The sequence below is a fragment of the Vibrio sp. SBT000027 genome (genome assembly GCF_963894355.1).
Classification (GTDB): domain Bacteria; phylum Pseudomonadota; class Gammaproteobacteria; order Enterobacterales; family Vibrionaceae; genus Vibrio; species Vibrio splendidus.
This window is the reverse complement of sequence record NZ_CAWQGD010000001.1, coordinates 980,415-1,903,160: the sequence shown is the minus strand read 5'-3', so window position 1 is coordinate 1,903,160 and position 922,746 is coordinate 980,415. Positions and strand designations below refer to the sequence as shown.

The window sequence follows — 922,746 nt, the reverse complement described above, 5'->3', positions numbered from 1 at the left end:
TACAACGAGCTTTCGGCATTCTTCGATTTGCGCTTTGGTTGCGTTTTTAACGGCTAGCTCAGTGATAGCAATTTCCATTACTTCACGTGCTTTAAATATTTGCTTAGCTTCATCCACTGTCGGTGCAGCAATCATTGCACCTCGGTTTGGACGGATCACCACAACTTGTTCTAAAGAGAGACGCAGCAAGGCACGACGGATGATGGTGCGGCTAACGCTAAAGATTTCTGCTAAGGCTTCTTCGCTTAATTTGGTGGCTGGTGGCAGCCTTTGTTCTAGTATCGCGTCGAAGATATGGCAGTAAACAACATCGTCTTGAGTCTGGCCTGTTACTTTCGTTTTTACACCTTTGGAGACAGAGTTTTTGAGAACTGTCATAGAGATAAGGACCCTTGTTTAGTCGAGTTGGGTTGGTCGAGAATAATTCATGAGTATTACTCTATATTGTATACATTTATCTATACAATGCCACCGGATGAAAGTGCGATGCACGCTTATTTGTTAATGACTTATAACATTTTGTTTGCAGGTAACTGTGTGCAATCTTTAGCTTTAAGCCATTTTTAATTCAACTAAACTCGATTATCACCGCAGCTGTAGGCAACGATTTGGCTGATTTCGCTCAAGCTACGACCTGACTGTTGTTGCCATTCGTTGAAGGCTTTACCCGCTGCCAGTTGTGCTCGCTTGGTATTACGACCGCTATCAACCACGTCTGTGCTGCGTAGGTGTGCTTCAACATCTGATGACAAGATGAAGGTGTCTTTACCCATTTGGCGCAGCGTGTAGGCACCAGTATTACCACCTAATCGCTTGCCGTGTTTTTTCAGGTAATCCCACAGCTCGGTGATACGCTCTGATGGCCAGTCGGCAACCATTTGCGAGAATGAATCGGCTTCACGCTTGGCATTGTGAATCATGGTGGCATTGGCAGGGATGGTCATCACTTTGGTGAGGTGGCGAATAATACGCGGGTCTTGTGCTTTCTGTTCCCACATTTCATTCGGCAGCATCAGCATTTTTTCGATATTGAATTCAAAGAACACTTCTTCAAATTGCGGCCATTTCTTTCTCACTACATTCCATGAAATACCACATTGGAATACCTTTTCGGTAAAGGCGGCCAGCCAGCGATCGTCGGTGATCTGCGATAGCTCGGCTTGGGAAAGGGGCGCGCGAACAATCTTTTCGAGCTCGGCAGCTCCACCTTTACGGTGAGCCGCACGTTGATAAATAGTGTCGAATTTTTCTTGGGTCATTGGAGGTTCCAAATTACATCTGTGTATCTTGAGTGTGTAGCTAATGCTTAATGATATGGGGTCAAATTTGGCAATTAAAACAAGTCTGTTAACTAAAACCAGTCTGACAATTAAAACAAATTAGCTGAGCTTTAATTCCATTTGATACAGGGGCCACGTTTTGCCATTGAACTCTTTTACGCTCGGCTCTTTGTCGACCACCTGAAAGCCGGCTTTGTCGTAGCAGCGTTTTGCGCCGTGGTTTTGCTTAAATACCGCTAAGGTGATGGTGGTGACATCTGGTATTTGTTTCGCCTCCTCTAAGGCCGTTTCAAGCATCGATTGCCCAAGCCCTTTACCACGTTGGCTTGGGTGAATCGCGACTCGGCAGAAGCGAAGTTCATTGTCTGACATACGCTGAAATTCCATAAAGCCAAGTAAGTCATTACTTTTGGTGTCTGAGTTCGGTTCAGGTAATGAATGAGTTTCAGAGAAGGTATATAACTCGACATGTGGCTCTTGAGAACGTTCGATGATTGAAGCCGCTTCTAACGGCCAACCAAATGTTCTCCCTCCCCATAGAACGTAGTCTTCTAAGGATGTAAACCAAGTGACGATCTCTTCGGCGTCGGATGCTTTAAAGCGGTTTATTTCCATATCCTTCTCTCTCCCTAATCGCGTGTCTCTTTTTTAATCCGTTAAACTTCTGCGCCCAACTGATCAAGAAAACCACGCATGTAGTCGGTGCGCTTGTTGGCTTCTAACTTGGCGGATTCTGTATTCATGGTTTCAGCTAGCTTGAACAGCTTCACGTAGAAATGGTCGACGCTGTAATGCTTGTCATCCAAGTCACGATGTTCAGCGAATGGGTCTTGGTGGTTATAGAGCTCGGCGTTAAAACTCTGACCCACATACAGGCAACGTGCAATGCCAATTGCGCCGAGAGAGTCTAGGCGATCCGCATCTTGGACGACTTGAGCTTCCAAGGTTTCTGGTGTGATGTTGGCACTGTAACTGTGAGTGACAATGGCGTGATGGATCTCATCAAGGTAGGACGCAGGATATTCGATAGATTTGAGGAAAGAGATGGCCTTGTCTGCTGCCATTTGTGAGCTTTGAGCGCGGTCTGGGTGGTTCTTTGGAAAGGTGAAGCAATCATGAAGGTAAGCGGCGGGCACCACGACTTCAAGCTTAGCTTGTTCTTGAGTACATAAAGCCTTGGCGGTTTTGACTACGCGCTTAATATGGCTGATATCGTGCGCTGCATCTTGTGTCATCTCTTGCTTTGCAAAATCAAGCAGTTGGCTTTCAAATTTTTCTATCACGCGTCCCTTTCTCCATTATCAATATTGCTTCTCGATTTCCATCGTTTCACATTGACTTTAACAGTTTCAAGCGCGAGTTTTTATCTTTTATAAAAGGAATACCCACAAAAAAACCGACTCTGTGAGTCGGCTTAATAGAAAGGTTATTCTGTGTTGATTAAAGCGTTATCAACGGTAATCAGAGCTTATGCAGCGGCTTGTTGAAGCTGCGCTAACACATGATGCAGAGAAGGGCTGATGGTGTGTCCAAGCGCTTTTACTTCGTCACATGGTTCTACTAAATCAGGGATCTGGAAGCTGATCATGTTGGCTGCCATTGATGCGCGAATACCGTTGTTTGAGTCTTCAAACGCTAGGCAGGCTTCAGGGGCAACACCTAGGCGTTCTGCCGCTAGCAGGTAGATCTCGGGGTGAGGCTTACCATTGGTGACTTCACAGCCTGTGCTTAGTGAGGTGAAGTAAGAATCTAGGCCAGCCAGCTCAAGCTTCTTTTTCGCGATATCAAGCTGAGTGGAGGTCGCCACCGCGATTGGAATGTCGTTTGATTTCAGCCACTCAAGAAGCTCAATCACGCCGTCTTTTACTGGGATAGCTTGGTGCTTAACAATCGCACTGTAGCGTGTGCGCCATTCGTTGTTCAGCGCTGGGTAATCTAGCCCTTCACCGTAGCCATTTCTAAAAATCTGTTCGATGGTTTTTGCGTTACAGCCAATGATGCCTAGGTAAACATCCTGCAAAAACGGAACACCTTGCGCGTGACATGCTTCTTCAAAAACCTGCATACAAAGTCGCTCGGTGTCGAGCAGCAGTCCATCCATATCAAAAATAGCAGCTTGAAAATTCATATCCGTGGTTCTTTATGTGTTGTCGTCGTGAGGGCGAGTATTTTGACATAGTGCCTGGAGATAGGCGAGTCAGTGTTCAGTAAGAATATGACGAATTGTCTCGGTAATATGCTTCTAGATGAAGCGAAACCTGATTAACTTGCGTTGGAATAATATCGTTCAGTTATGAGTCTGATGTTTGATAGGTCATGCGGTTCTAACAGACACAAGAATGGTTATCATACATAACAAATCTCGGTTGAGTGCCTAGCTTCCTATTACAATTCATAAACTTACAGACGTGTTAGCGTGACCATAATCTTATAAAAAACAATTTGCGGAAGCCTGCAATCATAGTGTGACCAAGTAATAAGTAAAAGGCTGAACTAAAGGACAAAATATAATTAGTCCACATTTTTAGCAAGGTTGCTTATGTTGTATTTTGAGTTTCTATTTTTATTAGTCGTACTTTATATCGGGTCTCGGTATGGCGGTATTGGCTTAGGTGTTGTTTCTGGGATTGGCTTGGTTATCGAGGTGTTTGTCTTCAAGATGCCACCAACGTCTCCACCTGTCACCGTAATGCTGATCATCCTCGCTGTTGTTACCTGTGCTTCGATCCTCGAAGCGGCTGGTGGCTTGAAATACATGCTTCAAGTGGCGGAAAGGGTGCTAAGAAAGAACCCGAAACGCGTTACCTTGATTGCACCGTTCGTGACTTACTCGATGACATTCTTATTGGGTACTGGCCACGCGGTTTACTCAATTATGCCAATCATCGGCGATGTTGCGTTGAAGAATGGTATTCGTCCTGAGCGCCCAATGGCGGCTGCGTCTGTTGCCTCTCAACTGGCGATTACTGCATCTCCAATTTCTGCTGCTGTGGTTTATTACCTCGCACAACTTTCTGATATCCAACACTCTATTACTCTGCTTTCTATTCTGTTGGTGACGGTTCCTGCAACCTTGTTCGGCACTCTTTTGCTTTCTCTGTATAGCTTGAAACGTGGTAAAGAACTGAACGACGATCCTGAATACCAAGCTCGTCTAAAAGATCCAGAGTGGAAAAAGCGCATTGAAAGCACCACTGCGACCTCTTTGGATGAAGTACTGCCAACTTCGGCTCGTAATGCGGTATTGATTTTCCTATTGTCGATTGTCGTGATTGTTATCGTGGCGATGGTGCCTGAGATCAGAACCATCGTAGACGGCGACAAGCCAATCAAGATGTCGGTGATCATCCAAATGATGATGCTCTGTTTCGGCGGTATCATCTTGCTGGCAACTAAAACTGACCCACGTGATGTGCCAAACGGCGTGGTATTCAAATCGGGTATGGTGGCAGCGATTGCTATCTTTGGTATCGCATGGATGTCGGATACTTACTTCCAATACGCAATGCCTCAGTTCAAATCTGGCATCGTAGAAATGGTGACTAACTACCCATGGACGTTTGCGCTAGCGCTATTCATCGTATCAGTTGTGGTGAATTCTCAAGCCGCTACTGCACGTATGATGCTACCGGTTGGCCTCGGCTTAGGATTAGACCCAGCACTGCTTATCGGTTTGATGCCAGCGGTTTACGGATACTTCTTCATCCCTAACTACCCATCAGATATCGCAACGGTTAACTTCGATGTCTCTGGCACCACCAAGATTGGTAAGTGGTACTTCAACCACTCATTCATGTCGGTTGGTTTAATCGGTGTAGTAGGCGCATGTTGCTTAGGCTACGCACTGGCACAGATTTTTATCGCTTAATGAATTAGCTTTCTTTGAGATAGCTAGACAACAAACAAAAACAGCGCCTGAATTGGCGCTGTTTTTGTTTAATCTGTCTTGGGAATTAGCTTTGATACGAGCTCTTAAGCAGTATTAGCGAGCCTCAAAAGCCAAAGACTGAATCGCTTCTTCTATCGTTAGGAAGTGGATCTTCATCAGGCACACTTCAGCTTTCTGGAACTCGTGGTTTCGAATCAGTTTGGTCACGCTTTCAGTCGAATAGTGTTCAGTTCGTTTCGCTAGAGACAGTTGATTTGAGCTCGATTGAAGCGAGTAACTGTCGCCCTCTGAATCGATGAGGTAATCCTCTTCGCCCAAGATCATGTCTGAGCATTCTGCTCGAAATTCGTGTTCGGATGCGACGTAAATAAGCTCATCGTCACCGTCGAGTTTTACCAAAGATGGCCAACTGATCATTACTGCCCTTTCTATGTGCTGCTTACTGCTTTTAATAGTGGTGACGACAAGCAATTATGTAAAAGTTATCGTCATCTGCTTTATACACTAATCGATTCTTGTCATCGATTCGTCTTGACCAAAATCCAGACAGGTTGCCGACTAGTGGCTCCGGCTTTCCAATCCCTTCAAAGGGCGTTCTTTTGGCAGCTTCAATCAACTTATTTAGTTTCTTGAGCGTTTTCTTGTCTTGGGTTTGCCAGTATAGGTAATCTTCCCAAGTATTATCTGTAAATACAATCTTTCGATCATTCGTCATTATTCAATTCTCGAACGGTTGTATTTCCGGCTTCGAGTTGAGCAATGGATTCAGCTAATCTTTCAGCGTTTTTAGGCGAGCTCATTAGGTACAAGGTTTCTTGCATTGAATTAAAATGATCAAGAGACATTACCACGGCATCTTCTGAATCTCGTCTGGTTATTACCGTAACATCAGAATCGTCTACCACTCTATCGAGCACAGACTTAAGGCTATTTCTTGCCTCAGTAAAAGAAACAATATTCATCACTTATTTACCCTGTTGTTTTTGGATATGTTTAATCTTTCAATATACACAGAATAGTTAATCATTCATGAATTAACTATTGTACATGTTATCTCAGAGATTACACATGATCAACTTATGGTACATGTCACTCACTGTAAATCTGCAGAGTGTTACTGACTCAAAATGCTATTTACTTAAAGATCGGCCCAACGGCGCGAAGTAACCTTGCAGCGCTTGATAAATCTCTTTGCGATGCGTGAGGTCTGGATACAGAGGGTACATATCTGGTTTGGTTGTGCCGTCGACTAGGTAAGCGTTTTCGATATCAGAACAGGATTCAATCACTGACTCAAAGGCACGCGCCATCATTTCTGTGGGTAGTGAGAAGTAGCGGGCAGACATCGCTTTGTCGGCAATAACACTGCGAGCCACGTAATCGTGTTTGTCCAAGTTATTGTCGCTAAGCAATGTGGCGTCAAACACAGACATCAAACTTTCGTTTAATGGATGAGGTCGCACCTTTCTATCGTGTAACCAACAGTCACTGGCGAACAAGATGTGTTTTCGAGGGCCTGAGGTGTCGCCAATCTCAAACGCCTTTTCGGCAATGTAGTGGTCAAATGCATGCCAGAACTCGTGAGCGAGTGCACCAGCACCAGCGTTCTTGGCGAGGGCTAATTCTCGTTGGTTCGGTGCGTAGTGTGCTTGTACGCCTTTTCTGCCGCCACTGCCGAACGCTAAGCCTAATGTGCCGCGAAGGCCAATCGCTTCTGGTGGCAAAGCCAAGATGTAAGCCAAGTCTGCTAACGAGTCGAATATCAGATTTGCAGCGAGCTCCTTCTCTTCTTTCGTTACCCAAGCGCCCACACGAATGCTGCCCATACCGAAGGTCTGTTTGATGTCCATGAATGACACCTGATCGCCATGTCGGTAGTCTGGGCCTTTGCGCGTTTTGTATTTAAAGTGGGTTAACTTCAAAGGGGTCCTTGGAAATATATGTAGTTTAGCGCTGTTGTGTGGTGCATAGGGTTAAGTTGGGAAAGTTAGCACCTTTGTGAGTAAATTACCGAACAAAATGAGTTAGATTGTGTTCGAAAGCTTCCCATGAGGTTGGGCTACCTTCGTGGGTCAGTGGAAACAGCGACTTATTTGGTTTGGCATAGCTTAAACGATGTAACCTCTGCGTGACATGATAGCTGTCTAGCCCAGAAATAGTGACTAAATCTAACGCTTCTAAATCTAGGTAGCCGTCCGGCATCACAGCACGTTTTGGCGCGTGAACCGTAACAACTTCACCAATCAACATTTGAGTTTGGTTACTTTCAATTGTGATTTGTTCTTTGAAAGCCAAGCCTATTTTCAGAGGACTCTCCAAGACAAACGGAGCAGGGAACACATCATCATAATAGGACGTGAGACCGACCGCGTTAAACTCTGAGATTGATTTAGGATAACGAGCGGAAGTTTGATGGGCTTTTTGAACAAAGCCCGCACCGATGCTGTTGATGGTGAAGTGTTTAGTTTCCAGGATGTTCTCTAATGTATGACGGCGACTTTCTGCTGGTCGGACGATGAAGCCAAACAAGGGGGGATTTGATCCTAGGTGAACCACAGAACTCACCACAGCAAGATTTTCTAGCCCTTGTTTATCGCAGGTGCCAATAAGGTTGGCGCTTTTGAACCCCGATAAGGAGTTAATTAAACGAGCGCGCTCACGTTGATCCATTGCTTGGATATCTTGTCTTGAAAGGGTCATTTCCTTCATATTTTCTCTTCTTCTCACTTTTGTTTCGACGACTTGTTCACCAACCAACTCATATTTACGCAGAAGCATCCTCTATCGATCAGCAGAGTGGTTGGTTTGGTCGTGGGCAGCCTGTCTCTTTTATCTCTGCTACTGCACAACGGGCGAGATCATTTGCATAGATTTACGTATGTTGACGTCGCTTTACATCACAGGAGCTAAAGTAATGATGTCGTCTTTATGAGTGTTAAAAAATGAAATCAGTCCGCAATATCATCTGGGCAATGATTGCCACAATGTCAGCCTTTTGGTTTGCGATGGAACCGCAACTCTTCGCTTCAAACAACATATTTGAATGGCGCTCTGCCATGATTCAGTACTCGGGTATGTTGTCTCTGATGTTAATGTCCATCACCATGATCTTGGCGATGCGTTTGCCTATGGTTGAGAATTGGCTCAACGGTATGGATAAAGCGTATCGAGTCCACAAATGGCTAGGTATAGGCGGCGTTGCAATGGGTGTGACACACTGGTTGTGGTACCAGATTCCCAAGTGGCTAGTGATGTCTGAAGTGTTGGCTAAGCCTGTTCGTTATGATGGTTCAGGCCCTGCAAGAACTTTGTCTGGTTGGGAAGCATGGGTCAATGGACTCCACGGCTTTGCTGAAAACATTGGAGAGTGGGGCTTTTACCTATTACTCGTTTTACTGGTGGCGTCGTTGTGGGCGGCTGTGAAATACAAACCGTTTAAATTGTCACATCGTTTTATGTCGGTCGCGTATCTATTGATCGCTTTTCACTCAATATTACTTCTCAAACATGCCTATTGGGGCGAACCAATTTACTACCTAACAGTGGGATTTGCTTTGGTTGGGTCTGTTGCGGCGATCTACAGTTTGTTGGGTTTTGTAGGGCGTCGTAATCGTCACTCTACTTCTGTCGTTTCCACTCGCTACTTTCCCAAAGCTGAAGTGATGGAGTTAGTGTTAAAGACAAGTACATCATGGCGAGGACACAAAGCAGGGCAGTTTGCGTACTTACGCTTTGGTAATGAAGACCCGCATCCGTTTACTATTGTTTCAGGTAGCGAAGATTCAGAACTGCGTTTCTTGATTAAAGAGTTGGGTGATTTTACTAATGGGTTAGTTGAGCGAGTAAAGGCGGGCGATGCGGTTACGGTGGAAGGGCCTTATGGTCGACTTGAGTTTGACCTAAACAAGCCACAGATTTGGATTGCTGGTGGTGTCGGAATAGCGTCGTTTTTTGCAACGCTTGAAGCGCTCAAAACAGAGAAAACTCATCCTCGAATTGAACTGTTTTACTGTACTCGCGGTGTCGATGAGCATTTAGTCGATGAATTATGGCACCTTGCGCATCAAGTCGGTGTGAAGCTGAACGTAATAGATACCTTGCACTCTCCGCGATTAAACGCAGAGAGAATCGCGAGTCAATGTGGTGATCTAAATGTTTATGAGTTGTATTTTTGTGGGCCAGAGTTGTTCTCAACCTCGCTTAAAAAAGAACTCGATACGTACAAGTTCAATGTTGACCAAAATTATCACGAAGAGCTGTTTGTGATGCGTTAAAAAGGCCTAATGAGGTATCAATAGCGTCAAGTTTGGCTCTTCGTTGCGAGGTTAAGGCAGCGGTTGGATTTGGTGTTATTGATACTTAACGACAAGCTCTAATTAAAAAGGCAAAAGTTACTCAATTTTTTATTGCAGCGGTTTGCTATTGAGCGATACCATGTACGGCTGTTTTATTGGTAAAGATTGCAAAATGTCAGATGAAAAGCTCGCGCTAGAGTGGATGCGTCAACAAGCGCATAGAATTGATCCATATGTTATAAATCCATCATTTGATGAATGCGTTGAGTTGCTTGAGCCTGCCTTTAAGAAGGGCAAGAGTGTCGCGCAGCTAAAATATCTATTATCAGAAGCGGATCGCCGAGCTGGCGCTGCCGAGCGTAAACACGCCGCTTTAAAGTTCGCCAAAGAAAAAAGCCCAAAGGCAGGCCAAAACCTTCGCCTTCAAAGCAAGCTTCAACAAGTTCAGTTGGCATTAAAGTTAGCGACGGGCGATAACAACATGACCATATCGCAGTTCTGTTCTGAGTATGATGTCAGTAAGCGAGACGGCAACGAAGCGTGGAATGAAAAGCTGGTTGAGCAGAATAATAAGAAGTGATTTTTTCGATGTCTTATGCTGTTTCACTGAGGCCCGATAAGATTTACTTGCTCGTGAAAGTTTGTTTATAAAGTCATTTCAAACCCTACCAATAAATATTGTTCCACTGTATTTCAAAAGCCTGAAAAGCATCTTTTCTTCTCAGGCTTTGCGAACAGCTAGTCACTCACCTTTTCCGTCTTAACCGTAAACCACAGCTAAAAGTATCGATGAGCGAATATCAGATATTAAGGTCGAATGTTATTGAAGCTGACCTTCTGCGTTCCATCTCCAAGTTTCTCCAACTTAACTACGTCTCCTTGATAGTAATACGGTTCCATTGGCATATTGCTGTTGATCGGTCTTGCGTAGTGCAATACAGCCAGTTTAGCGTCAACTTGCTGAGCATATAAATAGCCAATCAGCGCATGTTCAAATTGGTGATAGCCATTGCCCCAATGGAAAGCTTTAGTACGCTTAGGATCAAGCCCAACACCACCGTATTTGTGGTCGACCCATACATCATGAAAGGTCGGTAGGGTGTATTGCAGGACGTCTTTCATTGAACCATCGACCAGCGAAACCGTCATGGCCGCTTGATCAAGCTCAGCCCACTCCCATGATGACGCCCACTGACTGTGTGGTCTGCTTTGCCAGCCCGTGATATCTTGCCCTTGCCACATTTTCTGAAGTCGCTCACCAAAGTAGTTAGATACATTGGCAAAGTCTTTCTGATATTGCGCCTGATCCAGAGTGTGTTTCATGCCGTCTAAACCAAACTCCGACCAATCGGAATTATCTAATGCATGACCGGTTAGATAGGTCATCCAATATGCTTTGATGGTGTGCCCAAAATCGTTGTGATTGGCATTCGGCATCATCGCAGCTTTATCGTGAATAGCCCCGTAGAAGCGTTGTTCATCTTCAGAATGGTATTGGTCAATCATGGCTTGCGTGAGCCAGTTTAAGTCATCAAGCCATTTTGATTTGATGGGCTCTTTGAGCAGAGGAGCGACTAATAACAGGTAGCCGTTTATTTGATCAAGTTGCGCGACCAGTTCGCGTCGTTTTGCACTGCCATCTTCACCGTCAGCAAGTACCCAAGCAAGACCACTGTTGTCGCCAAGTCGATATTTATCAAAGATAAAAGCTTGTTGGGCGATGAGTGCTTGTTCTACCTTTTTGTCTTGGGTCAGGTAGTAGTACATTGCGAGTCCAACCAGCGCGTACGCTTGATCTTGAGAGGTACGCTGCTGCCAATTATGACCTGCTTTGCCCTCTTTTGTGTAGCCAATAAAGCCACCATTTTTCTTATCTTCTAGTTTATCAATGATGTAGTAGGCGCCTTGTTTGGCAAGCGCTAAAGCCTGCTTGTCTCCGGTAAGATGGTAGAGCACGCCATAGGCATAAGTTTGGCGTGATTTCATGCGCGTGAACTCTTTGCCGAAGTGGGGAGTGATCCAGCCTCTGTCTAATTCAGGACACACATCAGAAACATCGAGCAAGGTACCGTCATCACAACGAAACGTCGGGAAGTTGCCTATCGGTTCTCCCTGAGCACTAGGCATTAGCCAGTAAGGTGCCAGCCCTTCAGAGGCATGATTGATCCAGTCTTCTCCAGAGGGAAGGGTGACATTGGCAGATACAGCGAAACTGGCCACGCTGAGTAATGCGATAGTTGCTCGTAACATGATGTTTATCTTAATGATTTGAGTTTCGTTGAATATAAACAATCACATCTGCACATTGTGATTAGGCGATCACAATCGATCAAATTATTGTGGTTTAAATAAAGGCTCACAGACTAGTGAGCCTTGAAAGGGTGTTTTGTATTTTATACAGGCTTCCCCGCCTCATCTTCTTCAACCACATCGGTTTCTAAGCTTGCCTCTGCCAGCCATTTTTGTATTGATGGGCTGTTAAGCACACGTTGTTGATACTGCGAGGCTTTCTTTGAAAGCTGGATGCCATAGGTTTCTACACGTAAAGCCACAGGTGCAAACATCGCATCGGCAATCGACCATTCACCAAACAACCATCCTTCAGGGTATTGTTCCATTTGTGCTGACCATATTGCATCGATACGAGCGATGTCTTTCAAGGCGCCTTCACTGAGTTTTAGCTTTCGTTGTGCGCGGCAGTTCATCGGCATTTCATTTCTGACGGCAAAAAATCCAGAGTGCATCTCGGCGGAAATTGCTCGGGCATGGGCGCGTTCTTTCACTGAACTGGGCCATGCTACGTCGTTCAAGTGAGCGTCGTTAACGTATTCGAGAATGGCCAATGAATCCCACACAGCAACGTCACCGTCAACTAGGGTTGGAACCTTGGCCGTTGGCGTCACTTTCGCCAGAGTGTCGTAAAAATCGGAGGTGAATAGCTTGAGCTTGATGACTTCCGCATTCAGGTTGTAGTTGTCGAATATTAGCCATGCGCGCAGTGACCAAGTTGAGTAGTTCTGGTTTCCAATATAAAGCTGCATCGTTGCTTCCTTGCGTTTAGTGGGTATGTACTGAGCCTAGGGGCATGCATTTGAGCTTAGGGGATTGTATTGCGGCGTACTAACGGATAATTTTGATGCAATACATTAATAAAAACGATAGGTGGTGATTTCAATATGGATATTGATGCTTTGCGAGGTTTTCTCGCGTTTGTGGAAACCAGTAGTTTCACACGTGCAGCGAAACAGATAAATCGCACCCAATCGGCATTCAGTGCTCAGATGCGTAAGTTGGAAGAAGAACTCAACGTCACTCTTTTCCAAAAAGAAGGGCGTAACTTAATACTCACTGAAGCAGGCTTAGCGCTGCGTTCTCATGCCGAACAGTTGGTCGCGCTCCACAATACAGCCCTCAAGCAAGTAAAGCGTTACGAAGACAAACAACCTCTGCGACTCGGCTGCCCTGAAGACTACAACGACACTATTCTGCCAAAAGTGATTCGCCTATTGCAGAAAGCAGAACCCACCTGTTCTATTCAAGTATTTAGCCTGCCAAGCATTACGCTCAGAGAGTGGTTGGATGATGGCAGACTCGATGCGGCGATTGTCACCCGAGCGCCCGACAGCGAAGAGGGTTATTGGCTTACACATGATGTGGGTGTTTGGATTAGCAGCTCTGATTATGTGTTTGATGAGTCTAAACCAGTCCCATTAGCCTTGTTTCAGACCGATTGTAAGTACCACGCAGCGGCAGTTAATGGCTTAACCAAGCAGGGCACGCCTTATCAGTTATTGGCGTGCAGTAATACCGCTTCGGCGCAGCGATCAATCGTTAAAGCCGGATTAGCCATTGGTGCGATGGGTAAGCTCAGCGTGACTCCGGATTTGAAAATACTTGAAGATATGCCGCCACTGCCTTCGGTCGATATTGTGTTGATCCTAGCGAGCAAGCACCACCCAGTATTGGATAAAGAGGTGCTCAATCAACTCGTCGAGTTGGATTCCAATTAGATTTTTGCTCGGAGATGGTAACGTTGAGTGCGGAACTAAAATAGATAGGCCGAAAACACTGCGTTTCTCGGCCTTATTTTTATGGAAGACTGAACGTGAGTTAAGAGAGCTTAAACTTACTCAATTCTCCGTGTAAATCTCCAGCTTTTACGGTCAGCTCATTACTGATTGCTACTGATGATGTCATGGTGTCCATCACTTCCACTGCGGTGTCATTGATGATCACTACATTGCGGTTAATCTCTTCTGACACTGAGCTTTGTTCTTCGGCAGCCGAAGCAATTTGATTGTTCATGTCGTTAATCACTTCAATTGCTTGGTTGATTTCAGACAAGGCGAGGTGTGCAGCTTGAGTTTCGCCTTTGGTATCGTTCGCTTGCTTCTGGCTTTGCTCCATCAATATCACGATAGATTGAGTCTCTTGCTCTAGGCGAGCCAGCATCGAGCGAATCTCTTCTGTCGAGCCTTGAGTGCGATTTGCGAGGTTACGTACTTCATCTGCCACGACAGCAAAGCCTCGTCCTGCTTCACCCGCACGTGCAGCCTCAATCGCAGCGTTAAGCGCTAGTAGGTTTGTTTGTTCTGCAATACCACCAATCTCGCTCAAGATACCTTGAATAGCGGTGCTCGAATCGACTAGGTTCTGTGTTTGTTGCTGCGCATCGTTAACCTGCACAGCCAAGCTGTCTACAGCGCTGGCGGCATTGTCCATGCGTGTCATGCCATTGAGACTGTTGCTTTGCACTTGGCTTGCTGCCGCTGCTGCTTGAACCGCTGAACTTGCCACTTCTTGCGCAGTTGCACTCATTTCATTGATCGCGGTTGCAAGTGAGTTCACCTCGTTAACCTGAGAGTTCAACTGGTCACGTGAAACTTCAGCACGAGCTTGGCCTTCTGTTGCGTTTTTATCCACTTGGTCGGCCGTTACCATCACGGTAAGTAGCATCTCTTGCATGCGAGATAGGAAGGTATTGAACCAGTGTGCAAGCTGAGCAGTTTCATCTTTTCCTTTCACTTCAATGCGGTAAGTTAAGTCACCTTCGCCTTGTGCTGCATCTTTAAAGCGCTCCACTAAATTGTTCAGCACCTTGCCCAGAGAATTGGCAATGAATGCCATTGAGACAATACCTAGAATAGCTGCGATGATCCCCGCCCACACACCTTTTTCAAGTGCTTTTGAATTCTGTGCATCACTCCATTGCGTGTAACCGTCGACGCTTTTTGTAAGGTGACTACTGGGAACCGACACCATGACTACCCATGGCGCATCACTCGTATCAATGGCTGTTATTGCGTACTCATCGCCGCCGAAATTAACAAGCCCTGCACCTTCTCGCTTAGCGATAGATTGAATTGTCGACCATTCGGATTCCAATTCAGAAGAGACTCTTTTACCCACCATGTTTCCAGCTCGGCTGTTGGCGAGAGTTATGCCTTTCCATGATGTAATAAGGATTTTTCCTTCGCCATCAAACAAGTTACGTGCAAGCAATTCGCTTTGGCTTTGAAGCTCAAACAAAGACAAATCAAAACCAATTGAGCCAATGATTTTTCCATCTTGTTTGATTGGTTGGCTGATGGTGGTGATGAGCTCTTGCTTACCGCGAACTGGATAGAAATAGGGTTCCATCACAAATGTCTTACCGGTTTGGTATGGCATTAAGTGCCAGTCATCTTTGCGCTCACCATTGCTGTTGAGTTCGGTATTGCTGAAGCTCTCCATTGCGACGGCATCAAAGCTGTTCTGATCATTTGGAGAGAAGAAAGGCGCAAGGTAGCCCTGACTGTTAAAGCCTAATTCGGTGTCCAAGCTGATCTCGTTATTCAGATCGGTTTGTTGTGGCCAAGTCTTGTGCTCCCACACCATGTAGCCAGCAAATACAGCTTTGTTTTGTGCTTCCAAGGCGGCAGTAAACTGTTTAACGATAAGGTCTGCGCTTGCGTTGGTTTCTGAACTTAATTCGATAATGGATCGTGCTTGCTTAAGGTTTGCTAGTACAGGATCAAGTTGGTTAGCAATGTTCAAACCTTGTTGAATGGCTGTGTTTTGCAAATCTGTCGTTGTGGCGTCTGTCAGCTGCGTCTTTACTTTTTCAGTGACTTGTTCGTTCACATCGGTAAAGGCGCTGGTGGTCATGCCCATTGCGATCAACAGAGTGAAAGCCATTGCTCCACCTGCACTCACCGCAATTCGCGTACGTATACTGTTAAACATATGATCCCTATAGCCAAATATTGGTAATTTCCCCGAGATTTTAAACAAGATAAGTGAATGGAAAATTCAAAATAATGAACACAAAAAGAATAGGGAGATCCAAATTATAAATAGGATTGCATAACGTGTAGTTTTGGCTTTGGTCGCAACGTTTAGAGGAAGATGAAAATTAACATTTAGCAATCGCTAACCTTCTGTATTTATTAGTTTTCGTGATAATTAGGACAGCTTGATGTTTTCCTAAGGCTGCGATTCAGCTTTTCTAGTTTGTGACCGTGTGTCGATTACTCATTATATGACAACGGTCACAATTAATTTTATTAAACCTAATGAATTACCACTCTTTTTATAAGTGATTTGAAGAGGGGGGACACGTTGTATTAGCTCGCCCGTGTCGATTTACTTTGCTTCTTTGACGGCCTGACATGGCGAGCCAAAATACGACTTCGTTCTTGTTTCACTTCCGTCAGCTTTCTCCACGACCATAAACGCCCCCGCGCTTCTTTGGCACTAGTGTCGAGATCGACGACCGGATTAAGGTAAGGGGAATCTGGTTTGAGCTCATGCATTATCATTTCCATAGGCGTCATCTTCCAAGGCTCAAACAGAAGTGGGGTGGGTATGTCTGAAAGTTCTGGTACCCATTTACGGATGAAGTCTCCATCAGAGTCATGCTCTTGGGCTTGCTTGGTCGGATTGTAAATTCGGATGGTGTTGATTCCTGTTACCCCTGCTTGCATTTGAAACTGTGGGTAATGAATACCGGGTTCAAAATCGAGGAACAGCTGTGCTAAGTGAGTGACACCATCACGCCAGTCCATGTTCATATGATGAGTGAGAAAGCTCACCAACATAGAGCGCATACGGAAATTAATATAACCCGTGTGATGCAGGCAGCGCATACAGGCATCGACCAATGGCACGCCCGTTAACCCCATCTTCCATGCCTGTAAACGTGCTGGATCTTTTACCGTTTCATTCTGCAATAGCGTCTCGTAGGCGTGGTTGATGCAGCGAAACTCCATCTCGCATTCCGATTCAAACTTCTGCATGAAATGACAGTGCCAGTGAAGCCTTGAAGAGAGAGCAATCAAGCTGCGACGAAATCCTGCGACTTGCCAGCGCCCCAATAGGTGTTGATACACTTCGCGCAGAGATATGTTACCCCAAGCCAAATACGGGGACAGGCGAGTGCAAGCGTGTCGTGAGGCTTCTGGGCTTGAGATACTGCGGTAGTAATCGCGACCTCTGCGCTCAAAGAAGTCGTGCAGAGTTGCCCATGCCAGTGCGCTGCCGCCCGTTTGTATGCCGTTACTTTTGGTTAACCATGCTTCCGGAGGCTCGCCTGCCAATTCAAGCTCTTCAGCATCAAGGGTGTGCAGTGATTCTGTGGTCAACTTGCTTTCGGCTATGGGAGCACGCATCACACTGTTCCAGTGCTTGTCCCAACCGATTCGATCTTTCGACCCTCTAACCACAGCGCCCTGTGCGAACTCTTGCCAATGGATGTTGTGATCTCTAAGCCAAGTAGAAAGTTGTATGTCACGCTCAAAGGTGCAATTTAAGCCTATCTCTTGGTGGGAGAATACATTTTGGATGTGATAACGAGATTGGATCGCTTCGAAGCAGTCCATAGCACTGCCATAAAGTATTGAAACCTCATGTCCATACTCTTTCAACGACTGGTTTATGCATTGCAGTGATTGCCAAACAAATCGCCAATGTCGCTCAGAATAATGGGCATTGTTTAGCAGCATAGGTTCGAAAATGTAGAGCAATATCGTTGGGTGTTTATCTGATAAAGCGTGTCGTAAAGGTGCGTGGTCGGTGAGTCTTAAATCGCGCTTTAGCCACACTATGTTGATTGTTTGCATCTGAGCCCTCGTTCGTTTGAAGCACTACGAGTTAGAGGGCAAAATGTCTCACTGGAAGTGAATTTAATTATTGATAACGAAAGGGCTAGCCAAGAACGCTTGTGGCTTTACTGAAGAATCCCCAAGCTTTTCAGTTTTCGATAAATGGTATTACGGCTAATGCCCAGTATTCGTGAAGTCTTGCTGATGTTGCCTTGGTTGGCTTGATAGGTTTGCAGCAAGGTTTCTTCAACGGTACTTCTTAAATCGTTACTCGCTGTACCTTTGATGGCATTAGGAGTCATTAGCTGATGCTGATTATCGTGTGCTAATGACGTGAGATGTTGAGCAAGGTGGCTTGGCACATGTTCTAAGGTGAGCTGTGGTTCATCACTCGCCAGTAAAGCCGCGACCTTGAGTAGATTATCTAATTCGCGAATATTGCCCGGCCAAGAATAGGCGCACAGTAAGCTCATCAAGTGAGGGCAGATTGTTTGTTCGTCTTCGGCGTATTTACGATGAATGTGCTCGATTAAGGCGTGTTTGTCTTGTCGGTGTTGTAAACTCGGCAAGGTGAAGGCTAAGCCGTTTAAGCGGTAATACAAATCTTGTCTAAATTCTCCAGTTGCGACTAACTGTTCTAGGTTTTTATGAGTGGCGGCGATGATCTGACAATCGACTTGGTAGCTCTGATTTGAACCCACGGGCACCACGGATTTGTCTTGCAGAACATGCAGCAATCGACACTGAGCCTCTAACGGCATATCGGCTATTTCATCCAAAAATAGAATGCCTTTGTCTGCTTGGCGGATCTTACCTTGAAAACCTTTGTGGCTTGCGCCAGTAAAAGCGCCCGGCGCGTAACCAAACAGCTCAGATTCGATAAGATCTTTCGGCAGCGCCCCACAGTTTACCGCCACTAAAGGCGACGATTTCCGCTGGCTTTGCTTGTGTAATGCTTTAACAAATTCGCCTTTTCCAACGCCCGTTTCTCCTAAGATTAATAGGCTGATCCCTTTATCGATAACCTTATTAGCTTGCTGCCAAGCGTGTTCTATCTTTTGTTCGCCATGGTGCAGATCACACGATGCTGAAATGGAGCGCGTGCGTTTGGTGGTTGTTTGTTTGAGGTGTTGTTTCTCAAACACAAAGGGCGTGTCTAATGAGGTTCGGTTGAAGAGGGTATCTATGCATTCGCCGACGATCGAGGTTTGATCCAGCAGTTGAGATGCGACTTGATTGTGCGCCACTACCTCACCAGCCTCATTGGCTATAACTATCCCTTGCCAACCACTGTGTAATAAAGATTTCTCGCACGCGAGATCGATTCGAGTGGTGCCTTGTGGGATGTGACTCAGTAGCTGATTCTCAACGAGTTGAACCATATTTTGAACCAGCAATTGGACGGAACTGTCGTGTTGTTGCTGCTCACTGGTGATGTCCAATATGCCAACCATTTGCCCTTGATGATCAAACACCGGGCTTGCTGAACAGCTGATAAATCGATGCTGGTGGATGAAGTGTTGTTCGCCAATGATGGATACTGGCTTGGCTTCAACAATGGCGGTGCCAATCGCGTTGGTGCCTTTCAGTTGCTCCTGCCAACAGGCTCCAGAGCTGAGTGCAATTGATGTCAGCTTCTCCTTAAACCGCTCCTGTCCCCAACTCGCCAGAATCACCCCTTCAATATCAGTCAGAATCAAACGACTGTCGGTACGAGCAAACATCTGATTAAACAAAGGCAGCGCATTGCGTTCGACGATGTGGATCAAGTCAGCCGATTGATGACGTCGCTGCTTAAGAATCGATTGAGGCAGGCGAATGTCTTCGGGAAGTCGTCTCTGTTTTAGACCCGCTTCTGTGCTGCGGTGCCAAGAAGACGAAAGCCAATCTGAGGTGTTTGCTTGTTGAAGGTGCATGACTGTTCCATGTCGTAACAGTGAGGGTGTACCAATTTGGAACAGTTGAACACTGGAGTGGTTTCCATACGTCCGTTCAATGCCAACTCACTTTGGGTTGTAAACGTTTGGTAATCATAGTTTTACAATTTATTAACAACAAGTTTTGAAGTTCTGGCGTGTGATTTGCGTTGTTACTGTTGTGAAGAAAACACGAAGTATCAGTGTTTTAAACAGAAAGCATAAACATGGGCGTCTTGTCATGAGTTCTTTTCTCAAGGGGAGCCGCCACAAAAATAAGACAGCTCTAGCTCAATAACGAAGAACAAATCGAAGAAGGATCTAACTATGATTTACGCACAGCCGGGTAGTGACAACGCAGTGGTGAACTTTAAAGCGCAATACGATAACTTTATCGGTGGCGAGTGGGTGAAGCCTGTCAGCGGCGAGTATTTTGATAACACTTCCCCAGTGAATGGTCAGGTATATTGCCAAGTGGCACGCTCAACAGAGGCGGATATCAGCTTGGCACTCGATGCCGCGCATGCCGCTCGTGCTAGTTGGGCTGCGACGAGCGTTACTGAACGTTCGAACATTCTACTTAAAATTGCTGACCGCATTGAAGCGAACCTTGAAGAAATCGCGGTCGCTGAAACATGGGAAAACGGCAAGCCTGTGCGAGAAACCTTAGCGGCAGATATTCCTTTGGTTGTCGATCACTTCCGTTATTTCGCGGGCTGTATTCGAGCGCAAGAAGGCAGCGCAGCTGAGCTAGATTCAAACACCGCAAGTTATCACTTCCCAGAACCTATTGGTGTGGTGGGGCAGATCATTCCTTGGAACTTCCCGATTTTAATGGCGGCTTGGAAATTGGCACCTGCACTGGCTGCGGGCTGTTGTGTGGTGATGAAGCCAGCCGAGCAAACACCGACATCGATCCTAGTGATGATGGAGAAGATCGCCGATCTTCTGCCTGCTGGCGTGGTCAACATCGTGAATGGTTTTGGTAGCGAAGCGGGTCAAGCGTTAGCAACCAGCGATCGCTTAGCGAAGTTGGCGTTTACTGGTTCAACAGAGGTCGGCCACCACATCTTGAAATGTGCCGCAGAAAGCTTGATTCCATCAACGGTTGAGCTTGGCGGTAAGTCTCCAAATATCTACTTCCCAGATATCTTTAATCATGAAGACGAATACCTAGATAAGTGTGTCGAAGGCATGTTGCTTGCGTTCTTCAACCAAGGTGAAGTGTGTACCTGTCCATCACGTGTGCTGATCCATGAATCGGTGTACGACAAGTTCATCGCCAAGGTGGTCGAGCGTGCTCAAACTATTAAACAAGGTAACCCGTTAGATACCGATACTCAGGTGGGTGCACAAGCTTCTAAAGAGCAGTTTGATAAGATCTTGAGCTACCTAGAAATCGGTCGTCAAGAAGGTGCGAAAGTGCTAACAGGTGGTGAAATTGCGCAGCAACCAGATGATCTCGGCAACGGTTACTACATTCAGCCAACCATGCTGGAAGGGCACAACAAGATGCGTGTATTCCAAGAAGAGATCTTCGGCCCTGTTATCGCGGTAACGACGTTTAAAGATGAAGCAGAAGCGCTAGAGATCGCCAATGACACCGAGTATGGCTTGGGTGCAGGCGTATGGACGCGTGATGCAAACCTAGCGTATCGCATGGGTCGTAACATTGAAGCGGGGCGTATTTGGGTGAACTGTTACCACGCTTATCCAGCACATGCCGCGTTCGGTGGTTATAAGAAATCAGGCATTGGTCGTGAGACACATAAAATGATGCTCGATCACTACCAAAATACTAAGAACCTGCTGATCAGCTATGATACTAATCCGTTGGGCTTCTTTTAATACAGGTTCGTTTTAAAAGTATGAGAATGAATCATAGGTACAAAGAATAACTAACAACGCAGTCGGCTTAATTAAGAACAAAAGCTAGAAACCAAAGCGCCCAATTCAATTGAGTTGGGCGTTTTTATATCTGAAGCACTCTAGCTTTTCGAAAAGAAGATCTCGGGCTTGTGTACCGGGCCATAGTTGCCCTCTAGCTGAGTGAGTTCCAAACCTTGCTTTCCTATCAGAGTACCGACCAATTGGCGGTTAAACGGGTAGCTGTCGGGGTTGTTAATATACTCTTCAACATCAATCCATTTGGCTTCTGCAATTTCATCAGTGTCTTGAATCGCGATATCTTGAGTTTGAGCGATAAGGTGACAAATAAAGTAGAGGTTTGATTTACCGAATTGATACGGGTGTCTTGTCGCCATGCCAACCACAGAAACGAACGTTGCCTCGATACCGGTTTCTTCCAAGGTTTCCCGAACAACCGATTCTTCAATGCCTTCACCCAACTCAATATGGCCGCCAGGTAACTTGTAGCCTGTCATACCATGCTCTTTGATCATCAGCACTTGGTTGTGTTCGTTGGTGATCAATGCGCCAGCACCTAAGGTGTGGGTAGGGATGAAAGGCACAAATTCGACAATCTCGGATTTGTGGATCAGCGTAATCTCGTCTTCTAGACAGTTGTGAAACACAAAGCCAAGCTCAATCGCCACCGGAATAAGGTGCGAAAGTGAAATAGGCAAACTAATCCAAATAATGCCTTTGTTGTTCTGCTTTGAAAATTCGGTGATCTCGCTGAGTTCGGCATTGAATGAGTCAGCATCGTGAGGGGCTGTTGCTGGGTCGATGATAATGCCGTTAAATTTGTCGAGCGTAAATTCCACGAGTGATCCTTTATTATTTTTGATTTATTGGGAGTCGAGCATAGGTGGAGCTTATCTTATCTCAAGAGCTTATAAAACCTGCTCTGCTTGTAGCATTTTTAAGAGCACGGCAGTGGTGGGTAAAAAGTGAGGGAGAGTGTAAAGCGGGCGGCTTGGAACAAAAATTGCGCTAGAAACAAAAAACTGCGCTTGGAAGCCAAAGCGCAGTCTGAAGATAAATCTTATCTAAGGTTTACTCTAACGAATATAGTTTGCATCAACACTTACGTACCAGTGCTGAAGCTTGCCGTCAGATTTTTTGATCCACAAGTCGTTGGTGTAGCTCTCGATCTTACCGTTAACGGTTAAATTGAACGTGTTCTCGTCGAATTCGCCAAGCTTCACGAACTGGTCCGTGGTAATCAGGAACGGTTCCATGTCGTCTACGCCAACTACATCTGAAATCACATAGTAGTGGTAAGTCAGTGGCTTGCTCGCATCATTCGGGTTGCTGCGGTACGCCACAAGCTTGAATGGTTCCGTTAATGGAACGTCGAGCGTTTGCTTGTCCATGGTCGCTGGAATCGGGATAAACAGCCAAGCGGTAAACAGACCGCTCAATAAAACCATCAGGAAGAAAAGAGTCTTAATTGCTTTCATAGCAACCTTCAAAATAGGTGATGTTGAAGGCGCTATGGTAACAGGTTTGATTTGCTGATTGTAAGAGTATGAATAAGTGAACGCGACACCTGTCTGTTAGGAAATTTGAACGAATTGATACACTGTTCATAAGTCATTATCTACACTAGTGCGAGTGACCTTGCGACAGGTTGATCATCACAACACCAGCCGCAACGAATAACATGCCGATCCACACCATGGTATCGAGGTGCTGGCGGTAAACAAACGTAGAAATCAGGCTCACGGTTACGATAGCTAAACCTGCCCACAAAGAGTGAACCACACCAACTGGCATCCCTTTCATAGCTTGGCTCAAAAATAGAAATGCCGCCAAGTGTCCTGAAATCACCAATAAAGCAGGGATAGGTTTAGACAAGCTGAAGCCGTCGGTTGCTTTAAGTGCTACGTGAGAAAGTGCTTCCGCCATCACGCCCATCATTAAGAAAAACCAGATCATAGTCGTACCTTTTAGTTGTATTGTTTTTGTTGGTATAGCGGGGTGCTTGAAAGTGTGAATCGTTGTTGCTGCTATTAAGTAACAGCGGGCTTGCCCAAACAGCAGGCACAAAAAAGCCCACACCTCACGCTTTTGCAAGGTGTGGGCTAAATCGGTGTGACTACTTGTTTAGGTAAGCAGCGTGGAACTCAATATGCTCATCAATAAAGCTAGAGATGAAGAAGTAGCTATGGTCGTAACCTGGCTGCATACGTAGCTCTAAATCGGCATTGGTTACCTTAGCTGCTTCGACTAATTGTTCAGGCTTAAGTTGCTCAATCAGGAAGTTATCCGCTTCGCCTTGGTCGACCAACATTGGCAGTTTAGTGCCTTTGCTTTTTAGAAGCTCAGAAGCGTCGTACTGTTTCCACTCTTCAATATCTAAGCCTAGGTATTGGTTGAAAGCTTTTTGTCCCCAAGGGCATTGCATTGGGTTGGTGATTGGGCTGAATGCAGAGATAGAACGGTAGCTATCTTCGTTTTTAATGCCAATCGTTAGGGCACCATGTCCGCCCATGCTGTGACCAGAAATTGATTTCACTGATGTCACTGGGAAGAAAGACTCAATCAGCGCTGGTAGCTCTGTTACCACGTAATCGTACATTTGGTAATGGCTGTCCCATGGCGCTTGAGTAGCATTCACGTAGAAGCCTGCGCCTTGGCCTAAGTCGTAGTTTTCATCGTCGGCAACACCTTCGCCACGCGGGCTGGTGTCTGGTGCAACAATCGCAATGCCTTGCTCAGCCGCGGCTTTGAATGCGCCGGCTTTTTGCATGAAGTTTTCATCGGTACAGGTTAAGCCTGATAACCAATACAAAACAGGAACTGGGTTTTCTTTGCTTGCGTTAGGTGGCAAGAAAATCGCAAAACGCATGTTGCAGTCAAGCGTTGCAGAAAAGTGGGTGTATTGTTTGTGCCAACCACCAGCAACCTTTGCTTGGCTAATGTTTTCGATTGTCATTTATTGTGCTCCGTTAGGTTGATGGTTTGGGAGTAAATTTGTCTGTATTACTTAAAGTTTCACCACCCACCGGGCAGGAGGTGGTGAAGACAGTTTCGCTCTGATGTTTAAGTCAGAACTGTGGTCTCGACACCTAAGTATCGAGACCAAGGGGGATTATTTATCCATGTGTAGAACAGTACGGATAGATTCACCTTTGTGCATTAGGTCGAATGCTTCGTTAACATCTTGCAGACCCATAGTGTGAGTGATGAACTCTTGAAGACCAAACTCACCCGCCATGTAACGGTTTACGATTTCTGGAAGCTCAGAGCGGCCTTTAACACCACCGAAAGCAGAACCACGCCATACACGACCAGTTACTAGTTGGAATGGACGAGTTGCGATCTCTTGGCCTGCACCTGCAACACCAATGATGACTGATTCGCCCCAACCTTTGTGACAGCACTCAAGCGCTTGACGCATCACGTTTACGTTACCGATACACTCGAAAGAGTACTCAACACCGCCGTCTGTCATCTCAACGATAACGTCTTGGATTGGCTTGTCGAATTTAGTCGGGTTGATGCAGTCAGTCGCGCCAAGCTGTTTTGCTAGCTCGAATTTGCTCTCGTTGATATCAACACCGATGATGCGGTTAGCACCAGCCATGCGAGCACCAATGATTGCAGAAAGACCGATACCGCCTAGGCCGAATACAGCAACGTTGTCGCCTTTTTCAACTTTAGCTGTGTTCAGTACCGCGCCCATACCAGTTGTTACACCACAACCTAGAAGACAAACTTCTTCAAGTGGTGCTTCTTTGCTTACTTTCGCTAGCGAGATTTCTGGAAGTACTGTGTACTCAGAGAAAGTAGAGCAACCCATGTAATGGAAAATTGTTTCGCCATTAATAGAGAAGCGGCTTGTACCGTCTGGCATTAGGCCTTTACCTTGCGTTTCACGAACGGCTTGGCATAGGTTAGTTTTACCAGATTTACAGAATTTACATTCGCCACATTCAGCTGTGTAAAGTGGAATCACGTGGTCGCCAATCTCAACACTTGTAACGCCTTCGCCGATCATCTCAACGATACCGCCACCTTCGTGACCAAGAATTGAAGGGAAGATACCTTCTGGATCGTCACCTGATAATGTGAATGCGTCAGTGTGACAAACACCAGTAGCAACGATGCGAACTAGAACCTCACCAGCTTTAGGAAGTTGTACATCAACTTCTTCCATTTTTAGTGGCTCGCCAGCTGCCCATGCAACCATTGCTTTTGATTTGATATGAGTTTGACCAGGTTTAATTTCGATTGTCATTGGATGTTTCCTATATATGTCAGTACAGCGGATAACCGTGCAATTAAATTCAACCCGTTAAGCGTAGTTGAGCTTAATTGTTTCCGCTCTCTCGTTTTGTTGGAGCTAGTATAGGTGTGAGTGCATGCTTTGATAATCCCCTTAAATAGAAAATGATTATTACGTATTTGTAATAATGGGTGTATTAAGAAGAATTCTGAAAGGAGGGTTAGTTACTCAGAAAATCTAAGGACACTGTAAACAGGAACTATGTAGGTAAGACATTTATTAGAAACAAATGGGACGTAAGCTTTCCGCCTATTTTCTCGTTGTAGACTCAAACATGCTTTTATCTCTCCCACCTCCAGTGATGCTTTCACTCGCCATCGTGCTTGAAGTTGTCGCCACTTCTCTATTACCTAAAACGCAGCAATTTACTTCTTTACCGGCCACTGCCGCGGTATTGGCGAGCTACGGCTGTGCTTTTTATCTGTTGTCTCTCACAGTGCAAACCATGTCTTTGGGTGTGGCGTATGCGATTTGGTGTGGGGCAGGGATAGTGCTGGTCGCAGCACTGTCTTGGCTGATCTACGGGCAAAAGCTCGATATCTTCGCGATCATCGGCATTGTTTTGATTCTTGCAGGTGTGGTGATTATCAACCTGTTTTCGACGTCGGTGAGTCATTAGGTTACTTTAGGTTATCCCCCCCCCCCAAAAAAAAAAGTTCTTTGCAGCAAGGCTATTTATAACTTAGAGGGGGTACGTTTGCCTGACTAAAAGTTATCCGAATTTACCAAACCTTTAAGCTTTGCCACATGTAACGGGACAACGATGCCTCCCAACCGAATTACGCATTAGCAGTGCCTAGAAGCCTCATAATCTCCTTATGCTAGTACGAATTATTCGTATTAACTATTTGCCAAAATGTCAATAGTTAATACTTAGATTGCAGACATTTGTTGTTTCGCAAACCCCCTACAATGATAGTGATAATGGTTATCATTAGTTTTTGTTAAATATGGAGTTTTCAATAATGAAAATCACAAATGTCTTTGCTGCATCGATACTCATGCTTTCATCAACATCTCTCCTTGCTCAGGAGTACCCACTTGGTCAGCCTGTGATTAAAAATGGGATGGAAATACAAGGAGTTTACCTTCAGCCTATCACCATGGGGGCGGAAGGTATGGGAAATATGCATAGCCTCTCTGCAAAAGCGTCAGATGTGCATTTAGAAGCCGATATTCATGCTGTTGAAGATAACCCAAATGGCTTTGCTGAAGGTGACTGGATGCCTTATTTAACAATCAAGTATGCAGTGGATAAGCTTGGAGATGATAAGGCACAACAAACAGGTGAATTCATGCCGATGGTTGCAAGTGACGGGCCTCATTATGGTAAAAACATCAAACTAGATGGTAATGGTAAATACAAAGTCACCTTTACCATTTACCCACCTTCTTACAACAAGAAAGTTTCATTTGGGCGTCACATCGACAAAGAAACAGGGGTAGCTCCGTGGTTTAAACCATTCGATGTGTCATGGGAGTTCAACTATACCGGTGTTGGCCGAAAAGGCAGTTACTAAAGCGTATAGGTTCTACTGGGAGCTTAGACTCCCTTTTACACATTTAAGGCATTGATAATAGACATGATGAACAAACCTTATTCTATCTCCCTACTTCTTCTTTTGATACTACCCTTTTACGCTGCCGCTGCAGAGAAATTCACTGTCGAGTTGACAATAAACAACGGGGTTTTCACTCCTCAGGTTCTAAATGTACCAACAAAGAAAATTATCCGCATAAAGATTTCAAACATAGGTGAGCAGCCTGCCGAGTTTGAAAGTACTCAATTGCGCAAAGAGAAAGTATTAGCGCCAGGGGCAAGCTCCGTTGTCGTTATCGTGCCATTGAGGGAAGGAGAGTATAGTTTTTTTGATGACTTTCATCTTGATCTTCCAAAAGGAAAAATAATTGCAAGTGAGGAGGTAGAGTAATGGGACAAGTCACCTTTGTTATTTGGCGCGAAAGTATAGAAGCTCTACTCCTTATTAGTATTATTTATGCTTGGCTTAAACAACATATAGATGGTCGACATGGGCTTAAATATTTATGGGGTGGTGTTGCCATTGGTTGCATAGCATCTGTCGTGCTAGCTTTACTGATTTACGGGGTGTTTAACATCTTAGACGATACAGGCCAATCTCTTTTTATGGTCATTATGGAAATTGCAGCCTGCCTGTTAATAGTCCAAATGGTTTATTGGATGAGTCGCCATGGTAAGTCATTAAAATCAGACATAGAGACAGGTTTAACGACACAAACCCAAAGGAAGAACTGGTGGGGAGTGACTTTCATCGTTGCGATTGCAATCGCACGAGAAGGTAGTGAGGTTGTTGTGTTTTTATCTAGCTTTATCATGGCATTAAACAAAAGTAATGCCGTTTATTTCTTCATTTCAGTATTCGGCGGAATTGCTATTGCTGCATTTACCGTGTATTTATTTTCACTATTCAAACGCTTTATTCCATGGCGTATATTTTTCAACTTAACAGGAGTGATCTTACTTTTTCTAGCCATTTCATTACTGTTAAAGGGCATGGAAGAAGGCATTAATTTATTAATTGAATACGATTATTCCGTACCAGACTTCTTGTACTTACCTGCATGGGATACCACTAATATCATTGATGATTCAGGTTTATTCGGAAATTTACTGTCCTCTTTCTTTGCTTATCGTTCACAACCTATTTGGCTAAGTGTTGTTACCTTTATGATTTTTTGGATCTCAATGGCATGGATTTTCTTGAGTGGGGGAAAGTATGCGCAACAGAACTAGAATAGTTATAGATACCTTCTGTCTATTTCTTTTTTTTGTTTCAAGCTCAAACCTTGAGGCCAAAGCATTACGCTCGCCAGTTCAAATAGGTGATGAGGTGATTATCGCAAAGGGAGATATACCAACACCTGATAAGTATAAACCCGCTACGGAAGCATTCATATTTTACGTCACTGAAAATATTGAACAAATAATAGAGCTGCTTAATAAATTAAAAAAATCTTTAGTTGACGGTAACCTCAAAGATGCACAAGGTTATTATGTAAAGGCGCACCAACATTACGAAATGATACGTCCTATTATTGACCTATTCGGAAATACAGATCGCATTATTAATTCGCGAGCCGATTATTTTTTACAAGGTGTCACTGATTACCGTTTTAAAGGCTTTCATCTCGTTGAATATATGCTTTTCGAAACTAAAGACAAGGCAGCAGCATTGGGTGCCGTAGGTGAACTAAACATGTATATCAAAGACCTCAAACAACGCGTTGAGCAAGAGCATATTGATATCCCAAAGTTAGTTCAATCATCTGCCGACTATATTGAAATGGTCATCGAAGTAAAATTGAGTGGTCAAGAGAATATATACAGCCACTCTGATCTTACAGATATTGCAGCAAACATGGCGGGTTCAAAAAAAATCATTGAAGAACTGAAACCATTTATTTCACCAGAAACGCTAAAACCAATACTTGAAAATTATCAGCAGATCAATCAAATCATTGGCCATTACATGATGGAACAAGGTAGCTTTAAGCCATATGGCCAACTTACCAATCATGATAGAGAAAAGCTTTATTCCCTGCTATCAGATCAAGCTTATTTATTGGCAAGACTAAGATCTAATTTAAACGTAGATGTTTACTACAAATATCCAGGTGGAAAATCATGAGCGATAAAACACGTTCCCTTAAATTTAGTTCCCCTCGCCGTCAAATTTTGAAATCACTCGCATATGGAAGTGCTGCACTTTCTCTGCCAGCATTGGCAGTGAAAACATCGGATTCGTCTCATGATTATGGTAAGACCATAAACTACAAAGGCACTCATCAAGCCGGTGTTATCACCAAGGAGCCAAAAGATGCGATATTTATTGCTTTTGATGTGACTGCTGAAACACTCACAGCACTTGAAACCGTTTTAAAAATATTGACACAACGGATCGCTTATTTAACCCAAAATCACGAATTACCAGCCGATACAAATGACAAACTACCACCAAAAGAATCAGGGATCTTAGGACGTTCACTTAAACCCGACTCACTAACGATCACAGTTGCGTTAGGAGCTACGTTATTTGATACACGCTTTGGACTAACTGCCTATAAACCTAAGCATCTAGAAACGATGACAAGCTTCCCTAACGATCGACTTGATCCTCGTTGGTGCGGTGGGGATATCACATTACAAATATGCGCTGACAGCCCTGAAAGTGTCATTTATGCCGTCAGAGATATCATTCAACACACTAATAAATACCTTTCTCCTCGATGGAAAATTGATGGCTTTTTACCTTATCGAGACTTGGACAATAAATCGACAGCAATTAATTTATTTGGCTTCAAAGATGGCACAGGTAATGCGTCTGCTGACGATAAAGAACTCATTGATGAGTTAGTATGGATTACAGATAAAGATATGCCATGGTGTATAGGAGGCTCCTATCAAGCAATACGTTTGATCCGGTTTAATCTTGAGTTTTGGGATAGAACCCCATTAGAAGATCAAGAAAATAATTTTGGACGTCATAAGACTAGCGGTGCCCCGATAGGGATGAAGCATGAGAATGATTCACCAAAATTTGATAAAGATCCTCATGGTGACCGAATTTTATTTGATTCACACATGCGCCGCGCTGAACCTCGAGACCCTGAGCGTCATACTGCAAAGCTGCGTAGGCGAAGTTATAGCTACTCGTTGGGCTTGACCAGTGCTAGTGCACTTGATATGGGATTAATATTTGTATCATTCCAGAAAAACCTTAAGACTGGTTTTATTGATGCCCAAAAAAGACTCAATGGTGAGCCATTAGAGCGCTATATTAAGCCTTTTGGAGGCGGCTATTATTTTGTATTACCAGGAATAGACGATAATCAAACATATTTAGCGAGTAATTTAATAAGGTTAGCCAAAGGGTAGCTAATCTTATCTCGTTCAGGAGTGTAAAGTCCAAAGCTGGGCTTGTTGCAAAAGTGGATGACTTTCCCTTAACAAGCCTAACGGATTATCAACCTTTACCTGTCTATCTTTGAGCTTTTGTCAAATGTGACGAATCGATCAGCGCTTAATCCCAAGAGCTGTACATGCCAGATAAAGTCAAGGTCGATCAGTTTTTTGAGCTGGTGGATACATTCAGTACTCGAGTACTTGGCGAGCAGTTGCAGTTTATCAATTAGACTTTAAGCACCAAGTCCTCTCACATCATCCAAATCTAAAGAGAATAGCTTTTGTTGTTAAGTTCAAAATACACTCAACCTAACCTTCCTCACACCCCAACACAGCCACAAATGCATCCAAATACTTCTCTATAGTTAAATCCGCAGAAACGGGTGGTAGTTCTACGGTAATGCATGGCAGGTTTCTTTCTTGGCACCATGTGCCGAATGAGCCTGGGGTTTCGTAATCCACGTCTTCGACGAGCGGTAGGTTGAACTGCTTGCTTAGCCAAGTGGCAAGTTCCGATTGGGTTGGGTCGTCGACCATGGCGAGTGGTTCGTGGAAAGAGATGACGAACTTGGGTTTGCGCTGCTCAATGAGGTTGATGAGTGACTGCACTTCAGGTTCAAGTTGGTTGGCTTGTCCCGTTTTCACTTTTACGTCTCTGACCGGTGTGTGAGAACTCCAGCGATAGACAGTGCCGTTTTCTGTCCAATTTTGCGTTGGGAAGGCGCGGTTTAAATCGACTTGATTGGCGTTAGCGCGAGTGCCTAACTGATTGCCGTCTGGGTTCATCGACAGAATCACATCGTGTCGTAAATTGGCGGCTGACAAGCTTCTCAGGGCGCAAGACAAACCTGCGATAGAAGCGGTTTCATCACCGTGTGTGCCTGCTAAAACCAGCCCACGAGATTCGCTTTCTATTTGCGCGGGGAAATAGAGCAAAGGCGCACCCAATACTGATTTTCCATATGACAGCGGCTTTATTGAAAACGCAGCTCTTTCCGTTCTTGGAATTAAACTCACCTTAATCTCCTGATTGATCAAGTACTATCAAGTATTCACTATTGGCTATATTAATCATTAACTAAGTCCATTAGATGAACCCCTTTAAATAAACCATAGCGTCAAAACTCGTCAACCGTCGCATTGTTAATTTTATTACTTGCTTCAAAGATAGGCTAGGAGAGCAAACAAACATGGATTTTAAAAAACATTCAACGGCTTTACTCATTTCATCTTTATTGACCCCTTTTATATCAGTGACTGCCGTTGCTGAAACCTTACCTGCTGGTGTTTCACTGGCAAAAGACCAGCACTTAGTTCGCGCCAATGATGCGGAAGCAGCGACACTCGATCCGGCAAAGGCAGAAGGCTTGCCTGAAATGCACATTTTACGAGACCTATTTGAAGGTTTAGTGATTCAAGATCGCGATGGCAACATCACTCCAGGTGTTGCGGAATCTTGGGAAACCGAAGACAACCAGACGTTTGTATTCCATCTGCGTAAAGACGCAAAATGGTCGAATGGCGATCCGGTGACGGCCGATAATTTCGTGTACGCGATAAGACGCGCGGTCGACCCGAAACTGGCTTCGCCAAACGTGTGGTATCTAAAGCTCACCAGAATCAACAACATTGCTGACGTGGCAGAAGGTAAGAAGCCCGTTGAAGATCTAGGTGTCTCAGCCGTTGATAAACACACGGTGAAGTTCGAGCTCGATAGCAAGGTGCCTTACTTTGTGGCGATGACAGGCCATACATCGATGATGCCCGTTCATAAGGCAACGCTAGAAAACAGCGATAAGCCGTGGAGTGACCCTAAGCAGTTTGTCGGTAATGGTGCGTTTGTATTGGACGAGTGGGTGATTAACGAACGCATCGAACTGAAGAAGAATCCTAACTATTGGGACAGTTCAGATACCAATCTAACCCAAGTGACTTACATTCCGTTCGAAAATCAAAACGCTTCGATTAACCGTTATGCGGTGGGCGAGGTGGATATCACGTCTGATGTGCCGACACACATGGCGCAGCAGCTTAAAACTAAATACCAAGATGCGTTTACCGCGGTGCCTCTGCTGTGTACTTACTACTACGCATTCAATACCACGCGACCTCCATTCGATGACGCGCGAGTACGTAAAGCGGTGTCTTATTCGATGATGCGTGACGTTATCACCAATGGTGTCACTCAGGTGGGTAACCTACCGGCTTATACCTTTGCTCATGAGTACACGGCAGGCTTTGATGCGACTCAGCCTGAATACAGCACATGGACTCAAAAGGAGCGCGACCAAAAGGCGAAAGAGCTGTTGAAAGAAGCGGGCTACGATGCAGCTAATCCATTGGATTTCAAGTTGCTCTACAACACCAGTGAGTCGAACAAGTCGATTGCAGTGGCGATCGCTTCCATGCTGAAAGGCAACCTAGGCGCGCAAGTTGAGCTGGAAAACCAAGAGTGGAAGTCTTACCTAGTATCACGTCGCCAAGGTGATTTTGACGTGATGCGTGCTTCTTGGTGTGGTGATTATAATGAAGCATCGACCTTCTTGAGCTTATTGCGCTCTGAGTCTTCGGGTAACTTTGCGCGTTACAATAACGACAACTACGACGCTGCAATGGACAGCGCATTGGCCGCAACCAGCGAACAAGATCGCCAAGGTTTCTATGACCAAGCGGAACAGTTACTGGCTGAAGATATGCCTATCGCCCCCATCTATTACTACATGCAGGCTCGCCTAGTGCGACCAAGTGTCGGTGGTTTTGCTAAGAACAACGTTGAAGGGCGCATCTATTCTAAGGATCTTTATATCAAAGAATAGATAAGCCTGATGCGAGCTCTGATATGACGAAGCGAAGGCATTACGTATAAAAATAGAAATAAGAAATAGAAGAAAAGGGACGTTGATCATAAATATCTGATCAATGTCCCTTCGTCATTAATCTGTAACGGTAACCGCAAAAAACTGAAACCTGATTGAAGTATTTTTCACTTTTATTTCAATCAGGTGAAGCCATGTTACCCCCTCTACGCGCCCTTGTTGCGTTCGAAGCTGTTGCTCGTCTTGGTTCCATTGGCGCGGCTGCCCGAGAGCTTTGTGTCACGCAAGCGGCGGTTAGCCAACAGCTCAAAAGTTTAGAAACCTTCCTCGATACCACCTTGTTTGAACGCAGCTCTAAAGGCGCAAAGCTGACGTCAGCTGCTCAGCATTATCAACCGATTGTGGCAGGTTCACTTGCTCACCTTAAATTGCAGACTCAGATCTTGTTCGGTGAAAAAGAAACCGACGTGTTGAGCCTGCGCGTAAACCACACCTTTTGTCATAACTGGCTGTTACCTCGACTGCCAGCCTTCTATAAGAAATACCCTTTTATCAGGCTCGATATTCAGCTGGTGGACTGGCCATCAACCAACCCTTGTCAGAATGTCGATATCGAGCTGACCAACGGCAAGGTCGAAAGCGAAGACACCCATAGCGAGCGACTGTTTCAAGAACATTGGCAGTTAGTTTGCAGCCCTCAATTCAAATCCGAGCATCAAGAATTACTCAGCAAGCATGACTTTGCTGCTCTGCCGACGGTTCAGGTCAAAGGCTACCGAGAGAACTGGCTGCAATGGCTCGGCCATAACCAATTCGAGATGACATTACCTAAGGTTCTGCTCGAAGTGAGTAACTCTTTACATGCCTTAGAAGCGGTTAAGCACGGTATTGGAATGTTGCTGGTGCGTTCGCTCGCGGTGTCTGAATTGCTCAAGAAAGAAGACCTTGTGTTGGCAAACGAATCCTCGATGCCTGCCGAATCTGCCCACTATCTGATTACCAAACACAGTCGCAGCGCCAAGGTGAATTTCTTCTGCGATTGGCTCTATCACCAAATGGAAGACGGTGAACTGGAGTAAAGATTTTCTTATGGATAGCCATAAAAAAAATGAAGGGCGCTCTTACTAACCTGTCATAAAAAACACTTAGTTTAACCGCATACAAATAAGGACGAGGTCACCATGAGTGCTTTCTCACAACCAATGAAAAACCGCTTAAAGGTACTATTATTTACCGCACCGTTGTTGGTGCCACTGTTTACTTTTTGGCTCGTACCATTTGGTTATTCAATTTATATCAGCTTCACCGATTGGGATTACATCTCGCCAGATTATTCGTTCATCGGTTTAGAAAATTACGAGTATATGGTTGAGGACTACGAGTTCATTCAAGCGGTGCTCAACACGTTTTGGTTCTCGGTCGGTGTGGTGATTCCCACCATCATTCTTGGGCTTGTGTTTGCCATGTTGCTGCACAAAAACTTCAAGGGCAGCCAGTTTTATCGTGCAGTGATCTTCTCCCCTTGGATCACGCCAACGGTCGCGGTGTCGATTGTTTGGTCTTGGGTGTTCGAGACGAAGTCAGGCTTGGCCAACCACTTATTAGAGTCGGCAGGGTTTAGCGCAATTCCATGGTTAGAGAACGGAAACACAGCCTTGATTGCGGTGATTATCGTGACGGTTTGGCAGGCGATTGGTTGGACGATGCTGTTTTACATCAGTGCGCTCAACAAGATTCCTGAGTCTCTGTACGAAGCGTCTTTGATTGATGGTTGCAGCAGCTTAACGCGCTTTTTGAAGATAACGCTGCCGCTGATTTCACCAACTACGTTCTTCTTGGTGGTGGTCAACATTATTACGGCAATGCAGGCGTTCGATCAGTTTCAGATCTTAACGCAAGGCGGCCCAGGCGGTGAGACTCGTACCTTGTTGTACTTGTTCTACCAACAAGCATTTGAGCGTTACGAAATGGGGCCTGCGGCCGCGACATCGTTAGTGATATTCCTGATTACTGGATTGTTGGCACTTATTAATACCTACATCGGCAAGCGCTGGGTGTACTACTAGTCGATTTTTGAAAGGACAGAATTATGACCACGCAAGTATTGGATGCCAATCAAGTCTTAACTCAAAGAGCGGCTGAACCTAAAGTCAAAGCTCAAACGAAAGCGACCAAATCAGAGGTTGTGTCAAAGAAAAGCTCAGTGGATCGCCGTTCGTTTATCGCACTGGCTAAGCACCTTTTCTTAGCGACCTGCGGAACCATCATGGTATTCCCGTTCCTATGGATGCTGTCTGGTTCACTGAAAAGCAACGATGAGATCTTTGCTAACCCGCTGGACTTGATTCCAGAGCAGTTTCGTTGGGAAACGTTTGTCGAAACCTTTCACAGTGCGCCGTTTGGCTTGTACATCTTCAACAGTTTTAGTGTGGCTTTGTTCACGACCCTGTTGGTGATTGTGAACTCGGCGATGTTTGCATACGCATTAACGCAGCTGAAGTTTCGCTCGAAGACGGTGCTCTATTTTATCGTGATGGGCTGTTACATGCTGCCGGGCGCAGTGACTTACATCCCGTCTTACATCACCTTGGCAAAACTGGGTTTGTTGGATTCACACATGGGCTTAGTGGCGTCGAACGCGGCGTCAGTTTTCGGTGTGTTTTATCTACGCCAAGTGTTTATCAAGGTGCATCCGTCGCTGATTGAAGCGGCACGAATTGATGGTGCAGGTGAGCTCAAAATCTTATGGGCAATCATCTTACCGCAATGCCGAGCAGCAGTCGCAACACTGTTCCTCATCACTTTTATTACCAATTACAACAGCTACATGTGGCCGAGTCTGGTTATCACCACTCAGGATCTTAACCTGATTGCGACCGGGATTCGTCACTACTTTATTGCCGAAGGTAACTATGGATTGAACTGGTCGCAAATCATGGCGGCGAGCACCATTGCAGTATTGCCTTTGTTAATTCTATTCGTCATTTGTCAAAAGACGATTCTTTCAGGTATCGCCGATAACGGCGTAAAAGAGTAAACGGAAATGAAATTAAAAACTCTCGCACTAGTGTGTGCTGGCGCAGCAAGCGCGTCTATGTTCTCTAGCAGTGTTCTTGCCGCAACCGAAGTTAACTTTTGGTATTCCGGTGGTACTAAGCCACAGCAAATGATGACTAAGCTCATCGAAGAGTTCAACGCGAGCCAAGATGAGTATGTGGTGAAGCCAGCATTGCAAGGCAACTACACGGAAACCTACCAGAAGCTGCAAGCAGGTCTTGCGTCTAGAACAGCCCCTGAACTTGTGCTGTTAGATTCAGGTCGTGCGGAAGCAATGCACGGACGTGGTTTGAGTCGCGACTTAACGGCTTTCATGGATGAAGAGTTTAACTTCTCTGATTTCATTGGCGCGTTTAAAGACCAAGTGACGGCAGACGACGGCACCATCATCGGCTTACCTGCTTACGGTACGACTCAAGTGTTTTACTACAACAAGCAGGTATTGGCAGATAACGGCTTTACCGAGCAAGACTTAAACACATGGCAAGGCGTGGCTAAGGTCGCGGAGAAAGTTACCCAACGTGACGACAAAGGCAACGTGACCTTCTATGGCTGGGAGCCAATGTGGGGTCAAGACAACATGATTGACGCGGCTTTCTCTAACGGCGCGAAGATCATCAGTGATGATGGCAAAACAGTGCTAATTGACTCAGCTGAATGGGTTGAAGTGTGGGACACCTTCCGTAAGTGGATCCACGATGATCAAATCATGCGTATTCACTACGGCGGTCAAGGTTGGGAATATTGGTACAAAACCATCGATGACGTCATGAAAGACAACGCGTTGGGTTACACAGGTTCATCGGGTGACCAAGGTGATTTGGACTTCACTAAGCTTTCAGCAACCACACAGCCAGGTTGGGGATCAAACCCTTCTGCGCCACAAGCGGGTGCGCTGGTTTACGTGATGCCAAAAGGCACAGACGAAGCAGCAGCAAAAGGTGCGTTCGAATTCGTTGAGTTCTACACCAATGCGAAGAACACGGCGGCATGGTCAATGTTCACGGGTTACATCCCAGTGCGTAACAGCGTTTCTGAAGTACCAGAATACCAAGCGTTCACTAAAGATAACCCGCAAGCTCTGATTCCTTTGAAGCAAGCGAACACGGCGACCAAAGACTTCCTAGACCCTACTAACGGTAAGATCATGGACGCTCTGAAAGTGGCAGCGGATCAGATTCAAATCCAAAACGTGCCTGCTGACAAAGCGCTGAAACAAGCGGCTAAGAAAGCGCAACGTGCACTAGACCGAACGAATCGTTCTTAATCTGTAAAGTGGATTAACACTATCTTTGCATGCATAAAGGCCCATCTATTCGGGTGGGCCTCTTTTGACCCAGTCCTTCAATTAGGACGAATTTGGTGAAGACAATGACCCAATTTCAAGGTGAGCTGCCGTTTGGCAGAGTGCGTATCCCCTTTGATGTGCCAGCAGGTTCTCACAGCGTAGTGATTACTGGTACGACGGTGAAAAAAGGATTTTTGTACGCAGCGGCCTACGATGCCAACCAAGCATTTCGTGGCAAGGTGTTGTTTGAAAAAGCGCACAAGTCACTCACTATTCAACCGCAAAACTCTGGTCTAGGCGCGATTGACGGCGCGACTCCATCGGGCGAATGGTTCTTGGAACTTTATAACCTTGAAGGTGAGTTTCGCACTGAGCGCGCGATGCAGTATCAAGTGGATGTGCTTTGCTCTGATGACTTAGTTATTCATTCTAATGAGCTAGGTACTGACGGAATTGAGAGTGAGCTAGAACTGAACCCAACAGTCACAACGGATCACGATATCGAGTTTGATTACAGCCACATGTTGAGCTCTGATTCTCGTTGGTATCGTGGCGATTTACACGCTCACACTCAGCTTTCTGATGGTCACAATACCTTGGTCGCAGCGAAAGGTATTGTTGAATCACAAGGGCTCGATTTCTTCTTTTTCACCGAGCACAACATCTGCCAACCTAAGCTGCCTGTATCAAATCAATGCTTATTCTTACCTGCGCTAGAAGTCACGACCGATCTCGGGCACTTCAATGTGCATGGCCCGGTTAAGTCTTTAGACCTTAGAGACGTTGAACACAGCAGCCAAGCGACCATGGAAGCGGGATTGAGTTTAGCTAAAAGTGGACACAGTTCCCTTGGCATTAATCACCCGATGATGAAGCCGTGGCATTGGCATTACGATCAAGTGGATCTCAGCCAAGTGTCTACGTTTGAAGTGTGCTGCGACCCAACGTGGTCGACCTCGCCAAAAGCGACCGAAGAGGCGTTATTAGTTCTCAATGAAATGTGGAATTGTGGCCAACGCATTACGGCGATTGGCGGCAGTGATTCACACCTTGAACCCCATGAACGCAATCCAAAATCGGATGAGCCTTCTATTTACGGTGACCCATCGACCTTCGTTTACAGCCATGGTTTGAGTGGCGAAGGCATCTTGTCTGGTTTGCGTAACGGACAAGTGTATTTAGAGCGCCGTTGCGGTTTGAAGTTTGATATCAACCTGGGTGACTTGCTTCCGGGTAATGATTCTCAAGGGCAGGCACTTAGTTATCGTATCGCAGTCACTGATTCAGAAAACCCTTACTACGCTGAGTGCGTGGTGGATGGCGAGATTGTCGATCGAATCGCTTTGAGTGATGAACTGCAAAGTATCCATATTGAGGAAGGGTACCGTTGGTGTCGAGTCGATATTCGTCGTGGGGAGCTTTCTTCAGCATTAATGAACACTACTCAACCTTCATCTAACGAGCATGAATTTGAAGGCTGCATCAATGCCGTATTCGACTGCAAACAACCAGAATTTAACCAACCCCTAGTGCGTACTTGGGGAGAACTAATGGAGCGAATGAGTCGTGATGAAATTTAAGGCGATGTTATTTGATAAAGACGGCACATTGTTAGAGTTCCACAAGATGTGGCTTAACGTTTCTCGTGGTGCTTGTGAGCGTGTGAAATCTTACAGTGACCAGCATCAAGGTAATCAAACTGTCACAGCTGCTGAGCTACTCTTGGCCATCGGTGTTGAAGGTGATGTGGTTGATAACTATGGGCTATTAGCCTCAAACCCGGTGGAAGATACTGCAACAGCGTGGTTCAACATGCTGCAACCGAATGTCTCGCTCGCTGAGTTTACTAAGGTGACCAAAGCAGCGTTCAACGACGAAGTTGAAGAGAACCCAAGCTGGATTGAAGCCTTACCGGGTGTGACCGAAAAACTTGGCCTGTTTAAGCAGCAAGGCATGATTTTAGGCATCGCGACCGCAGATACCAAAGACTCAACCATCTACACGCTAGAGCAATCTGGTTTGAGCGAGATGTTCGATTATGTTGGGTATTCCGATGGTGATATCGAACCTAAGCCAGCGCCCGCACTACTTAACGCATTCTGTGAAAAATGCGGCATTGAGCCACATGAAGTGATCATGTTTGGTGACACGGTTTCGGATATGGAATTTGGTCGCAATGCTGGCGCAAGCAATGTTGGCGTGCTGACAGGTACTGCTCAACACAGCGAGTTAGAGCCAGTAGCGGATCTGGTTATCGCATCGGTTGCCCATTTTGAGCTCAATCAACTGCAAGAACGTGGCTAAAACGTTTAACGACAGATTCCAAAGATAGTATTTAACGAATTGATTTAAGGACAGGTTATGGCTGAAGTCACACTGAGAGGGGTAGAGAAAATCTACCCAAATGGTTTTAAGGCCGTGCACGGTGTCGATCTGAATATTCGCGAAGGTGAGTTCATGGTGTTTGTTGGGCCGTCTGGCTGCGCAAAATCTACGACACTTCGTATGATCGCAGGTCTTGAAGATATCTCAGAAGGCGATGTCTACATTGGCGATAAGCGTGTAAACGAATTGCCACCTAAAGATCGCGGCATCTCTATGGTGTTTCAGAACTACGCGCTTTATCCGCACATGTCGGTGTATGAAAATATGGCTTTTGGCCTTAAGCAACAGAAGCTGCCAAAGCATGAAATCAATGAGCGAATTGAAGATGCAGCCAAGACTCTCGATATCGAACACCTGCTAAATAACAAGCCGGGCGAAATGTCGGGTGGTCAAAGGCAACGTGTGGCTCTAGGCCGTGCGATGGTTCGTAAGCCAGATGTGTTCTTGTTTGACGAGCCTTTGTCTAACTTGGATGCCAAGCTGCGTGTTTCGACTCGTGTCAGCATTGCTCAGTTGCACAATAACCTGAAGCAAGAAGGGCAGAACGCCACCATGATCTACGTGACACACGATCAGGTGGAAGCCATGACTCTTGGCGATCGTATCTGTGTATTAAATCAAGGTGAGATCATGCAGGTCGATACGCCAATGAACCTTTATCAATACCCTGCAAACAAGTTTGTCGCAGGCTTTATTGGTTCGCCAGCAATGAATCTTCTCAAGGTAAGGCTGGATGAGATTGATGGTGTGATGAACGTGGTCTCTGAAAGTGGGACTCGTTGGACACTGCCACAAGACAAGCAGATTATCGCTCGTGAAAAGATGGGTGAGTGGGTATGGTTTGGTGTTCGTCCAGAGCACATTCAACTGGCGAATCACGATGCGCCGCTGGCGGAAGTGAATACTCAAACGCACAGGCTTGATGTGGTTGAGTCGATGGGTAATGAGCTGTATCTCTACTTTAAACTCGGTGCAGATAAGCTGGTGGCTCGCGTGCCTTTTGATGCTGACCGAATGGCGGAAAGTGGGCAAGAGACAATGCTTCATTTCAATACCTCACAATGTCATTTGTTTGACCTAGAGACAGAAGAAGTTCTAACTGAATAAGTCGATGTGTCGAATAGTCAAAACAAAGAAATCCCCGCTCAGATGAGAGTGGGGATTTTTCTTAGGGGGAGTATCAACAGGAACTCGGGCCTGTGCTCGAGGCTTTTTTGTTGGAGATAGCTGAACGATCTTGAGGGTTAGCACCATTTAATGGCTCGGAATCGCAATCCTTTTTTCTAGCCAACGAACCGCTTGCGATACCACTAAAATAAGAACAAGGTACTCCAAAACCAGAAACGTATAGATCTCTAAAGGTAAATATTCGTTCACCACCAGCTCATTGGCTCGCCTTGTTAAATCACTCAAACCAATCACACTCACTAGCGAGCTCATCTTGAGGATATAAATAAACTGATTGCCCAAGGGCGGCAGTATTTGACGGAATGCCTGCGGTAGGATAACCAATCGCATTTTTTGCCAATAGGTCAATCCCACGGATTCGGCCGCTTCATGTTGCCCACGATTAATCGCTTGAATCCCCCCACGGAACACTTCCGCCATAAAGGCGCTCTCGGCAATGGTCAATGCGATTACCCCTGCCCAGAAGTGGTTCAAAGAGACATCGAGTAATGTCGGCATTCCGTAATACACCCACAATAGCAATACCAGCACAGGGATAGAACGAATCACCTCTACGTAAAGTCGATTAATTCCCTTGAGTACTGGTGAGCTTGAAAGCGCAGGAAAGGCGACCAATAGACCGAGAGCCATGGCAAAAAACATACTCAACAACGAAACCTGAATAGTCTCGCTAAAACCAGCCATCAAAAACTGAATATTAGTTCGTCCCTGCTCCGTCGACGGGTCGAGTACATACCATCCCCATTGATAATCTGAACATCCTGTCAGAAACAGCAGAGAAACTAGCGATAAGTGACGATAGTTCACATTTACTCCCAAAAACTCCATTTGTTATTGCCATGTTAACAACCAAATCTGTTTAATGGTTAATAATTAAAAATAATATCTACATTCATCACTTAGAAATCAGCATTCTTTAAAGGAATAAAAAATGAAAAAAAGCTTAATCGCATTAGGAATGTGCCTGCTTGCTTTTACACAAATCGCACATGCCCAAAGTCGTTTGCAGGAGATACTGGATGCGGGAGTTCTTCGCGTTGGTACAACGGGGGATTGGAACCCAATGACAATGAAGGATCCTGCAACCAACAGCTACCGCGGCTTTGATATCGATGTCACGACTGAGTTGGCTAAAGACCTAGGCGTAAAAGTGGAATACGTCGCAACAGACTGGAAAACCTTGGTGAATGGCATCACGGCCAACAAATACGACGTGACTGGCAGCGCATCGCTCAACATGTCTCGAGCAAAAGTCGCTGGGTACAGCCAACCTTACTTCTATCTGGCTTTTGTCCCTGTCGTGCAAAAGAAAGACATAGAGAAGTTCTCCGATTGGAGTGACTTTGACAAAGCAGAAATCAAAGTTGCCGCCACGCTCGGCACAGTACAAGAAAAAATGGTGAAGGACTTCTTCCCATCGGCACAACACATCGTGATTGAAGCGCCGGCACGGGATTTCCAAGAGCTTTTAGCTCGCCGCGCTGATGTCTCCGTGACTTCAAACGTAGAGGCTGCAACCTTAGTAGAGAAGTTTAAACAACTCGCGATTGTTCCGGTGAAAGAACCACGTAAACCAACTCCAATTGCGATGCTACTACCACAAGATGATCAAGTTTGGATTAACTACATTAATCACTGGGTTGAACTGAAAAAGACGCAAGGTTTCTTTAAGCAAACCGCTGAGAAGTGGGGACTGAAGAGCATGTAGCACCACGATTCACTCATCAACCAGAGCCGCGATTAGCGGCTCTTTTTCATCAACAAGCACTTAAGATATTTCAGCCCACACGCGCCGAAACGTAACCTCATCTATAAAACCCTAAACAAATTATTCAGGCTCTCCGATTTATTCTGAAAAAGATAAAAAATCGGAGAATAACGATGAATGAAATAACACGATTATCAGCAGTTGTTGCGCTTGCCCTAAGCAGTGGGTATGCGATATCTCGTCTGACATGAGTTAAAAGGTAAATCTGTGATATTACAAAGTAACATAACGTTTTGACATCTCAGTCACGGAATTATTTTTATGGTGAAGATAGAGAGAAAATTCAGTTTGAACAGAAACTATACTGACTGATTAAATTGATTCTAGATTGATGAAAAGAACATCAAAGCGATATTTAAGAAGAAAATAGAGCCCTTAGGGGGAAGGGCTCTTGAGTTAGGAGCTTGCTTTAATTTGGGTTACGCGACCACTAACGTCGCTGCTTTTTTCATTGCCTCTTTGGTTGAACACTCAATCACGTTCGCATTGGCGAAGCGGTGAGCGTCTTTCACTTGAATATCGTGTGCCAAAATAACCAGTCTCGCGTTAGCTACATCTAGGTCGCTGATGCGGTTCTGAATACCGTTTTGACCTTGAGTTTCTACCTTAATCTTAAGGCCTGCTGCTAAGCCTGCTTTCTCTAGTGCTTTCGCTGCCATGAAGGTGTGTGCAACACCAGAAGGGCAACATGTTACAGCTACGATGTCGTACTCGCCTTCGCCTGCTACAGGTGCTGCTTGAGCTTGTACTGGCGCTTCAACCATGTCTTCTTCTGTTTCTACCGCGACTGGTTTCCAGAAGCCAACGATAACCGCTGTTGTCAGTGAACCTAGCGCAATACCTACAACGTACATTGGAATGTTGCTTGATACCGGCGCAGTGATTAGGCCGCCCCACGGTGCGTGTAGTAGAACATCTGTCATGAAGCCAAACACACAACCCACGATACCACCGGCGACGATTGAAGGAAGTACGCGCATTGGGTCGTTCGCTGCGAATGGGATAGCGCCTTCAGAGATACCGATAGAACCCATGATTGCTGCTGCTTTACCTGCTTCTTGCTCTTGTTTAGAGAACTTGTTTTTGAATAGGAACGTCGCCAATGCCATACCTAGAGGTGGTGTACAAATCGCGATGCCTACGCCGCCCATTAGCCATGGTTGTGTGTCTACTTGAGTTTGAGCAAATAGCGTTGCTACTTTGTTGATAGGGCCGCCCATATCAAACGCCGTCATACCACCAAGAATTGTGCCCAGAACCATCTTAGACGCGCCAGCCATTGAAGCTAGGAACTCGTTCATTGAAGACATGAACAGTTTGATTGGTTCACCGATACCCCACAGTACGATACCTGCAGAGATTAACGTGCCTAGAAGCGGGTAGATGAAGTAAGCACCTAGCGCGGTCATGTTTGCAGAAAGTGGGATCTTCTTAAGTTGGAATACCACGCCACCGGCGATAAAGCCTGCCACGATACAGCCAAGGAAACCGCCGCCCATGTCAGCCATGATGCCAGAAGAGATCATCGCAGGTGCAAGTGCTGGTTTGTCTGCAATAGAGTAACCAATAAAGCCGCCGAGAATGATTGGGAAAAGAACAAGGCCTTTGATACCGATATTAGAGATGTCTGCCAGCAAACCGTCGGCTGGAACCGCACCTTTGCCTGATGCCATGACCGCTAAAGCCAACAGAACACCACCGGCTACGATGAAAGGTAGCATGTGTGAGGTTCCGAAAAGCAGATGGCCTTTCATGGTACTAAGGATTTTTTTATAGTCGCTACTACTATTTTTATTGCTAGTATTGGTAGCTTGATTTGCTAGGGTGCTCATAATTGTCTACGCCTTATGAATTAATTAAAATATTAAGGATTTGATGTTCATCTTTTGCGTTATGGATATTCTGGATAAATTCATCGCTGAATTTTCCAAACAGTTCTTGTAGTACATAAATATGATGGTCAGCACCGTTGTCTGGTGAGGCAATCATAAAAAACACGGTTGGGTTGATGCCGTCTTCATCGCCATACTCAATGCCTTCGCGCTTAACACCGACAGCGATTGCCGGCTCAGTGACAGCCTTGCTTTTTGAGTGTGGGTAAGCGATACCGTCCATCGAGGTAATGCTTTGAGATTCACGAATTTCGATGTCGGCCAAGAAGGCTTCTTTATTACTGATTCGGTTGTTCTCAAATAACATGCTTGCCAATTCTTCAAACAGTTCTTTTTTATTATTCGCTTGAAGGTTGTTATTAATTAAGTTGACGTTAGTTAGCTGTGTGATCATTTATTAACTCATTCACTATTGAAGTTCTTGAATTAAAATTAATGGATTAACCCGATTCGCGAAATAGCAAATAAAAGCCCTTCACTGTACATTTGTATCCAGCAAAATTAAGTGTGATTTGCATCATTAATGCAGTGTGAGATGGGTCATATTTGATGGCGCATTTGATTAGGTTTTTGACACGCCGAGCGACCTCCTCAGAAAAAAATGCCCCGCATAAGCAGGGCAGTAAGACTTTGTACTGAGTTCTAAGGGAGCTAGCTGTAAGCACGCGCCACGCGTCCAACGCAATCCAGTTTGTAACTCTCAGCGTAAGCGGGAATGAACACCGATTGGCCTTTCTCAATTACGCAGGTTTCACCGCATTGATGAGTGAGTACCATGGACTCGTCGAGTGGTAGTAGGATCTCGGCGCCTTCGGTAGTGATCTGTCGTTGATGTGAGTTCTGCACGATAGAGAACTTAAAATCCTCGACTGGAATTTGGTATTCCATCACATCACCTTGCTCAATAGGGCTGAGCAGTAATCTATCGGCAGGCTTTTCATTGAATTGAGTACAAGAGACTAATTCATTGATATCCATGTACTTAGGCGTCAACCCTGCGCGGAGTACGTTGTCTGAATTCGCCATCACTTCTAAGCCCGTGCCTTTGATGTAAGCGTGGGGTGTCTCGGCATCCAGATACATGGCTTGTCCCGGCTTTAGCGTGATCACGTTTAACAACAGTGGAGCAAACAAGCCTACATCCCCCGGATATTGCTGTTCCAACTCTGAAATCAACTGAAACACGGGTGCATCAGAAAGCTTGGCCTTCATCAGCAATATGGTCAGCGCCATGCCTTTTTGTTCACCTTGCAACGACAATAAGCTCGCGAAAAAGCTGGCTAACCCATTAGGCGTTTGGTCGCCCGCGAGATCGTTGACCATAGAGTTTAGCTCTGGAATATCAAGGTAATGGAAGTGCTCAAGGATCTCGCTGATAGATCTAAAACCATTCATAGCGGTGTAGTCGGTTAGGGCATACACCAGTTCTGGCTTGTGATTGGGATCCTTGTAGTTGCGGTTGCCAGCTGTCATCGGAATGCCTTGCTGCTCTTCAAGCGCATAGCCAGATTCCGCTTGTTGCTTGTTTGGGTGAACTTGAACCGAGAGCGCTTTCTCAGCCGCTAATACCTTGAAAAGGTAAGGCAGTTCGCCAAAGCGACTTGCGACTTTCTCACTTAAAAATAGGTTTAGGTTCTTAGAAATCAAGCTCGACAATGTGGTCTGTTGCCCGTTTTCAGTGACCATTGAGCAACCATTCGGGTGAGCCCCCATCCATATCTCAGCTTGTGGCTCACCAGATTGGTTATCAATACCAAACAGTTGGCTGAACGAAGAAGGGCTACCCCATGCGTAGTTTTGAATCACGTTGGTCATAGGGTAGAAAAAGCGTTGTACGAACGAGTCGTTCGCTAAAGAAAAATCAGACATCGAAATCACCATGAAGGGAAACATGGCTTGAGCTCTATTCGACTTACTAATTAGTAAAAAACTAGCAACTAAAATTACTCGTTGCTAAAAGTATTAGTTACTAAAAACAGTAGGTTCGAAGGGCTCAAGCCATTGGAGTTGAAATGGCTTAAGCCGCTGCTGCTATTAGCTTGGCTTTGCGTAGATTTTTAAGCGCGATACATGTAACCGCCGTCACACCCGCACCAGACGCCATGCACAGCAGCGCCAGCATTGGGTAGTTCATTGCGCCGAGCAGAGCGACCACTGGACCACCGTGAGCAACACTGTTGGTAATACCAAACGAGAACGCCAAAACCGCTGCAGTCATTGAACCCAGTACGTTGGCAGGGATAACCGACATCGGGTCTTGAGCCGCGAAAGGAATCGCACCTTCAGAGATACCCACCAAGCCCATCGCACCTGCTGCTTTACCTGCTTCAATTTCAGAAGATTCGAACAGGTCGAACTTGCGGCCAAGTCTGGTTGCGATAGCCATACCCAGTGGAGCCACAGGAATAGCACACGCCATCGCACCCATGAATTGAGTTTGACCGCTGGCGATCATGCCGACCGAGAAAAGGAACGCCACCTTGTTGAATGGACCGCCCATATCGAAACCAGCCATACCACCAAGGACGATGCCAAGCAGAACCACGTTGCCTGTACTCATGCTGGTTAGCAGTGCTGTAAGAGCATCCATCAGCCCAGCGATAGGTGCGCCGATAACAAAAATGAACAGACCTGCGATGAACAAAGAGCCAGTGATCGGAGCGATCATGATAGGCACAAGCGGTTGAACGAATTTGTGGTAGTTAAACGAGGTAATCCATTTAACGAAGTAGCCTACTAATAGGCCAGCGATGATTGCACCAATGAAGCCTGTACCCGCGTCAGCGCCATAGAAAGAGCCGTTGTTAGCAATCCAACCACCGATAAGGCCAGGGGTTAGGGCAGGGCGGTCAGCAATCGCGTAAGCAATGTAGCCAGCCAAGATTGGGATCATCAATGTGAAGGCAACCACACCGACTTCTAGAATTTGGTTCCACATGCTGCCAGCAGGAATCGCCATGCCAGACTCGCTTGGCTCGCCGCCAATAGCCAGTGCAAGCGCAATCAAAAGGCCGCCCGTCACCACGAATGGGATCATGTGTGATACGCCATTCATCAAGTAACGGTAAAGGTCTGAACGTGCTTGTGAGGCTTTCTCTGCAACAGATTGGTTGGTAGGTGCTTGTTCTGCTTGATAGCTTGACGCGTTGAGTGCTTGCTTAATCAAGCCTTGCGCATCTTTGATTGGTGCTTTTACGTTGGTGCTGATAACGCGTTTTCCGGCAAAGCGAGCCATGTCGACCTGTTTGTCACAAGCGACCACAATCGCATCTGCGCGTTCGATCTCTTCTTGAGTCGGGCTGTTCTTTACACCAATAGAACCGTTGGTTTCGACCTTGATGTCGTAACTAAGAGCCGCCGCGCCTTTCTCTAGCGCTTCGGCTGCTAAATACGTGTGTGCAACGCCAGCTGGGCAGCCTGTCACGCCAATGATGAAGCCTTGTTTCTCTACGTTGGTTTCCGTTTCTGACGGCTCAGGTTTGGTAAGCAGTAGTTCTAATGCTTGTTGTTCAGATTGAGCATTCATGAAGCTTTCGATAAAGCCTTCTTCAATCAGTTTTGAAGAAAGCTCTGCCAATACTTCTATGTGGTGATTGTCGCCGCCATCAGGAGAGGCAATCATGAAAAATAGCTTTGATGGCTGACCATCATCTGCGCCGTACTCGATACCCTGTTGATGGACACCGACAACAACCGCGGGTTTGATCACCGCGCTGCTTTTGGCGTGAGGCAGAGCAATACCTTCTTCAAACCCGGTATTACCTTGTTCTTCACGAGCTTTAATGTCGGCAAGAAACTGTGCTTTGTCTGAGATTCTGCCTTGTGCGTAAAGCACGTCTATTAGCTCTTTAAATACGTCTTCTTTTGAATTAGCGCTAAGCGAAAGCTTAATCAAATCTTGATTGATCAATGTCGTGATCATAATGAACCCCTACTCTGTTTTTATTTTGTTAGAGGTATTCTGGAATCTACGGCTTGCCTTCTGTAGTGAAGAAAAAATGCATTTACTGGATGATTAATGCGTTATAAGTGGAGTGTGATTTTGATCGGTCGAGTGGTCGTTTTTAGGATGGTGTTGACAGACTTTAAGATGTATTGAGGCTTTTATTTATAAGGGCTGTAGCGTATTTGTTTATCATGCTGGGAACGTGCTATGTCAGTTTCTCTACTGGAGATTTATTTCTACGACTGGATTTTTGTAACCTAGATCTCAAATTGTGATTTTGCTCAATAGCGCTATGTTTCAGTTACAGGTATATCTATTCCGGTAGCCTTATTGCTGCTTATAAGAGTTCGAATAATGATATTTCATGACTTAATCTCGTCGGTGTTAAATGAGCGAGAACCGTTTCATAACATCTGGTTTGCTGGAGATTTCCACACACCTTCCGCTTGTAGCTATCAGGTGAATTTTCCACGTTTAGAGTTGGTGTTAGACGGAGAGTATGTCAATGAAATGGAGAGTCATGATCGCAAGATCACTAACGTTATTGCCAAAGCCGGAGACGCGATTTTCATCCCGCCCAACTGCTGGAATAAACCCAATTGGGATACTGACTGCTCAGTGTTGAGCATGTTGTTTGGTCGTCGCCAGCTTGGCTTGAGTTTGGTGAGTAAGCGCAAAGGGGAAGAGAGCTTTTACGATATCCAAAAGCACAGTATTCAGACTCGATCAGGGTTTGCGATTGATAATATCTTGGAGGCGCTTAGCTCGCTAGCGAGGGAGAGCAACAAGCAGCCGATGGATGAGTTATTGCTGCAAGCTCTACTGCAATACAGTAAAATCATGCTGGAAGCGCCCGTAGAAAAATCTCATAGCCGAGTACAGGATGTGTATCAAGGGATTTGTATCTACATTCAAGAGAACTTCCACCGCCAAATCACCCGAGACAGCATTGCCTCGCGCTTTAGTATTTCATCCAATCACTTGTCGCGAATGTTCCGTCAACAAGGCCACATGACGCTAGCAGAGTACATTACCCGCGTGCGGGTCGATCGCGCTAAGTTTATGCTTAAGAAGTACAACTTCAAACTCAATGAAGTGGCACTACGTTGTGGCTTTAAAGATGTGAACTACTTCTGCCGCGTGTTTAAGAATCGCACCGGAAGAACGCCGACCGAATATCGTGGTTCAATCTAATATCCCTTCAAATTACCTTTTCTGACCAGAGCTTATACGACCGAAATTTGTATGACTAGATCACCACAGTGGACTCTGTGGTGTGGTGAGCAATTTGCTTTGTGTTCTCCTTTGCCGTTTATTTCTACACCTTATTTCCCAACCTTATCTTTAGGCACGATTTCTATTTATCCCGTTTCACTAAATAACCCCCAATTAATAACATTAAGGGTTCGCTTTGCGAGTTGCTTATTATTTTTCGTTGCCTCTTTATTGAATTAAACGTGTGAGAGTTGATGTATTAATGCGATGCATTTAATGAATGCCAAGTAAATTGAAAACCACTTATCGAGACGATAAAGTCTTGTTATTGTTGTCCAGATTACAGATTGAAATGTTTTTAAGTTATTGATTTTAAATGTTTACTTTTCTTCGGCTTGTTCTTTGTTTACTAACGTGTAATTCATGCCTCGAAATCAAATATTCAGGTTTATACGCCCCATCACAACCTTGACTTATAATACTACAAATTAAAAATTCAATAGATAATATGCTCTTCAGATATTCATCATAAAGAAGACTTATACATGGAACTCAATACTCTGATCGTAGGAATTTATTTCCTTTTCCTTATCGCAATAGGTTGGATGTTTAGAACGTTCACCAGTACAACCAGTGACTATTTCCGCGGGGGCGGCAACATGCTTTGGTGGATGGTTGGCGCAACTGCGTTTATGACTCAGTTCAGTGCTTGGACCTTCACTGGCGCAGCGGGTAAAGCGTATGCCGATGGTATGGCTGTCGCGGTTATCTTCTTAGCGAACGCATTTGGTTACCTGATGAACTACCTGTACTTCGCTCCGAAATTCCGTCAACTACGCGTGGTAACGCCAATTGATGCGATTCGTATGCGTTTTGGTAGCTTCAACGAGCAAGTGTTTACTTGGTCTGGCATGCCGAACAGTATTGTTTCTGCAGGTATCTGGCTTAACGGCTTGGCGATTATCGCATCGGGTATATTTGGGTTCGATATGACAACCACCATCGTTCTAACTGGTCTTGTTGTACTAGTGATGTCGGTAACGGGCGGTTCATGGGCGGTTATCGCGTCTGACTTCATGCAGATGGTTATCATCATGGCAGTAACCGTAACATGTGCTGCTGTGGCTATCGTGCAAGGTGGCGGCGTTACTGAAATCATCAACGATTTCCCTGTAGCAGAAGGCGCATCATTTGTTTCTGGTAACAACCTGAACTATGTAAGCATCTTCGGAATCTGGGCATTCTTCATCTTCTTCAAGCAGTTCAGTATCACCAACAATATGTTGAACTCTTACCGTTATCTAGCGGCAAAAGACTCTAAGAACGCGAAGAAAGCGGCGCTGTTGGCGTGTATTCTGATGACAATTGGTCCAATCATTTGGTTCATGCCACCTTGGTTCGTAGCAGGACAAGGCGTTGACCTTGCAGCACACTATCCAGATGCAGGTTCTAAAGCAGGCGACTTCGCTTACCTTTACTTCGTAGAGCAATACATGCCAGCGGGTATGGTGGGGCTTCTAATCGCAGCGATGTTCGCAGCAACCATGTCTTCTATGGACTCAGGCTTAAACCGTAACTCTGGTATCTTTGTAATCAACTTCTACCAGCCGATTCTTCGTCCAAACGCGACAGAGAAAGAGTTGATGGTTGTGTCTAAGTTGATGTCTTCGGTTTTCGGCGTCGCTATCATCCTTATCGCACTGTTTATTAACTCACTGAAAGGCTTGAGTCTGTTCGACACCATGATGTACGTCGGTGCATTAATCGGTTTCCCAATGACGATTCCAGCATTCTGTGGCTTCTTCATTAAGAAGACTCCGGACTGGGCAGGTTGGGGCACGTTAGTGGTTGGCGCGATTGTGTCTTACATCGTAGGCTTCGTGATTACCGCTGAAATGCTACAAAATTGGTTCAACCTAGAGCCGCTAACAGGTCGTGAATGGTCTGATTTGAAAGTAGCGGTAGGCCTGATTGCTCACTTAACGTTTACAGGCGGCTTCTTTATTCTTTCGACTTTGTTCTACAAACCGCTAGAAGCGTCTCGTCAGAAAGATGTTGATACTTTCTTCACTAACCTTGCGACACCTTTGGTTTCTGAATCAACAGCACAGAAGAAACTGGATAACAAACAACGTCACATGCTGGGTTCATTGATCGCAGTGTCTGGTGTAGCTGTGATGGCGATGTTTGCTCTACCAAACCCATTCTGGGGAAGAATGATGTTCGTACTGTGTGGCGGTATTGTGTTTATCGTTGGTCTACTGTTAGTGAAAGCTGTAGACGACTCGGTTGAGGATGCGAAACAAGCGAAAAAAACAGCTTAAGTAACTAAACCTACAAGATAAGCCATTTAGAATAGAACGGCTGAGCGTAATTGCTCAGCCGTTTTTTATTGTGTGAGCAATTGGGATTATAACCAATGGAGTGAGTAACTTAGCTGATTAAGAAATTGAACTTAAAAGGGTGAGATGAATTAAATCAGACGTGAAGAGATATACATCAGAAGAGCTTGCAGGTCGACACTGCTTCGAGTCTTTTGCAGACGCTCATTGACCTGATCGTGAAGCAGGTTTCGAGTTAGGTTGGTCGCCGCCACAATGTGCTCTCGCTGTGGCTTGGTTGGCAATACCAAAGCAATAGCAACGTGCACTTCGCCAATACGTGATGCCCAGTCAATCGGGTCGTCACTGACGATAACCGCAATCGAGAGATCTTGAGTCGATTCAAACATCACATGCGGCAGTGCGATACCTGGTGACACGCACGTTGAAGAGCGTTCCTCCCGCTTAATAAATGCCAGAATCAACTCATCCGGATCTTCCGGATACACTAGGTGGGCGAGCCCTTTTAAGCACTCAAATTTGGTCAGTTGAGTTTGCGCCTTAGCGTGGTGCCATTTGATGTCACAAGGCGGGCATATTTGTGGCATTCGCTGGATTAAATCTTTAGAGAATTCATGGTTTACTTGCGAGCCAACCATATCGTAATGCTCGGCAATGACGTCTTTGAGAACGAAACAGGCCAGCTCCGCATCAATACCAACCGCGGTTATCTGACACAAATCACCACGAAGTAAACCTACTTGCAGCATCGCGACGGATTTGGAGAGATCAGCGGTTCGATTTTGAGTGATGTTGATAATGCGGATGTTGCTTTTGAATTTCTTCGCTAAGCGAGTCAGCGGCTGCGCGACATGTGAGTTCGCGGCAGGATCGTTAACGAAGAAGGTGATCTGGTATTCGTTCATGAAAAGTTTAAGTTCGACAATGCTTAATAAAGACTTTATCGACACTCAACAATACCTCTTCCATGGGAATGAATAAGGTTTTAGCTGGGTCAAATCGGCTTGGTTGTTCGATGTCGATATCAGAGACGATCAACACTTTGTCTGCGAGGGTAATATCTTGGGCGGTCAGTAAGTTTTCAATACCCATAGCGCCTTGCGTCTCAACCTTGATTGAAACGTTGAACTTAGGGGCTGTTTTATTTAGAGCATCAGCTGCCATATAGGTGTGCGCAATGCCTGTAGGGCACGCAGTTACCGCTACAATTCTCATTATTATTCTCGGCTTAATCTCGTCCCTGTTACGTTACATAAGCTACCTTTCAGAAGCTATTTTGCAAAAGCTATCTTGCGTGGGAAATCCAGTATGGAAAGCTCGCATAAGGGAGGGGCGATATTGTTATGGGTTCTGTGGATTTTATGGATTGGCGTTTTTTATTCCAAGGTGAAAGTCACACTCTGAGTTCTTGGTTACAATAATCCAGTTAATGCACCTTTCGTCCTATATATTGAGTGCCTTCACACCGTTAATCTTTTCATCTTATTAACCTTATCACTTACGTAATTACTTCAGTCTGAAATCAGGCGAGGCAGAGCAGCATATGGATATCACCAACATTATCGAGCCCGAGATCATCTGCTTAGATTTACAAGCCGACTCAAAACAGGCGGTATTTGAAGAGCTTGTTGAACTGCTCGACCGTGCCGGTAAGCTCTCCAATAAACGTGAATTCCTTGACGACATCTGGAAGCGTGAAGCCATCGGTAATACAGGCTTTGACGATGGTATTGCGATTCCACACGCGAAAAGTACAGCTGTAGCTAAACCAGCTGTGGCGGTAGGTATCAGCAGGTCTGGTATCGATTATGGCGCAGACGGCGGCGAACTGTCGGATGTGTTCTTTATGCTCGCTTCCCCAGACAACAACGACGACCACCATATCGAGGTGCTAGCTCAGATTTCGACCAGACTTATCGAAGATGGCTTTGTTACAAAATTAAAGGCTGTTGAGTCGGTAGAGGAAGCTCAAGAGTTGTTTCTCGAAGCTAATTCTGAATCGTTCGATAGTTACGCCTCAAGCCATCATGAAGTGTATGTCGAGCCGCTCAGCCCTTGGGCTCAATCTCTTAATCGCCTCAAAGAACACCTGCTGTACGGCACGTCACACATGATCCCATTCGTGGTTGCGGGTGGGGTTCTGTTGTCTCTGTCGGTAATGATGTCGGGTCATGGCGCAGTGCCTGAGAGCGGTGTTCTGGCTGACATTGCACAGATGGGCATCGCGGGGTTAACCCTGTTTACTGCGGTACTCGGTGGTTACATCGCGTATTCGATGGCTGACAAACCGGGTTTAGCGCCCGGAATGATCGGCTCTTGGGTCGCGGTCAATCAATACAACACCGGTTTCCTTGGTGCGATCGTGGTCGGCTTTTTCGCGGGCTTTGTGGTTAATCTACTCAAGAAGATCAAACTGCCAGACAGCATGATCTCGCTGAGCTCAATCTTCATCTATCCACTAGTCGGTACCTTTGTTACCTGTGGGGCTGTGATGTGGGTGATTGGTTCTCCTATTGCCCAAGTGATGCTAGAGATGAACCAAATGCTGACTGGCATGGCAGGTTCAGGAAAAATGGTGCTCGGTAGTATTTTAGGCGCGATGACAGCCTTTGATATGGGTGGCCCAATCAACAAGGTCGCTACACTGTTTGCACAAACGCAGGTGAATACCCAACCTTGGCTGATGGGCGGCGTCGGGATAGCAATTTGTACGCCACCATTGGGTATGGCATTGGCGACTTTCATATCACCGAAGAAGTTTAAACGAGACGAACGTGAAGCGGGTAAAGCGGCGGGGATCATGGGAATGATCGGCATCAGTGAAGGTGCGATTCCCTTTGCAGCCGCCGATCCTGCGCGCGTTCTGCCTGCTGTTGTTGCTGGTGGCGTAGTTGGTAACGTGGTCGGCTTTATGTTCCATGTAGTGAACCATGCACCATGGGGCGGCTGGATTGTGCTGCCGGTGGTGGATGGCAAGATTGGCTATATCGTCGGCACGCTCGCAGGGGCTCTAACGACGGCTCTGATTGTGATACTGCTGAAAAAGAACGTGGTCGAAGGCGAAGCGAATTCTAATCAGTTCACGGGTGGCTCGGTAACGGAAGAGGGGCAAGCGGATGTATTGGCGATCACTTCTTGTCCATCTGGAGTTGCCCACACTTTCTTAGCCGCTAAGTCTTTGGAAAAGGCGGCGCATCATCTTGGGGTTCGGATTAAAGTCGAAACACAAGGTGCCAACGGAATAGGCAATCGCATTACTCATAAAGACATTGAAAGGGCGAGATTGGTGATCTTTGCTCACGACGTGGCGATTAAAGAAGTAGAACGCTTTGCGAACGTGAAAACCTTAGATGTCAGTACTAAGGAAGCGATGCTTAATGCGCAAGCGTTGATCATGAGAAAGGTGTAATCCTTAAACCGCAAAGTTTATCATCTATAAAGTTAACTAGATCAAAACTAAAAAGACTCCGCTCAGGCCGGTTAAGGTGAAAGTGGAGTCTTTTTGTATCGCTTTCTAATGTATAAGCTCAGCCCTTAAAAAGGGTGGTACTTAAATACGTCTTCAACCATTGAGTTGAGCAAATCGATATCGTCACAGGTTTTGGCGTAGGTACGCAGGCCTGCGATCTGAACCTGAACATGTCGAGCAAGTTGCGTCGGCTCGCGCTCTGTACTGATCTCACCCAGTTCTTGCGCTTCTGTAATCAACTTGGCGAACTCACCTTCCATGATCTTGAGTGATTTCTTCGCTTCTGCTAATAGCTCTGCGTGTTCACCAGTCAGTTCTGCGACCGTTTTAGCCAGCATACACATGCCATTTGGCGAACTTTGTTTTGATTCGACAACGGCACGTTTTACAAAGTTTTCCAGCGCTTTGATAGGCGATTCGGTTTCACTGCGGAAGCGGTTCAGGTTGAGGATGCCAAGTTCGGTATAGCGAGCAAGCGTCTCTTTAAACAAACCTTCTTTGCTGCCGAACGTCGCGTAGATGCTGCCCGGACGCATATCAATCACGTCTTGCAGGTTACGCATAGAAGTCGCATGAAAGCCCTTTTCCCAATACAGGTTCGTTGCTTTATCTACTACATCTTGTCTATCGAACTTCGCAGTCTTGGCCATAACATCTACTTCATTAATCTGAACATATGTTCAATATTTTATGCTGAACGCCCGTTCTAGTAAAGAAGAGCCAGCAAGAAAGTAAGCCGCTTGGTTTAGTTATTTGCTAAGTATTTGAAATGAAGTGGTCACCTTGTCGCTATAAGGCTGTAATTTACGCGTCGACTACTTCTACGGTTTTATGTTGCGCGCCGTAATAGGTGCCTTCATCGATGGTATACATCAAGGTTTCTTGGCACTCTGGGCAATCGAATTCTTCATTCGGTTCGATAGCGGCTTCTTCTACCCATTCCCATCCGATATGTTCTTCGCAAGCGGGGCATTCCATAAAATATCTCTCATTCGTTGTCGCATATTTATTGCGAATCTCTACTTTAACAACTCGGCATTATACATATTTAGTTAACAAGGAATAGACAGTTAATTGGCGAAGAATAGGGAGTTGGTTAGCGGTGAATTAATAGCTAGCGAGTGTTGAATCTATAGTTATTTCTAAATATACAGCTGTCTCTGAGCACATAATTGGTGCGGTTCTACCCCTTTTGGATAGTAAGAAAAATGTCAATTTTCAGTCGCTTACGTCAATAATATGTTGTTGCACATTTTTTTCGTTCACTAAAGTTGCATAGCTAACAGTTTTATCGATAAACCAATGTATTTTATAAGGTTAAATGTTACTTTCACCGCCTACCGATCTGCGTGGCACGGTAATTGAACTGCATTGATTAAGTTGAATAATTATACGATCACCATTGAGGCGCATTCGCTAGAAATGTGCCTAGTGAGATGACCGAGAAAGATTTGTTAGCTGCTAGGGAAATAAAAATGAATTTAACCGATATGTCTTTTAAGCAAAAAATCATCGCTTTGCTTACTTTACCGATCTTAGGGTTTTTATGGCTTAGTGTTTCTGCGATATCCAAAGGCGTAGAAACCACCAGTGAAATGTCTTCATTGAATCAACTGACACGCTTGTCGGTTGTATACAGTGAATTGGTGCATGAGTTGCAGAAAGAGCGCGGAATGACGGCTGGTTTTATCGGCTCACAGGGTACTAAGTTTGTTAGTGAGCTACGAGCACAAAGAACCAGTGCGGATAACAGACGCAATCAGAGAACCGAATACTGGCAGTCTGCAGAAATCGACTTGCCGCAGATCTCTCGTCTGAATACTGAAATCAGCCAAAGCCTCAATCAAATTACTTCAATTCGTAATCGCGTCGATTCTCAGTCGATCCCGCTTTCTGAAGCTTTGGGTTACTACACCAAACTTAACGCAAAGCTACTTAGCGTATCAGCCTTGATCGCTGAGCTAAGTTCTGACGCCACCATCACGACTGAAACCATCGCTTATTATAACTTCCTTCAAGGTAAAGAGCGTGCGGGTATCGAACGTGCGGTCCTCAATAACACTTTTTCTAAAAATGAGTTTGGCCCGGGTATGCTGGTTAAATTCATCTCTTTGGTGACCGAGCAAAATACCTATTTCTCGAACTTTGAAGTACTGGGTAACCCAGACAATGTTCGCTTTTTTGAACAACAATTGAATGACCGCTCGGTCGCGGAAGTCGAGAAGCTTCGTGATGTGGCTGAATCGAAAATGAGCGGATTTGATGTCGACCCTGTGTACTGGTTCGCGCAATCAACGGCGCGCATTGTTCAGCTGAAAAAGACAGAGAACGAACTGGCAGACTCTCTTATTGCATTGACTGATCAGAAAACTCAGCAAGCTCAATCAGCAATGATGGGCAGTATCACGATGTTTGTTGTGATCACCCTGTTTGCGACCTTTATTAGCTTTAAAGCCATTACAGATTTAACAACTCGAGTTAAAGATCTAACGCGTGTACTTTCTAAAGTCCGTCATGACAATGATCTAACCGTTCGTGCGACTTACGAAGGTAACAGCGAATTGGGTCAAATTTCGTCATCGCTTAATGAAACACTAGAGAAGTTCTCTGGGGTTATTGATAGCTTGTCTCAATCTAGCCTAACACTCGCTTCAGCAGCCGAAGAGACAGCGCAAACTTGCCAATACAACTCTAATACTTTGGTTGAGCAGCAAGACCAAATCGGCTTGATTGCAACAGCGACAGAAGAGCTTTCGGCAACGGTGAGCGAAGTTGCGGCTAAAACACAGCAAACAGCAAGTTCAGCTAAACTGGCTGACGAACAATCACAAGCAGGCTTGAGCACGGTTCAGCACTCTTACCAATCGATTGAGACCTTGGCTTCTGAGATTAACGGCCTCGCTGAAAAAATCACTCATCTACACGAAAGTAGCAATAACATTAACAGCGTGATTGATGTGATTAAGTCGGTTGCTGACCAAACCAACTTACTCGCACTAAACGCGGCGATCGAAGCGGCTCGTGCGGGTGAACAAGGTCGTGGCTTTGCCGTCGTTGCCGATGAAGTTCGTACTCTGGCGCAGCGCACTCAAGAATCCACCTTGGAAATTGAAGGCTTCATTAGCTCTCTCCAATCAGACGTGCAAACTGCGTTTAACGTGATTGATAACAGCAAGAAGATGTCTTCAAGAGCGGTTGAAGATTCACGAGGGGTAGAGCAGACACTGCAAGATATTTCAGGTGCTGTGAGCGAAATATTCAGCATGACAGAGCAGATCGCAACTGCGACCGAAGAGCAAGCGGTCGTCACTCAGGATATCGCTCAGAACGTTGTGGCGGTAGAGCAGAAGTCGACAGAATCTACGACGGGTGCAACGCAAATTGCTGCGACAGCCAAAGAGCAAGCTGAACTGGCAACATCACTGAAAGAGCTTTCGAATACGTTTAAGAGTTAACATTCATGAGTTAGAAGTTTTCCATCTTATATAAAAATGTCCCGCCTAGTGCGGTACATTTTTTTAAGAGTTGAAACGACCAGTAGAGTCGCTTAGAGCTCGAATAGTACATCTGTGCGAATAATGTATTTCGTCCCAGAAAGTATCGGCGCAGAACCGTGAATACAATGGGCGGGGTGCGTACCGTGAGGAAAACAAAGCACGCTGCCGCTTGGTGTTCTAACCGATTCTATATTCGCGTTCTCCTGATGATGCCCTTGACGACGAGCAGGCTTACTCGGGTCATTACGGTTAACCATAAATTGGGTTTCGCCACCAACGAAGTCATCACTCAATAGAATCAAGAAGGTATACATGCTCCAACGGTCACCATACGCGTCATCGACTAGCTGTTCATTCACCACCTGACTGCCAGGCCATGATCCATCGGTGTGCATCTTAAAGAAATCCCCTTCATCGTAACGATAAAAGCGGAAACGACCGTTAATACCCAGAGGCTTCACATCAGCAAAGTGGCCGTATTTATCAACGAAATGATCTTGGCAGCGCTTCCAAATAACGTCGAGAGTTTCAGTATCTGCGATCAAGTTGAGATTCTGATTGTGGCGAACTTCTCTTGGTAGAGACACGGCCGCATCTTCCGTAAAGCCAAGTTGATTGGCTTCATCCAGTATGCGCTGAACTTCTTCGGGAAGCAGCACGTCTCGCAACTGGAAAGCACCGGGAACCTTGTCTACTTCAACGCGTGATACCGCGTTAACGTTTTTATCAAGTGCAAATGGGTTTGCAGATTTTGGTGCCCAAACAGGAAGGTCACTGCGCTGGGTACCGGACTCGCGTCGGACGACATAAAAATTTTCATTGCTATTCATCATCAACCTCTATCTTGAAACCACTTTTACTTGTGCAAACTGACGGTGCCCGTCAACCGAGCCGTGGTAACCAAGGCCACTCTGTTTCGCACCAACCCATGGAGCATCACCACTGCCGCCTTGTCCTTGATTAATGCCAACCATGCCAGCATCAAGTTCATCAGCAACGTCATTGACGCCTTGGTTTCCGAACACCACGGCACCCAATCCATACTCGCTGTCATTAGCGCGCTCAATGGCATCATCAATGTTTGAGTAACGACTGATCGCGACAACTGGACCGAAAGTCTCTTCTGTTTCCAGTTTCATTTCTGCTGTCATTCCGGTGATTACTGTAGGGCGGATATAACGCTCAGGTTGCTCAGAACTGCCTAAAAGGAAAGTCGCTCCTTTCTGTTGCGCGTCTTCTAGCTGTTCGACAATCTTGCGATGTTGTGTGGCATTAATGATTGGTCCGATATTGGCGTTCGGCATATCCCACGGGCCAATCTGGTACATGTTGGCGATCTCGGTGACACGTTGTTCAAATTTTTCAGCGATACGATCATCAACATAGATACGTTCAATCGAAGTACACATTTGCCCTGAGTTCTCAAAGCTGCCTGCGACGGCAAAGCGAGCGGCCTGTTCCAGGTTGGCATCACGCATCACAATCATTGGGTCTTTGCCACCTAGCTCCATGACCAATCGTTTTACCTTGTTCGCGGCACGTCGCATGATGTCTTGGCCTGTTGCTTTTGAGCCAGTGAACGCGATCATTTGGATGTCGCCTTCGACTAATGCTTTGCCTGTTTCACCATCACCTTGCATCACGGTCAAGACATTCTCTGGTAAGTGCTTTTGCAGTTCACCAAAGAATGCTTCAGCGATGAGAGGGGTCTCTTCTGAAGGTTTTAGAATCACGCTATTGCCCGCGACCAGTGCTGGCACAATGAGGTTGTTTGCCATCATCACCGGGTAGTTCCAAGGAGATATAACTCCGACAACACCTAGTGGACGGTATTGAAGTTCTGTTGAGCCGGATAATTTTCGAGTGTTGAGTGCACGCTGAGCATCTTCTGCATAGTGCTGACCCATGTAGATCGCACCGGTTGCTTCTCCGGTCGCGCGACGAATGTCTTTACCCATTTCACGAGCAAGTAACTGTGAGAGGGACTCTTCGTACTTATCAAGTTGTTGATAGGCTTTGATAATGGTCAGCACTCGCTCGTTCATCGAAAGTTTGCGCCATGCTTTTTGTGCTGCTTTTGCTTTGTGGATGGTTTGAGTTACTTCTTCAGCCGAAGTGTGGTTTACCTCGCCAAGGAGTTCACTGTTACTTGGGTCAAAGGATTGAATGGACTTGCTCATGTTTGTCGGCTCCGCTGCATTTTTAGTATCGGCATCATTATTATTGAATAGCGCGATAACTAGATATCTAAAAATCTCGATATGTTGATTTTTAAAAATGATATTCGTCATAAAGGATGGCGTGATTCCATCCAGTTTTCATCTTGCTATCTAACTGCTGTTCTGTTGATTTTTGTTCTTTTCAACTACAGGGAATCAGACAGCGCTTTCAGGAATTTCTCGATGTATTCGTCATTACGCTTGTAGTAAGTCCACGAGCCAATGCGTTTTGATGTTACTAACTTCGCACGCTGCAGGTTCGAGAGGTAAGAAGAAACGGTAGATTGAGATAAGCCACTCTTCTCCTGAATAATGCTAACGCATACCCCCTCAACATCGGTATCAACGAGTTGTTTCTCTAAGTTAAAGTGCTCTTGAGGCGACTTAAGCCAATGAAGAATATCTCTGCGTACAGGGTTGTTGATGGATTTTAAAATTTCGTTCACGTCTGACATGGTGTTTGACTGCTATTTCCGATTTAAGTGAAATATACCCTTGAAACTAAGATATCGCAATATGTCGATATCTATTTTCGGTGTCTGCCAATCTGGCGTTACGGTGTCTGCCAATCCGACGTTGCGGGATCTGAGTATCGATTTGTTTTGGTAAAGCTTGTTCGCTATTAACTAATGAACAATCCCCAAGTTACTCGCTCAAAGCAAAGTAACTTAGGGATAAGGCTCAATTTTAGGCGTCTACTGACATCTCTATAAGCGTATCTTTCTGGTTTAACTTTGAGACTAAAGCGCTTGTCCGTTAACCGACAATTTCACATCAATGTTGCCACGAACCGCGTTTGAGTAAGGGCAAACTTGGTGCGCCGTTTTCACAAGCGTAACAGCTTGTTCTTGCTCTAGATCCAGTTGAATCGATAGAGCAACAGTTAAAGCAAAGCCACCGTTTTCATTTGGTCCAATACCGACTGTTGCAGTGGTTGGCGCCGATGCGATTTTAATTTTCATCTCTTTCGCAACGTGAAGTAGAGCATTTGAGAAACACGCAGAGTAGCCCGCAGCAAACAGTTGCTCAGGGTTGGTCGCTTCACCTGTACCACCCATCTCTTTAGGGTAGCTCAACGCCACTGAAAGCAGGTTGTCATCAGTAGAAACTTGGCCGTTACGACCTGCCATTGCTGTTGCAGAAGTTGTGTAGAGTGTTGTCATTGTTCTAGTCCTTAATTATGATTTTGTGCAATTAAATTGTGTGCAACTTAATTTTAAAGCTAGCTTAATTGATAAAATTTGAGCGCGCAAGTATATTGTGCACAATTTAAATTATTGGTGAGGCGATCATGAGCGACCAAGATGACTATCTAAAGCTGGATAATCAGGTGTGTTTCGCGCTGTATAGTGCATCGAATGCAATGAGTAGAGCGTATCAACCTTTGCTGAAAGCACTTGATCTTACTTACTTGCAATACATTGTGATGATGGTGCTTTGGGAAGAAAAAGAGATAAATGTCAAAGCGCTAGGCGCAAAAACGCATTTAGATTCTGGTACATTGACGCCACTACTCAAGCGTTTGGAAGTGAAAGGTTACGTGCTTAGAACTCGCAGTATTGAAGATGAGCGAGTTCGAGTTATCACGTTGACACCTGCAGGGGTAGAGCTCAAAGAGCAAGCGCAGACCGTTCCGGTTGAAATGCTGTGTCTTTCTAAGATGAATGAAGATGAGCTTAAATCGCTAAAAGACCAGTGTGAGCAATTGCTTGGTAACTTAACCAAGTGAGAAAGCCCTTTTAGCTCTCGGTAATGATAATAAGAAAGCGAAAAAGCCCGTTAGTCCTACTGTTAATTAGTTGCGATTGCTAATTCGAGTAAGGTTAACGGGCTTTTTGTATCTGCCGTCGTTCAAATGGCAGCAGATAGTGTATTCAATTGGGATTTATCCCATAAACCAAGATACGAAAATTAAAGCACCAAAGCCGAATGTTGCCATTAGTGCCGTGTCGCCACCGGCTGCAGTATAGCTGCCTTCGGTTTGTAGGTGAGGGAAGTCAGGTCTACGAACCTTAACCACCATTGCAAGTGGTCCCCAGATAGCTAGGAACACCAATACCATCCCTGCGTAATCCAGCATGCTGACAAACTGGCTAGCGAACAGCTCTGCTAATGCCAAAGGTAAGATGAAGGTCAACGCATAAGCCAACGCTTTGTTGTTGGTGACGGCATCTTTGTTTTGGTCGTAAAGCGCCATCGACACGCCGAGGAAAGAAGTCACCAAGGCTAAAGCAGAGAACAGAGCAATCACCACTTTCAACCAAGCAGATTGGCCGCTGAACGCAGAGATCAACTCAGATATATTGTGGAACTGACTGATCGTGTCTGTGCCAAGATTGCCAATAATTGCGAATAACCAAGTTAGGTAGCAAATTAATGGAATCACTGAACCAAGCAGAATCATATTGCGGATCTGTTTTTGAGTCGCTTCTCGGTTGTAGATAACCAGTGACGGTATCACCACCATAGAGGCAAAACTGGTAAAGATAACCGCGCTGTATTGCACCACATCATTAGCGGTGTATTTGCTGGTTTGAGTCAGGTAATCAAGACGAATGTTACTAAACAAAGAGGCAATAACAATAAGCAGCATCACCACCATCATGATGAATAAACCACGATTTAATTTGTCGATATACGACTTACCCGCCACCACAATCACACCCATTAATAGGCTGAAAATGGTATAGGCAACCGATGTAGACACATCGACGCCAACGTCGAGCAGCAGCTTGTGAATAATGTCACCGACACCCAAGATATAAGCGATCAGCATGCATACCAGCAACAGGTAAAAGAGTGCATTGATAAAGTGTTTACCTTTACTGCCAAGCGTTAAGTAAGCAACGCTGCTCATGCCACTGTTGTCTTTCGTTTTTGTACACGCTTCCGCTAGTAGAAGCGCAGAGTAGGTGGTGCCGATAAAGATAAGTAGCATCAGTACTGAGCTGATCATGAAACCAAATTGAGCCAATACCATCGGAATGGCCAGCATGCCTGCACCTAATGCAGTCCCTGAAAGGATTAGGGAACTGCCGAATAATTTCATATTCAAGAAAACAACCTCGAAGTATCCAAATAATTTTTAGTTGGATTGTAAATATTTGTTGCCAAGACTAACAAATTACTCAGTAAAGTTAGGGGTTAATTTCTAATAAATTTTGAATTTTTCTAAAAAAGTTACGAAGCAATTTGCGAAGAGTATGGTTGGGTGAATTAGGTGTTCGGCAGGTGAATTGTTTTAGCCTTTTGATAACCTTTGTAAATTAATCGACGTTCAATAACTCGCACTGCACCTCTGATTAAGACATGCCTTTATTTCAGAAAAACTCAGTCCAAATCTTGCTTATCTAGTGAATCTCTGTCGGATTTTTATATCTAGCACAGCTCATTTGATGAGCTCCAGTCAATATACTTCTTAGGAGAGCGTGGGGGTTTGTCGTAAATGGAAAGATCTGTTGTCGTAGATGCCACTCGGTAGTTTTGCATTTCGCTCTTATTATCCTCACATCAATTATGTGGGGGTGTTATGTATCGTTTTCTATTTTGTAGTTTCGCACTTGTGCTTTTGTATCCAACGGCCATTGATCTGTACTTGGTTGGGTTACCTCAAATCGCCGCGGACTTAAATGCCTCTGAGGCTCAGCTCCATGCCGCGTTTTCTATCTATCTGGCCGGTATGGCAACGACTATGTTGTTCGCGGGTAAATTTGCCGATAGCGTAGGGAGGAAGCCCGTCGCCATTTTCGGTGCAATTGTTTTTACTCTCTCGTCGACGTTGGGCGGGGTTGTGAGCAGTGCTGAGCCGTTTCTTATCGTGCGTTTTTTCCAAGGTGTTGGTGCTGGATCTTGTTATGTGGTGGCGTTCGCCATCTTACGAGATGTCTTAGATGATAAAAGGCGTGCCAAGGTGCTGTCGATGTTAAATGGCATAACTTGCATCGTTCCGGTACTCGCGCCTGTGATTGGTCATCTAATCATGACTGTTTACCCATGGCCGAGTTTGTTCACGACCATGGCGGGCATGGGTGTAGTGGTGTGCTTATTGTCTGTGTTGGTGCTAAAAGAGACTAAGCTCAACATCAAAGATAATGGGTTAGCCAAAGCCTCTTTCTCTGAGAAATCGCGCTTACCTGAGAAACCTGTAACCCTTCGTTCGACTTCAATCGAAACGTTTAAAGAGCCGTTGTTTATTAGCCGAGTGATCATGACTAGTTTCGGCGTGACCACAATTCTCACTTATGTGAATGTCTCTCCACTGTTGATTATGACAGAGCTTGGCTTCGATAGAGGTCAGTACTCTTACACCATGGCATTAACCGCCTTGGTGAGCATGTTGGTGTCATTTTCAGCCCCATTTGCATTGAATGTGTTTAAGCAGAAAAGCTTAATGCTGACCTCTCAAACTTGCTTCATTGTGGCTGCTATTTTGTTAATAGCCTCGATGGATGGTGGATTAGGACATTACGTGACATTAATAGGCTTCGCTTTCGTGTGTGGCGGATTCTCGTTAGGCTTTGGTGTCGCGATGAGCCAAGCATTGAGCAGTTATTCGCAGCGGGCAGGTGTGGCTAGTTCGATTCTTGGCGTTTCTCAAATATGTACGTCGGCATTGTTTATCTGGTTTATGGGCATTATTGGACTAAGTGCATTGAATATGTTGGCATTTATACTAGCTGTTGGTGGAGTTATCAGTATTGCTCTAATACTATGGTTAGGTCCCTCTCAAGTTAAAAGTGATTATGAAGAAGCCACTAGCCCGTCTTGATCTGAACCTGTTGTTTACTCTGCAATTGCTTCTGCAGGAGCAGAGTGTTTCAAAAGCTGCGAAAAAGCTGAACGTCACGCCTTCTACGGTGAGTAAATCACTCACCAAGCTTAGAGATTGGTTTGATGATCCTTTGTTTGTGAAAACGCCAAGGGGATTAACGCCAACGCCACTTGCACTGAGCATGGTAAAAGATCTTCAAGACTGGCTGCAGATTGGAAGCCAAATACTGACGACTCGTGGTGACGAAGCGCCAAAAGATGTGCGTTTGAATCTAGAGGCGGAGTCTCCTTTATCTCTGATCATGCTTAACGAGTTGACGCAAAGCGTGTCTCAACGTTACCCCAACGCGAAAATCAAAATGCGAAACTGGGACTACGATTCGATAGATTCCATCGTACGTGGCGAATCGGATATTGGATTTTCAGGGAGAGAAAGCCATCCGCGTTCGAAAGAATCCCTAGACTCACTACCTTATTTCATCGACTTCGAGGTTCTGTTTCACGACTTGCCGGTTGTGTATTTGAGAAAAGATCATCCGGCCTTGAAAGAGGAGTGGAATCTAGAGGCTTTCCTTAAATACCCCCACATCAATATTGTGTGGGAGAAAAGTGAAACATGGGCGCTAGATGAAGTGCTTACTGACCTACAACTAGACCGAAATATCGTACTGACTTTAGCTGGTTTTGAGCAATCGTTATTTATGACCGCTCAATCAAACCACACCATGACTACCGTTGCGCCGAATTACTGTCGACGTTACGTTGAACAACTCCACCCCAATCTTACTTGTCTACCCATCCCTTTAGATGAAGAAAATGTCAAAAAGCTGCTGATCCCGTTCACCATGATTTGGCACAAACGCAATGCCTACAATCCGATCGTTCTATGGTTAAAAGACACGCTCAGAGAGCTTTACCAATTTGAAGGGAAAAGTGTCTAACCTTGTGATGAGATTAGATGTTCTGAAGGCTTGTGCCATTAGCATCGATCGTTGATTGAAATAAGAATGCAGACTTATAAGCGAGCCCGCCAGTTGATGCCTGGCGGGTTTTCTATTTTTAATCATGTGGTTAGGGTTGGCCCCTCAAAATAAAATCGGTTTTTCTTAATTGTTGATTCGATAAATAGACTGAAATTGAACGAATGTTCAAAATAATAGTTGAACGATCGTTCTAATTTGATCTATATTGTTGTCACACCAACGGAGAATAATGATTAATTGCTCCGTGATTGAATAACTTTAGAATCATAAATTGATAGGGATAAAACAATGAGCAACTTCAAAATTCATTCAGTAGAATCAGCGCCAGAGCAAAGCCAACCTATTCTTGAAGGTGCTAAAAAGCAAATGGGCAGAGTACCGGGCTTATTTGGTGTATTGGCTGAATCTCCAAACACACTTAAGGCTTACACTCAGCTTCACCAGGCGTTTAGTGACTCATCTTTCAATGCTGAAGAGCTAACGGTTGTTTGGCAAACCATTAACGTTGAACACGAATGCCACTACTGTGTTCCTGCACACACTGGCATTGCACATTCAATGAAGGTTGATCCTGTAATCACCGAAGCACTTCGTAATCGCACGGCTCTACCTACTGAAAAGCTGCAAGCACTGCATGACTTTACGCTGAGCATGGTACGCAACCGCGGCAATGTACCTGAAAGTGAAATGGCCGCATTTTTCGAAGCGGGCTATGGTCAGCAACAGGTGTTAGAAGTGATTCTTGGCTTGTCTCAGAAAGTAATCAGCAACTACGTAAACCGCGTTGCCAAAACGCCAGTAGACAAAGTATTTGAACAGTTCGCTTGGCAAGGTTAATTACCGTTAACCAAATAAAAACCTGATAATGATGAAAGCCCCACTCAGTTGAGTGGGGCTGTGTTGTTTTGGTCTTGATGGTAATTAGAAAGGTAACCTAACGTACGTGCTTAGCGATAATCTTGGCTAGTGTCACAACCCCTTCTTTCCACTCTTTGCTCTCTTCAATATTGGCGACAGTGAAGCGCAAGCAGTGTTTATATTGGTCATTCGTCCCAAACACAGTACCGGGTAAAATCCCTAACTTGTGCTTTAAACAATCTTGGTAGACGGCATAACTATCGACCGACTCAGGCAATGTTATCCAGTTTAAAAAAGAGCCTTCTGGCTTTGATAAATGATAACGCCCTTCAAGATGAGGATAGCTATCCAATGCTTGTATTAACAAGCTTTGAAACTGCTTTTGGTTGGTTTGGTAGAGTCGTTTCATTTTCGAAAGGTGACTGCGGTATTTTCCTGTTGTGAGGAATTGCCCCACAGCGGATTGCATCAGGTTTGAGCTGCCCATGTTGTCGCATAAAAGGTACTTTTCGACCAAAGGTTGGTAGCGCCCCGACAATAACCAACCGATTCGCAAGCGTGAGTCTAAGGTTTTAGACAGTGAGTTGACGTAGATGACTCTATCTTGGTCATCAAGCTCTTTGAGGCTAGCGATTGGTGTATCGAACGCCAAGCTACCGAACACATCGTCTTCGATAATTGGTAAAGATCCGGTGATCTCCAGTAATGCTTTTCGATTCGCCAATGGCATTCTTGATCCGGTTGGGTTAGTAAAGTTTGGCGTTAGCAGTAAGGTTTTCACTTTCCATTTTTCCAACGAACTTTGTAGTGATGGGATATCAATACCGTGGCTAACGCTGCTTGGGATTTCAAGGGCTTGCAAGCCAAGTGATTCAAGTAAAAGTAGATTACCGAAATAACAGGGCGACTCGACCGCCACGATGTCACCGGGCTTGGTGAGCGCACGTAGTGCCAAACTGATCGCCTGTTGAGCGCCATGAGTAATCGCAATCTCTTTCGATCCCGCAGGCACACCAAGATCATGGGTGATCTTTAACAATTGCTTTACTAATTGCTCGTCGCCGGGAGGTAATTGGTAATACCCAGGCAATTGAGTTTGTAATCGACTGTGGCGACCAATCTCGGCATACAAGCTACGAATCGCAGGGTTGTTGATGTTCGGGTGCGCAGAACCTGCCAACAGTTTCAGGCGACCTTTCGGGCGAGAGAGTACAGATTTGGTGACAGATAAGAGGTCCACTTTTTGAGGTTGGCTTGGTGCATCCCAGCTGGTGGTGTTCGGTGTTTTCACGCGATAGCCAGATTTAGGTACTGAATAAACCCAGCCTGTCGCTTCGAGTTCTTGATAGGCGCGAATCACGGTATTTTTACTCACGCCAAGCTGTTTGCTTAGTTGACGGATTGAGGGAAGGCGATCGTCTGGATGAAAGAGTCCCTTATCGATCTGAGCCTTAATATGTTGTTCGGTAGCAAGATATTTATTGCCGCTGAGTTCTGCTTCCACGTTTTTCTCCCTCGTTGCCACTCTTAATCTGTAACCATTTAAAGTGTTATATCTGTATCTTTATTAGTTATCTGTACCCAACTAAGGTAACAGCATTGATGAAGAGTTGACCAGAGGTTTGTAATGCTGATTAAAATGATTCCGTTTGTGTTTGTAATATTGTGGTCGTCAGGCTTTGTTGGCGCACGTCTTGGTGTTGAATATGCCGAACCCGCAACGTTACTCTCACTGAGGATGGTGGCCAACGTGGCGCTGTTCTTGGTTTTGATTGCAATCCTTAAGCGTCGTATCCCTCGTGGTCGCGCATTCTTCCATGCTTGTGTGGTCGGCATCTTGATTCATGGTTTCTACCTTGGTGGCACCTATCTGGCGATTGATATGGGTATGCCTGCCGGGTTGAGTTCTTTACTGGTTGGTTTACAACCGATTCTTACCGCATTGATTATGATCAGCTGTACTTCACAGCGTTTTAATTTTGCACAGTGGCTGGGATTAGCGCTCGGTTTTGCGGGTATTAGCTTGGTGTTGATGGGCAATATTGAATGGCAGTCAGACGACCAAAAAGGACTGGCAACGTTATTGTGTTTGGTTTCTTTGGTTGGTATTACCTGCGGCACTCTGTATCAGAAGCGTTTCTGTCAGGGGACAGATATGGTCGGCGGCGCGATGGTGCAATACTTGGCTTCTGCTGCGTTGTTTCTACCGTTCGCAATGCGTTACGAAACGATGCAAGTGAACTGGACTGTAGAATTCACGCTAACGCTGATTTGGCTGGTGGTTGTTCTGTCTTGTGTTGCCATCCTTTTGCTGCTTTACATGGTAGAGCACGGTGCATCTTCAAGTGTGGCGTCGGTGTTTTACTTGGTGCCACCGACGACAGCAATTCAAGCCTGGCTTATCTTTGGTGAGTCGTTCGATATCTACGGCGCAATGGGCTTCGCCTTGTCTGCCGCCGCGGTTTATTTGGTGGTGAAAAAGCCGGAATGGATTAAGGCTCGCAGGCGAACAGCGTTAGAGCGGTAAGCGCATTTCCTCAACATTAACTGGGTTTAAAGTCGAGTGATAGAAACAAAAAAGAGCCTGAATATTCAGGCTCTTTCTGTATCAAATATTGGCTAGCGACTATTGATTAGCGCTGCATTAAACAAGCGTAAGCCGTTGTAAACGGTGCTTCTTGGTATTGCTTAAGGCCAGTTTCTTTGAACTTCATCATAAGAGGGTTGCGCTTAAGGCTCTCCTTGATGTCAGCAGGTGATACAACCGTTACGTCTAGGCCGTCGATCAGTTGAATTGCTGCTTCTAGTTTGAAACCAAAGCCACCGCCAGCAAATTTGCCTTTAGTTTGGCGTTGACGAATCACAACTTTGTCTACTTGGTAATCTTCCATTAACTTTGCAAAAGAGAATTGAAAGTCTTTCATATTCTGCGTGTCGTTTGCGTCGCTAATCGCAACCTTTGAAACTCGGCAATCAGGGATATTAAATACACCATCTGACAGAGAAAGAAGACAGATGACAGCATCGTTACCTTTGATTTCAACACCACAAATTTTCATGTTCATACCTATTTACTTTTGAGCCGTACATTATGGTGCTATTTCCATTACTTCTCCAGTATTTGAGCATGTCTGTGGTAAATAAGTGCAAAAACGTCTTTGGCTCTACTTTTTAAAGTTGACCTTTGGTTGAATAATAGACAGTCGATTCAGGGGTAACGTTTGCTATGCGACTAGGTTCACAAACTTTTAGCTAGCTTTTATATTGATACTGTATATTATGCGCGCGTCCCTATTTACTGTGTGGTTATTAACCCCCTTATGAGTATCAACAACCTATCTATTAAGAGTAAAATTGCGATTCCACTAATGGTGATCGTGATTGTTTTCTCGACTGTTACTGTGCTTAATGTCATTAGATCTAATGCTCAGGCTGCGATCAACCATGAGCTGAATAATGTGGTTCAGCCCGTGTTAGACAATTTGGAAGATGGGTATCGTGACATTTACCAAGTTATCGCTTCTGCTCAAGGTCTATTACTCGCGAAAGACCAAGCGGCGATTGAGTACCAAAAATTTGAATTTAAAGACAATGCTTACAAAGCGGTTCCTCGTTTTGAAAGTGTGGAAACTTTATATGCAGCGGGCGTGCTAGATCCTTCTTCTCGCGGTGAGTTGTCAAAGCTTGTGAACGCGATGAGCAAGTGGGTGGCGCTGCATGAGCCAATGTTTGCAGACCCTGCCAGCGCATACCAATACAACATCAATTACTCGCCAGCATTAGACGCTGAGTTTGCAATCATTCGTGTTCAGCTTCGTGATATCAGAACCCTGATTGAACAGAAGCAGAAAGAGCTTCGTCAGCAAGCTGCTGACTCTATCGAATCAAGTAAGTTGATCATTGAAGTGGGTATGGCGGTCGCTGTTTTCGCTGCGCTTTTTGCGATGTGGTTATCTAACCGTTTTATCGTCCAACCAATCCAGAACGTAGAGAAAGCGATGAATGAGATCGCATCGGGCGACGGTAACTTGTCTCAACGCATGAAGGTTGAAGGCAACGACGAAATTGCTCGCTTAAGCTCCGCATTTAACCAGTTTGTTGGCAAGATCCATGTAACCGTGGAACAAGTTATTCTCACATCGAACGCAGTACGTGGCGAGATGGAAAACATCAAATCACTCACGCAAAGTGTTGCTGAGTTTTCTTCAAATCAGCAGCGAGAAAGTGAAGTGGTAGCTGCGGCGGTTCATGAAATGCAAGCAACTAGCGAAGTGGTCAGTTGTAATGCACTGGATGCCGCAACTGCAAGTAACGTTGCCAATCATGAAGTGGAATCGGCTGATACGACGCTGGGTTTAACCGTGACTTCTATTGAACGCCTTGCGCAAGATATCGAGAACGCGGGTGGCGTGGTTCAAGAGCTGGATACCGATGTGAAGAACATTGCTTCAATTCTTGGCGTGATCAAAGGCATTGCAGAGCAAACCAACCTGCTTGCATTGAATGCGGCAATTGAAGCCGCTCGTGCCGGTGAGCAAGGCCGTGGTTTTGCCGTAGTCGCAGATGAAGTAAGAGCGTTGGCGAGTAAAACCCAGGACAGCACTGGCGAAATCCAATCAATGATTGAACGCTTAGAAGTAGGCGCTAAACACGCGGTTGGTGTGATGACTGAAAGCAAAGTGAGTGGCGAGAAAACCATTGTTCAGGCAGGAACGGCGGCGTCTTCACTGAGTGAGATTCGTAACTCAATCGGCAAGATGAATGACATGAACACACAAATCGCGACGGCAGCTTCTCAGCAGTCTCAAGTGTCTGAAGAAGTGAACAAGAATGTTCAACGCATCGCAGAAAGCACCCTGCAAATGGTTGAAATGGCGAGCAGCGCTGAGAATGCTTGCATGGCATTGGCCGAACAGTGTGAAGCGCTTGATAGCCTTGTGTCTCAGTTTGAGGTTTAATCTTCAAAGATAAGCAGATAAGCAGATAAGCAGATAAACATGATCTGATAATGGTTGTTTGCTCTGGCTCCCACTGACTATAGCTGAACGACAAAAAAGCCCGCATTCTATGAGTGCGGGCTTTCTTTTTGACTAGGCGATCAGTTTTTTGACTACGTGATCAGTTTTTAGACCTGATCAATCATTCGGTGCTAGCTGCTGCGACCGTCTTTGTATGTGTAACGGTAGTCGACTTTTACGTTCGCTTGGTAATGAATGTGACCGCTCATGTTAGTGATTTTCTTCACTTCCATATTCGCGTCATCAATCTTGAACGAATCGTATTTGGTTGTCTGTTGGAACTGTGGCAGTTCTCTTGAAAGCTCAAAAGGTGTTTTTGCGCTTAACTCATCCATAAGGTTTGTGCCTGCATCGTATGCTTCCGCTTCAGTAACAAATGTATCAGACTTTAGCGTTGTTTCTTGAATCGTTGTTTTAGTTGCTGCAAACGCTGTGGTGCTGAGAACAAGAGTTGATGCAAGTATGATTAATTTTTTCATAGGATTACCTTACTTTGTTGGAATACCTGTGTTCCGGTACAGAACCAACATACCAATGAAGTGGTAAGATGAGTGTCAGGAGAAAAGCCGATTTTGTTAGTATTAGGTAAGGAATATGGAGAAATGTCAGGTGTTGGTTGTATTGATTTTGAACGATTGTAGATGTAGACCATTTATGAACAGCGCATATCAAGCAAGGTGACACTGATATCTATCTTCAATACACTGTCTGGGTAACCATCGTTCAGCATAAGGTAAAAACATGGCCAATTGGGAAGGGGTAAGTGAGTTTGTTGCAGTGGCAGAGCGTGAAAGCTTTACCGGTGCGGCGCAGAAGCTCGCTACGTCGGTGGCTCAAATCAGTCGTAGAGTAGCAAATCTCGAAGAACGACTCGCGGTGAAACTGCTCAATCGAACGACGCGTAAGGTGTCTCTAACAGAGGCCGGGCAACTCTATTATCAGCAGTGTAAGTTGCTGGTTGAAGGCTTAGAAATTGCTGAGCTTGCGGTCACGCAGATGCAATCCACACCAAAAGGCTTACTGAAAGTCACTGCGCCTGTGACTTATGGTGAACGCCAACTCGCTCCAATACTTCATCAATTTTTAAAGCTCCATCCGCAGGTAGAACTTGAGCTGATACTGACCAATCAAAAGCTCGATCTCATCGATTCTGGTGTTGATGTGGCGATTCGTCTTGGCCGCTTAGAAGATTCAAGCTTGGTCGCAAAGAAGTTATCGCAGCGACAGCTTTATGTATGTGCAAGCCCTGAATACATTGAACGCTATGGTGAGCCGCATACGCTCTCTGAATTGAGTCACCATCAATGTTTGGTCGGTGGCTTTGAACATTGGCGATTCAAAGAGAATAAACGCCCTCGCTCGGTTCGTGTTAATGGACGAATTAGGTGTAACAGTGGCCTAGCCTTATTGGATGCCGCTAAACAGAGCATTGGCTTGGTTCAACTGCCAGAATATTACGTGAGTGAAGATCTAGAGTCGGGAGAGTTGGTCGAAGTGCTATCCGATTATCGAGACGACAAAGAAGGGATATGGGCGCTTTATCCTCAGAACCGTAACCTGTCTTCAAAGGTTCGCTTGCTGGTGGACTTCCTGTCTGAGCAATTGGATTAGTTCTATGACCCAAAGCCACAACAATTCAAAGGGTCAAGCCGAGCTGATCCTTAGCGTGTTCGACACCCTTGAGCAGCACTATGGCTATTTTGATTGGTGGCAAAGGGAAGACCCTTACGAGATAGTTTTGGGCGCTATTCTGGTTCAAAACACCAACTGGAAGAACGCAGAGAAAGCGCTCACCAACCTAGGCGATAAGTGCGATCCAAGCTCAGTAGCCGAGATGGGTCTTGAGGATCTTGCCCAAAAGATTCGTTCGAGTGGCTACTACAATCAAAAAGCCATTAAGTTGAAGGCTGTGACTGAGTGGTTTTCGAAGTACCAATACGATATGTCTGTGGTGCGAGAACAGGACAAAAATCAGCTCCGAAAAGAGCTATTGGAAGTCAAAGGAATCGGCGGTGAAACGGCTGACGCGATTCTGGTGTATGCGATAGGTAAACCATCTTTTGTGATTGATGCGTACGCAAGAAGGATCTTCACTCGCAATGGGCTCGATGTGCCTAAATCGTATGAAAAATTTCGAACCTTGATGGAAAGCGTGATCCCTCTAGATACTAAAAAGTACGGCCACTATCATGGTTTGCTAGTCGAACATGGTCAGCAGTTTTGTAACCCTAAGCCCAAGTGTGAACATTGTCCTCTGAATCAAAGTTGTGTTGAGGCTGAATTTGGGTCTTAGAGCGGTGCAATATGCTCCCTTACATCAATACCCCATCTAATTAAAAACGGGCTTCAGAGTAGAGATTCTGAAGCCCGTTCATATTTAGTGTAAAAGTCTTAACGTTAAGTAGCGCTTACTTGCTATTTATAAGTAGCGTTTACTTACTATTTAATAGACCGTAAATGTCCTAGACCGTGAAGCGATCAACCAAGTGGTACAGCTCATTTGCGCGGCTGTTGAGGTTTTGGCTCCCCGCACGGTTTTGATTCGCTAATGATGCTGATTGTGAGCTTTGATCGGAAATCACCACAATGCGTTGAGATATCTCTTGGCCAACAATGTTTTGCTGCTCTGTCGCGGTAGCAATCAATGAGTTCATGTCCATGATCGTATCAATCGACTCTTGGATTTTCGCCAGTGCTGCGGCTGCGGCATTCGCTTCTTCCACCGTTTGAGCACTTTTATTTTGGCTCGAATCCATTGCTTTTACGGCAGCATCTGACGCGGCTTTTAGCTGCTGAATCATTTTATGGATGTCGCCAGTGCTTTCTTGAGTTCGGCTTGCCAGTTTACGAACCTCGTCCGCAACCACTGCAAATCCACGCCCTTGCTCACCTGCACGAGCGGCTTCAATTGCTGCATTCAGTGCTAATAAGTTTGTTTGTTCGGCAATATCTTGAATGACCGTCAGTGACGACGAAATGTTTTGTACATCACCCTCTAATCTAGATACCACAGTGTTGGCTTCGGATACTTCGCTAGCAAGGCCAGCAACAGAGTTGGCAGCAGCGTTCACTATTTGTTGAGCTTCTTTGGCATTACCCTCTGCAAGCTTCGCTGAGTCAGCCGCCTGGCTTGCGTTACTGGAGATTTCTTGTGCTGTTGTTGTCATTTCGGTCATTGCTGTTGCAACTTGTTCAGTCTCTTCACGCTGACCAGTGGCAATTTCATCAACCTGAGCGGCGCGAGAAGACATACTGCTGGTTTCAGCGACGACTTGCTGGCCAACATCACTCACGCTGCGGATGATGGTTTGTAGGCTAGCAACGAAGGCGTTGAAGTTCTCGCTGAGCTTAGTGAACTCAGGGGCTTTGAATTTTTCCATTCGAGCGGTTAAATCGGCCTCGCCACTTGCAAAGGCACTAATTGAACGGTCGAACTGCTCAAGAGGTTGCATGATGGTGCGGTTCACTGCAACAGCGAAAACGGCTACCACTAGGGCAATCAATCCGCAGAAAATCGCGATAGCAGTCAGGGAACTTTGTAGCGCGACATTCGAACTTTCTTTCATCTCGGCAATAACAGCGTCGATGTCATCGGTGTAGAATCCAGTACCAAGCATTAAGTCCCATTGCGGAACAAATACTGAGTAGCTAAGTTTTGGTAACGCGACAGATTGGCCCGGTTTCGGGAAATAGTAAGTCGTAAATTCACCCAGTTTTGAGTTCTTGATCAGGTCTCGGATTAGGTAATTACCTTGCTTGTCTTGAAGGTCATAGTAGTTTTTACCAATACCATCGTTACTTTGCCCAACCACAACTCGGACACCTTTAGAGTCGTAACCAAAAATATAGCCCGATTCGCCATATTCTAGGGTTTTCAATGTTGGTAAAGCCTCTTCTAGTGTTGCCCCTTTATCTAAAAATGGGCTGATCGAAGAGTAGGCCATTTGCAGGTACGCTTTGAGTTCCTTTTCTTTCATCGCCATCATATTGCTACGCGTCGATTCTACTTGCTGTGCGGTTAGCTCGGTGCTCTTCATATACGTCACGCTCATCATGCCAATTGCCATTAGTAGCAAAGGAATGAAAGAGAGAATATAAAGGCGGTTTTTGATGGTTAGGGTCATTTCACGCTTCCTGTGTGATTTTCTCATACAATTTTCAACACATTATTAATGTGGTTTCAAAATGTAAATGGGCTTGTTGTCTAATTGTTACCCTAGAATATTTTTGTTTGATAAACATGATGGCGGTTAAGTTTTTAATGTGAGAAGCCTTGCAATTAAAGGCTTAAGAGCGAAAAAGCGAGTTTGTATCGATGCTTTTGAATTCGACGTTGTTTTGGTAGAATGCGGCCCTTTGTAGCACCTTGCTATGTTTATTCGTTAAGTGAGAAATATTCATGAACAAAAGCCATGTGATTATTGGTTTAACTAACCCAAAGAGCCCGACGAATGTTGGCGCTGTTATGCGTGCGGCTGGTTGTTACCAAGTCGACGAAGTTAAATACACAGGGCAACGCTACGAAAAAGCCGCTAAATTCCATACTGATACCAAGAGCGCAGCGCGCACGATCCCGCTTACAGCCGCTGAGTCATTTTTAGATAATCTTGACGCGGAAACTCAGATTGTGTGTGTAGAACTAGCAGAAGGTGCGACACCACTGCCTCGTTTTAAACACCCTGAAAATGCTATCTATATCTTTGGCCCTGAAGATGGCTCAATTTCTCAAGATGTTGCGGATAGAGCTGATCACGTTGTGTATGTACCAACGGTTGGCTGTATGAACTTGGCTGCGACAGTGAATGTGCTGCTTTATGATCGCCTTGCAAAGTCAGATGAAATGGATGAGAGCAACGAGCTTATTAAAAAGAGCCGTGATAATCGTAATCATCTATTAATCAAAGAAAAGTAACTATTTACTTCTAGTAAAAGTAACGATCTGCTTCTAGTGTTATCTATCCCGTAAGCAATCGGATATTATCTTTGGTTCATCATTAGATAATTGAAGGGTTAGATAACACCATGGAAGACAAGCAATTACTTGCCGCGCTGCAACAACACCCTGTCCTCGATCTGTATCAGTTATTCCAAGAAGTTGGTCAAAATAGCTCTCTATACGCACTATTAGAGAGGTTATCTTCCCTTAAAGAACACCACCAACTGAGTACTCGTCTTAGCCCTTTTAAGCCACACATCGAAGGGTTACTGGCTCAATTTGATGGCACTACACCGGATAGTGATATCCTCAAGGCAGTTGCTCTTCAGTCTGAGATTCAACAACGAGGCCACAGCATGAGCCGTTACATCATGACATCAGACAATCACCGTCATTTTTCTCCAAATGCAGACCTAGTGATGTTTGGTGATTCGATCACCGAGTGGGCCCCGTGGGCGGATATTTTCCGCGATGTCTCAATGGTCAATCGTGGCCTAGCAGGAGATACCACAACAGGCATGTTGCGCCGCATTGATACCACGTTGAATGTGAAACCAAAGCTTGTATGTTTTATGGCAGGGGTAAACGATTTAGCTCAGGGTTATGATGTCGAATATATCTACCAGAACTACATTGATATGCTTAAGGTGTGGCAAGAAAACGATATTCGAATCTTGGTGCAATCAACGCTTTATGTTGGCTCTAAACTGCAAGGTTTGAACCCTTCAGTGGAACTGCTCAATAGCAAGATAAGCGAGTACTGTTCTCAGCAAGGCATTGCGTTCTTAGATGTGAATTCTGTATTGTCACCTAATCAGCTTTTGTCGAATGAGTACTCATGTGATGATTTGCATTTGAATGCCAAGGCTTACCAAGTTTGGGCTGAGGTACTTCAACCTACGGTAGCTGAGCTACTAAAATAGACCCACGCAAAAAGCCAAAAAGCTAGCTAGACCGTTAACTAGCTTAGCTAATACAAGAAAAGCCAAACCCTAGATTTGTTTCGCGAACCATAAGGACATCAATGTGAACCTAAGACAGTTGGAAGTCTTTTACGCCATCATGCAAACCGGAACCGTATCTGGAGCCGCGCGCAGCTTGCATGTGTCGCAACCTAATGTGACTCGTATTCTGGCGCACACTGAGCAACAACTCGGGTTTGGTTTATTTGAAAGAGTTAAAGGGCGTTTAGTACCAACGGTTGAAGCGAAAACTTTGTTACCGGAAGCGGAGAAGGTCTACCAACAACTGGGTCAATTTCGTTCTTTGACCAACAAAGTGAAGCAAGGCCATCAGCATTTACGTATTGGTGCGCCGCCGATTCTGGCGACCAAATTGCTGACGCCAGTGATCGCCCAAATGTCTCGTGAGCAAGAACTCTCTTTTGAATTACTGACAGCCAACCGTGACGAACTGTGTGCTGGGCTATTAAAGCATGAGCTTGATATTGCTATCGCGTTCGGCGATGAAGCACCGCCTGCGATATTAAGTGAAACGCTATTAACCGAATCACTCAAGGTTTTGGTTCCATCCAATACGGTTGAGCAGTTACCGGCAGAATTAACGCTAAATGATCTTATCAATTATCCGCTGCCAATCATCGGGCTTGATGGCCGCGATCCATTAGGCCTCCTGTTACATCAAAGCCTTATTGCACGCGATGAGCATTATCACCATCCGATATCGGTACGTGGATATAGCGCGGCGGCGGAACTGGTGAAGCACCAAGCGGGGTTTGCGATTGTGGATCCGTGGACGGCAGAGCAATATCAAAATGACGACTCGGTTTGCGTGCTTTCACTGCAGCCGGATATCCCATTTTCGGTATCGACGCTTTGTGCAGAGCACACCCCTCAGTCGATTTCCGTTAAACAATTTATCGCTTCATTGAAGAGCCATACCCACCCTATAACTTAAGGTTATAGGCTCGCCATAAATAGGTATTCGGCAGCTATCTCATTCCTAATTAAAGTAAATCCATACAAGGACTTATTAATTAGGAATGCTCATGTCTATCGCTCAACCTTACCTTCTTTTTCTTGGGGATGTTACTGACCCACTTGCCGCAAAAACAGCCCGTGGTATTCATCAATGGCGCCCAGAAATCTGCCTAGGTCAGCTTCGTTTAACAGACGATACCGTTTCACTTGGCTTAACGGACATGACCTTGCAAGAGGCGCAAGCGCAGGGGGCGAAAACGCTAGTGATTGGCACCGCAAACCCAGGTGGTGTTATTCCTGACTCTTGGCAGCCAACCATAATGGAAGCTGCAGAAATGGGATATGAGATTGCATCTGGCATGCACCAACGATTGAGTGAATTTTCACCGCTTGCTGACATGCAGCAACAAGGATTGACTAAGCTTCATGATGTACGCCATTTTGATGGTTCTCTAAAGGTTGGTAACGGTAAGCCTCGTCAGGGTAAGCGCCTGCTTACTGTCGGAACAGATTGCTCAGTAGGCAAAATGTTCTCGGCATTAGCGATTGAAAAATCGCTTAAACAAGCGGGAACATCTGCTCAGTTTAAAGCGACAGGGCAGACCGGTATCTTGATTGAAGGTAGCGGTATTTCGATTGATGCTGTGGTTGCGGATTTTATTTCCGGCGCGGTTGAAGCTATTAGCCCCGATTTTACCGACCACGAGTGGGACATCATTGAAGGGCAGGGTTCTTTGTTCAACCCTTCGTTTGCAGGCGTGAGTTTGGGGTTATTACATGGCGCACAAGCCGATGCTTTGGTGTTGTGCCATGAAGTCGGGCGACCACATATTCGTAACCTTCCTCATGCTCAATTGCCAAGCATAGAACAGACGATTGAAGCCAACTTACAAGCGGCACGACTGACGAATCCAGATGTTAAATTGGTTGGCATCTGCTTGAACACGTCGGCAATTAGCATTGAAGACGCTGAGACATTATGCCAAGAATGGACCACACTCTATCAAGTGCCCGTGACGGACCCTGTGCGTTTTGGTGTACAACACATTACTGATCATTTGCGACATTCACTTTAACGACTTCATCATTTCTACGTTTCCATTTGTTAAAGCGAACATCAACCGAGTGAAATTATGAAGATTACAGCAGAACCCATTACTATCGCGATGCAAACGGCTTTTCGCATCTCTCGTGGCAGCCGAACTGAGTGTCACGTTGTTCGTGTTTATATTGAACATGATGGCAAACAAGCTCAGGGAGAGTGCACGCCTTACCCACGATACGGCGAGTCATCGGAGTCTGTGTTAGCGCAAATCCAACAAGCGTCTAGTGCTCTTGAAGGTATGTTTGAGCGAGGCGTTACCGATCCGGCAGAGCTAAGAGAGCATCTTCAGTCTTTATTGACCGGAGGGGCAGCGCGAAATGCGGTCGATTGTGCGCTTTGGGAGCTTGAAGCCAAACAACATGACCAGGTATTCCCAAATAGCCTGTTTGAGTTACCGAATCAAATCGTGACAGCAATGACCGTCTCGATTGGCACTCCAGAAGCGATGGCGACTCAGGCTCGAGACTATGTCGCAAATGGAGCGAAACTCTTAAAAGTGAAGCTTGATGGAGAGCAAGTGATAGAGCGTGTTCGCGCGGTACGAGAAGCTGCGGCAGATGTTCAGATTGTACTGGATGCCAATGAAGCGTGGACGGGGCTGAATCTCGAAGAGTTGTTTAATCAACTAACAGAGTTTGATATTGCGATGATCGAACAACCTCTTCCACAGCAGCACGATGCGTCACTGGCACACATCAAGCACCCGATCCCACTGTGTGCTGATGAAAGCTGTCATACCACTTCACAGCTCTCATCGCTGTTGGGTAAGTATGAAATGGTCAACATCAAACTCGATAAAACGGGCGGTTTGACTGAAGCATTGGTTCTTGCAGAAGAAGCCCAAAGGCTAGGGTTTACGCCGATGTCTGGTTGTATGCTCGGAACTTCTTTGGCGATGCGTGCAGCTTTGCCTATCGCCGTTCAATCTGAAATTGTCGACCTTGATGGCCCAGTCTTACTTGGCCAAGACGTTTCTCCTGCGCTGACTTATCGCGATGGGATGATTATTCTCTAAGCTCGTTGATCCTCGGTTAGTCGATGGACATGACATAAATGAAATCGCATGAGTGAAAGCCTGTGCGATTTTTTAGATCTCTTGTCCTTAACTTGTTAAATAATCGAAAGTTTTTACTGCTTGATTGAGCGCGCTATTCGTATAATTTACGGGCGTATTGATAAAGTAATCACGTTTCTGTCGGTGCGGTCACTTTCTATTATCGCAAAACAGGCAGCTCAAGCTTTATAAAACAATTGTTATGATATCTTATGTGAAATGTTAATGATTACTCTTCATTTAATAGCTTCACTAAAGCTATTCGATGCAAACCTAAGTAAGGCTCACACCCTAACTGATTGAATCATTGACAGTTCCTGTTGATTATTTGATGAGAAGAAGGTGGGGCGAGTGAGTAGTCATGTCTCCGAGGTTGTAGAAAATAAGGATAGTTTCGAGCGCCCGTTCTCGATCAAAATTCCACGTCGTAAGTGGTTTGGTTGGAAAGGTATTGAGCTGCGCTTGGTACTTGCGTTAGCCATGCTATCGATGACCACTATCTTCCTCTCGGTTGTCTCCAGCTTTACCTTCGATGATTTAAACCAACGTCTTGTTGAGCTAAAGGAGAGTGAAATCCCGGCCTTAGATAATGCCGCACGCCTAAATGATATGGTGCGAGTGATTATCACAACATCTTCTCAGCTCAGTGACGCTGAATCGAATTTAGAGCGCAAACAGGCGATGCTAAAAATCGAAGACGCTATTTCTGTAATGAATAGCGTTATGGTTCAGTTCCCGGACTATCACGCCTATTTTAAAGATCTTATCGCCCAAGTTAATAACAGCCTTAGCTTGTTGTATCAAAGTGAAATTGAGTCAGAACAGCTCAACCAAGAGCTTCGTAATTTGCTCGAAGGTTTTTACCCTCTATTGCAGCAAGCCAGTGATTCACTTGATAACTTGCCAGAGTCTGCCAAAGCTCAAATCCAGTACACACAGCTCAAGTCTCTGCTTTATTACCAATTAGGCTTGGTCGAAAAGTTGTATAACGACTCCAGTTTTAATGAACTGGATTACACCAGTTTGCGATTAGAGCAGGTAGGGGAAGAGTGGTGGAAGCTTTGGGTCAGTGGTGATTTAAGAAGTGATTTTCCTCAATTAGATCATCAACTCACGGTGATTTATAACCTTGCCTCAAGCGATAGCAGCTTGTATGGGATGAAAAACAAAGCGCTCGATCATCTTTATCAAGAGCAATATTTCCTGCAAAACAGCCGTGAGCATTTGAACCAATTAACCGTGCAGATCGAAAGCAACACCAGCAAGGTGAATAGCAATATTGACCAATCGATTCAGCAGGCGCAGCAATCTTTGCAATCTAACCAGCGTCTCTCTCTTTTTCTTTCTCTATTTAGCGTGTTGGCTGCCGCTGCTATTTCATGGTTCTACGTGCGTAAGAGCATTTTGGAAAGACTTTTACAGCTTAAAGACAACATGTTTGCGATTTCTACCGGCCATTTAGATACCGAAGTGTCCATTCGTGGCAAAGACGAAGTGACGCAAATGGCCAAGTACCTAAAGGTATTCCAAACTACGGCCAAAGTCGTTAAGCAAACTAACCGAAAATTAGAAGCTGAAGTGGAAGAGCGAACCCTAGCCGAAGCTAAACTTCGAGTGACTCAAGATGAGTTGATTCAAGCCGGAAAACTGGCTGCATTGGGACAACTCAGTGTTGGGATAACGCACGAGATTAATCAACCTCTGACGGCTGTGAATAGTCACGTTCGAAGCGCTCAGCTCTGGCTCGGTAAAAATAGACCAGACAGAGCACAAGAGAATCTTAAAAAGATCGAAGCCCTGCTAGAAAAGGTGGCTGCGATAACTCGTCACTTAAAAGCCTTCTCACGTAAGAGCGATGGCAAGATTGATAACGTAGAACTGGAGAAGGTGATTGGTGATGCGATTGATCTGTTTGAAACCAGACAGAGCCCTGTATCGATTCAGTATTCGCCCCAAAGCTACCAGATGGTTCGAGCCAACAGCATACGCTTGGAACAAGTACTGGTGAACCTCATCAGTAATGCTCTGGATGCCATTGAGCATAAAGAGCAGCCTCAACTTAGTATTGCTACGCAAGAGCTTTCGAACACCATGCAGATTTTGGTCAAGGACAACGGACTGGGCATACCTGAAGAAGATATCCCGTATTTGTTTGACCCATTTTATTCTAGCAAAACAACAGGTAAGGGGCTCGGGCTCGGCTTGTCTATCGCATACAACATAATAAAAGATTTTGGCGGCTCGATTCACGTGGAATCGGTTGAACACCAAGGCACCACCTTTATCGTCACTCTACCAAAAGGCACAGGTTCATGATTTCAGAAAAACACATAGTTCTTATCGACGATGAAATAGATGTCGTCGAAGCCGTGAGCGAAATGTTAGAGCTAGAAGGGTTTAGTGTCACCACCTTCACTGATCCCAACCTTGGCCTAAAGTCGCTTAAAGCGAACAGTCAGTCGGTTGTGTTGTGTGACGTGCGCATGCCGAAAGTGGACGGTTTGACGTTGTTGAGCTCAATCCAACACCGTGCCCCGAATGTGCCCGTTTTATTGATGAGTGGTCATGGCGATATCCCAATGGCGATCGAAGCGATGAAGTTGGGCGCTTTCGACTTCCTAGAAAAACCGCTTAATTCGAGTGAGCTGGTGGAGAAGCTTGATTTGGCGATTACCCAGTGTCAGCACAGCTGCCCGTCAACCTCGGATGGTGATGAGCAAGAGGAGCTACCGATTGAATCTGTGGTTATTGGCCAATCAAAAGCGATGGATACGATACGTAAGCAAGTGCTCGCTTTGGCGCATACCGGCGTCGATACCATCATCAACGGAGAAACGGGAACGGGCAAAGAGGTGATAGCTCAAGCTCTGCATCAATTCAGTCGTCGTAAGACTAAGCCATTTGTTGCGATTAACTGTGGTGGCATGACTGAGAGCATTATCGAAAGTGAGTTGTTTGGCCATGAAGCGGGTTCGTTTACCAGCGCGAACAAGAAGCGCATTGGCAAAATAGAACAAGCCAATGGCGGCACTCTGTTTCTCGATGAAATTGAGAGTATGCCGATTGCGGTACAAATAAAACTGCTGCGCGTGATTCAAGAGCGAATGATTGAGCGTGTTGGTGGTAATGAGTTGATACCTGTCGACATCGTCGTGGTCGCAGCCAGTAAAGCCGATCTCGTGAGCTTGAGTGAGTCTGGGGAATTCAGAGCCGATCTCTTCTATCGATTGAACATTGCGAGCTTAAACCTTCCGGCACTGCGCCAACGAAAAGAAGACATTCAGGTGCTGTTTCGCCATTTTGTGATTCAAGCGAGCCACAAATATAAGACGCGCCCATCAACGATTTACCCTGAGCAGATACAGCAGCTATGTCGGCATGAATGGCCGGGTAACGTTCGTGAACTACGTAATGTCGCTGATCGATTTGTGTTGGGCATCGTCGGTGATGGCTTCGATCTTCAATCGCCAATTTGTGAAGCGTCCGGAGAAGATTTCGCCTTTGAAAAGCAGATGGAGCAGTACGAAAGGAATGTACTGACGGAAGCGCTAATAGAAAGCGCAGGCAACATTAACGAGGTATCAAGTAAGCTGAATTTACCGCGTAAAACCCTTTATCGAAAAATGAAGAAACACCAATTGGATAAAGAGAGTTTCAAAGCTTAATTCGTTCAGGTGTTTGTTAAATGGAAAACCAAAAGAAAAAGCAAAACGAAAGCCAAAAGCAAAACCAAAGCCAAAAGAAAAAGCACAAGACAACAATGACCCATTTGGTTTTTAGTCGAATGGCTAACTGTTTCAAGTGATTGTAATAAAAGCGCTTTAACATTTGGCACAAAGCGTGCAATCCCTACATTGTGGCGTCAGCCCACATGAGGTTATTCGATGTTGAGTCAAAAAACATATGACAGCTATCTATATATGACAGCTATCCAACACCGAATGATCGAATAAAGGACATTAGAAAAATAATTGCTTGTTGCAAGGAGATACAAACATGAAGCAAATACTGAAAGGTTCGATTGCTCTGATATTAGGCATGAGTTCAATAACGGCATGGGCCGCTGCAGAACCAGCAAACTTAGGACCTCGTCCCCTCTTTTTAGTCAACAATATGGATGAGAGCCCTTTGAAAACTAAGCTGTTGAGTTGCAGCGAAGGACCTTTTCATCGTAGTGATTTTTCTATTGGGCATCGCGGAGCTGCGATGCAGTTTCCTGAGCACACTAAGGAATCTTATTTAGCGGCGATTCAAATGGGCGCAGGCGTTGTCGAATGTGATGTCACTTTCACCAAAGATAAGGCGTTGGTATGCCGTCACTCGCAAAGTGATCTACACACGACGACCGATGTATTAGCACACCCAGATCTTGCTAAGAAGTGCTCAACCCCGTTTACACCAGCAAACCCCGCGACAGGTGAAGATGCTCAGGTTGAGTGCCGTACTTCTGATTTCACGCTGGCTGAGTTTAAGACGCTCAAAGGTAAAATGGATGGTGCGAACCCAAAAGCCACCACGGTTGAAGAGTACATGAACGGGACTCCAGGTTGGAGAACCGATCTTTACAGTCAAAGTGGGACACTGATGACACACGCAGAAAGTGCAGCACTGTTTAAAGAGCACGGCGTGAAGGTCACTCCTGAATTGAAATCAGCAGCGGTAGATATGCCTTTCAATGGATTTAGCCAAGAGATGTATGCGCAGAAGTTGGTGGATGAACTGAAAGAAGCGGGTTTCAAGCCTTCTGAGACTTACCTACAGTCATTCAACTTGGATGATGTGAAGTACTGGATCAAAGCAGCACCGAAGTTCGGCAAACAAGCGGTTTATCTTGATGACCGTGTTTACGAACAAGCGGACTTTGTCGCGTCTGTTGAAAACATGAAAGAGCTACACGATGCGGGTGTGAATATCATCGCACCACCTCTGTTTGCTTTGGTTGAACTTGATAAGAACAACGAATTAGTGGCGTCTAACTACGCGAAACTGGCTAAGGGTGCAGACCTCGACATTATCGCATGGACACTGGAACGTTCTGGCCCGCTAGCGCAAGGCGGTGGTTGGTATTACAAGAGCGTGAAAGATGGCATCAACAATGATGGCGATATGATGAAAATGCTTGATGTGTTGGCACAAGATGTTGGTGTGATGGGCGTATTCAGCGATTGGCCTGCAACGGTAACTTATTACGCTAACTGCATGGACAGCGATGCATAGGCGATTCTGAGAGCTCTGTTACGTCGCTAATTATAGCGTTTGTATAGAGAGCGCTTAGCCAAAGAATAATAAGAGAAAAAGCAGTGAACCAAAGAGCCTTCGGGCTCTTTTTTTACCACTGAAATTGGTGGGACAGAAATGACCCAAATGATGGGTTTTAAGTTGGACACGAATGACTCAAAAGATCTTGGTTAGTTTGAGGTTGTTTGTAAGCTGTTGAAATTTAGTAAATAAAAATATGGCACGAAGGCTGCAGTAGCTAAGGTGACTTTCAACAATAAGTAAAAGTAAGGTTTGAATATGAAAATCAGTGTTAAAGGACTGTTAATCGCTAGCTCATTACTGCTTCCTTCAATGGCTATGGCAAGCGACTGCTCTAGCCGTGGTGTGTTAGACGATCGATACTGTGATGAAAACCAAGATTTGGTGGCCGACTCACCAAAGAACCCAGATGAGTGGAATGACCCAAGTACGCTTGTGTTTACTTACACGCCAGTAGAAGACCCTGCGCTGTACAAAGATGCGTTTGCGGATTTCCAAGCTCACCTAAGTAAAATCACGGGTAAGCGAGTGATTTACTACACAGTTCACTCGAACTCTGCACAAGTAGAAGCGATGCGTTCTGGTCGACTGCACGTTGCAGGTTTTTCTACGGGCCCAACAGGCTACGCAGTTAACTTAGCAGGTTACGTTCCAATTGCGGTGAAGGGCGATGAGTCTGGCTTCCAAGGCTACAACCTAATCACGATTGTGCGTAAAGACAGCGGCATTAACAAAATGTCTGATCTGAAAGGCAAAAAGGTTGCACACACTTCTGCATCTTCCAATTCTGGCAACCTAGCTCCACGTGCGTTATTCCCAGCGAAAGGTTTAGTGCCAGATGAAGATTACAAAGTGCTTTACTCAGGTAAGCATGACCAATCGATTCTAGGTGTCTTCAATGGAGATTATGACGCAGCACCTGTGGCATCGGACGTGTACGATCGTATGGTAGCAGCAGGTCGTGTTGACGATTCTGAACTGAAGATCATCTACCGTAGCCCACGTTTCCCAACGTCTGCGTTTGGCTATGCTTACAACCTAAAACCAGAGCTAGTTGAGAAGATCAACGAGGCTTTCTTTAGTTACCGCTTTACACCAGAAATGAGCGCATCGTTTAAAGGTGCTGATCGTTTCTCTCCTATCAGCTACAAAGAAGAGTGGGATGTGATTCGTGATATCGCTCATGCGACAGGTACGGCTTACACCAAAACTGGTCTGAAAAAGTTAGCTGAGAAAGATGCGGCTAAACGTGCAAAGAAAAAAGCCGCTGAGCTAGCAAAACAAGCAAACAACGGCTAGTTCTTAGTTCTGTTGAAAGGCTAAGTTTTAGAAAGACTTAGCCCTTTAAAAACACCTACTCCAACTAAATATCTATGCCCTCGCGGGTAGGGCATAGATCATTCGAAAATTCGCACAAGGAAATGCAGTATGGCCGTAGCAAGCTATGAAGGAATAAAGATAAACAACCTTTTCCACGAATACGTGGCAGGCAAGCCAATCCTTAAAGGCATTAATATTGATATCGATGAGCCAGGTATCATCGCGATCATTGGTCCATCTGGTACCGGTAAAAGTACGCTTCTGCGCTGTATCAACCGACTCAACGATCCAAGCCAAGGTGAGATCATATTTGATGGCGCAGACCTGACTCAATTAAAAGGTCAAGCGCTACGTAAACAGCGTCGACACATCGGCATGGTGTTTCAAGAATATAACCTAGTGGAACGTTTAACGGTTATCGAGAACGTGTTGAGTGGCCGTTTGGGTTACATGACCGCTTGGAATGCATGGCGTCGTAACTACTCTGCGCAAGACCTAGCAAAAGCGTTTGAGTTACTTGAATTTGTTGGCCTGCAAGACTTTGCTAACCAACGTGCCGACAGTTTATCGGGCGGCCAAAGACAGCGTGTCGGTATCGCTCGCGCAGTAATGCAAGACCCATATATCTTATTGGCGGATGAACCGACTTCATCACTCGACCCGAAAACCGCGGTTGAGATCATGGAGTTGATGGAGACATTCGCAGAACAGAAAAACATCCCAGTGTTGGTGAATATCCACGATGTGAACTTAGCCAAGCGTTATGCCAAGCGCATCATCGGCATGTGTAACGGTAAAGTGCATTATGACGGTAGCCCTGAAGGGATTTCAGAAGAAGATCTAAAAATCATTTACGGGGGTGAGTCATGGCTGGATTAACCCCAAGTTCATCGCCAAGCGTACCGTCAAACCAGTCGCCAGCGAAGCATGAAAACCCGTTCAAAACCTCATGGACTAACCGAGCAATCATCGCTGCAATCATTGGCTACCTGTTTTACAGCTTTGCGACGTTAGGACTGACTTTTGATCGTTTGGTCATCGGTTTTGGTGAAAGTGAGCGGTTACTATCAAGAATGTTTCCGCCTGATTTTTCGCGTACTAGCTTACTGCTGAGTGGATTAGCGGAAAGCTTACAAATTGCGATTATCTCAAGCTTCTTTGGCATCGTTATTTCATTGTTTCTGGGCTTGTTAGCTGCGAGAAATATGATGCCTTCAATCGTATCGACGCCAATACGTTGTTTCATCGCACTATGTCGCTCTTTTCACCCGGTGATCATCGCAATCCTATTTGTGAAAGCGGTGGGCTTCGGTGCCCTTGCTGGGATCCTGACTTTGGTCTTCGCATCGATTGGTTTTATTGCCAAGCTTTTTGCAGAAGCGATTGAAGAGATCTCTTTTAAACCGGTTGAAGCGATTAAAGCAACCGGTGCCAGTTTTATCAGCGTCATTTTGTATGCGGTAATGCCTCAAGTATTTACTCGTTTTATTGGCTTTGCTAGTTACCAGTTGGATTCAAATCTACGTAACTCAACCATGGTTGGCATTGTGGGTGCGGGCGGCCTTGGCGGCACGTTATTTTCGGCATTCCAACGTTTTGACTACGACTTTGTCGCCGCTATTTTGATCACCATCATCGCATTGATTCTTGTGGGTGAATTTCTTTCCAACATTGTTAGGAGAATCTTCTGATGACAACTGCATCTATCGAAAAAGAGTGGCAGCGTTTTACACCCAACGAACGCGTGGCTCGATTTGCCGTTTACCTGAGCTTAGTGTGTGCGATTGTTTGGTCTTGGCAGACGGTTGAAGTGATTCCTGAGTTCCTATACGACGCGCCAGCGCAGTTTGCTGACATGTTCGAGCGTATGGTGCCAGTGGACTACGCTTTCTATCCTGAATCAATCCACGCAGCGATGATTGAAACACTGCACATTGCGACGTTAGGTACCTTGTTTACCTTGATATTTGCGATTCCATTGGCGTTGTTGAACGCGCCAAATATCACACCTAATAAAGCGCTGAACTGGGTGGCTCAATTCTTTCTGGTGTCTTCACGTTCTGTGAACTCATTGGTTTGGGCTTTGTTGTTTATCGCACTATTTGGCCCCGGTGTTCTCGCAGGCATTATGGCAATTGCCATTCGCAGTATCGGCTTTGTAGGGAAGCTGTTAGCGGAAGCGATTGCCGAAGTGAACATGGGGCCTATCGAAGCTCTGCGCGCAACTGGCGCTTCTTGGATGAGCATCTTGCTTAAAGGGTATTGGCCACAAGTGATGCCCGCATTCTATTCCATCGTATTGTTCCGCTGGGACATCAATGTGCGCGAATCTGCGGTATTGGGGTTAGTGGGCGCTGGTGGTATTGGCGTGGTGCTAAACGATGCGCAGAACCTTTTTGAGTGGCAAAAAGTTTCGATGGTATTAGTGAGTATCTTCGCAGTGGTTATCGTTGCAGAAGCCGTAGTGATCCACATCCGTAACAAACTCATATAAACATATAGTGCAATGCAGCGTGTTTTGTGTGATGTGTCAAAGTTAAGAGCTTATCTAGCATTTTGAAGCTCAAACGACCCTAGGTACTTCGGTCTACCTAGCGGTCGTTTTTTTATGTCTATTGAGTGACCTAAGACCTTGTTAGAAGTAGAAGGGCGTGACTCGTTTTTAAGTGTCTAGCTTTTAACTGCCAGCAGCGCATCCACAAATTCTGCAAACCCATAGCCACCTGGCTGCGACATCACCTTACTTGGATGATGATCTAACTTATCCCAATAATGCTTAATGTTTGCCACGCCAACGGTGAGTGGTAGTGATTCGAACATCTGTTGATCGTTCATTGAATCGCCGACATAGCAGGCTTGATTGTGGATTTGCTCAAGCGATAAGCCTTTATTAGTAAGGATACGGTGCACGGCGTTTTTCTTTGAGTGTTCGCCATACCAAGCATTGATATGAATCGAACTTGCCGTCGCGTGTGCGCCTAAAGCGTGTATTCTTTCGAGTACCGCTTGAACAGTTTCAGGATCAACAGGCTTACGGTTTTGGCCGATATCAATCGCGACCTCACACAAGCGGTAAGATTGATCCAAAGTTAGCGATAGGTCGGGGTAACTCAACAAGATCGCTTCAACTTCTTGTTTTAGCTTAGCTTGGTTCTGACGCACTTGTTCTAAAGGTGTTTCAGATGAGAGTTGTAATGCACCATCTTGCTTCTCTAGTAAGAAGGCGCCGTTCTCTCCAAGCACGGCATCGACAGGCCAAAGCTGTGCAATATGGTCACACCAACCAGCACAGGCTCCCGTTACTGCGACCACTTTGATTCCATTGTCTCTCAGCTTTTGTAACGCAATCAGGGTTTCTGGAGGGAGTGAACCTTGCCAAGTGAGCGTGTCATCGACGTCGGTTAATACCCAGTTGATGTGTTGCCAGTCATTACCTAGTTGGTGTTCCATCCTCAAACTCACTTATTCGGGTTTATTGTGTTGCGTGGAGTGCTCAGTTCGTCGTAAAGCGTCTTTCACTCAGTGTTACTAAGTGTCGTTAACTAATGCTTAACCGTGTTTAGAAAACACAATGTTTAGCAAAATCACCGGCTTCATTGGCAGTCCAGTCGCCTTTCGGCTTTTCTTTCATATCTGTACACCAAGCTTCACTGCCCACTTCTGTACAAGCCATCAGTTGAGTCGCTAGAAATAGAATTAGCGCGATTTTTTTCATAATAAACATTCCTTTATTCTCTAAATCTCTGCTTATAACTGTACCAAATACGACTAGAGATTGTTATAGCAGCCAGTGACATAAGTTTGCTAAAAACGATATAGAGTTGGACTTGGTTCTAAGATGGGAAGTGAAGGGGTTAGGCCGTCGCGATAGTCAAAATCAAAGTAATAGATTGATAAAGAGATTGAGGGCGAGATCGAAAAAGCCAGCAACATGTGCTGGCTTTGAAATTCTTGTGCGCTTCTATTTGTTAGTGCGCTTTAACTACTTGTCGAGTTATACCAGTTTCATCTCTTGGATGATGTCCGAAGCGATTTCTGGCTTCGTGCTCGTTGGTTTCTCGTGTAGGTCTGCTTTCAATTGTCCCTTACGGTTACTTAGGCCTGCTTCAAGTTTCTTGAGTGCTGCAGCGATAGCTGGGTACATAACATCGTCTGTAGATTTTGCTGTTACTCGTACACCTTCGTAGTTGGTGAATACTTCTACCTGATGTTGACCGTGTTCTTTAGTAATGATGATGTCGCAACTGATCAGTGATGGGAAATGGTTCGATATCTTCTCGAATTTACTTTCGATGTCTTTGCGTGACTCGTCGTTAATTGATACGTGATGTGTTTGAACATTTATTTTCATAAATCATACCTTTCCAATGACTGTGTCATTTAAACGTAGCAAACATCGGTGAGTTTAACCAACTGCGAAATAGCACATGTGTGATTCACTTCAGTGTTATCAAATAATCTCCCATTACTCCCTTGAAAGTCCGGTGAACTGGTCGCATATTATGTTTCGTGAATTTCAAACGTGTTTAAAAATCCCTCACCTTTGAAGTATTACTCCAATTCACTCTTTCAACTTAGTTTTTATCGCCCTAATCACGCATCACTCCAAATACTTATTCTAGTCTGCTTTTATAAATCCACCTCCATTTTAGTGAACAAAACATACTTGCTCTGTCGATATCACAATTACTGATATAAAGAACAATGAGATATTGAGATGAGTTTTGGTGCGGGATACTCTAACAGCCATCTTCTATTAGGATCCGTTATCATGAAAATGCCTGTTAAATTCGCTGTAATCGCAGCTTCCCTTTCTTTCGCTTTTAATGCCTTTGCTACCCCTGTTGAGTTTCAGAAAATTCCAGAGATCATGCAGCAATTTGAAACGGCAGAACTGTACGTTAAGAAGTCGGTCACCTTAGGTCGTTTACCAGCCGAGTCTGAAATTGGCATTGATTTCCCGACCTATGTTTCAGACGGTGAGGGCGGTTACAGCATCGAGACAAATAACGTAATGACAGATTCTGTTGTTATCGCAAGCATGCCGAAAGCGATTGTGGATGATGTTTTCAACCAATGGCTAGTACCTAAAGAGACATGGATCAGTAGCTACGGATCTTTGCCAACCTCAACCACTGAATTTAAGCCCTTTAAGCGTATTAAAACCATTAAAGCGATTAAGATCGATGCTGAAATGCTTGAGCTGTTAGGCAGTGAAGATGGCAACACGGCGATGATCAAAGTGAGCTGGGATGAGAAGGGAATGAAGGTCTATAAGGATGGTTACTTAGCGGATTATGAGTACGGGATTGCCCCTCATGAGATGCAAGAAAACTATGAGCTAGCGCCTAAGTAATTCAGTTCAATGTAAGAAATCGCCTAGTTTTTGCTAGGCGCTTTTTTAAAACCCACCAAAACATGACGAAACTCACACTTTTCTGACAATTTACCGCTCGTTGTGTTAGCATGCGCGGCTTGTCTTTGTAATTGATAAAAAACATATTACTCAGCGGATTTCTTTGTCTATCTGCCCGTAATGACCTCATTCAGTTTGGCCTGACTTGGCTGAACATCTGCATTTTGCTCGGACGCAAAGAGAGTAGTACTCACTACTTCACTATGTACATTTGAGAGCACCATCTATCAAAGGCCTTTTTGAAACAGCCTAAATTAGCGCGAACTTAGTTCTGCGTGAAGGGTTTCGTTTTTCCAAAAATCCCTCTCGGCGGCTAAGTACTCCTTAGTTGCTGACAAGTAAGGAGTCTATATGACGACTACGGTATCTACGTCCGTACCTACATCTCAAGCTGGTAACACAGCGCCGACAGAGAAAGAAGTAAACCACCCGTTTCTCTCTTTGGTTATCATGGTGATTGTTGCTGCAATCGCAACTTACTTCATCCCTGCTGGTGAGTTTGAACGAGTGGTCATGAATGGCCGCACGGTTATCGACCCAGACAGTTACACACTATTAGCCAGTAACCCAACAACATTAGCCTCTTTTTTCGAATCATTTTTTAAAGGCTTCAAATCCGCTTCTGGTGTGATGGGTGTTGTGGTATTCGTTGGTGGTGCTTTCGGCATTATCAAACACATGGGTTTGTTAGACGCATCTGTCGTTGCGCTAACCACTAAGCTAAAGAAGCAAGGCTTGTACGTGATTGCACCTGTGATCATGACTGCGATCTTCTTCAACGTCACCTTCACCGGTATGCGTGAGCTTGATGTCATTTTTATCTCTTTGATGATCCCTATCTGTATTAAACTTGGCTATGACGCGATAACGGCACTTGGTGTTGTTTTACTGGCAAGTTGTGCTGGTTTTGCCGCTGCGCTAGCTAACCCATTCTTCACAGGTATCGCACACACTATTGCTGAACTGCCTATGTATTCAGGCATGTGGTACCGCTTTATTGTTGGCATGTTCATGTTGCTAACGGGTGCTTGGTATGTACTTAACTACGCGCGCAAAGTTAAGCAAGATCCAACCAAAGGTTTGTTGCATGGTACGGGTTACCACTACGAATCTAGCGTTGAAGCGAAAACACTGACTTCTCGTGAAAAGCTTGCGGGCATCGCATTCTTGGGCGTATTCGCATACATGATCTTCGGCACTTTGACGATGGATTTCGGCTTTACCGAGATTGCGGGTGCATTTGTGGCAATGGCGATCATTCCAGGTTTGGTTGCCGGTTTATCTCCGAACAAGATTTGTGAGTATTGGACTAAAGGTGTTAGCGATGTATTGGTGGCAGTACTGATCATCTTCTTCGCGCGCTCAGTGTTGACCATTATGGAAGATGCGAAGATTGTTGATTCTATTATCTTTTATCTTGCACAGATCATTTCTGGTAGCTCTAAACTCGTGGCAGCAGCAGGGATCTATTTCTCGCAGGCTGCGATCAACTTATTCATTCCGTCTGGCAGTGGCCAAGCTGTGATCACTATGCCAATCATCATTCCATTGGCAGATATTGGTCAAGTGACTCGTCAAGTAGCAGCACTTGCTTCTCAACTGGGTGATGGTATTTCTAACTATATTTACCCAACTAATGGTGGCTTGTTAGCGGTATTGGCTATTGCAAAAGTGCCTTACACTAAGTGGGTTCGTTTCTTCTTACCGCTGTTCTTGTTCTGGTCAGTGGGCGCTTTGATTTCAGTTGTGATTGCTCAAATGATTGAGCTAGGGCCTTTCTAAGGGTTTCTGTTTAATCGAATGCATGGACAGTTAAGGCTTAACTGAGGCCGTGTGAATGAATAGAAGGCAGCGAATTCGCTGCCTTTTTTTGTTTAAAGAAAAGCTATTCTAACGTCAAAGATTATTCTTCAAATTGGTAAGAAGAGGGCACCACAATGACGCCTTTTTTCGATATATGAAAGCGTTTAGCGTCGGCAAGTCTATCAATGCCGATTTGGGTTCCATCTGGCACTTTTACGTTTTTATCGATGATGCAGTTCTGAATGTGGCAGTTTCGCCCAATCTCGACGTCTTCAAACAGAATACTATCAATCACAATCGCGGCATTGCTGACTTTGACCTTAGGGAAGAAGATAGAGTTTTGCGCCGAACCCCCTTCAATCACTACGCCATTCGCGATCATCGAGTTTATGAATATCCCTTGGTTTCCTTCTACAGAAGCAATGGTTCGCGCTGGTGGAAGTTGCGGATCATAGGTGCGAATCGCCCAATCTGGTTGGTATAAATCGATAGGTGAGGCTGGCTTCAACAGATCCATATTGGATTGGTAATATGAGTCGATAGTACCCACATCTCTCCAGTACGCATCTTGGGTCACTCGGCCTTCTTCATCACCAAACTTGTGCGCGTAAACACTGTTGTTGCCGACCAATTTAGGAATGATGTCTTTACCAAAATCGTGGCTTGAGTTCGGGTCTTCGGCATCCGCCAGTAGCGCTTGTGTTAACACCTCTTTATCAAAAACGTAAATACCCATTGAAGCCATGCTTCGAGTCGGCCTACCGGGTACACATGCTGGGTAACGTGGCTTTTCGGTAAAGTTATTGATCTCGAGAGATTCGTCTATCTCCATCACACCAAACTCTTTGGCTTCATCAATTGAAACTTCCATGCACGCCACGGTTAGATCGGCCTCGTTCTTTTTGTGTTGCTTGAGCATTGGCGCGTAATCCATGCGATAGATATGGTCGCCTGATAACACCACCACATGCTTAGCTTCACTACGAGAAAGCAGATACAAGTTTTGATAAATCGCATCGGCTGTGCCGCTATACCAGCTATCACCGGTTCGCATTTGTGGGGGAACATTGGTGATGTATTCGCCGAGCTCGGGGTTAAGCACCGACCAACCATCCCTTAAATGTTTTTGCAAAGAGTGAGATTTGTACTGAGTCAGCACTAGAATTTGGCGAAGCCCAGAATGCAGGCAGTTCGCGAGTGTGAAATCGATGATTCGATATTTGCCACCAAAGGGCACTGCAGGTTTTGCACGGTTATCGGTGAGGGGAGAAAGCCGAGAGCCAACACCGCCGGCCAGAACGATTGTTAGAGTGTCTTGCATGGTCAGAACCTCAATGTATTTATGATTATGAACATAGACTTGCAAGCACTAAGCCAAATGTAACTCATTGAATATTAAACGAGGTGAGATTGATTCTTGTAGATCTGCACCAAATTGATGCGTACGAGATATTGGCTTGCTCTATTTTGATCCGAAGAGATCTGGGCAAAGTGAGGGGGTGAATTAACAAGATGACGCACGGGAAAGTTGCATTACAAAACTGTCAATAAAATGAAGGAATAAAGTGATCAGGTCGATATAAATTTATACAAATAATCATAACCTTTCACAAATTGATTTCCATCAATAAAGTAGGGTTATTATATGCTACCTTGCACGCAAAATAAGAAATGATTACTCATTCACCAATAAAAATTAAGCCCTCAAAAGGAAATTATAATGAAAAAAACAGTATGTGGTATTGCGGTTATTGCGGCTCTTATGTCAACCAATGTTCTTGCTCATAAAGAAGGTGATTTCATCATCCGTGCAGGTGCAGCAACGGTATCTCCAAACGACAGCAGCGGCGCAGTGCTTAACAATCCAGACCTAGAGTTTTCAGTAGATTCAGATACTCAACTAGGCCTTACTTTCGGCTACATGTTCACTGACAACATCAGTTTTGAAGTACTAGCGGCGAGCCCTTTCTCTCACAATATTTCTGTTAATGGCCTAGGTAAAGTTGCTGACACCAAGCACCTTCCACCAACGTTTATGGTTCAGTACTACTTCGGTCAAGCGAACAGTGACTTCCGTCCTTATGTAGGTGCGGGTATCAACTACACGGTATTTTTCGATGAAAGTTTGAATGGCACGGGTAAAAGTGCAGGCTTAAGTGACCTATCTCTTGACGATTCTTGGGGCTTGGCGGCTAACATCGGTATTGATTACATGATCAATGAAGATTGGTTCTTAAATGCGTCAGTTTGGTATGCAGATATTGGTACAACAGCTAAGTACAAACAAACAGTGGGTGGAACAACAACACAATACTCAACAGATGTTGATATCGACCCATGGGTATTCATGATCGGTGGTGGTTACAACTTCTAAGCCATTTAATCAGTTTATTAAAGGCGCTCAAGCACCAGCCAGCTTGGGCGCTTTTTTTTGCTTGCTTGTTAATGAAATGCTCACTCCAACTTATTGTTGTTATGGGTAAAGAAAACTGATTGTTGTCATTTATTGTTAATAAAAGAGAAAGATAAGTGTCATAACAGCCCTCTATGATCGCGTTTCAAATCATGGAGGATATATGAATCGTAAATTTAATAAGCTGACACTATTATTGCCTATTGCGGTAAGTTCTGCTCTGGTTGGGTGTTCTCAGTCAACTTCAACGACTGCAGCATCATCTCAAAGATCACTTGATGCTTTTAGCCTTCAATGCCAATCCATCCAACAACCGAGCAAGACAGATGCTGAGGTAACCGGAATCAGCCTAGTTGGTCGTTCAATTGCCGATGCCCCGTTTGATACTTCAGCAGCCGAAATCGTCAGCTACGATTCATGTACCGATAAGCTTTATGTTGTGAACGCTCAAGCACAAAAAGTCGATGTGTTATCGATGAACTCTGACAGCTCACCAGCATCTGAGGGCTCTATCGACCTTCAATCAGCGGCTGCAGCTTCTGGTATTGATATTGGTGCCGCGAACAGTGTGTCGACTCATCAAGGATTAGTTGCTGTCGCGATTGAAAATGCTGACAAGCAACAAAACGGCATCATTGCACTTTATCGTTCAGACACGTTAGAGCTGATCACTACTTATACGGCTGGTGCATTACCGGACATGGTGAGCTTCTCGAAAGATGGTCGCTACATTGCCTCTGCAAATGAAGGTGAGCCGAATGCGGATTACAGCATTGACCCTGAAGGTTCAGTAACGCTGGTGGATTTAACCAATGGCCCTTTGCAAGCGAAAGTCACGCAGATCGATTTCAAGGCGTTCAATCAAGGTCAGCCTCGCCATGCAGAGCTGACCGACAAGGTTCGAATCTCCGCTCCTAATGCAACTGTTGCTCAAGATCTAGAACCTGAATATCTAACGTTTGCTGATAACGGAAAACTCTACGTAGCCCTTCAAGAGAACAACGCTTTGGCAGCGATTGATGTGGCGAGTGCACAAGTCGATGCAATTCTGGGATTAGGCGGCAAGCCTTGGGATAAAGCTAAGCTAGATGCGTCAAACAAAGACAAAAACATCGGTAATCTCCAAAGCTACGCAATGTTAGAAGGCCTTTACATGCCAGACAGCATCACTAGCTACAGCGTTGATGGTAATACCTACATTGTGACTGCGAATGAAGGTGATGGTCGTGAGTATGGCATCAAAACCACGCAAGAAATGTGTGACGAGAAAGGTTTTGAGTGGGATGGTGATGACTATAAAGGCACCGAAAACTACACAACAGAAAAAGACTTTTGTATCGCTTATGTCGATGAAGTGCGTGGCAAGAAGTTAGACGTTGATGCTAACCACCCATTGGCTGGTGCATTGAAAGACAATAATCAATTGGCTCGCCTTAAGGTGATTAAGCCACAAGGGACACTTGCCGCCGACCAAAAGGTTCAAGCATTCGGTAGCCGCTCATTCTCTATCTGGGATGAGTCGGGTGAGTTAGTGTTTGATAGTGGCGATGATTTTGCTCGAATCGTACTTGAGCAAGATCCTGCAAACTTCAACAGCACCAATGATAACAACCAAAGTGGTGACGATCGCAGTGATGATAAAGGGATTGAACCTGAAGCCATCGAAGTGGCTGAGATCAACGGTAAGCACTATGCATTTATTGGACTTGAGCGCCAAGGTGGCATCATGGTTTACGACGTAACACAGCCTAAAAACGCAAGTTTCATCAGCTACTTGAACAATCGCGACTTTACTCAGCCAGTGTGCACTAAGGTTGATGAAGACGGTGATTGCGACAACGAGACTTACAACGCTAAAGCGGGTGATTTAGGCCCTGAATCAATTAAGTATTTCACACGTTCAGGTAACCACTTTATCGCTGTCGGCAATGAAGTAAGTGGTAGCACATCAGTTTACCGCGTTGAGTTTTAATCACGCTTCTTACTAGCAATTAGATTGAATCAAAACAAAAGCGCCACTACTGAATAAGTAGTGGCGCTTTTTAGTTCATCGCTTGTTTAGTAGCGATAGCAAAGGCCTATGGCTGTTGCTTAGTTGGTGCTAGAGCAATCTCACGGATACATACGTTCTGTGGTTGTTGGTAAGCGAATGATACTGCGCGAGCAATATCGTCAGCTGCCAATACGCCGCCCATGTCTTCTTTCCAAGAATCGTAACCGTCTTTGATCTCTTGAGATGTTGTGTGAGACAGAAGTTCAGTCTCTACAGCACCCGGTGCGATAGTGGTAACACGAACATTTGAAGCAGCAACTTCTTCACGAACGTTCTCAGAAATCGCGTGTACTGCGAATTTAGTACCACAGTAAGCAGCATGGCTTGGGAAAGTTTTCTTACCCGCGATAGAGCTGATGTTGATGATAGTGCCTGTATTGCGTTCCATCATCGGAGCAAGTACAGATTGCATGCCGTTTAGAAGACCAATTACGTTCACGTCGAACATTGTCTTCCACTCTTGTGCGTCTTGAGTATCGATTTGACCAAGAAGCATCGCGCCAGCGTTGTTGATAAGCGCATCTACAGGACCAAACTTCTCTTCACCTTGTGCGATAGCTGCATCAAAAGATGCTTTGTCTGTTACGTCTACTTTCACTGATAGTGAGTTTGGTAGGTTCAACGCTTCAAGGCGGTCAACACGACGAGCTAAAAGTAGAAGAGGGTGACCTTCATCGCTTAGACGACGAGCGATTGCTTCACCAATACCAGAGCTTGCACCTGTAATTACGATTAGTTTTTTCATTTTATTTCCTCTGTACTTTTATTGCGTCGGTTGGCTACGACGTGTTGTTTAAGTGCATTCGAATCAAGTGCTTGTTGCCTTGCTTCGTTGCGATGGAGGTATATTAAGGAAAATAGCATTGTTGATATATAGCGCTTTACTTGAAACACTGTTGCTGTGGTGCAACAATGAACATGTGCTCTCTATTACTTCATCATCTTAAAATCTCACAACTAAGCTGGCGACCATGCTCAATCAAATTAACCTGTCTGATATTCGTTCTTTCGTGCTTATCGCTCGTTTAGGTAACTTCACTAAAGCAGCGGAGGAGCTTGATGTGTCGCGCTCCCACGTATCACGCCAAGTGAGTAGCCTGGAAAAACAGATGGGTGTGACCCTGTTTATTCGCACCACTCGAACCTTGAGGCTGACGCACGCAGGGCAAGATCTGTACGCGAGATGTGAACAAGCCTTAGATAATATAGACCAAGCCTTGATTGCTGCGGTGGACGATGTCGAAGAGGTGCGCGGCGATATAAAAGTAAACTGTGTTGGCGGTTATCTGGGCGAGGTGATCATCGCGGATCTGGTCAATGAGTTCATGCAACTCTACCCAGACATCAGCATCAGTCTTGATTTCAGTAGTAACCGAGTCGACTTGATTGAAGACGCGTTTGATATCGCTTTTCGTATGGGGAGTCTTGAAGATGCGGGCTTTATCGCTAGAAAGCTATTGGATATTGAAATGGGAACACTCGCGAGCCCTGAGTATTTCGCTCGTAAAGGAAAGCCAAGTCATCCTAAAGATCTGATCCACCATGACTGCTTAACGGGATCGGTGCGTAAGTGGAGTTTTCAAGCACTGGACGATACTAAGAAAACAGTCGATGTGCATGTGACGGGCAGACTGCAATGTAAAAATGGGCGAGTGTTGGTGCAGGGCGCGAAATCGGGCAACGGAATTATTCGTGTTCCAACCATCTATTGCTTACAAGAACTGAACGACGGGCAATTGCTGCAAGTGTTTGAAGAATGGGTGGTGCCTAAGGTCGACTTTTCAGCGATCTACCATCGAGACCGCTATCAACCGAGCCGAATTCGAACCTTTATTGATTTTGTGAAAGGCCGTTTTGAGCAAATGCCAGTCAGCTAAATGGCGCGTGCTACCTTCCTCCTTCTTTTGGCAATAGTTGGACTGGCTTGGGCTTACATCTCGTCGATTTCGTTTTGTAGGTTTTCCAGCTGGTCTAGAATCAACAAGAACTTCTCGCCGAACGGCGTCACTTGGTATTCAACTCTTGGTGGCAGTTCGTTGAACATCTGCTTATCTAAAATCCCAAACTCCACATTTCGCTTCAAGCATTCATTCAATACCTTGGTCGATAACCCTTCGACCGAGCGCACCATTTCACCGGGACGATTAATGCCATTTGCCAGTAATTGGTAAACCGTTAGCGACCATTTACAGCCGTAGATGGTTTCTACCATGCGAGCTGAGCGCTCTGGTGCTGATTTTCTTGAAAAAAAGTTTTCCTGATTTTTCATAAAGATGTACCAATAAGTACCTACCTAACCGATTTGTACTTACTATTCATAGTGTTAGTTCAAAGCCTAAGATTACCACGTTCACATGACTTAGGAGATAACAAAATGAACTTCACTAAAAATGGTATTGCAGTAGTAATCGGTGGCACAAGTGGTATGGGCTTTGAAACAGCGAAGCAGTTAGTCGCTCAAAACATCCATGTGTTGGTTGTCGGCAATAACCCAACTAAGTTAGATAAAGCGGTGTCAGAACTTCAATCACTAGGCCACGCTTCTGGTTGGCAAGCTAACCTTTATAATGATGCGAGTGTGTCTCGCCTTATTGCACATTTAGAGTCGCTCGAAGAAGGTATTGGTTACCTTGTTAATGCTGCAGGTTACTTCAACCCTAAAGCGTTTATTGAGCACCAAGAATCTGATTACGAGCAATACATGCAGCTTAATAAAGCAACCTTCTTCATTACTCAAGCGATAAGCAAGTTGATGATCAAGAACGGCGGCGGCAGTGTGGTTAACGTTGGTTCTATGTGGGGTAAGCAAGCAATCAAAGCGACGCCATCTTCTGCCTATTCAATGGCTAAAGCTGGCCTGCACGCGTTAACACAACACATGGCAATGGAACTGGCTGAGCATAACATTCGTGTGAATGCGGTTTCCCCGGCTGTGGTTAAAACGCCGATTTACGAATCTTTCATTAAGCCGGAAGAAGTGGATCAAGCGTTAGAAGGTTTCAACGCATTCCATCCGATTGGTCGAGTTGGTTTGCCGAAAGACATCGCCAATAGCATCTCTTTCTTACTGTCAGACAGTGCTGATTGGGTCACGGGTGCAATCTGGGATGTTGATGGCGGTGTGATTGCTGGCCGCAATTAATTAGGCTTCTTTTTAGGTGGCTGTCGCGTAGGCAAATAGCAGCGAGATGGCCTCCTTGATGAGTATTCGCGTAGAATAGAAACGAGAAAGACAACAATAATAATTAAAACGATAACAAGAGTAAGGTCGCCATTATGTTCAACATGGACTTTTCAAAGAGACTGGTTATAGAAACCGAGACATTAGATTGGATTGCAAGCCCTGCTAAAGGGGTGTGGCGTAAGCCGCTTGAAAGAGAAGATAAAGAATCAGGTCACACGACCAGCGTGGTGAAGTACGATCCTGAATCTTCGTTTTCTGAGCACCCGCATCCGCAAGGCGAAGAAATCTTCGTGTTAGACGGTGTTTTCTCTGATGAAACTGGAGATTTCCCTGCCGGTACTTATATCCGTAATCCCCCGGGCAGTGCGCATTCTCCATCAAGCAAAAATGGCTGCACGATCTTGGTGAAGCTCAACCAGTTTGATGCGAGAGACTTAACTCAAGTTCGCATTAATACTCTAGAAACAGAGTGGCTTCCGGGTATTGGTGGTTTACAAGTGATGCCACTGCATGAATTCGAGCACGAGCATGTCGCTTTAGTGAAGTGGCCTGTTGGCGAACGTTTTCAGCCGCACCGTCACTTTGGTGGTGAAGAGATCTTTGTGTTGTCAGGCACTTTTAAAGATGAACATGGCGAGTATCCAAAACACACATGGATGCGTAGCCCTCATATGAGCGAGCATTTCCCTTATGTGGAAGAAGAGACGGTTATCCTAGTGAAAACGGGTCACCTGCCATTGGATTAAAGGAATGCTCAATATAAAGATGAGAAAGCCGCATTGTTTTGAACAAGCGGCTTTTTTAGTTTTTATATATGAGCTGACTAGTAAGCGACACCAATACGTTGGCGTGGGAACTTGCCAGCTTCTAGTTCATCAATCATCGCGATAGCGTAGTCGCTGACGGATATTTTGCTGTTGCCATCTTCGTCAGTGAGCAGTTGATCACCACCTGTGCGGTAGGTTGATAGCTTATCGCCCGGGAAGATTTCCGCAGCAGGGCTAACGAATGTCCAGTTAACCTTGTCATTAGATTGTTTGAACACTTCAAGGGCTTCTCCTTGTGCTAGCGCTTCGTTTTTGTAGTCCGCAGGGAAGTCAGGAACGGTAACTAACGGTACGTTTGGCGCCACTTCTAATGAGCCTGCACCTCCTACCCAAAGTAGACGTTCGATGCCAATGCTTGGCAATGTATCAAGCAACTTAGCTGCTGTGTTTTTTACGATGTCGTGATTGCCTAGAGCGCGTCCACCAATCGAAGCAATTACCGCATCAACGCCTGAGAAAGCGGTCGCTAGGCTTGCCGCTTCCTCTTGTAAATCAAATGAACGAATTTCAACATCGCTGATTTCTACGCGGCTTGCATCTCTTACAACAGCAACAACTTCGTGTCCGCGAGATTGAGCTTCTTGAGCGATGTGACTACCAATCCAACCTGATGCGCCTAATACTGCAATTTTCATAATGTCTCTCCAATTATCTAATTTATTGAGTCTGTTTCTCGACAGCCATTGCAGTCTAATAGCTCACTAGGTTGCAATAAATATCGTAAAATGATGTAGATTGTATCTATACAGTTATCTAATAGGCTTGGTTAAGTCGGTAAGGGAGAGTGTGATGGACAGGTTGACGGCGATGCGTAGCTTTGTTGAAGTCGCAAATTGCGCCAGTTTTACTCAAGCAGCAGAGCATTTGGACATGAGCCGTTTACAGGTTTCACGGCATGTTCAAGAGATCGAAGGGTGGTTAAAGCAGAGGCTATTACACAGAACGACTCGTAAGGTAAGTTTGACGACAGCGGGGGAGATTGCGTTACAACGTTGCGAAAAAATACTCCATGAAACGGCGGAGCTAGAAGTCACTGCACTTAATCAAACCGATGCTCTTTCAGGTGTGATTCGCATAGCTGCACCCATTGGTTTGACTCAGCACATGTTGTTGGGTGTGGTTGAACAGTTCACAGAGCTTCATCCCAGTATCACAGTAGAGCTATTTGCTTCTGACCATTTTGCTCAGCTGGTGGATGATAGAATCGATATTGCGCTGCGCTATACCGATCAACCTGACGATAGTTTGATTGCTCGAAAGCTAATGGAAATTGATTCGGTGGTGTGTGCCTCACAAGGCTACCTAGACAAACACGGTGAACCTAAAACGGTTGAAGCACTCCGACAACACAATTGTTTTCGTCATTTGAGTGTCTCTAAGTGGGATTTTGTTAAGGATAACCAACATTATTCGGTTGAAGTGTCGGGGACTATTAAGGCCAACGATGTTGGGGTGTTAGCTCGCGCCGCACAGCATGGCAAAGGGGTTGTTCGATTACCTTGTGATTTAGCGAATCCGTTGATAGCAGAAGGGAAGCTGAAACGAATTTTGGATGATTTTGTTTCACCGAGTAGTGTGCTTTGGGCGGTGTACTTGTCCCGTAGTTATCAGCTGCCTGTTGTTCGTCAGTTCATTGATTTTGCAGCAGAAGCTTGGTCTAGCGATATCAAATCTGGAGACGTTTAAGCTTACATCGCTCATAACTTGTCTCGTCCTAAAATAGAACCAAATAAATATATAAGCCCATAAATACAAAAATCCGATATCAAAGGTGATATCGGATTTGAACTCAATAATTCAGAGTTCCAGCACGCTCTCCTCTCACGAAGTCTTTATATGTAATGATGTACGGATAATCGGGTGTTTATCGCCTTATCGTTGATGCTAGGTAAAGGCTGATACAAGCTTTTGGTAATGTCTGATAATACTTGGTCGTAGACTTGCGATACCACAGTAGAGATATCACTGGTTAACTCGTACATGCTATCTGCTGGTTGGGTCGCTTCAGTGCTTGATGCGATCTCGGTAAGTGCATGCATCGCACGTGTACAAATGGGTGACCCACTGCTGATAGGGCAGATAATCGATAATTGGTTGAGTTTACGATGTGTCTGAGATGCGTAGAATTTGAATCTCGCATACTCTTCAGGTTTTTCCATATCAGGTATGCACATTCTCAGCTTGGTCAAGATCTCCATGCAGTCTAAGATCTGTTGCCAATTCATGTGGTATTCACTACTCATGTCTTCTCGCTCAGACTGGATCAGCCAGATGATCATCACTTCATCCATCAAGAACATGCTGTGGCGAATTGTTTTGCCATGAATCGATTGGTTACGCACCAAGCTGCGGTTTTGCCAGTCGCTGTGCATGGCAATGAGCTTAAGGTGATAGATGCGATACATAGGGCGACTATCAAACGACACATGGGATTGGAGCAATTCAGAGACCTCAAGTATGTTGTCGTAAATCTCGTTCACTTTACGAATCGAGTCGCTAGACAATTTATACGCCAGAGCGAAATGCGTTGCAGCGCGATGTTTACGTGATAACAGCAATAGCTCTCGAAGCAAAACTAAGGTTTCGAATCGGTGTGATAGCGCTGTTTCTCTCTTCCTTGAGAAATGATACAGGGCGGAAAGTACTAATAGGGATAAACCCACTGAAATAACTACAAACATATTCTACTCCTAATATCTGTATACCTACTTAGTGGTAGTGCAGACGCCGTGCCAAAATATATAATTGTTATATTTCAATTGCTTATGTTTTTTCTCTATTTATGGATGTTCAATAATGGTGCATGACTTCACCATTCGAGTGAATTTTTCTCATATTTTGCAGGACTTTTTGAGAGGTTACGCTTTTCTTGTGATTAGGCTGGGGAGGTTTCGATAGGTAGGGACACTTCGGCGATCAATCTCTAGCTCGTCTCAAAATACGGAAATTAAAAAGGCCTAATTCTTTAATGCTATTAACTAGAAACAGCATTAAAGAATTAGGCCTTTCAATATTTATTAGCGATCCAATTATCGCCAGCGCTGGACACTGACGATTAAGCGTTATGCAAGCTTAAGGTCGAACTCAGTGCGGTACATAACCATATCTTCAATGGTCAGTACTGGCATGTTGTGCATTTTACCGAAAGCAACGATCTCTGGCGCTTTTGCCATCGTGCCATCTGGGTTGGTTACTTCACACAGTACACCGGCAGATTGAAGACCAGCCATTTGCATAAGATCCACTGTACCTTCTGTGTGGCCGCGACGAGCAAGTACACCACCTTTACGAGCACGCAATGGGAATACGTGGCCAGGGCGAGCAAGGTCAGTAGGCTTAGCTGTTGGATTTGCAGCTGTCTTGATCGTTGTTACACGGTCAGCGGCAGAAACACCTGTTGTTACACCAACTTTCGCTTCGATAGTTACGGTAAACGCAGTTTGGTTTGCGCTGTTGTTATCAACAACCATAGGTGGAAGTTCAAGTTGGTTCGCTTGCTCGTCAGTTAGACACAGACACACAATGCCGCTGCATTCGCGGATCATAAGCGCCATTTGAGCATTCGTCAGGTGTTCTACTGAGTAGATGATGTCGCCTTCGTTCTCACGATCTTCATCGTCAAGTAGAAGTACGCCACGACCTTCGCGCAGAGCTTGCAGTGCGTTTTCAACGCGAGTGATTGGTTCGCCAAATTCGGCAAGTAGTGAAGACTGATTCATGGTTAAACTCCTAAAATATCACCAGAATCAGGGCTGTATGAGGGATCTCAACCGAGCACAACAAAGCCTACTCATTACAAGTAACTTGTACCAATCGTAGTAAACAACTGGTCATTCTAGCTGGTTAAAACCCTTGATAACGGCGTTAGAATTTTTGACCGTAGAATAACTACTTATCGAAAAATTTTGCCTTGTTCTCAAGCGTTTTTCCTGCGCTATCTCTGATCATTTATTTACTGTGATTGGTATTAGCTCATTATGGTTTTATCCAAAACGAAATGCACCCGCCTAAGTTGGAGGTACGAACCCAACTCACGCGGGTACGCTTTTCCAACTTAAACGAGTGTGTTTTCATTCTCTCTCATCCGGACTATGACCGTCGGCTCTGGCATCTCACCAGATCTGCTGACCTCGACGAATCGAGCGCTCGCGGGCTTATCTTTAGATTTTGCTAAGGACATACCGCCGGTGGGGAATTTCGCCCCGCCCTGAGAATAAAAATTAATAATCTGTTTTGCTTTTGAAAGCAGACCAGATGGTAATCCTTTCAATAGTGGATTTAAAGGACTGACAGCAAAGTTTTTAAGATTCTGGCCTTATAATCCGGTAAGTGTTCACTTTATCAGCAGAACGCGTCCGGTAGTCTATTAGTGGGATGATGCCTTTGTCTCGTTTGGTTTCAGTGATTTTTGCTATCTCTATGAACATAAATGGATGTTGTACATTATTGGTGCTGGCGTGGCTGTTCACCGAATCAATACTCAAGAGGTCCATTAATCGAATATTGTTACACCATGACGGCTGACTGACCGTTTTGACATAAAATTGATATTGACGATGCTAAGCTGCGATAGCATCCGACCACTTTATCTAAAAGATCTTAGCCATGACTTCTCTGTTCTCTAACAAATCCAAAGGCTTATTACTGCTCGTTCTAAGTTTGTATTCCCTCATACCCTTTTTGATCTTTGGATCTGACTTCGACCTTGGAAGTGCTGTTTTGCCTTTCTATGGAGCCTTCATAACGTTTGTGACTTACTCTGCGGGCAATCAAGGATTCTTGGTAACGCTAGCGATTTTGTCTTTAGTATTGTTCACGATGAAGTTTTCCAAAGCTAAGTTAGTCAGTCTTTGTCTGCAGCTCGGCTTGTTGTTGGTGCTTAGCTTTGCAGCGAAAACCTTCTTAAAGCATTCCACTGAGAGCCCTCGTCCTTATTCTGAGTATTTGGTGACGCAGGAAGTGGTTGATATGCCAGAAGTGTTTTACGAATTACCATTGGTTGAAAAGAATGCTGCGATTGAGTCTGTACAAGATAAGGTGAGCGAGTGGCGAACGCGTCACTGGTTGGGTGAAACTGACTACTCTTTCCCATCTGGACATATGATTTTCGTCAGTGTGTGTTTGGCGTTCTTTGGTGGTCTTCTCCTAGAGGCGAAACGCTTTTATCTAGTCGGCAGCTTGCTGGTTTGGGCTGGTGGCGTTGCTTATAGTCGTGTTTGGCTTGGCATGCATCGACCAGAAGACTTAGCCGGATCTATTGCCTTTGCGGGTTTGATCTATTTATTGGTGCCGCTTATCTCAGAGCAAAAAATAGAACGCTATTTACCTGCATTTTTGAAACAGACTTCTTAGGGCGCCTTCCTCACTGTAAAAGAAGGGCTCAGACGTAGCAGTACGTAATAAACGTTATTGATTGAGCCCTAGCTCTGCTTGTTTCTTTTTGGTTAGACCTAAGGACACAATTCGGTGTGACTCAGTGAGGTAGTATCTCAGCTCCTCATCCCTTTCTGGCGTGCTTTCAAACAGCTGAATCCATTTCATACCACGCGAAGCAAAGTAGGGAGCAGGTTTATAACCGGGTTCCTCTTTCAGAAAATCGAAGTTCTGATCGGATGCCTTGAAGATAAACGCAGGCTCATCTTTCGGTCCCCAACCACCAATCGCAAACACCTTGCCACCCATTTTCCAAACGTGCGAGTTATTCCACTGCATAACATAACTGGTTGCAGGCAGTGACTCGCAGAATGCATTGAATTCGTCGTAAGTCATAGAGCGTCCTTTTATCTATTGGGAGTTTGAACTGTGTTGGTTTTCTAAGATGTCTTTTTCGGTCTTTATCGCCAATAACTAGCCAGCTAAACCCTGCCAGATTGCCGTAAAGCCACTGAGAGAACATAGCAGTAATGAACCAATGCGTATCTTCTCTTTAGGGATGCTTTGTGTCGTCATTAACGCCACTTTGTAACCCAACCAAGCAGCAGGCAGCAAAGGTATAGTGATGATCAAGTGGTGTAGCGTGAAGAAGCCAATTGGGATCTGTACAACCAACGAAATGATCGAACTAAACACGAAAAACGCAGAAAGGTTACCACGAAGCTGATTGGCATCTTGGTGTTGGAGTAGCAGTGCCATCGGTGGGCCACCAATACCAGAACTGGTGCCAAAGAACCCAGAGAAGAATCCTGCAATACCCATCTTGATTGGGGTTGGTTCGAGTCTGAATGGCAGTAGGCTAACAATCACGGCAAATACCACCAATAAGCCTAACCATAATGACAACACGCTCGTTGAAACCATCACCAATAATGCTCCGCCTGCCAATGAGCCCGGAATGCGGCCCAGCAATGCGATTTTTAACCCGCCAATAGAAATGTTTGCACGGTGTTTAAAGGCGTTGAATAAAGAGATAAACAGGCCAACCAAGCAGATAGGCGCAGGTACATAGTCTGGTGAAACCAAAAACAGCAGTGGGGCTGCAACAATGGCCAAACCAAAGCCGATTGCGGTTTGCACAAATGAGCCAGCAAAAATGAGTGCCATTGCGATAAGGACAGTCTGATCTATGTATTCCATAAGCCTGCGGATTAGTTTTAAAGGAGCGAGTGGATACTATAAATTAAAACGAAAAGGATAGTCTTATTATTCAGTGAGGTTTATGCAAATATCGACCGTTTTAATTGGTGAAATAGTGACTAACAAAAAAGCGAGTGAGTATATCAGGATGTTTCCCTTCAATACTCACTCGCTTTATTGGAACGACTTGTTGTTTACGCTAGTGGGGGAGTCAGCGTTAAACGTTAAGCCATTGCCAATTTCAGTCGCTCAATCGGCTTGTCATTGATTGGTAAATGGATAAGCGCTGCCGCAAATGCAAGTACCACGGTTGACCACCAGATTGGCTCGTAAGAACCGTAGTAATCGTAAATACGACCGCCAACCCAAGCGCCTAAGAAGCTACCCACTTGGTGAGTAAAGAACACCAAACCGTACAACGTTGATAGGTAACGGGCACCGAAGATCTGACGAACTAAGCCAGACGTTAGCGGAACTGTACCCAACCAACAGAATCCAATTGCCGCGCCGAAGATAGCCGCAGTTGACTCAGTCACAGGCAGAGTAACAAACGCACCGATAACCACAGTACGCACTAAGTACAGTGCCGACATTACATGGCGTTTGCTGAACTTGTCGCCCATTACACCCCAGAAGTAAGACCCGAAGATGTTGAAGATGCCAACGTAAGCCAGTGCCATCGCAGCGCTACTCGCCGGTAGGTCTTTGTCTGCTAGGTAGCTAGGTAAGTGCGTTGCGATAAACATTACATGGAAACCACACACGAAGAAGCCCGCGTGAATCAACCAGTAACCTTTGTGAGCAAACGCTTCAGATAGTGCTTCTTTGAGTGTTTGGTTCTCTTCAGCTTGCGCTTGTTTGTTTGAGGCTGCTTTAGGCGCTCGCATAAACAGGGCAAAAGAGATCATGAAACAACAAAGCACGCCAAATACTTGCATTGCACTCTGCCAATCGAATTCGTTCAACATGTATTGTGCGCCTGGAATCACCGCGAACATACCAAATGAACCTGCTGCTGTGGTTAAACCAAATGCCTTAGCTGCGTGCTCTGCAGGTACTACTTTTGCTACGGCACCTAATACGATCACATAGCTCGTCGCACTTAACCCAAGGCCAACGAGCGCGCCTAGTGAAACGTAAAGCATGCTTGATTCGGTAGAAATAGAGGTAAGAAGCAAACCCAAACTGTAAGCACATGCGCCAGCAATAATGATGCGTCTTGCTCCCCATTTGTCAGCAGCCATACCAACAAAAGGTTGGAACACGCCAAACAATAGGTTTTGTAGCGCAATCGCGAAGCTGAAAAACTCGCGACCCGTCCCGAAATGCTCTGAAATTGGCATCATGAAAATGCCGAATGATTGTCTGATCCCTAGACTGATAATAAGTGTGCCTATCCCTAGCCATACCAGTAAAGGAAAACGGAAAATGCTCATTCTAATACTCTTAAATTAATGGTGGTGATGTGGGTGGTCTTGCGCTGACATGTGTTGGTCAGTCATCTCATGGTGATGTTCGTGCCCAGAATGCTCATGAGATGACTGCTGGTGGCATCCACTGCTCACGGCATGCTGAGCCAAGAGATCAATCAATGGCTGACTGTGATGCACAATAACCAAACTAATGACGAGAAATAGCGTCATTCTGGCCAGTTGGGCAAAAAGAGATTGTGAAAACATAAGGTGTTTACATGCGCTCAATGTTGTAAGAAGTCGCGCATCATAATGACGAGTAGGGTATGTATCAAATGACCTTTTGTGATTTGGTCTATGCGTTTTATGCATAGATTTAAGCATCGCTAGAATCAGGGCGAAACGTGACCAATAAATAGGAAAACTCGAAGTTTACTGGTTAATAGATAGAAGTATGTAATTAAGAATGAAATTCCAAATGCAAGATCGTAACTGTCTGTTTAATTGAAGATTTCACAAAACTGTAAAAACTAATATACAAACTAATCACTAATCAACATTGGCCATTCACTCGACTTATCTGTCAAACATCGTAAATTTGGGCATAAATCGTTTCAAAACTACTGAAACGCGACGTTAAAAGATTCAGGGAGAGTCATTCACATGGATAAAGATCATAACCTTCGCGAAAACTTACTGGCACTGATCTTAGGTAGCGCACTGGTTTCACTCGGCGTTATCTTTTTCAACCAAGTCGGTTTGCTCACCGGAGGCACGGCTGGTCTAGCGATCTTCATTACCAAAGTAACAGACCTAAGCTTTGGCCAAGTGTTCTTCGCACTTAACTTACCTTTCTATATTTTGTCGGTCGCTCGTATGGGCTGGCGCTTCACCATCAATACGTTTATCGCTGTTTCGATTGTTTCGTTCGCCGTAGATCACTTGTATCACGTGATTCAGATTGCCGAAATTCATGCATTGTATGCAGCGTTAATTGGTGGTGGCTTGATTGGTACCGGCATGTTGGTGATTTTCCGTCATAAGATGAGCTTAGGTGGCTTCAACATTCTGGCGTTGTTCTTACAAGAACGTTTTGGAATTCGTGCGGGCAAGGTTCAGATGGCACTAGATTGTACGATTGTTGTGCTTTCTCTGTTCATTGTTGATGTGTCATTGGTTCTCCTGTCTGTGCTTGGTGCGATAGTCACCAACTTGATTCTAGCAATGAATCATAAACCGGGGCGCTATCAACCTGTGGTAAAAGCGGAAGCAGCATAGTTCGGTTCGCTCAAGCACTAGATTCGCTTAAGCACTCGATTCGCATAAACAAAGCGTGATTTGCAGATTATGAAAACAACAAAGCCAGCATCAATTGCTGGCTTTGTTCTATTGAAATAACGGATTCGATGTAACGATTAACACTTGCCGCAGCTGGCGTTCGGCTTAAGCTCGCAATCAATCACATTGCCTTGTTGATCAAGGGACAGGTTACAGCACTCTTCAAACAAGTTCTTAAGATCCCCGCGGCTTTTCTGAACACGAGACTTAACGGTTGAGTAGCTGATGTTTTGAGCCTCTGCGATCTCTTTTTGGCTTTGGCCTTTGATATCGACAGCAAGCAGTAGCGATGAACTTTGTTCTGGCAGTGCCTGAATAAAAGGTTCAATACACAATGAGAGCTTCTGCTTAAATTCAGAGTCGTGGTCTAAATCGGTAAACCACAGATCTTCAGCATCAATTTGGCTATCACGTTGTTGGCGTGCATGTTTACGGTAGAAGTCGATAATGGTGTTGTTGGCTAACTGGAACAGCCAAGCCTTAACACTGCTCGCATCTTGTACCTTGTCTAAGTTCTGATAGGTCTTAATCAAGATATCTTGGAGCAAGTCGTCTACATCCGCAGAATTGTTGACCTTTGAATGCAGGAATGACTTTAATGCTTGCTGATACTCGGCCCAGACTTGTTCGAGCTTTAAAGGTGCCTTATTCAAAGGTGCCCCGTTCAAAGGTGCATCAGTTGCACTGTTCATTCACGCAACACTCGTCTTGTAAGAAATCAATCACGCCTTCTAGGCACTCATACTCCGCCACGCAGAATAGAGTTCTTCCTTCTCGTCTTTGGCTGATTAGACCCGCAGACGCCAAGCTTGATATGTGGTGAGACAAGGTAGAACCGGGAATGCCTAGCTCTTCTTGTAGGCCGCCAACTGCAATGCCTTGATAGCCAGCTTTAACGACACTCTTATAAATGGTTAGGCGAATAGGGTGCCCCAACTCTTTAAGTGCTTTCGCAACGACTTCTAAGTTCATATTAACTCCTCAAGATTTAATTTCGATGTTAGTCGAAATGTATGTCGAATTCAAATTTAAAAACGGTGGCTGTGTAAGTCATTGAAAAAATGTGTTTTAGAAAATCATTTCGATTTTTATCGAAATAAAGCTTGATCTGGAGCTGTTTATTTCTATAATTCGAGAATATTCGAATTAAGGGTTGGTTACTTTTCTCATAGAGCCCGACCTTCAATCCAGTTTGGAGTTAATTATGAGCAATGAAATGTTAACAATGCTAAAAGACGCACTTGATATGTTCGCTTTCTTAGCAGTAGAGCTAATTATCCTTTTCTTAGCGATCAGCTACATTGTTGGGATTCTTCAAGAGTTCCTTACACCAGAAAAGATTCAATCTATCCTGAGCTCACGTAATGGTAAGGGTTATGTAGTAGCAGCACTACTGGGTGCAATTACACCTTTCTGTTCATGTTCGACCATTCCTTTCTTAAAAGGATTGCTGCGTGCAAGAGCGGGTTTCGGTCCAATGATGGTGTTCCTATTCGGTAGCCCACTATTGAACCCAGTGATCATTGGTTTGTTCGTGATTACCTTCGGCTGGCAAGTTGCTGTGTTCTACTTCCTAGTAGCTATGACGGTATCTGTAGTGGCTGGTTACGCACTTGAGAAGCTTGGCTTTGAGCGTTACGTAAAACCTGAAGCTTATGAATCAACAGGTTCTGCTTCAAGCTGTGGCACTAGCTGTGGTGATTCTGCTCCTATGAAAGCAGCGCCTGCGAAGGCAGAGTCTTCATGTGGAACAAGCGCATGTGGTGAACCTGCACCAGTAATGGCGAAAGAGACATCTTGCTGCGATTCTAAAAAAGAAGAACCACAAGTCACTGTTTCATGCTGCTCAACGGATGGAAGTGCAACGGCTGAAATCGTAGAGAAGAAAGAGCCTAGCCGTTGGATGAGAATTTGGTTCTCAACTTGGAAAGACTTCAAACAAGTTTTCCCTTACCTAATGATGGGTATCGCGATTGGTTCATTCATCTACGGCTTCATTCCTACAGACCTAATTGCACAGTACGCTGGTGAAGGTATGTGGTATGCGATTCCAGTAGCAGCCGTGATTGGTATTCCACTGTACATTCGTGCTGAAGCGGTAATCCCACTAAGTGCAGCTCTAGTACAGAAAGGCATGGCGTTGGGTTCAGTAATGGCATTAATCATTGGTAGTGCAGGTGCAAGTTTAACGGAAGTTATCCTGCTTAAATCAATCTTCAAGAACCAAATGATTGCAGCATTCCTATTCGTTATCCTAAGCATGGCGATGGGTGCAGGCTTCCTATACAGCTTCATCTTTGGTTAATCAGGTCTGATTCCGAGATAACACCATTGATACCAAACACCATTGATACCAATAGATAGATAATAAAAAAGAGCTCACATAGTTGAGCTCTTTTTTTGTTTAACAAACCATACGTATTAGACTGGGTTTGGCAGCGCAGCCGAAGTTCCGTATGCAGCGAAAGCATTGGTGGCTAACACATCACAGTGATGACGGTTAATGGCATCGCCGTAATTGTTAGTGATTCCGGGGAACTGAAAGCGATACATTGGAATCCCATAGCGACGCTCTCTCTGCTGACCGATTCTATCTTTGCTTGTCCATAACACTCGGTTCTTTGCTGTGTAAGTCATGCCGTGCATTTTATTGAAGTGATCTTCATTACTGCGCATTTGCTCGTATAACTCGATGATGCGCTGCCTAGAAAAGTTCAAAGTCGAGTTCGCCTTAAGTTGCGTTCCCCAACCCGTTAATACCTTTTCCATGAAATCACGGGTAACGAGCCCGGGGCTAGTAAGTAACCCCGCACCTTTACTTCCGCCTGAGGTATTCGCATTCCCTACCAAAGTACCGTGTCGGCCTGGCATGTAGGTTGTGTAATATTTAGTGGAAGGGGACAAGCGTGGCATTCTCGCTTTGAAAGCCAATGAGCGTTCGTCTTCGGCAAAAACACATACGATCTGTTTGACGTTTTTGCCCAGTAATTTGTAATCCTTGAATGCGTTCATCCCACCGGGAACGGGGTCACACGCAAAGATGTTGACTGGAATATGGCTTAGCTTGGGATCTTTGAGCATGCGGTTCGCCAATTCAAAGCAACTGACACCGCCGCGGCTCCAACCCACGATGTTAACTTGGCTAATGGGTTTAGTTTGGCGTTCAATCGCAATGTTCTGTTGGCGAGCGGCAATCCCTTGTTTTAAGTCTGCAGCTAGAGCTTGTGAATCTTTCAACCAATCTTGATATTTCTGATTGGTTGCGAAAGGCCAAGCGGATTTTTCTGGGCGAGATTCGCTAAGCAGTCCTTTTGCTCTCTTCATGTAGTTATTTTTATCTTGTTGGCTTCCACGCAAGATATTCAGTACATGACGCATGTTGCTGTCGATGCCTTTGCCCAGCAATGTTCCCTTAACTCCAGAATACGTGTCGTCCTTACCTTGCTTCAACCACTCGTTCTGATTCCCACTGCCAACGCCATCCACTTGAATGTAGTCAATCATGTCTCTGCCCGTTGCATTCTTCGCTAGCGTCGAAATCAATTCGCCAGAAACATAGTTTTTGTGATTGTTGTCTTCTGAGTTTGAGCCTGTACCACAGAAGAATACGGTTAATACGCTCATCCTTTGCCTTTAACACGATTAATTAAGATTGGAATCAGTATAGAAGTGATATGAGAAATTTATAAGATTGAATGAGTTAGAGAGAGGCATTGCTCCGAGGTTTAATGCAACAAAGCTGAAAATAGCGAAATGATTACAGGTCACTATGTAGTAAAGAGAGGATTGTCATGTGAAGGATAAGCAATAAAAAACCCAACGGAAGGCTGGGTTTTAAGGGATATCGCTTAATAAGTGGTGGCGGAGAATTAGAAGTCTCTTAGATCAAGCTCATTGTTGATCAGCACAACACACTGAGAAGCAAACAGCATGTTTGGACCTAAGCTGATTTTCTCTGTCCCTAAACGCTTCAAGCTGTTGTAGCTTTTCTTCGGCATAGGGATATGGTCAGTTAGAAGGAAACATGGGTTTTCCGCAATCTCTGCATCACGGATAAAGTCGCCTTTCTTATCCATCATGTACAGCTGGTGGTCTTCGGCCAGTTCTTTGACCAACTTTTCAAAGCTCATCGTACGAACAGTGATGCCCGGTTCTACCTGACGTGTCTGTTCTTTTGTCATGCCTTGAGAAGCGTCAACCGCTCTTACTACCGCAGATAACAGTGCAGATTCATGAAAGCCACCAATGTTGGTGATTTCATTTGAATCGAATGTAATGGTACGAGAAAAGTCTTTAGTACTTTCTAGCACAAGGTGCACGGTGACATTCTCACGGTGAGATTGAGCAACGAAGATCGTGTTCATCAGAGTATGAGCCAGAATCTCAGTATGAGCGTCTTGCCCAACACCTTCTAAGATAAGTTTGCTCTCTGTAGGGGCTGCGCGAGCGCGTAATACAAATGAACGCATGGAATGTACCTTGTCAGTATGTGATAAAGCGAAACAGACTTTATCAGCATGAATTGATGAATAACTGAAAATTATGGCGGTATGTAACTCTTTTCTATTAATGAAGTCAAATGGAGTTATGTATAGTACTGATCGGAATAACTCTACGTATTAAATAGAGAGTGACCACATTACAAGATGGTAAAGGTTGAAGCGAAGCAAGGTTTACATAGATAGTATGCGCAAATTATTAGGTGACTTACATAAGGAAGTAGTCGATGAAGTTACAGAAGATAAATAAAGAAGAATATAGAAAGAAGATGAACCTACTGTTGGTTTCATTGGTTGGGTCACTCGCCTTGTTTGCCATTGTATTCGGTAGCATTCTGATTGAACTTTTTGGTTCAGTTGGATCCGTTACTGGGGAAGCGACTGGTAATTTCCATTTGAATGTACTTGGCGTGATTTTATCAGTCGCACTGAATGCCTTTATCGCGAGCCGTGTGAAAGGGCATGATTATTTTAAGGAAGCGCTTTATGTGTGGAACCTTAAACAAACTCACAATCAAATCTATCGTAAGCTCAAGCGTATTCAACCGAAAGCTGAGCAAGGTGATCGAGAAGCATTAACTATCCTTTACTTCTATTACACTACGCAAAAACAGGTATACGACCTAGATAACAATACATTGACGATAAAAACGGTTCAGCAATCGCTAGATAACATAGTTGAGCTAAGTGAAAAGTGGAGTATCGAACTGGATATAGAGGCATTTTCGAAAGATCTAGTCGCAAAATTCTAAGTTATATGCTCTTGATTGTATGAGCTTTAACCTGTGAAAGAGGGTTTTGACGTAAAAGTAGCCGCTTAAGCAACTTTTTTGAATTTTTATTAAAATAGGGGTTGCCATGTTTTCGATGATCTCTATAATGCCGCCTCACTGACACGGCAGACGCTACAAGGCTTCAGCGGTAATCAGTAAGACGGAAAGTTCGAAAGAAATTAATTTTAAAAAGTGTTTGACACTTAAGATTAAATCGCTAGAATTCACGTCCGCTTTCAAAGGTTTCTTTGTAAAAAGAAAGTTTCGATAAGCAAAGCTCTTTAACAATTTAAACCTATCAATCTGTGTGGGCACTCGTTGATGAATATCAAAACGTTTTATCTTTCCTTTTTATAAAGAGAAGTAAAACAGATTCCTCGGAATCAACTTTGGTTTCAATGAACTGAGTGACCAATTCAATTTGGTACAGCCTTGAGCTGTTTGATTTCACTTTTTAAAGTGAAAGCCAAAAAGAGCACAGTCAATTCATTATCTTTCTGTTGGAAAGATAATAGCTTTAAAATTACTTTTTGTAGTTTTGAAGTCAGTATTCATTGAGCCGACAAAATCTTAAATTGAAGAGTTTGATCATGGCTCAGATTGAACGCTGGCGGCAGGCCTAACACATGCAAGTCGAGCGGAAACGACAACATTGAATCTTCGGAGGATTTGTTGGGCGTCGAGCGGCGGACGGGTGAGTAATGCCTAGGAAATTGCCTTGATGTGGGGGATAACCATTGGAAACGATGGCTAATACCGCATAATGCCTACGGGCCAAAGAGGGGGATCTTCGGACCTCTCGCGTCAAGATATGCCTAGGTGGGATTAGCTAGTTGGTGAGGTAATGGCTCACCAAGGCGACGATCCCTAGCTGGTCTGAGAGGATGATCAGCCACACTGGAACTGAGACACGGTCCAGACTCCTACGGGAGGCAGCAGTGGGGAATATTGCACAATGGGCGAAAGCCTGATGCAGCCATGCCGCGTGTATGAAGAAGGCCTTCGGGTTGTAAAGTACTTTCAGTTGTGAGGAAGGGGGTAACGTTAATAGCGTTATCTCTTGACGTTAGCAACAGAAGAAGCACCGGCTAACTCCGTGCCAGCAGCCGCGGTAATACGGAGGGTGCGAGCGTTAATCGGAATTACTGGGCGTAAAGCGCATGCAGGTGGTTCATTAAGTCAGATGTGAAAGCCCGGGGCTCAACCTCGGAACTGCATTTGAAACTGGTGAACTAGAGTGCTGTAGAGGGGGGTAGAATTTCAGGTGTAGCGGTGAAATGCGTAGAGATCTGAAGGAATACCAGTGGCGAAGGCGGCCCCCTGGACAGACACTGACACTCAGATGCGAAAGCGTGGGGAGCAAACAGGATTAGATACCCTGGTAGTCCACGCCGTAAACGATGTCTACTTGGAGGTTGTGGCCTTGAGCCGTGGCTTTCGGAGCTAACGCGTTAAGTAGACCGCCTGGGGAGTACGGTCGCAAGATTAAAACTCAAATGAATTGACGGGGGCCCGCACAAGCGGTGGAGCATGTGGTTTAATTCGATGCAACGCGAAGAACCTTACCTACTCTTGACATCCAGAGAAGCCAGCGGAGACGCAGGTGTGCCTTCGGGAGCTCTGAGACAGGTGCTGCATGGCTGTCGTCAGCTCGTGTTGTGAAATGTTGGGTTAAGTCCCGCAACGAGCGCAACCCTTATCCTTGTTTGCCAGCGAGTAATGTCGGGAACTCCAGGGAGACTGCCGGTGATAAACCGGAGGAAGGTGGGGACGACGTCAAGTCATCATGGCCCTTACGAGTAGGGCTACACACGTGCTACAATGGCGCATACAGAGGGCAGCAAGCTAGCGATAGTGAGCGAATCCCAAAAAGTGCGTCGTAGTCCGGATTGGAGTCTGCAACTCGACTCCATGAAGTCGGAATCGCTAGTAATCGTGAATCAGAATGTCACGGTGAATACGTTCCCGGGCCTTGTACACACCGCCCGTCACACCATGGGAGTGGGCTGCAAAAGAAGTGGGTAGTTTAACCTTTCGGGGAGGACGCTCACCACTTTGTGGTTCATGACTGGGGTGAAGTCGTAACAAGGTAGCCCTAGGGGAACCTGGGGCTGGATCACCTCCTTATACGAAGATAGTCACGATGAGTGTCCACACAGATTGATTAGGTTTAGAAAGAAAAAGAGATGAAGAACTCCCAAGGTTCTTCAAAGTTTGTTTCTGCTTTTAAAGTAGCGATGAACTGCAGTGTCCCGTTCGTCTAGAGGCCTAGGACACCGCCCTTTCACGGCGGTAACAGGGGTTCGACTCCCCTACGGGATACCACTTCCTTCAAGAAGTAAAAAGGGTCGTTAGCTCAGTTGGTAGAGCAGTTGACTTTTAATCAATTGGTCGCAGGTTCGAATCCTGCACGACCCACCATTTCCTCCCAAGGAAATAAAATTTGGGGCGATTAGCTCAGTTGGGAGAGCACCTGCCTTACAAGCAGGGGGTCACTGGTTCGAGCCCGGTATCGCCCACCATTTCCTCCCAAGGAAATAAAAATATGGGGCTATAGCTCAGCTGGGAGAGCGCCTGCCTTGCACGCAGGAGGTCTGCGGTTCGATCCCGCATAGCTCCACCATTCTTTTTTCCATGAAGAATGGCTTTTATTTTCACTTTTTAAAAGTGAAGACAAAAGAACATCATGGGCGATTAGCTCAGTTGGGAGAGCACCTGCCTTACAAGCAGGGGGTCACTGGTTCGAGCCCGGTATCGCCCACCATCTTTAAATATTCTTTGATGACAAAAGTCTGATGAGAGTATTTAAAAATGGTTTTGAAAGTTTAAAACTTGAAAAACTCTTGCTCTTTAACAATTTGGAAAGCTGACTGATTTGATTACTTACGAGTAATTCAAATCAAATTTAAAAGTTCTCAATGTTTATCTGCTCTTATTTATTAAGAACGGTATAAACACAACAAACACATTCAAGTGTCTTGTATTCGAATCAATGTTTACATTGATTCACAATTGAGTCCGGCAAACAGTTATCAAGAATTAACCCTTCTTGATGACAACCAAAAACCTTGGTTAGTTGCCATACGCTTATTTGTCTTCACTTTTTAAAGTGAAAGCAAATAGAAACCCTTTCGGGTTGTATGGTTAAGTGACTAAGCGTACACGGTGGATGCCTTGGCAGTCAGAGGCGATGAAAGGCGTAATAACTTGCGATAAGCCCAGATTAGGTAGTAATAACCTTTTGAGTCTGGGATTCCTGAATGGGGAAACCCACTTGCATAAGCAAGTATCCTGTTGTGAATACATAGCAACAGGAGGCAAACCGGGGGAACTGAAACATCTAAGTACCCCGAGGAAGAGAAATCAACCGAGATTCCGAAAGTAGCGGCGAGCGAAATTGGATTAGCCCTTAAGCTTTTAATGAGACAGATGAAGGCTCTGGAAAGTGCCGCAACAAAGGGTGATAGCCCCGTAATCGACATCTCATAATCAGTGAAAACGAGTAGGGCGGGACACGTGATATCCTGTCTGAATATGGGGGGACCATCCTCCAAGGCTAAATACTACTGACTGACCGATAGTGAACCAGTACCGTGAGGGAAAGGCGAAAAGAACCCCTGTGAGGGGAGTGAAATAGAACCTGAAACCGTGTACGTACAAGCAGTAGGAGCACCTTCGTGGTGTGACTGCGTACCTTTTGTATAATGGGTCAGCGACTTAATTTTAGTAGCAAGGTTAACCGTTTAGGGGAGCCGTAGGGAAACCGAGTCTTAACTGGGCGTACAGTTGCTAGGATTAGACCCGAAACCAGGTGATCTAGCCATGGGCAGGTTGAAGGTTGAGTAACATCAACTGGAGGACCGAACCGACTAATGTTGAAAAATTAGCGGATGACTTGTGGCTAGGGGTGAAAGGCCAATCAAACCTGGAGATAGCTGGTTCTCCCCGAAAGCTATTTAGGTAGCGCCTCGGACGAATACTACTGGGGGTAGAGCACTGTTAAGGCTAGGGGGTCATCCCGACTTACCAACCCTTTGCAAACTCCGAATACCAGTAAGTACTATCCGGGAGACACACGGCGGGTGCTAACGTCCGTCGTGGAGAGGGAAACAACCCAGACCGCCAGCTAAGGTCCCAAAGTATAGCTAAGTGGGAAACGATGTGGGAAGGCTCAGACAGCCAGGATGTTGGCTTAGAAGCAGCCATCATTTAAAGAAAGCGTAATAGCTCACTGGTCGAGTCGGCCTGCGCGGAAGATGTAACGGGGCTAAGCTATACACCGAAGCTGCGGCTACATACCTTAGGGTATGTGGGGTAGGGGAGCGTTCTGTAAGCCGTTGAAGGTGGTCTGTAAGGGCTGCTGGAGGTATCAGAAGTGCGAATGCTGACATGAGTAACGATAAAGGGAGTGAAAAACTCCCTCGCCGGAAGACCAAGGGTTCCTGTCCAACGTTAATCGGGGCAGGGTAAGTCGACTCCTAAGGCGAGGCCGAAAGGCGTAGTCGATGGGAAACGGGTTAATATTCCCGTACTTCTTACAATTGCGATGGGGGGACGGAGAAGGCTAGGTGGGCCTGGCGACGGTTGTCCAGGTTCAAGTATGTAGGCGGAAAGTTTAGGTAAATCCGGACTTTCATTAACGCTGAGATACGATGTCGAGCTACTACGGTAGTGAAGTCATTGATGCCATGCTTCCAGGAAAAGCCTCTAAGCTTCAGATTGTAAGGAATCGTACCCCAAACCGACACAGGTGGTCGGGTAGAGAATACCAAGGCGCTTGAGAGAACTCGGGTGAAGGAACTAGGCAAAATGGTACCGTAACTTCGGGAGAAGGTACGCTCTTATCAGTGAAGTCCCTTGCGGATGGAGCAGACGAGAGTCGCAGATACCAGGTGGCTGCAACTGTTTATTAAAAACACAGCACTGTGCAAAATCGTAAGATGACGTATACGGTGTGACGCCTGCCCGGTGCCGGAAGGTTAATTGATGGGGTTAGTCTTCGGACGAAGCTCTTGATCGAAGCCCCGGTAAACGGCGGCCGTAACTATAACGGTCCTAAGGTAGCGAAATTCCTTGTCGGGTAAGTTCCGACCTGCACGAATGGCGTAATGATGGCCACGCTGTCTCCACCCGAGACTCAGTGAAATTGAAATCGCTGTGAAGATGCAGTGTACCCGCGGCTAGACGGAAAGACCCCGTGAACCTTTACTACAGCTTGGCACTGAACATTGAACCTACATGTGTAGGATAGGTGGGAGACTATGAAATTGCGTCGCTAGATGTGATGGAGTCGTCCTTGAAATACCACCCTTGTAGTTTTGATGTTCTAACGTCGGTCCCTGAATCGGGATTACGGACAGTGCCTGGTGGGTAGTTTGACTGGGGCGGTCTCCTCCCAAAGAGTAACGGAGGAGCACGAAGGTGGGCTAAACACGGTTGGACATCGTGTGGTTAGTGCAATGGCATAAGCCCGCTTGACTGCGAGAATGACAATTCGAGCAGGTGCGAAAGCAGGTCATAGTGATCCGGTGGTTCTGAATGGAAGGGCCATCGCTCAACGGATAAAAGGTACTCCGGGGATAACAGGCTGATACCGCCCAAGAGTTCATATCGACGGCGGTGTTTGGCACCTCGATGTCGGCTCATCACATCCTGGGGCTGAAGTCGGTCCCAAGGGTATGGCTGTTCGCCATTTAAAGTGGTACGCGAGCTGGGTTTAGAACGTCGTGAGACAGTTCGGTCCCTATCTGCCGTGGGCGTTGGAAAATTGAAAGGGGCTGCTCCTAGTACGAGAGGACCGGAGTGGACGAACCTCTGGTGTTCGGGTTGTCATGCCAATGGCATTGCCCGGTAGCTAAGTTCGGAATCGATAACCGCTGAAAGCATCTAAGCGGGAAGCGAGCCTTGAGATGAGTTTTCCCTGGCACTATAAGTGTCCTAAAGGGTTGTCGTAGACTACGACGTTGATAGGCAGGGTGTGTAAGTGCTGCGAGGCATTGAGCTAACCTGTACTAATTGCCCGTGAGGCTTAACCATACAACACCCAAGGGGTTTTGTGGACTCAATAGAAATACTAAACGCTTGAATGAGTTTGAAGAGAAATAACTTTTAGATAAGCTTTCCGAATTTTAAAATTTGCTTGGCGACCATAGCATTGTGGACCCACCTGATTCCATGCCGAACTCAGAAGTGAAACACAATAGCGCCGATGGTAGTGTGGGGTTTCCCCATGTGAGAGTAGGACATTGCCAGGCTTTAAATATCGTTACCTGTGTATACATGTAACAACATCTACAGTGCACTAATCTGTTGATGACAATTTGTTGGAGGGATGGCTGAGTGGTCGAAAGCACCGGTCTTGAAAACCGGCAACCGTTAATAGCGGTTCTAGGGTTCAAATCCCTATCCCTCCACCACCTTGATACGGAAACGGGAACTGAGAAATCGGTTCCCGTTTTTGTTTTTGATACGCAATTAAGAAGTACGATTTTCTTTCCTCGTATCCTCAATTTCTTTTTTTCGTTCCATTCCACCTTAATATCAGTGATTAGGCTCTTAAGTAACCAATTCGCGTTACTATCAGTTGATTCTCTTAAGCACTTACTTAGCTTAGTACAAAATAACTGAGCTTGAGCCTCTCCGAATTTCATTATTGGGAGCTCTTTTGAATTTTTAGAAAGCTTCACGACTGCATTTTTCACTTCTAGAACTTCTTTTTCCTGTTTCTTGATAAAATCGGAAACTGATGAAAACTGCACTTCAGTGGGTTCGTTGTAGAATTTTTGTATAAACTTATGTAATTTGTCTTCCTCAATCTTGAGCTTACGAGTAAGCCTTGTGAGCTCATTTGCATCTTTCGCAAAACACTCTGAATACCTTTTTCTCAAGTCCTTACTAATACCCATAATGTTCTTTGGCGTGAATACCTCAGCAAATATCTTATCTAACACAATACATTCAATTTTGTCTTTTGGAATCGGTTTAAAGCCACATAGGCTTTTACCCTTTCTAATTTTTTTGCCACAATCGTAGTATTTGTAACTCCCAGATTTTCCAGTCATCATAACCAGTTTTGAACCACATTTTGGACACTTTAAAATTCCTGAAAGAAGGTATTTAGTGTTCCATGCTGCGAGCTCCCGGTTCTTAAGCTCTCTTTGTTTCAAACCCTTCTTGACTGTGTTAAATAGCTCCTCATCGATTATAGGAGGAACTGGGACTACAATTGGCTCTTTCTCTTCATACTTTGAGGTTTTTCCATATATATATTGGCCTATGTAAATAGGATTATTTAAAAGCTTCCCAATTGCGTTTTTATTCCAAAGTTTCATTCGGTTGGTTATTTTTAGTTCATTGAGCTTGTTTGCGATTTTCTTGACCCCCATTGGCTGATTCGAAATATCCCCCTTTGCCCAATGGAATATCTGTTTCACGTACTCAGCTTCACTATCATCGACAACTAACTTTTTTCTCTGTTTATCATTAGTCTTTCCAGCATTGATGGATTTATATCCGAACGGTACTGTTCCTCCTGTGAAGAAGCCTTTTCTTGCAGTATCGTAGAGGCGGTCTGTCACTGTCTTGCCGTTTAGTGCACTCTGATGTTCGTTCACGGAGCCTAAGATATTGAATAGTAAAGTGGTCGTTGAGTCCCAATCTATCAGATTATCTGCTATTGATTTCAGCTCCACATCAAATCGTTTAAATATGCCGATCAATCTTACCTGCTCTTCTACTCTTCTTGTCAGTCTTGATAGGTTGTAAACCACAACTGCATCAATTACTTTTTCATGCTGATTCTCACTCTGTATAAATTGGAGCATCCCCTCAAAACTAGGCCTTCTTTTTCCACTATAGGCACTGTAACCTGCATCTTCGTAGTAGTTTACAATTTCATACCCCTGTTCTTTGCACCACTTATCTATATGGTACTTTTGTCCATCCAGTGAGTCTCCTTTTTCTACTTGTGATTCTGAGGAAACTCTAATATAAGCGACGCATTTCATTTCTTAGCTCCCTTTTTGATTTTAGGAAATTGTGAAATAGAGTGGACAAAGATTTTATTAAATTCTCGTTCCTCTAAACATAGAATGATGTTTTTTAACTTAGACTCTAGATCTTTAGATAATTTTAATTTTACGTTTAGGTTATTGCTCATAGTTCTTATCCTATATGCTATCGAACGGTACGAATACAAGAACAAAGTTAGCACACTAATAATTATTATGTATTTACATGTTTACTTGTAGATATAAGTATCAAGTAACTTAGGCGGTGTAAAATATCACTCACCCTCTCAATTCATAAACTTAAAAAAAATCAATCGGTTTTTTAGGTATATACATTGTTTTTTTATGAAAAAAAGATATTAAAAAAACATGAAAAACTTAATTTAAAAAAACTAACTTTACCATTAGGAATTGATAATAAATTTTATTTTGTTATCGAGCGCGCTGAAGTCTTATAATTTTTATACGAATAAAACAAAAGTAAACAGGGTGTATTTTCTGTAACTCAGTGATTAAATTAAAATAAAATCATATATCTTAAAAAACTAAAAAAAACACCCATCATATTTTTTTAGGTTAATTATCGAAAGTAAACAAGTAGGCAAGGATTTTTCCGGAATATCTACTATAAATCAAACACTTGCAAGCGATCGGACTTAGGGTTAGGATTGTTGACTTCACAGGTGGAATGTATCTTTAATAATCGTTTTGGAAGGTAAGTGTGGGAAATGAATTGCCCCATTTTGGGGGCGTCGATAGTATGGAAAAAGAAATTGATGTTGAATCAGTTCTGTTAAAATCAAAGAATGATAAGAGGTGCTTTGAAAGTAAAATAGAATTTTTGATGGATTGCTTTGATTTGAAATCAATTGAAGAGATTAACTTTTGGAATGCTATTCAGTCGACTGAGTTTGAAAGAATTGAAGATGAATTATTAAGGGATAATTCTTCAAAATGTATTCCTGACATCAATAGTCGATATTATGCTCTTGAAAGTAAAATTTATATTAGACCGAAACTTGAGATAGATAAGGTAACAAATGAGCGTTGGCTCTTTAAATTAGTGCCTGACTATAAACTATCCTCTCTTATGAGTCGCTGGGAAAGAGATAACGAAAATAAAACACTAGAGATAAGACAACCATCACAACAAGTAGAAACAAACATGTTAATAGATTTTTATAGGAATGAACTAAAAGAGGTGGTTTATATAATTAATGGAGCTGTTGAACTTTTAAAATGGTTACATTGTTGGGGTGGCAAAGCCTTCATACTTGAAGACCTATTCGAAGATGAAACTTTCCACTTATTGTTTGGCAGTTTCGAATGTGAGAAGTAGGACTTAAGCGTATTTGACTCAACTCTCATACTGAGCCCTAATTTAGGTTGGGGCTTTCTTTTTACTTTTTAGTAACCAAACACCCTCATATTAAATTAAAAATTAGGTAGTTAGATGAAAAAAACACCACCAAACCTAAAAGCATTTAGATTCAACGGAATTCCATTTCTAGTAGTTGACCCGAGTACGCTACCTGTTGATGAGTTGGCGGCATTAGATAGATACATGCGTGGTAAAACCGTCAGCCATCCCATCTATATCTACATACAGGATTGGGATGAGTTTTGCGGTGCTGTTGAGCGAGGTGATATCACTATTTAATATAACCAAGTTTTGATTGTCAGTTAACAATCTGATTGGATTACATTTACTAATTAATGTTAATACCAACCATCTTTAAGGTAGTTTGGTAACAAATGACTGGCGAGATAGTTATCGATGAAGTGAGGTAGGTATGTTTAGAGCGGCTAGATTTGAGAACGTTACTCAGACGCTCCAACATTATGCAGATGAGCTTGATGTTGCGATCACAAGAGCACTTGCAATTTTTGCTGGCATTGAACAATACAGAGCAAATAGGGACGGGACATTTTTATATGTGCCTAACAATGGTAGTTCTACAACAACCATTACCCCTGAGCAATTTAAGGATGCATTCCTTGAGAGCATGGGTGCTATCACAATTTATGAATACGAGAAGCCGAAGGGCAGAACCCTTAAACTTAACGACGTTTGGTTAGATGACCCAATTGGTAGTGCCGGAATCGATATATTAGATGTGAACGTTTTGACGGAAAAACAGAGATCGGAAGTTATGGCTATCTTCTCACCGTTCATTGGTGTCATTTACCCCCAACATGTAGCTAAAGTCTATTCAAAGAGTGATATTTCGAAAATCTATAAACAGATCACTAGGACAAAGCTTGGTAGAGACGAAATGGCATCAAGAAAGTATCGTTCGCTGTCACTTGGTGAGTCATGGTCGCTCAGTAAGCCACAAGAGACCATCTGGACATATCTAACTCTTGAACTTCGAAAGTGGGCACTCAGTGATGGCTACGATTATTTTTGCTATGTGAACAAACACGAAAAGGATGGTTCAATGTGCTATGTAGCGTTATCTGATAACACATTCGGAAAGCCAATTGCGAGGTACCGATTTGATCACGAGCGTTATAGCGACCTACCAGCAAGTACATTAATCACGCGAACAAAAGAGTTGGCATTAAAGGGGGGATCTAGTGTTCAAATTGATGATTTCATCTGGTGCGGGCAACACCCTTCTGACTATTGGGCTAAAGAGTCCTGTTGGTAGGGTAACTTCGACTCTGGTAAATGGTTGCGACACTAGAAGTGATCCGAGAAGGCATAGCGCTCTATGGAGCGTAGCTCGGGATCATCCAACAATGGTTTAAAGTGCAAATCGGCCTGAAGTACTTGTGCCCAACTTTGTTCTAACTCTTTGAGTGATCTGCACCGTTAATGCTGGACTCAAAATTAAGTGATTTTCCATAATTTTAGTTATTCATATTTTGTTAACCTGAGTTTGCCCTAGTCAAACTATACGGTTGAGCTGATAAATTAGTATTTCTGTTATTAGGCGACGACTTGTAATCTAGGCCCCCTTCATATGGCATAACTTATTGATTATCAGTTGAGCCAATATAAAAAAGTCTGCATTATTTAGAAATGAAAGACGACAGTTTGTCGGCTAATAAGGGGGAATGTGTTTTGGCGGGTATAGGAGCTTGAAAAAATGACAAGAAAAGAAACTCGTTTGAAGCGAAAGAAAATGGCCCGAGTACACCTAAGAAGCAAACAAGCGAGATTAGCAAGGCTAAGGTCTAGGTTGATTCCACGAGTTCGACATATTGATGACTTTAACAAAGAAACGTTTGAAAGTTATTACGCACGCTGGCATAAGTCTTTAAAAAACATACCTGTGTGCGTGGTTGAACAATGGGCTTATGAGCATAATAATGAGTTTATTGAATATTGGTCAAAGTTGTTGCCTCGTAAGTGGAAGTTTCATTTAAAAGACTTAACAACAGAGCAAGTTATGAGTATTCAAATGCTTGAGCGAAATCGTAAAAATTACGAAAACGCAGGGCTTCTCTGTATTGAACAAGCATACGCTCGAACTAGGCTTTCAAACTACATGTTTGAAAATTTCACATTTCCCAGATCTATCATCGTTTTTGGGAAGAATGAAGATTTGATTCATCCAAGGAGTTACGGGGAGGTTGCTTTTGACCATGATTTTCACCTTGCAGAGGGACACACACGGCTAGGTATGTTCAGAGCTATGTATTCAAGAAGTTTGAATTTCATTGAAAAGCATGATGTTTGGGTCATCGAAACAAACACATAACAAGGCGCTTAAGTCTCTAATACTGTAGTACAAGCGGTAAGAGGTGCGACTACGGCAGCTTCTATGCTTACACCAACTGAGCAAATCTGCTCAAAATGTGATTTGGTTGCTGCTTGTTTAGCCGCTGGCATTGCGTTCTAGGCGTTAAAGTAATGTATAGAAGCGTTTAAGATAGATTCTCAATGCTCGGCATTATCATTTTATTTTAGTGCTTACAGCACAATAGGTTAGTGGTAATATTGCTCATTACTTAACGCGGCTACATGGTGTTCATTAGTGAATTCAAAGTGAGGCATGATGACAAAAGAGTATGAGATGTTCAACCAGCATCAACAAGACGTTAGGGCTCGGGCTGACTCACTAGGTAAAGCTGTATTTGTTCTTTCCGGTGGGGCTTTAACTGTATCAATTGGTATATTTCTCAAAAGTGACCGCTTACCTTTAACTGATAGTGCTTTAATAGTGATAAGGTATTCATGGTGGTTGTTATTTGCCGCGATAGTGTTTGGCGTAGTTATGCTAGCAACTATTATTGTTCGAGATTATCGGTTTGGTGAGCGTTGGCGTAAGGTTTTAGACAAAGTCCCAAATATTGATGCATCTGGTAAACCAGCGAAATTAGAAGTACTTATTGTGGTTTTAGGTGTGCTTGGAATTATTGCGTTCATATTAGGCATGTTTGGGCTGGCATTTGTAGCAACCGAAACGGTAATGGGGTTCCACGCCTAACAAGGGTTAAAGATTTCAAGGTACTTTTTCTAATCTGGCGAAAGTCGTATAGAGCGATAAAATTAACACGCTTTTGTCCTACTAAAATTGTCCATTTTTATATCACTATTAGCTGTTAACCCCCGTGATGTATGACGGTAGTAAATTCGACTAACTAGCAACAAACTGCTCACCTCAGCTTACGAAGTTGGTGCATTACACTTGGCAAATAACAACAAAGTTAAATCACGCAACAAAAACCGCATGACACATCTAATTAGTTTGAAAATTCACTTCATTGCATATGAATGTTGAGGTATTATCCGCTCGAACAGTAGGGCTATAAGCACGTGAAAATTGTAGGAAATGTATCATAACCACCTTATACTGTGTTTATATACAGATAACACCTAAGGGAGTTACTTATGTCTAACATATTCAAATTTTGGCTTACGATGTGTTCTCTGGTCTTAACTCTTACTGTTTATTTGGTCAAAGAAAACATTCTTGTAAATTCAATAGCTAAATACATACCTTGGGAAAATCTAAGCTCTTTTGTTGAATTTTTACCTAAGTTTGTATCATTTTTATGCTATTTCTTGGTCGTCATATTGTTTACTTGGATAGGCTTGTTACTTACTCGTTTTTTAGGTGACGAGAATATTCCCTCAACTGATGTTAAATCGATTGAGCCAGCTAACGATACGTTCTTACCGAGTTATCTTGGATATTTCTTTGTTGCGCTTAGCATCAGTGACTTTGATACATTCATCTATGTTTTTGGTTTGATATTTATCTTTGTTTTCTTTTCAAAAATATCTTACTTCAACCCAATATTTCTGCTGTTCAAGTTAAAATTCTTTTACGTGACTAATGGCTCCGGAACCAAAATTGTTCTTATCACTAGAAAGGATCTTAAAGAACCGAATGATGTGGTTTTCGATCAACTCAAACGTATTAACAACTATACATTTATTTCTAGGGAGAAATAATGACACACCTTCTTGCATATACTGGCCCTAGGCTCGGAGGTTTACACAAAATCCTATCTACTGATAGTACCGTGTTTGAAGTTCCGAATCTGGAATCCACTTTCGAATATTCACCTTCGACAACTTTAGATGTTGGCGAGTGGTTTGTAATTGAAAACTTCACGGATTGCGATTACAAGAATGATTTTGTAAGTAAATCGATCCCTATCAATACAACTTCATTGAATCAACTCCCTGTAGATAAGTATGCAAAGATTACTTACTTATGTAGTGAACAAGGACAATATAAGTTGTTTCAAAAGTTTGTTTCGTCTCAATTTATAAACAAACGTTGGTTTGAAATCGACGAACCTAGCTTGAAAACTGACTCTAAGATCATTTCATTTTCTGATTCTCCTGACGCTGTTTTCTGCTCTATAGAAAACAAGCTCTATTTTAGAGATATTGCTAAAGCTAAAGCGATATTTAAGGGTATAGAAGCATTGTATAGGGAGGCTACCACTGAAGAAGTAGAATCCTTCCTACAAAAAGACTTTATTGACGTTGCACCAGAATACAACGCAGATTCAGTTAAGGTGCCTAACCGGAAGCGTATCGCTCTTATAATGGATCAAATAAGTGAGTATACAACGGAAGATAAAACGGCGCTTTTTAGCTATATCAACACGTATATTCCTACGATGGAAGCCGTTGACGGTAAGCTCAGGATTTCTTCAGAAGAAGACTTAAAACACGTACTTTTTGGAATTGACGAACGCTATTACACAACTGACCGCAGCCGTACACAACGTATTGCGAACTCTATTGTAGATCTATCAACCACACAAAACTAAAGCATGAGAGGGTTATTATCATAACCCTCTCATTTACCAAGACTTCATTAGAAAATCACTTCTAACATGCTTAACTCTCTTCTGGTTGATTAGCTCCCACCATACAAAACACACCTTACATCAACATTACACATATTTAGCGGTGGTAATATCGATAAAATAGTATGTTGGCAATATAGGAACAGTATGGAACAGCGTGTACATAGAATTGTATTTGGCTACTACTCAGAAACTTGGTTGTATCAGGTAAACACTAAAGAACAACTTAAACCAATGTCTTTAGCGGTTACTCCAGAAGAGTTTTCACAAGAGATGAGACGTAAAGTTTACTGCCCTGAATGTGCTACCCCTCTGACTAGGACGCCTGCTGATAGTAGTATCTCAACAAATAGTATTACCGCACATTTTAGGCACGGTAGTTCAAAAAGATATCCGGAAAGCAAAAACTGTAACTTACGTATTAAGACTCCTGATGGTCTTAAATACGTTAATGAAGAAGATGTCAAAAAGGCTATCGAGGCAAAAAATCTCATAGTTGTAAGTGGTTGGAAGCAAGAACCGCCAACTCTAGATGATGACCTGCGGGAAGATGGTGAGTATACCAAAACTGCAATTGAGGACGAATTAGGACCTGAAACATTAGTCCCAATTGGAAGGCACAATGGACAAGAGTATTCGGCTCCTTCTCATATTTCAACTGTAATGGCTTTATGTAAGGACTTTCCCAGCAATCTTAATAAAGGGTTCTATTTCCCAAACTCACAATACCCAATGCTACTGTCTGACCAATTGTATCCAACTAGAAAGATTTCCGATGATCTTCCTAGTAAAGAAACCTTATTTTTTGGAGTTATTTCAGAGTACCGTCGCCTCAGCTTTCGTCACGTTGTAGAAGTTCGTTCTGGTGACTATACATTTAAGCTGTATACAAAGCCTGAATACAATGAAAGAAAAAATCTAGATGCGACTTCTGTAGGCCGATACATATTGTTTTCAACTAAGCCTTATTGGGAGTCTAAACAAAGTATTGTTGCAGCGAAGCTCTATCATTGGGGGGCCTATAGTGTTTTACCTCGAAAGTACGATTCTTTAATTAGACAGTTGGAAGCTTAACAATTTCTCAAAGGGTCAGTATATAGTCTATATACCTATAAATTTTTAGATGTTGAGAATCAGAAGGAAAATTAAATGGTGCATTCAGTAACACATATCACGTGTAAATTTTGTTTTAACAATTATTACGGGGTCTTAAATGACCTTTTCCAAGTAGGGCAAGAATACGCCACGACATGTCCTAAATGTAGTCAACAGAACTTCATTCGCAATCATGAAGTCCCTACAGGTACATTAAATGGACAAATCCCTGAAAATTCAGTCATGGTTATGCATGTAAAGGTTCTTTGATAAAAACAACAACCAGTTAAACCCGATTTACAACCATGTTATCGTATTAAGTAAGTCGAACTCAGTGAGTCCGGCTTATTTCTCCTTGATATGATAAAAAGGAGGACTGGTTAATCCAACAAGGCGTTTCTCGTTCCAGTCGCAGCCACTTTATTAATAAGAGTTATATCCTGTTATCTATTAATGGTTAAACTTTTAGTACACTCCATAAAAATCATACTATTGTAGTTCTACTTATTTATGTTAGCTATGGCTCTAGCTAAGTTAAGTAGATATGTAGAAGCCTTAACCTTTTGCCATTCTCATAAGTTTTTACACTCGGGCTGTATCGGATTTCTACCATCCCAACCCGTGACGGTTCTTACAGTTTTAAAGCACAGTTCAACAGGAGATCCAATCGCTTAGTACAACGAGTTCTGTTGTGACGAAGTGCGATCCCATAGGCGGTGCTCATTAGATCGCGGAATGCTTCTTCTATTTGCATTCGCGTGGCGTACGGGTTGGTAATTTGTACTTTATTTAAGATATGTCTAGGGGTATTGGTCGCGAGTAACCACGGCTTGTTGTTCTTCACTTTTGATAGAGACAAATCGCGTTTGGATCTAGATATCGCTTCACAGATAGCCTCCGCGTTTTTGGCATCGTTCTTGTCATTTTGTCGATATGGAAAAACGAATTTGGACGCCATAATTTTCGGGTTATGACCGAGTTTCAATAGCTCTCTCGCCCAGTGGAGTACTCCAGAGCACGCCTCCATACCGATGAGGCTGGGCGGCAACTTAGCAAATGTGTCTAAGAGTTTGTTTCTTTTGACAGTTTTGTGTAGGACGCACTTGCCATATGCATCAACGCCGTGAATACTGAACACATTCTTGGTGAGGTCAACGGCAATAGTTTGAATGGTGGACATAGTAACCTCTAGTTCTTCAGCGTGTATTAAGTAAGTATGACGCGCAGAGTCTCAGGTAGAGGTAGTCCATATCATTCGTTAGGGCTATTCGTAGTAATAAAGGTAAATTATGTCTCGAAAATTATATAAATATGTTGGTCCAGATATCCTAGATATTGCATTTAGTGAGTCTGATTATTGTGGCTTTAAGTTTTCATATCCGAAAGATTACAATGATCCATATGAGCTATTTCTAACCATTGATTACGAAGATAACTCAGATGTAGTTGCGTTTTATAATGAGATCGTTCAAGAAATTCCGCAGTATCCAACTACATGTTTTTCTAAATCACCAATAGTTACTCCTATGTGGGCTCATTACGCGCATAACTCTAAGGGTTTTATTATCGAAGTTGATGAGGCGAAATTAGAGTCATCTGTTGAAGGTGTAAGAATTGATGATGTTGTGTATCAAGACACCCCACGCGAAGAACTTAAAGGAACATTACAAACGGCAATGTTCCGTGGCAAACCTAGAGATATAATGTTTTTGCGTAATGGCGTTTGTAATGCAGCTTACTTTACTAAAAAGGAATGCTGGAGTTACGAGTTAGAGCGTCGAGTTGTTGTTTCAGATAGTGATATAAAAGATGTTGCTGGAAATATGATTCTACATATACCTATTGACTGCATCACTGCAATAATCGCAGGGCCACGAACTAAACCTGAATTCCTTGTCAAAGGGGAAGAGTGGAGTAATGAGGTCGACGCTGATTTCTTCCTCGCGAAAGTGGGGAAAAGTGTTTCAGAGCCATATTTCTTAAACCTTCAAAATGAAACATTCTGTTTCGATGGTGCCTCAATAATTCAATCGGTGTCAGCATGTGCAAATTGTTATGAGCCGACAGAGCAGTTCCGAGAGGAGTGCTCATGGTGTTCTATTAGCGAGGATCAAGAGCATATTGCAGCTGCTAATAATCCTCTGAGGGCCTTAGCTGATATAGGTGCTTTAGATTCATATGTTGATCGTTTTAATGCTGTTGGGCGTAAATAGCCCTAACAAAGCCATCAATGTGACCACCAACGCTTGGCATTCTAAGTTTGAATTGGCTGTGCTGTTTCCGGTGGTCCATTATACGTTACTGGCGTATTATGGCGAGGGTTAGGCGTATAGGAGACTTTACGATATCAATCATAAGGTTATAATACCGTTCCAATCCATAAAACGTTAACAATCACATGGCAGAAAATTTAGCTCCTAACAATTCAGTAAGTGACATACCCGAGAGGAAGATTTCAGATAATCCAGTTTTACTTGCAATTGGGGGGTTGGGATCTATAGCTTCGATAGTCGGTTTACTTGCCCCACTCCGTTTATTTGACTTGTTTAAAGAGAGCATCTCTATTCAGTTTGGAGCGGTAGTTCTAGTGGCGTCAGTGTTCCTAAGTATTCTATACCTTGTTCTGTTGCAAAGTAATAAAGCTCACCATGAATACTATGCCAATCTTGAAAAGAAAGTTAACGATCTGAAAAATGAAAATAAAGTGTTAGTGGAAAGTAATGACGATCTCTCCAAATACCCTAAAATGCTAAAGGCAGAATCGGACAAAGTTTTAGTTTTAACTAGTAGAAATAAAGAACTTAATAACAAGCTGGAAGACTATGAAAGCCTAGAGTGTGTAATACTAGGTATTTTAAAATCAGGAAAGCCATATAGTTTCAGAGCGCTGCGACACGAGATAGATGATAGTTTCAGCGACCAGTATATTCAAATTGCCTTGAGTGGTTTAGGCGACAAAATAACTGCTACAAATCCTAAGAGTTCATCGTCAGAGTACATAATCAACAACGCCAGATAAACCGTTTAAGTGTTAAACATATTTCCCCTAATCTGAGAGAAGTGTTTTAAAGCAACAGACCTAACTCATTTTTGTCCAGAGGCTTCATAGACCTGAAGTTTTACTCATGGCACTTTTCTAAAAGGTGCCAGCTAGCTCAGATCTGCCCCAAAGTTTGTCTGCCCCCACGAAATCACCGCCCCGTAAGTATTACATTAGCCCCAATTAATCTAATCCATACTTTGGGAAACTTTCCGTATAAGAGCCCGAAACTCTTTGTCGATTCACACAATAGGCTGATACGTGTTGAGTGTAGTAGCGAATGGTAGCAACATGGCCAGAGTGAAAACGGAACAGCTCTGTAGATAAAGCATTAAATTTTAAAGGTAATTATGGGAAATAAAATCATTCAAATAAATTTATCTAATGATGAGTCACTATGGCGATATATGGATATTGCAAAATACTTATCGCTCTTAAGCAGCAAATCGCTCTGGTTAGCTAGACCTGATACATTTAAAGACCAGAGAGAAGGTAGCTTCCCTGAGTCAATGAAAAATGAACTTGATATAATCTATGCTGCATTGTCTAAACGGCCTGATTTTACGGGTAATCACCTAGTGAATAACACTGAAGAGTTTCAGAGTTATTTGAAGCTAAATACATTCATTAGCTGCTGGCACAGATCAATCGAAGAAAGCATGATTATGTGGGAAATTTATGGTAGAGAAAGCAACTCTATAGCGATCAAAACTAAAGTAGATAGATTAAAAAGCTCATTTGACAAAGATGAAACATATAGAAATTTTGCAATAGAGATTGCGCTTGATAGCGTAACTTACACTAACTCAACAAGCACTCAATCAGAACAGAGCTATAGGCAACCCTATTTTATAAAAAGAGAGCACTTTGCGTTTGAAAGAGAAGCCAGACTTTATATCCGATCCAAAGAGCAATATTCAAGTAACAACTCCCCAAGCGGATATCCATTACAAGTTGATTTGAGCACACTTATTGAATGCGTATATGTTCACCCCGACGCTGATGATTGGTTCCTAAGTGCAGTAGATAGTGCAACTCATAAATACCTACCAGAAGTAGCTGTAAAAAGAGGTACTTGTGGTAATACACGTTAATGTAGTGGATGACTGGTTCTGGCCTGCCGATTAGAGGTTTTGCTATATCTCAGATAATCCGTTAAGTGTTAATTTAGTAAAATCTTTAAGATGCCTTTGTCAAGAGGCTTACTGTAGCTGAATTTTTACCCTTGGCATTTTCTAGTTCGAAGATGCCCCATTATGGGCTAGAATTTTTACTCATTCACACCCTGTTCATGGACTTCGCAATACTAAAGGTTATCCATTCTTCTCATGCTGTTCGCTGTGAACCCCGAGATGTAATACGGGGTGAAAGTCTTAAATTTTGACAGTGTTCATGAATACCAATGTTACTCAACTAATCACCTATAAGGTGATGTACACTAACTGCTCAATAACAAATATCATCAACGGAATCAGTAAAATGAATCAATTATTACCAAACGTAGTAGAAATTAAAACAATAGAAAACGGTCGAAACAATGAAGTAAACACTCATCTTGAGCTGGGGTGGAAACTACTTAATATAGCAAACCTTGAAAAATATGAACTCAACTATATTACTGGAGATGATGAAAAAGTCAGCTATGAGTCTTTTACTCTTGGTTGGATTAGCGGGAACGGTGAAGTTGTTCACCCAAACTAAATGTATTTGATGTTAGTTTACCACTTGTACAGTTTGAGCTTATTGATTGGAACATTTGTTCGACAAAATTAGTGCCTCAAGGAGACAGAGGCACTATGTGGAACTTACTATTGCCAAATAGGAGCTGATGCAGAGTCGTAGAACTCAATCTGAATTTTCTAGTATTAGCCATTGTCTCTTTATTTGCTTCAGATTTTTCATTACCAAAGATACTGATAAACACTTTATCAACGCCACTTTCTACCTCGAAAGTGCCCTATTACGTGTTACGGCAGGTCTATGTACCATTTCTACACAATGCTCTTTGACTGAATTTATCTAATACATTTACTATGAAACAATACGTTTATCAGCTTAGTAGCAAATTTAAATGGCACACATATCTCTAAACGAAATCTACCAACACAAACTAAATTTTCTTATCGGTTCAGGAGCATCGAGTGGACTATTTCCTACTTTATGGCTCCCTATTAAAGATCATGATAACCCAGAGAAAGAAGAAACAATTGAAACGCTCGCAACTAAGCTAGTTAAGCATGGGGAAAAGTATAAGCATCATCATGCTTTACTGTTCATGTACTACTACAAGAATATTATCGAGCCAGTGTGTAAGTTTCAGCTAAGTGAAGTAACTAAAATACATAAAGATTGCAAAGTTGAAGAGTGCGAAACATGTAAAAAAGACGAGCGCAGAATAGAGGCAATCAAAAATTATGAGATCTTCATTGACTCTATTGTAAGGCTCCTACAGCAAAAGAACGACTTTCAAAGGCGTTGTAACCTTTTCACCACGAACTATGATGGTTGTGTTCCATTAGTAGCTGACAAACTGATTAAAGAAGGCAATCTTGAATTCTGCATCAATGACGGTTCAAGTGGCTTTTTCGAAAAAACTCTATCAGCACGCAACTTCAATAATTACGTGTGTCAATCAGGTGTGTTTGGGCGAAACTCATCTGATATTCCACAAATCAATTTCATCAATCTGCATGGTTCAGCTTATTGGCGAAAAGCAGACGACATCACTATCAAAGTAGATTACAACACCCTTGATACTGCGGTAGTAATTCCAGAAGATGCACGTGACAGCCTTGCACAGTTAAGTGCTGTTCTTAATGATGAAACCAAAACAACGAAAGATCTACTAAACCTTAACGTTGAACTTAAAGAAGAAGATAGATCTGCATTTTGGGGTTCTTACGACAGGCTTCCTATCGTAAACCCTACCAAGTGGAAGTTTCATGAAACTGTCTTTGAGGAGCATTATTATCAAATGCTTCGTTTACTCAGCTATAGCTTAGAAGAGCAAAACTCAGTTTTAATTAGCTTTGCTTTTTCGTTCGCTGACGAGCACATCCGCAACTTGATTAAACGTTCATTATCTAACTACAAACTACAAGTATTCATTTGCTGCTTTGACAAAAAAGAGCATGAAACTATGAATGGCTATTTTAGTGGTTACAAAAACGTCACACTAATAAAGTATGACGATGAAAGATTAGATTTCACTATGTTTAACGAAGAAGTATTCAATGCTGACTTACTTAGGGATATTGAGTAATGAGTATTAACGTCGGTGAAGTCATTGCGGTTCGTGGCACTCAAGTCACTCTGCGCATCTATGATGAATCAAGCTTAGAAACTATGTTTCACGATGGGAAGAAGTACAAGGGCGTTTCGATACGTGAATATATTGGTATTAAGCGTGGCTTTTGTCTCATTGTGTGTATCGTTGAAGGTGAATATCTGGATGAGAAGCGATTTGAACTAGAAGACAACAAAATTCAATATATCCGCAAGGTAGAGGCCAAGCCCATCGGATACTTTGAGCAGAGTAAATTTAAAGATGGCATTAAATTAATGCCGATGATCAAAGACAAAGCTTACCTGCTCAACGAGAGCCAAGTGGTCAGCGTTTTTAGTCAGGGAACAGATGGAACATTCAATATTGGAAAAATGTTGAAAGAGGAACTACCTGTATCACTTCCTTGGAACAAGGTTTTTAATAGCCATGTTGGTATCTTCGGCAACACTGGTAGTGGTAAGTCCAACACGCTTACTAGGCTGTATGCTGAACTATTCTCAAATTTTGAAGAAAAGTTGAAAGGTAAAAGTCAGTTTCTCTTGATTGATTTCAATGGTGAGTATACTGGTAACCAACTTATCCAGAATCCTGAAAACAAGAAGTCATTCAACTTAAGCACTGGTAAAAAAACTGGTGATAATTTGCCATTGTCAAGCGCTCAGATTTGGAATACGGAAATCTTAGCTCTGTTATTTCAAGCAACGGCGAACACGCAAACGCCATTCCTCAATCGTGTCCTTGAGAAAAGAAAAGCTCAGCAAGGAGATGCCGATAAATTTAAAGACCATGTAATTGGGACGTTCTATACGTGTCTAGTGAACTTGGCGAACAATAAAGAGTGTTTGATTCAACTTAAAGTGATTGCAGAGCATCTAAAACATACTCAACTCATTGATAAATTATCAAAGTTTGATTGGTTCGATAAAGATGTAAACAAAGCTCAGTATGTAATTAAATCGGCACCGTATTGGGAGTTTTTTGGTTCAAGAGAGGGGTTTGATAAGAATCTTAGGCCGATTTTAGATAGGTTAGATACGACCAAAATCGACGCTTTTGATGAGTTGATTGTACGGATAAATGTTCAAATACTCAGAGACCTTTCGTATGAAAAGATACAACTTGAGCATATCCAGCCTCTTCTACGAAGAGTTGAAAGTGCAGTAAATGACTTGCGAAAAATATTTAACGTAAAAGAACATGTCGGTGACGACTTCAAGCTTTTGAACGTGGTGTCATTAAGAGGTTGTAACCAATCAACGAAGAAAATTGTGCCTTTGCTATTAGCGAAAATGTTCTATCAGGAACACAGAGATAATGTTGGTACTTCTGTTAAAAATACGCTGCATTTCATTATTGATGAAGCGCATAATATTTTGTCTCAACAGTCAAATCGCGAGCATGAAAGCTGGAAAGATTACAGGTTAGAGATGTTCGAAGAGATCATCAAAGAGGGACGTAAGTTTGGTATGTTTCTGACATTATCAAGTCAGAGACCTGCAGACATATCACCAACGATAATGTCTCAGCTTCACAATTTCTTTATCCATAGACTTGTGAATGACAAGGATTTGTTCCTGATAGACAACACAATCAGTACTTTAGATCGAATGTCTAAAAGCTTGATACCAAACCTATCCAAAGGAGCATGTGTTGTAACTGGCACGGCGTTCGATTTGCCAATTGTCATGCAGGTTGATTACATCGAGAACAAAGAAAGCCGCCCCGATAGTGATGATGTTGATCTTGCCGTATTGTGGGGAGTTGTTGATAAAGAAGAATAATACAGTTAAGTCATCGCTTATGAGCCCAAAAGAGAGACACTATGAGGTGCTCTTCTTTTTTCTCAGGGGTCTCGTAATCTAATCCGGTTGGGTTTTAACCTATGAAATTTTCGGCCTCAAAATTGTCCTAAACTATTTCGGTACAGAGACTAGCCAGAAACTAGGAAGAAATCCTCCCTAGTTGCCTAAATCATCTTTCTCATTGAGTTTTAGGTTAAAGCCCATTCATAGTGAATTGCATGAGTTCATTTGTGTGGTTTTATGATGATATCCATATAAAAAATATTGAATATCCAATAAAATGATTTTTTTGGATTCAAACTTTAGACAGTAATGGCAAAAACTAACTTCAATGATCATGACTTTGTAGTACCTGAGTTTATCTGCGTACTTAATTCTTGGCTAAACCGTTGTAGAGAGGCTCGTGATGGTCACTACAAAAGAGCGGAGACCCTCTTTGACCGTGCACAGTTTCTGGGGTATGTGCTCATATACTCAACTGTTTTTGTCACAGTGTTCTCGTTTTTTTCACTCAATACTCCAGAAGTACTTTTTTGGGGTATCACTAAGCAACATATAGTGGTGCTAGTTGGTTGCATCGCGGCAGTTATTTCTGGATTAGTTACGCAAGCTAGATACGGTGAGAGAGCTGAAATTCATCGGTCATCAGGTGCTCGTTACGCAAATCTAGCGCGGACAATAGAAGCTCTTCAGATAAAAATTAATACAGGGCTGATCGATAAGAGTGATATTGAGGACCAGTCTAGTTCGATCATTTTAGAGTGGAATAATTTGTCAGAGGATTCATTATTAACGCCACACAATGAAAGTAAGTCGAAGCTAATGTTTCACGGGTTGTTTGCATTCATTTTTGCTGTGATATTTTTTGTTGTAGCCGTTTAATTCTAACTTTAAACCGCTGTTCAAATTTTTAAATACCCGACAATTCACACTAGATCTGTTAAGAAAAATCTATTGATAACTTAACTTTTAGCTCAAGCCCCCTTTAATTGAGCGCTTACTTTTAATACCTATTTAGTGATGGAGAATTTTGATGACAACTTTAGTTATCATCGGTAATGGTTTTGATATTTGGAATCGTTTACCCACTAGTTATTGGGATTTTTACGACCAATATAACCGTAGTTTGGAAGAGCATACTCAGTACTTTGATGACTTCTGCTGCGAAGATGCTGAATGGAGTAACTTTGAAGAATCTTTAGGTTCTTTTAATCAAGGTAGCTTTCACGATAATGCTGCTTTGCAGCCATCGTTAGAAGAGATGGCTGACAACCATGCTCTTCTCTATGAATTCGAGGATGAGATAACAAACAAGAGAGAAGAGTTAGTTGGTGACATAACGAAAGCATTTAACGCGTGGATTAGTGCAGTTGATGTTAATTCAGCAACAAAATTAATTGAACTACGAAGTGATTTTAAATTCTTAAGTTTCAACTATACAACAACATTACAAGACGTATACGGGATACCTGATGAAAACATCTTGCATATACATGGAAGAGTACGCAGCAATATAATTTTTGGTCATGGCCGAGGAGTTGCGTCACCTAGTATTGATTTAGAACCCGACGAACCATGGTTTGAAGAATCTCAGAGAGGTTTGTCTTCAGTATCTGAAGTCTTTCATAAACCAGTTGACGAAATCTTAGAGCATAATAGATGTCAACTAGAGGGTTATGGTGATGTAACGGATATCGTAGTGATCGGTCATTCTATCAACGATATCGATATACCGTACTTTCAATGCATTTTAAATGCTTACCCTGATGCAGAATGGAAAAATTATAATTACGAGAATTGGGATGAAGGAATCGACGCAGTTTCAAATACCCACATAAACTTGATAGAGGCAGGGGTTCCCGAGGAAAAACTGACATCAAGCTCTTCTGAACTACTTAGCACAATTTATCCTGCTCCTTAATGCAGGTACAATGGCAGTAGTCATGCTGTTTGTGAATGATTGATTTATTTATCAATCACTTATAATCTATCGACGTAACTAAGTCTCTAGGTTTCGTGAAAATTATTAAGTACCTACAGACTCAAGTAACGAAGATTTATTCACTGCCTCAGATCGAGTTTAGTTGTGTAAACCACGAGTCCCAATATAGACCTCTCCAAATGTTTCTATGCCAGTAGCAGAGCAACTCACATGAACAATTTCGGTGTTTATGTTAAACTCAACTAAGATGCTAACAGGTGAGTAGAGTTGGGTATGGCGGACTTATATAGCAAATCTGCTGAACTGATGAAGTCAATAAAAGATCGACGAAATCAAATTGAATTCCAGCCATTATCGACTGATTACAATTATCAATTCGACCAAACTGGTGCCGACTCATTCACTATCAGCCAACGATACCTGCGGTTAGCAAACTCAGAAAATGGAGTAGTGAGCTGCCAAGGCTTTTACTATAACGGAGGTTGCTACACATACGACCCTCCGCAGTTCCATGACCTCAGGCAAGCTCTCGTTAAGCAAGGGTACATTTCTCTAAGCACATCAGAACAACTCGCTTATGACGTTGTTATAGTGCCATTTTTATTAAATGGCAGGCGGTTAAATGTTGGCGATAAGTTTAAGTCTGCCGTCTGGCATGCCAATTGATCTGCTCCATAAAAACTGAATGCTAGACTAAACGACTGTCCCATACATTTAGTAATTCGTGAAGTACTAATCTAGAAAAACACTGACACGTTAATGTCCTGAATCTTCATTGTCTGAATTTTTACCCGTGGCGTTTTTTGGTTATAAAGAAACCAAAATGTTTTGGTGCGCATGTCTGTGTACAATTGAGTTCATATAAACCCCTAACAGTTTAACTGTTGCCTGATTAAAGTGAAAGATCCAGTCGTCGCAGGATATCCAACAACTCATACATCCTCTCAAAATGTGCTGAGGCGAGATTGAACTTGATTTTAGCTTTTTCAGTTGGAGTTATTTCTCTTCGTACATAGGGCTCTCACCATATGGTTAAATTAGATACTCCAATGCAGGACCGAGGAAAAAATTGATGCATACCTTGTCAAGAAGGCATAAAGTGTTCGACTTAATATATTTAATGAAGAAGTAATTGGGGTTTTCGATTAAGTCCAAAAGTTAGTGCTTTTTCTTGGAGCTTAAAATTAGTTTATATAAGGAATCTTAACGGTTTATGGCGATGACTTTGAGAAAGCGTGATGAAAAACTAGTTGAACTAGGTGATTTAATTAACGAAGACCCTAGAGCCACTCTTATTCAATTACGTAGTTTTGCTGAAGAGGCAACGAAATGCCTATATGAAATATATGACTTACGAACACCTCTGAGAGGAGGCTTTCTTGAGCTACTTACACAGAATTCGTTTATTGATAAAACTGAAGCGCAACTGCGTGATCAGCTTCACTTTCTGCGTATAGAAGGGAACCGCGTTATACACGGTGATTGTAGGGCCAGCCATATGACGGCTTTAGCGGCTTTACGAACTGCCTATTCTCTATCACAATACATAGCCATTTGTGATGGAAAAATTTCGGTACCTAAAAAAGAACTGTATTCAAATGCACCAATTCTAGACCAACGAGATACTGTTAATAGGATAGGTGAGAAGAACGTTAATATATTATTCAATATCTTGGAGTCGAGTCGTGACTTAAATAGTATCTTCACCAAACTACCAGTTTCATTGATTCTCGATGACAAAAAATTGTACAGAGCCTCAGAACTTGCCAATCTAGAGTTAGCTCAGGAGTTGGGTAGTATTACATTCAAATCAGATTCCCAGTATATTCATGATTTACGATCATTGCACCATACAGAGTATCAGTCCGAGTTAGAGGAACTTGGAGTAGTTTCTTCTCTTGTGTTGAGTACTACACTAATCGCTTTATATGAACTTGAATCAGTTACAAATGAGCTAAATTTGCCTTCTTATCAAGAAGGCGAGAGCGGGGTTATTTGGGCGCTTAAAGAAGCGAGAGAAGGCAGTATCTATACTGAGTTTGTAGCTTATGCAGTGCAGACTGTCGGTGATGAAAGCATTAAAATACTAATTGAAAATGGCATTTACGATGCGGTAAAAATGGGCATTGGAGCTGCATTCGTATCCTTACCTAAATTGGTATTTAAAACACTCAAAGAAAGGTCAAAACAAGATCAAGGAAAGAACGTTAGAGCAAACGGTCCATATCCGTATTCTTACGAAGAAAGCTATGAAGTATCAAATAAATGGAAGTATTAACTTGTGTTCCAGTAAAAGTGAGCTTTGGGGCTGCTGTAAGCATTGTAATTGATATCGAGGAACTTTTTGGCCCCTAGATTGCCCCATCTTTATCCGCTTGAGTGTATGTATGCTTCTTTTTCACAAGTGCGTAACACCAGTCAGAAGCATACATATTTTAAATTTGGACTAGAAGGTTGGATTGTGTGATTTTTAAATTTTTTGTTTTAAATCAATTTATTAACACCAAGAATTCCCAGTTCCCGTTACCATCCCATTCGCCCCACCACCATTGAAAAGCCCGCTGAGAAATCAGCGGGCTTTTTTCTTATCTGTTTCAAATCATTATGTATCATCCAAATATTTACACACGCACTTAATTCACCCACGGATACTGTCAGAGTTTCCTAAATCATCTCATTAGGCTGTTTGCTAACAAGGTTAATGAAGTTCTTGAATAAGTAAAATTGAGCTGATATCTGCCTACACAGTGTTAAATAAGGGATAACTTGATGTGCGGAGAAGGTTACTTACTAAGTAAACTTTATGCTATTCAGAATCTTCTGTATCAGTTGTTCGCTTAGTCGATTTTTCTTACCTTAAACTCACTCGTTAACACTGAGTCATACTCCTTTCCTATGTACTCGGTATTGAAGATACTTTTATGTTGCTCTGTCTGTTCTGAATCTATTCCTATCCATTGCGCAAATGTGTCTGAAAAGTCTCTCAAATTATATTTGACCGAATGTGTTTTTGTTTCTTGAGTATCGTCACTCATTGTTACAAACGGCACTTCTACTGCCTGCCTTGAAAAGTGTGATCCAGTGCCGTGAATCAAATATGGGGGGGCATTTACAGACGTTAGGCCATGGTCAGAAAAATAAATGATTTTATATGTTTTATCATGCATTGTGAGTAGATCTCTAAGCTTTTCTATAAAAGCAACGCCATAAGCCACTGATTTTGAATAGCATACTAGGTACTTGTTATCTGAGGGTTTTAGTGAAACTTCCCCATCAAATCTCTTACAAAAGTCATAGTGTGACCCCATAGTATGAATGAAAATGACTTTCGGTTTTTTAGTTTCTTCACGAATCGCCTTGATCACTTCTGGTAGGAGAATGTTATCGGGTTCAGCTTTATCATAAGACGTATTCTTATAATATTGGTAATGTGCCCTACTCGCGATTGCGGATACCTGTGTCTCGTATTGCCCGATCTTAGCTTGATTTGATATCCAATAAGTTTTCATTCCAGCATCATTAGCAAGATCTATCACATTTAAGTTTTTATCATGCCTGTTTACATCTAGGCTCTTTGATAATATTCGAGGGACTGAGAAATATGTAACAACGGATGGGGAAATAACACCATTAAATATGGCTGCTCCTTTTATCTTTCCATTCTCTTCGTTATACGATGGGAAGTGATTTTTAATAACAGATTCACCAATATTTACGATGTAAATATCCTTTAATACATTATTTGTATGAACATTCTCCCATTTTGAAGAGATTACTGATTTTCCCCCTTCGAGAAGAGACAGTTCATAATATAAAGAAATAGGTTTAATAACTGTAATTAACCCTAAAAAACTAAACCACACTTCATGATGGATTGTTTTTGAGTATTCTTCATTGAGGTATGTCGTCTTTTTATTATCATGTAAGCTATAAGATTTGGTGATTAATATGCTGGAAAATAATATCAACATAATTAATGAAAATGGCTTACCAACCTTTCCTAAGGTAATGTGAAATGATAAAAAAAGTAGAATGGAAAATATAATAATCTTTACATATGTTATGACGCTAATGCTTTTTATATGTTCAAGAGCTTCACCTCGATTAGACTCTAAAACCGACCCTAAGACACCTAAGTCTAAGCTTAGAGAGTTTAATCTTAAGTAGAAATCAAAAGTCATTATTACCGTGAGAAGAAGAAATACAAATCTATTACCGACAAATGCTATTATAGTTGCTATACATAACATGTTTAAACTCAATATTGACAGGGTAAACCACACATTATCATCAGCCCCAGTTCTCAACAGGTAAAATGTCATGATACTTAAAGGAATCAGAGTCTTAATATCAATATTTTGTCTAGTTCTCATATGTTTTTGGGTAGCTTTTGTTATCGGCCCTTCGATGAGTGTAGTCATTGATGTATGGAGAGGCAATGTAAAGGCATACCCAAATGAACATAATAACATACCTAATATTATCGGTAATTCTGGTGGTTTGATCGCACATGCCGGTGGGGGAATCAACGGATTAAAATATACAAACTCGTTAGAAGCGATGGAGCAATCAATTGAACATGGATTTAAGATGGTAGAGTTAGATCTACTTATCTCATCGGATGGAAGAATTGTTGCTGTTCATGATTGGAAGACTTTTCACGAAATGACAAATTCTAATAATACTGGGTCTATTAGTTCTAAAGAATTTGAATCAAAGATAATTTATGATAAATATAAAACATTAAATATATCTACAGCTATTGATATTCTAGATAAAAATGACGTGGTGTTAGTTACGGATAAAATAAAAAATCTCGTCTTGCTTTCAAAATATATAATAGATAAAGATAAATCTATTATCGAAGTATTCAGTATAGATAAATATAATGAAGCAATAGATTTAGGTTTTAATAATGTCGCATTAAATATAGATCTAAATACACCATTTATTCTTGATTGGATTGATTTAAATAAAATTAAGGCTGTGACGTATCGGGGTGATAACCTTGGCTCGCTTGGGAGTGAGTATAAGAAGGCGATAGAACTAAGCAACATGGGGGTTTCTTCCATGATCTATTCGACAAATGATTTAGACTTGGATGGTATTAAAGCTTCTGGAATCGGAAATTTTGCGTTATATGTCGACTTTGTTCTTCCATCAGATGAACTATAAGATTGTAGCTTATCTAAAAAGCAGAGCTCAATCGCTCTGCTTTGATGTCGAATTAAATGTTCTTTAGAGATTGCTTGGTTGATGAGCTCCCGAATTGCCTATTTGGCTAGCTTAGCCTCGACTTGCCCAAGTGCTCGTTGGTACATAAACCATGCACAGGTACCGGCAAGTACATTGCCTACCATTGCGCCCCAGAACAAGCCTTCAATACCAGCAAGTAGCGAACCTACCCACAAGCAAGGCAAGAAGAAGGCGAATAGACGCAACGCTGAAATTGTCAAGGCGGTGTAAGACTTGCCCAGAGCGTTCGAGACAGAAACCATCAGCATACAGATTCCCAATGGCCCTAAGCTAATAGGCACGATCAGTAGGTGATAGTTTAAAATCGTTGAGACTTCACTTTCACTGGTCATTAGGTTTGCTAGTCCGCCTGAAAACAGCCAAGTCACTAGCGCTATCACCAACTGGAAACCCAATACGAACATTACTGCAATCTTAACGAGCTTACGTATGTTTTCGAGGTTGTTCTCTCCCAACATTCGGCCAATCATCGGAGGCATCGACATCGTTAGCGCTAGAACAGCGACAATCGAGAAGAATTCAAAACGCGAACCCAGCGCCCAAGCTGCAACGGCAGCGGTACCATAGCCAGCAAGCAGCTTAGTGGCGAACATTGATGAAACAGGTGGCAGTAGTTGACTGATCATCGCAGGCCCCATGATGTTTCCAATAGAGCGAACACTTTTGCCGATATCAAGATCGTGCCAGTCGAATGTCATCCAATGCTTCTTCGTCACCTTAGGAGCAACGATAAAGATACCCGCACCAAACGCTAAGATGGTCGCAATGGCGGCTCCATTGATGCCCATGTCGAGAGTAAAGATGAAAATCGGGTCCAATATCAAGTTGATGATACTGGTCGCGATCATCATTGAACCGGGCAGCATAGTATTACCGTTGGCACGACATACACTGTAGAAGAAGTAGAGAAGCGCCCCTGTCCAAGAGCTGACTAGCCAATAGATCCAGTAAGAATCAATGATTGGTAATACCGTCGGTGGCGCATCCAATAATTGTAAAATTGGCCCACGCAGCAGATAGATGATGACGGAGAAAAGCGCGACACTCACACTGCCCATCGCAATCACTAATCCACCAAGCTGCTTAGCGTAGCGCGTTTCATTAGCGCCAATGGCTCTCGCGATCACAGCTGTTGTCGCAATCCCTAGCCCGACCTGAATGCCGATTATGATCATCTGAATTGGCAGTGTGAAACCTTGAACTGCGAGCGGTAGCACGCCCAGTTGGCCAATAAAAGCACTGTCTACAAGCTGGAAGCTCATTAGGGAAAGTACCCCAAATAGCATTGGCCATGTCATTGTATAGAGTTGTCGGCCAAGAGAAGGCGAGGGAGTTGCGGTAGTAGAATTCATAACACTCTTATCGGTCTTGAAGTTAGGCTTGTTGTGATGACAAACCTCTCAATGAAGAATTGCGTAAAGGATAACGTAAGGTCAGCTCGATACCAATAAATGTTCCCCGATCTAAACATATTACCTTTGCTTCTTCCCAGTAGGTTCGGTGCATTCGGCACTGTGACTTTATGGAAGTACCTCTCAAACCTTATTTATTTTATAGGCTTATCTAAATTGGCTAATGTAATTATCAAATCCATAAACTAATATCGTTGGAGTGAAAAGGAATTGCGAGTCAGCAAGCACAGTTTTAAATGCATATTTGAGAGGGAGCCAAAATATGCCAGGGACAGAAGAAATACAGATCAGCCAAGAACAAGTGAGAAAGAATAAAGCCAAGGTCTTGGCGAAGATAAACCAGCAAGGGATTATGTCGCAAGGATTCCGATTGGTGAATGTTCAAGACTATAATCAAAGGTTACAGGCGCTCAGACAGAAAGTAGAAAATTTTGATTATCTGAACGCAGCGAACAAACAGCAAGACCAAGTGATACTCGATATCATGACTGAGAAAGAAAAAATTCATGACTACTTGGATCAAACATCGAGTCAGAAATTAGCTAGCGGCAACCTAGATTTTGGTTCTCGAAACCAAGTCGCCAATGCAACACTTAAGAAGAAACAACTTTTCATGATGTTTATGGAAACCGTAGAAGCGCAAGAGGCGTTAAAAGAATACGCGGTTAAAGTGGCTTCGGTGTGTAATGGAACCGTCAAACAGCCTCCGGGTGCTTACCTTGGGGTTAAAGACTTCCACGGTGCGTTAGATAAGATCACCAACCGTAAACGGCACTATGACATTGGCGATCTCAAAGACGCCGCACGTATGACAATCGTGTTTGAAACCTCACAAGATATGATCGCAGCGAAATCCATCATTGCGCTATCGACAGAATTTGACAAATTGAAACACCATCAATCAGCAATGAAAGATCGCTATGGCACCAGTAAAGGCAAAAACGCAAAGTACAACTGTGGTGCGACTGAAGCTGGATACAAAGATATAAAATTCTTTCTAGAGATGGAGAATGGACATATTGGTGAGCTTCAACTGAACACGAAAAATATGATGGTTGCGAAAAAGAACGGGCACATCATTTACGATATTCTTCGTGACGGTGGCACACTGGATAAGCCATTCACCATTACAAACTCAGAAGTGCTGGCGAAGGTCTCTCGTAATATGAATGAGAAGTGGTTCAACTTTATGAATACCCGAGTACCGAAAGCAAAGGAAGACATTGCTAAGGTACAAGCGATTGTTAACCGTCTTAATCAAAACCTCGCGAATGGAGTTAACTCATTACTCGTGAATTTAGATGATATAAAGACATTATCCAGTGTTAGCCTGTGTATATATGCGCAAGGTGATAATGCACGAGCTTTGCTCGAGTAAACGTAAAAAAAGCCAGTCGCAATGACTGGCTTTGTTGACTCTACTTTTCGGTGTTTCTATTTGAGTGGCTAAGCGTTACTTATTCGCAACGTTACCTAGCTTCAACCAGGTATCGATAACCGTATCTGGGTTTAGTGAAACAGAGCTGATGCCTTGTTCCATTAACCACTCGGCTAGGTCGTCATGGTCAGATGGGCCTTGGCCACAAATACCGACGTACTTACCCGCTTTCGCTGCTGCATCGATAGCCATTTTCAGCATCGCTTTAACTGCAGGATTACGCTCGTCAAATAAGTGCGCAACATCGCCTGAATCTCGGTCTAGGCCAAGTGTCAGCTGTGTCATGTCGTTTGAACCGATAGAGAAACCATCGAAGTACTTCAAGAACTCATCAGCCAATATCGCATTCGATGGTAGCTCACACATCATGATGACTTTCAGACCTTGGTCGCCACGACGTAGGTTAAACTTAGCCAGAATATCGATAACCGATGCCGCTTCGCTTGGAGTACGAACGAATGGGATCATGATTTCAACGTTCTTTAGTCCCATCTCGTTACGAACACGTTTTAGTGCTTGAGTTTCAAGCTCGAAACAGTCTTCAAATACTGGAGAGATGTAACGAGATGCACCACGGAAGCCCAGCATTGGGTTCTCTTCATGTGGTTCAAACGTTTTACCGCCAACAAGGTTGCTGTACTCGTTCGACTTGAAGTCAGACATACGTACGATCACACGCTTAGGCCAGAATGCAGAAGCGATGGTCGCAATGCCTTCTGTTAGCTTGCTTACGTAGAAATCGATAGGATCTTTGTAGCCACGGATGCGTTGGTTGATTTCTGCTTTGATCTCATCCGTTTGCTCATCGAAGTTCAGCAGAGCTTTAGGGTGAATACCGATCATCTTGTTGATGATGAATTCAAGGCGAGCAAGGCCAACACCTTCGTTCGGGATTTGAGCAAAGTCGAAGGCACGATCTGGGTTACCTACGTTCATCATGACTTTGGTTGGCAGCATTGGTAGCTCATCAACCTCAGAACGTTTGATTTCAAAGTCGAGTTCGCCGTTGTAAACGTAGCCCGTTTCACCTTCTGAACATGACACTGTTACGATGTCGCCATCATTTAGGCTACTTGTCGCGGTACCACAGCCTACAATGGCTGGAATGCCGAGCTCACGCGCAATGATTGCAGCGTGACAGGTACGGCCGCCACGATTAGTCACAATCGCAGACGCTTTCTTCATCACAGGTTCCCAGTCTGGGTCTGTCATGTCGGTTACCAGTACGTCGCCTTCTTGAACCAGTGACATTTGGTCTAGAGAATCAACCAAGCGAACAGGGCCAGAGCCGATACGTTGACCGATAGCACGGCCTTCAACCAAGACATCCGCCTTGTTGTTTAGCTCGTAACGCTCGATAACGTTTTGGTCACTTTGAGAACATACGGTTTCAGGACGCGCTTGAACGATGTAAAGCTTGCCGTCGATGCCATCTTTTGCCCACTCAATGTCCATCGGACGTTGGTAGTGCTTCTCGATGATCATCGCTTGTTTCGCTAGTTCTTTGATCTCTTCATCGTTCAGTGAGAACTCGTTACGCTCTTGAGTATCGGTATCGATGATATCAACCTGCTTGCCGATCTCTTGGTTGGTTGAGTAGATCATCTTGATCAACTTAGAACCAAATGTCTTTTTAACAACTGGGTAGTGACCCGCTTCTAGCATTGGCTTGTGAACGTAGAATTCATCAGGGTTCACAGCGCCTTGTACGACCATTTCACCTAGACCCCAAGAAGAGGTGATGAATACCACTTGGTCGAAGCCTGACTCAGTATCAAGCGTGAACATAACACCTGAAGAAGCTTTGTCTGAGCGAACCATACGCTGGATGCCCGCAGACAATGAAATGCCACGGTGATCAAAGCCTTGGTGTACTCGGTAAGAGATAGCACGGTCGTTAAACAGTGAAGCGAACACGTGTTTAGTCGCTTCGATAACCGCATCGATCCCTTTCACGTTAAGGAAGGTTTCTTGTTGGCCTGCAAAAGAAGCATCTGGAAGGTCTTCAGCTGTTGCCGATGAACGAACCGCTACAGACAATTCTTCGTTGCCTTCAATCAGTTCGCGGTAGTTATCACGGATGTCTTGCTCTAGTGATTCTGGGAAGGGTGCGTCTAGAACCCATTGTCGAATCGTTGCACCTGTCTTCCGCAGTGCGTCAACGTCTTCAACATCAAGTTCATCAAGGAGTTGGTGAATGCGCTCATCAAGACCTTTGTAGTCAAGAAAGTTATTAAACGCATAAGATGTGGTAGCAAAACCATTAGGTACTGATACGCCAGCGTTGGCTAGGTTAGAAACCATCTCGCCAAGTGAAGCATTTTTACCGCCGACTTTGTCGACATCTTCCATGGAAAGGCCATTGAACCATAGGGTGTTATTTTGCATTTATTTCTCCAGAAACATAGCAAGCATTGTAGGGATTTAAAGGCAAACGATTACGTATCAGTTTAAAAAAATGTAAATTATTTTCTAAAGCTGTGGGGGACGTAATAGTCAGCAGGGTTTCGTTATATATATTATGGTTCCCATCCTACTCAAAATAATTTTAAACATTAAATAAAAAATGCAAATTGATATCCAAAGTCGTGATGTATTCTATGTTTCTGATGGAACGGCCATAACATGTGAGACTTTAGGGCATGTTGTTCTAGGTCAATTCCCATTCGAAGCTAATGAAAAAACCTTCCCGTTTGTCGAAAGTGAGGACAAACTTTCTGATTTATTAAAAGAGATCGAAATTTCGTATCGTGATACGGGCAACCACCCGTTAGTCTTTTTTTCGATTGTGATTCCAGACATCAAGCAGAAGCTCTTGGAGGCACCAGCGCATTGTTATGACGTGCTAGAGAGTATTGTGCAGAAAGTGCAAGACGATACCCAAATGGCCCCGGTGCCTAAGCTGCAGCGCTCTCGTAGTGTTAATAAAGATTCAGTGAAGTACTTCGACCGTATTGCTGCGATTGAATACACGTTGGCTCATGATGATGGCATCACGCTGAAAGGGCTTGAAGATGCGGATATCATCCTATTGGGTGTGTCTCGAAGCGGTAAGACACCGACAAGCTTGTATATGGCGATGCAGTTTGGCTTGCGCGTAGCGAACTATCCGTTCATTCATGATGACTTGGCGCGCTTGAAGCTGTTACCCGAATTTGAGATCTACCGACACAAGCTGTTTGGTTTAACCATTGATGCGGAAAGGTTGACTGAAATCCGAGAGAACCGTTTAGCCGGCAGTGAATACGCGAGTGATTCGCAATGCTTGTATGAGTTGCAAACGGTAGAGTCGATGTTTCGCCGAGAAGCGATACCTTACATCAACACGTCATCGCTATCGGTTGAAGAAATTTCAACGCGAATCTTGGAGCGAACAGGGTTGAGAAGGCGTTTGTTGTAGAAAAAATAATTGAGTCATAAGGATCGAAGCTCGTACGGACAATGGTTCGGGGAGCTTCGATTTTTCGTTTAGGCTCGTTGCTAACGACTAACGACTAACGACTAACCACTTAGCAAATTAGGAAATTAGCGAAGAAGCTTGATGCCTAACGTTTTACTCTGTTTTTCTAACCAACGCTCAAGTGCTGGTGGCCATGTGATGCTTGGTTCAACACAGAAGCCACGAAGCATTGAGAAATAGAGTGCTTGATCAACTAAAGGTAGCGATGATTCACCATTCTCTAGATCCAATAGAAGCTCTGCATCTTTCAGTAATGGGTTAATCAGTTGAACGTATTGTGGGGTCTTTTCTAAGAGCTCTTCAAAGTTAAAACCTTCGGTCTCTTTACTTGCACGCCAAGCCTCTTTGGCTCCAGCAGAGCGATATTCAGCCAAGTCGAGGTTCCACCAACGTGGGCGTCCGATCTGTTGAGTAAGAGGGAAAGCGCGGCTTTGAAAAAGCACAGCCTGCTCAGATGGCTCACGTTTCTCGTCACTTGATTTCAAATCCATGAAGTAAACAATGATGTCTCGGCTTTCAGCCATAATAGAACCGTCGTTTTTCTGTAGGACTGGCACCATCTTCTTACCGATCAGATCGATAAGGGTTTGGGCATCATCATAATCCACAGAAACAAGTTCGATGTTCAAGCCTAAAGATTGAGCGATGTAGGCAACTCTTGCACAGAAAGGACAGTGGTCGTAAATGTAAAGCTTCATAGCTTCCCTCATTCAGGGTCATTATTAGTATAAGATGATGCTAATGTACCAGAAACTTTCGCAGACAATAAGCCTTTGTTAACAAGAACTATTCACTGCGATTGAGTGCTCGACGATATCAAGATAACGATGAGAATAAGTACCTAGTGTAGAAACTCGTTGCCTAATTCTATTGTTAGTTGGATGCCGTTTTATTGTAACGAGTAAGCGAATGGGAAAGCTGGTGGGTAAATAACGGGCACAAAAAAGGCTCTGGCGGCTCACTCTAATGCAGAAGAGTGAAGTCAGCCAAAGCCTCAATGTTGTTACCTTTAGCAGAGTGACTACTAAAAGAGCAGAGTGGTTAAACTATGCTTTTTTAAGGTCTTGTGCTGGGTAAGTAAGCGTCATTGCGCCTTCTACCGTTGTAACGTGAACGTAGCCACCACCAGCACTTAGGCCAGTCACTACCATTTCACCAAGCTCAACACCTTTTGTTGCTACAACGCGATCGTCAACTGAAAACACTTTACACACCTTCAATAAATTAAATAAATACGATAGATATCGAACGCGGATTTAAACAGATGGCACCCCAATCGACTAATCCGGTTATTTGTCGTAAAGATTAAATTTAGTTATGCATAAAACAGTATTTCTTAAAAATCAGCTTGTTAACTCATTCAGCGATGTTATTTGTCTGCCGGATAAGCGACACCAACTTGTTGGCGCATCTCTGTAATTAACTTAGCAACAGTTAAAGCGCGCTGTTGGGCTTGCGCTTGAGTTTCTTGATCGCCACCAATGCAGTCTGCGAAGGCTTGCGCCTCGTAACACATTGAATTTTCGCTTTGCGCTTGGGTTAGACTCTCAACACTACCATCGCGGTAGCGGATCTTAACGTCAGTACATTCAGCGATGTGATCGATGATGATCGCTCCTAGTTCACCTTGGATCTCACTTGGCGTATAAGAATCACTGACTTTGGAGTGCGCAAGGGTCACATCAAACTCAGGGTATTGGAAGATCGCACAGCCATGTGCGTCCACGCCTGAATCAAGTAGCTTTGCGGAAGCCTGTGCATTTTCAGGTTTGCCAAATAACGCGACTGTCGCGGCAACACAGTAGAAGCCAATATCGATCAATGAGCCGTTAGAAAAAGCTGGGTTGAAGGTGTTTGGGTTCTCGCCATTTAGGTATTTTTGGTAGCGCGATGAATACTGGCAGTAGTTGATGTGTGCCTTATGTACCTTGCCAATCTTTTCTAAACCAAGTTGAATTTGCTTAAAGTTCGGCAGAAACTGAGATTTGTACGCCTCAAACATCACCACACCGTTCTTCTGAGCGACCTCAAACATTCGGGTTGCTTCATCAATATTCGATGCGACAGGCTTTTCACAGATGACATGTTTGCCGTGCTCCATCATGAAGATGGACTGTTCGCAATGGAGTGAATTCGGTGAAGCGATGTATACGGCTTCAACCGTTTTGTCATTGGCCAATGCGTCGAGTGAGTTATACGTCGTTTCAATGTCAAACTCTTGGGCGAACTGTGCCGCGCTGTCTAGATTTCGAGAGTAAACAGCAGCAAGTTGCATCGATTGAGATTCGTGAGCAGCTTGAACAAACTTTTGTGTAATCCAATTCGTTCCAATTACAGCAAACTTAATCATATAGGTGTCCAATAGTTAGTGTATTGATTCTGCAGAGATAGTAGCACTCAACGGCTGGCAATGTGCCTGAGATTTACGGAACAATTTCCCTAAACATAGAGCCTAATATTAATAATCAGCCTTCACAAAACGTCTGGGTTGACCAGTACAACGGTGCACAACGAAGTCATTTTTGCTAAGGTATTAGTGAATTCAAATAAGGTAATGATATGCAAATCCGGACTGCCAAGGTCACTGATATAAGCTCGATCTTAGAGCTCTCAGAGCAGATAAATCGTCAACATCATCTTGGTGCCCCAATGGTATTTGCGCCACCTTCGTTGGGTTTTACTGACAGTGAAGAGTACTGGTTAGGGTTGATGATCGATCCTGTAGGGGCTTTCTTCGTTGCCGTTAATGAGCAGCAAGTGGTTGGCTTCTTAGCCGGGAAGGTGACACAGAACAAAGGGGTGAGCTTTATTCAGCCGCATAAGGTGGCAAGAGTGAATACGATTGTGGTTAACGATCAAGTTCAAAGCCAAGGTGTCGGTCGAGCTTTAATGAAGTCATTCAATCAGTGGGCTCAAGCGAGCGGTGCTATCGAGCTTAGGTTAGAAGTGATGGAGTTCAACCAGCAAGCTCAGGGTTTTTATGAGTCGTTAGGGATGGAAACTCAATCTCGAACCATGTCCATGCGTTTTGAGGAGATTTAAGGGTGCGTTTGATTTGGCCTTTATCATTGTGCTTACTCTTTTTTACTTCGCTCGCTTATGCGGAGAAGCTCGTCGTCGAAAAAATTGTGTCTGATGCGACTGCTATCGAAACCATTGTATTCGAGTCAGCACCTTCTCATTCTAATCGCACACCTACGTCATCGGTCACCTCGAATTCAAAGCATGTCATTGTTTTGGACGATGCTCTTGAAGGGGACTCTCAACAAAAGGTCGCCCAGCTTTCTCAACGCTCTTCATTAGGCCAACCTCAAAGTTCCTCTCAAGAGTTTTACACTCTATCTGACGAGTCTTCTGGCATAGACCCGTTATTGCAAGTGGTCACCTTAGTTAAAGTCGACAAATCTAAACGTAGAATGTATCTGCTCAAAGGGGAGGAAGTGGTTCAGGAATTTCGTATTGCGCTAGGTAAACAACCGAAAGGGCATAAGCGTTTTGAAGGGGACAACCGAACGCCAGAAGGGAAGTACCAGCTCGACTATATTATGGAAGAATCGGACTTCTACCGCTCGGTGCATATCAACTACCCGCAATCATCAGATATGCAGTGGGCACAAAAAAATGATGTTGATCCTGGGGGCAATATCAAGATTCACGGAATCAAGAATGGTGAGCGTCGTTCACCTAGTTTTATACAAAGCTTCGATTGGACGGATGGTTGTATTGCGTTAACCAATCAAGATATGGATGAGTTCATTCAACTCGTAAAAATGGGTACCCCTATCCATATTGAATGGTAGCTATCGGTACCCAATTTCCCTGAACAATTCTCGAAAACAACTCTCAAAAACAATTGCCGAAATCAGCGCTAGAGCCAGTTACAGTAAGACTCGACCTGCACTGAAGATAGCAATCACAATGAGCAGTGCAATCGTGACTGGCTTGAACTTCGCCCCACCAAACCTCTCAAACAATTTCGAACCGACATAGCCACCAAACATGCTGCTTGGTAAGAGTGCTAGAGTAAGCCAGACCACATCACGATCGACTAACCCTGCGATAGAAGCCGTAACAAAGGCGCTGGAATCAGCTAGTACAAAGAACGCAATCAGGCCTGCTCTGGCAATGTGTGGTGCGACAGGACTTGCTAATGCATGCGTGCCAACCGGAGGGCCAGACATGGAAGCTGCGCCATTCATTATCCCCGCAAGGCTGCCTAGAATATAGGGAGCAAATCTAGGTTCGCTTTTGTATTGGAACCCTTTGTAGATCATGATTGCTGACGCAAAAATGAAGGCACTGATGATCAAGATGATCGTGTCTTGGCTAACGGATTTGAGCAACAGCAAGCCGACGGGCGTGAAGGCCAAACAAGGGATAAATACCTTTGAAACCCATCGCCAATTTACGTGATGTTTAACCTTCGGCAGCAATTGGATATTACCTAACAGGTCGATCAGCATGAAAACAGGAACCAGTTCGATAACAGGTACGAATAACGCACTCAATGGCAATGCCACTAAGGTGAAGCCAAAACCTGAGAAGCCACGAACAATAGCGGCGAAAATGAAGATTGCACCCAAAATTGGGAAGGTTGGACTAAAAATGAGATCCATAAATCAAGTAACCAATGAAGCTGTCTAATAAGGCGAGCTAGTGAAACCAAGTGAGTAGCGGAATGTACTCCTACTCACTTGTGTTTGCTACCTAATTTTCAGGTTTTTCAGGGTTAATTTTAAAGTCTCTCGGGGGGTACTTTTTCGGTATTTACGAGGTCAATTTATAGGGTTGAATTGATTCGGAAAATCAGTAAATACAGCATCTACTTTTGAGAGAAATTTGAAGCGAGACGGATCATTGACGGTGTAGCACCATGCTTGAATGTTCGCTTCGTTGAGTGTGTCAAGATCGCTCTGATCAACGTGTTCATAGTTCATATGACAGCTGAACGCTTTGACCTCATTGATGAGCATAAGATCATCTTGAGTCAGTTGCTCTGTGATTACTCCCACTCGATATCTCGGTAAATGATGAGCCATTTCAGCAACCACCTTATGGCTGAAGCTCGAAAGTAAGACCTTATCGGTGTCTAGATTTGAGCGAATCAACTCGTCGTGCAGCAAATCAACGACATAAGGGGCTTGATGTCGGCTGTCGACTTTGATTTCGAGGTTGACGCTAAGATCATGCTGCTCAACAAGTGTGAGTAACTCTTCCAACGTCAGTATTTTTTCTCCAGCGAACTGCTCAGACTTCCAACGGCCAAAATCGAGCTGACGCAGTTCAGCAAGGGTGTGTTCATCAACTCGACCCTTGCCATCGCTGCAGCGCTCAAGCGTGTGATCGTGACAAACGACCAGTTGGTCATCCTGAGTGGGCTGAATATCAACTTCAATCCATTTCAAGCCGAGTTTAGCCGCTTGTTCAATGCTTGCTTTGGTATTTTCTGGGTGAGTACCTGCGACACCCCGATGACCTACGATGATAGACGACATAATTAATCCTTCTTAAAGACGCACCGTAAAAACGCATTAAATATCAGTGTACTCGATTAAGCTAGAGCCGTCGTTAAGCTTGTCGCATCTTCGTGTGACTCCTGTGATGTGAAGTTATTTGGGTGAATGCGTTTGCCATGATTGTCAAAAATATGCAGGTTGGATTTATCGATTCTTAGCCCTAGGAGGACGGCTTGGCACAGTGTCGTTTCGGGTGTTACTGCAATGAAGGGCTGCTCGTTCACCAGACCATGAACCAGTTGATTTGGACCCAAAGGCTCAATCACACTGATACGCAGTTCAAGAGGCAAGGTATTCATCATCAATTCTGAACCAATTTCAGAGTGCTCTGGACGAATACCAAGTGTGATGGCTGTATTTTTTACGTGGGCGTATTCGGGCAAGTACATTTGCTGGTCGCCAATCTCAAGGTAGCCGTCGTCGAGTGTTGCTGGTAAGAAATTCATCGCTGGGCTGCCAATGAAGCTTGCCACAAAGGTACTGGCTGGCTGGTGGTAGACCTCTCTTGGAGTCCCGACTTGCTCTATTTTACCGTTGTTGAGTACCACAATTCTGTCAGCCAGCGTCATGGCTTCAACTTGATCATGAGTGACGTAAACACTGGTCACGCCAAGCTCGCGTTGCAGCTTTTTGATTTCTAACCTCATGTGGGCACGCAGCGAGGCATCTAGGTTAGACAGAGGTTCGTCAAACAGGAACAGTTGTGGATCGCGAACGATCGCTCGTCCCATAGCAACACGTTGACGTTGACCCCCCGAAAGCTTGGCTGGCTTGCGGTCTAGGTATTCTTCGATTTTCAGCGTTTTGGCGACTTTCTCAATTTTCTCTTCAATAAGGTGCTGACTAACACCTCGGTTCTTTAAGCCATAAGCTAGGTTTTTGTAAACCGACATGTGCGGGTAGAGCGCGTAATTCTGGAAGACCATCGCGATATCACGCAGGGCAGGTTTCTCTGTATCAACCCGACGACCACCTAAGTGTATCTCACCGGCAGAGATGCTTTCTAAACCCGCAATGGAACGTAAAATAGAAGACTTGCCACAACCAGAAGGACCCACCAAGACAAGGAACTCACCCTCATCGATGTCAAGAGAGACTCCTTTGACGGCTTGATGGCCATTTTCATACGTCTTGACCAAGTTTTTGATACCCAACATGGTGGGAGCTTTACGCGTACGATCGTGAGTGGCTTGGTTGTGCGCTAGCGTCTGCTTTAGGTTTGGCATCGGGGTGTCCTCTGTATTTTTGTGGATAGCTTGGTGAGAAGGCAGGTGAGATGTCTTGTACTCATTGAGAGATTGAATGCGGTTATTGTTCATTTGAGTTGTGTCGTTATTATTTTTCACTTTCTACTAGCCCTTTTACAAACCAACGCTGAAATACAACCACCACTAGTACGGGTGGCAACATGGCTAAAATCACCATGGCGAAAGCATAGTCATAGCGCGGTAAACTGGTTTCATTGATATTATTGAGTACTTGTTTGATGCCCATCACGATGGTGTTGTAGCCTTCGTCGGTAGTCATCATGATTGGCCACAGGTATTGGTTCCAACCCACCACAAACATGATGATGAAGATCGCGGCGATCATGGTTTTAGAAAGAGGCAGCAAGATATCGACAAAGAATCGAAATGGGCCTGCATTATCTAGTTGAGCTGCTTCTAACAATTCATCGGGGATGGTTTTGAAGAATTGCCTGAAAAAGAAGGTCGCGGTGGCTGATGCGATCAAAGGCAGAATCAACCCTGTATAGCTATTAAGAAGACCAAGCCCAGCGACAACTTCATAGGAAGGGATAATACGAACCTCTAATGGCAGTAACAGCGTCACGAAGATCAGCCAAAACCACGCCGTGGCGTAAGGGAGTCTAAAGTAGACCAAAGCAAACGCCGCCATCATCGAAATGATGATCTTACCGATCGCAAAACCTAGCCCCATGATCATCGAGTTGGTGATCATTTTACTGGCGGTGACTTCGCCACTAAAGCCCATGCTTTTGTTCCAAGCTTCGCTATAAATGGCCGTAAAGTTATCGCCCGGTAGCCATTGCAGACCTTCGCTGACAATGGTGTTTGGGTTATGCGTCGAGCTAGCGAAGATGAGCCAGATAGGGACCAACATAAACAGCATCCCAGCAATTAAAATTAGGTGGTCAGAGACCTTATTACTTTTCATAAATAACTCCTGTCGCGTTAAATCCTAGCGAGGATGGGCTAGTAATGGACACGCTTTTCTACAACGCGAAACTGGATAAATGTAAGAGTGAGGACCAATAGCAACAACACAACAGACTGTGCAGAGCTGCCGCCTAAATCTGCGCCAACAAACCCGTCTCGATACACCTTGTACACCAACGAAGTTGTACCGCCACCTGGACCGCCATTGGTCATGGTGTCTATCACCCCAAAGGTTTCAAAGAAGGAGTAGGTGAGGTTGATGACCAACAGAAAGAAGCCAGTAGGGGCGAGTAGTGGGAAAGTGATGGTCCAGAAACGTTTCGAGTCACTGATACAATCCAACATCGCTGCTTCTTTTACTGCGTAAGAGATCGATTGAAGCCCCGCCAGAAAGTAGATGAAATTCACCGAAACTTGTTTCCACACGGACACCAAAATCAGAGCAAACGTGGCATCAACAGGATCGGTTTGGAAGCTGAAGTCCCAACCCACAACGGCAAATAACTCGGTAAATACACCAATGTGCGGGTTAAACAAGAAAGCGCCGATAACGCCTGCTATCGCGGGTGCAACCGCATAAACCCAAGTGAGTGTGACTTTGTATACGCCTTGTCCGTGAATGATGTTGTCGGCTTTCACGGCAAGCAGCAGAGCCAAGGCAAGTGATAAGAAAGAGACCACAATCGCGAACATCAAAGTAAAGCCAATCGAGTTCAGGTACTCGCTCGATTCGAATAGCATTTGGTAATTCTCAAACCAGACGAATATAGATGAGGTGCCCCAAGGGTCTTCTAGCATGAAGGACAGGTAAACCGCCTTTGCTGCTGGGTAGATAAAGAAAATGGCAATGATGAGGATCTGAGGCGCCAAAAATAGGTAAGGCAGCGGAGAGTGAAAGAATTGCTGACGTCGTTCCACAGGGTAATCCCTAAAAATAGTTACAGTGGCCACTATTAGATTAGTGACCGTTACCACTAGCGCGATATCAAGGCATGCATCCAGTTGAGTTATCGTTGTTGGAGCAAGAAATGGCGCTAATGAAGAACCTCCTCACGCCTTGCCATTACGTTTTTAATAACGCAGTGACAAGTGGTGAGGAGCAATGAACGGCTTTTGGTGTGTTAAGCCTTCAGTTCAGTTATCTGCTCTAGCTAAAAAGCAGAATTAGTTCATGGTTCGAGCGAAGCGTTTCAGTAGTTTGCTGCTCTCATCTTCGACCTTGTCTAGGCTGTTCTCGACACTAGAGCGGCCTGCGAAGATGTTATCGAACTCACGGTGCATCACTTCACGGATCTGCGGGTAATAACCTAGGCGGTAGCCTTTAGTCCACTCGCCCGATTTAAGGCTTAGCTGCTTTACGCCCACTTCCGCGTCTGGCTGTTCTTTGTAGTAACCAGACTCTTTCGCTAGTTCATATGCAGCAGTCGTTACAGGCACATAGCCAGTGGTTTTGTGCCAGTAAACCTGAGTTTCAGGCTTAGTCAGGTAGTCAAAGAATGCAGCCACACCTTTGTCTTGTTGTTGGTCATGGCCATTGAGTGCAAACAGAGCAGCACCACCAATGAAGGTTAAGCCAGCATCTGGGTTAACCGATTTCCAGTATGGAAGGTAAGTTGTGCCTAGCTCGAAAGGTACGCGGTTACGTAAACCACCGAATGAACCTGAAGAGCCCATCCACATTGCCACTTCTTGGCGCTCGAAAGGCGTTTGGTTTGCATCCCAATCGCTGCCGTAATACTTGTAGTAACCTAGATCTGACCACTCTTTCATCTTGCTAACGTGCATCATCATGTCTTTGGTGTTGAACATGATTTTAGTGGATAGGCCGTCGTAGCCGTTGTTCTGGTCAGAGACTGGCAGGTTATGGCGAGACTTGAAGTTCTCGAACATGATCCACGGCGTTAGAGATTGAGAAAACGCAATGTGGCCTTCTGCTTTCAATTTCTTGGCCACCACTTCTAACTCTTCATAAGTCTTAGGCGCGTCGGCACCTACTTCCGCTAGAAGGTCTTTGTTGTAGTAGAGAACTGGTGTCGAACTGTTGAAAGGCATACCAATCATCTTGCCTTGGCTGTCTGCATAGAAGTTACGAACGCCCGCTAGGTAGTCGTTCGAATTAAAGTTGTAGCCAGACTCAACCAGAATATCCTGTACCGGTTTGGCGACGCCTTTAGCGTTCATGATGGTTGCAGCACCGGCATCGAAGACTTGTAGAATGTTAGGAGCTTCGCCTGCTCGATATGCTGCGATACCCGCTGTTAAGGTCTCTGTGTATGAACCTTTATAGATTGGCGTGATCTTGTAATCATCTTGTGACGCATTAAAATCAGTCGCAATTTTATTGACGGTTTCTCCAAGTTGGCCGCCCATTGCGTGCCACCAAGTGACTTGAGTCGTTGCGAACGCTGGCATTGCCGCTGTTGCGGAAAGAACGCCTGCCAAAATTAGCTTATTCATCTTCGTTTCCTTTTGGATGAAATCGATATCGAGGTATTGGATTAGAGTGTTAACGAGACGGTAGGGGTGTCGTTTGAAGCTATCTTGAACAGGCCATATTTCACTTACGTGGCTAAACCGTTTCACTGATATGAAAGATTCGTTTCGATTTTATTTAAGAGAAAAGTTATTGATGGTTTTGATGTTGAACATGTTTGGTTTTTAAGACGTTTTATTGGACAACTGTTGTTCAATAAAAAAGCCTCTCGATGGAGAGGCTTAGAAGAAGGTTCGATGTGGATACCGTTTTAGTGCGCGATGTCCAATTGGTTGTCTTTCACACCGTTAATACGGAACCAACCAGCGATACTGAATCGCTCTGTGTTGGTTGGCAGTACCTCGTGTGGGAACTGTTCAGACAAGAATACCAACAGTCGACCACCCTTTGGTGGAATGGTCGCGATGTGATTGTCTTTTAAATCGTAAACCACGAGCTCCCCTGCGTCTTCCTCAGACCATTCGTCATTCATGTAGAATACTGTGGTCAGGCGGCGGTTTTCGTTGCCTTTGAAGCAGTCTAAGTGCTTCTGGTAAAAGTCACCTTTTTCATATTTTGCAAAGTGCGCTTCGTATTCGAACAGACCTAAAAAGAAAGCTTGGTTTGCCTCTAAACGAATTTGTTCCATTTTGTCTAGGAACAGAGATGCTGGTTCGCCCATATCACGGCGTACCCACTGAATTTTGTCACTACGAATCGCTGCTTCTCGTGCTACGTCATCGTTACGGCCGATCCTAGCCTTTTTCCAGTTCTCTGGAATGCAATCCCTCAATGCCACTACTTCCTCGTGAGTTAAGAAGTCATCCCAAACAAAGTAACCTTGGGTAGAAAGAGCATCGATAAGTTGGTTCATGTATAGCACTCAGACAATAAATTAGAGGCGCATATATAGTCCGAATAACTGAGGTCACCAAATCACATGTTTTGTCGTTACGATAAATGGTGTTGGCAGCTTGAATCGCAAGGCCTATAGAGCAAGGTTTACGGCAATGCGGGCATTCGATAATGCTGAAAATTATCGGATGAAATTGATGCTCATCTTTGGAATCTGTTCCCATTCTTCTGAGTTGAATTGGATTTGAGTAACATTGGTTTTGAGTAACGTTGGATTTGAGTAATTTAGTGAATACCAATAGAAATCTTGATTCGAGTTCTCTATCCGGTTTTAGATTGTTGTTAACAAAATGATCACAATTGAAGTTGGATTTGCTATTGTATAGGTCTGACCAGTTGTTTTATCACAAGGAACGGTTTTGCAACTTCATACCATCAAAGGCTATATCCAAGACATGTATCTCGTAGAGTACCCTGACAGGTTGTTGTTACTTGATGGTGCGTGCCGAGCGGATATTCCCCACCTTAAAGTTTTCATTGAAGATGATCTTGGCCGTGAATTTAGCGACCTACACACAGTGGTTGTGACGCACATGCATCCAGATCACGCAGGAGCAGCACACAAACTCAGAAAGCTCACGAATTGTAATTTGGTTGCAGCAAATCGAGATAAGGATTGGTACCACGGCATCGATGGCATATTGATGCATTTGACCGATTTGGCATTAGCACGGTGGATGGCGAACCGATTGGGCAAGCCCAAAGCAAATCTGTGGTATTCAAGAAAGTTGAAGCCGGATTACAAGCTGTCGGATGGTGATAGCATTCCTGGCTTTGATGATTGGTTGGTTCTGGAAACGCCAGGCCATACCGATAGAGATCTCTCTGTCTATTGCCCATCACACAGCGTTGCTTATGTGGCGGACTTGATGGTCGAGGTCAAAAAGAAGCTGATTCCGCCTTTCCCAATTTTTCATCCCAATAAGTATCGAGAGTCGGTATCTCGTATCTATGAAATGCAGCTCGACACTTTGCTGGTGGCGCATGGGGGACAAGTGAACTTGAGTGAGCAAGCGTTTGAACATCTGCTGATGAGTGCGCCAAGAAGGCCAGTGACACATTGGCGAGTGACTAAAATCAAACTCAAAGGTTTGGTAAAATCTGTTTGGCGGTTTGGGTTTAAAGATAAGAAAAATCGCCATAAATAATAAAGGCCAGTCTCAAAGACTGGCCTTTATTAATACGCGTTGTTGACTCACTATTTGAGCTGTGGAGCAGTTCAATCAGTGAGAAATTAGAAATTCGCCCGCTGGGTCAACAATCACTTTGTCACTCATGCCTTGACGGCCAAGCAGCATCATATAAGTCATATCTTGACGGTTGCTCAGTGTGATATCGATGGGCCATTCCTGACCACCGATTTTTAGCATGGTTTCAATCACACAACGGTGTTCAACTTCGCCGTTCGATGATTTGATTCTTTTACTTGTTTTCAGCTTCGCCTTGCAGCGCACTGTTTCTTCTAAGTGGTAAACGTCTGGGTGAAGATCGAACTCAACGAAGTTTTCACCATCTGTTTTTACACATAGTAGATTGTCTACGTGTAGAGAAGAGGTTTGAGCTCCTGTATCAACACGCGTATGTAGCCCAGTTATCCCTAACTCTGGTAAGCAAAGTGCTTCTGTATTCCCTATGATCATTTTATTGTTCATGTTTTTTCCAATCATGAGTAAACGGCGTTTAATCAGCCTTTGCCACGAGTACGGTTAGCGTTTGGTTTTGCATTTTTCTCGATAAATCCGAAAATCATGTCTGCTACATCTTTACCTGTCGCTTTCTCGATACCTTCTAGGCCTGGAGAAGAGTTCACTTCCATTACAACAGGGCCATTCTTAGATTGTAGAATATCGACACCACATAGGTTTAATCCCATGATTTTAGCTGCATTGATCGCTGTAGCGCGCTCTTCTTTGGTTAGTTTAACCAATTGAGCTGTACCGCCACGGTGCAGGTTAGAGCGGAATTCACCCTCACCAGCTTGGCGTTTCATTGCTGCAATAACCTTGTTACCCACAACAAAACAACGAATGTCTGCGCCATTAGCTTCTTCAATGAACTCTTGAACCAAGATGTTCGCTTTTAGGCCCATGAATGCTTCGATAACGCTTTCAGCTGCTTTGTTTGTTTCTGCTAGAACCACGCCGATACCTTGAGTACCTTCAAGAAGCTTGATAACCAGTGGCGCGCCACCTACGTTTTTGATCAAGTCTTGAATCTTGTCTGGGCGGCTAGCGAAACCAGTTTTTGGTAAGCCAATACCTTTACGAGACAACAGCTGTAGTGAGCGCAGTTTGTCGCGAGAACGACTGATTGCTACTGACTCATTGATACAAAAAGTGCCCATCATTTCGAATTGGCGAACAACCGCAGTGCCGTAAAAGGTAATGGAAGCGCCAATACGTGGAATAACAGCATCGTATTGAGGTAGCTCTTCACCCATGTAGCGAATCTTCGGATTGTTACTCGCGATATCTATATCACAGTGCAGCGTGTCGATAACATCGACCTGGTGACCACGAGCTTCTCCAGCCGCTTTTAAGCGAGAAGTAGAGTATAGGTTTTCGTTGCGAGAAAGAATTGCGATACGCATGGCGTTTCCTTAGTTAATACCTGATTGGTAACTGCAAATAAATGAGTTGTTAGCTGAGCTTTCAGTTTTTCTGAGGCTCTTTGCTTGCTTCGGGGCGAACCTTAAGGCTTTTCGTTTAACTAAGAAAACGAATTAAATTTGTCGAGTCGACAACGGAAATTTATCGAATGTGTGAGCGATTGGTACAACTAGGTTGAGAGGGAGTTTGGAATGGAAAAGCGAGTTGAGACCTAACTCATATTGGGGGTAGGAGCCTATTAGGTTGTACTCAACTCGCGTTAACTCGGTGCTTAAAAGTGTACTAATAACGCCAGTTACATAGCTCTATAAGTGTTCGTAGTGCTTCTCTTTCGAGCTTGCTACAGGTGCTTTTTAGCTTATTAAGATAGTATTTTCTCATGATGATTACTTCTCTTGTATTAGGCTTTGGTGGGAGCTCAAAGTTCCTTGTTGACCCATTAATTATGGTTACTTAATAGGAAGTAATAAACAGATGGGTTTTTACTAAGTTGTTCCTGTTTTTGTCTTTTATCGCTACTTTTTGACTGATGTGTTTTATAATGGGCTTAATCAGGAAGGGTTGTTTCTAAAAAGGTTCATTATTTGTCTGATCTAAACATGATGCGTTACTACACAAGGCTGGATTCGTTTGAGCCTAACATCTCACATTCGGTGACTTTGACTGAGGTGGCAGACAAGCTGTTCACCAGTTTACGCCATGCACGAACCTTACTCGGCAAGATGCATCAGGCTGAATGGGTGGTGTGGGAGCCAAAAGTTGGCAGGAATCAACGTTCTAACCTGACATTGCGCTTTAGCAATCAAAAACTGACTCAACATGTTGCCAGCAAGCTGATAGAGCAGGGCAAGTACGAAAAAGCGCTCTCACTTTTAGACAATGACCGCGCTGTATTTGGTTCTCTCCTTCAAGAAACCTCTGGCGCGACGATGCGTGAAGGATTGCTTCACGTTCAATTGACCTATAAGCGTAAGTTTGAAGACCTGTTCCCACATCATATTCACCGCAGTAGCGAACGCTTTTTGATCAGGCAAGTGTTCAGTTGCTTAGTCACTTGTAATGGTAAGGGCGAGTTGAAGCCTGAACTGGCGCACCATTGGGAATATGATGCTGAAAAGTTGGTTTGGACTTTCTATTTGCGCCCCGGCCTAACCTTTCACGATGGGCAACCCGTCGATGCTAAACAACTCGTTTCGTTGTTTTCAGCCTTGCAAACCTTACCTTTCTATCAGACAGAGCTAGCCCATGTCGCTTCGGTTTACAGTGAGCAGCCATTGAGGATCAGCTTCCAACTCACCAAAGCAGATACTGGTTTTGCTGGTTTACTTGCTGGGGTTAAGTATTCGATTCAACCCGCAGCGCAAGTAACTGGTGAACCGTCTCCATTAAACTCGGTGTCACATGCTGTTATTGGAACGGGTCCATTTAAAGTGGTTGAGACCAATAATGAACGGATCAAGCTCGCGGCATTTGAGCTCTATTATGGTTGTCGCTCTTTGACTGATGAGGTGACCATCTGGCAGTTTGAAGAGTCGATGACGGGCAGTGCTCGATTCGATGACAGCCAAATGCAAGTCTCGTCTTATGAAGATTCTTCTTGTTTCCATCAGTTAGGGAAAAGCGATACGGAGCTTGTTTCAGCAGACACAGATGGCCTTCGTAGCCGAGTCGAGGATGGATGCCTGTTTATCCTATTTAATCAGAATTCAGCTGCAACTCCGCTTAATAATGAGCAGCGAAAATACCTTTCAGAACTGACCAACCCACAAGCGATTTTATCTCAGTTGGAAAAAAATAAGGGTTTGTTCAGTGTCTCTTTAGCTCAAAACATACTGCCAAGTTGGCAAAAATTATATCGAACGCCTTCGAAAGAAGCACAATTACCGAAAAAGATGAGTATTGCAGTTTATGACTATTATGCGTTGTACCGATGTGCCATCTGCGTTTCAGACATATTGAAACGATATGGTGTGGAAGTTGAGGTGAACACCTACAGTTTTCGAGAATTGGCGCAGCTCTCTCAGAGTGGTGAGTTAAAGGAGGATCTGGTGTTGTGTAACCTGAATCTCGATGATAATGCCCCGTCTTCGCTGTTTTCGTGGATGATGAATGATCCTGTTTTGCACTCTGCTTTGGGAGAGGTGAACAGTGATTGGCTCAAGCAGCGCTTGGATAGTCATAAAGCATCCGTTGAACTGCCTAATTACTTGGCAGAATTGGAGCCCGTTGCATCCACGTTGATTTCTGATTATTGGCTAGTGCCTATGTTCCATCACCTACAAACAGTTCGTTTCCAAGGCATTTTGAAAAACGTGGCCATCACAAACTGGGGATGGCCAGACTTCAAGAATGTATGGTCTGCTGATTAACCTTTCTTACTAACTAAATAACTAAGTTAGCTCGTTTTCAAAGTCGGTTTTTCCAAAATCGACTTTGGCACGCTCACGTCTAGATAAATGAGAACTTACACTCATTGGTTTACTTTGTCATTTTAATATGTACACTAGTAAGTGTAGTTTTTGCGTTGGGATAGACCCAATGATTAAAGAGATATCAATGAAAAAATATCTATTACCGATTTTAGGAGTACTTGCCGTGGTCGCTATCGTAAGCACAGGTTCACAATCAAACGACAATCTAGATAAGCTTCCAAAGAAGTTTGTAAACAGTGAGCTGGAATACAAATCGGGTATGTCTGATATTTTTTCAATCTTGAAAGCATACGTGACTGTGGAAAGAAACGAGCCCGTGCCGCGCGCTGCATTGCCTTTGATTCCAATGACAGCTGAGCAATTGATCGAAGAACAAGACGACGTTGCTTACCGCTTAGGTCACTCCAGTGTGATGATGAAACTGGATGGCAAGTTAGTGATGACTGACCCTGTGTTCAGTGATCGTGCATCACCCGTGCAATGGATGGGGCCAAAGCGTTTTCATCCAACACCAATTACGCTGCAAGAGCTACCCGATATTGATGTGGTGGTGATCAGTCACGATCATTATGACCATTTAGACAAAGGTGCCGTTAAGGTGCTCGCCGACAAAGTGGGGACGTTCTTAGTGCCATTAAGAGTGGGCGCACTATTGGAAAAGTGGGGCGTGGATAAAGAGAAGATCATCGAATTGAACTGGTGGGAATCGGCAACGGCCTCAGACATTGAGTTCACGTTAACGCCGACACAGCACTTCTCTGGACGTGGCTTGCTTGATCGTGACCAAACACTGTGGGGTAGCTGGGTTATTAACGCTTCAGACAAGAAAGTCTTCTTTAGCGGTGATTCTGGTTACTTCAGCGGCTTTAAAGAGATTGGTGAGCGCTATGGGCCGTTTGATTTAACCATGGTTGAAACGGGCGCGTATAACTCTCTTTGGGCGGATATTCATATGTTCCCAGAGCAGAGCGTTCAGGCCCACATTGACCTGCAAGGTAAGGTGATGATGCCAATCCACAACAGTACCTTCGACCTCTCTATGCACGATTGGCAAGACCCAATGGAACAAGCTCTGGCGATTAGCAAAGAGCGAGATGTGCAAATGGTAAGCCCCGTGATGGGTGAACGTTTGGTGATCTCAGAGCCCGTACCTGTTCAGGCATGGTGGAAACTGGCATCGAATAATTAGAACGGACATCTAATTAACACTCTCATCTAAGTTAGAAGTAGTCATGCTGCTAATCTATATAAAGCCAGTTGATAAAAAAACGCCACCGATCATTCGATTCGGTGGCGTTTTTTCGTTTTATTTTGAAGATCAGCTTTCTAAGTTCTGCGCCATTTTCTTCGCAATTTTTCTGAATTGTTCTAACTCGTCTTCGGCCATGCCTTTGGTCATTCTCTTCAGCATGTCTCGATCGATATCCGAGACCTTACTCATGATCTCTTGACCCTTATCAGTCAGAACCAATAACTGGCTGCGCTTGTCTTCCGGGTTCGGAGACTTCTTCACAAGTTCCTGATTGATCAAGGCATTAATGAGCCGAGTGACCTGTGCTTTATCACGATCTAGGAAGTGTGCGATATCGATAGCGGTACATGGAGACTTCTTGGTAATGATCTTCATGACACGAATGTTCATAGGTGCGATCTCTGAGTCTAAGCTCTCAATCTGTTCGCTCATTTGACGTTTCAAAGAGTGCACTAAACGAAAGATAGACTCTAGCGATGTGTTATCAGACATAAACGATCCTTAGAAATGTAGTTGACATTGTCAACTACTGTATTTATAGTTGACATTATCAACTTAATTGTTCGTAAATTCAAGACAGGAAATAGATATGACGATTCAAGCAACTCTAACGCCAACTCTTCCTGAGCAAAAAGGCACACCGGTTTTATACAAAATTTTGGTCATGATGAGCTTAATGCTAACGATTGGCGGCAGTTTAACGGCCGTGATGACTTACATGAATGTCGGATTCGGTGAGGCATTTATTGGCAACTGGCTTTCTTCATTAGCCCTTGTTGTCGTGATCATGATGCCAATGGGCGCGGTGATGATGGCTTTAGTCACCAAAGCCGTTGCTAGAGTGTTCACAACTTATGGCGAGAAAGTACGCAACCTGATCGTGGGACTGATCATGGCTTTTATCATGGAGTCCATCATGGCATTTGTAACAGCTGTAAATAATATTGGATTTTCGGATACATCGGCGTTTACCAGTGGATGGTTTAATGGATTTATTGCCGCGCTTCCTGTTGGCCTTACGATCATGGTCGTAATGTCGATGACGGTTAAACCTAAGCTTGAACGATTCATGAAGAGCTAGCCAAAACATTTCACAGCATTGTAGGAGATCCACATGAAAGCATTTACAGGTAAACACAATAACTACCGCATCACTATTGAAGAAGTGAGCGTTAAAGAAGACCGTGAACTTCAAACCATGCAGTTTGAAATTGAAGACAGAGAAAACATGTTCGCGATTGTTGAGAAGATCAAACAAGACAGCGGCTTAGACGAGCAATCTGCAGCGCGACTCGGGGTGAGCATCCGCTTACTTGGCCCAATGATGATGCAAGATAGAAAGCACCCTCTGTTTGTTGATTTCATGCCTCACTTCAGAAACTTCATGCAGAATCTGAAGAAGACATTGAAAGGGCAGTAAAGCCTAATCATCAGTAATACATCGAAAAGCCAGTAACCAACTTACTGGCTTTACTTACATTTAAATCAAAATAGTTTCAGTTGTTTGCGTCTAGAATATGCGAAAATTGAGGACTAAATTTTCGGTGTTGCACCGTTGTTTAATTGTCTATTCAAGCTTTAAGAAATCCGATATTATACTGGTCATAAAACTAAAGGTGGTATTATATGACAAATGTATTTAAGCAAGCAGCTGAAGAACTGTTGAGTCGTCGCGTTGCAGGCACCAAAGCACCAAGATTGGACGAACAGTACCGTCCGAATAACTTGGAAGATGCGCTAAAGATCCAATCATCAATGATCGATTTGAAAAGCGATAAAGTCGGTGGTTGGAAGTGTTTGCTTCCTTTAGCTGAAGACAAGTTCATTGTTGCGCCTATCTTTTCGGGTAGTGTTCAACAAGGCGAGGTTTGCGAACTGTTTGCTGACAACGACGTAGTACGTGTTGAGCCTGAAATTGCATTTACTCTTGCTAAGAGCTTGCCTGCAAGCCAAGAAGGTTACAGCGAAGAGCAAATCAACGAAGCGATTGGCTCTTGCCATATGGCACTTGAGTTAATGCAATCTCGTTTTGCGGATGACAGCGGCGCTGAGTTCTATGAAAAGCTTGCTGATGGCCTAGTGAACCAAGGTCTGTTCATTGGCCCTGAGATTGACCGCGAAAAAGCGTTCACTTCTGCTGAGATCAACATTGAAGTGACCCAAGGCGAACAAGTTCAAGCATTCGATGGTAAGCACCCAAATACATTACCGCCAAGCCCAATCTATTGGCTGATTAACTACATGACTCGTCGTGGTGTTGATTTCCAAGCGGGTGAAGCCATTATCACGGGCTCTTACTGCGGTATCGTAGAAATGGGATTCGATAAGCCAACGACCTTCCACTACGAAGGCATTGGTGAATACCAAGTGACGTTCAAGCAAAAACGCTAACTTAGCAAAAGCGTTAAGTAAGCAAAAAGCTAGCTTCTGCGTAAATGCTATCTGTTCTCGAAAAGCAATCTGCTCTCAAAAGGCTATTTACTGATGAGTAAATAGCCTTTTTTATTACGTGATGCTCAATAGGGTTCTTATTACTTTGCATTAAATTAGGCGTTTAGACGTCTAGACGTTGACAACCTCTAAGTGTGACATTAGTCTGCTCATCTTCCTGTTCTATTGCGTTGATGTTCCATGTCCAATTCAAAAAATTCTAATGCGGTAATTGCCCCTTCGGCAGTTGCGCTTATCCCTCTGATCGTGTTCCTATCGTTGTTTATTGGCGTAGGTACGTACTTGTCACTGCAAGGCGTCGATTTTGCTTTCTATCAGCTTCCAGCTCCAATTGCAGCTTTGCCTGCTGTGATGTTGGCGTTGTTGCTAAGCAAAGATAAATTGAACCGTGCGATCGAACAGTTCTTAGGTGGAGTAGGTCACAAAGACATTATCGCAATGTGTATGATCTACCTATTGGCGGGTGCTTTTGCGGCTGTGGCTAAAGCGTCTGGTGGCGTGGACGCGACGGTAAACCTAGGTCTATCGGCGATTCCGACAAGCATGATCCTGCCGGGCATCTTCCTTATTTCTGCTTTCATTGCGACCGCAATGGGCACATCTATGGGTACTATCGCTGCGGTTGCCCCTGTAGCACTAGGCATTGCTGACTCAGCTGGCATGAGTATTCCTCTGACAGCAGGTGTTGTTTTGAGTGGTGCGATGTTTGGTGACAACCTTTCTATCATCTCTGATACCACCATTGCCGCGACACGCTCGCAAGGCTGTGAGATGAGAGACAAGTTTAAAGAGAACATCCGCATTGCACTGCCTGCTGCTCTTATCGCGATTGTTATCTTTGCTTTCAACAGCACGGCAACTCAAGTGCCTGAAACGGGCCCAATCGAGTGGCTAAAAGTACTGCCGTACATCACTATCCTGATTCTTGCGGTATCGGGCATGAATGTATTCGTCGTGCTGACAATTGGTATCTTGCTGGCGGGTGGTGTGAGCCTAGGTTCTGTTGAGAACTACGGTATGACGGATTACGCTCAAGATATCTATGCAGGCTTCGGCAACATGCAGGAGATTTTCTTACTGTCGATGCTGATTGGTGGTTTGAGTGAGCTGATGCGTCGTCAAGGTGGATTGGCGTTTCTGACTAACTTGGTAAGTGGTGTGATTCGTGCGTTTGGCTCTTCACACTCTAAGCAAGCGAATGGCCGTGCGAGTGAGCTAGGTATTGCTGGCTTGGTGTCTATGGTGAACCTATGTACGGCAAACAACACAGTAGCGATTATTGTGTCTGGTAGTGTGGCTCGCCAATTGGCGGAAGAGAACAATGTGTCTCCACGTCGTTCTGCAAGCTTGTTGGATATCTTCTCTTGTGTGATTCAAGGCGTATTGCCTTACGGTGCGCAGGTATTGCTATTAGGTTCGGTATTTAACCTATCGCCTTTGGATATTGTAGCCAACTCGTACTACTGTTTTGCTCTTGCAATCGTGGCTGTGGTTGCTGTGTTTATCAAACACCCGGCACGCCAAGTGGCTAACGCTTAGTTGTAATTGTCCAAACTCAGTCGTAACTGGCTTTGATAAGAAGGCTCCTTAATAGGAGCCTTTTTTGTGTTTGTAATGAACAGACTGAAAATTTGGGCTTACTTGTTAAAGAAGACTTTCAAGCTCACTGGCCGTTGCGACATTACAGTAACCAAAGCTCAGTGCAGCCATGAATGCGGCATGAACATGCGCTGCTGGAACCTTAACGCCATTGAACTCCATGTCTAAGGTTGTGCAAGCATCATGCGCTACGTGGCATTCGTAGCCTAAATCGGTAGCTGCACGAGTCACAGCATCGATACACATGTGGCTCATTGCGCCAACGATGATCAGCTTTTCAACGCCTTGCTCTTTTAGCACTTTGTTCAGTTTGGTGTCTCTAAAGCTATTGATTTGATGCTTTACTATGACTGGTTCACCGTCTAGCGGAGTCACGCTGCTGTGGATTTGAGCACCGTCTGATTCTGGTAAGAAGAACGGAGCATCAACCGTCGGAAACTCATGACGTACATGAACCACAGGAAGTTGCTTGTCTCTGAAAGCGGATAATAACTGTGCACCTTTTTCGGCTGCTTTCTCTGTTTCAGACAGCGACCATTTTGCACCTTCGTATGAAGGGAAATAGTCATTTTGAAAGTCGATAAGTAGTAGTGCAGTGTTCTTCATATTCTATACCTTTGTATTTAGTGTGTTGCGGTGTAGGGGTATTATGAATACTCTGTAGTTTTTATCGCACGTCAAAAATGACAGACTCTATGGCAATAGTGACAAAATCAGTTGTGGTCGAAATCATCGACTACCCAGGCTCTCTGCAAAGTGCCGTGTTTGGCGTGAAAGAGTTTCTGCAGATGGCAAATTCTCTTGAACCTTCGGCTGAGAAGACTCAATTCAACGTTCAGATCCAAGCACATGACAGTGTTAGCGTGTCGAACGCCGATATCATTATACTCCCACCGAATTTAGATGGTTGTTACTATCTAGAGCCGAGTGACACCTTTCTTGAGTACCTGATTGAGTCTCACCAAAGGGGGGCGATACTTTGCTCAGCTTGTGCAGGCGTGTTCATTTTGGCAAAAACAGGTTTGTTAGAAGGGCGAACCGTGACCACGCACTGGCAAGCGCAGCAGAAGTTTACGGAGCTTTACCCACAGATCGCAGTCGATATCGACAAAATCTTGATTGATGATGCGGATGTGATGACCGCTGGTGGTTTGATGTCGTGGATGGATCTCGCTTTGTTTATCCTGACCAAATACACAACGCCGACCAACACTCGTAATCTAGGTAAATATTTGGTGCTTGATACGGGGTTGAGAGAGCAACGTTACTATCAGAGTTTTGTGCCGAACTTTGCTCACGGCAATGACAAGATTGTATCGGTGCAGCGTTTTATTCAGAAGCATCATCATCTCCCTTTGTCGCTTGATCAATTGGCAGAAGAAGCCTTCATGACACGAAGAACCTTTATTCGTCAATTTACCAAGGCGACCAGTTTTACGCCTATCAATTATATCCAACACGTGCGTATTCAAAGTGCATGTGAGTTATTGGAAAGCTCCCACAAACCGGTAGAACAGATCAGCTACCTAGTGGGCTATGAGGACGTGAACAGCTTCCGAAAAGTCTTCATGAAAATCATCGGTTTAACACCATCAAGATTTCGTTCTAGATTTCTTTCTGAGGAATGATTTACCATAGATTGATATTCAATACTTATCACTCGCACTGATTCAATGGTTCACTTACTGAATATGTGACGTGATATTGAAATGATCTTTTCTCGAACATAAATGGAATTTTGATGCTCGCTATTCCCTTGCCATTTGTTGCTGCTCTTTTGTTATTTATCACGGCCGTTTTGCTTCTATATCGTTACCCACAAACAAGTCAAAAACCATTTTGGTTTATCATGTTGTGTGCATTGATGATTACTGTCGTTGGGCTACGTTGGACGTTTGATATTGCACTGTTCCGTTTCTTACAACCGGTTCTAGGGGCAAGTGTACCGGTGGCTGCATGGCTCTGCTTTGCGGGAGCTCATCGAAGTAAACCTTTGTCTCTTTTGCATTGCTTAGGCCCAGTCGTTGTTCTGGTTGGCTCCTTTTCTTATTCGTATATTTGGGATGGAACGATTGATCTATTGTTGATCTCGCTATATCTCAGCTATGGCTGCTTGTTGTTGAAATCATCGTTTAACTTCCCAGAGCACGTCAGGCTGAGTGATGTATCGAATGTTTTGTATGCTGAGCGTACGGCAGGTATAGCCTTATTGTTTTCGGCTCTCGTGGATAGCATTATTTCGTATGATATTTTGCTGCTTAACGCACAACACACCGACTTAATTCTGTCTATTGGTTACCTAGTTCTTATTCCCGCAATTGTTGGGGCTGTAGTCGTTGTGAGTACTAGCACGGCACCAATTCAGGAACAAAACCAACAGCAGAGTGAACTGACAACGTCAAACCATTATCCTGAAGCAATTGATGTATCTCCGGCATCGTCGACAAGCTTAAAAGTGGATGAAGAAGTCACGCAGATCGTCGTTAAGTTTGATGCGTTAATGAAGGATCATCAGGTGTTCAAAGATCCAGATTTGTCCCTGAATCGAGTGGCGAGAAAGCTAGGTATCCCAGCTCGAAAAATATCGTCTGCGGTTAATCAAACTCACCACCAGAACATTTCAAAGGTGATTAACGCCTATCGAATTGAGCACGCTAAGACTCTCCTGATGCAAAGTGATGAAGCGATAACTGACATCTTCCTTAGTTCAGGCTTTCAGACCAAGTCCAATTTCAATCGCGAGTTTTCAAGGATAACTGGGCAAACTCCGAGTGAGTATCGAAGTTCGCCGCAAGTGTTAGATTGAGTGTGTTTACTTTTCAGTTTATCAATTCAGAAAGCTAATGATGTCGTTTAAGATCAATTGATGTAGCTGGTCGCGTGATGTACCAACGCCATCTTTACAAATAATGCCATCGCCTGGCACTTCTTCTTCAAGCATCGGTACTGTCCCAGGTTTGCAGGTTTGAATGAAGCTGAAATGGGTAGCGCTTTCATAGACCTTATAACGTCTTAAATTAAGAGGCATGAGCTCAGCAATGTAGCCAGACTCTAATGCTTGAGGTAGGTCCCCAATATCAATCCCAGCCGCCAATATTAAGGTTGGCACTGTAATGTCATTTAAGTTGCCGACTGAGAAGCTGCGAGCAAGCCCCAGATCAAGGCTAACTACACGTCGAATTCGAGGGTCTGAAAGGTTTTTATTGCTTGGTTCTGAGGGTTGGACTTGTGATAGCCCTAATTCATCAGACAGCCCACAGGTACGCGGGTTAGGGTATATAAGACACTCGGCTTCAAAGGTCGCTCTATCTATTTTCGCTCCTGCCAATTGCATCACTGTCCAGCCTCCTAACGAGTGTCCGATTGCAGCGATATTGTTGGCGTTAACAGCTTGCTTCCATTGAACTTCGCTTAACAGGTAATCGATGGTTCGAGTGATATCTCGCGGCCTTTCCCACCACTTGGCGGCTTGCTCTGGAGATTGGTCGAAAGAGGTGGTTCCCGGATGGTCAGTGGCCGCTACGATGTAGCCACGACTCGCAAGTTCGGTCGCCAACCAGTTTTGGTTTCGCCAGTTTCCTCGGTATCCGTGTGATAGAAGTACTACTGGAAAAGTGCCTGATTGAATCTCAGCATCTTTGATGACTTGCGTACCGATGAATGCTGGGTTATCGCCAATCAAGGTTGTGTCTGATACATCTTGTGTGGGATACCAAATGGCAGTGTTTAGCGGGCGATTAGGATCGTCAGTTAAGGTGACTTGAGTGAATCCGACACCGGAAGCGATGGATGAAGCGCAAAGGAAAAGTAGGGATGTGAACAGTAAATGTATCCATTTCATGGTTTAACTCCAATTGAGGTGATTGGAGCCAATATGCGCTAAAGCCAGTGAGGGCGAGACCTCAAACACGATCGAGGACGCCTTAAATCGTGTTTGAGTACAAATTTAGCTATTTTGGATGTGCCTAATTCAGCTTATTAGTCACGAACTCTTTGTTTCTGACCATCAGCCACATCAGGCCGCCTAGCGTACCGACGGATAATTGAATAAAGCCTAGGTTTTCAATCAGTGACTCTGGGCGTATTGAAACCAACACCATGCCAAGCGAGCCACAAATCATGCTGAAGAACTGTATCAGTGCGACGGCAGAGCCCGTGTCATGATCTTGTTGGTTCAACATCAAGTTGGTGCCCGGTACTCGCATGATGATCGCCATTAATGTCGCTGGTGCTGCGATGAACATGAAGAACCAAGGGGACAGGTCGCCAATAGTTAGGGTGAAGATTCCCGCAAGCGCTAATAAAGCAAAACATCCTGAGATGACCTTTTGAACCGGCATTCGGTAGGACAACTTCATGTAAATTGTTGGACCAAATGAGGCGCACAATGCATTGAATGCGAACGCGTAACTAAACTGTTGTTCGGTCAATCCAAAGTGATCGATGTAGATATAAGAACCCGCCGCAAGAAAGCCCATCAACGCCATCGGTATGATAGAGAAAATGACCAGCAGCTTGACGAACGAGCGGTTTTTCATGACCACGCCCATTCTTCCCCATGAGCGGAATATAGAACCTTGGTATTTGTTTTCGAGTGTTTCTCGGTAGCAGCAAGCTAATACTGACGCAAATGCACCAAAAATGGCGAGCGTGACAAACATCATTCGCCAAGAAGCAATTTTCAGTAGAAAGGCACCAAATACAGGCGCAACCATTGGCGCGATGATCACCAGTGACATGATAGTCGCCATGATCTTTTCACGTTCTCGGCCGTCATAAAGATCTTTGACAATGGCGGTAGCGATAACGGTGATAGCACTGCCAGCAAAGGCTTGGAATACACGAGCGCCAATTAACTGTTCGATGCTATTGGTCATCGCGCACAGTATGCTCGCGACCATATAGCCCGCTAATCCAATTAATAGGATCGGCTTACGACCAAATTTTTCGCTGAGCGGCCCCCAGAACAAAAGACCGATGGCGTAAGTAACGAAGTAGCTGCTCAGGGTCAGGTTGACCATTGATCTGTCGGTATTAAACACCTCGACCATCTGCGGAAGTGCAGGTAAGTAAAGGTCGATGGTCAATGGAGGGAAAGCACTTATTATGACGAGAAAAAATAGCATACCGGTCTTTCCCAGTACTGGTTGTGGTCTCTTCAAGGTGGCTCTCCGTTGTCCAAGATAGGTTTCTAATTGATGTGATATTGATATACAGAAGGCTAAGGTACGTTAGACAAGAAGGATAGAGTCGTTCGAGAATATAGTGAAAGTATCGATGAGCTTATCTCTATGAGTTCGAATCTACGAAGTCGGTCTGCATACTGAATTGTATTACAAAACATTATTACTTTTATAGCTAACGAGTTCAATCAGTTAGTAGCAGGGTAGCTTGTAATCGCCTACGACACATTGTAATGATTATCGAGTTGGCTTGTTATCTTTTCTTTGGGCGCTTTTCGACTAAACCGTTACGCTCTAAACCACGTCGAACGCTGCTGCATAGTTTACCAAAGCGGCGCAGTTCTTCGAAGTTGGGGCCTTGGCCAATGGAAATACTGTGCTCCCAGTACATCAACTCATTGTCGACCATCTCTAGTAGCTTCTTAGAGCAACCCGAGCAGTTTCCTTTTGGCCCACAGATAAACGTCTCCGATTCGTAAAGTGGGAGTTCGTTTTTAACTTCTTCAATTAAGCTTAGCATTGCCAAATTTAGATTAGGCTTTTTGGTTGCTAGTGGTTTCAAGCTTGGTGCTTGCGCAGTTATCAAAGAAGAAGTTTGTGTGTTGTGGTGTAAATTCAAAGCAGCTGATGACATATCAAAGGCCTCAAGGAGAGAAGAAGGAGGGCATGCTACTCTTCACAACAAAGTGAATCTTGATGTAGTGCAATAAGCGTTGAGATATACCCAAAAGAGGTAAGAGCCACAAGCGGTGTGACTCCTTTTAAAGCTCGGTACTAATGAGAGATTTTAGAATTCAACGTCGAACTGGAATTCCATCCACTCTTTGGTGACTGGGTGGTGCAGTGCAAGTCTTTCTGCGTGTAGGTGCAGTCGGTCGGCTTTATTTCCATATAGGCCATCACCCACGATAGGCATGTTAAGCCCTTCTTGGTGTGAACAGTGAACACGTAACTGGTGTGTACGGCCTGTTTTAGGGTGCAGGTAAACCTTAGTGGTTTGCTCGTTTCGCTCAATCACTTCCCATTTGGTTTCTGCAGGCTTGCCGTGTTCGAAGCAAACAATCTGACGAGGGCGGTCATACAAGTCGCCACGCAATGGCAGTCGAATATAGCCTTCATCTTGTTCTAGCACACCTTCAATCATTGCGACATATCGCTTCTCAACTTCACGAGTAATGAACTGCTTCTGTAAGCTTTTGTTCGCACGTCGTGTTAAAGCAAATATCAGAATGCCAGAGGTCGCCATATCCAAACGGTGGATAACAAATGGCCCTTCAACATCTTGGTGCATTTCTTGAACGCGTGTGTAAGCCGAATCTTTGATGGTTTTACCCGGTACGGATAGAAAACCTGCTGGTTTGTGTACCACAACGATGTGATCGTCTTGGAACAGGATATCGAGGTCTTTGCCTTCAGCTGGGTTTTCTAGCAATGGGTTGGGATCGACTTCTAAGCCTTTCATCATGTGACCTAAAATCGGTACACACTTACTTTGGCAAGACGCGTAGTATTTCTTGTGTTTACGGATTTCCGATTTCGGTGATCGACCCCACCAAAATTCGGCCAGTGCCAATGGTGTGTAACCTTTTAAATACGCGTATTGCAAAAGCTTGGGTGCGGCACACTCGCCAGAACCTGCTGGTGGTATCTTGTTTGGCGTGTCTTCAAAGATTTGGTTCAGATCCTCAATGTTTCCTTCCGCATTCTGGAAAGCGTATTGTGAAAACAGTTTGTGCTGAAGCTGATGAGAAAGGAGTGCTCTTTGCTCTTTGAGTTCAGCTAATTGATTAGTGAACACATCAACTTTGATTTGTAACTCGTTTAGGATCTGTTCCCAGTTGAGCTTTAGGTACTTCTGCTGGTTCTTGTCAGCAACACTGGCCTTGTTAAGCTCATTATTCAGTTGTTCGAAGGCTTGTTCATCAAGGTTTTTTTTACCTTGTTCGCGTCGTTCTTTACGTGTTTTTCGGCCTTCTATAATCAACAAACGTTGCGCTTCGATCTCCTGTTCTGCCTGTGCTTTCTGTTGTGCTAACTGTTCACACAATTCAAGGTATTCAGCGTTTGCTTGCAGCGCTTTAAATTTCGCATTTACAGCCATCATGTCGGCTGTGTCTTGATGGAAAAAGCTATCGCTGCTCAACATGTCGAATACGGGCGGCACAAAGTGAGGCAGTAGGTTTTGGTCTGCGATTTTTCCAGAGAAAGCAGAGAAGTAACCCAATTCACCTTCTGGGCTTTTCACCAGTAACACACCAAACATTTTGCCGCGACCAGCGTCAGAATCTAGTCCGAAGTCATGCTGCCAGTCGGTTTGTGTTTCTAGATATTGTTGAAGCTGATGAGAGGCTATTTCACACAGTGGGTGCGGTTCGTAGTAGAACGGGAATGTGAAACGCTCAGGCAATGAATATGACTCGATCGGCTGTTGAAAACGAGTGAAGCAATGCTCAGGAGTATGGCTGTTTTCTGAGTCGTGCGTTGGTTTTGATGAGTGCATAGTCGTATTAATACTTATATCGTGGTGATAAATGGTTGTGAGTCTACTGTGTATGTTTAAAGGCTTTAAACACAGTACAAGGCGGCGATTCTACTCTTTATCGAAATACGCCTCAAATAAGAAATGGTTCTATTACAGGATAGCTAAGCGAGATGGTTAACACTGACCCCATGAGTTATGGCTTGAACTTCATTAATTGATGAGTAACTTCTCGTTTCTAATCAGAGAAGGTAACTTAACAAGTGAAGGGTGGTAGCCTTGCCGCCCTCTTATTCAACCTAAGGTAACGTGATGATTCCACTCAATACTTCGATTGTATCCGGTGTCGCTATTTCAGAGATCGACGGACAAATGAAAATGCTACTAATGAAGCGTGTGAAGGGCGAGTTTTGGTGCCATGTCGCGGGCTCGATTGAAGCGGGAGAAACAGGCTGGCAGGCTATCGTGCGCGAGTTTGAAGAAGAGACCCAAATTAAAGTGGAAGCTTTGTATAACGCGCAGTTTCTGGAGCAGTTTTACGAGGCGTACGTTAATGTAATTCAGCTAATCCCGGTCTTTGCAGTGCTATGCCCACCCAACCAAGCGATTGAACTGAATGACGAACATACAGAGTACTGCTGGTGCAATTTAGAAGAGGCAAAAGCGTTGGCACCATTCCCTAACCAACATGCCGTCTACGATCATATTTGGTCATACTTTGTCGGTAAGCCAGTCAATCCGCTTTATCGAGTCAAATTGAGCTAGCGTTGGCTGTTTAAGAGCTAAGATTTACCAAGATATGGGGTTAGAAAAGCACTCACTTGCGCTTGGCATAACCCCACATCCACCTTCACGCCGTGCGATTCAAGGATCGCAACACCACGACCATTATTGCGAGGGTCTGGGTCTAGCATCGCTACTACCACGTGTTTTACACCTGCTTTAACCAATGTATTGGCGCAAGCGGGTGTTCTGCCAACAAATGAACATGGCTCTAAAGTTACGTAAGCGGTAACCCCTTCCATTTCTCCGTCCAATCCGTCGTCATAGCTGTTGAGCGCTTCGACCTCGGCGTGGTTTCCGCCGACTTTTTGCGTGTATCCAACAGACACCACCTTATCGTTCTTCACCAAAATACAACCCACAGGCGGGTTTGGTTGGCAATCAGGTAAGGCTTGGCGCGAAGCTTCGAGTGCTTGCAGCATGTATTGTTGGTTCATGGTCGTTACTCAGTATGACGAGAGAGCGTAGCAGCTAGTCGCCACGCGCGGTTGATGAGTTGGTTAGTTACTAACTAACTTAATAAGCTAATAAGCTAATAAGCTAATAAGTTAACAAGTGGGGCATGTTCGATCTGATTGGGTTTTTAGTCAATGGTTTTAGCTTTTGAGTTTGACCGCTAGTTAACTGTGACTAATCGTTAACTTGGACCACTGGGTCAGCCAGTTCTTGGATTGTACTCTTTGATCAAAGATATCTCGGTTACGCTTTGGGTTGGGTGTGATTTGCAAATCAAACAAACTCACTAAACCAAAAGACGAAATACATTCGATGTCTCCATTGATGCTTTGCTTTACGGCGACGGCGGTCTCTTTCTCCGGCCAATAACTCATTGCATCCAATGAGCTTTGGTAAGGTTCATCCCCATTTCTAGTGTGCATGTTGGCTTGATTGCGAACTTGCCAATTCAATTCAGGTAACCGTTGTTTAAGCTGAGCCTCGTATCGAAGATCCGATTCGTAAGAGGTATCAATGGGATCAAAGTAGATCACATCAATATCATTGAGTGGAGTCGGGGAGGCACAACAATGTAGTTGATCCCAAACGAGGTTTCTCACAAAGCCCGCAGCAACATAGCACTGCGGTAAATCCAGCTGAGCGACACAGTCTAAAACCTGCATTCGTAAGGGATCTTGTTTGATCAACGTGACGATACTGTTGGCTAGCGGATGTATCATTATGATGTTGGAACATCGGTGACTTGATAATGACGAGTCACATTCTTGGAGACTTCACCCCATTCAGACGCTTTTACTCGCTGTTGGTGCGCTTCGAATGCTTCTCGGCTAGTGAATTCTTCATACACTTCAAAGCGATTAGGTTGAAGCGTGCTCTGACTGACTCGAAACACGATACAACCAGGTTCTTCCAGTGTCAGTTCTTTGTGTACAACCAAGGCTTGTGTGACGGCTTTTAGGTCGTTGTCTGGCACTAGAATATGCCCTTGCAGAATTACTTTACTCATAATTACGTCCATTTAATTTTGTCCACTACGGCTTTTTTCTATAAAAAGCTCTACCCGTTACAAACATAATCCCATTTTGATGTTGTGACGTATAGGCTAATGTGGCGATTAATTATTCACATCTAACACAGGTTGGGTTACGCTGTAACTTTATAGATAAGGTGAGTAATAAAAGATAAGATGCTGGAACTAAATCCGCGTTGGTCCGGTCTATTAAGTACGTATCATTGAACTGTATTGATACTGAAATGAATTTGTCATCTGAGAGAACTAACCTTAATTTTGAAGAGCGGCTCATAGGATTGAATTGAGCCATAGTTGATAGCTAGGTCATACTTTGATGTAAATGGTACTCAAAACTCTATAAATTTTGTGATTTGTATCATTGATCTGGACATCAAACACCGTTAGATTCGAATGGTTGGCAATAAAAATAGCTCATGAAGAGCAGTTAAAGAAAAGGAAATATCCCTTATGAAAAAAATGAGAAGAGCACAACTTCATCGCGTTCGCATCCAATACTGGAAAGACACGGCGAAAGAAGCTTCAAAGAAATAAGCTTTAAATCGTAAAGCTTTAAGATAAAAAAGCTGAAAAGCTTAATCAAATGTAAAACGCAACAAATCGATTTCATTAGTACTCTCAAGGACCTTCATCTGGTCGGCGACTAAAGAAATCATCCTCCAAAGAGCTGACAGGCATTAACAACAATGCATTCAATGTCAGCTCATTAATACCTCCTCTTAGATTCTCTTGTTGCTTCACTCTGTTACTCCTAACTAAAACCCCTCTGTCCCTTTGTTCTTGTTACCCACTCTGTATTCGCAAAGTCGTGATCAAAAAAAGCTCCCGATTTCTCAGAAGCTTTGATTTAGATTTTGATATCTGATGTGGTTACCTGCTCGGGAGAGATAACACCAACGTCAGGAGCGAATGCGTTAACGTTGGAAGAGCGTCTTCAAACTGACATCATCGGTTCGGTTCAGCTTTAGGCTCAGCAGATAGCCACCAACACCGATCAGTGCGTAAATACCTAGAGATAAAATCGGCGCTTCTGCAATCGCACTTAATGGGTTGCTTGCTATGAGCACATTCATTGGCAATGATGCGATGAGAGATAGGAAGTCATTGATGCCATAGAACCCAAAAACGGCGACAGAGAGGAACTTAATCGCATAGCTTGAGATGAAAATGACAAGTAATGGAGAGTTCACCAGCTGTGAAATCGCCAGAGTAACCGTTGCTAACGGCAGCAGAACTAACGCAATTAACATCATTCGTCCAAAGAACACCAACCAATTGCTCAGCACATAAAGCAGTGATTGCTGCTCTACTATTAATGCCAATTGTTGTTCGCTTGAAACGTTCAGTACCCAAAACAAGAAGTCAGCGAATAGAACTAATAGCGCGCAGATAGCCGGAATAACCACTAGACCGAAGCCTAGCTTCACGCCATGAGTCATGGCATTGGATACTGGCATACTTCTCCAAAACATCGAACTGCCTTCTTGGCGCTCTTTACGCAGCGTTTTAGGGATATATAGCGTCGACAGGATCAGTGAAATAAGGCCCGCGCCAAAGTAGATCACTGAGTTGAGATCTTGTGCGAACTCTCTGTGGATGTCGCTCACGTCACCGTTCACTTGCATTTCAAAGAAAAACTCATGTTGTGCTGCGCCATTAAAGAACAGACCAACGAACAGTAAGAAACCACATAACGCGACAAACAGAGGCAATCGAGTGTTAACTTTGTGCTCGATGAGTTCTTTTTCTAGCATGTAAAAACTTGGATGCATTATGCCTTCTCCATCTGTGTTGCAAGGAATAGATCTGCGAGACCAACGTTATAGATGTTACCCAGTGATTCAACCTGCGCTTTGTATTGACCTTCCAATAACCACTTAGTAGTGCCTAGCCCTGATTGTGAGGTCAGTGGGTTGAGTTTCTGAATCTCGCTTGAATGGTTGTTTGCGACTTCAATAATGAAATAGTCGCTCTCGATGTCTTCCATGCTTTTTTGCAGGACACAATGACCTTGCTTCAAAATCAGTACATCCGTTAATAGGTGTTCAATTTCTGAAACCTCATGGCTTGCAATGATCATGGCGCGTTCGCCGTCGTGGAACCATTCTAGTAGGTGGCGATAAAAAGTATCGCGGTACAGCAAGTCTAAGCCCAATGTAGGCTCATCTAAGATCAACACTTGAGTGTCAGTCGCGATGATGATCGCAAGGTGAAGTTGTACTTTCATCCCTTTAGAAAGCTGCTTGATAGTAGAAGACAACTTAATGTTGGTGCTGCTTAACGTCTGTTCTGCTTTTTGCTTGTTGAAGCTAGGGTGCACACCTTGTGTGTATCGAAGCAGTTGTTTAACCGTCATCCACTCTGGTAACACGTTAACATCTGAGATGTACGACAAGTGCTGCATGAGCTCCGCGTGCTGGTGGATAGGGTGGTAGCCGTTTACTTCAATCTCACCTTGATAGTTGTGTCCACCAAGCAGTGATTTGATCAGAGTCGATTTACCCGCGCCATTGTGGCCAAGCAGACCAAGTACTTGACCTGGCTTTAACTCAAAGCTGATGTTTTCGACACCCACTTGATTTGAATAGGTTTTGGTTACGTTTTTCACGGAAAGTAACGTACTCATGACTTGTCCTTTATATGTTGTGCTAGCTGTTTCACGAGTTCTTCGACACTCATATCAATGATGCCTAGCGTCTCAGCGATGGCTGGGATCTGTGTGTTGATGAATGATTGGTGTGCAGACTCTTTCAATTTTTGAAGTGCCCCTTCGGCCACATACATGCCTTGGCCGCGTTTTTTCTCTACCAAGTCTTCATCCACCAGTAACTGATAGCTTTTCATGACAGTAAGGTGGTTGATCTTGAGATCGGCAGCAACCGCACGCACAGAGGGTAATGCTTGTTGCTCTAACCAAACACCTTGAAGAATTTGGTCACTGATCTTTGAGGCAAGTTGCCTAAAAATCGGTTGGTCGTCTTTCCATTCGGTCATAATCAAAACTGCATGGTGATATACATGTGTATAACACTAACCTTTTTATTCGAATTGGCAAGGGTTTTATGAAAATAGATCGGATATTTTTAAGTTTGGATAAAGCATGTTTGGCGGGGAGGGTACTTGAAGCCTACGTCCTTGTGGGCTCTCAAGCAGCTGTATGAGCGATGATTATTTGAATAGGAAATGGTTGCTCGTCAAGATTTCTAGTAGGGGGGCCTATTGCTCCTCTGAATCATTGGGCCGGCTATACAGATAGCCTTGATGTAAGTTGTAGCCTAGCTGACACAAGATATATTGCTGCCTGCGCGTCTCGACACCTTCATAAATCATCGTGATATTTGATAAGCGTCCAATCTCAGAGATATTAAGCAATACACCCTGATGGTGCTCTCCTGACTCGATATCTTTAACAAAGCAACGATCCAGTTTTAGATAGGCCGGAGAGATAACATTGATGATTTCGATGTTGTTATTGCCCGTACCAAAGTCATCCAGAGCGATAGTGATACCAAGTTTTTTGATATCCTTAATGTTATCGATAACCTCACATCCATAGCCAATGTTCGAATATTCAGTAATCTCGACGACAAATTCATTCGCTTCCATCGCGGCCAAATGCTCTCTGAGCCTTGCGAAGTTCGACCCCACCAAAGCGCTCGGACACACGTTGACACCATAGATCTCATGGCTGTTGTGTAATTTGGCTTTTCTGACCGTCTCGATGAGCAAGATAGTGTGAAAGGTGAGTAAATTGGTGCGTCTCATGGTGTTGATGAAGCTTAAAACGCCAACGTTACGCACACGAGATAACAACTCGTAATACAGGACGCTGTTGTCTTCGGTGTTGATGATGGGCTCTTCTTCAAAGGAGATGTGTTTCCAACGAAACAGGTAGATCATAAAGCCCAGAATATAGGAGCGATAAAGCAGTGTGGCGAGAATCAGAGAAAGCGCAGTCCACAGTACGACAATATCGTCACTGTAAAAGGTAATGGTTGCGCCGGTTGGCAGTGGTGTTTGATAGATAGCTTTACTTTCTTCACCAAGGTTCAGAATGTAATAACCATTCTTCTGGATCGAGACCGAGTCGACTAACAGAGGCAATAGTGAGTTTTTGTATCGAGCTTCAATAGAGCGTGTAGAAATACGCACCGTAAGGTCAATGTCATGCTTAGTGTCTGCGAAACGTGAATAAGCGAAATCGGCACTATCGTAAAAGTCATCAACTTGATCAAGGTCTACCATTTTCGATCGTGTTTTGGAGATATAACATGAACCATAAGACGTAGTCATGATGACAGAATCTAGGTTGAGCGAATGCCTTAATGAGTGCACAGCCCCTTGGTTATCGCAACCATAGAGCATGATTTCTTCAGCAATATGTTTGGTGTTTTCGCTGTATTCATCTGCAATCTTCGTCGTATAAAGGATTTGGAAAAAGTAGACAACGAAGAGGAAAAATGAAGAGATGGTGAACACGGTTATCAGAGCCTTAATCAGTTCTCTATGATAGGTGTTGAACATCATTTTCAACATTTCTATCTGACTGGGCTTGAATTGATTGATGTCGTACTTTGGTGCGACGCAGTTTGTAGAGCTCTTATCGAGATCGATAAAGTAACCCACCTTATAAAGGTTAGAGATAAGTTCGCTATTATTATCTATCTTTGCTTTTTTACATAAGTTTCGATACTTCTTTCTTATTGAGGCGATGATGTTTTTTAATGCATACAAACTAAACTCTTCATCAAAATGTAATTTAAAAGACTCCTCAACATCTCGTGCAGATTGAGGGTTAGATATTGATGAGTGCTCAATAAGGTATTTGAATACAAAACTCTCTTTACTATTAAGACTTTCCTCTGATATCTTATTGCTGTTGTTCTTGATGTATATTTTTTCTTCATTGTAGATCAGTTGCAAGCTCTCATTATTGTTGTTTATATTGAAAGAACAGTGCATGGCTCAACTCCTAAGCGACAGTTATTATATTTATGTGATTGATGTGTATTGGCTGGGATTTTCATTCAACCTAAGAGTCCTTTCCAAATAATATAACCAAAATGTCACCATTTTCTCTTAAGATGTTGATACTAATCGCAGAATTTGGGCTTGAATGAAAGGTTATGGAGATGTTCATCCAAAAGTTGAATTTATAAATGAAAGCCAATGATTTACAAGGGATAAAGGGGATTTATCCATTTGTTTTGGTATTTATCCATTTCACCGCTTCTATGTGGAAGGTTTAGCTACTGGATTTAGAGGTTTCTAATGTAGCTTTTGATGGTATTCATTCGGTTTATTGATGTGTGAGATTTATCAGAATTTTTCAGGATAAACTTAGATTATGTCAACTTATGTAATGTTAATATAATTTAATTGAGACATGATTTTAGTAATTTAATTATATGACTAGATGATGGAATTGATAATATTGTATTTTGAGTTTGCTTTATTTGTATTCTTACGTCTTATTAAATAATGAAAATTTTAGGTGGGAAGTTTTAGATAGCACGAGGATGATATTTTATTTATATATTTATACCTATCTATTTACGAAAGGTGTTTAACCAAAACACTGTTGATATCTATATCAGACATGCACCTATGTAGATCTTTACAGGCTAATTATAAAAAATAAGATATGAATTAAGTTCATGTTATAACGTAAACAGCACTTAAAGATGTAAGTAGCAACAACTTAACCCTATTCGTATTATTTTTGAACAAATTTATCGTAACCACATGATATTCAAAGAGCTGTCTCGATGGCTTAGCTCTAACTTCTGAATGAGTAAAATCGTTGAGTATTTAACATGCGCCATCAAGTACGACGATTTGAGGTTCTTTTTCTGGTTGATAGAGTACCTGACAAAAGTCACCTTCAGGTGAATAGGTGTAGTTATCTGCGTCAAAAGAGATAGCAGCTACTCTTTCGGCATTGCTGCCAGGATCGACTTCTTTGTTGATCACGTGAAGCTCTGTTCTGTCGATATTGAGCAGTCTTCTTAGTGAATCCACATAAGCTATTGGGTAACCATGACAGACGTAGTAGGTTTCAATTTCCGTTTTTTCTACATAGTTGCACTCTCCCTCAACGCCAGCAATCGCAGACTTGGCGTAGATCATATCGATACCGGTACGTAGGTTACCCGCTACGTCGTGTATTTTACTCGCACGGGCGCTTCCTTGAACGTTTAAGAACTTGGCCATAGCCGTGGCAGACAGGATAGCCAAAATTAAGACAGCGATGATAAGTTCTAAGAGAGTGAAGCCGTTTTGTCTTCTCATATTTACCGATTATTTGATCTGATTTAGGGGCTGCATGAGGGTAATCTAAATACCAAAGCCATTACAGAAGGTAGGTATATCTGTTATATGGCTTATAGGTTGATTTTTATCAATAATTACATAATAAACAATGCTTTAACTTCGGTTTGTCGTTGTTGGCCGCAATGTAAGCATACGTAAGCGTTGATGCGGGTATCACTCTCTGGACTACGAAGTGTTCAAAAACTCTAACTTATTGATAAATAAGTTTTTAAATGTCTATTAATCGACCCGTTAAAAATTGTCTTTCGACTTCATTTGACGGGATGGGCTTACTAAACAAGAACCCTTGAAGATACTGGTATCCACAATCGATCAAGAACGCTTTTTGCGTTTCGGTCTCGACGCCTTCAGCAACTACTTTTAGCCCCAGTTTGTCGCAGATAGCATGGGTGGCTTGGACTATTGCTTTGCTCCCTTTGTGCGAACCATGGACAAAACTTTTATCGAGTTTAACAGTGCTAATTGGCAAGTCATGCAACATTGAGAGCGAGGAGTACCCTGTACCAAAGTCGTCAAGGTGAAGTTCTACGCCCAATTTTGATATATCACTTAATGCTTGTCTGACTTCACCATGCTTGAAGATCATCGAAGACTCGGTGATTTCAAGGGCAACGCTTTGAGGCTGGATATTGTAGAAGTTCAGCATTGCCGATAGCTGTTCGGCAAAGGTAGCGTGCATCTGAATGCTCGAGATATTGATGCTCATCATCAACTCATGATCAAACTCTCGTTGCCACATCGATAACTGTTTGAGTGCGGAATTGAGAACCCATTTTCCGAGAGGAACTATTTGCCCACTTTCCTCCGCTAAGGTAATAAATTCGTCAGGAGCGATGTCACCAAGTTCTTCGTCCGACCATCGAAGTAAGGCTTCAAATCCTTTCACCTTGTCGCTGTTAGTGTTCATTATCGGTTGGTAATGAAGGTTGAGGTCGTCGTTCTCTAAGGCATGCGTGAGTCGATGACGGATCTCTACCTTGCGGTGAAGGGTTTGTGCTAAGCAAGGTGTAAAAGTTTGAAATCGATTTCGTCCATTTGCTTTGGCCATATGCATCGCCATACCCGCTTGCTTGAGCAGGGACTCTTGATCGACGGCATTATCAGGGAAATGAGCAGTACCGATGCTGCAACCAACAGACAAGGTGCCAATTCCTCTGATGTGGAAACTCTTGTTCAAGGCTTCAATAATACGCGAGCAGAGCAGCGGGATATTGTGATTTCGACAGGCGTGGGCAATCACAATGAATTCGTCGCCACCAAATCGACCGATCATGCACGTCTCGTCGACGAGGTGTTTAAGACGTTCGCCAACCTGCTTAAGTAGTTGGTCACCGACACTGTGTCCATAAGTATCATTGACCAATTTGAAGCCATCAAGGTCGACAAACATCAACTCAAAGGGCGAGCGATAGGCAATACTGGTTTCTAGAAGGTTGGTGATCCCACGGCGATTATAAAGCTCAGTTAAACAGTCGTGCTCTGCGTTGTATCTGGCTTTGATCAGTTTCTCTTTTTGTTTAGTTGTACAGGTGAGGTTTAACAGAAGCTCGCTTTTATCAAATAGCCATTTTCCTTGAACGTCAAAATGATGGGTTTTGTTATCTATTTCGCAGCTGACTTCTTCTAAAATCTCGCGGCCTTTACGCGCAGCAAACAACCATTGTGCTGCTGTCTCTTCACTTGAAACGAAGTCGGATAGAGTGCTAAACGGTGAGCCATAGTTTTGAAAGAATGCGGAGTTAGCACTCACTACGTTTCCTGAGTTATCAAATAGAAGGGAGAGATTTGCGCCATCAGAGCAAGCTAAGTCGTGCTTTAGGCTGCCTTCTTCGGCAATGACTTGTACCAACATTCCAGTTCGACCGTCGGGCAATGGGATCCCAGAAAATAGGCATAATGCACGTTTGGAAATGTAGTTTGGCGTGAAGTTCCACCATGTTTTGATGCTTTCGTTACGTAGAAATTGTCTTTGGTATTCTTCCAGTGTTGCTTCTATCGCTTTTGACATCTCGACACTAAAGTCACGTGATGTCAGCTCAAACATCGACTCAGACTCCCAGAGGGGGAGGGCGTTACTATTTGCCCAAGTTATTCTTTTATTATCAATGTCATATATCCAAATAGGACACTTGAGGTGCTCGAAAGGTTGATAATTGGTCATCATATTGAACTCGGTGAACTGATGTGTTGGTCGAACAGTGCCTACCGAGATCATGCATTCAGTAGGCGCTTATCAAATTGAATTCTGGTCTTCAACAGTCGTTAAAAAGCCGTGTTGAAGAAGAAAAAGGTGCTACAGAAAGGAGTGCACTATAGAACCCACAGTTGAAGGCCATCTTTTGACGAATGTTATTTTTGGCGCGACCTGAATGTTTATCCAAGAAATGACCTGCGCTTGAATCGAATTCACTATTTCTTGTTTATTGCTATCAGCTAATAACTGCGTTGAAAATAAAGCGGTGCTGGTCAGTAACAGTGAAAGCGGTTTATTCATCTTAAAGTGGACCCTGTGAGGTAGTGGTGATTAGCAAATGCTGGATCGAATTATCAATTTCATCAATATTACTTGAAGAAGATATTGCTTAATAGCGCCTGCCGAGGCCTTGAAAATGTAAAACACTGGCTGGTGGGTAACGTAATCGATTTCCTTCGACTGTCGAACGCTAGAGTCGGATTTTAAACCTCTAAATATGTCATTTGTCAGTGATATTAACCGCCAAGTCATTACTATTTGGAGGGTTGATTTGATTGGGTTTTGTAAATGCCTTAAATGTAAGTGTGAGTAAGAAAATAAAGCAAACGTAAGCGTTGTATGGGCAATTAAAACACCGTGAATATCGAGTTATTGATGGCCAACCTTCATAAACCAAGGCGTACTGGCGGTTAAGCACTGCGTTTTGTAAACGTGTATGTACAAAAGTGATTACAATGTTTTGCGTACGGTAAAATTGAGGCTCGAATCACAACATTGATGATATATGAGCAGTATATATACTGCCCTCGCTTTTAATAAATACTGGTGATAGTAATGTCGAAAACCAAAGTGCTCATTGTCGAAGATGACCAAGAGATAGCTCGTTTAACTACGCTTTATCTAGAAGCTGAAGGCTACGATGTTAGCGTTGTTCATGAAGGGAATTTAGCACTTGAAGCGATCCGCAGTATTGAACCTGATTTAGTGCTGTTGGACTTGATGCTTCCGGGCATGAGTGGCGCTCAAATTTGTCGTCAGGCTCGTGAGTTTTACAATGGAATAATTTTAGTGTTGACCGCCTCAGCAGATGAAATGAGTGAGGTAAGCTTATTTAAGTTTGGCGCGGATGATTACGTTGCAAAGCCTATTCGTGGCCATGCCTTGTTGGCGCGAATTGAAGCGTTATTACGTCGAGCTGCTCCTATTGCTATCGCGCCGGAAAAGACGGCTGAAAAGCAATGCGATATTGTGATCAACAATATTGCTCAAAGTGCCACTCTGTATGGGCAAAATCTTAAGCTTACTTCTGCTGAGTTTGAAATCTTAAACCTTCTTGTGAATAACATCTGTCAAGTCGTGACTCGAGACCAGTGCTGTCAGTTGTTTCGAGGAATTGACTATTCGTTTAACGACCGCTCGATTGATATGCGAGTGTCTGGTTTACGCCGGAAGCTACGTATTCACGCAAAAGACAAGCAGTTGATCCGTACGGTTCGCAATAAGGGGTACATGTTGGTTGCGTAAGTTCATTGCTACGAAACTTCGCTCGGTTTCGATGTTTGCTCGTTTATACCTTGGGATTGTGACTGGGATGTCGGCAACGATATTCTTGTTTTTGAACCTTGGTGAAGGGCACATGCGACGCACCGAGATCGAAACGTTCCTTAACGATGGCATTTACTTTGCTGAGCAGTATGTTCGCCAACACCATCAGGAAAACTCGCTATATAAAGAGCTCGATAGAACAGGCTACCAACAATTTTATATCTTCAATTTACGCCTGTTGAAAAATTGGTCGGGAGAAGCGCCTTGTCAACGATGTGAGTTATATACGACCTTGAACGGTGTACCGATATACCTCAGTGACAACAATCTCTATTCGGCGGTGTTTCAGTTGCCAAATTCAGAATCTAGCTTTGCGTTCAGTGAGGTAGGGGACTTCTTCTCTCCTGAGATTGAATGGTATGAGGATTCAGAAAGGCACTTTTTGTTAGGGCTGTTACTGGCTGTTATTGTGGCGATTGGCGCAAGTGTTTACTTACCTGTGAGGCGTTTTCAAGAAAGAATAGAGCTATTGGTTGAGAAGCAAAAGCAATTTGGTAAGGGGAAGCTCAGTACTCGATCTGACTTGGACGACATCCACCCCGTTTCTGATTTGGCCAGAAGCTTTAACTTCATGGCTGAAGAGATAGAGAGCAAAGTAAAACAAAGCCATATCTTTGCGCAAGCTATCCCTCATGAGGTACGTACTCCGTTGAGTCGTATTCAGCTGGCGACCGATATTTTGAGAAGGGGAGCCCCCGAGAAGCAGCAGGTTCTTTTCGATGATATTGATACCTACATTGAGGATATCAACGAGCTCACCTCAGAAATTATCATGCTGTCGAAATTGAATGTCATGGATAACTCTTTCTTTGAACTGGTAAAAGTAAGAGCGAACTTACTTGAATATTGTTTAGACCGGATTCGTTACTCCGAACTGGATAACGTGATCTTCGAATCAAATGTAACGCAAGATTGCGCCATTAAATGCGACTGCTCGATGGCGCGTTTGGTGTTTGATAACATTCTTAAGAATGCAGGCAATTACACGCAAGACAAAGTATGGATGACTCTGGATGAGAACTCAGAAAATTGGCTGGTTCTCATTGAAGATAATGGTTCTGGAATTCCAGAAGATAGGCGTGACGAAGTATTCCTTCCGTTTTCTCGCTTGGACTCTAGCAGAACCTCAACCACCGGTGGTTTGGGTTTAGGCCTCGCGATTGCAATTTCAGCGGCTAAAAAGCTTTCTTGGGATATCAAAATCGACGACAGCAACCATGGTGGAGCTAAGTTCAGTATCGTGATTCCTAAGACCGTATAACTGGGCGCTCTGAGAGCTACTTAGGTTCTAGGTTCGTAAAATAACAAAGCCACGGTTGAATACCGTGGCTTTTTAGTATGCTCATTTACATAATAGTGACTGCTTAGGCTTAGAGCTTAGATCGATGAAGTCCATAAATGGCGTGGTCTACGATGCGGCCATTCAAGTTCTCATTACGAGTTATAATACCTTCTAACGTGAAATGTAAGCGCTCACAAACTTTACGGCTGCTCATGTTCTCAGTGGCAGCTGATATTTCAATCTTTTCCATATCTAACTCATTGAAAGCAATATCAATCAGTTTTTCGACCACACGGGTGACTATTCCTTTACCTTGGTATGATTCAGACAGCCAGTAGCCTATCGTGACTTTCTGTTTGTTGTGGTCAATGGTGTTGAAGCTACAGTTACCGACGATATTGTCTTTATACACAATCGCACATGTCATGCTTTGGCCTTCCGCATAATCGTGTAGCGAGCGCTGGATGAAGATCCTAAAGTCTTGCTCGGTTTTACAATGTGGCGGCCACACGAGCCATTGGCTTAGGTACTCATTCTGACTTTGTGAGATTTCCGCATAGTGAGAAGCGAAACTCTCTTCAACCAATGCGATGGATAGTTCATCATCGATAATCGTTTTAAACATGTCTTTCCTTTTCTTTTAGCTGATGATTTAGTGATTTTTGGTCGGCAGACTATAATGTCGCATGATTTTCAATATGCAACCACTTGTAGCACGGATTTTTCGTGATACGTTAGTTCTATCACGAAACTCATTAAACCTTACAATAGTTGTGTATATAATCATTAGCTATGCATTAGTATTAGCAGCCTAAATATATAAAAACTATAAAAATGCTAGGCTTAAATAATGATTCAACATTGCCAAGAGGTAACCGTAGACCTGAGAAAGGCTCTATTTGGGATTGCTAAGGCGCTTGATAACGTCGGTTTCGAAAGCAAAAACCATGGACAGAGGGTCGGTTATATCGCGTATCGATGTGCACTGAGTGTCGGATGGGAAGAAGAGCAGGCGCAACTTGCGTTTTCATTGGGGTTAATTCACGACTGTGGCGTATCGCAAATTGATGAGCAGCTCAGCTTAACTTCTGGGTTTGTGCCCGACTCGAGCTATCACCATTGTCAAAAGGGCTACCAAATCTTAAAAGAGTGCCCAGTTCTTTCTATATTCGCTAAGCCGGTTCTTTATCATCATACCCCGTGGGTTGAGTTAAAGGCTATTCATATCAGCGAGTTAGAAAAAGAACTGGCCGCCATCGTGATGCTTGCCGACAGAGTCGATTATCTATACGGGATAACTTCTTCTGATCGTTATGGAAACTTAACACCAGATGGCAAAGCGAGCATTATCGAACGTTTGACTGAACAAGCGGATGAGATGTTCGAAACCAACCTTGTACAACACATGTGTGAGTTGGTCGATCTGGATGATTTTTGGTTCTCGATGGAAATCCCTTACATCGAGAATATGAGGGATAACTTTGAGCCTGTGCCATTCTTCTCTCAACAAATGTCGCTGGATGAAACCGTGGCCTTTGCCGAGTTTATCGCCAATGTTGTTGATACCAAAAGTTCGTTTACTTTTAAGCACTCGTTGAAGGTCGGGCAGCTTTCTGAATATCTCGCCAAGCAGTTGGGTTATTCATACACCACTCAGCGTAAACTCTACCTAGCTGGTCTAGTTCATGACATCGGTAAACTGCAAACACCTAATGACATTCTTCATAAGCCAGATTTGCTGACCGAAGAGGAGTATTGCTGCATCAAACGCCACGCAACGGACACTCGATTCGCACTGCAAGAGCTGTTTAGTTCTCCTCAGGTATGCCAATGGGCATCCAATCATCATGAAAGGTTAGATGGATCAGGTTACCCAATGGGTAAAACGGCGGAAGAGCTGGATCAACCGAGTCGGATCGTCGCTGTGGTAGATGTGTTCCAAGCATTATCTCAGTCACGTCCGTATCGTGCTGGTATGACGTTAGAACAGACGATGGCTATTTTGAGAGACCATGTTGAAAACTATAAGTTGGATAGAGAAGTGTTTGAATGTCTTGAAAAACACGCACAGTACTGTTTCGAGTTATCAACTGATAAAAGAATGTACGCGTTTTAACGCTAGTGAATGGTTTCGAAGTGTGATGCCTTCACTCATACTCGATGAGAAATGACCAATCACCAGAAATAGAAAAGCGATAGCCGAGGCTATCGCTTTTTAATGGGGGCATATCAGGATCTTTAGATCTAAATTAGTATCGTTTTAAGATCTCGATGATCGCTTGCTCTGTTTCCGCTGCGATAATGGCATCAATGTCATCATCATTTTGGAACAACTCTGATAGCGCCATAATAGTATGGATATGGCTATCTGAGTCCATCGCTGCCAGAGTGATTGAAAGGTAAACGTCACCGTTGTCTTCCGACTCTAAATCAACACCCTTCTTGAACACCGTCACTTGCAGAGATGCTTCGTTCACACCATCTTCAGGACGAGCATGAGGCATCGCAATCTTTGGTGCTAGAACATAGTACGCGCCAATGTCCTTGTGCTTTTGTTTGATAGCTTCAACATAGCTTGCTTCAATTTTGTTGCTTGCTAGCAGTGTTGAACAGGTTAAATCAATCGCAGCATCAACCGTTAAGTTCTCTTCAGAGTTGATGATAACGCCTTGGTCACCGATTAAATCGAATAGGCTCATGAAACAATCCACCCTAGAATCAGGCCAACAACACCGAAGTCAAAGTCAGCAAACGTTGTTGCTTCAAGACCCAGGCCACCCAGTACAGGAAGTAGCAGCATCGGTAGGAAAGAGATACATAGGCCTTGCGTGAATGAACCTAGAATTGCGCCACGTAAACCGCCGGTTGCGTTACCGTAAACGCCTGCCGCACCACCTACGAAGAAGTGTGGAACCACGCCCGCTACAATGATTGTCCAACCAAGTGCACCTTGTACTGCCATTGCTAGTAGACCAGCAGCAAAAGAACAAAGGAAACCGATAAGTACCGCGTTTGGCGCTACAGGGAATACCATTGGGCAATCTAGAGCAGGTTTTGCGCCCGGTACTAGCTTGTCAGAAATACCTTTAAATGCAGGAACGATTTCAGCAATTAGCATCTTCACACCTTGCAATACGATGTAAACACCACCGGCAAAGATTAGAGATTGCATGAAGGTAAACACAACCCAGTTTTGACCGCTTGATACTGTTTCTACAAACTCGCCGCCCGCAATAATAGACGCAAGCATGAAGAAGATTGCCATTGTTGTTGCTACGGCTACTGGCGTATCACGCAGGAACATTAAGCTTTTAGGAACTTGGATGTCTTCTGTTGATTTTGATGTGTCACCGAATTTGCTACCAATGAAGCCAGACACGATGTAAGACAGTGTCGAGAAGTGACCGATAGCCAGTTGATCAGTACCCATTACTTTTTCAGTGTACTTTTGGCCTAGTGCTGGCATCACAACCATTAATGTACCGACAATGATAGAGCCGATTGCGACTAGAGCAGTGCCTTCAATGTTTGCTGTAGACAGAATTACCGCTACTAGCATAGACATGAACATTGTGTGGTGACCCGTTAAGAAAATATATTTTAAAGGAGTAATGCGAGCCAATAAAATATTCACAACGAATGCGAAGAACATAATTAGAGCCATTTCATAACCGAATGCTTCTTGTGCTAATGCAACAATTGCTTCGTTATTTGGAATAACACCACTTACGCCGAATGCTTCAGTAAATACAACTGAGAAGTTATTTAGTGCGCCAACAAGAGCGCCAGCACCAAAACCTAAAATTAGGAAACCCATTACGGTTTTAATTGTGCCTTTTAGAATAGTAGAAATATCAGCTTTTTGTGCAACAAGGCCAATGAAAGCAATTAAGCCTACCATGATTGCTGGCTCTTTTAATAAGCCGAGCATGAATTCGAAAAAGTTTTGCATAATTTTGACCTTACATGAAAGTTTTTAGTTGTTCTTCGATTGATGCTTTGTCAAAAATATTTTTAAGGCTGATGATGTTCTCTTTTCCACCGTCTTTCAGTTGGTTAGCAACGTCTGTTGCCGCGACCCAAATATCCGCATTGCTTGATGCTGCAGAAGATAGATCTTCGTGATCAATCTCTGCTTCGAAACCGATTTTTTTAGCCACTTCTTTCACTGCCATTTCCATCATTAGTGAAGTACCAAGGCCGTTACCGCAAACTACAAGAATCTTTTTCATAATATTTGTCTCAATTGGATTTTAGGGGTTGAGAAACTGCGTTCTCTTATTGTGTGAGAGCATAATAATGGAAATATTCAGATTTCAATAAGATCTCCATCACAAAGCTAAAATGAGATTGTGATGGAGATCTCGTTGATTTATGTTAAAGATCCAGAGTGAGACTTTGATCAAATTTAACTTTTCACTCGAATATGCAACGTATCTAATTGAGAAAGGCAGGAGTAAATGTATTTATTTTTCGGAAGACAAATATTTAGAGGATTTGTGAAATAAAATAGATAACTAATCGTATCGACCGTAATCGGTAAGCATTTTCTTAAGCATACTATTGACGTCTTTGGTCTTTTTATTTCTTTTTGTTAATTGACTGAGAGAGGTTGGTTTTGGAGCCTCAGTTTTATCATTCTCAACATCTTCGACCTTATCTTTCATTTTTTGTACAGCGGGTAATAACATTCGAATTTCTTCGTTATTAGTATTGGTTAGTACCACAATATTTTCAGATTCAACTTGGGTAATGGTCAATATTCCATGCTTAACGGATTCAACCTTTTCACCAATCATAATCGATTCAGGTGCGACAGAGCGATCAGTTAACTGACCTGTACGTAATTTCGCCGCACTGATAGCGCGGATATTTCCGGTGTTTTCAAACGCGACAATAACAGTATAGGTATTATAATATTCAACTACTGTCACATAGCCATGTCTATTTGTTTTGAATTTAGCTCCATTGTTCATGTCGTGCGGAGCTTCCATTTTCTTCAAGTGTTTCCTCTCTTAGTCTCGATGGCTGTTATATCTAATCAGCTCTATTAGTATTTTATAGATAATTATTTGGTGAGATCACACAAAGTATATACGCATCTAAACTTAAGATGAATCTTGAAGTATTGGGAAATGAGGCAGAGCACAGAAAAGTAGTAAGAATCACACAGAATTAACCGAGTGATTACGCTCATACGTTTAAAGGCTTAACATTACAAATTCAACTTCATACAGGTTGTTTACAGTTTTTATGCACACAAATGACGATAAACACAGCGTTTTGTTTAATCCTTGACCGCGCGATCGTTTGCGTCAAAAAATGTGATGAAAGTCTCACTTAACTGTTTATACTTCTTTTCCGGTTTTAAGCCGGTGCTTAGCCAATACAAGCCGTCACATGGATATGTGAATGACCCCACGGACCGGACCAGCTACGTTCCACTGCTTGTATAAGGTGATTTTTACATGAACAACTCGTTGTTACAGTCGCTAACGTTGTTAGCTCCTTCATCGCGTAGCGTTTTGCTTGCGGTTCTTTGTCCTATTCCTTTGATGTCATTCGTTTGGCTCATGTTCACTCTTTAAGGATTACTAGGACACATTATGAATATTCTATTTGGTCTTGTCGGTGTTATTGCACTGATTGCTTGCGCATGTCTGCTATCTGAGAGTCGCTCTTCTATTAACTGGAAAACGGTCTCTCGTGCACTATTACTTCAAATCGGCTTCGCTGCTTTGGTGTTGTATTTCCCTTGGGGACAACTGGCGTTAACAAGCCTAAGCAATGGCGTTTCGAGCTTGCTTGGTTTTGCAGACGTTGGTATCGCTTTCCTATTTGGTGATCTGGCTACTGAAGGTTTCATTTTCGCGATTCGCGTACTTCCAATCATTATCTTCTTCAGTGCTTTGATCTCTGCGCTTTATTACTTAGGCGTTATGCAGAAAGTGATTCAAGTTCTTGGTGGAGCGGTGCAAAAACTGCTGGGTACCAGTAAAGCTGAATCTCTAGTTGCAACAGGTAATATCTTCCTTTCTCAGGGTGAGTCTCCTCTTCTTATTCGTCCCTTTTTAAAGTCTATGACTCGTTCTGAACTGTTTGCTGTAATGGCGGGCGGCATGGCGTCAGTGGCCGGCAGTGTGCTGGGTGGCTATGCAGGATTAGGTGTTGAGCTTAAATACCTTATTGCAGCAAGCTTCATGGCGGCTCCGGGCAGCCTATTGATGGCGAAGATCATTGTTCCTGAGCGTAGTACTCCGAGTGACTACGACCACATTGAGCTAGATAAAGCTGACCAAAGCAACGTGATCGATGCATTGGCAAGTGGCGCAATGAACGGTATGAAGGTGGCGGTAGCTGTCGGTACTATGTTGGTTGCATTCGTGAGTGTGATTGCAATGGTCAACACAGGTTTAGAAAGTCTAGGCGAAATGTTCGGTTTTGCGGGCATTACCCTGCAAGCTATCTTCGGTTACCTATTCTCGCCTCTTGCATGGTTAATTGGTATCCCGAGTGATGAAGTATTAATGGCGGGTTCTTACATCGGTCAGAAGATCGTAATGAACGAGTTTGTTGCTTTCATCGACTTCGTTGAGAACAAAGCTCTGCTGTCTGAACATAGCCAAGTCATTGTGACTTTTGCTCTATGTGGCTTTGCTAACATTGGTTCTATCGCGATTCAATTAGGTTCGATTGGTGTTATGGCACCAGAGCGTCGTGCAGAAGTGGCAAACTTAGGTTTGAAAGCGGTAGCGGCTGGTACGTTAGCAAACCTAATGAGTGCATGTTTAGCGGGTATCTTCATCCTGCTTTAAGCTAGATTAAGTTAAAGTAGCTAGATTCAATAAAAGCGCTTAAATTTAGTAAAAGCGGGTATCTTACTTACGGAGTTTACGTAAGAAGGGTATCCGCTTTTTTGTGCCTGCTGGTTAGGTTGATTCAGATTCAAACCACCACTTTCATTACTCTGTCATGTATAAGGCTCACTCGGAAGAGTAATAGAGCAAGCCTGTTTTATCCGATATACTTGAATATCATCAGGTTGCGATTAATATCGTTCGGTTTCGGCTAAGAACATTCGATTTCGATTAAGAATAATGGCAACCAAGTCCAATTAATCAAGGGTCTTCCCATGAATATGCGCGTTCTCATCGGTCTTATCACTGCCTTTATCGGCTTGTTTGCGATGGTTTATCTTATTGCTGGTGGTACTCAGTTCCCTATCTCTCAGTGGCCGCAAGAGGCTTACCACGGTTTAGTCTTCAGCATCGTATGGGGCACTGGTGTAGCCGCATCGGTGGGGCATTTCTTCTCGGCATTGGTGTTTGTGACTATTGCAGTGGTTTGCTATGCGATTGGTTATAAGATCGGTGGGCTCTTTTCTAGCAAGTCAGAAGCATAAAACAGAAGTTTAAACGTACACTTTTTGCATTTTCTTTTAGAGTTAACGTTCGCCTTAACCCTCCCTTAACCTCCAGCTCGTTATCTTGTCTCCATTCTTACAGGAGACAAGAAGATGAAATTGAATCTTCCTTTAAAACATTCCCTTATTTCACTTGCTCTAATCGGGTTGATCGGTTGCACGACAACCAGTCAGGCTGATTTTGTTTCGTTAGCAGAGCAAAGCACTAGCCAGACACAGCAGAGCTTGCTTTCAGAGCTGATCCAACAGGCTTCTAGTGATCAAACGTCTACTAAACAAGATCTAGACGCTGAGAATCTACAACTCACCGATTTAGTGAATGCGCCGGAGCTCGATCTCTATATCGAGCGCGCTCTGCAGAACAGTCCAAGCCTTCAACAAAGTATCACAGCACTCAAAATTGCCTATGCACAGCAAGGTGTGACGTCTGGCGACCGCTTACCAACCGTCGATGCGAGTTTTTCTGGTCAAGCTGACGAAGGCACTAACGGCTCAAGCACCACTGAAACCTATACCACAGATGTCACGGTTGGTTGGGAACTCGATCTATGGCAGAAGCTGGCAGACACAAACAACGCCGCTTTGAAAGATATTGCGACGTCTCAGGCTAACCTTCAGGGCGCTCAAGATCTTTTGGTCGCGAGTGTGATGAGAGGTTGGCTTGATATCAGTTTGAAGCAACAGCTTGTCGATATCGAATCGCAACGTTTGGTGATTCTAGAAAACAATGAAGAACTCGTTTTAGAACGTTATCGCGCAGGGCTAGGTAGCCTTGAAGATCTAGATAATGCAAAAACGAGCAGCGCATCGACTCAAGCAACCTTAGCTGATTACCGTGAGCAGCTTGCACAAAGTCGACGTGAGTTGGTTTTGTTAACAGGGCAATGGAGTGGGGAGTCTGATGAAGCATCTCTTGCTGAGCTCGGTTCATTCCCAACCATCATTAATCCGCTAGAAAACATGCCGACACAAGATCTAGCAGGTCGTCCCGATCTTCAAGCGGCTTTCTTTAATATCGAAGCAGATACTCTGCGCGCTGACGCGGCGTATAAAGCGATGCTGCCGTCGATCAGCTTATCTGCAAGCCTAACTGATATGGCGGATTCTCCGAGCGAAGCGCTGCTTACCGGGCCTTTGTGGAGTGCGCTTGGCCAAGTGTCAGCACCACTGTTTCAAGGTGGCAAGCTAAAAGCACAGGCAGAAATTGCAGATCTAACCACAGAAACCAGTTACTGGGCTTACCAAGAAACACTGCTTAGTGCGGTGAATGAAGTGGAAAACGCGATGGGTCAAGAGTCGTCATTAACGCTTCAACAGCAACACCTAACGAACGCTTTGGTGAGCGCACAACGCAGCTTCACCAGTTATGAAGAGAAATACCGTCAGGGTTTGGTCGACATTTTTGATTTACTTACTGTTCAGCAACAAACCTATGACCTTGAAGCGCAGCTAACACAAACCATCTATAACCGTCTCGTAAACCGAATTGATTTAGGCCTAGCTCTGGGCTTAGGAGTATCTTCATGAAACTGAACACCATCACAATTGCAATCACCCTTGTTGCTGGTTCAAGCATTTTTGCTGCCCTCGCTTACAACGGTTCACAAACAGAGCCTACTCCTCAAAAGACGAATGAATTAACGGTTTCAGAGTCTCAAGTCATGGTTGCTGAAACTAAGTCTATTGGGACTAAGTATATTGGAGCTAAGTCTGTTGAAACGACCACCTTAGCATCCTCGCAACAACAGCAAGTGTCTGTCGTACTCGCCACTCTCGGAGACTACCAAGCGGAAGTGGTAGGCTACGGAGAAGCGAAGTCGCGCTATGAGTTGATGTTTTCAACAGAAGTTAGTGGCCGAGTAGAAGCAATCAGCTCGCAGTTTGAAACCGGGCAAGTGATTGGCCAAGGTGACGTGATCGCCAATATCGATTCGACCAGCTATCAACAAGCGGTAACCCAAGCCAAGGCGAATGTGGCTCAAGCTCAATTGGATTTATTGGAAGAACAGAGACAAGGCGAACAAGCTAAGTCTGAATGGCAACGATCTGGTTTGTCTGGCGAGCCGGATTCACCTTTGGTGTTGCGTGAACCACAACTGGCACAAGTAACCGCTGCCTTAGAGAACGCCAAGCTTGAATTGGTGAAGGCTGAGCAAGACCTCGAAAAAACAACCTTGGTTGCCCCTTTTGATTCGTTGGTCGTGAGCCGTGATGTTCAACCGGGAAGCTACGCACAAACGGGCGCTCAGATAGCCACGTTATACAGCGTTGATGAGGTTGAGGTTTCTGTTCATTTGTCTGAAAGCCAATGGTTGAGCTTACCCAACAGCGATAACTCGCAATTGAAAGAGCAGCCGTGGCCAGTGACTCTGTCGAGTTCTGATGGTCAATACCAGTGGCAAGGCTATGTCGAGCGAGTTGAGCAGCACTTACAACAAGACACGCGTCAACGTTCGTTGATCGTGAAGGTCGATAACCCTTTGGAGCAAGATAAAGATCTTTATCCAGGCACATTCGTACAAGCAACGATCTCGGGTAAGCAATTAAACCAATTATGGGAGCTTCCAGCCTCAGCACTTTCGCAGCAGGGTGACCTGTGGTTTGTAGACGACAACGGTCTGCTTTCTAAATCAAACGCGAATGTTGAGTTTGAAAAGGGCGGTTTGATTTACATCGACCCAACCAAACTGAGCAACTCTACCGAGCTAAATAGCCTTACAGAATCAAATAGTGACAGTGTGCAAGTGGTCAAGCGTCCATTAAGCAGCTTTAAATCAGGCATGGTTGTGCTGGCTAAGGCGGAGGGTTAGTTATGTCTAACGAGCTGAAACCTAATAACCAAGTGCACTGTGATCACCAAGTGCACAGTAACCAGACGTCGAGTAAGTCACATACTGGCGTAATCACGTGGTTTGCTAACAACTCTGTGGCAGCGAACTTACTGTTAGTGGGCGTGATCATCATTGGTGTGTTGTCGCTTAACACGTTACGTAAAGAAGCATTCCCGAGCCTAGAACCCGATGTTGTCACTGTTTCAGTGACTTATGACAGTGGTGACCCTGTTCAGGCGGAAGAAGGCCTTGCGATTAAGATTGAAGATGCGTTAGAAACCGTACCGGGCATTAAGCGTATTACGTCAACTTCCGACGCGAATGGCAGTCACGTTTCTATTGAAAAAACGAGTACCTATGACCTTGATACCCTGTTAACCGACGTTAAAACTAAGGTTGATGCGATCAATAACCTGCCTGCAGGCGCTGACAATCCTGTGATTGATAAGGCTCGCATGCAAGATCATGCTTTATGGGTGCAGCTCTATGGTGACGCAGACCGAGCAACGTTGCAGAGTTTAGCAGAGCAGCTTAAGTCGGACTTACTGAGCCAATCGGCGATTCGTGATTTGGAAATCAAAGCCAAAGCCGATCCTATGATCTCGGTTGAGGTTGATGAGAACAAGCTCCAAGCTTATGGATTAACACTGACTGACGTTTCTGAAGCGATCAATGCGGAATCTTCTGCAGCTATCTCGACCAGCCTTCGCAATGGTGAAAAAACGGTTCGTTTGAAGGTATCTGAACAGGCGTACGAACTGCAAGATTTCAACGCGATTCCGGTGATGACGACCACTGATGGCACTCAAATTACATTGGGTGACATTGCTAACGTTGAAGACATGTTTGCCGATGACACCTTCATGCTTTCTCGTTACAACCAACAGAATGCGATGGCGATTCAGATCGTGATGGATGAATATGGAGACGTCGTCAGCATCGTTGAACAGGCTCAACAAGTGGTGGATCGCTGGGAAAACAGCAACATGCTGCCTAATGATGTCGAGATTGAAACTTGGTACGACAAAAGCACCATGATCAAAGACCGCTTGAGCCTGTTAGTGAAGAACGCGCTCACCGGTATCGCTTTGGTATTCATCGTGTTAGCGGTGTTTCTCAACGTGCGTGTCGCTTTCTGGGTAGCTGCGGGCTTACCGTTCGTATTCTTTGGCACCATGTTCTTCATGACAGATACCTTTATGGGGTTAACCATCAATGAAATGACCACCTTTGGTTTCATTATGGCGCTCGGGATAGTGGTCGATGATGCGGTGGTGGTCGGGGAAAGTATCTACTCCACCCGCAAGGAAGAAGGCGACTCGATCGGCAGTACCATTCGAGGCACCATGAAGGTGGCATCACCGACTATATTTGGTGTGTTGACGACGGTTGTTGCCTTCTTAGCGCTAGCTAACGTTGAAGGTAAAATGGGTCAGATTTACGCTCAGTTCGGCACGGTCGTGACTATCTGTTTGTTGCTGTCTTTGGTTGAGTCTAAGTTCATCCTGCCATCACACCTCGCGCACATTAATACCAAGCGCAGCGACAAAAAGGGGCTGTGGGCTCGTGTTCAACATGCTGCCGATACAGGACTAGGTTGGTTTAATCAGCGCATCTATTGCCCTGTGATTGAATGGGCGCTGAAACTGCGTTATGCCGTGGTGATGGTTTTCTTGTCGCTACTAATATTAGTAGCAGGACTACCAATGACTGGCGCGGTTCGTGTGGCGTTTTTCCCAGATATGCCGGGCGACACCGTGACTGCTGATATGTCGATGCAAAACGACGCGAGCTTTGGTCAAACACAACAAAACTTATTAGTGCTTGAAGCGGCGGCAACACAAACAGATGAAACTCTGAGAGCGCAATACGGTGCTCAAGATGAAGCATCGGAACTGCTGAGCCTTCAGGTTATCGCCGATGCTGATGATTCTGGCCAAGTTAAAATTGAATTAGATAGCGACAGTGTCTACACATCGAACGAGTTTGCAGATGCGTGGCAAGAGACAGTGGGCACGATGGAAGGGGTTAAGAAGCTCAAAATCTTGTCTAAAATGGAGATGGTCGACAACTTCAAAGTCGAGCTAAAAGCGTGGAATGAAGAATCAGTTTCGGCGGCGGGCAATGAGTTCTTGACCAAGCTTCAAGCTATTGACGGTGTGAGTGGCATTGATCATAACTTGGATCTGGGTGAGCCTCAGTATCGTTTCGAATTAACACAGCAAGGTCGCGCGTTGGGGTTTGATACTGCAAGCCTTTCGCAACAAGTACTGCAAGCGTTTGGTGGTGACATTGTTCAGCAATTCCAACGTGGTAAAGATGAGGTGAAAGTCCGTGTTCGTTATCCTGAATCGGATCGTCAAACCATTGCGGATATCAAACAATCGAGCGTGAGAACCAACGACGGTACCGTGGTGCCTTTGAGCACAGTCGCTAAAGTATATTCTGATTACCAAGTATCAGAGATCACGCGCATTGATAGCCAACGTGCTGTGTACATCAGTGCAGTATTGGACAAAGAGGTGGTTGCGCCTGCTGAGCTTGTTCATCAGTTGCAAGACACATTAGTACCCGATTTAGAAGCGCAATATCCGGGGCTAACGGTCGACTTTGCTGGCGAAACGGAAGAGCAAGAAGAAACCGCGAGTTCAATGATGAGCATGTTTGTACTCGCCATGATTGCTATCTACACGCTGCTTGCTATCCCGCTGAAGTCTTATATTCAGCCTGTGATCATTATGACAGCGATTCCATTTGGTATTGTTGGGGCAATCTTAGGGCACTGGTGGAATGACTTAACAATCAGTATCCTATCGCTAAACGGTATTCTAGCGTTGAGCGGTGTGGTAGTGAATGACAGTTTGTTGTTGGTTTCTCGTTTTAACGAGCTTATCAAAGAGCAGGGCAAGTCGGTTCACGATGCGATTGTTGAAGCGTGTTCTGGTCGACTAAGAGCCGTGTTACTCACATCGGTCACCACGTTCGCAGGTTTGACGCCACTATTAAGTGAAACGTCTCTGCAGGCTCAATTCCTGATCCCAGCAGCGGCGGCACTAGGTTACGGCATTTTGTTTGCGACGTTTATTACACTAATTCTGACGCCTGCATTGTTAATGATTCAGTGTGAGATTAAGTCTCTGATCCTTAAAGTCACAAATCGAGTCAAAGGCGTTGAACAAACGGCTTAACAATGGCTAAGCTAATGATGATATTTAACGGGTGGATGCCGAGTTAGTCTCAGCAGCACCTGTTTAGGTTCATTACAGTCAAAGATCCATAGGCTAAGGCATTTCAGAACCGCGCATTACCAGCCACAATATAACTAAAATAGAGGTCGTCATGATGGCAGAATCCGTCACCAATAAACTCACAGATAAGCTTCAATTGCTTTTGGTTGAAGACGACCTTGATTTAGCCACTGCTGTTATTGATTACCTCGATTTAGAAGACATCCAGTGTGATCATGCCGCAAATGGTTTAGCTGGACTCCACCTTATTGAAACCAATCGTTACGATGCGGTGATCCTCGATCTCAACTTGCCCAAAATGAACGGCTTGCAGGTGTGTGAGAATCTCAGAGTACAGGGTATTGATACCCCCGTTTTGATGCTGACCGCACGTGATACGCTTGATGATAAGCTGACTGGCTTTTCAAAAGGGGCTGATGATTATTTGGTGAAGCCTTTTGCAATGGAAGAGTTGATTGTTCGAGCGCAAGTTTTAGCGAAGCGACGCAGTGGTCAGGTTAGCCGCTTATCGGTGAGCGATCTCGAGATCGATCTTAAACAGCATCAAGCTTATCGTGCGAACTCACCTCTCAAGCTTTCCCCAACTGCGCTCAAAATCTTAGAAGTTTTGATGCGATCTAGTCCTAATCCTGTTTCACGAGAGACGATCATGCAGGGCGTGTGGGGCGACGAACAACCAGACAGTAACAGCTTGAAAGTACACATCTTTAATTTGCGTAAACAAGTGGATGCAGAACAAGACAATAAGCTACTGCATACTATTGCGGGCAAAGGTTTTGCGATTAAGGAGTTACGACAAGAATGAAGATCAGACCAAGTTTAAGGATCTACGTCTTATTGGCGATTCTGGTCACTGGTGTGACGACGATTCTGGTTCTTTCTGCATTGAGCGTAAATTACTTTGTGTCTGGGATGGATATCGCTATGCGTGGCTCTATGATTGCCCAAGCGCAACAAGATGCGGTGAGGCCGGGCAAGCCTATGACCAATCAAGAATTTACGGTGGCGACCCAATGGAGCGACTTGCCACAAAGTATTCAGAACAACCTTAACCAGAACGAACTGCAATTCAACCGCATGACCAAAATGATCATTGGCAAATCTATATTCTCACCTCCCGAGAAAGGCTATTTCGCCATGAAGGTAATGAAAGGTGATGAGGTTCGTTATGTTTCTGCGGTGTTTACGCAAAGGCATGACCAATTTATGAAAGATGACGGGCTTCCGCACTTTGTGATGATTTTATTGACCGCATTGGGTGCGATTGTATTGTTTTTCGTTATCTTGGTTTTGGTGTTACGTAAGGTGGCATCGCCTGTTGAGCAGCTAAAGAACTGGGCCAAATTGTTAGATAAAGATAACCTCAATGAACCTACACCAGATTTTCACTTCAGTGAACTAAACACCTTGGCTCACATCATTCGTGATAGTTTGAGTTCAGTTCAAAACAGCTTAGAACGAGAGCAGAAATTTTTGGGTTACGCGAGCCACGAATTACGTACCCCTATTGCTGTCACAAGAACCAACAGTGAACTGCTAGAGAAGCTGATTCAAAAGGGTAAGAGCCCAGAAAAGCAGCTTGAAGTGATAGACCGAATTAAGCGCGCGGGTTTCACCATGACAGACCTGACAGAAACTTTGTTGTGGCTCACCCGACAACAAGACAAAGACCTGCCTCTGGAAAACCTACATCTTGGCGAACTGTCGCAACAGATTACCCACGATTTAACCTATCTATTGAATGGTAAAGCGGTGGTTGTGAATCTTGAAAGCGACGACACACAATGCCAGTTACCAGTTGGACTAACCCGAATCGTGCTGACCAATTTGATTCGCAATGCTTTCCAGCACACAGGAAGCGGTACCGTGGATATCGTTCAAGTGGGTTCAAAAGTCACCATTGTTAACAACAACACTGATGGCACGGCAGAAGACAATCATTTGGGCTTTGGTCTAGGGTTAGAGCTCACTGAAAAGCTGCTTGCGCAATATCAATGGCAGTACCATAACCAAGAGCTGGCTGGTGGCCGTGAAGTGTGGGTGGATTTCTCGTAATGCACTGGCGTGATCGTTTTAAGGTGTATTGGTATCACCGAAAACAGACTAACCGCTCGAATGGCGATAAGGCCAAAGCTCTAGGTTGGACTAGTGAAGAGAGTCAATTGTGTCGTTTTGAAGTGATCGCTCGTTCGGCTGATTTCGAAAAGAAGCGTGTTTTAGATTTGGGTTGCGGCTATGGCGAGCTGTTTGAACTGCTCGATAGCATCTATCGAATTCAATCTTACACCGGTGTTGACCAACATGCAGGCTTTCTAAAAAAGGCTAAGCAGAACTACACAGAAGATCGTTGTCAGTTTTTGTCGGGTGACATGAGCAAAATGAACCTTGAGGCGCATGACATTGTTATCGCCAGTGGTTCACTGAACTACATCTCTCGTGATTCTGACTATCTGACAAACATGATTACTCGTATGTATGAATTGGCGAATCAGACGGTGATTTTTAATCTTCTCAACTCAAGCCAATATCCTTCACGTAATACCTTGATGAGTTATCACCCTCAAGGTGTCTATCGTTTCTGTAAAACGCTCTGTGATGATGTCTCTTTAATAGAGGGCTACGCAGAAGGGGATTTCACGATAGTGATGAACAAAGCAGTGTCAGGGGCTTGATGTCGTCTTTGTTTTTATCTTTACGCAGGTTTTGATATTAACAACTTTTAATACGAGTACTGACGTAGCAAACAGTAAAAAGCCGCAGGCCTTGAAAGGTATGCGGCTTTTTGGGTTCTATGACCAACCTAAGTATCTAAGACCAGCCTAGGTATGCTGCTAGTTCTTCGGTGGTTGGTTTTTAATGAGTCCGTAGGGGATGTTAGTAAACACCTTAGGGTTGCCTTCATAGGTCGGCGCTTCATTCACTTGCTGCCAATCGAGTAGCATGATTGCTAGCACGTTGCGGTGTTCACCATACTCAAGATCAAAATCACCAGTGATAGAAGGGATCATGCCTTGTTTCTCATCGATAGAAGCTTGAATCGCGAGCCGAGTTTTCTCGACAACTGGGTCATCTTCTAAACCTGCCAGTAAGAAGGTTAATCCAACCTCAGCAATCACATCTTCTTTCGCACGCAGCAGAATCGTATCGATGTTTTCTCTGAAGTAATCGTAGATCCATTGATGATCTTGCTCGCTCACTTGATGCTGATAGTACTCGGAATCGCCAAAGATGACGTGTGTCATGCCGTAGAGTTTGTTGCCAAATTGCTGACTTGAAAGCTTCTTATCTTCATCGTCTGGGTACGCTTTTTTGAAGGTGTCGACAAACTCATCAACGACATCTTGTTCACCTAATTGGCGCAGCCAGTAGACCTGATTGGCGAGTTGAGCCGCCCACGCTTTCACCATGTCTTCGTTGGTCACGTATCGTGAGAAGTCATAGCGACGAATGATTTCGCGCAGCTTAGCATCGTTCTTGTGCTCTAAACCGTATTCATTAGCACGAGCCATTGAGCCAAGAAGATCAACACCAAGGTAGAGATATTCCGGCATGTGCTTGGTGATGTTGTAACGTCGAACACTGCGCTCATCGTTATCGCCAACATAAGAAGCAACGCGCTTCTCTGAGTAGAGTACGATTTGTTCCATGGTTTGAACGTCATTAGACAGGGTGCTGAGCTTACTTGCCACTCGTGCCATGTCACTCCATACCGCAGCAGAATACTTATCGTCTAATGTTTGGCGATACATGCGCAGCCCGTAATGACCTTCTTTGAATGCAGGCAGAGTGTAAAGCTGGCTTTCGTAGGTCGTACGAATGAGGTCTGCAGATTGTTTGAAAGATTGTTCATGAGAGTTGAGAGAATCTGCTTGGGTTTGAATACTCGGTACATTTGTCGCCAGAGCGTTCTCTTGTGCGTGAACAGCGACCGTAACTGAGGCTGATAGTAATGTGCACAGTGTAATCGTTTTGAGCTTCATGTCGTGAGGTACCAAGCTGATTAATAGTCTATGTAAAATAACATCGATGAATCCTTTAATGTAAGGTTTGAGTCAATACAATGTAAGCTTTATAAGGTTCACTAACCCTTTTTGATTAATCAATTAGTATAACCAACAGACCTGAAGTGATGAATGGCACAATATTTGATAGATACTAGACGCTAGTATAGATTTTTAGTGACTTAGCGGCATACTGGAGCAATAAGCCAGAAATGAGCCGTTATAAGGCAGTATATAGAACAAAAGTGTTAGAGGTTCGTAAATGCCAAGTGGTTCTAGCAAGCAGTGGTCTGCTAAGGTTGTATCTTTTCTCTTTTTCCTTGCGATAGTGAGCGCGATTGAGTTCTTTCACGCCAAGCAATTAACTTTTCTTAAAAATGAATCGTATTCAGAGGGAAAAAAACAATTATCCATTATTCGTTCTCGGATTGAAGCCGCGATCGTGTCAGATATGTATATCCTCAACAATTTCTCGACCTTAGTGACCATCAACCCTGATGGCGAGGTGAAAAATTGGGACAAGATTGCTGAGAATATCATTCAAGATGGCTTCCATATTCGACTTATTGGGCTCGCCAAAGACGACATTCTAAACTTTGTTTACCCTATGGAAGGCAATGAGCAGATTCTTGGTATTAATTATCGCGATTATCCCAATCAATGGGAGTCTGTTGAGATAGCCCGTAATCTCGGTAACACTTTTATTGCTGGGCCTTTTGAATTGTTTCAAGGTGGTCAAGCCCTCATTACGCGAACTCCGATCTTTCGAGACCCACCTTTTAATCAAGACTATTGGGGTGTATCCAGTGCTGTTATTGGCTTAGATGAGCTGTTTGAAGATGTCGGAATTGGGAAAATCGAGAACAAGTACGAACTCGCAATTCGCGGTGCCAACAGTTCGGGTAAAGATGGCCCTGTTTTTTATGGCACCCAGGATGTGTTCGATAATGCGTTTGCCACCGAGCAGGTGAGCTTTCCTTACGGTGGTTGGTACCTTGCTCTCTCCGGTAGTGAGCATGTATTGATGGACGTGCCTTGGTATCGAGTTCAAGCGGTAAGGCTGGTGGGCTACTCCATAATGTTAGTGCTAGCGATTGCCTTTATGACTATTTATCGCCTGTATCTAATTGCTGATAGCCGTTCTATGCATGATGAGCTCACGATGTTACCGAATCGTCGATACTTCATGTACAGCCTCAAGCAGGCATTTAAAACCACTCAAAAGCAGAGAGCGAGAACCTTTGCGGTTGTCAATATCGATCTGGATGGGTTTAAAGCGATCAACGACACGTTTGGTCATGCGGCCGGCGATCAGGTGTTAGTTGAATGTGCCAAGCGTATAAAGAGTGAGTTGCGCGGTTCAGACATCGTGGCAAGGATAGGAGGCGATGAGTTTTTAGTTTTATTGCCACGCATCATCGATGATCAACATGTATCGTCGATTGTGGCTAAACTTCGTAAGGTGATATGTACGACACCAGTGGTCTATGAGACTGACTCAATTTATCTGCGAATCAGTGTTGGTTGGGTTATTCATAACAATAACTACGATGATGTCGATGCACTCTTGAAAGCGGCTGATGAAAAAATGTACGAACAGAAGCGACAAGTTATGTAGGTTGAATTGGAGCTGTGATTAGAATTTAGTTGCTGAATGTGGGGAAAAGCCTCAGAATACCGCGCTTTGCTCCTTATCAATCCAATTGATGAGCGAAAGCTGTAGCAACGACTTCTTTCTGCGCGTTGCTCATACTAAATGTTATTCAACTGAGAAAATAATCTATGAGTTTTACCTCCCTGGGCCTTTCTGAACCGATCCTTAAAGCTATTGAAGCACAAGGTTACGATAAGCCATCACCAATACAAGAGAAAGCCGTACCTGCTGTCCTAACGGGCAAAGATGTTATGGCCGCTGCTCAAACAGGTACAGGTAAAACTGCAGGCTTCACGCTACCTATTCTTGAAATGTTGTCAAAAGGCCCTCGCGTACGTCAGAACCAAGTACGTGCGCTAGTGCTAACACCAACCCGTGAGCTTGCTGCGCAAGTGAATGGCAGCGTAGTGAAGTACGGTATTAACTTACCTCTTACTTCTACGGTGGTGTTTGGTGGTGTGAAAATTAACCCTCAGATGCAAAAACTGCGTAAAGGTAGTGATGTACTGGTAGCAACACCGGGTCGTCTACTTGACCTATACAACCAAAATGCTGTGCGTTTTGATCAACTAGAAATTCTAGTGCTAGATGAAGCTGACCGCATGCTAGACATGGGCTTCATTCGCGATATCCGTAAGATCTTGGCTTTTCTACCTAAGAAGCGCCAGAACCTATTGTTCTCAGCGACGTTCTCTGATGATATTCGTGGCTTGGCGAAAGGCTTAGTCAACAACCCAGTTGAAATCTCGGTAAGCCCTGCAAACTCAACGGCACCAACTGTTGAGCAAAGCATCTACCCAGTAGATAAAAAGAAAAAAAGCGCAATGCTAGCGAAGCTCATCAAAGATAATGATTGGCGACAAGTGCTTGTGTTTAGCAAAACGAAACATGGCGCAAACAAGCTTTCACACTTCCTTGACGAGCAAGGCATCTCAGCGGCTCCTATTCATGGTAACAAGAGCCAAGGCGCGCGTACTAAAGCCCTAGAGAACTTCAAAACGGGTAAGGTACGAGTATTGGTGGCGACTGATATCGCAGCGCGTGGTATCGATATTCCGCAACTGCCTCAAGTAGTGAATTTCGACCTTCCAAACGTATCAGAAGATTACGTTCACCGTATTGGTCGTACTGGCCGTGCTGGTGAAGTGGGTAAGGCAATTTCATTGGTTTGTGCTGATGAAGTAGGTGAACTGTTTGGTATCGAGCGCCTTATTCAGCAAGTGCTTGAGCGCCGTGAACTTGAAGGTTTTGCACCTGTAAACAAGTTGCCAGAATCTCGTTTGGATTCGCGTCCGATTAAGCCTAAGAAGCCGAAAAAGACGCGTGAACACTCTGATGGTCAACGTTCTGGTGAGAATGCTCGCGGGCACAAACCAGCAGGTAAGAACAAGCGTCATGTTTCTGGTTCAGGTTCTGCTCCTAAGCGTAAGCCTAATGCGAACAAGCCGAACTCAGGCAACAAAGCTTCTGACAGCAACTCAACAGTTGCGGGTGATGACAAATCTTTAAGAAATAATGGCAGTAACTATAAGCGTGGTAATGCGGCAAACAAGCCTTCTACGAATAGTTCTGGTAAGCCTGCTGGTGCAGGTAAACCTAAGAAGTCTGGTTTCGGTGGCGGTAATGGCTCGAGCAAACCAGCAGGTAATAAGCCTACAGGTAACAAGCCTTCACCATCTAGAAGCCGTTCTAAGCCTGCACCTCAGAAATAGTAGCTCTTTGGTAGACCAAAAGGTTGATAAGGTAGCTTTGTAGCGGTTCAGCAACGAGAATTACTTTTTAAGAAGGTTCTCGTTTATTAGCGAATTTCTGCAATTTAACTCGAATAAGCGCGAATATTGAATTTCAATGTTCGCGTTTTTTTATGGGTATTATTTGGGGAATTAGAAGTGATTTCTTGGCCGTAAAAACGACTGAATCAAGAAGAAATACGCTATTGAGAGGAAAGGTAATGATTCGTTAATGATTTATTAATAACAACATAATCACTAGCGTTTTTGTGGATCTTTGCAATTTGCAATTCCAGTTTGCAAAACAAGCAGGGATTTACGGCCAATACGTGTTCAGATGCTTAGTAAATACGTGCTTTAAAAGTTGGCACGTATGCTGCATTAGTAATGGTGACCCTTCTTAAGCCGAGGGTCACCTAGCCAACTGACGTTGTTAGTGAACCCATATTGTTCACACAAAATATATGACCAATCACCTTTATTGTGGTTGGTTTTTTTTTGCCTGAATTTTGAGTTCTACTTGTTGGTTTTACTTTTTTACTCACCACACTTCGAGTAACAGCTTGGTTGGCGAGGGCACTCTCCACCTCTGGAGCAGATAAGCCTAGCCTCTGTCTCAATCCCACGTTCAATCCAATTTATATTTAGAATCTTGGCTATTGTCGTGAGATCTTTCTTGATGTTACGTGGGATTACCACAGAGCCACCATTGTTGACGCATGACGCCTTAAGCTGCTCTGCAATATCTCTTGAATTACCGCCTTGAGCATCAATCGCTGGGTTTAAGTCTATACCAGCACACAACACACGATTGTTACCCGCAGGATCCGTCATATTGATGGATTCACAGCAATAGATTCTTGGCTCATCTCCTACATTTAAAATGGAGATCTGAGCTGAGCTACCCGCCCGAGGTTCTGATAATCGACGGAACACTGCCCAATGTTGACATGGGTCGGCGACCGTTCTCATATTCCCCCAAGGCAGTGGAATCCCGTTCCCGCGGTATACCGCCTTGAGTTTCCCCGGCCCATAAGCATCAAAGTAGTGCCAGTGAGGGTAGGGCGATACTACCGTCATTCTACGCATCGCAACAGAGGGGGAAACCCCCGCTCTCTTATGAACGTCTATTTCGTAACCAGTGCGGTCAAGCAGCTGTCTAAACGGGACTTTAGGGCACAGAAGTGCTCCTGCAAAGAAACTGGATTCAAAGTCTCGCCACGCTTGCAGAATGTCTTGAGAGTTCAGCTGTGAAGAGCCTGAAATCTGGTTGTCATCCCATGTGTTGTTGTTACCGACCGACAACACACTCTTTAACCCTTCTTTGCTATGCAGAATGCAATGGCCGATATAAACCGAGAGATCGTATTTCAGACGAGTGGGGTACTCTTTGAGAATTTCGTTTAAAAAGATCGTACCGGGAGGCTCAAAGAATGAAGTAACCAGTTGCTTGGCATTGATTCCTAGCTCATCAACCACGTCCTGCGGCGTGCGCGTAACCCAGCGGATGTTAATACCAAGGGTTCTAGCGATGTCTATAAGGTCTTCTACGCTCAGGTTAAGACGTTTTAGGCCAACCTCTTCTGCGGCGCGCTCAAGGTCAGGAAAGTGGTTCTGGTTGCTTTCTTGGTGTGCCCTAATCAAGAGGTGAGCAAACTGACGGCCAGAGATCCCCGTTTGTGACAGCATTTCAGGAATCGCAATCTGCAGGATGTCGTTGGAGAAAAGAAAGCTAGGCTCGAGTGCCATGCCACTTATCCCACCACGATTCCCTTTGTCAGGTGCAATGGCTTGTTGTTCTGATTCGTCGTCGAGGAACCACGTTGGGGTCTTCTGAAAAACCTGCGCAATCACTTCCAGCATGTCGATGCTTGGCACACGCTTTCCACGTTCAATCATTGAAAGGTAAGAAACGGAAGGTGCGTATTCTGGGTTGATTCGAATACAACGCGCAGACAGATCTTCCATCGTTAAATGGTTACGTTTTCTTAGGTTACGTATTTTCGTACCTAGGAAATGAGACTGACGAACTAAACTTTTTGACAAGGCCATATTTGTAAAATTCACATTGTAAAATTTTTGTTGTGAAATTGTATGTAAAAAAGCGCTAATCTACAAACTAAGCAATTCACAAAATGACAAATAAGTTAAACGTTAGTTTGGAATAATTGCTCTAGGACACATTTTTGCTGTAGAAATCGGTGGTTATCACCGGGCTAGTCAAGAGGGAAAGACTATGAATATGCTTACATTCGATAAAACAGAAATCCAAAAACAATCAAAACCATTTATCGCTGAAGCTGTCTTTGCCGTGGAGACAATCAGTGCCAACCAGCAAACAGAGAAGCAAGTGAAAGCAAAACAGCTGCTTGACCGACTGTTCCCACTAGAGAATGGTTCACATCAAGACGTAACCAGCTACGTAGTTGATTACCGCCATATCATGGCTTACTTTAAAGATGGTCAGCACAGCGGCCTAAAGCACCCTAAACAGTTTGTAGCGTACATGGGTGAGAAGAATGACCCAGACTCTATCTTGTTCCGAGATGGCAGTGGCAGTCACTTAGAAGTGATGTTTGGATGTCATAAAGGGACGGGGTGTATTGAATTGGTAGAGATCGATGATATTCAGTTAGAATCATGCACCACGTTCGGTCAATCGCCAGTGGAAGCAACGACCACAATGCGCGAAGAGACCATTGCAGCAATGCGCCACTGGATCAGTTTGATTCAAGGTGATGCAAAGGGCAAACCAAAGGCATGCAGCGAAGATAAAGAGTTTAGAGCAAAGAGTGGTGAAGATTACTGTCTGAATTACTGCTACCAACTTTAGTCGCATGAGATAAGGTTTGGAACGCTGAAGGGTTTGAACCCAGTAAGTACTAAGCCGATATACATAGCCAACGAAAAAGCCCCAAAGATTAACGTACTAGTTAGTCTTTGGGGCTTTTTGTTGTTCTTTTTTAAATGTATATCAGTTCGCGTTCACGGGTTCTTATTGAGCAGAACCAGCTGTGAAACCTTAAAGAGGCATGACTCGGTTGCGGCCAAGTGATTTCGCTTCGTAAAGTAGCTTATCAGCTCGTTCGATCAGTGATTGCGCCGACTCACCGGGCTCAAGTTCAGCGACACCAAACGATGCGGTGATACTGCCGACTTGTTGACCACTGCGACGATCTTTAATAGACAGCTTTTCTAGAGAGCGTCGATTAGTATCAGCGAGCTGACGAGCAATACGCAAAGACTTGTTTGGCACGATGAGTGCGAACTCTTCACCACCAAACCGATACGCAGAAATACCTTCACGGCAACTTAACTTCAGCTTGCGAGCTATCCCTTTAAGAACCATATCGCCAAACAAGTGGCCATAGGTGTCATTGAAATTTTTAAAATGATCGATGTCGAGAAGAATCAAACACAAAGATTCTTTTGCTTCACACAAGGTTTCTATATCACGGTCGAAAGAGCGACGGTTATAGAGTGTCGTTGTACTGTCAAAGAGCGCATCTTTCTGCACTTCTACAAGTTGGGTTTTAAGCTTGGAAATTTCTGATGTAGCAGAGTGCAGCTGAGAATTCAGAAACTGAGTAGAATGACGAATATGACGAGACTCAGAAACCAACTGGCGAACCAACGACATGACTTCGTCGATCGATAAACTTTCATTATCAACACGAGCCAAATCCTCGAAGCTTTGATCGATCATGTCGGAGAAAGCTGAGGTATCGGTGAGAGTATCATTCATTGAATTCGAAACTTCAGAAACTAACAGTTCTAGGTTAGCGCGAAGATCGTTGATATTGGTTTCAGATTTGCTCGCAACGTAATTGTTGTAAAGCTGCTCACCAACGGCTGGAGGACAAATGCCGTAGTGTTCTAAAACACCATCCATGTCTTTAGTTAGCTGTGGGATAGCATTATCGACATAGGTGTACCAAAGTGCGTAATTTGCAGGTGTGGTAGACACTCTGTTCTTCATCATAAGAGGTACCGCTTTTTTTAGATTAGCGGTGGATTTCTGGAATTCGTCTTTTTTCATTATTTTTACTGCAGATACCAAACTAACTCAAGCCACTTGTGGACAAGGTTAGCGGATTTCGCAGGTCTTTGCTTTAAAAATTATATGATTAATAGATGAGGATTGGATAAATAACTCATTTTTATTATGAATATCGATTGCGTATTCATAAATGGTGTCTAATGGATTGTTCTTTAACCATATTTTTGGTTATTCACTATGGAACATAAGTTGAGTTTTGTATTAAAACCTTAGTTCGGGAGAGCACTGTGATCTCAGAATCGATTGGAGAAGCAACTCGATTGAAGAAGTGACCCAGAAATTTGAATCGAGAGAGGGAAAGGATGAAAATATTTATGAGCAGATACAAAAAAGCGCCGATAAAAATCAGCGCTTTAAAATTCTTTTTAGCTAAAAGCTAATTATTGAGCAACAACGTTTGCTGCTTGTAGGCCTTTTTGACCGTTTTCAACTTCGAAAGAAACCTTTTGGCCTTCTTTCAGAGTTTTGAAACCTTCTGAAGCGATTGCACGGAAGTGTACGAATACGTCAGCACCGCCGTTGTCTTGAGAAATGAAACCGAAACCTTTCTCTTCGTTAAACCATTTTACAGTGCCAGTATTTGTGTTAGACATAATTTGTCCCTTATTCATAAATTTTCTAAATTGTTGATTGCATTACTGCAATGCGCTGATAATTGAATTATTTAATGTTGCTAAGAAATAAGGAAAAACTACTTACAAAAACGGGTAACGATTTTACATGTCATTTTTTACTATTCATCTAACTTAAATAACTCCGGCTAACAGAGCGAGTGCATGTTAACACAGTCTTTCCGGTTGTACACTCATTGATTGAGAAATCAGCGAGTTTTTTTGTCATGTTGTGCTCGTTAACAAAACCACCTGAAATAGCTGATAGTTTTATAAAATCACACGCCATGACAAAGTAAAAAGGAAGCCTAAGCCTCCCTTTCATCATTAGTATAGACGATATTATCGTTTGAAGTTGATATCTTCAGTTTTATCTAAATTAATTTTTGTTTTCGCTGGTTGAGTCTCTGCGATTACCTTGCCGTGGCGGATAGAGTACTGCACTGGTACTTGGCGGCGCACGGCATCAAAGCCATCGTCAGCAGGAAGAATTAGCAGGCTTCCTGGCTTACCTTCTTCAATACCGTAGTTGTCTTGGATGTTCAATGTACGAGCTGAGTTCTTGCTGATTAAATCAAGAGAGGTGTTGATTTGGTCGTAGCCCATAACTTGTGTTACGTGCAGTCCCATGTGCAGAACTTGAAGCATATTCGCTGTACCCAGCGGGTACCATGGGTCAAACACATCATCATGGCCGAAACACACATTGATATTAGCCGCTAGCATCTCTTTAACACGAGTCACACCACGACGTTTCGGGTAGTCGTCGAAACGGCCTTGTAAGTGGATGTTCACTAACGGGTTTGCCACGAAGTTAATGCCAGACATCTTTAATAGACGGAATAGGCGAGATGCGTAAGCACCATTGTAAGACCCCATTGCTGTAGTATGGCTTGCCGTTACCTTATCACCCATGTCGAATTTATGAGCAAGGGCTGCCAGTGTTTCAACGAAGCGAGATTGCTCATCATCGATTTCATCACAGTGAACGTCGATCAAGCAGTCGTACTTGCGTGCAAGCTCGAACGCATAGTGCAGAGATTCAATACCGTACTCACGAGTGAATTCGAAGTGAGGGATAGCACCAATAACGTCAGCGCCGATCTTCACAGCTTCTTCAAGCAATTCTTTGCCGTTAGGGTATGAAAGAATGCCTTCCTGAGGGAATGCAACGATCTGGATGTCGACCCACTCTTTCATCTCTTCACGAACTTCAACCATCGCTCGTAATGCAACTAACGTCGGATCTGATACATCAACGTGAGTACGCACGTGTTGAACACCGTTAGCAATCTGCCATTTCAGTGTTTGTTTCGCACGAGACTTTACGTCTTCAATTGATAACAATTCTTTACGCTCAGCCCAACGCTCAATACCTTCAAACAAAGTACCAGAGATGTTCCAGTTAGGTTCGCCAGCCGTTTGCGTAGTATCTAGGTGAATATGCGGTTCACAGAAAGGAGAAACTGCAATGCCACCTTCAGCATCAAGGATGTCACCTTGATGATTGACTGGTGCGTCATTATCGAGAATGCGAGAAAATTGACCATTTTCAATCAGGATTTGTTTCAAGCCGTCTTGGTCTTGAAGCTTCGCGTTCTTGATTAATAAGGTTGTCATAGTGTGTCCTTAAGCGGCCTGAGATTTCAGAGCGTTTTTATTCAATAGAGGGTTAAGTACGAGGTAACTGATTGCACCACCAAACACGGCATTCAAAGGAACGATGCCAGGAAGGAAGTGACCGGCGGCTACGCCTGTTGCTACCGCGATAATGCCAGCCCAGTTAACGGTTTGGAACTCTGCTTTTGCAAAATCTTTGTAACGTTTACGGTTCGCAAAGAAGTCGGCGATGATTACGCCACCAATGGGTGGAATTGCCAGCGAAAGGAAGGTTAACCAGCCGACGAAGTTGTTGTACAACCAAAGCGCGAAAATCGTACCTACGATACCGTTAATGATAGACATTGTAGTACTTGAGCGACCTGTGATGTTAGATAAACCAAGACCTGACGCATAAAGTGCGTTTTCATTGGTTGTCCAGATGTTCAAGCCTAGAACGATGATGGCTGGAAGAAGTAGTCCTTGCGCAATCATCACATCTGAAATGTCAGAGAGACCCGTCGCTGCTGCACCTGCCGCGCCAAAGATAAACATCAGTGAGTTACCGATGAAGAATGCGACCATGGTAATTAACACTGCGCTTGCTGGCTTTTTACCAAAGCGAACGAAATCGGCAGTTAAAGTACCTGCACTCACGAATGAACCGACAACCATTGCTAACGCCATTGAGAAGTCCATTGGTGTCTCCGGCTCAATCAGTTGTAGCTGTTCTAGCCCGCCAACACTGTCTACCGCAGTCAGTACTGAGTAACCACCCAGAATTGCAATGGCAGGAACCGCAATCGCTGAAAGCACCATGAGTGCTTTAATACCGAAGTACACCGTACCCGTCATCAACAAGCCTGATATAACAATCAAGGTGTTGGTATCAATGCCCGTGGCTTTCTGCACCGGAATGGCAAACATTGCCACGCCCACACCAAACCAACCGACTTGTGTACCACCAAGTAAAGCAGAAGGAAGCCATGAGCCTTTAGTACCGAAAGAGAAACGAGCAAGGAGGTGAGTAGAGAGGCCAGTAGATGAGCCGATGTAGCCAAGAAAAGAAGTGTAAATACCGAGGATTAGGTTACCGATGAGTACGGCGAGGAAGAAATCGTTGAATGAAAGACCTGTCCCGAGTGAACCACCTGTCCACATACTTGCAGAGAAGAAAGTGAGTCCAAGCATTACCATGGTGAGTGAAGCGACTCCTTTCCTAGCCGATGTAGGAACCGGCCCAAGACTGTAGTTATTATCAGCAGCCATTTTTTACCTCCGCAAATGATCAAAATTAAATTTAACGGTCGCCGTATTGCAGGCAAACGTGCGCATTATGGTGATATAAATCACGTAGTCAATGCTAATTTTGTCAATAAAAGCGGTATGGAATCAGTTATTGAACTAAAAGCAATATAAAACATAAGGTTATGTTTTGTTTTTTTTTAATTAAAATAAATAGAAAACGTTTTCTATAACGCATCAGGTATCTGTTGTTCATAGTTGGCTATGAATGTTGATTATCATATTTATGAATGGGTGTCTGTATATTGGGCGGGCGATGTTTCTTAAATGACAGGCAAAAAAATGGCCAATCGCAATATTCGCAATTGGCCTATATATATCGTGAACAACAAAGGTTCACTAACAACGTCAGTTGGCTAGGTGACCCTCGGCTTAAGAAGGGTCAATGTATACATTGCAGTTAGTGTGCCAACTTTTAAAACGATGTAAAATGGGTGTTTTATAGCAATTTGGTGCGTATTTAAGCTAATTTTTCGCGTTTTAAAATTATAAATTCGCAAAACAAAAATGCATTATGCAAGTGTGGATGGGTTGTCTAAGCTGTGTAATAGGAACTATTTTGTATTTTATGCCGACAGCTAGTACTAACTCGTCTTTGTTCTTCCCCAAAAAAAAGCCAGCATGCTTTAAGGGCATACTGGCTTTGTATTGATTTACTTGTTACTTAAGTTAGATTGAGTAAAAGAAGTACAACTGAGATTTCATTCGAATGATAATCCCGCGTATTACGTCTAGGAAGCCCATAAAGCCAATTGGCTTCTCACCGCTTACCCAAGCTAGTCCAACGGAGCCGACAGGAATATCGTAACCTTCCGTTTCGTCAATTTTTAAGCGGACAAAGTGGTGTTTGTTTTGGAGGTTTCTGCCTGTGGTAACGCGAACCTGTTCATCAATACCTAATAAGCTAGCTTGTGCCTCACCCGTCGCTTCAACAATGCCCTCTACGGTTGCAGAGAATATTTTTCCCGGGTATACCGCGGTCGAAAATTCTGCTGGTTGACCCACCTTAACATTGCGAATCGCTTGGTGATTGACTCGCATCAATACGTACTTCTCTTCGGTATACATCTGGATACGAGGCATCATTGAAACGCGTTGACCCTCACGAAGGATAAAGTTCGTTACAAAGCCGTCAGTCGGTGCCGTGACTTTGGTACTGTTCAAGTCCCATTGTGCTTGTGCCAATGTTGCTTTTGCTGAATCGACCTCAGTCTGCTTCTTGCTTACATTGGTTTCAGCCTTGTGGATGTTTAATTTCGCATTCTCGGCATCGACTTCTTTCTTGCTAAGCTGAGATTCCAATGTCGTAACGTTATACGTCGCTAAGTCTACCTTTGCTGTTTGTTGGTCGATGTCAGTTTCTGTAATCGTATGTTCTACAACACTGTTTTGTTTCTGGTAACGGTCAAGGGTCTTAGATTGCAACACTAGATCTGTCTTTGCTGACTCTATCTGTGCAATAGATGTTTTGATGTCTTCTAGCGCCGACTGATAGCTAATTTTAGCAATGCTGACTTCTTGGCGAGCGGTATCTAAAGCGACTTTTGTTGACTCAAGTTGAACGCCTGCTTTGTCTCTCGCAATCACATATTTAGTGTCATCAATTTCGTAAAGAAGTTGCCCTTCAACCACATCTTGGTTTGGGCTGATGTGAACCTTTGTGGTTTTTCCTGTGACCGCAGTTGAGTCCGGGCGTAATTGAATATGTGGAGACTGAACAACCGATCCTCCAGATAGGTCCATCGGAGTAAAGTTGATTAACCCAACCCATACGAACATCAACCAAGATGTACCACCTAAGTAAGCAAACGCTTTGGTGCCTTTATTCCAAGGCATACCGACCAGTCTCAGTAAATAAATGAACAGTGCCCAAATAGCTAAACCTTCTAACATACTGGGTTCTCCTCATTTTTATCATTTTGTTCCGGCGGTACATCAGACTTTGGCGGCGCTTTCCAGGTGTCTCTCAGATTGATGATGGCTTTTTCCATATCAACAAAGGCCAAGATGACGGCGAGTACCCATACCCAGTGCCAGATAAAACCAATCCAAGTTAATGCGGTGATCAAACCGAGTTGTTGGTGCTCTTTGCTGTGAGCTTTATTGATTGGTAATTCATGCACACGCCAGAACCCGTAACATGCAGCAGCGATAGTTCCGATTAATACAACGCCTGCTACAACGTGTAGAGCGGTATCGGCGCCGGTGCCGACAAATGGGACACTCACTAAACTCATTGATAAACCCTAGGTTAAATTGAGCACAGAGTGTGATTGATATCAGATTTAGAGGTTGAAAATTTACCAATTACTTTAATAATAATGTCAATATGATTTGATCTGTAATAATGACTTCTAAGTATGGTAGCTAATGAACAATTGTAACTTCTTAAGAGCATTGGGAATTCTGGGTATTTACCAACACGCAACGACTAATAAGTTCGTGAATGTAGAGCAATTAGGTATCCCCAAGTCGGTATTTAACAACCCGATGAGCCTTATTCCCGTTGGCGAAGTGGACAAATGGTATGGCTTGCTTGAACAGCAAACAGGCGATTCTGATATTATCTTGAAGCTTGCTGATAGGGTGGATATTGAAAGGCTAGGTCCTCTCTCGAACTGGTTTTTCTCTGGACACGATCTGGCTTCTTCTATTCGTCGAGTTAACATTGGCCTGCACTGTTTGCAGTCTGGTGCTTTTCTCTATGGCGCTCAAGTCGGTAAACTCATCAAGTGGTGTTACGACAACCCGGCGTACTCTGAGACTGGTAAAGTTCATGACTCGATTCGAGTCGCCATCTTTATGATGAAGATATTGAGACGATACTTGGGAGATGATTTTACCCCTGCAGCAGTATCTATCGCTGGTTATCGCGAAAATACGCAACTTTATCAGGAGTACTTTGGGTGCAATATTCAGTGGGGCCAACCACGGACTGAGATTTGGATACCGAGTCACTTGAGGTTGTCGATCAACCAATCACCGTCTGTCGGCAAGATGAGTTTGGCGATGAACTTCCATGACTTAGACAATTATCTCAACATGCCCGACGCCGAGGATGAGCATAAAGTGACTTATGAGATGATCAATTATAGTCGCCATTTCGGCCTGCCAACGCTGCATAAAGTTTCCAGTCTACTCGGGCTCTCTGAACAGCAGTTCCAACGACGATTACACAAATTGGGTGTTAACTTTTCTACCATCATGGGATACGCGTTAAGTAACGTGGCGGTGGAGCTATTGTTGTATTCAGTGCCAGTGGAAGAAGTGGCGACGAGGTTAGGTTATACCAACGTCGCGAGCTTTAATCGGATGTTTAAGAAACATCGAGGTTTGACACCCAAGCAATATGTTGAGCGCCTAAAAACCGGCCTGTAACTATGCAGAGCTAACTTATGGTTCGTTTATGGATCAGGCTGGACAAGTAAACCACAGCCCAAACACTTAAAATAAAAGGGGCGGTGAGTGGCAGTAGTGACAGTTCATGAAAACCAAGTGTAACAAGGCAGCTCAAAAGAATGCCTAATAGGATTAACGGCCAAGGGATTCGCGGATAGAGCACAAGAGCTAAAGTAGCAAGGATGGCGTTGTACCCGTAAAGACCCTGCTCAATTAGCGCGCCAGAAGCACCGATCATCTTACTAAAAATGGTGCTAATTATTACTGCTAGCACAACCCAAATGGCATGCTTTAGGTTGTTAAGTGCGATGGCAACCAAGATAACGAGCCCCGACAATGCATTTTCGATGAAACTGACTTGGCTTATTCCCTTTAACAACGGGATAACCACTGTCGGCAGGTTGAACCATGAGTTAGCCTCAATACTGATGAGTGGTATCAATGCGGAGCTGGATAGAGAAAATGCCGATAGATCCAAGGTTGATTGGATAGCATAAATCAGCCAAGAGGTGAGGATAAAGGCGCTAGTGTAACCGCGATATTTCTCAAAAATGAATACGACGTGGGCAATGGAGACTGTGAGTAATGCGCCTAACACAGTCACTAGAACCAATAACGGTGTGACACCAAAAAAGTTACCGATAAATAAACCAATTAAAGCCCCATTTAACGCATACATACCACTATCAATATCGTAAGCTGCCTTGTTGGTGTTGGTGTTGGTGTTGGTGTTGGTGTTGGTGTTGGTGTTGGTGTTGGTGTTGGTGTTGGTGTTGGTGTACATATAGCCATAGAAGGCTAATGCATAGCTGCAACTGGCGCCAAGCAAAGTAAGAAAAGCCAGTGCAAGTGACTCAATAGAAATGGCAAGTAATAGCAGAAGCGACGTCATAACAGACGGTGTGAAATAGACTTGCCCAATGCCATTGAGCAAGCCTTGAAATGGTTGAATATCCTTATTCGTTCTCATCGTCTGATTACATTATTATGTCATGTTAAATTTTTGTAATTCAGATTGTATACAATTTTATTAAGTTGACCATCTTTGTGTATCAATTCTGATACCAGCGCTCACCATAGGCTTGTTGGTAATCTGGTGTTTCAATGATGCCTTCTTGCTCTGGAACCGTTTCTAATGGCCCTACGACCGTTCGATAAGGCAATACGCCAGCCCAAACTGGGATATCCATATCAGCTTTATCATCATTCACCCCATGTTTACCAATCTTCACGGAGGCTTCCGTTAAAGGGATCGCTAACAACTCGGTTGCGGTGAGTTCTTTTTCATTACTGAGCCTGACTTCATCGGTTCTGCCCGGCGCGATTTGCTCAATAAAGATATTTAACAAGCGATCCTTTTCTTGGTTGTCATCGATGACTGAAAATGATCCCAATACCACAGCAGAACGATAATGCGCGCTGTGATGAAATGCCGAACGAGCCAATACCCAACCATCGAACAAAGTGAACGTTAAACAGGTGGGCTCTCCCTTTTTTAACCCTTTTAGTAAGCGACTGTTTTTAGCCCCATGAATGTAGACCATATCATCGACTCGCCACGCGAGCATCGGGATAACCATTGGCCCTTGTTCACCCTGCAATGCAATGTGTGCGATTAAGCTCTCATCAATAATTTGGTGCAGTTTCTCTTGTTCAAATACGGCTTTGTGAGCCCCTTTTTTAATCGTGGTTCTTTTCGTGTTAGATAACATAATCGCTCCTTAATCATTGCCTTTTGATTAATGTAGCGATTAACTGGTCTATTAAATAGAGCCACTTTTAAACACTATTTGGATCCAGTTATGCAGCCTATTGATGTCGGTGATCTACAGTTAGACGAACAACACGACACGCGCCAAACCGCCTTGTTTCACGCGATCAGAGAAAAGATCGTTCACGATTTATGGAGTAAGGGCAGTAAGTTACCTTCAACACGTAAGTTGGCCGTTGAGTTATCGGTGAGTCGAAACACGGTGATCTACGCGTACGAACAACTGGTTACCGAAGGTTATATCGAGAGTAAGCAAGGTTCAGGGTTTTATGTGTCGGTTGAACAGCCCGAGCACTTCCTAAGTTTGTCTCAGTCAAACAGTGTTCAGGGTATACAGGTTAAGCGCGTAATAAGTAAGTCGAGTGCAAACATAGAGACACCTAACGACATTAACCGCAGCTTTGCCCCTGGAGTTCCTGACTTAGATGCATTCCCTTTTGCGAAATGGCAGAGGCTGCTGCAACGTCACTCTACACGTCAGAGCATTGCGGGCAATCAAGAGGTTCAGGGAAGCTTGGCCTTGAGAGAAGCGTTGAGCGGGTATCTTGCGAGTAGTCGCTCGGTTAATTGTAGTGCTGATAGAATCATCATCACCGCTGGTGCGCAGCAAGCCATCTCAATCGGATTAATGGCGACGTTAGCGATGGGCGACAAAATCCTTGTGGAAGAGCCGGGCTATCGACAAGTGCATAAAATTATCGATCTATTGAGACTAGAGCTAGACGGTGTGAGTGTGCGTGAAAAGGTTGGGTTAGATATTGAAAAAGTGCTCTCCAGTAACGCCAAGGCATTGTATGTCACGCCGAGTAACCAATACCCAATGGGCACGACCCTCAATACTGATCAACGCCTTAAACTGATTGATTGGGCTAATAAACATCAGTCATGGATCATTGAAGATGACTACGACAGTGAGTTCCAGTTTGCTCATCGTCCCTATACAAGCATGCAAGGCTTGGCGGGTAAGTTAGGGTTCGATGATCGCATCATCTATGTCGGCTCTCTGAGTAAGGTGATGTTCAATGGCCTCCGATTAGGTTATTTAGTAGTGCCAGAACGTCTGGTGGCGAAGTGTCTTGAGATTAAAGACGCGCTCACCGGAGACACGGCGTCTCATACACAAGAAGCTTTGGCGGATTTTGTTCGCGAAGGCGATTTATTGCGTCATATTAGAAAGATGCGTCGTTCATACAAACTCAAGCATGAAGCGATGATAGAAGCGATTAAAAGTGAGTTTCATGGCGATCTTGAAGTGATTAGCCAAGCGGCAGGGCTACATGTGACCGTGAAGTGGTATCAAGGCATATCTGAACATGAGTGGAGTCGTAGAGCAGAGCTTGAAAATATCATCATTCGTCCTTTTGACTTTTATGAATATGGATCAAGTGATGCTCGTGATTGGAATGGGGCGGTGTTGGGGTTTGGAAATATTCGTTTGGCTGAGATAAAGCCGAAGATCAAACAGATCGCTCGGCTTTTTTATCAGTAACGGCGGTGATGCTATTTATAATTTATCGACAAGCTACAACTTGTCGATAGAAACAGTTTTACCTTTACCTAGCCACTTACGCCAAGGGAGTGACAATGTCACAAAAATAGTGACGGCATAGAGCATCGACCAGCTTAAACAGATAAACACCAAGGTACAGATGACCAGTGAGAGTATGGCGGTGTATCTAGATGCGCCAGTCAGTAATCGGCAAGCCGCTAACATTGCAAGCAGATAAACCAGAACGAAAATACCGTTGGCGAGTTTAAGAAAGAATTCGAGATCGAGATTAGACAACTCACCAATCACACAAGAGATAAGCGCGACAAAGCCAATTGCTAAGGTTGGGTAAAGTGGCACACCACGGCTATTGAGTTGAGCCATTCTACTTTCAGGACTGTGTTGGCGAGCCTGAGCCCAAATCATACGAGACAAGCTTTGTGTGTAAAGGTTTAGGCTAGCAAAACAAGCAAAGAAACCCAGCACACTGATGACGGTTTTGAAGCCATTACCAAACAGTTGTTCTGTTACCCACGGGATGGATGCAGCATCAAATTCAGGTGAACCATAAGCGCCTAGCTTGATAATAACCACCGAGCAAGCCCAGTACACTATGCCCGCAACGAAACACCCTGCAATGATTGCGATGGGAAAGTCACGCTGTGGATTTTTAAATTCTTCTCCCATGTGAGCAAAGGCTTCTATTCCGACAAAGCACCAAAACATCACCGCTAAGGCTGCGCCAATCGACCACATCGAATCGGACGTCATGGTCGGAACTGCGATGTCAGCTGCTGTGATGTCGGCTTTCCAAACAAAGGCGCTAACCAAGGCGAAAATCGACAAGGCAATCACCGTTTGTAAGCGGCCAGAAGACTTACTGCCCATCAAATTGACAGCAATAAGCAGAGCGACGGTAAAGGACTGAGCGCCAAGTGGCGTGTCGAGTGGCGCTGGCAATAGTTGTTGTGCAAAACCTCCAGCCAATGCAATGGCAGCCGGAATACCGACAGGAATAACACTCACAAACAACCAAGCTACGCTGGTTTCTAATCGCTCACTGAATGCCTGACGCACAAAATAGGCCGTGCCACCTGCATTGGGGTAGCGTTTTCCTAGTGCGGCAAAGGTTAGTGCAATCGGGCAAATAGCGATAAACAGGATTAACCACGCGAGTAGTGACAACTGTCCTGCAATGCCTGCTGCGATCGCAGGGATCATAAATAATCCAGTGCCTAGCAAGGTAGTCGAGAGTTGTCCGATTCCTGAAATAAGCGTGATTTCTTGTTTGAGTTGTGTCATTCGCTCTCCTAGCTATTGGCTTATCATATCGGCCTTCTTGTGCCTGTTTTCTGATGTTTGGGTGATGCTATGAATGAGAGCATACATTGTCGACATCAATAATACAGCTAGCGAAACGTCTTAAGACACCGTCAATTTAACGGTTTTAACTTGATTAAGCGTGAAAGTGTCGGCTGTCATAATGGCTGTTATAAGTAGGAAAGTTGTGTCAAATTAGGCGTTATAAATAGAACAATAAATGGAAAGAATCAGAAGCATGGATAAATTTGAACGCCAAATTTTGGATATTCTCAAAACCAATGCACGATGCTCAGTGAGCGATATCGCCCGAGATGTCAGTCTCTCGCGTTCGGCGGTGAATGCCAGAATCAAGAAACTGGAAAGCGACAAAGTGATTACGGGTTATTGTGCTCAAGTGGCAGAGCCCAACCAAACGAAGAATGTGTGCGCCTACATCTTGTTGAAGTTCGACATGTCGAGCAGCGACCATAGTTGTGAGTCTTACGCGACACGAATCCAGAGTATTGATGAGGTGCAATGGTGCCACTCTATTAGCGGTGAGACCGATATGATGCTTTATGTTGAAGTTGAAAGCATGGATCGTTTGAACCAAATCCGCGACCAGCTGCAAAGCTATCCAGAGCTTCGACACCTCATGACTCATACTGTCTTGACGGAATTTTTTAACAAACAGAATGCGACGGTGCATTCATGTTAGGCAATATCAACTTAAACCTACTGCGCTCTCTGCATGTGCTTCTCGAAGAGTGTCATGTCAGTCGAACAGCTCAGCGTTTGCACATCACGCAGTCGGCGGTGAGCCGTCAACTGGCTCAGCTTAGAGATCTATGTGGCGATCCTTTACTGGTTCGTGATGGCAACAAACTGGTTCCGACTAACCGTGCTTTGTTGCTCAAAGGCAAACTCGATGACTTGCTTGGAGAGTTCGATCACCTTTTAGACGATAAACCCTTTGAACCGCAAGACTGGCAGGGTGAACTGGTATTGTCTTCGAGTGACTATGTGGCTCAGTATATTCTTCCTGTTATTGTTGCAGAGGTGTCCGCCGAAGCCCCGAACATTAATTTGGCTTTCCGCTTGTGGCAGCCAAATTACCTTGAAGCTCTGAACGAGTCGGGTATTCATTTGGCTTCCAGTATGTTTCCCACAAAGCCTGAACATGTCTCAAGCATTAAGCTTGGTGAAGATAAATCGGTGTGTTTGATGCGCAAGTCGCACCCATTAGCCCACCAATCGGCTTTGAGTGCAGAAGATATCGTCAGCTACTCTCACATCAAAGTGACAGGTGGCGGAGATAAAGACAGCTACGCGGACATAGCATTGAAGAAAAAAGGGCTTAAACGAAGAGTGGCTCTGCAGGTTCCGTTCTTTTCATCCGCTGGAACCGTATTAATGCAAGACGACTATCTGATGATAGTGCCTGAACATATCGCCTATAACCTAGGTCGGCACCTCGATACTGCCTATTTTTCTTTGCCATTTGATACGGAAATGCACACCTATTGGTTAATGTGGCACCCCAAGTATGACAACGACTCTGCCCACAAATGGGCGCGAGAAAAGGCATTCCAAGCGATGCAGAAGTCGAGTTACAATATCAGTATGACTTGAAGTCATAGGTGTAATGATAATCTTTGATTTCAAATAATACCTCCTGCGAATTATTGTAAGTGCTAAGTATTGAGTATTAAGCAAAGAGCGTTCCGCTGGGCGCTTTGTTTTACTAGGAATGGAATGATGACAGTAACAATTTGGTTTTCTCTATTAGCGATTTGCTTGTTGGGTGCAATGTCTCCGGGCCCAAGCTTGGCGATGATTGCAAAACACAGTCTGGCTGGTGGCCGCATGAACGGGCTTATCGCGGCTTGGTCTCACGCCGTAGGCATCGGTATTTATGCGTTCGCAACCATTGTTGGTTTAGCCGTTGTACTTGAGCAATCACCCATGTTGTTCAAAGCCATTAGTTTAGCGGGTGCAGCGTATCTGCTTTATCTCGGCGTGAATGCGTTGCGTTCGAAAGGTGGTGTTGCCGCGAAATTGGAAGCGGGTGAGCAGATGAGTTACATGCAGTCTGCTCGCGAGGCTTTCTTGATCTCTATCTTGAGCCCAAAAATCGCGCTGTTCTTCATCGCTCTGTTTAGCCAATTTGTTGCGTTAGGTAATGAACTGACCAATCAAGTGATTATCGTCTCAACACCGCTACTTGTAGACGGTTTATGGTACACATTTATAACCTTGGTGCTGTCTAGCCCTTTGATTGTTGAACGTATTCGTTCGAAAGCGCAGTTGATTGACCGATTGTCAGGTGTGGTGTTGATTCTGCTTGCTGTGCGTGTGGTGTGGATGATTTAGTCATCACTAGACCTTAAGATCTAAAACGGCTCACAAGAGATTATCTTGTGAGCCGTTTTTGTTTCTACTTATCTAAACGCTAAACGCTAAACGCTAAACGCTAAACGCTAACAGTTAACAGCTAAAAGAAGTTAGCCTGCTGAGTTTAGAACCGAGTCTAATTCTTTCATTGAGTCAGCAAAGTAAGGGTTATAGGTCAAACGTGCATGGTTTTTTCCATCTTCACGATATCCCCATGCTGAGTACCAAACTTCACTTGTCGCGTTGCACTGTTCTTCAAAACCTTCCTCTTGACCATTGGAGCAGATCTTCTCGCTACCATTGATTCCGTAATACGGATTGCTTGGCGAGAACAGTAAACCCATGTGAGAACCGTTCGAGATGCGTTGTTCCGGGAGTTTCATGCTGTACTGAACCGCTCGCGGATCATCGAGTGTCGTCTCACCTTGCCAGATCAACACATTGTTTGGGTTGGGCATCGATTCAGTAAACGCTTGTTGAACGAAACTGGTGTCAATCACGCTGTCGCCTTCACTCATCATAATAAACACCGGTTTATCGAAGTGCTTATCTTGTAAGTCATCACGAACGACTTCTGATGTCTCGTAGTAAACCGAGGCACCGTTCATTGGCAATGAGTTGTAACGCAACACGTTGTCTTCAGGATCTTGATCAGCCCAAGTGAAAAAGTAGCTTGCGAGCCCCGCGTATTGAACGGCAGACGAGCTTGGTTGAAACGCAGGAGAGAACAGCAGTAATCCGGAGATCTTTGGATCGTTCATCGCTTGCGAAGTGACGAGATTTGCGCCTGTTGAATAGCCGCCAAGCCACACAGAATCATACTCTTGCTCAAGCAACTTGGTATGGTGAGCGACCACACCTTGCCAATCATCTAAGCTCGGTTGCATTAGGTCACCCACACGACTACCGTGACCCGGAAGCAATACCGTTCTCACTAAGTAACCTTGCTCAGCCAAATGGGTAGCGATGTCTTTAAACGAATAGGGTGAATCACCTAATCCATGGACCAATAACACTGCCTTGCCGTTTGGTGAGGCTGGTTTGTATTCAGTCGGGGAGTTCAGTTGAATCTCAAGCTGCTTGTCTTTTGTCATGAACACGCGGTTTTTCAGCAGCCAATCTTGGGTGTCATTGACGTAGGCATCAAAGTTGTCTTGCTGATAGCTAGGCAAGTCTGGAGATGTTTCGTAAGCGGGTATAGTTGTCTCGTTGGAACAACCAACGAGACTTAAAGTCGTTAAGGCGAGCAGCGTTAGAATGGTATTTCTATGCATTTTTTAATGTTGTCTCTGTTGTGCTTTCACTGTGTTTGAAACTTAAGTTTAGATTACTTTTTGCTTGAAAGGTCTTCGTATTCACCTTCAATAACACCGGCATCATTGGTTGATGACTGACGAGTGTTCATATGAGCTGCGAAACCTTGTTTCTTCATTTGATTCTGAATGCGTTTGCCAGTGATTAAAGCTGCAATAGCTAAAGGAATAGCAAGGATCAAGCTTGTGAATAACGCCAATAGGCCAGTAAACAACGCAACAATCGTAACTAATATATTTTTCATATTCATTCCTCTTTTTCTATGTTGTTACTATATCGCTTCTATTCTGAACGAAACATGAACACCACCAAATAATTCTAGAGAGTCACTATGACACAGGTGTGTGTGGATTGAGAGTTTATATGTAGTCATAATCACGCACTAAAATAAGGGAATAAAGGCAAGATCAATAAAATCAATGAGTTAAAAGTTGGCACGGTTGATGCTCTATAGGGTTTGGAATAAGTCACTGTAAGCAAAGTACTTACAGTTAACTAAAATATTACTGGAGCCCTTATGTTCTGTATTCAATGTGAACAAACAATTCAAACCCCAACCGTAAAAGGCTGTTCTTTCGCACAAGGTATGTGTGGTAAAACATCGGAAGTATCCGACCTTCAAGACGTGTTGGTGCATTCTCTTCAAGGTGTTTCTTTCTGGGCCAATTTAGGCCGCGCTTGCGATGTTATTGATACTGAAATTGACGAATGGGCACCAAAAGCGTTCTTCGCAACACTGACTAACGTTAACTTCGACCCTGCTCGTATTATCGAGTTCGCACAACAATCTCACGAGTTTAAGCAGCGTTTAGAGCAACAGGTACGTGCGGCTGCTACGTTGATCGGTTTTGAAATCCCAGCACTTTCGGCTGCTGCGCAATTCGATCTTCCAACCGATTCTTCAGAGCTATTGGCGCTTGCCCCTCAAGCTGCGGTAAACCGTGGTCACGACTCTCAACATGAAGATGTGATTGGTCTTCGCCTTCTTTGCCTATACGGTCTAAAAGGTGCGGCAGCCTACATGGAGCACGCGCGTGTTCTTGGTCAAACTGACAATGCTATTTTTGCTGAATACCACGAAATCATGGCTTTCTTAGGTACTGACCCATCTGACCTAAAACAACTGCTAGATACGTCTATGCAGATCGGCTTGATGAACTACAAAGTCATGGAAATGCTGGATAAAGGTGAGACAGATACATTTGGTCACCCTCAACCAACAACCGTGAACGTGAAGACTAAGAAAGGCCACTGTATTCTTGTTTCTGGTCACGACTTACATGATCTAGAAAAAATCCTTCAACAAACGGAAGGCAAGGGCATCAATGTTTACACTAACGGTGAGATGCTACCTGCACACGGTTACCCTGAACTGAACAAGTACCCACACCTTGCGGGTAACTACGGCAGCGCTTGGCAGAACCAGCAAAAAGAATTCGCTAACTTCCCTGGTGCCATCGTAATGACATCTAACTGCCTGCTTAACCCTGATGTAGGTTCTTACGCAGACCGTCTATTTACGCGTAGCATCGTAGGCTGGCCGGGTGTTGATCACCTTGAAGGCGACGATTTCAGCGCAGTAATCGACTGTGCTCTTGCGCAAGAAGGCTTCAAACACGATGAGATCGAGCAAATGATCACTGTCGGTTTTGGTCGTAACGCACTGATGGAAGCGGCTCCGGCGGTTATCGAGCAAGTAAAAGAAGGCAACATCAAACACTTCTTCCTAGTCGGTGGTTGTGACGGTGACAAATCTGAACGTAGCTACTACACAGACTTTACAGCTCAAGCGCCAGAAGATTCAGTAATCCTGACACTTGCATGTGGTAAATTCCGTTTCAACAAAAACCAATTCGGCGACATTAACGGTATCCCACGTCTGTTAGATGTTGGCCAATGTAACGATGCTTACTCTGCGATTCAACTTGCTATCGCACTGTCTCAAGAGTTTGATTGTGGTATCAACGAACTTCCGTTAACGCTGGTTCTATCTTGGTTCGAGCAAAAAGCGATCGTTATCTTGCTTACTCTGTTCGCTCTTGGTGTGAAAGGTATTTACACAGGCCCAACAGCGCCAGCTTTCCTAACAGAAAACCTATTAAAGATTATGCAAGACGAGTTCGATATGCGTTCTATCTCAACGCCAGAGCAAGATCTTAAAACAATCTTAGCGGCTTAATTTAAGCCAGCTCTAAGCCCCGTTGTTGTGACGTTTTTCTAAAACAGACGACGGCGGGGCTTTTTCGATTTAAATCTTTAGTCATTTAATCATCTAGTCATTAGCAAGGTACACGAACTATGTATGCATGGTCGGATAGCGATTCAATCAATTTAGTGTGTTTAAAGAAATGGCACGAGACGCCAGATACGGTCAGCTTTGAGCTTGGCAGCGTTCCACAAGACTTACATTTCAACTTTAAGCCGGGGCAATTTATTACTCTGGGTTTGGATATGCCGGCGAAAACGGATTACCGTGCTTATTCTGTAGCGTCTTGTCCTGAAGATAACCGCCTGAAGCTGACGGTAAAGCGTGTGGAAGGTGGTTTGGTTTCGAACTTTATTGTTGATGAACTTGATGAAGGTGATGAGGTTTCTGTATTGAAGCCTGCTGGTGCGTTTAACTGTATTGATTGCATGCCAACGGCGACAAAGAAAGTAACGCTAGTGAGCGCGGGTTGCGGTATCACTCCGGTGATGGCGATGGCGAAGTATTGGTTGGCTCAAGGCAGTGATGTTGAAATCGATTTTGTTCACATGGCACGTAATCGACGTGAGACTATCTACTTTGAAGAGCTCAACCAACTCGATGAGACACACGCTAACTTTAACCTTAAGTTGCTTCTGAAAGACAGTGAAGGAACAACTGCTCCCCAAGGTCGTCTAGATAAGAACTGGTTGGTAACACTCAGCCCAGATATCTTAGACAGAACCGTTTACTTGTGTGGGCCGGTTAGCTTTATGCAAGACATAGAGAACTACCTGAAAGAACTTGAGTTCAACATGGATAACTTCTACCAAGAAAGTTTTACTCCCGCGACTCAAAGTAATAATTCACTAGCCAATAGCAATACAGCTTCAGAAGAATCACAAGCAGAAGCGTCTGCAGATTCAAATGGTGCCGTTAAGGTGTTTGTTCCTGCATTTGGCGCAGAGGTAGAAGCGGAGGCGGGCACACCACTCGCTGATTCATTAGAGAAAGCTGGTGTTCCAATTATCATCGCTTGTCGTAGTGGGATTTGTGGTTCGTGTAAGTGTAAAGTAACCAAAGGTTCGGTGGAATCAAGCAGCCAAGAAACATTGACGCCTGAACAGATTGAACAAGGTTATGTACTCGCGTGTTCGAGTTCGATTCAGTCAGATGTTGAGATTGAGTTGTAACAGATGTGAAGTGAAGCTTTCCAAGAGTGACGAGGATAAAGTTCTTGTCATAGCGATAAAAGTTAGCTTGCCAGATGTAAAAAGGCCACTTAGATCAGATAGAGAGAGCAGATCTAAGTGGCAACCTTCCTGTTTATACGGGGGAGTAAAACAAGAAGGGTTGCAAAGCCCATTACAGACCTCGCAGATATAATTATTATGTTGTGGAGCTGGTTACCTAAAACTGTTTATAGAATCTAAGGAAGTAATAGAATCTAAGCATTTTACAGGCTCTAAGCAGTTTATACTTCAGGGTAAGTCTTGTAGCGCACACCCATCATCTGTTCCATACAGTGAACAACCTGACAGCTGTAGCCAAACTCGTTGTCGTACCAAATATACAGAACAGCACGGTTGTCTTGTGCGATAGTCGCAACACCGTCAACCACACCAGGGTGGCGAGAGCCAACCAAGTCCGTCGATACAATCTCAGTCGAATCTGTGTAATCAATTTGTGCAGACAGAGAAGAAGACAGCGCCATTTCACGTAGGTACTCGTTCAATTCTTCTTTGTTTGTGCCTTTCTCAAGGTTTAGGTTTGCTACTGCCATTGAAACATTTGGCGTAGGTACGCGAATCGCATTACCTGTTAGCTTACCTTCCATTTCTGGCATCGCTTTTGATACCGCTTTAGCAGCACCAGTCGATGTCAGAACCATGTTCAATGATGCAGCACGACCACGACGATCGCCTGAGTGGAAGTTATCGATTAGGTTTTGGTCATTTGTAAATGAGTGAACCGTTTCAATGTGACCAGACAGTACACCGAATTTATCGTGAACCGCTTTCAATACTGGCGTGATTGCGTTTGTCGTGCAGCTTGCAGCAGAGATGATCGTGTCTTCTGGTTGAATGACATTCTCGTTCACACCAAATACTACGTTCTTGATGTCGCCTTTGCCTGGCGCAGTCAGTAGTACTTTCTTCGCACCGTTACATGCAACGTGTTGGCTCAGGCCTTCAGCGTCACGCCATACGCCTGTGTTATCAACCACAAGTGCATTTTCAATACCGTAAGTCGTGTAATCCACTTCTTCTGGCTTGTTTGCGTAGATAACTTGAATGAAGTTGCCGTTTACGATGATTGCTTTACGTTCTTGGTCAACTACGATACTGCCGTTGAACTGGCCGTGAACAGAGTCACGACGAAGTAGGCTAGCACGTTTTTCTAGGTCGCCGTCTTTGCCACCACGTACAACGATTGCACGTAAACGAAGTGGGTAACCTGGGCCACTTTTCTCGATCAATAGACGAGTTAGCAGTCGGCCAATACGACCAAAACCGTACAATACAACGTCACGAGGTTCTGTCATTGCATCGCCTTGAAGCGATTCTACAAGTGCAGTTTGTAGAAAATCATCCAACCCGTGAGTGTCTTCGCGATCTTGCCAGAATGCATGGGCAAGGCGACCAACATCAATACGACATGGAGACAAGTCCATAGAGAGAAGGTGTTGAATGATTGGTTGAGTCTGTTCTGCTGTAAGAGGAGAACCAGTGTAACGTTTTGCGATACGGTGAGCTTTGATGATGTCGATAGTTGTCGCGTTAACCAGGGTCTTGCCGAAGAGGATAACTTCTACGCCTTTTTGACGGTATAACTGACCTAAAGTTGGAGCGATGGATTCAGCAATAGTTTGACTAGTTTGCCAGTCTAGGAGGTGCTTTTCGGGACTCATCTTTACTCGGGACCTTTCACGTTAAGTTTCTGCATTCATGGCGGTTGTAGGGAAGCCAATCAGCATAGGGGATTTGAGGCATCAGGCTGTGGTCTTTATTGCCACTTAAATGTGCTTGATATGCCTTGTGTGCAACTTGTAATTTTTATGTGGCAGGATTGTAAGGTACGACGGGTTATTCTGCTAGGAAAAATAAATGCAGACAAATTATCTGTAAGTTGGCTTTATATTAGCCATAAATCAAGTTTTTAGTGTCGATAAAGACTATTGACTTTAACAATCTGTAGCACTTATTTTTCGCCAAAAAATACTCAAATCAAAATATTATATGTAATAGAAGTCATAGTGATCATTAAAGATGTGATCGTTAGCTCAAGTTACACGCAAACAGTAAACGATAAATAAGGTGATTAATGCGTTTTCTTGTTCGACCTTTGAATACGCCGAATTCGAGTGCGAAAAGTGCATGACGCAAACGTTTGGATCTCACAAATTTCACTTAACTTCGGTGTTTGTTGGTTTATAGAGTCATTACTCCCAACCTTGTGGAGCCGAGAAGCGTGGCCGTTTGCTTATTATGCGAGTGATAATAACTGGACAAAGCTTGCTTCGTTAAATTTCACTTGTTCATACCTCGTTTGTATACAGCTCTCTCATCTATACTCCTCCTGTTTAAACATCTTGTGTCTAGAGCTCGCGTGTTCAAAGCATATTTGTTTTAAGTCTATCTGTTTAAGTAACAGCCCCCCTTTAAAGCCTAAACATGGAGGTAAGTTGATCATAATTTACCGTTCTGGGCTCAGAGTATCGTTTGTTCATATCCAATTTGATCAATAAGTCCTGTTAATGTCCTATTCTTAACTTGGGCTAGGTAAAATTACTTTCGGGAAGGGAGTCGTTATAAAAATGATAAACATGTCAATTAGATGGCGTCTTATATTTCTTTCCACGGTTTCTGTATTCATCATGTTTGGTTTTACAGTCAATGAAGTGCTCAAGAACGATAAGAAGATGAATCACCTTGAAACAACTCGTATTAAGGTTGAAGCGCTTCAATCTTTTAATACCGTTTCAAGCGATGCTTATCGATGGTTGGTTCTGTCTAATGACTCTCCAGAGAAAGAGCTGCTGCTTTTAAAGCTGCAAGCTGATTTAGCTAGACTCGCTCAGTACGAGAAACAGCTTCGACAGTTCGACAGCAATTGGACTGTTGAACCACAGTTGGTTGAGCTTAAGAGTGTGTTAGCGAAACTCGCTCGCGTAACCTCCAGTATGAACAATGACGCATCACAAATTACGGACAACAACACGCAACTGACAGAGCAGGCCTTCGACTTGCTAAAAGGCGTGTTAATGGAGCTATCTGAGTATCGCATTAACATCGTGGACGAAAAGATCAGTCAAGCTGACGCGATGTTTATCAATCTTACTCACTACGTGTTTTGGACTCAGCGAGAAGCGTGGTTGAGCTACCGCTTGTATCGTTCTCCAGAGCTGATAGATCAATATTTATTGAGTTATGTTGGTGCTTTAGAAAGGCAGCAGCAGTTATTAGATACGTTTTTCCGTTCTGGAAGCCGTTCGCCTGAAATTAGAAAGCTATTAAGTACGTTTTCTAAAGATGATCTTCAAAACCGTTTTACAGCTCGAATCCTCAAAGGTGATTTCTCGTCGCCTGAAATATATGAACATGTGGAAGGTTTAGAACGAAAGAAGCTAGCGATTTCAAAGGCAGTGGGTGCTTACACGAAGCAATTACAGTTTGATCTGACCAAAAATATAGCGCTGCAAAAAAGGCAAACCTTAGTTATGACATTGCTTATTCTTGTCGTTTCAGGTGTGTTGTTGTGGCTCGGTGTTGCGACATCTCTTCGCTTAAATCGAAACCTATCGATTATTTTGAAAGGGGTGTCTGAATGCGCGGATAGCTACGGCAAGCCCAAGGTCATTCATATTCAAGGCAACGATGAACTTGCCGAGTTCACTGAAACTTTGAATCGAGTGATGGAGCGCAACTATCAACATAACAAAGAGTTAGTAGAAGCAAAGGAAGATGCAATTTCGGCTAACAAGGCCAAGAGCGCATTTTTAGCCAATATGTCCCATGAGATACGTACACCACTCAACGGGATTATTGGGATGGCTGAGATCTTATCTCAAAGCCAACTGAGCGCGAATCAACAAGAAGTGTTAGGAGACATCGAATCGTCTTCTCACTCATTACTGGTTCTGCTTAATGACATTCTTGACCTCTCCAAAATCGAGTCGGGCAACTTAATGCTGTCGCCACACAATGCTGATCTGAGAGAGGCGGTTTACGACTCAGTAAGTGTGATTTTATCCAAAGCGATAAGTAAAGATATCGAACTCGACATCAATATCGATTCCCAAACCCCACCGCAGCTGTTTTTCGATGAGTACCGTGTGAGACAAGTACTGACCAATTTACTGTCTAATGCCATCAAATTTACGTCAAAGGGCACGATTACGACGGACATTGCATACAGACCTATGTCTTTGGGTAGAGGCAAGCTGGAATGCAGTGTGTCTGATACTGGAATTGGGATTGAGCCAGAGAAGCTAGAGTCCATATTTGAACCTTTCACTCAAGAAGATGGCAGCATTACTCGCCAATTCGGTGGGACAGGGTTAGGCCTTGCGATTTGTCGACAGCTTGTTGATTTGATGGGGGGGTACATTACCGCGCGTTCAGTGAAAGGAGAGGGCTCAACGTTCACTTTTTGTTTGTATGTCGACACTGTCGAAACTCATGTTCAAACCTTCGACAACCTAAGCCGTGCGACTATTATCTCGAATTCTTTCAATTACCTAGATCAACTGGTCAAAGAGTGTGAACGCTTAAATGTTCGACCTAATGTTGTGTCATCCATTTCGGATCTTGATGAAAACCTGAAAGAAAGTGACTTCATACTTTATTGTCATACGCTGCATCACTCCATGGATAAAGATCTTGCGACGCTGAAGGCGTTATACCCTTTGGCTCGCGTTATCGTGTGTCAGCATCATCTCTTTAAAACCAATCTAATCACAGAAACGGTTCACTCAACTCATACATTGCCATTCTTGGGTCGACGATTCTTAAACAGCTTACAATCGCTTGATGTTGGTGAAGAACAAGCGCCGACGGTGGAAGCAAAAGATGAAGAGGTTCGCTCTCTGAATCGACGTATTCTGATTGTTGAAGATAACCTAATGAATCAGAAGATAGCGAGCTTCTTCCTTGAGCAAGCGGGTTATGAATATTTGATTGCCAGTAATGGCCAAGAAGCGGTGGATGTCATCACTCAAGGCGCTCAGTTTGATGCCATCTTAATGGACTGCATGATGCCTGTTATGGATGGTATAACGGCGACCCGTGCGATTCGACAGTGGGAGACTGACCAACAAGCCGCACCATTACCTATCATTGCTTTAACCGCCAGTGTTTTGGAAGAAGACATCAAAGATTGCTTTGAAGCAGGCATGAATGCCTATTTGCCGAAACCTTATAAATCCCACCAACTGTATGACCTGTTCAGTAGCCTTGATATTGTCTAACTGGCTCATTATCAAGGTTAGCACTGTGCGATTTAGCGAACTTCTAACCCAAGGTTGTATTGCGCAAGGCAGCGACCGACATAACTAATCTTTAGTAATGCAGCCACTAAGATCGTGCTGATGTGTGCGACAATTTGAATTGGCAGTGAGAAGTGATCGGCCATCGGATAAGCAACAATAATACTGAGTAGCATAAGCAAGGCGGTGGTTGCTAGACTGAAGTTTGAAACAGAAAGTAGCGTTTGAAAGCGTTGAGTCATCGTCTTCATATTGAATTCCTAATTGCTATTAATAATTATGATACTCGTTATCAATAGCAATTAGCGTTCCAGTTTTATTTTAATCATTAAATCAATTGGTTAAAGTGTCCTGTTAATTATATGAGTCATAATGACTTCAATGGCTGTCGTGTCTTTATGACTCCGTCGGGTTATTACCACTGTCTGAATCCGCAAGTATCGATGTGGAATCGAACACCAGAATACAACCCCAGCCCAACGTTATTTTTTTGCCCAAATTCAGCATGAACCTTTTTAAGTTTCACGTGTAGATCTTCGCGAGTAATATCATTCGCAGGAACTAAGTCTAAGGCGCAGAATTCCAAGTGTTTACTTCGCAGTGCGCCGCCAGCTTGTTGATTGTAGATATTGGTTCGCTCTCCGGACACAGGGATAACAACGCCAATTTCAGGCTCAATATATTGTTGTATGTACTTAAGGGTATTGATCATGTTTGGCACATGTTTCTTATTGGGAAGGGTGAACAGGGTCGTATTGCTCATTGCCCAGTCTGTCCCTTGAAGTAGCACTAGGTGCAAAGGCATGCTTTGCGTAATGCCCGCTTCTTTGAGCTGTTGCCCAATCTCTCTTACTTTGTCTTCTGCGTGATTCAGCAGCATCCAGCCTCGAAATGCCGAACGAGTAGGAACCTTGTAGCCATGAACATCCACCACGAGGTCGTCGTAGGTGATTTCAGTTTCTTCGGTATACAGTCTTTCAAATTCTTCAGGATAGGGTTGAGTTGTTGATATCGCTAAGGTAATCAGAATACTTGCGTACATAGGTCACTCCGTTGCTTACGTTCACCTAGTTAGTTAGTTAGTTTTACAGTTGCTCAGTTTTACGTTCGCTTAAGTATAGACGTTAGAATTTGGGCATAAAAAAACCCACTACTAAGAGTGGGTTACTAACATTGTTGCAAGTAAATTCGCTAGGTTAGATTACTTCTTACCTTGAGTTTGCTTGTCTTCTTCTGTTAGTTCACGAATGCGGCGGCTGATGTCGCGACGAGCTTTAGAGATCTCTGCACTCTTGATGATGTGATCATCAACGCGGTCTTCGTAGTCAGCTTTCATGTTTTTGATAATGCCTAAGATCTCGTCGTGAGTCATCTCTGGCTTGATGTAATCAAGTAGGTTATCAAGAAGGTCGACACGCTTGCGGTTGTCGCGAACTTTCTTTTCGTTGTCTAAAAGTTCACGCTTAAGTTTGTTCTTACGTCGTGCTTGGTTAACAATTTCAAATACGCTGCTCATAGATTCCTTTTCCTAATCGTCAAATACGTTGTCTGGTTCTGATTAAAGCACATCAGTTAGTGTTGTAACAGTCTTTAGATCAAAGCAAAAGTAAGGTTGTATAATTATTCGGCACTCTCGCTAAAGTGCGATTGTTTTTATCTAACTGTTCAAGTTAGTATCCAGTATAGACACGGCATTGATACGAAATGTGAAATGAATCAACAACAACTGGAAACAGAAGATTTGGGCGACGATGTCACTGAACCTTCGGCAGAGCAAAACAAGCTTCGTGATGCGTATGTACAAGAACGTACTTATTTGGAAGTCGTGGAAATAGAGCTAAATCGTTCTAAGATCATAATGATTGATGAACAAGGCAGAAAGAAACGAGTACCTATTTTGTCTGAGCATTAGCCATTACTGGCTGCATTGTTAAATGTTGAGATGGAATTATCAAAATAATAAAAAGGAAAAACGATGAACACAGTACTTTCCCCAATTGAAGCGAGAATTATCGGTTGCTTGATCGAGAAAGAAGTCACTACCCCGGATCATTACCCGTTAACGTTAAACAGCTTAACGACTGCATGTAACCAAAAGAGTAACCGTGAGCCCGTTCTCTCTCTGTCTGAGTCGGACGTTTTAGATGCGGTTGATGGTTTGATAGCTCGCCGCATGGTGAGTGATGAGAGCAGCTTCAATAGCCGTGTTAATAAGTATCAGCATCGTTTCTGTAATACTGAGTTTGGGGATTTGCAATTTACAGAGCAAGAACGCGCAATCATCTGCTGTATGCTGCTTCGCGGGGCGCAAACTCCTGGCGAACTGCGTACTCGTACTGGTCGTCTTGCTAATTTTAGTGATGTGAAAGAGCTTGAAGCGACACTCGATAAATTAGCCGTAAGAGAAGCGGGTGCTTTAGTCGTGAAGCTACCACGTGAAGCGGGTAAACGTGAATCACGCTACCAGCACTTATTGAGTGGTGAAGTGGATGTTGAAGCGTTTGCGACGGCATCGGTAAGTGCGGTTGCACCCTCTGCGACAAGCGAAAAGTTTGAAGAGCTTGAATCAGAAGTCGCAAGCCTACGTGAAGAAGTGGCAGAGCTTAAGGCTCTGGTTGAATCACTGCTTTAGATGTCTGAGTCTGATAAAAATGCGGATTGGGTCGTGTACTTAATCCGCAATCGTCACAATGCCCTTTATTGTGGCGTGACGAATAATTTAGAACGTCGATTTGAACAACATCAAACGGGTAAAGGTGCCAAAGCTTTAAAAGGTAAAGGCCCACTTAAGCTAGTTTGGAGTTTTGGTGTTGGATCAAAAAGTGAGGCGTTGAAAACCGAATACGCGATCAAACAACTACCAAAATCTCGCAAAGAAAAATTGGTATCACTCAAACTAATTATTGAGTGGCAACAAGACAGAATTCAATATATCGAAGTCTCATAATTCATAGCTAAAATGTTTGTTATTGATTAAATCTTAATAATGTAATGGACTATAATAAATAAATAAATATAAGTCTATGAATTTTAACGGTAATTACTCTTGCTGTGAATGGGCTTAAATCATCATTGAACTCGTTGTTCTTAATCTCCATTCTAAATTAACATATTGCTCATTTAGAATGTCGTTCTAATTAGTGTTAGACGCTATCATTTATCATCGTTGTCCTACATAATATCTTTCAGCCATACAAAGAGATGGTGTCATGCTAGGTTAAAAAATGAGCCAAAGTAGCTCATATAAAACGAGAAAAATATGAAACGTTTACTGATGTTGTTAGGACTTGCCGTATTTTCTGCGTCCGCTCTCTCCCATGGTACTCATGTCCTCAATGGGTACTGGGAATACCAAGATTATCTTTCCAAGTTTCCAGAGCAAAAAGCACTGACCGATAAAATGGTTGAAGCTGTGCAAAATCACCCTGTGCCATTGAGACGAGCTCAGAATGAGCCTATTACGATCTCAGTGGTGTATCCGGGTCAACAGATCTCCGACTACTGGGTTCGTAACATTCAAGCTTTTGAGAAACGCCTCGATAAGTTGAGAATTAACTATCAAATAAATCAGGTGTTTACCCGGGTTAATGCCGATCTCACGCAAACAAGCATTTCATTGCAAGAAGCGATAGAGAACAAAACGGATTACTTGATTTTTACATTAGACACGACGCGCCACCGCAAGTTTATTGAGCACGTGTTGAGCTCTACTGACACCAAACTCATTCTGCAAAACATCACAACACCAGTGCGTGCTTGGGCTGATAGACAGCCGTTCATGTATGTGGGGTTTGATCATGCGACAGGCAGTTTAAAATTGGCGAATTACTTTAAAGAAGTGAGCAAACCAGACAGCAAATATTCTGTGTTATATCGCTCAGAGGGCTACATCAGTGATGCTCGTGGAGATACCTTTATCCATGATGTGAACACCGATACGAACTTTGATCTTAAGTCTTCGTTTTACACGAAATCAGACAAAGAGAGTGGTTACCAAGCGGCTAAAATCAGCATTGCGAACGATAAGGACCTAGACTTTATCTATGCATGTGCAACCGATGTCGCTCTGGGCGCTGCGGAAGCCATTCGTGAATCTGGTCGAGATATCTTAGTTAATGGCTGGGGAGGCGGATCCGCTGAACTGGAAGCCATTGCAAAGGGCGATTTAGATGTCACAGTCATGCGTATGAATGATGATACCGGTATCGCTATGGCAGAGGCGATCAAGTGGGACCTGGCCGGATTGGAAGTTCCTACGGTTTACTCTGGTGAGTTTGAAGTTGTGACCAAAGATGATTCACCAGAACGTATTTCAGAACTTAAGCAGCGAGCATTTAGGTACTCAGGTCAATAATGAAGAAAAGCTACGCCAGTACACCTAGGAACACCTTAGCTAAACTCATTACACGTATCATTATTTTAGTGATAGGCGTGATGGCACTTGGCGTACTTATTCATAATTATGAAACCAGCAGTAATATCGTAAAGCAAGAGACGAATCGAACGGTCCAGCAAACCTCTAGCTTGATCCAAAATATGTTTGATTACCGTTTGTCGGTGCTGCAAATCCATCAAGACAGTAGCTCACATAGTGAAACACTCAGAGCGTATTTTGATACCCACAATGAAGAGGCTCTGAGTTATTTCTTTTTTGGTGTTGACCAAAGAGAGCCGGATCATGCGCCGGATCTTCGCTTTGTTTCTACTCATGACGGTCTGGCCTGGGAAGATGGCAACGGTCAGTTTTATGGATTGGATGAGTCCAACCTAAAACATATCTCTGATGAGGTTTCATTTAGTAGTAACTGGCATTTCATTAAAGTGATAACCGATATTGGTAAGCGTCATTTGTTGGCTCGCCGAACCCCTATTGTGGATAACAAAACAGGGGAGGTTCTTGGTCAGCTCTATATCGCGATCGTACTTGATAACAATTTCTCTCTGGCTGAGTCTATTCAGAAGGGCAGCAACTGCGAAAATATTGTTATCGAAGCGCACGGTACACCGGTTACGTCGACATTCAGTGGCGATGAAAGTTACACAATAACGGACATCCTCAACTACAAAATGTACGAGCAACTGCCTCGTCATTTCGTTACCATCGCGACCATTAAGATCAATGCCGTTGAAACGCCCCTTACCATTCGAGCTGTCCAAAAGAACACTAACTTCATTGCGTTAGAAGAGAACTATGAGCGTGCGATCATTGTTGTGATTGTGGTGATCATATTGATGTCTTTCTTTGCGAGAGCTTGGATTCAAAGAAAGGTGGCGGCTGAACTCGATAAGTTGATGGACTTTACTCGCTCAGCAAGTGACGGCGAAGAGTACAACAAGTTCGATGGCTCCAACATTTTCGAGTTTCATCATATTGGTTGCACCCTTGAGGATACTTTTGAACGTTTATCTGAACAGAACCAAAAATTCCAAGATCTCTTTAACTTTGCTCATTCACCTATCTTGGTTTGGTCTGATAAAGGTGACTTAATTCAGATGAACCCCGCTGCTCGTATGGCGCTATTTGACGCCGATGATAACTACGGAGCAGTGGCTCAAGAGTTTGAGCATCGCATGCTACCGAATATCCATATGGTGGTTCAAGGTTCAAAGCTGACGGGCATTAACGTTCCCATTGGTGAAAAGGTGTTTCGTTGGAACATGTCTGCAATTCGCGTTGAACACGGCATTACCGGTGTGGTGGTACAAGGCCAAGACATTACTAAGCTCATTGAAGCCGAGAGGCAGGCTGATCGAGCAAGAGAAGAAGCTGAGCACCTTGCGAATGTGCGGGCAGATTTCCTCGCAAAGATGAGCCATGAGATTCGTACACCGCTTAACGGTATTCTTGGTGTTTCTCAATTACTGAAGCGCTCTATACACAGTGAAGATAACTGTGAACAGGTGGATGTACTTTGTAATAGTGCGGAACATTTGCTGGCGGTACTTAACGATATTTTGGACTTCTCAAAGATAGAGCAGGGGCAGTTCAATATTCAAAAGAAAGACTTCCGCTTAGGGGAACTGGTTAATACATTAGATAGTATCTATCGTCCGCTTTGTGGCGATAAATCGATCGCATTTACTATTGTGAATCACTTGGTTGATGACATTGAAATAAACACCGACCAAGTGCGCCTGAATCAAATCATGTTTAACTTGGTGAGTAACGCTCTTAAGTTCACTCACCAAGGCGGTATTTCCGTTAGTTTTGAGCTCGAGAGTATCTTTAACTCTGATCACGCCAGCTTAATCGTGCGAGTGAAAGATTCCGGAATTGGTATTGATGAAAGTAAAATTGATGCTGTTTTTGAACCCTTTGTTCAAGCCGAAGAAACCACGACTCGTGAATATGGTGGGACAGGGTTGGGCCTAACGATTGTAAAAAATCTGGTCGATATGCTGGAAGGGGACATTCAAGTCCGCAGTGAGATAAACCAAGGTTCGGAGTTCATTATAGAAATTCCAGTGGAAGTGCACTCTAAGCCGCTATTGGACATGAAGCAACAAGCCGATATCGAACCAGAGGCGTTGTTTAGTCGATCTTTGAACGTATTGCTGGTGGAAGACAATCACACCAACGCCTTTATTGCGCAGGCTTTCTGTAAAAAATATGGCATGGTAGTTACTTGGGCAAAAGATGGCTTAGAAGCGCTAGAAATGGCTAAGGCGACAACCTATGATCTTATTTTGATGGATAACCAACTTCCCAATCTTGGTGGCGTTGAAACTACTCAGCAACTTAGGAACGATATTGGCGTTACAGCCCCGATTTATGCGTGTACCGCTGATGCTCAAGCGTCGACAAGAGACAGCTTTATGGCTGCTGGGGCTAATTACGTGATTGTAAAACCCATTAAAGAAGAGTCGCTACACCAAGCATTTGTTCATTTTAAAAACTCACATTGGGATGTAACGAACTACTGATCTAAACCTTTGAAAGTGCGATAGAACAAGTGTTGTGAATAAACTTTACTTGAACACGCATTTATACAAAGCCGGCAACAAAGGCTTGCTCCAGCAGCAGCGTTTTTAACTCGTCACTCATATCTAGGTGTTCAGGGAACTGAATGCCTAACAGCCAACCTTGGCCTTGTCTTTTTTTGCTCACTACGTTGTAGACCTGTTCGCTATCTAAGTACTCACTTAAGACAGAGTTTACTTGTATCTTCCAACCGACATCGATATCGGATTGCTGGGTAATATAGACGCCACAGCCTGAGACTGAAAAATCGACCAGAGTGGCATCTAATGACAAAGTATCAAAGGTAACTTCACAGCTGAGTCGTACCTTATATCTTTCGTGTTCACGGATAGGCTTGGTCGCAAAGCTTGAAGGCGGACGAAGGAAAATAAGGTGTGCTGGCGAGGTGATATGAGCCAGTACGTTGGTTTTAAACGCGACAATGTGTCCAAGTTCGGTGTCGGTGATGGCACGAACAATAATATCCACGTTGATGAGTTTTCTGAGCGTCAGTGCTTCTGTCGCTTTTTGTGACAGCTCAAGGACAAGGTATTGTTCTTCTTTGTGTCCGATATAGAGTGTAGTGATCTGGATCGAGTCGTCTGGGCCAAATTCTAATACACCTGCTGTTTTTGTACCGGGTTTGAGGTATCTAAACAGTTCTAAGTTTTTATCTTTATGCATATTCGTTACTGAACAATGTTAATCGTCTGATAAAATAATATAACGTCCTGATAAAACTATGTCATTAGTTTCATTGAGGTAATTTGCAGTATTCGTTCAAAAAGTGAATCGCTGTCCCAAGTAAACAACGGCTTACTCTTGTCGTAAAACAAGATACACTGCTGACAGATATATACTTGATGGAGAAATAGTAAATGGAACTGGAAACCTTATTAAATACTCTGGCTGAAACCCCAGAAAGCGTGCAATTTGAAGATACAATGCAAGTGATCGAAGCTCACTATGTTTTTGCGGAGAGTGAATTTCGCAATGGTGAAGTGGTGAATACCGCAGGGCAGAATAATGGTTCGTGTAAGATTTTTGCTTTTGGTTTAGAGCAAGGTTTATCTGCGGAGCAAACACTTGCTTGTTTTGGTCAATTTTATCGTAACGACGTGCTAGGTTTTCCAGAGAACACCGACCATCAAAATATTCGTAACTTCATGGTTCATGGTTGGAACGGTATACAGTTTTCTCAGCCTGCGTTGGTTGCAAAAACGAAGTAGACACTAACCAAATAAAGCTCAGTATTTTGAAGCGAGAAACAACCTCTCGCTTTTTTGTCTATGTTGAACCGGTACGTAACCTGCGGAATAGGTTCTAAACTACTTAACAGGTTCTAAACTACTGTACAGGTAACCTACTGAATAGGCAGTTCAGACAAGCACTTACGGCACAGACATACTCCAGCCTTTGGAATATCGCTAGTATCACGCTTTTCTAGTTCAAAACACCAACACGTCTCTTTACCCGCACTGATATCGCATTGAGCTGGCTCATTACACTGCGGACATTGGTGAGTCGAACTTGCACCAGTAAGATTATCCATAACCGACGTTTGCTCTTCTTCAGATAAGCCTTTCCAGCCTATAATTTCATCCATTGTTCGAAAGCAGCCACTGCACATTCCGCCATTATTTTTACAAGCCGCTCGGCAAGGTGTTTTCATTTATCTAACCTGTGATTGATTTGGGCTGAAATGTAGCATATTTGTTTGCCTATTAAGAGCCGTTAGGCTAAGAAATTACTCAGTTAAATTTAGAAATGACCTCGTAATTTTTAGGCTTTTCATGTAGCATCTTGCCCCTTTTGTTGAGTGGGGGATATTATGTTTATTGGATTTGATTATGGAACAGCGAACTGTTCTGTCGCGGCAATGGTTGATGGAAAACCAAGCCTGTTACCGCTAGAAGGTAACAACCACTATATTCCCTCAACCGTGTTTGCGCCTACTCGTGAGAGTGTTTCCGAACATCTATTTCGCCATTTGAATATCAAACCGAGTGATGCGGTTGGTGAGCAAGTGTTACGACGTGCTATTGCTTTGAATCGAGAAGAGAGTATCGATTTGGTGCCAGAAGATATGGCGTTTGGTCAGGCGGCGTTGGATCTTTACTTAGAAGACCCTCGCGATGTTTATTACGTAAAATCCCCTAAGTCTTTTCTTGGCGCAAGCGGGTTGCATGATGTTCAGGTGAGTTTCTTCGAAGATTTAGTGTGCGCCATGATGGCAAATATTAAACACCAAGCAGAACTCACGACTCAAGAGCAGATCAAACAAGCTGTTGTCGGTCGACCAATTAACTTCCACGGTCGAGGTGGTGAAGAAGCAAACCGACAAGCTGAAGACATACTCTCACGCGCAGCTAAGCGTGCAGGCTTCCTTGATATCGCTTTTCAATTTGAACCAGTAGCCGCAGGCCTTGATTACGAAAGTACCCTGACTGAAAACCAAACGGTATTGGTTGTGGATATTGGCGGTGGTACCACCGATTGCTCATTGTTAGAAATGGGGCCAACTTGGTCGGGTAAAGCGGACCGAACCCAGAGCTTGTTAGCTCACAGCGGGCAAAGGGTAGGGGGTAATGACCTTGATATCTACCTTGCCTTCAAGCAGCTGATGTCACCTTTCGGTATGGGCAGCAAAGGAATTTCGGGTATCGATATGCCGCTGACTCAATTCTGGAATCCAATTGCAATCAATAATGTCGAAGCTCAAAAGAACTTCTATTCTCGCGAAAACCTAGCGGCCTTGAAGTTACTTCGTAAAGAAGCTTCAGACCCTCAAAAGCTAGAGCGTTTGATGAGGGTTTATCATGACACTCTAGGCTATAGCATTGTACGCAGAGCGGAAGAAGCCAAGATTGCACTAGCAGAATCTTCTCAATATCGAGCCGCGATTAATGTTGCTTCTGAATTGGTCGAAGTGGACATTTCCGTTGAGCAGATGGTGGAAGCTATTGAATCGCCAAAGTCTAAGATGATTGAGTTGGTTAAAGAAGCCATGCAACAAGGCCAGAAAAAGCCAGACGTAATTTACATGACGGGTGGTTCAGCTCGTTCACCTATACTTCGTGAAGCAGTACAACAAGCAGTGCCAAACGTACCTATCGTGAGTGGTAATTACTTCGGTTCAGTAACCTCAGGTTTAGCTCGTTGGGCTGAGGTTTGCTTCAAATAAGAGTCCAATGATGAGTTATGAAGGGCAACCAGTCGCTGATTGGTTGCCCTTTTTTTGTGTTTTCTCTAGTGAAATTTTAATTGAGCGATTTTTTCTAGCTTAAATCGAGAATTGTTTCACAAAGCTAAATATTTCAACCCACTTCATCATGTTACAAAATGTTTCAATGTCGAGGGTGTATCTCTCGATGGTCTGATGAGTGATTTCGCGATTTGATTTTTAATGCTTATTTGTTGACTATAAAATCAAAAATAGCCGAAGATTTTGTCTCAAAAGATAAAAAAGATCACCAGTGGGTGTCTATTTATCTTGTTGTTTTAAGTTGATTTTTTTCTTTTTATAGTGCGATTTTTTTTATTTTATATATTTTAATGCAACTTTTTTGTCATTCGTATATTAGTGTTTGCCTACTTGTTAAATGCAGGTAACAACTTCTCCGTAAGCACGAGGTTGTTAGTGAATAACTCACCCAGTTACATAATGGATATGACAATGAATAAGAAACTTTTAGCGCTAGCAATTTCTGGTGCAGTATTTGGTACACAGGCAGTTGCTGTAGAACTTTACAACGAAGACGGCACAACATTCTCTGTTGGTGGTCACGTATCAGTTGCAGTTGGCGACGTAAACAGTGGCGATCGTCTTAATGAAGACGACATCGGTGTTGAGTCTGTATCTCCACGTATCAACTTCGGTGCAACTCACGATCTTGGCAACGGCTTCACTGCAGATGCTAAAGGTGAATGGGCGCTAAACATGCTTGACGGTGGTGATGAGTCATTCACAACTCGTCTTGGCTACGTTGGTCTTTCTCACGACGATTACGGTCGTGCAGCAGTTGGTACTCAATGGGCACCTTATTACAACGTTGCTGGCGTAGCAGATATGCCAATCGCATTCGCGAATGACTTCATCTACGAAGATCACGGTAACCTAGGTACTGGTCGTGGTGAAGAGATGGTGAGCTACGGTAACGCTATCGATTTCGGTAACGCAGGTTCTCTAAGCGCAGCTGTTGCATGGCAAGGTCGTAAGGCAGACAAAATTTCAGCTACAGAAACAAACGAGTACGGAAACCGTGGCCAAATTGCTTTGAACTACGCTATTGCTGACTTCACAGCAAACTATGCTTTCAACAGCGGTGATGTTAATTACTCTGGTGTTTCTGGGTCAAAAACAGCTGATTCTCACGTATTAAGTGCAACTTACGGTTCATACGGCGCTGAAGGTCTTTACCTTGCTGGTGTATACGCAATGAACGGTTACATGAACTCATACAAAGGCGATGTTCTTGAAGAGACTGTAGCGATTGAATTACTAGCTTCTTACGCTCTTTCTAACAGCCTGAACTTAAGCGTTAACTACGAAGCAGTAGAAGACGACAAAATGAGTGAGACTGTGTACAGCACAACTGCTTTACAAGCTGAATACAACTTCACATCTCAGTTCGTAGGCTTTGCTGGTTACCAATTTGATCTACAGGGTTCTGGCTCTACTTACAAAGAAAAAGCTGATGACCAGTGGCTACTTGGTGCTCGTTACTACCTATAAGTCGCAGACTAATTTAGCATAGTGTTTACTCCTTAAACTTACCTTTTAGGATACTGTCCTAGACACCATGCTAAGCCCTCTCAAGCCTTTTGGTTTGAGAGGGCTTCTTTCGTATAAATGCTCTTCAAATTTAACGCCCTCCTTTAGTTTCATTTCCTCTAATTTATGTAAGCCGATGACTCTATTTCTGGTGGGTCGGTCGAGATATACACCTAAAAGTATTCAAATCAATGAATTGAGCTCAAGATCAGAATTTAGAGATCGGTAATCATCTTGTCGAAGACTCTCATTTTATGATGCGCTAAACTCTGCTCTCTAAAATAGTTCAGGGATAAACTATGAGCAGCGTTGTAGATCAGAAACAATTGATGAATTCGAAACGAACAGCAACCCCAACAAAAGTACTGTGTGTTGGGCGTAACTATGTCGATCACATTGAAGAACTTAACAATGCGATCCCTGACTCTATGGTGGTTTTCAATAAGCCAAGCACCAGCGTTACTTCCTCTCTATCTTCTTTTCATCAAGAAGCGCTGCACTACGAAGCAGAAATCTGTTTTATTGTTGAAAACGGTGAATACTCTGCTGTGGGATTCGGCTTAGACCTTACTAAGCGTGAATTGCAAAGCAGTTTAAAAGCCAAAGGTTTACCTTGGGAGCGTGCCAAAGCCTTTGATGGTTCCGCTGTCTTTAGTCGCTTTGTTCCCGTTGATAATTTTGATCTCTCTGACTTAAACCTAGAATTATTTATTAACTGTGTCCGCGTTCAAAAGGGTCACGTTGAGCAGATGCTGTATTCTCCACAAACTATCCTAGAAGAGCTCTCTTCTTACACGACTTTGCTTGATGGCGATGTTGTAATGACAGGTACCCCCAAAGGTGTTGGTGAAGTGCATCGAGGTGATATTTTCCTTGGTCGCCTAAAGTGTGGCGAAACCACATTAATTGAGATCGAGTGGGTAGCAAGTTAAGTAGTCTTTTCTATTTGGTTAATAAATTTGCTTTATTGTTCATTGATGGTATTTAATTCGAATATTTTACTATCTTACAACTAATTGCATCTGGAAGGGTGTTGGTAATTGATATAAAATCCGCCTCCGTTTTTATCAATACTGAAACCCATGATCGACTTAGCCATCCTACCTGTTTACCTGACTGCCGTTGTTGCACTTCTCCTTTTGCCTGGCCCTGATATGTTACTCATCGCGAGCTCAAGTATGAGCTATGGCCGCAAGGTTGGTGTGTTTGCAAGTTTGGGTAACGCGACTTCTGGAATTATCCTGACAGTATTGGCAGCAATGGGTGTTTCAGCATTGATTGCGATGAGTCCAGTGGCTTTAAAAGCCCTTCATCTGTTAGGCGGTACCTACTTATTAAAAATGGGGTGGGATTGTCTTCGAACAGAGCAGGGCAATGCGCCTGAGTTAAGCGACAACTTTGCTGCAAAAGCCTACTATCAACGAGCATTGATTAGTAACCTGCTTAACCCTAAAGCGTTGGTTTTCTTTGTGATGTTCTTACCACAGTTTGTGTCGACGAATATTGAAGCGACTTCTGGTGAGCAGATGCTCGTTCTGGGTTTATTGTTGAATGTTCTCGGCTTAACGTTCAACTTTTTGCTAGTGGCTTTAGTGGGTACGATTGGTAAGTCTCTGGTAGAAAACGCGAAATTTCGCACCTATCAACAGAAAGTGATGGGAGGAGTCTTCATCGTGTTGGCTATCTGGATGTTGTCTTCTTTCTTTACTTCGTAGACGAATCAACTCGAACATCTTCTCGCGGTTAGCCGCTGAGAAAAAAATGGACGCTTAGAGCGTCCATTTTTTATATTTAACCGTTACATGCTGAACATGTTAACTGCTATGAGTTCAACTCTTGTTGATGCTGTTCAATCAGTTTATTCATGTCTTCTTCACCGCGTAGGCGAGTGTCTTCGTAGGTTTCTGTCCCTTCGAACTTTGTTACCGTCTCATAATAAACCTTAACTTTTGGTTCTGTGCCTGAAGGTCGGACGATAATGCGTGTGCCATCTTCTAGGTGATAGATGAGAACATCACTTGAAGGCAGGTTAATCGCTTCAGTATTGCCACCAATGACGAAGCGCAAAGAAGACTGCAGATCTTCAATCACAGAGATAGCAACACCGTTTATTGCTTTAGGTTGTGCCGCTCTGAGTTTAGAACCAATCGATGGTGAATCCGGGTCAAGAGCAATACTTCGCTGCGCGTTGGTATGAACACCATGTTCAAATGAAATTTGAGCTAGAAGATCCCAAACCGTTCGGCCTTGAGATTTCAACTCCTCAACTAATTGAGCAAACACAACGATAGCAGACAACCCATCTTTATCTCGTACCTGAGTGCCGATTGTGTAGCCAAGGGCTTCTTCATAGGCGAACAAGAACTCGTTCTGCTCATCTTCCAATTGCATGCCAATATTTGCCAGCCATTTAAAGCCCGTCAGCGTTTGGAAGTAAGTCGCACCATGGGACTGAGCCACTTTTTCAAGCAGAGTTGAAGAGACGATACTGTTACCAACTAACTGGTTTTTGGTATGCGGCTTTGAGAGTAAATAATGCGCGAATAGCACGCCGACTTGATCGCCCGTTAGCATTTTATAGGAAGCATCATCAGTTCTAGCTGTATCGTCAGTTCTAACCGCAACGGCAAATCGGTCTGCATCTGGATCATTGGCGCAAGCGATGTCGGCATCGACACTTTTTGCTAAGTTAACCACGAGATCCATTGCCCCTTTTTCTTCTGGATTCGGGAAGTTCACGGTTGGGAAGTTGCCATCAGGCTCTCTTTGTTCGGCCACACTGAAGACTTTGTGGAATCCAGCATCGTGAAGAAGATCTTCCGCCATTTTTGCTCCCACCCCATGCATTGCCGTGTAGGTGATGGTGGTATTCGCCGATTCGATCTCTTTACTCACGTATGGGCTCTGATTGATCGCAGCACGGTACGTTTGATAATAACCCTCAGTTAACCACACCAGTTTACCTTGTGTTTCGGCATCACTTAGGCTCATTAATGGGATTGGCTTGGTTGAAGCGACATCGATTTCGCTGGCAATACCTGCATCGTGAGGGGGAATGATTTGAGCGCCATTCTCCCAGTATACTTTGAACCCATTGTATTCCGGCGGGTTGTGGCTCGCCGTAACAACAACAGCGGCAGCCGCATTGAAATGCTCAATACCAAAAGCAACGATAGGTGTTGCAGCGACATCGGAGGTTAGGTACACCTTAATGCCCAAAGCGGTGAGCACAGAAGCCGTATCAATTGCGAATTGCTTTGAATCTAAACGGCCGTCATAACCGACGACCACACCACGGATGGTCGCATTAGCGACATGTTCGATTAAGTAATGGCCAAGGCCTGTCGCCGTTTCTTGTATCACCAAGCGGTTCATTCTATTTGGACCGCATCCTACTTTGCCTCTTAACCCTGCGGTTCCGAATTCTAATCGTTGAGTAAAGCGGTCTTCTAGTTCGTCGTGCATTCCCTCATCAATGAGGTGTTGAAGCTCTTCACGAGTTCTTGGGTCTGGGTCTCTCGCTAACCAGTTCATTGCATCTTGCATAATCACTAAACCTTTTAATGTCGGTATGACTTACTGTTGATTTAATTTAAGTGATATTGATTATCATTTCCATGAAAGCAATCGTAAAACTCAATATAAAATAATTTATAACGGCGAGGGCGCGTGGATTAAGCCACTCTCAATAATTGACTGTTTAATAAGTAAACTTACCTTGAACAATTGGATATCACTAACTAGCCTTTTACATAAATATAACAAAATTTAACAAATTCGCCGTTTTTGAATCTTTCATGGAAACTTCCAACGCTTATGAGCCGTATTAGATCTTAGGTTGAGACGAGGTCAGCAGCCCGTTTACAGGCTAGTTCCATGTGAGTTGTAGATTGAGATTCAGCCTTTCATGTGCAGCTGGAACAACAATGAATGTTGTTCAGCTCGCAACGACATTTAGGTCGCAAGTATCCAATTAGGAAGGATAAGGAGAGATCTTTTGAAAAGATTACTGGTAAGGCTAGGGTGGCTTTTGAAAAGTTTTGTTGTGGTTTTGGTATCGCCTTTGGTGCATGCCAGCACTGAATACAACATGACTCAAGGTGTCACTGAGATCAGCGGTAAGGTATACGAACTTCATATGCTGATCTTCTACATCTGCTGTGCGATTGCTTTTGTTGTTTTTGGTGTGATGTTTTATTCAATTCTGAGACACCGAAAGTCGAAGGGGGCGGTTGCTGCTCATTTTCACGAAAGTACGAAAGTCGAAATCCTTTGGACCATCATCCCTATTATTATCCTCATCGCTATGGCCATACCTGCGACCAAGACCTTGATTGCGATGGAAGACACCTCTCAATCAGAACTCACAATCAAAATTACTGGCTCGCAATGGAAGTGGCACTACAGCTACTTTGGCGAAGATGTTGAGTTTTTCAGCCTTTTAGCGACCAGCGATAAAGAGATTGAAGGCATTGAAGTGAAAGGCGCGCATTACCTGTTGGAGGTTGATAAGCCGCTGGTACTGCCTATCAATCGTAAAGTCCGCTTTTTGATGACTTCCGATGATGTTATTCATTCATGGTGGGTCCCAGCATTTGCCGTTAAGAAAGATACCATTCCGGGCTTTATCAATGAAGCTTGGACAAAGATAGATGAGCCCGGTGTTTATCGAGGCCAGTGTGCTGAGTTATGTGGTCGTGCTCATGGCTTCATGCCGATAGTGGTACAGGCTATGGAGGAAAACGAGTTTGATGCATGGTTAGCGGACCAGAAAGAATTGGCGATAACCGCACAACAAGCCGCGCAAGATGCATTAGATGCGTCACTTTCTTTGGCTGAGCTCAATACTATTGGCGAAGAGGTATATAAAACTCGTTGTGCAGTTTGTCACCAAGTGAATGGCGAAGGTATTCCCGGAGCATTTCCTGCCATCAAAGGAAGCCCTATTGCGCTTGGCGATGTGGGTGTTCATATCGACACCATTGTTTATGGTCGTGGCGGAACGGCGATGCAGGCGTTTGATAATCAGTTAACCGAGAAAGAGATCGCAGCGGTAGTGACTTACCAACGAAACGCTTGGGGTAATGATACGGGCGATATTGTTCAGGCTTCAGATGTGAACGCTTATAAAGCCAAGCAAGAAGGCGGAGGCCAAGCAGCTGACGAACAAGGTTCAATGGACGAAACGCAAGGTTCAACGGATCAAGCACCAAACGATGCTAAGGAGCAGTTATGAGTTCACCAATCAATAAGCCGGTGAAATCGGCTCCAGCAGAAGACCAAGCATTGAGCCATTCTGCGGAAGGTACGCTGGGCAATGATGATTTGCCTGTTGACGATCACGACTCACATGCGGCACCTAAAGGCTGGGCTCGTTGGCTTTACTCAACCAATCATAAAGACATCGGTACACTTTACCTGTGGTTCAGCTTCGCGATGTTCTTAACGGGTGGTGCCATGGCAATGGTGATCCGTGCGGAGCTATTCCAACCCGGGTTACAACTTGTTGAGCCAGATTTCTTCAATCAGATGACTACAGTCCATGGTTTAATCATGGTATTCGGTGCCGTGATGCCAGCATTTACGGGCTTGGCTAACTGGATGATCCCGATGATGATCGGAGCTCCAGATATGGCGTTGCCGAGAATGAATAACCTCAGTTTCTGGATCTTGCCTTTTGCGTTTCTAATCTTGATCGGATCTTTGTTTACTGAGGGAGGTGGGCCGAGTTTTGGTTGGACATTTTATGCGCCACTCTCGACAACTTATGGCCCAGACAGTACGGCATTGTTTGTGTTCTCAGTTCATATTATGGGGATCAGTTCGATCATGGGGGCGATTAACGTCATCGTAACCATAGTGAACATGCGCGCGCCGGGCATGACTTGGTTCAAGCTGCCGATGTTCGTATGGACATGGTTAATTACCGCTTTCTTACTGATAGCCGTGATGCCCGTGCTCGCGGGGGCGGTGACCATGGTGCTGACCGACAAATACTTTGGGACGAGCTTCTTTGATGCCGCAGGTGGTGGGGACCCGGTGATGTTCCAGCACATATTCTGGTTCTTTGGACACCCCGAAGTGTACATCATGATCTTGCCGTCTTTTGGTATTGTCTCAGCCATCATTCCAGCATTCAGTGGCAAGCGCCTGTTTGGTTATCATTCTATGGTGTACGCGACTTGTAGTATCGCATTGCTGTCATTCTTGGTTTGGGCGCACCACATGTTCACCACGGGTATGCCAGTATTTGCCGAATTGTTCTTCATGTATTGCACCATGCTGATTGCGGTGCCGACCGGTGTGAAAGTCTTCAACTGGGTGGCGACCATGTGGCGCGGGGCTTTGACCTTTGAGACGCCAATGCTGTTTGCGATTGCCTTCATTGTTCTGTTTACGATAGGTGGGTTATCCGGATTGATGCTCGCTATCGTGCCTGCTGATTTCCAATACCACGATACTTATTTTGTTGTGGCTCACTTCCATTATGTTCTGGTAACGGGTGCTGTGTTCTCAATTATGGCCGCCGCCTATTACTGGCTGCCTAAGTGGACAGGGCATATGTACGATCACAAGCTCAGTCTGTGGCATTTCTGGACGTCGGTAATTTCTGTCAATGTACTGTTCTTCCCAATGCACTTTTTGGGGTTGGCGGGCATGCCGCGTCGTATTCCTGATTACGCGATTCAGTTCGCCGACGTTAACCAAGTGGTATCGATTGGTGGTTTTGCCTTTGGGTTGTCTCAGCTGATTTTCTTATGGCTGGCTATTAAGTGCGTAAGAGGGGGAGAGCCTGCTCCAAGCAAGCCTTGGGATAGAGCTGAAGGTCTTGAATGGACAGTACCAAGCCCTGCGCCTCACCACACCTTTACTCATCCACCTAAAGTGGATTAGAGGGCAGACCCATGAGTGATAAGCAAAGCGACCCCAATCAAGATAAAAAACAACTAAAGCGCCTGTCCAATAAGCGATCGACTAAAAAGCTGACGGGCTACTTGGTGTTGAGTGTAGTTGCGATGTTTGGCTTCGGTTTCGCTTTGGTGCCGCTCTACGATGTGATGTGTGAGGCTTTAGGGATCAATGGCAAAACTAATACCGTTTCAGCGGTGCAACCTCAGGGAATGCAGCCCGACTATTCTCGTACGGTTCGCGTTGAATTCATGTCCCACATCAAGCCAGATATGCCATGGCAGTTTTCGCCTGAGGTTCGAGTGTTAGAGGTTCATCCTGGAGAAGTGGTTCAAACTAACTACATAGCTAAAAACCTATCCGGAGCCTCATTAGTTGGCCAAGCAGTACCGTCGGTTTCTCCAGGTATGGGGGCAACTTACTTCAATAAAATGGAATGCTTTTGCTTTAATCAGCAGCCATTGGACGGGCACAAGAGCGCAGAAATGGGTTTGATATTTTACATTGAGCCAGATATTCCAGAATCGATACATACGCTTACGCTCTCTTATACGCTGTTTAACATCACGAGTCAGGTGAATGTAGAGGCAAGTAAGCCTGAAGTGACCACATCAACATTGAGCACACTCGCAAGTAACTAGGGATTTACAGAACCAGTATCAACATAAGGAGTTGAGCGATGAGTTCTAAAAAGGAAGTTTATTTCGTTCCACATCAAAGCCACTGGCCATTGGTGGGTGCCGTCGCACTATTTTTGGTCGCGGTTGGCGCGGGCTTGACGGTGCAAAATATGGGCACCGACGCTGCTGGCGGCGTGTTTGGAAAAGCAGTTCTGTTAGTCGGATTTTGTGTGTTGCTTTACATGCTCGCAGGATGGTTTAGTAATGTGATCACGGAATCATTAAGTGGCGTTTATTCTGAGCAAATATCCCGCTCCTTTAGGCAAGGCATGAGTTGGTTCATCTTCTCTGAGATCATGTTCTTCGGCGCTTTCTTTGGCGCGCTTTTCTATGCTCGAATGATTTCTGTCCCTTGGATTGGTGGGGCGGGCAACAATGCTATGACCCATGAAGTGTTGTGGCCGATGTTTCAATCAATGTGGCCGTTAACGACGACACCTGATGGCGTGACGACAGAAGCGATGTCTTGGCAAGGTATCCCGCTTAAGAACACCATTATCCTGCTGCTTTCCTCTGTGACGCTGCACATGGCACATATTAGTCTTGAACAAAATAAGCGTATGGCTTTGATCGTGTGGCTAGAGATAACCATTGTTCTGGCAGGCTTCTTCCTGTTCTTCCAAGTTGAAGAGTACCTTCATGCTTATCAAGAGATGGGACTGACACTTCAATCCGGTATCTATGGCAATACCTTCTTCTTATTGACCGGATTCCATGGTTTGCATGTCTGTTTGGGAACGATTTTTTTGATTGTGTTGCTGGCAAGGGTTGCGAAAGACCACTTCACTCCGAAAGACCACTTTGCGTTCCAAGCGGGCAGTTGGTATTGGCACTTTGTTGATGTGGTTTGGTTAGGCCTGTTTGTATTTGTTTATGTGCTTTAACTGCTGAGCCTATAGGGGATTAATAGGGGCGAGGGTTGGGAGTTATCACTCCTGATCCCAAAGCAAGTAATAAAAGTAGTACGACAACGGCTGACCACATGACTCGACGACCCAAGAAGTGACTGAGTCTTTTTCCATTGTGTTTACCTGAGGCGATTTGGATTAGACCTTTCATCAAATTGAAAGCGATAAAAAACAGCAAAGCGACCAATACAATTTTAAACAACAACACAAAGGTAGATGACGCCATAGTGATAACTCCAAACCGATTGATTGATGATGAACACAAGTTCCGCAGTAAAGGTTTTTGGATAGCGGTTGTTTTAACTGTGGTTTCAGTCGGCATTTTAATCAAGTTGGGTTTGTGGCAGTTAGAGCGTGGTAACGAGAAATTGCGTTATGAACAACAGCTATCAGAAAGAGCGCAGCAATCGCCTAGGCCATTGGATGCGGTTATCTCTGAATTGAAGGGCTCGCGTACACAAGCGCAAGGCTCATCTGAACTGCCGTCTTTAAATGGTTTGAGAGTTGACGTGGAGCTGGAAACACCCAGTGGTTTAGTGGTTTTGTTAGACAACCAGATTAACCAAGGAACGGTAGGCTATGTGATTTACATGTTGGGTGAGGTTCGCTTTAAAGATGAAAACAATTCCTTAGTGGCTGAAAAGCAGTTACTGATCGATCTGGGGTTCGTTGCGGCAAGTAATGACAGAAGAGAGCTTCCACAACTAGGAAACATAACACTACCAACCAATATGTCAGGGCGTTTGTACACTCGTTCAGTGAATCCTCTAAGTCATGAGTTGGGTTTAGAAAACACAACGCCTAAAAGAATTCAAAACATCAACATAACAGCGTTATCAGAGTACACAGGACAAGACGTTTTACCCTTTGTCTTCCAACCGCAAAGCTTAGAATCGTGGCCTTATGAGTTGTTATGGCGACCGACGGCAATGAAATCTGAGAAGCACTTCGGTTACTCATTTCAATGGTTTGTAATGGCAGCGGTACTTTTGTTTTTGATGTTGTTAATTGGCTATCGGTACCTAAAAGCGACACCTATCACGGAGAACAACGATGGATAAGTCTCAAGCACAAGTGAACAGGGAAAGTACCGAGGCAAACATGGCTGAGCTCAGAAGCCGTCGTATTAAGGGACGCTTGGTATTAATCGGACTCGTTTTAATTTTCGCTTTGCCTGCGATTATCGCCAAAACAGTGTTGGATCAGAATTGGTATACGTCAGGTGTCACTAACTCAGGCGAATTGGTAGAACCAAGAATTACACTAGCGGATTTCGGCGTAACGGTACCCATGGCTGGAGAGGGTTGGGTTGTGGGTTATATCGCTCCCACAGAGTGTGAAAGCTTATGCGAACAACAACTCCATTATTTGAATCAAAGTTACTTGGCGTTAGGGAAAAACAAAGAGCGAGTGACCGCCGTTGTTTTCGTCTCAGAAGGTAACTCGTTGTCGGGTTCGCTCAACAAGCCTGATTTATCTTTGTTAGCTGGCGGTGATCAATTAAGTACCGAGTTTTCGCCGGCTTCCATTGTCATTATTGACCCACTCGGACAATTGGTTATGGAATACAAAAGCGTTTCTGATCCTTCGCAGCTAGTCAGCCAATCTAAAGGCATGATTCATGATCTAAGAAAGCTGCTTAAGCTGTCACGAGTTGGGTAGTTAATCAGCTTAAGTTGATAAGCTTGAGTTGATGAGCTTGAGTTAATGATCTTGAGTTAATGAGCTTTAGCATATTGCGTTAATGCTGAGTGTTGTTAGCGAAAAGGGAATAAGTATAGGGAGATAAACGATGCAGAATAAAGCCCCTGATTTGCTCATGCACATGATGAGATTAACTATCTTGTTAACCCTTACCGTGATTGTGCTCGGCGCTTATACCCGTTTGTCTGATGCTGGCCTTGGCTGTCCTGATTGGCCTGGGTGTTATGGAAAGATCACCGTTCCCTCGAATACCCAAGCCGTTAATCAAGCCAATCTACAATTTCCAGAACGAGCTCTCGAAGCAGACAAAGCTTGGATAGAGATGATCCATCGCTACTTTGCAGGAACATTAGGGCTGCTTATCTTTGTCGTTGTTGCTTGGTGTATTAAAAAGAATATAACAGCTGCTGGTCTTCCGTTACTTATCTCTGCAACCGTGATATTTCAGGCTTTGCTTGGAATGTGGACGGTGACTCTCAAGTTGATGCCCGTTGTGGTTATGGCGCATTTGATGGGGGGCTTCACGTTGTTGTCACTGCTGTGTCTGCTCTACTGTCGTTTGTCTCAATTCCAAAGCCGTTTTGGTGAGGCTACCTATTCTTCACCACTTAAAGTCTCGGCACTATTCGGATTACTCATTGTGGTTGGGCAGATACTGCTTGGTGGTTGGACATCGTCGAACTATGCCGCGTTGGTGTGTACACAGTTACCCATATGTGAAGGTAACTGGATGAGCTATCTCGACTTCAAAAATGCGTTTGATTTTGCTCAACACGGCCATGATAACTATGAGTTTGGTGTGTTGGAATATCCCGCAAGGCTCACCATCCATGTCATGCACAGGTTCGGGGCTATTTTGGCGACGTTAACGGTGCTGATGATCGTGTACCAGCTATGGAAATTTGGCCAAGTGCCTCACCAAAAGCTGAGCGTGATTGTCGCATTAGTATTGTTTACTCAAATCAGCCTTGGGATCAGTAACGTATGGTTTCATTTACCCATTTCAGTTGCGGTTTTGCATAACCTAGTCGCGGCGATGTTACTCATCAGCATGGTTGTGACCAATTTTGTGGTCTGGCAACGCAAACCGAGTGAGAGCTTGGTGAAGAACAGTGTATTACAAGGAGGTAATCATGGTCAGTAGAGCATCAACACAAAATGGAGTGGCGGTTCAAGACGTAGCCTCAAGTCCTAAGATAGCAATCAGCAATGATATCGCTTTAAGCAATGAAATGGCGGAAAAAAACAAGGCTGTTTGGAAGGTCTATTTAACACTGACCAAGCCTAAAGTGGTGGCTTTGATGCTGCTAACTGCATTGGTTGGAATGTGTTTGGCTGTGCCGAATGGATTGCCTTTACAGCAAACTGTGTTCGGGATGATTGGGATAGGGCTGATGGCAGGTTCGGCGGCTGCATTCAACCACTTGATCGATAAAAAGATCGACGGCCAGATGACTCGAACAAATCGACGACCTTTACCATCCGGTGAACTGAGTAGTGCGCGCGTGTTCAGCTTTGCCGCGGGTATCGGCTTACTTGGGTTCGCTACGTTAGTAGTGTGGGTCAATCAACTCACCGCTTGGTTAACCTTTGCAAGCTTATTGGGTTACGCAGTGATTTATACCATGTACTTAAAACGAGCGACGCCGCAAAACATTGTGATTGCGGGGATCGCAGGCGCAATGCCACCGCTACTGGGCTGGACGGCCGTTACCAATGAGTTGCACTCAAATGCTTGGTTGTTGGTGATGATCATCTTTATTTGGACGCCTCCGCACTTCTGGGCGTTGGCAATTCATCGTCGTGATGAATATGCCAAAGTGAATATCCCCATGCTGCCTGTGACCCACGGAATCGAATACACTAAGACTTCTATTTTGCTCTATACCTTGTTGTTGAGCATCGTGTGTATATTGCCGGTGTTGGTCGGCATGAGTAGTTGGATATATCTAAGCGCTTCATTGGTGTTAAACGGCGGGTTTGTTTATCACGCTTGGGTACTTAAGTATCGTGATGAGCCTAATATGGCGATGAAGACCTTTAAGTTCTCCATCTATCATCTCATGATCTTGTTTGTTGCTCTGTTGGCAGACCACTATCTACTTTGACAACTGGCGTTTCTACTTTTAATGAACAAGAAAACGGATGCTTTGGGCATCCGTTTTTGTTTGGTTGATGACTAAAACTCACCCAATACAAAGTAAGTATCTAGCGAGTACTTAGTCCACTTTGTTCCAAGCACTTTGCCAGTGTGAACCGACACCTGGTTCGTACTGAGTTGCTGTTGGAGCCCATTGAACACAGTAGCCAGAGTATGGGAACTCTTTACACTGATAAACGCCACCATCGCTGCTCAGAACCTTTGTTCCTGCTGTGTAAGACTCAATGCTTTCTGGGAACACGAAGTCGTAGTCGCCTGCTGGTGGCGGTGTTTGCTCGTCCATTAGGTGGAAATCAAGCGTGTTCTGATCCACTAAGTTACCTTGGTCATCTTTCGTCACAACCACAAGCATGTGGTGGCCAGCTTCAGACTTAGAAAGAGTCAGTTGAACACCTTCAACTTGTCCGTCTGTTAACTCAGACTTCTGAGATGCAAGTGCTTCACGGTGATGGTTGTACACGGTAAGTTCAGCTTGAATATCGCCTGTTGCCGCTAGCATGAGGTCAAGCTGAGTAGGTTGGCTCTCATCGATAATGTACTCTGATTCTAAACCCGTTACTTCTAGCTCATGCTCGGGTTCTGGAGTATCAATCTTGTAGCCGATTTCAACACTGTTAAAGCCAGAGCCTGCTTTTAGATAAACAGGGTTCGTGCCGTAAACGGGTGCGAAATCGCCTTGGTCGTTCAATTGGCCTGCTTTGATTTGCGTCTGCTCTTGATTGACCTTAGAGGCAAGTGCGTAAGACCAGTTATTGGCTTTGCCTTGCTCAGAACTTTCAATCACAAGCTCAGTGCTGTATGAAGCGTTCTCACCAGATTGGTCGAATACACGTGTATGAACAGCGTCACCAACATTCAGGTCTTGTGTCGGGTTGATTTGACCGCCTTGATCCCAATCCGGGATGATAGGGCCGTCGCCATCAAACTTCACATCGATAACGTTGTAGAAAGCCGCAGCAGTGTCACCTACATCCCATACGGCAAGGATCACTTGATAACCTTCGCGTTCTGGCACATTACACAAGTGACTTACTTGCATCGGTGGTTGTTCCATGTTGCCTTCAACAACACAGAATGGCGTTAAGTCAAAAGAGCTGCGTGCCAACGGCTGGTTTGGATTCCAGTCTGGTTGAGTAATGTAGTATTTCCAATCGCGAGTTTTGTGATTAGCTGTGAACGTCCACTCGAAGTATTGAGAACCAGACTTGATAGGGCGTTTAACCCAGCGGTCTGCCTTTTGCTCGTCTAGCGCTGCTGCTAAAGAAGATTGCGCACTGGCGATTTTTCCATCAGCAGGGCCGATTTCAGGGAAGCCTTCAGGGCCTTCCACACTTTGTGGCTCATATTGGATACCACCACAGTTGGTGTTTTTTTGTTGTGTATCACTCGCAGGGAACTTACATAGGGCAACACGGCTCTCAGCTACGCCATTGTTGTATGCCGAGACATAACCGTGACCGAAGCTTGCTCCACTTACGCTAAGTAGCGATAGTGCGATGAGCGATTTTTTTGGGAGTTGTTTCATTATTTGTCCTTACTGTATTTGGCCGACAAAAAAGAGAACACTCCAGCATGCATTGACACTTAAATCCTATTAAGTGGCGGCCCCGCTATCATAGACAGAATAATTGTCGACAGACCGGTGGCTTTGCGTCCTATTCTTTCAAATAGTTTGCCAGAAGTGCGTTTGAGCAACCGAAATGTAGCCAACCAGTTTTATAAATGCGAATCAATAGATTGAAATGTGGAATGCCAATCTCGAACTTTTAATTCTTAATACAAATTAACTTGCTATATGCTTAGTTCGCTAACGTATAAATTATTGATATAAATGAAGAAAGTATTTGCTCTAATCGCTTTTGTGAATGTTTTTCGATTGTGATGTTTTGTTCCGCACGACAATTGCGCGCATATCAAAACCAAACCTTTGGTTTCCACTAACCAAACCCTGACATGCTATGTATGAAAAGCCGGACAATTGATTGGTATGAATTATATAAAGGAGTCGGTATGGAATTCACAGAACTAGATAGAGACGCGTTATATCAAACGTGGATGTCACAAAAATCGAGAATGCGTATTACGCAGATGGAGTTTTCAAAAAAGCTTGGAATGAACCAGCTTGATTTCTCTAGAGTGCTAAGAGGCGAGACGCCATTAACGATGTCTTTCGTTAGTCACTTTTGTCGTTTACTTCATTTAGAGCCTAGGAATGTGTTTCCTTCACTTAAAGAAGGTAATGAGTCAGGGCCAAAAGTGGTCTACCTGAAAAGTAGAATGAGCGTTGATGGTGAGATCCAAAATGCTTATATCGAAGGAAATCAGGTAATCGTAGAGTATGCACACACCGTTCAGCATGATTAATTTTAAAGCTAGCTCTGAGTTTTAACTCCCCTTTTCTACAAACTTTTCATATAAGGTATGACTTACTCAATTAAATTCCTTAATTTTAACTAAGTGCGTCATGAAACCTCTAAAAGTCTTTTTGCTTGTTGCAACCAGCATCTTCTTGTTTGGTTGTGCAGGCGGCCCAATTAAAACCGCAACTAAATTCACCAGTTATAAAGATTTTCAGCCAGTCCCTGATGGAGGCGTTGACCTAGTTTGGGCAAGGATTGGGCTACGTGATGCGCAGCGACTGAGCTCCAAGTTAGACGACTATGATTCTGTGATGATCGACCGTGAAACGGGTAATAAAGACTTTTCAACCATGATTGACTCGCTTGATGATGCCAAAGGTGCGATCAACTATTGGGTTGAACGTTTAGGTGATACTCTACAGAATATTGATGATGCTTAGAAAGAGCCTGTAATGCTAGAGAAAGAGAACCTGATTAAACTTGCTAGAATGCAAATGCCATTTGGTAAATACGCTGGTCGTACGTTGATTGACTTGCCTGAAGAATATTTGCTGTGGTTCGACAAAAAAGGGTTCCCCTCTGGTGAGCTAGGTGACTTATTAAAACTGTGCCTTGCTCTGAAAATTGAAGGGCTTGATAGCGTTGTCAAACCATTGAAAAGAATGTAGTTGAATAGAGAGCTTGCGTTAATCACGTGAGCTTTTTTTGTTTTCAAGTGCTACACAATGCTACATGTATGCTGAAGCTTGAAGAATAGCTGCTCTATTGTCTTCCTTGAAATTACGCAATCGATAGTGTGTAAATAATGCTATACAGGGTGTTTCTAATATAAAACACAAAAAAAATTGCGTTTATTTTCAATTAGTGATTGAAACTAGAGTTTTTACTAGTTAAGTTACAAGGAACAAGAAGATTAGTGCTGAAAGAAAGTTACGTGAGACAACGTACATTCAGCTCAAGGATAGAAAAAAGGAAGAAGTAAGCAATGTTCCAGACTGATGATGTAAGAATTAACAAAGTAAAAGAGTTATTACCACCTGTTGCTGTTTTAGAAAAGTTTCCAGCGACAGAAGTTGCTTCTTCTACAACCTTTGAAAGCCGCAAAGCGATCCACAATATTTTAGAAGAAAGCGACGACCGCTTGCTTGTTATTGTTGGCCCATGTTCTATTCATGATACAGAAGCTGCTCTTGAGTACGGCAAGCGTTTGAAAGTGTTGCGCGACGAACTTGGCGATAACCTTGAAATCGTAATGCGTGTTTACTTTGAAAAGCCACGTACAACCGTTGGTTGGAAAGGTCTAATCAATGACCCGTACATGAACGACACGTTCAAGCTAAATGATGGTCTTCGTCTTGGACGTAAGCTACTGCTTGACCTAACTGATATGGGAATGCCAACGGCAAGTGAATTCCTAGATATGATCACGCCTCAATACGTTGCTGACTTAATCAGCTGGGGCGCAATTGGCGCACGTACGACAGAATCTCAGGTTCACCGTGAACTGGCTTCTGGCCTATCTTGCCCAGTTGGCTTTAAGAATGGTACGGATGGCAACATCAAGATCGCAACAGACGCTATTCGTTCGGCAAGCGCTTCGCACCACTTCTTATCTGTAACTAAGTACGGACACTCAGCAATTATTGAAACAGTGGGTAACCCTGACTGTCATATCATTTTACGTGGCGGTAAAGAGCCAAACTACAGCGCTGAGCATGTAGGTAAAATCAAAGAAGAACTAGCTGCGTCAGGCCTTCCACAAAAGGTAATGATTGACTTCAGCCACGCAAACAGCTCTAAGCAGTTTAAGCGTCAAATGAATGTGTCTGATGACGTTAGTGCTCAAATCTCAGACGGTGACAAAGCTATCTTTGGTGTGATGATTGAATCTCACCTTGTTGAAGGTCGCCAAGATCTTGTTGATGGTAAAGCTGCAACTTACGGCCAATCTGTTACTGATGCATGTATTGGTTGGGCAGATACTGAAACAGTACTTCGCCAGTTGGCAGACGCTGTTGAAGCTCGTCGCAACAAATAGACTAATTACAGCCAGCAACTAAGCTACTGAAAATTCAAAGCCCTTATTAGCAATCGCTAGTAAGGGCTTTTTTGTGGTTCTTAGTTGTAAGCGGAAAGTGCCTTGTACTCTTAAATGAGAAAAGACAGTAACTCGTCGACTTTAAGTGACAGTAAAGTTCTATCTTGCTTGGTTTCCACGTTGAGGCGTATCAACGGCTCTGTATTGGACTTTCTTAAGTTGAAGCGCCATGTGCCCATATTCATGCTGAGCCCGTCTGTGTGATCGATCTCAACGGCATCAACTTGATAGTGCGACAACACATAAGCCATGACTTGTTCTGGGTCTGAAACCCTACGATTGATCTCTCCTGAAGAGGGAAATCTATCCATACTCGAATTGGTCAATTGGTGAAGAGATTGTTGAGTTTTCGACATCAGTTCGATAACAAGCAGCCAAGGAATCATTCCTGAATCGCAATACCCAAAGTCACGGAAATAATGGTGCGCACTCATTTCACCACCGTACACAGCGTTTAATTCTCGCATCTTCTCTTTGATGAGCGCATGCCCAGCTTTGACTGCAACAGCCTTCCCACCAAGCTTATTGGCGACTTCAATCGTGTTCCATGTCATACGCATATCGTGCAACACAGTCGAGTTAGGTTCTTTTAACAAGAAGGCTTCAGCGAGCAACCCGACAATATAGTAACCCTCAATGTAATTGCCTTTTTCATCGAAGAAAAAGCAGCGATCAAAATCACCATCCCACGCAATCCCTAGATCGGCCGTATGTTCTAACACAGCATTTCGAGTCGCTATTTGGTTTTCTATAATCAATGGATTGGGAATGCCATTAGGAAAATATCCGTCAGGGGCATGGTGAACCTTGATGAAAGTGATTGGAACATTGAGTTTATTGAAACGCTCCTCTAAAGCATCAATGACATGTCCGGCAACACCGTTTCCTGCGTTAACCACAATCTTCATTGGTGAAAGTTTAGAAGGTGTTATATAGGAGAGTAGGTGGTCTACATAAGGGGCGAGAATACTAGTTGATATGCAGGAGTTATTTGATTGAACATGAACGATCGGCAAATCGGCGTTCAGCTCTTGATACAGTTCTTTAATGCGTCGTTTGATTTTATCTAACCCACTGTTTTTACTGATGGGGCTAGCGTAAGCACCGACCAGTTTCATTCCGTTGTAATTGATTGGGTTATGGCTGGCTGTGATTTGTATTCCGCCAATCGCTTTTAGGTGACGAGTCGCAAAGTAGACTTCTTCAGTGCCAGTCATCCCAAGATCAATGACGCTTATCCCGGACTCGATTAAGCCTGCAGTAATGGCTTCTTGCAGTGACAAAGACGTTTCACGGTTATCTCGACCAATAACGACTGGATGCCATGCACTTGGAGTCTTGGCATTTCCTGATAGGAGATATTCACCAAACGCCTTTCCAAGCAGATAGGCAAACGGCTCATTGATTTGGCTACCAATAATGCCGCGAATGTCGTTGTTCTTAAAGCAGCTAAGATCTAATGTTGGTTTCATTTGATTGAAGCCGCTTCTATTTCGATTTTTTGTTCTGAGACGAAGAAGCTTGTTCGCTTCGAACATCTCGCCCATAGCTGTCTTGATATCGAATGATATCGTCTTCACTTAAATGGCTGCCAGTTTGAACTTCAATCATTTCAAGAGGTGTCTTGCCAGGGTTCTCTAGGCAGTGGATGTGACCTAAAGGGATGTAAGTCGATTGATCTTCTTCGACGAGATAGGTTTTCTCATCGTTGGTCACTTTCGCAGTGCCAGCTACTACTACCCAATGTTCCGCTCTATGATGATGCATCTGAAGTGAAAGCTGATGACCCGCTTTTACGGTGATACGCTTAACTTTGTCTCGCTTTCCTAAATCAATCACATCGTATTTACCCCAAGGTCTAAATACCTCACGGTGATGAATATGCTCTGTTCTACCTGCTTGACTTAGTTGGCTAACAATCGATTTAACACCCTGAACCTTGTCTTTATCTGCGACTAATATAGCGTCTTTGGTCTCGACAATAATCAGGTTATCGACACCTACAGTAGCAACTAGCTTGTTTTCAGCATGGATGTAGTTGTGTTGAGAGTCGACGGTTAACACATCACCTTCAATGACGTTGTTATGCTCATCTTTGTCGCTTACATCCCAGATAGCAGACCATGAGCCAATATCATTCCAACCGACATCCATCGGGATCACAGCTGAGTGCGAGGTTTTCTCCATCACGGCATAATCGATGGAATCACTCGGACTGCTTTTGAATGCTTCGGCATCTATACGGATAAAGTCGAGGTCGGTATTTTGCTTTGCAAGAGCGAGTTTACAAGCCGCTAATATCTCGGGGTGGTGTTCGGTGAGTTCTTCAAGATAGCGTGATGCCTTAAACATGAACATGCCACTGTTCCATAGGTACTGTTCTGAGCGAATGTATGCTTCTGCGGTTGCTTTATCGGGCTTTTCTACAAAGCACTCAATGTCGTAAGCATAATGGGTTGGTTGGTCTGTAGTGTTGGTTTCTAGTTGTAGGCTAGAGATAAGAGGTTGCCCTTGTTTGATGTAGCCATAGCCAGTCTCTGGAGCATTTGGGGTTATACCGAATGTCACCAGTTTTCCTTGTTTTGCGTACTCAACACCACGGTTAATCGATTGTTGGAATTCAGAGGTTTTAGCGATGTGATGGTCGGCAGCAAGCACTAATAAGATTGGGTCAGCCGCTTCTCCTTTAGAGTCATGAGACTTGGTCAAGGCTTGCAAGGCTGCAAGTGCGATGGCTGGCGCAGTATTTCTACCAACAGGTTCTAACAGAATGCCACTGTGCAGTACGTTAGCTGAGCGAATTTGTTCAGCAGCGATAAAACGATGCTCTTCATTGCAGATGATGAATGGCGCATCGCAGCTGCTATCCGTTAGGCGTGCGTCGATACCTTGCAGGCGTTGAAGTGTTTGCTGAAGCATCGACTGTTCGCCAGCAATATTCAGGAATTGCTTAGGATAGAGCTCTCGAGACAGTGGCCAGAGGCGGCTTCCAGAGCCGCCAGCTAGGATGACAGGTAAAATCATAGAGTGGTAATTGTGTGCATTAGAATACTGCCATCATATTACCACGCTTCACGCTTATTATTTATCGATAACCAAGAAGGATGTTGACTATCGATGACCTTCCGTAGGGGAGTTCAACATATCTTTGGGATCGCTAACATTCTGATTATCACCTAGGCTTTGAACGCTGTTATGACCTTGAACATTAGAAAAGTCTTGAGGGTCAATCTTGAGTGTCTGTGTTGGGAACGCGATGTCTGCATTGTGTTTATGAATAATCGCCAGAACCTGTAACAGAACGCCTTGCTTCACCTTGTGGTACCTGATCCAGTTGACCGTTTTTGTGAAGGTGTAGATAAAGAAGTTCAGTGTTGATGGCCCAAATTTGTCAAAGTTAACGATCAACGTTTGTTTGGCATCAATATCTGGGTGGGTCTCGAGCATGGTTCTTACATCATCAACAATGAGCGCCAATTTGTCTGCATCTTGATAACGAAGACCAAAAGTTTCATTGATTCTACGATTCAACATTCTCGATGGGTTCTCTACCACAATACTACTGAACACCGAATTTGGAACGTACAAAGGACGCTTGTCAAAAGTGCGGATAATCGTCATGCGCCAGCCAATGCGTTCGACAGTACCTTCGATTTGACGATCGGGAGAGCGTATCCAATCACCGACTTTAAAAGGGCGGTCGAAGTAAATCATCATGCCGCCAAAGAAATTCGACAGTAGATCTTTAGCGGCTAAACCGACGATTAAACCACCGACACCACCAAAGGTAAGCAAACCCGATAGGCTCAGCCCAAACGCCTGCATGATGGTCAGGCCGCCCATCACCATAAAGAACAAGCGAGCAACTTTCGCGATAGCCTGAACGGTGGTTTCGTCTCTGGTTTTCTGTTCTAAGACATACTCTTCAGAGTTACTGATCATTCGCAGCGTAAACCAAACAAACGTAGATATGATCAGTATGTGTTTGAGTGTTCTTAGCCAGTTGATTTCATTACCAAACTGGTCTTGAAGAATCAAGCCAACAGACACGGTAGCAGGCCAGCACCAAAGCAACGTACTGACAGGTGTTTTTAAGGCCTCTAGCAGTAGGTCATCCCAATGAAATTGGGTTTTTTTGACCAAGATTTCCAGGCGATTATGGACAATTCGCCAAGCGACCCAAGCGAAAAAGCTCGCAATAGTGATGAACAGGACGCTATTTGCCCAATCGCTATGGCTCTGGTTGATGTAGGTTTGTACTTGGGTTATGAATTCATTCATTGTGTGTACTGCCGCAGAAATTATGGGTTAGAAATTAGCAGAAATCACTTTTGTTCTCTACCTTTATAAATCAATCGATTAGCTGACAATTGTATCTCTATATGGATATATAGTCGTTTTTTTGTATGAAGACAATTTTGTTATTTGTTTTCGATGCTACGTAGCTTTGTAAGTGGAGTAATAAATGAGTGACAAACAATATGCAGTTATCGGCTTAGGGCGTTTTGGGTTATCTGTATGCAAAGAGCTACAAAGTTCAGGGGCGCAGGTGCTCGCTGTCGATATTGATGAAGAGCGAGTGAAAGAAGCGGCCAATTTTGTTTCACAAGCGATTGTTGCGAACTGCACGAGCGAAGAGACAGTTAAAGAATTAAGGTTGGACGATTACGACATGGTGATGGTGTCGATTGGCTCTGATGTTAACTCCAGTATTCTAACGACGCTAGTGGTAAAAGAATCAGGCGCAAAAGCCGTTTGGGTGAAGGCGAACGATAAGTTTCACGGCAAGATCCTTTCTAAGATTGGTGCCGATCATATCATCATGCCCGAGCGAGACATGGGTATTCGCGTTGCGCGTAAAATGTTGGATAGACGTGTTCTTGAGTTTATCGACCTTGGCAGCGGTTTAGCGATGACGGAAATTGTTATTGGTTCTAATTTTTTGGGTAAGAAACTTGGTGACCTTAAGCTGTGCAAAGAAAATGGTGTTGAGGTACTTGGTTTCAAGCGAGGCCCGAACCTAACTAAAGCACCTGAACTGGATGTGAGTTTAGAAATTGGGGATGTGGTGATCATCGCTGGGCCGAAAGAGACCTTATCTAGAAAGCTACGCAATTGGTAACTGGCAATCGGAAATAAGGTAACAGTATGAATTCGTTGAAACGAAAAGGTACTTTCTACACACTTAAGAGTGATAAAAAGCCACGTAAAGGCTCTGAACCTAAGATTATCCTTACGAGCTTCTTAGGCGTACTTATCCCTTCTGCAATATTGTTGACCCTACCCGTGTTCTCTGTGACAGGTCTAAGCTTTACGGATGCACTGTTTACCGCCACGTCGGCGATCAGTGTGACAGGCTTAGGTGTTGTTGATACCGGTCAGCATTTCACCTTGGCTGGCAAAATCTTACTGATGTTCTTGATGCAAGTCGGCGGGTTAGGGCAAATGACCCTTTCTGCGGTGCTGCTCTATATGTTTGGTGTTCGGCTAAGTTTGAAACAGCAAGCATTAGCGAAAGAAGCATTGGGGCAAGATCGTAAGATTAACCTCAGGAAGTTAGTGAAGAAGATCATCATTTTTGCATTGGTGGCGGAATTTATAGGTTTCGTATTGCTCTGTTTTCGTTGGGTTCCTGAAATGGGATGGGCAACAGGGAGCTTTTACGCGTTATTTCACGCGATTTCCGCATTCAATAACGCAGGGTTTGCGTTGTTCTCAGACAGTATGGTGAGCTTTGTTGACGATCCACTGGTGATCTTTACCTTAGCAGGCTTGTTCATTTTCGGCGGATTAGGTTTTACTGTCGTGGGCGACCTATCGACTAACTGGCGGAAAGGCTTCCAACATCTGCACTTACACACCAAGATTATGCTAACGGCGACACCGACGTTATTGTTGGTGGGCACGGTGATGTTTTGGTTATTGGAGAGAAATAACTCAGCGACGATGGAGGGCTTGTCGACACAAGGGCAGTGGCTGGCGGCGTTTTTTCAGTCAGCGAGTGCTCGTACTGCTGGTTTTAACAGTGTGGATTTGTCTCAATATACGCAACCTGCATTGTTGGTGATGATAGTACTGATGTTGATTGGTGCTGGTTCAACTTCCACTGGTGGTGGGATTAAAGTATCGACCTTTGCGGTTGCATTTGTTGCGACTTGGACATTCCTACGTCAGAAAAAGCATGTCGTGATGTTTAAACGTACTGTGACCTGGCAAGCGGTAACAAAGTCATTGGCCATTATTGTGGTAAGTGGGGCGCTATTAACCACTGCAATGTTTTTGTTAATGCTTACTGAGCAGGCCGCGTTTGACCGAGTGATGTTTGAGGTGATTTCAGCCTTTGCAACGGTTGGCTTAACAGCTGGCTTAACCGCAAACTTAACTGAACTAGGGAAATACATCATGATTGTGGTAATGGTGATTGGACGAATCGGACCTTTGACTTTGGCTTACATGTTAGCTCGCCCTGAGCCTTCGTTGTTGAAATACCCTGAAGATACGGTGCTAACGGGTTAATAAGGTTAACAGGCTAAGGTTAACCCTTCTTGTTAGTGCGTTAGAAAAACAAAGCCAGCGAATATGCTGGCTTTGTTTTTTAGAGGTTTATAGTAAGTTTCTGAGTTCTTAGCCTTCGAACATTTCAATATATTCTTCGTAGCCTTCGTCTGCCAGTTTATCCGCTGGGATAAAGCGCATTGCGGCTGAGTTCATGCAGTAACGTAACCCCGTTGGTTTTGGACCATCTTTAAATACATGTCCTAGGTGAGAATCACCAAACTTACTGCGAACCTCAGTTCTTGGGTAAAGCAGCTTGTAGTCAGTAGTCGTTACAACATAAGCCTCGCTGATTGGCTGTGTAAAGCTCGGCCAACCTGTACCTGATTTGTATTTGTCTTTTGAAGAGAATAAAGGCTCACCCGTTACGATATCAACGTAAATACCTTCCTGCTTGTTGTCCCAGTACTTATTATCAAACGGGCGCTCTGTTGCGTCGTCTTGTGTGACATCGTATTGCAGTGAAGTTAGAGAAGCTTTGATCTCTGCATCAGACGGCTTGCTGTATGTCTTAGCATTGGCTGTCGCATTCTTACCATCGATGATCTGACGGATCGTTTGCGGGTTTTCTTTTCTATCATCGCCGAAGACTTTATCTAGGTACTGATCACGACCAGAAGCGTAGCGGTAGTAGTTATAGCGAACCTTGCTCTTCTTGTAATAATCTTGGTGGTAATCTTCTGCTGGCCAGAATTTCTCAAACTTAATCAGTTCTGTTTTTAGTGGTTCACCAAAGATCTGAGCTTTGTCGATCTCCATCATGAAGTTTTGAGCGACGTCTTTCTGTTCTTGGTTATGATAGAAAATAGCAGGTCGATATTGTGGACCTCTATCTACGAAAGAGCCTTTGTCGTCGGTTGGGTCGATGTGTTGGAAGAATTGGTCAAGCACCTGTTCATAGCTGACCACATCAGGGTTATAGGTCACATTGATTACTTCGATGTGGCCAGATTTACCCGATGAAACTTGTTTGTAGGTTGGGTTTTCTGATTCACCACCAGAATACCCAGAGATAACGTCTGTCACGCCTGTCAGTTTTTCTAGATCGGATTCTGTACACCAAAAACAACCACCAGCCAGTGTCGCGATTTCAGTTTTACCTGAATTAGCCGTTTTATCCATTGTATTGGCAGTGCCAGTCTGGCTTACAAACAGCGAAATCAGTGGTAGTGCAACCACGAGTGATACCAATATTTTAGATAATTTATTCATAGATACCTCATCTTGACGTTTTTCTCATTCGATTTTGAATGTACGAATAGAGACAGGTTTTAGATGGAAAAAATTACACTATTCATGAAAAAAATATCTCAAATAGAAAATCTTGCTCATAAATGCTGCCAGTAGTAGGGTGTAGGCATTGATATAAAATACCAAATAATGATGACGTTTTCGTACATCTAAGGAACAGCATGCAAGCAGAAGTTAAATGGGTCGAAGGCTTTAAATTCCTAGGTCAATCTCAATCAGGTCACTCTGTCGTGATGGATGGAAGTGGTGGTGCAACTGCGCCAAGCCCGATGGAAATGGTGTTAATGGCGGCTGGTGGTTGTAGCTCTGTTGATGTGGTTGATGGTTTGAAATCTGCTGACCAAAACATCACAGGTTGTAATGCAAAACTTGAAACAACACGCCGTGAAACCGCACCAAAAATCTTTACCGTTATTAATATTCATTTTGAAGTAACGGGTGACAACCTTGATCCTGAGCTTGTTGCTAAAGTCTGTGCGGATTCATTAGAGAAATACTGTTCAGTATGTCTGATGCTAGGTGCAGGCGTAGAGATGACTCATAGTTGGGAAATCGTCTAGTCTTCTGATTGTACAGCTTGGCGGTAGGCTAATCTTTACGGCTTACGGCTTACGGCTTACGGCTTATCGCTTGCGGTTTATAGGCATAGCCAGATAAAGAAAAGGGCGGAGCACTTTAAAGTGCTCCGCCCTTATTATTTTAACTAAGGTAGAGTGCTGTTATTCAGCAGCTTCTACGATAACTTCTTCAACTTTGACTTCTTCTTGGTATTCAAAACCAGGGATCGTTGCGTCAACACGACGGTTTTGAGCACGACCTTCAGCTGTAGCGTTTGATGCAATTGGATTCTCTTCGCCTTCACCTGAAGCTGTAATACGGTCTGCTTCAATGCCTTGCTCTTCGATGTATGCGGCTACAGCAGCAGCACGTTTCTTAGAGATCATAAGGTTATACTCAGCTGCACCTGTTGAGTCTGTGTGACCAACAACAGTTACTGAAGACTGAGGGTGAGCTTTTAGTACTTCAACTAATGGCATTAGCGCAATTTTACCATCTGTAGATAGTTCAGTGCTGTTAGTTGCGAACATTTCTTGAGAGTAGCTTTCTGTTTGCGCTTTAGTTACAACGACAGCCATCTTCTCTTCAACGACAACTGCAGGCTCTGTGATTGGCTCAGATGGCGCTTGAGTCACTGCTACTGCAGAAGCTGTTGCAGCCGCCGCTGATGCTGTTGTGTTGCCAGTACCGAAGTTGTAGCTAACACCGACTGATAGTAGGTTCGAGTTCAGGTCTTGAACGTAGTTGTCGTCGAAATCATCAAAATATTGGTATTCAACACGAACTGCCCAATCAGAAGAAAGCTGCTTCTCTAGACCGATGCCAGCAGAAAGAACAACGTCATCTTCGCCACCGTGTGAAATGTAAGCAGGACCTGCTTTAAAGAATACGTCGAATTCTTGTTGTACTGCTAGGCGGTACATTGGAGTCAATGAGATGGCAATGATTGGGTCGCTGAATTGGCTTGTAGTACCATTTTTTGTAAAACTAGTTTTGTAGTCTCCAAGGAAATCAGAGCTTAATTCAATACCAAACTTGTCTGAGAAGTTATAGCCAGAGTAAATACCTGCGCCGATTGCATCATCATCACACTTCGTACCGTCAACACACGCACTGTCTAACCAGCCCATGCCCACTTTTGCACCCACATAAGTGGTTGCAGCGATAGATGGAGCCGAAGCCAATCCCGAAGCAGCGATGACAGCACACATGATTTTTGACAGTCTTTTCATAATCTTATCCTTGGGTTTATTTTTTATTTTTGTCTGAACCTGCTTATAAAAGATAACTTACTGGTTTACGACACTGCTAAAGTAAGTAAATCAAGGCGTTGGCTCAGGTTGAAACGATTTAGAATTCATTGACGTATTGTTAATCTGATTGCGTATTGGAGTCAATGAAATTGTTAAAAATTATATATTTAAGGTGCTATTTACTGATTTGTTTGTCAATTAAATGTTGTCTTAAATGTTGGAAAACAAAGAAACCTCGTATCACGGTTAGTTGATACGAGGTTTTAAGTTTTATTCTGACGAATTATTAGGTTACATAATTGGATTTGCTTGAATTATGGACGATCACCCTCAAGCAATCGCTTTTCAATATCTGCAATCACTCCAGGTAAATCTGCAATAGTATCGATTAGGTAGTGTGGGTTTGATTTGTTTAGCTTAACGCTTGCTTTTTCACGTGCAGCTGCAAGTGTTGTCTCGTCTGCATCTAAATATTCTTGGTATGTTAAGCCTGCTTCGTTCCCCGATAATACAAGTCCAACGGTCCACATGCCTGCGTTGTGACCTTCATCGATCCCCGGTGCTGCGTCGTCTACTTTTACACACGCAGCAACGCTAGTTACACCTAGGTCGATTACGTTTTTCAGTGCCATAAATGGAGCAGGGCGACCACCTTGAGGTAAGTCATCGGTCGCTACCACGTTATCTGGTCGGTAACCGTAATCTGCAGCAGCAGGAATTAAAACATCCATCACTTCACGTGGGTAACCTGAACAAGACCCGATCTTCACATTCTTCTCTTTTAGGTTATTGACCACTTCTATCGCATTCAAAATAGGTGCTGCGTGATCGGCTACTTTCGCTTTTTGAAGAGGCATGAATGCCGCGTAGATCGCGTCAACGTCTTCACTTGTCATCGAGCGTCCGAACTGAGCCTTCCAACGAGCGTCAACAGCTGGAATTCGACCCACTGCTTGGATGTGGTCCCATTTGCCGATCCCCATAGGTTCACGCGCTTCTGCTAAGTCGATATCAAAGTCGAAACCTTGTCTGAATGCTTCAACGAAAATACTGGTTGGAGCAAATGATCCAAAATCAACGATAGTGCCAGCCCAGTCAAAGATAACCGCTTGGATAGGTGATGTTGTGTTCATAGTCGTGTCCTATTTCTGTTCTCTCCCAGCTCAAGTTGTTCTGGGAGATGAATGATTGTTTTAGGTTTTAGGTTATTGGTTGCTTTAAATTGTTGCCTCAAGACATGCTTTAAATTGTTGCCTCAAGACATGCTTTAAAAGGTGGTTTAAAGGTATTCAAAGTCTTTGCAGACTTTTGCTATCGCTTTTTCGAATACAGACAGAGCGACTTCTAGTTCGTTGCGGCTGATGATCAATGGTGGGCTTAACTGAATCACATTACCTTGTGACACCTTGAAACTCAGGCCTTCGTTTAGACATTGGTAAAGCACGGCTTCCGCTTCATCGAAAGCTCGGGTTTTGGTGATATGATCGGTGACCAATTCCACCCCCCAAAGCAGGCCGATGCCGCGAATGTCACCAATGACTGGGTACTCCTCTTTCATTTGAAGCAGTTGTTCACGCACGAATGCGCTGTCCGCTTGTACTTTTTCAAGTAGGTTTTCTTGCTCTATCACTTCCATGGTGGCGAGTGCTGCCGCGCAACCAATTGGGCTTTTTTCGTGGGTGTAGTGACCAAGAGATACTTGCGCTGCCGTGTTGTATTTGTCTTTAGTGATCATGGCTGCGATTGGTACTAAGCCGCCGCCAAAACCTTTACCGATACAAAGAATGTCAGGTTCGATATCAAAAGCTTGGTGAGTGAACCATTCGCCACTGCGACCCATACCGTTTGGAATATCGTCGATGATCAACATGACGTTATGCTTATCGCAGATCTCACGGATGCGCTTCCAGTAAGCTTTGCTTGGTACTTGAACGTCTGTGTTACGCACTGCTTCGGCAATGAAGGCACCAATGCCACCTTCTTTTTCAATCACGTACTCTAGGTAATCCGCATAATGCACATCACATGCGGTCTCGTTCGCATCGCCGGAGTTTTGCCCGCGAAGCGATAAAGAGTCTCTAAGCGGAAAAGCACCACGATAGGAAACCGCTGGTGGAATACGTTCTACGCCAGCCATTAATGGCCCCATGCCTTCGCGGAAACAAGCTTCGCCACCCACTGAAATTGCATCGAGTGACGCGCCATGGAATGAATCCCACAATGACACTACTTTGAAATTGTTGGTGACATGTCGAGCAAGTTTTAGCGCCATGCCGATCACTGATGTGCCACCGGGAGCAAACAACACGCGATTCAAATCACCACCGCAGATCTGTGTGAGTTTTTCAGCGCACTGAACGGCCGTCTCATTGGTGAAGCGACGTGGTGAAAATGGCAACGACGCCATTTGCTGATTCACTTTATTAATAATATGTGGGTGGCCATAACCAAGCTGATGAACATTGTTACCGTGAAAGTCCATGTACTTTTTGCCCGTCGCATCTTGAATGTAGATGCCTTCAGCGGCTGTAAGTGTGTCTAGGCAAGGCGTTGACATCGCTTGATGAAGAAACACGTCTGAGTCACGTTTTAACATCGCTTGAGTTGCATCATCGTTTAGCGACTCGTTCCATTTTTCGCGTGCTGGCGTGGTGTTCACATCGCCTTCGCTTCGAAAGTGTGTGGCCTTTAGAATCGGCTCTTGATTGGTCGTCGTCATTATTTGATGTCCCAGTACATAGCGTTTTTCACCGCGCCAATTAGGTCTTCAATGTCTGACGGGTAAACTTCACCGATGTTACCGATACGGAAGCAGTCTGCGTTTGAAACCTTGCCCGGATAAATCACAAATCTTTGCTCTTTCAAACGGTCATAGAACTCCTTGAATTGGTAATCGCTATGAGTTGGAGAATAGAAAGAAGTAATGATAGGTGAATGAAGATCATCATTAAGCAGTGGCTCAAAGCCAAGAGAGCGCATACCTGCAACCAATGTAGTTTGGTTGGTTTGGTAACGATTATGACGAGCTTCGATGCCACCTTCTTGCTCCAATTCAAGTAGAGCTTGGTAGAAAGCACGCACTGTATGAGTTGGAGAGGTGAAACGCCATTTACCATGGTTGCTTTCCATGCAGTGCCATTGGTCAAACAGGTCAAGGCTTAATGAACGAGCTTGGCCTTTGCATTTTTCCAGTTCCGATTGCTTCGCAATAACAAAGCCGAATCCAGGTACACCTTGAATGCATTTGTTTGCCGAGCTGATCATGTAATCGATACCTAAGTCAGCAATATCCATAGGGATGCCACCAAAACTCGACATCGCATCTAGAATGACGGTTTTGTTGTGCTGTTTTGCCAATTTGGCGATGTCTTCGATTGGATTCAACATACCCGTAGTGGTCTCACAGTGCACTATCGCAACGTGAGTAATGTCTGAATCCATAGCCAATGCCGTTTCCATTTCGTTCAAGTCAGGCTGTGATGTTTCACCTGGGGAAACGACATGGCATGGAATGTTTAAATATTCTGCGATTTGAGCAATCCGAGCACCATACGCGCCGTTATCAACAACAAGAAGCTTGCCGCTTTTAGAGATAACGCTACCGATTGTTGCTTCAACTGAAGCGGTGCCGCTACCTTGCATCAGTACGCTCGTGTAACCCGTTTGCTTAGTCGCCAAAGTCACAAGCTTGCTACGTATCACTTCAACAACGTCTTTGTTGTATTCATCATCCCAAGTACACCAGTCTTTTAGCATCGCTTGACGAACAGTTTCAGAAGTAGATAGAGGACCCGGTGTCAGAAGTAAGTATTCGTTTCTCATGTTCAATTCTCGTGATTTTCATTTTGGACTATACCAGTATTTACAGTTACTTTAACAACCAATTTAAACGGTCGTAAATAGCCCAGACGTTATTTTCACAAAAGCTTCATATTCAAATTTGTCACTTGTGTTGAGAAATTTTCCGATCTTGAAACTGCCATTTTTTGTTCATTTAACCGTCATAAAAGTCGATTAGGTTAATACTCGTTATCTGGTACATACCAATATTGAGATTGTGTGCTAACAACCTAAATGAATTTATGGACATAGAAGCCTCTTGATGGGGCTTCTAGCTTCTAACCTTGGCATCGGGCCTGACTGGAGAAAATGATGAAAAACCGTTTTATGAAAGGATCACTTGCAGCGTTAGTAACTCTACTCGCTGGTAATGCTTATGCAGCACAGGAAGTGACGGTTTACACCGCTTTTGAAACTGACATTTTAGCGAAATACAAGAACGCATTTGAAAGTGAAAACCCAGACATCAACATCAAGTGGGTACGTGATTCAACTGGGATCATGACGGCAAAATTATTGGCCGAAAAAAACAACCCGCGTGCAGAGGTAGTTTGGGGACTTGCTGGTTCTTCAATGGCACTGCTTAAAGAAGAGGGCATCCTGAAACCTTATACGCCTCAAGGTGTAGAAGCATTACGCGCTAACCTTAACGACCCACAGTCTACTCAAGCTTGGTACGGTAATGATGCATTCTTCAATGCAGTTTGTTTCAACGAAGTGGTCGCTAAGCAATTGAACCTACCGGCACCTAAGTCTTGGGATGACCTAACGAAACCTATCTACAAGGGCCACATTGCGATGCCAAACCCAGCATCTTCTGGTACGGGCTACATGCAGGTTTCGGCTTGGTTACAAAACATGGGTGAAGACCAAGGTTGGAACTACATGCAAAAGCTAGACCAAAATATTGCTCACTACACGCACTCAGGTTCTAAGCCATGTGTTCAAGCCGGTATGGGTGAAGTCGCTATCGGTATTTCTATGGCGAGCCGTGGCGCTAAGCTGAAAACTCAAGGCGCTCCACTTTCAGTTATTACGCCTGAAGGCATCGGCTGGGAATCTGAAGCGGTAGGCCTTGTTAAGCCTTCTGATGCAGCACAACGTGTTATCGATTGGTCTATTTCTAAAGCGGCAAATGAGCTTTACATCGAAATGTACCCAGTTGTTGGTCACCAAGATGTGACAGGCAAAGCAGAGAACTTCCCTAATGTAGAAAAGAACATGGCAAAAATGGACTTCGCTCGCATGGGCAGCGAACGTGCTGATGTTCTTAAAACATGGTCTGAGAAGTTTGATGCTAAATCAGAGCCAAAATCTTAATCTGCTGAGCTAGTTAGTTATTGGCTACTTAGTTAATTATCTACTGAGCTTATTAGATTACAGAGTTTATTCGACACATGGTTTATTAGACACGTAGTCCATTAGGTATGCAGCTCATTAGAAGTTAGAAATCAGTAAAGGAAGGCTTCGGTCTTCCTTTTTTAGTTTTACGCCTTTAGGTTTTAAGTAAGGTACAACAAATGACAAAGCACTACTCATATTGGTTCAAGCAAGCGTTGGAACAAGAGTTTGGCAACATCAATGCGGGGTTAGATTCGGCTAAGCCGATCCAAAAAGACGTCAACTGTGATATCGCCATTGTTGGCGGTGGCTATACGGGTTTATGGACGGCGATTTTAATCAAACAACAGCAACCCGAAAAACATGTTGTCGTGATTGAAAAAGGCCTATGTGGTAGCGGTGCTTCTGGTGCGAACGGCGGTTGCATGCTGACGTGGTCAACTAAGTATCCGACGCTGAAAAAGCTCTACGGAAAAGAACAAGCGAAATGGTTGGTTAAGGAATCTGAAAAGGTTATATACGAGATCGAAGCCTTCTGTAACGAACACAAGATTGACGCGCATCTATATCGAAGCGGTACTTACTACACGGCGACCAATGAAGCGCAAAAGGGTGGAATGGAACCTGTTGTGAATGAGTTGGTCAAGCAAGGCATAAATAGTTGGAAGAAGTGCGACAATTCTTTGGCTGATAAAGCGGGATCTGATCGCCACATTGAGGGTTACTACTCAGAAGCTGCGGGTAGTGTGCAGCCAGCGTTATTGGCGAGAGGCTTACGCCGCGTCGCTCTCGAACTGGGTGTCGAAATTTACGAAAATACAGAGATGACTTCTCTTGATTACGGCTCACCAGTTCGCGTCCAAACTAAGGGGGGGACGATAACTTCCGATAAAGTGATCTTAGCGCTTAATGCATGGATGCTCGATCACTTTAAAGAGTTCAAACGCAGCATCGTGGTTGTTTCTTCAGATATGGTGGTGACCAAGCCTATTCCTGAAAAGCTCAAGCAGTTTGGTCCAGAGAAAGGGGCAGCGGTGGTAGATTCGCGTATCTTTGTCCACTATTACCGAGATACCCAGGACGGACGACTCATGTTGGGCAAAGGCGGTAATAAGTTCTCGTTTGCCAATCAAGTTGAAAGCATGTTTAACCAAACGACCAACTACCTGCCGATTCTCAATCAATCGTTTCAAAAACTGTTCCCTAAATTGGAACAAAGTGAATTCGATTACAATTGGTCTGGAGGCTCAGATCGTTCGGTCACCGGATTGCCATTTTTCGGTAACCTAAAAGGCCAAAGCAACATCTATTATGGGCTTGGTTATTCAGGCAATGGCGTTGCTCAAACCCGTATGGGCGGAAAAATTTTGTCTTCAATGGTGTTAGGAGATGATAACGAATGGACACGTAGTGGCTTAACTAGCGGTCCACGAGGCTATTTCCCACCAGAGCCATTTCGTTGGGTTGGAGCAATGATGGTTAGAGATGCAGTTCGAAGAAAAGAGAACGCGGAAGATTCTGGTAACACGCCATTGTGGCTGGATAAACAGTTATCCAAACTCGCAGGTGCGGCGGGCAAAGCCGACAAGGTTGAATCATAGATTAATCTAGCGTTTAAATTAGAAGTTTACATTTAGGCTCTCAGTGACTTTTTGGTTCGTCATTGAGGGCTTTCAACGTTGAACTAACTTTTAAAGCTGAACAAATAGCAATCTTTAATGCTTATTATATCTGCAATATAACTGTCATTTAGCTTCTATAAATTTGTCACTCAACTGCAATATTCTCAGTTTAAATTTGGTATATACCATATAGAGAGTGCTGTAGTATGAGCAACCAAACTTATTTGAATATTGAAAACGTTGTAAAGCAATTTGGCCAATTTACAGCGTTAAAAGACATCTCCCTATCGATAGATAAAGGCGAGTTCGTCTGTTTTCTTGGCCCGTCCGGCTGTGGAAAAACCACCTTATTACGTGCGATTGCAGGTCTAGACTTGCCAACTTCAGGTTCTATTGAGCAGAACGGTAATGATACGACCTTCTTGCCACCAGAAAAGCGCGACTTTGGCATCGTGTTCCAATCTTACGCTTTGTTTCCAAATCTCACTGTGGAAGAAAACATTGCGATTGGTCTAAAAAACCAAGGCATGTCGACCAAAGAAGCCCTTGAGACGGTTGAGTCTTGGTTAGAGACTATCGGCTTACCAACGTCTGGTCAGAAATACCCAAATCAGTTATCTGGTGGACAACAGCAGCGTGTTGCTCTGGCTCGCGCATTAGCGTTGTCTCCAGGCTTGTTGCTACTCGATGAACCGCTTTCTGCGTTGGATGCGAAGGTAAGAACACATCTGCGTGACGAGATCTGCCAACTGCAACGCAAGCTGGGCATCACCACTATTATGGTGACGCACGACCAAGATGAAGCCTTAACGATGGCTGACCGAATTGTGGTGATGAACCATGGTGTCATTGAGCAAGTAGGTGCCCCACAAGAGATCTACCAAAAACCAGTCAGTCGTTTTGTGGCTGAGTTTGTTGGCAGCATGAACTTCATTCAAGCTTCTGTCGCAGCGCAAGGCAAGATACGTATTGCTGAGTCAATGCTGCCGTTACCTAGCTTAGATAACCTCACGCCAAAACTTGGTGATGTTTTCGATATTGCCGTTCGTCCAGAGCAAATCCAGTTTGTGGATCGTTTTAGTGAGTCATTACCCGTGAGAATCGTATCAAGCGAATTCTTAGGGGCGTTTTATCGTGTTGAGTGTCAATTGCAACATGACTCCACGGCGAAAGAGATCATCGTTGATGTATCAGTCAAAGAGTTCAATCGATTGAAGCTGCGTCGCAGTGATATTCGTTATGTGGCGTTTGACCAAGAAGGCCTGAGAGCTTACCCATCGAAAAGCCTGCAAGTGATGAAAGACGAGGCGGCGTAAATAATCATGGAATCGACTCAAATGATGCAATCTAAGCTGCTAATTCAACGACGAGTACAGCCTTTTCTTGCTCGATTAAGTAAAGACAACGTAATCCTATTTGGGCTGTTGGCCTTTTTATCTGTGTTCATGACGCTGTTTATCCTGATGCCACTGTGGGCAATGTTGAAAAAGAGTGTTCAGAACGCAGATGGCGAATTTGTAGGATTACAGAATTTCGCAACGTATTTTGCTTCTCAAAGCCTTTGGCAATCGGTAGGCAATACGTTCACGCTTGGGTTGTTAGTGACCGTTGTCGTGGGAGTATTAGCGTTTGGCTATGCCTATGCTTTGACTCGTTCATGCATGCCTTTTAAGGTGCTTTTTCAAGTGCTAGGTTCAGCGCCTATTCTGGCTCCTTCATTGCTTCCAGCGATCAGTTTGATCTTCTTATTTGGCAACCAAGGTATCGCCAAAGAAGTATTAGGGGGAAATTCGGTTTATGGCTTGATTGGTATATCACTCGGCTTAATATTTTGGACTTTTCCACACGCCTTGATGATTCTGACTACCTCGTTAAGAACCTCTGATGCTCGTCTGTATGAGGCGGCACGTGCACTCAATACTTCATCATTAAAAACCTTTTTCATGGTGACGCTACCTGAGGCAAAGTATGGTTTGATCAGCACTCTGATCGTTGTATTTACGCTGGTGGTTTGTGATTTTGGTGTACCAAAGGTGATCGGTGGTAGCTACAACGTTCTGTCTACCGATATCTTTAAGCAGGTAGTAGGGCAACAGAATTTCTCTATGGGCGCGGTGACTAGCATCCTATTGCTATTGCCTGCGTTGCTTGCGTTTACCGTTGACCGCTGGGTTCAAAAGAAACAAAAGAGCTTGTTTGATACTCGCTCCGTCGCTTACCAACCAGAGCCAAACACTCTACGTGATGGCGTGTGTTTACTCTATTGCACCGTAATTTCAGTGGCTGTTGTTATCGTGCTAGGCATGGCGATATACGGATCTATGGTCACTTTCTGGCCTTGGAATAAAACGCTAACGCTAAATAACTATAACTTCGCAGAGATGAGTACTTATGGTTGGACGCCATTTTTCAACTCTTTAACCCTCGGCGCTTGGACTGCGATTATCGGTACCGTATTGATTTTCTTAGGCGCGTACTGCATTGAGAAGGGCAGAGCATTTGGTCCTGTTCGTCAAGCAATGCAGATGCTCAGTGTGGTACCGATGGCCGTTCCGGGTATGGTGTTGGGTTTGGGGTATATCTTCTACTTTAATGATTTGAGTAACCCACTCAACTTCTTATATGGCACGATGGCGTTCTTGGTGATTAATACGGTGGTTCACTACTACACAGTCGGCCACATGACAGCGTTAACCGCATTAAAACAGCTGCCTGAGGAAATAGAAGCGACGGCGGCTTCGGTTAACCTACCGCAATACAAGCTGTTCTTTAAAGTGACGGTGCCGGTTTGTTTGCCTGCGATTTTAGATATTGCGACATACCTGTTTATTAATGCACTTACCACGACATCTGCGGTAGTATTCTTGTATTCTACCGATACGATACCTGCGTCAGTTTCAGTACTGAATATGGATGATGCGGGACAAACGGGTGCAGCAGCTGCCATGGCGGTGATGATCATGATATCGGCAGCGAGCGCGAAGTTGATTCATATGTTAATCAACAAGTTATTCGAGAAGCGTACCCAAGCTTGGCGTAAACGCTAGCGAACCATTTTATATTGCAGTTGGCCAAGGAGTGGCTGACGACAAGAACAAGAATAAAAGGAAATGAAGTGCAGTACGTAAAAATCAAAGATGTTGTCGTAGAGCAGATAGAGTCGGGGATGTTAACACCACGACAGAAGCTGCCTGCGGAGCGAAAACTGGCTGAATCGTTTGATACAACACGAGTTACGTTACGTGAAGCCTTGTCTTCACTTGAAGCGGAAGGACGAATTTATCGAGAAGACCGACGTGGTTGGTTTATCTCTCCTGCGCCACTGCGCTACGATCCAACACAAACGCTGAACTTCACTAATATGGCTTTGTCGCAGAATCGTAAGCCAAAAACAGAATTAGTGGCGGCGAAAGGCATGTTAGCAACCAAGGAAGCAACTAGGCTTCTTGAGCTGCAACCTTTTTCGGATGTTTATCGAGTAGACAGAGTTCGTTATCTTGAAGACAGACCCGTTGTGTATGTGACCAACTACATTCGACCTGAGCTGTTCCCTAATTTGCTTGATTATGACTTGTCTAAATCGTTGACGGACATTTACCGTGAGCACTTTGGCGTGGTGTATCAGAAGATCCGTTACCGAGTGAGCACAACGTCTTTGCTTGGCGAAACCGCGCAAGCCCTGCGTGCGACTTCTGGTTCTCCGGCTATGGTGGTTGAGCGTGTTAATTACAATCAAGACGGTGATTTGATTGATTGCGATATTGAATATTGGCGTCATGACGCGATCAGTATCGAGTCAATCGCGCAGCTAGAGCGTTAGTCTGTCAATTTGAACGTTAGTTACAGCTAGAACACGCATCGTACTGGCACCTGCAATTCTGTAGGGCTGTCGAAATGAAACGATCCAAGGTCTCTTATTCGGAGGCCTTTTTTATCAGCTGTTTTCAGCGACTGTTCTTATCAGTTATCAATTTAGGAATGAAATGGAATTCTCTGCCATCATCATCGTGATCATTTCGGCTTTGCTTCACGCGGGTTGGAACGTTCTAGGTAAATCTAATCAAGGCTCGGGCTCGTCTTTCTTCTTAGCCTCTGGCTTTGCCGCTGCCGCGATATTGACGCCTTACTTGATCTGGTATGTTCACAGTGTTGGACTGTCAAATATCTTACTTCCATTTTGGCAACTGGTTTTCTTGAGCGGGATTTGCCAAATCATCTATTTGATCGGCTTGGGGGCAGCCTATAAACAGGCTGATATCGGCGTGATTTACCCAATGGCACGAGCACTGCCTGTGTTGATGGTGGGTTTAGGCACGGTGTTGATAGGCTATGAGCTGTCACCTAATCAATGGTTTGGCTTCACCTTGATTACCTTGGGTTGTTTGTTTGTACCACTTAAGCAGTTTTCAGATCTTAGGTTAAAAGCGTATCTCAACCTTGGCGTACTGTGGGCGTTAATCGCGGCCATTGGTACCACGGGCTATTCCATTATTGATAAAGAAGCGCTTCTGTTACTCGATCCTTTGAGCACACCAGTTATAACTAACAAGCACACCGCGATTTTCTACCTAGGCATTCAGTTTTGGGCGATTGTGATTCCGCTGAGTGTTTGGTTATTCGTAACCAACCAAAGAATCGAGTTTACTAATGCGTGGATACTACGTAAGAAAGCCACAGTGGCCGGCATCATGATGGCTTCGACTTATGGCTTGGTGCTGTTTGCGATGACCATGACTGAGAACGTCAGCTTGGTTGTCGCTCTTAGGCAAGTAAGCATCATCTTCGGCGTAGTGATGGGGATCTACTTTTTAAAGGAAAAGTGGTACGCCACTCGCGGTGTAGGCGTCGTTTTTATCATTGCAGGTTTAGTTATCTCACTGACTTAAAAAGAAATTAAATCCTACCTCCAACCTATAATGTGACTTTTTAGTCACATTTTTCTTATTGATAGCAAACGTTTTACTAATGTTAAAGATGTGATCCTTCTCATAGACAAGGTTGTAAAGTTACCGGTAACATCCATCTCAACGTTACCGGTAACATATAATAACAAGCCGGACTCTGTGAAACTCATAAGGATACCCAAATGAAAGCTCTGACTAAAACGCTGATTGCCGCTTCCCTCACTGGTCTATTTGCTACTTCAGCAATGGCTGCAGACTTTAAACTTAAGATTCAATCTTCAGATCCATCTGGTGATTTGAACTTCAAGGTTCAGCAGAAGTGGGCCGAGCGCGTAGAAACGATGTCTAACGGACGTATCGATATCGATCTACTTCCTGTTGGTGCTGTGGTTAAGCACACAGAAACGCTAGGCGCGATCAAAATGGGCATCCTAGATGGTCACATCACAGCAACAGGTTACTTCTCTGGTAAAGATCCAGCTTTTGGTCTTATCGGTAACATGGTTGGTGCATGGTCAGACACAACACAGCTGCTTCAGTACATGAACTACGGAGGTGGTAATGAGCTAATGACTGAACTGTACAAGCCTTACGGTGTTCAGTTCGTTGGTGCTTCAACAACCGGCGTTGAATCATTCATTTCTAAAAAGCCAATCGACGGTGTAGCGGATCTTAAAGGTCTTAAACTGCGTGCGCCTGAAGGCCTAGTACAACAAGTATTTGCAGCCGCGGGTGCGACTCCAGTAAACCTGCCAGGTTCTGAAGTATTTACTGGCCTAAGCAAAGGCGTAATTGATGCAGCGGACTACACGGTATTCTCTACCAACCAAAAAGCGGGCATGAACGACATTGCAACACATCCAGTTCAACCGGGTTTCCATTCACTACCGCTTATCGATATCTCTATTTCTCAGAAGAAATGGGACAAGATGCCAGCTGATCTACAAACAATGCTGCAAACATCAGTGCGTGACTTCTCTTACGACATGACGACTCAGCTGAAAATGGCTGACCAAGCGGCACTGAAAGAAGCTCAAGCGAACCCAGAAATCACTATCCATGATTGGTCTCAAGAAGAGCGTAAGAAGTTCCGTGAAATCGCGAAAGGCCAATGGAAAGTATTTGCAGAGCGTTCTGATAACGCAGGGAAAGTTTACACCTCAGTGACTGTGTTCCTAGAAGAAAACGGCTTACTGTAATTTAAACTTAGTTTACTGACGGGGGAGGGCATTGCTCTCCCGTATTCTCCCAGGAAATTTGGCCCATGACAGACAAAACTCCCCATGCCCCAGCTGAAAACGACGAGCAACCAAGAAATGCGCTTGATCGTTTTGTTATAAAGTTCAGTAATCTCGTGAGCTGGTTTTTTATCTTTACTGTATTGATTTCATTTTATGAAGTTGTGATGCGTTACGCATTCGATGCCCCGACCACATGGGTACATGAAACAGCTTCTTTCATCGGTGGTTCTTTATTCATTATTGGTGGCATCTACGCGTTTGCTGCGAATAAGCATGTACGTGTGGTTCTTATCTACGATTCAGTGTCTAACCAAGCACGTAAATATCTTAATCTTGTTCACCACATTGTGGGTTTGGCCTTTGCAGGCATGCTCGCTTATGCAGCTTACTTCACTGCGGAAGAAGCGTGGTTTGCACCATGGGGTGAATTCCGCCTTGAAACATCAGGTTCAGTGTTAAACGCGCCTTATCCTGCGCTGCTGAAAGGCCTGATTTTTGTCGTTTTGTGTGTTCTTGTTGTCCAGTTTGTATTGCACCTAATCCAAGAGTTGATGGGTCTAAGGAAGAATGACGATGTTTGATTTATCTTCTATTGGTATCGCATGGGGCAGCTTGCTCATGCTGGTTATGATGATTGGCTTGCTACTGACCGGTATGCAGCTAGCGTTCGTAACAGGCTTTGTCGCAATTTTCTTCACTCTATGTTGGTTTGGTCCTGATGCCCTGCCTTTGATCGCAAGCCGTACCTACAGTTTTGCTTCTGGTTATGTGTTCCTCGCGGTACCGATGTTTGTATTGATGGCCGCTTTACTAGACCGTTCGGGCATTGCTCGCGATTTGTTTGATGCAATGAAATCTGTCGGCCGTAAGGTTCGTGGTGGTGTGGCAGTACAAACCTTATTAGTCGCGGTTCTATTGGCTTCGATGTCAGGCGTTATCGGTGGTGAAACGGTACTACTGGGTATTCTCGCACTGCCACAAATGCTTCGTTTAGGTTATGACCGTAAGCTTGCTATCGGTACAACCTGTGCAGGTGGCGCACTAGGCACTATGCTTCCACCGAGTATCGTACTTATCATTTACGGTATGACAGCGAGTGTATCGATTGGAGACCTGTTCAAAGCGTCTTTCTTGCCAGCGTTTATCCTTGCGGGCTGTTACATCGGCTACGTATTGATTCGCTGTAAGCTGAATCCTTCTCTGGCTCCTCTTCCTAGTGATGATGAGACAGAAGAAGATATCGCAAATCAGCCAAGCTACTTCAAGGCTCTGTTCTTCCCACTGCTTTCTGTAGCAACAGTTCTAGGTAGTATCTACACGGGTATCGCTTCAGTAACAGAAGCGTCTGCATTGGGTGTGGTTGGTATCATGATCAGTGCTCTTATCCGTGGTGAGTTGAATTTCAGCATGTTGAAAGAGAGTGCCATCGCAACTATGCGTACCTGCGGCATGATCATGTGGATTGGTATCGGTGCTAGTGCATTGGTTGGTATTTACAACCTGATGGGCGGTATTGATTTTGTTGAGGAAACCATCCTTGCGCTCAGTGGCGGTAACGCGACAGTAACGCTATTAATCATGATGGCTATCTTACTGGTTCTAGGCATGTTCCTTGACTGGGTAGGTGTGGCACTTCTAACAATGCCAATCTTCGTACCAATCATCACTGGCCTTGGGTTCGACCCAGTATGGTTCGGCGTTGTGTTCTGTCTAAACATGCAGGTGTCGTTCTTGTCACCACCATTTGGTCCAGCGGCTTTCTACCTGAAATCGGTCGCACCAAAAGACATCAGCTTAGGTGAGATTTTCTCTTCACTACTGCCGTTCATTGCACTTCAAGTATTGGTGCTGGCACTGGTTATTATCTTCCCACAGCTCGCGCTTTGGTGGCAATAACAGCGAAGGTCCCAGAGCGAGTTTAACGTTCAGGAACCTATCAACAGCAACACAAGTTTAACTATTAGATTCGATTGTCAGCCCCTGTTTTGGTTGGGGCTTAGGGAAGGCTTGCCTTATGAAAAGCAAAAAAATACTCGTGATGGGCGTATCTGGATGCGGGAAAAGCCTGATTGGTAGCCGTATCGCACAGGCTTTAGATCTTCAATTCTTTGATGGCGATGACTTCCATCCGCAAAGCAACGTAGAAAAAATGCGTCAAGGTATTCCGCTGACTGACGAAGATCGTCAAGGATGGCTAGAAACACTGAATAAGCAATATATCGAACAGCCAAGTGCTGTGATTGCTTGTTCTGCATTGAAACCTCAATATCGCGACATTCTACGAAAGAATAATGAAGGTTTAGTTATCGTGTACCTACAGGGTAGCTTCGACACCATTTGGAACCGCCATAAAGCGCGCGAGAACCATTACTTCAATGGTCAAGAAATGTTGAAAAGCCAGTTCGCAACCTTGGTTGAACCGAATGAAGCCGATGCGTTGTTTGTTGATATCTCACAAGATGTCGAACAGGTAGTAGAAAGTGCACTCAAACAAATTAAGCAGATAGGCTAAACCATGACTCAGTTAAAAAACGACATTGCGATGATTGGTTTAGGCGTTATGGGCAAAAGCCTTGCACTCAACTTACTGGATAACGGCTTTAACGTTGCTGGCTTTGATTTGAATACAGACAACATTGAGCGCGCTAGTTCAGAAGCAAAGCTGCTTAATGAATTGTTTACTGGTAAAGGTCAGTTCACACAAGGGACTAGCCTTGAGCATGTGCTGCAAGGGCTCGCGAAACCGCGTGTAATCGCTTTGTCCGTTCCTGCAGGAAAACCTGTCGATATCGTAGTGAGTAATTTGCTAGAAGCCGGTTTAGAGAGCGATGATATTGTTATCGATACAGGCAACAGCCTTTGGACAGATACCGAAGCACGCGAAGTGAGCTACAAAGGCAAGCTTCGTTTCTTCAGCACTGCTGTTTCTGGTGGGGAAGAAGGCGCTCGCGTTGGCCCGGCGCTCATGGCGAGTGGCGACCAATCGGCTTGGCAATATGTGAAACCGATGTGGGAAGCGATTGCTGCAAAAGTGGATGCTAATGGGCTACCGGTTGCTCAGTTTGAAGCGGGTGAAGCGTGCGCGGCGTATGTTGGTCCTTCAGGCTCTGGGCATTACGTTAAGATGGTTCACAATGGCATTGAATACGCCGACATGCAGCTTATCTGCGAAGTGTATCAGTTCATGCGTGATGTGCTTGATATGCCAGCTCAAGAGATTGGACAAGTCTTTGAGCAATGGAACAACGGTGTACTTAATAGTTACCTGATGGAAATCAGTGCCGATATTCTTCAACAAGAAGATGTTGTAACGGGTAAGCCGTTCGTTGAGGTTGTGCTTGATAAAGCAGGGCAGAAAGGTACGGGTTTGTGGACGGCAGTTAACAGCCTTCAAGAAGGGTGTCCTACCCCAACCCTTGCTCAAGCGGTTTATGCACGTGCGATGAGCGGTCAAAAATCACAACGTATTCAAGGGAGCAAACTGCTAAAAGGCAATGTTGCCGATGCGAGTCAGTTGGATAAAACAGAGGTTATTTCTGAGCTTCATGATGCTTTGTATTGCGCCAAGTTGTCTGTTTATGCGCAAGGTTTTGATTTGTTGAAAACAGCGTCAGATAAAGAGGAGTGGAATCTCGACTTTACTCAGATAGCTAAGATCTGGCGAGCAGGTTGTATTATTCGTGCAGCATTCTTACAAGGTATAACATCGGCTTATCAACAAAATGGTGAGCTGGCGAACCTGTTGTTTGACGAGGTTTTCATCAAACAAGTGGAAGAGCGTGAGCTTGCTTGGCGTATCGCCGTTGCTAACTCAGCTTTGTATGGTGTGCCGATGCCGGGGATCAGTTCAGCATTAAGCTACTTTGATTCTCTGCGCTGTGAAGTGTTACCAGCGAATCTATTGCAAGCGCAACGTGACTATTTTGGCTCACATACCTATTCACGAGTCGATAGAGATGAAGCTGAAAAGTTTCACGTGACTTGGAGTCAGTCTCCGAGAACTGAAGTAAAAGTAAACGCTTAAACAATCAATAACGCCCTCAACAAGAGGGCGTTTGTAATTTTGACGCTGTATCAACATTTTACTAAATTAGGCTTCAAATTCCACGTCAGTCGGATACACTGTTACCAGTAACATAACTCAAAAATAATAATTACTAATTATGTCGAATAAGAAAAAACGTCCAACATTACAAGATGTTGCCAACTTAGTTGGTGTCACCAAAATGACCGTCAGTCGCTGCCTGAGAGACTCTTCTCAAGTATCAGAAGCACTGCGAGATAAGATCAGCGCTGCAGTAGACGAGCTAGGTTATATCCCTAACCGCGCACCAGACATTCTTTCCAACGCAAAAAGCAATGCGATTGGTGTTTTGGTCCCCTCGTTAACCAACCAAGTTTTTGCTGAAGTTATTCGTGGTATTGAGCAAGTCACCGCGCCTGCGGGTTACCAAACCATGATTGCCCACTATGGCTATAGCCCAGAACTGGAAGAGCAGAGCATCGCTTCGCTGCTTTCTTACAACGTTGATGCGATTATCCTTTCAGAAAACGTGCACACTGATAGAGCGCGTAAAATGCTGCAGACTGTTTCTATCCCAGTGATTGAAATTATGGATTCGGTGTCTCCCCGTATTGAACAAGCGGTTGGCTTTGATAACTTCGAAGCGGCAAGAGCAATGACCAAAACCATGCTCGACCGGGGGCGAACCAATATTGCTTACTTAGCGGCTCGTATGGATGAACGTACGCGCTTAAAAATGGCCGGTTATGAACATGCGATGCAAGAAGCCGACAAAACGCCAGTAACGCTGCAAACGGAAGACGCTTCCTCGTTTACTCTTGGTGCAAAACTGATTGGTGAGTTACTTGAGAAACACCCTGAAGTGAATGGCATTTTCTGTACTAACGATGATTTGGCCATTGGTGCTTTTTACGAGTGTGTACGACGTGGTATTCAGGTACCAGAGCAGATGGCGATTGCAGGTTTCCACGGACACGACATCACAGTGGCGATGACGCCGCGTTTAGCGACTGTCGTAACACCTAGGGAGCAGATCGGTAAAGTCGCAGCACAGCAAGTTGTAGCGCGTTTGCAAGGTAACAATGAATGGGTGGCAAAGCTGGATCTTGGTTATGAGATTGAAGTGGGTGAGAGTATCTAATCTTACACTTCGGCTTTGATCTTCATCGGATTCAAACTAAAACGCCCTTAACGATATGAATGAACTTCGCTAAGGGCGTTTTCTATTTATCTAGCAAAAAGATGTATGTAGTAACAGGTTTAACCTGCTAAAGCTTGATCATCTTGTTGCTTTAATACTTTGTGACCATCCTCAGTGACGCCACGCTTCCAATAACTACTGATGTAAATGTTCTCTTTCGCGACTTCTTTTTCGTTGCGGAAGTACTGTCTTAGTTCGCGCATGCTTTCAAATTCACACGCCGTCCAAATCGAAACCTGCCCCTCTAACCATTCTGTGTTGCGAACTGTTTGTGAAAGTGTTTCTTCAGTTTCATCTTCAATTAACCAAGTGACTTTTATACCTTGAGGTACTTCAAGTGTTTGCTTGTCTGCTACTGAATTGATCTGAATGACAGCGTGGCCTGCTGCGTGTTCCGGAAGCGTTTTTACTTTGGCAGAGAGCGCAGGTAGCGACGTCATATCTGCCACCAAGAAGAACCAATCCGATTCTAGATTCAGCCCTTGAATTAATCCAGGACCTGCCACTGAAACCGTGTCACCTACTTCTGCGTTCATTGCCCATCTTGCAGCAAAGCCACATTGCAGATCTGTGGTGATGTGGCGTACGAAATCAACCTCAATCCACTTTTCGACAGGGTTGTACTGACGAATGGTGTAAGTGCGCATGGTTGGGCGCTCACCTTCGTTCAGTTGACTTAAATCTGTGGTGCCGAGTGGCGAGAACAAAAGCTTGATGTAGCCGCCGGCACATTCGGTTGGGTACTTACTTAATCCTTCACCGCTAAGCGTTATACGCTGCATATTCGGTGTAATGGTTGAGGTTTGAGTAACGGTTAATGTGATAGGGCTAGGCTTGCTCATATAAGGCTCTCTTAGATTTTGATTTCCACATCATAATCCTGAACAAGAAAACACTCAATACTAATAATTATCATTTACTTTTATTTACACAAGCGCAACGTAACTTGAACCCGATATCAATAGAAACAAAAATATCGACAAAAAAAGCCCTTTAGAAAACTAAAGGGCTTGGTGTATTGGAACTGTTTAACGTGAGCAGAATTAGCTGTTTGCTTGCTCTAGTTCGATAGTTTCTTCAGCGGCTTTCGCTGCTTCTAGCATCTTACGAATAATGAACGATGCAGCCATTGCGATACCAACCATTACTACCGCTAGGATAGTTAATAGTTGGAAGTAATCACCGTAAACCGTTTGAACGATCTCTTGTGTGATCTCTTGGCCTTTCTCAAGTGCAATAGACGTTGAGAATACAGCACCAACAATGCCTGATAGTGCGATTGCGACAGAGAATAAGCTTACTGAGAAGTTCTCGATGTGCTTAGGTGCAACAGACAGAATGAATGCAACAACCATAGAACCAACAATAACCTCACCAAATGCTAGGAAGAAGTGGATTGCTAAGAACACTTCAGGGCGAATCAGAATATCTTCACCAACGGTTGTTACTGCCATCGTTAAGATACCGAAAGCGATCGCTGTCAGAATGAAAGAGAAACCTACTTTGGTTGCGGTAGAGAAATGAATGTTTTTCTTTTCTAGTTTAGAGAAGATGCCCGTAATGATAGGGCCTGCAACCATACACCAAAGTGGGTTCATTGCCATCGACGCTTCAGGTGCTACAGGGATGAAACCGAATAGATCGCCACGCATTGTGTTGATTGCAACCATTGTCATCGACGTCATCATTTGGCCGTAGTACACGAAGAAACATGTCGTCAGGAATGTGATGATTAAGATCGTACCCATCTTCAGCATGTCTGACTTCTTCGATTTCATCATCAAAGAGACAAAGTAGATGATCGCTGCACCACCAATTGCGTATACGATATTCTGGCCGATATCCATGTTAGAAAACATGAAGAATACCAAACCAATCATTGCAGCAGAAAGGCCAAGGAATGCAGCCCAATGTTTAGTACTTACTGGTTTTTGGTCGATTTCAGCACTTGCTTCAACAAGGCCTTTGCGAACAAAGAGCATCATCAGAAGTGCAGCACCTGCTAGAGCAGCCGAAAGAAGGAAGCCACCGTGGAAACCAACAACAAGCACTAGCATCGGGAACAAGTACTGGCCTAAAAGCGCACCAATATTGTTGACTGAGTAGTTGATAGGGTAGCAGTTTTCGAAATCTTCCTGAGTTTTGAACGTGCGTTTGTAAAGACTTGGGTAAGAAGGGGACATCAAACCACGCGCATAACTCGCTAAAGCAATACCACATAATGCCATTGGAACATTGGTCGCCGCGGCACCGAGTACCAGTAGAGCATAACCACTTGCGAACCCTAGAAAGGCAATGGTCAACGATCGGTATGCGCCTAAGAATTTGTCGGCGATGAAGCCACCTGCAATAGCAAATAGCGGTCCGATTGCAGAGAAAGCACCAACAACCATCATTGTGTCGGCTTCATTGTAGTTAAGATCTTCAAGGAAGAAACGAGTCAAGATCACCATGACGCCATAGAACGAAAGTCCAAACATCATTTGGCAGAACATCATTGATTTGTTTAATCTATTCCACATTATTTTATTCTCACATTAGTATTAAGATGTAGTGTAATAACCTAATTATAATACCATCACTAGCAATACATAAAATGAAACATGCATCCCAAACAGAACTTTACTCGATATACCTTTTCTTATGAGTGCATTGATATTTCTCATGAATGAAATTTGCAATGTTAGATTTTGATAATGGATGCATAACTGTGAGAAATTTAACTACCTTCATTTGTGGCTAAGTAATGAACGGATAAAGGAAAAGTTAACATTGGTCATCTATAAAATGTTCAAGTGAGTATCACTTTCAATTGGCTGTTGGATTTTGGCCAATAAAAAAGCCAGCTTGGTGGCTGGCTTTTGTTTGGATATCGAAAACTAAGTTTACAATAACGGTTCTGAGTGAGGCGATTTCTCGTCGTGCGAGTCAACGATGTATTGCGTTTCAACTATTCTCTGTATCTCGACTATTCATCGCATCTAGCTAGTCACCGCATTTAACTGGTCACCGCATCTAACTGGTCACCGCATTTAATTGGTCACCGCAACTTACTATTCACACGGTGGCGCCATGTGGATCACCGCTAAACCACCTAAAGACGTTTCACGGTACTTCTTGTTCATGTCTTTACCTGTTTGGTACATGGTTGCGATAACCTTGTCTAACGAGATAAGACACTTGCTGGTGCGTTTTAGAGCCATACGTGATGCGTTGATGGCTTTCATTGCACCCATTGCGTTACGCTCGATACATGGCACCTGAACAAGCCCGCCGATCGGATCGCATGTCATGCCTAGAGAGTGCTCCATTGCGATTTCAGCTGCGATACAGATTTGCTCGTTGCTGCCACCGCGCAAAGCGGTTAAGCCAGCAGCAGCCATTGATGAAGATACGCCAACCTCACCCTGACAACCTACTTCTGCTCCAGAAATTGAAGCATTGGTTTTGTATAGGATGCCGATAGCGCCAGAGACTGCCAAGAAGTCTTTCAGCTGCTTGGTGTCTAGCTCTTTAATGAAACGATGGTAGTACATTAATACTGCAGGAATAACGCCAGCCGCACCATTCGTTGGAGATGTTACCACTTGGCCACCCGCTGCGTTTTCTTCACTTACAGCAAAGGCAAACAGGTTAATCCAATCCATGATCTCCATTGGATCGTTTTCAATCGAAGCATTCGCTTCCAACTTTTTCAGAAGAGCAGGCGCTCGACGGGTGACTTCTAGTCCGCCATCAAGAATACCTTCGGTGTCAAAGCCACGCTGCATGCACAGAGACATCACCTTCCAAATTTGGTCAGCTTTTTGGTCAATCACGTCCATGTCTTGGAAAGACACTTCATTACGCAGGATTAAGCCACCAAGGCTAAGCCCTTGTTGTTCTGACAATTCAAGCAATTGGTCGGCAGAAGTAAAAGGGAACTCGACTTGTGTTTCTGCTTCTTGCTTGCCGTTTTGTAGCTCATCAGCGGTTGCGATAAAGCCACCACCAATCGAGTAGTACGTTTCCATATCTAGAAGACTACCGCTTGCGTCAAAGGCAGAGATGGTCATGCCATTTTCATGAAGCGGAAGATTAGTTTTATGGAAGAGTAGGTCGCTTTCTACATCGAAGTGAATTTCATGGTTACCGCTAACCAGTAGAGATTTATCTTCAATCGCTTTACGCATTGCTTGGTTAGCACTGGTAATCTTAATAGTGTCGGGGCGGTTACCGAGCAAACCTAACAAAGTTGCTCTGTCTGTGTGGTGACCAATACCCGTCAATGATAACGAGCCGTATAAGTCGATTTGAATACGCTTCACTTGCTTAAGCTGAGCGTCAATTTTTTGGGTAAAGTTAAACCCAGCGATCATTGGTCCATTTGTGTGGGAGCTGGACGGGCCAACCCCAATTTTGTAGATATCAAAAATAGACAGCATAGTAACTTCCTGTGAAGACGGTTCGATGAACGAACTCTGGTTAAAGTATATCTTTTGTTAACCTCACTTCTTTGAGTGAGCGTATTCTTTCAATGAGATTAGTGTTAACAAGCGTGTAGTTCGATGAAATACAAGACCGTGCTATTTTTGCTCTATATAGCTGCACGTTGATTCTTGTGTACCTTAAGATGTAGCTATCAATAGTGAGCATTATTGCGAGCTACATATAGGAATTTAAAAATACTTTTGTTAAGAACTATTGTATACATAATTCACTCCATCTAATCACTAAAACGAGACTTGAACATAAAATGAGCATTAATCACCTCCTTATTGTGCTAGGTAAGCGACTTAATGGGAATAAATTGACTGATGAAGGCATCAGTCGAGTTGATGCTTTGGTGGAGTATCTGGCGGGGCCTTTGGCAGAAGAGTCTATTCAGAAAACGGGTGTTGCATTTTGTGGTGGGGTGACAAAAGGGCAAACCACCTCTGAAGCGGATGCAATGCACCAGTATTTTCGAATTCTGGAAAGCCAGCGAGAATATCCGTTTTCCTTGGGGGCGATTTTGCTTGAGCAGAACTCGACAAATACGGTTGAGAACATTCAGAACTTAGCTTCAGAGATGATTGAAAGTGAACTGTTTACCCGTGGGCAGAGTGTGAAGGTGACGTTCGTTTCGAATGACTACCATTTACAACGTATTTTCGAGATCCAATCATTAATGGACGAACAAGGCTTGCTTAAGGTTTTGGTCGAGAAGTGCTCTGCACTTGGGGTGGAACTACAAATCGGTCCTCAGCTAGAAGCTCATGTTGCGGTTCCATATCCTCATCAAAATACTCAAGGGCAATTGTTTCTGTTGATGGATGTGCTGACAACCTATCGAGTTTATCTTGAAGGTGTTTCTGCGGGGACATTCAAGCGAGATTTGGAGTTGGTTAGGAGGGAGCCTGAAAGACTGTCGTTGGAGGCACTGATAGCTGTAAAGGCGTTAGGAGAGGGGGTGCCTCATTTTGACATCGTCGACAGCTTACTCCCAGTATTGGAGCGCTGTATCCAGCAGACTTCCGTGGGTACCGACATAAAAAAAGTCAGGGAATACCTAGCTCTACTAGATACTAACCTGACTTTATTGAATCGTTATTTAGACCCGGAATCGGATCACACACATCGCTGGTGGCGATAGATGTTTATTTCTTTCTCGTGATGCCAATAACGGTCTTTAAGCTCGCAAACGCAATCAGGCAGTAAGCCAAAAGTTCAGTGCCTTCTTCGGCGATGTTCTTAACCACGCGAACATAATCATCGCCCATAACATTGTGCCAAAAGCTGCCCATGCCAAATAGACGAGAGAACACCAACAGTAGCATTACGCCAGTAACGAGTAAGTTCATGTGTGGGGAAGCAAGAATAAGCGCAAGCTGATCAATGGTTCTTTTACCATTCTTAATCGCATAGAAAATTGCACTGCCAGCAACCAATAGGGCAGGGACAACCCATGCACCATGTACGATCTTGTCGAACCAAAAATCCATTTCACGAATGAACAACACTGCGAAGAATGCGCTGATAAGAAGAGCTGCGTGCTTAACTTCGTGCTTCTCTCTTGCTAAATAAGCAAAAGAGCCAGACGTCACGATAAGCAGTAACTGTTGCAGCATTTCGGTCGCCGAGATCTCACCAACATTGCCATTCAACAATACAAAATCAATTCGAAGCGCAAGGTTTGCGACAATGCCTATCGCTAAAACAACGAGAGCAGTTTGGCATCGTTTGTAGATCACTTGAGATGTCGACTGGGAAAGGGTGAACTCTGGCAGTTCAAACGACATTGGAGTTTGTTCATTGGTTTTAGGTTGGCTTTTCATAGTAATTCAATGTGTAAATATTTGTAACGGGCAGGCATTCTATCGGCCTAGGTTAGGCTAATGTCAGAGCCATGTCAGAAATAAAACAGCGTTCAATTGGTGTGTGTATACGGTAAACCGCTGCCTTATGGCAGGCAGTTTACGTAACATAATTGAATTTTTAGGGGGAGGGTTTTAAAGCGTTGATATTGGAAACTTGTAATAGAAGTTATTACTTTTCAGTTTCTTGCTCATGGTTATTGCGGTAGTACTCCCATTGCTCGATACGTTCACCGTCATCAAACACACAATAAGTGGTGCGTTGATTGTTTTCAGTTACGGTTTCTAATTCACCATCTTGTTGAACACAATAAACCGCGGCTGGGTTAGCGACTGAAACACGTTGGCCTTCGCTATATTCTGCATAGTCGTTTGCACAACCGCCCAACACAACGGCACATACAGCCATCAAACCAATTTTCTTCATGTCTATCTCCTACGTGATAACTCTATAATCGAATGCGTTAAGTTCTACAGAACCAAATGAGAAGCTCTATGAAATTAGTATATTTTAGATTTCAGAAAAGGTTGTCCTAATTTGGTCAAGATATTGAAATAGGTTGATATTTCGCTATTTTTAAGTGCTTTTTGAGTGTTTGATCAGGCTGACATAGCTGATGTTATAAAAGGAACGGCCTCCGTCAATAAGGCGCTACTTGATGGTTGTTTTGACTCGATAGCTGTGGGCGAACAGCGATCAAAAGCAGAGGGTATGTGTTCTAGTGGGGGACGGAGAACCTCGAATCTATTGATGATTATGATATGATGCCGCCAAATTCAGTAGAGCAGTCAGAATCATGAGACACCTAAAAACAACCATCCACCCTGATATCGACCATCTAGACAATAAAACGGTCTATAAGCGCAACGCTGCCCGTGCCATTGTGTTAGATGGTGAAGACATTCTGATGCTGTATACAGAGCGTTATCACGACTACACCATTCCTGGTGGTGGTTTGGATGAAGGGGAAGATGTGATCGCAGGTATGGTTCGTGAACTCGAAGAAGAGACTGGCGCGAAGAATATCCATAGCATCAAGCCGTTTGGTATTTTTGAAGAGTTCCGTCCTTGGTATAAAGACGATGCGGATATGATGCATATGATCTCTTACTGCTACTCATGCAAAATTGATCGTGAGCTGGGTGAAACGGCTTACGAAGATTATGAAGTGAAAAACGGGATGAAGCCGGTGTGGATGAATATCCATGAAGCGATCGCTCACAACGAAAAGACCATGGCTGAGAGCTCTAAGAAGGGTATGAGCATTGAACGTGAAACCTTTTTGTTACATCTCATCGCAAAAGAAATGCTGTAACCCTTTTAATAAATCGAGACTGTTTAAAAGTAGAATATTTTTAAACAGTCTTGCTAACCATGAACGAACAATAATACCTACCCCTTTACTTGACCAAACACATCGTAGTTTGAGTTTTAAGCAAAACGCCTCTAGCCCTTAAACAGCTTATCCGGTTTCCAAACAGCATAGAACGTTGATGTATCTAACAGACTTTCAAATTGATTCTTATTTTGAAGAACAGACCGTTTTATCCTGACTGTAATTTGGAATTAGATTAATAAGTCTTATTTTTCAATGTAATAAGATTATTTTTAAATGGTTAGAAACTTGGCTTCTCTTTTGCTTCTTTGTATTAAGCAGCTCGCTTTATCGGCACTAAAACAATAAACAAAGATGTGGATTGTTTTGGGTTAACTGAGACGTTTCTTTAATTTGCCGTTCAGAGTTTACGTACTTTTCAAGGAAATCGCAGAAGCGAAGAAGAAGTCGAGGTTTACTATGAAATACAAACAAGTTATTTGTCTGTTGACGGCAGTAGTCAATGTCCCTATCTACGCAACGACGGTGGATTTGGACTTTTCAAACCATATAGAGTCAACTAATGGGAGTAGTAGCTGGGCGGGACCGACGTACGATGGGGTGTCAATGCACTTTCTGAATGTCGGAACACATGATGGAAAAACAATCGATGCCAAAGTGTCTAGTAGTGTGTTTGGTGATGCGACATTTTTGTTTCATGCTCCTAACTACAAAGTTGGCGCGACGCAGCCCTCAGGAGATATTGGTTTTCTTTACCAAACTAACTCTGCGGGCTCGGCAGGCTTAATCTATACCTTTGAATTTTATGATGGCACGGATGGTCTCTCCGGAACCTTCTCAGTACCTTATACACTTCCTGAGTTTGACATGATTGGTTATGACATAGATGGAGAACCCTCACAGTCTGAACAAGTACGAGTCTTTAAAAGCGAAGGTTTTTTCAGCTATCAACTTGGTAGTGCGAGTGCAAGTTTGACGGCAGAAGAGAGTGCCGATGGGACTTCAGTCTTATTCACTGGTCCTGGTACAAACTACTCTGAAACAGACACTTCAGGAGCGGTTAAATTCACCTACAAAAACACTTCTATCGTCACACTTCAGTTTGAAACGGTTACCACGAGTACTGGACCGAACCCTATATTTTCGGCATTTGATGGTAACTGGGAGCTATCCGGTTTTACAACTCCCATCGAAAGCTCAGACGAATCTGATTTTGGTGATGCGCCTGATAGCTATGGAACATTACAGGCGAGCAACGGTGCTGAGCATGCGATTTCTTCCACGCTGTACTTAGGCGCTAGTATTGATGCCGATACTGATGGCCAACCTGGCGCATCATCAAACGGCGATGATTTGGATGTTGGCGGAAATGATGATGACGGTATTGCATTGCTGACGAACCTTGAAATAGGCCTAGACAGTTTAATTAACGTCAATGTTGTGGGGAGTGGTTATCTGCAAGCCTGGGCTGACTGGGATATGAATGGGTCTTTTGAGGATGATGAGCAGATATTGAAGAACCATTCTGTTGTCGATGGAAGCCAAGTTGTCCCTATTCGAGTGGATGATTATGCTACCGTTGGTGGAGTACAAACTCGATTCCGTTTAGCGAGTAGCCCTAACATTCCAAATGACGGTTATGTTGGTGATGGTGAAGTAGAAGACTACGTGTTCAACGTTACGGATCCTGGCACAACGGTTCAACATTCGAATTACTATACAGCGGCCTTCGAAGATAATTGGCCAGAAGTTGGTGACTTTGACTTAAATGACGTCGTGGTTTACTACCGCACTACCATTTTAAGTAAAGATGACGCAGTGCTTCGAATGGATATTACGGGAACCATAATGGCCTACGGTGCTTCTTATGGTAATGGACTAGGATGGAAGCTTGATGGCTTCGATGAGTCAGATGTTGATCTTCAAACGGCTCGAGTGCAAAAGAATGGCGCGACTCGAGTAAATATCTCGCCGTTTACAGGTGAGGACAAAAATGTTGCATCGCCAGGAGGAGACCTCGTTGTTGTCGCTTCGTTGAACCTAAAAAATGATCTTCCGATTCACGGTGAGTGCATGTTCCACCGCACTAATCCTTCTTGTAGCCCGACGTTAGAAGCTGACCAAATGACGTTCAGCATTTCTCTACCGTTTGCTTCTGGAAGCGAGCCGACAGTGAGTTCACTGATGCCATTAAGTGGCTTCGACCCATTCATCTTTGGTGCGGGAGCTGGTTATTACCACGGTGACAGTTTCTCTACATCTCCGGGTAAAGATTTAGAAATCCATACCGCAGACTTACCACCAACGTCTCGTGGCACGTTAGTGAGTGATTTCTATGGCATCGCGCAAGACGATTCAGACCCATCTAGTGATAAATACTATCGAACTACGCAAAATATGCCTTGGGGTATCTTAATTTCATCTCCTTGGAATCATCCATCAGAGTACATCGATATCAGTGAGGCATACCCAGACTTTGCTGAATGGGCGACCTCAGGAGGTTCTTCAAAACCAACCTGGTACTTGGACCCTAACGCCAACAAAACTTGGTCTACTGAAGATTAATCAAGGAGGATTTATGAATACAACTAAACTAATGCTGAGTAGTGTAACTTTGGTCTTTCTTACTGCTTGTGGCGGAGGTGGTGGTGGCGGCTCAACCACTTCAACGCCAAGTTCAGTAGCCCCTCCAAGTAGCGCTCCTGCTGGGGTCAGCAACGCGGTTACCTCTAGCGTTACACCTGTACAACAAGCGCTGAAATCAGTAGAGCTATCCGTACCGGAAGGTTTTGACTTCTCTACCGAAAGAGAGGTTGTTGTGAGCGTTGACGTAGCAAGTTCACAAAGCTCTCGAGGCTTTATGAGTATCTACACTGATTTTAATGGTGAGGTTGTCGATTACACCTCACAAGTGTTGAGAACACCGATAAATGAGGACATTGATTTTTCTACGACACTGCTTCTTCCTAATCATGTCGATAGAGTTTGGGTAGAGGTATGGTATCCATCAGCGATGGGAAGTGAAGTGAAGCGTTTAGTGGATATTGAAAACGGGCAGGTAGACGTTATTCTTTAAAGCGAATTTTTCATATAATCAGATATTTGCCGCCATTTTTGGCGGCAAAGTTGTTTCTAGCAATGCTAAAATGTAATAGCGGTAATCAATCATTGAATATGGTTGATATTGTCAACTAAGTGTTTTTGATGTATCTTTACCTCAGTGATGACCCTATCTAGCTTAGATGCCCGGTCATATCGCTAGTTCTCGCTGTGAGCCTGCCCTAAACAAAGAATACTATGAATAAAAGACAGTTTATTGCCCATTATCTGCGCATGAATCGCACCTCGTACTTACTGGCGATTGTGTTCATTTTTCTCGTCAACTGGTTACAAGTAGAGATCCCTCGTTACATCCAATTGGCGATAGATTTGATTGATGACGCTTCTTCAACTGGCCATCAGCAGCTGCAAAGCTATGTTTGGATTGTAGTCGGCATGTCTGTCGCCATGGTGGTGGTGAGAATTCTGTCTCGTATCTATGCGCTTAATCCGGGGCGAATTACTGAAGCAGCACTCAAAAGTACACTTCTACAAAAGCTGAATCGCTTACCAAGCAGCTTTCATGAACGTTTTGCTTCAGGTCGATTGATCTCAATTATCAATAACGACCTTAGTGGTATCCGACTGCTGTTTGGTGTCGGCTTCTTGCAGTTCTTCAATGCGTTGCTTGCGTTGTCGCTGACGCCTCTTTACATGTGGCGCATATCGCCAGAACTCACACTGTATTCGATCATTCCTATCTCAATCGCTTTTGTGATTTTCCGTGTGGGCTTCAAGCGTATGAAAACACTGCATTTGGAGCACATGAAACGTCTACAAAACTTGTCTGCTCAGCTAATGAGTTACCTGTCTGGGATTGATTTGATTAAGAGCCAGCAGATGTCACCTTGGGTGAAAACCGAAACTGAAAAGCTTAACCAGTTATTGCTTGAGTGCCGCCTTAAAATTACACGTATTCAAGTCTTCTTTATGCCGGTACTCGACTACGCCAATGACCTGATGAAAATCATCATTCTTGGGCTTGGTGGCTACATGTTAATGAGACAAGAGCTAACCCTCGGTGAGATTACTGCTTTCCTAACTTACTCGGTTTTACTGGCTATGCCATTGATGCAGCTTGGCAGAATCGCGACCATTTATCAGCGTGGCATGGTAGGTATTCAGAGTGCACAGACTATTCTTAATGCCAAAGTTCCCGAGCTTGATGAAGATAAACTCACTGAGTTAGATGTTGAATCGCTGAAGGGAAAAACGTTTTCCGTTCGCAACCTCAGCTTCAGCTATTCAGGTGAAGACCGTCTGATTCTTGATGACATCAGCTTTGATATTCCAGTTGGTAAGAAAGTGGGTGTGCTAGGTGGAATCGGAGCGGGTAAAACGACATTAGTGAACTGCTTGAACCATCATTTGGATGTACCAGAAAGTTCGGTTTTTCTTGGCGAAAGAGATGTCACTAGCTTCTCACGCAGTGACTTGCGCCGTTACGTGAAAACCGTGACTCAAGACCCTTTCCTGTTTTCAGCAACCGTCGAGGACAATATCCGCTTTGGCAGCTTAGATACTGACTTGGCAAAGAGTCAGGTTGATGAAGTGCTGGATCTCAGCCAGTTGGCGAGTGACGTTACTCGTTTTGAGCATGGTGACCAAACCTTAGTCGGTGAGAAAGGGATCATGCTGTCAGGCGGTCAGAAGCAGCGTTTAAGCATTGCTCGCGCTTTATTACAACCCACCGATCTGATCATCATGGACAACGTTCTATCGGCCGTCGACTATGAAACAGAACGAAAGATCTTGGAAGGCTTGTTTAAGCGCTTGGAAAATCAATCAGTACTTGTGGTTTCACACCGTGTTAATGCCCTTGAATATATGGATGAAATCATCGTGTTGAACGAAGGTAAGGTGATCGCGAAGGGCGACCACGCGACGTTATTGAAAACGTGCGATTACTATTACGATACATGGCAGTTACAGCAGAATGAAACGGAGGCAGCAGCATGTTAAAAGGTGTTGATCTCAAGTACCTCAAGCACTTTTTTAAGTTTGCTAAGAAATACAAACGCTCTGCGATTCTGGGCATCGCTATGCTTCCGCTCTCTGTCATTACAAGCTTATTGTTTCCTTGGCTGATCATTCAAGTGATTGATGTACATCTGAGCCATGGGGATATGGATGGACTGCTCGAGTACGTCTTCTATCTAGTCGCAGTTCTGGTGGCGAGTTATGTGGTGGATACTATCTATTCATATAACCTGCGTAAAACGGGTCAATATACGATAACCGACATGCGTTCAGTGTTGTTTGCTCGCGTGCTTAAACTGCCACGTAGCTATTTTGATAACACACCGATTGGCGTAACACTTTCACGATTAACCAGTGACTTGGAAACCATCGGCGAGACATTTGTTCAGTCGGTTGTAGGTCTAGTTAAAGACAGCATCAATACCATTGCTCTGTTGGTGATGATGTTCTTCATTGACTGGCAGTTAACGATGATTGTGTTGATTATCATGCCGCCAGTGATGTATTTGACGGTGTATGTGAGAAACCGACTTCGCGCTTTGTATAAGGTGACTCGTTCTTCGCTCGCTCGCGGTATTGGCTTTTTACAAGAAGTATTATTTGGTATGAAAACCGTTCAGATGTATCGAGCGGAAGAGCAAGTCGAACAACGCTACCAAGGCTATACCGATGAGTTTCTGAGAGCACAGAAGAAGATCAATAAATACGATGCGATTTTGTTTTCGTTTATCTCTGGCATCACCTCAATCACTATCGCAATTATGATCTGGTACGGTTCAGAGCAAGTCATTGAAGGTGCGTTGACATTGGGTGTGCTGATCGCGTTCATCAACACCTTAGAGAAAGTGTTTGTTCCGATCCGTGACTTTACTTCGCAGATTGCTTCGATTCAGAGTTCATTTGCAGCGTTTGACCATATTGAAGAGCTGTTTGTTGAGCCGACTGAAGAGGAAGGACGCAACCTGCTGCCATCTAACAAGGTAGAGAAACAGCTCGAACATTTTGTGAGCTTAGAGTTTAAGAACGTGAGCTTCCGTTACAAAGACGACTCTCCCTATGTTCTAAAGAATGTCTCGTTTGTATTGGAGAAAGGGCATCAAATCGCGCTTGTCGGTTCGACGGGGTCGGGCAAGTCGACGATTCTGCGTCTGATCTCTAAAACCTACCAAGACTATGAAGGCAGCATTTTGTTGAATGGAATAGAGCTGTCGCAGATCTCTAGTGAAGACTCTGCTCATTTGTTCTCAATGATGATGCAAGACGTACATTTATTTGAAGAGACAATCCAATTCAATATCGCGCTGGGTAAAACGCATCTATCTAGAACTGAGGTTGAACAGGCGGCGCGCTATGTTTATGCCGATAAGTTTATTGAACAATTGCCACAAGGTTATGACTTCCACTTGGAAAAGAACGGCTCCAATTTGTCGGTAGGGCAAACGCAGCTTATTTCGTTTGCTAGAGCGGTTGCACAAGGTGGACAACTGATGATGCTTGATGAGGCGACCAGCTCGGTAGATTCAATAACTGAAGACCTGATTCAAAAAGCGATGCAGCGTCTGTTTAAGGAAAAAACCGTGATTGCGATTGCACACCGTTTGAGTACAGTACGTCACTCGGATACGATTCTGGTATTGGAACAGGGTGAAATTGTTGAGCAAGGTAATCATCAACAGCTAGTCGCACATAATGGAATTTACGCCGGGTTATTGAAGGAATCGATTGTCGAAACGGGCGATTCTCAAGTTACGGTAGCTTGATTGCCTCAAATCGGCTGTTGCTTTCGATGAGACGAACTGGTCTTGTCTATGCTTCTCCAGTTTCTATTGTTTTCTAATATTCCCAATAGGTTAGGGAAATTAAACATATTTTTCGATTATTAATATGTTATGATCTCCCTACTACTAAAGGGGTGTCTTCGGGCATCGGGATGTATGCGAGCAAAACGTAAGTGCTCGTGTCAGTCACTTTCTGGCGAATATGGAATCGAAGATGTTGTTGGAAGAAGTTGTAGAAATTATCGAATTAACCGACTCAGACCATTTATCTCAAGCAATGGAACTGTTTAACGAGCATGGTTTTGTTGATGCTGAGTCTTTACCTTTTATGAATGTTGTTTTTGAAACAGCACCGGATCACCTTGCGAAGAAATTGTCGCAGATTGGTTTTAAAGGTTTAGTGCAAGTCGAAAAGAATGAAGATGCATCGGGCTTCACCATTATTGATGCTGACCGTGTTCTGCTGAAAGACTCTGCTTAACTGCAAGACTTTGCTTAGCTACAAGACTCAGCTTAACTGTAAGATTCTTCTTAATGACAAGAATAAGATTCAGCTTAATGAAAAGACTCTATCCAGTTCAGTAACACCCGTTATGATTATTTGAGGTTAACACAGTGACAACAGCAACCGTTTCATCAACAGAGCAACACATTTCCAATGAACATGCGCTTTTAGGTGCATCGTTATTAGCGTCTCAAAAAGTTGAGTTGGCTCTGTTCAGTGTTATCTCTAAATTAGTTAAAGCACTGCCAAAGGAACAACAGCAGCCACTAGGCTTGGATTTGGATACCTTTTTAAGGGAAAAGCCAAGTGAGCAAGCCTCTACGCTGAGCCTATACGAACAGACATTTGGTGAGCAACTTCCTTTAAAGACAAATGAAATCAGCGATTTTATTTATCACCGAAACTTGGTAACTCGTGGCTTTTGGCGTGTGACTGGGGCTGATGTTAAAGGCGGTGAGAAGCTAGCGAACCCAGAGCTTTATTTAAAAGAGTTCTTGGCCAAGTGTGAATACTGGCAAGTGATGCTTGATACCCAAACCAAGTAATCAAATTGAAATAAGAAAGCCATAGCGAGCATGCTATGGCTTTTTTGTTTGTGTAAACCATGCTGTATTTTTTAAAGCAGATGATTACCTCGAATACTGAGAACATCACTTATATTACTTAAATATCCCTCCAAAATTTAAAGCATCATCTTCAATACATAGTTCCTAGAGACAAAGTGGTGTTTAAGTGCAGCACAAACATGAAGAACAACTAAACAGGCTAGGGCAATACAACTGGCACGATGTAAATAGAAAAAGAAGCCGTTGATTGCAGGGTCGGTAATTGGGTTATTCACGCTAACCAACCAGAATAACGAATAAGGTTCTTTCAGCATTAAATAACCGGTGCTGAAAACCATAAACATCACTAGATACATCAGGGAGTGAGCAAGTTTAGCAACGCATTTTTGCCCTTCAGGTACAGACAGTGGCATGGTTGGCGATGACCGGAAGTAACTCCAGACATAACGAACCACGAATAATGGCGTCGCAATGGTCGCCAATGACATGTTGAGCACTGACAGAAAAGAAAACAGTTCTGGATGACTGGTGACATAGTGCATCACATACCCTGCGATTGTTGCATAGATGATGACAGATGCCATGACCCAGTGCAGCACCCGGCTCATTAAATCGTATCGTGGATTGTTCAAATTAACCTCGCTCTGATCGTTATTAATATAAGATTCATCTCGATGCAATAAATCAACTCTTGGTATATTCGCATCGCGAATTAATTATATAGAACAGTATTACGCGGTATTTTTATAATTTAGAAATTAATGATGTTGCTTCAGGTGTTTTATAATTATCAATGATATTTTAGAGTGTTAATTCCAATATGGACATAGCAAACTTGTCGACTTCCTAGCTTGTATGCCTATTACGAGATACAGTTAGTCTAAAGATAAATATATAAGGAATGTATAATGCTTCGAATCTTATTGATTGCAGTTATCTCGGTGTTCAGCACGATGAGTTTTGCAAGCGAAGAGGTTAAGTACTCGGAACAAGAGTATTTGGATAGACCGCTGATGGAACGCTATATCTTGGATGAGTTGAAGCAGCTTCGAATGGAACAGCAGGATCTTGAAAGACGCTTGACCATTCAGATGACTGACCGGGAACTGACTGTGGCAGACAAGTCTCTGAATTACGCCAATGTAACCGTAACCTACTTCTTCTACATTATTGCCGGTGTTGCCTCCCTAATTGCACTGGTGGGTTGGCAATCACTGAAAGATCTCAAACACACCACCAAGGAAATGGCTGACCAGCGACTTAATTCGATTGCTCAAGACTATGAGAAGAAGTTTAACCTTCTTGAAAGGGATCTTAAGCGTAAGACTCGAATCATCTCAGAGAACAACCGAGAAATCGAAATCATCAATGAGATTCACAACTTGTGGTTGAGGGCTCAGAATGTTCAAACTGCCGAGCAAAAAATTGAAATCTACGATGAGATCTTAAAAGTCCGCCCTGGTGATTTAGAGGCGCTCACTTACAAAGCTGATGCCGCAATGGACATGCAGGAATACCACTGGGCGATGAGCTTATGTAATCGCGTGTTGGAAGTGGACGATCAAAACGCTCACGCCTTGTACCAACGTGCTTGTGCTTACGCAAGGTTAGGTGCTGAAGGCCAAGCGATCGATGACTTAGAGCGTTCTATTGAAGCGAGTGGTTCAATGAGAGAGTTGCTAGCTGAAGAGCCAGACTTTGAGATGCTGCGCGGCTTAGATCGTTTTGAAGCGCTTTGTGAAGAGTAATGTCATTTAAGGTGGTGGGCTTCACACGCCCACCATATTTTGGCAACTTTTGTGGAACGGTTTCTTACATTACGTTTATTTTTTTGAATTAATTGTTATGTTATAACACTTGCCAAGTTCCTTGTTATAACCGCTAAGTATTTTATGAAGTTCCTCCCTATTGGCCTGATCGTTATCGCTATCAGTGCATTCTCGCTTTCCGTTTTGCTCCATTTTCAATCCGAAGCACCAGAAGAAATCTCAATCAAAATAACACCTTATCAAGGTTCTCAACCGAATGATGAGGGATCCATTGAATCGCAAGCGACTCCCAACTCTTTGGTTAAGGTCCATTATTTTGTTAAAGTTGGCGATACGCTAAGCAACATCTTTTCGTCATGGAAACTGCCTTATGAGACAGTTCAAAAAGTGATGGAAGCGGATCTTGAGTCTTTGAAGCTCGATACAATAAAGCCCGGCGATCACCTAGAGTTGCTTTTGGATAGTGACTCTAAACAACTCGTAGAGCTGATTTTCCATGAAAGTCTCGTAGAGCAAGCTGTCTTCACTAAAAATGATGACGGAAGCTTTAATTACCAATTTCATGAAATGCCTAGTGAATGGAAAGAAAAGCTCTATACGGGCACCGTTCATGGCAGTTTTTCAACGTCAGCATACAAAGCGGGATTAACAACCGCCCAGATCGCCAATATTACTCGAACGTTGAGAGACAAGATTAACTTCTCAAAGCAGTTAAGAGCGGGCGATGAGTTTAATGTGTTGGTCAATGAGCAATACACAGGCGACCATCTAACAGGAAAAACAGAGATCCAAGGCATATCGATTAGGTTACGAGGTAAGGAAGTGGCCGCGTTTCTTGCTCCAGATGGACGCTTCTACGACAGAGAGGGTAACAGCCTTGAGCAAGCGTTCAATCGCTACCCAATAGACAAACAATTCCGAAGAATTACTTCGCCATTTAACCCGTACCGTAAGCACCCAGTGACCGGACGTATATCTCCGCATAATGGTACTGACTTCGCAACACCCGTAGGGTCGCCAGTTTATTCAACCGGTGACGGTCGAGTTATTGCTATTCGTAACCACCCGTATGCGGGGAAATACATAGTGATTGAACATAACAGTGTTTACAAAACTCGCTATCTGCATTTGAGCCGATTCTTGGTTAAGAAGGGGCAACAGGTTAAGCGTGGGCAGAAAATTGCGTTGTCAGGCACGACTGGTCGCGTAACCGGGCCGCATTTGCATTTTGAAGTACTGGTGCGTGGAAGAGCTGTGGATTCGATGAAAGCGAACTTACCTTTAGCGAGTTCTATCTTACCTGAAAATAAAGGTGCATTCTTGGCGAGAGTTGCCTCGTTTGATGACATGCTCTCCGGGCAAAAGGTTGCACGAGTAACATCAAGCTAAGTATCAGCTTATAACCGTTCTAACCCTCTGGCGGCTAATCATCAAAGGGTTGGAACGAGTTTTCATTAGGCTGCCTGATTGCTCAATAGCTTAATAGCTTAATAGCTCAATAGCTTAATAGATTAGGTGCTCAACATCTTATGTGCCCAAGTGATCATGTGTTGAGATCTTAAGTGACCAAGCGATTGAGCGACTAGGCGATTAAGCGACGACAACCGCCGTGCCGCTCGCTGATACCATCAACATGCCATTACCCGTCCCTAATACTTCATAATCTATATCGACACCTACCACCGCGTTGGCACCCGCTTCAATCGCTTTTTGCTCCAACTCTTTGAATGCGTAGTTGCGTGCTTTTTCTAATTCTTTCTCGTAGGTGCCAGAACGTCCACCCACAAAGTCACGAATTCCTGAAAACATATCTTTGAAAACGTTCACCCCTAGAATGGCTTCTCCGGCGATAACCCCTTTGTAATCGACAATGCGTTTGCCTTCAACAGATTGAGTGGTGGTAATAATCATAATGGCCTCTTGTAAGCTTGCTGAGTTGTTACTCGTTTATTGATTGATAGTTTGGTCTTGTTCTTGAATGTCATCGTTTAGTGTTGTCTCTGAGCGTGTGAATTCATGCCTCAACCATGTTCTCAGTTTTAGCACACTTTCTTGTTTTAATTTGTTTTTTGGGCAAACAAAATAGAAATCTTGGTGTGGGTTCGCGACGGGTTCGCCCAGCTCTACTAGCATCCCATGGCTGATGTCATCTTTCACAAACAAGCGATGCGTTACCAACACACCTAATGAACGAATTGCAGCTTGCACGGCTTGAATCGAGACATCGAACGTCAAGTTACTGTGGAACGTCGGCATTGGTATTTGGTAATGATCACACCACACCTGCCAGTCATGCTGTCGCCTTGGGTTAAAGGCACCAATGGTTGGGTTTTGTTTCACCAGTTGTTCAACGCTTAACCCCATTTGGTTTTTCAATAGTGCAGGGCTGCACACCAATACAAGATCATCGTCACCGAGCTTTTCGCTGTAATATCTGTCCCACTCGTTAGGTTTGCCATGTACGAGGGCAATATCGACACCTTCTTGTTCGATATCGAAAGGGCCTGTTAATGTCGAAATACGGATATCAAGAGAGGGAGCAAATGCTTGGAATTCGGGGACTCGAGGGATCCACCAGTGCATCGCGAGTGAGTTCACCATATTGAGAGTGATACGGTGATCGTTAGGTGTTCTGGCAAGCTCTTCGGTCGCCTCTATCACTTGCTCAAGTGCGGGAGCAACTTTGCGGTAATAACGCTTACCTGCGGCATTAAGAACAACACGACGGCCGACTCGTTGAAACAAAGGCTTGTTGACCAGTTGTTCTAACGACTTTATGGATTGGCTTACCGCGGAGTGACTGACGTACAGCACCCGCGCGGCGTCGGTCATGCTGCCTGTTTCGGCAACAGCAATGAAAGCATAAACGGATTTAAGCGGAACGAGTTTTTTCATTGGTAAGTTTTCCTTACAGTTATGGTTAATATTACTCGCTATTTTTCATCACGTCACGCTTCTAAAATAGGTGTCATAGGAGGTGATAATTATGTCTGATATTACCAAGGCGACGACTTTCATGTTGTTGTCGACGTTCAGTTTGTCTTTGAGTGGCTTGATGGCCAAGTATCTATCTGAAGTGATGCCAGTCTCGTTACTCAGTTTTGTGCGTTTTTTGTTACCGAGTCTGTTCTTATTCTTATTCTTGATGTTTTACAAAATAACGAAACCTTCACTCGATATGTGGAAACCTTTAGTGATGCGAGCGATCTTTATGGTGGCGTGTCAGTGGTGTTTCCTTACTTCACTACAAACCTTAACGCTGGTTGAAGGTGTGGTGTTATTCAGTACGGGTCCGTTGTTTATTCCATTGTTAGAAAAATTAATATTCGGAACCAAGATTCATACAACGACTATCGCATGTTTAGCAATTACATTTTTCGGCGTAGTGATGATGGCAGGGGATTGGTCGCAGTTTGAGTTTGGTTCGGAGTTCTTTAGACCTGCACTATTGCTTGGACTTCTAGCGGGTGTGTTTAATTCTGGCTCGCAAGTGAGTCTGTACCGAGCATCTAAAACCAGCCTGACACCAGCAGAGCTTAACGCATGGACCTTTTTAGTCGCGGCAATACTCGTTATACCTATGCTAGTGTTTACTTCTGTTTCTGCTGTACCAGATGTACTTAAGGGGGATAGTGTGTATGGAGCTTTAACGACTTTGCTATCGTTTGATGACTTACGTTGGATTGGACTTGGTGCATTTGGACTCGCACTGTTTACCATCAATACTCAAATCTTCCGCTCCAAGGCTTATAAGCTTGCAGATAGTGGCTCCCAGTTGGCACCACTGATTTTTACTAACATGCTGTTTAGCGCCTTATGGCAGGGTTTGTTCTTTGATGATGTGTTTTCTACTCAGCAGATGATTGGCATTAATCTGATTGTTGTGGCGAGTATCACCAACACGCTATTAGCAAAGAGACACAGCAAAGCAAAAGCCAAGCAAACACCGCGAGTCACAGTGACTGTAGCTACGGTAACGACTGTAGTGGACGTTGCGGTGTTGGATTCTGCGGCTAAAAGCTAATCATTGGCCTTATAGGCTATAGGCTATAGGCTAAAGACTAAAGATTAAAGATTAAAGACTAAAGACTAAAGACTAAATGGTTAGCTCAAACTTAAAACAATGAGCGTATGTACTCTTTGACTCGGTCGATGTGTTCGTTTGGTTCAATCTCGCAACGCTGTTTAGTCTCTAGGAATCGCTCAGCGTATTTGTCGTAGATTTTGTTTTCTAAGAACAGCAAATACAGCTTGGGATCGATATGACCGCTGGTGGCCATGTCGGTCATGATGTTGAGTGATTCGCTTAGGAGTTTGCCTTTCTTATACGGGCGATCACTAGAGGTGAGCGCTTCAAAGACATCAGCAATGGCCATCGCTCTGGACGGTAGAGGTAATTGGTCTTCGCTTAAGCCTCTTGGGTAGCCCTTACCGTCGATACGCTCGTGGTGTCCGCTGGCGATATCCGGGATATTCTGGAGGTAAGACGGATAAGGCAGTTTGTTAAGCATGGTGAAGGTTTGAATAATATGATCGTTGATCATGAAACGTTCTTCATCGTTTAACGTGCCACGACGAACTTTCAAGTTGTGCAGTTCACCTTGGTTGTATTTGACCTCTCCTGGCTTAAGCACAAACGCTTCTTGCCATACATCAGCAGGGCTAAAGCCATTGTCCCACGGTATTTTATGCTCAGGCTTATCGGCAAGTAGCGGTTCCATCACCGGTAGTATTTGGTCTTTTCTTGCTGGCTCAGCTTCACTCTTCTTTGTCGTGTCTTGTTGTTCATTGAATCTCTCTTTTTCAGACCAAGATAACCCTAGCTGATCGTCGAGTGTTCGTTTCCATTGGCGCTTGGCTATTCGGTCTAAGCGTTCTAGTTGTTCGTCCGTCATCGACTCTCCACCAAGGTTACATTCAGCAACAAAGGCAAATTCTTCATCCAATTCTGACAAGCTTTGTTCGAGGATCTTAAGCTGATCCTCTTGAAGCGCTCCGTTCGCTATAGCTTTCCAGTAGTCGGTTTCAGCCTGTTGTTTTAACAGTTCGAAACGCATTCGCACTTCGTGGATTCGGTCGTAAATGGTTTCAAGTTTTGTTGCCTTGTCTACGACATACTCGGGTGTGGTTACCTTGCCGCAGTCATGAAGCCAAGCGGCGAGCATTAACTCTTCCCACTGTTTACTATCCAATGAGAATTGCGGGTAATAACGGGCATCATCAATGGTTGCTTGAGTTAGCCATTTGGTGAGCTCAGGCACTCGTTGACAATGCCCGCCCGTATAAGGTGACTTGGTATCAATCGCCGATGCAATCAACTCGATAAAGGCATTAAGCATGTCTTTCTGTTGCTGCATTTGGTCAATGTTATCTTTGGCTATTTCCGCAAAGCTGAGCAGTTCTCGTAAGAAGGCGTGCTTGTCTGCCTGCATCTTGGTAATCGGTCTTTCATAGCCAATTGCGACGATACCCACCAACAGCTTCTCACGGTTTAATAGTGGAAACAGGTACAGATCTGAATTGAAGATCGAATCTTGGTAATAGTTGAGAACATTGTCTTCTCGGTTTAAGTGGATTGTTTCTCCAGATTTAAGCTGGCACAGCAACCAAGGGGTGTGCTTGATGAAGTCATTGATGTCGGCCTTAAAGGGAAGAATAGCGAGGTTCGCGGCCGTATCAAACACATCTTTCTCTTTTGATTGAGTGAAGAGGACGATGGTTTCTGCTTTGGTAATTAAATAGCTTTGATGAGCAATATTTTTGGCTAATATCGAAAACTCCTGATTACCTGCCGTGTCTCGAAGTAGCGTAATAAGATCATGAAGCGTGTGTTCCATCAGCTCAATTGAGTGGGCGAGGTTAGCCACTTCTTGAATCATGCTTTTGGGATAATGAGTTCGCCTGAAGTCAAATCGTGCGATGTTGTCGGTGAGTTGCATCAGTGTATTGAGTGGCTGAGACAGTCTATTAGCAACAAACCATACGATAGCGAAGCAGATGAACAGCATCCCAATCGCGACGGCGACTTGCTTGTCACGCATCGAGATAAGATCAGAGAGCAACTCATTGTGTGGCGTAGCCTCTGCCAAATATAAAGTGACATTCTGAGTGAGCTCAACAGGCGTTAGCGTTAATGCCCAAGTGTTTAAGTTGTACTCAACGTTTTTTAGGTTGAGGTTTAATTTCTCCTCGTCGGAGATAAGTGGTGCTATGACGGATGCTTTCAATGCTTCCATCTGTTCACGTTTGGGCACATTAAAGAAGCTTTGGTCTTGCTCACTGCCAGAGAGTTTCCCTGTCGTTTGGTTATTCGTTTTCTCAGTTTTACTTGTGTCGTTAGGCTGGGAGGTAAGCTTGGGAATCGATAGATCAAGTTGATGTTGGCCGAGAAGATTGAAATGTTGATCGAATAGAGCGAGTCGGGTTTGTGGAGAGTAGGCCAATTCACTGATCTGGGAAGAGAGAGATTTCAACGTGAAGTCGGCACCAACGACATGCTTGCCATCCAAAGAACGTCTAGAAAGCGTGATGCCATTGGTTTGCAGGAAATAGAACAGGTAGGGCTCAGAGAGTTGTATTGAGCCGTCAGGCTTTGCGTTACGAAACCAAGGTCGAGTCGTGGGGTTGAACTTACTCTCGGCTTGTCGGGTACTGATCACTTGGTGTGCGCCATCGAGAAAGGTAATAAAGTTTTCACCATCTAGATTGGTGCTGCTGACCATCATGGTCGCTTTGGCGGGAGCGTTGTTGTCGGCTCTCTGTTTAATGGAACTCAGAGGGCGAAAGATTCGGAAATTGCCATCTTCAGAGCCATAGAACAGAGCGACTAAATTGGTATTTTGTTTGAAGATGATATCGACCGAAGCAAGCCAAGATTCTTTTTCGACGGAGGAGGTTTGATGAGCAACAAACGGGCTCACTGCCATCACGTTTAAGGTTGTGATGACTGGGGCAATAGCTTGTTTAAATACCGATTCCAGCTTATCGCGATGTTCATTACTGACTTCGCGCACGGTGCCTAAAAGCAGTTCTTGAGAGTGCCGATAACTTATCGAAATCAGTACGGTACCGACAAGAGTGGTCAAAATTAAGAAAAGGCTAGTGATGTGGATACTCAGCGGATATCGTCTTCTTCTCATCTAACACTCCAGTTTGTAGACTGGTTTAAGTATTGACGAACTTGGGTAGGTTGCAAAAAATTGGCGTAATTACCGAGTATGTTCGATTTTACTTAGATAAGAAAAGCGTTAGTGTCGTCTGGTTAGCCACGTATTATCGTGCTGTGTAAATGAACTCACAAGAAACCCTTATGTTTAGGTGCTAATTGTCACTTTCAGCTGATAAACTGGTCGAATTGTTGCCATTAAGCACTCCTTTTCAGAAAAAGGTGCAGGCACTCCTTTCCAGACAGAGACTCTGAGTTACTTTCTGAAAAACGTTTTTTGACCAAGCGAAGAGAGCATTGATTCATGGAACTAAAAGTAGATACCCACACCCACACATACGCAAGTGGCCATGCTTACAGCACGCTGATCGAAAACGCGAAATCGGCGAAGCAAAACGGTTTAGCCATGTTTTGTACTACTGATCATTCAGAATCAATGCCGGGCGCGCCACACTATTGGTTCTTCAGCAATCAGCGTGTGCTCCCTCGTTTTATTGAAGATGTCGCAATTATTCGAGGTGTTGAGTCAAACATCATGAACACACAGGGTGAAATCGACATTCATCCGAGTGTGGATAAGAACCTGGATTGGGTGATCGCGAGTTTTCATGAGCCAGTATTTCGCCCATCGGATGTCGCTACCCATACAGAAGCATTGTTGAATGTGATTAAAGGTGGTCGAATTGATGCACTTGGTCACTTAGGAAACCCAAATTTTGATTTCGATTTTGAAGCTGTGATTCAATGTGCGGCGGAACATAACGTTGCGATTGAAATCAACAACACCACACTCAAAGGCAATAGCCGAGTTGGCAGTGTTGACCGCTGTTATGAGATTGCAAGAATAGCGAAAGAGAAGGGTGCGTTTATTACCACAGGTAGCGATGCGCATTTCTGCGTAGATGTCGGTGGCTTGGACTTAGTCGCTGCATTGTTAGATAAAGTAGGTGTGGATTCGAATAAAGTGGTCACTCATTCGCCACAGCAGTTTTTGGCATTTTTAGCATTGCGTGGCCGCCAATCTATTGCTGAATTTTCGGTATTTGAGTGATGGAATGTCCGTTACTTTATACTTTTTAGTCATTGGTTAGCTAGCTAGTTTGCATTTCGACACAATCAATTTTTGTGCCCGACGGATTTTTGTATACACTAGCCGAAAATAATAAAGTCGAAGTGCCACAACAACGATGGCGCTATCTTCAAAGACATCGCTTCACCTGGAGAAACAATGAAAACTCGCTCAATCCTTTTATCTGGCTTAATCGCTGCTTCGCTATTGTCTGGCAACGCTTTTGCTAATGTTGACCTTAAGAAAAACATGCAAGAAATGAAGCTTGCGTTCAAACAAGCGGCAGAAGCTCAAAACATTGAAGAGATGCAAAAGCCTATCGTACGTATCGACACGCTAGTTGCTGAGCTCAAAACGGGTGTTTACCCAATTGAGAAAGAAGAACACTTCATGGAAGGTTTCAAAAAGATCAGTGCATCGATTGATAGCATTGAGAAGAAGCTAGACCAAGGTGAATTTGAATCTGCACAGCAAGAGCTTCGTACTATCGATGGCCTTCGTGAAGAGTATCACGAGAAGCGTAATCCAAGCATTTGGAGCAAGATCTTCGGTTAATCTGCTAATCAATTGAGTTTGCTAGATACGTAACAAAGAGCAAAACCTCAAGATTCGATTTCTAAAACGCTGCCTTACATTATTCTTATCAAGAAGGTGTAAGGCGGCGTTTTTTATTGTCTTTTTTATAAACAGTTTGTTATGTAGAGTTTCGCCACATTTTCTTGGCTCTTTCGTTGTAACCAGTTATTAACTAAAAAGAGTGTGCGTTAGCTTCAATTTTTTAACCTGATGTTAATCTTTACGTTTACCTATATAACAAGTGCCTCATAATAAGGGGAATTTATAAAGATTAGGAATAATGCGCCGAACCTCGTTCAATTTCTCCATATTACTCGCTACAGCATTAAGCTGGGTGCTAGTGACGTTAATGCCTGTTATCAATGCTCATGGTAATAGTGCGGGAGTATGGGCGTCGTTATGTACGGTCAACGGCTTTGAACTGGTTCAAATTGAAGAAGGCGAGCCCAATACTCACAAAGGAAAGCCGTGTCCCTTTAGCCATTTTTCCACGTTTCATCAAGACGAACTTCCAACTACACTACTGACGACTCGACTGAGTTCTATTGTCTCAGACAGCTACGCTTTTTTGGCTCTAAGCGAACGCTACACGAGACAAGCCCCGCGCGGCCCTCCCTTTGGTATTGCTTAAACCTAACCCACTAAAATAATTAAAAATAAAGTATTAAGTAAAGTTAAACATGCTCAGATTACTTTCTGATTTTTCAGAAGGTATGTTTGCGTGTGTCAAAGGAAATAATAATGTTGAGAAATGAATCTCAAACCCCTGCGAAAGCACAAGCGACTTCGCAGTCTACAAGCAGTGCAACAACCGGTTCGGAAACCAATATAAAAAGCAAAGACCGCAATAAAACTCTCAACTTCCTCACTTGGCGCTGGCACTTCTATGCCGGGCTATTCGTTATCCCGTTTATGCTAATGCTGAGCATTACAGGCTTGGTCATGCTGTTTGATGATGAAATCGAATTGGCTTTCCACCACGAAGCCATAGAGATTGTTGCATCGGGCGACCCTATTAAGGTTTCACAACAGTTAACTGCAGTGCAGAATCAATACCCACAAGGTACGGTGACACAGTTTGTACCGAGTAAAGTCCCTGATCTTGCGAACCGATTTTCTGTATCACTTGAAGATGGTACTTCCGTTTTCGCCACGGTGAATCAATACACTGGCGAAGTGGTCGGAGAAATTCCACGCAGCGATAGCCTGTACCAACTCGCGAATGACATCCACGGCACTTTGTTGATTGGTGATTGGGGTGATTACCTAATTGAAGTCGCAATCAGCTTATCGATTTTGCTTCTTATCAGTGGCATCTACTTATGGCTACCAAGAGATAACGCGAGCCGCGCTGGTTTTCTTAAGCTTCGATTTGGTTCAGGAACGCGTATTTTAATGCGTGATCTGCATGCGAACATCGGTGGAACACTGTCATTCATTCTTCTGTTATTTATTCTATCGGGATTATCATGGACTGGCTTTTGGGGCGGTAAGCTAGTGCAAGCATGGAGTACGTTTCCTGCTCAAATGTGGGACGACATTCCCCTGTCTAATGAAACGCATGCTTCTTTAAATCATGGCTCTGAAGAGGAAATGCCTTGGAACCTAGAGCAAACGCCACTGCCTTTGTCTCAAGATAAGCCAGCAGAACACGTCCACCAAGTAGAAGAAGCGTCTGAAGCTCATGACCATTCTAAGATGGATGAAGACCACTCTCAGCATGTGTTGTCAGCTAGCAGCTTCGAGATTGATGACGTTATTGAAAAGGCACACTTACTTGGCTTTACGCAATATAAAGTCAATTTCCCGCGTTCAGAAACGGGTGTTTATACCGTGGCCGCCAGTACTATGGGAGGCGATATCATCGACCCAACCCAAGATCGCACAACTCACCTCGACCAATATTCAGGGCGCATTCTAGGAGAGGTGACGTGGCAAGATTACAATTTATTCGCCAAAACCTTAGCCGTCGGTATTTCTCTGCACCAAGGTGACATCAGCATCATCAACAAGCTTCTAAACGCGTTGTTCTGCATTGCGTTTGTCGTTGTGTCGGTGACTGGTGGAGTCATGTGGTGGATGCGCAGACCTTCAGGCCAAAGGAAGTTGGGAACGCCACCGAAGTTTGGTGATGCAGGCTTATGGAAAGCAGGCTTGGTGACTGTGGTTGTTATTTCGGTACTGTTTCCACTCGCGGGTGCAACGATTGTGACTGCAATGCTAATGGATTGGTTACTGTTTTCACGCGTTGAGAAATTCAAGACGGCCTTGAGTTAATTGACACGTAAACGGGCTTTCTCGACTTGAGAAAGTCCGTTTTATTAATCAGATGAGCACTTCTTCTATGAGGAAGACTTTAGACTTGGTACAGCTCTAGATTTGATAAAGCTTTAGATCTGATAAAGTTCTAGCGGTAGGCCGTCTGGGTCTGCGAAAAACGTAAATGATTTCCCCGTAAATTCATCAACTCGAATCGGTTCGACTTCAATGCCTTGTTCTTCCAAATAGCTTTTGGCATGTTGAACGTCATCAACACAAAAAGCCAAATGTCTCAGCCCTTGAGCTTCCGGAAAGCTTGGTCTTTCAGGCGCATCAGGGAAGCTGAATAATTCTATTTGAGCGCCATTAGGCAGTGCTAAATCAAGTTTGTACGACTGGCGCGCTTCACGATAATTCTCAGCAATCACTTCAAGCTTTAAAACTTCCGTATAAAAGCGTTTAGAAACTTCGTAGTCCGAGCAAATAATGGCGGCGTGGTGTATTCCTTTCAGCATCAGTTTATTTCTCCTGCCAATTTGTCACCCAAGTGCTCCATCGCGTAATCAATGAATACACGCAGTCGAGCGGGCATGTACTTGGTTTGAGCAAACTGCATCGCGATAGCGCCATGGTAATTACTCTTGATGGTCCAATCTTCCAATACTTGAACTACAGAACCTTCAGCTAATGCATCTTGAATCACGAAGTCATGAAAAATACCCACACCAAGCCCTTCTTTCACACCTTTGAGTCGCATCTGAGAGTGGTTCACAGCGTAGCGTCCGCTGACGGGGACTGTGTAAAACTCATCATCTTTAAGAAAGTCCCAAATGTGGTCTTTATCTGTTTCTGCAAGGTATAAGCAGTCGTGCTCAGAAAGCTCGGTAGGGTGGTGAGGAATTCCTTTGGCATCTAGATAGTCGGGGCTCGCACATAACACGAGGTTCGTTTTTCCGAGTTCTTTCAATACCAAACTCTCGTCTGGCTTATCGGTAAGGCGAAACGCAATGTCTATGCCTTGGCGCAATATGTCGATGTCGCCATCAGCCGCCCTTAGCTTGAGTTGAATCTCTGGATACTGATTTAAGAATGGAACAACGAAAGGCTGCAATACCGAGTTCAAGAAGGCTTCTGGTGCCGCTACTGTAATAGAGCCTGCAGGTTCAGTATGGTCAGAGGTAGACAGCTCAACCGCTTGTTGCGCCGCATTAATCATGACCACGCTTTGGTCGTATACCAACTGGCCTGCTTGCGTGATGATCAATGTACGAGTGGTACGTTCAAACAGCTTTACTGAGAGTGCTTTTTCTAGACGTGTGATCAATTTACTCAACGCTGAAGGAGTCACGCCTAGCTGCTTTGCTGCGGCGGTAAAGCTACCTTCATTCACAACTAAGATAAACGAGGCGAGATCGGGAAGTAGGGCGATGAGTTTTGGGTTAATCATAAGTATCCAGTTAGACTGATTTCAACGGTGGCCATGATCTTGATTGTGAGTGATTTCTTCTGATTTGTGAATCAATTTCATTAATTGATACGCGCAATAGTAGTCGTGATGGAAGCCGTTCTTTTGTTGTTCCTATTTCATATTACTCAGTTATTCAGATCTCAAGTCAATATGGCGATTCCGTTGCTTCAAATTGGTTGTTAGATGCTTTTGTTATATGAATGTAAATACTTGTGATTGCTTGTTAAATTTCATTTAAACGGTGTTAGTATCCTCCCAACTTGTGCTGAATCGAATCAGCCATATTTCATCGTTCGAAGAGAGCTTTCAACTTCAACTTCGAGTTCGGAAGAGCAAAAACATAATCAGAGGTAAGTATTTTGCAACGTACTGATATCACCCCAACGCAATCTCCCGCGTTAGCCGCGTTAATTAATAACGATTATGAGCTTAATTTCCAAGAGTTTATGGACCAAATACAGCTGGCGAATAAACCCATGTCTCTGGCTTCCATTCGGTTCATATTGGATAACATCGAGCTGAGTAAAGAAGAGATCAAGTCGTTGGCGAGTTTTGATAAAGAAACATACTGTCGACAAAGGCTTTTCAAAAATGACCACTGTGAAGTTTTAATTTTGAGCTGGCTTAACGGGCAAAGAAGTAAAATACACGATCATTTGAATACGTCTTGTGGCGTAAAGGTTCTACATGGGCAAGCAACGGAAACCCTGTTTGAAACGGCGGCTAATGGTCATATTTTTGCTTCTCAGTCGACTCATTTCCAAGAGGGCAGTGTGACCGTTAGTAAAGATAATGATATCCATCAGATATCGAATCTACAGGCTGGAGATGAACCGCTCATTACGTTACATGTGTATTCGCCCCCTTTAAGCCAATTCCACCTCTATCAGCTAGAGAGCGGTAAGCCGGAGCTGCTCGACATACAACAAGAGTGCTGGGCCTACGAGATTTAAAGTGCGTTAAACGGAGACAACTTTCTACTTAAATGGTCATGATAAGGCTAAAAGGAGGCGTAGAAAGTCTGTTGTTTAATTTTGCTTTAACGCTATGCATTATAAAATTTTATACTATTTATGAACTTCGCATATCCACGGTAGTCATAGGGCTCACAAATATAAAATAATGAGCTGGATAAATTATGACTAAACGTGGGTTAGTGTCTGTGGCATGTGCCACGCTGCTAGGTGGAGGTGCGTATTTCTATTTTCAAACTTCAACACCTCCTGAAGCCTTTCCAACCCTAACGGTTGCCACGGGGACGATCGAAAAGCAGGCGGTTGCGGTGGGGTATATCGTTCCCGCTCACTCTGTGTCTATCAAATCTCAAATCGACGGGATCGTTGGTGAAATCTATGCCGGTGTTGGTGAGTACGTAACGCAAGGTCAGCCGCTTATTAAGGTTCGCCCTAACCCTACCCCGAAAGCGTTGACCGATGCCTCGACCGAATTGATGCGAAGTGAGGCGAACATTGAGTCAGCAAAACAACAACTCGCTAATCTGCAGAGTTTGGTCGAACAAGAAATCATTCCTAAGAACTACGACGAATATGTGACTGCACGTTCCAATGTGAAATCAGCACAGGCTGACGTTATGCAAAAACGTCAGAACCTAGAATTGATTCAAAGCGGGGAGTCGACAATTGGTAACTCTCGCCTAACCTCAACCATTTACGCTCCGATAGACGGTACGGTGTTGAATCGAAAAGTCGAGGTAGGAGAACCGATTATTTCTACTGAATCGAGCCAAGCGGCAACAGAAATGATGTCATTGGCCGATATGAACAGCCTGATTTTTAAGGGCAGTGTTAGTGAGCATGATGCAGCCCAACTTACTCCGGGGATGCCAGTAACACTGACCGTTGCACCTTACCCAAGTATCGAAATAGAAGGGGTACTGACTAAGATTGCGATTCAGTCTGAAAGTCTTAACGCAACAGCTGATAGTAGTTCGGGCAAAAGTTTTGATAACGGTTTTGAAGTCGAAGTTGGCGAGCTCAAAATACCTCAAGACGTCCGATTACGTTCAGGGTTCTCATCATCTGCTCAGATAATTCTAGTTAAATCAGAAAATGTACTCACTCTACCAGAGCGCGCACTTCAATTTGAAGGCGATAGCCCTAACGTATTAATTCCAGACAGCTCAGAACAAGGCTTCCACAAACAAGCGGTAAAACTGGGCCTATCCGATGGCATCAATGTCGAAGTCATCGAAGGTGTGGAGTTAGACGAAGCCGTCATTGACAATAGTATGATGGGGGCATCACATGGTTAAGCCAGCGCTGTTTAGTTGTTCACAGCGATTAGATAAACCTCTGTTACCTCGTAAATCGCCCCTGTTGAGTATAGGCAGTTTGCTATTAGCAACTGTACTTAGTTGTCCTTCATATGCCATTTCTATTGAACAAGCATGGCAGCGAGCCAAACAGACGGATCCTGATTACGAGAAAGCCCGAATTGGTGTTCAACTCGGTGAGAGTTCGGTGGATTTAAGTCGCAGCTCTTTATTACCCGCTTTAAGCGCGAGCGCTTCAACAGACTGGAGCGAAGACCGCAGTAGTTCAAATCGTTATGGTGCAGAGCTGTCTCAGGTTATTTGGGACAGTAGCCTTTGGTCTGAATTAGATAAAGCACAATCAGATTATCTGAAATCCCAACTGGAATTGGCTCAAGCACATAATGATTTGGCGGCTAAGTTACTTCTGGTTTATCTCGATATAGGCAGCGCCCAAGGTAACTTACAGCTCACCAATAGTAAGTTAGAGGAAGGCAGCAAGCTGCTAAAAATCTTCGAAAAGCGCTATCTAGCAGGCAAAGTGAAATCGATTGATGTGGAAGAGATGCGTGCTAATCAGTTGTCTGACAAAGCCAATATTCTGCGAGCAAAGGCAGGGTTAGAAAGTAAAAAGTCAGAGCTGGAAGCGCTGATAAACCAAGCTCCTGATTCAGTAGATCAAATTCGTACTGAGAACTTGGTTGAGCCTCCTATGCTGGTGGCCTCTCAGCAGCAGTGGCTTGAGTTAGCGAGAAATAATAGCCCTGAATTACTGGTTGCCATAAAAGGCGTTGAAGCGCGTGAGCTAGACAAAAAGTCCGCCCAAGGAGGTTATTATCCAACAGTTAAAGGGCAAGTGGGCTATAACGACAGTGATCGGTTGGACAACGGTGAGTTTAACGCGGGTTTAACTCTTAGTGTTCCTATTGATTTAAATGGTTCAACACGCGCCAAAGTGGATCAAACTTCGCTTAACTTGTTGACGGCTAAGCAGGATTTACGAAAGGTTGAAATAGACATCAAGAAGCGAATTGATCAGAACTTTACTCAAGTGAAACTCAACTGGGAACGAGTGTTAATGGCGCATGATGTTGTAGCGTCTCGCGCAGAGGTGTTGAGTAGCAAAGAAAAGTTATACGACGCGGGTTTCCTAGAAGCCTCAGATGTTATCAATGCACATAACAGCTTATTTGATTCAAGGTTCCTTCTACAGACCAACTTATATGATTATTGGCGTCAGAGAATTGGCCTACTACAGACAACCGGTAAATTAGATGATGAAGCGATGGCGCTGATATCTAAGGCGTTACACCATGGTTAATCTTTTTCTTCAGACTTGGCAAACGTTGTTGGCGCATCGGATGAAAAGTGCCTTGGCTATTATTGCAATTTCATGGGGCGTACTGTCTGTTGTTGTTTTAATGGCGCTAGGGGAAGGCTTCTATCGTTATCAAACGAAGTCTTTCTCATTTTTGGTCAATGATACTCAGGTTGTATTTCCCTCTAGTACGAGTAAACCTTGGCAGGGCTTGCCCTCAAGGCGTGAAATAAACCTTGAACAAGATAAAATTGAGCTGATCCAGCAGGCTGGTTTTGTTAAAGAGGCGTCTGCTGTTTACCTTAAATGGGATACCAGCGTGACGAACACTCAAGGGCATGATATTGGCAGTATGGTGAGTGGTGTTGCTCCCTCTTATTTTCCTATCTCACAAAATAAGTTGCAGCCTGGTTCACGAAATATTTCGGTGACGGATATGGAAAACCACACACGGGTGGTTGTATTGGGTGATCGAATTGCTCAAATGGGCGGAGTCGACATTGGCGATCATATTAAGATAAACGGTATTCCATTCTACGTAATGGGTGTGATGGTCGATAATGAAGGAGGGATCTCTTTCGGTGAGAGTCGACGAGTTTTTGTGCCCCAAACTACTTATCTTGATCTCTGGAAAGATAAGCCATGGCAACTGCTATTAAAGCCTGTAGAAACCATGGATTCCGCATCGTTTAGACGTAACATTGTTAATTTTTTTGCTAAACAGATGCACTTTGACCCTACTGATAAAGATGCGGTCTATCTGCCCGACTTTAGTGAGGGTGGAGACGTGATTACCGGTATTTTTCGTGGTATCCAAATATTCCTGACGACCAGTGGCGCTATGACTATGGCGGTTGGCGCTTTGGGTGTGGCTAATATCATGTTTCTCTCTGTTACGGAAAGAACTCGAGAAATTGGCGTTCGGCTGGCGATTGGTGCAACACAGGGTTCCATCATGTCTCAGTTTATTATTGAGGGGCTTATCTTAGTTACCTTAGGATCCATCGTGGGATTAATGGCGTCCTTAGGTACGGTTTATTTGCTTGGCTCGATGGCGTTACCTGAATGGATTGGATCACCTGTTATCACGTTAAGCTCGATTGGAATGGCGTTAACGGTGACACTGATTTTGGCGTTCTTAGCCTCTTACTTTCCTGCAAAACGGGCGTCTCGTCTAACTCCTGTTGACGCACTCAGTGCGAGGGCTTAATCATGCTATTACCGATGAGACAAATCTTTCAGGAAATGTCTGCAGAAAAGCTACGACTTGGGCTCACGATTCTGGCTGTTGCGTGGGCAACCTTGTGTATTTCAGCGATGCTATCGGTGGGAGAAGGCATTAGGCAAGGCGTGCTTAAAACGGCACAAAATGGCAATGGTAATTTGATTTATCTATCAGGGGGGATGGCTACGGTTGATTATGGATCTTTTCATCAGGGCAAGCCGCTGACTCTAACAGTAGAAGATACGAAAGTTGTAGAGGCTCTGCCTAACATCAAAGCTGCGGTGCCGACAGCTGTGTGGGATGAATCACTTACTGTTGGGGAGCGAGGGTCTTGGAAAAAAGCGTTAGCCGTAACGACTGAATTTCAATCGGTGACGAATCTCAAGACACGACCTGGAGGGCGTTGGTTTAATCCTCTAGATCAAAAGCAACAACGCAAAGTTATCGTGTTGGGTTACCTTTTAGCGGCCGATTTGTTTAACCCTAATGAAAGCTTTAGCTGGTTTGCTACTGTCAAATTAGAGGTCAATCCCGTGGGGAAAACAGTAAAAATTGGCAGCCAAGAGTTTACGGTGATTGGTGTACTAGAGAAAAACAGTGCCAAGGTTGAACAGGGAGATAGCATCAATTATTCGAGCTTTGTTCCTTTCTCTACATGGCAGCGTTTTAATATCAACGGAGATATCAGTGGTATCAACGTTCAACCTCATCATGGTGTCGACAGAGTCAAACTTGCAGATACGATTCGTCAGGTTATTGCGCGTAAACATGGTGCCAGTGTCAGTGATGAGCAGGTCGTTCAGGTTGAGGATATGTTTCTCAAACAAAAAACGATGCAACAATTCTTAGTTGGTCTTCAGGGGTTCCTTGGTGTGATTGGTTTTATCACTTTGGCAGTGGCGGGCATAGGTATTGCTAACGTGATGTATGCAACGGTGAAACGATCCACACGAGATATTGGCGTGAGAATGGCGGTCGGTGCTACTCCAGGGATGATTCGCATGCATTATCTGGCTCAGTCATTGATGACTATGATGATGGGCGGTTTATTGGGCTTAGTAATCACTTATACACTGATTGCTGTAATTCGCTCTTTAGAGCTTGAAGGCAACATGTTTTATGAGCGTCTTGGTAAACCTGTGCCTGAGCTTTCATGGTTGGTTGTCACCATTGTTGTTTTGACGCTGGTGGTTATTGGTGTCGCTGCGGCTTGGCTTCCGGCTAATCGTGCGGCGAAAGTGACTCCGATGGAGGCACTACAAAGTGAATGATGAGATCAAAGACAGCGGAGAAACCATGTTTAACAAATTCTTAGTGGAACTCTCAAATATCGGTAAACACTACTCAAACGGTGATACTGAAATACGTGCATTAGACGGTGTCGATCTCTCGATTGAGAAGGGAGAGTTTTTGTCTATTTTAGGCCCGTCAGGATCCGGTAAATCAACGCTGATGAATATGCTTGGTTGCCTTGATAAGCCGACGGAAGGGGAGTATCAACTGGATGGAAAAAATGTTGCTGCGTTGAGTGCCAATGAGCTTGCAGGTATTCGGAATCAAAAAATTGGTTTTGTATTCCAGAGTTTTAATTTACTTGAGTATGCATCTGCATTGGACAATGTTGCTCTGCCTCTCGTGTACTCAGGGATCAAAGCCAAAGAGCGTCGTAAGCGTGCGGCGGTATTACTTGAACAAGTAGGGTTGGGCGATCGACTTGACCATAAACCGAATCAGCTGTCTGGTGGTCAGAAACAGCGTGTCGCTATTGCTAGAGCTTTGGTTAATGATCCTCAGATTATATTAGCTGATGAGCCAACAGGGGCTCTGGATTCCAAGTCTGGCGCTGAGATAGAGGCTTTGTTTAATCAGCTTCATGCTGAGGGTCGAACATTGATTATCGTGACGCACGATAACTCGCTGGCTGAACGAACTAAGCGCATAGTGACGATCAAGGACGGTAAAGTATTGTCTGATCGCCAAGGGTTACATTGCTCAACCTAGAACCTAGAACCTAGCAGCTTTCGCTTAGAGCCACTTCCTCACGAAGTGGCTTTTTTCTTAAGTGTTTAACACTGATCTTGTACGGACGATATTGAGTGAACTACACTGATAAAAAAGCTAGGTAAGTAACAGATGAATAAAGAAAATTTCCCTATAGAGTTAAAACGACTTCGTGAATCAAGCTCTATTTCACAGGAAGAATTTGCAGAGTTGCTTTCCAACTCTCATAGAGCGTTTTTTGGTGTCAATCAGGTGATGGTCAGTCAGTGGGAAAGGGCAAAGACGCTGCCTAGTTTTGTTCGTCGCCTTGGTATCGCGAGTTTCTTTCAGGTCGACTATGATTTTTCGGTAGAAGAAATGGTGCAAGTCAAAGCCGCAACAAAGAATATGGAACGTCCGTCTAATGCCGATATTGGCTACGACTATGAGGTCACAAGCGTAGAGTCATACAACATGGGTTTGCTTCCTGCGAAAAGGCTTAAGTCGATTCAAGGGATGCACCTCAAAACTTATGGCAAAGACTTTATCGAGGTTGCTCAGTATCTCGGCGTGAAAAAAGACGATATGCAGGTGCTTTGCTTCTTGTTCGAGGGAGTCATTATTGGTCATGTGGTTTACGATGGCCTCAGTAAGATGCTTTGCAGTGTTGGCGCGGTTAGCATCGTGATTCGACGCAAGATCTTCGATTACATGGCAGATAATTTGGCAGGCATTGAATTTCGCTTTCCGACTCTTGATCCTGCTATGTGCCAGTTCCTGTATGACCTTTATTTAGAACCTTATATGAGCAAGCTCGGCATGCCGTTTTTCAAGGCTGATATAAAGAAACTAGTGAATAATCCGTTCTCTCAAAACATCCAAAACAAACACGATATCTACTTCAAGTATATTCGATATCACGACCTTAAGCAGAAGAAAAAAAGCGTCGAGTTTGTCTTAAGCTAACGTTACTTAAGCTCCAACTATCTACATGACGAATCTAAGATCAGTTAAAGGCAGTGGCTTTGAGTATAGAAAGCCTTGATAGCTGTCAAAACCTAGCTGGTGGATTAGTTGACGTGTATCTGTGTCTTCAACGCCTTCCGCAACGGTTTCGATTCCAGACTCTTTGCAGTACGCCAGAGTGCGCTTAACCAAGTCGGAGCTTGCTGGCTCAATACTGTTCACAATCGATTTATCGAACTTCACTTCATCGACATTAAGGCTCATCACCTTATTCATATCTGAATGGCCAATGCCAAAGTCGTCGATTGATATTTTAATGCCGAGAGATTGAAAGCGTTTAATCTGCTCACAAAGTTGGTCATCGAACTGATCATTTTCGCTGAGTTCAAAAGTAAGCTGCTTTGCTTTGAACGAGGTGTTCCAAAGCAATTCACGAACTTTCTGCACGTTATCAGGGTTCGCCAGTACTTTCTTACTGATGTTCACGGCTAAGTTTAGATGAACAGAAAGCGATTTGACCTCCGTTAGAGATTGCTCAAGCACACTAAAGAAGATTTCTTCTTCATAACCCAATGCAAACGCACGTTCGATAAACACGCCCGGAGAGAAAATCCCTTCTTCTGGAATATCTAAACGAAACAGCGCTTCAACCCCAGTCACTTTCTCGACACTAGGCTGAACCTTTGGCTGATAAAAGCAGGTGTGCCAGTCATTCTTGAAAGCTTCTTGTATGGTGTTGTCAGATAGGGTCATTTGCTTGGTTTCTCTTCTCATCGTGTTTCATTTGTATAGCGGCGTTGCTGGTGAGCATTCTGAGAGAAGCGGGCATTCATCACTATATCGTTCTGAGATGAAAAATTTATATTCGATATGAAAGCGAAATTAGACACGAACGGAAGGGGATTTGACGTTAAAAAGAACAGGTAAGAAGCGTTTATGTGCCCTGCGTCACTGGGATGAACTATTATTAGTGCCTGTGATTCATTAATGTTTTTCCAACTAAAGGGATAATCGAGAAGGGGATGTTCAACTAGAATAGGGGTATAAGTTTTACAGTGTAAATGATCGAATTGAAATCGTTTACATCCCCTACATAATGCGGCGCACGATGCTGCTGAATAATAATTAGGAAGGAATAGACAATGTCTTCTGCATTTTACCAACAGATTCAAACTCAAATCGAAGAAGTTAAAGAAGAAGGTCTTTACAAGTCTGAGCGCATTATCACTTCTGCACAAAAAGCAGCGGTTTCTATCTCGACTGGTGAAGAAGTACTAAACTTCTGTGCAAACAACTACTTAGGTCTTGCTAACCACCCAGCTCTTATCGAAGCAGCTAAAGATGGTATGGATCAGCACGGTTTTGGCATGGCTTCAGTACGTTTCATTTGTGGTACTCAAGACTCTCACAAAGAACTAGAGCAAAAGCTATCTACGTTCCTTGGTAAAGAAGACACTATCCTTTACACATCTTGCTTTGATGCAAACGCTGGCCTATTCGAAACGATTCTAGGCAAAGAAGACGCAATCATTTCTGATGCTCTAAACCACGCATCTATCATTGATGGTGTTCGTCTGTGTAAAGCAATGCGCTTCCGTTACTCGAACAACAACATGGAAGAGCTAGAGCAACAACTTATCGCAGCTAAAGAAGCGGGCGCTCGTCACACACTAATCGTAACTGACGGCGTGTTCTCTATGGACGGCGTAGTGGCTAACCTTCCTGCTATCTGTGACCTTGCTGACAAGTACGGCGCACTAGTTATGGTTGATGACTCTCACGCAGTAGGCTTCATGGGTGAAAACGGCGCGGGTACTCACGAGTTCCACAACGTTGTTGACCGTATCGACATCATCACAGGTACGCTTGGTAAAGCAATGGGTGGCGCTTCAGGCGGTTACACTTCTGGTAAGAAAGAAGTAATCGACTGGTTACGTCAGCGTTCTCGTCCATACCTATTCTCTAACTCTGTTGCACCAGCAATCGTATCTGCGTCTATCCGTGTTCTAGATCTTCTTGCGGAATCAGGCGACCTACGCACTCAACTATGGGAAAACTCTGCTCACTTCCGTACTCGCATGGAAGCAGCTGGTTTCACTATGGGCGGTGCTGACCACGCAATCATCCCAATCATGCTGGGTGATGCAAAAGTAGCGGCTGAATTCGCAGAGCGCGCACTAGAGAAAGGCATCTACGTTGTAGGCTTCTCTTTCCCTGTAGTACCAAAAGGCCAAGCTCGTATCCGTACGCAAATGTCTGCTGCACACTCTCGTGAGCAACTGGATCGCGCAATTGATGCGTTCATCCAAGTTGGTAAAGACATGGCTATCATCTAATTTTAAAGGGGTGCCTTTGCATCCTTTGATTAGATAGAACAACACCCAATAGAACATATAGATTTTTGATTCTCGCCTTACTGTTAGGCGAGATGAACTGGATAACATTATGAAAATTAAAGCACTTTCTAAGCTTAAGCCTGAAGAAGGCATCTGGATGACCGAGGTTGAAAAACCTGAAATGGGTCATAATGATCTTCTTATCCGTATTAAGAAAACCGCAATTTGTGGTACTGACGTACATATCTACAACTGGGATGAGTGGTCACAAAACACAATCCCAGTACCTATGGTAGTAGGTCACGAATACGTGGGTGAAGTTGTTGGCATTGGCCAAGAAGTTCGTGGTTTTGAAATCGGCGACCGTGTATCTGGCGAAGGTCACATCACATGTGGTCACTGTCGTAACTGTCGTGGCGGCCGTACTCACCTTTGTCGTAACACTACAGGTGTTGGTGTTAACCGCACTGGTGCGTTCTCTGAGTTCCTTGTGATCCCAGCGTTCAACGCATTTAAGATCCCTGCAGAAATCTCTGACGATCTGGCATCAATCTTTGACCCGTTTGGTAACGCAGTACACACAGCGCTTTCTTTCGACCTAGTAGGCGAAGACGTGCTAATCACTGGTGCTGGTCCAATCGGTATCATGGCTGCTGCTGTTGCTAAGCACGTTGGTGCTCGTCACGTTGTAATCACTGACGTAAACGAATATCGCCTAGACCTTGCTCGTCAAATGGGTGTAACTCGCGCAGTAAACGTAATGGAAGAGAAGCTTGAAGACGTAATGTCTGATCTTGGCATGACTGAAGGCTTCGATGTAGGCCTAGAAATGTCTGGTAACCCATCTGCGTTCAACAGCATGCTGACTAACATGAACCACGGCGGTAAGATCTCTCTACTAGGTATTCCACCATCAGACATGGCAGTAGATTGGAACCAAGTAATCTTTAAAGGCTTGGTTATCAAAGGTATCTACGGCCGTGAGATGTTCGAAACTTGGTACAAGATGGCTTCACTAATCCAGTCTGGCCTAGATCTAACACCAATCATTACTCACCACTACAAAGTGGATGACTTCCAGAAAGGCTTCGACATGATGCGCTCTGGTATGTCTGGTAAAGTAATCCTTGATTGGGAATAAGCTAAAGGAGTAAACACTCCCTCGCTTCCTGATTATTTGAAAATGCCCCAAAGAGATTTGGGGCATTTTTGTATTTAAGCTCTCTCTTCTCAACTAAATTACCTCTGTCACTTAATGGCTATTTTCTCTTTCGGTAATCTCTAAAATACTCAATAAGCAGTTACATCTTATTGTTTTATTATTGAAGAGAGGGCTCATGGCTTGTAAACCACTTGCACTGATAATAACTGGAATATTATTAACGCCGAATTTTGCGAACGCTGATGCAGAAAGCAATCAAACAGCAGAACAGGCAGCAAAGGAACTTGCAAACCCAAACACAGCTTACGCTAGCCTTAATTTAAAGCTTCAGTATTCAGGTGGGTACGATGGTGGAGGGGATGCTTTCGCGACTGTATTACAGCCGACATTGCCGTTTCCAATGGATAATGGCGACAAAGTCATCTTCCGCCCGGCTATCTCTTATGTTCAGAATGACTTCAATGTGGACACGTCGACAAGTTCCCAACATATGGACCAGTCAGGCGTTACTGACATCTCATTTGATTTAGCTTATGCGCCTAAAATGGAAGGCGGTACTATTGTCGCTTTCGGTCTCTTTGCTTCTTTGCCTACAGGTAGTAATGACTTAACGGCTGATCAATTTGCTGTCGGGCCAGAGTTTATGGTCGGGAAGGCGAGTAGTGAGCGAGTTGTAGGTATGTTCCCAAACCACTTGTATGGTGTTTCTGGAGACGGAGCCGACCATTCTGATACTCGAATCAACAAGACATCGACACAAGTTTTTTGGGTAGAGATCTTAGGTGGAGGTTGGACGGTAGGCTCTGCGCCGAAATTCTCGTATGACTGGAATAAGGATCAGGCGGAAATTCCGTTGAATATAAGCGTAAGCAAGACAACTGTGTTGAATGGACGTCCTTGGAAGTTTGGCATTGAAGCGAACTATTATATTGAGAAAGATGAAAAGACACGTCCGGACTTTATGCTGAGCTTCAATATCAGTCCTGTGGTGGAAAATAAGCTGGCGTCTTTGTTTGATTAATCTCAGTGCGGAAGAGCAGAAATAAAAAAGGCAGAACGATCATCGTTCTGCCTTTCTGTTTTTGGGCTAGTAAGCTTCGATTAACCCGCCGCAGCCTGCATGATGAGGCCACAGATGTAGGCACCGTATGTGCCTAGAGCGTAACCAAGTACCGCCATTAGGATACCTACCGGAGCTAATGCTGGGTGGAACGCTGCAGCTACGATAGGAGCCGATGCTGCGCCGCCAACGTTAGCTTGGCTACCGACAGCCATGAAGAACAGTGGTGCACGGATAAGCTTCGCCATCACAATCATTAGAATGGCATGGATAGTTAGCCATGTGATACCAATGAAGAAGTAGCCTGGGTTGTCTAAGATAGCCGTCACATCCATTTGCATACCGATGGTTGCAACTAGGATGTATATGAACGCTGAACCTACCTTTGATGCGCCACTGTGTTCAAGACTGCGTGTTGATTTGAAGCATGAAGCGATGAGCGCGAACGTCGTTACCATTACGATCAACCAGAAGAAACCCGATGTAAGGCTGTATTTCGCGAGTTCTGGAGCGTTGGTCGAAATCCAAGGTGCGATTAGGTCACTGAATAAGTGAGCTAGGCCGGTAAGACCGAACGCAATTCCCGTGATCTTCATTAAATCTGTTGTGGTTGTTGGGCGAGCGTTCTCTTCTTGGTATTTAGAAACCGTCTCTTTTAGCTCTTCAATAGATGAAGTATCTGCTTTCAACCATGCATCAATCTTCTTCTGACGACCTGCCATGATAAGTAACACGGCCATCCAAATGTTCGCACAGATAACATCAACCGTAATCATTGCAGAGAATAATTGGTCATCAACCTCGAACACTTCTTTCATTGCTGCTTGGTTTGCACCGCCGCCGATCCAAGAACCAGCAACGGTTGTTAGGCCGCGCCATACGTCGCCAGATACAAGGTCAGGGTTAATTTGGTCGATGATCAAGATAGCCAGCGGGCCACCGATGATAATGCCGACAGTACCGGTTAGGAACATGATGACGGCTTTTGAACCAAGGCCAAAGATTTTACGTAGGTCTGCTGAGATGATCAGTAGAACGAGTGCGCTTGGTAATAGGTAGCGACTTGCAACGAAGTATAACTTAGAGTTTGATGCGTCGATGATGCCTAAACTGTTCAGTAGAGAAGGAACAAAGTAACAGAGCAATAGACCCGGAACGAACGAGTAGAATTTTTTCAGTGCGCTATTTTGGCTACTTTCCGTGATAAAAACACCGCCAAGAATAACAGCTAACATGCCCATTATTACAGCATCATTAGTAATCATTATTATATCTCCTTTAAGGTGAGCGCAAAGGTCTCACTTTTTGAATTGCAGGACTATACCGATAACCGCTATTCGTTACAAATTGTAACGATAGACATGTTTTGAAATGTTTATGTTAATTTTAACGGGTTGAATTTGTGAATGCAGTGCGCTACTTATTTGCATGGTGAATGGTTGGGTTGGGGCTTGTGCGGCGTATTTAGATATATGCAATGTAACTCAAGCCTTAGAGGGTGGTCGCTATGAATTGGGGCGATGATTGAATGACTTAAATGAGTGCATATATAGCCATGTTTATGGTGTGGTTTATGCGAGGTTGGAATGTTTCAATAATGTAAAAAGTGAATTCACTTTTGCCATGTGGTCAGAAATTAAAAATTTTAGCTAGATCACATAAATCTTTCGGATTACGAGTTCTAGCATCCGCTACTCATGCTCATTTGACGTTTTGTAGGGGTTCAATGAAAGAAAAAGCGGCCTAAATAGCCGCTTTTGATGGTTGCCTAGTATGGTTATCTAGCGCCGTTATTTAGAGTTCTGCTTAGGACTCTTCTTCCTCAAAGCCATCAGCATAGCCTTTCGGTGGCGGTGTCCAACCTCGTTCAGATCGAGAGTGCTTGTCTGAACGGTCTTTTTTCATATCTTCTTTCATTGCTTCTTCAAGGTGAATGAAGATTTGTCGGTAGTTGTTGTCGTAGCGCGGGTTCTCTTCCGCTTCAGACCAAGCTTGGTAGAGCTTTTCAGACTTACGGCTTTCAACACGTTGATACGTCGATTTCTGTTGTTCAACGAAGAATGGGTGATGACCCAAAGAGCGCAAGGCTTCAGCGCCCATTTCAAGAGCTGAATGGTAGGTCTCTGATTCCACAAAGTCTGCACCCGCTTCTCTTAAGCGGTAGCTATGACCACGGTCGAATGCACGCGCTAAGACTTTCACTTTAGGGTAGTTGTGTTTAACGTATTTGACCAATTCAACACTTGAGTCTTGGTTGTCGATAGCCACAACCAACATCGCGGCTTCTTCGATACCAGCGGTATGCAATAAGTCATGACGAGTCGCATCACCAAAGTAAGATTTGATGTTGATTGAACGTAGCAAGTCGACTTGATTAGCTTGATGATCCAAAACCACAGTATTGACGTCATTTGATACCAATAAGCGGTTAACAATCTGACCGAATCGGCCAATACCAGCAATGATCACCGTACCTTTCTCTTCGATGGTATCTTCTTCGCGATCGTTAGACTTTTGCTCGTAACGAGGAAGTATCACTTTATCAAATAGAATGAATAACCCTGGCGTTAGGAACATTGAAAGTGCAACAACCAGCGACAGTGTTTGAACAATATCGGCTGGCAGTACATGGTTTTGGGATGAGAAGCTCAGTAGGACAAAACCGAATTCACCGGCTTGCGCCAAGCTCAATGTAAACAGCCAACGGTCACTGTTTTTGATTTTGAAGATTAACGCCAACGTAAATAACACCAAGGCTTTGAGTAGCATAACGCCAAGAGTGAGGCCAATGATCAAACCAAAGTCGTTGAATAGGACATCAAAGTTGATGCCTGCACCTACGGTAATAAAGAACAAGCCAAGTAGTAGCCCTTTAAACGGGTCGATATTAGACTCAAGTTCGTGGCGGAATTCACTGTTCGCCAATACCACACCCGCAAGGAAGGTACCCAAAGCCGGTGATAGGCCGACTAGGCTCATTAGTGCAGCAATACCAATTACCAACATCAGTGCGGTTGCAGTAAAGATTTCACGCAGACCTGAGCTTGCAACAAAGCGGAACAGTGGACGACTCAAGAAGTGCCCGCCGACAACAACAATCGCAATAGATGCCGTGATCACAAGGCCATAAGCCCAACCGGGTAGGCCCGCAACGAGACTTAACTCTTCATGATGATCAGAAGCAGAAGCGACCGCGCTTTGTGCAGCTTCAATTAATTCTGGCAACGCTAATAGAGGAATAAACGCCAACATAGGGATGACGGCAATATCTTGGAAAAGCAGAACAGAGAAAGCGTTCTTGCCACCTTCAGTTTTGGACAACCCTTTTTCATTGAAAGTTTGTAGAACAATCGCGGTTGATGACAGTGCGAAGATCAAACCGATGGTGAGTGCTATCGTCCAAGGCTGCCCAAAGAACAGAGCAATGCCCATGACTATCGCGGTCGTGCCGCCAACTTGCAGACCACCCAGTCCCATAAGGCGGTTTCTCATTGCCCAAAGCATCTTAGGCTCAAGTTCAAGCCCGACTAAGAACAGCATCATAACCACGCCGAATTCGGCAAAGTGTTGAATGGTTGTCGTCTCTTCGCCAACTAAACCAATAATTGGGCCAATCACAACACCTGCAATGAGGTAACCAAGCACAGAACCAAGACCAAGCCTCTTGGCGATAGGGACCGCGATGACTGCGGCAAGCAAATAGATAAATGCTTGTAGAAAATATCCTGTCATGATTTAACCTCTGCTCATCAGTTCATCAACGTAATGGTTTAGCTTTTCAGCCTTGCTTGCCTTTTTAAAGTCGACTTCGCCCGCAACAAAAGCCTCTAAAAGCGTTTTATAGCTGTTTACGTGATCTTGAATTCGGCCTTCTTCCAACGCAGTACGTGAACCAAATAAAGCCAATGGAGCCAAGTAGTTCATGCCGCACAAAGATGCTGTTTGTTCGATTGGGTGAAGCAGTTCACGTATGGTGAAGTGGTTATAGCCATCAGTTTGATAAGCATCTTTCTTGCCACCAGCGGTGATACTGCATAACAAGCTTTTACCTTGCAGTTCATTACCGTCGGTGCCATAAGCAAAGCCATATTCGAGAACAAGGTCTTGCCATTCTTTAAGAATCGCGGGTGTTGAGTACCAATATAGTGGGAACTGAAAAATGATGATGTCATGGTCCAACAGGCGTTTCTGTTCACGGTCGATATTGATCTTGAAGGTTGGGTACTCAGCATAGAGGTCGACACAGGTAACCCCGTTAATGCGTTTGGCTTGTTCAAATAAGGGTTTGTTAGCTTCAGAGCGATGCTGAGAAGGGTGGGCGAATAGCACCAAAACTCGATTTTTCGACATATAGCCCTCTTTGTCCATTAACGAATAATATTTATTGGAATTATAGTTATACAATAATAGAAGAATGGTTGAACAACAACGAATTAGCCCATACTTATCTATTTAGATGCGTGTGTTTTTAGGTACTTAATTATATAAAACATCCGTCAATTTGAGTATTTCCGGCACAAGCCGCCGATGACTGAGTAAAACTAATTATTCACGAATAGTAAAAGCGAATATGGGCATTTTATGTCACCGTTGGTGGGTAACGTAAATAATCCAATAACCCTACATAGAACGATAATGAATAAAGGAAAAACTATGAGCATGGACTTGCGTCAACAATGTGATTTGTTGCTTTCCGGTCACCTAGAACCGACTCCAGCACAAACATTCGCTCAGATGGCTGAATGGTGTGAGACACACAATGTGAGCCATGATAGCTACGGCGATGGTGAGTTTATCGAGAGCTTCGAAAACAAAGTCGCGGAACTGCTAGGTTATGAAGCGGCTGTATTTGTGATTACCGGCACCATGAATCAACCCACAGCATTAGAAATTGCGTGCCAAGAGAAAAGAAACCCTGTAGTGGCGATGCATGAATCGAGTCATATTATGCGTCATGAACGCCAAGGGTATCAGCTCCAAAATCGCTTCAATGTACTTCCAGTAGGCAACGTATTTCGCACTTGGAATGTTGATGACTTAAAGGCGTGGCCTGATGAGATTGCAGCCGCTCTATATGAATTACCCATGCGTGAAATCGGCGGCCAATTACCAGAATGGGATGAGCTTGAAGCGATCAAGCAGTACTGCAAAGAACAATCAATTCACCTTCATATGGATGGTGCGCGTTTGTGGGAATGCGGCGCGTATTACCAAAAACCATACAGCGAAATTGCTAAGGGTTTTGATAGTGCCTATGTTTCGCTTTATAAGGGGCTGAACGGCCTCGGTGGTTCATTGTTACTGGGTGATAAAGCCTTTGTGGCGAAAGCATCTGCGTGGATGAAGCGTCAAGGCGGCAATGTTTATCACCGAACGCCTTATGTGGTTTCAGCGGCAATGCAGTTTGATGAGCGATTAGAGTTGATGCCATCACTGTTTGAGCGAACAAAACAGATCTACCAAATCTTACTCGATTATCCTCAGTTCACGGTTAACCCGCAGCAACCGCAGGTCAACATGCTTCATCTTTATTTACCTGTGAGTTACGAAGACGGCATTATTGTGAGAGATAACATCGCGAAGAAACACAAGATTTGGATAGGAAACCCAGCGATCAGTGAGTTGCCAAACCAATGTAAGATTGAATGGTATGTAGGGGATAACCTACTAAATTTGCCTGATCATGAGCTGATAGACATTCTAGATTTTATTAGCGAAGAGCTGATTTGATTAACGAAGAGCTGATTTGATCACGGAAGAGTTGAGTTGATTACAGAAGAGCTGACTGAAGAAGAACTGATCTAATTAGAACTGAAATGGATACAGGAAAGGGTTCTTATATCCATTTATATAGCCAGGATGTCCGGCTCTGTTACATATACTGGTTGATGTACACGTCGACTAAGAACATGAACACTGGGACTGTGCTGAGAAGTCCGAAGAAGACGATTGGCACCCAGTTTTTCATTTTCTTTTTAGGTTGCTCAGTGTTGTTCATAAATTCGGCCTTCAATTAGTTGTTGTAGCTATTGTAGCTGTTTAGCTTTGTGGTACTAAAAATCTAAGAGCATGGTATCAAATAAAATCGATGAGCCCTATGCGGATTTGGCGTTTCGTGGCGTGTATCAATCACATAAAATGTAAGTGATTCATAAACGGTTCATAAAGGTTCAACAATAATGAACCTATTAGAACAAGTATTGCCTTACTCGGCATATGAAATAAACAGTATTACAAGATTTGGAGAATACAGAATGAAAACAATAGGAAACATCATTTGGTTTCTGTTCGGTGGCGTATTTATGGGACTAGCTTGGTGGTTCTTCGGACTGCTCGCATTCCTTACCATCGTTGGTATTCCATGGGGTAGAGCGTGTTTTGTTATGGGTAACTTCTCATTCTTCCCATTTGGTCAGGAAGCGATTTCGCGTGACGAGCTTACCAATGAAATGGACATCGGTACGAGCCCGCTAGGCGTGATTGGTAACGTGATTTGGTTCTTATTTGCGGGTATCTGGCTAGCAATCGGTCACATCATGTCAGCTGTGGCGTGTTTCATTACCATCATTGGTATTCCGTTCGCGATTCAACACCTTAAGCTCGCGGTTATCTCGCTGGCGCCAATCGGTAAGACGGTTGTCGATAAACGTGAAGCAGAAGCGGCGCGAGTAAGAAATTACAAAGGTTAAGATTGCAGTCTACGCCTTGATCGAACTGAAAAAGCACATCGTATGATGTGCTTTTTTTGTGCCTCTGTTCTTATCTCTCGATGCTTATATCTCAAACACTAACTAGGCGTTGTTGAGCTAGATACTGTTGAGCTAGATACTGTAGAACTATACGTTGTTGAACTCAACATTATTGAGCTACACATTGTTGAACAGGACTTCAAGCCGAAGGGTGATGTTGGCTTCTTCGGTATGTTTCTCATGGGGTTCTCGTTCCCATTGATAACGAGGGATGAGTTCGTAGAACAGCCACTCTTTCCATACGTTTTGTCGGTAGGTAACCGAAACCTGAGCGTATTCGTAATGATTATGAGGCTCATCCGTTGCATTAATTGTAGCGCTATATTGAAGTGCTTGGTCTTGAGCAAGGTAGTGATACAAGGTTAATCCCGTACCATAGTTCCAACCTTTGAGATCGTCGTTGTACCCTGCAAAGCTTGACCATCGAGCCAAGAAATCATCACTTAAAGAAAGATCAAAATCGACGTCAGTGATCTCGCCAGTTTCTTGTTTTTCTTGATATACCCGCTGGGTTAGTCTGAATACCACATCGGTTGTGAGAGGGTAGGTAAAACGATAGCGAGCTTCAATACGCGGTCGTAATGTCGCCTTAATATTAAAGCTGCTATAACCTTTGGCATAAGCGTCGTAACGCAGACCTAACGCACTGTCCAATTCATCTGAATCATTCGGGAAAAAATCCAAGAACTCTTCATCGCTGACAGACTCGTAGATCAACTTTAGGCGTTTACTCACAAAAGGAAGATGCAGACGCGCCTTGAGTTTTGTTGAGTAGTCGACATCGCCACCTTCCGAGTAAATAAAATCGTTATACCAACGGACGGACGTTCCAGCTCTGGCATCTTCGGTAATGCGGTCATCAACAAAAAAACTATCAAACCACAGAGCGGGTTGGCAAAATTTACTGTTCAGGAAATGGTAAGCTTTTTCGACAGGGGCGTCTTCTAACGGCTGACTGTGGCACTCATTTTGCTCCTCTGCTTGAGCGGAGTATGCAAGAAGTGATGCTAATAATGAGGTGCTAGCTATCTTACGACTCAATGGAACCTGTTTGTCATTCTATATATCAATAGTTTAACTATAACTAAGCGATTGCAACAATGCGACTTTTTCGTGATTAGTGATTAGTGATTAGTGATTAGTGATTAGCGGCTAGTGGAGAAGGAAAAGATTTGAAAGGCATGGGACAGAAAAGAGAAAACGGGCTCAGAAGGTGAGCCCGTTTGTGTTAGCTATAAGAAGTGACTTGTATCTAGATTACATTGCCGCTTCGAAGATTGCTGAGATCTCTTCGTGTGTCGCCTGTTTAGGGTTAGTGAAACCACAAGCATCTTTCAGTGCATTGTCAGACAGCGTTGGGATGTCTTCTAGCTTCGCACCAAGTTGCGCGATACCTGTTGGGATGTTCACGTCGTTTGCAAGTTGAACAATCGCGTTGATCGCCGCTTCTGCGCCTTGTTCTGCAGTCATGCCTTCAACATTCACACCCATTGCTTTTGCAACATCACGTAGACGCTCAGGACAAACTTGTGCGTTGTAGCGTTGAACGTGTGGAAGCAAGATAGCGTTACATACACCGTGTGGAAGGTCGTAGAAACCGCCTAGTTGGTGCGCCATTGCGTGAACGTAACCTAGTGAAGCGTTGTTGAAAGCCATACCCGCCATAAACTGCGCGTAAGCCATTTGCTCACGAGCTTCAATGTCTTCGCCGTGCGCTACCGCTGTTCTTAGGTGTGCTTGCACAAGCTCGATTGCTTTAATTGCTACAGCGTCTGTAATTGGCGTTGCTGCGATAGAAACATAAGCTTCGATTGCGTGCGTTAACGCGTCCATGCCTGTTGCAGCAGTTAGTGATGCAGGTTTAGCAAGCATCAACTCAGGATCGTTTACTGAGATTAGTGGTGTTGTGTGCTTATCCACAATAGCCATCTTGATGTGGCGAGCTTCATCAGTAATGATGCAGAAGCGCGTCATTTCAGATGCAGTACCAGCCGTGGTGTTAATAGCAATCAGTGGCATCATTGGCTTTTCAGATTGGTCTACGCCTTCGTAATCAGCAATCTTGCCGCCGTTAGAAGCAACCAGAGCGATACCTTTTGCACAGTCATGTGGAGAACCGCCACCTAGAGAAACAACAAAATCACAATTGTTGTCAGTCAGCAATTCAAGGCCATCATTCACGTTAGTAATGGTTGGGTTTGGTTGAGTACCGTCGAATATAACTGCGTCTACGCCACGCTGGCTAAGAAGATCTTGTACCTGCTTAACTACGCCAATTTGATTCAGGATCTTATCAGTAACGATCAGACCTTTTTTGAATCCTTGAGACTGAATGCTATCAGCAGCATCTTTCAAACAGCCAGTACCCATGAAGTTGATTGTAGGGATGTAAAATGCAGTAGACATTGGAAAACTCCGTTAATTATGATTTTTAATTTCCTACATGTTGTCGGCATTCAAGTGGTTGACCATTGATCTGGAACAACTTTGATCCCGAACTACCACTTTGTGGCTAGTCGTTGTGATAGGGCTCATATAGCAATCGTTTTCATGGATTTTGGCTGTGTTCTTTGTCAGTAATGGATAGTGATAAATTGATTCAACTAAGGGCAGAATGGTGCTCTATAACAATGAAAAGTAAGCTTTTTCATTGAAAGCTGCTCTAGTTAGGCTTGTGTCGACTTTTTATCTGAGTCGTCACTGCATTCAATTTGAGGTTCTTGTGACTCTTCAGAATCAAGCGTGTCTTCTGGCTCCTCGTCATAGTATTTGACAAGAAAAGGGGTGAGCATGACAGATGACGGTAAAAAGTGCTTCATAGTACCTCCCGGTACCTAAGTGTATTTCTTGTATGGTATTGGTTTAATATGTGGCAAAATTTGCGATACATCATGACTTGTGGCTTGTTTTCTATAAATTATTAGATTTATATACAGGCTCACAAAATTGAGGGTAAAGTGATGCTCCGCCCTTTGAGGCAACGATAAAAACAACGACAAAAACAGTGCATGCACTGCTCAACAGCGCGAATAATAGGAAATAAAATGAAGTACGATTGGATATTCTTTGATGCAGATGAAACTTTGTTCCATTTTGATGCTTATCAAGGAATGAAGTTGATGTTTTCTCGCTTTGGTGTGGATTTCAGCGAGCAAGATTATTCGGCTTATCAAAAGGTTAACTTACCACTTTGGGTCGATTACCAAGATGGTCGCATTACCGCAGACCAACTGAAACATACGCGCTTCGAAAGCTGGGCTGAAAAGCTTGAAACAACAACCGCTGCTTTAAACAGTGCATTTTTAACGGCGATGGCGGACATCTGTTCTTTGTTACCGGGTGCGCAAGAGTTGATGGAGTCTTTAAAAGGCAAAGTGAACATGGGCATCATTACTAACGGTTTTACAGAGCTTCAGTCTATCCGTTTAGAGCGTACAGGAATGACGGATTACTTTGATCACGTGATTATTTCTGAAGAGGTTGGGGTAGCCAAACCGGATGCGGAAATTTTTGAGCATGCACACAAGCTGATTGGATTGCCATCAAAGCAAAGAGTATTGATGGTTGGGGACAACCCACACTCTGATATTTTAGGTGGCTTGGATTTTGGTATTGAGACCTGTTGGTTGAATAGCCAAGAGAAAGCGACGCCAGCAGGAATTAACCCTCATTATCAGGTTAAGTCTCTGGCTGACCTGCAAGCACTTTTGTTGGCATAACTGCTAACTGCTAACTGCTTTTAGATTTTTGAGTAAATGATTGATAGCCGAGTACAGTTATGTGCTCGGCTACTTATTTTTACCTACTGCAAGTTATCGATAGTGGTACTTAAGCCTATCTTTGTTTTAAGCTCGCTTTGATTACCTAATTACAATAAAAAGAAGGAAAAGGCGTGCTGAAATCTCATCGTTATAGCTGCTACGGCATTATCGCCATTTTACTATGGAGCTGTTTGATTGCTCTGTCTCGTAGTGTCTCAGAACAGCTAGGTCCAATTGGTGGTGCTGCCAGCCTTTACACGGTGAGTGCACTGTTGTTGGTCTGTGTTATGGGTTTACCAAAGTTGTCACGCTTTTCTAAGTCTTACTTGCTGATTGGCGGCGCCTTGTTCGTTTGTTATGAGATTTTCCTGGCTCTGGCTTTGGGAATGGCGAACAGCCGACATCAAGCGATAGAGATGGCAGTAATTAACTACCTGTGGCCGGCACTGACGGTGTTGTTTGCGGTGTTGCTGAGCGACAAGAAGATTAACTGGTTGGTTTATCCAAGTATCTTTTTGGCATTCTTCGGTGTGGCTTGGAGTATCAGTGGTGATCAAGGTCTATCTGTTGATCAAATTGCTGCAAACATTGCGACTAATCCTAAAACTTATTCTATGGCGTTTTTTGGTGCGATTATTTGGGCTGTTTACTGCAACTACACACAGCGAGTTGCTAAAGGACAGAATGCGATTGTGCTTTTCTTTATCGCTACGGCGATCACTCTGTGGATCAAATACGCATTGAGTGATGAAACAGGCATGGTAATGACAACGAGTGCGGTGATTGATTTGGCGTTAGCTGGCGCTTGTATGGGAGCAGGCTATGCGCTTTGGAATACGGCAATTCTGGGTGGTAATATGGTATTTCTTGCGACCATGTCGTATTTTACGCCAATCTTCGCAACCGTACTCTCTTCGTTGATTTTAGGCTTGTCGTTGACCATGACGTTTTGGCAGGGCGTTTGTATGGTAACCGTTGGTTCACTCGCTTGCTGGTGGGTAACAAGAGAAAAGCCGACGGCAAAGGCGTCGGCTTCTAAAAAGGCTCAATCTCACTCTTAATCTGAGTTTATGTTCTCGGGTGAGGTGTGTCCTCGTTTACTGTGGAAAACTTAACTCGCAACATTGAGATTCAATTGAAGCTCATAAGGCATCTTAGATAGGCGTCGCTTAAGCTGGCGGCGCGTTCGTTCAATATCATCGACCGCAATGGCTTGTTGGTCGTTGGTATGAATATCAACGTTAATTCTTAGTTCTGGGCCAACCTTAGTCACACCCATCAGCTCCAAATCTTGATCCGCTTCTTTGTCTACCGCGACAACGTTCTTATCTACCGCGTCACAAATATCTTTGTTTGCCGACATCATAAGCAGTTCGCGCATTGCTTCACGTAACATGTCGAAAGGCACTTTGATGAAGTAGAAAGACATCAGCAACATCATCATTGGGTCGGCATACACCGCGTATTCTGCAAGTGGAGAAAAGGTAATTAACCAAGCTGCTACGAAACCAGCCGTTACTGCCACACTCAGTAGCGTATCCATCTGCCACTGCTTAGACTCTGCTTGAATCAGACCTGAAGAAATACGCTTGCTCTTGTTAGCGATGTACCACCAAGCATAACCACAACCCAACACGTTGAAAATACCAAATAGAGTCGCGATAGAAGCATCAACTTCACGACCACCCGTCATCAACGCACCAATCGCAGAGTAAAGTGAATAGCTAACCACTAGCAGAATCACAATGGCTTTAATCGCAATCACAATTGGTTCAATGATGGCTCGACCAAACGGGAACTCCCTATCTGATGGGCGATTAATGTATTTCGATGCAGCTAGTGACAATAAAGTTAGCAGTAAGCTGATAAGAGAATAGACACCGTCAAATACTATGACCAGAGAGCCAACGAGAAGACCCAACACCAATCCGCCAACTGCGAAGCCTGATGCTAAAAGGGCTGAGAACAATAGTACTCGATTTTCGTTTTGGCTTTTCCTGTCACACATAAAATTTTCCAGATGTTTTTGATAACTTCATTGTTCTAATATTGAGCTAACTTTACAAACTTTATCTGATGATGTTTATATGTCAGTAACTAATTTTATATTCAAGTTGTTATTATTCAATCACTTATTGTCAGTATTCGGTGTCAGTAAAATTGACGTTGAGTGTTTCTTGGGGATGGTGTGCAACTGAAATAGGATCGTTTATGATTAATAAAACACATTAGTCGCTAGGGGCTCATTGATTTCCTAGACTCTGCTGAGGCTGAGGCTGAGACTGAGAGCACGGATTGGAATGGACAAGGAATGGATCGATATGAAGTTTGACGATATCAGTGATAACGAATTGTGGGTGATTGCTAACCCGATCATGGATAACTTGATGGACGGTTCAACTAAGGTTGATCATGCTCAGCACTGTCGAGACTTTACCCAAAGGATGAAAGACATTGTTACGCCGGAATATTTAGAAAAGGTATGTCACCATTATCAACACAGCAATGGCTTTTTTGCTGAACGAAAGCAGGTCGCACTATTTAGACGCTCAGATTCTATCGCCTTTGTGTGGAAGCAAGCGTATACCATTGCGAAAGGCGAGTTTGTGGCTGAAATGGTGTTGGTTGAAGAAGACGGACGCTATTTAGTTGATCACGTGATGGTCTTTTAAAGAGAGGGCTTTCTATTTGTTAGATGATTTTAAGTGTCGAGATAGAACATTATCTGACACTTTAAAAATCAAACAAGTAATCGCTGATCTGATCCGCTAACCAATTCATACCTGGGTGTTCAGCCATCCCTGCCGCGGTAAACATACAGTAGTCTTCTTGAGTCAGGCCATAAGTGTGCTTGATCACCGCTAGCTCTTGTTCACGCAATAAATGGCGAATCAATGGCTCTGGCATTACGCCCCACGCCTCTTCACGCAAAATTGTATCCAACATGAAGTCAAAGCTAGAGAAGCCAATATAACGGCGAGAGAAGGGCTCAAGCTCAGGGTTATCCTTCTCATTGAGATAAACCATGGTCGCTTGCATCGAATTCCTCAATACTTCATCCGACACTCGTCGCATCGCACTCAGATCATGTCCTTTCTTACACACAGACATCATTCGAATCTTACCAAGTGGATTGTAGATAATTCTTGGGTCATCGACACGTTCGTAATCGACGCCAAATGCGAAGTCGACTTGCTGAGTTTCAACCAAGTTAGCTAAGTCGCCGCTTGACGCGAGAACAAAGTTGAATGAGGTAGAAGGGTACTTGTTATTTAAGGCGTGAGATAAATCCTGCCACATTCCATCGGGTAGAGAGTCATCTCGTGCAATCCAAATTTCCGCGTTAAATTCGCCTGAAACATGCAAGCAGGTCTGTTTAATACGCGCTGCTGTCACCAACAAGCCTTCGCAATCTTTGTAAATGGCTTTGCCCGCTTCAGAAAGTTCAACGTGGTTTCCGCTGCGTACGAACAGCTCGACATCTAACTCTTTTTCCAAGGCTTTAATCGACATGCTGAGTTTGGTTCGGTTGCATTCTAGCTGGCGTGCAGCTTCAGACACTGATCCTAAATCAGCAACGGAACAAAAGGCTTGGACTTGAGAAAGGTTCATTTCATTTCCATATTGAGCGGGGGTCGGTGCATATTATCTGAATATTGTGCTGACTATCTTAGAAATAGTCCATCTTTGCATGATAACTCTATGACGAATTGACTAATTTGGTTTATTCTGGGGAAGTTCCGAACCTACAAGAAGTAAAGATGGAGGCCATGATGGCGAAACAATGGGACGAGTACGCCGTTGATTGGGATAAAGATCCCGCAACCGCAGTATTCGCACAGTCCGTATTTGACCAGTTAACACCGCTCGTTGATTTAAACGGAACCCGTGTCCTTGATTTTGGTTGTGGTACAGGATTACTCAGCCAGAAAATATCTCCTTTAGCAAAAGAGATCATCGCACTAGATATCTCTGAAGGGATGATTGAAGAGTTAGATAAGAAAGAGTTACCCAATGTTGAACCGGTTGTTGATCTTTTATCGCGCGGGCTTGCAGCGCAGCATCCAGCATTCAGAAACCAGTTTGACCTAGTGGTAGCCTCTTCGGTGTGTGGTTTTATCCCGAACCTACAAGACACAGTCAGTCTGATTTACACGCTGCTTGAAAACGACGGCACGTTTGTACACTGGGATTGGTACTTAGAGAACGACAGCGAAGACTACGGTGTAAGCCAACAGCGCTCAGAGAATGTATTGAGTGCAGCTGGCTTTGCAGTGGTTGAAGTATCAACGCCGTTCTCGATCAACACTCCACAAGGAGAGTTAAAGGTATTGATGGGTGTTGGACGCAAACAAGTGCTTCCTCATCTGTAATCGTGTGTATGCCTAGAGCTAGCCTCGGTAATGCTCATCTAAAATAACGAAACCCACATCAACGATCTTAAGGTCAGTTATGTGGGTTTTCTATTTTTAGTCGTTTGTGTTTCAAACAGGCGAGCCAGTGAGTACTTTTCAATATCTTCAGTATCACTATCACTATCAACGCCAACACTGGCTTCTTTCTTCCCATTTCGCTTATAGATAAGCTAATTTCCGGCAATTAACAAATTACTCATTTCCATTTTGGAAATATAGTCTTGCATACATTTCATTAGTGGAAATGTAACAGTGAGATATAAAATAAGCCCATAATAATATTAAGGGTTTCATCATGAGCCACCAATCTGCTTCTCCACAACTTTCAGAGCAACAACAACGCTTTAGCAATATCATTTCAGATGCCCACCTGTCTCCAAAGCAGAAGTCGAGTTATCTTGCCTTAGAAGCTGAAGCAAGCTTGCCGTACATGCCGGTAAGCAACGAAGTAGAGCAAGCCCTACAACAAGGTGTGCTATGTGACATGTTTGAAGGGCATGCACCATTTAAGCCGCGCTATGTACTTCCAGACTATTCTAAATACTTACATCAAGGCTCAAAGTATTTAGAGCTTAGCGCGGCCACTAATTTCGATGAAGCATTGAACATGCTTACCATCCTTTACCACCATGTTCCGTCTGTGACATCAATTCCGGTATACCTAGGTCAGTTGGATGATGTACTGATGCCATTTGTTGGCGACTTGACGGATGAGCAGGTATATCAAAAGCTTAAGTTGTTCTGGATTATGCTGGACCGCACACTGCCAGATGCCTTTATGCATGTGAATATCGGCCCGACCGACAACATTGTGTGCCGTACGATTTTGCGCGTAGACGCTGAACTGAAGCAGATTGCACCAAACCTAACCTTTATGTACGACCCTGCTGTGACACCTGATGATCTACTTCGTCATGCGGCAAGCAATATCTGTGAGTGCAGTAAACCACATATCGCAAACTATCCAGCGCATGCCGAGGCTTACGGTGACAAGCGTTTTGGTATTGTGAGCTGCTATAACTCTTTGCCTTTAGCGGGCGGTTCAAACACCTTGGTGCGTATGAACCTAAAGCAAGTGGCGTTGAAGTCTGAGGACAGTGCTGATTTCTTACAACAAGTATTGCCGAATTACAGCGACATCATGATCGAACTGATGAACGCACGTAGCCGCTTCTTGCATGAAGAGTCTAATTTTTTTGACGGCTTCCTGACCAAAGAAGGTCTTATCGAAGAAGACCGCTTTGCGCCAATGTTTGGTATTTATGGCATGGCGGAAGCAGTCAACATCTTGATGGAGAAAGAGGGCCAAGCAGGGCGCTATGGTCACGATGAACAGGCGAATCAACTCGGTCACCGTATCTCTGAAAAGCTGGCTGAGATCGTCGAAAGTTCTGAAGTGAAATATGGGCTGGAAGGTAAGGCTCTGTTGCACGCTCAAGGCGGTATTAGTTTAGATGAAGATGTGACTCCGGGTGTCCGTATTCCTTATGGCACCGAACCGGATCCTGTCTCTTACGTTCGTGCTACCGCGGGTCATCATAAGTTCTACACCTCGGGTATCAGTGACATTCTGACCATCGACGAAACAGTGAAATCAAATCCTGAAGCGATGTTTAACCTGTGTAAAGGCGCGATTCAGGCGGGTTACCGTGAGTTCACAGCTAACGTTGCATCAAACGATTTGGTTCGTGTGACGGGTTACATGGTCAAACTGTCTGATATTGCGAAATACGATGAGCAAGGCTCACGTACTAATACCACCTTCTTAGGTGCTGAAGCCGCGAAGAACACGGGTATATTAGAGCGTAAACCACGTGTAGCGAGCTTAGAGATGTCGCCGACATACGAATAGCTTTAACGTGCGTGCGTGCGTTATGTGTGTGATGCGTTTCGACTACGAACAATGTGAATTATGAAAATTTCTGATCTAACAACTCAAATGGCTAGGGTTAAAAATAATAAGACAGAAAAACAAGCGAAGGTCAGCCGTGTGCTGACCTTTTCTTGTGTTGACGGCCCGGGAAACCGCTTGGTGCTGTTTCTTCAGGGCTGCAACTTTGACTGCATTACTTGTCACAACCCACACACAATTAACCACTGTAACCATTGTGGAGACTGCGTTAGCGGCTGCCCAAGCAGTGCTTTAAGCATGATTGATGGCAAAGTGAATTGGGACCCAGTAGCCTGCACCAACTGCGATCAATGCATTGATGTCTGCGATCATAAGTCGAGCCCGAAAATCACCACAATGGCAGTCTCTGAGGTGCTTGAACTCGTCAGGCATAACCAATTTTTCTTAAGCGGAATCACTATCTCAGGTGGCGAGGCGACCATGCAGTTGCCGTTTATCATTGAGCTATTTCAAGCGATTAAAAGTGATCCGCAGCTAGCGCACCTTACGTGCTTTATTGATAGTAATGGTTCGCTGCCACTGCAAGGTTGGGACAAGGTGTTGCCTTATCTTGATGGCGCGATGATTGACCTAAAATCATGGCAATCGGAAACACATCAATGGTTAGTGGGCAGAGGAAATCATCGGGTGTTTGAAACCATCAATTATCTTGTAGGCAAAGGAAAGCTGTATGAAGTTAGGTTGCTGCATATTCCGAATAAAAGCGATCTTGAAGATGAAATTGAACAAGTGGGGCGTTACTTGAAGACGCTACCAAATGATGTTCGAATTCGACTGAATGCGTTTCAGCATCATGGTGTGATTGGTGAAGCGTTAGATTGGCCTAAATGCACCGAACAACAGATGCAGAGCTTTCACGACAAGCTTTACACGATCGTTCAAAGGGCAATGCAAACGCCCGAGGTTTATACCTAATATTTTCGGTCATCAATGACGAAAAGAGTTAGGCTTCTAAAAACAAGTCACACAACCACTTGATCGCTTGATCATTCATGTTGGGCTTGTTCCATACCAAGCTATACGCCACCTTACCGTAATCAAAAGGCAAGGGCTTGCTCACTAAGCCCTGAGCTTGCTTAGCATGTTCAGCCCACTGTTTAGAGCAAGTGAACAGGAAAGGCGTGTGGTGACACAGTACAGCCGCTGCACCGAAGTCCGCGACCGATATTGCCATATCTCTTGGCTTATGACATTGAACTAAGTTTTGCTCAAAGTAAGGCTGAGACAGTTCGTTATCTAAAATCCCAATGTGCTTGTAATCTAAGTAGCCTTCAATCGTCAGCTCTTGCTGAGCAAGAGGGTGGTCTGCGCCCATCAAACAAACCATTTCGTCTGGAAGAATCGTTTCCCAAACCAGCTCCTTATTATCGGTCGGTGGCTGGGAAATATCATGGGGCAATAAGATCAAATTGATCTTACCGCTGAGCAAAGCATCAAAACCCAGCTGTTGCTTTGAATAGATGTTGAGTTTGGCTTTTGGTGCGAGTTCAGTGGTAATTTTGCTGAGCTTTGATGCGAATACTTCAAAGGTACTTTCGCGCATCGAAAGTGAAAAGCTGCCTTGGTATTCTTGAGGGGTAAAACTCTTCTGGTGAAGCAGTCCGTTCATGCTTGAAAGAATCGCGTGAACGGTCGGAGCTATCTGCAAGGCAAATGGCGTCGGGATCAGCTTGGTGCCATCTCGATAGAACAGTTCGTCATTAAGAATGTCACGCAGTTGAGACAAGGTTTTGCTCACACTCGAAGGGCTTACACAAAGTTGTTCTGAGGTTTGAGTAACGCTGTGGGTGTTCAGCATAATATGAAGCGCAGTGAGGTGCTTAAGGCTCACTCTAGATAGGTGTAAGTAATCCATTTATGACTCATACATTGAGAATGGCTTGATATTTGGCGCAACACACAAACAACAAGCCAATCTGACAAAGGTTATTAACGAGCTAGTTTATGGTGCGCTCGTGAAAAGTGGCCAGCACAAAACGCACCGACAATCGACAGTTCACCCGCCAAACACAGTGCAGCACAAACTTCAGCGAGTGCTTGTGATTTACCGTTGCCATGAAGCCCAAGCAAGTCCAAACATGCTTTTTGACTTGGTAAGCCGGTACCACCGCCAACAGTCCCTAGCATTAAGTTAGGTAGTGTTACGCTCGCGTATAAACCACCTTCTTTATTGAGTTCCATGCGAGTCATACCAATCGCTGATTCAGCAACACAGGCTGCGTCTTGTCCGCAAGCAATGTAGAGCGCAGCAAGTGCATTTGCATAATGAGCATTAATACCAATCGTACCGCTCAAAGCACCACCGACGGTGGTCATTTGTCCGAACTGCACCATTTTCTCTGGTGTAGTGTGGAGGTACTTAGCGACAAGCTCGGCAGAGATATTAACCTCGGCTGTGACCTTTTTACCACGAACGCTGCGCAAGGTTTGAGTATTGGCTTTTTTATCGCCTGACAAGTTGCCATCTAGGAAAGCATGATCGGGCTTAACTGGCGTATTTTCTATGATGTACTCAAAAACTGCATTGGTGGCGATGGTCACCATGTTCTGGCCAGAAGCGTCCCCGGTTAGAAATTCAAACACCAAATAAACATGGTTACCTTCGATGTTGATATTGATGTCGGTCAGCTTGCCGTGTGATGTTGTTGATTCAGCCAAGGTTTTAAATTGGTCATATTGGGTCACAGCCCAAGCCACAAACTGTCCGGCTTCAACTAATCCTTGGAATGCGAAACCAGGAGTACGTGTGACCCCTTCATTGAGCAACATAGCACTTGCGCCACCACAGGCCGTAATCAGATTAGAACCACGGTTATAAGACGCAACAAGCGCAGCTTCTGTAGTTGCGAGTGGGACGAGGTAATCGCCCGTAGCAAATAGGCCATTGACTCTTAAAGGGCCAGATATTCCCACAGGGACTTTAACGGTGCCAATAAAGTGCTCAATGTTTTTCTCATAAGCTTGGATCTGACTTTGTGTATGAGGGTCGAGGAGCTCTTGTTGAGAATCTGAATTGTCGAGAGCTGTCCAACGACGTGCTAGATTTTTTTCTGTCAGATAGGGGCTAGGAGTCAGCTTATTTACGGGCTTTTCAAAATGAGGCTGAAGCTTTTTTTCTAATGCGTCTGCGGAGATGTCGCCTCCTAAAATAGAAACATAGTCACGGCGATGCAGATTTAGTTTTGGCATAAATAGTATGAAGTAAAGTTTGTGCAGCAAAATTGGTTTGCGCTGATTCTACCGAGTAATAAACCAGAAACAAGCGCCTGATATAATGAGTTACAGTTTGTATGGGTTTAGCAGCAATTTGTTCGCCTAAGCAAGACAACTTCGTCAAAAAATGCTCACTATGAGATTGAACTAGATATGGATATCGAGAAGGCTGCCGATGGCTTCGTTTTGACGATCAATCACACTCGCACCAACGCGGTTATAACTTGCGCTTTGAGTCAGTTTGATGAGTGCATCCGTTGAGGATGAAGATGGTTCCGGTTCTTTTTCTTTAAACGAAATGGATTGTTCAGGTTCTATTTGGTTAAAGCTGAAATCGCTGGTTTGGAAAGCGTCATCGGATTCTAGAGAGTGTTTGGAGGATTGGTTGAGCTCGATTGCGGCTTCTTCAGCCATGTTGGTTGACTGCTGAATAATGGCGTAACCAGATTGAATACCAGATATCGACATAGCAGAACCTTTTATTGACGTATTGAATGAGTCTAGGCGGACGATATTTTGAGCGCAATGGTGAACAGGTGAAATTTACGGTGAAACGGTGAACTTAAGCTAAAATAGTGACGTCTGTCTATTAATTAAACAGGTCATTCAGTGCGTTTAACTCTTCATCAGTCAGTAGAGAAGGCTGGTCCGTTTCAAGGTTGCCGTCGATTTCACCTTGAAGTGCTTTCAATTGCTGTGGGCTAAGAAGCTGTATTTGCTGCTTAAATACTTCAAATTGCTGTGTATTCATAATGTGACCTTTGTTCAAATCCATATGCTCTATAGAGCATAGCCTACTGATTCAGGAAATCAAACAAGATTAAGTGAATATTAAATGAAGTTTGAAGTTTCCTAAAACTAAGACAACTATAAATTTCTGTGGTCGTTTTTTGTCCGAGAAATGTTAGGCAAAGTTATGGTTGGGTCAATCAAAGTCAGAGAATTCCTACAATGTAAAAATCCCCGCATCCCTTGTGGTGCAAGGGTAGGCAAGTAATTGCTCTACCCAATTGGGGGTATAGATAGAGCAATATATAAATCACATTTCATGATCAAAAGGTGAGCGATTGGCGGTATCTTTTTGTTTTTACAGTATTTTGTTTGTTGTTCAAGAAGCTTCTGTTTCAAACGGCTTATCTATCTTTACCTTAACCGCAAACTTGGTCGCTAAGGTATGCAATTCTGGAAGCATTCGATAGATCAAATGCAGCTGTTGTAGAACCATTCTGACAGAACTCTCGTCTTCTTCTCGCCACTCACTCAGACGTTTATCCAGTTCAGGGTCGTAAGCGTTTTTTACTTCACACTGTTCTTGGTGGGAGTAGAGTTGATCATTTAGAGCGTCGAGATGTTCGTGTATTACTCTGTGTGCATCTAACACCAGTTTGTGTGTTGCTTCATCATCGATACGTGTTCTGTGAGCACCTAAAGCAGAGATATAACTGAGTAGTGCATGATTAAGTGTTAGGAATCGAAAACTCTCATCTTCAGAGGTGCGGTACTTGCCCGGTTCAACCAGCATGCTACTGATGGCCGCAGTCAGGTTGGCATCGTTATTGTGTGCACTGCGGCGCGCAATGCGGTAATTAAGGGTGTCTTTTTTACCTACACGATACTGGCCAATGATCTGAGCGAGATAGTTCTTATTGGAATCGAGCGCATCTGCCATTACTTTGTGCAATCGCTTTGATTGCCAATCAGGCAACACGTAAATGACAGCAAGTACGGCGAGGGCACAACCAATAAAGGTATCCGCTAGTCTTGGCAATACCACCGCGTAGCCTTCCCCTAATTGGTTAAAGCAGAAGAGTACAAGCAGCGTGATAAAGCCGGTCGCAAATCCGTAGTTATTGATTCTGAATGCAAAGAACATCACGCCACTGATCACAATGAAAACTAACTGGCTTTCTTGAGACGGGAAGAAGGTCAGTAGTGGTACGCCAATCAACAAGCCTGCGACGGTGCCAATGACACGAGCCGTCAGCTTTTGTCGTGTTGCACTGTAGTTTGGCTGGCATACAAACAGTGTCGTCAGCAAAATCCAATAGCCACGCTCTATGTCAAAACCTTGAATGATCCCGTAGCCGAGCGTCAATGTGATTGCCATACGAATCGCATGACGAAACAGCATCGAGTCGGTATTCAGGTTGGCTTTGATCTTGTGCCACATTGCCGTCAAAGTATGAGGGTTGGTATCGTCCAATACATCTTCTTCCAACTTTTCCGCATCCGGGTTACTGATATTCGAGAGCTGCTTTTCGACGGTAGCTAGGTTATTGAATAAGTAATCCAACTGGTTGAGTAGTGATTTCCACTCGGGCTTGTTCTGTTGGTTAAGATGGTTAAGCGAAGACATTAACTCATCAAGTGCTAATACAGATTTATCGCCATGTTGGTATTCAGCTCCGACTTTCAATGAGCTCGCCACTTCTTTACAGGCTGTGGCTTGGGCTTCGAGTAGATACTTGAATCGAAACAACACATCAGAGCGTTCAAAGTGCTTTGCCAGCTCTTGATAGCGGTAGTGGGTAGAGCTTACGCGTTCATGAATGTCTTGTGCGATGAAATAGGTATTTAGGAATCGGTCACTCGGACCATCAATGTGCCCGCGCTTAGATCGGTTAAGCAGTGTTGCTTTACACATATTGAGTGCATTAACGGTACTGGCGTTTAACTTAGCTTCAATAATACGATGTGGCTGAGGAATAAGGTCAGATACAGGGTAGAAGAGTTCCGCTTTTGAGCCGATGTAATTGCCGATTTGATCGAATACCGTCGCTAGGTTTTGCTGTACGGGCTGCATCGGCCAAACAATCTGCCAAATCATCGACATGAAGTAGTACCAAGCGGCGCCGGTTAAAAGTAGAAGCGGTTGAAACCAAAGGTTGGTGCTCTCATGGGCACCGAGCATGGTATAGATAGCAACAAGCAGCGAACCAAACGCGATACTGGCGTATTTAGGGCCAATTGCACCGAGTATAATAAAAGAGAAGGTTGAAACGAAAAGCCCTATCGCGAACAGCCAAGGTGTATCGAACAGGATCTCAATAGAGAAAGCGGCTACAGCGAAACAGATAAAGGTCAATGTGAGTGCTTTGAGGCGGCCAGTAAAACTGTCATCACTTTCAGCAAGAGCCGCAGCAATAACACCTAAGATCAAAGGTGTGATGAGTGTGTTTTGTCCATAATACCAAGCAGGAACCACAACACCGAGTAGAGTGATGAGAATTAATACGCTGTAATTTATGGTTTTATTCGCCCAATAGAGGCGCAATTTGGCTGAGAAGTCCACAGTCGCTCACTTGACACACTAAAACCATAATCCTAACAGAAATCAAGCACAAGAATTTGATACTTATCCATAATTGCCCCTAGATGGTCATGAAAGCATCGATAAGATGTGAGACATTATTAATTCTCACAGCATCATGATATAAATTCAATATTCCCAATTAGAGAGCACACTCCAATGCAGCTAAGCGCTAACAAGACTGCACAGTTTTTTATTCAAAATGAATATCATCAAGTCGAACTTGATGGTCCACGCCTGCTGTTATCTTCAGTAGGCAGTGAAGAGCGAATCCCGTTTACTATTTGGAGTGGCAAGATCGCGATAAAACGCGGATTGTTTTGGGGATCGTTACAGTTCTTTGCTAATCAACAAGATGGCAAACAGCGCAGCTGGTTAGTACAAGGCCTACCTTGGGAACAATGCCGTCAATTTGCACGCGCATCGGTTGCTGCTTATCAGAAGTGGCATGACACACAATGTGAACAATTGGCTGAACACGTTCCTCAATGGGAAGCTGAATTGACACGTCTTGAGCAACTTCCTGCTTTCCTAGCGCATTCTAAAGTTAAGACTTGGGTCGACATGGTTAACTCAAGTTTAGAAAATATGACGATGACTTTAGAAGAAGCAGCGCAGCGTATGCCAAACCGCATTGCTCGAATGCAGCCATGGTTGTCTGAGACGGAAATTAAGCAAGCCGAAAGAAATCAGCAGTGGTTAGAAACAGAAAGACAAAACTGGGAAGTATTGTTTGCTCAATGTGAATCGTCACCACTCAATTTATCTCAGCAATATGCGGTCTTGATGAATGATGATCACAACCTTATTTTAGCGGGCGCTGGCTCGGGTAAAACCAGTGTTCTTACAGCTCGCGTCGCGTATTTACTGCAAAGCCATCAAGCTCAAGCTGAAGAGCTGTTATTGCTCGCATTTGGTCGCGAAGCAGCGGAAGAGATGAAACAGCGCCTTAACAGCAAAATTGGTTTATCAGCAGAGAAGGTGCAAGTGAGTACTTTCCACCAGTTGGGTTTAAAGATCCTTAATCAGGTTGAACCTGAACGTGTGGTTATCTCTCCGTTAGCGCTCGATGACAATCAACGCCAAGCATGGTGTATTGATTGGTTGAAAAAGCACTGGATGACGCCGACTAACTTCAAACGTTGGCAAAAGCATCTGTCTAAATGGCCAATCGCTTATTTAACAGGTGATGACGAACTTGGTAGCCATGTTTCAAACCTCAAGTTGATTGGTTGGCTTGAAAAGCAGCTTGAGCAGTTGAATGCATCGGGTTTATCGAAGAAGGAAGTGCAACAGCAGTTGATTGATCATAGAGACTACACGCGTCTCAACAGCGAGCTTTCACTGTGTTGGCCATGCGTGACAGCATGGCAAAAAGAACTGAAAGAACAGAATCATATCGACTTCTCAATCATGATCAGCCGAGCGACTCAGTATGTCGAAAAGGGCAAGTTTATCTCGCCTTGGAAGTTCATCATGATCGATGAGTATCAAGACATCTCGCCAGATCGTCTTGCCTTGGTTGAGGCGCTGTGTAATCAGTCGAAAGCTCAACACCAAGCTTCTATTTTTGCGGTAGGTGATGATTGGCAGTCGATTTACCAGTTTGCGGGCGCAGATGTGGATTTAACGACGGGCTTTAAGGATCGTTTTGAGAGCTCGACGATTCATCACCTAGATACGACTTACCGCTTTAACAATCAGTTAGGTGCAGTTGCCAATCGTTTTGTGCAGGAAAACCCGATTCAGCTTCCGAAAGAACTGAATAGCTTCAAACAACAGAAGCAGAAGGCGGTGTACAGTGCGCCAAGCAAAGAAGTTGAGAAGATCCTCGACCAATTGAACCGTCAATCAAAAGGCAAAACCAACAAGTCTGTGCTGCTACTTGGACGTAATCATTACCACAAGCCAGAGTTGTTGGAAGACTGGAAGAAGATCTTTACCTCTATTGATATCAAGTTCATGACTTGCCACGGCAGTAAAGGTAAAGAGGCGGACTTTGTGATTATTCTTTGTGTTGACGAAGGACAGTTCCCGACGAAGAAGAAACAGCTGCATATTGATGGCGCATTGACCGAATCATCAGACGCGTTCCCTTATGCGGAAGAGCGTCGTTTGTTTTACGTGGCAATGACGCGAGCGAAAGAGAAAGTATGGATCACGCACAGTGGCGACGGTTCTGGTTTTGTACAAGAACTGCATGGCTCTGATTACCCTGTCGTTCGTAAAAAGTGATGTCACTTGGTGTAATTGTCTAAGATTAGATCTTCAAGCCCTGTCTTAATATCACAAGGTAAACGCATAAAGCAGAAGGAATCCGCTATGGAACACGGCTCTATTAACTACATTGAATTTGCTGCGAAAGACATCGCTGCAACTAAGGCGTTTTTCAGCCAAGTGTTTGGTTGGAGCTTTGAAGACTATGGTCCTGAGTATTCTGCTTTCGAAGGTAAAGGCTTAATGGGTGGGTTCTATTTAGCGGATCTGGCGTCTAATGCTGAAAGTGGCGCAGCGCTGATGGTTTTCTATAGCGAAGATCTTGAGCAAACCGAGCGTGACGTGCTTGATGCTGGTGGTCAGATAAATCGCGAGATCTTTAGTTTCCCCGGTGGTAGACGTTTCCATTTTAGAGAGCCAAGTGGCAACGAAATGGCGGTATGGAGTGACAAGTAGCGAGTTAAGATTCTGGTGAAAAAAAAAGCCTGCGATAAAATGCAGGCTTTTTAGTCTGTGACGTTATCTTGTTTCTTAACGAAGCGTTTTTCTTCGTTCATATCGAAGCGTTCTGCTTAGTTAAGAGCACTGAACCATTAAGTTCGCTCAGCTAGGTACGCTTCGTAGTCTGGGATCTCAATGATCACTTCTTCTTCAAGCAGTGAAGAGTTAAATAGGAAGTTAGCGGTAGCACGGTTGGTTGCCACTGGAATGTTCCAAACACTTGCGATACGAAGCAGTGCTTTTACATCTGGGTCATGTGGTACGGCATTCAGTGGATCCCAGAAGAAAATCATCATATCGATCTTGCCTTCAGAGATAAGCGCACCAAGTTGTTGGTCACCGCCCATTGGGCCGCTGATCATGCTCTTAATTGCTAGGCCCGTTTCTTTACTTAGTAGAGAACCCGTTGTGCCCGTTGCATAAAGGAAGTGCTTTTGTAGTTTTTCTTTGTTCTCTGTGACCCATCTAAGTAGCTCAGGTTTGAAATGGTCATGAGCGACCAAAGCGATATTCTTATGCGTTGGCATAGTACGCGTCGTTTTTTGCATGAATGTTCCCTAAATGATTGTTTCGTTTTTATTGTTTTGAGTTCTTCAGCCAATATAGCACTAAGGATTCACACTGAATACCGGACGAAACTCAGAAGGTGACAATGAGTCGGCGATAATTTGATCTTTGAGTGTTGCAGGTGTCAGTGCTTCAATTATGGGTGCACTGTGTTTTTCATAAGGTTGACCGCGTAAGTAACTGGTGGCTTGTTTTACCGACAAGCGACCTTGCTCAACCATTTTATCTGTTGGTGCAAAAAGCACCTTGTTACGAAGTAAGCCGCGGTAGGTTCCGTGACTTAGGTAACTTGAAATTAATCCAATTTCTTTGGTTTTACCGGCTGCTCTCAGCTCACTTATCGCAGCTTCAATCGCGACTGCGCTTCCGACAATATATTGAATCTCCGGCTGCTCGATGACTTGTTGTACCAAGTTTCTTTGCAGTTCTTTATCGTTGTCTGCCCAATAGCTTATCGCAATTTTGATATCGCTCGATTTGATTGCATCATAAAACCCAAGAGCTACAGGCTTAGTACCGCCACTTGATTGCGGGCCAAGTAACAAGGCGATAGGTGTTTCGCCTGATCCTTTCGGGTGTCGTTTCGATAAAAACTCTCCGACTTGAAATCCCATTTGATACCAGTCGACACCGACCGTGCCTTTCAATACCTTCTGTTGTTCTTCATTGACGGTCAACTCATTGACAGTAGCAAACACAGGGGTAGAGCCAACCCAATCCGTAAGATTGTCATGGTAAGCATCGGGTGAAACTGTGCCTAAAATAATGGCATCGGCTCCCCATTGTGTGCAAAGCACCAGCTGTGAGGCTTGCTTACCAATGTTTGGGTATCCGCCGGCTTCTAATACTCTTAGCTCAACTTGCTGCTTTTCTGCTTCAGAGACCATGCCATAGTTAACAGACAACCAGTAAGAATCCTTAAGGTGCGGATAAATGGCACAAATTTTCTCTTTATGTGATGTGGCTTCGGCAGGTTTTATTGGGCTCAAAGGCTCGCTAGCACTCGCGACAGAGGTTACTGAGGCCAGTAGTGAGAGAATGATTTTTGAAGCTAAAGGTCTAGATAGCATGAATTGCCGTTTTATTGGTTTTAGATAAGAAACACTGCAAAATATAGCGTATTCTGCATGGGTAAAGAAGAACGTTTTAAGGTTTAAAGTTTATGTTGTTAGCCTCAGCGAGTATTGGACGCAAGCTACTGGCCTCATTCTTAGTGATGGCACTGTTGGTTCTATTGTCTGCATTGATCGGTGTTTCTGGTTTTAGCTTTGTAGCAAAAACGGAAAGAAACGTCGTCGATTCAGCGCTTCCTGCCATGATCGAAGCTCGTCAAGTTTCTGAGTTGAGTAACCGTATTATTTCGTCGGTACAAACGCTTTCTAATGCGAGAAACGAGGCCGAACGAAAAGAGGCTGGCACTGTGTTGTTTGGCCAGCTTGAAGCACTTCTTCAACATATCAAAGAGCTTGGTGTCGACAGTTTTGATTCGCAACTTCTCAATAAACTAGAAAACAATGTTCAAAGCGTTATTAACACACTGGCTGAACTGGGTGTCTCGGTTGAACGTAAGCTTTGGTTAAGCAAGGAATTGACGTCTCGTGTTGAAGAGATGCGTCTACTTGCCGAAGAGTTAGAGCAGCTCACGCGAACTCAAGTACTGAATACTGCCACCATTGCGGTTGCCAACGTAACGCACATCTACGACCTGCTAGAAACTAAAGAAACCGATAGAGCCTACCAAGCCTTAGACGCACTTGTTGAAGTTGATCTTGATTTGTCTGAGCGTCTGCACGAATTGCATTTGTTGGCGTTCAAGATGCTCAATCAAATTGAAGAAACGCAAACCGTCACCAACGTTGAACGTATTCATCAAATCCAGTCTGAATTCGAATCTAACCTAAGAATCATGGCGCGCCGCGTTAAAGCGGTCGAAGATCCGACTCGTTCAGCGCAGATGTCTCAGTTGCTTGAAGAGTTGAGAAAACGCCAGGTCGTGTTCGATATCTCGCTAGAACAATATGAGAACACCAAAAAGTCAGAGTTTCTGATGCAAAATACATTGGAGCTGTTCTCTCAGCTGAATACAACGGTTAACCAACTGGTTGATGATTCAAACCGAAGCACAAAAAAAGCGGTTGATGAGCTGACGAGCACGCTGAATCTGGCTCAATGGTCGCTGTCTGTGATTTCGGTTATTGGTTTGGTTATCGTCGCATTTATCGTTTGGCGAGTGGTTTATATCTCGGTTGTTAAACGCCTTACTGAATACTCATCGGCCTTGATGTCTATCGCACAAGGTCGCCTGAATATTGATATCTCGGTTAAGGGTAATGATGAGTTGGCTCATATGGGCGAGGCAATCATTACCGCCAGAAACACCGCGCAAGCACTACAAGTGGTCGCGGTTGGCGAAGCTAAGGCAAAACGTGAGCTCGAAGAGCACAAAGAGCACTTAGAAGAGTTGGTCACAGACCGAACCTATCAACTGCAAAAGACCAATGAGAAGTTGAATGTCGAGGTAGGTAACCACGCTAAAGCTCGCAATGCGGCAGAACAAGCAAGCCGTGCCAAGTCTGCTTTCTTAGCGACGATGAGCCATGAAATACGAACGCCTATGAATGGCGTGTTAGGTACGGCTCGATTGCTTAAAGATACCGGCTTAGACCCGCTGCAATCAGGCTATGCGGACATTATTAACCGCAGTGGTAAGAATCTACTCGCGATTTTGAATGACGTACTGGACTATTCGAAGATAGAAGCGGGACATCTAGAAATACGCGCGGCTTCTTTCGACCTTTACCAGATGGTTCAAGATACTTATCAGTTAATGGAAGGGCGTGCTGCTGAGAAGAAGCTTAACTTTGATTTTTATATCGAAAGTGATGTTCAACGCTATTGGCGTGGTGATGTCACTCGAATCAGCCAAATATTGAATAACTTGGTCGGTAACGCGATTAAGTTTACTGAAAGTGGCTCGGTCGATATCTTTATCAGCTTAGATATCGAAGATGAAAATCGAGTGATGTTTGAAGTGTCAGATACCGGTGTCGGTATTGATGCAAGTGAACAGGCGTGTTTGTTTGATGCCTTTACCCAAACCGATAGCGGCCGCAACAAAACCGGTGGCACAGGGCTTGGATTGGCGATCAGTAAAAGTATCATGTTGGCAATGAATGGGGATATTGGCGTTCATTCGGAAGAAGGCGAGGGCAGTCAGTTTTGGTTCTCATTGCCACTTGAAGTAGGTGAGAAAATTGAAACGAAAGCAACGGTCATTGAAGCTTGTATCCGAGCGAAGGTACTTCTGATTGAAGACAACCCTGTGAACTGTATTGTTGCCGAGGGCTTTTTGAATAACCTGGGCCACGATGTTGTGATAGCGACAACGGGACAAGAAGCGAGAGCCATATTCAGTGAGCAAGAGTTTGATATTGCGCTGGTGGATATCAACTTACCAGATTGCGATGGCGTCGAGTTAATTCAACAGCTCAAAGACGATGCGCTTCAGCATGAGCATGAAGAAAACGTAACACGCAAAGTACCACCAATGATCGCAGTATCGGCTCACGTGTTTAACGAAGAAGTGGAAAGCTACTTGTCGTCTGGCTTTGATGGTTTCTTGCCTAAGCCGCTAGAAAAAGAGGCACTTTCTCAGCTCATTGTTGCTCAACTCGATGGTAAAACACTATTGTTGCCACAGCCCGACCCAAATGATGCTGTTTGTAAGCAAAATGGTAACCGTACTGTGAAGGGTAACAGTGATGAATTGTACTCGACACAGGTGGTTAATGTTTTAGCTAAGTACACAACGACAACTGATCCCCAAGATGAAGGAGACGTTCCAGTGAAATTGATTGATTCCAAAGTGATAGAGGGTGACTTGTCGATCCTTGGCTTGGATAAAATGAAACAGATCGTTGTGCTGTTCGAGGAGAGCAGTAACCTTACCTTGAATGAATTAGTCGAGGCAAGCCAAGCCGATAACGGACGAGAAGTTAAGTCTTTGGCGCACAAGCTCAAAGGATCGGCGGGCAGCTTGGGTTTATTAGCACTGTACAATTTGTGTCAGAGCATCGAAGCAAGCGAAGAACCATTATTGCAGTATCGAGATAACGATCACGCTTTATCTGAATTGGTTAAAGACTCGTTAGAGGCGCTACTAACTTATGTTTCCGCTTAATGACGTGATCTTGTTTTAAACTTGATCGGATCAACAAGTCAAAAAAATCCTCTGAACGAATATTCGTCAGAGGATTTTTTATACCGCGCAAGTCAGCGTTCTTTATGAAAGGCTAACCATTCAAGCTAACCAAGGCTCAAGGTTTATATCCGAGGTTTAAGGCTGTATAGCTAAGTCTTAGGAGCTAGAACCACGTCTTAAGAGTTAGAACCTAGTCTTAAGAGCTCGAACTAATGTTTATCGCTTACTACCTATTTTCAAAGCGGTTGTAATCCAACAAGCCGAACTCAATCGGTTGGTCTTGTTGATACCAACGATGTACGCGATCACTGAACGGCCAGAACTCGTTAGAACTGCGTCGTATCGCAAACTTATCCAGCAGCGCCACGTAATCTTCTTCTGTGTTTAAATTTTGCAGCATTTTCACCAGAGTCGGTATCTCGCTCTCGGTTAAAGACAGGTAAGCGGCAGGGTAGCTACCGACAACGCCTCGTACGAGGGTTAGGTCATCATTGGCGTAATCTCGGTTACCTTCTTCATTAAACAAGCTTGAAATGTTGCTGTGCGCATTATTGTGAATCATGGTGAACAGCTGTTCTTCGCCGTTTTTGCCTTCAATCATGATCATCACTAATTGAGGCACATGACGCAGGCCTTCTCCCTTAATCAAATTCACTTGATTAAGCAGTGCTTCATTCTTTCTACCAAAACCTGTTTCAACAATCTTAAAGCGATTATCGAGAACAGGTGCGAGCTTATCTTTGATCATGTTAAGCAGTTCACGCTTCGGATCGGCCGTTTTGTAAACCACGCTGGTCGGCTGATCAAAAGGTGCAATGTTTCGCTGCAAGTAGTCACTCAGTTGTGTGCTTTGGTTCTGGTACCAACTAGAGTGTTCAATGTGGCGAACGTCTTTAGGAAGAAGGGTTAAGAAGTTACTCTCACCTTCAAGGCGCAAGAAGTCCATGAACATGCGTGTAATCAGTTGGTGGCCAAAGTTACCGTAAACATCGAAGCCTGCAACGAGAAGATAGTGAATACGCTCTAGAAGAGCATAATCAAGAATCCATGCAGTCTTAGGTTGAGTGCCAACTAACCCTTGTACAACAGAGGCGCTATCGAAGTGCCTAAAGACGGTGAGAGCAGCATTTGGGTTGATGCCGTCGCCATCCCAAATGATGCTAGTGTCTAGGTTTACGCCACTCTCGAACCATTGGTTGGTGAAGTCTGATTTCGCGTTTAGGTATCGCGCTTGTTGCTTCGCGTATCTTACCCAGTTGGTCACAGGTACGGTGTTACTTTTCAGCTCGCTAGGCAGCTTTAAGTTTTTCTTTTGGCTCGCATAGAAGGCGTTAATTTCCGGAACATCGGCTTTCTCTGGGTCGATGAAGAAAACCCAAAAACGGTCGTTAATGACGTTCAAGGCAAGTTGACCACGACACACCGGACCTTTGATATAGGCCATGATGGTGTTTTGCGCGTTATCTAACATGAAGTTGAAGCGCGAGTTTACTGGCAGCGCTTCAAATGATGTCATTGGGTTAGCAGAAACATCGATGTCGTAACTAGGAAGTTGTTTTACTGCGTAATTGACGTCGACAAACCAGGTATTCCACTTTTGTAGACGCTCTTTATTAAGTGCGAAAGGCATGTGCGTTTTATCGACGATGGTGCCTTGCTCTGGAATCAGACGATAGTAAACACGGTCTACTTTTGGATCGTCGTAAGGGCGGCGAGTCGTGATGCGCTGTACCGCTTCACCTGGTGGTGTTGCAGAGCGAACAACAGTGAAAAAACGTGTTGGTTGAGCTAAATCAGAGAAGTAGACATGCGATAGAAACAGGTGCTCATAGATGTAACGCGCTGAAAGCTGGCTTTTATTGTCACTCTTATTGAGAAAGCTTTCGTAGACATTAACGAGCTCTTGTTCCGCATCATTCAGTGGAATGTGGTCGTTCATTAACGCGCCATTTTCTAACCAACTCATTAAAATCGCGTATTCGGTTTTATCTAAATTCGGCATCCCATAAGGCATGCCCCAAGTTGGGTAATCTCTCTCGTATTGAGCGTACTCTTCAATCGTTGGGCACTGTTGGTTGCGATCGGTTGAAAAGTCGAAACCTTCAAGCTGGGTTTGATCTGGAAGTGGGTGGTTCTCTTTCTGGATCAACATTCGAGAAACAAGACCAGCATCTAGGTTAGCCGTTGAGTTCTGCATACGTTCGTTGATAACTGGATGAAAATCCGCATCGCGCCACTCTTGTGTGGTTAAAGCATCTTCAAACAAGCGAGTAGGGGCTGAGGCGGTTAAACGGGTGCCTTGATAAACAAGTGCCTTGCTCGCACCTCGGTCGATACCTTCTACCGAAGACATTTTGAGCTGGCAAGGTGCGTCATAGCAAGCGTGACAAACCACACATCGGTTATCAATGATGGGCTTCACTTCATCAATGAAGTGCTGTGCTTGAGCGGACAGAATAGGCGCTTGGCGATCGCGAACTTGTTGTTTACCAAACAGCTCGTCGAAGTTTAAACCCGCGTAGACGGCACAACCTGAGAAGACGCTAACAAAAGCTAAAATGAAGAGTTTTTTCAAATTCATACGTATTTATATATTAAGCATTTTCTCTAATTATATCGAGAATGATTGAAAATGCTCATGTTCTAACAATCTTATAGATAAGATCTTGATGGGACTGGGCAACTTATCGAGGTGAGTCACTCACCCGAGGTTGGAATTTGGAGTGTCGACTTAAGGTTTACTTATTGACGTAACAAACAGAGAAAGGGACAGACAATCGCTCAAACTCTTTGATCCAGCGCCATTGGTTGTCTTGCAGTTTATCGCCAGGGCCTTTGACTTCAATCCAATGAAACTCTTTGTTCTTGAATGCAATCAAATCCGGCATCCCAGTTCTAAATAGCTTTAAATCACTCAATATCACTTTGAAAAGATCAACAATCAAGGCGTTGGGAATAGCCTCCATACTGTGCTCGACGAGTGATCTGGGGAAGTAGTTCCAATGAACAAATGGATTGGCGATGCCGCGCTTCTGGTCATAAATATTGAGTAAGTGGTTCAGCCCATGCTTGAATATAGTCTGAAACACCGCTTCGACCTGTTCGGCTCGTTTGTCTACGAAATCGGAATGGTACAGATCCAGAGGTCGATGTTGGTATCGATTGATAAAGGCGCCTTCAACATCTGCAAAAATGACCTCCCAAAAGGCCAAGCCGAACAAGCCACATAGAAAACTGTTCTCAGAAAAGTAGACATCCCAGCCTTGGTCCTCAAAATGCTGCTTTACCGCAAGCTCGACTCGCGTTTGGCTGAGGTCTAATTCCAGTTTTATCTGTTCGCAATTTGGTTTTGAAGCGCGCGGAACTTTGTGCCCCTTCTTTGTAGATAATATTTGCTTGCGTAATAACCTTTGCTCAAGCTTAGCCGCGACTTCCAACTCTGACACATCCGATGGAGTAGCTTTCATTTGCGTGACAATGTCACACATTAAGTTTAGCTCACCTTGTTTGTCGTAGATGCGAGCAAGTCGCTCTCTGCTAGGAGGAAGTGTAGATTGCCTGAACCAAAAGACAGCTTGGTCGTTTAGGTTAAGCCTTTCAAGATCGCGAGCAATATCATTGATCAAACGCGATCGTTTTCTGGCAATGCTTCTGTGTTCTGATTCCGCAGGTATCGACTGTAAAAGCTGCTCAAGAAACTCACTGTCTTTGCGGTCACCTTCTGAATACAAGCGTTGAACATCGCGCATCTGGAGCAATTGATTGAGTTGATCTCTAGAAGTGAAGAAGCGGCGTTGCTTGCTTAATGGGTAGTTCTCGAAGGTATTGAGCCCAAGATCGCTTAAGACGAACTGGCTTAAGTCTTGATAGGTGTTAGCAAAGAAGAGTAAGAGCAAAACATCAATAACTTGAGATTCGACAACGTAAATACAATCGAACGACAAGTTTTGGAACTGATCAAAAGGTTGGTGATCAAGTAACGCCAAGAGTTCGTCTTTCTTCGCTGTCTTATTGTTTTTAAGAGATGGAAATGCGCTCAACAGCTCTGGTTTTGTGAGCAAGTGCAATCCGAGTTCGACATTGCTAATGACAAGGTCATGTTGTTCGGCGGGATGACTTAACGCAATAAAGCCTGCGGTGCTTAGTTCTTGTAATGCGCTATTTAAATCATGGATCTCAACATAGTTGAGTTTATCGCTGCGAAACCAACGGCCTTTACGAGAAAGCAAACGAACCATTAAGCATTGGCTTGAAACGGAAAGACGTTTGTATGCGGACAACCAACGACATTCATCGTCACTTAGAAGATCGATATAAAGCGTTTGAGCGTGTTCAACCAACCGATTGAAGTTATCGAGATAATAAGTAGAGGAGAGCTGAAGAGTGGTTTCTATCGTCAATGGGTTCGTCGCTTGATACAAAAAGAGCCTAACCCTAAGGTTAAGCTCTTCAGTAACAAATTCAATCTTTTCTGATGATTAAGCTTGAGATGCTTTTAGTTCAGAAACTTTAGCTTCAGAGATTGGCTTGGTGACGATTGCAAGAACAATACACATTGCCATCATAGCTGCAGAGATTGTGTAAGCTAGGCCGTAACCTTCGCCGTTTGTCATTGAGTAACCAACAACCGCTGCACCGATAGCGCCGCCGATACCCCATGCCGTGTAAAGCACGCCGTAGTTAGTACCGTAGTTTTTCAGGCCGTAGAACTCAGCAGTCAATGTTGGGAATACTGCTAGAAGCGTACCGTAACCAACAGCTGCGATAGCCGTACCAATGATTAGCGTGAATTCAGAGTTGAACGTAGCGAATAGAGCCATGTTCGCGCCTTGAAGGATGAACGCTAGAAGTAGAGTACGTACGCCACCGATTTTATCTGCAAGCATACCCGCAGCAACACGGCCGCCTGAGTTGAACACAGCAAGGATAGACGCTAGGTAAACTGCGTTTGGTAGGTTCGCTTGAACGCTAGCAATCGTAGTGATGTTACCGATGATCATAAGACCAACAGAAGCAGCAAATGCGTACATGATCCATAGAGAGTAGAACTGAGGAGTCTTCAGCATTACTTTCCACGTTAGGTCTTCAGTCTTCTTAACTGCTTTGGGTGCTTGGCCTGCTTTTACTTTAGGCTCAGCTGGCGTGTAATCCGCTGGTGGGTTGTTGATTGTTGCTGCTAGAGGTACTGCAATCGCAAGTACGCCGGCACCAAGAATCATAAAGCTTGTTTGGATACCCATGCTGTCGATTAGCGCAGAAGTGAGTGGTGCTAGGTAAATAGCAGCAAGACCAAAACCTGCAGCGATTAGACCGTTAACCATACCTTTCTTAGAAGAATGGAACCATTTCATTGCTGATGGCGAAAGACATGCGTAACCAAAGCCGATACCAGCACCTGTCATCACACCAAACGTTAGATTTAACATCATCGGAGTCGTAGCGAAACCAGAAGCAATCATACCGAGGCCAGTAAGCGCTGTACCTAAGATAAGGATCTTACGTGGACCCATACGGTCTTGTAGGATGCCTGCAACAAGAAGACAAACAGAGAATGTGATAGTTGCAATAGCGTAAGGTGCAGATGCTTCAGCAGCACTCCAACCAGCTTCGGTGACTAGCGCCTTGTTAAATACACTCCAAGCATACAGGATGCCAAGACAAAGGTTGATACAGAAGCCTGCTAGCAGGATACGTGATGCTTTATCAATCTTGCTCATTTTTATTCTCAGTTTTGTCGTTGGTTAGTGGTGAGCCACTTAACTAAAGACGGGTTATTGTGATTGTTTCTTCAAAATTAGTTTGCGTTTATCAACAGACAGCGCAAAAGAGCGCGGATTATAACCAATAAAAATGTGATTGGAATCTCTTTTTCCATTTTTGGTAAATAAACTCAAATTTGTTAATAAGTTGTTTTTTATTGGTTTTGCAATTGTATTTAATACCTTTCTGTTTTGTTCTTTTTAACGTGGCGCGCCTATTTTTTAAGGTGTTCTTCGATAAGTATTTCTGAATTGCCACGTATTCCGTGCGGATATCACAGAGTTACGAATTATTTTAATTATTTTCTAAGGTTAATTTTGTGTAACAAAATAAATCGAAGTGGAGCTTTGTCCATATGAGACAAGGAGTAACGGAGTTTTATTAAAAACAAAATGTTAACCAGTTGTTACGGGTGGTTTTTGGCGGTACCTTTGCTTACATTTTGTTCGATTGGAGGGGTTGTGTTGTTGAAAAAAAGTGGGAAAATAGTACGCAAACTGAGATTCCAAATTTGAAAGGATGCGTTTCCAACTTATGGCGAGGCGAGTATTATGAAACTGTTTTTAATTCTATTGATGTCAATTTCTGGTGGTGTAGCGGCAGCTGACCATATCCACTCTTTCTTGTTTGGCTTCTATATTGCTGCATTGGCAGTGGGTAGTTGCTATTGGTTAGCTTTCCGTAGCACGCGTTTCCCACAGTTAGCTCTAATGTTATTGATGTGTGGCTTTTTCGCGAAAATTGCAGTGACAGTTGTCGGTGTTTCTTGGGGTATCTCGAACGATATCATTCAATCGCCGTTCATTTTCTCATTGTCATACCTGTTCTTCTTAGTGGTTGTGTCTTACGTTTGGTTTGCATACCGCGATAAGTTGACGCTAAAAAAGCGCGCTAAGCAGGTAGAAGACTCTCGCAAGCAAGCAGCAGCTTAATTGCAGAACTAATACAGAATTCTAAAAAGAGCTTTCTTCGGAAGGCTCTTTTTGATCTGGCCTTAACTTGAGTGAACTCTAGCTATAAGGCAGATAAAAGAAACCCCAGTATGGTGACATACTGGGGTTTCTTGTTATTTATCTAGTATCTAGCCGCTATCATCTAGCAAATACAGGTCTTAACGCGTGTTACTTCTTCATCAACTTCGCTAGATCGGCAAAGGGATTGTGCGTTGCTGATTGATGGTCGTCTAAACGGGCTTTTGCATCAACACCGTAACGGTCATGATCCGTGTATTTTGAGTGCTCATGATCGTGACAGTACAAGCACAGTAGTTCCCAGTTGCTGCCATCTTCAGGGTTGTTTGTATGGTCGTGATCCACGTGGTGAACGGTAAGCTCTCTCAAGTTTGAGTAAACAAATTCACGTGCACATTTACCACAAACCCAAGGGTACAGTTTCAGTGCTTTTTCGCGGTAGCCTTTCTCTTGGCGAGCGTACGCTGCACTCGAGCCTGTGTAATCTGAAGACATTGCCAAATCCTTATCAATTGTAATCTTCCGATTTTATCACAGCTTTCTGGAAGCTGTAGGAATGTCGTGACTAAATCACGTGTCGTACTAACCGATATGGGGCTTAGATTTGATTGGGCACTTATCTTTTACGTGTACTATCTCATAAAGCAGGTTATGTCTTTCTGGAATAAGCCATGCTTAACAGTTTGAAAAGAAATTGTATTTAGGGGTTTTAACCAAGGGTGGGTGACCTAATATCAGTTAAAGCTACCCTATATTAATAAGGAAATATCATGTCAGAACAATACACACCGCCAAAAGTTTGGGTTAACGATGCTGATGGTGGTAACAAGTGGGCAAATATCAATAGTCCTGAATCTGGCGCTCGCTTTGATAAAGAGCTTCCTGTTGGTGATCATGCTTTTCAATTGTATTCCCTTGGCACACCTAACGGTCAAAAAGTCACTATCTTGCTAGAAGAGTTGTTAGCGGCGGGTGTTAAAGAAGCTGAATATGATGCGTACTTGATCAACATCGGTGAGGCTGAACAGTTCTCTTCTGGCTTTGTTGGTGTAAACCCGAATTCGAAAATACCAGCACTTGTTGATAAATCTGGTGACGAAGATGTGAATGTCTTTGAATCGGCATCCATCTTGATGCACTTGGCCGAAAAGTTTGGTCACTTTTTACCGAAAGAGGGCGCTGCTCGCACTCAAACATTAAATTGGTTGTTCTGGGCGCAAGGCTCTGCACCATTCCTAGGTGGTGGCTTTGGTCACTTCTACGCTTACGCCGATGAAAAGCAAGAATACCCAATTAACCGTTTTGCGATGGAAGTGAAGCGTCAACTAGATGTATTAGACAAACAGTTAGCGAATAACACGTATGTGGCAGGCGAAGAGCTTAGTGTCGCAGATATCGCGATTTGGCCTTGGTATGGCAACCTTGTACTAGGTAAAACATATGATGCCGCTGAATTCCTTCAAGTTGAGTCTTACGCCAACGTAGTACGCTGGGCGAAGCAACTAGAAGCGCGCGAAGGATTCCAACGCGGTCGAGTGGTTAACCGTTCATTTGGCGAAGAGTGGGAGCAAGTACCAGAGCGCCATTCTGCAGAAGACATTGACCGAGTTTTAAAGCTTAAGCCTTAGTTTTTTTTGAACGTGTTTTTGGGTAGGTATACCCTATCGGTCTTAATGTTAATGGCTAATTGAAACGCCATATCTCAATCGAGATATGGCGTTTTTCCGTTTTAAGGTAGGGAGAGGTTTTGCAATTGGAATGAGAGTCTCAATTATCATTTTGTTTATCCTATTCAATTGCTTATGAGAAATTCTCTTTGTGGTTAAGACAAAAAACAATAGTCATCGAGATGGAGTAAATCTATAAGATAACGGTCCACTTAAAATTACGACTAACTTCGCTCAATGAAAAAAAACTTAATTGCGTTGGCTATCATATCCGCGGCTCTTTCCGGGTGTAATCACGACTCACTAAGCTATAGTGATGGTCCTGATACGGTTCCTCCAACAGACATTATTCCACCAACGGATATTCTTCCGCCGACAGACATTATTCCACCAACGGATATTCTTCCGCCGACAGACATTATTCCACCAACAGATATTATCCCCCCAATAACTTACATCGGTTCACTGTTGTCGAGCGGGGCGTTTGTGTCTGGAGATGTGTACTGTGACGGCATTCATCTTGAAAACGGAACGTTCAGTGTTAAACAAGGCGTGAGTTTTAGTTGTACCTTGGGTCACCTTACTTTAGGTGATTTCACTGCTCCTTTCCCTGAAGTTACAGAAAGCACGATTTCAAATGACACGCTTCATGCGGCATTTGAGTTGACAGAATTACATGGAGACAACGTTACTAAGGTACTCGAATCAATTGATGTTTGTGAGACAGAAAGTGCTATCTGTTTAAAAGAGCTGGATGCTTTTGATATTGAGGATGTGTTCTCGCAACTTGATGATCAAGATGCTGTCGATGCGTACTTTTCATCGAAAGAAGAAGAGTCTACAGATGAAGTAGGTAAGGCTCCTAGTTCACACGTAGACACAACAGTTGTTCCTGCGGTTGACCCTAATGCGGACAATAACCTTAACGCTGGTTTTGTTTCTGCAGACGCAGAGTCTACTTATGCTTATAAGCCAAGTGTCGAAGGTAAGGTGTTAACTCGCAGTAAGCTTACAGACGCTAATGGTACAGCGATTTCTGGGATCAGTTTCTTTTCGGCTAACGCGACGGGAGTGACGGATGAAGAGGGAATCTTTGAGTACCTGTGGGGCGACAGAATCGTTTTTGGTATTGATACGTTTGAGTTTGGCTCCATTACGGGTAATCAGATTACTTATAAATTGTCTGACGTGACCAATAATTTGGTTGAGAAAGCGAATATCCAGTCGTTACTAGAGCGCTACGCGGTTGATCATGTAAGTCATTATGAGATGTCTGAAGAAGTTCAAGATACCTTTTCAAAGTACCCTAACGTTATAAATGAACTGATAAACCTAAACTTGCCAAATGGGGGGCTTATAGAGGGTACAGACTTCGAACTTCCTAATGAGTTTGTTGGACAGTTTAGCCAAGGGTTAACGGCAGTAATCGATGAACAGCTGCGCCAAACGCCTCAGTTTATGGATTATGTTCGCCAACCTGCCGTTTTATCTATGGATTCTGGTCAGTATGTTACGGAGTCTCTGCAGCAAATCTTCCACAACGTCACCACATTCCATGTTTTCAATGACAATGGTAGTTTTTACGGTGCGACGGGGTATACCCGTGGTATGCGAGCTCTTAACATATCGAACAGAGCATTCCCTGTGATGGTGCCAAGAACTGATAAAAACCATAAGCTTTATTTTGGTGAGAAACAGGCTTGGACTCGTGAAGGCAAGCCTTACATCGCACAACACCCAAGTATCTCAATGCCTCCGGTTCCTTTAGTCTCTGGCGACAACGCGACTTATGGTTTTCCATTCGTTACAGCAGGCGAGATAGGCAAAGGTAAGGTTGTGTTTATGGGCAATGGTTTATATCCAAGTATTCTGTCATGCCCGGAAAACTATTGGGCCAATCGCACATTACATATCGATAGCAACAAACAACAGTGCACTGTTTCGACGTTCGAAAACCTACTGCATGATGACCAAGGCAGCATGAGGTTGTTTTTCTCGAACTTGTTTGAGTGGTTCAATAATGGTTTGCCTATTGCTGGGATGAATGCAGTCACCAATATTGACCAAGCTTATTCGGCTTATCATCACTCCACAATGGGTAAGCAGTACACGTTTTTTGTTAGTCCTCAGTATGGTTTTGCATCAGTAGAAAAGCGTGGTTCAGGTGACTTTGATGGCTTGGATGCGAGTACTACGCCGATTTTGATCCTTCAAGCATATCCACCTAAGTTGGTTCAAGATGGCATGACTAACCAGTTTGTTTCTGACTTGGATAACCCGAACTTAAGCCAAGACGATATTACGGCTCTTATTAACTATGTTAATGACGGTGGCAATATCTTATTTATGGATGCGATTCAAACGATTAACCCTGAACCTATTGGACGCTTAGCGGATGCCGCTGGTGTTTCATTAGGTGGTGAGAACGTTACGCCAACGAATCAAGCTTTCTGTGGGAGTTCTTATTACTGCCAAGCACCGTATCCAAATCTTCACGTGAAGAGCCAAAAGGAAATGGTGGTTCTTGAGCGCTTTCAAGATAACCAAGGAGAGCCTCCATTCACGGTAAATCAAGATGGTACGGTTGAGTGGATCAAAGATGAATCCAAAATCAAGTTTGAAATCCCGACTTATGAAGTTACCAAGCTAGACGCTGAAGGTAACCCAGTGCTTGATGAGTCTGGCGTACCAGTCATTGAGACCAAATCCGCACGTATCTTTGTTGAATCGGCAGAAGAGCGTGAAGCGGCGATCAAAGAACTGCAGTCGGCATTCGTTGGCACTGAGCTTTGCAAGAACGAGTATGAATACGAATTTAACTGTATAGAGACTCGTTCTGGAGACGGCATCACTGTTCGTGGCGCTTATCATCGTGCAGACTTTGAACGCTATGAAGTGAGTAAAACCGTTGTCGACAGTATGGTGAAAGCAGCGAACTTGGGAACCAACTTTACGGCGCTTTATGAGCATGAAATCTACTATCGCACGAAGGGCACTCAAGGCAAGCGTCTGTCTAACAGCGAATTGAATCAAGCGTTTGATAACCTGTCTGTTTGGATGTGGAATGACAATGCATACCGATTTGAAACAGACATACAAGATGAGTTGGGGTTCAAGCAAGCTGTTCAGCTCCTTAACTGTTATACCGAAGACTTACATCAAACAGATACAGTAGAAGCACAGTGTCCTGTTGACCTAAAAGCGTCGTTAGTTGCTAATGGGATGATATATGGCGAAGGTGAGTTGTCGGGACAGTTGAATCCGAGCTATCCATTAAATTACATGGAGAAACCTCTGACTCGCATTATGTTGGGGCGCTCATTCTGGGATCATGAAATTGTTGTTGATACCACAATGTATCCGGGTCGAACTTCAGGTGCATCTTCGTCAAGTTCGGTTCTTATCCAAACAGATGGCAAGGGTGTCACATATTCGGCTGGGAACAATCAATCGACAGGTTTATGGGCTCCTCAGCTACAAGATGTGACGATTAGTCATGGTGTCGCTGCAACGATCACTGTGATGATGGCGGATGACCTTACAGGCAAGCCGAATCATGAAACCAGTTTGAAGCGCCCTCCGCGTATGCAAACTAACTTTGCTTACGACGGTTCGAACTTAACCTTCAAGGTGCCATATGGCGGCCTTATCTACATTCAACCGAAAGTAAAAGAGGTTGGTCAAGTCTCATTCACCATTGATGGCGCCTTAAAAGCTGCTTGGTGGAAAGAGGGAGAGTGGATTAACCCAGTTCAATCGGCAGATGCGCCTATTGCGGAAGTCGACACGGGTTCATTTATCTATACCACGCCCGTTAGGAACATCGAATCCGCTGATTTAGGACAGTTTGCTTCGGACATGAATCGATTCGCTGACGCTGCTAGTGACTTCTACGGGCGTGATGAGATTCAAAACGATGGTTTACACCGTAGGTTCACTTATCCAGAACTGGCGGCGTTCCGCCATCGTTTTGTGAATGACGTGCAAATTTCGATTGGTGCTGCTCACTCTGGCTACCCAGTGATGAATTCCAGTTTTAATGCAAGCCGCACATACATCCCAACTAACCCTGTGAATGATTGGCTATTGTGGCATGAAGTTGGTCATAACTTGGCATCTGCACCTTTCTCAGCAGAGGGCAGTACTGAGGTGACGAACAACCTGCTTGCACTTTATATGCAGGAGTTAGAGGGTCGCAATGCAAACCCTGAAATGGATCGTATTAAATCGGATATTAAGAAAGCGCCTAAATGGTTGGAGCTTAATAATGAACATGCGTGGTCACATGGTGATGCAGGTTTACGATTAGTTATGTTTGGTCAGCTAAAAATCTGGGCAAAATCGAACTTTGCAATTGATGATTGGTATACACGCGGCGCAAGCCAATCTGATGTGTATGGTGAAGATGAAGGCTGGAACATGTTCAAACTTATGCACCGTAAAGCTCGAGGTGATACAGAGGGTGATGCGGTTGAAAACTATTGTAGTGCCAAAGATACTGGGTTAACCGGTGGCGACTTAATGATGGTATGTAGCTCCTACGTTTCGAACTATGACTTAAGTGATTTCTTTGTTGCTTGGAACGTGGGCGAAACCTCGATGACTAATGCTGATGGCTCGAAGTCTTATAGTGGCGGAATTAGCTCTAAAGGTCTTAGTGCGGTTGAACAGTTAAAACTAGAGAAACCAAAGAACAGCCCTTTGAATGTTGATTCAATTTACTAACGCTAATTCTTGCTAAGGCATTTTACAGCTAAAATATAGGCGCCACACTTAAATTACGTGTGGCGTTTTTGTTGCAATGTTCTAGAAAATTTCAGCTAGATCAGCCTTCTACATGATGTTTAGTACTTCGGCTGCCATTGGTTGGCTGTCCTTGCTAGAGAAAGCAGGTTAAACTGTTCGCATCATAATTCTAAAGGATGGTGCCATGTACCACGGTCATATCTATTTCCCTCTGCGCTTTGCAGAGCAGGCAGAAACACTGCGTCAGAAAATTCTATCGGAACGCAAAGATGTGCTAGAGACTTTCCCATTAATACAGCGTTTGGTTGGCCCACATAAGATGCCGATGTTTGAGATTCACTTTGCGAATAAAGAGTCGGGCATTGTTGAGTGGTTGGATCAAGAGCGCGGTGATATGTCGGTGTTGATTCACCCGGTAACGGGCGGTGAAGAAACTTTGGATCACACAGTACGCGCGACATGGCTTGGTCGTGAGCTAGGTGTATTCGAAGAAACGCTAAGTAGCTAATTTAATTCGCGCCCGACAGTACGTGCCTAATCAACGTACTTAGTAAATATCGCTGCTGTCGGGTGTGCCAATACTCACTTATGTTTTGAACTATGCTCTTCCTTAAATAACTAGCTTCTCCAGCTGTTGCCCAGTAACAGCGATACCGCTACCGACACGCCTAATGCGATTAATATATTAGGTAAGTACAGTCCCCAAATCGCGACACAAACCGCCACGGTTACTACAGCCCACAACAATGTTTCTAAAATCCAAGTGCCCATAAAATAACTCCTAACTAGATTGTGCGACTAGCATAACCAAGCAAGGGTAAACTTTTGGTCACCATCCAATAACCATTTAGATAATCGCTATAGCATGACTTTGACGATGAACTCATTGTTGTAAATTTGATGAGTAAACTGCCAACCTTGGTTCTGACAAACGCGATCAATGAGCTCTAGGCCGATACCAAAAGAGGTTTGTTGTTCAGAGTCGTTTGCTAGGTTTTCATCTTCCAAACGATTGGTTACCTCAAACTGATGTTCTGTCAGTGCGATTCTGATATCTCCGCTACCACCATGTTGAAATGCATTTCGGACCAAGTTAGTGAGCACAACCTCAGTTAACTCACGGGGAAGGGAGTGTTCGCCTTGGTCGACCTTGGTGTGGATCTCTACTTCTTTGTTTTTGAGAAGGTAACGTTGGCTTTCGATGATGTTGTTGAGCAGGGGAGTCAGCTTGATTTGCTCATAGTTGGTTTCCATTTCACTATTACGACTCATCCACAACAGAGTCGTTATCAAGGCTTTCATGTTGGTGGCCGAACGTTGGATTCGTGCGACCGCTCGTTGGCCGCTGTTAGGGATAGTTTCAGATAACCGAACCAGCATATCGCCACTGGCTGAAATAGTGGCAATCGGTGTTCTTAGTTCGTGACTCGCAGCTCTTAAGAAAAAGCTCTCACGCTCATTGGCCTGACGCTCACCTTGTACGCTCTTAACTAGTTGCGAAGCTAACTGATCGATCTCTTTATAGCGAAATTGAGTCAGCCTTTCAGTCTTGTCCACGTCCATAGATTCAGACCATTTTGATAGCGTAATAATCGGTTTGGTGACTCGATGTATCAGTAGGCGAATGATCAAAAATACCAAGAGTAAAAGGGCACCTATGGCGATAAAAGCATTGTTTATTTGGTTAACGGAATCAGGAGGGTTCAGCTCGAATAGATTCAAGTAAATCGCTTCATCATATTCAGAAATGATGTATAGCGCTTCGTCGCTACCTGATATCGAATGCTTGGCTGCGTAGAGGTACTGACCTGACTCGCTGTTCGACGAAAGCTCGTAGTGTTCATAAATTGCATCGTTATCAAATGCTTTCCAATCAAAAGCTTGTTGGAACTTAGTGGGGAGATCTGAATAACTTAGAAAGGCTTGGAATGTCGGGTTTTGGTAGTCTGGCAGTTGCCCTGTTTCGATGTATTGCTGCTCTGCCACTTCCAACTCATACAAGAATCCATATTTTGCCGATTCATTAAGGCCAATGTGATAGCTCTGTGAAACCATCAAGCTGTAGATGGCTGTGAGTAATACGACGATGCCAAATAAGTAGAGGTAGATATCACGCTTGATACTGACTCGATTCATGTCCGCGTGTTTCATGATGGCTCCTCATGCAAGACAACACCAATACCATGAACCGTGTGAATTAGCTTTGAGTCAAAGGGCGCATCAACCACTTGTCGAAGTTTAAACAAGTGCGCCTTCATACTATCCGAACTTGGCATTTCATCTTCCCATGCTTCTTCAAGCTTGGCTTTACTCACCACGTTAGGGCTGTTTCGCACTAACATCACGAGCATTCGCCAACATACAGGGGAGAGTTTCAATAGCTTGCTGTCTCTAACAGCTTGGTGCTTGTCCAAGTCCAGTTTGAGGTCTGCCACAGACAATGACGTCACGGAGCCTTGAGCGCGGCGCACTAGTGCCATCAACCGTACTTTGAGTTCTTCCATCGCAAACGGCTTCACTAGATAGTCATCCGAACCCACCTCGAACCCCGCGATCTTGTCTTCTAACGTGTCTCTTGCCGTTAGCATGAGAATCGGAGTGGTCACGCCTTGCTTCCTAAGAGATTGGCAGACATCAAGCCCATCCATTTTAGGCATGTTGATGTCCGTTAAGATGATGTCATAACGCCCCTCTAAAGCGAGATTTAGACCCGCGCTGCCATTGTAAGCAAAATCGAATTCGAACCCATCGAGTTCCATATAGTCTGCAATGGCTTCTGCCAAGTCGCTGTCGTCTTCAATCAACAGGGCGTTAATACTCATAAGTGTCCTTACTTTGTTTCTCGTTCTCTTTTCCAAGCCCAGATAGGCGGTTGAATAAGAAGTTGTAGTCGGTAGTTCCAATTTGGCGCGTGCCATAATTGTTGGCACAGTTTAACGTAGCCGTGGAAATATACCTTAAATGGGTTCACAGAGTTGATTCTAGGGAAAACTCCGTATCTGACTTCTTCCTCCTCTTTGGCGAAAGTACCGAACATCTTGTCCCAAATAATGAAGATGCCAGCATAGTTCTTATCAAGATACTGCTTGTTGGTTGCGTGATGCACTCGGTGGTGTGAAGGCGTATTAAATACCGCTTCAACAGGGCGAGGTAGTCGTTTAACGGTTTCAGTGTGGAGCAGTGTTTGAAACAGTTGAACAAAGGTTTCACACATCAGAACCACAAAAGGATTGAAACCGAGCAGAATCAACGGCAAGTGAAAGAAGAATGGGAAGAACCAATCTAAAGGCCCAAACCTGTAAGCAACCGAGATATTAAAGTAAGGGGAGCTATGGTGAACAGAGTGCGTTCCCCATGCTAAACCGTTGCTGTGTAAGAATCGGTGCTCCCAGTAATACGCGAGATCGGCCAAGATCAAACAACCTAGAATAGTCCAACCGGATATTGGTAGCTGAGTTAGGCTGAAATTTTCGTAGGCGTAAACAAAAGCACCGACATAAGCTAACCCGACAAAGAAAAGGGTAACCAACAAGAAGAACAAAGTGACTAAGTTAGTCGCGCTGTCTCCCAACATATTCCAGCTGAGCTTTTTCTTAAAGGCATAGCGGATAAGCTCAAAGATAAATAGAGCCAGAGCAAGCAGTAGAAAGTTGTCATCTACCCAAGTCTCGGTAAGGATGATGCTTGTTTCTGTGAATGTTTGAGAGAGAAAGCTCCCAATGCTATCCAAAGTAAAATCCATAACTAAATCCTTTACTGGTTGTTCTTATAATAGACGTATAATTCGCTAGAATCTGGCAACCCATGCTGATTCAGTTGGTGGTGTTCTATGACCATATCCACTTCTTTTAAAATCGCGATACCTTCCCAAGCTTGTGCGAGTTCCTGTTCAGTATGTTCGCCTTTACCTAGTAGAAGCGTGCCTTTGGCTTTGCTTGGAAGTTTAATCAAGGGTTTGTTTTTATTTGATTTTGATTGCTGAGTCGGGAAGCCAATCATGATTGTTGCTTCGCTGAAATCAGAGCTGATCTCTTGATAGATCACGATGACTTGTTGTTGTGCGATCTCTTCGGCATCGGATTCGAGGTTCTGGTAGAAGTCCACCCATAACTCAGGAACATCCTCTAATGGAATCGTCTTGCTCAAACCTTGCAGGTAAGTCGTGTTTGCAGTGACTTGTGGTTTTTTAGCTACGGGCTTAGTTGCTTCTGACTGAGCGATTGCTGATTGAGTTATTGCCGTCTCTGCTGTTGATACCTTTTTAATTGGCTGTGCTGTCGAATTAATTGGCTGCTCCGTCGATGCATCCGCAATCGCAGGTTGAATATGTAATACCCCCCAGACAAGACCAGTAATACCGACTGTCGTGAGTAATGAAGCGAATAATTTCATGCTCTTTCCTTGTTGTTCATTTTTCTTATCAAGGACAGTAAAGGAGGCGAGGTAAACAAAAGGTAACCGAGCGGGCTTTTTAGTGGTCAACAGCGAATCCGTCGATTGCCTAAATTGTTAATACAGCAATCTGGGACACTTTTTTCCATGTCGGATTGGTAATACTGGCGCCATATTCATTTATGGGCTCAATAATGCTATTCAAATATCCCATCTCTCTGCTGACGATTATTCGGCTTAATCCATTAAAGGTCGCTGCGACTTGGTTAATGGTATTGGCTGAAAACGTGATGCTTATTCTGCTGCCGCTGTTTATTGGTTACGCCATCGACGGAGTATTAAACCAAAGCTTTCAGCCTTTGATGATGTTGGCAATGATTCTTTTTGTACTGGTGATCATCAGTGTCGTTCGTCGTTTTTACGATACCCGTGTGTATGGTGCTATTCGCGTCAAACTGGCAAACCTTGTTGAGCGTAACCTACGCGGTTTACCTATTTCGACCAAAGACGCTCGGCTAACCATGTCTCGTGAGCTGGTTGATTTTCTAGAAGATGATTTGCCTACTTTGATGACCGCGATAGTTCAGCTTGTCGCGACGGTGGTTATCCTCTCAACGTTTCACTTCTCGTTGGCGCTTTGCATGTTGTTTGCAGGGTTGTCGATGCTGGTTATTTACGGCGTATTCCACCGAACATTTACACGACTCAATGGCCAATTTAACGACCAAGTTGAACAGCAAGTGAAGTTGCTGAGTGGTGTTCGCTTATCTGCACTTCGTTGGCACTTTGAGCGCCTAAAACAGTGTGAAATCAAACTGTCTGATACCGAAGCTGTTGTCTATGGCCTGATTTTTATCGTGTTGTTTGGCGCGGTCATCGGCAATTTATGGATGGTGGGTCAGCTTACAGAGCCGACCGCAGGGCAGGTCTTTTCTATCGTTAGCTATTCACTGGAGTTTGTTGAAACCGCAGTGATGTTACCAATCACATTACAAACCCTTTCTCGTCTCACTGAAATCAGTCAGCGCCTTAATCACACCGCCACTCAACAGGTTACCAAGGAGATACCTCATGAAATTTAAAAAGCCACTTTCTGTATTAGTCGGCTGCGCAGCCATCTTTATCGCGTTGGTTGTCGTTGATGAATTGGAACCTGAAGTTACCCAGCCAGTTAAGAAAGAAGCCGTCCTTGCCCCAGTTTCAGTGTTAGAAGTGACACCATCACAGCATCAATCGACGTTAACGGTATTAGGTGTAACTGCTGCGCGTTGGCCTGTGCAGTTGAAAGCATCCAGTAGCGCACAGTTGAAATGGCTAGATGAAAGCATTGAACCGGGGAATTTGGTAAACAAAGGCGATGTGTTAGCAAGGTTAGATACTAGCGCAGTTGATGCGAACTTGGCTCAGGCGTTGAGCTCATTGAAACAAGCAGAATTGGAATTGAAGCAGGCTAAGCACGAACAAACGGTCGCGTTAAAAATGCTGAACCCGAAAACGAGTTCGTCTTTTGCTCGCAGAGAGCCTCAATTACTTGCAGCGAAAGCCAACCTGAAACAAGCAAAACAGGCTTACCTAAGCGCACAGAAGTTGTTGGAAGAATCAGTGATTACTGCCCCCTTTGATGCAGTGATCATGAAGCGCCATATCAGCCCGAGAGAGTGGATAGAGGCGGGGCAAGTGACCTTTGGATTGGCTGCCAGTGATTCGATTGATATCGAGTTGCCGATTTCTGAAATGCATTGGCAACAAGTCCAAGCTGCTCTGACTGAGCCGAGTATCACAGTAGTGAGCCGTTCTGGGAATCAGTGGCCTGCCAAAGTGCGGTATGTGTCGCCGCAAGTTGATTCGGTCACCCGCCAAAGACAAGTCGTGCTTTCGGTTGAGGCACCTTATCAAAGTAAGCCAAGATTGTTTCCAAATCAGCAGGTTCAGGCTGTGGTTAATTTAGGGCTAAAGGATAACGTAGTCAGCGTGCCTTTGAGCGCGATGACCCGAGACGGATATGTGTGGACGTTAGACACCAATGATCGCCTACGTAAAGAGTCGGTATCCTTGATTGGGCAAGGTAATCAGGTGCTTGATATTCGGTTTAATCAGCAAAGTGAACAGGTTCGCAGAGTGGTGCAATATCCGCTTTCATCGATGTTAATTGGGAAGCAAGTCGAGCCTAACTTTTATCAAGATGATAATTCAGAAGCCATGATCGCAAGCCAATCTGATGATGAACAGGTTGAGGAGGCGAACCAATGAGTTGGATGACCAAATGGTTTATTAACAATCCAGTCGCCGCTAATTTGTTGATGATGGCGATTGTTATTAGTGGCGTGCTGGCATTTGGGCAATTACGTGTCGAGTCGTTCCCACAAATCGCTCCCTCTTCCATCAGTATCAGCGTTACTTACCCTGGCGGTACGGCGCAACAGATCGATGAGAGTGTGACGCAGCGAATCGAAGAGTCAATCAGTGGTGTTGCAGGCATCAAACAGATCACCAGTCAGTCGAGTGCTGGGATTTCTCAGGTCATGGTCCGTAAAACCAGTAGCACAGATTTAGACAAGCTGTTGGATGACATTCGTAATCAAGTTAACGCCATCAATGGCTTTCCCGTGCAAGCGGAAAGGCCGCAAGTCGTGCGAAACGAATTTACTAATTTAGCCGCGTTTGTGGTGGTGTCGGGGCCAAGAACCGATGACGAACTGCAACCCATCGCCAAGCAACTTGAACAAGCGCTGAAGAAGAACCCTCGTATCTCGAAGGTATCAAACTGGGGAACTCGCACATCTCAATTAGTTATCGAGCCAGATCCTGACCAACTGAAAGCGTTGGGGTTGAGCTTAGAAGATCTCGCAGAGCTCGTTGAGCAGCGTTCGCTTGAGACTCGTAGCGGTGAGCTGATCAGTGACAAAGGTCGAATGGTGATTCGTGGTGACGGATACGCCGATGATCTACAGAAGTTGAACCAGCTTGTTGTGATTTCAGGAAGCAACGGAAAAATACTGCTGGGTGACATCGCCAAGTTAAGCCGAGGTTACCAATACAGTGGTTCTATCGTGCGTAACAACGGCTCTAACGCTATCGCATTATTGGTCAGTACGAGCCAAACCGACAACCTACTTAAAGTTAGCGAAGCGATAAGTGAAACGCTTGATGCCCAGCGCGCGATTTTGCCGTCGGATATTGAGCTGAATACCATGGCCGACATGGCACCTTACATTGAAGAACAGCTATTTCGTTTGAGTGAGAATGCATGGCAAGGGTTATTGATCGTTGTAGTTCTACTTGGGATCTTTCTTGAAATCAGGCTCGCCTTTTGGGTCGCGATGGGCATTCCAATTGCGCTGACTGGAACGTTGGCAGCAATGCAGTTGTTCAACTACAGCATCAACGACATCACTCTGTTTGGGTTTATCTTGGTTCTCGGTGTGCTGGTAGACGATGCGGTTGTGGTAGGGGAAGCGATACATGAAAAACGGACGGGGAACGGCGGCTATTCTTCTAATATCAATGGCTTATCAAATATAAACGGCCCCTCCAATATAAATGGAAAGACAGCCGCTTGGCAGGGCGTTAACTCAGTATCAGTGGCAACCGTGTTTGGTGTGCTCACAACCATCGCTGCGTTTTCTCCAATGCTATGGATTAATAACGAGCTAGCCAAAGTGTTTGCAGGGTTTTCAGCAGTGGTGATCTTTGCGCTGATATTCTCGCTTATTGAAAGTAAGTTTATTTTGCCGTCACACCTGGCTCAGCTTTCTGTGAAAAAGCCATCAAAGGGTTTGTTCGCCAAAGTTCAGAATGCTGCTCAAGGCGGGTTGCAGTGGTTTAATCTCAACATCTATAAGCCAGTATTGGAGTTTGCACTTGGCTACAAAATCGCGTCTCTGCTTGGGTTTGTGGCGGTTATCTCACTGGCTTATGGTATGTGGTCTAACGGTGCGATTCGAAGTGCGTTGTTTCCTGAAATTCCGGGGCGTTACATCACCGCGGTTATTGAACTGGAAGATGGCGCACCACTGCCTTTACAGCGCCAAGCCTTGTTGCAAGTAGAGCAAGCAATGACACAAGTTGAAAAAGGTTTGATGGACGATTACCCATTACAAGAAAAGCCTGTTGTTAACCTACTTGCCTGGTCTGATGGCTATGGCGAAATTGAAGTCACAGCTGAGCTCACCAACGAATCCTTAAGCTCATTGCCGGGTAATTTATTATTGAAGCGATGGAGAGAAAACACAGGCCAAATAGAAGGCGCTTATTCGGTTAAGTTCAGCGCGGCAGAGGAGCCTGCTGGTGGAACATTCTTAACGATCTCTTCCAATGATCGTGAGCTTGCTTCTCTCGTTAGCGAGGAGCTAGCGGACACTTTGGCTTCGTTGAAAGGCGTATCGGATGTTTACGACGATGGTCAGGATGGTTTACCGCAAGTTCGCTTGGTATTGAATCAATATGGTCAGCAGTTAGGGTTAACGCAAGCGAACCTGGCTCAGTTAGCAGGCGAAGCGTTTGGCGAAAGAGAAGTGCATCGCTTGTTAGAAAACGGGCAAGAGACCAAGGTGCTTCTGCAATATCCGAGAAAGGAGCGCAGAACCTTAGCTCAGCTACAACAGGCACTTATCATGTTACCTAATGGCGGAAGTGTGATGATGGGGGATATTGCTGAGTTTCGTCATGAGCAAGAACCGCAAGTGGTTTACCGCCGCGACCGAGAGCAAGTGATCAACCTGTATTGGAAGCAGAACCGCGACCTACAATCACCAGAGAAAACACGTGAGCAACTCGAAGATACGATTGAATCTCTGCACCTACAATATCCAAGCGTAACCATCAAAGCGGGCGGTGAGTTTGAAGAGACAGGGGAAGTGTCGGATGGCTTTAAATCAGCGATGATTCTGACGTTGTTGATGATCTACACCTTGTTGGCTGTGCCTTTGAAATCTTACTGGCAGCCGATGATCATCATGGCAGTGATCCCGTTTGGTTTTGCAGGTGCGATTTTTGGTCACTACTTGATGGACTTACCCATCAGCATTCTTTCGATGTTCGGCATGATGGCCATGACGGGCATCGTGATTAACGACTCGCTAGTGTTGATCACGCGCTTTAATAGTGAATATCGTCAAGGTGTGCCGTTACAGCAAGCGTTAGTTATTGCGGGTACTAGCCGCTTGAGAGCGATTTTCTTGACCACCATTACAACGGTGTGTGGATTGTTACCATTACTCAGCGAAACCGCAGAACAGGCGCAATACTTGAAACCAGCGGCAGTATCTTTGGTGTTTGGTGAGTTGTTTGCCACTGCGGTGACTCTGATTTTGATTCCCGTGCTGCTTGGTTTGTTTTGTCGCAAGCCGCCGCTAGTTGAAAATCTAATTGAAAAAGAACCGGGCGAACAAGATTCATTAGAAGAACTCACTTTGGAGCGCTCGTGATTGATTTTATAAAGGACAAAGACGATAGTGAAGCCAAGTATCCAGTTCAATGAATCTGTCCAGTTCGGCGAAGTTAGCTGACAGTAAGACTAAAGCCAATGTACCAGAGACCCAAGACTGTATGACGCAAGAGAACAAACCTGCTTTGCATTTAGAACCAGCTTTTAAACTGGTGCCTGAGATTACATTGATTGAATCTTTGCCAGAGCACCTTCAAAAACGCTTTACGCATGCATTGACCTTGATGCATGAAGAGTGGGGTGAGCGTCGTACGTGGGAAGAAATCGCAACAGAGAGCGCGATTTCGCCATACCACTTTCATCGTCAGTTTACTGAGTTGTTTAACGAAACTCCGGGTCAGTATCTAAGCCGAGTTCGGTTACAAATCGCGGTGGGTTTGTTGATCAACGGTGAGCCGTGGAGCGTGATTGAAATTGCTCAGTATTGTGGCTACTCATCGTCACAGTCATTAGGTAAGGCGCTTAAGCGCGAGCTTGGTGTTACTGCAAAACATATTCGAGAAATGGGCTACAACGCGACGCCTAAGGAAACGGCAGACTTCATCCAGAAGTTGGCACATCCAGGTGTGCAGTCTTCGATGGAGAAAGAGCTGGTTAAGTCTATGCCGACCGAGATGGTTTGGTATCCAGAACGCGGCATGCAAAAGCTTAAACTGGAAGATCCTGATTGGGACACGGTATTTGAAATCTATGGTCAGAAATCGACGCATTTGATGGGCACCACGCCGATCAAGCAAATGAATAATAAGTGGGACGACATCGACGCTGAAATCGGAAATTGGCAAGTCGCGAAAGATCGTTACGATATGACCATTCCTGAAGGCTACTACTTATGCAGCGACGTTTATCTGGTTTCGGATGTGGCGTACAGCACAGCGTTAGAAGCTCTGTTTAAGGCGGTTGAACAACAAGGTTTGAAGTTAGATGTGCAAGGTTATTTGGTAGAGATGATTCGCCAGATCGACACGGATGATGTCGAAGGCGTGACGTTTTCATTCCAGTTGCCCGTTTTAGCGACATTAGAAAAGTAACACCAGACCGAGCGTTTCAGTTTGCTAGCTAATTCCAATAAAAAGGCTCCTCAAATGAGGAGCCTTTGTTTTATTTCAAGGAACCGTTTACCAAGAAACCGGTTATCAAGAGCCTCTGTTCGACGGGTTTAGCCGTTAAACAGAGTAGGGGGATTAAGCCTCTGCTTCTACTTTATCGCTGCTCATCTTTTTAAGAGCTGCGTAACCAAAGCCTGTTACTGCCGTACCTGCTGCAATCGCCACTAGGTACATAAGAACTGGAGAGATAGCACCAGGAATTAGTAGTACAAACAAGCCGCCGTGTGGAGCCATAAGCTGAGCACCAAACATCATTGATAGAGCACCAGTTAGTGCACCACCTGCCATACAAGCTGGGATAACACGCATTGGATCTTTCGCTGCGAATGGAATTGCACCTTCAGAGATGAAGCATAAGCCAAGAACGAATGATGCTTTACCCGCTTCACGCTCGCCTGCTTCAAACTTGTCTTTCACAAGGAAAGTCGCAAGGCCCATACCTAGAGCTGGAACCATACCTGCTGCCATGATAGCTGCCATTGGTGCGTAAGTTTGCGAAGCCAGTAGACCAACACCGAACGTGTAAGCTGCTTTGTTTACTGGACCACCAAGGTCGAAACACATCATTGCGCCTAGAATCACACCCAGAAGAATCGCGTTAGACGTTCCCATGTTGTTTAGGAAAGTGGTCATTGCGCTCATCACGCCAGAAACAGGGCCACCCACGATGTAAACCATCACCAAACCAGTGAACAAACTCGCGATAAACGGAATGATCAGGATTGGCTTGAGGGCTTCCATGGACTGTGGAAGTTGAACTTTGTCGGCAATGAATTTCGCTGCGTAACCGGCAATGAAACCCGCTGCGATACCACCTAGGAAACCTGCGCCCGTTGAGCTAGCCAACATACCGCCAATTAGACCTGGAGCCAGACCCGGACGGTCAGCAATAGAGAATGCAATGAAACCAGCAAGAACAGGGATCATCAGTGCGAATGCAGAACCACCACCGATAGTCATCAGTGCTGCTGCTAGTGTGCCTTCTTCTTTAAACGCTTCGATACCGAATACGAAAGAGAGTGCGATGATCAAACCACCCGCAACAACCACAGGAAGCATGTGCGATACACCTGTCATTAGGTGCTTGTACACGCCTTTCTTCTCGTCAGCAGGCGCTGAATTTGAAGAAGCAGTGTGTTGGTATGGTTTAGCTTCTGCGAATGCTTTTTCCATCTCTTGCTTTGTTTTCTTCAAAGCAGGACTTGTCGTTGTTTTGTATAGCGCTTTGCCGTTAAAACGATCCAGAGGAACGTCGATGTCAGCTGCGATGATAACAAGATCAGCGTCTGCGATTTCTTGGTCAGTCAGTTGGTTTTTCGCACCTACAGAGCCGCGAGTTTCCACTTTGATTTGGTGACCTAGGCGTTTGCCTTCTGCTTCAAGCGCTTCAGCTGCCATAAAGGTATGTGCAACACCAGTTGGGCAAGCGGTAATCGCTACGATCTTTTTGCTGCCAGTGCTTGCTGTTGTAGAAGAGTTTACTGACGTACCAGTTACTTCAACAGTGCTTTCAACTTGAGAAGCGTCTAGTACTGTTGCTTCTGCTATCGCTTTCTCTAGAAATGCTTTTGCATCCGCAGTGCATTCAGAGATAGCCGCTTGGTACACCTTTTTGCCAACAAAGCGCACTTTATCAACATTGGTGTTAGCTGCGATAACCACAACGTCGCTGCTGTCGATAGTGTCTTGCGATACGGTTGAGTCTGGTAGCACGCTTGATTGACATTCAATAGCGGCGTTCCAACCCAGTGCTTTTGTCGCTTGCTCTAACAAGCCTGCGGCGATGATGCTGTTTGCTACGCCACTAGGGCAAGCTGTGATAATGGTAATATTCATAATAAACCTTTTGTCCTATTTGCTTGTGTCTAACTGGCTAGTTGGAGCACTAAGCGACTGTAATTGGATATTTTGTAGTACTGAATCCAGCTCTTGTTGGCTGGTGATGCCCACGCCTACCTGTGAAACTGCTAGAGCAGATAGGGCGGTTGCGAATTTAATAAGTTCTGGTTTTGGCATCTGCTGCATGTGACCCCAACACAGGCCTGCTACTAAGGTGTCACCTGCGCCTACTGTGCTTACCACTTGCATACGTGGTGGCTGTGCATGTAGCCATTCACCTTGGTTTAGCCACATCACGCCTTCTGCGCCAAGTGATACCACGATGTTATCGATGCCTTTTTCACTCAGAACTTGGCCTGCGTGTTGGCATTGGTCACGTGTGGTCAGTTCTGCATTGAACAGCTGAGACAGCTCTTCATCGTTTGGCTTAATTAACCAAGGTTGTGCATTGATACCGGCTTTAAGTGCGTCACGGCTGCTGTCGAATAGCACCTTTTTACCTAGGTCACGCAAGCGTTGTACCCAAGAAGCGCAAAGCTCTGGCGATACACCTTGTGGCAAGCTGCCTGCAATCACGAAGTAATCGTGTGTTTCAGCCAGTTCTAACAAGGTTTCTTCAAACGCTTTAATCGCGTCAGCATTAACAGGAACACCTGGGAAGTTGATGTCGCTTACTTGGCCTGAGTTCTCTACCAACTTCACGTTGATACGAGTCGCGCCATCTACACGGATAAAGCGGTCAGTTGCGCCCATCTGTTCGAACAGTTGGCAGAAGGCTTCTTCGTTATTGCGACCAAGGAAACCTGTTACGGTCACTTTCGCGCCAAGCTCTGAAAGTACTTTTGCTACGTTTACGCCTTTGCCTGCCGCATGTAGAGAGCCTTTGTTCACTAGGCTCACTGAACCCACGTTAAGTGCGTCGATAGCGCCAGTTAGGTCGAGAGCAGGGTTTAGCGTAACGGTAACGGCTTTGATTTGTTTATCAGACATATCTATTCCTTAACCTTCGCCAAGGCCTGAAGCGATAGCTTTACCAATCGATTCAAGTGCTTGTGCTGCATCTTCACCTTCAGCAACAAACTGAAGCTGGTGGCCGTGTTTAACGCCAAGTGCGATTACTTTCATCAAGCTCTTCGCGTTCACTTCTTTTCCGTCGCCATCTAGGTTTGAAACGCGGATCGTTGATTCGAATTTCTTCGCTTCAGCGACTAGCATTGCACCTGGACGAGCGTGTAAGCCGTGTGCGTTTTTGATTTTGAATACTGCGCAGTTGTCATCGTCTTGAGACGCTGTAGAAACCGCTTCACCTTTCAGAAGGCCAATCACTTGTGCAATGTCAGCGGTTAACAGTTGTTGCTGTTTACCTTCGAAAACCATCTTGCTTAGGTTTGCCAGAATAGATTGGTGTGCGCTGTTACAAGCGGCGAATGCGACCAATGCTTTCACTGGTGTGCCTTCGTACTCACAATGGTTTGCCGTTGAAACGAAAGATACGCCAGTGCGAGTTACGCCTTTATCGCTGCCCAACAACCACAGGCCTTGGCCTAGGTGAGTCGGTGTTTTTGTTACTAGGTCTGCAACGAATGCGTTGTCAGTACAACCTGTGTTCTTAAGTAGGCCGCCCGCCACTGCCGACATCTGAACCATGTCGCTTGCAGGGAACAGTAGCTGAACTAAAGAAGCGTCTAGGTCTGCTTCTAGCTGAACTTCGCCGTTAAGTAGGGCGATGATTTCGTCTTCTGATTTCGCTTGCTTTAATTTCTCTTCAACACCGTCTGCCGCTAGCACTTTCGTTAGCTGCTTAAGGATGCCTAAGTGCTCGTCAGATTTCGCTGCAATACCAATTGCTACGTAAACACGGTTGCCGTCTGCCCAATCAATACCTTCAGGGAAGTGGTGTACCGCAACGCCTGTCTCTTTCACTAGGCCTCGCGTGTCTGTGGTGCCGTGAGGAATCGCGATGCCGTTACCTAGGAACGTCGAGTTCTGGTTTTCACGGTTCAGCATTCCTTCAACGTAGCCAGAATCCACTAGGCCTTTCGCGGTTAGGTCGCCAGCAATGTTCTGGATAGCTTTGAATTTGTCTTCGGCCGTTTGACCAAGAGTGATGTCAGATTTTGATAATTTAAGCATGGTGCCTCTTTAGCGTATCGCTTGAGAATTTGTGTATCGCTACGATTCAGTCTAGAGCAAGAATTAGTGAACTTTACTCGTTGCTTTGCTCTTTGTTTTACTTTAGCTGAATCGGTTCAGCATTCAGTGTAAAAAAATTCAGCAAAGCCGATTTTGGTTTTCAAAATAGTTTTGCTGCGTGTCGTAATTTCAGTTTCGTTAATAACGAGAAGTTGAATCACAACAAATGACGCTCAATCCATACAAAAGGATGATTGAAGTCACTTTTCAGATTTTGCTGAATCCTTTCAGCTTTTATACTGAATCGATTCAGCATATAATTCAACTAATCCGAGGATCAGATCATTGGTTATATGATCCTACGCACAAAATACAGGTCACCCATATGACACTTGATGAAATTGCTAAATTGGCTGGAGTATCGAAAACTACCGCTAGTTATGTCATCAACGGCAAGGCGCAGAAATACAGAATCAGTGAGAAAACTCAGCAGAAAGTCATGGCGGTTGTGGAAGAGTATAACTACCGACCAGACCATGCTGCTTCGTCGTTGCGCGCTGGTAATAGCCGTTCATTTGGTTTGATTATTCCTGACTTGGAAAACAGCAGTTACGCGCGTTTAGCAAAATTGATAGAGCAGAACTCACGTAAAGTGGGCTACCAGATTTTGATTGGCTGTTCTGATGATGATGCTGAAACTGAACGCAAGGTTGCTGAAGCTTTGGTGAGTCGTCGTATCGATGCCTTGTTGGTGGCGAGTTCAATGCCAGACGCCAATGAGTTCTACTTGAAGCTGCAAAACTCTGGAACGCCGGTTATTGCGATTGACCGTCCGTTAGACGATGAGCACTTTGCTTGTGTGATCAGTGAAGATTTTGAGGCTGCATTTGAACTGACGCATTCGATTCTCGATGACAGCATTCACAGTGTTGGCTTGATAGGTGCACTACCTGATTTAAATATCTCACGTGAACGTCAGCTGGGTTTTGAAGCGGCGAATAAAGCACATACTCAACAAACAAGGCTAGCAGAAAGCAAGCCGATGGTTGTGGGTTATGGAGAACACTTTGATAGAGAATCAGGGCGCGAGGTTTTTGAAGAGTGGATTGCAAAAGGCACAATTCCTGATGCGATCGTGACTATGTCTTACACCTTATTAGAGGGTGTGCTTGATGTGATGGTTGAAAAGCCAGAGCTGATCAATCAAGTCAAATTGGCAACCTTTGGTGATAACCGTTTATTGGACTTCTTACCTTTTAAAGTCCATTCACTGCCACAGCAATTCGAAGTGATTGCCGATAGCGCTTTTGCTTTGGCGTTAAATGCATCGGCTAAGCGTTACCAAGCTGGCATTGAACTCGTGCCGAGAAGTTTAGTGAGACGTACTTAACGCGCCGACGATTCAACTTTAAGAGAGCCTCAGTGATTTTAGGGTACTGAGGCTTTTTGTTTTTCTATTGAGTCCTGTTACCTGTTTGTTTCGTCACATTTACCTGTTTTCCGTAATACCTGCCTATTTTTCCTTCATGCTTGCTCAGTTTTATCGTCATTTATGGGTGATAGTTATCGGTTGTGTGTGGGATGGATCCGTTTCGGGAATGCATATATCTTGGTCTGATCAGTGCACTTAACCTAATGTACATTCGTCACTTTTCAACTACAATAAACAGTCATTTAGCTAACATCTTGGTGGGAAAACTCAAAGTGGATAAGCAGTACTCTTGTGGTGATTTGGTTTTCGATATCGAAAAGATGACCATAACAAAAGATCGTGCAGAACGGGCATTGAATTACAATGAATGTCTTTTGTTTAAAGCGTTCTTAGACAGTTCAAACCAAGTCCTGAGTAAAGAGACGCTAAAGCAAGCGGGATGGCCTGAAACCATCGTCACGGATTCCTCTCTCCAAAAGTCAGTACAAAAGCTTAGACTCGCCATCGCTATATCTGAATCCGTTGAGTTACGCACGATTGCAGGTGTTGGTTACATGCTTTACTGCGATAACGCTTCCCTTGAAGTAAAACCATCTGATGACCGACGTTTCAACGCGGCTAAACTAATAAAGATACTGTTGGCGTCAGTTTCTATTGTGTTCATTGTCTTATCTTGCTTTAACTTCTTACGGGTGACGAACACTCACTTAATGCCTTATTTACATGAAGATTATGAGGTGGTGGATATTGGTTCTCATGAACTGTTGAAACGCAAAGACATGGTTATTTCGCCTGACATTGAGGCGGTGATTCAACGCTTCGAATGTGATTGTTTTTATTTCATTGGTGAAAAAGCGGGACTATACAATCTCTCCATTTATGACAAAAAACGTCATCATAGCGAGAACTACTTTTTTGAAATTGAGGCTCTGCCAGAAATAACGGAGGGGTTGTTCAATGATGAATAGCCTGATGAATCTAGTTTGATAAAACTTAGCTTAAAATCTAGCTTAAAATCTAGCTTAAAACCTTGGATCGCTCTTCTGATTGCTTCCGTTGCTCTTTATGGCGCGTCACTTTACGTGCTTAGTAAAAAGCTTTTGCTTAACGGAAGGTACATTACCGAGGTACAACAATATTCTGATGATATGCATGTTTGGAGAGAAAGAATTGAAGTTGACTTGTATCGAAGCCAAATAGAGTCAACGATATCGATAGAAGGGGATGGTTTAGAAGGCGTCGCACTGTTCTCAGTAGACGGCGAAATAACTAAATCCTTCGATGGCGAATTTGAGTTTTCTTACAATACTGAAGCCATTCAAACCACTGAGGTATTAGATGGTTACCAAGCAGCGAGCTATACCACAATGTTCCTGTCGGGTACGTCGAAAAACGAATTGATTTATCATGGTCAAGGAGTCGATGTCATTTCGAGAGAGCGAAATTACTTGATGCTAAGCCGAGTTAGGCAATAGCAAGCTAAAGACTACTTCAGTAAAGATAAAGCCCAAAACAATGATATCTCCCGGCTGACCGGGAGATAAAGGGAATCAATTCTATCTGTGTTAAAAGTGGTATTTTACGTTCGCCATTAGTAACCACTCATCACCCACCTTTTGGGTGTTTTTGTAGGTCTTACCGTCTTCTTCAGTCCATTTGGCTTCAAGTTCATTGGTGTGGTAAACGTAGTTTACTTCGGTACCTATGCTCCAAGCATGAAAGCGATAGTCGAGTCCTGTTTGAGCACCAAGGACGATTCCATTTAGATCATCTACATCATATTCTGCTTCTGAATTGAACATCTCATAACCAAGTTTGCCGCCCACTGTCCAAGCGAGTTTTTGTGTAATAGGCACGATGTAGTTGTATTTAGTAAATAGTGTGCCTACTTCAAGTTCATCATCGTTATTTTCATTATTTTCGACACTGGTACCGCGGTAATCATAACCAATACTAATTTGATGAGTCTGGTTGATTGTCATACCGCCTTCGACGCCAAATACCATTGATGAAGATAAGTCGGTTTTACCTTTAGTCCCGTAATACGTGGACTCTGATTCCATTTGTCCACTTAAACGTGTTCCCACATCAATACCGACAAACGGTTCATAATTTGCTGCTGCGTTAACATTGAATGTTGTCGCTGTAGCTAGAATGGCGAAAGCAAAAAGTGGCGTTGTTTTATTAAGCATCATTGGCTCCTAGTAAAAAGGCTGAGAGTTAACTTTGTCGTTATTGTTTTTCACGTCGTGGTGAATTGATGCTCAAGTTAGAGGCTACGGTAGGGAAGGAGAAGCGAATTGTGCAGAATAGGACAGAAAAAAGCTAAAGCACTTATCTTGATAAATCTTTAGCTTTTTATTTAGTTAAATGATTGAAATGTATAGACTTTAATTTCCGTTCTTTTTTGTCAATTGGCGAGGGATATTGCTACTGAATCAAGATACCAAACTCAATAAGCGCTACTAAGCCTAAAAGCAGGGCCAACACCTTCCAAAACTGGATTGGGTTTCGGTTTATCAAAGGTTGCTTGGCTTGGCTTTTCACCAAGCTTTGGTTTGGCGTGTAAAGGTCTGCCACAAAATCCCCCAACACTTGATGACGTTCGCTTGGTGATTCCGCGCAGGCTTTTTGTAATACCAAATCCACCCAGCTTGGTAAGTCAGCTCGTTTCTGTGTGATGGGTTGGTATTCCCATTGATGGTGACGAGATTGCTTAAGCGATTGTGCGGTCATTTCAGAGTAGGGTAATTCACCGGTTAGCATCTCATAGCCGATTACAGCGATAGAGAACAGATCAGAGCTGGTGGTCGCGCTGTTATGTTTGATGGTCTCGGGTGCAATGTAATTGACCGCACCTAATGGAGTGTCGTCTTTGTCTGCGAGCTCTCCTTCTTCAAGTCCTCTGACTAATACAGCGCCAAGGTCGATGATTTTTATCTCACCATCATGTTGAAGCATAATGTTCTCGGGCTTTAAGTCTCGGTGCACCATGTCTGCGCGTTGTAATACTCGAATACCTTGTGTGATTTTTTCTAGTATGTCGCGTACTTCATTGAGTGACGGTTTTGGATTGTCGTACATCCATTGTCTTAGCGTGATGCCTTCTACCCATTCGCAGATTTGATATAAAAATTGCGAGTTCTCTGGCGTCGGGTAGACCTTCATTACCTTCTTATTGTTCAGCAAGATCCCTGCCCATTGTTCATTAAAGAAAGCTCTGAGTTGCGACGGACTATCGTGATATTGAACGGAAGGGACTTTTAGCACGAACTCGGTTTGTGTCTCTTTTTGCATCACACGATACACATGGCTTCTTGAACCTGCATACAACACCTCAAGCACCATGAAGTTGTCGATACTTTGCCCGAGCTTTAACGCGGGTGGGATGGCACGTTTAGCCAGTTTTTCATGGAACTCGATGAGCGAAGGCTTAGGTAGATGACTAACTTGCACAATCAAGCAGCTCACGTTGTCTGAGCTATTGTGGCTTAAAGCAGTGTTACAGATGGTCTGTGCTGCGTATTCGAAATCCGCTCCAGGCTTATCGATGTGTTCATTGAAGGTGTTGGGCGAGACAAATTCATGCACACCATCCGAAGTGAGGATAAAGCAGTCGTTTTTCTTGATAGGCAGGGTTTGATAGTCAACGTTGAGTTGGTTGTCCATGCCTAAGGCGCGTGTTAAGTAATGCTTTTGCCCCATATTTTTACGGGTGTGGTCGCGGGTCAGTTGTCGTAATTCTCCATCTCTTAGTAAGTAAATGCGACTGTCGCCAACGTGGAATATATGCGCGGTGTTCGATTTGAGTATCACGCTGCTAAAGGTGGAAACGAGCGCATTGTGGTTCACTTGTTGTGCAGGATGGATATTAGAAACAGACGTGTTGAAGAGCCAAGAATTGAGTGAGGTTAAGACTTTCTGTGCTGAACGCTGAATACTCCAGCTATTTGGAGTGGCGTAATAGTCGTCGATAAACTGCATCACGCTGGTGTGACTGGCTTTCTGGCCGTGTTCACTGCAACTCGCGCCGTCTGCTATGCAGGCGACACTGCCTTTCAACTCTTGCTCAGCACGAGTCTTCGGGTGTTTTACAATGATGGCGTCTTGGTTTTCATCACGTATGCCTTTATTCGAATAACCACCAAACTTGAGTGTGAGCTGGTTGTTTGATTCCGGCGTGACGACTTGCCCTTGGCTGAATGAAATTGTCATAACTGGTCTTCTTCTTAACTGGCTGTCTTCTCATTTGCTTGAGAGCACATCTGAGGAAGAACAAAAGCCCTAGTGAACCTAGAGCCTTTGAACGCAGTACCAAAGTGGTGAAACACACCTCGGTACTACTCCCGATTCAATGAGTGGTTAGCTCGATACGTTAATCAAGGTCACGCTACCGTCGTCATTCACTTCAGCTATTTGACCGTTAGGCTCTTCCATGAACAGTAGAGTTACAAAGCCAAGTACCGCTGTTGCAGCAATCACTAAGAAGAAGGTTTGGTAGCTCACGAATGACAACACAGTTAGGTAAACTACCGCACCCACGTTACCGTAAGCTCCGGTCATACCAGCAATCTGACCTGTCATACGACGCTTGATTAGAGGAACTGTTGCGAATACTGCACCTTCACCCGCTTGCACGAAGAAAGAACACGCCATCGCTGCGACAACCGCTAGCCATACAGGCCATGTGCTGTCGACTTGACCCATTGCAAAGTAACCCACAGCAAGACCAATCGTTAGAATAAGCAGTGTTGGTTTACGACCGAATTTGTCTGAAATCCAACCACCACCTGGGCGAGACATTAGGTTCATAAAGGCATAAGCCGATGCAACCATACCTGCAAGAACCGGTGTTAATTCAAAGGTATCAGAGAAGAACAGTGGCAGCATAGAAACAACAGCCAGTTCAGAACCAAATGTCGCGAAGTACAATACGTTAAGTACCGCAACTTGCTTGAATTTGTATTGGTGAATCTCTGGTACTTCTTCTTTAAATACGTTCTTGTTTACTTTCCAAACTTGCGACACTTCGTACACGTAAAGCGCAGCCAAACCTGCATACACAGAATACACCGCCATGTCAGATAACATGTTGATGTTGCTTGGTGATAGCTTCCATGTCAGTAGCGCTAGTGCGGCATACATCGGGATCTTCATAATAAGTAGGAAGAAAAAGTCACCCTTTGATGTCACTTCCATTGCCGTTACTTGAGCCGGTTTGAAGTAAGTAGAACCTTTTGGTGTATCCGTTACGTTTTTGTAGAACACAAACGAGAACGCTAAGCTCATAAGGCCAGTAATACCAACCGCATAACGCCAGCCGTCTTCACCACCAAACGCTAAAGCCAGAGTTGGAAGTGTAAACGCTGCCGCTGCAGAACCAAAGTTACCCCAACCGCCGTAAATACCTTCAGCCGTACCCAATTCATTGTGTGGGAACCATTCAGACACAAGGCGAATACCAACGACGAAGCCAGCACCAATGAAGCCTAATAGGAAACGAGCAATCGCCGCTTGAATGAAAGAGTCTGCCATAGCAAACATAAAACAAGGGATTGAACAGACAGCGAGTAGCGAAGAGTAGACCAATCTTGGGCCGTATCTGTCGGTTAACATACCAATGGCGACACGCGCCGGAATGGTCAATGCAACGTTGAGAATAAGCAGTGTTTTGATCTCTTCAGTAGAAAGACCAAGCGACGTTTTTACCATTTGCAGTAGTGGGGCAAAGTTGAACCACACAACAAAGGTGATAAAAAAGGCCATCCAACTTAGGTGTAAGGTTTTCATCTTACCCGTAAATGAAAGCAGCGAAAATTTTGTGTTATCCATGGTTTAAATCCTTTAAATCTGGAAAATTACCCGGCTTTAGCTCGTGCGTTACTTCCGAAATTCGAACGCATTCATGTGGCTAAACCCTGTGCCGAAATTGCTTACGCTGATAACGCGTTCGCATGATGATGTCGGCGTTTAGTTAACTGGCGATAGCAAGCGGTGCGAGAACCTGAACCTGTTCTCCTTGCTTGCGAACTTCAAATTTCACGAGCTTGAGATCGGGTTGTTCAAGGCACGCGCCAGTTTCTAAGTGGTAATGCTGCTTGTATAAGGGGGAGGCTACGTAAGGCTCACCGCTTAATGAACCAATGATACCACGTGACATCACATTCGCCTTGCCAACAGGATCGTAATTAGAGAGCCCATAAAGCGTGTCACTGCGCTTGCAGTAAAAAATAGCCACTTGGTTATCGTCTACTTTGGCGCAAATACCACCGTTTGGGGTTAGGTCCCGGGTGTTGCATACGGTTGTCCAATTTTCCATGACTTTCTCCTAGTCAAAACATAAAACTAATAATCAATTTAATTAGGGTGATAGCCGACAGCAGTTTTCTTGGGCTGCGCCACTGTCGACTATCGATATTGGGTTTAGTTGTTACTGATTCACTGACCGTCAATTCGGCTTACGAAACTTCCGTGACTTCGATTTGGTCAGCCTTGGTTAGCATTTCATCGCGTTGTGAATCTGAAGAAGAGCTCAAGCTCGGCTTAGGAAAACGCTGCTCTCGTTCTTTTATGAATGACAGGCTAGTGTCCATTTCTTCGCTGTTGATGTAGTGCTGGAAACGCTTCATTTTTTCAGGGTTTTCGATGGTGGTTTTCCATTCACACTGGTATTTTTCGATGTTGAGAGCGATATCGGTTTCAAGTTCTTCAGCAACATTGAGCTTGTCTTCAATCACGACTTGCTTGAGGTATTCAATGCCGCCTTCAAGGTTTTCCATCCATACCGATGTACGCTGTAGGCGATCCGCGGTACGTGTGTAAAACATCAGAATGCGGTCGATGTATTGCAGCAGGGTGGCTTCATCAAGGTCGGTCGCGAAAAGGTCACCATGGCGAGGGCGCATACCGCCGTTACCACAGATGTAGAGGTTCCAACCTTTGTCGGTAGCGATAATGCCAAAGTCTTTCGATTGGGCTTCTGCACATTCACGAGTACAGCCTGAAACCGCAAACTTAATCTTGTGGGGTGAGCGCAAGCCTTTGTAGCGGTTTTCTAGTCGAATCGCTAAGCCAACACTGTCGTCGACGCCGTATCGACACCAAGTGCTACCCACACACGATTTCACGGTACGTACTGATTTGCCGTAGGCGTGGCCCGTTTCAAAACCTGCATCAATCAGCTTTTTCCAAATGATTGGCAGTTCGTTAAGTTGAGCGCCAAACAAGTCGACACGTTGACCACCGGTGATCTTGGTGTAAAGGTCGAACTCTTTAGCGACTTCGCCAAGCACGATCAATTTATCTGGAGTGATTTCACCGCCAGCAATACGCGGAACCACCGAGTAAGTGCCGTCTTTTTGCATGTTGCCAAGGTAGATGTCGTTGGTGTCTTGCAGTTCGATATGTTGATCTTCGAGGATGTAATCGTTCCAGTAAGAAGCCAAAATTGAACCGACTGCAGGCTTACACACGGTACAGCCCAATCCGTTTCCGTGAGAATCAAGCAACTCATCAAAGGTCTTAATCTTGTTGACTCGAATGATGTCAGTCAGCTCTTGGCGAGAATAGGCAAAGTGCTCACAGATATCGTTAGAGACTTCCACACCTAGGTTACTTAGCTCGCTATCGAGAACCTGTTTAGCAAGGGCAGAACAACCGCCACAACCTGTTGAAGCATTCGTGGTTTCTTTCAATGCAGCCATCGTGGTGCAACCCGCTGAAACCGCGTCTTTAATGTCGCCTTTGGTCACATCGAAACATGAACAAATCACAGCGCTATCCGGCAGAGCTTCAACACCCATTGCCGAACCTGAATCATCGGCCACGTTAGGTAAAATCAATACCGATGGGTTTTCAGGAAGGGGCATATCGTTTTGTTTGATTTGCAGTAGCGAACCGTAAGCCTCTGCATCACCGACCAATACTGCACCGACAATCTTTGTGCCGTCTGCCGAGATGATCAGGCGCTTATAAACTTGTTCAATTTCATCGTTGTAGGTATACGACTGAGCGCCTTCCGTCTTGCCATGTACTTCACCAATACTGGCCACATCAACACCAAGCAGTTTGAGCTTGGTGCTCATGTCGGCACCAGTAAATGCAGCATCGTCAGTGCCGCTGGAGACAATATGCGAAGCCGCGACTTTCGCCATGGAATAACCAGGGGCGACTAAGCCGAAGATCTTGTTGTCCCAAAGGGCACATTCACCAATCGCATACACATTGTCTATGTTGGTTTGGCAGTGATCGTTAATCACGATGCCGCCACGTTCACCAATGGCGATATCAGAGCTGCGAGCTAGGGCATCTTGAGGGCGAATACCCGCAGAGAACACGATCATATCGGTTTCAAGGTGGGTGCCGTCTGCGAAGTTCATACGGTAGCGAGCGTTCTCACCCGCGACTATCTCAGAGGTTGCCTTCTCGGTGTGAACTTGGACGCCAAGTTCTTCAATTTTTCTGCGTAAAAGCGCACCGCCACCGTCATCTAACTGTACGGCCATCAGGCGAGGTGCGAACTCCACTACATGGGTTTCCAAGCCAAGATTTTTGACTGCGTTTGCGGCTTCTAAGCCAAGCAGGCCACCACCAATCACTACGCCAGATTTGCTGCCTTTGCTAGATAGTTCAATGGCGTCTAGATCTTCGATAGTGCGATAAACGTGGCAGTGTTCTTGGTCGTTACCGGGAATTGGGGGAACAAAAGGGAATGAACCGGTCGCCAGAATCAAGGTGTCATAACTCTCGGTATGTCCCGATTCAGTCACAACGCACTTATTTTCAGTATCTAGTTGAGCGACTCTCGCGTTTAGAAGGTAATTGACGCCATTGCTTTGGTAATACTCTTCGCTGGTTAATGCCAAATCATCAGCATTTCCGCGCTTGAAGTAAGCCGTCAACTGAACACGGTCGTAGGCCAACCTTGGCTCTTCACTAAAAGTAATTACATCAAACTCATCACTCTCTGATTGCAGGATGTTGTCGATAAATTTGTGTCCAACCATGCCGTTACCAACAACGACGATTTTCTTCTTGCTCATAATCCATTCCTTATTCTCGGCGTCACCATCACTAGCATCTAATTTCTAGTCGTTAGCAGATGAATACCGGGTTGAGATTCCACTCAATTCATAATCATTAAGAAAAACAAAAATGTTTTTTCTAAGTCTTGGTTTTTAGTGGAGCAAGGAGGGTGCCAGATTGCGAGTTGTTCATCAAAATAAAATTTAATCTATATATTTCAATGTTTTAAAAATTACAGGTGACACGCAATTACCCCTAAAGTAGTATGTAAAATTTTTGTTATATTTATATAAATGAGCGTTTGTGGTGCAACTTTCTGCAAGATGGTGCAAAAGTTAAGTTTCTATCTTGGCTAAGTTCGATTTTGTTCAGCTTTGATATTTTTTATTTCATTAAGTTGTTGTTTTTAAACGATAATATTTCAATTCGGTCGACTGGTATTAAGTGGCGTGCTATTTGCTTGGTTTGAGTTATTACAATTATGGATAATTGAGCGAGAAACGGATGACCGATTCAAACAGCGGCTGGATAAAATCAACCTGTGCTTATTGTGGTGTAGGGTGTGGAATAGAAGCGAGACCGACATCGTTAGGAAAACTAGAAGTACGTGGTGATAAAGATCATCCATCAAACTATGGAAAGCTATGTACTAAAGGGATTGCGCTTGGTGATACCGTCACGCCTTTAGGACGCCTAACACAGCCTGCTCATATTCAGAATGAGCAAAAACAAGAGCTGGACTGGAACCGTGCCACTCAGTTGGTCGCAGACAAATTCAATCGAACCATCGAAGAATTTGGGGCCGATTCGGTTGCGTTCTATGTTTCTGGTCAGCTGCTTACCGAAGACTATTATGTTGCCAATAAACTGATGAAAGGCTTCATCGGCAGTGGCAACATCGACAGTAACTCTCGCCTTTGCATGGCTTCAACCGTGGTCGGGCATAAGCGAGCATTTGGCGCAGACACAGTACCGGTTTGCTACGAAGATCTCGAGCAAGCCGATCTAGTCGTGATTACTGGCTCAAATCTAGCTTGGTGTCACCCTGTGTTATTCCAAAGATTAAGAGCCGCAAAACAAGCCAACCCTGCATTGAAAGTCATCGTCATCGACCCGCGTTATACCGACACTTGTGAAATCGCAGACATTCACTTGGCATTGGAATCAGGCTCAGACGTGGCGCTGTTTAACGGCTTATTAGGCTACCTCGACGATAACGACAAGCTAGATTCAGACTACATAGAAAACCACACTCAAGGCTTTACTGAATCGATTCGATCTGCGACTCGCTACCGTTATACCGAATCAGGCTGGGGCGACAAAAGCGTTCCTGAGCTCACCGGGTTAACAGAGCAGCAGCTAAAACAGTTCTACAGTTTGTTTGCATCGAACGAGAAGGTGCTAACCATTTACTCCCAAGGCGTGAACCAATCGACACAAGGGTGTGACAAGGTGAATGCGATTATTAACTGCCATTTAGCCACCGGAAAAATCGGCAAGCCGGGCATGGGGCCATTCTCTGTAACGGGCCAGCCGAACGCGATGGGTGGGCGTGAGGTGGGCGGTTTAGCCAATACCTTAGCGGCGCACTTTGAATTTGGTGATCCGCAATCACACCAAACCGTCAGCGAGTTCTGGCAAACCGACAGCTTAGCCACACATGCGGGTTTAAAAGCGATTGACCTGTTTGATGCGATGAATGAGGGAAAAATCAAAGCGGTGTGGATCATGGCAACGAACCCAGTTGTGAGCCTGCCTGACAGTGAAAAGATCAAAACCGCATTAGAGAAGTGCCCATTTGTGGTGGTGTCTGATTGTATTGCCGATACGGAAACCACTCGTTTGGCCGATGTGGTGCTACCCGCACAAGGGTGGAGCGAGAAGTCGGGCACTGTGACCAACTCTGAACGCCGAATCTCACGTCAACGCCGCGTGTTACCAAGCCCAGGGGAAGCCAAGCCCGATTGGTGGATATTAAAAGAAGTGGCACAAAAAATGGGATTCAAAGAGCAGTTCGAGTTCCGCCACGAAGGTGAGATCTTCAAAGAGTACTGCAAGATGACAGCGCTCGGCAATGAAACAGGTAAAGCGCGTGACTTGTGCTTAATTGGACTCACGCAACTGGATGAGAAAGGCTATGGCGAACTCACTCCACAGCAGTGGCCAGTATTAGAGTATCAACCAGAGATCATTGAGCAGCGCATGTTTACAAATGGTGAGTTTTTTACCGAATCTGGCAAGGCGCAGTTTATTGCGGTTGAACACGACAAGCCTATCGCTGATACCAGTGTTGAATTCCCGCTTGTCATGAACACAGGGCGAATCCGAGACCAATGGCACACCATGAGCCGCACGGGCTTAGCCGCAGGTTTAGGCGAGCACACCCCAGAACCGTTTGTCGCCATGCACCCAGATACCGTTGCTGAGCTTGGTTTAGATGAATTTGGGCTAGATGCCTTCAACCACGCCACTATTAATCCTGTGGTGAAAGTGCGCAGTGCACAAGGTGAATGCCAAGCCCGCTTAGTGGTAACCAAAGAGATGCGCCGCGAGCAAGTTTTCATGCCTATCCACTGGAACGCACCGACCGCCAAAGACAGCAAACCGTGTGACTTGATCTTGCCTCATACCGATGCCGCATCTGGTCAGCCAGAGTTTAAACATACCCCAGTGATGGTTGAACCGTGTGGCTATCGCAGTGAAGCCGCACTGGTCAGCGACAAGGTGATGGATTGCAGCGGTTTTGATTACTGGGTACGTCAAAGAGTAGAGGGTGGTTTTCTGTATCGCATCTCATCATCTAAGAACCCAATGGAGCTGGTGATTCAACTGGCCAACACACTCGATGCCTTACCAGAACCCAACGCGGAGGCGATCAAATCACTCCATTACCACGGCAACAAATCATTCAAGAACTACGGCTCCGCGAAGCTGGGTCAGTCTGGCGTAAAGCAAGCCTTTGTGGTGAACAGTAAGCTAGACCATCAAAGCATTGAATGGCTGGTGGAATGCCTAACCCGAGAAGCCGATGAAGAGTTCGAAGCCGAGTTTTTGAGTACCATGGCGAAGTAACTGACTACCTCCAACCTATTAATACCTAAAGTTAAGCGCCGACAATCACGTCGGCGTTTTTATTTTTAAGTGTGCGATACCGATTGATTAAACGACAAGTTTCACATATCATCTCACGATCTGGTATGTCGTTCTGTAATTTTTAGGTAGAGGTAAGTTGATGTCTAAGTTAGCCAACGCAAGAAAACCGGTCTTGTATCATACGCTGGCGAATTCAGCGCTGCTTAGGAGTGACCATGTATAACCAAGGCGACCTCTGTCCACACTGCGGTTTAATCATCATGCTGCCTACAGATATTGAACCCAAATGCCTAGGCTGTGGCGAAGAAATCAACGAACAAGATGACGACTAACTCACACATTGAGTCACTTTCTACATTTTGCGGAGACTATATGGAATTTTTCTGCTTTTTGTCATGTTTGATAAAGAAGTAATCAGGTAAGGTTCTGTTATTAAATGAGTTATTAGACAGAACCTGAAAAATTTAGATTACTAGGCAGAATTGTTTCAGGGACAGAATGCAGAACTATTCTGTCTAATATAGCTGTTAGGCCTCAGGGCTGAGAGGAAATATTAACGGGAGTTTATTTTGAAACCAGAAGTACTTTATAAATATCGTGATGATTCTGAACGTACAGAAGATATGATTAAAAATCAGAAAGTTTGGTTGTCCTCTCCAAAACAATTAAACGATCCTCTTGAGTGCAGAACAGGTGACATACCACCTGAATGGGAAGCAAAAACTATTCGTGAAAACGAAAATGCACAGATCATGGGGGTTATTATGCAACCTCCTTTCTTTGAACCTCCTAAGTGCTTATTCTCACTTAATGAAAGAGAAACTAAGCAATGGCTTAAGCGTTTTTCTAAGCTAAATCACCCTAGAAAAGTAAAAGCTATGAGGCAGTTATATTCTGACCATGGAATAGAGCTTTCTCGTCCTGAAAATATTTTTAAAGATATGCGTAAACGTTTATCTCAAGTTGGTATTTTTAGTTTAAGTGAAGATTGTTCAAATGAATTAATGTGGGCTCATTACGGTGCGAATCATGAAGGTATTGCTTTAGGTTTTAGCAGTTCGAGTGACTGCAAGCTTTCAAATCAACGTCATTGTCTACCAGTCATTTACGCTAGAAAAAAACCTACATTTGAGTCGGGCTTTAAAAACGAAGTGCAAATTATGCCACCGGGTACTGGTCAAGCGAACGTTCAAAGAGTCTCATTTGAAGATGAAGTTTTCCGTTCAACAATTAGTACAAAAACGCCTGCGTGGGAGTATGAAAAGGAGTGGAGGTATGTCGAAGAAAGTCATGGGCTATTTTACTACCCTGGAATTTTAAGTCACGTAGTTTTTGGTTTGCGTATGAGTGATGGACGAAAAAAATACTATAAAGACTTAGTGGCGCAGCACATTGGAAATGATGTTGATTTTTATGATGTTGTTGAGTCCGAAGACCTAAGTGGTTTGAGCATTGTTAAGAGGCAATAAAAGGCCTAACAAAGCGTTTAAGACAGATTCGCAACACTCGGCGTTTTCAGTTTAAGTTGAGTTTGGTGTTTACGGTGCAATGGTTTAGGTTAGGTGGCAGGCGTTGCTCACTACTTAACGCGGCGTTAACCATATTTATTGAAGTTCAGAGGGAGGTGGTTTGGAATTTAAACAATTAAATCGATATATGAGTGCCGAAGCGGTTATCGATGACTTACATAATGGTCTTATTACAGATACCCATGTTGATTTATCTGGTGTAGAGAACTCTCATGTTCACAATCAACTCGTATTTCGTCAAATTGAGCTAATGAGAGTAATTAACTTTTATTACGACAAAGGTTATTTGACTGCAACGATCGTAAGTGAGGACGGACAGAACTCTTGGTTCAAAGACATAAAGTTAAGTGATGAGTATTTACGAGAGCTCGAAAAAGAGCAAAAGAAGCATAGAAAAATGCTCCAGCCTAGGATCTTAGAGCAAATCCCGACCAAGCTAGTTGTCGGTATAGTTGTTGCCATAGCTATATGGTGTTTACAAGCACTATTTCAATGGGTGTTTCCAGAGTTATATTTGCAGTTGCTCAATGATCCGATAAATACGATGAAGTCCTTACTAGCACAATATGGCTAACAAAGCGTTTAAGACAGATTCGCAACGCTCGGCATTGCTTTGAATTTAGTGTTTACGGCACAATGGTTTAGGTAGGGTGGTCTGCGTTGCTCACTACTTAACGCGGCGTTAGGAAAATAAGGAAGCAATGGCGATGAAGATGATATCTTATTGGAAGAATATCGAAGAAATTCATGAAGATGATGGTTTGGTCTTGATCGTTGGTTGGTACGATCATAAGCATGAATATGACGGTGGGCAAAAAAGCCTAGGTGTTCATTGGGGAACATATCCTCAATCAAGAGGCATATTAAGTCCTTGTGTAATACCTAAAGAGACAAGCGATGCGATGTTATCAGGCTTATTGCACAAAGCTGTCATGGATAACAACAAAGAGCTAATTCAAAACATCACGAAAGCAATTGAGTTTCTAAATGGTTAAGGTTTCCATATGGTCAGTTAATCAAGAGGGCAGCTAAAATGACATTCCGTACATACACTAAGTTAAAATGCTCATGTGGGCAAATTGGAGAAATTGTTGAAAGTGAAAATGATCAACCTTTCTCAAAGGAATGGTCAAAAACTAGTTTGAGAAACCTAGGTTCTAAAGGCAACTACAATGGAAATTACTTCTTAATTTCGAGCATGAGATCATCATGCCTTATATGCGGTCGCAGCCTAGGCCCAGAACATATCGTGGAATAATTTGCCTAACAAATGCTTCAAGTTGATTCGTAACACTAGGCATTTTTGGTGCTAATGCTGGCTTTTGTGTTTAAGGTGATCAAATTAAAGTCAGTGATGCGTTACTCACAACTTAAGCGGGCGTTAACTGTTTTTGAGGAAGTATGGACATTATTGATTGGAATTTAGTTTTGACATCTTTAGCTACAATTGCAGCAATATGCAGTGCATTCGCTGCGTTGAAGTCTTATAAGGTATCTGAAAGCTTAAGTAGGACTTGTAATATTTTTATCACTTCTGGACTTGATGAGATAACGGTTACGGCGACTTCAGAAAGTGAACGAGTTTTCGTTCTAGACATATCCATCTTAGTTAAGGAACGTTTTTTCAAACGTTCGAACTATTCATGTACTTTGCTGAAAAACGTTCATGTTCATCATGAAAAAGGAAAAAGTGGTGACAGGCTATTCCATACTTTATTTGAAAGAGGTTTGGTTGCGGGCGAATCGTACCGTTTTCCTATATCTGAATTGTTTAAAATTGCTCAAAACAACATAATTTGTGTAGAAGGTTCAAAAGAACGTAGTCTTGACGTATCAACTTTAGTTATTGGTTCCAAGTCAGAATTACACTTCAATATAAATGGGCAAGATATCAAGCGGGACTTGACTCTCACGAATGAAATAATCAATAGAATCAATGGACCAACTAGAGAAAAAGACTTTGTCCTGAAGTCTAAAAACAGTTAACAAACTGTTCAAGAGGGATTCGCAACGCGTGGCATTTTCACTATGGCGTTGCGTTTAGTGTTTAAGGTGGTATGCGGCGGCATCGGTATTGCGTTGCTCACACCTTAACAGGGCGTTAGAAATTTGAGGAAAGTTATGGAGTCTGAAGAACACAATGTTCAGTGTGAGTCTGAAAGTACACTGACATATTTAACGGTTTTTGAGCACGTATGGCTATTAACATGTCAGACGTGGGAAATGTTTATTGTGTTTTTTTTCGTGTCTCTTGGAGGCGTATTTAGCTTTTTAGAATTATTCAAATTTTTTCAACCACAAGTGAACTTAGGTAATATCTATACCCTATCGGCTTTGATACTTATCAGCTTTATCGTGTCAATTTCGCGCTGTATCTACTCATACCGGACTGCAATACCAGTCGGACTGGAAAGCGAATCTAATCATGTTCATCGAATTGCACGAGATAAGAAACACTTTTGGGAATATGCACTATTCTACCAGTTACTAAATGACAGAGTTTCAGCGATTGATCAGGAGCTTAATGACATCTTGAGAGGTAAAGTTCATGTGAAAGTTCTGAGAAGCTTGAGCGACGACGAGTATGTCAAATGGCTTCAATTACGACCTGAAAATTTGCTAAAAATTGTTGAGGTAGCAAAACGACTGCTGATTATAGAATTAGGACATACCTTATCATCTTCTGATGATATTGAAGTTGATCATAAGAGATTATTACGATTTTCAAACTTGGTAAGCGATTTGTATCGAGAACTTTATGAGTACGAAATCGAGGGTAGACAAATATTGGTACCTGACGATTTTAGACTCCTACATGAGATTCAATCAGATTGGGTTGCCAGTATCCGAGATGGAATTAATCAAATGATAACGATAGTCAATGGTATAGCGAGTAGAGATAAAAATGATCGTTCTCCGATTAAAGGAACAATAATTTTTGAGGAACCTCCGCGGATTGAAGAGTTTAATTCAGAGCTTCAAAGGGTCATGCAATTAAAAGGGTTAAATTTCTAACAAAGCATTTAAGACGGATTCTCAACGCTTGGCAATTTCAGCTTAAGTCGGCTTCAGTGCTAAATGTGGCAAGGCTTAAGGTTGGGTGTTCGCGTTGTTCACCACTTAATGCGGCTACATGGATTCCCCCGGTTGTCAAACATCCGCTAAACTTATGTTGATGGGTTTTGGACTGCCGCTCTACATTCGGCCTACTTGTCGACGATTCGCATACGTCGTGGCCCTGATGACTTGCGCGACTGCGGTGCCTTATTCGTTAGATGACATCTAGTGTGTCCGCCGCATTAACAGGCTCTCCGCAAGTGGTCTTAACCTATCTCCATCATTAGCGTCTGCAATGACCCGGTGGGTTTAACTCTTTATGCTGCTTAGGTTTCTACTTAAGCAGCATAGTTTTCATATTCGGTTTGATTGTGTAAAAGCGACCATATAATTCGTGCGTTCTTCGCGGCAAGTGCCACTATCGCTCGGTTCATTCCTCTTCGTTCTAGAACGCCTCGACACCACTGACTTAGCTTATCTTGCTTGTCGCCAAGGTTGGCAATGACTGTCCTTGCCCCGTGAACTAATAGTGTTCGTAAGTATTTGTCGCCGTGTTTGGTTATCCGACCTAAGCGTGGCTTTCCTCCCGTCGAATATTGTTTTGGTACTAGTCCTAGCCAAGCAGAGAAATCACGGCTTTTATCAAATTGAGAACCATTGCCTATCGAAGCAAGTATCGCAGTAGCGGTTTGCGGTCCAATGCCACGAACCTTCATCACTCGTTGAACATTAGCGCTGACCTTAGCAAAAGACTCGAAGACTTGCTCAGTATCGGCGATACGTTGATTCAACTCTCCAAGGTGGTGATAAGCATCGGCAATCACCGTTCTTGCGAGATGTGGCAGTTCATTTTCTGCATCTTCAAGCATTAAGGGAACGTGTTTCATTAATGAAGAGCGGCCAACAGGAATGATTAACCCGAACTCAGAGAGTAGGGCGCGCATGCGATTCATAAGCGCGGTGCGTTCACGAACCCAATGCTCTCTCATTCTATGTACCGATAAGATGGCTTGTTGCTCGGGGGATTTTACGGGTACAAAGCGAGTTGATGGACGCTGAACAGCTTCGCAGATAGCAACAGCATCATTAAGGTCGTTCTTTCCCTTAGTTCGATAAGGAATTACGTATTTAACAGCCATAATACGGGCGTCGTGACCGAGTTTATTGAGTGTTCTTGCCCAATAATGTGCACCACCACACGCTTCAACGCCTATACGCATGAGTGGAATATTTGCTATTGTAGTCAGTAGTTTAGAGCGAGTTACCGACTTATGAAGTATGACCTTACCATTTTGGTCTACGGCATGAAGACTAAAGTGGTTTTTAGCTAGGTCGATACCGCAGAAATAAGAATAATCAGACATGGTGCCTCCGGTGCAATTGAGTACCACATAAGTGTGGCAGATCCTCGGTAGGGGGAATCCATGTCATTCGTTAGTTGTAAGGAGTAAATAGTGGACATTGGTAGAAATGACCCGTGCTGGTGCGGCACAGGGAAAAAGTATAAAAAGTGCCATTTAAACAAAGAAAATGAAGAAAAATTTTCACTATCTAGAATGATCGCTGAAGTTGATCATTCCAGAAAGCTAAAGAAGTGTTTGCATCCTGAAGCGAGTAAAACCAGCTGCAGCAAAAAAATTATAGATGCTCATACGATTCAACGAAATGGCCCCCTAAAAGAGGTGGTAGATTCTACGAATCACGTTTACGCATTTAATCAATACTCAACTGGTGTTTTTGATATTGCCAAATTGGGTTGGAAGAAAGCTTCAACATTTAAAGGCTTTTGCGGAAAGCATGACAAAGAGCTTTTTTCATGCATTGAAGATAACCCATTTACTGGTTCAAAAGAGCAGTGTGTAATGGCAGGGTATCGTGCTAACGCTTTGGAGTGCTTTAAAAAAATTGAGTGCATAAAAGGCATGCCTGCGATGAAAGAGAAGTTAGATCGTGGCCAACCCAAAGAAAAGCAAATCGAGATTCAAGCACTTCTGACCACCATGACTAACGGATACATAAAGGGAGAGCAGGAATTTAGAAAGACTTTGGATTTCTATATAGACAAGTTTGATGCGTCTATGTTCCATGAATTTGAAAGTTTGATCTTAGAGTTTAATGGGGATCTAGGTGTCGTAGTTAGTGGTTGCTTTTCACCAGACTTCACTATTGATGGTCAACGTTTACAAGTTATTGACGAAAATATAGTAAATGTAGAGAACATCGCTGTTAACACTTTAAATACACCAACTGGTCACGCTGTAGTTTTTACTTGGCCAAGGCACTTTGAAGCTTGTAGAGCGTTTATTCTTTCTCTTATGGAAGTCGATCCGAGTAAATTACCATCTCACATTATCGAACTTATGTTCGGCTATATAGAAAATGTGTACTTTAGTAAAGTTTGGTACGATGCTCTATCAAATAGCGCTAAGAATCATATTACTGAGCTTGCATCAACAGCTTCTTTTTATGGTAAACACTTTCAATTCTCAAAGCATAATTACGTAAATTGGACGTTAATTAGTAAAAAATACAACTAACAAACGCTTCAAGAGGGATTCGTAAACGCGTGCCACTTTCGCTTCGCTACAATTTTGGCACACATTTACTCACCCCTTAAGCGGCGTTATAACCCTAAAAAAGAGGAGAACCCTTGAGTAGATACATTTTTAATGATCAAGCCTTAGGGCAATATGATTTTGGGCTCCAACAAATTCAGATCAACAACGATTACACAGGAAAAACGGCTGCAGACATTGAGAAAATCGTCAAAGTAGTAAATTTGGCAAATTTGAGTGATACAGAGCTTGAAATATATAAAACCTATAAGCATGAGACAACTCATTTGCTAGACAGTACCTCGACTCTGTGGGGGATGGAATACACTTGTAGGATGTATAACTGGTTTAGTGAACAATCAGAAGAGTACTTAAAAGTAATCTCATTAAATGATGCTGAGATTCAGATGCATTCACATTTACTAGAGATGCCTTCTAAGTCGCGTCGCTTTCTAAAATTGAAGTATTCCCTAAAACATGACGAAAATTGCGGTGTATTTGTGCACATGCATTACTTAGACGAGTATGGCGATATTCTTCAATCAACACCAATCACCATGCTATCCCTTTTAGAGGGACATGCATATGCACAAGAACAATTACTATCATGCGAATTACATGATAAAGAAGCCGATATAGTCTCATCAGCTTTGTTAGCTTCAAAAATTAGTGAGGATATTAGCTCGCTCAATGGTAGTGAATATTCATGTTTCCTAGCCTTAATAAATCAGTTATTCCCAGAATTAAAATTACGCCAGAAGCTTTTAATTATGATTCTAATTTCTAGGTTTTCGTTAAATGCTCCAATATTTTTCATTGGTGCATTTCCAGAGTATATTTTAAGACATGTATTTCATGGGGCGCCGCAAGAGTTAGTTAGTGCATTAAGTATGGAAATGTCTAGAGGAATGCACCGCAGTTCGCTTTGCCTGGTTTTACTACTGTGTTTAGCTATGCACTCAGAAACGACTAAAAAAATTGATGACTCAACTAGTCTAAAGGATATGGAAGATGTACTTTTAACAGTATATCAAAAACAAGACCAAACTTTAGGTGATGTCAAAACTACGTTACAAGCCCAATATAATCTCGAATTTGAACTTTTGCTGAAGCGATTAGAGGAAAAAGGTGCGTATTTAGCAAATAGTCTTGCCACACAGTTCAAAAATAAAGACTGGTACTTTGATGATTTTAGTGCTCTTGAACTTCCAGACTTCTTCTTATCGAATGGAGAGTTAGTAACACCATGTATTCGCCTTGATTTTGATTCAGAGCAGCATTCAGAAGATAAACTAGACATAGTCGTGGGTTTGGAAAAAGCTCTTAAAGAACTCGGTGTCACTCGGCAACATTTATATCCGAGTGTCTACCATGATTGGTTGAACAGAATTAAGTCAGGGGAGATAGGGGCTACCTATTATCCACATGCTTCAAACGGGTTATAACAAAGCATTTAAGAGTGATTCGCATACGTCGTGGCCCTGATGACTTGCGCGACTGCGGTGCCTTATTCGTTAGATGACATCTAGTGTGTCCGCCGCATTAACAGGCTCTCCGCAAGTGGTCTTAACCTATCTCCATCATTAGCGTCTGCAATGACCCGGTGGGTTTAACTCTTTATGCTGCTTAGGTTTCTACTTAAGCAGCATAGTTTTCATATTCGGTTTGATTGTGTAAAAGCGACCATATAATTCGTGCGTTCTTCGCGGCAAGTGCCACTATCGCTCGGTTCATTCCTCTTCGTTCTAGAACGCCTCGACACCACTGACTTAGCTTATCTTGCTTGTCGCCAAGGTTGGCAATCACGGTCCTTGCGCCGTGAACTAATAGTGTTCGCAAATATTTATCACCGTGTTTGGTTATCCGACCTAAGCGAGGCTTTCCTCCCGTCGAATATTGCTTTGGTACTAGTCCTAGCCAAGCAGAGAAATCACGGCTTTTATCAAATTGAGAACCATTGCCTATCGAAGCAAGTATCGCAGTAGCGGTTTGCGGTCCAATGCCACGAACCTTCATCACTCGTTGAACATTAGCGCTGACCTTAGCAAAAGAGTCGAAGACTTGTTCAGTATCGGCGATACGTTGATTCAACTCTCCAAGGTGGTGATAAGCATCGGCAATCACCGTTCTTACGAGATGTGGCAGTTCATTTTCTGCATCTTCAAGCATTAAGGGAACGTGTTTCATTAATGAAGAGCGGCCAACAGGAATGATTAACCCGAACTCAGAGAGTAGGGCGCGCATGCGATTCATAAGCGCGGTGCGTTCATGAACCCAATGCTCTCTCATTCTATGTACCGATAAGATGGCTTGTTGCTCGGGGGATTTTACGGGTACAAAGCGAGTTGATGGACGCTGAACAGCTTCGCATATGGCAACAGCATCATTAAGGTCGTTCTTTCCTTTAGTTCGATAAGGAATTACGTATTTAACGGCCATAATGCGGGCGTCGTGCCCAAGTTTATTGAGTGTTCTTGCCCAATAATGTGCACCACCACACGCTTCAACGCCTATACGCATGAGTGGCATATTTGCTATTGTAGTCAGTAGTTTAGAGCGAGTTACCGACTTATGAAGTATGACCTTACCATTTTGGTCTACGGCATGAAGACTAAAGTGGTTTTTAGCTAGGTCGATACCGCAGAAATAAGAATAATCAGACATGGTGCCTCCGATGCATTTAAGTACCACATAAGTGTGGCAGATCCTCGGTAGGGGGAGTCCATATCATTCGTTAGGTAGCTAAGGAGTTTTAAGTAGAGCATATGAAACCAAGTATAAGTGATGTATTAAAAGCTCTTCAGGATAGCTGGTCTTTAGAAAGCACTGAGGAACCAGAAAACTGGACTCAATCTAATCCAAGTCGTGGGCAATGTGGAATATCTGCGCTAATAATTAACGACTATTTTGGCGGAAAGCTAGTTCTATGGAAGGTATTTTTGGGTGAAGATCAAGTTGGCTTTCATTACTCAAACGAGTTACCCGATGGCACGCTATTTGATTCAACTGGCGATCAATTCTGGGAAAGTGAAGAGCTAAAAGAACCTTCTTCGTTTGAAAGACCAGATAAACTACCAAAAAATGGAGCTAACCGGTATTTGAACTTATCAAATTTGGTTCGTAGTAAATTGGAAAGTTATCGGGTAGGAGCGGAAGTCTCTACCTAACGCGGCGTTCTACCGCAATCAATCATCTAACCTTTTCATAGCTTTACGGTAAACATCGCTACGTTCGCGTTTTCCTACTGCTAAGACGGTTACAATGATGACATCGTCTTCAACTTTGTAGACGAGACGGTAGCCCGATTGGCGCAGCTTAATCTTATACATGTTGTCAGCTCCAGAGAGTTTTGAAGCCGGAACATGCGGGTTATCTAAGCGCTCGATTAGCTTTTTCTTAAATTGTTGTTGAAGCGTTGAGCCAAGCTTTTTCCACTCTTTGAGTGCACTCTTTTTAAAGTCGAGTTTATAGGTCATCAATATTTACCGAAATGCTCTCTTCAGATTCACGCTCTTTCGCAATAGTTAGTAGTTCAAGATCTTCGAGTCTGTCCATCATCATTTCGTACGCTTCGGCTGGTACGCAATAAAATGCTGGCTCATTTCGGTTCAGTACAGCAACTGGTTCACCGTAAGCACTAGTAGCAACTTTCATAGGGTTAGCTTTCAACTCAGTAATGCTTGCAGCAACATCGGCTAAAATTCTAGTGGTCATGTAATAGGTCTCTTAAGTGGTCTTTGTTTCGGTCATTTTAGCCTCAACCAAGCGGTATAACAAGTTGCTTAAGAGTGATTCGCAACGCGTGGCATTTTTACTATGCGTTGGCTTATGTGTTTAAGGTATTATTCGGACGCTAAGGTATTGGTTTGCTCACACCTTAGCAAGGCGTTATGTGCATCCGTAAAGTGTCGATATCTTGGGGTCATAGTTCTAGATATCTAATTCAGAATCGCTCGTAAACCTTAATTTAGAGGCTCTTGAATCATGGTATTACTTATAGTTTGGTTGGCTATTTTGGTTTTTTCAGCCAAGCCACTTGCTTCTGTCGCCCGACGAACATACCGCATTAGAGTACAAAGTAGCTCGAATGGTTGGAAAAGTATTTTGTTTTCTATATTGGCTCACCTTACCTTTGTTCAACTATTTAGCGTTCCTGTAGATGGTTGGTTTTACTGGGTATTTCCAGTACTAAATGTTTTGTTTGTTATGCACATACTCTTACTCTTGGATTTGGTTCTAGATCGTTATAGTGTGGTTGATACTTCACGTTTTACCCATCGTTCAATCGCACCTTTTTTGGTGTCATGTAGTGCATTTATTGCAATGCTTTTCTACTCAGCTTATCTCAATGATGCAATACTGAGGGGAGTATGTATTGCTGCTCTCTCAATAGGTTTGACAGGGTTTCTAGTAACTTATAGAAATGTAAAATAGGGTCATACAGCTAACAGAGTACTTTAGGTTGATAAGAATCAATCCAACCAAACAGGGCGCCAATAACGGCGCCCTTTGTGTTAGTTGGCAACACTATAAGTGTCGTAGTCACGAAGTAAGAAGATTGCGACACAGGCTGCGAGCATTGGCCAAGAGGCGAAGAATAGAAGGTTATTGAACGGGTCCATGTATTTTCCAAAAGAGGCGAAAGTTGAGCCTGCATGCAAGACCAAAATGGCACCGTAGGTGTACTTCTTCCACATGCCGACGACGAACGCGCCTAAAAAGCCGAGCTGAGCGACACCCATAGCCATCATCGCGTTATCCGAGATGTCGATGCCGTAAAAACCAGATAGCACCTTTGTAGCGTGCTCTGGTACCAAAATCTTATCTAAGCCCCAGAACAAGAAGACGATAAAAATGCCGACTCTCAGTAGTAGTAGGCTAGTCGCCAGTTTGGTTTGAAGTGTCTTTTCCATGATATTCCTTTTAATGCACTCAACGATGCGATGAAATTAAATGTCCCTCCAAGGAGACCCATCGCCTTCGCATTTTCTTTCGCTATTTTTCAATGCCTTATGTAACAAGGAATGTCTGATTAACTTTTGTTTATATAATATGTCATTTTTTTGATGTGGTATCATTTACGCAGTTAATTGTTAATGGATATATAACGTGAAAAAATACCTACTATTATCGCTTTCGGTTTTAATTTTGGCTGGTTGTGGAGCCCCTCGTTACACAGGGAACGCGATTCCAGAACCTACGACTGAAGTGGATGTTGTTATTGTTAAAGATGCTGAAACACGTGAAGGTTTTTTAAATACCATGGAAACCTGGCTGCAAGATAACGATTATACCTACACCGTCGTACCAGATAAGTCTAAGCACGATCTTGATAAGCTAACATTGGAGTATGAAGGCCATTGGAGCTGGGACTTAGCGTTGTTCTTAAAGCAAGCGGAGATCAATGCTTATCAGAACGGGCAAAGAGTAGGTGAAGTAGAGTTTAAAGTTCCATATACGGCTAACCCGAACAAGTTCGGTGATGCATCTAAGCGTATTGGTTTCATGATGGATACGGTATTTGGTAAGAAAACCGCTGAAGAAGCGACGAAAGCGGCCAATTCATCAGATTCAAAAGCGACGAACTAGTCTAAATAGCTGACTAACTCATCCCTTTGTTCGCTTTCTATTTCTCTTTAAGCTCAGCTCGAAGAGACCAAGAGACCAAGAGACAAAGAGACAAAGATGTGAAGCCGTCGCTTTTACCGTTACGGCTTCACATTGTTCATATTAATTGAAGCTCTTGTCTAAAGTGATACCTTACTCATTTCGCTTGGTATTCAGGGCCTGGTATCAATAAACTTCGTTAGCTTTGCTTCTTTTCATTTCGAGCCAGCCAGATGAGCGGCAATATGATCATTGCAGTGCCAATCGCCATTGCAATATCAGGCATTTCACCAAACCAGACCAACCCAACTCCCACCGCACCGAGTAAGCCGCTGTATTCAGCACTGGCGATTTTATTGCTTTCTGTCGATCGGTAAGTGACGACACATATCGCTGCGTAGATGAGGATAAAGCCGCTTGAACCTGCGGCAGTGATAAGTGGTGACCAATCCCATTCACGGCCTTCCCAAATGGCGAGTCCAAGTGATGCCGGAACGCCTGCTAAATTGGTTAACAACAACGTTTGTGCCACGGTTTGGTGCTTCGGGAGTTTGCGGATCAATAAGTTATTACTGGCAATGGTTAACGCTACGATAAGCGCTGCAATGGCCGCCCAATCGATCTCTGTCGGGCGAATGATGACCAGAACGCCCATAAAGCCGAATATTCCAGCAGCCACTGAGTAGCGGTTGAGTTGCTCTTTGAAAAATACCAAGGCTAACGGCAGCATCATCAAAGGTGCGGCGTAGAAAATAGCGTTGGCGGTGGCCAATGGCATGGCATTGATGGCAAACACCATAAAGATCGCACCCAGTAACCATATATGCGCGCGCAAGGCATGCCATTTCAGCCCATCGGTGAAGCTCTTTTTACTCACGCCAAAACAAAAAGGCAGAAGGATTAACACGGCAGTTAGCTGTCTGAAGAAGACAAATTGAAATACAGCAATGTCTTCGCCCAAGGTTTTAATTAAGGCATCAGAGAAAACCGCAATTAGATTACCGACAATGAGTAAACTCATTGCCATTCCAACAGACATTGAAGGCATGATGAAGCTCCTATCATTGACTGACGCGTGTTCAGTGTGAGTTAAAAAGAAAACGAAGAAGTGTGATGGCGTAATCTTAATGCATAAAATCGTTTCATATATAATGATAAAAATTCACTTAGTATGAGCTGAGCTAATAATGAAATTACCACCTTTAAGAGCAATACAATGTTTCGAGTCGGTCGCTCGTTTTAATAGCTTTTCTCAGGCGGCGATAGCGCTTCATGTTACGCAAAGCGCGGTGAGTCATCAGGTTCGCTTGCTAGAGGAGTACTTAGGTGAAACCTTGTTTGTGCGTCAGGGAAGGCGTTTATCGCTCACCCCGATAGGAGAGCGTTATTACGAAGATGTGTCTCACTCATTGCAGAATATCGCGCAAGCCAGCTATCAAATCCGTGAAGGTGACAGTGGCAAAATTCGGATTGCAATGTACAGTTCTCTGGCCGTGAAATGGTTGGTACCTAGGCTCGAAAACTTACGCCAACAGCATCCAGAAATCGACTTAACGTTAAGTATGGTGGCCGATGAGCCTGAGTTCTCGGATCAAGTTGCCGACTGCTTTATTACTGCCTACCCGCCAAAGAAAAACTACGTTAGTGACTTCCTATACAAAGAGCAGCTCTATCCGTTCTGTAGCCAAAAGGTGTGGCAGAGAATCGAAGATAAACCTTTGCCAGAGGCACTGTGGGATCAGCAGTTACTTTCAGTAAGTTCAATCTTCAAGGATGGCGGTGAAGCGAAAGACTGGATTCAGTGGTGTGAACGCGGTGGCTTCAGCTTGCCAAAGGATGTGAAAATCAGCCAGTTCAGCCACATGGTACTGGCCGCCGAGGCCGTGAAATACCATCAAGGTATTGCGTTCCTGAACGACTACTTTCTTAACGACCAAGATCTTCAACAAAACTTGGTTCGTATCCCAATGCACGATTTGCCGACTGGCGACAATATGTACTTTGTCTACAAAAATTCGAGAGCCAAGCAGTTTGAAATCAGAACGTTAGGCCATTGGCTCAAACAGCAATGTTTTGATTATGAGTAAACAGTGAAGCGTAACATTGAAAGAAACCGCTCACTCTCAGACACATGCGTGGTATCTAGATACCACGCATGTATTTTAGGGACGCGAACAACGCTCTTATGTTCATTGGAAACGCTCCGAGAGTCCTAACTAGATGTAAAAATATTGTGAGGCAGGCTGCCCTCAATGAGTCTGCTTAGACTTGTTCCCATTCTGGCGTTGAGGTGGATGAGAGTTTGTCTTCATTATCTGCAGCCATATGTTGCTGTCTGAGCAAACTAATCGTCAGGCTTATTGGCATCGGTTTATAAAAATAGAAGCCTTGGATATAGTCGACGCCCAGTTTAGACAAGATGTTCACTTGGGATTCGTACTCAACCCCTTCGACGATCACTTGCATACCTAAGGTACGGGACAACTGAAGCATGGACTCCAGCAAAGGGATACCAAGGCTTGATTCGTCGGATATGTTTTTCACAAACACGCGATCGATTTTGAGAATGCTGAACGGGAATTGTCTCACAAAGTCTAAGCCCGCATAGCCTGTACCAAAATCATCAATCGCGACTCTTACGCCCATATTCGATAGTTTGGTTAGGTTGCCTCTGATTTTGACCATGTCGGCATCAGAACATTCACCATCTTCGGTTACTTCAAAAACCACCTGTTTGAGAATCTCAGGGTGTCTTTTAAAGATGCTGATCACCTTGTTAGAAAAGTTACTGTTGGACACAACGTTGCGGCTGATGTTGACGCTGATGTATTTTGATTCGAACACGTCTTGATTGCTTTTCAACGTCACTAATACTTTGCGTAGCACGAAGTAGGTGAGCTCCTCAATCAACCCTAAGCTTTCAGCAAGCGGAATGAAAATAGCAGGGGATACATTGCCTTCAATAGGGTCATTCCACCTGAGCAGCGACTCGCAGCCTACAATTTCAGTTGTGTTTTGGTTTACGATAGGCTGCATGTGAACATGTAAGTGTTTGTTTTTGAGTGCGCTAGACAGTGAGTATTCTAAGCTACGCTGGCTTTGCTTCTTATGTTTGATGGAAAGGATAATAATGGTGGTGATTCCGGCCATCAGAAAGCCAAACCACAAATAGTTCAACAGGAAGTTCCAATAATACTGATAGCCAATGTATGACGTGATGGTCAGCGGGTAAGCGTTCGATTGTATTCGTACTTTGGCAATAGACGGTGCTGTATCAGAAGGGTGAATATCTTTTTTAATCACCTCAACTTTGGCCTGAATTCCGTGCTTGCTCAGGTTTGTTTCTACAATGTCATAGATGAAATGTGGTGGGATCATCAGGCTCACTCCCGCTTCTTCCTTGTTAGAGAAAATCAGCATGATGGATTGCACTTGAGTGATCGCTGAATTTGAATACGACAAGGTTGTTAAGTTCGGGGCGTCATTGAGTCTTTGTCTGATGGTGCTGTACAGGCGAAATGAGACTTCGCCATCGGTAGTTGAGCAGTAAAAACGATCGTCTTTATTGAATACCGCCGCTTCTTTTACCCAATCGGCATCAAAAACCGTTTGTCTCAGCCGAGTAACCACGGACTCGCATGATTGCCCGTGCTCAACCTCAGTCAAAAAGTAATCGAATTGAGATTGAATGTGCCTCAGTTTTTGCTCTAGTTGTTTGGATGAGTCTTCAGTCAACGTTTGGTAATGAAAAGGCGTAGCCGGAATGAGCATTGCCATTGATATACAAAAGGAAACAACGAAGCATAAAGATGTTTTAGCAATATTCGGGTAATTGATATCCATAGTTGGAGTAAGACTACCGATCTAAGTGAGCATTCGATTTAATTTATAAATTTAACGATTAGGTAGCAAGGAAAATGATAAATATTGTGAATAAACGCATGAATTATTGATAAAGATAATGTTTTTTCGATTTTACCAGTAACATATTGATGTTTAGTCGATTTTTCTTTGTGGGTTTTACTTGGTTTTGCAGTACTAATACGAATAAAAGATATTTATAACCCTATAAAGAATAGAGTTATATACGATTGGGATATTGAAGGAAATTGACTCAATAATCTGTGTTTCAGTTAATCGAAACATGTCGCAAATTTATTGATGACAGAATCAAGGATTTTTATGAAAAGAGTGATAACACTGTTCGGTTTGGCTTACTTCTCGTGCTCTGTGCTCGCTGTTGAAAAGACAGTCGATTGCGAGAATGCTATGAACACGCTAGAGATTAATCACTGTGCTGCAATTGAGTTGGAAACTGCACAAGCGGAACTGGATAAATACCTTGCAGCCAGCTTTGAGCACAACGATTATGATGCTGAGCTGGTGGCTTCAATCAATAAGGCTCAGGAGAGCTGGCAGGCGTACATGTCGGCTCATTGTAGCTCTGTGTACACCCAATGGCGTGATGGTTCAATACGAGGCCTTATGGCGCTTTCCTGCAAGACAACGTTAACCAAGCAGCGCACGCATGAAGTGTGGGCAAATTTCTTAACCTATATGGACAGCACGCCTCCCGTTTTGCCAGAGCCTAAATTAGCGCCGTAGGCAGATTTGAAATGCGTACAGGACTGTGCGCCTGCTTCAACCTTTGGCGTGCGAATAAGAAAGCGATAGGGGATTGCCTTACTCTGTCGTTCTTAGTTCTTAGTTCTTAGTCTCTAGTTTGAAGTATTAAAGCTTGAAGCGTTACAGTTTGAAGTATTACCTAGCAAGGATTCGATTTTGAATAATGTCAGCATCACTCTTATTCAGCTTGAGGTTGAATACAAAAACAAACAAAAGAACATTGAGTCGGTTTCTGATCTTTTGGAAGCGGAATCGACAGTCGGGGATATCACTCTGTTGCCTGAATTGTTCACTACTGGATATATTTTTAACGATGCTGAAGAAATTCATGAACTGGCTGAAGATTTCAACGACAGCAGTACTATTGATTCGTTAACTCAGATGGCAGCGAAGCATCACACCTTGATTGTTGCTGGTATTGCCGAGAAAGATAGCGGCCAATATTACAATAGCGTCGTGGTGGTTGATGGTTCAGGTTTACTTCATAAATACAGAAAAATCAGTCAAACCAAATTCGACAAACAGTATTTTTCACGTGGGTGTGAGCTCCTTACGTTTGAGCACAAGGGCTTAAAGTTTGGTGTTGCGATTTGCTTTGATATTTGGTTCCCGGAGATCATGAGGGCGTATCAGTCGGTCGACGTTATTCTGCACCCGGCCAACTTTGGCGGTCACCACAGTTTTGCTATTGCTCAAGCGAGAGCTTTAGAAGAGGGGTGTCATGTCGTGACGTGTAATCGCGTTGGGCAGGATGTGGTTGATGCGTTTACCGCGACTTATTGTGGTAGCAGTAGAACCTATTCACCAAAAGGAGACTTAATGCTTCAGCTCAACGACAAGCAATCTGTAGAAACTGTGAGTATTCAAGATCTCTCGATTGCGCCGCAATACAATGGTATTGATGTCGAAGATGAGATCCAGCAAATAACCGCCCTGTTAAACCGTTAAACCGTTAGACCGTTAAATCGTTAGAACAAAGACTAGAGCGACATAAGATCGAAAAGCGCAAAGTGATTAAACCTTGCGCTTTGGTTTGAGAGTGAATTTTTTTAAGTTTTATCATTCATTTGAGTCTGGCGCTCAATCGAATTAACCGCTTTCATCCGCTGAGCTTGATGTATGTTGACCGTAAGTCGATTGAGCAGCTTTTGCAGCAGTTCAATATCAGGCAGTTGCTGGTCTTTTGCTTGCACTTCTAGCTCTAATGCCTGCTTAGAAAGCATGTTGAGACCTAAGTTTAACGACATACCTTTAATGGAGTGCAGGGTGCGACATAGTGGCTCTAACTCCTTCGATAAATAGTATTCGATGACTCGATCAACAGACTGTTCGAACTCAATAATGGTTGAATCGATAAGTAAGCTGAATCCTTCCGTGTCGTCTTTAAGTATGCGTATTACTTCTGACTGACTTATCTCTTCTTCTGTTAATCTCAGTGTTTCAATTGGCTTTCGATGAAGTTCGACGATGTTTTCGATGTCACTCGAGCCTTCGGTTTTTATTTGCTTAGGTAATCGATTCGAAAATTGTTGCAGGGCGTCGAAAAAGCTCTCTTGTTGCAGAGGTTTAGTCAGAATATGGTCGACACCGGCTTGAATGAAGTTGTCATGAGCTTCACGGAAAACATCGGCCGTGTAGGCGAATATCAAGGTGTCGAGTTTTAGTTTCTCGCGGATGTACTGAGTGGTCTCGATCCCGTTCATTTCCGGCATGTGATTGTCCATCAAGATCAGGTCGTATTGATTGGTTTTGAGGCGTTCAATTGCCAATTTACCATTCTCCGAAAGATCAACATGATGGCCGAGCTTTTCACAGAAGCCTTGTGCAACGATCGCATTAATACGATTGTCTTCCACCAATAAAATACGCAATGAATCACAAGTCAGGTTTTCTGTATTGATTACTGGTGTGACGATATCCCCTGTTTTTCCTTCTTGCCAAGCGATAGGTAGAGAAACTTGGAATTTTGTGCCAAGCCCAACAGCGCTCGTCAGTGTTATTTCACCATTCATTAGGCTGACTAGATTCTTAACGATCGCGAGGCCAAGCCCCGTCCCGCCAAACTTTCTTGTGGTTGAAGTGTCAGCTTGTTCAAACGAATTAAAGATTTGCTCGTGTTTGCCCTTTGGAATGCCTATACCCGTATCTGTTACCGTGAGAATAAGTTGGTTGTTTGGTCTGTTGAGATCCGCTTGAATGGATACGTGACCTTCTTTAGTAAATTTGGTCGCATTACCGCCCAAGTTGAACATGATCTGACGTAATCTTGCACAGTCTCCGATCAGCTGGATGCTTGTTGGTATATTATTTTCGATTAACAGGCGAATGCCTTTTTCATCGGCCAAAGGTTTAAGCGCGCTACGTACAGGTTGTATTACTTGGACAAAATTAAAGGGTGCAAAGTCTAACTCAAGCTTATTTTCTTCCACTTTCGAGAAATCTAATATGTCGTTGAGTATCGTCATTAAATGATGGCCAGAATCGAGAATGAGATCGATGTTCTCTTTTGTTTCCGGCTCTTGGGTTTGGCTGGCAATGATCTGGGAGATACCAAGTACTCCATTCATTGGCGTTCGAATCTCGTGGCTCATGGTCGACAGAAACTCGCTCTTAGCCTTTACAGCCGCTTCTGCTTTGGTTCTTTCTTCGACTAACTCCTGATTTTTCTCTCGCATTTCGCTGTCATTTTTTACGAGGTTTGTTGTCATTTTTTGAAAGCTTTGTGTGAGGAGAGCAACTTCGTCTTGGCTGTCGTTCTTTGAACCAAGTTCGAGAGTCGCAGCGCCTTGTTTCAAATGGCCAGCGGCAACTTGGTTCGCGGCTTTAAGTAGAGTGTGTAATCTTCGTTTAATTCGCTTGGACGACCACGTAGCGACAAGGAGTGAGATAAACACCGAAAACAGTGTTCCCAGAATGAGTACATAACTGGTTTGATTGGCTGAGCTTTCGGACTTGGCGACTCTGACACTGATAAGTTGTTGTTCAATTTCAATAAATTGAGCAATCTCTTGACGGATCTCATCAATCAGTCTTTTTCCGGTTCGCTGCTGAGTGAGATAGACAACACTTTGCATTTCAGCTTCACCTCTGTTCACGAGGTTGCGCTGCATGATCTCTTTCTCTCCTGATTTTTCTAGCCATGTGTTGTGGATAGCATCAATTCGATTAAGGCGTTCAACTTGAGGTGGGTTGTCACTCACTTGAGTCGCAAGGGTTTGAATTTTTTGAGGCCATACATCAAGTGCTAAGTAGTAGGGTTCTAAAAAAACGAGGTCACCGGAGATCAGATAGCCACGCTGAGCCGTTTCCATGTCTACTGTTAGGCTGAGAAGTTCTTGAGCCCGAGCGATGGCTTTGTGTGTATGAACGACCCAATTATTGTCTTTCACAATATTTCGGGTGTTGTCATGAACAGAAAAAGCAACGATAAGCATCAAAGCGATAGGAATAAAAAAGCTAACCAATAGCTTCTTCTGTAGGGATATGTTGTCAAACCAACCCGCGATCATAAAACAGCGCTCTCCATGTCGATGTCATTTCATTGTTAGTGTAGATGATAATCAGTAGCTAAGTGCGTAAATAGTTGCTAAGCGCGCAAATGCATACGTTGGGGATGTAAGTCCTGCATATAAAGGGTATTTATGGAGCAAGTAAGAGTCGTAATTATGTGCCAAAGACAAAAAAGCTAGCCCGAATAAGCTAGCTTTCAACTGTATCATGGGCAGGTTGAGCCCTAAATCGCTTTTACGCTGCTTCGCTCTACAAGAGTCGGTTCTAGTTCAACGACTTGCGGGTAGGCGTCTGGCGTTTGTAGTCGGCTTAGCAGGGTATCGACCGCCGCTTTGCCTAAACGGTGCTTTGGCTGGTGGATTGTGCTTAAAGCGGGTGTCATGTACTTAGATAAGTGGATGTCATCGTAGCCAATGATAGACAGGTCATTTGGAATCAATGTGCCATCTTGAGCTGCCGCATGAATCACACCCATCGCCATCATGTCGTTACTAACGAACAAGGCCGAAGGCATTTGACCACGAGCTTTTAATGTTTGGTAAGAATCAAAGCCACCATCACATTCGAAGTTTGATTCAACAATCCACTTAGGGTTGATCTCTAAATTCGCTTCTTCCATTGCTTGTTTATAGCCTTGATAACGAGAAGAGGCTTGGTTGCGATGCAGTGGGCCAGTAATACAGCCAATATCCGAGTGACCATTGTCGATCAGGTGTTTGGTTGCCATGTAGCCACCTTGATGCGAGTTGTCTTGGATTTTATCACTTGCGAACAGCATTGGCCCCCAGTCCATTACCACGACAGGCAACTCTGGATAGCGCTCGAACACATCGATATGCTGACCTTCAAGCGTTGAACACATCAGCATCAAGCCATCGACGCGCTTTTGTAGCAAGGTATCGATAGAGGATTTCATGCGTTCGCTGTCGCCTTCGGTGTTACACAAGATAAGGTTGTAACCTTTCTCGTAGCAACGACGCTCAACACCTTTTACTACCTCACCAAAGAATGGGTTGGTAGAGGTGGTAACCAGCATGCCCAAGGTTTTGGTTTGCTTCATTTTTAAGCTGCGAGCCAATGCAGACGGCGCGTAGTTGAGTTCTTTGGCCGCACTGTTAACACGCTCAGCAATCTCTTCACTGACAAAACGTGATTTGTTCATCACATGGCTCACGGTAGACGTTGAAACTTTTGCAACCCGAGCGATGTCTTTCATTGTTGCCATATAAAATCCTTGTGGGAATCACTTTTCCACGTTGGGCGATATTCTGCCTGAAAACAGGGGCTTATGCTTGTTATTTGTTGTTACCGATTAACAGTCAAAATCAAGCTAAGCAGACAGTTGCTCTGCCAAAAACGCATCGGTTTCAGCACGGCTTGGAATCGACGTTTGAGCGCCAAAGCGAGTCACTGAAATGGCAGCGGCTGCGTGAGCAAATTTAATCGCACGTTCTAGTGGCATGTCTTCAAGCAAGCCAGTGACTAATGCGCCGTTAAAGGTGTCACCAGCAGCGGTTGTGTCCGTTGCTTCAACACGGAAACCTGCGATTAATTCACCTTCGCTAGCTTTATTACCTTGACCATGATGACTCACCCAAACGCCTTTCGCGCCTAGCGTGATCATTACAGTCTCGATGCCTTTAGCATGCAAAGCCAAAGCTGCCTGATGAGCAGATGCATTGTCCGTCACGGTAATGCCCGTCAGCACTTCTGCTTCTGTTTCGTTTGGTGTGATCACATCAACACACGCCAATAGTGTATCTGATAGAGGACGAGCAGGTGCCGGGTTAAGAATCACTTGCGTGCCGCTCTCTTTTGCTACTTTTGCTGCGTATTCAATGCCTTCAATTGGCGTTTCAAGTTGAGTCAGCAGGTACTTAGCACCGCGAATCTTCTCTAGATGCGGTTCGATTTGGTCGCAAGTCAGCTTGTTGTTGGCTTCTGCAGAAAGACAAATGCTGTTTTCGCCCGTTGCTGATACTTGGATCATCGCGATGCCCGTCGGTGTGTTTTCTGCAACGATCACACCGTCGATGTTGATGCCATCTTTGGCGAAGTCTTGACGAATATTGATACCAAATGGGTCGTCACCAACACAGGCGATAAAGCCAATGTCTGCGTTTAATCTTGCTGCTGCTACGGCTTGGTTTGCGCCTTTGCCCCCAGGGATGACCTGATAGTTACCGCCAATCAAGGTTTCACCCGGACGAGGGAACGAAGGAACTTGCAGTACGTGGTCAGCGTTAACGCTACCTAAAACAATCAGTTGAGTCATGATACGAGCCTTATGATATATCGTATTTGAAAATGCATGGGTCTTTCTCATTACGTAAATTGCTCGCCTTGTTAGACGGCTTATGAGAAACAGCGATGCACTGTCGGAGTTTTGATTTTTGTCTGGCGTCAGTGAGCTAATGAGCTAGTGAGTTAAGCTAAGCAAAGCAGGGGATAGGGGACCCCTGCTTTATATCGCGTTATCTAGTAACTATTACTTAGCGATGATTTTTAGAGGTACTGGTACGTACTCGTCTACTGTCTCGCCTTTCAGTACTTTGTCTGCCATTTCAACACCTAAAGAACCGATTAGGTCAGGTTGTTGTGCAACCGTTGCGCCAAGTAGGCCACGGTTAACAGCAGCGATACCGTCTTCAGTGCCATCAAAGCCAACGATCATTACGTCTTTACCTGAAGCTTGAACTGCGCGAAGTGCACCTAGTGCCATTTCATCGTTTTGAGCGAATACTGCTTGTACGTCTGGGTTTGCAGCAAGCAAGTTTTCCATTACGTTCAGGCCTTTAGTACGGTCGAAATCAGCAGGTTGGCTTGCTAAAAGCTCTAGGTCGCTGCCGTTTACTGCGTTCATGAAGCCTTCACCACGTTCACGAGCAGCAGAAGTACCAGCAATACCTTCAAGTTGGATTACTTTTGCTTTCTCGCCTACTTTTTCCATGATGAAGTGACCTGCCATTTCGCCACCGATTACGTTATCAGAAGCAATGTGGCTCACTACGTCACCACGGCTTGCGCCACGGTCTAGCGTTAGTACAGGGATGTTTGAACGGTTAGCAATACGAATAGCGTTAGATACTGCATCTGAATCTGTAGGGTTAATCAGGATTGCCTTAACACCACGAATGGTTAGATCTTCAATGTTCGAAAGCTCTTTGCTTGGGTCGTTTTGAGAATCAAGAACGATAAGCTTGTAGCCTAGCTCTTCCGCTTTCGCTTCTGCGCCATCTTTCATGGTTACAAAGAATGGGTTATTCAATGTAGACAGAACGATTGCCATTGTATCTTGCGCCTGTGCAGACACAGATACCGTTGTAGAAAGAAGAGCAGCAGAAATAAGAGTCGCTAATTTTTTCATGGTGTAAGTCCTTTGTGTAGGGAGAGCTAGGATGTGAGTCCTAGCTCGTAGTTACATTATTTATAGATTCTAATATTTTAAGGTAAAACAAACTGTTACTTTTATTAAACTAGGGTGTTACTTGTATTAACCTAGGATGTGAATAGGTTTTATTTGTTTTTGTTGTCGACCAATACCGCCAGAAGAATAACCACTGCTTTTGCAATCATCTGGTAGTAAGAAGATACGTCTAATAGGTTTAGGGCGTTGTTTAGGAAGCCGATAATCAGAGCACCAATTAATGTGCCCATGATGCGACCACGACCGCCGGCTAAGCTTGTGCCACCAAGAACTACGGCTGCGATGGCGTCTAATTCATAACCCATACCTGCGGTAGGTTGAGCTGATGACAAACGAGATGCCACGATGATGCCTGCAACCGCTGCTAACAGACCACAGATTGCGTAAACGCCGATTTTTACTTTGTCTACGTCGATGCCAGACAGGCGAGTTGCTGATTCGTTGCCACCCAGTGCGTAAACGTAGCGACCAAAGCGTGTGTGGTTAAGTAGGTACCATACTGCAGCGAATACCACGGCCATGATCCATACTGGAACTGGGATGCCCATTGCGTAGCCTGTACCGAACCAAGCAAACGCGTCTGCAGTGTCAGTAAAGCCAGTCGAGATAGGACGACCGTCGGTGTAAACCATGGTTACGCCGCGCAATAGAGTCATTGTTACAAGCGTTGCGATGAAGGCTTGAACCTTACCCTTGGCGATAATCACGCCACTGATCGCCCCCAATGCTGCGCCGGCTACTAGAGCGGTTGGCACTGCGATCATCACTGGGATTTCCATGCCAATCATGCTGGCTGCGAAAGCACCACAAAGTGCCAGTACAGAGCCGACACTCAAGTCGATACCCGCGGTTAAGATAACCAGTGTCATACCTACTGCGATAATGGCGTTAATCGAAGTTTGGCGTAGGATATTGAGGATGTTATCGACGGTGAAAAAGTTTGGGTTTAAGAATGAAACGACAACAATCAGGAAGATCAAAGCAATCAATGACTTTTGATCAATCAGCCATTCTTTGCTGATTAACGGTTTTTTCTTTGGAGCTTCAGTTGTTTTGCTCATGGTTTTAGTACTCATGCTGCGTCCTCGTTGATCTTTTTACCGACCGCACACGCCAGTAATAATTCTTGGTTTGCTTCTTTAGCATCAAATTCACCGCTTACACGGCCTTCATGCATCACCATGATGCGGTCACTCATTCCTAACACTTCTGGCATTTCAGACGAGACTAAGATGATGCTCATGCCGTCGGCTTTAAATTTGTTAATGAGTTGGTAAATCTCTTTCTTCGCACCGACATCGACACCACGAGTGGGTTCATCGAGAATCAGTACTTTTGGCTTGGTCATCAAGCCTTTAGCAATTGCCACTTTCTGTTGATTACCGCCAGAAAGGTTGCCAATAATTTGTTCGCGAGTCGGGGTTTTGATGTTGAACAGCTTGATGAAGTCATCGACTGCAATCACTTCATCTTTATGTTGGATTTGACCTTTCTTAGTCAGCAGATCCAGTGCACATAACGACATATTTTCTTTCACTGAAAGTCCTAGCACAAGGCCATCGCCTTTACGGTCTTCAGAGATGTAAGCAATGCCATTAGCCAAACCATCTTTCGGGCTTACAGGGTTAATGGTTTTGTTTTCTAGGTTGATGACGCCGCGCTCACTTGGAAGGGCACCGTAAATCACTTTCATCAGTTCAGTTCGGCCTGCACCCATAAGGCCAGATACACCCAGGATTTCGCCGCGCTTTAGAGTAAAGCTCACGTCATGAACACCAGAACCCGTCAGGCCAATCACTTCAAGACAGGTTTCACCGTGGCTCTGGCCGATACGTGGATATTGCTCGTCCAACTTACGGCCAACCATCATTTCGATTAGGCCATCTTCGTCGGTGTCTTTAACTTCACACTGACCAATAAACTTACCGTCACGAAGTACCGTGATGTCGTCACAAATCTCAAAGATCTCTTTCAAGCGGTGAGAGATGTAAACAATGCCGCAGCCTTCAGAACGTAGCTCGTTAATTACCTTAAACAGAGACTCGGTTTCGGTATCGGTAAGCGCATCAGTTGGTTCATCCATAATGATGACCTTAGATTCAAACGATAGGGCTTTTGCGATCTCTACCATTTGTTGCTCACCAAGGCTCAACTGGCCTAAAGGTGTTTTCGAGCTGTGTTTCACGTTAAGGCGTTTAAGTAGCTTGTCGGCTTCTTGGTACATCTCGTTCCACAAGATGCGACCCATGGTGCCCGTGATTTCACGCCCTAAGAAGATGTTCTCGGCGATGGTTAACTCAGGAATTAGGTTCAGTTCTTGGTGAATGATACTAATGCCTGCTTGTTGAGAGTCACGCGGTCCTTTAAATGCAGCCGGTTTTCCTTGGTAAGCGATAGTGCCGCTGTCCAAGTGATAGATACCCGTAAGCACTTTCATAAGCGTGGATTTACCTGCACCGTTTTCACCCATTAACGCCATTACGCGTCCTGGGTAAACGTTGAGGCTTGCCTTATCCAGTGCTTTCACACCAGGGAAGGCTTTCTCAATTGAGCTAAGTTCTAAAATGGCTTGAGTCATGTCGGTTCCTTTACTCGGGGCCAGTTGTATTTGATTGTTCTGTATTTGCATTATTTTTGGTTCAGTGATGACACTGAGCTGTCGTTGCGTTTCGCTTGAGCTAAAACGTTACGCCAGCTTGGAAAATAACATTTGCGTATGGCGTGCATTCACCAGTGCGAATCACCGCGCGGCTTTCATGCGTACGCTCTTTGAATTCTTCATGAGTGATGTAAGTAATCGAAAGCGGTTTGCCGCAACGCGCTTCTTCTGTCTTGATCAAATCAATCAGCGCCGCGTGGTGCTCTGGGCTTACTTTCGCAAACTCTTCTGCAATCACAACGCCTTCAATTTGAGATTCATCCAGCATGGTTTTTACTGTCTGCTGAAAGCTCGGAACACCGTGAGTCAAAGCAAGGTCTATGCGAGTCACATGATCCGGAATCGGCAACCCTGCATCACAAATCGTGATTTCATCTGTATGGCCAAGAGTCGCCACTAGGTAAGAGAGCTCAGAGTTTATTAGGGTACTTTTTTTCATATCACGACCTATCGAAAAATAACGTTTAATGGGTTGAGAACAACTCAAGAAAAAGCCATCGAAACGTTTCGATAGTGATAATAGTGTGTGATTTATCATTTGCACGTTTGATTGTTTTAGAGTGTGATAACGATCATCGAAACGTTTCGATGGGGCGTTTTTTGGTGATCGCAATCACTTTCATCGGCAATTAAGAAGGTAAGGCAACGTAACGTTAACTTAAGGCAAAGGGAGCTAAAGTTTATTCACCGGAACATTTTGAACAGATTCTATAGGGGAGGTGTTAAGGGGTGTTTCTATTGCTACATATCCAGCTTCATTTGCATTGGGTATGACGAACAACGTATAGCCATATCGAGGAATCGTAACAATTTTGATGTTAGATGCTCTCAAGCGAACAAAAACATTCCTTAAGCAATAAATGACATTGGTTAGTGCTTGTGTCGGCACCGTTTCGTTTCCCCAACATGCGTTCACGATGTCTTTTCTAGGGATGGGTTGTCCGGCGCTTTTCGACAGTAGACAAAGCACGGAAAACAAGTGGTGACGTAAATAGATCTTGTTCCCCTGTTTGTTCGTGATGTTTCGAGTTTCTACGTTAAGAGTTAGGTCGCCAAAGTGGATTTCGTTATTCATTGTTTTTCGATCTTTCTCATTCTTCATTGTGGAGGAGTGGGTTGGGATAGCAGATAAAGCGCGCGGATTATGCAAAATAACGTCACTGTTGAAAGTAAGCATGCGTAAGTCTGCACGAATAAAATCTAAAAATGGGATGGTTTGAAAATTGATGGGAGGTTTTTTTAAGAAATAGATGGATTTTATTTGTCGATTATTCAAATGGTTATTTAGCTATAACTGATTGTGTTGTATGAGATTACAAAGTGATTATATTTTTATTTATTTTTTTGTTTTCTGTGAGATTAACCTGCTTGCCAATTCGACGGGGTGTCGGATAACTCTAACAAGATTGTGCAGCATAGGAAGGCGTAACAATCTTGATTTGCATTAAGTAAGGTCAAGCCGTAATGAACAAAAAATTTCTTCTAAGCATCGCTATGATGTCAGTATTTTCAGCAAACAACTTAATGGCAGCGGACAGCGGTTTCTACCTAGGGGGTGCAATCGGTACATCTGGTATTGATGATGGCGGGCTCTATAAAAACACTCAAGCACCAATTACTGTTGATGCTGAAGACCCGACATATAAGATAATTGCGGGATACCAATTTAATCGCATCGTCGCATTAGAGGCGCAATACACGAAGTATGGCGATGTAGTTGCAAAAAATGCATTAAGCCAATTTACTTACACTTGGTCTCCAACTGCGTTTTCGATTAGCGCGAATCTAGGCTACACGTTTGACAATGGAATTCGCCCTTTTGGCATTATCGGTTTATCGTCGATTGATTTAGACCAGTCTCTGCCAATGCTTGATGACGATCGTGGTGAAGGTATTCGTTATGGCTTCGGTGTGGAGTACACACCTAGACAGCTTGGAAACGTTAGCTTTAAGTTAGGTTATGAGGCGGATGCGTTTGTCATTGAAAGCGATTCAGCTTTTGAAAATGATAAAGATATCGTGATCGATTCATTCTACGCAGCTGTTGCTTACCGTTTCTAAATTTTAGACACCACCTAGTAAGTATTTGAATATTTTGAACACCGAAGTGGTAATGCTTCGGTGTTTTTATATCGGGATCGGGCGACATGTCCGCTTAAAGTGAACCTGCATCGGGCAGTTAAGCTTCACGAATATGAGCGGTGACAGCAACGATGGCATGGTCCGTACTGAATTGATCGTGTTCAAAGCTAGGATTGATGAGGTGATGATCGACCACTGTGTAATCAGACAATTCCATCAAACTTGAAGAGTTCTGACAATCGAATTCGTTCGACATCAAAATGTAGTCCAGTACAGACCCAGAAGCTCCGTAGTAATGGGTTGGTTTACGCTGTTCAAGCAAGTCTTCTTCATGCAATTGATGATAAATATCCCAGCTGTCTTTTAAGCGGAAGTGGGATAGCCAATGCTTGCTGTTTTCGTCTCGGTTGATTGAATAACTTAATAGCCCTTTAAACTCATCGTGGAATAATGGTTTATTAAAGTCACCCATCAACACGACTGGCTGATTGGTTTGGTAGCGATGATTGGTGATGTATTGATGCAGCATCTGAGCTTCAAGGCCGCGTTGAACACTCGATAACCAAGAGCCAAGTTGTTCTTGGTGGAAGCGAGTGAGCGTGTCACTTTGTGGCTTTGCACCTTGCTGAGCGTTATCCGAATCGACAGATTCAGTTCTTGGCTCCGTCGGACGCTGTGATTTGAAATGCACAACATAACAGTCGGTTGAACCTAAATGAGGCAACGTAATCGTGGCATGAACAGGTGTTCGATTGAATGAGAAGTTGTCACTAAGGTTGAACGCTTTCAGTATCTTCGAATCTGGCGTAACAGGCTGCACGTTTTCAATCGGGTAACGGGAAGCGATACCAACGACAGGTGAGGTATATAAGTAGTCATCCTCAACGTGTGCACTATCGACAACAGCAAAGTAAGGGTAGCCAAGTTCATTCATTAACTGCTCTAAAGACTGCGGGCTAAATATCTCTTGAAAGCCAATCACATCACAATCTAATGAACGAATCGTTTCAGCCATCCAGTGCTGTTTCTTCTGCCATTCATCGAAGCTGTAGATGTTCTCAAAATCATAGTAAGCATTCGGTGGTTCGAGGTAGTTCAAAAGATTGAACGTTGCGAATGTTATGTGGTTTGGTTTATTCAAGGTTGAATCCTATTGAAATCACTTCTTTAAGGATATCTAAAATACTGAGATATTGTTTGGGTTTAGTCAGTTATTTTCATTTGATCTAGCGAAGGTTGTCGCTTTCTGCTTGGATTTTCTCTGCTCGATGCTCTTTAGGTGTCGAGTTTAATTTTATCTACGATCAATCGATCGCTTTTTATGGTTTCACAATGAAAAAATATACCTCTCTCGCTCTTGTGCTGTTGAGCGCTTTCTTCTCTACATCGTCATTGAGTCATTCTTTGGATCCTGAGTCTATTGAGCAAATCGAGTCTCGTGTATCAGCGCGCATTGGTGTCGCAGTTTATGATTCCACGACTGAGCAAACATGGAGTTATAAGGGCGATGAACGTTTTCCAATGATGAGCACCTTTAAAACTTTAGCGTGCGCGAATCTTCTTTATGACCATGAAAATGAAGGGTTATATTTAGAATCTAAGGTTGGGGTTAAATCTGATGAGCTTATTGCTTGGTCTCCGATGACTAAAGCGTTTGTCGGTAAAGAAATCTCACTCACAGGTGCATGTGCTGCAACCATGGAAATGAGCGACAACACGGCCGCTAATATAGTGTTAGCTGGTATTGATGGGCCTAACGGGTTAACAGAGTTTTTGCGTTCAATCGGAGACCGCGAAACGCGTCTTGACCATATCGAACCCGATTTGAATCATGCTCGTCCGGGCGATGAGCGTGACACCACGACACCAAACACTATGGTAAAAACGTTAAACGAATTGGTGTATGGCAACGTGCTATCAGAAGAATCTAAAGCTCAGCTAAAGACTTGGATGATGGATAATAAAGTCTCCGATGGGATGATCCGTTCGATTCTGCCGGATGGTTGGAATATTGCCGATAGGTCTGGAGCGGGCGCTTATGGCTCACGTGCTATCACGGCTATCGTGTGGAGTGAAACTCGCGCTCCGTTAATCATCAGTATCTCTCTTACAGAAACCGAGTTAACCATTCAAGAGCGTGACACTGTGATAAATGAAATTGGTCAACTCATCTTTGATGCGTATCGCGTACAGTAGTTAATACCACGTTCAATAGTTAATACCCACTTCACTATACTTCGCGCTAGTCACTGGTCCAGCTTCGGTGCTAGCGTGTTTTATTCTTTAGACTGAACCGAGCAATTTGTAAATAAACCGTCAGAGATGGAGTGCTGATGGTTTTATTAGTTATTACATGATGTTAGATTTGAACCTATACTTGATTTAACGGCATGCATTCAAAGCCGATTAATTAACTTGAATATCGAATTCATGACATTTGAAGGGAGAGTCAAATGGGAACAGTTTTTCGACGCAAAGCCTCGCAGCGCACTCAGTTTTTCAGGTCTAATTTAAAGTCCTGTGCAGTTATGCTGCCGCTTATTGCTTTACACCCCTCCGTTACTTACGCTTCTGATACCCAATCAACTCCTGCTGTCACCGTTATTGAAACCACACAATTGGTTGGTTTTGGTGAAGCAAAATATCCAGCCGACTTCACTCACTTCGATTACGTTAATCCTGATGCGCCAAAGCAAGGCAAAGTGACCTATGGCAGTATAGGTACCTACGATAGCTTTAATCGATTCGGTTCTCGCGGCGTTGCTGCAAGTTATACCGGAGAGATTTACGATACCTTGATGTTTTCTCCGAGCGACGAGATTGATGCGTACTATCCATTGATTGCTTCAAAGGTTCGCTACGCCAGTGATTTCACTTGGATGGAAATCGACATCAACCCAAATGCTAAATTCCAAGATGGCGAACCTATTACCGCGCACGATGTTGCCTTCACTTTTGACAAGTTTTCAAAAGAAGGTGTGCCTCAGTATCGTGTGTATTACAAAGAGATTAAGTCAGTAAAAGCGGTCTCTGATTTGGTTGTTCGTATTGAAATGAACCATCCAAACCGCGAAAAACTGTTCAGCTTTGCGCAAAGCACTCGTGTATTGCCGAAACATTTCTGGAAAGACAGAAAGCTGTCTGAACCTTTAAGTGAGCCACCAGTAGGCAGTGGTCCCTATAAGATCATTAGCTACAAGTCTGGTCAAAGCGTTACATATGGTTTAGATGAAAATTACTGGGCTGCGGATTTGCCCGTCAATGTTGGTCGCAACAACTTCAAGCAAGTGCAATACGATTACTATCGCGATGACACCGTAATGCTGGAAGCCTTCAAAGCAGGGGAGTTCGATCTTCGAACCGAGAACTCGGCTAAGTTCTGGGCCAACTCTTACACGGGCGCAAACTTCGACAAAGGCTACATCATTAAAGAAGAGATCAACCATGAGAAGCCTGAAACAACACAAGGTTTCGTCTTCAACATTCAATCTCCTGTGTTCTCTGATCCTAAAGTTCGTGAAGCGTTAACGTACGCGATGGACTTTGAGTGGATGAACAAGAACATGTTTTATGGTCAGTACAAACGGACTCGTAGTTACTTCCAAAACACTGACTATGAAGCGAAAGGCTTACCAAGCGAAGCTGAAGTTGAGTTGTTGTCTCAGTACAAAGATCAGATTCCACCTCGAGTGTTTACCGAAGAATTTCAACCTTCAGTAACCGATGGCAGCGGCCGTATTCGTAGCCAAATGCGTACCGCTTTCAAACTGCTGAAAGAAGCGGGTTGGGTATTGAAAGACAAAGTGATGACCAACGAAAAGACCGGCAAGCCGATGTCATTTGAGTTGCTGATTTACAGCCCAACCACCGAGCGTATCGCAACACCGGTTCAAAAAAACCTGAAACGCATGGGTATCGAGATGAAGATCCGTACCATCGATACCACTCAGTACATCAAGCGCTTGCGTGATCGTGATTTCGACATGGTGTCGTCTTCATTTTCCGCAAACCCTTATCCTAGCCCGAACTTAATGATTGTTTGGAACTCTAACTACATTGATTCTACTTACAATACTGCAGGTGTAATGGATCCGGTGGTTGACGCGTTAACAGAAGAAATTGCGCGTAACCAACAGCATCCTGAAAAGCTGCTTACGTTAGGTCGTTCACTTGACCGTGTATTGCAGTGGAATTTCTACAATATCCCTCAATGGCACGTTGGTGAATATCGCGTTGCAATGTGGGACAAGTTTGAGCGTCCAGATGTATTACCTAAATACGATTTAGGTATCGATACATGGTGGATTTCAGAAGAGAAGGCGGCTTTGCTTCCTGAAAAACGTCGCTAGGAGTTAGTTAGCATGGCCGCGTATATATTTCGACGTTTATTGTTGGTGATCCCCACGCTGTGGGCGATCATCACCATCAACTTTTTCATCATCCAGATAGCGCCCGGAGGCCCGGTAGAGCAAGCCGTTGCTCAATTAGAAGGGCATAACTCTGGCATCATGGAGCGCTTTTCTGGTGGTGGGCAAGAAGTTGATTTAAGCGAAAGTGACCAAGCGTCTGCGAGTGGTTATAAAGGCTCTCGCGGGCTTGATCCTGAAGTGGTTGAAGAGATCAAAAAGCAGTTTGGTTTTGATAAGCCGATTCATGTTCGCTACTTCGACATGTTGAAAAACTACGCGACCTTTAACTTCGGTGAAAGCCTGTTTAAAGGCGGTAACGTGATTGATCTCATCATCGAGCGACTGCCTGTTTCCATTTCCTTGGGATTGTGGAGTACCTTAATCATCTACGTGATCTCGATACCCTTGGGCATCATGAAGGCGATACATCACGGCTCTCGTTTTGATATTTGGTCGAGTGCGGTGGTGATTGTCGGTTATGCCGTTCCAGGCTTCTTGTTTGCGATCATTCTGATTATTTTGTTTGCAAGCGGTAACTATTTCAGTTGGTTCCCATTGCGTGGTCTGGTGTCGAGTAACTTTGATCAGCTCAATTGGTATCAGCAAATAGGCGACTATTTTTGGCACTTAGCTTTGCCTATTTTTGCTATGGTCATCGGCGGCTTTGCCACACTCAGCATGTTGACCAAAAACTCCTTCCTTGATGAAATCAACAAGCAATATGTGGTGACCGCGCGAGCAAAAGGTTTGGACGAAAGCAGTATTCTCTACAAGCACGTTTTCCGTAACGCGATGCTGATCATTATTGCCGGTTTCCCGAGCGCATTTATTAGTATTTTCTTCACGGGTTCTATGTTGATTGAAGTGATGTTTTCACTCGAAGGCATTGGTTTGCTTGGCTTTGAATCAACCATTCAACGTGACTATCCCGTGGTGTTCAGCTCTCTCTATATCATGACCTTGCTTGGCTTGGTGCTGAGCATTATCTCCGACCTGACGTATACCTGGGTTGATCCTCGAATTGATTTTGAAGCGCGTTAATGGCGAATGAATAAAAAGGTATTGATAATAAATGTTTAACAACCCTTTAGCTGAAGCTCGTTGGTTACGTTTTAAAGCAAACAAGCGTGGTTTTATCTCCCTTTGGATATTTACCATTTTGTTTGGATTGAGCCTGTTCGCTGAGATCATCGCCAACGATAAGCCACTCTTGGTTTCTTATGATAATCAGTGGTTTGTACCTGTTATCAATGAATACGCCGAGACCGAATTTGGTGGTGAGTTTGAAACCGAAGCCGACTACAAAGACCCGTATGTTATCGAACTCATTGAAGACAGCGGTTACATCGTGTGGCCAATCATTCCGTTTAGCTACGATACGATAAACTTCGATATTTCGGGCGCGGTGCCATCGGAGCCAGATTCAGTGAACTGGCTTGGAACCGATGATAAAGGGCGCGATGTATTGGCCCGCATTATTTATGGATTCCGTATCTCTGTTCTGTTTGGTTTTATTCTGACGATTGTATCGAGCGTCGTCGGCGTAGTTGTCGGGGCAACGCAAGGTTACTACGGTGGTTGGGTCGACTTGTTTGGGCAGCGCTTCATTGAAGTCTGGTCTGGAATGCCGACCTTATTCTTGCTGATCATTCTGTCGAGTTTCATCGAGCCGAATTTCTGGTGGTTGCTCGGGATTATGGTGTTGTTCAGTTGGATGAGTTTGGTTGGGATTGTGCGAGCTGAATTCCTACGCTGTCGAAACTTTGATTATGTAAGAGCCGCGCAAGCGATGGGTGTTGACGACAAACGTATTATGCTTCGTCACATGCTACCCAACGCGATGGTGGCTTCATTAACCATGATGCCGTTTATCCTTTCAGGTTCGGTCACTACGTTAACCTCATTAGATTTCCTTGGTTTTGGCCTTCCCGCGGGTTCACCTTCATTGGGCGAGCTATTGGCGCAAGGTAAAGCTAACTTACAAGCGCCTTGGCTTGGCATTTCTGCTTTCGTCGTGCTTTCACTGATGCTGACGTTACTTGTCTTCGTTGGTGAAGCGGTGCGTGATGCTTTCGACCCACATCAACAGAAGTAAGGATAGGTCATGACTTCAAATACAGTTCCTGCTTCCAATAACGTTTCTACTGCAAGATCAGCAACAGGTAGTTCCGACACGTCTCCAGTTCTAACCATAGATAAATTGTCTGTCGGGTTTGGGCGTAAAGACTCGATAGAACAAGTGACGCAAGACGTCTCGTTGGAGATATACAAAGGTGAGACACTCGCGCTGGTGGGCGAGAGTGGCTCCGGTAAATCGGTCACGGCTAACTCGATTTTAAAGCTGTTACCTAAAGGTTCATCGCACTACTTAAACGGTAAGATTAACTTCTCTGGCACCGATATTCTGAGTTGTTCTGAAAGGCAATTGCGAGGGATTCGTGGTGGCCGCATTGGCATGATCTTTCAAGAGCCTATGGTTTCGCTTAACCCACTTCACCGAGTCGGTAAGCAGCTGGTTGAAACCCTTGCGATTCACCGAGGAATGCGAGCCAATAAAGCTCAAGCCTTGGCGATAGAGTGGCTTTCAAAGGTGGGTATTCGTTACCCAGAGCAGAAGATATCAGCGTACCCGCACGAGCTATCAGGTGGAGAGCGTCAGCGTGTGATGATTGCGATGGCACTGATCAACGAACCAGAGCTACTTATTGCTGATGAGCCTACTACGGCTTTGGATGTATCAGTACAAGCGCAGATTTTGGATTTGTTGAAAGACCTGCAACAAGAGCTCGGTATGGCGATGCTTTTTATCACTCATGACTTAAGCATCGTTCGTAAGATTGCTGACAGAGTAGCGGTAATGAAAGATGGTCGCTTGGTTGAAAGTAACGACTGTCATACCCTGTTTAATGCGCCTGCTCACCCTTATACGCAAAAGCTTATCAACTCTGACCCGAAAGGCTTGCCCGTTCCTGTGTCACCCGAAAGCAAACCGCTACTCGATGTAAATCAACTTCGTGTTTGGTTCCCGATCACGGGCGGTTTATTCAAGCGAACCATTTCTCATGTCAAAGCCGTAACCGACATGGAGTTCAGCTTGAAAAAGGGGCACTCAATCGGTTTAGTTGGAGAGAGTGGCTCTGGCAAATCAACAACCGGTATGGCGATATTGAAGTTGGTGGAGAGTGAAGGGTCAATAACTTACGCAGATGAACAAATCCAAGGCTTAAACCGCCAACAAATGCTACCGTTTCGAAGCCGTATGCAAGTGGTCTTTCAAGATCCGTTTTCTGCGTTAAACCCGAGAATGTCGGTTGCTCAGGTGATTGGTGAGGGTTTGTTAGTGCATCAACAATTAGACGACACTGAACTCGATCAACGCATCTGTGATGTAATGAAAGAGGTCGACCTCGATCCTGAGACTCGCCATCGTTACCCGAATGAGTTTTCTGGCGGCCAAAGGCAGCGTATTGCGATTGCTCGTGCTCTGATCCTTAAGCCAGAGTTTATCTTGCTAGATGAACCGACATCGTCACTCGACAGAACGGTTCAAGCGCAGGTGCTGGATCTGTTGAAATCACTTCAAGAAAAGTATGGCCTAACTTATCTATTTATCAGTCACGACCTCAATGTGGTGAAATCTCTATGTCACTACACCATTGTCATGAAAGCAGGCGAGGTGGTAGAGAAGGGTGACACTGAGACTTTGTTTGGTAATCCCCAACATGAATACACCAAGCAACTTGTGAGTCTTTCCAATGTTGGTGGTGTGTAGCTAGTACATTACTCATAGATTAGCTCCTCTCTCATTAGACCAATAAATCGCTTCTGTTTCACAGTGGCGATTTTTTGCATTTGATTTCGATTTGTCACCATATCAATGCGGCTTACAAACATGTTTGAATTGTCTAAGCGGTTCACTTTCTAAGTTACAAACAAATATTAACGACACCTTCTAATTCTAAATTTATTATTGATATCTAATTTAAGATTATGATTTTCAAGGGTAAATTTTGCTAATTGAACTGGTTGAAATTAAATGGAATTGTAAGCTAATGTAGGTGAATGTAACCATTTGACTACTTTATTTTATTGATTAAATTGATGAAATATTGCTTTAAATGGAATTTGGCTAGTTAGGATGATTGCATATTTACTGAAACGTTTTGCTTTAGTTGTACCTACGTTTCTTGGTATTACGATTTTGATATTCGCGATTACGCGATTTGTCCCTGGGGGCCCTGTTGAGAGGATGCTTGCAAATATGCAACCTCAAGGGGACGGTGGTGGAGTGTCTAGTCTCGTTGGCCAAAACTCAGCTCTGTCTGAAGATCAGCTTGCTGATCTAAATAAATTTTATGGATTAGATAAACCGGTAACGGAAGCGTATCTCGAATGGTTAGTTCGACTTGTTCATTTTGATCTAGGCGAGTCGACACGCTACTACGAACCTGTCAGTGACATGATTTTTGAGCGCCTGCCAGTCTCTGTTATGTATGGTGGTGTTACCTTTTTCATTAGTTATTTTATCTCGATTCCTCTTGGTTATTTTAAGGCGATGAAGCACGGCAGCGTTTTTGATTCTGTTTCATCAATCATGATTTTTGTCGGCTATGCCTTACCGGGATATGTAGTCGGCGTGCTTCTTATTACGTTTTTCAGTTATCACCTAGAGTGGTTCCCAATGGGGGGCTTTGTTGATGATGACTTCGACGACTTCAATACTTTCTCAGAGCAAATTACTGATATTTTGTGGCATGCGGTCTTACCTTTGCTTTGTTACCTGATAGGTGACTTTGCGACGTTAACCATGACCATGAAGAATAATTTGATGGAAAACTTATCGTCAGATTACATTCGCACCGCTATCGCTAAAGGTTTGCCTTTCAGAGAGGCGATTCGTAAACACGCACTGCGCAATAGTTTAATTCCAATCGCTAGCCACTTTGGCAACTCTCTTCTTTTCTTTATGACGGGCTCTTTCTTAATTGAGGTCATTTTCGATATCAATGGTATAGGCCTGCTTGGTTATGAATCAATTGTAGAAAGAGATTACCCCGTGGTTATGGGTATTGTCGCGATCAACGCCTGCATATTGCTACTTGGCAATATCTTGTCAGATGTCTGCGTTGCATTGGTCGATCCTAGAGTGAAGTTTGGAGCTTGATGATGATTAAATTAAATCCGTTGACGCTAAAACAGATCAAGCGATTCAAACAAATAAAGCGTGGATATTGGTCGCTGATCATTCTATCGGTGATGTTGTTACTGTCTCTTTTTGCTGAAGCGTTGATCAACAGTAAGGCTTTGGTGGTGCGTTATCAGGGGGAATATTACTTTCCCATTGTATCTGATGTTTACTCCGGTAAGACATTTGGTTTGGAGTTTTCGGGAGAGGCAAACTATCGACTGCTTCAATTAGCGCTTAAAGATAAAAACAATGGTGACTTTGCGATTCTACCTTTAGTGCCTTGGAATCCGTATGAACAAGATTTCTCCGGCGAATATCCGCCACATGCTCCAAGTGCCTACTCAAAGCACTATTTGGGCACTGACGTAATCGGGCGGGATATTTTAGCCAGACTGGTTTACGGATTCAGAACTGCAATGGGATTTGCTCTGATAACAATGATCATTGCATACAGCATTGGTGTAACAGTGGGCTGTGCAATGGGTTTCTTTGGTGGCAAGTTTGATCTGATTGTTCAAAGAATCATTGAGACTTGGTCTATGGTTCCGTTCCTTTACGTGATCATGATTTTGGTTTCGATAGCGCAACCAACGTTTATGCTTTTCGTATTGATTAATGTGACTTTTGGGTGGATGGGTATTACTTGGTATATGCGGACGATGACCTATAGAGAATCGGCCCGAGAGTATGTCTTAGCAGCAAAGGCTTTAGGAGCATCAACAGCGAGGATCATCTTTCACCATATTTTACCCAACACAATGGTAATGATCGTTACTTTGGCACCTTTCACTATTGCTGCAAACATTACAGCTCTTACCGCATTGGATTATTTAGGTTTAGGTCTTATTCCACCTACCCCTAGCTGGGGGGAGCTTCTTCAGCAAGGTAAGTCAAACTTAGATTCCCCATGGATTGTTGGTTCTGTTGTGACCGCAATAGTCGGTGTGTTGGTTATGGTTACATTCATTGGTGAAGCGATAAGAACAGCCTTTGATCCAAAAAAATACACAGTTTATAGATAAGCACTAGGAAGTGATGATGTACAGATATGGACTATTCGCTTTGTTGTTGAGTTTTCTAGCTCAAGCACAGCAAACACCAGACAATTTGGAATGGCATAGTAACTGGGTTGATCCAGTATTTGCGTCTGATGAAGCTAAGCGCGGAGGCACACTACGCAGTTATATGCCTAGCTTTCCACAAACACTGCGTTCAGTTGGACCAGACGCGAATTCTGGCATTCGTTTCTATTTAATGGATGGCACACCTAAACTGTCGCAACGACATCCAAATACAGACCGCTGGATCCCTCAACTGGCGAATGAATGGGCATTTGGGGATGATCACAAGACAGTTTATTTCAAACTGAATCCTGATGCGAAATGGTCTGACGGAGAGAGCGTAACGGCTGACGACTATCTATTTATGCTGACGTATTACCGTTCGAAAGACATTATTGATCCTTGGTATAACGACTTTTTCCGCAACAGCATCAAGGCCGTTGAAAAATTCGATGACCATACGCTCAGTATTACGATGGCCGAGCCTAAAAGTAATGACGAACTTATGGCTCTTATCAATATGCCGAGTCACGGAGTGCAGCCTCGTCCCAAGCATCATTTTGTTGATATTAACGATGGGAATAAGGATGGCATGGATGATAATTTTGTTCGTAAATATAACTTCAAGTCAGAGCCTACAACGTCGCCTTATTACATATCGAAAGTAAATAAAGGCCGCAGCATTACGTTTTCACATGTTGGTGATAACTGGTGGGGTTACGGCAATAAATACTATAAAAACCGATTTAACGTGGAAAAACTTCGCATCAAGGTAATTCGTGATAGTGATATTGCACGTAAGCACTTTGAAAAGGGAAAGTTAGACACGTTTGCGATGGTACAGCCTCAACTGTGGCATGAGAAAACCAGCTCAGAACCTTTTAGCCATGGTTTTATCCAAAAATTCTGGGGCTTCAATCAAAGGCCACAAGGCGCTGGCGGTTTATGGATAAATACATCCATGCCACTGCTGAACAACATTAATGTTCGAAAAGGCATTACTTACGCTACTGACTTTGATGGCATGATCAAAAACGTGTTGCGAGGCGATTACTCCAGAAAACCTCATGCTATGGGATTTGGACACGGTAAATACGATTTAGAGGGTGTAGAGGCTCCACCGTTTAGACCTGAACTTGCGATTGGTTATTTCGAATCTGCAGGTTTCGATAGTATCGGTTCTGATGGTATTCGTATGAACGCCAGTGGGGTTCGTTTGAGTTTCAAAATCACATATGGCTACAACATTTGGACACCAAGAGTTGCCTATCTAAAAGAGCAAGCGAAGTTAGCTGGTCTAGAGCTCAACTTAAACCTTGTTGATGGTTCTGCTGCATTCAAATTTATTCTCGAGAAAAAACACCAGCTTGCTTTTCTTAATATGGGCGGAGGGGAGATACCAGCTTACAAAGAGTACTTTCACTCGACAAATGCCAACCGTCCTCAAACTAATAATCATACAAATTTCAGTTCACCAGAGCTAGATCAGAAAATTGAGGCGTTTATTTCTGAGTTTGATATGGAAAGGAAACAGCAGCTATCTCAGAACATCCAAAGAAAAATAAAAGATGCGTATGTCATTGTGCCTGGCTATATGGTGCCTTATACACGAGATGCCTACTGGCGTTGGATTAAGTTCCCAAAGAACCCAATGACGAAGAAGACTGGCGCCATGTTTAATATTTTAGATACCAGTAATTTCTGGATTGATACAGACCTAAAAGAAGAAACTCAGTTGGCTTCTAAAGAAGGTAAAGCATATCCACCCATCACCATCATTGATGACAGATATAAGCTCTAAGGATGACCGTGGAATGAACCAAAATATTGTACTAAAAGTTCGTGACTTAGAAGCAGAGTTCAGTACTGATGAAGGCATTGTCAAGATACTGAAAGGTGTGTCCTTTGACGTGAAATCAGGCCAAACACTCGGTTTGGTTGGGGAATCGGGCAGTGGGAAGAGCGTAACTTCCATGTCTATTATGGGACTACTTCCTAAGCCTTATGGAAAGGTCACGGCTGGAAAAATAATTTATCGTGATACAGACCTTACAGAGGTACCTGAACATGAGATGCATAAGATGCGTGGGAACCGTATCTCAATCATTTTCCAAGACCCTATGACTGCCTTGAACCCTGTTCAGACAATTGGCAAGCAGATTGTCGAGGTTCTGGATTTGCACCATAACCAGATGTCTAAGTCTGAAAAGATAGAGTACGCAATTGGTTTGCTTGAAAAAGTTGAAATTCCAATGCCGAAACTACGTTTTAAAGAATACCCTCATAGCCTGTCAGGGGGGATGCGACAAAGGGTAATGATTGCAATAGCTCTTGCATGTAAGCCTGACATCTTGATATGCGATGAGCCGACGACTGCATTAGATGTAACGGTTCAAGCATCAATTTTGGAACTGATAAGAGAGCTTCAAGAAGAGACCGGGATGGCAGTGATCTTTATCACTCATGATCTAGGTGTTGTTGCGGAAATTTGCGATGAAGTCGCTGTGATGTATGACGGACGTATTGTTGAGCATGCAGAAATTTTCGAACTTTTCGATCACCCACAACATCCGTATACAAAAAGACTCTTGAGCTTAATTCCAGATCTCAATGTCGAGCCGAAACAAACCATTCAAATCAACCCAATTGATTTGAATGAATTCCCAGAATACAAGGGGAATTGATTATGTCAGAAGTCATTAGAATTGAAGGGCTAAAACAGCATTTTCTATCAGGTAAGAACCTATTTAAGAAAGGTTATGTAATCAAGGCTGTTGACGGTGTTTCATTCTCAGTGAAGCAAGGTGAGACGTTAGGTCTGGTTGGAGAGTCTGGCTGTGGAAAAAGTACGCTTGGTAGAACATTACTCAAACTGTATGAGCCATCCGCTGGGAAGATCTTTTTCGAAGGCGAAGACATCACCCATTACAGTACAAAAAGAATGCGTCCACTTCGTCGAGATATGCAGATTGTATTTCAGGATCCTCTAGAATCATTGAATCAGAGGCATACAGTAGGCGGCATACTTGAAGAACCTTTTATTATTCATGGGATTGGTTCAAAGAAAGACCGAAAGCAATGGGTTTTAGAGCTACTCGATAAGATCGGATTACCTCACTCCGCCGTAACCCGTTATCCGCACGAGTTTTCTGGAGGGCAAAGGCAGCGTATAGGCATAGCAAGAGCAATAGCATTAAAGCCAAAATTATTGATTTGCGATGAGTCAGTATCGGCATTAGATGTTTCTGTGCAAGCACAGATATTGAACTTATTACTAAAAATACAAAAAGAGATGAACCTTTCCATTATTTTCATTTCACATGATCTCTCTGTCGTTAAGCACATTTCAGATAATGTGGTCGTAATGAAAAAAGGTAAAATAATTGAGTTTGGAAGTGTGGAAGACGTTTATAAAAACCCAAAAGAAGAATATACAAAAACTCTATTGGCGTCGATTCCAATAACGCATCCATCTCAAAGGAATAAAATAAAAACAACGAGGTTAGCTAAACAGGCTTAAAACTGGAAAAAGAAAATGTAGATATAATACGGAAGTGTAATACAAGAAGGAAAATATGAATAAACTACTTATGTTGCCAGCGTTCATGCTGGTGGCGCCTTCGCTCGCCCTAGCAAATAATTTGCAAGATGAGTGGGAGTCCAAAAACAATGAAAACCCTTGGTCTGGATACATTAGTGCTGACTATTCTCGAAACGGGTATGAAGACAGTGCGTCTTTAGCAAACCGTTCGGCTTCTGCAACTGGCGTTGTCCGATATTCGTTTTCAGACAAATCTCGACTCCAAGTTGTGGCGTCAGGCTACCACTTGTCCGACGGTGATGAATATGGCACTAGAGGACAATTTTGGAATGATACCTCCATCTCGTGGGGGCGCAATGGATTATTCAAACCAACTGATGGCTCATCACTGAGTGGCGAGGTGAGAGTAATATTGCCAACGTCTAAATGGTCAAGGAGGAACGATTTAACGTTAGGAACTAGATTGAAAGTCAGGTGGAGTGCTCCATTCGATAATTGGATTGAAGGGCTTTCATTGAGTAATACGTTATTACTTAGAAAAAACTTTCACGAATATAAAACAGCCGGTGGTAATCAGCTTATTGAATACCAATTGAGTAGCCAATTTTCTCTTGATTATGTTTTTGCAGAAGACTTCTATTTTAACATTTTCGTAATGCCTAGACAGTCATGGAATTATAACGGGAGCACGTTTGATCCAACTCTATTACATGGGGAAGAGGTGGGCTACCAAATAACTAAGAGTATTTCTATTTCTGCTGGATTGACTAATGGCATTAGTTATTACAACCCAGAAAGAGGTTCAAATCCTCTTAATGATTTAGTCGATTTAAAGAAAACAACTTATTACGCAGTGATTAACTATCAATTCTAATATTGCACCGTTCGCATTGAAATTAGATAGTTAGAAATAAAAATGTAATATAATTATAAATATAGGTAAATTATGTTTAAACACGCAATTATCGCAGCAAGTATTGCCGCAATCCTCAGCGGGTGTGGGGCCGAAGATCGTGCCTATGACACCTATGAAAAACCAACCGAAGAGATTTCTGTTCAATCTCTAGATACGGAATCACTTTGGATGTACATGCCGTCGACTGGTGAAGCTCCTCGCTATGCTATGACTCAACGTGGCTTTTTCCAAGGCGATCCAAAGTTAGTAACGCTTCGTTTTGATGAAACTAATGGTATTTATGTCGAAGAAGTTGATCGCGATAAGGTCAATGCGACAGATGAAAGTCGTTGGGATGCGGAAATCAACCGTGCTCCTGTACTTAAGATTCCTGGAGAGTTCCGCCAGTATCGTTGTGCTGAAAATAGCTACGGTGAGTGTACAAACAAAGAAGAAATTAACGCCGATGAAGATGTGCCATGGAGTCAGGCGACGCACTTTGTACCTAAATATGAAGAGATTCAATCGCTATCTCAAGACACAATTAGAGCTTGGTATACCTCCAGTAACGTTACGGAGTCTGCAGAACCTCGTTTGATTTCATACGAATACGATCCTGAGGGTGGGGTAATTAACGTTGAAGTAGAACGAACCTTTACTGCAGAAGCGGAAGATCAATACCAGTTTGGTGGTGAACTTAACGACTTATCATTCAAAACACGTTTTTTCTATTCTCTTGTTAAGCTCGATAAGTTAGCAAGTGAAAATTACGAACCTATCTATTATCAAGGCCAAGACAGCGCATACTTTGGGTTCTTCAACGATAGCAAAGAAGTAAAAACTCACACCGGTGAGAGTAACGTACAGGGTTCTCGTTTTTCTTATATTAACCGATTCAATCCGGATCTAGAGTCGATCGATTACTACTTAAGCGACAGTTACTTCGATGATGGCAATGAAGCGTACCTGCAGCTTACTCTTGATACTATGAAAGAGGTAAATCAATCATTAGAAGGCACGGGAGTTCCTCGCATTAACATTGTTAATAGTGATAAGAAAGCGGGTGTGCAAACTGGTGACTTACGTTATAACGTGTTCAACTTGATCGCGGATCCGGTAGACAACGGACTTCTTGGTTATGGCCCATCGGCCACTAACCCATTAACGGGCGAAATTATTCATGCGCATGTTAACCAATACCTAGGTGTCATTCGCTCGGCAAGTCGTCGTACATGGGATGACCTTGCGAAACGCTACAACCGCCAAGAAATTGCAAAAGTACAACCTGCGGTTGTGGTGGAAAAAAGCAATGCTTCGAAATCAAGCGCTGAGCCAACCGAAATTGATTTGTTCAATAAAATGCTCGAGGAAGATCGAGGACCATCGGTCAATGTTCCAGCGTTGAGTGAACGTGAAATTAATTTGGTGGCCAAAGATAATTTAGTCGATTCACTTCCTGAAGCTGATTTGGATTTCAAATACGATACCAGCAACCAAGATCTCGCTCTACAGTCATTCTATAAACGCCAAGATATGTTGAAACGGTTCTCTGAGCAGAATGTATATAGCGTTGATGCGATGTGGTTAAGTACCCAATCAAAGGGCTTAGTGAAGGGCTTAGATTATGCCCAAGGTGGCTATTTCGCCGACGCTGATCAAAGCAAAATGAAAACGTGGGAAGAACTGACGATTGATCAGCAGAAGTTAGCAAGCCAAGCGATTTCGAAACACATGTTCAAATCAACATTGATTCATGAACTTGGGCATAACCTTGGTTTACGTCATAACTTTATGGGTTCCACAGATGAAAGCCATTTCTATACAGAGGCTGAGCTTGCACAAAGCAAAATTGGGCACCTTGATAAGCCAGCGGCCTACAGTTCGATCATGGATTACGGTGCATCAATATTTGATGAACTGCTGACGTTCGGTAAGTACGACAAGGCCGCTTTACGTTTTGCTTATGCTCGTCAGGTTGAAACAAATGAGCTCATCGTTAACACAAATAGCGAAGGTGCTGATGTCGCTGTAGTAGACGCCACTGGAGCTCAAAAGCGTAAAGTATATTCTTTGGCTGAGTATGACCGTCAGCTATCTAATGACTATAAGGTTTATCCAACGGGTGTTATTGCACACTTGAGAGCTAACGCTGGTCAAAATGGTATTCCAGATTCGTTAGTGAGCTATCGCTATTGTACGGATGAACACACGACCACTAACTTGTTATGTGATCGTTTTGATGAAGGTACAAGCCTTCAAGAAGCTACGGAGTTTAGAATTCAGCGATACAAAGATAGTTATGACACGGTTAACCAAAGAAATGGACGTGAGAGATTTGAACAGTACCATCAATATAATTACTTCTTATATCGAATGGGAGAGTTCCAACAAATTCGAGATATCGTTGAAAATGTTGGTGAAATTGACTTCATGTTTGCTCGTTACTTAGGCGCAAATACAACGAATAACAAAGGGCAAGTTTTCGAAGAAATAGCGGGAAACAACTGCGTGGATTTTCGAGGTAATACTATTCCATTAGAAAATTTGTCTGCAGGTGTTCGTCCAATTTGTGATACCTACAATGCAGCTAATTTAGCGGCAGATTTCTTCTTAGAAGTGCTAACTGCACCTGATAAGGTGTGTGAAACTGAAGAGTTGAGTGGTGTGGATGGAGTCCCTAACCGCTATCGTTTCGCCAAATTATCTGATCTTTGGTTAACGTATCAAGGTGGTATGTCGCAAAATCGCGATGTTCCAACCAGTTGTTTCGATGAAGAGTTAGTTCAGATGTTAGCAAGCCAAGCTAACGAGATCGTAATTCGTTCTGAAACTCGAGATGGAAGAGTATGGGCTAGCTTAAAAGCGAATAACCCTTACCAAACATCGTCTTCTTCTGTTGATTTGTTAGGCGTATGGCCAGACAAACTACTAGCAGCGCAGATGTTAGTTAAACGTGATACACCTTTCAAATCAACAGAGAATTCGAGCTTAGCATTGGTTGATATGTCAGACAAAATTTCACATTTGTATACGTATCTATCCGATTTAACGGGTAGAGCTGAAGCTCGCCAAGCTATTTTTGTTGATGGGAATGGAGATTACGTAGAGACAGTTCTAAAGTACAAGCAAGACATTACCGAAACAATTGAGGCGACACCTTCATACCTATGGCCAATGAAGCGCTACTTCTCAATGGGCGGTAATGAAGCATTTGTGTATTGGACTGATGGAGCTAGACAAGATACTAAGGTGCCGTATTTCGGTACGCTTCTGAAGAACTTAAACAAATACAATCGAGCAAATGAGTATGGTTTGAGTGATTCTGTATCTGGGTTTAGCGACTCTATCCACATCAACTATGCGAATAGTAGTTATGCCGACGAAGATGGGATTAACTTTACTTGGAAAGGGACAAATTATTCGTTGAATTCACGTAATACACTTGCAAATGCTTTAGCTTCACGCGCTTTGTATAAAGAAGACCAAAAAGCACGAGTCGATAAATTGAATGGTTTGCCATATCGAGTTCGTAATGCACTTTCTGTGTTTAAGAATACTCGAGATCGTAACGAAGCACGTATTATTGCGGTCGGTGATAAGCAGGCTCTAGTCGCTCTTCGAGATACTACAGGATTCGCGCGTTGGACTATGTTTGATAACCAATTTGAAGAATATGACGAAGATGGTGAGAAATGTTTACGATTTAAAGTCGATGGCGAGTCGACCGAAGATCATATGAAACGTAAGTGTAACCCTCAGTCAAGCTTGCAAACAGTACAAAATAGTTCGATTGGTAAATTTGAAGATGAAGAGCACGACCGTATATTCGATTTGGCGCAAATCTTTGGTAACCAGATAGCGGATAACAACACCAGTTCGACGAATGCTGCTCATAAAGAAGTGTATAACTATGATCCTGAAGAGTTAAGACTTTGGAGCTCTAACGAATACACAAACTATCGTCGCGCATTTGAACAGTTCCCCATTTTCGATGACTAAACAGGCAACGCTTAGATAAACTCGCAAATCGAACCGATTACCTTATTAAGGTAATCGGTTTTTTTGAGTATAAAATTAAGAGTATTTAATCTATTTTTAGCTGCATTACCTTTTATTTATATGTTATATAGATGTTTTTGTTATTTTTATAAATAGAAGCTATGTAAAAAGAATGTGCTGAATTTTGATATAAAGAAGCGGTTCGCAAGCTAGCAGAAGGCATGGTGAAAAGGATTTATGACCAACCCGAAACTCGTGATCGTAGAAGACGATCCCATCTTAAGAGAGATGTTACAGGAATACTTTGAAAGCCAATCTTTTGAAGTCGTCACTATTTCTGATGGAGCATTAGCGTGTGAGCAAATTTTAACTATTCAGCCCGATATTGTTCTACTTGATCTCATGTTGCCAGAAGTTGATGGACTGACTATTTGCCGACAAGTGCGAAGTCAGTTTAATGGAAAAATACTGATTCTTACGGCGAGCGATGATGATTTCGATCATGTAGCCGCTTTAGAAACTGGCGCCGATGACTTTATTAGTAAACCCATTCGTCAAAGAGTGTTACTGGCGAGAGTGAGGATGCTTTTACGTCGTATCCCTGAAAGTTCTGTAAGTGCTGAAGTGAGTAAGAATGAATTGGTTTTTGGTAAGTTAAGTTTGAATCGTGTTACCAAAGTTTGTACGCATATTGGACAAGACATATCGATAGCGGAGAGTGAATTTGAATTGCTTTGGTTATTAGCTTCTTCTCCGGAGCAAGTGCTATCACGTAATTTTCTTACTCAAGAATTGAGAGGGGTAGATTACGATGGCATTGATCGTTTTATCGATAACAAAATCGTAATCTTACGTAAAAAGCTTAACGACATAACTGTCCCACCTAAAAAGATCATCACTGTAAGAGGCAAAGGCTACTTGTTCGTACCAGAACGTTGGTAACGGTAGCTGATAAATAACATGCGACGTATCTATTTTGAATATCTAGCGGGACTGACTGTTATCTTCTTAGTGAGTATATATTCCTATGCTTTTATTGTTTACAAGTTAAGCACTGACTACGAATACATATTACGAGACCATGAAGCAGAAGCTTATCAAGAATTGATTGATGTGGTTTACCGCGAAAAAGGTTTGCTTGAAACGCAGAATCTATTAAAAAGTTTTGCAAATAAGACTCGGCAAAACCTGCGAATCATCCCATTTGATAACGCTCCAGAATTAGTGAGAAAAGCGTTTCAGCAACAAGGCCGAAATGTCTACTACCATGACGAATACTTCCTTTGGTTGAGGTTGGTTGGAAGTGATGAGTTATATGAGTTATCTAAGAACAAAGATTCTTATCTGAGGAAGCAAATCAAGTTTGAAAACCGGCTTATTTGGGTTTTTGCCATAACTGGTTTTGCGTTTAGTGGCCTGTTTTTAGTTTGGAGAATAAAGCGCCGATTAAACAACCTTGAAATGGCGACAGTGGCTTTTTCTCATGGTGAACTATTAGAGCGAGCATCTGAGAAGAACAGCATAAAATTGGGGACGTTGAACCGCAGCTTTAATGTCATGGCAGACAAGATAAGAGATTTAATCAATAGTAATAAGTCTTTGACCAACGCGGTAGCACATGAACTAAGAACCCCTATATTCCGGATTCAATGGCAAGCTGAGTTGTTGAGTGATTTGGAGCCAACGAAGCAGCAGTCTAAGGCTATAGCTCGTATTCTTGCGGATACTGAAGAAATGGAAGATATGGTCGATGAGTTGTTGTATTACGCCCGCTTGGAAAGGGGAGGTTTTGAGTTACTTAAGCAACCTATTGATGCTAATGAATGGCTAAACGAGCGTTTTAGTATCTGGGAGAAAGAGACAACCCTCGATCTCATTAAGGTGCCATTAAAAATTCCAGCCTCTTTTTATGTCGATCTAAAATTATTCAATAGGGCGGTGGATAACATCGTAAGGAATGCGTTTAAGTTTGCTGATACTAAGATCGTTATTGAGTTATGGTATACCGATAATGAATTTGTTATTGAGGTTCATGATGACGGCAAAGGCGTTGAAGCGGAGCATTGGCCTTTTTTGTTTGATCCTTTTTACAGCGCTAATGCAGCGAGGAACAAGGGGAAAACGGGCCATGGTTTAGGGTTAGCTATTGTTAAACAGGTGTGTGACCGTCACCAAGCACATGTCACTGTTGGTGAAAGTTACTTGGATGGTGCTTGTTTTGCCTTGTCGTTTCCTCGGCTTGAGCTATAAATTCAACATGGTCATTTTGTTGTTTTAAGATTACACTGCGCCCAATATTCCAGAAGTACATATTTAGGTAGAGGTCACCATGGACCAAGAACATTACGAAGACGCTGATTACGAAGGCCAAGAGCTGGGCGAAGAAGGCGAAGAGATTGAAATTGAAGCAATTGGTATTGATGTTTCATCACAGCCAATCGAGCTCTACAAAGTGTTTAAAATTGCTAACCTAGTGAGTGGTGGCGGTGAAGCTAAGCACATCATCTCTGAAGGCTACGTAGCGGTAAATGGTGAGCTGGAAACGCGCAAGCGTCGTAAAATGTACGATGGCGACTTCTTTGAATTCAACCAAGAATACTATGTAGTGGTGTGTGATCAGCCAGTACAAGAAGAGTCAGAAAAGCCGAAAAAGAAAGAAGCGCCTAAAAAAGATAACAAGGCGAAGAAAGGTCAGTCTAAAAAGGATTCTAAGAAGAAAGAATCTAAGAAAAGCAAAGCAGAAATGCTAAGCGCAACGGCTGAACCAAAGAAAGAGAAAAAAGAGAAGAAGAAAGAAAACAAACCGAAAAAGAAAGCGGATACGCCGAAGCCAACACGTGACGACAAAAGCGGCCGTAACTCGATTGAATTCTTCTAACGTTGTTCTTTTAAGACTGAAGCAACGTTAAACCTCGGTTTTGCGTTGAATAGACATAAAAAGGCTCACTATCTAGTGAGCCTTTTTTGTCGCTGAGATTTATCGGTCAAGCGTTATAGTTAAGCCGTTATCTTACCAAAAGCGTTGTTATTCCATTCTACCCAGTGTGTTGGATAATTTGTTTCCAAATAGCCAGTTCGTCGTAAAGCACATATTCGCGGCGCAGCCCCCAAGGGCCGAACTCTGCATGACACGCTCCCATGATGTAAACCTCGGCTCCAGTCGGCTGACCAAACGCACCATAACCTTCGTGTTTACCTTGCAACGACCATCGGATGGCTGCACGTGGAGACATCATGTCGTCTTCAAGTCCAATACGATGGTGAATCTTAAACTCTGCATTTGGGAAAGAAGAACGCAACTGAACCCAAAAGTGATCGATTTCAGAGTGGGATAGGGCAGATTGGCCGCCTGCATATTCTCCAATACAAGCACGATCGTATTCTTGGGGAATCACACTCAGTTGAGCGTTCATTATGGCGCGTAAGATTTCTTCGTACTTGCGCCCCCATAGGTTGTCATTACCAACGCCTAAGTAAGGACCTTGTTGGTCGCATGCAGGGGTGAATACCGGTTGGCACTTGTCGATTCCACCGCTTTGGTCGATCAAATGTTGCGTGTAAGCCTTTGGTGTATAACCGAGTTGTCTTGCGATTGAACCTTGATCTCGGATGAGCCATTCATCGTTGATTTGGTTATTAATGGCGTGACAGTCAGCAATGATTCTAAATTTAAGCTTGGTGCCGGTTTCTTTGTCGGTTGCTGTCGAAATAATACGGTGTGACGACAGCATGCCTTGTTCTGGCGAACCGCTCCAAATCACATCTTCGCCAAACAGGGTTCGGTCTGGATATTGAGCAAGCACTGCCAAAGTCGCGTTTATCACGTCTTTGTTGCCGACAGCGATGCCTTGAGGGGTTCTTACTACGATATCTTCAGAGTAATAGTCATGCAGGGTGTGTAAGCCACGATCTTCCCAGATCTCTTTGGTAATGCCTAATATGTAATCGGGGAAATTTTGCCACTTTGAGGCAAATCCAGTCATAGTCATTGTTCTATCCTTGATGTTACTTTCTCGTGGCGAGCCTAAGCTAAAGCCTGACTCACTCGTTTAATTATGTGTTTAATGCTCAAACTGATGATAGCGCGCTTTGTTGAGTTCTTTCATTCTCGCAAAAACATCCACGCGGAGCTGGTGGTAGACGTCGAGCAGATCGACCAACACCCAGTTTTCTCGAATTTTGTCACCTTCAACTCGCCAGAAGTCGAGGCTTCGCATCGTGATGTTTTGATTAGATGGCGCGATACCAAGCCAACCACTGCCTGATACCGTCATCTCCATTCCTGGCCATGCAGTAAAGGCAACGTAGTTGTTGTCAGCAAACAAGTATCCATTACCTTCTTTGGTTCGGCGGTCGGGCAGGGCATTTAAAAATGGTATTTGATGCCAATTTCTAAACCCAGAGATTCCCCGGCCGGTTCCGATACCAGAAGGCCCGTACCAACTCATTTTAGGGTGCCAGAAAGCGTCGAGGTTCATGGCTTCCACACCGCCTTGGGCGTGCTTTGATAAGCCGTTCAGCATTTCTGACACTATGGTTAAGCTTGTATCTGCCTGTGTTGCATTTGTCCGTCCTACGATGCCATCCAATGTTGCAGGAGCCGGCGGGTGCCATTCTCTACCAAGGCTTGGTGTCATCGGCCACGCTTTTGCCTGCATCATTAGCTCAGGGATGTCCCACAGTGCTTGAACTTCGACCACTTTGCCGCATTCAAATCGATAGAACTCATGAAAGCGCATAGAGACTTGATGCCCAGTAGGCGGGATATCAAGCCAAGGTTCCAGAAAGCGACCCGTGTAATAGCCAGCACAACCTACCCAATGTTGCCCGTTTGCCTCGCCACCCATGGATATGTAGGTGCGCTTTTCTAGATCAGGTATCGCATGCAGCAAGGGTTGATAAAGATCAGATATCAACGATTGTTTATTGGCAAGTTGTTCGAATGGATAGCCATATTGCAATGTTGCTGTATCACTGATTAACTCATCCAGCTCGCTTTCAACGGCTGTGAGCTCAAAGTCATACATAGCATTATTGAGCGCACGAATGCGCTCTTTATTGTCAAAATTGGACATCAACCACCTCTAACGTTCTTGGTAAAGAGGGTTGTTTTTGGAGTCTTTGTTTTCCCAACCCTGACCAGAAAAAGCATCGACACCTAATTGAGCCATAACGGCAGGGAAATCGACCATTACATAATTGTCTACTATCTTGCCGTCGACTACTTTCCAGAAATCCATGTAGCGGATAATCACTTTCTTACCGGTTGCTTCAATTCCCATAAATGGACCAGAATGAATCGCCTCTTGGCGGCCAAACGCTGCACACCATTCACCTTGGGTTAGGCGAGCCTCATCAATACAAACCTTGTCTGAAAACGCGGCTTGGAAAGGGCGCTGCCAGTTTTCTTGGAACTCTTGTAGGTTGTCTTTGAAGCCGCAGCCTGCGTTACCCATCCAACGGAAGCTTTCAGCAAAAAAGCGTCCCATGTTGTCGATGTCGTGGTCGTTGAGCCCATCGACCATTGAATCGATCACATGTAGAGTTTCATCGGTTTTGGTCAGGTCGTTATCATTAGTTAGCGCTCCTTGCTCAGGGCGAGGTGATACGGGTGCAGTATCTTGATCTGTTGGATGTTCACATGTGTGTGTCATTAGTAATCTCCTTTTATCCTTTAACTGCGCCGGCAACCAAGCCTGATACGATCTTTTTCTGGAAGAAAATGATCAGCGCGACGATCGGTAATGTGATTGAAACTGCACCTGCAGCGGTCATAGACCAGTATTTAATGTCATCTGCACCAAACTGCGATATCGCAACTGGCATCGTTGCTGCGTTTGTTGCGGTTAATGTCAGTGGAATTAAGAATTCGTTGTACGCTAATAAGAAAGTGAACAAGCCTGTAGTGATAATGCCCGGCCACATCACAGGAACGATCGCTTTGGCAAAGGCTTGGAATTGATTACACCCATCCATCATTGCCGACTCTTCAAGCTCTTTAGGAATGTTCATGAAGAACGAACGCATCATCCAGATAGTGAAAGGTTGGTTAATCGCAACCAGTACAAGGATTAACACGATGTGTGTATCGTAAAGCCCAACCATACGGGTAAACTCGTAGTAGGGGATTAAGAACACGGTATGAGGCAGTGAACGGAAAACTAACGCTAGCATTAGTAACCAAAAACCCAACTTACCTGGGTAGCGAGCCAACGCGTAACCCGCAAAACAACCAATGCTCAGTGAAATCACCACTACACCAAGCGTAACGATGACGGAGTTAATCAAGAATTCACTGAATCCAAACTCTAGCCATAAGTTTGCATAGTTCATTGCGGTGGGCTCGAATACCCAAACTGGTGGATTAGAAAACGCATCGACCGGTGTTTTAATGGACGTCATAATGGTCCAGAAAAATGGAAAGGCACAAAACAGAACCCACAAGCCCATGATTCCATACACCATTATCTTTTGAATATTTAGGTTACTTGGGTTCATGTGCGAATTCCTTTTTGCTCTTTGTAAGTCAGGTATAAGAAAGGGATCAGTAATACAAATATGCCCAGCATAGTTAGTACTGAAACGGCGCTGCCTTTCGCTACAGCGTCTTGCACAATGCCAACGCGGTAGTTGTAGTACATAAGAGTCTCTGTCGCATTTAGACCCCCCGTCATTACCGCAACTGAGTCAAACAAGCGGTAAGCATCCATGATACAAATCATCGAAATAAACAGAATGAGTGGTTGTAGAGCCGGTATCACAACATGCTTAATTTGATCCCACTGGTGTGCACCATCCAGAACAGACGATTCCAATGTGTCTTGTGGTATTGCTTGTAAGCCAGCAAAGAACACAATCGCAGCGAACGGCGTTACTTGCCAGATACCGTAGAGGATGATTAAAGCGCGAGACTCAAACACATCGCTGAACCAATACACTTGGATTCCAACTAGGTTTAATAGATAAGTGATGTAACCAAAGTCTTGGAATAACCACGAGAAGATCAAAGTGCCAACAACAGGGGTTACCACGAATGGTAAAAGCGTTGCGGCCATAAAGAATCCGCGGATCTTTTGGCTGAGCTTGTTTAACGCTAGAGCGACAATGAACCCCAGCACTAACACACTTAACACAACACAAACTGTGTAGATTAATGTGAACTCAAAGGCTGACCAGAACGCATCGTCTTGAAGGATATCGAAGTAGTTTTCGAAACCTACATAGCGAAGTTCGCCTTTAAAGTTGAATCGGTTCAAAGACAGGTACAGAGTCATCACCAATGGTGCCGCCATTAGCAGTATCATTGAAGCGATAGACGGGCCTGAAAAACCGAGAAAATTACGTAAATTCATGACTGCTCCTTAGTCAATGTAACCTTGTGCTCGTGCTTCTTTGTAATAGCCTTCTGCTGCTTCGTTCAGTGCGACTTCGATGCTGGTTCTACCGCGCAGTGCGTCAGGTAGCTTGTTGCCGATCTCAGTGTGCGCTAAACCGTAGTAACCCTCACTAGGGAAAGGCTTCGCGCCACGCTCGATCATCTCTGCAAGCGCACCCAAATAACGATATTGCTCACCTTCAACTTGGTTTGCTGATTGACGAGACAAGAAAGCCAGTTCAGCCCCTTCTTTCATGTTTTCTTTGCTCATCGACTCCATCATGATCTTGAATACTAGTTCGCGGTCTGAATTCAAACGATGCGGGAATACGTACCCATCCCAGAATATACTTGTAGCAGGTATGGTGGTGTTCTTATTAGCCGTTGGTGCCATAGAGTAGTTCACTTTACCAACCACTTTAGATACTTGGTCGTTGTCCATCTCTGATGCACGTGTTGCCCATACGTTACCCATTGCCGCTTTGTCTTGTTGGAAGTTCACCATTACTAGATCATTCGAAAGAGACAGAGCATTTGGAGACATTAACGGTAGCAATGACTTAAGAATGTTCGCTGCTTCTACGCCTTTTTCGCCATCAAATAGAGGCTTACCGTCTTCATCAAAATACTGACCGCCTAAAGACAAGTAGATGTTGGTGAATTCAGTCGCTAGGTTCCAACCTTTCCCCATAGCTTGAGAAAGAGGGTAGTCAATGCCAGCTTCTTGCAGAGCTTGGCCAGTTGTGACCACTTCTTGATAGGTATGCGGCACTTCTAAGTTATGTTGGTCAAACAAATCTTGGCGATAAAAGAACTCTTGCATGTTCAACTGGATTGGCAGCGCGTAGATTTCACCATCGTGTCTTGCGAGATCCCAGATGCTTGGTGGGATGTCTGCGAGGTTGTACTCATCCCAATATTTTTCCACTAGATCTGTGATTGGCTGGATCTGTTCTTTTAGTAAGAATTCATGGTAGCTCTGAGCCGATACTTGAATAACATCGTAAGGGGAATTACCACGACGGCTTGAAAGTACGATTCGTGCTTGCTCTTGAACGGCACTGCCACCAACCAGCTTGTTTTTGATTTCTAACTTAGAGGTTTCGCACTCTTTCATCTTATCTGAGAAGTGTTTCAGAACCGGGTAACTGTTAGATAGTAGGGAAATTTTTCCTTCCGCTTCTAGGTCGCCAAGGTCACAAGCGGCATAGCTTGGTGCCGATAAGATAGCGCCAGTACATATGGCGAGTAACGATAATGTTCTTTTCATCTTTGGTAATCCTTTACTACGTAATTTATGTAGGTCATAACCATCGTGAGGATGGTGTCGAAGCGGACTGGCTTTGCATGTTCACGCTTGTATTTGCATGTTCATGACTTTATTGCATGTCCACGACGGCATTGCTGATCTAAGCGGCTAAGCTGCCTGGATACAACTGGTTGCTTGTTCGCGATAAATGCGTTGTTCAGATTCAGTATCGAATAGGTAGGTATGATCAAGGTTGAACTTAAAGCCCACGCGATCGCCCATTCCAACCGAACAATGCTTGTCTGTGCGACAAATAACGTAGTGCTCATCAACCTGAACGGTAATCAGCGTGCATTCTCCAGTCATCTCAACGGAATAAACGTCACCATAAAGATTACTTTCATCAACGGGACACAAGGCCACATCTTCCGGGCGTACACCTAATGTCACGGCTACATTGTCTGAGTTATTAAACCCTTCAACTGAACAGCTAACGCCCGAGAATATACCCGCAGAAAGGCTGCCTTTAATGAAGTTCATACCCGGAGATCCAATAAAGCTCGCTACGAACAAACTTGCTGGGTTGTTGTAGATCTCTTTAGGTGTATCCAGTTGCTGAATTTTGCCTTGGTAAAGTACCGCAACACGGTCAGCAAGCGTCATCGCTTCAATTTGGTCATGAGTTACGTAAACCGTGGTGCGCTGAAATTCGTGGTGTAAGTTTTTCAACAATGCACGCATTGAAACACGTAATTTTGCATCTAGGTTGGATAGGGGTTCGTCCATCAAGAACATACGAGGCTCACGAACAATGGCACGAGCTAGCGCAACACGTTGACGTTGACCACCAGAAAGGGTTGCAGGTTTACGGTCAAGTAGGTGTTCTAGCTCAACACGCTTGGCTGCGCGCATAACACGATCATGCAGCTCGTCTTTTGGTACGCGTTGCATCTCAAGAGGGAAGGCTATGTTTCCGTATACGGTCTTTTGTGGGTAAAGGCCGTAGCTTTGAAACACCATCGCAATATCACGATCTCTAGGATGAGTGTCGTTGACGTATTCACCATCAATGTAAACTTCACCTTCGCTTGGCGTATCAAGACCAGCGATCATTCGCATCGTTGTTGTTTTACCGCAACCTGAAGGGCCTAGTAAAACCAGAAACTCTTTGTCTTTGATTTCCAATGACAAGTCATTAATGGCGGTGAAGTTGTCCCAGTATTTCTTAATGTTCTTGAGTGAAACTGATGCCATGATTTACTCCATCCATGTTTGAATTGTGTTTTGCATACGAATCCATTTTGGCAAAAAAGAGCCAAACAGCAACATATAATTAACAATTAATACATCTTCATATCAATACTGTGTGAGGGGTCATGTTAAGACTATTTGGTCGTCTTGATTAGATAATAACCAGTTGACATTGCTCAAAGCTTGAACGAATAAGGGCTTGGTGGATGTTTTGGATAGGTATGCATTGGTTGGGTGTAAATGAAAAGTGAGCCGATTGGCCCACTTTATGTTTATACAGATTGTTAACTTTACTCTGTGTTAACCCAAGATATTCGGCAAGGTGAGAGACAGTGCCGGAATAAAGGTGATGAGCATCAAAGCCACGAGTAGGGCACCAATCCAACCTATTATTGCTCGGGATAAGGATTCAATGGGGACATTACCGACTTGACTCGCCATAAAGAGGTTAGCTCCGAGTGGAGGGGTCACAAAGCCGATGGCTAAATTCACTATCATGACGATACCAAAGTGAATTGGGTCCATTCCTAATGCTGTCACGATAGGCAATAGGATTGGAGTCAAGATGACAATCGCAGCGAGTGTTTCCATGAAAGTGCCGACAATCAATAGCAATGCAGTGATACACAGCAAGATCAGTAACTTATTGTCTGTAATCGACAGGATGAACTGCGCTATTTCAGTCGGTAGGCGTTCAAGCGTTAATATTCGACCAAAAGTGACCGAAGCGCCCACAATCACAAGTACAGCACCGACTAACAAGGAAGATTCTAAAATGATCTTCACGACCTTTTTATAATCGAGTTCTTTGTAGACGAACATGCCGAAGAACAAGCCATACAAAACACCAATCGCTGCGGACTCCGTAGGGGTGAAGATGCCTGAATAGATACCACCAAGAATGATGACGGGCAGTAGCATCGCCCATATCGCTTCTTTTAATGCCGTGAGGCGTTCCGGCCATGTCGCTTTTCTATCATTGCCTTTGTAGCCACGAATTTTGGACACGATCAAACAGTAACCGATCAGCACTAAACCAACCACAAGCCCGGGCACGATACCTGCCATGAACATTTTGGTGACGGACACTTCGGCGGTGATTGCGTATACGATCATCACGACAGACGGCGGGATAATCACCCCAATGCCACCCGAGGAGGCAATCAGTGCGCCAGCAAAACTGCGGTCATAGCCTTTTTTGACCATAGATGGAATCATGGTTAAACCAATGGCGGCAACGGTTGCAGACCCCGTACCAGAAATCGAAGCGAAGAACATACATGCTACGATCGCGACAAGACCCAAACCACCGGTGAAGTGACCAAAGAAGACTTCAGCTACATGAAGAAGGCGTTTAGATATGCCTCCTTGGCTCATTAAGTTACCAGCAAGCGTGAATAACACGACAGCAAGAAGAGGGAATGAATCTAACCCTGTGACCAAGCCTTGAACTAAGAACTCAACGTTTAAAAATGGGAGGCTCAATATAGCGAGCATGCTGGCACCAGCGAGTGCGATACCAACGGGTACGCCAATTAGAAGCAGTAAGCCGAAACTGCCAAATAATAAAGCAGAGGTCATAAGCTTAGCTCCAACAAACGGTTAGAAGTGCGATGTTTTGCTTTCAAGTGACGGTAACGATGTTGAGTGAGTCGAACGGGTTTTGGTGAGTAAGCGATGACTGAAATACGCTTGTTGATGCTGACCACCAAGCGAATTGAGCTCAAGACGGCACATACAAGAACCGAAGCGTACAAGCATGCAATAGGGATTTCCATTGCTGGCGCTATCTGGCCCAACTTTAAGCTTCGGCCAATAACCTTGAAACCAAACCAAGCGATCGTGCAACTGAAAGCTAGGTAAATAAGGTCAGAAAGGATCAAGCTGTAGTGGGTTAAGTTACCCGGTAGTTTGTCGATGAACAGACGAATGCGAATATGTCGGTCATCGCGAATGCAGTAGCTGATGCTCAAATACATTGCCCAAACAAAAAGATAACGAGCGAGTTCTTCTGCCCATGCAATTGAGGCATCGAATAGGCGCAATGTAATCTGTAAGCATAATAAAGCAGTCATTAACGAAATAGAGAACACGATAAGTGTCGGTTCGAAATATCGGTCGAACAGTCGAAACCATTTCATACGTTACTCCTGAGAGATGTTAAAAAGGGCATTTGATGCCAATGAATACACGACTTTCAGGCCAAAGGTCATTCGTTTATAGAATGCCCTTTAAGGCCTGAGCTAACGATTCGCAGATCGTTAAACGTTAATTGTCGGTGACAGGTAATAGATGATGCGAGACGCGCGTGATTTTATAGATGTTCTATCTCGGTAATCACGCTGTCGAATAGCTCTTCACCTGTTTTGCTGCGTAGTTCTTGGTACACAGCGGCATTCATTTTTTCTTTCATCTGAGCACGAACGTCAGTAGGTACCACATTCACTGTCATGCCTTTGGCTTCCAGTTCTTTAATGATTTCTTGATTTTGCTTAGCGGCCAGTTCACGTTGCTTAGCAATTGTTTCTTGGCTGACTTCGTTGATTAGCGCTTGCTGGTCACTTGGTAGAGAGTCCCAGAACTCTTTATTCATGAACAACACGTAGTTGGTGTAGATATGGTTAGTGAGCGATAGGTACTCTTGTGCTTCGTAAAAACGTTCCGCGTAGATAGAGTAAACCGCACTCTCTTGCGAATTGATTAAGCCTTGTTGCAGTGAAGTAAAGATCTCACCCCAAGAGAGTGGAGTAGGCGCTGTGCCCACGGATTTCCATGCACTGATTTGGGTAGGGTTTGACGCTGAACGAATCTTTAAGCTGTTAAGATCTTCAATACTTTCTATAGGTTGCTTGTTGTTTGTGATGCTACGAAAACCGACTTCCATGAAACCTAAACCGTGGAACCCTTTTGACTCCATTGAAGTAAGCAGTGGTTTGCCGATCTTGTCACTGTCTAATGCTTTGTGTGCTTGTGCTTCATCTTCAAACAGATAGAACACATCAAGCACATTAAACTCAGGCACGTAAGGTGAAAGCAGTACTGATGCCCCAAAAGTCATCTGTAAGTTGCCTTGTTGTACGAGTTCTGTCGTTTCACGAACGTCACCGAGTTGTCGAGCTGGGTAAATTTCCACTTCAAGTTCGCCATTCGAGCGAGCTTCAAGCTCTTTTTCAAAGTGCAACATAGCCTTATGCACTGGTGATGTTTCTTGACTATCGTGAGCAAGTCTAATTACGTTGCTTGCAAACGTATTCATACTAGATAGGGTTAAGCCGAGGGCAGTAATCGAGGTAAAGATTGCGCGTTTCATTGTTCTTCCTTGTTCATCACATGACTTTTTATGTGCATTCATTAGAGTCATGTTGGTCAGTGGGTTTTTATTCCGCACTTCATATCCTTATTTTGCATACGAATCCAAAATATAAACACACAACTAACAAGTCAATAACAAATCCGTAAAAGTGATAAAGAAGTTAATTCTAATCGACGAAATTTTAGGCGAGGTCACAGAAAGAAGCCCTAATGTTAGATTAGGGCTTTTACTTTAATTTATTTGGCTTTATTGATGAAGAGAACATCAAATTTAAGAAGGTAAGTTTAGGCAATGCCCGCTAAACCCTTTACGAACGTTATGATGTACTACCGCGTTCGATAATGATGCCAGGTTCCAATAGGTATGTACCTTCCGCGTCCGTATTTTCATTGATACGTTGCATTAAGTCTTCAACGGCACTCTGAACAATTTTGTCGATTGGTTGCGCGATGGTGGTGAGATCATAGCTAGGCCATGATGCCATTGGTATATCGTCGACACCCATAACAGCAAAGTCCCCAGGAATACTAAAGCCTAATTGTCTTAGGCCATCCATGACGCCCATCGCGAGGATATCATTGGCACAGAAGACTGCGTCAGGTTTTGACGTGTGTTCTATCAACTCTTTGGCCGCTTCTAATCCTGCTTCAAAACTGTACTTGGAATTGATGAAGATAGGTGAAGCTGCCTCACGTGATTTCACGGTTTCAGCAAAACCTAACCAACGTTTGTCACTGGTCATCGATCCGGCATCGCCACTCACGTAAGCTAATTGTTTATAGTCTTTATCAAGTAAGTAGTCTGCAGCTTGCATGCCTGCTTTTTGGTTATCTAAGCCAGCGCTGTTCGCATTGATGCCTTCGGTATATCGGTTAATTAGGCTCAAGTGAACGCCGAACTTCTCACATTGTGCAAACGCACGTGAAGTCAGTCGGCTGGTGGCGATGATCAAACCATCAACTTGGTATTCAATCGCCCGTGAGATGGCGAGATCTAAGTCGTCTTTGTCGATAGGGCAAAGTACAACTTGACCGCCGCGCTTTTGAATTTCCATTGCAAGTGCACGCGATTGCAAGTCGTACATTGGGTTCGACTCGCTATCAAGTGCGATTGCGACCAGTCCTGAGCGATTGGAAATGAGCCCACGAGCGATGGCATTTGGTGTGTAACCAAGTTTGGTTGCAGCATCCATAACCATTTTGCGTTTCTTTTCGCTAATACTGGCGGTTGGGCTAAATGCCCTAGAAACGGTAGATTGAGAAACGCCGAGCATTTTGGCGACGTCAATAGAGGTAACTTTCGCTTTTATGGGGAATCTCCTTATATCGCGATAAATCCAAGCGCAGCACGATACTAAATGAGCTCGGTTTGATAATTACAATACGTGTAACATTTGAAATCACAACGAAAATTTATGAATTCATGACGCTTTGCTCATTTCGAAAGCCATCAATGATCATTTTGTGTTCAGAGCCCACACAAAAGAAACTGACTCCGAGCTCTTTCCAATTGCGAGCCGTTTGAGCATTCGCAACAAACATACCTACAGGTTTGTTAACTTGTTGACCTGCTTTGATTATTTTTATGCTCGCTTCTCGAACACATTCGTCATTTACGCTCTCAGCGCCATAAGATACGGCTAAGTCTACTTGGCCGATGAACAGGGCATCGATACCGTCAACAGCTGCAATGGTATCGGCATTGATTACGCCTTCTGGGTCTTCAATTTGGGCGATCACCATTGTGTTGATCTTACTGTCTTTTAGGTGGTTAGCCATTGGTTTGGTTGCGTATTTTGCAGCGCGACTCGAACCAGCATAGCCGCGTCCTCCTTCCCCGTAATGAGACATCTTTACTAACTTTTCAGCTTGTTCAGCACTGCACACGTGAGGGATTTGAATGCCCGTCGCACCACAATCTAAAGCGTTCAATAAGGTTGATGGCTGGCTATCTTGAACTCGAACTATGCAGGGCAGTTGATTGGCTCGAGCGGCAAGAATACAGCTATCCAATGATGAACGATCAAACGGTGCGTGCTCAGCATCCAAAACAACGAAAGGCAGCTCAGCTAATGCAAGCACCTCAATGATGTGCGGATGGGGTGTTTTGACGAACGTTCCGAGTCGGTCTGTGTTTTTCAGTATGTCTTTGAAGTTATCCATTTGTTTTACTCTTCATTGCAAAGGTATGCAAAACTTAACATGTGTTGTTGTAAAAAAAGAGTAAAAACAATGTGATCAATATGGCATTAATTGATTGTTTTTCAAACGTGCCATGTCGTGATTTAGTCTATTTTTATGGTTTTAATTTATTAAAACAGTTACTTAGTAATTATTAGCTCATGTTAAATAGTAATTTGCCAAGTGTTAAAAAAATGTTTATGTTTATTTTGCATTCGTATCCAAAAGTATACAAAAACAAAAAATAACCTCTGAAATTAATAGCAATTAACAAAAACTCGGCACACGCCACAAGGAGAATTACGCATGGCTCGCATTCTAAAACACGGCATCACTGAAGAAGCATCAGCATCAAACAACGCGCAAGTACGTCAAACGGTTGAGAACATTCTTTCTGACATCGAAAAGAAAGGTGACAGTGCAGTTCGTGAACTTTCAGAGAAATTTGATAACTGGTCTCCTGAGCAGTTTCGTTTAACCGATGAGCAAATTCAGGCATGTGTGGACGCATTGGATGAATCAACTAAGCACGATATTGAATTCGCACAAACACAAGTACGTAATTTTGCACAGATCCAACGTGACTCAATGCACGATGTTGAAGTTGAAACGATGCCAGGTGTCGTACTAGGACACAAAAATGTTCCGGTAAACAGTGTTGGTTGTTACATCCCAGGTGGTAAATACCCATTGGTAGCCTCTGCGCACATGAGTGTTCTTACTGCAAAAGTCGCTGGTGTGAAACGCGTTATTGCTTGCGCACCTCCTTTTAATGGTCAACCAAATGTAGCGATTGTTGCCGCTATGGCGATGGCGGGTGCAGACGAAATTTACTGCTTCGGTGGCGTTCAAGCGGTTGGGGCGATGGCTCTTGGTACCGAGACGATTGCCCCTGTCGATATGATTGTTGGTCCAGGTAATGCTTTTGTTGCAGAAGCAAAACGCCAACTGTTCGGTCGTGTTGGTATCGATTTGTTTGCTGGTCCAACAGAAACATTGGTTATTGCTGATGAAGAAGGTTGTGACCCTGAATTAGCCGCAGCGGATCTATTGGGTCAGGCTGAGCACGGTTATAACTCTCCAGCTGTTCTTTTGACGAACAGTGAAACATTTGCAGAAGAGACGGTAAAAGAAGTTGAGCGTCAGCTGACTATTCTTCCTACTGCTGAAATTGCAGGTAAGGCTTGGGAAAATTACGGACAAGTTATCCTGTGTGACAGCTATGAAGAGATGGTTGAAGTGGCCGATGATCTTGCCTCTGAGCACGTACAAGTTATGACAAAAGATCCTAAGTACTTCTTAGACAACATGACGAACTACGGTGCGTTGTTCTTAGGTCGTGAGACTAATGTTTCTTACGGTGATAAATGTATCGGTACTAACCACACATTACCAACGAATAAAGCAGCACGTTACACGGGCGGTCTTTGGGTCGGTAAATTCATTAAAACGTGTACTTACCAGCGTGTAACGGAATCAGCGTCATTGAAAGTCGGTGAATACTGCTCTCGCTTATGTGCATTAGAAGGTTTCGCTGGCCATAAAGAGCAAGCCGATATCCGTGTTCGTCGTTACAAAGAAAAATTGGTAGAGGCATAACATGACGAAACTCGCCTTAGTTACAGGCGGCAGTGGCGGCATTGGTGCCGCCATATGTCACAAGCTAGCGCAATCTGGCTACCATGTTGTGTTTACCTATAACAGCAATGAAAGCGCAGCTCAAACGATCTTAGATACCTTGGAAGGCTCAGGCCACGCTATGTATCAGCTGAACGTTGAAGACAGTTCTGCAATTGGTGCGTTAGCGGCACAAGTTAAAGAGTCGTCAACTTCTTTAGACTTGTTAGTGAACTGTGCTGGCATGACCAAGTTTGTCGCGCACAGTGATTTAGAGTCACTCAATGATGAGCTGATAGATAAAATCTTCCGTGTAAACGTGCGAGCTCCATTCGCAATGGTACGTTCATTCGAACCTTTACTACGGAGCGCTAAAGGTTGCGTGGTGAACATCACTTCAATTGCGGCACAAACGGCAATGGGCAGTAACGTGGCTTACTGCGCGAGTAAGTCTGCAGTTGAGAATATGACGCGATCTTTAGCGCGTGCTTTATCTCCCGATATTCGAGTGCTTGCAGTGGCTCCAGGCCTAGTGGACACCGAATTTGTCAAAGGTCTCGATGATGAGTGGCGTAACGCGCAAGAGCAATCAACACCGCTAAAACGATTGGCGAGTGATCTCGAGGTTGCGAATGCCGTTTATGCAGCAGCAGAACTACTGACATTTTCAACCGGTAACACCATTGCAGTCGATGGTGGCAGGCCGTTAGGTAATTAATGTAAAGCTGCGGTTCGTGGCTTACGCACCTAACATCAGCGCTTTGGGGGGAATTAACTAGAGCGTAGGTTAGGTAAAAAGGAATTTAGAATGACCCTACAACATAAAATTAATAACAATTTAGTCCGCTACATGGAACTGATTCCTGGTACTAGTGCATTCATCGATGCGCGTACTCCAGGCAGCGATCTAAAAGATAACTTCTGCATTATTGGGGCAGGAGTCGCGGAAAGCAGCCGTCAGCATGTTCATATTCGTGAAACGGCTGGTTTTAACATCGGTGCAGCTGGTCAGCCTCCGGGTATCAAGAACTCTCTGCATTCACACCATACTGCAGAACTGTTCGTTGTCTTCAAAGGTCAATTCAGATTTTATTGGGGCAATGAAGGTGAAAATGAAGCTGTGTTGTCACATGGTGATGTTATCTCTATTCCTACTAACCTTTTCAGAGGTTTTGAGGTGGTAGGGCGCGATTACGGCTTTATGTATTCTGTGTTAGGTGGTGATAATTCCGGTGGTGGCGTGGTTTGGCACCCGAGTGTGATTACCGATAGCCAAGGTTACGGTTTATACCTGAAAGCAGACGGCACACTGGTTGATACCATTGACGGTGATGCGGTTCCAAATGACTCTGATCTGATGCCACTGCTAACGGCAGATGAACTTGATCAATTTGATACCTACACAGCTGAACAGATGATGCCATTTGTTGCGCTGAAAAAGGATTATCGAGAGGTATCGGGTGATTTTGACAAGCCTGGCGTTAAGCAGTTTGCGTTAACAGGACACCCATCATCTGGTTATGACTTCCAAGTGAAAAGCGTAGATGACGTTAGTATCATGGCTTATGAACTGACTGAAGGTGCGAGCATCCCAGTACATAAACGCAGTGAGAAGCAGGTGCTGATTAACTTTGAAGGTGACACCTTGCTAAACATCGTTCAAGACGGCGAGCAAGCACAAGTCGTCCTGACCACAGGTGATGTATTCAGCGTTCCTGACGGCGCGTCATACAGCCTTGAAAACCTACGAGGGACTAGCTTTACTTACGTCGTTCTTGGTTCTGACCAGCCACAAGCTTTGTAGGATAACGAATGATGAAACCAGAAGTACCACTGTTATGGCTACCTGGTTTGTTGTGTGATGAAACGTTGTTCCAAGACGTCAATAAAGAGCTGCCCGACTGGGTGGCTCCTTTTACTTGTGACTTAGGAACGCAAACATCCATGCAAGCTTTGGCAAGTAAGGTCTTAGAAAATGCCCCTGAAAGTTTCGTTCTCGGTGGTTTATCCATGGGGGGAATTCTAGCGTTTGAAGTGTTTAGACAAGCACCTGAACGGGTGAAAGGCTTGATCTTAATGGATACTAATGCCACCGATGAAAAAACGGAGGTTTCTGAAAAAAGAAATGCTTTGGTAGATAAAGCAAAAGCTGGGGAGTTTGAATCGATAACACCTGATATTTTGATGCCAGTGCTCATTCACCCTAATCAGCTAGTGAACCAAGCGCTTACTCAAAGAATCACTCAAATGGCGACTAACATCGGCGTTGAACGATTTGAAGCACATGCTCAAGCACTAGCGACTCGTCCTGATGCTAGACCACTACTGGCCGATATTCAGGTTCCTACGTTGATCATTACTGGTAAAGACGACCTGTTATGCCCAATCGATAATCATCTGTTAATGGCAAAACACATTAAACAGGTATCGCTTCATGTCATTCCTGATTGTGGTCATCTATCGACAATGGAACAGCCTAAGGTTGTTGCGCGTCATATTCGTAACTGGTTTGAAGCAAGTCTGCCTGAATCTTTATAGTTAACGGCAGAAGCAGGTTTTCATGGGTAGAGTGTCTTGTCACTCTACTTAAACATGAAAACCCTTTTTTGACTCATGATTCGTTTCCCATCTGTTGGGCCACAAACTCTACAAACCTATCCCTGAGTGGGTTTTCACTCTCTCCATTCCAGATTAACCCGACGGGCCAAGTTGCGTGTTCACCTTCTAACGTAATGAATTCGACATCGGTGTTACTAATGAACTGGGCACTGCTGGGAACAATGGTGAAGCCGATATTGGCAGAAACCAAGGCAAGCAGGGTGAGGATATCATCGGCTTCTTGCGTCTTTGATAAGTCGATTTTATTTGCAAGGCAATATTGTTGAATCTGTCTGTCTAATCCGGGGCCGCGATGTTGGGCAAGCTTTAGATAAGGCCATTTCGATAACTCAGAGACGACGAGATTTTTGCTTGGCGCTTGCTTGAGAAGATCTTTGTGTATCGCGACCACAAGCGAATCATTGAACAGTGTTAGGCTTTCTAAATCCGATGATTCTGGTATCCGATTGAAGCTGATATCGAGTTCATGATTTAACAGTTCATCTGTTTGTTGCTTGGAAGGTGTGTCATTTAACGTGATATGAACGTCTGAGTATCGTTGTTTATAAGCGGCAATAAGCTTGGGTGCTTCATGATAAGTAGACACGCCAAAGCCAATGTTCAAATGTCCCTGAGTCCCTTTTACCACAGAGCCTGACAGTTGTTCAAACGCTTGCATTGAATGGACCAAACGTTGGGCTTCTGCCAGTAACGTTTTTCCTGCGTGCGTGAGCTCTGCGCCATTCCTGCCACGAGAAAACAGAGATGCCCCAATGTTGGATTCAAGTCTTTGAATCTTTTTAGTGAGTGCCGATTGAGTGATGTAGAGCTTCTCTGACGCCAAACGGTAATTGCCCGATTTAGCCAGCTGACAAAATGCCTTCAGTAGATCAAATTCCATTCCAAATGCTCATTGAATTGAGAATATTTTTCATTATATGGAATTGAATCGATTTTTTATACTAGGTTCATACCAATCAGATAAAGCGAAGCTTGAGGACGAATTATGAAGAAAGACATCAAAGTAGCGTCGGTTCAATTTAACCACCACGCAGGTGATAAGGCGTATAACTTATCGGTTATAGAGCAATATGTTCAAAAGGCTGCGGACAGTGGCGTGGAGATCGTCAGTTTCCCAGAGATGTGCATTACCGGTTATTGGCATGTGTCTGCTTTGTCTCGCGATGAAATTGAAGTGCTAGCGGAACCTGTACCGAGCGGTGAATCGACTCAAAAACTCATTTCACTGGCAACACAATTTGGCATGAGCGTTGGTGCAGGCTTGATCGAGCAGGGTACTGATGGCGAGCTATACAACACCTACGTGTTCGCCATGCCTAATGGCGAGGTGCAGAAACATCGAAAACTGCACACCTTTGTTAGTTCTCACATGAGCAGTGGAGACCAATACACGGTGTTCGATACGCCGCATGGCTGCAAAGTTGGTATCTTGATTTGTTGGGATAACAACTTGGTCGAAAATGTCAGGATCACTGCTTTGAAAGGGGCAGATATATTGATTGCGCCACACCAAACGGGCGGTTGTCATTCACGAAGCCCGAATGCGATGAAGCGTATTGACCCAGAGTTATGGTTTAACCGAGATGAAAACCCAGAAGCGATTCGTGCTGAAATGCAGGGCAAGAATGGCCGCGAGTGGTTAATGCGTTGGTTGCCTGCAAGAGCGCACGACAACGGTATGTTTGTGGTGTTTAGTAATGGTGTCGGCGTTGATATGGATGAAGTAAGAACAGGCAATGCGATGATCCTCAGCCCTTATGGTGAAATCATTGCTGAGACCGATAGTGTTGATAACGACATGGTGATTGCAGAGCTAAAAGCAGAAGAGTTAGACATGTGTACTGGTAGACGCTGGATTCGTGGCCGTAAGCCAGAGTTATATCATTCACTCACACAACCTCTTGGTCATGAACTTGATCCGCACCAAGCGCGTTTTGCTGAGAAATAATGGTGTAAGCGCTGGTGAAAATGATGTTTTAGGGACGGTTGAAAGGGAGGGGAAATTGGAGGGGAGAGAAGGGTTCCTGATGTAGTCTACCCACTTAAACTGTTTTTAAGTGGGTAGACTATTTACACATCAAGCACTAAGCATCAAACATCTAAGTTTTATTCTCAGTGTCGAGTGCGAGAAGACGTCAGTTCTGATGCGCGAAGCTGAGCAACGGCTTTTGCTAGTTCAAGCTGAGCTTGTGCAAAGTTGATGTCTACATTGCCCTTATTGATATTTTCTAGAGCTGCATATTTCGCTTCTTCTGCGCGAGCGCGGTCAATATCTTGGCCGTGCAAGGCAGTATCGGCTAACACCGTTACCACATCCGGCTGAACTTCTAGCATCCCGCCAGAAACATAAAGCACTTGCCCCTCTGATTTAGGGTCTGTGACAAACACTGTCACGCCTGGCTTTATTTTACTGAGAAGCGGGGAGTGACCGGGGCGGATCCCCAACTCACCATCAGCGCCAGAAACGGCTAGGGCATACGCTGGACCTGAAAACAGCGTACCTTCCGCACTTACAATATTAAGTTGAAATGTATTATCTGTAATTCCGATAGCCATGGTGCACCTGCCTCTTAGAGTGATTTTGCTTTGTTAAGCACTTCGTCGATAGAACCACAGTACAAGAATGCTTGCTCTGGGATATCGTCATATTCGCCGCCTAACAGGCCTTTAAAGCCTCTTAGTGTTTCGCTTAACGGTACAAATACACCTTTCTGACCGGTAAACACTTCGGCTACGTGGTAAGGCTGAGTTAAGAAACGTTCAATCTTACGAGCGCGAGATACGGTCTGTTTGTCTTCAGTAGACAGCTCATCCATACCAAGAATCGCGATGATGTCTTTTAGCTCTTTGTAGCGTTGCAGCGTTGTTTGGACTTTTTGTGCAATGTCATAGTGCTCTTGACCAACCACAAGTGGGTCTAATTGGCGAGAGGTTGAATCCAATGGGTCGATTGCAGGGTATAGGCCCAATGCCGCGATATTACGGGACAGTACAACGGTCGCATCTAAGTGAGCAAAGGTTGTTGCTGGTGATGGGTCAGTCAAGTCATCCGCAGGTACGTATACCGCTTGGATAGACGTGATAGAGCCTTGTCTAGTCGAGGTGATACGCTCTTGAAGCACACCCATCTCTTCAGCGAGTGTTGGTTGGTAACCTACTGCTGAAGGCATACGACCTAACAGTGCTGATACTTCTGTTCCCGCAAGTGTATAACGGTAGATGTTATCAATGAACAGCAGTACGTCACGACCTTCATCTCGGAAGCGCTCAGCCATAGTCAGGCCTGTAAGTGCAACACGTAGACGGTTTCCCGGTGGCTCGTTCATTTGGCCGTAAACCATGGCTACTTTGTCTAGTACACCCGCTTCTTTCATCTCGTAGTAGAAGTCGTTACCTTCACGAGTACGCTCACCAACACCGGTAAATACAGAGAGACCTGAGTGGGCTTTTGCGATGTTGTTGATAAGCTCCATCATGTTGACAGTCTTACCTACGCCAGCACCACCGAACAGACCAATTTTACCGCCCTTAGCGAACGGACAGATAAGGTCAATAACCTTAACGCCGGTCTCAAGAAGTTCAGTGCTGTTTGCTTGTTCTTCATAAGAGGGTGCTTCACGGTGAATTTCGTAGCTTTCTTTTTGACCGATTTCACCGCATTCATCGATAGGCTGGCCAAGAACGTTCATGATACGGCCTAAGGTTTCTTCGCCCACAGGAACGGTGATCGGAGAACCTGTGTTTTCAACAGTTAGGCCGCGGCGCAAGCCATCTGACGTACCCATTGCAATACAACGAACGATACTGCCACCCAGTTGTTGCTGAACTTCTAATACGAGCGAGCTTGCTTCCTCGCTAGTCACTTTCAATGCATCATAAACGCGTGGGCTGTTGCCGCCGCTGAACTCGACGTCTACCACCGCGCCGATAACTTTAACTATTTTTCCAACACTCATCTCTAAATCCTCAAATTCTATTCTTAACCCACTCTTTTCTGCCCTTAGACAGCTTGAGCACCTGAGACTATTTCACTCAGTTCTTGGGTAATGGCAGCCTGTCGCGCTTTGTTGTATACCAACTGCAAATCATCGATGAGTTGGCCTGCGTTATCGGTCGCCGCTTTCATGGCCACCATTCGGGCTGCTTGCTCACAGGCAATGCTCTCTACGATGCCTTGATACACTTGTGATTCAATGTATCGATGTAACAGCTCAGAGAGGATGTCTCTTGGTGCTTGTTCGTAGATGTAGTCCCAACGACGTGCTTTTTTCGCGCCTCCATCGGCCTCAGAATCTGAAGGGTGGGGCAGCAACTGCAAGGTCGTTGGTTCTTGAACCATGGTGTTGATGAACTGGTTATACACGAGATACAAACTGTCGATTTTTTCGTCGTCGTAATGCCCTAGCATCGCGTTAACCGTACCTAAAATGTCTTCTAATTTAGGTGCGTCACCAAGGCCTGACGTTTGCGCGATAACATTGCCGCTGCGTTGGAAAAATGAGATAGCTTTTGAACCAATTAAGGTCGTTTCTACTTCAACGCCTTTGGTACGCCACATCTCCATTTCTTCTAACACTTTCTTGAACAAGTTCGAGTTCAAGCCACCACATAAGCCTCGATCGGACGAAATAATGATGTAAGCAACGCGTTTTGGTTCACGCTGTTGAAGGTAGGGGTGCTGGTATTCCAGCGACCCTGATGCGACATGAGAGATAACTTTACGCATGTTCTCGGCATATGGACGTGTTAGCGTCATATTGTCTTGAACTTTACGCATCTTACTTGCCGCAACCATCTCCATTGCACTGGTGATTTTCTGAGTGTTACTAACACTGCCTATCTTGGTGCGAATTTCTTTAGTATTTGCCATTATCTGCTCCTAATTTGTTTTGATTTCCAGCCAACAAACCGGAGCGTTTACCAAGCTTTCAACGCTACAAAGTCACCGAGAAGCTTTGCAAGAGCGCCATCAATTTCATCGTTGTAGTCACCATTAGCGTTGATGGTGTCGAACAACTCTGGGTTTTGACCTTTCGCGTAAGCAATCAATTCTTCTTCAAAACGCGCAATCTTGTTCAACTCTACGTCAGCCAAATAGCCTTTTTCTGCTGCGTAGATAACCGTTGCTTGCTCAGCGACAGACATCGGCGAGTATTGCTTTTGCTTCATCAGTTCGGTTACACGCTCACCATGATCAAGCTGTTTGCGCGTCATATCGTCTAAGTCAGAAGAGAACTGAGCAAATGCGGCTAATTCGCGGTATTGAGCTAATGATGTACGGATACCACCAGACAGTTTCTTGATGATCTTGCACTGCGCTGCGCCACCCACACGAGATACCGAGATACCAGGGTCAACGGCAGGGCGTAGGCCTGAGTTAAACAGTTGGGTTTGTAGGAAAACCTGACCATCAGTAATTGAGATTACGTTGGTTGGTACAAACGCAGATACATCACCCGCTTGAGTTTCAATGATAGGAAGCGCGGTTAATGAACCTGTTTGGCCTTTCACTTCACCGTTTGTGAACTTCTCTACATATTCCGCATTCACTCGTGCTGCACGTTCTAGTAGGCGTGAGTGGAGGTAGAATACGTCGCCAGGGAAGGCTTCACGACCCGGTGGACGCTTAAGTAGCAATGAGATTTGACGGTAAGCGACGGCTTGCTTTGATAGGTCATCATAGATGATCAGTGCATCTTCACCGCGGTCACGGAAGTATTCACCCATGGTGCAACCCGCATAGGGTGCTAGGTATTGAAGCGCTGCTGATTCTGATGCTGATGCAACAACAACGATGGTATTTTTAAGCGCATCGTGGTCTTCGAGTTTACGAACAACGTTTGCGATAGTGGAGGCTTTCTGGCCAATAGCCACGTACACACATTTGATGCCAGAATCTTTTTGATTGATGATTGCATCGATGGCTAGCGCCGTTTTACCTGTCTGACGGTCACCGATGATAAGTTCGCGTTGACCTCGACCGATAGGCACCATGGTGTCAACGGCTTTATAACCGGTTTGAATTGGCTGATCGACGGACTTACGCTCGATTACGCCGGGAGCAATCACTTCAACTGGGTCGAGTCGGTCACAACTCACTGGGCCTTTGCCATCGATTGGTTCGCCTAATGTGTTTACTACACGGCCAAGAAGTCCGTTACCGACTGGTACTTCCAAGATACGGCCAGTACCTTTCACTTTCATACCTTCAGAGAGGTCAGTGTAGGGGCCCATAACTACGGCACCGACTGAGTGCGTGTCAAGGTTAAGAGCAAGAGCGTATTTGCCACCTGGAAGCTCGATCATCTCACCCTGCATGACATCCGCAAGGCCATTAATAGTAATGATGCCATCACGAACCGAGACTATGGTGCCTTCGTTGCGAGCTTCGGTGCTCACATTAAATTTCGAGATGCGATCTTTGATTAGATCGCTGATTTCATTTGAATTTAATTGCATAATTGTTACCTATCTCGCGTGAAGTTGATGGGCTAATCGGTTAATTGATGTGTTCAAAGAACCATCGATGACGGTTTCACCCGCCTTGATTACGATCCCGCCAACCAGCGAGTCATCAATAACCTGTTCCATTTCAACCTGACGTTCTAATTTCTTCTCAAGTGCAGCAGTGAGTGATGTAACTTGATCTTGTGTAAGCAATTCTGAACTGGTGACAGTGACAGGGATTACACGTTCATGTTCGTCCTTTAGGTCGCTGAACAAGTTAAACAAGTCTCTGATCACTGCAAGACGGCCATTCTCAGCCAAGACTTTAATGAGATTAATGACGTGGTCATCAACGAGTCCTTGGCAAACGTGAATGATGAGATTGACCAGTTCTTCAGATTGCTGTGTGTGAACACCTTCTGCTGATGAAATCTGTTTAGCGATCGTTTCTTCTTCCGCTACCGTCACAAGAATGGACAGCATTGAGTGCCACTCTTGTAACTTGTTTTCACCTAAAGCAAAGTCGAACGATGCTTTAGCGTAGGGATGAGCAATATTGGTGTAATCTGACATATTGCCTCCGTTTAGAGTTCGCTTATCATTTGATCAACTAACGCTCGGTTCGTTTCAGAATCTAGGTTTTTGCTAATCAATTTCTGTGCACTTTGAATAACAGCATCTGCCATATCCGCCTGAAGTTCACGGCGTAACTTTTGACGTTCGCCTTCTAGCTCAGCTCTACCTTGTTCTAAGATGCGTGCCTTTTCTTGCTCACCTTCTTGGTGAGCTAAGGTGATGATTTCGTTGCGGCGTTTTTTGCCTTGCTCAATCAGTTCGGTCACATTTTTTTTCGCATCTGCGACGAGTTGTGCGCCATTTGATTTTGCTAGTTCTAGCTCTTTCGCTGCATTCTCTGAGTGGCGTAAACCATCAGCGATTTCTTTTTGGCGCTCGTCTAACATCGCGGTGAGAGGGGGCCATACATATTTCATGCATAGCCAAACAAAAATCACGAATGAGATTGCTTGACCAAACATGCTGGCATTTAAGTTCATACCTTCCTCACTAAATCTTGATTATTTACAAATCGATCTTTTCAAAGCTTCTAATTAAGCCACGGCAAAGATGATGTATAGACCGATACCAACACCGATCATCGGTACAGCATCCACAAGGCCCATCATGATGAAGAATTGAGTACGAAGCATTGGCGTAAGGTCTGGTTGACGAGCAACACCTTCAAGGTATTTACCTGCTAAGTTACCAATACCAGATGCTGCACCTGCTGCACCTAAACCGATCAGTAATGCACCTGCTACATATAAAACTGCGCTTACGATATCCATTTGTATCTCCGATAAATAATGTGTTAGTTAATTTTTTAGTTATTAATTAGTGGTGTTCTTCTGTTGCCATTGCTAAGTAAACAACGGTCAGTACCATAAATATAAATGCTTGTAAGAATACGATTAATATGTGGAATAAGGCCCATGGAACACTTAGTGCCCATTGCATCCACCAAGGCATTAGTGCGATAAGGATGAATATCATCTCGCCTGCATACATATTTCCGAATAATCGTAAGCCTAGTGATATTGGCTTTGAAATTAATGTTATTAATTCAAGAACAAAGTTAACAGGATATAAAAGAGGGTTATCAAATGGCTGAGTAGTTAGCTCTTTGATAAAGCCTTTCAAACCTTTATTTTTAAACGTATAAGTTAACAATAAAATAAACACACCGAGTGCCATCGACATTGGGATATTTACATCCGCTGTCGGTAGATCTCTAAAGTGTTCTAAACCCATTACACGAGTTAACCCTGGTATTAAATCTATAGGCAATAGGTCGACTGCATTCATTAACAACACCCAAACAAAAGTGGTTAATGCCAGTGGCCCTATTAATTTATCCTCCGCTTGAAAAATCTCTTTGACTAGGTTGTTAACGAAATCAAAGATAAGCTCGATAAAACATTGAAAACGACCTGGAACACCGCTAGTGCCCTTGGTCACTACATATCGAAAAGCTCCAATAAACAGTAAACCCGTGATCCAAGATACCAACATTGAGTCAATGTTGAACGCCCAGAAACCATCACCTGTAGTTAAGAAGGTTAAGTGATGCTCTATGTATTCGTGAGCGGTAGTGACTTGATCCATACTACACGTACTCCGATCTTGTAGAGGCAGTAATAAATGGTGTCAAGAAGTACCCAATCATTGTGAAAATATACGCGTATAATATTACTGGGTTATCCAATTTAAAAAACTGGAATGCCAAGATAAACATTAAGAACGTATAGGTTATTTTCACGACACGACTCATTTGCATTAAGTCACGTAAACTATAATTAGGATTCTTGTGCACCTTAAGGCTTGCATATATAAAACCAAACAGCGGTGGTAACATCGCGATTACGACACCCAAAGCTGAAGACTCCATATCTACTTTATTACCAAAAAACACTTCATATAAAACTACACCGACGGCTAATACTATTTGGCAGAGAACAACTCTTTTAGCAGCAACAAGGATGTCGCTACTTATCCCATTAAGCCTCATAATAAAACCTTATATTTAACAGTGTAAGTCAATATAAAACACAGTTTGAATATGTTTTGTTACTAGCACTTACTTGTTAATAGCAATTTGACTTGTTAATAAACCTTTACTTGTTAACAAAGAAATAATCTTTCTGGCTTTATATCTCCTGACGAAATTAAACGTTAAAAACTAACTCGCTATCGTTTCGACAAAATATAAACTACGCCTAAAATTATGTGATCAAAACGACAAATATCGGCATCAATAATTCCATTTTTGAAATGAGTGTTTTTCATTTATGAAAGTAATAGTTCTATTATTAAATCCATGAATATTTAAAATGCTTTGTTTATAGTGAGAAAAGGGAGGTTTTACCCAGAAAATTAGAGAGAAAAAATATTAAGATATGACGTTATCAATTAAGCATATTCAATGACTTAGAGTCTTTTCTAAATGTGATTACGGGTTGGTATTCGAAGCGGGGTATAACCAAGATTTTGTTGATATTGAAAGGTTTCGTTTGTGTAGTGAAATAGCAGTATGGTACTCCTTATCATTAAGCTGATTTTTTTTAATATCGTTATCATATTTTCATTATTGATGTATTGGAACGCGAATCAACACGCCCAGCACCGGGTTCAAGATGAAAGTTTGATGAATAATTCAGCGTCCAACCGCTGATGCAACAAGATCTAGGGTCAATGATGAGGGCGAGAAAACATACATACAGATGGAAAGTACGGGTTAATTGACTCAAAAATAGAGGTATCGCTGAGGTTGGGTCGAATTATTATCGGACGAATTCGCAGAGCATCGACCCAGAAATCACAGTTTCAATACAGAAATAATCGGAATCTAAAGATGTTTGTCGTATCAATAGGCCTATAGGAAGCGCCTTCATTCATGTTTTTCTATTACTCTTCATAGCTTAGGTATTGAATACACAAGTCATGAAAGGCTTGTGCTTGTGGCGAGATCGTACGGTCAGCCAATCTGAAAATACCGATCTGACGCTGTAAAGGCGGGTCAATCAATGGGATCCACACCAAACGGGTTTCATTGGTCGGGAAAGCCAACTTAGGTAGCGTGGTCACGCCTATCCCGAGTTCTAACACCGAAAACAACGAAGTGATGTTCTCTACCGAATAAAGAGCCTGTTCGCTGAGCATTCGTGCGGGTGTTGGGTCAAGTAGGGTACAAGTACCGTTGCGAATGAAGGGTTGTTTTAACAAAGTTTGCCATTCTATTCCCTCTCGTTGAGAGGCGATGGGGTTGTCTTTGAGGCAGACCACACCAATAGGGTCAGAGAGCAAAGGCGTGAAATCGATGCTCTCTTCTTCTAAATGGGAGCTATTTCCGAGGGCAACATCCACCTCTCCAGAGAGTAATCTCGCTTCCACACCTGCCGCATTATCGTCAATTAAGCTGACCTCAACATTGGGGTACTTTTCGCAAAAAGCCCCTAAAACACTAGGTATTAGTTTTGCGGCCACTGAAGGCACGCTCGCTATTCGAACTCGCCCTTGTTGGCCAGCTGCAGCAGCACGAAGGTCGTTATCTAATGCTTTGTAAACATTCAAGAATTGAATGATTTTCGGTAAACATATTTCGCCAAAAGGTGTCAGCGTCGATTTGTTGCCCGTTTCAAACAGTGGTTGGCCGAGAATTTTTTCTAGCTCTTTTATCGATGTTGAAAGTGCCGCTTGCGAGCGATTTGCTCGGTGAGATGCCGCTCTAAATCCGCCTTCTTCGACCACTAAAACAAAATGTTTTAACTGTTGTAGCTTAATACTCATTACAGGAATCCTTCTCTAGGCCTTGCTATACCTTACTTTTTTAAAGGTGATAGATTTTATTTATCAAATGCACAAAATTTACCGTTAGATTTATCAGCCGTCAAGGTGCAGTATTTAACCATCTTGAAACATAGTTGTTACAAAGTTGGATGGAATCGTGAACGCACAAACTAAAAAACACCCAGTAAAAACCGAGCTTTTCGCTTCAAAAGCACCACTAGAGTGGGCAATCGTTAATAACGGCACTCTATACACAGCGCAGATTCCAATTGATGAAACTGGCGCAGTAGTAGAAGGCGGTATCGAAGCGCAAACGCGTCAGACTTTTAACAACCTTGTTCATACGTTGGAGTGTGCAGGCGAATCTATGGATTCAGTGCTGCAAGTTCTGATTTACGTGACAGACCGTGAATATCTAAAAACGGTCAACAGCGTATACGGAGAATACTTCAATGCACCTTATCCAAACCGTGCTGCGGTCGTCGTTGCAGGGTTAGCAAGAGAAGAAATGTTGGTTGAGTTCGTGGTTTACGCATCAGCCTCTCAACCTGAATAAAGATACTGTGAACTGAGGCAATTTGCGGATTAAAGCTATTTGTCTGTAAAGATCTTTATTGATACAAGCGTCTTGGTTCAGTTTTAGATACAAGATTTAAACGTTATTTCTTATATAAATTAACGTTTTATTCATTAATCAGATGGTTGCCAGGCTCAAACGCAACCTAACCGTTACAAGGACAGAATGATGACTCAATTACAGAATGTTCAAGCAGAAAACGCACTTTACATTGGCGGCGAATGGCAAGCGGGTGTAAGCACCGTTGCGAACATTAACCCATCAGATATTTCTGAAAACATCGGTAACTTCGCACAAGCAAGTGCTGACCAAGTTCAACAGGCGATTTCAGCGGCGAAGCACGCTCAACCAGAGTGGGAAAAAACGCCGATTGAACGTAAGCAAGCAGTACTTCAAGCGATTGGTGACGAGCTGATTGCACGTTGTGATGAGCTAGGTACGTTGCTTTCTCGTGAAGAAGGTAAGCCTTTTGCTGAAGGTCGTGGCGAAATTTACCGTGCAGGTCAGTTCTTTCAGTACTTTGCGGCTGAAGTGCTTCGTCAAATTGGCGACAACGCAGAATCAGTACGCCCAGGTGTTTCTGTAGAAGTGACTCGTGAAGCGGTGGGTGTTATCGGCATCATCTCTCCTTGGAACTTCCCGACAGCGACTGCTGCTTGGAAAATCGCTCCAGCGCTTGCTTTCGGTAACAGCGTTATCTGGAAACCAGCAAACCTAACACCAGCAAGTGCGGTTGCGTTAACTGAAATTATCCACCGCCAAGGCATGCCAGCAGGCACGTTCAACCTTGTTCTAGGTAGCGGTTCTAAAGTAGGTGATGCACTGATCAACTCTAAAGAAGTGAACGGTGTGAGCTTTACCGGTTCTGTTGATACAGGTCGTAAGGTTGCGGCTGCTACAGCGCCAAACTTCGTTCGTTGCCAATTAGAAATGGGCAGTAAGAACGCACTTGTGGTTGCAGATGATGCTGATATCCAAACAGCTGTTGATGCGACTATCGCAGGTTCGTTCTCTGGCGCAGGTCAAAAATGTACAGCATCTTCTCGTCTAGTGGTTATGGATGGCATTCACGACCAATACGTTGAAGCACTGATCAAGCGTATGAGCGAGCTTAAAGTGGGTCACGCACTAGAAGACGGCGTATTCATGGGCCCTGTTGTCGATGGTAACCAACTTGAAGCAAACCTAGGTTGGGTTGAGAAAGCACGTCAAAGCGGCGGTGAGCTAGCATTTGGTGGTGAACGCTTAAGCATGAAACACGAAGGTTTCTACATGTCTCCAACGCTGTTCTTGAATACTAAGAACGATTGGGAAGTGAACCAAGAAGAAGTGTTTGCACCAATGGCAAGCGTGATTCGTGTCGCTGACTTAGAAGAAGCTATCGCGACAACAAACGATACTCGCTTTGGTCTAACGGGCGGCATCATTACTCAAAGCCTACGTACTAGCGCAATGTTCAAGCAACAAGCGCAAACAGGTTGTGTGATGGTGAACCTACCAACAGCAGGCACCGATTACCACGTACCGTTTGGTGGTCGTAAAGAGTCTAGCTTCGGTCCTCGTGAGCAAGGTCAATACGCGAAAGAGTTCTACACAGTGGTGAAGACAGCTTACCAGCGTCCTTACTAAGCAGCTTTCTATATAAGAATTGGATAGCTGAAGATATTAAGTCTCTAACTATCCAGCTATCGAATTGGCCTGATTCACAGAGTCAGGCCAACATCCAAACCCAATTACGCTCAATCAATGTAGATTTCAAAGACTGAGCACCCAGTAAGTGATTTAACCCATTTTTGAAAACATGTTATTTGAGCGTGTTTTCAAAACCGAGCTAGAACACTGAGCTTTCAATAGGAGTGGTTATGTACCAGCAACGGATTGTTATAGATGGATTGCAATACTGCAATTGGAATAGAGAATATTTCCAAACACTAAAGGCGAGCGGCATTACAGCAGTTCACGCTACCGCGGTTTACCACGAGACAGCTCGTGAAACCTTATCTCGCTTTGCTGAGTGGAATCTAAGATTCGAGCAAAATGCAGATATTATCATGCCGATTCATTCAATGGCTGATGTTGAAACTGCAAAAGCGACAGGCAAAGTCGGCATTTTTCTAGGTGCTCAAAACTGTTCGCCAATCGATGATGAGATTGGTCTTATCGAAGTGATGCGTCAGCAGGGTCTTTTGATCATGCAGCTTACTTACAACAACCAAAGCTTACTGGCGACGGGTTGTTATGAGCAGAACGACACAGGCATCACGCGCTTTGGTAAGCAAGCAATCGAAGAGATGAACCGAGTAGGCATGATCATCGATATGTCTCACAGTGCTGAGCGTTCAACGCTTGAGGCGATTGACCTGTCTTCTCGTCCTATTTGTATCAGCCACGCGAATCCTACGTTTGCTCATGATGCATTACGAAACAAATCAAACGATGTGATTAAAGCCCTAACCGCACGCGGTGGCTTAATCGGATTCAGCTTATACCCATTCCACCTACCAAATGGCAGCCAATGTACGTTGGAAGATTTCTGCCAAATGGTTGCAACGACTGCTGACATGGTTGGCGTTGAACACCTAGGTATTGGTAGTGACCTATGCTTAAATCAACCACAAGCCGTTCTTGAGTGGATGCGAAATGGTCGTTGGTCTAAAGCCATGGACTATGGCGAAGGCTCTGCAAACAACTCAGGTTGGCCAGATGCGCTGCCTTGGTTCTGTGGTAGTGCGGGTATGGAAAACATCTATAACGGATTGATGCGCCATGGTTTCAGCGAGTCTGAAGCTGGGCAAGTCTTGGGAGAAAACTGGTTTAACTTCTTGAAAGATGGCCTAGAGCCTCAAAGCAAGGGTTAAGTGTTTTTTCACTAGCAATCATCGAATTAGCAGCCTTCTAATAAACGTTCATTTAGACGTGCTGTTTTAACCAATTTCACTATTCAAAAGGAACAACGGTCTATTTCGCAACGCGGTAACCCAAACATGGATTAGCCTGCCCAACACAAAAAACAATAGGGCAGGTGTTAAATACACCTCTTGTAGTCATCATTAAAGTGATAGCTGCAAAGAAACCTCTGGAGTCAGAGTATGTCTGATTTAACCAATAGCGTGAAATCTTCAAACGTAAATGCGGGTCAAGCAAACACAGCAAGCAAAAATACACAGTCTGAATCTACTTCAGACAAATTAGGACTAACCAACCCAGCACTATGGTACAGCGGCGGCTTTATTGCTCTGTTCGTAGCCCTTGCTTTGTTTGATGGCGAGCTATTATCAAGCCTAGTAAACACGGGTTTTGCTTGGTCTGTAAAAGTGTTCGGTCCTTATTGGCAAATGCTTCTTCTTCTGACTTTTCTTATTGGTCTTGGCCTAGCGGCAGGGCGAACAGGCAAGGTTATCCTAGGTGGCATCGATAAGCCTGAGATGGATGGCTTTCGCTGGATGGCAATCATCTTCTGTACACTACTTGCGGGTGGCGGCGTATTTTGGGCGGCAGCCGAGCCTATCGCGCACTATGTGAGCCCACCTCCGTTGTATGGCGCACAAGAAAATGCACAACAAGGCGCGGTGAATGCTCTATCACAATCATTCATGCACTGGGGTTTTCTTGCATGGGCAATTGTTGGTAGCTTAACGTCTATCGTGGTTATGCACCTTCACTACGACAAAGGCTTACCGCTTAAACCTCGTATTCTTCTTTACCCTGTATTGGGTGAAAGAGCTCTGAAAGGCCATACAGGCGCATTGATTGATGCATGTTGTATTGTTGCAGTAGCAGCGGGCACCATCGGTCCGATTGGCTTCTTAGGCTTGCAAGTCAGCTACGCTCTAAATGAACTGTTTGGTATTCCAGATGGCTTCACGACTCAGCTAATCATTATCTTGTTCGCTATCGTGCTTTACACATTGTCTGCATTAAGTGGTCTTAATCGCGGAATGCAAATGCTAAGCCGTTACAACGTAATTTTAGCAATGGCATTGATGGTCTACATCCTTATCTTCGGACCAACGAACTTCATCTTCAATGGCTACATCCAAGGTGTAGGCAGCATGATAGATAACTTCATCCCAATGGCAACATACCGTGGTGACGAAGGTTGGTTGAGCTGGTGGACAGTATTCTTCTGGGGTTGGTTCTTAGGTTACGGCCCAATGATGGCAATCTTCATCGCACGTATTTCACGCGGCCGTAGTATTCGCCAGTTGGTTTCAACCATCAGTCTTATTGCACCGTTCGTAACATGTTTCTGGTTCACCATTGTTGGCGGTTCTGGCCTTGCGTTTGAAATTGCAGACCCAGGCAGCGTAAGTAAAGCGTTCGAAGGCTTTAATTTACCTGGCGCGCTACTGGCAGTAACTCAGCAACTACCAATGCCAATGCTTATCTCTATTCTGTTCTTGATCTTGACGACGATCTTCATCGTAACGACAGGTGACTCAATGACTTACACCATCAGTGTGGTAGTCAGTGGTGAGACAGAGCCTAACGCAATTATTCGTACTTTCTGGGGTGTGATGATGGGGGTAACAGCATTGATTCTGATTTCCCTAGGTTCAGGCGGAATCTCTGCGCTGCAATCGTTCATTGTAATCACAGCGGTACCGGTGTCCATAATCTTACTGCCATCGCTTTGGAATGCGCCTCAAATCGCAATCAAGATGGCGAAGGAACAAGGTTTTTAAAGAACAGGTTTTTTAAAGACCAGATTTTTGAAAGAAAAGGGCTCTGTAAGACAAGAGCTCTGTAAAACAAGAAACTGATCAAATAAGAAAAATCAGCCTTCGAAAGAAGGCTGATGCAAAAATTCCGAAAGGAACAGCAAAACCGTACTGGTGAAGATACACCGGACGGCAAAGTATTTAGGTCAATCGATCTAGTCAGGACAAATAATAAGGGGCGAGCTCGCTTGCCCCACATAACGTGAAAGCTAACCAGCATACTGTAATAACGAATGCTTCAAATGACGGCAACGATCGGTTCTGAATGGCTAGCAAAATCCTATAACTATAAGGTGGTGAGCAAAATGGATGCACATCGTTCTACCTACACTGAATCAGCATTACGTGACGCAACGGTTGTCATGGCACCGGAAAGGCTAGGTGCGATGCACCAAACACGCATCAGCTTCGTGAGAACTCTGATTCGTAAAATGGCGCAGCAAGAGTGGAAAGTGACCAAACATGAGTGGCAATTAGACGCTCAAGGTTTTGGTCATGTTATCTATAAGCTAGCGACGCCAAACCATGTTTATCATTTGGTTGTTTTTTGCGACGAAATTGCAGATGACGAACGAAATGACCGTGTAATTGCTGAAAAGTGGGACGTAACGTTTGCGCTTGTTCTTGGTGATGTTGATGTCACCCTACTTGAAAGACTTCGTGCGAATGTACCGCTTCAAGAAGCCGGCCGTAATCCAAATAACGTACTTGTTTTAGCGCGTGCAAACAAAAGTGTACGTGTGTTTGAACACATCGTGAGTCACTTGGCGAAAGGTGTTCAACCAACGCCAAAAGAACTGGCTGAAGTAGGCTACATCCTACGAACCACTGCCGTTTATGGTAATGGCAAATTTGGCATTGCAGACTTTAAAATCTTAGAGAAAAATGAAGATTTTAATCAGTCATTTAGTGCGCAAATGTGTGCAGTTTATATGCTGCGTGAGTTCAGCCTAGATTGGGTTCATTACCTAGCCGAACAACAGGGCGGTGAACAAGCGATTACCTTGCATCGAGGATTACAACGTTACCTTGGTGTTGGTAATGCGACTGGTTTAGGTATGGCGCCATACCTGATTAACCACCCTAGTATTGTCGATCAGTGGATGACAACCCGTGAACATGCATTGGCGGACGTGTTGTCCAGTCAGACTGATACGGCGTTGATCGAGCCACTACGTACCTTAGTTAAAAAAGCGATTTGTCATTTAGAACAAGTCGTTACCATCAATGAAACACAGCAAGAGCTGAACAAAGCCGCTGTTGATGATTTGAAGCACACAGAACAATCATTAGAAGCTTCTGTCAGCCTGTGCGATACATGGGCACAGTTAGTCGAACAATCTAAGCACATGAGTATGGAAGCCCAAGAAATCCTTATCTCATGCTTGATGGAATTGTACCCAGAATTAGTGGACGCCCATCAAGAGCAAATGAATTGCAGCGAAACACTGTCGCTTCCTAGCGGCAAAAAGATTCAAGACCTTCTGGTTGTACTAGAAGAGAAGTATCGCTGGGCGATCACGACCGACTTTACTAAAGCAGAAAACAACTACTGGTTCTGGTATCGCTCTCAAGACAAAGAAGAGCCAAGACTCGGTGTTCGAGGTGAAGAGCTGGGTGAAGAGCGTGAACTGCCGTTGGATATTGGCCGTCAAGCTTACCGTTTGTACCATGCTTTATTGCAATTCGCGCCTGAGCTTTCATTGGCTGAGTTCCTTGTTAAACAGCCGCAACACCGTGCAATTGCGCGCCGTGTGTGGACGCTAGGTAACAAAGCGATGGGCGACATTCAAATGAATGTGCTGCATCAAGATTCGCCACCAATGCACTTACTGCGTTGTAAGCTAGCAATGTTTGGTGCGACTAAGTTTGATCCTCGCTCAGACCGTTGGGTACGAGTAACGTTTTTCCAAGGCGCACCGCTGCTTGATGAGATTCATCAGGACGAATGGGTGTTCCCAATATTACCAAGTGAAGCTGAACTGTCTGGTTCGCAAAATGTTTCAATTCACAGCACAACGGCGAAAGGCCAACATGGAGGTAAATCGTTATGATCGTTTCTCACAATGAACTGGTAGCGGCCGTCAATAAAGCCTTTTTAGGTATGCGTCGTACATGTGGTGAAGCTGATGTGATAGCGAACATGGTGGCAGATTTACAAATGGTCGGTTTGGATGGTGTTCGTCATTTTAACAGTGCGAGCAATTTCATCGGGCTAGAAGACGACCGCCCTGTCGATATTCAAGTACGCAGTGATAATACGGTTGAAGTCGACCTGCACAAGGCGAGTTTGGCGTGTCATCTTCCTGTGATTATGGACTACTCGATTGAAAAAATGGTTGGTAAGAAGACGCTGAAAATTGAGCTAAATAATTGCCACAACCGTTGGTTGGCGTATAGCGAGCTTGTAAAACTGGCTGCGAAAGGTATCGCGTGCATGGCACGTTGGGATAACGGCTCTAACCCTAAGAGCACTTTGTATGTGCTTAATCGTGGTTGCGTTGCACCAGAACTGTTTTTATCAGATTTGCCACTGGCATCGGTCGAACATATCCACAATATGACCATCGAACTTTCCGTCCAGGATTTCGATATCGAACGTTTGTCAGATGGCTACCAAACACACATTGAATCGGAAGCGCTTTTTAAAACTCAAGAGAAAGCATGGAACGATGGCATTGAAGTGGATGATGGAGAGTGGGCGGCACTGAAAGAGACCGCTACCGCAATCCTAGTTCAGAGCAGCGAACGCTCGACTCAAGGTGCCGGTGAACTGACGGCTTCGTAGTCGCTAGATTTATTAGGTTCATTAGAACTAACAGGTTCGATAGATTAACGGCAAATAAGCGAGTTAGTTTATCAACACAGATAAAACCAAAGAGCTTAACGTATCCTCACCTCGTTAAGCTCTTTTTATTTGCCTCGCGCTTTGGATTTGCTTTACCTCATTCTTTTGCTCTCTCGCTGGGTCAGCCTCTTCTAAACTGACTGTTTTGACACACGTTGTTACCCGTTGAGAGGTAATTGAACAATTAAACGAAGCACGTTCACATTCATGTTAAACAAACGGTTTCATTTACAAGCTACTATGCGTATCTTGCTCATAAGGGTGCCAAAGGGCGCCATTTTTATTCGTACCAATGACTTTAGAATCAGATAAAAAGGAATGAAGCGTGCAAGCTAACTTTATTGATGGAACCACCCTGTATCGTCAGCACTCTTTCGAGTTGCCACTTGATTATCAAGCCAAAGATGGACAACAGATCCAAGTCTTCGCACGTGAGCTGGTTGATCTCGCTAAAGATGCGCAAGAGCTGCCGTGGTTGATCTACTTTCAGGGCGGCCCAGGCTTTCCTTCTCCACGTGTTAGCGGGCAATCGGGTTGGTTAAAGCGTGCATTGCAAAACTACCGTGTTCTGCTTCTGGACCAACGTGGTACAGGCAACAGCACGGTTATCAGTCATGAAACGTTGGCGCACCTTTCTCCAGAACAACAAGTCGAGTACTTAACGCATTTCAGAGCCGACAATATCGTTCGTGACGCTGAAGCGATTCGTGAGCAGTTTGGTGTTAAACAATGGTCTACGATTGGCCAAAGCTTTGGTGGCTTCTGTACACTGAGCTATTTGTCACTGTTCCCACAGAGCTTGCAACGTTGCTACGTGACGGGCGGTATTCCTTCTATTGAACGCGAAGCTGACGATGTTTATCGTGCGACTTACAAGCGTGTCGAAGATAAAAACAGAGTCTTCTTTGCTCAGTTCCCACAAGCACAAGCTATGTGTCGCGAGATCTCTGATTACCTGCTCAACAACGATGTGAGACTGCCAAACGGTCAGGTGTTTACAGTTGAACAGTTCCAGCTGATTGGTATTAACCTTGGTGGCGGAGAAGCGAATCTGCCGATGTATTTCACATTGGAGAGTGCGTTTGTAGAAGTGAACGGAAGCAAGCAGTTAAGCTACAGCTTCTTAAATCAAATGCAGCAAGAGCAGGGCTACCTAACGAACCCAATCTACGCGATTTTGCATGAATCGATTTACTGCCAAGGTGCAGCGTCTAACTGGTCTGCACACCGAGTACGCGAGCAGTACCCACACTTTAACTACCAATCGGGTAGCGAGTTCTGGTTTACCGGAGAAATGGTGTACCCATGGATGTTCGACCAACTAGAAACGCTGAAGCCATTACGTGAAGCGGCAAACATGTTGGCTGAGAAATCAGATTGGGGTTCTTTGTATAACGCAGAGCAACTGAGCAAGAATACGGTTCCGATGGCATGTGCGGTTTATGCGGATGATATGTATGTAGAGCTGGATTACAGCCGTGAAACGCTAGCCAATATTCCAAACTCAAAAGCGTGGATCACTAACGAGTACGAACACAATGGCTTGAGAGTCGATGGCGAAAGAATTGTCGATAAACTAATGACGATGGTTGAAGCGTTAGAAAACCTGCCAAAATAATTAGACGATTTACGTTAAAGCTGTTTACGTTAAAGCTGTCTACGTTAAGAGCTATGTACGTTAGAGGCTATCTACGTTAGAAACAAGAAAACGCTGCATCCGTGCAGCGTTTTTTTTATGTCATCAAACTCTGTTTTTCTCAGTATCGTATTGATAACTAAAGCGAGTAAAGCAGAGAATTTAAGAACCGGGAGGGATAGTTCCTAAACTCATTAAGGTTGGATGACGATATCTTGATTCTCAGTAGTAGATAAGCTGGCGCGGTTCTGTTCGATAAGTTGAGCCGCATAAGAGGGAGTCACAGCTTGAATTTCGCCTTTTGAACGAATGGTTAGTGCTTCCCACGCATGATCACGGTATTTGCCTGTTTGTGTATATTCAATAAGTACTCTCATGATTCTTCCATCCGATGTGTGGTTAACGTGCTACTAACATTAGCGCCATTATTGTGGTTACACACCTGTTAAAAATGGAACATAAGATTAACCAAATGAGAATGCGTGTAACTTGAAAAACAGGCCCAACTGCACTTAACCGTACTTATCATAACTAACGACGTTTATCGTAACTAACGACGTTTATCGTAACCAACCGTCCTTATCGTAAATAGCGTCCATAAAAAACGCTGCACAATGGCAGCGTTAAAGTTGAGATAGGTTGAAGGTTGTTTAGCTGTTTTCTAAGCCAACAATCTTGCGTGCAGACATCACTGCACTATCCAAGTCGGTCAATCTACCAGCACTTGCTGGACCAAGAACTGATGAATATAAAGCCAACTGCTTCTCAAATGATAAATCTAATTGGTTATATAGATTTTGGCGGATTTGAGCGTGTTGCTGTGGCTTTGCGCTCGACAGGCCTTCCAACGTATCGTAGATGAGTGTAGTTGTATCCATAACTGTCCTTAGTACATCTTTAGAAAATTTTGCATATTATGCACTTGGTGTCATCTTTGTTCTGCGAGATTGATCGCATTATGTGCAGCTCTGCTTAATTGTGTAATCAGTTAGTTACAATTGTGTTGTACGGAAAAGTGTCGAAAACTCGGGTTATGGCAAAAAGAAAAGGAGACGCACTGGTCTCCTTTGGGTTTATTAATCAATATTAAAACTTACTTGCTACTTGCTGAGCTAATCAAATACGTCGAGAACCTAGCGAATGTTAATGTTCTTATCTCGATTTTCGTACATTTCAGGTGTGGTGTGTAACCCTCCGGCATAACCTGCAGCTTCAAGTGTTTCTCTTACCTCTCGTACGTGCTCCGCCGTTACTGGTTCCTCTCTATCTCCAAGGTGCAATCGCACGAAGGTGATCAACTCAGCCAACCTTTGATCCGACAGCACATCTTCAAAGCTTGCCATTGGCATGAAGTTTCTGTCTTTGTCGAGATAGGTGGGTTGTAGGCCGCGCACAGTCACCGCAATAGTGTTAAATGGGTCGCTGTGCATGATAATGCCGTTATTCAATAGCGTAGGGGCGATAGGGTCGCGACCTTTACCATCGTCACCATGACACGCTCCACAGGTTTGACGATACGTGGTGTAAATATCAGTCGCGTAAGAGTCTTCATCAAACCCTTTAGGTTGCAACTGAACTGCATCACTGGCAATAGTGTTGTTGATGTCACCACTGAGTAGGTAATAGGACATCGACTCGATATCTTCACGCGTCATCAAGCTGAGGCTGTTTTTTACTACGTCTGCCATGCCCGCAAAAGCAGTACCTTTGTCTGAGTGACCCGTGTGTAAGAAATCGGTCAGTGTCGCTTCGTCCCAACCATCGACATACAGTTCATTGGCCGTGATATCGGGCGCATTCCAACCGTCAATCAAGTTACCTTGGAAAATACGTTCTGGTATCAGAGCTTGCGCAATGTTTCTTGGTGTGTGGCATTCCGAACAGTGACCAAGTCCCGCTACCCAATATTTGCCTTGTTGCCATTTCTCAACGTTTTCGACTTCCGTTTTAAGCTCTTCAGGCACTTGGTAGTCAATCGGATCGGTATCCATGAAGACGATATTCCAGCCAAGCAAACCTAAGCGAATGTTGGATGGAAACATCATGCTGTTGTCATCATTGCGTCGTGGCACGGCGGTGATTGACTGCATGTATTCCCACAAATCGACCATGTCTTGGTCGGTGAGGTGCTGATATGACGTGTACGGCATAGCAGGGTATAGATAGCCGTTCTTACCCTTGCCTGCGACTAACGCGGCTCGGAAATCATCAAAGTCATAAGTCCCAATCCCTTCGGTGGTGTGTGGAGTTATGTTGGTTGAATACACGGTGCCGAAAGGGGTCACAAACGGTAAGCCGCCAGCAAAGGGTTCGCCACCTTCTGCACTATGACACGCGACACAGTCACCGGCATAAGCGAGGTATTCACCACGTTCAACAGACTGAGCTTCTAGGTTCGCGAGTCTTTGTTGCTGCTCTGAGCCCGCATGTCTAATGTAAGCACCCAGTGCGAGTATTTCGTTCTCGGTGAGCTGCTTATCAAACGCAGGCATTAGGTTGTTCAAGCCTTTGTTGATAGTGTGTTGTATCTCTTCAATACTGCCGCCGTGCAACCAAATATCGTCTGAGAGATCAGGCACGCCAATCTCTGGGTTCGCAACAGAACCATCAGCGTGACAAGACGAGCAGTATTTTACAAACAGCTCTTTGCCGACTTTAACTTTTACTTCTGGAACATCGGTATGGCGTTGATTGAGGGAAGCTAAGTAGTAAGAAACCTTAGCCACTTCATCGGGGCGCATGATTTCGCTCCAACCCGGCATTGCACCGTTCCGACCTTTGGCGATCGAATGAATCACAGCTTCATCACTGCCACCGTAGAGCCACTCTTGGTCTATCAGGTTAGGGAAGTGCTTTTGTCCCTGAGCGTTATCTCGGTGACAAGCGGCACAGTGAGTTTGGAACAGAATCCTACCGCTGTTCACGATCTCTGGGACTGCAGCTAATCCCTCTAACGTAGCTTCGCTGGTTTGTGCAAATTGTTCATTGAGAGTGGTGGATGGTGAACTGAGCTTATCATCGCTTTGTTCCCAATCGACTAACCCTTCCCATTCGCCAAGCCCGGGGTAAAGCACTAAATAGCCTGCAGACAAAAGAAATGCCACTGCATAGCTTACAAATAACAGCTTAGGCGGAGGCGCATCTTTCTCTTCAATACCATCAAAGGTGCCAATGGTGTGGTCGTGATCGGCCTTGTGATTGCTACGCCAGTATTTAACGACAACAGACACCATCAGAATAAAGAATATTAAGGTTAAGAGTACCGCCCATAGATTCCAGAATGTGCTCATTGTGATACCTCCTGTGACGTATCTTTACCCAGGCTTTGTAAATAGCGAATCAGCGCTTCACCTTTGGTTTTGCCTCTTACTTGTAATCTGGCGTCGCCAATTTCTTGATCGGTATAAGGCACACCTAAGGTACGTAACACTTCCATTTTTGCGCTGATATCATCGCCTGTAAGCGTTTGTTCAAACAGCCACGGGTAAGAGGGCATGATCGATGTAGGAACGACTTTTCTAGGATCAGTTAGGTGAATAACATGCCACTGGTCAGAATACTTTCTACCTAAGTTAGTGAGGTCAGGGCCGGTACGTTTAGAACCCCACAAGTTAGGAAATTCGTAAATATCGTCGGCTTCTTTATTCGGGCGACCATTACGTTTCACTTCCGGCTCTAGAGGGCGAACCATTTGGGTGTGACACACATGGCAGCCTTCACTGATGTAGATGTCTCGCCCTGCCAACTCAATCGGTGTGAGTGGCATTGCTAAACTGCCTTTGGCAATATCGTCTCCGCGGACAATGCTTGGCACTACCCAGACCAACAAAGAGAAGGAGGCAACGACAACGGTGGTCAAAATTAAAATGACGATTGAATGTGTAAAGTCTTTACTCATCATTTAAGCCCCCTCATTAACGGTGTGTCTAGCGTCTTGTACTACTGGCATACGAACCGTTTTGTACAAGTTGAATGCCATTAAGAACAATCCAAGTACAAACAGTGCACCACCAAAGAAACGCATGAATAGCCAAGGTGCTTTAAAGTCCATCGCTTCTACAAAACTGTAAATGAGTTCTCCATTTTCATTTTGAGCGAGCCACATATAACCTTCACCGATGCCTGCGATCCAAAGTGCTATCGCATAAATGGCGACGCCAGCATGAGCGAGCCAAAAGTGCCATTTAATCAGTCGTCGTGACCAAAGATCGGTTTGGCCCCATAAGCGTGGAATGAAATAGTAAAAAACCGCTATCCCTGACATTCCAACCCATCCGAGAGCAGCGGAATGTACGTGACCGATGATCCATTCGGTGTTGTGTGCCACCATGTTGAACCAGCGAATAGCGAGTAGGGGACCTTCGAATGTCGCCAAGCAGTAGTAAAGAATTGCTGAGAAAAAGAATAAAAGAATGTAGTCGGACTTCAGCTTTTCTTTGTTTTGCAGGAGGGTCATTGCGCTATTGAACGCACCGGCCCAAGAAGGGAGCCACAATATCAATGACATCACGATTCCGATGTTCTGAATCCAGATAGGAACGGAAGAATAAACCAAATGGTGCGTTCCGGCCCATGTGTAAAAGCCGACCAAGCCCCAGAAGTGGATCACAGACAACCGGTAGGAGTAGATAGGTCGATCCGCCGCTTTGGGTATGAAATAGTAATTCATACCAATCACACCTGCGGTTAGTAAGAAGCCGACGGCATTATGTCCCCACCACCACTGAACAATCGCATCTTGAGCGCCTGCAAACACAGAGTAGGACTTCATCGCCAACACTGGCATCGCGAGGTTGTTCACGATGAAAATCATTGCAACGACGATGATGAAAGCAGCAAAGAACCAGTTAGCCACGAAGATGTGACTGACCTTTCGTTTAGCAAGGGTGCCAAAGAACAACACCGCATAAAGCACCCAAACCAGCACGATCACTAAGTCGATTGGCCATTCAAGCTCTGCATACTCTTTTGAGCTGGTGTGGCCTGCGGGTAAGGAAATGACCGCAAGCAATAGAATAAATTGCCATCCCCAAAATACCATCCATGAAAGGCTTTTATTGAACAACTCACAATGGCCTGTTCGCTGGGCAATGTACAAAGATGTCCCCATCAAGATATTCACGACGAACCCGTAAATCACCCCAGATGTATGTAGCGGGCGCAGTCGACCAAACTGGAAATATTGAGAATCGAAGTTTAAGACTGGCCAATACAATTGCGCGGCGAGAATCACCCCGATGATCATACCTACGATTGCCCACACTAAAGACGCGATGATGAAGTACTTAACGACCTTAATGTTGTATTGCGGTGTCACTTGTTCCATAACAAGGCTCCTTGCCTAAAGCTTTTATTCGCTGACTGAATTTGATTCGTTGAGTGAGTTTGAATCGTTGCCGAGCATTGAATAGAAATAGGAAATGTCGCGGATGTCTTGGTCTGAAAGTGTGTCGGCTTGTTGCTGCATGAGAATTGCCAAACCACTGGTTCTTTCCCTTGTCTGATAGTCTTTTAACGAGGAAATGAGATATCCCACCTTTTGACCGCGAAGGTTCGGGTAGGGGTCTTGCGTTGAGATGCCATCAACGCCATGGCAGGTCATGCACACCTTTGCTTTCTGCTTACCTAACTCGAATTGTTCTTGATTAACGTCAGCAGAAACAGGAAACATGACCAACGTCATTACTAGGGTTAAAAGTGTCGTCATGGGGTTAAATTTTTTTATATTCAAACTCATTCTCGATTCCCTTGATTATGAAATGAGTAAGCTTTTTAAGAGCGACACACGATACCTGCTGGTGGAATAGAAGCGACAGATATCAGAAAAACAAGCTCTCAAAGCTGCTTACGTTCGATTAAAGGTTATGCAGCAACAAGCATTCTTGCTACTTACTGACTCATATTTATTGTTAATTTTGATGGTCAGTACGTATTCAGTGGCTGGATTGGATTACTCATTGCCTTTAAAAAACCGGGATTACTGGTATGAACGCTAATTAAAGTCTTATTTAGAGAAGGGTAAGGTGTTGTTCGCACCTGGTTACAGGAATGAAACGTTATCTGAGAAAGAGTCGAACTGCATCATTGAGAAAATAGGCAATGTCTAAGCAAGTCAAATGACCAATATGAACTAGACTCAATTTAGTGACCTTTTTAGAATGGAGTTTAAAATGAGAGCTGCACTTCTGTTTATACTTTCACTGTGTTCATTTTCTATTTTTTCAGCATCGGAACTCACAATATTCGATCACCTAGGGCAAAAGCATCAATTCAGTCGAGAACAACTGTTATTGCTTCCTCAAAAAGAAATATCCACCTCATTACCTTGGGTGGATGGAGAATTGGTTTATAGCGGTGTGGCCTTACAAACAGTGCTTGAAACAATGGATTTACCCATGGCTTCGCAAGTGACCTTTGTTGCACTAAACGACTATAAAATCGCGGTGCCCAAAGAAGACTTTGACGATTACCAGCCGATCATTGCGATTAAACAAAATGGCCAATTTATGTCAGTCAGAGAAAAAGGTCCGTACTGGTTGATATATCCACTTTCTTCGACTCCAGATATAGATAATACAGATTTCCATGCCAAGATGATCTGGCAGATACGCGATATTCATTTGTAAGGGCTTCGTATGAAAAAGCTGTTGTCATTGACTGCCATTAAAGTCGTCGTGTTATCTTTAGCGGCAGTGGTGCTCACCGTTAATATCTACAGTGTTACCCGCATTAACGATATTAATAAGAGTTTTTCTACCCGACAAAATGAGGCAACGTGGTTCGTTTTTCAATTGGTGAAAGAATACGCCAATTTCTTGATGGTAAGCCGTTCTGAAACCATTGATTATGATGAGTTATGGTTAGCGTACGATATTACGTGGAGCCGTTTTGATATATTGATTAACAGCACTGAGTCTTCCAATTTCATCAAGTCAGCAAACTTTAAGCCCTATTTTACAGCGGAATTTGATAAATTTAAGAGCTTGGAGCCCTCAATTAAACTGGTCAGCCAAGGGTTGTTGCCCAAGGAATCGTTACAGAAAAAGGTCGATATTTGCTACCACACTCTCGTAGATTTTATTAACGACAAATTTCGATTACAAAGCCCTGTGATCGAAGAAAATACCTCAATGGTTGATAACTTAGTGACAGTTCATCGGATCAGTAGCGTTTTTCTTGTTGGCATCTTGTTGTTGACTGGGATTATTTTTTATATGGATTTTTCTATCAAAAGAAAGCTCTACTCTACGGATTTTATTACAGGGTTTCGCAATCGAATTTCATTGATGAAATTTGTGAAAAATAGCTACTCGAAGGACAATAACTTTGATCTCTATTTTGTCCGTATCAGGAACCTTACCGAAATTAATCAAAAATATGGCCTTGAATATGGTGATCTTGTCGTTAGTTCGGCCGCTAAATCTCTGACCGCTAAGATACCAGAAAGTACCATTTCATTTCGAAGCAGCGGAAGCCAGTTCTTATTTTTTATTCCGGACCATTTGTACGCGAGTGATGAAATTCAGGACAAGTTTAACGACGTGCTCAGTGATTACATATCTGCGGGTAATTTGGAGCTAATGATTGATGCGGTAGTAAGGCACAAGAAGAACATAAGTTCCAAAGACATGATGGAGTTGTTGACTAGCATGCAAGGTTAATTTCTTAAGAATGTCTTAGTGTCTTAGTGTCTTAGTGTCTTAGTGTCTTAGTGTCTTAGACGCTTAGCTGCTTGGTACTGGCGAGTGTCGCACTTCGCAGTTGAATTCGGGGCTTAGCTTAGTAAATCTGATTGCTGATTGCTGATTGCTGATTGCTGATTGCTATTGCCTGCCAGTTCTTGTTAATGCTTTCCAGTTTCCTAGCTCTTGTTACGGCTTCCTAGCACTTGTTGATCTCCACCTTTATCTATCCTTCCTTATTATACCCATTTAATACTACAAGCCTTGTCCGTGCCAATGAACGTAGTCATTAGTTAGGTAGCGATTTTATTTGTTTACTTAGTGTCAGCCCCAAGATATTGAACGTGTATTGCGGCCGTAGATATTGGCTCATTTCAGACGTTATTACAGGTTTAAAAGGGGCGGGAAAGTGGCCGTTGTTAATTAAATAACATGACTATTAAATCGCATGGTAATTAAATCGAACATTTTTATTTATGATTAAGAACGACAACCCTTTCGTTAGTAGTTGGTTCTAAAAGGGCTTGCTGATCAAGAATAGTTTGAGGATTGTGGTCACGAGTAAATTCAATGAACTCAATGTAAGTGAGTGGTTGGCTGAAAAAATAACCCTGTATTAGGTCGCAGTTGGCTTTTCGAAGGTGATGATACTGTTCGAGAGATTCGACACCTTCGCCAACAACGAATGTGTCACAAGAGTGCCCTAAGTTAACCATAGACTCGACCATCTTGCGGTCAGCTTTGTCGTGGACGATATTATCGATAAAGCTCTTATCTATTTTAAGTTCATCGACAGGGTAGTGAAGAAGTTGGTTAAACGCCGTGTAACCCGTACCGAAGTCGTCGAGGGAAACTTTTAAACCTAAGCTTCTGATGCTCTCAATGGTCTGCACGGTAAGTTTGCTGCTTTTAACGTAACTGGTTTCGGTAATTTCTATAATGATGTTGCTTGGAGGAACTTGATAACGTTCGAGTACCTTTCGAATATTGTCGGCAAAGTTACGGTTGTAGAGCTCCATCGCCGAGATGTTAATGGACAAGGTGCCTTTATATTGGTGAATCTCTGCAAGCTCTTTATAGGTCTTGATTGCGGTACTAATGACCCACATGTCGAGCTTGGATATTAAATTACTTTTCTCTGCGACTGGAATGAACTCATCCGGCCCTGCCTTTATATCAAATAGAGCTGGGCAGCGAATCAGACATTCTGCTCCGTCGATCTGAAGTGTCTTAGCATTGAAAATAGGCATAAAGCGAAGTTCAAAGTTGTCACTCGCGCAGCACTCCAATAACCTTTTCTCGATAACATCATGTCTTTCAAGTGAATGAAGTAGTTCTTCGCCGTAAACAATCCGGCTCTCTCCGTCACTGTGATCCTTAGCATTAATCAACATCTCATCAATACACCGGTGCCATATCTCCTCGAACTTAGGGGTATCGACGGGTAGTACACCAGTTGCAATTGAAAGCCTGAACCCATAATAATCTAGGAAAGTCGTACCTGTTAGGGTGTTGTTAATGTTCTCAATTTCTTCGTTTATTGATTGGTGTTCACCCACTTCCAATATGGCAATGAATTGGTTTCCTCCAAGCCTTGCGATTGAATAGTCGCTGCAACTAAAACCGAAAGAGGATTGTTGATTCTGCAGGGTTTCTCTTAGTGTTTTAGCTAGACTAACGAGTACATTGTCGCCCACCTTTGCACCGTATAAATCATTGATTTTACGAAAGTCGATAATGTCCCAACAAACCAAGTAACAGTGTGGGCTCATTGAACTTTTTATACGTACATCGAGGTGTCGAATAAATGAGCGTCGGTTTGCTAATTTGGTTAATTGGTCGAATTCAGCTTCGAATTTCAATTCCGTTAGTGAGTCAATGTAGGCGTTCTTAAGTCCGTCGATCTCACTTTGTCCGGATGACCGTTTAAAGTATCTAAGTTTGAGTCCACCAATGGAGATTTCGTGTAACAAGTCTTTGAGTGGACGGACTAATTGGTAGCGTACGACCATGTGTACGATGAGCATAATAATGAATAATATCGTTAAGCCACCAAGTAAGGTCTCCTGAGCGATGAGGGATTTTTCGTGATTGAATTTCTTTTCACGAATATTGACTTGAGCGAGGAAGTGACGACTATTCATTTCGACTTTGATTCTGTCTTTGGTTTGTTCAAAGGACTTAATAACGAACTGTGTATTTTCAATATGTTCGGTATCCGATGACGGTTCAATCAGAAGTTGCATGTTGTCATCATCGTTGTATTTGGTGAGTAAGTTAGACAACTGCTTTAATGGACCGTCTGCAATCAATATGTATCGATTGACACTGTCATTTGCACGTTTGTCTTGTGGGAGTAAGTAAGGATCGATAGCTGCAACATAAGCGTATCTGAGCTCACCACTCACTGAGATATAAGAGAAGCCTTCATGAGATAGCTCGTTTTTATTAATCAACGAAGTATAGATGTCGAAGACTTTCTCATAGATGTTGTCGGGGATCTTTAACCCTTCGAAAGGGTCTGCTCGTAAAGTAGAGAGTGTTAATTTGAATTTAGGATCGACGACATAGATATTACGTTGACCAAACTGATTAACGTGACTCTGGTTTAAGACACGAAGCACTCTTTTTTCCAGCAGGGACAGGGTTGTGTAGTCACCCGGATTTTGAATATATCGCAAGAACTGTAGGGATGAGCCAATACCTTTTACTAGCAAAGATAAGCCCAGTTGTTCGTATTCAGCCGCCACGAGCGCGGTGTTCACATCCGATTGTACTTCGTCTAAGTACATGTGTTTCGCGTGGTTAGAGGCCAAGTTGTAAGTCACCATTCCGCCTATTGCAAATACGAACAACAAGGTAGGAATGAGCACAAAGTAGAGCTTCTTTAATACTGGCATTAATTATCTCAAACTGTCGACAATGCGGTTACGAATTTGAATGCTATTGGGTTCGAGTTGCTGATACAGATAGCTGCGTTCTAAGACCTCTTTGCTAGGGAAAAGCTCCAGATCATTTTGGTACTCTTGTGTCGTTAAGGCTTTTGCTTTTGAGCTTGGAGTTGCAAACCATGAATCCATTGCGTTTTGAGCTGCGATCTCGGGTTGCGACAAGAATGATAGAATCGTTGTTGCCTGTGCAGACAATTCTCCGTTATTAATCGCAGCAATGCACTCTAACCATAACGTGGTGCCTTCTTGAGGCACTGCGTAGGACCAAGAGGCATCAGGCTCCAAATCATTGAGTACATAACTGTCACCAGAATAACCGTAGGCAAGGTCGATGTTAGCAAGACGTTCGGGTTGGCGAATATAGTCGATGACGTATTCGTTGCTTTCTAGGTGTGGCTTTTGAGCTTGCAGGGTTTTATAGGCAACGCGAAGTTCCTGCTCATTATTGGTGAATGGATCAAATCGATTCGCTAACAGTGCAGTACTCACCAAATCCGTAGGTTCGTAATACATACTTATGCGGCCACTGCTGTTCGTGTCTGGTTCGAGAATAGCGTTCCAAGAGGCGGGAGTGTTTACTTTGTCACTTCGATATAAGATTCCGGCAGTCCCCCAAGCGTAGGGAATGCCATACTCGCCACATCCTTCAACCCACCGTGAATCTATGTTACCAGCAATGGATTGTTGTAACTCACTGAGATTATGAAACAGGTTCTGCTTGGCTAACGCATTGAGCTTTATACTTTCTATAATGACGAGCTCAAATGCGCCACGACGTTCGCTTAATAGCACTTCATCTCTGATCGACTCATCAGAAAAAAACTGCTGTTTCAAAGAAATGCCGTACGTGTCGCTCAGTTGGGTCACGACGCTATTGGATAGAAATTCATCCCAATTGTAGAGATAAATATCATTCTGTTGGCTAAACGCTGTGCCAGTTAAAAAGGATGATGACGCAAGAACTGAAACATAAAATGCTTTCACTGACGGATTCCTTTCCTACTTTGCTTAACTAAATCGTAGCCCAAATTTTGCGACCTGCTTCAAATTTACGACTCTTATTTTAGTACAACCTAATATATTCGATGCGCCCACTTACTTTCAGCCCGCAAATTAGGGAATAAATGAGCCTTTATAGAAAACACCAAGCTAAATCATGGCTTAGCGGTCTAAATATTAAAAAGCGTGTTATTTGGGCCGTCTTTTACCTAACGAGACCGGTGAAAACGTGTTGTCTGTCTGATTCTCTTAGTATCGAAACCCTAATAATTAACACAAAAAGCTAATTGTAGGTTAATTATGCAATAATAATGCATTAAATTTTACGATAAGGACATTGGTTTATGGATGCAGGTTTAGTCGGAATTTTTGTTACCGTGGCGATTGCTCACTTTCTAGCGTTGTTGAGTCCCGGGCCAGACTTTGTGATTGTGGTGAAGAGTGCTGTTCGAAATAAGGGAAGAAAAGCACTAGGCGTTGCATTCGGTATTGCCAGTGCGAATGCGGTTTATATTGCTTTGTGCTTGGTTGGAGTAGGGTCGATTCTAGCGGCATCCGTTTCCGTTATGATTGTACTGAAGATCATTGGTGGTCTGTTTCTTGTTTATCTTGCTGTGCAAGCGATAAGAGCGAAGAAATGTAATTACAGCAATATGGATGTTACCGAAGGAGATAGCTTCAACCAAACGACTTTTCTTAAGGAATTCGTCACGGGTTTTCTATCAGGAATCCTTAATCCCAAAAACCTTTTGTTTTATTTGAGCTTATTCACGGTTGTGTTGAACAATGACATTGGCTTCATGTTTAAGTTGGGGTTAGGTATTTGGATGACGGTGGTTGTATTTGTATGGGATGCGGCGATCATCTTCCTGTTATCTGCACCTAAAGTGCGTCAAGAGTTTACACGTGTTGCTTACTATATTGATAAAGTGACAGGAGTCATGCTGGGTCTGCTTGGCTTGACCATTGTGAAATCTGCTCTGGTACGTCAGTAGATTCACCATTGCTGAGTAACCTTACGTTTGTGGCACGATACAATGCCTATGTGCCGCGAATGTGTGCTTGTTTCCTACCAGGCTGATACGTTTTATCTCTTGTCTGCCCGATAATAAACCTTCTGCTTAATCCGCCTATTATTTTCATAACTCTTTGTTTATCATTCCTTACTTCTTAAATAAGTATTAATAATGTTGCTGTTGAACACTTGTAGCACGGGGTGTTTGTGCTTATTGTAGGCAACAATATTTATCCAATATTAGAGCTAGGAACTATTGTGAATTTAGAGATATATCAAGTAGATTCGTTTACAACTCAAGCGTTTAAAGGGAACCCTGCTGGGGTCTGTATCTCTAAAGAGCTGTTGGATGATTCGTTAATGTTTTCAATCGCAGAAGAGATGGCGGTATCCGAAACGGCTTTTCTTGCGCTTAACACGATGACGCTTAAATGGTTCACTCCCGAAGTCGAAGTAAAGCTGTGTGGGCATGGCACACTGGCAACGGTTCATGTAATGAAAGAACAAGGGCTGCTCAACACTGGTGATAAGGTCGTGTTTAACACTTTATCTGGGGAGTTATCTGCCGCAGTTTGTGAATCGTCTATTGAGCTTGATTTTCCTAGCACCGAACTGTCATTAGATTCTGAACCCAACCTCGCGCTGCTTGAACACCTAGGTTTAGAGCCGCATCAAGTCGTATCATTCCAAGAATTTGACTCTAAGCAGTTAATCGAAGTTTCCAACGAACAAGTGTTATTGGAGCTTTCACCAAACTTTGATGCGCTAAAAGGTATTCAAGGGCGAGGTGTTGTGGTCACAGCATTGGCAGCAAATACGGAACTTGATTTTGTTTCTCGTTACTTTGCACCCTGGGTTGGGGTTAATGAAGATCCTGTGACTGGTTCGGCGCATTGCGCATTGACGCAGTACTGGGCAGAAAAGCTCAACAAAAGCTGTTTTAGTGCTTATCAGGCGTCTCGTCGTGGTGGTTATCTATCGACAGAGCTCTCAGCTAATGGGCGAATAAAGTTAATCGGTTCTGCGACCACTGTGATTAGTGGCGTGTTGAAGCTTTAGATTTTTATAGAAGCTTTAGAGCGCTGTTTGCTCTGTTTTGTTGTAACCGCCTAGTATGTTTTATTCGATTATTCACAGTGAAAGAAGCGACTAGGGCGTAATGTTATTATTGAAGGAATCACCGTGTCAGATTTTTATCTTTCTCAAGTATTAGTCGCAATTGCTATTTGTTTCGATCTTCTGTCTTTTCAGTTTAAAGAGAGAAAGAAAATCGTTACCTGTCTGTTCTTTGCTGGCGTGCTTATTTCGAGCCACTTTATTCTTCTCGAACAATGGACAGCAGCGAGCTTAATGACGATTGCCACTATTCGCTATTTGACGAGTGTATTTTCTACGTCGTCTAAGTTTAAATATTTGTTCTGTTCCATGTCAGTGGTCGCAACGGTTGTGACTTACTCGGGGCTGACCAGTATATTGAGTTGCTTTGCTTCCGTATTTCAAACCTTTGCAGCCTTCAATAAAGATGACCGCCGATTAAGAGAGTTGATGATCATCGGAACCAGCTTCTGGTTGGTTCATAATTACTTAGTTGGCTCGCCAACAGCGGTTCTGATGGAAGCCCTGTTTATCTGCAGTAACTTGGTGGGCTATTACCGTTTTTATTTCAGAAAGAGTGCTGCTGCTTAGGTTTTACAGTGCAGTTAAAGTCCAGGTTGTTAATCAATTCAATGCTAGCTAGGAGAGCTTGATGCCAAACATTTACAATGATGTTCCTTCATCAATACCCAATGAAATATTCAATGACCTGATTGCCAACGACGGTGTTCGAATCGAAAGGATATTGTCGCATGGACATAGCTCACCAGAAGAGGGTTGGTATGACCAAGATGAGAATGAATGGGTGATGGTGATTGAAGGTAAAGGTGTCATCGAGTTTGAAGATGGACGTGTTGTTACCTTGTCTAAAGGGGGTTACATCAACATTGCTGCGCGAGAGAAGCACAAGGTTATTGGCACAGACAAAGACATGGTGACGATCTGGTTGGCTGTGTTTTATCGTTGATGTCTTGTTCTAAAGCTGAGGCTGTTGAGTGCAGGTTACAGAGCCTGTTGAGCTTGGACTATTGAGCCTGCTGATTCAGCTGTCTATTTGCACCTCTGAAAGAACTTAAGACAAAAAGGAGTATGTCGTGGTTAGAATTCGAAACTATCAAGCGAGTGATGATAAAGCACTGTGGGAGATCTTCTTTCATACCGTACGTAACGTGAATGTTCGAGATTATTCTCAACAGCAAGTAGAAGCTTGGGCACCCAGTAGCTTTGACTTTGCGTTATGGCAAAAGCGTATGAATGGGTTACAACCCTTTGTGGCTGAACTCGATGGTCGCGTAGTTGGCTATACTGACCTGCAACCAAGTGGTTTGATTGATCACTTTTTCTGTCACCACGAATATCAAGGGAAGGGGGTAGGGAAATCGTTGATGGAGCATGTTTTCACTATGGGTCGAGTTCGTGGTATATCGAGATATTTCTCTGAAGTAAGTATTACCGCAAGGCCTTTCTATGAGCATCTTGGCTTTAAAGTTGTCAATGAACAGGAAGTCGAAATGCGTGGTGTAAAGCTGACCAATTACGTGATGGAAAAGGTTGTGCCTTCAGACGAACGGTAATCTCATTTTTGTTACAGTTTTCACCTGCTTTTGATTCTCTTCTTAAAGAAAAATCATCACTTTAGCGATAATATTCACTGCAACTAATTTGAGTGAAGGAAGTAACGTGGGAATTGAAGCTTTAGCGTTTGTGATGGACGCATTAATAACCGCATGCTGCATGTATATCGCCTCCAAAATGTCTTTCGTGGTCGCAGACTTTAAATCCCTTCTTACTATTGCTGTAATCGTTGCTTTGGTGTCATTGATTCCGACAGTGGGCTGGGTGTTGGGGTTGATTCTGTTTGTGTTCCTTCTCGGGAAAGCAACGCACTCTAGTATTGGTGATTGCATCTGGGTGGTGGTCTTCACGAAGGTGGTGTCGATGGCGGCATTTCTAATATTCGGCCGCTTGTTTGTGTAATTCGGGTTCTTGTCGATATAGTTCTTGTTGATATAAAGGCAGCCTCGGTTGGCTGGAGACCGTTATTAACTTTTTAATTAAAAGATGAAAAGGGTGTGACCTGTCACACCCTCTTAAAACCTTTGCCCAATGTTGTATTTCTTATTTAGGCAACAGCACAGCGTCAATCACATGGATAACACCATTGCTAGCCTCAACGTCTGGCATAATAACTTTGGCGTTGTCTATCATTACGTTGCTGTCATCTATCGCTATCATTACCGCACTGCCTTGAACCGTCACTGCACTATTTAACTTCATAACTTCAGCTGCCATGATTTTACCTGGTATTACATGGTATGTGAGCACTGCAACTAGTTTGTCTTTGTTTTCTGGCTTCAACAACATGTCGACCGTTCCTTCTGGTAACGCAGCAAATGCCTCATCAGTGGGAGCCAATACGGTGAAAGGGCCTTCACCTTTCAATGTATCAACTAAGTCCGCTGCTTTCACTGCCGCCACTAAAGTATTGAAAGAGCCGTTTTCCGCCGCAACATCAACGATGTCTTTCTTCATCTCGTGGTGGTTAGCGTGAGCAAAAGCCGTAAAAAGAAGCGTCGCAACTAGCACTGATGTGGTTTTGATTAATTTGTTAAACATATTGTCTTCCTTTGAGTTTTGTCCGTTATTTTCGAGAAGTACTACGAAAGCTTAAAAGCGATAGATCAACTTATTGCACCTTTGAACCTATTTTTTAGATACCTAATTCGTCAGTTGAATAAATGTCTCCGTTAAATAGTTGTTATAATTTCAATTTAATACATATAGTTAACGGGTGATTATTCAATTAATGGATGTGAATATGAGGTTTGTTTTACCAGTTGTATTTTCGGCATTCGCTTCAATGCCAGCTTATAGTGGCCTTGCACCAACGGAAGGTTTCAGTGGTAACTTCAGTGTCTTGACGGGTGTATCTTCTGACAGCAGTAACTTGAGCACCGAGCAAGACGCGAATCAAGTAACCAACACCAAGGAGGGGGATAGTGAAAACCAAGGGCTACTCGGCTTTTTGGGTACGGTTCAATATACCTTTGGTGAGTCACTGACTCATCAAGTGTATGCGGGTACCACTCGAGAGGATATTGCAACAGGTACCATTGCTTTTGAGATTGGTTATCGACATCAGCTATCTGGAGGCACAATATTGGATTTTTCTGTTCTTCCTACGCTTATCTCGGGCAAGGCTTGGACGGATCCGTATGCTGTTGGCGTTAATCGAAATGAAACGGATGTGAAAGGTAATGTAGGACGACTGCAGCTCACTAATATCGGTGGAACTGGTTTTCGAACGGATCTCGCATTTGGACAATCTGATGTTGATGAAGAGCTATCTGGTAGCCAAGCCTTATCTCCGGAAGATGCTGTGCTGCTAGATAGGGAAAGAACCTATGTGTACGCCAAAGCAGGGTACCGCTTTATCTTGCCAAACCAAGCAGGTCTATTTGTTCCTTCAATGGTGTATTTCCACTCAGACGCAGAAGGAGGGGCACTCAGCTTCGATAGTTATGGTATTGAATTAAACTACGCGAAGAGAATCGGTCGCCACGGTTTTGTTGTTACCCTAGATGCAAGTGATCGTGAATATGATGAGTCGAATCCAATTTACGGGCAAGTACGTGAAGAGAATGAATACGGTGCATTTTTAGCTTATGAGTTCGGTGGCTTAATGGGTTATGAAGATTGGTCGTTTATTTCATTACTCGGTGTCAGGTCGATTGACTCTAAGATTGACTTTTACAGCTCTGAACAAGCATTAGCGAGTGTTGGTGTTGACTACAAATTCTAATATTCACACTACGTCAACAAAACTAATCAAAGCAGAAGCTTAAGAGCAGCCTTTCTATTTGTGTAATTATTTCGAGCACTTACACCTTCAAAGGTTGTAGGTGCTCGTTGCTATCCGTAATATGAAAATTAGCTTATGGACAAAAATAATATGATAAGGAAGCGCTTTGGAAATACAAATTAGACATCTTGAACCCACCGATAACCAAGATATTTTTGATATTTATCGACACTCGTCAGTATTAGAGAATACCTCACAAAAGCCTTTTCTTAGCTCTGATCAAGTGGAGCGACTGTTTGGTCACTCAGACCATTTCACTTTAGTTGCGGAGGTTTCTGGCAAGGTCGTAGGTCACATTACTTTATTCATGACCACGAAGGTGAGAGACAGACATTGCGCTGGTCTTGCGATAGCGATTAATCCGGATATGCATGGCAAAGGGATCGGTAAGGCTTTAATGCAAGAAGCGCTCAATCAAGCCGATAACTGGCTAAACCTCGTTCGCCTTGAGTTAGAGGTTCATGCAGATAACCACTCCGCGATTGCTTTATATGAACGAGTGGATTTTCAGTTAGAAGGCACAAAAAGACTCAGTACGTTCAAAGCGGGTAAGTACATCGATATGTTACTAATGTCGAGAATACGACCGGATTATCGTTGAGAGTGACTTAACTCAGTTCAGTTGAAATTGGCCAATAAGATAGTGATTAAACAAAGCCCTTAAATCATTGCTTTTGAGGGCTTTTATATGAATATAGCGTTATTTGTTGTCGATACCGAAACCATTGCGCAGCGCAAATTGAATCAGTTCGGTATGGTTGTCGAGTTCCAAAATATCCAACATGCGGTATTTGTGTGACTCAATGGTTCTAGGGCTTAAAAAGAGGATCTCCGCACATTGCTTAGCGGTATAACCTTGTGCCAATTGAGTTAGAACCGCACACTGCCTTTTGGTCAGCAATAATAGCTTTTCACTCTCGTTAATATTATTGGTTTCATCGCTGGTGACACTACGAGTCATTTTGGAGTGCTGCCAAAAACAGAGCCAGATGTCACTCAGCAATTTGATTCGCTTCATGTCAGCCTCTTCAATTGGCTTATCGTAACGACTGAACCGTGAGAAGCCGATCGCTCCCCACTGTTGACCAAACAGCGAAAGGCTTACAATCCCATGCCAATGAGCACCTTCTTCATAAAGTACACGTAACGGGTCGAGTTTATGGTTCTTTAGTGTTTCCTCAGGGAACAACTGCCAACACTCTTTTGAACGTAAAAGCTTTAGGTAATCAAGATAATTGCCTTTTAGAAAGCGTTCCATTTCAAGCGCTGGAGTATCTGTTTGGGATACGGAAATACTTTTTCCTGTATCCAGAAGAATCATTGAGTTTGGAAACAGGGTAAGTCTGTCGAGCTTAAACCAAGCGAGCGCTTCTCTTGCCAGTAAGAAAAAAGTGCTATCGAAATCTTTGGGTTGGCATGCGGTCAAAGTGTTGGTTTGGTGAGAGAGGAGATCCTCAAAGCTCGCGAATGGGCTGTTTTTCATATCGACCGTCTTTTGTGGTTTTAGACAAAATAGCGGCAATAGCTAAAGTGTGTCAACCTAATGTTAGAATGATGTTCTGAATAAAGTGTGGCGAGTATTCTTAAATGCTACTGAGTAATTTATTAGTTTTATGAAGAAACGATTAGTGAAATTCACACTGAACTCTGTATAGTAGCAACCGTTTGCTTCGTATAACCCCAATGATATGGTTTGGGGGTCTCTACCAGCTCCCGCAAAGTGCTGATTACGAAGGGTTTAGATCACAATTGTGTTCTTACTCTTTGTAATGGCGTTCAAGAAAACCTCCTGTCTATTATTCAGAGTAAGTGCACACCTAAAATCCATAGTAGGTGAAATATGAACGCATTTATTCAAGGGCTCCCAAAAGTAGAGTTGCATTTACACATTGAAGGTTCGCTCGAACCTGAGTTACTTTTCCAACTTGCTCAACGCAACGGCATTGATCTGCCTTATTCATCCCCAGAGCAGCTAAGACGGGCATACGAATTTGATGATTTACAGTCATTTCTGGATATCTATTATCAAGGTGCTGATGCACTGCGCACAGAACAGGATTTCTACGACTTAACGTGGGCTTATCTAGAACGTTGTAAAGCCGACAATGTTATCCATACTGAAATTTTCTTTGACCCTCAGACACATACCGATCGTGGCATTGCATTCGACACCGCTATTAACGGCATTCATCGTGCGCTAGAACAGGGTCATAAAGAGTTGGGCATCACATCTCAAATCATCGCATGTTTTCTGCGTCATTTATCTGAAGAGAGCGCCATTCAAACGTTCGCCGATGTGTTGCAGCATCAAGACAAGATCATCGGAGTTGGTCTAGACTCTTCTGAATTAGGACACCCACCAGAGAAGTTCAAGCGTGTATTCCAACAAGCAAAACAAGCAGGTTTCTTAACGGTGGCCCATGCAGGAGAAGAAGGGCCTGCTCAAAATATTGTCGATGCGATTGAAATGCTCAGCGTGAGCCGAGTGGATCATGGTGTGCAGTGTATGACCGACGAAGTTCTGATAGCCGAATTGATTGAAACCAAAATGCCGCTGACCGTGTGCCCACTGTCTAATATTAAATTGCGTGTATTCGATGAGATGGAAGACCACAATATTGTTGAGCTGTTAAGACGAAGCGTAGCGGTGACGATTAACTCGGACGACCCTGCATACTTTGGTGGTTATATGTCGGATAACTTTAACGCGGTGAGCCAAGCTCATGAGATGACGGAGCAAGAGCTTGCTCAATTTACTTTAAATGCAATAGAAGCGAGCTTTATTGAAGAATCATTGAAACAGCAATATCGTGATGTTGTTTTGGCGTATCTCGCTTAAGTCAAAAGTCAAAAGTTTCAGTATGAAGCTAAAGGCGAAGTTTAGGGTATAGGTGAATGCGAACGAACTCTCGGCATTCTGCGATTTAGAAAGCTTAAACGGCCAACAAGTGTTGGTCGTTTTTATTTTGGTTCTCAAGCGGGTTTTGAGCTAGATAAGTGGCTTAAGACATTAAGAAATATGATTTTATTTGCGTAAAAACATCTTGTCTTAAGCTTTAATGAACTACATTTAAACGAGGTGTAGATATACAGTGTCACGCTGTATTGAAATAGAGATCAACTTAAGCATAAGCATAAGCGTATAAAAGCAGACACAGAGATTGTCTGAGGAGGAACAAACTGTTGTTAGATCCAACAATCAGTGAACAAATACAATGGCCGTGTGAATTGTCTGCGGACTTGATAGAAAGCTTGCTTGATATTGCCGTTTTTAAATCGGGTGTCGACAGCTTTGAGATTACAAAAAAGTTTCAGAATTTGCCCGGTGTCTTTTATATTTTAAGTGGCTCCGCTGGAATCTGTTTTTCTACAGAAAACATGAAAAGCTTATCTGGTGGTGTTATTGGAAGGGGAGATTGGATGGGTGCTTTGTCTATACATGCTGACTACAACCTCTTTGCAGTGGCAGAAGAAGTCGAGCCTATCACTATGGTACTTTTTCCTGCAAGCAAGGTATTAGAGCTCGCGGAGCGGAAATGCATGGTTTACAAATGGCTACTTCACTGTGGAACCAAAGCGCAATCTATTTGGATGCAGGCTTACTTATCCTCGATTCATGAAAAAGAGCAGAAAACCATTTACGTCTTGTTGGAACTTGCGGCACGCCAGACCAATATCGCGGGGGCAACCGTCAGCATTAATATTTCACAAATTCAATTGAGTTCGATAACTGGCATATCAAGGCCTAGGCTAAACGAAGTTCTTAAAGGGATAGAGCAGCAAGGCTTGGTTAAGATACAAAGAGGAAAGGTGTTTATCACCGATGTTAAGGGCTTGTATGAGCATATTTCACCGATGAATTTGATGATACGAGATCCTGTTGCTGAAATTAAGGCATGAATCTTTAACACTACGAGCTAACGTTTGGATTACTAGATTTTCAGTGTTTATTAGATATTTAAAAAAATTATGCACAGTGTTCTTTTAGGAACATACATTACAAGAGAACATCTATAATGTTCAGTCTAGATTTATAAATTGAATTAGAGCGGAATAGAATTGTTATGAAAATGGCTGTATTGGAATATAAAGTATTGGGGCTTGGTGATTGGATTAAAACAACGGTTTCTAGCCGCTGTGCGCACTTACTGGCTGCAGAATACAAAGCGCTAGGGTGGCCAACAAAAGTAGATGGAAAAGTGTTATCGACTGAGTCTGCTTAATCTATATAAGCCTAAATCATCTAGATGAAGACAAAAAAGAAGCTGGCAGTGCGCCAGCTTCTTTCGTTTTTAAATTAAGACCATTGAGCTACTTGTTCACGTAGTCTTTGAATTTCTGCTTCGTTTCAGCATCCGCTTTTTCGTACCAGAAATACAACATTTCTTCAGCTGTATTCGCCGCATTTCCGTCAATCTTTGCTGGAAGCGTTACGGGTTGTGCTACAGCTGCTGCGCCCGCGCTAGCACCTACTGTAAGTGCTGCGATGCCGCCTTTCTGGTTGTATTCTCTAGCTTCTTGAGGGTATTTACGACCAATCTGCATGCCATCTTTTACTAGCTTGTCTTGCTTAACACTGATTGCGTTTTGGTTTTCATCAACCAGTTTCCAATCTAAGTTTTGAAGGCCTTTTTTCGCTTCGTTGGTATTACGGAACTTCGGCATGTCGAACGTCAATGCTGTGTCTGCCGCGTCAAAAGTAGCAATAATGGTGTCGCTATCGACAAACTCGCGGTCGTTACCTTGGCTAAAAGCGAGTTGATATTTGAAAACGATTTGGTTCACACCATCTGGAACGGTGATCGTTTTGCTCGAAGAGAAAAAGCCACCGTCAAGATCAGGCTTAGCCTCATTTACAGCTAAGACTTCGACTAACGCATCTGCGCTAGAAGGAACTTCAATTGTCACGTCAGCTAACACGTTTGGTGCTACGATAATTGTGGAAAGCAGCGCGATGGATTGTAATGTTTTCATAATCATACAGTTGTTTATGGATAGTTAAATTACAATCTCATGCAGAACGAAGTATTTCAAGTTACCTTGTCTCGATTTGGTAAAATTCACCGAAACTTAACCTAAGCCTAATTCTTGAACGTACGAAACGTGTTTTTTTCGTTCGTATTATGGTGTGGCCTCAACGTTTTCTCTTCTGGATTATCTAAATCGCTCTCTTGAGCGCTTCGAAGCGACTGCAGAGTGATATACATAGGAACGAGAGCAGATACCCAAATGGCATAAATCGTAATCACTCGGTTGAAGGCGACGAACCAGGTTTCACTGCCCGTACTAGATAGGTAGTAGCCAATGAGCGTAAGCAAGGTGCAGGTGATAGCCCACATGACTGTGGAGGTTGGATCTTTCGTTGTTGCCGCCAGCAATACTATCGTAACGTAGGGAACGGCCATAGCAATGCCTAAAGGTACATGATAGTCGACCACAAAAATGATGGTTGCACCAAGAGCCAAGAACAAGTGTGGACCGGTGCTAGGTAAGTTCAAATTCCATATCATGTGATACCTTCCTTTACCCAATTTTGCGTTGCTGGTGGAGTTTGTGTATCAATCGAGTGGCTTGGTGACTATTGACCATCAATCGATTGATCAGTTGTTGAAGCAATTCTGCTTCGGGCATGATGTGTTGATCGGCTATTTGTTCGGCTGAGCTCGCGAGTTCAAGCACTTCGTTCATTTCATATCTTGCGGCAATCTCTTTAACCGCCTTCAATGTTCTGGAGAGGTCATCCTGTTTAGCGTCCGAAAATAGCTCTATCAACTCATCGATTTCGTTTTCTAGCTCATCAACGAGAGACGTTAAGCATTTGAGTTTTTCGTCTGATTTGAGCTCATCGTTAGCTAAGAATTGGCTACGCGACAGTTCTTCTTCTGTGAGTGGCAGTTTATTTTGGGGATGACGCGTTAACATGGTGATGTTGCTTGCACCTTTGGTTAAAAGGTTATGTTCGTTAGCCAAGTTATGTCGGTTACCCTCAAATTGGTCATGAAACTCATTGATAGCGTTTTGTAAGCTGTTTTTCTGTAATGGTTTGGTGAGAACAAAATCAGCCCCTGACATGATAAATTCATCGTGTGCTTCTTTAAATACGTCGGCTGTGCATGCGAAAACTACGGTAGTCAGCTTGAGCTCGTTACGGATTTTTTGAATTGCCTCAATGCCGCTCATGTTCGGCATGTGGTTATCCATGATGATCAGGTCATATTGGTTTGAAACTAATTTATCTAAGGCTTGTAAACCGTCGTAGGCGTTCTCAACCGTTAAGTTGATAGATTCACAGAACTTCCTAATCACCATTGCGTTGATCTTGTTGTCTTCGACTAACAATACTGAGAAGTCATCGAGAGTCTTATTGGTTTTGGTTGGCGTTTGATCGATGATTTGTTCTTCAAGTTCGTGCATTTCAAGCGGAAGCGAGATAGTAAATCGAGTACCGAAATTAAGCCGGCTGGTAACCGTGATGGTGCCCCCCATCAGTTCGACTAACTGCTTAACAATGGAAAGCCCTAATCCTGTCCCACCAAACTTGCGGGTCGTTGAGAGCTCGGCTTGTTCAAATGCCGTGAATATATGGTCGATCTTGTCTTCTGCGATGCCAATACCTGTATCAGTCACTAAGATATTCACGCTTGGTGGGGTGGTTGGTGCAATCAAGAATTCCACTTCAACCTTTCCTGACTCAGTAAATTTGACGGCATTGCCTGCTAAATTAAATAAGATCTGACGTGTACGTGCAGAGTCACCAATCAACTGAATATGGGTAGGGATGTTATCTTTAATGGTAAAAGCGAGGCCTTTGTCTTCTGCAAGAGGCGTCAAGGTTTTATCAAGATGTGTCACCACGTCTGCCACTGAGAAAGGGCTATATTCAAGCTCCATTTTGCCTTGCTCAACCTTAGAAAAGTCAAGAATATCATTCAATATGGTGACAAGATGCTGGCCTGAATCGATGATTATCTGTGCTTGTTGGCGGGTATCGGCGCTTTGCGAATCCTCTTTGATTATTTGAGCGATACCTAGTACGCCATTCATCGGCGTTCTTAACTCGTGACTCATGGTGGCAAGGAATAAGGACTTCGCTTCGTTGGCTTTTTCTGCTTTGTTTGCGGCTTCTTGATAGGCAAGGTTGTTTCGTTTTAATTCAAAGACTCGGAAGATAAAGATGGCGAACGAGAAAGCGAAGGTTAATAGCGCGAGTGTGATGATAAGTTTGACAATCACGCCTTCTAGTTGGTCTTGAAGGTCGGTGAATTGATGTTCAATTTGCTCAAGATACTCCATGTTATGCACCGAAAGAACTTGAGATAACAGTACCTTTTGTTGCTGATTGAGTTCAGCGAACGTTTCAGACAGTTCCGCCAACTCTGAGCTAATCTCTTGATGTTGAATTTGGCTCCCTGAAAATAACACGCTAGCAAGTACCTCACTTTGAATGTTGAGCTCCGGTGTAGAGAGAGCATTTAGTTTTTCTGAATCATGTCCCCTTGCTGCTTCTCGATGGTTTGCTGAATGACTATCAATGAGTTGCAGCGTTAGGGATTGCAGTATGAACTGACGAGCGACACTCAACCCGACGAGCTTGTCGAGCGTATCGACATTGGCTATCGAGGCCTTGTGGAAACGCTCAAGTAATTGGGTGGTTTGTAAGTCTTGAAAGAACGTTGAGTGGATGCTTTCCCCCTTATAGCTATCCTTGAGCTCTTGCAGTTCTATTTCTAGTCTGACTAAATCAGCCGATATTTGGTAAGGGTTCGAAATGTCAGCGAGAGCAGCGTTGGTTATCTGATCGCGCATTTCTAAAACTTCATGCCCCAGCTCTCGAACAGATTCTCCATATTCCGATACTTTCCCGTGTTCAGAATAGGTCAATATAATTAAGCTAACCAAAGCCAAGAATAGCGAGAAAAACAGCAAAAAGATGAGTCTGATTTTATTCATTTTCAAACTCCACTAACATCTGAGGGCGGTTGCCCGTTAAGGTTTCTAGAAATGTTTTAATCTCACTAATGGTTTGCTTTTCAAACGTTTTACCGAGTTGGCTTTCACCCATGATTTTGATGGCTTCCTCTAACGTTTCAGTTTGACCATCATGAAAATAAGGTGCAGTGATCGCCACGTTTCTTAAACTGGCGACACGGAAAAGGTGCTTGTCTTGTGGTTGTCCTGTAAACATAAATCGACCTTTGTCTTCACTTCGTTCTGAGCCCGTTTTTGATATTCCAAAATAGCCAAATCGCATCACCATGCCTCCACCAATATTGGTACCTTGGTGACAACGAATGCAGCCTTGTTCTTGAAAGGCCTCCCAGCCTCGCTTGGCCTTATCAGACAACGCTGAATGATCGCCTCGCAAATACTGGTCGAAAGGAGAATCAGGCGTGGTTAGCCCTTGCATGAACTCAATAAGTGCAGCCTTAATCGAAGCTTCGTTGATGGTTGTCGATTGTTCTTTGAATAGGCTGATGTAAGTCTCCGATTGAGAGACATAGTCCGTAATGTGTTTCCAGTTTGAATCCATTTCGTCAACGTTGTGTACTGGACCATCGATTTGATCGCCAAGGTTATTCACCCGACCATCCCAAAAAAATCGGTAGTTAAAGGCAGCGTTAAAAACGGTGAGTGAATTTCGCATTCCCGCTCCATTTACGCCAATGGAAACAGGAATCACTTCAGCGCCATTGGTTTGTAGACTATGACAACTTTCACAGCTGACACTTCGGTTCGACGATAAGTTAGGGTCTTTGAATAGCGCCCAACCTATCTTGGCAAGTTCATTGTTAATCTCGGTCGAATCTGGAATTGGGAAGATTTGTTGATCTGGAAATGCCGCTTGTTGGGCATCTTGTGAGTCTGTATTTGAGTCGTGTTCTGAAGAGTATGAATCATCATGGTCGTTTGCATGAGAGTGATTTTCTTGGTGCTCAAATGAGGCGTGCATCTTTAAAGAAGCGGCGTCATAAACCAGTAGGCCTATTGAAACGCAAATGACAGTGATGCTTATTACTGCTAAATATGGCGTTTTCATAGTATTAGTTCCATCTAGTTTAGATAATTTTGGCAAGTCAGAATCCTTCTGATTTAAACCTTATTCACCCTGTGGATGAGAGGTGTATGTTTATAAACTTAGTTTCATAGTGGTGATGTTGCAAGAAGATGGTGTAACAAGAGGAGAGGAGCAAGATGAAGTCATTGAATCGTTGGATGACAAGGGACTGGGATCGTTAGAAACAACGCGTTACGTAGGGCAAGTTAGGGACCTAACGGTCAATTCGAAAAGACCTTGTTGTATAAAACTCGGATTTTTAAGATACAGATACTGATGCAGATACAGAAAACAAGTGCCAGACGTAGAAAAGCCGTGGTAACTGCATAGAGTGACCACGGCTTTGGTATTACATCATGTACTTTCTAAACTGCTTGAATTACATGGTCTAGAAGGACTTATTTAGCTTGCGCTGCTGCCGCTTCTAGTTGCTTAAGTTTACCTTGAAGCATGTAAGCATTTTGGTTGAAGTTACCAGGGTTCAACACTTGGCTTTGCTGCATAGGGTAGTCAGGTAGCGTGTTCATGAACTCTTGTACTTTGCCGCCTACTGGTACGAATAACCACATGTTGTCTGCCATCCAGCGTAGGTACATGCCCGATTCGTGTGGTGCTTTTTCGAATGGGTCAGCACGTAGGTGAACAACTTGAGGCCAGTTTGGTTGGAAGCGAACCGCATCAACGATGTTACCGTCCATTACTGCGAACGAAATCTTGAAGTCATTCCAACGAACTGCGTTTAGCTCAGCGTTAGCAGAGAAGTAAAGCATGCTGTCACGAGGGCCTTTCTCTTCTTTGCCTTGGAAGTAAGGTAGGAAGTTGTAACCATCTAGGTGAACACGCCAGTTTTTACCGTTGTAAGTTGCACCTTTATCAGACGCAAGTTTCTCAACCACTTTATCATCACCAGCGGCTGCTAGTAGAGTAGGGATCCAGTCTTGGTGCCCCATGATATCGTTGATCTTAGTTCCCGGTTTGATAGTACCAGGCCAGCGAACTAGCTGAGGAACACGCATACCGCCTTCGTAAGTTGTACCTTTTTCACCGTGGAAGTAAGTAGCACCACCATCAGGCCAAGATACCGTTTCTGCACCGTTATCGGTCGAGTAGATAACGATTGTGTTGTCTGCGATTTTAAGCTCATCAAGCTTGTCTAAAAGGATACCCACTTGGTCATCGTGCTCTAACATGCCATCAGCGTAGATGCTGATACCCGATGCGCCTTGGTATTTTTCTTGTAGACGAGTCCACACGTGCATACGAGTGGTGTTGTGCCAAATGAAGAATGGTTTGTCAGCTTTTACTGCTTTTTCCATGAAGGCTAGAGATTCTTCTAGGAACTCTTCATCCGCATGCTCCATACGCTTACGTGTCATAGGGCCTGTATCTTCAATCTTACCGTCAGAAGTCGATTTGATTACACCACGAGGGCCAAAGTTCTTACGGAACTCAGGGTCTTTAGGGTAGTAGTATGTCTCTGGCTCTTCTTCCGCGTTTAGGTGGTACAGGTTACCGAAGAACTGGTCAAAACCGTGGTTCGTTGGAAGGTGTTTGTCTTGGTCACCCATGTGGTTCTTACCGAACTGAGCGGTCATGTAGCCCTGTTCTTTAAGAAGGTCTGCGATCGTTGGAGCCCAATCAGGGATACCGTGGTCCGAACCTGGCATGCCGATAGTCAATAGACCAGTACGGAAAGGTTCTTGACCGGTTAGGAATGCAGCACGACCAGCAGTACACGATTGTTGACCGTAGTGGTCAGTAAATAGTGCGCCTTCGTTAGCAATACGGTCGATGTTAGGTGTTTCGTAACCCATCATACCGTTGTTGTATGCACTGATGTTGAATACACCAATGTCATCACCCCAGATAGCAAGAATGTTTGGTTTTTCTGCTGCTGTTGCCGCTGAAGAAGCTGCTAATAAGCCAACACCTAATGCTAGTTTATTAATTTTAGTACCCATAAGGACTCCGATTCACTTTTAAGATTAATGCGTTAGAACAACACATCGATGAGCAAATGTTATTCCCAAAATTCCGTTCCGTCCTTTTATAGTGCTTATAACCAATCGTTATGATGCATGGTTAACTTGCTGATTAAATTGAATTTAGGCTGATGGTTACCAGAAACCCTTAGATAACATGTGTGATCCTTATCATGTTTGTCGCCGTAAACCTTATCGATAACTTCTGCACCTGTATCTGAATAAAAAATGACAAAAAGATTAATAGCTTAGCGAACCTCGCGCATGCTTAAAAAATGGACTATACGTTGTAGGGCAGGATGCAAATAACTTACGAAGAGGTTTCTATGACAGCGAAATATGGCGTTAAACGTCGTTTAGCGATTTTGGGTACGGCGATGATGGCGGCTTCCACCACCACATTCGCAGCTGAAAAACCAAATATTCTCGTGATTTGGGGGGATGATATTGGACAGTCTAATGTTAGCGCATACACCTTTGGTTTAATGGGTTACAAAACGCCTAATATTGATAGCATCGCCAAAGAAGGGATGATGTTTACCGATTATTACGCTGAACAATCGTGTACTGCGGGTCGCTCTACCTTTATTACGGGACAAAGTGTATTACGAACGGGTTTGAGTAAAGTAGGCTTGCCGGGCGCAGACATTGGCTTGCAAGCGGAAGACGCGACAATCGCAGAAATGCTGAAACCTATGGGTTACATGACAGGTCAATTTGGTAAAAACCACCTTGGCGACAAAGATGAATTCCTTCCAACAGCACACGGGTTTGACGAATTTTTTGGCAACCTTTACCACCTGAATGCTGAAGAAGAACCAGAGAATGAAGATTACCCAACCGATCCTGAGTTTCGTAAGAAGTTCGGTCCGCGTGGTGTCATTAAGTCATTCGCTGATGGCAAGATTGAAGATACGGGTCCACTGACGCGTAAGCGTATGGAAACGGTCGATGAAGAAACACTAGACGCGGCCCTTGATTTCATGGATCGCGCAGTGAAAGCGGACAAACCATTCTTCGTTTGGTGGAACGCAACACGTATGCACTTTAGAACGCACGTGAAAGCCGATAGTAAAGGTGTAACCGGTGTCGGTAACTACGCTGATGGTATGGTTGAGCACGATCGACACGTTGGGCAACTATTGAAGCAAGTGGATGAGTTGGGAATCAAAGACAACACCATCGTTTTCTACTCAACGGATAACGGCCCACACATGAACTCTTGGCCAGATGCGGGTACAACCCCGTTCCGTGGTGAGAAAAACACTAACTGGGAAGGCGCATACCGTGTACCAGCAATGGTCCGTTGGCCTGGTAAGATTGAACCAGGAACCGTATCCAATGAAATCATGCACCACATGGACTGGATGCCAACCTTCGTTGCCGCTGCTGGTGATGACCAAATCAAAGAGAAACTACTTAAAGGTCATACTGCTGGTGATAAAACGTTTAAGGTTCACTTAGATGGTTATAACTTCCTTCCTTACCTAACGGGTGAAGAAGAAAAAGGCCGTCGTTCAGAGATCTTCTACTTTACCGATGATGGCGATTTAGCGGCGCTTCGTTACAACCAATGGAAAGCGGTGTTCATGGAGCAACGTGCAACGGGTACCATGCAGATTTGGTCAGAACCGTTCGTGACGTTACGTCTTCCTAAGCTGTTTAACCTGCGTATGGACCCATACGAAAACGCAGACATTACTTCGAATACCTATTATGACTGGTTGTTAGACCATGCTTATATGTTCGTTCCTGCGCAAGCGTATGTAGGCGAGTTCTTAGAAACGTTTGCTGAATACCCACCACGCCAAAAAGCAGCAAGCTTTAGCTTGGATCAGGTTATGGAGAAACTTCAAGAGAACCATAATAAGTAAGCTTTGGTTTATTGAAACTGATAGCTTGATGAAACTGATAACACGAAAGAGCTCCTAGGAGCTCTTTTTTTTATGCGCATATCGATGAGTAAATCCCGGTCGTGAATATGAATCACAACTATCGTGCTCATTGCCACTAAATAATTGTATTTTAGTCGTTTTTACGTCTACCTTAGTAAGCATAAGGATGTATAAAAACAAGGAATGTTATGTCTGCATGGTTGTGCTCGCTAGTGAACGGATTGAAACACCAGAGAGTCGCAGTATTATCCGTAATCTTGTCTCCACTTATGTTGTCGCTGTTCAGTTTGAGCACCTATGCCAACGAGCAAGATCCTAATAGCAACACTGAGGCTTCAAAGCTCAGTTCTGTAGCTTCACACGCTAACTCTGATGTTTTACCTATCGGCTCTAAAGCCACCTATGTCGGATCGGAAGCTTGTGTTGATTGTCATAGTGAAGAAGTCGAAGCGTGGCAGGGCTCTCATCATGACATGGCGATGAAACACGCTGCAGATGAATCTGTATTAGGCGATTTCAACGATCAAACGGTCACTCATGGCGGTAAACCCAATCGATTTTTTCGCAAGGGTGAAGAGTTCTGGGTCAATATCGAAGGGCCTGACGGGCAATTAAAAGATTACAAAATCAGCTATACCTTTGCCTTTGAACCATTACAACAGTACATGGTTGAGTTTGAAGACGGTCGAGTACAGTTGATTCCTTTCGCTTGGGACTCTCGCACTGAGGGCGAAGGCGGTCAACGTTGGTTTAACCTCTACCCGGATACCACCAACACTGATGAATTCTACTGGACCAATAGCGGTCAAAACTGGAACTTTATGTGTGCTGATTGCCACTCTACGAACCTAGAGAAAAACTACGACAGCGCGAGTAATACCTACAACACCACATGGTCGGAGATTAATGTCGGTTGTGAAGCGTGTCATGGTCCTGCAAGCGAGCACGTTGAGCAGGCCCAGCTAGCAAAAGCTCAATTGACCAAAGATCAGTCAGCAAAAGCTAACGGCGGAAAGGATGCTCAAGTCTCGGCGCATTATGGCTTTGATCGCGACTTGTCGAAGTCGGTGAAAGAGTGGATCTACCAAGAGGGCAACTCAACCCTACAACCAAAAGACATCATCCATACCAATCAAGTTCAAACCTGTGCTCAATGCCACAGCCGACGTACTCAGTTGAATGAAACAGGCGACCACGTGAACGGGTCATTCTTTGATAAGTATCGCCTGAGCTTGATTACTCCTGAGCTTTACCATAACGATGGTCAAATCTACGATGAAGATTACGTTTACGGATCTTTCCTTCAATCAGTGATGGCTGAAAAAGGCGTCACATGTACTAACTGCCACGATCCCCATACCGCAGAATTAAAAATTGCAGAGGAAGCTGTATGTAGCCAATGTCACATTGCTTCTGAATACACGCCTGAAAAGCACACCTTCCACGAGGCGAATACCGAAGCTTCACAATGTACGACTTGTCACATGCCTGAGACGACTTACATGGAGGTCGACCCAAGACGCGACCACAGTTGGCATATCCCGCGTCCTGATATTAGCCAACACATTAAAACGCCGAACGTTTGTACTAGCTGTCATGAAGATCAAACCGACCAGTGGGCAGATAAGCAAATCGGTAAGTGGTTCCCAGATTCTAAGTATCGTAATCAGCAGCATTTTGCCGTTGCCTTTTATGCTGATTCAATAGGACACAGAGGTGCAGAGGATGCGTTGGCATACTCGGCTCAGGACTCCAGCTTAAGCAATATCATTCGTGCATCGAGCTTAGAACGTTTGGGCGGCAATACGGGTAAGAATACGCTTATCTCGCTAGCAAGAGCGGTGAAACATGATGATGAAATGATCCGTTTGGGCGTTGTGCAAGGCTCGTCTGGTTTCCCATTCACTGACCGTTGGCAAATTCTAGAGCCGCTAGTGAAAGACCCTGTATTGTCAATTCGTTCAGAAGCCGCAGGCGCATTAGTGCGTTATTGGGGAGAAATGAACCCTCTGCAGAAAGACCAAATCAAGCCTGCATTGGAAGAGTACATTGAAATACAGCAATTTAATGCCGATAGAGGATTTGGACGTACTAACCTAGGCAACGTTTACCGGGATTTAGGTCAGCACGACAAAGCGATTGAGTTTTATCTAGGCGCTATCGAGATTGAGCCTTATTTCGAAAATAGCTACGCCAATTTAGCGGATTTGTATCGAGCGCAAGGTAACGAAGCAAAAGCGTTGTCGACGTTGAAGCAAGGTATTGAAGCTCAGCCTAAATCGAGTGTATTGCCATACAGCACAGGGTTATCTCTGCTTCGCGTGAAAGATTACGAACAAGCAACGGACTACCTTAAACAAGCCGCTGAAACTGCGCAAACCGACCCACAATATTGGTATGTGTACGGATTGGCTTTGGAGAAATCTGATGTGCTTGCGGCAAGTCAATCACTGCACAAGGCTTACCAATTTAGCCGTAACCCACAGCACTTGTATGCCCAGTGTGAAGTGTTGGCGCGAAACAGCCATATACCGGGCGTACCAAAGGCGTTTGAGCAATGTATTTCATCACTGAGCAAAGTGGCACCGCCGGAGGCCATTAACCAATTGAGAGCTAAGTTTAAATAAAGCGATAAGATGAGCTTGGCTATTGTGCTTGCTGCTTATTCCGCTTGTAACTAATTATCGCGCTTATGAGCAATTATCACGTTTATAACTAATAGTTATGGGGCTTGTGAGTAGGATGTACGCAGCCAGATTGAATTAAGGGAAGACCTATGAACCATGCGCAACAAGCAATTAACCAACTGATTGAACAAACAGAGAAAAGTGTTATCGGTCAGAGCCACGTCGTTCGGGCTCTGGTGATAGGGTTATTGACTAATGGGCATGTGCTTTTAGAGGGACTTCCCGGTACAGCGAAAACTCGTTCAGTGAAATCGCTGGCGAACCTACTGAACACCAGTTTTGGTCGAATTCAGTTTACGCCTGACCTGCTGCCATCAGATGTAACCGGTACAGAAGTGTATCAAGAGCTTGATGGAAAGCCTCAGTTGCACTTTCAACCGGGTCCTATTTTCAACAGTATTGTTTTAGCCGATGAAGTGAACCGTGCTCCTGCAAAGGTACAAGCGGCTCTGCTTGAAGCCATGGCGGAAGGAACGATTACGGTGGGTGGTCAAACTCATATCCTACCTGATCTATTCATGGTGCTCGCTACGCAAAACCCAGTCGAGCAAGAAGGTACGTATCCACTGCCTGAAGCACAGATGGACCGTTTCATTATGAAAGTCACGGTCGACTATCCAGAAGATGAAGCTGAACGCGACATCATTCGACTTGTGCGCAGTGAGGAACTCGGTAGCGAGACGAGTTCGGAATTAGTCACGCCACAGCATATTGAACCTGAATTGGTGCTTGAAGCGCGCCGCCAACTTCCGGACATTGCCGTTTCCGATTTAGTTGAGAACTACATCGTGGCTTTGGTAATGGCTACACGAAAACCTGAGCGTTATCCAGAATCAGACTTATCGAAATGGATTGAAATTGGTTCAAGTCCTCGCGCTTCTATTTCATTGGATAAATGTGCTCGCGCTTATGCGTGGCTGCAAGGGCATGACCACGTCACGTTAGACGATGTGCGTGCCATGTTGCCAACCGTATTAGGCCACCGATTCTCGTTGTCTTACGATGCATTGGCCGATGGTGTTGACCATCAAAGAGTGGTTGAAGAACTGCTTGATAATGTTGAGATTGGATAACTAGGGGGCGTCATGGCGAAGCCAACACAAGCTCCCAAACCGCAAGGCCTTGATCCTCGACTGTACTGTGACTATTCAAGGTTAGTGCGAATTCAGGCTCAAGCTGAGTCGTTTTCTCTACTGCCTCATTTAAAAGCGGGTAGTGTGCTGTCGGGGCGACATAACTCTCTGTTCCGTGGCCGTGGTTTGAACTTCGAAGAATTACGTCATTACCAATTGGGTGATGATATCCGTAATCTCGATTGGAAAGTTACGATGCGAACGGGTAAGCCTCATGTTCGTAGCTATACCGAAGAGAAAGACCGTAATGTGATGATCTGTGTCGATCAGCGCAGTTCGATGTTTTTTGCTTCTCAAAACACCATGAAATCTGTTGTGGCTGCCGAAGTGGCGGCACTGTGTGGGTGGCGAGTGCTAAAAGATGGTGACCGTGTCGGCTTCGTTTTAGCCTCACACCAAAAGCTCTTTCATACCAAAGCGCAGCGTTCACAGTCTGATTTACTGGCTCAGTTAAAGCATCTTACCAAGGCTAATCAAAGCTTAGACGTGAGTGTGAGTGACAGCGAGGGTGTTGGTTTTAGCCAGTGGATTGAACTGATCAAGCGAATGAGACTCAAGCAATCAACCTTGATATTCATTAGTGACTGGCGAGACTGCCGAGAACAACATCTCGATCGACTAAAGCAGTTACAGCAACACAACGATATCTTGGCCATTATGGTCACCGACCCATTAGAACAGTCATTGCCTCAAGATCTTGCAAGCGCAAACTGGGTGGTGGGTGATGGTCGCTTTCAACTTAATCTGGATAGTCAATTTAAGGTAAACCTCGCGAGTGAAAGTCTTGCTCAGAAAGCGGCACTTCAGAAACAGTCCCTTGCTAAATTGATGGCGATGAAAAACCTCCCTTATATAGAATTAGACACGTCGGGCAATCACATATCACAGCTGCAGAAGCTAGTGGGAGGGCGCTAAATGGCTGTTGAACATACTCCTCCAAGTACCTATATCCTCCGCGAACTGCACGATGTAGCGATTCCTGACAGTGTGAGCTGGGCTCCTCAAACGATCGGCTGGAAGATCCTTGGCGTTATTCTGTTATTGGTCGCTATCTATCTGGCTTATCGTTTGGCGCAGAAATGGTGGAATAACCGTTATCGCAAAGAAGCGCTTCAAGAGCTCATGATATTGGATGCACGAGACAAAAATTCAACAGAACGAACCTTCAAAGTACTGAAAGTGGTACTTCGTTACCTAGACAGCAGTAATGCAAAGCTGTTTGGAAAAGCCTATGTAAACCGTCTGAACGATTATCTGCCTGTTAGCGCTAACACAAGTGAAAACAGCAATGCGTTCTTTGCCGATGAAATCTCAGAATTATGGATGCAGAGCTTAACTGACCCTAATGTGCGTTTGAGCTTTGAACAGCGTTTAGAGGTGATTCAAACCGCGATGATGTGGCTAAAACTTCACAAGCCGAATGTACAGGTAACGGTTGAGGGGCAAGACAATGTTTGATGTTTTATCTTCCAGCTTTGAATTTGCGCATCCGCTGTGGTTTATCGCGTTACCTCTGCCTTTGTTGGTCTACTTTGCAGTGCCAGCTTATCGAACCAAGCAAACGGCCATCAAGGTGCCATTTTTCAGTGAATTGGTTGAAGCGATTGGTGAAGCGCCGTCTGAAGGGGCAAGCCAGCTAACACCAAGCTGGTGGCAACGAACCACGTTGATTATTACTTGGGCATTAGTGGTGTGTGCGCTCGCTAAACCAACCATTCTTGGTGAGCCGCAAGTTCGCGAACAATTAGGTCGTGATGTGATGGTAGTGGTCGATTTATCTGGCTCAATGGCAGAACAAGACTTTACTTCTAAGCGGGGCGATAAAATATCTCGTTTGGACGCGACCAAAGAAGTGCTAGCCGATTTTGCGACTACCCGAAAAGGGGACCGACTCGGTTTGATTCTTTTTGGTGATGCAGCGTTTGTCCAAACACCGTTTACAGCTGACCAAGATGTGTGGCTTGAACTGCTTAATCAAACCGATGTCGCTATGGCAGGGCAAAGCACGCACTTAGGTGATGCAATTGGCTTGGCGATTAAGGTGTTTGAACAAAGCGAAAAGCAAAGTGTTGCCGTTCAAGATTCAAGTGTTGATGCCAACGAAAAAGAGAAGGTCGTGATCGTATTAACCGACGGTAATGATACGGGGAGCTTTGTTGAACCGATTGATGCAGCCAAAGTTGCGAAGGCGAAAGGCGTTCGTATTCACGTGATCGCCATGGGTGACCCACAAACCGTTGGTGAAGTGGCTTTGGATATGGCGACCATCAAGCGAGTGGCTCAAGAGTCTGGTGGCGAAGCCTTTGAGGCGCTTAACCGCGATGAATTGACCAAAGCCTACGCTCAAATCGGTGAACTAGAACCACAGTTATATGAAAGTACCACTTATCGTCCTAAACAGGGGCTGCACCATTACTTAATGGCGATTGTTGTTGTGATGTATCTGACTGCCTTTAGTCTGGCGACTTTGCGTAGAAGGTCGCTTTTGGCTTCTAAAACTAAAAAATTGAAAGGAGAGGATGATGCCTGATTCTCTCACTCTGCAACAGTTCTTTACCCAGTTTCATTTTATCCGACCTTTGTGGTTGTTGGCCTTTATTCCGATGTTCTTCCTGCTATGGGTTCGTTGGAGAGAAGAGACTAAACCAACGTGGAAAGACATTCTACCTGCACACTTACGTGATGCATTGACGATTGGCGAAACAGGCTGGCGTAAGCAGCTGCCATTGAAGCTATTGGTGGTGATTGTAACTATCGCCATCGTTATCTGTTCTGGCCCAACATGGCAGCGTGAGGCTTCGCCTTTTGGTGAAGACAAAGCGTCGATGTTGGTTGTGCTTGATAATAGTGAATCCATGCTCGCTAAAGACTTACCACCGAGTCGCTTGGAACGATCTAAGCAGAAAATTAGAGACTTATTGGCCGCTCGGAAAGGCGGTAATACGGGCTTAGTGGTTTACGCAGGCAGCGCACACGTCGCGATGCCCGTCACTCAAGACAGCAAGGTATTCGAACCGTTTCTAGCGGCTATCACTCCCGATATCATGCCGGTAACAGGTAAGTCAGCAGAAGAAGCACTGCCATTGATTAATCAGCAACTGTCTGGTGAGTTAGGCTCTTCTGTACTGTTGGTATCAGATGGTGTAAACCCAAGCACCATTAGGGCGTACGAGAGTTTCTTTAACGACAATCCGTATCAGTTGCTCATTCTAGCCGCAGGAAACAGTAATGTGGTGAGCGATAACCCAGTCGACCTAGATTCACTGCGTAACTTAGCGAGTAAGACGGGTGGACGAGTGGTTGAGGTGACCGTTGATGATTCGGATATCCAACAACTGAACAGAGCGGTTGAAAGAAACATGCAGCTCAACGGCGAATCTTCAATGCCTTGGAAAGACATGGGCTATGGACTGCTTATTCCAATGGCTTTCATTATGTTGCTATGGTTCAGAAAAGGGTGGTTGGTACAGTGGTGTGTCGTTGGTCTAGTGATTTCAGGCAGTATTTATTCACCAAACACTTTAGCGAAAACAGTCAACTTAACCGCTGAGAAACCCGTCGTGGTGGAGTCGGTTACGGCTTGGGACAAAACAGCTCAATGGTGGTGGGACTTATGGTTAACGCCCGACCAGCAAGGTCAACGCCTGTTGAATCAGAAAGAATACCTTGAAGCGGCAAAACATTTTACTGACCCAATGCGAAAAGGTGCGGCTTACTACTATGCTCGTGATTTTAAGCTCGCTCACAGTGCATTCCTACAAACCAAAACTGACCTTGGTTTATACAACGCGGCGAGCGCATTAGCCAGGCAGCGTGAATACCTTGCCGCGCGAGACCTTTTGAAATCATTAAGCGAGAAAGAGGATCTGTCACCAGAACTAAGAACGGATGTGGAGAACAATCTTGCTGTGCTTAGTGGGATTGTCGAAGAGGTAAACCGAACCAGTGAAAGTCAGTCCGGGACCACAGATGGCCCTGAAGAGTCTTTAGAACTCGAAGACGATCAGCCGCGAACGGGTGATGGCGCTGAAGAAGAAACGGTAGCGGAATTGATGCTCAAGGAAACGCTTAATGCCAATGAAATTTTGGGTAGCCAAGAGCTTGCCGATAAGTGGTTAAAACGAGTCGAAGCGGACCCTAAGTTCTTCTTAAAGTCCAAGTTCCAAATTCAATTAAGAGACCCTGCACCTTCCATCGAACAAGCGTCAAAACAGGAGCAAACCCAATGAGTCGATATCATTTAGCTCTTGAAGCCATTCAATCAAAGAGAGTGCGATTCAGAACCCATAAGTGGTTACTGTCGATGACTCTTATATTGAGTTGGTTTTCTCCTTTTGTTGCTTCTGCTGCCGATATCTTCGATCTCCAAAAAAGTGGTGACGTTGAGCTTATCGCTTGGGTAAGGGAAAAGCCAAAGTCAGGCGATAAGATAACGCCGACTAAAGTGAGCGTTAATGAGCAGGTAATTCTGAACATTGAGGTGGCGACGCCGCGTTGGTTAACGGGAGGGACTCGAATCGGCAGTATCGAAATCCCTAACGTGATCGCTAAGCAACGTAACCAACTCGCGACTAATTACACGGAACGGGTCAATGGCACTACATGGTCGCGTCAACGATGGGAAGTAACACTCTATCCGATGACTTCTGGCGAGTTTGTCATTCCAACCGTGCCGGTTCGCGTCCAAGTTTCTGCACCTGACGGCTCTAACGTTGGCGGCACGCTTTACACGCAGCCAATTAAGTTTGAAGCTTCGTTGCCTTCAGGTTTACTTGATAATGAATCGCCTTGGTTTTCTGCAACAGAAGTAGATACAGAGCAACAATGGCAACGCTCGAGTGAAAACTTAAAAGTAGGCGATGCCATTACTCGAACGGTAACCATCAAGGCCAAAGACAGTTTGTCTGTATTACTGCCGGATGTGTTGAACAATGAATCGACCCAGCAGTACCAAGCTTACCCGCAACCTAATCGTTTAGATGATACTCAAGATCGTGGTAACTACCGTTCCAGTCGAATTGAGGAGACGGTTTATGTTATTCAGCAGGGCGGTGAATTTACGTTGCCAGAGTTTTCATTTCAGTGGTGGGACAGCAAGAATCAACGCCTTGAAACCGTGGTGATAAAAGGGAATGTGTTTGAAGCTAAACACACAGTCCAATCTTTCATCAAGGCTTACATGTCAGTGTTTATTAGCGTTGGTCTGGCACTGTTGTTCAGTGTGGCGTGCTTTGTTTCTGTTAAACGTTATTACGAGAACCGCCCAACACCGAGTTGGTTGGTATTCCGTCGTTTGCTTAAGCAAGGTAATTGGGCTGCATTGAGAACCTTTATCTATCGTCAATTACGAAACGAAACCTCTCAGCTAGAACTGGATAAAGCGCAACTTGGTAAATTGGATAGACAAAAGCGTTGGCTAGAAGATAGTGAAGCGCTTCAACAAGGGCGTGAAGACAAAAACGTATTTACTCGTTTATGGAAAAGCTTACGTAAATTACCCAGTGATAAATCAAACTCAAGCAATTCTCGTTCAATTTTCGACCGCTTGAAAATCCCTAAAGCCTTGCCAGACTTAAAAGATAGAACTAAGTAGCAAACTTTAGTCATTCGCATCGAACAAAATCGGCAGGTTCTCTACTATAGGGAACCTGCTTCTTTAATATGGAACTGTATGAAAAGTACCGAACTCAATCTAATTCCTATATTTGTCGCTATTTATGAAGAGCAGAACTTATCTAGGGCTGCTAATCGCATGGATATAAGCCAGCCAGCTGTGAGCAAAGCGCTTGCAAGGTTGAGAGATATCTATGACGAGCCACTGTTTCATCGAACTACTTCTGGCGTAGAGCCAACCACATTCGCTATTGATATCTATCCTGCAATGGCTGCTGCGCTTAAAAACTTTACTTCTACCTTATCCGCATCAAGAGATTTTGACCCTAAAACCTCTGGCCGTGTGTTTTCAATTGCCTGCGTTTCCGCAGCGAGTTATGAAATGATGCCAAGAGTCATGCAGTTAATCAGTCAAGTCGCACCTGGTATCGCATTAGAAGTTCATCCTCTATTTACGGAAGATTACGAGTCTGATTTAAGGCTTCAAAGACATGATGTCATTATCGATATGACGCCAAGAGGAAGAACCATGCTCAAGCATGAGGTGATCTCTAAAGAGGAACTGGTGGTGGTGTGTCGTAAAGACCATCCCACGATTGGTGATACTATCGATATGGAACAGTTTTTATCACTTGATCATGTGGTTGTTTCAAGATGGCATGCACGTAGAAGCTTATTGAGTTCTGAACACTACAGTGACCTTGAAAAACGCAGAATAGTGTATCGAGCTGCTGGCGTTGTTGAGATGCTGCCTGTTATTGAGGGCTCTGATTATATTGGAGTGCTACCTATGTCATCGGTGCGTTGCTTTTCTGAAAAATATGACGTTAAAACTCTTCCTTTGCCATTCGAATTGGAAGACCTCGATATGTGTATGATTTGGCACCCCAGTCGCACTAACGAACCTAGCCACAAGTGGTTGCGCACTAAGCTCAAAGCGGCAGCAAAAGAGTTATCAAGTTAGCTTCTAAAGGGCATGGTCATAGAAAGTATTCGCGCGATTTTAAATGGAAAGAAAGCCAGTATCCTTGAGCTGAGGTAAGCGGCGTTTATTGCAAGGGAGCGGGATATTGACCTGCAAGTTAGAGTCATGTGGGACTCTTCAGATATGTTTCGCTTGGTGCTGCCCGAAGGCAGCCCTTGTTTGATCATAAATCAGTGAAGGAACTTAACTTACTGAATTATTTAATTTAAGTAACGAATATTAAGCCTCTTTTGGGCTCTGTTCTGAGTTAAGCAAGAAGTAGGACACCCAATCATCAATAGGCAAAGGTCGCGCGAAGAAATAGCCTTGAGCATATTTACAACCGATCTGGCGTAGAGTCGTTACATGATTCTGGGTTTCAAGGCCTTCTGCAATCACTGAGAAATCGAGTATTTGCGCGAGCTTGAGAACCGCGCAAGTAATCTCATAATCTACTTTTGACGAGTTAATATCTTCAATAAAGCTTCGATCTAATTTTACGCAATCGGCGGAAAGATTCTTCAACACCGACAACGAAGAATAACCCGTTCCAAAATCATCGATAGCGATCTTGTACCCCTTAGAATGAAGAACCTCGATGGTCCTTGAACAGGTCTCGAAATCTCGCATCATATCCCTTTCTGTGATTTCCAGAAGCAGCTGATGAGGCTGACAATCCGTTTCGTCGAGTATCACTTGTAATTGGTCCGCGAGATCGGTCATATAGAACATTCTCGCTGAGAAGTTGATGGAAAAAATCACGCCCTGTAGGTCCATTCCCGCGCGTTGCCATTCGGTAATCAGATTCGCTACTTTCTTAAATACCCATTTATCAATGTCGATAATGAGATCACTTTTTTCTGCAACCTCAAGGAAATCGACGGGCGGCAATAAGCCCAGTTTAGGGTGACGCCAACGTATTAGAGCCTCGGCACCAATGATGTCTTGTGAGTCTAAGTTGACTTTGGGTTGGAAGAAGACTTCAAGCTCGTCATTGGCAATGGCTTGATGAAGCCCCATGTTGGTTTCAATCAAGTCATTTACCTCGTGAGTCATTTTGTCCGCGTAGACGCGATATTGATCTCGGCCGTTTCGCTTTGCGTGATACATTGCTGTGTCCGCATTTCTGATTAGAGTTTCACGATCTAAACCATGAGTGGGGTACTCACACACACCAATACTCGCCGATACAAAGATAGAATTATCATCGATGTAATAAGGCTTTCTTAACGCTTGATTTAAGCGGTCTGCGATAGGTTCGCCTTCGTCTAACCCAATGTTTGAGTAAACAACCAAGAACTCGTCTCCGCCCATTCGGGCAACAAATCCTTTATCACCCACTAAGTTACTCAATATGTGCCCAACATTGACTAATAAGTTGTCACCTGGTGCATGCCCTAAAGAATCATTAATGGTCTTAAACTCGTCAATGTCGAGGTAGAAAAGCAAGAAAGAGGCGTTGTTCTCATAGGATTTCCTGATCTCTTCATCTAACTGTTTGGTTGCCAATAGTCGATTTGCCAAACTGGTCAGTGGATCGTGGTGGGCGAGGAAGTCGAAGTTCTTTTTTTCTTCCGTGAGGTCTAGGTATGCCTTAGATAGCCTTGAAGCCATATCGTTATAGGCTTTCTCTAAGTGAGACCATTCGTCACTTCGGCCCAAGTTAATTGGGTTTTTTAGGCTTCCAGACTCAAGACGATCGAAGCCATGTCTCAGTGCATTGAGTGGCTTTCGAATGTGGTGTCGAACAACGTGGTGAACCAATAACATCGACAATACGACGGCTGAAAAACTGATAATAATGGCGTTCATTCTTGATAAACCGATCTCTTTTTCAAGTTGGTCGGTTAATTCTAAGGCTTGGCTTTGTACGCGTGACTCGGTCTTTTCTACCATCTCCAACAGGTCGCTTTGAGCGACTAATAGTGAAGCCATCACCAGCCAACGCTGCTCCAGATTAGCTCTAATGCGCTTCAAAGCGGCGTTGTATCGTTTCACCGTTCGATTGATTCTTTTCTTCTCAGCAATAACCGCTGTCGTTTCGATATCAACGTTTTCTAAGTGGAGTAAGAATATATCGAGTTCTTTCTCGACCTCGATAAGCAGTACTTTCTCCGTTTCTGGCGTGATGCGACTGTGAATGTCTCCAACCATTTTTCCTGAAGTGAGAAACGACTCTCTCAACATGTTGATGAGATCTAATTCATTGTTATAACGAATGAAATTTGGTTGGTCTAAGTGCCTAAGCTTGCTGTCGGCTATCGCAAATTCGAGCTGATCAAGCTGTTCGGCTAAGGTGGCGTCGATCTGATTGGTCTGCTTTAGGATTCGATTCAATGCGAGCGAACTGCCTAAGAAACGATGGAAGTTATCGATAAAGGCATCAATTTTTTGCGAGAAACCTTCGTTAGTTGATAGGTCTCTGAGTCGTTGAAGCTGGAAATCCACATTGAATGCTTCTTCCGACAGTGTGGTTTCACTGAACAAAAAAGTCTGTTCAAGTAGCTTAACTCGAGAGGTGAGCGTGAATACGCGTCGGCTGATTTCAGAGTTAACAATCAAGTCTGATACGTGTGTCGAAGTTTCGTTTTTAAGCGTCGATTCGACGTAATACAGAGATCGAATCACCATGATGACAGCAAAGCTGACAATCAAAAGCGAAAGCAGGTTCGAAATAATGAGTCGTTGGGTGATGTTTATCTGAGGTAATTTCATTGTGGCTTCCAAATTTTCAGATACGCTTCACGGTAGCCATTTTTAGGGTCGTAGATGCCTTTGTCTGACTGGCTGATGAGTTCTTCAACATTATCGGGCGTGACGAGATGCACTGGGGCAGAGTAGCCACTTGGCGGCATGTGATTAAATGCTCGGTTGAGTTCGTCGACTATTTGCCAGCCTTGTAGATATAAGGGCTCAGGTACTGTTGCCAGTTGGAATTGACCGCTATTGATTCTTTTGTACGCGGCCTTGCTACCGTCACCCGCTGAGATATTTTGTGGTATCAACCGGTACTCCTCTAGGTTTGACTCCAAAGACGGGATAGCATAGTCAATGTACAGGTCGTTGATTGCCAGAAGATGAGTGACTTTCTCGCCGTACTTCTCATCTAGGTTCTTTAATGTCGCAGGCATTTGCTCGGCAATTTTATCGAGCGGTAAATAGTTAAGCTCAAGTACATCACAAGCGCTGCAACGCTTGATGGTATTAACCATCGCGTTGGCTTTGATCATCGCGATTTCATAGTTAGGGTCGGTGAACACCACGGTTCTCGCTCGACCGTTTGAGTTTACAATCGCGAGTAGCGCGGCCACTTCCGCGACATCGAGAGGGTCGGTGGTGATGTTGGTGTATAAACCTATTTCTGGATTACCACCGACAAGTTCAGTCGCGTGCCATCCAATGACAACGATTCCCAGATCTTCAGCTTGTTTCAAAATGGTTTTGTGTCGGACAGCGTCAATGCCGCCCAAAACAATGGCATCGGGTTCAAAACCAATCGCTTTCCTGATAGCTGCACCTTGGCGCACTTCTGAGCCTAATCCATCGATGAATCTAAGGTGCCAATTGATGTTAGAAATGGCTTCAGATATGCCTTTCCCAACGCCATAAACGCCACCATTACGTAAATCAGACGCGACAAAAATAACGTTCTTTTCATGGCGCACAGCAGGGCCTTGTGTGGGGCCATTCCACGTTCGCTGGTTGGAAACCGCACGCATCACTTTTTCTTCAGCATATTGGAAGAAATCGTCTTCATGATTACCCGCAAAACTCTGAGAGTAGCAAGTAATAGCGAGCAACAAACTCGCAAAATTTAATCTCTTATTCATATGGCTTATAAAATGCTTTAACTTATAATCGCTCTATATTTATAATAATGTTAATAAACATTCAAACATTTGGTAACAGTTATGCCGGGTCAAATTTGTAAAAACGTCTTGCTAACCCTACTGACAGCGTGTTTTTCCCTCCCTTTGTACGCCAAGTCTGACCGGATAAGGGTGGAGGCTGATGCTCAGAAACTCGAAAAATTTCAAGAGACTGTGAGTGGCGAACCGATTCTTTTGGCTCCAATGTCGGTAGAAAAACCGGTAAGAATTGCATTAATTTACCCAAGTGCAGATATTTCTGACTTTTGGACAAGAAATTACACAGCATTGAAGCAAAGGCTCGTCGCTTTGGAGTTACCATTTGAGATCAGCGAGTTCACCTCAAGGCAAATTGAGCACTCATTGCAGACCCAATACACCGAACAAGTGTTGAACTCTGAAACCCCTTACGACTTCGTTATTTTCGGCCCTTCTGAGCTGGGTATTCAAGCTGAGAATATTCAAAAACTGTCTGCTTCGACAGAGTTCAAAACCTTTATTTGGGCTTTTCACACGCCCAATGAACAATGGAAACATCAACCGGATAGCTGGTTCGATTTTTCAAGCGCGATGGGGGCCGATGTCCTGTGTGACCATGTGGTGAAAGAGCTCGGCAACGACGTAGAATTTTCTGCGAATCGTGGGATACCGGGAATAACCGATACTCAACGCTCGCAAGGTTTCATTGATTGCGTAGAAGAAAAAGGTGATTGGCTAACAGTGTATGAGCATTTTGGGCAATACCAGAAGATAGGCGGTGCCGATGGAATTCGTTTAGTGCTCGGTAATTTCCCTGAGGTGACCATGGTTCACAATGCCAATACTGCGATGACCATGGGAGCGGTGGATGCATTAAACAATGCCGACATGTTGTCTGAAATCTATGTGACGGGTTGGGGCGGTACAGCGAAAGAGATTGAAAAGATTCGTACGGATGAATTGGATGCGACTCCAATGAGAATGAGTGATGACCTTGGTGTGGCAACGGCCGAGGCGATCAAGTTTCATTTGGAAGAGCGTGAAGCAGAAGTCCCACTGGTTTATTTAGGCCGTATCACGGTTGTGCACAACAAGATGAATGATGACCAGTTGGATCAGCTGACCAGAGAAGCGTTTCGATATTCTGGTAAGAACTAGGTTAGATTCAACCTATCCTTTATCAATCAAAAAGAGCCGCTTATCTGTTTCGACTGAATCAGTCTGAATATGATAAACGACTCTTTTAATGAGTGGGTTCTGGATTCGAAATCTAGCTCTCGAAACCTTAGAGGTATACTCTACTCAGTGACCTCTTGTAACACCTCTCCAATTGATCCACTTGGTTGGGTTATCCCTAGTTTGTTCGAAAGTGTTGGCGCAATGTCGTATGGCGTAATTGCCCGCGAGATCTTCTGAGCTTCAACGTCGTAGCCTGCGAAGATTACAGGGACATGCGTATCGTACTTCCATGGCGAGCCATGTGTAGAGGCGATTTGAAGGCCTTCCATGTCGTTAATGTAACTACGCGGTGCAAATACCACATACACGTCACCTGAACGAGCAGGGTGGTAGTTGTTTTTGATTAGCTGTATCACATGAGTATCAGGCACTCGGTTCGCTGCAATATCGCTGCTTGATACTGCAAACGCCACACCCTTCACTTTCGCTATTTCATCGGCGATCGCTTCCTGCACTTTAGCTAGGTCAAGTTTCTTCTCTGCGATTAAATCGTGATTCAGATAGATATAAGGCTGTGCATACAAGCGAATTGCGTCTTTGGTTAGACCAAATTCATCCTTCAATCGTTTCTCAACACCACTCGAGAGCAGTGTATCTTTATTGAAGTATTGAGCTTGATTAAAGCCAAGCGCATTTGCCGCGGGTGAAGATTCAGGGACACCATGATCGGCAGACAACACAATTAATGTATTTTTTAGCCCGACTTGGTTATCAACGGTTTTAAGAAGCTTGGCGATCGTCTTATCAAGTCGAATTAGGTTGTCTTCTGTTTCTAGGCTTTCAGGGCCGTATAAGTGCACCACGTAGTCGTTTGATGAGAAACTCACAGACAGATAATCAGTCACTTCACCTTGGCCTAGCTTCTCTTGCATCAACAGTGTGCTTGCAAAGTTTTCTGTGATCTCGTCACCGGCTGGGCTAACGGTTAGCGTTGTGCTGTAGTACTTGTAACTTGCAGGGCCATAAGGGTGAGGGAAGGTGCGTTGGAAGTCACCGAGTTTCACTTTGTGTTCGGTATCGTGCTCTTGCAGCGTGTACTTGTCACGTGGTAATGAGAGCTCCCACTTCTGTTTCGAGTACTGAGCAGCAATTGCTTTCTCGTTCCAACGTGATACCCAATCTGGATACTCGTCGTAGTAATAGTTGCTGGTGACAAACTCAGATTGCGCTTTGGAGAACCAGAAGGCTTTACCACTGTGTCCCGCCAATGAGATTGCGCCGCGGTCTTTCACTGATACACCGAACACTTTTGATTTTCCACTATTGGAAATCGTCAACTCGTCACCAAACGTGGTGGAAAGTATTGGCTCAGGAGAACGTCCATCGCCCTGTGCTGTCTTCTGCGTTGGGTCGATCTCAGTTGCTTTGTCGACACCCGCGCCAGAGGTCAACATTTTGTAGTTGCCGTCTTCTACGTTATACACCAAACGCTCTTCGCTACGGTCATACCAAACGTTACCTACCATGCCGTGTACGCTCGGTGGCGCACCGGTTGCAAGCGACACATGGCCCACGATCGTTTCCGTGTTGCCATGTTGGTAGTTCGCGTTGGTGTAGTAAGTGCCGTCATCCATTAAGTACCGGAAACCACCTTCACCGAAGTTATGCTTATATCGTTCGATTAGATCTGCGCGCAGGCCATCTACCGTGATTTGAAGGACTAGATCTGGCTTTTCCGCAGCCGAAGCTGGGAGAGCACAGAGTAACGCGAGTGTCAGTCCTGAAAGCTTGGTGTATTGCATAGAGTTTCCTTATTCAGTATTGCAGCAAAGTTCTAAGGTTTGGTCAGATTTATAACGTGTGTACAGTGCGAATCGTATTTTTAGGATTGTTGGTGAAGATTATTGAGTCATAACCGTCGGCACCTTTAGCTAGTTCGCACATTTAGCTGGTTCACATCTTTAGTTAGTTCGCATCTCTAGCTAGTTCAGAGCCTTAGTTAGTTCGCATCCTTAACTAAACGCAGGCCCATATCTGACATAGTTATCGATTGGCTTGCGAAGTCGCGACGGTAACTTTCAGATTCATTTTCGTCATAAGCAAAGCTGCCACCGCGAACCGATTTATGTGATAAACCAACGTCGCTGTGTTTTGCGTTGTTAGGATTGTCTGTTGGACCGAATCGGTAGAAGGTGTCATCGAAGGCATCAATCACAAACTCACCCACGTTTCCGGTCATGTCATATAAGCCTAGTTCATTTGGCTTCTTTAGCCCGACTGGATGTGCGCTATTTTTAGAATTTGCTGAGTACCACGCAACATCATCTAAGTTATTGGAACCACTGTAAGTATAGCCTTTGCTCTTGTTGCCACCTTTCGCTGCAAATTCCCATTCAGCTTCAGTCGGCAGACGGTATTCTTCACCTGTAAGTTCGTTCAATTGTTCAACGAAGTAGTTCGCCTGTTGCCAACTTAAGTTATTGACCGGAACTTGTGGGTTTTGGAAATAACTGAGAGATGAACCCATCACCGATTCGAACAATTCTTGAGTCACCTCAAACTTCGCAATGTAGAAACTATCTACAGTTATATCTCGCGCTGGTCGTTCTGCTTTGGTCGCTTCAGGAACGTTCGAACCCATGGTGAATGTACCACCTTCAACTAGCACCATCTCTTGGTCGATTTGTTGGGCGATAGGGTGTGTAGGCACGCTCGCACAGCCGCTTAGGAAAATAGTCATGGTGACGCTGCTGATCGCCGCTAATTGTTTGTAATTGAAAAATTTCATCACGTGCCTCGAATGTTCGAAATAGAGGGCAATTTTAACGTTTAAGGTCATTCCTATTGGTTATAAAGGGTATAACATGCCACTGACTGAAATAGGCATTATGATGGCTACAGACACTAAGATAGGTAGATAAATCATGCACATTACTCAAGGTCCACAATACAATGGTAAAGCGTCTAAACGCTTGCATGTTATGGCTAAGCCAATTGGCGCAGCGTGCAACATTGACTGTAAATATTGTTATTACCTAAGTAAGCAAGATTTGTTGGAGTACAAGAAAGGCAGTTCTCCAAGAATGGATGATGAGACGTTAGAAACCTACATCCGACAATACATCGAAGGTCAAAATACGCCTGAAATTATCTTCTCATGGCAGGGCGGTGAACCGACTATGCTAGGTTTAGCGTACTTTGAAAGAGTGGTTGAGCTACAGAAAAAGTACCGACCTGAAGGGGTGTTGATTTCAAACGATCTACAAACCAATGGCACATTATTGAATGACGACTGGGGGCGATTCTTAGCACAGAACAATTTCCTAATCGGCTTGAGTATTGATGGCCCTGAAATGCTGCACAATGCGTATCGTGTTAACAGAGCAGGCCGTGGCACATTCAAACAAGTGATGGCGGCTGTGGAGCTGCTGCACAAACACCAAGTGAAGTTCGCAACGCTGACTTGTGTGAATAACCTCACCAGTCAAAATGCACTTGAGGTGTATCGCTTCCTACGTGATGTGGTGAAGTCACCGCAAATGCAGTTTATTCCTATCGTTGAACAGAAAACGTTCCGAACGGTTGCGCCACAAACGTCTCAAGTGAGTGAGCAACTTAAGCAAGGCGACAAACGCCTGATCCCCGGCCATAAAGATTCGATCATGGAATCGTGGTGTGTGTCGGACTTGGCTTGGGGTAACTTCCTTATTTCTGTATTTGATGAGTGGGCGAAGAACGACATCGGTAAAGTGTTCGTTCAGTATTTTGAAGCCAGTTTAGAAACATGGATAGGGCGTCCTAACCCGCTTTGTACTCTGAATGAAATCTGCGGTAAAGGCCTCGCGATGGAGCCTAATGGCGATGTGTTCTCGTGCGACCACTATGTTTACCCTGAATACAAGATTGGTAATATTCATCACGAGAAGCTTGATGATTTGGCGTACAGCGCACCACAGCAAAAGTTTGGTTTTGCTAAAGCACACACAATGACCAGTCAATGTCAGCAGTGTGATTACAAGTTTGCTTGTCATGGTGAATGTCCTAAAAACCGCTTTATCAAAACTCGCGCAGGCGAACCGGGCTTGAACTACTTATGTGCAGGTTGGCACAAGTTCTTTTCTCATGTCGACAAGTCGATGGCTTATATCGCTCGTGCGATGGGGCATCCGGTTGCTCATGGCAAATTCAGTGATTCAGTATTGATGGCACATCGTGCAAAACAGGCGCAACAAACTACGTTTGAGACCAAGTTTTAACTCGTTTTTTGGGTCAATAGGTCCAAGACAAATTTAATCAGATACGAGTCTAAGGACAGGCTAAGTTCTCCAGTTTAAGGTAATACTATGATGAAGAAGAGTTTAGCGACGGCTGTTGCTCTATTAGTTTCAACGTCCGCATTAGTTTCAACGTCCGCATTGATTTCAACGTCAGCAATGGCAGCGAATAGCGTTCAGCAAACTGTTGACGCACCGGCAAAAAATATCAATCAAGTGCTCGAAATGACGGACACTCAAACCCGTATTCAACAGTTGTCTTACATGGCACAAGATCAGAACCAATCTGTTGAAAATCGTACTGGTGCACTGCAAGAGCTTGCTTCATACCCAAGCCAGAATGCGCTGGTGGCGGTGGCAAGAGGTTTGAAAGATCAAAACCCTGAAGTTCGTGAGGCTTCGATTATCGGTTCTTCGCCATATCAACTTGAGCACCGTTGGGCGTTAGTTTCGCCTTTGCTTAGCGATACAGATTCTATGGTTCGTCATTCAGCAACATCGAACTTAGTACGTGATTACAATACGTTAGATAAAGAACAGAAAGCACAAATCGAACAACCTGTCGCTGAGTTAATCACATTCTTGGAATCACAAGAATCTGAAAAGTTTCAATTGTTGTTCGCTGACGTGCTCCGTTGGCACAATGAATGGGATAAAGCGGAAACGATTTATCTTGAGTTGATTAATACTCACCAGAAAGACCCTCAAGTTTGGCTGAGCTACGCGGATAACTTCCGAGCTCAGAATAAAGATCAACAAGCGGTCGAGGTGTTGGATCGTGGTTTGAAGAACGTGCCGGACAATGCAGCGATGCACTATTCTAAATCATTAACTTTGGTTCGCCTTGAAGACAAGGCAGCAGCAGCCAAAGAGATTGAAGTAGCAGCAGAACTTGCAAAAGATAACAGCTACTACTGGTACTTGAATGGGGTACTACAAGAAGAGCTGGATATCGACAAATCGACTAAATCGTTCGAGAAGGCGTATTTGATCTCTGGTTCTCCGGAGCAGTTATACGCGGTATGTGATATTTACGTGCGATACGGCAACGACAAGACCGATGATTGCTTAAGTGAGCTAGGTAAAGTGGCTCCTGACTATGTTATTGAGCAGCTGAAAGAGAAGCGAGTAGCGCCAAGCTCATAATATTTGAATGAGTAAATAGATAAGCCGCTTATGAAAAGCCAGTCGAAATATTCGACTGGCTTTTTTGGATCTAGAGTTCTGCTTGGAATGTGGTTTTAAAGCAAGGCACAAGTTGGAAACATTTAAAGTGGGTGAGCTTATTCTCTCACCCCTTAAGTTAAATTATTCGCCCATTGAGGTGGATGCACGGCGTCTGTCTGTCGCGCCATGGATCTTGCCATCTTTGATTTCAATGGCGTTCAAACCGCTGACCACTGGAATGACATGTACTGGGTAACCGAGCTGCATAAATTCTGGAACCAACATTTCAGCGTAAGTCTTCTTCTCGACCAATAAACCCGTTGGGTCATAAGGTTTGGTGCGATCTATCTTGGTGCCGTATTGGATGTTTGGAAGGTCAATTGCTTCCTGCGCAGACAGATCCCAATCTAAAACACCAACCACGGTTTTTAACACATACCCCGGAATTTGTGAGCTACCAGGAGAACCAACCACTAAACGCAGGTCGTCTTTTTTATCCATAACCATTAACGGGGTGATCGCGGAACGAGGTCGCTTACCTGCTTCAATAGAGTTTTGAGTCGGTTTACCGTTTTTGGTGGGTTTGGTGGAGAAGTTTGCCATTTGTGCGTTAAGAATCACACCATCGACCATTACCCCTGATCCCATACCTGTGCCGACGGTGCTGGTCATTGCAATGGCATTACCGTCTTTGTCGATGATGGATATGTGCCCGGTATCTTGGCTCTCAAAACCTTGATACTGAGCGTAATCAGTATCGGTTAGCTTGCCTGCTTTTGGCTTTGCTTTCGCAATACCAGTCTCTGGAATGAGCTTACGTCGCTCATCGATGTAGGCTTTGTCGAGTAGGGCTGCAACTGGTGCTTCGATGTAATCTGGGTCACCGGCATAAGCGATGCGATCGGCCTTGGCGATTCTCATGGCTTCGGTCATCAAGCGCCAAGGTTCAACATCAGTTTTAGACATATCGGCTAAGTCATAGGCTTCGAGCATTTCAAGGCTTTGAGCAACCATCACGCCACCAGAGGCTGGGTAACCGAACGAGACAATCTTGTTGCCTCGGTAGTCACTTTCAATAACCTCACGCTGTTTGACTTGGTATCGTGCAAAATCTTCAATAGAGAGCTTTGCGTGGCCGGCATCGATTCTGCTGTTCACAGTTTCAACGATGTGCTTACCAAACTCGCCACCATAAAGGTACTTATCGCCTTGTTGAGCAATGTTGCTAAGAGTGTCAGCAAGCTCTGGGTTCTTCATCAATGTGCCGGTTGCTTTGATTTGGTCGTCACTCCAATACAGGGCTTCGATTTCTGGATCTTCAATCAATCGTTCTTGTTCACGAACCACGATGTCGTAGGTGTAGCTGTTCATCGCGTAACCCTTGCTTGCCAGTTCAATCGCGGGTTGAACAAGCTCAGACCATGGTAGCTTTCCGTATTGTTGATGAGTGCTATAGAGCAAACGAAGCGTGCCGGGAATGGCTACAGATCTTGGTCCTAAAATCTCATTTCGACTGAATGCTTTACCATCTTCCATAAACATATTTGGAGTCGCACTTGAGGGCGCTTCATCACGCCCATCCAGTGCGAGAAATTGATCTTTGTCTTTTTGATAAAACAGCGCAAAAGTACCACCGCCAATCCCTGTCATATCCGGTTCAACCACCGACATTGTCATCTGCATCGCCACCATCGCATCGACCGCATTACCGCCTTGCTTAAGTACCGAATACCCGGTGCTGCTTACATATGGATTCGTTGCACTTACCATAAACTCTTCGCCACTTTCATCTGGCGTAATTGGAAAAGGATTTGGCTCAGCCGCGAAACCGACCGCTGAAACCAAACTTAAAGATAAAGTCGCTATTCGCATGCGTTCTCCGTTTAAGGTATCTGTTTATTCGCTCTTAGGTTGACTGAATAAAGGCGGTGAAGTTCGTGAGTTTCCAGCCTTCTTACACAATGCTGACGCTGCTGACAGAACCATTAAATAGTAGAGGATTTTGTGGTTCAAATTTATTACGAAGCTAAATGTAAGAGGAAACTTGGGTTCTTAATATTGATTTAACTATCGTGAAATCCCCACTCATGAATAACTAAAGCGAGTTTGGAACATGATGAATTTCAGTCTTATGATGAGGTGTTCAGTTTGATGTTGAACTTGTTTTTAATAAAGCACTCAATTATACCCACTGATTTATATGGTTATTCTCGTTTATATGATGGTTTATAAATAGTATTAACATTTCTGTCACTATTTTCGTTGTAACAGATTGATATACTGGTCAGATCTGTTATTGTTCAAAATATATGTGCGGTTCACCATACTGTTTAACAAAGGGAGCTTATGTTTACACTATCGATCAAAAATAGGATTTTGGCTTTATGTTTAGTGTCGCTAGTAGGATTTACTAGTATTCTATTTGTCGGAGGGGATGCGTTAACCAGTAACACCCAGCAGGTTAATCGAATTGACCAAGTTACTTATCCGGTTATGAATGCGGCTTCATTGAATAGTGTATTGATTTCTCAATTAGCTGAGCGCTTTAATTTGGCAGTGACTCTAGGCGATGAAGAGATTTTGGAGATGAACAAGCAAACTATCGCTGAGATTCAAAATAACTTCAACATTCAAATCTCTCTCGATCCTTCGTTACAGAGCTCATCTGCACTTCTGCAAAATAAAACCAATCAATATTTTGAGTTAGCTTACCGAATTGCTCAAGGCATGATAGATGAAGAGATCAGCCTTAGTGAAGCAGGGCGTCTTGCAAAACAGAGCACCGCAATCTTAGATGAGCTTACTTTGGGTATGCATGAGTTTTCTTTGGCTCGTCAATCAGAGTTTGAAAGCGCAGTGCAAGATTTAGAATCAAACAATAAAAAAGCTAACCAAATCATGAGCGTGTCCGGCGCTGTAGCCATGCTTGCGATGTGTATCTTTGGTTGGTTTGTGGTGAAAGGTATACGTAGAGATCTCGCAAATATCAGTGACAAAATGCGTGATATTGCTGAAGGAGATGGAGACTTAACGGTTCGTCTTCAGCATGAAAAAAATGACGAACTGAAACCTTTAGTAGAGTCGTTCAATAGCTTTGTCTCTCATTTACAGCAGAACGTCACACACACTATAGGTAACGTTACTCAGCTGGACACGATCTCTGGTTCACTTGTTAAATCAAGTCAAGTAACAAGTCAATTGTCGACTAAGCAGCATCTCTCTATTGAGGAAGTATCAAGCTCATTAAATCAGTTGTTTCTTGCCGCTAGAGAAATCGCTACGAACGCTAATGATGCTTCGACTTCAGCTTCCAGTGCGAGTGAGCAAGCAAGCTTAGGAGAACAGCAAGTCAAGAGTACGATTTTAGCCGTTCAAGAATTAACGCATGATGTAAGTAATGCATCGCTAGTGGTTAAACAGCTAAATGACAACACACAGAGTGCTGGCTCAATACTTGAGTCGATCAGTTCGATTGCAGAGCAAACCAACTTGCTTGCGCTCAATGCGGCAATTGAAGCTGCGCGCGCTGGTGAACAAGGCCGTGGCTTCGCTGTCGTTGCTGATGAAGTAAGAACGTTAGCATCAAGAACTCAATCATCTACACAAGAAATTCAATCTGTACTCTTACAGTTACAAGACCAAGCAAAAACCGCGTCATCGATTATTTCTGATAGCGTAGTTAAAGCTGAAACTTGTGTTGAAAAATCAATTGTCGCGGAAAATTCTCTGCAGAAAATCACTTCAGATATTATCGAAATCAGTCAACGAAACGAAAGTATTGCCGCTGCGACTGAAGAGCAGGAGCAAACCTCAACTCGCATTGAAACTTTTGTCGAAGAAATTCGTAAGATGGCAGAAGGCACCAGTAACAGTGTTCAGCAAGTGGACGCCGTGGCGCAAGATATTCAAAAAGTGACTCGTAATCTTTCAACATTAACTGGCCACTTTAAAGTCAGTTAAGTTCCCTAGAATCATTCCCTCTTTCTTTTCGGCTATGCCTTAAGGAGGGCGGGAGTATGCCCAAAATATGGGCTGATTATACAAAAACAATTATATAAAAAACAAAAATCACATAACAATTGGAGTTAGTTATGAAGAAGACAGTGGTTGCTGCCCTAATAAGTATGGCGTTTGGAGCAAATGCTGCAAACATGGATGATCTTCGAATTAGTGGGTTTGGTTCTGTAGGCATCGGTAAGTCAGACAATGCGATAGGTTATGCGGGTTACACCGACGAAAAATTAGATTGGGAGCAAGAGACATTAGCAGGCTTACAATTTGATTTTCAAGTAAATGAGCGTGCTAAGTTCGTGACGCAAATCGTTGCAAACAGCCGTTATGATTATGAGCCAAAAATTGAAATGGCTTATGCCTCTTATGATTTTGAGGCCTTCACAGCTCGAGCAGGTAAGTTGCGTTTACCTTTGTTTTTCTACTCAGATTACACCGATCTTGGTTATGCATACCCTATGATCAGACCTTCTCAAGAATTGTATGAAAACATTGTTTTGAAGGGCTACACGGGTGCTGATTTATTGATTCCGATTGAACTTGAAGATTCAAGTATTCTTCTTCAGCCAGTGGTTGGTATCGGTACGATTGATGAAGATGATTCAATCGTTGGCGAAGTGAAATTGGACAAACTGTTTGGTATCAGTGCGAACTGGAACGTTGATGATTTTACTTTCCGTGGTTCGTACTTTGTTGCTGAGTCAAACCCTTCTTGTGATTTCCAAAACTCACAAGATCCGTATTGTCAATTGGGTGCAATGCTAGATAGCCAAGATGGTCAGTTTATTTCTCTAGGTGCTCAATATGACAATGGTGCTCTGTTAGTTAATGTCGAAGCTGCGGATGTTCAGTTGGATGGGCAGTTTTATGACTATCAATCGGTTTCTGGTTTGGTTGGTTACCGAATCAATGAATTTACGCCTTACGTTTCTGTTAGCTGGGTTGAAACAACAGACAACGAAGAACGTGAAAACATGACTACGACGGCTATTAAAGAGTCGATGAATTACGAGCGTCTTTCTTATTCAGTTGGTAGCCGTTGGGATTTCGCTAAGAACATGTCTTTAAAAGCAGATGTGACCTATGTCGATTACCGAGATACTAGTGGTGGGTTCCAAAGCAATGTTGAAACAACAGCAAACCCATATATTGCAACGGGTAACTACCTTGAAGACAGCTCTATTGTCTATTCAGCACGTCTTGATTTCGTATTCTAAGGAGGCAACATGAAAAGTTTACTGGCAGCAATAACCGTAGCGGTTCTTTCATTTAACGCTTCTGCTGGAATGGTAGTGATTGGTAACAATGCTGGCGTTGATTCTCTATCTAAATCTGACGTTAAAAAGTTATTCATGGGTAAGAAAAGCAAGCTATCGAATGGTACCAAAGCACAGATCATCGAGCTGGCTGATGGTTCTGAAGGTAGACTAGCCTTCCATGAGGTGGCAACTGGACGCAGCGAATCACAACTTCAATCAGCGTGGTCGCGACTTGTATTTACCGGTAAAGCTGAAGCGCCAATCCAGGTTTCAGACTATAACGAAGCAATTACAACGGTTGCTTCAAAAATCAACGCAATTGGTTATGTAGACGAAGCCGCTGTAACAGGTGACGTGAAAGTATTATTTAAATACTAAGCGCTACTTGCTTACCAACATTAAAAAGCCCAAGGTTATTTAATCACCTTGGGCTTTTATTTCTAATGACGATGATTTTCACGCTTGATTAGAAAACGAAACTCAACATGATGGTGTAAAGCATGGCATCCCTGTCACCCGTTGGGGTATCGATAAATACGCCATTTGATTTTTTCGATTCAAAGTACTGAACTTCGCCATTGATAGAAACGTTTGGCAGAACATCGTAATCAACGCCGACTAAATAACTATTTCCGTTTAAATGCTCATGGTCGTCAAATTGTGCACCATACACAACGTAAGGAGTGAATGCTCCTAAGTGGTATCCAAGACTGGCGTACATGGATGAAGAGAAGTCACTGATTTGTCCTTCACTTGTCAAAACAAATTGACCCAGTTCGTATTCTGCTCCTAATGACCAAAGTTGGATATGCTGGTTATCTTGCTCAGTTCTGAATGGGGTCGGTACTCCGGGAATTGTTGTGATAACAATCTGATCGAAATTTGAGTCTAGGAAAGATAAATTCCAACGGTAGCTATCACCGCTTAGCTGCAAATTTGCGCCGAGCATGCGATTGGTTTCGAATTCTAGTTTTGTAGTCGAGTTGAAATCTACGTCATTTTTATCTTTTATGCCGATAAACGGAGTAAGTAAAAGAGTCGCTTCGTCACTGACATCGTGAGTCCAGCTCACTTTTATGCCATTGAAAGCTGTGATTCCGAGAACGCTGTTATATACCTCTGTAGGTGGCCTCGCGGTCATATAGGCTTGGCCTACATAGTAGTACTCAGAGGCAAGGAACAGTGGCAGTCGTAATCGACCAACGCTGACATCGAAGTCGTTAAATTCATAGCCCAAGTAAGCCCATTCCAGTTGAGGGTCACTCCAATCATATTGGGGTGGCTTGACAACTTGTACGGAAGCTTTGAATGAGTTGTAAAAGTAATCTAGTTGAACACCAAATGTGGTGTCACAGTCGTAGCAATTTTCGTCGGTAAAACCGCGAGTGATCATCAAGGGGGTTTCATTGTCGGACTTAGCCCAAGATGTTGAACCGAAGCCACTCAAGGATAAATTATCGGTAAGTTCGATATTCGCAAAAGCCGGAGAGGCCATTGAGGCACATAACACTGACGTAATTATTCTTTTCATATTATTTCTCCGAACTTATAACGTAGAGAATGTTGGCATTTTGAGGAACCGAAGAGAGTGGGGAGTAACCAATACGGTTTGGTTTGTCATCAAGCCAGTCCACTAAGCTGTCGGTTGACGCCGTTTTGATTTCTCTTGGATAACGCGCTTTTCCTGAAAAAGATAAACCAGCCCAGTGTGCATTCATTTGAGCGGCATTTTTTCCAAGCAAAAGCTGATAAAAGTCCTCTCTTTCGGCACTGTTCTCAGGCCAATCAGACAGTTCAACACGTTTGCCATTGAGGCGCTTAGTTTTCCCTCTATAGAGCTTTCGCGCTTTGTTTATTGATATCTCTTCAAATCCGGAGTCTAAAGAAAATATGGCATAATCTTCAGCGGCGTGAGCAGGGCTGAGAAGAAGCAAGCTTCCTAATAGCCCTACCGCGACTGGCAACATGACTCTGCGGGGAAGTGTTTTTATTGTTCTAATCCAATCCATGGGTATCTCCTAACAAGTCGCACTTTCTATTTGATGGAATAGCTTTTCTTTTCTTACGGGCTTCGCTACATATCCATCCATGCCTGAATCAAAGCACTTTTGAATATCATCGTCGATAACACTGGCGGTTAACGCGATGATAGGCGTTTTGCTTAAGCCTAGGTTTTTCTCATGCTCTCTGATCTCTTTGGTCGCAGTGAAGCCGTCCATAACGGGCATCATGCAATCCATTAGAATAATGTCGAAGCTACTGTCGTTTTGGTACATGTCGACGGCGATTTGTCCGTTGTCGGCGATTTCAAACGCGTAGCCGGCCTTTGTTAACATCACAGAAGCGACTTTTTGGTTAACTCGATTGTCTTCGACGAGCAGTATTCTTTCAGATTTACTCGGAACCGTGTTTTGCACTCTTTCTTCTGGCAATGTTCGCTTAGCTGCAGCATTAAGAATCGGCGTTACGGTCGCGGGTTTTTTCGTAGATTTAGTTTTGTAGGCAGCAGGAAGTGGCATCGCTTCAACGGCGGCAAGTACTTTTTCTTTTAGCATTTCAAATTTGAATGGCTTTGGTACATAGTCATCCATACCTACGTCGAAACACTTTTGAATATCATCATCAATCACACTGGCGGTTAAGGCGATGATAGGGATACGGCGCGTGGCGTTGGTCTCTTTTTCAACGCGTCGAATGTTGCTTGTCGCTTCAAAGCCATCCATGACGGGCATCATGCAATCCATAAGTATCGCCGCGTAATGAGGATTAGCGGTGAACATGTCGATGGCTTCTTGACCGTTATTCGCAAACTCGAATTCAAAACCACTCTTTCCTACATGAAGACCGGCAATCTTTTGGTTGATCTTGTTGTCTTCAACGATGAGGATTTTGTGTTGAATCTCGACAGGCGGCTGGCTTGCCTCTGATAGTTCCGCCAAACCTCGTGTATCACAAAGCTCAATAGCTTTAATTAAACGCAAACCGAGAAGGGGCTGTGCGACTTGTGCAGTAACGCTGTCACCAAGATCCGCTGGCTCACTTAAGAAGGAACGTATCAAACAGATAGTGATGCCGTTTTGGTGCAGCTTAGCTAAGTTATCTGCGTGGGTATTAGCTAGGAATGCGTCATCTTCAGCGAAAACGACAGTGATAGGTTTAGTGTGTTTTTGAGTGGAGAGCTGATCTGTAATTGCGGTTATATCATTCGTTTTATCGGTAACCTTCAAACCATAAAGGTTAAGGTCGGACTCGATTCGCTCGGAGAGCATGTTTTCGTTACTCAGTACATAAATATCAGCTGTTGCTGAACTTGGTTTTGGCAGTATCAAGTCAACAGGCAATTCCAAGTCGAAGTAGAAGCAACTCCCTTCACCTTTGACGGAGTCGAGTTGAATTTGACCACCCATCAGTTCAACCAACTGTGTACTGATGGCTAGACCAAGACCAGTACCACCAAATTGACGTGTGGTTGAATCGTCTTCTTGAGCGAAGGGTTCAAATATCTGTTTTTGTTGCTTTGAATCGATACCAATACCCGTGTCTCGTACAGCAAATCGAATGGTGGCATTGTTATCTGCTTTGTTGAGCGTTTGGATTGATAATGTGACGCCACCTTCTGCAGTAAACTTCACCGCATTCGACATGAAGTTCATCAAGATCTGTCTTAAACGGTGATCGTCTATCATCACGCGTGCTGGTGTGTCTGGGTTGATATCAACGTTAATCGATATTCTTTGTTCTTTCGCTTTTGGTGCCACAATAGAGGCTATGTCGTATATCGACTCTCTAATTGATGCAGAGTGCGGGCTTATTAATAGCATGCCAGACTCAATCTTAGAGAAGTCTAAGATATCGTTGATTAAGCTAAGTAGCAGTTGGGATGAAGTTTCGATCGTATCAACATAGTCACGTTGTGTTGGTGTCAGCGGTGTATCTGCGAGGATTTCCGAAATACCAATAACGCCATTGAGCGGGGTTCGAATTTCATGAGACATGTTGGCCAAGAAGCTACTTTTTGCTTTGCTGGCCTGTATTGCGTGGTCTTTCGCGTGTTCGGCATCTTCTTTGGCTCTCTCTGCGTCTTCTTTTGCTACCGTCAATCTCTCTTTCGCGAGCTCTCGTTCAATGGTCAATCGTTCAACTTGCTGAGCAAACAGACTGAGTTCATCTTTACCTTGGATTAATTTATCTAGAGAAGGGCGCGTGTCATCATTTTCGCTTTTTAAGAAGGCTAACACCAAATTCAGGTTGTTAGTGACTTGTCTCGCCAAGCTAAGGGTTAAACCCATAACAATCGCTGCCAACAAAGCGACGATTGAAATAAACAGTGTTCGCTGTATTTGCGCGTCATAGATAGCTTGCTCAACTTCTTGTTGAAACTCTTGCTTGATTACGCCGCCAAGGCTTTGTAATAAGTTGAGCCTTGCGCTCATCGCTTCTAAGCCGACAGACACTTCTTGTGGCGTCAGTTGGCTGATTGCATTTAGGTCGAGTAGCGCGCTTCTTATCTCTTGGCTTTGAGCGAATACATCGTTTCGAAATACTTCAACCATCAGTGACACTTGATGTTCGTTGGCATTCAATGAAACAAAGCGTTCTAAGAACAATTGCTGTCTTTCACTCAAGGTTTCAATCTGTTCTGCAAGTTCTGGATCGTATTCTTGGCTGTTTTGGAATATCTCAATCAGAGAGGTACCCAGCTTAAATTCTTCGTTTGACCAGAACATCAGCCATTCCAGTTGCTGCAATGCGGTGAGGTGTTGTTGAATTTCCCGCTTGGTGTTTTCGAATGGGACTTTTTCTATTTCGAGCAGTAACTGCTTGTATAAGTCGCTCTGCCACTCAAGGGCATCCAATTTATCGTAGCTGTCAGTGGCTTGCATTGTCGATAAGGTTGCTTCGCTGAAGTCGGCAACCAGTTGATTCATTTCATCAGAAGCATCCAAAAAAATGATTGGAGACAGGGTTTTTAATTCAGCTTTTACTTGATTGCTTTGATTTTCAAACTCCTCAGGGCTAGCGGCCAGAGTGCTTCTATAAAGAACCGAGATATCTTGAAGGTACACAGATAACTGATTGGTTCGTTCAAAATCGGTCAACTGAGTCGTTAAAATATAAGCCTGTCTACCTGCAAGGAAGAGTAATAATGAAATGGGAAGTAGAACTAAGCCAAAGAGTTTATGTTTGACTGAAAGGTTATTCCAGACCGTAATCGCCATATAAGGATCCATCCAACTGTTTTTATATAAAAACAGTAGAATAAAAATGCCGATATGGAAACTTTGAAACCGCAAATTTAATAGAAGTGTGGGAGGGGTATAAGTTCTTGTGATTCCAGAGCTTATTTTGATATACGTTCTTTTATTAGTAATTTATAGCGTTTGGCAGTTTGTTTAATTTTATGCTTATTGATGAATAACTTAAAAAGCGTACTAATGAGGACGATTGTTATCGAGGCTTAATTCGAAAAGAAGTTGCTTTAAAACCGTTTTTGCAGAGGGTTCTAATGTCCAAATACCGAGCATTCTGTTCAACGCGGCGCGATATGCTCTGTTTTTGAGTAGGAAGGCGAGCGTGCTCGTATCGTTACTCAAAACATGCATTTGTATGACTGTGAGCTCAGCTTTGTTTTCGATATCAATTTTCTGAAGATTGAAAGCAGGCAGGAATGAACATTCGTACCAAATCTCAATGATCTCTCGAAGTTCGATTTCTTCTTCAGGCACGTCACAGCCCTGAAATATATGATTCTCAGGAATTGCGGATAAGTAAGCAACATCAAGCTTGTCTGCAACGAATGTGTACATTTGTTTCCTTGTTACCTGTGGTATTGGATCGAATCATCTCTCTCACTTATGATTTTGTCAATTACATCCATCTCGCGAAATGACGAATTGTGAGTAAGCGTTATGATTTAGCTCAAACTGTTTAAGTATTTGTCTGTTAAGCCAAAATATTTCAAGTTTCCATCTGGCTCTAGAACCAAACTCATGTTGGATGTGGCGATTAAGCCGGGATCATTGGTCGAAAAAATGACTGTCTTATTCAGCAACTTATCGCTGAACAAGCGGTTAAAGTATTGCGCGTTTTCTTGCTCGGCACCGTTGAAGGGCTCATCAATAATTATCAGAGATTGCTCACAGTTACCTAAGCCAAGTGCCAGACGCAATTTTTGTTGAATTCCATTTGGAAGGCCTTTGCACTTATCGACACTCAATTGAGTCGCTAAGCCCTCAGGTAGCCATTCGTCCAGTTCGAAGAAGCTCACCATCTCTTGCATCTTCTCTGTTGGAATGAGGCCGTTATGCAGAATGAAGTTGGTTTCTAGTGAACCTTCAAAAATATGCAGGTTAAAAGGGATGTAGTTAATTGAGGTGCGATAACGGTAGCTATTGAACTGCTTGATGTTGTAGCCGTCAACGGATACTGCGCCTTGATAACGATCCTCTAAGCCAGCAATAATTGAGATGAGTGTTGTTTTTCCGCAGCCAGTTGGGCCACAAATGACGACTTTTGCACTGGGTGGTATCTTAAAACCAAGGTTGGTTAAGCCGGTCGCCGCACCTGTGTAACGATGACTGACACCACTGCCAACAATACTACCTTGGAACAAGCGAATAGGCGGGCTCTTCTCTAAGGTCAGTTTATCGTCATTCATCGACATTAAGTTATTGATCTGTGCTGATGAAGCCTTAATCGACTGGAATTTAGAAATTGAGTTGTAGATACCCATGATCGGACCTAACGCCTTCCAAACCAATATCACTGTCGCGAGCATTGCACCAGCATCAGAAGTGCCTTCCATTACTCCGATTACTGCGGTCACGATACTTGCAGTACCAATCACCTGAATCAAACTGCCGCCAGCGGCCTGAATCTTACTGTTAGTCACGGCGACGTTCTCGGCATCACTTGTGCTTTGCATGTGTGAAGCACTGAAACGAGATTGAACGACACGAAGTAAAGGCAGGCCTTGGATAGTTTTGATACCACGAAGGATTTCATTCCATTGATACGAGACCATTGCATTAGCGCGGGAGCTTTTGGATGTGGCTTGCGAGTAGATATAGCGAGAATACACACAGAACACCAACATCAAGATTAAGCCACCCATCACTACAAGCGCTGCCGTACCCGACATCAGGGCAATCGCGATGATAAATACAATCACAAACGGCATATCAAAATAGCTAAGTGTTGATTCTGCGGTCACTAAGCGTCGGAAGGTATCGATATCTTTCAAACGAGCCAACTGAGACGAAACCCCAGCGGTTGACGTCATCGCGTAGGGCAGCCAGAGAAGTTTCGATATTACGGCTTGTGAGATGTGCACCGCGAGATCTTTACCGGAGGTCGCAATAATGTTGACGCGCATTTTCTTAAAAAAGTATTCAGAGAAGCCAACAATGATGGCAAATAAAGTGAGCCAATAGAGTGTTGCTTGAGAACTCGAAGTGAGCGCGAAGTTATACACACTCATAATAAAGAAGGGCTGTAACGCGCCTAGTATACTGATGACGAAACTCAGTATGATCAAGCTTTTAAGTTCGTTGTTATAACGATAGAAAGCGTATTTTATCCAATTGCTTCTGTCTTGCGATTCCGGCGGTGGTTCGCGGAATAGACGAGAATATTCGCTAATCGAAATCAGCAAACAGGGCTTTTTACACATTGGGTATTCAATGGTGTTGTTGTTCGTGTAATCAAACAGGAGTAACTTTCCATCCTTAGTACCTAAGAAAATGGCGCTAAGGTTCTCTATCTCAATAAAGCATGGGTGAGGGTACTGATCGATATTCTCGAGAGTCTTTAGCTTGGTCACATCACAGCGGTATCCAAGACGCTCTATAGTCGCAGTAAAACTGTCGCTATCTTTTTGTTTAGGAATAAAAGCGTCACTGAGGATAGACGGCGTGCCTTCCCATTCCAGTGCAATTAAGGTGTAAGCTAAGCCACGAATCAGCGGTGACTGACTGTAGCGTTCATCATAACCACTTGCTTCAAAGTCCAACACCCGCTGCGGAACATTGTTGAAATCAACTAGGATGCTCATTGATCACCTCCGGTAAGTTTTACGCGTTTGAGGCGGTGGTTTAGTTTGTCCATCTTATTACTGGCGATGATTAGGATTTTGTCATTGGCACGATAGGCGGTACTGGTCAGCACCACTCGTGCAAATTCCTCATCATAGACACAATCGATGTCATCAAATATCAATACACGCTTACTGGCGAGCAGGGCGCGAACCAATAATAAGGCGTAACCTACTTGGCGTGAGAATGGATTGCGCATGTGGCCTTTGAGTTCTGTGTAAAAACCAGCAGGAAGCCCATCGATTTGTGCCTTGATGTTCATGGTCTCGCACAGTGCAAACGCCGTATTATTCAAACTTGGTCGGAAGCAGGTTAGATTATCAATAATGGTTCCTTCCACGAACGAGCTTGTTTTATCGACCATCAGCACACTGTTGCGCCAAACGTTGTAGTTAACGTCATCGAGAGGCGTGTCATTAATCATGATGTCCAGTTTGTTATCGCTGTTCTGGCGAGTAATACAGTTGGCAAGGTGTGTTTTGCCTGAGCCACTTTTCCCTGTAAGTAAATAGGCTTGCCCAAGTTCGAACTCGATACGCTGTTTTTCAGAATACTTAACCGAAATACGTTCAACCTCTGTTGTCTCATGCTGATGTTCAACCGAAGCCGCCAGCTCAAGCAGTTCGGCGATACGTTGTATGTGGAGTTTGTTTAACTCCCAACGGCTCGCGGTGCGCATCACTTGTTGGTAAGGCGCAAAATAACGGTTGGTTAGCATGATGATCGCGGCCATGATGCCTTGGCTAGATTCCATATTGATAACGGCCGTTGCCAGTACCACAACAACACAAGCTATAGAAAGCTGTTGGATGAGCGCCAATATTAGGCTGAAGTTCGACTCAATCTGCTCATATTTGATGTTCTCAACTTCGCGCTCTTCGACCATTTGTGTCATCAGGCTTTCAACGCGGTATTCCATATTTCGAGCTTTGATATCAAGCGGGCTAGAGATGATCTCGATGATTTTGGAGGTGGTTAACCCTTCGATGTCTGACTTATTCTGCAAACTACCAATCTTTTGTTTGGAAAGGCTCCACGCGAAAATAGCCAATATGACAGAGGCAATCAGAAGTGTAATACCAGCCCATATGTTGATTAGGCCAATAATAAGGATGGTAATCACGCTGACGGCTAGGTTGATCAGCGCTCGAACCGATTCGCCACCAAAGAAGGTTTTCAATTCAGGAATGGTTGAGATACGCTCCAAATATTCGCCCGGTTCTAAACGACGAAATTTAGAGATTTCCGCTAAACAGATGGATTGAAATACCTTATTGGTTAAGTTGGTCTCAAACTGCCTCATGATGACGGAAGATATCTTCTCTTCCTGATTTTTCAGATGGTAGTCGAGAAAGATGGAAATCAAGATAATCGCGAACAATAAGAACAGAGTATCTTGTGCTTGGTTGGGTAACACTCGGTCAAAAATGATCAGAATGGAGAAGGGCAGCACCAAGCCAAACAAGGTCGATATTATCGTTGAGAAAGTCAGATAACACTTATCTGCCATATTTATCTTTTGCGAAAATTGCTCAGTTTGCATTACGACCTCCTTTTCTCAATGACTCCGTTGAGAGAAGGTGTTTCGGCACCAAATCTTGATTGTCTCGTCCCTCAATATCGCTCATCAATTGCATGATGCTCTCTATCGATTGAATTGAGAGTATGCCTTTAATTTGCTCAAGCTTGATGGTCTCGATGATGTAGTCGTATCGCGCGCTTTCATAGTCTCTCAAAGCGCTGAACAGTTTACTTTCCGCCGCCAGCAAGTCGGTGATGGTACGCGTGCCTAATTGGTAGGCTCTTTGGATCCCTTTATAAGAGGCGTAGTTGGCGCGAATGATGTTTTCGAAACTGCTTATAGACTGCGAGAAATCGTTAATGTTGAGCACTGAGGTATTCACGCTGTTACGTGTGGTATAGAGCGAATCTTGGTAAAGCAGCTCAGTACGTTCGATGGCCGTCGATGATTTTTGATAGCCATAGTAATCAGAACCACCCGACAAGATAGGCACGGCGAGGTTCAAGCCAACACTGGTTGAGTTACTTTCGCCTGTGGCTGTAATGTCGGTTTTATCGTAGTTATTGGCGTCATCATGTCGATAGCTGGCTGAAAGCGACACGGTCGGTAAGAAGTTCGAACCGCTCTCTTTTAAGCTTCTGCGGCTTCTCTCTACGTTTTTCTTTGCCACCAACAAGTCGTTATTCAGCTTTAACGCCTGATCCATTATTGTGCGTTGTTCGGTTTCGCTGATCTCTTTTAAAGGTACGCTTTCGTATATGTCTTGCGACGGAGTGATAGGGTATTGAATTTGAATAGAGAGCCCGTTGAGAATGACACGTCGATCTTTTTGCAAGGTTCTTAAACGGTTCGAAACACCTTCTTTCTGAGCAATCACTTCGTACAGCTCACTGGCTGCGGTATTTCCTAACTCCACATTGCGTCGCATTTGATGTTCACGCGTCTCAGACGATTTAAGCTCAACTTTAGTCGCTTTTATCTGTGCGTTGTTTTTCAAATACTCAAAGTATTGAGAACCGATTTCCGAAATAGTGCTTTGAATTTTGTTCTCGTGCTTAACTTCTTCGATATTGAAGTCAAGCTTAGCCGTCCCATATTTAAAAATGTCGCCAAGATTGAATATGGATTGCGAAAGAGAAAGGCTGTAGCTGTTTGAGTTATAACTAGAGGTTTCGTCGGGAACGCTCGATAGTAAGGTTTCATTCTCGTTCCATGTCGTATCGGCTGCACCATTGAGTGAAGGCAGAAACTTAGATCGGCTGATCCCAATGTTGTATTCGTTCTCTTCCACACCTTTATCACTGGCGCGAAGGGATAGGCTGTTTTGCAGGCCGAGTTCTACCGCTTCAAGCAGGGTAGTCGCCGATGCTGAAGGTGTCGTGCTGAATGCGAGTGCAGCTATGGTGCTGCTAGTTAAGTTTTTGTACCGCCACATACTTGTTGATCACCTTGATGATTTGGTCGCTTTTATAAGGTTTGCTGATCACGTAATCCATTCCGGCCTCAATACAAGCCTGGTGTTCGTTACTGCTGGTCAATGCGGTTGCACCTATGATGGTACAAGGGTTCTTCTCGTTTTCTTGTTCGAATTGTCGAATACGTTTTGTTGCTTCGATGCCGCCCATACCCGGCATGATGCAATCCATAAAGATGATGTCAGAACGTTTATTCATGAAGTGTTTCACTGCGTCAGCGCCATCGCCAACCATTTCTGGTTCATATTCTTGCTTGGTAAGGATTCGTTTAAGTAAAATCTGCTGAACTCGGTCATCTTCTACGATTAGGAATGAGCTGTTTTCCATTTGTTCTTCTGATGCTTCCGCTTCCATAATGGTGAGCAAGTTAGGAATAAACTCATAAGGGATCGCAGGGGAGTTGATGATCTTATCGACGAAGCTGTGACACTCTTGCGCATGCTGAGTGTTGGTTACCGATAACAGCAACTTGGTATTTGGGTGGTTCTTAAGTTGAGATTTCACCGTTTTACTCAGTGACGGTAACTTGTTGGGTTCAAAGGTATCGGTGAGCATAATCGCATCGTAATCACCAAAGGTCTTCGCCGCTGAAAATAACTCATTGGCAGTGCGAATCTCGGTGATGTCCAGCCCCAAATTACTGAGCATTTTCTTCATCACATCGATGCGAACTTGAGTGTTGGCGCATAGCAGTAAACGCTTACCGTCGAAGCGAGTCTTTTCTGTGTGGAAATTCTTCGCCTTGAGATCAAGCTCAATCTGAAAACGTTCCTGCGTACCCGATTGGAACCAGTGACTTTCGTAATACCCGTAATCTTTTAATACGCTTTTTGCTAAGTCGTCTGTGCTTGCGGTGTGGTCCTTGTGACTGCTCCAATGGAGTTTATTGAGCTTGGCTACAGAGACATCAAGCGTTGAAAGGAAGTTTAGATTGATGGTAACTCGGGTATTTTCCATGTCTGAAGCCGCCCCAGATTCAATCGTCACAAATAGTTTCTTATTTGATTTGAGTTGAATGGCATTGGAAAGCTGCAGGAACAATATCCAGAACAAGCTGGTGGATTGGCCTTCTACGCGATTGGGTAAGTTGTCGGAAATAAAGCAGTCAAGTTGACCTTCGTTCCTCTGAACTTTGGCGCTGATATGAATCATCAATTCAGATAACACGCTCAGCAGAGAAAACTCTTTCGACTTGCTTTCCGTGCCCTGTGAAATCAATCGATTATAGTTTTCTGCTAGCTCAGATAGGGTGCTACATGCAGAGGTAATGTCCTTCGCCATCAAAACGCCGTTTTCATCGGTTTCTTGAACGAGGTACTGGACACCACCGTTAATGGTGTTGGTGATCCCACGAATCTCATAGCCGATGAGTGCATACAACTGTTTGTAGAGATCGTTATTGCGCTTTTGGTCTTCCAATTTACTGAAGATCAGTTTGAGATGAGAGTAGATCTGACGCTGTTTGGGATTGATGCTCACTTCATTAAGAAGCTCTTCAAGCCTTTGTAAATCTAATTGTTTTAGTTCTTGATACAGTGCATCGAACTCATAGTCGATTTCGCGTTCGTTAGAGCTGGATTTCTTCAGTTTCAACATGGCGACAGCGTTAGATAGAACCGTGATCACAGCCAGTATTACGACCACTATAAACAACCAAACGAAGAACTCGTTTTTCTCAGACATCAAATCGCTCGCATGGTTGTTAAACATGGTGCGGTAGTTGTCATCCATCTGCAGATAGTTGTTGGTCAGTGAGAGATATAAATCGAGTACATCGGCACGTGCTTTAGCGCTATCGGTGAAACGGTTAATCGCTAATTCAAGTTGCGTGTATTCAGTAGCGCCAACCAAGCTGAACTCAGTTTTGTTCAAAGAGGCTAAAGATCGAAATTCATCTATTTCACGCTTCAAGTTAACTAGATTGAATTCGTTAGTACCACAAGTGTCGTTACTTAAGCACTGCTGCAGAGTTTGAATATCTTGTTCGATGGTCTGATTAAGCTTCTGAGCTTGTATGAGCAGTGGGGCACTTTGCACTTGCGCGACTGAATCTACTTTCGACCAAGAAAAGTATAAATAGAAAGCGAGCGCAGCCAGTACGATGCTAAACAATATGCTCAGTCGCAGGGCGGGTACAGAAATATTGTACGAAGGTTTTCCGCTCATTGATTACCTCTCATCGAAAGCATCTTCGATGGCAGACATCACTGGCTTCGCTGCGTATTCGATCACGCGACGCGAACCTGTTTTTACATCGGCGGTAAATTCCATATAAGGTGATAATTTGTATTGAGTGCCTCCTCGTTCAAGAAAGTTTCGGTCAATTTCAATCTCTGCTAAATAGAATTCGGCGTCTTCTTCTTCATAAGACGAGCGGCTGATTGAGGCGATGGTTCCCTCAACAAATCCATATTTAGCGAAGTTATAGGTATCCATTTTTACCTTCACAGCCTGTCCGATTTCTACAAATCCCATGTCTTTACGTGGAATCTTCGCTTCACCGTGTAACGAATTATTTATTGGGGCAATATCGGCGATACTCTCGCCTGGCGGAATCACAGCTGAACGGAAATTGAAGTGCAGTTTGTCGACCACGCCATCGACTGGTGAGTAGACAACCAGTCGATCAACCTTGTCGGAATGTTGTGGTTGTAAGATACGTTTTAGCTTGAGATCTTTATTCGCTTGAATGATTTGTGCTTGGTACTCGGAGTTTCGATTCTCAACCAAGTCACGGTGTTGTTTTTCCAGTTTGTCGAGCTGAAAACGTTCGTTCATGACCGACTCATCAAGGTTCTCAATCTCACGTACCATATTGGATTCTTGTACTTTCATGTTGAGGACGTCGACATAAGACGCCATCTCTTCTTTATAAAGCGTGTTTTTAATGTTGAGTTGTTTGCGAATGAGCGATAGTTGGTTCTCTGAACTTTTACGACGCTTAAGCATTGATTTAATCAGGGAGTTTTTGTGTTTAATATCGTGGGTAATGAGCTCTTCATTTGAACGGTTTTTAGAGAACTCTTGTCGCCATGTATTCATGTTGACCTGAACTTGTTCTGGAAATTTTTCGATATAAGAAGCGAAGTTAGGTTCTACCATGTCGCGTAAGCTTTCATAACGAATCTTATCGAGCTCTATCTGAATAATCTCAGTATTCACGGTATCGAGTTGTGTGTTGCGGTCTAGTGAGCGAATTCGTGCGATCGGCTGTCCTTCATAAACGACTTCTCCTTTTCGGACTAACATCTCTTCCAATATGCCGCCTTCTAGGTGTTGAACCTTCTCAACGTCAGATTCCAACAACAGTTCACCACGTACAGAAACGACGATGTCGATACGCGCTTGTGATGCCACGGCGATAGCGACTAAAGCGAGTAGGAATATGATGAGCAACGTTTTGTGAACACTGGTCATGGCACTTGCAAGCACAATGGTGTCATCAGCTGTGACCTTAGAAGCCTCATTATTAGAAACGAGCGCTTTTCTTAAGTGATGTTCTATTTGGTTATTGCTCATGACTACCTCGATGACTTGTCATCTATTACTTCCTTAATGTCCAACAAGTGATTGATTTGTCGATTGACGTTGTGCAATTCAGTTTTTACATCCTCTAAAAGATCTTCAGGTGCAGGGAATTCGTGCTTACTCAAATGTTCCAATTTGGCCATTTTGGGTGGCAAGTCTTGATCGCACAGTAAAGTTAAGATGGTCTTTAATCTCTTTGAGTAGTTGTTGAGCTCATCAAAACGGTCACTTTTATGAAGCGTCTCTATGTTGATCGCTGCGTCTGAAAAGTCCTTATAAAAATCGCCTAATAGCAATTGAAGCCCTTTGTGGTTGTTGTCGATTGAACGCAGCAAACTCGTCATGTCTATCATCATTCCACCGCCGTAATTGCTTTAATCACAATAACTAAGGATGTTTAAAGGTAGTTTTCAAATTTTTTTTGATTCTTTATGTATAAAAAGAAAAATATGAAAAATGTTGTATAAAAACTTGGTTTTTCAAAATGGTGTCCTTTAATGCCTCTAAATACGATCAGTTAGCTAGTAGCAACGGAGGCTGTAATGGCAGGCGAAAATAACCAAAACAACCAAAATGAAGATCTAAATGACGCGGTAGAACAAACGGACACGAACGACGCGGGTACGCCCTCCCAACAGCAGAATCAACAAAATCAACAGAATACGATTGCGTCGACAATAGCGACGGGTGCTGAAAACACGGATGCGGCCGACGAGGTTAATCAGGCTTTAGAAGACAATCCGAGTGGCGCAGGTAATGCTGAAGATGCGTCGGCTTCTGGTGCGGCTGTTCAAGAAGAGACGCCAGAAAGCGATGGAGATTCAGACGCAGCACAATCCAATGTAGTCGGTGGTGCGGCTTCGGAAGCTGGCTCGGACAATGCTGCTGGCAGTGGTGGCGGAGCAGGTGCTGGCGCTCAAGCAGTAGGTAGCGATAACGCAGAGTCTGCGACAGGTGGAGCAGACGCTGAAGGTAATGAAGAACAAGGCCAAGCTGCACGTACCTCTGCAGCGTCGAGTTCTACATCTTCTGAATCGGGTGAGCAACAAGTCGGTGACGACCTCGATTCACAGACAGTCGAAGAGACATTTGCCGTTGATGTTCAAGCTTCAGATGAAGAGACCATCAGTGAAGTAGAGGATGACTTTGATTCTGAAACAGTAAGCGAAACGTTCAAAATCCAAGTAGAAAGTGAAAATGATGCGCCAGAAGCAGAACAAAATCTGGCTTACATCATGGATGAAGATGGCTCCATAACATTCACTCAAGAACAATTACTCGAATACGCAAGTGATGTAGATGGGGACGAACTGGTTGCATCTAACGTTCAAGTTGGTGCTGATGCAACCGTTCAAGACAATGGTGATGGTACTTTCACAGTAGTTCCTTCAGCTGACTTCAATGGTGAACTTGACCTTACTTTCGACATCAGTGACGGCCAAGAAACGATTAGCAGCGCAATTGATTTAACGGTACGTCCAATTAATGACGCGCCGGTTCCTGAAGATAAAACGTTTGAAATAGAGGAAGATGGCACGCTCATCTTTACTGATGCAGACCTGTTAACAGGCGCAACGGACATTGAAGGAGACAACCTTACTGTTGAAGGTGTGACCTACGATGGCGGCGACGGCATTCTTACTGACAACGGTAATGGTACTTACACTTTCGCTCCGAATGAAAACTTCAATGGTGACGTAAACTTCGGCTTTGATGTGTCAGATGGCACCGATACGGTCTCTGCGAACATCGACGTAAGCGTAACTGCAGTTGATGATGCGCCTGTCTCGGGTGACCTAGCTTACTCAATCGATGAAGACGGTTCGATTCGTCTGAGCCAAGAGCAGCTTCTATCGCAAGCGTCTGACGTAGAAGGTGATGACCTGACAGCCAGCGACCTAACGGTTGACGGTGATGCGACGGTTGTAGCCAATGATGACGGCAGCTTCACGATTACGCCAGATGAGAACTTCAATGGTGACATCGATATCAGCTTTGATATCTCAGATGGCACTAATACGGTTCAAGCATCGGCTGACCTGACGGTTAACCCAGTAAATGATTTACCAGTACCTCAAGATCAACAGTTCAGCGTGGAAGAAGACGGCACGTTAATCTTCACAGATGCAGACCTATTAACAGGCGCTACCGACATTGAAGGTGACAACCTAACGGTTGAAGGTGTGACCTACGATGGCGGCGACGGTATTCTTACTGATAACGTTAATGGCACGTACACCTTTGCGCCAAATGAAAACTTCAACGGCGACGTCAACTTCAGCTTCGATGTGTCAGATGGCACTGATACGGTAGCTGCAAACATCGACGTAAGCGTAACAGCAGTCGATGATGCGCCAGTGTCTGGCGATCTAGCGTACTCAATTGACGAAGACGGCTCGATTCGTTTAAGCCAAGAGCAGCTTCTATCGCAAGCGTCTGATGTGGAAGGCGATGACCTTACTGCTGGCGGCCTAACAGTTGATGGCGATGCAACCGTTACTCAAAACGAGGACGGCAGTTTCACGATCACGCCAGATGAGAACTTCAATGGTGACATCGATATCAGCTTTGATATCTCAGATGGCACCAATACCGTTCAAGCTTCTGCAGACCTTACGGTTAACCCAGTTAATGACCTGCCAGTCCCTCAAGATCAGCAGTTCAGCGTTGAAGAAGATGGCACGCTCATCTTTACTGATGCAGACCTGTTAACAGGCGCAACGGACATCGAAGGTGACAACCTTACTGTTGAAGGTGTGACCTACGACGGTGGCGACGGCATTCTTACCGACAACGGTAATGGTACTTACACCTTCGCTCCAAATGAAAACTTCAATGGTGATGTAAACTTCGGTTTCGATGTATCTGACGGTACCGATACGGTGTCAGCAAACATCGACGTAAGCGTAACAGCGGTTGATGATGCGCCTGTATCGGGTGACCTTGCGTACTCAATCGATGAAGATGGTTCGATTCGCCTAAGCCAAGAGCAACTTCTATCGCAAGCCTCTGACGTTGAAGGCGATGACCTAACTGCAAGCAGCCTAACCGTTGATGGTGATGCGACGGTTGTAGCTAACGATGATGGCAGCTTCACCATCACGCCAGATGAGAACTTCAATGGTGACATCGATATCAGCTTCGATATCTCAGATGGTACTAACACCGTTCAAGCTTCGGCTGACCTAACCGTTAACCCAGTTAATGATTTACCAGTACCTCAAGACCAACAGTTCAGTATTGCAGAAGACGGTACTTTACAGTTCACAGACGCGGATCTGCTTACAGGCGCGACAGACGTTGAAGGTGATAACCTGACGGTTGAAGGCATCACTTATGAAGGCACTGATGGCGTACTGACTGACTTGGGTGAGGGATCATATAGCTTTGCTCCAAACGAAAACTTCAATGGTGATGTGAGCTTTAGCTTCGATGTGTCAGACGGTACAGATACCGTGTCTGCAAACATTGATGTTAGCGTGACTCCTGAGAACGATCCGCCAGTTGCGGGTTCAACGTCCTACACGGTGAATGAAGACAATTCGATTACCATTTCTGATGCACAACTATTGGCAACATCTTCAGATATTGAAGGTGATGTATCGATAGACAGCGTGACGTACTCTGGTAGCGACGGTGTCCTCGAAATCAATGGTAACGGTACTTACACCTTCTCGCCAAATGAGAACTTCAGCGGTGAAATTGCACTGGATGTGGTTGTTGCTGATGAAGATGGTGCAACCGATGCGACAACTGCGGGTATTAGCGTTCTTGAAGTGAATGATCCGCCAGTCGCAGGCCCAACGTCTTACACAATTGATGAAGACTCAGTACTGACTTTCAGTGAGTCACAAGTGCTACTGAATGCTTCTGATGTAGAAGGGGGTGTTGAGCTTGTTGGTATTAACTACAACGGCCCTGACGGTATCTTCTCGGTAAATGTTGACGGCACTTGCAGCTTCGCTCCGAATGAGAACTTTAATGGCCAAGTTCAACTCGATGTGACCATTCGTGATGAAGATGGTGCAGAAGTTGATACCGTCATCAACGTGGATGTTCTGCCAATCAACGATGCACCAGTATCGGGTGATTTGGCTTACAGCGTTAACGAAGATGGTTCAATCACACTGAGCCAAGATCAGCTGTTGTCTCAAGCGTCTGATGTTGAAGGTGAAGACCTAACAGCAAGCGATTTAACGGTTGGTGGTGATGCGACAGTTGTAGCTAACGACGATGGCAGCTTCACGATTACGCCAGATGAGAACTTCAATGGTGACATTGATATTCAATTCAACATCACTGATGGTACTGACACAGTTCAAGCAACCGCCGATCTTACTGTTAACCCAGTTAATGACTTGCCGGTTCCTCAAGATCAACAATTCAGTATTGCAGAAGACGGTACGCTGCAATTTACAGATGCCGACTTACTTACCGGTGCCACCGATATTGATGGCGACGACTTAACCGTTGAAGGTATTAGCTATACAGGTGGTGATGGCGTACTGACCGACCACGGTGATGGTACTTATACCTTTGCGCCAAATGAAAACTTCAATGGCGATGTGAACTTTAGTTTCGATGTGTCTGATGGCACAGAAACGGTCAGCGCTAACATTGATGTCAGTGTGACGCCTGAGAACGATCCGCCAGTTGCGGGTTCAACCTCGTACATGGTCAACGAAGACAATGCCATCACAATTTCTGATGAGCAGTTGCTAGCAAACTCTTCTGACGTTGAAGGTGCAGTGTCGATTGACAGCGTAACTTACAGCGGCACAGATGGTGTGTTCCAAGATAATGGTGACGGCAGTTACACCTTCCTTCCTAATGAAAACTTCAGTGGCGATATCAGCCTTGACGTTATTGTTGCCGATGAAGACGGTTCGATTGATGAAACCACTGCGGGCATCACCGTTCTAGAAGTGAATGATCCACCGGTTGCGGGTCCAACGTCATACACCATTGACGAAGATTCGGTTCTGACGTTCAGTGAATCTCAGATTCTTGTGAATGCTTCGGATATCGAAGGCGATGTAGAACTTGTTGGCATTAACTACGATGGCTCTGACGGTATCTTCACTGTAAATGGTGATGGTACATGCAGCTTTGCACCCAACGATAACTTCAATGGTCAGGTTCAACTGGGTGTGACCATTCAAGATGAAGATGGCGCAACGGTTGAAACACACATTAACGTTGATGTATTGCCAATCAATGATGCGCCAGTATCGGGTGATTTGGCTTACACCATCAATGAAGATAGCTCCATCACGCTAAGCCAAGAGCAATTGCTAGCAAGAGCAGGTGATATTGATAGCGACAACTTAGAAGCTATCAATCTATCTACTGATGAAAATGCGACCATCCAACATAATGATGATGGCAGCTACACCATCACACCGAACGCAGACTACAACGGTGACCTAGATCTGAACTTCGATATCATCGATAACGATGGTGGTTCAGTTCAAGTTGGCCTAGACATTACCGTGAATCCGGTTAATGACTTGCCACAAGCGCAAGATCAACAGTTCACGATTGAAGAAGACGGTACCTTACTCTTCACCGATGCTGACCTGCTTGCAGGCGCGTCAGATATTGATGGTGACGAGCTGTCGATTGAAAACGTGCTCTACACAGGTGCAGATGGTGTTCTTAGCGATAATGGCGACGGCACATACAGCTTTGCACCAAACGAGAACTTCAATGGTGATGTTCAATTCTCATTCGATGTCTCTGACGATACTGATTCAACATCAGCTGTTATTGATGTCAGCGTAACGCCTGAGAATGATCCACCGGTAGCGGGCTCGACATCTTACACAGTTCAAGAAGATGGCCAAATCACGATCAGTGATGAGCAACTATTGGCAAACTCTTCCGATGTAGAAGGCGATGTATCACTGTCAGGAGTATCGTACTCCGGTGATGACGGCTCTTTTGTTGATAATGGCAATGGTACTTACACCTTTACGCCAAATGAAAACTTCGATGGTGATATTTCACTAGACGTTGTTGTCGTTGACGAAGACGGTGCAACCGTAACCACAACTGCTGGCATCGATGTTATTGCTGTGAATGATGGACCTGAAACTTCGGGCATTCAGGCAGAGGTAGACGAAGATAATTCAATCACCATTACTCAAGAGCAGTTACTTGCGAATGCGACCGATGTTGAGGATGATGAGCTAACGGCAACTAACCTACAAACCAACGATCCTGACGCGACGATTGTTGCGAATGACGATGGTTCATTCACCATTACGCACACAGAAAACTTCAATGGCGAGTTAGACTTCACATACAGCATCAGTGATGGTGAGAATGAAGTTCTGACGACACTCGACTTGACGGTTAATCCTGTCAACGATGCGCCGGAAGCGGGCGATGAAATATTCATCCAAGCGCAAGAAGACCAAACGGTTGGTGTGACGCTTCGTGAAGAACCTGCACTACGTTTAGATCAAGCGCCAGAAAACGGCATCATTGAAGCGAATGTCAATGACGAATGGGTGGTGCTGGAGGTAGGACAAGAAGTTCCTGCAGATACCGAAGTACGCTTTGTTCCTAGTGATGAAGCATTGGCTGAAAGTACACACACCACACAAATCGGTACGTTTGACGATAACGCGAGCGTGGATGACTGGGGTACAGAAGTAGACCCTTATACGCGTGAGTTCTCAGATGGTGACTTAACGGTAACCGTTCAAAGTAACGATGATCCACTTGGTGCCTGGAATGGTAACACCCACATTGGTCACGGACTTGGTGATACAGACCGTCAAGGCCTGAGTGGTGATGAGAAACTGACTGTTTCGGTTGAAGGTCAAGACATCAATGAAATCAGTTTCCACCTAGATGGTTTGGGTGGTTGGTTCATGGAAGAGTCTCGTCACTTTACAGAAGTAGAAATCAAAGCGTTCAATGAGGATGGCGACCTAATTGACTCGATGACTTACCACAAAGAAGACCGTGGTACTTTCGAGACAGATTACACGCTAACGGTTGATCAACCGGTGTCTTACTTTGAACTTGGTACCGTGCAAGGTAATGGTACTTACGTCGTTCAAAACATGACAGTGTCACAAACTTTTCATGATGAAGCGGTGTTTACATCGATTGGTGTAGACGGTTCAGAAATCACCGAAACGGTTGAGTTGAACATCCATGCGGGTGACAACGAAATTGAGTTAACGGCGGATCTTCCAAATATTACTGTCGATACCGATGGTTCTGCCCAGTTTGCTTCGGTTGTGATTACCGAAGAGCAACTACTGGCGCAAGCATCTGATATTGATGGCGACGACCTTGATATTGAAAATCTCGAGCTAGTGGGTGAAAACTCAGAGCATGCAACACTCACCGATAATGGTGATGGTACTTGGACGGTAACACCGGATGAAAACTTCCATGGTGAAATCGAACTCGGTTACCAAGTTACGGATGGTGAGCTGACAGACAGCAACATCATCAACATCAACTTCGAATCGGTGAATGATGCGCCAATCGTTTCTGGTCCGATTGTTCTATCGACAGACGAAGATGAAGGTATCACGTTCAGTGCGGATGACTTGCTAGCGAACACCACAGATGTGGAAGGCGATACGCTGTCTATTTCTGACATCACTTACGGTGGTGACAACGGTGAGCTAGTCGACAACGGCGATGGTACATTTACCTTCATGCCGAATGAAAACTTCAATGGTGAAATCGACATCGACTACAAGGTGTTTGATGGTACTGATGAAGTTGCAACGCACCTAGACCTAACGGTTGTACCAGTCAATGATGTGCCGGTTCCGGGTGAACCATTGCACACCCAAATGCTTGAAAATGGCTCTATGATCATCGAAGCGAAAGACTTATTGTCTGGCGCGACAGATGTTGATGGCGACATTCTTCATGTCGAAAACCTATTACTTGCAGACCAAACGCAAGGTACCTTAACGGATAACGGTGATAATACCTTTACCTTCGAACCTGCAGAGAACTTCTCTGGTGAAGTGAATCTGACCTTCGATATCAGTGATGGCGAAGCAAGCGCACCAAGCACTGCAAGAGTTGACGTTGAAATTGTCAATGAAGGCCCAGAGGTTAGTGGTCCAATTGAAGCCGCTGTTGATGAAGATGGTTCAATCACTATTACTCAAGAGGATCTGTTAGCGAATGCAACCGATGTAGACGGCGATAACCTTGAAGCGGTTAACTTTGCGACCAACGATCCAAATGCGGTTGTTGTAGAAAACTCAGACGGTAGCTTCACGATTACACCAAGTGCAGATTTCTTTGGTGAGATTGAGTTTACTTACGATGTGACAGATGCGATTGAGACAGTCGCCGCTGACCTCAACCTAACCGTAAACCCTATCAACGATGCTCCAGATGTACCGGACATGTCTTTCACTACGGAAGACGGTCAAGCCATTACTATTACCGAAGCTGAGTTACTGGCACAAGCGACAGACGTTGAAGGTGATGAACTGTCAGTTGTGAATGTGACGAGTGCAAGCGACACGGTAGAAGTCACAGACAATGGCGACGGAACATACACATTAACACCAGAGCAGGGCTTCTTCGGTAACGTTGACTTAGCGTTTGATGTGAGCGATGGCACTGACGTGGTTGCCGCAAACATCGACCTAAAAGTTGAGTTCGTCAACGATGCGCCAGAAGCGACGCCAATGGTGGCAGATGTCGACGAAGATGGTTCAATTCTCGTTACACAAGAAATGCTGTTGGAGAATGCGAGCGACCAAGATGGCGATCAGCTATTTGCTTCTTCGCTTGAAACCAACGATCCGAATGCAAGCATTGTAGACAATGGTGATGGCACGTACACAGTGACACCTTCTGAAAACTTCAACGGTGATATTGCATTCACTTATGAGGTGAGCGACGGCGAGCTGAGCACGTTTAATGATATGACATTGACCGTTAATCCGGTGAATGACATTCCAATTGTTGCTCCAGGCATGTATCACATTGAAGAGGATGGCAGCATCCTGTTCACTCAAGAAGATCTGTTGAGTGGTGCGATTGATATTGATGGCGATGACCTCAGTGTTACTAGCATCAATTACTCTGGCGATGAAGGTACAGTCACCGATAACGGCGATGGCACGTTCAGCTTCGTTCCTGAAGAGCATTTCAGTGGTGATCTGCAGTTCAGCTTTACTGTGACAGACGGTACGGATGAGGTTGAACAAGACCTTAACGTTCATATTGAAGCAGTCGCGGATGCGCCGGATCTTGTGATAACCGATGGCGACGGCGTTAACGTTGATGACCAAGCTATTTTGGTTGAGCCAGGCGGCATTGTTGAGCTTAATATTGCGGCTGCGCTAGTAGACCAAGATCTATCAGAAATACTGACGGTAACGGTGGATGGTGTTCCAGAAGGTTCGGTTATTCAATACGATAATGAAGGCGTTCTGAATGACCAAGAAAACGGTATCACCAGTTACAACGATACTGAAATCACAGTAACGTTTGAAGGCGAAACCGCTGGATACCAAAACGCAGCGGGTTACTACAAAGTCGATGAAGACGGCAACATTACAGGTGTTGAAGTTGTCTACGAGAATGCATCACAAGTGGGTGGCGGCGGTGATCTTATCCCTGGGCAAGATCAGTTCAGCTTCCAAGTCGAGGAAGGTGAGAGTTTCAATCTGTTCTTGATTCCAAACGGGCATCAACACAACGACTTTGACGCGATGCAAGACGGTCAATATGAGTTCCGTGCTGAGGATGGTTCGCCTGCGAACATGGATACGGTTGATCCTCAACTTGTCTTTGTTGCGGCAGATGGCACTGAGACCGTGGTTCAAGGCCAGAATGGTGACGCGATCTTCCATGGTGGTTCAAGCTCTCAGCTAAACCAAGATGGTATCGAACATACTCGCACGACGGTTAATGAAGACGGCGAGCTGGTTTACGGCTTTGAAGATTTGTATGGCGGCGGTGATGCTGACTACACAGATTTCAACTTCACAATCGATGTGGGTGAAGTGAACAGCCAAATCTACAGCGGTGAAGTGACCGTTGGCCCTGATGGTACGGTGAACTTACCGACAACGGCTATCGAAAATTCACTACAAATCCAGTTACCAGAAGACTTCAACGAACAGCTTGAAGTTCATGTAACCGCAACCGCAACAGAGCTGTCGAATGATGATTCTGAAACGGTCTCTCAAACCATCTACATTAACGCGACAGGGGCGCACATTGAGCACGCACCTGAAGCTCTGCCTGTTGCAGCAACAGTAGAAGAAGATGGTTCTATCACCATTACGCAAGAAGATTTGTTAGCCAATGCTCGTGATCTCGATGGAGACCAACTAACAGCGCTTAACTTAGCGACTGATGATGACAGCGTAACTATCACAGATAACGGTGATGGTACGTACACATTAACGCCAGATGCTGATTTCAATGGTGATGTAAGCTTTACGTTTGATGTGTCTGATGGTGATGATGTTGTCTCTACCAACCTAGAGCTAACGGTTTCACCAGTGAATGACGGTCCAGAAGCACAAGACCAGACATTCACAGTCGGCGAAGATGGCGTGTTAACTTTCAATGACCAAGACCTATTAACAGGTGCTACGGACATTGAGGGAGACGACCTAAGTGTTGAAGGTGTAACGTACACTGGAACAGACGGTGTCCTCACTGATATTGGCGATGGCACATACAGCTTCGCGCCCAACGAAAACTTCAATGGCGATGTGAACTTCTCGTTCAATGTATCAGATGGTACCGATACGGTAAGCGCTAACATTGATGTGAGCGTGACGCCAGAGAATGATCCACCAGTTGCGGGTAGCACGTCTTACACGGTTCATGAAGACAACTCTATTACGATCAGTAACGAACAATTGCTAGCGAACTCTTCGGATATCGAAGGCGAAGTCGCAATTGATAACGTGACTTACAGTGGTAGCGACGGTGTTCTGGAAATCAACGGTGACGGCACATATACCTTCTCTCCAAACGAGAACTTCAATGGCGAAGTTAGCCTAGATGTTGTCGTGACGGATGAAGATGGCGCGACTGAAGCAACAACAGCGGGTATTACTGTCCTTGAGGTGAACGATCCGCCAGTTGCTGGACCAACGTCATACACCATCGATGAAGATTCAGTACTGACTTTCAATGAGTCTCAAGTTCTGCTGAACGCTTCTGATATTGAAGGTGATGTTGAGCTTGTTGAGATTAACTACGACGGTCCAGACGGTATCTTCTCAATCAATGGTGACGGTACATGTAGCTTCGCTCCGAATGAAAACTTCAACGGCCAAGTGCAGTTGGATGTGACCATTCAAGATGAAGACGGCGCTCAAGTTGATACGTTTATTACGGTTGATGTATTACCAATCAATGACGTACCAGTATCAGGCGACCTGGCATACAGTGTTGAGGAAGACGGTTCGATTACCTTGAGCCAAGAGCAGCTTCTTTCTCAAGCGAGTGATGTTGATGGCGACGACCTTACTGCTTCTAACTTGATTGTTGATGGGGACGCGACGGTTGTTGCTAATGATGACGGCAGCTTTACCATTACGCCGGATGCGAACTTCAATGGTGACATTGACCTAACGTTCGACATTAGTGATGGTACAGATACGCTGGTTGCGACGGCTGACCTAACCGTTAACCCAGTTAATGACCTTCCACAACCACAAGACCAAACGTTCAGCATCGGTGAAGACGGCATCTTGAACTTCACTGATGAAGACTTGCTGACAGGTGCGACTGACATTGATGGGGATGACCTATCGGTTGAGGGCGTTACTTACACAGGTGCGGATGGTGTTCTTACTGATAATGGCGACGGAAGCTACAGCTTTGCGCCAAACGAAAACTTCAATGGTGATGTGAACTTTAGCTTTGATGTGTCAGATGGCACGGATACCGTTCAAGCCAACATTGATGTCAGCGTGACACCAGAGAACGATCCACCGGTTGCAGGTAGCACGTCTTACACCGTTCATGAAGACAACTCCATTACTATCAGCGACGAACAGTTGCTTGCTAACTCTTCGGACATTGAAGGTGATGTGGCCGTTGACAGCGTGACTTACACTGGCGCTGATGGTGTCTTTGAAGACAACGGTGACGGTACTTACACCTTCTCACCAAACGAAAACTTCAACGGCGAAGTTAGCCTTGATGTTGTCGTTACCGATGAAGAGGGTGCAACTGAATCGACCACCGCGGGTATTACTGTACTTGAGGTGAACGATCCACCAATCGCAGGTTCAACGAGCTACTCAGTCAACGAGGACGAAGTTATCACCATCAGTTCAGAGCAACTGTTGGCGAACGCTTCTGATATAGAAGGTGAAGTGGCGATTGATAGCGTTAACTACACAGGTTCAGACGGTATCTTTAGCGACAATGGTGACGGAACATTCAGCTTCGCACCTAACGCTAACTTCGATGGCGATGTAAGCCTTGATGTTGTCGTTACTGATGAAGAAGGCGCAACCGCAACTACCACTGCAAGCATTGATGTTCTGCCTGTTAACGATGCTCCGGTATCGGGCGACTTGGCGTACAGCATGGACGAAGATGGTTCAATTACCTTGAGCCAAGAGCAATTACTTGCTCAAGCGAGCGATGTTGATGGCGATGACTTAACAGCGGCTAATCTAACTGTTGGTGGTGATGCGACCGTCACTGCAAACGATGATGGTAGTTTCACTATCACGCCAGATGCTAACTTCAATGGCGACATTGATTTGAACTTCGACATTACCGATGGTGATGCGACGCTTCAAGCAACGGCTGATCTTACCGTTAACCCTGTCAATGACTTGCCAACTGTCGGTGAGCCACAGTTTGTGACTCAAGAAGACACGAGCTTTACCTTTACAGAAGAGCAACTGCTGCAAAATGCGGGCGACATTGATGGCGATAACCTATCGGTTGAAAATGTGGCTTCAGATAGCGGTACTTTGGTTGATAACGGCGACGGTACTTATACATTCGCACCGAATGAAAACTTCGACGGCAATGTGAATGTTACGTTCGACGTGAATGACGGTACAGCGACAGTACCAGCAGAAGCGACGATTGATGTTCAATCTGTGGTTGATATGCCAGAGCTGTCGATTGCTTCTGACCTAGTGATTGCTTCAGACAACTTCGAGTCTGGCTCAAACGGTTGGAATACCGGTACTGAAAGCTCACAAGGCTTCGAATCAGGTGACATGCTGGGTCGTATTGGTGGCACTGGTGGCGATGAAGCTGTCAGCAAAACTTACGACATTCCAAGTGATGTGAGCGAAGTTAATATCTCGTTCAGTTTCTACGAAATTGATTCTTGGGATGGTGAGTCATTCCAAATTTTTGTCGGCGGCGAAGAGCTTACTTCGTTAGACAACTCGGCGTTCCAAACTCAAGATGGCACGACAACGTTGTACGATTCAGCGGGCAATGAAGTGGGCGAAGTTGTTCACGGCGTGTCGCAAGGTGAAGGCTTCAGTGGTTGGAACGACCAAGCACACCAAATCAACCTAACGGTACCCGTTGAAGACGGCCAACTTGAGTTAGGCTTCGGTTCAACCTTGAACCAAGGTGTGAGTGATGAGTCGTTTGGTATCGACAACATCGAAATCACAGTGTCTGACGCGGATTACCAAATCATTGGTACCGAAGATACACCTGTACCACTCGATATTGATGCCGCTCTAACCGATACCGATGGTTCAGAAAACCTTGCTATTTTGATTGAAGATGTGCCGGAAGGCAGCTCGCTTTCTGCAGGTACTGATAACGGTGATGGTACATGGTCATTGCAACCAGGTGAGCTAGAAGGGCTAGAGTTTATCCCTTCAGGTGACTTCAATGGGGATGTGGTTCTAACCGTGAATGCGACGTCGACTGATGTTGATACGGGCACCACCGCAACGGCAACACAAGATGTGACGATTCACATTTCGCCAGCGAACGATGCTCCAGAAGTTGATGGTGATATCAGTGCCGTGACAGCCGAAGATAACAGCATCACGCTAACTCAAGAGCAGTTGCTAGAGCACGCTGTTGACATTGATGGTGATGACCTATCAGCAATCAACCTAACTACCAATGATGAAAATGCGACCGTTCAAATGAACGACGATGGCAGCTTCACCATTACACCGAGTGAAAACTTCAACGGTAATATCGAATTTAGTTACGATGTAACCGATGGGGAAGACATGGTTGCTGCAGGCCTAGACTTGACGGTAACACCTGTCAATGATGCGCCAGAGCTACAAGACCAAGCATTCACTATTGGTGAAGATGGGGTTCTTAACTTCTCTGACGCTGACCTGCTAACAGGTGCAACGGATGTTGAAGGTGATGACCTAACAGTCGAAGGTGTGACATACACGGGTGCTGATGGTGTGCTTACCGACAATGGTGACGGAAGCTACAGCTTTGCGCCAAACGAGAACTTCAATGGTGATGTGAACTTCAGCTTTGATGTGTCAGATGGCACGGATACGGTTCAAGCCAACATTGATGTGAGTGTGACGCCTGAGAACGATCCACCAGTGGCGGGTAGCACGTCTTACACCGTACATGAAGACAACTCAATCACGATCAGTAACGAACAGCTATTAGCCAACTCTTCAGACATTGAAGGTGAGGTTGCGATTGATAGCGTGACTTACACGGGCAGTGATGGTGTCTTTGAAGACAATGGTGACGGCACTTACACCTTCTCGCCAAACGAGAACTTCAATGGTGATGTGAGCTTAGCGGTTGTTGTTACCGATGAAGAAGGGGCAACAGAAGCGACCACAGCGGGAATCACTGTACTTGAGGTGAACGATCCGCCAATCGCAGGCTCAACCAGTTACTCAGTAAACGAAGATGAAGTTATCACCATCAGTGCAGAGCAACTGTTGGCGAACTCTTCTGATATTGAAGGTGAAGTGGCGATTGATAGCGTGAACTACACAGGCGCTGACGGCATCTTTACTGACAATGGCGATGGAACATTTAGCTTCGCGCCGAACGCAAACTTCGACGGCGATGTTAGCCTTGATGTCATAGTGACAGATGAAGGCGGTGCGACAGTAGCCACCAGCGCAAGTATTGATGTTCTTCCAATTAACGATCCACCAGTATCGGGTGATTTGGCATACAGCATTGATGAAGATGGTTCCATTACTCTGACTCAAGAGCAGTTGCTATCTCAAGCCTCTGATGTGGATGGCGATGATCTGACCGCAAGCAACTTAAGCGCAGGCGATAATGCAACCGTTGTTGATAATGGTGATGGCACCTTTACGGTAACGCCAGATGCGAACTTCAATGGCGATATCGACCTAAGCTTTGATATTTCGGACGGCACTGAGTCAATTGTGGCGAACGCCGATCTGACGGTAAACCCAGTCAACGACTTGCCAACAACATCTGATGTTTATGCGAACGTTGATGAAGATAATGTCATCACTATCACGCAGGAGCAGTTACTTGCGAATGCCGCTGATATTGAGGGTGATGACCTTGTCGCTTCCGACTTAACCTTAGTGGGTGACGATGCAACGATTGTCGATAATGGCGATGGCACATTCTCAATCACTCCAAGCGAAAACTTTAATGGTTACATTGATGTCGCGTACAGCATCAACGATGGCGACACACCAATTGCCGCTAACTTGGGCTTAACCGTTGACCCAGTGAACGACGCACCGATTGTTTCTGCTGATGTGGCGATAACCATTGAAGAAGATGGTTCATACACCATTACTCAAGAAGAGCTCCTACAATTCGCAACTGACATCGAAGACGATGACATGACTGCAATTATCGGAGAGCCGGGTGATGAAACAACCGTAACCGGTACCGTGTTGGATGCTGAAACCGGCAACCCAATCGCAGGTGCGGATGTGACGTTAACCGACAGCGCGGGTCACTCTTACACCACGGTGACGGATCAATCAGGTAACTACTCTGTGAGCGGTCCTGTTGTTGACCAAGGTACCGTTACTATTGAACAAGAAGGCTCTATTACTAGCAGCTTCCTGGTTCCGTCAGGTGAAGATACCAACGGTGGCGTAACTGCAATATCTGAAGTACTTGAAGAAACAGATATGCGTATCGTGGTCACATGGGGTGACAGTCCACGTGATATGGACAACCACCTATGGCTCTACGATACAGAGAATGGCAATGAGCTAGACCATATTTACTATCGCGACATGAGCCATGATCTTGGTGAAGGTAACGTTGTTCAGCAAGATGTAGATGACACAAATGGTGGCGGCCCTGAAACCATCACCATTCCAAACTACCAAGATGCTGACATGCACTATTCAGTACACAACTACACCAGCAGAAGTTGGGATGTAGATGGTGTTGAAGATGTACAGGTTCAGGTATTTGTTGGCGATACATTGGTTGAAACCTTTAGCCCTGATTTATCTGAAAGCCCATCGGGTGACCACTGGCATGTATTCGATATCGTGAACGGCGTTATTGTTCCAAGCCAAGATGTAGGCACTCAAAATGCATTCGACTTGCCAACGGCAGAAGAAGCGCTCGCGAATGAAAACGGCATTGATATTTCTGAATTGCTAACGGGCGATGAAGGTGATGACTCTGGTGATACGGGTGGAAACGAACCAAGTGTTGGAGATGTTTCTATTGAGAACGCTCTTATCACTGACAATGGTGATGGTACTTACACCATTACACCGGAAGAGAACTTCAATGGTGAATTCTCGATTAGCTACAACGTAGACGATGGCAACGGTGGGGTTACTCCAACGGAACTAGACGTGACCGTAACAGCAGTTAACGACCTTTCTGTAATTTACGACCACGACTACACCATTAATGAAGATGGTTCGCTGACCTTTACCGATGAACAGCTACTGACTGGTGCAACGGATATTGACGGCGATGATCTTTCTGTCGAGTCGGTTAACTACGAAGGCGCAGACGGAGTGTTCACGGATAACGGCGACGGTACTTATACCTTTGCTCCAAACGAGAACTTCAATGGTAATGTCGACCTAACTTACGATGTGAGCGATGGTACAGATGTTGTATCGGCGAATATTGATGTTCAAGTGGTTCCAATCAACGACGTACCGGTAGCAGGTTCTACAACTTACAGCGTTGAAGAAGACGGCAGTATCACCCTAAGCGATGCACAACTTCTGGCGAATAGCTCGGATGTTGAAGGGGAAGTGTTTGTCAGCGATGTAAGCTACAGCGGCACTGATGGTGTATTCACTGATAATGGTGATGGTACTTACACCTTTGCTCCAAACGAAAACTTTAACGGTGACATCAGTCTTGATGTATCTGTTATGGATGAAGATGGCGCAACCGCTGAAACAACCGCAGGTATCGACGTCATTGCTGTTAATGACTTGCCGGTTGCAGGTTCAACGACCTACAGCGTTGACGAAGATAACGTGATTACCATCTCTGAAGCACAGCTTCTTGCGAACAGCTCAGACATTGAAGGTGATGTATCCGTTAGCGACGTTTCCTACTCAGGCGCAGACGGTATCTTTACTGACAATGGTGATGGTACTTACAGCTTCGCACCAAATGAAAACTTCAACGGCAATGTCAGCCTAGATGTAACCGTTGCTGATGAAGAGGGTGCAACGGCTGAAACCACTGCGGGTATAGATGTTATCGCAGTCAACGATGCACCAGTGTCAGGTGACTTGGCTTACTCAGTGGATGAAGATGGTTCAATCACGCTAAGCCAAGAGCAACTGCTGGCTCAAGCATCGGATGTGGACGGCGATGATCTTACCGCGGCTAATCTGACCGCGGGTGATAACGCTACCGTTACGGCAAACGATGATGGTTCATTTACTATTACACCGGATGCCGACTTTAATGGTGATATTGACCTTAGCTTCGACCTTTCTGATGGTACTGAAACGGTTGTTGCAACGGCCGACCTTACTGTGAATCCAGTGAATGATATCGCGGTTGTAGAAGATGTCGCTTACACCATTGAAGAAGATGGTTCACTTACCTTTACAGACGAGCAACTGCTAGCGGGTGCTTCTGATATTGATGGTGATGAGCTTTCAGTTGCCGATGTTTCTTACACTGGCGCAGAGGGTGTGCTTACCGACAATGGCGATGGCACTTACACCTTTGCACCAAACGAGAACTTCAACGGTGATGTAAGTCTGGACTTCTCAGTATCTGACGGTACAGAGACGGTTGATGCAAATATCGACGTAACGGTAACAGACGTTAATGATGCTCCAGTGGCAGGCGCAACGTCTTACCAAATGAACGAAGATGGCACCATCACATTGAGCCCTGAGCAGTTGATTGCTAATAGCTCCGATGTGGACGGTGAGGTGTCGCTTGATAGCGTGAGCTACTCAGGTGCAGACGGTATCTTGGTTCAAAATGAAGATGGTTCGGTAACGTTCGCACCAAACGAAAACTTTAACGGCGACATCAACCTTGATGTGACGGTTATTGATGACGACGGTGCTACCGCTCAAACCACCGCTGGTATTGAAGTCATTGCAGTTAACGACGTACCAGTGGCCGGAAACGTGGCTTACTCGGTTGATGAAGATGGTTCAATTACGCTATCTCAAGAGCAGCTGCTGGCTAACGCATCCGACGTTGATGGTGATGCACTGACCGCAAGCAACCTATCTGCAGGTGACAATGCGACCGTAACAGCGAACGATGATGGTTCATTTACTATCACTCCGGATGCTGACTTCAACGGCGACATAGACCTAAGCTTCGATGTGTCAGATGGCCTTGAAACTGTTCAAGCTGGCGTCGACCTAACCGTTAACCCAGTCAATGACCTACCGACAGCCGCAGACCAAAGCTTCACCGTTGAGGAAGATGGAACGCTAATCTTCACGGATGCAGACCTACTAGCAGGCGCTGCAGACATTGACGGCGATGACTTGTCTATCTCGGATGTGTCTTACACGGGCGCAGAAGGTGTGTTCACTGATAACGGTGATGGCAGTTACAGCTTTGCTCCAAACGAGAACTTCAATGGCGATGTAAACCTTGGCTTCACAGTGACTGATGGCACTGAGACAGTCGATGCCAATATTGATGTAACGGTAACGGATGTTAATGATGCGCCGGTAGCGGGTTCTACGTCTTACCAAATGAACGAAGATGGCACCATCACAATCAGCCCTGAGCAGTTAATTGCTAATAGCTCTGACGTTGATGGCGAAGTGTCGCTTGAAAGCGTGACTTACTCAGGCTCTGACGGCACCTTGGTTCAAAACGATAATGGGTCTGTGACCTTCACGCCAAGCGAGAACTTTAATGGTGATATTAGCCTAGACGTAGTAGTAACCGACGATGACGGTGCAACTGCGACAACAACGGCGGGTATCGAAGTTCTGGCTGTGAACGATGGACCAGAATCTGAGGATGTGAAACTAACCACAGCCGAAGACAGCACCATCCTTATCACACAAGACATGTTGTTAGCTCAAGCTACCGACATCGATAACACCGCAGATGAGCTGTCAGCTTCGGGTCTACAAATCGACCCTAGCTTAGGTGAGTTGCTAGACAACGAAGATGGTACTTGGTCATTTACGCCAAACGAAAACTTCAATGGCGATGTGCCAATGACGTTTAACGTTAGCGATGGCCAAGAGACAATTTCAGTCGACGGCAACATCGATGTCACGCCAGTGAATGATGCACCTGAAGCACCAATGATTGAGATGCAAGGCGAAGAAGATGTGGTCATGGTGATTGACCCAGCTTACATCGCGGGTCAAGTTACAGACCTTGATGGCGATGAGATCAGCATTGAAAGCATCACAGTTCGAGCTCCAGCGAATGCGACCTTAACTCAGCAACCAGACGGCATGTATCACTTAGTGACTACGCAAGACTTCAATGGCTTGGTAGAACTGGGTTATCAAGCTACTGACGGTGAAGAAGTGGTTGATGGGTCGCTGAATGTGGATGTCATTCCGGTTAACGACGCACCATTCAATGTCGGCAACGCAATGATGACCACAGACGAAGATGGCGCGTTCACCTTCGATGCTGGCGACTTGATGAACTTGTTCGGTGATATTGATACCGCTGACCTTGTTGTTTCTCGCATTATCACCGCAGACGGTGAAGATGGCGGAGAAGTAACAGACAACGGTGATGGTACTTGGACATTCACCCCAACAGGCGACTTTGCGGGTGTTTCTGACCTACAAGTTGTCGTGAGTGACGGTGAGTTCGAAACTGTTCTCGATGTTCCTGTGTACGTACGTCCTGTCGCAGATGGCGCGGTTATTTCAACTGACCATGACGGTCCATTGGTTTTCGGTGAGGATGAAACCGGTCACTTAGGACTGAATGTTGGCCTAGTCGATGACTCAGAAACACTAAGTAATCTAGTGATGACAGGTTTCCCTGTTGGATTCGAGGTAACAGATGGTGTGAATACCGTGATGATCACCGAGCCGGGTCAATACATCGACCTGTTCGATTGGGATATCTCAAACATTCAAATGACGCCTCCTGAAGACTTCCATGGTGAGTTCTTCGTAACCGTAAGTGCAACAACCGTTGATTACGGAGATGAGCCGGAAGCGTTTGATGATGGTATCGATTCAGGTGATTTCGAAACTGTAGCGGGTGATTCCATCATCCTAACGGCGGACGACCTAATCGGATTGGCTGAGAATGTGGATGCAGACAGTGATGATGAAGTGAAACTGGTTCATCTTGCTGACCGCAGCCAAGGTGAGATTGTCGATAATGGCGATGGCACTTGGACGTTCACACCAGCACCAGGCTTCACGGGCGAAGCAGACATTGCGTACGTAGTTGATAAAGATGGCGTGCTTCATGATGAGCAAACTGGCGTAGTCGTGAAAGAAGGCGACTCACAAGAGAATGCAGCACCAGAAGTTAACAGCATCACAACGACGGAAATCGCAGCGGATGCAACCTTGTCGTTCACTGATGAAGACATGTTAGCGAACCTGAGCGATGCAGAAGGCGATAGCATGAGCATTGAGTCAGTAAGCTTGATGGAAGGTCAGGGCGTAATTGAGAGCGATAACCAAGGTAACTATCAATTCACTCCTGCTGAAGACTACACCGGCGATGTTCAAGTTGGGTTTATCGCGACCGATGGCGAAAATCGCATCGAAAGCTTCTTCAATGTGGAAATCCAAGGTGGTGATGAAGCAGCGGCGAGTGAAGGTTATGCCTTAGCTGATGATGGTTCACTAACTATCACCGAGTCACAGCTGGTGGATGAGTTAGGCGTGAGTGATTCTGCACAAGTTGTAGATGTTGCAGACGCGAACGATGCTGGCTTCTTTGCTGAATCTGGCGAAGGTGAGTGGACTTACTGGCCAAACGAAGACTTCGATGGCAACTTAGCAATGAATGTTGAAGTCAACGACGGCGGTGAAGTATCAAGCCACAGCGTAAGCATCCAAGTGGCCGATGAATCAGTGCAAAATGATGAACCACAAGTCCAAGCTGCTCAAGCAACAGAAGAGCAACAAGTGGAAGTGGCTCAACAAGCTGATGACCAAGCTCAAGATGCTGAAACTGAAGACAGTACAGCAGATGTAACCGCGGCACCGGGCGATACTATTTCTATCTCGATTCCAGATGAGGTGAGTGGTAACGAATCGGTTGATTACGCTGATATGTCTGGCTTACCTGAGGGCGCTACTGTGAGCAACGCACTGGATAACGGTGATGGTAGCTTCACAATCAGTGGCAACTTAGAGCAGCCGGTATCCGTTGAACTTCCAGAAGGTTACGAAGGGACTAGCGAAATCCAATTCCAAGGTTACGACGAGTTGGGTAGCTCAATAGACGGAGCAAGCGGTTCTGTTGAAGTTGAGGTCGATGATCAATACACCATGCAAGGTTCTACTCAAGAGCAGCAACCGGACATGGCGGGTATGGAATCTGGTGGCAGCGACTGGACAAGTTCAGGTGGTCAAGATCAAGGTGTTGACTTCACGGACGACTCTGGAAGCTTCGATTCAGATTCTCAAACTGGAACCGATCAAGGCAACGACTTCGACCAAAGCTCGATTTAATCGAGAGGGCTTAGTTTTAGTCTAAACCAACAAGTAGATAGGGCAGCGTAAAGTTGCCCTCATTAAAGCCATGTAGAGTCATTGATGCATGGCTTTTTTATTTGTTTTGTTTCGCTAAATAAACTTGAGAACAGATAAAAATGTCCTTAATTATTAGAAGAGTTAGTTAGAAAGGAGGGACGACATGTATCGTTATGTCAGTTCACCGCAAGCGTCGAAGTACATCGTGCCACCACCTCAACATCGTGAGTTGTCGAGTGTGGATGTGCCTGAGTCCGAATTAGAGATGCGAGAAATATTGAATAATTGGTTTGCTGATGGTTTAGCACCCATTATTGAAAGTGAAGATGACTACATCTCTGCGAGCGATCACGTTCGATTTGAAAAGCTCAGCGGCACCGTTGGGATGCTGTTGAGAAACAAAGATTATTATTTTGCGGCCAAACGGATTTTATCTGTGTGGGAACAAGATTGCCTTGAAACCACTTACATCAATTATCTCATTTTACGCAGTGAGCGAGTCACTTCTTTAAGGTAAGTGAATGCTGTGGCACTTCTCATTAGCCATTAGCCATTAGCGACTTACGGTTCGTGAGCTTACGATCTTTTTGTTTTTCTACCGAATTAGGTAAACAAAACAGGCAAACAAAAAGGGAAAGCTTTGAGGCTCACCCTTAAGGTTCTTTTTACTTAACGTTGTTGCTCTCAATTAACGATACTTTTGTCTAACGTTATTGTTCTTTCCTGTCGTTATTACTTGTCAGTAGGGTTGAGACTTACACCCAACCATCAAATTTGAGTCGTTTTTGAATTCTCTCGACTGCTTCTTTCTGCATTTGTCTAACACGCTCATTAGAAACATTCACATCTTGCATTTGTCCCACCTCAGACAGTGTTTTCACCTTGTTATCAAAGAAACCAAAACGGTGAATGAGAACCTTCTGTAATTTGGGTGGCAGTGTGTTTATGATTTGCTCTAGAGCTTGGGTAAAAGACTGATCTTCACAATCTTTTTGCGGGTCAGGGATATACTCACTTTCACACTGTTCAAGTACTATCGGTGCGTGGCTGATACCAACCGTTGTTGTCACGTCAATAAACCCGCTAAGCGCCACGAGTTGGTCGACACGTTTTGCCTTTACGCCAGAGCTGTCTGACAACTCTGAAATAGAAATCTCTTTACTCATTTTTTTACTTACATCGAGCTTCTTGGACGCGAGGCTATTTATTTCTTTGCATACGTGGGCGGGCAACCGGACAGTACGACCTTTGTTCATCAATGCTGCTTCAATATTCTCTCGAATCCACCATACGGCGTAAGTCGAAAAGCGATAACCGGGTTCGGGGTCGTATTTATCGATTGCTTTGATTAAGCCGATGTTACCTTCCTCGATCAGGTCGAGCAGCGTGAAGTTGTTGCCTTTACGTTTTAGGTAACTCTTTGCGATTTTTACAACAAGTCGCAGGTTTGATTCGATCATGATGTCACGTGCTTGCTTGTCACCAGCGCGATTCAATTTTGCGTAATACACCTCATCTTCACGCGACAGCAGATCAATCCCCACAATATCCTTTAGATAGTGAGCATAAGGTTCTGCAGTGGTAGAAAATGATTCTTTAATGGGTGTGTCATCCGTGAGCCCCTGAAACGCAGCAAAACTGTCATTGTTCATTTCCTTGTCCTTTTTTAGCCGACTGAACGTTTTATTTTTTCACTTTATTATTATGCCACCAAGTGATTAACGCTTGGTTTCATTAGAGTGTAGATAACAGTTTCTTCTTTACCAATAAATAAAATGCAATTTCGTATGTTTTTGTCACAAAAAGAACTACAAATATTTAACTAAGTTGCATCTCATTGAGAGGGACGTTATCGCAGATAAAACATGAACATGCAGGGTTTATAAAGCACGTGTTATGCATCGTTATATGTAGATAAGTGAGGTGAATTTATAGGTGTGTTTGGACTATGTAATTGACAGGGGATAATGAGGAGAAAATGGCAAGAGTCGAGGTTCCATGTTTCCAAAGTACCTCTGCTCTTTAACCCGTACAGCTGACATTGTTTGCTGCGTAAAACTATAAAAACTATTAGTGAAGACTAAAAGCTATTACTGAAGACTGAAAGTGATTACTAAAAGCTCATTGAATTGACTAATAAGTGCTGAGCACCTCATTGATTTGTTTGTTGATGATCTTCATTTCGCTGTAGATAACAGAAAGATCATCATCTTGAGGTGCAAGCTTATTAAGTGTGTTTTGCTCGACTCTTTCTAAGGCCACGGTGGCGGTTTCTTCGCCGAAGCTGGCTAATATGCCTTTTAATGTATGCACGGTAAAATGAAGTTTGCCCCAATCCTGTTGCTGTACCAGTTCTTGTATCTCTTCTAATGAATTGCCATGGTCTTCTTGATACACAGACAACACAGCAAAAATCACTTCTCTGTCATTATCTAAGTAGGCATTTAGGGCATCAAAATCTAGCATATAGACTCCTGTCGGCTGTATGTTGAAAATGGGCTGGGCGGCTTAGTAGAAAAACCAGATCTTAATGAATCACTGAGCCATTGGCTCCATCTTGGTGGAAGCTCTAGCTGTGCGAGCTGTTTCAAGTATTCGTGTCTAAGGTTTTCTTCTATATGAGCTTTATGGACGGCATATATATAGTCAAGTTTCGCCGCAATTGAATATGGGTAATTGTGAATGTAGTCCTTTAGTTCTTGGATGGAATCGGAATTTTCGATATTTACACAAGTAGAAGGGTCTACATCTTGTGATTCGAGTTGATGGTTTATTGTCTCCCCTCGAGCTTTTAAGCACTCTGCAACTAAGTGGTACAGGGAGTACTCGCCAAAGTGAGTTAAAAGAGGCAGCAATTGAAGCAATAAGTGAGTGGGTTGGTTGTAAAAGTTATTTGCTAACAGTGTCGAGGCTCGAATCACTTTCTTGTGAGCAACTTGAGGGCTGTTCTCAATGAGTAAAATATTACTTTGAAATAGGGCAAGGCTGGCCAGAACTTGTTGCTGTTGTTTTACCGGAAGTTTGAGGTTTACCAACTCTGTGAATTGATTAGCATGTTCCAGTAGAATACGTTTGTACTTTAATTGTGTCTCACGTTGGTAGGTCGCCTTTAGTGAACTGAAGTGAGCGCTAATGGAATGAATAATATCAATGTCGGCAGACGATATATGCGTCGCGTACATCTCACCAAGCTTGATAAGCATCAGGGTGTTGTCGACGTTTTCTGCCAAGTCGATTGCTCTTATCGCACGGTGACTGATGCTAGGTGTCATTTCAAACGCTCTTATGGCCAGTTTAAGTGCGGGCAGTAACATATTATGTTTTTCATAAATGCAGCTTAAACAATCAATAACGTTTAATGACAACGGCTGAGCAATCAGGTAATTGTGGAGCTTTTCTATGGCTAGGTTCGGTTTACCCAAGCTGTCTAGAATTAATGCCTCTGCGACTAATTTGGTCGGGTGCATTTTCGTGTTCGAGTTGTTGATTGTGCTTGAAAGCAAATCCCATTCTTTGCCTCCAATTAAGTGTTCAATCAACGTCGCTTCAAACTGAACGCTATTGCCATTAGGGGAGATCGCTAACGCTTGTGTCAATCGTTCCAGATTAGTGATCGGATATAAGTCATTCAGCTGTGTGAGTTTCTTCGAAACGGACACAGCACTTTGAATCTTCTTGCCTAAAGATTGAGTATTGATCGGTTTAGAAACAAAGTGATGTGCTTCGCCAGAAAGGGCTGTCAATACGGTTTCCTGACGCATATCCCCAGAAACAAGAATTGTGGCGACTGTATGATCGATGAGCCTGTTTCGATAGAGGATCCCCAAAAGCTCAAACCCCGTGAAGGATTGCTCTAAGTGGTAGTCAATGAGGAGTACATGAAATGAGTGCGTCTCGACCGCCTTGATGGCTTGTCGATAATCGGTCGCAATAAAGATGCAATCATGTGAAATGCCCAAGCTCGAGAGTTGCTGCTTAATAAGTATTGTTGCGCTCTTAGAGTCGTCGACAATCAAAACCCGCAGGTCTGTTGGTAAGGTCAAATCCATTTTCCTCAATACCAAATGTTATGTTTAATTTAGGTGTCAGGTTGCACATTGTCAAGGTGCCTACATCACATACAAACACTCAATAAACTATTGGTAATTAAAGAGTATTCGATAACATTTATGAAAGCCTTCAAACGCATGCTACGTTTACCTTATTTTTGTGGGGTTATCCGTGTTTTAGAAATAAAAAAGAGGTAAGCCGATAAGCTTACCTCTCTGTTTTCTTACTCGATTTTTTATCCGAAATGTAGCCTTTTTGGAAGCTTTACTAACTAAAAAACTAGCGCTAATCACGCATGTTAAAAATCAATACTGCCGCTAGAGCCAAGAACGCCGTCATCATTAAGAACACATCATTGTAAGCCATAATGGCAGCGTCACGTTGCATGGTGCCAAGTAAACTTGCTTGAGCTTGTTGCATCGCCGTTGCGGCATCACTTCCTGACTGAATGAAAAATGCTTGTTGTTGCTGAAGCGTCTGCCAACCAAGTTGACTTACTGAAGGTAGCGACTCCTTGATGTGAGCCAGATGCTCACGGGTTTTGTTATCCAATAGCGTAGCGATAATCGCGATGCTGAAAGCGCCCCCTAAGTTTCGCATCACGTTGGTTAACGTTGATGCGTCTGGCGTGTCCATTTTGCTGATGTTCTTCATCGCAACCAAAGACAGCGGAACCATAATAAATGGGCTACCGATAGCACGCAGAACCATAGAAAAAATCAGCTGCTGGCCACCAAAATCGATTGTCATGTGCGTATTCACGTAACAACTGAAACCGAACATTGCGAAGCCAAAGGTCACCAAGTACTTAGGCTTAATTATCTGTGTTAGCTTGGGTACAATTGGGAATATCAGAAGTTGTGGGAAACCCATCCACATTAGCACTTCACCAATTTCCATCGCGTTATATTGCTGAATTTGAGTGAGATACATCGGCAGAACATAGATAGAGCCAAGCAACGCCATCCCCAAAATCAAATAGGCGATACAAGACATAGCAAACTGCCCATCCCGCAATAGCCGCAGGTTAACCAATGGCTTTTTGTGTTGAAGTTCGTTTATCACGAAGTAAACCAAACTCACCGCCGACACGATACTCAAGCCAATAATAAAGCTCGAACTGAACCACTCTTCACGGTTACCTTCTTCTAGTACCACTTCCAAGCAACCTAGCCCTAACGCCATAGTGGCGATACCAAACCAGTCCGCTTTTTTCAGTGTGCCAAGGTCTAGCTTTTCATCATCCAAACCATATCGGATCATGGTGATCACAAGCAAAGCAGGCGGAATATTGATATAGAAAATATAGTGCCATGAAAAGTTCTCCGTCAGCCAACCACCAAATGTTGGGCCGATCGATGGAGCAAAGGTCGCGGTTACGCCAAACAGTGCCATACCCACAGCACGTTTGTTAACAGGTAATAACTGAATCACTAACGAGAAAGCAAGCGGGATTAAAGCACCACCACTGAAGCCTTGCATCGCGCGGAATACAATCATCGAGGTCATATTCCAAGAAAACGAACACAACAAAGATGAAATGGTGAAGATGGCCGTTGTCCACGTGATATAACGGCGTTTACCGAGCGCTTTAGAAAGCCAACCACTGAGTGGGATAGCGATCATCTCTGCGACTAGGTAAGACGTAGAGATCCACGAGCTTTCATCCAAGGTGGCAGACAGCGCACCTTGAATATCTTTAAGAGACGAGTTGGTGATCTGAATATCCAAGATCGCCATAAACGCGCCGATTAAGCCGCCAAATAGGGCGATCCAATGGCGTCTCGAAACCTCGTCATCATCATTTGTTTGGGTGACAACACCAGTGTTACTCATGGTCTAGCCTCGTTTATCGATGGTCGCTACCACAGACAAACCAGGAAGCAGTCTACCTTTCAACTCTTGCTGATCTGGAATCGTAATTTTCACCGGTACACGCTGAACGATTTTAGTGAAGTTACCGGTCGCGTTTTCTGGTGGTAGGAGCGCAAACTTGGCGCCAGTTGCAGGGGAGAAACTGTCTACCACGCCTTCAAGTGGCTGACCCGGAAAGGCATCCAATTCGACTTCTACGGTTTGGCCTTTGTGAATGCCGCTTAGCTGTGTTTCTTTGAAGTTAGCTTCAATCCACACTTGGTTGTTTGGTACCAAGCTCATAAGTGGCGCGCCTGCTTGAATCAGCAATCCTTCACGGACGCTACGTTTACCAATCACGCCATCCGCTGGCGCGTAAACTTTGGTGTAATCAAGGTTAAGTTGTGCTTGATCTCTTTGTGCTTGAGCTTCAGTCACGGATGCGTTTGCTTGTTCGATTTCACTCGCAATCACGATTAGCTGATCATTACTTGCGACGAGGTTTGCTTTTGCTTCTTCAAGTTCTGCTTGGGTGACTTTTTGTTGTGCGACCATGCTGTCGACTTCATCTTGCGAAGCATAGTTACGCTTTAATAAGCTACGAGAACGCACGACTTGTTGGATTGCACGCTCGTATTCAGCTTGTGCGGAATCAACACGGCTCTCGGCTTGATTTATTTGGCTACGTTGTAACGTTTGTTGAGCGATAAGGTTGTGTACGCTTGATTGAACGACGCTTAAATGCGCATTCGCCTGAGCAAGTGCAGATTGGTAATCACGATCATCGATTTGAACCAACAAGTCACCTTGTTTAACCGATTGGTTATCACTCACGTAAGACTTAACAATATAACCCGACACCTTCGGGCTTATATTAGTGATGTCGCCTTGTAGGTAGGCATTGTCGGTAGATTCAAAGTATTGGCCATAGCCGTACCAATATCCGGCACCAGCAAGACCTAATGACAGCATGATCGCAGTAGCAATAAGCGGGGCTTTTTTACGTTTTTTTGTGCTTACTGGTTGCGAAGCGTTGTTGTTCTCTGTCATTTTTTATTTCTCATTTTGTTTTTATTTAGATGTAACGAATTGTAAATGAATTCGATTGATTGATAAGATAGGAAAAAAGGGAAACACTGTTGCAATAATCTTACTAATAGGGCTTTGGGAGAAGTACGATGGACTTAAATGCTGTGACTGTTTTTACACAAGTTGTTGATTGTGGGAGTTTCACGCACGCAGCTGAAGCATTGAACATGACCAAGTCGACCGTCAGCCGAAAGCTTGACGAGCTCGAGCAGCACCTAGGTGTGAGGTTGATCACTCGTTCGACACGAAGTTTAGTTTTAACGCCAGAGGGTGAGAGCTTTTATCAGTCGAGCATGCAGATGCAAGAGATCATGAACCAAGCTGAGTTAGAGGTTTCTGCCAATCAGGATTTGATCCGAGGGCAGTTGAATGTTGTGTTGCCTGTCGAATTGGGACATCAAGTATTAGCCACATACATCCACAGTTTCCTAAAAGAGCACCCAAACGTGACTTTGAACTTAGAACTGTCGAATCGAGAAGTTGACATCATTGCAGAGGGGATCGATCTTTACGCGCAAATTGGTGAGTTGGTGGATTCGAGCTTGGTTTCTCGCTACCTCACAACATCGAAGCGTGTATTGGTAGCCAGCCCTGAGTATTTAGAGCAGTTCGATGAAATCTCTTCGCCCAATGATCTTGAACCGCCATTCAGAATGATTGAGGTGGTGAACAAGGCGGCACGTCTACCCAAGTGGCATTTGCAATTAGAAGGCGGAGAGTCGATTTTGATCGATCTGCCGTGTCAGTTACGGGTGAATACCATCACGGCATGCCTAACAGCTTGTGTGGATGGGCTCGGCTTGGCGGTGCTTCCTGAATTCATTTGTCGGGAACACTTCAAGACAGGTAAGCTGATTCGTTTGTTACCTGAATATGAGATGCCAGAAGTTTCAGTAAGCCTAGTGTATGCAGACAGGCAGTTGATGCCGAAACGTAAAAAGGTCTTTATCGACTATCTACTGACTGCCTTTCAAAATAGGAAGCACAAGTAACGGGCTGAACATTAGCGGGTAAATAAGTGCTTAGGCTTCCTATTAATCGCTTTTGCCTAAAGCGTATCGAAGCTAATGATAAGTTGACTGCCAATCGACGACTTGTCCATTCGCCAATATAGCTTTGACCGACAGGGCCGCAATATCAATTTTATCGTGACGAAAGGCCTTGTTGGAGAAGTTGGCTATGATCTTACTCCCGTCACTGAACTCGGTTTGTTGAACATCGCCGTTCTTATCTAACCAGTCGAAATCGGCCAACTGTTTATCCCATAACTGTTCGTGCATCGGTTCAAAGCCATCTTGATAGTGTTTCAATGCTTTGATTCTCGTGCTTGAACTTGATAAAGCTTCATCTCTGGTCAAGTGAACCATCGGTGGTGTGTTGTACAGCATGGCGGTTAAGTCACGTTCTGCTTGTACATTAGTGAACTTAAGGCTGTCTGAGTGCCAATGGTGCGTATTGATTACTTCATCATGGAAAACGGCTTGGTATAACGGAATTCGGTATTGAGGCGAAAACAGTAGCGACTTGTAGGGCTCTTTAACGTCGGCGGGTTTAAAGAAGAAGTCAGGCTTGTGGTCTGGGTACCAACGACCTAAGTAATAGGGAGATCGGCGATTCTCTTTCATGTCTTTATCTGTCCAGCCAAAACCAACCGTTTCTAAGCCGTGCGCAAACGCGATGCCTTTTGTTGTTAGGCTGTTGCCGTCTTCAGAGCCTAATACTAACGATGGTTGCTCGCTTAGCCACTGCATTCGGTTGTTGAAGGCAGAAAGCATATCCGATTCGTTTGTATCGCCATTGCCATTGCCATTGCCATTGCCATTACCATTGCTGTTGCTATGACTCTTGCTATGACTGTCTATAGAGCCGCTGTAATCCTCACGTGCCATGGCGGTTGCATCAACATCTAAGAACAAGCTGTTGAAGTTGCCGAATTTCATAATGTCTTGAGCGCGCTGCTTTACGTAATCTAAATGGCAATTCGGATTAAGATAGAATCCGTTACCTCGAAACCCTTTTTTTAGGCTGCCATTCGCTAGTTCAATGGCACAACTCTCACGCATCAGCTCTGGTAATTGAGCGGTTAGCCAGTTGTCATTAAGCTTCGCAGGAATGGCTGTGTTGTAGGAATCGTAAGTACCGACCAGATATCCGGACTGTTTTGCCAGACCCACAGCGTTAGGTTGATAGAATGCTGGCATCCAATTATCAAATCCGAGCCACAGTTTGTTTAAACCTGCCTTATTTAGATTAGCGACCATGTCTGAAGACAATGCTTGCCCCCATGTCTCTGACGAGTTTATGTAAGGGGAAGCGTGCTCTAGCAACCAGTTCTTCTTATCCTGTGCTGCTTTGTATTGCGCTTTGATCGTGTTGTTTTCGAGTGTCGCAGTACCGACTGGAAATAACACCTGCAACGACTGGCTAATAGAGTCCAACAATAATTGTTTGTGGTACTGACTGAACCAATCTTTGCCCTTGGAGAGTGATAAAAGCTCTCTTTTTGCTTCCTTGGAAACGTTGAGTTTAGAGCCCTTTAGATACCAAGCTTTCAATCCCCACCAGTTACTCACATCTTGGACGCTTAATGGATCTTTACCAAACAAATAAACGTGGCTCGCGCCGATCAACTTACTCACATCTGGATTGCGCTTTTGCTTTGCTACAAGTGTTTCAGACTGGTCATTATTGATGCGCCAATCTCGGTATTGTTTGGCACCATCTAACCACGAGTCTCCGAGGGTGATACGAACAATAAAAGCTTGTGACTGATTGAGCATCGTAAATTGGTGTGATGCCTTCATATCAATTTTGGTTTTTGAATGAGATGAGCTATCAGAGGATGCATCTGAAAAGAGCAGTTGATTTTTGGTTGCATTAATCATCTGATAGCTAATGAAGTGGTCGTTCTGTTGTGCTGTCCAAAAAGGCATCTTTAGGTCTTGAGTGGTGTTGCTTCCAGAATGGTTGTCGACTAGATAACTACCCCAAAGCTTGTTATCTGTAGGTACACGCATACCTTCGCTAAAAGGAAGAAATAGGATCTGAGTTTGTTGTTCTGCAAGATCAAACCACGCCAACTCTACGGGCTGGTTACGTTTCACCTGTATATTGGAAGGGAAGCTGAACTGAAAAGTGAGTTGATCTTGATTTAGTTCTGCCTCAATGTTTATCCCACTAGGTACTAAAGTCCAAGTCGCGGTCTTTGCTGAGTTAGTTTTATCGGAAAGACCAATGACTAGATTCGTCACTTTCTGTGGTTGGCTATCAACGGTGAGAGCGCCGCTGTTAACGCTTAAGCCGTTCCAATCTATCTCTAAAGTATTCGATGAAATAGAGACTGTATTGTTGGTAGTGGTGTTAGTGCTGACGCCGCTATTACTGGTTAGCGTTATTTGGCTCGCTTGTGCGTTGGATGAAAACAGACAAGCTGTTGTTAAAGCTACAATGGCACAAGTAGAAAGATTGAGTGGGTGACGTACACTGAGCATATCAAGATTCCGTAAAGGGTAAGTACGGTTATTACACCCAAGTAGCGCTAGTGCTTTGTCACCTATATGTCTCTATTTTCTGCATTACCTAGTTTCTAATCTTCTTCTGAATGCATTCCATTAGAAAGGCACCGCGACACGCTGCACATATTGGACTTCAATCGCGCCTTGGTATTCAAACATTTCAACCGAGGCACTCAAGTGTTTGGCATTAGTCCCTAGTGGGCTTTCTGTGGGAACGGGTACTTGCGCTGTCTTGATTGGTACTTTGTAGCCTAACAGGTTGTAGTTCTCATCGAACCATTGCCAACTCACATTGGCGTTAGGGCAGTTGTCGATCACCTTTGGTGGCGTGATCACGATATGTGGTTCGCTGAGTTTACTTTCGAGTGTTAACCATCGCTTGCTGTTGTCTAAAGCGACAACAATAGGATAGTGGTTTGAACCTATCTTTAGTTGATAAACACCAGATTCGGGTTTGATAAACATTTCACTGGTCTCAATCTCTTGATACTCATTGTTAGAAGCGAGTTGTCCATCGAGAAGGATTTTACCTCTTGGGGAAACCAGAGAGATAGGTTGTGTTTGGATTTTCGTGTCTTGACTGAGTTGCTCTGCAGCGACTTTGATTTGATAACCGTGCGACGACAGGCCGTAGCGTCGAATGAAGCTAACTTGAATGTGATGTTTCGTCTCAGTATCTTGTGTTAGTGAAGTTCCGCATTGAGTTTGGCTCAGTATCTCTTGTTTCACAGGCAGCCAAAGCTCACTATCGAGTGTTTGTTGATCGAGTGCGATTTGAAGCTCTTGCCACGCGACTTGAGGTTGTTCATCAAGCAGAGATTGATACGTATGTTGCAATGGTGTGTTGGTAAACCAAGCGGCGTGACACGCAAACGGCAAAGCGCAGATCAATGCGATTAACGAAGTGACTCTCATTATGATTCCCCAGCTAAGCGGTAACCAACGCCGCGATGTGTTTCGATCTTTAGGGTTGGCAGCTTCTGGCGCAAGCGCAGTATGTGATTATCCACGGTTCGGGTACTAGGAAAGGCCTGATACCCCCAAATTTTATTGAGTAATTCATCTCGGTGAAACACACGACTTTGGTTCTGAACAAACAGTACCAATAGCTGAAACTCTTTAGGTTTTAGTGTTACTGGGCTTTCATCCAGATAAGCGATCCGTTCCGACAAGTTGATCTGGATATTTGCGTAATTTAAGAGGCTCACACCTAACGGACGTAGCTGGGTAATGACTCGAGCAAGTAATTCGTCGTTAGAAAATGGTTTAGTCACGTAGTCTTTGGCTCCCGCCATTAATCCTTCAACACGTTGTTGAACTTCTACTTTAGCGGTCAGCACAATTACAGGAAGCGCTTTGAGGAGCAACCAATTTGGAAGGTGTTGCAAGCTGTCACCATCTTCAAGCTGTCGATCCAATATCACAAGATCGGCTCGAAACCATTGCTTACTGGCACTCTCTGAATCCTTCTCCCAAAGGCATGGGTAACCATTGGATTCAAAGAAGCTGACGAGGCCTTGTCCAAGCAGTTGGTCGTCTTCAATCAGCAGTAGGGTGTTCATAAGCAATTTCCAGAATACATCGGGTTGGGTTACGAATAATAATGAGACGGCCATTCGCTTGTTTCATCAAGTGTTCGACAATAGTCAGGCCAATGCCCATGTTGTCTTGTCTGTGATTGATATTCGGTGTTGCTCGAGATACAAACCGTTGCAGAAAAGAAGGGAAGTGACCTTCGTCTTGCACCTCAATCCTGAGCTTATCAGCGAGTTCTACCTTGACCAAAACCTCACCTATACCGTGCTGTTTAGCGTTCTTAATCAAGTTATCTAAGCAGATGGTTAGCCAGTAATACGGTAGGTTAAGTTCAGCATCACTTGAATCACATTGATACTCGATATTGTGCTTTTCACATACATGATCGAGCCACTCTTCTAAGGATGCGTTTTGCTTTAATAAAGGCTCCGACTGATCCGCACTTAGATACACTTTACTGTTTTCGGTGAGCTGAGAGAGCCTTTGATAGTCGGATATTAAACGCCAAACTGCATTTTGAGTTTCATCAGAAAAATCATCGTAGCGATTTCTAAACATTTCGACGGTTAAGCCTAGGCTAGTAATTGGCGTACGCAGTTCATGAGTAAGAAGCTGTAAAACGAACTGCCTCTCTTTTCGTTGTTTTGTTCTTAGGTATAAGACTCTACCGAGTCCGGAAAACAACGTTAACAGCAATGTAAAGATCAACGTTTTCATGATCAGATTGTCATTGCTAGGCTCGCTTAAGCACACGTTGCTGTAACGAAAAGTACAGGTTTCACCCGTCAAAGATACCTCTTGCCGCTCTGCAATAGGTTGCCAAACATTTAAGGGAATGGCTTTCCAGCCTTGTTCGCCACTTAACCAAAGCACATCGTCTTGTTGCCAAGCACGGTATCCACTGAGCAGTGCTTCTCTGCCTTGTGCACTTAGGTTTTCTAGCTTGTTATATAAAGGGTGCTGAGGGTTGCTAAGACTCAAAAATGGGCGTATCTGCTCGGTCACATCTGGGTAAGCGGCTAAATAACGATCAGCAAAACTGCCACCTGCAGGGTGTCGTTTGGAGTGTGCTGCAAACCAAATGGAATCCAATGCTTGTTGCTGACACAAAGCGAGCTCAAATTCGATGGCATCATCTAATGAAGGGTTATTGCTTTCAATCGCTCGGCAGTGATCTTGTATTGACGCTAACGCTGCGATGTCGTCCCAACTGAATTGGTTGAAATCAGGATAGCGGCTACGTTCATGAAGCAGAACTTTCGGATACTGAGCCAACTCTTGTTGAGATACTAGGATTGGGGATGATTGCCAGCTCAGTTGATACAGGGTTTGCCACTTGTCTTGCAAACTTTGGGCATTGGCTAGAGTTGGGAGCCAAAAGATCAAGCCAAGGGCTAAGGTAAACCTGCGCATCCAATCATTCTCGTTAAAAGTCGTGGGGCGAGTCTAAAGAGTTTTGGAAGTGATTTGTAACCTGAATGTCAACAAGTGTTCCTTTAACAACAAATTGTCGAGTGGGTCATGTTTTAAAATAATAAATTAAAAATACAGTAAGTATCATTTGAATGGATTAAACTAGATAATTGTGTACTTATTGTCATTGTTGGGCGGATGGAGGGGACTATACTGGGCTCATACCTAATCAGAGGAACCACCATGAAAACACTCATTAAATCAGTATTGGCACTTAGTATCTTAACAGCGGGCTCGGCTCAGGCATTCGAATTAACGAGTAATGATATTCAAGAAGGTCACCCAATGGCGAAGACGTTTGAATATTCAAGTTGGGGCTGTGATGGCGAGAACTTGTCACCGCAGTTGATGTGGAAAGATGCTCCAGCAGGAACCAAAAGCTTTGCAATCACGGCTTATGATCCAGATGCACCAACTGAAAGTGGTTTCTGGCACTGGGTCGCGTTTGATATTCCAGCAACAGTGAGCGAGCTACCTCGCGGTGTCGATATCTCTAAAGTGGGTGGCAAAGAAGGCCGCATCGATTATGGAACGGTAGGTTTCGGTGGCGCTTGTCCTCCAGAAAAAGATGGTATGCACCGTTATCAATTCACGGTTTGGGCATTACCAACGGACAAACTTAACCTAGACGAAAACACGCCGTCGGCTGTAGTTGGGTTCACGTTGAACAGCATGGCTTTAGACAAAGCGAAACTGACTACAACTTATACACGTTAATAGCTTATGTACGTTAAAAGCTTATACACGTACATAATAAGTAAACAAGGGAGATGAGATGAATCATCAATATCAAGTGACGATCTTTCGTGCAGAGCAGTTACAAAAACTGCGTAATGTGAGGATTCTATCTCCTAGTATCATTCAGATCATTACAGGCAGTAAGCGCCTGTTTTGGAAAGATTCAGCGGCAGAACTCTCACATTCTGAGCTGCTGTTGTGTGAGGCATCAGCTTCACTAAGTTTTGAGAACATGCCCCACAAAGGGCGCTTCTTATCACGAGTGTTCAGCTTTCAATTCCAACCTTCTCAGGCGATGCTTGATTTAAGTGAGGAACGCTCGAATGATCTGGGGCTGCCTAAAGTACAAGCGGATCGTAGCTTACAAGATTCACTCAATGCTCTGTTTTCCTTTGATAGACAAAGCATGAGTAAAGAGACCCAGCAGTTTTGGTTGCAGGGCTTATACCAGCAATTAGCCGAGAAGGGCGTACTGCATCGATTGTTTATTAGCTCAAACGTCTCGTTTAGCCAGAAACTCAGCCACTACCTTTCACATTCACCGGACGAGAAACATCCGTTAGAGTCGGTAGCAGAGCGCTTTGCTATGAGCCGCGCCACGCTTATCCGTAAATTGAAACTTGAAGGCATGCAATATCGTGAGGTACTGGCTGAAGTTCGCTTGAGTCACGCGCTTTATCTGATGCAAAACGGGCAGCAGAATGTGGCGATGTTGGCTCAGTCTTGCGGTTACCAATCGGAAGGGCGTTTTAGTCAGCGCTTTAAAGGGAAGTTTGGTTTGTCGCCAAGTGAATACATCAAAACCGTCGTCAGCAATACAGTCGCGAGTAATAAAGTCGCGACGCCATGACCATTCTGTTTGTCCTAAACGCTCACTTTTTTGTCTCGTGCTGCCAATGCCGCGAAAATCGTGCACGCAAATGCAACAGATGCGATCAGCAGAATGGGAACGCTCCAAGAATCGGTTTGAGCATGAAGCTTACCCACCAGCGTTGGGCCTGTTGCTGCTAAAGCATAACCAATCCCTTGAGCCATACCCGACAGCGATGCGGCTTGGCTGCTATTCGATGTACGTAAGCCGACAAAAGAGAGCGCAATAATAAACGTCGAGCAGTTGGCTAATCCAAACAGTCCCACCCAAAAGATCGCAAACTCAGGCAAATACAGCAGCCCAATCAATCCAATAAATACACTCGAAGTACAAAGCGTAATGAGCCATTGTTGGTTATCGCTTTTACCTAAGAACGGCAGTAACAGCAATCCCGGAACCATAGTCGAAAATTGTAGAAATCCGTAGATGTAACCCGCATCGATTTCGCTGTAGCCAAGGTCGTTCAAGATCTGTGGAAGCCAGCCTGCCAAAGAGTAGAAGGTAAATGAGTTAAGCCCAAGGGCTAGTGTCACTTGCCATGCAACGCCACTCTTGATCATTTTCTTCATCGGAATAGGCTTTTCTTGATGCTTGTTATTGGTTGCTGAAGAAGAACGCTTTCTGATTTTAGGCAACCAGATCATCAAAGCTAATATTGGGAATATTAGGTTCATTAACAGTGCTAATTGCCAACCCGTGACCGTGAATAAGGTTAGATTTGAAAACGGCACCATCAAACTTGAGCCTAACGTCGAACCGATGCCCATCGTAAAAATGTACAAAGAAGTGACTGTCGCAATACGAGTAGGGAAGCTAATTTTCACTACAACGGGCAACAACACGTTACCAATCGCGATACCAAGTCCAATCATTACTGTGCCGATGTATAACGTCGGAATTGCTCCAAAAGAGCGCAGTGTAATACCCGTAGTGATCAAAACTAAGCCTAAGAGCAGGCTAGGTTCTAGACCAATTCGTTGAGATATCTTGGTGACTAATGGTGAAAATAAGGCAAAAGTTAACAGTGGCAAAGCTGTTAAGAATCCAGCAGCCGACGACGTAAGGTTGAGGCCTTCCATAACCTGAGAAAGCACAGGAGCCAAGCTCGTAAAAGGCCCACGAAGGTTAAGTGCTAGGAATAGAATCCCTAACATGACGAAAATGCTATTACGAAGAGAGGCGCTCATAGGTTGTTCTACTGTTTGCTTATGAGAAGACAGGCTAGCCTACAGATCATTGAATGATTACACAAATACCGTTTAAATAGGTTTACTAATGACTGAACCAGCGTCGCGCGCGCTTTACCAAAAAAGGTAATCCATGACCATATTGAATATCCATAAACTCATCTCAGATTTCCCATTACTTCAACAATTGATTGCATTGGAAGAAGTGGTTTGGTTTAACCCAAATGTGACGACTCTGGAGCGCGGTTTGCCTTATGTGGGTTTAGGCGAACAAGATATTCATGATGCGAGTTTGAGGTTACAAAGGTTTGCCCCTTATCTGGCGAAGGCATTTCCTGAAACTCATGTGACGAATGGCATCATCGAATCTGAGCTTATCGATATCCCTGCAATGAAGTTAGCATTAGAAGCTCATTATCAGCAGCCAATAAAAGGGCGCTTGATGATGAAGAAAGACAGCCATTTACCGATTTCAGGTTCAATCAAAGCGCGCGGTGGTATCTATGAAGTACTAACGCATGCCGAAAAGCTTGCCATTGAAGCGGGGTTACTGTGTGAGAGCGATGACTACAGCAAGTTGCTTGAACCTGAGTTTCGTGACTTCTTCCAACAATACAGCATTGCGGTAGGTTCAACGGGTAATCTAGGCATGTCGATCGGTATCATGAGTGCAAAATTGGGCTTTACTGTCTCTGTTCATATGTCGGCAGACGCGAGAGCTTGGAAGAAAAGTAAACTGCGAGAGCACGGTGTTAACGTGGTCGAGTATCAACAAGACTATGGCGTTGCGGTAGAACAAGGACGTAAAGAAGCGGAGCAAGACCCGCGTTGTTTCTTCATTGATGATGAAAACTCACAAACCCTGTTCCTTGGTTACTCTGTGGCTGGAGAAAGGCTCAAGAAGCAATTCGAGCAACAGGGGATTGTGGTTAATGAACAGCATCCTTTGTTTGTTTACTTGCCTTGTGGTGTGGGTGGCGGCCCCGGTGGTGTTGCATTTGGATTGAAGATGGCTTTTGGTGATCACGTGCACTGTATTTTTGCTGAGCCAACCCATTCGCCTTGTATGTTGCTCGGTGTTCATACCGGTTTGCATGATGAGATTGCGGTGCAAGATCTGGGTATAGATAACCTCACCGCCGCAGACGGTTTGGCGGTGGGTCGGGCTTCAGGTTTCGTGGGTCGCGCGATGGAGCGCTTGCTTGATGGTTATTACACATTAACCGATGAACGTATGTACCAATTGTTAGGTGAACTGAATCAAGTAGAGGGTATTCAACTTGAGCCTTCAGCACTCGCAGGCATGCCGGGTGTGATTCATGTTGAGCAGAATAGAGAATATCTTGATCGCCTACAGATTGATGAGTCGACGCTAACGAATGCAACGCATCTTGTGTGGTCGACTGGCGGAGGCATGGTGCCGAAAGAAGAAATGGCCGCGTACTTGGCGAAGTCATCGGTTTAACCCTAAAGATTTTATAGGCTAAGATTTTTTAAAATATCAGCGGTTAAAAAGATAAGTCATGATAGAAGAGTGTTGTTTATCGGTTGAACGCACTCTTTTTTACTCCTAAACCCAGTCGTTATTCAAACAATAACTTGCGCAGATCGTTATCCGAAACACACATTTTATAAATTAAGCTTCTTAGATGTTCTAACTATCAGTTAGGTTGAGTGGCATTCAACTTGATGGGGATTTAGCAATGCAAACGGATAAAGTGATGCAGACAAGACACATAAACACACCAGAAAAATTACTCCAGCGTTTAGATGCGATTGGGGAGTCTTTGGAAGCTTCGGGTAAGGCTCATGCTTTACTGGGATTGGGCTCCGTAGGTATTGAAACAGAACGACTTGATCAGTATTCAGATGTCGATTTTTTCGCGATAGTACAAACAGGGCACAAGCAATATTTCTTAGACAGCTTACATTGGCTATCAGACATTCACCCAATCGACTACACGGTGAGAAATACCGTCGATGGCTATAAAGTCCTGTACACTGACGGAATCTTTTGCGAATTTGCGGTGTTTGAATCCCACGAGTTAGCGCATATTCCATTTGCTGAAGGGCGCATTGTTTGGCAGCAACCTGAATTTGATACTCAGTGCTGTATCCCACCACAAAAAAGGGCGGAAGAAGCTAATTCGCAAGAGTGGATCATAGGCGAAGCATTAACCAATCTTTATGTGGGTATGTCTCGTTATAATCGAGGCGAAAAGCTGTCGGGCAGTCGGTTCGTTCAATCTTACGCACTTGATCGTTTGATCGATCTTGTGGATCAAACTGAACATTCTGAGCCTGAATTTGTCGATGAGTTTATGTCGGATAGAAGACTAGAAGCGCGCTTTCCTAAGTTTGCTCAATTGCTACCAACCTTTACCCAAGGTTACGAGCGCACGGCTGAATCGGCACTTGCCCAATTAGCGTTCCTCAACACCCACTTCACAGTCAACCAAGCTATGTGTGACCGAATCACTGAACTGTGTTCCAGTAAAGATTAAGCCTATAAACTGTTAATCTTAAACCTATTTTCTTGGTGTGCTTAAATAACAGTTGTCGCTCGTCTGTATTGTTGATAGGTTTTAACCATGAAATTTAATTCTGCTTCAACTTCAATTTTCTTTTGGTGGTGCTCTCAATAGAGCAGCACGGAATACTTACATTCTTTAGCTGCTGGACGGTAGCTAAGAATGTCATCAAAAATGTCGCCTCTTTTTATCTCCAGTAGCCTTTCTAACTTGGAGATACACCATGAATACCAACTCAAACAGCCATATCGATAGCAATAATATTGGCAGTAAGAACAATACCAACAAGCCTGAAATCATTCTGACTGGCGATAGAGCTACTGGGCCTTTGCATTTGGGTCATTACGTCGGTTCACTTAAACAAAGAGTCTCTTTGCAGCATATTCACGACCAAACGATATTGGTCGCTGACATGCAAGGACTTACCGACAACGCCCATAATCCTTCGAACGTTTCTTCCAACATTCTCAATGTAGTCGCTGACTATCTTGCGGTGGGTGTCGACCCGACCAAGACCACGATTTGTCTGCAATCACAGTTGCCTGTGTTGGCTGAGCTCACCATGTTCTACAGCAATCTTGTTTCTATCGCTCGCTTGGAACGCAATCCAACGGTCAAAAGCGAAATTCAGAACAAGGAGTTTGGACGCTCAATTCCAGCAGGCTTCCTCACTTATCCAATCTCACAGGCGGCAGACATCACTGCTTTTAACGCGACTTTAGTGCCTGTTGGCGATGATCAATTGCCGATGTTAGAACAAACTAATGAGATAGTAAGGAAAGTGAATTCGCTCGCTGGCAAGTCAATCTTGAATGAATGCAGACCGCTTCTCAGCAATGCATCTCGCCTCCCTAGTACCGATGGTAAAAGTAAGATGTCTAAATCGATGGGCAACGCCATTAATTTGGGTGCAACAGAGAAAGAGATCAGAGCTGCCGTTAAATCCATGTATACCGATCCAAACCATCTACGAATTGAAGACCCAGGCAAGGTAGAAGGCAATATCGTGTTCACTTATCTTGATGCTTTTCACACAGACGATAACTATGTCAGTCAACTAAAAGAGCATTACCAAAGAGGTGGGCTAGGCGATGGACAAACTAAGAAAGTGTTGGAAGAGTGCTTACAGGAGATGCTTCGTCCTATTCGTGAAAGAAGATCTGAGTTGCTGGATGACAAAGCACAGCTCATCAATATTTTGCGAAATGGTAGCGAAGTCTCTAGGGAAAGAACGCAAAAGGTACTGTTCGATGTAAAAGGCGTCTTTGGTTTGAATATTATCTAGCGCTGGCTACGTGTAAATAAAGTCAATTAATTTGAATGCCGAGTACGATTGATTTATAAAATAGATTTCGGTGAATGGAAATGAGGTTGTGTGGCAACGCGTAATCTCAAACTCCAGCTTTCAAGTTATGCTAATTAAATGAAAATTAACGTTTTATTCTCTGTCTTATTTTCGGCTTTGGTTTTAATGTCTGGCTGTTCAGATGTGGTCAGCGATGAGTACTCGACTTATGCGCAAGCCAAACAAGAGCGATTGTTTGACAGAGGTTGGTTACCCGACATTTTGCCTAAATCTACCGTGAAGATTGAAGTGAATAACGATCTGGATGCTAATACTTCAGAAGGAAGCTTCATAATCAACGAGCCAGCATTGTCTGAATTTATTGGGAAATTAAAGCTGACTGAATCAACCAATCAATTTCAGTTTGTGGATGGCGAGAATGTTTGGGTGTTCAAGATTGGTGATGATAGTCTAGTTTCCTACACGCTCAGTAAGCGCGAGGGCTAAGTTTAGTAATTCCAACCTACATTTCTGTTATGAGTTATGTGGGTTGTCGAATGACATTGTTCATCAACACGTCCTAGCCACCGCCAATAAGCCCTTATCACTATTAGTTACAGGAAGGTAATGATGGAAATCAGTCAGTTGGATCATTTGGTATTAACCGTGAGTGATTTACAAGTTACGGTCGACTTTTACCAACGGGTGCTTGGAATGAAGCCCATCGAATTTGGTGAGGGCAGGTTAGCGTTGTCATTTGGGACGCAGAAGATCAATTTACACCTCAGTGGTAGCGAGTTCGAGCCAAAGGCGAGGCGTGTGCAGGTCGGTAGTGCAGATCTCTGCTTTATTACCAATACGCCAATTGCTGAAGTTGCCGAACATATCCAAGCGCAAGGCGTCGTGATAGAGGAGGGACCAGTACAGCGAACCGGTGCGACGGGAAAAATTGTTTCCGTTTATATTCGAGATCCTGATGGCAATCTGATTGAAGTCTCGAATTATTAGTTATAGACCTACAATCGTACGCTTTTCTTTACTCTTCAAGTACATGACATTTCACTTTACGCTGCTTGGTGCTGGATGTAGTCAATCAAATAAATTACAATCGAACGATGTTTTATTAATTCGTGCTTTATCACTATGATGAGAAACTTACTCATATTCATCGTTAGCCTATTTTTCTTAACAGCTTGTTCTTCAACGAGTAATAATCAGCTAGACGACAATACATTGAGCAACGAAGACGCAATGTCGAAAAGCTTGGAAGAAGAGAGCAATATCGATGTTGCAATTGATACAAGTGCTGAGACCAACGTTGAATCTTCCCATGAATCGTTCGTTAATCATCAACCAATAACTGATCATGAATCAAACTCAACCCTTGATTCAAATAAAGACACGATAACTTGCGCCAATGTAGAGCCAGAATCAGTGGAACCTTCTCAAGTAGCAGCGACAGAAACAACTGAAAGCGATGCTAACAGTAGCGGTGAAAAAGGCATCGGAAGCTATTTTATTCGTCATAACCAACCGACTAAGACCGTGATTAAATCACTAGAGGGCGTGACAGATGCATTAAATGTCATGACGTTTGGGATATTTGCCACCGGTAATGGTTAAACCGTTAACCAAGAACGCCAACCTAATAGATAGAATGAAACGATGAAGGCGAGCCCAGTGGTTCGCCTTTTTTGATCCTAAATCTGGCCATCACTGTGCTTAATAATCGAGTTCACTTATCTGAGCGTTTGAGTCAGACAACAGTCAACAAAGTCGGAAATTATTCGTTCTGGAAGGGACTCGCCGAATTTAACCTGTTTGACTTGTTATATGCATCAGGGGTTCTAATACTCATCCTAAAGTAAGCAATGAAATCTAATCTTACAAAGACAACTCTTATATTCGTGTGTGAGCATAGTAATATGTTTGCTGTTAGGTTCGGTTTAGGTTTAGTTATCAATATTCTAGGGAAGAAATATGAACAACAAGAGTGTGTTTTTAAGCGTCGCGGTGGTGATGTTATCTGCTCATGCAAATGCATCTGACGCGAACCATGAGTCGGTATCAGATGGTGTTATCGCAGAACAAAGAGCGAAGCTTTCTGAAAACACCCAAGGGCAAGGTTTTGGCCCGCAAGCCCCACGAGATTTGGGTTCATTGAAAGGAACAAATACCAGACTGTTTTCGGATGCCCCTGATTCAACCGCAATGAACTTATGTAATATTCACTTCCATAAGAACGCTGAGCATAAAGGCGGTGAGTTTACTCAATACGCTGGCAACGGTGATGGCAAGGGATTCCAGAGTGGATTTAAATACACAGGTACGTTGAGTTCAGCTGAGCTGAAACCATTTGAGGGCAAGGTTTGTCCTAGCGATCATGGTTCTTTGCATTCGGGTGACACCATTGAAGTTCACTATGTTTATTCAACGGCGCAAGTTGAACCGGGTGAAACACTGGGTGCTTGTTTTAACGACGCGATTACCAACCCGCAACTGCGTGTTGAAACTCAAGTCTATGTATTAGTTAATGACGACAAAGCTCTCGACTTTGAAGCATTAGCGAAACACTCTAAAGTCAACGGTTTAAACCAAGCACCAAACATTCCACAAAATACGGGCTCAGCGATTCAATACGCAGGCTCTACAACGGGCCCTGGTTACAATGAGCAAGGTTCACCTTTCCAAGTAACATGGAGCGTTAGACCACAAGTCGCGAAAGTAAATATCGCGACAGTAGGTAGCTGGTGTGAAGGCAATGACTTTAACGAAGACCACGCCCACGGTGTAAGAAATATAGTCGTAAACCCTGAGTTACTGTCTCCAATCGCTAACTAATCTTGTTACGTTGATTTTCGATCATTGTTTTCGAAGGCGAGCATACAGGTTCGCCTTTTTTGTGTCTTAACGAAAGACATTTTGGTGATTGGTGATTGGTGATTGGTGATTGGTGATTGGTGACTGGTTCAAGTTGAAGTTTATGTTTGGGGTTAAGGCTGGGCTTAGGTGTTGTGGGGAAATTACGTGTCACACTTATTCAAAACATGAGTTGTGTTAAACGCGCTTAGTCAAAAACGTTCTTTACGCGAATCGAAGCTCCATGATACGTTTATGATCAATTATGCTGGGTTATAGATAAGGACAGTCCAATGTCATTAGAAGGTGCGATTACATTCTTTATTGCTATGTTTATATTTGGTATTACTCCGGGACCTGGCGTATTTGCCATTTTAGCTCGAGGCATGGTTAATGGTTGGCGAAAGTGCATCACTCTATCGTTAGGGATGATATGCAGTGATCTTATTTACCTTGCGCTTGCCTGTTTCGGTCTAGCAACGATTGCCGAGAATTGGTCGATTGCGTTTGAGGTGATTCGCTACGTCGGTGCAGCTTATTTGATTTACTTGGGCTACAAGATGTTTAAGAGCCTGCCTGAAGTGCAAGGCTCAGCGGAACTCGCTGCCAAACAGAGCCAGAAATCCGAACTCGCGAGTTTCGCGCAAGGCTTTTTGATTTCAGCTTCAAACCCTAAAGTGATTCTGTTTTATATTTCGTTCTTGCCGACTTTCATTGATCTGACTATTTTACGCTCACAAGATATCGTATTGGTTTCCGCGTTAGCGTCTGTCGCTCTAATGTCTGGTTTAATGCTTATCGCTGTAGGCGCGGGTAGAATGGCAGGTTTGCTAAAAACGCCACGCGCACATAAAAGGTTAAACCAAAGTGCTGGTGGAATAATGATTGCGGCTGGCTCATATTTGGCGATAAATCGATAAACAAGATTCCTTAAGCAGAAAGGCGAACCGATTGTTTCGCCTTTTTAGTTGCAGGAAAGTAGCTAATGTTCGTGCATTACGCGTCTACGAAAATTACTTCACCAGTAAGAAAGCCATCGACCGAGCGCTCAAACGCTTTACCAACAAGTTTGCTTGGTACAGGTTCAAAACCTGGCATCATTTCACCGTAAACATCCCACGCTTCAGCAAGAACGGTCGGGTTAATGACATTGATACGCGTGTTTCTTGGCATTTCAAAAGCAACAGTCTTAACGAAGGTATCAATTGCGCCGCTAGTGGTTGCATCAGCAATCGCAAAAGGAATAGGTTTAACATTCAAGATACCGCTAATTAGAGTAAATGAACCGCCATCAGCAATGTACTTTTGGCCGATGCGAACAAGGTTGATTTGTCCCATCATTTTGCTCATTACCGTGGTCATCCATTGATCTTCAGTCATATCCGCAAAGGTATTGTATTCGCAGAGGCCAACGGTGTTCACGACCGCATCAAAGTGTCCCACGTTCTTGTACAGCGCTTCAATTGATTGAGGATCAGTGATATCGACGATATGGTCGACATCGCCGGAGCGACCCGCTGTGATTACGTTGTGATTGCCTAAACCCATTAGTGCTGCTTGACCCATCTTGCCACGTGCGCCAATTAGAATGATTGTTTTCATGTTGTTCTCCGATCTGTATGTGTTTCGTTTCGATGGAAGAACTTTAATCAAATAGCTAAACAAGTAGAAACAAAGCTTAATTGTGAGTGTTACTGGTTTTTCTTGTTGAGTGTTACACTGACATGGAATCCAACTTTACCGAGCGAGTGCGTGTGAGCAAACTAGACCGATTAGACATAAAGCAACTTAGAGTTTTCCAAGCTTTAATCCGTGAAGAGAACGCCTCCAAAGCCGCGAATCAATTGGGGATGACCCAGCAAGCTGTTAGTGAGCATTTGAAGAAACTGCGAGAAGTGTTTGATGATAGGTTGTTTGTGAGAAAAACCAACGGCTTTGTTCCGACCACCTTCGCACAAGAGTTGTCTGTCGGTGTCGATCGTTTACTGATCGACTTCAATTTGTTGTTATCTAAAACAAACTTCGTACCAGAGAAAGCTAAAGGGACGTTTGTGATTGCGGCGACGGATTATGCCCAGCAGATCATCTTACCAAGCTTAATTGCAAAGCTAAGGGAACAAGCTCCAGAGTTAAAGCTGATTGTGCGTGACTTCGAAATTGACAACCTGCACGAGCTAATGGAAAGCGGCAAGGTTAACTTAGCGATCGCGTTTCCGGACTACATTCCAAGCAGCTACAAAGTAATCAAGCTGTTTGAAGAGCACCATGTGTGTGTTGCATCTCCTCATGCTTCAATAGCACAAACCACACCTTCATTAGAGGAGGTGGCGACTTATCCAACCATTATTGCTTCACCATCTCGTCCAAACTTCAAAGGATCGATTGATGAATGGTTCGGTCAGTTTGGGTTAAAGCGCGACGTGGTGGTCTCCGCACCGTGTTTCTCCATCGTGCCCATGTATTTAAACACCACAGATTCTATTGCGTTCTTGCCATCCAGAGCTATTGAAGGGTTCAATTTGGTGACGATCCCAATGGAGCAATCCCCGGAAAGCTTCGATGTGGTGGCAGCTTGGCACCCGAGATATAACGAAGACCCACTCCAAAAATGGGTGACATCCTTGCTCAAGATTGAGGAATAATCGCTCAATATAACAGGTTATATTGAGGTCTTTACTGGACAGAAAACGGGTATTGAAAATGACAGTAAAGTAGGGCGCATCTACTGAATCGCTCGCATTATTCAATGATGCGTTTAGCCAGTTATCATCACTACTTGTTTGTTAGTCACAATGGTGCAATTATTTAACGAGTGATATTACTCGGATGCATGTCTAATGATGACTATCGAACAACAGCTTTCTCGGCTGGATCTAAACTTATTGGTGTCGTTAAGTGTTTTAATCAAAGAGAGGAACGTAACGCGAGCTGCCAATACCTTGTATCTGTCTCAGCCTGCGATGAGTCGTACCTTAAGTCGCTTGCGAGAGTTGTTTGATGATCCACTATTCTATCGAGAGTCTAATGGCCTAGTGCCCACGCAAAAAGCGCTAGAACTGCAAGCACCTTTAGAAGAGTTGCTATTGGCGATGCGAAGCCTAGTAACGAAATCTGCGTTTGATCCTGCTGAATGTGTTCAAACCTTTGTTGTTTCTGTACCGCCATTAATGAGTCGGATGCTTTCTGTGCCCCTTGCCGAACGGTTCATGCACGACGCTCCAAACGCCAGTCTTATCGAATATCCCATTGCAAAAACGCCAACCAGCCAGCTGTTATCACGAGATGTGGATTTTACCATTCACATTGAAGCCCCGAGTAATCCAATCGAGTTCCCATATGTGAGTCTTGGCCAGATCTATCCGGTGTTTTATGTTTCTGAACATCACCCTTTAGCGAAAGCAAAAAATGTTACTCTTGAGCAGTGCCTCGAATCTCGCTTTGTTGACCTCACGCTCGATATTCGCTCGAATTACGGGCTGCAACACCCTGTAGACACTTACTTAGTTAAGAATGGAATGCAGAGAGATATTGCCTTTAAAAGCGGACAGCTTCTTACGCTGGTGGAAGTGATGCAGAGTTCGAATACAATTTTGGTTGCGACCCACAAATTGACGGAACTAGAGGGAATAGGCGACAAGATAGTGCCGATATTCTCTCTAGATAATGTTCCCGAGTTAATGTTCGAACTGTTTTTGATTGAGCATAAAAGAACCGTTACTAGCCCAGCACATCAATGGTTCAAGAACTTAGTGGTGTCCGTGATTGAAGACGTTGTTTGTGATAGTTGAGCCAACGTCTTTGCTAACACCGCAGCCTAAGTTAAGTTGACCGCTTAGTTCAGATTCCAGTTAAACCTAAACGGTGCTCTTCGGGTTTTGGGCGAGTCATTGATGGCTTTTAACAGTATTTTGGCTTCTTCTAGCGAAACTGAGAGGGAGGCTGAAACTGAGCCTTCAGTATTTTTTGCGTAGCCAAGCTTCAATAACTTCTTCCATATGTCGTTTGATTCAGAATCTAGAGGCAGTTGAAGCGTGCCTTTCGACAAGGTTGTTCGCCCCGTAATTTCATAGATAGTTTGCACCGCTTTGCTGTACTGCTTTTCTTCAACGTGTCGACAGAATTGAATATTCAACTTTTTGGTATTCAATTGCTGGCGTGCGACAAAATAACGCTTTAAATCAATAAAATGCTTTCCGATTAGGTGAGCAATCGCAGTAAGGAATACTCCAGCGATGATCAAGTAATGCCAATATTGACTCAACCAATTCGATAAGGCCTGAGCCCCATCACTCGATCCTAGAGTGTTACTTAGCGAGTCTAATAACTTTGCGTCACCGACTTGAAGCGTTTGCTGCTTAACAGTCAATGATTCCAGCTGATTGGTCTTTGTGTTCCACCATGTCATGGTCTGTTTTGGTAAGACGACTTTCCCTTGTTCTTGAAGAATTAACGTCACCTGTTGTTTGAGTGTCGCGGTATTGCTTTTATTCAGGCGATTAAACACGTTTTCTTTGACTGCTGGTTTGCGATACAACTCAACGCCGGAGATGTCTGGGATGTTGATCTCAGGCAGCAACATCATGTGTGAGTTTGCCACGCTCAATGTATATGTTGCAGTGACCGCGTGGCCAACTTCGAATTCGTCGGTTAACGGACGATCGGTTGATATTGAAAGCTCAGCATTTGGGCTAACAATCAACGCGTCTGCATCCATGTTGCTCACGGGCATTTTGGATGTAAAGTTAATGGGTTGCGATTGAATCACGCCCTCAACAACTGTTTCGCTGGTAAGCTCTGCACTAACGGGAATCTTCAATTCAGGGACGGTAAACTCGCCAGCTTGCATTGGGTACAAGTAGTAACGTGCTTTTTGTGTAAACCACTTAATGCCTTCAATTGTGCGTGCTGAACGAGCGACTTTCTGCTCATCTTTCTTTACGACCGTGTTGGGTATATCTAAGTAAGGTAATGCCAACTCTTCTTGAAAGGGTCGGGTACTCAATACTTCAACGTCGAGTGCGACTTGTTGTTTCACAGCGACATCTTGAGTTTTAATTTCAACGTTTAGCTTCAACTCACCGTCACTGACGAGCTGGTCTAGGTTAGTAGCATTGGCAGGCATTGAAATTAAAAGCACCATCGCGGATAAGACAGCAAACCAGCATTTCAGAAGGTCGAATGCTCGAACGTTCGAATTAGTTTTGTTCATTGCTGTATTCCTGCTGAAATTTTTGTCTTAGAAACTTAGATGGATTCTGTCTGACCTGTTTTAGCCAAACTTGGTCAGAGATCACGAGCTCCTTCTGACTCCCTTCTTTTGGTTCGTCGTCGACCAATTTCCTATCATCAATGACTTTTTCTGAATCTTGTTTTGTCGGTGGTGTGTTCTTGATCTTCTCTATCGCAGCTTCCACAACGGCTAGGTTGTTGGCCGCTTGTTCTGAATACGTTTCGTTGTTCAACAGTTCGTTGTAAAGCGCAGTAGCTTTATCAAATTGAGCTGTATGAGCGTAGCTGTTCGCGACGATTAACTTAGCGAAATCAGTCAACGTTGCCGGTTCGCCACCTTGTTCACTTTTTTGTGGGCTTAATAGGTCAATCGCGCCAAGGAAATCACCTGACAAATAACGACTGTAAGCTTTCCATGTTGGATCATTGAACAGAGCGGCACTTTGCGCGTAGTTGCCTTGCTTGAACTCGACATAAGCGTGTTGATCGTTGGATAGCCAAAAATCAAAAAATGAGTACTTATCGGCAATTCCCAAAATCAGATTTCCTGCAATAAGCACAAGCAACAAGTGCATTGGTTTAAGTTTGGATAACCAAGCTAAACGACTGGATTGGTTCAGAGTCGAAGAGGTTGGCTTCGTCAGATTTTCAATCTTTTGATCGATTACCTTTTGATTCACTACCTGTTTATTATTTACCACTGTAGCGTCCACCCTTTTCTAAACCACATCAATTGAATTGGCAGCAACAAGAACAGCAACCAATAGCCCGCGTCTAACCAAGGTAGTGCGTTATCGTTGACCGCAAACAGGTTGTTTTGAATGCCTTGATAAACCGCTTCTACATCGCTTGCGTCGTGGGTGAATGAAACCATGTTTCCATGACCAGCTTGCGCCAACTGTGACAGTGAAGTGAGTTGAGTTTCTGTTAAACCTGCCGCGCCATTTCCGCCACTTTGTGGGTTTTCACCCATCGCCCAAACGATCACTTGGTGTTGCTGTTGTTCAAACGCTTTAGTGAATTCTTCTATCGCTTGGTCATTGGTCTTGTCCGTCAGTATCAATACCGTTGATGATGATTTTGCTTGTGAGATTAGCTCGAGCGTTGGCTTTAACACCGAAGCCGGTTTGCTCTCATTATCTGGTAACAAGCTTCCATCCAATACATCGAGGAAGTATCGCGTTAACTCTTTGTCTTTGGTGACTGGCATAGCGACATGCGCACTGCCGCCGTATATCACTAACCCGGTTTTTGCATCACCTCGCATTTCAACGAGCTGATTGATCTTCTGTTTAGCGCGCTCTAATCGTGACGGCTGAATGTCGGTTTTATTCATTGAATCAGAGACATCCAAGGCGATCACCAGTTCGGAATTGTCTTCAAAAAATGGTGAAGGTTGTTGCTGCCACGTTGGACCCGCCATAATGAGCGTAGCGAGAACCGCAAACACCAAAAACAATCGATTAGGGGAAACCATACGCGCTCGATTTTGGTTGAGAGACAGGTGTTCTACCATGTTTTTAGACATGACAGGTTGCCACTGCGCGACTAAATCGTCTTGTTGAACGAGTGCGCGATAAAACAACACGAACGGGACCAGTGCTAACAACCATAATGGGCGCATGAAATGAAACTGGGTGATATCGCCACCAAACAATGTATTGAAATCAGTCATTTGTTAGCTCCTCTCTACGGCGAATAACGCGCTTTATTTCTTTTTTACGACGCAGATTTGCACCAAATACGATTAAGGCGGCGAGTAGGTTGCTCACCAGACATACGCCAAATGCATAGTGGTGCAAGCTGTGTTTCGGACGATGAGATAAAAGTTCGAACTCTTGCTGTTCTAGTTCGTCGATCGTTGCGTAAGCTTGTTCGAGTTGCTTTCGGTCCATGGCATGAAACATCTGCCCGCCAGTTGCGGCTGATACCTTCTCTAAAGTGGGAAGATCCATCTTGTAGCGACCTTTGGTACTCGGGTCACCAATTGCAATGGTGTAAATCTTCACGCCATATTTGGCGGCGATTTCGGCGGCTTTGACAGGAGGCATTTTCGAGCTGGTGTCATCACCATCGGTAAGCAGAATCATCACTCTTTGACGGCTCTGCTCTTGTTCGAATACGGCAATTGATAAGCCAATCGCATCACCAAAAGCGGTTTGAAATCCGGCATAGCCAAGTTCAACGTCTTCGAGCAGCGATTGCCATACGTTAATATCCTCAGTAAATGGCGCTTGAACATAAGCAGAGTCGGCAAACAAGATTAACCCTAAGCGGTCATGTTCTCGCTGGGCCGCGAACTCACGCAATACCTGCTTTGCAATCGTTAAACGGTCGTGTTTGTTACCTTGTTTATCGGCAAAATCCTCTTCTGACATCGAACCTGACAGATCAAGTGCGACCATAATTTCACGAGCGGATTTCTTTTGTTCTATTGGTTCGCCCACCCACATCGGTTTAGCAATCGCGACGACTAAAGCGAGATAGCTGATAATGACTAATAGCCATTGCACTTTGCGACGGCTCATCTTGACCGCGGTTTCAGAGGGCTCTTGTGAAGACACGGCAATCAGGCGATCAAAAAAGGGCACTTGAATCGCGCTTTTTGACTCTTTGTAAACAGGCAATAACCAATACACGGCAAAGGGTAAGCAGAGCAGTGCAAACGCTATCGGGTATTCAAATTCAATCATGTGACACCTCGTGATGTTTTATCCAAAGTGCAACGTTCTCCATGATGGCGTTTCGTTTTTCTCCCGTTAATGTCGCTGCTGAAGAGTAGGCGAGCTGAGCAAGTACGCCTGAGAGTTCTGATGTAGAGAACTTGGTTGAAAATTGACGCTTGGTGCAATGGTCGTCTAACCATTTTTCCCAATCTGTACCGGTTATAGGTGCGACCTCTGCGCGAGGAAAGGCGTACAATGCGGTTCTTCGTAGCAGTTGTGGTAGCTTTTGAAATGATGAAATGTCACCGGATTGAGCCTCTAAAGAGAGCTGCTCGAGTTCTACTAAAGCAGCGCGTCGGTATGTGTTTGCTAGGTACTTTTGAATAACTAAATAGACACGATATAAAGCGAAACAAAACAGCAACAAGAGTAACCAGTACCAGCCTGGAGCATTCGGTAGCCACGAGATACTTTCTGGCAAAGAAGGCTCAGACAAAGAGGCCATTAATGGATTCACATTTTCTGGCTGTAAAGGCTCAAGCCCAGTGTTAGTCGTCATAGTCTGCATTCTCAGTTATTTAACTCGCGCCGAGTGCTTTTCTAAGCTGAACATCGGTTGGATCGACGGTGTTGAAAGGCAATACAGGGATTCGATATTTCTTCGCCACTGCCGTGAAATTATCAATGGCTTGAACCACGTCTTTGGCGAATGCATCGCGTAACTGTGCTTCTTGGCCTGATACGGATAATTGCAATTGCCCGTCGCTAAGTACCATCTTATTAAGCGTGGCTAAATCATGCTCTAGTGGGTCGGTAACATGACACAACACCACATCGTTGTGCTGACACAAAGCCTTGATTTGTTCTTCGCTACGCTCGTTATAGCCGTAACCATCGGTAATCAAGACCACTAACCCATCATGCTTAACCAACCTTTGCGCTTGATGAAACAATTTGGCGAACGAATTGGATTGTGTGTCTTGAGCCTTTCCCGCTTTGAGCTGCTGATTCTTACTCGCAATCTCATTGAGTATTTTGAGTACATGATTTGCGCTGCGTTGTGGTGAAATAGGCAGAGCAGTGCTGTCGTTATAGATAATGGCGCCCACACGATCGGTACTGTCTATGACTTTCCAAGCAATCAAAGCTGCGATTTCTGCAGCAACTACAGATTTCATTCGACCTGTGCTGCCAAAGAACATGCTCGTGCGCTGATCGACCATGACATAAACGTTACGCTCGCGTTCTTCAGAGAATATTTTGACGTGTGGCTTGCCCGTTCTATTCGTCACTTTCCAATCCATGGTGCGAATATCGTCACCAATCTGATAGTGACGCATCTCTTCAAAGTTCAATCCTCGCCCACGTAGCTTCGAAACATGGCGACCTGTTAACGCACTGTTGATTGGCTGATTAGGTAGAAAGTCAAAGCCATGCGCCTTGTATTTCAACAATCGTAATGCCTTTAGATCGGTATAGATATCGGGATCAAGTGTTGGTTTCGTCTCCATGGTGGCCTCTCGCGTTACGCTACTGCAACTTGAGACAAAATCTCATCGATGACTCGGTCTGAGCTGACGCCTTCAGCAAGTGCATCGTACGATAGAATCAGGCGGTGACGCAGAACGCCATGAACCACGTTGCGAACATCATCGGGGTCAACAAAGTCTTTTCCGTTTAGCCACGCCATTGCTCTTGAACACTTGTCTAATGCGATGGTTGCACGTGGGCTTGAACCAACACCGATCCATTGTGAAAGGGGTGACTCTGGGTACAATTCGGGTTGTCTTGTTGCCACCACAATCGCGACAATGTACTTAAGAACCGCGTCGCTACAATGTATGTCGCGCAGTTGATCGCGAGCATCAAAAATACACTGCGGATCAATGGGGGCGGGCTTCTCAGTGCTTGGTTTTTCCTCACTGCGAACCATCTTAATGATCTGCTCTTCGGCATCTGCATCTGGATAATCGAGATTTATTTTCATGATAAATCTGTCCATTTGCGCTTCTGGCAGCGGATAAGTACCTTCTTGTTCAACCGGGTTTTGTGTCGCTAAAACCATGAATAGATCAGGCAGTTTGTAAGTCTTGCCAGCTACAGTGATTTGACGCTCTTCCATTGCTTCCAACAATGCAGCTTGTACCTTTGCTGGGGAACGGTTGATCTCATCCGCCAGCAATAGATTGTTGAAAACTGGGCCCGGTTGGAAGGTAAGCGTCGGTTTGCCGTCTACATCTTGATACACCTCTGTGCCTGTTACGTCCGAAGGCAACAGATCTGGAGTGAATTGAACACGACCAAGGTCAACTTGTAGGGCAGAAGCCAATGATTTGATAGAACGAGTCTTTGCTGTTCCGGGTAATCCTTCTAGCAGAACATTACCATTTGTAAGTAGTGCAACCAGTAATGTGTCAACCATATGTTGTTGGCCAATTACCGAGGATTCCATCTGCTGCTTTAGTTGGTTTATAGAGTCTAAAGTTGGGTTCATTTGCTTACCTATTGACTAATTAATCAAGTGAGATTCAGGTCACCAGATGGCGAAAAGATAAATATTGTTAGTTAAAGCAATTATTTAAATCACCTTTGCTAAGGGTAGTCGAAAATAATTTCGACATACGCGATCAACATATCTTTGTTAAAGGCTCACCTTGGAAATACTGAATTGCATGGTCTATAAATAGGCTACTGTATTGTTTGCATTTTAATCAAGAATAAAGGTTGATAAGTAACATTACTTCTCTGCATATCTCTTATACGGAGATGTCATTTGTGAATTTATGCTGCCTTGATAACATTGTTCACAAGTTGAGTGGTTAACGAACTAACTGTTCGAACAAAAACAAATGGACTATGTATTGATTTAGCGTTATCGATTTTATTAGAGGTCAACAATGAAAAAATTAGCATTAGTAGTTTTAGGTTTAAGCGCAGTTTCTCTTTCTTCTTACGCAGCTGAAGAAGTTTCAACTCTGACAGAGTTCTTCAATGCCGATGGTGAAGTGACTACCGTCGACAATTACGCGGTGTACGAAACGTCACGCCAATATTTGAAAAACCAAGAGCTTGTTGGCGTTAATAAATTCCTACACAAACGCGAGCTAACGCCAACTGATAAACAGCCTGTGGTTCGAATGAACCGAGACACATACTACTCAATGGCTGTGATTAACGTTTCGCAAGGCGCGACGATTACGCTACCTGAGATTCCTGAAGGCAAATACATGTCGATGGAAGTGATTACAGAAGACCACCGCATTCAGCCAATGCAATACGGTTCTGGTACGTTTGATCTTTCTACTCACAGTGGTGACCACGTGTATGTAATCGTTCGTACCGACGCGACGTTCACCAAAGATGAAGTTCATAAAATCCAAGATCAGATGAGCATAGATGCAAAAGCAGACGCCGAATTCATGGCAATGCAAGTGGATGAGAAATCATTCGAGAAGGTCGAGAAAAACCTTAAGATGGAAATGCCAAAACTACTGAAACGCGATGGTGCTCAGGCGACGTTTGGTATGTTTACCAGCCCTGAAGATGCTTCAAAAGAGATGTTTACCAAAGAGAAGTACGCGGTGGGTGCGGCTATCGGTTGGGGTGGCGCGCAGTTAGATGACAATATCTACGAAGTCTCTGGCAACTTCCCAGCAGACACTTGTCATCAAGCAACCTTTGATGATCCTAAGAACCAAGCGTTTTGGTCGGTAACGGTATACAACAAGCAAGGTTTCATGTTTGGTGAAGTGGGGAACGTAAGCTCAAACACGGCTGAGAAAAATGCAGACGGTACTTACACTGTAAGCTTTGGTTGTGGCGATGATGCGGTGAACAACATCAAAACAGAGAACGATTCTGGTGTGTTTAACTTGGCTTTCCGCCATTACATTCCGAGCCAAAAAGTACGTGATGGATTCCGAGTGCTTCCTTATGTGAAAGTGATTAATTAAAACGATATAGCTTAAACCGAATAGCTTAAAACGATATCGCAAAATATCGATTCAAGAAGCGCGTTATTGCCACTGGCAGTAACGCGCTTTTTTATTTGTTCGATAGCAGTGTCTCTGGCCTATCGCTGTGTATTCGCGCATGTTTTTCTAAACGACTTTATTAGTTGTTAATCGGATTTCCCAGTGTAGATTCCGCGTTAGATACGCCATATGTTATGCAAGTGTGACTAATATATGCTTTTCATATAATTTAGCTAAAGTTATCGAGATTTTGACAGATAAAGGATTAGTGGGAGCTCTAACACGAGACAGAACGTGCGAGCTTTGGTTTCAGTTATTGAAACCTTCAGAGAATTTTTAACAAACTTGCGTCGAGACAACCTAAATGAAGAAAACAATCCTATTTGCCGTTTTTATTATGTTTGGCATTGCAGTCGCTGCGAGTATGGCGTCAACCTATTTCATTTCAAGTGAAAAAATCGATGAGATAATATTGAACAAATCTCAAGTTCAAGCTGAATTCTTGGCTGGAAATGCTGGGTATATCTTAGAGAATTCGGACAACCCAGTTCAAGATTTACAAAAGCTGGTGGGTGAGCTGAAACAGCGATCTGATGTCACTTATGCCATTGTTATTGATAGTAACGTAAGTGCTATTGCTCACAGCGATAAAAATAAACTTAATAAGGTTTACGAAGATAGCTATACCGTTAAAGGTGCAACCCAAGGCGTACAACAGTATTCAAAATGGTACGCTGATGTTCAAAAAGTATGGGTGTTTGACATCATGGCACCTATCTACGTCAACGGTGAGCTGTACGGCACCTTTGATATCGGCATTCCTATCACAGAGGTTAGCCAAGCAACAAACGGTATTATTAGCTACCAGCTCGCTTCAATGGTTTTCATTTTTGTTGTTTGTCTCGTTGTTCTATCGCTTCTTCTTAGCAAACTGATGCAGCCTCTCTTAGTATTGAAAAACACATTACACGATATTTCTGAAGGTGATGGTGACCTATCGGTACGTTTGCCTATCAAAGGGAATGACGAAGTTGCTCAAATCTCATCGGCTTTCAATGTGTTCGTTGGCAAGGTGCACGAGATTATTACTCAAACAGTGAATACGGGTGTTGAATTAAATAGCACCGCTATTGGGCTTCGTGAACAGTCGCAGCAAGCATTGCAAAGAGGACAAGAGCAGAACGAACAAACCATGTTGGTCGTGACATCTATGAATGAAATGATCGCCACGGTTAATGAAATTGCGTCTAGCGCGGCTGGTGCTGCAAGCGCGGCAAACATGGCGGCAAGTGAAACTCAAGAAGGTCATAAGACGATCGAGAAGACCACAAATTCGATTGCAAACCTTGAAGCCGAAATGAATAGTGCTTCTAACATCATCGTGAGCCTTGCTGATAATACTCAGTCGATCGGTACTATTCTTGACGTTATTCGAGGTATCTCTGAGCAAACAAACTTGCTTGCACTCAACGCTGCGATTGAAGCTGCACGTGCTGGTGAAGCTGGTCGAGGCTTTGCGGTTGTTGCTGACGAAGTTCGTAACCTAGCGACAAAAACCGCGCAGTCGACCGATGAAATTGACACTATGATCAACCAACTTCAAACCGAAGCTAAGAACGCTGTTAGCTCGATGAGTAATAGCAAGAACCTAATTGAAGAGGGTACGACTGAAACTGAAATGGCTCGCCAAGCTTTGGAAAAAATTTCAACGCAAGTTTTGGCTATTCTCGATATTAATACGCAAGTCGCAACGGCAACGGAGCAGCAATCAGCGGTAGCGAATGAAATTAATATGAACATGGATACGGTTAATAGCTCAGTCAAAAACGGTTTGAGCGCAAGTGAGAAATTAGAGCAATCAAGCCAGCACCTGGCAGAGTTATCACAAGTTCTCGATCGTTATGTCGGTTCATTTAAAATCTAGAATTCCCAACATATCTCTTTAAGAGATGTGTTGAGCCTCCAGTAATTTAATAGCGCTTATGTCATGCATGAGCGCTATTTTTTTTGCGATATGCAGACACAGATATTCCGATAGAGCGCAATAGAAATGAAGAATGTACCTGCAGTGTAATATCGAAAATTTGATCTATTTAGAAACAACGCGATCAAATAAGACAGTGACAGCAGGCACTTACTTTTATTTCCGCATGCGTAAGGTCAAAAAATCGACTAAACAACAGCTTTGACGCGACACATAAGGTGTTCCGCATCTCATCACGATGTATAGTTATTGATAGTTCATTCAGTAATTGTATCTGTAGTTGTCAGTTGATGTGGGTGTTATGAAGAAAAACGGATTTACTTTAATGGAATTAATCATTGTGATCGTGATACTTGGAGTATTGGCCGTTACAGCAGCCCCGAGGTTCCTCAATATTCAGGAGTCAGCAAGAGAAGCGGTACTTGAAGGTGTTGCTGGTGCGATGGAAGGGGTAATCACTCAGGTAACCTCTAAAGCCATTATTGTTGGACTTAACCCTAGTGCGGAAAACCCAGATGACCAAAGTAACTATGTGATCGATTTCGGTATCGGTAGCGTTGAAGTAGATTGGGGAACACTTTGCCCTGAAAGTGAAGGCGAATCAGGAGATGCGTTAAATATGCTCGATTTCCTAACTTTGTCGGATGATGACAGCATCATCTCTGAATTAGGTAACAGACACACGGTTGTGGGATATACTCAGCCATTTAGTCAAGCTGACCTTAACAGCAATAACATAACTGATGATGCCTTACCTTCAGGTTGTTATGTTCTTTATGATTCTTTTGGTGGCAGGACAAGTGGAGACACATGTCCAGTAGATGGTTGTGAGTGTACAGTTCGTGTTATGAACGATGAGTGTTAAACCAAGCACATCATCTGGTTTATAGAAATTCAATAAAAAAGCGCGTTATTGCCGAGTAGCAATAACGCGCTTTTTTCTATTAGCTTATTGGCCTATCTTAGTTTGCCAATGGAGCACTTGCTGGTGGCAAGTCACGTTTCTTAATCACGTATCGTAAGCGAATTAACATCAGCGTCGCTGAAACGCTCAAGCCCGTTAGGATACCAATCCAAAAGCCTTCTTCACCCATTGCTGGAACAATATGGTCTGTTAAGCCCAACACCATGCCCAGTGGTAGTGCTAAGCCCCAGTATGAAGCGATAGCTAAAATCATCGGGATCTTAGTGTCTTTATAGCCACGCAGTGCGCCGTTAGCCGATGTTTGCAATGCATCGCTGAATTGGTACATCGCAGTAAAGGTCAACAATACTGCTGCTGTCGCGCTTATTGTAGGGTCGGTTGTGTAAAGCCTAATGATCCACTCAGGGAACAGAAGGAACATCGCAACCGATAGTAATGAAATCAACGCCGCAACCAAGATACCGACTTTGCTGCGTTCAATTGCGCCTAGTTCGTCTTTCTCACCCAAAGCGTGCCCAACACGAATCGTAATGCCAAACGAGATGCTCATAGGAATCACGTAAGTTAAGCTCGAAATGTTAAGTGCGATTTGCGCGGCTGCTACGTTCTCAGCACCAATACGACCAATCATCAGTGCGATTACCGCGAAAATGCTGCCACACACTGCAATGTTCATCCCGATAGGTAAACCTAATCTTAGAAGGTGAAGCATCTCTTTTGCTTTTGGCTTCGCATCTGAAAAGTTGATGATAGTCTTGTAATGGTGATGACCTTTAATGTAGGAATACAGCATTCCCGACATTAGCCAATACACCAAGCTTGTCGCCCAGCCACAACCCACTGCGCCCATTTCAGGGAAGCCGAACTTACCGTAGATAAGCACGTAGTTGACCGGAATATTCACCAACAAGCCAACCACAGAAATGATCATTGGCACTTTGGTGTTGTTCATACCTTCACAGAAACCGTTCAAGGTGTAGAACAGGGCAATACCCGGCACACCGAAGGCTAGGGCAAACGCATAGTCACTGCCGATAGGGATGATCTCAGCGGCTACCCCAATCCATTCTAAGATTGGTTTCGCACTCACCAAGTAAGCAATGAGTAATACGCTAGCAATTAATGCCAACCAAACCATCTGGAAGAACTCAACAGAGATACTTTGAAAGTCACGTGAGCCGCGGTGGTAAGCGACAACAGGCGTTAACGCCATAATAACGCCACGCAGTAACAGCAACACAGGAATCCAAAGGCTAGTGCCAAGTGCAATAGCAGCAAGATCGGCAGGGCTTACTTGGCCAGCCATTGTCGTATCGACAAATCCCATCGCTTGGGTCGCTATTTGAGTCAAAATGATTGGAATCGAAAGATGCATAAGCGCACCCGATTCACGAGTAAAAGGACGAAGTTTCGTTAGCATGGAAGTTCACAACACCAATATAAATACACGAATGATGGCAGGATGGCCGGTGTGTATTTTAGGATGTGCCCCGTTGGGCGGGCGACAATATAAACACCTTACCATATAGGGTCAAGCATTGGACTGAACAAACTAAATAGCGAGTAATTTGGTGTTGTTTTTTGCATTTTAATCAAACACTTCTAATTTTTCAGAATCTGACTTGTGGTGGTTCTATCTGAGGTTAAAACGGTACTAACTCTTGTTTAAATGGCATTTATATAATTAAAAGCGTGCTTTTATATGTGTTAAGTCACATATTGATTTTAAAAAATAATTAAACCGTTGATAGTCGTTTGTTGTTGAGTACTATGTCGAACGTAAAATGTGTGTTACAAAATATTAATAAAAACAAAACTAAAAGGTTAATAAATTGAAATCCAAAACTAAATTGCTAGGAAGAATCGACTTTGAAAGTAATTCTTTAAGGAAAGACCTTGATATCATATCTAAGTTCCCTGTGTTTGAAGAAGAATACAACGAATTTAATAGTGGTACGTGGATAAACAACTCATTGTGGAATGATGACGGGGATTATCAAAATACCCAGTACAAAGATAATAAAAACAAAGCGAAGATGACCGAACTAGGTAAGCAAACGCTATATATTAATGAAATTATAAATAAGTACTTTGACGTAGAAAATCTTAAAATGGTTAGGACACGTAACTTAATAAATGGTCAAGTTATACCGCACAAAGATTTTATTGAATTGGGTGATAATAAGGAAAAATATATACGTGTATTAATTCCTCTTGAAACTTCGTTAACTTCTTATCATAGTGATGAAGACTACGGGGTATTTAGAATGCTGAAGGGTGATATTTGGATGCTTGATGCAAGTGTAGTCCATGCAGCATACAATTTTGGTGATGGGAACCGAGTTATTCTTTGTTTAGATTTTCAATATGATGGTGTAGATAATGTAGAGCCCTCACTTATATTCAAAGACAAATCTATTCATGATGAAACCATAGAAGCTATGGTATTTCAAAGGGCACCCCTTCGAGATCAAGATGTTTCAGATTTTATTTTTGATATCTCAAAGTCAATTTATAACCTTGAAGATCTTAAAAGTGCGATTTTGAAAGTATCTAGTGCTCATGTTCATCACGATATACCAATTAAAGAGACGTACGATATCCTTATTGAAGCTACGAAATCTAAAGGTGGCGATATATATAATACTTGCCATGAAATTAAGGAATATTACACTGTTAATAGAAAGTTAGGTGAAAGATTCACTACAGTGTAGTTTTTATAGCTGGGAGGCTATCTGTGAAATATTTAGGATGGATTTTTGTTTTTCTGTGGGCTTCCGGCTATATCGCGTCTTCAATAGGATTGAGTTATACTAACCCACTTACTTTTATAACACTTAGAGTGATTGTTGCATTATTTGTTTTCGTAATTATTAATTTTTTAATTTTAAGAAACAATAAAGTAGATAATAAGAGTATGGTACATGCCATGATTGTAGGAGTCTTTATACAATTTCTCTATCCGGTCTTTTTCTCTTATTCATTGGTGTCAGGAATCAGTCCGGCGATGTTGACGATCGTCTTAGGGTTACAGCCAGTTTTAACGTTAATAGTATCTAGAGATCTAAATTCGAAATTTCAAATTTATGGGATCTTAGGTTGTGTACTCGGTACCTTGATTTTTTCGGTGGAAAATTTCAGCTTGGGAACGACAAATTTTGAAAATCTTATACTTGCAATCTTGTCGTTATTAGGTGTTACATTTGGTTCTATACATCAAAAAAAATATTGTTCAAACATACCTATTGAAAAAAACATGTTGTTTCAATGTTTTTCAGCAACACTAATACTATTGCCTACAACCATTATTTTTAGTGAGTTTAAATTTGATGTAAACAATATTTCCATATCAGCATTACTTTGGCAGTCACTTCTAATTTCTGTGCTTTCATCTATGCTCCTTATAAAAGCCTTAAAATCGGGTACGGTGACTAATGTATCTACGTACTTTTCTTGTGTCCCTGCTGCTACTGCCGTAATGGCATACATATTTTTTGATTCTGTAATAACAGTAAATATGATGTTGGGTATGTTTTTGATATTTGGATGCACTTGGCTTATACAAAACCAAAATTGGATTGATGTTTTTTTTGAAAATAGAGCCAAGCAGAAAATGTAAGTATAGGTTGCTATTTTCTTCTTACTAAGTCTATTCTATAATTGACAGTGATATCTTATAAAGACCACTTATAAACGTGGTCTTTTTCTATCGTAGGAAATATATTGATTTTATCTAATTTGCACTTCGATTTTTATATTTATTTGTCCTCACAGGGTTTGATTTTTATTCGGGTCAGAAAGGTTCTCGATTTGTTGTTAACGTCATGCTTAAATTACTTTCAATGTGTTTTTAATCAATGCATTTCTTAAAGACGATGACGTTGCGGGCAGTGTCAATTATTAGTTGAGTCTTTATCTGATTATTACTTATCGTCCTTCGCGAATGATCTATACGGCCTTTTGTGTTTATATGAAAACTGGCCAAAGTTAAGCTACATTAAAAATGTTTAATTCAAGTCATTTAAACAAAAGTGAATCACCTTTCAATGTTTGGTTTCTCAACAAGTTTTCCACATAATTTTAGTCCGATTGACGTGGACATTATATGCCCAGATTGGATATCTTATTGAGGGGATAATGAAAGATCCAGATAGCGAGTGTTCTAAGTGGAAACTAGAGAGAAAAAAGGGGGCGCCTGAATTTGTTATTCGTGCTGCATTTTCTGCTATTTTTGGGGTGATGATAGGTCGAAGTATTGCCCCGTTGTCTATTTTAGAAACAGCTTGAAGTTGGACGAAAACTACCAACGTATTAATGAGTGGTGTTTGGGAATCTGTTGGCAGTCTTCCTCTTTATTTCATAATTTGGTTGTAGCGTGAAAGAAAGGATAAACGTCATACCGCTAGGTTTAAATAACACATTTAACAAACTACTATGGCACCAACTATTTTTGTATACCATCACTTCTTAGCTTCCAAATCTGGCAGCTTGTAAACTTCCTACTGCCACAAAGCCAGCAGGAACACAAAAAGCCCAATCCCAAGCGTGACTTTCAAAAATAAGCCAAGAGGGGCTCCACCTTTTGGCGCTTTGTTGCAACATCCCATAATCGTTACCTCATTCATCGTTGGATTCATTTCAACATAAACCTTTCCCTTACGGTAAGGTCAATGCATTTGTTGGCCTTGAATTTCAGAAAACAAAAAAGCGAACCGAGTGGTTCGCTTTTGTTTATCTAAAATCTACAAAAATTAGTCTTCGTAGTTGTCGATGCTTGGGCAAGAACAGATTAGGTTACGGTCGCCGTATACGTTGTCTACACGGTTAACAGTCGGCCAGTACTTCGAGTTCTTGGTTGCTTTCGATGGGAAGCAAGCAAGTTCGCGAGAGTAAGGGCGATCCCATTCTGCGCCTGAAAGGTCAACTTGTGTGTGCGGTGCGTTTACTAGAGGGTTGTTGTCTAGTGGCCATTCACCCGCTTTCACAGCTGCCATTTCGTGACGGATTGCGATCATCGCTTCACAGAAACGGTCTAGCTCTTCTAAATCTTCAGATTCAGTTGGCTCAACCATTAGCGTGCCTGCTACTGGGAAAGACATCGTAGGCGCGTGGAAACCGAAGTCCATTAGACGCTTAGCAATATCTTCTTCGCTGATGCCTGTGTCTTCTTTAAGTGGACGAATATCGATAATACATTCGTGCGCTACGCGGCCGTTAGTGCCACGGTAAAGAACAGGGTAGTGAGGACGTAGTTTTTCCATCACGTAGTTCGCGTTCAGAATCGCTACTTTAGTCGCGTCTGTTAGACCAGGTTCGCCCATCATTGCGATGTAAGCCCAAGAGATAGGTAAGATTGAAGCACTGCCTAAATCTGCTGCTGATACCGCGTAGTCAGAACCTTGTACACCGTTTTCGATGTGACCGGGTAGGAAAGGTGCTAGGTGCGATTTAACGCCGATAGGACCCATACCCGGACCGCCACCACCGTGTGGGATACAGAATGTTTTGTGTAGGTTCAAGTGAGATACGTCTGAACCGATGAAGCCAGGTGAAGTTAGACCTACTTGAGCGTTCATGTTCGCGCCGTCTAGGTAAACCTGACCGCCCGCTGCGTGTACTTGTTCACACACTTCTTTCACTTGCTCTTCGTATACGCCGTGCGTAGAAGGGTAAGTGATCATGATGCTTGATAGGTTTTCTTTGTGCTTCTCGATTTTCGCTGCTAGGTCTGTCATGTCGATGTTGCCATCTTCATCACACTTAACAACCACTACCTTCATTGAAACCATTGATGCTGTTGCAGGGTTAGTACCGTGCGCAGAGCTTGGAATCAGACAAACGTTACGGTGAGCTTCACCACGGCTTGCGTGGTAACGTTGAATCGCGATTAGACCTGCGTATTCGCCAGATGCACCAGAGTTAGGCTGTAGTGAGAAATCGTCGTAACCGGTGATTTCACATAGCTTCTCTTTAAGATCTTTCGCTAGCGCTGTGTAACCCGCTGCTTGATCAAGAGGTGCGAATGGGTGAATTGAACCAAACTCAGGCCATGTTACTGGAATCATCTCAGCAGCAGCGTTCAGCTTCATCGTACAGCTGCCCAGTGGGATCATGCCGTGCGTTAGTGAGAAGTCTTTATTCTCAAGCTGTTTTAGGTAACGCATCATTTGCGTTTCGCTGTGGTGCGTGTTGAATACTGGGTGAGTTAGGAACTCTGATTCACGACGGCAGTTTTCTGGAATTGCGGCAAACTCGTTTGATGCAATGTCAGAAGAGAGTGCTTGAACGTCTTCTTTCACGTCGAAGATTGCGAACAGTGCGTTCACGTCGTCGATCGTTGTTGTTTCATCTAAGCTGATACCGATTTTGCCAACAAGTCGACGAAGGTTGATGTCTGCTGCTTGCGCTTTCGCGTACAGTGCATCTGTCTTCTCTTCAGAGTTGATCGTGATGGTATCAAAGAAGCTGTTGTTCGTTAGTTCGTAACCCGATTTAGTCAGGCCAGCCGCTAGGATAGCTGTCATGTGGTGTGTACGACGAGCAATAGTACGTAGGCCTTCTGCACCGTGGTAAACCGCGTAGAACGACGCCATGTTTGCTAGAAGTGCTTGAGCTGTACAGATGTTCGATGTCGCTTTCTCGCGGCGGATGTGTTGCTCACGAGTCTGCATTGCCATACGTAGCGCTTGGTTACCGTGAGTATCGATAGATACACCGATTACACGACCTGGCATTGTACGCTTATGCTTTTCACGAGTACCCATGAATGCAGCGTGTGGACCACCGTAACCCATAGGAACGCCGAAACGTTGCGCTGAACCGATTACTACGTCTGCGCCCATTTCGCCCGCAGGCTTGAGTAGAGCAGAAGCAAGTAGGTCAGTAGCAACCGTTACCAGTGTTTTGTTAGCTTGAGCTTTCGCAATGATGTCTGTTAGGTCACGAACTTCACCCGTTGTACTCGGGTATTGAAGAAGCGCACCAAATACGTCTTGCTCTGGAAGTGTTTCAAGAGCACCAACCATTACTTCAAAACCGATGTACTCAGCACGAGTTTTAACAACTTCTAGTGTTTGAGGGTGAACATCGTCAGCAACGAAGAATACTTTGCTCTTGCTTTTGCCAGCACGCTTACACAGTGTCATTGCTTCGCCAGCCGCTGTCGCTTCATCAAGAAGGGATGCGTTCGCGATTTCCATACCGGTTAGGTCCATTACCATTTGTTGGTAATTGAGTAGAGCTTCAAGACGACCTTGAGAAATCTCTGGTTGGTATGGTGTGTAAGCTGTGTACCAGCCTGGGTTCTCTAAAACGTTACGTAGAATAACGTTTGGAGTGAATGTGTTGTAGTAGCCTTGGCCAATGAAAGTACGTTTCACTTGGTTTAGGTTAGCGATCTCTTTAAGAGAGGTCAGCATGTCCATTTCGCTCAGTGGCGCAGCAAGTGTCATTGGTTTTTCAAGACGGATTTGTGCAGGAACCGTTTCGTCGATCAGTGCGTCTAAGCTAGTCGCGTTGATCGCATCAAGCATTTTTTGCTGGTCTGCTTTATTAGGGCCGTTATGACGAGCAACAAACTCGTTTTGAGTACCCAAGTCTTTTAGTAATTGGCTTTGAAGTAATTCAGTCATGATATGTTCTACTTTCTCTTTGGAGCCGTGAGCTAGCCCCTAAAATTAAGCTGCTCTAAAGAGCAGCTTTATCGTAATGAGGAACCTATTAGTCTTCTTCGATAGAGCTTAGGTATTCTTCCGCATCTTTAAGGTTGTTTAGTTCAGACGCATCAGACATCTTCACTTTAACAATCCAACCACCTTCATAAGATTCTTCGTTAATCAACTCTGGGCTATCTTCTAATTCTTCGTTGATTTCTACGATTTCGCCAGAGATTGGTGCGTAGATATCAGAAGCTGCTTTCACTGATTCAACGAGAGAGAAGCTTTCGCCAGCTTCAATTTCGTCTCCAGTGTCAGGCAGGTCAACAAACACAACGTCACCTAGCATCTCTTGAGCGTGCTCAGAAATGCCGATAGTTACAGTACCGTCACCGTTGTCTTTTACCCACTCGTGGCTGTCTGCAAACTTTAGTGTATTGTCCATTGCTTATTCTCCAAAAATTTATGAGGTTTTAATTTAAATCTTAAAAACGGTTTAACGGTAAAGAGGGAAGCGCTTGCAAAGCTCTTTAACTTGCTTGCGAACACGTTGCTCAACTTCAGCATTGCCTTCAGGGCTTTCAACTAAGCCATCAAGTACATCGCCGATCCATTCACCGATTAGTTTGAATTCTTCAGTGCCAAAACCACGAGTGGTCCCAGCTGGCGTGCCTAAACGGATACCAGAAGTAATCATAGGCTTCTCTGTATCGAATGGTATGCCATTTTTGTTACATGTGATCCCTGCACGCTCTAATGCTTCTTCAGTTACGTTACCTTTCAATCCCTTAGGACGAAGGTCAACCAGCATTAGGTGCGTGTCAGTTCCGCCTGTCACAATGTCACAACCGCGAGTTTGCAACACTTCAGCGAGAACTTTTGCGTTATCGATCACTGAATCAATATAAGTATTAAATTCTGGGCCAAGTGCTTCGCCAAACGCCACTGCTTTAGCCGCGATAACGTGCATTAGTGGGCCGCCTTGAAGGCCAGGGAACACTGCAGAGTTGATCTTTTTGTTGATGTCTTCGTGATTCGTAAGAATCATACCGCCGCGTGGGCCACGAAGTGTTTTGTGCGTTGTTGTAGTAACTACGTGTGCGTGTGGTAGTGGGCTAGGGTGAGCACCTGTCGCGATAAGACCCGCGATGTGTGCCATATCAACCATTAGGATAGCGCCAACTTCGTCAGCGATTTCACGGAACTTAGCGAAATCAATAACGCGTGGGATAGCACTACCACCAGCAATAATCATTTTAGGTTGGCTTTCGATAGCTAAAGCGCGAACCGCTTCGTAATCGATTTCTAGAGTTTCGCGGTCTACGCCGTATTGAACGGCGTTGAACCATTTACCAGACATTGCAGGGCGCGCACCGTGTGTTAGGTGGCCACCAGCGTCAAGAGACATACCTAGGATAGTGTCGCCAGGTTGAAGTAGCGCAAGTTTAACTGCACCGTTTGCTTGAGCGCCAGAGTGAGGCTGTACGTTTACGTATTCACATTTGAACAGCTGTTTAGCGCGTTCAATCGCGATAGCTTCAACTGTATCTACGTGCTCACAACCACCGTAGTAACGACGGCCTGGGTAGCCTTCTGCGTATTTGTTGGTTAGGCAAGTGCCTTGAGCTTGCATTACTGCTTTAGAAACGATGTTCTCAGAAGCAATAAGTTCGATTTGTTCGTTTTGACGAGTGTTCTCTGCTTGGATGCCAGCAAATACTGCGTCGTCAGTACCAGATAGGTTCGTAGTGAAAAAACTGTCTAAGCTATGGTTTTGGTAAGCGTTCATTGTCGAGACCTTTCATTAAGCTAATGGTGATTATTTTTATAGTCCATTAGGTCTTACGTTGATTTCTGCATCGGTATCGTTTGCGCTATATAGGTATAGATAAACGTGAATTGCGTTATAAATATACTCTTACAGCGTCTAAGCGATCGTTGTAGGGTCAATGCAGCACGAATTGTTTCCCAAAAAGTTCGGGTAAAAAACAGCTTTTACAAATGTTAAATCTATCATTTGCTGCAAGCCGAAGTAGCATCTCTTCATCTAACAAGTCGATAACATAGCTCCGATAAAATCAATTTTCAACAAAAATTTCCAATAGGAAACAACTTTTCTTGTTTTGCTACGGGGAGCACGCTTTATTTCTCTGTGTGCTCTTTAATCAACAAAGCGCTTCATGCAACAATGAAATTAATAGACAGGAAGCAAGAATTTAATGAGGGACCTATGTCAGAAGACATTTATGATGAGTACCCATCTTTAACGTTGGCGAAGGAAACGTTAGACCAGAATATCGAACCACTTAGGCTTGGCCAGCGTATTAAAGATATCCGCGGCAAGCTTGGGATTACGTTAGAAGAAGCGAGCCAACGTACTGGTTTAGCTCGCTCTACGCTCAGCAAAATTGAGAACGAGCAAATCTCGCCAACCTTCCAAGCGATGCAAAAGCTAGCGATGGGCTTACAAATAAACATGCCCCAACTGTTTGAGCCACCAAGGAAAAAGGTAGCAACAGGGCGTCGTGACTTAACTAAGGCTGGTCAAGGTAAACCTCACCCAACCCCAACGTACGAGCATGAACTGCTTGCAACAGAGCTGTCTAATAAGAAGATGATGCCCTTTAAGAGTCGCGTGAGAGCGCGTACTTTTGAAGAGTATAACGATTGGGTACGTCACGACGGTGAAGAGTTTTTGATGATCATCTCTGGTGATGTGATGTTCTACTCAGAATTCTATGAACCTGTGCCAATGAGTGAAGGTGATAGCATGTATTACGATGCCAATATGGGTCACATGCTTATCTCGACCAGCGCAGAAGACGCGCTCATTTTGTGGGTGACAGCAAAATAAATTAACAAAGTTGGAATTTCTTATAGTGAATGCAACCGTTTGCTATTGTTTCTAACGTTTGCCAATAGACGCGATATTGATGTGATAATCATCAATATCGCGTTTTTGTATGCATCGAAAAATTGTTTTTAAATTGTTAAATGTCACATTTTGAACTGTTTTACTATTGTTAAGGGTGTAAAACTGACTCAGGCTTGTTTATTATAGTGAACACGGTTTACTCATGTTGATTGAAGTTTACTGAAGTGAATTCTTAGAAAGTGACTTGTAGAGCTTTTGTACAGCTAACCTGATTTATCAAGCTAACGATATAAGCCTATATAAAAGACATCACTTTTTACTATCTACTGTTTCTAAGGTTAAGACGTCAAGGTGACTAACGCGAATACGCTGAGGTGACTAATGATGAGACTTATCGTTAGAGGCGACTCTAAATAGAGATATAAGCGGCAGACTCGACTTTGGACAGCCTGCAACGCTTCATGGAGAAGAAAATGACTCAAGAACACGCTAATCAAGACCTACTAACAACACCACTGCATGCACTTCATGTTGAAGAGGGTGCAAAAATGGTTCCTTTCGCTGGCTACGATATGCCAGTTCAGTATCCACTAGGTGTAAAGAAAGAGCACTTACACACTCGTGATGCTGCCGGTCTTTTTGATGTTTCTCACATGGGGCAACTTCGTCTTCATGGCGCAAACGCAGCAGCTGTCTTAGAATCTTTGGTTCCTGTAGATATTATTGACCTTCCTTCTGGTAAACAGCGCTATGCGTTCTTTACCAACGAGCAGGGCGGCATTATGGATGACCTGATGGTGGCTAACCTAGGCGATCACTTGTTTGTTGTTGTGAACGCGGCTTGTAAAACACAAGATATCGACCACCTAACTGCGCACCTTCCAGCTGACGTAGAAATGGAAGTGATTGATGATCGCGCTCTATTAGCACTTCAAGGGCCTAAAGCGTCTGAAGTTCTTGCTCGTTTCCAACCAAGTGTTGCAGACATGCTGTTCATGGACGTTCAAAAAGTCGATATCGACGGCGTAGAGTGCATCGTAAGCCGCAGTGGTTATACCGGTGAAGACGGATACGAAATCTCAGTACCGAACGATCACGCTGAAGCACTTGCTCGTAAACTAACATCAGAAGCAGAAGTAGAGTGGATTGGCCTTGGTGCTCGTGACTCACTTCGTCTTGAGTGTGGTCTATGTTTATACGGTCACGACCTAGACACAACAACTACTCCAGTTGAAGCTAGCCTTCTATGGGGTATTCAAAAAGTTCGTCGTACTGACGGTGAGCGTGCAGGCGGTTTCCCAGGCGCTGATATCATCCTTGAGCAAATCGCAACGAAAGATGTTCAACGTAAGCGTGTTGGTCTAGTTGGTCAAACTAAAGCACCAGTACGTGAAGGTGCTGAATTGTTCGATGCTGAAGACAACAAGATTGGCGTTGTAACAAGTGGTACTGCTGGCCCTAACGCAGGCAAGCCTGTTTCTATGGCGTACGTTCGTACAGACTTAGCAACAATTGGCACTGAAGTATTCGCTGACGTTCGTGGCAAGAAGCTACCAATGACAGTAGAAAAAATGCCTTTCGTACCTCAGCGTTACTACCGTGGCTAATCTCTTTTAAGAGAAAACACCAAGTTTAACGAAAGCCTATTGTTTACTTCTCTTTATTGGGAAGCCTAACGGTAGGCTTTTTTGTTTTTGGTAGCGTATGTTTTGCGAGCGTATTAGGTTTGGCGTTACCCACTAACAACGGTTACTTAAAATTCGTTTATAAAATGAGATATGTGGCGATATCGTTACAAATACTTACTATAATCACGGTTGTGACGTGTTATGGTGACGATTCATCATTTTTGTAAATAAGTAGTAGGGGTTACAAGGAGTTAACTATGAACGTAAACCATACAATGAGTCCGGTTCGTAAAGCCGTTTTAGGGCTTTTAGCGCCATTGATTTACACATCAAGTGTTATGGCGACAGAAAATTCGGTCGAAAGTACTCCTAATACGGGTGTAACACCTTATATCGTGAACGGTAGTGACGCCACAGTAGCTGAATTTCCTTCAATGGCCAGCTTGTTCATTGACCGCATAGATTATGACGGTGTTTACTCTACAGGCCCTTACTGTGGAGCAACAATTTTAGATCCAACGCATATTCTGACGGCAGCACACTGTATTTACGGCAATGAAGAAGGGCAGTTATTTACGGTTGTCGTTCCTCAAATTGAAGATACTTCTCAGTTTCCTAATGGGAACATCCAAAAAGCGCGAGTCTCAGAAGTTTACTATCGCAGTGACTATTCAAATGCGTTGAGTGATCTATTACGCAATGATGTTGCTATTCTTAAGCTAGAAAGCGCACTTAATATCGATTCAGTTAACGATGTGGTTAAGCGTCCTTCCGATGAGAGTTACCGTGTTGGTGTTAATGACTTTGTTGCTGTTGGGCATGGTGATACACGTTCAGGCTTTGACGGGACAACTTTGTTGCAGAAGGCTGACCTGAATTACGTAGACAACGCTACTTGTGCTTCAGCCTTTACTGACGGCTCAGCGTTAACTGATAATCAAATCTGTTTTAACGGCGATTACAGCGCATTTACCGGGCTATTTAATGGTACGTGTCAAGGCGATTCAGGCGGTCCAGTGTATTGGAAAGATGGTGCTGACTACAGACAAGTTGGTATTACCAGCTTTGGACCAGATACTTGTGGTGGTAGTGCTACTGTGACATCGGTATTCACTGAAATCCATGATTATGAAGCTTGGATAGACAGTGTGATTGCAGGAACTGAAACCGCTAAGTTTGTTTCTACTGATGCTAAGCGAACAGCTTATGTGAATGCACGTACATCGACTGGCTCTGGTAGCAGTGGCGGTAGTATTTCATTTGGTTTGCTAGGTATGCTGATGTTGTTCGCGGGTCTTAGAAAAGCCGTGTTACGTTAGAACTTCAATGTTTTGAACAAGTCGACGCTGTATCTAACGATAGCGTCGACTTTTTTATGTCTGCAGGTTTAGCTGTTTAGTCATTTACCCGCTTAGTTGCTTAGTTCTACAACTGCTTTACGGCTGTACCTTTCTAGAATCTCATCCATCTCTTTTATTGCATCGTTGATGCTTTTAATACCGCCTTGCGCGACATCTTTTTCATTTTGGTTCAACGCAGAAAAAGCCTGTCTTAATTCCTTGTCTTCCAACATGTTCCCGTGCAACAACACTTCTTTGTAAGTGAGTAGCCTATGCTGTACCCCGATAATTTGATTGCGGGTATTGTCTGATTCTAATGCGTGCTTGATGCAAGGAAACGCCAATGTATAGCGATTCGCAATTTCCAATTTGACGCCTTCATTATTCGCAATTTGCAATTTTTCTTATTTCCCAACACTTGAATATTCAAGTTTAGTAGCCTGTACGCTCAAGACCGATCTAAGTGTCAAAGTTTATGAAACGTAACGTTTTTTAATAATCGAATAATATGCCTTTAATGGCGTATGTAAACCGTTGCGAGTCAATATGGTCTGCTTCTTGCTGAAATTAGGTCATAACTGTCTATTGAGGATAAGCTTATGTCACAAGAACCCATAATCATGGCGCTGATTGATCGCAGGAAGCTCGCCAATTTGTCCCAGGAAAAATTAGCCTCAAGTGCGGGAATGAGTTTAAAAACCTATCAACGAATCGAGCGTGGTGAAGCTGATATCAAAATGTCTCAGTATCGTTCGCTCACGAGGACGTTGAAAGTTACCGATTTGGATGTGGTTCTGGATGTCGTTGGCGCATCACAAGCGACGGCGGAAGACGTAGCGGCGGTCAGTCGGCTACTGACCAGCGAAGAGAGAATGTTGTTGATCAAACTGATTCTGTCGGTCAAAAAGCAGCCATAGCGTTTTGGTCTAATAGGTTTCGTCTTTACTCTAAATAAATAGATTTAGAGCGGTTGTTTGATGGGTGACGTGTTCACTGATGAAATCAAAAATTATTCTACTCTTCCGCGCAGTTGTTTGGTGGTACTTCTTTGTTTCTTTCCTTCTAAACGTCTTTTCTGAGAGCCGCGCGTCGGCTTAGTTGCTCGTCTCACTTTTTGAACTTTTGTTGCTTCCAAGATCAGTTCTTTCAAACGCACCAAAGCGTCATCACGGTTTTGTTCTTGAGTTCTATACTGCTGCGCCTTAATGATAATCACGCCATCTTTAGTGATGCGGCTATCTTTGTGTGCTAGCAGTTTCTCTTTATAGAAATCTGGCAGGGTGGAGTGCTTGATGTCAAAACGCAAATGTATCGCACTTGATACTTTATTGACGTTCTGACCGCCGGCTCCTTGTGCTCTGATCGCTGTTAACTGGAGTTCCCAGTCTTGAATCGAAACAGAGTTAGATATTTGTAACATAAACATCCATTTTGAACGGTAATATGGGGTCATGATACTGAATATTGGTTATGGTATCAGTAACTTTCTCAAAGAGTGGTAGTAGTGATGAAAATAGATTTAACGGCATATGATGGATTAATCTTTGATATGGATGGTACGTTGATCGATACAATGCCAGCACATGTAAAGGCGTGGCAGCAAACGGCTGAAGAATTCGGTTTTCATTTTGAAGCATCTTGGCTGCATAGCTTAGGTGGCATGCCGAGTTATAAGATCGCGGGTGAGGTGAACAGCAAATACGGTTTATCGCTCGACCCACAAGCGGTTTCTACGTTTAAGATGGCGTCGTTTGCTGCGATTGAAGACAAAGGAGATATCATCCCTTGTACGCATTCTCTGTTATTAGAAAATTTAGGTAGCAAGAAGATTGCCGTCGGGACGGGTAGCCAACGTAAAAGTGCAGAGCAGTTGTTGGACAAAACAGATATCTTGAACAAGCTCGATATCCTAGTGACAGCAACAGACGTTAAGAATCACAAACCCAATCCAGATACCTTCTTAGATGCGTGTTTTGGTATGGGATTACAGCCAAAGCAGTGTGTTGTGTTTGAAGATACGAACTTAGGTAAACAAGCCGCTCATGCTGCGAACATGGATTGTATTCTGGTGGTAGAAGGGAACAAGTTAGAGTTTTACCCGGCCCCAAGTTGATCGAGAGCCTAACAAGAGTGCTTGTACTGTCTATTGTTAGGCTATTTCACTCATTTCTTTGTCTAGGAATAAGCATACATTGTTTCTACCTGCTGCTTTAGCTTCGTATAACGCTAAATCAGCGCACTTGTAGTTCAGCGCTGGATCATTGGTGATGTTAGTAATGCCGCCACTCACAGTGACTACGTTATCGAGTTCAAGGCTGACAGCAATTCTCAGCCTGTTGAGAACGTATTCAGCTCCTTCTGTTGTGGTGTGAGGCAGAATAACACCAAACTCTTCGCCACCAATGCGAGCAACAAAATCGGTTTCACGGCATTCACGCTGAAGTACTTGAGCGACTGTTTGAATGACTCGATCACCGTAATCGTGCCCAAATCTGTCGTTAATGCGTTTGAAGTAGTCAATATCCAAGATAGCTAAGCAAGATTGCTCGCGAGTAGGGTAACGATTAACACGAGAACATTCGTCACGAAGTTCAAGGTCAAATTTTCTTCGATTCCAGCAACCAGCTAATGCGTCTTTTTCACTTAGATTTCTGAGCTTTTTTTCGAGTTCTTTGTGTTTACTAATATCGACAAATGAAGCGACGTAAAACTGAATCACATCTTTCGAATCTTTGATGGTTTGGATTCGTAATATCTCAGTGATCAAAGACCCGTCTTTACGGCGATTGACCACTTCGCCTTCCCAAACTCCCGTCTTGGTGATAATGCTCCACATCTTGATGTAGAACTCTTGATTGTAGCGACCAGAGGCAAACATCGAAGGCTGACGCCCTTTTACATCTTCCAAATCGTAACCACTCACGCGAGTAAACTCTTGGTTTACTTTGATGATTCGGTTATTTCGGTCAGTAATTACCAAGGCTGACATGCCATTCATCGCGGCTTTAGCCAGTTGGCTATCGATGCTGTTCTTTTTATGGTTACTGTTCCAAAGCACAAAACCTGCTGAGATCATCGAAATTAAGAAAGATAAGGTGATGATCTGCACGAATATGGCTTGTTTTTCTTGTCGGTATTGGCTGCTAAATTGTTGGTTTTCAACATGAAGAACCAAATAAATTGGTCCTTTAAATTGCTTTATTTTAGGGCTGATATCTGAGTGAAAATACCAGTTTTTACCATCAAAGTAGCTAGAAGAGGTATTTTCTTGAATGGCTTTCCAAAGCTCTGGGTAAAGCTTCGCATAGGTTTTATCTGAACGAGATTCAATAAGATGCCCAAACGATTCTTCGATATCAGGGCCCATGATGACATGTCCGGTTCTGTTAAGAATGACAGGGACGGCTGATGATGTACCGATTTGATAAAGAAGGCGGTCGTAGACCTCGAGCATATTAAGGTTAGCAATAAAGTAGCCAATAATACGATCTTCTGAGGCGACGGGTGTCATTATCCTTAGGGCTGGCATCAAAGGGTGGACGACTTCACCATTCTCAATCTCTAAATCGATACCGTTGGAGCTTACTTCTCCAATCTTCAGTCGGTGGAGATCTTTAAAGTAGCTACGAGCTGATTTGTTCTGCAGTTTATTCTCAGGAACTATTGTCGCTTTATTGTTGTTGTAGTTGATACGGTAAACCTCGTTACCTTCTAGGTCGAGATAGCGAAGTTGAGAATAGTATTGTTGTCCGCGAGCTAACATCACCCACAGATCTTGCAGAGCTTGTTTATGAACAATTGATGGTTCTTCAATTGCGCGAAGTAACGTTTGAGAGTCTGCGATGGAAGGAACAGAATTAGATATTTGCTCAACAATAACGGCCAGTTCGTGAAAACTGTATTCGATTTGGTTTTGGCTAGACTGCTTAATATTGAGAGTATGCTGAGCATCAATTCTGTCAAGTTCAGAATTGATGTAGAGGGCAGGGACTAATCCTAGGGCAAATATGGTGCATAGAAATTGGCTGACTAGTTTTTTTATACTCGTATTCATCACTGTCCTCAAAGAATCAGCGCAATACTATATATTTTATGGGGTTTTTAATGTGATCTTAACCCAGAACTTAAAACAAGATTTGCATATTACTACGGTTTAATTGCAACTTTTTGCATTTAAGCTTGATTGTTGAGCAATCACTTCGTTAGGAAATGATTGCTCAATATAGAACGCCGCTCTGAAACTTGAGCCCAATTAATCGCGATTAATTGCCGTTTATCTAGCTAAGGGCACCTAGCTTAGGCCGATAATATTTCCATTGCTATCAATATCTAATGACATGAAAGCCGGTTTATCAGGTAAACCTGGCATGGTCATTACGTTGCCGCACAAAGCGTAGATGAAGCCGGCACCAGCACACAGTTTTAACTCTCTAACGGGTACGTCAAACTGAGTGGGTGCACCCTTTATTTGAGCTTCTGTTGAAATCGATAATGGCGTTTTTGCCAAACAAACCGATAGGTCGCCATAGCCATGTTGGTTGAACTCAGTCAGTTGTTTTCTTGCCAGTGGTGATAGTGAAATACTGGCTGCGCCGTATCCGACTTCAGCGACTGCCATCAGTTTCTCTTCTAAGCTTTGCTCAGAGTAGTACAAAGGCTTAAATTTACTCTCTGTTTGGCATGCTTTTACCACGGCGTGAGCCAACTGAATTGCACCTTCGCCACCTTGACCAAAAGCTTCACTTACTTCAACGCTAACGCTTGGGTCGAAGTCGGTGATCATCTGTTTCAAAGCATCGAGCTCTTGAGTTGAGTCTTGTGGGAATCGGTTAATCGCAACAACTGTGGGCACTTGGTATTGTTTAACGTTGTTGATATGCCATTTAAGGTTCTCAAAGCCTGCTGTGAGCGCGTCTTGATCGTCATTAAAGATTGAATCAGGTAATGGAGTACCCGGTCTCAAATCGTATAAACCAGAGTTGGCTTTTAATCCGCGTAATGTTGCGACAACTACGGCGCAATCGGGCTTCTTGTTGGACGCTTTCACCTTGATGTTACACGCCTTCTCAAAACCCATGTCTGAGCCGAAACCACCTTCAGTTACCACAAAATCACTCAGCTTTAACGCTATCTTATCAGCAATAATAGATGAGTTACCGTGTGCGATGTTAGCGAAAGGCCCTGAGTGTATTAGAGTAGGAACACCTTCAAGGGTTTGCATCAATGTTGGTTCAATAGAGTCCTTCATTGTTACTGTCATAGCGCCCGCGACGTTGAAGTCTTCTGCGGTTAGTGGCAAGCCTTGTCTATTGTAAGCAAGTACCACTCGTCCGATGCGCTTTCTTAAATCTTGAAGGTCATCTGCTAGAGCGAGAATAGCCATCAGCTCTGAAGCGGCTGAGATATCAAAACCATCTTCGCGTTCAAGGCCATTAATTGTTTTGTCTGCTTCGTTTTTGCCTACTGTGATCATGCGCAATGCACGGTCATTATGGTCCAGTACACGTCGCCAAACGATTCTACTAGGATCAATGTTGAGCGCTTTTAAGCCTGAACGTGCTTCAAAGGCGTCTAATCCTTCACGGTGTTCATGATACAAGCGTGCATCAATGGCTGCAGAGGCGAGGTTATGAGCGGCCGTCACGGCATGAATGTCGCCAGTGAGGTGAAGGTTTAATTGCTCCATAGGGGCGACTTGAGAGTAACCACCGCCCGCTGCGCCGCCTTTTACACCAAATACTGGGCCCATTGAAGGCTGGCGAATGCAGGCCATCGCAGATTGGTTAATCTTTGCGAGGCCTTGTGCTAATCCAATAGTAGTGACGGTTTTGCCTTCGCCAAGAGGCGTTGGTGTGATCGCGGTCACCACGACCAATTTACCATCTTGTTGGTTGGCGAGGCGTTCAAGTGATGTCAGAGACACTTTAGATTTGTATTGCCCTAATGGCTGATGTTCGTTGTGTTGTAGGCCAGCTTGTTTGGCAACTTCACTGATGTTTTTAAGGGGAGTAGAGCGACAAATATCAATATCAGACAGCATATTTGATCCTTATATCAGAACCGAAAGGTGGTACGTAAACGTTTGCGTGGCGATGGTACTGTATAAATTTGCCAAGTAAAGGCAAACCACACGAATTATGTGCTGGAAGATAACAGATCTAAAGAGTCATTGCGCGAGATCAAATCTTAAACGAGCAAAATATTCGATATGACTACCTTCAGCTGCAGTTATATTAGTGCTGAATACAAAAAGGGCTGCATATAGCAGCCCTTCAGGAATGGATAATCTAGCTGGTCATCAACCTCAATGAGTTAACAACCTGGCATGGTTGATTAACGATCCCAGTATGTTTCTTCTAAGCTATCTTCGCGTTCAGGTAGCGCACGAGAAAGGCGAGGAGAGTGCTGAGTCAATACCTCATAGCTTACACGGTTTGCGTACTTACAAATTTGAGACAGTGAAGAGTAAGTTAGACAAGCGTGTTCGTGCTTCTCAGAGTTCGGCACGTTAACGTGGTGGTAGCTGTTTGCTGCCATGTCGTGAAGTAGTGCTGAAAGTGCACCATCACCAGCACCGTTGGTGTTCTTAATCTCAAGTGGGCCGCCTAAGTAAGGGCCAATGTGAGAGTACACTTTTACTGGGTCTTTACAGTCTTGCTTACGCATCGCGCGGCTGAATTCATATTTATTGAACTCAGGGATGTTACCCGGTAACAATGGCAGTGTAGTTTCGCGTTTCGCTGGTTCGTCAGTGTAGCCTGCCATGTACAAGCCGACAGGGCCTGCAGTGCAGAGAACTAAGTCAACCCACTCAAGAGCTTTGTTCGCAGCCAATAGCGGATCTTTTTCACCCGTTAATGCTTCACCTTCGTCTTCGTTCATTGCGACGATGGTTACGTTTTCTTTCAGGTATTCTTGCCACCATTCAGCGTTACCTTCGATCACGTACTTCGTGCCAAGTGTCAGTACAACTGGCACATTGTACGCTTTCGCGTATTCAATAGCTTTTTGTACCGCTTTTGGCATCGGATCTTCAGGCTTACCGCGCATTAAGTATGAAGACACAACTAATGCAGACGCTTTTTCAAAAATCTGTTCAGGAATACTTTCAGGAAGCAGCTGGTTCATGTGTCCTTCGTTGATCGCAAACGTACGTTCGCCATCTTCGGTAATGAGCGTGTAACAACGACCAATGGGACCATCAACGGTTTGTAAGTGGTTTAAGTTCATACGAGAAGATGTGCGGCAAAGGTAGCGGTAACCAAATGAGCCAACTTCAATCTTCTTAGACATTACGCCAAGTAGGACAGATTTGCTGTCTGCAAGAACAGAATAGTTGTGCAGTGTGTTGCCGATAGTATCGCCAGGGTATTGATGCGTGATCAAACCGCGCTCAACTAACTCTTCATACAGCGCATCTGCTTTACTTTCTTCCAATACTAGTGAGTGGCCTTTACTCAGCTCGTATTTTTCTAGGAACTCGTTGTCAACACGGGCTTCGATATCAACAATCGTTTGACCTATACCGACAACTGTTGCGCGGTGTAGCTTAGGTGTTTGTTGAATTTGGTTGACCAACGGATCACGGGCGTGAGTTGGAAAGTAGTGCTTAGATTTACGCTGTCCAGGAAATTTCATATGACAAATACAGTGAAAAAATTTTGCCGCATGATATCACATTTTGTTTCTGTTTCTTTCATTTTTATTACATTTTGAATCACCTGCACAATGTCTGTACAGGTGATTCAGCTTACTTTTGCTTCAGACTATTCGTGTGAGACTACTCGACTGGTACGAGTGTTGCTGGATCTACGTAAGCCTTTGTACCCCATAGCGGAACGGTTGAAAGGCTATGTTTGAAGCTGCCTTCTGTTTCTTTGGTTGTGTAAGATAAGTAAAGCAGCGATTGATTCTCAGCATCGTAGATACGACGAACCTTCATCGTTTTGAAGAAGATACTTTTCGACTGCTTGAATACCACTTCACCTGATTTACTTTTGTCTATTTTTGCAATCATTTCTGGTGTGATTTCGCCTGTTTGACGACAAGAGATAGAACTATCGCTTGGATCGGAAAGACTCAGGTTTGCTTCGATTGATGCAATGTGACAAGTCACTCCTTCGATCTTATCATCATCTAAAGATGACATTTTGATATCCTTCATTGTGAAGAATCCCAAAGAGACGTCGCCAACCTCGTTGTCCGAACAGCCTGCCAACATTGTGATGATACCTGCTGCTATTAAGGCTTTTTTCATAAGAAGTCCTTTTTATTTATATAGTTCTGTTTACTATAAGGATATTGAAAGCTTGAATACGAGTGTAGAGCTTTTCACCGAGTTCTTAAAGGATGTTATGAGAGAATGAAAAATATGAAGCATTTAAAGTACTTGTTGGCGTTAGTCATGCTCTGTATCCTTTCTGCATGTAGCTCGGCTCCTACGCCGACCATATGTCTCCCAAATAACTGTGATATTTGGGGTTACTAATATTAGGTACTAAAAGAATGAATAACGAAATACCTGAAAGCGCACATAAGAAAAACCAATGGCTGTTTAGCCAACTCGACATTGCTTACCCCGCAAAGGAGAGCTTGCTAGGTCGAGAACTTTATCAAAGCAGACTCCCATCCAAGAATTACCAACTCCTCGCTCAAGATCAAATTCCTTCCCAAATTGATGAACTGCATAAAGTCGACTTCCATAAACTGACGGTACTTTTTTCACTTAACCAAGCCAGTGTTTATCACGATGAAACCGAAAGGGCACATATGCTTGAGTTCTTGAGTCAGATTATGTTGTCTGATGAGCATGTTTTATACATTGGAACTCAAAATGGTGATGTTGTGGCGAGTGCTATTGTCACAGAAGCGGAAGACTCTCTGTTGATCTCCGACGTGATTATTGAAAACGGTCAAGATATCAACGGCTTTGCTAAGCAGTTACATGATTTTTGGGCACAAGATCATGCTTCTCACGATAAAGTGTGGGTCGAGAACTAAAGATTCTTTGAGAAAGCGTTAATCTAAGTACAATACCCCATCTTTTATAAAGGGTTTTGTATGTACAAGCTATTGATATCAATCGCTGTATTGTGTGTTAGCGCTTTTTCTACAGTCAGTTTTGCTAACGACTGGGATATCAAACGCATCCTAGTTTTACACTCATACGAACCTTCTTACCAATGGACTGCTGATTTTCAGAAAGGGATAGACAGTGCGTTCAGCCAATCTCAAACCGAAGTTAAACTCTCAATCGAGTATTTGGATACAAAGCGCGTCCATAGCTCTGAGTACTACGACTCTCTCGCCGATTACTTACAAGCCAAATACGCAGGTTATAAATTTGATGGGGTTATTGCGACTGACGATAACGCGGCTAATTTCCTTGAATCACTGAGTGCGTTGATTGACCGTGCGACACCTATTGTTGCGGCGGGTATCAACGACATAAGCACCGATATGTATGCGGTGTCTGATAGAGCGACTGTGCTTTATGAGAACGATCAGATAGACGTTAATATAAAGCTGATCTCTAAATTAAGACCTAATCTTAAGAACCTCTATTTCATCAATGATTACAGTGTCACTTCTGAGCTAATCCGTAAAGATATAAGCCGTATTATGGCAGACTTTCCATCGATTAATTTGGTCGAAATACGCGATTTGTCGCTCAAGCAAACAAGTGAGTTCTTGAAAGGGGTATCTGCTGACGATGCAGTCTTACTGAGCCACTACAATACTGAGTTAGATCAAGGTGTATATCATACCTATCAAGAGGTCGCGGAAACCTTATCTGCATCGAGCGCCGCACCAGTGTTTGCGTTATGGCAGTTTAATATAGTCGGTGATGTACTCGGAGGTTATGTAAACCACTCGCGTAGCATGGGTGAAGAGGCCGTTAGTGCGTTGAATAAGTATGTGCCTCTTAATTTTTCTACACCTTTAGTTCCTGGTGACAACAAGCGTTTTGTTTTCAATTATCCGGCGCTTAAAAAGTTTGGTATTGGTGATAATGTACTGCCGACAGGATCTGTGATTGTTAACGAGCCTTCCTCCTTTTTACAAAAGAACTTTCAATTGTTGTTGGGCTTAATCATGGTCATTACAGGGCTGAGCGTGATTATCGTGATGCAATTTATTACCCTGCGCCAAAAGAAAGAGTTGGCAAAAAAGAACAAGCGAATCCTTGCACTACAGAAACAAACTTTGAATGTTCAAAAAGACATGATTCATGTGCTGGGTGAAGCCATTGAAACTCGCTCTGGTGAGACGGGTAATCACGTTAAGCGTGTAGCCAAGTTATCCGCTTTGCTTGCTAAGTATCGTGGCTTGAGTCATCGCGAGGTCGAGATGATTGAGATCATCAGCCCAATGCATGATGTCGGTAAGATTTCGGTTCCGGAATCTATCTTGGATAAACCAGGTAAATTGACAGACCAAGAGTGGGATGTAATGAAACTTCACACCACTGCGGGCTACAATTTACTAAAGAGCGGAGCGGGTGATATTACCAACCTCGCGGCAATCATTGCTAACGAACATCATGAGCGTTGGGATGGCGCTGGATACCCTAATGGCAAGGTAGGTGAACAAATTCACTTGTTTGCTCGTATCACTGCCGTAGCCGATGTATTTGACGCACTGCTTAGTGCCCGTTGTTACAAAGAGCCATGGCCATTAGAGATGGTGGTCGACTTGTTCGAGAGAGAGTGTGGCTATCAATTTGATCCTCAGCTAACCAAACTGCTACTGAAACACCTGCCCGAGTTTGTAGCTATCCGAGATTCGTATCCTGATACTGGAGCTGTAGAATATGCGTCTGTACCTTCGATTGAAGTTAAGGTTCTAGAAGAGTCGGTTGTTAGCTAACTCTCGCTCTATCTGAATAGTCTACAAGTCTTGGTTTCTTTATCAATTCACCCTAATCCGACTAGGACGTGGCAATTTATATTTTCCACTGAAATTAAGTCGTTTATGTAAACCTTGTAGTATTTGGTTTTGCAGATTCTGGGTTAATTTGATGAAAGCTGTTGCTTATGTCGAGCCATAAGGTGATCAAGCCCATATTTCGCGAAGAGAAATAAGCCTGCGTCCGCAAACTGTTATCTTAATCATCCCGCGCATTGAAAGAACACTATAGGATAAAACTTGAATTCAATGCGAGTGAGAGAGCTATGCGGTTAGAACAGACTAAATGTGTAATTTTCGATTGTGATGGAACACTCATCGATAGCGAAAAGCTTTGTTGCCAAGCCTTGGTGAATGTATTCACCGGCTTTGGGGCGGAGCTAAACGTTAATGACTGCTATGCGCACTTTCAAGGTGGAAAGCTGGCCGATATCTTAATGGATACACAAGAACGTTTAGGGCTATCTATCTCGATTGATACGCTTGAGCCGTTATATCGTATTGAATTAGAAGCTTTGTTCCAACGTCATTTAAAGCCGATGGATGGTGCCATCGAGCTCATTGAATTCCTAAAGCGACAGGACATCGAATTTTGTATCGCTTCTAATGCGCCTAAGTCTCGGGTTGAATCTTCATTGGCAATGACAGGAATGCTCGATGACTTTAAAGGTAAAGTGTTTTCAGCTTTTGATGCCAACAGCTGGAAGCCTGAACCTGACCTGATTATGTATACAGCCATGAATATGGGCTTTTTACCCAATGAGTGTATCTATGTGGACGATACTTTGAAAGGAATTGAAGCGGGTGTTCGTGCGGGTATTCAATCATTCCGATTGCGCCCAAGTATTAATGAATCAATCGTAGATCCCGAAGCCGACTCATCAGAGGTAGCGGCTCAGGATATCTACAGTTTGGAAGAGATTTCGGTTTGGATTAATGGCAAGCACTGCTCAAGTGGTGGAATACCGAACCCTGCAGCTTTGGTGGGGTAGAGCCTAGCTGAAGGCTGACTACCTTACTAAATTGTTTAGTGTGAAAACCGCAAGATGCACAAGTAAACTTTTCTCCACTTTCTGAGAGTAGATATTCGTCGTGTTGGCATAAAGGGCATGTAATGTCGTCGGTGTTTGGTGTTTCTGTTTTATTCATTATGTGTCACCTGCAGCAAGAGGGTAAGCGAAAAAAGACCCGTTTAATTAGATTACCCCTAAGCTCGAATATTAGACAGTTTTGACACTTGATAATCTCGCCTTTGCGACTTGCTTCATGGTAATGATAATCTCATCGTTAAAGACCATGTGTTTCCTGTTGTTATTAGTGAAAGTTGTTATTAAAGGAAGCTGTTATTAACGGAAGTTGTTATTAAAGAAAATTTCTATAAACGTGCGTCGCTATTAGAGGACGCTGCTATAAACGCACGTTGCTATTAACGAGCGTCGACAAAAAAGGACTCATGATGAGTCCTTTTTAGTTTCGCTGAATTTAACTTGGTAAGCCTAAGTGATCACTCAAATCTAAGTGCGGTATCTTGCCAAAGTTTTAGACAAAGAAACTGATGCGCCTGTCAGTGTCGACACGCCATTTGAAGAGTTTTGAGCCACTTCTTTAATCACATCGGATTGACTGCGAATATCGTTAAGCTCAGCTGCGATGGTATTCGCTACGTTGCTTTGCTCGTCCGCTGAGGTTGCAATCTGAATACTCATATCCATTAGCGTTTGAGCTGAGTCAGCAATCGAGTTTACATCGTCCCCAATGTTTGAAATCAGTTGGCTGCTAGTTTGCGCTTGATCGACCGTTTGCTCGGTGATCTTAGCGATATTTTGGCTTTCTTGCTGTAAGCGTTCAATCATCGCTTGGATTTCAACCGTAGCCGACTGAGTGCGACTTGCAAGCGTTCGTACTTCATCAGCAACAACAGCGAAACCACGGCCTTGTTCACCCGCACGAGCAGCTTCGATCGCCGCGTTCAATGCAAGCAAGTTAGTTTGCTCTGAGATTGCGTTGATCGTCGTGATCACTTCATTAATTTGGCTAGTGTTCACATTCAAGCTGGTAACTGAAGATGAGGTTTGCTCAATCAAAGAAGAGAGTGTGGTGATCTCTGAGATGGCTTGTTGAACTTTCGTATGGCTGTCGTTGATTTGCTGCGCGTCTTGTTCAGTTTGTTCAGTTGAACGTGCTGAAATGTTAGAGACTTCATTGGCTGAAGCCGTCATCTGATCCATGGCAGTAGCAACAGAGTCTAGAGACGCATTCTGGCTCATAATTTGTGTTTCACTGCGCTTCATCTCTGCTTCGAAAGAAGCCGATGTTTCGCTTAGTGTCGCTGCACTGTGGTTTACGTTGTTGACTAGCTCACTAAGCGTGTCCATTGAACGGTCAAGTGCACAACCAATCGTACCGAACTCATCACGTCCTGGGTGGAAACCAAGGCGTGATGTTAAGTCGCCATCACCAATCTTTTGAGTAGTTGAGTAAAGCACCCACAGTGCACCGCCTAGAAAAGTCGCCACCCAGTAACAGAAAAGACCAAAAGGCACACACCACAAAAAACTGAGTAATAAAGAGTACAGTGCTTGCTGCTTTTGATTCTGCGTATCGAGATTTGAAACGGTAAGAGAGTAGTAATTACCATCTTGTGCAATGGCTGTTGCTGTAACTGCACCATTCTTCAATATGGTTGTTTCTTGAGGACGTGTTTGTTGGCTAACTGAACGAACGGAAGCTGGGGAATCTGACGCTGATAAAATGCCTTGCAATTGATATTCAACCTGCTGTTTTGCACTCGCGTCAATTTGTTCCATATTGTTGACGTAGTTGAGGCCAGCGAGGCTTGCCACAGCGGCAAAAAAGATCAAGAAAATGACCCAAAACTTGTCGTTGATAGACATTTTAATAAACAGTTTATCTATCGTTCGAAATTGTACTTCTTTCATAAAAACTCCACGGTAAATCCTTTACCGTGGACTCTAAATAACCGACCTCAATAAAAATGTGATGCCAATCGACTAATTGTGAAAATTAATGATACCAACATATCGTTTATGAGACATCTATCAAGTATTTTTGTTCTCTATGGGTTTATTAGCCCAGAGAAGGCAATAGCCCTACTGAAATAAGGATTTGAATCGCAATGATAAAAACGCCTACGCTGCCAACTAAAAACAACGCTTTACTTCCACCGAGCACTTGGTAAGTCGCTTCTGTACCTTGAGGTTCTACAGAGAAATCCGTGTAACGAATCTTGTATACCATCACTGTCGGCAGCAAAATTGCGAGCACTGAAAGTGCTATGGCTGCGTAGCCCAGAGCTGTAATGAAACCCTGTGGGTAGAACAAGGCAAAACCTAATGGCGGTAAGAAAGTGATAGCGGCCGTTTTAACGCGTTTTGCACTGCCTAGTTTCTTACTCAGTGAATCCCCCATGAATTCAAATAACCCCAAGCTCACACCAATAAAAGAAGTCAGCAATGCAAGGTCCGCGAATACGCCAACGATAACGCTAAGGTTTGATTGATGAACGGTTTGTGACAATGAGACTAACAGTGCGCCCAAACTTGTATCCGACAAAAGCTGCTCTTGGCTAATCACACCTAGAGTCACACTCTGCCAGAAAACATAGATGACCAAAGGGAGTGCAGAGCCAATAATCATGACCTTACGTAGAGAGCGAACGTCACCATCTAGGTATCGAACAATTGAAGGGATGCTGCCGTGGAAGCCAAAAGAGGTAAACACGACTGGGATTGCTGCAACAATCAGCCCTTGCTGTAAAGGCATGCTCATTAGGTATTGAGAGGTGATGTTTGGTGCTAGGAAGCTGAGTACCAGTACCATCGCAATCAGTTTAAGTCCGAATAAAACGCGGTTAACTTTATCAACACTGTGCGTACCAATCGTAACAACGCCAGCAACTAACAGTGTGAATAGAAGGGTTGTGATTTGGCCATTAAGCTCAATGCCTGAAATATCCGAGATACGTTGATTAAACTGCGCACCACCGCCTGCAATATAAGCTGCACACAGAGCGTAGAAAAGGAACATAACTGCAAAGCTAGCGATCCACTTACCTTTTGTCCCTAAAATTTTGTCAGCTAGCGTGTGTAGGGTTGCGTCAGAATCAGCGAATTGATGTAGTTCTACCATTAACAATGCAGTAAAGGCCATTAGGGCCCATAAGCCCAGCATTAGAAAAAGTGAGGTTGAAAAGCCAATACCTGCAGAAGCAAGTGGAAGAGCGAGCATGCCAGCACCAATAGTGGTGCCTGCAATGATCAAAGTACTACCAAAAACCTTTGATTTATTCATTGTATATAATTCTTTACGTTAGGGTGTGTTTTCATTGTAATTCTTCTAGCTTAAGCGCATAAACCCAAAGAATATCTCGATTTTTAAGTATTCTGATTGAGTTTAATTCCAAATGCAATGTCTAATGTAATTAAAAATATCCACTGTAAACTATATTTTACGATTGGTGGGTTGGAAGCACTCAAATGCCCGAAGCAAACGTTTGACCATGATCTGCTTCAAAATTTGTAGAGTAATTTGTTGTACTTGGTGTAAGGTGACAGTACATATGTCGTTCGCGTATACCCCTTTAGCGTAAACAAGCGCTAATGATCGCGAGTAGCTTCAAGCTATAAATATGGAATGGGTAGAGTAGAGTGCGTTCATCAAAGTGACATAATATAAGTCCAAGATGGTGCACTAGTTAATCGGACATCATGTCCGCATCAAGGAATAGAGGGGGCACTATGAGTGACCAATCTTTTAATGACGAAAGTCTTGAGTTGTTAGATGCCATGGAAATTGGCATTGATTTATCTGACTACGAGCAGGCGGTTAAACAATTAGCAGAAGAACTTTTTAAGTCTTCGAACTAGGTTTTACCTGAACTAAAGGTTTCTGTAGTTCAACGTTCTCAAATTAGACAATTCTTAAACTGAGCAAATCTCATTCGCTCACACGTCATAACAAAACTATCCTCATTAAAGTTCGCGAAGATAAACGAGTACGTTTACCATGTTACTTAGTTCTCGATACTTTAATGAGGTTCAATGAACTTTCTCGCACACCTCCACATCGCTCAACATTGTAAAAGTAACTTAGCTGGTAATCTGTTAGGTGACTTCGTTAAAGGCGACCCTAATAAACACTATTCAACCTCGCTTTCAGACGGAATAAGACTTCATCGATTCGTGGATAGTTACACAGACCGCCACGATGTATCCCGATCGGCAAAATCGCTTTTTTTAGACCAAACGCGTCGCTTTGCACCTATTGCACTGGATGTATTCTGGGATCACTGCTTAGCCAATCATTGGACTCAGTTCTCGCAGCAGACGTTGGAGCATTTTTGTTTCGATAGTCATCAACAGATCTTTGAACATCAAGAGCCACACTGGCCTGAGAACTTCATTACGATTCATCAGAAGATGGCTGAACAACGTTGGCTGGAAAGCTATCAAGACATGTCTTCCATAGAGGTGGTATTGCAACGTATGGCGTTGAGAAGGCCCAAGTTAGGCATGCTCAAAAATTGTTACGACGACCTCGAACGTCACTATGATACGTTGCAGTGTCACTTTAATGAGCTGTATCCCAACGTTTTAGAAGAAGCGAAGCAGTTTAATGCACTTCAAATGAAGAAAAATCAAAAGGAAAGGTAAACAGCGTAATGCAGGTTTGCTACAATCCGCGCCTATTTAATCTTTGAGCATCATACTATGTCTGAATCTACCCAATCTTTTAACCAACTAGGATTGTCTGAGCAACTTCTTACAACGCTATCAGAGCTAAACTTTACGGCTCCGACTAGTGTTCAAGAACAAGCTATTCCATTGGTACTGGAAGGCAAAGATGTACTGGCTGGTGCGCAAACGGGTACCGGTAAAACCGCGGCGTTTGGTTTGCCGATTATTCAAAGATTAATCGAGACTAAAGACAATGTTATTCCGAACCCTAAGCTCGTTCGTGCACTTGTGTTAGTGCCAACGCGTGAATTGGCACAACAGGTGTTTGATAACGTAACGAGTTATGCGAAAGGCACCGATATTAAAGTTGTGGTGGCTTACGGCGGCGTTAGCATGAAGGTTCAAACCGATAACCTACGCGGAGGCGCCGACATTCTTGTAGCGACGCCTGGTCGTCTTATTGACCATATGTTCACCAAGAACATTATGTTAAGCCAAACGGAAGTGCTGGTATTAGACGAAGCAGACCGCATGCTAGATATGGGCTTCATGCCTGACATCAAACGCATTCTTTCTCGCATGAACGACGTACGTCAGACGCTGTTCTTCTCTGCGACGTTCGACAATAAAATTAAAGCACTTGCACATCGAATGATGCAGTCACCAAGCGAAATTCAAGTTACGCCAAAAAACAGCACCGCGGACACGGTTACCCAGATGGTTTATCCAGTTGATAAATCGCGTAAGAGTGAACTACTAGCCTATTTGATTGGCTCAAAAAACTGGCAACAAGTGTTGGTGTTCACGAAAACTAAGCAGGGCACTGATGCTCTAGTTAAAGAGCTTAAGTTAGACGGCATCAAAGCGGCATCAATCAATGGTGATAAGAGCCAAGGTGCGCGCCAAAAAGCACTGGACGATTTCAAATCAGGCAAGGTGAGAGCGTTGATTGCAACCGACGTGGCAGCTCGTGGTATTGATATCCAGCAGCTAGAACAAGTTGTGAACTATGACATGCCATTTAAAGCTGAAGATTACGTCCACCGCATCGGACGTACTGGCCGCGCAGGTAATACTGGTTTAGCGATTTCTTTGATGAGTCAGGATGAAGCGTACCTATTGGGTGACATTGAACGCTTACTTGATACTCGCTTGCCTCAAGAGTGGCTAGAGGGCTTTGAACCAAGCCTAGAAAAAGATGTAGCCCCCGATCGCGGTGGTCGCAGTAAAAGTCGTTCATCAGAAAAACGTAAGATCAAAGCGAAGCTTAAGATTCACCAAAACCGCGGTAAAGCACGTCGCTAACAAGCTGGACAAAGCTCCAGTTTAAAGATCTATACATATAAAAATGCGCCGTTACAGTTGGTTCTGTAACGGCGCATTTTTGTTTCAAGTAAATCAATTTACGACCAAGGAAGATAAAACACTGGATTAATGATGTTCTTGATTACACTTCCATACACAGGGCACTTCATAAATTAGCTCTTCTAAGCTAGTTGGGTTTAGCACCCATTGGTCTTCGATTCTAAACTTGCTGACCATCTGCGTGTTGAAAAGCTGCCAATGCTTAAGTAGGGCATCTTCGGGCGAGGTGACCATATCGCCTTCATTCCAAGTGCTTTCCATGAAGGGAGTTAGGCATACCGCTCCGTGCGCATACATGATCATTTGCCACTTAATCTCATAAATGTTGATCAAGTTCTCTGGATTCGCATCGTTATATTGTTCAGCTAACATGTTGATTTCTTTTTCGACATCGCCAACATTGTCGATAAAGTAATCGACCAAGTTGTCTTTTTGTCGAACAGAGTCAGTGATAAGTTGCATCGGTTTTCGTGAGTGAATCATGTTGCTAAAGAGGCGCATACTAAATAAATAGATAGTAATGTTTGGTGCGACGCCTTTTGGTAACTCTTCCACTATCTTAGCAATATAAGACTGAAAATAGGCGTGTAAACAATCGCTTATCGCATGCCAGATTTTTTCTTTGCTGCCAAAGTGGTGGCGAATAAGGCTATGCGATACACCTGCTTTTTCACTGATGTTACGAAGCGAAACGCTATCATAACCATGCTCACAGAACATATCCGCAGCAACACCCATGATCAAAAATCTCGTCTCTTCAGCGTCTTTTGCGCTTCTTCTGCCTTGTTTCTTTTCAGTCATCTTCATTTCACACATTTACCTGATTACCACATTCTACACTGTTTTTACTCAAATAAAAAATACTGCACAGGTGGAAAGTAAAGCTTGTGGATTACGGAATTTTGAATATACTGCCCATCTGTGTAATAAATCATAATAATTAAATGGAGAGACATCATGCAGTCCAACTTGTCTATCAATGCCATATTGAGCAAGCGCATGGGAGCTGTTATTGCAGCACTTTTGCTCGCAGGCTCTCTAACTGGATGTGACAAAGTTCAGTCAGAGGAAAATGAGCAGGTAATCAAGCCAGTCAAGCTGTTCGAAATCCCGCAACAGACTGATATTGATCTTGATAGCTTTATTGCAAAGGTTGATGCAACCGACCGTGCGGCACTTTCTTTCCAAGTGGGTGGTGATATAGAAGCCTTCGATGTGCGTATGGGACAAGAAGTGAAGAAAGGTCAGGTGTTAGCCGTATTAGACGCGACGGATTACCGTATTGCCGTTGATGCTGCCCAAGCTAAATTTGATCTTGCGAATAGCCAATACAAACAAGCTTCTGAGTTGTACGCGAAAAAGTTAGTCAGTACCGATTACTATGACCAAGCCGTGAACACCTTTACTGCCGCTGACGTTGAGTTGGACCAAGCAAAAACAAACCTTGGCTACACCACCTTAGTTGCTCCATTCGATGGCGTGGTATCGATGGTGTTTGGAAAACAATATCAATTGATCGCAGAAAAGCAGCCTGTACTGAATATTTTGAATCACAGTGAAATGGACGTGACGTTTTCTATTCCAGTATCAAAGCTTGAAGATCGTTCTATTCAAGACCTAACGAGCTCAAACATGTGGGTTGTGATGGATAGCCACCGTGGTATTCGTATCCCGACTCGCTTTAAAGAAATCTCTACACAACCAGATGAAGACACCAACAGCTACCAAGCGGTTGTATCTATCGAAAAGCCGGAAGGCATCAATTTACTTTCTGGGATGACAGCGCAAGTTGAAGTTCAGAAGCATAAATCTGACTACGGTATTGGCATTGTTGATTCAGCTTGGTTAACCAAAGAAGCTGACCATGGTGAGCTATGGCGCTATAACCCTGATTCTCAATTGGTTTCTAAAGTACAAGTCCTTCTTGATGAGCAAGGCAAGGTTATTGATGGATTGTCGTCTGGCGACCTTATCGTTGAAGCGGGTGTGGATGTGTTATCCGATGGACAGCAAGTAAAAGCTTGGTTACGTGAGGGCGGTATTTAATGAACCTTTCCAAATTATCAATTGTTGTCGCGTCGGCTATGTTACTTCAAGCCTGTAACAGTGAAGCTGTACATCGTGAACAACCCCCTCTGTTAGTTTCTACCTTTGAAGTTGGCGCGCCGCTGACTGATCAATTCAGAAGTTTTAACGGTCAGGTAATGCCCGCTGAATTGACCCCATTGGCATTTAAGCTCGCAGGCGAAATCCAACAAGTCTTGGTAGAAGCCGGTGACAACGTCGAAAAAGGCCAGTTACTTGCGACCTTAGACAACGCAACGTATCTCCAAGATCTTACTGATGCTAACTCTCAATTCAAACTGGCGAGCAAGCAGTTAGCCCGTGGTACGGAGATGTTTGGTAGCAAGATGTTGTCGCAGTCAGAGCTAGACCAACTAACGGCTAACTATAAGCTGGCATCAGCGAATTTGGCGGCTGCAGAGCGCAAGTTAAGTTACACAGAGCTTTTAGCGCCATTCTCCGGGACCGTTTCTACCGTGGACAAGCAACGTTTCGAAAACACGACACCGGGTGAAACACTATTAAGCGTGTACCAAAACGATAAGGTGTATGTACGAATTCAAGTATCAGATTCGATCTTGGCATCGATCAGTCCAGACATGCGTTCAAATAGCTATCGTCCTGAGGCGACCTTTGGCGGTCACACTGGCCAATATCCACTGACGTATTTGGAGCACACCAGTGAATTGCACCCACAATCGCGTACTTACGAATTTTGGATGCAGATGCAACAACCTAAAAACGAAATCCTGCCGGGCACCAGCGTTACGGTGAACGTGGATATGGCGAAAGCCGGCTTGAGCGATGTTCAAGGCTACCAATTACCAATGACAACTTTAGAAGCGGGTTCTGAAGCGAATCAGTTTTATGTGTGGAAAATGGAAGACGGACAAGCATTTAAAAGCGAAGTAGAAGTCGACAAGATCAGTGGCCAAGGCGCATTAATCGCTCATGGCGTTGAGCAAGGTGATCGACTCGTAAACTCGAATCTAAGAAAACTCCGTGACGGAATCCAATTGTCAGGAAAAGCAGAATGAACATCGCAGAATATTCAATAAAAAACAAAGTAATCAGTTGGCTGTTTCTAGTCATTTTAGCCATTGGTGGTATATCGTCTTTTGGCAACCTATCCCGTTTAGAAGACCCAGCTTTTACTATTAAAGATGCAATGATTATTTCAACTTATCCTGGCGCTACGTCAATGGAAGTTGAAGAAGAGCTGACTTACCCGCTTGAAAAAGAGATAAGACAGCTGCCTTATATCGACAAGATAACCTCAACGTCGTCGAATGGTATGTCTCAAATTATGGTGAGCATGAAGATGGACTACGGTCCAGACGAGCTACCACAAATCTGGGATGAAATGCGTCGTAAGATCAACGATCTACAGCCCACGCTTCCTAGTGGTGTTAACTCAGTTCAGATCATTGATGACTTCGGTGATGTGTTTGGCGTGATGATCATGCTGACGGGTGATGGCTACGATTACGTTGAGCTTAAACAATATGCTGATTATCTAACCCGTGAAATCGAATTGGTCGACGGTGTAGGGAAAGTAAGCATTGCAGGTGACCAACAAGAGCAATTGTTTGTTGAGATGTCACTTGAGCGTTTAGCCGCGCTGAATCTAGATATGTCGATGGTTACGTCACTGCTATCACAACAAAACAGTGTGGTGTCAGCCGGTGAGGTAATGCTCAATGGCCAAAACCTAACGATCAAACCGAATGGCACTTTAAGTACGGTTGAAGAACTAGAAAACTTAATCATTCATGGCCGCGATACAGGTAACCTAATTCGCTTAAAAGATGTCGCTGAGGTCACTCGCGGAATCCAAGAAAAACCAGGGAATGTATTAACTTATAACGGCAAACCAGCAATCAACCTAGGCATTGCGTTCTCTTCGGGCGTAAACGTGGTGGAAATCGGTAATGCGCTTGATGCGGAACTTGATCGTTTAGAAAGCATTAAGCCAGCCGGCGTTGAGTTGAATTACTTCTACAACCAAGCGCAAGAAGTGGACAAGTCGGTTTCTGATTTCTTGATCAGCCTAGTGGAAGCGGTGGCAATTGTTATCATCGTACTTCTGTTCGCGATGGGCTTACGCAGTGGTTTGATCATTGGTTTGGTTCTGCTGCTGACTGTATTCGGTACGTTCATTCTTATGGACTACAACGATGTCGAACTGCACCGTATCTCGCTGGGTGCTTTGATCATCGCACTGGGTATGCTGGTGGATAACGCGATTGTTGTCGTTGAAGGTATTCTAGTTGGCTTGAAGAAAGGAAAGACTAAGCTTCAAGCAGCAAAAGACATCGTGACACAAACGCAATGGCCACTATTGGGTGCAACCATTATTGCAATCACAGCGTTTGCACCGATTGGTTTGTCGAAAGATGCGACAGGCGAGTTTATGGGTTCGTTGTTCTGGGTACTGTGTTTCTCACTGTTTTTGAGTTGGGTAACAGCACTAACACTAACGCCATTCCTTGCTGAGATGCTGCTTAAAGAAGAAGACAAGGTTGATGAAAACGTAGACCCTTACAAAGGAATCTTGTTCGTTGTATTTGGTGCGTGCCTGAAAGTAGCGCTTCGATTTAGATGGCTTACTGTAGTAAGTATGGTCGCGCTATTAGCAGTTTCTGTCGTCGGTTTTGGTATGGTGAAGCAGCAGTTCTTCCCGCCATCAAATACGCCAATGTTCTATGTAGACATGTGGATGCCAGAAGGTACGGATGTACGTGAAACGATCAAACAAACTGAAAAGGTTGAGAGCTACATTCGTCAACAAGATGACGTGGAGTTTGTGACAACAACGGTTGGGCAGGGTATGCAACGTTTTGCGCTGACATATCAACCAGAGAAAAGTTACGAAGCCTATAGTCAGCTACAAGTTAGAACGACTGACCGTGACACCATGTTCGAAGTCCTAGAAGAGTTAGACAAGGACTTAGCCCACAAATTTGAACAACCTACGTTCCAATTCAAATTGATTGAGTTTGGCCCGTCACCAGCTTCAAAAATCGAGGCTCGTATTAGTGGTGCCGACCCACAAATCTTGCGCAGTATTGCGGTTGAAGTGGAAGATATCTTGTTAGCGGACCCAGGCTCTCGAAATGTTCGTCACGACTGGCGTGAACGTACCAAAGAGCTCGTGCCACTGTTTAACGAATCAAAGGCTCGTCGTCTTGGTATTTCAAAGACGGATCTGTCCGAGACTTTACAAATGGCGTTTGGTGGCTACAACATCGGCTTACTGCGTGATGGTACGCACATGTTACCTATCGTGGCACGCCTGCCTGAAGCAGAGCGCTTTGATTTTGAATCACTAAACAATGTGAAGATTTGGAGCCCATCGCTGCAAACCTATATTCCTGTAGAGCAAGTGATTGATGGTGTAGAGCTTCAATGGTCTGAACCACTGATTCAACGTCGTGATAGAAAACGTACGCTAACCGTACTGGCTGATCACGATGTATTGGGTGATGAAACGCCGGCGAGCTTGTTTGCTCGTGTTAAACCAAAGGTAGAAGCATTAGAGCTACCAACAGGTTACAACATTAGTTGGGGTGGCGAGTACGAAAGTTCGAAAGATGCACAAGAATCTCTATTTGGTTCACTGCCAATGGGTTACTTGTTGATGTTTATCATTACTATGCTTTTGTTTAACTCGCTTCGTAAGCCACTTGTGATTTGGTTTACGGTACCACTTTCTATCATTGGTGTTTCGATTGGTCTGTTAGGTACCAATATGCCATTCAGCTTCACAGCGTTCTTGGGCTTGCTAAGTCTAAGCGGCATGATCTTGAAAAACGGCATCGTACTGCTTGACCAGATCAACACTGAACTCTCAACAGGTAAAGACCCATACTTAGCGGTTGTCGACAGTGCGATTAGTCGTGTACGACCGGTATCTATGGCAGCACTGACGACTATCTTGGGGATGATTCCCTTGGTATTCGATGCATTTTTCGGCTCGATGGCGATTACCATCATGGCAGGCTTAGGCTTTGCTACCGTACTAACGCTAATAGTAGTACCAGTGATGTTCGCTATTCTATATAGAATCAAACCGTCCACTGCGGGTTATTAGGGATTGATATAAAACAGATTCTTTTAAGCCAGCCCAGTCAATTTTGACTGGGCTTTTTTATGGGTGTGACTTGGCGATACAAGATCGTGCTAAGAGACTATAGCGTCAGCGAGCGTTGCGTTAAGAAAGAGATAGGTATTAAAAAGCCGCTAACCAATGGTAAAGCGGTTTCCTGTAGAATAGAGAATAGAGAATAGAGAATAGAGGGCAGTTCTAGATTGCGAGGCGGAGATCTAACTCAATCGGCTTTGGCATGGCTAAGTGATAACCTTGATACATATCGAAGCCTAAATTTTGCATCGCTGCGAGTTGTTGTTGGGTTTCTATACCTTCGATTACCGTCTTCGCACCGATTTGAGTAGCAAGCTTTAGGGCCAACTCCATTTCACTTGTGTCGCCTTGTTCAAAATCCAACATCACAGAGCGATCTATCTTGATGATATGAGGATTAATATGGCGAACCCGCTGTTCTGTTGACGCTTGTGTTCCGAAATCATCAACAGCGATTTGAAAACCATTTTCCGCTAATGAATGGGCCGCGTCTTTCAAACGTTCTTCACTCTCTACATTAAGCTCGACCAACTCCATCACAATTTGTTCGCACGATAAGTTAAGCTCATGCAGGCGTTTAGCTAGCAAGCTGTCGCTCACTTTCTCTGCAGCAAATAGCTCGCCAACATTAGGAAGAACATTCAAGAATAGGTGTAAATGACGAATAGTCGACTGTGCGAAGTTGCGTATATGAATGGCTCGGCTCAGCCTCTCGACATTAATTTTGTCTGTGCATGAGGTTTCGTCGGAATGAAAGAAGTGATCAGGGCGAACAATGGCACCTTTGCTGTTCGAAATTCGAACTAAAGCCTCTACACCTATCTGAGTCATAGAAGAATCAAATATAGGTTGGTAGACACTTCTAAGTGTTAGGTCTTGATATTTCGCAATAAACTGCATATCGGCATCCACAGATATACAGCTAATAAATTCACTTCTGTCTGATAAAATCATAGTCGCTAATAAAGGGGTTTATTTAATGACGAGAATATACGTCACGGCTGTCACAATATTGACAGGTGTTACTAAATTGTCAATTAATAAAAATTCATTTGTAACGTCAATATTTAAATTAATATAACTAACGAAAAATCAGCATGATAAATGACATTAACCATTAAATTTACTTATCATTGACTGTGTTTGATAGTTTAAGTGAATCTAATGGCTGAGTAACGTCTCACATATTAACCCCAACCAATATAAGGCTAGAACGCTGATACACCAGAGAAAAGTAGGGTTAATGGCTTAAATTATGGGGGAGTGTCAAAGTTATAAAATAGATTGACTAAGCGAGTTACACAGAAATGATATCTATCTCTCAAAATCGAGACTGTGAGTCGATTGGCTATTAATAATTAAAACAGGAAGTTCGAATAATTAATGAACAGGGAATGAGTTGCCTTTTATAAAATACTGGGATGAAGGTCTAACAATTTACTTTCAATATTGAATGAAAAAGTTGACCCGTATTATCACTGCCATTGAAGTACCGCATAAAGTTGCAGATATTTACGTACTAACTGATGATTTCCTGACCGTTTTAACGGGTGGCCAAATTTAATAAAACAAGGGCTAATTTTAAAGTTAATATTCAAATCAGCGGCAAATTGAGACTCGCTCTCTCTTAGGGTGATGCCTTGTTGGCTGTATTCGGTTATCTCGTCTGGGAGTTCTCCCATCCACCAATGCAATAGTTCACCGCTGTTTTTACTTCGGGTTATCCAATGGTCGGAGACAATGATCAAAACGTCATTGGGTTGGATTGCAAATCCATACTCTGATTGCCAGTTATGAATGTCCAACATCAACTTTCTACGACAAGTTTTTCCCGCGCTCACCATGTGGTGGCTGATCATCCAAACCGTTCCTATTTCCGAGGAGATTCGGAAGTGTCGAGGGGTTTCACCAGAAGAAAGCATTTCGAGCGGGCTGATGTTGCTTGCATGATTAAAGCTAACGAAGGTGTGCTCCATTCGTCGAGCAAAAGCTTTTCCTATATGGTGCTCACTGATCCCTTGATTGTGTACCGTAGGGTAGTGGCGTTCACAAAGCTTTAGGCAATCGTCTTGAAACTGGTTGACGCTTTTAATCACTAGATCTAATAACAATGAAGTCCCTTATACACAGTTACTATCTTATTGATGGGCAATAGTACGGTAATTGCAGTGCCATTACCTATCGTCAAAGTGCCAGTTCATGATCCCTCTATCAAAATTAGCCATTGCAGGGCGTTTTTATGGATAGCACTGGCGCTCTACGGGTCTGTAATCTAAATTATGAGAAATAATAGTGAGTTAGCAGGCTCATGGTGACTTAGTAAAGTTATCGATAGTTAACCTAATCTTAGTCAGCTAATCACAATTGTTCTACTTACTCTTTATTTGGACACATTCATGACCATTCAATTAGATTCGAAACAAAAGTCTGAGCTCACTCATACATTACAAAAGTACCTGCAAGATGAACTCGATGTAGATCTTGGTCAGTTCGACACGGAATTCTTGGTCGACTTCATTAGTAAAAAGTTTGGTGCGGTTTACTACAACAAGGGGATAGAAGATGCTCAGAAAGTCATGGAACGAAAAATGTTAGATATCTCAGATGAGCTCTATGAAATTGAACAAATCGTTGAAATATAGACACAGCAAGCGATTGTTCGACAAAGAAATTTGTCAATAAAGCAACTTGTTCAAAAATTTTGAATAACTTGTTTAATTTGAAATGATGTAACTAATGTAAAGCTTGGTAAATAATATGTTACACAAACTTAGTGTAGGGTACGCTTTTCAAAATTACACGACTCGTTAACATTCGGAACAGATGCATGGACAACAACGTTAAAAATTACAATCCCTTAGCAAGAGCAATGCATTGGATTTCAGCACTCGCAATATTTGGCTTATTTGGTGTAGGCCTATGGATGGTTGATCTTTCATACTACAGCGAGTGGTACAAAACAGCGCCAGACTACCACCGTTCGGTAGGCATTCTTTTGGCTACAGTTACTGTTCTCCGTTTGCTTTGGAAACTAGTTACCGCGTCACCTAAGGTAGAAGGCAAAAGTTATGAAGTTGCAGCCGCTAAGATAGCGCACGGCTTTATGTACATTAACCTAGCGGTTTTATTTATTTCAGGTTATTTGATTTCAACATCAGATGGCCGTGGGATCGACGTGTTTAATTGGTTCACTGTTCCAAGTATGGGTGAGCTATTTGAAAACCAATCGGATCTCGCAGGAACGATTCACTACTATGCTGCATGGGTACTGATCATTATGGCATCAGTGCACGCCTTAGCGGCGATAAAACACCACGTTATCGACAAAGACGATACGCTACGAAAAATGATAGGAGCTTCAAAATGAAAAAGTCAATTATCGCTACAGGATTAGCACTTGCTATGGCAATGCCTTTCGCTGCGAACGCCGCTGATTACGTGATTGATACAAAAGGTGCGCATGCTTCAGTTAACTTTAAAGTTAGCCACCTAGGTTACAGCTTTATCCAAGGTCGTTTTAACACGTTCTCAGGTGATTTCTCATTTGATGAAAGCAACGTTGAAGCGTCTAAAATAAACGTAACGGTTGATACTACAAGTCTTGACTCAAACCACGCAGAACGTGATAAGCACATCCGTAGCGGTGATTTCATCGATGCAAGCAAGTTTTCTGATGCTACATTCAACAGCACGAAAGTGGTTGATAAAGGTGACGGCAAACTTGAAGTAATGGGTGACCTTAAACTTCATGGCGTAACTAAGCCTATCGTTATCGAAGCTGAATTCATTGGTGCTGGTCAAGACCCATGGGGCGGTGAGCGTGCTGGATTCGTTGGTACAACTCGTCTAGAGCTTGCTGACTTCAACATTCCAGTAATGGGCGCTTCAAGCTATGTAGACATGGATCTGCACGTTGAAGGTGTAAAGAAGTAATCTAGCTTTCTAGTTTTCTACCTCTCTGACAGGTATCAACATTTTTTAGAAACATCAAAAGTTTGGTCGATACTAACAAGGTCAGCAGTTAGCTAGTTGGCAATAGGGAAAGTAGCAAAACCGCTAGAAATAGAGAAAGGCGCAAAGTTTTCACTTTGCGCCTTTTTTATTGAGGTAAATGGCCACGCGTTTAGGTCTGTTTTGTGTCAAACCTTTTACTGCGCCTTAAGCCACCATTTACTTCTGCCAGTCAACGTTGCCATGACTGAGTTATCTAATTGAACTACTAATCCCTAATAGTTCAACTTACGATTAGTTAAGCCGTTTCTAGTTCAGCTTGAGGAACCACGTTTAGTCGGTCACCGTAGATTGGACGTAGTGCTTGCATCATTTCAATGCGAGTTAACACACCGACCATTGCGCCATTTTCTAGCACTGGCAGCATATGTGGTTGGCTTACTTTCATCGCTTTTGCACGCTCTTCTAGAGAAAGAGAAGTCAGGCGAGTTGCGAAGCCCATGCTTGTAGTCGGGTACAGTTGTTCTTTGTCGATGCATAGGAACTCAGCAACGTCGACTAACTTGTCGTTTGCATCGATAGCCACAACGTCACGGCTCATTAGGTCTACGACTTTCTGACCTTTTGTCGGGATGTAATCTTGGCACCAAAGGTCAACCATTACGTCGTGAACAGAGAAGATACCCACTAGACGACCTTCAACATCGCAAACAGGAGCGCTAACAAGTTGAGCGTCTAGAAGGGAATCAATTGCGACTGATGTAGGCATTTCTACGCTCAGTGTAATTGGTTGAGTGTTCATGATTTGCTTGATAGTCGTTGCTGTGTTCATAGTGATTTCCTTAACTGACGTAATTTCTGTTGTTTGTGTAATTGCTGTAATTTTTGCTGCTTTCAGCTGCGGGCGACGGTAAATGCTCCAATTGGCTAAGCCGACCAATACTGAACCACCTACAATGTTGCCGATTGTCACTGGTATTAAGTTTGCGGTGACAAATTTCATGATGTTTAAGTCTGCGTACTGAGCAGGCGTCGCTCCGATTTGCATCCAAAAACTCTCTGGTGCGAATGTTTGAATCGTGATGCCTAGTGGAACCATGAACATATTCGCCACACAGTGTTCAAAGCCTGAGCTAACGAACATTGCAACAGGTAATACGGTCATCATTGCTTTGGTCATAGCGTTCGCAGAGCTGAACGTTAACCAAATCGCTAAACACACCAACAAGTTACAAAGCACACCCAAAGCAAAAGCTTGAACAGGGCTGTGGTGTAGCTTGTGTTGAGCAATGTTCAGAGCGTTTAAGCCCCATTGCCCGCCATCCAGTTGATATAAGCCTGCTGCGCTTACCAAAGCCAATAGGAACATGGCACCGATGAAGTTACCGACGTAGACCTTGCCCCAGATAGACAGCATCTTAGTGAAGGTGATTTGCTTGTTAGCCCATGAAATGCTTGATAACACTGAACTGGTAAACAGCTCGCCACCGCAAATCACAATCAGGATTAACCCCATACTGAATGCAAGACCGCCGGCTAAACGACTCAATCCCCATCCAGCATCAGCGCTACCCGTGGTCACCGTGATATAGAATAAAAAAGCAAGCCCGATGAATGCGCCAGCCATGATTGCCAAACTCAATGTCATGCTGCTGGTTTTATTTGCTTTGCTTAATGCAAACTTCTCGGCTTCCGCCATCATTTCTGTTGGCGAGAACAGTTGCTGATTTTCAGAAGTGCTGGTTGCCATATCCCCCCCTTGAACAATCCGTCATGTGTAATTCCTAGTGTTAATGACTTGGTTAATCCGTAATGGTTAATCAGTGATTTTTTGCAGGGCTCGTTGTGTCCTGCCATTCCAGATTAGGGGGTTGAGGGGTAGAGGTAAAATTGATAATTTTTAGAAACCACATCAAATTTATTGATATAGATTGGGTTACGCGTAGAATGAAATTAATTGCTCATCGGCTTAACAAAAAACGAGCAGCAGGACATAAGTTATTAAAAGAATTAAGGATGAATTTTGCGTTATTCATTAAAGCAACTCGCGGTATTTGATGCAGTGGCGGATTCCGGGAGTGTTAGTCAGGCAGCAGACAAGTTGGCGTTGACTCAGTCAGCGACAAGTATGTCTCTTGCACAGTTGGAAAAAATGCTCGGCAGGCCTTTGTTTGAAAGGCAGGGCAAGCAAATGGCTCTTACTCATTGGGGTATGTGGCTAAGGCCTAAAGCGAAGCGTTTACTGCAAGATGCGCAGCAAATTGAGATGGGTTTTTATGAGCAGCATTTACTAAGTGGAGAGCTCAAACTCGGTGCGAGCCAAACACCAGCGGAACACCTTGTTCCTGACCTCATCAGTATTATTGATAACGACTTTCCTGAGATGCGAATCTCGCTCGGCGTGCAAAGTACCGATGCGGTTATTGATGGCGTATTAGATTATCAATATGACTTGGGTGTTATCGAAGGTCGTTGTGATGACAACCGAGTTCACCAAGAAGTGTGGTGTACGGACCATTTAACGGTGGTTGCATCGGCTCATCACCCGTTTGCGAAGCGTGAACGAGTAAGCTTGGCGCAATTAGAACAAGCAAAATGGGTATTACGTGAACATGGTTCGGGTACTCGCAAAGTTTTTGATAGCTCTATTCACCATTTAATTGGTGATCTCGATGTTTGGCGAGAGTATGAACACGTTCCTGTTTTAAGAAGTTTGGTTGCAAACGGCCCATATTTAACGTGTTTACCTTATCTTGATGTCGAACAGTTTGTTGAGTCTGGTCAACTGGTCACATTAAATGTCCCTGAGCTTGAAATGGAAAGAACCTTGTCCTTTATTTGGCGTGCAGATATGTCTGAGAACCCACTTGCTGAGTGTATTAAGCGAGAAGGTAAGCGCATGATGAAAGGCAAACCATCGGTTCTGTAAGGTAGATTTGATAAAGGCTAGGGGCTGTTGACCTTTCGTGGTTAAGTTTTGTTCGAGGTAAAATCGTTTTAGGCGCGGCGAAGAGTATGTAGCCTAGTCATTCTAAGCAAATATTCTTCAACAAAGCATAAAGCGATTTTAACCGAACCCTTCGGGCAGCCCTTGTGGTTCATTTCTACTGCGTTATCGCCTTTTCATGTAGGCTAACTACACATCAAAGCCTCTGCCTTGTATAAAATTCCCACAAGAGCTGCAAAATAAAGCTCGAAAGGTTAACAGCCCCTTATAACTATTTATGTTGAATAAGCGATTTCGGTCTCTATCTGGTGATAAATGTATGTTCGCATACATTATTAATGTGATCGCGATCGGCTAAAAAAGGGTGTTCTTCCCATAATATGCTTACTTGATTTTAAGTGAGGCTAAATCCGGTTGCGATGAATTACGTAATTAGGCTTTAGAAATAGTATGAGTACATTAGTCGCGATTTCATTAACAACAGGTATTTTGTCAGGTCTATGGGGATGGATTGCTATCTCTTTCGGCTTATTGTCATGGGCAGGTTTCTTAGGTTGCACCAGTTATTTTGCTTCGCCAACAGGCGGCGTTAAAGGACTAGCCGGTAGCTTATTGACCAACATGACAGGCGTATTCTGGGCAATGGTGATTATCGAAAGCTCAACCTTCGCAGGTTTAGAGATTTTAGGCTACATGATTACCGCTATTGTGGCTTTCTTTATGTGTATCCAAGCGAAACAAGCGTGGCTAGGTTATATCCCAGGAACCTTCATTGGTTGTTGTGCGACGTTTGCTGCAGGTGGCGATTGGCAACTTGTAGTACCATCTTTACTGCTTGGTGGTGTATTTGGATACTTGATGAAAGCAACGGGGCTATGGCTTCACGAGAAATCGACTCAATCTTCGGAAGTGGTTGAACAACACACTAAGCAAGCTAAGGCTTAATTCGTTAATCTAACCTTAATTCGTTAACCTAACCTCAGTTTAGTCACTGTAAACTCTTGCAAGATAACCCCCAATTAATTTGTATATCGATTTATACAGGCACACCACTTGGTGTGCCTTTTTTGGTTTTTGGGTAAGCCAATCAGTTAAAAAAATCATCTGCAGAAGAACCAATAGCATCTATCAATTAATTAAAGTGCTTAGGTGTTCCCGTTTGCCATGGTGATGACACGTTTTAGCGTCCACCTTAATAACAAGGGAATACAGTCTTGTCCTTGATTCTCACAATGAGACACGATCGCTAAAGCCAGATCTGGTTTTGCGTGTTTCTTAAGAACTTTAGCTACGACTTTTTTCGCTGGGATAGGGTGATCGTAAGGAATCTTAACCATGTCTCTGAAAAAGTTCTCAAACCCATTCATATACAAGTAGTGCTCGATGTCTCTGTCAGGCAGTTCTGTGAGGCGATGTCGCTCTTGATCGTTCCCGAGTTTAGATAGCACTGTTGTCGCATATTTTTTGCCTGCTGCATCACCATCGGTGACGACATGCCAATCGATGCCAAACTCTTGCGCGACTTTGATTAATGCCTTTAGTCCTGATTGAGCGAACTCAATAATCTGAACGCCTTCCGCAGCAAGGTTATAGCCACATTGGTTGGCTAACTCGTTAAACAACCAGACTTCAGTCTCACCTTCTACTAATAACCAACAGCGAGCATACAGAGCACCTGAACGATGGAAACGAATATGAAAACCAATTCGACGAAGCTCATCTTTGCTGAAGTGGTTCATGTTGAGTTGGTTAGCGATGGTTTTATCGGACTGACGCACCAAACGACGAATCGATTGAAGTGGTACAGCAGCAAGTAGATCGCCACTGTTGGTGGTAAGGATTTTTTGCATCGGTAACTTTTGCATCAAGCTCCAAGCCCTTGCTAGGTGCGTTGGGTGCAGTCGACCCTCTGGATCTTCAAGGATCAAAAGAGGGCGCGCACATCGTCTTAAGTCAGTCGGCCCTTTGGCCTGTAGATAAGCGTTAAGTAACCCCATGAATAACAGCCGAGTTTGTTTATTCTTGGTCTCCTCGACCAATTGATGAATGCTCTTGTCGTTCGCTCCAGCTGAGTACAGTAGCCCGTCACGCGGTTTTCTCGGGTTCTTGCGTGAGACACTCTTAAATGAGAAGTAGTGTTCTATTAAGCTTTGCATTGACTCAAGACTACTGCGCATTTCACCTTTATTAACATGTCCGGGTATCGCCATAAGACGGCGGCAGGTGTTGTCGATCCGCTTTTCTATTCTTGCCTGACGGCCATTGCCATTGCTGGCGTTTCCATTCGTGCCATGACCATTGGTTGTGTGATTATGTCCGTTCCCATGCCCGTTATTTGGATTGTTGTTCCCATTTCCGTTTGCATTGTTAGCGTGACCGTTATTAGCATGAACATTAGTCGGCAGGTGAGCATTGTGGTTGAGTGAATTTCCGTTGAAAGGGCGATCAAAGTGCCTAGCGTCTCGTAAACGGATCACAGGATGTAAGGTCATTAATTCTTGAGCGAGCTTTTCTGAGTGATGGAGTTTGAGCGGATTACCGTCTAAACCTAAGAATGCGTAGTTTGTGGTCGTTTCATATTGTTCTAATGTGGCACTGATTCGATAATAGATACGATAGACGCCAAATTCGTCTTGAACCCATATAGGTTTAAGCTTGCGATAACGACCAGCGTTGAGTTCGCTCTTGTCATTGGCTTTTAATGCGAGAACAATTTGAAGATGTTGAGACTGTGGATGTGAAACCGAGTAATCGACATGAAAATCAGTCATTTCGAAGTGATATGGCACACCGTCTGAGGGCAGAACGACGGAAAGGGCATCCAATAATGAAGACTTACCCCAGGTATTTTCACCAATAAGCGTGGTTAGCTCGTCAAACGCGAGTGACATGCGCTTGATACCTCGAAAGCCAGAAATCTCGATTCTTTCTAGTTGCATAGGCTTACTCCTTACGGAAGGCTCTGCTAATTGTTTGAAAGCTAACAGATATCTTTAATCATAATCGAAAAATACCAATCCGGTATGCTCACCTGTCACAAAACCCGTTGTTTATTTATACGGATCAAAATAGGATTTTTGATCTATCTCGAGAATTTTTTTGCAGTGCAGTTTCATAAAATTCACGATTCTGTCATGATTCTCGACCTAGTATGAAGGGACAAAGAGAGAAGAAAATATGACTAAAAAGAATAAGCCGACAAAAATAGTGTTGGCACACATCAACGACACCCACTCATACTTTGAACCAACCTCGTTACAGCTATCACTTAAAATGAACAACCACATCATTGAACCTTATGTCAGTACTGGTGGCTTTGCTCGAATTTCAACACGCTTCAAACAAATAGAACAAGATGCCCAGCGTCAGAAGGTTGGAACCCTGTTCCTGCATGCTGGTGACTGCTTCCAGGGCACTTTGTACTTTTCTTTATTCAAGGGAAAAGCCAACGCCGATTTGTTGAATGCCCTTAATATAGATGCCATGACGCTCGGCAATCACGAGCTAGACATGGGTAATGAGCCCGTTGCGATTTTCGCTAAAAGAATCAAATTCCCACTGTTGGCCGGTAACTGGAATCTATCGAATGAGGATATCAATAAAACTCATACCTTAGCGGACAACGAAATTGTTAAGCCTTATCTGACTGAAACGCGAAGTGCTTCTTTTATAACGAAAGAGTTTGATGGCGAGAAGGTTGCAATATTCGGCTTAAGCATCGACAAGATGGCAGGCATTGCTAATCCAGATATCGATACACCATTTGAAAATGCTTTAGAAACAGCAAAAGCGACCATTGAGCAGATTCATAAAGCTGGTATCAACAAGATTGTGTTACTTAGCCATCTTGGTTACGAAGCTGATTTAGAGTTAGCAGCCAACGTAACAGGTATTGGCGTCATTGTTGGTGGTCATAGTCATCGCTTACAAGGTGATTTCTCTGATATTGGCTTAGTTAAAGATGATGATTACGGCGTAAAAGTCGGTGACACCTATGTTGTGCAAGCGGGTTTCCACGCCATGAGCCTAGGACACAGCGAAATCGAGTTCGATGCTGAAGGCAAAGTGACTCACTTCAACGGTAAGAACGAGCTGCTGTTAGGCCGTCGACTGTTTATAGATGCAAAGCTAAGTGAAGTCGGGCAAGACGACGCTCATAATATGGCGTGTGAGTTTTTGAACAACCACCCCAATATTGCGGTATGTAAGAAAGATCCGGAACTTCAGAGTATTCTGACGGATAAATACCAGCCGCGAGTTCGAAAGCTTCAGCAACAAGTGATTGCTCATGCAGACACAAAACTTCGCCATGTACGTATTCCAGATGATAAAGGCCCGAGCCAACTCGCGCCGTTGGTTGCTCAATCATTTCACCATCTAATGAACAAGAAAGGGCATCACGTTGACTTTGCTATTCACAACGCAGGTGGTGTTAGAAATTCACTGAATAGCGGCGATGTTTCTGTTGCCGATATTGCCGGAAAACTACTACCGTTTGCCGTACCCATTGGTGTGTATGAAGTAAAAGGTGAAACGATCGCAGGCATGCTTGAAGGTGCAATCAACAATGCATTGGATAATGGCGTTGTAGGGACAGGTTCAGGCAGCTTCCCTTATACGCATAACCTGAGGTTTTGTTACCACAAAGAAGCGCCTTTGGGACACAGGATTCATCATCTAGAAATCCACTCTGATGAATTGGGATGGCAGACTGTTTCTCGCTACCGTCTTTACCGTGGCGCGTCGTCAGCCTATACCATGAAAGGAAAAGAGGGCTATAACGCCGTCTTGGATATGATAGGTGATGGCATGGTCACGACCGACTCGATGGCAGACTGTTTTATCGAGTTTCTACAAGACCACCCAGAGTCGCTGCAACACAACGAGCCGCTGAATTGTTTGGAGTGTTTTAGATAGGTACAGGTAATGCTTTTGATTGGTGTTATTAGTTTCGTCTATTTATAAATTTGGCATTGTTTATGCTTTATTCCTGCAGGTCGCCTTCTTGTGGAGATAAGCATGGATAAGAAAGATTGGTTAGATGCGGTAGCAGTGGTTGGTTGGGTATCGGTTTGGTCTGCGTTAGTGTACTTGGTACCCGCTGCAGGTTTATAACGTAGCGTGCCTTGAAGTGAACTGTCAGACAAAGCGCGTACAAGACTCGTTCGTTATTCGCATCATTGAGTAACGGATTTGTATCATGAGTAACGGTAATAGGGGTTAATCCTCTCAGTAGTATTCCCAGAATCAATACGAATGTCGTTTTGACAAGCCTATAGAAATAAATGAGGAGCGTTTTGCTCCTTTTTTATTTATTTCCGAAAATTTTTCTAGACGAAACAAAGATAGAGGAATATTATCCACGCGTTTGGGGAGTAGTTAGCGCAAGTTTACATATCGTCATCTCGTTAGGCCAAGAGTCTATCCGGTATGTAAAGGTGAAATCCCATATTTCACTTCAACGAGACCAACGCAATCACAATCAAGATCCATCGTGGAACTTGATAGTTTTGTTTGCGGAAGGTCTTTGTACAGTTCTTCCGCCCGGAGGAATAATGAACTCAACTCAATCTCTATTATCTACAAATAGTGAATCCTTTTTTTCATCGCCAATCATGACGACTTATGCGGGCTTTTTCCTGCTGACAGTCATTCTCGTCTCTATTGATATCTATCAGACTCGTGGTGGTAGTGTAACCATCAAGAAAGCGGCAATTTGGAGCGTTTTCTGGTTTGTGCTCGCGTTTTTATTTGCTGGTTCCATTTACCTTTTTTGGGACATCTATGCGCCGAATAGTGAATACACAGCCCAAAAAGCAACCGTGTCATTCATTACCGGTTACTTGCTAGAAAAATCATTGAGCGTGGACAACTTGTTTGTTTTCGCGATGATCTTTGCTCAGTACCAAGTTCCTGAACATCTAAGACCTCGTGCGCTTCTTTGGGGGGTAATTGGTGCATTGGTGCTTCGTGCAATTATGATCGCACTAGGCGCACAGCTATTGGCGGAATACCACTGGGTACTTTACGTGTTCGCTGCGTTCCTGATTGGTACGGGTATTAAGCTGGCATTAGACAAGGGCGAAGAAGAGAGTGTGAATACATTGCCTGAAAAGCTACTTCGTAAAGTGATGCCGGTAACAGAGGATTTCCATGGCCCTGCATTAATGGTTAAACAGGGTGCTAAATGGGCATTCACTCCAATGATGTTGGTCATCGGTGCGATCGCAGTGATGGATGTGATGTTTGCACTGGATTCTATTCCTGCAATTTTCGCCGTTACGCGAGAGCCATTCTTAGTACTGGCTGCAAACGTATTTGCATTGCTTGGCCTTCGTTCTTTGTACTTTGTTCTGCAAGGCATGATGGATAAGTTCATCTACTTGAAGCCAGCACTGGCATTCATCATGGTGTTCATTGGTGTGAAAATGCTATTGGTTGACAGTGAGTGGGCTATCCCAACGTATTGGTCACTAGCTGTTCTGATTTCTACTATGACGATTGCGGTTATAGCGTCGATTTATGCGAAGAAGCCAGACATTGAACAAGTAAATTAAAACAAAAATAACTTATCGAAAACTCGGTAAGGATTAGGTGGTCAATGAAGCTTGAAATTTATTTATGTAAATTTTTTGTGACATTGACCACTGTTGTTTGAGGGTTATTTGTACTAAATGCATGATTTAGCCACTGTTGTGAATTTTTACTCATCAAGCGTGAATATGTATTTCGAGGTGTTGTTAATGGTTTGTTTTATTAGAAAAACTAATCTGAATTTCTAATTTTAGTCATTTTTTAACCTGCAAAAGATCACCTATTATTCTTGTCATCAGAGCGAACCACATAAACAAATTTATAGAGAGGCAATCATGGCTCAAGCAATGCAAATGAATACTATCGCTGTTCCTAACTCTATGGATAAGAAGACCTACTCGGTTAACATCAAAGGATTGATTGCACACATTTTCGATATTCTTTTCGTAGACAACTCTCCACGTAGTTACTACGCAAGCGACCTATCTGGTCACATGCAACGCGATATCGGTATCAACCGTTAATCTCTGCGTTAACATGTAAAAATATAGAATTTAAAAAACGCCAGCTGCTAAAGCTGGCGTTTTTGTATCTGAAACAAGCTGTGCATCTAAAACAAGCTGTCTATCTGAAATAAACCCAGCACCTGAAATAAACTCATCACCTGAAAGAAATACTTAGGCATAACGGTCTGTATTTGAGCGCCAGTAAATTCGCTTTGTACAAGGATCATGGTATGTCACACGCCACACGCAATTCATCATTGATTAAACTCTGTTTACTTGCCTTGCCAATCGGCGCCCATTCTTCTGTGTCGTTTGCACAAACGTGGAGTAACGAAGGCCAGCCTGCTCAGGTTATTGAGCTGTTTACCTCTGAAGGTTGTTCTAGTTGTCCGCCTGCTGACACGTACCTTAGTACTTTTGCAGATCATCCAAAACTTTGGACCGAGGTCATACCGCTTGCTTATCACGTAGACTACTGGGACTACTTAGGCTGGGGAGACAAGTTCGCCAGCAAGGCATTCAGTCAGAAGCAGCGTTTATACAAAGCTTATGGGGTAACAAGTGGCGTTTATACACCGGGCTTTGTTGTCGATGGAAAAGAGTGGCGTGGTTACTTTAATTGGCTAGACAGAACGTTGCCTTCGCTCCAACAACAAACTAATCCCAAATTAACAGTGAACCATAAAGGCGATACGTTCAGCGTGAGTTACGAAGGCAAAGGGGATTATGTCGCTCATATTGCCTTGTTGGCGATGAACGAAGTCACCAGCGTTAAAGGGGGCGAGAACAGAGGTAAGAAACTTGAGCACGATTTTGTCGTGGTTTACGACGGCTATCAACGTGGTGAGTCTGATTGGCAATTCAATATCGATTTCGAGCCACTAGTCGCTAAGCCAGATGCAGTAGCCGTTTGGTTAACCGAGCTCAACTCGTACACGCCAGAGCAAACGGTAGCAGGGTGGCTTAACTAAATTTGCGATAACTTGATATCTGGATGTGTTTTAGAGGGGCTTAATCGCTGAAACACGGGAGAAAGGGGCGATTTAGTTACGTAATACTGCTGAAATACGTTAATATAGCGCGCTATTATTTTAGCTTTGAGTTCCTGCAATTAATGACTAACACCACAACACCAACCAACTTCTCTGATCTTGGCTTAATCTCTCCTTTGATGGCTCGTTTAACAGAGCTTGAATACCAACAGCCAACGCCTATCCAAGCGCAAGTTATTCCAAGTGTGTTAGCAGGACGCGACCTAATTGCAGGTGCAAATACGGGTTCAGGTAAAACTGCAGCATTTGCACTGCCGCTGTTACAACAAATCCATGAAGATGCACCTTTAGACCGCAGATCAGGCAAAGGTAACTTTGTGTCTGGTCTTATCTTGGTGCCTACACGTGAACTTGCTAAGCAAGTGGCTGACAGCGTTAAGTCTTACGCAGTACACTTCAATGGTGCGATGAAAACGGTTTGTGTATTTGGTGGTGTATCGGTAAACACTCAGATGCAAGCGCTACGTGGAGGCACTGATATCTTGGTGGCAACACCGGGTCGTCTGCTTGATCTGATCTCAAGCAATGCTATCAAGCTAGATAAAGTAAAAACGTTAGTGCTTGATGAAGCTGACCGAATGTTAAGCCTTGGTTTTACAGAAGAACTAGACGCGATCTTGAAACTTCTACCAAGCAAAAAACAAACCTTGTTGTTCTCTGCGACTTTCCCCGAGCAAGTTAAAACGCTGACTCACGAACTACTGAATGATCCAATTGAAGTTCAACTTCAAAGTGCTAATGCGAGCACATTGGTTCAGCGTGTATTCGAAGTAGAAAAAGGTCGTAAGACAGCATTGTTAGCGCACCTGATTCAACAGCACGAATGGCGCCAAGCTCTTATCTTCGTAAACGCGAAGAACAGCTGTGAGCACCTTGCAGACAAGCTTTACAAGCGCGGTATCATCGCAGAAGTATTCCACGGTGATAAAGGGCAGGGTTCACGTACTCGTATTCTTGAAGATTTTAAATCTGGCGAGATTGACGTTCTTATCGCGACAGACATCGCGGCACGTGGTCTGGATATCGAAAAGCTACCAGTAGTAATCAACTTTGACCTACCGCGTAGCCCATCAGACTACATGCACCGTATTGGCCGAAGTGGTCGTGCGGGTGAGGTTGGTCTAGCGCTGTCTTTGATCGACCATGAAGATTACCATCACTTCACAATCATTGAAAAGAAGAACAAAATCCGTCTTGAGCGTGAGCAAATTGAAGGTTTTGAAGTGGATGAAGAGGCAACCGCTGAACTTGTTGCTGCACTAAAACCCGTTGCGCCACCGGCTGGCACTGGCAAGAAGAAAAAGAAGAAAGCACCTAAAAACCAAGATGTTTGGTTGAGAAACAACTGATATTGAGTCAGTAAAAAATAGAATTTTTAAAGGCGCTTAATTGCGCCTTTTTTGTTTTTAGCCCAGTTTAGCGAATCCGCGTAACGAGATTAAACGACACTCTTGACTCTAAAGAGGTCAGTAAATAATTTGCCGATCATCAAAATGATGAGCAGTGTGGTTAACATCAGTAATGGTGTTTGAATCTGATAAACCGGTGTTAGATTAAGCGCGCCAGACGTCAGTACGACCAGCAGGTTAATGCCAAGTATTCGGTGCACCATAAGTTTAGGCGTTGCGAACACTTTCCATATCGCCATGCTATTAATGAAATAGAACAATGCCAATTGCCACAACTCAGTCATCATCGGCATGATAAAGATGTATTGAAGTAAAATAATGGTACCTGTGCCTATCAACCCGAAAAACGCATCTTTGATTACACTTGGTGGCATCGTCGGCAACATGGAAGAAAATACGCCTGCAATCATCGGAAAAATAAAACCACCCGGCACAGGTAGATATATCCAAACCAGTAGCGACGTTACGAACATCGAGACTCCTTGTAAGACTTTTCTCCCATCTTCATCCAGGTGTTGAACAAAGGTACGGTGCTCATGGTGCCAAGGAACGTTTTTCTTCTCACTCTTCACAAACGGCACATCATTAATCAATGACAAGTGTGGCGCCATTAACTCTAGTTTTTCCAGTTTTTCTGTGAGAATTGGCCAATCAATAGGTTGAGTAAGTTCATCCGAGGCGAGTTCAAGCAGACGCTCTTGAATATGCGCCATTTCGTTGATTCGTAAACGCCATGCGTGAATATTTTCTTTTAGGTGATAACTCCCAGCGAGCGGCAAATCCAACAGTTGATAGAGCTTTTCAATATTAGCGGTATTGGACTCTAAGGCTTCTATATCAAGGTTGTTGGTATCGCTCATTGCTGTTATCGCCGTTTCTCTGCTTGTTTCAAATCGTTGTACAAAGTTCTGCTCAGTGTTTACAGGCCAGATCAGACGATAAACAATCGAGAAGGTGATAACACCTAATAGAGTTTCTTGTATTCGAAGCACTGCAAAATAGAATGTAATTTGGTTATCGAATCCACCCATACAAGAGATGATGGAGCAAACCGCAAAGCCTATTGAAAAGACATAACCGTATTTTTCATCACTCGACATGAAGATGCATGTACCGAGAAATAAGGTGAAAAACATCAGAAATAGAAAGCGGTCCTGAGAAAACATCGCAATCAAGAAAAAGGCATAACCAGTCCCTAACAAGGTTCCCATTAATCGGTTATGGCCTTTGTTTATTGAATGGGCAAAACTCTCGTTCAATGCCATGACAGCAACCGCAATTGCCGCCCAATAAGGTTTTTCCCACTGAAACCACAAAGCAAGGCAGATAGAGATAACAATCGCGAGAGAAGCCTTAATTGCTTCTTTGGTCGATGCACTGAACATAAATGCCATCCAACTATTTGATTATTTTGATTGAAGCTGTCATGCCGACACGAAGTTGCAAGTCTTCAGGCACGTTATCGAGTACTACTTTAATTGGTATACGCTGAGCGAGGCGAATCCATTGAAAGTTTGGGTTCACGTTAGGAAGAAGATCATTACCTGTGCTGCCGTCTTGTGTTGCAATACCAAAGCCAATGCTTTTGATATGGCCTTCCAATTGAATATTGTTGTGCATCATAAGAGTGACAAGCGCTTTGTCGTTAGGGCCAACATTCACCAGATCAGTTTCTTTGAAATAGCCTTCGATCCAGAAACTGTCTTGATCGATCAATGCAACTACCGGTGTATTGGCGACAACTTGAGAGCCTTCTCGTAGGTTTAAGTTCGTGATGAAGCCATTCGTTGGAGCGTAAACCTTGGTGTATTTGAGATTTAAATGTGCCTCTTCAACATTGGCCTTTGCTAGTGCAACGTTAGCTGCATTCGTCTCAACCGCGTTGTTCAGGTTATTCAAGGTCAGCACTGGCAGCGCGCCAGGCGTTCTTTTTTCTAAGTTCAACGCGCGTTGCTCTTCGTTTTTAGCTTTTGCTAAGAGCGCGCGAGCCTGTTTCTGTGTCGCGAGTGCTTTATTGTAGGCCGCTTGATAAATACTTGGGTCGATCTCAAACAGGAGATCCCCTTTAACTACCTGTGAGTTGTCTTCAATATGGACTTTAGTTACTTGCCCGGTGACTCGAGGGGTAATAGAAACTATGTATGCGCTGACCTGACCATCTCTAGTCCAGGGATTACTCGAATAAGATTGGTAATAGCTATAAACCACAGAGCTTGCGGCAACGACCAGTAGTAGCGTGATGAGATAACGTTTAATCAAGGTGAATGCCTCAGAAGATGGTAATGAATTGACCGATAACGCCGACGAAAATCACGATTAGGCTTAATTCGGCAATTGCAGGAAAAGCGACATATTTATGTAGCCCAAGTTTTGTCGCGATTGAGCCAGTCAATATCGTCAATACATAAGCTAACGCGATAACCAATAGCAAAGGAGGGAAGTAGATCTCACCCCACACGAGTTCATGTGGCATTGTGTTCATGGGTCTGTCTCTATCGTTTTAAGAAGGTAACGATAAAGGAAATGCGGTGATGTTAATAATCGTATATAGAGGATCAGATCCATCAAATACAGACAGGTTTAGGTATATACTAGGAAGGACAGGCAGCAAAGGTACAAATCAGTATTCACGTTTGTTCAGTCTTTTTATCATTATTAATTCTGATGCAGTAGATATTTTTCTATCTCGTATGCATGACCAAGAAAGTAAGTGCATTAAAATGAACTTTAGTATTGAACAACTTCTCGCGTTTGTGACTGTCTATGAACAGCGGTCATTTAGCAAGGCGGCGGTAAAGCTTAACAAGCACAGAACGACCGTGGGTCAGGTGATTACAAACTTGGAAGATCACCTTGCAGTGAATCTTTTTGAAAGGGTCGGGCGCTCTGTTGAACCAACGGAGGACGGGCACCTCCTTTATCACTATGCAAAACAGACGATTGAGCAAGCTCGTACTTTTGACAAAGTGGCGTTGAGCCTCTCTTATGGTGGGTTAGAGAAAATAACAATCGCGTATTCTAGTTTCGTTCCACAACGTGTTTTGGTCGATATACGAAAACGACTTAAACACGATTTCCCAATGATGCGAGTGAACTTTCTGGTTAGGAATAAGAACGAAATTAAACAAGGAATACAAAGTGGGGAATATCACTTTGGACTTGTGAATGCTCACAATAGCCGAGCGATGCACAGTTTTGATTCTACTTTCCTTGGACATTTCGAGTTCTACCCATTCGGACAAAAAGGGGGAGCGCTCTCACATATAAATAAAGATGAAGTATTAGTGGCACTAAGGAACTCAAAACAGTTCGTATTGAAGTCTCTGATTGATGAAGGGATGTCTGAAAAGATTATTGTGAGCTCTGACTATGAAGAGCTCGATCAGCTTTCGTTAATGATCAAAATGCTTGAAGAGGGTTTTGGATGGGCACTTCTTCCTAAGGCTTTTTTTACCGACTCTGAATTTTCAAAACATTCAATAGAGCCCATTCACTCTGCGCAAATGGTGGAAGGATTCAAATTTGGATTCGCGTTGTGGTGCCCGCACTCGAAGCAAGTCAGTGGTATCAAAGGCTCTTTGGTGTCTGTTATTAAAGAGTACCGCGAGCAACTTATTGATAGTTTTAAGTCGTGAAAATTGGAGATATTAAAAAAGGCGCTAATTATTCATTAGCGCCTTTTAGATTTTGTTCAGCTAAGAGAAGAATTACTTCTTACGGCAGAACTCAGCGATTACGTACATTGATTGACCGCCGTTTGTTTTACCAGAAACAAGCTTAGGATCGTCACCAACGCTGATGCCACGGATAACAGTACCTTGCTTAATCACTTGGTTAGTACCTTTGATTGGCAGGTCTTTGATTACTGTTACGTCGTCACCTTTTTTAAGTTCAACGCCGTTCACATCAAGAGGCTTGTCATCAGCAGACATGCCGATTTGTGCCCAAACTGATGTTTCTTCTTCAAGGTACATCATGTCTAGCGCGTCTTGAGCCCAGCTTTCAGAATTCAGACGAGTAAGTTGACGCCATGCCATTACTTGAACTGGCGCTTCTTGGCTCCACATGCTGTCGCTTAGGCAACGCCAGTGGTTGATATCTTTTGGATCGTCAATCTCACCAAGGCATTTGTCACATACCATGATGCCGTGATCCACTGTTACGTGGCTGTGTGGCGGTACTGCGTATGCAGTAAGAGAAGAATCAGAACCACATAGTTCACATTTAGATTGGCAGCGTTCTAGCATCGTAGCTTCAGAAGACATAATGGACTCACATTTATTAGGTATTAAATTACGGGGCTATTATCCACTTTATTTGCAATAAAGAAAGAGGTCGTACGGTATTCTGTCTTGATTAATTTTAGCTGAGATCAACCATTTGTGTTTTAAGGTTCTATGCAAACGGTTAACTAGGGACGATGGGATGTCGATAGATACAAAAATGCCAGCGGTTAGGCTGGCATTTGGTTTCATTAAAAGGTACTTAAGTTTGAGTTACTCCAATAGTGCACTCGGTGCTGCTGTATCAAGGCTATCCGACTTCAAGAAATCAGTTACTTGAGTTCTCATTGATAGGGTATGAGAGGCATCAGAAAGGTCTGCTTGTGGTCCAATGATTGTAGAGTGCTTAGCCGTTTCGTTATACTGAACAAACACACGGTTTCCAATTGAAGGACTCGCTTTTGTAGAGTCGCTCAACCCTAACGTTGTATCTAAGCCTTCAGAACCAACAAATGAAGCCGTGAAAGATGTCGCAATTCCGGTATTAGGGACCGTTTTGTCATTTTGCGACTGGATCAACAACGTTGGGTAGCTAGATCTGAATGATGACAGATCCTCAGTGTTTGCTAGTGAATGTGGATCGACAGTGTCAATAAGGGTTTGAGCGGCGACTTTAAATGCAACTAACTCAGTTTCAATAGCTGCAGCGCTGGTTGGGTTTCCAGTAGCAAAAGCGGTGTAACAATCACCATCTTTAATGTTGTTGGTTGCACAAGCTGTCGCGACTGAATCCTTGTAAGCCGTATTCAGCTGTTTAGCCAAGTTATGTTTAATTTCAGGGCCAAAGGTTTCCGATGCGAACAACAATTCAGCAATGTGTCCACCTGAATTAGCATATACCGCCGAGCTAAATTTATGTGTGCCAGCAATTTCTGATGTAGCAACAGAAGTAAATCCGGTAATGCCACCCAATGAGTGGCCCATAAACTTAACGGTTGTGTCTTTTACATCAACTCCGGCTAATGGTGTACCAGTAAAATCATTACCCACTTTTTCAAGTGCCATACGAAGACCTATTACATCAAGCGCACTTTGACGAATATTGTCGCGGGCAACAGGCAAAGCACTTAGATTCAAGTAGTACAGTGCATTATCGTTAGTTGATATAGCACCGCCAGCAAGCGAACGCGAGCCATGAATAGGGTGATCAATCGCTATCACTGCAAGACCCTCGGCCGTTAAATTAGCAGCGAATGCATACGCGTTTTCTTTTACAGAGGTAATACCGTGCTGATAAATGACTACACCTGAAGGCGTGCCAGTTGTGGGTGTAAACAAAAGCACATCAACAGCTTCAAGTGATTTAATTTGTGGTATTGGTGAATACTGAGTGACAATGCGATCACTATCTAGAGCTGTTCCACTTGCGTCCTTTGTGAGTGTTTTTCCCATTAAAGTCGTGACATCAGCTGCGCTAAGGTTTGTTGGGTCTAATCCTAATTTAACCAACTCTCCACCAACGAAAGAACTTGTAGAGCTATCAGTTAGTGCGCTTTTGATAACAGCTAAACTGTCCAACGCTGAGGCAAATGGTGTAACAGAAAACTTACTTGGATCTGTTTCCAAGAAATAAGGAAGCTGAATGGTACCTTTAGTCACATTTACAGTTGTAGTACTGATACCACCATTAGAGTAGAGGAGGTTTATTCCGCCAATTAAGGTCGCAGTTTCTGTAGCGTCATCATCTCCGAGATATTTCTTGAAGTTTGCATCGGCAGCGATTGCTGTGGCAAACGGAACTGTTGATGAAGAATCTAGGCTAAGATTATAAGCGTTTGACAGATCGATACTATTTGGGTTCGCGCTGCCATTCCAATAAGTCGAAAGTGGGGCTCCAGCATCAATCATTCCACCAATCAACGATGCTGTAGAGGCTAGTACATCGCCAACGGAAGTTGTAGTGAACCAAGCTGAATAGACAATTTTATTGGCGTCAACACCGACAGCAGCTGCTATTGCTTCTTGGCCTTTAATTAAAGTTTGCGCACTCGCTAGATCTCCGGTGGTGTATGTTTTCGTTGCTGTTTTGAGAGCCGCATAGCTTTGCGATGTACCTACTGGGTTACCATTTACATCTGTAACGTCATCAGTAATAACAAGCAAATATTCAGACTTCTCATCAAAAGGAGTATTCGGTGTAATTGCTAGGTTTGAGCCTACTTTGTAAACTGTGTATTCAGTGCTAGCAACAGGTGTTGGTACTTGAGCCGCTGTGGATGTGTCTGTTAGCTTTTTTGAAAGCTTCAACAAGGTAACTCCAGAAGTAACAACTCCAGGGATATCACCAAAACCATCACCTTCAAACTCGATGTAAATTGGCATGCTTGTCGAAAAACCATCGGCATAGTTCAGTGCTGCTTTTGGGTTTGAAATGCTCTCGTCTCCACCAGTAGGGATCGCTAACGTTCCATCTGTAGAGTCGAATAATAGGTTATTACTTAAAGGAACAGATGCGTTACTGCCTTGCAAGAGCATTTTTTGCGTTGTAGCTCTTGCTAAAGAAGTTTCTAAATAAGCTTCGAGTTGTTGGTTGCTTGTCCCCGAGCTTTCAGAATTGTCACCACAACCTGCTAGCAGAATCGCGGAACATAATAGAGATATCTTAAAGTTACGTTTCATGATGCGACCCTGATTTAGTTAAATGTGTAATTAAGCTGAACTGACGAAAGATAAGCGGTACCTTCGGCTTCGAACGTTCTTTCTTGCTGAGCACCATTTGTCTCTGTGAACTCACCTTCATCACTTACTACAAGCGCAAATCCGGCATCGACAGTCATGTTTTCGCTCCACGCATAAGTGAAACCAGCGCTGTACCACATACGGTCACTATCCGGGATACTGAGCGTTGCTTCACCGGCTTGTTCGTCATAAGCGTAACCAGCTCTTAATGTCCACTTGCTGTTTAGTTTATAGGTCGCACCTAATGAATATCGATTGTTGTCTTCATATTTTTCTGGTTTATAGAAGCACTGGCCAGCCACACCGTTATCGGTACAATCTGGACTCGTTGCTTTTAGCTCTTTGAAAGAACTCCAATCAGTTTGTTGCCAACCGTAATGAATTGCCCATTGCTCGTTAAGTTGGTGAAATGCAGAAAGCTCTAAGATTGCAGGTAGCTCGATTTGTAAGCGGCCATCAACCTTTGGAGATGTTGCCCTACCTGAGTCGTAACTGGTGAATTCACCGTCATCAAAGTCAAGGTCAACAGAGGAGCGGTAACCGATACTAAAGCGATTGTTTTCGTTCAGTTCATACATCGCACCAACATTCCAACCATAGGCAAATGTTTCACCGGTCATGCCTATAAGTTTGTCAGATGAATTTCCACCAACAAAGTTAGCAAGCTCGCCTTTATGGCGAGTCAACTCAGCTTCTGCGTAAACTAAATTTAGACCACCACCGATGCTAAACGAGTTATTTACACGGTATGCGATGTTTGGATTTAGATTGACAGATAGGAGCGACGTATCGCCAGCCATATCACCTGCCGAGATGTCATCAGGGTAATCCGTAGCAACACCATAATTGGTGAACATACCGATACCCCAAGCCCATTTATCGTTGATTGGGCTGATGTAATATGCAGCTGGTACTACTTGCAACGGCGCAACATCTTTTGAATGCTCGTTAGCATCAACGTCGTATACGTTAACCTCTGGATCAACGATAGAAACCGCGCCTGAAAATTGGGCTGTATCAAATAGGGTCATTGCGGCGGGGTTTCTCGCTAGTACACTCGCGTTATCAGCTACAGCACCTTCACCTGAAAATGCGCGACCAAGACCTGAGGCAGAGTGCTCAGCAACTTGGAAACCAGCCGCAAGTGAATTACATGCAAATAGCACAGAAAGTGAAACGAGAGAGCGTTGTATTGTTTTCATCCTTGACCCTCCTAGGGCATCAAATCTCATTCTTATTGTTGAAAACACACTGAGCGTTGTTGGTGTTTAAGCTCTAATGTAAATGGCATGTTAAATTCATGTTTAATATAAAGTCAAAGAATGAGTTATCATTTTGTGAGGTAATATTTTTAAGGGGCAGCACTCTAACACTAATAATATAACTACAATCAATGATTTATGGGTGGTTGGAGGTGTGACCAGAATATTTATGTTAGGTGCTGGTATAAATAGTGTTCAACTGCTCAATATGTAACAACTTTGTTTGTGTTTACCGTTAATCGCTAAATCGGCATAATATCGATTCATATTGATAGTCATTAAATTGGAATTAAAGTTTGGAATTACTCGCGATAGAGTTTCTTGGAAAACCACTTCGTTTAGAGGGGTCAATGGCAGGGTGGCAACAGTTGTATTGGGACAATACTTTGGTGTCCCAATTAGACGCAACCACAGATCAAGATGACGCTCGAACGCATGCATTTACTCTGCGTGCAGGTGAAGAAACGTTGCAGTGTAACGTTGAGGCGACCGTTCAGTGGCAACCGTTTGAGATGACCTATAAAGCGACCGTGAATGGCCAAACCGTTACCGAAGGCAATCGCAATACTAAAGATATCGAGCAACAAACCCCGGTTGTCGCACCAAAACCAGAGAAGCGTTTTAGCTTAATCGGGTTAGTTTCGCTGGGAATGAAAGCCCTTAAGAGTGCCAAATTAATCAAGGTGGTACTTGCCTCTGCGAGTTTAGCTGCTTACTCATGGCTATTTTCAATTCAGTTCGCTTTAGCCTTGATCGCTTGTTTAATGTTCCATGAATATGGCCACATCAGAGCAATGAAATACTTTGGAATGAAGACCAAAGGCATCTATTTGATACCGTTCCTTGGTGGCTTGGCGTTATCCGACGAAAAGATCAATACGCGCTGGCAAGATGTGGTTATCTCGATCATGGGACCATTGTTTGGCTTGATATTGTCGTTGATATTTATGGTGTTGTACTGGGCGACTGGCGAAATGTTCTTCGCTGGGCTTGCGGTATTTAACGCGTTATTAAACTTATTTAATCTATTACCAATTTTGCCTCTCGATGGCGGACATGTACTAAAAAGTATCAGTTTCTCGATGAACAGTGTGCTTGGTATTGTGCTGTGTGTTGCAGCCGCTATTGCTGGCGTGGTACTGAGTTATCAGTTGAATTTGACCCTGTTTGGCTTCTTATTGATTATGGGCAGTGTGGAAATACTATTCGAATGGAAAGGGCGTCACCACAGTCACTTGTTGCCATTAGACAAATACGGTCAAGTCGTGTCGTTTGTTTGGTATGTGGGTCTAGTGAGCAGTTTGATCGGTGTTATCTGGTATTTTGCATCTACTGGTGATCAGTTATTAAGCCTACCATTGCAAATTCTTGGCACTTAACAAGAATCAAAAACCAAAAAATGCCCTAACCAATATGGATAGGGCATTTTTGTATTCGAAGTTTAGCGTCTAAAAAAATGTAAAATTACGCTTTGCAATTTGGTCTTGATGAACCCGATTGAGGTAACGTTTTTATCGTCGCCTGTAGATCTTTGATTCGCGTACTGTGGGAAGGGTGCGTAGACAGCAATTCTGGCGGTTGGCTACCACCTGATGCTTTCGCCATGTTTTGCCACAAGTCGACGCTCTGTTTAGGATCGAACCCTGCCTGAGCCATATATTCTAAACCAACAACATCGGCTTCTGATTCCTGAGTTCGGCCATACGGTAGAATAACCCCATATTGAACACCTAAACCTAAGGCAGCCATTGTCATGCCTTGGTACTGTTTGTATTCTGATGCGCCTAACGCGACGCTAGTAATAGATAAGCCAGTATTAGCGATTTGAGACTGAGATAGACGCTCATTACTGTGGTCAGCGAGTACGTGAGCCACTTCGTGTCCGATAACCGTTGCGAGTTGGTCTTGATTGACCGCTACCTTAAGTAACCCTGTGTATACGCCAATTTTGCCACCCGGCAAAGCAAAGGCATTCACTTGGTCGCTATCAAAAACAACAACTTCCCATTCACTAAAGCCTTGTTTTGGAATATGTTGAGTAATGCTCTTTGCAACGCACTGTACATAAGCGTTTGTTTTCGCGTCTTTACTTATTGGCTGTTCTTTCTTCATTTGTTCAAAAGATTGTGCCCCAAGTTGAGACATGTCTTGATCAGAAAAAAGCAGTAATTGGTTTCTTCCTGTCGGGGAAGCGCTACATGCGGTTAGGCCTGCAAGTGTGAGAAGCGAGGCAAACTTCATCCATGACGTCATACAATATCCTCTGTGTATTCGGTTTTTATGCATGTTAACATCAACTTGCGTAATAACTAAGAGCTGTAAGATAAGTATTGTATTTAAAAACATGGTTATCGTTAAGATCACTATTAACGATAATGAAGCTATTCACTTACTAATAAAGCGATTCACGCACTAATAAAGTCAATAATTAAGGAACCCATATGAGTATTTGGAAAAAGCCCGTTGACCTAGATACCTTCAACGCGACCTCAAAAAACACCTTAATTGAGCATCTCAACATTGTTTACACAGAAGTAAACGACAATTCCTTAGTGGCAACCATGCCGGTTTGTCATTTTACGCACCAACCACTAGGCATGCTTCATGGCGGCGCATCGGTTGTGCTAGCTGAAACGCTTGGCTCATTGGCGGCTAATTTCTGCGTACCAGAAGGCTACTATTGCGTTGGATTGGATATCAACGCGAATCACGTAAGATCAATGCGTGAAGGGCATGTTATCGGTACTGCTGAACCTATTCACCTTGGTGTCTCTACCCAAGTGTGGCAAATCAATATCACTGACGAGCGTCAACGCTTAGTTTGTACGAGTCGATTAACGATTGCCGTGAAGAAACATAAGCGATAATAGAGTAGGCAGCAGTTAACTGTGTTCTATTTAGAAAATAGTAATTTGTATTTAAAAGAAGTAGCTAGAGAAACCGATGGTCATAACGTTTAAAAGTGGAAAAGTTATCGCAACCGCACATGAGCTGGTTGTTCGTTTAGATGGTGAACATAGAGTCACGCTGCAAGCACAAGTTGATGCGATTCAATTAATTGGAAAAGGGGCAAATGTCATTTCGGCGAATGGCTCTGAGTGCAAGTGGTCAATTAAATTAGATAATGAACAACAGCTTCGTGACATCGCTAATGAAATCGGCTGCGATGTGATGTAACCGTATGCTGCAAAAGTACTTAGCCATTCTGTTTGAATAACATCTTGGGACGTCATACCCAATAATTCGCAATAAAAACACGTCAGTAAGATTGATTTTACGTCTTAAAATAGGGAAACTGAATTCAATGTCCTTTGAATAAGTTTTCCTCTTTATGAGCAGCCCAAGACTTCGCGTTCAATTTGAAACCCTGTTTGAATACTTCGATGGTAAAGATTCTGATGTTCAGCTCGATGACATAACAGATGTACTCTGTTGTACGCGTCGTAATGCAAGAATGGTACTCAACAAACTTGAAGAACAAGGCTGGGTAGAATGGTTACCGGCGGCAGGCCGAGGTAAGTTATCTCAACTTATCTTTAAGCAGAATCGTTGCGATGTCAGTGAAAACTTAGCGAGGCGGTACTTACAGGAAGGTAAAATTGGTCAGGCGCTGTCAGTGCTTGACCACAATGCTGCCAAGCTTACTCAGGTTATTCAAAACTATTTGGGTGTGCAATATCAAGAAGGTGAGCAGGTCATTCGTTTGCCTTATTACCGACCGCTCTCAATGCTTAACCCGACAAAATCGATGCGACGTTCAGAGCAGCACATTGCCTGCCAAGTCTTCAGTGGGTTAACGCGATTGGATGAAAATGATCAGTTACAACCCGATCTTGCTCATTCATGGCAAAAAATCAGTGATTATCAATGGCGATTCTTCTTAAGGCCGGGTGTCCGTTTTCATAACGGCGAGCCTCTATTAACGAATCATGTTGTCGACACGCTTCTTGCGCTCGAACCACTCAATTTGTTCTCGCATATTAAAGATGTCTCTTCACCCGCAAATTGCGTGGTCGATGTCTTCTTAACGCGCCCAGATAAGTATTTCCCACTCGCGCTTACGGAGTCGGTCGCTAAGGTCACTTTGCCGATGATTTTACGTGGCGAAGACTACGATATTCGACCAATTGGTACGGGGCCGTATCGCATTGAGAAGAACGATGAGAAGCAACTCGTACTAACGGCTTTCAACGGATACTTTGGTTTCAGGCCGTTGATTGATCGCGTTGAGGTTTGGGTGGTTGATGAGGCGTATTCTTCTATGGTTTACCCAAGTCTTTCGAAACCGGTAATGGCCGACCGTGGTGATAGTGATGAAGTAGAGCTTGATCCCGGCTGTACGTATTTACTGTTGAATAGAAAGAAGGGCATCGCACAAGATCCCGCATGGGCGGAGTTTTTGTCTAACGCATTGAATGCAGCTGATCTGTTTGTTCATATCCCAAAAGAGACCGTCATCGATTTGGGCGTTCTACACGCCTATGGGATAAAACCTGGTTGGTATGACATAAAGTTAAACACGCCGGTCTGTCCACCAGCAAATGCGAAACCAACCATTAGATTGGCGTACCAATGCCAACACCCGATGTTCCCAACACTTGCCAAAGCGATTGTCACCGTGTTGAAGCAATATAATGTCGATGTTGAGCTTATCGGTTACGAAACCGATCCTCCACACGCCGATAATGTTGATATTTGGATTAATCCTATGGGTATCGCTAACAACAGAGACGATGCATTGGCCGGCTGGTTAATGGACTACAGTTTTCTTGATGAATCTAGCCCAGCTGAAGACTTCGACCAATGGTGTCACATGATTGATCGTTGGCGTTCAGGCGAATTCGATCAATTCCCAGCAAGGCAACTCGGTAAGCAACTGGTGCAAAGCAATCAGTTAATTCCGATGTTCCACTGTTGGTTGGGCGTTAACAAAGATCAATGTGGTACGTTGCAGAACGCAAAATGTAATGCATTAGGCTGGTTCGACTTTAGCCAAGTTTGGGTGAAGCCTGACGTTGATTGAAATCTAACGTTGATTGAAACCCAAGAACACTTATTAGGACCAAACAACTCAATTAGGACAAAACGATGCAAACTGTGATGGTTACATTTATTACGCTGGTGGCCTTTGCTGCTAATTCAGTTTTGTGTCGCTGGGCTTTAATGGATCAAACGATTGATCCTTTGAGCTTTTCGATCGTGCGCATCTTGTCTGGTGCGCTTACACTTCTGATTTTATTCACTTTATCTTCCCAATCAAAATCAAAATCAAAATCTAAGCAAGAGCTAGCAAACAACAGCACATCGGTATATACAAAGCTAAAGTCACAGTTTCAATTCACATCAATATTGTCACTGCTTGTGTATATGTTTGGCTTCTCATTCGCTTACTTAAAGCTTGGCGCAGGTCTTGGTGCGCTGGTGTTGTTTGTCGCAGTACAATTTACGATGATTGCCGCGCACTTGTTCTCTGGAAACAGAATGTCATTACTTGAGTGGGGCGGATGTTTGTTATCGGTGGCAGGGCTTGTTTACTTGTTAATGCCAACTGAATCGACACAGGCACCAGACTTAGTTTCTATCATCTTGATGTCTCTGGCCGGAGTTGGGTGGGGTATTTACACATTGGCAGGAAAGAAATCTTTAAACGCACTGCAATCGACGACCGCTAACTTTGGATTTAGCTCTCTAGTTATCCTTGCAGGTTTAAGCCTTCTAGTTGTAATACCTAATGCAATGCCTCAAGTCTCTATCACTGAGCAAGGTTTGATTTACGCGGTTATATCGGGCTCGGTGGCTTCTGGTGTGGGTTATAGTTTGTGGTATTACGTGGTGAAAAAGCTGAATACAGTGGTCGCATCCATTGCACAGCTTTCTGTGCCGGTTATCGCGACACTCGGTGGCGTCTTGTTACTCTCCGAACCAGTCACCATGCAATTTATTATCTCATCGACCGTTATTTTACTCGGGATAAGCTTGGTTCTTGTCGCACCTAAACTTAAGAAATAAAGAGTTCAATCATTAACTTCTATGGCTAAACCAAACAAGAAACAACCGACCCAAACGGTTCAGATTTTCTGTGCGAAATGCAAAACGCAACTTTTTAAGTATCGGAAAGGTGGCAAAGGTGCACTCGTGAAGTGTTTTAAGGAACGTATTGTTGAAGATTTCACTAAAGAGCCATGTGTGTGCCCTGAATGTGGGATTGAATTCGCGCGAGATACCTTGGTTCGAGGTACGCCAGCCTACAAGTTTGTGGGTGGCAAGGTGACTATGAAGTAGAAAAGAACAAATGCCACGACACAGTTTCTGTGTCGTGGCATTTAAATCGACTAATTAACTTATAAGCAAGAAGTTGAGCGGACTATCCACGAACTACTGAGCTCTAACTCGCCCTTGAAGTTTCAGAAGTAATAGCGAAACAATAGCACCCGTTGTATCACACAGCATGTCTTTCTGCGCATCCCAAATATCACCTTGTGAACCAAGGAACGCGATACCTTCATCACCACCTGCAATCTCCGCGTACCACCACTCAATAATCTCATAACCTGCTGCAACACTCATGATCGCAAATAAGGCAAAGAAACATGCCAGTACCGGTTGAGCCAGTTTCTTACGAATCAAATACTCAGCGAGTGGGTAGGCGTAAAGGCCAATAGAGAAATGCGCGACACGGTCAAAATTATTACGTTCAGAGCCAATCATGTTGTTAAACCATTCAAATGGCACTTCTGCGAAGGTATATTTCGCGCCAATCGTATGTAACATCAGCCAGATAAACATCAAAATATAGGCAGTCTTAGTAAAGGTGAGCTTGGTTGATAGCCACCAGATACCCACTAATATCGCTAGAGCCGGGATAATTTCGGCAATCCATACTGCTCTTGAAGAGGGAGCAAATGCTGAAAATAGAAACACAATCAGATAAAGCGTCGTGAATGAAAGCAATGGTCGATTTTGAGCAAGTGGCGTGATTGTCATATCAAGATCTCTCGTCGAAGTTTTTAATAGTGTTACACAATATTGAACAGTGTTCAATTGGGCTGTAATCACCATATTTGTTGAAAACTGGCGTTATCGCCCAGTATCTAGACAAACGGTTGCGAGAGTTTCACAAAAGTTTGATTTACAACAAAGCGATCCTTAAAATCGCCTCATCACTACATAACAAGAAAGAAAAGTCATGAAACTGGAAACTGTCGATTACCTTGCTGACGACGCAGCAGAACAATTTGTTCGCTCTCTACGTGAAACTGGTTTTGGTGTTCTTAAGAACCACCCAATCCCGAAAGAGCTTGTTGAGTCTATTTACGAAAACTGGTACCAATTCTTCATCTCTGAAGAGAAAGAAAACTTCCACTTTAATGTTGAAACACAAGATGGATATTTTCCACCTTCAGTGTCTGAAGTTGCTAAGGGCCACACTGTAAAAGACATCAAAGAGTACTTTCACGTATACCCTTGGGGCCAAATCCCTGAGCAGCTGAAAGAACAGATTCTAGATTACTACCAACGCGCGAATGCTTTTGCTCAAGAGCTTCTAGGATGGGTTGAAGCTCATGCTCCTAAAGAAGTACAAGAGAAGTTCTCTATCGCGTTGTCTGAAATGATCAACGGCAGTGAGCAGACTCTGCTTCGTGTTCTTCACTACCCACCAATGCAAGGTGACGAAGAGCCAGGCGCTATCCGTGCAGCAGCACACGAAGACATCAACTTACTGACTGTTCTTCCTGCAGCAAACGAGCCGGGCCTTCAAGTTAAAGCTCAAAACGACGAGTGGTTAGATGTTCCATGTGACTTCGGCAACATGATCATCAACATTGGTGACATGCTTCAAGAGGCATCGGGTGGTTACTTTCCATCGACAACTCACCGTGTAATCAATCCATCAGGTGAACGCCAAGAGAAATCTCGTATCTCTTTGCCTCTATTCCTTCACCCGAAACCGGAAGTTGTGCTGTCAGAAAAGTACACAGCAAACGAGTACCTAATGGAGCGTCTAAGAGAACTTGGCGTTATCTAATTAGCGAAATATTTCGTACTAAAATTGGTAAAGATATCAAAGGTCAGCTAAATTGCTGACCTTTTTTGTACCTGTATTTCAGGGTCACTTCTGCATTGATGGCGGTTGCACTCACTTAACGACTTTCAGTTTCATGATGAAAGGGTGCCTTTGAGCCAAGCGTTTGAAAGTTGTTGGTCCATTAGCTCGACAAATCGCGGAAAATCGCTTTCAATTAAAAGAGATACGCCACTGGTTATAATGTAGGTTGCTCATTGTATCCAATACCCTAGTCATCCATTAATACAGAAAAGCTAACTGAGTCTACTATGTCGAATCATCAAGAGGTGAGAGCAAACTTTCATTGCCATATGGAGAATCCATTGCTTTGGCCGATTATGGAAGTGCTTAAGCAAAAGCCAAGCGGTTGGAAAGTACACACATTGGCGGCTCACCTTAACGACCTTGGGTTTGTACCGGTGCTAGACCCGGCACCTGAGAAAGAGTTGTTTAAAAAGAACTTCCTCATCATGAATGCGCTTTATCAGCTTCAAGAAACCTTACACCCTGATGGTTGGCTACAAGTCCAAGCGATGGATATTGAATTGATGAATGGTCGTTATCACGGAAGCAGTCACAGCATCGATCATCAAGACCCACTTCGAGAATACTACATTAATTGGATTAACTATGAAGCGGACGAGGGCGAAGTCAAAAGGCTGCTGAACGAGTTCTGGACTCGGTACAGAAAGTTTGTCGGTGGTGATGAACTCGATATGGATAGAAGCCGAGCGTTAAACTTGTTTGAGTTACCGTTGGACGCGACTCACCATGAGATTAGAAAGCGCTGGCGACAATTGGCTTTGCGTTGGCATCCAGACAGAGACGAGGGCAACACGGCGAAATTCCAGACGCTCTGTGAAGCATGGAATGTATTACGAAGCTCGTAATCGAAAGGCTCTTTTAGCTGCTTAGTTGAGTAGAACCCTAAAACAGAAAGCCCCACATTATGAGTGACACAAGTGGGGCTTTGTCGTATTTCGCTATGTTCTGTAACTATATTAAGCGTCGTTACTACTTCATTTAATGGTGCTACGAGTGGTCTTTGCTTTCACCACTTTTATGCTCAAATGCATAATCGAGTACTTTACGGATATATGGCGCGCCAACTTTTGAACCGCCGTTGCCGTGCTCAATTACCACCGTCGCGACATACTCAGGGTGCTCATAAGGTGCGAAAGCCGTGTAAAGCGCATGGTCGAGTAAATGCTTAGCCAACTTCTTCGAGTTGTAGACCTGATCTTTCGCAAGATCAAATACTTGTGCCGTACCTGATTTTCCGCCGCTGGTGTAGCTAGTTCCCTTAAATGCACGTCTACCGCTACCTCGACTACCGTGGTTTACCAGTCTCATTGCATTGATGGGTACATCCCATATTTTGTCAGGGACTTCAGTGATAGACGGCATAGGTTCAGGTTTAACGAGTTGTTGTGTGTCAAAGTCCTCACCATGATCCAAGATTGCTCTCAGGATATGAGGAGGCATCACCTTTCCATGATTGACCAACACTGAAGTCGCTTTTGCCAGTTGCATTGGTGTCGATGTCCAATAACCTTGGCCAATGCCAATAGGAACAGTGTCACCTTGATACCAAGGGGTACGATAGCGCATCATCTTCCATTCTCGAGTCGGCATGTTGGCGGTACTCTCTTCATAGATATCGATACCTGTCGGTTCACCAAAACCAAAGCGATTCATCCAGCTTGAAATACGGTCAATGCCCAAGTCAAAAGCGGTTTGATAGAAGAACGAATCCACTGACTCTTCAATGGCTTGGGTTACGTCGACAGGGCCGTGACCCCAACGTTTCCAGTCTCGCCATGATTTAGAGTTGCGTTTGGAACCGGGAATTTGCCATGAGCCGTGGTCATTACGAATCGTATCCTCGGAGATGACATGTTCTTGCAGTCCCGCTACAGCCATAAATGGTTTCACGGTTGATGCCGGAGGATAAACGCCGAGAGTAGTGCGGTTTACCAATGGGTGAGCAGGATCATTCAATAAACGTTGATAGTTCTTGCTAGAAATACCGTCGACAAAGAGGTTCGGGTCGTAGCTGGGGCTTGATGCCATTGCAAGTACACTGTTGTCTTTCGGGTCAAGAACGACCGCGCTGCCTGTTCGGTGATCAAGCTGATCGAATACGTATTTTTGTAGTTCGAGGTCGATATTTAAAACGATATCTTTTCCTGCTACCGGAGCTACATACTCAATGGTGCGGACGACTCGCCCACGGCTGTTTACTTCGACTTCTTGATAACCTTTGGTGCCGTGCAAAATGTTTTCGTAATAACGTTCGACACCAAGCTTACCGATAATGGTAGTCGCTTGATAATTCGCTTCGATGCCTTTTTCTTCTAGTCTCTTAAGATCGCTATCATTGATGTGTGCGACATATCCTAAGACATGGGTAAGTACCTCTCCATTTGGATAAAATCGTTTCAAGCTGGTATCAATCGATAAGCCGGGGAATTGGTACTGGTGCACTGAGAACTTAGCAATTTCTTCTTCGCTTAAGTTCTCTAGTATCGTGACAGATTTGAAACGGCGAGTGTTGTGATAACGCTTTTTGAAACGAGCAATCTGCTCAGCCTCTCGCGGGATGTATTTATCCAACTTAGCAAGCATTGCATCGACATCATCAGTTTGCTCTGGAATCATCGTCAGATTAAAGACAAGTTCATTCTCGGCGAGCAACACACCATTACGGTCGTAAATAAGCCCGCGAGTCGGGGGAATAGGTAATACTTTGATTCTGTTGCCATCGGCACGAGTCTGATAGCTTTTAAAATTTTCGACTTGAAGTCGGTAAAGGTTGCCGACTAAGACAAGAGTGAACAGCAAGATCCCACAAAACGCAACGGTTACACGGTTTTTGAACAGATTTACTTCTTTTTTATGGTCACGCATCTTAACGCGTTTATGATTCATTGAAGCCTCAAGGGTTTGTTACATTTAGTTACACCTGTCGAGTCGGAACTTTATATGAATATCGCCATAGTTTTGTAAAAGCTGTGTCATGATTTTTAGGATAAGCACAATATTGGTCGGTTTTATCGCCAAACAAGAAAAGCGAGGCTGGAGACGGTCTTAAGGCTTTAGATCTAGAGCTAGCGAATAAAGAAACGGCCCTCACAATGAGAGCCGTCTATACAATTTATGATGCTTGAGTCTAACTTAGTTCGAAGGTTTGAACTGAGATTTACGCATACGGTTTAGTGCGGCCATTACATCCAATACTCTTGGTTTCGCTAAGTCACCGTAGTTTGGCATGTTCACGTGCCACTCATCGCTTAAGATAGCGCTAAACTCTTTAGCAGGGTTGTTTGACCAACCCGGAGTTTGTGCAAACTGGAACCATGCCCAACCAATCGCGTTCACTTCTGATGTTGACTCTAACTGCTCTAATGCAGAAAGATCAGCGAATTCCTTACCAAAACGCAGTGACTCTTTGCCTTTCGCGTTAACACGGAACTTACCGTCAGTAAGAATATTCATCAGTGCTGCGCGGTTTAACGAACGAGGAACAAACGTTTCTAATGCCGTCTCACATTCGTTAGTACGTTGAGTAGGGTGTTGAGCTATCACTTCTTGTGCTTTTGCAGTTACGTCTACCGCTTGGTAATCGTGCATTTGAATCACAGTGTCAGCCACATCTAAGTAATCGCCAGAACCACCCATTACAACAATGGTAGAGATATCCATCTCTTCACGTAGTTGGCCAATACGGTCAACAAGTGGCGTGATTGGCTCAGCCCCTTTAGATACTAGCGCTTGCATACGTTCGTCACGAATCATGAAGTTAGTCGCTGACGTATCTTCATCAATAAGTAGCGTTTGAACGCCTGCTTCAATTGATTCTTGTAACCAAGCCGCTTGCGATGTCGAGCCAGATGCATCTTGTGTACTGAAATCAGACGTGTCTTTTTGCATCGGCAAATGGTTGATGTAATTTGATAGGTTCAAGTTGTGAACACAGCGGCCATCTTCAGCGCGGATCTTCATCGTATCAGTCGCCGTCACGATACCTTCACGACCGTCACCAGGAATATGGTTGTAGATAGAACGTTCAACGGCGTTCAACAGCGTAGATTTACCATGGAAACCACCACCAACGATTAGCGTGATACCTTTTGGAATGCCTAGGCCAGTCAGATCACCTTGGTTCGGTGTGTTTAACGTAACACTCAACGATTCTGGAGCAGCGAAAGGTACCGCACCTTTCATTGGTAGGTCACAGTTACCAGCAATACGAGGTAATACGCTGCCATTTGCTACGAATGCCGCCAGGTTGTTTTCTTCCAATTGAGCACGTAACGCGTCTTGGTCTTCAACGGCTTCACAATGCTTAATCATCGCTTCAATGTTGAGTTCGCGTTCAAGCGTTGCGCGACGAATAAACTTAGGCAAATAGAATGTAATGATGTTGATTGCTTTCTTTGCAAGAATACTACGCCCATCAGCCGGTAGGTTGATACGAAAACGGATTTCGATACCGTGCTCGGTGAAAACCACAGATGTGTTATCCAAAACAGTTTGGCCTGTTATTGCGATAGACACAGTTGTTTCTTGCTTAGCAAATTCAGAGAAGCTACGTGCAATAAAATCACGCGCTGCTACTTGGTATTCGTAAGACTTTTCTTTCAGCCAACCTAACCCTGTTAACGACCAGGCGCGTGTTGCGCGAAAACGTGAAGAAGATGCGTACGGGTCACCTTGAACGTGGTCGATGTGTAATTCGAAATCAGCAAAGTCGTATTGACCTTTAATTTGTTGATATGCGCGGAAGTTTTGTTTTTCGAGCTTTTTAAGCTTTGCAGTCAACTGATCCATAACGAGGAATGCCTATATAAAGGGAAGATTAAAACAGAAAGGCGGCGATTATAAAAATCACCACCTTTAGAGTAAAGAGAAAGTAGGCCTAAATCCAAAACAAACTGCTCTTTTTCGCTTTAAGCGTAACGGGTTGTCCCCAAATAGTTTTGATTGATTAAACTGTGTTCGAATTCTTGGCTCGGCATTGGCCGCCCATAAAGGTAACCTTGGCCCACATCGCAGCCCTCGTTGATAATAAATTGCTCCTGAACTTCCGATTCTATGCCTTCAATCGTGACTTTTAGGTCGAGCTTCTTCGCGATTTGGACAATAGAACGAACGATTTCCGAGTCTTCGTGTGAGTTAAGCATCTGATCGATGAAGCTCTTATCAATTTTAATCGTGTCGAACGGAAATTTCTTGAGATAACTGAAAGACGCGTAGCCTGTACCAAAGTCATCCAGTGACAATGTAACTCCAATGTCATGCAGCGATTCTAAGGTATTCTTGGCAACCACTTCATCGGCAATCAGGCCACTTTCTGTCACTTCAAGTTCCAAGAAGTGGGGTTCTAGGTGATAGGTTTCGAGTAGGTGAACCACTTGTTCCGCAAAGTGCACATTCTTGAGTTGAATTGCAGACACATTCACAGCCATCTTGAAATCTTCAACGTATTCGGACCACTCTTTCGCTTTTTCAATCGCATTACGCAAAACAAAGCTTCCGACTTCGAAAATCAAACCGTTTTGCTCGGCCATATGTATCAAGGTTTCGTTGGAGATATCACCTAAGACGGGATGGCGCCAACGTAGTAGGGCTTCAGCACCAACCCAACGATGCGTTAATGGACATACCTTAGGTTGAAAGTAGAGCATGAGGTCATCATTACGGACAGCTTGAAGCAAATAACCTTCGATCTTATTGATGTGACTTTGTTGTTCAGTATGAGATTGAGAGTAGTAAGCGAATTTTTGTCCGGAATCTTTACAGGCGAGCATGGCTTCTGATGATTTCTGGAGAATGCTTTCCGCATCGTCTTCGTTATCAGTAATCGCAATCCCGATAAAGGCATGCAAATGTACTTTGTCACTGTCGATATCGAACTCTGAATGGCCGACTTTAACGAGCGTCTGGCAAAGTTCTTCTAGGCGTTGGTGCAAATCTTTTACGCTGAACGCCAGTACGAGATCGATAGAAGTAGGGCGTGCAGTTAGTACCTCGATATCAGAGATACTGTCGATACGTTTTCGGTATTCAACCAGCACTTGGTCTAACGCGTCATAGCCATATCGAGCCTGTATGCGCCTTCCATTCGTAAACCCTATATGAATAACCGCAAATGAACTGTCCGTCAGCCTTTGTTGTGACGATAGTTTGTTATTTAGGCGAGACTCGAATGCAGTTCGGTTCAAAAAACCGGTGCCGATGTCATGATTCTTTTGGAAGTTTATCTTTTGTTCCGCCGCTCTTCGCTTATCGATCTCTTGGTTTAAAGAATAATTGAGGCTCGCGAGATCTTTAGTGCGAGTGTAAACCCGGTTCTTTAAGTCACGATTCATTTGGGTGAGCTTAGCGTGCTGAAACAAGGTTTTAAGCTGGGATTCTATCGAGGTACGAAAGCTTTCTAATAGCTTGATATAGGTAGGTGTGTAGTGGTTCTCTTTCGAGTCCAAGATGCAAATAGTACCGAACAATTCGCCGTTAGGCCAAAACAGCGGAATGCCACAATAAGAGATTAAGCCAAGCTTTGTATCGGGGTTGTTTTCCCAATCAGGATCGGCAAGCGCATTGGGCACCACAAGCTGTTGCTGAGATTCCATCACCGTTTCGCAGTAAAGCCCATTGCCTAAGGTTTCAGAATCGCCTTTGTTGTAAGGGTTATCCTCACTGCGGCTGGTAGAGAAAACTTCAATGTAGTTGGTGTGAACGCGCATGATAAGTGCGGCGGGAACTTCAGTGATTTGAGCCAAGAGGTCGACAATATTCTGCCAACTGGAGGCCATATCGTCAGGGATATCTAAGTCTATCGTTTTTATCTTCTTCATATGACTCCGAGTCAATTATGCTAAATGCATCAACACATCCTGTGTTAATTAAGATGAACCAAATAAACTGTGAATCTTACTTTTACTAAGTATAAGAAATGTTGCACAAAAAAACCTCTGCAATTTTGCAGAGGTTTTCAAATGTGAATCTGGGTCTCAGTAATGAGATAAGTTTCGATTAAGGCTTTAACTTTATAAAATCATCAGTGTTAAGTTTCTCTTTATAGTCTACCGACGGTTGAGCAAACCCGTTCAACTGTAAAAACTCTTCTTTGAATCCTTGATAGTCGCCAATTACTTGAAAGTTGTTTTCATCCATAGCTTCAAGTAGCTCAGTCACATGAGCTTGGGTTTCTGGATCGAGTTCCCATTCATCCATACGAATTAGGCGTTCGCCGTCCAGAGGGACTTTTGTTTGACCATAGAGTTTGCTACTAAACAGACGCTGCATTTGTTGGATACAGCCTTCGTGCGTCTCTTTCTCTTTCATCACTTTATATAAAGCGAGCAGATAGGGGCTTAACCCCGGAATGAACACACTGGCTTTGGTGACGAGTGCCTTACACACAGTCGCGTAGGCATTACCGCCGAAGTTTGCTAGTTCAAGGTTCAGCGCATGGCTGGTTTGATGAAGGTCTATTTTAGCGCGCCCCAAAGTGCCGTCTAAGTAAATAGGGTGCGTGACTTCTGGACCAACATAGGAAAATGCGATGGTTTTACAACCAGGGGCAATGGATTCAGCGTTGATGAGCTCATCTATCCACTGCTCCCAATCTTCGCCGCCCATGACTTTAAGTGTGCTTTCGGCTTCTTCTTCCGTCGCTGCAGCAAGTGTGTTTGTCACCCAGTTGTCGTGCTCTAGTGAGATAGTCGCGCCGGTAACGCTTTCACCAATAGGCTTAATGGCAGAACGCCAAAGCTCATCAGAATTTGGCTTAGGTCGAACGCCAGCCGCTAAGCTATAGATAATCAGATCCACTTCACCTTCGAAGTAGGTTTCAATGGCTTCGACAACTTGTGTACGTGTTTCTTGTGAAAATGCATCGCCAACGATGTTGATAGCAGTGCGTTGCTCTCGTTCGGCTTCTTTCTTGAAGTAGATGTTGTTGTACCAACCAGCACTACCGAGGGACTTTTCGTTAGGACCGCGCTCGAATGAGACGCCGATGGTGTCAGCTTTTGCACCGCCAAAGGTCACGGCGATACGAGCGGCAAGGCCAAAGCCTGAGGAAGCGCCGATAATCAGTACTCGTTTAGGGCCATCTTTGATTTGCGGCGCACTCTTAACAAACTTGATTTGTTGCTTTACGGCTTCTTGACAGCCAAGAGGGTGAGCGCTTTTGGCTACCACACCCTTGATAATAGGTTCGATCAGCATAAATAACCTTACAGTTAACGGTGATATGCACTCAGGCTAACGTAAAGCTGTGTAAAATTTATTGAGCTAGACCATTAAAACTTAAAGATACTGATATAATTCTTCGGCGACGAATTCAGCGATCCAAGGTTGAGCTTCTGGTTTTGGATGCAGTCCGTCGTTCATCATCCACTCAGGTTTAAGGATGATATGCTCTAGGAAAAACGGCAAAAGCGGCACATTTTGTTGATCAGCAAGCGCTGCAAAAACGTATTCAAATTGCTGGTTGTAACGCTTACCGTAATTCGGTGGGATTTTAATCTGCATCATAATTGGCTTGGCGCCCGCAGCTTTTATCTGCTCAATGATTTGATCAAGGTTTGCAGACATCAGCTTAGGTGGGAAGCCACGGAGGCCATCATTTGCACCGAGTTCGATAAGAACAGTGTCTGGAGCATGTTCTTCAAGCAATTGTGGTAAACGAGCTAACCCGTTGCCGGTTGTGTCACCTGAAATACTGCCGTTAACCACGGTAACTGTTTTGTCATGCTTCGCTAATGCGTTTGGCAATAGACTTGGCCAACTCTGTTTGATGTCCATGTTATAACCAGCACTCAAGCTATCACCAAGGACCAGTAACTTAGAATCTAACTCGGTATCTTGAGCCAAAGAAGCGGTTGAAAATATAATAAAGAATAAAAAGGAAATTAGTCGAGTCATGCATACATCCATCATTAAAGCAGAAGCTGTTTCGAAGACAGTGTCTACTAATCAAGAACATTTAACAATCCTAGAGCACGTCGATATTGATATTCGTGAAGGTGAAACTGTCGCGATTGTCGGCACGTCTGGCGCAGGTAAATCAACCCTAATGACGTTGCTTGCGGGGCTTGATGTGCCAACGAAAGGCGAAATCAGTTTGTTAGGGCAGCCGCTGTCACAGCTTGATGATGAGGCAAGGGCTAAGATCCGCAGTGAATCGGTAGGGTTTGTATTTCAAAGCTTCTTATTAATTCCAAGCCTCTCTGCGCTGCAAAATGTCACGCTTCCTTGTTTACTTAAAGGTGAAGACGAAGACATCGAACGTGCGACGGCTTTGCTTGAATCAGTGGGCTTAAAAGACAGACTTGATCACCTGCCATCTCAGCTATCAGGCGGTGAACAACAAAGGGTCGCTTTAGCTCGTGCTTTTATGATCAAGCCAAAAATCCTTTTTGCTGACGAACCCACAGGCAACCTAGACCAACAAACGGCAGCCAAAATTGTCGAGTTATTGTTTGAGTTGAACTCATCCCACGGCACAACGCTTGTTCTAGTGACGCATGATCCTAAACTCGCACAACGTTGCCAACGAACACTTAAGATGCATGTCGGTCAGATAGAGGAAGTCTAAATTGAATTCATCAAACGGACTGAATAAACGCCTGTTCTCATGGAGTGTCGAAGAGATTCGACACGGTCAGTTGTGGCCAGTTTCAATCGCTTTAACGCTTATTATTGCTTGTGTGTTTGCATTGTCGGCGTTGGCCGAACGTATGGAGCAGGTAATTGTTAAGCAGGGCAAAGATGCGCTTACTGCCGATAGTGTGTTTATCTCAGCAAACCCAATCCCGCAATCCTTATTAGACCTCACTCAGGTTGAACAGTTAGACAGCTCTCAGTTGACCCGTTTTTCAACGATGGCATTCAGTGATAACTCGATGCAGTTAGTGACGGTGAAAGCGGTTGAAAGCAATTACCCATTACGCGGTGAAATGATCTTAGAGGGTGCTGATAAAGCATCAAGTAACCATGTTGAGCCAGGTGAACTTTGGTTAGACGAGCGTATATTTGCACAGCTTGAGGTTGAAATTGGTGACAATGTCACTATTGGCGATGCCGATTTAACGATAACAGGGCGCATCACCCAAGAGCCAGGTTTGAGCTTTAACCCATTCCAACAAATGCCTGCTGTGCTAATTCATACCAGCGATATCGAGGCCACTGGAGCGATTCAACCGGGCAGTCGTGTAAGCTTTAGGCTGTTTCTAAACGGTGATGATACAAAACTGAAAGCCGCGCAAGACAGCGTAGAATTGACACCGAGCGATCGCTGGCGCACGCAAGATTCCGCGAGTCGCACTAACGACATGTTCGAGAGCACAACTCAATATCTTTCGCTAACGGTTGCTATCGTTGTGATCATGGCTGCGACCACTTTGGTACTTACTTGCCAACATTATGTTGCGAGTCGCCGTAAAACCATTGCGATGCTTAAAAGTTTAGGTGCGAGTAAGCAGTGGATCATTAAATGGCTATCTGTACAGGTATCTCTGTTAGTCGTTATTGGCGCTGTACTGGGTATCGCCATTGGTATTGGCTTAGAGTTTTTATTGCGAATCCCACTGGGTGACTTACTGCCAACACCACTTCCTAGTTATGGTGCTGAGCCTGCAATACTGGCTATCGTATCAAGCATCTTGATTGGCGTACCCGCGTTAGGTATCCCACTAATAGGCTTGGTCAACACATCAGCGATCAGCGTTATTCAATCAAACCATCAGTTACGTGAAAGCTATCAAAAGTACTTGTTGTTGCTTGTGCCTATTATTCCAATGATGCTGATGTATGGCGATAACTTGTTGGTGTGGATTGTCTTGGCAGGAATTGCTTGTCTGTTCTTAGTATTGGCGGTCGTGAGTAATGTGGTATTGCGCTTGTTTGGCAAATTACCGACATCAACTTCGATGCGTTTGGCATTAAGTCGAATTAACCGCACACCTTTTGCGACTGGCATTCAGTTTGGGTCCTTAGCGTTGTCTTTGATGCTGCTATCGATTATCTGGTTAGTGAGAAGCGATTTATTGTCGGATTGGCAACAAACCTTACCGGAAAACGCGCCGAATGCGTTTGCACTGAACATTGCGAGCTATGAGAAAGACGATTATCTCGCGACCATTGATGCCAACGATGTAGAGCGTACTCAAGCGTTTCCAATTATACGAGGAAGGCTCACAACCATTAACGGCGTTGAGGCGGCAAAATACAGCGAGACCTCAGAAGAAACAGACGCATTAAGCCGCGAAATTAACTTCACTTGGGGAGATAGCCTGCCTGAGTACAATGAAGTGTTAGAAGGCAGCTGGACACAAGAGCAGGGCGTATCTGTGGAATCCGATGTCGCGGAGCAGCTGGGTCTAAAGATTGGCGATGAGCTATCGTTCACAATCAACAGCCAGAATGTCTCTGCCAAGGTGAACAGCATCCGAAAAGTAGAGTGGCGAGAAATGAAGCCGAACTTCTACTTCATATTTACGCCAGATGTTTTGAGCTCTATTCCTTCTACTTGGCTCGTGAGTTTCCGACTAGAAGAACAACATAATCAGATGCTCAATGAACTCTCTCGAAATCACCCAACCGTGAGTTTGATGGATATTCGTAAAATGGGTAGCAAGATCCAAGAGTTGCTCAAACAGATTGTTTGGTCGATAACCGTACTTGCGGCTTTGGGTGTGGTAGCGGGGTTGTTGCTAATCTTTACTCTGTTGCGATTGAGCTTGTCTCAAAGACAACAAGAGATACGTTTGTATCGCACTTTAGGTGCGAGTAAGAAGCGAATTCTCAACACTATTTGGTGTGAATACGGGTTAATGGCGTTAGTGGCTGGCTCGATTGCTGCGATGGGTTCTGAGCTCAGTGTTGCAGGGGTAATGAACTTTGGGTTCGAGTTAGAGCCTTCACTCCACCCAATGCTGTGGATAGCGCTACCCGTGCTAACGTTTATCACATTGGCCGCGGTAGTGAATAGCTTAATCAAACGTTTGTTGGCACCAGTAAACAAGGATTTTGGCTAGTCTCTAGCGAGATCTCACAAATGCTTAAAACGGTCTAAAAGTAACATTATCTATATTTAGTAATGCACTATTTATAAGGCGTCGCTTTAGACCGTTTTTTATTTGACCAATGCGTAGCACAAGTAACGAATATCGCACCTTAATTTTCCAATTTTTTAGTGTTTTTTAAAACTAATCGCACAATAATGCCGATTTAATGAACAGCGGTTAGTCCCTGTAAACAAAGGGTTTGCGCAACTTAGCAAGAACGTTATCAACAGTTATCCACAAAAACGGTGGATAACTTTAGGGATAAGTTAACATCTATGTTTTAAGAGTACGGATGCAGCCTTTATGTGGCGTCACTTAGGACAATTTTGACTGTTAGAATAACCTTTAAAACTCTATCTGGAGTTATTGAGTCAAGAGATTATTTATGTTTTTTACATAGATATTAAATCCCACTTAACTAAGACCTTGATAAAAATGTGTTTTAATTCATCGCAGAACAAAAGTAGAATAGCGGCAGTTAATCTTATTCTACAGAACACGATGAACCACAACAAAACGGATACAAATCAGCCTTCTATTGCCATTGTTGGTGGTGGTATTGCCGGAACAACGAGCGCGATTCACTTTAGTGAGTTGGGTTTTAAGGTCACTATCTTGGAAAAAGGGCCGAGTTTGGTTAATGGTCCACCAATTTGCCACCTGCACGCTGGCGGCAATTTGTATCGAGATATTTCTGTAGAGCAGTGTCTTCAGTTGCTCACGCAGTCAATTGATACCGTCCGCTTGTTTCCCCACACGATCAATATTCGTCCGACAATTATCGCTGTTCCACACAGTGATGGTGGAGAGCCGTTGGATCTACTTCCGCGTCTAAAGATAATCAAGGACGCTTATGCTGAGCTTGTTAATCAAGATAAAAGCAACCAAGTGCTTGGTAAACCGGAAGAGTATTACAAGCTGTACAGCAAAGAAGAGTTACTAGCACTTGCTACCCAAACACAGCCTCTCAAACCAACATCGCTTGATCATTGGTGTATTCCTTTCGCTAAACATACGGATCTAGAAACCCTTAAGTATCCTGTTGCTATGGTTCAAGAGTATGGCTGGAGTGTATTCCGCTTATCTGCAACCGCTCAACTGTCTTTGGGGCAACAATCGAATTGCTCAGTATTAACCAACAGCCGATTGCAATCTGTTGAATCGTTAGAGCAAGGCTGGTCTTTGACTTATACAGACGCTGAGAACCAAAGCTGTCACCTAACGACCGACTACTTGATTAATGCAAGTGGCTTTGAAACGGGCATCGTAGATGACTTTGTCGGCTCTAAGCAACAAAGACTTGTTGAGTTCAAAGCCGCATACGTTACAGAGTGGCCGTATTCGCAAGAATGTAAGGAAGAGTGGCCAGAGGTTATCTTCCATGGCCCGAGAGGCACACCGCAAGGCATGGCTCAGCTAACACCGTACGCTGATGGTGTATTCCAACTTCACGGTATGACAGAAGGGATTACTCTGTTTGAGGGGGGGCTTGTTTCATCATCAACAGATTCATCACAACCACAGTTGCCTTCGAAGCTTCTTAAGAAAATCGTATCAGGTTGGAGTGAAGAGCAGCTTGAATTAAGAACTCGCGCTGCGATAACGCATATGTCTCAGTTCATCCCAAGTTTTAGCTCTGCACTGGTGGGTGGTAAGCCTCTGTTCGGAGCACAGCAGATTCCGGGAACCGATCCGAGCTTAAGAGCTTCAGACGTTTCATTCTGTGGTGATCGCTATGCTCGACTTGAAGTCGTCAAAGCTTCCTCAACCCTAGAGGCTGCACAAAAGGTCGCTGAGCATTGGTTTGATGTCGCAGAGTCAGTATCGATTGAAGATACACACTCAGTGACAATGTCACTTAATCTAAGTGATATTGAGAATAGAGCGATAGATTTGACACAAGAACGTGGATACCCAGAAGCTCTTGCAAAGGTGTCAGGTCAAGATCACGCTTAAAATTGCGCTGATTCACCTAGCGTTTAAATCATGATGGCCTCACCAAAAAAATCCAGCTTGCTGCAAACAGTAAGTTGGATTTTTAGTTAATACGTCTTGCTCATGTTCTTAATTTAAGTGGCTTTTATCTACAGGGGCGCATCAATAGCCGAAAAACTGAGCCCATTGGCACCACACATCTTGTAATCCTAAGCGATCGCCTTTACTAAACGAAACCTCATGTCCAGGTTTGGCTTGTGCTAAGCGTGGCAAATCGATTCTGGCGACACATCCAATCTTCGGATAGCCACCAATGGTCTGTCTGTCATTAAGCAACACGATAGGTTGCCCATCTTGGGGGATTTGAATCGCACCCAAGGCAATGCCTTCTGACAATAGCGAAATATCAGGTGAATCAACCGCTTCACCACTCAGTCGATAACCCATGCGATTTGAATTTTGGTCAACGTGATACTGTGCGTTATACAAAGTCTCTTTTGCTGACTCGGAGAACAGCTCGCTTTGATAGCCTTCAATCACTCGCAGGTTCACTGGTAGGTTGTAATTAGGCGTGTATCGAAAGGTAACACTCAACGCTTTAAACGGGCGAGAGAGTTTGTGTTGGGTAAACGCAATTTGTTGCCCTTGCTGGCATGGCTCTCCATTTTGCGTTAATCCACCAATCTTTTCACGAGTCACCGTAGAACAGCTATGAAGAGTAGATGGAACATCGAAGCCACCCTTAACGGCTAAATACGCCCTTAGACCATTTTTAGGCAAACCAAATGAGAGAACTTGCCCTGCGAAAGCTTGAAAAGTACGCCAGTTCGACTGTGGCTTACCATCGAGCTTCGCTTGTAAATCGCCACCACATAACGCCATTTCGCAATCAAAATCGATTCGTAACGCACATTGCCCAAGCGTGATTTCCAACGCCGCTCGGTTGACTGGGTTTCCGAGCAGGTGATTGGCCCAGCTATACGAGTAATCATCAACAGGACCACCTTGTGTTAATCCAAGATGAGCAACACCAAATCGTCCGAAATCTTGAATCAAACTCAACGGGCCGGGTTTAATCACTGTTAGTGTTGGTTTAGCGATTGTATTAACCATGAGCGACATCTCCACTAATCTCCATAAGCCTAAGCTCTACAAATTCTTGTTTTGAAATCGCGATGAAACGGACCGTATCACCAACATTAAGCAGAGACAGCGGCGTTTGCGTGGTATCAGCGTTCTTCAATTGGCTGTGATCAAACAGTGCGAGCGGGCAATTGCCAATAATATTCCAACCGCCCGGTGAGTCCGAAGGATACACCGCCGTTTTAGTATCCGCGATGGCGATGCTGCCTTTCGGTACACTTAAGCGAGGGGTTGAATGACGAGGCAAAGCAAGCTCGTTGACCACATCAGACATAAACGCAAAGCCAGGCGTAAACCCAATGGCACTGACGCTGTAAGTCTGTGAGGTGTGATGTTGAATGATCTCATCCAGCGACATGCCTTTGGCTTGATATCGGTCTAAGTCGAGTGCTGTTTCTGGTGAGTAATAAGCGGGAAGCTCGATAGTGTTACGCGTGTTACTAACGCTAGAGAAAGACGAAAGAGCGTGATTCAACAAATTATTGAGTTGTTCCATGAGCTGCTGTTCTGATATTCGATAAGGTAGGTAATCGACCAATATTGTTTGGTAAGCCGGCGTCACATTCATCAATACAGATGTTAAATTTTGGCGAATGGCATCGGAAAAGTGAGCCATGTACTGCGCATAATCGGCGCTAGATTGATTATTTGAAGGCGATAGCGTCAAGGTCACCAAAACGCTGCATTCTGCGACTGGCGCTATATTGAACTCAATTTGATTCGTCGTCATTTCGTTTCCATACGTTTGTTTGCCTTTGATTGACTTACTGCCTTTTATTTGCGTATTTGGCGTTTTTAACATCCGTGTCTAAACCAATACAAAGCGATTAGACCTTACGAGTAATTGGTTGGATGCTCGGTTAGGCGAGTGATAAGGCCATGCGCCATACCAATCACACGCTTCATACTAGTTAAAAGCGTTAAGGTCTTGTCTGATTTTTCTAATTAATGCGATGGATTGGGGGTTATCACCATGAACACAGATGGTATCGGCTTCAATAGGCAGTCTTTCACCTTCAATGGTCGTGACCGAACCGTAGTTAATGATTTGCATGACTTGGTTGTAGATGTCGTCTTGATTGACGTAAACCGAGCCTTTTTGAGTTCGCGGCGATAACTGCCCATTATTCAAGTATGCACGGTCGGCAAACGCTTCAAACAATAGGGGTAAGTCATGATCGTCAGCAATATCTAAATACTGCTGATTGTCTGATGAAGAGAGGATCATTAAGGGGATGTTAAATTCAGCGACGGCTTGGGCTACCGCATTAAACACATCAATGTTCGCCATCATATCGTTGTAAAGGGCGCCATGAGGTTTCACATAGCCAACAGATGCATGGTGATATCGGCAAAGGGCTTGTAGTGCACCGACTTGATAACAAACTAGTTCACTGATCTCGTCCATAGTATGAGGAATAGAACGGCGACCAAACCCAACCAAATCTTGATAACCAGGGTGAGCACCAATTTGGGTGTGATAGTGCTGCGCCAGTTTTATGGTTTTGGACATAACGTGCGGATCAGACGCGTGAAAGCCACAAGCGATGTTTGCCATATCGACCCATTCCATGACCGACTCATCATCGCCCATCTTCCAATTGCCGAAACTTTCTCCCATGTCGCAATTAAGCAAAATCTTCGTTGTCACGTGGTGCTAATCCTTTACGTTGAGGTAAGTAATGAAGGTCTTATAAATGCCATAAATAAACAGTGACCTGACTCAAACTTTCGACACCGAAAATTTACCAGTATGGCATTTCATATATAGTTGAACTATTGATTAAAGGATTAATATCTATCTGTATATTAGGTGAGCACATGATTTCGCGCCAGGTTTGCTTAGGACTAGCATTAACGACACCTGTTTTTGTAGCTGCTCAAGAAAACTCTTTAGACCAACTCATGTCAATGAGCCTTGAAGAGTTGTCTATGTTAGATGTTGAAATGGAAACGGCTTCAAAAGTGACACAAAAACTTACCGACATTCCTTCATCGGTTTATGTACTTTCTAATGAGCGAATTCAACGCAGTGGGGCGAAAACCATTGCGGAAGTGCTAACGCTAGTACCCGGCCTCAAAGTGACCAAGTTTAACGAGACCTCGTGGTTTGTTTCGACGCGCGGCTTTCATGATGGGCTGTATAACAAAATGCTCGTGATGATGGATGGACGAAGCTTATTTAGCCCAGTCTATGGCGGTACGTATTGGAGCGATGTTGACTATATACTTGCCGATATCGAACGCATCGAAGTATTAAAAGGCCCCGGCGGAACGATTTGGGGAGGCAATGCGGTTAATGGTGTGGTGAATATCATTACTAAGTCTGCCAATGGGACTCAGGGGACGTATCTCTCTGGTGTCGCCTCTAATACTGATAATTACGAGTTTAGTGTTCGTCAGGGTTTAAGCCTGAATGACGATGTGAATGCGCGTGCATTCTATAAGTACCGAGAAGAACCCACGTATCGCACAAACGAATCTGAAAAATGGAAAGCGCAAACGGCTGGGATGGTGTTTCAACCAAGTAATACTGAAGAAAACTGGTCATTACGTATTGGTGGTGAGAAAAGCTTTTATGAGTCGGAACTCTATACGTTCCAATATGATAACTCAGGCTCGTTTGTCGGTTCACAAGCCAATGATTTTGATAACAAGAGCCAATCTGCTTACGTTCAATTTAACGACTCTCGTCACTTTACTGAAAGTTCGACACTCTCGTATTCGCTATGGGGTGAATATAATGAGGATAACGCGCCAGACGCCCCGGGAAGTTATTCCACAATCGATTTTGACTCGACCTATATCAACCAGCTATCTGCAAAGCATCAGATGACACTCGGTGGTGGCCTGCGATATATGTATCTTGATTTCTCGTCTAGCCAAGTTTCGGATGTGGATTGGTACAATCCCGATTACGAAGGTCGAGCCTACAATATCCAATCTGCCAACGATTATATTGCGAACGCTTTTATACAGTCTCAAATTCAAATGACGGAAGCGCTATCTATTACTATTGGTGCCAAGGTTGAACACTTTACACAGAATGACTCAACAGAACTTTCACCTCAACTGCGTGGCTTATATAAGTTAACTCAACGTCACTCAGTGTGGGCGGGGCTTAGCCGTGCGGTTGTTGCACCATCTTATATGGATTCAAACTCTACATACTACTTCAACAGTTATAATACCGATTCAAACGACAGTTATCTGGATGTCTATAAATCAAACTCGAACCTTGAAATAGAGGACGTCATAACGGCTGAAATGGGGTATCGCTACTCTAACAATTCAAATTTCGAGCTCGATGCAACAATCTACCTGAGTGAACATGACAATCTTCGCTTCCACAGCTATGACCCGAATGATATCCCCGCCAATCATATCTATGTCGGTGCATTATCTGATGATTATAAAGCGAAAACCTATGGCTTAGAGTTAGGCGCAAGTTATCAAATTACAGAAGATCTCACCAGTTACCTTAGTTATGCCTATTCAACGTTAGAAGGCGAAAACAAGGGTGATGACCCTAAATCTAGCCCACAAACTGGCGTCTATCACGACATTGATAATGAACATTTAGCCACGGCACAGTTGATGTGGAATATCACCGATAGCTGGCAATTCGATGTTATCGGCCAATACATTAATGTGAATTACCCAGACTATTGGATAGCAGGCGATGGCACTCAATACGAATGGCAATCTTACCCACATGAAATAACCTTTGATGCACGTCTTGCATGGAAAAAGTCATCCGCAGCACCTTTAATTGAAGTGGTCGTTGAAAACATTGGTAAGAGTGACGGCTATCAAGCTGAATTCACGTCTGAGAAAAGTGTTAACCAAGAGTCTGTATATGTGAGGGTCTCTCATGAATTCTAAGTGGCTCAAGTACCGTATTAAGCTTGGTTTTACTAAACTCAGCCTTGCCACTTTAGCTATGTTTATTGTGCCTTTGAATACATCGGCGGCTAGCTTCAAGCCTTATGAAGTGAAAGCGGTGTACCTTTTTAGAATTGCCAACTTTATTCGTTGGAACGACGAAAGCACCATGAATACGGTTAACTTCTGTGTGATTGGCGATGAGAAGGTAAGCAAAGCACTGACGTCGATTACACAAGGAAAATCTATTCGTTCTCTCGCTATTCAAGTACATCAATTGGTGACTCCTAAGTGTGATATCACTTATCTATCTGATCTCGATAATGATGAATTTAGCCGTAAAGCCCACTCACCACATACTGTGACGATTAGCGATATCCCAAACTTTACGGACATGGGAGGAGTCATTGAGCTAACGCACATCGATAATAAGTTAAAGCCTAAGATCAACTTAGTGAATGCAAGACGCGGTGAATACGTCATCGGCTCAAACCTGTTACGAATCGCTATAGTGGAGGGCAAATAATGTTGTCTTTCATTAATAATTTATCGATTAAAAACAAGCTGATATTACCGATTGTCATCTTCATCGCAGTTACTTTTGTGACGATTCAATCAGTTAATTACACTGTCACTTTTGAGCGAGAGAAAGAGAGTCTTATTCAGCGAGTTAAAGTGTTGGCACAAGGTGTTGCTTATAACCTACAAGCCGCGATTCTATTTGAGGATAAATCTTCAGCTCAGGAGATTTTGTCAGCTTTCGTCGCAGATAAAGATATCGTCAGGGTGAAGCTCTATGACATTAACGAACAGCTTTTTGCGAGTTATCAAGTCAGTAATACGCTGGTTCCAAGGCCGAATACCGATGAATTAAATGACATCGCAGATCATCAATTTGCCATCTCCGAGAATTTCATCTTTTTGCTTGTTCCGGTGACGCTGGATGACGCTGTGATCGCTAACTTGAGAGTAACAATATCAAAAGAAACGTTTAATACGATCTTAACGAATATTTTCAAGGTTGCGGCCGTCTACTTGCTGTTTCTGGTGATCTTAGGCGGGGTACTGGTCAAATTGGTTCAACGCTTGATTATCGATCCAATGTTTGACCTTAATGAGGCGATGCAAGCCTTTGTTGAACGTCGTTCAGAACAACCAAAATTAGTCGCAACGAACCACGATGAGATAGGGGATCTTGTTCGAGCTTTTAATACCATGCTCGAAAGACTTCAACATCGTGACAACCAAATCAACTTTACGCTAGATAAACTACAAGAAGAAAAGTCGTTTGCGAATGAAGTAATTGAAACTGTTCAGCACTCGTTGTTGGTAGCCGATGAAAAAGGGTTCATCGTTCATGCGAACGCTGCCACTCGTGACATTTTTAAGTGTACCGAAGCGTTTCTTGAAAATTTATTGATCCAAGAGTTGATCGCGACAAAGCAAACTGGGTTCTTACAAGAGGTTATCGACGCCAATATTGAGCTGAATGACGAACTACTCGAAACCACCGATCTCTTTAACTCAAAACGTTGGCTTCGTGTGAGCAGCCGTTCGTTGTCAAAGCACGGTCGTATTCTTTATGCAATCCAAGATGTCACGGGGATAGAAACGGCCATGAGTCGCCAGCGTATAGCCGCGGGTGTTTTTGAGAACAGCAAAGACGGCTTAATCGTACTGAATTCATCCAATGTAATTACCATGGTAAACCCAGCTGTCACCCAACTTCTTGGTTATCACGCTGATCTGCTGGTGGGCAAAACACCATTTGACGTTTTTTCTTGGCAACAGTTGTCATCCCTAATGCCGACAATTCGCAGTTCATTGGAAAATTATGGGCAGTGGCAAGGCGAGGTATGGGAGAAGAGTGCATCTGGCACTTTGGTTCCAATGTTTGTAAAAGTGAATCGAGTTTCGTCAGACAACGAGAAAGACGAGTTTGATATGGTACTCACACTGTCTGATTTATCTAATGTCAAAGAGATGGAAAGGCTTGAACACTTGGCTCATCACGACGCATTAACGGGTTTGGCCAACAGAGCTCAGCTGTATAAGGTAATGGATGATGTAGTCACGTCTAGCCATTATTCTAATCAGCATTTTGCGGTTATCTACTTGGATCTCGATGGCTTTAAACACGTTAACGATAACTATGGACACGATGCGGGCGACGAAATCCTCAAAGAAGTATCGAGCCGGTTGCTATCACAAGTTCGTGCAGGAGATTTGGTAGCACGTTTGTCGGGTGATGAATTTGTTCTTATTATTAAACAGACCAATAAAGTCTTGTTAGCAAAGTTAGCGGAGCGACTGTTGGAGCTGATCGGGCAAGAGGTGACCCATAAACAGCGTTTGCTTCATGTTGGAGCGAGCTTGGGCATACACTTAGTTGATGGTTCAGAGCGTGATATAGACGTGATTCTAAAGGTTGCCGATGAGGCGATGTACCAAGCAAAACGCAAAGGAAAAGGTCAATTTGTGTTCTCTCGTGATAGTTAATAGCCGTAGGCGTTTGTGACCTCTACCTAAGTTGTTGTATCATAAGTGATAGGTTGAATATTTTTAATTAAAAGGTCTGCTAAACATGAATGTTTTAGTTACAGGTGGCATGGGTTACATCGGTAGCCATACAAGTATCCAGATGATCAACGCAGGTATGACACCTGTACTTTTTGATAGCTTGTATAACAGTAAACCAAGCGTTCTAGAGCGTATCGAAAAAGTATCTGGTGTTCGCCCTCATTTCATTGAAGGTGACGTTCGTGATAAAGCGCTTTTGACTGAAACCATGAAGCAACACAACATTGAAGCCGTTATTCATTTCGCTGGCCTAAAGGCGGTTGGTGAATCTGTAGCTAAGCCTCTTGAATACTATGACAATAACGTGAACGGCACGTTAGTCCTTGTTGATGCAATGCGTGACGCTGGTGTAAAAACCTTAGTATTCAGCTCTTCAGCAACGGTCTACGGCGATCCTGCGAGTGTGCCTATCACCGAAGATTTTCCAACAAGCGCAACCAATCCTTACGGTCGTAGTAAGCTAATGGTTGAAGAGTGCTTAACCGATTTCCAAAAAGCCAATCCAGATTGGAGCATTACACTGCTGCGTTACTTTAACCCAGTAGGTTCACACCCAAGTGGTGAGCTAGGTGAAGACCCGCAAGGCATTCCAAATAACCTAATGCCATTTGTATCTCAAGTAGCCGTGGGCCGCCGTGAATTCCTATCGGTATTTGGTAGCGATTATCCAACAAAAGACGGGACTGGTGTTCGTGATTACATCCACGTCATGGATCTGTCTGATGGACACATCGCAGCGCTTGAAAAAGTAGGGCGTAAAGACGGTCTTCATATCTACAACCTTGGCACTGGTAACGGTTCGAGTGTATTAGATATGGTTAAAGCGTTCGAGAAAGCGAGCGGTAAACAAGTCCCTTATAAACTGGTCGATCGTCGCCCAGGTGATATTGCAGAATGTTGGGCAGACCCTGCTAAAGCTCAAAAAGAGCTGGGCTGGAATGCGACGCGAACATTGACTGAAATGACGGAAGATACATGGCGCTGGCAGTCAACGAATCCTAATGGTTTCCCTGGCTGATCTAGTCGTTTCATGAATGATTAATATACAAAAAGGTGCTTTAGGGCATCTTTTTTGATCTAAATCGAATAAAAAGTGAATTAGTGGTTAAAAAGTATCATTCTGTATCGGTTGTTGTTATCATGCTCGCGAATTATATGTTTAATGTTAATTTTCTTTGGAGTTAATCATGGAACTAGGCCTAATTATCACTTTCATCATTGCTGCTGCAGTAATGGTTAAGAAAGAGATGGCAGAGAAGTAATTTCACTTTATCCCTTTTTGATACAATTTTTAGTGAAATAATAAAAGCCAGCATTTAGCTGGCTTTTTAGTATCTGCTGTATACGTTTCTGTGGTTCAGCTTTCTAACGAATTAGAATTCGTATTTAGCTGAAATGCCGTAGTTTCTTTCCGCTTGAGAGTTCTCTTTGTAAAGCTCATCATCGCCACGAATGTCGTTCCAACGGTAGTACTCTTCGTTAGTTAAGTTGAATACGCCACCACGGATAGTAAGATCCTTCATTGGCTTGTAGTAAGCTGTCAGGTCAACAACCGTAGCGCTTGGAAGCTCAGCTTGACCAGCGTTGCCGCCGCTTTCGTCATCGAAATTGATGTCTGAACCAGACTTGTTAGCCGTGTAGTTTAACTTAAGGCTAGTACCCCAGTTTTGGTTTGGAGCATCATAGTTAAGACCTAATACAGCATTCCAAGGGTTAACACTATTCAGTGCATTACCGTTTCCGTCTTCACCTTCTGTATATGAAGCAACGAAGTGAGTTGAAATCCCCTTAGGTGCACCTACCAAAACATCCCATAGTAACGTGTTAGAGAATTCAACCCCCTTAATTGTTGCCGAATCTAAGTTAACGTTAGAGTAGTGTGTAGTTCCGCCAACTTTTTTCGTTACCACTGTTTCGATGAAGTCATCGTAATCACTGTAGTAAGCCGCAATCTCAGACGATGAGGCCTGTGTATTATGACGGTAACCTAGCTCATAAGAGATACTGGTTTCTGACTTAAGATTCGGGTTTGGATCGTTTACGTAACCATGTCCTGGGTTGTCATACGTGTAGTACAGTTCATCGAAAGAAGGGGCTCTAAAGCCTTGGCTAATTTGGCCAAAAATGGTGCCTGTATCAGTAAGTTTGTATGTTGAGCCTAAGCGTCCAGTTACCGCAGAATCAGAGAAGTCCGTAAGTGACTCACCTGTATTTTTACCAGGGTCTGTAGAGAAGTGATCGAAACGAACACCTGGAGTAACAACAAGTTTGTCGTTCATTAGGCTAATTTCGTCTTGTACAAACAGACCAAACTTCTGCTCTTTAGCATCAGGAGTGTATACATAAAGCTGATCATCAGTAGCAGGATCAGAGTTGTACTCCATATTGGTATTGCTGATGTCGCTATGTGTATAAGTTGCCCCATAAACTAGGTAATGGTTGTTAATCTCTTTATCTAGCTGAGTTTCGAGCTCAAGCTTATCTTCGGTGTACTCGTAATCTTTGGTTTGAAGATTGTCGTTGTTAGCAGGAACGTAAGGTGGAAAGCCCGGACCTGCGGGTTTAAAGCGTTTCGTCACACCATTTTCTTCTTTGGAAATGTACGATACTTTACTGGTCACGGTATCGGCAATTGCGCCATCAGCGAACCAAATGTGTTTAATCGCAAATCGATTTTGCTCTGTATCATCTGCACCCGTGTAGCTATCGTAGCTTGAGTGATAAATGTCAGAGTCTGAAGTATCTTTGATTAGTTCAGCTAGAAACTCAATACGATGGCTTTCATTCAATTGATATTGAAATTTTACCAATAGGTTATCGGCTGATGTGTCTTGATCTTCTACTGCGTAATTCTCTAAGTTATTAGAGTCGCGGAAGTTTTGAAGCTCTTCTCCGTCACGGCGAGTGTAGGCAACCAATGTTTCTAAGTCACCAAATCGATTAGCTAATGCAACGTGCTCACTGAAAGAGTTATCTTCTGAAGAGTAAGACAGTTTCGCTTGGCCACCGAAGTCTTCGCCATCTTTCAAGAAATCAGAAGGGTCTTTAGTTTCAAAGGCAACAACACCGCCAATAGCATCACTTCCGTGTAAACTTGAAGCAGCACCTTTGATAATTTCGACACTTTTAAGCATGTCGGGATCGATTGAAATACCGCTAGAATTGATAAATGCGTATGGACCGCCATCAAATGAACCTGGCTGAGAAGAGCCATCGACTAAAATCTTAACGCGTTTACCTTCCATGCCACGAATGTTGATAGTCTGTGCGCCTTGGCGAGAGCTTGAATTCATCGTTACACCCGGAGTGTATTCGAAGATTTCATTCACATCTTTCGCCATGTTCTCTTCAATTTGCTTATCCGAGATGACAGTAACAGAAGCCGCAGTATTGATAAGTGTTTGATTCGTACGAGTTGCCGATACAACAACCTCGTCAAATAGGGCATAATCGTCAGCAAAGGCTGATGTTGATGAAAGCGCTAAAACGATTGAAGCAGAGAGTAGGGATTGCTTATACATCTGATAGTTACCTTAGTTCCATAGTATTATCTTGATTTGCGAAAGATAATATTGGATCTAAATGATAATTACTATTATTTGCATTTAAATAATTTTCAATCTTATCAACTAATTCATAATTAATACTCTTAAATACCTGTATTAAAAAGACTTTTACAGTTCCATTCATAGCCTGAATGCTTCTGTTTTTGTGATCCAAGTCTCATTTATAAAGTAGGAAAGCTATGCATAGTCCAATAACACTTGAAGCATTACATATATTAGATGCCATTGATCGTCGTGGGAGTTTCGCAGCTGCAGCAAATGAACTGGACCGAGCGCCTTCTTCATTGAGTTATCAAATCCAGAAGTTAGAGCAAGACTTAGATATCATGATTTTTGATCGCTCAGGCCACCGTGCAAATTTCACGGAAGCGGGGCAGTTAATATTAGAGCAAGGTAGAATCATTCTTGGTGCCACTGAACAACTCGTTAACGATGCGAGTATTCTTGCTAATGGCTGGGAGCTAGATTTAACCATTGCCTTTGATGGCATCATTCCTATTGCCAATTTCTTCCCGTTGGTTGACGAACTCGGGAAAATCAGCAAAACACGTGTTCGCTTACAAGAAGAGATCTTAGCCGGATGTTGGGAATCCCTGACAGATGGCCGAGCCGATTTATTGGTATGTCCCAAGCTCGACACGATTCCAAACGATATGAAAAGTGACATCATTGGTAAGATGGAAATGGTATGGGTCGCGGCATCAAACCACTACGTTCATAAACGTTCTGGCGAGTTCGATCAAAAAGCGAGGGAAAGTTACAGGGTTATTGCAATTGCAGACACTGCTCGCGATCAACCAGCGTTAAGTCGCAATATTCTAGAGAAACAACCTCGTTTAACCGTAACAAGCTTCCCTGCAAAGGTAGAGGCTCTGACAACTGGATTAGGGATTGGCACCTTGCCGAGTAGTATTGCTAAGCCGCTGATTGAATCTGGCGTTCTACAGCAGATTTCGGGTACAGAACCACAGCCGATCGATATCGTCATGGCTTGGCGACGCAACAAAATGGGCGACGCCAAGTCTTGGTGTATCCAACATCTTAAAAAGACATGGGCGTTAAAGTAACGGTAACACCATATCTGCAGTACCATCTTCAAAACTGATATCTAGCTCGAAGCCGAGCTTTTGAGCTAGTGTCAGCATCCCTCTATTCGTTGGCATCGTCATGCCCGACATCTGTTTAGTCTGCTTCGCACGGCAGTAATCGATAACCTTAGTCATAAGAATACGACCTAAGCCGACACCTTTCAGATCGGAACGTATCAGAATCGCGAACTCGGCATCGGTGTTCTCTGGGTTAATTAGCGCTCTCGATACACCAATAATCGCAGGCACACCTTGTTCCTTACGAACCACCACAAACGCGATTTCTCTATCGAAATCAATCTGAGTAAAATTCGCCAACGCCTCATGATTGAATTCACCAACATCACTAAAGAAACGCTTATACAGATCCTCTTTAGAGACGCGATTAATAAAGTCAGCATGAAGCGGTTCATCTTCAGGAAGAATAGGGCGTAACAACACTTCGGTGCCGTCCTTGAGTACGATATTCTCTTCAAGCTCGACCGGATAAGGGCGAATCGCAAGACGTTCTTGTGGATCGCCTTCGTACGCTTTCAAGATGATATCGGCATCTAATATCGTGAACTTGTCACCATTGGCCAGTACTGGATGGATATCCAAATCATGTATTTCAGGGCAATCCACTACCATTTGCGAAATACGAACCAGCAACTCAGAGAGCCCTTCAATGTCGATTGGGTTAGGCAGTTTTTGCAGGCGAATCTTGCCACTTTTTATCGCCCTGATGATCAAGTAACGCGCCAGTGTCATGTTAAGCGGTGGGAAAGCAGCCGCGGCATCAATCGATTCATCCCACTCAGAGCCACCTTGGCCAAGTAAAATGATAGGGCCAAAGGTTTCGTCCGTTGTGACCTTAACTCGCAGTTCTTGGCCGCCTGCAAGCTTGGCCATACCTTGAATCAACAAGCCATGGATATGAGCAGTAGGGAACGACAATTGAGATCGATCGAGAATTGCCTGAGCGGCATTCGCGACTTCGCTACTGTTTCGCAAATTGAGCATCACACCTTGAACGTCTGACTTATGCGCAATGTCTGGCGAGCGAAGTTTTACGGCGACCGGGTAACCGATCGTTTCAGCAATGTGCACAGCTTCACTTGGGTCGGAAGCAATCCAAGTTGGCAACACATCAAGATTGAAGTGCTTGAAAAACTGACTGTTTTGATGGGTATCAAGACTAACTGTATCTTTATCCAGTAGTTGGCGTTCTATCCAATTTTTGGCATCTGCCAAGTCTTCAATGTGCACTTTTTCTGCCGTGGTCGGCGTTTCCATTAACTGACGTTGGTTGCGTCTGTACTCGACCAAGTGCATGAATGCGACCACTGAACTTTCAGGCGTTCGATAGGTTGGGAACCCCGCTTCAGTAAACAGCTTTCTCGCCGGCCTTGCCGTTAACTCCCCAGACCAATTCGTTAAGATATTAAAGCGCTTGTGGCGAGAATGCTTTTTAATCGCCTCAATAATTCGCTCTGCTGTTTTGGCTGAATGTGCGACCGCAGAAGGACTGTGCATGATAAGAATGGCATCCGCTTCATCACCATCGAGCAAGATGTTTATGGTGTCGATATAGCGTTGATCGCCGGCATCACCAACAATGTCGATAGGGTTGCTATGAGACCAACTAGATGGCAAAACCTTACTGAGTTTATCGAGCGTATCTTCAGATAATTCTGCGAGCTTACCACCGCGGTCAAAAAGGGTGTCCACGGCCATAATTGCAGGGCCGCCACCATTGGTAACAATAGCCAAGCGCTCGCCACGCAAGGGGACTGAATGAGTCAGTGTCTCTACAGCAGCAAACAGTTCATGCAAATTCTTAACTCGCAACATACCGCTGCGTCGGATCGCAGAGTCATAAATAATGTCTAAGGTATCGGCACCACCGGTATGTGCCATGGCCGCTGCTCGGCCTTTCGCTGTTCGCCCGCCTTTTAGCACTAGAATTCGTCGGTTGCGTGACGCTGCACGCGCTGCAGAGATAAAGCGCCTCGCATCAGTAATGCTATCAACATAAAGCAATATCGCTTCGGTGTGAGAATCGGTACTCAGATAATCCAAGAGTTCCGAGAATTCAATGTCACTGCCATTACCTATTGAGATAAACGCTGAGAAGCCAATCTCTTTGTCGTTCGCCCAATCTAGAATCGTGGTACACACTGCAGCAGACTGAGAAACAAAGGCGATTTTACCTGGCAGTGCAGTCACTGGAGAGAAAGAGGCATTTAAATTTAACCATGGGACAATTATCCCCAAGCTATTGGAGCCAAGCACCCGAATGTTGTGTTTTTTAGCAATCGCTAGGCATCGTGCATCATACGTTTCGCCATTATCGCTTTGTTGCTGCATGTCGGAAGAAAGCACGATGACAGAGGCTATGCCTTTCTCGGCTAACTCTTCAAATATAGCCACATTACGGGTCGCATTGGTACAGAGAATCGCAAGGTCAGGCACGATAGGCAGTGACAAAATATTCTTGTATGAGAGTACGCCTGCCACCGAGTCATATTTTGGCGTAACGGGCATCACCGCACCTTTAAAATCCCCGTGCAACAAATTATTCATGACGATATATCCCGCGCGCGTTTCTCGTTGAGAAGCACCAACAACAGCGATTGAACGGGGTTTAAGGAGGGGATCAAGATGATTCATAGACATATCCTAGCAATGCACGTAAGTTCATCGTAACTTACTTTTCACTCACGGGTTGATGGCAAATTCACCGAATTCAGATGAATAAGCAAACACTGCATAAAGTTTGTGAAATAGGTCACCCACTAATGGTGTATAATCTCAAAGTTAACTTGATTCTAAACCGACGTATCGGCATGATTTATAGTAATTATTATTAAGGATATAGAGCTTTCCATGAAAAAATTTGCAATTGTGACTTTGCCACTGCTCTTGGCTGCATGTGTATCTGACGACTACGTTACAAATGTAACTTCAGATAGTTATCAAGAAGAGTACAAAACGGCAAAAGTTGAAGCTCCAGTTGTATCTCAATCTGAGCAAACAGGCGTTGTTGAAGAAAACGTTGTTAACGTGATTAGAACCGAACCTGTTGAGCAGAAAGTCACTCAAACAACTAAAGCTAAGCCAGTTGCAGTAGTGACAGGCCCAACGAAGAAACAACAAGATATGAACCAGCGCTTTGGTTACACGGTTCAAGTTGTTGCTGTTGGCAGCCAGAGTAAAGTCGATTCTTTCGTGAAAATGCTACCTACGACTTCTCAACCAGTTTGGGAAAACTACAAAATGGTTAACGGCACTAAGTGGTTCACCGTACTTTACGGTGATTACGCAACACGCTTAGAAGCTAAAAAGGCAATCTCAACGCTGCCAACCACTTTCCAAAACTTGAAGCCGTTTGTTAAGAGCATTGATGACATCAAGAACTCTGAATACCCAACGCTTAACAAGTTGAACTAAGTTTTAATTCAAAAAGAGGGAGCAAATGCTCCTTCTTTTGTTTTAAGACCAGCAGTTTTGTTTAATAGTTAATCGCTCGTTCTTTCGAACACAATTTTAACGTTCAAAACACTGTACCTATTTCGACTTTTGTTTATCATTGAAGTCAGTATTCCTAGTTTCAAGGACCGAATTTACCCATGAACACCATTAACATCCTTCTACTTTGTGGCGGTGGATCTTCAGAGCATGAAGTATCTTTAGTTTCAGCCAATTACCTTTTTGAACAACTGAATAGCGTTGCAGATTTTAACGTTGTCAGAGTTGAAATTAAAAACGAAGGCTGGTGTCTTGATTCAGGTGAATTGGTTTATCTAGATATCAATAATCAAACCTTACGTGGCGACAACCTAGAGTCTAAAGTCGATTTCATTGCGCCTTGTATTCACGGCTTCCCGGGTGAAACAGGTGACATTCAATCACTGTTTGAAATGGCTAAGATTCCGTACCTAGGTTGTGGTTCTGAAGCGAGCAACAACAGTTTCAACAAAATCACTTCAAAGCTTTGGTACGACGCACTTGGCATCCCAAACACGCCGTATCTGTTTTTATCAGACAACAACGACCAAGCTCATTCACAAGCAACTCAAGCTTTTGAAAATTGGGGCAAAGTGTTCGTGAAGGCGGCTCGTCAAGGTTCTTCTGTAGGTTGTTACCAAGTTAACCAAGTGGAAGACTTAAGCGAAGCGATCAATAAGGCGTTTACCTTCTCTGATCAAGTGCTGGTTGAGAAATCAGTTGTGCCTAGAGAGCTCGAAGTTGCCGCTTATGAAATCGATGGTGAGCTACACATCAGCAAACCGGGCGAGGTGATTGCACCTAATGGCGCATTTTACTCTTACGAAGAGAAATACAGCTCAGACAGCCACTCAATTACCGAAGTTGAAGCAAATAACTTAACAGACGAACAACTAGAGTTAATTGCAGACAGTGCTCGTAAAGTATTCACCCAAATGAAGCTTCGTCACTTGTCTCGTATCGATTTCTTCTTAACGCAAGACAACGAGATCTATCTGAATGAAGTCAACACCTTCCCAGGTATGACGCCAATTTCCATGTTCCCTAAAATGGTTGAACATGATGGCCACAAATTCAGCCAGTTCCTAGAGAACTGTGTGAGAACGAGCATTTCTTAGTTCTTCCAAAATATCTTAGCGAGTCTTACACCACTGGCTAAATAAAAAAATAGCGCCTTGAGCTTACCCGCCAAGGCGCTATTTTTTCAAGATTCCGAGCTTTTTTAGAGTTAAAGCTTTCTAGCTGTCTATTAAAAGCTAACTATCAACAAGCTAACTGTGAACAAAGAGGCCATCAGCTTACAGCCAAGGAGCTATTGGTTTAATGCCAACAGATAGTCAACTTATTGCCAAGGGATCAGTGCTTTAAACTTCATCTTCTCACTCTCAGCCGTCCCCGAATAACCCACATATTGCGCAGGCATTGCAGGGCTGAGCCAACGACCAAAATCCTGAATCTCCCTTACTTTAAGACCTTGTTTTGATAACTCTTGTGCGGCACCCACACGAATCGAATTCCCTGAAAAATGGCGGTTTTCTGCGAGTTGAAGTAAGTCGCTTGCACTTCTTAGTATCCTATAGATCGACGAATCATCTAAAGGTTGCAGACTGATATTCTCATGCTTGTCTATCGCACGAAACACGGGTAACTCATCTTGTGTTCCAGTAAACGCAAACCAACGCTGAAGTGCAGCACTTGCAACTTGTGACAGCCGATACGCTGAATCTTTTACGGTAATCTGGTAATCATTTTCAACGCACTCGACATTACCCATTGATAACGCCTTAAGTTCTGATCGTTTTAAAGCACACTCAAACATCACATTATAAATGGCGATATCTCTGATCTCTTTTAAGCTCGACTTCTCATTTGAAAGTAACGTGTTTAACTCAGCGAGGTGTGCAGATGTCATGGCATTGGTTTGCTTAGCGTCACCAGCCATTTGAGCTTGCAAGTGGAGCAGGGCAAAACGAACTTGTCTATGCTTGATTGGGTTGGCAAAGCCCAACACAGTATGCAACAAACTAAGCGTTGCAGTGTAACGTTTTAAAGATGCGTATTTTCTGTCACTGGATTCAGTCTCAAGAAAACGACGAACAGCAGTAATAGAGGCAGGAAGTGTGTTGATACGGTTTTTAGTACAGAACGCATGGTAGCGATTCCAATCACTGTAGATACCCAATAGTGAGTTACGAGAGTACTGGTATCCTGTTAACTCATCTATAATTTCAATTGTCGCGTGCCTGTTCAATTTTTCAACAAATGAATTAATTGTCACAGAGTCGGTTAAAATAGGGACTTTTTTTCGCAAATTACCGTACCTCGACAGGTGTTTTTACCATATTATGCTTGATATCATTATAAGTATACTTATGATTAATACAGTGAAAACAAAAAGATGATTAATAGATATGGCTAATTCAATTTACCGTAGCGTCCATCTGCAATCGATGGATGCGAACAACACCATTTGGCGTGCTAAGTTAAAAAACAATGTGATTCAGGGCAACCTAGCTGCCGTGAAGAAGAGTATTGATTGGTGGATTGACACGGCGTCTATTATTGACCCTAAAGAGTTCACTGCATTAAATAAGTCGAGAGGAACTGGTGGCCTAACTGAAAACTTCAACGGCTATCAGATCAAGAATGACACCGGTGAGCCTAACGCGTGGTATTGCATGTTTAACGGGCGTCTTATCAAAGGCGGCAAGATTGCAATCCAGCGTCATATAGAAGCTTACTTACTCGCAAAACAAAAAGCAGAGCAACAAAAGAAGTAATTTATGAGCCTAGTATATTCAACAGAAACAGGTCGCATTAAACCTGAAGAAGAGAGAGTCCAACGTCCTAAAGGCGATGGTATCGTTCGAATCCAAAAAGAAACCAAAGGCCGTAAAGGCAAAGGCGTTTCTATCGTAACGGGCTTAGACCTAGATGACGCACCATTAAAACTAATGGCAGCGGAACTCAAAAAAGTGTGTGGCTGCGGCGGCTCAGTAAAAGATGGCAACATCGAGATTCAAGGCGACGCTCGTGACAAGCTCAAAGCGCATCTTGAAAAGAAAGGCTACAAAGTTAAATTTGCTGGCGGTTAAGCTCTAACTAATGCCAGGGGTAAAATCGAAGATTATTATCACTGGTTATTAGGTATTTTATGGTAAATAGCCAATATGGTTAAATACACAGTATAAATCAGAGAATATCGACACCAAATAAAGGCAGGGCATCACACAAAGATACCTGCCTTATAAACGCCAAAACCAATTTAACATAACGTACATAATACGCACTAAGGCTGTTAGAGCAATTTAGTAATGTCCGGTTTGAGCCATTTTAAAATGTCCTCCTAAGCTTACCTATATTGGTCTGCTTAGGAGTTATCCGGATGCTTATTACTATGAGTGAAAAAGATATTCAGCGATTCAAGGTGCTTACTGACGTACGTGAAAAACGACTACGCCAAGTTGACGCTGCTATCATTTTGAATCTGTCTGCGCGTCATATCCGACGTTTGGTAAACAAACTTGTCTCTCTTGGCGCTCAAAGTCTTACACACGCAGCGCGTGGACGCCCAAGTAATCGACGCTACTCAGAACATTTCAGAATTGAAATACTGAAACTTATCCGTGAGCATTACTCTGACTTCTCACCAACGTTCGCTCTGGAAAAACTGACTGAACGACACAATCTATCCGTCTCTAAAGAAACACTCCGTCAATGGATGATCGCCGACGGACTGTGGCTTCCACATTCACAACGCAAACCTCGAGTCTATCAGCCTCGTTACCGTCGTGATTGCTTGGGCGAACTTATCCAAATTGACGGCTCCCATCATGACTGGTTTGAAGGCCGCAGCGACAAATGTTGCCTATTGGTGTTCATTGATGATGCAACTGGCCGTTTGATGAACCTAAGATTCAGCGAGACAGAATCCGCATTTGACTACATGTTGGCGACGCGTGAATACCTCAATGAGCACGGTAAACCCATCGCGTTTTACAGTGACAAGCACTCAATTTTTCGAGTGAATCAGGAGAAACACAAACAAGTTGGCCAAACTCAATACGGGCGCGTGCTGAAAGAACTGGCCATAGAACTCATCTGTGCCAACAGCTCCCAAGCCAAAGGCCGCGTTGAGCGAGCCAACCTCACGCTGCAAGACCGGCTGGTTAAAGAGATGCGCTTACAAGGTATCGACACCATCGAACAAGCCAACGCCTGGCTTCCCTACTTCACCGCCGATTTTAACCATCGCTTTGCTAAGCCCGCTCAATACCCAAAAGACATGCATCGTCCGGTTCGAGAGTCCAAGCAAGAACTCGACGATATTTTCAGTTGGCAAGAAACCCGCAAGCTCTCAAAGTCGCTGACATTTCAATACGATAAAGTGATTTATCTCATTGAACCTACTGAAGAAAACAGCCGACTAGCGCACGAACATGTCAAGATACTCGACTACCCAAACGGTGAAATCGCCATCCAATACGGGCATCGAAAACTCGAATTCAAAACCTTCGACAAACTCGAGCACGTTCAACAAACCCAAATCGTCGACAACAAACGCCTCGGCCAAGTTTTAAAGTTTGCTCAGCAACAACAAGAAGAATTCGAACAACAACAGCAACGAACCCGCAGTAAGAAAGCCCCCAAACGCCGTGCACAACAAAGAGCCCTTCAAACTGCCCCTCGAACCATCAACCCAGTGCTCACCGAACCATTCAAAGCCTCCAGTCGAAAGACCTAATAACGGGACATTTCTATTTGGGGCAAATGAGGACATTTTAAAATGGGATTGACACAGACTGTTGGAGCAATTTAGTAATGTCACTATTTTCCAAAGTTATTCTTGTCATCGTTTCCTCTTAAACCCTTAATACAACTGGTGTCTCAAGCATATTGAGTTCACCAGCATTCTCTAAACGCTCTTTTAACCCAACCATTATATGTGTGGCCAACATCTACATGATTCGTTTACACAAAGCCGATCAACGAGAATATTTGTTCTGTCTGTCTGTCTGACTTACATCTTCTTGTACTCATGATTCAGCGCGCTGTATGTAAACCTTATAGGCATTGCTGTCGTTTCTTTTTCAGATTTCACACACGCCACCGTGTTTCTTGTTGGCTACACGCGTTGAATTCTGTTTTGGGTTATCCACTAAGCCAGTTAAGTTTTCTCACACGAGCTCGTCTGTAAGTCTTCATGCAGAGTTTTTTAAACCAAACTTACAGCTCGCTCTAAAGTTTATGTTTGTTGGTTAGATTGTTGGATTACTCTGTGTTCCTCAGATCTACGTAATGTCACGAACAGATATGTTCAAATCAGTTAAGTCACTTTACCGAAACCACAAACATCCACGCTCGCTGTTACTTGACCTTAGATCATCGTTGGAATGGATTTAAGATACACTTTGGCCGAGCTACCTTGATCACTCCTGAACGACGCGAGTTTAATCCAAAAGAATCGCTCAGTTTTGCGTATTGCCGCGACGCCACGGTCAAATTGATTCCACAAAGTTTTACCCACCTAAAGAACATCCTTTGCCATTCCGTAGCGGTCGTCGTATGCCAGCGAAACCTTGGGTGCCGACTAAATTCAAATAAGAGCAGGTACAACACCCAAACGTAATGACTTATCTCGCTCTCCAGAACTTTTACTTGTCACCTAACCTCCTCTATTAACTTACGATTTTCTAGTTTATTTTGAACTGAGTAATTATTTATGACAAAGCTTAATAGAAGAACAGTCCTCAAGCGAATTGCTTCTAATCAGAGTCAAGTGGCAACGGGATCCACAAGAAGGTGTGGCCTCAACGCTGCGACAACTTGTGTTATACAGACGCCAGTTACCGAGAATACATCGGGGCTAAAATTGAAGAATATCACGAGTTCATCGCCGAATGGGTCTCAATGGAAGGCGATAAGGCAGCACAACTTCCCCGCTCTACAAACCGCAGAGCGCCCAAAGCGACCCCAGAGCGCATGAAAGCAATACTCGAAGCGTTAGAAGAAACAGATGAAAAAACAAGAAGAAAGCACCTAGAGCCGGCGCTTTTTGTGGCTAAATGAATTGACGTGGCTCAAAGTTAATTACCCCTGAGTTTGAGCAAAATGCATTATTAATAGAAGTAATTAATGCCAATACTTGCCCCTCAATTTCAAAGTAGTCATTTCTTGGATGATAGCCCATATTTATGCCAAAATTTTTAAGAGTCGATGTCATTCTAGTTTGATGTTGTTTATACCGGAAAGAGCCGCTCTCAGCTGTTTGAGATTCGTTATTCGATATAAGAATCACTTCGTTTATAGAATTAACACTCGATTTATATGACTCAGAGACATAGACACGACCTTGTGTTGACTCTGTAAATATTGAATTATACCAACCATATACATCAATAGATGAGATACTCAAATGGTCATGCTTACTAAGCTCAATAACTAAGTAATCTTGGAATACTTGTAGGTGTGCAATGTGGTTACTTAATGCGTTTGTACTCACGTTGTTCATGTACGTATGTACTGCAACGACAATGCCACCAATCGTTGCCACTGTTCCAGCAATATAAACAATGCCAAATAATAATTCAATTTGAGGTTTATAGATCTCTTTAGCATTAATTAAGCAGTCGCTAGAAAAACAAAGTTCTAACTCATAGCTTTTTGTCTCAACCATTGTTGAAAATAATGACAAAATTAATATGACCACCCCAAGAAAAGCAATAACAGCTAATGAGATAAAAAATGCATTAAATATTTTTTCGGGCTTATCCATTTTCAACTCTATCATACAAAGGTTTGATTCTATTTAGACGCTCTCGATATTGAGCCGCTGATTGATTAAACGTGCGATTTAAGATATTAAGACGATCTTGTGCCATATAAAATCGTTTCCTATACCAATAAGTTTCTTTTTTATCTAAATAATCTGATTCCAATCGTTTTACTGATAAACTAATTCGCTTCAAATCAGTCTTTGATGGTAATGGGAGTATTTTTTTTAGTTTTTTTAATAGCACCGCGTGTTTATTATGCTTTACCCTTTTTAGTTTGTTAACCCTACCCATACAACGATTGAAGTCTTTTCTGTATGCAAAAGTTGTTCGATAACCAGTTTGAGATGCAAGTTTCTCAATGTTGTGTACAGATGCCCTTAGTTTTCTAAGCTCATCAGACGGATATCTAGGTTCGGAAAAATTCACCCGCATTCCGTGCACCATAAGAGGAGAAATCGATACATAAGAAACTTTAGTTTTTGAATAATTTATAGGTAGATCTTTGTCTTCCAGTATTCTTGTTATTTGTGACATTGCCATCTCAAATTGAAAGTTTGATACTTTAGAAGAAACGGTAATATCGTCTACTAGACGTGTGTAAGTTAAATTGTTTCTTTGTAAACGTTTGACAAGTTGGGGCTCAGTGTCCCACAAACATAAGCTAGCTATATAACTAGATGTTAGCGCACCTTGAACGACTCGTTGTTCAAAGCAACAAATATCAGCCAATAGTTCTGACACATCTTCTGGGTATTTGAAAAAGTCTAAGAAAATCTTTTTAACATGATATATATGGATATTATCGAAAAAGTCTTTTATATCTATTTTAAGTAAACTCTTTGATTCACAATGTTGCGCAGCACAACTAACGTAATCTTTACGTTGGATAACTTTCTTGTCTGGTCCCTTTGTATTTGGAACAGACCCAAAAATGTAATCAGGCCACTCTACAATGCGTGTAAAGATTCTACGATTAATTCTGCGTTGAATTTTCCGAAGCAAAAAATGAGGTTTATAGATAGTTCTTAAAGTTCCATTACTTTTCTCAACTGTATCTCGAGTATATCGATCTTGATCACTTAGTAGAGATAATTCATCAAGATCATTAGGAGTTATGTCTAATGCATCACAAAGGTTTGCTATAGATGAAATGGAGTGTTCTGTTGTCTTTTTAGGGGAAAGATTACACATTATTACCAACAATATAGGCTTAGCCACTCTTTATCCAGAGATGAGAAATAGTGATGTATTCACTGACTACGCTTACTAACTGCCACTATTCCTCTGGCTAAGCCCATCGTCCTTCGCTACTCTCGGTCCGAAGGGGCGAGCGGAGCGCATAGGGTGCGGCTTGGCACAAGCTGAACCGTAGTCCAGCGCTCTTTAAATAAAGAGCATGAAGTAAACATAATTAATATCAGTTGCAACAGGTAAGCGAATCGCTTACGCACGAAATATTGTATCAGCAAATGATTGTTATGCAACTATGAATTTGGTTATAACGCCTTGTATGTACTAAAATTCATCACGAGTATCACGCCCTTCACACTCCGGGAAGTCGAACTCAAGAAAGCCATTCTCATTGAGAACAAACAAAACACTTTCATGTTCGATATCGGCTTCATTCATACCTGAGCAACCACGATAGACTTCCCAATCGAATGAATAATCACACTGGTATTGATCACAACCTACGTAGGAAATGTTTTCGATTTCTATACCATTAACATTGTGAGCCATATGATCTATATGAGAGAGGTCTGGAATTAACCTTTGTTCAAAGTGACTTTTGTTTGCAGCAAGAAATTTAGCTAATTCATCGCATAATTGTGCGCAATTAACTATCGGTTGAGATGAGCTAGTAAAGAACATTCTTCGAAGACTCCTGAAGCTTTATTTTCTGTAGATACTATTAGCTATAAAAAAACATGCATTTAAAGACAAATTGTAGCTGTTATCTTTTACTCTTTATAAATTATACCCATTAACCCCATCTATAACAGTGATTTAAATCATTAGCTGTAAAACTAAATGCTTAGGTCTTAGTCTCTTATAGAGAGCATACAAAAAGTGACACTGCAACATATTTCCACTCCACTTCAATTAATAATGAACAATAGCTGTGGCCTCGTGACTCGTTATCACAGCAAGCCACAAAGCACGCACCCACCGCTCTGATTACAACAAACCGAGCCATTTTAAATTTAACTGTATAAATATACAGTTAAATTGTTACCCCCGTAAAACAGTACTTATTGAGCAAATAACATTCAGAATCAAGGCTCTGCGTTCAGATTTTAAACTTCCATTTGGTTAAATGAATCTCTTTCCTGTATAACCTCAGCTCTGCGTTAGTTTTAGGTATACCGATTCCACCTAAGGCGATACTCAAATAGAATCTTCGATTGCGCCAACTCTAAGGCATTGCGCATTACATTCGAATCACGTGTACGGGTTAGTATCATGAGCGACAAAGCATTCCGAAAACTCAACATATTCCTTTCGATTTTTTGCCTAGCAATCACGCTAGTGTCGTTGATCTCTTTTAATACGCTCATGAATAAGAGCTACGTTATTACACCCGACAAATACCCTACACGCGTTAACACAGACAGAGACCACGATGGTGGCACCGTAGGCTCGTTACACAGATCAAAAGATGGCATTGAGTTACAGTGTGACTTTGAACGGACCTATAGCTTACCCTTCTGTGAAATTGAATTCGTTATATCGACACAAGGTAAAGGGCTCGATCTCTCTACGTTCGATTCGGTCACCATTAATATGGATTACCAAGGCCAAGAAGACCCAAGGTTTCGCTTCTACATTCGTAATTACGACAAGAATTACAGCGTGAAAGGCGATGCTATGTCGAACAAGTTCAATCGCTTAGACTTCTCGCTACCAGATAAAAACCACATCGACTTAAACTACTTCAACGTCCCGTTTTGGTGGATTGATCATTACAGCCAACCTATTACGAGTAGCGCGGTAGACATTACAAACGCGGTGTCTGTTGAGCTTGGGCTCGGAGCCAGCACGCTTGGTGGCCACCATTTAATTAAGATCTCGAGCATTGTTTTCCACGGTAAAGTCATCAGCAAAGCTTTGTTAGGCGAACTCTTAATTGGATTATGGGTGACTTATGCCATCTATTATGTGGGCTGTGCATTACATATCGCACAGCGAAGCAAAACGCGCGCAGCAGAGCAACAACGCTATTTAACCCAAGAAATTGAAGAGCTAAAGGTAAAGGCAACAACCGATCCGTTGACCGGATGTAGAAACCGAACCGAAGCGTTAGATACCTTCTATGATTTCGAATGGCTGGCGCAACAAGGAAAAACGATTCACATCGCGTTGTTTGATTTAGACCATTTTAAGCAGATCAATGATCAACATGGACATGAAGTGGGTGACAAAGTACTTATTCAGTTTGTCGCAACGGCGAACGAGAGCCTTGGTGAGCAGTACTTGCTTTATCGCTGGGGTGGTGAGGAGTTTCTACTCGTTTGCCTGGAACAAACTGCGCTACAGTGTAACGAATCTATCAATGATTTTTACCTAGCAATGGACCAAAGCCCTTGGCCTAATGCGCTTAAAGTGACGACTTCGACCGGAGTAACGCAGCTTAAGGAGCATGAATCGATACGTACTGCCATCAAACGTGCAGACAAAGCGCTCTACCAAGCGAAAGACAACGGACGAAACCAAGTCGTTACGTTTTATTAAGCCTCGCTAGACTGGACTGCAGTTACACATTCAACTCTCTGCTAATACTCAATCACACGCCATTAATGCCCTGTCGATATCTACTCTCCAATTAAGCACCCGTTAGATTCTTAAGTGCTGACCAAACAAGCCCATAAGCTTTGCTGTCTCATCAGAACTTAAATCGATTCGTATGCCTATAAGCGCGCTCTCGCCATCTGCTATAACACCGTTTGCTATAACACCATCTGTAATAACGCCATCAATATCATTCTCAGGTTGATACGTATCGTTCCTGAATCGCTCTATAAACCGCTCTTCCGTACGCCTCTAAGCTTCCTAACCACTTGTTTTAAAAGTCTACATATTTGGCTAGTAAAGCGCGCTCTAACCAGTGGTTAGTCACTCGCGGTATCGGTTTTCAACATTACCGTCGTCACTTATCTCGCACTGTTCTTAGATGAAATCCTCATTTGTCTGCTTCTGAACATTCATGTACTCGTATCCGCTAAAAATAGAAGTCACAACGTCACTAGCCTTAAAAAACACCATCTATTTAACCACTTAGGTGTGGTGACATAAATACTGACACCTTAAATGGCGATTGTTTTACTTTCAGATCTTGCTGTAATTTAATTACAACCAAAAGCCAAGGAAAGCCTGAAAAGTGGATTACTCCGACGTAACTTGCTGAATAAACGGAATTTAATGGTTTTGGATAGGTCGGGAATTTAGGGTAGCTAAAGAGTTGGTATGTACGAGATAATATACTAGAGGGTAATATATCTAGTTATAGTGCACTAAAGGGTTAAAAAAGAAGGGCTGATGCCCTACTCTTCTTTATTACTCATTTCTTCACGAATTTGCTCAGCAACAATTTTAATCGCTTGTCCTGTGCTGATGCCCTGAGTCATCATTTCTTGAATTCGTTCAACAGCTTTCTGTTGTTCTTCGTGAGAAAGGGTTGGTAAGTCGTTTAGCATGCTCTGCTCCTTTATTTAGGAGCAGAACTATATAAGGACTGTTAGTAACTAGCAAGGAAATTGATTGAAGCACCCATTGCATTTTCGTTTGTGTAGTTCGCACTTAGATCTAACTGGAACAAGTTGAGTGGCGAGATACCAATACCGGCTGTGACTGTTCCTTCCGAATCAGAGTAAGCTAGGTTCTTGTAGTACCCTCCCCTTAACTTAAGCTGACGCAGAAGATCGACTTCGGTACCAACACGAATCATCTGTTCGTTATCAGCAAACGAAGTAAACTTCTCAGTCTCGTTTAGGTCGTAATCAACACTGAAAGAAAAGTAATCCGATACGATGCCGGCACCCACTGTGTATACCGGTTCAAGTTGATAAGTGTATTTACCACCAACTTGGTGTGTCGCAGTACTTATGCTGCTGTTTAGCGTTCTCGTCGTATCTTTGGTTTCGATGTCTCGAGAGATTAAGTTAGTTGCTGCAACACCCACTCGGAATGGGCCGAAGAACCAAAGCGCACCTGCATCCATGTTAAATGCAGTTTCACCATCGCTGTTTTCTCTTACATCAGATAAGTCATAATCATCAACCGATGCAACATAGTTGTACGTGTAAATACGTTGGATTTTAGGTGTGATACCAAATGAGATGTGTTGACCCATAAAGGTTTGGTATTTTGCTAAAGAAAGGCCGACTTCTGCGACACCGATTGAAACCGCTTCAACGGTAGACAGTTCCACTTTATCTGCGTCTGAACCTGTTGTGTAAACGTTAGGTGTTGCAAATGATTCTGTGTAGGCTTTAGCGAAAAGGTTTGCCGCGATAAACTGATTAGGAAGAGCAAAGGCGACTACACCACCCAGTTCAACATTGGCTTGGTTGCCATCCAATTTATTCAGCGCCGCATCGAGTTCTGCAGTGTTTGATGCATCAACAACACTATCGATGTTCGATTTCATGTCGTTGGGGTCGTTATAGCTACCACCAAAACTTGGCGTGATCATTCCCATATCATCGTTACGACGATAAATGGCAACAAGTGCTGGGTTATAGAATGGAGCGGTTAGGAAGTTTGCTGAAACAACACCAACACCACCCATCGCATCACCACGCGCTTCAATGGCGTAGTTTGCTGCTGAAAGAGGAAGACTGGCGAATGCAATTGATGCTGCGAGTAGTTTAGTCGTATTTTTCATGCCGTTTATCTTTGTTAGATCCCTTACATAGTTAACGGCTCAATTCTAAATTACTTTAACTCTTCTTCGCTAGAAATATCATAAGTTTTACTGATAGTTTGTGCTTGTTCTATCGCTATGTCACCTTGCCAGCGTGAATGCACCATTGAAACCGCCAAAACATAGCGATCATTGGGAAGTTCTTCGCCAGTGAGGTTCATTGGATAATCAGATTCATAGCTCTTGCCCCACACCTGCTCATAGTGTTCATCGACGTAATCGTACAAACCAATTTCGAGCTTAGGAAGCGGACAATAAGGATTCAGCAGTTCTTTTTTATCAATGCGCCACGTGTCTTTTGATGCCCAACGAACTTGCTGACGAAAAGCAACGTCACCAAGAATAATCCAAGTACTCCATGAATTACCGCCATCGCCTTTCACACTTAAACGATACAGGCCTGACTCAAGTTGAGATGCTAAATTGTAACGCTTGCGGTATAGGCTCACCGATGCGTTGTTTACCACTTCACTGTCTTTGGTTAGCTCACTGTCCGATGAAACAATCTTATCGACCCATTTCTCGAAGGTAATATCTTGAATGTTGTTGTCGGATTCAACATCAATCGATACGCGAAAAGTATCTCGGCCAGGGCTTTGAATGATGTGTCTTTTAACGACGACTGAACTGATCCAATCTGGGAGTGTTTTTCTGGTGAGGGTTTTACCACAATCTTTGTTCAATGCTTGATCGAACAGCTCATTGAGGTGGTCTTCTCGTGATTGAGAAGAGTTGATTTGCCAAACTTCCACTAGTGAATCAAACATCTGAGGTAAGTCATTATCCAACAGGTGTTTATGAACTTGAGTTAGAGTATCGCTACTCTTAAACCAATCTGCAGCTTGCGCGGTATTCACCACGCAAGACAACATTAATAGTGGAAGTAAGGCTTTTTTCATTACGCTTTCATCTTGTAACCAACGCCACGCAGCGTTTCGATTTCTAGACCCGGCAGTTTCTGTCTTAGTTGCAGAACGTGCGTGTCTACCGTACGTGTTGTTGGGAAATGGTTGTAACCCCATACATGGTCAAGCAGCTCATCACGTGTGAAAACACGGCCAAGGTTGCTTGCCAAAAATAGCAGTAGGTCGAACTCAGTGCGCGTTAGCGTGACTTCCAGTTCATTGAAAAACACTTCACGTGTCGCTTTATCGATAACCAGATTTTGAGCCATCACTTTTGATGCGTCTTGATCTTCAGCATCAGGCAGGCGTAACTGCGCGCGAATTCGAGCAAACAATTCAGCTTCAGCGAAAGGCTTAGTTAGGTAGTCGTTTGCACCTGAGTCTAGGCCCGCAACTTTGTCTTTTACTGTTACGAGAGCCGTTAGCAAAATAACTGGGATGTCTTTCTTTTTCTTCCAACCTGGAAGTGAATCTACTGAGTCACCATCAGGAAGTTGACGGTCTAGAATCACTAGGTCCGCTTGTTCCCAGTAGCCTTCAACTTCAGAGATCAGTTCTGCATGCAAACATTCATATCCAGCTTGCTCAAGGCTAACTAATAAACCGTCAGCTAAATTTTTATCATCTTCAACGAGAAGCAATGTCTGTTTCACAAGGTATCTCCAAAATAAATGTTGTTGGGGGGCCGATAAGCGTCATGTGACCGCCCATTTTTCCGACCATAGATTCCACTATCGTCAGACCTAAACCGAGTCCACTCTTACTTACGAATGGCTTTCTTAATTGCCCCCAATCTTTGCGGGACAAGTCTCCATTATCTATAACTTTGAATGTCAGCTTCTTGTCAGAAGTATTCAGTTCTAGTATCACTGGTGCGACACCGTATTTAACGGCGTTTCTGATCAGGTTGTCGATGCACGTTCCTAACCAATATACGTTTATTTTTGCAGCAATGTCTTTGTTTACACGGAGTTCAATACCCGGTGCAAATTCTTCTTCAACTTTGTATTGAAGCCACTCTTCAACGCTTGGTACCCACTCTGTTGCGAGCGGTTGGTTGTCTGATTGCAAATAGTCTTTACTTGCTTCTGCCAACTGTCTTAAACGGCGAGTATCTTCACACAGCCTACGAAACTCATCATATACCGATTCTGGTAAGTGTTCGAACTCGCGTCTGAACCCTTCAACCGTCAATGACAAACTTGCAATCGGCGTTCTTAATTCGTGCGTTAGGATTTGAAGCACCAGCATGCGGCTCTTCATCTCTTGTTTCTTACTGTTCCAACGGTAAACTGCCCACCCCAAAACAAGCATGATGTTGGCGAGCACCAAGATAAACATGGCGACTTGCAGAAGCTCTGAATGATCTTCTATTTCCCAACATACATTACCGCGCTGAACAAAACAGCTTTTGCCTTCTGAAGATAAACTGAACGATAATCCAGAAAGTGTCGCGTTTTCATTCCAGTCTGATTCTTTGTATAGGTAATATCTGTCGCCGCGTTTTACCCACATTTCGTCAAGCTCGACAAACATGCTCGCACCAGCTAACAGTGCCGTGATGGCCTCACTGTCCATGTTTTGTAAACGAGATAACAGTTCATCATGTTCAGTGTTTGGACGCTCTTGAATATGCATAAAGCGTTTCAAAGAGTCGAACTTGTCCGGGTACTTCTCTACGTATCGCGCCGCATAAGAACCACCACCAGGGTGAATCAAGCCACTACGGCTGAACCAACGATCAGAAAGCTTGGTTCCTTTACACATTGCACGAGTAAAGACCAAAGGCTCGGTGATCAACGGGCTTAACGGTAATTTCCCGCTACAGGTTTTTGATAACTGGTATAAGCGCTGTATGTCTTTTAATGGGTACTCTGCGGTTTGTGGCAGCATAGAAGACGGCATGATCAAACGTGTTGGATAATCGGCCTGCAACAATCGAATATCATAAGATTCGATTGCGGTTTCATGATCAAAGAGTTTGGTGAAATTATCGATACGCTCAGGTAAAGAGTCAGCAAGCGCGTTTGCAGACACAGATAACGTAGCGATAAGAAGAGTAAATGTTCTTTTGATGATCACAAACCAACGCAAATTCATATAGATCAAACAAATATATACCATTCGCTATCAAAGATAAATTTTTAACCGCATGAAAAACAGTGGGAATGGTGAGTTATAGCGATAAATCCCATCATATTAGGATTGTGTTGCACAGGCGCACTCGCAAGCTGATTGATGAATCCAACCATCATTCGAATGGGTTTTGCTTTGGTTTCTTTACCCTATTATTTGTGGGTTTGGGTTAAGACAAGTTCTGAGGATCAAAAAAAGGAGCTCAAATGAGCTCCTTATCGAGTTATTACAGATTTCTTAGAGGTGATCTCTATAGATGCTCTAAGATGCCTAGACAGCTCTGTTTAGCATCACCAAACAGCATCTGCGTATTCTCTTTGAAGAACAGTGGGTTTTGCACACCGGCGTAACCTGTGTTCATCGAACGTTTGAACACGATAACATTCTGAGCATTCCAAACTTCAAGTACTGGCATACCAGCTATTGGGCTGTTTGGATCTTCAAGTGCTGCAGGGTTCACGGTGTCATTTGCACCAATAACCAATACAGTATCTGTCTCATCGAAGTCATCATTGATTTCGTCCATTTCAAGAACGATATCGTAAGGCACTTTTGCTTCAGCAAGCAGTACATTCATGTGACCCGGTAACCTACCGGCAACTGGGTGGATACCAAATCGAACTTTGATGCCCTGCGCTCTTAGCTTGTCAGTAATTTCATGCACTGGGTATTGAGCTTGAGCTACTGCCATGCCGTACCCTGGAGTGATGATGACTGACTTTGAGTTTTTCAGCATGTCTGCCACATCTTCAGCTGATGTTTCGCGGTGTTCACCCTGCTCTTCATCGCCATCAGACACAACCACGTCTTGGCCGAATCCACCAGCGATAACACTAATGAACGAACGGTTCATCGCCTTACACATGATGTAAGACAGAATCGCACCTGATGAACCTACCAACGCACCCGTTACGATAAGCAGATCGTTCGCAAGCATGAAACCTGCTGCCGCTGCTGCCCAACCAGAGTACGAGTTCAGCATAGAAACAACCACTGGCATATCTGCGCCGCCAATCGATGCCACTAGGTGGTAACCAAATGCGAATGCGATAAGAGTCATCACCATTAATGCGAACATGCTGCCGTCAGCTTTAACGAACATGATCATGAGCAATGTAGAAGCAACGATAGCCGCTAGGTTCCACTTATGCTTATGAGGGATGTTCAGTGCCGACGAAGAGATCACGCCGCGAAGCTTACCAAATGCAACAATAGAACCGGTGAAGGTTACCGCACCGATAAACACGCCTAGGAACACTTCCACTAAGTGGATAACGTGCTCTGCATGCGTTGCCGCTTCTGGTGCATCAATGTAGCTGTTGTAACCAACAAGTACCGCCGCCATACCTACGAAGCTGTGCAGAATTGCCACCAGCTCAGGCATTTCGGTCATTTCTACTTTCTTCGCGAAGTGGATACCAATACCACCACCGATCACCATCGCAATGATGATCCACACAATTCCTGCAGAATGAGGGCCAAAGATCGTCGCGATCAACGCGATTGCCATACCCGTGATACCGTAATAGTTACCTGCACGTGCAGATTCCTGTTTCGATAACCCGGCCAAGCTCATTATAAAGAATACAGCAGCAACAATATAAGCTGCTTGTACTAATCCTTCAGACATCTGTTACTCCTTAGTCTTTACGGAACATTTCAAGCATACGTTTGGTCACGGTAAAGCCACCAAAGATATTGATACTTGCAATTAATACGGCAATAAATGATAAGAATGTGACGACGCCACTTCCTTGTCCTATTTGTAACAGTGCGCCTACTACAATGATCCCTGAAATCGCGTTAGTTACGGACATCAGAGGTGTATGCAGTGAATGGCTTACATTCCAAACTACGTAATAACCCACCACACAAGCGAGAACAAAAACGGTAAAGTGAGATAAGAACGCAGCAGGAGCAACCGAAGCTATCCAAGCAAAAGTACCTACAGCAACTGCCATACCCGCCGCTTTCTTAATTGGAGAGACAGGTTCTCGAACTTTTGGTTCAGGTCTCACCGCTTTAGGCTTAGCTTGTTGTTGTGGTTGAGCAGAAACTTGAATTGGTGGAGCTGGCCAAGTCACTTCGCCCTCTTTAACCACCGTTACGCCACGTAAGACGACATCTTCAAAGTCGATATTGATGTTGCCATCTTTCTCTTTGCAAAGCAGTTTCAGCAGGTTAACTAAGTTAGTCGCGTATAGCTGAGATGATTGAGTCGGCAATCGACCAACCATATCGGTGTAACCAACCACTTTCACGCCATTAGCGGTTGTGATCACTTGATCTGCAACCGTGTATTCACAGTTACCGCCATTCGCAGCGGCAAGATCCACAATAACGCTACCTGCACTCATGCTGTCTACCATCTCTTTGGTAATCAGCTTAGGTGCCGGGCGACCTGGGATAAGTGCCGTTGTAATAATGATATCGACGTCTTTTGCTTGAGCCGCATAAAGCTCTTCCGCTTTCTTGTTGAATGCTTCAGACATCTCTTTTGCGTAGCCATCACCCGCGCTGGTATCTTCCTTGAAATCGACTTCCAAGAATTCAGCGCCCATAGATTCGACTTGCTCTTTTACTTCAGGACGAACATCGAATGAACGAACGATCGCACCCAAGCTACCTGCAGCGCCAATCGCCGCTAGGCCAGCAACACCCGCACCAGCAACCAATACTTTCGCTGGTGGAACTTTACCTGCCGCCGTAATTTGACCCGTGAAGAATCGACCAAACTCATGCGCGGCTTCAACAACGGCACGATAACCGGCAATGTTTGCCATAGAACTCAATGCATCTAGCGCCTGAGCTCTCGAAATTCGTGGAACAGAATCCATCGCCATCACGTTGATGCTACGAGTAGACAATTGTTCCATTAATTCAGGATTTTGAGCAGGCCAAATAAAGCTGACCAATGTTGCGCCATCTTTAAGTAGATCGATTTCGTTTTTAGACTCGTCAACGATCGGAGCGTTAACTTTAAAGATAATATCGGATTTCCAAGCTTCATCTGCGGTAACAACTTTTGCTCCAGCTTGTTCATAAGCTGCATCTTCAAAACTTGCTAACGCACCTGCTTGTGATTCAACACAAACTTCAAACCCTAATTTTAGAAGCTGTTCTACCGATTTCGGCGAAGCAGCGACTCGCGTTTCACCTGCGAGTGTTTCTCTTGGTACACCAATTTGCATAGCTATTCCTTGACTATTGGCACGAATGACTTATTCGTTTGTATCTAACGACAACTAATACTTCAAGCGTTTTGTTCAAAGAACAGGAAAAGTTATTACTTATAACGATTTGGATGGAATTTGAGCGCTTCATTTGAAGAAATGACGACCGTCTCGAACTAAGAGGTCAAACCACTTGCAAATAATCCTTTAAATAACAACTTACTAGCTGTTCTTTGTCCCTAAAACTAAAAAGAGCTTTCAGCATATACACTGAAAGCTCTCTAAATTATGACCAACATCAATTCTAACCCTATTTGGTTAGCTAAATATATTGTCGCCCATTTGGTCGATGAACATCTGCGATTTTTTTAGCATCAATTCATCGGCATCTTGTTTGTTTGAAACAACATCTGAACGAATAAAACGATGAGTTTTGATTTCACCGTCGAATTCTTTCTCGATTCGCCCAGCAACACGGTATTGACCAGATTCTGCAATGGCATCTTGATAGATATTGAAACCTTTATATTCGACTGGCTCAATCTCTACTTTTTGTTCGGTTTTTTCTTTGCCACCAAATAATCTAGAAAAGAATCCCACGTTTTTTACTCCTTAAATGACCGTATTAACCCTAAACTATCACGACTGTTTACGGTTCAACAATGGCTTTTCATACCATTGCAATTCTACGTCATCATCAAAATTGTGTTGACTAAATATAACGGGCACATTGTCGTCACGTTCGCGCCTTCTATCGTCAATGATCATACTTTCTGCATTCTTGACCGCGATCTCACTATTTCGTTTATAGAGTACCAATTTGTCTTCTGGCAATGCCGAAAGAAAATCGATATCGAAACGAATATAGATGGGCTTAAGTTGACCTAAAGCCAAACACGCGAGATCAGCCAACTGTTCGTTGTTATAACTAGACACATATTCCTCGGTAGCCAAAACCTGACCCACCAGAGTTTCCATATAGTTGTGAACATCAACACTAATTTGCATACCACACCTCCATTTGTAGCTATCACGACAGATCGAGTTCTAGCCTGATTGGCAACGACCTACATATTGTTACCTTACTATACCCTACTCATTACTACAGATTTACTAACTGCATGTTAACTAACTATAACGACTAATTAATTTCTCATATATACTGTGTAGTTGGTTCTATGGTTAATAGCAATTCAAATACATATAAAAATGGTTGCACCATTAGCGACCTATGACTATGTTTTTGCTCTGATTTAAGCAAAATGCTTGGCATTCGCTTGTTTAACCGTATCCTACGTATAAAATTAAATTACAAGATCATCAGTATAATTAGGCTCACCACGTAAATGGCATCTTCTTTTGTAACGTCGAGCATGTTTCGATTTTGCTTCCCTCTATTTTTATTGGCAATTTTATTCGCTGGTATGAACAACGTCATTCTCGTGACGGATTCAAACCTAGGGTTTGCTAGCAACCTTCCATATATCTTATTGAGCGTTGCCGTTTTGCTATGCCATACATTCAGACAAGGACGCATGGCCATGGTGTCATTAACCATGCTAGTAGCCTATCTGATCATCCAAGTTCGCTTACAAACTCCTTTGAACACCGGAACCACCTTATTAGAGCTGTCGTTACTTGCGGCATTAGTACCGGTCACTTGCTTATTGGTGTATGCCTTCCCGGATAACGGTGTCAATTCAAAGTCGATGCTCCTCTACGCCATCGTTCTCGTGCTGTTTATGGTTTGGGCGCAATTGATCGTTTCTCATTTCCATGCTGGCGGTTTTGAATCATGGAGTGAAGGCCTACTGTTCATTGTTAGAGACTTCTCCAAACTGCCTTTTGTTTTAGTGTTGTATAGCCTTTGCTTGCTTGGCCTTACAGCCATCCTAGTGCTGGTGTACAACCGTTCTATTGATGTTGTCGTTTATAGCACTATCTTGCTGTCCTCTTGTACGTTCATCTTCTTTGACGTGCAGTACATCTCTAGCACTATGTTCTCCTTATCAGGCACGTTGATCATCGTCTATGTGATGTCTGCTAGCCACGATATGGCTTTTAATGACCAACTGACTAACATTCCAGGTCGACACGCCTTAGAAGTCGATATGAAGCACTTAGGCCGTAAATATTCGATGGCGATGGTTGATATCGATCACTTCAAGAAATTTAACGATACCTATGGCCATGACATTGGCGACGATGTGCTGAAACTGGTGGCTCGTATTCTTAGAGAAACCACCGGTGGTGCGAAAGCGTATCGCTATGGTGGAGAAGAGTTCACGATTATTTTTAAAGGCAAATACACGGAACAGGTGAAAGAGCACCTTCAAGTTCTGATTTCAGAGATCCAAAACTACGACATGACCATTCGTAATAGCCACGAGCGTCCTGATGACCATGAAGTGGGTATCAAAAATCGGGGTCAGAACGGCAAACCATCGGAAGTGGTGAATGTGACGGTGAGTATTGGGCTGTCTGATAGCACAACCACCAAGCATCCTGAAGAAGTATTGAAGCTTGCTGACAAGGCACTCTACAAAGCGAAAGAAACCGGCCGAAACAAGCTGTGTGTTGATAGCTAAACGTAAGTGTCGATAGCTTAAGTGTCGATAACTCGATTAGAGGGAGCTTAATCTTGGTTAAAGAAAATAACCAAGCTCCCGCCTTTCAAACTGCTTCCGTAATTGATCGTAAACCCTATTCCCACATTATCGACCCAGTCATTAAACAGGTTTGGGTTAAGCAACCAACCTACGCTGCCCTCGTAGTAAGATGTTGTGCCCATAGAAGCCACGGTGTCACCACCTATATCAATTCTTCTTATACTCGAGTACATCGATGTGATGTTTTTATCCCAACGAACTAGATCATAGAAAATCTTGGCTTCATTGGCGATATACCAACCTTCAGGGTGACCAATATCGCCGTTATTGGCTTCGCCCCAACCGACACCATTAAAGTAATGCCAACTGGTACTCAATTTATATTTACCCCAGTTACTCCGATCTTCAAAGGTCAGTTTGATCTTAGGTTCAATAATGTATGCCCAAGCATCAGTATTGAGGTAGACACCATCCAATTGGTCTTTAACCGATTCAAGTAATGAAGAGCGGTACTCAAAGTCATTACGGTAATAAGAAATATGATTACCAATTGCAGAGCTGAAACTCCAGTGTTCGTTGAGTTGAGACACATTGGCAAACGCCACGTAACCAGAAATCACCGACTCTTTTTGAAAGTCACTTTTGATTGTTGACGCATATTCTACATCATTCTCAATTCGTAACGCTGACAGGCGTAGCGTTACCTCTTGATGGTTGTCCTCAATGTAACTTGGCAGTTCAAATGTGTAAGGAAGACTGAGGGATGTGATGTTTTGTCGACGACTCACCGAATCGTTCGAACCAATGTCTTCATTGTCCAAACTCAGCACTTTGTTCGGGTCGAAGTTATTGATACCAAAAGTAAAAACATCGGTATCGTTAAGTAATACACTGGTGGCAAAGCGCTGCTCTAGTTCCTTTCTGAAAAGATCAGACACGGAGTTAGCATTAGCGGTGGTTGGCACTGCAGTTAAAACTAGAGGAGCCGCGGTTAAAAATAGAGGAACCGCAAGCGTCCAACATGTTTTAGTCACATAAAATGACTTTGAATCTGGCATTTCTCTTATCACTTAAAGCACTTCCTAGCTAAAACGCCAGTAAAGTATAAATTCAAATATCTCAAAGAGCTCGCCAACTAACGAGCAAGCTCCAAAATGTTGCGTTGTATGAAGGTATTTCTGCCACTTTGTTTCGCTTGGTAAAGCGCTTGATCGACCTTTTCGTAAATAGAGGCGGTAGATTCTCCCCCATCAGGCACGAATGAGAGCACACCTTGTGACGCTGTCACTCTATCGGATACCGTTGAGTGCTCATGAGCGTAGTTCATTTCATGCAACGCTTCTTTTATACGTGTCGCCTGCAACATAGCAGCATCGCTGTCTGTGTCACTTAGGATAAGAACAAACTCTTCACCGCCGTAGCGACCGACAAACTCTCCCGCACGCACAAAAAGCTGCTTCAAGGTACCGGCAAGCCCTTGCAAGCACTTATCCCCTTGAATATGACCGTAATTATCGTTGTAAGGCTTAAAGAAGTCTACATCTAGAAGTATGACAGTCATGGGTATATTACGTCTTCCGTGCCACGCAATGCTCTCTTCAAGTTTAGTATCCATATATCGACGGTTATACAATTTAGTCAGACCATCTTCATTGGCTTGTTGCTGCAGGAGGATATTCAGTTCTTCGAGCTTGGCGGTACTCTGTTTTAACTCTCGTCTCATGTGCGCAATACGCTGCATCGCAATCAACTTAGAGTTCAAAACAACTTTGTTTACCGGTTTGATTAGATAATCATCACCACCAGCATCAATCGCTTTCGCGATCATCTCTGGCTCTTCATGGCCACTCAAAAAGATGATGGGAACCCATTCTGGGAATTGGCCACGAACCTCATTAGCCACTTCAAATCCATCCATGTCTGGCATGCTAATATCAAGTAACACGAGTTCAGGATCAAAATCAGAATAAACATTCAGGGCTTCTTTTCCGCTACCAACAGCTTCTACAACATGACCCAATTGCTTGAGTCGAATAGCGAGTTGCATCCTGTCTAGTTGAACGTCATCAACCAGCAATATGCGCATCGAAGATCCCTTTTCTATCATCACATCACCTTTATCTAGTGTTGAATATTCAAAGTAGCTCAAATTTGGGCTTAAATCATGCCCTAATCTCTATATTATATTGACTTTTTTACAGATCTTTTTAGCATTGTTTCTTTTTAAAGAGAAATACTATGTCAGACGCTACAAACAACGAAGTACAAGAAATCGATTTAACCACTATCTCACCAGAGCTTCGCCAAGTTATCGAATTTGATGAAGTGCCTAAAGAGATGCACAACATGGTTACTTCTATTCATGAGGTGTCTGAAGAAGCAGTGCGTGAAACTTGGAGCAGCCTTCCAGCAAGCGCACAAAATGTTTTGGACAACTTTGAGCAATTCCACGCTCTAATCTCTGTTAGCCAAGCTTTCGCTGGCGTAAACATGATGGAGGAGTTCCCTACTCTTAAACTTCCAGAAGGCATGTCTGATGAAGAAAAAGAAGAGTACCGAGCTCAACTGCTTGACCAAATTTTACATAACTGTGTAAAAGACATGGCTAAGCAAATCAAGAAAGCGCGCCGTGATGCTATCTTGAAGCGTGATTTCAAAGAAGTTTTCATCCGCTAAGCTATTCATCGCACCTAAATTTAGGTTGAATGCTTAACGAAAACTTAATGATTAAGCCGTATGTTATTTAAAACATGCGGCTTTTTTGTGCCTGCAGCTTTTTCTGTTCGTTGCTTGAGAGCTTCGCTCACAATATGTTTGTGTTTTTGCCACTGAAGCTCTTGTCAGTGTCGCTTTTGACATTCGACAAATAAGCAATATGCCTTAACACTCATACAGTGTGGCGCAAAACTGGCAGTTATACCGTAAAAAAATGACGCATGTATCCATTCATGGAATCAAGATCAATATTCATATCGCGGACAAGTATTCATATTGCAGACAAACAGTAAACGTCGCTGACAAGCAGTAAACATCACTGACAAACGTTAAATTCGCAGACAAACAGTAAGCATCGCTGACAAACGTTAAATTCGCAGACAAGCAGTAAGCATCGCTGACAAACGTTAAATTCGCAGACAAGCAGTAAACATAGAAAAGACAATGATCGAACTTATCTCACTCATTGCCTCAAAGGTCGTGCTTGAATCAGTGCGTGACGGCAATATCTCGCTGAGCGACACTCACGCCTTTAATTTGAGCGTAGACTTGCTGACCGATTTCCAAACTCAACTCGTCCAGAGCCCACAAGGTTATAGTGGCCCACAAGTAACAACCAGGCTCTAGCTCCAGCTCTACTGCAACACTCTGCTTGTTTGAGCCTTGCTGGTGCGTCTCTACCCTTTTAATAGTCACAGGGAGGATATTACGTATAGAAGTGCCTTGCGGCTGTTCTAGCGTGATAGAGACATCATTTGCCCTAACTTGTAACCTTACCGCAGCTCCAATGTCGCTCGACACCTTCTGAACCCACAACGATGTCGATTTACCAAGCTTCAGTCGAGATAACGCGTAATCGTCATTGTGCTCAGCCAACGTCCCCTCAAACAGTGAACTTTGTTCTGAGAATGATTGCCACGGTTGCATGGCTCTCGATGCCCATACCTCTTCCGTCACACCCGACGAAATGACTTTACCTTGCTCTATGATCACAAGGTGATTGGCCAAGCGTAGGATCTCATTAAGGCTGTGCGTCACGTAGATGATTGGAATATTCACTGTTTCAGAAAGGTTTTCCAGAAACGGCATCACTTCACGCTTACGAGGTAAGTCGAGAGAGGCCAATGGCTCATCCATCAACAAAATACTCGGCTTAGACAACAAAGCACGTCCAATTGCCACACGTTGCTTCTCACCGCCAGACAGGCGAGCTGGATAGCGATCAAGCAATGGGTCCAAAGACAACAGCGAGACTATTTGCTCAAAGTGCGCTTTGTCAGCACCTTTCATGCCGTACTTAAGATTCGCCGCGACTTTCATGTGCGGGAACAATCGCGATTCTTGGAACACATAACCAACGTTGCGTTTGTGGGTTGGCAAATTAATGCCATTACGACTATCAAACAGAGTGGTTCCAGATACGCTGATCAAGCCTTTGTCTGGCTGTTTAAGGCCACTAATCGCATTGATGAGGGAGGTTTTCCCCGCACCAGAACGACCAAAAATCGCTGTAATTCCGCTGCTAGGGAGTTCTAAGTCGATATCGAAAAAGGTTTCACCAAGCTGCTGCTGATATTGAAGGATCAAAGCACTCATGCATTTCCTCCCAAGCGTTTTGCTGACTTTTTGTTGAGCCACTCAGATAGCATTAATGAACCAAGCGCTATCACAATTGAAATGACACACAAACGCGCCGCTTCCATCTCCGCGCCAGGGGTTTCGATAAAGGTATACATGGCCAATGGAATGGTTTGAGTTTCACCGGGAATATTTGAAACGAAGCTGATGGTCGCACCAAACTCACCTAGGCTTCTTGCGAATGAAAGCATTGTGCCGGTAATGATCCCAGGGATCATCAAGGGTAAAGTGATGGTGAAAAACACACGAAGAGGTGAAGCGCCCAATGTGGCTGCAGCCTCTTCCAGTTTACTGTCTACGGTTTCTAGGCTCAGACGAATAGATCGAACCATCAATGGCAGCGCGACAACAACACACGCGAGTGCCGCGCCCTTCCAGCTAAAACTGAATACGATACCAAACACGTCATTAAGCCAAGAGCCAATAACGCCTTGTCTGCCCATCATCACTAGCAACAAGTAACCGATGACCACAGGTGGAAGCACCAAAGGCAAATGGACAATACTTTCTACAATGCTTTTGCCCACAAATTGTTTCTTAGCAAGCAACCATGCCAAGCCGATGCCGATAGGAATAAGCCACAAGATGGCAAACCCAGCGACTTTCAAGCTCAGCATTAAGGCTTGGTATTCGTATTCCGATAAATACATCATTTAACGCACTTCAAATCCAAAACTGTTCAAGGTGTCCTTCGCTTTTTCGCTATTTAGGAAAGTATAAAACTCTTCTGCGACGACTTTATCGCTCAATTTCGCTACAGGGTAACGTATTGGCGTATGTAAATTTGATGGGAACGTCGACACGAGGTTCACTTCTTTAGAAAGCAACGCATCTGTTTTGTAGACAATGCCAAGCTTAGCTTCACTACGCTCTACCAAAGCCAGTGCCATACGAACATTGTTACTTGGTGCCAATCGAGTCTTCACATCGTCCCAGACACCTAACGTTTCTAGCGCTTCTTTCGCATAGATACCCGCAGGAACCGACATGGTGTTGCCAACCGCAAGTCTTTCATTCGTTAGTAGTTTAGCCCATTGGTCACCGTTTGAGAGATCTAAAGATATTGGCGACTCTTTCGGGGAAATCAGCACCAGTTCGTTTTCGCACAAATTTGTGACATTGTCACTAGAAACCAATTGACGATCGACTAAATGCGTCATCCATTTTTCGTTTGCCGAGATAAAGATGTCTGCTGGCGCGCCTCTTTCGATTTGGCGTACCAAAGATGACGTGCTCGCATAGACTGGAATAACATCGACAGAATGATCTTTCTCAAACTCTTCGACCAACAAGTTAACCGCATTCGTCATCGACGATGCAGCGTAAACTCGTAGCTTTTCCGCAGCCAAAAGATGACTAGAACTCAATGCCGAAGTTAAGGCGATGGTTAAAAGGATGACTCGCTTTTTCATTGTGATCACTTATCTATTGTTCGTTTCAGTTCTTGAGATCGCTTTTAAGTCAGACTCACGGTTTAACGTAAGCTAAAGCTATTAACGCAAGCTAAAGCTTTTAACTCTGACTGAAGCTATTAAGTCAGACATGAGCTTTTAAATTCAGACCTAAATGGTTAATTCCGGCCAAAGCAAGTCAAGATTTAAATGCTCTTCGATGGCATCAGCGATTCGATTGATACCCAGCTCTTTAAGCTGTTCATGGTCAATCGCTGTTACGTCGTTGGCTCCTGCCCATTCGCAAATAAGCGACAACGCATCGCTGTTATCGAATACGCCATGCAGGTAAGTACCAAAAATCGAGTTATCTTGATTCACAGCGCCATCAAGGCTGCCTGATTCTAACTGAACCGGTAATGCTATTTCTTTGACATCAGTCCTACCTACGTGGATCTCATACCCTTTTACTTGTGCTGTTTTGCCATCAAGTGTCATGGTGCCGCGCACGTTTGTTAAGGTTTTCTGTTGTGTTAGCGTCGTTTCAGTATCGAGATATCCTAACCCTTCGCTGCTTCCGGGCTCACCTTCAACGCCATCAGGATCGTGGATGATGTTACCTAACATTTGGTATCCGCCGCAGATACCCATCACTTTGCCGCCTAAACGCAGGTGGCGTTGAATATCTTTATCCCAGCCTTGTTGCTTTAGATAATCCAAATCTGCTCTTACCGATTTTGTACCCGGCAAGATAATTAAATCTGCACTGTTTACACGTTCACCTTTACCGACATAACGTAAATCAATGGAAGGATTAAGTCTTAACGCGTCGAAGTCCGTATGGTTGCTGATTCGGGTTAGCACTGGTACCACGACTTTAAGTTTAGCTTCTCCGTCAGACTCTTGGGCTGAGGTAATGGCATCTTCCGCTTCTAGGTTGAAACCATGCAGATATGGCAATACACCAATCACAGGCTTGCCGGTTTTCTCTTCTAACCAATCAAGTCCAGATTGAAGTAACGCGATATCGCCTCTAAAGCGGTTTATCACAAAGCCTTTTACGCGAGCTTGTTCAGATTCAGATAACAACTCTAATGTGCCGTAGAGGTGCGCAAAAACGCCACCACGGTCAATATCGGCAACAATGATCACCGGGATGTCCGCTTTCTCAGCAAATCCCATGTTAGCGATATCATTTTCGCGAAGATTGATTTCGGCTGGGCTACCCGCACCTTCAATCATCACGCTTTCGTATTCTTCAGAAAGTCGGTCAAACGAATCAATAACCGTATCCATCGCCACTTTCTTGTAATCATGATAGCCCGTAGCTTCCATATTACTGATCGCTCGGCCTTGCAGAATAACTTGTGCGCCAGTATCTGAATTGGGTTTTAGCAATACCGGATTCATGTGAACAGTGGGGTCAATGTTACAAGCTTGCGCCTGAACGGCTTGAGCGCGACCAATTTCGCCGCCATCTTTTGTCACCGCACTGTTTAACGCCATGTTTTGTGGCTTAAAAGGTGCCACTTTGATTCCTTTCCTTGCCAAAACACGGCATAAACCTGCCACCAAAACACTTTTTCCGGCATCTGACGTTGTCCCTTGAACCATAAGGGCGTTTAACGGTGATCGCATCTGTACTTAAATCCTTAATTTCTTAATTTTCAATTTATAGCTGTAGGCAATATTTCTCTGCCTCCATCTTAACGTCATTGCCGAGTAGATGCTCAATAAAATGAATGGAAAATGAATGTGTTACTCACTCTGGATTCAACCCCAGTGTTGTTTAATAGCTCCATCGAAACGAAGCTTATGAACGATAAGCAGCGTATCAACAAATAAGACGTACTAACGAAAAGAAACGTTTCAAATTCAGAAAAACGTTTCTACTAAAAACAACATTAAGGGATTCACCATGAAAAAAACTGTATTAGCTATCGCATCTACTATTATCCTTGCCCCTACTTTCGCAATGGCTAGTGACCACCACAGCAACAACAGCAATAGCAAGCACGAGAGCGCTATCGCTTACACAGGGCCGATTGAAACCGTTTCTGTTGCTACACTACTTGCAGACACAAGCATGTTCGCAGAGCAAGAAGCGATTGTAGATGGCAAGATTGTTCGTCAGCTAAAGAATGATACATTTGTCTTCTCTGATGGACAGAGTGAAATTCAAATCGAATTGGATGATGATATCCGCCTAGCACAACCGCTAACTGCTGATACTAAAGTACGTATCTTCGGCGAATACGAAGGCGGCAAGACACCGGAAATCGAAGTGGATCATATCCAAGTTCTATAAGCGATATATACAAAACATACTGACTTCAAATAATTGGCCTGCATATTGCAGGCTTTTTTGTATTATACTGCCGAAAAATACAATTTATATGGAGTCACCATGCTAGGTTGCACGAATAAGACTGTCCTTTTAGGACTAGCTGCACTGTGTTCATTCTCTGCGTCTGCAAACAACTTTAACTACAACACATTCGAGCTACGCATGGGTACTAGCCCAAGTACTTTCGGTGGTGAAGTCACAACAATGTTCACTCAGAACTCACACTTCGTTGCACGTATCGATTCTGAATTTGAAAGTGATTGGGATGCGGCTGTAGGTATGGGATTTAACGGCCCAATTAGTCAATTTGCTGACGTTACGGGTCAAATGCTACTACACAACATTGAACGTAATGACGACAACCACATCAAAACTGAAGTCAACATCGGTTTGAGAGCGTGGTTAATGGCAAACGTTGAAGTTAACGCACGCCTTGGTCAACTGATCGACAACGACGACTCTCACTCAGTAGTTGGTATCGGCGCTCGCTTCCACTCAACGGATCAACTGTCTGTTGGCCTTGATATGCGAAACAACGGTACTTATGGCCACCAAATCTTAATGTCTGCTCGATTCGGCTTCTAAACTGAATTAGCTGCCTAGGTTTTATTGATAAGCTAAGGTTTCGTCACTAAGTAATAAATAGCTGTACAAATTACATAGAAAAGCCCCGAACACATTAATGTTCGGGGCTTTTTTGTTTGTTAGTTTCGCTGGCTTTTAGTCGTTCACGCCCTAAGCCAGCGACTTACTTTATAAATTAACCATCAGCATCTTTTTCTGATGATCTAAGTACTCTTCATAAGTACCTTGGAAACTAACCAGTTGCTTGTCTTTCACATCAATAACGTGGGTCGCCAAAGAAGAAACGAACTCACGGTCATGGCTTACGAAGATAAGTGTGCCAGTGTAAACCTTCAACGCATCGTTAAGCGCTTGAATTGCTTCCATGTCCATGTGGTTCGTTGGTTCGTCCATTACCAGCACGTTGATGTCTTGCATCATTAGCTTGCCGAATAACAGACGGTTCTTCTCACCACCTGAACAGTTACGCGCTTTCTTGTTCGCGTCATCAGCAGTAAACAATAGACGACCTAGAATGCCACGTACCATAAGGTCATCGTGCTTCACTGTGCGCCATTGAGAGATCCAATCGAAGATGCTCAGGTCGTTGTCAAAGTCAGTCGTGCTATCTTGTGGGCAGTAGCCTACCGATGCGTTTTCAGACCATTTAACGATACCTTCGTTTTGCTCTAGTTCTTGAACTAGGCAACGTAGCAGCGTGGTTTTACCCACACCGTTCTCACCGATAACAGCAAGACGTGTGCCCGCTTCAAGCAGCAAGTTGCCATCAGCAAACAGTGTTTCGCCATCGAAGCCGTGACTAAGCTCTTTAAGTTCAAGCGCTTGACGGTGCAATTTCTTGCCTTCACCAAAATCAATTGATGGGCTCATACGGCTCGATGATTTCACTTCATCAAGCGTGATTTTGTCCATTTTCTTAGCACGTGAACTTGCTTGCTTCGCTTTAGATGCGTTTGCACCAAAACGGTTAACGAAATCTTGAAGTTCGCTAATTTCAGCCGCTTTCTTAGCGTTGTTTGCTAGAAGTTGGTCACGAATCAAACCAGAAGCTTCTAGGAAGTACTCGTAGTTACCAGGGTAAACACGTAGCTCACCGTAGTCGATATCAGCCATGTGCGTACACACAGAGTTCAGGAAGTGTCTATCATGCGAAATGATGATCATTGTACATTTACGCTGGTTTAGCTCTTCAGCAAGCCAGTTGATCGTGTGAATGTCCAAGTTGTTGGTTGGTTCATCAAGAAGCAGAATATCTGGGTTTGCAAATAGAGCTTGCGCCAGAAGCACACGCAGTTTCCAACCTGGAGCAACTTGCTGCATCAGGCCGAAATGGAACTCTTCTTCGATACCCGCTTGAATTAGGATATCACCTGCACGGCTTTCAGCTGTGTAGCCATCCATTTCAGCGAATTCACTTTCAAGTTCAGCGACTTTCATACCATCGTCTTCGCTCATTTCTGGCAAAGAGTAAATACGGTCACGTTCTTGTTTTACTTCCCACAGTTTTCTGTCACCCATGATCACAACGTCGATAACGCTGTATTGTTCAAAAGCGAACTGATCTTGGCTTAGCACACCCAGTTTTTCTCCTGGAGTGATAGAAACGTTGCCCGAGCTTGGCGTTAATGCACCACTTAGGATTTTCATGAACGTTGACTTGCCGCAACCATTGGCGCCGATCAAACCATAGCGGTTGCCGTTACCAAATTTAGCAGAGATGTTTTCAAACAGCGGCTCTGCGCCAAATTGCATTGTGATGTTCGCGGTAGATATCAAAGAACTAATTCCTAAGCGTGTACTGACAGATAATTATTAGGCTATTTCAAGAACCTAAATAAGAAGTACGAAAGTATGGATTAAACAAAAATCGAAGCGCGGATTATATAGAGATCTCGATCACGTTGTCGAGGCCAAACCGTAAACGAATCGTAAACATAGACCATTTAGATGCTTTTCATACGTTATTAACGTGTAAATAGAAAAATCCCCACCAGTTGAACTGACAGGGATTCAATTTATCGATACTAAAAATGTTCTAATCTGATCGCTTTTAAAGCTATCTCTCTTCAAGACTAAAAGGCTTGAGGAAGAGATGTATCGTTATTTAGTAATTTTCTTTTGAACGTACTTTTGGCTTACATCCACTACCGCAACATCTCTAAAGAAACTTCTACCCAATAGAATAGGGAAAGAAAGATGCGTTCGGTCTGCTAACGTAAACTCAGTTTTATCTTTCAGATCGCCGATTTGAATTGAAGCTACGACAACAGCACGTCGTTGTGTGCCTTCCGCGCTCGACTGCTTGATCTTAACCCAACGCTCTACCGGTAAACTGATCTCTTTGGTTGTGATACCGTCATGTTCAATTTTAAACTTAACCCAGTCTTTTCCGTCACGCTCAAAATCAACGATATCTACAGCACTGATCGAAGATGTTGTTGCGCCTGTATCAATACGAGCTTTAAATGCTTCTTTCAAACCAGGAACAAACACCCACTCTTCTTCACCAAGAATCAGTTTTCCATCATCCGTTTTTAACGGTTTTGCTGGTGGCTTTTCAACTGGCTCAGGTTTAACTTCTGGCTCAGTGGGTTTTACTTCTTCAGGCTTCTCTGTAGGTTCCGTTACTTTCTCGCCTTCAGTTGCGTCAGTCTTTGAAGAGTCATCCACAACAGGTTGTTCTACTTGAGGCTTTTGCTCTTGCTCGACAGGAACTTGAGTCGTCGTCGAACAAGCAAACAGGCCACCACTTAGCATTAAAACTACAATCGCTTTCCAATTATACATTCAGTCACCTTTTATTTCGAAACGTTAGCTATCGCTTTAGCTACATAAGGAATATGGGATTCAGAAAGGCCTGCGATATTGATGCGTCCGTCACCAACACCATAGACTCCATATTCTTCACGTAATTGATTCATTTGAGTTTCTTTAAAGCCTAGTACACTAAACATACCTTTATGGCTTTCAATGAAGTCAAAGTGTGACGTGTTGTAAGTATTTCGCAATTCATCACATAAACTTTGGCGCAGATTTAACAAACGTTGCTGCATTTCACTCAATTCTTGCTTCCAAATCGATGTTAGCTCTTGATTCTGAAGAATTGTTTTAACCAAAGCGGCACCGTGATCAGGCGGCATCGTGTAAGTTGAACGAGCAAGCGTTAGAAGCTTACCTTTAGCGTTACCAACGTGTTCGCTGTTCTTACCAATCACAATCGCTGCACCTGTTCTTTCACGGTACAAACCGAAGTTTTTTGAACAAGACGTAGTAATCAGCATCTCTTCTACGTTGTTAGCCATATGTTGAAGACCTTTCGCGTCTTCTTCTAGGCCATCGCCAAAGCCTTGGTAGGCAATATCAACGAACGGTAAGAAACCATTCTTCTGAGATAACTTGGTGATTTCCTGCCACGCTTCAAAGTTGATATCCGCACCCGTTGGGTTATGGCAGCAACCGTGCAGTAGTACCACGTCTGATGGACCCGCTTTTGAAAGGTCATCCAACATTCTTGCAGTATCAACTTGCTTCGTTTCAGGACTGAAGTAATTGTAGTATCGAACTTTTAAGCCCGCTGCTTCCATCACCGGTTTATGGTTAACGTAGCTTGGGTTTGAGATCCAGACTGTGGTGTCTGGTTGAGAAACTTTCATTAAGTCGCCCAACATACGAAGTGCACCACTTGCACCCGGTGTTTGAATCGCAGCAACGCGATCCATTGCAGAAGTCCCTTTAAGCAGCAGATCAACCATGCTCTGGTTAAACTCTTCACAGCCTGCGAGGCCAACATAAGCTTTGGTTTTCTGAGTATCGACAACAATGTCTTGAGCCATAGAAACGGCTTTCATGATCGGTGTTTCGCCTTGGTCGTTTTTGTAAACGCCAATGCCTAAATCGACTTTGTCAGTACGAGGATCGCCACGGTAGGCGACAGAAAGAGATAAAATTGGATCTAAAGTTGGTTTTGGTAGATGTGAAAACATGAAAGTCACAACCCTTTGAAATTCAAGTATTGAATTTCACGTTAACATTTTCGTACTAAAATCAGAAACATTTTTTAATAGAAGAGCTTAGTTACCAGAAGTAATCAGAGATTGGTCATTTTAAGCGAAGATATAGTTTAAATTTCGAACAGTTAAGAGCCAGTTACGCAATAATTAGCTTTATTGTTTAACATCTCACAGCTACATCGATCAAACACTCTGCTTGAATTGCCTTGGTGTCATTCCAGACCACGCCTTAAACCGAGTACTAAAGTTAGCGGCATTGGGATAACCCACTATCTCGCCAATATGTTGAATCGACCAATCACTCGACTTCAGCAAGCGTGCTGCGTACTCCATCCTCATGCGCATGATATGAGTCATAGGGCTATGTGAATAATAACGTTGGCACAAACGATGGAAATGGGGCTCTGAACACGGGAATAAGCCTGCCAGCTCATGAACGTTCCATTCCTTGTGGAGCTGCTTTTGTACGTTATCGAACACTCGTCTTAAACGAATCAAATTGCGTGACGGTTGCTGCGGTACCGGCGCATTAATCATGTATTCTATTTGAGCCACACTATAATTAGCAATTGCTCCTCCTAAATCGATGGGTAAGGCAATACTTCTGAGCAAGGTATGAATGCAGGACGACACCACCTCAGCTGCTGGCGAAAGGGTGTAGTTAACTTCATCACTCACGACACCCTCCCATTTTTTATCTGGCGAGAGAAAGATCCATGCAATTTGCCATGTTTCTTCTTCAATTCCGAATCCATTCTCAATGCCCGCAGGCACGGTAATACACGACCCTGGCTCTAGAATGTAGCGACACGCCCCACTTTCCAACCAACCTTTGCCCCTAACCGTATATAGCAGCATGTGCTTTTGTTGGTTTTTCCTATGCACTGAAAAGAAATCTCGACACGACGCCGTCCCACACTGAACGATACCGAGCTCTTCGAATGCCAATACATGGCTTTGGTCGACAAACTCTTGATGCGTGTTTTCAGAAATCTCATACCGTTCTTGCTTCTCATTCATTTCTCTTTTCGCTCATTGGATTTACCTGCAACTGAGTCGCCACGTAAGTAATTCGATAGTTTTGGAAATAGATAGTTTGGCAAAAGTTTGTGATGAGCCTGAACAATACAGTTAAAACAAATGCCGATAAACTTCTCGCATATTCACTAGAGGGGAAATGCGATGCTCTCGACATATTGTCATTTAGACAAAGAGTTTTGGCAAAAACTATTACACATTGGTTTACCTGTCTCACTGCAAACCATGTTGTTTTCATTGCTAGGCGTGGTCGATATTTTTATGGTCAATCAGCTTGGTGATTCTGCAACCGCTGCTGTTGGCGTTGGCAACCGCATCTTCTTCTTCAACTTGATCATGGTATCCGGCATTAGCGGCGCGGTCAGTGTGCTAGCTTCGCAATATTTTGGCGCAGGTGATTTCAACGGAATTAGACGTACACTAGCGCAATCATGGGCATTGTCGATCTTTGCCATCATCCCCTTTGTGTTCATCTATACATTGGTTCCTGAATCAGTGGTGTCTGTAGTGGCCTCAGACCCTGATTACGTCCGATTGGCAACGGATTACCTTTGGATAACAGGAGCCAGCCTTATTGGTACCGCGATAGTAGTGCCACTAGAAAGCGCACTGCGATCGGTCGGCGAAGCCAAGCTACCTACCAAGATCAGCATCTGGGCGATCATCATCAATGCGATTCTCAATGCATTTCTGATCTTCGGATTATTCGGCTTCCCAGAGCTAGGTGTGGTTGGCGCGGCAATCGGTACTACGGTGTCTCGATTCTTTCAAACGATAGCGCTGCTTGTTATGGCAAAGAAACACTACGCTCACCTATTCCCAACACTAAACAATTGGCGCGATGCAATATTGCCTAAGCATAGAAAGAAGTATTTCAAGATAGCGATTCCGATGTTGATTCATGACACGGCTTGGGCGGGTGGCATTCTGATTTATAACGTTATTGTTGGTCAGATGGGCGTTGGCGAGCTTGCGATCATTTCACTGTTATCACCAGTAGAAAGCATCTTGATCTCGGCGTTCATGGGTTTTGCCGTCGCTGCTTCGATCATTTTAGGCAACGAGATCGGCGCAAAGAACTATCAACGTGTTGAGAATACCGCTTGGGGATATGTTTTGGTCAGCTGTGGGCTTGCGGCTCTGTTAGCCTTGATGTGTTGGTTTGCTAAACCCGCGATCGTGTACATGATCGATCTTACGCACTTAGAGTTCAAAGACACGGCAGTCAACGTTACCTTAGTCATGGCACTCGGCATGATACTGAGAGTCTTCAATATGGTTGGCATTGGCGGCGTGCTGAAAAGTGGTGGAGACATCAACTACAGCATCTTCATCGACCTGTTTGGCCAATGGGCGATTGGTATTCCCCTTGCCTACTTTACTGCGCTAGTGTTGGGTTGGCCGTTAGAATGGGTTTTGATGATTGTGTTACTCGAAGAGCTAGCCAAAATAGTTCTGACGAGCCAACGGATTCAATCTAAGAAATGGATAAATAATCTAATCGACGAGCCTGAGCATATTCCGATTTAGACAGACGCCAAACCGACACTGACGTGCTGGCGATAGATTCAAAAGAACTCACACCCAAGGGCTGATTTGTAGCATTGCGCTAACGATGAAGCCCTTTTTTGTGTTTGTGTTTCTGTTTACGAGAATACTGAATCAGAACAAATCTTATAAGTCAGTAAATCTATAAGTCGGTAAATCGATGAATGATTTGGTTTGAGCTACCACGCCAATCTAACATTGGGTCCGCTTTATCTTGCTCGAAGCGACCATCAATCAAAGTATCTACGTATTCAAGCACTTGCTTCTGTTTATCATCGAGTTCGTCGAGTTCGTAGCCAGTCCACATCCAGATGTCTTTACCTTCACACTCTGCTTTCACACGCTGAACAAGCTTAAGCACTTCAGACACGTTTGCGGGATGCAGAGGATCGCCACCAGAAAGCGATAAGCCACGACGCTTGATTCGCGGATCATTGAGATCAGCGATAATTTGGTCTTGTAGCTCTTGAGTAAACAAATGCCCAGAGTCCAACCTTTGCGTCGACTGGTTATAACACCCGCGACACTGGTGCACACAACCCGACACAAACAAAGTGCAGCGTGTTCCTGGGCCGTTTACAACGTCGATTGGGTGATATTGATGGTAATTCATAAGGCAGTATTGAAACTCGTTATTGCTTAATAGTTTGAAGGAAGTGCTGTAACAACTGAAACGAAAGAATTGGTATCGACATAGCGCCGATACCAATCTTATTTCTTGAAACGTAGCTCTTCTAAGTTAACTCGCTAAAGATCGCAGATCTTAACTAAGATCCTTCGTTAGATTAAAGATGCTTTACGCGGCGTTTAACTTCTTCTTGTTTACCGAAGTTAAATGGTCGTGCATCTGGGCTACCAAGGTAACCACAAACGCGGCGCGTTACCGACACTTTGGTTGAGTCATGGTTGCCACACTTAGGACACGTAAAGCCCTTACTTGTACAGTCGAACTCACCGTTGTAACCACATTCGTAACACTCATCAATCGGCGTGTTGGTGCCGTAGTAAGGAACACGTGTGTAGCTGTAATCCCATACGTTTTCTAGCGCTTCGATGTTCTTCTGCATGTTCGGGAATTCGCCGTAACAGATGAAACCACCGCTAGAGATTTCTGGATAAGGCATCTCGAAATCGATCTTGTCGTATGGGTTCACTTTCTTCTGTACATCTAAGTGGAAGCTGTTGGTGTAGTAACCACGGTCTGTTACGCCATCAATCACACCAAACTCTTTGGTATCAATGCTGCAAAAACGGCTGCATAGGTTTTCACTTGGTGTGCCGTATAGGCTGAACGCGTAACCTGTTTCTTTGGTCCAAGATTCCACTTCACGCTTCATGTATTCCACCAGTTCAAGCGCTTTAGCACGCATTTCGCCGTCGTCGTACAGGTGAACGTCTGTGCCGTAAAGCGCAGTCATTGCTTCGTGGATACCGATGTAACCAAGAGAAACAGAAGCACGGCCGTTCTTGAAGATATCAGCAATAGAGTCATCCGCTTTCAATCGAACGCCACAAGCACCTTCCATGTAAAGGATTGGAGCAACACGTGCTTTCACGTTTTCTAGACGAGAAATACGAGTTTCTAAAGCGCGACGAGCCAGCTTCAATTTTTCATCAAGCAGTTCGTAAAACTTAACCATATCTTGCTGCGCGTTAATCGCAATACGTGGCAAGTTCAAGCTAACAACACCTAAGTTGTTACGGCCTTCGTGAATCAACTCACCATTTTCTTCGTAAGTATTCAAGAAGCTACGGCAACCCATAGGCGTTTTAAATGACCCTGTCACTTCTACTACTTTGTCGTAGTTAAGAATGTCTGGGTACATACGCTTAGACGCACACTCAAGCGCTAATTGCTTGATGTCGTAGTTTGGATCTTGCTTCTGGTGGTTCAAACCATCTTTGATTGCAAACACCAGTTTAGGGAATACCGCTGTTTTGCGGTTCTTACCCAAACCTGCGATGCGGTTTTTCAAGATAGATTGCTGGATAAGTTTCGAACCCCAGCTTTCGCCAAGACCAAAGCCAAACGTAACGAATGGTGTTTGGCCATTAGCCGTGTGCAGCGTGTTTACTTCATATTCCAAAGATTGGAACGCGTCGTAACACTCTTTCTCTGTACGAGAGATAGCAAAAGCTTCTGGGCTATGAATGTCCCACTCTTTCGCTAGTGATAAATGCTTCTCGTAACTCGTCATTACGTAAGGCTCTAGAACCTCATCGATACGGTTAATCGTAGTACCGCCATAGATGTGGCTCGCGACTTGCGCGATGATCTGTGCTGTTACTGCTGTTGCCGTAGAAATAGACTTAGGTGTGTCGATTTCCGCGTTACCCATCTTGAAGCCATGCGTTAACATGCCTTTCAAGTCGATAAGCATACAGTTAAACATTGGGAAGAACGGTGCGTAGTCTAGATCGTGGTAATGAATGTCACCACACTCGTGAGCTTGTACGATGTCACGCGGCAAAATGTGAGTTTTTGCATAGTGTTTAGCCACGATACCCGCCAGTAAGTCACGCTGAGTTGGAATAACTTTACCGTCTTTGTTGGCATTCTCATTGATCAGATCAACATTACTTTCTTCGATCAAGCCTTCGATCTCACGAGTTAAAGCACTTTGCTTTTCACGTGCGATGTCACGGTCATGACGATATTCAATGTAGGCACGAGCCAGAGACTTATACGGTCCCTGCATTAGCTCGTTCTCGACCAAAGTCTGAATTTCAGAAATATGAACTTCATCGTAGTCTTCGAGCTTCAACTCAACTGCTAATGCCACATTCAGAGCATAAATAGCAATTTCCTTATCGGCTTTGTCTGATGCTGCTTCCACTGCAGCTTGGATACGATCTCTACTGAATGGAGCTCTTGAGCCATCACGCTTGATTACGATTGATTTCACCACTTCTCCTTACTCTTGAGGTATTCACAGACTTATCCACAAACACACTATATAGAGCGATTTATCGTTTAACTAACACTAGATATTGTGGCGTATTTAACGAGAACCACCAACTTTGAGTATTGATTTGGATCAATAAAACGCGCACGCTGAACAAGATAAATCCAATATTATTACGTGAGTTCTCAAGTCGAAAAGAAACAATGTAACAATAAAAAAACTGCTAAAAAGAGTTGAATTTTTGGTAAGTGTTGTAGGATAACGGCTCAACTATATTGGACACCAAAATTAGGGATATTTGGGATGAAACGACTTCAAAAGTGGATAATGTTAGCTTGCTTACTCAGTAGCCAGACATTTGCTGAACCTTTGACCATATCCAGTTGGAATATCGAATGGTTATCAACCAACGAGGCTGTGAATAAGTTTTCTGCCCAACGTGATCAAGCAGATTTCGATAAACTCGAACAGTATTTCCAATCCTTAAATGCGGATGTGGTCGCTTTTCAGGAAGTCGACGACGTCAATGCCATTCAGCGCATCGCTGGCGATCAATACAAAATCTTGATGTCTGACCGCGCATTGCCCAAAAACAGTAACCGACAATTCAAAGAAGTGAACCAATATACGGGCTTCGCGGTTCGTAAAGGAATCGCTCTCACTGACTACGCTGACTTTCCTCTGGAAACGAGTGCTAACAGCAAGCTCAGATTTGCCAGTTATATGGTTGTGGAAACGGATTCAAATCCAATTCACATGTTGTCAGTGCACTTAAAGGCAGGATGCAGCGGCGCTTACAAGTCGAACCGTGACTGTTCAAGGCTCAAAGACCAAGCTCAACAACTGAATAAGTGGATACAGCAAAGAGAACGTAAAGGCGAAGACTACGCGATTCTGGGCGACTTTAACCATAACCTCTCCTACTCACGAGATTGGATGTGGAAAGATATGGCGCAAAATACCGATGCTCAGTTGGCAACAAGAAAAACTCGAGCAGATTGTAAGGTGCGCTCAAACCGCAATAACCATCGCACGCACCAGTTCCGTTCTGTAATAGACCATATTGTGGTGAGCAAGTCCTTGGATGCCTCTCCTGCGAAACAAAAGGTATTTGAAACGCAAGATGTTCTGGACTACAAACTCAGTGATCACTGCCCAGTTTCAACAACGATCAAATAGTAAGTTATAGATAACTGTAGATTGTAGATAAGTGCAAATAATAGAAAACAGTAGATATAGAAAGAGGCTGACTGGCTTTTACTAAAAGCGGGTCAGCCTCTCTGTTTGGTCAGATAAGATCGAATCCTCTCAGCCATGCAATAAATGGTAGGCGCACTGCTAGCAGCTTTTATTGGTTCGACCCGCCAACCACATCCCCACCAGCATACTTAAGACGAACAGCCATACCGTAGGGTTACCGCCACTAAGGCTAGTTACTGCTGGGCCCGGGCAAAAGCCTGCAATCCCCCAGCCTAAACCAAAGGCAGTTGAACCTAGAATCAGCTTTCTGTCGATTATCGGGTTGTTACGGCTGTCTAACGACTCGCCATTGACGGCTTGAGAGCGCTTTTTAATGACCCGATGATAAAACGGAGCGAAGACCAATAACGCGCCCCCCATCACGAATGCCAAGCTGATATCCCAGTCGCCAGTAATATCTAAAAAGCCAAGTACTTTGTTCGGATCAACCATACCTGAAATGATCATGCCAGAGCCGAAAAGAATACCTGCGAGCAAGCCGATAACGATAGTAAATGAAGAGTTTTTCATTATGCCCCCAAGCCAATCAGGTTTTTAACCAACACTGTTGCCATCGCGACACTCATAAATACACAGGTTGCGACAATTGAACGTTTAGACAAACGAGCCATTCCGACAATTCCATGACCGCTAGTACAACCGTTCGCCATCTTGGTACCGAAGCCCACCAATAGTCCGGCGATGATAACCACTGCGAAGTTGATCTCTTCTAATTGCGGAAGTTGGTAGCTCGTTGGAATCAATAACCAACCGCTCGCGACCATTCCGACAACAAAAGCAAGTCGCCAATGTTTTTCGGTTTTCTCTGTGTTGGTATCCGAGCTGGATTCAGATCCTGATTCTAATCTTTTGTTGTTTCTAGAAGGCAATAAGCGGCTAACGATTCCGCTGATCCCCGCAACTCGCCCGATCCCCAACATCAGAATAATTGCCGACGCGCCTAGTAGCATGCCACCAAAAAATGCATCCCAAGGTATTAAACTCATCATTGACCTCTCCCATCCACAAACTTAAAATTTAACTCGTCGCACTTTAAATTAGGTTTTACTAATAAACTTAGATTAGAGTTTACTAATAAATATAAATTAGTCAATGCTAATGTAATGGCGTTATGTTTCGATTTGTAAGTTTGGAATTTAAAAGCGTCCCACATGAAAAAAGCCCCTAGGCGTTAACCTAAGGGCTTAATGTTTTTTTCTGTCTTTGGTAAAGAACTGTTATTTAATCTTGTTCTTCTCAGCTATCCACTGCGACATGTACTTGGTACTCGCCATACTGTGGTGTTTAAGCATCGAACCAAAAAAGTTATCCAGTCGATGAGACTCAAGCTCAGAATCTAGCGCATTCAGTCGCTCGATCAATTTGTCGCCCAGTTGATTCTGCTCGTAGTGCGCTTCAAGGATCGAATGACATTGGCTTTGAGCCTTAAGCCACTTCTCTTCATCTTTATAAAGAGCAACAGCTTGTTCAACAAACTCGTCGATATCGTCTGCAACTGCGCCAGGCCATTGCAACTCACCTTGCGGTAACATGCCTTCACTACCAATTTCGCTCGTCACATTCGGAGTTTGTAGCTTCATCGCATCAAGCAATTTACCTTTAATGCCCGCGCCAAATCGCAGTGGTGCAACACACACACGAGCTTGCTCCATCACTTCTTGAGCGTCTTTAGCCCAACCTTTGATATGGAAACCGGTTTTAGGGTTATGCAAAGCCGTGGCTTTCGGTGGCGGATACGACCCATAAATATGAAGTTCAGTGTCAGGCAGCTGCTTGCGGATCTTCGGCCAAATCTTCTGTAACTGAAGCACGGCGTCCCAGTTCGGTGCGTGTCTAAAGTTGCCTATCGTCATGAAATGCTTACGTTCTTCAAAACATTTCGTGCTTTCAGGTAGAGTGTTGAGATCAACCATGAACGGCAAGTGATGAAGCAGTTTTGGATCGATATTGAACTCAGATTGAAGCAATTCCATTTCATAGCTAGAAATGATCAACGAAAGATCACAGCGTAAAATCGCAGCAATTTCACGTTTAGCCAAGTCACTGTATAAATGCGCTTTGGTCAGTTCAGTCTCTTTCTTAACGGCTTCGTGGCGTGCATTACGTAGAAACTGCAAGTCTTCGGTATCCAATAACTTAAATGCACTCGGACATACCTTCTCCACACGCCAGCCAAACTGCTCTTCCATCATAAAACGGTCGAACATCACGACATCGGGTTGCAGCTCTTCAACGTACTGGTCAAAGCTATCGCAATTCAACTGTATAGATTGGCTCGTGATGCCCTCTTCAGAGAGATCAATCATGTGCTCGGTTTCTTGAGCTGGCGTTGCGAACTCAACGGACCAACCTTGCCTCTTAAATAGACGTAAAAGAGACATCATGTGGCTGCCAGCCGCCGATGAATTCGGTTCTGGCCAAACGTAACCAATTGCTAAAACTTTCTTCAAAACACTTCCTAAGAAATAACAAAAGGGGCGATAGAAGCCCCTAATTAAACGTTAATCGATTTATATCACTGATTATAATGGGTCCTAAGAACTCAGCGATCAGATTCGTTCACCCACATTGCGAGCTATCATAAGCACTTCATCCGCAGAGTACAGGTTTGAAATCGTGGTTTCGACTTCAGCGCCTAATGTCGACTGATACAGTTTTTGTGCAAAATTGTCTGCTCTGGTGGTAACCAGAACATGCTTTAGTGCCGAACCTTGCTGCGCTAACTGCTGCTTTACTTGCGGAAGGGAATCAAGAATCAGCTTTCTACCCAATCCTTGACCTTGAGCGCTAGGCAAAACAGCGAGTTGTTCCAACTCCAATACTGCTTCCGGTCTAAAGCCACTTTTCTGAACCCAAATAATGTAGCCAACAATTTCACCTTCGCTTTCAGCAACAAAGTTAAGAAAGCGTGGTGAAGCGCTTAAGTTACATTGTAACCACTCTCGCGAATTTTGCTGTCGAACAAAGGCTGCTTGGTGAACTAAAGCCGCCCCATCGAGGTCGGCTTTCTTCATAAGGCGCACTTTACTCAAAACACTTTACCCATAATACGTCGCTCATTAGCGTTATTCAGTCGCTGAGTTTGGGTGCGTTTTACAGTGTAAAATGGCTCTTTCTAGAAGCTCTAAAGCAGATTTGTCGGCTTCTGGAAGCTTAGCATCTGATTGACCTAGCGGTTCAACACGGCTACCCCATTTAATGTGGCCAGCACCCCACGTTAAACCCGCACCAAATGCCGCAACAAGAATGTTGTCGTTAGGCTTAACAAAACCTTGCTCTAGCGATTCACACAGTGCAATTGGCACAGTCGCAGCGGATGTGTTGCCGTAGTTTTGGATGTTAACAAACGCTTTTTCGCGATCGATACCCGCCATATCACACAGAGTTTGGATGATTCGGATGTTCGCTTGGTGCGGAATCACAACGTCGATATTGTCGGTTGAGATACCTGTGCGACTCAAGACTGTATGTGCCGCTGCGCCCATGCCTTTGACAGCACGCTTAAAGATCTCTTTACCAACGAAATCGAAGTCCCAGTAACCGTTATCAGCCGCAAAGCGGTCCATAGATGTACCGAATTTTGGTACCGCTAGAATATCGCGGCCTTCGGCGTCACAACCGATTTGAGCTTCTTGTAAGCCGACTTGCTCTTCAGTACGCGATAGAACCACAGCGCCGGCTCCATCACCGAAAAGAACCGCGGTATCACGCTTGGTCCAATCAATGAAGAATGACAGACGCTCAGCACCCACAACGATGGCGTTGCGGTAATTACCCGCCTGAATCAGTCGAGTTGCCGTTTCAACACCGTAGATGAAGCCAGTACACGCTGCGTTAAGGTCGAAAGCCGCAGCACTCTTAATGCCTAAGTTCTGTTGAACCTTAGATGCGGTATTTGGAATAAGGGAGTCTGGGCTGCACGTCGCGATGATCACGAGATCGATATCTTCGGCTGTTAGGCCAGCACACGCCATGGCATGTTTCGCTGCAACAGTCGCTAGCTCAGAGGTATTTACATGACTGATACGACGGTTTTCGATACCAGTTCGAGTTCGAATCCACTCGTCAGACGTATCAATGAAAGTGCTTAGATCATCATTGGACAGCACGGCTGGTGGTAGACACTTTCCCCAGCCAGTAATTTCGGCGTAAAATTTTGTCATCATTTACCTGTTTATTGTTTGTTTTTATTTAAGTATCGTATTCTAGTTTTAAACAGTATAAGCGCTCCGTGCGTGATTCGTAAATCGCGTTAGCAACGGAGTTACAATAAAAAGAGAAAGTTATGTCTACATTCAACACACGATGCCCTTCTTGTAATGGCGTAAACCGAGTTCCTTCAGAAAGAATTTCAGAAAGCCCAACTTGTGGTAAATGCAAAACAGCATTGCTCGATGGCGCTCCCATCGAGGGAACGTCACTTAATTTCCAATCTATCTTGAACAGTTCACAGCCTGTGGTTGTCGATTTCTGGGCGACATGGTGTAACCCATGTGTGGGTTTTGCGCCAGTGTTCAGTGACGTTGCTAAAGAGCGTTCGGGAGATGTTCGATTCGTTAAGATTGATACTGAAGCTCAGCAGCAGCTTGCAGCAATGTATCAAATCAGAAGCATTCCGACCGTGATGGTGTTTAAAGACGGTAAACGTGTCGATACAATTAACGGAGCATTACCAAAAGGTCAATTTGATCAGTGGCTTAATCAAGCTCTAACCAAGTAACACTATTGTTTAAGCTTTTGTTCAAGCGATTGTTTAAGCTATTGAATTAGCTTTTGCTTTGTTCTAAGTAAGCACACAAAAATAGGTTAGAGAGTCTTATCAAATCAAGACTATCTAACCTACTGTTTTATTTATGGTTATCACTTAACTTCTTGAATTAAACCACAGCTTCGCCTTTCGCTTGAATACTAGATGCTTGCTTACCTAACCCGTATTGCTCTTTGATTTGATCTGCGACTTTTTCAGCAATCATAATGGTTGGCGCGTTGGTGTTTGCCCCAATCAATGTCGGCATCACAGAAGCATCAATGACTCTCAAATTATCCAATCCATAAACTTTAAGATCGTTATCTACCACGGCTAATGAATCACTGTTAGGGCCCATTTTACAGGTCCCGACCGGGTGATACTGAGTGTCTGCACGATTGCGAATATCTTGCTCGATAGCCTTGTCATCACTGGCGTCCACTGGGTAGAAAGCATTGCCACGGATGTCATCAAACGCCGAACTCTCTAACATTTGATACTGCTTCTTCCAGCCCTTAATCATGATCTCCATATCTTCAGGATGACTGAAAAACGCAGGATCGATCTTAGGCGGATCATAAGGATCATTACTATTAAGCGTTACGCTGCCATGGCTCTTCGGTCGCAACAAGGTGACATGAGAGGTAAAACCATGACTGGTATGGATTTTTCTTGCATGGTCATCGACAACAGCGACCACAAATACAAACTCTAAATCCGGCACCGCGATATGATCTTCGGAACAAAGAAAACCTATCCCCTCTGCAAAATTACTGCTCATCTTGCCACGGCGTTCTTTGTGCCATAGCGGCAGAGCTTTGGTCATTTCAGAGGCCATTTGCAACGAGATGCCGAAGGTTTCGCGCTTTTCGCTGCATTTGTACGAATGCACTAAGTCGATATGGTCTTGGAGGTTCTTGCCCACTCCAGGCAACTCATGAACCTGTTCGATGTCATGCGCCTCCAAATCGTCTTTAGCACCGACACCAGACAGTAATAACAACTGGGGAGAACCAAATGCACCAGCAGATAGAATCACCTCTTTGTTGGATCTGATCTGATAACGCTGGCCGTCCGAGCCATATTCAACGCCAACCGCTTTCTTACCTTCAAACAAGACCTTATGTGTGGTGGCTTTAGTAACGACCGTGAGATTCGATCGTGAAAGGTTTGGCGTTAAGTAAGCCTTGGCAGCGCTGCATCGTTCACCATTCAGTTGAGTGACCTGGGTCGGCATCGCCCCAAACTGAGCAGCACCGTTAATGTCCTCGTTACGAGGCACCCCTATCGACTCACACGCCGTTAAATAACGTTCCAGCATAGGGCTTGGCGATCTAAGGTTTGCCACATTAAGAGGACCACCTTGACCATGAAACTCATCTTGATGAACTTCGTTGTTTTCGGCTTTCTTGAAGTAAGGCAGACATGAATCATAGCTCCATCCCGCATTACCCATGCTTGCCCATGTATCGTAGTCGGAACGGTGCCCACGAGCGTACATCATGGCATTGATAGAACTAGACCCGCCAAGTGTCTTACCTCTCGGTTGATAGCCTCTACGACCGTTCAAACCCGGCTGTTCAACGGTTTCGAAAGCCCAATTATTGAGTTTGGTTGGCATCATAGCCACCACGCCAACGGGTGTATGAATGAATGGGCTCGTGTCTTTACCGCCCGCTTCTAACAAGCAAACAGTGACATTAGGATCTTCCGACAACCGAGAAGCCATGACACACCCCGCTGAACCACCGCCAACAACAATAAAATCATAACTATCCATTAGTCATCTCCGCTATTTCTAGTGGGTGCAATTCGCGCTTCAATATTTTGCCGGTTGCTGTCATGGGTAAGGCTTTGCGAATGAAGACCTTACGCGGATATTTGTAATCGGCCAATTGCTCACGACACCATGTAATCAGAGCTGCACTATCACATTGCGTATGTTCGTGAAGCACCACATGAGCGTGAATCTCCTCGCCTAGGCGATCATGATGTTCACCCACAACCGCGACCATTTCGACATCAGGATGACACATCAATACTTCTTCGATTTCGCGCGGATACACGTTGTAACCCCCACGGATGATCATGTCTTTAACGCGGTCAACAATGAACAAGTTGCCGTGCTCATCGGTGCGTCCAATATCTCCTGTTAGGAACCAACCGTCTCTTATCGCTTCTGCTGTCGCCTCTGGCCTTTGATAGTAGCCTTTCATGACACTTGGACTTTTGATGCAGACTTCGCCCAATTCACCCATTGCAACAGAGTTGCCTTGTATATCAGTGATCTTGATAAGGTGACCACACAAAGGTTGACCCACACTGCCAGACAATCGGTCACCATCAATATGATTAAAGGTCGCAACTGGCGCTGTTTCTGATAAACCATAGCCTTCTAATACTGGAAGCTCAAAGCGAGACTCAAACTGTCGTATTACTTCAAGAGGCATAGAAGCACCGCCAGAAACACCCAACCTCAAGCTGTGTTTAACCTGTTCAGAGCGTTTGCTTGTGTTTTCTAAGCTATCAGGAGACTCTTCTCCCGCCTTTAATAGCGCGATATACATAGTAGGAACGCCCGCAAACACGCTGACTTTATGGTTAATGATCTGGTCGATCACCAGTGACGGTTCGAAACGCGGAATCAACACCATAGTCGACCCTGTTAGCACACTCGCGTTCATCATGACCGTCTGGCCGAAGCTATGGAATAATGGCAGTGTGGCCATTGTGGTGTCGCTGTACTCCAATCGCATTAGATACTGTGACGACATCGCATTGGTTTGCATATTGGTGTGAGAAAGCTCTGCTCCTTTTGGCTGACCTGTCGTACCTGAAGTATAAAGAATCACAGCGGTATCATCACCATGGCAAGCCACAGACTCAAAAGGAATCAAAGGTTGTGCTAACCAGTCAGCGATTGATTCATGCTGCTCGTTTCTTTCTGAAGTCGTTTCTGCGCCGGCTGGGATGGGCATCTCGACAAAGTGTTCACAATGGTTTGCCTGTTCGAAACCTTGTAAGCCATAGCGACCGATGGGCAGCTCTTCACTGCCCTCAAAGCATAAATAGGCTTTCGCGTCAGAGTCATTAAGGTGATAAGCGATCTCTCTTGCTTTAAATAACACGTTCAAAGGCACCACCACACAGCCTGCTTTCAGAATCCCATAATAGGCAATCGGGAAATACGTGACATTCGGACACGACAACGCGACCTTATCTCCTTTCTTGAGCCCCAGCCTCTTTAAATTAGCGGCGACGTTTCCAGAAAGTTGTTCCAACTGAGAAAAGCTGACTTCATCCGTCCCCATTCGCAGAGCGACTTTATTTGGGAAAAGCGAAGCGCTGCGCTCCAAGTTAACAGCAAGATTGTGCATCCATGATCTCCTTATTCGGCTTAGACCTGTTAGTCACGGTCACCGTAGACGTTGTTGTATTTTGTTTCGAATATGTGTTTAACCTATGTTCATTTGCTCTTTGCTTTCGTTTCTAATCTATTGTTATTTCGACCCTATGCACACGTGTCCGTGTATGGCTTATTAAATTACAACATTTTGATAACATTCTGCAAAGGTTGCAAAAAGACAAAAAACGGTGATATTCGGACATAATTGCAACACAGCCGACGAAAAGATGTTCGTGGTTAAGATAGAATAAGAACACTCAACAAGAGGCATATTATGGAATACACCGCAGTTTACGAACCGGATATGCAGGCATTTGGTATTCTTGATCTTCAACTATTGTCTCGATATTTTTCATCATCCTTGACGGTCGATACGTTATTGAAAGGCAGTAACATCGATGAGTTCCAGCTCAATACGCCAGATACCCACATCACGCTCGCACAAAAATTAGCGGTGTTCAGTAACGCGCTTGAGAGTTCCAACGTTGAGGGGTTAGGACTAAAAGTTGGACAGGAAGCCCGATTCAGTGATTTTGGTGTGTTGGGTTACGCAGTGTTCAGCAGTGAGACACTGTTAGACGCTCTTTTAATGGGCTTCAAATATCTGCGTCTTGCGGGCCCTGTTCTTAAGAAGACCATGTCCGTTGAACATCAAACCGGATACTTTCGCGCTGAGCAACTTATCGAGCTCGACTCTTTGTTGCCTTTCTGTTGTGAGTATTGGTTTTCCGCTATTCAAAGTTTGTGTGAAGAAGTGCTACAACAGCCCTTCCCCTCTCTTGTGATCCGCTTCCCTTACCCTAAACCTACCTATGGCGATCTCTATCAGGAGATTTTCCGTTGCCGTGTAGAGTTTGATTGCGAGCAGCTTGAGTGGCAGTTCGATGCAACACGCCTATATTCACCTTTACCAACGGCTAACCCAATCACGTTACAAATGTGTTTGAAATCTTGTGACGACATGTTGGCTAGAGTGAGCGCACCCACCAGCCTTAAAGAAAAGATCTCACAAATGTTTATTGAAAGGCCTGGCTGTTACCCTTCCATTGAGGCGCTATCCACAGAATTGGGAATGTCTTCTAGAACACTACGTAGACACCTCAAAGCTGCAGACACGAGCTATCAGAAAATATTGGATCACGTGCGATTTCACCTCTCTAGGCACTATCTTTCATCGACGCATATGAGTATTGAAGAGATCTCCGATAGAGTGGGTTTTTCGGACAGTGCGAACTTTCGGCATGCCTTTCGTAGGTGGAGCGGAAGCTCTCCAAGGCAATACCGTAAAGACATCGAATAATGTTTTTTGATACCTGAATTAAATCCAAATGATGGAAAGTTAGAGGCCTATCATCTTCCAAATTAAATAACCAACGAACAAAGGCTTAACAGCTTTTCGACCGCATAAAATCTCGCCAAATCATAAAATGTCGCAATGGTATTTTAGTTTAGATTGGCGATAGATTTCTTTTGTCTTAACGACCATTTTTATTCGTTTTACCCAATTCAGTTTCTCCCCCATAGTCGCGGAAAATTCATCGTTTCTTTTACTATTTAGAGGCTCCTGCATTGGACAACACCCAACCAACAACTCGCATAACTGTTCCTGTTATTGCATTGTCTTTTTACGCGATCGCTTCAGGCTACTTAATGAGTTCATTACCATTAATGCTGTCTGAGTATGGCTTAGACAGTAATCTATCGAGTTGGTTGGCGAGTGCCTTTTATGCAGGTCTTTTAGCGGGTACGTTATTGATTGAGCGTGCGATCGCTCGCGTTGGTCACAAAGACGCGTTCGTCATTGCACTTAGCGTATTTATCGCCACGATTCTTGTATTACCGTTGGCGCCACATCAATCAGTTTGGTTGTTGGCTCGTTTCGTCGCGGGTGTCTCAGTCGCTGGGATCTTTGTGATTGTGGAATCTTGGCTAATGAGCGGTGAAGAATCTCAACGTGCGAAACGTTTAGGGGTTTACATGTGTTCGCTATATGGCGGTTCGGCCGTTGGTCAACTTGGCATCGGATACCTTGGTATTACGGGCGGCGTGCCTTTCATTGCAATGTTCACCCTGCTGTTTGGAGCAATCATTATATTGATGTACGGACAAGCGACAGCACCACAAATTCACGATGCGCAGTCTTTATCACTGAAACAAATCAGCAAGCTAAGTCACAGCGCTTTGATTGGCTGTATTGTATCTGGGTTAACACTTGGGTCTATTTACGGATTGATGCCTGTAGAACTCGCTCAGCGCAACATCGCACACCAAGACATTGGCGGTTTGATGGCGTTAGTGATTATGGGTGGTATGGCCGTTCAACCGATGGTGACGTGGTTATCTCATCACATAGGACAAGTGTTATTAATGGCTCTGTTCTGCCTGCTAGGGGTTGCAAGCATTGGTGTGCTCACTATCAACCATGATTTTTACGTTCTTGGTATGAGCTTGTTTGTGTTAGGTATGGCGACATTTGCGCTTTACCCAATTGCGATTAACTTGGGTTGTCGTAACTTAGACCCTAGCTATTTAGTTTCAGTGACTCAAGTTATGTTGTTGTGTTACAGCATCGGCTCTGTAGCAGGGCCATTGGTTGCGGATAGCTTTATGGATTCACAAGCAGGATTATTCACTTACCTGTTCGCGTCTCTACTCGCTACAACCATCTACATGCTAATTGCTAGCCTAAAGCGTTCTCCTCTACAGATTGCAGGCGAGTAAATCAAATAGGCAGGCACAAGAACTGTATCACTAGGGCTCTTAGTTATGACTTCCCGTCTAAATTAAGAGCCCTTTTTGTTTTATGTCGTCTGGAGGAAAGAGCGACAAAAAACCAATAACAAATAGCAATAACAAATAGCAATAAAATATATTATTTCAAATGGTTAAGGTTGAAATACGTAACCTTCACCAGTAATCGTGATGATTAATCCGTCTCCGAATAGTGATCTTATTTCAGATATCGCAACAATCACAGATGAGTTGGTCACTTTCTCACTTTCCCAGCCAATCTTCTTTAATTGGCCAACACTGAACAGTTCACCTCGATGTCGATTCATAAATAAAATGATCTTTCGGTACGCCAAAGGCATGGTAGCCAGTACGTAACCATTTTCAACATTGCGAATGAGTTTGGTGTTGAGTTCAACAATTTTACCGTTTAGTTCAAGTACTACGTTGTTTTCAGAGTGGTTCGTTTCTATTGCAGGATAAGAGTCCATTTTTATATCATTCCCTTACTATATAGCCAGCGACAAAGTCAGATTCAGTCGTATTTATATAACGTCGCTTATAAGTGGACGTTTTAGATTTGACGATAATCAATGGAACTCGTACGGTAAAGAGATTAAATTTTTATTATTAATATATTAACAGGATATCAATAGAAGATTATTTATTACTCCATGACATACCCTTCGTTGGAAACGGTTTGTATACAACGGCAGTCAAGAATCCTCCTTATCTCGTAAATAGCAACCAACACAGATGCAGATGTCACCGCTTTACCTGCCCAGCCTACACGCTTCAAAATTTGCTTACTCACCACTTGGCCTCTGTTCAAGTAAAGATAGAAAAGTACTTTACGATGAGGCTCAGCAAGCGTTCCTATTATTGAACCACAACCCTGCTTGCGTACGATTTTAGTGCCTGATTGAAACTCTTTATTGTTTAAAATGAGCTTCGACGGAAGAGCTAAATCATCCGTCTCACTGATAACTTGGTGCATTAATTCCTCGTGTTGCATAAGCAGTCGTCTCTGAGATATTTCCAATACTATCGAATAGAGCAAAAATACTAAATTGATAGATAGCTCAATACAGTAATATTACTGCAAAGCTTGATCTTGCGTAATTGATCGAGGAAATAAGCAAGGCTAACCAAGAAGTCGATGGCTTTTTCGATATTGGCTGGGTGACAAACCAAAATGTTTTTTGAAACGATGTGAAAAGTTATAAGGATCTTTGTAGCCCAACCGATTAGCAATCATAGAGACTGACCAGTCTTGATATTTCAGCAAACTGGTGGCTTTATCCATGCGTAATTGAATCAATTTACTGCGTGGTGAGAGGTTGAATAGCGTCTTGGTGACTCTATTTAGCTGCTCTTCACTGATGAATACCCTTTCGGCCATCCCTGCCACTGTCCATGGCTGGTGCAGACTGCTTTCAATCTCGTTATAGAGCGCTTGAACACGTGCGGTGGTGCTGGTCGATTTGGGTTCAAACCCCGTCAACGTTCGGATGATTTCACTCAAGAGCAACTTACGGTAACTGGCTCGCCCTCCTATCTCAAAGTAAACCAAGTTCATTAATGACCAGATCTGTTCACACTCTCCGAACGGCACTATCCCCTGACCTAAACTTGCTATGTGCTGCCATTGCTGCGTATCAGGCGTCAGCATCCACGCCATTTTCCAATAATTATATTGAGGATCGAGTTCAAAACGAAATGGGGTTTCGGCAGGAAGAACCACCAGCGTATAAGGCGTAATCGCTTGTACCGAGGTTGAAGTGGTTAGAATTCCACCCCCTTCTTGAGTAAAAATCAACGTATGAACATTGACGGATTCTCGCTCAACCCAATAACCATCGTATAGCTTTGCCATACCGCCCATATAGACACCAAAGCTTTTCATCTCTGGGATATCTTCAACGGTCAAAAAACGTTCTTTGCACTGTTCGGCAAGAAAAACGTCATCGTGCCAAGTGGATTTTGGCTTCATTGATTCAATGACGGATTTGCACAGGTTTTGTTGTTTTTTAAACATGTTGTTACTTCGCTCAAAACACTATAGTTCTGCCATAAATCGGAGAGCTTATGACAACTAACATCAACCCTAACTCATCTATGAATAACAAGCCAGAGAGCATCTTACCTCGTATCGTTAAACTTGGTTTACCTGTTGCTTTGCAAAGTGCGCTTGTCGCTATTCTTGCCCTTGCTGACGTATTAATGGTCAGTGATTATGGTATGGAAGCAGCTGCAGCTGTGGGAATTGCGTCAAAATGGCACTTCGTTGCTATTATGATTATGGCAGGGTTGGCCTCAGCAAACGGTACATTAGTCGCTCAATACTGGGGAAAGAATGACCGAAAAAGCGCACGAACAGTATCCTCGATTGCGATGATATTTGGCTTAAAAGTTCTGCTGCCTGTTACCGCAATCATCACTCTTGGTTCTCAGTTTTTAATGATGTTGCAAACCAGCGATCAAACCGTGATTGAACTTGGCGCGACTTACCTATGGTATGGCTTCCCTGTTCTACTTCTGACTCACATTGTTGTCGTGGTAGAAGCAAGCATGCGCTCATCAGGTGACACCGTAACTCCACTATTGTTAGGTGGCGTTACCATCGCACTCAACATTGCGCTTAACTTCGTTCTTATTAAAGGTGCTTTCGGCATTCCAGCAATGGGCGTCGCAGGTGCGGCATTGGCGACAACCTTAGCGCGATTGATTCAAGTGGGCTTGATGTATAGCTACATGCGTATGCGTAAACATTGGCTATTAACGACACCGAGCTCACCACATCGCCCGTCATTGTGGTTGTCTTACCGTCGCATTGCTTTGCCGTTGACGATGAATGCTGTGTTGTGGGCAATGGGCACCATGGCATATCAAATGATTTTCGGTCACATGGGCACGACTGAGCTAGCAGTGTTCTCGATGCTCGCACCATTTGAATCGCTGTGTTACTCGATCTTCTTTGGTATTTCAGTGGCGTGTTCTGTTTTGTTAGGCCATTCATTAGGCCGTGATGAATTTGATGACGCGATGAGCATGGGTCTAACATTCATTAAAGCCGTCGTTGGTTTTGGCGCGGTCGTTGGGTTGCTACTGTTTATGGGTAAAGAACATGTTCTATCATGGCTAAACCTTTCTACCGATGCATTGTATCCACTTGCTTCGCCAGCAATGATGATCATGTGTTTTGCAGTAGTCATTCGTATGCTCAATATGGTGATCATCAACGGTATTATTCGTGCTGGTGGTGATAACGCTTTTTGCCTGCGAATGGATTTCATCGCGATGTGGATGGTGGGTATTCCAGTATGTGTTTACGGTGCGTTTGTCGCTGGATGGGATTTCAAATACATCTATGGTCTGATGTTGGTAGAAGAAGTGGTGAAGTTAGCTATATGCTCGCACCGATACTTGAGCCGACGCTGGATCAACAACCTCACAGTGACCTACGACGAGCCTCAAGCGGCATAAGTTACCGGTCTAGCTGTCTACCGGCCTAGCTACCTAACTGCATTCCAGCTTAGATAGAAGTGTATCTACATCAAAAAGGTCTGAGTAATCAGACCTTTTTTGTTTCGATTACTTTCACATTGCACATACTTTCACACAGTAAACAATGTGTTACTTCTTATTCATTCGGATATGGCGGTTCGACACATTCGGCAATGGCTTCTCTGGCACTTTACGCTTCTCATGTATCAAATGTCGTATCGCTAAAATCGGATGCTTGAGTAACATTCTTGGCCCAGCATATCGCATCACTAAACGCATCTGCTCTTTAGGGTCAGGCTTATAGCAATGAATTGGACACTTATTGCAGGTTGGCTTCGCCTCGCCATAAGGACAGCGATCAAGTCGTGTTTCGGCATAACGCAACAGTTGCTCGCACTCTTCACATAACGCGTTGTCCAAACGAACAGCACCGTGATGATCTTTGCAATAGATGTGCACCATAGCAATAACAGTTTTGTACTCGGTTGCGAGTTCGCCTTGCAGAATGTTGTTATGTTGAAACATGATTAATTACTCAGTGATAGACCGTACAGGTTGAGATTGACGCTTTCATTGATCGCCTCTTCAACTCGCTCAAACACAAAACCCAACTTAGTCAGCAGTGCGATGCTTCGAATATTATCAGAGGTCGTGATGGCAACTAAATGATCGATATCAGCATTATGTTGAGCTTGTTCAATTATCGCTTGTGCCGCTTCCTTTGCATAACCTTGGCCATATCCTGCAGGTACAAAACCATAACCAATATCATGCGCCTCTAGTGTGTCTCTTTTAATCAAACCACAGACACCGATTGGCGTTGAAGACTCTTTAATCTCGACCATCAGTAAACACACACCCTTCTCTCTATACATCTTAAGAATGTTGTTTTCGATGTATGCAACAGCCTTGCCAGTATCTGTAATTTCCTTGTCTCCGATGTAACGTAAGAAATCTTCTGAGCTATATAATCGCTGAATAAACGCCGCATCTTGAGGTGCGATCATTCTTAATCGTAAGCGTGCAGTTTCGAGTGCCTGCATAGTGATATTTTCCTTGCTGGATAGCATGTAAATATTGAGTTCTAGATCTAAAATGATTATCCTCCACCGCATAAACTAAATACAAGGCTATGCAGCAATGAACCGTAAGAAAAAAATCAATCAAATTCTAAAGAAAAGACAGAAACAGGCGACGTCTAAACTGCATGGTAGCAACAAGCCTCGCTATATTTCTAAAGCTGACCGCGCAAAAATGGAAGCTGAAGAACAAGCGAAAGCCGCTCAAGAGCAAGCTGAAGGCACAGTTGAAGCTTCTGTTGAATCGGAAGAAGCTGGTATCGAAACTAAAGAGACAAAAGCTGCAGAGTAAGTTTTAGCTCGCAGTACTCTTGCCCAGCACTCTGAACCAAAACTCAGACTAGAGCCAACGGACAAGAACAAAAAAAGCAGCCTCTATTTGGGCTGCTTTTTTGATCGTGTTTTTTGAACGAGCGGTTTATTAGCTAACTTGTTTTAGCCACTTAACCTTTGAAAGGCTGAACTTCCCAGCGAGCAAATGGCGCTTTTGCGTTAATCCCTGCTCTTCCCCAACGGTCTACGGAATCAACAACAAGAATTCGCTCATGCGGTACCAGTGACTTAATTAACGTCGTTGGCTTTTTCGATGTGACTAACCAGAGTGCATCGTCTTCTGAAAACATGGCTTTGAGTTTCGCTTTGTCTTGATCTGTCCATTCAAGTTCTGCTTTGAACATGCGCTCTTCAACAAACAGTTGGCTACCTGAAGCGAAATCTTCCAAACTTTCTGAAAGCAACAATACTGAATCTACGTCGTTATCCAATAACACCGCTTGTTGCTTGTTAATCAGTTCACGAACATCAAGCATTACGCGCTGTAGGTTGCTATCAATGGTCTCAGCTTGCGCCGGCCACAACAACTTAAAGTCATCAGCCACAATTGCCGCCATACGCGTTAGATTGGTTGGGTTTAACCACGCGTATTTAGACACTTCACCATTTGATAACGTCAGCGCAGCGACACCTTGCGCACGCGGTGTAATCGCTTGAGCAGCATCAACCTCAACCAAGTGGATGTTGCCTTGTCTTGCGTATACAAATGTAGGATCAGCTTGCCAGATAGATGACAGCGTTAGTGCAACGGTCGCCTTTTCTCCTGATTGAAGGACTTTGCTCGCCCCCTTAGTACCAAACCAGTTAGGCAGACGATCAATACCGTAGCGTTTTGGTGGTAGGTATTCAGTCGTAATGTCTGTGCCTTTGGTCAGCTCAGTTGCCAACGCGTAGGTCACCGGCGTACTGGTTAGGATATCTTCAGCATTAACATTGAGAGACACCATTGAGCCAACCAACAATAGACTACTAAGTGCACTCACTTGAGTCGCTGTTTTTACTGAGCTTGAAATACGATTCATCAAAGAAGTCATGGTTATGCCTTTCTTATAATTCGGTATAGCGTCGCCGCTAGGAAAAACGTTGCAGAAACGATGATGATTGAAGCGCCCGATGGCACTGGCAGTTTAAGCTCCATCGGTAATACCGTTCCGACCAAACACGCGATGGTTGCCAGCAACGCAGAAAGCAAAACAAAGCTGCCCATGCGTTTTGTCAACAGTCGAGCCGTCGCGCCTGGGATGAGCAGTAATGCCCCAACAAGAACCGCACCCACGATCTTCACTGCTGCAATCGTCACCAAAGTAATCATCATGACAAACAAGTAGTCATAAAAGCTGGTGTTATAGCCACGAACCTTGGCAATATCAGGGCTAATACAAGTGAGAAGAATACGGTTGAACGTCGGTATCAAGAGCAAAATGATGAGTGCGCAGCTGCCTGCGAGAATCGCTAAGTCTTGATCTGTTACCGTGAGAATCGAACCAAACAGCACGTTCTCAAGCATGTGAATGTTGATCTTACGGGCAACGTACATCAGCAATGCCGCGCCCACTGCCAGCGCTAACGCGAGAAAAACGCCAACTAAGGTATCGTATGGCACATTGGTTCTGTTTCTTACAAAATGAAGAAGCAAAGCAAAGATCATACAGAAACTGAACAGACCAATAATTGGGTTTTCTGGTGGCTCACCAAGCAAAACACCGATAGCAATACCGGTTAATGCAGCGTGACCTACCGCTTCAGAGAAGAAAGCCAGACGCTTTGCAATCACCAAAGTACCAAGGCCACCTAATAACGGGCCGAGTAATAGCGCCGCAACCAAAGCATTCACCATGAACGCGTACATGAAGCTGTCTGATAACCAACCCGCTTCAACGCCACTTATGGCAAGTTGTCGTAACCAATCCATTACGCAACCTCCTTCGATTTAACGATAGCTACGCCACTGCTGTAGTGCTGGAACAAGCTTTCAATCTTACTTGGGTGTAGTACCTGTTCATGTGGACCACTATCCACCAAGAATCGATTCACAACATGTACATTAGCCTCTAGGCGACGCACTGCGGTTACATCATGGTGAACGGCAAGAATCGTGCGACCTTCGTCAACGCATTCACGAACTAGCGATTCTAAATAACGAACGCCTTGTTCATCCATGCCTGTCGTTGGTTCATCCAACACTAATAAACTTGGGTTATCCAATAAGGCTTGAGCAAACAATACACGTTGTTGTTCACCGCCCGATAACTGGCCCATACGGCGGTCGCTACGAGTCGCCATTCCCACTCGATCTAATTGTGCTAATGCAAGATCCAGCTGCTTAGACTTGCGACGCCAAAATAGCGGAATTCGAGTTTGGTTAAGCAACACGAAATCCATTACCGTCAGGGGTAAGCTCGATTCGAAGGCCGCTTTTTGAGGAACGTAACCAATACTTGGCTTTTCTGGCCAATGAATATTGATTTGCCCAGAGAAAGGTGTCAGACCAAGAACAGAGCGCAGCAAAGACGTTTTGCCTCCGCCGTTTGGCCCCATGATCACATGGCACTGACCCGCTTTAAGTTCTAGTGAGATATCGTCAAGTATGACGTTATTGTCGTATTGCAGACCGAGTTGATTGATTGAAATTGATGGACCTAGCATTATGCGTTCCCGCTTTGAGCTTGGTTCGCCGCCGCAAATTTCATTGCTTCGATTAACGTTTCTAAGTTCTTCTTCATCTCAACTTCAACTTTGTCGTCTTCATATTCGCCATGCGTCATGTGAGAGAAACGGTAAAGCTGAACACCTGTTTCCGCTTCAATCGTGTCTACAAAACGGTTTGGCATGTTTAGCTCGTAGAACAGAACATCAATGCCCGATGCGCGGATCTTTTCGATCGTCTCTTGCAGCTGGCTCGCACTTGGTTCAACACCGTGTGCAGGCTCAATCACCGCCGCAACATCCACACCAAACTCTTGAAGGATGTAGCCATACGCGTTGTGCGTAGTCGCTACCTTCATACCTGATGTATCTAGCTCACCTAATGACAACATCGCATCGCGCTTCATAAAGCGAAATTGCTTTGCGTATTTACGTGCGTTCTTGCGATAAAACGTAGCGTTGTCTGGGTCAAGCTTAGAGACTTCACTGGCGATGGTGTAAACCTTTTGAATCGTTGTCGAAAGCCCAACAAAGGTATGCGGGTTCACAGCACCTTGACCAACAGACTGGCCTAATGCGGGAAGTAGAGGCACTTCTTTGTTTGCTTCGATCACCACTAAGTCATCACGTTGCGCGGCTGAAATCACTTTAAGCGCGAAGTCATCGTGACCAATACCGTTTACCACGAGGGCGTCCATCTGGCTCAATCGCTTCAAGTCGTTCGGTTGTGGCAAGTAGTTATGCGGATTAAAGCCAGCATCAACCAAAGGAAGGATGTTCACTTTGTCACCCACAACGGCTTTTACGTAGCTGTAGTAGGGCTGTAGGGTTATACCAATCGTTAGCTTGTCGCTATCGATCTTGTATTCTTTTGCCAATGCATTGGGTGTCATTAGCACCGCTAATAACGACATCAATAGAGTCATAATTCGCATAGTAAATCTCTTATAATTAGTGAGCATTTTTGTAAGCCGGATTGTTTAATGAGAAGAAGCATCATGCTGCTCAACTTCTGATTCATTGACGACCATTTTCCAGCCAGCAGATTCAAGTGTGTTCTCATCAAAATTAGTCGGTTGACTTGCTACGCCACCAAAGAAAATCCAGATTTCAGGAGAGACACTGTTGGCGTTTAAAATAAAGGAGTCAGCAAAGCCATGTTCGCTTTGTGCAGCATATTCACTTGGTGCAGTATCTTCACTTGATGTAGCTTGTTCACTTGGTGTAGAAAAGTAGTAACCACGCTCGTCTAATAACCAAGTATGAGAACCTTTGCGCTTCCAGCTCTGATCTTCAACAAATGGCGCGACCCATTCATCTTTAAGTGACACAACACTTGGCCATTCGCCGTCTGAGTCCATACGCAGGTCGCGAATCTCTTCATGCGCTAAACGCAGCTCTGATAACATCGCCAAGTTTTCTTGTTCGACATCGGTCACTAAGATTTGATGATCAAGTACCGCTTTGGTATGCGATTCTGCTTGATGAAATGGGATAGCTATCGTGGCAAAGCTCAGAATGAACACAATGATCAGCCCTACCCATTTGCCTTCTCTGCCACCCGTGTCAGCACGTACACCTTGAATCATCATTTCTCGCTGATCTCAACAACGTCTACTTCAACAGGAAACTCGTGGCCAGAATCAAACACAAGGTAGAACTCAGTGTCAGGGTTTGGAAACTCAACGATAGAGCGCTTATCCGTCATCTCTTTTGCAATCAAATTATCTTCGTAGTCGTACATCTCAACCGCGTAATCAATCGCTTTACTACCGTCTGAATAACCCGCTTCGCAAGCAACGGTTTTGCCTTCAAACCAGCAACTCATCAGGGGAAAGTGTGCTTGCGCAGGTAATGCAGCGAAACCAAGTCCCAAAGCCAAGCATGGAGTGATTATCGATTTTAGTTTTGTTTTTATTGTCATGGTTCGTACCCTAGCCACAGTGCAAATTCTCAGAAGTAAACTGAGCGATAAAGGGCTCAAATGAGCCCTTAAGTTTTTTGGTCGTTTAATCAGGGATCTAGCCCCGATATCACAATTATTGAAGCAGTGCTTCGAACGTTAGGTGAACGTTCGCGCTTGCTTTGTCTGCCAGTGGGTTGTCAATCAACTCACCTTTGTAGTTCGCTTTCATTACGTAGCGACCAGCCACGTCTGGAGTGAACGTGATTTCGCCGTTCTCATCACTCACTACATCAATCTGTTCTTGGTGGTTGCGGTAAAGCGTGCCTTCACGAGTGATTTCCGCTTTCACGTCTTTTTGAATTTCACCGTTGTAGAAGAATTGGAATGTCACAGGTTCACCTTCAATGATGTCTGAAGGATGCGTGACTGGCTTCATTTCAAGTAGCTTGCCTTCAATCTTAAATACTGAATCCGATGGCTTACCCACTGTGATGTAGCTTTCCGCACGGGTGAAACTAATTTGTGTTACCACGTCACGCGATTTTTCTGGAAGAACTGAATCACGTTCCGCTTTGTTTGCTTTGACCCATTTCACTGTGTCACGACGACCCGCTTTGTATTGCGTGTAGTAAGAAGGCTCATTGTTAATCGCCACTTTGTGCGTGCCTTCTTCTTCAAAGTAGAAATCAAAGATTGAACGACGTTTGCCGCGAACAACAAAGTTAGGACGTTCGCTACGGCCATCAGGCATGATGACATGTGCATTTTCACTGCCTGCAGGCTTATCAAAAACAAACGTACCGTGAGATGCAGTCACGTCGAACGTTAGCCAATCGCCGCCTTCTTTCGATACGGTAAAGTGTGATGGCAAAATCCAGCGTGGGTGAGCTTGTGCCGTTGTCGTCGCTGCTAGGCCGAATGCCATCACACCCGCTAGTGCAAGTGCCTTAATTTTTGTTTGTTTCATCATGTTCAATTCCATTATTTATAATTGTTAGCCGTGTCGCTCTATCTGAGCCTACGATGACGACTGTCTATTCTGTTCAGCTTGGTTTTACTGTTCGTACTTACTAGTTACTATTCGCACTTACTATTTAGCTATATAGTTCAGATTGATTTCACCCGTCTCTTCTGTCGCCTTTAGCTCATAAGAAGCATTTACATCCGTTAGCGATACTTTTTGACGAAGGTAATTGCGGCCACCGTGTTCACGCACAACCTCGATATGGACCGTGTATTCGCCTTGCTCTAGAGCTTGGCCGTCATCGCTCTTACCATCCCAAACGAAACGGTACTGGCCAGCAGGACGCGTTGCAGACGTCACAGCATCAACCAGTTCACGATCGTAACGTCCTACCTTTCTCCACCAGCTACGTAAATCTTTCAGCCATTCATCTTTACCGACCCAAAGCTCAATGGTTTTCACTGAATTTCGTTCGCTGTTCTCTACCCATACCGCCACATAAGGACGCGCGTACATAGAGGTATCGATCTTTGGAAGCTTAAAGTTCACATCAAGTTTTGCCGTATCAGGGATCGCTTGTGCCATACCTACGCTTGGCAAAAGAGATAAAGCAAGAAGCGCCTTGCTCCAGTTCATTTTTTTCATGTTTAACAACCTTTTAAATCCGTTTAACCTTTAGTTCGTTCTTCAAGCTGATTCACTAAACTGACTCATCAGCCTAATTCATCAAGCTAACGAGGGGTTAAGGTACGGCGACAAAATAGATAGCAAGTGAGATTGCAGAACCAAATACCGTCCATTTAATGGAGGTATTCAGTGTTTTTTTCTTAGGTAACAGTAAGCACACGCCTGTAAGTACAAAGAAGATCATCAGTAGCGCTGTGATATCGATGAACCACTTCCAAACTTCACCGCTGTTACGGCCTTTGTGTAGATCGTTCAAAAGTGCGATAACGCCGTAATTGGTGGTTTCGACTTCCACCATTTCAGACGCCACGTCAACAAACACAGAAGCGTTGTAGCCCGGTCCTTTGAAGTCCATAGACACTTCACCGATCAGCAACTCACCGTCATCAATCTCGGCGTAGATGTCTAAACCTGAAGGAACGCCAGATAGGTTGGCTTCTTCAAACAGAAAGGTTTCAAAGGCCGTTTCGTCGGCTTTTAATCGCCCGTCTTGGATTGAAAATAAACTTGTAGGAAGCGTTAACGTAGACCGTTGGATATTGGGTTGAGTTGATTCAAATAACTCAGGTCGATTAAGGGTGATACCTGTCACTGAGAAGAAAAGAACAACGAACAGAAGCGCCATTGAAATATAAACATGAAGTCGACGAGCCCATGATTGAACCGCCCTACTTTTTAACGACATACAAACCAATACCTATAAATTTTATGGCGTCAATTTAGTTGATAATCATTCGTATTGGCATTCAATTTACATTGTTTACGTTTGCCGAGCGGCGTAAGGAAATTTACATAACATTACATGGGAAGTAATCGAACTGTTTGCATATTCTTGCTAACTTGTATTAGAGGCAATTGATAAGTTGTATTTGAGCTAACTGATAACAAGCTCAAGCCTCAAAAAAAACTCAATCTAAACATGCTTGATTGAGATTAGTTTAAGGTAGCAATAGTGGCTTTAACGATTGAGAATTGGGACTATTCGGCGGTTGGATCACTTTAAAGATCAACAAACAATGGGTTCGTCGGTGGATGTACGTTGCCAACAAGTAGAATCAACAACCGACGAAAGAGAGCTAAATAAGCTTAAAGGGATTTTGACATGCGTATTATTGTTGTTTTGGTTTTTGCTGCGCTAATAACAGCGTGCAGTAGCCAAGTGGCCAGCACGGAAGAACATATCCAGAAGTACATAGGTTCAGACATAGCCGAAGTACAAGAACGCTACCTAACCGAACGCTCACGGCCTATCAGCTTTTGGGAATCACGAACGTTTGCATGGAAAGAGACTCAAAAAACATTAGAGGATGGTAGTACTCTGCACGCTTTTAAAAACCCTTCTCGTGATTGCACGATAAACTGGATCGCTGACACCAATGGAATAATTAAAAGTGCAACGTCTAGTGGGGCGATGTGCGATCCGTAATCGATTAATCCTACAGTAAAACTAGATGGACTCTAGCCGATTAAATTATGAGATAAATTGAAAAAGGGTGTCATTTGAACCATAAAATGACACCCTTTTGCTTTTCTTATTTCTTATGTGCAGCTTCTTGTCTTCTGTTTGCTATGAGCAGTTAGACGTTTCCGTTATCACTCACAGTTCTTAGCTGAGTCAGATACTTAATCCAACCTTTCGCTTCAGAAGAGGGTTCAATGTTGTTCGCACGCTTAGCTTGAGCAAGCGCGTTGTCTAGGTTCTTTAACTTATACCATGAGCGCACTTTTGCTAATGCAACGTCAGCCTGTTTGTTTTTGTCTTTCACTTTGTCTAAAACAACAAGCGCTCGGTCGTAGTAACCTTGCTGAACCAATAGTTGAGCCACATTCCAATGATATTGAGTGTCTTTTTTAGACGCTAACGTCCACACTTCAATCGCATTGTCCCACTCTTTCGCTAGCTGCCAGTAGGTTGCTTGCTCTGCCAGAAGTTGAACGTCGCTGTTCGCATCATCTAGCTTGCTAATTTCTTCAGCAGCTCGCTCTGGAATACCTCGTTTGGCATAAAGCTGTGCTAATAAACGGCGATCCGAATTTTTAAGCTCAACGCCCTGTAAATCAGCCAGTGCTAACGTGTTCAATGCATCACGATTACGTTCCAATCTTAGCTGAATACCGACAAGTTGACGCCACCAGTTATCTTTCTCTGGTTGAAGTTCAATGAGGCTTTCCAGTGTCGGAATAGACTGCTTCCACTGTTTTAACTGAAGCTGTGCGCCCAATTTTAGCGATAGAGGCGACAACTCTGCTTTTGAATTGAATTTGTCTCGATTACCGATGGCAACTAAGACTTTCGACCAGTTTTCAATTTGGTATTCAGCTTGTGCAATGCGCATCCAAAGCGTGTCTTTCTTTTCTTTTTCTGGCGCTGTTTTCACTAACTCGTAATAGTGCGGAAGCGCGTTTTTAAACTGCTGATCGTTCAACAACAAATCAGCCAGCATGCGTTTCGTTATCCAAGCTTGCTCATCAACCAGCAAATTGCTGTCGACCGCATAAGTAAGCTGCTTGATTGCCGTGTCGGTTTTGCCATCTTGCCAGTAAAACACACCAAGCATACGAGCTACGTACGCTTTGTCGTAGCCTTTCGAAAGCTCCAAGCCTGCAAGAACGTCAATCGCCTGTTTAACCTGTTCATCTTGAGCAAGCTTGTGCGCCTTTTGAACACGAATAGCAGTATATTGAGTTAGCTCTTTTGCTTGTGTTGTAAGGGGCATTAACAACAAGCCCACTAATATCCATATCTGTTTCATCATTTTGCCAACTTAAACTCTAGTTTCACGGTTTGACCAACCTGAGCTATCGCTTTTCCATCGACGACTTTCGGTTGATATTTCCATTTTTTAAGTGCTCTCATCGCTTCACGTTCAAACATACGACGTGGGTTTGCGTCAGTGACTTGAATATCAACTGGGCGCCCCGTCTCATCGATAGTAAAAGACATAATGACATGACCTTCAGCGCCACGCTTAAGCGCCTTCGCTGGGTAACGAGGTTCTACTCGATACAGAGGCATTGCCTGTTGGTTCGACCCAAAATCAGAAAATGTCGGTGCGTTAATCGCTAAGCCATCAACCGATGTATTCAAATCCAATGACGGCAGTGAAGACATCGAATTCAGAGGCGTAACTTCAGCTTGTGACTGAGACGTTTTCGCTTCCGGTGGCGGCTCTGGCATTTCTGGTTTTTCAGGCACTGCACGCTGTCTTCTTTGGACTTCTTGTTCTTGTTCCACCATCACCATATTGAAACTTAACGTCTCACTATTATCTGGTGAACGTTGGTGGCCATTATCGACCATCCAAGCCATAAAAGAAAACAGAGCTAAGCCCAATGCGCCCGCTAGCGGTAAAGCAAGAAATAGGCGAATCATTTATGAAGATCCTCCAAGATCATCGCTTTTCAGCAGCAAGCGCAATGTTTTTAACACCCGCACCTTTAGCAGCGTCCATCACTTTAACAACCGTACCGTTGTAAGCGTGTTCATCCGCTTGAATAACCAAAGAAGCATCAGGTTGTTCTAGCAACAAGTGTTCTAACGTTGCTTGGACACGTTCAACATCAACAACACGTTTATCTATGAAGATGTCATTCGCAGAAGTAATCGCAACAAAGATGCCCGCATCCTTTTGGCTTACTACGTTAGACGCTTGTGGTCGATTGACTTCAACCCCTGATTCACGAACAAATGAACTGGTCACAATAAAGAAAATAAGCATGATAAATACAATATCAAGCATCGAAGTAAGGTCTATTTGAGCCTCTTCGTTTTTAGAATGACGTCGACCGAGTCTCATCGTTGACTCCTTAAAGATTTTTCTAATTTCAATTCTAAGCGGTTACACACTTTCGCTAAACGAGCGTGAACAAACATGCCCGCTAATGCAGCAACCATACCCGCCATGGTTGGCAGTGTTGCCAACGAGATACCTGAAGCCATCAATTTAGGATCGCTGCTTCCTTGAGTCGCCATGACATCAAAAACAGAGATCATACCGGTTACGGTGCCTAACAAGCCCAACATCGGACAAATAGCGACTAACAGCTTAATAAAATTCAAGTTTTGGTTAAGTAAGATACTCGCTTGGCCTAACCAACCTTCACGAATGGCTTTAGCATGCCAAGAAGAGTGATCTTCTCTTTCATGCCACTTAGTAATCCAAGTTTGGCGCTGCTTTGGAAAGTAGAACGCAAGATAAAGCACGCGTTCTACCACAAGCACCCAATACACAAGGACAACAGCGGCTAGCCACCACAGGACGAAACCGCCCTGCTCCATAAAGCTTGATAAAGACAGCAGCCAGTCACTCGTTAACCAACTTGCTGGTAATAGAGAACCCGACAAAATATCCATTACGCAGCAGTCCCAACTGGTGAAACAACAGGTTTTGATTCAACCGTCTTTTCTGCCTGTTCAGCAACAAGGCCAATCCCTTGTTTCTCAAGAATATTGCGAATGTTCTCTGATTGAGTGCTAAGAATGTTATGTGCCAGTAGTAGTGGCATTGCAGCAACAAGACCAAGTACGGTTGTTACAAGCGCCATCGAAATACCACCCGCCATCACTTTAGGGTCGCCATTGCCAAACTGTGTAATCACTTGGAATGTTTCGATCATGCCGGTTACGGTACCCAACAAGCCAAGCATAGGTGCGAGCGCTGCTAGAAGTTTCAGCATCGACAAACCTTTCTCTAGGTGAGTCTGTTCATCAACGACCGCTTCTAAAAGACGTAGCTCAAGTGCTTCAACCGTTTGGTTTTGCTCTTTTCTGTAAACTGCAAGAACACGGCCTAGAGGGTTGTCGCCCGCTTGTTCAGGGTTCTTAAGTTGTGCGCGAATTTTCTGACGAGCGATAGCCAAAGAAATACCACGAACCAATGCGATGATTAAACCAATTGCCAACAAGCCAAGAATCACTTTACCAACAACACCACCCGCTTGAAGGCGGTCAGTTAGGCTTGGTTCCAAAGCTAATTGATCTAGCATGAATCCACGGGAGGGATCGACTACCACGTTAGACACTTCGCCATTAGCTAATGTAGAAAGTGACGCCAGTGTTGGACCATTTGATGGCTGCTTCAAGTAAACAATCGCATCTTGGTGCTTAGAGTCCCACCATACGTAACCTGGTTCTGCAACCAAACCAATAGAACCTAGGCGATAAACTTCTGCACTTTCAGTTACTCCCTCATCATTAACAAGAGCAACAGTCGATTTGCTTATCTCCGAGCTCGCTTTGATTTGCTCCATCATGCTTAACCAAAGGCCTGTTAATTGAGACATCGAAGGCAATGATTTAGCGTCCACGATGTCATAAACAGTTTCTGTGTAAACAGCTCGATCGACATTAGTAACGGTGTCAGATAGTTCATGATCGAGATCTTTCGCGTTTTGTCTTACAACTCCAAACAACTCACCTAAGCTACCAGTCTCTAAACGCAGTTTCTCTTCTAAACGAGCCAGTTTGTTTTCGTTATCACTGAATGTACTCGTTAGAACGTCTGTCGCGTTTTGAACCGATGTACGTTTCGCATCAAGCTGCGCTTTGATGGCTTTGAGTTCTTGTTCTGTCTTTTTGAAGTCAGCCTCACGCACCACGTTATGAGAAGCTTGAGTGCGGCTTTCTGATTTTGCTTTATTAACTAGCTGAGCAGTCGTGTCTGATGCAGAGAAAGCAGAAAATGAAATGGACGTAATGCAAAGCAATGCTGCTAATGGCTTAAAGTTCATTACTTAACCTCCGCAACAGTTAAAGAAACAGGTAAAGTGATTAAGCTTGGAGATGCTTGCTTATTAGCAATATCGTACGCTTTGTCCAACTCAGATTTCATCGAAGAATCAAGCTCTTGCCATTGGGCGCTATTTTGGTCCCAAGACCAATATTGAGTACCATTCAAGTTACGAGCGACTAGTGAAATACGTCCAAGATGCAAAACGTCAACTTCAAGTACTTTATCTTTACTTAATTCGACACGGCTTGAATAAGAACTGAGCTTAATACCGTAATCCACTTCAATTTGATACGCCTCTAAGATACGGCGATACTTTTCAGCGTCGCTGACATCAGCACGAGTTATCATCGCTTTCAGCTTTTCAACGCGACGCAGACGGCTCTTTTTCTTGAAAGGAAGATCACTTTCAATAACTTCTTGGAGGCCATCGATCATCTTGTACATTAAAGGCACAACACCTTGACGCGTTAGTTTAATTTCATCGATCTGCCCTTCAATGCTCTGAGCTTCTTGATTCTGGCTTTCAACCAATGCAGCAAGGTGATCGTGATAGATTTCTAGATTTTTCACTTCTTCTTGCAGACGCTCAATCTCAGCTTGCAACATTAGAGTCGCTTGTGAGCTTTTATCAATAACCTTTTGGCTCGAAGCCGACGCGTTATTGGTCTTGTTTTGAATTGATTGAGCTTGATCCAAGCTGTTTGCCATAGAAGACGTTGCAACCAAACTGATGGCAAGCGCTAGGCTAGTTTTTAAAAGATTCATAATTGTAGTCATTTACTATAAGAAGAAGGTCAAATGAGTTTTATTGATAAGCAGTCTCATTATCATTAAAAGTCACTCGCATTACTAGGGATATTTTTACTAAATAGCAGAATCACGAAAGGGGAAAGTCGAAACCTTCCCCTTAGTATTTAAGCTATCAATGACATCCTACAGACAAATTAGTATTTAACCTGCAGTGTTGCCATGTAGTTGCGACCTTCGCCAACAACTACACTACTTGTGCTGCCGCCTTCAAGGTAATCTGTATCAAACAGGTTTTCTACATTGAAACGAGCAACGAAATCTAGGTTTTCGTCATACTTCATTGTATGGGCGATACCCATGTCTACACGAGTGTAAGCATCTTTCTTAAACGTGTTAGCGCTTTCTGTGTAACGCTCACCTACATGGTAAACACCTAGGTTTACATCAGTACCATTGTTGAATGCATAAGTAGACCAAATACTTGCAGTAAACTCAGGAACGTCTGCTGGAGTTTTACCTTCAAGTGCAGGATCATTTTGGTATTCAGCATCCAAGAACATGGTTGATGCACTCAAAGAGAATGCTTCCGTCATGTAGCCCGTTGCAGCCAGTTCAACACCCTTATGAACTTGTTCACCAACTTGAGTTGTACGTGCGTCTTTACCGTTGTTGTTTGCCGGGTCTAGATCTTCCGTCACTTGCATGTTCGATTGAGTGATTTGGAAAACCGCTCCAGATACGAACAGACGTTCGTCAAACAGTTCCCACTTAGAACCTAGTTCGTAAAGCGTACCCTTCTTAGCATCTTGAGACTGACCAAAGTTCACGTCATCTTTATCTGTGATTTCGCCAACAGGTTCGAAACTTTCAGAGTAAACCGCGTAAATCGAACCATTAGGCGCTGGTGAATAAATCACACCAAGCTTAGGAAGAATGTTGTTGTAGCTTTCTTCTTGATTAGAACTGCTCGTCGTTTTGTCGTAAGCGAAACGTACGCCACCAAGTACTTGCCACTGTTCAGTCAGTGTTACTAGATCTTGAACGTAAAGACCGTAGTGCTGGCTTTCAGAGTGAGACACTTCATTGTCGTTCTTGTAGCTAACGTTAGAAGGCATATCAAAGCCGTTACCACATGCAGCGGCAGCTTCTGTTTCTGTTGCGTTAACACATGTGTAGCCAGAATCGTATAAACGCTCGTAATCGTAATGAAGACCATTCACACCAACAAGTAGGCGGTGGTTTACACCTAGTGCATCGAAATCACCAGTAAAATCTACATAAGCCGTATCAAACGTCCATTCATCGTGACGGTCTGATACCTTGTAGCCGTAACCGCCGCTCTTATCGCTATATACTGTGTTGTTTGATTCTGTACGTTGACGTTCATAGAACTGACGGCTGATGCCTGTCTTCACAGACCAAGCGTCGTTCAAGTTAGCGGTTACAGATGCACCGTAGTTTGCAACGTCGTTATCTGTTTGAGCAAAGCGTTGGTCATTAACCGTGTTAGGGTCGATAACTTTACCAGTAGAAGTATCGATTTTAGAACCGTTGTCTAAATCGCCCTCTTCAATAGTGCGGTCGTAATGAACAGACAACATGATGTCTTCGTTGATATCGTAATCAACAAATAGACCACCAACGAAACGGTCCGTCTCTACATCGGTGCCATCAAAACGTGTACGGTAAGAGTCTTGATTTTCTTGTGAAACAATAAGACGAGCACGTAAAGTTTGGTCATCGTTCAATGAGCCGCTTACATCAGCAGTAGTACGAGTGTAGCTATCAGAACCAATATCTTGGCTTACGTTAACTTGAGTTTCGTATGTTGGCTTCTTAGAAACCATGTTCACAAGGCCGCCAGGAGCAGACTTACCGTAAAGTAGACCAGCAGGGCCTTTCAATACTTCAACTCGCTCCAAAAGCTCTACTGGCTGACGGTAGTGAGACCAGTGTTGGACGCCATCACGCAGGTAGCCAGAGCTACTCTCCAAATCAAAACCACGAAGCGTGAAACGCTCACGGTTAGTTGACTTAGAACCCGCACCAACAGATGCGTCGTTTTTAAGAACTTCACCTAACGTACTTGCACGCTGTTCATCGATGATTTGCTCATCGATTACTGAAACTTGTCCCGGAGTCTCTAATTGAGTCGCCTCCATGCGCATTGCTGTAGTGTTTGTGTCGGCCTTGTAACCGTAGTCACGACCTTCAACAACCATGTGCTCGTCTGTTTTTGCTGTTTCTGCCAATACTGCTGGTGAAGCTAATACTGCGCCGATCACTAAGGCCAATGGGCTCTTTGAAAACATGTCCTTTACTCCGCTTTTATTCTTTTTTACGAGCACTTTGTTATTTATTCGATGTGCTCGGTTGAACCGTTTCCGGTACCACTGAATCATTTCGGGAGTGAATATAAGTGATAACTATTACCATTTGCATTAAATTTACATTCTTTGCATTCGTAAAGATTTGTAAAGCCCACTGAACGTACACTTTCTTTAGCTCCACAAAATCAATTCAATACGTTAATTGAGCGTGCAGATCTGTAAACATGAATTCAACATTTCACTATAAGGTCATTTGTCTGATCAATCTAAGCAGCCAAGATCAATACAAATACTGTCTTATCTTATTTACTACCTTTGAAACGACTGATTGATGTATAAAACCCTCGATAAATGTAAATAAACGGTGAATTATTTTGTTTTTATTTGTTTAATTTACACAATTATCAGTGATTCTGATCACATCTATAATTTCAAACTCATTTTTTGTTTTTCGATTTGATCAACCGACTGCTAATCTCCCGCTCACTTTGAAAAGGTATCAAAGTTATAAATAATAAGGAGTGTTCTAAATGAATACCAAGAAACCTATGTCTCTAACTGGTCGAGTTATCCTCGGTATGGTCGTGGGCATATTAACGGGATTTGCCATTCAATCCCTTTTTGCAGACAGCGGATTTGTTAACAACTACATCGTTAACGGACTCTTTGAAGTAGGCGGACAGATTTTTGTCGCCAGTTTAAAAATGCTTGTTGTGCCACTAGTCTTCGTTTCACTAGTGTGCGGTACAAGCTCTCTTAAAGACTTATCAACTCTTGGCCGTATGGGGGGCAAAACGCTTGCACTTTATATCGGTACTACAGCCGTTGCTATCACTCTAGCACTCACTATCGGTAACCTGTTCCAACCTGGAGCTGGTGCGGATCTTACTGCTGCGAGCTCTTTCAAATCAGCGGATGCCCCTTCTTTGGGCCAAGTAATCATCGACATGTTCCCAACCAACCCTATTCAGGCGATGGCTGAGGGCAAAACGCTGCAAGTAATCGTATTTGCTGTGTTGTTTGGTATTGCTATCAGTGCAGCGGGTAAACCTGGCGAGCGTATCGCAGCGGTATTCTCTGACTTGAACGAAGTGATCATGAAGCTTGTCGCACTTCTGATGAACCTTGCGCCTTACGGTGTGTTCTTCTTGATGGCGAAGCTGTTCTCTGGCCTTGGTTTAAGCGCAATTTGGAACCTAGCAGAATACTTCTTAGTACTTGCTGGTACCCTACTTCTACACGGTCTGGTTACCTACAGCGCAATGCTTAAAGGATTCACAGGCCTAAGCCCGATTACGTTCTTACGTAAGATGGAAGATGCAATCATGTTTGCATTCTCAACCGCATCTTCAAACGCAACAATTCCAGTAACGATGGAAACGGCTAAAAACCGCATGGGCGTAGACAACAAAGTCGCTTCTTTCACTGTACCACTAGGTGCAACTGTGAACATGGACGGCACTGCTATCATGCAGGGTGTTGCAACGGCATTTATCGCACAGGCATACAACATCGACCTGACCATGGGTGATTACCTTATGGTTATCCTAACAGCGACATTGGCGTCTGTTGGTACTGCAGGTGTTCCAGGTGTAGGTCTTGTTATGCTAGCGATGGTCTTGAACCAAGTTGGTCTACCGCTTGAAGGTATCGCGCTTATCATGGGTGTTGACCGCCTTCTTGATATGATTCGTACCGCAGTAAACATCACAGGTGATAGTGCCGTAACTATCATTGTGGCTAAGTCTGAAGGTTCTTTTGACGAAGCTCGCTTCAATGACCCTGCAGCTGGTGAGAAAGAAGAAGAAGTTAAGCTTACACGCCAACAGGCATAATCTAGCTTCTCTGTCGCTCTTACCGTCAAGCTGAGGCGTAATTAATGGCTATGCCTAGCTGATAATCAAAAGCGTATAAACAAAAACGCCACTGCATCTGCAGTGGCGTTTTTTATTGGGCTATGTTTCTAAGCTATATCTCTAAGCTATATTTCTAAGCTATATTTCTGAGCAATATTTCTAAGCTATGTTTCTTAGCACGCTTTCAGTCATAGTTATCTATGGAGCAAGACAGGTAACAGCAGGAAGCTAATCGGCGATTGGGAACATTAGATTTACTCTCAATCCCCCACCTTCTCTATTCTCAGCGGTTACATGCCCATTCATCACACCCATGGCTTCCTTCACGATCGCAAGACCTAACCCGTAACCACCAGACTGTTTATCGCGCGCTGACTCTATGCGAGTAAACGGGTCGAATATCCCTGCAATCTTGTTATCAGGAATGCCATCACCGTCATCCTCTACAGATATGACACTGTAACGTTTGTCGGTTAACAATTCGTAAGTCGTCACGACAACATGAGCATTCTCACCGGCGTATTTAATTGCGTTACCGACCAAATTACCAATCACTCTGAGAAGCAACCTCTCATCAACATGAACCATTGATGTCGGCGTTTCTAAATCGCCTACTAAGGTTTGATTCGGCTTCAAGTCGTTTTGCATCTGCGCGATGAGCATCGAACAGTAATGCTCAAGATGCATCAAGCTCGACTTAGAATCATAACGTGACGTTTCTAAGCGACTGAATTCAAGGATTTCCCCCACCAGCTTGTTCATCTCTTCGGTTTCACTTTCCATTCGCTCAAGCAAGCCAATGCTCTTATCATCGACCTTGCTGCGTAAAAGATGTAAGGCTAGGTTTTGCCTTGCCAATGGTGTTCTAAGCTCATGAGACACATCACGAATCAAACGACGTTGCTTTTCAGCGAGAGACTTAATCTCTACCGTCATATGATCAAAATCATGAGCAAGTTCGTTGAATTCACGCGTCGTGGAATTTAACTCAGAAACAACACTGACAGTGAAGTCGCCTTGCGCAAGTCTGCGGCTCGCTTCTCTTAATCTATCCAGCGGCTGCTGCAGGCTTTTCGCCATGATAATTGAGAACAGAGACAACACGATCAAAGCTATTACCGCTTTCAACATGTAAGAATATGGCGCAAAAGATTTTGCGGGGTGAAACTGGTGTGGGAGTTGGATAACCAGTGTTTTACCGTTATTGAGTGGCAGGCCGAATATCGGCTTACTCACACGATCACTAAGTTGGTGATCTAACGTTCGCAAGTACTTGAGTTTGAATTCAAAGTGCGGGTGCATGTGTCGATGAGTAATGGGTCGATTGTTTTCGTCGATAACAAACAGATAGTAGCCTTGAGCATTACCCCAGTCGGCTAACTCATCCATGTCACCTTCCTCAATCAGCACATTGGCTTGGTAGGCGAGGTCGAGCATTTCAGACTTTACCGATTCAGGTACCTTCAATAAGGCTTTCATCAACGCTCGTTCCGCGACGCCTTGGAGGATCAAGATGCTTACTAGGATCACCGTCAGGTAGCTGAATAATTGAAACGTTAAGCCATCCTTACGCTTGGCAATAAAATCAGGGCAACGCAGCAGTTTTTGGCTCATACCCCTACCGACTCTAGGTAGCTATAACCTTTACCACGAACGGTTTTGATGTGTTGTTTAGACAAGCCAGCCTGAACAAGCTTTCGTCGTATATTACTGATGTGCATATCTAAATTACGATCGAAAGGACAAAGCTCTTTCTTTAGAACATGGATTTGAAGGTCAGATTTAGATACGACAATCCCGTCATTTTTGACAAGATAATCCAACAGGTCTTTTTCAGTGCCCGTGAGAGGTAAACGAGAAAGTTGTTCACACAAGCCCTGATTAGATGAAGCCAAAGATTGCCTTTGACGTTCAAAACCAACGCGGCGCAAGATCACCTTAATACGGGTTAGGAGCTCAGGAACATTGAAAGGTTTGGCGATGTACTGGTCGGCTCCAGCTTGGTAGCCATCCAGCATAGAGGCATCGTCGTTTAGTGCAGTCAGCATAAGAATGGGAGTAGCAAAACGCTGACAAATACGCCTTGCCACTTGAATTCCGCTCAAGTTTGGAAGCATTACGTCTAGTAGAACCAAATCGACAGGGTTCGATTGAATAAACTCTAGCGCAGATTCACCACAATGAACGGTATCAACGTGATACCCCTCATTTTCCAATACTTCACCCAGTAACTCACACAACTGGATATCATCATCAACAACTAAAACGCGAGACATTGCACACACCGATAAATAAGAACAGTTTGCATTCTAATTATCGTTATTATTGATTTCAATTATAAAGTGCGGGATTTCCTCTATAGAAGAAAATCTTTTTCAATCGGTACAAATTTTGAGGCAGAATCGATAAGATTTTGAGCAGTTAACCCCGGAACACCATACACTTCAACAGGTTTGCCAAAACGCTCTTTGATTCGCTCTACAAGGATTTCGAAATCACCATCTCCTGATACCAAAACAATCGTATCAACCGTCTCAGCAAGTTCTATCGCATCTAACGCGATACCTACATCCCAATCCCCTTTTGCGCTTCCATCTCGACGCTGAATAAAGGGTTTTAACTTCACATTAAAGCCAACACCGCGGAGGATATGGTGGAATTGACGCTGTTTAGGATCTTGGCTTGAGATTGCGTAAGCATTAGCTGCCACAACGTTACGCCCTTCCGTGGCAACATACCAAAACTGGTTATAGTCGAAGTTAGAACGGTATTTGTCGCGCGTTGTGTAGTAAACGTTCTGAACGTCGACCAAAATTGCTATGTTTTCCATAATTTCATACCTTTAGATTTTCCGTATACCCTATTCTATTCAACTCTAAAATGCGAGCCGCTTTCTTTAATAAAAATGAACTCATTAGCTATGCTTAACGTAGCTATTATTGGCTTAACGTAGCTGTTATCGGCTTAACGTCGCTACTATTAGCTTAACGCAGCTGTTATTGGCTTAACGTCGCTATTGTTAGCTCAACGTAGCTGTTATTCGCTTAACTCAGAGCTTGTTTGAGTTTATCAAGGAAGGTGGGACATGCAGTACCAACAAATAATCAGATCATACCTTGGCAACAACACCAACGGCTCAGTCTTGGCCTTTTGCTGCGCAGCGATAACCAAAGCAATATCCAAACCATTAAAAACTCTATTAACAAGCGCGGTTATGTTTATGATTCTGTCAGTCAACTCGTTACACGCTTACCCAGCCTACTCTCACTCCAAGGCCTTACCGCACCGCAGTGTGATCTATTTTGCACCGAAGGAAGATTCTGCCGTCAAAGAGTTTCTCAATGAAGTGTTGATCAATAACTGTCAATTGGATGAACGAGACGTGGTTATCATAGTCATCGCGGAAAGCGGCTACACAGTTCCTACTTGGCTTGAAGAAGAATTTAACTTAGAGGCGGTAACCGACAGCTATGGAATACCGAAAGGCTCACATACTGCTGTTTTGATAGGTAAAGACGGAAAAGAAAAGCACCGATGGAATGGGAAGACGGATTGGAACCTTATCACCAACATTATTGATGAGATGCCTATACGCCAAAAAGAAATGCAGCGACAAAGTAGCCGCTGCAGTATTTGATTCTTAGTCAGCTAAGCGGTCGCTTAACACACTAACTTGTAAATTAATCAATTAAGCTTGCTTGTTAAACCAAGCCAATTTTTCATGAAGCTGGGCAACGCTACCTACCACAATCAATGCTGGGCTCTTTGCAACGCTCGCAAGATTGGCTAAGTCACTCAAACCACCACGGAAGACTTTCTGTTCTTGGCGTGTACCATTCTCAATAATCGCAACCGGCATGTCTGCTCGCATACCGTTATCCAGTAAGTTTTTCTGAATGTTCGGGCTCTCTTTCAGACCCATGTAAAACACGATCGTGTGATTGTGTTGAGCAAGCGAACGCCAATCAATATCTTCGCCATCTTTCTTTAGGTGGCCAGTAATGAATTGAACACTTTGTGCGTGATCTCGATGTGTAAGCGGAATACCCGCGTAAGCAGTCGCGCCTGCAGCTGCGGTGATACCAGGTACCACTTCAAATCTCACGCCATTTTCAGCCAGAGTTTCACACTCTTCACCACCACGACCAAAGATAAACGAATCACCACCCTTTAGACGGACAACGTGCTTGTTTTCTTGTGCTTTGGTCACCAATAATTGGTTGATCTGATCTTGTGGTACACAGTGATGATCGAGCTTTTTCCCCACATACAGCATTTCTGCATCGGAGTTAGCCATTGCCAAGATATCTTTAGATACTAAGCGGTCATAAACGACCACATCGGCCTGTTGAATAACGCGTGCCGCTTTTAGGGTAAGTAAGTCTGGGTCACCAGGGCCCGCGCCTACTAATGAAACCAATCCTTTGGTTACTTCTTTAACATTCGATGACGATACTTCTGACATGCTGTGCTCCGAAGGTTTGCTTGTGTTATCTCAAGCTTCAATCTATGTGATAAGTCACTGTATTCATGATGACTTATCCAAATCCTTAACCCTTAGACTATCAGGTGTTGAGTTAAATATTCAGTCTAAATACTAACGAAGATAGAAGTAATTATAACAAAACAGTCTATTGCAGGTATTTTATACCAATCAACACCTTGATGATGTTTAAGGCGTTCGAACTAAAAAAGCCCCAAACATTTAGTTGGGGCTCTTAATCTCATACTAAATTACGTTTCACCGTATTCAGAATTACTTAGCACCTAAAGAAGGAGCGGTTCTTGCGTGTGTTAGGAACAAAGGTACACATGTTAAGAACAAACCACCTACGATGTTACCTAGGATTGTTGGGATAAGGTTGAAGTTCAACCATGTCGCGATACCGAAATCAGCGCCAAGAATCATACCCAGTGGGAATAGGAACATGTTTACTACTGTATGCTCGAATACTAGTGCGAAGAAGATAAAGATTGGGAACCACATCATTGCGACACGACCAGACACTGTACGTGCTGTCATGTTACCAATCACACCTAGACAAACCATTAGGTTACAGAAGATGCCGCGTACGAAACACGTGATCCAGCCGTCCATACCCATGTTTTCAAAACCTAGGCTGCGACCAGTAGAAACAGCGATGAATTTCTGCGCTACTGCATTTGGTTCTAGAGAGAAATTACCCGTTAATGAGATAGCAACCAGTACCGCAACGATTAGAGAACCGATAAGGTTACCAAGGCCAACGATACCCCAACAACGCAGTACACGACCCCAAGTCACACCTGGTCGGTTATCGAATTTCGCTAAAGGTGCAAGGCCGAATACGCCCGTTACTAGGTCGTAACCCATTACACTTAGAATCACGAAGCCTACTGGGAACACAAGAGCGCCAACGATGCCGATACCTGTTTGCACGATAGCCGTGATTGCTACAACAACGGCTAGAGAAAGAATGATGCCTGCCATTGTGCTTCGAATCAGAAGATCACGAGTACTCGTTTTCGTTTTCGCTTCACCCACATCGATCATCGTTTGAACGAATTCAGCTGGTTTAAAATCAGGAGACATAAGGTTGTCCTTAAAAAGTTAAAATTAAAAGTTAAAATCGGATAGGAAAAGGTTCTAGTTGCCGAACTAAGGCAATGTCGATAACTAGAACCCTTGATCTATCAAATCTTGTTACGTATTCGATTATGCTGAGATTTCAACAGCACCTTTGGTAATACGAGCTTTATACGCTTTCACGCTGAAGTTCTCGTCTTCCATGCACACACCTGTTGCTAGGTTAAAGCGTTGCTTCTTAAGTGGGCTCGCCACCCAAAGCTCACCTTTGTGCTCAACCGTTAAACCGCGAGATAAAACGTTTGATTGGAAAAACGGGTCAGTATTACTAATAGCGAACACTTCTTCGGCTTTAGTTGGGCGGAAAATAGCAACTTGCTCACCACCAACCAATGCACAAACACCGGTACCTGGAATAATATCTTCGATCTTACAAACTTTGGTAAATGCCATGATGTCGTCTCCCAATTAAACCAGTTCAACGTGAAGGATGTCGCCCTTCGCTTCTGGGTGTTTTTCTGTAAATGTTGCTGGGCGGTGTTGTTCACGGCCATCGTCAACAAACACAACGTTTTCATCACGGTCATCAGCATTGATGAAGTGTGAGAAGCGCTTAAGTTGAGCTTCATCGTTGATAGTGTCAGTCCACTCACAAGCGAAGTTACCCACTAGGCCAGCGACGTCAGCTTCAAGCTGGTCGTTGATGCCAAGTTTGTTATCAACAATCACTTCACGTAGGTAGTCAACGCCGCCTTCTAGGTTGTCCATCCATACCGAAGTACGTTGTAGTGGCGCAGCCGTGCGGATGTAAAACATCATGAAACGGTCGATGTATTTCACTAGTGTTTCTTGGTCTAGGTCGCTTGCCAGTAAGTCTGCGTGACGAGGCTTCATACCACCGTTGCCACACACATACATGTTCCAACCAGCGTCCGTTGCGATAATACCTAAATCTTTACCTTGAGCTTCAGCACACTCACGAGTACAGCCAGACACACCGAACTTCATCTTATGAGGAGTACGGATGCCTTTGTAACGGTTCTCGATCATCACGCCTAGGCCAACTGAATCTTGAACGCCGTAACGACACCAAGTTGAACCAACACATGTCTTAGCCATACGAAGTGCTTTTGCGTAAGCTTGACCCGTTTCGTAACCTGCAGCGATTAACTTCTTCCAGATTGCTGGTAAGTCATCTTTCTGAGCACCGAATAGACCGATACGTTGTGCTCCAGTGATCTTCGTATATAGGTTGTATTCAGCCGCAACATCCGCAAGAACGCTTAGAGCTTGAGGCGTTACTTCGCCACCTGCCATGCGAGGGATAACCGAGTAAGTACCATCTTTCTGAATGTTACCTAAGAAGTTGTCGTTGGTATCGTGCAGTTTTACTAGCTCAGGCTTAAGGATGTGGTCACCCCAGCAAGAAGCAAGGATAGAACCCGCTAGAGGCTTACAGACTTCACAGCCGTAGCCTTTACCGTATTTCTCAAGTAGCTCGTCGAATGTTTTGATTTCTTCGATACGAATCAGGTGGAAAAGCTCTTGGCGAGAGTAAGCAAAGTGCTCACAAACGTCGTTCTTCACTTCTACACCCGCTTTTGCAAGTTCAGCGTTTAGCACAGAAGTCACAAGCGGAATACAACCACCACAACCTGTACCTGCACCAGTTACTGCTTTGATATCACCGATGGTATGGTGACCTTCAGCGACCGCTTGAGCGATCTTGCCTTTGGTTACGTCGAAACAAGAACAGATAACGGCAGTTTCCGGTAGTGAATCAGCGCCAAGCGTTGGTTTTTCACCACCAGCGTGTGCTGGAAGAATCAATGCATCTGGGTGTTCTGGTAGGTCAATTTCGTTCAACATAAGTTGAAGAAGGTCACCGTAATCAGAAGTATCGCCAACCATTACTGCGCCAAGCAGTTTCTTGTTGTCTTCAGAAACGATTAAGCGTTTGTAAACTTCTTGCTCTTCGTTTTGGTAAACGTAGCTTTTACAACCAGGAGTACGACCGTTTGCATCACCGATTGAACCTACTTTCACGCCCAGAAGCTTAAGCTTCGCAGACATGTCAGCACCTTCAAATGTGCTTTCGTTACCAACAACGTGGTCAACGGCAACTGTCGCCATCTTGTAACCAGGAGCCACTAGCCCGTAGAACGTTTGGTTCCAAGACGCACACTCACCGATTGCGTAGATATCTTTGTCTGTCGTTTGACAGTGATCGTTGATCTCGATACCACCGCGAGGCGCAATACCTAGACCCATTTGACGAGCAAGTTTGTCTTGTGGGCGAATACCAGCAGAGAATACGATGAAATCAGTTTCTAGCTCAGTGCCGTCTGCAAAACGCATCACGTTACGAGCTTCAGTGCCTTCAGGAGCAATTTCAAGCGTGTTCTTGCTTGTATGGACATTGACACCCATACGTTCGATCTTTTGACGAAGCTGATTACCACCTGCAAGATCAAGCTGCTCTGCCATAAGCTTTGGAGCAAACTCAACAACGTGAGTGGTTACGCCAAGCGCTTTAAGTGCGCCTGCTGCTTCAAGGCCAAGTAAACCACCACCAACAACAACACCAGATTTAGAATTCTTAGCGGTCGCTTCGATAGCTTTTAAGTCTTCGATAGTACGGTAAACAAAACAGTCTTTGCCTTCGTGGCCTTTAATCGGCGGTACGAATGGGAAAGAACCCGTAGCAAGGATAAGCTTGTCGTATTGAATTTCACGACCAGTGCTTGAGTAAACTGTTTTCTTTTCACGGTTAACGTTGATAGCACGTTCGCCGATCAGCATATTGATGCCGTGTTTCTCGTAGAAACCTTCTTTAACTAAAGAAAGTTCATCTGCAGTGTGGTGTGAAAAGTAAGAAGAAAGGTGAACACGGTCATACGCAACACGTGGTTCTTCACAGAACACCGTAATGTCCATGTTTGCAACATCTGTCTTCTCGACTAAATCTTCGATATAGCGATGGCCTACCATCCCGTTACCGATTACGACTAGCTTCATCTTGCTCATAAGAATTCCTGAAGGTTATATATTTCTTAACTACACGAATAATGAATTATGAAAGAAAATGAAAATATGATGTAAATCAATTACGAAAACGAACTACCCGAAAGGGGTAGAACAAAAGAGGTAGATCTGCTTATTTATCGAGCTAAGCAAACGAATAACCTTGGTTTTGATAGGGTTTAGCGGGATTTTATATACACTTTGGCGCACTAGAAAGAGTGTTGTAAAGTTTCACAATAGGTTAGCAATAACGTAAGTAAATGACAATCATTTTCATTTACTGACTTAACACAACGTTAAAACTTACGTTAATTTCCAAATTCATGAAGAACTATGTGCAGTTATGAAAGGGTTTCGCCGAATGAATGGTCAAAAAATGAACATTGAATCATAATGTCATTCATTTTATTAAACCCGAATCGTGACAAACAACTCGCAAAATGTCCTTAGATTATTAACGAGCCTCGAAGACAAAGCTTTCCCAGTTATCAAACTGTTAATTTAATTGATCCAGCACATATAGCGCTCAAATTCACCGAAGCTATATCAAATCGAGCTTTCAACCAAACGGTGAATAAATTAAAATTATTGGAAATAATTCTCATTTGATAGAGCCAACTACTATGCGTGTACTTCTACTGATCTTAACTATCATTGCCACTCCTGCACTTGCTGAAACAAAAGTCATCAAACAAGTGATGGACATGAATTCTGAGAACATCGACAAGATGTATCAATTTATTCCTGATTACGTAGAAATCGAACCTGGTGATAAGGTGCTTTTTAAAGGAACCGTTGGCTCTCATACAGCCCATAGTATTCAAGGGATGCTTCCTAACGGCGCTAAACCTCTTATGATATCCGGGTCAAACGCTCAGGAAGTCACTTTTGATAAGCCCGGAGTTTATGGCATAAAATGTAAAGTACATCACCGACACGGAATGGTGGCGCTAGTGGTCGTGGGTGACCCAAGTGTTAACTTAGAAGAAGCTCGCACTGCAGCCAAAAAACGTGTGAGTCGCCGAGCTCAGAAGAAGATGCAAGGCTTGCTCGATCAAGCAGAGCAAAAGGTTCAATAACCTTTGTCCCTACTTTTAAAGCACCGACTCTCCATTTGGTATTGAGATAGGAATGCCTGTCTGAAAACGGTTTTCGGGAGTCAGTAACAAGAAACAGCGCCGAATTAGCGCTGTTTCTTGTTATCTACTTAGACATGGTCAAATATTCCGCACTAAACGTGCAAACATATCAAACTAGCCACCCCGTTCTGAATGAAACTCCGACAACCACAAACAAAATTGAAATAATAGTCACTGGCACAATGTGCAGCGCCATATCAACCAAGTTGTCCTTCGATAGTTTTGGAATCACACGAAAGCGTGCGTCTAGGGCTAGCAATACCGTCAGAGACAGTAACGTCAATTTAGCGGCAATGCCATGAGCCAGTGGAATCGACATATCAAACCATAAGCTAACGTCTGGCAACATGTGATAAGCGAGCATCAACCCGGTCACCACTTGAACTACCAAAGCAGGCATTCCCACCTTTTCGTACCCTTGCTCGAATTCCAATAACATTTCTGGAGATCGGTGTTTCAAGACTTTAGGAAGGATAACGACGCTGAGAATAATGTGCCCTCCCGTCCAAATGGTGGCAGCCAATACATGCAAAACCAATAATACGCCAAACATAAACTTCCCTTACACAATGTTACGTGGTGCAAAGGAGAACCCTTCAAACTCACGCTTATATTTTGATTCACCAATTTTCTTTATTTTGGCGACGCCCATTTTGTAGTTGTAGTTACCACTGATTTGGTCAACTACCCTTGTTGTTAAAGCATTCGCTGGGTTCTTCATGTCCATCATATTGCAATACAACACACCTTTTTTCGTGGCTGAGGTGACAATCGCAACGGCTTTAATCTCCGCGTAATCCAGTTGAATGTGACCATTTTTCATTAAGTTACTAAACTGAAAATCGTCTGACTCGATACCCAGAATCGTATCTTTAAAATTGGCTACCCGCTCCGAATACACCAGTACTTCATCTCCGGCTTCTATGCCCCGTTTTTCCGCATCTTCTGGGTGTACTTCAATCCAGTTTTCAGGCCAACGATGAGTGATGTAAGGCCTGCGCTCGGTATCATCAAACCCTGACTGCCAGATTTCGTTAATACGACCATTCGAAAACCATAACTCGTCCTGTTTTGGGGTAAGCCAAGCGTGGAAATCACTGAACAGATCCCAAGGGTGCTTTTGAAGATTGACCTTCCCCGTCTGACTATTAAATTGAGTAAGCTGTTTACGCATAATATTGGCGCCTTGAGGCCCATCTTGCAGCCCTTTGTCGACCAGATCACCCCAACTCATTTCAGTATCATGTAGGCGTTTAGTACCAATCAGCTTTTTGGTGTCATAGTTATAAAATACAGGGCCTTGGATCCCTTCGGTACCAAATTCAGCGAGCTTTTGATGAAGTGTTTTTCCTTCAGAATGAGCTGCAACTTTGATCATATTGAAATCTTTACGGCTACCGCGACTAAATCGCGATGACTCTTCGGCTACGTCATTCGAGTTTTGCCAATCAAACCCGTCGTACCCCATTCGCGAAGCCATTTGAGCAACGATCCACCAGTCTGGCTTAGCCTGACCCGGCGCATCAGCGAACTGTTGGTAAAGGCGCAGCCGACGCTCACCATTAGCGCGTATGAAATCCTCTTCCCCCCAAGTCGCAGCCGGAAAGATGATATCGGCAAACTGTTTACCTATAGGATCACGTAAGTAAATATCTTGATTAATGACGACCATTCCACCGGAATCTGCACGCTTTTTGAGTGTATCTATAATGTGCTGTTTATCACGTCGCGTCGCTTGGTGAGGGTTACGTGTCGTTAAGTCAGTGAATTTCTCTTTCAATCCATAGCTGCCACACATAGCTTGGATCCATGTTGTACCAATGACATGTGCCATACGAGTATGTCCGGAATAGAGGTACCTATCGGTGTCTATTGAGCGTCTGCGTCTGCCTGCGACTTTTTCAGGTGACTTGTTTCTTGGAAGTTTCCCACCCGCTAACCCACCGCGTTGATGTCCACCAAACCGACCAATGACACGCCCTTCGCGGCCACCAGTACCGATGATCGTTGCAAGGGAGGCGATGGCGTTGGTATTTCCGGTATTGTTCGACCAATAAAAGCCCTTCTCTATACCAATTGATGCTTTAACTCTTTGACCATTCACTGGCATTGCCAACATCTCGGCAGCTTTGTGGATCTTCTCGACGTCGATACCCGCTATCGACGCGGCATACTCAGGTGCGTATTCTTTCTGCTCTAAATTCCATTGCTTATAATCATCAAAGCCATCGGTTTGGAACTTGCCCCAAGTGGTTCTCCACTGCCATGGCGTATTACGAGTACCCTGACCAAAACCTGAACTCGATTCCCATTTATTATTAACCCAGTTTTCAATCCACTCATTGTCTTGCCAGCCTTGCTCTAAGATCACTCGAGCAATTGCACCAACCACAAGATTATCGCTGCCGGGATTAATATCGAGGTGCAATCCACCTTGAGATTTAAGCCACGCTATGCCTGCGGTTTCACGAGGGTTCAAAATTACGGTTTTCATTCCACGATGCACCGCAGGCATAATGAACTGCGTAAAAATGATGGTTTTGGTCTCATACGGATCCGTTCCGCAGATCATCAAAGTATCTGCCGCGCCCCAATCATCATAACTTGGAGCAAAATTATCAAAACCCGCATCTCGAAAACCTGGGGTTGCAGTGACATCTGACGGCGTGTCATGAAACGAAAAATTCGCGGTATTGACATGACGCAATGCATACTTTGTTATTGCATAGGTGTTTTCAATATACTGATAGGAAAAGGTTTTTACGCAGTAACTGTTCGAACCGTGCGTATCAATCACATGACGGCCAACTTGGGCCGCTATATCCAACGCAAAATCCCATTCTACAGGTTGTAACTGACCGTTAATTCGAACAAGTGGTTGTTTCAATCGATCTTTGGTTGGTGTTTCTGGGTTATAAAGCTTTCTTGCGAGCAGTCCACCACGAACCGAAGAATCACCGCCTTTATTGACGACTTGTATGTCTTTGTCTGCCACTACAACCACATGATGTGGTTTGCCATTATGCGAAACAATATTATGTTGCTGTGGCGAAACCCAAGCTTGTAATGCATGAACCGGGAAGTCGACAGCAAACGCATTTTCGTTAGCGCGAGTTCCACCTGAAGGGCTATTCACAGGCCAACGGTAAACCTTATAACCGCACGCCACGATACAATAATCACAGGCTGTTGTGATAACTTCAGCATGAACAGGAGGCAGTAAAGTATTTGTCGGTTGAAGGTACTGACGGTTTAAAGGAGATTGATTGCTTGAAGAAGATTCACTCATTAAACTACCTCCACATCGATCAGGTTTTCCATGCGACCAAAGATCAACCCCATAACGCCAACTGCATAGATGTCGTCACCTTCGAGCTCGAGCAGTACTTGAGGTAAGCTCTCAAAGGCTTGACCAGAAACCATAATGCCATGACGTCGTAAATCAAATGTAGACAGGTGGAATGGACACTGCCCGACAATGCGATGCTCTCCTGTTGCTTTATAAGCACCTGTTAAAGGCCCACCTTGATGAGTACACGTCATCGAGTACGCCACAATATCGCGCTGTAACCCTATCCCACCCCCGCATTCGATGTCGGATTTAACCAACATCGCAATCGAGTTTTTCCCTCCATCTGGATATTGAAAGTGAACCGGAATGTGGTTACTAAGTTGGCTTAACTGGGCGATTTTCTTACGCGGGTAACCGACAACACGACCTTCAACTTGAGTTTCAGAATCAGTCCCTGCAAGTAAGGTAAGAGGAACCATAGATACGGCAGTAGCCGCACCGGAATAAAGTAAAAAATCACGTCGTGACATCATGCATTTGTTGTGTCGTTTACTCGAATTTTGCTCTGAGTTGGCGATCATTTTTCTGCTCCAGCAAGTTCTTCTTTAGTAAATAGCGGTTGGTATTCTGGAATGGTTGGCTCTTCAATAAAAATCTGCTCACCTGAAAATGCTTCGATAAAACTCAGTAAGTTCTTTTTATCTTGTTCCGTTAAACCGAGAGGTTGAATCAAAGCAGATTTGGTCTGAGGGTAACCAGTAGTACGTCCGTCATCCGCCACACCACCTCGGTCGTAGAAATCAATCACCGCTTCTAAAGTTGGAATAGTGCCATTGTGCATGTAGGGCGCAGTGTATTTTGTATAACGTAGGCTTGGCGTTCGAAACTTACCTAACATCTCTTTACGTTTAGCACGAAAGTAAGCTCCGGGATCGGCCTTTGTGGTGCGGTACATCTCTTCGGTGACACCTTTAGAATAAAGCTCAAATCGAAACGTTATCTGTGCCAGTCCATCATCATCCCACCAAGGGCTTGGCGGCACGCCAATGTTGTAGAATTTCTGGTCAGATGCCAAAGCCCCGTTGTGACAAGCAATGCAATTTGCTTTGCCTTCAAACAGTGCTTTGCCCTTCAATTGGGACTCGGACAAAGCGGTTTTGTCACCGAGTAAATAGTTATCTATTGGTGTGTCACGTTGAATCATCGTACGTTCAAACGCGGCTATAGCACGCCAAGCGTTGTGTATTTTCGGAGTATCATCACCAAACACTCGCTTAAAACGTTCAACATACTCAGGTACTAAGGCTAAACGCGCTTCCATGACGTCATCTTCACCATTACCCGCGACCGCGCCCTTCGCAGCATCTTTTGCTTGCGCTTCCAATGACATAGCGCTGCCCGCCCAGAAAAATTTGTCATAATAAGCCGCATTAATAATCGTTTGGCTATTACGCCAATGTACCGTACCCGGATATCCCATGGATAAGTCATCAGGAAAACCCCAGCCCTGAGATTGGATATGGCAACCAGCACATGGGCTAGTCGTATCGCCACTTAGCCGACCGTCATAAAATAAGATCTTTCCCAACTCTATTTTTTCGGGTGTTTGTTTATTATCCGCAGGCACAGGCACCTCCCCTAGAGGCTCAAGCTGTACCTTTGCATTAACAACATTGGGAAGCCCCGTCATCCCAATAAGAATAAAGAGTGCCGTCTTTAATACAGAACGCTTAGTTACGAGCATTTGACCAATCCTCCGTGTATTCGTAGCCGAAGTCATAGTCTAACCATTCGTATTCTTCGCCTATAAGGGCGTCTCCAGATAACGATTCCAGAAAGGCCACCAGCGCCTTTTTTTCATAGTCCGTTAGGGAAAGCGTGGTGAGTCGAGAGTCTTTTTTTGAGTCTTCGCCACCACCTTGATTATAAAACTCAACCACATCTTTAAGTGTGGCAAGCATGCCATTGTGCATATACGGCGCAGTTTGAGTGAGCTCTCGTAACGTAGGCGTTATGAACTTACCGCGATCGCTACCATCCGCTTTATGAGTTTGAACATGCGCACCAACATCGCGCTTTAACGTTAAGTAATCTTGCACACCCATAAACATGTTGTAGGCAAGGAAAGATTGATGCCGCATTGGGTCTAAAAATATCTCATGATTTTCTGGCACTCCGGTATTGTGTGCCTTTCCGTCCGAAAACAGAGCGCCACGATGGCATTGGTTGCACCCCGCTTTGCCTGTGAACAGCTTTTCTCCCTGGCTCGCTAAGTCGCTAAGCTCACCCTTGTCAAAAGGGACGTTTTTCGAAGTCAATGTTTTTAGGTATTCAGGCAGAGCTTTACGTACTCCGCCATTTGAAGGTTCCCCTAGATTAGCCGCTTTAAACATCTCGACGTATATTGGGTCTTGTTTGAGGCGTTCCTGCATCAAACGCATGTCCATATTCATCAGCCAGTCTTCAGTGATATTCTCCCGCACCACATCGTTTAGATTGGTGCCAATACGACCATCGTGAAACCACACCTCTTTATAGGCTGCATTAATAAGTGTTGGAGCATTGCGAAATCCATCACTCCCCGTATACGCAGGGCTTAACGGTTCAGGATAAGAAAAGCCATTCGCCGGAATATGGCACCTGGAACACGATATCGAGTCATCCCCGGACAAGCGAGTATCAAAAAACAGTCGTTTACCGAGTTCTGCTTGAGCTGGATCGATGTCTAAAGGAGGCAAAGCAGCATGTAAATTCATCGTAAAAAAGGAGCACAATACTACGCAGACTTTTCGAGCGAAGCTTTGAAGTGTGGACTGTGCTCGTAAAACACTCATCGGCATTCCTTTTTAAGGATTATTATCAATAAAGCCTATTATTAACACATGAAACATTAAAGATATGATTAGGATCATACAATTCGGAATGATAAGAGTTATTATTCAAACTTGTTAGTTCAGTGGTACTAAACCCTATGTCTCTCGATAAATTCCTTCTCTGTGTCGAACATACCTATCATACTGGGAGCGTATCCGATCAAATTCTAGCAACTCAGTTTCTCGCTCAATTTTCGCAAACTAAACACCTCTTGCTTTCAGGTTTAGAATCCAACGTTGTAGATGTTGTTATCACAAGCCTAGAATGTTTAGCTCAAGACAAGCATGCTCCTATCAAAGACATCATCCACTGCTTTCAACAGTGGGATGACAGCGAAGTAAAACTAGCCGCATTGAATGCTATTGAGCACAACAACGATTCAGAACAAGCGAAGGGATTATTGATAGACGTCGTTTGTGACGATATCGATTACTGGGAAGGTGAATGGAATGATGGTGATGATATCCGTTTGAATGCTGCACGTATTTTGGATAACCATGAACTTAATTTAGATTACATTCAAGCGAGTCGTTTACTGCCCCTGCTTCGAAGTGACCCTGAGCCTGATGTTCAGGTCAAACTAGTCTCAGTGCTATCGCGTCACTCACCGGCACTACTTAAAGAGAACTTTGCAGTAACGCGCACAAGTGATATGCGTATGTTATTGAAAAGCACACCGGATAAAATAACGTTATTCAAAGCCACGCAACACCAAGATCTACGTTGCCAGCAAATCGCCTTTCAACGCCTGTCTCAAATGAACAGTCGTGAGTATTTGCAAATGTTTTTAACTGGCCTTTCGCACTTAGACCCACAGATAAGACAAACATCTCTCAGTACATTGGAAAAATGGAATTACCAAGTCGACATTAAGCACCTTGGTCAGCACGACTTATTGCAAGAAATTCCAATCGATATCCTTTCGGCACTGCTTAGCGATAATCACAAGCAACAACTCGTGAATCAATGGCAAGATAAACGGCAGCCCCCTCATTCAATAACGGCGATACTTCAGTTAATTTCGAGCTTAAACCCGCAGAGTAAACAAGCCCAACTTAGCCGATTTATGCCAGTCTTTTATGAGAAGTTTTCGAGCTTAGACGAAGCGACTCAACTTGATTGCTTGAATGTTTTATTAAGTGACGTATCACAAACCCTAAGCCTTGCCTTTACCCGTCAGCAACTGCAATCGGGCACTTGCAGTAATTCGGTGAGGCGACAACTCATTGAAAACCTATCTTATACTCTAGCACCGAGTTCTCAGGCCTATCTAAAAGAGCTCATAGTCGACTTACCTGTAATTATTACAACCAATCAAACAGAAAGAGAGACGGCGACAACAGAAGTACCACATCGAGAACTTGACGATCCGAATGATGACGCTAGTGCCACACAACCTCCTATCACTTCCACGCTTGATTCGTTGAGGCAATCAGCGCGTTCAAAACCTTCAGTAAGACATGCTCGAACCAAACGAGTTGCAATCGAAAGCTTGTCAAACCTAGCGTTAGCGATTGAATACTGTCAAGACAAGCAATATCTGATGGAGCTTTGCTCTATTGAAAAACTGACCAACCTATCCAACGCTGAATTTCACGCGCTAGTCATTGCCTTGCGTTGTCATCATATCAACTTGACTGACGTTGAGACGCCCTACTTCAACCAATCGGTATTAGATCTAGTCTTGAATGATCATTGTTCCAACCTCAAAAGTATCATCGATTGGCTTGGCACTCTCTGGATCGATCAATACCGTTTACAACTAATAGCCTCTGAAAGCCTCCCTCTACAAGTCTGTTTAGTGCGATATACCACTGACGAAACAGAATTACTCGGGCTACTAAAGCACCCTTATATTGGTATCCAAATCGCGGCGCTGAAGCAATTAAAACAGTCTGGTGGTTGTTCACATGAAGAGCTAGTTAGCTTGATCTTAGAAGAGCCAGTACTTTATCCTCAAATCTCTCTTTTTGATGCTAATACAGTCTACAACGTACTTGCTGAGAAAATCCAAGGTTCACCTTTAATAGCTCTACAAGCTGCGCTTGCGTTTCTTTGTACACAAAATATGCAAATCACATAACCTATTAGCACTAACAATCGACCCATTTAAGGTTTGACACACTATTTTTCGATTGGTTGGCAGGTTAAAAAACAGAACCAACAGATCACGGGCATTGTAAGACATTATATGGGTATGTATTACGGCAACTGCAATCACCCAATATCACGCGAAATCTCGGTATATTAGCACCACGTTCTAAATCATAAGATGTGTACTATGAAAGTGTTATCTTTAACTGCGTTCGCTGCCACTGTTCTTCTTGTCGGTTGTAATAGTTCAAGCCAAAGCAAGCCTGTGGCAAGCCAAGAAAATGTCAAACCATCCGTTGTTCACGGGATCACAATAGAAGCGGTCCCTTCTCAGTTCTCTGCGTATTCCAAAGCAGGTTATAACCGACATGTCGCGGTCAATGCCCCTAATGGCAAATCTATCCATATTCTAATTATGGATCGCCTGAGCAATTATCAGATAGTCAAAGCAGTCAATGTTCTCAATCACTATCTAACCCCCGTTGATGGCACTAAATACGGGAGCGCTGACTCAAAACGCGATATTGCAAATGCTATGGCGAACAATGGCGCAATATTGAAACTAATGAATTATCACGATGAGCCCCAATATAACGACGATTTGGATGGCCAACCCTTGTTCGAAGAGGAAATTCAAGTAGAAGGCGGAGAATGGTACGTTCGACAGGATTATGAAGAGCATCGCGATGCGTCTTACGAAGAAATTCTCCACCTAGTCCATGACTATGGTATTGGTGTTCTTAACTCCCCTCAAAGTGGCGAATCGGCATTACCTTTATTTCAAAAAGAGCTGAATACAATACAGACTCAGGCTTTACATAATGCCTATACACCTCCAGTTGACACTTTAGAAGAGTGGCAAGAAGAAGTCAGTGTTGACCAAGAGTACTTTGCAGCCGTCATTGATAGCTATTACGGGCTTTGGGGGGCGTATAGTGGCGAAGGTATGTGGGGGTTATACAAAGTTAAAACTCGTGACGACTTTTCTACAAGAGATCCTAACGCGCAATATATTACTGAACAGATTTTCTCTCCAACACTGGCTTACGACGCATACATTGCTGATACATTCACCGGCACTTTTAAAATGCAATATGACCCAGCAACGCCCTACACTCATCACTCTCAATATCTGACGAAACTAACGCTATCGGGCAAGAATAACGCAAATATTGAGATCAATGGATATGATAATAAGGTAACCGGAAATTTAGGTGTTAATACGGTTGTAGTACATGGTCCTAAAAGTGAATACCAAATCCACAATCTTGGGGGCGGTAAATTTCAGCTCAATGACACCGTTACTTCACGCGATGGCTTGAATACCCTATCAAGCATTGAACAAGTGCAGTTCACTGATCAGCGTTGGACTTTTTGACTAGCAACTTTCTCTTTGATTCAGCTCTAAATGTGTCTTACCTTTCGAAGGTAATAGATGGGTTTTACGGGCGTTCTTCTATCTGAAAAGGCAAAAGAAAAGCATTCAAAAGCCAAACCACTTTCCTGAAGACGTAAAAAAGCCCGACCATTTCTGATCGGGCTTTCTAAATAATGGAGGCGCCTCCCGGAGTCGAACCGAGGTCCACGGATTTGCAATCCGCTGCATAGCCACTCTGCCAAGGCGCCTTCAATAGTGTTTTAAGAGAACAACTCTTTTGAACATTACCAAACAAGGTAACAATCAAATAGATGGTGCCCCGGGCCGGACTTGAACCGGCACAACGCGAACGTCGAGGGATTTTAAATCCCTTGTGTCTACCAATTCCACCACCAGGGCACGCAATTCTTTATTGCGATGCCGATTACTGAAAAGTAAAACACCATCTTAATGTCAAAATGAATCAACATTACAAAATTTGGAGCGATACATCGGGTTCGAACCGATGACCTCAACCTTGGCAAGGTTGCGCTCTACCAACTGAGCTAGTATCGCATTTTCATTCTTCTAATTTCTTACCTTATAAAACGTAAGACAAAGAGAATGGAGGCGCCTCCCGGAGTCGAACCGAGGTCCACGGATTTGCAATCCGCTGCATAGCCACTCTGCCAAGGCGCCTTTATCAACATAAAAATATATTGAAGTGTTTTAAGAGAACCACTCGTTGTTCAACACTCTACTCAAAATAGAAACTAGATAGATGGTGCCCCGGGCCGGACTTGAACCGGCACAGCGCGAACGCCGAGGGATTTTAAATCCCTTGTGTCTACCAATTCCACCACCAGGGCAACGCAATCATGCGATGCTGATTACCGAAGAGTAAAACACCATCTCTCTGCGACCTAAGCCGTGAGAACGAGGTGTACTTTAACGGATAGAAAAAATTCGTCAACAGTAAATTTTATCTTTCAATTCAAGTGATTAATTATCGAACTCAAACGAATGAATTTAGTGCAGCTTGTACGGTTCTTATTCGTAGATTTTGAGTTTGAGTTTGAATTCAAAGGCCGAATTCCCATTTTCAGACTCACAAAATACTGTCAATTCCATTGAATTAAGGAAACACGCCTTCGTTTTCATGTGCTTTTCACATTCAAAGGCTAGAGTTTTAAGTAACGACTATTACGAAATGACAACGTGAAGCCACTAAAACGATACCAATATGAACGCTACGCTGTGCTCTGCAACCTCGCCTACCCTAGAGTTTTTAAACAAACTCGTTACGGTTTTGACCCTAATGGACAGCGCATCATAAAGAACCAGTTCGGAAAAACCATGATTCGAGTGTTGTGGAGTAGCGACAAAGATGAAGTGGTTGTGGTCATCAAAGGATCGCATAGTATCTCAGATTGGTTACTTACCTTTGCACTATGGACAAGAAGCTGTAAAAGGATTGGGCTCAACTATCGAGTGCATGCCGGGTTCTACCATCTGATGTTTCAAGAAAGCCAACCAAGCCGTAATGAAGATAAACTGGGACAAACCGTCATTGAACGCTTGGAAACCACTTTGATTCCTCTATTGGAACAAGGCAAAAGAATATCGATTACTGGCCACTCTTCTGGTGGCTCTATTGGCTGTGTATTCGCTGATTACTTGGACCAAAAATACCCAGGTTGTATTAAACGAATCGTCACGTTTGGGCAGCCCGCGGTCGGTGATTGGAGTTTTAAAAAAAACTACCGTTTAAGCAAGAAAACCTACCGTATCTGTTGCGACATCGACATCGTGACCTTTATGCCCCCGGTTCCCCTATTGTATTGGCATGTAGGCAAAGTACTTTGGCTCTATAACGGCAGGATTTACGAAAACACACCGACGTTAATACGCCTCGGGCGATCAATATTCAGTTGGTTAATCCGGCCTTTCTCTTATCACCTAATGAGTAAGTATATTCGTAACAAAGACTTCTTTGACAAACATTGAGCATGCTCTATAAATAAAAAAGAGCACACGCTTTTACAGCCAGTGCTCTTTCTAGTTTCTAATTGATCTTTGTGCTTAAGCTAATATTAGCCTGAACTTAAAGCTTGAATCGTGACAGCTCTTGTTTCAAGTCACTCGCTAAATGACTTAGCTGATCGGCTTGTGAAACCGCATCGGTCGCATCAACTGCCATCACATCACTCACTTCACGAACAGATTCGGTATTCGCATTGATTTCAGCAGTAACCAGTGACTGCTCTTCAGCAGCAGAAGCTATCTGAGTTGCCATATCGCTGATCATCTGAATTGCCTCACGTATTTGAGCCAAGCTCTCTCCGGCCATATCCACGTCATGTACGCTTGTTTTCGCCATATCGTGGCTTTGTGTCATCACTTTAACAGCACCGCTAGTCGCTTGTTGTAAGCGCTTGATCTTGTCTTCGATCTCTTCTGTTGAAGCATGAGTACGTTGAGAAAGCACACGAACCTCATCAGCCACCACAGCAAAACCTCTGCCTTGCTCGCCTGCTCTAGCCGCTTCAATGGCCGCATTGAGCGCGAGTAAGTTAGTTTGCTCCGCTATTTCGCGAATCGTCGCCAAGATAGACGCGATTTGCTGGCCATGCTCTTCAAGCTCACTGATAATAGACACAGCGCTTGTTAGCTCTGTCGCAAGCTCATTGATCGATGATTGGCTTTTAGCCATCTGTTGGAAGCCTTGTTCGCTCAACTCAACAGAGTGAGTCGCACTTTTGGCCGTACTATCAGCATTCGTAGCAATTTCTGCTGTTGCTGTCGCCATTTCTGTCACAGCTGTTGCAACCATTGTGATCTCGTCTTGCTGTCTGCTGACGCTATCGCTGCGTTTTAATGCGCTGCTGTTGGCGTGTTCAGCTCCGTTATTCATTGCCGTCGAAACATCAGTCACGTTTTTCATCATTGCATGAAGTCTATCTACGAACACATTAAACTTGTCGGCAAGTTGCCCTACTTCATCTTTACTCGACACTTGAAGGCGCTGTGTTAAATCACCTTCCCCTTCCGCAATATCAGCTAATGCTTCACTCACTCGACCCAGTTCAACTAATTGACGAGCCACAAACCATGAGGTTGCTGCAGCCATAACGATCAATACAATCAAACCTGTGGTGATTTGGCTAATCAACATATCGAACAGGGGCTGCTCCAGTACGTCTTTATCCATTTCAATCACAAGTAGCCAGTCGGTGCCTTTAATAGGCTCAGCCATAATCACGCGCTCATCACCACCAACTTGTGTAAAAATTGTCGTTAAGTTTTGTGCAGCACTGTTTAATCCAGAAACACTTAATTCAGGTGCTATCTCTTTGACTTGCTTAAGGATGAAATCTTTATTCTTATGAGCAACGACCGTGCCTTGCTTATCAATTAGGATCGCTCGTCCATTACCTGGAACCTGAATAGCCAATACATCTTCAATTAGCTTGTCTAACGCAAGGTTAGATGCCACAACACCGATGATCGAGCCATTCTCGGTCACTGGGTCTGTCAGTGTCACCACTAAGGTTTGCATGGTTACACTCACATATGGCTTGGTTGTTACTGCACGGTTCTCAGCTAAGGTTTGTTTATACCAACCTCGAACTCTTGGGTCATACCCCGCTTTATTCAATGAAGGATCATGACGGAACATCTCACCTTCTTTGTTACCGTAATAACTCAATCCAAACCCACCAGATACCAAGGTTTGACGTAAATGAGGAACAATATCTATTGAAGGGTTAAGCTGTACTTGTTGTTTAAGCCCATGTACTGCTTGTTTCTTATCGTAAAACCAGTCACTGATGCCCTTTGCATGGGCTTGAAGTGTATTACGACTTTCACTTTCTATAGCTTGCCAGCTGTTTGTTTGAAAAGTCTTATAACCCATGAAAAGAAGAATGGCAGATGTAACAGCAATCGCCAAAACTACAGAGAAAACCATTTTTCTCTTTAGACTAAATTGCATATTTAAGAACCTCTTATAGAATAATTAAAGAAATATAAAGAGGGACACTATCACTCATACACATGTTTTAATTAGGGTTATCCCATAAAACAATGAAACAAATTGAGCATTATGGTTAATTGTGACTTTGATTTATTTAGCGGTCTATCAACAAAGGTTCAACTTAGGATTCCACCAAAACGGCGTTGGGCTTAGCAAATATCAAAGGGAGAAATGAAGAGGTAAGGACGAAGAAACAAGAAGCAAAGTGCCAGAAACGAAAAAACCAGCCACGAGGACTGGTTTTTCTGAATAGTGGAGGCGCCTCCCGGAGTCGAACCGAGGTCCACGGATTTGCAATCCGCTGCATAGCCACTCTGCCAAGGCGCCTTCAATAGTGTTTTAAGAGAACAACTCTTTTGAGCATTACCAAACAAGATAACAATCAAATAGATGGTGCCCCGGGCCGGACTTGAACCGGCACAGCGCGAACGCCGAGGGATTTTAAATCCCTTGTGTCTACCAATTCCACCACCAGGGCACGCAATTCTTTATTGCGATGCCGATTACTGAACAGTAAAACACCATCTTAATGTCGAAATGAATCAACACTACAAAATTTGGAGCGATACATCGGGTTCGAACCGATGACCTCAACCTTGGCAAGGTTGCGCTCTACCAACTGAGCTAGTATCGCAATTTCATTCGTCTAATTTCTCATTAACTAAATAAGAGAGAAAGAGAATGGAGGCGCCTCCCGGAGTCGAACCGAGGTCCACGGATTTGCAATCCGCTGCATAGCCACTCTGCCAAGGCGCCATTTTTCAACACGTTAGAACCGACTAAACGTTAGCCCCGCTGTGTTCGGGTGCCTACTTTACGGATTGAGTGAAGATAGTCAAACAAAAATGTGAATTTAAATTCTGTTTGCTGACATTTAAATCAAATTGCTGCATGTTCGATCTCTTCAATCAAAAAACACACAGCAAAAACGATTTAAATAAGAAGTTCTAGCGCTACCACTTCTTCATGAAGCGGCCAACGAGACTTGGATGATACGACCAACAGTGATCAAACATGGTCATAAGTTGAGGGTTACCATACTTAGAAAGACTAACCGCATGGAAACGGTTTTTGTGCTCTTTCAATTTTTCAACCTGTGCAATCATTTCATCAGATTGCTTAGGGGCAATAAAGTCAGAAAGTACGATCAAATCTGCGTTCTTGTATTTATCACCCGTCATTAGGTCAATCGACTTCATGAGTACAGGTTCTAGATCCGTACCGCCGTGGAATGAATAGCTTAAGAAGTCACTCGCTTCACGCAGGCCATCTTGTCTTGTTAATTCATAGGTAATCTGCTCAGAAGAGAACAGAATCACGTAACAGTCTCTCTCTTCCGCAAGCGCGATTTGCATCAAAGCGTAAGCCATTGCTTTGGCTGATTGCTCTGGGAACCCACTCATAGAACCAGATGCGTCCACACAGACGATGAACGGACCTTTTTCAATATCGACGTTTTTGCTATCGGGCTTTTGCGCTTTTACTTTACGTAACGTGCGTGACTTACCTTGCGAGCGATAGCTAAGTAAACGTTTGTCAGCCAAATGTTTATAAAAGATAACCTCAAGCTCAGGATAAGCTAGGAACATGGTCTCGTTCGGCAGCATTTTGTTGAGGTCATCACTTTCATGAATCCCAACAATATCATCGACCGCCTCATCACTTTTCTCTTCAACCATCTGCAGTTCTTCTACAGGGGCTTTGTGTAAAGAAGGATCATCTTCCTCGCTAGCCATACGACCTAGCTTTTCAGCGATCTCTTGTAGGCCTTTGTGCTTATTCAGGAACTCAGCATGACGCTTCATGATGGTGAGATCAGTTTTACTTAATTTGGCAGACGCCATGTCCCACAAACGCCCTACACTGCCTTCATCACCAGACTCTGTCACTTTATCCATGTTTTTCATGGTTTCCATGCGCTGATAAAGGTCAGCTAAGACTTTTTCTTTACTTGTTTCAAGTTCAGTTACTTGAGCTTGTTTGATCGCTTCTGATAGTGATTGATACCATTGGTCACAAAAATAGTGTGGAAACATCGCGTTATAAACGCCTTTGTTGTTTTCCATCAAGCGTCTTGCTTGTAGATAAAACGCCGAGTGCCACTCCAGTTTTTTGATAACACTGTCTATCTCATCAAAGAACTGCGGTTCATCCCAATAGATCACTTCTTGGTAAAGTGCGATTTCCTCTTGGAAGCGATCAGTTTCACACACTTTAGTGACGCGTTTTTTTACTTTACCGCGCCATTTAACTAAGTGATTTTTCACTGATGTTTTAACGCCTTTGTTCTCAGCAGCCATCATGACTTGAGAACGAGCGATGAGATCATTCATCGCGGTATCAATGATGCCTGAATCAGCCACCATCAAAGCGAGGTTTAAGCCGTCTGCTCCTAACATATGCTCTCCCCTTACTCGAAGTACTGACTCATGAACTTAATACGTTGTGCGATCTTGCTACTCTTCACTTTCGTCGTTTCGAGATCTTGCGTTACCGCTTGCAAGCTTGATTCCATCGCTTTCGGTAAATCAGGGTCGATATAGTTATGAGGTAGCGCATCATGGAATTCAGTGCGAACTCGTTTTAACTTGAATTCAGCTTCAGTTAACTGCTCTAGGGCTTTCTCAGCACCACTCAACCACTTGTTGTATAATTCTTGGTCTAAACCGTCAGTTGTAACCACACTCACCAGTACAGAACGATTGGCAATATCTTTAATGACTAACTGGTTCGATGCATCCAAGTCGAGTTTTAAACGGCATAGGTTTTTATTTTCGTTAACGTAACCGTAAATGTCGCCATGGCCTTCTTTAAGAACTCGATCAAAATCGTCTTTGGCTACGTATACCCAACGGCTATCGCCTTTCTCAGATTCAGACACCGACATGTTGCTTTGCAGCATTACCAGTTTAACTAGGTTGTATGCACTGCCGACGCTGTACATTTTCGCGTTCTTGATGTCATTCTGATAAACGTCTTTACGCAGCAAGCCACTGGTTGACTCCATAGAGAGCGACACAGACAGCGTTGATTCAACATCGTCTTGAATCTCTTCAAGTTCTTCACGGGACATTTCAATTTGAGCCTTCGACTCTTGTTGGTCAAACGCTCGGTTCAATGCAAAGTCTTTTACCACACTACGAACCACATCACGCGATTCTGGGCTATGCCATAAACAATCTTGCAGTAGCATAATATCCAGCGGATTTACGCTATCACGACCACTGAAGAATGCGCTTGCCTTCAACAGCTTGACCGCTTTCTTCCAGCGTCTGTCCGATACGTATAGATCAGTTTCAGTAGCCGAACTTTGCTTTTTGACAGTCTCTTCAAGCATGGTTTTCAGTTCAAATAGCTTGTTGAACGAGTTATCTGTCAATTCCAGGTTATCGAGCTCTTTCTGCCATTGATGGTATTCAATATCAGTAATCGCCAAACCTTTTGGTATCACAGCTTCCTGAGAAGTACCCGTCGTCAGCATCGATTTGAAGTTTTGTTTGTTTTGAATACGGTTTACAAACACACGAACTAACATTCGGTCATAAAGTGCTTCTAGTCCGCTGTCTTCGTCAGGAAGTTCATTAGACGCTGAAACCAACAAGCGCATCGGCACGCGCTCGATGTCTGCGCCATTTTTGAATGTCTTTTCGTTAACGACCGTAAGCAACGTATTTAGGATTGCAGGACCTGCTTTCCAGATCTCATCAAGAAATACAACTTGCGCTGTTGGTAGGTAGCCTTCGGTCAGTCTGACATAACGACCGTTATCTTTTAATTCTTGAATACTTAGTGGGCCGAACACTTCTTCTGGAGTAGAGAAACGTGTCATTAAATATTCGAAATAGCTACTGTTGTCAAAAGCCTGGATGAGGCGTTTAGCGATGAGGCTTTTTGCGATGCCCGGAGGGCCTAATAGAAACACACTTTCGCCAGCCAGGGCCGCCAGTAAACAAAGCTTAATTGTGTCTTCTCTTTCATAAACGCCATCAGAGAGAGCATGTGCCAATTTGTTAATTCTTTCAGAGAGTAGCGCCTTGTCAGCATGTGAGGAAATAGAAGGGTTCATGCGTTACTCCGAAAATCTTTGAACAGTTGAGAGTGTAGATACGTTTTTATACATTTGTTAGCACTTTGTTACAAGTATCTTTTATTATTGAGTTGCCTTTATATCAGATGGTTACGCTGCAATTTTCGCGCAATCATAGATTCCAATTATGAGAGTAACATCACGAACGGCGTGAAATTAAATCTATTGTTAAGTCTAATTTTTCTTTTATTTTCGACACCATAGACGTTATGGTGGTGCACGTCTTCAGTTATCCGAAAAATTGGCAAGGAATGTGGCCAAATTGCATGAGTAAAGTTATCCATCAATGGAAAAGTATTTCTCTTATCGAAGAGAACGTGACGCTCCCTACGAACGTCGTGGTAAAACATACAACAATACACCACCCTGGCGCGGCCGTTATTCTTCCTATCACTTCGTCAGGAAAAATCATCCTCATTAATCAGTTTCGTCCTTCTCTTAAGAAATGGCTTTTGGAGCTACCTGCAGGCACGATGGAAATTGATGAGACACCTCTTCAATGTGCCCAGCGCGAATTGGAAGAAGAAACCGGTTACAGTGCAACTTCTTTTCAGAGCTTAGGACAAGTCACACCTTTGGCTGGATTCTGTGATGAGATTCAGCATTTATTTGTCGCAAAACATCTTAGCCTCACTACCCGATTTGAATGCGACGAAGATGAAGTTATAGAAGTGATAGAGCTGAGCTTAGAAGAGCTGCACAACAAAATACGACACGATCAAATCACCGATACAAAAACTATCGCTTGTTTAAGCAAAGCCCAACTATGTGGCTATCTATAGCCAACTATATGACTACCTAAAGTACTCTAGGAGAGAAGCATGGACTTTCGTTCTGATACCGTAACTAAACCTTCGCAAGCTATGCGTGACGTAATGGCAAATGCAGAAGTGGGCGATGATGTTTATGGCGATGACCCAACCGTAAACGAATTGGAACAGTGGGCTGCCAATGAAACCGGCTTTGAAGCAGCGATGTTCACTTCTTCAGGTACACAAGCCAACCTACTTGGTTTAATGGCACACTGTGAGCGTGGTGACGAATACCTTTGTGGCCAACAAGCGCATAACTATAAGTATGAAGCCGGCGGTGCTGCAGTGCTCGGCTCGATTCAACCTCAACCCATTGAGAACAACCCAGACGGCACACTAGACTTTAAAAAGCTTGCCGCAGCGATTAAGCCAGACGACAGCCACTTTGCTCGTACTAAGCTTCTTAGTTTAGAAAACACGATCAATGGTAAAGTGCTGCCAATGTCTTACCTAGCGGAAGCTCGTGAATTCGTAAACCAACACGGCTTACAAATGCACCTAGATGGCGCGCGCGTTTATAATGCAGCAGCGGCGCTAGATATACACATCAAAGAGATCGCACAACACTTCGACTCTATGACAATTTGCTTATCAAAAGGTTTAGGCGCTCCAATCGGCTCACTACTTCTTGGAAACAAAGCGTACATCGCTAAAGCTCGTCGACTGCGTAAAATGGTCGGTGGCGGTATGCGTCAAGCAGGCATTCTTGCTGCCGCAGGTAAAATGGCGCTGACTGAAAACGTTGCTCAACTCAAAACTGACCACGAGAACGCGAAAAACCTAGCGATTGGCCTAAGTAAACTAGAAGGCTTCTCTGTTAATCCTGATTTCATTCAAACGAACATCGTGTTCGCTAAGTTAGATGAGTCTGTTGATATTAACCGCATCACACGAGAGTTAGGTGAACAAGGCATTACTATGTCGCCTGGTAATCCAGTACGTTTTGTTACCCATAGAGACATCAGTTCAGAAGACATCGTTACTTTCCTAACAAAGCTAGAAAATGCGCTTTAACTCTTGACGAGATTAGCCTCTATAGCAATTGAGATTTGAGCTTCCCCTGTGGGAAGCTTTATTCTTTCAGCAAAATCATTAACCAATTCCACAGCCCAAATAGCCTTCGACACCTGCTAGTTTTCTACTAAACACACTTGATTGACTGGAACAGAACGCAATCTCGTTTTGGCCTATGAGAATACCCTCTGAGAATTATTCTAACATTTAAACATTAAATTATTTTTTAAGTTTAATTTATATTAATGGATTATCCGCATTGTATTGTCACTAAAGGTAAATGACTTAGTCATAATAGCTTAAAGTGTTTAATCACCACGCACACGGTAATTACAAATAGAATGAATCAATCCTAATAGATCCTTGTAAAGAACTAATTTCAATAAAGAAATAGTAGATAGTCGCTGTCCATTATTACAATCTAGAATCGCTACAATCAACTTATAAATTAAATAATCAAATTAGTGTTTTCGTTAATAATGCTGTCACATTCATGATGACAGTAACCCATCAAAAAACCCAAAACGTCCGTGTAGACCATAGTCCTATTTTAATCAATTAAATAAAAAACCTCCGTTAATACTAGCATTGAGTAAAACCAACCTATCTAATTGAATATTAAATTATTCTCTAATAATTTCACTTCTACCTCTCTGCTTAAATCATACTAAAACTCATACTTCTCCTAAATAATAAACTTTTTTTACTACTTCACCATTTTTTAAAGCACTTATAGTTTTGAAAGTTAAGCAACAAGTTACATTCAATCAGTGAGAGGTGAAATAATGGTTAGAGTATTTCGGATTCTTCATAACTTCATCGTCTCCGTGTTAATTTTTAGTCTGTCACTTTCATTCTATGCTAGCGCTAACAACCTAACGTTAGGAATTAGTGGTCAGATCAAAGATCGATGCGAAATAAACTTTTTCTCTGGCAATATTATGAATTTTACGGAACACCGTGATGTGCAATCGCTGCCTTTTAATATGTATTGTAACCGTCCGTTGGGTATAACGATCAACTCAAAATATGGAGGCTTAAAATATCAACACCAAGGGGTTGATATTATTGAGAGTTACAATTTGTCATTACAAATAGACGAAATTCGTCTTTACGAAAGTAGGCACAGCAGCCAACTGACTTCACCGGTAATGATAAACAGTTCTGGTGTTATTCCTTTCGCTCAACATGGGAGCCTTAGGGTAGCACTCGAAAATAGCTTGCGTTTCGCAGGTTATTATCAAGACGTTATTGAGATCGAAGTTTACCCTTCGATTCATAGCGTGACAAAGTGAAAACTCTGCAATGTATCTGCAGAACAACAAACGCTCAGCAGTATTCGAGCCAATCATTTAAGATAAAGGAATTTCTAATGAAAAAGCTAACACTCTACGCAGCAACAGTCACTGCTATTTTTGGTGCTCAAGTCCAAGCCGCTCCTGGTGATGTCCAGTTAGTTGGTTTTGTTTCACCTGTATGTGAAGTTACTGGTCTTTCAACGCAACTGATGGACTTCGGTAACGTCTCTCAAATTCAAAACCTTTCTGTTAGTGGTCTTAACATGAAGTGTAATGACGTCGATGGTGCAACTGTGACACTGACAAGTGCTGAAGGTGGTCTAGAGTCAGACGATAGCGAAGACTACGCTCTTACCTACGATGCAACATTTAATCCTTCAGGTTTAGCTGCTTTCACGCTTAATGCACCAGGGGGCCCAGGTCTAAATGACGTTTCAGTCAGTAATTCTTATGGCGGTTCTGGAGCATTAGCGACAGGTGTTGCCGCATCTATTGATATTGTGACGACAGAAACCTCCCCATGGGCAGGTGGCTACTCAGATACATTAACCGTAAATATCACCTCAAATTAGAGGTTAATAAGTCGGGGGCTATTATTTGGCCTCCGACTTAATCTCGATATCAATATCAATATCAATATCAATATCAATATCAATATCAACGACATAAGTTTAATTTGGAGCTCTTCGCTATGTATAAATGGATCATGCATAAATGGATCGTTCTTTTCCTATTGTCATTCACTTGTCTGTCCGCTCATGCGTTCAAAGTCGAACCGATGTCTATGGAAATGACACCGCTTGGCAAAAGAGCTCAAATGACCATGAGGGTTGAAAATTCTTCAACCGAACCACTCACGGTTGAATTGTCTCCAGTATTTATGACCATGAACGAATATGGAAAAGAGACCACGACGCCTGCAGATGACGAGCTATTAGTGATACCGGTGACCGCAATAATAGAACCTGGACGATCACAATCCATTATGGTGCGGTATTTGGGCGATCCTTCCATCACAGAATCTAAAGCGTATCGCATTGCTGTTAAGCAAGTAAAAGTTCAAAGAGCGAGCAGTAATCAAGGGCAAGTAAGTCTTTTGCTTCAGTTTAATACGCTTATCAACGTGCGACCTCAGAACACAGCTTCCCAGCTAGAAATTAAAAGCATCGAGCAAAATGACAAAAAGAACAAATGGGTTCTTGAAGTACTTAACAGTGGTAATAGTTATGGTCGATTAACCAATACAACATGGAAGATATCTGATGGTAAAAATTCAACATATTTAAAAGGCGTAGAAATCGCTAAACGTATTCCGGGTACTTTGGTTCTTCCCTACTCCACTCGCTTTTTCGAAATGCAGCCTCTTAAAAATTATGACGTTAACACCCTATCGATTGAAATAGAACAGGATCAATAGCAATGAGACGCTATATCTTGGGTGGGCTCATTTATTGGTTTCTGTGCGCACAAACGTTTGGCATAACATTGTTTCCAACCGTCATCGAGCTCAATACAGATCACCGGGCAACATCGCAACTGGTCGTAACTAACAATTCAACACAAGCTCTCCCTCTAGAAGCTAACGTTCGTCGTTTGAACTTCTTATCTGATGGCACGTTCCAAACATCAGATCTATCGAGTGAAGAGATGTTTGTGTTTCCACCAGCCGCAATGTTAGCACCCGGTGCACGCCAAGTATTCCGCATACAGTGGTTGGGAAACCGATCACTCGAAACCTCCCAGAGTTACTTCGTTCGCTTCAGTACCGTGAATATTGGCCAGAACAACGCGAGAATAGACAAACCCATCGGCTTAACAACCGGTATCAATTTACAAGTTCACTACAATGCGTTGTTACACATTCACTCATCCTCTTTAGAGCCTGACGTGAAATTACACATAGATGAACAAGGTAAACTGACACTCACTAATTCTGGGTCGCGATTTACCTATACATCGTTACTTCATTTTGCGGGGCTCGAATCTCAGAGCCAAAAAGTACATGAGGCTTTAGGTGAACAGTTTATTCCACCACGCTCCATTATTACTTTGCCTTCGTCTTTAAATTATTTACCAGTGGGCACTTACCATGGGCATGAAAACTGAAACCTATCACAAGATATGGCAAGTTTTGTATGTCTTGGGATTAGTACTTTTTTATTTTGCTGCCTTAAGCCCTGTTGCTTGGGGTCAAGAAATGATCTTGAACCCAACAGGACGAGATATTCAACTTACCTCTTTGTTAAGGATAAGTGACACCATACTTGGGGAAGCGGACATCATCATTACCGCAAACAATGAAATCTTGTTACCGAAGGAAAGTACGCTTTCTCTCCTTTCGTCCGTCGTAACTCAAGAAGGTATTGGGAAACTCAATGACACAACAGACGATAAGATGCTGTCTCAGCACCATTTTGAGAGCATAGGATTAGGCCTTAGTTTCGATTTCTCTTCATTAGAATGCATCGTGACGGTACCGCCTGAATTTAGCTTAACCCAGCAATTGTCTATGAACGGTGCAGATGATTTTTATAACTATGCCGAGCCAAGTTTGCTTAGTGGATACGTTAACTTTGCCCTTTCGGCTAATGAGAGCCAATATGTCGATCAGAATTCGTCAAGGCAGGACCTCTATCGCAGTCAGTTTGACTCAGCACTTAACATTGGTTTTCTAAACTTTGAGTATGAATCTTATTTAGAAAACAGTTCATCACAAGATTCGCGATACGTAAGAGAAGGATCTCGTCTTAATATTGACTTTGCAGAACAAGGCACACGACTTGTGCTCGGCGATATGTACAACAGTGGTCAATCTTTTCAGGACAGCACCGACATACTTGGTATTGGCTTAACTCGAGATTTCACACTCATTCCAACCAGAAATGCACGACCACGGGCCAATCAATCATTCACACTTCAAAGAGCTTCAAATGTCGATGTCTATATAGATGGGATTGCAGTCCAGCGATTAACACTAGGCGCTGGTAGCTATAACCTTAGTGACATACCTCTAGCGCAAGGTAGCAATGATATTGTACTCGTCATCACCGACCGCTCCGGGAATGAAGAACGCATCGAGTTCTCTGTTGCGACCGGGAACGACTTGCTCAATAGCGGTGAGTTTGAATATAGCGTCATGTATGGAGCACCTTCTGAATTACAAAATGGACAACTAGAATACCTAACCAACGAGCGTATTTTCCATGGTTATGTCGATGTGGGTATTAATCCTTGGTTAACGTTAGGTACCAACTTCCAAACCCGTGAAGATCTTTACCAATATGGTGCTACCGCGTTATTCGCTTCTACATGGGGCGTCACTGAACTCAATGCTTCGCGTAGCGAACACCCTACATTTGGAACTGGCGACGCTTACAAATTTGCGTTCGATGCGGAATTTTCCAATACGAATACGCTGTCCCCACAACTGAGTGTGAGCTATGAATATCTGACCAACAATTTTGCTGGGGTCTCAGGGTTTGATGCTTCCGACATCGATATCAACTTAACCACTCATTATGTGTCTGCATTCAGCTCCATTTACCTTGGTCAGTCTTTACGTGCCGCCATGACCCTCAATTATCGCTCAGGAGTAGACAAAGAGAACGATTATTGGCTGATTAGCCCGAGTTTATCGGATGGACTGTTTGATACTCCCGCCACCTGGAGTGCACGCGTTAACTATCGGCATAACGAAAGCGAAGACGATGATATCAGCACTACTGTCACCATAAGCTGGCCTCTTAGTCGACAAACTCGTGTTGTCGGTCGTTACACCACAGAGCTTAATGAAGCCGCCTTAGATTACAGCTATCAGAACAATATTGGTAACACAGGGGGGATGTCGGCGTTTGCGAGTGTCATTACTAACGAAGAAACAGATGCCGATATGGATGCTGGTATTAACTACACGGCCAACCGTTATGAATTAAACGCGACCCACGCTTCGCGGCTTGAAGACATTAGTGGTGAAACACGAAATCACAGTACTGATGTGACGATAAGTAGTGCCCTTGCTTTTGCAGGTTCATCTGTGACGATCGGCAGGCCGGTGCGCGAAGCATTTGCTATTGTTAACAAGCACGAAAGCCTCGCGAAAAATGATGTGGCTGTCGACCCGACAAGAGATGGTGAGTACGCACGCGTTTACCTTAAAGGAGATGCAAGTGCCATGGTTCCTGACCTTGTTGCTTATAATGGCCAAGTAGTCGGTTACGAGGTCGATAACTTGCCACCAGGGTATGACTTAGGCGATGGCGCTTTTTGGATTAAGCCTGGTTATAAACGGGGATTCCAGCTACAGATCGGATCTGATGCTGTATTAACTGTTATTGGCAAGCTATTCGATCGTCAAAGTAACAACCCTATTTCACTTGTCGCTGGTGTAGCACATTACCTTGGTGAGGCAAAACAGTTGCCGATTGACTTCTTTACCAATCGTAACGGCATATTTGCAATCTCTGGATTAAAGCCGGGGAAATATCAATTGGTACTCGACACTAAAGAACAAGAATCAGTCATCATTACCCTCAGTGAACGCAGTGACAACTTGATAAGACTAGGAGATGTTTATGTGGAATAAACAAGTTCTTTGGGGATCCTTGTTCCTCATCGCCATAAACCATGTACCTTCGGCATTGGCGTGTGAAGCCAGTGCCTTGGCTATTCAACCCGTCTCATCGAAATCACAATATGATGTTTTCAGCGCAGGAACGTTCGCAACAATAAACACCTATCGTATAGATGCGATCATAATTGGCGAACCCTGCAAATTAGACTTAATTTTACAACTTAACGATACCAGTCGATCGTTAAAAGGGGTAAACCAAGCAAAACTCGGCTTTGAATGGAGTGGGCAGATTGGTATGTCAGTGGCTAATCAATGGCACTTATCATTAACCGAAAACCAACCTTCGGCAACGATACAAATGCGTTTCCCAAGTAAACAATGGTTAGCGTCAGGAACCTATCGAGGGTTATTGGAAGTCTCGCCTTCTTATACCTCAAATAGTAAACAAATAGAAATTAGCCCTAGTTCACTCCCGATATCTGTTAACGTTCCGCCTGCTGCAAAAATTCATTTTTATGGATTGACCCAACAACATTATGACCTTGATCTAGGGACTTTATATTCCAACAAGGTTATTCGTTCCGCACCTAACCTATGGGTTCAAAGCAATACAGCTTATACCATCGTATTGGAATCATCCCATCAAGGAATGCTACGTCATGAATCTAATGAGGCAAAATGGGACATTCCATACCAACTTTCCCTCGAAAACGACAGAGTAAACCTTGAACAACTTGACGCAAGAATTCAACGTCTTTCCGCTACGATTGGTCAGCCTATTCCTTTGAGTTTTGTCATCGGTGAGACAGAGAACAAACCAGGAGGACAATATGACGATACATTACAAATTTCTATCGAACCCCAACTTTCACAACAACCATAATTATGCAATTATATAAAAAGTGAGATATGCAACTCAATTATATAAAATCCATCATCATACAATCAAACACGATTTTTCAGTTTCGGAGTAAATTATGTATGAAAATAAAAATAATTTAAAGCACATACTCCTGGTAGGTGACAACGGTATTAACAACCAGTTTATTCAACGAGAAATAGGGAAATACAGTGATTTTTCTTTTAGCAGAGAGTGTATTTTAAGCATTGAGCGCTCTAGTAATCATAAAACGTTCGATGTCGTTCTCATTAGCTACTTACTCTTGGAAAATATCGAAGATATCAACATCATCTTATCAAAAATAGAGTCCAGTAAATGGGTAGTCTATGACGTTCCCTCAGATATTACCGGACAGAGTATTACCGTAATGCAGCTATTCAACCTGTTTAATATAAAGGGGATGATTTATCAAGATGCTCCTATTGAACACCTTACACGTTGTTTAAAAACAGTATGTGATGACGATCTATGGCTACCTAGAAAGTTAATGTCACATATTTTATCCAATGCGTGCTCTTATACTTTCAAGTCTCAGGTAATACTGTCTAACCTGACGAAAAGAGAGGCTCAGATATTTAAACGAGTTGTCAGAGGAGATTCAAATCTAGAGATATCAAGCGAACTATTTATTTCAGAAAGTACGGTAAAAACGCACGTATACAACATATACAAAAAAATAAATGTCACTAATAGAAAAGAAGCGATAAGAAAAGCACATTTTATCAATAGTTTAGAGACTATTATACAACCAGACATATAGTTGAAATTATGAACATAAATACAAAAATGCAGATTGCAGTTCTTTTTCAAACTGACGTATTAGAATTTAAGTCCTTGAAAATTAGAACCTAAACTTTCAGCCTTCCTGGTTTATCATCAAAGAAACAGACAAAATCACTCACACTAGGAAGTTAACAACCAATTCAAGTTATACACCAACTGCATTCATTCAACAACAAGCTAGCAAATTACGTCTTTATTCCCTTATAGCATCTTGAATGTTACGAGCCGTAAACAGTTGGCCTACTGTTATTAAAGCAATCGATATTGCTGCTGAGTTAGAAAAACTGCACAATTTTTCCAACTCAACTGTCCATCACTAAGCCACGCAGAGAGTCATAGTCATCTTACAGAGGCAACCCGATAAACAGAAATCACAGAGACATGTAGTGCCAACTATCAGTCAAACTGGGGCTTTTTTGCCAAAGCAACTATTGAGGCTATGTGAAGTTGAGCACAATCAATGGCTTTAAAACCGCAATCCTCACCATCAAATGCTAGAAAGAAATCTGTTCCTGCTAGAAATACAATCTCTACATTATTGTCATTAGTTAACTTCTGACCTATTGAGAAAATAGTAGCTTTATCCTCTGCAGACGCGTACCCATTTCTAGCAATTTTTCGGTAAGTATCAGCCACAATTAATTGCTCGTCGGGGTCTGGTGCAATGAAACAGTTTTTATCAAAACAACCAAAAATCCCGGTTTGCATTGTAGGTAAAGTACCTAATACTCCGACCTTGGAAATTGCATTTTCTTGAACGTAATATTTTAAAACGTCTAAAGCACTCATGATTGGCAAAGGAGAACGAATTTCCAATTCTGTTAAGCAAAAGTGCCCAGCTAGCGAGGGAATCACTACGTGGGTCGCGCCACATTTAACCAATCTATTAATGTAGTTAAGAAATATGTTAACTTGTTTTTTCTTGTCGTCTGCTAATAAATTTTTTGTAAGCTCATGAATATCAGCATGAACGATTGTAAGTTCGAGCGATATATTAACAACTTGATATTGCTTCACTAGTTCTCTATAGTACATTTCTGTTGAGGCAGGACCAATTCCGCCAATAATTCCTATATGCAAAATAACTCCTTACAGCTCTTCATTAAATACCCTCTATTTCGATAATGTAACATGAATTACAATGACTTAAAATTCACTCTAACCACATATTACTCAATGTCATAACCCCCATACTACTGGTATCTGTTCCATATACATTATCCGCACGACGGTAAGCAATATGATCTCGCCAAAGCGGACAGTAATAATAATTTTGAATCAACCAGTCTTCAGCTCGATGCAATTTTTGTAAAAATTCGGAGCTACTAATACTCTCTCGCATCAATGCATCAACAAAAGATAATAGGCTTTTCTTAGCATCATTTGAAAGGCAACGTGTAAATACATCACCACATAAAAGCCATTCATAGTATTGAAAAGCTATGTCATCCCCAAATGCATAGCAGTCATAGAATACATCAGTAGAACCTGGACTATCAAAGCCGGCTTTGTCTTTAATTAACAGATCTAAACCGTTCCTCCTCAGAGCAGACAGTAATGGTTGAATTTCTGCTCGATGAGTGTCCTTTACTTCAAAAACCACAGGTCTGGAGGGGCGCTTCATTCCTCGGTTAAATAAATGAAAACCTTTTTCTTGATGACAATGCATAATGCTGTTCGCCTCACGAACCTCTGCACCATTAACATATGCGCGACTATAATGGACAATCCAACTCAATTCCTCATTCGACAATACGTTCTTATGATGGGGAAATTGAAGCACTGTACACCCACTATGTTCGATAATGTCCTTGCTATCTGTTGGATCTAAATAAGTCCAACACGATTCTTCGACATGTATCGCTGATATTGGTAGTTCATTACTCGACCAAAACTCAGCACGTTCTATATGCCCACCAAAAGCAAAATAATGCGTATTTCGGATTAAACTCCAACGATGAGGTTCCAGTCTTTCTACTTGGTATGCTCCCGAGCCTACTGGAGTATCGGAATTGAGGTCAAATATCGCACTGTGAATATCAGCTAATAAATGAAGAAACACCGGATCATGTTGATCCAAGTAAAATACTATCCACTGCTTTTCTACTTCAATATTAACTAAATGGCGAAATAGAATCTGGTATGGATGGATGGTTTTACACCGCATATCAAAGTTAGTTTTTACCATTTCTGGTGTTAACATTTCACCATTGTGCAACTGTATATTATTACGAATCCGAACTCGGATTTGTAGACCATCAACATCAACTTGATGAGCCAAGTAGGGTTTTATTTCTTGCTGCTCAGAGTCGAAACGAACCAATGTATCAAACACACTTTCTATCATGAGAATCGATCGTGTTGAAAGCGCTAGATGGGGACGCCACTCGGGCAAACTATAAGGTACTACATACATTAAAGTATTCTGTTGTTTTAACCTTTGTTTCGCTTCATCTAACCATTGGGGCAAGTGATTTTGAAATTGCCAAACACAATCAAATTGTTGTGCCAAAATGAACGCCTCGTTCATTTTTCCGCCCTGAACCATTCCTTCTATTTTATCAAACAGTGCATCTTCAAAATTTTTAACCAATGTCAACTTAGAATGATTCCCTCTCCCGCGTCCAGGAAGCCATTTCAATATACCTTGCGACTCCAGAGATACCATTAACTTACTTACATTACGCTCCGAACAGAAAAGAATCTCGGCCAGGTCAGTGATTGTCACTTCAGTTTTTAGATTTTGATTAAATTTACGCTCTAATTGTCTCAAACGTTTTAAGTGGCGGCTTGATAATTGATGTAAATGTTCCATACGTCTCCTTCATCTCAGATTTGTACCTGGCTTAACCACAAACCAGTTGGTTAATTTCGCTATGAGTTAACTAAAAATAAGTGACAAAACGCGTAGAATGTTGGACAACCAGGTACATTTAGATAAATTTAATTAGCTGACCTAGTAAAATACCAATTATAAATGATACTAAGTAACCATAATTTCTTGTCCCCGCTCCTCTTTTTCTTTGCGGAGGGAGCTTTGATTCAGGATCAATCAAAAGCTGCTTAGCGTTTAGAGTGTATAATGTATAGTCAAGTGGGTTCATATTTCCGTTCCCATATATCATGTAGGGGAAAAGTATGCTGGCGAATCCCGTGATTAATAATGAACAGTTTAAAAATCATAGTTCATCTTTTATGACTCTATGTCCATGACATGCGCTAATAGGCCATCGAACCCGATCTTATTTTTATTCCTAAAGCTAGAAAATCAAGATAGGCAATAGTTAATAATTATCAAAAGCTAAAAAGAAAACTGGACCCCCAATTGATAACCAATTTCAACAGCGTCTCGTTTAGCGTATTCAAAATCAGCCACTAAACCGAAAACAGAACCAAATTGAAAAACATTTTTTAACTTAACTGCATCCCGTGACCGTTCCAAAAAGTCATGTTGATAAGAAAGACCTAATACCCAATGCCTAGCTATTTGTTTTCTGACCATGGTTTTACAGTATCCCCCTTGCTCTGAAAACGATACGCTATGGTCACTATCCGCACGATAGTTAATCACACCGCATGAAAAGGAACTTGCTGCAGCCCCTCCGAATCGACCGATGACGCCACCACCAGCTTGCCAAGTATCAACTTCAGAACTGAATCTAGTTAGGAAGTCTGCATGCCCTTCTAGAAAAACATTACTGAAGACTTGAGCACTAAGATCTAAATACAACCCACCTAAAGCTTTATCTTCATTATTGTCATATTTACCATTTAGGTAAGGTTTCAACGCTCCTTGGTGAAAATTCGCGCCTCTATACCCAAAACCAACATGTGAAAAATTATCAACAGCTTCGCTGGATGCATACCCGGCAATAGGAAAAAAAAGAAAGAAAGGTACTATTATTTTGAACATAAGACTGAAACCTGATAGTAGTTAATGACAGATAACCGGATTATTTAGGACGATCAACATTTAATTGTAAGTCTAAAAATCTATACTGATTTTGAGAGCTAACCAAAAAAGCTAGCATCGCAGGGGATTTTGTTTTGGCAATGCGTATCAATCCCTGAATAAACTACGCGCATACCTATAATTAGGTATCTAATGGCCTTTATTACTGTATGCAATCAATCTCGTTAAAGTTATTATCAATTAAATTTCAACGCGTAAAACCCAAATACAAACCAAAAATTATACACCAACTGATAAGCACAAATCAGACCAATGTAGCGGACATTTAGGACGGAAAGCGATAATAAATAATTCCACAAAAAATAAATATCAAAATCAGCACATCGGACTTGTTATTTATAAATATCAAACTATCATCTCGTCGCTCAATAATTTCGAACTTAAAAATAAATAGAACGAGGAAATAATATGTCGGTAACTTTTCAAGGTGTACCAGTTTCAATATCAGGTAAACTTCCTAAGCTTAATCAATTAGCACCAAACTTCACCCTCTGCGACAAAGAATTAAATAATTTAACCTTAGATAGTTTAAAAGGAAAAAATGTCTTACTAAACATTTTCCCTAGTATTGACACACCTATTTGTGCTGCAAGCGTTCGTACATTTAATAAAAACGCCGCTGATTTAAATAACACTGTAGTGATATGTATTTCTGCTGATTTGCCATTTGCCATGAACCGTTTTTGCGGTGCCGAAGGGATTGACAATGTAATAACAGCGTCTTTCTTCAGAGAATCGTCATTTACTGAAAACTACGGTGTAAACTTAAATGAAGGTGCGCTCAAAGGGCTATCGGCGAGAGCCGTTGTCGTTATCGATCAAGAGGGAGTTGTAAAATATTGTGAACTGGTTTCTGAGATCACTACAGAGCCTAACTACAAATCTGCACTAACGGCTTTATTATGATCATACGTAGATTACTTATTGTTGCTACTGCCATTTATTCAATAAACACCTTCGCAAAATTTGAAACAACTAAAGAAGATGCAGGGTTCGGAGAAAGTCAAGTAGTCACACTTGAGAAGACTACAAAGTTTGACCTGATTGGTAATCCATTAAAAGTGGGTGATTTGATGCCTTCGGCTAAGTTGCTAACTTCAGGATTAGAGCATTATGATACTAGTGCGAAAAATCAATCGATAAAAGTATATAGCATACTAACGTCCGTTGACACGCCCGTCTGTGTTCAACAAGCTATAGAGCTTTCTCAATACATAAAGAATAACAAGCAGAAACTCCAGGACATTGAATTTTATGCCGTGAGTGCCGATACTCCTTTTGCTCAACAGCGGTTCATCAAACAACATTCTCTAAAAGGAGTGACCTATCTTTCTGACTCTTCAGAACATCGATTTGGTCTCAATACCGGAACTCAAATCAAGCAGTTAGGGTTACTTAGTCGAAGTATTATTGTTGTAGATGTAAACAACCAAGTCATTTTCACACAACGAGTACCAGAACTTACAACTATTCCGAGTTTAAAGCATGCAATAAATTTTGCCTTAGAAAATCGTTAGGATCTTATGGAATATAAGAGGTAAAGTCCTCTTATATTCCAATTTAAACATTTATGACCAAAACCCTAATAACCCTATTAATTTCAATACTGCTAGGAACTATTTATATTGGCGGTATTTTAGAATCTGAAACTTCAGTATCAGAACTCACAATAGAACAATATATAAATAACTCAAGGTACAATATGCCACTAGTCTCTCTATCAAAATAGTTATACTACTCATTTTTTTGGCACATCTAAAATAGAATTTGACGTATGTAGAAGGCATAACATGTTCTTGCCATGCTTTAGATCGTAAAAAGTTACTTAGACAAGTTAAATGTATGACAAGGTCATATTTTTCAATGAAACAACAAATATGAACCTAATTGTTCAACCTTTAAAACTAATTATTTGTTGTTGTCTACTGATTAATTTGATAAATTTGTGTCCTCTTCACTTTCGACGAAACCAAGTATAGGTAATGTAAATAATCTATGTGGGACTTCAGACCTCAAGCACACTCTCAACTTCGAAATCGAATATCAGGTGAAGAAAAGAGACTCACTAATACAGAAAGCCAATTGCTCCTGCTATTGCTATCAAATAATCATCGCATCGTAACTAAAGCAGAAATTCATAACAAGATTTGGCGAGGAAAATTTGTTTCAGATGCCAGCATTACACACGCTATTGCTTCGCTACGTCTAGCTTTGCATGATACCGTGCAAACTCAATGTATCATTCGAACAGCTCCTAAAGTTGGTTACTTTCTCACAAAAAATACAATAACTCTAGTTTCAGTTAACCAAATCCAGCCTCAACCTAAGTTCCCAGCAAAGTTACGATTATTCAATCTCAGTTACTTTTCACAGACTTTAATATTGCTTTCATTGGTCAGCGTAAACTTGTTACTGTTTTGGTTTATATTTGTCCCTTCACAACCTACCCATCGATTGAACATGTCTAAAGTGAACGACAAGACCAACACATTTACAATCGAAAGTAATGACCCCCAGAGTAAATCCCTCTTAGATCGACTTGTGAGCTTACCTGAATTGAATAACTCAAATTTTTATATAACGTCTAACAGAACAAGGGTTTATGTTAGTTGTATCTATAAGGAAAACTCAACTTCTGCTAGCCAAAGCGTTAATTTCTCCGTTGATATCAAAAGACCCATAGCGAAGGTTGTTAATGACATTGTACATGAATGCCAATAAATATTTCTTGCTTGTTGTAATGATATTGCTTGCCTTGTTACCTATACAAGTCATCCTAAATAATTCGTTTGTACCGACTTTCACTCAAAACCCTAACACAAAAATCAGTAAAACAATTTTGACTTACGGTGAAAAAAGTGAAGACAGAAAATCTAGAACGATTGATTATCAATTGAAGCCTTATTTATGGAATCGCTTCCTTTTACTTACATCAATTCACTTTGATAGTGGGGAGAATACGAATACGCAGTTTCTTATCACTTTCTGGCCCAAAAGCGTTTACTCAATAAAATACATCAACAAACTAATAGACGCACGAGAAACAAGATATTTTGATTTACCGGAGCAACATGTTCTTTTCGATGGGAACGAAGAAAACTTTCAAGTTTTAGTGGACAACTCACATCAATATTGCTACGTGCAATTATCGAACAGTTCAGTTCAATGTGTAGATATAGACACAAGTAAGAATAAATAGTTGATATTAATGACAAAAAAAAGTAGCAATATATGGATATTGAATCCAACACTTAGGCGACAGCTAACCAACAAAAATGATGGGACAAGTAAAAAATTGCACTCTACAGATTGCAAAATCCTAGAGACCTTGTGTAAACATAAAGGACGAACCGTTTCTAAGAGCGCTTTGACAAATGCGGCTTGGCCAGGTCGAGTCGTCTCCAAAGCCAGTTTGACACAGTCCATAGCCCACCTTCGAATAGCTTTAGGTGATAACGGTCGTGAGCAAAATATAATAAAAACCGTCCCAAAACATGGTTACAGTCTTGTGGAAGATCTTGTAGAAATTGAGATACCAATTATCAACACACAAAATAACCAATCAACTGATGGTCCAACTACAACCCAAGAACTTCTTAAGATAGAGGTTAAAGAACAAGTATTTTTTTTAAAACACTTTCAAAACTTTACCTTGTTGGTTCTGTCATGTCTGTTATTGCTTAGTATTAGCTGGTTAACACAACTAATATATTACAATAGTACAACAGAGCGTATAGAGTGGGGTCAACGAGATTACTTAGGGGTAACATACTTTTTTACTAACAATCAAAATGGAGAAGATCACTTCAAAGCGTTCAAAGGAAAGTACGCAAACAATTTGCGTATGTTATACCTATCCGACAACCCTGAAACATTTTATATATCCTGCACCTATCAATTAAACAGATCATACATGCGCAATACTATGAATATGAGCTTCTCCCAAAAGTATTCAGTAGAACAAATGAAAGAGGTAATTAATGAGCAATGTCAATAAAATCATTATATTACTAGTGCTCGCGAACACATTGTTTATGACCGTTATTTCATGGATGAACAACCTAAATAACCCTCCATTTCTTGAAGGTCGTGAGAATACCATGCTGTTCTCGCGTGGTCGCACGTACACAGACTTTGAGGTCGGCTCGTTCAAAGAGGTTATTACCGTTGATCATAAATTTGGAGGGATTCACGACGTACATTCGAGTATATTGTCTGAAGGCGAAACCAAAGCACTGAATATCTACTACTCAGTTAATTTTTTTGGAGAAAACCTCTTTTCTACAGCTAATGCCTTACGGAGTGAAAACTACACGTCTTCGGTTGAACCAGACTTAGTAGAGGCCCATTTGATGGAAGGCTCATCAGAACAATTTTTTCAGACTTTGTATCAAGACAGGTATACATTTTGTTATTCAAGTTTATTAACCAGTAGTGTTCAATGTATCACCGCAGATTAACCAAATAAATAGAGTTATTACTCTAACTTAATCAACAGATTTGGTTATAACTGAAAATATTGATAATATAACCTAAAATTATCATATACTTAAAAACAAGCGTTCACATTACAATCAATAATACGTATTCCACTTTTCGGATTTGTTTATTAGTCTTGCCCCCCCCATTAGGACATAGTGTTAGCAAATAGGACATCTCAGAGAAATACAGTATTTATGATCAATAAAAGAGAACCCTTAAAGATCACCGCACTTTTATTGGAAGGAAGCCCAATTACAGCGATTTCGGGACCAGTGGAAATGCTTACAATTGCCTTAATACAAGCGGGATTTCCTGCTCCCCTAGTTAGCTATGTATCCGTCACAGGAGGCCCAACGCAATTTCTGGGCGGACTTACTATCAACTGTTACACACATTGGGAATCTGTTGAACATACAGACATTTTATTAATAGGAGCATGTGGTGACGTAAGCAATGAATCTTATTTTTTACTCGAAGATGTTAAGTGTTGGTTGAAAAAACAAATCATCCAGTGCGAATTTGTTCTCTCTTTATGTACAGGAGCATTTCTTTTAGCTGAGCTTGGTGTTTTAAACAAACGAAGCGCAACCACACATTGGGTATATGCTGAACGCTTCCGCGAACAATTCCCTCAAGTGAAATTTAAACCACATTTGAAAATAACTCATGAAGGCAAATATATTTGCACCTCAGGTATTAAAGAATACTTTTCCGCAACAATAATGTTAATCGATGCCCTATTAGGTACAAGACAAAGAATAAAATGCGAACAGTATTTAGGTGGTGACATTTCGAAAATAAAACGAATTTGTTTAACGAATTTTGCTCAATACCATCAACATAGCGATGGTTTGATTAACCGATTGCAAGAGTATATGCATAATGAAGACCCCGGTAGGTTATCTGTGGCTATGTGTGCAGAAAAAAGTTTTTTGAGTGAAAGACAAATGAAGCGCCGCTTCAAAGCAGCGACCGGAGAATCGCCAATGAATTACATACAACGCATTCGAGTAGCGTTAGCTAGAGAAAAATTAGATACTACAAGTTTGAATATTGAACAGATATCCCAACAAGTTGGCTACAATGACACTAACCACTTCCGCTCGTTGTTTAAAAAATTTTACGAAATGACACCAACAGAGTATCGAAAGATGACACAGGTTTGTGAAATTTAACTATCATAGTTTTTGGCTAAGCCTAAACCACAAGTTTAGATCAGGAGAGTTACCCATTTCAATTAAGATAGATGCTTAATTCGGACTCAAAGAAAATAACAGGTAACTCTCGTATTTCCATACTAATAATATGTGAACGTTCAACGAATAACACTTAGTTTAAAGACTTCATTGACTACATGTTCCGTAGTAATCCAACCGTTGAATCATAAACTCTCCGACCGCTTATGTGCCTTTTAACCCTAACTACATTAATTTTCTCGAGTAAATAATAGTTTACCCTCCTTGTTAAGCAACCTAACAGTGCCGTCTTGAACATCCCGTCATTTACTGGATTTATGACCAAACAAGCCCTCGATTTCAATTACGTCAGGCTTAGGTAGTCAACGAGTATAAAGAACTTAAAGGGAACGCCCACAGAACCAATGTTTTGAATAGTAAAGATTTCGGGGTTGAAGGGGAGGAAAGCCAAATCAATTGCAGATAAAACTTGGGATTAAAAACTAACTAAGTGGATTTTCAACAGCTATTGCGACTAGTCATACACAAAAGCGTTCTGAATCGTAGAACCTACAGGTTAGAAATTACCTACGTTACTTATACGTTAGTGACTGCGACACGTGAGAGTACATTGTATTTATTCACCAACGATTGAGTGAATGACTCGATAGAACACACAAAGAAAGAAACAATCAGTTCCTCTTTAAGCTCGTCATCAAATAGCTCATAGCTATTGATTTAGGCCGAATGGAGAATCAAGTCAAACCTATCACGGTCTGGTGGAGTCAAGTAAAAGTAAGCTAGGAGTTACCTAGGTCAATAGAATGTGCAGTTGACAGGAAAATCGAAAAAGTAATGGTCTCCAATTAGACTAGACTAATACATAGGTAGGCTGGGTGTAAACTTGAAAAATAAGCTATCCTAGGCACAATCTGACAAACACGAATCAAAAACTAGTGACTGTCAGATCGGAGGCTAAAATACTAAGTCGATACACCTCAGGGTAATCACCTTTATCAAAAAGTAAACTCTATAGAGAGAGCTCCTCTAGGACAGGAGTGATCGATTGATGAAGTTCACTAGTCTCATATGCTCCTGCTAATAATTTGCTCGGATAAGCAATTGAATGACTTAAAACCTCACCAATATTGTTAATATGAATACGCTTATCAGCTATACAAGCACTTAAACATGTTTTAATAAATTGTTTTGTTGTATCAAGCTCAAGCAGACGTGCACATCGCAGCGCTTCTTTAGTTCTTTCATAAAGTATTTCTTCAGACAACACGATTTGCTCCCTCTCCATTCAGTAACATAACAATGTGAAATTCTTCGCTTTCTCTCATCGCAGCAAGAAAAAGATTTTCTCTCATTTTTTTTTGCTCTTTACTATCAAAAAGTACATATTTAGTTAATGTATCAATGGCTTGATACTCAGTAATTTCTTCTTGGCTGACTATTGCCGATAAAACGCTCTTCGCTAGATTGGTTGAAATGTCGAACTTTAGTTCTTTTGCTTTAACAATCATTGCTTTAATAACTTTATTTTTTTGAGCTCTTATAGTGCATATTTTCAGCTCATGTTTATCAAATGCATACCCGATGTCATCGAGTAATTGACTCACTTCTTGATACACTTTTGCATTCCTCTGACTTATTGACCTTACCCTTATATGTTAACGATATATGTTTAAAAACAAACAATGAAACCAATTGCATCAATAAGTGAAATATCATAGATATCAAAATGTTAAAAAAAAAATGTCGCAATTACGTCCAGAACATATGGCATATATGTCCTATTTGGTCGCTATGCATTAGAAACAAAGACTCTCTATTAAGAACAACGGGGATTTCATTCTCACAATTGTTGGCATTATAAAAAAGACATATTCCCTTTGGGTTCGAGACTTTACATCAAATCATAAAAATATAAACCATTGATATAAAAAGGTTATTAATAAAATGGCTGAGTATATGGACAACGTTGCCTATTTTATTTCTAGTATGCAAATGGATAATAATGCACAGAATCGAAACTTAAAAAGGAACCGAAAATGTTATATGCACAACCAGGAACTGAAAACTCACTTGTTGATTTCAAGCCACAATATCAAAACTTCATTGGCGGAGCATGGATTGCACCAAAACAAGGGAAATATTTTACGAACACCTCACCAGTAAACCATTCCGTAATTTGTGAAGTTCCGGCGTCTACTAAAGAAGATATCGACTTAGCAGTTGATTTCGCACACAGTGCAAAAAATGACTGGGCGTCAACATCTAGTACAGAACGCTCAAACATACTGTTAAAAATAGCTGACCGTATTGAACAAAATCTTGAGATGCTTGCTATTACAGAAACATGGGATAACGGGAAACCTATTCGTGAGACTCTCGCCGCTGATATTCCACTAGTTGTCGACCATTTCCGTTACTTTGCTGGGTGCATTCGAGCACAAGAGGGCTCAGCTGCAGAATTGGATTCACAGACAATAACCTACCATTTCCCAGAACCTGTTGGTGTGGTAGGACAAATTATTCCATGGAACTTCCCACTATTGATGGCTGCTTGGAAATTAGCACCAGCGCTAGCCGCAGGCTGTTGTGTTGTATTAAAACCAGCGGAACAAACTCCAGCTTCGATCTTAGTACTAATGGAACTCATTGAGGATCTAGTTCCTGCCGGTGTGATCAATGTCGTAAATGGTTATGGCTCCGAGGCAGGTCAAGCACTCGCTACACATAAGAAAATTGCTAAAATTGCATTTACCGGCTCTACGGAGGTTGGGCAACACATCCTTAAGTGCGCAGCCGATAACCTAATTCCATCAACTGTCGAACTAGGTGGTAAGTCTCCAAATATTTTTATGGCCGATATATTTGATCACGAAGATAATTACCTCGATAAATGTATAGAAGGCGTATTACTGGCTTTCTTCAATCAAGGCGAAGTATGCACATGCCCTTCTAGAGTTTTGATTCAGGAATCAATTTATGACCGCTTCATTTCGCGCTTACAGGCTCGTATGAAAACAATTCAGCAAGGGAACCCGTTGGATACCGATACACAAGTCGGCTCACAGGTTTCACGAGAGCAATTTGATAAAATTCGTCAATATATAGCCCTTGGCCATGAAGAAGGAGCAGAGTTACTTGCTGGCGGTAAGAGCTATGATAAGAATGGTTACTTTGTAGAACCTACTCTCTTCAAAGGAACTAACGAAATGCGTATTTTCCAAGAAGAAATCTTTGGTCCAGTCGTTGCTGTTACGACATTTAAAGATTATGAAGAAGCACTTGCGATCGCCAACGACACTGAATATGGTTTAGGTGCAGGTGTATGGACACGCGACAACAATCTAATTGCACATATGACGAAAAACGTCCAAGCAGGACGGATTTGGGTTAACTGTTACCATGCATACCCTGCCCACGCTGCGTTCGGTGGCTATAAGAAATCCGGTATTGGTAGAGAAACACACAAAATGATGTTAGATCACTACCAAAACACTAAAAATATTATTGTAAGCCATAGTGTTGATCCTTTAGGCTTTTTTTAATAGTTTAAACTAATTACCTGCCCGATAACTATCGGGCAGACTAAAGGTTTACACAGTAACCTTCGGTCTCTTTCCCCTCTTTATCGAGCGCCCCGACGTAAAAATAATCACTATGATTTTGCTTCACACTAGTGTGGTTATTAATATTTCCTTATATAAAACAATCAAAAACTGACCAATTAGCTAACTAGGGAAATAAGTTGCCGTCTCTAACTCAAACTTTAAATAATCAAGCTATTTAATGACTTGGCCAATACAACCGTTACTTTCAAAGTCGCTGTAAGATCATCAAAGATTTTCAATTTAGATCCACATTGGATCGGCTTCCATTTTGATATACTCGTTATCTGGAAAACCAAAACAATCGACATTCAGTTCAAAAATAAGATTAGAGCCCTTACATTGTTCTCAAGGCAGTTTACAATGAATGTTAGTGATACAAGAGCTGTTACCTGATGCCGTCACGTATCTTGTCCATGCATTACCTGTCCGAGAGTCGGTATGGTGGGCAACATGCTGCGCGTCAGCTAAATTGGATTGGAACTCAGTTGAGAATGAAGCGATTCAGTCAGCAAAAGCTTGGGTTCATGTTCCCGATGAAACAAATAGCCGTCAAGCAGGAAATAGTGCTATCAAGGCCGGACTTGACGCAAGCGCAAGTGGGCAGCCCAAGCTGCTTTTGGGAGGGGTGGTAGCATGACGGCCCCGTCTGATCCAATCGTTCCCCCGCCACAATATTTGTATGCTCAAGCCGCTGCGGGCAGTATCAACCTTACAGCTGTTTTACCTGAAGGTGAACAAGCAAAACAACGTTACGAGCTATTTATCGAAATGGGTCTAAACATTGCCCAAGGTGGTAATAGATCCAATACCGGAAAGCAAGTGTTGGAGTCCTAAATGCTACCTGCTGTAAGAGCCACTGACATGCATATGCGCCCAATGCAGACCCTGACCTTGTCCCTACTCCTCATGTAAGTGGACCGTTACTCCCATTGTCCACAACGGTATTGATCGGTAATTTTCCAGCAGCAACGCTGGGGAAAATATGTATTTGTGTAGGCCCACCAGACGGTGTGGTAAAAGGTAGTGCGACAGTGTTAGTCAATAATAAGCCCGCTGCCAGAATGGGTGATCTTACCGCACATGTTGGCACAATTATTATGGGAATACCAACGGTCTTAATCGGAGGTTAATGCATGACTGGTTTATAAAAATGTCCTTATAATCAAATATTAAACTACTCATCAATTCGTAAACTCTCAACTAAATCTAAATCAAATTATTATCACAAAACACACCCACTTGATGATAATTTTAGGTATCAGGCTTAATCTCAGATTAGCGGGAATAGAAAAACAGTCATGCGTTTCAAAATCAAAATGTACTAGTGAATTTTTCAAAATAGAACTCCAATCGTTTAGCCTAAGGTGGTTGACTCTTGTGTTTCTAGGCGATATAGCGCTTTACACGCCCTAGCGAACCCTTACAATGTGCAGCAAATATATTTATCAAGGTTTATCTCTATGTCTATTCAATGGTTTCCGGGTCACATGCATAAAGCCCGCAAAGAAATCGAAGAAGTTATCCCACAGGTTGATGTGATCATCGAAGTACTGGACGCTCGTATCCCGTTCAGTAGTGAAAACCCAATGATCTCTTCACTGCGCGGCGATAAGCCTTGTGTAAAAGTGTTGAACAAGCGCGACCTTGCCGATCCTGAGCTTACTGAACGTTGGATTGAACACTTCGAGAAAGAGCAAGGCGTTAAAGCGATTGCCATTACCACCAGCGTAAAAGAAGAAGTTAACCACGTGATGGAGCTAGTACGTAAACTGGCACCGCACCGTGAGCAAATGGGCAAGAACATTCGAACAATGATTATGGGTATCCCTAACGTGGGTAAATCGACCATTATCAATTGCTTGGCTGGACGTACGATTGCGGTAACGGGTAACCAACCTGCGGTAACTCGTCGCCAACAACGTATCAACCTGCAAAACGGCGTGATCCTTTCAGATACTCCTGGGATCCTTTGGCCTAAAGTAGAAAACCCACACAGCGGCTTCCGTTTAGCTGCGACTGGTGCGGTAAAAGATACAGCAATGGAATACGACGAAGTGGCATTCTACACAGTAGAATACCTAGCTAAGCAGTACCCTCACCTTTTACAAGAACGCTACCAAATTGAAGAGCTGCCAGACTCTGACATCGAATTGATGGAAGCGATTGGTCGTAAGCGTGGTGCACTTCGTGCTGGCGGTCATATAGACATTCACAAGTGTTCTGAAATCCTTCTTCACGAACTTCGCAGCGGTACTTTAGGCAAAGTAACGCTAGAACTACCAGAGATGATCACCAAAGAGTTGGTTGAAGTAGAAGAAGCGGCTGCACTGAAAGCTGAGCAACAGATTAAGAAGAAAGAAGAACGTCGTAAGCGTTACTTAAAGAACAAGCGCTAATCGCTATTAGTTTTTGTTAAACTCCATTAGTTTCTGTTAACCACTCTTACACTAGCCTCTAAGATATTCACGTTCTACCGATAATAGAGCGTGAATATTGCCTTGTACCGTTTGTTGATCTAGCTAACATACTGACAAATATATAGAAATGGTCATTTACAATCCCAAAGACTGTGACATACTACGCAAATTATTGTGTATTCATTTCGGCTAGTTTCTCAATGCGCTCTTATTCTGGGTTCAAGAATCAAAGATTTAAAACCTATTTCGATAATGAAATTTATTTGCCGTACATAAATTTCATCTACATCCCGATCTCAATATTCTGTGCTTTCATTGTTACCGACTACATTCACTTTGGTACAGAGTGTGTAACACCTATCATTTTCCGAGTCTTACTTTTTCTATTGATGATGGCTGTCGCCAGATACTGCATTACAAATAAACCCAACGTTTTAGAACTCATAGAAAGTACATTCCTTGTAATTAGCTCGCTTTTCTTGGTCTATGTCGGCCGACTCGCTATCGAGCTGAGTAATTTCGATTACCAAGGTGGCATCATTCTCGTAATGATCTACATCGGAACCTTTTCAAGACTGTCTGTTAAATACAGCATCTCTACGCTGTCATTTATCTTTTTGGCTTATCTCGTTGGCCTTGCCCCTCAGCTTTATGAAGCAGAGCCTAGTCACGAAATAGAAACCATTTCCGTATACGCTTCAGCTTATATTCTTATTGCGGCTTCTTGTTTAAGACGAGATTTCGAAGTGCATAAACGATTTACTCAATCCGAACAGCTTCGTAAACAAGCAATACAACTCCGCAAGCAATCTAATATGTTTGAAGCCCTTTCTTATCAAGATGCGCTAACGGGTTGCTACAACCGCCTTTATCTTCATCAGGTGATCGAACCAAGCATAGACCGTCAGTTATCCATTACATCGATAATGATAGATATTGATCATTTCAAATCGATTAACGACACCTACGGCCACCAAATGGGTGATATGGTGATCAAAGAACTGGCCGATGAGATTCAAAAAAGGCTACCAACCAGCAGTAACTGCTTTCGATACGGCGGCGAAGAGTTTTTGGTGATGGTCCAAGGAGAAACTGAGGCTTCAATTGAATCGCTCGTTAATTCCCTTTTAGAATCCCCTTCTCGCCTTAGGTTAGAAGTAACGATTTCAATCGGTGTGAAACATGCACCTCAAGCCCTCGGTTCTGTCGAGCAGCTTATCGACGATGCCGATCAAGCACTCTACATTTCGAAGAAGAGCGGTAGAAATAAGATCACATGGAGTGATTAATCGCCCAGCATTTCACGCGCCCTAGCGATTCATTATAACGACCATTAATCCAATCAAAAAAGCCCCGAACAATTGAATGCTCGGGGCTTTTGTCTTTGTTCTTGTGCTTTAAAATAGCTTAGTTAAGAACCTGCTACTCAGCAAACAACCAGTACTCAACAAGAATCTACTAAGAATACACAACGCTCGCTGTTTTCTGTTCAAGTTCAACGGGAGAGCTCCAAGAAATCACTTTTTCATTCACTTGGCTGCCACATGGTGCGTTCCAAACTTGCTCTAGTTCTTCTTTGCCACCAATCGCCTGATAAAAAGCAATCGCTTGGTGGTTCTCAGACATCACCTCTAGGTAAAGCCCCGAATCAGAATAGTATTGCTGCAACCACTTTGACAATTCAGACAATAGACGCTTGCCAACACCACGACCGTGGTAATTATTGTCTACGTGTAACGCATCAATGAACGTACCACGTTCAAAGTTGTGATTACCAAACGCGCAGACGAAACCAACCAGTAAACCGCCTTCTTCAAGCAATAAAACATGTTGGTTGAAAGGAGGATTAATTAAACGAGTCTGCCAAATAACAGATCTGTCCTCCAAAACATCATTTTCTAGGTAATCATCAGCAAGAATGCCACGGTAATATAGCTTCCAGCTATCCGCGTGTAATTGGGCAATCCGCTCATAATCTTTATATTCAGCTACCTTAATTTCCATTTATTAGCCCTTAGTACTTCCATTTATGACTTGCTACTACATTTCACACTACCTTTATACAATATTTAAGCAAAACATACTAATACACGTTTACACTTTCAATATTGACTTACACGTGTACGCTGATATTCTAGCGAACAGATGTAAGCTCAATGGAAATTTACTAATGAATAGTGCCGAAAAACCATCAACAAAAAAGCCACCACTAATCTGGCTCAATATTTTTGTATTCTCTTTTAGCATGCTGTTAGCTGTTGTCGCGGCTCCCGTTTATGGCTACTTTTTTGGCTATGGTATGGAGCACTGGATATGGCTAGCGATCTGTTTTACGTTCTGTAACCTTTCTATCACGACGGGTTATCACCGCTTATGGTCACACAAAGCATTTGAAGCGCATTCAAGCCTAAGATTTCTATTTGCATTAGGTGGCGCATTTGCTCTACAAAACAGCGCGCTACACTGGTCTTCTGATCACCGTGTGCACCACAAGCATGTCGATAACAACGACAAAGACCCATACTCAGCAAAGCGTGGCTTTTGGTATTCGCACATCGGCTGGATGATTCGTAATTACAACACTGCAATGTACACAGATTACGAAAATTGTCGCGACCTGAAAAAAGATAAGATTGTTATGTGGCAGCACAAGCATTACGTTTTATTGGCACTGCTTATGAACTTCGGTGTTCCAATCGCATTAGGTGTAATTTACGGTGACGTGCTTGGCATGTTGTTAATTGTGGGTGCAGTTCGTTTGGTCCTCAACCACCACACCACATTCTTCATTAACTCTCTTGCTCACATCTGGGGTAGTCAACCTTTTACCGACAAAAACACAGCGCGTGACAACGGTGTGCTAGCGGTGCTCACTTTTGGCGAAGGCTACCACAACTTCCACCACATATTTGAGAACGACTACCGTAACGGCATCTACTGGTGGCAATACGATCCAACAAAATGGTTGATTAAGAGTGCTTCTTTAATGGGCTTAGCAAGCAAGCTTAAGAAAACACCACAAGCTCGTATTGAAAAAGCTGAAGCATCAATGTTATTAAAGCGCACGCAACAAAAAATCATGCACCGTGCCGATAAGCAACAAATCGCGGAAAAGCTTCAACAAGAGTTCGATGCGCTTGTCTCAAACATGAACGAATACTACGAAGTCAAAAAGCAGCTAATTGAAAGTAAACGCGAAGACGTTGTGAAAAAGTACGAACACTCAGTACTTAAGGTTCGTTACCAACAAATCAAAATGAATTTTGAACAGCAGAAGAAAAATTGGGCGATGACAGTGGAACAATATGCTTAAAGTAAAGCAATACGCTTAACACCCCAATAACAACACTGTTTGATTCTTATTCAAATGCCCTTATCTTCCGATAAGGGCATTTTTATTTCACAGATCTAATTAAATACATGAATTTTAAGTCTTTATTCTAATAACAGACACCAGTTCCAAATGTCACACTTTCGCTGCAACAAGATGTCAACCTATAGAGCTTGCTGTGACAAATGTCACTTACAGAACGATACCCATCCCATAACATGCGCGTCCCAAAATTCTTTCAGCAATTAGCGGACCCATTTTATGAAAATGTTAAAAACATCTATCGCTTTCGCCATCTCTTCCGCACTTTTGATCGGGTGCAGTAGTGACACAGATTACGTTCAACCTGAAGAAGTAAAGATCGCGACTTACAACTTGTCTTTTGATCGTGCCACCTTCCAAGACCTTGTAACGGAAATGCAGATTGAGCCAAGCGCTCAAACAAAACTAGTGACCGACTATTTGGATAACACGATTGATGACGCTGACAAAGAAACGGCAGCAAAAGTTATTCAGATCCGCAACGTCGCAGCTGTGATTCAAAAGAATCGCCCTGACGTGCTTATGATGGCTGAATTTAACAATGACGGCACAGGTACTGATAAATCAGCGCTAGAAGGTTTTCAAAAGAACTATCTCTCTGTCGCTCAAAGTATTGAAGGTGCAGGTGGCGACGCAAACTTAGAGCCAATCTCATACCCATACTTTGAAAGCTACTCAACTAATACAGGTTTACTAAACGAATTTGGTTTTGATTTAGACAATGATGGTAACGCTGGAACACTGCCAGGAGATGCGTGGGGCTTCGGTTTGTATCATGGGCAATACGCATTTGCTCTGATGTCAAAATATGAAATCGACACAGCCAACACGCGTACATTCCAAGAGTTTAAATGGAAAGATCTCGAAGGTGCTACTATTCCAACAATCACTGTTTGCGACGATCCTAGTAAGTTCCCAACAGGTATGGTTTGCGGCGATGAGTGGTACACGAACGACGAATGGGCAGAAGTTCGCTTGTCTTCAAAGAACCACGTTGATGCGCCAATCCTCATCCCAACCAAAGATGGTACAGAAACTGTTCACTTACTGATGTCACACCCTACTCCGCCTGCTTTCGATGTAGGTAAGAACATTGAACAGAACGCAGCCGAAGTAGACTTCTGGCACCAATATATCCAGAACAAATCGTTTATCTATGACGACTCTGGAAAAACGGGTGGCCTTGAGCAAGGGCAACACTTTGTCATGATGGGCGATCAAAACCTAGACCCAGTAGATGGCGACGGTATTAGTTCTGTGATGCAAGACTTGCACAACGATGCATTAGTTAACCAAGATGTCACCAATGGCAGCTTGTATCCGACAAGTTACGGTGCTGCTGAGCATGCTGTCGATAAATCATCATCTCACCCAAAGCCAAACCGTATCACTTCGACGTTTGGACTTGCTGTTGATTACGCACTGCCGTCAGCTTCACTGAACATTGTTGAATCTGGTGTTTATTGGTCAGCTTCGTACGAAGAAGGACGCAAGCTATTCAATGACTCACGAATTGGTGATTATGGTAACGGAAAGGATGTTTCTTCAGATCACCGTATGGTTTGGATCAAAGCTGATTTCAGTAACTAACCCAATTAATTGAGATCTAAGAAGCCCTCATCTTGCCATGGGGGCTTTTTAATGAGAGTAACCTAATCGCCACTAGCTTTTGGCTTTCAACTTGAATTGTGGATGCCAAGAACCATAGTTATTGGATCCCAGAACTCTTTTTTCAATCTGAATTTATACTTATATTACTTGCACTTATTGAGTGGAACACCGAGGAATAAAGAATGGGCAAGCTAACGATTATTGCAACAATCGTCTCTAAAGAAGATAAGATTGAGCTAGTGAAATCAGAGATGATTAAATTGATCGACAAAACCCGTGTTGAAGATGGTTGTATAAATTACGATCTGCACCAAGATAACAGTAACCCTGCTCACTTCGTTTTTCATGAGAACTGGGAGTCTGAAGCTCATCTAGAGAAACACTTAGCGAGCCAACACATCGCCGAGTACATGGCTGCGACTGAAGATTGTATCGAAACCTTTGTGCTTAATAAAATGACTCACATTGCCTAACCTGTCACTCAGTACTGATTCAATAGAAAACCCTGCTCTGATCGCAGGGTTTTTCGTTTCTACAAGCTTATATCTGCTCATTCTAATAATGAAAAAACCCGCCAGAGTAGCGGGTATGGTCAATAATCATGACTGTCAAAGACAGATAGATAATACCAATCGTAGTAAATAACTGTCAGCCTAGCTGGTTCAAAAACTCGATAACTGCGTTAGAATTTTTGATTGTAGAATAACTACTTATCGAAAAATTCTGCCTTGTTCTCAAGTCTTTTTCCTGCGCTATTTCTGATCACTTACTTACTGTGATTGGTATAACAACCATCAATCCAATATTGAGTGCCTCTTTACAGTGGCACTCTGACATTTCTTTTGCTTTAACTAGCACGGGGGCACTAGTTAAAAGCACGAGCCAAAATGCCATTCCCTTGATATTGGTAAACACTTGAATTACTACTTACAAAGACCGATTCTCCGGGCTTAAGAGATACTGTACGTCCTTCTGAAGTGACGGTCGCCTCTCCTTCCACACAAAACAAGATCTCCGCGCTACGTAAATACTGTGACTTGCTCTCATCAGTCGCAGATAAGATATCAAAGCCAAAGTCATCCACTGGAATCGGATAGCTCATCTTACCCTCTTTCAATACAGGCTTAAGGCGAATATCTTCTGGCTTAATCGGCTCAAAGATCGTGTTGTCGATAAGCTCCCGAACGTCTATGTATTTGGGTGTGAGACCTGCACGCAGCACATTGTCTGAGTTTGCCATGATCTCCAAGCCTGTGCCTTGAACATAAGCGTGAGGTGTTTCTGCGAACAGGAACATCGCTTCACCGGGCGCCAGTTCAACCGTGTTGAGCATCAATGGTGCAAACAAACCAATATCACCCGGATAGTGCTGTTTGAATTCAATGCTGTATTGCAGAGCTTCACGCCCCATGGCCGTTTTGGCTGGTCGCGCATGCGCGGCATAAAGCTCATTAAGCGCAGAGGCCTTACGGTCACCTTCAAGAGACATAATTGCGCTAAAGAAAGACTTCAAAGAATCACTGTCGGCATTGGCTTTTAGTACATTACGCTCAATCGCTAACGAAGGAATATCTGCTTCTTCGAACAAGGCAATAATATCGTCGATTGGACGAAAGCCATTCATCGCTTTGTAGAAGGTCAACGCATAAACCAACTCAGGCTTGTGGTTTGGATCTTTGTAGTTTCGATTGGACGCATTCAAAGGGATGCCAAGTGCATTCTCTCGCTCAAAACCTAATTCAGATTTACGCTTATTCGGATGAACCTGAATCGACAACGGTGTTTCAGCGGCTAACACCTTAAATAAGAAAGGTAGTTCACCGAAACGTGCCGCCGTGTACCCACCTAAGACATCGATTCTATTTTCATCAATCATGTGAGAAAGCGGCTCACCGGTATCGCCTACTTTTGAGCAACCATTAGGATGAGCACCCATCCAAATCTCTGCTTGAGGTTCTTGGTTTGGGTTCACAATACCAAACAGTTGGTTGATGGAGTCTTTGCTTCCCCATGCGTAGTTTTGAATAACGTTTTCGAGTTTAAATAGAGACATAATTACTTCTCATTAAAAATCTGGCAGCCAAGCTTGAGCGTGGCGGCGATATTACGGGCAGTACGAGTCAGGTTTTGATTCGCTTCTGATAAAACTTGGTCTAAAGACTGAGGTGAACGTACGGTTCCAAATAAGCTAGACATTGAGCCGTAAAGCTTTTCAACGTCTTTCCCCAAAGAGCCCGCAATTCCAATGGTTGGAATACTCAGCTTTTGAGCTCTCTGAGCGATACCGAAAGGTGTTTTACCTTGCAGTGTTTGGTTGTCCATCTGCCCCTCTCCGGTCACGACCAGTGAAGCACCTTCAAGAACCTTATCTGCATCCAAAGCATCTAATACCATCTCAATACCCGCTTTAATTTGGATATTGAATGCAAGACTTAACCCCAGAGGTGTACCACCAGCCGCACCAAAACCAGCTGTGTCGCGATGATTAGTACCCGTATGTGCTTGAGCGATATCGGCAAAGTGACCGATCGCAATATCAAGTTGTTCAACTTGAGCTTTTGATGCTCCCTTCTGTGGACCAAACACGGCACTGGCTCCGCTTTCACCACACAGTGGATTATTCACATCACATGCGACCACGAACGTCACTTCTTTACATCTCGGATGTAGCCCATCAAGATCGATGTTTGCTAGTTGACTTAATTCGGCGCCGCCACCAGATAACTCGTTGCCTTGCTTGTCTAATAGCTTGCCTCCCAACGCTTGTAAAATGCCAGCACCTGCATCGTTGGTTGCGCTGCCGCCCAGACCAATGATGATTTGTTCCACGCCTTTATCTAGCGCATCTCGAATCAGCAACCCTGTGCCGTAAGACGATGCTTTGAGAGGTGATCTTTCTTCTACGGTTAATCGGTCTAAACCCGACGCTTGGGCAAACTCTACCAAGGCAGCGTTTACGCTTTTTCCATCAACCTGTTGTACAAGTGAAGCCCAGTAAGCCGTGCATTCACGTCCGATTGGATCCGTCGTTTGCAGCCCTTGCTTCTTACCATTGAGCGCGTCTAACAACACGTCTACCGTGCCTTCTCCGCCATCGGCGAGTGGCATTTTCACAAACTCTGCGTGAGGGAAAACGTCAGCAAATCCACGCTCAATACAAGACGCAACTTGATGAGCGCCGAGTGATTCTTTAAATGAATCGGGGGCAATTACAATTTTCATTGTCGTTCACCATTCCCGCCCACCAAGGTGAGCGGGTGATTGAAATTAGAATTTGATTTGGAATGTTTTTGCTTGGCAAGATGCCAATTCACCAAAAGATAAGTCGCCAAAGGTTTCTGTTGCTACATCACCTTCGCGTACTCGCTCGTCCATGCTTGTCTCTTTCCAACTCGAAACGGTTTGAGTGAAGGTGATTGAATCTGACACTGAACCTGTTTCTGCCGGGTTGTAGACACGCATGATCAACGCATCTTCGTCTTCCGCTTTCTTAAGTACGCTTAGTACCGCACCTGCTTGTTGCTTCGATAGCAAGCAGAAGCTCATTGGTAGGTTTTGCTCACCCACATTCAGCTTCATCGCGTTGTAAGGGATCTTGTTGTAGCATTCGATCTGAGTGACATTGTCACGTGCTTGCGCCATGATGTTCGCGTCAATGTGGTTACCAGAGAAGCCACACAGCGTGAATTCACACACTAACTTGCCGCGCACTTGTGAATCTGGTGTCGGGATCTTGATACCTGAAGGACGACCCGGACGAAGCAATAGCTCTTCTTTACCTAACACGCCGATACCGCGGAATAGTGTCAGTGCGAAGGTATCTCGGTTTTCGTCACCTTGAGACGCAATCACTTCAAATTCACGTAGACCATTCGACATGATTGCCATGCCTGCGTTACCGTTTTCTAGCGCAGCGAAGTTCATCAGTTGGTAAACCGGAACCGGTGCTTCTTTCCACTTCTCTTCTTCCCAAACCGCCATTGCTGGGTCATTGGTTGGTCGAGTAATACAACCGAACTGGTTATCCGCAACCACAGTTTCAGAAACGAATGGCGTTGGTACTAAGACACGTACACGGTGGTCGTCGGCTTGGTTGTCTAGTTCCATACGTACTTCAATGCGGCGAGAACCTTGCTTCAATACCACTTGGCATTGCGCTTCAACGAATCCGTTTTGACCCGTGCGTTCTTCACGCTCTGCAAGGTTTGCAGGTACGTTCATTCGGAAAGCGATGTTCGCTACCGATTGGAAGCCTTGGTGGTCAATCGATGTTTCGACTGGGAACTCGTCTGAGTACAGTAACCATTCTTGACGAGATGGAGAGTAATCGTACTCATCGCCGTCATCAGAACCGTCTTCCAAACGAAGTACTTGGTCGAACACTTGCTCTGTCTCTTTATCGAAAATAGTCAGAGTACCGTTGTCGTTCACATTGATTCGGTAGTACTCGTTTTCTAATAGGTAGTCCTTTTGCTCGGCAACTTTTACAGCGCCCTTCTCGTTACCTTGGATATGTAACGTGGTGAAGCCCATAGCTGGAACAGTGCGTTTGATTTGAATATCAAACTCCATGAACGGGTCGTAGTTACCGTAGTGAACGATTTGGCGGTCTACTTTACCTGGGTCAATTTGGCGCTTGTCTTGGATGAAGTACTCAACTGGGTTTTCGTTTTCATCAAAGATTGAAAATTCTTGAGCACGGATAGTAATGGTTGTGTTCACCACTTCTTCACGCTCGTACGGAGAAAGGTTAAACATCGCCAGTTTGTCGCAACCTTCGCGATCCGGCATATGGTCAACAATCTTACGCTTGTAGAAATGAATCAGGTTGGTCGCCATGTCGTCCGCAAGGATGTAACGGTTTAGGATTTCAGCGTGAACCTTGTCTGAACAGCAGCAACCAATCGAGTCATGAGCGTGGTTCTTCATGCTCTCTTTCCACATTTTCTCAATCAAACCATGGTGGTATTCGAAGCCTAATGTCCAAGCGATAGACGCTAGAGGCTCCAAGATGTTTACAATCTTGTTTTCGATTTCTGCGTGGATCAGTTTGATGTCCATACGCGTAGAAGAGATCGTACGGTGAACACGCATGTATTTACCGTCGTTGAACTCGCCTTTGATTGTGTCGAGTTGGTCGCGTGCTGCTTCTACTTTTTCGAATACTTCTTCAAAGCGGCTCATTGAAAATTCGCGATCTGGGTAGATTTCGCGAAGTTTGTCCATAACTTCAAAGATGTCTTTCTGAATCGGCATTTGATCGTGGCCGTTCGGTAATAGGATGTCTTTCGTTACCGATGGTTTTTCTAGCACTGGGAAGTACTTATCTAAACGAGCGCGTAGACCTTCTTCATCTTGCGGAAGGTATTTACCAATCGCGTAACCCAGTGGAAGCACTTGTGCAGTCACTTCACTGCCGTCATTAGACTGCCATAAGAATTCTGTTTTATTCGTGCCATGACGCTCTGAACAACCACGCCAGAACATTGCACGCGTGATGTCGAAACCGTTGTAGATCATCGGCAGCTGTGAGCTCATGCTGAATGAATCTGGTAGGTAACCGATCTTCATTGCATCGCCAAATTTCATACAGTCACGAATGCCATACATCATGTTACGCACAATCGACTCACCAGAAACTTGCATTGTGTCGGTTTGAGAATACCAAGGGCCAATAATAAGCTTGCCCGCTTCAACCAATGCTTTTACGCGTTCTGTGTTCTCTGGTTTGATCGCAAAGTAGTCTTCTAGAACAGCGGTTTGACCATCTAGAACGTAGTATTTGTATTCTGGATCACTCTCCAGACGGTTCATGATTTCTTCCATGTTGTTCACAAGAAGAATGCGAGACTCTTCTGTTGTGAAATACCATTCACGATCCCAGTGCATGTGTGGAGTAATATGTACGCGTGATGTAGTCATAATCATTTACCTAAATGTGTCGCTTCGAGTAAAACTAAAGTTCGAACCCAAATACGACTAAATTAAAGTTTTTCAAGGGGTTAAAATTGGCTGCCACTAAATTTAGGGTGCAGAAAACCACACCCAGAATCTGTGTGAATAAAACCGTTAGGAGCACAGGTATTTAGGACAGCCAAGTTGTTCGTTATTTTTTATATGGTGTTCTAATTGCGAGTTAGAAGTTAGCTCAAAATTTAGTTAGTTCTGTGTTGCAGTACTTGCTTCAAACTTACCCTTTTTTACAGCATGACCACGCCACATCAGAAGAGTAACAGTTGAAATCACTGTGCCGACAATCGCAGCACCGAACCAGATTGCAGCAGCAGAGAATGCGCCCAAACCTGAATCGTGTAACAAGAAGATAGAGAAAATACCTGCACCCGGAGTCGATAGACCGATACCTGCCGCACCAACCATCGCGCCTGTAACCACAGAGCCTAGTAGGAATGAACCGATTACACGGATTGGATCTTCAATCGCCATTGGGATTGCACCTTCAGTAATACCCGCTAGGCCAAGTAGCCAAGTTGATTTACCGGTTTCAATCTCAAAGTCTTTGAATAGGCGTGGAGCAATCATGGTTGAAGCCGTTACGGTGAACGCCGATACCATTTTTACTGAACCAAAGATTGCGTATGGGCCATAAACACCGTTCGCCATTGCACCTAAACAGAATGCGTAAGCGGCTTTGTTTACCGGACCACCTAAGTCGAATGATACAAACAGACCAAGAATCGCACCCAATAACAGCGCATTGGTGCCAGACATACCGTTCAACCAGTCCGTTAGGCCTTGGTTTAGGAACGCTACAGGTTTACCGATAACAAATAGCATCAAGCTACCTGCCACCAAAGTACCGATCACCGGATAAAGGTAGAAAGTAAGGAAGCCGTTAAACGCAGGGCCTAAGCGAACATGCTCTTTTACCCAACGCATCACGTAACCAGCAATCAAACCACCAACAACACCGCCTAGGAAACCAGAGCCAATGATGTTTGCTGCAATACCTGCGGCAAAACCAGGACCAAGTGCGGGTTTGTCTGCTAATGAGTAAGCTGTGTAAGCCGCCAATACTGGCACCATCAATGTACCCAGTAGGCCGCCACCTAGTTTGCGATACATCCATAGCCAAGAATCTTTTGTTGCGTAGAGCTCTTGCAGGTCAAAAATTTGCGCGATAAGAACAGCAACCGCAAGAACAGTACCACCAGCAACGATAAGAGGAACCGCGTAAGAAATACCAGAAAGCAGTGCTTGTTTAAGCTCAGTTTTCAGTGGCAGTTTCTTCGGTTTGTCATCAGTAGCAACTTTACGCTCTGCACCGTTGCCTTTTTTCGACTCTTCAATTGCTTCATTTAGAATGCGTTCACCGTGTTTAATCGGTTCTGCAACTGGGGTTTCAACACGAGGAATGCCATTAAAGCGCTCAGATTCTTTAATCGCAACTTCAGCAGCAAACACACACGCCACAGCATTATTAAGTTGTTCCGCAGTTAAGCGATCTTCAATACCGTTTGCGCCTTGTTTTTCAACATGCACATTATAGCCAAGCTTTTTGCCCGCCTTTTCAAGATATTCTGCCGCCATATAGGTATGAGCAATGCCTGCAGGGCAAGCAGTAACACATACAATTGTCGGTGCATTTGTATCTAAGTTGTCTTGTTTTTCTTCTTGTTGATTGTCGCCATCAAGAAGCACAAAGATTTCTTCAGCGGTTGTCGCTTTTAATACCGCTTCGCGAACATCGTCGTCAACCAATGTAGTTGTCAATGCAGTGAGCAGATGCATGTGGGTAGAACCCGCTTCTGCATTTGGAATCGCAATTAGGAAGATAAGATTTACATCTTCGTCTTCATCCAAGCCTTTCCATTTCATGTCTTCTTTAAGCGTTGCTACAGCGAAGCCAGCTTCTTTAACCGCGTCAGTCTTGCCATGCGGTACTGCTAGGCCTTCGCCAAGCGCTGTCGGGCCTTGCTCTTCACGAGCAAATACTGCATCAAGATACTCTTGCTTGTTATGCAGTTTGCCTTGCTGATCCAGTTGGTCAGCAAGTGCGTAAATCGCTTCTTCTCGACTGCTAAACTTAGTTTGCAGATTTACGAGCGACTTATTCGTTAGAGTAGTAAGTTTCATAACCTTTGTCCCATAGTCACGGATTAGTACGACAGTCGTCCCTGTCGACGAGAAGAATAATACAACTTCAAGACATTTAATCCGTGATCACGATCTCACCAATACATATTTGTATTTAATTTGTATTTAATCGTATTGGAAAATCCTTTAAGAAAGCTTGTTATGTATCGTTTAATTTGTATTATATGTACTACAAAACGCCGATACGACGCTCACACTAACCTTTAAAGCAAGGCTTATATAGAGCAAATTTACGTATTTAAGGTACAGGTTGTTAATCAAAGTCTAGTTGTTCTAGCGCACAAATGAGGCAAAAATGGCAAGACTCCCTATGTATCGCCAAATCGCCGATGCAATAAGAGAAAAGATCAGTTCTGGTGAATATAAAGTTGGAGAAGCACTCCCAACGGAAGCGCAATTGCGTGAAGTATTCTCGGTAAGTCGTGTAACGGTTAGACAGGCGCTGAAACTACTGATCGAAAACGATGAGCTGGAAAGCGTTCAAGGTAGCGGTACTTACGTCAAAGAGAACAAGATCAATTACGACATCTACAAACAGTCGAGCTTTCAAGAAAAGTGGGCGCATTTGGATGTGGTTACACACAGTGAAGTTCTGGCCTTCGAAATGAAGCCGTGTTCTTTGGCGATGTCTGAACATTTAGATATCAAAGAAGGCGAATTGGTTTTCTACGTAAAGCGTGTTCGTTTCATAGACAACAATCCAATCACGGTTGAAGAAACTTGGTTACCTGTTGCCTTATTCCCAGATCTCACCTATCAAGTGATGCAGACATCAAAGTACGACTTTATTGAGAACACCAAAGGCATGGTGATTGATAGAAGTGAGCAAGAATTGGTGCCGATTCTTCCGCCTGAAGATGTTGCGAAACAGCTAGGTATTGACCCAGCTCAGCCTATCATTGAAAAACGTACTCGCGGTTACCTTGCCAATAACACGGTGTTTGAATACAGCCGTAACTACTTCACGTCTAACGATTACCGATTTACTTTGGTCGCAAGACGCCAAAGATAATACCCATCAGCGAGTTTCTATAATAGCAAATTGACCAGCACAGAGATCGCCTTGTTCTCTGTGTTTCTGTGCTGTTATTTCAATCATGAACCTAGCTTTCTCCCCAAAATAATCCTAAACCAATATCAAGCAACCTCACGAAAGATCATTCACGTTCATTTAAATACTGTTCGCGCGCTTTGAACATAAACTAAGCGCCAAATGACAAGAACAACAGTCGACAGGAATGTAAATGAATACCAAACAACTTGAGGACGCGGTAAGCGAAGTGAGCTTATTCAATCAGCACCTCCACTTAATCCAATCCGTGCATACCATTCCGACCCCAAAAATGAATTGGGAGTCGATTGCGATGGAACCTGCGCCGGCAATGCCAACGGTCCGATTCGATCATAAAGTCAAAGCCATGGAAGCACTCGATGAGTACAAGCCTAACTGGCTAGATATGTTGCTGGGCAGCAAGTCGAAGTTGTACACCCTCACCAACAATATTGAGCGTGCGGCCGAAAAAGACATCGAACAATACAAAACTGAGTTTGTAAGTTGGGTTCAACACTACAGCTACTGGGCCAAAGGTAATCAGTTGTCGAAAGGCATTTTAAACAACGATAGTGGCGCCAAGCTTTCTGCCCTTTCAGAAGCGCAGCAGAACTCGATTAACGCCGCTGTAGTCGACACCAAGCTGATAAACCATAACTTTAATACCTATAAGAATGGGCACCTATTAGAAGTCAATATTCAGGTTAATAAGCACAACGTCATCCCTAAAGAGAAAAAGGTATTGTGCCAAGGCGAAGTGAAGCTTGAAACGATGCCTCTTTCTGAAAGCAACACCTTATATCGTGAGTATGTGTGCAGCTGTATTCTTAAATGCGCGCAAGATGCTTTCAACGTCTTGCCTGAGACCAGCGTCTTAATCAATGTTGAACAGGTTCTAGCTGACTATTCGAGTGAGACCATTGTTTCATGCCATGTCGAACAGGGATTACTCGAGTTCCTATTAATCGAAGATGATAAACCCTCTGAGATACTTGAATTCTTTGTGCATATTGAAGATTTCAACCCTCATCGAGGCAACGGGTTTTCTGCGATTAAAACCATCTTCTCGCCTTTGCCTATCGCGTCTTAAATCAATCCAATTTTCGATTCAATCATTGACTACTATTCACGGCTAACCTTACGTTCGTCGTGTTAAATCACTTTATAAACCAAACCATTATGTCGACACACACTATCTCACAAACAACGCGCCCATTAACAAGCACAGTTTTATACACACGTTCCCTAGCAAAACTGCCTTTATTTCTCATCGCGTTCTCTATGCCCGTATTTGGAGATGAGGTTGAAGAAGTTGTACTCGAGGACGACGTCGTATTAAGCGAAGCTTCTGAGTTAAAAGAAGAAGCTGAAGAATCCCCTTTTACGACCCTGACTAAGCTCGGATTTATCTACTCACAAAACACAAGCTCATCTTTGTCGATCAACTCTGGAATCTCTGTTGGATACAAAAAAGAGAACTGGGGCCAACGAGTTCAATTTGATACCTACTATACCGATGCTGAAAACGATGAAGACGGCACCAATCGCTATACCACCAACTATGGCATTAGCTATGACCTGAACGAAGTCACCTATTTGGTCGCCACAACACGTTTTGAACACGACCACTTTGGTACTTATCGTAAGCAATTCATAACGGCTACAGGACTGGGTCGCCACTTTTATGATACTGAAAGAATCAAACTCCAAGGATCTGCCGGTCCGGGTTACCGAATCAGTAAGCGACAGTCTTCTGATGAAGAGTTTCCAAACAAAGAGAACTATGAACTGATCGTCAATGCCAATATTGATGGATCATTAACCCTAACAGAAACGTTTTCTATGGGGGCAACGGCTAACATGGCTTACGGTGAAGAGAATACCAACTACAACCTAAAGGGCTATTTGAAGAACATTCTGATGGGCAATTTGGCACTCACGTTTGATACCGAATACATTTACAATACTACGGTTGCGTCAGACCAAAGTAACGCTGAAATCTACAGTTCAATGAATCTAAACTACGATTTCTAAATAACGCTTCCCCCATCGAACTTGCAAAAGGATTTGCATGTTCGTCTAAGCTTCCCATCACTCCGTAATTTGTTCATCACTACTATTCCTGCCGCTTATTGACTTAAGCAGAACCGCTAAGCCGCTATTTGATTATATAGAAAACGTTAATTCTGTTTTGCCCTGCACCCCGTTTATCTACAAACCTTGGTGTAATAGATTGGTCGCAAGCAAACAAAAGGAGCGAACACATTATGTTATCTAATCAACTAGAGCGCGCACGGGCCATCGATTTACCGACACGAGAAGCGATGCTTCAACGAGCTCCTTCTGTACAACAGTTTTGGAACAACAATAAGGGCTTGTTCAGCGAGGCTTGGAAAGAATGGGAAGCAAGTGCGGAAGGCAGCCAATTGGATTTCGATGATTCGCTGTTAGATGCCCGCCTGCGTGAAGCTGTCAGAGAAGCTTGGCAAAATCCAACGAATGAAATCGCGGTAAAAGACTTGCTCGAAGAGATCTCTCCTGGAGTATTTAAGTTCCAGTTCTTTGATGCTGAACGTCTCGCTGAGTTGCGTGATTACTTGGAAGCGGTCTCTAACGCACAAATTCCGCTGCGCCCACCATATGGCATAGTGCTTAACCGTGGTGGAGCGATGTTAGACAGCCGTTCAGAAGGTTATTTAGCAGCGCCAAGTTTCCAAGCGTTTTACCGAGATTTACTCGACAGTTACATGCGCCCTATCGCTCGTTTATTGTTCCCAGAAATCATGGGCTACGATACACAAACTTTTGGGTTCTCGATTCAGTATCAAGCGAACAAAGATACCTCTTTACGTCTCCATACTGATGCGTCTTCTGTCACGCTCAACATTAACGTAAATATGCCAGATGAAGAGTTTTCAGGGTCAGAACTTAATTTTTATGACCCTGCTACGGGTAAGATGAACGAAACGACATTCACGCCCGGTGTCGCTATGATTCATCGAGGAAACGTCGCACATGCGGCGCTGCCGATAACAAGTGGTGAACGTTCGAACTTGGTATTGTGGTTGTATGGAGACCGTGGACAAATACCACACCACAATTCGCTACCAGAGCCTATAGATGCGCATCAACGTTGGACGGTACCAACCGTGGTACATGACGATTTTTCGCCGTTCTAGACTGTTTCGTACCGCTCTAGACAGCTTCGTACCGTTCTGGACAGCTTCGGGCCGTTCTAGATAGTTTCGTACCATGTTAAATGATACAAACTCTCTTAGCCTTTCATGGCAATTGAGAGAATAAATACAAACGCGCCCACCATGGTCATGGTAGGCGCGTTTTAGTTTTCACTTCAATTGACTCGTCAATCTATATAGCGAGTTATGCGGTTTTCGTTCTCAACCGAGTCAGTATGTCCATCTGTTTTAGATTCGCCATACCAACGTAAGCCACTGGCACTAAGAACAGTGAGAAGAAGGTTCCGGCTGTCAAACCTCCGACCAACACCAAACCAATATTGATTCGACCTAATGAACCCGGACCATCTGCTAATGCCAATGGCAATGAACCAAGGATCATCGTCAATGAGGTCATCAAGATAGGACGCAGCCTTGAACGCGCACTGCTGATCGCCGCTTCTTTGGCACTCACGCCAGATTTGCGTTTTTCGTTGGCAAACTCCACCAGCAAAATACCGTGTTTGGTCACTAGGCCAACCAATGTCAGTAGCCCGATCTTCGAATAAATATTGAGACTTTGACCAAATACCGACAGTGTCAAAATCGCACCCACGATACACAATGGCACCGTCAGCAAGATGATCATTGGGTCGACAAAGCTTTCAAACTGCGCGGCCAATATCAAGAAGATGAAAATCAACGCTAATACGAACAGCACTTGTGCGCCCGCTGTTGAATCAACTAAGTCTTTTACAATTCCATTGAATTCGTAGCTCTGCGCCGGTTTCAATAAGCTTGGAACCGTATCATCAATGTAGGCTTTCACATCACTCGCCGTGTATCCGGGCATCAAATCTGCGGTAATTTCAGCGCTATCTTTACCCATGAACGTCTTAAAGTTAGATTCCGATGTCACTTGTTTGATTGATACAAACTGAGACAAAGGAAGCCTTTGCCCCGACTGTGAATCCACATACAGCTTATCGAGAACCTTAAAGTCGCCGAGATCCTTTCGGTTAACTTGAACTTGAATGGGGTATGTATAACCATCATCGGCTTGCAAATCTGCCGCTTTCACAGAACCAAGGAAGGTCGATAACGCGTTGGTTACGTTACTGTAATCAACACCAGACAACACAATCGCATTACGGTCAATCGACAAGTCATAACGTAATTGGTCGCGTAACATCGAATTTTTAATGTTGGTCACGCCCTCATAACCCTCAAGCGCCTCAACGACCTCACTTGCGGTTTCAGACAACACCGAGGTGTCGCGGTTAACCGTCGTCAGCTCAAGGATCATATTAGTCGCTATGCTTAAGTTATCTGCCGAGCGAACCTTGAAAGACATGCCATAAGCAGAGACCGAACTTTGCGCTTTGGCGATAAACTCGTTAACCAGTTCATCAGCTGACTGGTCACGTTCGCCCCATGATTTCAATAAAACGTGATTAGTCGGAGTCCCTTCGATGTAAGACAAGTTTGCCTCTACCGAACGATCACCTTTGAACACACTGTTAAGTTGCTCGTTGTTGTCGAGGTGATACTGACGCCCTACCCCTGTTGGTGGCGTTGAAGTCACCTCGACAAAACCAGTGTCTTCGGTTGGAAGTAGCACTTGAGGCATTTTCCAAACTGCCAAAACAGACAGAGCAATCAACACCAAAGCAATACTACTCATCAGTGTTTTACGCTCAAACCATTTGCCCAGTTCTTTGGTGTACAAGTCAGACAGAACATTCAGCTTCGCATCAACTTTTTTGTACCACCTTGCTGGCTTTGTAACTGGCTTCATTAAGTAAGCACACATCATGGGCGAGAGCGTTAAAGCAACAAACCCTGAGATGATCACTGCAGCTGCTAAAGTGAAAGCAAATTGTCTAAATAGATCGGCGGTTAAGCCCGACATCAGGCCAATAGGTAGATACACGACCGCTAACGTGAGCGTCATCGCTATCACAGGAAAAACGATCTCTCGACACCCTTTGATTGCAGCATTAAAAGGGGTTTCGCCCTCTTCGATATGTCGGTAACAGTTTTCAGCCACAACAATGGCATCATCGACAACTAAACCAATTGCAAGAATGATGGCCAAGATAGTCAGAACGTTGATACTAAACCCAAGTAGATGCATGACGGCAAATACACCTATCACACACACTGGGATGGTAATGATCGGAATCGAAGCGACACGAACAGAACCAAGGAACAAAACCACGACCGCTGAAACCAGAACAATCGCTTCAACTAAAGTCATGAAGCCTTCGTCAATTGCGGTTTTAATGAAATCAGCTTGGTTGTAGACCATCTTCATCTCAATGCCTTCAGGCAACTGAGGTTGAATCACGTCTATTTGCTTCTTAACCTTATTGGCAACCGTCACTGGGTTTTCACTTTTCAGTGGCAGTACCTGAATCGACATCGCTAAGTTGTCATCTACACGAAGAATGCTCGGCGTAAGGCTCTCTTCGCCCATTTTGACTTCAGCAATATCTCCGACACGAATGATCTTGCCGTTATCGACACGAACCACCAAATCTCGCACATCATCAACACTGGTCACTTGGTTGACTGGGTTAATGGAGAAATCTCGCACCTGACCTTTGATAGTACCCGCGGTAAACGTCGCGTTGTATGAGCTTAATGTACCGACCACGTCTGACGCACTCATGTTAAGCGCCATCATTCGATCAGGTTGTAACCACACACGAACCGCTTTTTCACTGCCACCATACGGCCCCCAAATCCCACCCACACCTTGTATGTGCTTAAACTGGGGCACGACTTGCTGGCTAATATAGTCATACATGTCTTGCTTAGACATCTTGCCGGTATTCACAAACGTGATGATGTTACTCGGCATGCTGGTATCAGAAGAGTCATCCGTTACCGTTGGCTTATCCGTCATACTAGGAGGGAAATCACCAATCGCTTCAACACTGCTACGCAGGTTGTTCATCAAGCTCGTGTATTCGACGTCATTAATGTCATCTTCAAACATGATTTTTAGATTACACGTTCCTTCCTGACAGTCGGTCGTCATGGTTTTCACGCTGTCTAAGCCCGTTGCCGCCGTGATCAGTTTATCTGCCACATTGCGCGACATGAACTCAGCACTGGCACCATTGATCGCAGCGGTTACCGTTGCTGAGGGCGTTTTATGTTCAGGAAAGTATTGGATTGAGAGCTTTTGAAACGACAAAAGCCCAAGCAAAACAATGGTAATACTCAGAACAGACGCAAACACAGGGTGCTTGATACAAATCTCAGGAAGCTTCATTCAGATTCTCCTTTGTTACGGCTTCCTTGCTTTGGGTTTGCTTGCTTAAAGTTTCCTTGCTGTGAGTTTCCTTGTTTAGACTTTCGCTCGATGAATCCTCAACAGTCGCGCTAGTCTCTGCTTGCTCGCTGTTTTCATTGATCGCTTCGTCTATACCTTTTGTTGCCTCCGTCCAATCAACCGAAGGCTCAACCGGATGTGCTTCATCAATCTGTGTTTCGGTCTTTGCTACCTCGGGTTTAACGGTCTGCTTAGTGACCACTTTATCTACCGGCTCCGTTATTAACTCAACCGTTTTCTGCTCCGCATTAGGGTTCATTACCTTAACTAGAGACGCTTTCTTTAGGTTCTGTTGTCCCGTCACTACGACCTGATCACCCAGTTTCAATCCGCTTTCTACAACGACGTACCCATCGTTAGTGTTCACGCCCAATTCAACAATGCGTTGCTCGATTTTTTCGCCATTCACAATCCATACAAAACGTTGTGCATTTTTTGCTTGAACGGAATTTTGGGAAACCACCATTTGAGTCGTGTCTTCGCTCGTCATTTGGCTTACTTTGGCAAACATGCCCGGAACTAAACGATGATCTGGATTGGTCACGTGCGCGTGTACTTCTACGCGACCTGAACTCTCATCAACCGCGGGGGCAATGTAATCCACCACACCAGAAAATGCTTCATCGACAAAAGCATCAACTTGGATTGAGACATTCTGTCCAAGTTTTGCGTTGCCTAGATCCGATTGTCCAATGGAATACTGAACTTCGACAGGATCGAGTTTGATCAAACTGACCAACGCGGTTGTGCCATCAATCTTACTGCCCACTGAGTGGGTGAAGTTAGTTAGCTGCCCATCAAATGGTGCTACCAATAAATAGTCATTCATCAGCGCTTCTTTCTGACGGAAATCAGCCGCAGCTAAATTCGCCTGCTCTCCCAGTTCTTCAACATCTTGTTGAGACATAGAGTCAGGCTGTTTCTTTAGTAATTCTTGTACTCGCTTTAATTTCGACTTTGCTAACGCTAGAGAGCTTCTTGCTTTGTCTAGATCGGCTTTCGCTTTGGTATTGTCCAATTGAGCGATCAACTCGCCTTTTTTAACTGAATCTCCATCTTTGAAATGGATATTGAGAATTTTGTCGGAGGCACTGAATGTCAATGCAGCAGAATCCGTTGCCCTGATTTTGCCAACCTCGTTGATTGAAGATGTGAATGCTTGTTTGTGCGCTTTTTCGATAGTCACAGGAATCAAGTTTGAGTCTTGGGCAAACGATGGAGAGATATGTAAGGCAAACAGTGCCAAACAGATTGTTTTGCTAAGCTTTGTAAATTTCATTTTTAATAACCATAACCGTTGAATTCGTCTGAATTAAAACGTTTTTCTAAGCAGCTATTTCTTACTTAATGAGCTTCCAGCTATTTAAATAATGCTAAAACAGCTAATAATGAGAAAAGGGCTCAACTCACTGTCGAGCCCTGCAATTTTTATATGATTCCTAAATTTTTACGTTCTGAACTCCAAAGTAAAAGTTAAAAACGATGTTGATATTGAACACCAAGCAAGAGAGCATCGGCAGTCACATCAGCAGTTATATTGGAACTCGTTCCTGGAATCGTCGTCAGGTTTTCGTCAATATCTTGTGATTCTCCGATGATAAATCCGACTCCAACGTCCACAGAACTGGCATCGGTGAAGTTATACGTCCCTCCGACTGTTAACCAGTGACGGTTAACATCAGGAATAGAGAGAGATGTGAGTTCGTCAGTTGGGGAAATGTCGTACATGTAACCCGCTCGTAGAACGATGTCTTTCGACATGGTGTACGTACCACCGACGGAAATATGTCCTGCATCTTTCCATTGATACTCTTTAATAGAGTCGTCATAAGAGTCAGATGTTAGCGAGTCAAATTCAGACCAGTTCACCCACTGCAAGCTGTAATGGAAAGCCCACTGTTCGTTGAGCTGGTGCCAACCGGAAAACTCTAGAGTGTCTGGTAGAGGTACGTTCATCTTGTCGGCAGGGACGCCGCCTTTGGTAATGTCACCTTCCACTTCGATATCTGGGCTGTAACGGTAACTAATACCAAACTTGTTATGTTCATTGACTTGGTAAGTCGCACCAACATTTGCACCCAGACCGAAACCGTCTGCATCTACATTTAACAAGTTTTGACGGTATATCTCTCCCTCGCCGTAAATAACATCTAGCCCTGCGCCCAAATTGATTTTTTCAGACAACTCGTAAGCCACAGCGAAACCAACATTGATACTGGAAAGCGCTGTTTTCCCTCCGAACTCATCCGCTTCGAACGACTCGTCAAACTCAACGTCAGTACCGAAATTGGAATGGACTGTTGCGCCCAAGGTAAACTTAGAACCTTCGATAGGATGCACATAATGAATGTTCGGAACTAATGTCCCTGCGTCTAATGATTGGTCATCTAACATTTCAGTATCACCAATCATTGGCGTGTAGCTAACACTCGACACATCAATACCACTATCGATATAGATAGCGCCGACAGAGAGTGTTGGTTGCTTTATGTAAGCCATCGCAGCGCTGTTCTTAGCCACAATTGCCGCACTATCGGCCATAACAGCATCACCCGCGAATGCACGGCCTAAACCCGTTGCTGATTGTGCGTTAAGTTGGAATCCTGCGGCGTTTGTTAAACAAGGAATGAGAGCAGCTGCGGTGCCCAATATGAGTTTATTCTTCATCTTGAGGCACCTCTGTTTCGATATGATCTTCGTTATTAATGACAACAAGCGAACCGTCAGTCATCACCATCGAAGCAACAGCTAATTGTTGGGTTGTCACGGCTTCACGTACATCTGCCATATTTTCGCCTGGCATACCCGGTAGGCCATTTTCATCAACGGGGCCTTCATAAGGAAACAAATACGTACCGTGTCCACCGGTTGTCGTTCTTATGACTCCACCGAGTTCGATCTGATCACGCTTTGTACCCGTTATTGGGTCTAAGCCAAGAGCAGTAATTAAGGGCTCTGTGCCAGTTCGAATATTATCTGGCGCGGTATTAGGAATTACGCTATCAGGAACGTAATCAACGCCAACGTCACAGGTTTCGCCGCAATCTCCAACTGCAGCTAATAAAAGAGTCGGTTGCTCAGCCTGAACTTGACGAGAGATGAAGCTAGCAGGGTCTGCACTATCAATTGTTGCTTGAACTCCTTGTTTAAGGTCTGTCACAACCAAATCGAAGATGTCGTTCTCTAGCTGACTAACAAGCAGCGCGTTATCAGATGAAAGCTCTACAAATTCTCTAAGAGCTTCAATGCACTGCTGATTTGTTGCCTCTATGGTACAGATATCAGGTATGACCGTTTCAGCAATGCCGCGCTGAACATCTGGGGATTTCTTAACCCCTTCTGACATTTCAGGACCTAAGGTTTGAGAAGACAGAACCAAATTGGTTAGCCCCTGCCCCGGAACAACAAAGTTCACGGTATTGAAAGCAAAGTCTGAGTTAGCCGTAAGTTCTCGAGACGCTTGACTGAATTCACTGACCATCACCGACATGATTCCACCCAACGATTGTCCAATTAAGTGGACATCATCTTTTTTCACCCAATCTTCTTGGCTTAGCGCATAACGAAGACCCAGAAAGTCAGAAACAGACTGCTGCAGGTTCGAACGAAGCGCCAAAGGGGAATCAATATTGATGAAGAACGCCTTGTTTGCTCGAGCACTAATTTCTACTCCTGTTTCTTCGTCATCATTAGGGTCCGTATCAGTGCTGTCATAGCGCATTCTTTCCCCGTGATACGGCATATCGATAGCAACAACGGCGTAACCTTTTTTTGTATATTCCGCAGCCATCAAAGAAGCAGTGCCGCGCTCCGCAGTAACACCGTGGATGAATATCGCAGTCGGGAACCCAATCGACGTATCTTTCGGTCTAGGTATATCACCATAATTAGGCAGGTAGATGTCAGCAGTTATGTCGAGGAATTCGACTACTTTAGGCTCTGGCATTGCTGCGGTAGGGAAACCACCTTCAGTATTGGTAATCCATTCATATAGCGGAGGACAGTTTTCTTTTGGATCAAACTCATCGATGATGCACTCAGATTCTCTTTCTTGAGTAAAAGGTAGATAAGACGGTATTCTTAACTTCTTTGAGTATTGGTTGTAATCACTATTAAACTCGTTAACCTTTTCAACACCATCTAAGAATTTAGTATGGAAATTAACGTGATTATTTCTCATCGCATCCAAGGGAGCATAAGAACTCTGAGTTTTAAATTGTGCCGCATATACAGGAATACCCTTCTCTGGATATAACGCATAATAGGAGTCAATAGCGCTTAATACTTGCTCTTGAAGAACTTCTTCTTTTTCGTTATTTAATGGAACTTCTGAATAAATCAAATCATCAAAGCTAGCATCTGATTTTAAAGGCTCATTAAATTCAGTTTTTACCCCATCCGTTACTACAATCGAATAAGTACGATTTTCGACTAAGCCTGATTCACATTGGATTTTAATATTGGAACCATCAGCTGATATTTGAGTGACAACTTCCTCACCTGTTAGGTCATCAATTAATACAACATTCCCGGCTAAGGTTTCGTTATTGAGTGGATAACGCTTATCAGAATTAACACTTTGTAGTGGAATTAAAATCGGTTCTGCACAAAGTCCCCAGCCGTCTAGGGCTGCGTATGAATTATTGTAGTCCTGATAATAAGCATCATTGGTCGATGACATTGCGGCAACGTCTTCACCGACTCCCGATATTGTTCCATCGTCGTCATACCCATAACCATCATTCGGTTTTGGTAATTCATTAATGTTGTAGGGAACCAATACCGAAACGGCATCTTGAGTCGAGTCTTCAGACTGACAGCCGAGTAAGGCAAGCGTAATTAGTCCACATATATATGGCTTATTGAAATCTTTCAAAACAGCTCCTTCGTAGCTTTCGCATTTAACTGGTGTGGTCATGCGATTTATCGTTATTTGAGTTGCCGATTGAGTCGGAGGTAAACTCGACTTTTATTCGCAGAGAGCAAGGCAACACAGAGTTGGAATGACACGTTGATAAAACTACGTAAGAAATTTGAGCAGTTAACCCACACCCACTAAATCAGCGTCACCCGTTAATGATCCAATAGCTACTAACGGCAAGCACCTGAAACCGCATTAAACAACCTCAAAAAGGTATATAAGGAAATCTAATTAGGTTAACAATCAACATAAATTCAGCTACTTAAACATCAAAGACGATGAAATCAGTAAGTTTATGTTTGTTGTAAGATTTGTTATATTTAGGTTAGAACGCTTATAACAATGAGAACCCAGATGTCTGCTGAATTTATTATCAATGATGATATACAGGTCAATTTAGAAGAGAGTGAAATCCATCACTTTAAGACGGGCCGTACCTACCCAATAGGTTCTAATGAATCAGAGCTGCTTAAGTTTTTTATCTCGAGACCTAATGAGGTGATCACTCGCCAAGTTCTTATTGAACAGGTGTGGGTGTCTAAGGGTATATACGTTGAAGATGGCAGCCTAATGCAGACCATCTCGATTTGCCGAAAAGCGTTAGAAGATAAGAGTGGGATGATCATCGTCACTGAGCGCGGTAAAGGCTACCGATTTGCAGGACAAGTGACACAAGACAAAGAACGCGCGCTGAGCAAAATTCAATCGCAACCCAAACAAGAAACGGAACAACCTGAAGACAACACAGCGACAGATAGCATCGCGACAGAAAATTCAACAACCGAGAAAACGGCCGCTACGAAAAAAACAAACAGTGTATTAGCACTGATTGCATTATTTGTAGTGACTGCGGGTTTATCCCATTATTTGTTTTCTTATTTAGATAGAAATAGCCTAGGCGAAGATCTCGTGGGTCAGCATTTTATCTCTTGTAAAATCGAATCCGACGAATTCACTTTTAACGAGTTATTCAACGTCACGCTTTATGAATATAAGGGACGAAAAATTATCATCGATAATTCAGGAAAATCTCTGAGCTTTCCAGCAGGATTTATAGGAGTGACTTGTGAATAACAAAACGAATACAGCAATTTTTGTGGTACTGCTTGGCGTATTAGTCGGCTGGCTTTCTACTTTTATTCCTAAATCACACCTTGAAGGACATTATTTAGCAAATACAGCATCAATTATTAACCCGTCCAATAATATGATTCATAACCAGTCTTCTATTAACATCGAATTTAAGAAGAATGACAGTTATGACCTATTATACGTGTCGACCAAGCAAGTCGGTTTTACGTCATCAGGATCTTACTCTGTCACTCAACACGACATCTCACTGGATGAGAACCAACACCAGCAAATCATCCCGAATCGCGAGTTGTCGTTTTACGAAAAAGTCATGATAAGTGAAGGTTCTACACTATCGTCTGACGCCATGCCTTACATTCCATTGAATAGAGAAGAGTTTTTACTGGTGACGCGTTATGGGATGATTCATTTTTGTAAGAAGGTAGTCTGCTCTGAGCTGTCAACGTATTCAAATGACATTCCTGACGTTGATATGAACTAAACTCACTCGCTATTTTTAACCCTAATTATATTTTAGTGCTAGCTTGTGTTTTAACGCTTACTTAGGCAAATAAGTAGGCGTTAAACGTCAGCAAGCGTCAAAGCTAAGATTCTCACCTCTTTACTCCGATAAATACCCACTTCGTTACACATTTCCTTCCAAAGTACAAAAAACACTCACGGTTTATAAAACAACGCATCCATATGCAACTAGAACAACCAAAAGTGATCCAAGTTATATTCTAACAAGCTACAAAATTTGTTTATTAACATCTGAATAACAGTAGTTAATCACGATTTACAACCACAATTAACATCGAAAAAAATGTTTGTCTTAGATCATATCAACCTCAACTATGCCTCGTGCCACAGTGCAGTTTTCTGTACATTCATTGTCATATTCTGAAACACTTTCTTATATTTTTTAAACTTTGTGGAGATTTCTATGTTAGAGCTCTTGATCGGATTAGTGATTACTATCGCTGTTGGTTACTTTATTGTGAAAGGCTATAAAGCAGCAGGCGTATTACTAACTGCTGGCCTTGCCCTACTTCTTATTACTGGCCTTATTGGTCACACAGTCTTACCAGCTAAGGTCGCTTCAACAGGTAACATGGTTACCGACTCACTAGAATTTGTTAAGTACATGCTTCAGTACCGTGGAGGCGGCCTAGGCATGCAAATCATGCTTCTTTGTGGTTTTGCTTCTTACATGACGCACATCGGCGCAAACAACGTGGTAGTGAAACAATTTTCTAAACCGCTTGCTGCTATCAAATCTCCATACGTTCTTCTTGTTGCGGCTTACATCGTAGCGTGTCTAATGTCTCTAGCAGTAAGTTCTGCAACAGGCCTTGGTGTGCTATTGATGGCTACCCTATTCCCAATGATGACGGCAATGGGTATTTCACGCCCGGCAGCGGTTGCAGTTTGTGCGTCACCTGCAGCAATCATTCTTTCACCAACCTCTGGTGATGTGGTTATTGCAGCTGAAAAATCAGGCATGTCTCTTGATGTGTTTGCCGTTCAAACGGTACTACCTGTTTCTATCTGTGCAATCATCGTGATGGCTGCGGCCGCTTTCTTCTGGAACAAGTATCTGGATAAGAAAGAAAACACACCAATGGAAAAAGTAGACGTTTCAGACATTGAAACAACGGCACCCGCTTTCTACGCTGCACTGCCATTCCTGCCTATCATCGGTGTATTCCTATTTAATGGCCGTACGATTCCAGGCCTTTCACTTGATATCTACACCATCGTCGTGGGCTCTATCTTCGTGGGCGCAATCATCGATTACGTTGTGAAGAAGTTCGACGGCGAAAAGACGCTAGAAGATCTAGACTCTTGCTACCAAGGCATGGCAGAAGCATTCAAAGGCGTGGTAATGCTGTTGGTTGCGGCGGGCGTATTTGCTCAAGGCCTAATGTCTATTGGTGCGATTGATAACCTAATCGGTCTTGCTGAGTCAGCTGGCGCCGGCGGCATCGCGTTAATGCTTATCCTAACGGGTCTAACGGTTGCAGCGGCTATCGCGACAGGTTCTGGTAACGCACCGTTCTATGCATTCGTAGAACTGGCTCCGTCACTGGCTGCGAAAATGGGCTTGAACCCTGCGTTCCTAATCATCCCAATGCTTCAAGCATCGAACCTAGGTCGTACCATCTCGCCAGTCTCTGGTGTAATTGTCGCGACATCTGGTATGGGTAAGATCAGCCCATTTGAAGTAGTAAAACGTACTTCTGTCCCTGTAATCTGTGGTCTTATCACGGTTATCTTCGGTACGCTTGTTCTAGTACCAATGGCAGCTTAATTGTCAGTAAAACAGACATGATTATTTGGATATAAAATGCCCTAACAAAAAGGCGCTGAACTTAATAAGTTCAGCGCCTTTTTTCATGTCACGTGTTCAAAATCATTAGAGGCTATTTAGATGCTAAATTAAAAGTAATCACGAGAAACTGTCGTTAAAACCTCGCGTTATTTGCCCCTAACATTTACAACCAACAGTACGGCTTGAAATAGTTTTATTTCAAAGGAACAAGCCCTACTTCATATCACCATAGCGTTCTAGGTACAGAACCGTTGCTGCAGTACGTGAAGGAACTTGTAGCTTTTTCAGCAAACTCTTCATATGTACCTTAACTGTCGATTCAGAAATGAACAGATGGTCTGCGATCTGCTTGTTGCGGTAACCTTTTGCAACTTCTTGAAGGATCTGCATTTCACGTTCAGTCAGTTGGTCGAAGATGTCGTTGCGGCTCTCAGCATCATTTAAGTAGCGAGATACAACACTGCTGTAGGCTTTGTCGCCATGGTGAGCTTGTTTCAGTAATTCGATAAGTTCATCGGGTTCAGTGTCTTTAAGCAAGTAACCATCAGCGCCCGCTTTTACAATTGCTTCAATATCTGCAGGGCTGTCAGAAACCGTTAGAATAACGATGTTAGCGCTTGAGCCATCAGTACGAAGTGCCTTTAACGTGTCAAGGCCAGACATGCCTTTCATATTAAGATCCAAAAGGATCAAATCAGGTTCTTCTTCATGGGCAAGAGCGACCGCTTCAGTACCGTTACTTGCTTCTGCAATCACTTCGAATTCATCTTCAAAGCTCAGTAATTGGCTTATACCTCTGCGCATCAATGGATGATCATCAACCAGCATTACTTTACAAATCGTCAACTTTAACTTCCTTCAAACTTTTATATTTCAATATGACTGTACAGCCTTCACCTTGAGCTGCTTCAATCGTTAAGTCGCCATTCAGTCTTGCCGCACGCTCCTGCATAATGCTCATCCCGTAGTGGTTCATCTTCGAACTACTTGGGTCAAAGCCATCTCCATTATCCTTAATCACGACGAATACTTCACCTTCCTCATCGATACAGCATACATCTATCAAGTCGGCATTGGCGTGTTTTATTGCGTTTATTGTTGCTTCACGAATCAATTGAAGCAAGTGAACCTGACTGTGCGCATCAAGCTCAATCGATGAAAGATTATTGGTTAGGTTAATCTTCGCTTCTGTTCTTTCGCTGAGTTCTTCAAGCATGGTGCTCAAAGCCTCTCCGAAGTTGCCCTCTTTTATGGTCAACCTGAATGTTGTGAGTAGCTCTCGTAACTGAGTATAGGCATCAGCCAAACCGTTACCGATTTCCGACGCTATTTGTTCCGACTGCTCTCGGTGTTGTTGCTCTGGCAGTTTGCCAATAACACGCTTCAGCAATGTCACTTGGATTTTCAAATACGACAGTGATTGAGCCAGTGAATCATGCAGTTCACGTGCAATTGTTGCACGCTCTTCCATAATAATAAGCTGCTCAGCTTTTTTTTGCGCACGATTATAATAGATAGCTCGCGATAAGAGTTGGATAAAACTCTCAATTAGCGTCCTGGTTGAATGGCCATGATGATATGAACAATATAAATAGCCCAAGATAAGCTCATTATCATCCAGCTTCATTTCAAATTTTTCATAGTCTAAGTTCGAGTCGTACCCTTCATCCATAATCAGTGAACGACCTGAGTTGTCTACAATCTCTAGCCTCAACGATTCGATGCCTTCTAAGCTCACGAGGTGTTGGAGGATTGCTCGGAAGTTCTCTGGGGCGATACGTGTTACGGTCAGCTCTTGTGAAGAGTGATACAACGCTTGGAGTGATTGGTTAGCATTTTGTAGCTCTATTGTCTTAGCATCCACAACGTCTTCAAGATTTCGATAGAGCGCACCCAAGTCTTTCGCCATTGAGTTAAATGTCTTGGTCAAAATACCCAGTTCGTTGTTGTTAGTGACCTTCAACTCGACTTCAAAATCACTGTTTTTGATTCGCTGACTGGCGCCAACGAGTGCATGTAACGGCTTAACAACTTGTTTACGGACAAAGTGAACAACAAAAAGAGATATGACGAGAATTCCACCTAAGCCAATACCACCAGCCCACGCCAACTTTATCAACTTATCTTCAGAGAACTCTTGCAGCTTAAAAACGAAGCCATCAATTTCAGTAACGAAGTTTTCAACTAATACGAGATAGTGCTTTCGATCTTCGCTGCTTAATACCTGTTTAAGCTCGTGCCAACGACCAATAATTAAATAGTAATCTTCGGTGATGTCTGTAGGAACTTCCCAACTGACCAAGTTGGCCATTGATGGGGAATAAAGAGAACTTTCGAATTCACGAATATGAGAATCATAATCAACTGATTCTATTTGAATATCATGCGCTAAACGATAGCTTTGCATACGCATTGAGCCGGCCACGTTAACCGCCTCTGCGTCGTTGAGACTTGACGCCAATGTGAAGATAGCAAAACCAGTAGTGGCAACCGAAAGGAGCAGTATGGACAGCAATGATTTAGCTATTGTACTCGTTACAGATGAAACTGGTTTAATAAGCAAAATCAAAATCCTGAAGGTATATAAGTGGCTGTCCGAAACCTATTGTCACACATCAAAAAACAGAGCTCCATTCAATATGTGACCAAACGCTTCGTAATTTATTGATCTAAGACAATATAGGATCCTATTTAGCCCTTAAGGGGTATTTATACAAATATTTCTAAAACTACACTACTTGTGAGGATAAATGACAAGATATTAACAAAACAATGATCTACAATTACAACATCTTAGCAACATTAGTAGGCATTTAGTGGTAGACCTATCGAGACGACGCCTATTTTCTAGGCGAAAAGTAGATTCAAGCCAGATTCGATTGCCTTGGATTAACAGCCTAGAAAGCTTTACAGATGACTGCACTCGTTGCGGTAAATGTATCGAAAATTGTGAGACTAAGATAATCATTGTAGGCGATGGTGGTTTTCCTACTGTCGACTATTCAAAAGACGAATGCACTTTTTGTTATCAATGTGCTGACGTTTGTCCTGAACCAATTTTTAAACCCAAGGAAGAAACTCCTTGGCAAGCAAAAGCAAGTATCTCTGATAAATGCTTAGCGCAACAAAATGTTGAATGCCGAAGCTGTGGTGACATGTGTGAACCTATGGCCATTCAATTTCAACTTAGAGCAGGCAGTGTTGCTCTACCAAAAATCGAGTTAGATGAGTGTAACGGTTGTGGAGCCTGCGTAGCAGTTTGCCCTACTTCAGCTATTCTTGTGAGTAATGCATAAAACAAAAATAACGAGAGCAATTTATGGCACTAAATGAAGTGCATATATCAAGTTTAGTCGTGCATGTGAGCCCAGAGCATCTAGACGAGATCAAAGCACAAATCGAGAAATTCGATAACGCAGAGATTTACGGCAGCAGCCCTGAAGGCAAAATCATAGTAGTCCTAGAAACCGAAAACCAAGGTTTTGTAACGGACACCATCGAAGAAATTAATAATATTACGAACGTTTTAGGCACAGCTTTGGTTTATCACCAAATCGAAACTGAGCTCGACGAAACGGATTTAGAAACTGGACGCAACAATTCTCAACTTGAGGGTGAAGTATGAAAATGACAAGACGCGCGTTTGTGAAAGCAAACGCAGCTGCATCAGCGGCAGCCGTTGCAGGTGTAACTCTGCCAGCAACAGCAACCAACCTGATTGCTAGCTCTGATCAAACAAAAATCACGTGGGATAAAGCGCCTTGTCGTTTTTGTGGTACGGGCTGTTCGGTACTAGTTGGTACTCAAAACGGTAAAGTGGTTGCGACTCAAGGCGACCCAGAAGCACCTGTAAACAAAGGCCTTAACTGTATTAAAGGCTACTTCCTTTCAAAAATCATGTACGGTAAAGACCGTCTTGAACAGCCTCTTCTTCGTATGAAAGACGGCGAGTTCCACAAAGATGGTGATTTTACACCAGTATCTTGGGACCAAGCTTTCGACGTAATGGCTGAGAAATGGAAAGCGGCTCTGAAAAAGAACGGTCCAACAGGTGTTGGTATGTTCGGTTCAGGCCAGTGGACTGTAATGGAAGGCTACGCAGCAGTTAAGCTGATGAAAGCCGGCTTCCGTTCAAACAACATCGATCCAAACGCTCGTCACTGTATGGCTTCTGCGGTAGGCGCATTCATGCGTACCTTCGGTATCGATGAGCCAATGGGCTGTTACGATGATTTTGAACACGCAGACGCATTCGTTCTGTGGGGTTCAAACATGGCAGAAATGCACCCAGTACTATGGACTCGTATTACAGACCGTCGTCTAAGCCACCCACACGTTAAAGTAAACGTATTGTCTACTTACTACCACCGTTCTTTTGAGCTTGCAGACACGGGTTACATCTTCGAACCTCAATCAGATCTAGCGATTGCTAACTTCATTGCTAACTACATCATTCAAAACGATGCGGTTAACTGGGATTTCGTGAACAAACACACGAACTTCAAACAAGCAACGACAGACATCGGTTACGGCCTTCGTGACGACGATCCACTACAGCAAGCCGCTGCGAACCCTAACTCAGGCAAAATGACTGATATCAGCTTCGAGAACTACAAAGCTTCTGTTGCTGAATACACCGTTGAGAAAGCGTCTGAAATGTCAGGTGTATCTCAAGATGACCTTATCAAGCTGGCTAAGCAATACGCGGATCCAAACATCAAAGTAATGTCACTTTGGACTATGGGTATGAACCAACATACTCGTGGTGTATGGATGAACAGCCTTGTGTACAACATCCACCTTCTAACAGGTAAGATTTCTACTCCAGGTAACAGCCCATTCTCACTAACTGGCCAACCATCTGCGTGTGGTACAGCTCGTGAAGTTGGTACGTTCTCTCACCGTCTACCGGCAGATATGGTGGTTGCTAACCCTAAACACCGTAAGATTGCAGAAGACATCTGGAAACTTCCAGAAGGCACTATCCCTGCTAAACCGGGTGCTCACGCTGTTGTTCAAGACCGTATGCTTAAAGACGGCAAGATCAATGCGTACTGGGTAATGTGTAACAACAACATGCAAGCTGGTCCAAACATCAACACTGAACGTCTACCAGGTTACCGTAACCCAGATAACTTCATTGTATGTTCTGACCCATACCCAACAGCAACAGCTCAAGCGGCTGACCTTATCCTTCCAACAGCAATGTGGATTGAGAAAGAAGGTGCTTACGGTAACGCAGAGCGTCGTACACAAGCATGGTACCAACAAGTGAAAACGGTAGGTGAAGCTAAGTCTGACCTATGGCAAATCATGGAGTTCTCTAAGCGCTTCACTATTGAAGAAGTTTGGGGCGAAGAACTGGTTGCGAAAATGCCTGAGTACCGTGGCAAAACCATGTACGACGTACTTTACAAAAACGGCAACGTTGATGCATTCCCACTGTCTGAAGCTCAAGAGCTTAACGACGATGCACAAGCTCAAGGCTTCTACGTTCAAAAAGGTCTATTCGAAGAGTACGCAGCCTTTGGTCGCGGCCACGGTCACGATTTAGCACCATACGATCGCTACCATCAAGTTCGTGGTCTACGTTGGCCTGTTGTTGACGGTAAAGAAACACTTTGGCGCTTTAAAGAAGGTTCAGATCCATACGCTAAGAAAGGTTCTGATTGGGATTTCTATGGCAAGCCAGATGGTAAAGCACTGATCATCAATGCTCCATACGAAGCGCCACCTGAAGTACCAAACGATGAATACGATATGTGGCTATGTACAGGTCGTGTTCTTGAGCACTGGCACACAGGTACTATGACTCGTCGTGTACCAGAACTTTACAAAGCAGTACCGGATGCACTTTGTTACATCCACCCTGCTGACGCTAAAGCTCGTGGCCTTCGCCGTGGTGATGAAGTTCTTATCGAAAACAAACGTGGTGAAGTACGCGTTCGTGTTGAAACTCGTGGTCGTAACCGTCCACCACAAGGCTTGGTATTCGTACCATTCTTTGATGCAAGAATTCTGATCAACAAGTTGATCTTGGATGCAACGGATCCTCTGTCTAAGCAGACGGATTACAAGAAGTGTCCAGTTAAGATCACTAAGGTTTCTTAAGCGCCAATCGCTTTTAGAACCTAGATACAAGATCTAACGTATTTAATATTGCGACTACTTTTTTCATCACTTTTTGAACGAAGTAGTCCACTCAAAGAATTAGCCTTTAGGCGGAGAAATTAACCATGAAAAAACTGATTACTGCCCTACTATCAGCTGGTCTTTTGCTAGCTGGTGCAGTTCAAGCTCAAGCTGAACTGGATAACCCAGGCGGCATTGGTGGCGTAGAATCTCTACGTGGTGCAAGTGAACTTGAAGCTACTCGCGCAGCGGATGACTTCAAAAAGTTCCCTCGTGACCAAGTACTTGAGAGTGACTACGTATACCAACCACCTCTAGTGCCTCATACTATTCGTAGCTATGAAGTTTCTCTTAACGCTAACAAGTGTCTTTCTTGCCACAGCTGGAAAAACGCAAAAGAAATGGGTGCTACTAAAGTGAGCGTAACTCACTACATGAACCGTGAAGATGCGGTACTTGCAGACGTATCACCTCGTCGTTACTTCTGTCTACAGTGTCACGTACCTCAAGCTAATGCTAAACCACTAGTTGAGAACGAGTTCAAACCTGTAGATTCACTGCGTTAATCGTAGCCAGACGGTAAGAGAGGCTATATATGATAAAATTACTTAAAGCGTTTTGGAAAAGACTCGCGACACCAAGTAAAGCAGCGGTAGGCGTTGTACTTTTCTTGGGTTTCGCTGGCGGTCTTTTATTCTGGGGTGCATTTAACACAGGTATGCAAGCAACCAACACGGAAGAGTTCTGTTCTGGTTGTCATGCGCCTATTGTTGCTGAAATCCAAGAAACAATTCACTACTCTAACCGCTCAGGCGTTCGTGCTATCTGTTCAGATTGTCACGTACCTCACGAGTGGACGGATAAAATTGTTCGTAAGGTTCAGGCATCTAAAGAGTTGTATGCGCACTTCATTGCGAAAACCATCGATACAGAAGAGAAGTTTAAAGCACGTCGTGCTCACCTTGCTGAACGTGAGTGGAAACGCATGAAAGGCAATGACTCACTTGAGTGTCGTAACTGTCACCAGTTCGATTACATGGACTTCTCAGAGCAGAGCCCTCGTAGTGCGAAACAACACTCAACTGCGCTAGCTTCTGGTGAAAAAACGTGTGTAGATTGCCACAAAGGTATCGCACATAAACTACCAGACATGCACGGCGTTGAAGGCTGGCAATAAGGAGCGATTGAATGAGTACTTTAGAAAGCGTAATTTGGCACATCCTAGGTTACAGCGCTATGCCAGTTATCATTCTTGGTGGCTTTGCAGGTGTTGCAGCCGTATCTCTTTGGCTTTTATCTATGACTAAAGACAAAGAAATCGATTAGAAATCGAAATTGCTTCAACTTAGGCCAATTATCTTTGGGATGAGTTGATACTAAAAAGCCACTGAATTCAGTGGCTTTTTTATTGTCTGGCATTTCTTACTTCTACTGTTAAGGTATTTCTACTGTTAAGTAAGAGGCAAAACGTTAAGCTTGGTTTTCCGAAGCTTCTGGATCGACGTTCTCTTTATCGACATCTTCTTTATCAACGATTGGCAGCACCTGTTTTACATAGTTACCCGGAGCCTTGCCAATCACAGGATGAAGCTCGGAACCTTGATTGAAAGGTTCTATTTTCTCGTCAGCTTCAAAGCCTTGTAACCATTGATCCCAGTGTGTCCACCATGAGCCTTCGTTGTGACTTGCGTTGTTTAGCCATTCGTCAGCAGAGTCGTCTAGGTTGTCGTTCAACCAGTAGCCGTATTTCTTTTTATCTGGATGGTTAACAATGCCTGCGATATGACCAGACTCGCCCAGAACAAACGTTTTGTTGCCACCCGTGTTCAATGCACCACGGTAAGTCCCTTGCCACAAAGCAATATGGTCTTCTTTGGCCGAGATAAAGTAGCTCGGAATTTTGATCTTATTCAAATCAATCCAAACACCGCCGACTTTCACGCCTTTGTCTTGAACCAGTTTGTTTTCAAGGTAGAGCTCTCGTAGCAAGAAGTTATGGCATTTAGCCGCGACGTTAGTGCTATCACTGTTCCAGTACAATAGATCAAACTCCATCGGGCTGCTGCCTTTGAGGTAGTTATCAATATAGTAGTTCCAGTATAAGCTGTTCTCTCGAAGCAAACTGAACGTCACGCTCAACGAGCGACCATCCATGTAGCCTTTCGCGTTGTTCTGTTTCTCAATCGCCTCGATTATCGTTTCATTGATGTACGCCCCAACCTCACCAGGCTGAGAGAAATCTAGTAACGTGGTAAAGAAGCTCGCCGTTTTTATGCGTTTCTTCATACGCTTAGCTGCATAGTAAGCCACCGTAGAAGCGAGTACCGTACCGCCAATGCAATAACCTGCCGCGTTGATTTGCTCTTTACCGGTAATGTCTTCAATAGCGGTAACCGCCTTAACAACACCTTCCGTGACATAGTCTCCGAATTCTTGATCTTTCTGAGCTTCACCCGGATTACGCCAAGACATCATAAATACGCTATGCCCTTGTTCGAGCAACCAACGTACCATCGAGTTCTTTTCACGAAGGTCGAGAATGTAGTACTTATTGATGAAAGGCGGAACGATCAACAATGGTGTCGCATTAACTTGTGGTGTCTTTGGGTGGTACTGAATCAGCTCAAACAGCTCGTTTTGAAAGACAACATCACCTTCAGTATTTGCAACATCAACACCTAATCGGAAAGCGTTATTGTTGGTCATGCGGATCTTAAGAATATCAGCACTCGCTTCCACGTCCGCTTGCAACTGCTCTAACCCATCAAGAAGGTTCTCGCCATTTCTCTCAAGAGTCAGTTTCATCAGTTCTGGATTGGTCGCGATAAAGTTGCTTGGGGACATTGCATTGATTGCCTGACGCGAAAAGAACGCAACACGCTCTTTGGTTTTCTCGTCAATGCCTTCAATCGAGTTGATGGTATCGATATAGCTTTTACTAAACAGCAAATAAGATTGCTTGATGAAGCTATAGAAAGGGTCGTTCTTCCATGCATCATCGATAAAACGCTTGTCACCACGATCTTCAGTGATAACGCTTTCAGTGTTACCCATCAGTGCTGCGTTTTGCCAGATTTGCAGTTGCTGTTCCCACCATTGGGATTGCAGCTGAAGTAGAACGGCTGGTTGGTTTGCGGCTTGCTCAAAAATTTTCGATGCATCCTCAAAATTCAATTCTTGCATCGCTTTATTTAGGGGAGATTGCGCGGCTTCCTTGTTTTGTTCAAAATTTTCCCACCATTGCTGGTTCGTTTGTTGAAGCTTAACAAGGTAGTCCGAAAAGAAGTGTTGAAACATAACATGACTCCAATAATCGGAAAATCGCCACCAAGCCGCACAGGCCAACCTGTACTAACTCGATGGCGACTAGTTTTATGCAGGTGTAACTGTTTTCAAGTTTTCAGTTGTTAGTGTTTCAACATCTTCTTTGAACTCTTTTGCAGCAGCTTGCATTTTTGAGCTATCACTCATCATCTGTTGAGACAATTGAGTGAGTGCCGTTAGTTGCTGACCGTTAAAAGCGGTAAGACTATTTACGTCTTTGATTTCACTGACTGCTTTCATTTGTGCAAGACCCATATCGGTATAAGTCTGCAAAGCATTCATTTGAAGTTCAGTCATTGTTTGAACGTTCTTTGCAACCAACTTATTGAATTTCAAGTACGGTTCGAACTGCTTTTCAGTTTGGTCTGTGATTGTTTTGAAAATATCCGTGTACATAAGTAACTCCTGGTGAATACATAGTTAGTGAAGAAATAGCTTAATAAAGAATTAGTTAAAAAATAAATAGCTTAAAAAACCAATTTAGATCGCCTGCGGCATGTCAGGTTCTAACCCTCAATACCTTTAAGCAAAACAGCGGTTCCCATTCCCCCGCCCACACAAAGCGAAGCAACACCATAATTGGTATGTTGCTCGATCATCTCGTGGATGAGTGAAACAATAATTCGGTTACCTGATGCCCCTAGAGGGTGACCAAGTGCGATAGCGCCACCGTTGACATTAACTTTAGATTTGAACGCTTCAAGCGGCAGGTCGTGTTGTTCAGACAACTGATACATCACGCCCAACGCCTGGGCAGCGAAAGCTTCATTCAACTCAAACAACTCGACTTCTTCTAAAGTTAAGTCCGCTTTGTCTAACGCTTTAGATACCGCTTCTACTGGGCCTAACCCCATGATTTTGGGATCTAAACCAGACTGCGCGTAGCTGCTCAGCTCTACCAGTGGTGTCAGGCCGTATTTCACGACCGCAGATTCAGACGCTAAGATGATGGCACTTGCGCCATCATTGATGCCTGACGCATTACCAGCGGTGACCGTTCCTTCTCGGTCGAAAGCTGGACGAAGCTTTTGTAGAGCTTCGAATGTCGCGTCTGACTTCGGATACTCATCGGTATCAAAAGTGACGGTTTGTCTGCGCTGCTTAACTTCTACAGGCACGATTTGCTCATTGAATTTGCCCGCTTCGATAGCGGCTACCGCCTTCTGCTGGCTTTCTAACGCGTAGTTATCTTGTGCGAGACGCGAAATATTCAAAGCGTTGGCGATGTTTTCAGCCGTCATGCCCATGTGATAATGATTGAACGCATCTGTTAATCCATCTCCAACCAGCAAGTCTTTCATAGAGATGTCACCCATCTTGTGCCCGTTGCGAATACTCGGTGGCACAACAAAAGGGATTTGAGACATCACCTCAACACCCGCCGCAATAACGACTTCAGCGTCTTGTGCTTTGATGTGCGCCGCTGCGTCCATCACCGACTTCATGCCGCTGCCGCAAATCATGTTCACACCGTATGCAGGTGTTTCCTCAGGTAACCCTGCATAGATGGAAGCCTGCCGTGCAACCCCCATACCTTGACCTGCCGAAATCACATTACCAACGATCACTTCATCAATCGCATCCAACGAAAGATCTACGGACTCCAACGCGCCTTTGATCGCAACGCCAGCCAACTCGCCCGCAGATACGTTTTTTAGCGACCCGGTGAATGCTCCAATAGGAGTACGCTTAGCCGCAACAATAAATACTTTTTCCATTATTCCATTCCCTTCAGTTTCGCCGATTAGTGCATGTACAAGCCGCCATTAACAGACAGTGTTTCGCCTGTAATGTACGCGCCAGATTCACTTGCTAAAAAGCCCACTGCGTCTGCAATTTCTACAGGTGTCGCTAAACGTTTCATTGGAATTTGGTTTTTAATTGAATCAAGTACTTCAGGCTTCATTTGCTCAACCATAGGGGTGCCGGTGTAGCCAGGGGCAACCACGTTTACCGTCACGCCGCTTCTAGCCCCCTCTGCTGCCAAGGCTTTTGAGAAACCAATCATTCCAGCTTTTGCTGCCGAGTAGTTAGTTTGTCCAAACTGACCTTTTAGGCCATTGACGGAAGAGATGTTGATGACTCGGCAGTTACCCTTTTCGCACATAGGTGCAAACAGAGGCTGTGTCACGTTGAAAAGGCTGTTGAGGTTAGTCTCAATCACCTCTTTCCACGCTTCGGCATCCATCTTTTTAAAAACGCTATCACGTGTAATACCGGCGTTATTGACCAGCACATCCACCGTGCCTTCTTCTTCTAACAACTTGCTTAAGCTCAGCGCGCATTCCGCAGTATTGGTAACATCTAATTCAAACAATCTCACTTGATCTTCAGTGAATTGTTTCTCGTTAAACCAATCCAGTGCACATTGGTAATTTCCAGTAAAATAAGTCGCGATAACACGATAACCGTCTGCAACTAATTTAGAGGAAATTGCTGAGCCGATACCGCCTTTTGACCCTGTAATTAAAGCAAGCTTTTTCATTAATGGTTCCATCCCTTACAAGCAATTAAATAACAATGATGTTAATAAGATAATGTCTTAGTTGATAATTAAAATTTACGTTTTGCTTTAATTAAACCCTACAACTCAAAATCAAAAATTATTATTACAAATAAAAAATATTTTCGTATTATGATTAAAAACTAGACTTCCATCCCAAAACCAATGAAATGTTACATGGATGTAAAGCGACATAATACTTTGATTTTAATAAGGTTTATTTAATTTCACTTTTATCACCAAGCAGGTAAGTCTTTGTTAATACGAGACAAACCTATATCTCTCAGCTTGTTTCAAGAAGAATGCAGTGTGGGAATTTGAAATGATTGATCATGAGAATAATAACGAAACTCTAATTAGCCATTAATAAATGGTTCCTTATCATTCTATATAAACCTCAATATAATTAGCGTTCTGGATTGGAAAGCTGAACATTATGAATAGATAAAAAAAGCCCATTCAATCTATGAGTGGGCTTAAGTAAACATTATTAACAAATAGGGCGTTGGATTCTACTTCGTAAATATTTCATTTGTATTTACATCTAAATAAATTTTATTTTCAAGCGATAGTCCGCCGCAATAAATAAAATAGACATCTCGGTCACTGTACTTCACCGATTTCACCCAACCACCTAACTCCTCGAAATCACTTGGGTCACATTCGCCATCCGAGATCAGCTCTGCAACCGTATTGCGGAACGTCTCTTTATGGAGCTTAAGATCGTCGGATTTAACCAAATATGAATCCAATATCTCTATGCTTTCTTTCTCGGAAATAATCACTTCATCATTAGATAGACCAGACATCGAAACCCATTCGGCTGTCTGTGGCCCGCCTTCTTTTAGAACGATGTAATCTGAGATACGAGCCCATTCGCCTTGTTTCTCTAACACTTCGACCTTTTCACCTTTATAGAGGTAATCTGTTATCAACCCATCAATTTCAGGCTGCTCTACCACTTCGAGCTTTCTATCTAAAACGTAAAATTCAGTCTGTTCTGGTTCAGGCTGAAGATCCATGATAGGTGCGAGGTCAGAATCTGACTGCTGAGCAACTTCTGCAGCTGGCTCTTCCATTTTCTCTGGTGGAATTGGATCTTTATTCATGACCAAGAAGTAATACGCCGCTCCTCCGCCCAATATTAACAACACAAGTAAAGCGATCAGCGCTTTTTTCATCAAATCCACCAGCTCTTCCGTTTTAGGTATCTTTCAAGTGTACATCAACTCATGCTGCTGCTCATCTATACTCTCTATAGAGAACGCAGTAAGTAGAGGAGAGTCATGAGTTTTTGGGTGAAGGTTATCATTGTGAGTGTACCTTTGAGTGCTAATGTCGCGCTAGCAAACCATTGTGACCGTGAAAACTGGCAAGTACTGTTGGACCGCCAACTCTCATTTGAAGGGCGGTATAACCAATACACTAAAGAATTCAACCAAGTTCTCTCAACCTATGAATCACAAACGCTGTTATCCAAACACTTCACCAAAAAGCAGATCATTGAACTTTGGGCAAAGTACGAACAAAGGTTTAATGTACAGCTCAATAGTCATATGAATACCGCTTACGATGTCTCTGAGGTTCTCTTAAAACAGGCATACGTTGTGTCTACCGAGCTAGATGGGGCGGAATCTCTAACGTATTCTTGGCAAGCCGTCGCTAAACATTGCACCAACGCAAAGCTACCGCGACAGACAGAAAGTGCGCAGGTGCATGTACAAAGCTCACAATCACTCTCGCAAGATCTCCATACGCTCAGTGAAAAGTTCCGTCAGCTGTCTTCAAAATACCGCAAAGAAGCCACGATGATTGACGAAGCACGCCACACAAACCAACCGACAAACGATGGCCCAAACTGAAAACATTACTAGGTTTCATCGCTTTATCGACTGGATTTTTCCGATAAATATGCTTCCCTCAAGCCAAAATAGTCAGATAACTCGTTAATTAAAGCTTTATCAATAAGTTGTAAAACTAATGTGCGAACTATCAACAATAAAGTTCAATTTCCGACCAATGCAAGCGAGTATGTGAGATATTCATCACAAAATAGATTTACAAACGCCAAGAAATTGTTATCATGATTATTCATATAACTTAATAACAAGAAACATTTTGGCTAGGTAATATGCAAAAAACTATGGCTTTCAACTGCTTGAGTAACACGGAATGGACTGCGGAGATAAGAGGTAAACTTTTATCTGTAGCTAAACACATGGAAGAGTTCGGTTCAGTAAGTGAGCTAGAGCTATGTAAGATATTTGGAGAGACGATTTGGAATGACGGTGTGGATTATCATTCACATGCTTTTTCATTCAGAATTAACGCTCAAACTGGGGATTGTTCAATCTCTAACTTTAAGTATCACTAAGTTTTGCACCTATCATATACGGAGTGCCTTTCACGAGGCGCTCCGTTTTTTATTGCTGCGCATCTGGTATTTGACGATAGTCTTTAAGAGCAGCGGCCCCCTAGTTTAACAACGAAAGTCATTTCGTTTTCAGCTCATTTCATCCAAAGACGTCTCCCCTACCTGTCGCTTAGTCAGTATAAACCGGAAGTGGCGCATTGCCTTTCACTTGCCTAATCGCAAGGTGAGTATGTATATCTTTTACGTTAGAGAGACGCTGTAGCTTTCTTGTAAATGCTTCATAAGCCATAAGATTTGGACTGACAACTTCTAAAAGATAGTCATAAGCTCCGGATACAACGTGGCAGCTGATGACCTCTTCCATTTCGACAATTGCACTTTCAAATTTATCGATCGACACTTCTTGGTGGTTGTTTAAGCTCACCTCAACAAACACACTCATTGCGATACCGACCTGTTCTCGTGACAGGCTCACACGATAGCCATCAATAATCCCTTTTTCTTCCAATCTTTTGATGCGCCTCGCGCACGGTGAAGCCGATAAGCCAACCTCATCAGCTAACTCAGCCGTGGTTAGCCTGCCGTCTTTCTGAAGCAACTCAAGAAGATGTCTATCAATCCTATCCATAGCAAATACCGACCATTGGTTAAATTCGTTAATAATTTTGGAAATATTAGCAGAAATCATCAACAATAACTTAAGTTAGAACAAAACTTGCCAACCTGTGGCACACCAAGTACCCCATAATGAGTCATCATCCACTTTCCTTGTTTATTATGAAGCTTGGTTACCTATCTATTATTGTCACTCTGCTCATCTGGGCGAGCTTTTTCCTTTCTCTTAAAGGCGGCGCAAATTCAGACTTAACACCTGCAGACATCGCACTGACTCGATTCCTCATACCTGCATTGGTGCTATTGCCTTTGATGTGGAAAGCACGCAGCACGATCGCTGCTGTCCCAAATCGATACTTGGCCGGTATGTTTGTGGGGTGCGGGTTACCTTATTTACTCGTTGCAGGGACAGCCATGCAGTTTGTTCCGGTATCACACGGGAGTGCTTTGGTTCCGGGAACGCTTCCTCTGTTCGTAACAGGAATCGCGGTACTCTTTTTTAAACAACCGCTTAGCCGACACCGTGTCGTTGGTTTAGGTCTTGTTTTACTCGGGATATTGTTGTTTCTAGGAAATAGCTTAAGCAGCTTCAACTTTGAATACACCAAAGGTCACTTGTTGTTTTTGTGCGGGAGCTTGATGTGGGCGACTTTTACCATCTCAGCACGTGTTGCCAACCTTAATGCGCTCGTGAGTGCAGGTTTTATCTCATTCTGTTCCACTTTGCTGTTGCTGGTCCTTATCCTTACAGGAACCCTCCCTAGCCATTTAATGAGCACTCCAATTGCTCAATGGCCAGTCACAGAGCTTGCCGTACATTCAGCGGTGCAAGGCGTCGGTGCAGGCCTAATAGCGGCATTCACTTATCTCTATGCTGTCAATACATTAGGAGCAGAGCGTTCAGCCGCTTTTGGCAGTGCAACACCCGCCGTTGCAACGTTGTTGGCGATCCCACTGTTTAACGAGATTCCGGATACGATGACTTGGTTAGCGCTTGGTTCAATTTGTATCGGCAGCTTGGTCGCGAGCAACATTTTCATGAGAAACGACCAGTCTATGCAGTATCAACCGCCAAGCCATAGCAAAGCCTGATACTGCGTTCAAACCTAAATACAGTTCCCCTAAACATCAATTTTAGGGCTTGTAGTAAATAGATAAGCCTACAAACGTAGGCTTATCTAAAATCTTCTTTTTCTGAACTCGCTTCTCCATTAAACTGTCTGACCTTTTTGCAGATCCAAGAGAACACCATGCAACGCGATTACACTTTAACTTGCTTAAACAACATGCCTCGTGAAGAACTAGAAGAATTTAGTTTAAGAATGATTCATCGCCTTGTCCCTGAAGATGCAATGACGGAACTATTTACGTTCGAACAAGAAGAAGTGACCAATGAAGAGCGTATGCAATCAGCTAAGTTTGATGCGATGTTGCGAATGACAGCAATCGCGCTGAGTGAAGTGAATCTTGCGTTTAGTGAGTCGGATAACTCACAACAAAACATCGAGCGCATGACTCGACTATTGCTTTGGCACTTCTATGCAATGTCGTTCAACCTTGAGCAAGCGATCAGCCTTGAAACTCACTGTGACAAAGTCGAGAAGATTTTGTCGAAAGCACCGACAGAAGCATTTGGTTGGGTAAAAGAGCTAACAGAGTTGCTGCACTTCTATGCTGAACTAAATGAAGGCAATGAAGACAACGAAGTCAAAAAAGACGCATAAAGTCCCTTCAACTTAAAAAACTTCTCAACTTAAAAGCTGCCCAACGAGTTGTTCGTTACTCAAAGAACAACTCGCCTATCCCCTAGAACGGCGGCAAGTAGAACGATATCGAAAGAAATTAGAACTAAATCGAAGACAGACAGGGCTAAACCGAAGGCAAATAGAAACTTTGCTGAAATGAGTTTTCTGCTTTTGTTGTTTCTAAAACACTATGATGCAACATCAATATCGACTGAGCGATTTTGGTGCCAATACCTAACGAACCATTAGGGGCCTCTAGTTCAACTTCATTATGGATAACGACCTTCACCCGTTTTGAATCCGATTCTAAACCTACATCTAACGACACCATTGTTCCGCTCGGGCTATGCCTCAACGCATTATCTAGCAGATTCAAGATCAGCCTCTCAAGTAAATCACCGTCACCCACAGCCTTGATTCCAATAGGTATATTGACGTTCAACTCAACATTCTTATGGCGATACTGGCTTTGTATCGTTTCTAAGCATTCGTTCATCAACACATTAAAATCGATTGAAGCGTATTGATACTTAGGCACAGGATTATCATTTTTGGCGCTATCGAGTAGTGAATGGAGCTGTTCAGACAACTTGTTGCCATTGCGGTAAGCGACGTCAATCAACGGGTCTGACTTCGGATTTTGAATCTTCCACGTTTCTAGGTAGCCAAGAACACTCGATAATGGCGTTTTCAAATCATGACTGAGCTGTAATAAGCTTTGTCTGCGGTGTGATGACTGATACTCAAGCTGCAAAAACTGTTGTTGGATGTGTTTCGCCATCAATTGATAAGAACGTGCAATGGGCACTAATTCTGGTACTTGATGGACAAAGTTAGGTTCCAATCTAAAATCTTGCTCAGCTTGTTGCTGCAATTTATTGGTTACCGCTTCAATTGGGTTCAACAGACTGCGTTTCACTAGCAGATAAGCGCCAATCGCAAAGCCAAAAATAGAAACCAGCACAAGCCCTGTAAGTGCGATGTATGGTGTATCAACCTGAGAGTTGGTGATCACAGTATGGCGATTACTTCCTATCACCACATACAAATAACCCACCGTCGACCCTAGCTCTTCAATCGCCGCCACAGAAAATACTTTAGGAGAGCCTGGGTTGATCGGGTCTTCGCCCAAAATAGGATAAGGCTTGTCATTTAAGAACTGTTGAATGGGCGCTAGATCTATCTGATTGGCTAACACAGTACCTTCCGGTGCAGCATTGGTTGTGATATTGCCCTGACTATCCAGAAAATAAATATCAAAATCAGGCCCTATCAGCATCAAGGTGTGGAATATAGATTTGAGTGCTTTGGGGTTGTAGTCGGTACCAATCATGAGAGGATTATCATCGCGCATATGAACCGCGAGCTCTTTATGTAAGCTCTGCTTGGTTCTTTGTTCTATGGTCTCTTTTTGCCAATGATAAGTGTAAGCAATCACCACACTTACCAACAAAAACCACAAACTTGTGAACAGCACTAAACGTGATTTGAAACTCATGTTCTCTCCTCTATGGCTCGTAGGTCTTACTGGCTTTTTAGTAAACTTAGGACGCGACACATAGACCTAAGCTTTTGACTCAAACTTATAGCCAACACCCCAAACGGTTTTAATGAAATCATCATCACTATTCGGCATCGCAAGCTTGGTTCTTAGACGGTTGACCGTGCTACACACAGTATGGTGATAGCCAGAGTGATGAGTATTCCAAACGTGATCGAGCAGCTCGTCTTTGCTATACACACGTCCCGGGCGGGTTGCTAAGAAGTGAAGTAAGGTAAACTCGGTAGCAGTAAGCGGTACATCTCGGTTATTGAGTGAAACCTGATGGCGTTCAGGTTGGATAATGAGTCCACCAAAATTCATAACCGATTCTGTTGTCATAGCCTCTTGAGTGACTGATTCAACATGGTTTAAACGGCGAAGTACGTTCCTCACTCTTGCTTGAAACTCGAGAACGCTGAAAGGTTTCGTTATGTAGTCATCAACACCGGCTTCTAAACCTGACACCTTATCTAGCTCAGCATCCCTTGCGGTTAGCATGAGTACCGGCGTCCAATCTTCTTGCTGACGTAACATTCGACAAAAATCGAGTCCATCTCCGTCAGGCAAGCCACGATCCAGTACGATTAAATCGAAATGACCATCTTTATAGAGCGCCTGAGCCTTTTCAATCACATTAGTTCTTATTACGTCATGGCCTTGGAACTTAAGATGCATCTGCACCAGTTCAGCTAGGTCATCATCGTCTTCAACCAACAATATGTTTGCCATCAAATTTACCGCAGCACTATTCATGATCCCTGCTCTATTCGGAGTCTGCCTACCTTTCAATTGACCGGAACAGAGCAAGAATTCTTTCATCGTGCTTTCAACCCTATTATTCAGTTCGAGTAATGGTGATTCTTGCTCCTGGGTTGAGGAAACGATGGTTAGCACTTAAAGCAGACGTCGTAAGGCCGTCATCTTGGCTGATTACACCAGAGTGGAAACTCACTACATCGGTGTCGTCTCGTGTGGTATTAAAACCCTCACCACCGCCCGCAGGTCCCGGAATCGTTGCAGCAAGCTCGTCGTTCAATTCCGTTCCTGAATCCCAAACATTCATGTTCATCACAAAGGTATCACCCACGGCTAATGACTTAAGCGACAAACCGGATTCACCAACAAACGCATCATTGGTATTCACCAACATGGAAGCAACTGAAATATACCCTTCTTGATTTGGGTCAACACGAATAGACACCGTGTCTTGCTCACCTGAAAGAATCAGCCCATTGCCTGAGATGCCTTGATAAACATTGGCGTCACTGTCACTGAGCGCAAGCAATTGTGCATTACTGCCTCCTTCCGCCAAATATTCCAGATCGACAGAGGCACTTTGCCCAACTTCAAACAGGTCAAAATTCGTATTGTGAGTCAATACCGCGAGGGGCGACATAGGTTGATTGGGCGTTAGGTTAGCAACACTGACATCGTAACGATAGTAATCGTCGTCATCGTCCGGACAACCTGCTAACACAGCTACTGATGCAGCGATAAATAGAATTCTAGCTTTCATACATCCCCCTTACTTCACAACAATGGTGATAGTAGCCACAGGATTTAACCAACGATGACTGCTACTATCGAGGTCGCTGATGCCGCCAGCCGCGTTACTATCACCAATGTTACCCGGATGAATATGAACCTTAGCGTTTGACACTGCAGTTTCAACTCCCGTACCACCAGCACCAAAGGTAATAAATGGCGGGTTTGGCATGCTGCCAGCCAACTCATCATTCGCTTCAGTGCCTGCGTCATAGCCATTGAGGGTCGCTTTGTAGGTGCCCGCTTGAGTTGGGATTTTCCAACTGTCTAAGCCAACAAAACCGTCGTTGGTTGGCAGCAGCATTGCACCCAATGACAAGTAAGCTAAATCACCAGTGTCGATATCAAACGTAGTTGCGACGCCCGGATTAAGAATACCGGTAGCTGGGTTTTCAACCACCACACCACCCGCGTTTGCAATCAAACTCGATAGACCTGAAATATCGCCACCTTCGGCCATCGATTCTAATTCCGCAGAAGCACTCTCACCCGTTCTAAACATGAACAAGCTGGAGTCATGAGCGGCTGCCAAGATAGGCGTAAAGTAGATCCCTTTCGTTGCGTTGGTAACGGTCACCTCAAGCTCTGCAGCCTGAGCCGCTCCGAAGGCCAACATAGCCGAACTGATCACTAAGCTGATTTGAGTACGTTTGTTCATTTTGATTCCATCCTTTATCGAGTCCTATCGTTGCCAACAAAACGAATAACAGCGATATACCGTTACCTTTGCCAGAACGAACTGTGGTGTTGTTGACTCTAAGAATGACGATCAAATCTATCAGCAACTTCATTGAATTCTCATAAAACTCTCACAAGTTTATTCAAACTTCTTACTATCCAGAAAGACAGACCTAAAAGACTGATATGTAAATAGAAATTCTCGTTCCAGAAATGAGAGTTACATAAGGGATCATGGTTCAAAAATAGCGCAGACCAAAAGCAAAAAGGCCCAATCGATATACCGACTGGGCCTTTCACTGATGTATAAATCTTATCTCAGGAAAGCTCTATTAGCTTCCAACTGAGCTAGCCGAACAACACCAATTTAGAATGCGTAGTTTGCGTCAACAAGTTCGCTTACTTCTACTTTGCTTACTTCTGCGCGAGCTTCAAGCCACTGCGCTACTTGCAGTTGCTCTGCTTCTGTCACTGAACGGTAGCGCTCAATAGAACATAAGAAACCTTCGAACAGCTCTAAACCACCGCCACCAAAGCTCAGGCCGATGCTGTCGATAAAATCGATAAATTCATCGATGAACACATCGTATTGGTCAAAATCAGCAATCGAAGTCGTGCAGCTTACTTCAAAACCTAGAATAGCGAATTCACCTAGGTATAACTTCTTGCGTAGGCGGCGATTTTTGTTTTCGATTTTATCTAATTTCATAACTGTCTCTCTTTTCGTTTGATAAAGCATTTATACACAGTTCTTCGTTAATTCCCAAGAGTTTTGTATTGCACGAGAGGCTTAGCAGCAAAAATCGTGCTACAGAAACAAAACCTTAATCAAAACTATAAAAATCTGTCACTTAACTGCTTCACGATTGCTCACACATCAGCCCAAGTTATTAACCAATCCATTAGTAAGTGGGTAAGTCATAAATAACGAATAATAAAGTCAGCCAACAGGAAGCAGTCCCGATGAGCAAGGAAACATTTGATAGCACTCGTTTTAACAAGAGTAACAACAAGCCTTTCGAAGAAGTTCTAGATGCGAACCTTTCAAGAAGAAACGTTCTGAAAGGCGGTTTAGGCATCAGTGCAATGACCGCATTTGGCGCGTTTGGTTTAGCGGGTCACAGCACGGCTAACGCTGCGACAATGCAAGCAACGGGCGCACAAAAAAGCACTGCAACACTTGCATTCGAATCGGTTAAAGGATCATTGACAGACAGTGTCGTTGTACCAAAAGGCTATACAGCACAGGTATTGGTTCCTTGGGGTACTCCACTCAACAAGCAAGGCAATGCTTGGTTAAAAGACGGCACCAACAATGCACAAGATCAAGCCAACGCATTAGGCATGCATCACGATGGCATGCACTTCTTCCCGCTTAATGGCAACAGCAATGATGGCTTATTGGTGATCAACCACGAATACATCGACCAAAAAGCGCTGCACGCCAACGGCCCAACATACAACGAAGGCGCTCGCCCTAGCCTTGATGAAGTACGTAAAGAGATCAACGCGCACGGCGTGAGTGTTGTTCGAGTGAAACTTGAAGGCAACCAATGGGTGATGGTCGATAACGATCCACTGAACCGCCGCTACACAGGCGCAACAGTAATGGACCTGTCTGGCCCTGTTGCTCACAGTGAATTTACCAAAACCAAGTTCTCACAAGACGGCAGCCAAGCTCGTGGCACGTTGAACAACTGTGGTAATGGCTACACGCCATGGGGCACTTACCTAACGTGTGAAGAAAACTGGCCGGGTTATTTCGTGAACAAAGGCGAGACAACGCCAGCGCAGGAACGTATTGGTATCGCTACCGACAAAACACGTTACGGTTGGGATACACTTTCAGGTAACAAACAAGAACGCTTAGACGAATTTGCACGCTTTGACGTAACACCAAGCGCTGATTCACCGATGGACGATTACCGTAACGAAGCACACGGTCACGGCTACATTGTTGAAATCGACCCATACACAGCAAACTCTCGCGCTAAGAAACGTTCTGCACTGGGTTGTTTCCGTCACGAAGGCTGTACGTTTGGTAAGTTGACTGAAGGCGAGCCGATCGTATTCTACTCTGGTCACGATTCGCGCTTTGAATACCTGTACAAATTCGTTTCTGAAGAGAAATGGGACCCGCGTGATGCAGAGCCGAGCAATCGCCTAAGTGCGGGTGACAAGTACATGGACAAAGGCACACTGTATGTGGCTAAGTTCAACGATGATGGTTCAGGCACTTGGCTACCACTGACTCTGAGCAGTAAGACCGCAAACGGCGGTAAGCTAGGTGATTCATTTGATTCTCAAGCAGCACTTATCATTAATACCGCAGGCGCAGCCGACCTTGTAGGCGCAACGCCAATGGATCGCCCTGAATGGTGCTCTGTTGACCCGATGACAGGTACGGCTTACCTAACGCTAACGAATAACAACAAGCGTAAAGAAGCGAACTCTGCGAACCCTCGCGTAGACAACAAGTTCGGTCATGTTATTCGTTGGGATGAAGGCAAAACAGCAGGCGAGTTCGATTGGGATATCTTCGTATTTGGCTCTCCAGCAGTGGAAGACAAGTCTATTAACCGCTCAGGCCTAACAGACATGAACCAGTTCGCCAGCCCTGACGGCTTAGCGTTTGATGCTCGTGGCATCTTGTGGATTCAGACTGATAACGGCGCAGATGAAGTAACGGGCTACACCAATGACCAAATGCTGGCAGTGGTCCCATCTCAGTTAACGGATGACAACGGCAACAGCGCGGTAATTGATGCAGACAACCAAGCACAACTTAAACGCTTCTTTGTTGGTCCAAACGGTTGTGAAGTAACAGGCTTTACCATCAGCCCAGATTTCAAATCACTGTTTGTGAACATTCAACACCCAGCAAACTGGCCATCGTCAGAAGATGCGACTGCACAGACTCAAGGCAATGTTCGCCCAAGAGCATCTACCGTAGTGATTCGTCGTGAAGACGGCGGTGAAATCGCAGTTTAATACGCAAATCTAGCTAAGATCAGCAATCTTACTGTTATCTAGCTTCTGTTCGCTAGCTAAGTGAAATCAAAAAGAGCGATAAGGCTAAATGCCCTATCGCTCTTTTTATATTCGATGCATTCTTCGGTTTGAGTAAGAATCCGAATCTTCAAAATTCATCGTCATCCTAAGTACTCATCATCCTAAGTACTCATCATCCCGAGTACGCGTCATCCTCGAGAAGGAGGAACGACTGAGTCGGGGATCTCTAACCGTTATCGCAGCTCAGAATTAGCTAACGAACAACCACACACCAACGCCCATCATTAACGTACCTGCAATGCGGTTCATCAACTTAACGTTATCGGCTTTACCCAGCATATGTTTTAGGCTCTTACCGCCCGTAGCATACAGGGTCATGCAGACAAATTCAGAAACCAGAATAATAGACACTAAAATCAACAACTGCGGCGCTAAGTCTTTATTACTGTTAATGAAAGGAGGCAATAACGAAATCATGAATGCCCAGCCTTTCGGGTTCGCGATTGCCGTTACGAAGCCTTGAACCACCAAGTCCCAATCATTGCTGACTTTTGTTGTTTGGTTGTCAGTACTGATCGCCAGCTTGCCTCTTGAACGCCACATCTGAATGCCTAAATAGAACAAGTAAGCTGCACCAACAAATTTGAAGCCCGTAAATAGCCACGGGTAGTTCAACATAATAGATGCAATACCCAATACCGCAGCAATAGAAACCACCGCAACACCAGCCAATTCACCGATCATCATCCATAATGTACGCTTGTATCCAACACTCATTCCTAGCGTCAAAGCCAAGGTCATACACATACCGGGCGTGATTGACACAAAGAAAAATGTGGGAATAAAAGCCCAAAGTAGTGCGCTATCCATATTATTACCTTATCGACTTATTTTTATTTGATGCTTCTTATTATTACGCGGGCTCAAAATGAAGCGAGGTTGAGACGAAGTAGTGATGACAATAAACAATATTGCGATCAATACAAACAAAAAGAGCCACATAACAGTGGCTCTTTTTAGTCACCAACCGTAATTACTTACGACGGTTTTTAATTCGCTTCATCATAGTCAAACGACGTTCTGCGCTTGCTTGATCTTGAGGCTCTTCGTTCGCGTTGTTCTTACGACCTTGGCGGTTTTTGTACGCCGATTTAGTGTTCAGCTTCTCGATGTAAGCATCACGTTTCTTCGGTTCATAACCCGGTTGTTCAACACGGCGAATACGTTGTTGAATCAGTGTTTCAACTTGAACAACAGTCAACTCTTCTTCGCGGTTAACGAAAGAAATCGCATGACCTTGTTTACCAGCACGACCTGTACGGCCAATACGGTGAACGTAATCTTCCGCTAGGAAAGGCATGTCGTAGTTAATTACATGTGGTAAGTCTTCGATATCAAGACCACGGGCTGCAACGTCGGTTGCTACCATCACACGTGCTCTGCCTTCTTTGAAGTCATCCAAAGCACGACGACGAGCGCTTTGTGCTTTATCACCGTGACAAAGTACCGCTTTAATGCCGTCTAACTTAAGCTCTTTAACGACGTCATTCGCTGTTTCTTTGTAGTTCACGAACACAAGTACTTGGCGCCAGTTTTTACGGCCAATAAGTTCAGAAAGCAGTTCTGTTTTGCGTTCTTGGTCCACAGGGTATACCACGTGACCAACAGTAGCAGCCGTTGAGTTTTCGCGCTCAACACTAATACGTTTTGGTTTACGTAGAATATCAACAGACAGTTGGTTTAACTGAGTAGAAGTCGTTGCCGAGAACATCATGATTTGCGGCGATGTTTCTACATCCAACATGATCTTACGAACGGCATTGATAAAGCCCATATCAAGGATACGGTCAGCTTCATCGAATACTAGAAATTCTAGGTTTGCAATAGACACGTTACCCTCTTCTAAGTGCTCTTCTAAACGGCCTGGTGTTGCAACCAAAATATCAACACCCAGTTCTAATTGACGAACTTGTGAAGACATTTTGTTACCACCGTAAACCGCTGAAACGCTTAGTTCAGTGTATTTAACGTAGTCTTTAATGTTTTGAGCGATCTGCGCAGCGAGCTCACGAGTTGGAGCAAGAATAAGGCCGCGAGCCGTTCCTCTAGACGCCTTTTTACCGCTGTTCAAAAGGTGCTGAATAACAGGCAATGAAAATGCCGCTGTTTTACCCGTACCGGTTTGAGCAGTAGCAAAAATATCATGGCCTTTACGAGCCATTGGAATCGCCTTTTGTTGAATTGGAGTGAGTTTTTCATAACCACACTCAGTCAACGCTTTGACTAATTCAGGAGCAAAACCTTGAGAGGAAAATGACATTGTTACGGGTTCCTTAAGCAGACAGCCTACATTCTTATTTCAGCCGAGCACTATAAAGTAATTAGAGTGATTTATCTCACATTTATCGTGATATAACGCAAACTTTCTCATTTAATCTGGTGTTTACCCCACCTTCAACGAAGTAAACACCGAGATCATCAGTTCAAACAGTAAAAATGGCGCTATTTGATGCCACACAGCTTGAGTAGAATCTGCTCGAGATCGTCCCAAGGCATTAACTGCGAGTCGATCACTTCAAGACGAGACTCAAAGCCATCAAGGGAAATTTCATTCACTGACACCACTTGATTCGCCACGTTAAACGCATAGCAACCTTGGTCAGTATTCACCACAGCTTTTACACGCTCAGCTGTAAGATCCGACAGCATTGAAAACAGCGCATCAAAGTCGAACTTATGCTCTGCGCCAAATAGCCAACCGCAACTGAAATAGCCCTGACCTTTATTCTCTTTACGGATGAACGCTTCACCGGGAGGAAGTTGGAATTGAGGCTCTTGTTCAGCGTGATCGTGATGATGCGCTTCAATATGAGAGGAAGCACTGCCGTATACTCTTTCAATATCCAACACTTCCAATGGCACTTCACCATTGTGAATTAGCTTATGGAAGACTTTTGCTGGCGTTTGATCCGTCACCCAATCATTGAACACATCGATGTCTTCAGAATGAACAAGGTCAACCTTAGTACCAAGAATCACATCTGCACTGTCCAGTTGATCATTGAAATTCTGATTCGACGTGTACTTTTCATTGGATAGGTTTCGTGGGTCAACCAAGCCAAGCGTCGCTTTTAAATCAACATAAGGTGTGTATTGCTCTGAAGTGAGTGTCGCAATAACCTGTTTAGGGTGACCAAGCCCAGTTGGCTCAATCAATAAACGGTCCGGCTTTTGGCGCAGTAAGACATTAATACCTACCGACATAGGCACACCTGCAGTACAACACATGCAGCCACCCGGTACTTCTTTAATTAAAGCACCTTGGTCTGTCATTAATGCGCCATCAATGCCGATTTCGCCAAACTCATTAACCAGGACAGCCCAGTTTTCATTCTCAGGTTTATTTTTGAGCAGGTTCAAAATAGCTGTCGTTTTGCCAACACCCAAGAAACCCGTAATTATGTTTGTAGGAACTTTTTTGGTCATATCAGTTCTCCTTTTTAAGGGAGTATATACACAATCACGGAGAAATTGACCCCAATCGCTTGTTTATACGGAGAATGATTTAAGCCAGAAGTTGTATGAGTGTCACTAGAAAAGGGGGGAACGAAGAAAAATGAATGCTCCAGACGAACTAAAGGCGTACTTGAAGTACGCCTCACTCTCGTTACTCAATCGTGAGTTCGCGAATCAGGAAGCCTTAAATATCGACCTGAACAATTAACGAGAAACTAAAACTTTGTATCTGAATCCATCCAAATTGTGTGTAAAACCTCACGTCTCCTTGCGGTTTGTTATGTTGCTTTACGATTTAACTATGGTTCATTTTTGGGGATATTCAAGGTGCCATCTGTGAATCGATCAAAATTGTGACGGGGATTACACTATTGCCCATAGATTCCATTTATGTAACACGTACATTCCATAAATGAAATTCAACTTTTCATCTTTGCTGCTATAGGATATGCAGAGGACGCGTATAATTTATGACAACCCCGCCTTAACCCATTCAGGAGCCTTATCTCAATGACCAGAAGAGAGAAAATTAAGCAATCCTTATTAGCCAAAATGCCAAGGGATGCTATTAATCAATTTCTCTCAAGAGATAAGACACCCGCTTCCGTTCTCTTTCTTTCTTGTATTGTAGGTGTACTTGCTGGCGTAGTGGGTACCTATTTCGAAGTCGCGGTTCATTTCATCACAGAAACTCGTACCGATTGGCTTAAAGATGAAATCGGTAGCTATTTACCCCTTTGGCTGGCCGCTTTCCTTATTAGTGCTGCATTTGCCTTTATTGGTTACTTCCTCGTTCACCGCTTTGCTCCAGAGGCTGCAGGCTCAGGCATCCCCGAAATTGAAGGTGCGATGGACGGTATGCGCCCTGTTCGATGGTGGAGAGTATTGCCAGTAAAATTCTTTGGCGGTATGGGTGCATTAGGTTCTGGTATGGTTTTAGGTCGAGAAGGACCAACCGTTCAAATGGGCGGCAGTATTGGTCGCATGGTCACCGATATCTTTCGAGTCAAAGATGACGACACTCGCCACTCACTATTAGCTTCGGGTGCCGCAGGTGGTTTAGCCGCCGCATTCAACGCACCACTGGCTGGCATCATGTTTGTAGTCGAGGAGATGAGACCACAGTTTCGCTATTCACTCATATCAATTAAAGCCGTCATCATCTCCGCGGTTTCAGCCAACATCGTTTTTCGATCAATCAACGGGCAGTCTGCCGTTATCACAATGCCTCAATACCAACCGCCTGAACTGGATGCTCTGTGGTTATTCTTGTTGTTAGGCGTGTTGTTCGGCCTGTTTGGTGTGATTTTCAATAAGCTGATTACACTTTCGCAAGACCTGTTTGTGGCAATACACAAGAATGACCGTAAACGCTACTTAATGACAGGTTCCCTGCTGGGCGGTTGCTTTGGCTTATTGCTGCTCTATATACCAGAGTTGACTGGCGGTGGTATTGGTATCATCCCGAACATCACTAATGGCAACTACAGCGCAAACGTGCTGCTGTTAATCTTCTTAGGGCGCGTGCTCACTACCCTGCTTTGTTTCGGCTCTGGTGCACCGGGTGGTATCTTTGCACCAATGCTTGCTCTAGGAACACTCTTTGGTTACGCGTTTGGGCTTATCGCGGCGGCATTCTTCCCTGAACTGAATATAGAGCCGGGTATGTTTGCGATTGCCGGCATGGGCGCCTTATTTGCCGCCACCGTGCGAGCGCCTATCACTGGTATTCTGTTGGTTATTGAAATGACCAATAACTACTACCTCATCTTACCGTTGATCATCACCTGCTTAGGTGCGGTAATCATTGCTCAAATGTTAGGTGGACAGCCAATTTACAGTCAGCTGCTTAACCGTACGCTGAAAAACGAGAAGCTAAGACAGCAAGACCTCCCTCAGCAAGAGGAAGTACGTTAACGACATTGAGAACGGTAGTTCAAATGTGGGACTTAAACGTAACTCGTTAAGTTCCACTAATACAGTCAAGTTCCACTGATACATGAGCAAACCAAGCTCAGTATTTATAAATCACTCAAAAAATAAAGCACACTTTCCTAGTGCTTAATGTCCCGATTTCGTATCAAAATCAAAAAAGCAAACGTTAAACTTGCTATCATCCACTCAAAATTATTTGAGTGTCCTTAACATCTATTGAGGACACAGCTGAGCGCTCACTCTAGAG

Annotated in this window: 780 protein-coding genes, 15 tRNA genes, 3 rRNA genes, 5 pseudogenes and 3 riboswitches (1 of these 806 cut by a window edge); of the genes and pseudogenes, 405 read left to right on the top strand and 398 right to left on the bottom strand. The window is 43.8% G+C overall.

Annotated features, from left to right (window positions below; genetic code table 11):
* From AACU28_RS08135 to AACU28_RS08115, 5 genes are all read right to left on the bottom strand, one after another.
* On the bottom strand, nucleotides 1-378 hold the 5' portion of the coding sequence (locus tag AACU28_RS08135; RefSeq protein ID WP_102482702.1) for a GntR family transcriptional regulator. The gene continues 357 nt to the left of window position 1, outside the view; the window shows 378 of its 735 coding nt (coding positions 1-378); its start codon is at nucleotides 376-378; the stop codon falls past the left edge of the window.
* 194 nt (nucleotides 379-572) lie between these two features.
* Nucleotides 573-1,259, bottom strand: a complete 687-nt coding sequence (locus AACU28_RS08130; RefSeq protein WP_017067459.1) for a DNA-3-methyladenine glycosylase I — start codon at nucleotides 1,257-1,259, stop codon at nucleotides 573-575.
* A 120-nt stretch (nucleotides 1,260-1,379) separates the two neighbouring features.
* Nucleotides 1,380-1,895: a GNAT family N-acetyltransferase gene (locus tag AACU28_RS08125; RefSeq protein WP_121602741.1), complete on the bottom strand. Its 516-nt coding sequence runs from the start codon at nucleotides 1,893-1,895 to the stop codon at nucleotides 1,380-1,382.
* A 41-nt stretch (nucleotides 1,896-1,936) separates the two neighbouring features.
* On the bottom strand, nucleotides 1,937-2,563 hold the full coding sequence (locus AACU28_RS08120) for an HD domain-containing protein (protein WP_121602740.1): 627 nt from the start codon (nucleotides 2,561-2,563) through the stop codon (nucleotides 1,937-1,939).
* A 185-nt stretch (nucleotides 2,564-2,748) separates the two neighbouring features.
* The gene (locus AACU28_RS08115) at nucleotides 2,749-3,408 is read right to left on the bottom strand and encodes an HAD family hydrolase (RefSeq protein ID WP_121602739.1); all 660 of its coding nucleotides are present in this window, start codon (nucleotides 3,406-3,408) and stop codon (nucleotides 2,749-2,751) included.
* Between the two features lie 411 nt (nucleotides 3,409-3,819).
* Between AACU28_RS08115 and AACU28_RS08110 the strand changes: the two genes are divergently transcribed.
* A complete protein-coding gene (locus tag AACU28_RS08110; RefSeq protein ID WP_121602738.1) occupies nucleotides 3,820-5,148 on the top strand; it encodes an anaerobic C4-dicarboxylate transporter in 1,329 nt (442 codons plus the stop codon).
* Nucleotides 5,149-5,262: 114 nt separating this feature from the next.
* On the opposite strand, the gene AACU28_RS08105 is transcribed toward AACU28_RS08110, so the two are convergent.
* From AACU28_RS08105 to AACU28_RS08085, 5 genes are all read right to left on the bottom strand, one after another.
* The gene (locus AACU28_RS08105; RefSeq protein ID WP_121602737.1) at nucleotides 5,263-5,586 is read right to left on the bottom strand and encodes a DUF4144 domain-containing protein; all 324 of its coding nucleotides are present in this window, start codon (nucleotides 5,584-5,586) and stop codon (nucleotides 5,263-5,265) included.
* Between the two features lie 31 nt (nucleotides 5,587-5,617).
* Nucleotides 5,618-5,884 (bottom strand): Txe/YoeB family addiction module toxin, encoded by a 267-nt coding sequence (locus tag AACU28_RS08100; protein WP_121602736.1) that lies wholly within the window; start codon nucleotides 5,882-5,884, stop codon nucleotides 5,618-5,620.
* Complete coding sequence (locus AACU28_RS08095; protein WP_017061616.1) at nucleotides 5,874-6,131, bottom strand: type II toxin-antitoxin system Phd/YefM family antitoxin; 258 nt, start codon at nucleotides 6,129-6,131, stop codon at nucleotides 5,874-5,876. The genes AACU28_RS08100 and AACU28_RS08095 overlap by 11 nt, the downstream gene beginning before the upstream one ends.
* Nucleotides 6,132-6,299: 168 nt before the next feature.
* Nucleotides 6,300-7,091, bottom strand: coding sequence for a CLCA_X family protein (locus tag AACU28_RS08090; protein ID WP_121602735.1), 792 nt, complete (start codon nucleotides 7,089-7,091; stop codon nucleotides 6,300-6,302).
* A gap of 85 nt (nucleotides 7,092-7,176) precedes the next feature.
* The gene (locus tag AACU28_RS08085) at nucleotides 7,177-7,878 is read right to left on the bottom strand and encodes a flavin reductase family protein (protein ID WP_121602791.1); all 702 of its coding nucleotides are present in this window, start codon (nucleotides 7,876-7,878) and stop codon (nucleotides 7,177-7,179) included.
* A gap of 233 nt (nucleotides 7,879-8,111) precedes the next feature.
* Here AACU28_RS08085 and AACU28_RS08080 point away from each other — a divergent pair, with 233 nt between their 5' ends.
* Nucleotides 8,112-9,443: a ferredoxin reductase family protein gene (locus AACU28_RS08080; RefSeq protein ID WP_121602734.1), complete on the top strand. Its 1,332-nt coding sequence runs from the start codon at nucleotides 8,112-8,114 to the stop codon at nucleotides 9,441-9,443.
* A 193-nt stretch (nucleotides 9,444-9,636) separates the two neighbouring features.
* Nucleotides 9,637-10,044 carry a hypothetical protein gene (locus tag AACU28_RS08075; RefSeq protein ID WP_026012354.1) on the top strand — a complete coding sequence of 136 codons (408 nt, stop codon included), beginning with the start codon at nucleotides 9,637-9,639 and terminating at the stop codon, nucleotides 10,042-10,044.
* Between the two features lie 227 nt (nucleotides 10,045-10,271).
* On the opposite strand, the gene AACU28_RS08070 is transcribed toward AACU28_RS08075, so the two are convergent.
* Both AACU28_RS08070 and AACU28_RS08065 read right to left on the bottom strand, forming a co-directional pair.
* The gene (locus tag AACU28_RS08070) at nucleotides 10,272-11,714 is read right to left on the bottom strand and encodes an N-acylglucosamine 2-epimerase (protein WP_121602733.1); all 1,443 of its coding nucleotides are present in this window, start codon (nucleotides 11,712-11,714) and stop codon (nucleotides 10,272-10,274) included.
* Between the two features lie 143 nt (nucleotides 11,715-11,857).
* A complete protein-coding gene (locus AACU28_RS08065) occupies nucleotides 11,858-12,505 on the bottom strand; it encodes a glutathione S-transferase family protein (RefSeq protein ID WP_102448162.1) in 648 nt (215 codons plus the stop codon).
* 117 nt (nucleotides 12,506-12,622) lie between these two features.
* On the opposite strand from AACU28_RS08065, the gene AACU28_RS08060 reads away from it, so the two are divergent.
* Nucleotides 12,623-13,474 carry a LysR family transcriptional regulator gene (locus AACU28_RS08060; protein ID WP_121602732.1) on the top strand — a complete coding sequence of 284 codons (852 nt, stop codon included), beginning with the start codon at nucleotides 12,623-12,625 and terminating at the stop codon, nucleotides 13,472-13,474.
* 100 nt (nucleotides 13,475-13,574) lie between these two features.
* Here the strand turns inward: AACU28_RS08060 and AACU28_RS08055 are convergent, their stop codons facing one another.
* The 3 genes from AACU28_RS08055 to AACU28_RS08045 form a co-directional block, all read right to left on the bottom strand.
* Entirely contained in the window at nucleotides 13,575-15,689 is a 2,115-nt protein-coding gene (locus AACU28_RS08055) for a methyl-accepting chemotaxis protein (RefSeq protein WP_121602731.1), read from the bottom strand.
* Between the two features lie 380 nt (nucleotides 15,690-16,069).
* Nucleotides 16,070-17,563, bottom strand: a complete 1,494-nt coding sequence (locus AACU28_RS08050; protein ID WP_121602730.1) for a cryptochrome/deoxyribodipyrimidine photo-lyase family protein — start codon at nucleotides 17,561-17,563, stop codon at nucleotides 16,070-16,072.
* Between the two features lie 107 nt (nucleotides 17,564-17,670).
* Nucleotides 17,671-19,461 carry a sigma-54-dependent Fis family transcriptional regulator gene (locus AACU28_RS08045; protein ID WP_121602729.1) on the bottom strand — a complete coding sequence of 597 codons (1,791 nt, stop codon included), beginning with the start codon at nucleotides 19,459-19,461 and terminating at the stop codon, nucleotides 17,671-17,673.
* Nucleotides 19,462-19,788: 327 nt separating this feature from the next.
* Between AACU28_RS08045 and exaC the strand changes: the two genes are divergently transcribed.
* Nucleotides 19,789-21,309: an acetaldehyde dehydrogenase ExaC gene (gene exaC, locus AACU28_RS08040; RefSeq protein ID WP_004732897.1), complete on the top strand. Its 1,521-nt coding sequence runs from the start codon at nucleotides 19,789-19,791 to the stop codon at nucleotides 21,307-21,309.
* A gap of 140 nt (nucleotides 21,310-21,449) precedes the next feature.
* Here the strand turns inward: exaC and AACU28_RS08035 are convergent, their stop codons facing one another.
* From AACU28_RS08035 to AACU28_RS08015, 5 genes are all read right to left on the bottom strand, one after another.
* Nucleotides 21,450-22,187, bottom strand: a complete 738-nt coding sequence (locus tag AACU28_RS08035; RefSeq protein WP_121602728.1) for an NUDIX domain-containing protein — start codon at nucleotides 22,185-22,187, stop codon at nucleotides 21,450-21,452.
* Nucleotides 22,188-22,424: 237 nt separating this feature from the next.
* Nucleotides 22,425-22,826 carry a hypothetical protein gene (locus AACU28_RS08030; protein ID WP_121602727.1) on the bottom strand — a complete coding sequence of 134 codons (402 nt, stop codon included), beginning with the start codon at nucleotides 22,824-22,826 and terminating at the stop codon, nucleotides 22,425-22,427.
* Between the two features lie 145 nt (nucleotides 22,827-22,971).
* Nucleotides 22,972-23,304: a DMT family transporter gene (locus AACU28_RS08025; RefSeq protein ID WP_121602726.1), complete on the bottom strand. Its 333-nt coding sequence runs from the start codon at nucleotides 23,302-23,304 to the stop codon at nucleotides 22,972-22,974.
* A 160-nt stretch (nucleotides 23,305-23,464) separates the two neighbouring features.
* Nucleotides 23,465-24,304 carry an S-formylglutathione hydrolase gene (gene fghA / locus AACU28_RS08020; RefSeq protein WP_121602725.1) on the bottom strand — a complete coding sequence of 280 codons (840 nt, stop codon included), beginning with the start codon at nucleotides 24,302-24,304 and terminating at the stop codon, nucleotides 23,465-23,467.
* Nucleotides 24,305-24,460: 156 nt separating this feature from the next.
* The gene (locus tag AACU28_RS08015; protein ID WP_017076927.1) at nucleotides 24,461-25,609 is read right to left on the bottom strand and encodes an S-(hydroxymethyl)glutathione dehydrogenase/class III alcohol dehydrogenase; all 1,149 of its coding nucleotides are present in this window, start codon (nucleotides 25,607-25,609) and stop codon (nucleotides 24,461-24,463) included.
* Nucleotides 25,610-25,931: 322 nt separating this feature from the next.
* Between AACU28_RS08015 and AACU28_RS08010 the strand changes: the two genes are divergently transcribed.
* The 6 genes from AACU28_RS08010 to efeB all read left to right on the top strand — a co-directional run bounded on the left by AACU28_RS08010 (nucleotide 25,932) and on the right by efeB (nucleotide 30,572).
* A complete protein-coding gene (locus AACU28_RS08010) occupies nucleotides 25,932-26,276 on the top strand; it encodes a DMT family transporter (RefSeq protein ID WP_029405067.1) in 345 nt (114 codons plus the stop codon).
* 346 nt (nucleotides 26,277-26,622) lie between these two features.
* Entirely contained in the window at nucleotides 26,623-27,177 is a 555-nt protein-coding gene (locus AACU28_RS08005) for an iron transporter (protein ID WP_102489291.1), read from the top strand.
* A gap of 63 nt (nucleotides 27,178-27,240) precedes the next feature.
* Nucleotides 27,241-27,588: a cupredoxin domain-containing protein gene (locus AACU28_RS08000; protein WP_102489292.1), complete on the top strand. Its 348-nt coding sequence runs from the start codon at nucleotides 27,241-27,243 to the stop codon at nucleotides 27,586-27,588.
* Nucleotides 27,588-28,430: an FTR1 family iron permease gene (locus tag AACU28_RS07995; RefSeq protein WP_121602724.1), complete on the top strand. Its 843-nt coding sequence runs from the start codon at nucleotides 27,588-27,590 to the stop codon at nucleotides 28,428-28,430. The genes AACU28_RS08000 and AACU28_RS07995 overlap by 1 nt, the downstream gene beginning before the upstream one ends.
* Nucleotides 28,414-29,325, top strand: coding sequence for an EfeM/EfeO family lipoprotein (locus tag AACU28_RS07990; protein ID WP_121602723.1), 912 nt, complete (start codon nucleotides 28,414-28,416; stop codon nucleotides 29,323-29,325). The genes AACU28_RS07995 and AACU28_RS07990 overlap by 17 nt, the downstream gene beginning before the upstream one ends.
* Nucleotides 29,322-30,572, top strand: a complete 1,251-nt coding sequence (efeB, locus tag AACU28_RS07985; protein ID WP_102489295.1) for an iron uptake transporter deferrochelatase/peroxidase subunit — start codon at nucleotides 29,322-29,324, stop codon at nucleotides 30,570-30,572. Before AACU28_RS07990 ends, efeB begins: the two co-directional genes overlap by 4 nt.
* 336 nt (nucleotides 30,573-30,908) lie before the next feature.
* Here efeB and mpaA read toward each other — a convergent pair whose 3' ends face one another.
* A complete protein-coding gene (gene mpaA / locus AACU28_RS07980; protein WP_121602722.1) occupies nucleotides 30,909-31,616 on the bottom strand; it encodes a murein tripeptide amidase MpaA in 708 nt (235 codons plus the stop codon).
* A gap of 173 nt (nucleotides 31,617-31,789) precedes the next feature.
* Between mpaA and AACU28_RS07975 the strand changes: the two genes are divergently transcribed.
* The 8 genes from AACU28_RS07975 (at nucleotide 31,790) to AACU28_RS07940 (ending at nucleotide 41,252) form a co-directional block, all read left to right on the top strand.
* On the top strand, nucleotides 31,790-33,415 hold the full coding sequence (locus tag AACU28_RS07975) for an ABC transporter substrate-binding protein (protein WP_121602721.1): 1,626 nt from the start codon (nucleotides 31,790-31,792) through the stop codon (nucleotides 33,413-33,415).
* Nucleotides 33,416-33,609: 194 nt separating this feature from the next.
* Nucleotides 33,610-34,494: a LysR substrate-binding domain-containing protein gene (locus AACU28_RS07970; protein ID WP_102560759.1), complete on the top strand. Its 885-nt coding sequence runs from the start codon at nucleotides 33,610-33,612 to the stop codon at nucleotides 34,492-34,494.
* A gap of 102 nt (nucleotides 34,495-34,596) precedes the next feature.
* Nucleotides 34,597-35,481 carry a carbohydrate ABC transporter permease gene (locus AACU28_RS07965; RefSeq protein ID WP_017074494.1) on the top strand — a complete coding sequence of 295 codons (885 nt, stop codon included), beginning with the start codon at nucleotides 34,597-34,599 and terminating at the stop codon, nucleotides 35,479-35,481.
* Between the two features lie 23 nt (nucleotides 35,482-35,504).
* Complete coding sequence (locus tag AACU28_RS07960; RefSeq protein ID WP_121602720.1) at nucleotides 35,505-36,452, top strand: carbohydrate ABC transporter permease; 948 nt, start codon at nucleotides 35,505-35,507, stop codon at nucleotides 36,450-36,452.
* A 6-nt stretch (nucleotides 36,453-36,458) separates the two neighbouring features.
* Nucleotides 36,459-37,739 (top strand): extracellular solute-binding protein, encoded by a 1,281-nt coding sequence (locus AACU28_RS07955; protein WP_121602719.1) that lies wholly within the window; start codon nucleotides 36,459-36,461, stop codon nucleotides 37,737-37,739.
* Between the two features lie 104 nt (nucleotides 37,740-37,843).
* Nucleotides 37,844-39,340 (top strand): CehA/McbA family metallohydrolase, encoded by a 1,497-nt coding sequence (locus tag AACU28_RS07950; protein WP_121602718.1) that lies wholly within the window; start codon nucleotides 37,844-37,846, stop codon nucleotides 39,338-39,340.
* Entirely contained in the window at nucleotides 39,330-40,064 is a 735-nt protein-coding gene (locus tag AACU28_RS07945; RefSeq protein WP_048613022.1) for an HAD family hydrolase, read from the top strand. Before AACU28_RS07950 ends, AACU28_RS07945 begins: the two co-directional genes overlap by 11 nt.
* 57 nt (nucleotides 40,065-40,121) lie before the next feature.
* Nucleotides 40,122-41,252, top strand: coding sequence for an ABC transporter ATP-binding protein (locus tag AACU28_RS07940; RefSeq protein WP_121602717.1), 1,131 nt, complete (start codon nucleotides 40,122-40,124; stop codon nucleotides 41,250-41,252).
* Nucleotides 41,253-41,399: 147 nt separating this feature from the next.
* On the opposite strand, the gene AACU28_RS07935 is transcribed toward AACU28_RS07940, so the two are convergent.
* Nucleotides 41,400-42,140: an amino acid ABC transporter permease gene (locus tag AACU28_RS07935; RefSeq protein WP_102489338.1), complete on the bottom strand. Its 741-nt coding sequence runs from the start codon at nucleotides 42,138-42,140 to the stop codon at nucleotides 41,400-41,402.
* A 124-nt stretch (nucleotides 42,141-42,264) separates the two neighbouring features.
* Here AACU28_RS07935 and AACU28_RS07930 point away from each other — a divergent pair, with 124 nt between their 5' ends.
* Nucleotides 42,265-43,041, top strand: a complete 777-nt coding sequence (locus AACU28_RS07930) for a transporter substrate-binding domain-containing protein (RefSeq protein WP_050651339.1) — start codon at nucleotides 42,265-42,267, stop codon at nucleotides 43,039-43,041.
* A 479-nt stretch (nucleotides 43,042-43,520) separates the two neighbouring features.
* On the opposite strand, the gene AACU28_RS07925 is transcribed toward AACU28_RS07930, so the two are convergent.
* The 4 genes from AACU28_RS07925 to AACU28_RS07910 all read right to left on the bottom strand — a co-directional run bounded on the left by AACU28_RS07925 (nucleotide 43,521) and on the right by AACU28_RS07910 (nucleotide 48,915).
* On the bottom strand, nucleotides 43,521-44,933 hold the full coding sequence (locus AACU28_RS07925; protein ID WP_121602716.1) for a fructose-specific PTS transporter subunit EIIC: 1,413 nt from the start codon (nucleotides 44,931-44,933) through the stop codon (nucleotides 43,521-43,523).
* Nucleotides 44,934-44,946: 13 nt separating this feature from the next.
* Nucleotides 44,947-45,387, bottom strand: a complete 441-nt coding sequence (locus tag AACU28_RS07920) for a PTS sugar transporter subunit IIA (RefSeq protein WP_076667127.1) — start codon at nucleotides 45,385-45,387, stop codon at nucleotides 44,947-44,949.
* Between the two features lie 257 nt (nucleotides 45,388-45,644).
* Entirely contained in the window at nucleotides 45,645-46,862 is a 1,218-nt protein-coding gene (manA, locus tag AACU28_RS07915; protein ID WP_121602715.1) for a mannose-6-phosphate isomerase, class I, read from the bottom strand.
* Nucleotides 46,863-47,010: 148 nt separating this feature from the next.
* Nucleotides 47,011-48,915: a PTS fructose transporter subunit IIABC gene (locus AACU28_RS07910; RefSeq protein WP_121602714.1), complete on the bottom strand. Its 1,905-nt coding sequence runs from the start codon at nucleotides 48,913-48,915 to the stop codon at nucleotides 47,011-47,013.
* A gap of 378 nt (nucleotides 48,916-49,293) precedes the next feature.
* Here AACU28_RS07910 and AACU28_RS07905 point away from each other — a divergent pair, with 378 nt between their 5' ends.
* The gene (locus AACU28_RS07905) at nucleotides 49,294-50,133 is read left to right on the top strand and encodes a helix-turn-helix transcriptional regulator (RefSeq protein WP_029222375.1); all 840 of its coding nucleotides are present in this window, start codon (nucleotides 49,294-49,296) and stop codon (nucleotides 50,131-50,133) included.
* A 566-nt stretch (nucleotides 50,134-50,699) separates the two neighbouring features.
* Nucleotides 50,700-52,478: a sodium:solute symporter family transporter gene (locus AACU28_RS07900; protein ID WP_017090435.1), complete on the top strand. Its 1,779-nt coding sequence runs from the start codon at nucleotides 50,700-50,702 to the stop codon at nucleotides 52,476-52,478.
* 149 nt (nucleotides 52,479-52,627) lie between these two features.
* Here the strand turns inward: AACU28_RS07900 and AACU28_RS07895 are convergent, their stop codons facing one another.
* Nucleotides 52,628-53,401: a PTS sugar transporter subunit IIA gene (locus tag AACU28_RS07895; RefSeq protein WP_017070486.1), complete on the bottom strand. Its 774-nt coding sequence runs from the start codon at nucleotides 53,399-53,401 to the stop codon at nucleotides 52,628-52,630.
* Nucleotides 53,402-53,408: 7 nt separating this feature from the next.
* Entirely contained in the window at nucleotides 53,409-53,711 is a 303-nt protein-coding gene (locus AACU28_RS07890) for a PTS fructose transporter subunit IIB (protein ID WP_017069788.1), read from the bottom strand.
* Between the two features lie 328 nt (nucleotides 53,712-54,039).
* On the opposite strand from AACU28_RS07890, the gene AACU28_RS07885 reads away from it, so the two are divergent.
* Nucleotides 54,040-55,905 (top strand): fructose-specific PTS transporter subunit EIIC, encoded by a 1,866-nt coding sequence (locus AACU28_RS07885; protein ID WP_102571849.1) that lies wholly within the window; start codon nucleotides 54,040-54,042, stop codon nucleotides 55,903-55,905.
* A 125-nt stretch (nucleotides 55,906-56,030) separates the two neighbouring features.
* Here the strand turns inward: AACU28_RS07885 and AACU28_RS07880 are convergent, their stop codons facing one another.
* Both AACU28_RS07880 and AACU28_RS07875 read right to left on the bottom strand, forming a co-directional pair.
* Nucleotides 56,031-56,615, bottom strand: coding sequence for a TetR/AcrR family transcriptional regulator (locus AACU28_RS07880; protein WP_121602713.1), 585 nt, complete (start codon nucleotides 56,613-56,615; stop codon nucleotides 56,031-56,033).
* A 154-nt stretch (nucleotides 56,616-56,769) separates the two neighbouring features.
* Nucleotides 56,770-56,943, bottom strand: coding sequence for a hypothetical protein (locus tag AACU28_RS07875; protein ID WP_017076913.1), 174 nt, complete (start codon nucleotides 56,941-56,943; stop codon nucleotides 56,770-56,772).
* Nucleotides 56,944-57,440: 497 nt separating this feature from the next.
* On the opposite strand from AACU28_RS07875, the gene AACU28_RS07870 reads away from it, so the two are divergent.
* Complete coding sequence (locus AACU28_RS07870) at nucleotides 57,441-59,420, top strand: methyl-accepting chemotaxis protein (RefSeq protein ID WP_121602712.1); 1,980 nt, start codon at nucleotides 57,441-57,443, stop codon at nucleotides 59,418-59,420.
* Nucleotides 59,421-59,512: 92 nt separating this feature from the next.
* Here AACU28_RS07870 and AACU28_RS07865 read toward each other — a convergent pair whose 3' ends face one another.
* From AACU28_RS07865 to AACU28_RS07850, 4 genes are all read right to left on the bottom strand, one after another.
* Complete coding sequence (locus AACU28_RS07865) at nucleotides 59,513-60,292, bottom strand: 2OG-Fe(II) oxygenase (protein ID WP_121602711.1); 780 nt, start codon at nucleotides 60,290-60,292, stop codon at nucleotides 59,513-59,515.
* 9 nt (nucleotides 60,293-60,301) lie between these two features.
* Complete coding sequence (locus tag AACU28_RS07860) at nucleotides 60,302-61,642, bottom strand: aldehyde dehydrogenase family protein (protein WP_121602790.1); 1,341 nt, start codon at nucleotides 61,640-61,642, stop codon at nucleotides 60,302-60,304.
* A gap of 185 nt (nucleotides 61,643-61,827) precedes the next feature.
* On the bottom strand, nucleotides 61,828-62,136 hold the full coding sequence (locus tag AACU28_RS07855; protein WP_004732945.1) for an ArsR/SmtB family transcription factor: 309 nt from the start codon (nucleotides 62,134-62,136) through the stop codon (nucleotides 61,828-61,830).
* Nucleotides 62,137-62,421: 285 nt separating this feature from the next.
* Nucleotides 62,422-62,844 carry an organic hydroperoxide resistance protein gene (locus AACU28_RS07850; RefSeq protein WP_102442010.1) on the bottom strand — a complete coding sequence of 141 codons (423 nt, stop codon included), beginning with the start codon at nucleotides 62,842-62,844 and terminating at the stop codon, nucleotides 62,422-62,424.
* Nucleotides 62,845-62,972: 128 nt separating this feature from the next.
* On the opposite strand from AACU28_RS07850, the gene AACU28_RS07845 reads away from it, so the two are divergent.
* The gene (locus AACU28_RS07845) at nucleotides 62,973-63,410 is read left to right on the top strand and encodes a MarR family winged helix-turn-helix transcriptional regulator (protein ID WP_017088301.1); all 438 of its coding nucleotides are present in this window, start codon (nucleotides 62,973-62,975) and stop codon (nucleotides 63,408-63,410) included.
* A 156-nt stretch (nucleotides 63,411-63,566) separates the two neighbouring features.
* Here the strand turns inward: AACU28_RS07845 and AACU28_RS07840 are convergent, their stop codons facing one another.
* Complete coding sequence (locus AACU28_RS07840; protein WP_121602710.1) at nucleotides 63,567-64,730, bottom strand: amino acid permease; 1,164 nt, start codon at nucleotides 64,728-64,730, stop codon at nucleotides 63,567-63,569.
* A gap of 480 nt (nucleotides 64,731-65,210) precedes the next feature.
* On the opposite strand from AACU28_RS07840, the gene AACU28_RS07835 reads away from it, so the two are divergent.
* The 3 genes from AACU28_RS07835 to AACU28_RS07825 all read left to right on the top strand — a co-directional run bounded on the left by AACU28_RS07835 (nucleotide 65,211) and on the right by AACU28_RS07825 (nucleotide 68,271).
* Nucleotides 65,211-66,449 carry an MFS transporter gene (locus AACU28_RS07835; protein ID WP_121602709.1) on the top strand — a complete coding sequence of 413 codons (1,239 nt, stop codon included), beginning with the start codon at nucleotides 65,211-65,213 and terminating at the stop codon, nucleotides 66,447-66,449.
* Nucleotides 66,424-67,392, top strand: a complete 969-nt coding sequence (gene yidZ, locus AACU28_RS07830) for an HTH-type transcriptional regulator YidZ (RefSeq protein ID WP_004732954.1) — start codon at nucleotides 66,424-66,426, stop codon at nucleotides 67,390-67,392. The genes AACU28_RS07835 and yidZ overlap by 26 nt, the downstream gene beginning before the upstream one ends.
* Before the next feature lie 330 nt (nucleotides 67,393-67,722).
* A complete protein-coding gene (locus tag AACU28_RS07825; protein ID WP_121602708.1) occupies nucleotides 67,723-68,271 on the top strand; it encodes a carboxymuconolactone decarboxylase family protein in 549 nt (182 codons plus the stop codon).
* Between the two features lie 97 nt (nucleotides 68,272-68,368).
* Here the strand turns inward: AACU28_RS07825 and AACU28_RS07820 are convergent, their stop codons facing one another.
* Nucleotides 68,369-69,796 (bottom strand): aminotransferase-like domain-containing protein, encoded by a 1,428-nt coding sequence (locus AACU28_RS07820; RefSeq protein WP_121602707.1) that lies wholly within the window; start codon nucleotides 69,794-69,796, stop codon nucleotides 68,369-68,371.
* Between the two features lie 123 nt (nucleotides 69,797-69,919).
* Here AACU28_RS07820 and AACU28_RS07815 point away from each other — a divergent pair, with 123 nt between their 5' ends.
* Nucleotides 69,920-70,819, top strand: a complete 900-nt coding sequence (locus AACU28_RS07815) for a DMT family transporter (protein ID WP_004732961.1) — start codon at nucleotides 69,920-69,922, stop codon at nucleotides 70,817-70,819.
* A 106-nt stretch (nucleotides 70,820-70,925) separates the two neighbouring features.
* On the opposite strand, the gene AACU28_RS07810 is transcribed toward AACU28_RS07815, so the two are convergent.
* A complete protein-coding gene (locus tag AACU28_RS07810; RefSeq protein ID WP_010432976.1) occupies nucleotides 70,926-71,351 on the bottom strand; it encodes a DUF3010 family protein in 426 nt (141 codons plus the stop codon).
* Between the two features lie 261 nt (nucleotides 71,352-71,612).
* Here AACU28_RS07810 and AACU28_RS07805 point away from each other — a divergent pair, with 261 nt between their 5' ends.
* Nucleotides 71,613-73,250, top strand: a complete 1,638-nt coding sequence (locus tag AACU28_RS07805) for a methyl-accepting chemotaxis protein (RefSeq protein WP_121602706.1) — start codon at nucleotides 71,613-71,615, stop codon at nucleotides 73,248-73,250.
* Nucleotides 73,251-73,441: 191 nt separating this feature from the next.
* Here AACU28_RS07805 and AACU28_RS07800 read toward each other — a convergent pair whose 3' ends face one another.
* The gene (locus AACU28_RS07800; RefSeq protein WP_121602705.1) at nucleotides 73,442-73,789 is read right to left on the bottom strand and encodes a DUF3316 domain-containing protein; all 348 of its coding nucleotides are present in this window, start codon (nucleotides 73,787-73,789) and stop codon (nucleotides 73,442-73,444) included.
* A gap of 262 nt (nucleotides 73,790-74,051) precedes the next feature.
* On the opposite strand from AACU28_RS07800, the gene AACU28_RS07795 reads away from it, so the two are divergent.
* Nucleotides 74,052-74,921: a LysR family transcriptional regulator gene (locus AACU28_RS07795; RefSeq protein WP_121602704.1), complete on the top strand. Its 870-nt coding sequence runs from the start codon at nucleotides 74,052-74,054 to the stop codon at nucleotides 74,919-74,921.
* Nucleotides 74,922-74,925: 4 nt separating this feature from the next.
* The gene (locus AACU28_RS07790; protein ID WP_121602703.1) at nucleotides 74,926-75,603 is read left to right on the top strand and encodes an endonuclease III domain-containing protein; all 678 of its coding nucleotides are present in this window, start codon (nucleotides 74,926-74,928) and stop codon (nucleotides 75,601-75,603) included.
* 169 nt (nucleotides 75,604-75,772) lie between these two features.
* Here AACU28_RS07790 and AACU28_RS07785 read toward each other — a convergent pair whose 3' ends face one another.
* Nucleotides 75,773-77,434, bottom strand: a complete 1,662-nt coding sequence (locus AACU28_RS07785; RefSeq protein WP_017088291.1) for a methyl-accepting chemotaxis protein — start codon at nucleotides 77,432-77,434, stop codon at nucleotides 75,773-75,775.
* Nucleotides 77,435-77,709: 275 nt separating this feature from the next.
* Between AACU28_RS07785 and AACU28_RS07780 the strand changes: the two genes are divergently transcribed.
* The 12 genes from AACU28_RS07780 (at nucleotide 77,710) to phnE (AACU28_RS07725) (ending at nucleotide 91,418) form a co-directional block, all read left to right on the top strand.
* On the top strand, nucleotides 77,710-78,222 hold the full coding sequence (locus tag AACU28_RS07780; protein WP_017076901.1) for an RNA methyltransferase: 513 nt from the start codon (nucleotides 77,710-77,712) through the stop codon (nucleotides 78,220-78,222).
* Nucleotides 78,223-78,332: 110 nt separating this feature from the next.
* The gene (locus AACU28_RS07775; protein ID WP_004732977.1) at nucleotides 78,333-79,169 is read left to right on the top strand and encodes an SGNH/GDSL hydrolase family protein; all 837 of its coding nucleotides are present in this window, start codon (nucleotides 78,333-78,335) and stop codon (nucleotides 79,167-79,169) included.
* A gap of 103 nt (nucleotides 79,170-79,272) precedes the next feature.
* Nucleotides 79,273-80,163 (top strand): LysR family transcriptional regulator, encoded by an 891-nt coding sequence (locus AACU28_RS07770; RefSeq protein WP_102556975.1) that lies wholly within the window; start codon nucleotides 79,273-79,275, stop codon nucleotides 80,161-80,163.
* Nucleotides 80,164-80,254: 91 nt separating this feature from the next.
* Nucleotides 80,255-81,262: an N-acetyltransferase DgcN gene (dgcN, locus tag AACU28_RS07765; RefSeq protein ID WP_102556974.1), complete on the top strand. Its 1,008-nt coding sequence runs from the start codon at nucleotides 80,255-80,257 to the stop codon at nucleotides 81,260-81,262.
* Nucleotides 81,263-81,319: 57 nt separating this feature from the next.
* The gene (gene dgcA / locus AACU28_RS07760; RefSeq protein ID WP_121602702.1) at nucleotides 81,320-82,306 is read left to right on the top strand and encodes an N-acetyl-D-Glu racemase DgcA; all 987 of its coding nucleotides are present in this window, start codon (nucleotides 81,320-81,322) and stop codon (nucleotides 82,304-82,306) included.
* A gap of 381 nt (nucleotides 82,307-82,687) precedes the next feature.
* Nucleotides 82,688-84,661 (top strand): ATP-binding protein, encoded by a 1,974-nt coding sequence (locus tag AACU28_RS07755; protein ID WP_121602701.1) that lies wholly within the window; start codon nucleotides 82,688-82,690, stop codon nucleotides 84,659-84,661.
* Nucleotides 84,658-86,010 carry a sigma-54-dependent transcriptional regulator gene (locus AACU28_RS07750; protein WP_121602700.1) on the top strand — a complete coding sequence of 451 codons (1,353 nt, stop codon included), beginning with the start codon at nucleotides 84,658-84,660 and terminating at the stop codon, nucleotides 86,008-86,010. The genes AACU28_RS07755 and AACU28_RS07750 overlap by 4 nt, the downstream gene beginning before the upstream one ends.
* A gap of 331 nt (nucleotides 86,011-86,341) precedes the next feature.
* Complete coding sequence (locus AACU28_RS07745) at nucleotides 86,342-87,562, top strand: glycerophosphodiester phosphodiesterase family protein (protein ID WP_004732987.1); 1,221 nt, start codon at nucleotides 86,342-86,344, stop codon at nucleotides 87,560-87,562.
* 300 nt (nucleotides 87,563-87,862) lie between these two features.
* A complete protein-coding gene (gene phnD / locus AACU28_RS07740; RefSeq protein WP_004732989.1) occupies nucleotides 87,863-88,903 on the top strand; it encodes a phosphate/phosphite/phosphonate ABC transporter substrate-binding protein in 1,041 nt (346 codons plus the stop codon).
* A 129-nt stretch (nucleotides 88,904-89,032) separates the two neighbouring features.
* Complete coding sequence (gene phnC / locus AACU28_RS07735; protein WP_004732991.1) at nucleotides 89,033-89,803, top strand: phosphonate ABC transporter ATP-binding protein; 771 nt, start codon at nucleotides 89,033-89,035, stop codon at nucleotides 89,801-89,803.
* Nucleotides 89,791-90,615, top strand: coding sequence for a phosphonate ABC transporter, permease protein PhnE (gene phnE / locus AACU28_RS07730; protein WP_017087092.1), 825 nt, complete (start codon nucleotides 89,791-89,793; stop codon nucleotides 90,613-90,615). The genes phnC and phnE (AACU28_RS07730) overlap by 13 nt, the downstream gene beginning before the upstream one ends.
* Complete coding sequence (phnE, locus tag AACU28_RS07725; RefSeq protein ID WP_121602699.1) at nucleotides 90,615-91,418, top strand: phosphonate ABC transporter, permease protein PhnE; 804 nt, start codon at nucleotides 90,615-90,617, stop codon at nucleotides 91,416-91,418. The genes phnE (AACU28_RS07730) and phnE (AACU28_RS07725) overlap by 1 nt, the downstream gene beginning before the upstream one ends.
* A 176-nt stretch (nucleotides 91,419-91,594) precedes the next feature.
* Here phnE (AACU28_RS07725) and AACU28_RS07720 read toward each other — a convergent pair whose 3' ends face one another.
* From AACU28_RS07720 to hpf, 3 genes are all read right to left on the bottom strand, one after another.
* Nucleotides 91,595-92,374: an HAD-IIB family hydrolase gene (locus tag AACU28_RS07720; RefSeq protein WP_121602698.1), complete on the bottom strand. Its 780-nt coding sequence runs from the start codon at nucleotides 92,372-92,374 to the stop codon at nucleotides 91,595-91,597.
* Nucleotides 92,375-92,483: 109 nt separating this feature from the next.
* The gene (locus tag AACU28_RS07715) at nucleotides 92,484-92,639 is read right to left on the bottom strand and encodes a DUF3012 domain-containing protein (protein ID WP_004732998.1); all 156 of its coding nucleotides are present in this window, start codon (nucleotides 92,637-92,639) and stop codon (nucleotides 92,484-92,486) included.
* A gap of 279 nt (nucleotides 92,640-92,918) precedes the next feature.
* Nucleotides 92,919-93,275 (bottom strand): ribosome hibernation-promoting factor, HPF/YfiA family, encoded by a 357-nt coding sequence (gene hpf, locus AACU28_RS07710; RefSeq protein ID WP_004733000.1) that lies wholly within the window; start codon nucleotides 93,273-93,275, stop codon nucleotides 92,919-92,921.
* Nucleotides 93,276-93,695: 420 nt separating this feature from the next.
* On the opposite strand from hpf, the gene AACU28_RS07705 reads away from it, so the two are divergent.
* Nucleotides 93,696-94,280 carry a hypothetical protein gene (locus AACU28_RS07705; RefSeq protein WP_121602697.1) on the top strand — a complete coding sequence of 195 codons (585 nt, stop codon included), beginning with the start codon at nucleotides 93,696-93,698 and terminating at the stop codon, nucleotides 94,278-94,280.
* 411 nt (nucleotides 94,281-94,691) lie between these two features.
* Complete coding sequence (locus AACU28_RS07700) at nucleotides 94,692-96,122, top strand: YfcC family protein (protein WP_102482138.1); 1,431 nt, start codon at nucleotides 94,692-94,694, stop codon at nucleotides 96,120-96,122.
* A 121-nt stretch (nucleotides 96,123-96,243) separates the two neighbouring features.
* On the opposite strand, the gene glgC is transcribed toward AACU28_RS07700, so the two are convergent.
* Complete coding sequence (gene glgC, locus AACU28_RS07695; RefSeq protein ID WP_017087095.1) at nucleotides 96,244-97,464, bottom strand: glucose-1-phosphate adenylyltransferase; 1,221 nt, start codon at nucleotides 97,462-97,464, stop codon at nucleotides 96,244-96,246.
* Nucleotides 97,465-97,863: 399 nt separating this feature from the next.
* Between glgC and ompW the strand changes: the two genes are divergently transcribed.
* Both ompW and AACU28_RS07685 read left to right on the top strand, forming a co-directional pair.
* Nucleotides 97,864-98,517 (top strand): outer membrane protein OmpW, encoded by a 654-nt coding sequence (gene ompW, locus AACU28_RS07690; protein ID WP_102455469.1) that lies wholly within the window; start codon nucleotides 97,864-97,866, stop codon nucleotides 98,515-98,517.
* Nucleotides 98,518-98,719: 202 nt separating this feature from the next.
* Complete coding sequence (locus AACU28_RS07685) at nucleotides 98,720-100,528, top strand: choice-of-anchor I family protein (protein ID WP_121602696.1); 1,809 nt, start codon at nucleotides 98,720-98,722, stop codon at nucleotides 100,526-100,528.
* A gap of 106 nt (nucleotides 100,529-100,634) precedes the next feature.
* Here the strand turns inward: AACU28_RS07685 and AACU28_RS07680 are convergent, their stop codons facing one another.
* Nucleotides 100,635-101,354, bottom strand: coding sequence for an SDR family oxidoreductase (locus AACU28_RS07680; RefSeq protein WP_004733012.1), 720 nt, complete (start codon nucleotides 101,352-101,354; stop codon nucleotides 100,635-100,637).
* Between the two features lie 226 nt (nucleotides 101,355-101,580).
* Between AACU28_RS07680 and AACU28_RS07675 the strand changes: the two genes are divergently transcribed.
* Nucleotides 101,581-102,486: a LysR family transcriptional regulator gene (locus AACU28_RS07675; RefSeq protein WP_004733015.1), complete on the top strand. Its 906-nt coding sequence runs from the start codon at nucleotides 101,581-101,583 to the stop codon at nucleotides 102,484-102,486.
* Nucleotides 102,487-102,539: 53 nt separating this feature from the next.
* On the opposite strand, the gene AACU28_RS07670 is transcribed toward AACU28_RS07675, so the two are convergent.
* A complete protein-coding gene (locus AACU28_RS07670) occupies nucleotides 102,540-102,878 on the bottom strand; it encodes a winged helix-turn-helix transcriptional regulator (RefSeq protein WP_004733017.1) in 339 nt (112 codons plus the stop codon).
* A 105-nt stretch (nucleotides 102,879-102,983) separates the two neighbouring features.
* Between AACU28_RS07670 and AACU28_RS07665 the strand changes: the two genes are divergently transcribed.
* Both AACU28_RS07665 and AACU28_RS07660 read left to right on the top strand, forming a co-directional pair.
* Entirely contained in the window at nucleotides 102,984-103,751 is a 768-nt protein-coding gene (locus AACU28_RS07665) for an SDR family NAD(P)-dependent oxidoreductase (protein WP_102447806.1), read from the top strand.
* A 134-nt stretch (nucleotides 103,752-103,885) separates the two neighbouring features.
* Nucleotides 103,886-104,539 carry a cupin domain-containing protein gene (locus tag AACU28_RS07660; RefSeq protein WP_017090856.1) on the top strand — a complete coding sequence of 218 codons (654 nt, stop codon included), beginning with the start codon at nucleotides 103,886-103,888 and terminating at the stop codon, nucleotides 104,537-104,539.
* Between the two features lie 77 nt (nucleotides 104,540-104,616).
* Here the strand turns inward: AACU28_RS07660 and AACU28_RS07655 are convergent, their stop codons facing one another.
* Nucleotides 104,617-105,255, bottom strand: coding sequence for an NAD(P)-dependent oxidoreductase (locus AACU28_RS07655; RefSeq protein ID WP_017090857.1), 639 nt, complete (start codon nucleotides 105,253-105,255; stop codon nucleotides 104,617-104,619).
* Nucleotides 105,256-105,409: 154 nt separating this feature from the next.
* Here AACU28_RS07655 and AACU28_RS07650 point away from each other — a divergent pair, with 154 nt between their 5' ends.
* Entirely contained in the window at nucleotides 105,410-106,306 is an 897-nt protein-coding gene (locus AACU28_RS07650; RefSeq protein WP_121602695.1) for a LysR family transcriptional regulator, read from the top strand.
* Between the two features lie 146 nt (nucleotides 106,307-106,452).
* On the opposite strand, the gene AACU28_RS07645 is transcribed toward AACU28_RS07650, so the two are convergent.
* Together AACU28_RS07645 and ribB are read right to left on the bottom strand one after the other, a co-directional pair.
* Nucleotides 106,453-107,301: a hypothetical protein gene (locus tag AACU28_RS07645; protein ID WP_121602694.1), complete on the bottom strand. Its 849-nt coding sequence runs from the start codon at nucleotides 107,299-107,301 to the stop codon at nucleotides 106,453-106,455.
* Between the two features lie 381 nt (nucleotides 107,302-107,682).
* Nucleotides 107,683-108,339 carry a 3,4-dihydroxy-2-butanone-4-phosphate synthase gene (gene ribB / locus AACU28_RS07640; RefSeq protein WP_004733029.1) on the bottom strand — a complete coding sequence of 219 codons (657 nt, stop codon included), beginning with the start codon at nucleotides 108,337-108,339 and terminating at the stop codon, nucleotides 107,683-107,685.
* 349 nt (nucleotides 108,340-108,688) lie between these two features.
* Nucleotides 108,689-108,839: riboswitch (FMN riboswitch) on the bottom strand.
* A gap of 386 nt (nucleotides 108,840-109,225) precedes the next feature.
* Between ribB and AACU28_RS07635 the strand changes: the two genes are divergently transcribed.
* Nucleotides 109,226-109,972, top strand: coding sequence for a phosphatase PAP2 family protein (locus AACU28_RS07635; RefSeq protein ID WP_121602693.1), 747 nt, complete (start codon nucleotides 109,226-109,228; stop codon nucleotides 109,970-109,972).
* Between the two features lie 54 nt (nucleotides 109,973-110,026).
* Here AACU28_RS07635 and AACU28_RS07630 read toward each other — a convergent pair whose 3' ends face one another.
* The 4 genes from AACU28_RS07630 to AACU28_RS07615 all read right to left on the bottom strand — a co-directional run bounded on the left by AACU28_RS07630 (nucleotide 110,027) and on the right by AACU28_RS07615 (nucleotide 112,872).
* Nucleotides 110,027-110,389, bottom strand: coding sequence for an MmcQ/YjbR family DNA-binding protein (locus AACU28_RS07630; protein WP_121602692.1), 363 nt, complete (start codon nucleotides 110,387-110,389; stop codon nucleotides 110,027-110,029).
* 78 nt (nucleotides 110,390-110,467) lie between these two features.
* A complete protein-coding gene (locus tag AACU28_RS07625; protein WP_017083156.1) occupies nucleotides 110,468-111,193 on the bottom strand; it encodes a sulfite exporter TauE/SafE family protein in 726 nt (241 codons plus the stop codon).
* A 224-nt stretch (nucleotides 111,194-111,417) separates the two neighbouring features.
* Nucleotides 111,418-112,629 carry an MFS transporter gene (locus AACU28_RS07620; RefSeq protein WP_102441985.1) on the bottom strand — a complete coding sequence of 404 codons (1,212 nt, stop codon included), beginning with the start codon at nucleotides 112,627-112,629 and terminating at the stop codon, nucleotides 111,418-111,420.
* 15 nt (nucleotides 112,630-112,644) lie between these two features.
* Nucleotides 112,645-112,872, bottom strand: a complete 228-nt coding sequence (locus tag AACU28_RS07615; protein ID WP_183091181.1) for a hypothetical protein — start codon at nucleotides 112,870-112,872, stop codon at nucleotides 112,645-112,647.
* A 396-nt stretch (nucleotides 112,873-113,268) separates the two neighbouring features.
* On the opposite strand from AACU28_RS07615, the gene AACU28_RS07610 reads away from it, so the two are divergent.
* Nucleotides 113,269-113,883, top strand: coding sequence for a YitT family protein (locus tag AACU28_RS07610; protein WP_004733038.1), 615 nt, complete (start codon nucleotides 113,269-113,271; stop codon nucleotides 113,881-113,883).
* Between the two features lie 137 nt (nucleotides 113,884-114,020).
* Here the strand turns inward: AACU28_RS07610 and sigZ are convergent, their stop codons facing one another.
* Both sigZ and AACU28_RS07600 read right to left on the bottom strand, forming a co-directional pair.
* Nucleotides 114,021-114,635, bottom strand: a complete 615-nt coding sequence (gene sigZ, locus AACU28_RS07605) for an RNA polymerase sigma factor SigZ (protein WP_102481634.1) — start codon at nucleotides 114,633-114,635, stop codon at nucleotides 114,021-114,023.
* Complete coding sequence (locus tag AACU28_RS07600) at nucleotides 114,619-114,915, bottom strand: ArsR/SmtB family transcription factor (RefSeq protein ID WP_004733042.1); 297 nt, start codon at nucleotides 114,913-114,915, stop codon at nucleotides 114,619-114,621. Before AACU28_RS07600 ends, sigZ begins: the two co-directional genes overlap by 17 nt.
* A 232-nt stretch (nucleotides 114,916-115,147) precedes the next feature.
* Here AACU28_RS07600 and AACU28_RS07595 point away from each other — a divergent pair, with 232 nt between their 5' ends.
* Nucleotides 115,148-116,248 carry a permease gene (locus AACU28_RS07595; RefSeq protein WP_121602691.1) on the top strand — a complete coding sequence of 367 codons (1,101 nt, stop codon included), beginning with the start codon at nucleotides 115,148-115,150 and terminating at the stop codon, nucleotides 116,246-116,248.
* A gap of 116 nt (nucleotides 116,249-116,364) precedes the next feature.
* On the opposite strand, the gene AACU28_RS07590 is transcribed toward AACU28_RS07595, so the two are convergent.
* Nucleotides 116,365-117,567 (bottom strand): hypothetical protein, encoded by a 1,203-nt coding sequence (locus AACU28_RS07590; RefSeq protein ID WP_121602690.1) that lies wholly within the window; start codon nucleotides 117,565-117,567, stop codon nucleotides 116,365-116,367.
* A 245-nt stretch (nucleotides 117,568-117,812) separates the two neighbouring features.
* Nucleotides 117,813-118,412 carry a tRNA (pseudouridine(54)-N(1))-methyltransferase TrmY gene (gene trmY, locus AACU28_RS07585; RefSeq protein WP_017083166.1) on the bottom strand — a complete coding sequence of 200 codons (600 nt, stop codon included), beginning with the start codon at nucleotides 118,410-118,412 and terminating at the stop codon, nucleotides 117,813-117,815.
* A 257-nt stretch (nucleotides 118,413-118,669) separates the two neighbouring features.
* Here trmY and AACU28_RS07580 point away from each other — a divergent pair, with 257 nt between their 5' ends.
* The 10 genes from AACU28_RS07580 to AACU28_RS07535 all read left to right on the top strand — a co-directional run bounded on the left by AACU28_RS07580 (nucleotide 118,670) and on the right by AACU28_RS07535 (nucleotide 125,631).
* Complete coding sequence (locus AACU28_RS07580; protein ID WP_017092192.1) at nucleotides 118,670-119,194, top strand: DUF3087 family protein; 525 nt, start codon at nucleotides 118,670-118,672, stop codon at nucleotides 119,192-119,194.
* 593 nt (nucleotides 119,195-119,787) lie between these two features.
* Nucleotides 119,788-121,342, top strand: a 16S ribosomal RNA gene (locus AACU28_RS07575).
* Between the two features lie 122 nt (nucleotides 121,343-121,464).
* Nucleotides 121,465-121,540: transfer RNA gene (locus tag AACU28_RS07570), tRNA-Glu, on the top strand.
* A gap of 20 nt (nucleotides 121,541-121,560) precedes the next feature.
* Nucleotides 121,561-121,636: transfer RNA gene (locus AACU28_RS07565), tRNA-Lys, on the top strand.
* A gap of 25 nt (nucleotides 121,637-121,661) precedes the next feature.
* Nucleotides 121,662-121,737, top strand: a tRNA-Val gene (locus tag AACU28_RS07560).
* 25 nt (nucleotides 121,738-121,762) lie between these two features.
* Nucleotides 121,763-121,838: transfer RNA gene (locus tag AACU28_RS07555), tRNA-Ala, on the top strand.
* Between the two features lie 65 nt (nucleotides 121,839-121,903).
* Nucleotides 121,904-121,979: transfer RNA gene (locus AACU28_RS07550), tRNA-Val, on the top strand.
* A 378-nt stretch (nucleotides 121,980-122,357) separates the two neighbouring features.
* Nucleotides 122,358-125,251 (top strand): 23S ribosomal RNA (locus AACU28_RS07545).
* A 102-nt stretch (nucleotides 125,252-125,353) separates the two neighbouring features.
* Nucleotides 125,354-125,469 (top strand): 5S ribosomal RNA (rrf, locus tag AACU28_RS07540).
* Together the 16S, 23S and 5S rRNA genes with 6 tRNA genes alongside form the textbook arrangement of a ribosomal RNA operon.
* 71 nt (nucleotides 125,470-125,540) lie before the next feature.
* Nucleotides 125,541-125,631: transfer RNA gene (locus AACU28_RS07535), tRNA-Ser, on the top strand.
* A gap of 531 nt (nucleotides 125,632-126,162) precedes the next feature.
* Here the strand turns inward: AACU28_RS07535 and AACU28_RS24560 are convergent.
* Nucleotides 126,163-127,221: pseudogene (locus tag AACU28_RS24560) on the bottom strand (recombinase family protein); the annotation flags it as partial.
* Nucleotides 127,222-127,984: 763 nt separating this feature from the next.
* On the opposite strand from AACU28_RS24560, the gene AACU28_RS07530 reads away from it, so the two are divergent.
* From AACU28_RS07530 to AACU28_RS07495, 8 genes are all read left to right on the top strand, one after another.
* Nucleotides 127,985-128,563: a hypothetical protein gene (locus AACU28_RS07530; protein WP_147434302.1), complete on the top strand. Its 579-nt coding sequence runs from the start codon at nucleotides 127,985-127,987 to the stop codon at nucleotides 128,561-128,563.
* 114 nt (nucleotides 128,564-128,677) lie between these two features.
* Complete coding sequence (locus AACU28_RS07525; protein WP_050642957.1) at nucleotides 128,678-128,884, top strand: hypothetical protein; 207 nt, start codon at nucleotides 128,678-128,680, stop codon at nucleotides 128,882-128,884.
* A 133-nt stretch (nucleotides 128,885-129,017) separates the two neighbouring features.
* Entirely contained in the window at nucleotides 129,018-129,878 is an 861-nt protein-coding gene (locus AACU28_RS07520; RefSeq protein WP_121602689.1) for a hypothetical protein, read from the top strand.
* A gap of 441 nt (nucleotides 129,879-130,319) precedes the next feature.
* Nucleotides 130,320-130,934, top strand: coding sequence for a hypothetical protein (locus AACU28_RS07515; RefSeq protein ID WP_102388193.1), 615 nt, complete (start codon nucleotides 130,320-130,322; stop codon nucleotides 130,932-130,934).
* A gap of 294 nt (nucleotides 130,935-131,228) precedes the next feature.
* Nucleotides 131,229-131,663, top strand: a complete 435-nt coding sequence (locus tag AACU28_RS07510) for a hypothetical protein (protein ID WP_183091180.1) — start codon at nucleotides 131,229-131,231, stop codon at nucleotides 131,661-131,663.
* 404 nt (nucleotides 131,664-132,067) lie between these two features.
* Entirely contained in the window at nucleotides 132,068-132,634 is a 567-nt protein-coding gene (locus AACU28_RS07505) for a hypothetical protein (RefSeq protein ID WP_050642953.1), read from the top strand.
* A complete protein-coding gene (locus AACU28_RS07500) occupies nucleotides 132,634-133,467 on the top strand; it encodes a hypothetical protein (RefSeq protein ID WP_050642952.1) in 834 nt (277 codons plus the stop codon). The genes AACU28_RS07505 and AACU28_RS07500 overlap by 1 nt, the downstream gene beginning before the upstream one ends.
* A 186-nt stretch (nucleotides 133,468-133,653) precedes the next feature.
* A complete protein-coding gene (locus AACU28_RS07495) occupies nucleotides 133,654-134,580 on the top strand; it encodes a hypothetical protein (protein ID WP_102388195.1) in 927 nt (308 codons plus the stop codon).
* Nucleotides 134,581-135,422: 842 nt separating this feature from the next.
* Here the strand turns inward: AACU28_RS07495 and AACU28_RS07490 are convergent.
* A pseudogene (locus AACU28_RS07490) lies at nucleotides 135,423-135,781 on the bottom strand (IS110 family transposase); the annotation flags it as partial.
* A gap of 109 nt (nucleotides 135,782-135,890) precedes the next feature.
* On the opposite strand from AACU28_RS07490, the gene AACU28_RS07485 reads away from it, so the two are divergent.
* The 9 genes from AACU28_RS07485 to AACU28_RS07445 all read left to right on the top strand — a co-directional run bounded on the left by AACU28_RS07485 (nucleotide 135,891) and on the right by AACU28_RS07445 (nucleotide 146,949).
* Nucleotides 135,891-136,814 carry a DUF2971 domain-containing protein gene (locus AACU28_RS07485; RefSeq protein ID WP_050642949.1) on the top strand — a complete coding sequence of 308 codons (924 nt, stop codon included), beginning with the start codon at nucleotides 135,891-135,893 and terminating at the stop codon, nucleotides 136,812-136,814.
* A 185-nt stretch (nucleotides 136,815-136,999) separates the two neighbouring features.
* Nucleotides 137,000-137,620 carry a hypothetical protein gene (locus tag AACU28_RS07480; RefSeq protein WP_050642948.1) on the top strand — a complete coding sequence of 207 codons (621 nt, stop codon included), beginning with the start codon at nucleotides 137,000-137,002 and terminating at the stop codon, nucleotides 137,618-137,620.
* Nucleotides 137,621-137,991: 371 nt separating this feature from the next.
* Complete coding sequence (locus AACU28_RS07475) at nucleotides 137,992-138,735, top strand: hypothetical protein (protein WP_050642947.1); 744 nt, start codon at nucleotides 137,992-137,994, stop codon at nucleotides 138,733-138,735.
* A 385-nt stretch (nucleotides 138,736-139,120) separates the two neighbouring features.
* On the top strand, nucleotides 139,121-139,342 hold the full coding sequence (locus tag AACU28_RS07470) for a hypothetical protein (RefSeq protein WP_050642946.1): 222 nt from the start codon (nucleotides 139,121-139,123) through the stop codon (nucleotides 139,340-139,342).
* Between the two features lie 370 nt (nucleotides 139,343-139,712).
* On the top strand, nucleotides 139,713-140,903 hold the full coding sequence (locus AACU28_RS07465; RefSeq protein WP_050642945.1) for a hypothetical protein: 1,191 nt from the start codon (nucleotides 139,713-139,715) through the stop codon (nucleotides 140,901-140,903).
* Nucleotides 140,903-142,708, top strand: a complete 1,806-nt coding sequence (locus AACU28_RS07460) for an ATP-binding protein (protein WP_050642944.1) — start codon at nucleotides 140,903-140,905, stop codon at nucleotides 142,706-142,708. Before AACU28_RS07465 ends, AACU28_RS07460 begins: the two co-directional genes overlap by 1 nt.
* A 333-nt stretch (nucleotides 142,709-143,041) precedes the next feature.
* Nucleotides 143,042-143,611, top strand: a complete 570-nt coding sequence (locus tag AACU28_RS07455; RefSeq protein ID WP_050642943.1) for an SLATT domain-containing protein — start codon at nucleotides 143,042-143,044, stop codon at nucleotides 143,609-143,611.
* 151 nt (nucleotides 143,612-143,762) lie between these two features.
* Complete coding sequence (locus AACU28_RS07450) at nucleotides 143,763-144,650, top strand: bacteriophage abortive infection AbiH family protein (RefSeq protein ID WP_050642942.1); 888 nt, start codon at nucleotides 143,763-143,765, stop codon at nucleotides 144,648-144,650.
* 1,234 nt (nucleotides 144,651-145,884) lie between these two features.
* Entirely contained in the window at nucleotides 145,885-146,949 is a 1,065-nt protein-coding gene (locus AACU28_RS07445) for a hypothetical protein (protein ID WP_050642940.1), read from the top strand.
* 559 nt (nucleotides 146,950-147,508) lie between these two features.
* Here the strand turns inward: AACU28_RS07445 and AACU28_RS07440 are convergent.
* Nucleotides 147,509-149,092: a sulfatase-like hydrolase/transferase gene (locus AACU28_RS07440; protein WP_259462633.1), complete on the bottom strand. Its 1,584-nt coding sequence runs from the start codon at nucleotides 149,090-149,092 to the stop codon at nucleotides 147,509-147,511.
* Between AACU28_RS07440 and AACU28_RS07435 the strand changes: the two genes are divergently transcribed.
* Nucleotides 148,992-149,846, top strand: coding sequence for a glycerophosphodiester phosphodiesterase family protein (locus tag AACU28_RS07435; protein WP_054542481.1), 855 nt, complete (start codon nucleotides 148,992-148,994; stop codon nucleotides 149,844-149,846). The genes AACU28_RS07440 and AACU28_RS07435 overlap by 101 nt on opposite strands.
* A 98-nt stretch (nucleotides 149,847-149,944) precedes the next feature.
* Here AACU28_RS07435 and AACU28_RS07430 read toward each other — a convergent pair whose 3' ends face one another.
* Complete coding sequence (locus tag AACU28_RS07430) at nucleotides 149,945-151,279, bottom strand: MATE family efflux transporter (protein ID WP_121602686.1); 1,335 nt, start codon at nucleotides 151,277-151,279, stop codon at nucleotides 149,945-149,947.
* Between the two features lie 322 nt (nucleotides 151,280-151,601).
* Between AACU28_RS07430 and AACU28_RS07425 the strand changes: the two genes are divergently transcribed.
* Nucleotides 151,602-152,717 carry a hypothetical protein gene (locus AACU28_RS07425; RefSeq protein ID WP_102445047.1) on the top strand — a complete coding sequence of 372 codons (1,116 nt, stop codon included), beginning with the start codon at nucleotides 151,602-151,604 and terminating at the stop codon, nucleotides 152,715-152,717.
* Between the two features lie 75 nt (nucleotides 152,718-152,792).
* Here AACU28_RS07425 and ppsA read toward each other — a convergent pair whose 3' ends face one another.
* The gene (gene ppsA, locus AACU28_RS07420; RefSeq protein ID WP_017086817.1) at nucleotides 152,793-155,165 is read right to left on the bottom strand and encodes a phosphoenolpyruvate synthase; all 2,373 of its coding nucleotides are present in this window, start codon (nucleotides 155,163-155,165) and stop codon (nucleotides 152,793-152,795) included.
* Between the two features lie 178 nt (nucleotides 155,166-155,343).
* Between ppsA and ppsR the strand changes: the two genes are divergently transcribed.
* Complete coding sequence (gene ppsR, locus AACU28_RS07415; RefSeq protein ID WP_102445045.1) at nucleotides 155,344-156,177, top strand: posphoenolpyruvate synthetase regulatory kinase/phosphorylase PpsR; 834 nt, start codon at nucleotides 155,344-155,346, stop codon at nucleotides 156,175-156,177.
* Nucleotides 156,178-156,302: 125 nt separating this feature from the next.
* Here ppsR and grxB read toward each other — a convergent pair whose 3' ends face one another.
* From grxB to AACU28_RS07400, 3 genes are all read right to left on the bottom strand, one after another.
* Complete coding sequence (gene grxB / locus AACU28_RS07410) at nucleotides 156,303-156,935, bottom strand: glutaredoxin 2 (protein ID WP_121602685.1); 633 nt, start codon at nucleotides 156,933-156,935, stop codon at nucleotides 156,303-156,305.
* 348 nt (nucleotides 156,936-157,283) lie between these two features.
* Nucleotides 157,284-157,442: a hypothetical protein gene (locus AACU28_RS07405; RefSeq protein WP_004733064.1), complete on the bottom strand. Its 159-nt coding sequence runs from the start codon at nucleotides 157,440-157,442 to the stop codon at nucleotides 157,284-157,286.
* 164 nt (nucleotides 157,443-157,606) lie between these two features.
* Entirely contained in the window at nucleotides 157,607-158,587 is a 981-nt protein-coding gene (locus AACU28_RS07400) for a Gfo/Idh/MocA family protein (RefSeq protein WP_121602684.1), read from the bottom strand.
* 209 nt (nucleotides 158,588-158,796) lie between these two features.
* Here AACU28_RS07400 and AACU28_RS07395 point away from each other — a divergent pair, with 209 nt between their 5' ends.
* Both AACU28_RS07395 and AACU28_RS07390 read left to right on the top strand, forming a co-directional pair.
* The gene (locus AACU28_RS07395) at nucleotides 158,797-159,279 is read left to right on the top strand and encodes a GNAT family N-acetyltransferase (protein WP_017094286.1); all 483 of its coding nucleotides are present in this window, start codon (nucleotides 158,797-158,799) and stop codon (nucleotides 159,277-159,279) included.
* Nucleotides 159,280-159,281: 2 nt separating this feature from the next.
* Nucleotides 159,282-160,037: a L,D-transpeptidase family protein gene (locus tag AACU28_RS07390; RefSeq protein WP_121602683.1), complete on the top strand. Its 756-nt coding sequence runs from the start codon at nucleotides 159,282-159,284 to the stop codon at nucleotides 160,035-160,037.
* A gap of 78 nt (nucleotides 160,038-160,115) precedes the next feature.
* Here the strand turns inward: AACU28_RS07390 and AACU28_RS07385 are convergent, their stop codons facing one another.
* From AACU28_RS07385 to AACU28_RS07355, 7 genes are all read right to left on the bottom strand, one after another.
* Nucleotides 160,116-160,853 (bottom strand): sulfite exporter TauE/SafE family protein, encoded by a 738-nt coding sequence (locus tag AACU28_RS07385; protein ID WP_017094284.1) that lies wholly within the window; start codon nucleotides 160,851-160,853, stop codon nucleotides 160,116-160,118.
* A 159-nt stretch (nucleotides 160,854-161,012) separates the two neighbouring features.
* Nucleotides 161,013-161,732 (bottom strand): glycerophosphodiester phosphodiesterase family protein, encoded by a 720-nt coding sequence (locus tag AACU28_RS07380; RefSeq protein ID WP_076647199.1) that lies wholly within the window; start codon nucleotides 161,730-161,732, stop codon nucleotides 161,013-161,015.
* 56 nt (nucleotides 161,733-161,788) lie between these two features.
* Nucleotides 161,789-163,099 (bottom strand): sn-glycerol-3-phosphate import ATP-binding protein UgpC, encoded by a 1,311-nt coding sequence (locus tag AACU28_RS07375; RefSeq protein WP_121602682.1) that lies wholly within the window; start codon nucleotides 163,097-163,099, stop codon nucleotides 161,789-161,791.
* Nucleotides 163,089-163,931, bottom strand: coding sequence for a sn-glycerol-3-phosphate ABC transporter permease UgpE (gene ugpE, locus AACU28_RS07370; RefSeq protein ID WP_009846304.1), 843 nt, complete (start codon nucleotides 163,929-163,931; stop codon nucleotides 163,089-163,091). The genes AACU28_RS07375 and ugpE overlap by 11 nt, the downstream gene beginning before the upstream one ends.
* 38 nt (nucleotides 163,932-163,969) lie before the next feature.
* Nucleotides 163,970-164,851 (bottom strand): ABC transporter permease subunit, encoded by an 882-nt coding sequence (locus tag AACU28_RS07365; protein WP_121602681.1) that lies wholly within the window; start codon nucleotides 164,849-164,851, stop codon nucleotides 163,970-163,972.
* Nucleotides 164,852-165,097: 246 nt separating this feature from the next.
* Complete coding sequence (locus tag AACU28_RS07360; RefSeq protein ID WP_108223709.1) at nucleotides 165,098-166,390, bottom strand: extracellular solute-binding protein; 1,293 nt, start codon at nucleotides 166,388-166,390, stop codon at nucleotides 165,098-165,100.
* 287 nt (nucleotides 166,391-166,677) lie between these two features.
* Nucleotides 166,678-167,280 (bottom strand): 2OG-Fe(II) oxygenase, encoded by a 603-nt coding sequence (locus AACU28_RS07355; protein ID WP_121602680.1) that lies wholly within the window; start codon nucleotides 167,278-167,280, stop codon nucleotides 166,678-166,680.
* A gap of 400 nt (nucleotides 167,281-167,680) precedes the next feature.
* Between AACU28_RS07355 and AACU28_RS07350 the strand changes: the two genes are divergently transcribed.
* The gene (locus tag AACU28_RS07350; RefSeq protein ID WP_102442235.1) at nucleotides 167,681-168,469 is read left to right on the top strand and encodes an MBL fold metallo-hydrolase; all 789 of its coding nucleotides are present in this window, start codon (nucleotides 167,681-167,683) and stop codon (nucleotides 168,467-168,469) included.
* Between the two features lie 75 nt (nucleotides 168,470-168,544).
* Here the strand turns inward: AACU28_RS07350 and AACU28_RS07345 are convergent, their stop codons facing one another.
* Together AACU28_RS07345 and rimK are read right to left on the bottom strand one after the other, a co-directional pair.
* Nucleotides 168,545-168,973 carry an ATP-dependent zinc protease family protein gene (locus AACU28_RS07345; RefSeq protein ID WP_004733090.1) on the bottom strand — a complete coding sequence of 143 codons (429 nt, stop codon included), beginning with the start codon at nucleotides 168,971-168,973 and terminating at the stop codon, nucleotides 168,545-168,547.
* Between the two features lie 32 nt (nucleotides 168,974-169,005).
* Nucleotides 169,006-169,911, bottom strand: coding sequence for a 30S ribosomal protein S6--L-glutamate ligase (gene rimK / locus AACU28_RS07340; protein WP_010428457.1), 906 nt, complete (start codon nucleotides 169,909-169,911; stop codon nucleotides 169,006-169,008).
* Nucleotides 169,912-170,514: 603 nt separating this feature from the next.
* On the opposite strand from rimK, the gene AACU28_RS07335 reads away from it, so the two are divergent.
* Nucleotides 170,515-172,299: an SgrR family transcriptional regulator gene (locus AACU28_RS07335; protein WP_121602679.1), complete on the top strand. Its 1,785-nt coding sequence runs from the start codon at nucleotides 170,515-170,517 to the stop codon at nucleotides 172,297-172,299.
* 187 nt (nucleotides 172,300-172,486) lie between these two features.
* Entirely contained in the window at nucleotides 172,487-173,551 is a 1,065-nt protein-coding gene (locus AACU28_RS07330; protein ID WP_121602678.1) for an MBL fold metallo-hydrolase, read from the top strand.
* 129 nt (nucleotides 173,552-173,680) lie between these two features.
* Here the strand turns inward: AACU28_RS07330 and AACU28_RS07325 are convergent, their stop codons facing one another.
* Nucleotides 173,681-174,106, bottom strand: coding sequence for a MarR family winged helix-turn-helix transcriptional regulator (locus AACU28_RS07325; RefSeq protein ID WP_017060573.1), 426 nt, complete (start codon nucleotides 174,104-174,106; stop codon nucleotides 173,681-173,683).
* A gap of 97 nt (nucleotides 174,107-174,203) precedes the next feature.
* Between AACU28_RS07325 and AACU28_RS07320 the strand changes: the two genes are divergently transcribed.
* The 4 genes from AACU28_RS07320 (at nucleotide 174,204) to AACU28_RS07305 (ending at nucleotide 177,604) form a co-directional block, all read left to right on the top strand.
* On the top strand, nucleotides 174,204-174,695 hold the full coding sequence (locus tag AACU28_RS07320; protein ID WP_102491080.1) for a DUF2798 domain-containing protein: 492 nt from the start codon (nucleotides 174,204-174,206) through the stop codon (nucleotides 174,693-174,695).
* A gap of 33 nt (nucleotides 174,696-174,728) precedes the next feature.
* Nucleotides 174,729-175,034 (top strand): DUF3861 domain-containing protein, encoded by a 306-nt coding sequence (locus AACU28_RS07315; protein ID WP_017071499.1) that lies wholly within the window; start codon nucleotides 174,729-174,731, stop codon nucleotides 175,032-175,034.
* 206 nt (nucleotides 175,035-175,240) lie between these two features.
* Nucleotides 175,241-176,005, top strand: coding sequence for a hydratase (locus AACU28_RS07310; RefSeq protein ID WP_121602677.1), 765 nt, complete (start codon nucleotides 175,241-175,243; stop codon nucleotides 176,003-176,005).
* Between the two features lie 240 nt (nucleotides 176,006-176,245).
* Nucleotides 176,246-177,604 carry a Na+/H+ antiporter NhaC family protein gene (locus tag AACU28_RS07305; RefSeq protein WP_017091519.1) on the top strand — a complete coding sequence of 453 codons (1,359 nt, stop codon included), beginning with the start codon at nucleotides 176,246-176,248 and terminating at the stop codon, nucleotides 177,602-177,604.
* A 105-nt stretch (nucleotides 177,605-177,709) separates the two neighbouring features.
* Here AACU28_RS07305 and AACU28_RS07300 read toward each other — a convergent pair whose 3' ends face one another.
* On the bottom strand, nucleotides 177,710-178,270 hold the full coding sequence (locus AACU28_RS07300; protein WP_121602676.1) for a cysteine hydrolase family protein: 561 nt from the start codon (nucleotides 178,268-178,270) through the stop codon (nucleotides 177,710-177,712).
* Nucleotides 178,271-178,359: 89 nt separating this feature from the next.
* Between AACU28_RS07300 and AACU28_RS07295 the strand changes: the two genes are divergently transcribed.
* On the top strand, nucleotides 178,360-179,292 hold the full coding sequence (locus AACU28_RS07295; RefSeq protein ID WP_102549156.1) for a GlxA family transcriptional regulator: 933 nt from the start codon (nucleotides 178,360-178,362) through the stop codon (nucleotides 179,290-179,292).
* 110 nt (nucleotides 179,293-179,402) lie between these two features.
* Nucleotides 179,403-180,470, top strand: coding sequence for a helix-turn-helix domain-containing protein (locus tag AACU28_RS07290; RefSeq protein WP_121602675.1), 1,068 nt, complete (start codon nucleotides 179,403-179,405; stop codon nucleotides 180,468-180,470).
* A 21-nt stretch (nucleotides 180,471-180,491) separates the two neighbouring features.
* Here AACU28_RS07290 and AACU28_RS07285 read toward each other — a convergent pair whose 3' ends face one another.
* From AACU28_RS07285 to AACU28_RS07270, 4 genes are all read right to left on the bottom strand, one after another.
* Nucleotides 180,492-181,505, bottom strand: coding sequence for an alpha/beta hydrolase family protein (locus AACU28_RS07285; RefSeq protein WP_121602674.1), 1,014 nt, complete (start codon nucleotides 181,503-181,505; stop codon nucleotides 180,492-180,494).
* Between the two features lie 124 nt (nucleotides 181,506-181,629).
* Nucleotides 181,630-182,826: a multidrug effflux MFS transporter gene (locus tag AACU28_RS07280; RefSeq protein WP_434095979.1), complete on the bottom strand. Its 1,197-nt coding sequence runs from the start codon at nucleotides 182,824-182,826 to the stop codon at nucleotides 181,630-181,632.
* A gap of 274 nt (nucleotides 182,827-183,100) precedes the next feature.
* Nucleotides 183,101-183,481, bottom strand: coding sequence for a hypothetical protein (locus AACU28_RS07275; protein ID WP_121602673.1), 381 nt, complete (start codon nucleotides 183,479-183,481; stop codon nucleotides 183,101-183,103).
* A 153-nt stretch (nucleotides 183,482-183,634) separates the two neighbouring features.
* Nucleotides 183,635-185,347, bottom strand: a complete 1,713-nt coding sequence (locus AACU28_RS07270) for an RluA family pseudouridine synthase (RefSeq protein ID WP_121602672.1) — start codon at nucleotides 185,345-185,347, stop codon at nucleotides 183,635-183,637.
* A 291-nt stretch (nucleotides 185,348-185,638) separates the two neighbouring features.
* On the opposite strand from AACU28_RS07270, the gene AACU28_RS07265 reads away from it, so the two are divergent.
* A complete protein-coding gene (locus AACU28_RS07265; RefSeq protein WP_121602671.1) occupies nucleotides 185,639-186,091 on the top strand; it encodes an NUDIX hydrolase in 453 nt (150 codons plus the stop codon).
* 17 nt (nucleotides 186,092-186,108) lie between these two features.
* On the opposite strand, the gene AACU28_RS07260 is transcribed toward AACU28_RS07265, so the two are convergent.
* From AACU28_RS07260 to AACU28_RS07220, 9 genes are all read right to left on the bottom strand, one after another.
* On the bottom strand, nucleotides 186,109-186,546 hold the full coding sequence (locus tag AACU28_RS07260) for a bifunctional diaminohydroxyphosphoribosylaminopyrimidine deaminase/5-amino-6-(5-phosphoribosylamino)uracil reductase RibD (protein WP_102538464.1): 438 nt from the start codon (nucleotides 186,544-186,546) through the stop codon (nucleotides 186,109-186,111).
* Between the two features lie 183 nt (nucleotides 186,547-186,729).
* Complete coding sequence (locus AACU28_RS07255) at nucleotides 186,730-187,284, bottom strand: nucleotidyltransferase family protein (protein WP_121602670.1); 555 nt, start codon at nucleotides 187,282-187,284, stop codon at nucleotides 186,730-186,732.
* Nucleotides 187,284-187,571: a putative quinol monooxygenase gene (locus AACU28_RS07250; protein ID WP_121602669.1), complete on the bottom strand. Its 288-nt coding sequence runs from the start codon at nucleotides 187,569-187,571 to the stop codon at nucleotides 187,284-187,286. The genes AACU28_RS07255 and AACU28_RS07250 overlap by 1 nt, the downstream gene beginning before the upstream one ends.
* Nucleotides 187,572-188,509: 938 nt before the next feature.
* Nucleotides 188,510-189,367, bottom strand: coding sequence for a hypothetical protein (locus AACU28_RS07245; protein WP_121602668.1), 858 nt, complete (start codon nucleotides 189,365-189,367; stop codon nucleotides 188,510-188,512).
* Nucleotides 189,367-190,221 carry an ABC transporter ATP-binding protein gene (locus AACU28_RS07240; RefSeq protein ID WP_017079596.1) on the bottom strand — a complete coding sequence of 285 codons (855 nt, stop codon included), beginning with the start codon at nucleotides 190,219-190,221 and terminating at the stop codon, nucleotides 189,367-189,369. The genes AACU28_RS07245 and AACU28_RS07240 overlap by 1 nt, the downstream gene beginning before the upstream one ends.
* On the bottom strand, nucleotides 190,218-190,589 hold the full coding sequence (locus AACU28_RS07235; protein WP_017079597.1) for a GntR family transcriptional regulator: 372 nt from the start codon (nucleotides 190,587-190,589) through the stop codon (nucleotides 190,218-190,220). The genes AACU28_RS07240 and AACU28_RS07235 overlap by 4 nt, the downstream gene beginning before the upstream one ends.
* Nucleotides 190,590-190,811: 222 nt before the next feature.
* Nucleotides 190,812-192,557 carry an EAL domain-containing protein gene (locus AACU28_RS07230; RefSeq protein ID WP_054542458.1) on the bottom strand — a complete coding sequence of 582 codons (1,746 nt, stop codon included), beginning with the start codon at nucleotides 192,555-192,557 and terminating at the stop codon, nucleotides 190,812-190,814.
* Nucleotides 192,558-193,406: 849 nt separating this feature from the next.
* Complete coding sequence (locus AACU28_RS07225; RefSeq protein WP_054542457.1) at nucleotides 193,407-193,886, bottom strand: type II secretion system protein; 480 nt, start codon at nucleotides 193,884-193,886, stop codon at nucleotides 193,407-193,409.
* A 250-nt stretch (nucleotides 193,887-194,136) separates the two neighbouring features.
* Complete coding sequence (locus AACU28_RS07220) at nucleotides 194,137-196,143, bottom strand: putative bifunctional diguanylate cyclase/phosphodiesterase (RefSeq protein WP_017092912.1); 2,007 nt, start codon at nucleotides 196,141-196,143, stop codon at nucleotides 194,137-194,139.
* Between the two features lie 813 nt (nucleotides 196,144-196,956).
* Between AACU28_RS07220 and AACU28_RS07215 the strand changes: the two genes are divergently transcribed.
* Entirely contained in the window at nucleotides 196,957-197,646 is a 690-nt protein-coding gene (locus tag AACU28_RS07215) for a response regulator transcription factor (RefSeq protein ID WP_004729957.1), read from the top strand.
* A complete protein-coding gene (locus AACU28_RS07210; protein ID WP_121602667.1) occupies nucleotides 197,639-198,988 on the top strand; it encodes a sensor histidine kinase in 1,350 nt (449 codons plus the stop codon). The genes AACU28_RS07215 and AACU28_RS07210 overlap by 8 nt, the downstream gene beginning before the upstream one ends.
* A gap of 109 nt (nucleotides 198,989-199,097) precedes the next feature.
* Here the strand turns inward: AACU28_RS07210 and AACU28_RS07205 are convergent, their stop codons facing one another.
* Complete coding sequence (locus AACU28_RS07205) at nucleotides 199,098-199,634, bottom strand: GNAT family N-acetyltransferase (protein WP_121602666.1); 537 nt, start codon at nucleotides 199,632-199,634, stop codon at nucleotides 199,098-199,100.
* A gap of 225 nt (nucleotides 199,635-199,859) precedes the next feature.
* Between AACU28_RS07205 and AACU28_RS07200 the strand changes: the two genes are divergently transcribed.
* Nucleotides 199,860-201,125: an HD-GYP domain-containing protein gene (locus tag AACU28_RS07200; RefSeq protein WP_017079603.1), complete on the top strand. Its 1,266-nt coding sequence runs from the start codon at nucleotides 199,860-199,862 to the stop codon at nucleotides 201,123-201,125.
* Nucleotides 201,126-201,258: 133 nt separating this feature from the next.
* Here the strand turns inward: AACU28_RS07200 and AACU28_RS07195 are convergent, their stop codons facing one another.
* The 4 genes from AACU28_RS07195 to AACU28_RS07180 all read right to left on the bottom strand — a co-directional run bounded on the left by AACU28_RS07195 (nucleotide 201,259) and on the right by AACU28_RS07180 (nucleotide 204,003).
* The gene (locus tag AACU28_RS07195) at nucleotides 201,259-201,708 is read right to left on the bottom strand and encodes a PTS sugar transporter subunit IIA (protein ID WP_017066503.1); all 450 of its coding nucleotides are present in this window, start codon (nucleotides 201,706-201,708) and stop codon (nucleotides 201,259-201,261) included.
* Nucleotides 201,705-202,961 (bottom strand): PTS ascorbate transporter subunit IIC, encoded by a 1,257-nt coding sequence (locus AACU28_RS07190; RefSeq protein ID WP_004729966.1) that lies wholly within the window; start codon nucleotides 202,959-202,961, stop codon nucleotides 201,705-201,707. Before AACU28_RS07190 ends, AACU28_RS07195 begins: the two co-directional genes overlap by 4 nt.
* Nucleotides 202,962-202,971: 10 nt before the next feature.
* Nucleotides 202,972-203,241 (bottom strand): PTS sugar transporter subunit IIB, encoded by a 270-nt coding sequence (locus AACU28_RS07185; protein WP_004729968.1) that lies wholly within the window; start codon nucleotides 203,239-203,241, stop codon nucleotides 202,972-202,974.
* Between the two features lie 285 nt (nucleotides 203,242-203,526).
* The gene (locus AACU28_RS07180; protein ID WP_004729970.1) at nucleotides 203,527-204,003 is read right to left on the bottom strand and encodes a hypothetical protein; all 477 of its coding nucleotides are present in this window, start codon (nucleotides 204,001-204,003) and stop codon (nucleotides 203,527-203,529) included.
* 612 nt (nucleotides 204,004-204,615) lie between these two features.
* Here AACU28_RS07180 and AACU28_RS07175 point away from each other — a divergent pair.
* The 8 genes from AACU28_RS07175 to AACU28_RS07140 all read left to right on the top strand — a co-directional run bounded on the left by AACU28_RS07175 (nucleotide 204,616) and on the right by AACU28_RS07140 (nucleotide 215,183).
* Nucleotides 204,616-205,824 (top strand): NupC/NupG family nucleoside CNT transporter, encoded by a 1,209-nt coding sequence (locus tag AACU28_RS07175; protein ID WP_004729974.1) that lies wholly within the window; start codon nucleotides 204,616-204,618, stop codon nucleotides 205,822-205,824.
* 317 nt (nucleotides 205,825-206,141) lie between these two features.
* On the top strand, nucleotides 206,142-206,411 hold the full coding sequence (locus AACU28_RS07170) for a hypothetical protein (protein WP_004729977.1): 270 nt from the start codon (nucleotides 206,142-206,144) through the stop codon (nucleotides 206,409-206,411).
* 114 nt (nucleotides 206,412-206,525) lie between these two features.
* The gene (locus AACU28_RS07165; RefSeq protein ID WP_121602665.1) at nucleotides 206,526-207,959 is read left to right on the top strand and encodes a TolC family protein; all 1,434 of its coding nucleotides are present in this window, start codon (nucleotides 206,526-206,528) and stop codon (nucleotides 207,957-207,959) included.
* Nucleotides 207,956-209,242, top strand: coding sequence for an efflux RND transporter periplasmic adaptor subunit (locus tag AACU28_RS07160; RefSeq protein WP_121602664.1), 1,287 nt, complete (start codon nucleotides 207,956-207,958; stop codon nucleotides 209,240-209,242). Before AACU28_RS07165 ends, AACU28_RS07160 begins: the two co-directional genes overlap by 4 nt.
* 2 nt (nucleotides 209,243-209,244) lie before the next feature.
* On the top strand, nucleotides 209,245-212,451 hold the full coding sequence (locus tag AACU28_RS07155; protein WP_183091179.1) for an efflux RND transporter permease subunit: 3,207 nt from the start codon (nucleotides 209,245-209,247) through the stop codon (nucleotides 212,449-212,451).
* A gap of 154 nt (nucleotides 212,452-212,605) precedes the next feature.
* The gene (locus tag AACU28_RS07150; RefSeq protein WP_121602788.1) at nucleotides 212,606-213,316 is read left to right on the top strand and encodes a response regulator transcription factor; all 711 of its coding nucleotides are present in this window, start codon (nucleotides 212,606-212,608) and stop codon (nucleotides 213,314-213,316) included.
* Nucleotides 213,313-214,566 (top strand): sensor histidine kinase, encoded by a 1,254-nt coding sequence (locus tag AACU28_RS07145; RefSeq protein WP_121602663.1) that lies wholly within the window; start codon nucleotides 213,313-213,315, stop codon nucleotides 214,564-214,566. Before AACU28_RS07150 ends, AACU28_RS07145 begins: the two co-directional genes overlap by 4 nt.
* Nucleotides 214,566-215,183: a class I SAM-dependent methyltransferase gene (locus AACU28_RS07140; protein WP_121602662.1), complete on the top strand. Its 618-nt coding sequence runs from the start codon at nucleotides 214,566-214,568 to the stop codon at nucleotides 215,181-215,183. The genes AACU28_RS07145 and AACU28_RS07140 overlap by 1 nt, the downstream gene beginning before the upstream one ends.
* A 159-nt stretch (nucleotides 215,184-215,342) precedes the next feature.
* On the opposite strand, the gene AACU28_RS07135 is transcribed toward AACU28_RS07140, so the two are convergent.
* Nucleotides 215,343-216,491, bottom strand: coding sequence for a DUF3541 domain-containing protein (locus tag AACU28_RS07135; RefSeq protein WP_017085407.1), 1,149 nt, complete (start codon nucleotides 216,489-216,491; stop codon nucleotides 215,343-215,345).
* A 283-nt stretch (nucleotides 216,492-216,774) separates the two neighbouring features.
* On the opposite strand from AACU28_RS07135, the gene AACU28_RS07130 reads away from it, so the two are divergent.
* Both AACU28_RS07130 and AACU28_RS07125 read left to right on the top strand, forming a co-directional pair.
* The gene (locus AACU28_RS07130; RefSeq protein ID WP_121602661.1) at nucleotides 216,775-218,130 is read left to right on the top strand and encodes a diguanylate cyclase; all 1,356 of its coding nucleotides are present in this window, start codon (nucleotides 216,775-216,777) and stop codon (nucleotides 218,128-218,130) included.
* Between the two features lie 164 nt (nucleotides 218,131-218,294).
* Nucleotides 218,295-219,878 carry a DEAD/DEAH box helicase gene (locus tag AACU28_RS07125; RefSeq protein ID WP_054543020.1) on the top strand — a complete coding sequence of 528 codons (1,584 nt, stop codon included), beginning with the start codon at nucleotides 218,295-218,297 and terminating at the stop codon, nucleotides 219,876-219,878.
* Nucleotides 219,879-220,433: 555 nt separating this feature from the next.
* On the opposite strand, the gene AACU28_RS07120 is transcribed toward AACU28_RS07125, so the two are convergent.
* A complete protein-coding gene (locus AACU28_RS07120) occupies nucleotides 220,434-221,963 on the bottom strand; it encodes a DUF3612 domain-containing protein (RefSeq protein WP_017079615.1) in 1,530 nt (509 codons plus the stop codon).
* A 169-nt stretch (nucleotides 221,964-222,132) separates the two neighbouring features.
* Here AACU28_RS07120 and AACU28_RS07115 point away from each other — a divergent pair, with 169 nt between their 5' ends.
* Nucleotides 222,133-222,729 carry a malate synthase gene (locus AACU28_RS07115; RefSeq protein ID WP_054547138.1) on the top strand — a complete coding sequence of 199 codons (597 nt, stop codon included), beginning with the start codon at nucleotides 222,133-222,135 and terminating at the stop codon, nucleotides 222,727-222,729.
* A 189-nt stretch (nucleotides 222,730-222,918) separates the two neighbouring features.
* Here the strand turns inward: AACU28_RS07115 and AACU28_RS07110 are convergent, their stop codons facing one another.
* The 6 genes from AACU28_RS07110 to AACU28_RS07085 form a co-directional block, all read right to left on the bottom strand.
* Nucleotides 222,919-223,935: a GGDEF domain-containing protein gene (locus AACU28_RS07110; protein WP_004730002.1), complete on the bottom strand. Its 1,017-nt coding sequence runs from the start codon at nucleotides 223,933-223,935 to the stop codon at nucleotides 222,919-222,921.
* Between the two features lie 401 nt (nucleotides 223,936-224,336).
* Nucleotides 224,337-224,549, bottom strand: a complete 213-nt coding sequence (gene cspE / locus AACU28_RS07105) for a transcription antiterminator/RNA stability regulator CspE (RefSeq protein WP_004730009.1) — start codon at nucleotides 224,547-224,549, stop codon at nucleotides 224,337-224,339.
* A 360-nt stretch (nucleotides 224,550-224,909) separates the two neighbouring features.
* Nucleotides 224,910-226,187 carry a cytosine deaminase gene (locus AACU28_RS07100; protein ID WP_004730011.1) on the bottom strand — a complete coding sequence of 426 codons (1,278 nt, stop codon included), beginning with the start codon at nucleotides 226,185-226,187 and terminating at the stop codon, nucleotides 224,910-224,912.
* A gap of 9 nt (nucleotides 226,188-226,196) precedes the next feature.
* Entirely contained in the window at nucleotides 226,197-227,435 is a 1,239-nt protein-coding gene (gene codB / locus AACU28_RS07095) for a cytosine permease (protein WP_032555454.1), read from the bottom strand.
* Nucleotides 227,436-228,140: 705 nt separating this feature from the next.
* Entirely contained in the window at nucleotides 228,141-229,364 is a 1,224-nt protein-coding gene (locus tag AACU28_RS07090) for an HlyD family secretion protein (RefSeq protein WP_017082492.1), read from the bottom strand.
* Nucleotides 229,358-229,708: an MFS transporter gene (locus AACU28_RS07085; protein WP_102488346.1), complete on the bottom strand. Its 351-nt coding sequence runs from the start codon at nucleotides 229,706-229,708 to the stop codon at nucleotides 229,358-229,360. The genes AACU28_RS07090 and AACU28_RS07085 overlap by 7 nt, the downstream gene beginning before the upstream one ends.
* Nucleotides 229,709-229,841: 133 nt before the next feature.
* Here AACU28_RS07085 and AACU28_RS07080 point away from each other — a divergent pair, with 133 nt between their 5' ends.
* Nucleotides 229,842-230,849: an AraC family transcriptional regulator gene (locus AACU28_RS07080; protein ID WP_061023211.1), complete on the top strand. Its 1,008-nt coding sequence runs from the start codon at nucleotides 229,842-229,844 to the stop codon at nucleotides 230,847-230,849.
* Nucleotides 230,850-230,859: 10 nt separating this feature from the next.
* Here AACU28_RS07080 and AACU28_RS07075 read toward each other — a convergent pair whose 3' ends face one another.
* Nucleotides 230,860-231,840, bottom strand: a complete 981-nt coding sequence (locus tag AACU28_RS07075) for an urea transporter (protein ID WP_121602660.1) — start codon at nucleotides 231,838-231,840, stop codon at nucleotides 230,860-230,862.
* Between the two features lie 82 nt (nucleotides 231,841-231,922).
* A complete protein-coding gene (locus tag AACU28_RS07070) occupies nucleotides 231,923-232,582 on the bottom strand; it encodes a pyridoxamine 5'-phosphate oxidase family protein (RefSeq protein WP_102394154.1) in 660 nt (219 codons plus the stop codon).
* 90 nt (nucleotides 232,583-232,672) lie between these two features.
* On the opposite strand from AACU28_RS07070, the gene pdxR reads away from it, so the two are divergent.
* The gene (gene pdxR, locus AACU28_RS07065; protein WP_121602659.1) at nucleotides 232,673-234,130 is read left to right on the top strand and encodes a MocR-like pyridoxine biosynthesis transcription factor PdxR; all 1,458 of its coding nucleotides are present in this window, start codon (nucleotides 232,673-232,675) and stop codon (nucleotides 234,128-234,130) included.
* Between the two features lie 33 nt (nucleotides 234,131-234,163).
* Here pdxR and yjeH read toward each other — a convergent pair whose 3' ends face one another.
* On the bottom strand, nucleotides 234,164-235,432 hold the full coding sequence (yjeH, locus tag AACU28_RS07060) for an L-methionine/branched-chain amino acid transporter (protein WP_108118109.1): 1,269 nt from the start codon (nucleotides 235,430-235,432) through the stop codon (nucleotides 234,164-234,166).
* Between the two features lie 256 nt (nucleotides 235,433-235,688).
* Here yjeH and AACU28_RS07055 point away from each other — a divergent pair, with 256 nt between their 5' ends.
* The 3 genes from AACU28_RS07055 to AACU28_RS07045 all read left to right on the top strand — a co-directional run bounded on the left by AACU28_RS07055 (nucleotide 235,689) and on the right by AACU28_RS07045 (nucleotide 237,805).
* A complete protein-coding gene (locus tag AACU28_RS07055) occupies nucleotides 235,689-236,150 on the top strand; it encodes an Lrp/AsnC family transcriptional regulator (protein WP_121602658.1) in 462 nt (153 codons plus the stop codon).
* Nucleotides 236,144-237,064 carry a LysR family transcriptional regulator gene (locus AACU28_RS07050; protein WP_004730031.1) on the top strand — a complete coding sequence of 307 codons (921 nt, stop codon included), beginning with the start codon at nucleotides 236,144-236,146 and terminating at the stop codon, nucleotides 237,062-237,064. Before AACU28_RS07055 ends, AACU28_RS07050 begins: the two co-directional genes overlap by 7 nt.
* A gap of 126 nt (nucleotides 237,065-237,190) precedes the next feature.
* A complete protein-coding gene (locus AACU28_RS07045; RefSeq protein WP_029221972.1) occupies nucleotides 237,191-237,805 on the top strand; it encodes a LysE family translocator in 615 nt (204 codons plus the stop codon).
* A 131-nt stretch (nucleotides 237,806-237,936) separates the two neighbouring features.
* Here the strand turns inward: AACU28_RS07045 and AACU28_RS07040 are convergent, their stop codons facing one another.
* Together AACU28_RS07040 and AACU28_RS07035 are read right to left on the bottom strand one after the other, a co-directional pair.
* Nucleotides 237,937-239,100 carry an alpha/beta hydrolase gene (locus AACU28_RS07040; RefSeq protein WP_102442169.1) on the bottom strand — a complete coding sequence of 388 codons (1,164 nt, stop codon included), beginning with the start codon at nucleotides 239,098-239,100 and terminating at the stop codon, nucleotides 237,937-237,939.
* 53 nt (nucleotides 239,101-239,153) lie between these two features.
* Nucleotides 239,154-239,384: a hypothetical protein gene (locus tag AACU28_RS07035; RefSeq protein WP_017061777.1), complete on the bottom strand. Its 231-nt coding sequence runs from the start codon at nucleotides 239,382-239,384 to the stop codon at nucleotides 239,154-239,156.
* 273 nt (nucleotides 239,385-239,657) lie between these two features.
* Here AACU28_RS07035 and hcp point away from each other — a divergent pair, with 273 nt between their 5' ends.
* The gene (hcp, locus tag AACU28_RS07030; RefSeq protein WP_004730037.1) at nucleotides 239,658-241,319 is read left to right on the top strand and encodes a hydroxylamine reductase; all 1,662 of its coding nucleotides are present in this window, start codon (nucleotides 239,658-239,660) and stop codon (nucleotides 241,317-241,319) included.
* 119 nt (nucleotides 241,320-241,438) lie between these two features.
* Nucleotides 241,439-242,518 (top strand): hybrid-cluster NAD(P)-dependent oxidoreductase, encoded by a 1,080-nt coding sequence (locus AACU28_RS07025; RefSeq protein WP_121602657.1) that lies wholly within the window; start codon nucleotides 241,439-241,441, stop codon nucleotides 242,516-242,518.
* A 281-nt stretch (nucleotides 242,519-242,799) separates the two neighbouring features.
* On the opposite strand, the gene AACU28_RS07020 is transcribed toward AACU28_RS07025, so the two are convergent.
* Nucleotides 242,800-244,236: a glyceraldehyde-3-phosphate dehydrogenase gene (locus AACU28_RS07020; RefSeq protein WP_004730041.1), complete on the bottom strand. Its 1,437-nt coding sequence runs from the start codon at nucleotides 244,234-244,236 to the stop codon at nucleotides 242,800-242,802.
* Nucleotides 244,237-245,202: 966 nt separating this feature from the next.
* Here AACU28_RS07020 and AACU28_RS07015 point away from each other — a divergent pair.
* The gene (locus AACU28_RS07015) at nucleotides 245,203-247,794 is read left to right on the top strand and encodes an ATP-binding protein (protein WP_121602656.1); all 2,592 of its coding nucleotides are present in this window, start codon (nucleotides 245,203-245,205) and stop codon (nucleotides 247,792-247,794) included.
* A 32-nt stretch (nucleotides 247,795-247,826) separates the two neighbouring features.
* On the opposite strand, the gene AACU28_RS07010 is transcribed toward AACU28_RS07015, so the two are convergent.
* The 3 genes from AACU28_RS07010 to AACU28_RS07000 all read right to left on the bottom strand — a co-directional run bounded on the left by AACU28_RS07010 (nucleotide 247,827) and on the right by AACU28_RS07000 (nucleotide 249,328).
* On the bottom strand, nucleotides 247,827-248,063 hold the full coding sequence (locus AACU28_RS07010) for a hypothetical protein (protein WP_004730045.1): 237 nt from the start codon (nucleotides 248,061-248,063) through the stop codon (nucleotides 247,827-247,829).
* A gap of 164 nt (nucleotides 248,064-248,227) precedes the next feature.
* Nucleotides 248,228-248,854 (bottom strand): D-Ala-D-Ala carboxypeptidase family metallohydrolase, encoded by a 627-nt coding sequence (locus AACU28_RS07005; protein WP_017094685.1) that lies wholly within the window; start codon nucleotides 248,852-248,854, stop codon nucleotides 248,228-248,230.
* A gap of 159 nt (nucleotides 248,855-249,013) precedes the next feature.
* Entirely contained in the window at nucleotides 249,014-249,328 is a 315-nt protein-coding gene (locus tag AACU28_RS07000; protein WP_004730049.1) for a DUF496 family protein, read from the bottom strand.
* A 195-nt stretch (nucleotides 249,329-249,523) separates the two neighbouring features.
* Between AACU28_RS07000 and AACU28_RS06995 the strand changes: the two genes are divergently transcribed.
* The 5 genes from AACU28_RS06995 (at nucleotide 249,524) to luxQ (ending at nucleotide 254,736) form a co-directional block, all read left to right on the top strand.
* Complete coding sequence (locus AACU28_RS06995; protein WP_004730052.1) at nucleotides 249,524-249,724, top strand: hypothetical protein; 201 nt, start codon at nucleotides 249,524-249,526, stop codon at nucleotides 249,722-249,724.
* Nucleotides 249,725-249,787: 63 nt separating this feature from the next.
* Nucleotides 249,788-250,444 carry a YceH family protein gene (locus tag AACU28_RS06990; protein WP_017082480.1) on the top strand — a complete coding sequence of 219 codons (657 nt, stop codon included), beginning with the start codon at nucleotides 249,788-249,790 and terminating at the stop codon, nucleotides 250,442-250,444.
* Nucleotides 250,445-250,759, top strand: coding sequence for a GIY-YIG nuclease family protein (locus AACU28_RS06985; RefSeq protein ID WP_004730056.1), 315 nt, complete (start codon nucleotides 250,445-250,447; stop codon nucleotides 250,757-250,759).
* A gap of 312 nt (nucleotides 250,760-251,071) precedes the next feature.
* Nucleotides 251,072-252,166 carry a substrate-binding domain-containing protein gene (locus AACU28_RS06980; protein ID WP_121602655.1) on the top strand — a complete coding sequence of 365 codons (1,095 nt, stop codon included), beginning with the start codon at nucleotides 251,072-251,074 and terminating at the stop codon, nucleotides 252,164-252,166.
* Nucleotides 252,166-254,736, top strand: coding sequence for a quorum-sensing autoinducer 2 sensor kinase/phosphatase LuxQ (luxQ, locus tag AACU28_RS06975; protein WP_121602654.1), 2,571 nt, complete (start codon nucleotides 252,166-252,168; stop codon nucleotides 254,734-254,736). The genes AACU28_RS06980 and luxQ overlap by 1 nt, the downstream gene beginning before the upstream one ends.
* 61 nt (nucleotides 254,737-254,797) lie before the next feature.
* Here the strand turns inward: luxQ and AACU28_RS06970 are convergent, their stop codons facing one another.
* Complete coding sequence (locus AACU28_RS06970) at nucleotides 254,798-255,457, bottom strand: PilZ domain-containing protein (protein WP_102491108.1); 660 nt, start codon at nucleotides 255,455-255,457, stop codon at nucleotides 254,798-254,800.
* A gap of 194 nt (nucleotides 255,458-255,651) precedes the next feature.
* Here AACU28_RS06970 and AACU28_RS06965 point away from each other — a divergent pair, with 194 nt between their 5' ends.
* Nucleotides 255,652-256,002 carry a HopJ type III effector protein gene (locus AACU28_RS06965; RefSeq protein WP_017082477.1) on the top strand — a complete coding sequence of 117 codons (351 nt, stop codon included), beginning with the start codon at nucleotides 255,652-255,654 and terminating at the stop codon, nucleotides 256,000-256,002.
* Nucleotides 256,003-256,136: 134 nt separating this feature from the next.
* Here the strand turns inward: AACU28_RS06965 and AACU28_RS06960 are convergent, their stop codons facing one another.
* Nucleotides 256,137-256,445, bottom strand: a complete 309-nt coding sequence (locus AACU28_RS06960) for a DUF1289 domain-containing protein (protein WP_102504085.1) — start codon at nucleotides 256,443-256,445, stop codon at nucleotides 256,137-256,139.
* 159 nt (nucleotides 256,446-256,604) lie between these two features.
* Between AACU28_RS06960 and yegD the strand changes: the two genes are divergently transcribed.
* The 4 genes from yegD to AACU28_RS06940 all read left to right on the top strand — a co-directional run bounded on the left by yegD (nucleotide 256,605) and on the right by AACU28_RS06940 (nucleotide 261,262).
* Nucleotides 256,605-257,957: a molecular chaperone gene (yegD, locus tag AACU28_RS06955; RefSeq protein ID WP_121602653.1), complete on the top strand. Its 1,353-nt coding sequence runs from the start codon at nucleotides 256,605-256,607 to the stop codon at nucleotides 257,955-257,957.
* Between the two features lie 492 nt (nucleotides 257,958-258,449).
* A complete protein-coding gene (locus AACU28_RS06950) occupies nucleotides 258,450-259,508 on the top strand; it encodes a porin (RefSeq protein ID WP_102566757.1) in 1,059 nt (352 codons plus the stop codon).
* Between the two features lie 338 nt (nucleotides 259,509-259,846).
* A complete protein-coding gene (locus AACU28_RS06945; protein WP_102444995.1) occupies nucleotides 259,847-260,479 on the top strand; it encodes a fumarylacetoacetate hydrolase family protein in 633 nt (210 codons plus the stop codon).
* A gap of 150 nt (nucleotides 260,480-260,629) precedes the next feature.
* Complete coding sequence (locus AACU28_RS06940; protein ID WP_004730073.1) at nucleotides 260,630-261,262, top strand: LysE family translocator; 633 nt, start codon at nucleotides 260,630-260,632, stop codon at nucleotides 261,260-261,262.
* 106 nt (nucleotides 261,263-261,368) lie between these two features.
* Here the strand turns inward: AACU28_RS06940 and AACU28_RS06935 are convergent, their stop codons facing one another.
* On the bottom strand, nucleotides 261,369-263,093 hold the full coding sequence (locus AACU28_RS06935; protein WP_121602652.1) for a phospho-sugar mutase: 1,725 nt from the start codon (nucleotides 263,091-263,093) through the stop codon (nucleotides 261,369-261,371).
* 451 nt (nucleotides 263,094-263,544) lie between these two features.
* Here AACU28_RS06935 and coxB point away from each other — a divergent pair, with 451 nt between their 5' ends.
* From coxB to AACU28_RS06915, 4 genes are read left to right on the top strand one after another with little or no spacing between them, the layout of a single operon-like run.
* Nucleotides 263,545-264,783 carry a cytochrome c oxidase subunit II gene (coxB, locus tag AACU28_RS06930; protein WP_121602651.1) on the top strand — a complete coding sequence of 413 codons (1,239 nt, stop codon included), beginning with the start codon at nucleotides 263,545-263,547 and terminating at the stop codon, nucleotides 264,781-264,783.
* Nucleotides 264,780-266,441: a cytochrome c oxidase subunit I gene (ctaD, locus tag AACU28_RS06925; RefSeq protein ID WP_004730080.1), complete on the top strand. Its 1,662-nt coding sequence runs from the start codon at nucleotides 264,780-264,782 to the stop codon at nucleotides 266,439-266,441. The genes coxB and ctaD overlap by 4 nt, the downstream gene beginning before the upstream one ends.
* Nucleotides 266,442-266,452: 11 nt before the next feature.
* Nucleotides 266,453-267,097, top strand: coding sequence for a cytochrome c oxidase assembly protein (locus tag AACU28_RS06920; RefSeq protein ID WP_102497384.1), 645 nt, complete (start codon nucleotides 266,453-266,455; stop codon nucleotides 267,095-267,097).
* A 38-nt stretch (nucleotides 267,098-267,135) separates the two neighbouring features.
* The gene (locus AACU28_RS06915; protein WP_017094672.1) at nucleotides 267,136-268,020 is read left to right on the top strand and encodes a cytochrome c oxidase subunit 3; all 885 of its coding nucleotides are present in this window, start codon (nucleotides 267,136-267,138) and stop codon (nucleotides 268,018-268,020) included.
* 19 nt (nucleotides 268,021-268,039) lie between these two features.
* Here the strand turns inward: AACU28_RS06915 and AACU28_RS06910 are convergent, their stop codons facing one another.
* Nucleotides 268,040-268,270: a DUF2909 family protein gene (locus AACU28_RS06910; RefSeq protein ID WP_029203703.1), complete on the bottom strand. Its 231-nt coding sequence runs from the start codon at nucleotides 268,268-268,270 to the stop codon at nucleotides 268,040-268,042.
* On the opposite strand from AACU28_RS06910, the gene AACU28_RS06905 reads away from it, so the two are divergent.
* The 4 genes from AACU28_RS06905 to cyoE all read left to right on the top strand — a co-directional run bounded on the left by AACU28_RS06905 (nucleotide 268,158) and on the right by cyoE (nucleotide 271,856).
* A complete protein-coding gene (locus AACU28_RS06905) occupies nucleotides 268,158-269,105 on the top strand; it encodes an SURF1 family protein (protein ID WP_121602650.1) in 948 nt (315 codons plus the stop codon). The genes AACU28_RS06910 and AACU28_RS06905 overlap by 113 nt on opposite strands.
* Complete coding sequence (locus AACU28_RS06900) at nucleotides 269,098-269,706, top strand: hypothetical protein (protein ID WP_121602649.1); 609 nt, start codon at nucleotides 269,098-269,100, stop codon at nucleotides 269,704-269,706. The genes AACU28_RS06905 and AACU28_RS06900 overlap by 8 nt, the downstream gene beginning before the upstream one ends.
* Before the next feature lie 130 nt (nucleotides 269,707-269,836).
* Nucleotides 269,837-270,892, top strand: a complete 1,056-nt coding sequence (locus AACU28_RS06895; protein ID WP_121602648.1) for a COX15/CtaA family protein — start codon at nucleotides 269,837-269,839, stop codon at nucleotides 270,890-270,892.
* Nucleotides 270,882-271,856, top strand: a complete 975-nt coding sequence (gene cyoE / locus AACU28_RS06890; RefSeq protein WP_121602647.1) for a heme o synthase — start codon at nucleotides 270,882-270,884, stop codon at nucleotides 271,854-271,856. Before AACU28_RS06895 ends, cyoE begins: the two co-directional genes overlap by 11 nt.
* Nucleotides 271,857-271,967: 111 nt before the next feature.
* On the opposite strand, the gene gbpA is transcribed toward cyoE, so the two are convergent.
* Nucleotides 271,968-273,434: an N-acetylglucosamine-binding protein GbpA gene (gene gbpA, locus AACU28_RS06885; protein WP_121602646.1), complete on the bottom strand. Its 1,467-nt coding sequence runs from the start codon at nucleotides 273,432-273,434 to the stop codon at nucleotides 271,968-271,970.
* Nucleotides 273,435-273,506: 72 nt separating this feature from the next.
* Nucleotides 273,507-273,596, bottom strand: a riboswitch (cyclic di-GMP riboswitch).
* Between the two features lie 323 nt (nucleotides 273,597-273,919).
* On the opposite strand from gbpA, the gene AACU28_RS06880 reads away from it, so the two are divergent.
* From AACU28_RS06880 to aroG, 4 genes are all read left to right on the top strand, one after another.
* Nucleotides 273,920-274,273: a hypothetical protein gene (locus tag AACU28_RS06880; protein WP_017066796.1), complete on the top strand. Its 354-nt coding sequence runs from the start codon at nucleotides 273,920-273,922 to the stop codon at nucleotides 274,271-274,273.
* A 100-nt stretch (nucleotides 274,274-274,373) separates the two neighbouring features.
* A complete protein-coding gene (locus AACU28_RS06875; protein WP_121602645.1) occupies nucleotides 274,374-274,709 on the top strand; it encodes a hypothetical protein in 336 nt (111 codons plus the stop codon).
* Between the two features lie 12 nt (nucleotides 274,710-274,721).
* Nucleotides 274,722-274,937, top strand: a complete 216-nt coding sequence (locus AACU28_RS06870; RefSeq protein ID WP_004730103.1) for a DUF3820 family protein — start codon at nucleotides 274,722-274,724, stop codon at nucleotides 274,935-274,937.
* A gap of 317 nt (nucleotides 274,938-275,254) precedes the next feature.
* Nucleotides 275,255-276,307 carry a 3-deoxy-7-phosphoheptulonate synthase AroG gene (aroG, locus tag AACU28_RS06865; RefSeq protein WP_121602644.1) on the top strand — a complete coding sequence of 351 codons (1,053 nt, stop codon included), beginning with the start codon at nucleotides 275,255-275,257 and terminating at the stop codon, nucleotides 276,305-276,307.
* A 110-nt stretch (nucleotides 276,308-276,417) separates the two neighbouring features.
* Here the strand turns inward: aroG and AACU28_RS06860 are convergent, their stop codons facing one another.
* The 3 genes from AACU28_RS06860 to AACU28_RS06850 form a co-directional block, all read right to left on the bottom strand.
* On the bottom strand, nucleotides 276,418-277,839 hold the full coding sequence (locus AACU28_RS06860; protein WP_121602787.1) for a phosphomannomutase CpsG: 1,422 nt from the start codon (nucleotides 277,837-277,839) through the stop codon (nucleotides 276,418-276,420).
* A gap of 16 nt (nucleotides 277,840-277,855) precedes the next feature.
* Complete coding sequence (locus AACU28_RS06855; RefSeq protein WP_121602643.1) at nucleotides 277,856-279,391, bottom strand: mannose-1-phosphate guanylyltransferase/mannose-6-phosphate isomerase; 1,536 nt, start codon at nucleotides 279,389-279,391, stop codon at nucleotides 277,856-277,858.
* An 87-nt stretch (nucleotides 279,392-279,478) separates the two neighbouring features.
* On the bottom strand, nucleotides 279,479-280,648 hold the full coding sequence (locus AACU28_RS06850; RefSeq protein ID WP_121602642.1) for a mechanosensitive ion channel family protein: 1,170 nt from the start codon (nucleotides 280,646-280,648) through the stop codon (nucleotides 279,479-279,481).
* Between the two features lie 184 nt (nucleotides 280,649-280,832).
* Here AACU28_RS06850 and AACU28_RS06845 point away from each other — a divergent pair, with 184 nt between their 5' ends.
* Together AACU28_RS06845 and AACU28_RS06840 are read left to right on the top strand one after the other, a co-directional pair.
* Entirely contained in the window at nucleotides 280,833-281,489 is a 657-nt protein-coding gene (locus AACU28_RS06845) for a potassium channel family protein (protein ID WP_017079662.1), read from the top strand.
* A gap of 26 nt (nucleotides 281,490-281,515) precedes the next feature.
* A complete protein-coding gene (locus AACU28_RS06840; RefSeq protein WP_121602641.1) occupies nucleotides 281,516-282,883 on the top strand; it encodes a TrkH family potassium uptake protein in 1,368 nt (455 codons plus the stop codon).
* A 108-nt stretch (nucleotides 282,884-282,991) separates the two neighbouring features.
* Here AACU28_RS06840 and msrB read toward each other — a convergent pair whose 3' ends face one another.
* Complete coding sequence (msrB, locus tag AACU28_RS06835; protein ID WP_121602640.1) at nucleotides 282,992-284,134, bottom strand: peptide-methionine (R)-S-oxide reductase MsrB; 1,143 nt, start codon at nucleotides 284,132-284,134, stop codon at nucleotides 282,992-282,994.
* Between the two features lie 200 nt (nucleotides 284,135-284,334).
* On the opposite strand from msrB, the gene AACU28_RS06830 reads away from it, so the two are divergent.
* On the top strand, nucleotides 284,335-284,733 hold the full coding sequence (locus AACU28_RS06830) for an OsmC family protein (RefSeq protein ID WP_121602639.1): 399 nt from the start codon (nucleotides 284,335-284,337) through the stop codon (nucleotides 284,731-284,733).
* 159 nt (nucleotides 284,734-284,892) lie between these two features.
* Here AACU28_RS06830 and AACU28_RS06825 read toward each other — a convergent pair whose 3' ends face one another.
* The 4 genes from AACU28_RS06825 to phnW all read right to left on the bottom strand — a co-directional run bounded on the left by AACU28_RS06825 (nucleotide 284,893) and on the right by phnW (nucleotide 289,806).
* Nucleotides 284,893-285,963, bottom strand: a complete 1,071-nt coding sequence (locus tag AACU28_RS06825; RefSeq protein WP_121602638.1) for an OmpA family protein — start codon at nucleotides 285,961-285,963, stop codon at nucleotides 284,893-284,895.
* A gap of 335 nt (nucleotides 285,964-286,298) precedes the next feature.
* Nucleotides 286,299-287,117, bottom strand: a complete 819-nt coding sequence (gene phnX, locus AACU28_RS06820) for a phosphonoacetaldehyde hydrolase (protein WP_004730152.1) — start codon at nucleotides 287,115-287,117, stop codon at nucleotides 286,299-286,301.
* A gap of 146 nt (nucleotides 287,118-287,263) precedes the next feature.
* The gene (locus AACU28_RS06815) at nucleotides 287,264-288,703 is read right to left on the bottom strand and encodes an aspartate aminotransferase family protein (protein WP_121602637.1); all 1,440 of its coding nucleotides are present in this window, start codon (nucleotides 288,701-288,703) and stop codon (nucleotides 287,264-287,266) included.
* Entirely contained in the window at nucleotides 288,703-289,806 is a 1,104-nt protein-coding gene (gene phnW, locus AACU28_RS06810; RefSeq protein WP_004730149.1) for a 2-aminoethylphosphonate--pyruvate transaminase, read from the bottom strand. The genes AACU28_RS06815 and phnW overlap by 1 nt, the downstream gene beginning before the upstream one ends.
* Nucleotides 289,807-290,133: 327 nt before the next feature.
* Here phnW and AACU28_RS06805 point away from each other — a divergent pair, with 327 nt between their 5' ends.
* The 12 genes from AACU28_RS06805 (at nucleotide 290,134) to gntR (ending at nucleotide 304,097) form a co-directional block, all read left to right on the top strand.
* Nucleotides 290,134-291,144: a putative 2-aminoethylphosphonate ABC transporter substrate-binding protein gene (locus AACU28_RS06805; protein ID WP_017104203.1), complete on the top strand. Its 1,011-nt coding sequence runs from the start codon at nucleotides 290,134-290,136 to the stop codon at nucleotides 291,142-291,144.
* A 200-nt stretch (nucleotides 291,145-291,344) separates the two neighbouring features.
* Complete coding sequence (locus AACU28_RS06800; RefSeq protein ID WP_121602636.1) at nucleotides 291,345-292,766, top strand: FAD-dependent oxidoreductase; 1,422 nt, start codon at nucleotides 291,345-291,347, stop codon at nucleotides 292,764-292,766.
* A 227-nt stretch (nucleotides 292,767-292,993) separates the two neighbouring features.
* Nucleotides 292,994-294,103 (top strand): putative 2-aminoethylphosphonate ABC transporter ATP-binding protein, encoded by a 1,110-nt coding sequence (locus tag AACU28_RS06795; protein ID WP_121602635.1) that lies wholly within the window; start codon nucleotides 292,994-292,996, stop codon nucleotides 294,101-294,103.
* A gap of 21 nt (nucleotides 294,104-294,124) precedes the next feature.
* Entirely contained in the window at nucleotides 294,125-295,834 is a 1,710-nt protein-coding gene (locus AACU28_RS06790; RefSeq protein WP_409122112.1) for a putative 2-aminoethylphosphonate ABC transporter permease subunit, read from the top strand.
* Between the two features lie 68 nt (nucleotides 295,835-295,902).
* A complete protein-coding gene (gene phnR / locus AACU28_RS06785) occupies nucleotides 295,903-296,607 on the top strand; it encodes a phosphonate utilization transcriptional regulator PhnR (RefSeq protein ID WP_061023284.1) in 705 nt (234 codons plus the stop codon).
* Between the two features lie 163 nt (nucleotides 296,608-296,770).
* Nucleotides 296,771-297,673: a multidrug transporter gene (locus tag AACU28_RS06780; RefSeq protein WP_121602633.1), complete on the top strand. Its 903-nt coding sequence runs from the start codon at nucleotides 296,771-296,773 to the stop codon at nucleotides 297,671-297,673.
* Between the two features lie 200 nt (nucleotides 297,674-297,873).
* Nucleotides 297,874-298,890 carry a TRAP transporter substrate-binding protein gene (locus AACU28_RS06775; RefSeq protein WP_009845626.1) on the top strand — a complete coding sequence of 339 codons (1,017 nt, stop codon included), beginning with the start codon at nucleotides 297,874-297,876 and terminating at the stop codon, nucleotides 298,888-298,890.
* Between the two features lie 65 nt (nucleotides 298,891-298,955).
* Nucleotides 298,956-299,513: a TRAP transporter small permease subunit gene (locus AACU28_RS06770; RefSeq protein ID WP_017079674.1), complete on the top strand. Its 558-nt coding sequence runs from the start codon at nucleotides 298,956-298,958 to the stop codon at nucleotides 299,511-299,513.
* The gene (locus tag AACU28_RS06765) at nucleotides 299,506-300,828 is read left to right on the top strand and encodes a TRAP transporter large permease (RefSeq protein ID WP_017059512.1); all 1,323 of its coding nucleotides are present in this window, start codon (nucleotides 299,506-299,508) and stop codon (nucleotides 300,826-300,828) included. Before AACU28_RS06770 ends, AACU28_RS06765 begins: the two co-directional genes overlap by 8 nt.
* A gap of 118 nt (nucleotides 300,829-300,946) precedes the next feature.
* On the top strand, nucleotides 300,947-301,444 hold the full coding sequence (locus AACU28_RS06760; RefSeq protein ID WP_061023288.1) for a gluconokinase: 498 nt from the start codon (nucleotides 300,947-300,949) through the stop codon (nucleotides 301,442-301,444).
* 3 nt (nucleotides 301,445-301,447) lie between these two features.
* Nucleotides 301,448-302,956, top strand: a complete 1,509-nt coding sequence (gene gndA, locus AACU28_RS06755; RefSeq protein WP_121602632.1) for an NADP-dependent phosphogluconate dehydrogenase — start codon at nucleotides 301,448-301,450, stop codon at nucleotides 302,954-302,956.
* A gap of 139 nt (nucleotides 302,957-303,095) precedes the next feature.
* Entirely contained in the window at nucleotides 303,096-304,097 is a 1,002-nt protein-coding gene (gntR, locus tag AACU28_RS06750; RefSeq protein ID WP_121602631.1) for a gluconate operon transcriptional repressor GntR, read from the top strand.
* A gap of 119 nt (nucleotides 304,098-304,216) precedes the next feature.
* On the opposite strand, the gene AACU28_RS06745 is transcribed toward gntR, so the two are convergent.
* The 3 genes from AACU28_RS06745 to AACU28_RS06735 form a co-directional block, all read right to left on the bottom strand.
* Entirely contained in the window at nucleotides 304,217-304,999 is a 783-nt protein-coding gene (locus tag AACU28_RS06745; RefSeq protein ID WP_121602630.1) for a siderophore-interacting protein, read from the bottom strand.
* Between the two features lie 201 nt (nucleotides 305,000-305,200).
* Nucleotides 305,201-306,679, bottom strand: a complete 1,479-nt coding sequence (locus AACU28_RS06740; protein WP_017094988.1) for a peptide MFS transporter — start codon at nucleotides 306,677-306,679, stop codon at nucleotides 305,201-305,203.
* A gap of 531 nt (nucleotides 306,680-307,210) precedes the next feature.
* Nucleotides 307,211-308,581, bottom strand: coding sequence for an L-serine ammonia-lyase (locus AACU28_RS06735; RefSeq protein ID WP_017090629.1), 1,371 nt, complete (start codon nucleotides 308,579-308,581; stop codon nucleotides 307,211-307,213).
* Between the two features lie 311 nt (nucleotides 308,582-308,892).
* On the opposite strand from AACU28_RS06735, the gene AACU28_RS06730 reads away from it, so the two are divergent.
* Complete coding sequence (locus AACU28_RS06730) at nucleotides 308,893-309,771, top strand: YdcF family protein (protein ID WP_121602629.1); 879 nt, start codon at nucleotides 308,893-308,895, stop codon at nucleotides 309,769-309,771.
* 4 nt (nucleotides 309,772-309,775) lie between these two features.
* Here AACU28_RS06730 and AACU28_RS06725 read toward each other — a convergent pair whose 3' ends face one another.
* Entirely contained in the window at nucleotides 309,776-310,453 is a 678-nt protein-coding gene (locus AACU28_RS06725) for a hypothetical protein (RefSeq protein ID WP_121602628.1), read from the bottom strand.
* Nucleotides 310,454-310,664: 211 nt separating this feature from the next.
* On the bottom strand, nucleotides 310,665-310,919 hold the full coding sequence (locus AACU28_RS06720; protein ID WP_004730165.1) for a putative hemolysin: 255 nt from the start codon (nucleotides 310,917-310,919) through the stop codon (nucleotides 310,665-310,667).
* 370 nt (nucleotides 310,920-311,289) lie between these two features.
* Here AACU28_RS06720 and AACU28_RS06715 point away from each other — a divergent pair, with 370 nt between their 5' ends.
* From AACU28_RS06715 to AACU28_RS06685, 7 genes are all read left to right on the top strand, one after another.
* Nucleotides 311,290-311,808 carry an NUDIX hydrolase gene (locus AACU28_RS06715; RefSeq protein ID WP_065607757.1) on the top strand — a complete coding sequence of 173 codons (519 nt, stop codon included), beginning with the start codon at nucleotides 311,290-311,292 and terminating at the stop codon, nucleotides 311,806-311,808.
* A 480-nt stretch (nucleotides 311,809-312,288) separates the two neighbouring features.
* Nucleotides 312,289-314,394, top strand: a complete 2,106-nt coding sequence (locus AACU28_RS06710; protein ID WP_121602627.1) for an LruC domain-containing protein — start codon at nucleotides 312,289-312,291, stop codon at nucleotides 314,392-314,394.
* A gap of 13 nt (nucleotides 314,395-314,407) precedes the next feature.
* Nucleotides 314,408-314,905, top strand: a complete 498-nt coding sequence (locus AACU28_RS06705; protein ID WP_004730171.1) for a hypothetical protein — start codon at nucleotides 314,408-314,410, stop codon at nucleotides 314,903-314,905.
* Between the two features lie 221 nt (nucleotides 314,906-315,126).
* Complete coding sequence (locus AACU28_RS06700; RefSeq protein ID WP_102463191.1) at nucleotides 315,127-316,890, top strand: ABC transporter ATP-binding protein; 1,764 nt, start codon at nucleotides 315,127-315,129, stop codon at nucleotides 316,888-316,890.
* Nucleotides 316,884-318,668, top strand: coding sequence for an ABC transporter ATP-binding protein (locus tag AACU28_RS06695; protein ID WP_121602626.1), 1,785 nt, complete (start codon nucleotides 316,884-316,886; stop codon nucleotides 318,666-318,668). The genes AACU28_RS06700 and AACU28_RS06695 overlap by 7 nt, the downstream gene beginning before the upstream one ends.
* 232 nt (nucleotides 318,669-318,900) lie before the next feature.
* Entirely contained in the window at nucleotides 318,901-319,167 is a 267-nt protein-coding gene (locus tag AACU28_RS06690) for a hypothetical protein (RefSeq protein ID WP_017082440.1), read from the top strand.
* 134 nt (nucleotides 319,168-319,301) lie between these two features.
* Complete coding sequence (locus AACU28_RS06685) at nucleotides 319,302-319,736, top strand: hypothetical protein (protein ID WP_121602625.1); 435 nt, start codon at nucleotides 319,302-319,304, stop codon at nucleotides 319,734-319,736.
* Between the two features lie 137 nt (nucleotides 319,737-319,873).
* On the opposite strand, the gene AACU28_RS06680 is transcribed toward AACU28_RS06685, so the two are convergent.
* Entirely contained in the window at nucleotides 319,874-320,365 is a 492-nt protein-coding gene (locus AACU28_RS06680) for a cytochrome b (RefSeq protein ID WP_121602786.1), read from the bottom strand.
* A 300-nt stretch (nucleotides 320,366-320,665) separates the two neighbouring features.
* On the opposite strand from AACU28_RS06680, the gene AACU28_RS06675 reads away from it, so the two are divergent.
* Nucleotides 320,666-321,505 (top strand): tetratricopeptide repeat protein, encoded by an 840-nt coding sequence (locus tag AACU28_RS06675; RefSeq protein WP_102442200.1) that lies wholly within the window; start codon nucleotides 320,666-320,668, stop codon nucleotides 321,503-321,505.
* 144 nt (nucleotides 321,506-321,649) lie between these two features.
* Nucleotides 321,650-322,915 (top strand): peptidoglycan DD-metalloendopeptidase family protein, encoded by a 1,266-nt coding sequence (locus AACU28_RS06670; protein ID WP_121602624.1) that lies wholly within the window; start codon nucleotides 321,650-321,652, stop codon nucleotides 322,913-322,915.
* A gap of 201 nt (nucleotides 322,916-323,116) precedes the next feature.
* Here the strand turns inward: AACU28_RS06670 and AACU28_RS06665 are convergent, their stop codons facing one another.
* Nucleotides 323,117-323,437 (bottom strand): heavy metal-binding domain-containing protein, encoded by a 321-nt coding sequence (locus AACU28_RS06665; protein ID WP_004730185.1) that lies wholly within the window; start codon nucleotides 323,435-323,437, stop codon nucleotides 323,117-323,119.
* A gap of 36 nt (nucleotides 323,438-323,473) precedes the next feature.
* Nucleotides 323,474-324,421, bottom strand: a complete 948-nt coding sequence (locus AACU28_RS06660) for a LysR substrate-binding domain-containing protein (protein WP_102444931.1) — start codon at nucleotides 324,419-324,421, stop codon at nucleotides 323,474-323,476.
* Between the two features lie 91 nt (nucleotides 324,422-324,512).
* Between AACU28_RS06660 and AACU28_RS06655 the strand changes: the two genes are divergently transcribed.
* A complete protein-coding gene (locus AACU28_RS06655) occupies nucleotides 324,513-325,550 on the top strand; it encodes a DMT family transporter (RefSeq protein ID WP_121602623.1) in 1,038 nt (345 codons plus the stop codon).
* Nucleotides 325,551-325,641: 91 nt separating this feature from the next.
* Here AACU28_RS06655 and AACU28_RS06650 read toward each other — a convergent pair whose 3' ends face one another.
* Nucleotides 325,642-328,665: an HD domain-containing phosphohydrolase gene (locus AACU28_RS06650; RefSeq protein ID WP_121602622.1), complete on the bottom strand. Its 3,024-nt coding sequence runs from the start codon at nucleotides 328,663-328,665 to the stop codon at nucleotides 325,642-325,644.
* Between the two features lie 330 nt (nucleotides 328,666-328,995).
* On the opposite strand from AACU28_RS06650, the gene AACU28_RS06645 reads away from it, so the two are divergent.
* The 4 genes from AACU28_RS06645 (at nucleotide 328,996) to AACU28_RS06630 (ending at nucleotide 332,613) form a co-directional block, all read left to right on the top strand.
* Nucleotides 328,996-329,742, top strand: coding sequence for a phosphatase (locus AACU28_RS06645; RefSeq protein WP_102442205.1), 747 nt, complete (start codon nucleotides 328,996-328,998; stop codon nucleotides 329,740-329,742).
* 177 nt (nucleotides 329,743-329,919) lie between these two features.
* On the top strand, nucleotides 329,920-330,315 hold the full coding sequence (locus AACU28_RS06640) for a cytochrome b562 (protein ID WP_004730193.1): 396 nt from the start codon (nucleotides 329,920-329,922) through the stop codon (nucleotides 330,313-330,315).
* Between the two features lie 301 nt (nucleotides 330,316-330,616).
* Nucleotides 330,617-330,967 carry a hypothetical protein gene (locus tag AACU28_RS06635; protein WP_121602621.1) on the top strand — a complete coding sequence of 117 codons (351 nt, stop codon included), beginning with the start codon at nucleotides 330,617-330,619 and terminating at the stop codon, nucleotides 330,965-330,967.
* Between the two features lie 110 nt (nucleotides 330,968-331,077).
* A complete protein-coding gene (locus AACU28_RS06630; RefSeq protein WP_121602620.1) occupies nucleotides 331,078-332,613 on the top strand; it encodes a PepSY-associated TM helix domain-containing protein in 1,536 nt (511 codons plus the stop codon).
* A 113-nt stretch (nucleotides 332,614-332,726) separates the two neighbouring features.
* On the opposite strand, the gene gloA2 is transcribed toward AACU28_RS06630, so the two are convergent.
* Both gloA2 and AACU28_RS06620 read right to left on the bottom strand, forming a co-directional pair.
* Nucleotides 332,727-333,110 (bottom strand): SMU1112c/YaeR family gloxylase I-like metalloprotein, encoded by a 384-nt coding sequence (gene gloA2, locus AACU28_RS06625; protein ID WP_012600386.1) that lies wholly within the window; start codon nucleotides 333,108-333,110, stop codon nucleotides 332,727-332,729.
* Nucleotides 333,110-334,042 (bottom strand): LysR family transcriptional regulator, encoded by a 933-nt coding sequence (locus tag AACU28_RS06620; RefSeq protein WP_004730200.1) that lies wholly within the window; start codon nucleotides 334,040-334,042, stop codon nucleotides 333,110-333,112. Before AACU28_RS06620 ends, gloA2 begins: the two co-directional genes overlap by 1 nt.
* Nucleotides 334,043-334,422: 380 nt before the next feature.
* Between AACU28_RS06620 and AACU28_RS06615 the strand changes: the two genes are divergently transcribed.
* The 7 genes from AACU28_RS06615 to AACU28_RS06585 all read left to right on the top strand — a co-directional run bounded on the left by AACU28_RS06615 (nucleotide 334,423) and on the right by AACU28_RS06585 (nucleotide 341,824).
* Nucleotides 334,423-335,016, top strand: a complete 594-nt coding sequence (locus AACU28_RS06615; protein WP_004730201.1) for a cysteine dioxygenase — start codon at nucleotides 334,423-334,425, stop codon at nucleotides 335,014-335,016.
* Nucleotides 335,017-335,201: 185 nt separating this feature from the next.
* Nucleotides 335,202-336,335 (top strand): efflux RND transporter periplasmic adaptor subunit, encoded by a 1,134-nt coding sequence (locus AACU28_RS06610; RefSeq protein ID WP_102463203.1) that lies wholly within the window; start codon nucleotides 335,202-335,204, stop codon nucleotides 336,333-336,335.
* The gene (locus tag AACU28_RS06605) at nucleotides 336,328-337,656 is read left to right on the top strand and encodes a TolC family protein (protein WP_121602619.1); all 1,329 of its coding nucleotides are present in this window, start codon (nucleotides 336,328-336,330) and stop codon (nucleotides 337,654-337,656) included. The genes AACU28_RS06610 and AACU28_RS06605 overlap by 8 nt, the downstream gene beginning before the upstream one ends.
* Nucleotides 337,649-338,863 carry an ABC transporter permease gene (locus AACU28_RS06600; RefSeq protein WP_121602618.1) on the top strand — a complete coding sequence of 405 codons (1,215 nt, stop codon included), beginning with the start codon at nucleotides 337,649-337,651 and terminating at the stop codon, nucleotides 338,861-338,863. The genes AACU28_RS06605 and AACU28_RS06600 overlap by 8 nt, the downstream gene beginning before the upstream one ends.
* A gap of 2 nt (nucleotides 338,864-338,865) precedes the next feature.
* On the top strand, nucleotides 338,866-340,149 hold the full coding sequence (locus AACU28_RS06595; RefSeq protein WP_121602617.1) for an ABC transporter permease: 1,284 nt from the start codon (nucleotides 338,866-338,868) through the stop codon (nucleotides 340,147-340,149).
* 25 nt (nucleotides 340,150-340,174) lie between these two features.
* Nucleotides 340,175-340,879 (top strand): ABC transporter ATP-binding protein, encoded by a 705-nt coding sequence (locus AACU28_RS06590; RefSeq protein WP_102463239.1) that lies wholly within the window; start codon nucleotides 340,175-340,177, stop codon nucleotides 340,877-340,879.
* A 132-nt stretch (nucleotides 340,880-341,011) separates the two neighbouring features.
* Entirely contained in the window at nucleotides 341,012-341,824 is an 813-nt protein-coding gene (locus tag AACU28_RS06585) for a helix-turn-helix domain-containing protein (protein ID WP_121602616.1), read from the top strand.
* Between the two features lie 21 nt (nucleotides 341,825-341,845).
* Here the strand turns inward: AACU28_RS06585 and AACU28_RS06580 are convergent, their stop codons facing one another.
* Nucleotides 341,846-342,598: an EAL domain-containing protein gene (locus AACU28_RS06580; RefSeq protein ID WP_121602615.1), complete on the bottom strand. Its 753-nt coding sequence runs from the start codon at nucleotides 342,596-342,598 to the stop codon at nucleotides 341,846-341,848.
* A gap of 368 nt (nucleotides 342,599-342,966) precedes the next feature.
* On the opposite strand from AACU28_RS06580, the gene AACU28_RS06575 reads away from it, so the two are divergent.
* The 3 genes from AACU28_RS06575 (at nucleotide 342,967) to AACU28_RS06565 (ending at nucleotide 346,343) form a co-directional block, all read left to right on the top strand.
* Nucleotides 342,967-344,160 carry a glycine C-acetyltransferase gene (locus tag AACU28_RS06575; RefSeq protein WP_017059545.1) on the top strand — a complete coding sequence of 398 codons (1,194 nt, stop codon included), beginning with the start codon at nucleotides 342,967-342,969 and terminating at the stop codon, nucleotides 344,158-344,160.
* Between the two features lie 109 nt (nucleotides 344,161-344,269).
* Complete coding sequence (tdh, locus tag AACU28_RS06570; protein ID WP_009845596.1) at nucleotides 344,270-345,301, top strand: L-threonine 3-dehydrogenase; 1,032 nt, start codon at nucleotides 344,270-344,272, stop codon at nucleotides 345,299-345,301.
* A gap of 196 nt (nucleotides 345,302-345,497) precedes the next feature.
* Nucleotides 345,498-346,343: a transporter gene (locus tag AACU28_RS06565; RefSeq protein ID WP_121602614.1), complete on the top strand. Its 846-nt coding sequence runs from the start codon at nucleotides 345,498-345,500 to the stop codon at nucleotides 346,341-346,343.
* 80 nt (nucleotides 346,344-346,423) lie between these two features.
* On the opposite strand, the gene AACU28_RS06560 is transcribed toward AACU28_RS06565, so the two are convergent.
* From AACU28_RS06560 to AACU28_RS06550, 3 genes are all read right to left on the bottom strand, one after another.
* Nucleotides 346,424-347,647 (bottom strand): DUF819 family protein, encoded by a 1,224-nt coding sequence (locus tag AACU28_RS06560; RefSeq protein WP_102458902.1) that lies wholly within the window; start codon nucleotides 347,645-347,647, stop codon nucleotides 346,424-346,426.
* Between the two features lie 541 nt (nucleotides 347,648-348,188).
* Complete coding sequence (locus AACU28_RS06555) at nucleotides 348,189-350,114, bottom strand: monovalent cation:proton antiporter-2 (CPA2) family protein (protein ID WP_017092770.1); 1,926 nt, start codon at nucleotides 350,112-350,114, stop codon at nucleotides 348,189-348,191.
* A gap of 3 nt (nucleotides 350,115-350,117) precedes the next feature.
* Nucleotides 350,118-350,732, bottom strand: coding sequence for an NAD(P)H-dependent oxidoreductase (locus AACU28_RS06550; RefSeq protein ID WP_121602613.1), 615 nt, complete (start codon nucleotides 350,730-350,732; stop codon nucleotides 350,118-350,120).
* 303 nt (nucleotides 350,733-351,035) lie between these two features.
* Here AACU28_RS06550 and AACU28_RS06545 point away from each other — a divergent pair, with 303 nt between their 5' ends.
* Nucleotides 351,036-352,112, top strand: a complete 1,077-nt coding sequence (locus tag AACU28_RS06545; RefSeq protein WP_017082538.1) for a threonine aldolase family protein — start codon at nucleotides 351,036-351,038, stop codon at nucleotides 352,110-352,112.
* Nucleotides 352,113-352,254: 142 nt separating this feature from the next.
* Here the strand turns inward: AACU28_RS06545 and AACU28_RS06540 are convergent, their stop codons facing one another.
* Nucleotides 352,255-352,380: a hypothetical protein gene (locus tag AACU28_RS06540; protein ID WP_017060906.1), complete on the bottom strand. Its 126-nt coding sequence runs from the start codon at nucleotides 352,378-352,380 to the stop codon at nucleotides 352,255-352,257.
* Nucleotides 352,381-352,636: 256 nt separating this feature from the next.
* Here AACU28_RS06540 and AACU28_RS06535 point away from each other — a divergent pair, with 256 nt between their 5' ends.
* Nucleotides 352,637-353,071, top strand: coding sequence for a YccF domain-containing protein (locus tag AACU28_RS06535; RefSeq protein ID WP_004730224.1), 435 nt, complete (start codon nucleotides 352,637-352,639; stop codon nucleotides 353,069-353,071).
* Between the two features lie 177 nt (nucleotides 353,072-353,248).
* Here AACU28_RS06535 and AACU28_RS06530 read toward each other — a convergent pair whose 3' ends face one another.
* The 3 genes from AACU28_RS06530 to AACU28_RS06520 form a co-directional block, all read right to left on the bottom strand.
* Nucleotides 353,249-354,172: a hypothetical protein gene (locus AACU28_RS06530; RefSeq protein ID WP_102449786.1), complete on the bottom strand. Its 924-nt coding sequence runs from the start codon at nucleotides 354,170-354,172 to the stop codon at nucleotides 353,249-353,251.
* A gap of 216 nt (nucleotides 354,173-354,388) precedes the next feature.
* Entirely contained in the window at nucleotides 354,389-355,537 is a 1,149-nt protein-coding gene (gene yiaY, locus AACU28_RS06525; RefSeq protein ID WP_004730228.1) for an L-threonine dehydrogenase, read from the bottom strand.
* A 260-nt stretch (nucleotides 355,538-355,797) separates the two neighbouring features.
* Nucleotides 355,798-355,950 carry a hypothetical protein gene (locus tag AACU28_RS06520; protein WP_004730229.1) on the bottom strand — a complete coding sequence of 51 codons (153 nt, stop codon included), beginning with the start codon at nucleotides 355,948-355,950 and terminating at the stop codon, nucleotides 355,798-355,800.
* Between the two features lie 225 nt (nucleotides 355,951-356,175).
* On the opposite strand from AACU28_RS06520, the gene yjjG reads away from it, so the two are divergent.
* Both yjjG and yddG read left to right on the top strand, forming a co-directional pair.
* Nucleotides 356,176-356,850 carry a pyrimidine 5'-nucleotidase gene (gene yjjG, locus AACU28_RS06515; protein ID WP_121602612.1) on the top strand — a complete coding sequence of 225 codons (675 nt, stop codon included), beginning with the start codon at nucleotides 356,176-356,178 and terminating at the stop codon, nucleotides 356,848-356,850.
* A gap of 173 nt (nucleotides 356,851-357,023) precedes the next feature.
* Nucleotides 357,024-357,953, top strand: a complete 930-nt coding sequence (gene yddG, locus AACU28_RS06510) for an aromatic amino acid DMT transporter YddG (protein WP_121602611.1) — start codon at nucleotides 357,024-357,026, stop codon at nucleotides 357,951-357,953.
* A gap of 50 nt (nucleotides 357,954-358,003) precedes the next feature.
* On the opposite strand, the gene AACU28_RS06505 is transcribed toward yddG, so the two are convergent.
* A complete protein-coding gene (locus AACU28_RS06505; protein ID WP_004730235.1) occupies nucleotides 358,004-358,900 on the bottom strand; it encodes a cation diffusion facilitator family transporter in 897 nt (298 codons plus the stop codon).
* A 313-nt stretch (nucleotides 358,901-359,213) separates the two neighbouring features.
* Between AACU28_RS06505 and AACU28_RS06500 the strand changes: the two genes are divergently transcribed.
* Entirely contained in the window at nucleotides 359,214-359,564 is a 351-nt protein-coding gene (locus tag AACU28_RS06500) for a hypothetical protein (RefSeq protein ID WP_004730237.1), read from the top strand.
* A gap of 61 nt (nucleotides 359,565-359,625) precedes the next feature.
* On the opposite strand, the gene AACU28_RS06495 is transcribed toward AACU28_RS06500, so the two are convergent.
* Nucleotides 359,626-360,504 carry a LysR family transcriptional regulator gene (locus AACU28_RS06495; protein WP_004730238.1) on the bottom strand — a complete coding sequence of 293 codons (879 nt, stop codon included), beginning with the start codon at nucleotides 360,502-360,504 and terminating at the stop codon, nucleotides 359,626-359,628.
* Between the two features lie 161 nt (nucleotides 360,505-360,665).
* On the opposite strand from AACU28_RS06495, the gene AACU28_RS06490 reads away from it, so the two are divergent.
* The 3 genes from AACU28_RS06490 (at nucleotide 360,666) to AACU28_RS06480 (ending at nucleotide 364,134) form a co-directional block, all read left to right on the top strand.
* Nucleotides 360,666-361,265 (top strand): class I SAM-dependent DNA methyltransferase, encoded by a 600-nt coding sequence (locus AACU28_RS06490; RefSeq protein WP_004730240.1) that lies wholly within the window; start codon nucleotides 360,666-360,668, stop codon nucleotides 361,263-361,265.
* A gap of 337 nt (nucleotides 361,266-361,602) precedes the next feature.
* Nucleotides 361,603-363,159, top strand: a complete 1,557-nt coding sequence (locus AACU28_RS06485) for a YjjI family glycine radical enzyme (protein WP_121602610.1) — start codon at nucleotides 361,603-361,605, stop codon at nucleotides 363,157-363,159.
* Nucleotides 363,160-363,219: 60 nt separating this feature from the next.
* Entirely contained in the window at nucleotides 363,220-364,134 is a 915-nt protein-coding gene (locus tag AACU28_RS06480; protein ID WP_121602609.1) for a YjjW family glycine radical enzyme activase, read from the top strand.
* Between the two features lie 28 nt (nucleotides 364,135-364,162).
* On the opposite strand, the gene AACU28_RS06475 is transcribed toward AACU28_RS06480, so the two are convergent.
* The 5 genes from AACU28_RS06475 to yccS all read right to left on the bottom strand — a co-directional run bounded on the left by AACU28_RS06475 (nucleotide 364,163) and on the right by yccS (nucleotide 369,724).
* Nucleotides 364,163-365,074, bottom strand: coding sequence for a LysR family transcriptional regulator (locus tag AACU28_RS06475; protein WP_029222699.1), 912 nt, complete (start codon nucleotides 365,072-365,074; stop codon nucleotides 364,163-364,165).
* Nucleotides 365,075-365,148: 74 nt separating this feature from the next.
* Nucleotides 365,149-366,408, bottom strand: a complete 1,260-nt coding sequence (locus AACU28_RS06470) for a hydroxymethylglutaryl-CoA reductase (RefSeq protein ID WP_102452762.1) — start codon at nucleotides 366,406-366,408, stop codon at nucleotides 365,149-365,151.
* Nucleotides 366,409-366,579: 171 nt separating this feature from the next.
* On the bottom strand, nucleotides 366,580-366,900 hold the full coding sequence (locus AACU28_RS06465) for a hypothetical protein (RefSeq protein ID WP_114635497.1): 321 nt from the start codon (nucleotides 366,898-366,900) through the stop codon (nucleotides 366,580-366,582).
* A 121-nt stretch (nucleotides 366,901-367,021) separates the two neighbouring features.
* Nucleotides 367,022-367,207: a hypothetical protein gene (locus AACU28_RS06460; protein WP_004730253.1), complete on the bottom strand. Its 186-nt coding sequence runs from the start codon at nucleotides 367,205-367,207 to the stop codon at nucleotides 367,022-367,024.
* A gap of 333 nt (nucleotides 367,208-367,540) precedes the next feature.
* A complete protein-coding gene (yccS, locus tag AACU28_RS06455) occupies nucleotides 367,541-369,724 on the bottom strand; it encodes a YccS family putative transporter (RefSeq protein WP_004730255.1) in 2,184 nt (727 codons plus the stop codon).
* A gap of 177 nt (nucleotides 369,725-369,901) precedes the next feature.
* On the opposite strand from yccS, the gene helD reads away from it, so the two are divergent.
* Together helD and AACU28_RS06445 are read left to right on the top strand one after the other, a co-directional pair.
* Nucleotides 369,902-371,977: a DNA helicase IV gene (helD, locus tag AACU28_RS06450; protein WP_102446765.1), complete on the top strand. Its 2,076-nt coding sequence runs from the start codon at nucleotides 369,902-369,904 to the stop codon at nucleotides 371,975-371,977.
* Nucleotides 371,978-372,064: 87 nt separating this feature from the next.
* Complete coding sequence (locus AACU28_RS06445) at nucleotides 372,065-372,415, top strand: VOC family protein (RefSeq protein ID WP_121602608.1); 351 nt, start codon at nucleotides 372,065-372,067, stop codon at nucleotides 372,413-372,415.
* Nucleotides 372,416-372,552: 137 nt separating this feature from the next.
* Here AACU28_RS06445 and AACU28_RS06440 read toward each other — a convergent pair whose 3' ends face one another.
* Complete coding sequence (locus AACU28_RS06440) at nucleotides 372,553-373,008, bottom strand: methylglyoxal synthase (protein WP_004730260.1); 456 nt, start codon at nucleotides 373,006-373,008, stop codon at nucleotides 372,553-372,555.
* Nucleotides 373,009-373,068: 60 nt separating this feature from the next.
* Complete coding sequence (gene torT, locus AACU28_RS06435) at nucleotides 373,069-374,016, bottom strand: TMAO reductase system periplasmic protein TorT (RefSeq protein ID WP_231900482.1); 948 nt, start codon at nucleotides 374,014-374,016, stop codon at nucleotides 373,069-373,071.
* Here torT and AACU28_RS06430 point away from each other — a divergent pair.
* Together AACU28_RS06430 and torS are read left to right on the top strand one after the other, a co-directional pair.
* Entirely contained in the window at nucleotides 373,961-374,125 is a 165-nt protein-coding gene (locus AACU28_RS06430; RefSeq protein WP_228010435.1) for a hypothetical protein, read from the top strand. The two genes, torT and AACU28_RS06430, sit on opposite strands and share 56 nt — an antisense overlap.
* Nucleotides 374,126-374,189: 64 nt before the next feature.
* The gene (gene torS / locus AACU28_RS06425) at nucleotides 374,190-377,207 is read left to right on the top strand and encodes a TMAO reductase system sensor histidine kinase/response regulator TorS (RefSeq protein WP_121602607.1); all 3,018 of its coding nucleotides are present in this window, start codon (nucleotides 374,190-374,192) and stop codon (nucleotides 377,205-377,207) included.
* Between the two features lie 247 nt (nucleotides 377,208-377,454).
* Here the strand turns inward: torS and AACU28_RS06420 are convergent, their stop codons facing one another.
* The 3 genes from AACU28_RS06420 to AACU28_RS06410 all read right to left on the bottom strand — a co-directional run bounded on the left by AACU28_RS06420 (nucleotide 377,455) and on the right by AACU28_RS06410 (nucleotide 382,945).
* Entirely contained in the window at nucleotides 377,455-379,809 is a 2,355-nt protein-coding gene (locus AACU28_RS06420; protein WP_121602606.1) for a fatty acid cis/trans isomerase, read from the bottom strand.
* A 157-nt stretch (nucleotides 379,810-379,966) separates the two neighbouring features.
* Complete coding sequence (locus AACU28_RS06415; protein ID WP_121602605.1) at nucleotides 379,967-381,649, bottom strand: VRR-NUC domain-containing protein; 1,683 nt, start codon at nucleotides 381,647-381,649, stop codon at nucleotides 379,967-379,969.
* 57 nt (nucleotides 381,650-381,706) lie between these two features.
* Nucleotides 381,707-382,945, bottom strand: a complete 1,239-nt coding sequence (locus AACU28_RS06410) for an L-lactate MFS transporter (protein ID WP_121602604.1) — start codon at nucleotides 382,943-382,945, stop codon at nucleotides 381,707-381,709.
* A 594-nt stretch (nucleotides 382,946-383,539) separates the two neighbouring features.
* On the opposite strand from AACU28_RS06410, the gene AACU28_RS06405 reads away from it, so the two are divergent.
* Nucleotides 383,540-383,920, top strand: a complete 381-nt coding sequence (locus AACU28_RS06405) for a hypothetical protein (RefSeq protein WP_004730275.1) — start codon at nucleotides 383,540-383,542, stop codon at nucleotides 383,918-383,920.
* Between the two features lie 189 nt (nucleotides 383,921-384,109).
* Here the strand turns inward: AACU28_RS06405 and AACU28_RS06400 are convergent, their stop codons facing one another.
* Nucleotides 384,110-384,454: a YajD family HNH nuclease gene (locus AACU28_RS06400; RefSeq protein WP_004730279.1), complete on the bottom strand. Its 345-nt coding sequence runs from the start codon at nucleotides 384,452-384,454 to the stop codon at nucleotides 384,110-384,112.
* Nucleotides 384,455-384,729: 275 nt separating this feature from the next.
* Here AACU28_RS06400 and yghU point away from each other — a divergent pair, with 275 nt between their 5' ends.
* The 3 genes from yghU to AACU28_RS06385 all read left to right on the top strand — a co-directional run bounded on the left by yghU (nucleotide 384,730) and on the right by AACU28_RS06385 (nucleotide 390,880).
* Nucleotides 384,730-385,587 carry a glutathione-dependent disulfide-bond oxidoreductase gene (yghU, locus tag AACU28_RS06395; protein ID WP_121602603.1) on the top strand — a complete coding sequence of 286 codons (858 nt, stop codon included), beginning with the start codon at nucleotides 384,730-384,732 and terminating at the stop codon, nucleotides 385,585-385,587.
* A 276-nt stretch (nucleotides 385,588-385,863) separates the two neighbouring features.
* Nucleotides 385,864-390,351: an SslE/AcfD family lipoprotein zinc metalloprotease gene (locus AACU28_RS06390; RefSeq protein WP_121602602.1), complete on the top strand. Its 4,488-nt coding sequence runs from the start codon at nucleotides 385,864-385,866 to the stop codon at nucleotides 390,349-390,351.
* Between the two features lie 205 nt (nucleotides 390,352-390,556).
* Nucleotides 390,557-390,880 carry a DOPA 4,5-dioxygenase family protein gene (locus AACU28_RS06385; protein WP_121602601.1) on the top strand — a complete coding sequence of 108 codons (324 nt, stop codon included), beginning with the start codon at nucleotides 390,557-390,559 and terminating at the stop codon, nucleotides 390,878-390,880.
* A gap of 110 nt (nucleotides 390,881-390,990) precedes the next feature.
* Here the strand turns inward: AACU28_RS06385 and AACU28_RS06380 are convergent, their stop codons facing one another.
* From AACU28_RS06380 to AACU28_RS06360, 5 genes are all read right to left on the bottom strand, one after another.
* Entirely contained in the window at nucleotides 390,991-391,143 is a 153-nt protein-coding gene (locus tag AACU28_RS06380) for a hypothetical protein (RefSeq protein WP_009844874.1), read from the bottom strand.
* An 87-nt stretch (nucleotides 391,144-391,230) separates the two neighbouring features.
* Entirely contained in the window at nucleotides 391,231-392,523 is a 1,293-nt protein-coding gene (locus AACU28_RS06375) for a sensor histidine kinase (RefSeq protein WP_121602600.1), read from the bottom strand.
* On the bottom strand, nucleotides 392,520-393,194 hold the full coding sequence (locus AACU28_RS06370; protein ID WP_017092787.1) for a response regulator transcription factor: 675 nt from the start codon (nucleotides 393,192-393,194) through the stop codon (nucleotides 392,520-392,522). Before AACU28_RS06370 ends, AACU28_RS06375 begins: the two co-directional genes overlap by 4 nt.
* 8 nt (nucleotides 393,195-393,202) lie before the next feature.
* Nucleotides 393,203-394,114, bottom strand: a complete 912-nt coding sequence (locus AACU28_RS06365) for a sterol desaturase family protein (RefSeq protein WP_076646056.1) — start codon at nucleotides 394,112-394,114, stop codon at nucleotides 393,203-393,205.
* 11 nt (nucleotides 394,115-394,125) lie between these two features.
* Complete coding sequence (locus AACU28_RS06360) at nucleotides 394,126-394,764, bottom strand: hypothetical protein (RefSeq protein WP_121602599.1); 639 nt, start codon at nucleotides 394,762-394,764, stop codon at nucleotides 394,126-394,128.
* Between the two features lie 194 nt (nucleotides 394,765-394,958).
* On the opposite strand from AACU28_RS06360, the gene AACU28_RS06355 reads away from it, so the two are divergent.
* The 4 genes from AACU28_RS06355 (at nucleotide 394,959) to AACU28_RS06340 (ending at nucleotide 401,241) form a co-directional block, all read left to right on the top strand.
* A complete protein-coding gene (locus AACU28_RS06355) occupies nucleotides 394,959-395,846 on the top strand; it encodes an ABC transporter six-transmembrane domain-containing protein (protein ID WP_121602598.1) in 888 nt (295 codons plus the stop codon).
* The gene (locus tag AACU28_RS06350) at nucleotides 395,836-397,014 is read left to right on the top strand and encodes an efflux RND transporter periplasmic adaptor subunit (protein WP_121602597.1); all 1,179 of its coding nucleotides are present in this window, start codon (nucleotides 395,836-395,838) and stop codon (nucleotides 397,012-397,014) included. The genes AACU28_RS06355 and AACU28_RS06350 overlap by 11 nt, the downstream gene beginning before the upstream one ends.
* Complete coding sequence (locus tag AACU28_RS06345; protein ID WP_121602596.1) at nucleotides 397,011-400,190, top strand: efflux RND transporter permease subunit; 3,180 nt, start codon at nucleotides 397,011-397,013, stop codon at nucleotides 400,188-400,190. Before AACU28_RS06350 ends, AACU28_RS06345 begins: the two co-directional genes overlap by 4 nt.
* A gap of 121 nt (nucleotides 400,191-400,311) precedes the next feature.
* Nucleotides 400,312-401,241 (top strand): helix-turn-helix transcriptional regulator, encoded by a 930-nt coding sequence (locus tag AACU28_RS06340; protein ID WP_029405119.1) that lies wholly within the window; start codon nucleotides 400,312-400,314, stop codon nucleotides 401,239-401,241.
* Between the two features lie 153 nt (nucleotides 401,242-401,394).
* Here AACU28_RS06340 and fruA read toward each other — a convergent pair whose 3' ends face one another.
* The 3 genes from fruA to fruB are packed head-to-tail and all read right to left on the bottom strand — an operon-like array spanning nucleotide 401,395 to nucleotide 405,291.
* Nucleotides 401,395-403,155, bottom strand: coding sequence for a PTS fructose transporter subunit IIBC (fruA, locus tag AACU28_RS06335; protein WP_121602595.1), 1,761 nt, complete (start codon nucleotides 403,153-403,155; stop codon nucleotides 401,395-401,397).
* 15 nt (nucleotides 403,156-403,170) lie between these two features.
* Nucleotides 403,171-404,148 carry a 1-phosphofructokinase gene (gene pfkB, locus AACU28_RS06330; RefSeq protein WP_004730293.1) on the bottom strand — a complete coding sequence of 326 codons (978 nt, stop codon included), beginning with the start codon at nucleotides 404,146-404,148 and terminating at the stop codon, nucleotides 403,171-403,173.
* 9 nt (nucleotides 404,149-404,157) lie between these two features.
* Nucleotides 404,158-405,291, bottom strand: coding sequence for a fused PTS fructose transporter subunit IIA/HPr protein (fruB, locus tag AACU28_RS06325; protein ID WP_050621644.1), 1,134 nt, complete (start codon nucleotides 405,289-405,291; stop codon nucleotides 404,158-404,160).
* Between the two features lie 385 nt (nucleotides 405,292-405,676).
* Between fruB and cra the strand changes: the two genes are divergently transcribed.
* The 3 genes from cra (at nucleotide 405,677) to AACU28_RS06310 (ending at nucleotide 408,198) form a co-directional block, all read left to right on the top strand.
* Complete coding sequence (gene cra / locus AACU28_RS06320; RefSeq protein WP_121602594.1) at nucleotides 405,677-406,681, top strand: catabolite repressor/activator; 1,005 nt, start codon at nucleotides 405,677-405,679, stop codon at nucleotides 406,679-406,681.
* Nucleotides 406,682-406,926: 245 nt separating this feature from the next.
* Nucleotides 406,927-407,691, top strand: a complete 765-nt coding sequence (locus AACU28_RS06315) for a winged helix-turn-helix domain-containing protein (RefSeq protein ID WP_259462623.1) — start codon at nucleotides 406,927-406,929, stop codon at nucleotides 407,689-407,691.
* A gap of 132 nt (nucleotides 407,692-407,823) precedes the next feature.
* A complete protein-coding gene (locus AACU28_RS06310; RefSeq protein ID WP_259462622.1) occupies nucleotides 407,824-408,198 on the top strand; it encodes a hypothetical protein in 375 nt (124 codons plus the stop codon).
* A gap of 90 nt (nucleotides 408,199-408,288) precedes the next feature.
* Here the strand turns inward: AACU28_RS06310 and AACU28_RS06305 are convergent, their stop codons facing one another.
* The 5 genes from AACU28_RS06305 to nirB (AACU28_RS06285) all read right to left on the bottom strand — a co-directional run bounded on the left by AACU28_RS06305 (nucleotide 408,289) and on the right by nirB (AACU28_RS06285) (nucleotide 415,764).
* Complete coding sequence (locus AACU28_RS06305) at nucleotides 408,289-408,915, bottom strand: outer membrane beta-barrel protein (RefSeq protein ID WP_017092798.1); 627 nt, start codon at nucleotides 408,913-408,915, stop codon at nucleotides 408,289-408,291.
* Between the two features lie 238 nt (nucleotides 408,916-409,153).
* Complete coding sequence (locus tag AACU28_RS06300) at nucleotides 409,154-410,938, bottom strand: bifunctional protein-serine/threonine kinase/phosphatase (protein ID WP_121602593.1); 1,785 nt, start codon at nucleotides 410,936-410,938, stop codon at nucleotides 409,154-409,156.
* Between the two features lie 147 nt (nucleotides 410,939-411,085).
* On the bottom strand, nucleotides 411,086-412,555 hold the full coding sequence (locus tag AACU28_RS06295; protein WP_017092799.1) for a NarK family nitrate/nitrite MFS transporter: 1,470 nt from the start codon (nucleotides 412,553-412,555) through the stop codon (nucleotides 411,086-411,088).
* A 142-nt stretch (nucleotides 412,556-412,697) separates the two neighbouring features.
* Nucleotides 412,698-413,042, bottom strand: coding sequence for a nitrite reductase small subunit NirD (gene nirD, locus AACU28_RS06290; protein ID WP_004730303.1), 345 nt, complete (start codon nucleotides 413,040-413,042; stop codon nucleotides 412,698-412,700).
* Nucleotides 413,043-413,181: 139 nt separating this feature from the next.
* Nucleotides 413,182-415,764 carry a nitrite reductase large subunit NirB gene (nirB, locus tag AACU28_RS06285; protein ID WP_121602592.1) on the bottom strand — a complete coding sequence of 861 codons (2,583 nt, stop codon included), beginning with the start codon at nucleotides 415,762-415,764 and terminating at the stop codon, nucleotides 413,182-413,184.
* Nucleotides 415,765-416,236: 472 nt separating this feature from the next.
* Here nirB (AACU28_RS06285) and AACU28_RS06280 point away from each other — a divergent pair, with 472 nt between their 5' ends.
* The 6 genes from AACU28_RS06280 to AACU28_RS06255 all read left to right on the top strand — a co-directional run bounded on the left by AACU28_RS06280 (nucleotide 416,237) and on the right by AACU28_RS06255 (nucleotide 423,384).
* The gene (locus tag AACU28_RS06280) at nucleotides 416,237-418,819 is read left to right on the top strand and encodes a molybdopterin oxidoreductase family protein (RefSeq protein ID WP_121602591.1); all 2,583 of its coding nucleotides are present in this window, start codon (nucleotides 416,237-416,239) and stop codon (nucleotides 418,817-418,819) included.
* Nucleotides 418,820-419,409: 590 nt separating this feature from the next.
* Entirely contained in the window at nucleotides 419,410-420,309 is a 900-nt protein-coding gene (locus AACU28_RS06275) for a DUF2971 domain-containing protein (protein WP_004730311.1), read from the top strand.
* Between the two features lie 160 nt (nucleotides 420,310-420,469).
* Nucleotides 420,470-420,943 (top strand): hypothetical protein, encoded by a 474-nt coding sequence (locus AACU28_RS06270; RefSeq protein WP_131825511.1) that lies wholly within the window; start codon nucleotides 420,470-420,472, stop codon nucleotides 420,941-420,943.
* 133 nt (nucleotides 420,944-421,076) lie between these two features.
* Entirely contained in the window at nucleotides 421,077-421,364 is a 288-nt protein-coding gene (locus AACU28_RS06265; RefSeq protein WP_241907348.1) for a hypothetical protein, read from the top strand.
* Nucleotides 421,365-421,770: 406 nt separating this feature from the next.
* The gene (locus AACU28_RS06260; protein ID WP_121602590.1) at nucleotides 421,771-422,355 is read left to right on the top strand and encodes a hypothetical protein; all 585 of its coding nucleotides are present in this window, start codon (nucleotides 421,771-421,773) and stop codon (nucleotides 422,353-422,355) included.
* A gap of 135 nt (nucleotides 422,356-422,490) precedes the next feature.
* A complete protein-coding gene (locus AACU28_RS06255) occupies nucleotides 422,491-423,384 on the top strand; it encodes a hypothetical protein (RefSeq protein ID WP_121602589.1) in 894 nt (297 codons plus the stop codon).
* 380 nt (nucleotides 423,385-423,764) lie between these two features.
* Here AACU28_RS06255 and AACU28_RS06250 read toward each other — a convergent pair whose 3' ends face one another.
* Complete coding sequence (locus AACU28_RS06250; protein ID WP_121602588.1) at nucleotides 423,765-424,790, bottom strand: IS110-like element ISVisp6 family transposase; 1,026 nt, start codon at nucleotides 424,788-424,790, stop codon at nucleotides 423,765-423,767.
* Nucleotides 424,791-424,880: 90 nt separating this feature from the next.
* Here AACU28_RS06250 and AACU28_RS06245 point away from each other — a divergent pair, with 90 nt between their 5' ends.
* Both AACU28_RS06245 and AACU28_RS06240 read left to right on the top strand, forming a co-directional pair.
* On the top strand, nucleotides 424,881-425,963 hold the full coding sequence (locus tag AACU28_RS06245) for a YecA family protein (RefSeq protein WP_183091177.1): 1,083 nt from the start codon (nucleotides 424,881-424,883) through the stop codon (nucleotides 425,961-425,963).
* A 113-nt stretch (nucleotides 425,964-426,076) separates the two neighbouring features.
* Nucleotides 426,077-427,426 (top strand): hypothetical protein, encoded by a 1,350-nt coding sequence (locus AACU28_RS06240; RefSeq protein ID WP_121602586.1) that lies wholly within the window; start codon nucleotides 426,077-426,079, stop codon nucleotides 427,424-427,426.
* 193 nt (nucleotides 427,427-427,619) lie between these two features.
* Here the strand turns inward: AACU28_RS06240 and AACU28_RS06235 are convergent, their stop codons facing one another.
* The gene (locus tag AACU28_RS06235; RefSeq protein WP_121602585.1) at nucleotides 427,620-428,645 is read right to left on the bottom strand and encodes an IS110-like element ISVisp6 family transposase; all 1,026 of its coding nucleotides are present in this window, start codon (nucleotides 428,643-428,645) and stop codon (nucleotides 427,620-427,622) included.
* Nucleotides 428,646-428,746: 101 nt separating this feature from the next.
* Between AACU28_RS06235 and AACU28_RS06230 the strand changes: the two genes are divergently transcribed.
* Complete coding sequence (locus tag AACU28_RS06230) at nucleotides 428,747-429,148, top strand: YunG family protein (protein WP_065605998.1); 402 nt, start codon at nucleotides 428,747-428,749, stop codon at nucleotides 429,146-429,148.
* 18 nt (nucleotides 429,149-429,166) lie between these two features.
* Here the strand turns inward: AACU28_RS06230 and AACU28_RS06225 are convergent, their stop codons facing one another.
* The 3 genes from AACU28_RS06225 to AACU28_RS06215 all read right to left on the bottom strand — a co-directional run bounded on the left by AACU28_RS06225 (nucleotide 429,167) and on the right by AACU28_RS06215 (nucleotide 430,894).
* A complete protein-coding gene (locus tag AACU28_RS06225; RefSeq protein ID WP_005377002.1) occupies nucleotides 429,167-429,457 on the bottom strand; it encodes a type II toxin-antitoxin system RelE family toxin in 291 nt (96 codons plus the stop codon).
* Nucleotides 429,447-429,695: a type II toxin-antitoxin system Phd/YefM family antitoxin gene (locus AACU28_RS06220; RefSeq protein ID WP_004730320.1), complete on the bottom strand. Its 249-nt coding sequence runs from the start codon at nucleotides 429,693-429,695 to the stop codon at nucleotides 429,447-429,449. Before AACU28_RS06220 ends, AACU28_RS06225 begins: the two co-directional genes overlap by 11 nt.
* Nucleotides 429,696-430,495: 800 nt before the next feature.
* Entirely contained in the window at nucleotides 430,496-430,894 is a 399-nt protein-coding gene (locus AACU28_RS06215; protein WP_121602584.1) for a hypothetical protein, read from the bottom strand.
* Between the two features lie 196 nt (nucleotides 430,895-431,090).
* Between AACU28_RS06215 and AACU28_RS06210 the strand changes: the two genes are divergently transcribed.
* Complete coding sequence (locus AACU28_RS06210) at nucleotides 431,091-431,570, top strand: Sbal_3080 family lipoprotein (RefSeq protein WP_121602583.1); 480 nt, start codon at nucleotides 431,091-431,093, stop codon at nucleotides 431,568-431,570.
* 217 nt (nucleotides 431,571-431,787) lie between these two features.
* On the opposite strand, the gene AACU28_RS06205 is transcribed toward AACU28_RS06210, so the two are convergent.
* Nucleotides 431,788-432,636, bottom strand: coding sequence for a DMT family transporter (locus AACU28_RS06205; RefSeq protein WP_121602582.1), 849 nt, complete (start codon nucleotides 432,634-432,636; stop codon nucleotides 431,788-431,790).
* Between the two features lie 139 nt (nucleotides 432,637-432,775).
* Between AACU28_RS06205 and AACU28_RS06200 the strand changes: the two genes are divergently transcribed.
* Nucleotides 432,776-433,675 (top strand): LysR substrate-binding domain-containing protein, encoded by a 900-nt coding sequence (locus AACU28_RS06200; RefSeq protein WP_004730328.1) that lies wholly within the window; start codon nucleotides 432,776-432,778, stop codon nucleotides 433,673-433,675.
* A gap of 175 nt (nucleotides 433,676-433,850) precedes the next feature.
* Here AACU28_RS06200 and AACU28_RS06195 read toward each other — a convergent pair whose 3' ends face one another.
* The gene (locus tag AACU28_RS06195) at nucleotides 433,851-435,431 is read right to left on the bottom strand and encodes an EAL domain-containing protein (RefSeq protein WP_121602581.1); all 1,581 of its coding nucleotides are present in this window, start codon (nucleotides 435,429-435,431) and stop codon (nucleotides 433,851-433,853) included.
* A gap of 339 nt (nucleotides 435,432-435,770) precedes the next feature.
* Here AACU28_RS06195 and AACU28_RS06190 point away from each other — a divergent pair, with 339 nt between their 5' ends.
* A complete protein-coding gene (locus tag AACU28_RS06190) occupies nucleotides 435,771-436,193 on the top strand; it encodes a lysozyme inhibitor LprI family protein (RefSeq protein ID WP_121602580.1) in 423 nt (140 codons plus the stop codon).
* A 177-nt stretch (nucleotides 436,194-436,370) separates the two neighbouring features.
* Entirely contained in the window at nucleotides 436,371-437,162 is a 792-nt protein-coding gene (locus AACU28_RS06185; RefSeq protein ID WP_017082399.1) for a carbon-nitrogen hydrolase family protein, read from the top strand.
* 101 nt (nucleotides 437,163-437,263) lie between these two features.
* On the opposite strand, the gene AACU28_RS06180 is transcribed toward AACU28_RS06185, so the two are convergent.
* From AACU28_RS06180 to AACU28_RS06145, 8 genes are all read right to left on the bottom strand, one after another.
* On the bottom strand, nucleotides 437,264-439,723 hold the full coding sequence (locus AACU28_RS06180) for a CHASE3 domain-containing protein (RefSeq protein WP_102441117.1): 2,460 nt from the start codon (nucleotides 439,721-439,723) through the stop codon (nucleotides 437,264-437,266).
* A gap of 224 nt (nucleotides 439,724-439,947) precedes the next feature.
* Nucleotides 439,948-440,949: a substrate-binding domain-containing protein gene (locus AACU28_RS06175; protein WP_004730338.1), complete on the bottom strand. Its 1,002-nt coding sequence runs from the start codon at nucleotides 440,947-440,949 to the stop codon at nucleotides 439,948-439,950.
* 105 nt (nucleotides 440,950-441,054) lie between these two features.
* On the bottom strand, nucleotides 441,055-441,999 hold the full coding sequence (gene rbsK, locus AACU28_RS06170; RefSeq protein WP_121602579.1) for a ribokinase: 945 nt from the start codon (nucleotides 441,997-441,999) through the stop codon (nucleotides 441,055-441,057).
* Nucleotides 442,000-442,212: 213 nt separating this feature from the next.
* On the bottom strand, nucleotides 442,213-443,091 hold the full coding sequence (gene rbsB, locus AACU28_RS06165) for a ribose ABC transporter substrate-binding protein RbsB (RefSeq protein WP_009844904.1): 879 nt from the start codon (nucleotides 443,089-443,091) through the stop codon (nucleotides 442,213-442,215).
* 149 nt (nucleotides 443,092-443,240) lie between these two features.
* Entirely contained in the window at nucleotides 443,241-444,227 is a 987-nt protein-coding gene (rbsC, locus tag AACU28_RS06160) for a ribose ABC transporter permease (RefSeq protein ID WP_004730344.1), read from the bottom strand.
* Entirely contained in the window at nucleotides 444,224-445,729 is a 1,506-nt protein-coding gene (gene rbsA / locus AACU28_RS06155; protein WP_004730346.1) for a ribose ABC transporter ATP-binding protein RbsA, read from the bottom strand. The genes rbsC and rbsA overlap by 4 nt, the downstream gene beginning before the upstream one ends.
* A gap of 100 nt (nucleotides 445,730-445,829) precedes the next feature.
* The gene (rbsD, locus tag AACU28_RS06150) at nucleotides 445,830-446,249 is read right to left on the bottom strand and encodes a D-ribose pyranase (RefSeq protein ID WP_029222043.1); all 420 of its coding nucleotides are present in this window, start codon (nucleotides 446,247-446,249) and stop codon (nucleotides 445,830-445,832) included.
* A gap of 234 nt (nucleotides 446,250-446,483) precedes the next feature.
* Nucleotides 446,484-446,885 carry a winged helix-turn-helix domain-containing protein gene (locus AACU28_RS06145; protein ID WP_108202813.1) on the bottom strand — a complete coding sequence of 134 codons (402 nt, stop codon included), beginning with the start codon at nucleotides 446,883-446,885 and terminating at the stop codon, nucleotides 446,484-446,486.
* Nucleotides 446,886-447,274: 389 nt separating this feature from the next.
* Between AACU28_RS06145 and AACU28_RS06140 the strand changes: the two genes are divergently transcribed.
* Nucleotides 447,275-447,871 carry a porin family protein gene (locus AACU28_RS06140; protein ID WP_004730351.1) on the top strand — a complete coding sequence of 199 codons (597 nt, stop codon included), beginning with the start codon at nucleotides 447,275-447,277 and terminating at the stop codon, nucleotides 447,869-447,871.
* 118 nt (nucleotides 447,872-447,989) lie between these two features.
* Here AACU28_RS06140 and AACU28_RS06135 read toward each other — a convergent pair whose 3' ends face one another.
* Nucleotides 447,990-449,033 carry an endonuclease/exonuclease/phosphatase family protein gene (locus AACU28_RS06135; protein ID WP_121602578.1) on the bottom strand — a complete coding sequence of 348 codons (1,044 nt, stop codon included), beginning with the start codon at nucleotides 449,031-449,033 and terminating at the stop codon, nucleotides 447,990-447,992.
* A gap of 191 nt (nucleotides 449,034-449,224) precedes the next feature.
* Between AACU28_RS06135 and bla the strand changes: the two genes are divergently transcribed.
* From bla to AACU28_RS06060, 15 genes are all read left to right on the top strand, one after another.
* Nucleotides 449,225-450,088 carry a class A beta-lactamase gene (bla, locus tag AACU28_RS06130; protein WP_121602577.1) on the top strand — a complete coding sequence of 288 codons (864 nt, stop codon included), beginning with the start codon at nucleotides 449,225-449,227 and terminating at the stop codon, nucleotides 450,086-450,088.
* A 257-nt stretch (nucleotides 450,089-450,345) separates the two neighbouring features.
* On the top strand, nucleotides 450,346-452,241 hold the full coding sequence (locus AACU28_RS06125; RefSeq protein WP_121602576.1) for an extracellular solute-binding protein: 1,896 nt from the start codon (nucleotides 450,346-450,348) through the stop codon (nucleotides 452,239-452,241).
* 12 nt (nucleotides 452,242-452,253) lie between these two features.
* Entirely contained in the window at nucleotides 452,254-453,342 is a 1,089-nt protein-coding gene (locus tag AACU28_RS06120) for a microcin C ABC transporter permease YejB (RefSeq protein WP_004730359.1), read from the top strand.
* A 31-nt stretch (nucleotides 453,343-453,373) separates the two neighbouring features.
* Nucleotides 453,374-454,396 carry an ABC transporter permease gene (locus tag AACU28_RS06115; RefSeq protein ID WP_004730360.1) on the top strand — a complete coding sequence of 341 codons (1,023 nt, stop codon included), beginning with the start codon at nucleotides 453,374-453,376 and terminating at the stop codon, nucleotides 454,394-454,396.
* Nucleotides 454,397-454,405: 9 nt separating this feature from the next.
* On the top strand, nucleotides 454,406-456,073 hold the full coding sequence (yejF, locus tag AACU28_RS06110) for a microcin C ABC transporter ATP-binding protein YejF (protein ID WP_121602575.1): 1,668 nt from the start codon (nucleotides 454,406-454,408) through the stop codon (nucleotides 456,071-456,073).
* Between the two features lie 366 nt (nucleotides 456,074-456,439).
* The gene (locus AACU28_RS06105; RefSeq protein ID WP_004730367.1) at nucleotides 456,440-457,465 is read left to right on the top strand and encodes an ABC transporter permease subunit; all 1,026 of its coding nucleotides are present in this window, start codon (nucleotides 456,440-456,442) and stop codon (nucleotides 457,463-457,465) included.
* Nucleotides 457,466-457,467: 2 nt separating this feature from the next.
* Nucleotides 457,468-458,511, top strand: a complete 1,044-nt coding sequence (locus AACU28_RS06100; RefSeq protein ID WP_004730371.1) for an ABC transporter permease — start codon at nucleotides 457,468-457,470, stop codon at nucleotides 458,509-458,511.
* A gap of 16 nt (nucleotides 458,512-458,527) precedes the next feature.
* Entirely contained in the window at nucleotides 458,528-460,351 is a 1,824-nt protein-coding gene (locus tag AACU28_RS06095) for an extracellular solute-binding protein (RefSeq protein WP_121602574.1), read from the top strand.
* Between the two features lie 13 nt (nucleotides 460,352-460,364).
* A complete protein-coding gene (locus AACU28_RS06090; protein ID WP_069595281.1) occupies nucleotides 460,365-461,234 on the top strand; it encodes an ABC transporter ATP-binding protein in 870 nt (289 codons plus the stop codon).
* Nucleotides 461,235-461,236: 2 nt separating this feature from the next.
* Nucleotides 461,237-462,070, top strand: coding sequence for an ABC transporter ATP-binding protein (locus AACU28_RS06085; protein WP_004730377.1), 834 nt, complete (start codon nucleotides 461,237-461,239; stop codon nucleotides 462,068-462,070).
* 55 nt (nucleotides 462,071-462,125) lie between these two features.
* A complete protein-coding gene (locus AACU28_RS06080; RefSeq protein ID WP_004730379.1) occupies nucleotides 462,126-462,965 on the top strand; it encodes a hypothetical protein in 840 nt (279 codons plus the stop codon).
* A gap of 72 nt (nucleotides 462,966-463,037) precedes the next feature.
* Nucleotides 463,038-466,985, top strand: coding sequence for a zinc-dependent metalloprotease (locus AACU28_RS06075; protein ID WP_061025692.1), 3,948 nt, complete (start codon nucleotides 463,038-463,040; stop codon nucleotides 466,983-466,985).
* Nucleotides 466,986-467,222: 237 nt separating this feature from the next.
* Nucleotides 467,223-467,927: a response regulator gene (locus AACU28_RS06070; protein WP_017092383.1), complete on the top strand. Its 705-nt coding sequence runs from the start codon at nucleotides 467,223-467,225 to the stop codon at nucleotides 467,925-467,927.
* An 18-nt stretch (nucleotides 467,928-467,945) separates the two neighbouring features.
* Nucleotides 467,946-469,235: an ATP-binding protein gene (locus AACU28_RS06065; RefSeq protein ID WP_061025691.1), complete on the top strand. Its 1,290-nt coding sequence runs from the start codon at nucleotides 467,946-467,948 to the stop codon at nucleotides 469,233-469,235.
* 79 nt (nucleotides 469,236-469,314) lie between these two features.
* On the top strand, nucleotides 469,315-469,863 hold the full coding sequence (locus AACU28_RS06060) for an RNA-binding S4 domain-containing protein (protein WP_009844928.1): 549 nt from the start codon (nucleotides 469,315-469,317) through the stop codon (nucleotides 469,861-469,863).
* Nucleotides 469,864-470,020: 157 nt separating this feature from the next.
* On the opposite strand, the gene AACU28_RS06055 is transcribed toward AACU28_RS06060, so the two are convergent.
* From AACU28_RS06055 to AACU28_RS06000, 12 genes are all read right to left on the bottom strand, one after another.
* Nucleotides 470,021-470,974 carry a nuclear transport factor 2 family protein gene (locus tag AACU28_RS06055; protein ID WP_183091176.1) on the bottom strand — a complete coding sequence of 318 codons (954 nt, stop codon included), beginning with the start codon at nucleotides 470,972-470,974 and terminating at the stop codon, nucleotides 470,021-470,023.
* 72 nt (nucleotides 470,975-471,046) lie between these two features.
* On the bottom strand, nucleotides 471,047-472,060 hold the full coding sequence (locus tag AACU28_RS06050) for an ester cyclase (protein WP_121602573.1): 1,014 nt from the start codon (nucleotides 472,058-472,060) through the stop codon (nucleotides 471,047-471,049).
* A gap of 9 nt (nucleotides 472,061-472,069) precedes the next feature.
* The gene (locus AACU28_RS06045) at nucleotides 472,070-472,639 is read right to left on the bottom strand and encodes an ester cyclase (RefSeq protein WP_121602572.1); all 570 of its coding nucleotides are present in this window, start codon (nucleotides 472,637-472,639) and stop codon (nucleotides 472,070-472,072) included.
* 13 nt (nucleotides 472,640-472,652) lie between these two features.
* Nucleotides 472,653-473,483, bottom strand: coding sequence for a carbohydrate ABC transporter permease (locus tag AACU28_RS06040; protein WP_065112880.1), 831 nt, complete (start codon nucleotides 473,481-473,483; stop codon nucleotides 472,653-472,655).
* Nucleotides 473,480-474,337 carry a carbohydrate ABC transporter permease gene (locus AACU28_RS06035; protein WP_102481798.1) on the bottom strand — a complete coding sequence of 286 codons (858 nt, stop codon included), beginning with the start codon at nucleotides 474,335-474,337 and terminating at the stop codon, nucleotides 473,480-473,482. The genes AACU28_RS06040 and AACU28_RS06035 overlap by 4 nt, the downstream gene beginning before the upstream one ends.
* A 9-nt stretch (nucleotides 474,338-474,346) precedes the next feature.
* On the bottom strand, nucleotides 474,347-475,630 hold the full coding sequence (locus AACU28_RS06030; RefSeq protein ID WP_102481797.1) for an ABC transporter substrate-binding protein: 1,284 nt from the start codon (nucleotides 475,628-475,630) through the stop codon (nucleotides 474,347-474,349).
* A 147-nt stretch (nucleotides 475,631-475,777) separates the two neighbouring features.
* Nucleotides 475,778-476,863, bottom strand: a complete 1,086-nt coding sequence (locus tag AACU28_RS06025; RefSeq protein ID WP_121602571.1) for an ABC transporter ATP-binding protein — start codon at nucleotides 476,861-476,863, stop codon at nucleotides 475,778-475,780.
* A gap of 297 nt (nucleotides 476,864-477,160) precedes the next feature.
* Complete coding sequence (locus AACU28_RS06020; protein WP_121602570.1) at nucleotides 477,161-478,441, bottom strand: TRAP transporter large permease; 1,281 nt, start codon at nucleotides 478,439-478,441, stop codon at nucleotides 477,161-477,163.
* Nucleotides 478,438-479,001, bottom strand: a complete 564-nt coding sequence (locus AACU28_RS06015; RefSeq protein ID WP_102511823.1) for a TRAP transporter small permease — start codon at nucleotides 478,999-479,001, stop codon at nucleotides 478,438-478,440. Before AACU28_RS06015 ends, AACU28_RS06020 begins: the two co-directional genes overlap by 4 nt.
* A gap of 173 nt (nucleotides 479,002-479,174) precedes the next feature.
* The gene (locus tag AACU28_RS06010) at nucleotides 479,175-480,170 is read right to left on the bottom strand and encodes a TRAP transporter substrate-binding protein (protein ID WP_121602569.1); all 996 of its coding nucleotides are present in this window, start codon (nucleotides 480,168-480,170) and stop codon (nucleotides 479,175-479,177) included.
* Nucleotides 480,171-480,489: 319 nt separating this feature from the next.
* Nucleotides 480,490-481,446 carry a LacI family DNA-binding transcriptional regulator gene (locus tag AACU28_RS06005; RefSeq protein ID WP_121602568.1) on the bottom strand — a complete coding sequence of 319 codons (957 nt, stop codon included), beginning with the start codon at nucleotides 481,444-481,446 and terminating at the stop codon, nucleotides 480,490-480,492.
* A 139-nt stretch (nucleotides 481,447-481,585) separates the two neighbouring features.
* On the bottom strand, nucleotides 481,586-482,335 hold the full coding sequence (locus AACU28_RS06000) for an HpcH/HpaI aldolase family protein (protein ID WP_121602567.1): 750 nt from the start codon (nucleotides 482,333-482,335) through the stop codon (nucleotides 481,586-481,588).
* A 324-nt stretch (nucleotides 482,336-482,659) separates the two neighbouring features.
* On the opposite strand from AACU28_RS06000, the gene hisD reads away from it, so the two are divergent.
* The 4 genes from hisD to AACU28_RS05980 all read left to right on the top strand — a co-directional run bounded on the left by hisD (nucleotide 482,660) and on the right by AACU28_RS05980 (nucleotide 486,508).
* Nucleotides 482,660-483,952, top strand: coding sequence for a histidinol dehydrogenase (gene hisD / locus AACU28_RS05995; protein WP_099166650.1), 1,293 nt, complete (start codon nucleotides 482,660-482,662; stop codon nucleotides 483,950-483,952).
* Nucleotide 483,953: 1 nt separating this feature from the next.
* Nucleotides 483,954-484,688, top strand: coding sequence for an SDR family NAD(P)-dependent oxidoreductase (locus tag AACU28_RS05990; RefSeq protein WP_121602566.1), 735 nt, complete (start codon nucleotides 483,954-483,956; stop codon nucleotides 484,686-484,688).
* A 90-nt stretch (nucleotides 484,689-484,778) separates the two neighbouring features.
* Nucleotides 484,779-485,774, top strand: a complete 996-nt coding sequence (locus tag AACU28_RS05985; RefSeq protein WP_121602565.1) for a cupin domain-containing protein — start codon at nucleotides 484,779-484,781, stop codon at nucleotides 485,772-485,774.
* Nucleotides 485,775-485,782: 8 nt separating this feature from the next.
* Complete coding sequence (locus tag AACU28_RS05980; RefSeq protein WP_121602564.1) at nucleotides 485,783-486,508, top strand: alpha/beta fold hydrolase; 726 nt, start codon at nucleotides 485,783-485,785, stop codon at nucleotides 486,506-486,508.
* 73 nt (nucleotides 486,509-486,581) lie between these two features.
* On the opposite strand, the gene AACU28_RS05975 is transcribed toward AACU28_RS05980, so the two are convergent.
* Complete coding sequence (locus AACU28_RS05975; protein WP_121602563.1) at nucleotides 486,582-487,469, bottom strand: LysR family transcriptional regulator; 888 nt, start codon at nucleotides 487,467-487,469, stop codon at nucleotides 486,582-486,584.
* 105 nt (nucleotides 487,470-487,574) lie between these two features.
* Here AACU28_RS05975 and AACU28_RS05970 point away from each other — a divergent pair, with 105 nt between their 5' ends.
* Nucleotides 487,575-488,537 carry a nitrilase family protein gene (locus AACU28_RS05970; protein WP_121602562.1) on the top strand — a complete coding sequence of 321 codons (963 nt, stop codon included), beginning with the start codon at nucleotides 487,575-487,577 and terminating at the stop codon, nucleotides 488,535-488,537.
* A gap of 164 nt (nucleotides 488,538-488,701) precedes the next feature.
* Here the strand turns inward: AACU28_RS05970 and AACU28_RS05965 are convergent, their stop codons facing one another.
* From AACU28_RS05965 to AACU28_RS05920, 10 genes are all read right to left on the bottom strand, one after another.
* Entirely contained in the window at nucleotides 488,702-489,145 is a 444-nt protein-coding gene (locus AACU28_RS05965) for a F0F1 ATP synthase subunit epsilon (protein ID WP_004730391.1), read from the bottom strand.
* Nucleotides 489,146-489,159: 14 nt separating this feature from the next.
* Complete coding sequence (gene atpD, locus AACU28_RS05960) at nucleotides 489,160-490,545, bottom strand: F0F1 ATP synthase subunit beta (RefSeq protein ID WP_004730394.1); 1,386 nt, start codon at nucleotides 490,543-490,545, stop codon at nucleotides 489,160-489,162.
* A gap of 44 nt (nucleotides 490,546-490,589) precedes the next feature.
* On the bottom strand, nucleotides 490,590-491,459 hold the full coding sequence (gene atpG, locus AACU28_RS05955) for a F0F1 ATP synthase subunit gamma (protein WP_012600781.1): 870 nt from the start codon (nucleotides 491,457-491,459) through the stop codon (nucleotides 490,590-490,592).
* 47 nt (nucleotides 491,460-491,506) lie between these two features.
* Complete coding sequence (atpA, locus tag AACU28_RS05950; RefSeq protein ID WP_009844932.1) at nucleotides 491,507-493,048, bottom strand: F0F1 ATP synthase subunit alpha; 1,542 nt, start codon at nucleotides 493,046-493,048, stop codon at nucleotides 491,507-491,509.
* 9 nt (nucleotides 493,049-493,057) lie between these two features.
* Nucleotides 493,058-493,609 carry a F0F1 ATP synthase subunit delta gene (locus AACU28_RS05945; protein WP_009844933.1) on the bottom strand — a complete coding sequence of 184 codons (552 nt, stop codon included), beginning with the start codon at nucleotides 493,607-493,609 and terminating at the stop codon, nucleotides 493,058-493,060.
* Nucleotides 493,610-493,620: 11 nt separating this feature from the next.
* Complete coding sequence (locus tag AACU28_RS05940) at nucleotides 493,621-494,091, bottom strand: F0F1 ATP synthase subunit B (RefSeq protein ID WP_004730401.1); 471 nt, start codon at nucleotides 494,089-494,091, stop codon at nucleotides 493,621-493,623.
* 54 nt (nucleotides 494,092-494,145) lie between these two features.
* Nucleotides 494,146-494,382, bottom strand: a complete 237-nt coding sequence (gene atpE, locus AACU28_RS05935) for a F0F1 ATP synthase subunit C (protein ID WP_004730405.1) — start codon at nucleotides 494,380-494,382, stop codon at nucleotides 494,146-494,148.
* A gap of 46 nt (nucleotides 494,383-494,428) precedes the next feature.
* On the bottom strand, nucleotides 494,429-495,199 hold the full coding sequence (gene atpB, locus AACU28_RS05930; protein WP_017082381.1) for a F0F1 ATP synthase subunit A: 771 nt from the start codon (nucleotides 495,197-495,199) through the stop codon (nucleotides 494,429-494,431).
* A gap of 1 nt (nucleotide 495,200) precedes the next feature.
* Nucleotides 495,201-495,602: a hypothetical protein gene (locus AACU28_RS05925; RefSeq protein ID WP_004730409.1), complete on the bottom strand. Its 402-nt coding sequence runs from the start codon at nucleotides 495,600-495,602 to the stop codon at nucleotides 495,201-495,203.
* A gap of 896 nt (nucleotides 495,603-496,498) precedes the next feature.
* Nucleotides 496,499-497,380 (bottom strand): LysR family transcriptional regulator, encoded by an 882-nt coding sequence (locus AACU28_RS05920; RefSeq protein WP_004730410.1) that lies wholly within the window; start codon nucleotides 497,378-497,380, stop codon nucleotides 496,499-496,501.
* 157 nt (nucleotides 497,381-497,537) lie between these two features.
* On the opposite strand from AACU28_RS05920, the gene AACU28_RS05915 reads away from it, so the two are divergent.
* From AACU28_RS05915 to AACU28_RS05885, 7 genes are all read left to right on the top strand, one after another.
* Complete coding sequence (locus tag AACU28_RS05915; protein ID WP_004730412.1) at nucleotides 497,538-497,936, top strand: RidA family protein; 399 nt, start codon at nucleotides 497,538-497,540, stop codon at nucleotides 497,934-497,936.
* A 189-nt stretch (nucleotides 497,937-498,125) separates the two neighbouring features.
* A complete protein-coding gene (locus AACU28_RS05910; protein ID WP_004730413.1) occupies nucleotides 498,126-499,586 on the top strand; it encodes an aldehyde dehydrogenase family protein in 1,461 nt (486 codons plus the stop codon).
* A 233-nt stretch (nucleotides 499,587-499,819) separates the two neighbouring features.
* Complete coding sequence (locus AACU28_RS05905) at nucleotides 499,820-500,815, top strand: membrane dipeptidase (RefSeq protein ID WP_004730415.1); 996 nt, start codon at nucleotides 499,820-499,822, stop codon at nucleotides 500,813-500,815.
* Between the two features lie 231 nt (nucleotides 500,816-501,046).
* The gene (locus AACU28_RS05900; protein ID WP_017089921.1) at nucleotides 501,047-502,642 is read left to right on the top strand and encodes a BCCT family transporter; all 1,596 of its coding nucleotides are present in this window, start codon (nucleotides 501,047-501,049) and stop codon (nucleotides 502,640-502,642) included.
* Between the two features lie 278 nt (nucleotides 502,643-502,920).
* Nucleotides 502,921-504,732, top strand: coding sequence for a hypothetical protein (locus AACU28_RS05895; RefSeq protein ID WP_102566709.1), 1,812 nt, complete (start codon nucleotides 502,921-502,923; stop codon nucleotides 504,730-504,732).
* A complete protein-coding gene (locus tag AACU28_RS05890) occupies nucleotides 504,729-505,466 on the top strand; it encodes a DUF3726 domain-containing protein (protein WP_004730420.1) in 738 nt (245 codons plus the stop codon). Before AACU28_RS05895 ends, AACU28_RS05890 begins: the two co-directional genes overlap by 4 nt.
* Before the next feature lie 385 nt (nucleotides 505,467-505,851).
* Nucleotides 505,852-507,144 (top strand): alpha/beta fold hydrolase, encoded by a 1,293-nt coding sequence (locus AACU28_RS05885; protein WP_065606048.1) that lies wholly within the window; start codon nucleotides 505,852-505,854, stop codon nucleotides 507,142-507,144.
* 212 nt (nucleotides 507,145-507,356) lie between these two features.
* Here AACU28_RS05885 and AACU28_RS05880 read toward each other — a convergent pair whose 3' ends face one another.
* The 6 genes from AACU28_RS05880 to AACU28_RS05855 form a co-directional block, all read right to left on the bottom strand.
* The gene (locus AACU28_RS05880; RefSeq protein WP_004730424.1) at nucleotides 507,357-507,539 is read right to left on the bottom strand and encodes a hypothetical protein; all 183 of its coding nucleotides are present in this window, start codon (nucleotides 507,537-507,539) and stop codon (nucleotides 507,357-507,359) included.
* Nucleotides 507,540-507,812: 273 nt separating this feature from the next.
* A complete protein-coding gene (locus tag AACU28_RS05875) occupies nucleotides 507,813-508,040 on the bottom strand; it encodes a PAS factor family protein (RefSeq protein ID WP_004730426.1) in 228 nt (75 codons plus the stop codon).
* Nucleotides 508,041-508,295: 255 nt separating this feature from the next.
* Nucleotides 508,296-510,452, bottom strand: a complete 2,157-nt coding sequence (locus AACU28_RS05870; RefSeq protein ID WP_121602561.1) for a cytochrome c — start codon at nucleotides 510,450-510,452, stop codon at nucleotides 508,296-508,298.
* A complete protein-coding gene (locus tag AACU28_RS05865; protein WP_004730430.1) occupies nucleotides 510,449-511,063 on the bottom strand; it encodes a cbb3-type cytochrome c oxidase subunit II in 615 nt (204 codons plus the stop codon). Before AACU28_RS05865 ends, AACU28_RS05870 begins: the two co-directional genes overlap by 4 nt.
* The gene (ccoN, locus tag AACU28_RS05860; protein ID WP_121602560.1) at nucleotides 511,064-512,488 is read right to left on the bottom strand and encodes a cytochrome-c oxidase, cbb3-type subunit I; all 1,425 of its coding nucleotides are present in this window, start codon (nucleotides 512,486-512,488) and stop codon (nucleotides 511,064-511,066) included.
* A gap of 24 nt (nucleotides 512,489-512,512) precedes the next feature.
* Nucleotides 512,513-512,899 (bottom strand): c-type cytochrome, encoded by a 387-nt coding sequence (locus AACU28_RS05855; RefSeq protein ID WP_102534210.1) that lies wholly within the window; start codon nucleotides 512,897-512,899, stop codon nucleotides 512,513-512,515.
* A gap of 421 nt (nucleotides 512,900-513,320) precedes the next feature.
* Between AACU28_RS05855 and AACU28_RS05850 the strand changes: the two genes are divergently transcribed.
* Nucleotides 513,321-513,788 carry a hypothetical protein gene (locus tag AACU28_RS05850; protein WP_017091205.1) on the top strand — a complete coding sequence of 156 codons (468 nt, stop codon included), beginning with the start codon at nucleotides 513,321-513,323 and terminating at the stop codon, nucleotides 513,786-513,788.
* 9 nt (nucleotides 513,789-513,797) lie between these two features.
* Nucleotides 513,798-514,823 carry a diguanylate cyclase domain-containing protein gene (locus AACU28_RS05845; protein WP_017082375.1) on the top strand — a complete coding sequence of 342 codons (1,026 nt, stop codon included), beginning with the start codon at nucleotides 513,798-513,800 and terminating at the stop codon, nucleotides 514,821-514,823.
* Nucleotides 514,824-515,314: 491 nt separating this feature from the next.
* On the opposite strand, the gene AACU28_RS05840 is transcribed toward AACU28_RS05845, so the two are convergent.
* Together AACU28_RS05840 and AACU28_RS05835 are read right to left on the bottom strand one after the other, a co-directional pair.
* Nucleotides 515,315-517,744, bottom strand: coding sequence for a putative bifunctional diguanylate cyclase/phosphodiesterase (locus AACU28_RS05840; RefSeq protein WP_121602559.1), 2,430 nt, complete (start codon nucleotides 517,742-517,744; stop codon nucleotides 515,315-515,317).
* A gap of 3 nt (nucleotides 517,745-517,747) precedes the next feature.
* On the bottom strand, nucleotides 517,748-518,779 hold the full coding sequence (locus AACU28_RS05835) for an ABC transporter substrate-binding protein (protein ID WP_121602558.1): 1,032 nt from the start codon (nucleotides 518,777-518,779) through the stop codon (nucleotides 517,748-517,750).
* Between the two features lie 359 nt (nucleotides 518,780-519,138).
* Between AACU28_RS05835 and AACU28_RS05830 the strand changes: the two genes are divergently transcribed.
* The 6 genes from AACU28_RS05830 to AACU28_RS05805 all read left to right on the top strand — a co-directional run bounded on the left by AACU28_RS05830 (nucleotide 519,139) and on the right by AACU28_RS05805 (nucleotide 522,881).
* The gene (locus tag AACU28_RS05830; RefSeq protein ID WP_017091208.1) at nucleotides 519,139-519,789 is read left to right on the top strand and encodes a LysE family translocator; all 651 of its coding nucleotides are present in this window, start codon (nucleotides 519,139-519,141) and stop codon (nucleotides 519,787-519,789) included.
* Nucleotides 519,790-520,010: 221 nt separating this feature from the next.
* The gene (locus AACU28_RS05825) at nucleotides 520,011-520,868 is read left to right on the top strand and encodes a PhzF family phenazine biosynthesis protein (protein WP_121602557.1); all 858 of its coding nucleotides are present in this window, start codon (nucleotides 520,011-520,013) and stop codon (nucleotides 520,866-520,868) included.
* A 123-nt stretch (nucleotides 520,869-520,991) separates the two neighbouring features.
* Nucleotides 520,992-521,495: a YgjV family protein gene (locus AACU28_RS05820; RefSeq protein ID WP_017080131.1), complete on the top strand. Its 504-nt coding sequence runs from the start codon at nucleotides 520,992-520,994 to the stop codon at nucleotides 521,493-521,495.
* A gap of 61 nt (nucleotides 521,496-521,556) precedes the next feature.
* Complete coding sequence (locus AACU28_RS05815; RefSeq protein ID WP_102569393.1) at nucleotides 521,557-521,871, top strand: cupin domain-containing protein; 315 nt, start codon at nucleotides 521,557-521,559, stop codon at nucleotides 521,869-521,871.
* A gap of 127 nt (nucleotides 521,872-521,998) precedes the next feature.
* Complete coding sequence (locus AACU28_RS05810) at nucleotides 521,999-522,478, top strand: GNAT family N-acetyltransferase (RefSeq protein ID WP_121602556.1); 480 nt, start codon at nucleotides 521,999-522,001, stop codon at nucleotides 522,476-522,478.
* Nucleotides 522,479-522,584: 106 nt separating this feature from the next.
* Nucleotides 522,585-522,881 (top strand): hypothetical protein, encoded by a 297-nt coding sequence (locus AACU28_RS05805; RefSeq protein ID WP_004730457.1) that lies wholly within the window; start codon nucleotides 522,585-522,587, stop codon nucleotides 522,879-522,881.
* A 141-nt stretch (nucleotides 522,882-523,022) separates the two neighbouring features.
* On the opposite strand, the gene AACU28_RS05800 is transcribed toward AACU28_RS05805, so the two are convergent.
* Nucleotides 523,023-523,520, bottom strand: a complete 498-nt coding sequence (locus tag AACU28_RS05800; RefSeq protein ID WP_121602555.1) for a fasciclin domain-containing protein — start codon at nucleotides 523,518-523,520, stop codon at nucleotides 523,023-523,025.
* 202 nt (nucleotides 523,521-523,722) lie between these two features.
* Between AACU28_RS05800 and AACU28_RS05795 the strand changes: the two genes are divergently transcribed.
* Both AACU28_RS05795 and AACU28_RS05790 read left to right on the top strand, forming a co-directional pair.
* Entirely contained in the window at nucleotides 523,723-524,706 is a 984-nt protein-coding gene (locus AACU28_RS05795; protein ID WP_017081174.1) for a DUF2860 family protein, read from the top strand.
* 166 nt (nucleotides 524,707-524,872) lie between these two features.
* The gene (locus tag AACU28_RS05790) at nucleotides 524,873-525,367 is read left to right on the top strand and encodes a GNAT family N-acetyltransferase (RefSeq protein ID WP_121602554.1); all 495 of its coding nucleotides are present in this window, start codon (nucleotides 524,873-524,875) and stop codon (nucleotides 525,365-525,367) included.
* A gap of 99 nt (nucleotides 525,368-525,466) precedes the next feature.
* Here AACU28_RS05790 and AACU28_RS05785 read toward each other — a convergent pair whose 3' ends face one another.
* Nucleotides 525,467-526,249, bottom strand: coding sequence for a LuxR C-terminal-related transcriptional regulator (locus AACU28_RS05785; RefSeq protein WP_102487904.1), 783 nt, complete (start codon nucleotides 526,247-526,249; stop codon nucleotides 525,467-525,469).
* A gap of 167 nt (nucleotides 526,250-526,416) precedes the next feature.
* A riboswitch (purine riboswitch) is annotated at nucleotides 526,417-526,516 on the top strand.
* A 90-nt stretch (nucleotides 526,517-526,606) separates the two neighbouring features.
* Here AACU28_RS05785 and AACU28_RS05780 point away from each other — a divergent pair.
* The 3 genes from AACU28_RS05780 (at nucleotide 526,607) to AACU28_RS05770 (ending at nucleotide 528,989) form a co-directional block, all read left to right on the top strand.
* Nucleotides 526,607-527,605 (top strand): adenosine deaminase, encoded by a 999-nt coding sequence (locus AACU28_RS05780; RefSeq protein WP_121602553.1) that lies wholly within the window; start codon nucleotides 526,607-526,609, stop codon nucleotides 527,603-527,605.
* Between the two features lie 344 nt (nucleotides 527,606-527,949).
* Nucleotides 527,950-528,666, top strand: a complete 717-nt coding sequence (locus AACU28_RS05775) for a Crp/Fnr family transcriptional regulator (RefSeq protein ID WP_017081172.1) — start codon at nucleotides 527,950-527,952, stop codon at nucleotides 528,664-528,666.
* A gap of 164 nt (nucleotides 528,667-528,830) precedes the next feature.
* Nucleotides 528,831-528,989: a hypothetical protein gene (locus AACU28_RS05770; RefSeq protein WP_004730469.1), complete on the top strand. Its 159-nt coding sequence runs from the start codon at nucleotides 528,831-528,833 to the stop codon at nucleotides 528,987-528,989.
* 88 nt (nucleotides 528,990-529,077) lie between these two features.
* On the opposite strand, the gene AACU28_RS05765 is transcribed toward AACU28_RS05770, so the two are convergent.
* The 5 genes from AACU28_RS05765 to AACU28_RS05745 form a co-directional block, all read right to left on the bottom strand.
* Entirely contained in the window at nucleotides 529,078-529,740 is a 663-nt protein-coding gene (locus tag AACU28_RS05765; RefSeq protein ID WP_029222749.1) for a DUF2057 family protein, read from the bottom strand.
* Nucleotides 529,741-529,847: 107 nt separating this feature from the next.
* Nucleotides 529,848-530,276 carry a hypothetical protein gene (locus tag AACU28_RS05760; protein ID WP_017080121.1) on the bottom strand — a complete coding sequence of 143 codons (429 nt, stop codon included), beginning with the start codon at nucleotides 530,274-530,276 and terminating at the stop codon, nucleotides 529,848-529,850.
* A 13-nt stretch (nucleotides 530,277-530,289) separates the two neighbouring features.
* Nucleotides 530,290-532,716 (bottom strand): ATP-binding protein, encoded by a 2,427-nt coding sequence (locus AACU28_RS05755; protein WP_121602552.1) that lies wholly within the window; start codon nucleotides 532,714-532,716, stop codon nucleotides 530,290-530,292.
* On the bottom strand, nucleotides 532,709-533,803 hold the full coding sequence (locus AACU28_RS05750) for a cytochrome-c peroxidase (RefSeq protein WP_121602551.1): 1,095 nt from the start codon (nucleotides 533,801-533,803) through the stop codon (nucleotides 532,709-532,711). The genes AACU28_RS05755 and AACU28_RS05750 overlap by 8 nt, the downstream gene beginning before the upstream one ends.
* Before the next feature lie 416 nt (nucleotides 533,804-534,219).
* Nucleotides 534,220-535,782, bottom strand: coding sequence for an arylsulfatase (locus tag AACU28_RS05745; RefSeq protein ID WP_004730480.1), 1,563 nt, complete (start codon nucleotides 535,780-535,782; stop codon nucleotides 534,220-534,222).
* A gap of 347 nt (nucleotides 535,783-536,129) precedes the next feature.
* Here AACU28_RS05745 and AACU28_RS05740 point away from each other — a divergent pair, with 347 nt between their 5' ends.
* The 10 genes and pseudogenes from AACU28_RS05740 to AACU28_RS24555 form a co-directional block, all read left to right on the top strand.
* Complete coding sequence (locus AACU28_RS05740) at nucleotides 536,130-537,677, top strand: arylsulfatase (protein ID WP_004730481.1); 1,548 nt, start codon at nucleotides 536,130-536,132, stop codon at nucleotides 537,675-537,677.
* A 209-nt stretch (nucleotides 537,678-537,886) separates the two neighbouring features.
* The gene (locus AACU28_RS05735; RefSeq protein WP_121602550.1) at nucleotides 537,887-540,325 is read left to right on the top strand and encodes a tetratricopeptide repeat protein; all 2,439 of its coding nucleotides are present in this window, start codon (nucleotides 537,887-537,889) and stop codon (nucleotides 540,323-540,325) included.
* A gap of 149 nt (nucleotides 540,326-540,474) precedes the next feature.
* Complete coding sequence (locus AACU28_RS05730; protein WP_121602549.1) at nucleotides 540,475-541,458, top strand: AAA family ATPase; 984 nt, start codon at nucleotides 540,475-540,477, stop codon at nucleotides 541,456-541,458.
* Nucleotides 541,459-541,470: 12 nt separating this feature from the next.
* Entirely contained in the window at nucleotides 541,471-542,433 is a 963-nt protein-coding gene (locus tag AACU28_RS05725; protein ID WP_017093378.1) for a DUF58 domain-containing protein, read from the top strand.
* On the top strand, nucleotides 542,434-542,976 hold the full coding sequence (locus AACU28_RS05720; protein WP_121602548.1) for a DUF4381 domain-containing protein: 543 nt from the start codon (nucleotides 542,434-542,436) through the stop codon (nucleotides 542,974-542,976).
* Entirely contained in the window at nucleotides 542,969-544,048 is a 1,080-nt protein-coding gene (locus AACU28_RS05715) for a vWA domain-containing protein (RefSeq protein ID WP_121602547.1), read from the top strand. Before AACU28_RS05720 ends, AACU28_RS05715 begins: the two co-directional genes overlap by 8 nt.
* On the top strand, nucleotides 544,041-545,747 hold the full coding sequence (locus AACU28_RS05710) for a vWA domain-containing protein (RefSeq protein ID WP_121602546.1): 1,707 nt from the start codon (nucleotides 544,041-544,043) through the stop codon (nucleotides 545,745-545,747). Before AACU28_RS05715 ends, AACU28_RS05710 begins: the two co-directional genes overlap by 8 nt.
* Complete coding sequence (locus tag AACU28_RS05705) at nucleotides 545,744-547,111, top strand: BatD family protein (protein ID WP_121602545.1); 1,368 nt, start codon at nucleotides 545,744-545,746, stop codon at nucleotides 547,109-547,111. The genes AACU28_RS05710 and AACU28_RS05705 overlap by 4 nt, the downstream gene beginning before the upstream one ends.
* Before the next feature lie 78 nt (nucleotides 547,112-547,189).
* Nucleotides 547,190-548,095, top strand: coding sequence for a LysR family transcriptional regulator (locus AACU28_RS05700; protein ID WP_004730495.1), 906 nt, complete (start codon nucleotides 547,190-547,192; stop codon nucleotides 548,093-548,095).
* An 18-nt stretch (nucleotides 548,096-548,113) separates the two neighbouring features.
* Nucleotides 548,114-548,254, top strand: a pseudogene (locus tag AACU28_RS24555) (lipid kinase YegS); the annotation flags it as partial.
* 81 nt (nucleotides 548,255-548,335) lie between these two features.
* Here the strand turns inward: AACU28_RS24555 and AACU28_RS05695 are convergent.
* Together AACU28_RS05695 and AACU28_RS05690 are read right to left on the bottom strand one after the other, a co-directional pair.
* On the bottom strand, nucleotides 548,336-550,810 hold the full coding sequence (locus AACU28_RS05695) for an EAL domain-containing protein (RefSeq protein WP_121602544.1): 2,475 nt from the start codon (nucleotides 550,808-550,810) through the stop codon (nucleotides 548,336-548,338).
* Entirely contained in the window at nucleotides 550,807-551,925 is a 1,119-nt protein-coding gene (locus AACU28_RS05690) for a substrate-binding domain-containing protein (protein ID WP_102482602.1), read from the bottom strand. The genes AACU28_RS05695 and AACU28_RS05690 overlap by 4 nt, the downstream gene beginning before the upstream one ends.
* 81 nt (nucleotides 551,926-552,006) lie before the next feature.
* On the opposite strand from AACU28_RS05690, the gene AACU28_RS05685 reads away from it, so the two are divergent.
* Nucleotides 552,007-553,101: a substrate-binding domain-containing protein gene (locus AACU28_RS05685; protein ID WP_029221937.1), complete on the top strand. Its 1,095-nt coding sequence runs from the start codon at nucleotides 552,007-552,009 to the stop codon at nucleotides 553,099-553,101.
* Nucleotides 553,102-553,241: 140 nt separating this feature from the next.
* Here AACU28_RS05685 and AACU28_RS05680 read toward each other — a convergent pair whose 3' ends face one another.
* Entirely contained in the window at nucleotides 553,242-554,924 is a 1,683-nt protein-coding gene (locus AACU28_RS05680; RefSeq protein ID WP_121602543.1) for an alkaline phosphatase family protein, read from the bottom strand.
* Between the two features lie 197 nt (nucleotides 554,925-555,121).
* Entirely contained in the window at nucleotides 555,122-555,910 is a 789-nt protein-coding gene (locus tag AACU28_RS05675; RefSeq protein WP_121602542.1) for a formylglycine-generating enzyme family protein, read from the bottom strand.
* 136 nt (nucleotides 555,911-556,046) lie between these two features.
* Here AACU28_RS05675 and AACU28_RS05670 point away from each other — a divergent pair, with 136 nt between their 5' ends.
* Both AACU28_RS05670 and AACU28_RS05665 read left to right on the top strand, forming a co-directional pair.
* The gene (locus AACU28_RS05670) at nucleotides 556,047-557,378 is read left to right on the top strand and encodes an anaerobic sulfatase maturase (RefSeq protein WP_121602541.1); all 1,332 of its coding nucleotides are present in this window, start codon (nucleotides 556,047-556,049) and stop codon (nucleotides 557,376-557,378) included.
* Nucleotides 557,379-557,465: 87 nt separating this feature from the next.
* Nucleotides 557,466-558,542, top strand: coding sequence for a HEAT repeat domain-containing protein (locus AACU28_RS05665; RefSeq protein WP_102456504.1), 1,077 nt, complete (start codon nucleotides 557,466-557,468; stop codon nucleotides 558,540-558,542).
* 162 nt (nucleotides 558,543-558,704) lie between these two features.
* Here the strand turns inward: AACU28_RS05665 and ggt are convergent, their stop codons facing one another.
* Nucleotides 558,705-560,435, bottom strand: coding sequence for a gamma-glutamyltransferase (gene ggt, locus AACU28_RS05660; RefSeq protein WP_121602540.1), 1,731 nt, complete (start codon nucleotides 560,433-560,435; stop codon nucleotides 558,705-558,707).
* A gap of 621 nt (nucleotides 560,436-561,056) precedes the next feature.
* Between ggt and AACU28_RS05655 the strand changes: the two genes are divergently transcribed.
* The 3 genes from AACU28_RS05655 to AACU28_RS05645 all read left to right on the top strand — a co-directional run bounded on the left by AACU28_RS05655 (nucleotide 561,057) and on the right by AACU28_RS05645 (nucleotide 564,211).
* Nucleotides 561,057-562,523, top strand: a complete 1,467-nt coding sequence (locus AACU28_RS05655) for a methyl-accepting chemotaxis protein (protein ID WP_121602539.1) — start codon at nucleotides 561,057-561,059, stop codon at nucleotides 562,521-562,523.
* A 131-nt stretch (nucleotides 562,524-562,654) separates the two neighbouring features.
* Entirely contained in the window at nucleotides 562,655-563,791 is a 1,137-nt protein-coding gene (locus AACU28_RS05650; RefSeq protein WP_121602538.1) for an outer membrane beta-barrel protein, read from the top strand.
* Nucleotides 563,792-563,800: 9 nt separating this feature from the next.
* The gene (locus AACU28_RS05645) at nucleotides 563,801-564,211 is read left to right on the top strand and encodes a phosphate ABC transporter substrate-binding protein (RefSeq protein WP_081229784.1); all 411 of its coding nucleotides are present in this window, start codon (nucleotides 563,801-563,803) and stop codon (nucleotides 564,209-564,211) included.
* An 88-nt stretch (nucleotides 564,212-564,299) separates the two neighbouring features.
* Here AACU28_RS05645 and AACU28_RS05640 read toward each other — a convergent pair whose 3' ends face one another.
* The 10 genes from AACU28_RS05640 to AACU28_RS05595 form a co-directional block, all read right to left on the bottom strand.
* Complete coding sequence (locus AACU28_RS05640; protein ID WP_102444851.1) at nucleotides 564,300-565,364, bottom strand: porin; 1,065 nt, start codon at nucleotides 565,362-565,364, stop codon at nucleotides 564,300-564,302.
* A gap of 1 nt (nucleotide 565,365) precedes the next feature.
* Entirely contained in the window at nucleotides 565,366-565,842 is a 477-nt protein-coding gene (locus tag AACU28_RS05635) for a hypothetical protein (RefSeq protein ID WP_017080103.1), read from the bottom strand.
* 9 nt (nucleotides 565,843-565,851) lie between these two features.
* The gene (locus AACU28_RS05630; RefSeq protein WP_121602537.1) at nucleotides 565,852-569,052 is read right to left on the bottom strand and encodes a response regulator; all 3,201 of its coding nucleotides are present in this window, start codon (nucleotides 569,050-569,052) and stop codon (nucleotides 565,852-565,854) included.
* Nucleotides 569,053-569,265: 213 nt separating this feature from the next.
* Nucleotides 569,266-569,640 (bottom strand): hypothetical protein, encoded by a 375-nt coding sequence (locus AACU28_RS05625; protein ID WP_017085130.1) that lies wholly within the window; start codon nucleotides 569,638-569,640, stop codon nucleotides 569,266-569,268.
* A gap of 107 nt (nucleotides 569,641-569,747) precedes the next feature.
* The gene (locus tag AACU28_RS05620) at nucleotides 569,748-571,886 is read right to left on the bottom strand and encodes an ATP-binding cassette domain-containing protein (protein ID WP_065607293.1); all 2,139 of its coding nucleotides are present in this window, start codon (nucleotides 571,884-571,886) and stop codon (nucleotides 569,748-569,750) included.
* On the bottom strand, nucleotides 571,883-573,469 hold the full coding sequence (locus AACU28_RS05615) for an ABC transporter transmembrane domain-containing protein (RefSeq protein ID WP_017081154.1): 1,587 nt from the start codon (nucleotides 573,467-573,469) through the stop codon (nucleotides 571,883-571,885). The genes AACU28_RS05620 and AACU28_RS05615 overlap by 4 nt, the downstream gene beginning before the upstream one ends.
* Nucleotides 573,459-574,883, bottom strand: coding sequence for a TolC family protein (locus tag AACU28_RS05610; RefSeq protein WP_121602536.1), 1,425 nt, complete (start codon nucleotides 574,881-574,883; stop codon nucleotides 573,459-573,461). The genes AACU28_RS05615 and AACU28_RS05610 overlap by 11 nt, the downstream gene beginning before the upstream one ends.
* Nucleotides 574,858-577,089, bottom strand: coding sequence for an ATP-binding response regulator (locus tag AACU28_RS05605; RefSeq protein ID WP_121602535.1), 2,232 nt, complete (start codon nucleotides 577,087-577,089; stop codon nucleotides 574,858-574,860). Before AACU28_RS05605 ends, AACU28_RS05610 begins: the two co-directional genes overlap by 26 nt.
* 3 nt (nucleotides 577,090-577,092) lie before the next feature.
* A complete protein-coding gene (locus tag AACU28_RS05600) occupies nucleotides 577,093-578,442 on the bottom strand; it encodes an HlyD family type I secretion periplasmic adaptor subunit (protein WP_004730526.1) in 1,350 nt (449 codons plus the stop codon).
* A 2-nt stretch (nucleotides 578,443-578,444) separates the two neighbouring features.
* Nucleotides 578,445-578,807, bottom strand: coding sequence for a hypothetical protein (locus AACU28_RS05595; protein ID WP_016793662.1), 363 nt, complete (start codon nucleotides 578,805-578,807; stop codon nucleotides 578,445-578,447).
* A 186-nt stretch (nucleotides 578,808-578,993) separates the two neighbouring features.
* Here AACU28_RS05595 and AACU28_RS05590 point away from each other — a divergent pair, with 186 nt between their 5' ends.
* Both AACU28_RS05590 and AACU28_RS05585 read left to right on the top strand, forming a co-directional pair.
* The gene (locus tag AACU28_RS05590; RefSeq protein ID WP_121602534.1) at nucleotides 578,994-600,512 is read left to right on the top strand and encodes a tandem-95 repeat protein; all 21,519 of its coding nucleotides are present in this window, start codon (nucleotides 578,994-578,996) and stop codon (nucleotides 600,510-600,512) included.
* Between the two features lie 184 nt (nucleotides 600,513-600,696).
* On the top strand, nucleotides 600,697-601,050 hold the full coding sequence (locus AACU28_RS05585) for a hypothetical protein (RefSeq protein WP_017079131.1): 354 nt from the start codon (nucleotides 600,697-600,699) through the stop codon (nucleotides 601,048-601,050).
* Nucleotides 601,051-601,288: 238 nt separating this feature from the next.
* Here the strand turns inward: AACU28_RS05585 and AACU28_RS05580 are convergent, their stop codons facing one another.
* The 5 genes from AACU28_RS05580 to AACU28_RS05560 all read right to left on the bottom strand — a co-directional run bounded on the left by AACU28_RS05580 (nucleotide 601,289) and on the right by AACU28_RS05560 (nucleotide 607,487).
* Nucleotides 601,289-602,185, bottom strand: a complete 897-nt coding sequence (locus AACU28_RS05580) for a sigma-70 family RNA polymerase sigma factor (RefSeq protein ID WP_017087197.1) — start codon at nucleotides 602,183-602,185, stop codon at nucleotides 601,289-601,291.
* A gap of 481 nt (nucleotides 602,186-602,666) precedes the next feature.
* Nucleotides 602,667-602,999, bottom strand: a complete 333-nt coding sequence (locus AACU28_RS05575; RefSeq protein WP_121602533.1) for an Hpt domain-containing protein — start codon at nucleotides 602,997-602,999, stop codon at nucleotides 602,667-602,669.
* Nucleotides 602,993-604,582, bottom strand: a complete 1,590-nt coding sequence (locus tag AACU28_RS05570; RefSeq protein ID WP_102455438.1) for a response regulator — start codon at nucleotides 604,580-604,582, stop codon at nucleotides 602,993-602,995. Before AACU28_RS05570 ends, AACU28_RS05575 begins: the two co-directional genes overlap by 7 nt.
* A 286-nt stretch (nucleotides 604,583-604,868) precedes the next feature.
* Nucleotides 604,869-606,419 (bottom strand): DHA2 family efflux MFS transporter permease subunit, encoded by a 1,551-nt coding sequence (locus tag AACU28_RS05565; RefSeq protein ID WP_121602532.1) that lies wholly within the window; start codon nucleotides 606,417-606,419, stop codon nucleotides 604,869-604,871.
* Nucleotides 606,420-606,422: 3 nt separating this feature from the next.
* A complete protein-coding gene (locus AACU28_RS05560; protein ID WP_065675397.1) occupies nucleotides 606,423-607,487 on the bottom strand; it encodes an HlyD family secretion protein in 1,065 nt (354 codons plus the stop codon).
* A gap of 128 nt (nucleotides 607,488-607,615) precedes the next feature.
* Between AACU28_RS05560 and AACU28_RS05555 the strand changes: the two genes are divergently transcribed.
* Nucleotides 607,616-608,518: a LysR family transcriptional regulator gene (locus AACU28_RS05555; RefSeq protein WP_121602531.1), complete on the top strand. Its 903-nt coding sequence runs from the start codon at nucleotides 607,616-607,618 to the stop codon at nucleotides 608,516-608,518.
* Between the two features lie 72 nt (nucleotides 608,519-608,590).
* On the opposite strand, the gene AACU28_RS05550 is transcribed toward AACU28_RS05555, so the two are convergent.
* From AACU28_RS05550 to AACU28_RS05535, 4 genes are all read right to left on the bottom strand, one after another.
* Complete coding sequence (locus AACU28_RS05550; protein ID WP_121602530.1) at nucleotides 608,591-611,017, bottom strand: glycoside hydrolase; 2,427 nt, start codon at nucleotides 611,015-611,017, stop codon at nucleotides 608,591-608,593.
* Nucleotides 611,018-611,137: 120 nt separating this feature from the next.
* A complete protein-coding gene (locus tag AACU28_RS05545; RefSeq protein WP_121602529.1) occupies nucleotides 611,138-611,956 on the bottom strand; it encodes a DUF2861 family protein in 819 nt (272 codons plus the stop codon).
* Nucleotides 611,956-612,603 carry a response regulator transcription factor gene (locus AACU28_RS05540; protein ID WP_121602528.1) on the bottom strand — a complete coding sequence of 216 codons (648 nt, stop codon included), beginning with the start codon at nucleotides 612,601-612,603 and terminating at the stop codon, nucleotides 611,956-611,958. The genes AACU28_RS05545 and AACU28_RS05540 overlap by 1 nt, the downstream gene beginning before the upstream one ends.
* The gene (locus AACU28_RS05535) at nucleotides 612,581-613,990 is read right to left on the bottom strand and encodes an ATP-binding protein (RefSeq protein ID WP_121602527.1); all 1,410 of its coding nucleotides are present in this window, start codon (nucleotides 613,988-613,990) and stop codon (nucleotides 612,581-612,583) included. Before AACU28_RS05535 ends, AACU28_RS05540 begins: the two co-directional genes overlap by 23 nt.
* A 243-nt stretch (nucleotides 613,991-614,233) precedes the next feature.
* On the opposite strand from AACU28_RS05535, the gene AACU28_RS05530 reads away from it, so the two are divergent.
* Complete coding sequence (locus tag AACU28_RS05530; RefSeq protein ID WP_029222229.1) at nucleotides 614,234-614,767, top strand: YbhB/YbcL family Raf kinase inhibitor-like protein; 534 nt, start codon at nucleotides 614,234-614,236, stop codon at nucleotides 614,765-614,767.
* 58 nt (nucleotides 614,768-614,825) lie between these two features.
* The gene (locus AACU28_RS05525; protein ID WP_102444835.1) at nucleotides 614,826-615,638 is read left to right on the top strand and encodes a helix-turn-helix transcriptional regulator; all 813 of its coding nucleotides are present in this window, start codon (nucleotides 614,826-614,828) and stop codon (nucleotides 615,636-615,638) included.
* Between the two features lie 14 nt (nucleotides 615,639-615,652).
* On the opposite strand, the gene AACU28_RS05520 is transcribed toward AACU28_RS05525, so the two are convergent.
* On the bottom strand, nucleotides 615,653-616,846 hold the full coding sequence (locus AACU28_RS05520; protein ID WP_121602526.1) for an MFS transporter: 1,194 nt from the start codon (nucleotides 616,844-616,846) through the stop codon (nucleotides 615,653-615,655).
* A 133-nt stretch (nucleotides 616,847-616,979) separates the two neighbouring features.
* Between AACU28_RS05520 and AACU28_RS05515 the strand changes: the two genes are divergently transcribed.
* The 8 genes from AACU28_RS05515 (at nucleotide 616,980) to AACU28_RS05480 (ending at nucleotide 624,441) form a co-directional block, all read left to right on the top strand.
* Complete coding sequence (locus tag AACU28_RS05515; RefSeq protein ID WP_121602525.1) at nucleotides 616,980-618,311, top strand: D-serine ammonia-lyase; 1,332 nt, start codon at nucleotides 616,980-616,982, stop codon at nucleotides 618,309-618,311.
* A 238-nt stretch (nucleotides 618,312-618,549) separates the two neighbouring features.
* Nucleotides 618,550-619,350, top strand: a complete 801-nt coding sequence (locus AACU28_RS05510) for a hypothetical protein (RefSeq protein WP_121602524.1) — start codon at nucleotides 618,550-618,552, stop codon at nucleotides 619,348-619,350.
* Nucleotides 619,351-619,600: 250 nt separating this feature from the next.
* Nucleotides 619,601-620,662, top strand: coding sequence for a tryptophan--tRNA ligase (gene trpS, locus AACU28_RS05505; RefSeq protein ID WP_121602523.1), 1,062 nt, complete (start codon nucleotides 619,601-619,603; stop codon nucleotides 620,660-620,662).
* Nucleotides 620,663-620,800: 138 nt separating this feature from the next.
* Nucleotides 620,801-621,169 carry a hypothetical protein gene (locus AACU28_RS05500; protein ID WP_121602522.1) on the top strand — a complete coding sequence of 123 codons (369 nt, stop codon included), beginning with the start codon at nucleotides 620,801-620,803 and terminating at the stop codon, nucleotides 621,167-621,169.
* Nucleotides 621,170-621,292: 123 nt separating this feature from the next.
* Nucleotides 621,293-621,670 carry a VOC family protein gene (locus AACU28_RS05495; RefSeq protein WP_065606363.1) on the top strand — a complete coding sequence of 126 codons (378 nt, stop codon included), beginning with the start codon at nucleotides 621,293-621,295 and terminating at the stop codon, nucleotides 621,668-621,670.
* A 135-nt stretch (nucleotides 621,671-621,805) separates the two neighbouring features.
* A complete protein-coding gene (locus tag AACU28_RS05490) occupies nucleotides 621,806-622,285 on the top strand; it encodes a hypothetical protein (protein ID WP_121602521.1) in 480 nt (159 codons plus the stop codon).
* Nucleotides 622,286-622,642: 357 nt separating this feature from the next.
* Nucleotides 622,643-623,503: a delta-class carbonic anhydrase gene (locus AACU28_RS05485; protein WP_121602520.1), complete on the top strand. Its 861-nt coding sequence runs from the start codon at nucleotides 622,643-622,645 to the stop codon at nucleotides 623,501-623,503.
* Between the two features lie 311 nt (nucleotides 623,504-623,814).
* Nucleotides 623,815-624,441: a LysE family translocator gene (locus AACU28_RS05480; RefSeq protein WP_108149641.1), complete on the top strand. Its 627-nt coding sequence runs from the start codon at nucleotides 623,815-623,817 to the stop codon at nucleotides 624,439-624,441.
* Nucleotides 624,442-624,517: 76 nt separating this feature from the next.
* Here the strand turns inward: AACU28_RS05480 and AACU28_RS05475 are convergent, their stop codons facing one another.
* On the bottom strand, nucleotides 624,518-625,123 hold the full coding sequence (locus AACU28_RS05475) for a short chain dehydrogenase (protein ID WP_102461925.1): 606 nt from the start codon (nucleotides 625,121-625,123) through the stop codon (nucleotides 624,518-624,520).
* Nucleotides 625,124-625,275: 152 nt separating this feature from the next.
* Between AACU28_RS05475 and AACU28_RS05470 the strand changes: the two genes are divergently transcribed.
* Both AACU28_RS05470 and AACU28_RS05465 read left to right on the top strand, forming a co-directional pair.
* Nucleotides 625,276-626,163: a LysR family transcriptional regulator gene (locus AACU28_RS05470; RefSeq protein ID WP_121602783.1), complete on the top strand. Its 888-nt coding sequence runs from the start codon at nucleotides 625,276-625,278 to the stop codon at nucleotides 626,161-626,163.
* A gap of 195 nt (nucleotides 626,164-626,358) precedes the next feature.
* Complete coding sequence (locus tag AACU28_RS05465) at nucleotides 626,359-627,309, top strand: LysR family transcriptional regulator (protein ID WP_054541129.1); 951 nt, start codon at nucleotides 626,359-626,361, stop codon at nucleotides 627,307-627,309.
* A 44-nt stretch (nucleotides 627,310-627,353) separates the two neighbouring features.
* Here AACU28_RS05465 and AACU28_RS05460 read toward each other — a convergent pair whose 3' ends face one another.
* From AACU28_RS05460 to AACU28_RS05430, 7 genes are read right to left on the bottom strand one after another with little or no spacing between them, the layout of a single operon-like run.
* Nucleotides 627,354-628,730, bottom strand: coding sequence for a BatD family protein (locus AACU28_RS05460; protein WP_121602519.1), 1,377 nt, complete (start codon nucleotides 628,728-628,730; stop codon nucleotides 627,354-627,356).
* Nucleotides 628,717-629,451: a hypothetical protein gene (locus AACU28_RS05455; RefSeq protein ID WP_121602518.1), complete on the bottom strand. Its 735-nt coding sequence runs from the start codon at nucleotides 629,449-629,451 to the stop codon at nucleotides 628,717-628,719. The genes AACU28_RS05460 and AACU28_RS05455 overlap by 14 nt, the downstream gene beginning before the upstream one ends.
* Nucleotides 629,445-630,425, bottom strand: coding sequence for a VWA domain-containing protein (locus tag AACU28_RS05450; RefSeq protein ID WP_121602517.1), 981 nt, complete (start codon nucleotides 630,423-630,425; stop codon nucleotides 629,445-629,447). Before AACU28_RS05450 ends, AACU28_RS05455 begins: the two co-directional genes overlap by 7 nt.
* Entirely contained in the window at nucleotides 630,418-631,443 is a 1,026-nt protein-coding gene (locus AACU28_RS05445; protein ID WP_102566632.1) for a vWA domain-containing protein, read from the bottom strand. Before AACU28_RS05445 ends, AACU28_RS05450 begins: the two co-directional genes overlap by 8 nt.
* The gene (locus AACU28_RS05440) at nucleotides 631,436-631,975 is read right to left on the bottom strand and encodes a DUF4381 domain-containing protein (protein ID WP_121602516.1); all 540 of its coding nucleotides are present in this window, start codon (nucleotides 631,973-631,975) and stop codon (nucleotides 631,436-631,438) included. Before AACU28_RS05440 ends, AACU28_RS05445 begins: the two co-directional genes overlap by 8 nt.
* A 19-nt stretch (nucleotides 631,976-631,994) precedes the next feature.
* Nucleotides 631,995-632,927: a DUF58 domain-containing protein gene (locus AACU28_RS05435; RefSeq protein ID WP_017079161.1), complete on the bottom strand. Its 933-nt coding sequence runs from the start codon at nucleotides 632,925-632,927 to the stop codon at nucleotides 631,995-631,997.
* Between the two features lie 14 nt (nucleotides 632,928-632,941).
* Nucleotides 632,942-633,910, bottom strand: coding sequence for an AAA family ATPase (locus AACU28_RS05430; RefSeq protein ID WP_104214525.1), 969 nt, complete (start codon nucleotides 633,908-633,910; stop codon nucleotides 632,942-632,944).
* Between the two features lie 403 nt (nucleotides 633,911-634,313).
* Here AACU28_RS05430 and AACU28_RS05425 point away from each other — a divergent pair, with 403 nt between their 5' ends.
* From AACU28_RS05425 to AACU28_RS05415, 3 genes are all read left to right on the top strand, one after another.
* The gene (locus tag AACU28_RS05425; protein ID WP_121602515.1) at nucleotides 634,314-635,369 is read left to right on the top strand and encodes a DUF1254 domain-containing protein; all 1,056 of its coding nucleotides are present in this window, start codon (nucleotides 634,314-634,316) and stop codon (nucleotides 635,367-635,369) included.
* A gap of 418 nt (nucleotides 635,370-635,787) precedes the next feature.
* Nucleotides 635,788-637,314, top strand: coding sequence for a methyl-accepting chemotaxis protein (locus AACU28_RS05420; RefSeq protein WP_017081145.1), 1,527 nt, complete (start codon nucleotides 635,788-635,790; stop codon nucleotides 637,312-637,314).
* 361 nt (nucleotides 637,315-637,675) lie between these two features.
* Complete coding sequence (locus AACU28_RS05415) at nucleotides 637,676-638,239, top strand: type II secretion system protein (protein ID WP_121602782.1); 564 nt, start codon at nucleotides 637,676-637,678, stop codon at nucleotides 638,237-638,239.
* Between the two features lie 97 nt (nucleotides 638,240-638,336).
* Here the strand turns inward: AACU28_RS05415 and AACU28_RS05410 are convergent, their stop codons facing one another.
* Nucleotides 638,337-639,719: an MATE family efflux transporter gene (locus tag AACU28_RS05410; RefSeq protein WP_121602514.1), complete on the bottom strand. Its 1,383-nt coding sequence runs from the start codon at nucleotides 639,717-639,719 to the stop codon at nucleotides 638,337-638,339.
* A gap of 412 nt (nucleotides 639,720-640,131) precedes the next feature.
* On the opposite strand from AACU28_RS05410, the gene AACU28_RS05405 reads away from it, so the two are divergent.
* From AACU28_RS05405 to AACU28_RS05395, 3 genes are all read left to right on the top strand, one after another.
* Nucleotides 640,132-641,013 carry an aspartyl/asparaginyl beta-hydroxylase domain-containing protein gene (locus AACU28_RS05405; protein ID WP_102487894.1) on the top strand — a complete coding sequence of 294 codons (882 nt, stop codon included), beginning with the start codon at nucleotides 640,132-640,134 and terminating at the stop codon, nucleotides 641,011-641,013.
* Between the two features lie 23 nt (nucleotides 641,014-641,036).
* Nucleotides 641,037-641,918 (top strand): DMT family transporter, encoded by an 882-nt coding sequence (locus tag AACU28_RS05400; protein ID WP_048612540.1) that lies wholly within the window; start codon nucleotides 641,037-641,039, stop codon nucleotides 641,916-641,918.
* 518 nt (nucleotides 641,919-642,436) lie between these two features.
* On the top strand, nucleotides 642,437-642,586 hold the full coding sequence (locus AACU28_RS05395; protein ID WP_241907151.1) for a hypothetical protein: 150 nt from the start codon (nucleotides 642,437-642,439) through the stop codon (nucleotides 642,584-642,586).
* A gap of 464 nt (nucleotides 642,587-643,050) precedes the next feature.
* On the opposite strand, the gene gcvP is transcribed toward AACU28_RS05395, so the two are convergent.
* The 3 genes from gcvP to AACU28_RS05380 all read right to left on the bottom strand — a co-directional run bounded on the left by gcvP (nucleotide 643,051) and on the right by AACU28_RS05380 (nucleotide 647,743).
* Nucleotides 643,051-645,930 (bottom strand): aminomethyl-transferring glycine dehydrogenase, encoded by a 2,880-nt coding sequence (gcvP, locus tag AACU28_RS05390; RefSeq protein WP_017085551.1) that lies wholly within the window; start codon nucleotides 645,928-645,930, stop codon nucleotides 643,051-643,053.
* An 88-nt stretch (nucleotides 645,931-646,018) separates the two neighbouring features.
* Nucleotides 646,019-646,399, bottom strand: coding sequence for a glycine cleavage system protein GcvH (gene gcvH, locus AACU28_RS05385; protein ID WP_004730871.1), 381 nt, complete (start codon nucleotides 646,397-646,399; stop codon nucleotides 646,019-646,021).
* A 51-nt stretch (nucleotides 646,400-646,450) separates the two neighbouring features.
* Nucleotides 646,451-647,743, bottom strand: coding sequence for a serine hydroxymethyltransferase (locus AACU28_RS05380; protein ID WP_017059848.1), 1,293 nt, complete (start codon nucleotides 647,741-647,743; stop codon nucleotides 646,451-646,453).
* Nucleotides 647,744-648,184: 441 nt separating this feature from the next.
* Here AACU28_RS05380 and AACU28_RS05375 point away from each other — a divergent pair, with 441 nt between their 5' ends.
* The 3 genes from AACU28_RS05375 to AACU28_RS05365 all read left to right on the top strand — a co-directional run bounded on the left by AACU28_RS05375 (nucleotide 648,185) and on the right by AACU28_RS05365 (nucleotide 651,776).
* Entirely contained in the window at nucleotides 648,185-648,808 is a 624-nt protein-coding gene (locus AACU28_RS05375; RefSeq protein ID WP_017082298.1) for a helix-turn-helix domain-containing protein, read from the top strand.
* Between the two features lie 494 nt (nucleotides 648,809-649,302).
* Nucleotides 649,303-650,436: a glycine cleavage system aminomethyltransferase GcvT gene (gene gcvT / locus AACU28_RS05370; protein ID WP_108193164.1), complete on the top strand. Its 1,134-nt coding sequence runs from the start codon at nucleotides 649,303-649,305 to the stop codon at nucleotides 650,434-650,436.
* A 278-nt stretch (nucleotides 650,437-650,714) separates the two neighbouring features.
* Nucleotides 650,715-651,776 carry a S1 family peptidase gene (locus AACU28_RS05365; protein WP_121602513.1) on the top strand — a complete coding sequence of 354 codons (1,062 nt, stop codon included), beginning with the start codon at nucleotides 650,715-650,717 and terminating at the stop codon, nucleotides 651,774-651,776.
* Nucleotides 651,777-651,868: 92 nt separating this feature from the next.
* On the opposite strand, the gene AACU28_RS05360 is transcribed toward AACU28_RS05365, so the two are convergent.
* Nucleotides 651,869-652,195: a hypothetical protein gene (locus AACU28_RS05360; protein WP_108020511.1), complete on the bottom strand. Its 327-nt coding sequence runs from the start codon at nucleotides 652,193-652,195 to the stop codon at nucleotides 651,869-651,871.
* 201 nt (nucleotides 652,196-652,396) lie between these two features.
* On the opposite strand from AACU28_RS05360, the gene AACU28_RS05355 reads away from it, so the two are divergent.
* Nucleotides 652,397-652,714: a helix-turn-helix transcriptional regulator gene (locus tag AACU28_RS05355; RefSeq protein WP_065206071.1), complete on the top strand. Its 318-nt coding sequence runs from the start codon at nucleotides 652,397-652,399 to the stop codon at nucleotides 652,712-652,714.
* A 92-nt stretch (nucleotides 652,715-652,806) separates the two neighbouring features.
* On the opposite strand, the gene arfB is transcribed toward AACU28_RS05355, so the two are convergent.
* Nucleotides 652,807-653,217 (bottom strand): alternative ribosome rescue aminoacyl-tRNA hydrolase ArfB, encoded by a 411-nt coding sequence (gene arfB / locus AACU28_RS05350; RefSeq protein WP_004730912.1) that lies wholly within the window; start codon nucleotides 653,215-653,217, stop codon nucleotides 652,807-652,809.
* Between the two features lie 87 nt (nucleotides 653,218-653,304).
* Here arfB and AACU28_RS05345 point away from each other — a divergent pair, with 87 nt between their 5' ends.
* Nucleotides 653,305-653,910 (top strand): beta-phosphoglucomutase family hydrolase, encoded by a 606-nt coding sequence (locus tag AACU28_RS05345; RefSeq protein WP_121602512.1) that lies wholly within the window; start codon nucleotides 653,305-653,307, stop codon nucleotides 653,908-653,910.
* Nucleotides 653,911-653,946: 36 nt separating this feature from the next.
* Here AACU28_RS05345 and AACU28_RS05340 read toward each other — a convergent pair whose 3' ends face one another.
* The 4 genes from AACU28_RS05340 to AACU28_RS05325 form a co-directional block, all read right to left on the bottom strand.
* Nucleotides 653,947-655,851 carry a sensor domain-containing diguanylate cyclase gene (locus AACU28_RS05340; RefSeq protein WP_004730910.1) on the bottom strand — a complete coding sequence of 635 codons (1,905 nt, stop codon included), beginning with the start codon at nucleotides 655,849-655,851 and terminating at the stop codon, nucleotides 653,947-653,949.
* 237 nt (nucleotides 655,852-656,088) lie between these two features.
* Nucleotides 656,089-657,837 (bottom strand): formate--tetrahydrofolate ligase, encoded by a 1,749-nt coding sequence (locus AACU28_RS05335; protein WP_121602511.1) that lies wholly within the window; start codon nucleotides 657,835-657,837, stop codon nucleotides 656,089-656,091.
* Between the two features lie 293 nt (nucleotides 657,838-658,130).
* Nucleotides 658,131-659,435: an inosine/guanosine kinase gene (locus tag AACU28_RS05330; protein ID WP_004730908.1), complete on the bottom strand. Its 1,305-nt coding sequence runs from the start codon at nucleotides 659,433-659,435 to the stop codon at nucleotides 658,131-658,133.
* 142 nt (nucleotides 659,436-659,577) lie between these two features.
* Entirely contained in the window at nucleotides 659,578-660,054 is a 477-nt protein-coding gene (locus AACU28_RS05325) for a CreA family protein (RefSeq protein WP_017088239.1), read from the bottom strand.
* 248 nt (nucleotides 660,055-660,302) lie between these two features.
* Here AACU28_RS05325 and AACU28_RS05320 point away from each other — a divergent pair, with 248 nt between their 5' ends.
* The 3 genes from AACU28_RS05320 (at nucleotide 660,303) to AACU28_RS05310 (ending at nucleotide 663,697) form a co-directional block, all read left to right on the top strand.
* Entirely contained in the window at nucleotides 660,303-660,797 is a 495-nt protein-coding gene (locus AACU28_RS05320) for a hypothetical protein (protein ID WP_054541112.1), read from the top strand.
* A 60-nt stretch (nucleotides 660,798-660,857) separates the two neighbouring features.
* Nucleotides 660,858-662,666 (top strand): HD domain-containing phosphohydrolase, encoded by a 1,809-nt coding sequence (locus AACU28_RS05315; RefSeq protein WP_121602510.1) that lies wholly within the window; start codon nucleotides 660,858-660,860, stop codon nucleotides 662,664-662,666.
* Nucleotides 662,667-662,971: 305 nt separating this feature from the next.
* Nucleotides 662,972-663,697 (top strand): HAD-IA family hydrolase, encoded by a 726-nt coding sequence (locus tag AACU28_RS05310; RefSeq protein WP_029224226.1) that lies wholly within the window; start codon nucleotides 662,972-662,974, stop codon nucleotides 663,695-663,697.
* A gap of 522 nt (nucleotides 663,698-664,219) precedes the next feature.
* On the opposite strand, the gene AACU28_RS05305 is transcribed toward AACU28_RS05310, so the two are convergent.
* Nucleotides 664,220-665,644 carry a methyl-accepting chemotaxis protein gene (locus AACU28_RS05305; protein WP_121602509.1) on the bottom strand — a complete coding sequence of 475 codons (1,425 nt, stop codon included), beginning with the start codon at nucleotides 665,642-665,644 and terminating at the stop codon, nucleotides 664,220-664,222.
* Nucleotides 665,645-665,792: 148 nt separating this feature from the next.
* The gene (locus AACU28_RS05300) at nucleotides 665,793-667,016 is read right to left on the bottom strand and encodes an aromatic amino acid transport family protein (protein ID WP_004730902.1); all 1,224 of its coding nucleotides are present in this window, start codon (nucleotides 667,014-667,016) and stop codon (nucleotides 665,793-665,795) included.
* Nucleotides 667,017-667,462: 446 nt separating this feature from the next.
* On the opposite strand from AACU28_RS05300, the gene AACU28_RS05295 reads away from it, so the two are divergent.
* The 3 genes from AACU28_RS05295 to AACU28_RS05285 all read left to right on the top strand — a co-directional run bounded on the left by AACU28_RS05295 (nucleotide 667,463) and on the right by AACU28_RS05285 (nucleotide 669,706).
* Complete coding sequence (locus AACU28_RS05295; RefSeq protein WP_004730901.1) at nucleotides 667,463-667,591, top strand: hypothetical protein; 129 nt, start codon at nucleotides 667,463-667,465, stop codon at nucleotides 667,589-667,591.
* 174 nt (nucleotides 667,592-667,765) lie between these two features.
* Nucleotides 667,766-668,377, top strand: coding sequence for an acyl carrier protein phosphodiesterase (locus AACU28_RS05290; protein ID WP_017086305.1), 612 nt, complete (start codon nucleotides 667,766-667,768; stop codon nucleotides 668,375-668,377).
* A gap of 57 nt (nucleotides 668,378-668,434) precedes the next feature.
* Nucleotides 668,435-669,706: a DEAD/DEAH box helicase gene (locus tag AACU28_RS05285; RefSeq protein WP_017082286.1), complete on the top strand. Its 1,272-nt coding sequence runs from the start codon at nucleotides 668,435-668,437 to the stop codon at nucleotides 669,704-669,706.
* A 126-nt stretch (nucleotides 669,707-669,832) separates the two neighbouring features.
* Here AACU28_RS05285 and AACU28_RS05280 read toward each other — a convergent pair whose 3' ends face one another.
* Nucleotides 669,833-670,573, bottom strand: coding sequence for a TetR/AcrR family transcriptional regulator (locus tag AACU28_RS05280; protein ID WP_017081129.1), 741 nt, complete (start codon nucleotides 670,571-670,573; stop codon nucleotides 669,833-669,835).
* A 150-nt stretch (nucleotides 670,574-670,723) separates the two neighbouring features.
* Here AACU28_RS05280 and AACU28_RS05275 point away from each other — a divergent pair, with 150 nt between their 5' ends.
* The 3 genes from AACU28_RS05275 to AACU28_RS05265 are packed head-to-tail and all read left to right on the top strand — an operon-like array spanning nucleotide 670,724 to nucleotide 675,923.
* Nucleotides 670,724-671,812, top strand: coding sequence for an efflux RND transporter periplasmic adaptor subunit (locus AACU28_RS05275; RefSeq protein ID WP_121602508.1), 1,089 nt, complete (start codon nucleotides 670,724-670,726; stop codon nucleotides 671,810-671,812).
* Complete coding sequence (locus tag AACU28_RS05270) at nucleotides 671,812-672,867, top strand: efflux RND transporter periplasmic adaptor subunit (protein WP_121602507.1); 1,056 nt, start codon at nucleotides 671,812-671,814, stop codon at nucleotides 672,865-672,867. Before AACU28_RS05275 ends, AACU28_RS05270 begins: the two co-directional genes overlap by 1 nt.
* A complete protein-coding gene (locus AACU28_RS05265; protein ID WP_121602506.1) occupies nucleotides 672,864-675,923 on the top strand; it encodes an efflux RND transporter permease subunit in 3,060 nt (1,019 codons plus the stop codon). Before AACU28_RS05270 ends, AACU28_RS05265 begins: the two co-directional genes overlap by 4 nt.
* Before the next feature lie 213 nt (nucleotides 675,924-676,136).
* On the opposite strand, the gene AACU28_RS05260 is transcribed toward AACU28_RS05265, so the two are convergent.
* The gene (locus AACU28_RS05260; RefSeq protein ID WP_029405125.1) at nucleotides 676,137-676,874 is read right to left on the bottom strand and encodes an EAL domain-containing protein; all 738 of its coding nucleotides are present in this window, start codon (nucleotides 676,872-676,874) and stop codon (nucleotides 676,137-676,139) included.
* A gap of 575 nt (nucleotides 676,875-677,449) precedes the next feature.
* Nucleotides 677,450-678,085 (bottom strand): hypothetical protein, encoded by a 636-nt coding sequence (locus tag AACU28_RS05255; protein WP_017081124.1) that lies wholly within the window; start codon nucleotides 678,083-678,085, stop codon nucleotides 677,450-677,452.
* A 285-nt stretch (nucleotides 678,086-678,370) separates the two neighbouring features.
* On the opposite strand from AACU28_RS05255, the gene AACU28_RS05250 reads away from it, so the two are divergent.
* The 3 genes from AACU28_RS05250 to AACU28_RS05240 all read left to right on the top strand — a co-directional run bounded on the left by AACU28_RS05250 (nucleotide 678,371) and on the right by AACU28_RS05240 (nucleotide 679,907).
* Nucleotides 678,371-678,616 (top strand): DUF2164 domain-containing protein, encoded by a 246-nt coding sequence (locus AACU28_RS05250; RefSeq protein WP_004730892.1) that lies wholly within the window; start codon nucleotides 678,371-678,373, stop codon nucleotides 678,614-678,616.
* 185 nt (nucleotides 678,617-678,801) lie between these two features.
* The gene (locus tag AACU28_RS05245) at nucleotides 678,802-679,341 is read left to right on the top strand and encodes a cytochrome b (RefSeq protein WP_004730891.1); all 540 of its coding nucleotides are present in this window, start codon (nucleotides 678,802-678,804) and stop codon (nucleotides 679,339-679,341) included.
* The gene (locus AACU28_RS05240; RefSeq protein WP_004730890.1) at nucleotides 679,338-679,907 is read left to right on the top strand and encodes a YceI family protein; all 570 of its coding nucleotides are present in this window, start codon (nucleotides 679,338-679,340) and stop codon (nucleotides 679,905-679,907) included. The genes AACU28_RS05245 and AACU28_RS05240 overlap by 4 nt, the downstream gene beginning before the upstream one ends.
* Nucleotides 679,908-680,223: 316 nt before the next feature.
* Here the strand turns inward: AACU28_RS05240 and focA are convergent, their stop codons facing one another.
* Nucleotides 680,224-681,675, bottom strand: a complete 1,452-nt coding sequence (focA, locus tag AACU28_RS05235) for a formate transporter FocA (protein WP_121602505.1) — start codon at nucleotides 681,673-681,675, stop codon at nucleotides 680,224-680,226.
* Between the two features lie 273 nt (nucleotides 681,676-681,948).
* Between focA and AACU28_RS05230 the strand changes: the two genes are divergently transcribed.
* Nucleotides 681,949-682,854, top strand: coding sequence for a LysR substrate-binding domain-containing protein (locus tag AACU28_RS05230; protein ID WP_017064628.1), 906 nt, complete (start codon nucleotides 681,949-681,951; stop codon nucleotides 682,852-682,854).
* Between the two features lie 468 nt (nucleotides 682,855-683,322).
* Nucleotides 683,323-683,817 (top strand): DUF1097 domain-containing protein, encoded by a 495-nt coding sequence (locus tag AACU28_RS05225; RefSeq protein ID WP_017079195.1) that lies wholly within the window; start codon nucleotides 683,323-683,325, stop codon nucleotides 683,815-683,817.
* Between the two features lie 200 nt (nucleotides 683,818-684,017).
* Here AACU28_RS05225 and AACU28_RS05220 read toward each other — a convergent pair whose 3' ends face one another.
* Nucleotides 684,018-685,811, bottom strand: coding sequence for an ATP-dependent endonuclease (locus AACU28_RS05220; RefSeq protein WP_121602504.1), 1,794 nt, complete (start codon nucleotides 685,809-685,811; stop codon nucleotides 684,018-684,020).
* A 238-nt stretch (nucleotides 685,812-686,049) separates the two neighbouring features.
* Here AACU28_RS05220 and AACU28_RS05215 point away from each other — a divergent pair, with 238 nt between their 5' ends.
* From AACU28_RS05215 to AACU28_RS05195, 5 genes are all read left to right on the top strand, one after another.
* Nucleotides 686,050-687,789: a bifunctional metallophosphatase/5'-nucleotidase gene (locus tag AACU28_RS05215; RefSeq protein WP_121602503.1), complete on the top strand. Its 1,740-nt coding sequence runs from the start codon at nucleotides 686,050-686,052 to the stop codon at nucleotides 687,787-687,789.
* A 638-nt stretch (nucleotides 687,790-688,427) separates the two neighbouring features.
* Nucleotides 688,428-689,429 (top strand): TerC/Alx family metal homeostasis membrane protein, encoded by a 1,002-nt coding sequence (locus AACU28_RS05210; protein ID WP_029406027.1) that lies wholly within the window; start codon nucleotides 688,428-688,430, stop codon nucleotides 689,427-689,429.
* 312 nt (nucleotides 689,430-689,741) lie between these two features.
* On the top strand, nucleotides 689,742-689,930 hold the full coding sequence (locus AACU28_RS05205; RefSeq protein WP_017079198.1) for a hypothetical protein: 189 nt from the start codon (nucleotides 689,742-689,744) through the stop codon (nucleotides 689,928-689,930).
* Nucleotides 689,931-690,142: 212 nt separating this feature from the next.
* Nucleotides 690,143-690,883 (top strand): DUF1223 domain-containing protein, encoded by a 741-nt coding sequence (locus AACU28_RS05200; RefSeq protein ID WP_121602502.1) that lies wholly within the window; start codon nucleotides 690,143-690,145, stop codon nucleotides 690,881-690,883.
* A gap of 143 nt (nucleotides 690,884-691,026) precedes the next feature.
* On the top strand, nucleotides 691,027-692,313 hold the full coding sequence (locus tag AACU28_RS05195) for a DEAD/DEAH box helicase (RefSeq protein WP_121602501.1): 1,287 nt from the start codon (nucleotides 691,027-691,029) through the stop codon (nucleotides 692,311-692,313).
* Between the two features lie 89 nt (nucleotides 692,314-692,402).
* On the opposite strand, the gene AACU28_RS05190 is transcribed toward AACU28_RS05195, so the two are convergent.
* The 3 genes from AACU28_RS05190 to AACU28_RS05180 are packed head-to-tail and all read right to left on the bottom strand — an operon-like array spanning nucleotide 692,403 to nucleotide 694,855.
* A complete protein-coding gene (locus AACU28_RS05190; RefSeq protein WP_121602500.1) occupies nucleotides 692,403-693,758 on the bottom strand; it encodes an FUSC family protein in 1,356 nt (451 codons plus the stop codon).
* A 13-nt stretch (nucleotides 693,759-693,771) separates the two neighbouring features.
* Nucleotides 693,772-694,632 (bottom strand): HlyD family secretion protein, encoded by an 861-nt coding sequence (locus tag AACU28_RS05185; RefSeq protein ID WP_009845314.1) that lies wholly within the window; start codon nucleotides 694,630-694,632, stop codon nucleotides 693,772-693,774.
* A 10-nt stretch (nucleotides 694,633-694,642) separates the two neighbouring features.
* On the bottom strand, nucleotides 694,643-694,855 hold the full coding sequence (locus AACU28_RS05180; protein WP_004730923.1) for a DUF1656 domain-containing protein: 213 nt from the start codon (nucleotides 694,853-694,855) through the stop codon (nucleotides 694,643-694,645).
* Nucleotides 694,856-695,093: 238 nt separating this feature from the next.
* On the opposite strand from AACU28_RS05180, the gene AACU28_RS05175 reads away from it, so the two are divergent.
* Nucleotides 695,094-696,008, top strand: coding sequence for a LysR family transcriptional regulator (locus tag AACU28_RS05175; RefSeq protein ID WP_121602781.1), 915 nt, complete (start codon nucleotides 695,094-695,096; stop codon nucleotides 696,006-696,008).
* Nucleotides 696,009-696,080: 72 nt separating this feature from the next.
* Here AACU28_RS05175 and AACU28_RS05170 read toward each other — a convergent pair whose 3' ends face one another.
* From AACU28_RS05170 to AACU28_RS05160, 3 genes are all read right to left on the bottom strand, one after another.
* Nucleotides 696,081-696,638 carry a PhnA domain-containing protein gene (locus AACU28_RS05170; RefSeq protein WP_004730927.1) on the bottom strand — a complete coding sequence of 186 codons (558 nt, stop codon included), beginning with the start codon at nucleotides 696,636-696,638 and terminating at the stop codon, nucleotides 696,081-696,083.
* A gap of 231 nt (nucleotides 696,639-696,869) precedes the next feature.
* Nucleotides 696,870-699,275, bottom strand: a complete 2,406-nt coding sequence (locus AACU28_RS05165; RefSeq protein ID WP_121602499.1) for a VolA/Pla-1 family phospholipase — start codon at nucleotides 699,273-699,275, stop codon at nucleotides 696,870-696,872.
* A 14-nt stretch (nucleotides 699,276-699,289) separates the two neighbouring features.
* On the bottom strand, nucleotides 699,290-700,537 hold the full coding sequence (locus AACU28_RS05160; RefSeq protein WP_054541097.1) for a porin: 1,248 nt from the start codon (nucleotides 700,535-700,537) through the stop codon (nucleotides 699,290-699,292).
* Nucleotides 700,538-700,893: 356 nt separating this feature from the next.
* On the opposite strand from AACU28_RS05160, the gene AACU28_RS05155 reads away from it, so the two are divergent.
* The gene (locus AACU28_RS05155) at nucleotides 700,894-701,976 is read left to right on the top strand and encodes a site-2 protease family protein (protein WP_017081105.1); all 1,083 of its coding nucleotides are present in this window, start codon (nucleotides 700,894-700,896) and stop codon (nucleotides 701,974-701,976) included.
* Between the two features lie 85 nt (nucleotides 701,977-702,061).
* On the opposite strand, the gene AACU28_RS05150 is transcribed toward AACU28_RS05155, so the two are convergent.
* Nucleotides 702,062-702,850: a M48 family metallopeptidase gene (locus AACU28_RS05150; RefSeq protein WP_121602498.1), complete on the bottom strand. Its 789-nt coding sequence runs from the start codon at nucleotides 702,848-702,850 to the stop codon at nucleotides 702,062-702,064.
* A gap of 188 nt (nucleotides 702,851-703,038) precedes the next feature.
* Between AACU28_RS05150 and AACU28_RS05145 the strand changes: the two genes are divergently transcribed.
* The 5 genes from AACU28_RS05145 (at nucleotide 703,039) to AACU28_RS05125 (ending at nucleotide 706,879) form a co-directional block, all read left to right on the top strand.
* Nucleotides 703,039-703,464 carry a hotdog fold thioesterase gene (locus tag AACU28_RS05145; RefSeq protein ID WP_004730936.1) on the top strand — a complete coding sequence of 142 codons (426 nt, stop codon included), beginning with the start codon at nucleotides 703,039-703,041 and terminating at the stop codon, nucleotides 703,462-703,464.
* Between the two features lie 76 nt (nucleotides 703,465-703,540).
* A complete protein-coding gene (locus AACU28_RS05140) occupies nucleotides 703,541-703,774 on the top strand; it encodes a DUF3389 domain-containing protein (protein WP_004730938.1) in 234 nt (77 codons plus the stop codon).
* Nucleotides 703,775-703,928: 154 nt separating this feature from the next.
* A complete protein-coding gene (locus tag AACU28_RS05135) occupies nucleotides 703,929-705,620 on the top strand; it encodes an SgrR family transcriptional regulator (protein ID WP_017081104.1) in 1,692 nt (563 codons plus the stop codon).
* 65 nt (nucleotides 705,621-705,685) lie between these two features.
* Nucleotides 705,686-706,606: a DMT family transporter gene (locus AACU28_RS05130; protein ID WP_121602497.1), complete on the top strand. Its 921-nt coding sequence runs from the start codon at nucleotides 705,686-705,688 to the stop codon at nucleotides 706,604-706,606.
* Between the two features lie 21 nt (nucleotides 706,607-706,627).
* Nucleotides 706,628-706,879, top strand: a complete 252-nt coding sequence (locus AACU28_RS05125) for a hypothetical protein (protein ID WP_121602496.1) — start codon at nucleotides 706,628-706,630, stop codon at nucleotides 706,877-706,879.
* Nucleotides 706,880-706,972: 93 nt separating this feature from the next.
* Here AACU28_RS05125 and AACU28_RS05120 read toward each other — a convergent pair whose 3' ends face one another.
* Nucleotides 706,973-707,581, bottom strand: coding sequence for a DUF2238 domain-containing protein (locus AACU28_RS05120; RefSeq protein WP_017081101.1), 609 nt, complete (start codon nucleotides 707,579-707,581; stop codon nucleotides 706,973-706,975).
* A gap of 202 nt (nucleotides 707,582-707,783) precedes the next feature.
* On the opposite strand from AACU28_RS05120, the gene AACU28_RS05115 reads away from it, so the two are divergent.
* Together AACU28_RS05115 and AACU28_RS05110 are read left to right on the top strand one after the other, a co-directional pair.
* Nucleotides 707,784-708,623, top strand: a complete 840-nt coding sequence (locus AACU28_RS05115; protein WP_004730947.1) for an isopenicillin N synthase family dioxygenase — start codon at nucleotides 707,784-707,786, stop codon at nucleotides 708,621-708,623.
* A 308-nt stretch (nucleotides 708,624-708,931) separates the two neighbouring features.
* Complete coding sequence (locus AACU28_RS05110; protein WP_017079221.1) at nucleotides 708,932-709,552, top strand: DNA-J related domain-containing protein; 621 nt, start codon at nucleotides 708,932-708,934, stop codon at nucleotides 709,550-709,552.
* Between the two features lie 142 nt (nucleotides 709,553-709,694).
* Here the strand turns inward: AACU28_RS05110 and mrdA are convergent, their stop codons facing one another.
* The 5 genes from mrdA to AACU28_RS05085 all read right to left on the bottom strand — a co-directional run bounded on the left by mrdA (nucleotide 709,695) and on the right by AACU28_RS05085 (nucleotide 717,599).
* The gene (mrdA, locus tag AACU28_RS05105) at nucleotides 709,695-711,593 is read right to left on the bottom strand and encodes a penicillin-binding protein 2 (protein WP_121602495.1); all 1,899 of its coding nucleotides are present in this window, start codon (nucleotides 711,591-711,593) and stop codon (nucleotides 709,695-709,697) included.
* Nucleotides 711,594-711,839: 246 nt separating this feature from the next.
* Complete coding sequence (locus AACU28_RS05100) at nucleotides 711,840-713,495, bottom strand: ABC-ATPase domain-containing protein (protein WP_121602494.1); 1,656 nt, start codon at nucleotides 713,493-713,495, stop codon at nucleotides 711,840-711,842.
* Between the two features lie 119 nt (nucleotides 713,496-713,614).
* On the bottom strand, nucleotides 713,615-715,522 hold the full coding sequence (locus tag AACU28_RS05095; protein WP_004730954.1) for a bifunctional diguanylate cyclase/phosphodiesterase: 1,908 nt from the start codon (nucleotides 715,520-715,522) through the stop codon (nucleotides 713,615-713,617).
* 178 nt (nucleotides 715,523-715,700) lie between these two features.
* Nucleotides 715,701-716,900 carry an enoyl-ACP reductase FabV gene (gene fabV, locus AACU28_RS05090; RefSeq protein ID WP_121602493.1) on the bottom strand — a complete coding sequence of 400 codons (1,200 nt, stop codon included), beginning with the start codon at nucleotides 716,898-716,900 and terminating at the stop codon, nucleotides 715,701-715,703.
* An 81-nt stretch (nucleotides 716,901-716,981) separates the two neighbouring features.
* A complete protein-coding gene (locus AACU28_RS05085) occupies nucleotides 716,982-717,599 on the bottom strand; it encodes an arylesterase (RefSeq protein ID WP_004730957.1) in 618 nt (205 codons plus the stop codon).
* On the opposite strand from AACU28_RS05085, the gene AACU28_RS05080 reads away from it, so the two are divergent.
* The 3 genes from AACU28_RS05080 (at nucleotide 717,598) to AACU28_RS05070 (ending at nucleotide 722,698) form a co-directional block, all read left to right on the top strand.
* Nucleotides 717,598-718,272 carry an ABC transporter ATP-binding protein gene (locus AACU28_RS05080; protein ID WP_004730959.1) on the top strand — a complete coding sequence of 225 codons (675 nt, stop codon included), beginning with the start codon at nucleotides 717,598-717,600 and terminating at the stop codon, nucleotides 718,270-718,272. The genes AACU28_RS05085 and AACU28_RS05080 overlap by 2 nt on opposite strands.
* A gap of 1 nt (nucleotide 718,273) precedes the next feature.
* Entirely contained in the window at nucleotides 718,274-720,712 is a 2,439-nt protein-coding gene (locus AACU28_RS05075; RefSeq protein ID WP_121602492.1) for an ABC transporter permease, read from the top strand.
* Nucleotides 720,713-721,243: 531 nt separating this feature from the next.
* Nucleotides 721,244-722,698, top strand: coding sequence for an FAD-dependent oxidoreductase (locus tag AACU28_RS05070; RefSeq protein WP_065607166.1), 1,455 nt, complete (start codon nucleotides 721,244-721,246; stop codon nucleotides 722,696-722,698).
* 141 nt (nucleotides 722,699-722,839) lie between these two features.
* Here AACU28_RS05070 and AACU28_RS05065 read toward each other — a convergent pair whose 3' ends face one another.
* The 3 genes from AACU28_RS05065 to AACU28_RS05055 form a co-directional block, all read right to left on the bottom strand.
* Nucleotides 722,840-723,790, bottom strand: coding sequence for a 5-oxoprolinase subunit C family protein (locus AACU28_RS05065; RefSeq protein WP_409122111.1), 951 nt, complete (start codon nucleotides 723,788-723,790; stop codon nucleotides 722,840-722,842).
* Nucleotides 723,783-724,550, bottom strand: a complete 768-nt coding sequence (locus tag AACU28_RS05060) for a 5-oxoprolinase subunit B family protein (RefSeq protein ID WP_121602490.1) — start codon at nucleotides 724,548-724,550, stop codon at nucleotides 723,783-723,785. The genes AACU28_RS05065 and AACU28_RS05060 overlap by 8 nt, the downstream gene beginning before the upstream one ends.
* Before the next feature lie 177 nt (nucleotides 724,551-724,727).
* Nucleotides 724,728-725,471 (bottom strand): 5-oxoprolinase subunit PxpA, encoded by a 744-nt coding sequence (locus AACU28_RS05055; RefSeq protein ID WP_017064591.1) that lies wholly within the window; start codon nucleotides 725,469-725,471, stop codon nucleotides 724,728-724,730.
* A gap of 170 nt (nucleotides 725,472-725,641) precedes the next feature.
* Between AACU28_RS05055 and AACU28_RS05050 the strand changes: the two genes are divergently transcribed.
* From AACU28_RS05050 to galE, 4 genes are all read left to right on the top strand, one after another.
* On the top strand, nucleotides 725,642-727,705 hold the full coding sequence (locus AACU28_RS05050) for a TonB-dependent receptor plug domain-containing protein (protein WP_121602489.1): 2,064 nt from the start codon (nucleotides 725,642-725,644) through the stop codon (nucleotides 727,703-727,705).
* A complete protein-coding gene (locus AACU28_RS05045) occupies nucleotides 727,695-728,231 on the top strand; it encodes a YfiR family protein (RefSeq protein ID WP_108155986.1) in 537 nt (178 codons plus the stop codon). The genes AACU28_RS05050 and AACU28_RS05045 overlap by 11 nt, the downstream gene beginning before the upstream one ends.
* Entirely contained in the window at nucleotides 728,231-730,204 is a 1,974-nt protein-coding gene (locus tag AACU28_RS05040; RefSeq protein WP_121602488.1) for a diguanylate cyclase domain-containing protein, read from the top strand. The genes AACU28_RS05045 and AACU28_RS05040 overlap by 1 nt, the downstream gene beginning before the upstream one ends.
* 85 nt (nucleotides 730,205-730,289) lie before the next feature.
* Nucleotides 730,290-731,303, top strand: coding sequence for a UDP-glucose 4-epimerase GalE (galE, locus tag AACU28_RS05035; protein WP_102496918.1), 1,014 nt, complete (start codon nucleotides 730,290-730,292; stop codon nucleotides 731,301-731,303).
* Between the two features lie 355 nt (nucleotides 731,304-731,658).
* On the opposite strand, the gene AACU28_RS05030 is transcribed toward galE, so the two are convergent.
* On the bottom strand, nucleotides 731,659-733,806 hold the full coding sequence (locus tag AACU28_RS05030; RefSeq protein ID WP_121602487.1) for a TonB-dependent hemoglobin/transferrin/lactoferrin family receptor: 2,148 nt from the start codon (nucleotides 733,804-733,806) through the stop codon (nucleotides 731,659-731,661).
* A gap of 224 nt (nucleotides 733,807-734,030) precedes the next feature.
* On the opposite strand from AACU28_RS05030, the gene AACU28_RS05025 reads away from it, so the two are divergent.
* The gene (locus AACU28_RS05025) at nucleotides 734,031-734,918 is read left to right on the top strand and encodes a LysR family transcriptional regulator (protein ID WP_004730984.1); all 888 of its coding nucleotides are present in this window, start codon (nucleotides 734,031-734,033) and stop codon (nucleotides 734,916-734,918) included.
* Here AACU28_RS05025 and AACU28_RS05020 read toward each other — a convergent pair.
* The gene (locus AACU28_RS05020) at nucleotides 734,910-737,591 is read right to left on the bottom strand and encodes a bifunctional acetate--CoA ligase family protein/GNAT family N-acetyltransferase (RefSeq protein WP_102445875.1); all 2,682 of its coding nucleotides are present in this window, start codon (nucleotides 737,589-737,591) and stop codon (nucleotides 734,910-734,912) included. The genes AACU28_RS05025 and AACU28_RS05020 overlap by 9 nt on opposite strands.
* A gap of 216 nt (nucleotides 737,592-737,807) precedes the next feature.
* Between AACU28_RS05020 and AACU28_RS05015 the strand changes: the two genes are divergently transcribed.
* Together AACU28_RS05015 and AACU28_RS05010 are read left to right on the top strand one after the other, a co-directional pair.
* Nucleotides 737,808-738,371 carry an SPOR domain-containing protein gene (locus AACU28_RS05015; RefSeq protein WP_004730988.1) on the top strand — a complete coding sequence of 188 codons (564 nt, stop codon included), beginning with the start codon at nucleotides 737,808-737,810 and terminating at the stop codon, nucleotides 738,369-738,371.
* A gap of 179 nt (nucleotides 738,372-738,550) precedes the next feature.
* Entirely contained in the window at nucleotides 738,551-739,546 is a 996-nt protein-coding gene (locus AACU28_RS05010; protein WP_054546869.1) for a D-alanine--D-alanine ligase, read from the top strand.
* 224 nt (nucleotides 739,547-739,770) lie between these two features.
* On the opposite strand, the gene AACU28_RS05005 is transcribed toward AACU28_RS05010, so the two are convergent.
* Nucleotides 739,771-740,739, bottom strand: a complete 969-nt coding sequence (locus tag AACU28_RS05005; RefSeq protein ID WP_121602486.1) for a tyrosine-type recombinase/integrase — start codon at nucleotides 740,737-740,739, stop codon at nucleotides 739,771-739,773.
* Nucleotides 740,740-740,839: 100 nt separating this feature from the next.
* On the opposite strand from AACU28_RS05005, the gene AACU28_RS05000 reads away from it, so the two are divergent.
* The 5 genes from AACU28_RS05000 (at nucleotide 740,840) to AACU28_RS04980 (ending at nucleotide 744,497) form a co-directional block, all read left to right on the top strand.
* Nucleotides 740,840-741,208 carry a DUF3319 domain-containing protein gene (locus AACU28_RS05000; protein ID WP_004730993.1) on the top strand — a complete coding sequence of 123 codons (369 nt, stop codon included), beginning with the start codon at nucleotides 740,840-740,842 and terminating at the stop codon, nucleotides 741,206-741,208.
* 3 nt (nucleotides 741,209-741,211) lie between these two features.
* Nucleotides 741,212-741,523 carry a stress response translation initiation inhibitor YciH gene (yciH, locus tag AACU28_RS04995; RefSeq protein ID WP_121602485.1) on the top strand — a complete coding sequence of 104 codons (312 nt, stop codon included), beginning with the start codon at nucleotides 741,212-741,214 and terminating at the stop codon, nucleotides 741,521-741,523.
* A 302-nt stretch (nucleotides 741,524-741,825) separates the two neighbouring features.
* Nucleotides 741,826-743,172, top strand: coding sequence for an ISNCY family transposase (locus AACU28_RS04990; protein ID WP_121602780.1), 1,347 nt, complete (start codon nucleotides 741,826-741,828; stop codon nucleotides 743,170-743,172).
* Between the two features lie 627 nt (nucleotides 743,173-743,799).
* Complete coding sequence (locus AACU28_RS04985) at nucleotides 743,800-744,057, top strand: DUF3653 domain-containing protein (protein WP_339373988.1); 258 nt, start codon at nucleotides 743,800-743,802, stop codon at nucleotides 744,055-744,057.
* Nucleotides 744,058-744,230: 173 nt separating this feature from the next.
* Nucleotides 744,231-744,497 carry a hypothetical protein gene (locus AACU28_RS04980; RefSeq protein WP_259462615.1) on the top strand — a complete coding sequence of 89 codons (267 nt, stop codon included), beginning with the start codon at nucleotides 744,231-744,233 and terminating at the stop codon, nucleotides 744,495-744,497.
* Here the strand turns inward: AACU28_RS04980 and AACU28_RS04975 are convergent.
* The 3 genes from AACU28_RS04975 to AACU28_RS04965 all read right to left on the bottom strand — a co-directional run bounded on the left by AACU28_RS04975 (nucleotide 744,490) and on the right by AACU28_RS04965 (nucleotide 747,076).
* Nucleotides 744,490-745,203 carry a retron Ec48 family effector membrane protein gene (locus AACU28_RS04975; RefSeq protein ID WP_258186818.1) on the bottom strand — a complete coding sequence of 238 codons (714 nt, stop codon included), beginning with the start codon at nucleotides 745,201-745,203 and terminating at the stop codon, nucleotides 744,490-744,492. The two genes, AACU28_RS04980 and AACU28_RS04975, sit on opposite strands and share 8 nt — an antisense overlap.
* Nucleotides 745,196-746,422, bottom strand: a complete 1,227-nt coding sequence (locus tag AACU28_RS04970; protein ID WP_258186819.1) for a reverse transcriptase family protein — start codon at nucleotides 746,420-746,422, stop codon at nucleotides 745,196-745,198. Before AACU28_RS04970 ends, AACU28_RS04975 begins: the two co-directional genes overlap by 8 nt.
* Before the next feature lie 297 nt (nucleotides 746,423-746,719).
* Nucleotides 746,720-747,076, bottom strand: coding sequence for a hypothetical protein (locus AACU28_RS04965; protein ID WP_121602484.1), 357 nt, complete (start codon nucleotides 747,074-747,076; stop codon nucleotides 746,720-746,722).
* Between the two features lie 552 nt (nucleotides 747,077-747,628).
* On the opposite strand from AACU28_RS04965, the gene AACU28_RS04960 reads away from it, so the two are divergent.
* Nucleotides 747,629-748,936 (top strand): GGDEF domain-containing protein, encoded by a 1,308-nt coding sequence (locus AACU28_RS04960; RefSeq protein WP_121602483.1) that lies wholly within the window; start codon nucleotides 747,629-747,631, stop codon nucleotides 748,934-748,936.
* A gap of 809 nt (nucleotides 748,937-749,745) precedes the next feature.
* Here AACU28_RS04960 and AACU28_RS04955 read toward each other — a convergent pair.
* The 9 genes from AACU28_RS04955 to AACU28_RS04915 all read right to left on the bottom strand — a co-directional run bounded on the left by AACU28_RS04955 (nucleotide 749,746) and on the right by AACU28_RS04915 (nucleotide 758,349).
* Nucleotides 749,746-749,898: a YoaH family protein gene (locus AACU28_RS04955; protein WP_017073513.1), complete on the bottom strand. Its 153-nt coding sequence runs from the start codon at nucleotides 749,896-749,898 to the stop codon at nucleotides 749,746-749,748.
* A gap of 41 nt (nucleotides 749,899-749,939) precedes the next feature.
* Nucleotides 749,940-751,088, bottom strand: coding sequence for a conjugal transfer protein TraF (locus tag AACU28_RS04950; RefSeq protein WP_121602482.1), 1,149 nt, complete (start codon nucleotides 751,086-751,088; stop codon nucleotides 749,940-749,942).
* A gap of 50 nt (nucleotides 751,089-751,138) precedes the next feature.
* The gene (locus AACU28_RS04945; protein ID WP_121602481.1) at nucleotides 751,139-752,026 is read right to left on the bottom strand and encodes a DUF2861 family protein; all 888 of its coding nucleotides are present in this window, start codon (nucleotides 752,024-752,026) and stop codon (nucleotides 751,139-751,141) included.
* On the bottom strand, nucleotides 752,026-752,685 hold the full coding sequence (gene vxrB, locus AACU28_RS04940) for a response regulator transcription factor VxrB (protein WP_009845363.1): 660 nt from the start codon (nucleotides 752,683-752,685) through the stop codon (nucleotides 752,026-752,028). Before vxrB ends, AACU28_RS04945 begins: the two co-directional genes overlap by 1 nt.
* Entirely contained in the window at nucleotides 752,660-754,132 is a 1,473-nt protein-coding gene (vxrA, locus tag AACU28_RS04935) for a sensor histidine kinase VxrA (RefSeq protein ID WP_017081079.1), read from the bottom strand. Before vxrA ends, vxrB begins: the two co-directional genes overlap by 26 nt.
* Before the next feature lie 286 nt (nucleotides 754,133-754,418).
* Nucleotides 754,419-755,798, bottom strand: a complete 1,380-nt coding sequence (gene pntB, locus AACU28_RS04930) for a Re/Si-specific NAD(P)(+) transhydrogenase subunit beta (protein ID WP_017079246.1) — start codon at nucleotides 755,796-755,798, stop codon at nucleotides 754,419-754,421.
* Nucleotides 755,799-755,808: 10 nt separating this feature from the next.
* Complete coding sequence (gene pntA, locus AACU28_RS04925) at nucleotides 755,809-757,359, bottom strand: Re/Si-specific NAD(P)(+) transhydrogenase subunit alpha (protein ID WP_121602480.1); 1,551 nt, start codon at nucleotides 757,357-757,359, stop codon at nucleotides 755,809-755,811.
* 300 nt (nucleotides 757,360-757,659) lie between these two features.
* Complete coding sequence (locus tag AACU28_RS04920) at nucleotides 757,660-757,941, bottom strand: HlyU family transcriptional regulator (protein WP_004731023.1); 282 nt, start codon at nucleotides 757,939-757,941, stop codon at nucleotides 757,660-757,662.
* Between the two features lie 39 nt (nucleotides 757,942-757,980).
* Nucleotides 757,981-758,349 (bottom strand): late competence development ComFB family protein, encoded by a 369-nt coding sequence (locus AACU28_RS04915; RefSeq protein ID WP_004731025.1) that lies wholly within the window; start codon nucleotides 758,347-758,349, stop codon nucleotides 757,981-757,983.
* Nucleotides 758,350-758,687: 338 nt separating this feature from the next.
* Here AACU28_RS04915 and AACU28_RS04910 point away from each other — a divergent pair, with 338 nt between their 5' ends.
* A complete protein-coding gene (locus tag AACU28_RS04910; RefSeq protein WP_017079247.1) occupies nucleotides 758,688-759,929 on the top strand; it encodes a GGDEF domain-containing protein in 1,242 nt (413 codons plus the stop codon).
* Between the two features lie 47 nt (nucleotides 759,930-759,976).
* Here AACU28_RS04910 and AACU28_RS04905 read toward each other — a convergent pair whose 3' ends face one another.
* Nucleotides 759,977-761,008, bottom strand: coding sequence for a Solitary outer membrane autotransporter beta-barrel domain (locus AACU28_RS04905; protein ID WP_121602479.1), 1,032 nt, complete (start codon nucleotides 761,006-761,008; stop codon nucleotides 759,977-759,979).
* Between the two features lie 77 nt (nucleotides 761,009-761,085).
* Nucleotides 761,086-762,036: a diguanylate cyclase gene (locus tag AACU28_RS04900; protein ID WP_004731034.1), complete on the bottom strand. Its 951-nt coding sequence runs from the start codon at nucleotides 762,034-762,036 to the stop codon at nucleotides 761,086-761,088.
* Between the two features lie 152 nt (nucleotides 762,037-762,188).
* Between AACU28_RS04900 and AACU28_RS04895 the strand changes: the two genes are divergently transcribed.
* On the top strand, nucleotides 762,189-762,626 hold the full coding sequence (locus tag AACU28_RS04895; protein ID WP_004731036.1) for a DUF3069 domain-containing protein: 438 nt from the start codon (nucleotides 762,189-762,191) through the stop codon (nucleotides 762,624-762,626).
* 528 nt (nucleotides 762,627-763,154) lie between these two features.
* On the opposite strand, the gene modC is transcribed toward AACU28_RS04895, so the two are convergent.
* From modC to AACU28_RS04875, 4 genes are all read right to left on the bottom strand, one after another.
* Nucleotides 763,155-764,261: a molybdenum ABC transporter ATP-binding protein ModC gene (gene modC / locus AACU28_RS04890; protein WP_121602478.1), complete on the bottom strand. Its 1,107-nt coding sequence runs from the start codon at nucleotides 764,259-764,261 to the stop codon at nucleotides 763,155-763,157.
* Entirely contained in the window at nucleotides 764,258-764,956 is a 699-nt protein-coding gene (gene modB, locus AACU28_RS04885) for a molybdate ABC transporter permease subunit (protein ID WP_004731040.1), read from the bottom strand. Before modB ends, modC begins: the two co-directional genes overlap by 4 nt.
* Nucleotides 764,957-765,715 (bottom strand): molybdate ABC transporter substrate-binding protein, encoded by a 759-nt coding sequence (gene modA, locus AACU28_RS04880; RefSeq protein WP_054543074.1) that lies wholly within the window; start codon nucleotides 765,713-765,715, stop codon nucleotides 764,957-764,959.
* Between the two features lie 150 nt (nucleotides 765,716-765,865).
* A complete protein-coding gene (locus AACU28_RS04875) occupies nucleotides 765,866-767,332 on the bottom strand; it encodes a cobyric acid synthase (protein ID WP_121602477.1) in 1,467 nt (488 codons plus the stop codon).
* A 280-nt stretch (nucleotides 767,333-767,612) separates the two neighbouring features.
* Between AACU28_RS04875 and AACU28_RS04870 the strand changes: the two genes are divergently transcribed.
* On the top strand, nucleotides 767,613-768,002 hold the full coding sequence (locus tag AACU28_RS04870) for a YgiW/YdeI family stress tolerance OB fold protein (protein ID WP_121602476.1): 390 nt from the start codon (nucleotides 767,613-767,615) through the stop codon (nucleotides 768,000-768,002).
* A 99-nt stretch (nucleotides 768,003-768,101) separates the two neighbouring features.
* Nucleotides 768,102-768,626, top strand: a complete 525-nt coding sequence (locus tag AACU28_RS04865) for a hypothetical protein (protein WP_004731049.1) — start codon at nucleotides 768,102-768,104, stop codon at nucleotides 768,624-768,626.
* A 168-nt stretch (nucleotides 768,627-768,794) separates the two neighbouring features.
* Here AACU28_RS04865 and AACU28_RS04860 read toward each other — a convergent pair whose 3' ends face one another.
* The 4 genes from AACU28_RS04860 to AACU28_RS04845 form a co-directional block, all read right to left on the bottom strand.
* Complete coding sequence (locus AACU28_RS04860; protein WP_121602475.1) at nucleotides 768,795-770,402, bottom strand: ABC-F family ATPase; 1,608 nt, start codon at nucleotides 770,400-770,402, stop codon at nucleotides 768,795-768,797.
* A 324-nt stretch (nucleotides 770,403-770,726) separates the two neighbouring features.
* Nucleotides 770,727-771,413 (bottom strand): putative ATP-dependent zinc protease, encoded by a 687-nt coding sequence (locus AACU28_RS04855; protein WP_121602474.1) that lies wholly within the window; start codon nucleotides 771,411-771,413, stop codon nucleotides 770,727-770,729.
* An 11-nt stretch (nucleotides 771,414-771,424) separates the two neighbouring features.
* Nucleotides 771,425-772,609, bottom strand: coding sequence for an amino acid aminotransferase (locus AACU28_RS04850; RefSeq protein WP_004731055.1), 1,185 nt, complete (start codon nucleotides 772,607-772,609; stop codon nucleotides 771,425-771,427).
* Nucleotides 772,610-772,819: 210 nt separating this feature from the next.
* Nucleotides 772,820-773,656, bottom strand: coding sequence for an AraC family transcriptional regulator (locus tag AACU28_RS04845; protein ID WP_121602473.1), 837 nt, complete (start codon nucleotides 773,654-773,656; stop codon nucleotides 772,820-772,822).
* 162 nt (nucleotides 773,657-773,818) lie between these two features.
* Between AACU28_RS04845 and AACU28_RS04840 the strand changes: the two genes are divergently transcribed.
* On the top strand, nucleotides 773,819-775,204 hold the full coding sequence (locus AACU28_RS04840) for an MATE family efflux transporter (protein ID WP_121602472.1): 1,386 nt from the start codon (nucleotides 773,819-773,821) through the stop codon (nucleotides 775,202-775,204).
* A 160-nt stretch (nucleotides 775,205-775,364) separates the two neighbouring features.
* On the opposite strand, the gene nrdG is transcribed toward AACU28_RS04840, so the two are convergent.
* Nucleotides 775,365-775,835: an anaerobic ribonucleoside-triphosphate reductase-activating protein gene (gene nrdG, locus AACU28_RS04835; protein WP_017079257.1), complete on the bottom strand. Its 471-nt coding sequence runs from the start codon at nucleotides 775,833-775,835 to the stop codon at nucleotides 775,365-775,367.
* Between the two features lie 172 nt (nucleotides 775,836-776,007).
* Nucleotides 776,008-778,128 carry an anaerobic ribonucleoside-triphosphate reductase gene (gene nrdD / locus AACU28_RS04830; RefSeq protein WP_104214574.1) on the bottom strand — a complete coding sequence of 707 codons (2,121 nt, stop codon included), beginning with the start codon at nucleotides 778,126-778,128 and terminating at the stop codon, nucleotides 776,008-776,010.
* 303 nt (nucleotides 778,129-778,431) lie between these two features.
* On the opposite strand from nrdD, the gene AACU28_RS04825 reads away from it, so the two are divergent.
* Nucleotides 778,432-779,307 carry an endonuclease/exonuclease/phosphatase family protein gene (locus AACU28_RS04825; protein ID WP_121602471.1) on the top strand — a complete coding sequence of 292 codons (876 nt, stop codon included), beginning with the start codon at nucleotides 778,432-778,434 and terminating at the stop codon, nucleotides 779,305-779,307.
* Between the two features lie 159 nt (nucleotides 779,308-779,466).
* Here AACU28_RS04825 and AACU28_RS04820 read toward each other — a convergent pair whose 3' ends face one another.
* The 5 genes from AACU28_RS04820 to AACU28_RS04800 all read right to left on the bottom strand — a co-directional run bounded on the left by AACU28_RS04820 (nucleotide 779,467) and on the right by AACU28_RS04800 (nucleotide 783,551).
* On the bottom strand, nucleotides 779,467-779,898 hold the full coding sequence (locus AACU28_RS04820) for a DUF6691 family protein (RefSeq protein WP_121602470.1): 432 nt from the start codon (nucleotides 779,896-779,898) through the stop codon (nucleotides 779,467-779,469).
* Nucleotides 779,898-780,377 (bottom strand): YeeE/YedE family protein, encoded by a 480-nt coding sequence (locus tag AACU28_RS04815; protein WP_121602469.1) that lies wholly within the window; start codon nucleotides 780,375-780,377, stop codon nucleotides 779,898-779,900. Before AACU28_RS04815 ends, AACU28_RS04820 begins: the two co-directional genes overlap by 1 nt.
* 228 nt (nucleotides 780,378-780,605) lie before the next feature.
* Nucleotides 780,606-781,838, bottom strand: coding sequence for a glycosyltransferase (locus AACU28_RS04810; protein WP_121602468.1), 1,233 nt, complete (start codon nucleotides 781,836-781,838; stop codon nucleotides 780,606-780,608).
* A gap of 99 nt (nucleotides 781,839-781,937) precedes the next feature.
* A complete protein-coding gene (locus tag AACU28_RS04805) occupies nucleotides 781,938-782,402 on the bottom strand; it encodes a GNAT family N-acetyltransferase (RefSeq protein WP_004731086.1) in 465 nt (154 codons plus the stop codon).
* A 51-nt stretch (nucleotides 782,403-782,453) separates the two neighbouring features.
* Nucleotides 782,454-783,551, bottom strand: coding sequence for a ketoacyl-ACP synthase III (locus AACU28_RS04800; RefSeq protein WP_004731084.1), 1,098 nt, complete (start codon nucleotides 783,549-783,551; stop codon nucleotides 782,454-782,456).
* Between the two features lie 122 nt (nucleotides 783,552-783,673).
* Here AACU28_RS04800 and trxC point away from each other — a divergent pair, with 122 nt between their 5' ends.
* Nucleotides 783,674-784,108: a thioredoxin TrxC gene (trxC, locus tag AACU28_RS04795; RefSeq protein ID WP_004731082.1), complete on the top strand. Its 435-nt coding sequence runs from the start codon at nucleotides 783,674-783,676 to the stop codon at nucleotides 784,106-784,108.
* Between the two features lie 157 nt (nucleotides 784,109-784,265).
* On the opposite strand, the gene AACU28_RS04790 is transcribed toward trxC, so the two are convergent.
* A complete protein-coding gene (locus AACU28_RS04790) occupies nucleotides 784,266-785,915 on the bottom strand; it encodes a GMC family oxidoreductase (protein ID WP_121602467.1) in 1,650 nt (549 codons plus the stop codon).
* Complete coding sequence (locus tag AACU28_RS04785; protein WP_121602466.1) at nucleotides 785,908-787,512, bottom strand: long-chain-fatty-acid--CoA ligase; 1,605 nt, start codon at nucleotides 787,510-787,512, stop codon at nucleotides 785,908-785,910. Before AACU28_RS04785 ends, AACU28_RS04790 begins: the two co-directional genes overlap by 8 nt.
* 303 nt (nucleotides 787,513-787,815) lie before the next feature.
* Here AACU28_RS04785 and AACU28_RS04780 point away from each other — a divergent pair, with 303 nt between their 5' ends.
* Both AACU28_RS04780 and AACU28_RS04775 read left to right on the top strand, forming a co-directional pair.
* The gene (locus AACU28_RS04780; protein WP_121602465.1) at nucleotides 787,816-788,841 is read left to right on the top strand and encodes an AraC family transcriptional regulator; all 1,026 of its coding nucleotides are present in this window, start codon (nucleotides 787,816-787,818) and stop codon (nucleotides 788,839-788,841) included.
* A 269-nt stretch (nucleotides 788,842-789,110) separates the two neighbouring features.
* Nucleotides 789,111-790,262 carry an MFS transporter gene (locus tag AACU28_RS04775; RefSeq protein WP_121602464.1) on the top strand — a complete coding sequence of 384 codons (1,152 nt, stop codon included), beginning with the start codon at nucleotides 789,111-789,113 and terminating at the stop codon, nucleotides 790,260-790,262.
* A gap of 164 nt (nucleotides 790,263-790,426) precedes the next feature.
* On the opposite strand, the gene AACU28_RS04770 is transcribed toward AACU28_RS04775, so the two are convergent.
* The 3 genes from AACU28_RS04770 to AACU28_RS04760 form a co-directional block, all read right to left on the bottom strand.
* A complete protein-coding gene (locus AACU28_RS04770; RefSeq protein ID WP_017079269.1) occupies nucleotides 790,427-790,762 on the bottom strand; it encodes a winged helix-turn-helix domain-containing protein in 336 nt (111 codons plus the stop codon).
* 176 nt (nucleotides 790,763-790,938) lie between these two features.
* Nucleotides 790,939-791,286, bottom strand: a complete 348-nt coding sequence (locus AACU28_RS04765) for a winged helix-turn-helix domain-containing protein (protein WP_029222224.1) — start codon at nucleotides 791,284-791,286, stop codon at nucleotides 790,939-790,941.
* A 129-nt stretch (nucleotides 791,287-791,415) separates the two neighbouring features.
* Complete coding sequence (locus tag AACU28_RS04760; protein ID WP_019351042.1) at nucleotides 791,416-792,309, bottom strand: helix-turn-helix transcriptional regulator; 894 nt, start codon at nucleotides 792,307-792,309, stop codon at nucleotides 791,416-791,418.
* Nucleotides 792,310-792,359: 50 nt separating this feature from the next.
* Between AACU28_RS04760 and AACU28_RS04755 the strand changes: the two genes are divergently transcribed.
* Nucleotides 792,360-793,757: an MATE family efflux transporter gene (locus tag AACU28_RS04755; RefSeq protein ID WP_121602463.1), complete on the top strand. Its 1,398-nt coding sequence runs from the start codon at nucleotides 792,360-792,362 to the stop codon at nucleotides 793,755-793,757.
* Between the two features lie 150 nt (nucleotides 793,758-793,907).
* Here AACU28_RS04755 and AACU28_RS04750 read toward each other — a convergent pair whose 3' ends face one another.
* Together AACU28_RS04750 and AACU28_RS04745 are read right to left on the bottom strand one after the other, a co-directional pair.
* Nucleotides 793,908-794,303, bottom strand: a complete 396-nt coding sequence (locus tag AACU28_RS04750) for a nitrous oxide-stimulated promoter family protein (RefSeq protein WP_017079273.1) — start codon at nucleotides 794,301-794,303, stop codon at nucleotides 793,908-793,910.
* Nucleotides 794,304-794,305: 2 nt separating this feature from the next.
* The gene (locus AACU28_RS04745; RefSeq protein ID WP_121602462.1) at nucleotides 794,306-794,821 is read right to left on the bottom strand and encodes a GNAT family N-acetyltransferase; all 516 of its coding nucleotides are present in this window, start codon (nucleotides 794,819-794,821) and stop codon (nucleotides 794,306-794,308) included.
* A gap of 97 nt (nucleotides 794,822-794,918) precedes the next feature.
* Here AACU28_RS04745 and AACU28_RS04740 point away from each other — a divergent pair, with 97 nt between their 5' ends.
* A complete protein-coding gene (locus AACU28_RS04740) occupies nucleotides 794,919-795,149 on the top strand; it encodes a DUF2986 domain-containing protein (protein WP_004731171.1) in 231 nt (76 codons plus the stop codon).
* Between the two features lie 151 nt (nucleotides 795,150-795,300).
* On the opposite strand, the gene AACU28_RS04735 is transcribed toward AACU28_RS04740, so the two are convergent.
* The 9 genes from AACU28_RS04735 to AACU28_RS04695 form a co-directional block, all read right to left on the bottom strand.
* Nucleotides 795,301-796,224, bottom strand: coding sequence for an ABC transporter substrate-binding protein (locus AACU28_RS04735; RefSeq protein ID WP_121602461.1), 924 nt, complete (start codon nucleotides 796,222-796,224; stop codon nucleotides 795,301-795,303).
* 2 nt (nucleotides 796,225-796,226) lie between these two features.
* Entirely contained in the window at nucleotides 796,227-797,102 is an 876-nt protein-coding gene (locus AACU28_RS04730; protein WP_004731167.1) for a metal ABC transporter permease, read from the bottom strand.
* Nucleotides 797,102-797,836, bottom strand: coding sequence for a metal ABC transporter ATP-binding protein (locus tag AACU28_RS04725; RefSeq protein WP_017090388.1), 735 nt, complete (start codon nucleotides 797,834-797,836; stop codon nucleotides 797,102-797,104). The genes AACU28_RS04730 and AACU28_RS04725 overlap by 1 nt, the downstream gene beginning before the upstream one ends.
* On the bottom strand, nucleotides 797,836-798,771 hold the full coding sequence (locus AACU28_RS04720; protein WP_121602460.1) for a metal ABC transporter solute-binding protein, Zn/Mn family: 936 nt from the start codon (nucleotides 798,769-798,771) through the stop codon (nucleotides 797,836-797,838). The genes AACU28_RS04725 and AACU28_RS04720 overlap by 1 nt, the downstream gene beginning before the upstream one ends.
* Nucleotides 798,772-798,816: 45 nt before the next feature.
* Nucleotides 798,817-799,428, bottom strand: coding sequence for a DUF6162 family protein (locus AACU28_RS04715; RefSeq protein WP_121602459.1), 612 nt, complete (start codon nucleotides 799,426-799,428; stop codon nucleotides 798,817-798,819).
* On the bottom strand, nucleotides 799,425-799,760 hold the full coding sequence (locus AACU28_RS04710) for a hypothetical protein (RefSeq protein WP_017079279.1): 336 nt from the start codon (nucleotides 799,758-799,760) through the stop codon (nucleotides 799,425-799,427). Before AACU28_RS04710 ends, AACU28_RS04715 begins: the two co-directional genes overlap by 4 nt.
* 115 nt (nucleotides 799,761-799,875) lie before the next feature.
* The gene (locus tag AACU28_RS04705) at nucleotides 799,876-800,712 is read right to left on the bottom strand and encodes a DUF4198 domain-containing protein (protein WP_017093562.1); all 837 of its coding nucleotides are present in this window, start codon (nucleotides 800,710-800,712) and stop codon (nucleotides 799,876-799,878) included.
* 120 nt (nucleotides 800,713-800,832) lie between these two features.
* Complete coding sequence (locus AACU28_RS04700) at nucleotides 800,833-801,351, bottom strand: DUF2271 domain-containing protein (protein ID WP_121602458.1); 519 nt, start codon at nucleotides 801,349-801,351, stop codon at nucleotides 800,833-800,835.
* Between the two features lie 97 nt (nucleotides 801,352-801,448).
* Complete coding sequence (locus tag AACU28_RS04695; RefSeq protein WP_121602457.1) at nucleotides 801,449-802,078, bottom strand: PepSY-associated TM helix domain-containing protein; 630 nt, start codon at nucleotides 802,076-802,078, stop codon at nucleotides 801,449-801,451.
* A 417-nt stretch (nucleotides 802,079-802,495) separates the two neighbouring features.
* On the opposite strand from AACU28_RS04695, the gene AACU28_RS04690 reads away from it, so the two are divergent.
* Nucleotides 802,496-802,819: a hypothetical protein gene (locus AACU28_RS04690; protein WP_099165171.1), complete on the top strand. Its 324-nt coding sequence runs from the start codon at nucleotides 802,496-802,498 to the stop codon at nucleotides 802,817-802,819.
* Between the two features lie 151 nt (nucleotides 802,820-802,970).
* Here AACU28_RS04690 and AACU28_RS04685 read toward each other — a convergent pair whose 3' ends face one another.
* The 7 genes from AACU28_RS04685 to AACU28_RS04655 all read right to left on the bottom strand — a co-directional run bounded on the left by AACU28_RS04685 (nucleotide 802,971) and on the right by AACU28_RS04655 (nucleotide 810,187).
* Entirely contained in the window at nucleotides 802,971-804,149 is a 1,179-nt protein-coding gene (locus AACU28_RS04685) for a tetratricopeptide repeat protein (RefSeq protein ID WP_065607091.1), read from the bottom strand.
* Nucleotides 804,146-804,766 (bottom strand): energy transducer TonB, encoded by a 621-nt coding sequence (locus AACU28_RS04680; protein ID WP_017093558.1) that lies wholly within the window; start codon nucleotides 804,764-804,766, stop codon nucleotides 804,146-804,148. The genes AACU28_RS04685 and AACU28_RS04680 overlap by 4 nt, the downstream gene beginning before the upstream one ends.
* A gap of 19 nt (nucleotides 804,767-804,785) precedes the next feature.
* A complete protein-coding gene (locus AACU28_RS04675) occupies nucleotides 804,786-805,190 on the bottom strand; it encodes an ExbD/TolR family protein (RefSeq protein WP_004731145.1) in 405 nt (134 codons plus the stop codon).
* Nucleotides 805,187-805,747: a MotA/TolQ/ExbB proton channel family protein gene (locus AACU28_RS04670; RefSeq protein WP_081230652.1), complete on the bottom strand. Its 561-nt coding sequence runs from the start codon at nucleotides 805,745-805,747 to the stop codon at nucleotides 805,187-805,189. The genes AACU28_RS04675 and AACU28_RS04670 overlap by 4 nt, the downstream gene beginning before the upstream one ends.
* Nucleotides 805,747-807,123: a MotA/TolQ/ExbB proton channel family protein gene (locus AACU28_RS04665; RefSeq protein WP_104215069.1), complete on the bottom strand. Its 1,377-nt coding sequence runs from the start codon at nucleotides 807,121-807,123 to the stop codon at nucleotides 805,747-805,749. The genes AACU28_RS04670 and AACU28_RS04665 overlap by 1 nt, the downstream gene beginning before the upstream one ends.
* The gene (locus AACU28_RS04660) at nucleotides 807,123-807,890 is read right to left on the bottom strand and encodes a DUF3450 domain-containing protein (RefSeq protein ID WP_017090377.1); all 768 of its coding nucleotides are present in this window, start codon (nucleotides 807,888-807,890) and stop codon (nucleotides 807,123-807,125) included. The genes AACU28_RS04665 and AACU28_RS04660 overlap by 1 nt, the downstream gene beginning before the upstream one ends.
* Nucleotides 807,891-808,069: 179 nt before the next feature.
* Complete coding sequence (locus AACU28_RS04655; protein ID WP_121602456.1) at nucleotides 808,070-810,187, bottom strand: TonB-dependent siderophore receptor; 2,118 nt, start codon at nucleotides 810,185-810,187, stop codon at nucleotides 808,070-808,072.
* 548 nt (nucleotides 810,188-810,735) lie between these two features.
* On the opposite strand from AACU28_RS04655, the gene AACU28_RS04650 reads away from it, so the two are divergent.
* Nucleotides 810,736-812,040 carry a dicarboxylate/amino acid:cation symporter gene (locus tag AACU28_RS04650; protein WP_017093555.1) on the top strand — a complete coding sequence of 435 codons (1,305 nt, stop codon included), beginning with the start codon at nucleotides 810,736-810,738 and terminating at the stop codon, nucleotides 812,038-812,040.
* A gap of 249 nt (nucleotides 812,041-812,289) precedes the next feature.
* Here the strand turns inward: AACU28_RS04650 and AACU28_RS04645 are convergent, their stop codons facing one another.
* From AACU28_RS04645 to AACU28_RS04635, 3 genes are all read right to left on the bottom strand, one after another.
* Nucleotides 812,290-813,675 (bottom strand): sensor histidine kinase, encoded by a 1,386-nt coding sequence (locus AACU28_RS04645; RefSeq protein ID WP_121602455.1) that lies wholly within the window; start codon nucleotides 813,673-813,675, stop codon nucleotides 812,290-812,292.
* Nucleotides 813,672-814,337: a response regulator transcription factor gene (locus AACU28_RS04640; RefSeq protein ID WP_017082140.1), complete on the bottom strand. Its 666-nt coding sequence runs from the start codon at nucleotides 814,335-814,337 to the stop codon at nucleotides 813,672-813,674. The genes AACU28_RS04645 and AACU28_RS04640 overlap by 4 nt, the downstream gene beginning before the upstream one ends.
* Before the next feature lie 80 nt (nucleotides 814,338-814,417).
* On the bottom strand, nucleotides 814,418-814,891 hold the full coding sequence (locus AACU28_RS04635) for a LabA-like NYN domain-containing protein (protein WP_004731130.1): 474 nt from the start codon (nucleotides 814,889-814,891) through the stop codon (nucleotides 814,418-814,420).
* Nucleotides 814,892-815,146: 255 nt separating this feature from the next.
* On the opposite strand from AACU28_RS04635, the gene AACU28_RS04630 reads away from it, so the two are divergent.
* Nucleotides 815,147-815,698 carry a DUF4174 domain-containing protein gene (locus tag AACU28_RS04630; protein ID WP_121602454.1) on the top strand — a complete coding sequence of 184 codons (552 nt, stop codon included), beginning with the start codon at nucleotides 815,147-815,149 and terminating at the stop codon, nucleotides 815,696-815,698.
* A 51-nt stretch (nucleotides 815,699-815,749) separates the two neighbouring features.
* Here the strand turns inward: AACU28_RS04630 and cobA are convergent, their stop codons facing one another.
* From cobA to nirB (AACU28_RS04610), 4 genes are all read right to left on the bottom strand, one after another.
* Complete coding sequence (gene cobA / locus AACU28_RS04625; RefSeq protein ID WP_017079292.1) at nucleotides 815,750-816,526, bottom strand: uroporphyrinogen-III C-methyltransferase; 777 nt, start codon at nucleotides 816,524-816,526, stop codon at nucleotides 815,750-815,752.
* 291 nt (nucleotides 816,527-816,817) lie between these two features.
* On the bottom strand, nucleotides 816,818-817,633 hold the full coding sequence (locus AACU28_RS04620; protein ID WP_017079293.1) for a formate/nitrite transporter family protein: 816 nt from the start codon (nucleotides 817,631-817,633) through the stop codon (nucleotides 816,818-816,820).
* A gap of 123 nt (nucleotides 817,634-817,756) precedes the next feature.
* A complete protein-coding gene (gene nirD, locus AACU28_RS04615; RefSeq protein ID WP_004731122.1) occupies nucleotides 817,757-818,080 on the bottom strand; it encodes a nitrite reductase small subunit NirD in 324 nt (107 codons plus the stop codon).
* 15 nt (nucleotides 818,081-818,095) lie between these two features.
* Nucleotides 818,096-820,654 (bottom strand): nitrite reductase large subunit NirB, encoded by a 2,559-nt coding sequence (gene nirB / locus AACU28_RS04610; protein WP_121602453.1) that lies wholly within the window; start codon nucleotides 820,652-820,654, stop codon nucleotides 818,096-818,098.
* 620 nt (nucleotides 820,655-821,274) lie between these two features.
* On the opposite strand from nirB (AACU28_RS04610), the gene AACU28_RS04605 reads away from it, so the two are divergent.
* Nucleotides 821,275-821,730 carry a plastocyanin/azurin family copper-binding protein gene (locus tag AACU28_RS04605; protein ID WP_228011024.1) on the top strand — a complete coding sequence of 152 codons (456 nt, stop codon included), beginning with the start codon at nucleotides 821,275-821,277 and terminating at the stop codon, nucleotides 821,728-821,730.
* Nucleotides 821,731-821,899: 169 nt separating this feature from the next.
* Here the strand turns inward: AACU28_RS04605 and AACU28_RS04600 are convergent, their stop codons facing one another.
* The 5 genes from AACU28_RS04600 to AACU28_RS04580 are packed head-to-tail and all read right to left on the bottom strand — an operon-like array spanning nucleotide 821,900 to nucleotide 827,916.
* Nucleotides 821,900-822,343, bottom strand: coding sequence for a CopD family protein (locus tag AACU28_RS04600; RefSeq protein ID WP_004731117.1), 444 nt, complete (start codon nucleotides 822,341-822,343; stop codon nucleotides 821,900-821,902).
* Nucleotides 822,344-822,352: 9 nt separating this feature from the next.
* The gene (locus AACU28_RS04595) at nucleotides 822,353-825,079 is read right to left on the bottom strand and encodes an arsenate reductase (azurin) large subunit (protein WP_183091174.1); all 2,727 of its coding nucleotides are present in this window, start codon (nucleotides 825,077-825,079) and stop codon (nucleotides 822,353-822,355) included.
* Nucleotides 825,079-825,663 carry an arsenate reductase (azurin) small subunit gene (locus AACU28_RS04590; protein WP_121602452.1) on the bottom strand — a complete coding sequence of 195 codons (585 nt, stop codon included), beginning with the start codon at nucleotides 825,661-825,663 and terminating at the stop codon, nucleotides 825,079-825,081. The genes AACU28_RS04595 and AACU28_RS04590 overlap by 1 nt, the downstream gene beginning before the upstream one ends.
* Entirely contained in the window at nucleotides 825,660-826,826 is a 1,167-nt protein-coding gene (locus AACU28_RS04585) for a cytochrome-c peroxidase (protein WP_121602451.1), read from the bottom strand. Before AACU28_RS04585 ends, AACU28_RS04590 begins: the two co-directional genes overlap by 4 nt.
* The gene (locus AACU28_RS04580) at nucleotides 826,813-827,916 is read right to left on the bottom strand and encodes a cytochrome-c peroxidase (protein WP_121602450.1); all 1,104 of its coding nucleotides are present in this window, start codon (nucleotides 827,914-827,916) and stop codon (nucleotides 826,813-826,815) included. Before AACU28_RS04580 ends, AACU28_RS04585 begins: the two co-directional genes overlap by 14 nt.
* Nucleotides 827,917-828,053: 137 nt before the next feature.
* Between AACU28_RS04580 and AACU28_RS04575 the strand changes: the two genes are divergently transcribed.
* Both AACU28_RS04575 and AACU28_RS04570 read left to right on the top strand, forming a co-directional pair.
* On the top strand, nucleotides 828,054-830,039 hold the full coding sequence (locus tag AACU28_RS04575; RefSeq protein ID WP_121602449.1) for a hypothetical protein: 1,986 nt from the start codon (nucleotides 828,054-828,056) through the stop codon (nucleotides 830,037-830,039).
* A gap of 198 nt (nucleotides 830,040-830,237) precedes the next feature.
* The gene (locus AACU28_RS04570; RefSeq protein ID WP_121602448.1) at nucleotides 830,238-831,428 is read left to right on the top strand and encodes a hypothetical protein; all 1,191 of its coding nucleotides are present in this window, start codon (nucleotides 830,238-830,240) and stop codon (nucleotides 831,426-831,428) included.
* 174 nt (nucleotides 831,429-831,602) lie between these two features.
* Here the strand turns inward: AACU28_RS04570 and AACU28_RS04565 are convergent.
* From AACU28_RS04565 to AACU28_RS04545, 5 genes are all read right to left on the bottom strand, one after another.
* Nucleotides 831,603-831,676: transfer RNA gene (locus AACU28_RS04565), tRNA-Cys, on the bottom strand.
* Nucleotides 831,677-831,740: 64 nt separating this feature from the next.
* Nucleotides 831,741-831,827, bottom strand: a tRNA-Leu gene (locus tag AACU28_RS04560).
* 80 nt (nucleotides 831,828-831,907) lie between these two features.
* Nucleotides 831,908-831,983, bottom strand: a tRNA-Gly gene (locus tag AACU28_RS04555).
* Nucleotides 831,984-832,032: 49 nt separating this feature from the next.
* Nucleotides 832,033-832,106, bottom strand: a tRNA-Cys gene (locus AACU28_RS04550).
* An 83-nt stretch (nucleotides 832,107-832,189) separates the two neighbouring features.
* Nucleotides 832,190-832,276, bottom strand: a tRNA-Leu gene (locus AACU28_RS04545).
* Nucleotides 832,277-832,625: 349 nt separating this feature from the next.
* Here AACU28_RS04545 and AACU28_RS04540 point away from each other — a divergent pair.
* Nucleotides 832,626-833,414 (top strand): lipase family protein, encoded by a 789-nt coding sequence (locus tag AACU28_RS04540; protein WP_017077331.1) that lies wholly within the window; start codon nucleotides 832,626-832,628, stop codon nucleotides 833,412-833,414.
* 97 nt (nucleotides 833,415-833,511) lie between these two features.
* Here the strand turns inward: AACU28_RS04540 and AACU28_RS04535 are convergent, their stop codons facing one another.
* The 7 genes from AACU28_RS04535 to AACU28_RS04505 all read right to left on the bottom strand — a co-directional run bounded on the left by AACU28_RS04535 (nucleotide 833,512) and on the right by AACU28_RS04505 (nucleotide 839,509).
* Entirely contained in the window at nucleotides 833,512-835,401 is a 1,890-nt protein-coding gene (locus AACU28_RS04535; protein WP_445329570.1) for a methyl-accepting chemotaxis protein, read from the bottom strand.
* A 295-nt stretch (nucleotides 835,402-835,696) separates the two neighbouring features.
* A tRNA-Cys gene (locus tag AACU28_RS04530) sits at nucleotides 835,697-835,770 on the bottom strand.
* Between the two features lie 64 nt (nucleotides 835,771-835,834).
* A tRNA-Leu gene (locus tag AACU28_RS04525) sits at nucleotides 835,835-835,921 on the bottom strand.
* Nucleotides 835,922-836,001: 80 nt separating this feature from the next.
* A tRNA-Gly gene (locus AACU28_RS04520) sits at nucleotides 836,002-836,077 on the bottom strand.
* A 48-nt stretch (nucleotides 836,078-836,125) separates the two neighbouring features.
* A tRNA-Cys gene (locus AACU28_RS04515) sits at nucleotides 836,126-836,199 on the bottom strand.
* 197 nt (nucleotides 836,200-836,396) lie between these two features.
* Nucleotides 836,397-837,842, bottom strand: coding sequence for an ATPase RavA stimulator ViaA (gene viaA, locus AACU28_RS04510; protein WP_102463610.1), 1,446 nt, complete (start codon nucleotides 837,840-837,842; stop codon nucleotides 836,397-836,399).
* A gap of 11 nt (nucleotides 837,843-837,853) precedes the next feature.
* Entirely contained in the window at nucleotides 837,854-839,509 is a 1,656-nt protein-coding gene (locus tag AACU28_RS04505) for an ATPase RavA domain-containing protein (RefSeq protein WP_017078724.1), read from the bottom strand.
* 287 nt (nucleotides 839,510-839,796) lie between these two features.
* Here AACU28_RS04505 and AACU28_RS04500 point away from each other — a divergent pair, with 287 nt between their 5' ends.
* From AACU28_RS04500 to AACU28_RS04460, 9 genes are all read left to right on the top strand, one after another.
* Nucleotides 839,797-840,312 carry an NUDIX hydrolase gene (locus AACU28_RS04500; RefSeq protein WP_029222202.1) on the top strand — a complete coding sequence of 172 codons (516 nt, stop codon included), beginning with the start codon at nucleotides 839,797-839,799 and terminating at the stop codon, nucleotides 840,310-840,312.
* A 39-nt stretch (nucleotides 840,313-840,351) separates the two neighbouring features.
* On the top strand, nucleotides 840,352-841,356 hold the full coding sequence (gene ltaE, locus AACU28_RS04495; protein WP_065682473.1) for a low-specificity L-threonine aldolase: 1,005 nt from the start codon (nucleotides 840,352-840,354) through the stop codon (nucleotides 841,354-841,356).
* 770 nt (nucleotides 841,357-842,126) lie between these two features.
* On the top strand, nucleotides 842,127-842,651 hold the full coding sequence (locus AACU28_RS04490) for a hypothetical protein (protein WP_017082128.1): 525 nt from the start codon (nucleotides 842,127-842,129) through the stop codon (nucleotides 842,649-842,651).
* 77 nt (nucleotides 842,652-842,728) lie between these two features.
* Nucleotides 842,729-843,226, top strand: a complete 498-nt coding sequence (locus AACU28_RS04485; protein ID WP_004731190.1) for a hypothetical protein — start codon at nucleotides 842,729-842,731, stop codon at nucleotides 843,224-843,226.
* A 119-nt stretch (nucleotides 843,227-843,345) separates the two neighbouring features.
* A complete protein-coding gene (locus tag AACU28_RS04480) occupies nucleotides 843,346-844,071 on the top strand; it encodes a molecular chaperone (RefSeq protein ID WP_029222589.1) in 726 nt (241 codons plus the stop codon).
* Nucleotides 844,072-844,073: 2 nt separating this feature from the next.
* Nucleotides 844,074-844,760, top strand: coding sequence for a fimbria/pilus periplasmic chaperone (locus AACU28_RS04475; protein ID WP_121602446.1), 687 nt, complete (start codon nucleotides 844,074-844,076; stop codon nucleotides 844,758-844,760).
* 91 nt (nucleotides 844,761-844,851) lie between these two features.
* Nucleotides 844,852-847,236 (top strand): fimbria/pilus outer membrane usher protein, encoded by a 2,385-nt coding sequence (locus AACU28_RS04470; protein WP_121602778.1) that lies wholly within the window; start codon nucleotides 844,852-844,854, stop codon nucleotides 847,234-847,236.
* Complete coding sequence (locus tag AACU28_RS04465; RefSeq protein WP_102491164.1) at nucleotides 847,226-848,107, top strand: hypothetical protein; 882 nt, start codon at nucleotides 847,226-847,228, stop codon at nucleotides 848,105-848,107. The genes AACU28_RS04470 and AACU28_RS04465 overlap by 11 nt, the downstream gene beginning before the upstream one ends.
* Nucleotides 848,108-848,201: 94 nt before the next feature.
* Nucleotides 848,202-848,885: a response regulator transcription factor gene (locus AACU28_RS04460; RefSeq protein WP_102441281.1), complete on the top strand. Its 684-nt coding sequence runs from the start codon at nucleotides 848,202-848,204 to the stop codon at nucleotides 848,883-848,885.
* A gap of 419 nt (nucleotides 848,886-849,304) precedes the next feature.
* On the opposite strand, the gene AACU28_RS04455 is transcribed toward AACU28_RS04460, so the two are convergent.
* The 4 genes from AACU28_RS04455 to AACU28_RS04440 form a co-directional block, all read right to left on the bottom strand.
* On the bottom strand, nucleotides 849,305-849,988 hold the full coding sequence (locus AACU28_RS04455) for an aspartate/glutamate racemase family protein (RefSeq protein ID WP_121602445.1): 684 nt from the start codon (nucleotides 849,986-849,988) through the stop codon (nucleotides 849,305-849,307).
* A 73-nt stretch (nucleotides 849,989-850,061) separates the two neighbouring features.
* On the bottom strand, nucleotides 850,062-851,723 hold the full coding sequence (locus AACU28_RS04450; protein WP_121602444.1) for an SgrR family transcriptional regulator: 1,662 nt from the start codon (nucleotides 851,721-851,723) through the stop codon (nucleotides 850,062-850,064).
* A 118-nt stretch (nucleotides 851,724-851,841) separates the two neighbouring features.
* Nucleotides 851,842-852,012: a hypothetical protein gene (locus AACU28_RS04445; protein WP_004731206.1), complete on the bottom strand. Its 171-nt coding sequence runs from the start codon at nucleotides 852,010-852,012 to the stop codon at nucleotides 851,842-851,844.
* A 197-nt stretch (nucleotides 852,013-852,209) separates the two neighbouring features.
* A complete protein-coding gene (locus AACU28_RS04440; RefSeq protein ID WP_121602443.1) occupies nucleotides 852,210-852,821 on the bottom strand; it encodes a hypothetical protein in 612 nt (203 codons plus the stop codon).
* 468 nt (nucleotides 852,822-853,289) lie between these two features.
* Between AACU28_RS04440 and tpx the strand changes: the two genes are divergently transcribed.
* The 7 genes from tpx (at nucleotide 853,290) to AACU28_RS04405 (ending at nucleotide 858,538) form a co-directional block, all read left to right on the top strand.
* Nucleotides 853,290-853,787, top strand: coding sequence for a thiol peroxidase (tpx, locus tag AACU28_RS04435; protein ID WP_017091802.1), 498 nt, complete (start codon nucleotides 853,290-853,292; stop codon nucleotides 853,785-853,787).
* The gene (locus tag AACU28_RS04430) at nucleotides 853,784-854,398 is read left to right on the top strand and encodes a redoxin family protein (RefSeq protein ID WP_121602442.1); all 615 of its coding nucleotides are present in this window, start codon (nucleotides 853,784-853,786) and stop codon (nucleotides 854,396-854,398) included. The genes tpx and AACU28_RS04430 overlap by 4 nt, the downstream gene beginning before the upstream one ends.
* Nucleotides 854,399-854,876: 478 nt before the next feature.
* Nucleotides 854,877-855,602, top strand: a complete 726-nt coding sequence (locus AACU28_RS04425) for a winged helix-turn-helix domain-containing protein (protein WP_004731214.1) — start codon at nucleotides 854,877-854,879, stop codon at nucleotides 855,600-855,602.
* Entirely contained in the window at nucleotides 855,589-856,080 is a 492-nt protein-coding gene (locus AACU28_RS04420; RefSeq protein WP_121602441.1) for a hypothetical protein, read from the top strand. Before AACU28_RS04425 ends, AACU28_RS04420 begins: the two co-directional genes overlap by 14 nt.
* Before the next feature lie 9 nt (nucleotides 856,081-856,089).
* The gene (locus tag AACU28_RS04415) at nucleotides 856,090-856,878 is read left to right on the top strand and encodes a winged helix-turn-helix domain-containing protein (RefSeq protein ID WP_259462612.1); all 789 of its coding nucleotides are present in this window, start codon (nucleotides 856,090-856,092) and stop codon (nucleotides 856,876-856,878) included.
* Nucleotides 856,862-857,341 (top strand): hypothetical protein, encoded by a 480-nt coding sequence (locus AACU28_RS04410; RefSeq protein ID WP_121602439.1) that lies wholly within the window; start codon nucleotides 856,862-856,864, stop codon nucleotides 857,339-857,341. The genes AACU28_RS04415 and AACU28_RS04410 overlap by 17 nt, the downstream gene beginning before the upstream one ends.
* Before the next feature lie 216 nt (nucleotides 857,342-857,557).
* Nucleotides 857,558-858,538, top strand: a complete 981-nt coding sequence (locus tag AACU28_RS04405) for a GlxA family transcriptional regulator (protein WP_041473087.1) — start codon at nucleotides 857,558-857,560, stop codon at nucleotides 858,536-858,538.
* Between the two features lie 1,030 nt (nucleotides 858,539-859,568).
* Here AACU28_RS04405 and AACU28_RS04400 read toward each other — a convergent pair.
* The gene (locus tag AACU28_RS04400) at nucleotides 859,569-859,826 is read right to left on the bottom strand and encodes a hypothetical protein (RefSeq protein WP_004731227.1); all 258 of its coding nucleotides are present in this window, start codon (nucleotides 859,824-859,826) and stop codon (nucleotides 859,569-859,571) included.
* Nucleotides 859,816-860,175 (bottom strand): hypothetical protein, encoded by a 360-nt coding sequence (locus tag AACU28_RS04395; protein ID WP_104215323.1) that lies wholly within the window; start codon nucleotides 860,173-860,175, stop codon nucleotides 859,816-859,818. The genes AACU28_RS04400 and AACU28_RS04395 overlap by 11 nt, the downstream gene beginning before the upstream one ends.
* Nucleotides 860,176-860,595: 420 nt before the next feature.
* On the opposite strand from AACU28_RS04395, the gene AACU28_RS04390 reads away from it, so the two are divergent.
* The 5 genes and pseudogenes from AACU28_RS04390 to AACU28_RS04370 all read left to right on the top strand — a co-directional run bounded on the left by AACU28_RS04390 (nucleotide 860,596) and on the right by AACU28_RS04370 (nucleotide 865,870).
* Nucleotides 860,596-862,101, top strand: a complete 1,506-nt coding sequence (locus AACU28_RS04390) for an aldehyde dehydrogenase family protein (RefSeq protein WP_121602438.1) — start codon at nucleotides 860,596-860,598, stop codon at nucleotides 862,099-862,101.
* 439 nt (nucleotides 862,102-862,540) lie between these two features.
* Nucleotides 862,541-862,998, top strand: a pseudogene (locus AACU28_RS04385) (DUF6931 family protein); the annotation flags it as partial.
* Nucleotides 862,999-863,294 (top strand): annotated as a pseudogene (locus tag AACU28_RS04380) (PAAR domain-containing protein).
* A gap of 330 nt (nucleotides 863,295-863,624) precedes the next feature.
* Nucleotides 863,625-864,560, top strand: a complete 936-nt coding sequence (gene ylqF / locus AACU28_RS04375) for a ribosome biogenesis GTPase YlqF (protein ID WP_102491166.1) — start codon at nucleotides 863,625-863,627, stop codon at nucleotides 864,558-864,560.
* A gap of 284 nt (nucleotides 864,561-864,844) precedes the next feature.
* Nucleotides 864,845-865,870, top strand: a complete 1,026-nt coding sequence (locus tag AACU28_RS04370) for a GGDEF domain-containing protein (RefSeq protein ID WP_183091173.1) — start codon at nucleotides 864,845-864,847, stop codon at nucleotides 865,868-865,870.
* Nucleotides 865,871-866,039: 169 nt separating this feature from the next.
* Here the strand turns inward: AACU28_RS04370 and AACU28_RS04365 are convergent, their stop codons facing one another.
* The gene (locus AACU28_RS04365; RefSeq protein ID WP_004731280.1) at nucleotides 866,040-866,585 is read right to left on the bottom strand and encodes a GNAT family N-acetyltransferase; all 546 of its coding nucleotides are present in this window, start codon (nucleotides 866,583-866,585) and stop codon (nucleotides 866,040-866,042) included.
* Between the two features lie 166 nt (nucleotides 866,586-866,751).
* Here AACU28_RS04365 and AACU28_RS04360 point away from each other — a divergent pair, with 166 nt between their 5' ends.
* From AACU28_RS04360 to AACU28_RS04350, 3 genes are all read left to right on the top strand, one after another.
* Nucleotides 866,752-867,894: an acyl-CoA desaturase gene (locus tag AACU28_RS04360; protein ID WP_029222538.1), complete on the top strand. Its 1,143-nt coding sequence runs from the start codon at nucleotides 866,752-866,754 to the stop codon at nucleotides 867,892-867,894.
* 279 nt (nucleotides 867,895-868,173) lie between these two features.
* Complete coding sequence (locus AACU28_RS04355; RefSeq protein WP_121602436.1) at nucleotides 868,174-869,544, top strand: endonuclease/exonuclease/phosphatase family protein; 1,371 nt, start codon at nucleotides 868,174-868,176, stop codon at nucleotides 869,542-869,544.
* A gap of 203 nt (nucleotides 869,545-869,747) precedes the next feature.
* Complete coding sequence (locus tag AACU28_RS04350) at nucleotides 869,748-870,038, top strand: putative quinol monooxygenase (protein WP_061025548.1); 291 nt, start codon at nucleotides 869,748-869,750, stop codon at nucleotides 870,036-870,038.
* Between the two features lie 392 nt (nucleotides 870,039-870,430).
* Here the strand turns inward: AACU28_RS04350 and manA (AACU28_RS04345) are convergent, their stop codons facing one another.
* From manA (AACU28_RS04345) to mngA, 4 genes are all read right to left on the bottom strand, one after another.
* Nucleotides 870,431-871,618 (bottom strand): mannose-6-phosphate isomerase, class I, encoded by a 1,188-nt coding sequence (gene manA / locus AACU28_RS04345; protein ID WP_121602435.1) that lies wholly within the window; start codon nucleotides 871,616-871,618, stop codon nucleotides 870,431-870,433.
* A gap of 2 nt (nucleotides 871,619-871,620) precedes the next feature.
* On the bottom strand, nucleotides 871,621-872,787 hold the full coding sequence (locus AACU28_RS04340; protein WP_121602434.1) for a glycerate kinase: 1,167 nt from the start codon (nucleotides 872,785-872,787) through the stop codon (nucleotides 871,621-871,623).
* A 45-nt stretch (nucleotides 872,788-872,832) separates the two neighbouring features.
* Nucleotides 872,833-875,487 carry a mannosylglycerate hydrolase gene (gene mngB / locus AACU28_RS04335; RefSeq protein WP_121602433.1) on the bottom strand — a complete coding sequence of 885 codons (2,655 nt, stop codon included), beginning with the start codon at nucleotides 875,485-875,487 and terminating at the stop codon, nucleotides 872,833-872,835.
* A 237-nt stretch (nucleotides 875,488-875,724) separates the two neighbouring features.
* A complete protein-coding gene (mngA, locus tag AACU28_RS04330; RefSeq protein WP_121602432.1) occupies nucleotides 875,725-877,659 on the bottom strand; it encodes a PTS 2-O-a-mannosyl-D-glycerate transporter subunit IIABC in 1,935 nt (644 codons plus the stop codon).
* A 316-nt stretch (nucleotides 877,660-877,975) separates the two neighbouring features.
* Here mngA and AACU28_RS04325 point away from each other — a divergent pair, with 316 nt between their 5' ends.
* From AACU28_RS04325 to AACU28_RS04310, 4 genes are all read left to right on the top strand, one after another.
* Nucleotides 877,976-878,692, top strand: coding sequence for a GntR family transcriptional regulator (locus AACU28_RS04325; protein WP_009845448.1), 717 nt, complete (start codon nucleotides 877,976-877,978; stop codon nucleotides 878,690-878,692).
* 232 nt (nucleotides 878,693-878,924) lie between these two features.
* Nucleotides 878,925-879,821 carry a hypothetical protein gene (locus AACU28_RS04320; protein ID WP_121602431.1) on the top strand — a complete coding sequence of 299 codons (897 nt, stop codon included), beginning with the start codon at nucleotides 878,925-878,927 and terminating at the stop codon, nucleotides 879,819-879,821.
* A 191-nt stretch (nucleotides 879,822-880,012) separates the two neighbouring features.
* Nucleotides 880,013-880,765, top strand: a complete 753-nt coding sequence (locus AACU28_RS04315; protein ID WP_121602430.1) for a DUF481 domain-containing protein — start codon at nucleotides 880,013-880,015, stop codon at nucleotides 880,763-880,765.
* Between the two features lie 233 nt (nucleotides 880,766-880,998).
* A complete protein-coding gene (locus AACU28_RS04310; RefSeq protein ID WP_102502899.1) occupies nucleotides 880,999-881,910 on the top strand; it encodes a 2OG-Fe(II) oxygenase in 912 nt (303 codons plus the stop codon).
* A 202-nt stretch (nucleotides 881,911-882,112) separates the two neighbouring features.
* Here AACU28_RS04310 and AACU28_RS04305 read toward each other — a convergent pair whose 3' ends face one another.
* The 4 genes from AACU28_RS04305 to AACU28_RS04290 all read right to left on the bottom strand — a co-directional run bounded on the left by AACU28_RS04305 (nucleotide 882,113) and on the right by AACU28_RS04290 (nucleotide 890,168).
* Entirely contained in the window at nucleotides 882,113-885,190 is a 3,078-nt protein-coding gene (locus tag AACU28_RS04305) for an efflux RND transporter permease subunit (RefSeq protein ID WP_121602429.1), read from the bottom strand.
* Nucleotides 885,177-886,529, bottom strand: coding sequence for an efflux RND transporter periplasmic adaptor subunit (locus AACU28_RS04300; RefSeq protein ID WP_121602428.1), 1,353 nt, complete (start codon nucleotides 886,527-886,529; stop codon nucleotides 885,177-885,179). The genes AACU28_RS04305 and AACU28_RS04300 overlap by 14 nt, the downstream gene beginning before the upstream one ends.
* 194 nt (nucleotides 886,530-886,723) lie before the next feature.
* Nucleotides 886,724-887,917 carry an outer membrane protein transport protein gene (locus AACU28_RS04295; RefSeq protein ID WP_121602427.1) on the bottom strand — a complete coding sequence of 398 codons (1,194 nt, stop codon included), beginning with the start codon at nucleotides 887,915-887,917 and terminating at the stop codon, nucleotides 886,724-886,726.
* Nucleotides 887,907-890,168: a lipase gene (locus tag AACU28_RS04290; protein WP_121602426.1), complete on the bottom strand. Its 2,262-nt coding sequence runs from the start codon at nucleotides 890,166-890,168 to the stop codon at nucleotides 887,907-887,909. Before AACU28_RS04290 ends, AACU28_RS04295 begins: the two co-directional genes overlap by 11 nt.
* A 357-nt stretch (nucleotides 890,169-890,525) precedes the next feature.
* On the opposite strand from AACU28_RS04290, the gene AACU28_RS04285 reads away from it, so the two are divergent.
* From AACU28_RS04285 to dcuC, 3 genes are all read left to right on the top strand, one after another.
* Entirely contained in the window at nucleotides 890,526-891,245 is a 720-nt protein-coding gene (locus AACU28_RS04285) for a winged helix-turn-helix domain-containing protein (protein ID WP_121602425.1), read from the top strand.
* The gene (locus AACU28_RS04280; protein WP_004731312.1) at nucleotides 891,238-891,744 is read left to right on the top strand and encodes a hypothetical protein; all 507 of its coding nucleotides are present in this window, start codon (nucleotides 891,238-891,240) and stop codon (nucleotides 891,742-891,744) included. The genes AACU28_RS04285 and AACU28_RS04280 overlap by 8 nt, the downstream gene beginning before the upstream one ends.
* A 444-nt stretch (nucleotides 891,745-892,188) precedes the next feature.
* The gene (dcuC, locus tag AACU28_RS04275) at nucleotides 892,189-893,556 is read left to right on the top strand and encodes an anaerobic C4-dicarboxylate transporter DcuC (RefSeq protein WP_016785306.1); all 1,368 of its coding nucleotides are present in this window, start codon (nucleotides 892,189-892,191) and stop codon (nucleotides 893,554-893,556) included.
* A 234-nt stretch (nucleotides 893,557-893,790) separates the two neighbouring features.
* Here the strand turns inward: dcuC and AACU28_RS04270 are convergent, their stop codons facing one another.
* Together AACU28_RS04270 and narQ are read right to left on the bottom strand one after the other, a co-directional pair.
* Nucleotides 893,791-894,423, bottom strand: a complete 633-nt coding sequence (locus tag AACU28_RS04270; protein WP_004731316.1) for a response regulator — start codon at nucleotides 894,421-894,423, stop codon at nucleotides 893,791-893,793.
* A complete protein-coding gene (narQ, locus tag AACU28_RS04265) occupies nucleotides 894,410-896,140 on the bottom strand; it encodes a nitrate/nitrite two-component system sensor histidine kinase NarQ (protein ID WP_102491180.1) in 1,731 nt (576 codons plus the stop codon). Before narQ ends, AACU28_RS04270 begins: the two co-directional genes overlap by 14 nt.
* A gap of 253 nt (nucleotides 896,141-896,393) precedes the next feature.
* Between narQ and napF the strand changes: the two genes are divergently transcribed.
* The 6 genes from napF (at nucleotide 896,394) to AACU28_RS04235 (ending at nucleotide 901,035) form a co-directional block, all read left to right on the top strand.
* Complete coding sequence (napF, locus tag AACU28_RS04260) at nucleotides 896,394-896,873, top strand: ferredoxin-type protein NapF (protein ID WP_017078318.1); 480 nt, start codon at nucleotides 896,394-896,396, stop codon at nucleotides 896,871-896,873.
* Between the two features lie 23 nt (nucleotides 896,874-896,896).
* Nucleotides 896,897-897,202 (top strand): chaperone NapD, encoded by a 306-nt coding sequence (locus AACU28_RS04255; protein WP_121602424.1) that lies wholly within the window; start codon nucleotides 896,897-896,899, stop codon nucleotides 897,200-897,202.
* Nucleotides 897,199-899,688: a periplasmic nitrate reductase subunit alpha gene (napA, locus tag AACU28_RS04250; protein WP_108166383.1), complete on the top strand. Its 2,490-nt coding sequence runs from the start codon at nucleotides 897,199-897,201 to the stop codon at nucleotides 899,686-899,688. The genes AACU28_RS04255 and napA overlap by 4 nt, the downstream gene beginning before the upstream one ends.
* A gap of 125 nt (nucleotides 899,689-899,813) precedes the next feature.
* Nucleotides 899,814-900,275, top strand: coding sequence for a nitrate reductase cytochrome c-type subunit (locus tag AACU28_RS04245; protein WP_004731324.1), 462 nt, complete (start codon nucleotides 899,814-899,816; stop codon nucleotides 900,273-900,275).
* Nucleotides 900,276-900,304: 29 nt separating this feature from the next.
* Entirely contained in the window at nucleotides 900,305-900,886 is a 582-nt protein-coding gene (locus tag AACU28_RS04240; RefSeq protein ID WP_017105877.1) for a NapC/NirT family cytochrome c, read from the top strand.
* 11 nt (nucleotides 900,887-900,897) lie between these two features.
* Entirely contained in the window at nucleotides 900,898-901,035 is a 138-nt protein-coding gene (locus AACU28_RS04235; RefSeq protein WP_004731329.1) for a TIGR02808 family protein, read from the top strand.
* Nucleotides 901,036-901,179: 144 nt separating this feature from the next.
* On the opposite strand, the gene phaC is transcribed toward AACU28_RS04235, so the two are convergent.
* From phaC to AACU28_RS04210, 5 genes are all read right to left on the bottom strand, one after another.
* Entirely contained in the window at nucleotides 901,180-903,006 is a 1,827-nt protein-coding gene (gene phaC, locus AACU28_RS04230) for a class I poly(R)-hydroxyalkanoic acid synthase (protein ID WP_121602423.1), read from the bottom strand.
* 75 nt (nucleotides 903,007-903,081) lie between these two features.
* Nucleotides 903,082-903,429 (bottom strand): phasin family protein, encoded by a 348-nt coding sequence (locus AACU28_RS04225; protein ID WP_004731353.1) that lies wholly within the window; start codon nucleotides 903,427-903,429, stop codon nucleotides 903,082-903,084.
* A gap of 110 nt (nucleotides 903,430-903,539) precedes the next feature.
* Nucleotides 903,540-904,751 (bottom strand): acetyl-CoA C-acetyltransferase, encoded by a 1,212-nt coding sequence (locus AACU28_RS04220; protein WP_121602422.1) that lies wholly within the window; start codon nucleotides 904,749-904,751, stop codon nucleotides 903,540-903,542.
* A 26-nt stretch (nucleotides 904,752-904,777) separates the two neighbouring features.
* Entirely contained in the window at nucleotides 904,778-905,518 is a 741-nt protein-coding gene (locus AACU28_RS04215) for an SDR family oxidoreductase (RefSeq protein ID WP_004731355.1), read from the bottom strand.
* Between the two features lie 530 nt (nucleotides 905,519-906,048).
* Nucleotides 906,049-906,726 (bottom strand): SH3 domain-containing protein, encoded by a 678-nt coding sequence (locus AACU28_RS04210; RefSeq protein ID WP_065682765.1) that lies wholly within the window; start codon nucleotides 906,724-906,726, stop codon nucleotides 906,049-906,051.
* Nucleotides 906,727-906,822: 96 nt separating this feature from the next.
* Between AACU28_RS04210 and AACU28_RS04205 the strand changes: the two genes are divergently transcribed.
* Together AACU28_RS04205 and AACU28_RS04200 are read left to right on the top strand one after the other, a co-directional pair.
* Nucleotides 906,823-907,398, top strand: coding sequence for a hypothetical protein (locus tag AACU28_RS04205; RefSeq protein WP_121602421.1), 576 nt, complete (start codon nucleotides 906,823-906,825; stop codon nucleotides 907,396-907,398).
* A 269-nt stretch (nucleotides 907,399-907,667) separates the two neighbouring features.
* A complete protein-coding gene (locus AACU28_RS04200; protein ID WP_017062621.1) occupies nucleotides 907,668-907,910 on the top strand; it encodes a hypothetical protein in 243 nt (80 codons plus the stop codon).
* 169 nt (nucleotides 907,911-908,079) lie between these two features.
* Here AACU28_RS04200 and AACU28_RS04195 read toward each other — a convergent pair whose 3' ends face one another.
* Complete coding sequence (locus tag AACU28_RS04195; protein WP_017078313.1) at nucleotides 908,080-908,538, bottom strand: Lrp/AsnC family transcriptional regulator; 459 nt, start codon at nucleotides 908,536-908,538, stop codon at nucleotides 908,080-908,082.
* Between the two features lie 149 nt (nucleotides 908,539-908,687).
* On the opposite strand from AACU28_RS04195, the gene AACU28_RS04190 reads away from it, so the two are divergent.
* Together AACU28_RS04190 and AACU28_RS04185 are read left to right on the top strand one after the other, a co-directional pair.
* Nucleotides 908,688-909,617 (top strand): DMT family transporter, encoded by a 930-nt coding sequence (locus AACU28_RS04190; protein WP_065605168.1) that lies wholly within the window; start codon nucleotides 908,688-908,690, stop codon nucleotides 909,615-909,617.
* 158 nt (nucleotides 909,618-909,775) lie between these two features.
* Complete coding sequence (locus AACU28_RS04185; protein ID WP_029406221.1) at nucleotides 909,776-910,249, top strand: hypothetical protein; 474 nt, start codon at nucleotides 909,776-909,778, stop codon at nucleotides 910,247-910,249.
* A gap of 145 nt (nucleotides 910,250-910,394) precedes the next feature.
* Here AACU28_RS04185 and AACU28_RS04180 read toward each other — a convergent pair whose 3' ends face one another.
* From AACU28_RS04180 to AACU28_RS04160, 5 genes are all read right to left on the bottom strand, one after another.
* Nucleotides 910,395-911,768: a sensor histidine kinase gene (locus tag AACU28_RS04180; RefSeq protein WP_121602420.1), complete on the bottom strand. Its 1,374-nt coding sequence runs from the start codon at nucleotides 911,766-911,768 to the stop codon at nucleotides 910,395-910,397.
* Between the two features lie 66 nt (nucleotides 911,769-911,834).
* The gene (locus AACU28_RS04175) at nucleotides 911,835-912,566 is read right to left on the bottom strand and encodes a response regulator transcription factor (protein WP_017082090.1); all 732 of its coding nucleotides are present in this window, start codon (nucleotides 912,564-912,566) and stop codon (nucleotides 911,835-911,837) included.
* 82 nt (nucleotides 912,567-912,648) lie between these two features.
* Nucleotides 912,649-913,329 (bottom strand): spondin domain-containing protein, encoded by a 681-nt coding sequence (locus AACU28_RS04170; protein ID WP_102444190.1) that lies wholly within the window; start codon nucleotides 913,327-913,329, stop codon nucleotides 912,649-912,651.
* A 9-nt stretch (nucleotides 913,330-913,338) separates the two neighbouring features.
* Nucleotides 913,339-914,016: a spondin domain-containing protein gene (locus AACU28_RS04165; protein WP_121602419.1), complete on the bottom strand. Its 678-nt coding sequence runs from the start codon at nucleotides 914,014-914,016 to the stop codon at nucleotides 913,339-913,341.
* A 387-nt stretch (nucleotides 914,017-914,403) separates the two neighbouring features.
* On the bottom strand, nucleotides 914,404-914,745 hold the full coding sequence (locus AACU28_RS04160; protein ID WP_121602417.1) for a YggL 50S ribosome-binding family protein: 342 nt from the start codon (nucleotides 914,743-914,745) through the stop codon (nucleotides 914,404-914,406).
* A gap of 254 nt (nucleotides 914,746-914,999) precedes the next feature.
* Between AACU28_RS04160 and AACU28_RS04155 the strand changes: the two genes are divergently transcribed.
* Entirely contained in the window at nucleotides 915,000-917,027 is a 2,028-nt protein-coding gene (locus AACU28_RS04155) for a PhoX family protein (protein WP_121602416.1), read from the top strand.
* A 270-nt stretch (nucleotides 917,028-917,297) separates the two neighbouring features.
* Here the strand turns inward: AACU28_RS04155 and AACU28_RS04150 are convergent, their stop codons facing one another.
* The 3 genes from AACU28_RS04150 to AACU28_RS04140 all read right to left on the bottom strand — a co-directional run bounded on the left by AACU28_RS04150 (nucleotide 917,298) and on the right by AACU28_RS04140 (nucleotide 920,534).
* Nucleotides 917,298-917,918 carry a LysE family translocator gene (locus AACU28_RS04150; protein ID WP_102557313.1) on the bottom strand — a complete coding sequence of 207 codons (621 nt, stop codon included), beginning with the start codon at nucleotides 917,916-917,918 and terminating at the stop codon, nucleotides 917,298-917,300.
* 163 nt (nucleotides 917,919-918,081) lie between these two features.
* On the bottom strand, nucleotides 918,082-919,368 hold the full coding sequence (locus AACU28_RS04145) for a DEAD/DEAH box helicase (protein WP_108196312.1): 1,287 nt from the start codon (nucleotides 919,366-919,368) through the stop codon (nucleotides 918,082-918,084).
* Nucleotides 919,369-919,550: 182 nt separating this feature from the next.
* Complete coding sequence (locus AACU28_RS04140) at nucleotides 919,551-920,534, bottom strand: CobW family GTP-binding protein (protein ID WP_121602415.1); 984 nt, start codon at nucleotides 920,532-920,534, stop codon at nucleotides 919,551-919,553.
* A gap of 540 nt (nucleotides 920,535-921,074) precedes the next feature.
* Here AACU28_RS04140 and clcA point away from each other — a divergent pair.
* A complete protein-coding gene (gene clcA / locus AACU28_RS04135) occupies nucleotides 921,075-922,481 on the top strand; it encodes a H(+)/Cl(-) exchange transporter ClcA (RefSeq protein WP_017078301.1) in 1,407 nt (468 codons plus the stop codon).
* The last annotated feature ends 265 nt before the right edge of the window (nucleotides 922,482-922,746 follow it).

Coding starts and splice junctions, on each gene's coding strand:
- AACU28_RS07790 (WP_121602703.1), top strand. CDS start 74,926: ATGACCCAAAGCCACAACAATTCAAAGGGTCAAGCCGAGCTGATCCTT.
- yegD (WP_121602653.1), top strand. CDS start 256,605: ATGTTTATTGGATTTGATTATGGAACAGCGAACTGTTCTGTCGCGGCA.
- AACU28_RS06540 (WP_017060906.1), bottom strand. CDS start 352,380: ATGAACAACACTGAGCAACCTAAAAAGAAAATGAAAAACTGGGTGCCA.
- AACU28_RS05215 (WP_121602503.1), top strand. CDS start 686,050: ATGACTAAAAAGAATAAGCCGACAAAAATAGTGTTGGCACACATCAAC.
- AACU28_RS07785 (WP_017088291.1), bottom strand. CDS start 77,434: ATGACCCTAACCATCAAAAACCGCCTTTATATTCTCTCTTTCATTCCT.
- AACU28_RS05645 (WP_081229784.1), top strand. CDS start 563,801: ATGAAAAGTTTACTGGCAGCAATAACCGTAGCGGTTCTTTCATTTAAC.
- AACU28_RS06870 (WP_004730103.1), top strand. CDS start 274,722: ATGCTAGAGAAAGAGAACCTGATTAAACTTGCTAGAATGCAAATGCCA.
- modB (WP_004731040.1), bottom strand. CDS start 764,956: ATGATGTATTTATCGGAATACGAATACCAAGCCTTAATGCTGAGCTTG.
- AACU28_RS04255 (WP_121602424.1), top strand. CDS start 896,897: ATGGCACTAAATGAAGTGCATATATCAAGTTTAGTCGTGCATGTGAGC.
- AACU28_RS05745 (WP_004730480.1), bottom strand. CDS start 535,782: ATGGGTACTAAAATTAATAAACTAGCATTAGGTGTTGGCTTATTAGCA.
- AACU28_RS04460 (WP_102441281.1), top strand. CDS start 848,202: ATGTATGAAAATAAAAATAATTTAAAGCACATACTCCTGGTAGGTGAC.
- AACU28_RS07625 (WP_017083156.1), bottom strand. CDS start 111,193: ATGGAATACATAGATCAGACTGTCCTTATCGCAATGGCACTCATTTTT.
- AACU28_RS06715 (WP_065607757.1), top strand. CDS start 311,290: ATGAGACACCTAAAAACAACCATCCACCCTGATATCGACCATCTAGAC.
- AACU28_RS04750 (WP_017079273.1), bottom strand. CDS start 794,303: ATGTTTCAACATAACAACATTCTGCAAGGCGAACTCGCAACCGAGTAC.
- AACU28_RS04150 (WP_102557313.1), bottom strand. CDS start 917,918: ATGGATAGCGCACTACTTTGGGCTTTTATTCCCACATTTTTCTTTGTG.
- AACU28_RS04595 (WP_183091174.1), bottom strand. CDS start 825,079: ATGAGTGAATCTTCTTCAAGCAATCAATCTCCTTTAAACCGTCAGTAC.
- AACU28_RS07150 (WP_121602788.1), top strand. CDS start 212,606: ATGGCAGAATCCGTCACCAATAAACTCACAGATAAGCTTCAATTGCTT.
- AACU28_RS05850 (WP_017091205.1), top strand. CDS start 513,321: ATGGAGTTTAAAATGAGAGCTGCACTTCTGTTTATACTTTCACTGTGT.
- AACU28_RS04690 (WP_099165171.1), top strand. CDS start 802,496: ATGCGTATTATTGTTGTTTTGGTTTTTGCTGCGCTAATAACAGCGTGC.
- AACU28_RS05325 (WP_017088239.1), bottom strand. CDS start 660,054: ATGAAAAAAGCCTTAATAGCAGCAGGTATCATCACAATGTTGGCAGGC.
- AACU28_RS05110 (WP_017079221.1), top strand. CDS start 708,932: ATGTCGAATCATCAAGAGGTGAGAGCAAACTTTCATTGCCATATGGAG.
- AACU28_RS06805 (WP_017104203.1), top strand. CDS start 290,134: ATGATGAAAAACCGTTTTATGAAAGGATCACTTGCAGCGTTAGTAACT.
- AACU28_RS06660 (WP_102444931.1), bottom strand. CDS start 324,421: ATGAAAAAACTCGTTCCGCTTAAATCCGTTTATGCTTTCATTGCTGTT.
- AACU28_RS04815 (WP_121602469.1), bottom strand. CDS start 780,377: ATGATGAGTTTAATACCTTGGGATGCATTTTTTGGTGGCATGCTACTA.
- AACU28_RS06940 (WP_004730073.1), top strand. CDS start 260,630: ATGATCGACTTAGCCATCCTACCTGTTTACCTGACTGCCGTTGTTGCA.
- AACU28_RS05480 (WP_108149641.1), top strand. CDS start 623,815: ATGTCATTAGAAGGTGCGATTACATTCTTTATTGCTATGTTTATATTT.
- phnX (WP_004730152.1), bottom strand. CDS start 287,117: ATGAACACAACATCACCTATCCAAGCGGTTATCTTTGACTGGGCTGGC.
- ctaD (WP_004730080.1), top strand. CDS start 264,780: ATGAGTTCACCAATCAATAAGCCGGTGAAATCGGCTCCAGCAGAAGAC.
- AACU28_RS06650 (WP_121602622.1), bottom strand. CDS start 328,665: ATGAGAAGAAGACGATATCCGCTGAGTATCCACATCACTAGCCTTTTC.
- AACU28_RS06740 (WP_017094988.1), bottom strand. CDS start 306,679: ATGTGGAATAGATTAAACAAATCAATGATGTTCTGCCAAATGATGTTT.
- AACU28_RS06590 (WP_102463239.1), top strand. CDS start 340,175: ATGTTTAACAAATTCTTAGTGGAACTCTCAAATATCGGTAAACACTAC.
- AACU28_RS08095 (WP_017061616.1), bottom strand. CDS start 6,131: ATGAATATTGTTTCTTTTACTGAGGCAAGAAATAGCCTTAAGTCTGTG.
- rbsD (WP_029222043.1), bottom strand. CDS start 446,249: ATGAAAAAAAGTACCCTAATAAACTCTGAGCTCTCTTACCTAGTGGCG.
- AACU28_RS06475 (WP_029222699.1), bottom strand. CDS start 365,074: ATGGATTACTTACACCTATCTAGAGTGAGCCTTAAGCACCTCACTGCG.
- AACU28_RS06945 (WP_102444995.1), top strand. CDS start 259,847: ATGAGCAGCGTTGTAGATCAGAAACAATTGATGAATTCGAAACGAACA.
- AACU28_RS04945 (WP_121602481.1), bottom strand. CDS start 752,026: ATGAAAAAAGCCTTACTTCCACTATTAATGTTGTCTTGCGTGGTGAAT.
- AACU28_RS05100 (WP_121602494.1), bottom strand. CDS start 713,495: ATGGATCAGTTGACTGCAAAGCTTAAAAAGCTCGAAAAACAAAACTTC.
- AACU28_RS04730 (WP_004731167.1), bottom strand. CDS start 797,102: ATGGATTGGTTACGACAACTTGCCATAAGTGGCGTTGAAGCGGGTTGG.
- AACU28_RS04245 (WP_004731324.1), top strand. CDS start 899,814: ATGAAAAAACTGATTACTGCCCTACTATCAGCTGGTCTTTTGCTAGCT.
- AACU28_RS04485 (WP_004731190.1), top strand. CDS start 842,729: ATGAAAAAGCTAACACTCTACGCAGCAACAGTCACTGCTATTTTTGGT.
- hpf (WP_004733000.1), bottom strand. CDS start 93,275: ATGAAAATAAATGTTCAAACACATCACGTATCAATTAACGACGAGTCA.
- AACU28_RS06600 (WP_121602618.1), top strand. CDS start 337,649: ATGGTTAATCTTTTTCTTCAGACTTGGCAAACGTTGTTGGCGCATCGG.
- AACU28_RS04205 (WP_121602421.1), top strand. CDS start 906,823: ATGAGTTTTTGGGTGAAGGTTATCATTGTGAGTGTACCTTTGAGTGCT.
- AACU28_RS07245 (WP_121602668.1), bottom strand. CDS start 189,367: ATGCATCCAAGTTTTTACATGCTAGAAAAAGAACTCATCGAGCACAAA.
- atpE (WP_004730405.1), bottom strand. CDS start 494,382: ATGGATATCGTAAGCGCAGTTTTATATGTAGCAGGTGCATTACTGATC.
- AACU28_RS05070 (WP_065607166.1), top strand. CDS start 721,244: ATGAACCACAACAAAACGGATACAAATCAGCCTTCTATTGCCATTGTT.
- AACU28_RS05965 (WP_004730391.1), bottom strand. CDS start 489,145: ATGGCTATCGGAATTACAGATAATACATTTCAACTTAATATTGTAAGT.
- AACU28_RS08055 (WP_121602731.1), bottom strand. CDS start 15,689: ATGTTTAACAGTATACGTACGCGAATTGCGGTGAGTGCAGGTGGAGCA.
- AACU28_RS04725 (WP_017090388.1), bottom strand. CDS start 797,836: ATGCTAGGTCCATCAATTTCAATCAATCAACTCGGTCTGCAATACGAC.
- AACU28_RS06000 (WP_121602567.1), bottom strand. CDS start 482,335: ATGGATAACTTCAAAGACATACTGAAAAACACAGACCGACTCGGAACG.
- AACU28_RS04700 (WP_121602458.1), bottom strand. CDS start 801,351: ATGAAAAAAATGAACTGGAGCAAGGCGCTTCTTGCTTTATCTCTTTTG.
- AACU28_RS07235 (WP_017079597.1), bottom strand. CDS start 190,589: ATGACCGAATGGAAAGACGACCAACCGATTTTTAGGCAACTTGCCTCA.
- AACU28_RS06195 (WP_121602581.1), bottom strand. CDS start 435,431: ATGGATATCAATTACCCGAATATTGCTAAAACATCTTTATGCTTCGTT.
- atpG (WP_012600781.1), bottom strand. CDS start 491,459: ATGGCAAATACTAAAGAAATTCGCACCAAGATAGGCAGTGTTAGTAAC.
- AACU28_RS05940 (WP_004730401.1), bottom strand. CDS start 494,091: ATGAACTTAAATGCCAGCATGTTTGGTCAAGCAATCTCATTCGTGATT.
- AACU28_RS05890 (WP_004730420.1), top strand. CDS start 504,729: ATGATCGTTTCTCACAATGAACTGGTAGCGGCCGTCAATAAAGCCTTT.
- AACU28_RS07180 (WP_004729970.1), bottom strand. CDS start 204,003: ATGGAAGCTCCGCACGACATGAACAATGGAGCTAAATTCAAAACAAAT.
- AACU28_RS05165 (WP_121602499.1), bottom strand. CDS start 699,275: ATGAAACGTAACTTTAAGATATCTCTATTATGTTCCGCGATTCTGCTA.
- AACU28_RS08085 (WP_121602791.1), bottom strand. CDS start 7,878: ATGAAGGAAATGACCCTTTCAAGACAAGATATCCAAGCAATGGATCAA.
- AACU28_RS07195 (WP_017066503.1), bottom strand. CDS start 201,708: ATGAGCCTATTCGATTTAATCGGTGACCAAGGCGTTATCATCAACTCT.
- AACU28_RS07035 (WP_017061777.1), bottom strand. CDS start 239,384: ATGAAAAATATATTAGTTACGATTGTTGCGTTGTTTACTGGCCTATTG.
- AACU28_RS05925 (WP_004730409.1), bottom strand. CDS start 495,602: ATGAGGCTTAATGGGATAAGTAGCGACATCCTTGTTGCTGCTAAAAGA.
- AACU28_RS04315 (WP_121602430.1), top strand. CDS start 880,013: ATGCCCGTATTTGGAGATGAGGTTGAAGAAGTTGTACTCGAGGACGAC.
- AACU28_RS05190 (WP_121602500.1), bottom strand. CDS start 693,758: ATGTTCAGTGCATCGACCAAAGAAGCAATTAAGGCTTCTCTCGCGATT.
- AACU28_RS05990 (WP_121602566.1), top strand. CDS start 483,954: ATGACGAAACTCGCCTTAGTTACAGGCGGCAGTGGCGGCATTGGTGCC.
- AACU28_RS07685 (WP_121602696.1), top strand. CDS start 98,720: ATGAATCGTAAATTTAATAAGCTGACACTATTATTGCCTATTGCGGTA.
- galE (WP_102496918.1), top strand. CDS start 730,290: ATGAATGTTTTAGTTACAGGTGGCATGGGTTACATCGGTAGCCATACA.
- AACU28_RS04805 (WP_004731086.1), bottom strand. CDS start 782,402: ATGAAGAAAGCCGACCTCGATGGGGCGGCTTTAGTTCACCAAGCAGCC.
- AACU28_RS05080 (WP_004730959.1), top strand. CDS start 717,598: ATGCATACATCCATCATTAAAGCAGAAGCTGTTTCGAAGACAGTGTCT.
- AACU28_RS08005 (WP_102489291.1), top strand. CDS start 26,623: ATGAAAATCACAAATGTCTTTGCTGCATCGATACTCATGCTTTCATCA.
- AACU28_RS07005 (WP_017094685.1), bottom strand. CDS start 248,854: ATGTACGCAAGTATTCTGATTACCTTAGCGATATCAACAACTCAACCC.
- AACU28_RS05260 (WP_029405125.1), bottom strand. CDS start 676,874: ATGCAGTTTATTGCGAAATATCAAGACCTAACACTTAGAAGTGTCTAC.
- AACU28_RS05475 (WP_102461925.1), bottom strand. CDS start 625,123: ATGAAAACAATCATTCTAATTGGCGCACGTGGCAAGATGGGTCAAGCA.
- AACU28_RS04855 (WP_121602474.1), bottom strand. CDS start 771,413: ATGTATAATTGGAAAGCGATTGTAGTTTTAATGCTAAGTGGTGGCCTG.
- AACU28_RS04160 (WP_121602417.1), bottom strand. CDS start 914,745: ATGAAATTAGATAAAATCGAAAACAAAAATCGCCGCCTACGCAAGAAG.
- AACU28_RS06365 (WP_076646056.1), bottom strand. CDS start 394,114: ATGGATTTTACTTTGGATAGCATTGGGAGCTTTCTCTCTCAAACATTC.
- AACU28_RS04585 (WP_121602451.1), bottom strand. CDS start 826,826: ATGCTCGTAACTAAGCGTTCTGTATTAAAGACGGCACTCTTTATTCTT.
- AACU28_RS06795 (WP_121602635.1), top strand. CDS start 292,994: ATGAGCAACCAAACTTATTTGAATATTGAAAACGTTGTAAAGCAATTT.
- modC (WP_121602478.1), bottom strand. CDS start 764,261: ATGAGTGCTTTGATCCTTCAATATCAGCAGCAGCTTGGTGAAACCTTT.
- AACU28_RS05095 (WP_004730954.1), bottom strand. CDS start 715,522: ATGAAGAAGATAAAAACGATAGACTTAGATATCCCTGACGATATGGCC.
- AACU28_RS05880 (WP_004730424.1), bottom strand. CDS start 507,539: ATGAGAGTACTTATTGAATATACACAAACAGGCAAATACCGTGATCAT.
- AACU28_RS07205 (WP_121602666.1), bottom strand. CDS start 199,634: ATGTTTAAAACGATTATCGATGATGAACTATCCATCGCATTGGTTGAA.
- AACU28_RS04875 (WP_121602477.1), bottom strand. CDS start 767,332: ATGCGATCACCGTTAAACGCCCTTATGGTTCAAGGGACAACGTCAGAT.
- AACU28_RS07430 (WP_121602686.1), bottom strand. CDS start 151,279: ATGAATTCTACTACCGCAACTCCCTCGCCTTCTCTTGGCCGACAACTC.
- AACU28_RS04785 (WP_121602466.1), bottom strand. CDS start 787,512: ATGCACAATCTTGCTGTTAACTTGGAGCGCAGCGCTTCGCTTTTCCCA.
- AACU28_RS08130 (WP_017067459.1), bottom strand. CDS start 1,259: ATGACCCAAGAAAAATTCGACACTATTTATCAACGTGCGGCTCACCGT.
- AACU28_RS08050 (WP_121602730.1), bottom strand. CDS start 17,563: ATGCAAACAATCAACATAGTGTGGCTAAAGCGCGATTTAAGACTCACC.
- AACU28_RS08125 (WP_121602741.1), bottom strand. CDS start 1,895: ATGGAAATAAACCGCTTTAAAGCATCCGACGCCGAAGAGATCGTCACT.
- AACU28_RS06410 (WP_121602604.1), bottom strand. CDS start 382,945: ATGAGCAAGATTGATAAAGCATCACGTATCCTGCTAGCAGGCTTCTGT.
- AACU28_RS07345 (WP_004733090.1), bottom strand. CDS start 168,973: ATGAACAATAAAATGATCATAGGGAATACAGAAGCACTTTGCTTACCA.
- ylqF (WP_102491166.1), top strand. CDS start 863,625: ATGTCTATTCAATGGTTTCCGGGTCACATGCATAAAGCCCGCAAAGAA.
- AACU28_RS06230 (WP_065605998.1), top strand. CDS start 428,747: ATGAAACCAAGTATAAGTGATGTATTAAAAGCTCTTCAGGATAGCTGG.
- AACU28_RS06610 (WP_102463203.1), top strand. CDS start 335,202: ATGACTAAACGTGGGTTAGTGTCTGTGGCATGTGCCACGCTGCTAGGT.
- AACU28_RS04870 (WP_121602476.1), top strand. CDS start 767,613: ATGAAAAAAACTGTATTAGCTATCGCATCTACTATTATCCTTGCCCCT.
- AACU28_RS06205 (WP_121602582.1), bottom strand. CDS start 432,636: ATGCCTTCAATGTCTGTTGGAATGGCAATGAGTTTACTCATTGTCGGT.
- AACU28_RS06580 (WP_121602615.1), bottom strand. CDS start 342,598: ATGAGAAGAGAAACCAAGCAAATGACCCTATCTGACAACACCATACAA.
- AACU28_RS07965 (WP_017074494.1), top strand. CDS start 34,597: ATGAGTGCTTTCTCACAACCAATGAAAAACCGCTTAAAGGTACTATTA.
- exaC (WP_004732897.1), top strand. CDS start 19,789: ATGATTTACGCACAGCCGGGTAGTGACAACGCAGTGGTGAACTTTAAA.
- AACU28_RS07930 (WP_050651339.1), top strand. CDS start 42,265: ATGAAAAAAAGCTTAATCGCATTAGGAATGTGCCTGCTTGCTTTTACA.
- AACU28_RS06070 (WP_017092383.1), top strand. CDS start 467,223: ATGACCAACCCGAAACTCGTGATCGTAGAAGACGATCCCATCTTAAGA.
- pntB (WP_017079246.1), bottom strand. CDS start 755,798: ATGTCTGAAGGATTAGTACAAGCAGCTTATATTGTTGCTGCTGTATTC.
- AACU28_RS07190 (WP_004729966.1), bottom strand. CDS start 202,961: ATGCAAAACTTTTTCGAATTCATGCTCGGCTTATTAAAAGAGCCAGCA.
- AACU28_RS05675 (WP_121602542.1), bottom strand. CDS start 555,910: ATGAAATTTTTCAATTACAAACAATTAGCGGCGATCAGCAGCGTCACC.
- AACU28_RS04140 (WP_121602415.1), bottom strand. CDS start 920,534: ATGACCAAAAAAGTTCCTACAAACATAATTACGGGTTTCTTGGGTGTT.
- AACU28_RS07610 (WP_004733038.1), top strand. CDS start 113,269: ATGGATAAAGATCATAACCTTCGCGAAAACTTACTGGCACTGATCTTA.
- AACU28_RS06255 (WP_121602589.1), top strand. CDS start 422,491: ATGGAGTCTGAAGAACACAATGTTCAGTGTGAGTCTGAAAGTACACTG.
- AACU28_RS07230 (WP_054542458.1), bottom strand. CDS start 192,557: ATGCACTGTTCTTTCAATATAAACAACAATAATGAGAGCTTGCAACTG.
- AACU28_RS05765 (WP_029222749.1), bottom strand. CDS start 529,740: ATGAAAACATTACAATCCATCGCGCTGCTTTCCACAATTATCGTAGCA.
- AACU28_RS07075 (WP_121602660.1), bottom strand. CDS start 231,840: ATGAGAACGAATAAGGATATTCAACCATTTCAAGGCTTGCTCAATGGC.
- AACU28_RS06710 (WP_121602627.1), top strand. CDS start 312,289: ATGAAATACAAACAAGTTATTTGTCTGTTGACGGCAGTAGTCAATGTC.
- AACU28_RS07090 (WP_017082492.1), bottom strand. CDS start 229,364: ATGTTAGAAGGTTTAGCTATTTGGGCACTGTTCATTTATTTACTGAGA.
- yejF (WP_121602575.1), top strand. CDS start 454,406: ATGACTTCAAATACAGTTCCTGCTTCCAATAACGTTTCTACTGCAAGA.
- AACU28_RS06670 (WP_121602624.1), top strand. CDS start 321,650: ATGAAGTTCCTCCCTATTGGCCTGATCGTTATCGCTATCAGTGCATTC.
- AACU28_RS07720 (WP_121602698.1), bottom strand. CDS start 92,374: ATGGAACACCAACTAGGTAATGACTGGCAACACATCAACTGGGTATTA.
- AACU28_RS07155 (WP_183091179.1), top strand. CDS start 209,245: ATGTCTAACGAGCTGAAACCTAATAACCAAGTGCACTGTGATCACCAA.
- fruA (WP_121602595.1), bottom strand. CDS start 403,155: ATGAATATTACCATTATCACAGCTTGCCCTAGTGGCGTAGCAAACAGC.
- ggt (WP_121602540.1), bottom strand. CDS start 560,435: ATGCGAATAGCGACTTTATCTTTAAGTTTGGTTTCAGCGGTCGGTTTC.
- AACU28_RS05420 (WP_017081145.1), top strand. CDS start 635,788: ATGTTTGGCATTGCAGTCGCTGCGAGTATGGCGTCAACCTATTTCATT.
- AACU28_RS05740 (WP_004730481.1), top strand. CDS start 536,130: ATGACAGCGAAATATGGCGTTAAACGTCGTTTAGCGATTTTGGGTACG.
- AACU28_RS05910 (WP_004730413.1), top strand. CDS start 498,126: ATGACTCAATTACAGAATGTTCAAGCAGAAAACGCACTTTACATTGGC.
- AACU28_RS06445 (WP_121602608.1), top strand. CDS start 372,065: ATGGAACACGGCTCTATTAACTACATTGAATTTGCTGCGAAAGACATC.
- phaC (WP_121602423.1), bottom strand. CDS start 903,006: ATGTTTCAACACTTCTTTTCGGACTACCTTGTTAAGCTTCAACAAACG.
- AACU28_RS05205 (WP_017079198.1), top strand. CDS start 689,742: ATGGCTCAAGCAATGCAAATGAATACTATCGCTGTTCCTAACTCTATG.
- AACU28_RS07850 (WP_102442010.1), bottom strand. CDS start 62,844: ATGACAACACTCTACACAACTTCTGCAACAGCAATGGCAGGTCGTAAC.
- AACU28_RS05340 (WP_004730910.1), bottom strand. CDS start 655,851: ATGAATACGAGTATAAAAAAACTAGTCAGCCAATTTCTATGCACCATA.
- AACU28_RS05140 (WP_004730938.1), top strand. CDS start 703,541: ATGGTCATAACGTTTAAAAGTGGAAAAGTTATCGCAACCGCACATGAG.
- AACU28_RS06830 (WP_121602639.1), top strand. CDS start 284,335: ATGCAAGCAGAAGTTAAATGGGTCGAAGGCTTTAAATTCCTAGGTCAA.
- AACU28_RS07040 (WP_102442169.1), bottom strand. CDS start 239,100: ATGCATAGAAATACCATTCTAACGCTGCTCGCCTTAACGACTTTAAGT.
- AACU28_RS04240 (WP_017105877.1), top strand. CDS start 900,305: ATGATAAAATTACTTAAAGCGTTTTGGAAAAGACTCGCGACACCAAGT.
- AACU28_RS05315 (WP_121602510.1), top strand. CDS start 660,858: ATGTACAAGCTATTGATATCAATCGCTGTATTGTGTGTTAGCGCTTTT.
- nrdG (WP_017079257.1), bottom strand. CDS start 775,835: ATGAATTACCATCAATATCACCCAATCGACGTTGTAAACGGCCCAGGA.
- AACU28_RS07705 (WP_121602697.1), top strand. CDS start 93,696: ATGAAAATGCCTGTTAAATTCGCTGTAATCGCAGCTTCCCTTTCTTTC.
- AACU28_RS05515 (WP_121602525.1), top strand. CDS start 616,980: ATGACCATATTGAATATCCATAAACTCATCTCAGATTTCCCATTACTT.
- AACU28_RS05620 (WP_065607293.1), bottom strand. CDS start 571,886: ATGAGCATCCTAGTTGATTTCAACAATGTTCCGCAGCGGGTGTTGGAC.
- AACU28_RS07485 (WP_050642949.1), top strand. CDS start 135,891: ATGTCTCGAAAATTATATAAATATGTTGGTCCAGATATCCTAGATATT.
- AACU28_RS05020 (WP_102445875.1), bottom strand. CDS start 737,591: ATGAATCATCTTGATCCCCTCCTTAAACCCCGTTCAATCGCTGTTGTT.
- AACU28_RS07855 (WP_004732945.1), bottom strand. CDS start 62,136: ATGTCAGACGTGAACGAAATTTTAAAATCCATCAACAACCCTGTACGC.
- AACU28_RS06900 (WP_121602649.1), top strand. CDS start 269,098: ATGGATAAGTCTCAAGCACAAGTGAACAGGGAAAGTACCGAGGCAAAC.
- AACU28_RS07465 (WP_050642945.1), top strand. CDS start 139,713: ATGGCACACATATCTCTAAACGAAATCTACCAACACAAACTAAATTTT.
- AACU28_RS04420 (WP_121602441.1), top strand. CDS start 855,589: ATGAATGCCAATAAATATTTCTTGCTTGTTGTAATGATATTGCTTGCC.
- AACU28_RS04850 (WP_004731055.1), bottom strand. CDS start 772,609: ATGTTTTCACATCTACCAAAACCAACTTTAGATCCAATTTTATCTCTT.
- AACU28_RS05450 (WP_121602517.1), bottom strand. CDS start 630,425: ATGACTGATTTCAATACATTGTTTGGTGGCGATATCACCCAGTTTCAT.
- AACU28_RS07800 (WP_121602705.1), bottom strand. CDS start 73,789: ATGAAAAAATTAATCATACTTGCATCAACTCTTGTTCTCAGCACCACA.
- viaA (WP_102463610.1), bottom strand. CDS start 837,842: ATGTTAGGAGCAGACGGCTTAAACCTCGCTTTGATGGTGGCTGATTCA.
- AACU28_RS06860 (WP_121602787.1), bottom strand. CDS start 277,839: ATGAAACCAACATTAGATCTTAGCTGCTTTAAGAACAACGACATTCGC.
- AACU28_RS05985 (WP_121602565.1), top strand. CDS start 484,779: ATGACCCTACAACATAAAATTAATAACAATTTAGTCCGCTACATGGAA.
- AACU28_RS06760 (WP_061023288.1), top strand. CDS start 300,947: ATGAAAAGCAAAAAAATACTCGTGATGGGCGTATCTGGATGCGGGAAA.
- AACU28_RS07615 (WP_183091181.1), bottom strand. CDS start 112,872: ATGTTTTCACAATCTCTTTTTGCCCAACTGGCCAGAATGACGCTATTT.
- AACU28_RS04635 (WP_004731130.1), bottom strand. CDS start 814,891: ATGGAAAACATAGCAATTTTGGTCGACGTTCAGAACGTTTACTACACA.
- AACU28_RS05125 (WP_121602496.1), top strand. CDS start 706,628: ATGGCTAAACCAAACAAGAAACAACCGACCCAAACGGTTCAGATTTTC.
- AACU28_RS06775 (WP_009845626.1), top strand. CDS start 297,874: ATGAAAGCTCTGACTAAAACGCTGATTGCCGCTTCCCTCACTGGTCTA.
- AACU28_RS04200 (WP_017062621.1), top strand. CDS start 907,668: ATGCAAAAAACTATGGCTTTCAACTGCTTGAGTAACACGGAATGGACT.
- AACU28_RS07240 (WP_017079596.1), bottom strand. CDS start 190,221: ATGAGTACGTTACTTTCCGTGAAAAACGTAACCAAAACCTATTCAAAT.
- glgC (WP_017087095.1), bottom strand. CDS start 97,464: ATGCAAGACACTCTAACAATCGTTCTGGCCGGCGGTGTTGGCTCTCGG.
- AACU28_RS04390 (WP_121602438.1), top strand. CDS start 860,596: ATGTTATATGCACAACCAGGAACTGAAAACTCACTTGTTGATTTCAAG.
- AACU28_RS05865 (WP_004730430.1), bottom strand. CDS start 511,063: ATGATGAGTAAAGACTTTACACATTCAATCGTCATTTTAATTTTGACC.
- AACU28_RS05425 (WP_121602515.1), top strand. CDS start 634,314: ATGAAAAAATTAGCATTAGTAGTTTTAGGTTTAAGCGCAGTTTCTCTT.
- AACU28_RS07875 (WP_017076913.1), bottom strand. CDS start 56,943: ATGGAATGCCCCGCTTGCGAAGAACATATCGGATGGGAATGGGTAGAA.
- AACU28_RS07310 (WP_121602677.1), top strand. CDS start 175,241: ATGACAAATGTATTTAAGCAAGCAGCTGAAGAACTGTTGAGTCGTCGC.
- AACU28_RS07495 (WP_102388195.1), top strand. CDS start 133,654: ATGGAACAGCGTGTACATAGAATTGTATTTGGCTACTACTCAGAAACT.
- AACU28_RS06730 (WP_121602629.1), top strand. CDS start 308,893: ATGAGCATTAATCACCTCCTTATTGTGCTAGGTAAGCGACTTAATGGG.
- AACU28_RS04715 (WP_121602459.1), bottom strand. CDS start 799,428: ATGATGATTCAAGGTGTACGTGCTGACACGGGTGGCAGAGAAGGCAAA.
- AACU28_RS05840 (WP_121602559.1), bottom strand. CDS start 517,744: ATGCCAGTATTAAAGAAGCTCTACTTTGTGCTCATTCCTACCTTGTTG.
- AACU28_RS05330 (WP_004730908.1), bottom strand. CDS start 659,435: ATGAAATTTCCTGGACAGCGTAAATCTAAGCACTACTTTCCAACTCAC.
- AACU28_RS06895 (WP_121602648.1), top strand. CDS start 269,837: ATGCAGAATAAAGCCCCTGATTTGCTCATGCACATGATGAGATTAACT.
- atpB (WP_017082381.1), bottom strand. CDS start 495,199: ATGGATCAAGTCACTACCGCTCACGAATACATAGAGCATCACTTAACC.
- AACU28_RS04905 (WP_121602479.1), bottom strand. CDS start 761,008: ATGCCAGATTCAAAGTCATTTTATGTGACTAAAACATGTTGGACGCTT.
- AACU28_RS04325 (WP_009845448.1), top strand. CDS start 877,976: ATGGCAAGACTCCCTATGTATCGCCAAATCGCCGATGCAATAAGAGAA.
- AACU28_RS07110 (WP_004730002.1), bottom strand. CDS start 223,935: ATGAAAAAAGACGAATTCCAGAAATCCACCGCTAATCTAAAAAAAGCG.
- AACU28_RS06800 (WP_121602636.1), top strand. CDS start 291,345: ATGACAAAGCACTACTCATATTGGTTCAAGCAAGCGTTGGAACAAGAG.
- AACU28_RS04600 (WP_004731117.1), bottom strand. CDS start 822,343: ATGTTTGGCGTATTATTGGTTTTGCATGTATTGGCTGCCACCATTTGG.
- AACU28_RS07510 (WP_183091180.1), top strand. CDS start 131,229: ATGATGACAAAAGAGTATGAGATGTTCAACCAGCATCAACAAGACGTT.
- mngB (WP_121602433.1), bottom strand. CDS start 875,487: ATGACTACATCACGCGTACATATTACTCCACACATGCACTGGGATCGT.
- AACU28_RS07750 (WP_121602700.1), top strand. CDS start 84,658: ATGATTTCAGAAAAACACATAGTTCTTATCGACGATGAAATAGATGTC.
- AACU28_RS06380 (WP_009844874.1), bottom strand. CDS start 391,143: ATGGGCACTTGGATTTTAGAAACATTGTTGTGGGCTGTAGTAACCGTG.
- AACU28_RS04190 (WP_065605168.1), top strand. CDS start 908,688: ATGAAGCTTGGTTACCTATCTATTATTGTCACTCTGCTCATCTGGGCG.
- trpS (WP_121602523.1), top strand. CDS start 619,601: ATGAATACCAACTCAAACAGCCATATCGATAGCAATAATATTGGCAGT.
- AACU28_RS07805 (WP_121602706.1), top strand. CDS start 71,613: ATGAGTATCAACAACCTATCTATTAAGAGTAAAATTGCGATTCCACTA.
- AACU28_RS05700 (WP_004730495.1), top strand. CDS start 547,190: ATGAAAAGTACCGAACTCAATCTAATTCCTATATTTGTCGCTATTTAT.
- AACU28_RS05150 (WP_121602498.1), bottom strand. CDS start 702,850: ATGACGTCATGGATGAAGTTTGCCTCGCTTCTCACACTTGCAGGCCTA.
- AACU28_RS05845 (WP_017082375.1), top strand. CDS start 513,798: ATGAAAAAGCTGTTGTCATTGACTGCCATTAAAGTCGTCGTGTTATCT.
- ltaE (WP_065682473.1), top strand. CDS start 840,352: ATGGACTTTCGTTCTGATACCGTAACTAAACCTTCGCAAGCTATGCGT.
- AACU28_RS04155 (WP_121602416.1), top strand. CDS start 915,000: ATGAGCAAGGAAACATTTGATAGCACTCGTTTTAACAAGAGTAACAAC.
- AACU28_RS05725 (WP_017093378.1), top strand. CDS start 541,471: ATGGCGAAGCCAACACAAGCTCCCAAACCGCAAGGCCTTGATCCTCGA.
- AACU28_RS05920 (WP_004730410.1), bottom strand. CDS start 497,380: ATGAGTATTAAGCTACAACAGTTAAAACATTTTGTTTTAGTGGTCGAA.
- AACU28_RS05145 (WP_004730936.1), top strand. CDS start 703,039: ATGAGTATTTGGAAAAAGCCCGTTGACCTAGATACCTTCAACGCGACC.
- AACU28_RS05720 (WP_121602548.1), top strand. CDS start 542,434: ATGGCTGTTGAACATACTCCTCCAAGTACCTATATCCTCCGCGAACTG.
- AACU28_RS07860 (WP_121602790.1), bottom strand. CDS start 61,642: ATGAGCAAGTCCATTCAATCCTTTGACCCAAGTAACAGTGAACTCCTT.
- AACU28_RS07715 (WP_004732998.1), bottom strand. CDS start 92,639: ATGAAAAAAATCGCGCTAATTCTATTTCTAGCGACTCAACTGATGGCT.
- AACU28_RS04365 (WP_004731280.1), bottom strand. CDS start 866,585: ATGGAAATTAAGGTAGCTGAATATAAAGATTATGAGCGGATTGCCCAA.
- AACU28_RS04840 (WP_121602472.1), top strand. CDS start 773,819: ATGCTCTCGACATATTGTCATTTAGACAAAGAGTTTTGGCAAAAACTA.
- AACU28_RS06495 (WP_004730238.1), bottom strand. CDS start 360,504: ATGAACCTTTCTCAAGTCCAAGCCTTTTGTTCCGTTGCTGATTTAGGA.
- AACU28_RS05650 (WP_121602538.1), top strand. CDS start 562,655: ATGAAGAAGACAGTGGTTGCTGCCCTAATAAGTATGGCGTTTGGAGCA.
- AACU28_RS07125 (WP_054543020.1), top strand. CDS start 218,295: ATGAGTTTTACCTCCCTGGGCCTTTCTGAACCGATCCTTAAAGCTATT.
- AACU28_RS04915 (WP_004731025.1), bottom strand. CDS start 758,349: ATGCAAATTAGTGTTGATGTTCACAACTATATGGAAACTCTGGTGGGT.
- AACU28_RS06655 (WP_121602623.1), top strand. CDS start 324,513: ATGTCTGATATTACCAAGGCGACGACTTTCATGTTGTTGTCGACGTTC.
- AACU28_RS07675 (WP_004733015.1), top strand. CDS start 101,581: ATGCTCAATCAAATTAACCTGTCTGATATTCGTTCTTTCGTGCTTATC.
- yiaY (WP_004730228.1), bottom strand. CDS start 355,537: ATGTCTACTGCATTTTACATCCCTACAATCAACTTCATGGGTACTGGC.
- manA (WP_121602715.1), bottom strand. CDS start 46,862: ATGTCTGATTTTTCTTTAGCGAACGACTCGTTCGTACAACGCTTTTTC.
- AACU28_RS06585 (WP_121602616.1), top strand. CDS start 341,012: ATGAATAAAGAAAATTTCCCTATAGAGTTAAAACGACTTCGTGAATCA.
- fabV (WP_121602493.1), bottom strand. CDS start 716,900: ATGCTGATCGAACCTATTATCAAGGGTGTGGTAGCCAAAAGCGCTCAC.
- AACU28_RS07530 (WP_147434302.1), top strand. CDS start 127,985: ATGGAAAAAGAAATTGATGTTGAATCAGTTCTGTTAAAATCAAAGAAT.
- AACU28_RS05535 (WP_121602527.1), bottom strand. CDS start 613,990: ATGCGCAGGTTTACCTTAGCCCTTGGCTTGATCTTTTGGCTCCCAACT.
- pntA (WP_121602480.1), bottom strand. CDS start 757,359: ATGCAAATTGGTGTACCAAGAGAAACACTCGCAGGTGAAACGCGAGTC.
- AACU28_RS08000 (WP_102489292.1), top strand. CDS start 27,241: ATGATGAACAAACCTTATTCTATCTCCCTACTTCTTCTTTTGATACTA.
- AACU28_RS05730 (WP_121602549.1), top strand. CDS start 540,475: ATGAACCATGCGCAACAAGCAATTAACCAACTGATTGAACAAACAGAG.
- AACU28_RS05495 (WP_065606363.1), top strand. CDS start 621,293: ATGGAAATCAGTCAGTTGGATCATTTGGTATTAACCGTGAGTGATTTA.
- msrB (WP_121602640.1), bottom strand. CDS start 284,134: ATGAATAAATTATCTAAAATATTGGTATCACTCGTGGTTGCACTACCA.
- AACU28_RS06370 (WP_017092787.1), bottom strand. CDS start 393,194: ATGAGTATTAACGCCCTGTTGATTGAAGACGACAGCGACTTGGCAGAA.
- AACU28_RS05735 (WP_121602550.1), top strand. CDS start 537,887: ATGTCTGCATGGTTGTGCTCGCTAGTGAACGGATTGAAACACCAGAGA.
- vxrA (WP_017081079.1), bottom strand. CDS start 754,132: ATGAATTTGCGTTGGTTTGTGATCATCAAAAGAACATTTACTCTTCTT.
- AACU28_RS06970 (WP_102491108.1), bottom strand. CDS start 255,457: ATGCATAAAGATAAAAACTTAGAACTGTTTAGATACCTCAAACCCGGT.
- AACU28_RS06595 (WP_121602617.1), top strand. CDS start 338,866: ATGCTATTACCGATGAGACAAATCTTTCAGGAAATGTCTGCAGAAAAG.
- AACU28_RS04215 (WP_004731355.1), bottom strand. CDS start 905,518: ATGAAAAAGCTTGCTTTAATTACAGGGTCAAAAGGCGGTATCGGCTCA.
- AACU28_RS07500 (WP_050642952.1), top strand. CDS start 132,634: ATGACACACCTTCTTGCATATACTGGCCCTAGGCTCGGAGGTTTACAC.
- AACU28_RS04415 (WP_259462612.1), top strand. CDS start 856,090: ATGACAAAAAAAAGTAGCAATATATGGATATTGAATCCAACACTTAGG.
- AACU28_RS07115 (WP_054547138.1), top strand. CDS start 222,133: ATGAATATGCTTACATTCGATAAAACAGAAATCCAAAAACAATCAAAA.
- AACU28_RS07020 (WP_004730041.1), bottom strand. CDS start 244,236: ATGAGTCCCGAAAAGCACCTCCTAGACTGGCAAACTAGTCAAACTATT.
- AACU28_RS06300 (WP_121602593.1), bottom strand. CDS start 410,938: ATGACAATTTCATTCAGCCAAGGGCAAGTCGTCACGCCGGAATCAAAC.
- AACU28_RS04950 (WP_121602482.1), bottom strand. CDS start 751,088: ATGAAAAATACGACTAAACTACTCGCAGCATCAATTGCATTCGCCAGT.
- AACU28_RS07975 (WP_121602721.1), top strand. CDS start 31,790: ATGGATTTTAAAAAACATTCAACGGCTTTACTCATTTCATCTTTATTG.
- AACU28_RS05635 (WP_017080103.1), bottom strand. CDS start 565,842: ATGGATTGGATTAGAACAATAAAAACACTTCCCCGCAGAGTCATGTTG.
- tpx (WP_017091802.1), top strand. CDS start 853,290: ATGTCGGTAACTTTTCAAGGTGTACCAGTTTCAATATCAGGTAAACTT.
- AACU28_RS08045 (WP_121602729.1), bottom strand. CDS start 19,461: ATGCACCTTCAACAAGCAAACACCTCAGATTGGCTTTCGTCTTCTTGG.
- AACU28_RS05040 (WP_121602488.1), top strand. CDS start 728,231: ATGTTGTCTTTCATTAATAATTTATCGATTAAAAACAAGCTGATATTA.
- AACU28_RS05855 (WP_102534210.1), bottom strand. CDS start 512,899: ATGAGTTTGAATATAAAAAAATTTAACCCCATGACGACACTTTTAACC.
- AACU28_RS06180 (WP_102441117.1), bottom strand. CDS start 439,723: ATGATCGCGGGTTGGTTTGACAACATATCCCTACAGAAGAAGCTATTG.
- napA (WP_108166383.1), top strand. CDS start 897,199: ATGAAAATGACAAGACGCGCGTTTGTGAAAGCAAACGCAGCTGCATCA.
- fghA (WP_121602725.1), bottom strand. CDS start 24,304: ATGACAATCGAAAACATTAGCCAAGCAAAGGTTGCTGGTGGTTGGCAC.
- AACU28_RS04965 (WP_121602484.1), bottom strand. CDS start 747,076: ATGTTCTTTACTAGCTCATCTCAACCGATAGTTAATTGCGCACAATTA.
- AACU28_RS05605 (WP_121602535.1), bottom strand. CDS start 577,089: ATGAGCGGAAAACCTTCGTACAATATTTCTGTACCCGCCCTGCGACTG.
- AACU28_RS06850 (WP_121602642.1), bottom strand. CDS start 280,648: ATGAATGAATTCATAACCCAAGTACAAACCTACATCAACCAGAGCCAT.
- AACU28_RS04145 (WP_108196312.1), bottom strand. CDS start 919,368: ATGTCATTTTCCTCTCAAGGTTTTGCTCCTGAATTAGTCAAAGCGTTG.
- AACU28_RS06145 (WP_108202813.1), bottom strand. CDS start 446,885: ATGAATAACGAAATCCACTTTGGCGACCTAACTCTTAACGTAGAAACT.
- AACU28_RS07515 (WP_102388193.1), top strand. CDS start 130,320: ATGACAAGAAAAGAAACTCGTTTGAAGCGAAAGAAAATGGCCCGAGTA.
- AACU28_RS05905 (WP_004730415.1), top strand. CDS start 499,820: ATGTACCAGCAACGGATTGTTATAGATGGATTGCAATACTGCAATTGG.
- phnW (WP_004730149.1), bottom strand. CDS start 289,806: ATGAGAAACGAATACTTACTTCTGACACCGGGTCCTCTATCTACTTCT.
- AACU28_RS05760 (WP_017080121.1), bottom strand. CDS start 530,276: ATGATATGGAATTTGAACTTACCTAGCACCGGTCCACACTTGTTCTTG.
- AACU28_RS06675 (WP_102442200.1), top strand. CDS start 320,666: ATGCTTCGAATCTTATTGATTGCAGTTATCTCGGTGTTCAGCACGATG.
- AACU28_RS07950 (WP_121602718.1), top strand. CDS start 37,844: ATGACCCAATTTCAAGGTGAGCTGCCGTTTGGCAGAGTGCGTATCCCC.
- AACU28_RS06640 (WP_004730193.1), top strand. CDS start 329,920: ATGAAAACTCGCTCAATCCTTTTATCTGGCTTAATCGCTGCTTCGCTA.
- AACU28_RS05060 (WP_121602490.1), bottom strand. CDS start 724,550: ATGACGACGAATCAAATTGAGTTCAATATAGCGCCAGTCGCAGAATGC.
- AACU28_RS05815 (WP_102569393.1), top strand. CDS start 521,557: ATGCCAAACATTTACAATGATGTTCCTTCATCAATACCCAATGAAATA.
- AACU28_RS05160 (WP_054541097.1), bottom strand. CDS start 700,537: ATGAAAACAATACAACGCTCTCTCGTTTCACTTTCTGTGCTATTTGCA.
- AACU28_RS07825 (WP_121602708.1), top strand. CDS start 67,723: ATGAGCAACTTCAAAATTCATTCAGTAGAATCAGCGCCAGAGCAAAGC.
- AACU28_RS06385 (WP_121602601.1), top strand. CDS start 390,557: ATGTACCACGGTCATATCTATTTCCCTCTGCGCTTTGCAGAGCAGGCA.
- cobA (WP_017079292.1), bottom strand. CDS start 816,526: ATGTCAGAAGTATCGTCATCGAATGTTAAAGAAGTAACCAAAGGATTG.
- AACU28_RS07645 (WP_121602694.1), bottom strand. CDS start 107,301: ATGTTTGTAGTTATTTCAGTGGGTTTATCCCTATTAGTACTTTCCGCC.
- yciH (WP_121602485.1), top strand. CDS start 741,212: ATGAGCCTAGTATATTCAACAGAAACAGGTCGCATTAAACCTGAAGAA.
- AACU28_RS07305 (WP_017091519.1), top strand. CDS start 176,246: ATGTCCAATTCAAAAAATTCTAATGCGGTAATTGCCCCTTCGGCAGTT.
- AACU28_RS07880 (WP_121602713.1), bottom strand. CDS start 56,615: ATGGCCAAGACTGCGAAGTTCGATAGACAAGATGTAGTAGATAAAGCA.
- AACU28_RS05785 (WP_102487904.1), bottom strand. CDS start 526,249: ATGAAAAACAGCCCATTCGCGAGCTTTGAGGATCTCCTCTCTCACCAA.
- AACU28_RS05715 (WP_121602547.1), top strand. CDS start 542,969: ATGTTTGATGTTTTATCTTCCAGCTTTGAATTTGCGCATCCGCTGTGG.
- AACU28_RS07815 (WP_004732961.1), top strand. CDS start 69,920: ATGCTGATTAAAATGATTCCGTTTGTGTTTGTAATATTGTGGTCGTCA.
- AACU28_RS05980 (WP_121602564.1), top strand. CDS start 485,783: ATGATGAAACCAGAAGTACCACTGTTATGGCTACCTGGTTTGTTGTGT.
- AACU28_RS06100 (WP_004730371.1), top strand. CDS start 457,468: ATGATTAAATTAAATCCGTTGACGCTAAAACAGATCAAGCGATTCAAA.
- AACU28_RS06405 (WP_004730275.1), top strand. CDS start 383,540: ATGAAACTGTTTTTAATTCTATTGATGTCAATTTCTGGTGGTGTAGCG.
- AACU28_RS04800 (WP_004731084.1), bottom strand. CDS start 783,551: ATGACAAAATTTTACGCCGAAATTACTGGCTGGGGAAAGTGTCTACCA.
- AACU28_RS06090 (WP_069595281.1), top strand. CDS start 460,365: ATGAACCAAAATATTGTACTAAAAGTTCGTGACTTAGAAGCAGAGTTC.
- AACU28_RS06920 (WP_102497384.1), top strand. CDS start 266,453: ATGAGTGATAAGCAAAGCGACCCCAATCAAGATAAAAAACAACTAAAG.
- AACU28_RS05800 (WP_121602555.1), bottom strand. CDS start 523,520: ATGTTTAACAAATTAATCAAAACCACATCAGTGCTAGTTGCGACGCTT.
- AACU28_RS06360 (WP_121602599.1), bottom strand. CDS start 394,764: ATGAAATTATTCGCTTCATTACTCACGACAGTCGGTATTACTGGTCTT.
- AACU28_RS06140 (WP_004730351.1), top strand. CDS start 447,275: ATGAACAAAAAATTTCTTCTAAGCATCGCTATGATGTCAGTATTTTCA.
- AACU28_RS06490 (WP_004730240.1), top strand. CDS start 360,666: ATGGCGAAACAATGGGACGAGTACGCCGTTGATTGGGATAAAGATCCC.
- AACU28_RS06295 (WP_017092799.1), bottom strand. CDS start 412,555: ATGGATAACACAAAATTTTCGCTGCTTTCATTTACGGGTAAGATGAAA.
- AACU28_RS07970 (WP_102560759.1), top strand. CDS start 33,610: ATGTTACCCCCTCTACGCGCCCTTGTTGCGTTCGAAGCTGTTGCTCGT.
- AACU28_RS06025 (WP_121602571.1), bottom strand. CDS start 476,863: ATGGCATCAGTTTCACTCAAGAACATTAAGAAATACTGGGACAACTTC.
- ribB (WP_004733029.1), bottom strand. CDS start 108,339: ATGAATCAGTCTTCACTACTTGCCGAATTTGGCGAACCAATCACTCGC.
- AACU28_RS04630 (WP_121602454.1), top strand. CDS start 815,147: ATGCAGTACCAACAAATAATCAGATCATACCTTGGCAACAACACCAAC.
- AACU28_RS06565 (WP_121602614.1), top strand. CDS start 345,498: ATGGCTTGTAAACCACTTGCACTGATAATAACTGGAATATTATTAACG.
- AACU28_RS04465 (WP_102491164.1), top strand. CDS start 847,226: ATGTGGAATAAACAAGTTCTTTGGGGATCCTTGTTCCTCATCGCCATA.
- AACU28_RS04605 (WP_228011024.1), top strand. CDS start 821,275: ATGCGTGTACTTCTACTGATCTTAACTATCATTGCCACTCCTGCACTT.
- clcA (WP_017078301.1), top strand. CDS start 921,075: ATGACCAGAAGAGAGAAAATTAAGCAATCCTTATTAGCCAAAATGCCA.
- AACU28_RS05375 (WP_017082298.1), top strand. CDS start 648,185: ATGTCAGAAGACATTTATGATGAGTACCCATCTTTAACGTTGGCGAAG.
- phnD (WP_004732989.1), top strand. CDS start 87,863: ATGAAAATCAGTGTTAAAGGACTGTTAATCGCTAGCTCATTACTGCTT.
- AACU28_RS06005 (WP_121602568.1), bottom strand. CDS start 481,446: ATGCTCGGCGTTTCTCAATCTACCGTTTCTAGGGCATTTAGCCCAACC.
- AACU28_RS05195 (WP_121602501.1), top strand. CDS start 691,027: ATGACTAACACCACAACACCAACCAACTTCTCTGATCTTGGCTTAATC.
- AACU28_RS08110 (WP_121602738.1), top strand. CDS start 3,820: ATGTTGTATTTTGAGTTTCTATTTTTATTAGTCGTACTTTATATCGGG.
- yghU (WP_121602603.1), top strand. CDS start 384,730: ATGTCAGAACAATACACACCGCCAAAAGTTTGGGTTAACGATGCTGAT.
- AACU28_RS04350 (WP_061025548.1), top strand. CDS start 869,748: ATGGGCAAGCTAACGATTATTGCAACAATCGTCTCTAAAGAAGATAAG.
- ppsR (WP_102445045.1), top strand. CDS start 155,344: ATGCAAATTGATATCCAAAGTCGTGATGTATTCTATGTTTCTGATGGA.
- AACU28_RS07055 (WP_121602658.1), top strand. CDS start 235,689: ATGGATAAATTTGAACGCCAAATTTTGGATATTCTCAAAACCAATGCA.
- AACU28_RS06190 (WP_121602580.1), top strand. CDS start 435,771: ATGAAAAGAGTGATAACACTGTTCGGTTTGGCTTACTTCTCGTGCTCT.
- AACU28_RS05595 (WP_016793662.1), bottom strand. CDS start 578,807: ATGATGATAGACATGACGAGTTTGCTGCGTTCAATCGACAACAACCAC.
- AACU28_RS06665 (WP_004730185.1), bottom strand. CDS start 323,437: ATGATTATTACCACCACTCAATCTGTTGAAGGCAAACGCATTGTCGAT.
- AACU28_RS06215 (WP_121602584.1), bottom strand. CDS start 430,894: ATGGAAAAGACACTTCAAACCAAACTGGCGACTAGCCTACTACTACTG.
- AACU28_RS07045 (WP_029221972.1), top strand. CDS start 237,191: ATGACAGTAACAATTTGGTTTTCTCTATTAGCGATTTGCTTGTTGGGT.
- AACU28_RS05000 (WP_004730993.1), top strand. CDS start 740,840: ATGGCTAATTCAATTTACCGTAGCGTCCATCTGCAATCGATGGATGCG.
- AACU28_RS07165 (WP_121602665.1), top strand. CDS start 206,526: ATGAAATTGAATCTTCCTTTAAAACATTCCCTTATTTCACTTGCTCTA.
- AACU28_RS07700 (WP_102482138.1), top strand. CDS start 94,692: ATGACGACTACGGTATCTACGTCCGTACCTACATCTCAAGCTGGTAAC.
- codB (WP_032555454.1), bottom strand. CDS start 227,435: ATGGCTGCTGATAATAACTACAGTCTTGGGCCGGTTCCTACATCGGCT.
- AACU28_RS06390 (WP_121602602.1), top strand. CDS start 385,864: ATGAAAAAAAACTTAATTGCGTTGGCTATCATATCCGCGGCTCTTTCC.
- AACU28_RS05170 (WP_004730927.1), bottom strand. CDS start 696,638: ATGTCTTCTGAAGCTACGATGCTAGAACGCTGCCAATCTAAATGTGAA.
- AACU28_RS08010 (WP_029405067.1), top strand. CDS start 25,932: ATGCTTTTATCTCTCCCACCTCCAGTGATGCTTTCACTCGCCATCGTG.
- AACU28_RS06060 (WP_009844928.1), top strand. CDS start 469,315: ATGGACCAAGAACATTACGAAGACGCTGATTACGAAGGCCAAGAGCTG.
- AACU28_RS05500 (WP_121602522.1), top strand. CDS start 620,801: ATGAAAATTAACGTTTTATTCTCTGTCTTATTTTCGGCTTTGGTTTTA.
- AACU28_RS07220 (WP_017092912.1), bottom strand. CDS start 196,143: ATGATCTCGGTAGGCACTGTTCGACCAACACATCAGTTCACCGAGTTC.
- AACU28_RS04670 (WP_081230652.1), bottom strand. CDS start 805,747: ATGGATATTTTGTCGGGTTCTCTATTACCAGCAAGTTGGTTAACGAGT.
- AACU28_RS08115 (WP_121602739.1), bottom strand. CDS start 3,408: ATGAATTTTCAAGCTGCTATTTTTGATATGGATGGACTGCTGCTCGAC.
- AACU28_RS05490 (WP_121602521.1), top strand. CDS start 621,806: ATGATGAGAAACTTACTCATATTCATCGTTAGCCTATTTTTCTTAACA.
- phnE (WP_017087092.1), top strand. CDS start 89,791: ATGGCTGGATTAACCCCAAGTTCATCGCCAAGCGTACCGTCAAACCAG.
- AACU28_RS07905 (WP_029222375.1), top strand. CDS start 49,294: ATGATATTTCATGACTTAATCTCGTCGGTGTTAAATGAGCGAGAACCG.
- AACU28_RS07665 (WP_102447806.1), top strand. CDS start 102,984: ATGAACTTCACTAAAAATGGTATTGCAGTAGTAATCGGTGGCACAAGT.
- AACU28_RS06065 (WP_061025691.1), top strand. CDS start 467,946: ATGCGACGTATCTATTTTGAATATCTAGCGGGACTGACTGTTATCTTC.
- dgcN (WP_102556974.1), top strand. CDS start 80,255: ATGTCTATCGCTCAACCTTACCTTCTTTTTCTTGGGGATGTTACTGAC.
- AACU28_RS06470 (WP_102452762.1), bottom strand. CDS start 366,408: ATGCCAAAACTAAATCTGCATCGCCGTGACTATGTTTCTATTTTAGGA.
- AACU28_RS07445 (WP_050642940.1), top strand. CDS start 145,885: ATGGCGATGACTTTGAGAAAGCGTGATGAAAAACTAGTTGAACTAGGT.
- AACU28_RS06965 (WP_017082477.1), top strand. CDS start 255,652: ATGGAACTGGAAACCTTATTAAATACTCTGGCTGAAACCCCAGAAAGC.
- AACU28_RS05065 (WP_409122111.1), bottom strand. CDS start 723,790: ATGGTTAATACAATCGCTAAACCAACACTAACAGTGATTAAACCCGGC.
- AACU28_RS04645 (WP_121602455.1), bottom strand. CDS start 813,675: ATGAGCCAAAAACTGCTGCGTTGCCCTGATTTTATTGCCAAGCGTAAG.
- AACU28_RS07320 (WP_102491080.1), top strand. CDS start 174,204: ATGACGATTCAAGCAACTCTAACGCCAACTCTTCCTGAGCAAAAAGGC.
- AACU28_RS07650 (WP_121602695.1), top strand. CDS start 105,410: ATGGACAGGTTGACGGCGATGCGTAGCTTTGTTGAAGTCGCAAATTGC.
- pdxR (WP_121602659.1), top strand. CDS start 232,673: ATGCAGCCTATTGATGTCGGTGATCTACAGTTAGACGAACAACACGAC.
- AACU28_RS06700 (WP_102463191.1), top strand. CDS start 315,127: ATGAATAAAAGACAGTTTATTGCCCATTATCTGCGCATGAATCGCACC.
- AACU28_RS04470 (WP_121602778.1), top strand. CDS start 844,852: ATGATCTTGAACCCAACAGGACGAGATATTCAACTTACCTCTTTGTTA.
- AACU28_RS05030 (WP_121602487.1), bottom strand. CDS start 733,806: ATGTATAAGCAATCCCTACTCTCTGCTTCAATCGTTTTAGCGCTTTCA.
- AACU28_RS04480 (WP_029222589.1), top strand. CDS start 843,346: ATGTATAAATGGATCATGCATAAATGGATCGTTCTTTTCCTATTGTCA.
- AACU28_RS06080 (WP_004730379.1), top strand. CDS start 462,126: ATGAATAAACTACTTATGTTGCCAGCGTTCATGCTGGTGGCGCCTTCG.
- AACU28_RS07460 (WP_050642944.1), top strand. CDS start 140,903: ATGAGTATTAACGTCGGTGAAGTCATTGCGGTTCGTGGCACTCAAGTC.
- AACU28_RS05560 (WP_065675397.1), bottom strand. CDS start 607,487: ATGACAGAGAACAACAACGCTTCGCAACCAGTAAGCACAAAAAAACGT.
- AACU28_RS06915 (WP_017094672.1), top strand. CDS start 267,136: ATGAGTTCTAAAAAGGAAGTTTATTTCGTTCCACATCAAAGCCACTGG.
- AACU28_RS06055 (WP_183091176.1), bottom strand. CDS start 470,974: ATGACTATGACTGGATTTGCCTCAAAGTGGCAAAATTTCCCCGATTAC.
- rbsK (WP_121602579.1), bottom strand. CDS start 441,999: ATGACTCAACTGATTGTTTTAGGTAGCGTTAACGCTGACCACGTACTG.
- AACU28_RS07475 (WP_050642947.1), top strand. CDS start 137,992: ATGGGAAATAAAATCATTCAAATAAATTTATCTAATGATGAGTCACTA.
- AACU28_RS06375 (WP_121602600.1), bottom strand. CDS start 392,523: ATGAAACACGCGGACATGAATCGAGTCAGTATCAAGCGTGATATCTAC.
- atpA (WP_009844932.1), bottom strand. CDS start 493,048: ATGCAATTAAATTCAAATGAAATCAGCGATCTAATCAAAGATCGCATC.
- AACU28_RS05120 (WP_017081101.1), bottom strand. CDS start 707,581: ATGACAATCACGCCACTTGCTCAAAATCGACCATTGCTTTCATTCACG.
- AACU28_RS06030 (WP_102481797.1), bottom strand. CDS start 475,630: ATGAAAAGAACATTATCGTTACTCGCCATATGTACTGGCGCTATCTTA.
- AACU28_RS04360 (WP_029222538.1), top strand. CDS start 866,752: ATGAATAGTGCCGAAAAACCATCAACAAAAAAGCCACCACTAATCTGG.
- AACU28_RS07900 (WP_017090435.1), top strand. CDS start 50,700: ATGGAACTCAATACTCTGATCGTAGGAATTTATTTCCTTTTCCTTATC.
- gcvT (WP_108193164.1), top strand. CDS start 649,303: ATGACTCAAGAACACGCTAATCAAGACCTACTAACAACACCACTGCAT.
- AACU28_RS07835 (WP_121602709.1), top strand. CDS start 65,211: ATGTATCGTTTTCTATTTTGTAGTTTCGCACTTGTGCTTTTGTATCCA.
- trxC (WP_004731082.1), top strand. CDS start 783,674: ATGTCTACATTCAACACACGATGCCCTTCTTGTAATGGCGTAAACCGA.
- AACU28_RS06680 (WP_121602786.1), bottom strand. CDS start 320,365: ATGAGCCGGGTGCTGCACTGGGTCATGGCATCTGTCATCATCTATGCA.
- AACU28_RS05175 (WP_121602781.1), top strand. CDS start 695,094: ATGAACTTTAGTATTGAACAACTTCTCGCGTTTGTGACTGTCTATGAA.
- AACU28_RS06250 (WP_121602588.1), bottom strand. CDS start 424,790: ATGTCTGATTATTCTTATTTCTGCGGTATCGACCTAGCTAAAAACCAC.
- AACU28_RS05135 (WP_017081104.1), top strand. CDS start 703,929: ATGAGCAGCCCAAGACTTCGCGTTCAATTTGAAACCCTGTTTGAATAC.
- AACU28_RS05285 (WP_017082286.1), top strand. CDS start 668,435: ATGTCTGAATCTACCCAATCTTTTAACCAACTAGGATTGTCTGAGCAA.
- AACU28_RS06705 (WP_004730171.1), top strand. CDS start 314,408: ATGAATACAACTAAACTAATGCTGAGTAGTGTAACTTTGGTCTTTCTT.
- AACU28_RS06875 (WP_121602645.1), top strand. CDS start 274,374: ATGAAACCTCTAAAAGTCTTTTTGCTTGTTGCAACCAGCATCTTCTTG.
- tdh (WP_009845596.1), top strand. CDS start 344,270: ATGAAAATTAAAGCACTTTCTAAGCTTAAGCCTGAAGAAGGCATCTGG.
- AACU28_RS07330 (WP_121602678.1), top strand. CDS start 172,487: ATGAAAAAATATCTATTACCGATTTTAGGAGTACTTGCCGTGGTCGCT.
- AACU28_RS05685 (WP_029221937.1), top strand. CDS start 552,007: ATGCCGGGTCAAATTTGTAAAAACGTCTTGCTAACCCTACTGACAGCG.
- AACU28_RS06690 (WP_017082440.1), top strand. CDS start 318,901: ATGTTGTTGGAAGAAGTTGTAGAAATTATCGAATTAACCGACTCAGAC.
- AACU28_RS06010 (WP_121602569.1), bottom strand. CDS start 480,170: ATGAAACGCGCAATCTTTACCTCGATTACTGCCCTCGGCTTAACCCTA.
- AACU28_RS07925 (WP_121602716.1), bottom strand. CDS start 44,933: ATGAGCACCCTAGCAAATCAAGCTACCAATACTAGCAATAAAAATAGT.
- AACU28_RS07620 (WP_102441985.1), bottom strand. CDS start 112,629: ATGAGCATTTTCCGTTTTCCTTTACTGGTATGGCTAGGGATAGGCACA.
- AACU28_RS04500 (WP_029222202.1), top strand. CDS start 839,797: ATGAGTAAAGTTATCCATCAATGGAAAAGTATTTCTCTTATCGAAGAG.
- AACU28_RS07450 (WP_050642942.1), top strand. CDS start 143,763: ATGACAACTTTAGTTATCATCGGTAATGGTTTTGATATTTGGAATCGT.
- AACU28_RS05435 (WP_017079161.1), bottom strand. CDS start 632,927: ATGGAGACGAAACCAACACTTGATCCCGATATCTATACCGATCTAAAG.
- AACU28_RS04735 (WP_121602461.1), bottom strand. CDS start 796,224: ATGACTTCTTTGATGAATCGTATTTCAAGCTCAGTAAAAACAGCGACT.
- AACU28_RS05625 (WP_017085130.1), bottom strand. CDS start 569,640: ATGTACACATTCGTTGCAGACAAGCTTGATGTTGCTTACTTATCCGCA.
- AACU28_RS07670 (WP_004733017.1), bottom strand. CDS start 102,878: ATGAAAAATCAGGAAAACTTTTTTTCAAGAAAATCAGCACCAGAGCGC.
- AACU28_RS05275 (WP_121602508.1), top strand. CDS start 670,724: ATGCAGTCCAACTTGTCTATCAATGCCATATTGAGCAAGCGCATGGGA.
- luxQ (WP_121602654.1), top strand. CDS start 252,166: ATGAAGAAAAGCTACGCCAGTACACCTAGGAACACCTTAGCTAAACTC.
- AACU28_RS07145 (WP_121602663.1), top strand. CDS start 213,313: ATGAAGATCAGACCAAGTTTAAGGATCTACGTCTTATTGGCGATTCTG.
- AACU28_RS05665 (WP_102456504.1), top strand. CDS start 557,466: ATGATGAAGAAGAGTTTAGCGACGGCTGTTGCTCTATTAGTTTCAACG.
- AACU28_RS06260 (WP_121602590.1), top strand. CDS start 421,771: ATGGACATTATTGATTGGAATTTAGTTTTGACATCTTTAGCTACAATT.
- AACU28_RS05355 (WP_065206071.1), top strand. CDS start 652,397: ATGTCACAAGAACCCATAATCATGGCGCTGATTGATCGCAGGAAGCTC.
- AACU28_RS06355 (WP_121602598.1), top strand. CDS start 394,959: ATGCTATTCAAATATCCCATCTCTCTGCTGACGATTATTCGGCTTAAT.
- AACU28_RS06225 (WP_005377002.1), bottom strand. CDS start 429,457: ATGACCTATAAACTCGACTTTAAAAAGAGTGCACTCAAAGAGTGGAAA.
- AACU28_RS07955 (WP_121602719.1), top strand. CDS start 36,459: ATGAAATTAAAAACTCTCGCACTAGTGTGTGCTGGCGCAGCAAGCGCG.
- yidZ (WP_004732954.1), top strand. CDS start 66,424: ATGAAGAAGCCACTAGCCCGTCTTGATCTGAACCTGTTGTTTACTCTG.
- AACU28_RS08065 (WP_102448162.1), bottom strand. CDS start 12,505: ATGCAGCTTTATATTGGAAACCAGAACTACTCAACTTGGTCACTGCGC.
- AACU28_RS07680 (WP_004733012.1), bottom strand. CDS start 101,354: ATGAAAAAACTAATCGTAATTACAGGTGCAAGCTCTGGTATTGGTGAA.
- AACU28_RS06095 (WP_121602574.1), top strand. CDS start 458,528: ATGTACAGATATGGACTATTCGCTTTGTTGTTGAGTTTTCTAGCTCAA.
- efeB (WP_102489295.1), top strand. CDS start 29,322: ATGAGCGATAAAACACGTTCCCTTAAATTTAGTTCCCCTCGCCGTCAA.
- nirD (WP_004730303.1), bottom strand. CDS start 413,042: ATGGAAAATTGGACAACCGTATGCAACACCCGGGACCTAACCCCAAAC.
- AACU28_RS07890 (WP_017069788.1), bottom strand. CDS start 53,711: ATGAGAATTGTAGCGGTAACTGCGTGCCCTACAGGCATTGCGCACACC.
- AACU28_RS07745 (WP_004732987.1), top strand. CDS start 86,342: ATGAAGCAAATACTGAAAGGTTCGATTGCTCTGATATTAGGCATGAGT.
- AACU28_RS07360 (WP_108223709.1), bottom strand. CDS start 166,390: ATGAATAAGCTAATTTTGGCAGGCGTTCTTTCCGCAACAGCGGCAATG.
- AACU28_RS05610 (WP_121602536.1), bottom strand. CDS start 574,883: ATGTGGCGGTACAAAAACTTAACTAGCAGCACCATAGCTGCACTCGCA.
- AACU28_RS05945 (WP_009844933.1), bottom strand. CDS start 493,609: ATGTCAGATTACACCAATATTGCTCATCCCTACGCTAAAGCATCGTTC.
- AACU28_RS07505 (WP_050642953.1), top strand. CDS start 132,068: ATGTCTAACATATTCAAATTTTGGCTTACGATGTGTTCTCTGGTCTTA.
- AACU28_RS04770 (WP_017079269.1), bottom strand. CDS start 790,762: ATGGACTCTTATCCTGCAATAGAAACGAACCACTCTGAAAACAACGTA.
- AACU28_RS07200 (WP_017079603.1), top strand. CDS start 199,860: ATGATTCAACATTGCCAAGAGGTAACCGTAGACCTGAGAAAGGCTCTA.
- AACU28_RS07015 (WP_121602656.1), top strand. CDS start 245,203: ATGTTTGGTTTTACAGTCAATGAAGTGCTCAAGAACGATAAGAAGATG.
- AACU28_RS07160 (WP_121602664.1), top strand. CDS start 207,956: ATGAAACTGAACACCATCACAATTGCAATCACCCTTGTTGCTGGTTCA.
- AACU28_RS05460 (WP_121602519.1), bottom strand. CDS start 628,730: ATGAACAAAACTAATTCGAACGTTCGAGCATTCGACCTTCTGAAATGC.
- AACU28_RS07480 (WP_050642948.1), top strand. CDS start 137,000: ATGGCAGAAAATTTAGCTCCTAACAATTCAGTAAGTGACATACCCGAG.
- pfkB (WP_004730293.1), bottom strand. CDS start 404,148: ATGTCTGATAAACAAATCAAAGCCGTTACCGTTACGCTAAACCCTGCT.
- AACU28_RS04180 (WP_121602420.1), bottom strand. CDS start 911,768: ATGAGTTTCAAATCACGTTTAGTGCTGTTCACAAGTTTGTGGTTTTTG.
- AACU28_RS06420 (WP_121602606.1), bottom strand. CDS start 379,809: ATGAATTTGAAAAAACTCTTCATTTTAGCTTTTGTTAGCGTCTTCTCA.
- modA (WP_054543074.1), bottom strand. CDS start 765,715: ATGAAAAAGCGAGTCATCCTTTTAACCATCGCCTTAACTTCGGCATTG.
- AACU28_RS07175 (WP_004729974.1), top strand. CDS start 204,616: ATGAATATTCTATTTGGTCTTGTCGGTGTTATTGCACTGATTGCTTGC.
- AACU28_RS07315 (WP_017071499.1), top strand. CDS start 174,729: ATGAAAGCATTTACAGGTAAACACAATAACTACCGCATCACTATTGAA.
- AACU28_RS06935 (WP_121602652.1), bottom strand. CDS start 263,093: ATGCAAGATGCAATGAACTGGTTAGCGAGAGACCCAGACCCAAGAACT.
- AACU28_RS05485 (WP_121602520.1), top strand. CDS start 622,643: ATGAACAACAAGAGTGTGTTTTTAAGCGTCGCGGTGGTGATGTTATCT.
- AACU28_RS04955 (WP_017073513.1), bottom strand. CDS start 749,898: ATGCTAAACGACTTACCAACCCTTTCTCACGAAGAACAACAGAAAGCT.
- AACU28_RS04170 (WP_102444190.1), bottom strand. CDS start 913,329: ATGAAAGCTAGAATTCTATTTATCGCTGCATCAGTAGCTGTGTTAGCA.
- yjeH (WP_108118109.1), bottom strand. CDS start 235,432: ATGACACAACTCAAACAAGAAATCACGCTTATTTCAGGAATCGGACAA.
- AACU28_RS04665 (WP_104215069.1), bottom strand. CDS start 807,123: ATGAACTTTAAGCCATTAGCAGCATTGCTTTGCATTACGTCCATTTCA.
- AACU28_RS05130 (WP_121602497.1), top strand. CDS start 705,686: ATGCAAACTGTGATGGTTACATTTATTACGCTGGTGGCCTTTGCTGCT.
- trmY (WP_017083166.1), bottom strand. CDS start 118,412: ATGCGTTCATTTGTATTACGCGCTCGCGCAGCCCCTACAGAGAGCAAA.
- AACU28_RS06720 (WP_004730165.1), bottom strand. CDS start 310,919: ATGAAGAAAATTGGTTTGATGGCTGTATGTGCCGTTGTGTTGGGCGGT.
- AACU28_RS04755 (WP_121602463.1), top strand. CDS start 792,360: ATGACAACTAACATCAACCCTAACTCATCTATGAATAACAAGCCAGAG.
- AACU28_RS05975 (WP_121602563.1), bottom strand. CDS start 487,469: ATGGAATTTGATCTACTGAAGGCATTTTGTCAGCTGGCTAAATCGGGC.
- AACU28_RS06815 (WP_121602637.1), bottom strand. CDS start 288,703: ATGACGACGACCAATCAAGAGCCGATTCTAAAGGCCACACACTTTCGA.
- AACU28_RS05710 (WP_121602546.1), top strand. CDS start 544,041: ATGCCTGATTCTCTCACTCTGCAACAGTTCTTTACCCAGTTTCATTTT.
- manA (WP_121602435.1), bottom strand. CDS start 871,618: ATGTCTCTATTTAAACTCGAAAACGTTATTCAAAACTACGCATGGGGA.
- phnE (WP_121602699.1), top strand. CDS start 90,615: ATGACAACTGCATCTATCGAAAAAGAGTGGCAGCGTTTTACACCCAAC.
- AACU28_RS04505 (WP_017078724.1), bottom strand. CDS start 839,509: ATGAACCCTTCTATTTCCTCACATGCTGACAAGGCGCTACTCTCTGAA.
- AACU28_RS05895 (WP_102566709.1), top strand. CDS start 502,921: ATGACGGCAACGATCGGTTCTGAATGGCTAGCAAAATCCTATAACTAT.
- AACU28_RS07140 (WP_121602662.1), top strand. CDS start 214,566: ATGCACTGGCGTGATCGTTTTAAGGTGTATTGGTATCACCGAAAACAG.
- AACU28_RS07270 (WP_121602672.1), bottom strand. CDS start 185,347: ATGCACTCATCAAAACCAACGCACGACTCAGAAAACAGCCATACTCCT.
- AACU28_RS04570 (WP_121602448.1), top strand. CDS start 830,238: ATGAAAGTGTTATCTTTAACTGCGTTCGCTGCCACTGTTCTTCTTGTC.
- AACU28_RS06545 (WP_017082538.1), top strand. CDS start 351,036: ATGAGCATGGACTTGCGTCAACAATGTGATTTGTTGCTTTCCGGTCAC.
- nirB (WP_121602592.1), bottom strand. CDS start 415,764: ATGAGCAAGAAGAAAATCGTCGTTGTTGGTAACGGCATGGTTGGACAC.
- AACU28_RS06465 (WP_114635497.1), bottom strand. CDS start 366,900: ATGTCGATATCTGGTATTCAATCTGGTTACGCCATTATTCAGCAGTCA.
- AACU28_RS05240 (WP_004730890.1), top strand. CDS start 679,338: ATGAAAAAGTCAATTATCGCTACAGGATTAGCACTTGCTATGGCAATG.
- AACU28_RS06555 (WP_017092770.1), bottom strand. CDS start 350,114: ATGACAGGATATTTTCTACAAGCATTTATCTATTTGCTTGCCGCAGTC.
- AACU28_RS06350 (WP_121602597.1), top strand. CDS start 395,836: ATGAAATTTAAAAAGCCACTTTCTGTATTAGTCGGCTGCGCAGCCATC.
- AACU28_RS05220 (WP_121602504.1), bottom strand. CDS start 685,811: ATGCAACTAGAAAGAATCGAGATTTCTGGCTTTCGAGGTATCAAGCGC.
- AACU28_RS04440 (WP_121602443.1), bottom strand. CDS start 852,821: ATGTTCAAAATAATAGTACCTTTCTTTCTTTTTTTTCCTATTGCCGGG.
- AACU28_RS07775 (WP_004732977.1), top strand. CDS start 78,333: ATGGAAGACAAGCAATTACTTGCCGCGCTGCAACAACACCCTGTCCTC.
- AACU28_RS06265 (WP_241907348.1), top strand. CDS start 421,077: ATGAAGATGATATCTTATTGGAAGAATATCGAAGAAATTCATGAAGAT.
- AACU28_RS05555 (WP_121602531.1), top strand. CDS start 607,616: ATGGACTTAAATGCTGTGACTGTTTTTACACAAGTTGTTGATTGTGGG.
- AACU28_RS05615 (WP_017081154.1), bottom strand. CDS start 573,469: ATGCAAACTGAGCAATTTTCGCAAAAGATAAATATGGCAGATAAGTGT.
- AACU28_RS07380 (WP_076647199.1), bottom strand. CDS start 161,732: ATGTCGTCTATCATCGTAGGTCATCGGGGTGTCGCAGGTACTCACCCA.
- AACU28_RS06040 (WP_065112880.1), bottom strand. CDS start 473,483: ATGAACCCAAGTAACCTAAATATTCAAAAGATAATGGTGTATGGAATC.
- AACU28_RS06345 (WP_121602596.1), top strand. CDS start 397,011: ATGAGTTGGATGACCAAATGGTTTATTAACAATCCAGTCGCCGCTAAT.
- AACU28_RS06645 (WP_102442205.1), top strand. CDS start 328,996: ATGGAACTAAAAGTAGATACCCACACCCACACATACGCAAGTGGCCAT.
- cra (WP_121602594.1), top strand. CDS start 405,677: ATGACACTTGATGAAATTGCTAAATTGGCTGGAGTATCGAAAACTACC.
- AACU28_RS05085 (WP_004730957.1), bottom strand. CDS start 717,599: ATGACTCGACTAATTTCCTTTTTATTCTTTATTATATTTTCAACCGCT.
- AACU28_RS07580 (WP_017092192.1), top strand. CDS start 118,670: ATGAAGTTACAGAAGATAAATAAAGAAGAATATAGAAAGAAGATGAAC.
- AACU28_RS07995 (WP_121602724.1), top strand. CDS start 27,588: ATGGGACAAGTCACCTTTGTTATTTGGCGCGAAAGTATAGAAGCTCTA.
- AACU28_RS05290 (WP_017086305.1), top strand. CDS start 667,766: ATGAACTTTCTCGCACACCTCCACATCGCTCAACATTGTAAAAGTAAC.
- AACU28_RS07070 (WP_102394154.1), bottom strand. CDS start 232,582: ATGTTATCTAACACGAAAAGAACCACGATTAAAAAAGGGGCTCACAAA.
- AACU28_RS04425 (WP_004731214.1), top strand. CDS start 854,877: ATGTGGGACTTCAGACCTCAAGCACACTCTCAACTTCGAAATCGAATA.
- AACU28_RS05670 (WP_121602541.1), top strand. CDS start 556,047: ATGCACATTACTCAAGGTCCACAATACAATGGTAAAGCGTCTAAACGC.
- AACU28_RS06950 (WP_102566757.1), top strand. CDS start 258,450: ATGAATAAGAAACTTTTAGCGCTAGCAATTTCTGGTGCAGTATTTGGT.
- AACU28_RS06695 (WP_121602626.1), top strand. CDS start 316,884: ATGTTAAAAGGTGTTGATCTCAAGTACCTCAAGCACTTTTTTAAGTTT.
- AACU28_RS07630 (WP_121602692.1), bottom strand. CDS start 110,389: ATGACTTACGACGAATTCAATGCATTCTGCGAGTCACTGCCTGCAACC.
- AACU28_RS05225 (WP_017079195.1), top strand. CDS start 683,323: ATGAGTACATTAGTCGCGATTTCATTAACAACAGGTATTTTGTCAGGT.
- AACU28_RS06560 (WP_102458902.1), bottom strand. CDS start 347,647: ATGATTACTAATGATGCTGTAATAATGGGCATGTTAGCTGTTATTCTT.
- AACU28_RS07300 (WP_121602676.1), bottom strand. CDS start 178,270: ATGAAGAACACTGCACTACTACTTATCGACTTTCAAAATGACTATTTC.
- AACU28_RS05115 (WP_004730947.1), top strand. CDS start 707,784: ATGAAACTGGAAACTGTCGATTACCTTGCTGACGACGCAGCAGAACAA.
- AACU28_RS04975 (WP_258186818.1), bottom strand. CDS start 745,203: ATGGATAAGCCCGAAAAAATATTTAATGCATTTTTTATCTCATTAGCT.
- AACU28_RS06995 (WP_004730052.1), top strand. CDS start 249,524: ATGAATCAACAACAACTGGAAACAGAAGATTTGGGCGACGATGTCACT.
- AACU28_RS04220 (WP_121602422.1), bottom strand. CDS start 904,751: ATGGAAAAAGTATTTATTGTTGCGGCTAAGCGTACTCCTATTGGAGCA.
- AACU28_RS06790 (WP_409122112.1), top strand. CDS start 294,125: ATGATGCAATCTAAGCTGCTAATTCAACGACGAGTACAGCCTTTTCTT.
- AACU28_RS04285 (WP_121602425.1), top strand. CDS start 890,526: ATGTCTGCTGAATTTATTATCAATGATGATATACAGGTCAATTTAGAA.
- AACU28_RS07795 (WP_121602704.1), top strand. CDS start 74,052: ATGGCCAATTGGGAAGGGGTAAGTGAGTTTGTTGCAGTGGCAGAGCGT.
- AACU28_RS04405 (WP_041473087.1), top strand. CDS start 857,558: ATGATCAATAAAAGAGAACCCTTAAAGATCACCGCACTTTTATTGGAA.
- AACU28_RS06985 (WP_004730056.1), top strand. CDS start 250,445: ATGTCTGAGTCTGATAAAAATGCGGATTGGGTCGTGTACTTAATCCGC.
- AACU28_RS05590 (WP_121602534.1), top strand. CDS start 578,994: ATGGCAGGCGAAAATAACCAAAACAACCAAAATGAAGATCTAAATGAC.
- AACU28_RS07840 (WP_121602710.1), bottom strand. CDS start 64,730: ATGAAATTATTCGGCAGTTCCCTAATCCTTTCAGGGACTGCATTAGGT.
- gndA (WP_121602632.1), top strand. CDS start 301,448: ATGACTCAGTTAAAAAACGACATTGCGATGATTGGTTTAGGCGTTATG.
- AACU28_RS05200 (WP_121602502.1), top strand. CDS start 690,143: ATGTCACACGCCACACGCAATTCATCATTGATTAAACTCTGTTTACTT.
- AACU28_RS08105 (WP_121602737.1), bottom strand. CDS start 5,586: ATGATCAGTTGGCCATCTTTGGTAAAACTCGACGGTGACGATGAGCTT.
- AACU28_RS07990 (WP_121602723.1), top strand. CDS start 28,414: ATGCGCAACAGAACTAGAATAGTTATAGATACCTTCTGTCTATTTCTT.
- AACU28_RS05565 (WP_121602532.1), bottom strand. CDS start 606,419: ATGAGTAACACTGGTGTTGTCACCCAAACAAATGATGATGACGAGGTT.
- sigZ (WP_102481634.1), bottom strand. CDS start 114,635: ATGAACAGTGCAACTGATGCACCTTTGAACGGGGCACCTTTGAATAAG.
- AACU28_RS06910 (WP_029203703.1), bottom strand. CDS start 268,270: ATGGCGTCATCTACCTTTGTGTTGTTGTTTAAAATTGTATTGGTCGCT.
- AACU28_RS06620 (WP_004730200.1), bottom strand. CDS start 334,042: ATGATTAACCCAAAACTCATCGCCCTACTTCCCGATCTCGCCTCGTTT.
- AACU28_RS04825 (WP_121602471.1), top strand. CDS start 778,432: ATGAAACGACTTCAAAAGTGGATAATGTTAGCTTGCTTACTCAGTAGC.
- AACU28_RS05540 (WP_121602528.1), bottom strand. CDS start 612,603: ATGAACACCCTACTGCTGATTGAAGACGACCAACTGCTTGGACAAGGC.
- AACU28_RS05970 (WP_121602562.1), top strand. CDS start 487,575: ATGAAGAAAGACATCAAAGTAGCGTCGGTTCAATTTAACCACCACGCA.
- AACU28_RS04900 (WP_004731034.1), bottom strand. CDS start 762,036: ATGCGCATATTGCTGGTTGATGACGTTCAACTAGACAGGATGCAACTC.
- AACU28_RS07470 (WP_050642946.1), top strand. CDS start 139,121: ATGAATCAATTATTACCAAACGTAGTAGAAATTAAAACAATAGAAAAC.
- AACU28_RS07225 (WP_054542457.1), bottom strand. CDS start 193,886: ATGAGAAGACAAAACGGCTTCACTCTCTTAGAACTTATCATCGCTGTC.
- AACU28_RS04790 (WP_121602467.1), bottom strand. CDS start 785,915: ATGGATAGTTATGATTTTATTGTTGTTGGCGGTGGTTCAGCGGGGTGT.
- AACU28_RS05750 (WP_121602551.1), bottom strand. CDS start 533,803: ATGAAAACGCCATATTTAGCAGTAATAAGCATCACTGTCATTTGCGTT.
- AACU28_RS07455 (WP_050642943.1), top strand. CDS start 143,042: ATGGCAAAAACTAACTTCAATGATCATGACTTTGTAGTACCTGAGTTT.
- AACU28_RS05510 (WP_121602524.1), top strand. CDS start 618,550: ATGCAAACGGATAAAGTGATGCAGACAAGACACATAAACACACCAGAA.
- AACU28_RS04235 (WP_004731329.1), top strand. CDS start 900,898: ATGAGTACTTTAGAAAGCGTAATTTGGCACATCCTAGGTTACAGCGCT.
- AACU28_RS07810 (WP_010432976.1), bottom strand. CDS start 71,351: ATGAAAATTTGTGGTGTTGAAATCAAAGGTAACGATGCTGTCATCTGT.
- AACU28_RS04165 (WP_121602419.1), bottom strand. CDS start 914,016: ATGAACAAACGTACTCAAATCAGCTTAGTGATCAGTTCGGCTATGTTG.
- AACU28_RS05705 (WP_121602545.1), top strand. CDS start 545,744: ATGAGTCGATATCATTTAGCTCTTGAAGCCATTCAATCAAAGAGAGTG.
- AACU28_RS04680 (WP_017093558.1), bottom strand. CDS start 804,766: ATGATTCGCCTATTTCTTGCTTTACCGCTAGCGGGCGCATTGGGCTTA.
- aroG (WP_121602644.1), top strand. CDS start 275,255: ATGTTCCAGACTGATGATGTAAGAATTAACAAAGTAAAAGAGTTATTA.
- torS (WP_121602607.1), top strand. CDS start 374,190: ATGTTGTTAGCCTCAGCGAGTATTGGACGCAAGCTACTGGCCTCATTC.
- AACU28_RS06780 (WP_121602633.1), top strand. CDS start 296,771: ATGGAATTCTCTGCCATCATCATCGTGATCATTTCGGCTTTGCTTCAC.
- AACU28_RS07325 (WP_017060573.1), bottom strand. CDS start 174,106: ATGTCTGATAACACATCGCTAGAGTCTATCTTTCGTTTAGTGCACTCT.
- AACU28_RS05310 (WP_029224226.1), top strand. CDS start 662,972: ATGCGGTTAGAACAGACTAAATGTGTAATTTTCGATTGTGATGGAACA.
- AACU28_RS04590 (WP_121602452.1), bottom strand. CDS start 825,663: ATGATCGCCAACTCAGAGCAAAATTCGAGTAAACGACACAACAAATGC.
- AACU28_RS04300 (WP_121602428.1), bottom strand. CDS start 886,529: ATGAAATTTACAAAGCTTAGCAAAACAATCTGTTTGGCACTGTTTGCC.
- AACU28_RS04765 (WP_029222224.1), bottom strand. CDS start 791,286: ATGCAACACGAGGAATTAATGCACCAAGTTATCAGTGAGACGGATGAT.
- AACU28_RS06505 (WP_004730235.1), bottom strand. CDS start 358,900: ATGTGTGACAGGAAAAGCCAAAACGAAAATCGAGTACTATTGTTCTCA.
- atpD (WP_004730394.1), bottom strand. CDS start 490,545: ATGAGTGTTGGAAAAATAGTTAAAGTTATCGGCGCGGTGGTAGACGTC.
- nirB (WP_121602453.1), bottom strand. CDS start 820,654: ATGAGCAAGATGAAGCTAGTCGTAATCGGTAACGGGATGGTAGGCCAT.
- AACU28_RS05530 (WP_029222229.1), top strand. CDS start 614,234: ATGAAAACACTCATTAAATCAGTATTGGCACTTAGTATCTTAACAGCG.
- AACU28_RS07870 (WP_121602712.1), top strand. CDS start 57,441: ATGAATTTAACCGATATGTCTTTTAAGCAAAAAATCATCGCTTTGCTT.
- AACU28_RS04740 (WP_004731171.1), top strand. CDS start 794,919: ATGAACCGTAAGAAAAAAATCAATCAAATTCTAAAGAAAAGACAGAAA.
- AACU28_RS07525 (WP_050642957.1), top strand. CDS start 128,678: ATGAAAAAAACACCACCAAACCTAAAAGCATTTAGATTCAACGGAATT.
- AACU28_RS04445 (WP_004731206.1), bottom strand. CDS start 852,012: ATGAACCCACTTGACTATACATTATACACTCTAAACGCTAAGCAGCTT.
- AACU28_RS06980 (WP_121602655.1), top strand. CDS start 251,072: ATGAAACGTTTACTGATGTTGTTAGGACTTGCCGTATTTTCTGCGTCC.
- AACU28_RS06635 (WP_121602621.1), top strand. CDS start 330,617: ATGCGCCGAACCTCGTTCAATTTCTCCATATTACTCGCTACAGCATTA.
- AACU28_RS04990 (WP_121602780.1), top strand. CDS start 741,826: ATGAGTGAAAAAGATATTCAGCGATTCAAGGTGCTTACTGACGTACGT.
- ppsA (WP_017086817.1), bottom strand. CDS start 155,165: ATGCAAAATAACACCCTATGGTTCAATGGCCTTTCCATGGAAGATGTC.
- mrdA (WP_121602495.1), bottom strand. CDS start 711,593: ATGAATCATAAACGCGTTAAGATGCGTGACCATAAAAAAGAAGTAAAT.
- AACU28_RS06400 (WP_004730279.1), bottom strand. CDS start 384,454: ATGTCTTCAGATTACACAGGCTCGAGTGCAGCGTACGCTCGCCAAGAG.
- AACU28_RS06845 (WP_017079662.1), top strand. CDS start 280,833: ATGAGTGACAAACAATATGCAGTTATCGGCTTAGGGCGTTTTGGGTTA.
- AACU28_RS07135 (WP_017085407.1), bottom strand. CDS start 216,491: ATGAAGCTCAAAACGATTACACTGTGCACATTACTATCAGCCTCAGTT.
- AACU28_RS05690 (WP_102482602.1), bottom strand. CDS start 551,925: ATGAATAAGAGATTAAATTTTGCGAGTTTGTTGCTCGCTATTACTTGC.
- AACU28_RS07255 (WP_121602670.1), bottom strand. CDS start 187,284: ATGATACATCCGCTAGCCAACAGTATCGTCACGTTGATCAAACAAGAT.
- AACU28_RS04710 (WP_017079279.1), bottom strand. CDS start 799,760: ATGACAATAAAAACAAAACTAAAATCGATAATCACTCCATGCTTGGCT.
- AACU28_RS06960 (WP_102504085.1), bottom strand. CDS start 256,445: ATGAAAACACCTTGCCGAGCGGCTTGTAAAAATAATGGCGGAATGTGC.
- AACU28_RS06035 (WP_102481798.1), bottom strand. CDS start 474,337: ATGAATTTACGTAATTTTCTCGGTTTTTCAGGCCCGTCTATCGCTTCA.
- AACU28_RS04290 (WP_121602426.1), bottom strand. CDS start 890,168: ATGACCACACCAGTTAAATGCGAAAGCTACGAAGGAGCTGTTTTGAAA.
- gntR (WP_121602631.1), top strand. CDS start 303,096: ATGTCGAATAAGAAAAAACGTCCAACATTACAAGATGTTGCCAACTTA.
- AACU28_RS04580 (WP_121602450.1), bottom strand. CDS start 827,916: ATGAGTGTTTTACGAGCACAGTCCACACTTCAAAGCTTCGCTCGAAAA.
- AACU28_RS05025 (WP_004730984.1), top strand. CDS start 734,031: ATGCATAGTCCAATAACACTTGAAGCATTACATATATTAGATGCCATT.
- AACU28_RS06725 (WP_121602628.1), bottom strand. CDS start 310,453: ATGAAAAGCCAACCTAAAACCAATGAACAAACTCCAATGTCGTTTGAA.
- AACU28_RS07520 (WP_121602689.1), top strand. CDS start 129,018: ATGTTTAGAGCGGCTAGATTTGAGAACGTTACTCAGACGCTCCAACAT.
- AACU28_RS07920 (WP_076667127.1), bottom strand. CDS start 45,387: ATGATCACACAGCTAACTAACGTCAACTTAATTAATAACAACCTTCAA.
- AACU28_RS06015 (WP_102511823.1), bottom strand. CDS start 479,001: ATGAAATGGTTTCGACTGTTCGACCGATATTTCGAACCGACACTTATC.
- AACU28_RS08015 (WP_017076927.1), bottom strand. CDS start 25,609: ATGACAATCGAAATTAAACCTGGTCAAACTCATATCAAATCAAAAGCA.
- AACU28_RS06220 (WP_004730320.1), bottom strand. CDS start 429,695: ATGACCACTAGAATTTTAGCCGATGTTGCTGCAAGCATTACTGAGTTG.
- AACU28_RS07845 (WP_017088301.1), top strand. CDS start 62,973: ATGAGCGACCAAGATGACTATCTAAAGCTGGATAATCAGGTGTGTTTC.
- ugpE (WP_009846304.1), bottom strand. CDS start 163,931: ATGAAAAGTAATAAGGTCTCTGACCACCTAATTTTAATTGCTGGGATG.
- AACU28_RS07000 (WP_004730049.1), bottom strand. CDS start 249,328: ATGAGCAGCGTATTTGAAATTGTTAACCAAGCACGACGTAAGAACAAA.
- AACU28_RS07395 (WP_017094286.1), top strand. CDS start 158,797: ATGCAAATCCGGACTGCCAAGGTCACTGATATAAGCTCGATCTTAGAG.
- AACU28_RS04650 (WP_017093555.1), top strand. CDS start 810,736: ATGAATACCAAGAAACCTATGTCTCTAACTGGTCGAGTTATCCTCGGT.
- AACU28_RS07590 (WP_121602690.1), bottom strand. CDS start 117,567: ATGAGCGTATTAACCGTATTCTTCTGTGGTACAGGCTCAAACTCAGAA.
- AACU28_RS06520 (WP_004730229.1), bottom strand. CDS start 355,950: ATGAAGCACTTTTTACCGTCATCTGTCATGCTCACCCCTTTTCTTGTC.
- cspE (WP_004730009.1), bottom strand. CDS start 224,549: ATGTCTAACACAAATACTGGCACTGTAAAATGGTTTAACGAAGAGAAA.
- AACU28_RS04685 (WP_065607091.1), bottom strand. CDS start 804,149: ATGATGAAACAGATATGGATATTAGTGGGCTTGTTGTTAATGCCCCTT.
- AACU28_RS04820 (WP_121602470.1), bottom strand. CDS start 779,898: ATGAAAAACTCTTCATTTACTATCGTTATCGGCTTGCTCGCAGGTATT.
- AACU28_RS06235 (WP_121602585.1), bottom strand. CDS start 428,645: ATGTCTGATTATTCTTATTTCTGCGGTATCGACCTAGCTAAAAACCAC.
- AACU28_RS06825 (WP_121602638.1), bottom strand. CDS start 285,963: ATGAAAAGACTGTCAAAAATCATGTGTGCTGTCATCGCTGCTTCGGGA.
- AACU28_RS05580 (WP_017087197.1), bottom strand. CDS start 602,185: ATGAACAATGACAGTTTTGCTGCGTTTCAGGGGCTCACGGATGACACA.
- cyoE (WP_121602647.1), top strand. CDS start 270,882: ATGGTCAGTAGAGCATCAACACAAAATGGAGTGGCGGTTCAAGACGTA.
- AACU28_RS04865 (WP_004731049.1), top strand. CDS start 768,102: ATGCTAGGTTGCACGAATAAGACTGTCCTTTTAGGACTAGCTGCACTG.
- AACU28_RS06175 (WP_004730338.1), bottom strand. CDS start 440,949: ATGGCAACAATGAAAGACATCGCTCGGGTTGCAAAAGTTTCAACGTCT.
- AACU28_RS04655 (WP_121602456.1), bottom strand. CDS start 810,187: ATGTTTTCAAAGAGCCCATTGGCCTTAGTGATCGGCGCAGTATTAGCT.
- AACU28_RS06765 (WP_017059512.1), top strand. CDS start 299,506: ATGTTTGATTTATCTTCTATTGGTATCGCATGGGGCAGCTTGCTCATG.
- AACU28_RS04705 (WP_017093562.1), bottom strand. CDS start 800,712: ATGATGAAACAAACAAAAATTAAGGCACTTGCACTAGCGGGTGTGATG.
- AACU28_RS07285 (WP_121602674.1), bottom strand. CDS start 181,505: ATGAAATGGATACATTTACTGTTCACATCCCTACTTTTCCTTTGCGCT.
- gloA2 (WP_012600386.1), bottom strand. CDS start 333,110: ATGCTGAAAGGAATACACCACGCCGCCATTATTTGCTCGGACTACGAA.
- AACU28_RS05440 (WP_121602516.1), bottom strand. CDS start 631,975: ATGACGACTAACACTGGGCTTGAGCCTTTACAGCCAGAAAATGTGAAT.
- AACU28_RS05270 (WP_121602507.1), top strand. CDS start 671,812: ATGAACCTTTCCAAATTATCAATTGTTGTCGCGTCGGCTATGTTACTT.
- AACU28_RS07185 (WP_004729968.1), bottom strand. CDS start 203,241: ATGAAAAAGATTCTTGTAGTTTGCGGTAACGGCCTTGGTACTTCACTA.
- AACU28_RS04475 (WP_121602446.1), top strand. CDS start 844,074: ATGAGACGCTATATCTTGGGTGGGCTCATTTATTGGTTTCTGTGCGCA.
- AACU28_RS05265 (WP_121602506.1), top strand. CDS start 672,864: ATGAACATCGCAGAATATTCAATAAAAAACAAAGTAATCAGTTGGCTG.
- AACU28_RS07385 (WP_017094284.1), bottom strand. CDS start 160,853: ATGGATCTCATTTTTAGTCCAACCTTCCCAATTTTGGGTGCAATCTTC.
- AACU28_RS06430 (WP_228010435.1), top strand. CDS start 373,961: ATGGCACAAATTTTCTCTTTATGTGATGTGGCTTCGGCAGGTTTTATT.
- AACU28_RS06990 (WP_017082480.1), top strand. CDS start 249,788: ATGAACACAGTACTTTCCCCAATTGAAGCGAGAATTATCGGTTGCTTG.
- AACU28_RS07660 (WP_017090856.1), top strand. CDS start 103,886: ATGTTCAACATGGACTTTTCAAAGAGACTGGTTATAGAAACCGAGACA.
- AACU28_RS04310 (WP_102502899.1), top strand. CDS start 880,999: ATGTTATCTAATCAACTAGAGCGCGCACGGGCCATCGATTTACCGACA.
- bla (WP_121602577.1), top strand. CDS start 449,225: ATGAAAAAATATACCTCTCTCGCTCTTGTGCTGTTGAGCGCTTTCTTC.
- AACU28_RS05210 (WP_029406027.1), top strand. CDS start 688,428: ATGAACTCAACTCAATCTCTATTATCTACAAATAGTGAATCCTTTTTT.
- AACU28_RS07910 (WP_121602714.1), bottom strand. CDS start 48,915: ATGATCACGACATTGATCAATCAAGATTTGATTAAGCTTTCGCTTAGC.
- AACU28_RS05795 (WP_017081174.1), top strand. CDS start 523,723: ATGAGGTTTGTTTTACCAGTTGTATTTTCGGCATTCGCTTCAATGCCA.
- AACU28_RS08070 (WP_121602733.1), bottom strand. CDS start 11,714: ATGTTACGAGCAACTATCGCATTACTCAGCGTGGCCAGTTTCGCTGTA.
- AACU28_RS06085 (WP_004730377.1), top strand. CDS start 461,237: ATGTCAGAAGTCATTAGAATTGAAGGGCTAAAACAGCATTTTCTATCA.
- AACU28_RS05010 (WP_054546869.1), top strand. CDS start 738,551: ATGAACACCATTAACATCCTTCTACTTTGTGGCGGTGGATCTTCAGAG.
- AACU28_RS05320 (WP_054541112.1), top strand. CDS start 660,303: ATGAATAACGAAATACCTGAAAGCGCACATAAGAAAAACCAATGGCTG.
- AACU28_RS05305 (WP_121602509.1), bottom strand. CDS start 665,644: ATGAAAGAAGTACAATTTCGAACGATAGATAAACTGTTTATTAAAATG.
- AACU28_RS05875 (WP_004730426.1), bottom strand. CDS start 508,040: ATGGATACAACTACACTCATCTACGATACGTTGGAAGGCCTGTCGAGC.
- AACU28_RS04450 (WP_121602444.1), bottom strand. CDS start 851,723: ATGGAACATTTACATCAATTATCAAGCCGCCACTTAAAACGTTTGAGA.
- nirD (WP_004731122.1), bottom strand. CDS start 818,080: ATGGCATTTACCAAAGTTTGTAAGATCGAAGATATTATTCCAGGTACC.
- AACU28_RS06575 (WP_017059545.1), top strand. CDS start 342,967: ATGTCTTCTGCATTTTACCAACAGATTCAAACTCAAATCGAAGAAGTT.
- AACU28_RS04430 (WP_121602442.1), top strand. CDS start 853,784: ATGATCATACGTAGATTACTTATTGTTGCTACTGCCATTTATTCAATA.
- grxB (WP_121602685.1), bottom strand. CDS start 156,935: ATGAAGCTTTACATTTACGACCACTGTCCTTTCTGTGCAAGAGTTGCC.
- AACU28_RS05250 (WP_004730892.1), top strand. CDS start 678,371: ATGACCATTCAATTAGATTCGAAACAAAAGTCTGAGCTCACTCATACA.
- AACU28_RS07080 (WP_061023211.1), top strand. CDS start 229,842: ATGAACAATTGTAACTTCTTAAGAGCATTGGGAATTCTGGGTATTTAC.
- AACU28_RS07440 (WP_259462633.1), bottom strand. CDS start 149,092: ATGACTACACTCATCGAAGGGCCGATAACAAAAGCTACCCAAAAACAT.
- AACU28_RS07425 (WP_102445047.1), top strand. CDS start 151,602: ATGCCAGGGACAGAAGAAATACAGATCAGCCAAGAACAAGTGAGAAAG.
- AACU28_RS07655 (WP_017090857.1), bottom strand. CDS start 105,255: ATGAAAATTGCAGTATTAGGCGCATCAGGTTGGATTGGTAGTCACATC.
- AACU28_RS05180 (WP_004730923.1), bottom strand. CDS start 694,855: ATGAACACAATGCCACATGAACTCGTGTGGGGTGAGATCTACTTCCCT.
- AACU28_RS05640 (WP_102444851.1), bottom strand. CDS start 565,364: ATGAAAAGAATAATTACGTCAGTGTTATGTGCCTCAATGGCCTCTCCG.
- AACU28_RS05545 (WP_121602529.1), bottom strand. CDS start 611,956: ATGAGAGTCACTTCGTTAATCGCATTGATCTGCGCTTTGCCGTTTGCG.
- AACU28_RS05655 (WP_121602539.1), top strand. CDS start 561,057: ATGAATGCGGCTTCATTGAATAGTGTATTGATTTCTCAATTAGCTGAG.
- AACU28_RS06535 (WP_004730224.1), top strand. CDS start 352,637: ATGAAAACAATAGGAAACATCATTTGGTTTCTGTTCGGTGGCGTATTT.
- AACU28_RS08075 (WP_026012354.1), top strand. CDS start 9,637: ATGTCAGATGAAAAGCTCGCGCTAGAGTGGATGCGTCAACAAGCGCAT.
- AACU28_RS04355 (WP_121602436.1), top strand. CDS start 868,174: ATGAAAATGTTAAAAACATCTATCGCTTTCGCCATCTCTTCCGCACTT.
- fruB (WP_050621644.1), bottom strand. CDS start 405,291: ATGCTTAAATTATCAAAATCTGACATCACTCTTGGTCAAACGGCCGAA.
- AACU28_RS05570 (WP_102455438.1), bottom strand. CDS start 604,582: ATGGATTTGACCTTACCAACAGACCTGCGGGTTTTGATTGTCGACGAC.
- AACU28_RS07595 (WP_121602691.1), top strand. CDS start 115,148: ATGAGCAATGAAATGTTAACAATGCTAAAAGACGCACTTGATATGTTC.
- AACU28_RS05335 (WP_121602511.1), bottom strand. CDS start 657,837: ATGCTGTCTGATATTGATATTTGTCGCTCTACTCCCCTTAAAAACATC.
- AACU28_RS07050 (WP_004730031.1), top strand. CDS start 236,144: ATGTTAGGCAATATCAACTTAAACCTACTGCGCTCTCTGCATGTGCTT.
- AACU28_RS05380 (WP_017059848.1), bottom strand. CDS start 647,743: ATGAACGCTTACCAAAACCATAGCTTAGACAGTTTTTTCACTACGAAC.
- hcp (WP_004730037.1), top strand. CDS start 239,658: ATGTTCTGTATTCAATGTGAACAAACAATTCAAACCCCAACCGTAAAA.
- AACU28_RS05680 (WP_121602543.1), bottom strand. CDS start 554,924: ATGCAATACACCAAGCTTTCAGGACTGACACTCGCGTTACTCTGTGCT.
- AACU28_RS04910 (WP_017079247.1), top strand. CDS start 758,688: ATGGCATCTTCTTTTGTAACGTCGAGCATGTTTCGATTTTGCTTCCCT.
- AACU28_RS05600 (WP_004730526.1), bottom strand. CDS start 578,442: ATGAGCAATAACCAAATAGAACATCACTTAAGAAAAGCGCTCGTTTCT.
- AACU28_RS06735 (WP_017090629.1), bottom strand. CDS start 308,581: ATGCTGTCTATTTTTGATATCTACAAAATTGGGGTTGGCCCGTCCAGC.
- AACU28_RS07010 (WP_004730045.1), bottom strand. CDS start 248,063: ATGAAGACGATGACTCAACGCTTTCAAACGCTACTTTCTGTTTCAAAC.
- AACU28_RS05900 (WP_017089921.1), top strand. CDS start 501,047: ATGTCTGATTTAACCAATAGCGTGAAATCTTCAAACGTAAATGCGGGT.
- AACU28_RS05755 (WP_121602552.1), bottom strand. CDS start 532,716: ATGAATAAAATCAGACTCATCTTTTTGCTGTTTTTCTCGCTATTCTTG.
- AACU28_RS04895 (WP_004731036.1), top strand. CDS start 762,189: ATGTCAGACGCTACAAACAACGAAGTACAAGAAATCGATTTAACCACT.
- AACU28_RS05050 (WP_121602489.1), top strand. CDS start 725,642: ATGATTTCGCGCCAGGTTTGCTTAGGACTAGCATTAACGACACCTGTT.
- AACU28_RS06340 (WP_029405119.1), top strand. CDS start 400,312: ATGACGCAAGAGAACAAACCTGCTTTGCATTTAGAACCAGCTTTTAAA.
- AACU28_RS06200 (WP_004730328.1), top strand. CDS start 432,776: ATGAAATTACCACCTTTAAGAGCAATACAATGTTTCGAGTCGGTCGCT.
- AACU28_RS07895 (WP_017070486.1), bottom strand. CDS start 53,401: ATGAACGAATACCAGATCACCTTCTTCGTTAACGATCCTGCCGCGAAC.
- AACU28_RS06460 (WP_004730253.1), bottom strand. CDS start 367,207: ATGGATTTGAACAAAGGTCACATTATGAATACACAGCAATTTGAAGTA.
- AACU28_RS06485 (WP_121602610.1), top strand. CDS start 361,603: ATGAGCCACCAATCTGCTTCTCCACAACTTTCAGAGCAACAACAACGC.
- AACU28_RS07635 (WP_121602693.1), top strand. CDS start 109,226: ATGACTTCTCTGTTCTCTAACAAATCCAAAGGCTTATTACTGCTCGTT.
- rimK (WP_010428457.1), bottom strand. CDS start 169,911: ATGCGTATCGCAATTCTTTCTCGCAACGAAAACCTATACTCTACTTCT.
- helD (WP_102446765.1), top strand. CDS start 369,902: ATGCAGCTAAGCGCTAACAAGACTGCACAGTTTTTTATTCAAAATGAA.
- AACU28_RS06105 (WP_004730367.1), top strand. CDS start 456,440: ATGATTGCATATTTACTGAAACGTTTTGCTTTAGTTGTACCTACGTTT.
- AACU28_RS06480 (WP_121602609.1), top strand. CDS start 363,220: ATGAAAATTTCTGATCTAACAACTCAAATGGCTAGGGTTAAAAATAAT.
- AACU28_RS06045 (WP_121602572.1), bottom strand. CDS start 472,639: ATGACACACACATGTGAACATCCAACAGATCAAGATACTGCACCCGTA.
- AACU28_RS05630 (WP_121602537.1), bottom strand. CDS start 569,052: ATGGCGATTACGGTCTGGAATAACCTTTCAGTCAAACATAAACTCTTT.
- AACU28_RS07960 (WP_121602720.1), top strand. CDS start 35,505: ATGACCACGCAAGTATTGGATGCCAATCAAGTCTTAACTCAAAGAGCG.
- AACU28_RS05830 (WP_017091208.1), top strand. CDS start 519,139: ATGGATGCAGGTTTAGTCGGAATTTTTGTTACCGTGGCGATTGCTCAC.
- phnC (WP_004732991.1), top strand. CDS start 89,033: ATGGCCGTAGCAAGCTATGAAGGAATAAAGATAAACAACCTTTTCCAC.
- AACU28_RS07250 (WP_121602669.1), bottom strand. CDS start 187,571: ATGAGTAAAGTAATTCTGCAAGGGCATATTCTAGTGCCAGACAACGAC.
- AACU28_RS06115 (WP_004730360.1), top strand. CDS start 453,374: ATGTTTAACAACCCTTTAGCTGAAGCTCGTTGGTTACGTTTTAAAGCA.
- AACU28_RS06880 (WP_017066796.1), top strand. CDS start 273,920: ATGGAATTCACAGAACTAGATAGAGACGCGTTATATCAAACGTGGATG.
- AACU28_RS05780 (WP_121602553.1), top strand. CDS start 526,607: ATGAACGCATTTATTCAAGGGCTCCCAAAAGTAGAGTTGCATTTACAC.
- AACU28_RS07940 (WP_121602717.1), top strand. CDS start 40,122: ATGGCTGAAGTCACACTGAGAGGGGTAGAGAAAATCTACCCAAATGGT.
- AACU28_RS04695 (WP_121602457.1), bottom strand. CDS start 802,078: ATGTCGTTAAAAAGTAGGGCGGTTCAATCATGGGCTCGTCGACTTCAT.
- AACU28_RS06125 (WP_121602576.1), top strand. CDS start 450,346: ATGGGAACAGTTTTTCGACGCAAAGCCTCGCAGCGCACTCAGTTTTTC.
- AACU28_RS05300 (WP_004730902.1), bottom strand. CDS start 667,016: ATGAATAAATCAAAGGTTTTTGGTAGTACTTTGATCATTGCAGGCACC.
- AACU28_RS04535 (WP_445329570.1), bottom strand. CDS start 835,401: ATGCAATTTAGTCTAAAGAGAAAAATGGTTTTCTCTGTAGTTTTGGCG.
- AACU28_RS06855 (WP_121602643.1), bottom strand. CDS start 279,391: ATGATTTTACCTGTCATCCTAGCTGGCGGCTCTGGAAGCCGCCTCTGG.
- AACU28_RS04780 (WP_121602465.1), top strand. CDS start 787,816: ATGGAATACACCGCAGTTTACGAACCGGATATGCAGGCATTTGGTATT.
- AACU28_RS07945 (WP_048613022.1), top strand. CDS start 39,330: ATGAAATTTAAGGCGATGTTATTTGATAAAGACGGCACATTGTTAGAG.
- gcvP (WP_017085551.1), bottom strand. CDS start 645,930: ATGACTGAATTACTTCAAAGCCAATTACTAAAAGACTTGGGTACTCAA.
- AACU28_RS04225 (WP_004731353.1), bottom strand. CDS start 903,429: ATGTACACGGATATTTTCAAAACAATCACAGACCAAACTGAAAAGCAG.
- AACU28_RS07085 (WP_102488346.1), bottom strand. CDS start 229,708: ATGAGTTTAGTGAGTGTCCCATTTGTCGGCACCGGCGCCGATACCGCT.
- rbsB (WP_009844904.1), bottom strand. CDS start 443,091: ATGAAAAAATTAGCGACTCTTATTTCTGCTGCTCTTCTTTCTACAACG.
- AACU28_RS06500 (WP_004730237.1), top strand. CDS start 359,214: ATGAAGTTTGACGATATCAGTGATAACGAATTGTGGGTGATTGCTAAC.
- AACU28_RS06120 (WP_004730359.1), top strand. CDS start 452,254: ATGGCCGCGTATATATTTCGACGTTTATTGTTGGTGATCCCCACGCTG.
- dcuC (WP_016785306.1), top strand. CDS start 892,189: ATGTTAGAGCTCTTGATCGGATTAGTGATTACTATCGCTGTTGGTTAC.
- focA (WP_121602505.1), bottom strand. CDS start 681,675: ATGGCAACCAGCACTTCTGAAAATCAGCAACTGTTCTCGCCAACAGAA.
- AACU28_RS05770 (WP_004730469.1), top strand. CDS start 528,831: ATGAAAATGGCTGTATTGGAATATAAAGTATTGGGGCTTGGTGATTGG.
- AACU28_RS07265 (WP_121602671.1), top strand. CDS start 185,639: ATGATTCCACTCAATACTTCGATTGTATCCGGTGTCGCTATTTCAGAG.
- AACU28_RS05465 (WP_054541129.1), top strand. CDS start 626,359: ATGATGACTATCGAACAACAGCTTTCTCGGCTGGATCTAAACTTATTG.
- AACU28_RS06605 (WP_121602619.1), top strand. CDS start 336,328: ATGGTTAAGCCAGCGCTGTTTAGTTGTTCACAGCGATTAGATAAACCT.
- AACU28_RS06315 (WP_259462623.1), top strand. CDS start 406,927: ATGTACATTCGTCACTTTTCAACTACAATAAACAGTCATTTAGCTAAC.
- AACU28_RS04620 (WP_017079293.1), bottom strand. CDS start 817,633: ATGTCTCCTGATTTTAAACCAGCTGAATTCGTTCAAACGATGATCGAT.
- AACU28_RS04745 (WP_121602462.1), bottom strand. CDS start 794,821: ATGCAGGCACTCGAAACTGCACGCTTACGATTAAGAATGATCGCACCT.
- AACU28_RS07780 (WP_017076901.1), top strand. CDS start 77,710: ATGAACAAAAGCCATGTGATTATTGGTTTAACTAACCCAAAGAGCCCG.
- AACU28_RS06840 (WP_121602641.1), top strand. CDS start 281,516: ATGAATTCGTTGAAACGAAAAGGTACTTTCTACACACTTAAGAGTGAT.
- AACU28_RS07100 (WP_004730011.1), bottom strand. CDS start 226,187: ATGACAACCTTATTAATCAAGAACGCGAAGCTTCAAGACCAAGACGGC.
- AACU28_RS04660 (WP_017090377.1), bottom strand. CDS start 807,890: ATGAATCTTTTAAAAACTAGCCTAGCGCTTGCCATCAGTTTGGTTGCA.
- AACU28_RS07865 (WP_121602711.1), bottom strand. CDS start 60,292: ATGAATAGCAATGAAAATTTTTATGTCGTCCGACGCGAGTCCGGTACC.
- AACU28_RS04305 (WP_121602429.1), bottom strand. CDS start 885,190: ATGAAGCTTCCTGAGATTTGTATCAAGCACCCTGTGTTTGCGTCTGTT.
- AACU28_RS05280 (WP_017081129.1), bottom strand. CDS start 670,573: ATGAAGATGACTGAAAAGAAACAAGGCAGAAGAAGCGCAAAAGACGCT.
- AACU28_RS07025 (WP_121602657.1), top strand. CDS start 241,439: ATGTATGCATGGTCGGATAGCGATTCAATCAATTTAGTGTGTTTAAAG.
- AACU28_RS07600 (WP_004733042.1), bottom strand. CDS start 114,915: ATGAACTTAGAAGTCGTTGCGAAAGCACTTAAAGAGTTGGGGCACCCT.
- AACU28_RS07275 (WP_121602673.1), bottom strand. CDS start 183,481: ATGTCATCAGCTGCTTTGAATTTACACCACAACACACAAACTTCTTCT.
- hisD (WP_099166650.1), top strand. CDS start 482,660: ATGGCTCGCATTCTAAAACACGGCATCACTGAAGAAGCATCAGCATCA.
- AACU28_RS05525 (WP_102444835.1), top strand. CDS start 614,826: ATGAATCATCAATATCAAGTGACGATCTTTCGTGCAGAGCAGTTACAA.
- AACU28_RS05345 (WP_121602512.1), top strand. CDS start 653,305: ATGAAAATAGATTTAACGGCATATGATGGATTAATCTTTGATATGGAT.
- AACU28_RS08030 (WP_121602727.1), bottom strand. CDS start 22,826: ATGAAAGCAATTAAGACTCTTTTCTTCCTGATGGTTTTATTGAGCGGT.
- AACU28_RS06020 (WP_121602570.1), bottom strand. CDS start 478,441: ATGACCTCTGCTTTATTATTTGGCAGTTTCGGCTTACTGCTTCTAATT.
- AACU28_RS07355 (WP_121602680.1), bottom strand. CDS start 167,280: ATGAACCAACTTATCGATGCTCTTTCTACCCAAGGTTACTTTGTTTGG.
- AACU28_RS06050 (WP_121602573.1), bottom strand. CDS start 472,060: ATGTCCAATTTTGACAATAAAGAGCGCATTCGTGCGCTCAATAATGCT.
- AACU28_RS04175 (WP_017082090.1), bottom strand. CDS start 912,566: ATGAATAGTGCTGCGGTAAATTTGATGGCAAACATATTGTTGGTTGAA.
- AACU28_RS07400 (WP_121602684.1), bottom strand. CDS start 158,587: ATGATTAAGTTTGCTGTAATTGGAACGAATTGGATTACACAAAAGTTT.
- AACU28_RS05585 (WP_017079131.1), top strand. CDS start 600,697: ATGTATCGTTATGTCAGTTCACCGCAAGCGTCGAAGTACATCGTGCCA.
- AACU28_RS07260 (WP_102538464.1), bottom strand. CDS start 186,546: ATGAACCAACAATACATGCTGCAAGCACTCGAAGCTTCGCGCCAAGCC.
- ompW (WP_102455469.1), top strand. CDS start 97,864: ATGAAAAAAACAGTATGTGGTATTGCGGTTATTGCGGCTCTTATGTCA.
- AACU28_RS05045 (WP_108155986.1), top strand. CDS start 727,695: ATGAATTCTAAGTGGCTCAAGTACCGTATTAAGCTTGGTTTTACTAAA.
- AACU28_RS07170 (WP_004729977.1), top strand. CDS start 206,142: ATGAATATGCGCGTTCTCATCGGTCTTATCACTGCCTTTATCGGCTTG.
- AACU28_RS04720 (WP_121602460.1), bottom strand. CDS start 798,771: ATGCGAATTATGACTCTATTGATGTCGTTATTAGCGGTGCTAATGACA.
- AACU28_RS04195 (WP_017078313.1), bottom strand. CDS start 908,538: ATGGATAGGATTGATAGACATCTTCTTGAGTTGCTTCAGAAAGACGGC.
- AACU28_RS06075 (WP_061025692.1), top strand. CDS start 463,038: ATGTTTAAACACGCAATTATCGCAGCAAGTATTGCCGCAATCCTCAGC.
- AACU28_RS05550 (WP_121602530.1), bottom strand. CDS start 611,017: ATGCTCAGTGTACGTCACCCACTCAATCTTTCTACTTGTGCCATTGTA.
- AACU28_RS05445 (WP_102566632.1), bottom strand. CDS start 631,443: ATGATTGAATTTGAATACCCGATAGCGTTTGCACTGCTCTGCTTACCC.
- AACU28_RS05245 (WP_004730891.1), top strand. CDS start 678,802: ATGGACAACAACGTTAAAAATTACAATCCCTTAGCAAGAGCAATGCAT.
- AACU28_RS04760 (WP_019351042.1), bottom strand. CDS start 792,309: ATGTTTAAAAAACAACAAAACCTGTGCAAATCCGTCATTGAATCAATG.
- arfB (WP_004730912.1), bottom strand. CDS start 653,217: ATGTTACAAATATCTAACTCTGTTTCGATTCAAGACTGGGAACTCCAG.
- gbpA (WP_121602646.1), bottom strand. CDS start 273,434: ATGAAACAACTCCCAAAAAAATCGCTCATCGCACTATCGCTACTTAGC.
- AACU28_RS04675 (WP_004731145.1), bottom strand. CDS start 805,190: ATGAGACTCGGTCGACGTCATTCTAAAAACGAAGAGGCTCAAATAGAC.
- AACU28_RS07130 (WP_121602661.1), top strand. CDS start 216,775: ATGCCAAGTGGTTCTAGCAAGCAGTGGTCTGCTAAGGTTGTATCTTTT.
- AACU28_RS06550 (WP_121602613.1), bottom strand. CDS start 350,732: ATGTCGAAAAATCGAGTTTTGGTGCTATTCGCCCACCCTTCTCAGCAT.
- AACU28_RS05295 (WP_004730901.1), top strand. CDS start 667,463: ATGAGTGACCAATCTTTTAATGACGAAAGTCTTGAGTTGTTAGATGCC.
- AACU28_RS08025 (WP_121602726.1), bottom strand. CDS start 23,304: ATGATCTGGTTTTTCTTAATGATGGGCGTGATGGCGGAAGCACTTTCT.
- AACU28_RS05415 (WP_121602782.1), top strand. CDS start 637,676: ATGAAGAAAAACGGATTTACTTTAATGGAATTAATCATTGTGATCGTG.
- gcvH (WP_004730871.1), bottom strand. CDS start 646,399: ATGGACAATACACTAAAGTTTGCAGACAGCCACGAGTGGGTAAAAGAC.
- AACU28_RS05520 (WP_121602526.1), bottom strand. CDS start 616,846: ATGAGCGCCTCTCTTCGTAATAGCATTTTCGTCATGTTAGGGATTCTA.
- AACU28_RS04185 (WP_029406221.1), top strand. CDS start 909,776: ATGCAACGCGATTACACTTTAACTTGCTTAAACAACATGCCTCGTGAA.
- AACU28_RS05395 (WP_241907151.1), top strand. CDS start 642,437: ATGAAAGATCCAGATAGCGAGTGTTCTAAGTGGAAACTAGAGAGAAAA.
- AACU28_RS04295 (WP_121602427.1), bottom strand. CDS start 887,917: ATGAAGAATAAACTCATATTGGGCACCGCAGCTGCTCTCATTCCTTGT.
- AACU28_RS06630 (WP_121602620.1), top strand. CDS start 331,078: ATGTTGAGAAATGAATCTCAAACCCCTGCGAAAGCACAAGCGACTTCG.
- AACU28_RS05695 (WP_121602544.1), bottom strand. CDS start 550,810: ATGAAATTACCTCAGATAAACATCACCCAACGACTCATTATTTCGAAC.
- AACU28_RS05365 (WP_121602513.1), top strand. CDS start 650,715: ATGAACGTAAACCATACAATGAGTCCGGTTCGTAAAGCCGTTTTAGGG.
- AACU28_RS08080 (WP_121602734.1), top strand. CDS start 8,112: ATGAAATCAGTCCGCAATATCATCTGGGCAATGATTGCCACAATGTCA.
- AACU28_RS04640 (WP_017082140.1), bottom strand. CDS start 814,337: ATGTCTCGCGTTTTAGTTGTTGATGATGATATCCAGTTGTGTGAGTTA.
- AACU28_RS05430 (WP_104214525.1), bottom strand. CDS start 633,910: ATGAACCCAACTTTAGACTCTATAAACCAACTAAAGCAGCAGATGGAA.
- AACU28_RS04575 (WP_121602449.1), top strand. CDS start 828,054: ATGTCTCTCGATAAATTCCTTCTCTGTGTCGAACATACCTATCATACT.
- dgcA (WP_121602702.1), top strand. CDS start 81,320: ATGAAGATTACAGCAGAACCCATTACTATCGCGATGCAAACGGCTTTT.
- rbsA (WP_004730346.1), bottom strand. CDS start 445,729: ATGACTCAAGCCATTTTAGAACTTAGCTCAATTGAGAAAGCCTTCCCT.
- AACU28_RS04320 (WP_121602431.1), top strand. CDS start 878,925: ATGAATACCAAACAACTTGAGGACGCGGTAAGCGAAGTGAGCTTATTC.
- AACU28_RS04845 (WP_121602473.1), bottom strand. CDS start 773,656: ATGAATGAGAAGCAAGAACGGTATGAGATTTCTGAAAACACGCATCAA.
- rbsC (WP_004730344.1), bottom strand. CDS start 444,227: ATGAGTACTAAAACCATGAGCAAAACAACTGAAGCTCCAAAGAAAAAA.
- AACU28_RS04410 (WP_121602439.1), top strand. CDS start 856,862: ATGAGCAATGTCAATAAAATCATTATATTACTAGTGCTCGCGAACACA.
- AACU28_RS07885 (WP_102571849.1), top strand. CDS start 54,040: ATGGATATCACCAACATTATCGAGCCCGAGATCATCTGCTTAGATTTA.
- AACU28_RS05575 (WP_121602533.1), bottom strand. CDS start 602,999: ATGCTAGATTTTGATGCCCTAAATGCCTACTTAGATAATGACAGAGAA.
- yjjG (WP_121602612.1), top strand. CDS start 356,176: ATGAAGTACGATTGGATATTCTTTGATGCAGATGAAACTTTGTTCCAT.
- AACU28_RS05410 (WP_121602514.1), bottom strand. CDS start 639,719: ATGCTAACGAAACTTCGTCCTTTTACTCGTGAATCGGGTGCGCTTATG.
- AACU28_RS06305 (WP_017092798.1), bottom strand. CDS start 408,915: ATGCTTAATAAAACAACGCCACTTTTTGCTTTCGCCATTCTAGCTACA.
- AACU28_RS04340 (WP_121602434.1), bottom strand. CDS start 872,787: ATGAAAATTGTAATTGCCCCCGATTCATTTAAAGAATCACTCGGCGCT.
- AACU28_RS07215 (WP_004729957.1), top strand. CDS start 196,957: ATGTCGAAAACCAAAGTGCTCATTGTCGAAGATGACCAAGAGATAGCT.
- AACU28_RS06770 (WP_017079674.1), top strand. CDS start 298,956: ATGACAGACAAAACTCCCCATGCCCCAGCTGAAAACGACGAGCAACCA.
- AACU28_RS06745 (WP_121602630.1), bottom strand. CDS start 304,999: ATGAGCAAGCCTAGCCCTATCACATTAACCGTTACTCAAACCTCAACC.
- AACU28_RS07435 (WP_054542481.1), top strand. CDS start 148,992: ATGATACTTAAAGGAATCAGAGTCTTAATATCAATATTTTGTCTAGTT.
- AACU28_RS07295 (WP_102549156.1), top strand. CDS start 178,360: ATGGCAATAGTGACAAAATCAGTTGTGGTCGAAATCATCGACTACCCA.
- AACU28_RS06440 (WP_004730260.1), bottom strand. CDS start 373,008: ATGCAAAAAACGACGCGTACTATGCCAACGCATAAGAATATCGCTTTG.
- AACU28_RS05015 (WP_004730988.1), top strand. CDS start 737,808: ATGAAAAAATTTGCAATTGTGACTTTGCCACTGCTCTTGGCTGCATGT.
- mngA (WP_121602432.1), bottom strand. CDS start 877,659: ATGAAACTTACTACTCTAACGAATAAGTCGCTCGTAAATCTGCAAACT.
- ccoN (WP_121602560.1), bottom strand. CDS start 512,488: ATGGAACAAGTGACACCGCAATACAACATTAAGGTCGTTAAGTACTTC.
- AACU28_RS05870 (WP_121602561.1), bottom strand. CDS start 510,452: ATGAGCACATTCTGGAATCTATGGGCGGTACTCTTAACCTTAATATTC.
- AACU28_RS08100 (WP_121602736.1), bottom strand. CDS start 5,884: ATGACGAATGATCGAAAGATTGTATTTACAGATAATACTTGGGAAGAT.